Genomic DNA, 669530 nt, shown 5'->3' with positions numbered 1-669530 from the left:
CCCGCTCTCCTCCTAATCCGACATGTCATTTAGTGACGTTCGTCACAACTGTGGAATTTCACGTACATTCCACCGCTGTTTCACAGATTTTGTAATTCCAAAACCTGCGTCTCACCAGTATCTTCCACAGACTTGTCCACACCTGTGGATAACTTCGGTGAGCAAGTTGTCCACAGCCTTCCCCCTCCCCTGTGGATAACTTTTCACGGAACTTTTACCGGCTGTGACCTGCTGTAATTACAAATTACGCCGCAAAGTCTCAACCTGTTGTTCACAGTTATCCACAGCAATGTGGAGAAAGAACGTGTGTAATTGTGGTGCTTTATCATTGTTACCCGGTGTGAGCTTGCAATGTCTAACAGCCCGCACGCCACAACCCTGTGGATAACTCGTTTCACGGATGTGATTCACAGGAAATCTCGAACATTGCGTACGCGTGTTGGGAAGTAATCGCGCGTCAGGCCGGTGATAGCGCGGCCCCCGGTGTTCGAAAATGCGCAACCACCTGCGCGAAAGTACACCTTTGTAATTACGGGGGTAAACGAATGGACCTGCGCCCCACCCGGCGCAAAAGACAGTGTGTCGATTTGAACAACCAGCGGTTTTTCGCGTAGTCTGGCGTAGTCTGTCACACCACGGGCGCGAAGCAACATGCCCACGGTGTGCTTGAGAGCACCATCTACGCAGTGCACCGGGCCGCCCACCCAGGGCGAGTCAGCGAAGGTGATGCATGCAGGTCAACGCGCACAACGCGCCGCGGCCGGGCAATCTCAACCTGAACATTACAATTCCGGGACGGCTACTACCCCGGGAGGGAATGCGTCGCACACCGCGGCGGGTTCCCGCTGGCCGTCGTGACCTCTTATAAGGAGTCCACCGTGTCTAAGCGGACTTTCCAGCCAAACAACCGCCGTCGTTCACGCAAGCACGGCTTCCGTGCCCGCATGCGCACCCGCGCCGGCCGCGCAATCGTTTCCGCGCGCCGCAAGAAGGGCCGCGCAAGCCTGACGGCATAAACGCCCGAAGCGCAGCGACATCGTGTTACCCCGCCCGCACAAACTCTCCTCCTCTGCCGACTTCCGGCAGACCATGAGGAAAGGAGTGCGCGCGGGGTCTCGCACTTTAATCGTCCACGTCCGCTCCCGGGCCGACGACGCCGTCGCGCTGCACGGCGGGCCGCGCTTCGGACTGATCGTGTCCAAGCAGGTCGGTAACGCGGTGACCAGGCACGCGGTGTCTCGGAAACTGCGGCATGTGCTGCGAGGGGGCGTCGATAAGCTGGAGCTGCACCACGACGTCGTGGTGAGAGCCCTGCCCGCCTCAGCCACCGCCACGAGCGCGCAACTCGCACACGACTACGACGCCGCGCTGCGCAAAGCCCTGGACAAATGGCGTACTACAACTTCCTAGGCCAACGCATCCCCGCACCACCAACCGCGGCCGCGCGGGCACTCGTGAAAGCCGTACGCTGCTACCAAAAGTACCTCTCACCCCTTAAGATGGGTGCGACGTGTCGTTTCATGCCAGTGTGCAGCGCCTACGCACTCGAAGCGGTCGCGCGACACGGTGCCATCAAAGGCACCCTGCTCAGCGTGGCCCGCATCTGCAAATGTGGGCCCTGGCACCCCGGCGGGTTCGACCCAGTACCCGGCAGCGGTACGGACGCGTCCACAGGAACGACCACCAAGTAACCAACGAGGAGAAACACCCCAAAGTGCTGAATTTCATCTACTGGCCGATTTCTTGGGTGCTGTGGTTCTGGCACAAAGTATTCGGCTTCATCCTCTCGCCAGACTCGGCGTTGTCATGGATCCTGTCCATCGTCTTCCTCACCTTCACCCTGCGAACCCTGCTGGTCAAGCCCATGGTCAACCAAATGCGGTCCATGCGCAAGATGCAGGAAATGCAGCCGAAGATGCAGGAAATCCGCCAAAAGTACAAGAACGACCAGCAGAAAATGGCGGAAGAGACGCAGAAGCTGTACAAGGAGATGGGCACCAACCCGCTCGCCTCGTGCATCGTCCCGCTGGCGCAGATGCCCGTGTTCATCGGCCTGTTCCACGTGCTGCGCTCCTTCAACCGCACCGGCACCGGCCCCAACCAGCTGGGACTGAGCGTTGAAGAAAACCGCAACCTGGCCAACTACGCGTTCTCCCCAGAAGACGTCCGCTCCTTCCTGGACGCCGACTTCTTCGGCGTGCCGCTCTCCGCGTACATGTCCATGCCAGAAGACGCCTTCGCGGCGTTCACCGGCCTGGACTTCACCCGCGCCAACATCATCATGGTGTGCCTGCCGCTCGTGCTCATCTCCGCGACGTTTACCCACCTCAACGCCCGGATGTCCATGAACCGTCAGGCCGCACGCCGCGCCGCCGGCAAGGTCAACACCCCATCCGGTGACAACGCCGCCATGATGCAACAGCAGATGCAGATGATGAACAAGATGATGCTCTGGGTCTTCCCGGTCATGATCATCGCGTCCGGCTTCCTGTGGCACATCGGCCTGCTGTTCTACATGCTGGCCAACAACGTGTGGACCTTCTTCCAGACCCGCATCGTCTTCGCCAAGATGGACGCCGAGGAAGAGGCCGAGGAGCGCGCCAAGGCAGAAGCCAAGCGCGCCTCCGCTCCCGTTGTCGGTGCACGCAAGGTGGACAAGCGCAGCAAGAAGCAGCGCAAGCAGCAAGGCAAGTAGCTGACTGCCTTCAGCCCCCAGCAAGTGTTTGCTGGGGGCGTTACTTTTACTAGAGTCGATGCCAGACTAAAAATTCAAAGGAGTACACAGCCGTGTCAGCACTACCCACAGCAGCCGCCACCATCTTCGGCGACCGCCTGCCGCTCGCCGAGGCCTACCACGAATCGCTCGCCACAACCGCCGCCGAGCGCGGCTTCATCGGCCCCAAAGAAGTCAGCCGCCTGTGGGAACGGCACATCCTCAACTGTGCGGTGGTCTCCGAAGCACTTGACGACGCCACCACCGTCGCTGACATCGGCTCCGGCGCAGGGCTGCCCGGCATCCCACTGGCCATCGCCCGTCCCGACGTCTCGTTCACCCTTATCGAGCCGCTGCTGAAGCGCTCCACGTACCTCGCCGAGGTCAAAGACGAGCTGGGATTGGACAACGTCACCGTCGTCCGCGGCCGCGCCGAGGAGCAGCCCGGCGGGCAGTTCGACGTGGTCACCTCCCGCGCGGTCGCGCCCCTGGGCAAGCTCGCCGGCTGGAGCCTTCCACTGGTGCGCCGCGGGGGCTCGATGTTGGCGCTGAAAGGCGCTAGTGTTGCAGAAGAACTAGAACGCGACGCGCGGGCGATTGCGAAAGCCGGGGGGATCACGCCGAACATTTTCCAGGTTGGCGCCGACGTCCTCGACCAGCCGACCACCCTCATCCGAATCGTGCGGAAATAGCGGAAAGGAACACCACCAGCATGGACAACGCCACGCTGCAACGCCCCGCGCACACCCGCGTGTTCACCGTTGCGAACCAGAAGGGCGGCGTCGGCAAGACGACGACATCGGTGAATATGGCGTCGGCACTGAGCCGCCAAGGCATGCGCGTCCTCGTCATCGACCTGGACCCGCAGGGCAACGCCTCCACCGCGCTCGGTGCCGAGCACACCTCCGGCACCACCTCCAGCTACGAAGTCCTCATCGGCGAAGCAACGCCCGAGGAAGCACTGCAGGCGCACGCCAACAACGAGAACCTCTACTGCATCCCCGCCACCATCGACCTCGCCGGCGCCGAAATCGAGCTGGTGTCCATGGTGCGCCGCGAATACCGGCTGCACGACGCCATCCGGCGCGGCTTCCTCGAGGAGCACAACTTCGACTACGTCTTCATCGACTGCCCACCATCGCTCGGGCTGCTCACCATCAACGCCATGACCGCCGTCGACGAAGTCATGATCCCCATCCAGTGCGAGTACTACGCGCTTGAGGGCGTCGGCCAGCTGCTCGGCAACATCGGCATGATCCGCGAGCACCTCAACCACAACCTGCACATCTCCGCGATCGTGCTCACCATGTACGACGCCCGCACGCGCCTCGCGGCGGACGTCGCCGGCGAAGTGCGCAACCAGTTCGGCGAAGTGGTGCTGCGCAACGTCATCCCGCGCTCCGTGAAGGTCTCCGAGGCGCCCGGCTACGGCCAAACCGTCATCGACTACGACCCACTCTCCAGCGGAGCGCTGGCCTACTACGACGCCGCCCGCGAACTGGCAACACGCGGCGACTACCAACCACACGCCACCACGGGGCCCATTGGAGTCAGCCCCCAGGTGGCCCAACAACTTGACGAGGGCGAGGAATAACCATGGCACAAGAGCGTAAAGGCGGCCTCGGCCGCGGACTAGCAGCACTCATCCCGCAGGCACCGGCCGCGACCGACAAAACCGGCAAAACCGGCGGCATCGGCGGCAAAGCCTCCGACGTGATCTTCGGCGCCGCCGGGGCTTCGGGAGCTTCCGGTGCTTCCGGTGGCGGCGACAAGCTTCCGCCCCGCGGAAAGCGACCCAAGGTCGCGGGCGCGCCAACCGTCGGCGCCACGCCAGAGAACGTTATGCAACCCGTGCCCGTCGGCGCACGCTACCAGGAAATCGCGGTCGGGCAGATCATCCCGAACCCGAAGCAGCCCCGCCAGGTCTTCGACGAAGACGACCTTAACGAGCTGGTCCACTCCATCCGCGAGTTCGGCCTGCTGCAGCCCATCGTCGTCCGCGACACCCCAGAGGGCTTCGAGCTCATCATGGGCGAGCGCCGCTGGCGCGCCGCCTCCAAAGCCGGCCTGAAGCACATCCCAGCCATCGTCCGCGAAACCTCCGACCAGGACATGCTTCGCGACGCCCTCCTGGAAAACATCCACCGCGTCCAACTCAACCCACTCGAAGAAGCCGCCGCCTACCAGCAACTTCTCGAAGAGTTCGGCGTCACCCAGGAGCAACTCGCCGACAAACTCGGCCGCTCCCGCCCGGTGATCACCAACGCGATCCGCCTCCTGCGCCTCCCGGTGCCGGTGCAGCGCCGCGTCGCCGCCGGTGTTCTCTCCGCAGGTCACGCCCGTGCGCTGCTCGGCCTCAAGCTCGGCAGCGACGCCCTGACCTCCAACGGTCAGACCCTGCTCGCCGAACGCATCGTCTCCGAGGGCTTAAGCGTCCGCGCCACCGAAGAAGCCGTCACGCTCATGAATAACGAAGGCGGCGTCCCACAGAAGAAACGCCGCGAACCCGTCCCCCAGCCCGAATACCTCACCCGGGCCGCCGACCAACTCGCCGACGAATGGGACACCAAAGTCTCCGTCACCATGGGCAAACGGAAAGGCAAAATCGTCGTCGAATTCGGCGACCGTCAGGACTTCGAGCGCATCATGGGCCTCATCCAGGGCACCGACTAACTACAGGTGCTCCTGGCGGAGCAAATCCTGGAAGGAGTAGGTGCCTGTCGGCTGGTCATCAGAATCCAGCAAGTACAGGCGCTTCACCGCCACCACAATCGCCTCCGCGATCGCGTCACGCTGCTGCGGATCCGTCACCACCTCAACATCGTGCGGATTCGTGACATACCCAGCCACGATCTCCACCGACGGCATCCGCGTCATCCGCAGCATCTCCCACGTCCGGGCATGATTCCAGCAATTACGTAGCGACGTCCTCGCCGCAATCTCACGCTGAATATAGCCCGACAGCGTCTCCCCCGTCATCGACGACGTCCCGTTCTCCGAACCGAAGTAGAACGTGGCCACACCATTCGCCTTCTCATTGGCATAACGGTCCAACTGCAGGGAAATCACCAAGTCGGCGTCGAAGCCGTTCGCCAAATCGGCGCGCTCCTTACACGACGGATTATCACCACGCGGACGCGAAATAATCGTCTCCACACCAGCCGCAATCATGCGGCCCTCCACGCGCTGCGCCAAATCCCACAGGATCTCCTCCTCCGTGATCTGGCCGAAGGGGCCGTCGACAAGCGCGCCCTTATCCGCACCACCAAGATGCGGGTCAATCACCACGCGCTTGCCCGCCAACTGCGGGCCAGCCGCGCGCACATGCTCACGCTCACGAATCGCGTGCGCCGAACCGCCCGTAATCCGGCGGCCCAACAGGCTCAACGCGTGCAACGTATCCGGGCCACACACCCCATCGTCTTCCAAGCCCGAGTTCAGCTGGTAATTCACCACGGCCTCGTGCGTGCGCGGACCGAACCGCCCATCCACACGATCCGAATAAAACCCCAGCTCATGCAGCTGCGTCTGCAACTGCCCCACGTCGTCGCCCACCAGCTCCTGATTCGGCTGGTACTGCAACACACGCGCCCCCAACGTATACGACGCCTCACGCAGCTCACGCAACGTCAAGTCATCGATAGCGCCAGTCGGCATAATTCCCCGCGACTGCTGAAATGCTTTCACGGACTCCGCCAAAGGGGCGTCGAAAAGCATCTCGTCGGGAGTGAACTGCCGCGAGTTGAAGTCCTCGATGTCCCCATCGAAGTCCTCCAACATGCCCAAACGCGCAAGCGTCGCACGCGCCTCGGCCACGCGAGCACTCGAATCACCTACGCGGAGAATGTCACCCACTGGGCACCTTTCTACAAAACCAACAATGCAGTCCATCCTACGACGGACAGCCTACAGATACGACTCAACCTTCTGGACGATCTGCGCCTTCGGGAGCGCCCCCACAAACTCATCCACCTTCTGGCCATCCTTGAAGATCAACACAGTCGGAATCGACATGACCTGGAACATCATCCCCAGCTCACGCTCCTCATCCACATTCACCTTCGCGACCTTCACCTTGCCATCCAGCTCAGACGCAATCTCATCCAGCGTCGGCGACAACTTCCGGCACGGAGCGCACCACTCAGCCCAAAAATCCACCAACACCGGCGTCGAAGCCTCAACGACCTCAGCCTTAAACGTATTCTTCGTCACATCAACAGGTGCACTCATCGTTCCTCCTTGAACACAGTTCTTTCTATTCTAAAGCGCCGCAAGGAAATGCTGCGCATCCAACGCCGCCCGGCACCCCGAACCAGCCGCCGTAATCGCCTGACGATAGTGGTTATCCACCAAATCGCCACACGCAAACACGCCCGGCACGTTCGTGCGGGTCGAAGGGGCGTCGACAAGGACGTACCCGCCCTCGTCCGTGGCCACCTGGCCCTCCAGGAACGCCGAACGCGGATCGTGCCCAATCGCCACGAACAACGCCGTCGCGTCCAGCACCGACTCCTCGCCCGACTGCACGTTGCGCACCTTCAGGCCGCCAACCTTGCCATCCTTTTCGACGACCTCTTCGACCACCGAATGCGTAATAAACTCAATCTTCTCATTCGCCCGGGCGCGCTCCAACATAATCTGCGACGCGCGGAAGTTCTCCGAACGGTGAATAATGGAGACCTTCGACCCAAACTTGGTCAAAAACGTCGCTTCCTCCATCGCCGAATCCCCACCACCGACAACGGCAATGTGCTGATCCTTGAAGAAGAAGCCGTCACAGGTCGCGCACGTGGACACACCGCGACCCGTCAGCTCAGCCTCACCCGGAATGCCCAGGTGACGCGGTGCCGCACCAGTAGCGAGAATGGCCGCGCGGGCCTGGTAGACGTCATCCCCCACGAACACCTTCTTCACGTCACCGCTGAGATCAACCTTGTCCACCAGCTCCGACTCCAGGCGCGCGCCGAACTTCTCCGCCTGATCGCGCATCTGCATCATCAGATCCGGGCCCATCACTCCATCTTTGAAGCCAGGGAAGTTCTCGACCTCAGTGGTGTTCATCAGCTCGCCGCCGTACTCGTAACCCTCAAACACCAACGGGTTCAGCTCCGCACGCGCCGCGTACAGCGCTGCCGTGTACCCCGCCGGGCCCGAGCCGACAATAATCACGTCATGAATTTGTTCTGTTTGTTCGCTGGCCTCGTTGGTCATGGAAACTCCTCGTAGATTTGCTCTGTCAGGGGTGTAAACGTAGCCAGTCTACTGTTTGTTCCAGACGTGTGCTTTTGGCATGCGCACCAGATTCCCGCTTGAGGGGTTGGCGACCTGGGGAAACGCCGAGCGTCCTGCTGGAAAGCAGGAATTTGGTGTCTCCTTGATGGGACCCAGTGCCAAAAGACACACCCCTTGTTGCCTAGCCCTTTTGCGACCTGCAGGTATGTAGGTCGCGTTTTTTCGAATTGCGTCTTTTGTCACTCGCCCCGTTTCCTGGACACCAAATTCCCCCACGCGAAGCACGCGACCTGGGGAAACGCCTCGGGGATGGTCAAAATCCTGGAATGTGGTGCGAGTCCCCAGCGAGGAGCTAACAGACCTCTTCCATGTGCTCGAGCATCATGGCGCGAGCTCGGGCGCGGCGCGACTTCATGGTGCCGGGCTGGACGCCGCAGGTGTCGGCGGCGGACTGCAGGGACATGCCCATGATATCGATGAGGAAGACAGCCTTCCGGTGCGCCTCCGGTACGACGCGCAGCGCGTCCTTGACGGCGATAAGGCGGTCGAGGTGAGCGGTCGGGTCGTGGGCCAGGCGGGGATCCTTGTCCTGGGAGAGCTCATCGTTGTCGTCGAGGGACACGGTGTACTCGGCCTTGCGTCGGCGCTGGTGGTCCAAGCTTGCGTTGGCGACCAGCCGGTATAGCCAGGTAGACACCTTCGACTCGAAGCGGAAGCCATACAGGTGACGGGACGCCTTGAGCAGGGCGTCTTGGACGATGTCTTCGGCGTCGCACTCATTGCGTGAGTAGCGAAGGGCGACGCTGAGCATGTTGCGTTCGTGGCGCCGGACGATGAGGTTGAAGGCGTGGATGTCGCCTGCGATGTAGTCGTGGACGAGTTGGTGGTCCGTTTTTCTGCGCATGATGCACCCTCCCATTGCTGATGCATCCAGTGTGATGCATCAGCGCCGGAAGAGGAAGCGTTTTTTGTCCACCATGGTGGACATCATCGGAGGCTAGTGCGCCCGATGAGGGTGACGTCCCGGAGGATGATGTCCTGGCCGGAGACGTTGAGGACCAAGCCGGTGAGTTCCGGTGAGTCCTCCACGTCGATGCCGTTTTCGCCGTTGAGGAACGTGCCCTCCTTAAGCAGCGGCAGGTCTGCGACGTCGCCGTTCCACGAGGCGCCGGCGGGCAGGCCGTAGATCCGGAAGCTGTCGCCGTTGGACGGAGTATCGACGATCACGTGCTCCAGGGTGAACCCTTTGCGGGCGGTCGCGCCCTTGGCGGGTCGGAGCTCGACGCTCACGTTGTCTGAGCCGGTCCAGGTGGTGGAGCGGTCGGCGTCGACAAGCTCGGGCGCGGAAGCACCTTCGATGGTCGCGCGCATCGGGGTGAGCAACACGGGCAGACCCGTGACCTCCTCCTCGACCTCCTCTACCCCGGTCTGGACCGAGTCCACCGTGACGGGTGCGTTCGTGTCGTCGCCGGAGAGGAAGCCGACCAGGTACGCGGTGAGCGCCGCGATGATGATCACCGCGCCAACCGCGAGCGACAGCAACACCGCGAGTGTGACCGGACCGTAACGGCGAGATCCGAAACCGCCGCGCAGGTCCTTCGGCTCCTCAGACTGCTCCTCGACCGGCTCGACGGGTTCGATAGCTTCGGCGGGGGCGTCCTCGGCTTCGTCGCGGGTGAGCTGGCGCTCGAGTTCGCGGAAGTCGTGGGACTCGATGGCGTCGGCGTCGACGAGGGCGCGGGTGGTGCTGGCGACATCCGCGAGGTCATCGGAGTCGACGTTGGTGGTCAGCAGCTGCAGCGCGGAGGCAAAGGCGTCGGCGTCGTCGGCGGCGGAGGCGTCCGGCAAGACGGCCGGGAACGCGAGGCGCACGTGGCCCTCGCGGTCGATACGGAGGCGCTGGCGGTTATCCAACCCGAGCGGCACCCCAGCCTCGTGCGCCGCGGCGATCGCGCCCGCCAACGGGGCAAGCGCGTTCGCCACCGCGTCCGTGTGCAACGTCTGGCCTGACTCGGCGACCGCGCGGACCGAGGAGCCCTCCACCCAGTCAGCGACTACGAGGGCGCCGGTGCGATACGACGCGATCTCGATGTTCTCCGGCAGCGCCGGGTGGCGCAACATCGCGAGCTTGCGCGTGCGGCGCGACACACCCGCGGCATCGATAGCGGCCTGGCGCGGCGTCGCCGGAGCCATCGGGGCCATGCCCGTCGTATCGACGAACGTCAGCGCCACGGAGCGGCCCGTCGACACCTCGCGGGCCTGCCAGAACTGCGCGCCCGTCGTGGAGCCGTGATCGCGGATGAGGCGGAAGCGGCCATCCGACACCGACGCACCCGGCACCAAACGCGGACCACGCACGACACCAGCCGACATCGGCGGCGGCACCGGCGACGCATTGAACGTATCGGCGGCCAGGAACTGCTGCGACACATCCCGCAGGTCCACCTCGCCGACCTCGATCGCGGCGTCCTCGTTCGGGCGGATAAAGCGGCCCATGCCCGGGATGCGGGCCAGCGCGCGGCCCAAGTTCTGCACCTCCGGCAGGCCAGAGCGCGACAGCACCAGGCCCGTCGCCACCACGAACAGCACGCCGAGGACCATCACCTCAAGCAAGAAGCCCAGCGACGGCAGGCCGATGAGGCCGCCGAGGAAGGATGGGGCGTCGATACCCGCGACATCGCGCACGAGCCAGCGCACCAGGAACATCACCGCGATACCGATCAGCGCCGAGGCCGTCGCCCACAGCGATGTGTGCAGCACCGAGCGGGCCTCCAGCGTGCCCAACTTACGACGCAGCAACAGCGCGCCGATCACCGCGCCGGCGACGAAACCGAAGCCGTTCGCCGCACCCAACAGCACCACCACGGACTGCGTCGAGTCCGCAACCAGCGGTGCAAGATACGACAGCACCACCTTCGTAATCGTGATGCCGGCGATGATGAACGTCGGCGTCCACGCTTCCTCCCGGGCATAAAACACGCGCAGGTGCAGCATCACCAGGGCGTACGGGATCAGGGTGAACGCGGAGAAGCTCACCGTCAGGCCCAGCGTGCGGGCCGTGCCGCCGTCGAAGTTGCCGTAGGCGAACAGCGCGTGCCCGATGTCCGGGCCGAGCGCCGTCATAAAGACAATGATCGGGATCAGGGCGATGAACGTCAGCTTCGTGCCCAGCGTCAAGTCCCGGACCACCGCGGCGTCATCACCGTCGGCGGCGTTGCGGGACAGGCGCGGCATGATCGCCGTCAGCAACGTGACGCCAATGATGCCGTAGGGCACCTGCAGCAGCATCCAGTGCTGCTGGTAAATAATCGGGGCGGCGTCGCTCGCCATCGACGCGATACGCGTGGTCACGATGTAGCCGACCTGGCTAATCCCCACATAAGTCACGATCGCCAGGGCCATCCCGCCGAACACCTTGAGGCGGTCGTCAATACCCCACAGCGGCCGCAGGTTAATGCCGAGCTTGCGCAGCGCCGGCAGCATAATCAGGCACTGCACCGCCACACCCAACGTCGTGCCGACGCCCAGCAGCAGCACATGCGGATTCGCTATCGACGCCGGCGCCGCGGGATTCAAACTGCCCGGCAACATCATGTACCCCAGCAGCACCGCAATCGACACCACGTTGTTCGCCACCGGCGCCCACGCACCCGGCCGGAAATGCTCCTTCGTATTCAGCACCGCCATGAACAGCGAGAACATGCCGTAGAAGAAAATCTGCGGCAATACCAAATACGCAAACGACGTCGACTGCGCGACGTTCACCTGGCCCTCATCGTCGAGGAAGACGCGAGTCAGCAGCGGCGCGGCGGCCACTGCGATGATGGTCACCACCGTCAGGAGCGTCAGCGTCAGCGTGAACAGCTGGCGGATAAAGCGCTCCCCGTGGTCCGGGTCCTCCTTCTCCGCGCGCACCAACACCGGCACCACCAGCGCCGTCAACACGGACCCCAGCACGATCTCCGTAATAATGTTCGGCAGCGTATTCGCCGTATTAAATGCCGACGCCACCGCCGGGCCCAACGCGGCGCCGATCAGCACCGTGCGGATGAAGCCCGTGATGCGCGAAATCAGCGTCGCGATCGCCATCGACCCCGTCGCCCGCACCACGGAATTGCTCTCCGGGGCGGGATTCGGCACCGCCGCCGAAGGGTCCGCGGTCAGCGTCGAACGGTCCGGGGCCTCGGCCTCGGTGGCGTCGATAAGCTCTGGGTTTTCTCGCGGCGTGGGCACCGGCGCCGGCGGTGCAGGGGGCACGATTCGGCCACGCGTACCAGCCCGAGGTTGCTCAACCACGTCAGTCTCCAATCAAAGGTGGGTGTTCATTGTCCAAACGTTGCTGTGTTGTTGGGCTGCGTGGCGCTGCCCGCGCCCGGCGCCGGCGGCCCACCGAATACATCAGCATCAGCACCACCAGCACGCCAAGCCCGGTGACCAGCGCCCAGCCCTCCACGGCGGCGCCCGCCGTGCGCACAGAAATGTTCACCGGCTGCGAGATCGGACTGCCGTCGGTACCCGCCAGGTACAGCTGCAGGTCAATACTGCGCTGGTCCTCCGGGTAGTCCGCCGTCATCTGTACCGTCTGCGAGCCGCGGGCCGGGATCCGCATCGTGGTTGGCACGTGCAGCGTGATCGGGCCGCTCGCTGCCTGGAACCGGATGGTCGTCTGTACCGGCAGCGGCATCCCGTTCTGCGCCACGATCAGCAGCGGGCTCGACGGGGAGGTCCGCGTGTACACGTTGCCCGGCGGGATCAGCGTCACCGACGCCCGCAGCGCCTGCAACGTGTCGCGGCTGCCCCGCAACCGCTCGGCCGTGGTGCGCACGGCGGCGTCGTACCGCGACAGCGACTGCCGCTCCTGCATACTCAGGGCCGCCAGCACATCGCGGCGCAGCGGCAGCGTGAACCCGTAACGCGTCAGCGCCACCTGTGGGTCGTTCGCGAGCAGCTGCGTTAAGTCATCTGTGAACTCGGCCTGCTGGGAGGCCGTCAGCACCTCCGCGTCCGAGACCACTGTCGGATCCGGAAACAGCGTGCCCACGCGCGTCGCCGCCGGCACCTCCGCCGGGTCGGGCGTGTTCAGGAAGTCTCCGAAACTCATCGGCGCGACCTCACCGGACCGGACCAGCTCCGCGACCGTCCCCAGCAGCAGCGCCGCCGAGTCCGCGTCCCAGCCCGCCGGAGGGTTCACGAACACTGGCTCCTCCGGCGTCGCTTCTTGCGCCGCCAGCCTGAGCGCGGAGGCCGCATTGATCGCGCGCGCCCGCTGGGAGTCCATCTCGTAGCGGTACCGCAGCGCGTCATTCGAGTAGCCGACGGTGGCGGGGGCGGAGCCGACCGTCGCTAAGACCGAGGCCAGCGAGTCCTGGAACTGCACCGCCATCACCCCCGGCGCCACCCACGCGGCGTTGCCGGGGCCCGGGTGGTCGACGCTGCTTCGCGCCGCCAGCACTTTCACCGGGTTCGCAGGTGCTGCCGGGAACACGTCCGCCGCGTCCGGCAGCTCGTTGCGGTCGAGCGCCGCCTGCCCGTCCTCGCTTGTCTGCGCCTCCTCCGCCTGAGCAGCCTCCCACTCCCCCTGCAGCCCGTGCTCCGGGATAGCGGAATCGATGTGGTTGGCCCAGCCGAAGGCGGGGGCCGCGTCCGGCGTGATGTAGCCGGCGCCCGGGATGACGGCGTTGAGCGTGCCCGGCGTGCCGAGCTCCCGCTCGAGCACGAACGGGCCGCGCTCCAACGCCTCACGCATCAGCCACTCGTCCCCGGTGCGGGCCAGGGTGTTGACGTCCACGTTCTGCCACGGCAGCGCCACCGTGCACCCCTTCGCGGCGACGCTGCGCAGCTGCTCCAGCCACGCCTGCGCGTCCGCTTGTCCCTTGCCTACCTCGCCCTGGGCGGTGGTGTCGTCGGTGGTCCAGCTGTCGCGGAGCCGTTTCGGCTCCTCAGCGACCGGCGGGCGCGTGGTGGTGACGCGGTAGCCTTCTGCCATCCGCGCGACCGTGTCCACGAGGGCCGGGTCCAGCCCCACGCACGTGGCGAAGCCGACGCCAGGCTCCTCCACCGCGTCCTCGTACTGACTGAGCAGCCGCTCAAGGCGCCCGCCGGGCGCGAGCTGGTTCGCCAACGTCTCCGACTTCAGCAGCAGCGGGGAGCGCTCCGGCGCCTCCCCTGTTTCCCCGGGCACAATGTCAATTGGTGCGGTGATCGGGTACAGGGCGGTCATAGTCGGCGCCGGGTCCTCCGACGGCTCGCCGCGCACCGAGATGTGGAAGCGCTCAGTATCCAGCGTGGTCAGGTTCTGTTTGAGTTCGAACAGCAGCGGGTACGTCCCCGCGCCCGGCAGCTCAACATCCAGCTCGACCTCTGCCGACTCCCCCGCGCCCAACTCCTTATCGACGTCCACTCCGCGCCCCACCGGGCCGTACTCGCTCACCGAGGCGACCGCCGCCGCGCGCTGGTCCAGCACGGAACCCGTGGCCGGGCCACGCCGTGGGACCACGCGCAGGTTCGCCAGCGGCGCGTCCGTGTCGTTGTGGATGCGAAGTTTCACGTGAAACATTTCGCCGACGTTGAGTGCCGAGGGGGCGTCGACAAGCGTGATGGACGCGCGGGTGCCCTCCCCCGGACGCACTGCCGGGTTCACCCACTGCGACGCCACCGCCGGGTCCTCGGGCGACGTTGGCGCTGGTAGGGCGCCCGCCGTGACCGGAAGCAGGCCCAGCGCCGCCACCGCAATCGCCGCGGCTCCGCTACGCACGCTGCTCATCGCGGTGTCAACCTTCCGGCCGCGGCTTCCTTGCGCGCCAAGTCCGGCATCCTGTTCACCGCGATCCGCGCGAGCTTGCGCTCGTCCGCGTACGCCAGGCGCTCGATCAGCTGGTTCATCGGCACCCACGCGACTTCCGTGACTTCCGGGTCTTCGTCGTTAAACGCCCCGTCGACGTAGCGCAACAAGTTGTGGTGCACTGTCTTATGAATACGGACGCCCTCAGAAATGAACCAATAATCAATCACACCGAGCGTGTTGAAGGCCTCGCCGGTAATCCCGGTTTCCTCCCACACCTCACGCTCCGCAGTGCGCCACTGCTCCTCGCCTTCCTCCACGTGGCCCTTCGGCATCGACCACAACAGACGCCCCCGACGGTCCAGCCGCCCAATGAGCGCGACGTAAATCTTCGACAGGTCCACCTTGTCGTGCCGGTCCACAGCCTCCGCCATACCAGACACCACCAGGCCGCCCGCACTCGTCTCGTTCCGGGTCTCCAGCGACGAATCCACCGGCCGCTGCTGCCTCTTGCGTGCCGAGGTCCCCCTGCCCCGCCGGTTCGACCCGCGGCGACGCTGCTGCTGCGACCCCCGCTTTTTGGCGTGCGAACCACGCCGACGGCCACGCCGCCGCTTCGGGGAGTCACCCCCCGCCTTCGAGTTAGCGCCGTCCCCGCGCCCCTTCCCGCCAGAGTTCGAAGACTTCCGCTCCGACGGAGGAACCGGCTTCGGCCGAGTGTTCTCAGTCATTCAATTCATGGTATCCGTACTGGCCACCTTTGTGGTACTTAACAGCACCAGGGAAGCAAAGTATCGTGTGAGAGGTGACAAAGACTGAAGAAACACACCGGTGCCCGTTCGACCTCCCCGACCCCTCCGACCCGAACGCCGTCGCGGCGTTGCAGGTTCGGGCCGAAGAGGGCGTCGAAAAGCTGAGTGGCTTGCTGACGCCCCTCGCCCAGCGCTTCGTGGAGCGCGGCGAGCACCTCTACCTCGTCGGCGGGCCCGTGCGCGACGCGATGCTTGGCAAGCTCGGGCACGACCTCGACTTCACGACGTCCGCCCTGCCCCCCACCGTGCAGGAAATTCTCGACGAGTGGGGCGAGACGACCTGGGACACCGGCATCGAGTTCGGCACGGTGGCCGCCGTGCGCGAGGGCCAGCAGGTGGAGATCACGACGTTCCGCTCCGACCTGTACGACGGCGTGACACGCAACCCCGAGGTGACCTTCGGCGACACCCTCGACGGCGACCTCATTCGGCGCGACTTCGCCTGCAACGCGATGGCCATCGAGCTCGATGTGGTCGACGGCGCACTTCGCCCAATCTTCCACGACCCCGTGGATGGCATCAGTGACCTGCTCCAACGCCGCCTTGACACCCCGCAGGCCCCCGAGATTTCCTTCCGCGACGACCCGCTGCGCATGCTGCGCGCTGCTCGCTTCGCCTCCCAACTCGGCTTCGAGGTTGCCCCGCGCGTCTTCGACGCGATGCGCGACATGGCAGGTGAGATTGAGCGGATCACCGTCGAGCGGATCCAAGCCGAGCTGGACAAGCTCATGTGTGGCATCGCCCCCTGGGACGGCATTGACCTGCTGGTTCGCACCGGCATCGCCGAGTTCGTGCTGCCTGAGGTGCCGGCGCTGCAGCTCGAGCAGGACGAGCACATGCAGCACAAGGACGTCTATGCGCACTCACTGACAGTGCTTCGACAGGCCACCGAGCTCGAGGACGACGGCCCCGACCTCAAGCTGCGGCTCGCTGCGCTGCTTCACGACGTCGGCAAGCCCGCCACCCGCGCCCTCAAGGAAGGCGGTGGCGTGAGCTTCCACCACCACGAGGTCGTGGGTGCGAAGCTGGTGCGCAAGCGCCTCCGCGCGCTGAAGTACCCGAAGCACGTCATCAGCGATGTCGGCCAACTGGTGTTCCTGCACATGCGTTTCTATGGTTTCGGCGAAGGCAAGTGGACCGATTCGGCGGTGCGTCGCTACGTCACCGACGCCGGCGACCTCCTCAGCCGCTTGAACAAACTCGTGCGCGCCGACTGCACGACGCGAAACCCACGCAAGGCGCGCCGCCTGCAGCGTGCGTACCAGAACCTCGAGGAGCGAATCGCGACGCTCGCCGAGCAGGAGGACCTCGCGCGGATCCGCCCTGACCTGGACGGCAACGAAATCATGCAGATCCTGGATCTCAAGCCCGGCCCGGAGGTCGGCGAGGCCTGGAAGTATATGAAGGAACTACGTCTGGAGCGCGGCGAACTCGAGCACGACGAGGCCGTCGCTGCGCTGAAGTCTTGGTGGGAGGAACGTAATGCCTGAGTATTTCTACGGCGACCGCCTGTTTACGTCACTCGAGCGCACGGAACCCGACAGCGGTATGCTGCTCGTCGCTGCACCCGGGATGCTGGCGCCTTCGTTTACGCGGTCCGTTGTCCTTATTATCGAGCACGGCGAGCAGGGCACGCTCGGCGTCATCTTGAATCGTCGTTCCGACGCCGCCGTTGTAAACGTGCTGCCCGAGTGGGAGTCGCTCGCCAGCGAGCCGGCGGTGATGTATTACGGCGGACCCGTCAGCCCGAACGCTGCCGTTGGCCTGGGCGTCACGCGCAACGACGTCGACATCGCCGAGCACCCGACCCTGACGCGCCTCGCGAACAAGCTTGTGCACGTGAACATGCATGCGTCGGCTGAGCAGTTCACTGGGCTGCTGGAGGGCTTCCGCCTGTTCGCCGGGTTCTCGTCCTGGGACGCGGGTCAGCTCGACGAGGAGATCGAACGCGGCGACTGGTACGTCGCCCCGGCCCTCCCCTCCGACGTCATCACACCCGCGAGTGTCGATTTGTGGGCCGACGTCCTACGCCGCCAACCCATGCCCCTACCCCTGTTCGCCACCTTCCCATCCGACATCGAGGACAACTAGATGAATGTTTCACGTGAAACATTGCGAGAATTCGGCCTCGGAGTGCGCGACATGTGGCTCGTCGGGCTCGGCGTTGTGCCCCTCGGGCTAGCGTTTGGGCTGCTCATGGTGCAATCCGGGTTCGCTTGGTGGTGGACACCGGTCTTCTCGATGCTTATCTACGCCGGCTCCACCGAGTTCCTCGCAATCCCGATGGTACTCGGCGGCGTCGGCCCCGCCTCCGCCGCGATGACCGGTTTCATGGTGAACTTCCGACACCTCTTCTACGGCCTCACCTACCCGCGGGACGCGATCCGCTCGACGTTCGGCCGCCTCTATTCGATGTATTCACTAACCGACGAAGCCTACGCCGTCATCAGCGCCCGACAGCAGACCACGCGCTACACCGGCCCGCGCCTCATCGCCATCCACGTGATGTGCCAGGCGCTCTGGGTCGTGTCTGGTCTCGTCGGCGCGCTCGCCGGCGAACGCCTTCCCGGCACAATCGAGGGCATGGACTTCGCACTCACCGCCCTCTTCATCGTCCTAGCCTACGAGGCGTTCCAGGCATCCCGCGACATGAGCGCCGTGCTCATCGCCGCTGGGATCGCGCTCGTTGCAGCCTTCGTCGTCCCCGGACAGATGCTGATGGTAGCGCTCATCGCGTACTTCCTGGTCCTGCTGGTTCGGTTCTGGGTACCTGGCGTCGATAAGCGATTGGAGTGGAAGCGATGAACGGACTTCCCGCCGGCGTTGATCTGCCCATGGTGTGGGCCGTCATCTTGCCGATCGCCGTGGTCACCGTGCTTCTGCGTGCCCTGCCCTTCGCCTTCCGCGGGTGGCTAGACGGCAGCCCCCTTCTCGACTTCCTCCGCCTCTACATGCCCGTCGGTGTCATGATCGTCCTCGTGCTGTACACCTTCACCAGCTCCGACCAGCCCGTGTGGACCGGGGTGCTCGTCGGCTTCGTGACGCTCGCCCTCCACGCTTGGCGACGCTCCCCCGCCCTCTCCATCCTGGTCGGCACGGGGTTGTACGTGGCGCTCGTCAACCTTGTCTTGTGAATAGAAGTGTTGCTGAGTTAGAAACTGCCTGATACATTAGCGGTTGTTGTTAAAAGCCTGGCAATATCGCCCTCTGTATTCAGGAGATTCCCATGAAGCGTTTCGCTACCGCTGCCATCGCAGCCACCACTGCCCTTTCGCTCGCTGTTGTTCCGGCGGGTGCTGTTAACGCAGGTGATAAGACCCCTCCGGGTTTTGGATATGACTCTTCTTCGAAGGTTTCTGAAGATGAGGCAGTCGGTTACGCAGTTTTGCTGGCTGTAGCTGAGTTTGCTAAGCCGGGCATCGGCATGTCAGCGCCATTCAAGGGCTCCTCCGAAGCAGGCGTATTCAAGACCAAGGCTGGGGAGAACAATAAAAAGTCCGATGCCATTATCTTGTCGTCCTATAAGAATGACGCGAACAACGGCTACAAGCTCGGGACTACCTACGACATCCTAGTCGGTACCGGTATTGCTGCCGCCATTCTTGCCTTGGTGGGCGGCATCGCTGCTCAGCAAGGCCTCATTCAGCTTCCGTTCTAACATTTATTCAGGAGATTCCCATGAAGCGTTTCGCTACCGCTGCCATCGCAGCCACCACTGCCTTCTCGCTCGCTGTTGTACCGGCACAGGCTGGGGAGACTTCGAGCGGAGACGAGGTCACTTCGTCTGTCGCAGCGTTGACCCTTCTGCAGATCGGTAAGATTGGCGCTGCCGAGAACGAAGCTGACGCCAAGAAGGCAATCGCCGAGGCTGAGTTCGGTCTCGCTGCACTGCAAAGCTCTTTCGACAATGACCGTGAAAAGGATTGGCCTATCGGCCGCACCTTCGACATCATCTGGGGTTCCTTGCTCGGTGTTGCGGCTCTTGGTGGTCTTGCGTTTCTGGCACTGAACGCAAAGTAGATTTCAAGATTTTGCGCTCGGCTCGGGTTTCGGGCCGGGCGCTTTCGCGTATATGCCACAGGGTTTAATAACGTCACATACGTTAGACTGGTCCATAGTCTTGGTAGGGGCGAAGCTTCAATTTCTGCCACTTACTTGCCAGGTCTGAAGCGTCCCCAGGGGATGTTGTGCCTATATTTATAGTCACTCAACAGTGTGGTGTGGGGCTGAGATGATCCATGAGCGGGTTGATGGGGCCGAGCTATTGACTGGGAATTAATAGGCGCCAATCAAATTGAAAAACCCAGCCTTATACGAGAGGCTGGGTCAGAATGTGGCGTCGATAAGTGAATTAGAACGGCAGCGCTGGAAGCTGAATGCCCGGAATGACGCCGGAGACTGCAGCAACGACACCAAGAAGTGCAACGAGCGCAGCCGGAACGCCGATCAGGAGACCGAGAATGCCTGCCTTGTAATCCTTGTCGTTGATCAGCTCCTTGACACAATCCAGCTCGTCAGAAGAAGAGGTCAGCTCCTCGCGGATCTCCTGACGAGTCTGATCAGCCTTGTTCTTAGCGATGTCACCAGCAGTCTGTGCCTCAGCTGCCTTCTTCTTTGCCTTAGCCTCCTTTTCCTTCTCTGCGGCCTCAGCCTTGACCTTGCACTGCGCGTAGGCAACCGAGGAGCCAACCTTGGCATCCTTGTCGGAAGGCTGAGCCTCAGCCGCGAATGCAGGGCCAGCGACCAGGGACAGGGACAGAGTTGCAGCAGCTGCTACGGAGGTAAAACGGTTCATGGGTAGCTCCTTTGTGGGATCGGTTAAAGTTAGGGACTCGCCAAAGTTTTGGCATGTCTGCAACTAACATCGATCGGAACGTCCTGTGCGTTACTTCGGAGATCAAATGATTCCGAGAGGTGATTTGGGAACAGCGCTCCCCTGCCCTGCGCGGGCTCGGACCAATAGGTCAGAGTGGGTTGAGAACTTGCTACTCCCATGGGGCCGTCGAACGGCTCCGATTGTCCGCGGGGCGGACAGGTGATTGCGTGTTTCGATATTCCGCGGGGCGGACAACTCGCCGTTGTTGCAACCCAGTATTGTTCACTTTCCGCGGGGCGGACACCACTTCGCGAATTGCATCGGCGAAGCACGCATTCCGCGGGGCGGACAACTCGCCGTTGTTGCAACCCAACCTCCCGCACAGTCCGCCGCGCGGACTCCAACGAAGCTTTAGTCGACTCCAGTAGCATTCCGCGGCGCGGACAGAGCGAGTTCAGCTCAATACCCAAACGATTGCATCAAGGTGTCCGCCGCGCGGACACCCACCCACACACCCGTGCTCGAAAGTGGCGTCGCAAAGCACCCCGCGCACTGTCCGCCGCGCGGACACCCACCAACAAATATTTGAATAAACCTCTTGACACCACCATTCGAACACGTATACTAAACAACAACCAAAACACCAGGGGGAACCATGCACACCACCATCGACGCCGACACCATCATCAACACCATCGTAGAAAGCGCACGCCTGTTCGCATACTCACACGCAGAAATACTCACTGCGATCGCCGAATTCGACGCCCACAACCTCGCCGAGCACTACGGCTGCGCTTCTACCGGGGCATGGCTTGCCAGAGTGTTAAAAATGAAACGCACCCGCGCCTACGAATACGCCGCCGTCGCACGCAAACTCACCGCCTTTCCCACCATCCTCGACGCGCTGCGACAAGGAACCATCGACTACACCAGCGTGCGCTACATGCTCGACTACGCCACCGACACAAACCAACACGAACTCGTAGAAATAGCCGCCGAATCTGGCTACCAAGGCCTCGTACACGCCCTGGCAGGCGCAACCCCCACCGACAAACAGCCCGAGGATGCTGGTGAACACTGCGGGCTGACCATCCGCGAAGACGGCCAATACCTACGCGGCTGGTTTTGCATGAACGCTACCGACGGTGTGGCCTTTCAAGCAGCCCTGCGCGCAGGCGCACACGCCTATGCGGACGACAACGCGATGGATGAGGCTGATGCGCAGATGATGCGCTCGACCTTCGGGCTGCCACCGGCACGATTAATGCTGCAATCACTGATGGGGATGGTGCACATGGTGCGCACCGGGGCCGCTAAGCATGCAACGATGGCGCCGGCAGCACAAGTGATGGTGCATATGACATCAGATGGGCGAGCGTTTTTACCGAATCACATGGCCGCTCCTGCCGCACGGCTTGCCAATCTGGTAGATCATGCAGATTTGATGGGTGTGCTCTATGACGCCGACGGGCAGGTGATCAAGTTTGGGCGCAAACGCAGGCTTGCAAGCCCGAAGCAGGTGCAGGTGTTGTTAGGGATGTGGGGGCATAAGTGCGCGGTGCCAGGCTGTGGGCATACCAGGTTCTTGCAGATGCATCATATTCGGGATTGGGCCGAGGGCGGCACCACGGATTTGGAGAATTTGGTGCCGTTGTGCTCGAGGTGTCATTCGTTGGTCACGGATGGGTTTATTCGGGTGGTCAAGCCTGGGCCTGTGTTGTATTTCCGGTTTGTAAGTGGTGAGCAGTGGGTGTGTGAGCCTGGTCGGGTGGGGTATCGCGATGATGCTGCCGAGATTGAGTTGGATGGGTGGGGTGTGGATTCGTTTGCGGATGAAGCCGCACCGACGTGGGATTGGGACACACCCAAGGTTTAAGCATGCCTCAGCAGACTACAAGCCTCAGCCCACAGCGCCTCGAACTCCTCTACCGCAATGGCTGTCGCAGAAATGCCCTCGAACTGTGCGTACAGGTCTGGGTGCGGAACGATAGACATCGGCTCATTCGCCTGACCAATCACTTTGCCGTCGGTATAAATGCCAGTAATGGTCTCGCTCGGGTCCAGCTCGATCATCCGAACCATCGTACATTCGCGAGGGTTCAGCTCCTCAAGTTCGGCAATATTGAGAAGCTCTCCCCCAAGATCTGGAGCGCTGTAATGAATCCGGACGTAATGTTTCACGTGAAACTATTCCTTCGAAGCTGTGGTTTGGGCAAGGCGCGAGACGTACGCGGAGCACGTCATCAACTGAATCAGATGGTAGACCATCAACGGCACAATCAGCACACCGAGTTGACCGCCGCCAAAGATAACCGACGCCATCGGCAGCCCCGCCGCCAAAGACTTCTGCGTCCCGCACATCTGGATGGCTACCGTGTCCGCCCTCGAGAACCTCAAGGCCTCCGGGACAACCCGCGTCACCCACAGCATGACGCAAACCAGAACCAGAGCGAACGCAGAGAGGAAGACCAACTCGAGCGCAGAAACATTCGACCACACGCCAGAAACAACACCGGCTGAGAACGCCGAGTACACGACCATCCAAATGGACCCGCGGTCAACAAGCTTGGTAGCTTTCCGCGCAGCGAAGCCAGCAACACCAGGCACCACTGCCCGAGCGACCTGACCCAGCACGAAAGGAAGGAGCAACTGTAATGCAACATTCCGGAACACGGATGCATCGATATGAATGCCACTGTCGGCACCCATCAGGACCATAACGAGGGCGGGCGTCGCTACGACACCAACTATCGACGACAGGCTCGCCGCCACCACCGCTCCCGGCACATTGCCACGCGCGATGCCTGTCAGTGCAACCGAGGACTGGACAGTCGACGGCACCAGGCAAAGATAGAGGATCCCCTGGTATACCGAGTCGGAAATGAACGCGGTTGTGGGGCGCATGGCCAGGCCGATCAAAGGATACGCGATGAACGTAAAGGCGAGGATGATCGAATGCAGGCGCCAATTCGTCAAACCTTGCAGCGCCTCGCGGGTGGAAAGACGCGCACCATAGAGGAAAAACAGCAGACCGATTGCAAGTTTGACAGCAATGGAAAAGCCCTCGGCAAACGAGCCTCGGGCGGGCGCAATGAACGCGAGTACCGCGGCGAGGATGATGCCGAGGAGCAAGGGGTCAATACGGCGAAGAAAACCTGGCATGCACACATGATAGCCACGCAGGCCACGCCAGGCAGGCCGAGAAAGCAGCAGTTTTACATCGACGCGTTCAGCGTCTCACCCTCTTCTGTCAGCTGCGCTGGGGTCAGTGGATTTTGCGTTGGCCCGGAGACTGCGGAGCCGTCGATAATGCTGAAGACGGAGCCGTGGCCGGTGCAGCGAACAGTGTCCCCATCGACCTTGGTGATCTTCTGGCCCTGGTGGGGGCAGGTTTGGGAGTATGCGACATACTCACCGGCGGTCGGTTGGGCGATAATGAAGCCGTCGAGGATGACGGCGCTGCCGACCGGTACTTGGGTTTTGGCTACCTCGGCGGTTGGTTCAGATCCGCAGGCGGCGAGGAACGCGCCGGCGAAGGTGGTGGCGGTGCCGAGGAGGAACATGCGTCGTGAACAAGTCATGCCCTGATAGTAGCCTGTTTCATTGCCGTGACGTAGGAGGACAGCTCGGCGGTCAGCGCGTCGATGTCCGTAATGCGCGCGGGGTTCGGGTGCGAGTGTTCGGTGTATTTGGCCACGATGTTCGCGATCGCGGAGCCGGTGATGGCGCCTGCTGCCCCGGCTGCGATTGCGTCCGCGACGTGCTGCGGTGTGGAGATCCCGAACCCGAGCAGCACCGGGGCGCCGCCGTATGCTTGCACGTTGTCCACTACCTCGCGAAGGCCGTCGACGGAGGCTTCCTTGTCGGCGCCGGTCACGCCGTCACGGGAGATGGCGTAGATGTACCCGCGGGACTGGGCGGCGACGCCCTCCAAAGTCTGCGGGCTGGCTTTGGCAGGGGCGATGTAGATCGGGTCGACACCCGCGGCAAGAGCAGCCTCGCTGAACGGCGCCGATTCGCGTACCGGAACGTCCGGGAGTAGCACGCTGTCCGCGCCGGCCTCTCGGAACGCCTCGTAGAACGAGGAAAGACCACGCACGTAGGCGACGTTGGCGTAGATCAGCATGCCGATCGGCAGCTCGGGGTATCGCTCGCGGATCGTCCGAACTTGTGCCAGTGCCTTTTCGACGGTCGCTCCGCCATCGAGTGCCCGCACGTGTGCCGCCTGGATGGCGGGGCCGTCGGCGACGGGGTCGGAGAACGGGACGCCGAGTTCGAGGGCGTCGGCTCCGGCGGTGACGGCGGCGTCGATGATTTGGAGGGCGTCGTCGGGGTTGGGGTCGGAAAGCATGATGAATGGGACGAAGGCCCCCTCTCCCCTCTCGTGCAGGGAGGCGAAGAGTCTTTCGTAACGTGACGTTGCAGGGGTGGACATGTTAGTTGGTCTCCTTTCGCACATTTTCAACCCATTCCGGGTGTTCGGCGAGTGTTCTACGGACGTGAGCGACGTCCTTGTCGCCGCGGCCCGAAAGGGAAACGAGGATTGTGAGGGGCTCCGCGTCAGCCGGGTGGGACGCCGCGCGTTGCAGCGCGTACGCCAACGCATGCGAGGACTCGAGCGCCGGGATGATGCCCTCGTGCCGTGACAGCAACTGGAACGCACGCAGGGCGGATTCGTCGGTGACGGGAACGTACTTCGCTCGGCCCGTCTTGGCAAGGTGTGCGTGCTCGGGTCCAACCGCGGGGTAGTCCAGGCCGGCGGATATTGAGTAAGACTCAGCGACCTGGCCGTCGCTGTCGCGCATCAGGTAGGAGCGCGTCCCGTGCAGGATGCCGACGGTTCCGGCGGCAATCGCGGCGCCATGCTTGCCGACGCCCACGCCCTCTCCTCCGGGTTCGACGCCGACGAGTTCGACGCCCTCCTCGTCGATAAACTCGGCGAACATCCCGATGGCGTTGGAGCCGCCACCGACGCAGGCGCAGACGACGTCCGGCAGCCCACCGGTACGCTCAAGCATCTGGGCTTTCGCCTCGGCGGAGATCACGCGGTGGAACTCCTTGACGATCTTGGGGAACGGGTGCGGCCCGGCCGCGGTGCCGAGCAGGTAGTGGGACTCGTGGAAGGTGGCGGTCCAGTCGCGTAGTGCTTCGTTGACGGCGTCTTTCAGGGTGCCGGCGCCGGAGTCGACGCCCACTACCTCAGCACCCATCAGCCGCATGCGGTAGACGTTTGGCTCCTGCCGCGCCATGTCGGTCTTACCCATGTAGATGACGCAATCCAAACCCAGTAAAGCGCAGGCGAGCGCGGTGGCGGTGCCGTGTTGGCCGGCGCCGGTCTCGGCAATGATGCGGGTTTTGCCCATCTTCTTCGCCAGTAGTGCTTGGCCGATGACCTGGTTCGTCTTGTGTGCGCCGCCGTGCACGAGGTCCTCGCGCTTGAGGAAGATGCGCGCGTTCGCGCCGTTGAGGGGCAGATTGCGACATTCGGTAAGCGGGGTCGGTCGGCCGAGGTAGTCGCGAAGCATCGCGCGGTATTCGGCCATGAAGGTTTCGTCGGCGAGGGCGTCGACAAACGCTCGCTCGAGCTGGTCAAGCGCCGGCAGGAGCGATTCGGGGACGAATTGCCCGCCGAATTCGCCGTAGTATGCGGGCAGGATGGTGCTGCCGCCGTGGGTGTAATCAGTCATTTTCTGTCCTTGGGTAGTGGTAGTTGCCGATGATCTCGAAGGCCCGCCGCAGCGCGCCCGCGTCCTTACGCCCGGCCTGAGCAGGGTATTCGACGCCCGAGTTGAGGTCTACGCCGGAGCAGCCGACGGCGAGCGCGTCCGCAAGGTTGTCGGGGTGCAGCCCGCCGGCGAGGAGCGAGTCGCCGCGCACCTCGTCCGGGATGTCGGCCCAGCGGAAGGTCTCGCCGGAGCCGCCGTCGCGCGCGTCGAGCACCAGCTTGTCGACGCCCCCTCTGATCCCCAGCGCAACCTCCACGCCGGATGACTCACTCATGGAGACCGCCCTCCAGAGCTCGACGCCCTCCCCTATCTCCGCGCGCACCCGGTCCACCAGCGAGCGCTCGGCCTCGAGCGATCCCTGGTACGGAGCGTGCACCTGCACCGCGTGAATGCCCGGCTGGATCAGTTCGCCGTACCCGGACGTCCGGCGCGAGACCGCAACGTACCGCAGGCCCGGCTCATGCGTGATGATGTCCGCCGATGTTTCACGTGAAACATTGCGTGGACTCGTCTCCTCGAAGATGAGCCCGCCGTAGACCGCGCCCGCCGCCTTGGCGGCCTGGGCGGCGCTCCACGACGTCAGCCCGCACACCTTGTTTGGCCCGTACACCAGTTTCCGGGCGGCCAGGTCGATGTCCGGCTGGCCGGTCAGCTGCGACCCGACCAGGAACCCGTCCGAGTGCCCGCCGAGCTGACGCACAGTCTCCACGGACCGGATGCCGGACTCCGACACCACCGCCGCTTCGGCAGGAGCGAGTCGCGCCAACCGGGCGGAGCGCGTTAGGTCAATCGACAGGTCGTGGAGGTTCCGGTGGTTCACGCCGAAGATCCGCGCGCCGAGCCGGCGAGCCCGCACGGCCTCCTCCTCGCTAATCACTTCGGTGAGCACATCCATCCCCAGCGACTCGGCGAGGCCGGAGAGGTGGGCGTAGCTGGCGTCGTCAAGAATCGAGAGCATGAGCAGGATAGCGTCGGCGCCGAAGTAGCGCGCGGCGTAGACTTGGACCTCGTCGATGATGAAGTCCTTGCAGAGTACGGGCAGGTGCGTGCTTGAGGCGACCGTGGCCAGGTGGTCGTAGTCGCCGCCGAAGCGGGAGGGCTCGCACAGCACGGAGATGCCGGCGGCGTAGCGCGAGTACACCGAGGCGATTTGGCCGGGCTTGTAGTCGGCGCGGATCAGGCCGAGGGACGGCGAGGAGGACTTGCACTCCATGATGAAGCTGGTGCCCTCGCGCTTCAAGTTGTCGTAGAGCGAGCGCTCCGAGCGCGGCAGCGCAGCGACATCCACGTGGGCAAGACGCTCGCGGATCGCTGCCAAATCGCCGCGTCGGCTTGCCACGATCTCCTCGAGCACGGTGGGTAATTGCTTAGGCACTGTAATCAGCCTCCTCGTGTCGTTGCAACCATGCTTGCACGGTGCCGTCGGCAAGCAGGTTGAGGGCGTGGGTGACGCCGTTGGCGATGGTTGGCGCTGTGCCGTTGAGGTAGAACATGGCACCCGCACCGGCGGCGACGGCCGAGCGGTGCGCCTCCGGGCCCTCCCCTGCGAAGGTTGCGCGGATGGCGGCGGCATTCTCCACGCCGTCGCCGCCGCGCAGGTCCTCGAGCGAGCAGCGCTTGAGGCCGAGCTCCTCCGGCGTAAGCACGTACTCGGTGATGGAACCGTCCCGGCCCAGTTCCCAGACCTGCGACTCGCCGTGGACCGCCAGCTCATCGGTTCCTGCGCCGTGGACGACGAGCGCGCGCCCCCGCCCCAGCTCGCGCATCGTCTCAGCGATGACGCGTCCCTGCGCCGGGTTGGCGATGCCCATGATCTGGTACTCCGGCCGCGCCGGTGAGAGCAGCGGCCCTATCGTGTTAAACAGCGTGGACACGCCCAGCGCCTTGCGCACCGGCTGCACGTGCGCGATGGTCGGGTTGTACGCCGGTGCGAAGAGGAAGGTGAAGTTGGAGGACTCGAACTGTCGCACCGCACGCGAGGGGTCGAGGTCGAGTGGGATGTTCAGGGCCTCGAGGACGTCAGCGGAGCCGGACTTGGAGGACACGGACCGGTTGCCGCACTTGATCATGGGCACTCCGCCAGCGGCGGCGACCAGCGACGCCGCGGTGGTGATGTTGATGGTGTTCGCGCCGTCGCCGCCGGTGCCGGCGGTGTCCATCAGCCCCTCCCCCGTCACCGGGAACGGTCGGCCCGCGGCGAGGAACGCGCGTGCCGCGCCGGCGATGTCGGCGAAGGTTTCGCCGCGGGTGCGGATCGTGGCCAGGAGTGCTGCGATGTGGACGTCGTCGTAGTCGCCGACGGTGAGCGGGGTGAATGCCTCGATCGCTTCCTCGAGGGTCGGCTCCCGGTTGTCCAGGAATCGCTTGAGGATGGTGAGGGATCGTTCGGTTGCCATGGTTAGTTTCCTTTCTTCAGCCTATTGACGCACCGGCGCAGCATCGTTGGGCCTGCGGGTGTGAGGATCGATTCGGGGTGGAACTGCAGCCCGATGGACATGCCGTCGTCGGTTGCGGCGGCCATGACGATGTCCCCGGTGCGGGCCAGCGCGTGCATCTCTGCAGGCAGCGACACTGCCCCGAGCGAGTGGTAGCGCGCGACCGGCACGTCGCGCCCGGGGTGTCCGAGCTGGCTGGTCATGCCGTCGAATAGTCCGGACGCGAGTCCAGCTGACGTCAGCGTCATGGTGTCCGAGACGCCGTGGACGGGCCCACAGGGCTGGACGGTGCCGCCGAAGTGTTCCACGAGGGCCTGGTAGCCGAGGCAGATGCCGAGCATCGGCACGCTGCCCTGCGCTCGGCGGATCAGCTCGGGCATGCAGCCGGCATCGGCCGGGTACCCAGGGCCTGGTGAAAGCACGATCAGTGAAGGATCCAGCGCCAGTATTGAGTCCTCATCAACGGTGTTACGGAACACTACTGACTCATACTCAGCAAGCGCGTCCACCAAGTTGTAAACGAACGAGTCCTGGTTATCCAGCAGCACAATCATTTGATTACCTCCAGTTCTGCGCCGGCGGCCAGCGCGATCGCGTTGAGTACCGCGTACGCCTTGTGCAGCGTCTCCTCGGCTTCGGACTGCGGGTTGGAGTCGCGCACGACTCCGGCGCCCGCCTGCACGATCGCCTTCCCGCCGGTGACGTACGCAGAACGGATCACGATGCAGGTGTCAAAGTCGCCGTTGCTGTCCAGGTAGCCGACTGCTCCGCCGTAAGACCCGCGCCGCGCGCCCTCGAGCGAGCGGATCAGCGAAGTGGCGCGCAGCTTCGGCGCCCCGGTGAGCGTGCCCATGTTCATGCACGCCCGGTACGCGTCGAGTGCGTCGAGGTCCCCAGCCAGCCGCGCGGTGACCCGGGACACGAGGTGCATGACGCGCGAATACCGGTCTACCTGCAGCAACTCGGCAACTCGCCGCGTGCCGGGCTCCGCAACGCGGGCGACGTCGTTGCGCGCGAGGTCCACGAGCATGGTGTGCTCGGCGACTTCTTTGGCGTCGGTGCGCAGCTGCAGCTCCATCCGCGTGTCCAGCTCGTGGTCGACCGTCCCGTCCTCGGCGAGCCCGCGCGGCCGCGTCCCCGCGATCGGGTACAGCTGCACCTCGCGGTCGGCGTTGGTGTACTTCAGGTTGGACTCGGGCGAGGCGCCGAACAGCTCGAAAGAGTCACCATGCTTATCGACGCCCCTTTGGTAAAACATGTACGGCGAAGGATTAGTCGCGCGCAGTTGGAGGTACGCGGCGAACGCGTCCGGGCAGTCGGCGATGAAGCTGCGGGCGGGCACGACTTGGTAGATGTCCCCGTTGTAGATGTGCTCCTTGAGTCGCTCCACGTCGGCGCAGAACTGCGCGTCGGGGATGTCGGCGCGAGCAACCAGGGTGCCGCCGGGCCCCTCCGAAGAACGTAAGGGTGTGGGCGAAGCGGCGTCGATACGCTCGGCGAACGCGTCAATCCCAACTCCGCTGAGCGTCGCGGTCTGTGCCTGGTGGTCGATGCGCAGGAGCACTTCGGCGAGGACGAACTGGTAGTCGGGGTAGGTGTTGGAGCCGTCGGCGACGGCCGGGAGCTCCTCGAAGGTTTCGAGGTAGTCGTAGGCGAAGCCACCGGCGAGGAACCCGAAGCGGCGGAGCGCACGCAACACTTCGACGGTAGAGGTGGCGGTGAGGCGCTCGCGCTCGTCCGCAACAACAGCAGCGGCAACAGGCGGAAACGCGTAGACGTTCTCGCCGACGTGGTACTCCCCCAGCTGCTCCCGCAGTTGAGCAGCCACCGTGCGCCCGAAGGGGGTCAATGGCTCGACGTGTACGTGGCTGCCCGAGCAGGTGACGCGCACCGCGGCCCGCAGCACCGCGACTGATTGGATACCGGAGCGGGTGGTGATGTCGGCGGATTCCAGCAGGACGGTGTCCCGGGTCGTGGTGCCGCCGAGATGCGCGAAGAGGCTGGCGGCGTCCGCGTGGTACTTCACGCGGCGGGTGGTGTGTGTGCTCATGGTCGTCCTTCGTGTGTTGGTACACCGAGGGCGTGTGAGCCAAAGCAAACGGCCCGCGGTGCTTGTGGTTACAAGCCGGCGGGCCGTTGTTGGGACTCTAGAACGTACTAGAAGAGGCGGCTCGCCGTGTTCGGGAGCCACCACCAGTTCTTCTGAGTCGTGAAAGTCATAGGTGTAAAGGTAGCGGAGAGAGCGAACGCTGTACGCGGAACCACCAAACTCCCTGCGTACAGCGTGAATATAAAACTGCTACTGCTGTTCGTCCGCCTTCCCGGCGGCCTTGCGTAGCGCGCCGAGGTCCACGGCGGGCTCGTCTGAGGAGTCTGAGTCTGAGGCGTCCAGGGCGGCGTCGACAAGCGCGGCGGCGCGGGCTCCGAAGTTGCCGCCGACGGAGATGCTCACGAGTGCGGCGATGACCGCCACGGCGACGAGAATCCACATCCAGCCGTATGCAATAAATGCAAAGGCGGCGCCGATGGCGAAGGCGACTGCGGCGAGCACCCAGAAGGGGCCGGTGACGCGGTGTGCTTGGCGCCAAGTGGACTCGTGCTTGCGAACTTCCGGGACACGCAGCCCGATCACACCGTTGCCGGGCAGCTTCCCGGCGGTCGCGAGGACGCCGGGTATGAGAAGTGCCACAGTGAATACTATAAGGAGTATCCCAATGATAGTATTTATGGAACTTGTGTCAGAAAATGGCCCATTAGGGCTCTGTGCAAGCAACATACCGTATAGCATAACCATCACAGGTTTTTCGCCTGTGGATCTGTCCATCGCCTCGTATTAAAGGTGCAACAATGAAATCGAAAGTGTTGAGCTCGCTGCTCTTCTGGATTGTCGTGGCGATCGTCGCCGGCTTTCTGTGCAGTTTTTTCTTTCCTGACTGGCTCGCGCGCGTCTTCGTGACGTTCAATGGCCTGTTCTCGAACTTCCTGGGATTCTTCGTCCCAATCCTGATCTTCTCCCTGATCGCCCCCGCAATTGCGGGCCTGGGCAAGGGCGCGGGTAAGTGGTTGGGTATCACGGCCGGGGTCGCCTACGGATCCACGATCATTTCCGGCCTGATCGCCTGGGGTGTGGCTTCAGCACTCTACCCAACCTTGCTGGCTGGTACGCAGCTGCGTACAGATATCGACGACCCCTCCGAGGGCGGTCTGTCGCCGTTCTTCGAGGTGGAAATGCCCGCACCGTTTGAGGTGATGTCGGCGCTGCTGCTCGCGTTCGTGATTGGTATCGCGATGACCACGGTGAAGTCCCGCACGATGCACGAGGTGCTCAACGAGCTGCGTGACGTGATCATGAAGGTGGTCCAGAGCTTCGTTATTCCGCTGCTGCCGCTGTTCATTTTCGGTACGTTCCTGAACCTGGCTATGAACGAGAACTTCGGTTCGACGATGGCCGCGTTCGGCGTGGTGTTGCTGCTCTCGGTCGGCATGACGATCGTGATTGTGCTGGGCCAGTACTTGATCGCTGGTGCTGTGGCGGGCCAGAACCCGTTCACGGCGCTGAAGAACATGTTGCCGGCGTACTTCACGGCGTTGGGTACGTCGTCCTCCGCGGCGACGATTCCGGTCACCTACCAGTCCACCCTGAAGAACAAGGTGGACGAGAACGTGGCGGGCTTCATCGTGCCATTGTGTGCGACGATTCACCTGTCCGGTTCGATGATGAAGATTACGCTCTACGCCCTGGCGATTGTGTTCATGGCGCAGCTGCCGATCACCGGTGGCGCCGTCGTTGGTTTCGTGCTGCTGCTCGGCATCATGATGATTGCTGCGCCGGGCGTGCCTGGTGGCGCGATCATGGCCGCGGTTGGCCTGCTGCAGGCGAACCTGGGCTTCGACGAGTCGATGATCTCCCTGATGATCGCCGCTTACATTGTGGTTGACTCCTTCGGTACCGCGGCGAACGTGACCGGTGACGGCGCGATCGCGATGATTGTGAACCGTTTCGCGAAGGGCAAGATCGTCACGCAGGATATGGAACGCGCCAAGGAGATCCAGGCGCAGGACGCTTAGTCGTTTGCGAGCCCCCGCCCGAGTGGTGCCGCGACGAGCAGCTGCACAAGAAACAGTGTGAGCGCCGGCACCGCGAAGAAATAGGCGGGGATCCACACGGCAACTGAGGTCCACAGCGGCAGGGATGCCGCCGCCCCGATGCACAGGAGTGCGCCGAGGGTGCGTGGCAGTTGCTGGAACGTGAGGATCACGGAGCGCCCCAGGGTTTCGCCCAGGGGCGCTTTTTGCTGCCCTTCTGGGGTTGTCTGGAGGTCCAGCTGCGCCTGGAGGGCGAAGAACCACACGCTGATGCCGGCGATGATGAGGATGCCGGACAGGGTGAGCCCTTGCGTGAGGTTGAGGAGGTGGCCGTCGATACTTGCTTGGAAGATGACCCACTGTTGGTAGATGACGCCGAGGGCGATGGCGACGAGGATCCCCCACCACTGGGTGGAGGCGCCGCCGAATTTGCCGCCGCCGTAGCGGAACTCGCGGAGGTAGTGCAGCCCGTAGCGGGAGCCGCGGCCTTCGACCATGTAACCGGTGACGACGTTCGCGGCGCGGATCGCCATGCCGCCCGTCACGATTGGCAGGCTGGACAGGACGAAAAGCATGTTGACAATGACAATGTCCGCCATCAAGGTGAAGGCGGACATAAATCGGGAATCGGGATTGAAAAGGCTCACGCCAGAATGTTATCCCTTCACGGCGCCAGCTGCGACACCTTCTACGATGTGCTTCTGGGAAGACATGTAGAAGATGATGATCGGGACGATGGCGAGCACGAGCATTGCCATCATCGCGCCCATGTCGCGGTTGCCCTGGGATCCAACGAACTGCTGGATGACCACTGGGATGGTGCGGTATGGGGTGGACAGGCCGATGACGAGGTATGGCAGCAGGTAGTCGTTCCAGACCCACATTGCGTTGAGGATGGCGACGGTCACTGCGGTTGGCTTGAGCATCGGGAGGACGACGCGGAAGAACGTTTGCAGTGGGCTGCAGCCGTCGATGGTTGCTGCTTCTTCAATTTCGAGCGGGATCGACTTGACGAAGCCGGCGAACATGAAGACGGATAGGCCTGCACCGAAGCCGGTGTAGAGCACCACCATGCCGAGCGGGTTGGCCAGGCCGAGGCGGTCGGCGATGGTGACGGTTGGGAACATCACCATCTGGAACGGGATGACCATGGAGAACACGAACAGGTAGTACAGCGTGGACGTCCACCACGTTTTCACGCGGGTGATGTAGTAGGCGGTCATCGAGGAGAAGAAGACGATGGAGGCGACGGAGAGGATCGTGATGGTGAAGGACCACACGATGGCCCATGCGAAGCCTTCGCCTTGGATGCCGGTGATGTAGTTTTCGAATCCGGCCCACATGTCGCCGAGTGGGATGGCGAATGGGTTGTTGGAGATTGCGAACTTCTGCTTGAAGGAGTTCAGGAAGATGAACGCGATGGGGCCGAGGAAGACCACGGTGAGGAATACCAGCACCGCGTAGATGAGTATTTTGGCTGGGCCGCTGACGCTCGCCTCGGAGGCGGTGACGGGTGCCTTTGTTTTGGTTGCCATGGGTTATGCCTCCACTTCCTTGCTGCGTGTTGCGCGCAGCTGGAACATTGCGATGACGACGACCACTACGACGAAGATGACGGCCTTTGCTTGGCCGACGCCCTCGACGTTGTTGCGCAGGAACATCGTGTTGACGATGTTCAGGGCGACCATTTCGGTTGCGCCGCCTGGGGCACCGTTGGTGAGCGCGAGGTTCTGGTCGAAGAGTTTGAAGGTATTGGACAGGGTCAGGAAGAGGCAGATGGTGATGGACGGCATGATCATTGGGATGGTCACGTGGCGGAGCATTTCCCACTTGGAGACGCCGTCGAGTTCTGCTGCTTCGATGAGCTCTGGTGGCACGTTCTGCAGGCCGGCGATGTAGATGATCATCATGTAGCCGACGAGCTGCCAGTTAATGAGGATGACCAGGCCTAGGTAGCCGTACTTCCAGTCGGAGACGATCGTGGTGCCGTATTGGGCGAGCACGGCGTTGATCATGGACTGCCATGTGTAGCCGAGGACGATGCCGCCGATGAGGTTCGGCATGAAGAATACGGTACGGAAGAAGTTGGTGCCTTTGAGTTTCCGTGTCAGTGTCCAAGCGATTGCAAACGCGAAGACGTTGACGGTGATGATGGAAACGATGGAAACGAGGGCGGTGAATCCGAACGCTCGGACGAAGCCTTCTCGTGCTTGGAACGCTTGGACGTAGTTGTCGACTCCTACCCAGGTTGCGTCGGTGATGGTGTGGAAGCTGGTGAATGACAGCAGGAAACCAATGACGAATGGGGCAAGGAAGGCGATCAAGAACGCAAGCAGCGTCGGCAGTACGAAGATTGGGAAATATTTCTTCAGTGATTGCTGCATTTGTGGTGCCTATCTGGGGAATAAAAAGCGCGGAGTGCGCTGTTCGCACACCCCGCGCTCTGGTTTACAACATGTTCAGTGCTTAGTTGGAGCCCTTTTCGGCCTTCCAGTCCTCGCTGAACTTAGCGACGACGTCTGCCCATTCCATGTTGCCGGATGCGTACTGGGCGAGGTTGCCGCCGAAGTCATCCTTGAACTGCTGGGATGGGAAGAACTGGAAGTCCCATGGCAGGGTGGTCAGCTCGGTGTTGGAGATTGCCTCCTGCACCTGGCGTGCCAGTGGGTCTGCCGGGACGTCGGTCTCCGTGTAGTTCTTGAACGGCGCGATGAAGCCGAGGTCCTCGATGACGTGCTTCTTGCCTGCCTCGGAGGTGAACAGCCAGTTCAGGAAGTCCTTGGTGGCCTGCTGGTCCTCTTCTGGAGCCTTGGCGTTGATGGCGAGGTAGTTCTCGGTGCCGACGTTGATGCCGGTCTTCTCCTCATCTGGGAGGCCCATGTACATCGGGAGGAACTTGATCTTGTCTTCCTTCACGACGTTGCCGTTCACGTCGGCGATCTGCGACCATGCCCAGTTACCGTTCTGGACGAAGGCTGCCTGGCCGAGTGCGAACTCTGCCATGGAGTCGGACACTGCCTTGGACGGTGCCAGGGTCGGCGCGACGGTGGAGTTGTTCAGGTACAGGTCAAAGAGGTTCTTGAACTCCTTGTTGTACTTGAAGGTGACGTCCTCTGCGTCGGTGGTGCCGAGGTCCTCGAACTCGAAGTGCATTGGGCCGTTGGCCAGGTGGGTCTGCCAGCGCCAGTCCTCACCGCTGGTGAGGGAGGTGGAGGCGAAGGTGCCGTCGATGCCGAGCTCGTCCTTCTTTGCCTGCATGTCTTCGGCGAGCTTCTTCAGGGATTCGAAGTTCTTGACTTCGTCCATGGAGGCGACTGCCGGGTTTGGCAGTGCGAAGTACTTGTCAGTGATTTCCTCGTTGTAGATGATGCCGAAGCCTTCAACCGCGAACGGGATGCCTCGGACGGTGCCGTCTTCCGCGGTGAGCGGGGTGACGTCCTCGTTGAGGTCCTGCGCGAGGGAGAAGTCGGACAGGTCTGCGGTGTAGTCCTTCCAGGTCTTGAAGCCGGTTGGGCCGTTCATCTGGAAGAGCGTCGGAGCGTCGGACTTGCCGACCTCGGTGCGCAGGGTCTGCTCGTAGTTGCCGGATGCCGCGGTGACGACCTTGACTGGGACGCCAGTTTCTGCGGTGTACTCTTCGGCGATTGCTTGGTAGGTCGCGTCCTGCTCAGGCTTGAAGTTGAGGAAGTAGACGTTCGGACCTTCGGTGTCGCCACCGCCGCCACAGGCGACGAGGGCGGATGCTGCCAGTGCTGCGACAGCGGTTGAGGCAAAAGCTCGCGTGAATTTCTTCATGGGCCATCCTTCATGTGTAGCCGTGCTCCTTGCCAGCGTTACCCGATGCGGTTCACGGCGCGTTATAAGGTACTACCTCAGCATAGTGACCATTTATGGAGCACGGCAAACATTATGGCCCGCGTCACATCTCCGGGGGTAATTTATAGACGATTGCTTCGTCCGGATGCCCCGGCAGCACATGATCGAAATAGGACTGCGCCGCCTCGGCCAAGGTGACGTAGCGTTGGTCGTTTTGGCTCATGAACCAGCGGTGATCCAGGATTTCGTGGAAAATCTGCGCGGGTTCGAGCTTCTCGCGCAGCTGCGGCGGGATGAGTTCCACGATGGGTTCGTAGTTCTTTACCATCCAGCGGTGCGCGACGGCTTCGAGGGGGAGTTTGCCGCCGTAGCGCACGGCGCGGTACACCTCCATCTCGCCGAGGAGGCGCTGCGCCTGCCGGTCCTGCACCTCCAGCCCGGTGAGCCGCAGCAGTTTTTTCTGGTAGAAGCCTGTGGAGAACACGGCGGGCTCGATGATCACCCGGTAGGTGTCTTCCCCGTCGTGTTCGATCTCGACTTCGCCGACGTCGAAGCCCAGCTCATTAATCTTTGCGACGCGCCCAGCGATCGCCCCGAACGCGTCACCTTCGACGATGAGCTCCCCTGTCATCAGGTCCCACAGTTCGTTGTAGGTGGAGGCGATGTCGTTGCCAAGGGTGATGACGTCGACGTCCTCGCTGAGGTAGCCGCCTGCCTGCAGGTCCATCATCTCGCCAATGATATTGACGCGGGCGACGTCGACGTCGTAGAGGCGTCGACCGTCGGAGATGGGGTCGTGGAATTCGCCGGTTTCGGCGTCGACGAGGTAGGCGGAGAACTGGTCGGCGTCGCGCCGGAACAGGGTGTTGGACAGGGAGACGTCGCCCCAGTAGAAGTGGAGCAGGTGCAGGCGCACCAGCAGCACCGCCAGGGCGCGCACCAGCTTGTTGATGGTGTCGACGGTGATGTCGCGGGAGAACACGTCGCGGTACGGGAGTGAGAACCGCAGGTGCTCCGTGACCAGGCAGGGGGTGAGTTCCTCGCCGTTTTCGTCGACGCGGTGCGTGATGACGGCCACGGGGACGACGCAGGGGGCGTCGAGCTCTTGAAGCCTCCGGAGCATGTTGTACTCGTGGTAGGCGACTTCCCCGCCGATTTCCTTGACTGCGAAGACCAGCCCGTCAGCCTCGATGAGGCGCACCGTGTGGCGCGAAATGCCGCGGGGCAGCGCCGCGAGGAGGTCGGAGGACCAGTCCTCGAGTGGCTGCGCCCACGGCATTTTCAGCAACGTCGGTGCGTAGACGGGCGAGACAACGCTGAGTTTCTCGCGCAATGTGTGTCCTTAGATCCGCTGGCCAGTTGCCTTGCTAAATACGTGGAGTCCACCGTCAACGATCTGGACGTGGACGACGTCGCCCTTCATCACGCCGGACAGTGGCGCGGTGCGCACCACGATCTGGCCGGAGGTCTCCTCCTCGAGGCCCTCTTCCTTCCAGCCACCGCCTGCGAGGTGGCCGTACAGGTAGGAGTCGGAGCCGAGCTCCTCCACGAAGTCGATCTCGACCGGGATGGAGTGCTTCGCGGTCTCGTCGACGACCTGCAGGGACTCTGGGCGGAAGCCGAGGATGACCTGGCCGTCGTCTTCCACGGTGAGGTGGGAGATGTGCTCGTCGGAAAGTGGGATGGAGGCGCGGCCGAGCTTGGCCACCTTTTCGGTCAGGTCGACGTCGAAGGTAGACAGGTTCATGGCTGGGGAGCCGATGAAGCCTGCGACGAAGACGTTGTTCGGGTGATCGTAGAGCTCACGCGGGGTGCCTACCTGCTGCAGGACGCCGAAGTTCAGGACGGCGATGCGGTCGCCCATGGTGAGGGCTTCCGTCTGGTCGTGGGTGACGTACAGCGTGGTTACGCCCATGCGGCGCTGCAGGTTCGCGATCTGGGTACGGGTCTGCACACGCAGTTTCGCGTCCAGGTTGGACAGTGGCTCGTCCATAAGGAAGACCTGTGGCTTGCGCACGATGGCGCGGCCCATGGCCACGCGCTGGCGCTGACCACCGGACAGTGCCTTCGGCTTGCGGTCGAGGTACTGGGTCAGGTCGAGGGTCTTCGCGGCCTCTTCCACTCGCTTGTCGATCTCGGCCTTGTCCATGCCGGCGATCTTCAGCGCGAAGCCCATGTTCTCGCGCACGGTCATGTGCGGGTACAGGGCGTAGTTCTGGAAGACCATCGCGATGTCGCGGTCCTTCGGGCTGACGTGGGTGACGTCGCGGTCGCCGATGCGGATGTGGCCTTCGTTGGTGTCCTCGAGACCGGCGAGCATGCGCAGCGCGGTCGACTTACCGGAGCCGGACGGGCCAACGAGGACGAGGAACTCCCCGTCCGCGATTTCAAGGTTGAGCTTGTCGACACTCGGCGTGGTCGCACCCGGGTAGATGCGCGTTGCGTTGTCGTAAGTTACTGATGCCATGTGGTCCTCCATCGGCAGGTACGTGCCGAACGTTCCGTAGTGGGGATAAGGTACTCCCTTAACCTACCATCTAGAATCACAAGCCCATACTCGCTATGTCGCGAGTCACACTCCCGCTACCCCCGTTACATCCTCCCCCCGTACGGGGCTGAACTGCGTGACGTGTCCCCGTTTTTCAAACTTTTTTCTATTTGGAATACCCCAAGGTCAGCGCGAAATTAAGAGAAAGTTAAGAAACCTTCGTTGTCCCCTGTCTTTAAAGTTTAGGCCGATTTTCTTACGGGTATTCCCCTTTTCGCAGCTGGTTCCGTATAGTCCCAAGTAGAGAAATTCGAAGCAGAGACCCGGCACCTAGAACACGAGGTGCCGGGTTTTTCTTTGCCTTCTTAGAATTTTTTTAAGCCGCCGGTCCCTCGCCGTCCAGGATCCGCTGCGCGTCCTCGGTGCTCAGCTCGTAGTCGTAGAACGTCTTGTAGAACTGCTGCGTCTCAGCAACCAGGTCGACGTCCTCAAACTTCTCAGTGTGGAACAGCTTCGCGGCCCACAGCAGCTGCAGCGCCTCCTCCGCCGAGTAGCGGCCCCAGTTCGACGTCCCCACCGGGTTCTTCACCACGTTGCCCTGCTTCACCGCAGGCACGTTCGCCAGTGCAGGATCATTCACCAGCTTATCGACGCCCAGCTGCGCCTCCGTACCGCCCACGATGATGAAGTCCGGAGCGGCGTCGACAATGTCTTGCGGGGTGACGGTCGTGACGTCCACAACCTCCTCGATCACATTGCGAGCCCCCGTCGCTGCAATCCACTCCCCTACCAGCGAGTCCGGCCCGTCCGCCTGCGTGACGTCCTCCCCGCCAACGATGTGCAGCACCTTCGGCTTCTTCTCCCCCGGCATGCCGCCCAGGCGGTCCGCGACCATCTTCAGGTTGCGCTCCATGTAGGTCACGTACTCGGTCGCCTTCTGGTCGGCCTCCTCGGTGCCCAGCGCGTTCGCCGTAATGCGCACGGACTTCATCAGCTGCTCAAAGTCATCAAAGTCGACCCTCGCCGCCGGGATCCCCTGCGCACGTGCCGCCTCGACCTGTTCCTTCGAGGAGGTCAGGAGCATTTCTGGGTTGATTTCCTTCAGCTCTTCGACGTTGAGGCGCGTCCCGGAGGCCGGCGTCGGCAACTCAGTCACGTGCGGGTAGATCTTCGTCAGCCACGGCAGCTGCTTCGCTTCCTCAGTGGTGGCCACCAGGGTGTCCCCGCCACCAAGCATCAGCACGAACTGGTTATTCACGTCCCACGTGTCCGCCAACCGGGTCACCTGCTTCGGCACCCGCACGTCTGTGCCGTCGATGTCCGTGAGCAGGCGGGTCGTGTCCTCCTGGGTTGTTTGGGTCGTCTGCTCGGCTGTGTTTTCGGCTGTGTTTTCTGCTGAGTTTTCGGCGGTGCACCCGGTGACCAGCAGTGTTGCGGTCAACAACGTTGCGGCTACGGCGTGGTGACGCATAGGAAAAGACTCCTTCTTAGGGGTTGCGATTACGCCAGCAGTGTACCCACCGACACCCCGATGCCCGAACCCGCCCCTCCCCGCGCACCAAATTCCCTCACGCAGGTTCAACGACCTAAGCTTTTATCGACGCCACTTCCCAAAATCCAGGAATTTGGTGTCGTATCTCGGCGTGCCAGTGCCAGAAGACGCAACCTATAACATCTAGCACATTTATGAACTGCGGAAATGTGGAGGCCGGAATTCAAACATGCGTCTCTTGGCACTGAGGCCTCTGTGTACGCACCACATTCCCACCTGGCCGACCCCCGACCTGGGCTTTTGTCAACGCCGCTTCCCAAAATCCAGGAATTTGGTGTCGTATCTCGGCGTGCCAGTGCCAAACAACGCAACCGATAACCTCTAGCACATTTATGAACTGCGGAAATGTGGAGGCCGGAATTCAAACATGCGTCTCTTGGCACTGAGGCCTCTGTGTACGCACCACATTCCCACCTGGCCGACCCCCGACCTGGGCTTTTGCCAACGCCACTTCCCACCTAGGGAAAATCCAGGAATTTGGTGCGGGGCCGGGGCCTGCCTGCAAGGGCCTCAAACATAAAAACGCAAAGAGTGAACCCCCTGCGCTCTCGCACTCGAAAATGGGGGGGTGTTGAGTGCTCAACCGGACTCGGGGGGAATCCGTGGGCAGGAGGCTCGACAATTATTATAGCCAAATTTTCTCCCTTGTAAAGCCCGCGGGAAAAGAGGCAAATATTCCAAGGTAAACGCCATAATTAGGGTATCCTCATTTTTAGCAGTACGTGCGTACTGCAGTTCTTGAGTGAAAGTAGGACAACTATGCATGTAGGCAAAGAGCTGGTGCCGGTTGATGATCAGACGCAGGGGTGGGCGTCGAAACTTCTCACGGCGAGTTGGGTGCTATTGACGATCTTTGTGGTCGTCGGTGGGCTGTTTTTCTGGGTCATGGGCGGCGTGAAGGGTGAGGACCTTGGGGCGCTGACGTGGACGATTGCCTTTTGCTCGATGATTGCGTTGATGACGATTCGTCAGTACTTGTTGGCGGAGAGGAGCTAGGGCCATGTTGATGCAAGGTATCACGTACAACACGACGATGGGACTGGTCGTCGGTGTAATTATGCTGATGGTGCCGCTGTTCATGCGTGCGTTGCAGAAAGCCGGAGACCGCTCAGTGTCTGGGTTTGGCTGGGCGTTCGTGTTCCTCGGTGCGTTTCTCGGGATGACGGGTGTGCATATGATGCTCACGTGGCCGCTGGAACAGATCGAGGGTGTGTTCTGTTGTGCGGTCGATAATGTGACGTTTGGTGAACCGGCCGCATTTTATGGTGTGATGACACTTATCGTTGGTGTTGCCGTGCTTCGCGCAGAGGATCGTGCTGACCGCGGTATTCGTGATTTGGACTGGGTGGCTACGCTCCGCCCGATTCTGTATGTGGCTGCGGTCGGTGGGTTTGGCCTGATCATGTTTGGTATCGCCGGGATGCATTTTGGTCAGTGGCGTCCACCAGAGGTTGAGCCGATTGCGCGTTTGTTGGCGGGCTCGATGCTTGAGCCGTTTATGGTGTTTACCTTGTATGTGGGTACGGGGCTTTCGGCGTTGCTTTCCCCGTTCGTGCTGACCAGCCCGGTTGCCCGGAAGGTGTTTGTGCCGGTGACGTTCATCATCGGCATGATGTGGGTGTTCCTCGGCCTGACCCTGTTTTACGGCCACGTTGGGTTCTTCCCGTGGCCGTTGCAGGGTGGCGGTGAGATGCACCCGGTGGGTGAACCGCTGTTTTAGAACGGCAGCTTCGCGGGTAGGTCGAACGGCAGTAGGTCCTTCAGTGGCCCTGCTACGACGGCCACGATGGCACCGAGAGCCGCCAGGACGCCGAGGGCGATGCCTGCGGCTTTGAGCTTGTCCTCGGTGTCGATGTCGAGGCGGGAGCTCAGGTCGGCCTTGCCGAAGGTCAGGTTGAGGTCGGCCTTGGCGTCGGATGGAGTCTCGCCGGCTTTGAGGCCGAGTGGCGTGATGCCGATGCCGTAGGTGACAGGGCGGGCCTTGGCGGCAAAGTTGGGCTGCGATGGGTCGATGGCGTTGTCGAGTTGGAAGGTGCCCAGGACCACGTCGTTGTGTTCGCGTTCGATGACCGTTCCGGATTCGATGTCGCCGGTGATGGTGGCGTTGGTGCCGGTGATAGTGATTTTGATGTCGTCGATGTCGACCTTGGGGGCGACGGTGCCGTGCAGTTTCAGTTCGCCGTCGAAGTGGAGGACGCCGTTGCCGTTGGCGTCGAGGCGGGTGTCGGCGACGTCGAGGGGGAAGGTGACCAGGTTGGCGTTCGGGTCGAAGACGGCTTGGTCCTTGGCGTAGACGCCGGCATCGGTCACCAGGTTGGCGTTCTTGTTCAGTTCCTGCAGGAGGGACTGCTTGATTGGCCAGGTGAAGGTGCCGCTGGCGACTTGGGTGGCAGCGGTGGCAGCGGTGGCTTGTGGGGCGATGAGCGTGGATGCGGCGATGGCAATTGCGGCGCCGCTAGCAAGTGCAGTGTTCTTCATACTGCGACTATCGCCCCCTGCTACCTGTTCTGTTACACGGCGTCCGCCACCGCCTTGGCGACGGCCGGTGCCACGCGGGGGTCGAGTGCTTGGGGGACGATGTTGTGGGCGGTGGGGGCGTCGATAAGTGAGGCGATGGCTTCGGAGGCGGCGAGCAGCATGGGGCGGGTGATGTGGGTGGCGCCGGCGTCGATGGCGCCGCGGAAGATGCCGGGGAACGCGAGGACGTTGTTGATCTGGTTGGGCATGTCCGAGCGCCCCGTTGCGACGACCCCTCCGTGCCGCCGCGCGACTTCCGGATCGATTTCCGGAGTGGGGTTGGCCAGCGAGAACAAGATCGGTGCCTCAGACATGAGGAGGACTTGCTCCTCGGTGATGTGGCCGCGCGAGAGGCCGATGAAGGTGTCGGCGTCGCTGAGGGCGTCGTCGACGGTGGTGTGGATATTGCGGGGGTTGGTGCGCGCGGCGAGGGACTGTTTGATGGGGGTGAGGCCGACGCGGTCAGCGTGGATAGGGCCTTGGGAGTCGAGGACGATGATGTCGCGGATGCCGGCGTGGAGCAGCATGTCGACGCATGCGATGCCCGCGGCGCCGGCGCCGGAGATGACAACGCGCAGGTCGGCGAGGGTGCGGCCGAGGACGCGCGCGGCGTTGCGTAGTGCCGCATAGATAACGACGGCGGTGCCGTGCTGGTCGTCGTGCATGACGGGGATGTTGAGGCGTTCGTCGAGGCGGCGTTCGATGTCGAAGCAGCGTGGCGCGGCGATGTCTTCGAGGTTGATGGCCGCGAAGGAGGGCGCGATTCGCACGACGGTGTCGACGATTTCGTCGACGTCCTGGGTGTCGAGGACGATCGGAAAGGAGTTCAGTCCAGCGAACTGCTGGAAGAGTTGGGCTTTGCCTTCCATGACGGGCAGCGATGCTTGGGGGCCGATGTCCCCGAGCCCGAGGACCGCGGTGCCGTCGGTGATGACGGCGACGGTGTTCCCTGCCCCCGTGTAGCGGCGTGCCTGGGCGGGGTCCTGCGCGATCGCCTCGCACACTTCCGCTACCCCCGGCGTGTAGCAGATGGCGAGATCCCGCATGGTGTTCACCTCCATCCGCGATTGGATGGAGAGCTTGCCGCCCTCGTGAGCTGCGAAGATTTCCTCGGTTGTTGGCTGTCCCTGCATGATTTCCCTTTCGTCATCCTAAAGATTGACCCCATAGTACAGCTGTGGTGCGCCCGGGTCTATGGGTTAACCCCGGTGTGTTTCACGTGAAACATGGGAAACGGGGCGGTGGACTAGACTAAGATGTCTTTAACTATGTTGTTTTTCACCCAAAAGGAGCGCAGGTGCGACGCGCAACTAAACTCGGAGCTGCAGCGCTAGCAGTAACGCTGGCGCTAGCGGGCGCCGCCGCTCCCAACGCTGCTGCGGACCTCAGTTCCGTGCGCTACACCGCCGGCGTCGTGGTGAACCAGGGTGATGTTGTTGAGGTGGGCATCACGAAGTGCCAGGTCGGCTATGTCGACGCGGCGTCGAAAACTGCGTACGTCGCGCGCCACTGCTTCTCACAGGACGCGGGAGAGATCCTGTACAAGAAGAGTCAAGCGGTGGGCTACAGCACTCGCGCCGGGCTTATCGACGCCCGCTTCAAAAACGACGACGTCATGGCCGTGCGACTGTACGAGGATATCATCGCAGGCCAGAACCTGTTTTCGGGCGATGCAATTGCCGATTACGACTCCCTCGAAGCCGACATGGAAGTGTGCGCGAACTCAGTGAAGCAACGCAAGGTTGTGTGCGGGCATATCCAGGGCGCGGGCGACGGCGTGATCAAAGTCGAGGCCGACGAGACCTTCATCCAGGGCGACTCGGGCGGGCCCGCCTGGCTCGTCGATGACTCCGGCAACCCCCTCTCATTCGTTGGCGTGATCTCGCAGACCAGCAGTACCGAAACTCCGCAGGGTAAGCCCTGGTACGAGTGGAAACTCACCTCCGTAACCGCGAAGTCCTGCCGTGCCAGCACGGAAGTTCCCACCTACACGCGCACGCAGCCCGAGTCGTGCGGGATTCACGACGACGCCCCTGGCCTCCTCGCCCCGGAAACCAGGACGCGCCCACCCGGCCAGCCCTGGATGAAGCGAGTGGCCAACGAGTTTGAGGTGTTGTCCTCGAAGATCAAGGCCGGGGAACCCCTGAGTCGGCAGCAGGAGGACATGGTCCTTGGGCTCACGCTGTCGATCGTGATCGGCATCGCAGGGCTGAGTCTCTACGCCGCGTACCTGCTGGGCGAGCCCATGATCGCGCGGTTCGTGGATGGGCTCAAGCGCTAACCCCACTCAACCGTTCGGTTGACGCAATGTTCAACCTGCTGCGCGATTACTTTCTGCGTCCGCTCCAGCACCATTGATGGTGTCAATGGATTTCCCGCCCGTGTTGGCGGTTGTAGAAGGAGTGTGCAAGGTGCAGAAGTTGTACAGGGCAGCAGTGTTGTACTTGGTGCTTGGGTTGGGCGCGGGGTTGTTCTACCGCGAGTTCACCCGCGCGAATGATTTCCCGGAGGGCCAGTTCACGCAGCTTGGTGTGACGCACACGCACTTGTTGGTGCTCGGGTTCGTCATGTCGTTGATCTTCTTGGTGTTGGAGAAGCTGTTCCAGGTTTCGCGGTCCGGCAAGCTGTTCACGTGGTTCTTCTGGGTGTACAACGTCGGCGTGCTCATGACCTCGGGCATGATGGTCTGGCACGGCATCCTCACTGTGCAGGGCAAGGAGTCCACGGCGATGATCGCGGGTATCGCGGGCTTGGGCCACATCGCGATCACGATTGCGTTGGGCCTGTTCATGGCGGCGCTCGGTCGCGCGCTCAAGTCTGTTGAGCCAGAATCAGTAAGGCGCTAGTGATGAGCGAAGTAGAGGTCACCACGCCAACGCGCCGCGATTGGATCAGCCTCGCCGTCCTCTCGGTGGGGCTCGGGGTCATCGTTCTCGACGGCACGATCGTTGGCGTGGCGTTGCCGTCGATAATTACTGACCTCGGCCTGGACCTCACCCAGGCACAGTGGGTGAACAGCCTGTACGCGGTGTTGCTCGCCGCGTTGTTGCTGTCCACGGGCAAGATTGCGGATTCGTGGGGCCGCAAGCGCGCCTTCCTCGCGGGCCTCGGGGTGTTCGTCGCGGGCAGCGTCCTCGCCGGCTTTTCGACGTCCGCCTCGACCCTCATTTCCGCCCGTGCAGTGCAAGCCGTCGGTGCTGCCCTCATCATGCCGTCAACCCTTTCGACGGTAAACGCGGTCTTCCGCGGCAAGTACCGCGCTGCCGCCTTCGGCGTGTGGGGCGCCGTGATCTCAGGCGCGGCCGCGGTCGGTCCCCTGGCCGGCGGTGCGCTGACGCAGTGGGTGTCCTGGCACTGGATCTTCCTGGTCAACGTGCCAATCGGCGTGATCGTCGCCATCGGCGCGGTGCTCACCGTCCGCGAGACCCGCAGCCCCGACAAGCTCCCCGGCATCGATGTCGACGGCGCCCAGCTCAGCGCCATCGCGTTCGGCACCCTCGTCTTCGCCATCATCGAGGCACCCGACCTTGGCTGGTGGACCCCCAAGGAGCCCCTGACCGTGTTCGGCTGGACCTGGCCCACCACCGCCCCGGTCTCCCCCGTCCCCGTGGCACTTGCGATCTCCGCCGTGGCCTTCTTCCTCTTCATCCGCTGGGAGCAGCACCGCAAACGCGTGGAACGCTCCGCGCTCCTCGACTTGGGTCTGTTCTCCTACTCCACCTTCTCCTGGGGCAACATCACCGCCGGAGCCGTCGCCATCGGCGAGTTCGCCATCATCTTCATCTTGCCGCTCTACCTTATTAATGCGCTGGGCCTGTCCGTCATGTCCGCCGGCCTGGTCCTGGCCGCGATGGCCGTCGGCGCGTTCCTCTCCGGCGCGGCCGCCCGCCACGTCGCCGCCCGCTTCGGCGCGCCGGGCACCGTCCTGATCGGCCTCGCCCTCGAGGTTGTGGGCGTCGTCATCCTCGCCCTTATCATGGGCGCCGACACCAGCGGCTGGCTCATCGCCGCCCCACTCACCCTCTACGGCCTCGGCCTGGGCTTGGCATCGGCGCAGCTCACCGGCACCGTGCTCCGGGATATTCCGGTACAGCGCTCCGGCCAGGGCTCCGCCACCCAAAGCACCGTCCGCCAAGTCGGCTCAGCCCTGGGCACCGCGGTCTCCGGCTCCGTCTTCTCGATGGCCCTCGCCATCACCCTCCCCAAGACCCTCACGGCCGCCGGCATCACCGGCCCCCTTGCCGACGCCACCTCCTCCACCACCCGCCAATCCGCCGGCTCCGCCATCACCCAACTCCGCATGGAGGGCACAGCCAGCGCATTCGGCGACCAAACCGCAGTCGTTGTGCAGGCCCTCAGCGAGGGCATGGCCGACGCCGCCCGCTGGTCCCTCCTCGCCGCCACCGCCTTCCTGGCCCTCGGGTTCGTCGGCGCGTTGCAGGTGCGTAGGGCGGCCAAGGCCGGGGCGTAGGGCCCTGCCACGTCCCCAGCTCCGCCCCGCCTTGCCCCTCCGAAAAAGTTCCCGCGCCCGGGAACGATTTCGGCTTTCAGGCCCGTTCCCGTCGACCGGCACTCGTGTTTCCGCAGGTGGCGACGCATGTCCACGAAGAAAGTTCCCGTTATTCAAAATCCGTTGGGAACTTTTCTGGTCTGCACACGAACCCGGCCTTCCTGCATCAGCTCTTCGATCAAGGTGAGGCACTCAAACATTGTGGCTGCCGAGCACCGCGCCGGTGTCCAACCTTGCCGAATCATCTTTAAGGTGATGGAGGAGTCCTTATTCCGCTGTTGGTAATCGGAGTGATGTGCGCCGTCGTACATGACGGCAATCTTCAACTCGGGAATGGCAAGGTCAAACACTGTGACAAGCTGGTCACCGACCCTCAGCGGCACTTGTTCTTCGACCGTGCAGCCGTACCGGTTGGCCAGGGCGGCAACCAGCAGGCGCATTTCAGTTTCTTTTGGTGAGTCCGCCAATACGCTGCTGTGTCGTAGCACCTTGTGCAGCCATGTGGCGTCAATTTTGTGCCTAGCTGCCTTGGCGATGCTGCTGGGTGTGATGCCCCAAAAACGTCGCACACAGTCAACTAGTTGGATACCTCTGACCTCTTCGGGGGCCAGCCCCTCTACAGTGACGGTTCTCCACAGGTGCTCACCACGTTTGACCTGCACAAGTGCCTGTATTACGGCGGTGAGTGGTGTGACCGCTTGCAGTGATACACCTCGGTGGGTGACGGTCCATGTTGCAAGTGAGATCCGCGATCGGCGGATTGTCGGACGGCAGGCCCCGGCTACGCTGGTGTGGCCGGAGGTGGTCACCAGGGTGGTGTCAGCGCCTTCGACGAGATAGGGCAAGCCGTAGAGCGCGAGTGCCGAGAATCCGGCGATGATGCTGCCGGGTTGTTCTACCGCGTGTGCGATTGCACGGACTGCTGCCGGGGCGTGATACCTGACGTTTTTGGGGTGGTAGCGCGCATTGTTTTGGACTTGCCATGGTTGCAGGCAGTGTTCGTTTTGTAGGTAGCGACGCACGCTGACCTGCTGGTATGCATGGTTTGGTGTTCGCTGTTTTTGGTGGATCAGGGGCGTGTCGAGGTCGATGGTCATGCCGTTGTAGAGAGTGTTCATACCGTTTAGACGTAAAAACGGCGTGTTCGGCTCCCTCAGTGCTTATTATTTTTCGACGCCCCTAGCCTCGCCCGCCACCCGTCGCCCGCCGAGAAAGTTCCCAACGTTTTTTGAAACCGGGGACCTTTCTTCGTGGACAGTCGTCGCGAACTGGGGAAACGTAAGTGTTGGTCGACCGGAATCGGCCCAAACCCAAAATAGTTCCCGGACGCGGGAACTATTTCAGGCCTACCCTTTCGACCACCCAGGCATGTCAATCTCCCCGTCCGTGGCCACGACCTAAGACGAAGTCCGCCTGTCTCGCTCGTATGCGATGCGCTGCCGTCGTGCCTTGCTCCACCCGGTGCGCCGTTTTGGTGCTCGCGCGTTCTCGCGCATCATGAGCGTAATGCCGTCGAAGTCTGTCGGTTTCCAGGCGTGCCGGTGCTCGCGGAACTCCATGCCTTGCTCGTTATTTGAGCTGTAGACGAGCAGTGCCCTGCCGTCTTTGCAGAGCTCGATGGTGCGGTCCCAGAGTAGGTCTCGGATGCGAGCTGATGGGGTGCCCACGAAGACACCTGGGCTGAGTTCCATGAGCCACTTTGTCAGGTCGCCGCGCAGGCCCGCCGGGCATGCGGTGACGATGAGCACCATCATTGCAGTGCCTCTTCCTCTGCCCAGTTGACGCCTGCAGAGATGACTTCCAATTCGCTCCACAGCATCAGTTCGACATCGCTGTAGAGTTCTTCTTCGGGTACGTCCATGACGTATTGGAGGTCTTTGACCATGCGCTGCATCAGTCGCTTTTCGACGACAGCGTCGCGCACCTTCCGTCGCACCTCGATATGCGGTTTCCCTTTCGCTTCAGCTACTGCGTCGAACGCGGCGGGGATGGCGATCTCGGCTTTGTACAGGTCGGCGATGTCGTAGACGAACGCGCGGTCTGTTCCGGTGTGGACAACTCCGAGTGCGGGAACGAACCCAAGCCCGGCAATGACTGCGTGAGCAATGCCGTAGAGCGCTGCGCTTGCCGCAGTGAGCGCTTGGTTGATGGGTGTGCCGGAGTCGAAGTCGTGCGGGTCGTAGCTTCGTCGGTCCCAGTACACGCCGGTTCGTTCGGCTTCGGCGGCGTAGACACGTTTCATGCGGGAGCCTTCCCTGCCGCGCAGCTGCGCCATGGTGAGAGTGGACACGTCCTCTCCCGGGAATCTGAGGCTGTACATTTTCCGGGCGCAGTCAAGCCGTTTGCGCTGGTGCGTTACGACTTCCGCTTGGAGCAGCGCCATCCGCGATGACTTCGCGGGTGGGCGGCCGGAGGCGTAGTACCGGACACCGCGCTCGCCGACCCAAACTGTGCTGGTGCCTGCGTCGCCGAGGAGTGCCATCGCGGCGTAGGTGATCCGGGTTCCGGGGCCGAGCAGGAGCACCGCAAGTTGTGTCGCGGGGACGTGTGCGGTGCCGCGTTGGTCGGTGATCGTCAACGCGTTGCCGTCACGGTTGACCACGCACCGTTCCGCGTAAAGGAAGGACAGCCGATCACTCATTCGCGCGAGTGCACGGCGAGTGATCGGCAGTTCATGAGGCGTTGGCATCTCAGCACCTATTTGGTGGGATCGGCCAGCGTCAGGAGGCCACAACCGTAGCCGCGACCACGTCCGATGCCTTGGGTGAGGGTGCGTCGAAAAGCTTCGACGTCAGTGACTTCCAGGACTCCGGAAAAGCGGGCCTTGGCAATCCGGACGGGCCTGCCTTTGGTACCGTCGGCTTTCTTCCGGTGGAACACGTCGGTCCAGCTTTGGATGACTGTCGGTGCTTCAAACGCATCCCAGCGTGCGCGCTCTTCGTCGCTGACCTCGTCATCGAGTCCTGGTGCGAGCGCAAACCCATGCGCGAGTGACTTTTTACGCAGCCAAGCCAGCTGGTGACGCGGGGAAACGTGCGCCTTGACTTTGCCTCGTTTACCCTGCTGAAACTCGCTATACGTTGGGTTGGCGACAAGTTCGAACCGCCAGCGCTGCCCTTTCATGATGCTGTCGAGGAAGCGGTTGTAGTCGGCGATCTTCGCCGGCCGGGTATCCCACCCTGCCTGTTCCACGATGGAGTCAGCGGTCGGTTTTTCGGGCCCCACAATGTAGAGCACGTGGGTGTGCTCGTGGCTATCGACGCGCCACAGCACCCGGCCTGCAGTCTCATCGAGATCCGGCGGGAACGCACTGCGTACGGCGGCGTGCATCGCTTGGGAGTCGGTGAGCAGTCTCCTGCCTTGGCGTCGGGCAGGGTTAATGAGGATCCTTGTGAATGTATTGCTCATGCCTTGATCACCGTTTCGAAGAAAACGTCACTGTCCACCAGCGATTCAGTTCCATCCGGATTATCGATAGCGACGTCCTCTACGCGCAGAACGTCACGCCACCCGTAGCGTCGGTGCTGCGGGTCGAAGCTTATGGGCACGTCCTGTCGCCGGACTCCGCCTTGTTCTTCCTCGTCCGCATCCCGGTAGAGTGCCAAGTTGACGTGTTTTGGCGCTTCGCGCTTGTGTTGGGCTGTTGCGTACCATGTCGGATGCTCGCGCAGCGCAGTTTCCGCGTCGGTGTCGACGATGCCGATCACTAGCCCTGGGTGGACTGGGCATGACCTTCGGCCCATGAAGAGTGGGAATGCGGGAGCGCGTAGTGCTTCCGCGATGCCCTCTAGCAGTGCGCGGTCGTCCGATTCGACGGCTACTACGAACGCAGCGTCGCTGAGGAAGTATCGGGTGATGAGCTCCGCGGATGCGTTCGGGTCGGTAAGCCAGGGCTGGGCCGTCTGGTAGTCACGCAGTAGGCTGCCTGATTGGTCAACGCGCACTCCGAGCCGGAGGCGAGTGAGGTCTTCGACTGGGTCCGTTCGTCGACGCCCCTGCGCTGCAGCGATGAGGCCGATGATGCCCGATTTCGTCGGTGTGAGCGCAGTAGCACGTATTTTGTGCCGAGACTCATCACCCCATGACTGTAGGGGCCCTTTCAGTAGGAGGAGTAGGGAGGAACTCATGCGTCATCACCTAGTGCGGTGGCAACGTCGGCTGCGACGCGTTCGCCCAGCTCCTTCAGTGTTACGCGCTCTGCGAGGCCGTCGAATGGCGCGGCAATATCGCCGAGACCGAGGACGTACTGGCTGGTGGGGACGAAGCCGTAGGTGTCCTGAATTGCGCGTGCCTCGTCGGCAAGACGTGCTGCTGCTACGTGGCGGCGGTCGAGTTGCTCGGTTGCAGTCACCGCGTCTTCAAAAGCAGTGACGAGGGAGACTGGGCGGGTATCGCGGACGGTGACGTAGACGAGCTCGGGGAGCGTCTGGTTGGCGAAGGTATTGATCTTGCCGGTTGGCATGGACGCGACGAATGCCTCGATGAACTGCTCAACAGCCTTAATCGTGGCGTCGGCGGACTCGAGGTTTTTCTTGAGCCCGTCGACGTTGATGGTGGCGTAGCGGTAGAGGCTGGAGGACATCATCTGTACGGTGCCGAGCATCCCTGCACCAGTTTCTTCGCCTTCTTCGGCAAGGTCGTCGACGGCGGTGTAGAAGTCGAATTCGGGCGCGGATGCGTGCACGCCGATGGCGTGCGCTACCTGGACTGCTGCGTCGACATTGAAGGATGCGTCGTCAGCAACCATTCGACCGAACATAGACATGTCCACGCTGTGGTTGGTATCCAAAATGGCAGTCGCTTCGGCCTTAGTGAACTTCTGACCGTCGCGCTCAGCAAGCTCGCGGACAGCGCGATCGATTTGCTGTGGGCTGAGGAAGATCAGGTAGGTGGTTTGTGGCCATGGGTTGTGTTCGGTGTCGTCGCCCTTCTTTGGCTTCTCTACGACGGTCTTGATCTTTACAGCGTTGAAGAGCTGCTCCGTGCGCTTGATGGCGTCTTCATCGGAGATGCCGGCAACTTTGGCGAGCTGCTTCGCGATCTTTTCTGGAAGGCGCTTGGAGCGGTCACCGATGGATTCTGGATCGAAGTGCTCGGCGAAGTACTTGCGGATTGCGCGCTTCCAGGACTGGGAGGAGACGCGCTGACGTGGGACGCCGCCGAACACGGCTGTCTTAGGGGCGCCGGTATCGTCGCGGTTGATGAGTGAAGGCGGGACTGTCTGAAGTGCGTGGATATCGATGATGAGAGACATGATTGTCCTTTCGAAAAGTAGAAGTTAGCGGATTGCGTTGTCGAGTTCTTGTGCTTCTGCCTGGGCAGAGGGCCGGAGTGTTCCGATGGCGAAGTCTCTACCCCACCGCAGCAAAACGCCGTCCCGGTACTTTGGGTTTTGGAGCGATCGGAGATCCCCGGCGAATTGCCCGTAATCAAACGGCAAGTCTTGCGAGCGAAGCAGGCTGACGAGTGAACGTAGATGGGTGATCCGTGATGGGAAATCCAGAGCAACCTGCATCGCGTCGAACCGCTGCTTTATTGAGTTGGACTCAGTTTTTCTGTAGAGCTGACCACATGCGAGTGCGAACGAATCTCCCTGCTTGTGCGCCGGTGTGCGTGCACTTTGCATGTGGACCCCGAACAGGGCGAGTGCGTAGAACGCTGCGTACTCGCTTGGGGAGGGCTTGTCAGACTTTCCCAGTTCTTGATCACTGAGTTCCGGTTGCAGCAGCATGAGCACGTCTTGGAGTGCGAGCGGGTTATGCTCCAATCCTATTGAGGCATATTTGCGCAGGTCGGCAAGCGATCCGCGGGCGCTAGCTCCTAGAGCGGTATGGGCTTGCTCTAGGTAGTGGTTCTGTAGCCGCGTCGCCGTTGCCCCTACTGCGGCGCGGAGGGTGGGTTTAGTCATGGTTTTCTCCCTGTTGTGATGTGCGGTCGGCGTTTCGCTGGGCAAGAAGCGGAAGGGCGTCGCGCAGCTTCCGAAGCAGCTGGTTATGGATGGATCCGGCGTTGATCACACGGCCTTTGCCGTCTTCAGTGCTATCGAGGCGGCCGATCATGGCTTTGGGTCCTGCTCCTCGGACGAGTTCCGCTGCAAGCTCGAGTGCGCTATCCCGGACGAGTTCCTGCCAGCGCACGCACTCGGAGGCTACGTCGTCGATGTTGAGATTCCGGAGCCACGTCATGAACTCGGGTTCGAGAAGGGCGTAGAGTCGGTCCACCGACTTGGTGCCGAAGCTGTACTCTCCGCCTGCCGCGACCGCGAGTTGTCCTTCAAACCAGCCGAGGCAAACCGCTGTATCGCGCACCGCCTGGGCGGCCGCGCGGACACGTTGCCGGTCGGTGGTGGAATACTCATTGTTCTGCAGCAGATAGAGGGGCAGCCCGATTTCGCCGCTGATCACGGTGCCGACAGAAGAACTCTGAGGGCCGTAAGCCATGGAGACAATGGCGATGTCGAGCAGTTCTTGCTCCCCGGTCACGTCGGCAATCTCCGCCAGATTTGCGAGTGTTGCGGGTTTGATCGGGGCCAGGTTCTTTCCGCCAAACCCGGCGTCATTTTCGCTGACAAGGAGTGCATCGATCGAGTTCCACACGGTGCGCTCTGAATCGTATGGCTTCGGGTAGTACGCGGTGAGGTCTTTCTTACTCTGATTCGGGCTGTACCGGTATGGCGTCATCGGGTCGCCGAAAACATTCTTTCCTGCGTCTGGGATGCGGTCACCATTGCAGACGAGCACTCTGGTGACGCGGTCTCCCTCTGGGAAGAGCCGGATGCGTCGGGTTTGCCAGGTTGCCAAGTCAGCAGGGCCGTTCGGCATCACGCCTTCCTTGGGCGCACTGGGGTCGAACAATCGCTGGTTAGCGGTATCGGGGTCGCGTTCCCAGGCCGGTAAATCTCCGGTGGCCGTCGGGTCTACTGCTTCCTTTACCGTATTGAGCACCAGTGTTTCTTGCAGTGTGTCGCCGCGTACGACCGTTCCGCCGGTCATGCCAGCCCACCCGGTCCCGATCGGGTAGCCTTTGCCACCTGAGGCGCGCGGGTCATCTGCAGCGCCAGATTTGATACCGGAGTAATCGTAGGCGTGCTGGTGGATCAGCCACCTGGCTGCCTCCGGGAACGAAATGGAGGCGCGCCCTGCGCCGGTGCGCATGGTGAAGAAATCTGCTTCGGCGTCTGGGAGAATCCGCGAGATGGGTGAGTTTGAATTCTTGCTGGTATGCAGGTTTGCGACCTGCATGAACGGCACTTCATCGTCGATCAGATTGAAGCGGTGTTCGTATTCTTTCAGATAAGCAAGAACGATGTCATCGCGCTGGTGCTGTCTCGCCTGGTTGCGCTGTTCCTGGAACCACGACTCCCAGCGGAAACCTCGGCTTCGTCGGCCGGTGGGTACTGAACTCTTGAGGTGATGGTGGTGCGCTCGCCAGTAAATGGCAAGCAGCACTCGGAGCACCGCGTAGTCCTGTGTCGGTGAGTCGCCAACGACGCTGAGTGGCTGCTCGGTGCCGTCGAAAATTTGCTGCAAGCTGAGGACTTTGTCGCCGTCAGTCGTTGTGGTGCAGATCCACGGTTCATGTACGAGGTTGAATGTCACGTTCATCACTCCTTTCTCTCATTGTTGTGCGTATGACTACAGCGTAGCGGTGGAGGGGACACCACTACTCACCCCTTTCGAACGAGACTTCGATTCCGAGCTCGCTGCTGTAGCGAACGAGGAATCGGCCGATCCTTGTTTCGCCGTCCTCGTCGAGGGGAAGTGCGAGTTGGCCGTTGAGTAGGTAGTGCTTACTCCAGGTGACAGGGGTATTTTCCTCGAGCGCATCCATGACGATGTTGAAGTCGCTCTCGTATCGCGTCAGGCGCGCCGGGAGTCGCACAGTGCTTGATGCGAGTTGGAATGCCGTCTGATAGTCAGGCTCGGCGTCGGCAAGTACTTCCTTATCGACGCCCCATAGCCGGTACCCGTAGTCAGTCTCGATGATGGGTATCACTTCGACAGTGGGCTCCGCGTCGCGAACCTGCGCGGCGCCGGCTTCTTCCCTGTCCAGGTTCAGCACGGCCTTACTGTCCTTGAAGAATTCATTGAGTCGAGTCGAGCAGAACGGGGATGGAGTCCGGAAAGACTTCGAGCGTTCTCGCGCGTTATGCTGCCTTAGTTGGCTTACTCCAGCGGCTTCATCCCAGATTTGCTGCATCTCGTCGGGCACTACGGTCGTGTCCAGGTCATATGTTGACTGGACGAGTTCTTCGATGTCGTCTGGCCGATGGAACGTCGTGGGCAGATGGAGCAGGGTGGAAAGAAGAATCTGGGGGTCATAAATAGCCTTCGCACCACCGTCGAATTCAGGAGTCGGCAGGGGCGAGAGCACGCCGCGAATAAAGATCTTCGGATCCTGTAGTTGAGGTGGACGGTCATCAACCGGGCGGCTGTGACGCTGTAGTCGGCCAGCGCGTTGTACTGCCAGGTCCATCGGCGCGATGTCGGTGATCAGTACGTCGGCGTCGATATCCAGACTCTGCTCGGCGACCTGGGTTGCAACAACAACTTTGCGGTATGGGCGACCTGCGCCGCGCCGCGCGTGCGGGCCGAGTTGTTCCCGGAGCTCGTCTTCCTTTTGGGATCGTTCCCAGGCGATGAAGCCGGCATGGTGCAGTTCGATGTCATCCGCGTACTGGGTTTTGAGCTCCCGGTACGCATCTTGGGCGCGGGCAATGGTGTTGCAGATGATAAGGGCGCAGCCGCCGTCGATAAGCAGGTTGTCGAGCGTGCCTCGAAGAGTGTCGAGTGAGTCGTCGATGTGCTCGATGGTGGCCACCATGTTGGTTGGATTTGGGGGTGGCGTGATGTACGTCGTCGCAGACTCATCGGCGACCGTAATCAGCGGGTAGCCGTGTGGTGCTTCCTCGGGAGCCACCCCGGTGTACGCTTCGACGAGCGAGGCCCGTCGCTGGGCTGGCAGCGTCGCAGACATCATAATGACGCTCGCGCCGTAGTACGCAAGCCACTCAAGTGTGGTTTCGAGGTATTCGGAAGTGTAGGCGTCATAGGCATGAACCTCGTCGAAAATGATGACCTTTCCTGCTAGCGCGGCGTGACGCAGCATCGAAAAGCGTTGCATGAGCGACATCATTAAGACTTGGTCAATAGTGCCAACGACAATATTGGAGAGGAGGCCGCGACGTCTCCCCCGCATCCAGCTGCTCGCGATCACATCACCGCGGTTCGACGTTTCGTCTTCGGCGATTCCGCGCGGCAGACTCATTGCTGCCCGTGACAGCTGGTTTTTGGAGTGCGCGAGGTACAGCGACGTGACAGCGCCAACGCCTGAGGTGTTGCGCGCCCAGTCGATGGTTCGCTCCAGTAGCCCGTTCGCAGTGGCCATAGTGGGGGCCGCAAAGTAGATGCCCTGTGCGCCAGTCTGATCAGCGATGATGTGTGCTGCGGCAAGCGCCGCCTCAGTCTTACCGACGCCAGTCTCCGCCTCAAGGATAAACAGCGTGGGCCGGGTTGCGCGCCGGGCAGCTTCAGCGAGTGCGCGTTGCACGTTGCGCGCATTGAAGTGTTGGGGCCAGGCAAATGATGCTCGATACAGCTCGTCGATGTCGCTGATCGGTTTAGCTGGGTGCCATGGAGCCGTGAGGTCGGTCTGCGCCATCCCCGACCGCAGCCTCTCGACCTGTCCTTTATCGACGACCATCGGAAACGCCTCAGCATTCGACGCTATCCAGTCCGCAATGACCACCAAGCCAGTCAGGAACTGCGCAACCCCTGCCTCGGGGTCCTCGATCTTTCCGATTTTGTCTAGGACCGGTTGCGCGTGCAGCGTCGTCGTCATTGCGCTCACAATTTCGTCTTGAACGCCTAGCCATGCCGCTGGGTACTCCTCGAGGACAGCCTCAATAGCCGACTTCTCGTCGCCTGTCGACGCCACTCCGTGGTGAGCGTCCCCTATCGACCCAACCCATGTAGCCATCGTTCGCGGCATGCCTTGTGCTTCCAGCCAGCGCCTCAGGATGACTCCCGAACTCCTGCCGTGCGGCATCTTCGGAAGTTCATCTTTTTCGAGGTCAAGGCCAGTATCGACAATGGAATTGATGATATGCTCGTACCCGGCTCGATCTTGAAGCTGGGTCTGGAAAGCACGCGTAATTTTTCCCACGTCGTGGGTGCCAGCGAGCCAAATATAAAAAGTGCGGAGCTCCTCGACGGTGATGCCTAGATGCCCCGCGATCTCGCGTTTGATGTTATCGGCGACCCACACATCGAACACCGCAGCTGCGGAACATGCTGCATCTACGAGATGCTGGGGGACTGAAAGATGACCAGTGTCATCGCCGGACTTAGCCCAAAGTGACTGCGCCTGCGGGGAGCGCTGCGAAACCCACTTTTCGAACAGCTGAGCTGTCTCGAGCGTGCTTTCTGGCAGTTCGTGTCCGGGCCTCATGTTTAAATCCTTTTGTCGATGTTGCTTCAAGTTATAACAGTCTTTTCACATCGGTGCAACCCGTAACCCAAATGTACAAGTTAATTACAATGCCGAATGTCGTGTTTGGACGTTGTTTCCAGCGGTATTAGATTTGAAATTAGCCCCGCGGAAGCAGGGATGAGCCCTTGTAAATTTGGGGCTGATAATAATCCCCGCGTTTGCGGGGCTATGTTTCGAGAGCAAGTCGTATGTAGAATGCGGTACAGGCTCCAAAACTTGCAGCTCAGCAAGTGTCCTCCCCGCGCTCGCGGGGATGAGCCCAACATGAATCAAATCCCCCACGCGGGCCTTTTGTCCTCCCCGCGCTCGCGGGGATGAGCCCAACATGAATCAAATCCCCCACGCGGGCCTTTTGTCCTCCCCGCGCTCGCGGGGATGAGCCCGGTACCAACAGGGAAAACGAGTCAAAACCGCAGTCCTCCCCGCGCTCGCGGGGATGAGCCCCCCGCTACCAAGCAGAGCTGTACAACACGAACGTCCTCCCCGCGCTCGCGGGGATGAGCCCCGATTTGGAGGCGTTCATTGAATGCGCAAAAAGTCCTCCCCGCGCTCGCGGGGATGAGCCCCAACGCAGGAACTCCACCCCGCGCCAGGTGTCGTCCTCCCCGCGCTCGCGGGGATGAGCCCAAGCACGTGAAGCAGCCCGCGCCGTACTTCCAGTCCTCCCCGCGCTCGCGGGGATGAGCCCATGTAGGTCTGACGCACGATTGGCGTATCATCGTCCTCCCCGCGCTCGCGGGGATGAGCCCACCGAAGAAGGCCGCATCAACTTCGGCGTCGAGTCCTCCCCGCGCTCGCGGGGATGAGCCCGGGTCACCAGTCCACGCGAACATCTTGCCTAAGTCCTCCCCGCGCTCGCGGGGATGAGCCCAGCACATCATTCTGCGCGATTAGATGCTCCAAGTCCTCCCCGCGCTCGCGGGGATGAGCCCGGCGTTGTCCGCCTTGTGCGTAATGACACCGCGTCCTCCCCGCGCTCGCGGGGATGAGCCCCTAGTAACATAGAATACTAGGTGTAAGGCAAGGTCCTCCCCGCGCTCGCGGGGATGAGCCCGCGTCTTCGGCGCAGATGCTTGACGTATCCAAGTCCTCCCCGCGCTCGCGGGGATGAGCCCCACCGCGAACTCAACCCACTCAAGACGCTCTAGTCCTCCCCGCGCTCGCGGGGATGAGCCGCAAAGGAGCTAATCAATGAGTAAGGAACTCGAGTCCTCCCCGCGCTCGCGGGGATGAGCCCAAAACCCCCGCGCAAAATGCATCACATACCCCGTCCTCCCCGCGCTCGCGGGGATGAGCCCACACCCTGGGCGGCGTTGTGGTCAATGATGGTGTCCTCCCCGCGCTCGCGGGGATGAGCCCGATTCGAAGGGCTTCTCGTAGGTCGTGGTCGAGTCCTCCCCGCGCTCGCGGGGATGAGCCCAATGCGCCAACCACTGTGGAGTCACCGACTCCGTCCTCCCCGCGCTCGCGGGGATGAGCCCGTCACCGGAATTGACGCATACCCAACAGCAGAGTCCTCCCCGCGCCTGCGGGGATGAGCCCATCAACCCCGCCCCGAACTGGTACCAGGTGCGGTCCTCCCCGCGCCTGCGGGGATGAGCCGCCCTCGCCGGTATCGAGTGGGCGGGCCCAAATATCCTCCCCGCGCCTGCGGGGATGAGCCTCTGGTCTGATGGGCGGTAGGGCTTAAGTTTCCGTCTTCCCCGCGCCTGCGGGGATGAGCCCAGCACGGTTTGGATCGGGATGCCTGGCGTGCCGTGCACCCCGAGCGGGTGGGGGAGCCACATAGTGTGTTCTTTTCTGAGACATTGTGACGAGGTACGTCGCGGTTCTGGCTAATTGGCGCGATCAGAACCGTGAGACCTTTAGCGTTCCATGTGCTTGCGGGGTATGAGCTTGTTGAACCTCAACGCAATACGTTTTCAAGGGTGTTCCCCGTGCTGGTGCGGTCGCTTGCTCTTTTGGCAGTTATAGGATTCATACATTTTCTGCCGTAGCAAGCCATTTGTTGTGAGAATTCAGCCAGCACGCCTCATCGAAGGAGGGCCCCGCTGCCTAATTGGCCACGAGCGACCGACGGCCTCTCCTCGGATCGAATTCGTTTGTTGCAGGTCGACCCTGATCGATACTCCCGAGAATATCCGGCCATGACCCGGCCACCCCAACAAAAAGGGCGGGCCCTCACGAAAGTGAGGGCCCGTGACCTGTATTGTACGGGCGTTTTCCCGTTTCACTTGTCCCAGTATATGGCCTTTCCGTGTCATATCCAACGCGAACCACCGCTTCGCGACCCAACAAAAAAGTTCAGTTCTGCGCCCGGGAACCATTTTGGGTTTTAGGCCCACTCCCGTCGACTAACACTCTAGTTTCCCCAGGTGGCGACGCATGTCCATGAAGAAAGTTCCCGAGACTTGCAGGTCCGGGGAACAATTCTAGGGCGGACCAGACAACCAGACTGCCAGACCGGGGAAGCCGTCAAAAGTCAGCAGTCAGCAAACCAACCCCCCAACCAAAACAGCCCGCGCCGTACCGTAGTACCGCGCGGGCTGCCCTACCATGGGCCCCACCAGGCCCTTTAGGTTCGGGCCCCACCAGACCCGAAAGGAGGTCGTCACGCTGTTGCTGTCATCAGAGGCTAGAGAGACTAGCAATGTGACAGGCAATGGTGACTGACCGCGTTCCATGGTACCCGGTTGGCGCGGTGGGGGCGAAGTGGGCGTCGGAAAGCGAAAAGCGGGGCGCAAGCAAAAACGCAATTCTGTTCACAAAATCTCGAGCAAACTCATCATCACTACCTGTCCCCCTCCAAAAACGACGCCTACAATCAAACTTTCCACGTCCACAATCAGAAAAGGACCGTTCATGGACCTTCTAAGGCTCCTCAGCAGGCACGCGCGCCCGTACCGCGGCGCGATGCTCGCGGTGGTGTTGCTGCAGGCAATCACGACTGCGGCGACGCTCTACCTGCCCAGCCTGAACGCAAAAATTATCGACGAAGGCGTCTCCCAAGGTGACGTCCCCTTCATCTGGCGTACCGGCGGCGTGATGCTTGCTGTGGCGTTTGTACAGGTGATCGCGGCGTGTGCGGCCGTCTGGTTCGGGTCGAGGGCCGCGATGGGCACGGGCCGCGATATCCGCGAGGAAGTGTTTGGTCGGGTGTCGCGGTTCTCGGCGGAGGATATGTCGCACTTCGGCTCGGCGACGCTGATTACGCGCGGGACGAATGACGTGCAGCAGGTCCAGCAGGTGTTCTTGATGTTCTTGAACTTTATGGTGGCGGTGCCGATCATGATGGTCGGCGGCGTGGTCATGGCGGTTCGGGAGGATCCGGGGATGAGCTGGCTGGTCGCCGTCTCCGTAGTCGTGTTGGCGGTGGTTGTGGCGGCGCTGATCGGCCTCCTTCTTCCGTTGTTCCGCTCGATGCAGTCGAAGATTGACCATATTAATGGCGTGCTCCGCGAGCAGATCGCGGGCGTGCGCGTGGTCCGCGCGTTTACGCGGGAGGAGTTCGAGTCCGAGCGTTTCGACGCCGCCAACGCCGACCTCACGCGGTTGAGTCTGCGGATCGGCAATTTGTTTGTGATGATGTTCCCGGTGATCATGCTCATCCTGAACTTGGCGACGGCGGCGGTCCTCTGGTTCGGCGGCCACCGTGTGGACGCGGGTGAGGTGCAGGTCGGGTCGTTGACGGCGTTCCTGCAGTACCTCCTACAAATCCTCGCCGCGGTGATGATGGGCGCGTTCATGGCGATGATGCTCCCGCGTGCCCTGGTGTGCGCCACCCGTATCACGGAGGTGCTGAAGCACGAGCCGTCGCTGACCGAACCGCTTGTCGACGCCCCCTCCGACCCCGACGCCCTGACAAACAGCACCGTCACCTTCGAGGACGTGACCTTCACGTACCCGGGCGCGGAGGAACCGGTGCTGGACGGCATCTCCTTCGAAGCCAACCCTGGCGAAACGACCGCGATTATCGGCTCGACGGGTTCGGGTAAGTCGACGTTGTTGGGGTTGATTCCGCGCCTCTACGCGCCGACGGGCGGTCGGGTGCTGCTTGGTGGTCGGGATGTGGCGTCGTTACGCCGTGGGCAGCTGGTGGATGCGGTGGCGATGGTGCCGCAGAAACCGTATTTGTTCTCGGGGACGGTGGCGTCGAATTTGCGTGTGGCCAGCCAGGATGCGACGGATGAGCAGCTGTGGCGGGCGCTCGAGATTGCGCAGGCCACCTTCGTGGATGACCTCGAGATGCCGATTTCGCAGGGCGGCACGAACGTGTCCGGCGGGCAGCGCGAGCGCCTGTGCATTGCGCGCGCGATCGTGGAGCAGCGTGGCGTCCTCCTCTTCGACGACTCTTTCTCCGCCCTCGACATGACCACGGACGCGCGGCTGCGCAAGGCGCTGGCCGAGCACGTCGCCGACGCGACAGTGATCGTGGTGGCGCAGCGTGTCAGCTCGATTCAGAACGCGGACCAGATCCTGGTCCTCGACGCCGGCCGTATCGTTGCCCGCGGCACCCACGATGAGCTGCTGCAGTCCTCGCCGACGTATCAGGAAATTGTCCGGTCCCAGCAGACTGTGGAGGCAAAATAATGGCCAACAACCAAGCCAAAGACCACGTCGAGTTGACCGACGAGGAAATCCAGAAGCTCGAGGGCTCCATGGACGGCCACTTCGGCGGCGCCCCGCGCTCCGCGAAGAACTTCTGGCCGTCCGCGAAGCGGCTGGTCGGTCTGCTGGCCCCGCACAAAGCGATGTTTGCCCTGGTGGTGGCGCTGGTGTGCGTATCCGTCGGGCTGAATGTGTACGCCCCGCGCGTGATGGGCCACGCCATGGACGTCATCTTTTCGGGCGCGATCGGCGCCCACTTGCCCGCCGGCGCGACCCAGGAGCAGGTGATTGAGGGGTTGCGCGCGGGCGGCCAGGACACCTTCGCGGACATGCTGTCCGGGATGGATGCGACCCCTGGTGTGGGCGTCGATTTCTCGCGCCTCGGCACGCTGATCCTGGCGGTGTTGGCGCTCTACCTCGGCGCCAGCCTGCTGATGTGGCTGCAGGGTTTCCTGCTCAACCGCATGGTCATGCGCGAGATTTACCGCCTGCGCGCCCAGGTGGAGGCGAAGCTGAACCGGGTGCCGCTGAGCTACTTCGACCGCGGCCAGCGCGGCGATATCCTGTCGCGTACCACGAACGACGTCGATAATGTGCAGCAGACGTTGCAGGAGGCGCTGTCGCAGGCGTTGCAGTCGGTGTTGATGGTGCTGGGCATCATGGCGATGATGTTTACGGTGTCGTGGCAGCTCACCCTGCTTGCCCTCGTCTCGATTCCGCTCACGGGCCTGGTGGTTGGGGTGATCGGCAAGCGGTCGCAGCGTCACTTCAAGCAGCAGTGGCGCGCAACGGGCCAGCTCAACGGGCACATCGAGGAGTCGTTCTCGGGCCACGAGGTGATCACGCTCTTCGGCCGCCAGGACGCCTCCCAAGAAATTTTCGACGCCCGCAATCACGACCTCTACACCGCCTCCGCCTCCGCGCAGTTCCTCTCCGGGCTCATGATGCCGATCATGCAGTTCATCTCCTACCTGTCCTACGTCCTCATCGCGGTTTTCGGCGGTCTGAAGGTCGCCAACGGTTCGCTCACGCTCGGCGCGGCGACGGCGTTCATCCAGTACTCGCGTCAGTTCAACCAGCCGCTCGGGGAGCTCGGCGGTATGGCTCAGATGGTGCAAAGCGGCGTCGCGTCCGCCGAGCGCGTCTTCGAGTTCCTCGACGCCCCCGAGGAACCCCGCGAGTCACACACCAGCCCGAAGCGCGCCTCCGGGCACGTCCAATTTATCGACGTCCACTTCTCCTACACCGACACTCCCCTCATCCAGGACCTCAACCTGGAGGTGCAGCCGGGCCAGAAGGTCGCCATCGTCGGGCCGACCGGCGCCGGCAAAACCACCCTGGTCAACCTGTTGATGCGCTTCTACGACATCGACTCGGGTCAGATTCTCCTTGATGGCGTCGATACGCAGTCGATGTCGCGCCAGGACTTGCGCAGCCAGGTCGGCATGGTGCTTCAGGACGCCACCCTCTTCGAAGGCACCATCCTGGAAAACATCCGCTACGGCCGCCTCGACGCCACCGATGAGGACGTCATCGCCGCCGCCAAAGCCACCCTTGTCGACCGCTTCGTGCACACCCTCCCCGACGGCTACCACACCGTCATCGACCAGGACGGCGGCGCCCTCTCCGCCGGCGAACGCCAGCTGATCACCATCGCGCGCGCCTTCGTGTCGAAGCCGTCCCTGCTCATCCTCGATGAAGCCACCTCCAGCGTGGACACCCGCACCGAGCTGATGGTGCAGCACGCCATGGCCGCCCTCCAAGCCGACCGCACCAGCTTCGTCATCGCCCACCGACTCTCCACCATCCGCGACGCCGACCTCATCCTGGTCATGCAGGACGGCCACATCGTCGAGCAGGGCGACCACGCCTCCCTCCTTGCCCGCCGCGGCGCCTACTGGGAGCTCAACCAGGCCGGCTTCTCCGAGGATTAAGCCCCTCGGTGGGTCCGCTGAGGCCCCTCGGAGGCCCCGCGCGCACCACATTCCCTCCCTGTCCCCCGCCGACCTGGGCTTTTCCAAACCCGGCTGCCGAAACCCCAGGAATCTGGTGCGCGTGTCCCCCGCGGAGACACCACATTCCCGTTTTCCGCCAGACCCCCTCGGCGTTTCCCCAGGTCGTCAACTCCACGAGAGGGAATTTGGTGCACTCCCCCTCACCCCAGTGCCAAAGGACGCAACCCCCTTTTCACGACCTGGGCCTTTACCCCCTCTCCCAACAGGAATTGCGTCCTTTGGCACTGGCACCCCCACCCCGAACACAATTTCGCCTCATACGCCTGCCGTGTCGGTCCCGTTCGTATCCTGATACTTGCAACCCCCAATGACCCCCAGCAACCACCAGAGAAAGGAACCCATCATGGATCAGTCATTACGCGCGCGGGCCCGCGGCGCTATGTACGGCCAGATCATTGGCGATAACCTCGGCGCGATCGTCGAGTTCTCTTCCCCCGCGCAGATTCGCTCCCGGTTCCCGGATGGCGTTCGCGAACTCACTGGTGGCGGCCCGTTCAATGTCGCGCCGGGCCAGGCCACCGACGATTCCGAGCTGGCGCTGGCGCTTGCCCGCAGCATGGTGCGCTGCGGCGGGTACGAAGAAAAGGACGTGTTCGAGTCGTATGTGCGGTGGGCGGCGTCGTTCCCGCCGGATATCGGTAATACGTGTGCGGCTGCGCTTCGGCCACCGTTTGCGCCGAACTCAGCTAGCAAGTCGAATGGTGCGTTGATGCGGGTCAGCCCGATCGCCATCGCGTACGCGCACGACCCGCAGCTCGCCGGCGACCACGCCCGCACCGACGCCCGCCTCACTCACCCCAACGAGTACCCGGTGGCCATCAACGGTATGTATTGTGAGGCGCTCGCCCGCACGATCAGTGGTGAGGATCCTCGTGAGGCGCTGCTCGCGGCGGCTGGGGATGAGGCGTCGACAATTAGGGAGTTCATGCAGTACCTTCCCGTGGATGTTTATAGCCATCGCATGGGGTACGTGCAGTTCGCTTGGAATATTGTGTGCTATTTCGTCGCGAACGGTACCTCTTTCGAGGAGGACCTCGTCGCGATTGTCGGGATGGGCGGCGACACGGACACAAACGCCGCGATCGCCGGCGCGTTCTTGGGCGCGGTGTACGGGGAGGAGGGGATTCCTCGCAGGTGGCGCCACATTATCGACGCCTACTCCACCCACAAAGCGAACCGCCCCGAGGAGTTCTCCGTCGAGGGCGCCCTCGACCTGGTGGACGCCCTCCTCTCCTAGCCGCGCACCACATTCCCGTTTTTTGAGAGGGCGCCTCCGCGTTTCCCCAGGTCGTCAACTCCACGAGGGGGAATCTGGTGCACTCCCCCTCACCCCAGTGCCAAAGGACGCATCCCCCTTTTCACGACCTGGGCTTTTACCCCCTCCCCCCAACAGGAATTGCGTCCTTTGGCACTGGAGTCCTCAGCAACTATTCGTCCGGGTTCCGGATCTCCACGTAGTCGGGGTCGTGCCAGTCGACGTTGACGTTGTCCTTGGTGTCCAACCCCTGGTCGGCGAGTTCGGGCACCTTGGCGAAGATGTTGCGGCGGGCGCGGCCGGCGCGCAGTTGGCGTTCGACTCGTTGGGCGAGGACGGTGAGTCCCCAGTTGATGAGGATCATGATGATGGCCACGACGGCCAGCGAGGCGAGGAAGTTCTGGTTGGCGGATGCGCTTTGGATGCCGGAGCGGACCACTTCGACGTAGCCGATTTGGTAGCCGAGTGCGGAGTCCTTGAGCGCGATGATCATTTGGGCGATCAGGGCTGGCAGCATGGCTGCGATGGCTTGGGGTAGCAGGATGGTCCGCATGGTTTGCGGGTAGGTCAAGCCGAGTGCTTCGGCGGCTTCGGTTTGGCCTTTGGGGAGGCTTTTGATGCCGGAGCGGAGGATTTCGGCGATGACGGACCCGTTGTACATGGTGAGCCCGAAGACGACGGCTGCGAACGCCAGGTGCTTTGGTGGGGCGAGGTGGTAGATGGCGAAGAGTTGGTAGGCGAAGATCATGAGGAGGAGCACTGGGATGGCTCGGAAGATCTCGACGATGACGCCGCACACCCAGCGCAAAGCCTTATTCCGGGAGAGCCTGCCTAGGCCGAGGAGGATGCCGACGGCCAGCGCGAGCAGGATGGATGCCACTGCTGCTTTGAGGGTGCCCATGAGGCCGGGGAGGATGTAGGTGGTCCAGGTTTGGGAGTTGAGGAACGGGGTCCATTTCCCGGCGGCTAGTTGTCCGTTGGCCTGCAGTTTCCAGAAGACCCATGCGGCAATGCCGAGGCAGACGGCGAGGCTGATGCCGGTGAGGATGCGGTTGGTGCGGCGGCCGTTGGGGCCGGGGACGTCGTAAAGTACTGTTGCGCGGACGCTCATTATTTTTTCACCGCCATGCGTTCGGAGAGGGCGCCAAGGGCGAGGCCGGTTGGCAGGGTGAGGATGATGAAGCCGAGTGCGAAGATCCCGAAGATGGGGAAGAGCATGTTGGCGTGGTTTTCGATGGTGGATTTCATCAGGAGGGATGCTTCGGCGACACCGATTGCGGATGCGATGGTGGTGTTTTTCGTCAGCGCGATGAGCGTGTTGCCGAGTGGCACGATGGCTGCGCGGACGGCTTGGGGGAAGATGATGTTGCTGAATGTTTGGCCGAAGCTGAGGCCGAGGGATCGGGCGGCTTCGGCTTGCCCGAAGTGGACGGTGTTGATGCCGGAGCGCAGCGATTCCGCGACGAACGCCGAGGTGTAGATGATGAATCCGAGCACGGCGAGGCGGAAGTTGTTGTCTACCAGGAACGTCGCGGACTCTTTATCGGCGAGGGTGATGCCGAGGTTTTGGTAGAGCCCGAAGGAGCAGAAGATGATGATGAGGGTCAGCGGTGTGTTGCGCACGACGTTGATGTAGAACGTCGACATCGCGCGCAGCACGGGGATGGGTGCGACTCGCATCGCGGTGAGGATCGTGCCCACGATCATGGAGCCGATTGCTGAGTAGATGGTGAGCTTGATGGTCAGCCAGAAGGCTGCCCAGAGCTGCGGGCCCAGGTCGGACCAGAGTGTGGACATGATGTTCCTGCCTTAGGGGGTCTTACTGTTCGATGAAGGAGAGGTCGCCAGGGGTGCCGGCGTCGACTGCGTCGTCGCCGCCAAGGTTCTTATCGACGAGGGCGTCGAACTCTCCGGACGTTTGCAGTTCCTTGAGTGCGTTGTTGATGGCGTCGGTGCCTGCGGTGTCGCCCTTTGCCAGGCCGATGCCGTAGTACTCGTCGGTGAATGGCTTGCCGTCCTTGGTCATTTCGACGACCTTGAAGTCGCCTGGGGTTTGGGCGGAGTAGCCGAGCAGGATGGTGGCGTCGGTGGTCATGGCGTCGATGTTGCCTTGGCGGAGTGCTTCAACGCAGGAGGAGTAGGTGTCGTACTCCTGGAGCTGCACGCCTGGCAAGGCGTCCTTGACTTTCTGGGCTGGGGTGGAGCCGGTGACGGAGCAGAGGATCTTGCCGTCGAGGTCTTCGAGGCCCTTGATGTCGGTGTTGTCGTTGCTGACGAGGAGCGCCTGGTGGGTGACCAGGTATGGCCCGCCGAAGTTGACGGATTCGGAGCGGCCCTTGTTGATGGAGTAGGTCGCCGCGATGGCGCCTACCTCGCCGTTCTGGATGAGGGTTTCGCGCTGTGCGGATGGACTTTCGCGCCAGGTGATGGTCGGTTCTGCCCAGCCGTTCGCCTTCGCGATGTGGTTGACCACGTAGGTCGCCACGTCGACGTCGAGGCCGGACATGGTGCCGTCCGGGTTGCGCAGGCCGAGGCCCGGCTGGTCGTACTTGGTGCCCAGGGTGACCTGGCCGGATTCGATCTGGCCGAGGAGGTCGGTGCCTTCGCCGGCACCGCCGCCACAGGCGACGAGGGTTGCGGCAGCAGCGGAGAGCGCGGCGGTGAGTGCGGCGTAACGGATGTTCATGGTGTTGTCCTTTCGGTTAGTGGGCCAGGATTTTGGCCAGGAAGTCTTTCGCCCTGTCGGTCTTCGGGTTGGTGAAGAACTCTTCGGGTGTGGCGTCTTCGATGATCGCGCCGTCTGCCATGAAGATGATGCGGTCGGCGACGCGCCGGGCGAAGCCCATTTCGTGTGTGACCACGAGCATCGTCATCCCCTCGTTGGCGAGGTTGGCCATGACATCAAGCACTTCATTGACCATTTCGGGGTCGAGGGCGGAGGTGGGCTCGTCGAAAAGCATGACTTTGGGTGACATGGCGAGCGCCCGCGCAATCGCGACGCGCTGCTGCTGCCCACCCGACAGTTGCGCCGGGTACTTGTCCGCCTGATTCGCGATGCCCACGCGGTCCAGCAGCTCAATCGCCCGCTTCTCGACGTCCCCCTTCCCCTGCTTCCGCACCTTCAACGGACCAAGCGTCACGTTGTCCTTGATGGTCAGGTGCGGGAACAAGTTGAAGGACTGGAACACCATCCCGACGTCCGCCCGCAACTTCGCAAGGGCCTTGCCCTCCTCTGGCAGCGGGACTCCGTCGATGGTGATGGTGCCTTCGTCAATCGTTTCGAGCCTGTTGATCGTGCGGCACAGCGTCGACTTCCCCGACCCCGACGGCCCGAGCACCACCACTACCTGGCCTTTCGGCACAGTAAGGTTGATGTCTCGGAGCGCGTGGTAGTCGCCGAAGTGCTTCTGTACGCCCGCTAGGTCAATCATGGCTTCACTGGAGCTATTGCCCGACCCACTCTGGGCAGTGAATGTGCTTTGTGTCATAACGGGCACGTTAGTGGCCTGTCCCACACTTTGTATAGTGCTTGCGCGCTTTTCGCCCGAAAGTTCACCCCCACTACGTGTACTTCCCCGGCCCGCGCGCCTACTTCCCTTCCGGTTCGCAGCCGACCTGGGCTTTTGATCTCACCCCCACGAGGAATTGCGTCCTTTGGCACTCGCTCCCCTGTCGCGCGCACCACATTCCCTCCCGTACCCCCGCCGACCTAGGCTTTTCCAAACCTGGCCGCCGAAAAACCAGGAATCTGGTGCGCGTGTCCCCCGCCCAGACACCACATTCCCGTTTTCCCGCCAGACCCCCTCGGCGTTTCCCCAGGTCGCCAACTCCACGAGGGGGAATTTGGTGCACTCCCCCTCACCCCAGTGCCAAAGCACGCAACCCCCTTTTCACGACCTAGGCTTTTGCCCTCACCCCCACCAGGAATTGCGTCCTTTGGCACTGGCACCCCCGATGGGACGCCACATTCCCTCCCGCGCCCTAACTGACCTGGTCTTTTCCAAACCCGCCTGCGAAAATCCTGGAATTTGGTGCGCGCCCCCTAGGCTTCTAGCCCAAGCGCATAAAAAATGGGCGACCCACATGGGTCGCCCACATCTATCGGTGAGATGCTTCTTAGAAAGGAAGCGCGTCGCGCACTGCTGGTGGCAGCATCGGTGCAACCTGTGGCAGGGCCACTGCGATCAGGGCGATCAGCGCGAGAACGGAGCCACCAGCTACGGCACCGATGCCATAGTTGTTCAGCTTGCCGTCAATGGAGCTGAGGGTGGACTCGATCTTGGAGCTGGATGGGGAGAGGTCCTTGCCAGCTGCGCAAGCGCGAAGTGCTGGGGCGGTGGCGTTCAGGGTGGCGAGCTTTGCGTCGATCTCCTTGAACTTCTTGTCGGCGTCTTCCTGCTTGATCTTCTTGTCCTTGAGCTGTGCCTCGACCTCAGCGCGCTCCTTGACCAGTTTGGCCGAAGCCTCGATGTCCTTCTTCAGCTGTGCGTCAGCCTCAGCCTTGGTGAATTCCTTCGTTTCGGCCTTGTCGCCTTCCTTGGCAACCGGGTAGGTGATCTTGCACTTGGTCTCCTGTGGCTGGTTGTCAGCTGCCTGTGCTGGAGCGGCCAGGCCACCAGCGATGACTGCCGAAGCAACTGCGGCGGTGATGATCTTCTTCATGTTGAACCTCCTTTCAGGGGTAAGAAATAAGGGGCTTTAGGTGAACTACCTAGCTCGAAAATATATTGAATCCCCACTATTCGGGAAACAGTTTTTCGATAAATGTTTGGAGTTCATCCCCTAAATACCCCCGAAATAGGTGCGCCTAGAACGGCAGCTTCGGCGCCAATGTTGGGAATACCACGGTCACGAGTGCGGCCGCGCCGAGCGCTACTGCGAGGAAGATCCCGGCGAGTGGGCCAGCGACGCTGAGCCAATCGCGCATCTCTGCTGGGCTCACATCTTTAATGCTACTTCCTTCGCTGTTGCCGATTGACCCGGTCTGCTTTGGTGCAGTTTGCTTTGGCCGTGGGCTTGTGGTCTTAACTGTCCATTTCCCGTGATTTTCGCGCTGAGAGCAGGCTTTCAGGGCAGGCTCGAAAGCGCGAAGGAACTTGAGCTGGGAGTTGAGCTGTTTAAGTTGTTGTTCGTCGGCTGTGCCGTTGGTGGTGGCGTCGAGAAGTTCTGAGCGCTGCTTGGTGAGCGCGGTGATCTCCTGATCGAGGAGCGCCAGCTTTTCGGATGCTTCTTGTGGCGTTACCAGCGCGAATGCCTCGCGTAACCCATCCTCCGAAAGTGCTTTCTTGGGTGCGATGGTGCTTGCTTTGAGGCTGGGAAGCTCGTCGTCGAACAGGGTGAACGCGCAGGTACCGTTCTGGTACTTAACGTTGGCGGCGTTTGCCGGTGTGGCGGTGGTAGCCAGCATGGCTACTGCGGTTACGGAAGCAACGATTCGCTTCATGTGGTGTCCTTTACTGTCGGGGAACCTGATGGTTCAGGTTCTTCAAGAGTTTGACGCTGCGTCGCGCGCTTTGGTTCCATCGCGTCTTTGACTCGGTAGGCGTGGGTTAGTATTTCGGTATGCTTACCCACTTTGAAGTTGATGGGTTTAAGAACCTGCGCAACCTAGCTATCGACCTCGGCCCTTACACGTGTGTCGCCGGGGCGAATGCGATTGGTAAATCTAATCTTTTCGACGCCCTCCAGTTCCTAGCGCTCACTGGGTCGCAGACGTTGAATGAGGCTGCCATCAAGATCCGGGGCAATGGGGGCGATGTTCGCGATATTTTCGCGCCGGGTGGCAAGATGTCGTTTGCTGCGGAGATGATTACGGAGAAGGAGTTTGAGGATTCCTTCGGCAAGTCGATTACTGCTGATCAGACGTATCTCCGGTATGAGGTTGATTTTGAGCTGCGGGACGTGACTGTTGGCAACAATAGGAACGTTTCCAGCATTGTTGTCACCCGTGAGGAGCTAAAACCGCTTACGAAGGCGGATGCTCGAGAGAAGCTGGGTTGGGCAAAGAAAAGCTTTGTTGAGTCTGCGATCGTGGGCGGACGTCGAAAAGCGTTTATTGAGACGAGTGAGCAGGAACGACAAATCCATGTGCGGCATGGAAGTCAGGGAAGGCCGTCGTTGGTGTCGCTGAGCGGGGATGCGCCGGCCCGTACTGCGCTGTCGGTGTATGGGCAGCAGGACCAGTATCCGGTGATTATGGCGGCGCGCCGGGAGCTGGATGCGTGGATGTACCTTTCCCTTGAGCCGAGCGCCATGCGCGCGCCGAGCGAGGCGTTGGCTCCCGACTTTATTAGTGCGAAAGGCGGGAACCTGCCGAAGACGTTGGATCGTCTTGTGGGGCAGTCGCCGGATCATGATGTGCTTGCGGAGCTTGCTGACATCGTCGGAGATCTTGTCGATGTACGCAGCGTTACGGTGGACTTTGACGAGGCACGCCAGGTGTTTACGCTGCAGGCGCAGGTCGGTAATGGCGGTGTGGTGTCTGCCCGTTCTCTTTCCGACGGGACGTTGAGGTTCCTAGTCCTGGGGACGATCCTGCTGGACTCAGAGGGCAGTCGCCTGATCTGCTTCGAAGAGCCCGAGAACGGCATTCACCCGTTAAAGATCCAGGCGATGTATTGGCTGTTGCACGATTTGAGCGTGGACCCTGAGGAAGCAATTGGGGCGGAGAATCCGCTTCGTCAGGTCATCGTGAATACCCATTCACCAGCATTTTTAGCGCTGCACAAAGACAATTTCGATGAGCTACTGCTGGGGTCGAAGGATCCGATAAATGGCTCGCTGGTCCTCACCCCGGTGGTGGCGGAGGGGAGCTGGAGGAAGTCGAAGGTGAAGGCTTCGGCTGCGAACGTTGAGGAGCTTCTTCGCGAGTCGTTCCCGGAGCTCAGCTTCCGTGAGCTCTTTGTGGCAGACGATGAGGGGGATCGATGAGTAGTCCACTGTACTGTTTGCTCGTTCGCGAGGGCACCAGCGACGATGGCTTGATGAGCCCGCTCAAGGCGCTCCTCATCGATCTCGGATTCGGGGCTGACTCCCAAATTGTTGCTCAGCCTTTCGCGGGGTCGAAGCGCACGGCTGATGTCCTTCAGCTCATCGTGGATCAGGGCCAAACGCCTGACATTGTTTTTGTCCATCGGGATGCAGACAATGACGGCTATGAGCGCCGTGCGCTTGAAGTCCACCAGGCGTCCGAAGAGGTCAGCCCGGAGTTCGCGGTTGTTCCCGTTGTGCCGGTGAAAATGACTGAGGCGTGGGTGCTCCACGCACTGCACAGTCCGCAGTATCAGGCACAGCTGGGGATCAACATTCCTGCGAAGGATCTGCCAGCCAGGAAAACTATCCCGAATATTGCGGCGAAGGATCGGCTAAAACAGCTTCACGACGCCCACTTCGCCACCCGCGGGCGCCGAAAGCGAAAGCACGATTCCCGCTTCACGACGGACCGGTCCCGTTGGGTGGAGGCACTTACCGATGTGAGCTTTTTGGAGGGGTGCGAGTCCTTCGAGCGCTTGCGCGACGAGATCCTCAGCGCACAAACAGGCCTCTAGCCTCACTCACTCCCTCCCGATGGGACACCACATTCCCTCCCGTACCCCCGCCGACCTGGGCTTTTCCAAACCCGGCCGCCGAAAAACCAGGAATTTGGTGCGCGTGTCCCCCGCCCAGACACCACATTCCCGTTTTCGCAAGACCCCCTCGGCGTTTCCCCAGGTCGCCACATCTCGGCAAGGGAATTTGGTGCGCTCCCCCTCACCCCCAAAAAACTAGATCTCGAACCCCTGCCGCCGCGCGACATCGAGGGACCCGTCCTGCGGCATGGCGTGCGTCGGCAACCCTGCGCGGACTTGGCGGAAGAAGTTGTCTGACCTGCGATTTTTGTCGCGGAGGTCGTAGTAGGTGGTCATCTCCTTGTCATATGAAGCCAGCGCCTCCTCCCAGCTCGCGGGGGCCTGGTAGGTGTTTTCCATGACGCGAAGCCGCGCCGGGATGCGTGGTTTGAGTTGTGGGTCTTGGGCGGGCCACCCCAGGGTCAGCCCGACGACCGGGAAGGTAAAGCGTGGCAGTTCCAGCAGGTCAACGACGGCTTGGAGGTCGTTGTGGATGTTGCCGAGGTAGTTGGCTCCCATCCCGAGTGATTCCGCCGCGTTGACTACGTTTTGGGCCATGAGGCAGGCGTCGGTAAATCCTTCGACGAAGGGGCGGGTGTGCCCGGCGGCTGAGGGGTCCTCCAAGAGTGCGGCGTTGCGCGCGGTGTCCACGATGAACAGCAGGTAGACGGGCGCGCGCCCGACGTATTCCTGCTGCCCGATCTCGGCCAACCGCCGTTGAAGATCGCGGTCGGTGACGTGGATGATGCTGGCTTGCTGCAGGCCGCGCGAGCTCGCTGTGCGCATCGCGACTTCGAAGAGCTGGTCCAGCACCTCCTTATCGACGCCCCTCCGCTCAAATTCGCGGATCGTCCTGTGTTGTAGCTGGTGTTCGATGGTGTGGTTCATGCCCACACGCTACTTGAAATCGGCTACCCGAGCTCCTCCCGCAGCACATCGCGCACGATTTCGGCGACGTGCTGCGCCTGGGTGCCGGTGCCCTGCTCGACTTGGGTGCGGCAGGAGAAGCCGTCGGCGACGACGGGCCCGTCGTGTTCCCTCACGCGCGGGAACAGTTCGCGTTCGCCCAGTTCGAGGGACATTTCGGCGTGACCGTCTTCGAAGCCCCAGTTGCCGGCGAGGCCGCAGCACCCGGTTTGGATCTGTTCCTCGTCGTAGCCGAGCGCCGCCAGGATCAGGGAGGACTGCTGTGGGTCGCCGAGTGATTTCTCGTGGCAGTGGACCTGGGTGAGGATGCTGCCGCTGTGCTTGCGCACTTTGCCTTCGTCGACGAGCTCCTGGAGTTTCGGCGCCACGATTTCGGCGAAGGTGTGGGTGGCTTCGGCGAGTTCGCGTACGGCGGGGTCGGCGGTTTGGGTGGTGGCGTCGTGTTGCAGCATGACGGTGCACGACGGTTCCAGCGCGACAACCTGCAGCCCTTGGTCGAGGTACGGCTTGAGCACATGCGCGGAGTGTTCGAGCACGCGCCGCGTCATCGCGAGTTGGCCGGTGGAGTGCCAGGTCAGGCCGCAGCAGACGAAGCCGTCGGGGATGATGACCTCGTAGCCGAGCATCTCCAGCGTTTCGACGGCCGCTCGCGCCGGGCCGGTGTTGAGTTTGTTGTTGAAGCTGTCTGGCCACAGCACAATCCGCTCACGCGAAGCTCCCGAACCAGCAGCCCCCGAACGCTTCTGCGCCCACTTCTGCAGCGACTCGGGTGCGAAGCTGATGAGCGGCCGCCCGGTGTCGACGCCGCCGAGTTTCGCGACGGCCGTCGATACGCCGGGGGCGTGGAGGGCCCAGTTGGTGATGCGTGGCACGAGCGGGAGTTTGTGGGCGATGTGGCTGAGGATTGGCAGCCAGCCCATGAGGTAGTGGACGCGTGGGCGGACGCGTCCGACGTAGTGGTCGTTGAGGAACTCTGCTTTGTAGGTGGCCATATCAACGTTGACGGGGCACTCGGATGCGCACGCTTTGCAGGAGAGGCACAGGTCGAGGGCGGTGGTGGCGTCGTCACCTGTGATGGTTTCGCCGCGGAAGAGTTCGGAGAGGATGCGGGCGCGGCCGCGGGTGGAGTGGATTTCGTCGTGGGTGATTTGGAAGGAGGGGCACATGGAGCCGTCCATGGAGCGGCAGGCGGAGACGCCGACGCAGCGGTTGACGGCGTCGGTGAAGCTGCCGTTGTCGCGCGGGAAGAGTTGGACGGGTGTGATTTCGTGGGTGCGTTGGGCGGGTTCCATGCGCAGTCCGTCGGTGACGGCGTCGGCCCAGACGAGGACGCCGGGGTTCATGATGCGTTGCGGGTCGAAGAGCAGTTTGAACTCTTCGAAGATGGCGCGCATTTCGGGGCTGTACATGGTGTGCAGCAGGGATGAGCGTGCGCGGCCGTCGCCGTGTTCGCCGGACAGGGACCCGCCATGCTCGGTGACGAGTGTGGCGGCGTCGTTCATGAAGTTGTTGAAGTTGGTGATGCCCTCTGTTGAGTGGAAGTCAAAACTGATGCGGACGTGGACGCAGCCTTCGCCGAAGTGGCCGAATGGGATCCCGCGGTAGCCGTAGGTGTCCATGAGGGCGTAGAGTCCGCGCAGGTAGCTGGGCAGGTTTTCGGGTGGTACGGCGGAGTCTTCCCAGTTGGGCCAGGCTTCGCCGCCGTCGGGGAGGCGGGTGACGGTGCCTGCGGAGGCTTCGCGGATGCGCCACAGTGCGCGGGCTTCGGCGTGGTCGCTGACCACGACGGCCCCGGTGTGTTCGACGGTGGTGGTGAGTGCTTCGGCGGCGGCGATGGCTTCTTCGAGGGTGTCGCCTTCGGTTTCGCAGTAGAGCCAGCCGCCGGCGTGGGGTTGGCCGGGGAGGTTCTCGCCGGCGTGTTCTTGCCCGTTTTTGCTGCGTAGCGCGTCGAGGAGGTCGCCGCCCATGCCTTCGATGGTGGCCACACCGGGTTGGCGCAGTTTGGGGGCGGCGTCGGCGGCGGCGAAGACGTCCGCGAAGGACAGCACGGCCAGTGCGGTGTACTTCGGCTTATCGACGAGCCTCACGGTCATCCGCGTAATCACCCCGAGGGTGCCTTCGGACCCTGCGATGGCTTTGGCCATGTCGGTGCCCAGGTAGTGCAGTCCGTACCCGGAGACTTGGCGGGGGAAGCGCCCGAGTTCCCGCTGGATGATCTCTTGGTTTCGGGTGTAGAGGTCGGAGAGGGCGTCGTGAAGCGTGGGGTCGTCGCAGCCGTCGGCGCTGAAGGTGACTTCCCTGCCGTCGGCGAGTGCGAGCGTGATGTCGACGAGGTTGTCGGCGGAGGTGCCGTAGGCGACCGAGTGGGAGCCGCAGGCGTTGTTGGCCACCATGCCGCCGATGGTGCAGCGGGAGTGGGTGGAGGGGTCGGGGCCGTAGGTGAGGCCGTGGGGCGCGGCGGCGTCGCGGAGTTGGTCGCAGATGACGCCGGGTTCCACGGTGGCCGTTTTGGCCTCGGGGTCGATGTTGAGGATGCGGTTGAAGTAGCGGGAGGTGTCGATGACCAGGCCGTCGCCGATGGCGTTGCCCGCCACGGAGGATCCACCACCACGCCCTACGATGGACCAGCCGCGTTCGCGTGCGTAGGCGATGCCGTCGAGCACGTCTTGTGCACTGCTGGGTTCGAGTACTGCCGCCGGGACGCGTCGGAAGAGTGATGCGTCAGAGGAGTAGGCGGCCCGGGTTGGCATGTCTTTGCGGAGCTTGGCCCGGATTGCGTGTGGCGTGGTGTTCATGCGTGTCCTCTATTATTCTGCGCTGTTTTCGTCCCGAGCATCGTCGCGGTGCTCGTGGAACTGCACTTCTTTGTCGCGTTTGCGTTGTTCGCGTTGTGCTCGGAGCGCTTCTGGGCGGTAGCCGAGCACGAATGCGGATACTGCACAAAGTGTAGCTGCGCCGAAGACCCATGGCGCGAGCGCCGCTTTGGCGCCGGTGATGGTGTCGCCGCTGCCGGTGACAAGGCCGACTGCCTGCACGCCGACGAGTGCGAGCCCGCCGAGGAGGAACGCGGCGAGGAAGACGTAGAACAGGAAATAGAAGAGCTTGAAGATTGGGTTCATGGGTTTACGCTCCTGGTACGTAGACGGGGACCATGCCCATGCCGACGAGCCACGCCAGCAGGATCATCGGCAGGACAAAGTAGATGATGAGCGGGATGAACATCTTGGTCGGGTTGGCTTCCGCCATCGCGGCCGAGAGGTAGATCGGCGCGCCCACGGGTGGCGACGCCCCCTCCGTCGAGGTGCACAGCAGGGTGACGACGATCGCCACCGTCGGGTCGATGCCCACCGCGGTGAGCGCCGCGACTGCCGGGGCACCGATGGCGGCTGCCGTCGCAGTGGAAGACAGTGGGGTTGCCACGACGACGGCGAGCACGCCGACGACGAGGATCATGACCCACTTCGGCAGGTCCATTGCCCCGAGCGTGTTGGAGAGCTGGTCGCCCACGCCGAGTTCCTCCATGATGGATGCGGCCGCGAGCGCTGCGAACAGCGAGATGCCGACGGTTGCGAAGCTCGGCAGGTCGCGGACGATCTGTGCCCTGAACTGGGCGTTGTTGCGGCGGATGCGGCCTGCACCCTCGATGAGGGCGATGAGCGTGATCAGCACCGGCACCCACACGATGATGGAGATGGCCTTGATGCCGTCCTCGCCGACGCCGGTGGAGTTTTTGAACCAGTTGGCCAGCGGGCCGATGGTGAGCAGCACCGGGATGATGATGCCGAGGAAGATCGACGGCGAGCGCCACCCCTGCGCCCACGCCTGCCCGAACGGCACGATCTGGTCCTTCGGGGTCTTGGGGATGCGGTCCTTCTTGGTCCAGAAGAACACGACCGCCAGGCGGTAGAGCACCGCATACGCACCGGCGCAGGCCAGCGCGACGTACACCTGACTTGCCGACGACGCCGCAGCCGCCGGCATCGCCAGAATGATGAACATGGTGGAGTTCGGCGGCAGCGCCACGCCCAGGCCGGAGTTACCTGCGACAAGGGTCGCTGCCCTGTTGGAGGAGAAGCCGGTCTGCTTCATCCACGGGATGGTCACGGAGCCGACTGTGGCGGAGTTGCCAGCGGTCGATCCCGCGATGAGGCCCATCATCGCCGAGGCCAGGGTGGACACGTAGCCCGCCCCGCCGCGCAGCCGGCCGAAGATCGAGTTCAGGATGGTAATCAGCCTGTCAATCAAGCCCGTCGACTGCACAATGATCCCCATGAACACGAACGCCATACCGGCGAACGTGACCTCCGAGGAGACGGCCTTTTTAATTCCCAGCCATAGCAGCTCTGGCGCCCTCGTTCCGCCGACGAGCGCCACGCCGACCAGGCCGATCAGCAGCGCTTCTGCAATATTGCGCTTTAGCAAAACATTGAACACAACCGTGATCGCGATGAACACTATCAACGCAACGATGCCCATGTTCACTCCCTTCAACTCCAATTAGTGACGCGGCACACATTACGCGCTGCATGTTGCTGTAGCTACAAAATCCAACTAATTATCGACGCCACCCCTCCCCCACCAACGCAAAAACCCGGGCGGGTGCGTTGCTGCACCCGCCCGGGTTTGACCCCCAGTAGCGGTTATTTTTACTTCGCCGGCACGTTCACTTCTGCCAGGTCGGTGCCGTCCGGGTTATCGATGCTGACTTCCCACTGCAGTACGCCGTTGTCTTCGTCGAGTTCGGCGGAGTCGAGGATGCCGTCGTGCTGGTTCAGCGCATCCTTGATGGCGTCCTCGATCGCGACGGTGGCCTGTCCGGCCTTGGCTACGTCCTCAGCGTCCTGCTCGGACTCCTTTTCCATCACGTGGTTGCCGTCGACAAGCAGTTCAACGATCTTGTCCTCTGCCGCGACCTTGACCTCGAAGGCGTTGGTGTTGTCCTCGCGGTCGATGGAGATGACGGTGCCGAATGGGCGCGCGGCCTCGATTGCCTCGTACGCGGCGTCGTTGGTGGCCTCGCCCGCGCTTTCCGACGCCGCAGCCGTGGTCGTCGTCGCCACCGTGGTCTCCGGAGCCTCCGTCACGGTCTTCGTTGCTGGCGCCTCAGTGCCGCCGTTCGAGCAGCCAGCGAGCAGTGCCGCCGCGGCCAAGACTGTCAGTGTGCGTTTCATGATTGCTCCTTCGTTCGGGTTCAGAAAGCCCCCACACTACCTGTTTTGGAGGTAGAGTGTCGCACAACAAAGGTTCACAAACGCGGAGGAAATTCACCATGACCGATGTGGAAAAGATTGAGCGCGACACGCTTCTACCTGCATATTTCGGAGAGTTCGGCGGGCAGTACGTGCCCGAGCCGCTCTACCCGGTGCTCGATCAGCTGGAGCGCGCCTTCGTGGAAGCACGCGAGGATAAGGAGTTTCTCGACGAGCTCTCGCGCCTCCAAGCGAAGTTCCTCGGCCGGCCGACCCCGGTCTACGAATGCGCCAACCTGCCGAGGGTTGGGTCGTCGAAAATTTTCCTGAAGCGTGAGGACCTCGCGCACGGCGGCGCCCACAAGGGCAACCAGGTGCTGGCGCAGGCGCTGATCGCGAAGCGGCTGGGCAAGAACCGTCTCATCGCGGAGACCGGCGCCGGCCAGCACGGCACCGCCACCGCGATGGTCGCAGCACTCATGGGCATGGAGTGCACGATCTACATGGGCGCGCAGGACGTGGCCCGCCAGCAGCCGAACGTGCGCCGCATGCGCCTGATGGGCGCGACCGTCGTCCCCGTCACCAACGACACCGGCGGCTCCATGTCCAACGCCATCGACATCGCCCTGCAGGACTGGGTCGAGCACATCGACTCCACCCACTACGTCCTCGGCTCCGCCTGCGGCCCCCACCCATTCCCGACCCTGGTCAAGGAGTTCCAGTCCGTCATCTCCCGCGAGTCCCGCCAGCAGATGCTCGAGGACACCGGCCGACTTCCCGACGCCGTCATCGCCGCCGTCGGCGGCGGCTCCAACGCAATCGGCGCCTTCGCCGAATACCTCAAGGACGAGCCCGGCAACGCCGACGTCAAACTCATCGGCGTCGAACCCGCCGGCGAAGGCCTGGACACCGACCGCCACGGCGCACCGCTCAACCACGGCAAGCTGGGCATCCTGCACGGCTCCCGCTCCTACATCGTCACAGGTCAGGACGGCGAAGTCCTCCCAGAGTCCTTCTCCGTCTCCGCCGGCCTGGACTACCCGGGCGTCGGCCCCGAGCACGCCTACCTCCGCGAGATCGGCCGCGCCCAATACGTCGCCGTCACCGACGAAGACGCCCTCCAAGCCTTCCGCCTGCTCTCCCGCTACGAAGGCATCATCCCCGCCCTCGAGTCCTCCCACGCCCTGGCCTACGCCCTGAAGCTCGCCGAAGTCGCCGACGCCGACGGCCACGAGCTCAACCTGCTGGTCAACCTGTCCGGCCGCGGCGACAAGGACCTCGACTACGTCTACAACATCCTCGGCGACCAACTCTTCGAGGATCCCGAGCAGGCCCCCATCGGCGACCTCCACATCAGCGAAGTCCTCGCCTCCATGACGAGCTCCTCCAACGAGCGCGAGGCCGGCCACACCGTCGCCCACTAGTTTTGGGTTGCTTGCTGTGACGTTTGGGCCCCTTCGCTCCTAGCGTGGGGCCCTTTTCTTTACTTTTGGTGTGCCTGTGTGCTGCCTGTGCGGGGCCTGTGCACCACTTTCGCTTTTGGCGTTGCGACGACCTGGGCTTTTCCGCCCGCCCCCTCCCGAAATCCTGGAATTTGGTGCACACTCCCTCACGGCAGTGCCAAAGGACGCAATTCCATCTGCCAGATCCGGCAAAAGCCCAGGTCGTGAAAAAGGGGTTACGTCCTTTGGCACTCACCCTGCCCGCGAAGACACCACATTCCTTCCCGCCCAACCTGCGACCTGGTCTTTTGCCCAGGCGCCCTCCCGAAATCCTGGAATCTGGTGCACACTCCCTCCAGCTCGACACCAGATTCCCTCTTGGCGTTGCGGCGAACTGGGCTTTTATCAAGGCGCCCTCCTAAACCCTGGAATTTGGTGCGCGCCTCCTCGCAGCAGTGCCAAAGGACGCAATTCCATCTGCCAGATCCGGCAAAAGCCCAGGTCGCGAAAAAGGGGTTGCGTCCTTTGGCACTCACTCGGTTGGAGGGACACCACATTCCTTCCCGCCCAACCTGCGACCTGGGCTTTTGTCAAGGCGCTTTCCCAAAATCCTGGAATCTGGTGCGCACAAGCCCCTCACCAACACGAAAACCCGCACCCCCAGCCACGAAAGCCAGGGGTGCGGGCTCAAACCCATTTGCAATTATGCCCGTGGAAGGACTGCGAGCGGTAGCACGTCGATGCCGGTGGCAACGCCGTTGTTCTCGTCGCGGAACCACGTGCGGATTTGGTTGATCAACTGCATCATGTGGGTCCCTCCTTTCAAAGTGTGAAGGTTGTTAACCTTCTGTTCACGTTGAGGTAACTCTAGGGCCACAAAATTAGTTTGTCAACACCCACTATTGGCGTGTCGCAGGTATTGCTGGAACGAGTCCCGGTGGCCAGCAGACTAATTTCCCCAGGCTTGAGCCGAAGAGCAACAACTCGTCTATAGTGGGATATGACATGAAGCCACCCAACGCCTCCATGTCAGCGTAAAGGCGAAGCCCCTCACCCGCCGGCAAGCAAAGTGAAGGGCTTCGTGAGACTAGTTAGTTGGCCAACCGGTCAGCTCGCGGACAAGTTCCGCGAGCAGTTTGGCCACTAACGCCACAAAGGTCCGGATCGTAATCTCGCCGATTGCTTTCCGGGCCTTTCCCTTTTCCGGCTCATCGCCGACACCAGGTTTAGGCATCTCGTCTCACCCCCTTTCCCACGGAAGGGTGGCCCCAACTAGCCAGGGCAAGCCTGGATCCACCGCACCAGCGGTGGAGACTCGCACCGCTAGAAAAGGGAGCGCTTCGATAAAGCGCTATTCCAAAGCTTACACAGCCGCTTTCCCTCATTCTCGTGCAGTCAGGCTCTACGGTTGAACCGTAGAAATACACCGATCCATTCAAAGCGTGCGCTTAGAAGCGTGCGATGCAGGTCGCTCATTCGCACCGGCCCGGGTCGATTTTCGGCGACCAGCGTCGCACTCCTTTAACACCTCGACCGGAACGAAAACACCGGAACGAAAACAACCCGAAAAACCTACAGGAACGGGTACGGGTCCCACCCGGTGAAGTATTCGATCCGTTCGCGCGCGATCAGCAAAATGGCGGCGACCACGGCCACGAGCACAACGGCCAGGAACACCCACCCGACAACCCGCCGCACTCCGCTCGCCGCCGTGCCGTCTTCGGCTGGGGACAGGAAGTGGATGCTCAACGAAAACAGGGTGGGCAGCCCGGCGCCGAGGAGCATGCCTACGCCGAGGACCATGAGTAGTGATTTCAGCATTGGTGTCTCCTATTTGCCCAGGTGGTGGTTGAGTCCGTGGGTGGTGTCGACGATGTGCGCGGGCCCGGTCGGTCCGGTTTGGGGGCCTTCGGGGCCGTCGATTGGGTCCCAGTCGTCGTTGACGTTGTCGCGGTGTACGGGCTGCAGTTGCGCACGGTAGAACATGTAGCCGCCGCCGATTGCGAGGATGACGGTGAGGAGGATGCCGCCCCAGACGAGGTCGCCCCCAATTGTCGACGCCCACTTCGCCACCCACCACGTGACGAAGGAGATGGCCGCCGCGATCGGCAGTGTGGTGATCCAGGCGAGCGCCATCCTTCCGGCGACTCCCCAGCGCACTTCACCTTTCGGTCCCGTCAGGCCTGAACCCATGATGGATCCGGTGGCGACGTGGGTCGTCGATAAAGCCATGCCGAGGTGGGATGATGTGAGGATGATTGCCGCGGACGATGTTTCGGCAGCGAGACCTTGTGGCGGGTGGATTTCGACGAGCCCTTTGCCCAGTGTGCGGATGACGCGGAACCCGCCCGAGTAGGTGCCGATGGCGATTGCCAGGGCGCACGCTGCTTGGATCCAGAAGGGCATGGTGTGGTCGGCGTCGAATTGCCCGGCGGCGACCATGGCGAGGAAGATGACGCCCATGGTTTTTTGGGCGTCGGATGTGCCGTGCGCGAGCGCGACGAGCGACGCGGTGCCGACCTGCCCCCAGCGGAAGTAGGTGTCGCGGTGCTCGTGTTCGGCGTTGGCGGTGAGTCGGTAGACCAGCCACGTCGCGACGGCCGCGATGATCCCCGCAACGAACGGCGCGAACACAGCCGGCAGGATGATCTTGTCCAGGACGCCTTCCCAGACGACGCCTCCCCAGCCAATCGCCGCGATCGCCGCGCCGATCAGCCCGCCGAACAGCGCATGCGAGGACGATGATGGAATCCCGTATAGCCACGTGAACAGGTTCCACATGATAGCGCCGGTCAGCCCGGCGAACACCACGAGCAGCAGCTTCTCGGATTCGATGGTGTTGGACAGATCGAACCCGTCCAACTTCACGATGCCACTCGCCACCGTCTTCGCCACCGCCACTGACAGGAACGCACCTATTAAATTAAGGACGCCCGCGAGCGCCACCGCCGTTTTCGGCTTGAGCGCCCCCGTCGCGATGGATGTGGCCATCGCGTTCGCCGTGTCGTGAAAACCGTTCGTGAAGTCGAAGAACAGTGCCACAGCGATAATCAGAATCAGAAGGATAGTGATACTCACAACCTGGCATTATTCTCCTCCCCCGCCGGGAATGAAACTCTTTTCCACTTTTTACCTATTGTTCACCTTCCACCAGGCCTTTTCCCAGCGCGTCCGCCGGTTGTTCACCTTCTGGGGGCTGGCGTGGGGGTGTGTTCGTGTTAGAGTCTGTGCCAATGAGGACACGCCGAGGTTGGGGAGGTGTACCGTGAACGATTCCGCTGCGTACGTTCCGTTTCCGACGTTTGCTGAGTGGTCCGACCAGGCGAATGGGCATGGGGCGTTTGAGCGACTTGCTGCCGAGTTTCGACGTTTCGGGGCGGAGCAGCGTGCTCGCTATTCGCGTGAGTCGACGCGCTTTGCTGCCGTCGATACGAATGCGATTGAGGGGGTGTTTCGTTCGGATCGTGGTTTTACGTATTCCGTGGCGAAGCAGGCGCATGGTTGGGAATCGGCGATGGAGGAGCGCGGTGTCCATGTGCGGCCGTCGTTTGAAGCGGCGATGGACGGCTACAACTTGGCGCTTGATGTGGCTACGGGCCGCTGGCCGTTGACGGAGGCGTTGATCCGTCGCCTGCACGAAACGATCATGGCGAGCCAGGACGAGTATGAGGTCAGGGTGCTGATTGCTGGTGAGGTTCGTCGACAGAAGCAGCCGCTGCAGCGTGGCGTGTATAAGTCGCAGCAGAATTCCCCGGTGCGTCCGGATGGTTCGCAGCACGTGTATGCGTCGCCGGAGGAGACGCCGAGTGAGATGCGTCGCCTGGTGGAGCAGTGCCGTTTGGATGAGTTTGTGGCGGCGCATCCGGTGGTGCAGGCGTCGTATGTGCATTATGCGTTTGTATGCGTGCACCCGTTTGCTGATGGCAATGGGCGTGTGGCGCGGGCGTTGGCGTCGGTGTTTTTGTACCGGGATCCCGGCATCCCCCTCGTCATTTTCGACGACCAAAAGCACCACTACTACGACGCCCTCGAGAGCGCCGATGCGGGTGTGTTCCGCCCGTTCATTGACTTCATTGAGCAGCGAGCGATCGACACGATGAACGTCGCGATGCTCGAACTCGGCGGCACGGACGACGTCGATTCCGCCCTCGCCGACCTCGGCGATGCCCCCGCGCTCCGCCTCGCGGACACGGTGTTCACGGAGCTCGAGCGCCAGTTCGGTGCACTCCAGCACCCTCTTTTCGACGCCACCATCGCCCGCACCTGCACCACCCCGACCTGCGCCGACGCTGACGGCTTTTCCTTCTCCCTCACGCCGACCTCATCTTCCGGCTCCCAAGTGACCGCGAACTTCAGTGTGTTCGCCGACCCGCAGGCTACCGATCGTCCCGAATACATCGTGACTTGTACGTATGCGCAGCCATCCGGCCGTCCTGGTCCACGGAACCTGGAAGTGTTCCGTCGCGAGCTCACCCCGGACATCAGCCTGAGCCTGACTACCCGCATCCGCGCCTGGTCGGCAGCAGTACTCGCCGACGCGGTGCGGGCGTTCACACCCTACAGCTAGAACGGCAGGTGTTGTTTAATTTCCTTCGGTAGCTGGTCTTTGAGCGCAAAGAATAGTCCACCCAGGAGAGCGAACAGCGTTACGGCGACCGTTGCCACGATTCCCGCTGTGCTCATCGAAGAGCCCTCTTTCGTCGGCGCTGGAACCGGCGTGGTTGGTTTCGGCTTAGCTGGCTGATCTTCGGGTGATGTTACTGTCACAGTAACCGCAGACGGCGTGGGGATTGTGGTCTCTGAGTTCTTCGTAGGTGCCGGTTTCTGGGCTGCCGTTACGGTATTTGAACTAACCGGTGCAGCTGTGGTTGTTGTAGCGCGCGTTGGCGTCGCGGATGTCGTGGTGGATTCCTTAGACGTCGTCGTCGGCACTACCAGAGTTGGCTGAGACTTTGTTGTCGCAGTGGTGGTTGGCGCAACCGTTGGAGTTGTCGTGGCTGCTGGTGGTACTTGCTTAGTCGTCAGCGAAGACTTTGGTGTCGCCGTCGTTGGCGTCGGAGTCGGCTTACTCGTGTGTACGGTCGTCGACGCCTCGGTGGTGGGCTCTGGTGCGTCTGGTGTCTCTTCTGCTACGAGAGACTTGAGCGGCTGTACCTCGAGGGTGCCAGTGATGACGTCACGCGAACCATCGTTGTAGATGACTTCAGAGGTGATGGGTACCTTGAACGTTTCAGGGTAGATTTTCCCACCGGTGAGACGCAGGTACATAGCAAACATTCCGAATTCGTTGCTGTAGGTTTCGTATTCCAGTGGATACGGTGCATCGAATTTCAGGACGTTGATTTCCGAAACATCTGGTCCAGCAGCAATTACGTGGGTCCAGTAGGTGTTCTTAGGGCCTACGCTGTACGCAGGGACAGTGGTGATTTCCGGGTCGTACAAGTCGGCCATCGACATTTGAGGCTCGTCACTTTCGATGAGCCACGCTGCAGGATGCAGAGTCTGCTTGCTCTGCACCTGAGTCGTTTTTCCGTCGTGGAACGTAACATCCCAGGAGAGATCAACCGTAATGGTCTCTGGGTATCGGCGATCGCCGTCCAGCCACATTTCGATCTCACCAGCGTAGTTGGGTTCGTCCATGACTCTGTACTGCACGCCCTCGGCTGATGCTTCGAATTGCGCGAGCTTGACCGTCGCTACATCTGGCGATGGGCCCAAAGTGTACTGGTATATCGGGGTGGTGGTGACGTCGTAAAACTCATCCTCGCTGACTGGGGGAACCCCGTTAGGAACCAAGCTCGGGTCCGTTTGGATCCAGAGGGTTCCATCAACGCTGGTAGATTCTCCATCGTTGAACTCCACTTCGGTTGTGATGTCTACCGAAATGGTTGCGGGGTACTCCAGATTGTCGTTCAGCCAGACACTCAAGCCAACTTCTCCGTCGCGGCCTTCGACTGCTTCATATTGGACGCCGTCTACAGACGGCTCAAATTTCACGACGCGCGCCGACTTTACATCCGGGGAATCAGTCAAGTGAGGCCAGTACTGTGGCGTCCCGTTGAGATCATTGAGTCCTTCCCAACTGATGTACGGCACTTCGTTTGGCTTTTTCATCAGCTCCAGGACTGGTTTGATGTAGGTGGTGCCTGTGAGGCGTTTGGTGGAGCCGTCGTTGTAGTGGATGACGGCTTCGACGTCGAGGGGGATGGTTTCGGGGTAGATGCGTCCGCCGGTGAGTCGAACCTTGTAGGTTCCTAGTTGGTTCTTGTCTGTGTAGTCGGTTTCTACTCCTGGCAGGTCGGTGTGGACTTTGAGGATTTCGACGTAGTTGGTGACATTGGTGTTGGTGTCGACTGCCCAGCTTGAGGCCCAGTCTGGTCCGATTCCCCATACGGATGAGTAGATTTCTGCGTCGTAAAGATCCGCTTGTGTCAGGCGGTCAATCGCGCGGGGGTCTTTGGAAGCTTCGTCGTGTGCGACTAGTGCTGGAAGTGGTTTGATGTAGGTGGTGCCTGTGAGGCGTTTGGTGGAGCCGTCGTTGTAGTGGATGACGGCTTCGACGTCGAGGGGGATGGTTTCGGGGTAGATGCGTCCGCCGGTGAGTCGAACCTTGTAGGTTCCTAGTTGGTTCTTGTCTGTGTAGTCGGTTTCTACTCCTGGCAGGTCGGTGTGGACTTTGAGGATTTCGACGTAGTTGGTGACATTGGTGTTGGTGTCGACTGCCCAGCTTGAGGCCCAGTCTGGTCCGATTCCCCATACGGATGAGTAGATTTCTGCGTCGTAAAGATCCGCTTGTGTCAGGCGGTCAATCGCGTGGGGGTCTTTGGAAGCTTCGTCGTGTGCGACTAGTGCTGGAAGTGGTTTGATGTAGGTGGTGCCTGTGAGGCGTTTGGTGGAGCCGTCGTTGTAGTGGATGACGGCTTCGACGTCGAGGGGGATGGTTTCGGGGTAGATGCGTCCGCCGGTGAGTCGAACCTTGTAGGTTCCTAGTTGGTTCTTGTCTGTGTAGTCGGTTTCTACTCCTGGCAGGTCGGTGTGGACTTTGAGGATTTCGACGTAGTTGGTGACATTGGTGTTGGTGTCGACTGCCCAGCTTGAGGCCCAGTCTGGTCCGATTCCCCATACGGATGAGTAGATTTCTGCGTCGTAAAGATCCGCCTGCGTCACCTGTTCAGCTGCAGACGCTGATGCAGTGACAAAGGGCGAGTTACGCGGGGCTACGACTGAGCTTGTACCGAGTGCGATTGCGATGGCAACCGCGGCTATTGAGCGTTTCATGGGGGCTCCTTTTGGCCTCTCGAAATATGGATACCCACATCTTAAACTGCCACCCAGACATTTCCTTTGAACTACTCAGTTTATATCCATAAATGCAGGTCAGGAGCTAATTATGGTTTGGATAAACCGCTTTTGCCTGACTGAGCAAAAACCTTTGATGCTAGTTCACGCTTCCGCTATTGGACCTAAAACGGGCAACCCCACAAACAGAAGTGGCACGACCGTCCCCGCCACGACCGAGACCACAATCGCCGCAATCCCCAAGTCCTTCCGCTTCCCCTCCAGGAACAACGACCCCATACCAAGCACCAACCCGATCACTGGCAGCACGTACCGCAGTGGCTCCCACCCGATGATCAGGAAGGTCTTCGCAACGGCGAACACGAGACCGAGTACAGCGACAACTAGCGCGACGGCCCCAAGTGGGTTCGCCCTCTCACGACCCGGTTGTGGCATCGTCCCTCCATGAATATCGTTCACTCACAAGGCGTTTCACTGTAAGTGAATGGCGCTTCTCCCGCTAGCAAGACAACCCAGCAAGCTTAAAGATTAGCCCCGACATCGCAAATGGCCTCAACACTTATTAAAACCGCGTGACCTGGTACTTTAAGGAGAGTTCTGATTCCTAACGCTGCCTCGAAGGCTGTGGTAACCTTCCAAAGGTTATTACCAAAAACTTTCCTGACTGGAGAACAACTGTGGATTTCGCCAAGCTCAAACCAGGTAACCTCAACGTCGACATCAACACCATCGGTGCTGTCTTTGGCATTCTCGCCGTCATTGCTGCCATCGTCGGTGGCGTTGTCGGGTCTGGCGCTCTACACGACCAGTCCGGTAGCTCGCGGGGTGCGAGCATGCAGGTGATCACCCCAACCCCCGCCGTTACTGCTCCGGCGACGGAGGAGACTTCCGAGAATGAACCGGCTGAGGATTACCTCAGCCCTGCTATCCGTGAACACAGCAAGCACGCCGAGGATCTTGCTAGCAAGGCGGAAGAATTCATTCGGCGTCAATTCGAGCTCAACCGCCAGTCCGAGGAGCTTCTTGGTCGAGCGGATGATTTCGTCCGTCAAGCAGATGAGATGATTCGTCAGCGCGAGGCGGCTGGTCTGTATTAGTCCACCTTCGCAGCAAAAATTTTGGTGCATCCCACTAGACGGGGATGCACCGTTTTTATTTAGATACTGGGTTGTGCAGCCGCGTCATTGAAGGCCCCAGCTTATCGACGCCAGCTCCGCCCCCACCACCCCACCCGCAATTCTGTTCACAAAATCCCGACTCTCAGCGCGATGCCTATCCCTACCCACTCAAACTCCAACCCACCCAAATCCCTCCCCACCCAAAATCACACATAGAATCAACAGTCATGTGCCCTGACGCGACAGTAACGAACGCCGCCAAGCCCGCAGCCGAGCAATCTCAAACCTTCGCCCCCGGCCTCACGGTCCGGGTCCGGGATGAGTTGTGGCTGATCACGAACGTGACGCAGTCGGCGGACGGGTTTTTGTTGTCGGTGCGCGGCCTGTCGGATTTTGTGCGTGATTCCTCGGCAGCGTTTTACACGGCGATTGACCGTGTTGAGGTGGTGGATCCGGCGGATGTGCGGGTGATTCCGGATCGTTCGCCGGGGTTCCGTACGTCGAGGTTGTGGTTGGAGACGACGTTGCGTCGTACGCCGGTGCCGTTGTTCCAGGAGCAGTTGTCGGTGGCGGGTCAGATGTTGTTGGATCCGTTGGATTATCAGTTGGCGGCTGCTCGTAAGGCGTTGAGTAGTGAGAATTTGCGTCCGCGTGTGTTGATTGCGGATGCGGTTGGTTTGGGTAAGACGCTTGAGGTCGGGTTGATTTTGTCGGAGTTGATTCGGCGTGGGCGTGGGGATCGTATTTTGGTGGTGACGCCGAAGCATATTTTGGAGCAGTTCCAGCAGGAGTTGTGGTCGAGGTTTGCGATTCCGTTGGTGCGGTTGGATTCGTTGGGGATTCAGCGTGTGCGTCAGAAGTTGCCTGGTAGTCGGAATCCGTTTACGTATTTCAATCGTGTGATTGTGTCGATGGATACGTTGAAGTCTCCGAAGTATCGGGCGCAGTTGGAGCGTGTGCGTTGGGATGCTGTCGTGGTGGATGAGATTCATAATGCGACGAATGCGGGGACGCAGAATAATGAGTTGGTGCGTACGTTGGCGCCGACGACGGAGGCGTTGTTGTTGGCGTCGGCGACGCCGCATAATGGTTCGTCGGATTCGTTCCGTGAGATTTTGCAGTTGTTGGATCCGTTGTCGGTGCGTCCGGATGGTTCGATTGATGTGTCGGCGGCGGAGCGGTTGATTATTCGGCGGCATCGTCATTCGCCTGAGGTGGCGAGTGTTGTGGGGGCGAAGTGGGCTGAGCGTGCGGAGCCTCGGAATATTTTGGTGGCGGCGTCTCCGGAGGAGAATGCGGTTGCGCGTGAGTTGGATGAGGTGTGGGTGCATCCAAAGGCAGGAAATCCTGCGGGGGATCGGCTGTTTCCGTGGACGTTGGTGAAGGCGTTTTTGTCGTCGCCGGCGGCGTTGGAGGAGACGCTGGTGAACAGGTTGAAGAATGTGCCGTCGGGGTCAGCGGAGGCGTTGGCGTTGGAGCGGTTGCGTGGGTTGAATGCGGGGGCGTCGGCGGGGGCGTCGAATAAGTATCGGCGGTTGTTGGAGTATTTGCGTGAGGTGGGGGTTGGGCCGCGGAAGGCGACTCGTGTGGTGGTGTTTTCGGAGCGTGTGGCTACGTTGCATTGGCTGCGGGAGCATCTGGAGCGGGATTTGAAGATGCCGAAGGGCGCGGTTGCTGTGATGCATGGGCAGTTGTCGGATCAGGAGCAGATGCAGCTTGTGGACGAGTTCAAGCGTGCTGATTCGAAGTTGCGTGTGTTGGTGACGGGTGATGTGGCGTCTGAGGGCGTGAACTTGCATACGTTGTGTCATGATTTGGTGCATTTTGATATTCCGTGGTCGTTGATCAGGATTCAGCAGCGTAATGGCCGTGTGGATCGGTATGGGCAGGAGCATGCGCCGCAGATTGCGACGTTGTTGCTGGATACTGAGGGCGGGGGCGATGTTGGTGAGGTGAAGGTGCTTGCGCGGTTGGTGGAGCGTGAGTTTGAGGCGAACCGGATTTTGGGGGATGTGGGCTCGCTGATGGGTAAGTACAGTGAGTCGGCTGAGGCGGATGAGATCCGGAAGGTGTTGGAGCGCCAGAAGGAGCTTGATGACGTCGCGTTGGCTCCGGAGGCGGTGCAGGATGGCTCGGCGGGGGATTTGGTGGAGCAGTTGTTGGCGTCGTTAGCTGCGATGCCGGATGAGGGCGTGGCTGATGTGGGGGCGCAGCGTCGTTCGTTGTATCCGGCTGAGGTGGGGTATTTGCAGGATGCGTTGAGTGAGGCGTTTCATGGTGCTCCGGAGAAGCCGTTGGAGGCGAATGGGGTGGCGTTTCATGTGCATGGTAATGGGGTGGCGGAGTTGGCGCCGCCGGTTGATTTGCGGCGCAGGTTGGATGTGCTGCCGCAGGATTATTTGGCGGCGCGGAGGGTGAAGGAGTCGTTCCAGTTGGCGACGACACGCCTGCTTGGGGAGGAGTTGTTGCAGCGTGCCCGTACGGGTGATGAGGGGTCGACGTGGCCGTCGGCGCACTTTTTGGGCCCGTTGCATCCGGTGACGGATTGGGCGACGGATCGTGCGTTGGCGCAGTTGTCGAATGGCAGGATCCCTGCGATGCAGGGCGCGGTGGATGCGCCGACGGTGTTGTTGATGGGCACGTTGACGAATAAGCGTGGCCAGGTGGTATCGCGTGCGTTTGTGACGGCGGGCCCGGAGTCGTTCCCGGCGACGATTGAGGATCCGGTGGCGTGGCTGCAGGGGGTCGGGTTGACGGTGGATGCGATTAACCCCGGCACGGTCGAGGTGCCGGAGGGGGCGCAGGAAATGATCCGTTCGGCGGTTGAGCAGGCGAAGGGCCAGTTGCAGCCGATGATGGCTGGGGCGAAGGCGGATTCGTCGAGAAGGATTGAGCGTTGGTTGCAGCAGGCGAATGCGTGGGAGGCGGAGAAGGCTGCTGGTTCGGCGCATTCGGTGCGTGCTGCGAAGACGTCGAGGTTGTTGGAGCAGGAGAAGGCGTTGGTGGCGTCGTTGCATCCTGATCGTGAGTTGGTGCGTCCGCTTGTTCTTGTGTTGCCGAGGGAGGCGTAGGTTCCATGGCTGTGTTTGATTCGATTGTCAATGTTGAGGAGTGGATCAGTGATTACTACCTCACTACGGACGAGTCGAAGGGCGAGTCGTTTACGAAGCGTGTGAAGGCGCGGACGAATCAGTGGGCGAAGGAGGCGTCGCTATCGCAGACGCCTGTGGAGCGTTTGAAGCGTGTGCGTGGCGCGTTGCAGTCGGCGTTTGCGCAGGGCGCGCCGACGTCGGCGTTGATCCGTGAGGCCTTCGGCTATGGGGAGCCGCAGGAGCTCACTTTTGTGCGTGCGGGGGAGCCGGTGGAGTTCGTCGGCTGGGTTGGCCATGCGGGCACCTTGGTGGTGCTTGAGGCTGACCCGGTGGACAGTGTTGAGGAGGTTGCGCAGGCCAGCAAGGTTGTGGGGGATATTTTTCTTAGCGACGCCCCTCCGGCCTTCATCGTGATCATCGCCGGGAACTGGGTGGTGCTCGCGGAGCGTGAGTTGTGGCCGCTGGGCCGCTATTTGGCTGTGGATCTGCAGCTGGTGGTGGAGCGCAATGACACGACGAAGTCGGGTGAGCTGGCGCGTGCCGCGGTGATGTTGGCGCGCGAGGATATTGAGCGCGCTGCGGATGGTACGACGTGGTGGACGGATACGCTGGAGGAGTCGCGCCAGCATGCGGTGAAGGTGTCTGGTGATTTGCGTGATGCGGTGCGTGAGTCGATTGAGTTGATTGGCAATGATGTGCTGCAGCGCCGCCAGGCGCAGGGCCTTACGCTTGAGGATGTCGACGGCAACGAGCTCGCCCGCCAGGCACTCCGGTACTTGTACCGCATTCTCTTTTTGTTGTTCGCGGAGGCCTCACCCGAGTTGGGTATTTTGCCCACGGGCAGTCCTGAGTACGTGGCGGGCTACGGCCTGGACCGGCTGCGGGACCAGATTCTAACGCCGCCGGTCACCGAGCAGGCGCGCCACGGCACGCACCTCTACGAGTCCCTGCAGGTGCTGTTTGACCAGGTCAACCACGGGCACGACCCGTTTGCGGCAGCGGACGCGGATGAGGATGCGCAGAACCACGGCCTGACGTTCCGCAACCTGGACGCGGACCTGTTCAAGCCGGAGGCCACCGCGCTGATTGACCGCACTGCCCTGTCCAACGAGGCGCTCACGCACGTGCTGCGCAACCTGTTGCTCTCCCGTGAGGCGGCCGGGAAGGACCGCGGGTTCATCTCCTACGCAACGCTCGGTGTCACCGAGTTGGGCCAGGTGTATGAGGGGTTGATGTCCTACCACGGGTTCATCGCGCAGGAAGACCTCTATGAGGTCGCCCCGAAGGGCAACGCTGAGAAGGGCTCCTGGGTGATCCCTGTCTCTCGTAGCAGTGAGGTCCCCGAGGACAGCTTTGTGATGGAAGACGTCGAAGACCCCGCCGGTGGTGTGTTCAAGCGCCGCCGCAGGTACCCGCGCGGCTCCTTTGTGTACCGCCAGTCCAGCCGCGACCGTGAACGCTCCGCGTCCTTCTACACCCCGCAGGTGCTCACGGAGTTCAGCGTCTCCCAAGCAGTCGAGGTGCTGCAGGAGGAAGGCCGCATCAGCTGCGCAGATGACGTGCTCACGCTGAGCATCTGCGAACCCGCGATGGGCTCCGGCGCCTTCGCCGTCGAAGCCGTCCGCCAGCTTGCGGAGTGCTACCTGGACCTGAAAGAACAAGAACTCGGCGAGCGCGTTCCCGCGGAAGAGCGCGCCGTCGAATTGCAAAAAGTGAAGGCCTACCTGGCGCTGCACCGCGTGTATGGCGTGGATCTTAACCCCACCGCCGTGGAGCTTGCCGAGATTTCCCTCTGGCTGGACACCATGACAGCTGGCCTGAAGGCCCCATGGTTCGGCCTGCACCTGCGGCGCGGAAACTCCCTGGTCGGCGCATTGCGCGCCACCTTTAGCAAGGAGCAGCTGAACAAGAAGGCGTGGCTGAAGGCCGGGCCGCGCCGGGAGTACGCGCCGGGCCGCATCCATCACTTCCTCCTCCCCTCTGAGAGCTGGGGTGCCGCGGCGGACGCGAAGGACCTGAAGAAGCTCGCCGCCGAAGAGCAGAAGGCGTTGAAGGCGTGGCGTAGGTCCATGGTGGTCAAGCCGACAAACCCGCAAATCAAACGCTTGTTGAACCTTGCTCAACGCGTTGAATTCCTGTGGTCCGTAGCCCTTGCCAAGATGCAGATTGCGGAATCACAAATCCGCCGCGACATCGACCTGTGGGGCCGCAACCCCGAACCCGCCACCGGCGTGGTCACACGCGAGCAGATCGAGCGCGAACTCCTCCACAACGAGGAAGGCGCCTACCGGCGTCTCCGGCTGGTGATGGACGCCTGGAACGCCCTGAAGTTCTGGCCACTCAATGAGGCACTGGACACCGAGCTTCCCGATTGGGACGAGTGGCTAGACACCCTGCAGGACATCCTGGGCAAAGAGGCCGAATCCCGCGACGAGGCCCAGATGGTCGTTGGCCGCGCCACCAACTGGGACGAGTTGCACGAGCTGGAAACCACCGACCTCGGCCTGTCCGGCGCTCTGTCCATGGAGCGCATTCTGAGCGCCCACCCGTGGATCGCTACCGTTCGCGACGTTGCCGATGAGCAGGGTTTCTTCCACTGGGACCTGGACTTCGCCGCCGTCTTCGCCGAGGGTGGCTTCGACCTGCAGGTGGGTAACCCGCCGTGGGTGCGTCCCCGTGGCGACCTGGACGGGCTCTACTCGGAGCTGGACCCGTGGTTCTCCCTCGCCCACAAGCCGACGCAGGCCGTGAAGAACGAACGCCGCGCCCACTGGAACGACGACGCCCGCATGCGCGACATCGTATTCAAGGGCACCGGCGATATCGTTGCCACCGCGAATGTGCTCGGCAACGTGTCCGACTACCCGCACCTGGCCAACCAGCAGCCGGACCTCTACCGCGCGTTCATGGAGCGCACTTGGTCCAATGCTTCGAAGCGAGGCGTGGTGTCGCTCATCCACCCAGAGTCTCACTTCACCGAGAAGAAGGCCGCTCCCCTACGCCGGGGCGCGTACCTGCGGTTGCGGAGGCACTGGCAGTTTATTAATGAGCTTTCACTTTTCGACGTGCACCACCTCGTTTCCTATGGCGTACACGCTTATGGACCTGAGCAGGAAACTGCCGACTTTATCCAGGCAGCGCACCTTTACCACCCGCGAACCGTCGAAGAGTCACTGCAACACAACGGTGAGGGCCCATTACCTGGCTTGAAGGACGACAACTACAACTGGGACCAGCGGCCTCACAAGGACCGTATTCAGCACGTTAATCTCGACGCACTTAAGCTGTGGGCCTCGATCTTGGGCGACTCGGAAGCCGACCCGCTTGAATCACGCATGGTGTACACCGTGAACACCGAGGCAGTAAAGGTGTTGGAGAAGCTCGCAGCGCAGCCACGAATCGGTGAGCTTGGTTTGCAGTTCTCGAACGGCTGGCATGAAACTGGTGATAAGAAGAAAGGCTATTTTGACACCGGCTGGGCGCATCCTGATTCCTGGGACAACGTCATTATTCAAGGGCCGCATATCGGTGTTTCGACGCCGATGAATAAGCAACCGAACCCAACGCTGAAGAACAATCAGGATTGGTCCGAGATTGATCTGGAGGCGTTGCCAAGCGATTTCACTCCCGCTACTGCCTACCAGCCAGATCGAGAGAAGAAGCCAACCTACGACTCCGACTACACGCAGTGGGAAGTCAAGGGTGAACGGCAATCTGCGAGGGGCTTCTACCGAGTTGCCTGGCGCGCAATGGCAGCGACCACAGGCTACCGAACTTTGTACCCAACGATTTTCCCCCCGGGCACAGCTCACATTCATGGTGTCTGTTCAGCGGCAAAACCAGGAGACAACCGAGCAACGGTGACGACGGCAGCTGTGTTGTCGTCGTTACTATCTGATTTTCAAATTCGGGTTAGTGGTATCGCCAATTTATATGGACCTGCAATAGAACACTTGGTCAGGCCAAATGAGGTGAAGAATGTGGAGAGCCTCATTCGCATCTACCTCCGCCTCAACTGCCTGACCGAAGCGTACGCACCACTCTGGGAAGAGATCACTGGTGAGAAGTGGACGGTAGACACGCCGATCCGCAACGCCCTTGAGAGGCGGCGAGCACAGTGGGAGATTGACAGAATTGTCGCAGAAAGCCTCGGGGTCAGCGAGGACGAGCTTGAGATGATCTACCGCACCCAGTTCCCCGTCATGCACCGGTATGACCAGGAAGACCTTTACGACACGAACGGTCGCAGAGTACCGAAGGAGGTCGTCAAGGAACACGAAAAGTGCAAGGGTGACGCCCAACTCACCGAGCAAGAGCGCACTTGGACGCACCCACAATCGCAGGTGGAGTATACGTTTGAGTACCCGTTCCTCACCTACGACCAGTGGGAGCATCAAAGAGTGCGAGCAAAGGAATCGTAGCCTGACTCAGTTTGAAATAAAGTGCATATACGAATTGTGCTATTGCGACACGAAGGATGAACATGATCGAATGCCCACCAGTTTTCCAACTTCACTCACTTGATCTTTGGTGGGAAGAGTATCTTTGCGAAACAGACCGCGAGGAGATCATCGCATACCTAACTGAATTTTCGCCTGAGTCATTGCAGAATGGGTATGGCGAGACCACCATTTACATGCCAAAAGGTGGCGAAGACTATACCGTCGAAACTGAAATAAAAGGTATCGCGAGCGGGATGGCTAGATTTTCCGACAACTTTGAATGTGTCGTGAAACTGTTCACCCTCCGACTTGCTCTTTTGGCAGAATCTGAAAACTTATTTCGCCTGCACCTTGGAATAATTGAGTTCGCTCACTTCCTGTACAAACGCCGTTCTGAACCGGGGGTTCTAGATGAAGCGACAAGATTCTATGCTTTGGCAGTCTCAGTAAGTGATGAGGTTTACGCTGAGCTTTCAAAAGAGCCATGGTTCGACGGGAATTGTATTAATGAAGCGGCTAAAAGGCTCTCAATAATTTTTGAGAAATCTGAGTTGTTCAACGTCGCTTTACAGGTAATCGAGAAAGTACGTGCTGAAGGATGGCCCGGGGACTGGAGCAACAGGACCAGACGAATTCAGCGGAAGCTAGAGAAACAAGGCGTGAGTAGTGCGAACACTGATTACGCAGTAGAAGAAGCACTTGCTACTGCGCTGTTTCAGCCACGAGACGTCATCGAAGTATATGAGTCTCTAAAGGATGGTTTCGAGGATGTCTTGAACCGGGTTTCTGCGTCTCGGCCTTGGGTGATTGAGAGCAGTGACCCTCCCGAACCAATCCCGGGCCCGAAGTCAGGGCCGGTGAAACTGCAAAGGCTCGATGTGCGAGTAGCAGTTGATATGTCGAATAAGCTTTTCGAAGTAACTAAAGGCACGACAACTCGCCAGGCTCAATTTCCGCCTGTTACGCGAAAGTTTATCGATGTTGAATGGTGGGAATTCATAAATATCATCGCAGCTGCATCTGATCGACAAGGCGGAATCCGGGAAGGCGTTGAGCAATGGTGGGTGTTGGAAACTGAGCCCCTCGAGATGCAGAAAGTGAGTCCATCGAAAGCACCTCGATTTGAATTCACTCTGCTTTCCAATGACCCGTATGGATTAACAAAGAAATCTGACCCGTTCGCAAGTCTCCATGGATTCAGAAAACTCAACTGGAACACGGGTGAGTCGCTACTCAGGAAAAACAAATACGCTAATCGACCCCGGCCAGCCTATTTATACTTTGAATCGGATCATCATAGAAGGAGAGTAAGCACGGGATATATCGGCGGAGAGGATAGAAATATTTGGGATAACGAAATAAATCTAGGCGGAATTATGGATGATACAAACTTCGATTTATACTCTAAGCTCGCGAGTGCAGTCGAGTCCGGTCTAGAACATGGTTTCACGCCTACAGGCCCGTGGGTCGGGCGGTTTATCACCGGCGCCGAGCCAGGAACTTTTGAATGCGGTTTCTATGCGCGCGCTGAGTTTTCCAAACCGGGATTCAGCGCTCCGATGTGGCTTGATTAGAAGAAGGAAAGTTGACTCTGTCGGCACAGATCAGCACTTGCCTAGGGTCCTCTCGTGCAAAGATGCAAACTAGTGGATTACGTTGCAGTTGCATTGCCGAGGCCTTCATTAGGCCTGCGGTCTGAACAGAGCCTACTAATCACAGAAGAGCTTGCTGTCAGTGGATAGATTGAGGATGGTGTAATCCTTTATCTCCTGCTCTGTCAGGCCTGCGGATGCTAGTTTTTCGTGCAACACGGCTACGATCATTTGAGCTTCAGTGTCTTCACAAATATCGATTATGTGACGGAGATCGGCGCCCTCGATGTTTTCAACGACATCATGAATGAAAAAGCGTGGGGCAATAATGTTGTTCGATTTTGCAAATTCTTGGTAAGCAAGATCGTAGGCAGCCATTAATGACTTGCGGGAACCGCTGCTGGCTCCATTCGGTAGTACTATCTCCAATGGGAAATGGTCTATATCATGATAGTATTTGAGCACTGGATGTTCCTGATTAATTTCTTCAGAAAACTCGCTGAAGAAGTAGTTGAAAGACGCGATGCGTTGTTTCGCTTGGTGCTTGCTCGCTTCGATCGTTTTTTTGTGTTGCTCTAGTTCAGCCTCCAATGACGTAATCTCTTCCTCGAACTGTTCGGCGGTATTGACAAACTCTTGGAGCTCGCCAATTCTCAAGGTCAGTTCTGTTATTGCATGGTTTAACTCCCGGAATTCATCCAAAGCAGGATCATTCAGTACCTCGTGGTTGCCGACTAATTCTCCAATTTCATTCTGCGTGGCTAGCAGCTGTTCATGTGTATCGGATTTCAGATCGGAGAAGTATTTAAGTTTATTTTCTATTAGGCGTTGGTTGAAGCTGAGCATTTGCTTGAAAGTCTTATCCAAGTGCGGGACTAGTTCGGCGACCTCAGCATAGAATTTGCTCTGGATATCGATCTCAGCCTGTAGATCACGTTCTTGCTCTATTTCTTGGATACTAAGATCAATCATTGCTAGTTCATATTCGAGCTCGTTTCGCCTTTCGTACGCACGGGAGAATTGGCCATATAGTTCGGCTTGCGCATCTTTGAATTTACGAAAGGCCGGTAGATCTGTCAGTGCCTCGAGTTTTTGTTCGAGGGTATCGAGTGATTCAATCGATGCTTCGAGCTCCGATTTCTTTGTATTTATTTCATCAGTATCCCGAAGCTCTAGGAATGTTTTGTGGGCCTTCTTCAGGGCGTTTAGCTTCTTTTCAGTATCACCAGATTGAGTTTTGTGTGAATGAGCGCCGAGACCGAGCAATACATCGTAGATTGAGTGGTAAAATGCGAGACTTGTAGATTCAAGATTCTTCAAAAACCCTGGATCATCACTGCGGGCTGAAATTCGTATAAAGGACTTGATCAGCATCCGAAATGTCGGTTTAGCTGTACCATGTGCAAAGAAAATTCGATTTAGTTCTTGAACATAGTTTTCGTAGCTGTATCGAGAGCCGTTGATGTAACGACCGCCACGTTCAAACAAGTCAACTTTACAGGTTAATTCGTCCTCATGATCCGGGATAGAAAGATCCGGTGTAAAAACTCCTTCGATCGCAATTCGAGAGTCATTGATTAGATTTTTAAGCTCGGAGTTTTCCTGCTGAAGCTGGTGGTCATGGTGGATAGTTTTCTTGTCCTTGGCGCCTAGCAATATATCGAGACAGCGAAGGAACGTAGTTTTTCCAACTTTGTTGTGCTTGTCGGATTGTTCGTTGTCAACGACGAGATTAATACCTTGGCGAAATGCAACTGTGCGTATATCGGTGTCGTTATCCGTCGCTATTATCCGAAATGTTTTGATGTACATGTAAGAGGCCAAATTCGTCCAAATAAATCAAGCTGTTCAAGTATAGAAAGTCAAGAGCGAATAAGTAAGTATGGTACTGAATATGGAGCGACTGGTGTTCATTTTTTGTAGCTTTGAACAAGTCAAGTGAATCTATAGCTCCATGCTTTGTGATGGCCCGCAGAAGTTCAGTGGCCTTATAGAATACGGTATTCTTTGGACGTGCGTTTCGGTCTAATATGATCATCGTTTACGCACCTGGAACTTCTAGAACCTTACATTTCGATACCCCAACTTCAACGAGCGCCGTACAAAACATTTCAACTGTCTCAACCTCTATGTCAAGTGTGTCGAAGCGAGGGTCGTTTTGAACTGTCTCTTGAATGTGCTCCGCGAGTTCTTTTAGTATTTTGTCGGCGGCTCCCGGGGTTTCTCGCCATTTGGGATCTGAAGGCAATAGCAAACAGTATTTTCGTTCTAGCGATTTGATGATTGTTTCAGAATTTTCAATATCACCTAGTACTTGGTCAACTAATTGAAATTCATGAGCCAGGCTTCTAAAAAGTCGCCTGTGACTTGTGACGTTGTTAAACGACAACTTTTCCTCTAGTTCGGCGGGGAGATTGGTGAGGTCAAACGTCTCCGATTCGTCGTTGGCGTCCGAATATAGTTTGAGCAATTTGTAGATATGGGTTTTCTGAAGCTTTTGAGGCTCTCGGACGGCGTAGTGGATAACGTCGCCAAAATGCTGTGTCGAATTATTCCCTGAGTTTTTCGCACTGATTCTACCATTAGTGCTCAGCATGGTTGCCTACGCTCTGGGATGAATTCGCCCCGGAATTTTTCATCTTGATGTCCGAAAACGCTGTGCTATTACTGCCTTGTTTGATCTGCTTCTTGAGAGAATTGACTTGGCAAGTGCTGGCAATAGCTAGGGCGGATGCTATACAACTCAGCACAAGGGAGATAGTTTCGAGCATTGACTTCCATTCTTTAAAGGAGATACCTGTTTCCCTGGCCGTGAAATCGACGGGGGATGCTCGTATATTACATGCATAGACTTGTGATCGATTCCATTTTTAGCGAAACAAGATGCGAATGGCCCGGCCAACTGCACGCTCTCAATGACTAATCTAATGGCGGTGTGTAACATTCACCACGAATACGTCACCAGGGAGCCCGCATGTCCACGTTGATCCCCGTTCACGCCTCCAACCATGTGCTTGAAGGCGTCAGTGAGTACCTGGCCACCACATTCTCGCTGGCCAGTCAAGACACGTCGGCGGCGCTCAAAGCGTTCCTCGAAGACTCCAAGCAAGGCATGTTCCACGGGCCATACGTGCGCACACGCCTGCCGTATGCGCGGGCAACCGGGTGGGAAGAGCTACTCGGGTGGCTGCCGGACTGGTTCAAGCCCTACCACCACCAGGCGCAGGCATTTCGTCGGCTCCGCTCCCTCGACGAAGGCGGACAGCGTCGTCCAGAACCGACACTGGTGATCACGGGTACCGGCTCCGGTAAAACGGAAGCTTTCCTCTACCCCGTGCTGGACCACGCGCGGCGCATGCGCGCGCAGGGGCAACGCGGTGTGAAAGCGCTGCTGCTCTACCCCATGAACGCGCTGGCGAACGACCAGGCGAACCGCCTTGCAACGCTGCTCACTGAGGAGACCGCGCTCGCGGGGGTGACGGCTGGCATCTACACCGGTGAGCAAGCCGGAAGCAACGTGACCAAGGTGTCCAAGAAGTCCCTCATCACGTCGCGCCAACAGATCCAACAGGACCCACCAGACATCCTGTTGACGAACTACAAAATGTTGGACCAGCTGCTGCTCCGCCCGGCAGACAGGGAAATCTGGCGCAACTCCGCCACCAGCCTGCAATACATCGTGCTCGACGAGTTCCATACGTACGACGGCGCCCAAGGTACCGACGTCGCGCTCCTGCTGCGCAGGCTTGGTCTCCAGTTGAAGAAGCACCAACCGGCGGGGTTCCTCTCCCCGGAGGCCGCCGCGCGCCCGCTCGGGCAGGTCACGCCGGTGGCTACCTCCGCGACGCTGGGCGGGGAGGATGAGGCACACAAGGTGCTGGGGTTCGCAAAGACGATCTTCGGCGAGACCTTCAGCGAGGACGCGCTTGTCGGGGAGACAGTGCTCTCCTACGGGCAGTGGTGTGAAGAGATCGCGCAGGCCTATGGGCAGGCCCGGACGGACGCGTTCGTGCAAGTGGATGCGGATGTGATTCGTGGGGTCGTCGAGAAGGTGGCGGCGCGCGTGGAAGCAGGCGAAGAGTACGCAGCAACCTGCCTGGACGTATTCCGCAGCGAACTCCTGCACTGCGCGGACAACCTGGATGCCACCATCGCCGCCTTCGCCGCGCACCCGCTGACCAAGTCGGTGCTGGAGGCCTCCGCGCACGCGATCCCACTCACGCAACGCGAAGGCAGCGCGCAGGGCACGCTACCGCACCAGGTGCTCGACAGCCAAGACCAGTACCTTGTGCGCGCCGTTGGGGAGGAGACCGCGGCGGAGTTCACCACCCATGCGCTCACCGTGGTGTCCTACCTGCGCGCACTCGCAGGGGACGCCTACGGCTTCGAAGGCAAGCGCCTGCCCGGCGTGGAAACCCACCTGTGGGTTCGTGAAGTCTCCCGCGTGGACCGCGCCGTCACCCCAGTTGAGGACGGTCACATCTTCCGCTGGTCAGACGACGGCGCAGTGGAAGAAACCGGGGACTCCGCCGTGTGGCTGCCTGCCTGCTACTGCCGCAAGTGCGGGCGCGCAGGGTGGATGACGTCCCTGGAACCAGGCACGGACTCCCCCGTTTTCGACGTGGCCAAGATCCGCGCCGGGTCAATCGAGGATCGCAGCAGGCAACGCGCGCTGCTGGACGCCACGAATGAATACCACCAGGCGCAGAAGCGGGGCACCGACTTCACCACTGGCGGCAGCGGCTCGGACGCCCGCGCGCTCATGTGGCTGCACACCGGCACCCGCGAGTTGAGCCGCACTCAACCCTCCGAAGAAGCGCTCGCGGACGGCCTGTCCGTACCGGTGCTCACCTTCGCAGGCCTCGAAGCGGACGAGCTCGCCCAGGCACAAACCTGCCCCTCCTGCGGGGAGGCGGACTCCATCCGCTACATCGGCTCCGCCGTGGCAACGCTGCTCTCCGTGGGACTGTCGAACCTTTTCGGCATGGCGGACCTGGAGAGCCGGGAGAAGAAGACCCTCGTGTTCGCGGATACGGTGCAGGACGCGGCGCACCGCGCCGGGTTCGTGCAGTCGCGCTCCCACGCCTTCGGCCTGCGTACGTTCATGTACAACGCCGTGGGCGATGAGGTGCTCTCGCTGGCGGACGTGCCACGCCGCATGGTGGAGGCCGCCGACGCCTCCGGGGAGAAGTACCGTGCCCGCTACGAGCTACTCCCCGCCGAAATCGCGCACACCCCGAACTTCCGCGCCTTCTGGGACCCGGACGCAGACCCGCAAAGCAGGCGAGCCTCCCGCACGAGCGCGCTCGAGCGCATCGCCTTTGACGTCGCCCTCGAGTTCGGGCAGCGCGCGGACCTGCCGCGCTCCCTCGCCCAGACGGGCGCGCTGTCCGTGGCGGTGGACGTGCCAGACGCCGTGCTGGAATCCGCAGGCAAAGTGGCACTGGATGCCGTGGCCAGCCCCACCACCGCCATGCAGGACAAGCGTTTGCGGATGCAGTGGCTGCGCGGGCTGCTCGAGCAAGTCCGGGAACGCGGCGCCATCAACCACCCGTGGCTCAAGCAGTACCTCACCAATGACGGCAACGCCTGGTTCGTGAACAACCGAAACGCCAAATCCCGCGGCGTGCCCTCCTTCCCGCGCGGCGGAGCGCCGGAGTTCCCGCGCTCCGGGAAGAAGATCGACGACAAAGACCGCGGCATCACCCCGCTCGGCAGCCCACGCGGACGCTACGCACAGTGGACGGAGAAGGTCCTGGGCATTACGCCTCACGATGCCGCCACCGTCTTGACCACGCTCTTCCGCGAGTTGGCCAACCGCGACGTGCTCACGGCCATCCAGACCCAAAGTGGTGGCATCATGTACGCGCTTGAGCCTGAGCAGATCATCCTCACGCAAGAGGCGCAGCCGCACGTGCTGGAGTGCAACGTGTGCAACGCGCACATGGCGCTCGCCGCGACCACCCGCACGCTGCTTACCGGCATGGCGTGCACCACCCAAGGCTGCCCCGGCGCCTTCGAGCAAAGCGCGGTGCCCGCCAACTACTACCGCACCCTGTACACCTCGAAGCAGGTGCGCTCCGTCGTCGCCGCTGAACACACGGGCCTCATCCCCAAGGACGAGCGCCTTGCCCTGGAGCGCACCTTCCGCGGGGACCTCGCCAGCGGCACCCCGGCCCCGGATGCCCCGAACGTGCTGGTGGCCACCCCGACGCTCGAGATGGGTATCGATATCGGTGACCTGTCCACCGTCATGCTCTCCTCCCTGCCGAACAGCGTGGCCAACTACGTGCAGCGCGTCGGCCGCGCCGGGCGCCTCACCGGTAACTCGCTGGTGCTGGCCTTCGTGCGTGGGCGCGGGGCGTCGCTGCCGAAGCTGAACCAGCCGCTCTCCGTCATCGCGGGCAGCGTCGAGCCACCCGCCGCGTTCCTGTCCGCCACGGAGATCCTGCACCGGCAGATCACCGCCTACATCATCGACTCCATCGATTTCGACGTCTTGGGCATCCAACTGCGCCAGGCCACCTCGGTATTCTCCCCGAAGGCACGCCCCGCCCCGCTTGTCGACGTCCTCGTGGAACACCAGCACGACGCCCACGACACTGGCGCGTGGGTGGAAGAGTTCTTGGGCACCTTGGACGCGGAGCACGTCGATAAGCAGACGCTCGAGCACGCCCGCAACTGGGCGCTCGGTGGCGGGCCTGACTCCATGGCGGGGGACTTGAAGCGCGCGCAACAGCGCTGGGAGCAGCACGTGCGCGTCTACCAGGAACGCGAGCGCGTCCTCGATGCCCGCTGGAAGGAACTCGAGAAGCTCAACGCGTCCAACCAGGACGAACGCCACAAGGATGAGGACCTTGAGCGCGAACTGCGCGCCGTGAAGTCCGCCCTGCGCCGCGTGCGACGCGACCTGAAGGAGCTCGCACTCGACGAGCACTGGGTCTCCGCCATGGAGCGCTACGGGCTGCTGCCCAACTTCGCCCTCCTCGACGATTCTGTGGAACTGTCCGTCTCCGTGAGCACGCTGAACCCCTCCACCCTCGAGCTGGAGCCCGAACCCTTCGAGCTCACCCGCGGCGTAGCTTCTGCCCTGCAGGAATTCGCTCCCGGCGCGACGTTCTACGCCCGGGGTATCGCCGCGCGCATCGACTCCGTCGAGCTAGGCGACGACGCCTCCGACGTCACCGCGTGGCGGCTGTGCCCCGCGTGCTCCTACGCCGAGCCAGCGGACGCGCGTGAGCCCGGCGCGTGCCCGGTGTGCCACTCCGCGGCATTTGCGGATAACGGTCAGTGCATTGATGCGGTGCACCTGCGGAAGGTGTCCGCCTCTGTGGACCGTAGCCAGGCCACGATTGACGGGCGCAGTGAGCACCGCGTGAGTACCTGGTTCCATTCGACGATGAGCTTCTCCGTGCCCGAGCACGGTCAGGGCGGGGCGTGGTACCTTTCCGGCGGCTTCGGTGCCGAATACTTGCGTGTGGTGGACTTGAGCTGGTTCAACCTGGGTAACGGGCACGCGGTGCCGCGTATGTTTGCTGGCCGGGAGATCCAGGCGCCGCTGTTTACGGTGTGTAAGCACTGTGGTCACTTGGATTCGGCGCGTGGGGAGAACTCGAAGTGGGACCACAGGCCGTGGTGCCCGCAGCGCAACGAGCTCGACGAGGACGTCATGAGCGTGGCGCTCGCCCGCACGCTTCGCACCCAGGGCGTGCTGCTGCACATCCCGGAGCGCTTCAGCGCGGGCGATAACACCACGATCCCGTCGCTGGCGGCGGCGATCCGCCTCGGGTTCAAGGAGGTACTCGGCGGGGATCCGGACCACCTGAACGTCACCCCGGTGAAGGTGCCGAAGGAAAGCGGTGGCGCAGTCGAAGCGCTGATGCTGCACGATAACGTGCCAGGCGGCACCGGCTATCTCTCCCAGTTCGCGGACCCGGAATCGGTGCGCAACCTGCTGCTGCGTGCGTACGAGCGTGTCGTGTCCTGCACCTGCGCGGCCGATGAGCGCCTAGCCTGCCCGCAGTGCCTACTGCCGTACGCTCGCCCGCAGCAAATCGAGGTCACCTCGCGCGCCGCCGCGCAGCGTGCGCTGCTGTCCATCCTCGCCGACCAGGACCACCCCGACCCGGCAACGGACCCGGCCTCGGTCACCTGGGACCCACAGCGCGAAGCCCCCACGATCGACCAGGGCAGCCAGCTGGAAATCCGCTTTCGTGAAACCCTGCGCCAGGCGCTGGAGGACCGCAACGCGGAGATCACCCAGCGGCCCACCGCCACCAGCATGGAGTGGCACATCCGTTTCCCCTCCGGGGAGCAGTGGGTGATGAACGAGCAGGAGGACTTCGGCTACACCAGGCCCGACTTCCTCTTCCGCCACCGCAGCAACCGCCAGGTGCGCAGCGTCGCCCTCTTTACCGACGGCTACGCCTACCACGCCTCCCCCGACGTGTTCCGCTTCGCCAGCGACATGGACAAACGCGCCCGCCTCGCCACCGAGCGCTACCTGCCGTGGACCATCACCCACCAGGACCTCAACTGGTTCGACGCCGAAACCAAAGGCACCGCGGAACCACCCGCCTGGCGCGACCCCCGCGGTATGGCCCAAGGCGGCGCCCTGCCGGCCCTGGACTCGCAGGCCATGGAGACCATCGTCTCCTCCCCACTTACCCAGCTGCTGCACTACCTGGACAACCCACGCGACAAAGCGTTCGCCTCCTACGGGGAGGGTCTTACCGTGCTGCTCTTGGCCAGGATGTTCAGCACCGTTGATGCCCCTGACGGGAATGTGTTGCGCTACCTCAACGACATTGAGCTCACCTTCGAGCAAATCGGCAACCGGCTGCTGCCCACCACGCTCAACATCGACGTGACCGGCCACAGCATCCCTACCGAACTCTGGAACGACTACCTGCGCTTTTCCAACCTGCTCTACCTCTCCGACGAGCCCGTCACCGTCACCACCAGCGAATCCACCAGCGCCAGCGTGCCCGCGCTCCCGGAGGTGGGCGTCGACAAGCCTGCCGCTGACGAGGTCGCACCCGAGTGGGTCGAAGCCATCGAAGAATTCGAAGGCGAAGGTGCCGTCACCGAAGCCCTGCAGAAACTCGCCGCCGCCGGCGCCTCCACCAACATCCTGGTCGGCGAGGAACTCGAAGGCCTCATGACTGTGGTGCAATGGCCCGAGCGGCACGTCGTGGTCCTCTACGACGCCGCCGACGCCGAATCCCCCGCCGAAGCCGCCCTCCGGCGCGCCGGGTGGACCGTGCTCACCCCAGAAACCATCACTGACGACGCAATGAGAAAGGTCATGCCATGAGCATCCCCGTCACCATCAGCTACTACGAAAAGCTCAACGTCGACGGCAGCCTCAAGTCCCAAGTGTTCGACTTCGGCCAGAAGCTCATGAAGGACCCCACCAACCCGTCGCTCAACATCAAGACGATCAATAACGCGGTGGACAAGCGCGTGCGCACCGGGCGCATCAACAAACAGTTCCGCGCCGTCCTCTTCGAACTTCGCGACGCCACCACCCACCACTTCGTCCTCGTCGACGTCGACTCCCACGACGAAGGCATCTCCAAAGCCCGCCGCCTCGACCCTGCCAAACTGCGCCTGGACGTCAACCCCATCAACGGCATTACCACGCTCATCCAGGAGACAGGGCCGGCCTCGGAGCCTGCTGCTTCGGTCGATGCTTCTGCTGTTGCTGCCCCTTCGGCTCCGCCTGCCGCGGCCTCGCGCCCCGGCGACGCCCTCGCCGCCCACGGCTACACCCCGGACTCCCTCTACACCGACCTCGGCATCGACCCGCACTTCACCCAACAGGTCCTCGACCTAGCCACCGACGCCGACCTCGACCCCCTCCTCGCCACCCGCCCCGCCTGGGAAAACGAGGCCATGACCGGCCTGCTCGCCGGGTTCAGCGTCGACGAAGTCCGCGACCAACTCGACCTCTACGTCACCTCCCCAGCCGACGCCCCCGACCCCACCGACGATTCCCGCGTCATCGCCGGCCTCAAACAAACCGCCGCCGCCCTCGAGTTCGCCTACATCGGCGACGGCGACACCGACGCCCTGCGCAACGTCATCGAAACCGGCGACTTCGACAAGTGGCGCACCTTCATCCACCCCGAACAGCGCCGCATGGCCAAAGGCGACTACAAAGGCTCCGCCCGCGTCTTCGGCGGCGCCGGCACCGGCAAAACCGTCGTCGCGCTGCACCGCGCCAACAACCTCATCACCACCCGCCCGCAGGCCCGCATCCTCCTCACCACCTACACGCGCGGCCTCGCCGACGGCCTCAAATCCCAAATGACCATCCTCAACCCCACCTTCCCCGAAGCCACCTCACCAGGCGCGCCGGGCCTCTACATCGAGAACATCGACGCCATCGTGCGCAAAATTCTTCTCGACGCCACCACCGCCGAAATCGAACACGCCACCCGCAGCGTCCTCGGCGTCGCCGCGAAGGCCGTCAAACCCTACACCGACGCCCAGGCCCAAAGCGTGTGGGACAGCGTCCTGTTCGACGCCGACGACGCCCTGCCCACCGAGATCGCGAACCAGACCTTCCTCGCCGCCGAGTACGAAACCATCGTGCTTGCCCACGGCATCACCACCCAGGCCGAGTACCTCCGCGTCGCCCGCACCGGCCGCGGCACCCCGCTCAACCGCAAGCAGCGCAAGCTGGTCTGGCCGCTGCTCGAGTCCGTCCTGCAAACCCAAGCTATCGACGGCAAACTCCTCTGGCCCACCATGTCCGCCATCGGCGCCGCCGTCCTCACCATGCGCGGCCCGATCTTCGACCACGTCGTCGTCGACGAGGCCCAGGACTTCAACGCCGGACACTGGCACTTCCTGCGCGCCAGCGTCGCCCCCGGCCCCAACGACATCTTCCTCGCCGAAGATTCCCACCAGCGCATTTACGGCCATCCCCTCGTGCTGAGCCGCTTCGGCATCTCCACTCGCGGCCGCGCTTCTCGACGCCTCACCCTCAACTACCGCACCACCCGCGAAAACCTCGACTACGCCCTCCGCATCCTCGACGGCTCCGAGAACGCCTACATCGACGGCGAAGGCGAAACCGACAACACCTTCGGCTACCGCTCCGCACGCTCCGGCCCCGAACCGACGCTCGTGCGCTGCACCGACCCCACCGAGGAGTTCGACGCCGCCGCCCACTTCATCGGCACCTGGCTGGAGGAGGACCCCAACGCCCGTATCGGCGTCATGTGCCGCACACGCGGCCAGATTCCCCGCATCCTCTCCGGACTTCGCGACCACGGCATCGAAGCCATCCAAACCAAAAACGCCGACACCGCCGCCCACGAACAGGTCTCCGTCATGACCATGCACGGCGCCAAAGGCATGGAGTTCACCCACGTCGTCCTGATGGGCGTCGGCCGCAACATTCTCCCCCAGCGCTTCCGCCTCCGCGGACTCGCCGAAGCCGAAGTGGCACACGCCCTCCAACAGGAGCGCTCCCTCCTCTACGTCGCCGCCTCCCGCGCCCGCGACGCTCTCCTCGTCACCACCCACGGCGAGCCCTCCGACCTGCTGCCGGAGGTGTAGAAGTCGGCTGTAATTCCCGGGCGGCTTCGGATTACTCCCACCCGCAATTCTGTTCACAAAATCCCGACTCCGCGCGCGAAGCACTTCCCCACCCCACCTCAGAACGCCTCCAGCCTCCGCACCCACTGGGCGAGGGTGCTACCTTTTTCGCTGCTAGCGGGAACTGCAGAAACGGGACAAACGCTTCCACGCATCCCGCCAGTCCGTGGCTGAGCACGGATTTTTCCGAAGGAGCCTGCTTGTAGAGGTGGGAACAGGATGCCGACATCCATTGCCGTTGCCATTTGTGGGGGTGTGGAAGGAGCCATCAACTTTGCTTTCTAACACTCCACCCCGTTGCGGAAATCGAGTAGGAAGAAAACCTCCTATGAACTAGCAGATAATTTGGAAAGCGGAACCAAGTCATCGCCATCTTCTAAGGCCCAGAACTCTTCGCCCTTGAGGTTCGTTACGCCGAGGGAGTGCGTGGCTTCATCCAGTGAGTCAAAAATATTGACGCCATCGATGACAAGGTGGCCGTCCTCATTAATGACGGCATCAACAATCCAATCTGGATCAACCGGATCGAGAAGGTCGCCAGGTTTCAGCAGTCCGGCCTCAAAGAACTCCTGCAGGGTTCTAGACCCGGAACGTTCTTCAACGTCAGACGTAGAAATCACCGGTGCAGAGCCAGCTGTGATGTGGGCGAAAGCATCACGGATAACCTGGGCAATGAGGCTACGGCGGTTGGAAAGGAACTCGTCGTAGGACATGTTTTCCCAACCTTCTGGAATGGCATGCCAGTACATCTGTTGTTTCAGCCATTCCTCGTCTGGCGCGCGCTTCTCGACGAGTTCTTGCCAATAGTCCTTCGGGGCGCGATCCGAAATATGGATGTTGGTAGCCCAATCAGTGGGAGCGAAGTTAGCCACCTGGTTGATGCGCTTGAAGTCCGTAATCCCCAAAACCTTTTCCAGGTATTTGCGTGGAAACAGATGGTGGCCTTCGGTGCCCTTAGCCGCGGGCTGATTGGGATCCATCCAATCACGGACGCGCTCGTTGAGCATGAACATCTTGGCATCCAGGATGTTCAGCGCAGCGAGGTAGCACTGGTAATGCGGTGATAGGGCAGCGCCGGAAGTAACCAAGTTCTGAGGCAGATTGAAACGCCAGTAGTCTTCGGTGAGTTGAGTGCTAATCGTACGGTTAAGCAGCTCTTCGAAGCCATCCGCGTCGCCCTTGTCCAGCGCAGCAATCTGGTCGAGGTCCTTCTGGATTTGGGATTCCGATGAGCCCGTGTAGCGGGCGGTGAGTTGCGACATGAAGAGCCAGCGGGCAACCAGTGCGCGAAGGCGAGCGAGCTCGACGTCAAAATCATTGCGTCCAAGCAAGAAGATCACGTAAGAGTAGATGATGTTCATGTGCGAGGTGACGTTCCGGTTGGTTCGGAATCCAGCGGCCTGAATCGAACGAATGAATTCCGTCCAGTTCGTGTGATCCACGACGACCGGTAGAGCGTCCTTGAGGAGCCCTAGTTCGCGTTCTTGACGCTCAGAGTTCACGCGGCCGGTGTGACGATCCTTTGCTTGAAGAGCGGCGTACGCATCTTGCAGTCGGCCTCGTCGCTGCCCGACAGCAACCATTGCACGAACAAGGTGGCCGTTCTCAACGTCAATATAGGGGTTGTGAGCCGTCCACTGAATTTCTTTCCCCAGTGCGGAGCTCGCATGAGCTGGGGACATACGGGAGTTGCGTGAAAACTCCTCGATTTGTTCACGGCCTTCAGGCCAAAAGACGCTGAGCCACGTCAGAATGTAGTCGTATGCCTTCAGTCGAACTCCTTCTGAGTTGATGCGAACGAAGACGTCAGCAACGAGGCGCTTGTCGGCCTCGCTCTGAAGGTGAACGACGTTGAACCGGTATTTCTCTAGCCCAGACAGTTTGCTAAAGACATCATGAACTGCCTCTTCTTCTTCATCGCTGAGAGTTCCGCCGGATTCTTCATACCTCTTGAAGAATGCTTTTCTTGCCTTGTAGGAGCTGGCGAAATAGGTCGAAATGTCTTCGACCCACTCCGGGGATTTGGCAATAGGTGGTGTACGAACCTCAAACTTCTCACTAAATGGATTGAACGCAATACGGATCCGCTTCTCGTTATAGTTAACGTCCCGGACAGGAAAGCCTTTTATTGCGGCATAAAGACTGGTCAAGCGCTGCTGGCCGTCGATAATTTGGTGCTGGCCGATGAAATTCGCGTCACCTGAAATTGATCGAGACTCACCGTCGGCAGCAACGTCCCAAAACATAAGCTCGCCTACTGGGTAGCCGCGGTACATCGAATCAAAAAGGTCACGAACCTTCGACGTGGGCCAGACAAATGGCCTCTGGAGATCTGGAAGTTGAATCCTTCCAGAGTGAACATCATTGACAAGTTGCTGCACGTCCCACGGGACAGTGCGGAAGATGGAGGCCATGGAGAGACCTTTCTAGAGTGACGTGAAAGAATTGATACCTTTTTAGAGTATCGCGCACTTCTGACACCTCTGCATGCGATTGCGCTGATGTGTTCGAGTGACGAAACTGCACCTGAAAAAGGCTCCGAACTTCGGGAAAACCTCGTTAGAGTTTCCGGCTCAGGATGGAAAGCCGATCGCCACAGTAGAACACCCTTTGCCACAAACCCCGAGTCCGGAAGGCCGGTGGTGCAAAGGCTTCTCTGTAGAAGCGAGGACGAGTGCTGTTTGCGTGGCCTGATCGTAAGCACCTGAATGACTTGTGGGGTATCGATGCAGATGCGCTCGTTGTGATCGAGTGGAACACAGAGGAAACCCAAGAGTGGATTGAGGACAATCAGCCCATCTTGCTACTTCATGATCGAACAACGCCCTACGTACCAGACGAAGAAGAAACGACTCATGCTGAGCCTCTGCCTAATGGGATTGATCGCATTCTGGAGTACGTTGCAAGGATGGCAGCCGGTTACTCCAGCGGGTTGAAATGGAATGAAGTAGACAAGCTAAAAGCGGACATGATGAATCGTCCTGATAGGTGGAAACCTGTAACGGTTGAGCAAGTTCGCGCTAAATGTAAAGAACTTGGTATGCGGCCGAACGATGTGGACACGATCGCAGATCTATTGCAGCGCCGGAAAGACGGGCGTTCTTTCCGGGTCGAACCTTCATATCGGAACTTTCATTCCTAGAAGAAACCAGCTTTAGAGACAGCCACGCGGACACGAGAGTTCGTAGAGCTTGCGGACTGTCTCGAGTCCGCGAGGCATCCTTGTCTATGGCGAGTACCTCGAGCTGCAAGGCAAATAGGCTCTGGCCCCGAGCAATCGGGGCCATCTTTTATCTCCCCATTCCCGTCGCTCTCCATCTGCAATTCTGTTCACGAATTCCCGACTCCGTGCGTGAAGCACATCCCCCACCCACTGCCTAATCCCCTTCTGCCCTCATGTCTCCGATTCGCCGATCGCCGAACCGCGAAATCGGCCCAGATACTCAGAATGGGCCGAAAACTCCGTGACCAGCATTGGTCGACGAGACCGAAGTAGCATGCGGAGCGCACTGGGCACCCGGGGTGCGGAGAGGCGTCGATAATTAAAGCTCTATTAAAACCGTCTGCAAAGGGTTATTGTTATCCGTGTAAGTCGCCTGTGTTCGGCGTTGTGCAGATTTGTGGAGAAATAGAAAATGAACCGGAAGAAACTGGTTGCGCTGTGTGGTGCCATCGCTATTGCGTGCGGGTCAATTACTGCGGTGGGTGGCCCGGTGGCGGGCGCGTATGTGGAGAAGCAAGACACTGCAGGCATGCAGCCGAGCCCCGATGTGACAGACGCGGCGAAGATTCCGGCTGTGGACGTGAAGGTCGAAACGGATAAGGCGGACGAGGTCAAAGCTGGTGACACGTTTAATATAACGATTTCGGGAACAGCGGAGGCGCCGTTTCCTGCTGGGGACGCAGCTGCTCAACCTGGTCAATCCAACATTTTAGGCTTCACTGTTGAGGTAACGCTGCCAGACGGCATCGAGCTTGCCGACCAAGCGGCAGTAAACATCAATGGCCAGTCCTTGGGCACTCTGGCGTTTAATCAACTCCCGTCAGGGTCGTACGAAGTAGACCTTCGTGGCGCTATGGGCGAGAAAGGCAACTTCCAGATCACCGTCCCCGTCAAAGCAACGAAAGATGCTCCCGCGGGTGAGACTTTGACGTTTTCTGGCGCTGCCCAAGCGCTGATTAATCCGGAGTTCTCTTTCGACGCTGTCCCGGGTAAGCGTACTGTTTCGCCTCAGGAAGTTGACGGCAAGTGCACCTGGATTGCCAAGACGGAATACGAACTCCACGCTGGTGAATACGGCGCCTGGCTTACCGAGCTTTTCCTCGGCGTCATCGACCCAGCCAATGTTCAGCTTGGCGACGCCACCATTACCATTTTTGACGCCGACGGCAAGAAGGTCACCGGCAAAGCTGGTGAGTTCGACGCTGAGGGACGGTTGACAGACCCGAGAACGTTGGAGAAGCGCAATGAGCAGTATAAAAACACGACTTGGCAGCAAACTTACGACTGGGGTTTGAACCTCAATCGCGCCGACCTGAACAAAACGCTTGGGCAGGTGTTCCTTCCTAGCGGTAGCCGCGTAGTCATCGAGCAGCCCGTATACGATAACCAGCGTCATTGTTCGATGACGGAGGTGTACCCGTCGGATATTTACAGCAGCTACGTCGGCGGCGTCATCATGAACCCAATCAAGCGTGAGACCGCCAAGACCCAAATCTCAGCGCCGGAAGCCCCGACCTCGCCTGCCGAGACGCCAACGCCCACCGTAACTACGACGGCAACTACGACGGCGACTACCACCGCAACCACCACGGCAACGACGACCGCAACCACCACGGCGACGACCACGGCGACGACGACTGCGACGACGACGGCAACTACCACCGCGACCACGACCGCAGACTGCGATTGCTCTCCAACGACGGTGACTGAGACCGCGACGACGACGGAGAAGGCCCCTGAGCCGACCACCGAAACCGCCACGGTGACCACCAAGGAGATCACCCCGACCACCGTTACGAAGAAGGTCCCTGAGCCGACCACCGAAACAACCACGGTGACCACCAAGGAGACCACCCCGACCACCGTAACGGCCACAGCAACCGAGACCACTACGACGACCACCACAACGACCGAAAAGGCCACGGAGACCGTCACGACCACTGTCACCACGACTCCGGTTGCTCCGGCGGACCCGCAGGATCCCACGCCGACCGTCACCGCAACGTCGACCCCGACCGCGCCTGGCAAGACTGCCGAGCGCTGCTTCGCTAACGCGTTGGCGTCGCCATTGTTCTATTTCGTGCCGGTGGGTGTGCTCGCGGCGGTTGGCGGTGAGCTCGCCCGCCCGTACGCCGGTGCGCTGAATGAGCAGCTCGCACGCATCAATGCGGATATTCAGGCAGCGTTCCAGCAGGATTCGCCAGATCGCGGTCGCAATGGTCGCACTCCGCGTAACGACGACCCCTCCGCCGCCCTCCGCGCCCAATTAGAGGAAGCGAACCGGAGGTTCCAGGAGATTGCTTCTGACCCGAACGTCCAGCGTATCGGCACGGTCGCCGCAGTGATCTTCGGTTTAGCTGCCGCCTCTGCCATCCTTTACGACTGGTGCTCCTCCGAGCCCGGCAAAGCCTTCACCGCCGTAGAGGGAAGCAGTGCCGCGGAGCGCTTCCTGAACCGGAACCGCTAACCCCCTGCCCTGCCCCAACCGAAAACGGGATACTAGTGAACTGAATTGAGCAGCGACTGTGTAGTGCCTCAACCCCCATTACTCCCATCTGCAATTCTGTTCACAAAATCCCGACTCCGCTGGAGGCAACTACTTCAGAAGGCCTCCAGCCTCCGCACCCACTGGGCGAGCGTGCCGTCGATAATCGCGGCATGCAACATAGCGGGGCCAACGATCCGCCGCCCGGTGAACTCGCTTGAGCCCCCCATCGCTTCGGTGGGGAGCACGGTTTGGGGCGGGTGAGCGTAGTCGTCGCCATGCGCCGTAGAATCCGGTTGATCGCAGTGCAGTTGGCGCGATTCGGCCCCATCATCACCTACGGTGGGTCGTGTTGACTCAATTTTGACTAGCGGGCGTCGATGAGTAGCTCGGTTGCGTAGTTCTTTGACCGCAAGCGCCTGGCTTTGGAAACGCCTGCGATTACTGGAGCTTCGGCCATAGGGCGAGAGGTTCGGTTCAAGCGCCTCATTCCAAAGAATTACGCGAGCATTGCGTTCTCCCGCATGAGGCTTGGGGAGAAGATGCATCCACTGACCAAACGTCAGCCCCGCCAACGAGTCATCCTGCGTACGCCACACTCTGCGGACTGAGCCGATAACATGGTGCGTAAACGCCCAGACACCACCACCCCCGATACCCCACAGATTGGATCAACGATGTCTCAGCCAAAAGATGACCTCCCCGTCAACCGCCCCGAAGTGTTTGGTGCTGCAGACTCGACAGGCTCGATCGACCGCGCCACCTGCATCCAGACGATCAACGCCGTTGCTCCGCGGCCAGACAACGCGCGGCCAGGGGTCAAGCGACTGCTGCAGGGCGACGGCGCGAACCTTATCGTCTTCAATTTCTGCCCTGGCCAGACGTTGCCGGCTCACAAGGCGGCCCACCCGATCACCGTGCAGTGCCTCAACGGGTCCCTCGAGTTCGAGTGCGGCGGCGAGCGTTTCCCGCTCAAGCAGGGAGAAGTTGTCCACCTGCGCGCGTATGTGCCACACGCGGTGTACTGCCCGGATAACGCTCTGTCGGCGGGCAACATTTTGCTGCTCAGCATGCTTACGGGCGAACGCCACGGCGAGCAGGACAGCTAAGCCCAAACATAGCCCCTAAAGGTGCACGATCTCCACGTCGTCCCAAACTTCGGCGAGGTACTCGGCGGCAACTAACCGATGGCAGGTGGAGGGGTCTGCTTCGGAGCAAAGCAGCACGGCGTCGTCAAAAAGCGAGCGGTCCAGGGACGAAACCTCCCCAGCGTCGTACTCCTCGCGCAACTGCTTCGAAAACTCATCGAAGCCAACCTCGTCATGCCGATACGCGTGCATCAGATCCGCTGACGGCGCGAGAGCGAGCTCGTGCGTGTACGGCATGTCCAGGATGACCCGCAGGAAGTAGCGCAGGTCGTCCTTCTTGGTAAACCCGGCGAGCTGATTCGTGTTGGAGCGGCGAATATCCACCACGCGCCGCACGCCGGACTCGCGCAGAATGTCGAAGAACTCCTCCGCGCTCTTGTGTGAAAACCCGAGTGTGTAAATTCGCATAATCCTCCTAGATCACGAAGCCTTGCCCGCAGCCACCGGGTCGTAGCCCTGCTCGCGCAGCTCCGACGGCGCGTCGATCGAAAGGTCTTCAGGCTTCGGTGCAAGTGCATCAGTCACGCAGCCCACGGTACCGCAGGGACTCTTGCTTATCGACGCCCCACTGTCCCACCAAACGTCTTCCGCTGCGCCCTAATGTCCCTTAAGCCCGGATTACTCCCATCTGCAATTCTGTTCACAAATTCCCGACTCCGTTTGTGACGCCTATCCCTTCCCCTATCCTGTCCCCATGCCTACGATCCGCCGCGCCAGGCCCGACGACGCCGAAGCCCTCGTCGAACTGTCTATCGCCACGTTCACGCAGACCTTCGGCCACCTCTACGACCCCGCCGACCTCGCAGCCTTCCTCAACGAGGCCTACGACCTGCAGAAACACAAAATCCTCCTCGCCGACCCCGACCACGCCACCTGGGTCGTCGAGGACAACGGCGCCCTCGTGGGCTACGCCCTCGCTGGGCCCTGCAGCCTCCCCCACCCCGACGTCCTCCCCGAAGACCGCGAGCTCAAACGCCTCTACCTCCTTGCCGATCACCAACAGTCCGGCCTCGGCTCCACCCTCATTGAGCTCGTCCTCGACTGGATCGGTCCGCGTACCGCGTGGCTCGGGGTCTGGTCGCAGAACTTTGGGGCGCAGCGTTTCTATCACCGCTACGGCTTCTCCAAGGCTGGCGAGTACTTCTTCAAGGTCGGCAATCACCGCGACCACGAGTTCATCTACCGGCGCCCCGCCCTCTAACCTCTTCCGTTCAATCTCGAACGATTTTGGCGTCGTTATCCGACGGGCATTCCCAATTTTCGGGCACGGGCATTTGGAACTCATTCACGAGTATCTCGTATGCCGTTTGAGGACAGTCGCGTATAACGGCTGCTGTTTGGATCTTTCGCCATTTCAAGCGTGACTTATTTAGGTGCGCTTTCCATCTGCCTAGATCGGTATCGAGGTTGAACTCCTGGCGGAGGCTCTCTAAGACATCTTCCAATGACGGGCGGAAACGGTGCCCACCAGTAGGGAAATGGATTTTTGAGAGTCGAGGGAATTCCGAAGTAAATTTCTTTATCTTCTGATCGTTCGTTGAATCCAACTTCTTTGTTAGGCCTAGAAGGTGGGCTACTTCGTCCCGATGCGCGTGAACGTGGAAGTGCGAACTCGGTCTGTTGCTTTTGTTGCGGTCGTACTCAACTCTGAAAAGCGGTTCGTCGTTTGATTTTGCTTGAGCGTGAACAGCGAAGCTGGAGTTCTCCACGGCCAAGAAACTGTGAGTTGAATCCCAGGTGCATTTAAACGTCGGACGCAATCCGAGTATTACGTGCCCGTTCCAAGATAGAGGAATGATGCCTACACGGTCCTCTATCTGCTTTAGGCGGATCGAAATGCTGCCGTTCTCAACTATTTTGCTACTAAACTCAAAATGCTGTCCGGTGAAGGCTTCCACCGTAGCGGCGAGGTCTGCGCTGAACTCGGCGACCAGGGCCTGTAATTGCTCAGCGTTTTTAGTCATCGCCAAGGAGCCAGCGCAGTTCCGAAACACGCTCCCACACGGCGAATTCACGGGGTGTGAGATTGTAGTTGTCCGCACGCTCTTCAAACTCTTCGAACGAGTCCCCAGAAAGGGATTCGATCGACTTTTTGAGTTCAGCAAGCTCATGACGTGCAGCTTCTTTCGACAGATTTTCAACGAGCGGGGCGGTCATGATCGCTCCTTTCGAGTAGGGCAAGTGAAAATTGAAAATGAACTATATGCCTTTATCTTAACTTTGCAAAGGACAAACGGATCCTGCCACCCCCAAACGATATGGAACAAACGTGCGATATGTTTCTGGATTTTCCTCGTGAATGCGATGCTGACCAAACTCCGTGAAACCGGCACGATCGTGCCGAAACTGCCTCTTGCGCACCACTATTCCGCACAATATACTTCAAAACGGCACGATCGTGCCGAAACTCCAAAAGGCCGAAACCCCTCCAGAATCACAACACCGAAAGGCCCCCATGTCCCCCACGCCCCGCAGTCTCGGCGAGCAGGCTCGCGAGCAACGCCGTGCCATGCGCCTGACGCAGGCGGACGTGGCCGACCTGTCGATGGTGTCGGAACGGTTCATTCGAGAGTTTGAGCAGGGAAAACGTTCTGTCCGGCTGGATAAGGTTGAGGCCGTGCTGGCTGTGCTTGGCTTGGATGTGGTGGCGGTACAGCACGTTCCGGAGGCACTCCGATAGCGAGGCGCAATTCTGTTCACAAAATCGCTAAGGACAGTTTTCGACACCTTCCGCCCAAGCTTCCGCGCAGCTGGCCGTCGATAAGTTAGCTCAATTTCATTCATCGGCTAAGGTGTGTGGGGTCACATTATTGTCGAGCGAGAGAGGATTTCATGAGCGAGCGCGCCACGGACCCCGTACCTTTCAGCAGCGAGCACCAGGAGGTTGCCGCTGACGAGTTCGAGCTGGAGAACCTCACACCGGCGGACAAGCGCGAGATCCGCCGTACGCGCCGAGCCCCGTCTCCGGACGGTAGTACCTGGTCGTGGGCGATTACGCTGTTCGGCACCGCCGTCGGCGCCGGAATCCTCTTCCTGCCTATCGACGCCGGCTCCTTCGGCTTCTGGCCCCTCCTGCTTGCGACGATTCTGGTTGGACCAATGGTGTTTTTCTCGCATCGGATGTATTCGAGGATTGTGTCGGCGTCGCCGGTGAAGGGCCTGGACGTGCTGCAGGTCATCACTTCCCTGGCTGGGCGGAAGCGTGGCCTGGCCACGGCGCTGATGTATTGGCTCGCCATCTACCCCATCGTGCTGATTTATGGCGTTTCGGTGACGAACACGATGGACAGTTTCATCGTGAACCAGATGGGCGGCCCGCACGTGGACCGTTGGCTGCTGGCCACGATTTGCGTCGGCGTGATGACGGGCGCCTACGCCCTCGGCAAGAAGGCGACGCTGTGGTTCGCGAATCTGCTGGTGTATCCGCTGATCGTGGCGCTCGCTGCCGTCTCCCTGTACTTGATTCCGTACTGGGATCTGGAGAGTTTCATGGCGTACAAGTCGGATGTGCCGCTGTGGAAGGCGATGCTGTTTGTGCTGCCTGTGCTGGTGTTTTCCTTTTCGCATATGGCGGCGGTGTCGCAGTCGGCGTTGGATGTGCAGAAGTCGCACGACGGTGATGTGGCCGGTACGGAGAAGGAGGTCTCCAAGATTGAGTTGATCACTTGTACGCTCCTGGTCAGCTTCACGATGTTCTTCGTCTGGTCCTGCACGCTCGCCCTCGGCGCGGATGGCATGGCCGCCGTGCGCGAGGAGAACATTCCGGTCCTTTCCTACTTCGCCAACACGACGAATGCCCCGTTCATGGCGGTGGTGACTCCGGTGGTCGCGCTGTGTGCGATTGCGTCGTCGTACTTCGGGCACATGCTTGGCACGGAGGAGGGCACGCAGTATTTGCTGCGCGCGGTCGCGCCGAAGGCTTCGGAGAAGTGGAATCCGCGTGCGGTCCGCGCGGGCATCTATCTCTTCGTCTTCGTATCGACGGTCGCTGTCGCCATCTTCAACCCGTCAATCCTGGATTTGATTTCGGTCGTCGGCGGTATCTTCATTACTTTGCTGGTCTACATCGTGCCGATGCTCCTCTTCCGCCACGCGACCGCCTTCCGTCATTACGCCAACCAGCCGGAGGCGATCTTCGTGTTCGGCCTGGGCATCGTGATTATTTGCGTGACGGTCTGGCAGATGGTGGCGTAGTACGGCGGGTTGCACGTTTATGGTGTGGATGTTACAGTTATAAGTGTAAACCCTCTGGAGGTGAAGCGCTGTGACAACGAAAACTAATCCGGCAATTGAGGTCACTCAAGCTGTCGAGCAGCAGGCCAGCCAGGTCGTGGCTAACCCCGAAACGTTTCATGATGCCGTGCGCGGTACGTTTCCACCTGCATTAGCCTCATTTATCGAGTCCATCTTGGCCAGGGTCGCGCGCGGAGAGAGCGTCGCGCTTTCCCGCCCCTCCGAGATACTCACCACCACTGAGGCCGCTGAGTATCTCGGGATCTCTCGGCCGACTCTGATGAAACGGATTCGAGAAGGCGAAATCGATTACTTCAAAGCCGGGTCACACACGCGGCTTCGCAGGGAAGACGTCGTCGCATACTTGCAGCGGTGCCGTGCGCGCGCACGGCACGAGTTCGATGCGATTCGAGAGCTCGATAATGAGATCGAAGGCCTGTGAGTATTCCAGTCCTTTTTGACGCTAACGTCTGGTACTTGCGCACTCTCACCGACTGGTGCTTCCTTCTCTTCCTGGGCTCTGATAAAGATGTCGAGCCACCATTCTTTCCAGTGTGGACCGAGGATATTATCGCCGAAGCTCAGTATCATTTGCGCAGAAATAACCCACACGCTCCCGAGGGTGCTATTTCAAAACGCTTCAAGCGAATTCGCGGTGCGGTGGCGGAATGGGAAATCTCCGGTTTTGCTGTTGGCAAGTATGGGTACGCGGACATTCATGATCATCACGTTCTCAGCGCTGCCGTGGCTGGCAACGTCCAGTACGTCGTCACCAGCGACAGGGGACTCGTTGACTATGTTGGCTCACAGCAGTTTCTGTTTGACGTGGTGACTCCGGATGATTTCTTTTGCCACATTTTTGAGGCGTTCCCAGGGCTTTGTAAGAGGGTGGCGCAGGAAAACGAGGCTTATTGGGAGAAGGTGAAGGGCATCAAAGCGGCGGACCGGCCGATAACTGCTGTAATGCTAGAGCGCTCGGGCTGTCCGAATTTCGCAACGGTTATTGATTACGTTTTAAGATAGTGGGCACGGTCGGTGCCGTGCAGCAAATTCCATTGTGGACTGTTTGCGACCTGGACGTTTCAGAATCGCTCCTCCACCCCGGTAGGTAAAACCCCAGGTAATTCTTTTTAGGACCATTTTAAGGCTCTGAAAGATATCGGAAAGATATCACGCGCCGAGAAGTGGCAATTCTGGCCGTTTGTGCAGGTCAGAGAATTGTTTCGATATCTTTCTATCTCTTTCTACGCCCGAATCCAACGGGTGCCGCGGCCTCGCGGAGGACCATCCGGGTCGATCTTCGCGCGCCCGAGGCTGCGCAAGTGTCGAAGGATCCGGCCTGCTTCGGCGACGCTGACACCGGTCTGGTCGGCGATGTCGGCGGATTGGAGTGCGGCACCGTCGTGGAGTTTGGCCTCGATCCATTCCTGGACGCTCACGGTGGCCAGGTCGCCGGGTTGTCCCAGGTTAAGGAGTTTCCGGGCTTCACCGCTGAGGGTCCACTCGTCGGCGTCGGTGACGGGGTCGAGAAGGCCGCGGGCGACGAGGTCGTCCATAAGCTCATGTACCTCAAGGGTAGTGAGCTGGGTTTTCTGTGCAGCCGTTGTTGCTGTAATGAGCGGCGCGGAGTTGAGGTGCCAGAGCACAATCAGTGCCGCAACACTATCGACGACCTCCTCGCCGAAACGCTCCGAAAGCTTCCGCAAGCCCTTGATGAAGTTGGTATCTGGCTGCTGCGCTGCTAGCACCACCTGCACATTTGCCTCGGTCGCGGTTACCTCCGGGGCGCTGCGGCCGGTGCGGATCATGGTGGTCCACATGCGGTCGAAACCGCGCGAGCTTTCCTCTGCGAGGCCGAGCGTGCGCATCGCTGCCATGAGTCGATTGTTCCGTGGCACTGAGGGCGTCGATAGCAATGTATCAACCGTTACGCCTGGTGGGAGAGGTCCCGGAGAAGTGATCTTGAGCGTGCGGTTCGTTTGCTCGACCACTACTGGGCCGGGCAGGCGCCAGTCGCGGTGAATGAATGCGTTCGAGACGGCCTCGTCGACTGCCTGCGACGGGAACCTACTGATGGCGACTTCCTCACCATCTGCAAACTGCACGCGCTCAATCTCGCGGTCACCATTTTCCGCAATCAGACGTCGCAGGCGTGGCAACGCCAGCAGCAGAGGGTCTGAAATGAGCGTGGCCTGCGGTTCTTGCCCTGGGATGCTGCGCCACAGGTGGCGGACCACCACGTCTGTCGGGTTTGGTTGGGCGAGGAGGATTTCGGCGGCGCGCTTGAGTTGGCCGTCGTCACGCATGAGCCCGAGCTCTCGAAGCAGGCCAGTGGTGGTCTGCGGGACTGCCGCGTCTGAGCCCCGCGAGCGGCGATGCTCCCGCAGCATCCGCCGAGCCTCCTCGATGACGGGAAGTTGCAGGTCATCGACAGTGATATCGGCTGGGTCGTTCGAATAGTCAGGGTCTCGCCGCGCGGCATCAATCGCTCGGCGTAGCTCCTCTGTCATCGGCTGGCACGAGAACTGCGAGTCCGCCGTCCGCCTTTTCGCCGCACCATCACCCCGCGTGTACAGCGCACGAGCTTCCGGCACGTGAATCACTACAAGCCGAGCACCCCACGCATACACCGCTGTGACCTGCACATTCATGTTCGGCTTCGTGCCATTGAAGATTCTGCGGGCAATGTCCTCCTCGCCCAGCTCAGTGCCAGTGAATGCGCCCGCGCCGGGAGTCCGGTCCGCAACGCCGACAACAATGTGCCCCGTCGCCGCCTCGCTGTTGGCCATACAAATAGCCTCATTCAACAGCTTCTCGACGAGCTTCGCCCTCCCGCCCTTCCCCTCACGAGCAGTGGGATCCTCCTTGAATTCCAAAATCAGCGACTCTTGCGAGTCCGCCGTCGCTCCATCATGAATCGCCTCCAGCGCTAAACGAACATACGAGGGGAGCGCGTCCCAAGCTGATTCCGTGACCATGTGGCAGATTGTACATTCCCCAGGTAATTCTTTTCGGAGCCAATTTTGGGAGTTGAAAGATATCGGAAAGATATAGGGAGCCTGGAAGCCTCGCCGAAATGTTATTTGTGCAGGTCAGCAATTTGTTTCGATATCTTTCTATCTCTTTCTATATCTTTCGGTGTGAGGGCGCCGGGTGCACCAAATTCCACCTCGCGCAATCAGCGACCTGGCCTTTTACCCTCCAGCCCCGCCAAAAACCCGGGTTCTGGTGCACAGCTAATTGCTAGAAACCCTTTCGCCAGCGGAGCCAGTGCCAAAGGACGCACCCGAAAATTCACGACCTGGGAAAACAGCCGTTTCCAAAACCGAAATTGCGTCCTTTGGCACTCGCTCCCTGTGACCAAGCCACCAGCAAGCCACCAACAAGCCACCAACCTGCCACCAACCCGTCGTGCGCATTCCCTCACAACCGATGTGCGAGTAAAGTAGGCCCGTAATTTATGGGCAAACAGCCCAGAAGCCACGAGCCCAAAGGGCCACGAGGAAAGGGAGGCGCATTATGCGTGTTGGCATTGTCGGCTATGGAAACTTGGGCAAGAGCGTGGAGCAGCTGGTGAAGCTGCAGCCGGATATGGAGTTGTCGGCGATCTTCTCGCGCCGCAGCAAGCTGGACACGGACACCCGCGTGTTGCCGGTGGCGGAGTTTGGCCAGTACAAGGACGAGATTGACGTCGCGATTCTGTGCCTGGGTTCGGCGACGGATATTCCGGAGCAGGCGCCGGAGTTTGCGAAGTACGTGCCTACCGTGGACACCTACGATAACCACCGTGACATCCCACGTCATCGCAAGGCGATGGACGAGGTCGCGCGCGAGCACAACACGGTGTCCATCGTTTCCACTGGTTGGGACCCGGGCATGTTCTCGTTGAACCGCGCGATGGCGGAGGCAATTCTGCCGAATGCGCAGCAGCACACGTTCTGGGGCCCGGGCTTGTCGCAGGGTCACTCGGATGCGGTGCGCAGGATTGAGGGCGTCGCGAAGGGTGTGCAGTACACGATCCCAGCGCCGGATGCGTTGGATCGCGCGCGCCGCGGCGAGACCGAGGGTCTCGACGGCAAGTCCGCCCACAAGCGCGTCGTTTACATCGTGCCGGAGGATGGCGCCGACACCGCCGCCATCGAGCACACCATCCGCACGATGCCGGACTACTTCGTCGGCTACGAGGTAGAGGTCAACTTTATTGACGACGCCACCTTCGTCCGCGAGCATTCCGGCATGCCGCACGGCGGTCACGTGATCACCACTGGTGGCGTCGGCGAGAACCACCAGCTTGTCGAGTACACCCTGGAACTCTCCAGCAACCCCGACTTCACCGGCGCCGTCGCCGTCGCGTACGCGCGCGCGGCTGCCCGCCTCGCGGAGGATGGCAAGTCGGGCGCGTTCACGGTGTTGGAGGTCCCGCCGTACCTGCTCTCCCCGGTCGCTCTCGACGACCTGATCGCCCGCGACGTCTAACTCACGGGTAGAAGGTGCCGCAAAAGGCCCTTAGAGATTTTGTGAACAGATTTGCACATGCAGATCTGTTCACATTTTTCTGACTCTTCTGGCTACACTTCCTGGAAGTGGCATTTTCAGGAGGCCCCTGTGAAGAAGTTCATTGCCCTGTTTATCGCGTTCGTGCTCGCAGTTCTTGTAGCGCCGAGTGCTTCGGCGATCTCCGTGCGTGGCGACGCCGCTTCGCCCCGATCCGCAGTTGCTGTGGTGCATGCGGGTGGGGGAGTGGAGGCGTCGAGAAATGGGTGGGAGGCGCGGCCGGCGCTGAGCCTGAGCAAGCTCTACCTGGGCTATTGGGTGCTGTACCACGGGGCGCCGCGGCATAAGGCGATGGTGGAGGAGATGGTGCGCACCTCGAGCGATGGCATCGCGAGCGTTCTCGATGCGGCGTACCCGCAGGCCATTGATGCGATCGCGCGCGACTTCAAACTGAGTGCCACTCAACGGCGTGGCAATTGGGGATTGGCGAGTACGTCGGCGGTGGACGTCGCGAGGTTTGTGCAGGCCATCAGGCACGATCCGGTAGCTGCGCCACTGCTGCGTGGCATGGCGCACGCGGCACCCGTCGCCGCGGATGGCTTCCCGCAGAACTACGGCACCTCGAGACTGCCCGGTGTGCAGGGCACGAAGTTCGGCTGGGCCGACGACCGGCGCAGCTCCACCGCGACGGTTAGTTACGGTGCCGGGTTCGCGGTCGCGGTGCTCACGTACGGTGATGTGCATGCGAACACGGTCGATGCGCAGCGTGCCGTCGATACCTCGGTGATGCCGGGGCCGAGCGGTGGCCGACGAGTTGTTGATATGTTGCCGCCGCAGACGCCGAACGAGATCAGGAACCTGGTTCCGAAGCATTGGGAGGTCCCGGCGGGCTCGTCGGTGCCGTGGTAAGGCGAGGTCCTGACCAGCCATTACGAGAATAGAGGGGGCTAATCGTCCAAGGTTTCGACGTTTCAGGAAAACCTTGGGAGATTAGGGGCAGGCGCAATTCTGTTCACAAAATCCCGAGCAAACTTGGCAACACACCTTCCACCCCGGAACCCCGAAACCCGCACCACTACTACTCACCCTTGCGGTACCTGCGGGAGCGCCCTCCGCCCACGGCGACGAGTAGGCCGTCGTCTTCCCACCCGCTGATGAGGTTGGTGGCCGTGGAACGGGAGATGTCGCAAAGTTCGACGAGGTCCGCGGTCCGGATTTCGCCGAATACGGAGAGCCATTGCAGCACAACGTTGCGTGCGTTTTCCGGGTCGGTGCCGAGGTACCAGGCGGGCTTCGAGGTGGGGGATTCGTGGTCGCGGAGTACGGCACGGCTTGTCTCGTTGAGGAGCCACGCGTCCCCATGCTTGCGGATCAGCGGTTCGCCATTGACCGTCGTTTGGTGCGCCGCGGTCAGGGCCAGTTCGGCGGCTTCCTCCGTGGACTGTAGTGCTTCGGCAACGCTTCGGCGGGTGATGAAAGGGTGGTTGAACAGGAGGTACAGGATGATGGCGATGCGTGTGTCGCGCTGGCGGGGCGTCGGCACGATGCGTGAAACGAGGTCCAGCACGGGCAGCTCAGGCTGGCCGCCCACGAGCGTCGTTTCGATGTATGGTCCTGGAACCTCGATGATCTCCGGAGACCGGTGGCCGAGCGTGATCATGGATTGGTACATGCGGTCAACGCCGACGCCCTGCTTGTCCACGAGGCCGATTGCGCGGTAGAGGTCGGCAAGGGCGGGGTAGCGGGCTTCCCGGTTGCTGAGCACGTTTGCCGCAGAGATGGCGGGCATGAATGGGCCGGGGCTGCGCACGATGAGGGTGCTGTCGAGTTCGATCCAGCGGACGTCGACTGGTTCTTGTCGGTTCCAGTCGCGGTGAATCATCGCGTTGAGCAGGGCTTCACGTACGGCGCTGTGCGGAATCTGTGGAATCGGTTGGTGCACGAACCCGGACACGATCGTGTTGTTCTTGTTCACGATGCGCAGCGCTCGCTCGATATCCTCAAGTTGTTCAAGTGCCGACGTCCCCGCGTTGCCACTGACACGATTCAGCACGTTGCCGCCGTGGACGTCGAAAATTGTGAGCTCGAGTACCGCGCGCGGGGCAGCGGCGAAGAGCGTGACGCCTGCTTGGGTGAGGTTGTTGTTCGCGTCGAGTGCCCCGAGTCCACGTAATAGTTCCTCGTCGGTGAGCTCGCGGAAGGCTTCTTGTTGACGCCGAACAATCTCAAGCGCACGCGGCCGGACGTCCTCAACTCCCAGGTCGGAGGCCTGTGCCATCGGGTCGATATTCATTTGTGAGCGCTGGTACTCCCACCATTCGGAAAGGTCCACCGGCTTGCACGAGTCGCCAATGCGCCAGCGCAGCTGATCACTCGTGTTGGGGACTGGTTGCTGGGACGCTGCCACAAAGAGGATCAACAGCCGCTGCCCTTCAACTACTCGTTCTTCGATGGAAGGGGCAACCTGCACACGCTGGTAAATTTCTTGCCGCAGCCAATCGACGTCCAACTCCGTCCCAATAATGCGCCCCGTTTTGTCTTCGACACCGACGATGAGCGCACCACCGCCGGGGGTGTTGGCCATGCAGGCAACTTCGTCAGCGAGTTTGGTGGCCGCCATCGGGTTCCGGGGTGCGCCCGGTTCGATCTCAGGCCCGTTGCGACGTCCGGCTTCTTCCTTGAAGTCGACATCCTGGGTTTCAGTCGTCCTATGGACGCGTCCACCTGCTGCCGTCGCCAGAATTGCGTCGACTTGTTCAGCCAAATCTTGCCGCAGGGGGTGAAAGCCGGGCTGCATACGAACCCTCCGACCTGCGATTGTTTGAATAACTATGTCTAATCTACCAAGGTTTCTGCGTTTCGGGGAAACCTTGGACGATTAGGCAGCTGTATTCGGTTAGGGTGGCAGGGGCCGTGATGGTGTTACGGCAGCATTGCTGCGATGTTGGCTGGCAGCATTGGCTTGAGCGCTGGCAGCGCGACAGCGCCGAGCACACCCGCGATCAGCAGTGCAACCGGTGTCCAGAATGTCGCAGCGCGTTCGGACTGCGTCATCTTCGAGGACTTAAGCCCCCAGAAGAGCTTGCCCGGCAATAGGACTTCGGACGCGTTGGCGAGAAGGCCGCACGAGCTGCTTGGGCCAAAGAAACACAAAATGTCCCTCAAGCTAAAAATGAAGGGACCCCGTCCGATGCTTCGGCACTAGCCGGTATTCGGACGTGATCCCTTCCCATCCGGAATACATAGGAGGCGATTACCGCCTTCTTGTACCCTCTCGTGTGTGATGCTAGTTCACACTGGAAAATACATCAAGCGCTATGCGTCGATTGACCGTGTTACAGTGTTACCTCACAGGGGGATTCGGCGGGAGGCAACACATAGAAATGCATGGTTCCGAGCAAGATAAGCGAGTCGTACGGGCGCTCGGTATGCAGCGTATGGAGAAATACCTGTCACAAATGGGTGACCATGCCGGTCGAGCAATCAAGCTTTACAAATGGGACGCCGAAATCTCGGCCGCTTTGTGGAACTTAGTTGCTCTTGTTGAGGTGGTTTTGCGGAATAAGATCTGTGAACAGGCCGAAATTTGGAGTGTTCAAAATAACCCACGAAGCAACCCAGATTGGATTTTGCAACCACGTCAAAACGTCCAGGAACCATTATCAAAGGTGAGCGCGAGCATCTCTGATCCGGCGTTAAACAAAGCTATAAAAGCCAAGCAAATCCGAGACGAGGGAACCGGTCTAACCGGGGGAGATCATCCGCGAAAAGGACAGCCAATCACGAAAGATGATGTGATCTCCCAGGTCACCTTATCCCAGTGGAAAGAATATTTCTTTTACCGTGAACCAATCAAAGCGCCAGATGGGTCCGTCCAGTACTACCCCGATAAAGTCACCTATGAATTTCGCAAAGCAATCTACCAAAAGATTACGTGCGAAGCCTTTTCCGCGCTTCCCGATACTGACCGAATTGATCCGGACGACGTCAGCCGAATCATGAACCGCGTTGTTCTACTTCGGAACAGAATTGGACATCAAGAGCCACTCATCGACATCAATTGTGCAAAATCTCGCGATGGCCTGCTCATTCTGCTCAAGCATTTGGATAGCGACGTCCTGAACAATTACACGGCATCCGACCCAATTCCTAGGATACTGAAGGCGGATCCACGGATACGCAGGGGTAGACGATAGGTACTTCGCTTCGCCACTTCTTTCGCCGTTTCTACAACGGGCGCAGCATTCTGGAGAGGCATCCCACCCCGTAGTAGCCCTCTACGCCCATGACGCCAGGTTGCGCCTAATACCTGACGTGCTCGGGTACAGCGCTATGATTCCTCATTCAGTGCGTCGTAGTCGAAGCCCGTGGAAGGTATGAACTCCTTCACGGGGTTCAACTCGTCGAGGCTCTCCGCCCTCTCAATCGCTTGAGGCACCATGAACGCATTACCTAGCGACGCCCCGTTGGTGATGCTTCCGGCGCGTCTGCACCCGCCCCGTCACGTCGGTGACAATCTGCGGCCACAGATTTGCTCTCAAGCCGCCGTCGGCGCCAGCAATGCGTTCTATGCGCAGACCAGACTGCTCTATCAACTCGATGTTGTGACGCACAGCCAGCGCGGTTCCCTCAAGCACCGCTCGGTACATGTGGCGACGGGTATGATGCGGCCGCAGCCCGGTAATCACCATGGACACGAACCCGTCAGGAGTGCGCGAGACCGGGTACTCACAAGTCTCGCTCCCCAGCATGGTGCCGTCCGACGCCACGAGTACCGCCTTCGAACTCGAGGTACCGACATCAAATCCCAGCACTGCTTCTTGGCCCGTCTACGCTCCCCTGGGTTGATAGGTTGTCTGCCCGATATCGTGAGTTTGGATTAGGGCAATGCCGCTTCTGACGACGCGCTCATCGCTGGCGCGGCGCTTGGGTTTACCAGTAGGGGTCCGGTTGTAAGGTATTCGGGGATGTGCCCGAGAACGTCTCTGGGCGCAACCCCACAGGAGATAAGATATGTTTTCTAATTTGTTTGAGGAGGGCGCAATCGATCAGTACTTTTTCGTCGGGGAAAGACCCCCATGGCATCGTAGAAAGACTCAAGAAGTTATACGTTAGGAATCTAACTAGGGTGAAACCAAAACAGAAAATACCCTGCGCGTCGTCCTAAATTTCCTGATTGAACACGTGGCTGACTAAGCGGCTCATAAGCTGCTGGGCTGCTGGGCGCCGATACGCCTCAGACTGCAGCGCTTCCTTAAGCTTTTCTGGCTTGCTCTTCTGCCCTTCTATCGACGGAAATAAATCCTCCAGCTCTCCTTCACGAACCAAATGTACGCCGAAACCATCCAAAGCATTCAACATTTCTTGCGCAAGTTCATTGAATTCCTTATCAGGAGAAACCGCACCGCAATTCTTGGCAGCGTTTTTACTACCAAATAGTTTTACACTTGCCACTCTCACTTTCTCGATGGTCGGACGAACATTCGTAATCGCTTCCGCAGAGTGTAGTGCACTAACCATGGAATACACAGCTCGCTGGGCGTGTACGTCGAAATCCGTTATTATTGCGACCTTTGCGCCCACCTCTCGAAGTGATTTTGCAAGTGGAGGAATCCCAGATGCACCACCTGCGCCAAGAAAAAGGACCCTGTCTGGCAAGTTCCGCACGTCCGAGTCAGTATTTGCCTCAGCAAACGCTCTCAATGCCTCGTCGTAGAATACGGCGTCTCTTTCGTTCTCGACCAAAATCGTGAGATCGGCGAAAAGACTGTCCAGAAACGGAGTAAAGCGCACTTGGCTAGCTTGTTGCGCTGAGCGGATAATCTCCGAGTTGAGCTTCTTGATTACCGGGAGGCGGTTACCCCTGTCTCGTCTCAGCGAGAGAATTGTCAGTGGAGTCTCTGTCGATCTAATTAGCGAAGCAATGAGGTTACGGTCGTGCGTTGCAATAAATATTTGCCTGTTGTGAAATTTCGTCAACTCCGACAAGATGGAGCCTAACGCAGAGGCTTGAGGCGGGTGTAGAAATGCTTCTGGCTCATCCAACAAGGCAATTGATGAATCACTCGCGTGTATGCGTAGAAGAAGACCAACTACACTGCGCATCCCATACCCTTGCTCCCACAGCTTCGGTCTTGTCTCCATATAAGCCCGCGTCTTCGTGTCAATCGGCTCCATCAGACTTGAGGCCTTGTTGAATGGTGGCGCTAAGAGCAGACCTATCTTGCCCTCTCCAAGGTTATAAAATGACAGATCTTCGTTAAAGATACGTCTGAATGCAGACGCGATCCTATTAAATACTGGCGGTTCATCCCAAGCTTGTTGGACTAATGTTTTGCCCCAGTATGCCGAGTTTTGCTCTTGCGGCTCTGTTTCATCCAATCTGTCCTTCACATCGTCAAAAGAGACAAAGACATTCGTCAATTCGGACAGCTTTGACTCGCTTTCAAACGCCGAATACACATCGCCCTCAGTCAGAAAACTCTGACTCTGTGTAGGTCGTCCTCGAACCGGCACTCTAAAGTACCGATCTGAACCGCTGCGGTATTTTTTGAGCTGCTTTATCAGCTGGGCGACACCATCTTCCCCTTGGTATTTCCAATTGATTTTTATTTTTTCCACGATTGAGTCGGCGTAATGATTTTGATCCAAAACATCGGCTTTGCCCGCTAATTGAAACTCGAGCGCCTTCAGGAAATAAGATTTCCCAGCATTATTGGGACCCACCAAAAGAACGACTTCGCCTGGCTTAAATTCCAGAGCTTCACCACTCGCCAAACGAATTTCATCGATATAAGGAGCATTAAGCAATTTTGGTTCTGAATAATCTAACATAAAGCCTTCCTTTTGCTTCTAACCTTTGCCCACGCACATTCAAAGACCACGAGAAGGAAATATGATTGAGACATGGGCCGACGTTTGATTGCTAATCCTAGAGAGAATTTGCGGCAAGAGTTTGAGGCAAAGCTTCAAGAGCGCGATAAGGAGATTGAAATGCTAAAGAGACGGATTGATGAACTGGGGATAGAACTTCGACGGCTTCATATCCAAATTCGGGAGAGATGATTCTCCTGCCGTAACTTCGCTGAGTCGAGATTTGAAAACCTGGAGAAGGCGCCCCTATATTTGAGCACAAATAATCTACACTCCCCACACCGGTATCCTCTTAAATCGCACCAGATTGTTTTAGGGGATTCGGCAGAGTTAGGCTAACGATTCCCGAAAGGAAAGCCAGAGAAGATGGTACAGGGGAAGCATGAACTAGCAATAATTAGTTTTCGACAAGTCAGATTATGAAGCTTTCGAGCCAAACGGCCAACACAACATTATGATGCTTGTTGGCATTGGTTTCGATATTTCGGTTCTGCAAATGCTCAATACCGACCGCCTCACTAGCTATCAGTCATTCTTTTACTACTTAGAGCACGACGTTTCAATGAAGAATGTTCTTTTCCAACAGTGCTGCCCGGCAACTTCTGCTTAATCCACTGGATACCCGCCGAGTCAAGGCGTATCAGCGGGGTAGCAAAACGGATCCACATCTCCTGTTGGAACTGTTCCATGATGTGTTTTGGATGACCATCAGGATATGCTCACCGCGACCGCGCCGGATCAGCTCCGCCACAATCATGCGGATCTCCACCGTCTTGCCCAGGCCCGTCGCGTCTGCGACGACCACGCGCGGACGCCAATTGTCCTGCGAGATCGCATTCGTCACCGCAGCGAGCTGTGAGTCCAGTAGATGCATCAGCAAGTCCTTTGTCACCGACAACTCGTCCTGATACCTGGTCACCGGATTCTGGCGCAGCGTGGTCTCCAGTCTCCAGCCACAGGCGCGGCGGGCGGTAGCCGGGTGAGTCATCCGGAGCAACCTGTACCTTCGCCGGGTTCACCACCTCGGTTGCGTCGATCGCGGTGTAGAAGCTGCTGGCGGTAGAATCACGTACGAAGTCCGACAAGCCCACGCACCGTAAGCAGAGAGCCGTCCACCGACTGCGCCACCTTGGTAATCGACCACAGCTCGTCGCGCACACGGACTGTCAGGTCCGGGACAGAATCGCTCTCGCAGAGCGAGATGAACCTTTGACCTGCAGGTCTTGAATGCGATTTTGAGTTTTATTTTCTTTGCGTGAGCGAAACCGTTATCAATCAAAATCACCATCAACACTCTGCGAGACATGGGCCGAGCTGGTTAAGGTTGGCATTCCTCTAAGTTCTGCTTCTTGTGTGGTCGGCTGTCCACCAAGTGGTAAGACTTGACCCCAGTTCGTGCTACCAGCGACCACTGTGATTGAAACCGGCGATTACATCGCCCAATTCGACACTGGTGGCACCTGGCGACTGATTGCAGAGAGGTTCGGAAAAATGCTTGAAAATGTGTGAGAGAGTGCAACGCCATGGGCTCTTCATGACTTTGAATGGGGCGAAGCGCTTCTCCGCTTGTTCCTCGATGGAGCTGACACTCAAGCAATCTGGTACGACCGTGTCAGACAGCAAGTCGGTGGGTGGCCTGTCATTTAAAGATGTATCAAAGTCGCCTCCAGATTCAAAGCGAGATTTGGACCTACGGCGAAGGTTTGCGGGCACACGCTTCCAACAGTGCCTCGAGTAGCTAGTTCGCGCTCAAATGGTCTCCCACTGTCTAACCAGCTGGCCGTTTTGAAAAAGGGGCCTGATCTGCAAAGGCTTCTTGAAATTCTAGAAACTTTGGCAGATCAGGCCCCGCGCATTTGATGTGAAGCGGCGGAGTGCCCCGTGGCGGTGTTACGGCAGCATCGCTGTGATGTTGGCTGGCAGCATCGGCTTGAGTGCTGGCAGCGCGACCGCGCCGAGCACGCCTGCGCTGCCAATGACACGATTCAGTATGTTGCCGCCGTGCGGCCAGGGGTGGACGTCGAAAATTGTAAGGTCGATTACCGCGCGCGGCGGCGGAAGTCATGCCAAACGTGCTGGTCGGCTGGGTGTGGATGCAGGGGAGAATGTGCTGTGGGTTTTGAGGGTGATTTTGATTTATGTTTTGAGTTTTACTGCCTTATGCGAGCGAAACTGCTATCAAAACCACCATCAACACTTTGAGAGACATAGGCAACGGCACCTATAGAATCAAAGCAAAAGATGCCTCGCACGGCTTTTCGCCCGTCATCATTTGTCAAGACTGCTGCCCGGGCGCGAAGCCAGGTGCAATTCTGTTCACAAAATCCCGAGCAAGCTTTTCACCACACCTTCCGCCCCCGAAACCCCGCAGCCTCCGCCGCCGCAGCGCCCCGGCCTACCCCAACAGCGCGTTATCGATGAGCCGCACGCCGTCCACCGTCGCCGCAACCAGCGCCAGGCCAGGACCGGACGTCGGCTGCAGCGTATCTGGATCAACGACCACCAGGTAGTCCAACGTCACGCCCTCCGAAGCGGCAAGCTCCGCACGCACGGCGTCCACGTCGAGCGCGCCCGCGCCGACCTGTTCCTGCAGCGTCCGCAGCGAACGTGACAGCGCCAGTGCCTGCGAGCGTCCCGCCTCGGAGAGGCGCACATTCCGCGAGGACTGCGCCAGGCCGTCCTCGGCGCGCGCGATGGGCAGGGTGCGGATCTCCACGTCGTGGTTCAGGTCGCGAACCATCCGGCGTAGCACCGCGACCTGCTGCGCGTCCTTCTGTCCGAAGTAGGCGACGTCCGGTTTGGCTAGGTTGAACAGCTTGTTCACGACGGTCGCTACGCCGTCGAAGTGCCCAGGCCGCGACGCGCCCTCCAGGACGGTGCCCATCTCGCCGGTGCGGACCCAGATCTGTGGAATCCCGCCGGGGTACATCTCCTCAACGCTGGGCGCGAACACGATGTCCACGCCGAGGCTTTCGCAAAACGTTGAGTCCGCCTCAATATCGCGTGGGTAGTTGCGGTAGTCGTCGCAGTCGCCGAGGTTGTCGAACTGTAGCGGGTTGAGGAACACGCTGGTAATAAGCGTATCGACCTCTCGCCGAGCACGTTCGATGAGCGTGCCGTGCCCGGAGTGCAGTGCGCCCATCGTCGGTACCAGTCCGACGGTCCCGTTCGCCTCCGCTCGTACCGCGCGGAGCTCTTCAACAGTGGTAATGACTCGCATGATGCCCTTTCCTAGTCCTCGAACGATTCGGCAGCAGCAGGGAAGTCTCCCTTTTCGACGTCCTCCCGGTACCTCCGCGCCCCCTCCAGCAGCTGTGTTCCCAGGTCCGCGTACTGACGCACAAACCGCGGCGTTTTTCCGCCGGCGCGGAACCCGAACGCGTCCTGCCACACCAGGATTTGCCCATCGGTGCCGTTGCCTGCGCCGATGCCGATAGTCGGGATCGGAACCTCCTGGGTCACCCGCGTTGCGATTTCGGAGGGCACCATCTCCAGCACGACCGCGAAAGCACCCGCGTTTGCGACGGCGGTGGCGTCCTCAAGCACCTGCTGGGCTGCGTCACCGCGACCCTGTACCACGTAGCCGCCGAGTGCGTGCTCGGACTGCGGCGTGAACCCTATGTGGGCGCAGACGGGAATGCCGGCGTCGACAAGCGTTTTGATCGTCGGCGCCACCTCGACGCCGCCCTCCAGCTTCACTGCCTGCGCTCCAGTCTCCTTCATCACGCGGACCGCCGCGGCGAGCGCCTGCGCCGGCGACTCCTCATACGTGCCGAACGGCAGGTCAACCACCACAAACGTACGCTGCGTCGAGCGCACCACGGCCGAGGCGAACGCGATCATCTCGTCGAGCGTGATCGGCAGGGTAGTGGTGTGGCCAAGCACCACGTTGGCCGCCGAATCTCCGACGAGCAGGAAGTCGATCCCGGCCTCGTCGAAGAGTTGGGCGGTCATGGTGTCGTAGCTGGTCAGGGCCGTAAATTTGCGACCCTCAGCCTTGGCCTGGGCGAAGTAACGAGTACGAAGGCGTTTCATACCGCCTTATATTAGGACGGCGCGTGGCGGTTTGTTGGCGGTTATTGAAAACCGGATGTCCACCATGGTGTACACAAAACCCTTTACAATCGCGCGAAATGCACTAGGTTGTGTAGAAACACTTTCAAAACGGGGGGACACTTTGCGCACCTACACATTGGCACCACTACTCGCCGCCACACTGCTCGCTGGCTGCTCCAGCACCACCCTTATCGACGCCCCCTCCGCCCCCTCCAACGCCCCTCCCTCGGATTCTGCTGGTCAAAGAGCCTTTGTCTTCGAATCCGGCACCGTCCCCATCGGCGACTTCGACCCATTCACTCTCGCACCCGAGGACTACTTCGACCCCTGCAACGACATCACCGAGGACGAATTCCGCCGTGCGGGCTTCACTGGGGAAATCAAGCGGAGCACGGACGGGGAGATTGACTCGCCGCATGGGACTTCGGTTTGTACGTTCTCAAACTCGGAGGATTTTACGACAATCGGACTAGCAATGGTTGATAGCGCGCGGGAGCAGGTTAGTCAGCACCGAGAAATCCTTAACGGTCATTTCTCAAAACTGCTTCCAGAAATCTATGTATATAACGATGGGGTTGAATACGCTGCGATGACACCATGCGTTGCTCAGATTGACACAGAGCGGGGTGCGATTGGAACTTTCTTCCAAACAATGGATGAAAGTGTCGATCTTGACGAGTATTGCGAAATTGCCATTCAGAACTTGGAATCACTCTACGAAGCGTCCATTAAAAACTAATTAAGGATATTGGGGGAACTATGACAAAAATAGTTATTGAAGTTGATGACATCAACGGGGCAGTTAATGAACTTTTCTCTGTTGTGCAGTCTGCTGCGGGTGGGTCGGGTTTTGCAGTAATGCCAGCCTCCACCTTCTCCGCCGTCTCCGGCCTCCGCGAGGCAGGGGAGAAGCACGGGGCGATCTACTCGGAGCACGCTCCACTTGCGACGGACGCGTTCACGGGGAATGTGAAGTCGTCGGCAAAGGTGTTGAAGGTCTGCCTGGACAATACGGTGATGGCGGACGATTCGATTGCGGGGATTGTGAACGCGGTCGGGCTTAGTGGAACGCCTGGGTTGAGTGGTTTGGGTTCCAATCTTGGGATGTCGTCGGCGGCTGCGGTTGCGAAGAGTTACAAGACGCAGCCGTTCAATAACAGTTCGGTGTATGCGTCGACGGATGGGAGCTTCGAGTCGCTGGTGAGCAACATCCTGACCACGAACACAGCGATTCCGTCGGGGTTGGCGTCGAATTGGACGTCGAATGCGCAGCGTATTTACGAGATGGTGGAGGCCATCGCCCCGGCCATTGCGTCGCTTGAGTCTTCAGCAGAGACCGAGTTCGTCGCCCAGGCGATTGCGCGTCTCCAGCTGATTCAGGCAGCGGGGTCCGAGTACGCAGCCAACTCGGCGGCGCTTGCGGGGAATAACACGGGGTTGGCGGCGTTGGCGTCGTCGTCGCAACTTATGGCGGCGGCAGCTCAGGCTGCGGCGATAGCAGCTGAGGCCGTCTCCCCGGCCGCGGTGAAGGCTGTGAAGGAGGCCTTCGTCAGTTCCTACCCGATGTACGTGAACTCGTACCTGCCGGCGACGAACCCGACCTTCGTCAAGCTGCTTCCGGATCTCACCGATGTCACCGGTTCAGACTTCTCCATCAGCGGCCCACCTGCGCCGACCGCTCCCGAGTTCGCGGACGCCCCGATGCCAGCGGGACTGGCCAGCATCTTTGCCAACAACGGCTACACGGATCTCGCGAACGCGCGTGGTCCGCAGGATGTGTTGCAGCAGTTCGGGAAGCCGAACCCGGACATGCTCAACGCCATCGCGTCCGGCGCCACCCCGACCCAAGTCGCTTCGGCGCAGGCCCCGACGCTTCCTCCACCGGGCGCGCTGAACGCGTCGGCAGCGAACGTCGCGCCGGGCGCTGGCCTCCACGGCGGTCTCGCATCCGGTGCAGGCGGGCTCAGCGGTGCGACGACCGGCGCCGCCTCCGCAGCAGGCTCCGGCGTAGGCGCAGGCCAAGGCGCATTCGGTGGCATGCCAATGGGCGGCGCAGGCGGTGGTGGCCGCCATCGCGCCGGGTCGCTGCACCAACAGACACCAGGGTTCGGCTCGTCGGCAGGCGCAGCCTCAGGCTCAGCCACAGGCTTCGGCTCCAACGCTGGCCTCGCCGGCGGCGGCGCGGGAGGCTTCGCGGGTCGGCCGGGTACCGGGTCCACAGGTGGCTTCGGCGGCCAACCAGGCGCAGCGGGTGCCACAGGTTCTGCCGCCAACACCGCAGGTCAGCAAGGGCAGAGAGGCGGCTTCATGGGTGCGCCAATGTCGCAGGGCCGCGGCAAAGATGACAAGAAGCAACGCCCGAGAGCGGTCACCAGTGCCGTCGAGAGGGAGGGCAACATCCACGCCCTGCTTGGCGACGCCCCCTTGGTCAATCCCGGCGTCATCGGGTTCAACGTGCGTGGTCGGTAGGCAGTCCAGCGCGCTGGCGTAGTTCGGCGGCGCGCTCGGGGCGTGGCCGCAGCCGCCAGATGTGCGCGCTCACCGCAACACCAATCGCGGCGAGCAGCAACGCCACCGGCCACAGCCCGACCACCACTATCACCACCCATATGGAGGCGCCCATCCCCAACCACAGCAGCCCCAGAATCCGCAGTTTCTGTGCCCGCGTCAGCTGGCCTGAGTAGTAGTCAATAATGAACGGCCCGAACGTATCGTGGCGCAGCAGGTAGCGCTCCAACCTTGGCGAGCTCCTCGTAAAGCACACCAGCGCAAGCAGCAGAAACGGTGTCGTGGGCAGGATCGGCACCCACACGCCGACCGCGCCCAGGCCAAGCGCCACCAGCCCCACAATCATGTACACGTACCGCATCGTCGCCACATTCTAGCCGGAACATGCAACAATAGTTGTATGACTGCCTGCACTATCCTGTACGCCTCGTTCTACGGCTCTACCAAGGAATACGCCGATGAGCTGGCAAAACGCCTCGGCACTACCGCCGAACCAATCCCCGATGCCGGCTTCACCCCCGAAGGCCCCATCGTGGTCCTCGCCCCAATCCACGGCCCGAACAACCCCGGCGCCAGCTTCATCCGCAAGCTCCCCGACCCACTTTTCGACGCCCACTCCGTCTCCCTCGTCACCGTTGGCATGAGCCTGGACGAAGTGGCCGTCGATAAGGACTTTTCTGCCAAACTTTTGGGGAGCCGCGCGGACAGCGTCACGCGCTTCTACCTGCCCGGACGCATGAACTACTCCGAGCTGTCGGCCGCCCACGCCGCCACGATGGCGGGCGTCGTCGGCGCTTTGCGGCTGAAACCGCGCAAGTCCGCGAACGACCGCATGATGATCGACACCTATAACAAGGACGTCGACCGCGTCGACTTCACCCGCCTCGCCCCCGTCGAGGCCTGGGTGCGCGAACACATGTAGCCCAGCAGAAAAACCTGCCGGGCTACGAAACTGCAGAATGATCAGCGCTGATTACTTGAAGTACGTGTTCAGGAAGTTCAGCACTGGCGCTGGCAGCATGTGGCGGAACTCAGGCGAGAACGCCGCACCAAGCGCCGCAATGCCGATGCCAAGAGGCACAATGACCTTCAACAGCCAGTACGCAGCCGCGCGGCCCTGGTAAGGTTCGGCCACGGAGGAGAGCGAGTTCACGAAGTTGGTGGTGTAGTTCTCGCCGTTCGCGCAGGCCTGCAGTGCGAGCAGGTCCTCGCCCATCTTAAAGTTCTGGAGCGTAGCTTCTTTGTCACCCTGTAGGTAGAGCCCGTGGTACAGGAGAATGGCATTAGCGGTAGTGGCATCTGGCATCTTCAGCTTCGCCTGTGCAGTGGTCAGCGTGTCTTTCACGTTGTTTGGCTTGCTGATCTTGCACGTATTGCCGGAGACGACGGTGGTCACCACGTATGCGTCGTCATAGCTGCTGCCCTTGTCTTCTGCGGCACCGGCCGTCGGGACTGCTAGGCCGAGTGCCATGGTTGCAGCTACGGCTGCGGTTGCGAACTTCTTCACAGTGAGATCTCCTTTAGTTGACAGGAAGAAATAAGGATTAAGTTGATTTAAGCCCCCCCCCCCCCATCATTTGTCAAGGCGGGGAGATGTAGAGGTTTAGCGGAGCAGCTCGGCCTGCTGCGCGATTCCCCCGAGCAGGCCGAGGATGCCAAGCGGGAAACCGATGATGATGCCGGCTTTTTCCTTCGTCCATCGGTATGGATTGGAAGTTCTTGCCCTGCAGGCATGCCTGGAGTGCCAGGGCGTCGTTCATGCGCGCTACGTCGTTAATGTTCGAAGGGTCGAATGCCTCGCTGAGCTCGTACGACTGTTGGACTCCTGAGAGATCTTCTTCATGAGTGTCCTTCCGGGAGCCAAGAACTTTACAACGGGTACTGGCAGCATGTGGCGGAACTCAGGCGAGAAGGCCGCACCGAGCGCTGCGATGCCGAGGGGTGGCGGCACGATTTTTGACAACCAGTACGCTACCGCGCGACCTTCGTGCGGCTCGATAATAGAAGAAAGTCAGTTCTCGGGGCTCGTGGTGTAGTTATTGCCATTCTGAGATAGCGGTCGTTCTTTGTGGCTGGAGTTAGGTTAGGGCTTGCGTTTGATGACTTCGGGTATGCGTGCTGGGCCGGTAATCCAAACTTCAGCGCCAGGCCATAGTGCGTGAACCGTACGGCTGGCAATTCGGTGCCAGTGCTGCAGCGTGCCGGTATCTAGAAGAGGCTCGAGGTGTGAGGCCCTGTTTCTGGCATGTAGGAGGGTTGAGCACCAGAAATAGGCGGTACCAGCTGAAGCGTCGAATCCTTTGCCTGTTGCGCAGATATTTGTCCGAAGGTCTATTGCCTGGTCCCAGATATCGAATTGTGGCGCGTTCGCACGACCTCCGAGCCGAATTGGTTTCGGTATGAGGTGCCTCCATGACCCAAAAGTTAGCGCGGCCACGAGGTCGTCGTGGGTTGGGTGTGGTTTGACTGCATGCCCGTTCAGTGGATCTCCCATCGAAGCCTTTGCTTTTGCTTCCCACCATGATCCATGAAGGTCTCCTTGGCGCCTGTGGGGGCTATTGGTCCAGCTGGATGGTGGAGTGCGGCGGACAATATGTGATAAGGGTACCTGTGGCTGGGTAATCCATTCTGGTGTACCGCCGACTTGCATGTTCCATGCTCGTAGCTGTTGATCAATCGTATCCCGCAGCGCAACTTCAACTAGCGCTAGGGTGCTTGTCACTGCGGCGGCTGCATCGATATTCCATTGATATAGTGCGAGGGCTTTTTCTGGTTCCTGGTGTGCTGCATCAAGATAGGTTTGAAACCGTGGGGCAGGGATATTTGTGATGAGCTTTTGATATGAAGACGGTTGCATTTGTTTTCCTTCATTATGTCAGCGTTGGCTGGTTTGCTCTGTAGAAAAGGGATGGGTATGATTGCGGTCATTGAGCAGGAATCACCTGCAAATTAAAGGAAATTCCGGTCCCGAACATTTTTGTTTGGGGCCGTTTTTCATTTCCGACTGCTTGGATCTAGCGACCCCCTAAGCCAAATTTACAGGTCGCACCCTCAGTAAAAAGGAGAAAGCCCTACAGGCGCCAATTGTCCTGTAGAGCTTTCTCCACTCATAGCGAGGGACCTTGTCCTCACTTTCTGCAGATTCACAGTACTCCTGGAAACGTTCAATGCAAGCTATTCCTAACCCGATGGCGGCAGAAGGGTCTGCCAGCAGAGCGTCTCTCTAAAGCGCAGGGCCCGCAACCCGTCGAGGTTCCCGTCGACCTCTTCCGGTCGACCAACGCAGGTCACGGCATTTTGAGGCTTTTCGACGCCAATTCCCCCATCTTGCGCTGACCTGCATTGGTCGACGCTAAGAGGTCGACCGGAACAGCCCAGCCCCCAACACCCCACCAGCCAAGCCGCATGCAATTCTGTTCACGAATTCTCTAGCAACGTTTAGACGACACATCCCACCCAGCCACATCCCACCCGCCAACACCACCACACACCCCACCTCCGGGCCCCACCCACTACACTGTGTATCCATGACTAACGCGAGCGAATCCCCAGCGCACCGTTACGGCGCTGGCCTGGCAAATCAGATTGAGCAGAAGTGGCAGACGTTCTGGAAGGACAACGGCACGTTTAACGCGCCGAACCCGGTCGGCGACCTCGCCACGGGCGACCCACTGCCCGAGGACAAACTGAATGTGCAGGACATGTTCCCGTACCCGTCGGGGGCGGGGCTGCATGTGGGGCACCCGCTTGGCTACATCGCGACGGACGTGTTTGCCCGCTACAACCGCATGTTGGGTAAGAACGTGCTGCATACGTTGGGCTATGACGCGTTTGGTCTTCCGGCGGAGCAGTACGCGATTCAGACGGGTACGCATCCGCGTACGACGACTGAGGCGAATATCCAGAATATGAAGCGTCAGCTGGGCCAGTTGGGTCTGGGCCATGATCCGCGTCGTTCGGTGGCGACGACGGATCCGGAGTTTTATATGTGGACGCAGTGGATTTTCCTGCAGATTTATAACGCCTGGTTTGATGAGGAGCTGCAGAAGGCGCGTCCGATTGAGGAGCTGGTCCGTGACCTGCTCACGGGCGCCCGCCTGACCAAGGATGGCCGTAACTTCCGCGACTTGACGCATGCGGAGAAGCACAAGGCGATTGATGAGTTCCGCTTGGTGTACCTGTCTGATTCGATGGTGAACTGGTGCCCTGGTTTGGGCACGGTGCTGGCGAATGAGGAGGTCACGGCGGAGGGCCGTTCGGAGCGCGGGAATTTCCCGGTGTTCCGCAAGCGGCTGCGTCAGTGGATGATGCGTATTACTGACTACTCGGATCGTCTGCTCGATGACCTGGACTTGCTGGATTGGCCGGAGAAGGTCAAGGCGATGCAGCGTAATTGGATTGGTCGTTCGCGTGGTGCGCAGGTGGCGTTCGCGTCGGAGGCGGGCCCGCTCGAGGTGTTCACGACGCGCCCGGACACGCTGTTCGGCGCGACCTACATGGTGCTTGCGCCTGAGCACCCGCTTGTCGACGCCCTCACCGCCGATGCCTTCCCGGCCGAGACGGATGAGCGTTGGATGAATGGGGCGGGGTCGCCGAAGGTGGCCGTCGAGAAGTATAGGGCGGCGATTGCTGCGAAGAGTGACTTGGAGCGCCAGGAGAATAAGGAGAAGACTGGCGTGTTCCTGGGTTCGTTTGCGACGAACCCGGTGAGTGGCGAGCAGGTGCCGATCTTCATCGCGGATTACGTGCTGACCGGTTATGGTACGGGCGCGATCATGGCGGTGCCGGCGCACGATGAGCGCGACTACGAGTTCGCGACCGTTTTTGGTCTGCCGATCGTGCCGGTGCTCGACGGCGACATTTCCGAAGAAGCGTTCACCGGCGACGCGCCGCACATCAACTCTGCGAACGAGCAGGGCCTGGACCTCAACGGCCTGGGCAAGGACGAGGGCATCGCGAAGGCGATCGAGTGGCTGGCCGCGAACGGTGCTGGTGAGGAGAAGATCCAGTACAAGCTTCGCGACTGGCTCTTTGCCCGCCAGCGCTACTGGGGCGAGCCGTTCCCGATCGTGTACGACGAGAACGGCCAGGCGCACGGCCTGCCGGAGGACATGCTGCCGGTGGAGTTGCCGCAGGTGGAGGACTACAACCCGGTGTCCTTCGACCCGGAGGACGCGGATTCTGAGCCGGCGCCGCCGCTGGCGAAGGCCACCGACTGGGTTGAGGTCGAGCTCGACCTTGGTGAGGGCACGAAGAAGTACTGGCGCGACACGAACGTGATGCCGCAGTGGGCGGGTTCTTCCTGGTACCAGCTGCGCTACATCGACCCGACGAACCAGGACGCGTTCTGCGACATCGAGAACGAGCGCTACTGGACCGGCCCGCGCGGCGAGAATGACCCGGGCGGCGTGGACCTCTACGTCGGCGGTGTGGAGCACGCGGTGCTGCACCTGCTCTACGCCCGTTTCTGGCACAAGGTGCTCTACGACCTGGGCTTTGTCTCCTCGAAGGAGCCGTACCGCCGCCTGTTTAACCAGGGTTATATCCAGGCGTACGCCTACACGGATTCGCGTGGCGTGTACGTCCCGGCCGCCGAAGTGGAGGAGAAGGACGGCAAGTTCTACCGCAACGGCGAGGAGGTCAACCGCGAGTACGGCAAGATGGGCAAGTCCCTGAAGAACGCCGTCGCGCCGGATGACATTTGCCGCGATTACGGTGCGGATACCCTGCGCGTCTATGAGATGTCGATGGGCCCGCTGGACACGTCGCGCCCGTGGGCGACGAAGGACGTCGTCGGCGCGCACCGTTTCCTGCAGCGCCTGTGGCGCCTGGTTGTGGACGAGGAGTCCGGCGAGGTCACCGTCACCGACGCGGCGCTCACTGAGGATGACAACAAGCAGCTGCACCGCACCATCGCCGGTGTCCGCGACGATTACGAGCACCTGCGGGACAACACGGTCGTCGCAAAGCTGATTGAGTTCACGAACTACCTGACCAAGACGTACCCGTCGGGCGCCCCGCGCGCGGCGGTCACGCCGCTGGTGCAGATGGTCGCGCCGCTCGCCCCGCACATCGCCGAGGAACTCTGGGCAAAGCTCGGCCACGCCGACACCATCACGTTCGAGCCGTTCCCGACCTTCGAGGAATCATTCCTTGTCGACGCCACCATCGAACTGCCCGTCCAGATCAACGGCAAGGTGAAGGCCCGGATCAACGTCCCGACGGACGCCTCCAAGGAGGACACCGAGTCCCTCGCCCTGGCTGACGAGCGGGTCAAGGAGCTGACCGACGGCAAGAACGTGGTCAAGGTGATCGTGGTGCCGGGCCGAATGGTGAACCTGGTCGTTAAGTAAACATTCAGGAAACGTGTAGGTGCTGCGGAGCGTTTGTGTGTACTGTTGGGCACCATGACTGAACCAAATACACCTAACAACGATCCGCAGAACCCGGGTGGCATCCCGTCCTACCCGGAATACGGCGCGTCGCCATACGGCCAGCCCTCGGGACAGCCCTACGAGGAGCAGGCTGATTTCGGTGCGTTTGACGTCAACTCGGCCGCCCAGGCGTCCGGGGAGAGTGCGTTGCGTTACCACGGCGCCCAGCTCGCCGTCCCGACGAGCCCCGCAGCCGCCATGCTCGCTAACGACGACGGCTTCGTCGGCATCACGCCCGCCCAGTACGGCGACGGCGTCACCCCGCACCCGATCAGCAACCCGGCCGTCAACGGCGTCGCGCACGGGCTGGGCACCGGGAAGCTGTCCGTCGGCGCTGCGCTGAAGTACGGTTTCAAAACCGCCTACGCTAACCCGGGCACCTGGCTGGTGCTCGCGTTTGTGTACGCGCTGCTGAACAACATCGGGGCCGTCTTCCAGAGCGACGGCGTGAGCGCCCTGGGCATGCTGGCCCTATTCTTCGTCACGCCGCTGTTCCTGGCCGCCGCGCTGCAGCAGACCCTGGTCGGCCCGAAGCAGTTCGTCCTGAAGGACATCAAGTCGGCTGCCTACGGCAAGACGCTGGGTATGTCGGTGGTCGTCGGCATCATCACGACTCTGATCTTCGCCCTGCTCATGGTGATCGGGTTCGTCGCTGGTTTCGCCGGCGCGGACCCGGAGGCGCTCCTGACCGCCTCGAGCGGTGATCTCAGCGCTATCGACCCATCCGCGTTCGTGACCCTATTCGTTGGGATCGGCATCGCGGTGCTGATCATGTTGCTTATCTCGCCGTTCTTCATCTTCCAGTCGTTCTACGCAGCCGACAACAACGGCACTTTCGGTGACGCCTTCAAGGCCGGCTTCACCACAGCGAAGAGCAACTACGGTGGTCTGCTCGGCCTGATGATCGTCTGCGGGATCCTGATGGCCACCGTCTCCGGCAGTGGCGCCGCCTCCGGCGTGGCCGCTTTTGTCTCGCTGGTGTTGGGCACGCTGCTGGCCGCCCCAGCACTCCTGGCGATGGTGTACGCCTACCGCCAGGTCTCCGGCGGCCCCGTCCCGCACGAGGTAGCCGTTGCCTAAGCGCAGCACCTATTACACGGCCGTGGCACTGACCGCCGCGGCCGTGCTCTTTTTTACCATCGGCAAGGCGTACGTTGGCCTGCCCGGGGTGTGGGAAGCATCCTCGCACGAGGTCCGCCACCTGCGCCTCATCCCCTTCGGCTCCTTCATCTACTACCGAGTCTGGTGGGGGCCGTGGCTCAACCTCATTGGCAACATCGTCCTCTTCCTCCCGGTCGGCTACCTGGCTGGCCTTCGGCTCGGCTCCGTCTGGAAGGCCGCCCTGGTGTCGATGGTGGCGTCACTAAGCATTGAAGCAGCCCAGTACGCGCTCGCCGCCGGCTACTCAGATATCGACGACCTCATCATCAACACCGCCGGCGGCACCCTGGGCGCTACACTTGCCCACATGCCCAGCTTCACCCGCACCATCTTCCCCGACGGCAACGAGCCCGACGCCCGCTTCACCCTCGCCAACGAGCGCACCTTCCTCGCCTGGACCCGCACCGCGCTCGCCTTCCTCGCCGGTGGCATCGCGCTGGGCGCCTTCGACGTCACCGGCATCCCACCCGGCACCCAAACCTTTGCCGCCGCCACCGTGATCGTGATCGGCATGGCTATCGCTGCCGGCGCCGCCATCCGCTGGGTCCGCGTCGAACGAGCGCTGCGCCACGGCCGCCCCCTGCCTGCCCCCGCGATCGCGCCGCTGCTCGGCGTCGGTATCCTGGTCGCCTCCATCGTGGTGTTAGTGGGGCTCCTCTCGTGACCATCCCCGTCCCAGACCCCGGCCTCCAGCCCGAGCGCACCGCCCTGAGCTGGACCCGCACCGCCCTAGCCATGCTCGTGTGCTCGATGGTGCTCCTGCGCTGGTCCCACGCCTACCCGGTGCCCGTCTTCGGCGCCATCGGGCTCCTGCTCACCCTGGCAGTGGTGCTCATCTCCAGATATCGACGCCTCTACCGCACCGAAGCCCACAACCTCGCCCAGGAGCGCTCCCAACCAAACACGATCTCCGTCTTCGCCACCGCCGTTGCCCTGGTGGCCTTGGGCGGGTTGGGCCTGTGGCTGGTCCTTGTGCAGTAGGTGTGCGCACCTTTTTCCTGCCTGGAAAATCCGTGACCTGGGGAAACGTGCCTGGCTTCGCGCGAAATCAGGGAATTTGGTGTCTTGCAGCGGGGTGCAGTGCCAAATCACGCAGCTAGGAAAAACTAGCCCTTTTCTGACCAGCGACTATGAACATCTATACCAAGCGTGGCTGCGTCCTTTGGCACTGGCTGCCGATCCTGTGCACCTTTTTCCTACCCGAGGAATCCGCGACCTGGGGAAACACGCCGGGCTGCGTGCGCGGGACTTCGCAAAGTCTGTCAGGACCAATTTCTGACCAGGTACGATGCCGACCGCTGACAAAGTCCGCCGGAATCTGTCAGCCCGGCCCTACCCCGACTCACAGCAGCGCAAAACCCCTTGACCCCAACGGGGACCGTGATAGTATCGACGAGGAGTTGTCCCCGAGGGAAGGAGTAGGCCGTGCTCATGTTCCGTGTTTCCGCCTAACACGAAACAGAAAGTTGAATGAGCATGCCTATTACCCTGAATAACGTCTCCCTCGAGTGGCCTAACGGAACCTCGTGCTTCTCGGACTTAAATGCCATATTCTCAAGTCACCTCACCGGCCTGATCGGTGATAACGGTTCCGGAAAAACGACTCTGATCAGGATCATTCTCGGCGAGCTACAACCGAGCACTGGTTCGGTCGAACGCCCGTCGAAAATCGCTTACCTACCTCAGGATCTTGGACTGCAACCGGGCACTACGGTTTCAGACATTTTTGGGGTCACCGAAATCATCGAGGCAATCAACGCCGTCGAAGGTGGCCAGTTCAATCCCGAATTGTTCGAGCTCATTGGCGACCGGTGGGATGCTGCTGAAGAGACTCAGGCTGTGTTGTCAGCTCATGGACTCGAGCTCAACTTGGACAGGTCACTGTCTACTATGTCCGGTGGAGAGGCTGTTCGTGTTGCACTAGTTGCGCTCATGGCTGACAACCCCGATTTCATCGTGATGGACGAGCCCACGAACAACCTCGATGCGGAAGCGAAAGCCCAGCTGATCCGATCTCTTTCCAAATCCACTGTTCCTGCGATTGTGGTGAGCCATGATCGCGACTTATTGGATTCCGTGGACGAAATTGCAGAACTTCACGACGGGAAGCTACGTCTTTTCCTCGGCAACTACTCTGCCTACCGCGAAACTCTGGCCAACGAACAGGACGCAGCGATGCGGGAGGTGCGGGACAAGAAGGCAATTCACAGTAGGCAGGTTCGGGAGCGTGAGGCGATGCAAACTCGCATTGCTCGGGACGCTCGTCGCGGAAAGAAGTTCGCGGCTCACAAACGCAAACCTGGCATGGCGATGGGGCTGGACAAGGATCGCTCTGAGAAGACTGCTGCTCGGCGTGGTGCGGCTCATGCCGAGTCTGTGGAGTCGTCTCTCGCTGCGTATCGTCACGCGCAAGACAAGGTTCGCGACGATCAACATGTGTTCATTGAGCTTCCCGGTACGGCGCTTCCGAACGGAACCCGTGTTATGGAAATCCCAGGGCTCACTGTTGTGGGCCCCGAGCGTGTCCGGATCACTGGGCCGAACGGCAGCGGAAAGACGACCCTGCTCAACTCTGTTGCAGACGGTAGCGCGGGGTATGTGATTAGGAATGTGGGGTACCTCCGGCAACGCATTGTTCTTGACCCTAATCAGACAGTCTTGGAGTTGGTCTCGGAGGCCAACGCGTCTGCTGACCCGCAGTATATTAGGGACCAACTCGCGCAACTGTTGTTTCAGAATGAGACTGTGCACGCGCCTATTGGAACGCTTTCGGGTGGTGAGCGTTTCCGCGTTGAGTTTGCCCGTGTTCTTCTTTCGTCGCCTGCTCCGCAGCTATTGCTTCTCGACGAGCCCACCAACAACATCGATATCTCAACCGTGAACTGGCTTGTCTCCGCTCTTGAGAGTTATGCAGGTGCGGTTCTTCTCGTCAGTCACGACGAAGACTTCTGTGAGCGTATGAACCTTGACAGGGAAGTTTCCATCGATGATCTGACCTGATGCCCCCAGGCATCCTCCCGCCAGAAAAGCGAAACCGGGAACTTTCTTGCGTCTCCGGACAGCCGACCTGGAGAAACACCGCCGTTGTGGGGCGCTAAGGGAAAACAAGGAATTTGGTGCGCGTACCCCGCCCCGCGTACCCCGCACCGCACAAGTACTAGGAAGAAAAGTCGATCGCGATGCATTTCAGCATGTCGTAGCCGTCCCCGTTGAGGGCGAACCCGTCGTCGGTGTCCTCGCCGAACCCGAAGGCCTCGAGCAACGCGGTGCCTTCTTTGTAGATGGTTGAGTCGGGAAGGTGGGGGGAGTCGGAGATGAGGTTGAACATGAGTTGGTTCCAGTTTTCGCGGCCGAAGGTCGCGTAGAATCCGCGGGCGATGTTTTCGGCGAAGTCGAATGGGTTGTCGCCGCCGCTGAGCAGCTCGACGCCCTCGTTGGTGATGGTGTAGCGCCCGGTTTGTTCGGCGCGCATGAAGCCGGATTCGACGAAGAAGTTGTGGAGGTGCCTGCGCCAGATGGGGTCGTCGGGGAGGAGTCCGTCCATGAGGTTGTAGAGGGCTTCGGTGATGCCGGTGTAGACGGGGGAGTCGAAGGTTGGGTTGGGCCCGTAGTAGTCCTCGAGGAATTCGCCGATGGCGGCCATGACGGCGGGGTTGCTTTCGGGGTTGGGGTCGATGGCCATGATGTCTTTGAGGTCTTCGCGGTTGGCCAGGTATTCGCGGAGCGCTTCGCGAACGTCTTCGTCTTCTTCGGCGGCAGCCTCGGGGTTCATCATGTTGCGGGCGACCATGGTTTCGACGCTGTAGTACATGCGGTTCGAGATACTGACCGGGTCTGCCTTGGTAAGCCTGTCCACCATGTGGCCCGGCGACATGACGGGCATCGCGGAGAACAGGGTTGGCGTGATGTGCATGTCGGCGGGTTGGCCGGCTGCGAGGCGGACGGCTTCGTCATAGAGCTCGCTCATCATGGCGGGGCCTTTGAGGTGCTCGATGACGTCGGGGCCGAGTGCGGAGATGAGGACGGGGGTCGGGCCTGCGATGGTGGATGGCCCGAGTACTTGGACGTTGATGTTCCAGTTGGCGCCGGCGTCGTAGATGTAACTCATGGTTTCGGGCATGTCTTGGACGGTGAGGTCGTTTTCGTCGTATTCGCCGGCGGCTGGTTGGGCGGTGTAGACGCGTTGTTCGCCGTTGATGTTCCCCGAAAACATGTGTGTTGCTGCGCTCGAGAAGCCGAGGGTGGCGTCGATAATGAGTGCGAGTTCCCCCAGGTACATCGAGTGATCAACATTAATGCATCGTGAAATCTCGGGTCGGGAGTTTTCTACGGTGATTAATAGAGAGATGTTCATGTCGTTCACTCTATAGTTTTGTATCTTTTAGCGCTCGCGAACTACCCAGAATGTGCAGCGGGTGACGCAGAGGAGCCAGTGGAAGACGAGGAGGGCTGGCAGTGCGGTGGCGATGATGGTGAGCCATTCGAGGTTCCAGACTTCGGCGAGGTGGTGGCTGCCGACGCTGATGGTGCCGGTGGGGAAGGTGGAGGCCCACCAGGCGGGGGAGTATCGCACCCAGTGCGCGACGGCGGGGTAGAAGTGCCACATGGCGAAGGCGATCATGGGGATCGCGATGATGAGCAGCACGGTGCCAACGATAAGCTCGGCATCCTTGCCGAACAGCAGGTCCACGGCGGACACTGTCTGCCCGACGACGCCGAGGGGGATCCAGGCGGTCGCCGCGTTCGGCCCGCTCAGGTCCACTTTTCGACGCCACGCCGCCACATACACCCTGGCAAACAGCGGATACGCTGCGCCTATCGACGCCACCAAGCAGCACACGCCGAGTATCCAGTAGATGTCGCCGCCGCCTTTGGCGTGGGTCGTCCCGGCCGTGTTGGCCGCCATGATGGGGCCGACGAGCGCGAGCCCCCACGCGAAGTTCGGTTCCCCTTGGAAGCCGCGGAGCTGGTTGGCGTACACGGCGAGGCAGGCGGGAGCCCCGACCCAGAACCCGACGAGGATGTACGTCAGGTTGTCGGTGAGGTTGGTCCAGGCGGTGCCGAGCGACATGATCCCGATGAACGTCATGGCCCACGGCGCCATCATGTCCTGGTGGAAGCGGGGCGTGCGGTAGATGATGAACCCGACGACGAGCGCCACCAGGATGGCCACCCCGATACAGGCCACGACCCACGCCAGAGGGTCGAGTCCGCTGATGACCAGCAGCGTCGCCACCAGCGAGGTCCCCATGAGGCTGCCGCCCCACGCCGGGCCCGCTGGCGGCAGGCTATAGCTGGTCCTGGTTTTCACACGCGCTCACGCTGCCAGGAACGGAATCGGAGTGCGCACGCGCACCAGTGGAACAGCAGCAGGAGCAGCAGCCCGAAGGAGAGGGCGTGCCAGCCCTCGGTCCAGGAGCCCAGGCACAGGGTGCCCACCGGGAATGTGGAGCCCCACCAGCCCGGGCCGTACGGCGCCCAGGTGAAGACCGCCTGGTAGAAGCAGTACATGCCGAAGAGGACGCACGGTACGCCGATGGCGAACATGATGATGCCGTAGAGGTGGGCGTCGAAAAGGAAGGTGGAGGCGGCCGTCGACTGGCCGACAACCCCGAGCGGAATCCAGGCCGTGCCTGCCGCCGCGCCGCGCGGGCGATCGCGGCGCCGCCACAGCGACCAGTAGCAGTAAGCGAACAGCGGGATCGCCGGGATGAACGTGAAGAAGAAGCACACGATGCCAGCGTGGTGGTAGAACATGCCGTGCTCGGCGGCGAGCTGCCCACCGGACGTCGCCGCGACCATCGGCGTGACCGGCGCCAGCCCCCATGGGAACGCCGGGGTGGTGTAGTGCTCCGATACCTTCCAGAAGCCCCACAGCTGCCACAGGCACACCGCGATCGACAGCGGCGCGCCAATCCACCAGCTGATCAGCTGGAAGATGTCGTTGCCGGTCAGCGCCGTCCACGCAGAGCCGCACGCCAAAAGCCCCATCGTGTACATGCCCCACGCCGCCATGTTCTGGTGCCGCGGCGGCTCGTTGCGAATACCCACCGTGAACACCGCCAATAACACGGCCGCTACCAGTGCAAACGCGATCTGGCCGAAGCGGAACCCGTGCAACCCGGACAGTGTAGAGGCGATCGACGTCCCCATCAGGGACCCGGCCCACGCGGGGCCATACTTAGGCAACTGCATGCACCTACGCTAAGCCCGCCAGGCCTGTTTGGCCAACTACGAAACGCTGCCGAACAGCAGCGCTCGGCCCGTTTCTGTCCCCGTGTTGCGGACCGTCACCGCCAGGTGCCCGGCCCCAACCTTGCCTGCCTGGCCGCGCTCCAGCGCGACCCCCTCCAGACGCAGCCCCTCCGACTGAGCAAGTAGGTGGTGCTCGTAGTCCTCGTTGACCCAGAGCGTGACCTGCGCGCCGGGCTCCACCCGCAGCTCCGCGGCAAGTCGCCCCTTGGGCCCCGGCCTTGACTGCCCCGCCAGGCGCCCCGCATAGACTCGCAGCTTCCCGCCGGGCGTGGTGTCCACCGCCTTGAGCACCACCCACTCCGACGGCTCGCGGTCCGTGAGCGCCTTCGTTGTCGTTGGTATGTCTTCAGCCGAACAGATTTCTACAGTCGCACGCATGCAGCTATCCTACCGACGTGCAGAAACTTTCCGGTGGCCTCCTACTTGCGCTGGCCCTGCTCACCGCAGCGGGCCCGCTCGGCATCGACATGTACTTGCCCGGCATGCCCGAGCTCGCCACCCAATTATCGACGTCCCCCTCCTCCGCCCAACTGACCATCTCGGGGTTCATGCTCGGGATGGCACTCGGCAACCTGGTCTTCGGCGCCATCTCTGACGGTACGGGCCGCAAACCCGCCATCCTGGTCTCCTCGGTGGTGGCGCTCGCGGCATCGGTGGCGTGCGCCGTCGCCCCCACGATCTCCTTCCTGATCGCCGCCCGATTCCTGCAGGGCCTGGCAGGGGGCTGTGCCGTCGTCGTCACCCGGGCCGTCATCCCCGACATCGCCCACGGCCGCGAGGCCGCCCGCGGACTGTCTGGCCTCATGGCGATCTCCGGCTTCATGCCCGCCATCGCCCCCGTGCTCGGCGGCCTAATCATCCCCGCCTTCACCTGGCGAGGCGTCTTCTGGACCATCGCCGCCGTCAACCTCGCCCAGATCCTCATCGCCTGGCGCTTCGTCCCCGAAACCCTCCCACCCGCCAAGCGGACTCGCGGCACACTGCGCACCATCTTCCCTCGCATGGTCCAGTGCCTGCGGCGCCCCGCCTTCCTCGGCTACATGTTCGCCGCCGGCCTCGGCTTTGGCACCCTGTTCTCGTACATCTCGGCATCACCGCTGGTCCTGCAGGTGCAGCTCGGCGTTACACCGACTGCCTTCTCCCTCATCTTCGGCGGCATCGCCCTGCTCATCCCGCTGTCGAACTCCATCAACATGCGCCTGGTCAAGACCCACCAGCCACGCACCCTGCTCGTTGTGGCGTTATCTGTTGACATCCTCGCCGGGCTGATCCTGCTCGCTTACAGCCAGCTCGGTCCCAACCTCACGATGCTCCCCTTCATCGCCACGCTGTCCGCCATGGCCGGGTTCATCATGGCCAACGCCTCGGCGCTCGCCGTGGAGGAGATCCGGGACATCGGGATCGGCGCCGGCACCGGCGCGATGGGCTTCTTCCAATTCATCATCGGCGGCCTGGTCCCTCCCCTGGTGGCGCTCGGGTCCAACCCGACCGCATCGATGGCCAACGGCATCCTCACCTGCGCCGGCCTGGCCCTTCTGGGAGTGCTTTTGGGTAGCGCTGCACCACATTCCAGGCCTAAAAACATCTAGCACTTCTGTGGCGTGCAGGTATCCTGGGGCCGCTTTTCAAATGCTGGAATTTGGTGCATGGAGTGGGGAGCGAGTGACAATGGACGCAATCCTGTCGGCTGAACCCGGTAAAAGCCCAGGTCGTGAAAAGTGGGTTGCGTCTTTTGTCACTCGGGTCGGCGAGGGTGACACCAAATTCCTTTGCGCAGAGATCGCGACCTGGGGAAATAGCCAGGCACCTTTCCGGAAAATCGGGAATTTGGTGCACGTTCTGCCGCGGTTAGCGCCAAATACCCACATTAACAATCAGCGACCTGGTCTTTTGCGTGCACGTCCAGCTCAACGCTCGAACTTAGAGAAAAAGAGCTATCGATTTCGATCCGGTTCTACTTATCCTCAGAGCGATTGTCCTTGAGAAAGCCCATGAAACTGAAGTATGGGACATCTTCTGTCGCTCGTTGAACGGCTTCGAAAACAGCATCACTAATAGGGTCAATTACCTGGTCACTTAGGTTTAAGACTTCCAAGAAGAAGTGCTGGGTAATCACGTATGGACGAAAGCTCTCCTGATTGCTACCAGGTTCTAATTCTTTAGCAAGTTCGTACTCGTCTTCATCGCATTCACTAACTGTGAAATCAGGAAGAGCGTCAATTTCGGAGAAGGAAAGTTTGAGTTCCTTCTGGAAACGCTCTGCAATGTGGTAAGAATCCTTTTCAGAGCAATACACGTAAAGCTCTTCGTAAAAGCCTTGCAGCTCACCATTTGACAAGGAAGAAAGACTGGTCATTCGAAAGCCGCTCCGTTCATGAGTAGTTGGGATAGTAAGTTTAGCTTTCACGGGGGCAGCAATTTCGGTTGCGCCGAGTGCTAGTGCTTATGCACCGAAGCCAGCATCGGAAGTCTTCCCAGCGCAGAAAAAGCCTCCACGAGGAAAAGGATTCAAGCTCAAGCACTGCCGAGCAATCTAGCGCCCAACCAACACCTAAATAATCTTGCGCTCCCTCGCCCGGTCCACGGCGGCGGTCCGGTTGTCCACGCCGAGTTTGTTATAGATGTGGATCAGGTGGGTTTTCACCGTGGCCTGCGAGATGAAGAGTCGGTCGGCGATGGCGCGGTTGGAGGCGCCGGTCTGCAGGGCGCGCAGGATTTCGATTTCGCGGGCGCTTAAGGCTTCGTCGGGGCGCATGAGGCGCTCGGCGAGGACCCCGGCGACTTCCTGGGATAAGACCCGTTTGCGCTGGGAGGCGGCGACGATAGCATCGTGGAGTTCGTCCTCGGGGGCGTCTTTGAGCAGGTAGCCGAGGGCGCCGGCTTCGACGGCGGCGACGACGTCGGCTTCGGTGTCGTAGGTGGTCAGGATGAGCACGGGCGGGCCGCCTGCTTCGCCGAGGCGGCGGGTGACTTCGATGCCGTCCACGTGCGGCATCTGGATGTCGGTGACCACAACGTCGACGTTGTCGGGCATCCGCTCGATGGCGCGCCCGTCCGCGCCTTCGCCAACAACGGTGATGTCGCCGAAGGAGTCGAGCACTGCGCGGAGGCCGGCGCGGACGACGGGGTGGTCGTCGAGAAGCATGACGTTGATCTCACTCATGGGTGTCCTTTCCCAGGGGGATGCTTGCTGCTAGTACGTTACCTTCGACGCTGAGGGTGCCGCCGACTTCCGCGACGCGCGCCCGCAGCCCGCGCAGGCCGTAGCCTTCGGGCCCGGTGATGCCGCGGCCGTTGTCGAAGACGTCGACGGTGGCGACGTCCCCAAGCTTCTCCACCGTGACCACGGCGCGGGTGGCGCCGGCGTGGCGCACGATGTTGGAGAGCCCCTCGCGCACGACTCGCTCGATGACGCCGGCGGCGGGCTCGGGCACGTCCTCGACGTTGAGGTCCACCGTGAGCCGTTGCCCGAGTGCTTGTTGACGCCCCTCCGCTCCCCGCGCGAGCTCCTCCAGCCTGCGTGGCAGGGGTTCGGCGGGCCCGGCGTTGACGGCGACGAAGCGGCGTGCTTCGGCGAGGTTGTCGGAGGCGGTGGCGCGGATGGTGTCGAGGATCTGTTTCGCGCCGGGCTCGGTGATCTGTTTGTCCAGCGTGCGGCCGAGCAGCACGATGGAGCTGAGGCCTTGCGCGATGGTGTCGTGGACTTCGCGGGAGAGGCGGGCGCGTTCCTCGAGGACGCCGGAGGCGTGTTCGGCGGCGGCGAGTTCCATGTGGGTGGCCTGGAGTTCGTAGGCGAGGTGTTTGTAGTGGTCGGCTTCGGCGCGGAGTGCCCGGTAGGAGTGGTAGATCAGCAGCGCCAGCACGGTGCCGAGCAGCGGTCCGACCACTCCGCCGATTCCCGCGCCCGGCGCTGTGACCGACAGCGTGAATGCCAGCAGCAGCGCCGCCACCGCGATACCGGACCAGGTGGGCAGCACCACGGAGACCAGGATGACCAGCGGGAACTCCAGCCAGACGAACTCCGCGGCGTGCAGCGCCATAACCACCCACAGCGCGAGGACGGCGGCGAGCCAGGTGTACATAGCAGCGCGGGGGAAGCGCTTGCCTTCGTTGTAGGCCACGGTCCCGGCCAGGTAGAGCAACGCGAAGGGGACCGCCATGCAGATGGCCAGCGGGTTCCACCCGCTGGAGACAACGCCGACGAGCAGCAGCACGGCAACGAGTACGTGCAGGCTGACGCGCAGGAAGGTGAGGATCCGGTTGGTGGTGTTCACGCAGATCACCTTAGACGCTGCACCCGACATGCGATTGAGAGCGCATCAACCGGACGGTTGATTCGAGGTTCAACCCCGCTCCCGATGTGGATTATGCCTGCTCACACGCACAATGTGGGCATGTTCGTCGGATTGAGAGAAATTGTGAAAGCCAAGGGGCGGTTCGGCCTCATTGTCGGCACGGTCGGGTTGATCACGTTGCTCGTGGTGATGCTGACCGGGTTGACCAACGGTTTGGGCAAGCAGAACACGGAGGCCCTGGAGGCACTGGATGCAAAGTCGGTCGTCTTCCAGGACATGGATGAGCCTTCCTATATGACGTCGCGCGTGACGGCGGAGGAGGGCACGGTCCCGCTGGGCACCGGCCAAACCTTGCTGCTGCGCGAGAACGGCAAGGAGGAGTCCATCTCCATCCTGGGTCTGCCGAAGGGCACGGAGCTGCCCGGCGGCGAGGTGCTCGGCGACGGCGCGGTCGCGTCGCGTTCGCTGAACGTCGCTCCTGGCGACGAGCTCTCCGTCGGCGGCACCCCGATCACCGTCGACGCCGTCACGGATGACTTGTACTTCTCCCACACCGCGGTCCTGTGGGTGAACACGGAGGACTGGAAGGCCGCTATGCACACCGACGCGGACGGCACGGTGCTGCTCGCTAGCGATGACCGTGGCATGAGTATGAAGGACTCCTTCAACGGCCTGGCTGCGTACAAGTCGGAGCAGGCGTCCTTCAACATGATCCTGGGCTTCCTGTACGCCATCGCGGCGCTGGTCATCGTGGCCTTCTTGACGGTGTGGACCATGCAGCGCACCCGTGACCTGGCCATTTTGAAGGCGATTGGGGCGTCGAATAGCTACTTGCGCAAGGATGCGCTGGGTCAGGCGGCGGTGCTGCTGGGCATCGGCGCGGCGGTTGGCGCGCTGATCGCGCTGGGCATTGGCCTGGCGGCGTCGAAGGTGGCGCCGTTCTCGCTGACGGTGCTCACGGTCGCCGGCCCGCCGCTCGCGATTTGGGCGATCGGGATGGTGGGCGCGTTCATCGCGACGCGCCAAATTACAAAAGTTGAGCCGCAGCTCGCACTGGGAGGTATTGCGTAAATGTTGCACATGGAAAACGTCACCGTCACGTACCAAGACGGCGAGGACACACTCACGGCGCTGGATAACGTCAGTTTCGACGCCAACCCCGGCCACCTCACCTTCATCATTGGTGAGTCCGGCTCCGGCAAGTCCACCCTGCTTTCCGCGGCGGCGGGCCTGCTCACCCCGGACAGCGGCACCGTTCTTGTCGACGCCACCCCGGTCTCCGACGAAGTCCGCCTGCAGAAGATCGGGATGATTTTCCAGCAGGCCAACCTGATCGGGGCGTTGAACGTCCGGGATCAGTTGCTGGTCACCGACCACATTCGTGGCGTGAAGCCTCGCGTGGACCGCGCGAACGAGCTGCTCGCGGAAGTAGGCCTGGACGGCCTCGGGGACCGCAGCATGCAGCAGCTCTCCGGCGGGCAGCGCCAGCGCGTCGGCATTGCCCGTGCGCTGATGGGGGAGCCGAAGCTGATCCTCGCGGACGAGCCGACGGCGGCGCTCGACTCGGAGCGCTCCCACGAGATCGTCGCACTGCTGCGGACCCTGGTGCAGGAGCACGACGTCGCCTGCGGGTTTGTCACCCACAACGCCAGCCTCATCTCCGAGAGCGACGAGGTAGTCCGCGTCCGCGACGGCCACGTGTCGCGCGAGCGGGTGCTAGCGTAGCTTCGGGCGCGACCCAAGCACCAGGGTGATGAATGCGCAGGCCGCCAGTCCGGCCGTCATACAGAGCGTGCCGGGCAGGAAGCCCGCGTCCACCACCGCGGCGCCGAGCGCGGATCCGGCCGCGATCCCGACCTGGTAGGTCACCACGTAGATGGAGCTTGCCAGGTCTTCGTTGCGTTTTCCGGCGTGCAGGAAGATGGTGGTTGCCGACGGCGGCAGCGCCCCGTTCGCCAGCCCGAACACGATGATCATCGCGATGATGAGCAGCACCGATTTCGTCTCCAGTGCGAGCAGCCCCAGCGCCGCCGACCCGACCAGCAGCACGGCGACGAACCCGTTAACCCGGATCATGCGCCGGTCCACCGTGTTGCCCGCCGTCAACACGCCAATCACCCCGCAGATGCCGAAGAGGGACAGCCCGAACGGGACCAGCTTCGGCCCGGCTGTCGTCGTCATGAGCAGCGCCAGGTAGGTAAAGGTGGTGAACACGGCGGTGACATTGAACGTCAGGAAGAGTACCAGCGACGGGATCGCCGACTTTGTCCGCTTCGCCCCCGTTGCCGGTTCCGGGTGCTTCGCCGGCATCGAGGGTAGCGACGCCACCAACGCCACCACCGAGAAAATCACCGCGACGCCCAACACCCAGGTAGAGCCGCGCCACCCGATCATCCCGCCGAGCATGGTGGTCAACGGCGTACCGATCACCGCCGACATCGTCGACCCGAACGACACCGTCGCCACCGCCTTGCCCGTCATCCCCTTCGGCGCCAGCCGTGCCGCCATCGGGTTGATCAGCGACCAGAACAGCCCGTGCGTAAACGCCGCGGTCACGCGGGCAGCGACGAGCACCGCGTAGCTGTTCGCGATGCCCTGCAGAATCACGCCCCCGGCGAGGAAGCCGAGCGTGGCCAGGAAGACGGGCCTGCGGTCCCAGTTGCGCGTGAAGTGCATCAGCGGGATGGTCACCACGGCGACCAGACCGGCGTACACGCTCATGAGGAGGCCGATCTGGCCTTCCGTCACGCCGAGGTCCTGCGCCATGGGTCGAATCAGGCCGACCGCGAACATCTCGTAGGTGACGTAGACGAACGCCGCGAAGCTCATCGCGGAAAGAGGCAGCATAGGAAGCGACGACTGTTTACTCACACGTGACAACCTACACCGGGCGTGTTAGGCGAACGCCCCCAGGTTGAGAGCCTGCATGATAAGGGTGCCTCCCGCTAGCACCGCGCCCAGCACACCCAGCACGATCCCGGCGATCGCGAGCGGCGTGAGCTCCTTCTCTTCCTCGGTCTCGGTCGGGGTCGTGGTTGTGGGCGCGGGCGTGGTTGTGGTTGGGGCTGGCTTCGTTGTGGCCGTTGCGGTCGGCGCAGGCGCTTGTGCAGCGGGCGTCGAGGGCTTCGGCGCCACCGTAACCGCGGTGCTGGTGGTCGGCTCGGGGATCGGCGGCACCACCGTATTCACCGCGTTCGGCGGGATCGGGAGCGCCAGGGTGGCGTCGCCGCCGGCGGCACAGAGCTGCTCAGCCCGCTCCCGTAGGCTGACGTATTCCTTGACGCGCCGCAGGTTGGTGTAGAAGAACGTGTCTGCGTACTGCTGCGCCCAGGCGGTTGCGGCGGCGTCGCTGAGCCCGGGGAAGCGGGTTTGGAGCTCGCGCGCGATGTCTGGGGTTTCAGTGGCTTGGGTGACCGGCCGGAACAGGGCGCGTTGCCCTGGCCCGAGCACCTGGTATTGCCCCATGAGTTCGTAGTAGTGGTAGGTCAGCACGTCATCCGCCGACGCCTGCGGTGTGGTGCGCTGCGGACTGTACTTGAAGAGGTACCACTCGGCGACACTCGCGGGCAGCCCCGCCTCTGTGAAGGCCTCAACCGCGTACGTGTGCTGCAGCGAGTCGGGCCGCGCGAAGTTGCTGGGAGCGAGAAACTCTCGCCCTTCCTCTTCCCTAATCCGCTTATAGACGTCCTCTTCGACCTTCCCCAGCTCCGGAAATGCTTGCCGGAATGTTTGATAGTCCAGCGCGTACTCTTTTTCGGGCGCGGAGAAGTGGAGGCGCGCTGCGTTCATGAGGCGGGCGTATTCGGCGGGGGAGAGGTAGAACGCGCAGAGTTTCGTTGCGGGATCTTGGGGGCCGATGACGGCGGCGTCCGCGACTGGAGACAACAAACTGGCGCTGAGCCCGAGGGCTACAACGCCAGTGAAAAATCTCCGAGACTCCATGGAGATGAGATTACAGCATCTTGGCTGCCGTCAGGCCGAGGACCGCCAGGATTGCAATCACGATGGTGCCAACAATGCCACCGATAAGGGCAGCCGAGTTATCGCTCGTATCGACTGTCTTCGAAGGCTCCTGGGTGACGGTGGTCTTCCCGTTCAATGGGTTGACCTGAACGTCAACGGAAACCGTGGTGGTCGGAGAGGAAGGCGTGGTGGTTGGCTGCTCCTTGCTGCGCTCAGTGCCCTCAGCACCCTGCGAGACTGCGTCCGGGTTGGAGTGCTGCGTTGGGAAGAGCACGATGCCGGACTTGCCGTCGCGGCAGTTGTCCTTCGACTGGTTCAGCGCTGCTTCGACTTCCGCCATGGTGCGGGTCTCTGCGACGCCTTCCTGGTTCTCGAACTGGTCAACCCAAGCAGCTGCCTGTTCGTCGGTGAGGCCCTTGAACTGGTCCTTCTTCTCCTGGATCAGGGCGTCGCGGTCACCGATGGTCGGGAAGACTGGTTCCGGTGCGCGGAACGACTGCTTCGAGGCTGGGATCTCGCCGTTCTCGAAGTACTTGTCGTACTCCAGGATCTCTGGGAGGCGACCCGGGTTCTCGAAGCCTGCCACGACTGCGTCGCTCCACTTGTGGGTGACGTAGTCGAGTGCGACAGACTCTGGCAGTTCCGAGTCCTCAGCGACCTGCTTAGCGAGCTCAGCGAGCTTCGGGCGAGGATCTGGCTGGAACTGCTGCTGGTACGCAAAGTCCGACTTCAGATCGTTGTACAGCTTCTCGCCGTGCATCTTGGCTGCTGGGAAAGCCTGCTCGAATGCGAGCTTCCACGCCTTGTCGACGTCGAAGCTTGCCGCCTTGCCTTTCGACTGCTCATAAAGCTTTGTCTCTTCGGCGTTAAGGCGGATGGAGCATACGCCGGAGACATTCTCGCCAACGGTTGCGCCTTCAGCGGAAGGGGCGACCATGGCGCACGCGCCGAGCGAGAGCGCGATTGCGATTGCTTGGAGTCTCCGATTGTTGAACATATTTCTGAGTGTAGCCGAGGGAGCTGCGGAAACGTATTCGTTCGTTGACGCGTGTTTCTGTATTTATCCAGGAAAAACGTAAATAAACCTTAATATTCACATACTCGCAGGTCCATGACATGTGTTTGCGGGATTGTTCAACATCTACATTTAAGGAAGCCACAAACCAAACAAAGGGACCATACCCCACCTAACCCTTTCTGGGGGTGTGGAGGGTGAAAATGCAGTTCATCGGCATTAAATTACAGCGGTGTAATTTAGACCCACATACACTGCTTTTGCTAAAAACGTGCGCACCACGCCGTAGCGCTACGCACATTGGATGCAATTTCGCTAGCAGAAGTCTGTGCGTGGCCGTACGGTGTCCGGGAAGCGAGCCACGCAGCCACCGCGTGTACCTGAACCGACTGGGCCAAAAGTAGGACGTCGTCTATCCCGTCGCGCGCCACACGAGCCCCAATAATCCCGGCAAGCACATCGCCGGAGCCGGGTGTGGCGGCCCAGGAGGAGCCGGCGTCGATAAGGATGGATTCCTGGCCGTCTGAAACGACCGTGGCACGCCCCTTCCGGACCACCGTGCAGCCGAGCGCCCGTGCGCAGTCGGCAGTCTCCTCGACGCGATCGTTGGTCATACCTGTATATAGGCGTGAAAATTCACCGTCGTGCGGGGTCACCACAACCCGCGCCAACTTACGCGGCGCGCGGGCCACAAGGGTGAGCGCATCCGCGTCGAGCACCACCGGCACACCCTGCCGCAACACCCAATCGACGGCAGCATCCGCCTCCCCATCGATCCCGATACCAGGGCCGCACACCCACGCCTGCACCTGACCGGCTTGCTCCAACTCGCGGGTGGCCACGACCTCCGGCCGCGCCCGTACCACCTCAAGCGCCTGCGCGCCCGCGAACCGCACCATCGCCGGTGTCGCCGTCACCGCCCCAGCCGTGCACAGCAGCGCCGCGCCCGGATACGTGCCGCTGCCAGCGTGGATGCCGACCACACCGCCTGTGTATTTGTCGTCATCGGCGCCGGGCTCCTTGACGCTCACCGGCACCGGGCCCATCGGCCTGATGCCCTCGAGGTCCAGGCCCGTGTTGGGCACCGCGCGGTACGCCCGCACGTGGCTCTCCGGCAGTGGTAGGCCAATGTCCGCGCACAGCACATTCCCGCAGCGCGTCGAGAGGGCATGCGCGTAGCGCCACCCGCCGAACGTCACCGTCACGTTGGCCTGCAGCGCGTTGCGGCCGGCCTTGCCGGTGTCGGCATCCACGCCGCTCGGCACGTCCACGGCCAGCACCTGGTTCGCGTCGATGTCGGCGACAGCGTCGGGCAGGTCGCCGGCCCCGCCGAGGCCGAAGAGGCCGTCGATAAGGAGGTCGCACGCCCCAGGCTTCTCGACGACCCCACCTCCGGCCCCCACAAACGCATCCAACGCCCGCTGCTGCGCCCTGCCCAGCGGCAGCCAGGCCTCGACCTGCCATCCCTCCCTGGCGAGCTCCGCCCCCGCGTACAGCGCATCCCCACCGTTGCCGCCCGGGCCCACCAGCAACAACACTCGCTCCCGCGGCCCCGACATCTCGCGCGCCACGCGCGCCACAGCATGCGCGGCGCGTTGCATCAACGCATCTGGAGACGCCTCAGCGGCAAGGAGGGGAGCTTCCGCGGCTCGAATCTCCGCGGCGGAATAGGCAAACGGTGCAGCAAACATTCCGCCATTCTACGCGCTATTCCGCCTGGCAGGAGGGGCACCAGAACAAATTGCGGCCCTCGTACTTGCGCACCTCGATTGGTGTGCCACAAACAAAGCAGGGCTCGCCGGCGCGGCGGTACACGTAGACCTCACCGCCGTGGTCGTCCTTCCGGGGTGGTCTGTCCATCGCCTCGGGGCTGTGCTCGGGGCGCACAGTATCTATCCGGCCGTGCTCCACCCCGTACTCCATCAGCTCGCGCACGTCCTGCCACAGGCGCAGGAACGCCTCGTGGTCCAACGCGCGGCCCGGCACGAACGGGGAAATACCCAGGCGGAACAGCGGCTCCGCACGGTATATATTGCCCACGCCCGCGAAGTACTGCTGGTCCATCATCAATGACCCAATCGTGCGTCTCGACGCCCGCACCCTCTCCCACAGCGCCTCCGGGTCCGCGTCCGGGTCAAGGGGGTCTTCGCCGCTGCGGTCCAGAATCACCTGCTCCTCCGGTGGGGAGACGTAGCGGCAGTACTGCGGGCCGCGCAGGTTCGCCGCCACGTCCTCGTTGGCCAGCCGCAGCCGGATCTGGCCCCACACGTCCTCCGCCGGTTCGAAACGGAAGGAACCAATCAGGCCCAGGTGCACATGCACCGTCGCCGTGGAGAACTCCAGGAACAGGTGCTTGCCCACCGCGCGGGCCTCCGTCAGGGTGGCGCCAGCGAGCGGGGAGACGTCGAAACGTCCTTGCGGGGAGGAAATCTCGATGGGCTGCCCCGCAAACGTGTCGTTCAAGTGGCGGGCGAGGCGGTGGATGACGTGGCCTTCGGGCATTGGACTCTGCTACTCCTTATATCTCACCGATTAAGGTACAGTGCGCACCCGCTTCCGCTCCGGTCGACCTCTTAGCGTCGACCAATGCAGGTCACGGCAATTTGGGGCTTTTCGACGCCAAAAACCTGATTTCGCCCTGACCAGGGTTGGTCGACCGTAAGAGGTCGACGGGAACCAACCCCGCCCCAACGTGCACAAATAGAGATGCGCGGGCTGGCCCGGTATACTTCAGGTTCCATGCCATATAGCGTTGGATTTGATCGGGATAAGTACATTGCGATGCAGTCGGAGCACATTTCGGCCCGACGAAAAGCAATTGGGGGAAAGCTCTACCTAGAGATGGGTGGCAAGCTCTTCGACGACAATCATGCCTCCCGCGTGCTGCCGGGGTTTACGCCGGATAACAAGATTGCGATGTTGGACCGCATCAAGGATGAGGTCGAGATCGTGATCGCGTTTAATGCGGGTGACGTGGTGCGCCAGAAGATGCGGGCGGACCTCGGGATTTCCTACGAGGAGGACGTGCTGCGCCTCGTGGACGTGTTCCGGGAGCGAGGGTTCCTCGTCGAGAATGTGGTGGTGACCCAGCTGGAGGGTGAGAACCCGCTGGTGGAGGCGTTCATTGAGAGGCTGCAGCGTCTGGGCCTGACGGTGTCGCGCCACTACATGATTGCCGGGTACCCGCACGATACGCAGCGCATCGTATCCGAGGAGGGCTTCGGCCGCAACGAGTACGTGGAGACGTCCCGCGACCTGATCGTGATGACGGCACCGGGCCCGGGCTCCGGCAAGCTGGCCACGTGCCTGAGCCAGATCTACCACGAGCACCGTCGCGGTATTAACGCTGGCTACGCCAAGTTTGAGACGTTCCCCATCTGGAACTTGCCGCTGTCGCACCCGGTGAACCTCGCGTACGAGGCCGCGACGGCCGACCTTGATGACGTCAACGTGATCGACCAGTACCACCTGGACGCCTACGGGGAGACCGTCACCAGCTACAACCGTGATATCGAAGTGTTCCCGCTGCTCAAGGCGCTGCTGCGTGAGGTGACGGGGGAGGAGCCGTACCAGTCACCGACGGACATGGGCGTGAACATGGCGGGCTACTGCATTAGTGATGACGCCGCCTGCCGCCACGCCGCGAAGCAGGAGATCGTGCGCCGCTACTACAAGACGCTCGTGGACGAGCGCCGCGACGACTCCGACCACACCGTCTCCGACCGGATCCTGAACATCATGCGCAAGGCGGAGGTGACCCCGCAGGACCGCGTGGTGGTCGCTCCGGCCCTGGAGGTCGCACAAACCACCGGCACGCCGGGCGCTGCGCTGGAGCTGCCTGACGGCACCATCGTGACCGGCAAGACCACGGACCTGTTGGGCCCGTCGGCGGCGGTGCTGCTCAACGCGCTGAAGGTGCTCGCGGGGATCGACGACTCCGTCCACCTCCTGTCGCCGGATTCCATCGAGCCGATCCAGACGCTGAAGACGCGCCACCTCGGGTCCGTGAACCCGCGGCTACATACTGATGAGGTGCTCATTGCGTTGTCGGTGTCGGCGTCGACAAGCAGTGATGCGGCGGCGGCGCTGGAGCAGCTGAAGAACCTGCGCGGCTGCGACGCGCACACCAGCACCATTCTTGGCTCCGTCGACGAGGGCATTTTCCGTAACCTGGGCGTGCTAGTGACCTCGGAGCCGAAGTACTGGAAGAAGGGGCTCTACCACAAGCGCTAAACTCGTGGGCATGACGAGCAAGATCCTCCTGTATTACAAGTTCCAGCCCATCGCGGACCCGGACGCGGTACGCCTCTGGCAGCGCGACCTCTGCGAGGGCCTGGGACTGACCGGCCGCATCCTGATCTCGAAGGACGGTATCAACGGCACCGTCGGCGGTGACATTAAGGCCTGCAAGACCTACGTGAAGAAGACGAAGGAGTACTTCCGGGGCATCGAGTTCAAGTGGTCCGAGGGCGGCGCGGAGGACTTCCCGAAGCTGTCGGTCAAGGCGCGCGATGAGATCGTGGCGTTCGGCGCGCCGGGCGAGCTGAAGGTCGACGAGCACGGTGTCGTCGGAGGCGGCACACACCTGAAGCCGGAGGAGGTCAACGAGCTGGTGGCCAACAACCCGGATGTTGTGTTTTTCGACGGCCGCAACGCCCGCGAGGCTGAGATTGGCAAGTTTAAGAACGCCGTGGTCCCGGACGTGGAAACCACCCACGACTTCATCAAGGAGCTGGAGAGCGGCAAGTACGACTGGATGAAGGACAAGCCAGTCATCTCTTATTGCACCGGCGGTATCCGCTGCGAGATCCTGTCCAGCCTGATGAAGAACCGCGGCTTCGAGGAGGTCTACCAGATCGACGGCGGCATCGTCCGCTACGGCGAGAAGTACGGCAACTCGGGCCTGTGGGAGGGCTCGCTGTACGTGTTTGATAAGCGGATGCACACCGAGTTCGGCCCGGAGAATGACCCGGACTATGTGCAGCTTGGCCACTGCGTGCACTGCGGGGCGCCGTCGAACATGTTCTATAACTGCGTGAACGAGCCGGAGTGCCGCCACCAGTACTTAAGCTGCGAGGCCTGCCGGGAGGAGAACCCGTACTGCGCAGATTGCGCTAGTGCGTCGCATCAAGCGCCAGCATCCCAATCGTGACCGTCAGCCACCACATGGTGAACGGCACGATGGGCAGCCAGAACACGCCCATCCAGGGGATCCAGCGCTCGTAGCGGTTGAGCTTGCGCACCATCAGCACCGCGCAGGTGAGTAGGCCCGCCACCGGCGGAATCGAGGTGACGACGGCCCACCACGTCCGCCACGACTCGGTGCACAGCCACGCCGCGTCCCCGGCCTCGCACAGGGGGCCGCCCTGCACGCGGGCGACGGCGGCGAGTGCCCACGCGAACAGCAGCGTGCCAAGCACCGTCACCACCGCAAGCGTGATCGCCTGCTTCGTCGACGCCTTGTTGCGCCGCGCGACCTCCAGCGGGTCCGGCTCTAAGGCCAGCTCGTCGAAGCTGGCCGGTTCCGGCCGGACGCGGGAGAAGCGGTCCGCGCCGGAATGCAGATCGTTTTCGGGGTGGTCAAACACGTCAGCCATGGTTAGTGCTTCCCTCGTGGGTACACGATGACGGGCACCGGGGCGAAGCGGATGAACTCGCCCTCGCGGGTGCCAACGAACACGCGCTTGAGCGGGCCCGAGGACTTCGAGCCCAGGCACAAAATGTCGCCCTTCTTCCACTTCACCGAGTCGATGGCCTTCTTCCAACCCTTGCCGGTGGCGACGAAGTTGGAGACGTCGAGACGCTCGGTGTGCTCCGGCCCGAGGTGTTCCGCGACAGCAAACGCCGAGTCGCGTGCGCGGTCCAACAGGCCGAGCGCGGCCTCGTTCCACTCCATCTGGTCTTCCTGGTCATCGAAACCGCCGCCCTCGCTGGGGGAAAACGCGATGATGCGCAGCGGGACGTCGAGAAGGCTGGCGAGCGTGGTGGCGTACGCCAGGCCGGAGAAGCTCGGTTGCACCGCGCCAGAGTCGATGAGCGAGTAGGTGACGCGGGTGATGCCCTTCTTCGAAAGCTGCACGCCCTTCGGCGCCAGGCCCAGCGGAAGCGGGGAGGAGTGCATCATCTCGTCCGCGTCGGAGGTCGGCCGGAAACGGCCCTTCGACGTCTTCGACTTCGAGCCGAGCAGCAAAATATCAGCCTCAAAACCGTCCGCCATCTCGAACAGGCACTCCGCGAGGCTGCCGCGCTCCAGCACCTGCGCCACCGGGTCCGCCCACTGCGAACGCGGCAACTCGTGCTTCAGCGCCTTCGTGGCCTTCTCGCTGATGGTGTCTCGCTGCTTCTGCAGCCACTTGTCGTACTTCTTCGACGACAGCGACTTCGTCCACGAACCCGACACCGACGCCGCAACCCGCACCGTCACGGGCAGGCTCCGCCCCAGCCAGGCGGCGAACTCGATCGCCTCCGAGTTGGAAGCATCCCAACCGACGAGCACTCGAAGTGGGCGCTCAGACTCAAAGGACTGGGCTAGTTCAGAAGAGAAAGATCGTGGCGCCATACCGACCTAGTGTATTAGCTTTCCGGGTTCGCGTAGACGTCTGCCAGGGTATTAATTGCCTCGGTGGCGGCGTCGAGCTGCTGCAGCGAGGCGTCATCAAGCGTGGCGAGCATATCCGCGAGGTACTGCGTGCGTTCCTTGCCCACTCGCCTCAGCTCGCGTTTGCCCTGGTCAGTCAGGTCGACGAGCACGCCGCGCCTGTCCTCCGCGGAGCGCGTGCGGTGCACGAGGCCGCGCTTCTCCAGTTGGTTGATGGTGTTCGAGGCCGTCGGCATCCGCACGCCCTCTGACGTGGCGATATGGCTGATCCGGCTCGGCCCTTCCACCTCGAGGCGACGCAAGATCGAAAGCTGGGGGCCGGTGAGGTCGGAGCGTTCCGTATTTCGGAAATACGCGACATACAAACTCGTCATCGCCGGGCGAATACGCTGTGCCAACTCCAACGGGTCAGGACGATCAGCCATAAGGACCTGCCTTGTACAAAAGAGACGAACAAAACGTGCAACGCATCATTCTATACATAGGCGAAGGAAACTATGTTGTTGCGCTAGTATGGCGGCGATGTTCACCTACCAGCACGAAGTTTCGCACGAATGGCAACGCCGGGCGGCCCTTCGCGCCTATCACGCCGGGCACATTCCCAGAGAAGAGCTTTGCGACGCCGACTTCCTTCTCCGCGCAGCCGCAGAACATCACGGAGAGGCGTCGAAAAGAAACTGCCCAATTTGCGGCCGTGACTTGCGAGAAGTGCGCTGGGTGTACAGCGAAAAGCTTGGACGTCGCACCGGCACCGCACGCAGCGAGGCCGAGATTGACACCCTTGTGGGTGAGGTCGGCCCAATCACCGTGCACAAGGTGGAAGTGTGCCCCCACTGCCACTGGAACCACTTGTTGCAAGAATGGACCGCCACTCCAGTGCGGTAAAAACGCCCGGTACGGGTAGTGTGTGCTGTAGCAATTCTGTAGGTGATCGTACAGGGACAATGTGTGACTAACGTAGACGAGAAAACCAAGACCCCATCCAAGTCCCGGTCGCGGACGGGCCAATGGGTCCTAGCCATGCTCCTGCTCGTGGTGTTGCTGGCCAGCATCCCAGCTGTGTGGTTTATCTGGAACTACCAGCGGGCGAACATCCCGGAGCCGCATGAGATCGAAACGGCGCAGATCTCAAACCTCTACTTTAACGACGGCAAAACCGACCTGGCTCGCATCGTGCCGCCGGAGGGCAACCGCGTTCAGATCCCGCTGGAGCAGGTGCCAGTTGACGTGCAAAACGCCGTCCTCGCTGCCGAGGACCGCGACTTCTGGGACAACTCCGGCTTCTCCTTCACCGGCTTCGGTCGCGCCGTGATCGGCCAGATTACCGGCAACGCATCAGCCGGTGGTGGCTCCACGATTACGCAGCAGTACGTGAAGAACGCCCTGGTCGGCAATGAGCACTCCTATGAGCGCAAGGCCAAGGAGCTGGTGTACTCCATCAAGATGACCCACTCTTGGACCAAGGAAGAAATCCTCAACGCCTACCTCAACACCGTCTACTTCGGGCGCAACGCATACGGCATCGAGGCTGCTGCGCACGCATTCTTCGACAAGCCGGCCAGCGAGCTGACGCTGGAGGAGGGCGGCGTGCTTGCGTCCTCCATCCAGCTGCCGAGCCAGCTCGACCCGTGGACCAACCCTGATGGCGCGAAAGCCCGCTGGAACTACGTGATGGATGGGCTCGTTGAGACGAACAAGCTCGACCCTGCGAAGCGCGCCGGGCTGCAGTACCCGGAGACCCGCGATCCGGCGACCTACTCGGCCTACACCGAGGCCAGCGGCCCGAACGGCCTGATTAAGAACCAGGTGATGACGGAGCTGGCCACCATTGGCATCTCCGAGTCGGACCTTACCAACCGTGGTTTGAAGATCACCACCACGATTGACCCGAACTCGCAGGCAGAGGTCGAGCGGATTTCCCGCGAGCAGCTTTCGCTCCTGCAGGACGACGCCCGCACCGGCGTCGTGGCCATCGACCCGAAGACGGGCGCAGTACGCGCCTACTACGGCGGCGACGACCCCTCCGGCTGGGACTACGCCAACGCAGGTCTGCAGACCGGTTCCACCTTCAAGATCTTCGCGCTGGCCGCGGCGCTGCAGCAGGGCATCCCGCTCAACGCGATGTACTCGGCAACCCCTGTGACGCTGCCGGGTGGCCACGTGGTGACGAACTGGGACGGCGGCGGCGCAGGCATGATCTCCATGCTGGATGCCACCCGCACCTCCTCGAACACCGCGTTCATGCGCATTCAGGATGACCTGGATAACACCACGCAGGACACCGCGGACATGGCGCACGCTCTCGGCGTGGCCCGCTCCATCCCAGGTATCCCGGTGACGCTGCGTGAAAACGGTGGCCAGCCCTACGAGGGCATCGTGCTGGGCCAGTACCAGTCCCGCGTGCTCGATATGGCTACGGCGGTGTCCACGTTGACGAACCGCGGCCTGGCGCACCCGACACACTTCGTGCAGCGCGTCACCGACGCCTACGGCGAGGTCCTCTACGAGTTCGACCCGGGCTACACGGAGCGCCGTGTTTCCCAGCAAGTCGCCGACAACGTGATTAAGGCGATGCAGTCCGTCGTCCCGTACTCCAACGCCGTGTTGGCCGGCGGCCGTCCGTCGGCCGCGAAGACCGGTACTGCCCAGCTGGGCAACACCGGCCTGAACAAGGACGCCTGGACCGTCGGCTCGACGCCGCAGCTCGCCGTGGCCGTGTGGGTGGGCACTGCCGACAACACCTCGGCCATCTTCAACTCCTACGGCGGCAACATGTTCGGCGCCGACACCCCGGGCCGGATCTGGAAGAACGTGCTGGACTCCCTCCTGCAGGGCCAGGACTTCGAGTACTTCCCTGAGGCATCCCCGGTGTACTGGGGCGTCCACCCCTACTCGGGCGGCGTGAACCTGGGCGGCTACTACGGTGGCTTCTCCGGTAATTCGACCACGGGTGCTCCGGCTGATGCGGCGTCGCCAAGCGCCGACGCCAACGCGCCGACGGGCGAGGCCGGACCTGGCCAGCCGGCGGCACCAGCCCCCGCACCGGCTCCGGCTCCGGCGCCAGCACCGGCGCCCGCGCCGCGGCCGGACCCGGTACAGGACGCAATCGACCAGGTTATAAACGATATCTTTGGATAACGGAGCAACGATGACAGCAACCACGTGGCCTGACCCGAAGGATCGCGTCCAGCCAGCCCTCACCGAACCCGCCGCCCGCGGTTGGGTTGAGTTCCTCGGCGGGCCGATGGGGCGCTTCGCCCAAATTGGTCGCTCCAAGTTCTGGACGCCGCTACGCACCATCTTCGCGCTCGCCTACGTCTTCATTGGCCTCGGCGCGCTGTCGAAGTCGAACTGCGCAATGGGCAAGTTGGACGATAACGGCATCATGCAGGTCAACTGGGACGGAAACCGGCAGTACACCTCCTTTTGCTACAACGACATCCTGCCGCTGTACGGCGGCCGCGGCCTGGACCAGCCGGGCTTCGTCTACGACTTCTCCTGGGTTGAGGGTGACCTGACGCGCTACATGGAGTACCCAGTGCTCGCTGGCCTGTTCCAGCAGTTCTGCGCGTTCATCTCCCGCAACACCTACTTTGCGGTCTCCCGCATCCTGCCGGAATCCGGCTGGTACTTCTACGTCACCGTGCTCATCCTGGCCGCCATCTGGGTGGTCACGGCGCGCATGGTGGCGGAGCTAGCCGGTAACCGAATCTGGGACACCTTGCTCGTCGTCGGCTCCCCGTTGCTGATCATGCACCTGTTCACCAACTGGGACATCCCATCCATCTTCTTCGTCGTGGCAGCCATGCTCGCCGTGCGCAACAAGAAGTACTGGCTGGCAGGCGTCCTGATCGGCGCCGGCACCGCATTCAAACTGTGGCCACTGTTCATCCTCGGGGCCTACCTGGTGCTGGCGATCAGGAAGCGCACCTTCGTGCCCTTCCTGAAGATGGTGGCCGCCACCGCACTGACCTGGGTGGCGGTGAACCTGCCGGTGTACCTGCACAACCCGGAGGCATGGAACGAGTTCAACCGCTTGAACACTGACCGCGGCTGGGAGTGGACCACCATCTACGCAGTGATCAACCGCGTCTTCGGCTGGAGCGGATTCGACAGTGGCGAAGGAGCCCCCGTCATCCTGAACACGGTTACGCTGGTGCTCTTCCTCGCGGGCTGCGCAGCCGTCCTCGTGCTTGGCCTGAAGGCGCCGCGCACGCCGCGCGTCGCCGAGCTGTTCGTGCTCATCGTCGGCTTCTTCCTCCTCTTCAACAAGGTGTGGAGCCCCCAGTACTCCATCTGGTTCATCGTTCCCGCTGTCCTTGCCCTGCCGTACTGGCGCCTGCTGCTGACCTGGATGACCGTGGACATGATGGTGTGGCCAGTGCTGATGTGGCACATGATGGGCGAGGACCAAAAGGGTGCTCCTGGCGCGCTGCTGGACACCGTCATCATCTCCCGCGACGCACTCATCATCGCCATTATGGTGCTGGTTATCCAGCAGATGTTCGGCAAGCGCGAGGACAAAGTTGCTGCCGCACACAACGGCCACGACCCGCTTCTGACTACCCCTGAAGATTGGAAGGAGCCAGCATGGGATCCGCAACCGTTACCGGAATCGCCTCAATCGCAGTCGGATTCGGTTTCATCGCCGCAGCGTTCGTAGCGACGAACCGTCAAGAAATCCCTCGCGCCGTTGGCTACGGTCTTGCCGCTTTTGTCTTCATTACCGTCATTCCGGTGATCCTCGCGGTCTTCGTAGCCGTGCCCAATCCGCAGTAGGGCGGAGGGGGCGTCGAGAAGTATTTTGCCCAGCGTAACGGGTGGGGTACGCTGGTGGGGTTGCTTGACGCAACGACCCTCCTGCCACCGCACAATGCGGCGGCCGAAAACATTCAAATCTAGACCATAGGAGGTGATGAGGTCCGTGCGTCACTACGAAGTAATGATCATCCTCGATCCACAGCAGGATGAACGCACCGTTGCCCCGTCCCTGGACAAGTTCCTCGAGATCGTCCGTAAGGAAAACGGCAAGGTAGAAAACGTTGATGTGTGGGGCAAGCAGCGTCTTGCGTACCCAATCAACAAGAAGGAAGAGGGCATCTACGCTGTCATCAATCTTGAATGCGCAGCAGATACCGTCCAAGAGCTCGATCGTGTGCTGAGCCTGAGCGAATCAGTGCTGCGCACCAAGGTTCTGCGAACCGACAAGTAAAGAACGGCTTTCGGAACCACGGAAACGAAGGAGTCAAAACAATGGCACAAGGCGATACACCGATCACCGTCGTCGGCAACCTGGTTGCGGACCCGGAACTGCGGTTTATTCCAAGTGGTGCAGCGGTAGCGAACTTCCGCATCGCTTCCACGCCACGCCAGTTCAACCGCGACACGAATCAGTGGGAAGACGGCGAGGCCCTGTTTTTGACCTGTAACTGCTGGCGTCAGATGGCGGAGAACGTCGCGGAGTCCCTCACCAAGGGTATGCGCGTTATCGTCAACGGTCGCCTGAAGCAGCGCTCCTACCAGACCCGCGAGGGCGAAAACCGCACCGTGTTTGAGGTCGAAGTTGATGAGGTAGGCCCGTCCCTGAAGTATGCCACCGCGAACGTGCAGCGCACGCCACGCGAGGGCAACTCGGGCTACGGTCGCCCACAGCAGCAACAGCAACAGCAGCAGCCTCAGAACATGGGTGGGTTTGGTCAGGCACCGCAGCAGCCTGCACAGCAACAGCAGCAGGCACAGCAGTCGCAGCCGCAAAACGATCCGTGGAATTCGGCTCCACCTGCCGGTGGATTCGGCGGGATGGACGACGAGCCCCCGTTCTAAGCATTTCCCACACATAAGCATTTTCAACTCAAGGAAGGTTAGGATTCATGAAACTGATCCTCACCGCTGCCGTTGATAACCTTGGCGAGGCAGGCGAGATCGTCGAGGTCAAGGGCGGCTATGGCCGTAACTTCCTGCTCCCACGTGGCCTGGCTATCCCAGCCACCCGCGGTGCAGAGAAGCAGATCCGTGATATTCAGCGTGTACAGAAGGAGCGCGAGGTCCGCGACTTGGACCACGCAAAGGAGCTGCGTGATCAGCTCGACCAGCTGACCGGCGTGAAGGTGCCAGTGCGTACCTCCGAGAAGGGCAAGCTGTTCGGCTCCGTCAAGCCTGGCGACATCGCAGCAGCTGTCAAGGCAGCCGGCGGTCCATCCCTGGACAAGCGCCGCATCAATGTACCGAAGGGCCTTGTTACCAAGACCGGTGGATACCAGGTCAAGGTGAACCTCCACGACAGCGTGGAAGGCAAAGTGAACTTCGAGGTCGTTAGCAAATAACGACGATTACCGATAGGTAGTCCAACGACAACAGCTTGAGAACGGGTCCCGCTTGTGAGGAGCGGGGCCCGTTTTCGTTTGCCTACCTGCGCTTGTGGATAACTCTCCACAGCGAGGCGGTGTGACCCTCATGTGACGGTGTATTTAGCGCACCGAAGGCGCCTAGTCAAACCAGCTGGTAGCGGGTTATCCACCGGGGGTACCAATGGGTACCGTCTTGAATAAAAGTGGTGTGACCTGCGAAGAGGTCGCTGTAGCGCGCGCTATCGATAGCTTTTCCACACACTCTCCACAAGTTGTGCACACCCCCTGTGGATAGATCCCAGGCACAATGGAAAACTATTCACAGCCCCTGTGGATAACTCAACTGGCGGTACGTGAATGTCTGGGGAATCCGGTACGCTGTTGTGCAACACGAAAGGGTAAAGGGTGCTGCATGGCTGAGAACTCGAGTGCCGCGAGCTTCGACGATTTTGACGACGACTACGTTCCACCACCGGAGCCTCCAGAGTCCTCGGCGCCACCGGAGCCACGCCAGTGGGACGGTGGGTCGTCGAACTTTAACCGGGGCCGCAAGGACCTGAAGGAGTACCGCCAGCCCCCGCACGACGAGCGCGCGGAGCGTTCCGTGCTTGGCGCCATGCTGCTCAACCAGGACGTCATCACTGACGTTTCGGACGCGTTGCGCCCGGAGGACTTTTACTTCCCGGCGAACCAGCTGGTGTACAAGACCATCACGGACCTGTACTCGCACGGATCCGACATTGACGCGGTGGTCGTCGCAGGCCAGCTGGACCGCAACAACGAGCTTGAGCGTGTCGGCGGCGCTCCTTACTTGCACACGCTGATCTCCGAGGTGCCGACGGCCGCCAACGCCCGCTACTACGCGGAGATTGTCGAGGAGAAGTCGATCCTCCGCCAGCTGGTCAACGCCGGTACGCACGTGGTGCAGCTCGGCTATGAGGGTGAAGACGGCATGGAGATCGACGCCGTCGTGGACCGCGCTCAGCAGGAACTCTTCCAGATCTCCCGCAAGAACGCCGGCGAGGACTACAAGGTGCTCGGCGACCTGCTGCAGGACACCGTCGACGAGCTCGCGGCCATCGCGCAGGGCGGTGGCCTGGAGCAGGGCGTGCCCACCGGCTTTATTGACCTGGACAAGCTCACCAACGGTCTGCACGCAGGCCAGATGATCATCATCGCGGCGCGCCCGGGCGTCGGTAAGTCGACGCTGGCGCTCGACTTCATGCGCTCCTGCTCGATCCAGCAGGGCAAGACCTCAGTGATTTTCTCGCTCGAAATGAGCGCGTCCGAAATCATCATGCGCATGCTTTCGGCCGAAACAGAGATCAAGCTGTCCTCGATGCGCTCGGGGCAGATGGGGGAGCAGGACTGGGAGAAGCTCACCCGTCGGCTCGAGGAGATCCAGGACGCCCCACTCTTTATCGACGACTCCCCCAACCTCACCATGATGGAGATCCGCTCTAAGGCGCGCCGGTTGAAGCAGCAGCAGGGCCTCGACCTGATCGTGCTGGACTACCTGCAGCTGATGAGCTCCGGCAAGCGTGTGGAGTCGCGTCAGCAGGAGGTCTCGGAGTTCTCTCGTAACTTGAAGCTGTTGGCGAAGGAGCTCGAGGTACCAGTGATCGCGATTTCGCAGCTCAACCGTGGCCCCGAGGCCCGCACGGACAAGAAACCGCAGCTCGCTGACCTCCGCGAATCCGGCTCCCTGGAGCAGGACGCGGATATGGTCTTCCTGCTCTACCGCCCGGACTCGCAGGACCGCGACGACGAGCGCGCCGGCGAAGCCGACATCATCGTGGCGAAGCACCGCGGTGGACCAATCGACACGATTCCGGTTGCGCACCAGCTGCACTACTCGCGCTTCGTGAACATGGCGCACGGCTAATCCTGCACCCGTCCGGGGGTGGACAGCCAAGGCTGTCCTTGCTTAGGGTTGGCTCGCCATGCATGACACGCTGCGCGTTTCTGGCTAGCATTGTGGCCTAACACAGTTACGAACGAAGGAAAAGTCACAATGTCTGTCCGAATGATGCACGACGCACCGTCCGCGTGCGCCCACACGGTGGCCCAATTAGAGGAACGTATTACCGTCGCGAAGAACCAGGATTCGACGATGCTGCTGAACCTCCCCCGCAGCATCGACGAGCTGGCCGCCACCTCCCAGCCGAGCGGTGTCCTGCACCGCCTCCGCGGCCTGTTTAGCGCGTAGCGCGGAAGCGGCGTAGCCGCAGCGAGTTCGTCACCACGAACACGGATGAAAATGCCATCGCTATGCCTGCGAGCAGGGGGTTGAGCAGCCCGATGGCTGCCACGGGGATGAGCACCACGTTGTACGCAAAGGCCCAGAACAGGTTGCCTTTGATGGTGCGCAGCGTCGCGCGCGACAGGCGGATGCCGTCGGCGGCGCTGACCAGCGAGTTATTCATCAGGGTGATGTCGGAGGCTTCGATGGCCACGTCGGTACCGGCGCCCATCGCCATGCCGAGGTCGGCCTGCGCGAGCGCTGCGGCGTCGTTCACGCCGTCACCGATCATCGCCACGCGTTTGCCCGCGTCCTGCAGGCTGCGCACCAGTTCGACTTTGTCGGCGGGGAGTACGCCGGCGGTGACGTTGGCGGCGTCGATACCCACTTCCTTCGCCACGGCGAGCGCGGTCGCGCGGTTGTCGCCCGTGAGCAGGTGCGGCTCGAGCCCCAGCTCCTTCAGCTTCTCGACGCCCACCCGGGAATCTTCCTTCACGGCGTCGCGCACCGCGATCACTCCCGTGAGCACGCCGTCGACCTCGACAGCGACTACGGTCGCGCCCGTCGCCTCCATGGACTCAAAGGTCTCCCGGAATTCGCCAAGCTCAACGGTCGGTCTGCCGACCCGGACGTGTGTACCGTCGACGGTCGCGCTGGCGCCGATGCCTGGCTCGTTGCGGAAGTCGGTGACGGCGGCGCTGGGAGCGTCCTGCACGTGGGCGGCGATGGCGCGGGCAATCGGGTGCTCCGAATGCGCCTCCACCGCGGCGGCGAGTGCGAGGGCGTCGTTGCTGCCATTCGCGTCAACCACGGTCATTTCGCCGGTGGTGACGGTGCCGGTCTTGTCCATCACGATGGTGTCCACCTGGCGGGTGGACTCCAGAATCTCCGGGCCGCGGATCAGCAGGCCCAGTTCGGCGCCGCGCCCGGTGCCCACCAGGATGGCGGTCGGGGTCGCCAGGCCGAGCGCGCACGGGCACGCGATGATGAGCACCGCCACCGCCGCCGTAAACGCAGCGGCCACGCTATAGCCCAACAGCAGGTGCGCTACCAGGGAAACCGCCGAGATAGCGATCACGGTCGGGACGAAGATCTGCGCGATCCTGTCCACCAGCCGCTCTACCGGCGCCTTGCCTGCCTGCGCGTCCTTGACCAGTTGGCCCATCTGCGCCAGCGTCGTGTCCGAACCAACGCGCGTCGCCCGTACAAGGAGGCGCCCGTGCGTGTTCAGGGTCGCGCCCGTGACGTCGTCGCCTTCCTTGACGTCGACAGGAACAGACTCGCCGGTGAGCATTGAGGCGTCGATCGCCGAGCGTCCCTCGACCACCGTGCCGTCCGTCGCGACCTTCTCGCCTGGGCGCACCACGAACGTGTCGCCGACCTTCACGTCGGCGATCGGCACGCGCGTTTCCACGCCGTCGCGCAGCACAGTCGCGTCCTTCGCGCCCATGTGCAGCAAGTTGCGTAACGCCTCGGAGCTGCGCCCCTTCGCGCGGTTCTCGAACCAGCGCCCAAGCAGCAAGAACGTGATGACGACGCACACCGTCTCCAGATAGACCTCGTCCATCCCGGCAGAGTTCGGCGTCAGGCTCATGTGCATTCTCATGCCCGGTTCGCCCGCGTTGCCGAAGAACAGTGCATAGATCGACCACCCGTAGGCGGCCGTGGTGCCCATGGAAATCAGCGTATCCATGGTCATGCTGCCGTGACGCAAGTTCAACAGGGCATTGCGGTGGAACAGCGACCCTGCCGAGAAATACACCAGGGTCGTGGCAGCAAACGCCGCCCACTGCCAGTACGTGAACTGTAACGCCGGAATCATCGACACCAGCATCACCGGCAGCGATACCGCAGCGGACCACACGATGGTCCACAGGAGGGTGTCGCGCTCGGGTTCGGAGGGGGCGTCGGCAAGCGGCTCGTCGGCGTCGGTGAATGTGAACGCATCGTAGCCCGCGTTCCGGATCGTCTTGATCAACGAATCAGGGTCAGCGAGCGCCGGATCGTACTCGACGGTGGCGGTTTCCGTCGAAAAGTTCACCGACGCCTCGACCCCCTCCATCTTGTTCAGCTTCCGCTGCACCCGCGACGAGCACGACGTACACGTCATGCCCGAAACGCCGAGTTCTATCTGTGCAGTCGACATTAGAGTAGCTTGAACCCCGCTTCCTCAACCGCCTTATCGACGTCCTCCCTGCTCACCTCTGCACCCTCAACCACAACCTCGCCGGTTGTGTGATCAGCCTTCACCGAGGTCACGCCCGGGATTTCCCCGACCTCTTCCTGGATGCTGAGCTCGCAATGCCCGCAGCTCATACCCTCAACCTGGAATGTTTGCGTTGCCATGTTATTTCCTTCCTTCCTGCGGGAATCGCCCCGCACTTGTTAGTGTTGCATTAATAGCTGCCAAACTAGCAAAAAACGAAAAGGAGCTACCTAATGGCCACAACCGACCTCACTGAGGAAACATTCCAGGAAACCGTTCTCGGAGAGGGCATTGTCATCGTCGACTGCTGGGCGTCCTGGTGCGGCCCCTGCCGCCAGTTCGCGCCTGTTTACGAAAAGGTCTCCGAGAAGCACCCGGATGTGACCTTTGCGAAGCTCAACACCGAGGAATACCAGCAAGTAGCGGTCGCCCTGGATATCCAGGCGATCCCGACGCTCATGGCGTTCCGTGACGGAATCATGGTCTACCGCGAAGCCGGCGCCCTACCGGAGTCCGCATTCAACGACCTTGTCGAGCAAGTCAAGGCACTCGACATGGACGAGGTCCGCCGCCAGGTCGAGGCCCAAAACGCGCAGGAGGGACAGTAATGGCAAACCCATTCGTGAAGGGCTGGAAGTACCTGATGCAGTCCTTCGACACCAAGATCGACGAAAACGCCGACCCGAAGGTGCAAATCCAGCAGGCCGTCGCCGCCGCCAAGAAGCAGCACCAAGAAATCACTGAGCACGCAGCCGCCATCATTGGCAACCGCAACCAGCTCAGCATGAAACTGGATCGCCTGCTGAAGTCCCAGCAGGACCTCGAGGCGAAGACTAAGACCGCCCTCCAAATGAACGACGACTCCGCCGCCGAGGTCATCGCCACCCAGCTGGTGTCCGTCGAGCAGGAACTCGAGCAAACCAAGCAGGCCTACGCCTCCGCCGAGCAAGCCGCGCAGGAAGCTCAGGCGAAGCAGAAGGAATCCGAGGCGCGCCTGCAGGAGCAGCTCGCCCAGGTCTCCCAGCTGGAATCCCAGCTTGACCAGGCGAAGATGCAAGAGCAGACCACCAAGACCATGGACTCCCTCAACCAGTTCGGCGGCGACGACAACGTCCCGACCCTCGACGGCGTCCGCGACAAGATCGAGCGCCGCTACGCCCAGGCACTCGGCGAACAGGAGCTGGCCAAGTCCTCGATGACCGACCGGATGACCGAAATCGAGTCCGCTGGCAGCGATGTTGCCGCCAGCGCCCGCCTGGATCAGATCCGTGCTGAGCTTTCCGGCGGCAAGTCCTCCTCATCCGAGGCTCCGAAGGAAATCGAGTCCAGCGAGGACTAGGAAAACCTCAGCGCCGCAAACTGTAGTAACAGGATTGTAGTATTCCCCGAAAATGCGTTCGAAATGGGGATTACTACAATCCTGTTGCTCACATTTAGAAAAACCGCAGCGCACAACGCAAAAAGAACGCCCCTGCCCGACCTGAATGTGTCGGACAGGGGCCTTGCTGTCTCGAAAGTGTGTTAGCTTTCGCGGCGAATATTGATGAGTACGCCCCGGATGCCGGAGTGGAAGCCGTCGCGAAGGTTGACGCGCTGGGTTTCCGTCAGGGTGTATTCGTGCAGGGTTTCGCAGGCGAACTGGAGCAGTGGCCTATCGATCTCCGGTGGCAGACCGCCACCGGAAAGCATGTGGGCCTTGTCGCGCTGCTCGCTGGAGGCAGCGTTCTCGAACCACCAGGCTGCGTACTGTTGTCCCACGTCGTAGGGGGTTTGGAAGCCGGAGGACGTCCAGACTTCTTCTGGCAGTGGCACGTAGCGCGAGCGGAGCTTGCGGCGCGGCGCCATCATCGACGGCTTCGGTGCCGGCTTGGGGGCCGGTACATCGTCGGTGTCCTCGTCGGAGATGGTTTCCGGCTTCGGGTCCTCGGCAGGTGTTGCAGGTTCTGTCGGCTTGGCCGGTGCCGGTGGTTCCGTGGGTACCGGGCCAGGCTTTGGGCCGGGCTTCGGCATATCGGCAGGCGATGGGGTCGCCGGGGTAACTGGGGTTTCCGCGGCCGGTGGATCGACCGGCTGGTCCGAAGCAGGCTCCTCAGCGGCAGGCTCCTCCGGCGCAGTGAGTGGATCGGGTCCCAGGCCGGGTACTTCAGTGGGGCCCTGGTTGTCTTCGACGGGTTCGGCGTCGGCGATCGGGCGCTCCCGGATGCTGGGTGGGAGGGGCCCTTCGAGGACGCGGAGCTGCATGGAGTCTGCGAAGTCTTCGCGTGGGTCGAGGATGGTGGTGGTGTCGCAGGCGTGGCGGAGGGCGGAGGACATGGAGTCCCAGCCGAATCCGTAGAGGTGGACGCGGACGCCGTTGTTGGTGGCTTCTTCGACGCCGGGGATCATGTCGGCGTCGCCGGAGACCAGGACGAAGTCGCTGAATTGGCCACGCGTAGCGTTGATCACCAGGTCTGCGACGAGTCGGGTGTCGACGCCTTTCTGTGTGCGTCGTTCACCCCATTCGATGAGTTGCCCGGTGCGGAGTTGGACCCCGTCGCAGGAGCGCAGGGCGCGCTGGTAGCGGTGGGGTCCGGAGTCGGGGATGCCGTCGTACCACATTTGACGGTGGATGGGTTGGTGGAGTTGGTGGCTGATCATGACTCCGAGGTTGGCGACTACCTCGGGTAAGTCGATTTCTAATTGTGCTCGCGCGCCGATTTCCCATGAGTTGTAAAAGCTCGCCAGTAGGTAAGAAGTGTCGACGAACACCAGTGTGCGTTCAAGCATGGCTCCTAAATTCCGATTCTTTATTGTCGTTAAATTCTTTTCATCACAAGGCTACATATGTTTGTGTGCCTACTCATGCTAGTAGTTCAAGAAATTTCGTAGGGGTCCTTGCGAGCTACCTGACCACAGTTCTATAGTTAGTTAGTGCAGTAACTAACCAACGAGCTCGAAGGGAGGAATGGTGGTTGGAGATTCAGAGCCACTCTTCGTGCAGATCGCGAAGTTGGTGGAGGACCTCATCGTCGACGGGACACTGAAGTCGGGCGAGCGGGCACCGTCGACAAACGAGCTCGCAGCCTTCCACAACATCAACCCCGCGACAGCGCGCAAGGGCCTCGGTTTACTTGTCGACGCCCAGGTCCTCGAGAAGCGCCGCGGCCTCGGGATGTTCGTCACCCCGGACGCGCGCGAACGGATCCTGGAAACCCGCCGGGAAGCGTTCCCGGGTACGTTCGTCGCCCCTCTTATCGACGAAGCCGTCCGCGTCGGCCTGAGCCGCGACGACTTGATCGACCTTGTACATCGAGTAGCAGAAAGTAGAGGAATGTATCAATGAACGCCATGATTATCCGCGCCGATGGGCTAGAGAAGCACTTTGGTAAGAAGCACGTCCTCAACGGGGTGTCCTTCGACCTGCCGTCTGGCGGCATCCACGGGCTGTTGGGGCGAAATGGCGTCGGTAAGTCGACGTTGTTGCAGATTGTCGCCGGCCAACTGAAATCCTCCGGCGGCGCCGTCGAGGTGTTCGGCCTGGCTCCGTTCGATAACGCAGCGGTGATGGACCGCGTCGCGCTCACCGGCGTCGACGTCGGCTACCCGGCGAGCTGGAGCGGCAAGGACATTCTCAAGGGCGCGCAGCTGCGGTACCCGAACTGGGACGATGGGCTCGCGCGCCGCCTCATCGACGACTTCGACCTCGACGAGGCGCTCGGCACCACGTACAGCAAGATGTCGCGCGGCCAGCGCGCGATGGTCGGCAACATTGTCGGCATCGCCTCTGGCGCCGAGCTCACGCTTCTCGACGAACCCTACGTCGGCCTCGACGTCCACAACACCAACGTGTTCTATCGCCACCTCCTCGACGTGGCCGAGGACGGACGCACGTTCGTGATGGCCACGCACCATATCGAAGAGGCGTCGAAAATTCTGAGCAGCGCCCTGGTGCTGGGCCGCGACGGCAAGGTCAGCGCGCACGTGACCGCCGATGATGCCGACGCCCACGCCGAGCGCCTCGGCCTGCACAATCCCCTGCGACCTGTCGACTTTGGCGATGTCATCGAGCACCTCCTGGAGGTGAGCTAAATGCAGACCTTTGTTCGCCCCGGTTTCTTCCGCGCGCAAATACTCGCGGGCTCGAAATGGCGCTTCCTGCTAACGCTCTTCGGCCTGTTCATGGGCGCTGCCACCATCTTTGCCGACTGGCTGGGCAGTATTCCGCTGGTCATCACAGCCGCGACGATGTCCTCGCTCCTCCTCTATATGACCCTTATCCCCGAATCGAACGTTTTTCGCTCCTACGGGATGAACCGCAAGCGCGCCCTCGCGTACAAGCGCCGCGCCGCCCTCGCGGTCTGGGTCGTTCTTTGCGTGCCGACGCTGATCGTGAGTCCTTCGCTGTACGGGTTACTCGCCATCGCGCTGGTCACCGGGTGGCTCGCCCTATACGCAAGTAACGACGCCACCACCGGCGAAGAACTCAACTCTCCCGAGAGGGGATCGGCCATCATGGGGCTGCGCTTGGACCAGCCGCTGACGTTCCAGCTCTTTTGGAAGCAACCGCTCCTCCTGGCCGCCGCCTTTGGCCTCGGCTCGGTCGCCGTGCAGCTCGCGGTGCAATCGTTCATCGACAAAGAGTGGGGCCCGTTTATCGCAACCATCCCTGACCTGTTCCTTTTTGGCTCCTTCGCAGCAATCTACTCGTGGGGCGCAAGTTCGCCGACGACCGCACGCGCGTACGGAATCCCCCGGCGCACGTGGGGTTTGCATGGGCTGGGTGCAGTGGTGGTGTCCGCCGGGATCTACGTAGCGCTGCGTTCCCTTCCCACACTTTTCGACGCCCACACCCTCACCACCGCACCTGTCTGGGCGACGTTCATCTTGGTCCTCACCGGACTTGCGATGCCGTTGGCATGGGGGCGCAACCAGCTAGTGACGTTCATGGCCGTCATGATCCTCTGGCAGTTCATCCGCGACCCAGAGCCCTTGGCCTGGACGCTGCCAGTAGTTGGATGCGCATTGCTGGTGGCACTCGCGACGCTCACGCTGTACGTCGCGGGACGTGTAAACGGAGCCCAAAAGAACCCTGATATGAAGTTGTGAAAATGCTGTCTGAACTGGCGATTTGTGTTGTTGTTGGTGTGTGTGTAACTTTATGTGAGTCAGCGAGACCGACAACGCCCCGCCAGACAGACTCTTGAGAGGGTTGGATGGTGAGATGGCGGTTAGGAAAACTACCGCTGGCCGACATAATGAAATAGGTTCTGTGATGCGGCGCGTGTTTGCGTTGTTGAGAATGTTTTGTTAGTGTCAATCTTCGTCGCTTTGAATGCGCCACTGTGTTTTGTGGTGTGTTTGGGTGTGCGGTTGTTGTTTGAGAACTCGATAGTGTGCCAATGTACTTTTTATTTTTTTGATTGCATTGACTTTTGGTTGCGTGCTGTGTGCCATGTCTTGGTGTGTGCCGGCGGTGATGCTTGAACCTATGATTGGGTGTCACTGGTGTGGTGCAGATGCATGGTCGCGTTGACTTTATTGGTTGATGTGGTTGTGACTGGTCCTGTTTTGCCCCGTCGGGTTGGGACCAGTTTTGTTTGTACTTTACAGTTTTTGTAATTTTAGGATTTTGCCAGACACTGACTGTTGTTGGTGGTTGGTTTGTTTTTGGTTAGGTTTTGGGCTTTTCACGGCCTTGTTTCTTTCTGAAATAGTTTTTGTGGAGAGTTTGATCCTGGCTCAGGATGAACGCTGGCGGCGTGCTTAACACATGCAAGTCGAACGGAAAGGCCAGTGCTTGCACTGGTACTCGAGTGGCGAACGGGTGAGTAACACGTGGGTGATCTGCCCTGTACTTCGGGATAAGCTTGGGAAACTGGGTCTAATACCGGATAGGACAACTTTTTGGATATTGTTGTGGAAAGCTTTTGCGGTATGGGATGAGCTCGCGGCCTATCAGCTTGTTGGTGGGGTAATGGCCTACCAAGGCGTCGACGGGTAGCCGGCCTGAGAGGGTGTACGGCCACATTGGGACTGAGATACGGCCCAGACTCCTACGGGAGGCAGCAGTGGGGAATATTGCACAATGGGCGCAAGCCTGATGCAGCGACGCCGCGTGGGGGATGAAGGCCTTCGGGTTGTAAACTCCTTTCGCTAGGGACGAAGCTTTTTTGTGACGGTACCTGGAGAAGAAGCACCGGCTAACTACGTGCCAGCAGCCGCGGTAATACGTAGGGTGCGAGCGTTGTCCGGAATTACTGGGCGTAAAGAGCTCGTAGGTGGTTTGTCGCGTCGTTTGTGTAAGTCCACAGCTTAACTGTGGGACTGCAGGCGATACGGGCATAACTTGAGTGCTGTAGGGGAGACTGGAATTCCTGGTGTAGCGGTGAAATGCGCAGATATCAGGAGGAACACCGATGGCGAAGGCAGGTCTCTGGGCAGTAACTGACGCTGAGGAGCGAAAGCATGGGTAGCGAACAGGATTAGATACCCTGGTAGTCCATGCCGTAAACGGTGGGCGCTAGGTGTGAGTCCCTTCCACGGGATTTGTGCCGTAGCTAACGCATTAAGCGCCCCGCCTGGGGAGTACGGCCGCAAGGCTAAAACTCAAAGGAATTGACGGGGGCCCGCACAAGCGGCGGAGCATGTGGATTAATTCGATGCAACGCGAAGAACCTTACCTGGGCTTGACATGTAGCGGATCGCCGCAGAGATGTGGTTTCCCTTGTGGTCGCTATACAGGTGGTGCATGGTTGTCGTCAGCTCGTGTCGTGAGATGTTGGGTTAAGTCCCGCAACGAGCGCAACCCTTGTCTTATGTTGCCAGCACGTAATGGTGGGGACTCATGAGAGACTGCCGGGGTTAACTCGGAGGAAGGTGGGGATGACGTCAAATCATCATGCCCCTTATGTCCAGGGCTTCACACATGCTACAATGGTCGGTACAGCGCGTTTGCTACCTTGTGAGGGGATGCTAATCGCACAAAGCCGGCCTTAGTTCGGATTGGGGTCTGCAACTCGACCCCATGAAGTCGGAGTCGCTAGTAATCGCAGATCAGCAACGCTGCGGTGAATACGTTCCCGGGCCTTGTACACACCGCCCGTCACGTCATGAAAGTTGGTAACACCCGAAGCCAGTGGCCTGTCATGGGAGCTGTCGAAGGTGGGATCGGCGATTGGGACGAAGTCGTAACAAGGTAGCCGTACCGGAAGGTGCGGCTGGATCACCTCCTTTCTAAGGAGTTTTTTATTGTGGCTCACAGTTGTGGGCTTGTTTGTTGGTTGAGTCACCGTGGGTGTGGCTGCCAATTGTTGTTTCCGGGTGGAGACACACCAGCTACAGACTGTCATGCATTCGTGTGGTGGTTGTGGTTGTGGTTGCAGTGTGGCCGGGTTTTTGTAATCAAAAGAAGTAATAATTATTGTGTGTTGGTGCACTGTTGGGTGTCTGAGGCAGCAGTTGTGTTGTCTTGAATGATTCCGCGTGTTGATCATTGACTGGTTTGGTTGGTGGTTGGTGTGTGGGGTGTGTTGTGTGAGAACTGTATAGTGGACGCGAGCATCTTTATTCTTGTGGAAGAATTTTTTGATTGTAAGTTTGCCTGACAATAGATGATCATTGTGCGCTGTTTGTGTGTGGTGGTTGTTTGTTGTTTGTTTGTTGTGTGTTTTTGTTTTGTTACAAGGGCGTACGGTGGATGCCTTGGCATGCTTAGCCGATGAAGGACGTGTGAGGCTGCGTTATGCCTCGGGGAGTTGCCAACAAAGCGTTGATCCGAGGATGTCCGAATGGGGAAACCTGGCACTTGTTATGGAGTGTTACCTGCAGATGAATGTATAGTCTGTGTGGGGGTTACGCGGGGAAGTGAAACATCTCAGTACCCGTAGGAGAAGAAAACAATTGTGATTCTGCTAGTAGTGGCGAGCGAACGTGGATGAGGCTAAACCATGCGTGTGTGATACCTGGCAGGGGTTGCGCGTGTGGTGTTGTGGGCGATGATTGTGGGTATGCTGCCATGTACCCCTATGATGCGGCGTGTTAGCGGAAGTCACCTGGGATGGTGTGCCGGAGAGGGTGAGAGCCCCTGTACGTGAAGGCGTGTCGTGTTGTGGTGATTGTTTGCCCGAGTAGCAGTGGGCTCGTGGAATCTGCTGTGAATCTGCCGGGACCACCCGGTAAGCCTAAATACTAAGTGTGACCGATAGTGAATAAGTACCGTGAGGGAATGGTGAAAAGTACCCCGGGAGGGGAGTGAAAGAGTTCCTGAAACCGTGCGCTTACAATCCGTCAGAGCACCGCGTGTGTGTGATGGCGTGCCTTTTGAAGAATGAGCCTGCGAGTCAGCGGCATGTCGCGAGGTTAACCCGTGTGGGGTAGTCGTAGCGAAAGCGAATCCTAATTGGGTGTTGTAAGTGGCATGTCCTGGACCCGAAGCGGGGTGATCTACCCATGGCCAGTGTGAAGCAGCTGTAAGAGGTTGTGGAGGCGCGAACCCACTTAGGTTGAAAACTGAGGGGATGAGTTGTGGGTAGGGGTGAAAGGCCAATCAAACTCCGTGATAGCTGGTTCTCCCCGAAATGCATTTAGGTGCAGCGTTATAGTAGTTTGCCGGAGGTAGAGCTACTGGTTGGTTGAGCGGGACTATCATCTTAGCAACATCAGCCAAACTCCGAATGCCGGTTAAGTGTTCTATAGCAGTGAGACTGTGGGGGATAAGCTTCATAGTCGAGAGGGAAACAGCCCAGATCGCCGGTTAAGGCCCCTAAGGGTGTACTAAGTGGAAAAGGATGTGGGATCGCGAAGACAGCCAGGAGGTTGGCTTAGAAGCAGCCATCCTTGAAAGAGTGCGTAATAGCTCACTGGTCGAGTGGTTCTGCGCCGACAATGTAGTGGGGCTCAAGTACACCGCCGAAGCCGCGGCATAGTTTTTACTATGGGTAGGGGAGCGTCGTGCATGGGGTGAAGCCATACTGTAAGGGGTGGTGGACTGTGTGCGAGTGAGAATGCAGGCATGAGTAACGAGAGATACGTGAGAATCGTATCCGCTGGATGACTAAGGGTTCCTGGGTCAAGTTCGTCTTCCCAGGGTGAGTCGGGTCCTAAGGCGAGGCCGACAGGCGTAGTCGATGGTCAACGGGTTGATATTCCCGTACCCGTATGCATGCGACAAAGAGTGAAGCGGTGATACTAACCACCCTGAACTGGCAACATGCGCACCACTTGTGGTGTGTGGTTGTTGGTGATGCGTGGGGCCTGATCCGTGGTAGTTCAGTGATGGGGTGACGCAGTCAGGTAGCCGCGCCAAGTGTTGGATTACTTGGTGTAAGCGTGTGGCACGTCGACTTGTGAAATGCGGTCGATATTTTGTGTGAGGCGTGATGCGTAGCCCAATTGTGGGTGATGGTGGTGATCCTTTGCTGTCGAGAAAAGCCTCTAGCGATGTGTGTGTATGGCCCGTACCCGAAACCGACACAGGTGGTCAGGTAGAGAATACTAAAGCGGTCGGGTGAACTGTGGTTAAGGAATTCGGCAAATTGCCCCCGTAACTTCGGGAGAAGGGGGGCCCTTGCTGGTTGCATACCTTTTTCGGTGTGTTGCTGGTGGGGGTCGCAGAGAATAGAGGGGAGCGACTGTTTATCAAAAACACAGGTCCGTGCGAAGACGGTTAAGTTGATGTATACGGACTGACGCCTGCCCGGTGCTGGAAGGTTAAGAGGACCTGTTAGGACTCATGTCCGAAGCGGAGAATTTAAGCCCCAGTAAACGGCGGTGGTAACTATAACCATCCTAAGGTAGCGAAATTCCTTGTCGGGTAAGTTCCGACCTGCACGAATGGCGTAACGACTCCCCTGCTGTCTCAACCACAGGCCCGGTGAAATTGCAGTACGAGTAAAGATGCTCGTTTCGCGCGGCAGGACGAAAAGACCCCGGGACCTTCACTATAGCTTGGTATTGGTATTCGGTGCGGTTTGTGTAGGATAGGTGGGAGACTGTGAAGTGGTCACGCTAGTGATTGTGGAGTCGTTGTTGAAATACCACTCTGACCGTAGTGGATGTCTAACCTTGGCCCATGATCTGGGTTGGGGACAGTGCCTGGTGGGTAGTTTAACTGGGGCGGTTGCCTCCCAAAATGTAACGGAGGCGCCCAAAGGTTCCCTCAGCCTGGTTGGCAATCAGGTGGTGAGTGTAAGTGCACAAGGGAGCTTGACTGTGAGACTTACAAGTCGAGCAGGGACGAAAGTCGGGACTAGTGATCCGGCACCTACTTGTGGATGTGGTGTCGCTCAACGGATAAAAGGTACCCCGGGGATAACAGGCTGATCTTCCCCAAGAGTCCATATCGACGGGATGGTTTGGCACCTCGATGTCGGCTCGTCGCATCCTGGGGCTGGAGTAGGTCCCAAGGGTTGGGCTGTTCGCCCATTAAAGCGGCACGCGAGCTGGGTTCAGAACGTCGTGAGACAGTTCGGTCTCTATCCGCCGCGCGCGTTGAAACTTGAAGAAGGCTGTCCCTAGTACGAGAGGACCGGGACGGACGTACCTCTGGTGTGCCAGTTGTTCCGCCAGGAGCAGGGCTGGTTGGCTACGTACGGGAGGGATAACCGCTGAAAGCATCTAAGCGGGAAGCCTGTTTTGAGATGAGGTTTCGTTTGAGGTTCCCTAGAGATGATGGGGTTGATAGGCCGGATCTGGTAGCACTGTGAGGTGTGTAAGGTGACTGGTACTAATTACACCGAGACTAAAACAAAACACATGGTGTGCATTGTTTATGGTCAAGAGTTTTGAGTGTTCTTCCGCGAGAAGAAAAAGAGTGTTTGCGTCCACTGTGCAGTGTCTGGCATAACATGCCTGTGCTGATTATTTGAATATTGTCGTTGTTATCAACAGTATTGTGTTGGCACGTTGTGTAACGTGTCGGTGGTTGATGGCGGCGGGGAAACGCCCGGTCCCTTTCCGAACCCGGTTAGCTAAGCCCGCCCGCGCTGATGGTACTGCACCTGGGAGGGTGTGGGAGAGTAGGTTACCGCCGGCCTATAACTTCATTTTCTTGTGTGTGGTGAGTGTGTGTTGTTGTGGCACATACTCACCACACTTTTTTGTTTTGGTGGGGGTGTGGTGTGGCTCGGGTGTGGGGTGTGTGCACCAGATTCCTTTACGTAGGGGGCGTGAGCTGGGGAAACGTCACCGCACAGTCTCGAAGACCCGGAATGTGGTGCACAGCTGCCTCGGCTACCGTTGGAGACACACTATTGGTACTCCGAGAGGGTTTATGGCCAGGGCACCGATGGGTCGGTCGTGAAGTGGACGGCCTTGCTGGAGAGCGGGTCGGTGAAGGCAACGGAAATGCATTCCAACAGCATTGGTTTGGTGAAGTCGTCCTCCCCAAAAGGATGTGGGACGGGGTAGATAGAGTCGCCGATGATGGGCACCCCGGCATCCAACATCTGGATTCTCAGTTGGTGCGTGCGTCCACTGATCGGTTCGAGGAGATAGCGCCCGAGCGGCTCTTCCACTCCGTAGCGTTCTTGAAGCACTGATTCTTCGTTCGAAGGCAAACGGGACGCGCCAAGGAACAGCGTCTCTGAATTGGGTTCCGCGCCGCGGACAATCTTGGAAGCAATTTCGCCGTGTTCTTTGACGATGTGATGCCGCCAAGGTCCGGCAGGTAGCGAAGGATCATAAGGAGCAACCGCGGAATACAGGCGGCGGACTTCACGGCGGGCGAACATGTCCTGGTACGCCCCGCGGACGTCACGGCGCTTCGTCAGTAGCAACAAGCCACTCGTCATCCGGTCCAAGCGGTGGGCCGGTGTGAGCTCCTCGTTGCCGGTCTCGCGGCGAAGGCGGACGGTGAGGGTCTCGGTGATGTGGGCGGCTCGTGGCATCGTCGCTAAGAAGGGTGGTTTGTTGACGATGAGGACGTTGTCGTCCTCGAACACGACGGTGGGAATGAAGGGGACGGGGGTTTCGGGGGCGGGGCGTCGATAAAAGAAGACGTCCGTGCCTGGCTGCAAAATATCGTTGGGAGAGAGCGGGGTGCCGTCGCGCAGGACGACTTCGCCGACGGCGAAGCGCTGGAGGACGGCTGCGGCGTCGTCATCGGGGTGGCGGTGGCGCTGCCCCATGATGACTTCGGTGAGGAAGTCGCCGGCGGTAATGGGGGCGTCGGGGACGCGGACTCGTGACGCGCCGAGGCCATCGCGCGGAGGCAGTGGCGGGGGCGACTTCCTTCGTTTTCTACTCATGTCCTTTGCTAGATTAGTCGCTATGGATCTTGGAGCGATGTTGCAACCAGTACTGGCGTTCTTCAATGAAGGTATCGGGAAGGTGATCGCGGACGTGTTGCGAGCACTCTATGAGACGTTCTTCCCTGCGAACTCTGAGGGCGCGAAGCCCGTGGAAATTCCCAAATAAGGGCCACGATATCGATGTGGGTTTTGTCTACAATGGGGGTAGAAACTGCCTACCTTCTTGAGAAAGGGCGAAACACATGTCGAATGAAGAAATGGTCGTTGTAGCTGTGGACGGAAGCCCGGCTTCCCACAACGCGGTCCGCTGGGCGGCGAACACTGCTGCGAAGCGCGGCATCGCGCTGCAGCTGGCTGCAAGCTACACCATGCCGCAGTTCCTGTACGCGGAGGGGATGGTTCCGCCGAAGGAGCTGTTCGACGATCTGCAGAAGGAAACCATCCAGAAGGTCGAGGAGGCGCGTGACATCGCGCTTGAGGTCGCCCCAGATATCAAGATTGGGCACGCAATCGCGGAGGGATCCCCGATTGACATGCTGCTTGAGATGTCGCGTACCGCGACCATGATCGTGATGGGGTCGCGTGGCCTTGGCGGGCTTTCCGGGATGGTCCTCGGCTCTGTGTCTGGTGCGGTTGTCTCCCACGCAAGCTGCCCGGTTGTGGTGGTCCGCGAGGACAACAACGTGACGGAAGAGAATAAGTACGGCCCTGTCGTAGTCGGCGTTGATGGCTCTGAGGTTTCCCGCCACGCAACGGAGGTCGCCTTTGAGGAGGCGCACGCTCGCGGTGCGGAGTTGATTGCGGTGCACACCTGGATCGATACGCAGGTGCAAGGGCCGGGCGCTGGGTTCTCTGTCACGGACGAGCACTGGAAGGCTGTGCAGGAGGAGAAGGACGAGATCCTCAATGGCTACCTGGAGGACTCCGCCGCGAAGTACCCAGATGTGCAGATCCGCAAGGTGATTACGCGTGACCGTCCAGTCCGCGCACTGACCGAAGCCGCTGAGGGTGCACAGCTCCTGGTCACCGGTTCCCACGGTCGTGGCGGGTTCAAGGGCATGCTGCTCGGCTCGACGTCGCGTGCGCTGCTGCAGTCCGCGCCGTGCCCGATGATGGTTGTTCGTCCGAACGACTAATCTCGCGGCACGCAACCAAGTCCCAGCGGTGCCGTTCCCGGATCGTTACCTGTTGGTGTCCGAATCGTAGTGGCATTATGCCCGAATAGGAGGCACCATGGTCAGTAGACATTAAACGATCGTTATAGAAGGGAACGTAGACATGCTGGGACTTGGCTTTTTCGGCTGGATTATTATTGGTGGACTTGCAGGCTGGATTGCCTCGAAGATTAAGGGCAAGGACGCCGACATGGGCATCGGCCTGAATATTATTGTCGGCATTATCGGTGGTCTGATTGGCGGCTGGTTGCTGGCGAAGTTCGGAGTGGACGTCGACAATGGCGGACTCTGGTTTAGCTTCTTCACCTGCATCCTTGGTGCGGTGATCCTGCTGACCATTGTCAACTTTGTGAAAGGCAAACAACGCCAATAGCCAGTAGCGCGAAAAGCGCGTGATGTATGTACCGGCCGGAGGGGCACACCCCCGGCCGGTATTTTTCTTTTCAGAAACTACGGTACGCGGTATGGTGAACGTACTGGTTTGTCTACTAGAGATTTTGGAGGAGCAGTCGCGTGAGCAGCGGTACAACCAGCAAGGCAAAGAGTGCTTCCAGGAGGCGGAATCGTCCCAGCCCCCGGCAGCGGCTGCTGGACGCCGCCACGAAACTCTTCCAAGAAGAAGGCATCCGCGTCATCGGTATTGACCGTATTTTGAGGGAGGCGGACGTCGCGAAGGCGTCGTTGTACTCTCTGCTTGGGTCGAAAGACAACCTGGTCATCGCGTACATTGAGCGGCTGGACGAGGAGTACCGGCAGCGTTGGGCGGAGCGCACCGAGCATGTCTACGACGCGGACGGCAAGGTGCTGGCGTTCTTCGACATGGCGATTGAGGAGGAGCCGGACCGGGAATTCCGTGGCTCGCCGTTCCTGAACGCGGCGAACGAGTATCCGCGCCCGGACACGGAGTCGGAGGAGCGCATCGTTGCGGCGTGTAAGAAGCACCGCCAGTGGATGTACGACACGATTACGCACCTGCTCAGCGTGAAGAACGGCTACAACTCGGCCTCGCAGACAAATGAGCTTTTGATCTTCCTCGACGGCGGACTGGCGGGAGCCCGCTTCGTGCGCGATACCGCGCCGCTGGAAACCGCTCGTTCGTTGGCGAAAGCTACGCTTGGGACTCCTCCTGCTGACTATTCGATTTAGCCTCCCGCTGCACTTTCGACCGCTCTTTTTCGATGGCCTTTTTGGCGCGCTTTTCCTCGCGCTTGGCCTCGGCAAGGGCGGATTTTTCTGCGCGGATGTCGCGGCGAACCGCTGGGATGGTCGTTGGTCGCACGAGCGCGCCAGCCTTCTTGCGGCGCCAGGTCCGCTTGCGCTCCCGCTTCTCCCGCTTCTTTTCGACGTACGCTTCGCGCGCCTCGCGTACATGGTTGCGGTGAATCTCCTCGGATGGGAAACGCTTTACAAGCAACGCCCAGAGCAGAACGGTCTGTGAGGCAGTCCAGAAGTTGTTGACTACCCAGTACAGCAGTAGCGCGATCGGTACGAGGCCGAGCAGGCCCGCCGTGGTCAGGGACAGCGCAATGAAGGGGATCATCCAGTACAGGAACCGGTAGCTGCCGCGGGTGAACGCGTTTTCCCACTCGAGGGTGGTGCGGTTGCGGATCTGGGAGAGCAGCAGGTTGATGCTGGTGAAGCAGATGGCGGCGATGAGCATCGGGATGGCCAGGCCGCGAACGGCGTCGACCGTGGTGCCGAGGGAGGCAAACTGCTCGGGTGTCATGGAGACGTAGGCGGGGAGGGGGACGTCGAAAAGCGTGGTGTTGCGGAAGCTTTCGATCTCGTCTGGGGTGAGCAGGCCGATCCGGTGGGCGTCGCCGACGTCGGGGACGGCGAGCCAGTACAGCAGGCGGTACAGGCCGAAGAAAAACGGCAGCTGGATCATGGCGGGAACGCAGCCGGCGAGCGGGTTGTAGCCGTGCTCGCTGCGGAGTTTCTTGATGGCTTCGCGCTCCGCCTCGATGTCCTCGAGTGCGGTGGAGCTGCCGTAGCGGTCCGCGATGGCTTTCATGTGCGGGCGCATCATGTAGCTGGTGCGGCCTACCTTGTACGTCTTCCAGGAAAACGGTGCGATGGCGCCGCGCACTGTGATGACCAGCAGGATGATGGATGCGATCCAGGCGCCAGAGACGGGGGCGCCGAGGACGTCGGCGAGGAGCCAGTGCCAGAACTGCAGCACGGCGGATACGGGATAGACGAGGATTTCCATCATTCGCTAATGTTAGGCCATGGTTTACCAACAACCCAGACGCAAGGTGCGCGCCTCCCAGGTGTTCGGCGAGGTGCTGCTGACCATCGGGGCGTTGTTGTTGCTGTTCGCGTTTTACGAGTCCTATTGGACGAATATCGCGTCCGGCAAGATGCAGAACGAAGCGCAGGACACGTTGTCGGAGCAGTGGAAGAACCCGCGCCAGCTGCGCGCGCCACAGCTTGGCGACGCATTCGCGCGCATGTACATCCCTGCGTTCGGGTCGGACTACCAGTTCGCCATCATCGAGGGCACCGACGAGAACGAGTTGTTGGTGGGTCCGGGCCGCTACCCGGACACGCAGATGCCGGGCGAGCCGGGCAACTTCGCGGTGGCGGGCCACCGCGTGGGCAAGGGAGCGCCGTTCAACGACCTTGGGGCGCTGAACAGTTGTGACGCCATCGTGGTGGAGACACAGGATTCCTGGGTGACGTACCGCGTGCTGCCGATGGGCCTGGACCCGCAGGAGCGCCGGGACGTGGCGGCGGGCTGCGTGCCAGCCGAGATCAACGAGCCGATCGCGACGGGCGAGTACCGCAACGTGGTGGGCAGGCACATTACGCTGCCGGGAGACGTGAACGTGATCAACCCGATCCCGGAGCAGCCCTCCATTGAGGTGCGCCCGGACATGCTGGGCATGATCACGCTGACCACGTGCCACCCGCAGTTTTCGAACGCGGAGCGCATGATCATCCACGCCGTGCAGACTGAGGTGCTGGCGAAAACACCGGGCGAGCAAACGCTGCCGCAGGCGATGTCGGAGGTGAAATAGACAATGTATGGAGCACTTTGGCGGATGCTGCCGGGGCCTACGCCGGTGAAGTGGCTGCTCGCGATCGTGATCGCGGTGGCCGTGTTCTTCCTGCTGATGGAAGTGGTGTTTCCGTGGGTGTCGGCGCAGATGCCCTACAACGACGTCGCAGTGTAACGCTCTAGAGCTGCAGGTTCTTGATGGTCTCCTCGGCGACGAGCTGCGCCTTGATGGACTCGTCCTGGTTGGTGAACACGGTCACGGCCGTGTTGCCCTTGGCCACGGAGTAGGCGGCGCCGATCCGGTTGGGCACGGCGCCGCCGCCGTGGCGCCCGCCGTTCCACCCGGCTGGCTGGTTGGCGGGCTCGGTGTAGTCGATGGGTGTTGCCCAGTCGACTACGGCCATGGCGTCCTCGGGGCTGTCCATGTGCCGCACGATGACGGTCAGCTGTGGCTCGGGCGGGTAGGACCAGAACTGGCAGGCTGGGGGGTCGAAGCGGGCGTCGATACCTACGCCGGTGACGCGCTGGCCGTTGGCGTCGGCGACCCAGTCGGTGTCGAGGTATGGGCAGGGCTGCCACGCGTTGCGGTCGGTGGCGGGCAGGGCGTCGAGAGGCAGGGCGGCTTGTTGCTTCTCGACGCCCCCTTCGCCCGCGGGCGCCGGATCCGGGTCGGGGGCGGCGCACCCGGCGAGGACGCCAAATGCCATGACTGCTGCGAGGGTGGGTAGTGTCAAACGCATGGGTTCCAGATTAGCTGTGTTGTCGCCGGGCCCCGGCGAAACCACTGAGGTGCCGGTAAACCGTTCTTTGGATATCGGTATCACGGTGTTGTCGGTGTCGCTGGTGCTGGTGTCGCTGGCGGCGCTGGCGCGGATGTCGCTGGATGAGGCGCTGCTGCACATCACTCTGGTGACGACGTTTTCCTTCCTCCTGTTCTACGGGATGACCGAGATGCACTACTGGGCTACCCCGGGCCGCGTGCTGTGGCTCGTGGGGCTGACCGGCGTGTGGATGCTGGACACGACCATCTCCGTGGTTGCGATGTACTGGGTGTTCATCCTGTTCTTCGTGTACATGCGGGCGTTCAACGACTGGCGAGGTATTGCCGGGGTTGCTGCTGGGCTTGTGATCACGGTGCTGATACAGCTGCCGGATCATCTCACGCTGGGCAGCGTGTTGGGGCCGGCGCTGTCGGCGGTGGTGGTCCTGGCGATCAACTATGCCTTCACCACGATTACGAAAGTGAGCGACGAGCGCGCCGAGCTCATCAACGAGTTACTGGAGACACGCGAACAGCTAGCAACTACGGAGCGCGCAGCCGGTGTGGCGCAGGAGCGGGAACGGCTCGCGCACGAGATTCACGACACGGTGGCGCAGAACCTGTCCTCGATCCAGATGCTGCTGCACGCCGCGGAGCGCGACCTGTTGGCAACGGACCTTTCGGAGGAAGAGCTGGCGGCGCCGTTGAAGAGGATGGAGACGGCACGCAGGGCGGCGTCGAGAAACTTGGCGGAGACCCGTGCGATTATTGCGGCGCTGACGCCGGCGCCGCTGAGCACGACGTCGCTGGAGGAGGCACTGCGGCGCATCGCGGCGGACTTCGGTACGACGGGCGACATGGACATCGAGGTGGAGGTCGACGGTGAACCGCAGCAGCTGCCGATGCGGATCGAGGCCGGCCTGCTGCGTATTACGCAGGGCGCGGTGTCGAACGCGGTGAAGCACTCCGAGGCGAGCCGCATGCGCATCACGCTGACGTTTGGGGATGACGAGGTCCGCCTTGATGTGGTGGACAACGGCAAGGGCTTCGACGTAGCGAGCCAGGCCAAAAAGCCCTCAGGGTTAGGCCATTTGGGTCTCGATGCGATGCGTTCTCGGGCCGAGGAATTGGGCGGTGAGCTGGCAATTGAGTCCCAGCCCGGCGGGCCGACAGCACTTTCTGTGGCGGTACCGAGTAGTATCAAACAAAAGACTGACCAGGTGGAGAGGAAAACTTCATGATTCGTGTGTTGCTGGCTGATGACCATGAGATCGTCCGGCTGGGGCTTCGGGCCGTGCTCGAGGAGGCCGAAGACATTATGGTCGTCGGCGAAGTTGCCACAGCTGAGGGCGCGATCGCGATGGCGCAGGCCGGTGGCATCGACGTGATTTTGATGGACCTCCGCTTCGGCGCGGGCGTCGAGGGCACCCGCGTGACCACGGGCGCGCAGGCAACGGCGCAGATTATCGCCTCGATGACGAACCCGCCGAAGGTGCTCATGGTGACCAACTACGACACCGACGCCGACATCCTTGGCGCGATCGAGGCCGGAGCCGTCGGCTATCTGCTGAAGGACGCCCCGCCGGAGGAGCTCGTCGCCGCGGTGCGCTCCACCGCGCGTGGCGACGCCACAATGTCCCCGGTGGTGCGCGAGCGCCTCGAGACGCGCGACCGCACTCCGCGCTCCTCGCTCACGCCGCGTGAGCTGGAGGTGCTGCAGTTGGTGGCGGCGGGGTCGTCGAATAGGGAGATTGGCACGGAGCTCATGCTTTCTGAGGCGACCGTGAAGTCCCACCTCGTGCACATTTACGACAAGTTGGGTGTGCGTTCCCGTACTTCCGCCGTGGCGTCGGCGCGCGAGCAGGGCGTGCTCTAGTAGTAGGGGTGGGCTTCGTGGAACGCTTCCACGATGCCGAGGGGGATCTTGCCGCGGTTGGCAATGGGCAGGCCTTCGGTCTGCGCCCAACGGCGGATCTCGGCGGGGTCAAGGGCCCGATCGGTCGCGTCGCACGCCTCCCTAGCTGCTTCGACGTACGGCTTGAGCTGCGCCAGGAAGCGCTCCGCGTTCTCCGGCTTGAGGTCCAGCACGTAATTCTTCCCCTGTAACCCGAAGCGGATCACGCGAACATCCGCCTCGTGCAGGGGCGTGTGGTCCAGGTCATCGAAAAACTGGGTGATATTTTGCCGGGCCATGAAGGCTGTCCTTTCTCCGGTACTCCCAAGAACGATACTTGGGAGTAGTGTTCGCGTTTGGAGGAAGTCTAGCAAATACTTTGGCCAATAATATTAATTAAGTTTCTTCTGCACTTCCGCGGACAGTTTCTGCAGGTCTTCATCAATAGAGTTGTGTGCCAGGCGCTGCTGTACCGGGTTCATGTGCTCGGCGTTTTCCACCGCGGTCTGCAGCTCCGCGAGGCGGACCTTCGCGTCGGTGGCGAAGCCCTTCGGCAGCTCGGCGGTCTTGACCTGGCCCTCGAGGGCGTCGACGCGCGACTTCAGCTGCCCGCCGCGCTCAGAAAAGCGCGAGACCTCCTGGGAGGACAGGCCGACGCTCTGCGCGCGCTGTTGTACCTGCTTCTGCTGGTAGGACGTCCAGCCCTTGTAGAACAGCGGCAACAGCACCGGCAGGAGCAGACGGGTCGCGCCGAGCCACTGCTTGGCTTTCTTCTTCGTAATGCCGGATTCCTCAATGCGCTGCAGATGTGCCTTCGCTAGCCGCTCCTCGTGCTTGCGCTTCTGCTTCAGGCCCTGCTTCTCTGCCTTCAGCAGGCGCTTCTCGGCCTTGTCCAGCAGCTTTGCGGTGCGGAAGTCCTGCTTCGCCTCCTCCTTGGCAAGCTTGCGGGCGTGCGCCTGCGCGGCCTTAATCTCAGCCTTGGCCTTCGTGCGTGCTTTCCGGATGGATTTGAACAGTCCCATGCGAGTTAACTCCTTTACGCTTCAGCGTTCGTTTGGACACCAACCTTACCTGTTTCTCCACTGCGCCTAGTAGAATATTGCCCATTGTGAGTACGTCGAAGCAGCAGGATGGCACACGCATGCGGCCGTCGGATCTTGTGGGGTGCCGCTTCCGGTTCCGCCGGAGGTGCCAGTTCCCGGACTACCCGTCGCGCGAGGAGGCCGAGGCGCACATGCCGCAGCGCATCGCGGTGCAGGAGGCGGTACTCGCCCAGCTGCCTACCAAGCCAGCGCTTGGCGACGGCCGGCGCCGCCTCTTCACCCGCGCCGACGCCGCGGACGCCACCACCGAGGGCGTCTTCGACTTGATGCGCCGCGGCACCCACCTGATCACGCGGGCGACGCTCCATGGGGACATCGCCGGGGTGGCGGTCGAGGTGGACGTCGACATCCTGGTGCGCACCGCCGACGGGTACGTGCCAGTGATCATCTCGAACCACAGAGTCGCGCGCACGCACCCGACCTCGACGCTGCAGGCCGTGCCGGTTGGGCGCCTTGGGCTGGGGGCGCCACTGCGGGTAGCGGGCAAGTACCGCCACCACACCGTCGACGGCTACCGGCTGGCCATGGCGCACCTCCTGCTTGGGGAGCGCTCCGCGGGCCGCGGCGGCGTCATTGGGCAGGATAGGTCGCTGGCGTACGGAGTGGACGTCGAAAAGTATGTCGCGCCGCTGCTGCTCGCGCTCGCCGAGCCCACGCCCGAGCACCCAACCCGCTACAAACAGTGCGCCACCTGCAGGTTCTGGCCGCTGTGCCTGCCTGAGCTCGAGGCGCGCGACGACATCTCGCTGGTGCTGCCCGGCGGCAAGGGCGACCGCTTCCGCGCCCAGGGCATCACGACGGTCCAACAGCTTATCGACGCCCAGCTCGGCGAACCTTCCCGCATCGCCGAAGCCTGGCGCGCCGGGATCCCCCTGCTCAGGAGACCGGGGCCGATCGGTATTCGCCGCGCCGACGTCGAGATCGACATCGACATGGAGTCCTACATGGACCAAGGCGCCTACCTGTGGGGCACCTTCGACGGCGAGCGCTACCGGCCGTTCGTGACGTGGGAGGAAGTCGGCGGCGACGCGGAGGAAGCCAACTTCGGTGTGTTCTGGCGCTGGCTCCTCGACCAGCGTGCCCAAGCCCACGCGGAAGGCAAGACCTTCGCCGCCTACTGCTACGCCGCCGCCGGCGAAAACCACTGGCTGCGCATGTCCGCGCAGCGCTTCGCCAGCATCGACGCCAAGGAAGTCCAGGAGTTCATTGCCTCCGACGAATGGGTCGACGTGTTCGCGGCGGTGCGCAAGCACCTCGTCGGTACCGACGGGCTGGGGCTGAAAGTGCTCGGGCCCATCGTCGGCTTCCACTGGGAGGACGACGACATGGACGGCGAAGCCTCCATCGACCGCCGCTTCGCCGCCGTCCGCGGCGACGAGGACGCAAAGCAGACCCTACTGCAGTACAACGAAGACGACTGCCGGGCCACCCGTGCCGTCCGCGAGTTTCTCGACGCCGACGCCCCCGGGATCCCTTTGCTCTAGCTTTGGGGGTTTAGCGTCTGGTGTTTTAACGCCTGGTGTTGCGGGCCACTGCCGCGGTAATCAGCACCAGCACCACAACGAGGCAGGCCAGCACCATCGTGAACCCGGCCCACGGCAGCAGCTCGTACACCCAGCCCGACGCCGCCCCCACCATCGACGACCCCATGTAGTACCAGAACACGTACATGCTGGACGCCTCCGCCCGGTCGCGCTCCGCGATGATGCCCACCCACGCAGAGGCCGTCGAGTGCATCGCGAAGAAGCTCGCCGTAAACACCAGCAGACCGGCCAGCAAGGCCACCAGGTTCGGTATCGCTGCCAGTATCAGGCCCACCACCATGAGCGACGCGCCCCCAATCACCACGTGCCCGCGACCGTACTTGCTCACCAGCGCACCCGCACGCGACGCAGACCACGTCCCCGACAGGTACAGCAAAAACGCCAGCCCCACCAGCGACGGCGGCAGGCCAAAGTAGTCAATCGCGCGGAACCCCAGGTAGTTGTACAGGGAGACGAACACGCCCATCCCGATGAACGCCGTCGCACATAGCGCCAGAATCCGCGGGTTCCTCGCGTGCCGAACCATCGCGCGGAACTCATTGCCCGGTCGCAGCTTCGCCTTCGGCGTGAAGTTCCGCTGCGCAGGAAGCAGGATCGCCGTTGCAATCGCCAGTGCAAGTGCCGTCACGCTACTGGCTGCGAGCGCCCACCGCCACGACGTGACCGCCAGCAGCCCCGTCGGGATCAACCTGCCCGTCAGCCCGCCGATCGTGTTGCCGGCGATGTACAAGCCCATCGCGCCGGGCAGGTCCTTGGCGTCGAGCTCCTCGGAGAGCCAGGTCATCGCAACGGCCGGGGTGCCTGCAATCGCGACGCCTTGCAGGGCTCGCAGTAGCACCAGCTGTTCCATCGACTGCGCCAGCGGCAACAACAACCCAATGCCCGTTGCCACCAGCGCCGACACGATCAGTACACGCCCGCGCCCGTACTTCTCCGAAAGTATCGACGCCGGCACCACACACAGCGCCAACCCGCCCGTCGCCGCCGACACCGTCAGCGCCGTCGTGGACGGGGAAGCGTCGAACGCCTCCGCCAGGGTGGGGAGTAGCGCCTGGGTGGCGTAGAGGGCGTTAAAGATTCCGAGCCCGGCGAGCAGCATCGCAATCGTTGCGCGACGATACTCCGGGCTCCCTTTCTTCATGCTCCATATCCTGGCACTTTGTGGCGGGGACCTCAAGGAGCGTTCTAGATTGCTGCACCAAATTCCTGGTTTGCCGGGCAGATTTGTAAAAGCCCAGGTCATTTTCGGCGCGTGGTGGAATCTGGTGCGCAAGTCGACCGGAGCGAACACTGCGGCCCAAAACTGGCCCGGTTAACCCCGTCCCCTACCCCCTCTTGCGTAGCAGGTTAGCCTACCCTAATATTCCTAGTGGGTCCTGGTTCCTTCAACGGACTCGTCGTGAATACAGATAAAACCCGCCGTGTTTCATACCCCTGTATGAAACACGGCGGGTGGCCATGTAAAGCGCTCCTCGCGAGAGCGCCTTTAATCTAACAGAATTACATGGCGTTGTCTATACCGACTTACTTGGAAGCCGCTGCGAAGCGCTCGTTGACGTCGTCCCAGTTGACAACGTTCCACCAAGCCTTGACGTAATCGCCCTTGACGTTCTTGTACTGCAGGTAGAAGGCGTGCTCCCACATGTCGAGCATCAGCAGTGGGGTGAAGTCAACGGAGATGTTGCCCTGCTGGTCGGTGAGCTGCTCGATGATGAGGCGGCCGGCGATGTGGTCGTAACCCAGGACTGCCCAGCCGGAGCCGTGCAGGCTGGTTGCAACGCCGGAGAAGTGTGCCTGGAACTTCTCGAAGGAACCGAAGTCGCGGTCGATTGCCTCAGCGATTGCGCCGGTTGGTGCGCCGCCTGCGTTCGGTGCCATGTTCTTCCAGAAGATGGAGTGGTTGGTGTGGCCACCCAGGTTAAATGCCAGGTTCTTGGACAGTGCACGCAGCTTGTCCGGGTTGGCGTCGCCGTTGCGCTCTGCCTCGAGGGCCTCGAGTGCGGCGTTTGCGCCAGCGACGTAGTTCGCGTGGTGCTTGTCGTGGTGCAGCTCCATAATCTCGGCCGAGATATGTGGCTCGAGTGCGTCGTATGCGTATGGGAGCTCTGGAAGTTCGTAAACAGCCATTGTCAGTTCCTTTCGTTTGGGGTTGGTGACGTGCCCCATAATAGACAAGAATCACATTCCCGCAATGGCGTACGCTAATTTTTATGGGTTTCTTGTTTGCACCGGAGCCGAAGCTGGTTCCTGAAGATCGCACGTTGCCGGGTCGTGATGAGCCTGTGTTGGCGCAGCCACGCCCGCATGCTGTGTTGGGCACGCCGATTACTGGCCCGTGGCGCGAGGGGCAGCGCCGCTTGCTGGTGGGCATTGGGTGTTTTTGGGGTGCTGAGAAGATGTTTTGGCAGATGGAGGGGGTGGAGTCGACGTCGGTTGGGTATGGCGGGGGTTCGACGCCGAACCCGACGTACCGGGAGGTGTGCAGTGGGCAGACGAACCACGTTGAGTTGGTCGAGGTGGTCTACGACCCGGAGCGCATCTCGTTGAAGGAGTTGGTGCGCGCTGCCCTTGAGGCGCACGACCCGACGCAGGGTTTCCGCCAGGGCAATGATGTGGGTACGCAGTACCGCTCGGCGTTCTATGTGGATGGGGAGGATGAGGCGTCGATAATTGAGGGGTGGGTTGCGCACTACGGTGAGCAGCTTGTCGACGCCGGCTATGCCCCGATTACGACGGAGGTGCGATGGGGCGTCGATTATTACTTGGCGGAGGATGAGCACCAGCAGTACCTGCATAAGGTGCCGAACGGGTACTGCCCGCACCACTCGACCGGCGTGGAGTGTGGGATCTAGTGTTGCCGAAGATTGTGGCGCATCGCGGCTTTTCGGCGATGTACCCGGAGTCGACGCGCCTGGCGTTTGAGGCGGGCCTGAAGCTGCCGATCCACGGCGTGGAGTGTGACGTGCGGTTAACGCGCGACGGGCGACTGGTGGTGTTCCATGACGGATTGGTGGACCGCACTACGGACGGGATGGGGCGCGTATCCACGATGGATTTTTGCGACCTGCGCGAGCTGAACTGCGGCACGAAGGAGTGCCCGCAGCAGGTGATGCTGCTCGAGGAGCTGCTCGAGCTGCTGCAGGACTACCCGGACAAGCACCTCTATATTGAGACGAAGCACCCGACGCGCTACGGCCCCGAGGTGGACGAGGCGACGTTTCGGGCGCTGGCGTACGCGGGCATGCTGGATTCGGAACAGGTCGCGATCATTTCTTTCTCGCATAAGGCGGTGCGGTATTTCACGCGGATGACGCCGAACCTGCTCACGTATTACCTGTTCAGGGTGCGTGAGGCGAAGTGGAACCCGAAGAGTGTGATGCTGTCGAGCCCGTATGGGATTGGGCCGGGGCTGGCGCATGTGCAGCGGCGCCCGGAGCTGATCGGCAAACATGGGTGTCCGACGTACGTGTGGACGGTCAACGACCCGAAGGATATGCGGTGGTGTGCCGAACACGGCATCGCTGCGATTGCGACGGACCACCCGCAGCTGGCGCTGCAGACGTACGCAGGGCTGCTGTAGCGCCTGTACGATGTGTGTCTATGGCTAAAAAGAACCGTAGAAAGCAAGAGAATCTCCCAGAGGGAATGAGCCGCCGCCAGGCGAAACTCGCTGCCCGCGCCGCTGAGCGCGAGGCGCTGCAGAAGGACCCACGCCCGTACGAGGGCCTGGCCGCTGAGGCCGAGTTGGTGGCGCTGCAGGAGTTCGTGCCGTCCGCAACCGCGCAGGTGACCGTGAAGGACACCCCGGTGCAGCTGGTGACGGTGCTGCCAGGCGCCGTTGCGGCGATGGTGCGCGAGGGCGGCGAGCGCCTGGTCGCGCTGCAGGTTGCTGCGCACTCCCAGAACCCGGGCCGCGACCTCGCGTACGCCCTGAACTGGGTGCTGAGTGCCAAGGAGGGCGAGCAGCTCCAGTCCACCGCGGCCGACGGCCAGCAGCCGGCCCTGAAGGACATCTTCCCGGCTGACGACGCCTTGGACGTCACCTCCTACGACGACTTCTCCTGGTGGTTCCCGGAGGACGCGCAGATCCCGCCGCAGATCCAGCAGGCGATGGCGGCCGCGAACGACGCCGTCATCCCGTCCGTCGAGGTCAAGTCGGACGCGCCGGGTGCAGTGTGGTGGGTCAACCCGGGCGGCGGCAAGGCGCACATCCGCTGGGTGCGCACCGAGGATAACGAGAACCAGATGCTCTCGGCGCTGGCGCGCATCGCGGCGCGCGGTGAGCTCAACCTGGGTGAAGGCACGAAGTTCGCTGGCGCGTTCCGCACCCATGGTGTTGTGGTCCCGGTGTGGGACCTGGACCCGGCGGTGGAGCCTGCGTCCTACGCGGATGCGTTGGTGGCGCTGAACAAGGCCATCGAGGCCGAGTACGCGAACGAGGCCCAGCTCAGCGCCGACGAGCGCAAGCAGCTGGACAACATCAAGTCCCGCCAGGTCACCATCTAAACAGAGGGCGACCGGGCTACACGGGGGCTATTCGGGGGCCTACCTGAGTGACGAGAAGAGCTGCTCGGCAGCGACCTCGTCCCACAGGATCACGTTGCCGACGTCCGCGTCCATAAACCCGCCCACCGGGATGGTTTCCGTGTTCAGACCCATGCTGAACGCCAGCCCGATGCGGGCCAGGTTCCATACGTGGTCCTTGCTGCCCACGGTGAACATGGCCGGGGCAGTCCACAGCAGTGGCAGCGCCCGGAAGGGGTTGAGCAGCACGCCGGGAGAGAGGATGCGGCTGGTCAGGGCGCCGAGGAACTCGCGCTGGCGCCCGACGCGGTCCAGGTCGCCCTGGGCGGTGGCGCGGGTGCGCACGTACCCAAGGCCGGTCGCGCCGTCCATCGTTTGGCAGCCGGGCTCGACGAACAGGTTGGCCAGCGGGTCCTGGATGGGCTCCGCCACGCAGATTTCTACGCCGCCGACGGCGTCGACGATGTTTGCCAACCCACCCATGCCGATTTCCGCGTAGCGGTCCACCCGCAGGCCGGATGCCTGCTCAACGGTCTGGATGAGCAGCTGCGGGCCGCCGTAGGCGAACGCCGCGTTGATCTTTTCCTGCCCGTAGCCGGGCACGGCCACATAGGAGTCGCGCGGGATGGACACCAGCGTCGCCTTCCCGAACAGCGGCAGGTGCAGCAGCATGATCGTGTCGGTGCGGGTGGTGCCCAGGTCGCCGCCGGTGCCGAGGCGCGCCGCGTCCTCCTCGCTCAGGCCCGTGCGCGAGTCGGACCCGACGAGCAGCCAGTTCGTGCCCGAGGTGTTCGCGATGCGCTCGGCGGGCAGGGCGTCGACGCGGGAGAGTCGGGCGTCGACAAGGAAGGTGAGGGCGAGCAGCACCACGAGGAGGGCGGCGAGCAGACGGCCGCAGCCACCTTTTCGACGCCCCCTCCGCCGCTGCGTGCGCTGCCGTGGGGGTCGCTGTGGCCGCTGCGTGACCTGCATCGGGACGTGCTCGCGCTCCGGGCGCTGCTGCGGCGGCCTGTGCTGCGCTGGACGTTGCTGCGCCGGGTACTGGCGCGGCCGGTATTCGCGCGGTTCGTAGTCGCGCGGGTTGTACTGTCGTGTTTCCTGCGGCTCGCGCCGCTCCGGCCGGATGGCTGGCCGTTCCTGCCAGGCAGGGGGCCGTTGCTGCTCCCGCTGCGGGCGACGCTTCCGGATGGGGCGTCCGTAGCGGTCCACGAGCGGTTGGCCGTCCCTGCCAAGCACGAAGTCCTCGAGGTTATCCCGGGGATCGTTGGAATGCGGCGTACTCATGGCAACAGTGTAGACGGCAGGAGTGGGTAGGCGAGAAAAGCGACGGCGTCGATAAGGAAGTGTGCGAGGATGAGTGGCCAGACTTTGCCGGTGCGGTGGTAGTAGTAGGCGAAGACGGCGCCCATCGCGAGGTTGCCGAAGCCCGCGGAAACCCCCTGGTAGAGGTGGTAGGAGCCGCGCAGGATCGCGGAGGCGGCGATCGTGGCGGGTACCGACCAGCGCATCTGCCGCAGCCGGGTGCAGAGGTACATCACCACCACGACTTCTTCGGCGAACCCGTTGGCGAACGCCCACAAGAGGGAAGTGGGGATCTGGACAGCCTCGGTGGTGGGGATGACTACCTTGGACCAGCCGAAGCGCACCGCCCCGATGTAGAGCGCCAGCCCCGGGATGCCGATAAGTGCCGCGAACCCGGCGCCGCGCAGCCAGTCGCGCCACTTCGGCGCAACCCACGCGGTGCCCAGCAGGTACCACGCCAGGCCACCCCACCCGATAAGCGAAAGGGCTGAGACCGCCTGGAGCGCCACGTCGAGCCAGCCGATGGAGCTCGCCTGGGAGTAGAGCGTCGTCGATTGCTCGTTGAGGGGCGCCTGCAACAGCGAGTCGACTAGACGCAGCGCGGCGCGCAGCCCGCTGGCGCCGAAGGTGACGGCCAGCACAAGGAGGACTTCGACGCGGTACCGAGTGTGCATGCAGGCTACAGTAGCCCCATGACAACGATTGCGTACCTCGGCCCGGCGGGAACGTTCACGGAGCAGGCCGTCTGGAACTTTGACCTGCCCGACCCGCAGCTTGTGCCTGTGGATTCCCCGGCGGAGGCGCTCAACGAGGTGCGCGCCGGGCGCGCGGACTACGCGGTGGTTGCGGTGGAGAACTCGGTTGACGGCGCGGTCACCGCGACGACGGACGCACTGACCGAGGCGCCCGGGGTGCAGATTTACGGTGAGACCGAGCTGGAGATCGCCTTCGCAATCATGACGCGCCCCGGTGCTTCACTTGTCGACGCCACCCGCTTCGCCACCCACCCCGTGGCCTACCAGCAGGTCAAGCGCTGGATGGCCGACCACGCCCCGAACGCGACCTTCCACCCGACGACATCGAACGGCGCCGCGGCGCAGCTCGTCGCTGAGGGGGAGGCGGACGTGGCCGCGGCCCCGGAGCGCGCGGCGGAGCTGCTCGGGCTCGAGGTGCACGCGCGCGGCGTGGCCGACTTGTCCACGGCGCGGACGCGCTTTGTGCTGGTTGGTCCGTCCGGGAAACCAACGCCGCGTACAGGCAACGATAGGACGTCGATCGTGTTCCAGACCCCGAACGAGCCTGGCACCCTGGTGGCGGCGCTGCAGGAGTTCGCGTTCCGCGGCGTGCACCTTTCCCGTATTGAGTCACGCCCAACACGCAAGGAGCCGAACACGTACTCCTTCCACGTGGACATCGTGGGGCATATCGACGACACCGCCGTGGCGGAGGCGCTGCGGGCTGTGTACCTGCGGTCCTCGCAGATTACGTATCTGGGGTCGTGGCCGTGCGCGCAGCAGGCCACGTGGCCCAGCGGCAACCCGCGCCTGGCGGAGGCCCAGGCATGGGTGGACGGGCTGCGCTAAGCAGGGATAGCTTCGGCTAACCCCAGCCGAGTTCGTGCAGCTCGTGCTCCTCGAGCCCGAAGTAGTGGCCGACCTCGTGGAGGACGGTCACCTTTACTTCGTGGCGCAGTTCTTCTTCGTCGCTGCACATCGCCTCGAGTGCGTCCTTGTACACGAATACCGCGTCCGGCAGGAACCCGCTGTGGTTTGAGTGCTGCTCAGTAAGGGGGATGCCCTCAAACAGTCCGAGTAGCATGGGTTCGTCCGGGTTGAAGTCGCGGGCCAGCACCACCATGTTCGTCATGTGGCGGGCGAACTCCTCGGGGATGGTGTCCAGGGCGTCGTTGATCATCTCCTCGAAGGCGTCCTGGCTGACCGGCTCCATCATGGTCGGGGCTGCTCCTCCCGAAGCGGGCGGCGCTCGGGACGCTCCGGTGGCGGGTTGCCGTCGATCTTGAGCACTTCGCGCCCGGCGGTCGCGGACCCGGTCAGGGTAGCGAACTGCCCCTCCGGATTCGAAAAGACCAGCGCGCAGTTCACGCTGTGCGAGCCACCCTCCCATGCGGACGGCTTCTGCGTGGTCCAGAACGGCTGCAGCGCGATCTGGTAGAGGTTTTCCTCCGCGCCCATGTACTTCTGGGCGGCGTCGGTGCATACGTCGCGAAGGTGGTTGTCCTGCTCCTCGATGCTCGGGGTGTGGTCGGGGAAAACCGGTGCGAGGTCCACCGTGCTGGTGATCTCCATCTGGTGTGGCTCGTTGCAATCCACGCTGCTCAGGCTGGAGGTGCCGTCGATGGCTACGCACTCCCCGGGATTAAAGGTGCGCGCCTGGTCCTGCTCGGACACGCGGCCCGTGGTCAGGATTGGGGTGCCGTCGCGGTCGGTTTCCTGCAGGCCGCACAGCATGGTGCGGTCACCCTCTTCCCACGCGGCCGCGGGTGGCAGGATCGGCGCGATGGAGTAGCGCCCGTTCGGGTCGAAGGCGCCGTTGAGGTAGCGCAGGGTTGCGCCTCCGCACAGCTCCTCGCGCAGCTGTGCCTGGCGGGTCTGGTTCGGCATCGGCGCAGACGGCCCGAACTCGGAGGTGGGATAGGTGGCCAGGTCCTCGCGCGCGGAGATTTCAAAGCGGTGCTCGAGTGCGCAGTCGGTTTGCTCGAAGGCGGTGATGTGGCCCTCGGCATCGGCTTCCCAGGTCAGGCAGGCGCCTTGGTCCGCCGTGGTGAACGGCGCTGGCTTGTTCTTGCTCTGTCGCTTCGGAGTGGACGTCGATACCCCAGATGCATCAGTGCCGCCTTGCGGCGCGGGTGAGGCGTTGTAGGTGTAGGAGCCGAAGCCGACCGCACCCGCGAGCAGCGCGACGAGAAAGCCGCGCAGCGCTGTTGTCCTGCTAGCCATGTGCATTTCCTATCCCTCGAGGTTGCGCAGTACCTGTGTGTGCAGACTATAACGATCCGTCCGGTACACACTGGCACAGTATTCCACACGTGTGCCATGGCTTTGCGCATAGCGCACGATTCGCAGCAGCGCGCGGTTCGCCGGCACCTCGAGTAACGGGGCGACGGTCGCGCCGGCATTCACGGCGGTCACGGTCTGCTCAGCTTTGGTGATGCCGAGGTTGTAACGCTTATCGAGTACCTCGTACACCGACGCCTGCAGGTCGTGTTCCAGCAGGTCGGGGACCAGCTCGCCGTTGTACCAGCCGTCGTCGACGGCGTAGGGTTGGGCGTCGCCAAGCCGGAGGCGACGCAGGTGGATGTGCTCTGTGTGCGGCGGGGTGCCGAAGTACTCAGCGACTTCTTGAGGCGCTGGCGCGCGCTCCGCCAGCAAAATACTTGACGACGCCACTACGCCCTGCGCCTGCATCTCCTCAGAAAAACTTGCCAGCTGCAGCTTGCTCACCAGCGGGCTCGGCGCCACGAACGTGCCCTTGCCCCGGACTCGGCGGAGTTTCCCCTGGGCGACGAGATCCCCGATCGCGCGACGCACCGTGATGCGGGAGACGTTATAGGTTTCTTCGAGGGCGCGTTCGCCGGGCAGCGGGTCTCCTGGAGACAGCTCATTGCGGCAGTACTCTTCGAGGATGATGCGCAGCTGCGCGTGTTTCGGGAGGGGGCCTTCCTGGATTTCGGTGGGGGGCTGCTCGGGCGTGGACATACCCCCACCATAGCGCACTGGTTATTACCAGAGCGGGGCGGCGGCGCAGGTGGCGTATGGAGGGGCGGAACCGGGTAGAGTTGTGTGCGTGATTGATCTGAAATTTCTGCGCGAGAATGCAAACGACGTCCGAGAGTCCCAAACCGCCCGTGGCGAGGATCCCTCCCTCGTCGATCAGCTGCTAGCGGCCGACGAGCAGCGCCGCGAGGCTATCCAGGCAGCAGATGAGCTGCGTGCGGAGCAGAAGGCCTTCGGCAAGAAGATTGGCCAGGCTTCCCCGGAGGAGCGCCCGGCGCTGCTCGAGGGCTCGAACGAACTCAAGGCTAAGGTGAAGGCCGCCGAGGCCAAGCAGGCTGAGGCAGAGCAGGCCGTGCAGGACTTGCAGTACAAGATCCCGAACCCGATCCAGGGCGCACCGGCTGGCGGCGAGGAGGACTTCGTGGTCCTCGAGCACGTCGGCGAGGTCCCGACCTTCGACTTTGAGGTGAAGGACCACCTCGAGCTGGGTGAGAACCTCGGGATTATTGACATGAAGCGTGGCACCAAGGTTGGCGGCGCGCGCTTCTACTACCTGGTCGGCGACGGCGCCTGGATGCAGCTGGGCATGATGATGCTCGCCGCGCAGAAAGCCCGCGAGGCCGGCTTCAAGGTCATGATCCCGCCGGTCCTGGTCCGCCCGGACGTCATGCAGGGTACTGGTTTCCTTGACGAGCATGACGAGGAGATCTACTACCTCGAGCGCGACGACCTTTACCTGGTTGGCACCTCTGAGGTGGCGCTGGCCGGCTACCACACCGACGAAATTATTGACCTCTCGGACGGCCCGCTGCTCTATGCCGGCTGGTCCAGCTGCTTCCGCCGCGAGGCCGGCTCCTATGGCAAGGACACCCGCGGTATCCTGCGCGTCCACCAGTTCGACAAGCTGGAGATGTTCGCGTACTGCAAGCCTGAGGACGCCGAAGAGATGCACCAGAAGCTGCTCGGACTCGAGCGCGAGATGCTCGCCGCAGTCGAGGTGCCGTACCGCATTATCGACGTCGCCGCTGGTGACCTCGGCTCGTCCGCTGCACGCAAGTTCGACACCGAGGCGTGGGTGCCGTCGCAAGATACGTACCGCGAGCTGACGTCGACCTCGAACTGCACCACGTTCCAGGCGCGCCGCCTGTCCATCCGCTACCGCGACGAGAACGGCAAGACCCAGACCGCCGCCACCTTGAACGGCACGCTCGCGACGACGCGCTGGCTCGTCGCCATCCTCGAGAACAACCAGCAGGCCGACGGCTCCGTGAAGGTGCCTGAGGCGCTGCGCCCGTGGGTTGGGAAGGACGTACTGGTTCCCTAATGCGCACGATTGATGGACTGTTTGAAGTAGCAGACGGCTATACCGCCCCGCGGCCGCACAGCGGTGATATGCAGAACCGCTTCTACCAGCGGATTGTGCGCGCGGCAAAGCGCTACTTCCGGTTCGCCGGGACGAAGGCGACGGTCCACGGCCTCGAGCACGTCCCGCTGGACGGCGGGGCGATGCTGGCGATCAACCACACCGGCTACCTTGACTTCATGCTGGCGGGCATTGGCCCGTACCTGCGCGGGGAGCGCCTGGTGCGGTTCATGGCGAAGAAGGAAGTCTTCGGCATTCCGGTGCTGCGGTGGCTGCTGCGCAACATGGGGCACGTCCCTGTGGACCGCTCGGCGGGCGCCGGGGCTATCGACGCCGCCGTTGCCGCCCTGCGCGAAGGGGCGATCGTCGGCATCTTCCCGGAGGGCACGATTTCGCGCTCCTTCGAGATTGCGGACTTTAAGACGGGCGCCGTGCGCATCGCTCGCCAGGCCGGAGTGCCGCTCGTGCCCTGCGTGATCTGGGGCTCCCAGCGCCTGTGGACCAAAGACCAGCCGAAACGGCTCGGACGCTCGGGCATTCCGGTCATCATCCGCTACGGGGAACCCGTTGCTGTCGACGGCACCGTTGAAGAAGCCACGGGTAGGCTCAAGGCAGCGATGGAAGCCATGCTGGAGACCACCCGCGCCGAATACGAAACGCGCTTCGGACCCTTCGAGCCCGGCGAGCCATGGATGCCGGCCTCGCTCGGAGGGAGCGCACCGACTCTTGAAGAAGCAGCCGAAATTCGCCGAAAAGAACGCGAGGCAAAGAAAGGGAAATAACATGAACGCCCCCAGCCTGATCATCAGTGACATCGATGGCACATTCCTCAACTCCTACGGACGGGTGACACCTCGTCTGCTGGAGGTCGTCGCGCGGGCTGTGCGCGGCGGAACCAAGTTCGGGCTGGCCACCGGGCGCCCCCACCGCTGGCTGCTGCCGGTGCTCGAGCAGCTGCCGTTCGAGCCGGTCTGTGTGGCCGCCAACGGCGCCGTCATCTACGACCCAGAACACGACGAAGTGGTGAAATCCTTCGCGCTGTCCCCGGAGAGTATGCAGGAGACCGTGGAGGTCGTCGAAAAGGTGATGGGGGAAGCCGACGTGACCGTGGGCTACGGGGTGGAACGGCTGAGCCAGAGCGCGCTCGACCCGGAGGAAGAGTGCTTCCTGATCACGCCGGAGTACAACCCGGACGCCTGGGACGCCCGCTTCGGCGTCGTCCACGTCGAGGAGCTGCTGGCAGAACCTGCGGCGAAGCTGCTCGTGCGCTGCCCGGACCTGATGGCAGCAGAGATGTTCGACATGATCGCCCCCGAGATCGACCAGGACATCGCGCACGTGACCTACTCCATGGAGGAGGGGCTGCTCGAGTTCTCGCGCCCCGGCGTGACCAAGGCGGCAGGTGTTTCCTACCTGGCGGCCCAATACGGGATCGACCCGTCTCAGGTGGTGGCGTTCGGCGACATGCAAAACGATGTTGAGATGCTGGCGTGGGCCGGCATGGGCGTTGCCATGGGCAACGCGACGGACGCGGTGAAGGACGCCGCTGATATTGTGACCGCATCGAATGATGAAGACGGCGTGGCACAAGTACTGGAGCACTGGTTTTAACTCATGACGTTGCTGGCGGCTATTGATCAAGGCACAACATCAACCCGGTTCGTAGTCGCCACTACGGGCGGCAAGGTGATCGCGCAGGCGCAGTTCGAGCACCGGCAGATCCTGCCGCGCGAAGGCTGGGTCGAGCACGACCCACTCGAGATCTGGCGCAACACGCGCCGCGCCATGAGCGACGCCGTGGCCAGCGCAGATATCGACGAAGCCGCCATCGCCACTTTGGGCCTGACCAACCAGCGTGAAACCGCCGTCATCTGGGAACGCGCAACCGGCATGCCCATCTACAACGCCATCGTGTGGCAGGACACCCGCACCTCCTACGACGGCGACGCCACCGAGTTCCAGGCCACCACCGGGCTGCTGCGCAACTCGTACCCGGCCGGGCCGAAGTGGGCCTGGATCCTCGACCACGTCGACGGCGCCCGCGAGCGTGCTGCCCGTGGCGAGCTGCTCGCAGGCACCATGGATACCTGGCTGATCTGGAACCTCACCGGCGGCCAGCGCGACCCTGACAACGCACTGCACGTCACCGACGTCACGAACGCCAGCCGCACCCTCCTGATGGACCTGGAAACCCTCCAGTGGGACCCCGACCTGTGCGAAGCCATCGGCGTGCCGCCCGAAATCCTGCCGGAGATCCGCCCGTCCGTCGGCGACTTCGGCCAGGTCCGCAACCGGGGTCCGCTGGCCAACGTGCCCATTTGCGGCGTGCTCGGCGACCAGCAGTCGGCGCTCTTCGGCCAAGGCGGCCTCGAAGAGGGTGCTGCGAAGATGACCTACGGCACCGGCCTGTTCATGCTGCTCAACACCGGCACCACGCCCACCTTCAGCGAGACCGGCATGCTCAGCACCGTTGCCTACCAGTGCGCCGGGCAGCCCGCCGTCTACGCCCTGGAGGGCTCCGTCGCGGTGGGCGGATCGCTCATCCAGTGGCTTCGCGACCAGCTCGGGATCCTGCGCACCGCCGCCGAATCCGAGAAACTCGCCAGCGAGGTCCAGGACAGCGGCGGTGTCGTCATCGTGCCTGCGTTCTCCGGGCTGTTCGCGCCGCGCTGGCGCCCGGACGCCCGCGGCGTCATCACCGGTCTGACCCGCTTCGTGGACCGCCGCCACATCGCGCGCGCCGCCCTCGAAGCAACATGCCTACAGACCCGCGAGGTCGTCGAAGCGATGGGCGTCGAACTGCGCGAGCTGCGCGTCGACGGCGGCATGACCTCCAACGACCTCCTCATGCAGATGCAGGCCGACATCCTGGGCACCCGCGTCGTGCGCCCCGGCAACATCGAAACCACCGTCATGGGGGCAGCGTCGGCAGCGGGGATGGGCGCCGGGCTTCTCGACGCCCCACTCTCCCTCGGCACGCCCACAACCTGGGAAGATACGGCAAACGCGGCGACTCGCGAAGTGCTTGTCGCCGCGTGGGAAGATGCGGTACGCCGTTCCTATAACCTTGCCTAGCCGCTAGCCGTTGCTAGTGCACGCCAATGTTGATGGTGTTGGTGTGCTGGTTGTACGTGATGTCGCCGCCTTGGAAGTCGACGCGGAAGAGGCCGTCGCCAATCGGGTGCTCGGAGTTGACCGGCAGGCCGAGCGGGCCGGCGTCGAGACCTTGCTGGAGCCAGGCGTTCGCGATCTTCGTGAACATCGTGAACGCTTCGCCCTTCGCGTTGCGCACGGCGATGCCGTTCTGGAAGAAGCCGAAGTCGTTGCCGCCCACGCCGCCGACGCCACCGATGACGGCGCCGAGCGTCGGCTCGAACTGCTTCCACACCGCAGCCAGGTCGTTCTGGCCAGCGAACTTCAGCATCGGCTCGATGTACGGGGCGATCTGCTGCAGCGTCAGCCCCGGAGCGATCTCCACACCTGCGAGGTTCTGGATGCCTCCCGGCAGCAGGTCGTTCGCCTTCGCGTACAGGAAGATCAGGCCAGCCAAGGTGCCGACGGCCGCTGCGATCGCCACCGCGTCACCCGAGGCAATACCTGACAGGGAAATGTTGTCGGAGGAGCCCGAGTTGGTCACCTGGGTCGTGGTGCCGTCAGGGTTCGTGACGGTGCCTGACTCCTTCTTCCCGGAGCCCAGTGCGTCGAGCAGGTCGCCGACCGTGGTGTCGGTGGCTGGACCCGTGTAATCACCCGGTGGGGTGAACTCGGAAGAGTTCTTCAGCGCGCGGTACTTCGTGTTCGCGATTGTGCGCACCGTGCCCATCTGGTTGTACAAGTTCTGACCTGGGCACTCGTTGTAGTGGAAGTCCCGGTGCGCGTTGATGTTCGGGAACATCCCGCCCTGGCCGGCGCGGTACTTGCTGCCCTTGAAATCGAAGTCAGCGTAGTGGTAGCTCGAACCCATCGGGTCGAACCCGGAGACAGCAGCCTTCCAACCGATGATGTCGCCCAGCGCCTGCAGCGACGCACGCGTCGGCACCGCAGTCTGGTAGTTGCCCAGCACGGACACGCCCCAGGTGTTCTGGTTGAAACCACCCACGTGCGCACCTTGGACCGCACGGTCGAGTCCGCCGTAGCGGCCCTCGTAGATGTTGCCGTACTTATCCACCATGGCGTTGTAGCCCACATCGCCCCAGCCCAGGGTGTAGGTGTGGTAGTTCCAGATGCCGCGGACGATGCCCGGCGCCTGCGCCTCGGTGTAGTTGTTGGAACCAGCGGTGTGGTGGACCGTCGCGGCCGTGACCGGCGCGGTGTACGTCGGGTTGCTGTTCTTGCCCGCACCCCACTGTGCGCGCGTGATCACCTTCGGCATGCCGTAGGTGTAGGAGTCCACGACTGGTTTGATGTTGCCGTTGACGGTGCCGGTGCCGCCGTCGATAAATACGGCCTGGATGTCGGTGGCCGTATTCGGTGCAGTGGAGTCCTTGCGGCCGTTCTCCAGGAGATCGACGTTGCCCGTGGAGACCTGAACACGCTTCGTCGGCTCCACGAAGATCGGCTCGGTGCCAAACGTGTCGGTGCCGGGTGCTGCATCGAGCGGATCCATCTCGAACCACTCCGTCCAGCTGCCGTCGGCACGCTGGGCACGCACGTAGGCGACGATGTCGCGGTCGCCCTTCCACGTCAGGCCAAACAGCGTGAACTCGCGGTCGCGGGTGAACTCCTTGACCACACGACGCTCCTCGGTCTCCCCGCCCTGGGTGCGCACCGCTGCGTCATCCACGGTGATATTCGCACCCTTGGCGAAGGACTCGCTGGCGTTATAGACGTCCATCTGCGCCGGTGCCGCTGACTGGACCTGGACAATGTGGTTGCCGCCGAACGCTCCGGCGACAACGAGGGCCACGGACATCACCGCAGCCATGAGAGGGCGCACCCTGCTGGGGGACCCGTTCAGGCGTTTGCGTTGTTGCACGATTCAACTCCTGTGGCTATAGGGATAAAGGTTACTCCAGTGAAGTGTAGTGCAAGTTAAAGTCTCAAGTGAATCTTGAGGCTTGGCGTGTCGTGCGGAGGGGCGTCGAAAAGAAATGTGACAAAATGGCCGTATGACTTACGACCTCATTGTTGTTGGATCCGGATTCTTCGGCCTCACCGTGGCAGAGCAAGCCGCCAGCGAGCTGGGTAAGCGGGTGCTCGTGGTGGAGAAGCGCAACCACATCGGCGGCAACGCCTACTCCGAAAAGGAGCCGGAAACCGGCATTGAGGTGCACAAGTACGGTGCGCACCTCTTCCACACCTCCAACGAGCGCGTGTGGGAGTACGTCAATCGCTTCACCTCCTTTACCGACTACCAGCACCGCGTCTTCGCGATGCACGACGGCACCGCCTACCAGTTCCCAATGGGTCTGGGCCTGATCAACCAGTTCTTCGGTAAGTACTACTCGCCGGACGAGGCCCGCAAGCTGATCGAAGAACAGCGCGAGGGTCGCGACCCCGCCGAGGCTACGAACCTCGAAGAGCGTGGCATTGCGCTGATCGGCAAGCCGCTGTACGAGGCATTTGTGAAGCACTACACCGCCAAGCAGTGGCAGACCGATCCCACCGAACTACCGCCGGAAATCATCTCCCGCCTGCCAGTTCGCTACACCTTCAACAACCGCTACTTCAACGACAAGTACGAAGGCCTGCCCGTCGACGGCTACGCCGCCTGGCTCGAGAACATGGCCGATCACGAACTTATCGACGTCCGCCTCGACACCGACTGGTTCGACATCCGCGACGAGTTCACCGGCATCCCAGTGGTCTACACCGGGCCGCTCGATCGCTACTTCGACTACGCCGAAGGCCACCTCGGTTGGCGCACCCTCGACTTCGAACAGGAAGTACTGGACACAGGCGACTTCCAGGGCACCTCGGTGATGAACTACAACGACGCTGACGTCCCCTACACCCGCATCCACGAGTTCCGCCACTTCCACCCGGAGCGCTCCGAATACCCAACGGACAAGACGGTGATCGTGAAGGAGTACTCCCGCTTCGCCACGGACGACGACGAGGTGTACTACCCAATCAACACCCCCGAAGACCGCGCCAAGCTGCTGAAATACCGCGAACTCGCCGCCGAGGAATCCCGCAAGAACGGCGTCCTGTTCGGCGGCCGCCTGGGCACCTACCAGTACCTGGACATGCACATGGCCATCGGCGCTGCCCTGTCCCTGTTCGACAACCACCTGCGCCCCCACTTCGAGGACGGCGAGCCGCTGGACCAGAAGCGCGGGCACTAGGGGTTCGCTTGGGGTTTCGGCGGGGTCTTGAGGGGTGAGTGCCAAAGGACGCACCCGTTTATATCTAGAACATTTCTTACCTGCTAGTTTGAATGTCTAGGGTAATTCGGGTTGTGCCTATTGGCACTCTTTCTCTTGTACGCGCACCAAATTCCCGCGTCGACTTCGCGCGACCTGGGGAAACGTCTCGGCGCCCAACCGAAACGCTTTATGTCAAGTGGTTGTGAACATGGTTGGGTGTTAGATCGTGATGGGTTGTGGGGGCGGGGCGGTTTGGGTAGTGGTGCGGATGATGCTGACTTCTGCCGGAATGCCTGTGCCAGCTGCGGTGTTCGGAAGTTGAGTGATGATGCCTTCGCGTAGCGCGTTTCGCATCCCCTCCTCGCGTTGGTGTTGCAGTTTGTCCCAGGTGCCGTCGAGGATTGCTTGTGGTGGGTAGTAGTTGATTCCACTGTGGGGAGTGGCGTTATAGACCGGCACCCATTCGTTGAGCCAGTTTTTGGCGTGGCCGAGTGTGGCAAACGTTTTCGGGTAGTAGGTCCTGCCTTTCATCGTGTGGAATACCGACTCGGTATGCGGATTGTCGTTGCTGGTGTGAGGCCGGTTAAATGAGCGGGCCACACCGTGTTTGGCGAAGAGTTTGCCGAGGCGTTTGCTTGTCATCGCACTGCCGTTATCAGAGTGCACGGTTTTCACGTGGGGAAAACGAGTCAGGATGTCGTCAAACATTGCTGCTGCTACGTGGCTGTTTTCGCGTTCTGCTACGACGCAGCCAACGATTGCGCGGGAGTACAGGTCAATGACCGTGTGGCATGCGAAGTTTTGTCCGACGTATTGGCCAGGCAAGAAGGTAATGTCCCAGCACAGTACCTGGCCTGGTGCTGTGGCGCGTACATGTGGCGGGGAGGCGTTTCGTTTGCGTTGAGCTTGCTTGGCTTTGGTGTTGTGTCGTTGGTAGAGCAATCGTCCATGTTTTTTGGCAACTCGGTAGAAACTGCGCAGGCTTGCCAGGTAAATCCCGTTGTTTAACGCGGCGTAAAACACCTGGTCCACCCCGGAATGTGGATTGGCGTCTAGCAATTCCAAGATGCGCTCGACAGTGGTATCGGACAGTCGGTTGATCCGTCGTTTGTCGTAGGCAATTGGATCGGCAACACGTGGGCGTGGCTTCGTTTGATAGAACACGCGGCTGCGTGAGACTCCGATGATGCGCATTGCGTGAGTTTTCGAATAGCCACAGTCAACTAACTGGTCAATCAGTGTTTCTTCTGCGTGTTGTCCTTGGTCGTAGAGGCGTTGTTGGTCTTGAGTGAGGACTCTTCCGCCACGTTTGAGTCCACGCCATGTTGCCCTGGCATGGTCGCTAAAGCTTTTCCCAACACATCAGTGGCTAGTTCAGCCCGCTCTGCTCTTTCTGTTGCCTTATCCAGGGCACGCTGCATAGCTTCCTCCCGACGCTTCGCATCGAGTTCGAGCTTGCGCTTTTGCTGCATCAACGCGGAGACTTCCTTGCGTAACTGCTGGATTTCAACGCACTCATCCATCGTCAATGTTCCAATCCTCCTTGGTGTAGTACGCGTGGTGAGATCACCATCGGCAACCATTGCTGTCCAGCGTCGCACGGTGTGGTCAGCAAGTCCATGTTCAATCAACCACGCTTCTTTCTGGCCATACGGCACCAGCTGATATTCAATGGCCATCTCACGGATGTAGTCAGGTGAATACCTTCCCCGATATGCTTCATCAACGCTGCGTTTGGCTCGTTGAATACCATCTAAACCATCAGTGGTGGACTTTGATAACTGTAATGCGCGGGCCCAGCGCTTGATATCGCAAGACTGGATTGCCTGTCGGGTGCACCATGGGCCTTTCGTGCCGTACGGCAACCGGTTATAAATCGTGATCATTTGTCGCTGCTGTGCTGGATGAAACCACCTGCCAGAGCCAGTAGTGCGGTACGGGGAGAACACGACTGCTACTGCTTGAAGTGAGGCCAACGTGTCTTCATCGAGTACTTGCCCCGCTGCCAGCACACGCGGTGGCATTGCTAGGATCTCTTTGACTTCCTCGCGTGATGTTTTAGTCTTGCCCCCGTGGGTCCTTACCGGGGTTGCAACGGTCGGTGGTGACGTCAACGCTGACGGCACCAACTCAGGCAACTGTGGGTCGGTCATGAACAAAACCTCCTATGGATTGACGTTCACAACCATCCTGACACTAAGGGAAATTCGGGGATTTGGTGCGCGCAGCTCTTGGCCCTACGCTACGGCTTCTTCCTATCGGTGATGCGTACCAGGCAGCCAGCGGCTGCGCCCACCAGCGCGGCCCACAGAATATTCGGCACAGGTCCTGCCACGATCAGTGTGATGCATGCCAGCGTCGCCGTTGCCATCAAAGTCAACCAAGTGATTCTTGCCGAAGGCATCGCGGCGCTGGGCTCTGCGCCTCAAGTGCGTCGCCTCTGCTCGGCGAACTCATTGAGCAAATCCAACACGTCGGGGGCTCGCCAGGCGCGGGTGCGTCTGTCCAGCTGTGCTCCGGTAACGATGCCGGCCTGCGCGAGTGCTTCGAGCGCATTTCCTGCTGAGGTCTGCGTCGCTCCTAATTCCTCTACCACAATCCGCGTGGTGATTACCGGCCGCTGCAACAACAACGGGAGCACTCTCCATACAAGGGCATCGGAGCGTGCGGTCAACTGTTGCTTCCACTCATCCAGCAGCGTATTCAGTTCATCTGCGATCCACGTGCCGTACTCGACGGCTTCGAGCGCACTTGCTGCGAAAAGGTTGACGATTTGGTCGGCGTCACCTTGCCGGTATGCGTCCAGTGCAGCAAAGTAGTCATCAATATGGGACAGCAAACCTGCAGAGATTGGCACCGACCCATTGACACTGATGCCGTGGGTTTTCAGCAACACATGAACGAGGGCTCTCCCTGTCCTCCCGTTTCCGTCCGCGAAGGGGTGGATGGTTTCCAACTGAGCGTGTGTAATCGCGGCCTGCGCCAACGCTGGGATGTCGCGGCGCGACATGAACCTCTCCAGATCCGCCAACAGCTCCGGTACATGATCGTGGTGCGGCGGAACGAACAATGCACCGCCCGGGTGGTGGTTGTCCGGTCCACCGATCCACACCGGCTGCTCGCGCAGTCGACCTGCGATTCTCGGTGCAGCGTCCTGCAGAAGCACACTGTGCATCGCCAACAACGTTTCAGTTGTTGCTGTATCAACTGCAATCACCCGTTGCATCTGTCGAACATTCGCCACGATCAGCTTTGCATTGGCCGACCCCGAACCAGAAAGTTCCGCTTCAAATATCTTGCGAGACGAGGAGGTAAGTTGTTCAATTCTACTCGATGCGACGGCTTCACCGCGCAGCAAAAGTGGGATAAAAGGAATGAGGTCTGTGGCGTGTGTGGCGTCGAAACGCGTCACCGCGATGGTTGCTCGATCCGCGGCTGCAAGCGTTTCAGGGCGTAGCTGCAATTCCTCGTTAGCGATGCGCGGGACTATGGCGCTCTCGTATTTTCGCGGCGTACGTAGCTGCGCCCGACGCGATATATTCTCGGTTGCAGCCTGCCACGGCAAAGTCTCATAAGTCACACTCGGCCACACCATACGTCATAAGTTAGCATGCAAAGTTGTGATGTCGTACCCAACCTATAAACTTAGACATCTATCCTTTGCTATTTGAAGCAACATCAAAGGATAGGTGGAAAGCGCACCTGCTCCCAATGATTGCCTCACCATCTGTACCGAATGGGTGAACAATTGCCAGCCTGGGCATGATGGCAGTGTCTAGAGCATCTGTCAGGGCGAAGTGGCATGGGCGCTCGGTTGAGGGCTTTGTGCTGTCGGTGGGGATGGACCTCCAAAATGACGAGTGAAACCATTTCAAAGTGCCGAACGTGCTGGTAGAAGACTATGAGCGGGTAGTGCTATCGATCTGATCGGTGCAGATCCGCCGGAAGGCACAAGCCACGCTTACACGTTTTTCCTCAGCAGCTGCGCGGGGATTCGCTGCGCGATGCTTGCTTCAGTAGATGTTCGCGGGTGCCTGCGCGGATAATCTCGAGAATGCAAGCAACCTTGACGGCAAGCTGCACCTCGTGGAGCATGTATGCCTCGACCGGGAGTACGGAATAAAACATTTGCGCAGCTTGAATAATGACCACAGCGCCAACCAGGTACTTCCAATTCATCTCATAAAACGCGAGCGTGGCCAGGGTGCAGACGGTGCCTACCAAGATTGCCTCCGGGGACGGCCACGCATGGGCAGTGAGTAGCCGCCCCGCAGTAAGAATGAGAAAAGCGGCCGTGATCGCGCCGGGCATCGATAGCCTGCTCGTGTCTTGATGAAGTACTAACACGGGATTGGCCTGCTCTATGTGGGAAATGATGAGGACGTAGATTCCTGCGAGCAGTAACCCTGCCGGAAGCGGAATCCAAACGTGTATAAACGATTCTGGGCTGGGGGCCAGGACCATGGGCACAATGATTGCGATGAGGCCCAGCAGGCCGGCTGCGCTGGCGATAATCGAAAACTTCCGGGGTAGCGGTCGCAAAAGCAGCGCGGCTATTCCAAACACCAACGCCGAATACGGTCCAAAGACGCTGATGATGCTCGCTAACGGTGACTCTGGCTCCGATGCTGCATCCGGAACTTCGAGGAAGTAATCGAGAAGGATGGCTAGTAACGGAAGGAAATGAAACATGTGGAAACACCTAGCGGCATGTAGCTACTAATAGGTATGCCATAAATGTACGGGACTGCACCTGTACGTGTAGGACGTTGCCGATAGATTCGGTGGGGCGCGGTACCTGGCACGCCACCTCGTCTCTTGGCTGGTCAGCTTGCAGGTTGCTCAGTTTCCGGCGGCTCAGGGTTATCGTCGAGCGGATACAACAACCACTGGAGGATATAGGTGGCAATGGCGGGCAAGCTAAATAGTTGCGCTACTGCATACCACCAACGGATTGTGTCTGGGCTGCGACCGTAGCGTTCTGCGAGCCCTGCACAGACCCCTGCAATGACGCGTCCGCGTGATGTCCTGTAGTAAGGCCTGCGCATGTTATTCCCTTCAGACGAAATGGCGGGTCGAAATCACTGTGTCAGAGCTTAATGGATGGGTGCCGACGACGATATGAACAACGAGCGCGCTCACTCCTGGTGACAGGGAAGCTCAGGGCCGCTTGCGTCGGACAAGCACCAAACTGGTTCCGATCAGTGCGTCCTACCCATCGCTAAAGAGAATGTATCCGCCTTTTACTTCGCCGGGTCGACGAACGTCGATACGAGGTAGCGGTTGATGATGCCCCTGCTGTCACCTGCTTTGAAGGTGGCTAGCCGACTCCAGCTACGCGGGCGCTAGGGGACTGCGCGCTTCACACTTTCTATAGGTTAGGCAAGCCTATATAATTTACGGGGTGAGTTTTAGGTCTTTTCTTGCAACCGTCGTCCGGAGTGAACGTATTGCGCCGAGTTTCCAGCGGGTGACGTTCACCGGGATCGACGCCATGGGGCCCGCCGTTCCGATCAGAGATTTGCGTATCAAGCTGCTGATCCCGCCTGCCAGCGGTCTGTTCGAGCTTCCCGAAGAGGGGTGGTGGGACACATGGCGTGCGATGCCGGAGCACACGCGCGGACACCTGCGTACCTATTCCATTCGGGAGTTCCGGCGAAGTGCTGACAGCCCTGACGAAGTGGATGTGGATTTTGTTTTGCACAGCGATAGTCCCGGTCCCGCCTCGGCGTGGGCACAAGACGCTCACCCTGGACAGCAGCTGCTGATTATTGGACCAACCCGCGACGATGATTCCGGTGTTGGTATTGAATTTAACCCCGGATCTGCTGGGATTGCCCGTCTTTACGGCGATGAAACCGCGTTGCCTGCAATGGCTCGTATCCTGGAGGATTGGCCCGAGGGGCTCGCTGGTTCGGTTGATATCGAGGTGCCCGCCGGCAATCACCTGCCCATCGACTTCCCTTCACAGGTTGATGTCCGGTGGCATTTTCGTGCAGAGGGGGACTTCGACTATGGAGGCTTGCTTCTTGCGCAGCTGAAACAGGAAGTTGGATCCCGTTGTGCCTCCGCTTCGTTGGAAAATGGAGAACCTGGTCTTGTGGATGAAGCCCAGCTCGATGAAGTCTGGGAGACACCCACGTATTCCAGCAGTGGAGAATTGATAGGTCCCACGTCGGATACTGCAGGGCACACCTATTACTGGATCGCAGGGAAGAACACGGCTGTGACGGCGATGCGGCGGCTCCTGGTGAAAGAGGCGGGTGTGCCTCGCCACCACGTGTCGTTTATGGGGTATTGGCGATAACGGGGTTACAAAGTGGATAAACGTGTAGGGCTTGTCGCTTTCCTTGCGGCTTCCACCGTGTGCGCGGCATTAGTGTCTCTTCTGTTCGGGGCGCGTGAAATGGGTTTCGGGGCGACGTTGGGCGCGGTTCGCGACGGAATTGTGTTGGCATTCTCGGGAGGAGCCGAGAGGCTTGAGGCCTCCAGCGACGAGGCGAAGATCATTGCACAGCTTCGGGTTCCGCGCACCCTGCTCGGCCTGTTGGTGGGGGCAGCGTTGGGCACAGCGGGGGCGTTGCTGCAGGGGCACACTCGAAACCCGCTCGCGGACACAAACTTGCTGGGTGTAGGCCCTGGTGCGGCGCTTGCGGTGGCTGCAGCCATTTCCTTTCATGGCTCAATGACGGTGTTGGGCACTGTTGGGGTGGGATTCCTCGGCGCAATACTTGCGGTGGCGCTCGTGTTCACACTCAGTATGAGGAGCCTGGGATCGAGCCCGATCATGGTTGTGCTCGGTGGTTCTGCGCTGGGCGCGGTTTGTAGTGCGCTCACCAGCGGCATCGTGCTGACCAATACACAAAGCCTCAACGAGATGCGGTTTTGGACGGCGGGCGCTATCGCTGGGCGCGACATGCAGGTGGTCGCGGTGCTTGCCCCGGTGATTCTCCTCGGACTAGTGGGGGCCTTCGCCATGGCAAACAGGGTGAACCTCCTGAACTTGGGAGACGATGTGGCAAGCGCACTTGGCGTGAGCGTCCCCCTCTCGCGGGCCGTGGGCATCGTCCTGGTTGCATTGCTCACGGGTGCCGCGGTGGCTGGGGCGGGCCCAATCGGGTTCGTCGGTCTGGTTGTTCCACACCTTGTGCGCGCCTTCACGGGGCCCGATTACCGCTGGGTACTACCGTGTTCCGCGTTGGCTGGGGCCACGTTGCTTTTGCTTGCCGACGTTATCGGCCGCGTCATCGCCAGGCCCGGCGAATTGCAGGTGGGCATCACGCTCGCCTTCGTTGGTGCCCCATTTGCCCTGTACCTCTTGCGCAAAGGGGCGAAACTGTGATGCGGGTTTTCGTGACGAATGGTGTCCTTGCGGTGTTGGCTTTCGCCGCGGCCCTTGGCGGCGTTATAGTCGGGGACTTCGGGCTTACGGTGCGGGATGTCGCTTCTGCGCTCATGGGCCAATCCACAGAATTGGCTCGTACGGTGATTGTTCAGTGGCGTCTGCCGCGGGTGGTAACTGCTTTGGGAGTAGGAGCTGCGCTTGGTTTTGCGGGGGCGATCTTCCAGACCATCACGAGGAATCCATTGGCGAGCCCAGACATCTTGGGCGTCACTTCGGGTGCCTCCGCTTTCGCATTGACTGCGTTACTTGCTGGTGGAAGCTCCGGAATGCTGCTGCATCTTCTGGGGGTCCCGCTCAGTGCGTTCCTCGGTGGATTAGCAGTGTCTGCGGCAATCTGGTGGCTGAGCCGTGGCGCGGGTCTCGGGTCTTTCCAGCTTGTCTTCGCCGGGATCATTATCAATGCACTGGCGATGGCATATACCTCGTTCCTGCTCGTTCGCGCCGACTATCGTGACGTGGGCAAGGCGCAGGCGTGGGTGACCGGCTCGGTGGGTTCTGCTAGCTGGCGCGATGCACTCGCCGTACTTATTGCGCTGGCAGTCGTCGTTCCGTTCTTGCGGTGGGCAGCCTTCAATCTGCAGGCGCTCTCGCTCGGGGAGGATACGGCTGCTGGCCTCGGGGTGGAGCCCCGGCATATGCAACTCATCCTCATGCTCATGGCTGTAGTGCTGGCATCGGTGGCCGTCGCGGCGTCTGGTCCGATAGCTTTTGTGGCGTTTGTTGCGCCACAGATTGGACGCAAGATCACACAAGCAGCAACGCCACCTTTAGGAACAGCGATGCTCGCTGGCGCGGCGATTGTGTCTGGCGCAGACTTAGCAGTGCGCACCCTGGTGCCGGGGAACTTGCCGGTGGGCATAGCTACAACTGCGATTGGTGGCGCAGCACTGCTCTACACACTGCTACGCGCAACACGAAAGGTGTCCGTATGATGCTTCAGGTTCGAAATCTCAAGGTGAGTTATGGGGCTTCCGTCATCGTTGACGGCATTGATCTCGACGTGCCCCAAGGCGGTGTCACCACAATCATCGGCCCCAACGGTTGCGGCAAGTCAACGCTGTTGCGAGCTACAGCAGGGCTTATTGCGCGCGATGGCGGCACGGTAATGCTGAACGGCGTAGACACGTCGAAAATGAAGCGCCGAGAGATTGCGCGTCAGCTAGCAGTATTGCCACAGACGCCTGTCGCCCCCGAGGGACTGACGGTTCGTGACTTGGTCAGCCGCGGACGCCACCCGCATCAGTCTTGGCTACGACAGGCTTCTGCTGAGGATGCGCGTGCGGTTGATGCGGTGATGGAACTGACCAATATTGCAGAGTTTGCAGATCGTCCACTCGAACGGCTTTCTGGCGGACAGCGCCAGCGTGCCTGGATCGCGATGGTCTTGGCGCAGGACACTCCGCTCGTGTTTTTGGACGAGCCGACGACATACCTCGACCTGTCTCACTCCGTCGAGGTCTTGTCGCTCGTACGTCGACTCGCTGATCAAGAGGGGCGAACCGTGCTCATGGTGTTGCATGATTTGAACCTCGCAGCACGCTACTCGGATCAACTTATCGTGATGCAGCGTGGCGAGGTTCGTGCGGTCGGTGCGCCTGCCGAGGTGGTCACGGAGACTTTGCTGAACAGCGTTTTTGATCTGCCTGCTGTCGTGGCAACCGACCCGGTAAATGGGGGCCCACTGGTTGTCCCCCGGTAAGCACCACTTCCGCCTGGTGTTCTAGAGCGACTTTTTGATTTGCTCGATTGCGTACGGGATGGTGAGGGGGTTCGGCATGCTCATTGCATTGGCGGTATCGGTGTCTAGCCAGTAGACCCCGCCACGCTTGTTGACATCAAGGTCCATGAAATTCTCGTCGTTCTTCAGCGCATCGATTGCGCCGTAATAGTCCAGCACGAAGAGGTAGTCCACGTCGTTGAAGTCGACGTAGTTTTCAGGCGACCAGTCGAGGAAGAAGCTGGAGCCATCGCCGTTGAACTTCTCTGGGATCTTGAAACCAAGCTTTTCAATGAAGGAGCCGCGGCCGTCGCCCGAGGTGTATACGCCAAACTTTCCGTCGTAAGGCATGCCGATTACCGCTGTTTTGCCTTGCAACTCAGGGTGAGCTTCGCGGAAATCTTGGAAAGCCTGCTCGGAATCGGCGATGAGTTTTTCGCCTTCGGCTTCCTTATTCAACGCCTTGGAGATTTCCTTAATCTGCTCATCCCACGGCACTTGCCAATCTTGGTATGCATCCGAGTGGAAGGTAGTTGGCGCAATTTGCTCGAGCAGCGCCTTCTTGTCAGCTTCGAGACCACTGTTCACCGCAATGATCTTTGTCGGGTTGAGCGAGGCAACTCTTTCGGCAGTGTCGGTGCTTAACTCGGTGGTCGTATCCCGGATCGGGTTTGGGTCGACTGTGAGTTTGTCCTTGGCCCATGGTCCAAGTCCGGAAGGGTCTCCCGAACCTTCCTGTTGCCAGGTGGCGTAACCGACCGGTTGTTCACCGAGCGCAAGGACCGTATCGACGTCGCCGAGACCCATTGTCACAATGCGCTCCTCTGACCCGTTGGCATTGGAGGTTTCGGGAGCGGTTGTCGAATCGCTTGATCCGGTGGAGCAGCTGGCAAGCATGAGCGCCGCAGTGAACGTGGCTGCGATCCCCTTCAGGGCGCGAGGGGTAAAGAGTGTCAAGGTTGCACCTTTCGTAGGTGGTTAAAGAATTTCGCGTTAGGTCTCCCTGACCTAACGTGACCACTCTAAGGTATGCCTTGCCTAATGGGCAATCCTTGTCTAGGCGCTCGGGACCGGGTCGACGAACGTCGATACGAGGTAGCGGTTGATGTCGGAGCGGTTGATGGTGCCCACGACGGTGTCGTCATCCGCCACAACCAGCGCCTTCTTTAGGTGTTTATCGGCGAGGATGGAGGAGATGTGCCCGAGGTCGTTGTTGACGTTGACCGTGATGACGGACTTGGTCGCGATGGAGACGATTGGCCGGTCGAGGACTACGGCGACGTCGGTACCGAACTCCGTCGAGTCGTTGTGCGCGAGCAGCGCATACGGTGTGGTGAGCGCCGGGACGGAGTCGCCGATGACGTCGAGCACGTCGCCGTCGGAGACGAAGCCCGTGGTGGGCGTCATGACGGCCGCGCCCAGCATGTATGCCGTGGCGAGCCACTGGACAGTCGAGACGCCAATGTTGAAGTCGGCCATGATGTTGGTGAAGCCGACGTTGAGGAACGTTTCATTAAACGTAGCGATAAACGCAGCGAGCGCCGCCGCAAACATAATGGACAGCGGCCGATTTTCTGCAGCCTGAGCTGCCTAGGGTGGAGACGTAGCCATGAAGCCTCTCTCAGTCGAGCGGATAGGAATGGCTTCGGTGGCGTTAGCGGATTTACGCGCGGCTATCCCGGCAGCGGGACCGCACAACGTGTCTCGTATTCCAGGCCAGGGGCAAGGCTGTAGCAGATTTTCGGTTTTGGTAGGAGTGGATTTCAAAGTGGCGAGTAAAACCATTCTAAACTGCCGAGTAAAAGTATTTCAAAATGACGAGTGAAACCATTTCAAAGTGCGGAATAGGCAGTTCATGGCTATGATTTATCCTCATGGTGGATTCGTATATTGCCCGCATTGCGGACGCTCAATTAGAGGCAGCGCTTCGGCGGCAAGGTGGGGTGCTCATCCAGGGACCAAAAGGCTGCGGGAAAACAGAGACGGCAAGCCGACAAGCGGGAAGCATTTTGAATGTTGAAACCGATCCCAGCGTCCCATTGGCGATGGCTACCGATCCACGGTTGCTGCTCGATGGGGAGGCACCTCGCCTTGTCGACGAGTGGCAACTGCATCCTCGCCTGTGGGATTTTGCGCGACACGAAATTGATCGGCGCAAAGCGAAAGGGCAGTTCATTTTCACAGGCTCGACAGCGCCTGGGGTGAACGCGACTCGCCACTCCGGGGCAGGTAGATTTGCGCGATTGACGATGTCGACCATGACGCTATTTGAATCCGGCGAATCGGATGGCTCGGTATCTTTGCGGGATGTCGTTGCTGGTAAGTCTCCTGCTTTTGCAACTCCGCCGCTCGAATTTGCGGATTTAGCGAATCGGATGTGTCGTGGTGGCCTGCCCTACAATATGGATCTTTCTTTGGAAGATGCCATTCAAAACGTCCGCGACTACATGCAAACAGTCGCGGACGTAGACATTCACACGGTTGGGGATGTGACTCGCGACTCGGAACGGGTTCGTAGAGTTTTGCGCTCTATTGCAAGAGCCGTGGGGACAGAGCTTGGCCTACAGACGATTGCAACCGACGTCGAAGTGAGTCGCGATACGGCGCGTGACTACCTTGACGCGCTTTCTCGGATTTTCGTCTCCGTGGATCAACCAGCCTGGTCGACTCACCTGAGGACAAAAGCAACGTTGCGAAAGTCTCCCAAGCGTCACCTCGCTGACCCTTCGTTCGCCATGGCTGTCCTTGAGCGAGGCCCACATCATCTGATGCAGGATGCCCGCTATTTTGGGCAACTGTTTGAGTCGCTCGTTGTGCACGAATTACGCGCTTTGACTGGCAAGACGGTGTACCACGCAAGGCTGAATACAAAGCTCGAAGTGGATGCTGTAGTCAGCTTTGACGATGTTGATTTACTCGTCGAAGTGAAGCTTGGCTATACGCCAGAGATTCTTGACCACGCCGCAGATACGCTTAAACGGTTTGCGGATCAGCTTGAACAGGAAACAGTTTTGCTCATCGTGACCTCAGGGGGTCCGGTCCACAGGCGTGCGGACGGTGTGATTGTTGCGCCGATTGGGGCGTTGGGTCCGTAGCGGAGGGATTGACGTGCTGTTCCGCGGGTGGTGGTCACTGAAAAAGTTGGGCGGGGAACTTTTTCAAAAGGATAGGAGGGGAAACCTCTGTACCATGTGCACATGGAACCTCGAAGCATTCTCCGGACCTACGCGACGGCGATGGTTGTGTGCCTCGCGCTGGCGATCGGTACGCAGATCCTGCTCGGTAGCTCCGTGGAATTCATGACTATGACCATGGTGTGCGGCATCGTGGAGGCATCGACGGCGCTGCTTGCGCTGGGCGGCGCGGTCTGGTTCACGCAAGCTGCGTGGGGGCGCGGCTACAGAAGGGCAGTTGTGACGGCGTGGGTAGCCGCGGTGTGCCTGGTGGTCGGGTGGGGGTCGATGGCGGTGGCGCGGTGGGAAGAGTATCGGGCGGAGATGTCCCTGCCGATCATCAACCTCTTTATGTTCCTCATTCCCATCGGCCTGGTGGTGTTGTTGAGCGCGGTCCAGCTGGTGCGGCGGCGCTAGCGCTGCGCACCTTTAATAAGGAACACCACGCCCACGATCGCGCTGGCGGCCGCGATGATGGCGCCTGTCGAGCCTGAGATGAACATGGCCGCGAATGCGGAGAGCAAAATTCCTGCCCCGCCAATTAAGAAATCCATAGGTTGCAAGGCTAGTGCATGTCAGTAGACTTCGGTGACCTTGGAGGGGTCGCCGAGGCGCTCGCCGACGAACACGAGGCCGAGGAAGCAGAGTGGTACGACGTAGCCGAGCACGATCCAGAAGGTGTGCAGGCGCGGGCCGCATGCGCGCGCGATGCCGACGCCCACCAGGGTGCCCACGGTGTTCATGAGGAGGTCGTCGATATCTGAGTAGCCGAGCGAGAAGATGTATTGTCCCGTTTCGACGGCCAGGCTCAGCCCGAACCCGAACAGCACGGCCCAGCGGGCGTCGCGGAAGGCAACGTATGCGAGCACGCCGATGGGGATGAAGAAGGCGATGTTGCCGCCGTAGCCGAAGAGGGGCGCGAACCAGGATTGGGCGTCGTGAAGCTCGGCGAGGGGCTGTAGCGAGAGTCCGCGGCGGCGTTGGTTGGCTGGGTCCCAGAGGTAGCCGATGCGGAAGAACGCTTTACACATTGTTAACGCAATGACGACGCAGCAGTAGGCTGCGAGGGCTCCGAGGGCTTTGCGGTTCATGGTTGCAACCTAGCACAGTTTCACACCAGTCACAGGGGTAACGGTGGGGGCGTCGAAAAGTCGCTCTGAACTGCGTAAACGGAAAAGCGAGATAGTGGGTGAAAATAAATGCTTGACTTTCACCCACTAATTCTTTAAAGTAAACAGCAAGTTAACAAACGGGCAACAAAGTAAATGAAAACCGAAGGGAGAGTGTCATGAAGTTCCTCAAATACTTGCTCACGTACGATACGCGCACGATCCTTGAGGCGATCGACCGCGCATCGAACTAACAACTAACACAGAGCGAACGCGAACTGGCGGGCACCGACAAGGGGGTTGGTGCCCGCCAGATTTTTCATGTGCACCCACATATGAGAGCGCCGAACATGCACCGGCGCCCGCGAACGCACTACGCTTAGGACGAAACTCTAACTAGGCACCGAAAGTGAGACCTGTGGAAACCACGACTGCAGTAGAAGTCCTTCAGCGAGTGCTGATGCCGAAGAAGGGCGAACCGCACGACGTCCGCATGCTGTACCTCATCGAGGCAGAGCAGAACAAGCAGCGCCTGACGTGGGCGGACCGGACGAGCGTATCCATCCCCGCCGGGGAGGAAGTTTCCTTCGAGACGTACTTCAATGCGTTCCCGGCATCCTATTGGCGGCGCTGGTCGCAGTTGGAAAACGTTGTGCTGGCGATGGAGGTTGAGGGGCAGGCGACTGTCTCCATTTACCGCTCGAAGCACGACGGTAAGCGCATCGCTGTGCAAAACGCTGAGGCCAGCGACGGCGTGCTGGAGGTAGTGCTGCCGCTGCGCAACTTCGAGGACGGCGGCTGGCTGTGGTTCGACGTCACGGCGGAAACGGACACGACGATCCGCAACGCGGGTTGGTTCTCCGACAAGGAGCCGGAGGCCCAGACGATGCCGGACGGCACGACCACCGGCCCGGAGCCGAAGCAGGTCGCGGTGGGTATCCCGACGTTCAATAGGCCTCGCGACGCCGTCAACGCCCTGCACGCGCTGGCAGAGGACCCGTTCGTGCTCGAATCGATCTCCGATGTGCTGATGCCCGACCAGGGCGACCAGCACCCGTCGGACCTGCCGGACTTCAAGGAGGCGGAGAAGAACCTGCAGGGTAAGCTGCAGATCTTCCGCCAGGGCAACCTGGGCGGCTCGGGCGGCTACGGCCGCATCATGTACGAGGCGCTGCGCACCACGGACGCCCCATACATCCTCTATATGGACGACGATATCGCGATCGAGCCGGATTCGATCCTGCGCGCGGTGCAGGCCGCCCGCTACGCGAAGGCCCCCATCCTGGTCGGCGGACAGATGCTGAACCTGCAGGACCGGTCGCAGCTGCGGACGACGGGAGAGGCCGTCGATAAGGATGTGTTCATGTTCCGCGCCGCGGAGCACGCGGTGTACGACCATGACTTTGCCAAGTACCCGCTGGGCTACCTCGGCACTGAGGAAGAAGAGCTGGACCCTCGCAAGACGACGTCGCGTGCCCTGCACCGCCGCGTCGATGTGGACTACAACGGCTGGTGGATGAACCTCTTCCCACGCGTCGTCGCGGAGAAGCTCGGCCTTCCGATGCCGCTGTTCATCAAGTGGGACGACAACGAGTACGCCCTGCGCGCCAAGCAGGCCGGCTTCCCCACGGTCACCTGGCCGGGCGTCGCAATCTGGCACATGGCCTGGGCCGATAAGGACGACGCCATCGATTGGCAGGCGTACTTCCACATGCGTAACCGCCTCATCGTCGCCTCCCTGTACGGCCCGGATTCCCCGGACGCGATGCTGAAGAACATGCTGAAGTCCACCTACAAGCACATCATGTGCATGGAGTACTCCACCATGGCCATCCAGCTGGAGGCCATGAAGGACTTCCTCGCAGGCCCGGACCAGCTGTTCGACATCCTCGAGACCTCGCTGCCGCGCATCCAGAAGATCCGCGCAAACTACGACGACGCCAAGGTCGTCGCCTCCGCAACGGAGCTGCCAGCGCCGACGGGCGCGCCGGGCGTACCCACCAAGAACATCGGCGGGCGCCTGGCCAAGCTGAAGAAGATCCCGTGGGCAGTCAAGGCGTTGCGCCACCAGTTCACCCAGGAGAACCAGGAGCACTGGCAGGCGCCGCAGCTGAACCTCACCGCGGAGGAGGCCCGCTGGTTCACGCTGGCCCGCCTCGACTCGGCGACGGTGGCCACGGCAGGTGGCACGGGTGTGGCGTTCCGCAAGCGCAACAAGGCGCTTGCCGACGACCTGCTGCGCGACACCAAGGCGCTACAGGAAGAAATCAAGGAGCGCTGGCAGGAACTGCGCCAGCAGTACCAGAGCGCGAAACCGGCGCTGACTAGCGCAGAGAACTGGGGGAAGGTGTTCGATGAGCAAGCGTGAGGCTGATATCCTCGTCGCGATCCAGAACGCGGCGTACTCCCCGGCAGCCGTCAAGGCGGCCAGGGGCCTGAGCCACTTCGGCGAGCACGACCTTGGCTGGTTGGCCGTCGCGGGGCTCGGGGCGGGCGTCGACAAGAAGAGGCGTTCGAAGTGGCTGGCGCTGGGCGTGGGCACCTTCGTGGCGCACGCGGCGAGCGTCGTCATCAAGCGGATTGTGCGGCGCCCAAGGCCGCATGACCCCCGCGTGAACATTGGCGTGGCCACCCCCTCCAAGCTCTCGTTCCCGAGCTCGCATGCGACGAACACGGGCGCGGCCGCGGTGCACCTGATGGACATCACGGGCAAGAAGTGGCCGCTGCTGCTCGTGCCCGTGATGATGTTCTCCCGCAACCTCCTTGGCGTCCACTACCCGACGGATACTATTGTCGGTGCTTTGCTCGGCGCCGGGTGCGCCAAAGCGACGATCAAGGTGGAAAGGCAGCTGAAGTGAGCAACACGCAACCGCACGAACCCTTTTTGAAGCCAGAGCCCCACACCGAGGGCGTCGACTACCAGCAGGTACGCGTCCCGCCCAAGAACCTTCCCGACGCCATGGTGAAGGGCCTTCGCCCGAAGCAGTGGGTGAAGAACGTCCTGGTGCTGGCGGCTCCGCTGGCCGCTGGGACGGAGGCGTGGACCTCGCGCACCGCGCTGGACGTGCTGCTGGCGTTCGTGGTGTTCTGCTTCGGCGCCTCCTCGATCTACCTTGTCAACGATGCCCGCGACGTGGAGAGCGACCGCGAGCACCCGACGAAGCGCTTCCGCCCGATCGCCTCGGGCATGCTGCCGATCAACCTGGCCTACGCGATGGCGGTGGTGCTCATCGTCGCAGCGCTTGGCCTCTCTTTCTTAGCGACGGACGGCTTCGCCCTCGCCCTCGTGATTGGCATCTATATTGCGCTGCAGCTCGGCTACTGCTTCGGCTGGAAGCACATCCCGGTCATTGATATCGCGCTGGTGTCCTCCGGGTTCATGCTGCGCACCATGGCCGGTGGCGTGGCGGCGAACATTGACCTGTCGCAGTGGTTCCTGCTGGTCGCGGCGTTCGGTTCGCTGTTCATGGCGTCGGGCAAGCGCTACGCGGAGCTGCTGCTGGCACAGGAGACGGGCGCGAAGATCCGCAAGGCTCTGGAGGGCTACACGGCCACCTACCTGCGCTTCGTGTGGACCCTGTCCGCGACCGCCGTCGTGATGAGCTACGCCCTGTGGGGCTTCCAGCTCTCCAACTCGGTCGAGGGCGCGGCCGCGGTCTGGTACCAGATTTCGATGGTGCCGTTTGTGATCGCGATCCTGCGCTACGCCGCGAAGGTTGACGGTGGTCACGGCGGCGCGCCTGACGAGATTGCCCTGGAAGACCGCGTGCTGCAGATGCTGGCCGCGGCCTGGATCCTGTGCATTGTGCTGGCAGTTTACGTGGTGCCAGCGCTGGCTTAGTAACATTGGCGCAATGAAGATCAACGCCCGGGTGACGCTGCTGCTGTCGTGCGCCATTGCGGGCGTGTTCGCATTTTGGGGTGGGTGGACCAGGCGCTGGATGTCTGACGACGGCCTCATCGTCCTGCGCACCGTGCGCAACCTGCTGGCCGGCAATGGCCCAGTCTTCAATGCCGGTGAGCGCGTGGAGGCGAACACCTCCACGCTGTGGCAGTACTTGATCACCGCGTTCGCGATGGTCAGCGACGCCCGCCTGGAAACCATCGCGATGTGGCTCGCGCTGCTGTGCACGGTCGTCGCGGCGGTGCTGGCCACCTACGCTTCCGGCAAATTCTGGCGCGCCGCGCCGGTGGTGCCGCTGGGCATCCTGGTGTACTTCGCCCTGCCGCCCGCGCGCGACTTCGCCACCTCTGGCCTGGAGTGGGGCCTGTCCCTGCTGTGGCTGGCGGCGTGGTGGGCGCTACTCGTCCAGTGGGCGGGCGGCACCGCGCGCCGCGCCGCCCCCGTGGTCGGTTACTGGCTGGCCTTCTGGTGCGGACTGTCCTGGCTGGTCCGCCCCGAGCTGGCACTCTACGGCGGGCTGAGCGGCCTGGTCCTGCTGGTGTACTCGCCGCGCAAGACGCTCGGCATCCTGGCGGCGGCGCTGCCCGTGCCCGCCGCATACCAGATCTTCCGCATGGGCTACTACGGCCTGCTCACCCCGCACACCGCGGTGGCCAAGTCTGCCTCCGGCAGCGAGTGGGCCGAAGGCGCCAAGTACGCCTGGGACTTCATCGGGCCCTACGCGCTGTACCTGCCGCTCTTGCTGGTCATCGCGGTACTCCTTATTTCTTTACGACGCTTCCTCGTCACCGGACGCCGCGCCGCCATCGTGGCACTCGTCGTGGGGTGCGCGCTGATCCACATCCTGTACGTGCTGCGCGTCGGCGGCGACTTCATGCACGGACGCATGTGGCTGCTGCCGCTCTTCGCGCTGCTGCTGCCGGTGATGGCCGCCCCGCTGACGCGCCTCAACGTGGTGGTCGCGCTGGTGTTGGTGGTGTGGGCGTCGATAATTGTGGTGCGTGCTCACCCGCTCGACGACGACATTCACGAGCGATCAGCCAAAGAATTGGGCATCGTCGACGAGCGCGAATTCTGGACCATGGCCGTCAATCGCGAACCAGACAACCCGCCGCGCTACGCCGAAGACTTCCTGACCTCGAAGCTCATGACGAACTACGCGGACGTCGTCATTGAGGCACGCGACGCTGGTGCTGCGCAGATCGCACCGGGGCTTATCAGCCGCGACCCGGAGCTCTACTCCTGGTACCCGCGCCCCCGCGTCCCCGAGGCTGACAGTGACCTGCAGGCCTACCAGTTGTCGCTCTACCTGATCAACCTCGGGATGACCAGTATGAACGCGCCGCTCGACGTCCGGGTCCTCGACACCGTCGGCCTTGCGACGCCGCTCGCGGCCCGTATGCCGCGCGACCCCGAAGGGCGCGTCGGACACGACAAGCAGCTCGCCGCCGAATGGCAAGTTGCGGACACGGCCGTCGATCTCTCAAAGCTTCCCGAGTGGATCGACCAGGAGGAAGCGCGCCAAGCCCGCGCCGCACTCCGTAGCCCCGAAATAGCCGAGCTGCTCGCCACGTCCCGCGAGCCAATGAGCCGCGAACGCTTCTGGAAGAACATCAAATACTCGCTGGGTAACGGCCGAACCCTCCAGCTTTCCGACGACGCCTCCACCTACCTCAGCTACCTCACAGACGACGAACAGGCACGGCTCAGCCAAGGCGAGGATTTGGGTATCCATAGCGGTACCCGTGTAGTTTGGTAGCAAACTGCTGAGAAAGGGAAACGCTGTATGAAGAACCGCCACGGACTCATGGGCCTAGTGGTAGCGCTCCTGACCGCGCTGTCGATGATCGTCGCCGCCCCCCAAGCACAAGCCGCCAACCGTGACTGGCTGCGCCCCGACTCCACCGGCACCTGCGAGTGGGACCGCGTCGGCTACTGGGTACAACGCTGCACCGTCTGGTCGCCAGCAATGGGCCGCCACATCACCGTCCAGATCCAGCCCGCTCAGCGCGGCGGCAACGCCGGCCTCTACATGCTCGACGGCCTCCGCGCCACCGAACGCACCAACGCCTGGGTCCAAGATGTCAACGCAGCACGCACCTTCGTCAACCACAACATCACCCTCGTGATGCCGGTCGGCGGCCAGTCTTCCTTCTACACCGACTGGAACGCGCCAGCCACCTACAACTTCAACAGCCCCGTCACCTACAAGTGGGACACCTTCCTGTCCAAGGAGCTGCCCGCATACCTGCAGCGCCACTTCGGCGTATCCCCGACGAACAACTCCATCCTCGGCCTGTCCATGGGTGGCACCGCCGCGATCAACCTCGCCGCGCTGCACCCGCAGCAGTTCCGCCAGGTGTTGTCCTACTCCGGCTACCTCACCACCACCATCCCCGGCGCCCAAACCGCGCTGCGCCTCGCACTTCTCGACGGCGGCCTCTACAACCTCAACGCCATGTGGGGCTCCATCTTTGATCCCCGCCGCTACGAGAACGACCCATTCCTGAATATGGGTAACCTGCGGGGCCGCGACGTCTACGTCTCCGCCGGAAGCGGCACTCCATCCGCACGCGACGACCGCTACCTGCCACAGCACAAGGCCGCCGGTATCGCGCTCGAGATGGTCGCGAACTTCACCACACGCCTGTGGAGCGCCAAGGCCACGGCCACCGGCGTCAAGCACACCGCCGTGTTCACACCTGTTGGCCTGCACAACTGGGAACAGTTCGGCCAGCAGCTCGAGTACACGAAGCCGCGCATCCTCAACGTGATGAACGCCTGGTAGTTCCCAGCCCTTGCACTTCTTGGCTCCCGCGCACCAAATTCCTTGGTTTGGTGGGCGGGTTTTGCGTTTCCCCAGGTGGTGCGGCTCGCGGGACGGAATTTGGTGCGCTTGCTCGGGGTGTCAGTGACAAAAGACGCACCCTAATATATATAGCTCTTTATCTACCTGCAGGTTTGAATGTCCAGCACTTTTGGGGATGCGTCCTTTGTCACTTCCCCGCTCGACCCTGCACCAAATTCCAGCATTTCAGTGGGTGGGTTTTACGTTTGTCCAGGTCGCCGGACTTGCATGCGGGAATGTGGTGCGCACCCCACCTGGCCTGACACCAAATTCCTGGATTCTCGTGCGCTGATCTGCAAACGCCCAGGTCGCTGACTCTCGCCGAGGGAATTTGGTGCACACACCCCATCCACAAGCCAAATATCTTGGTGGCGCTCCGGCGTGTCTGGTGGCTAAACTCTCAAGGCATACTTAACCTTTAGAGTGATTTGTTAGCGCCGTCGCTGGTTGATTCCGGGGGAGGGGAACCCTCGGAGTTGGCTGTAGAGCACGCGGCGCTGGTTGTGCACACCCAAAAAATGGCAAAAGCCCAGAAGAAGAGTTGAGGCAGGAAATTCATGCGTGAGACCCGTTCCCCTATGAATCGGATGAAGAAGGCTGCGATTGTTGCGGCGGCGGTGCCGATGGTGGCGTCGTTAGTTCCGGTGTTGTCGACGTCGGCTGCGGCGCAGTCGTCGTTGCCGCTGTCGAGTAACCGTGGTGGGCTGTCGGATAATATTCGGCCGTCGGACCCGCCGAAGCGGACGCCGATTGAGGTTGATAAGAACCCGCAGATCCCGGGCCTGCCTGAAGGTGTGAGCGTGGACCGCATTGAGTGGTTGACGAACCGCCGCGTGGCTGTGTTTATTCGTTCGGCGGCGATGCCGGAGCAGCTGATGCAGGTGCAGATCCTGCTGGCGCGTGACTGGCACTCGAATCCGCAGGCGAAGTTCCCTGAGGTGTGGGCGCTGGATGGTCTGCGTGCTCGTGATGATGAGAATGGCTGGACCATCGAGACGAATATTGAGCAGTTCTACGCTGACAAGAACGTGAACGTGATCCTGCCGGTTGGTGGTGAGTCTTCGTTCTATTCGGATTGGCAGCGCCCGAACAACGGGAAGAATTACAAGTGGGAGACCTTCTTGACGAAGGAGCTCGTCCCGGTGCTCAATAACGAGTTCCGCTCGAATGATAGCCGTGCCGTGGTGGGTATCTCGATGGGTGGTACTGCCGCGATTAACCTGGCGGAGCGTAACCCGCACCTGTTCAAGTTCGTGGGTTCCTTCTCTGGTTACTTGGACACCACAACCACGGGTATGCCGACGGCGATTAAGGCCGCGCAGATGGATGCGGGCGGCTACGACTCGGAGGCGATGTGGGGCCCGGCTGGGTCGCAGGACTGGATTGACCACGACCCGAAGCTTGGCATTGAGGCGTTGAAGGACATGACGGTGTACGTGTCCTCGGGCTCGGGCCGCGATGACTTTGGTAACCCGGAGTCGGTGGCGAAGAGCGCTGCGAACCCGGCTGGTGTCGGGCTTGAGGTGATTTCTCGCTTGTCGACGCAGACCTTCGTCGATTACGCGTCGCGGACGCCGGTGAAGCCGGTTGTGAAGTTCCGTCCGTCGGGCGTGCACTCCTGGGAGTACTGGCAGTTTGAGATGACGCAGGCCTGGCCGTACATCGCGAATGCGTTGGCGTTGGCGGAGGCTGACCGTGGTTCGGACTGCAACCCGGTGGGCGCGATCGCTGAGGCGACGAAGTCTGGCGTGATCGGCAGCTGCGTGAACAACGAGTACGACGTCGCTGACGGCAAGGGCAAGGCCGAGGACTTCCGTGGTGGTACCGCGTTCTGGTCCCCGAAGACGGGTGCGTACCCGCTGTTCGGCGCGATCCTGGCGAAGTACAGCGGCCTAGGTGGCGCGTCGAGCTGGCTCGGCTTCCCGACCACCGGTGAGACCAAGACACCAGACGGCGTTGGCCGCTTCGTCCACTTCGAGAACGGTTCTATTTACTGGACGCCGCAGACCGGCGCGTACGCCATCCCTGGTGACATGTTCAAGGCCTGGGGCGAGAACGGCTACGAGACGGGCGACCTGAAGTACCCGGTTGCTGAGGCGAACCAGGTGGGCAAGGGCTACGTGCAGAAGTTCCAGGGCGGGTTCCTGACCCGCAACCCGGATAAGAGCCACAACATTGTCCACGGCGCGATCGCCGAGAAGTACGGCGAGCTGGGCACGGCGACGAGCGCATTGGGCTACCCGAAGAGCAACGAGATCGCGATCCGCGGAGGGTTCTTCCAGCAGTTCGAGAAGGGCAACATCTACTGGTCGCCAGAGACCGGCGCACACGTGGTGCTCTATGGCGACATCTTCGAGGAGTGGGGCAAGCGCGGCTACGAGCAGGGCGCGATGGGCTGGCCGACCTCGGACATGCGCGAAATCCCTGCCGGTGGACTGGTGATTGACTTCCAGCACGGAACGCTGGAGCAGGTCAACGGCGTGGTCCGCGAGCGGAAGTAAGGAGCGGCGATGAAGCGACTGCTGACGAGCGCAAGCCTCTGCCTCGCGTTGGGCTTGGCGGCCTGCGGTGGCACGACGGTGGAGAGCGATGACGTGACGGCGACGCAGGCCCCGCCGACGGCAACGTCGTCGGCGTCTGGCACTGCGAAGGCGACGACGTCGGAGGGAGCGAAGCCGGCGTCGAAAAACCAGGGCCCGGCGGATCAGCCGGCGCGTGAGGTGACCTCGATTCCGGAGCAGGCGCCGACGTTTAGCCCGAAAGAGCAGGCGTTCCTTGACCAGCTGCAGCAAAGCGGCGTGAATGTGAAGGGCGTCGAGGATCAGTTGACGGCGACGGGCGCGACGGTGTGCAATGGTGACTCCGTGACGCGCGATGCGGTTGCGGGGCAGCTGGTAGAGCAGCGCCGCACCGATTTGGATGCGAATGCCGTGGCGGCGCTGATTGGTGAAACCGCGCAGTCCAAGCTGTGCAAGTAAGGGAGTAATATGCGCAGAGCAGGCGTTGTAGCTGCGGTCATTGTGGTGCTCGCGGCGATTGGGCTGGGGGTATTCCAGTGGCTCAAGAACCAGGACGGGCCGAGTGTCGTTGAGCCGGGTGAGCCGGGCACGTCGACGGAGGCGCGCCAGGAGCCAGATTGGTGCCCGGCGGTGGAGTTCGTCTCGATTCCGGGCACGTGGGAATCGTCAATTGACGACGACCCCTTCGCCCCGCAGGCGAACCCGAACAGCTTTATGCTGTCGATTACGAACCCGCTGCAGGAGCGCTACTCGATTGACCAGGTGCGCGTGTTCACGGTGCCGTACACGGCACAGTTCCGGAACATCCAGACTCCGCAGGGCCGCAACGAGATGAGCTACGACGAGTCCCGCGCTGAGGGCACGGCGCGCGCGAACGGCGAGATTGCGTTCGTGGCGGAGCAGTGTCCGTCGACGAAGTTCATTGTGGCAGGGTTCTCGCAGGGCGCGGTGATTGCGGGCGATATTACGAACCAGATTGGCGCGGGGACGCACGCGTTGCCGCCGGAGCGCCTGCTGGGCTCGTTGATGATTGCGGACGGGCGTCGTGAGAACGGCGTCGGCGTGAACCCTGGTGTTGAGCTGAGCGGTGTTGGCGCTGAGATTGCGCTGCGCCCGCTGCAGATGGTTGTGAGCGCGGCGACGCCAGGCGCAACGATGACCGGTGCGCGGCAGGGTGGCTTCGGCCAGGTGGCTGACCGCGCGTATGAGATTTGTGCGCCGAATGATTCCATCTGTGACGCGCCGCAGGATATCGGAAATGCGGTGGACCGCGCGAGTGCGTTGTTGCTGGCCAACGGCAATCACGCGATGTATGCCACGAACCCGGATGTGATTCCGGGTACCACTACGCCGCAATGGGCTGTAGATTGGGCAATGTCCATAATTGATTCTTTCTAGAAACTAACTAATTCTAGGACCTGACTACAAGGAGTGCCCATGGATCTCCAAGTACTGATTCAGCGGTTTATTGATGAGACCGGCCAGATCAAACTCCCGCCGAACTTCACCATCCCGGCCCTCACCGAGATGCTCTACGGGGCAGCCGCACAGGCCGGTGCGACAGACACCGTCAACATCCGCTCGTGGGACTACTCCGCAGACCCGGACGGGGCGCTGCGCACGTTCACGCGCGCGGAAGTAAACACACGGATCAAGTCGGTGGCGGCGCGCCTGCAGCAGATCGGAAAGCCGGGGGACCGCGTGGCCATCCTGGCGGGCAACTGCCCCGAGTACATCTTCGGATTCATGGGTGCCATGTACGCTGGCCAGATCCCGGTGCCGCTCTACGACCCGACCGAGCCAGGCCACGAAGGCCACCTGCGCGCCGTCCTCGCCGACGCCGAGGCCAACGTGGTGCTCACCAACAAGCAGGGCGCGCCAGCAGTGCGCGCTTTCTTCGCGGAGCTGCCGGGCAAGGAACGCCCGCGCATCATCGCGGTCGACGCGCTGCCGGACACGCTCGCTGCCGGCTGGGTGGCCGGACAGGTGGAGGGGGACGTCGATACGTCGGACCATGTGTCCTTCCTGCAGTACACCTCCGGCTCCACCCGCAACCCGGCAGGCGTGATGCTCACCAACGAGTCCATCGTGTCTAACGTCATCCAGATCTATACGGCGGCGAAGCTGGAACAGCCGATGCGCGTGCCGTGCTGGCTGCCACTGCACCACGACATGGGCATCATCATCTCGATGATGCTGATCATCCTTGGCAGCGAGTTCGAGCTATTCACCCCGCGTGACTTCATCCAGCAGCCGATGCGCTGGGTGGAACGCCTCGGTCGCTGCGAGAGCGACCCGGAGGACATCCACGTCTTCACCGCGGCGCCCAACTTCGCGCTCGAGCTGTGCGCTCGTGCCGTCGGGCACGCGCCGCAGGACCTGGACCTGTCCGTCCTCGACGCCCTCGTCATCGGTTCTGAGCCGGTGACGAAGCCGAGCGTCGACAGCTTCATTGCGGCCTACGAGGGCTTCAACCTGGACCGCAAAGCGATGCGCCCCTCCTACGGGCTCGCGGAGGCGACCCTGCTCGTTTCCACCCCGCAGACCCCGGACCGCCCCAAGTTCGTCACCCTCGACCGTGACAAGCTCACCGAGGGGCTTGCGGTAGAGACAGATGGCGGCGTTGTGATGGCCTCCAACGGCCAGCCGGTGTCATGGATGCACTTCGCCGTCGTCGACCCGCAGACCCACGACGAGGTCGCGCCTGGCACCATCGGCGAGCTGTGGGCACACGGCCCGAACATCGCCCTCGGCTACCAGGACCGCGCGCGCGACACCGCCGACACCTTCGGCAACACCATCGGCGCCACGCTCCAGGAAGGCCTGCCGAAGGACGGCTGGCTGGCAACAGGGGACCTCGGCACGCTTCTCGACGGCCACCTCTACATCACCGGCCGCGTCAAGGACCTCATCGTGGTCGCAGGACGTAACCACTACCCGCAAGACATCGAGGCCACCGTCATGGAGGCCAGCGAACACGTGCGTAAAGATTCGGTGGCTGCGTTTGCGGTGCCGGGGGAGGACGTCGAAAAGCTGGTGCTGCTGGTAGAGCGCGCGGACACCGCCACCCCGGACGGTGATGCAGACGCCATCGCGGCGATCCGCTCCGCCGTGACCGCGAAGCACGGGCTGGCGCCGTCGGACATCCGCTTCTACGCGCCGAACGAGATCGCGCGTTCCTCCTCAGGCAAGATTGCGCGCCAGGTCAACGCGAAGAACTACCAAGGCTGATAACGAAAAGAAAGGCACGACCGATAGGGTTGGATGCTATGAGTGAGAATGCATTGATCCAGTGGCTGCAACAGTGGGTTGCGGAGACGACCGGTGTGGAAAGCGTTGACGCGACCACCCCGTTTGAGTCCTACGGGCTCTCGTCCCGCGACGCAGTGGTTCTCTCCGGGGAACTGGAGAAGCTACTGGGCCGACGCATTGACCCCACCGTGGCCTACCAGTACCCGACGATCGCTGCCTTGGCCCACGCGCTGACCGCTGACGCCCCGGCGGCGTCGAACGTCGTCGCCACCGGCCGCGACGTGGAGGCGAAGGGTCACGACATCGCCATCGTCGGCACGGCCGGGCGGTTCCCGGGCGCGAATAACGTGGACGAGTACTGGGAGCTGCTCGCCGCAGGCGAGGTCACGACCGGCCCGCTGCCGGAGGGCCGCTGGTCCGAGTACAACTCGGATCCGTTCCTGCGCACCAAGATGCGCGAGGAAGCCACCGACGGCGGCTACCTCGACGACATCGCCGCCTTCGACAACGAGTTCTTTGGCCTGTCCCCGCTGGAGGCGAAGAATATCGATCCGCAGCAGCGCATCATGCTGGAGGTCGCCTGGGAGGCGCTTGAGGACGCCCACATCCCCGCCGACTCGCTGCGCGGGCAGCGCGTGGGCGTGTTTGTTGGTTCCTCCAATAACGACTACGGCATGCTCATGGGCGCTGACCCGGCGCAGGCGCACCCGTACGCGCTGACCGGCGCGTCGAGCGCGGTGATCCCGAACCGGATCTCCTACGCCTTCGATTTCCGTGGCCCGTCCATGAACGTGGACACCGCCTGCTCCTCCTCGCTGGTGTCGGTGCACCACGCGGTGCGCGCGCTACGTGAGGGCGAAGCCGACGTCGCCCTCGCCGGCGGCGTGAACATCCTGGCTAACCCGTTCGCTTCCCTGATGTTCTCGGAGCTGGGCGTGATTTCGCCCTCCGGGAAGATCCACGCATTCTCTGATGACGCGGACGGCATCGTCCGCTCGGAAGCAGCCGGGTTCATCGTGCTCAAGCGTGTGGAGGACGCCATCGCCGACGGCGACGACATCCTCGCCGTGATCAAGGGCAGCGCCACCAACTCGGACGGCCACTCCAACGGCCTGACCGCCCCGAACCCGGAGGCCCAGGTAGACGTGTTGCAGCAGGCGTACGCCGACGCGGGCGTGGACCCGCGCACCGTTGACCTCGTGGAGGCCCACGGCACCGGCACCATCCTCGGCGACCCGATCGAGGCGACCGCGCTGGGGCAGGTCTGCGGCACCGGCCGCGAGGCTGGCCAGCCGCTGCTGCTTGGGTCCGCGAAATCGAATATTGGCCACTCGGAGTCGGCCGCGGGCGTGGCGGCACTCATCAAGGTCGTCCAAGCCTTGCAGCGCGACACGATCCCTGCGATGGCGAACTTCGCCGGCCCGAACCGCTACGTCGACTTCGACGCCAACAATCTTGAGGTCGTCGAGGACCCGCGCGAGTGGCCGCAGTACTCCGGCCAGCGCGTGGCGGGTGTCTCCGGCTTCGGCTTTGGCGGCACGAACGCGCACGTCGTGGTCAAGGAGTTCGACCCCGCCGACTACGAAGCAGCACCGCAGCGCCCCGAGGCGCTCACCGGCGTATCGACGGCCGCCCTGCCCGTCAGCGGCCTGCTGACCTCGCGCCGCAAGACCGCAGCAGCCGGGCTTGCCGACGCGCTCGAGGGACGCCCCGACGCGGACCTTATTCCTTTTGCGCGGTCGTTAGCGCTGCGTAACCATGGCCGTTCCGCCGCGGTGGTTACCGCCGCAACGACCGAGGAGGCCGTCAAACGGCTGCGCCAGGTCGCCGAGGGCAAGGTCGGCCCCGGTATCGCCGTGGCGGATTCGCCGAACGCGCTCGGCCCGGTGTTTGTGTACTCCGGCTTCGGCTCCCAGCACCGCAAGATGGCGAAGCAGCTCATGGCATCTTCGCCGCTGTTTGCGCAGCGGATGCGTGAGCTGGACTCCATCGTCCAGTTCGAGGCCGGCTGGTCCATCATCGAAATCATCGAGGACGACGGGCTGACCTACGACACCGAGACCGGCCAGGTCGCGGTGACCGCCTACCAGATCGCGCTGACCGACATGCTTGACGCCGCCGGGATCCGCCCGGCAGCCGTGATGGGCATGTCCATGGGAGAGATCGCTGCGGGCTACGCCTCCGGAGGCATCAGCGCGAAGGACGCGATGGTGATCGCGTGCCACCGTGCTCGCCTGATGGGTGAGGGCGAAGCGCTCACCGCCGACACTGACGACGAGGGCGCCATGGCCGTCGTCGAATTGAGTGCTGATCAATTGGAGGGCACGGGTGTTGAAGCGGCCGTGTTCGCCGGGCCCGGCATGCTCACCGTCGGCGGTCCCGTTGGTGCCGTGAAGGGGCTCGTCGAAAAGCTGGAAGAGGAAGGCAAGTTCGCGCGACTGATGCGCGTGCGCGGCGCCGGGCACACCAGTGCGCTCGACCCGATCCTGGGCGATTTGGCCGCACAGATCGCCGGCATTGAGGCCCACCCGCTGCGGATCCCGCTGCTGAGCAGCGTCGACGAGCGCGTGGTGTACCAGCCGGGCCAGGTCGTGCACACCGACGAATACTTCCTGCGCATGACGCGCCAGCCGGTCTACATCCAGCAGGCCACCGAGACCGCTTTTGCTGAGGGCTACACCACGCTCGTGGAGGTCGCGCCGAACCCGGTGGCGATCATGGGGCTGATGAACACCGCGTTCGCTTCGGGGAAGCCGGATGCACAGCTGCTGTTTACCTGCAAGCGCAAGGTCGACGAGGTGGAGTCCATCCTGGACCTCGCCGCGAAGCTGTACGTCACCGGCACCGCTGTCGACTTCACCGCGTTCTACGGCCGCGGCCCGCGTATCGATGCCCCACTGACCCAGTTCAAGCGCTCCGAATTCTGGACCGACGCGCGCCCCGCCTCCGCGCACACCTCACTGCTCGGCGCGAAGGTGCGCCTGCCGGAGGGCCAGGTTGCGTACTCGACGGCCGCGGACACGCTGTTTAGCCCGCACCAGATTATCGACGCCGTCGCCGCCGAAGTCCTGCCCGGCTCCCGGGTGGTGGCCTACGAGGACCACGACGTACTGCCTGCAGAGGGTGACGTGACCACGATCGCGGCGACCTCGCTCGGCGGGGTGAGCGTGAAGGTCTTCCACGAGGACACCCTGCTGGCGGAGGGCTTCGCTACCGCACTCAACCTTGGCGGCGCTGTTGAGGAGGACTCAACCGCAGCTGCTCCGGCCCCGGCGGCTGAGGTTGCTGGTGACGCCGCGCCCGTCGCCGACGAGCTCGCGGACGTCGACGCCATCCGCTGGGACCCGAACTCCGGCGAGTCCGTCGCGCAGCGCCTGCGCTCCATCGTGTCCGAGTCCATGGGCTACGACGCCGAGGACCTCCCCGACGAGCTACCGCTCATCGACCTCGGCCTGGACTCGCTGATGGGCATGCGCATCAAGAACCGCGTGGAAAACGACTTCCAGATCCCGCCACTGCCAGTACAAACGCTTCGCGACGCCTCCGTCGCCGACGTCATCCGCATCGTCGAGGACGCGGTCACCGGGGTGCAGTCGGAGGCCGCTGAGGCTGCCGCCGAGCCCGCTGAGCCCGCCGATGCTGCTGCCGCCGAGCCCGCCGAGAAGCCTGAGGGCGCCCAGGGCGTCGGCGTCGCACCCCGCGACGCCTCCGAGCGCATGGTCTTCGGCGCGTGGGCCAAGTTCACCGGCACCGCCGCCGCGGGCGTGACCTCCGAGCTGCCCGCCATCGACGACGCGCAGGCCGAAGCCATCGCCAACCACCTGAGCGAGCGTTCCGGCATCACCGTGACCGCGGAGCAGGTCAAGGACGCGGAAACGCTCGAGCCGCTCGCCGACATCGTGCGCGAGGGCCTCGAAACCGAGGTCGAAGGCAACATCCGGGTGCTGCAGCAGCCAGAGCACACCACCAAGCCGCCAGTGTTCGTGTTCCACCCGGCCGGTGGGTCCAGTGCGGTGTACCAGCCGTTGGCTCGTCGATTAGCAGACGACGTCGCGGTGTACGGCGTCGAGCGCCTCGAGGGCACCCTCGAAGAGCGCGCCGCGGCCTACGTGGAAGACATCAACCGCATCGCGCCCGAGGGCAAGGTCGTGCTCGCGGGCTGGTCCTTCGGTGGCGCACTCGCCTACGAAGTGGCGCACCAGCTGGGCAACGACCGCATCGCGTACATCGCGCTGCTGGACACCACCCAGCCGTCAGAGCCCGCCCCCGACACCCCGGAGGAGGCCAAGGCGCGTTGGGAGCGCTACGCCAAGTTCGCCAAGGACACCTACGGGCTGGACTTCCCGGTGCCCTTCGACCTGCTGGAGACAGCAGGGGAGGACGCTGTCCTCAACATGCTGGCGGAATTCCTCGCCACCACCGACGCCTCCGAGCACGGGCTCGCCGCCGGGGTGCTGGAACACCAGCGCGCGTCCTTCGTCGATAATCAGATCCTCAACCGCCTCGACTTCGCCCGCTGGGCGGACGTGCAGGTGCCGGTGCTGCTGTTCCGCGCCGAGCGCATGCACGACGGCGCCATTACCCTGGAGCCGGCCTACGCCCACATTGACGAGGACGGTGGCTGGGGCGCTATCGTGAAGGATTTGACGATCGTCCATCTGCCGGGCGACCATTTGGCAGTAGTTGACGAGCCCGCGGTTGGCATCGTGGGCAAGTACATGAACGAATGGATTGATAATGGCAACTAGCGCAGAAAAGCTCGCTGACCTGCGTGCACGTCTAGAAAAAGCGCAGGACCCCGGTTCTGAGCGCTCGCGGAAGCGCCGCGACGACGCCGGAAACACCACCCCGCGCCAGCGCATCGCCGCGCTTCTCGACGAAGGCTCCTTCGTTGAGATCGGCGCCCTGGCCCGCACACCCGGCGACGAGAAAGCCGTCTACTCCGACGGCGTCGTCACCGGCTACGGACGTGTCGACGGCCGCCCCGTCGCCGTCTACGCCCACGACAAAACCGTCTACGGCGGTTCCGTCGGCGTCACCTTCGGCCGCAAGGTCGTCGAGGTCATGGAGTTCGCGATCAAGATCGGCTGCCCCGTCATCGGCATCCAGGACTCGGGCGGTGCCCGCATCCAAGACGCCGTGACGTCCCTGGCCATGTACTCCGAGATCGCCCGCCGCCAGCTCCCGCTATCCGGCCGCAGCCCGCAGATCTCCATCATGCTGGGCAAGTCCGCCGGCGGTGCCGTCTACGCGCCCGTGACCACCGACTTCGTCGTCGCCGTCGACGGCCAGTCCGAAATGTACGTCACCGGCCCCAACGTCATCCGCGAAGTCACCGGCGAAGACATCACCTCCGCCGAACTCGGTGGCGCCCGCGTGCAGGAGCAGTCCGGCAATATCCAGGCCGTCGTCGGCTCCGAGGAAGAAGCCTTCGACTACGTCCGCGACCTCCTCGCCCACCTGCCGACGTCCACCTTCGACCCAGCCCCCGTCGAATGGGCCCCCGAGGACGACGACCTCGACGACTCCGCCCTCGACACCTTCATGCCCGACGACACCAACGCCGGCTACGACATGATGGACCTCCTCGTGCAGCTCGGCGACGACGAGAACCTCGTCGAAATCCAGGCAGGATACGCCGAGAACCTCATCTGCGCCTTCGGGCGCATCGACGGCCGCACCGTCGGCTTTGTCGCCAACAACCCCATGTACCAGGCCGGGTGCATCGACGCCGACGCCGCCGACAAGGGCGCGCGCTTCATCCGCACCTGCGACGCCTACAACATCCCCCTCGTCTTCGTCGTGGACACGCCAGGCTACCTGCCCGGCGTCGACCAGGAGCGCGAAGGCCTCATCCACCGCGGCGCCAAACTAGCATTCGCCGTCGTCGAGGCCACCGTACCGAAGGTCACCCTCATCGTCCGCAAGGCGTACGGCGGCGCCTACGCCGTCATGGGTTCCAAGAACCTCACCGGCGACATCAACCTCGCCTGGCCGACCGCGCAAATCGCCGTCATGGGCTCCTCTGCTGCCGTGGTGATGATCCAGGGCAAGCAGCTCGCCGCCATCGAGGATCCCGTCCAGCGTGAGGCGATGAAGAAGATGTTCATGGACTTCTACGACGAAACCATGACCTCCCCATACGTCGCCGCCGAGCGCGGGTTCATCGACTCAATGATCGAGCCGTCCCAAACCCGCATCTCGTTACGACGCGCCCTTCGACAACTTGCCACCAAACAAGAGCAAGACCTGCCGAAGAAGCACACCATCAGCCCGCTCTAACACTCAAAGGAGAAGAATTTCATGCTTTCCTCTGCACTCGACATCGCCGGTGACATCATCAACCACCTCGTGTGGATGATCTACGCCCTCCAAGGCGGCGACTTCCTGGCCAACATGGGTTGGCTGTCGAGCTAACGCCGCTTCAGGATCAGTTTCGCTGCTCCGCGCCATCCCAGCATGAGCAGCGCCGACATGCTGCTCGCCACGATGACGAACGAGTAGTGCGGCAGCTTGTGGCGGTAGAAGCCCCAAATGATCAGGCCCACCACGATCGTGATGAGCCAAATCAGCCACCCCTTGTCCTTGCGGGTGGCCAGCCACGCCAACCCCAGCCCGACCGCGAACGGCAGGAAGGTTTCCAGCCAGCCGAAGAAGTTCAGCGGCATCTCTTCGGTCTGGTGCGCGATGCGCGCGAGCAGCGCGAACGCGGCGATGGCAACGTAGTCAGCAGCAATTGCGTACGGTTTTTTAATCATGTCAGACAGTCTAACCCGGTGCCTGGTTGCGTCGGTAGGTCGCTGGTAGGTGCCACAAAACCCGCTTAGTGAATTTGTGAACAGATTTGCGGTTGTGGCCGGACGGCGCGGCCTAATCTGCAAAGTGTAGCAATAGGATTGTAGTAATCCTCGAAAATATATACGAAAAGGGGAATACTACAATCCTGTTACTCCCATTTAGGTTTCGGCGGCGATGGGACCAACCTCACGCCTTGCCCAGCATGTAGCCGCGCCCGGCGTACTCCGCCGTGTGGACGACCCAGCCGATGGCGGTGATGAGGGCGAAGGAGATGAGTCGGTAGAGGACGGTGACGGCGGTGGCGTCGACAAGAGTGAGGCCGACGGTGACCAGGGAGCCGGCGAGGATGGCCTCCACGGTGCCCACGCCGCCGGGCGTGACCTGGGCGGCGCCGGCGAGTTTGGTCATGATGAACGCGAGGGTGATGCCCATCGCGGAGGTTTGGTTGAGGCCGGGGTTGAAACCTGGGGCGGCGCCCAGGACGGACCAAGCGCAGAAGTAGAGCACGGCCAGGTCGAGGACCTGGTTGAGCAGGGAGAAGACGGCGGCGGCGGTGAAGCGGCGGCGCGACATTTGGATGGCGGCGACCTGGTCGACAACGCCGCTGGCTTTGGTGGCGACGCGGGCGGGCAGGAAGCGCAGCCAGCGTTTCAGCACTGTCGGGTTGCGGGTTGCCCAGTAGAGGCCGCCGACGACGGCCGCGGTCCCCGCGAGCGACCCGGCCAGGGCCCACACAGACAGTTTCGCGCCCATGAAGACGACGGCGCTGATGCCGATGAGCGCCATCCACACAGTGGACAACGCCCCGGAGACGACGAAGAACCAGGCGCACAGTCCGGTGGAGGCGCCCCAGGACTGGTGGACGCGGAAGGTCAGCCACGCGGAGAGCGCCGGGCCGCCGGGGACGGTGGTGGACCAGGCGTTGGAGGCGAGCGTGATGTTGATGCAATTGCGCAGGTTGGTGATGTGCCCTTCGATGTTGAGGAGTACCAGCATCACAGCAGCCATGGCGGCGATGGCGCCAAAGGCGGTGGCGACGGCCCCGATCAGCGGCAGCGGGTGGACGCGGCGCAGCGTGGTCCAGGCTTCGCCGAGGAAGGGGAGGCGGTCGCGAAACAGCACCAGGCCGACAATCAGGATGACGACGGGTGCTGTCCAGCGCAGCCACTTAGCGTTCAAGTTCACGCTTCTTGAGCTGCTCGAGGGCCCGGCGGGCTTCGAGTTCCTGCATCAGTTCCGTGAAGGGGACCAGGTCAGCGTTTTCGTTGACGGTCCTGCCTGCGCGGGCGGGGGAGGGGTCGAGGGCGATCGCTTCGTCGACGGGGGTGTGGGTGGGGTCGGAGGGGGCGTCGACAAGCGGGACGGAGCTGGAGCCTTCGCCGAGGCTGCGGTAGGCGCGCTTGACCCAGCGTGGTGCCCACCAGTTGTCCTCGCGCAACAGGTGCATGACGGAGGGCACGATGAGCAGGCGGATGATGGTGGCGTCGAGGGCCAGGGAGACGATCATGCCGAATGCGATGTACTTCATCATGACGATGTCGCTCATGGCGAAGGCGGCGGCGACCACGATCATGATTGCGGCGGCCGCGGTGATGATGCCGCCGGTGTGCGCCGTGCCGTACTTGATGGACTGGTCGGTGGTGGCGCGGTTGTGGCGGGCCTCGACCATGCGGGAGACCAGGAAGACTTCGTAGTCGGTGGACAGGCCGTAGAGGATCGCGATGATGAGCACCAGCACCGGGCTCATCAGTGGGCCTGGGGTGAAGTTGAGCAGGCCGGAGCCGACGCCGTCAACGAAGACGAGGGTGAGGAACCCGAGGGTGGCGCCGATGCCGAGCACGTTCATGATGACGGCCTTCGCCGGCAGGATCAGCGAGCCGAAGAGCAGCGCCATCAGCAGGAACGTGGCCAGCACCATGTAGAGCGCCATCCACGGCAGCCGCTCGAGTAGCGCCTCGATGGATTCGACTTCCATGGCCGGGGTGCCCGCGATGTAGACGCCGACGCCCTCTGGCGCCTCGATGGCGCGCAGCTGGTCCACGACTGCTTGGCCGCCGTTGCGGTCCGCCAGCGGCGCGGAGAGCACCGTGGTGCCGTCCTTCGTCGCCTGGGATGGGGACAGTGGCTTGGCCAGGCCGGTGACTTCGCGGGACTGCAGGACCACGTCCACGAGCTGCTCGTTGGTGGCGTTGGTGACTACGAGCTTGATCGGGTCGGTGCGAAACGCCGGGAACTCCTCGTTGAAGGCGTCCTGCGCCTGCCGCGTCTCCTGGTTGGGCGGCAGGTAGCTTTCGTTGATGCCGCCGAAGGTGATGCCGACCATCGGCACGGTGAGCAGCAGCAGCGCGCCGGTCGCGCCGACGACGACTTTCTTCGAGTTGCGCATCGCCCACGCCGGAAGGCGGTACCACACGGTGTCTTCTATTCGACGCCCCCTTCGCGACGTGCGCCGCACCGACCACTTATCGATGTTGGGTCCCAGCATGCCGAACAGCGCCGGCAGCATGGTCACGGAGATGACCGCGGCGAGCATCACGGCGCTAATTGCGCCGTAGGCCACGGATTTGAGGAAGGCCTGCGGGAACATGAGCAGGCCGGAGAGCGCCACCCCGACCATCAGCGCGGAGAAGAACACGGTCTTGCCGGCGGTGGTTGTGGTGGCGGCGACGGCCTCTTCGGTGCTGACGCCGCGGTCGAGTTCTTCGCGGAAGCGGGAGACCATGAACAGGCCGTAGTCGATGGCCAGGCCCAGGCCGAGCAGCGTAATAATCGACTGGGAGAAGATGTTGACCTGTTGGAACTGCGCCAGGATGGACAGCAGTGACAGGGAGCCGATGATGGACAGGATGCCGACGATCAGCGGCATTGCCGCGGCGACCACGCCACCGAAGACGAACAGCAGGATGATGGCTACGAACACCAGGCCGACTTTTTCGGCGCGGGCGATGTCGTTGGCCATGCCGGTGTCCAGCGCGTCGGCGACGGCGGTGGCGCCGGCGATCTGCACGGTGGCGTCGCCGGGCAACGTGATGTCGTTGAGCGCGGGTTGGATGGTGCGGAAGTCTTTCAGCGTCTGTTCGCCGTCGCCGGCCAGGCCGATCGCGGCGAAGGCGGCGGTGCCGTCCTCGGTGATCTGCTGCTGGTTCGGCGCGGAGAAGTAGCTGGTGATGTGGTCGATCTGGTCCGGGAACTGGGTTTTTAAGGCCTCGATTTGCCGGTTGGCCTCGTTGAATACGGCGGGGTCGGCTACGCCTTGTGGGGCGCGGACGAGCAGGATGACATCACCGGCGTTGTCGCGACCGAAGGTGTCGTTCTCGATGGTGGCAGCTGTGGTGGAGTCCGCGCGCGGGTCCTCCCAGCCTTCCTGCGAGAGGCGCTCGCCCAACTTGGAGCCGAAGAGCACCTGCAGCACCACGATTACCGCGATGACCACAATCGGCAGTACTTTGCGCTGCCGGTACGCGAAATGTCCCCACCTGTAAAACACGGCCAGCTCCTACTTTTCCTTGGTGTTGTGCAGCAACGAGGTCAGCGGGCGGAACGGCTGCAGCCATGCGCCGCCGTCCGGCAGGGATTCCAGGTTGATGCGCGGCAGCGGCTCCAGGAATACGTTCGGGATGTCCTCGAGGTCCACGAAGCGCAGCAGCGGGGAGTCGACGGCCCACGCGGCGTGCTCGTGGAACCCGATGACGGTCACGGGCAGGCCGTCTTCCGCGAGCTGCTCGAGCGGCTCCTGGAAGTTCTGGCCGTCGGCAGACGCGACGACGACGCCGCGCAACACGCCCTCGTCGAGGCGGCGGCGGATGTGAGTGAGCATGTCCTGATCGACGTCCGAGTCCTCAGCAGTCTTCGGCTTTGCAAAGACCGCGAAACCCACGTTGCGCAGCGCGTCCACCCACGGGCGGACCGATTCGGCGTTGTGGGAGGCGACGTTGGTAAACACGGTGGCTTCCGGCTCGATGGTGGAGCCGGTCTCCTGCGAGGCCTTCGCCGCGAGCCCGATGAGCCAGTGGCCGAGGGCGTCGAAACGCGGCCGCTGCGCCCCGGAGGGCCTCCCGCCGAGGATCGCGCCGAGCCCCATGTCAAGGTTCGGTGCGTCCCAGACGAGCAGGTAGGTTTCTGGGCCGGGTTCGGCCCCTGGCGTGTAGGGGTGCGTCTTGTCCTGCAGGTCCTGCATGGTTTACTTCTTCTCCCAGAGGTATTCGCGGATCGTGTGGTCTTTTTCCAACCCTTTCCCCTCGAATTTAGTGATGACCTGACGGTCTGTCAGCAACGGCGCCTCCGGCCACGGCCAACCCTTGTATTCCAGCATGGGTTCCACGTTCACGAGCTCGTCGATCCACTCGGCGTAGTCGGCGTGGTCGGTGGCGACGTGCAGCACGCCGCCTTTCTTCAGGCGCGTCGCGATGAGGTTCAGCGTGCCCGACTGGATAATGCGTCGCTTGTGGTGGCGGGCCTTTGGCCACGGGTCTGGGAAGAAGATGCGCACGCCGTCGAGGCTTTCCTCGCCGAACATGCGGGCCAGTACCTCGACGCCGTCGCCGCGCACCATGCGGATGTTCTCGATCTCGCCACGCACCACGGATCCGAGCAGCTTCGCCAGGCCCGGCTTGTACAGCTCGACGGCAATCACGTTGGTGTCCGCCTCCAGCGGTGCCATCGCGGCGGTGGAGGTGCCGGTGCCTGAGCCGATTTCGAGGATCGTCGGGTGGCCCGTGCGACCGAACCACTCGTCGACGTCGATGGGGGTGTCGCTGAGCATCTGCCCCAGGCGCGGCCAGTGCTCCTCGAAGAGCGCCTCCTGGTTGTCCGTCAGCGTGCCGCGGCGGAACGTCACCGAGCCGAGGCGCGGGTAGTCCAGGCCGGTATCAAATTCAGTTTGTGGGGGCCGCCCGTGGGGCAGTTCGCCCATGCCGGGGCGTGGATTCTCAGACATGTTCATCGTGTTCATTGTCCACACGGTGTGGTGAAATGCAATTCCCCCATTTACCCCCAAAATAGGGTGAATGTGGGTCCGGTCACGTTTGTTTTCGGGTTTGCGCGGTGAAAGAATGTTGTTTTTGCTGCGTACGGCCCATATTTATTGACGTCTCACCGTTCGGGCACACCCCTTTTCGGGGCACATTTACATGCTCACTCTTGGTCGTATCTATGAAGTATGTCACTGGTTATGACCGGGGTGGGCGTCGAAAAGCTGGAGGCAGACCAGCGTAACCGTGATTTCGATAGGCTTAGGACCTAGAGGTTTGTCTATTTTGACCAGGAGAGATTATGACCACTGCCGTGAAGCGCATCGAAGGCAACGTACCAACCGACAATGAGCAGCTCATTGCTTGGATCAACGACGCTGTCGACCTCTTTGACCCGGACAAGGTGGTTTTCGCGGACGGATCCCAGGAAGAGTGGGACCGCCTCGCAGCCGAGCTGGTGGAGAAGGGCACGCTCATCAAGCTCAACGAGGAGAAGCGCCCGAACTCCTTCCTTGCACGTTCGAACCCTTCCGACGTCGCACGTGTTGAGTCTCGCACCTTCATCGCCACCGAAGACGAAGACGGCGCAGGCCCAACCAACAACTGGCGCGACCCAGCCGAGCTCAAGGCTGAAATGCGCGAGCACTTCAGCGGCTCCATGAAGGGGCGCACCATGTACGTTGTGCCGTTCTGCATGGGCCCAATCAGCGACCCGGACCCGAAGCTGGGCGTCCAGCTCACCGACTCCGCATACGTGGTCATGTCCATGCGTGTGATGACCCGCATGGGCCAGGAAGCACTGGACAAGATTGAGGGCGACAAGTTCGTACCGTGCCTCCACTCCGTCGGCGCGCCGCTCGAGCCAGGTCAGGAAGACGTCGCGTGGCCGTGCAATGAGACGAAGTACATCTCGCAGTTCCCAGAGACCAAGGAAATCTGGTCCTACGGCTCCGGCTACGGCGGCAACGCAATCCTGGCGAAGAAGTGCTTCGCCCTGCGTATCGCCTCCGTCATGGCGAAGGAAGAGGGCTGGATGGCTGAGCACATGCTCATCCTGAAGCTCACCTCCCCAGAGGGCAAGGTCTACCACATCACCGGCGCATTCCCGTCCGCATGTGGCAAGACCAACCTGGCAATGCTCACCCCGTCGCTCGAGGGCTGGACCGCCGAGGTTGTCGGCGACGACATCGCCTGGATGCACCTGCGTGAGGACGGCCTCTACGCCGTCAACCCAGAAAACGGCTTCTTCGGCGTTGCACCTGGTACGAACTACAAGTCCAACCCGATCGCCATGAAGACCATGGAGCCAGGCAACACCCTGTTCACCAACGTCGGCCTCACCGACGACGGCGACGTCTGGTGGGAAGGCATGGACGGCGACGCCCCAGCACACCTCGTGGACTGGCACGGCAACGACTGGACCCCGGAGTCCGGCGAGAAGGCCGCCCACCCGAACTCCCGCTACTGCACCCCAATCGCACAGTGCCCAACCGCCGCACCGGAGTACGACGACTGGAAGGGCGTCAAGGTCGACGCCATCCTCTTCGGCGGACGCCGCCCAGACACCGTGCCACTGGTCACCCAGGCGCACGACTGGGAGCACGGCACCATGATCGGCGCGATGCTGTCCTCCGGCCAGACCGCAGCCTCCGCAGAGGCGAAGGTCGGCTCCCTGCGCCACGACCCAATGGCCATGCTGCCGTTCATCGGCTACAACGTCGGTGACTACTTCCAGCACTGGATCGACATGGGCCGCGAAGGCGGCGACCGCATGCCGGCGATCTTCCTGGTGAACTGGTTCCGCCGCGGCGAGGACGGCCGCTACCTGTGGCCAGGCTTCGGCGAGAACTCCCGCGTATTGAAGTGGATCGTGGACCGCATCGAAGGCCGCGTCGGCGCAGACGAGACCGTGGTCGGCTACACCGCCCGCGCGGAAGACCTGGACCTGGAGGGCCTCGACGAGCCAATCGAGGACGTCAAGGAAGCCCTCTACCCAGATCCGAAGCTGTGGGAGGGCGACGTCGCAGATGCCCGCGAGTACTTCGCTGGACTCGGCGACCGCGTTCCGAAGGAAATCTTCGAGCAGCTGGACAAGCTCGAGGAGCGCGTCAACGCCGCGAAGTAAATCGCACTAAGCCTCTAAGGTAAAAGGCCCGCCGTGTGGCGGGCCTTTGCTTATGCGAACTTAGCGGACAGTGATTTTGATAACCTGCGGCTTCTCAAAGCTGCTGACCACCGCGTGGCCCTCCAGCCGTGTCTTTCCGGAGGACAGCGCCGCGACACTCGGGCAGGACGCGTCGATGCGTTCTTCCCCGGGTTCGAGTTTCCAGTAGTAGACGGAGTTCTTGTCGGTGTAGTGCACCTTTTCCTGACGCAGACCACCGAGTGCACATACGCCCGCTGACTTGCCATCTTCGGTAACTACCTGGATGACTGACTGCTCGCCACGAGGCTGCACGACGGGCGCTTTCGAACTGGTTTCGCCCATCACGACGGCCACCACGATGGAGAGTACCGCCAGCACAGCTGCGAAAATGGACGGGGCTTGGAATTGGATCGGGAATTTCATAGTTGCCGATCCTACCCGCGCAGCACGACCACCAGGTTGGAAACCGCAAACTCGCGAAGCAGGGGCACCCGCGTGAGCCACCAAGCCCAGCGCGGGTGGTAGCGCGGGAACGCAGTGAGTAGCCTGCCGGTCGACTCCGCCCACGCCAAACCCTCCTTGGCAGAGACGGCGAAGAGGGACTCGCCCCACTTGTTCTTCGGCTCGTGGCCGTGGGCGGCCACGTAGCAACGCCTGGCGAACTCGCCGCCCACGTAGTGCTCCCACAGGCCGGTCTCGTGCCCTCCGAAGGGGCCCAGCCACACCGTGTAACTCAGCACCACCAGGCCGCCGGGCTTGGCGACACGCAACATCTCCTCGGCCATCTTCTGCCAATCCGGGATGTGTTCGGCAACGTTGGAGGAGTACACCACGTCGAAGGAGTCGGTGGCGAAGGGGAGGGCGGTGCCGTCGCCACGAACGGAGCCGTAGCCACTGATGCCGGCGGCGGACAGCTCGGAGACGCTCGGCTCCACGCCCACGTAGAACGTGTCCGCGAAGGCCTTGGCGAAATAGCCCGGCCCACCGCCCACATCTAACACCGACTTGCCCCGCAGTGGGGTGGAGGTGAGGTCGGCGGAGAGGGCGTCGAGAAGCTGGTAGGTGTCGCGGGCCAACCCCTCGTAAAAGATGCGGGGGCGGAACTGCTCATAGCGAAACGAGCGCAACAAGCGCAACGAACGTGCCAACGTGGCCAGGCGGCGGGTACGGTACATGACAATGAAGATACTGCTGATGTGTTGGCGCGACTCCACCCACCCACAAGGTGGCGGCTCCGAGGCGTACCTGGAACGCGTCGGCGAAGCGCTCGCGGCCGCCGGCCACCAGGTGATCTATCGCACGGCGAAACACACCGATGCACCGCGCGTCTCTCGGCGCAACGGCATCCGCTTCGAGCGCGCCGGCGGCAAATACAGCGTCTACTTGCTCGCGCCGTTCGCCGCGTGGCGGCACCGGCCCGACGTCATCGTGGACACCCAAAACGGCATCCCCTTCTTCGCACGCCTCTACTCGCGGGCCACGACCGTGCTGCTCACCCACCACTGCCACAAGGAACAGTGGCCGGTGGCTGGGCCGATCATCGGGCGGTTCGGGTGGTGGCTGGAATCCAAGGTGGCGCCGCGGGTGTACCGGGGGGCGCCGTACGTGACGGTCTCGCAGGCATCGAAACGCGATTTGGAGGCGCTCGGGGTGGGCCCGGCGGCGATCCGCATCATCGAAAACGGAGTGGACCCAGTGCCCGACGAACTGCCCACCCTCGCCGACGACGGCCACCCCCACGTGGTCACCCTGTCCCGGCTCGTGCCACACAAGCAGATCGAGCACGCCATCGACGCCGTCGCTGCCCTCGACAACGTGGTGCTCGACGTGATCGGCTCCGGCTGGTGGGAAGACCAACTCCGCGACTACGCCGGTGACCTTGCAGGCGAGCGCGTCATCTTCCACGGCCACGTCGCCGACGACCACAAACACGCCCTGCTCGCCCGCGCGCAACTCCACCTCATGCCCAGCGCCAAAGAAGGCTGGGGCATCGCCGTCATCGAAGCCGCCCAACACGCCGTCCCCACCATCGGCTACGCGGGGGCAGGTGGCCTCGCCGACTCAGTGCAGCACGGGGAAACAGGCATGCTCGTGGAAACGCGCGCCGAGTTCGTCACCGAAGTCGCCCACCTTCTTGACGACGCCCCCCTCCGCCACACCCTCGGCACCCAGGCGCAACAGCGCGCCGGGACCTACTCGTGGGCGGAAACTGGGCGCAAGTTCACCCAGTTCATCGACTCTCTCGCGCGCCCTTAGAGCAGTTCCGTCGACCAGTTCAGCTGCTGAATCTTCGTATCCAGCTCCCGGTACTCCTTCGCCGCCTTATCCGCCATCGCGTGCAACTGGCCCACATCCACCGTGGACACATACCGCACCTCGGAGGCCGAATACCGATCCGCGCGTGCCGACGCCGCATCCGCCACCGCGCTATAAAACCTCCGGGCGCGCAAAAACGCATCCCGGCGTGCAATCGCATCCGTCAACGTCGCGTCCCCCTCAAACGGCGTCGACGCATTCGTGTGGTTAATCCGGCGGACCAGCGTCTCAATGCTCTGCAGCACCGACGCCGACTCCTTCAACAACGCCTCCGAATCCTCCACCGGGGTATCCCCCTCCTGGATCCGCGCATTCCGCGTCAAACGACGCTCCAACTCATTCAGCCGATCCTGTGCCTGCGCCCGCTTCGCCAGCGCCTCTGCCAACAACATCGCATCCTCCTTCAAAAAAATAGGCGGCCACCCCCAGCACCGTGGTAGTTCCCAATTCTCATGTGCACTGTACCCGTGTACCTTGTGCAGGCTTAGGGATCAATCACAGGGACCCGGAAAGCCACCGGGTTACAGGTTTGGGTGGTTTCCAATTGCGCCCGAGGAAACCGGTCGGGCTGGTGCTCGCTGAGTGGCCTGTGCACCACGATAGCAGGTTGGTGGCGTTGGGGGTGGTGCCGGTTTCGGGACTGGTTTTGTTCTGGTTTCGTTCCGGTCGAGGTGCTCAAGGAGTGCGCCGCTGGTCGCCCAAAATCGGTCGGGCCAGGTGAAAATGCGCGACCTGCAAGGGGACAGTGTCGGGCCAAAGGGGCCTATTGCGATTCCAGACGAAAATATCCGGCGCGTCGGCCAGGTATGTGTTGAGGCGGCTCGGGTGGAGATCCATCGGGTTTGAGTCTGGCGTCTCGTAGTGGAATAAGCGCGGGGTGACCTTTTGCTTTGAAAAGCTCACGATGACGCAGAAGACATGAGCTTGGTCACTTGCTTCGTTCGCCCAACGGAAGGTGTCGTGCGCGAAGTCAATGTGGAAGCCCAATTGGGTGATTGGGTACCAAATGTTTGCTACCTGTTCGCCTTGGACAACCGAGTTGGTCGATACGAATGCCGTGCGTACGGTGTGGTCGCCCATGTACTCTGCGGCCTTGATGAACCAACCCGCTACGTAGTCGATGTTGCCGACATTCTTCGTTCCCTTTGGAAAGACTGAAGTGCCCCAGGTTTTGTTCCGTCTGAGCAGATGGGAAAATCTGGGGCACTTCAATTGACTTCCTTCACCCCGTTCACTAGGTGTGAGGAAGTTGAAGGTTGGTGACCGAAGCAATCTTAGATCGCCGAAATTCGGCCTGCGCGATAGCTCGGTAGAAGTTATCATTATTAGCACCACTGCCAATATCTACGGAGGATCTGGAGCACCACATCGTGAAAGAAAAGCTCACAACAGCCCTAGAACCAATCGTCGGTACGTCCTACTCGCTGATGATCGCAGACGTTATTGCTTGGCTGGCCCTATAAAAACATGGACAATATCGAGCATCGCATTTCCCAATTAGAACTTAACCAAGGACGGCTCGCAATCCTACTCAACTCAGCCCCCGAAGAGCATAAAGCGTGGGATAAAGCGTGCCTACGCCATGACCTCACCTTCGAACAAGAATACAGGGCTCGACAAGAAATCCTAGATTTCCTCAACTCAGAAGCGACTGATAGTAACGAACTACTATCAAAAGTAAGCCACATCGTAGGACATCCCGCAGTAGCTCGCGACCTCGTAAGCGCATTTAAACAACGTGGCACGGCAGCTCAACGATGGAAAGAAATAGACTCGGAAAACCTACTCTGACCATTCAGCTCACTGACTGAATGTTTCACAGAAAGAGCATCAAGTGTTGAACTAGTACTCAACGTTTGATGCTTTTGTCTTTCTGTTTTCCCATATGAGGGCGCTCCACTGGTGAGTGCATCGCTGGAGGGCCTGAAACGTGGTATTACGAACCTGATCAGCCCTTCTATTTGGCAGATTCAACAGCAGAATCATGTATTAGGATGGAGATTTCCATTTTGCAGGGTGGAAAGTGCGGAATCCGCTTTTACCCTAGCCATTGGCCTCAACAAGATGGTGGTGAAGTGCCCCGGTTTTTGTTCCTAGGCATGTGCCTTGTTTTCCATTATCCCGTGGTCCTGGGAACTTTCTTTGTGGTCAGTCGTCGCGACCTGGGGAAACACTACGTCGGTCGACTGTTTAGAAGACTGAAATGGTAGCGGCGTGGTGAGTATCCGGTAGCACCTGAGTGAGTACCCGGTAGCGCAGGGATCACCCAGGGGCCACGGAGACGTTGGAGGGTTACTCGTTGGCTTCTAAGCGCATATTCGGTCCTTCCAGCGTGATGATCTCAGCACCAACGACAAGCCGGTTGAGAATCGACTCTGCAATGACCGCGTCAGGAATCGACGCATACCAGTCTTTCGGGGTGAACTGGGAGGTCACAATCGTCGAGCCGGTATGTTCGCGCGCGGCGAGGATATTAAATATCTGATGCGCCGTGGCAGCATCAATCGGCGTGGTTAAAAAGTCATCCAGGACAAGTACGTCCACGTTGTGGAGTTGCTCAATGAACTTCAACCGGGTGGGGTTATCGGGCTGTAAGACTGCAAGTTGTGCTGCAAGCATGTCCGTGCGGTAGAAACTCGCGGAGTAATCGTTGCGGCATGCCGCGTTGATTAATGCTTGGGCCAGGTAGGTCTTGCCGACTTCAGGATTTGCCCAGGATGACAATGTTTTGTCCCAAATGGCACCATTGACCATGAGCGAGTCGGCTGATTTGCTCCGGGTTGATGTTGAGGGCAGGTGTGCACACCACGTTTTCAAGACAAGCATCAAGGTTTGGCGATCGGGATGCTTTCAAAAGTTTGTTGATGCGTCGTTCACGCCTGGCCGCGACTTCCTTATCTAGTGCGTAGAGCACCTTTTGTGAAAACGTCCACGTGTCGAATGCTGGGTCATTAGCAATGTCGATCACGGTTTTACCGAACGCGGTCATACGCAACGCTGTGAAGTCAGCAAGGACAGATTCATCAAGAAATCGATCCATTGGCGGGGTTGAGTTTGTCATGTGTTTCGGGTTCCTTTCTTCATAAGGTTGTCCATGCTGAACTGGTCTGCGCCGCCAAGTAGTGCCCCAGTGGTATCGCGATGTTCAATCACAGCCGAATCAGGCAAGATTGGTGTAGTAGTGCGTTGTGCTTGGTCGAACCCGCGGGGTCGGGTGGTGTGCTCTTTGCGTACCGCGGCCATCATGTTTTTTACTGCGGTATAGGACACGGCACGTCGGCTGCCATCATTGGCTGTCAGGCGCAGGCAGGCCTCTTCCAAAATGGGTTTGTTGGCGTGTTTGCCCATCGACAACACGTTGCGACACGACTGATAAGCCTGGGCCGGGATTGCTTTTGCTGCGATGAGCTCTTCGATGACTTTGCGTGTTGCCGGCCCAACTTTGCTGGCTTCACGGTAGAAGTACTCACTCGTCCACAACCCGCGTGTGGTATCCATGCCTGAGGGAATGTGGTCACAGTCAGTGACATAGGCCCCGCGTGTATGTGAAACCCGGTGGGTTGCAACGGTTTGACCTGCATCAAAGACTGTCAGTACCTGGCCGGTGATACGCACATCGACGGTGCGCCCAACGAGTTGATGCGGTACCGAGTAGCGCACCGTGGCAACAATGATGTGGAAATCTGGTGCGGCTTTCGCGCGTTTCCATTCGGTGTGCTGCCATGGTGTTTGCGGCAGATCGGCAAGAAGATGCTGCTCATAGGTTTCAAACAGGTCCCGGCGGCTTGATTGCTGACTCCGAAACGGCGTGGCATCGTTCATTGCATCGACAAGGCTGACAATCTTGTCATTGAGCTCGTCAAGATCAACACACTGGTGACCATCGAGTGCATGGATGATCTTGTGTGTGACGATTTTGACTGCGGCTTCCACATTCGCTTTATCTTTCGGTCGACGCGGGCGGGCAGGAAGAGCTGCAGTGTTGTAGTGCTCCAAGAACTGTTCGTAGGTGTCATTGACCTTCCGGTTTCTATCTGACGTACTGATTGCGTTCGACGCAGTCGACGCGTTATCAGGCACGACGACTTGGCAGACACCACCGAAGTATTCGAATGCACACCGGTGAGCATCAAGTCAGGCCTGTTGGCGTTGGTCAGCACATGCACAGGCAAACAGCATCCCTGAATATGGCAGAGAGGCGACAAAGATACTGACTTTTGCACCCGGTTTCCCGGTTGGGTCAAACAGTCGCATCTTGGTGCCTGCCCAGTCGACTTGCATGGTGTGTCCTGGTGCGTGTGTGATGCGTGCTGAAAGCCCGGTCGCGTCGACATGTGCTGCGACAAGTTGGCGGAACCTGTCGTAGCTGTAGTGACGCTGCCCCGGACCGGCTGGGGTGGTGGTGTAGCGTGCCCATAAGACTTGCAGGGTCTGCTTTGTACGTCCTGTGCGGGCTTTGACGACTTTTTCGAAGTCAATCGGGACGAATTCACCTTGCCCGGTACTTCGTTTGTCAACGAACAACTCGTCTAGCTCGTTGTCTGTCAGCGCTGCGACTTGTTCAACGGTGCTAAATCCACAGGTTCGCAGTGTGTGGTTCGCGCGTGCGATTGCACGGTGCGAGCACCCGAGTTGTTGTTCTATTTGGCGATAAGAACGCTGTTTGATCAGCAACGTCATTATCGCGCGGTAATCCGTCATGAGCGGACTCCTTCCGGTTGATGCCACACCCGTGTGGTGTGGCTACCGGAAGTATGAACGTGAGGAGATGTGCAGCGCTACCAGATACTCACTGTCGTGCTACCGGATAGTCACGACACTGCTACCAAATAGCCGGTCGCAACAGTCGACTAGAGCAGCTGCAAAACGCAAAATGGTTCCCGAGCTTGGGAACTATTTCAGCGGGCTCGAGCGAGCGAACGACGTGACCTGGGGAAACGCGTTCGGAGGTGAGCTCCGAAACCCCCGAAAACGCGAAAAAGTTCCCAGACGCAGGGCGCGGGAACTTTTTGCAGATGGAAGGGAGGGGGATGGGGGCAGGCAGAGCGCGTTGAGTATGAGTGAACCGGAGTTTAGGCGGCTGCGAGGAGGCTGCCTGCGCGCAGGCGGTTGAGCATCTCGGCTTCGACGAGGACGGGGATGAAGTCTTCGACGGTTGCGGTGCTGCAGTGCTCGGCGAGGACGGTGTCGAAGGCGTTGTTGATTTCGGCTTCGCTGAACTGTGGAGTCCACGCCTCGAGGAGGTCGTGGCGGATGTTGCGAAGTACGCGCTTCTGGATGGTGTTGAACTGAATCTGCATGGTTACGCTCCTTGTTAAACTCTTGTTTACCTGGAGTTCACTTTAACCTACGCGCAAGAATACTGCAAATGCTCCAATAATGGGAGTTCCCCAACTGCTTAAAGCGCCTGGTCAGCAGCGCAATCAGGGGCGATGTGCACCACAGTCCGAACAGTCCGAGGCCAAGCGGCGGCAGGCCGACGGGCGCGGCCCCCGTGTTTACCGAGCGGCCATCTGGGTACACCACCACGCCGACGCCCATCGAGGCGGCAAGCCCCACATCCGCGTTAAGGGCGGACCAGCGCGGGGACGGCGGGTCGACTTCCACGTCGCCAACGCGCAGCGCGCCGGACTCGACGACGTTCATGATTTTGGGGGCGGGGTCGACGATGGTGGCGCCGTCGGCGCGTCGGGTGAGGGTGGGGCGGTCGACGAAGAAGACGTCGCGGCCCTGGTCGTCGACGTGCGGGATCGGGAGGGAAGACGCTGGAACTGGGGTGAGGGCGGAGAGGGCGAAGGGGGCGTCGAGAAGCTGGAGGAGGGCGAAACTGCCCGCGAGTTGGGCGCGAAGCCCCGGGAGGTTGCCGGCGGCGGTGACGTAGGCGGGGATGGCGAGGATGAGGAGTTTGTGGGCGTCGCGAAGGAGGCCGCCGCCGGGAACGTACTGGATAATGGGGGTGAGTAGGCCCGCCCACGACGCGAGCGCCAGCGCGAACCCGAGGCCCGCCAGCGCGAGGAGGCGGCGCGGGACGTGGCGCCACGCCAGGCACAGCACGGCAAAAAGCAACACGCCGAAGACGGCGAAGCCGGAGGCGCGGGAGGCGGGCACGGCGTGGGCGTTCCAGATCCCGCCCAAGCCAAGCAGCGCGCCGAGGGTGCCGACGCCCGCCTCCGCACGCGGGGCGAACATGGCGGCGGCCTGCGCCGAGGATGTCCCCTCACCGCCGCCAAAGGCGGCGAGCGCACCGGCGACCACCCAGGGCGCGCAGGTCAGGGCGCTGAACAGCCAGCGTCGCGAGTGGAGGGCGGCCGCGATGGCGCCGGTGGGGGTGAGCGAGCATATCCACTGGGCGGCGATGCTGCCGCGCGCGCCAAGCGCCACTAGCGGCAGCAGCCAGGCGGCCACCGCCACCGACCACTGCCCCTGCAACAGGCGCTCGACGACGAACGGGTTCCACACCGCGACCGTGATCGCCGCGAACCGGCCCCAGCCGTTACGCCCGATCCGCCAGCCCGCCGAAGCGGCAGCGGAGGCGGCGCCGACCACGAGCGCGCGCACCGTCAGGACCGGGAAGGGGAGGACGGCGAGCAGTGCGTCCTGGGGGACGTTGCGGGCCGGCAAGTCCCCGAAGCCGAGCGCGGCGCGGGTCAGCGCCATGTTCGGCAGGACGAGCATGTCCCGGTACGCGAGTGCCTCGCCCGGCGCGAGGAACGGCCAGGTCACGCCGAGGATCAGGGCCACCGCGTAGGCAACCAGCAGCCAGGAGAGCAGACGCCCCTTAATCACGGCGGCGCCGCACCAGCAGGACGAAGGCGTAGAAGAGCGCGAGCGCGCTGACCAAGCGAGTTACGAACGCCATGACCTGGAGGGATTTGAGGATGTGGACGTCGTGAAGTGCGGCGGAGGCCGCGGTGGCCTTGTTCTCTTCGCTGAGTGTGTAGAGGCCCTTGAGGGGGCCGCGCGTGATGGTCCACGACTCGTCGAGGAGGCGGCCGGTGCGGCGCTCGACGTCGATGGTGCGCTCGGCGTGGTATTCGGGCACGTCGATGGTGGCGGTGTACTTGTAAGTTTCCAGGTCGGCGACCCAGCCGGCGCCGAGGTAGTCCAGGGGGACGACGAGGTCCGCAAGCGGGTCGTAGAACGGGTAGGAGCGGCGCTCCGGGTTGTACGGCAGGACGTAGCCTAAGCCCTGGCGTCCGCTGGTGGGGTAGGCGGAGGCCGGGTTGACCTCGAAGGAGTCCTCGGCGATGACGGTGCCCTCGTTGCGGACGGTGGCGGACATGGTCAGCGCCTTCTTCTTCGGGTGCTCCTCCGAGGGACCCTCCGTGATGAGGAGGGTGCGGGTGAGGGCGGAGGGGCCGTCGAAAAGGAGGGTGCTTTCGGTGGGGGCGAGCACCCGCTGGTGGTTGATGATGAGCGGGGACAGGAAGTTCAGCGCCACGCACACCGCGATGATGGCGGCGCAGATGCCCAGGCGCCGTTTGCTTACAATGTCCACATCAGAAACATTAACGTACTCCCGGAACTGGCGGGCCTGCGCGGTATCGCGGCGCTCGGCATTGTGGTGACGCACGTGGCGTTCCAGACGGCCACTGACTCGCCGGTGCTCGCGCGCTTCGACTACTTCGTGGCCGTCTTCTTCGCGCTGTCGGCGTTTTTGCTGGCGCGCGGCGAGCCCCGCCCGGCGCGCGAGTACTACTGGCGTCGCGTCGCCCGCATTGTGCCTGCGTACGTGGTGTCCGTGGCGATCATCGTGGTGACGTTGCCGCCACTGGCGGGGGTGCGCGCCGGCCCGCTTCTGGCCAACCTGACGCTTACGCAGCTCTACGTCCCCGGCGGGCTTATCGACGGCCTCACCCAGCACTGGTCCCTCTGTGTCGAGGTGGCGTTCTACCTGGTCCTGCCCGCCTACCTTGCGTGCGGGCGCCGGGGCCGCGCGGTGGTGCTGGCGGTGGCGGTGGCGGCCGCCCTGGTGTGGCCGCACCTGATCCCCAGCCCGGAGCAGACGCCGGGGGAGCTGAACCTGCAGATTTGGTCGATCTCCTTTGCGCCGTGGTTCGCGGTGGGCTTGCTGTGTGCGGAGGTGGAGCGCGCCGGGCACACGTGGCGGCTGCGGGTGCCGGCGCTGCGCTGGGTGTTCCCGGCGTTGTCGCTACCGGTCGCGTGGGCGGGCGGGGTGCTTGGCCCTGCGGGGCTGGAGCACCCGAGCGCCGCCGAGTTCAACGTCCGGGTGCTGCTCGGCGCGCTGTTCGCGGCGCTTTGGATCGTGCCGTTCGCGCTCGCGCCGCGCCTGCACGGCACCGCGCTGTGCACGCGCTCGGCGCAGCTGCTGGGCCGGTGGTCCTACTCGCTGTTTTTGTGGCACATGGCGGTGCTCTACTTCGTGTTCCCAATCTTGGGGGTAGGGCTTTTTAGCGCCCACTTCGTCCCCGTCCTCACCCTGACGGTGCTGTTGAGCCTGGTGGTGAGCTATTTGTTCTACTCGTGGGTGGAGGTGCCCGGCGCGCGGGTGGTGCACCAGCTCCGCGCGGGGGTTGTTAGGTAAGCCTTGCCTGGTATATCGTTTGTTCGCTCTATTGGAACAATCGTAATACGGCAAGGAAACCACTGTGAACATCCTGCGTAAAGCAATGACCGGCGCCGTCGCCCTGTGCGCGGCCGCCTCACTCGCCGCGTGCTCGGGCAACAGCGCCGACACCACCCCATCCGCCGAGCCGACCCCGGCGGACAAGACGCTGACCGTCACCGACGTCACCGGCCGCGAAGTCACCTTCGACCACGCCCCAGAGCGCATCGTGCTCGGCGAGGGCCGCGGCGTCTTCGCCACCGCGTTGCTCGGCGGGGACCCCTTCGACCACGTCGTGGCCTACGGCAACGACCTGACCAAGGCCGCCCCGGCGTTCAAGGACAAGGTCTTCGAAATCAGCGAGGGCGCCATGAAGGCGCAGGAGATCGGCAACATCGGCAAGGGCGACGTCTCCCTGGAGACGCTCATGGCGCAGGACCCGGACGTCGTCGTCATGACGCTCGACCAGAAGAAAGTCGCCGAGGAATCCGGCCTGTTGGAAAAGATGGACCAGACTGGCATGAAGTACGTCTTCACCGACTTCCGCCAGTCCCCACTCGAGCACACCGTCAGCTCCGTGCAGCTGCTCGGCGACCTGATGGGCAAGTCGGAACGCGCTAAGGAATACGGCGAGTTCTACGAATCGAAGGTCGAAGAGATCAAGGGTCGGGTCGAAGAGGCCGTCGCAAAGGACGGAAAGAAAGACGGCCTGATCTGGTCCGCCGCGGGCTTCGTTGACTGCTGCAGCACCCCCGGCAAGGCGAACCTTGGCCAGCTGCTCACCGCCGCCGGCGGCAACAACCTGGGCGAACAGCTCATCACCGCCGACTCCAAGCAGTTCAGCGCTGAGAAGATGATCGAGCTGCAGCCCGAAAACCTCATCGTCACCGGCGGCGAGTGGGCACGCAAGCCCGACCAGCCGGACACCTTCAGCCACGTCGAGCTCGGCTACCAGTCCAGCCCACAGCGCGCCGCCGAAACCCTGAACAACCCGCTGGGCACCCCGGGTCTCGACCTGCTGCAGGCGCCGAAGCAGGGCAAGTACTTCGCCGTCTACCACCAGTTCTACGACAACCCGTACAACGTGTTCGCACTTGAGGCGTTCGCGAAGTGGCTGCACCCAGAATCCTTCGCTGACATGGACCCGGCGAAGGACTTCGAACAGTTCCACGCCGACTGGCTGCCATTCGACTACTCCGGCGCGTTCTTCGCCCAGACACAGCAGTAGGGGAACCATGAACCAGCAAGATCAGGCGATCCGCGCCTACCACCAGCGAGGACGACGCAAACTCATCGCGATTAGCGCGCTGCTGCTCGTCGCGTTCATCAGCTTCGTCGTTGCCACGGTGGTCGGCCCGATCAACCTCAGCGCCTCCCAGCTTCTCGACGCCCTCCTCCACCCCAACACCGCACCCGAGCAAGCCTCCGTGGTCCTGTGGGACCTGCGCCTGCCGGCCTCGGTGATGGCGCTGCTCATCGGCGCGTCCCTGGGACTTGCGGGCGGGATGATGCAAACCATCCTGGACAACCCGCTCGCGGAGCCGTTCACGCTGGGCATCTCGGCGGCGGCCGCGTTCGGCGCCGCGATGTCGATCGTGCTGGGCATCAACCTGATCGCGCACCCCCAGTTCAACCTGGCGCTCGCCGCTGCGCTGGCCGCCCTGGTGGCGGTGGCCGTCGTCGCCGCAGCAGCCGTGTGGCGCGGCGCCGCCGCCGAAACCATGATCCTGCTCGGCATCGCCCTGTCCTTCTTCTTCCAGGCGCTGCTGTCGCTCATGCAGTACGGCGCAACGCTTGAGGCGCTGCAACAGATCGTCTTCTGGACGCTCGGCTCCATGCAGCGCGCCACCTGGCTCGCCGACGGCATCATCGGCGTCCTCCTTGCCGCCGCAATCCCGTTCGTGGTGTTCAACGCCTGGCGGCTCACCGCCCTCCGACTTGGCGACGCCCGCGCCGCCTCCCTCGGCATCAACGTCTCCCGCCTGCGCGTCACCACCCTGATCGTGGCATCCCTGCTGGCAGCAGCCTCCGTGGCCTTCGCAGGCGTCATCGGCTTCATCGGACTGGTCGGCCCCCACATCGCCCGAATGCTGGTCGGGGAGGACCAGAAGTTCTACCTGCCCGCCTCCGCCGCGGCCGGCGCGCTGCTGCTCACCGCCGCGCACGCCGTCTCCATCACCGTCAAACCCGGCCTGGTGATCCCGATCGGCATCATCACCGCCATCGTCGGCGTCCCATTCTTCGTCTTCCTGATCTTCTCCCGCTACCGCAAGGCAGGCCACTAACCATGATCGTCGCCACAGACCTCAACGTTGCCTACGGACGCACCCCTATCCTCCACGACATGACCTTTCGCCTGGGCACCCCCGGCGCCGTCACCGGCCTCCTCGGCCCCAACGCCGCCGGTAAGTCCACCCTGGTCAAAACTATCGCCGGGCTCAAAACCCCCACGTCCGGCACCGTCACCACCACCTGCGAGCCCCACGACGTCGGCTACGTCCCCCAAGACCTGCTGACCAGCGCGTCGCTGACCGCGTTCGAATCCATCGTCGTCGCCGCAAAAGCCGGAGGCGCCGTCACCAACCCACTCGAGGCCACCGCCGCGATGATGGACCGCCTCGGCATCCTCCATATCTCCGACCGGATGGTCTGCCACATGTCAGGCGGCCAGCGCCAACTCGTCGGCGTCGCCCAGATGCTGGTACGCGAACCCCAACTCCTCCTTCTCGACGAACCCACCTCCGCCCTCGACCTCCACCACCAAGTCAGCCTGCTCACCATCATCCGCAACATCGTCGCCGACACCGAACGCCAAGCCGTCGTCGCAATCCACGACCTCAACCTCGCCGCCCGCTACTGCGACGAACTCCTCGTCATGAAAGCCGGCCGCGTGGTCACGCACGGCGAACCCCTCGACGTACTCACCCCCGAACTCCTCGAAGAGGTCTACGGCATCGAAGCCCGGGTCCTGTACGACCCAGTCTCCGGCGCGCCCGTCATCTGCCCTGCGTAGGGGGTGGTAGGGGGTTGATCCGTTTTGGTATGGAACTGTTCTGGGTAGGCATTCAACAAGAGTCAGCGTAGGTGGGGTGCATATGTAACTTCGATGCCAGCCCCAGAGACAGATTGTGTTGCATATCACAGTATTGAAAAAGAGTAACATGCGTGATAATATCGACACCAATGTGTTTATCTCATACGAACGCAGCCTTCATCCCTACCTCAAGGAGCTGTCATGTATCTCAACTCCCATATCAGAAAGATCTTCAACCGGGCTACAGTCCTGGCATCATCGGCTTGTCTGGCCATGGCTGTGGCGCCAGTGGCAGTCCATGCTCAGGAATCATTCATCGGAGAAGAAGCTGAAACCACGGTCGGAGTAATTAACCCGAATGATCAGTCGACTAGATCAGTTTCCTCGGAGATGACACTGGATGAGTATTGGACACTGGATCGCATGTCGAGAGCCACTCCTGTTGATGCAACCCTCGACTTGCCATTTGCGGCGGACCGAGCAACGTCAAACAGCAAAGAGGTTGTCGTTTCCCCTGAAGTGCCAGAACGTGAACAAGAAGCATCAGAACCTATTGAACCGTTCTCCTCATCTCAAACGGCCAGTGAGGCGCACTCTCGAATCGGCAATTCCGGTGCTGCGAATGGAAAAGTATTTTTCTCAAAGAAAGTCAATGGCCAATATGAAGATCACGTCTGCTCCGCATCTGCCGTAAACTCAGACAACAAAAGTACCGTAATTACTGCCGGTCACTGCGTTCATAGCGGGAGCGGAGGTGAGTTTCATAAAAACTGGGTATTCGTTCCAGAATATACGATCGGTGTTGCACCCCATGGGAGATTCAAGGCCAATTTTATGACCACAACTACTGACTGGGCCAACTATGGAGCTACACCTCGTGGGTTTGCTTCTGACTTCGGGTTTGTCACTGTCAACTCAGAAAGAGGGAAACGTCTCGTCGATGCGGTTGGAGGCCATGGACTGCGCTCCGGAAATGCAGGTTCGTTCAAAGCTGACATAATTGGATATCCCCGCAAACGTTTCCTGGGTTCCGCTATGTTTCGGTGTACGGTACCGGTGAAAAACGAAAATTGGTCGTCCTTCAATTTCTACATGTCATATGGGTGCAACTTTGGCGGTGGTGCATCCGGTGGCGCATGGCTAGAAGACTTCAACGGAACTCTGGGGCATATCCGCTCCGTGAGTTCGTTTGGTCCTGAAAACGGTGCGTCGTATCTCGGTTCGCCGATCATAACCTCCAAGATTTGGGACATGTTTGATTCAACGGCGAGTCGGCCAGTGAAGTAAGGAGTGAGAATGTCTGGCATACTATCTAAATTCGGCATAAACGCAGGTTTGAATGCGCAAACTGTACATTTGGTCGGCGTTATTTTAACTGTGTTTGCGATAGTGGGAAGTACCATAGGAATAGTCTCAGCCACACCTGTCGGCGACGAACTCAGCAGTGCAATGGGGATCGTCCACAAAACTCGACAAAAACCTTTCGACCGAGAGGCGCGCAACGATCTCAAAAATGAGCGTCAAGTCAAATGGGCAGGCTATCAAGTAATTAGTCCGACAGAAATTCGAGTGTTCTTCCCCGCCGGAACCGAAACTTGCTACGGATACCGCGCGGAGACATCGGAGACCGCGACATCAGTAAAAGTTAGAGTGTACGAAGGGAATATTCCAGGATCGCCTGATAAGTGCATCCTGATCGGTTCCACGGCCTCCATGAAGGTGACGTTGCAGTCGCCACTTGGGGCTCGCTTGCTCCAGAACTGGTAGATCACCCGCCTGTTGTGTGAGAGTTTTCCGACGTTTCTTTGGCCCGTGCCCTAATGGGAACGGGCCAATTTACGGGGTGGAGCCCAATAAATCTCAGATTCACCCCTCGTACTCCGCTATCGTCATCTAGCCTGCCTAGTCCGCGGTGGGCCCATCGCACGCTTGTAATCCCACGCTTTCAGCATCGTTGGGGCGTGATGGACTGAAGACGCGGTAAAGCTATCGCCTGCAACCCGAAGAATTCAGGCTGATTCACCCTTCTGCCAAGCAACGATTGCTTCAGAAAAAGAGAGATCTGGATTCTTCTCCCGATAGCTCTTTAACTCTGCTGCCGAAGGGATTGGCAGATCAGAAGCAATAACATCATCGAGTGCTGAGCGCCGATTATGCGACCGCAACCCCCACACGCCAATCGCCGCGACTACCGTCGCAAGCAGAAACTGGCCGGAAAGAAGCCCCAGTACCGCCGCGAATAGAGCCAAATATGATCCAATGATCGTCAGTTTCTCAGACATAACGACACCTTTCGCAATATCTCGGGCGTGCTATCTACTCAAAGCACTGGTCTTTGATTCCTGCAATTTTTGTCAGCTCTGCTGTGAGCACCGACTGCGATCATTCTAGTGATTGCTGCCGCACATCGCAGAGCGCTTGTATATGGAGTGACTTTGTCGCCTTGGGAAGTAGAAGCAGCGGGATGTCCCCGACACTGCGCTGAGGAGATGGCGCGCTGTCACTCGAATTCGTTCCGGGCGAGGTGTTAAAAGTGTGCGAGGCGAGGGGCGGCCGGGTGCGCACCAAATTCCTGCATGAGGTTTGCGCGACCTGGGGGTTTGCAAACGCACTCGCGGGAAACCCGGAATCTGGTGCGAAGAAGCAGCGGTCGTGGGAACTTTCTTCGTAGACAGACGACGCGACCTGGGGAAACGTCACGTCGGTCGACCGGAACCGGCCGAAAACCCAAAATTCCCGAGCGCGGGAACTTTTTCAGCAGGCGGCCGGGCAACCAAAATCTAGTCCGGCCAGGCGAGGCAGGCCACCGCGACGCATCCGGCCACGAGCATGAGGGCGGCGTCGCCGGCGTACCCGGCGGAAGGCCAGGGCGCGCGGGCCAGCCACAATCCCATGGCGGTGATGGCGCCGGCGGCAATGTAGCGTCTGGCCAGGAGGGTAAAGCGGCGCACCGCCCAGACTCCGATGGCGCTGACGATCCCGAGTACCGGGTTGATGCACAGCGCGGCTGCCAGCGGCAACGCTGCCACCATCCTGCCGGGGATGGGGCGGGCCGGAGTGCCAACAAACCGGCGTCGACACGCGAACCACAGCAACACCAGCGCGGTGACCAGGCTGAGCGCCGCCCCGCCGAATAGGCTGAGGCGGTAGGGGCGCTCGCCTGCGAAGGAGAACGTGAGGGTGCCACCGTGGCCTGCGGGGATGCGGAAGGCGAGCTGGCCGGCGTCGATGCGTTGGGCGGTGAGGGGTTCGCCGTCGAGGCTGGCTTGGAGCCCTGGGTTGAACGCGCGGGTGGTGATGAGCAGGCGGTCCTGGTCGGCGGGCACAACTGCGCCACCAATAACCGGCTCCCAAGAAACAGCAGGCGCAGGCCCGCGCCGCAGCGTGATCGTTTCGGCGTCCGTGACCAATTCGTGGCGCCCGGCGGGAAGGAAGACGGTGTTGGTGGCGGAGGAGCCGTCGATAAGGGCGGGGGAGGAGAGGTGCCATTCGGCGTCTTCGGCGGTGGTGAAGGCGCGCTGCAGTGTGGTGGTTTCGGGCATGAGGCGTTGGAAGAAGTAGGTGTCGGCTGTGCCGGGGACGTCGACGATGCGGTGGATGCCGGCGTCGATTTCGGTGATGCCGACGGGTTCGGTGAGCGTGAGGGTGGTTTCGCCGCGTACGCTGATGGTGCGGGGTTGGTCGGCGACGAGGCTGAGCGTGCGCTCGCCGGAAGCGTCCGTGACCTGCACTTTTGTGTTGGCGGTGGCGGTGATGGTGGCGGTGTCGGCGTTGGGGGTGAAGCGTAGCCACGGGTGGGGGTCTTGGGCGGCGGGCCACCAGGCGGTGTCGTCGAGGCCGTCGAATGCGGCGGTCAGTGACCGGGAGGCGCGGGCGCCGCCGAAGGCGGTGGCGTCGGCGGCGGAGGAAGAAGCTGAAGCGCTGCCTGCCATGGCTACGCCGACGGGTGTGCCCGCAGACGGGTAGTCTGGCACCCGGTTGCGCACGTCTTTGCCCTCCGAAGCGGTGGCCAGGTGCGCGGACTGCGCGCGCTGCACGGCGCCGTAGTTGCGCACCGCCAGCGCCGGGGTATCGGTCACGATGTCCGCATCGCCGCTGGTCAGGGTGGCGGGGAAGTAGCCGAACTCGCGCCACAACAGGGGCAGGGCCTCGCCGCCGGCGTCGACGCGGACGGGGGTGGCGCTGGTCAGCATCATGTCGCGCGTGGGCTCCAGCGCATAGATATCGACGTCCCCGAAGCGCACGGTCGGCTCGCCAAGATTAGGCACGCTTGTCGACGCCACCGCCTCCTCCAAATCGTGCCGCACCACGACGACGCCCACCCCGATGGCGCGCAGCGCCTCCGAGTCCACGGCGCGGACCTGGCCGTCGAGGCCGCGGATCGCCTCCGGGTCGACGAGGGGGATGGCGTCGCGCACTGCGAAGCGCGCCTGACTGAGCGCCTGGATGGGTTCGTCGCGCGTCCAGCCCCAGGTCTGGCGGGCGAAAGGCGCGGCGGGGACGACGAGCGTGCGGGTGCCGGTGGCGTGTTCGTCGAGCCAGCGGGCTGCCGCGACCCAATCTTCGGATGGTTCCTGCCAGGTGCCCTGCGGGAGGAGGCGCAGCGACCACGCCGGGGATACCGCGACCGCCACCAGCGTGACGGCGCCGACCAGCTGCGGGGTTCGCGCCCGGGACACCACCCACCCGGCCCCCAACGCCAGGGGGAGGCGGACCAACGGGTCGAACTTGTGCAGGTTGCGGAAGGCGGCGAGGGGGGCGTCGAAAAGTAAGGGGTGGGCGTGCGCGAAACACAACAGGCCGACGCCCACCGCGAAGACCGCGACGAGCGGGCCGCGGGCGGGCATGTCGCGCCGGGCTAGCCCCGCGACGCCGAGCGCCGCCACACCCGCCGTGAGCAGCACGAATACGGGCTCGGTGACCAGGAGGTGCCCGGCGGCGCGCTCGGCGTCGACGAACGGGGCCCAGCTGGTGGTGCCGCGCAGAACCTCGATCGGGTTGAGCCACGCGGTGGTCACTGAGGCGGACTCAATAAAGTCGGTGAACGGTGGGGAGTAGCGGCCGAGCACCACGAGTGGGCCGAGCCACCACGCGTTGACCAGCACTGCGCCCACCGGCCACAGTGCGGCGGCGCGCCAGTGGCGCTGCGCGCACAGCACGAGCAGGGTGGGTAGGCAGGCTGCGATGGTGGCCGTCGCGTTGACCGCGCCCATGCACGCCACCGGCAGTAGCGCGGCGGCAAGGCGCGGCCCCCGGCGTTGGTCCCCCAGGAGCGGCAGCAGCGTCCACGGCACCAACGCCACCGGCCACGCCTCCGAAGAAATGGCGGTCAGCGTGGTTAGGATTCGCGGGCTGAACGCGTAGAGCGCCCCGGCCACCGCCGGGCCCGCCACCCCGCGCATGCCCAGCCGTCTGGCCAGCGCGTACGTCCCGGAGAACGCCAACCCGACCAGTAGTGTCCACCAGCAGCGCTGCAACACCCACGCGGGCAGCGGCAGCAGGAAGAACACGCCTTGGGGGAAGAGGTATCCGTACGCCTGGTTCTGCAGCTGCCCGAGCGTGAAGCGGTCCGTGTAGGCGTGCATCGCCTGCGCGAGGAACCCGGCCGGGTTGGTGGTGAGGTCGAACTTGGTGTCCGCGGCGATCTGCCCCGGCGCCTGCGCCCACACAATCAGCGCGATGATTGCCCACGCGACCAAGTGGGGAGTGAGGCTGCGGAGTTTAGCGCGCGCCATATTCCGGGCCGCCAAGCACGGCCTCGTCTGCCGGGACGGCGTTGGACACCGGCACGGAATTCTGCCCGGAGAACGCCGCTACCCCAATCACGCCCACCACGCCGAGCACAACACCGACGACGGCGCTAGCCACAACGGAAGGCAAGGTAGTACGGTTTGACATGTGCAAAAGCGTACCAGACGTGTATGGGGGTCCGCCGCGGTGACGGCGGGGCTCGTCGTCGTGCTCGCCGGGTGCGCGCCCGAGCCGGCCCCACAACCCGTGACGACGCCCGCTCCGCTCCACAACCACATCCCACTTTTGCCCACCGACACGGTGCCGATCACCGAGATCGTCCCCAAAACGCCAGCCCAGCAGCGCGTCCCGGAGGACCTGCGTGCGCGGGTGGCCTCCCTCATGGTTGTCGGGGTGAAGAACTACGACCAGGCCCGCGCGGCCCTCGATCAGGGCGTCGGCGGGCTTATCATCCCCAGCTGGGCCGACCCCAAGCTTCTCGACGACCCCGGCCACGACATCAACGCTCTCCGCGAGCAGTACCCGCGCGGGTTCACCGTCGCCATCGACTTCGAGGGCGGCCGAGTCCAACGCCACACCGACATCCTGGGGGACTTCCCCGCGCCCGGTCGCCTCGCCGCCGGCACACCCGCGGTGATCCAGGGCACCGGCTACGACATCGGCCGTTCGCTTCGCGCCCACGGCATCAACGTGGACTACGCCCCGGTCGTCGACATCGATGCCGCCGACCTGGCCATCATCGGGGACCGCGCCTTCCACCGCGACCCCGCCGAGGTCGCCCGCATCGCCGGGCTCTTCTCCCAAGGCCTTCTCGACTCCGGCGTCACCCCCACCTTCAAACACTTCCCGGGGCACGGCCGCGCCTCAGGCGACACCCACAAGAAGCTCGCCACTACGCCCCCAATCGGGGACCTGCACGCCTTCGACCTGGTCCCCTACGGCGAGCTCCTGCAGCGCTTCCCGCGCGCCAGCGTCATGGTCGGCCACATGATCGTGCCCGGCCTCGGCGCCGAGGGCGTGCCCAGCAGCCTCAACCCGGAGGCCTACCGCATCCTGCGCGAAGGCGACTACCCCGGCGGTGTCCCCTTCGAAGGCGTCGCCGTTACCGACGACCTCTCCGGCATGCGCGGCATCCTCGAATACGCCCCCACGCCGGACGCGGTCCGCCTCGCCATCAGCGCGGGTGCCGACCAAGCCCTCTGGTCCTCCGGCCACGACATCGCGCGGATCATCGATGGTGTCGTAGCGGGCGTCGAAAAGGGAGAAATCCCCGAATCCCGCATCGACGAAGCCGCGACCCGCGTGCAACAACAACTCATTGACGTTGGGTTATAGCCCAAACTCTATTACCCTGGGGCGGGTGAATAGGGCAACAAAGATCTTCATCGGCTTCTCCGTGGGCGTGCTCGCGGTGCTGCTGGCCATCTACCTCGCCGACCTGGCGCTCAACCGCGGCCACGTGCCGCGCGGCACCACCGTCGGCGGCGTCGCCATCGGCGGACTCACCCCGCAGGAAGCAGAAGCCGAGCTCAAAGCCCAGCTTGGCGACGCCCCCTCACGCCCCATCACCGTCACCTCCGGGCCCGAGCGCGCCGAAGTGGTGCCGCAGCGCGCCGGGCTCGGCATCGACTACTTGGCGACCGTGGAGGCGGCCGGGCTGCAGTCCGCAAGCCCGATTGAGCGCCTCAGCGGCCTGATCCGCGAGCACGAAGTGGCCGTCGTCCCCAGCGTCGACGACGCGAAACTCGCCCCAGAAATCACCCGCCTGCAAAAAGAACTGCACCGCGACCCCGTCAACGCCGCCATCACCCTCGAAGGCGGCACCGCCCGCGAACGCACCCCCGAGGACGGCCAGGACGTGCCCGCCGACGCGCTGCGCACCCAGCTGACCGCCCACTGGCTCAACCCAGACGGCGTCACCGTTGAGCCGCAACCAATAGCGCCGCGCATCGGCGCTCCTGCTCTCAAGGAAGCGATGGACGGCCCGGTCCACCGTGCCCTCTCCGGGCCACTCACCGTCAACGGCCGCGAAGATGTCACAGCCGTGATCCCGAAGGAACGCATCGGCGAGATCCTCCACTTCGACGAGGTCCTGAAACCCGTCGTGGACCACAAGGCAGCCGGCGCCATCCTCGGCGAGCAGCTGCACGAGTCCGAAGTCGAGGCCAAGAACGCCCGGGTACTCACCAGCGGCGGCATCGAACCCTCCGTCGACGGCATCAACGTCGACTGGGACGCCACCTTCAAAGGCTTCGACGACCGCCTCCTCCACGACGCCGACCGCACCTGGGACGCCACCTACAAAGACGTCCCCGCCGCCTTCACCACCGCCGACGCCGAACAAGCCACCTTCAACGACACCGTCGGCTCCTTCACCACCGGCGGCTTCAGTGGCGCCTCCGGCGAAAACATCCGCATCGTGGCCAACACCGTCAACGGCGCCATCGTCAACCCTGGCGAAACGTTCTCCCTCAACGGCTACACCGGTCCCCGCGGCACCGCCCAGGGCTACGTTGAATCCGGCATCATCATCAACGGTCGCGGCGGCACCGCCGTCGGCGGAGGCATCTCCCAATTCGCCACCACCCTCTACAACGCCGCCTACTTCGCCGGCATGACCGACGTCGCCTCCACCCCACACTCCTACTACATCTCCCGCTACCCAGCCGGGCGCGAAGCCACCGTCTACGAAGGCGCCATCGACCTCGCCTTCCGCAACGACAGCAACCACCCCGTCAAAATCGTCACCAACTACGGCGGCGGCAACATCACCGTCAGCCTCATGGGCGTCAAGACCGTCAACGTGCAGTCCATCAACGGCGGACGCTGGGCCTACACCCAGCCACAACCCCGCACAGTCACCGGCCCCGACTGCGCCCCGTCCGGCGGCGCCCCCGGCTTCACCACCTCCGACACCCGCGTGATCACCGACCTCGCCGGCAACGAACTCAGCCGCGAAACCACCACCACGGTCTACGACCCGCAGCCCATCGTCCGCTGCGGGTAGGTGCCTGTTCCTCGTGCGCCAAATTCCCTCCCGCGAGGCGCGCTACCTGGGCGAAATGCTGGGACGCTCGCCGAAACGCCGGAATCTGGTGCGCGTCCCGTTGCGCCAGTGACAAAAGACGCATCTCTTATTGGCTATCCATTTTGTGACCTGCAGTTATGTCGACCCTACTTTTTCGGGTTGCGTCTTTTGTCACTCGCGTCTCCGCCCACCTCAAAAACGGCAAACGTAAACACCCCTGCAAAAGGGGTGTTAGTGGAGGCTTAGACGTCGAAAATGATAAAAGCCGCATGAGTCACTAAACCCCTGTTGAGCTGGGATTTAGCTGTTTTTGAGACTGCTCGCTACTTCGCTGGAGGTTCGGCGATCCGGCAGTCATCGCTGTAACGCCCACTGGGGGTGGCGTCCGTTTGAAGCCAAGGGGATCTGCGGGTGGGCTTGCGTTAGCGGGTATCTGGTTAGGGGGTGTCATCGCTTTCAGCTAGTGGTTGGAGGGCACGGAGTGTTTCAATACCGGCTTGATTGAGCGTTTCGAGAATTAACTCTGTGAGTGTTTCGTACTCTTGAGCAGTAGATGGACTTGCTTCAGGTTCGTGTTGGACAGTCCTGAAGTGCTTGATCGGTGCGAACCCATTTCGCGGGCGCAGCAAACTTCCAGCCCAAGAGCCTTCGTTCTTACAGATGTAGAGTGGAGCGCACTCATTGACCACGCCATCGTAGACGAGGATACGATCCGGTTGGTATTCCGCACCGGTGAACAGGTAAGCATGGCCTTGAAAGGGTGATGCTCGTATCGGTTGATGTGCACGGTTAGGTACACCTCCCAGAAAGCGAGTAAGGTTAGACTTACCTAATAAGGATGGTGTTTACGTGAACGATAGTGTAACGGATCAGGTTGTTGACGGTGAGTATGGGTCCGCGAAGGAAAAATCTGTCGCTGGCCAGAACGCGATCCGTCAGCTATCGCAGCCGGTGAAAGGCAAACTGTTTATCGCGCAGGTTTTGGCTTTTCTCTCAGGCGTGTTGGCTATTGCCCCGTATGTGGCTCTGGTGGAGCTTGGCAGAGAACTTATGCAAGACCAGGTGGACCCGGCGCGGGTGAACTGGATCGTCATGCTCCTCGTCAGCGCATACATGGCCCGGTTGACCTTATATTTTGTTGCATTGGGCGTGACGCATTTTATTGACCTGTCGTTGCGTAATCAGATGCGTCGGCAAATTGCCGCCCGAATGTCGACTGCTCCGCTGTCGTGGTTTACCCGCGAGGGTGAGGGGAAGATCCGCAAGACCATTCAGGATGATACGGCCACGGTGCATACAGTGATCGCGCACGGGCCGATTGAGAAACTGAACGCGATCGTATCCCCGCTCGCCTTGTTGGTGTATGCGTTTGTGGTGGATTGGCGGCTCGCTCTGCTGTCGATTGCGACGATTCCGATTTATGTGGGCATGTATGGCATGTCGATGCGTGGGATGAATGAGAAGACCGCACAAATGGACACCAAGCTCGCTCAGGTTTCGGCAACGATGGCCGAGTTCGTTGCCGGTATCTCAGTGGTGAAAGCATTCGGCAAGGTCGGCCAAGCACATAAAGCCTATTTAGATGCGGCTAACGAGTTTTCTAAGTTCTACCGGGCGTGGTGTATGCCGCTGGTGTCGATGTCGGTCGCCTCATTTTCGTGGGTGTCGATCCCGGTGTTGTTGATCGTGAACCTTGGCGGTGGCGCGTTGATGATGAACGCCGGTTGGGTGAGCATCTACGAGGTGATAACGACGACGTTGATCGCCTTGGTGCTGCCGGGAGCGTTGATGGCAGTCGCAACCATCGCCTGGTCGTACCAGCTCGCAGGGTCTGCGGCAGTGAGGCTGGTGAACGTCATGGAGCTACCAGCGTTGAGTCAGCCCGATGCGCCACAGACACCACACGGTCATGATATCGAGATTCGGGGTGTGTCGTATGCCTATGACGACACCCAGGCATTAGACGAGGTGAGCCTGAGCATTCCGGCAGGCACGGTGACCGCGCTGGTTGGCCCGTCGGGTGCGGGGAAGTCGACGTTGGCGAGTTTAATTGCCCGCTTCGATGACCCGGACGCTGGCACGATCACTATCGGCGGGGTTGATCTAAAGAGCATTTCCCAGGATTTGTTGTATTCGACGGTCGCGTTCGTCTTGCAAGATGCACAGCTTATTCGCGACACCATCCACAACAACATTGCCCTGGGCGCGCCAGACGCAACCTTGGATCAGGTGCGACAGGCGGCGAGAGCCGCGCAGATCGACGAGTTCATCATGAGCCTGCCAGATGGTTACGACACCGTGTTGGGGGAGGACACCCACGTTTCGGGCGGGCAGGCAGCCCGTATCGCGATCGCCCGGGCGCTCATGGTTGATGCCCCAGTGTTGGTGCTGGACGAGGCGACGGCGATGGCGGACCCGGAATCGGAATCGAAAATTCAACAAGCTCTCTCGACTCTTGCCAAAGGCAGAACCGTGATTGTGATCGCCCACCGGTTGGCCTCGATCAGGGGCGCGGATCAGATTGTCGTCATGGAACGCGGGCGCATTGCTGTGGTCGGTAAACACGACGAGCTGTTGGGTAATGCGCACTATCAGGCACTTCTTGCCCAAGGTGCATGTGAGGAGATGACACGATGAATCAACTATTGCTGCCACGCTTTAAGCGTTTGATGGAACCCGCCTCGTGGCGTGACCTCTCGGTCGGTCAAGCGTGGGGTGCGGTCTCAGGACTGTGTCACGGCTTTGCCCTGCTGATTCTGCTTCCCGCAGCAAGTGCCCTAGCGACCGGAATGCCGGTGTGGGGGTTATCGTTTTGGGGCTGGCTCATCGCCTTGGCGGTGATCTCGGTAGCGGGTGTAGGCACCGAGTTTTATGGCATGCGCACCGGCTATATTGGCGCGCTCGGGTTCATTCACGACGTCCACCACGCAATAGGTAACAAAGTAGCCCGCCTACCGTTGGGAGTGTTCGATTCGGGTAGCTCTGGCCGACTGTCGCGCATGGTCACCCAGGAAATGATGAACTTGGGCGAGTCGGCGGCGCACTTCATTTTCTCCCTCGTCCAAAAACTCTCAGCCGTGCTGGTGATCACTGTGGGAACCTGGTTCTGGGATTGGCGGCTGGGACTGACCTTGACGATCGCGTTCCCGATCATGCTCGCCTTCCTCCATATCTCCCGCGTGCTTCTTGATAAAGGTAAGCAGGTTTCCGAACCAGCTGAGTCAGAATTGGCGGCTCGCATGGTCGAATTCGCCACCTGCCAAGGCGCGCTGCGCTCCTGCCATGTCGCCGACGACTACCCGGCCCTTGATCGGGCATTCAAACAGGCTGACCGCAAAAGCCGCAAAGCATTGTGGATCGAAACATTAGCGAACCTGATTAATGGAATGTTCGTCCAAGCCCTCGTCGTGATAATGATCTGGCTGACCGCCCAACTCGCCCTCGGCGGGCAAATGAATGCGCTGAACGCCGTGGTCACAATCGGCATGTGCCTGCGGTTCACCACCATGCTCCAAGACATCGGTGGCTGCATGACCGGGCTGGAAGAACGCCGCCAGCAGATGAACCACGTCGACAAGGTCATGGATGCCCCCGAACTGTCCGAACCCGATGCCTCTACACCAGTGAGGGCACCTGGTGATGTTCGTTTCGAGGACGTCACCTTCAGCTACGATCCGGACACCCCGGTGCTGCACGATATGTCCTTCCATGTCCCGCAAGGCGGCATGTGTGCCCTGGTTGGTCCATCTGGGTGCGGGAAGACGACGATCGCCCGGATGGTTGCACGTTTCTGGGATGTGCAGTCCGGCAGCGTGCGCGTTGGCGGAGTGGACGTGCGCGAGCAGACCACCGAAGATTTGATGCGCCAGATATCTCTGGTCTTCCAAGACGTCTACTTATTCAACGACACTCTCGAAGCCAACATTCGCCTTGGCAATCCCGAAGCTACTGATGAAGAAATCAGGTGGGCCGCTGAGCTGTCGGGCGTGACGGAAATTGTCAACCGCCTCCCAGACGGCTGGAATTCATTGGCGGGTGCTGGCGGGCGTGCACTGTCAGGTGGGGAACGCCAACGAGTGTCCATCGCTCGCGCCTTGGTGAAGAAAGCCCCGATCGTGCTGTTCGATGAGGCCACCAGCGCGTTGGACGCGGAAAATGAAGCCAACATTGTTGCGGCGATGAACGAGCTGCGTAAGCACTCCACACTAATTGTCATCGCCCACAAACTTGAAACCATTCGCCAAGCTGACCAAATCATTGTGCTCTCCCACGATGGGCGTATCGCCCAGCGCGGGTGCCACGACGAGCTGGTCAACCAGCCGGGTCAATACCGCGATTTCTGGCAAGAACGCATCAACGCAGCTGGATGGCAACTCGTCTAAACACAGCACGTATAAGCACATGAAAGGAAAAACTATGTCTACGCCTACATCCTCGCGCCTCAACACGCGCGACTTCATCAACATTGGCGTCTTCACCGCCTTGATGTTCGTCATCGTGTTTGCATTCGGAATGCTCGGGTTCATCCCCGCCGCCATGTATGCCGGCTTCTTGCTTTCTATTCTCGTTAACGGCATCGTCTTTGCGCTGTTCACAGCACGCACTCCGAAGATGGGGGCATTGACAATCATGCTGATTATCATCGAAATCCTCTTCTTCGTGACCGGCCACTGGGTAGGGGGAATCGCGGTGGCCGCTGTATTCGGCCTGCTCGCCGACCTAGTCATTACCAAGGGGCCGAAGAGCGTGAAGGTTCGCGTTCCGCTGGCATACGCACTGTTTATTCTGCCGATCTATGTTTCCCCGTGGATGCCGCTATTTATGGACCAAGACGCATATATGTCGCAGATCGCCGAACAAATGGGCGCCGAGTATGCCGCGAAGATGGCGCAGGTTGTCACGATTCCGATTCTGTTGGGCTTCTTCGTTGTGATGCTCATCGTGGGCTGGCTTGCTGGTCTGTTGGGAACCAGGGTGGCGCGTAAGCACTTTGAACGGGCCGGTCTTGTCTAAACTTCCCGACCCGCGCACGATTATCGTAGCGCTCGTCATCGTCTCCACCACGATCTACAGTGCCTACTCGCCGTGGTTCGTGTGTGCTCTGGGCGGATTCGCCGCCGTGATGCTGGCGAGCGCTGCGATCAACCCCAACACGCTCGTGCGCCCGAGCTGGGTGGCCGTCTACCTGGCCACGTTTGCGGTCCTCGGCGGGCTCGTCTTCGTGATACCACTGGTGTGGAAGTCAACGGTCAGCGCGTTCCTCGTGCTGTTTTTGCAGTGGATGTGGCGATTCAGTGTCAGCGCAGGAATGGGAGCCTACGCGATCGGCGTGATCCGACCCGCCACCTTGCAAAAAGCACTCGCCAGCTCACGAATCCCAACCTGTTTCACGATCCCAATCTCGGTTGCCTTACGTGTGCTGCCTGTGATCGGCCACGAGGTTAAAGCGATCTCAGATGCGATGAAACTACGCGGCATGTCCGCGCTTTCCCTGCGCGCGGCCCAGTACTTCACAATCCCGCTGCTATCGACCGTGGTACGCAGCGGGGACGAACTGGCATCGGCCGCCCTCGTGCGCGGACTGGGCGGAACCGCAAAGCCCACCTCAGTCACGGTCGTGAAATTCCGTGTGATCGACGCAGTCATTCTGCTCATCGTTATCGGTTTCGCGATATGGAGAATCGTCCTATGACAATAACCCAAGCCACCGGCGTCACCTTCACCTATCGAGGAGCAGACCACCCCTCAATCAATGACGCAACCATCACCATCACACCCGGAACCGTCACCTTGCTGTGTGGCGCATCGGGATCGGGGAAGACCACCGCGTTACGGCTGTTTAACGGGCTCATCCCACACTTTCACGACGGCGACCTTACCGGAAGCGTCACAGTCGACGACATTGACGTGGCACGAGTAGATCTATCAGAGCTTGCCCACCACTGTTCGACAGTGTTTCAAAACCCACGCACCCAGTTCTACACCACTCACGTGCGCCAAGAACTCGCCTTCGGCCCAGAAAATCTCGGCCGCGCCCCGCAGGAGATCTGTGCCCGCATTGACGAGGTTGCAGCCGAGTTAGGTATCGCCGACCTGTTGGAATCCCGCGTCACACAGCTGTCGGGCGGGCAGATGCAACGCGTGGCCTGCGCCGTCGCCATGTGCAACAACACGTCGCTGATCGTCTTTGACGAGCCGACCGCGAACCTATCAGCTGATCTTATCGGCCAACTCGCCACACTCATCGCCAGGCTCAAAGCTGATGGACACACGATCATCATTGCTGAACACCGGCTAAGTTTTCTTTCCGGGATCGCTGACCGTGTCTACTACTTCGATAAAGGCAACATCGTCCTCACCGCAACCGGCGAAGAGTTCTACGCTACCTCGGATGAGGAGCGCAAACAGCTTGGACTGCGATCCCTAGTAACTGTGCCTATGCCACAACTTCCGGAACCGGCAGGGGAGGGGCTGGAGATCAGCAACCTCACCTTTGCCTACCGCCACGGAAACACAGTCCTCAATATTAACCACGTGTTGTTTCCGGCAGGGAAAATCACAGCGCTCCTCGGCCCGTGCGGTTCAGGGAAATCAACCCTGGCACGCATTGTTTGCGGACTAGAAAAAGCCAAACACGCATCCATCACACTCAATGGACAAAAATTCCCCAGCCGTGACGCCTACCTTGTGATGCAAGACCCTACCCGACAGTTGTTCTCAGATACCGTCATCGACGAAGTCACGCTCGGCACGACCAAAGCCGAAAAGCAACACATCGATGCCCACGCGATCCTTGAAGAACTCGACCTTGCCGACCACGAGGCTGACCATCCCCAAGCACTCTCTGGCGGGCAGCGCCAACGCCTGGTTATTGCTACAGCGCTTGCTGCGAACAAGAAAGTTTACATCTTCGACGAACCCACGTCCGGTGTTGGCTACAAGCACCTTGTCGCGATTTCCCGAGTAATGCGTAAACTCGCTGACACTGGTGCCGTCGTCATTGTCATCACCCACGACGCTGAACTCGTTACCGAGGTCGCCGACCATAGCGTCCGCCTTGACCAGATCAACGCCTGCTAACGCAAACGCTCGCTCAGCCGAAAGAGAGGAAAGCGCTTCCGCAGGTCAGAGCTAATGCGCTATACACTCGCTAACGCAAGCGATTTTCTTGACCCCCTTGGGGCGTACGCGCTAACGCAAACGCCTACTTATCATTTTCGACGTCATAGTGGAGCCGGCGACGGGAATCGAACCCGCACTCTCAGCTTGGGAAGCTGATGTTCTACCACTAAACTACGCCGGCAGCGCATGTAATGCAGCAGTGGGTAATTTTAGCACCACGCTGCTGCTTTACCAAACGCTAGCGGTCGGCGCCGGCGACCTCCGGGAGCGCGCTGAGTGAGCAGGCGCGCTGGTTGGGAGTGCGGTCGTCGGCGGTGCGCTCGAGTCCCCATCTGGTGAGGGCTGCGACGGTGAGGTCGGATTGCATGTTGGGGTGCAAGACTCGGCCTGAGTTCGGGCAGGATGCTTCGATGTTGATGTTGGCGACGTCCGCTCCGTCGACGGCCTGCAGGATTGAAGTGCTGTTTGGGGTGGCGGTGGTGTCGGATGGTGAGTAGAGCGAGGTGTATACGATTCCGGCTTGGGTGTCGGGAAGCGTGTTGAGCGCTTGGATGACGGGGGAGTCGTTGAGTTGTTGGACTGCGCCTGGTCCTGCAAAGAACGCTGCGAGACGCGGGAATGCGCGGGCGATGGGGGAGAGGATTTTGCCGGTGCCGTTGAGGTCGGTGCCGTGGAAGGTGGCGCCAACGGTGACTGCGCGCCGGACGTTGTCGCCATCGCCGAGCTCGGCGATGTACTTCTTCACCAGCAGGCCGCCTTGGGAGTGTGCGACGAGGTCGACCTGGTCGGCACCGGTTGCTTCCTTGACACGTTCGACGTTGCGCGCGAGTTCGCGCGCGGAGCTGTTGATGTCGGCGTTGCCGTAGGAACCGGGGAAGAGGGAGGGCAGTCCGCTGCCACGGCCGTAGTTGAAGCCCCATACGCAGTAGCCTGCGGCTTTGAGGGCGACGGCGTTTTGGGCCCACTTTTCGGTGTTTGCGGAGGTGCCGTGTACATAGAGCACGGGTGTTGTTTTGTCGGCGGCGGGGACGCAAGAGGCGTCGTTAAAGATGTCGCTGGTGTCGGTCGTGGCGGCGGAGGCCACTGGCGCACTGGCGAGTGCGGCGGTCAGGAGAATAGTCGAGAGGATTCGGTGCATGCGTTTACTTTAGCCCCGCGTGAAAGCAGGCTAGACTTGGCGCCGTGCTTCTTTCAGACCATGACATTCGTGACGCCGTTGATTCGGGACGCCTCGGTATTGCGCCGTATGACGCTGCGTTGGTGCAGCCGTCGTCGGTGGATGTGCGTTTGGATCGGTTCTTCCGCGTGTTCAATAACTCGCGCTATACCCATATTGATCCGCGTGAGGAGATGCCGAATCTGACCACGCTGGTTGAGGTCCCCGAGGGCGAGGGGTTTGTGCTGCACCCGGGCGAGTTTGTGTTGGCGTCGACGTTGGAGAAGTTTACGTTGCCGGCGGATTTGGCTGGGCGTCTGGAGGGCAAGAGCTCCCTGGGCAGGCTTGGCCTGTTGACGCACTCGACGGCCGGGTTTATCGATCCGGGGTTTTCGGGCTACATCACGCTTGAGTTATCGAATGTGGCGAATTTGCCGATTGTGTTGTGGCCGGAGATGAAGGTCGGCCAGTTGGCGTTGTTCGCGATGACGTCGCCTGCGGAGGTGCCGTACGGCAGTGGCGCGTTGGGTTCGAAGTATCAGGGGCAGCGGGGTCCGACGCCGTCGAAGGCGTATTTGAACTTCCGGTAGGGGCCTCGCGTATGCGGTTGTCGGTGGTCGGCGTGGGGTATTTGGGGGCGACGCACGCCGCGTGCATGGCTGAGCTCGGCCACGAGGTGCTGGCGGTGGACACGGATGCGCGCAAGGTTGCGGCCCTGCAGTCGGGGAGGGCGCCGTTGTTCGAGCCCGGCCTCGACACATTGCTGCAGCGCCACACGGCGTCGGGTCGCCTGCGCTTCACGACGGATCTGCGCGAGGTGGCGGGGTTCGCGCGGGTGCATTTTTTGGCCGTCGGCACGCCGCAGGTTGCTGGAGGGCTTGCCGCGGACACTTCATTTCTTGACGACGCCACCTCCCACCTCTCCGCAATCCTTGAGGGGGAGCACCTGGTGGTGGGGAAGTCGACGGTGCCGGTGGGCACGGCGCGCTGCCTGCAGGAGCGCTTCCCGGATTCGGTGGAGGTGGCGTGGAACCCGGAGTTTCTGCGTGAGGGCCACGCGGTGAAGGACACGTTGGCACCGGACCGGATCGTGGTGGGGCAGCGCCCGGGTGGGCGCGCGGAGCAGGTGCTGCGGGAGGTGTACGCCACTCCTATTGAGCAGGGCTCACCAATGTTGGTGACGGATCTTCCCACCGCTGAGCTGGTCAAGGTGGCGGCGAATGCGTTTCTGGCCACGAAGATTTCTTTCATCAACGCGGTCGCCGAGGTCTGCGACGCCGCAGGCGCGGACGTCACCCAGCTTGCGGACGCGATCGGGATGGACGCGCGCATCGGGCGCCAGTTCCTGAACGCCGGGCTCGGCTTCGGCGGCGGTTGCCTACCGAAGGACGTCCGTGCGTTCATCGCGCGCGCCGAAGAACTCGGCGCCGGGGATTCGGTGCGCTTCCTCCGGGAGGTCGACGCCATCAACCAGGGTCGCCGCGCCCGCATCGTTGACCTGGTGCGACGGGAGCTCGGCACGTTGGAGGGGCGCACCATCGCTGTGCTGGGTGCGGCGTTCAAACCGAACTCGGACGACATCCGGGATTCGCCCGCCCTCGACGTGGCGCAGCGCCTCCATGACGCCGGCGCTCGCGTGCGCGTCCACGACCCGAAAGCCCTCGACAACGCCCGCGCCGCCTACCCCGACCTTGAGTTTCCCGGCACGCTCGCGCAGACGACCGCGGGCGCGGACCTCTGCATCCTGGCCACCGAGTGGGATGCGTTCCTGCAGCCGCTGGTGGGCGTCGACAAGCGAGTAATTATCGACGCCCGCAACGCCCTCGACATCCCCATCTGGCAGCAGGCGGGCTGGCGAGTCATCCGCTAGTGCTGGTGGTAGTCAGCCAGGAAGTTGCCGAGGCGCTCGATGGCGTTTTCCAGCTGTGACGCCCACGGCAGCGTGACCACGCGGAAGTGGTCCGGGGTGGGGTAGTTGAAGCCGGTGCCCTGCACCATGAGGATCTTCTCGCTCTTGAGCAGATCCAGCATGAAGCGCTCGTCGTCGTGGATGTGGTACATCTCCGTGTCGATCTTCGGGAAGGCGTACAGGGCGCCCTTCGGCTCCACGACGGAAATGCCCGGGATCTCGCGCAGCTTGCGCACGGCGACGTTGCGCTGCTTATGCAGGCGGCCGCCGTCCGCGGTGAGCTCATAAATCGATTGACGCCCACCCAAGGCGACCTGGATCGCGTGCTGGCCGGGCACGTTCGCACACAGGCGCGTGCCGGACAGCAGGTCCAGCCCCTCGATAAGGCCCTTCGCCCGGCGACGCGGCCCCGTAAGGACCATCCAGCCGGCGCGGTAGCCGCACACCCGGTACGCCTTCGACAAGCCGTTGAACGTCAGGGTGATCACGTCCGGGGCAACCTCCGCCATGGAGATGTGCTGGGCACCGTCGTAAAGGATGCGGTCGTAGATCTCGTCGGCGAAGATCATCAGCTCGTGCTCGCGGGCAATGTCCGCGATGCCCTCGAGCGTCTCCCGCGAGTACACCGCACCCGTCGGGTTGTTCGGGTTAATCACCACGATCGCCTTGGTCTTGCTGGTCACCTTGGAGCGGATGTCCTCCAGCGAGGGGTTCCAGTCGTCCTCCTCGTCGCACTTGTAGTGCACCACCTTGCCGCCCGCAAGTGTCGACGCCGCCGTCCACAGCGGGTAATCCGGCGTCGGAATGAGGATCTCATCACCCTCGTTGAGGGAAGCCTGCGTGACCATGCTGATCAGCTCAGACACGCCGTTACCCAGGTAGACATCATCGATGTCGAACGCCGGGAAATCCGGAATCATCTCGTAGCGCGTCACAATCGCACGCCGCGCCGAAATAATGCCTTTCGACGTGGTGTAGCCCTGGGACGTCGGCAAATTGGCAATCATGTCGCGCATGATCACATCCGGCGCCTCAAACCCAAACACGGCCGGATTACCCGTGTTCAGCTTCAAGATGGTGTGGCCGTCACGCTCCATCTCCTCCGCGGTCGCGCTCACCGGGCCGCGAATGTCATAAAACACGTTCTTCAGCTTCTCGGCCTGGTCAAAGTGCCGGTGCCGCTTAAAAGGCGTGTGCTGCGGGGTTGTTTGTTCTGGTGCTTCTGATTGCTTCTTGTTGGCCATGTGCCAATACTAGCGCCCGAACCTAACCACGTTTGTTGAACCGCTGCATCGTCTGCTGCGCGATATTCAACGCATCGTTCTTCAGCTGGTCCATCTGCTGGCGCTGCTGCTGCTTCCGCATCGCGATCTCCGCCGCCTGATGCGACTGCAACTCCAACTGCTGCATCTTGACCGCCTGGCGCTGCGCCCGCTGAATCTGCCGCACCGAGGGCGCGTACCAGCTGTCCGGCCCGACCTTCATCACGTACAGCAGGATGAACACGGTCGGGATGATGAGCAGTGACAGTACGGCCAGGAAGTTTTCGCCCATCTCGGAAAAGACGACGATGAAAGCGAGGCTGGCGATCGTCGACAAGCCCATCAGACCACCGCGCACATTGCGACCCCTCCTGCGGGCCAGCTCAATGTCCTCACTCGTGTACACCGGGGAGTTCTGGACCTGCTGCGCCGGCACCTGACACTGGCCCGGCTTCTGCGGCAAATCCTGGAACAACGCCATCAAGTCCGGCGAGTACTCCGCTTTCGCGACAGCCGCACACCGCCTATCGAACTCGTCCATGGTCAGGCGCCCCTCACCGAACGCCACCGACAACGCCGTCACCGCGTCATTGCGGTCGGTGTCGCCGATGCGGTAATTGAACTGAAAATTCGGATTCGGTTGAGGCATGGTCATAGCTCCTAAGCATACTTGGCTGGTGTGGCCCGTCCTAGACCTGCAAAGTGTAGTAACAGGAATGTAGTAATCCTCGAAAGGGGCCCCCAAAATCCGGATTACTACATTCCTGTTACTACAGTTTGGGTTTTGTCGGGCCCTAGGACACCAAGTTGGTGATGAAGATCGCCAGCAGTGGCAGCGCGAAGAACACGCTGCCGACCCAGATAAAGATGTACACCTTGTTTTTATCGGCGAGTCCGGCGAGCCACTCGGCACCCTTCGGGGGAAGTGCGCGCAGGAACGGCACCGACATGATGATGATCGCTGCGAAGGTGTTGAAGAGGGTGTGTACCAGGGCGGTCTGCATGGCCACCTCGGCAACCTCGGGCGGCGCGGAAAACGCCGCGATCAACCCGGTGACCGTGGTACCGATGTTGGCGCCGACCACGAACGGGAACAGGTCGCGCATGTGGAACTTGCCCGACGCCGCCAGCGGCACCGTCAGCGACGTGGTGGTGGAGGAGGACTGTACCGCCGTGGTGATGACGGCGCCGGAAAGCACACCGGAGAGGGTGCCCTTGCCGAGTGCCGCGTGCAGGAACTCCTGCGCCCGGCCGACCAGCAGGGTGCCGAGCATGTTGCCGATGAACCCGATGACCACCATGATCAGGGCGATGCCGCCAATCGAGAGGATGATGCCGCCCCACACGTGGCTCAGCGGGCTGACGGCGGTTTCGGCGAGGGAGACGAGTGGTTCGGTGATGGCGTCGACAAAGTCGCCGATGCCGCTGAAGATTGTGTTGAGGATGCCGCCGGAACCACCGCTGGTGTAGTGCGCGATCGCGCCCGAGGTCTTTTGCAGGAAGCCGGTGGCGAGCTCGAGCGGCATGAAGATGGCCAGGGCGATCAGGTTGAAGAAGTCGTGCACAGTGGCCATCGCGAAGGCGCGGCGGAACTGCTCCTTGTTACCGGAAAGGCCGAGCGCGACGAGGGTGGCGGTGACGGTGGTGCCCAGGTTGGCGCCGAAGAGCATCGGGATGGCGATCTCGATGGGCAGGCCACCCGCAACCATGCCGACGGTAATCGATGTGGTGGTGGAGGAGGACTGCATGATCGCCGTGGCGAGGATACCGATGCCCAAGCCCACGAACGGGTTCTGCGCAAACGAGAAGAGTTCCTCGGCGCGGTCACCGGCGGCCATCTGGAAGCCGGCGCCGATCATGCTCACCGCGTTGAGCAGCAGCCACACCGCGACGACGACGGACATCCAGTCCACGAAGGTCTTGAAGGGGCCACCGAACGGCAGGAAACCCAGTGGGTCTTTCTTACCTGCGTCTGCTCCGTCGGGGTGGTGCGTGAACGTCGTTGTCGCGGTGTCCATGCTCATATGATGAAGCGCTTCCTGTCGTTGAAAAAACTCTCGCCAAAAAGGGCCCAAGGTGTGGGCCAACGTATCACCATAATGTGCGCACGTGCACGGTCGGTAACACCAAAGTAAACTTTAGGCGAACTTATCGCAGCTGCCGCGCGTACCAGCCCGGGATCGAGTTTGACGACGTCGTGGGCTGGTCAAGGTCCATAGAAACAGGAGACAGCAGTTCGGGTCCGAAGTACAGCTCCGGGTAGGAGCCGGTCATCCAGTACTTCTTGTCTTTCCATACCCCGCCCGAGGTGACGGCGACGAAGCCACGGCCCGGGATCCAGATGGGGCCGCCGGAGTCACCGTGGCGAGGCCCGGCGATGGAGGTTGCCACCATGTTGCCGCGCACCCCAGTGACGTGCCCGCAGAACTCGCGGCGCGTGGTGGCGCCGTAGGAGCAGACGCGTTCGCCCGGGCGCACCGCGTTGGGGTGGACTTTCGCGTTGCCGGAGAACCGGTTGGCGCCGGCGGTAGCGCCGGAGAGGGTGACGTAGGCGAAGTCGTTGGGGCCGTCGGCGGAAACGAGCCAGCCGGGGAAGGAGATCACCGTGCCGATGCGCCGGCCGCTGCCGTCAAGCACCTGCTGGAACGGGAACTTCACGCAGTGACGCGCGATGGCGATCTGGTTGCGCGCATGGTCCACGTAGCCGACGGTGCAGATACCGTAGGCGAGCCCCATGTCGAGGCGGACGCGGTCGCCCTGGTTCACCACCGGCCGCGCGTCGGCAGCGGGGGCGAGCAGGGAAGCGGCGGTGGCGACGCCCACGCATGCAACGGCGATCTTCTTCAAAAACTGGCGCATAGCCAGCAGCTTACTGCTTGTGGTGGGCGTAGGAGACCATTTCGTCCCACTCGACGATCTTCTTGCGCTCGCGGCTGTGGGTGGCGCACTCCTCGCCGAGTTTGCGCTCTGCTTCATCCAGGCGGTACCAGCCGTCCCAGGTGGTGTAGTCGATGCTGCGCTCGTCGAGCAGGCCGAGGATCGCGTCCGGGTCCTCGTGGACCGGGGCGGTGAGCTTGCCGGCGTCGGCGTCGGCGATGAGCATGTCGGTCGTTTCCTTCGCGTCCGACTTCGTGTTGCCGATCAGGCCGACCGGGCCGCGCTTGATCCAGCCGGTGACGTAGAGGGAGTCCTCGAAGCCGTCCTCGCCGAGGACGTGGCCGCCGTCGTTCGGGATGACGTGGCGCTCAAGGTCGAACGGGACGCCCTCGACAGGCTCGGAGCGGTAGCCGATTGCGTGGTAGACCTGCTGGACTGGCCAGTCGGTGAACTTGCCGGTGCCTCGCAGTCCGCCCTCGCCGTCGAACTCGGTGCGCTCGGTGCGGATGCCGACGATGTCGTCGCCCTCGGTGAGCACCTCGACTGGGGACTCGAAGAAGTGAATGCGGATCTTGTGCGGGGCATCATCCGGCTCGCGCATCGCGTACTGCTCCAGGACCTGGCAGTTCAGGTCGATGGACTTGTCGGCGCGGCGCAGCTCCTCGGAGGGGCCGTCGTAATCAATGTCCTCTGGGTCGACGAGCACCTGGATGGTGTCGGATTCGTCGAGCTCGCGCAACTCCTTCGGCGTGAACTTCGCCTGCGCCGGGCCGCGACGGCCGAACATGTGGATGACCTCGGCCTTGTTGTTCTTCAGGGACTCGTAGACGTTGTCTGGGATCTCGGTGACCAGCAGCTCGTCGCCGGTCTTTGCAAGGATGCGGGAGATATCCAGCGCCACATTGCCGACGCCCACCACTGCGACCTCGCGTGCCTCCAGGTTCCAGGAGCGCTCGAAGCGCGGGTTGCCGTCGTAGAAGCCGACGAACTCGCCGGCGCCGATGGACTTGTCGCCGCCAGGGACGAGGAACTCGCGGTCGCGGACAGCGCCCGCGGAGATGATGATGGCGTCGTAGTACTCGCGCAGCTCATCAATGGTGATGTCGCGGCCGACGGTGATGTTGCCCAGGAAACGCAGGTTCGGCTTATCCATCACGTTGTGCAGCGACTTCACGATGCCCTTAATACGCGGGTGGTCCGGGGCGACACCGTAGCGGATGAGGCCGAACGGCGCAGGCATCTGCTCAAACAGGTCAACGTGAATCTCGTGCTCCTGATTGCGGATGAGCAGATCGGATGCGTAAATACCGGCTGGTCCGGCACCTACGACAGCGACGCGCAGACTCATAGAAATATGTCCTTTCGGTTTTTGAAGCTAGTTATCTTAACAATATAGCGCTACATGCTTAGTTCTTGGAGCGCCTGCCCATTTGCGCCATGTGTTCGCGCACGGCGTTGAAGGCCTCCTTGGAGTCCAACGTCTGGCTCTGTTGGGTGGCCATTTGGACCTCGTCGGGGGTGACTTCGCCAGTTCGGAGCGAGACCATCTCTGCCCAGTAGCGGAACCAGACAGCGAGGACCGCGGCGACCGGCACCGCGAGGAACGCGCCGACGATGCCGAACAGCGTGCCGCCGAGCGCCACGGAGAGCAGCACGATCGCTGCGTGCAGGCCCATTGCCTGGGACTGCAGAATCGGCTGGAGGATGTTGCTCTCCAGCTGCTGCACCACGATGATGAGCACGAGCACCAGGATGGCGTTGGTCAGGCCGTTGGAGACCAGCGCGATGATCACCGCCAACGCGCCCGCCGTGACCGCACCGATGATGGGGACGAAGCCCGCGAAGAACGTGATCACTGCCAGGACCGGCCACAGTGGCACGCCGAGTAGGAGCAGGCCGAGGCCGATGAAGATGGCGTCGACAGCCGAGACGACCGCCTGCGTGCGGATGAAGCCGGACAGCGTGTTCCAGGAACGCATGCAGACCTCGGTGAGGTGCCAACCGGCGCGCACGCCGACGTAACCCTTGAGCCACGGCAGGAACTTTGAGCCGTCCTTCAGGAAGAAGAAGGTGAGGATCAGGGTCAGCGCCAAGGTGGTGCCGACGGACGCGATCGCCCCGAGGCCTGAGAACACACCAGACGCGATGTTGGAGGCCTGGCCTCGCAGGACGTTCGTGACCTGGTCGATGACCTCTTGAACCTTGGTTGGATCGATGAGCTCGTTATCGACGTTGTCGCGCAGCCAGTGCGTGATCTGGTCAATACCCTGCTGCGCCTGGTCGACGAGCTGGGTGCCCTGCGTGCGCACGGTCGGGGCCATGGCGGCGAAGATGCCACCGATGATGGCGAAGGCCCCCACGAGGACTCCAGCCGACGCGAGCGCCGGCGGCGCTTTCTTCTTGCGCAGCCAGTCCACTGGCGGCCACAGCACCGTGCACACGATGAGCGCCAGGAAGATCGGCAGCAGGCCCATCCAGACGTACTTCAGCAGGTACAGCAGGATGGCGGTAGCGGCGACGATGATGATGAACCTCGCCGCCCAAGCTGCCGCGGTGCGCCCGTCGGAGGCGATGACCGTGCTGCGGTCAACATTTTCTGAGGAAAGCTCCTGCGCGGCGTCGGCCGCGGTGGCCTGTGTTTCCTCCTGCGGTTCAACTTTGTTGCTCATACCAAGACATTGTGCCAGACCTGTCAGGCATAACTTATTTAGGCCATTTGAACTGGGAAAATAGACAAAGTTGAGTCTAGTGGGAATAACTTTCTGGATAGCATGTTGTAAGAATTGAGCGCGACAGGCTCAAGATTGGCGGAACTTCTGCTACAGTGGTTCCCGTCAAGTTGAGCCGAGGCGATTCAACTTCGGATTAACTTCAGAAAATACTTCGATAAACACAGGAGGAAATGTAGAAATGGGACGCGCAGTAGGTATTGACCTTGGTACGACGAACTCGGTTGTCTCTGTCCTTGAAGGTGGAGAGCCGGTAGTTATCGCAAACGCTGAGGGTTCGCGCACCACCCCGTCCGTCGTCGCATTTGCGAAGAACGGCGAGGTGCTGGTTGGCCAGTCCGCAAAGAACCAGGCGGTGACCAACGTTGACCGCACGATCCGCTCCGTCAAGCGCCACATGGGCGAGGACTGGACCGTCGAGATTGATGACAAGAAGTACACCCCGCAGGAGATTTCCGCACGTACGCTGCAGAAGCTGAAGAGGGACGCAGAGGCATACCTCGGCGACGAGGTTACCGACGCCGTCATTACCGTCCCGGCCTACTTCGAGGACGCACAGCGTCAGGCTACGAAGGAAGCCGGCCAGATCGCGGGCCTGAACGTCCTGCGTATCGTCAACGAGCCGACGGCAGCTGCACTGGCATACGGTCTTGAGAAGGCTGACAAGGAGCAGACCATCCTGGTCTTCGACCTTGGTGGCGGTACCTTCGACGTCTCCCTCCTGGAGATCGGCGACGGCGTCGTAGAGGTCCTGGCAACCGCGGGCGATAACGAGCTCGGTGGCGACGACTGGGACAACCGCATTGTTGAGTGGCTCGTCGATAAGTTTAAGTCCGCACAGGGCGTCGACCTGTCCAAGGACAAGATGGCGATGCAGCGTCTGCGTGAGGCCGCTGAGAAGGCAAAGATCGAGCTGTCTTCCTCCCAGCAGGCATCCATCAACCTGCCGTACATCACCGTCGACTCCGAGAAGAACCCACTGTTCCTCGACGAGACGCTGACGCGCACCGAGTTCCAGAAGATCACCTCTGACCTGCTGGACCGCACCAAGGCGCCGTTCAACCAGGTCATCAAGGATGCTAGCCTCTCCGTCGGCGAGATTGACCACGTTGTGTTGGTCGGTGGTTCCACCCGTATGCCGGCCGTGACCGACATGGTCAAGGAGCTCACCGGCGGTAAGGAGCCAAACAAGTCCGTGAACCCGGACGAGGTCGTGGCTCTGGGCGCTGCGCTGCAGGCAGGTGTCCTGCGCGGCGACGTCAAGGACGTCCTGCTTCTCGACGTCACCCCGCTCTCCCTCGGCATCGAGACCAAGGGCGGCGTGATGACCAAGCTCATCGAGCGCAACACCACCATCCCGACGAAGCGTTCCGAGACCTTCACCACGGCTGAAGACAACCAGCCAAGCGTGCAGATCCAGGTCTTCCAGGGCGAGCGCGAGATGGCTTCCGCGAACAAGCTGCTCGGCTCCTTCGAGCTGGCAGGTATCGCTCCGGCACCGCGCGGTGTTCCGCAGATTGAGGTCACCTTCGACATCGACGCCAACGGCATCGTGTCCGTCTCCGCGAAGGACAAGGCGACCGGCAAGGAGAACACGATCAAGATCCAGGACGGCTCCGGCCTGTCCCAGGAGGAGATCGACCGCATGATCAAGGACGCCGAGGCACACGCCGACGAGGACAAGAAGCGCCGCGAGGAGCAGGAAACCCGCAACGGTGCAGAGTCCGCGGCTTACCAGACGCGCAAGTTCATGGAAGACAACGCCGACAAGCTGCCGGAGGACCTCAAGACCCGCGTCACCGAGGCAGCCGACGCCGTCGACGAAGCACTCAAGGGAGATGACCTTGAAGCGGTGAAGTCGGCTGTCGAGAAGCTGAACACCGAGTCGCAGGAGCTGGGCAAGGTGCTCTACGAGGCACAGGCCAACGAGGGCGCAACCCAGGCCGAGGCAGCCGACGACAACGTTGTCGACGCCGAGGTAGTCGACGAAGACACCGACGAAACCAAGTAAACAACAGCAACACTGCAGAAGGAGGTCACCATGACGAACCCGAATACTCCGGAACCGGAGCAGGTTGAAGACCTGATCGAAGAAGCCGAGGCAGTAGCAGCAGAAGCTGCCGAGCCCGAAGCTGAGGTCGACGCCGACGCTGCACCGGAAACGGACGAGGGCGAGCAGGATGACGTCGAAAAGCAGCTTGCTGAGCGGACCGAAGACCTGCAGCGTGTGAGCGCCGAGTACGCAAACTACCGGCGCCGCACCGAGCGGGAACGCGCGGCCATCGCCGAGCATGCGAAAGCAGCCTTTGCCACCGAACTGCTTCCGCTTCTCGACGACCTCGACCTCGCCGAACAACACGGAGACTTAAACGAAGGCCCACTGAAAGCCTTCGCCGACAAACTCCGTGGCGTGGCCACCGCGCAACGCGTCGAAGCCTTCGGCGCAGAAGGCGACGCCTTTGACCCTGAAACCCACGAGGCAGTCCAAGACCTGTCCTCCGGCGACAACAAGGTCATCGGCACCGTGCTGCGCAAGGGCTACCGCGTAGGCGACCGACTCGTGCGAAACGCAATGGTCATCATCGCCGATCCTGCGGAAGAGCCTGCTGAAGACAACGAGTAACAACAAAACCCAGGGCCGGGGCGTGAGGTGCGCGAAAAGCGGCCTTTACGCCCCGGTTTTGTACTTGAAATAACAAAATTCATCCGAGAAAGGAGGGTGCGAGATGGCTATGCAACAAGAGTGGGCCAACAAGGACTACTACGGCGACCTCGGCGTCTCCAAAGACGCGTCCACAGCTGACATTAAGAAGGCATACCGCAAGCTCGCACGCGAAAACCACCCCGACTCCAACCCCGGCAACAAAGCCGCCGAGGAGAAGTTTAAGAAGGTGGCAGAAGCGTACGACGTCGTCGGCGACGAAGAAAAACGCAAAGAATACGACCAGTTCAAGGCGATGATGAGCTCCGGCGGCTTCGGCGGCCGATTCGGAGGGGCAGGAGGTCCCGGCTTTCCGGGAGGGTTTCGCCAAACGGGGCAGAGCGACTTCAACTTCTCCGACCTCTCCGACATCTTCGGAGGAGCCGGGGGTGCTGGACAAGCTGGAGAAGGCGGCCTTGGTGATCTCTTCGGTGGCCTCTTTAACCGCGGCGGCGCTGCTGGCAGGAACGCTCGGCCGTCGCGGGGGGCGGACGTCGAGACGGAAATAACCCTCGACTTCCGCGAAGCCGCCAAAGGCACCACCTTCCCCGTCGAACTCACCGGCGACGCCCCATGCACCACATGCCACGGCTCCGGATCCAAATCCGGCCACGTCACCCAGTGCGAACAGTGCCACGGCTCCGGCTACGTCCGCGAAAACTCCGGCGCATTCGGCATGGCCCGCCCCTGCACCAACTGCGGTGGCACCGGCGACGTAATCACGGACCCGTGCACCACGTGCCACGGCACCGGCACCGTCCGGCGCTCCCGCACCATCACGGTGCGCATCCCCGCCGGCGTCGTCGACGGCCAAAAAGTGCGCCTCGCAGGACAAGGCGAAGCAGGCCCCAACGGCAAACCAGCCGGCGACCTCTTCGTCACCGTCCACGTCCGCCCCGACAAAGTGTTCACCCGCACCGGCGACGACCTCGAAGTCACCGTCCCCGTCTCCTTCAGCGAACTCGCCCTCGGCGGCACCATCACCGTGCCCACCCTGGACAAACACGTCCGCGTGAAGGTTCCCGCAGGCACCCCCAACGGGCGCACCCTGCGAGTCAAGGCGCGCGGCGTGCCACGCAAATCCGGCAACGCCGGCGACCTGCTGGTCACCGTCGAAGTCGCAGTGCCCAAGGACTTGGACGCAGCCGCCACCAGCGCACTGCGCGCTTACCAACAAGCCGAACGCGACTCAGGCTTCGACCCGCGCGCCGGGTGGGCAGGAGGCGCATAACCATGGCTGAGGAGTACTACGTCATCTCCGTCGCCGCCGAACTCACCGGCATGCACGCCCAAACCCTGCGCACCTACGACCGCATCGGCCTGGTCACACCGATGCGGACCAGCGGCGGCGGACGCCGCTACTCCCGACGCGACATCTCCATGCTGCGCCGGATCCAACAACTCTCCCAGGAAGACGGCGTCAACCTCGCCGGCATCAAAACCATCATCGAGCTCACCGAACACATCGACGAGCTCCAAGAGGAACTGGCGGCCAAACGCGAAGAAAACGCGCAACTGCGACAACGCCTGGAATCACGCCCGCGCGGCGGGGAGCTCGTTCACGTCCCACGCTCAACCGCGCTGGTGACGTGGGAGCCATCCTCCGCCAGGTCGCGTCGCCGGGCGCGGTAATAGTGGAAAGCCTCTGCTTCGCTTTGATGCTTGGCGGGGGCTGTTTTCTTTTGTTTGGGGGTTCTTGGGAGCTGGTGCGTGCTGTGTTTTGCCCTCGCTGCGCTCGTGTCGAGGTGTTTAAGGAGTGCGATGCTGGTCGTCGAAAATCGGCCCGGTTGGGTGAGAAAGCGCGACCTGCATCGCACGCTTTAAAGCCCACGCTTTGAGTGGTTTGAGGGTGACAGGCAGGGGTGGATGCGCACCAAATTCCTACATCGGGTTTGTCCGACCCGGGTTTTTGTAAATCCGCTCGCTGAAAACCCGGAATCTGGTGCGAAGAAGCAGTGGTCGTGGGAACTTTCTTCGTAGACAGATGACGCGACCTGGGGAAACGCAAGTGCTGGTCGACGGGAACAGGCCTGAAACGCCAAATGGTTCCCGGGCGCGGGAACTATTTCAAGGATGCTGATTGATTGGCAGTCCCAGTTGAGTCGTGGATAGGCGGGTCGCCTCGTGGGGGCGTCGTGCTCAAGAAGTGAGGACACTGAGGGGTTGTTGAAGTGCTTGATCTGATGAATGTGTAGCGCAAGCCTGGGATGGAGAGGGTCTGGTCTTCATATCGCTGAATGTCCGTAAATGTTATGTTTGCTACATCTTTACTGTAGTAAACATAGCTTCCTAGTGTTGTATTTGATATGTTTGCTACATGAAGCTTTCTGAAGCTCAGACTATCTTGGCAGCGTATTCCTATCTGCAACATGGATTGGTTACCTCTGCCCAAGCGGCAAGGGAGGGGATTGATACCACGACGATGACACGATTGGCGCAGGGGGATTACATACGTCGTATCCGTCGAGGTGTGTACATCCTTTCTAGTGTGGCGGAAGATTCACTGACGGAGATCCGGGCGGCATGGTTGTCGACCAGGCCGGGGATTCTCGCTGAGGAACGTCTCCATGCAGAAAACCCGATCGTTGTCTCCCATGTCTCGGCTGCCAGCGTGCTTGAATTGGGTGATATCACCCCGGCAACGCATACTTTTACGTCCTCGAAACGGAAGCAATCATCCGCGACTGACATGTCTCATCGCACTGCTGATCTTCAGGATGAGGACTGGATGATAGTTCGTGGCCTTCCAGTGACGACCGTGGCGCGTACGATCCGCGACCTGGCGAAAGATCGCCTTGATGGGGACCAGCTTTACCACGTAATTGCGGACGGAATTCACGAACGGCGTCTTAGCCCCTCGGAGGTTGCGCGGGTAGTTGATCCCTATGCTGGTTCCTACGGCAGTAGCTCGGGCGATGAGATGGTGGCGGAATCTTTGCGACGCTTCCCTGAGCATGACAGCGCAACAGAAGCTAGGGCCTACAGTAGGAAATCGACCCCTGATGGTTGGGCCAACATGATGGAGGACGTTGGAGAAGCAGTAGCGTCAGCACTGATGCGCCAACTGTCGGATGAGTTGTTATCGAGAAAGCATACGACCCCTGGGCAGGAAGCGACGTTGATGCAGGGCGCGTCGCAGCAAACCCTCCGTTCGAAAGACTGGAAACTAGATCACGCCACGTTGGAAGCGATCCAGGCTCCAGTGAATGCTTTGTTTAAGAAACATCACCCTGCGTCAGACTCTGCTGATGGTGGTGAATCATGAGTGCGGTATCACCAGTCAGCCGTATTGTTCGCAAGCGGACGCAACTCTTGGCGAAGCTTCGTAACGAAGCCCGCCGACAGTCAGTGACAGTGGAGAATATCCAACACCAGTTCGCTTTCGATATGTTCCTGACCCGATTATTTGCTCATGATGACTGTGTGTGGGTCCTCAAAGGAGGGACGAGCCTTCTCTTACGGATCGGGTCTGGTCGACGCAGTCGCGACATCGACTTAGCGCGCCGGGAGCAAGTCCCTCCTGCAGAAGCGCTCCGAGAGCTGCAGGTGCTAGTTGATGAGCCTGGCCCGACAGATCCCGATTTCACTTTCGAGTTACAAGAGCCGGCAAGGGATAATCAGGACCCGATGGACCGGACCAGAGGATCATTCAAAGTCATTCTCAGGATCGGGGCGCAGCAGGTCGTATCCTTCAGCGTGGATATATCTACGCAGCAGCATCTCGACGCCCCGATTGACTCTGTGACGATCAATCCGGTCATTGAGTACGAGGGGCTTCCATCCGGTGCAGTTATCCGAATGGTTCCGGTTGAAAACGTTGCTGCCGACAAACTATGCGCCTGCTACGAATTGCACGGGGCAGAACCATCAACGCGGTACCACGATCTCATCGACTTGGTCCGGATTGTGACCAGCCAATCCATCGATGCGAAGCTCTTGCAAACACTCATGACAAAGGAAGCCACCCACCGCGGTCTTGATCTTCCAAAGGAGATGATTAGTCCTGGTCCGCAGTGGTCCCAGGCCTATCCGAAGCAGGCGCGGCAAGCAGCTGATTTCCCTGCGGAGTATCACGATCTTGCAACCGCACTTGGCGTCGTCGGAGGGTGCTTAAACCCGCTTCTTAGTGCGTCAATCGTGGCCGGGGTATGGAATCCGCAGAAGCAGACATGGGAATCCTGACAACATATAGGTCGCTGGTGCAGACCTCTCACTTACCCCACTCGCGCGCCTGAGTCACCTGTTCGCCGTCGGGGAGCTGGCTTTCGCGATCCCATTGGCCTGGTGTTCGCAGATGATTGCCCGCTCGAGTTTTACCACGTTACCGAGAAGGCCGAGCATGGTTTTGTATTTGGAGCCGAATCCCACGATTGGGTTGGTCCCGCTTTGATAAATCTCATCGGGCTTCTGCATTCGGCGAGATCTACGACTATGCGGTGTAAGTGCTTGTGCACCTCGTGGCCGAGTGGCGTTGGAGTTCGGTCGGGCTGCGGGATTTTGCTTGCAGTGCTCGTGTCGAGGTGTTTAAGGAGTGCGATGCTGGTCGCCGGAAATCGGCCCGGTTGAGTGAGAGAGCGCGACCTGCATCGCACGCTTTGAATCCCACGCTTTGAGTGGTTTGAGGGCGCCAGGCAGGGGAGGGTGCGCACCAAATTCCTACATCGGGTTTGTCCGACCTGGGTTTTTGTAAATCCGCTCGCTGAAAACCCGGAATCTGGTGTGAAGAAGCAGTGGTCGTGGGAACTTGCTTCGTGGACAGACGACGCGACCTGGGGAAACGCAAGTGCTGGTCGACGCGGGCGAGGCCGGCAACCCCCAAAACGCAAAGTGGCCCCGGACAAAAGCCCGAGGCCACAAAGCCGCAAAACCTAGCGCATCATTACTTGAACGTGATCGACGCTGCGCCGCCGATGTGGCGGAGGTTGGAGCGTGCCAGGTCGATCATGCGGCCGACGCCACCGTCGAGGACGGTCTTGGTTGCGGCGGCGGTGAAGCCCTTCATCATGTCCCAGGTGATGTTTGGTGGCATGGACAGGGCGTCCGGGTCGGTGACGATGTCGACGAGGACGGGGCCGTCGTAGGCGAGGGCCTCCTTGAGCTTCGGGCGCAGGTCGGCGGGGTCTTCGATGCGGAAGGACTTGATGCCGACGCCTTCGGCGATGTTGGCGTAGTTGACGCCGTCGTGGTCGGTTTCGTGCTCGGGGAAGCCTTGGACGAGCATTTCGAGTTTGACCATGCCGAGTGAGGAGTTATTGAACACGATGGTCTTCACTGGCAGGTTGTGCAGCTTGACGGTGAGCAGTTCGCCGAGCAGCATGCCGAGGCCGCCGTCGCCGGACCAGGAGATGACCTGGCGGTCGGGGAATGCGGCTTGGACGCCGATGGCCTGCGGGAGGGCGTTGGCCATGGTGCCGTGCAGGAAGGATGCGGATTCGTCGCGCTTGCCGTTGGGGGTGAGGTAGCGGGAGGACCACACGTTGCACATGCCGGTGTCGACGGTGAAGTAGGCGTCTTCGTCGGCGAGTTCGTCGAGGACGGAGGCGGCGAGCTCTGGGTGGATTGGGGTGCGGGCTTCGCGGGCTTCCGTCGTGTACTTGCCGACGACCGACTCCAGCAGCTCAGCGTGACGCTTCAGCATTGCGTCCAGGAAGGAGCGGTCCTTCTTCTCCTCGATGTGCGGGAGAATGTTTTCGATGACGCTCTTGACGTCGCCGATGACGGGGTAGTGCACCTTGGTGCGGCGGCCGATGTGGGCGCCGTCGATGTCGATCTGGGCGACGTTCTTGCTGGGCAGCCAGTCGGTGTATGGGAAGTCGGTGCCGACCATGATGAAGAGGTCTGCCTTGTCGGAGGCTTCGTGGCAGGCGCCATAGCCGAGGAGGCCGGACATGCCGACGTCGTATGGGTTGTCGTACTCGATGTACATCTTGCCGCGGAAGGAGTGGCCGACTGGTGCCTTGATCTTTTCGGCAAGTGCGAAGACTTCGTCACGGGCGTCCTTGGCGCCGTAGCCGCAGAAGAGTGTGACGGTGTCTGCCTCGTTGATGGCTTCGACCAGGCGGGCGGCTTCGGCTGGGTCTGGGTAGACGCGCTTGTTGCCGCCGGTGGCGTAGTTGCCGGACAGGGTTGGGGCGTCGGCGGTGACTTCTTGTGCGAAGACGTCACCTGGGACGACGACGACCGATACGCCGTTGCCGGACATGGTGTTCTGGATGGCGTTGTGGACGACGCGCATGCCCTGGTCGGCGGAGTTTGCCATCTCGCAGTAGGAGGAGCACTCCTGGAAGAGCATTTCTGGGTGGGTTTCCTGGAAGAAGGATGACCCGATGTGGAAGGACGGGATGTGTGAGGCAATCGCGAGGACCTTTGCGCCGTTGCGGTGCGCTTCGAAGAGTCCTTGGACGAAGTGGGTGTTGCCTGGGCCGCAGGATGCGCCGCACACTGCGAGTTCGTCGGTTGCGAGTGCGTCGGAGCCGGCGGCGAATGCGGCGGCTTCTTCGTTGCGGACGTGGACCCATTCGATGCCTTGGGTGCGGACGGCGTCGGAAAGCGGGTTGAGGGAGTCACCGACGAGGCCGTAGATGCGCTTGACGCCGAGCTCCTTCAGCTTGGCAACGAATGCCGAGGCGAAGTTCTGAGCCATTCCTAAAATCTCCTTTTATTTGAAGAATAAATTAACCGCTTATCATGTTACCTTTGTTCCTCCTGGAACTCGAAAGATTGTGTGAGATCTGACACAAAGGCCTCGTCTGTGAAGTAGGCGCTATGACCGCCCGTCACCCCAGGTAGGATGCGTGCGCCGTAGGCGGGATCAGTTGGCGACGCCCCCAGCACCGCCTGCGGACCGGACCTGGTCCACAGGATCGGATCGTCCGGAGAATCCACGGCGACCACCCGCGAGTCCGGCCCTGCCAGTCGTAGGTCGCTCACGTGGCTACCGGCGACGCCGGCGCTGCCGACGAGCCAGAGCTGGTCGGTAAGCAGGCCGTGGTGGACGGCGGCCTCGGTGGCTACGCGTGTGCCATAACTGTGGGCGAGGACCACCCGGTGGGCGTTGGGGAAGCGGTCGGTGAGCGCGAGTTGGAAGGCGGAGAGGTCGTCGGCGCCGCGGCGCGCCGGGCCGGGGTCCAGGCCATTGACCACGTTGGGTGGCGGGTCGTAGCCCTGCCAGAGGATCACTGTGGCGCCGGTGCGCTCGGCGAGGAACTGCGCACGGGCAAGCTCACCGCTCAAGCCTTCGGGGCGGCCGGTGGACACGCCGGCGACCATGGTGATCACACGCGCCGGGTCCACGACGTCACCGACCGCCAGCGTCGCCGACACGGGTCCGGCCTCGAGCACGGTCGCGCCCGCGGACTCAACGAGCTCGCGGCGCGCCGGGTCGAGCGTGGCCAGGTTTGTCCGGTGTACCTGGCCAAGGTCTATGCCGTGACGTGCGATGAGTGGCACGTGTCCGCGCGCCGCCTCCAGGTCCCGCTCGTGCGCCTTGCACAGGGCCTCGAGCTCGGCGGCGCACAGCGTGTCGAAGGTCCGCGAAACCCCGTTGAGCACCTGTACGGCCAGCGCGTAGACGGGGCTGCCGCGCAGGGATCGGGCCATCGCGTCGAGACGCGCCTGCCAGGTGGCGTAGCGGCGCAGCACCTTGGCGGCCTGGGTGAGGTCGTCGACAGGGTGGGCGAAGGTGGCGTCGACACGTTGGAGGCGCTGCAGGGCCGCGGTAGGTGCGGACCCGCGAAAACCCGCCCCTACCAGGTCGGACCGAGCTACGTGGCACGCCTGCGATCGCGCGCGGAACTCGGCGACGGCGCCCTCCAACACGCCCGCGGCGACCATCAGCTGCCCGGCGTCTAGGGCAGGGCGGTACGCATCAGACATGGCGCAACGCCTCCGCGAGGCGGGTGTCGCAGTGGATGCAGTCGTCCGCAAATGAGGCGATGGATTCTAAGTGCGTGTTGAGGGCGGTGGTGGAGGCGTCGAAAAGCGATTGGGCGCGATTTTCCAGCGAGCGTAACGCGGCGGCGCTGGCGCTGTCGCGCAGCTCAGCGCGGGGGAGCGACGTGCGGGAGACGCGGTGGGATCGGGCGAGGGACGGGATAGTCGTTGAGAGATGCATGCACCCATCCTCGAAAACCCGCCGAAGCAGGGCAAGGAAAAACCCTGAAACCCTGTGGATAAAATTTCAGATTCGCTAAAGTTATCCACATGCGTATCGCATTGGCACAATTCACCAGTGGACCTGATAAAATGCGCAACCTTTCGCGCATAGAACCCCAGGTCAGGGAGGCCGCGCGCCGGGGCGCGACGCTCATCGTGTTGCCGGAGGCGGCCTCGCACGCGTTCGGGGCCGGTCGCCTCGACTACCAGGCCGAGGACACCGATGGGCCGTTCACGCAGGGGCTGTTTTCGCTGGCCAAGGAGCTGGGCGTGACCATCGTGGCGGGCTCGTTCCGCCCGGCGGACACCGTCGGCAGCATCAACCGCGTCTACAACACCACACTGATCCTCGACGGCCACAGCGACACCCCACGCATCCTCACCTATGACAAGGTGCACCTTTACGACGCCCACAGCTACCACGAGTCCCGCACCGTCAAGGCCGGCGACACCCTGCTCACGTTCCGGCACGGTGACGCCACCATCGGCGTGGCCACCTGTTTCGACATCCGCTTCCCGGAGCAGTTCAAGGAGCTGGCGGCGATGGGTGCGCACGTCATCGTGGTGCCCACGAGCTGGGCGGACGGCCCAGGCAAGCTCGAGGAGTGGCGCTTATTGACGCGCGCCCGCGCCCTCGACTCCGGCGCGTTCATCGCGGCGGCCGGGCAGTCCCGTCCGAACCACGAGACCGAGGCCGGCGAGAAGTCCGGCCCGACCGGCATCGGGTTCTCCACTGTTGTGGCGCCGGACGGGCACCGGATCGTGGAGGCCGGCTACGGCCCCGAGCTCCTCGATGCCGACATCGACATCGCGCAGGTCGCGGCCGTGCAGGAGGACGTACCTCTTATTAGACTCTCGGAAACTGGACCGCTGCGTCAGTCGCGCATGTAAGGACCCGGTCAGCCCCCGCAGCTTCGAGGACCTCGCGGTACTCCGCAACCTCGGCGCCCTTGCCACACAGCACGATCTGGTGGTCCCACCACGTGCCCGGCGCCGACACGAACGCCGACCCCGGCACCCAAATGGCCTTCGCGGAGCTCTCCCCAAACTCGCCCGGGGTCGGCGCGACGCGCGTGACCTGCAGCCACGGCTGCGAATCGGCGAGCGAGTTGATGGTGCGGGTGTCGTAAAAATCGGAGGCGGCGTCCCCGCACACCACCAGGTGCACCTCGGGGCGGATGCGTTCCTCGATGAGCCCGAACACCACCGACTTCGCAGCCGCCCAACCGGTCCCCACCGCCACGAGCAGCATCTTCGGCCGGTTCGCCCGCACCGCAGGGCCTCGCGCCGCCCCTAACGTCAGGTAGTCGCCGACCTTCACATCCGGGCCGTCGAGGTGGAACTCGAGCTGCCCGAACCGGTTCGGCGGCACCGCAGGCGCACACGCCCACCACTCGCCCTGGTTGCCCGCGCGCATCACCGGCAGCGCCTGCCCCGCTGCATATCCGACCGCCGCGGACGCCTCCGCCCGCACGATCCACGCCGAACCATCCTGCGAAACCTGCGTCACCTGCGCCACCGACGCCGCAGCCACCCCGGCCTCGTCAGCCTCCCGCGACACCCGCTCCATCTCGCGGGCCGCCCGCACCAACACCTGCGTATCGACGCCCACAACCCCACCAACGATCTCCGCCACCGCCGGAAACTCCGACGCCGGAAACCCCGTCCGCCGCAGATCCAACGCCCACTCGCGAAGCGGGGTAAGGGTTGCCTCAGGGATTGCTGCCCCCGCCGACTCGGACTCCTGGGTGGACGCGAGGGTGAACGAAGTGGCGTCGACAAGTACTTGGGGCACCTCCGTGGCACTTTCCGGGAAGACCATCGCTGCCTGCGGATACTGCTCCACAATCCGCGCAAACAGCGTGGCGCGCACCTCGGAATCCTGCTCCGCGAGCACCTGCAATGCGGCCGCATTCGGGCCATCCGCGACGGGGGCAAACTTTCTCATAGGGCCAGGGTACTGTTTCTCAGCCTCGGTGAGGTGGACTAGTGTGAGCAGGGAAACAATTAGAGAGAAAGGTGCCGCAGTGGACTACACGCCGTACACACTTCTGACGGATATCGGATGGATCTCCATCCTGCTCATCATCGGAAACGTGCTCCGAAACCGACTGAAAGTGTTACAGGCGCTGCTCCTGCCGGCACCGATCACCGCCGGGCTGCTCGGGCTCATCCTCGGGCAAGAGGTCCTCGGCGTCATTCACTGGTCCGACCAAGTCGGCACCTACACAACGCTGCTCATCGCCGTCGTGTTCGCCTCCATGGCCTACTCCATGAACCTCGGCGGCTCCGTCGCCTCAGGCGCCCGCAACATGTGGGGCTACTCGACGGCCATGTTCATGGGCCAGTGGGGCATCTTCATCCTCCTGGGGCTGTACTTCTTCGCGCCATTCTTCGGCACCGAACCATGGTTCGGCATGATGCTCCCGGTCGGCTTCGTCGGCGGCTTCGGCACCGCCGCCGCCGTCGGCTCTGCACTTGAGGACATCGGCATCGCCGAAGCGTCTTCCATCGGATTCACCTCCGCCACCGTGGGAACCCTCGTCGCTATCGTTGGTGGCGTCATCGTTGCAAACTGGGGTATCCGGAAAGGCAAGGCAACCGAACTCCGTGGCACCCTCCCCGAAGACCTGCGCACCGGCTACATCGCCGCCGAGTCCGAGCGCCCCTCCATCGGACGCGCAACCACAAACCCATCCTCCATCGAACCGCTGGCACTCCACGCCGGATTCATCCTCATCACCGTGCTGATCGCCTACACCGTCAACACCTGGATCAAGAGCATGTGGAGCAACGTCTCCATCCCACTGTTCGCCATGGCCTTCGTCATCGGCCTTATCGGCCGCGGCCTGCTCGTCGCCTTCAAACGGCCCAACTACCTCGACCGCGAAACCATCTCCACCGTCTCCGGCGCCGCCACCGACTTCATGATCGCCTTCGGCATCGCCTCCATCGTCCCCGCAGCACTCGCCGGGTACTGGCAAGCCCTGCTCATCATGTTCGTGCTCGGCACCGTCTTCTGCGTCGTATGGATGGCCTGGGCCGGCCCGCTCTTCTTCGGCGAAAACTGGCTCGAGCGCGGCATCTTCGGCTGGGGCTGGGCAACCGCCGCCGTCGCGACCGGTATCGCCCTGCTCAAGATGGTCGACCCCAAACTGAAGTCCGGCACTCTCAACGAATACGGTGTGGCCTACGTCGGCTTCGCCCCATTCGAGATCGGTATGACTATCCTCGCCCCAATCGCCATCATCGCCGGGTTTACCACCGCGTTCGGCTGGGTGTCGTTCCTGATCGCCGTTGCGGTGGTGGTCGTGGCGTTCGCGCTGAAGTGGGTGCCCGCCAAGAAACACGGCTCAGGGGCCGTGGCTGCCCAGGAATAGGGCCGGCATTTTTCTAGATGGTAGTAACAGGAATGTAGTAATCCGCTTTTTGGGGCCATTTTCGGGGATTACTACAATCCTGTTACTACCATTTGCGTTTTGACGTGGGGTTTCAGAGCGTTTCCAAGGGCTCGCCGAGCCCCAAAATCTGCAGCGCCACCCCCGAAAACGCCCCACATCCAACCTTGAGTGGAACAGACTCAACTTCTCGTGCGTTAGGGAGAGTGAACAACAAAACAAAACGCAAAGAGAAAGGAAAACGGACATGTCTTCGTTTAACCCAACTACGAAAACGCAGGAGGCGTTGCAGCAGGCGCTGCAGCAGGCGTCGGCGAAGGGCAACCCGGATATTCGCCCGGCGCATTTACTTGAGGCGATCCTGAAGCAGGAGGATGGCATCGCGGCGCCGGTGCTGCAGGCGACGGGTGTGGACCCGCAGACGGTCGCGAAGGAGGCTGCTGAGCTGGTCGATTCCTACCCGAAGGCGGAGGGCCAGAATATGGCGAATCCGAACTTTAACCGTGACGGCCTGAATGCGTTGAACGCGGCGCAGGAGTTGGCGGGCGAACTCGGTGACGAGTTCGTCTCTACTGAGGTGCTGCTGGCGGGTATCGCGCGCGGGAATGATGACGCGGCGGAGCTGCTGAAGAAGCGCGGCGCCACGTTTGAGGCGATTAAGGCGGCGTTCCAGTCGGTTCGCGGCAATAAGAAGGTCACCACTGAGTCGCCGGAGGATCAGTTCCAGGCGCTGGAGAAGTATTCGACGGACCTGACGGCGCGTGCGCGCGAGGGCAAGATTGACCCGGTCATTGGTCGCGATTCGGAGATTCGACGCGTGGTGCAGGTGCTTTCCCGTCGTACGAAGAATAATCCGGTGTTGATTGGTGAGCCGGGCGTCGGTAAGACGGCGATCGTCGAGGGCCTTGCAAGGCGCATCGTGGCGGGCGACGTCCCAGAGTCGCTGAAGGGCAAGACGCTGATCTCCCTGGACCTCGGGTCGATGGTTGCGGGCGCGAAGTACCGTGGCGAATTCGAGGAGCGCCTGAAGGCGGTGTTGGACGAGATTAAGGAGTCCGACGGGCAGATCATCACGTTTATTGACGAGCTCCACACCATCGTCGGCGCTGGCGCCACGGGCGAGGGCGCGATGGATGCAGGCAACATGATTAAGCCGATGTTGGCGCGCGGCGAGCTGCGGCTGGTTGGTGCGACGACGTTGGATGAGTACCGCCAGTTCATCGAGAAGGATGCGGCGTTGGAGCGTCGGTTCCAGCAGGTGTACGTGGGCGAGCCGACTGTGGAGGACACGATCGGTATCCTGCGCGGCCTGAAGGAGCGCTACGAGGTGCACCACGGCGTGCGGATCCAGGACTCGGCGCTGGTGGCGGCGGCAGAGCTGTCGAACCGTTACATCACGAACAGGTTCTTGCCGGATAAGGCGATTGACCTGGTCGATGAGGCGGGTTCGCGGCTGCGGATGGAGATTGATTCTTCGCCGCAGGAGATTGATGAGCTGGAGCGTATCGTTCGCAGGCTTGAGATCGAGGAGATCGCGCTGCAGAAGGAGTCCGACGAGGCCTCGAAGGAGCGTCTGACGGATTTGCGCCAGGAGTTGGCGGATCAACGAGAGAAGCTTGGTGAGCTGAAGGCGCGTTGGTCGAATGAGAAGGCGGAGATCGATAAGGTGCAGGCTGCGAAGGAGGAGCTGGAGCACCTGCGCAACGAGTCCGAGATCGCGGAGCGCGAGGGCGATTACGCGAAGGTCTCGGAGCTGCGCTACGGCCGCATTCCGGAGCTGGAGCAGCAGGTCAAGGACGCTGAGGAGGCTGCGGGGGCATCGTCAAGGACGATGCTCACGGAGGAGGTTTCTCCTGAGGTGATTGCTGAGGTTGTGTCGGCGTGGACGGGTATCCCTGCGGGCAAGATGATGCAGGGTGAGACCGAGAAGCTGCTGGACATGGAAGCAATCCTTGCTGGCCGCGTTGTGGGCCAGAAGGAAGCGGTCGTGGCTGTGTCGGATGCGGTGCGGCGTTCGCGTGCGGGCGTTGCGGATCCGAACCGTCCGATTGGTTCCTTCCTGTTCCTGGGCCCGACTGGCGTGGGTAAGACGGAGCTTGCGAAGGCGCTGTCGGAGTTCCTCTTCGATGATGAGGCGGCGATGGTGCGCATCGATATGTCGGAGTACGGCGAGAAGCACTCGGTCGCGCGTCTGGTCGGTGCCCCTCCGGGGTACGTCGGCTACGACGCTGGCGGCCAGCTCACTGAGGCTGTGCGCCGTCGCCCGTACTCGCTGGTGCTGTTCGATGAGGTTGAGAAGGCGCACCAGGATGTGTTCGATGTGTTGCTGCAGGTCCTCGACGAGGGACGCCTGACCGACGGCCAGGGCCGCACGGTGGATTTCCGTAACACGGTGATCATTCTGACGTCGAACTTGGGCGCGGGCGGCGACCGCGAGCAGATTATGAACGCGGTGAAGGCGCACTTCAAGCCGGAGTTCATCAACCGTCTCGATGATGTGGTGGTGTTCGAGCCGCTGACGAAGGAGCAGCTGGTGGGCATCGTCGATATTCAGCTGGGCACGCTCGCCGATCGCCTTGCTTCTCGACGCCTCCAGCTCCGCGTCTCCGACGCCGCGAAGGCCTGGCTCGCGGACCGCGGCTACGACCCTGCCTATGGTGCGCGCCCGTTGCGTCGCGTGATCCAGCAGGCGATCGGTGACCGGTTGGCGAAGGAGCTGCTGGCCGGCGCGATCCGTGATGGTGATGCGGTGCAGGTTGATGTCGCGGAAGGCGGTGAGGAGTTGGTGGTGTCTGCAGCGAAGTAGCGTTCGGGCTACACTGCTGTCCATGCAACCAACGACGACGATTTACACACGGGTGGCCGTGCCAGGCGTGGAGAACGAGCAACTTGAGGCTCACCAGCTTGGTGGTGGCCACTTCGTCGTTGCGTCGGTGCCGTTTGTGGATGTGTCGTTGGCGGTGGGGGACATCGTGGAGTGCGTGCGCGTTGGCGGCATGTTCCACGTGAATAAGGTCGTGGTGCGCGGGGGTGCGTCCACGGTGCGGATTTTGCCGCAGGGGGAGTCGCCGTTTTCGCTGGCGGAGACGTTGTTGGCGTTTGGTTGCCGGGTGGAGATGGGCCCGGGTGGGATGTTGGCGGCGTCGATAGGTGCGGATTGTCCGAAGGCCGGTATTGATGAGTGGCTGGAGGGTTTGGCTGCTTCTGGCGTGATCCAGCTCGCACCTGGCTATACAGCGTGAGGCATACGCGTATGGTGTTATGTATGACTGTTTTTATTTCTCCGCAGGAGCTGTACGAACGTATTAAGTCCGGCAAGAAGCAGACGGTGCTCGATGTTTCTTGGGAGCCGGAGGCAGGCAAGGCCTGGCAGAAGTTTCAGTCCGAGCACATTCCGACGGCCGTCTACGGTGACCTGGAGGGCCACCTCGTGGGCATGCCGGGCCGCCGCGAGGGCCGCAATCCGCTGCCGTCACTCGCCGTGATCGATGAGGCGCTCGAGGAGTGGGGCGTCGAGGCGAACCGCCCGGTCTTCATCTACGACCAGGGCTCCGGCGTCTTCGCCGCCCGCGCGTGGTGGATCATGCGCTGGGCTGGCCTGGAGCACGTCCACATTATCGACGGCGGCTTCCGCGAGTGGGAGGCCGAGGGCCTCAAGACCATCGCCGGCCCAGGCAACGTGGTTGTGCCGCGCGACCTGGAACTGGAGGGCAGCAAGCTTCCGGTGGCGACGCTGGAGGACGTACAGCAGTTCGAGGGCATCCTGATTGATGCGCGTGATGAGAAGCGCTTTGCTGGGCGTCGAGAAGTACTGGACTTGAAGGCGGGCCACATCCCGTCGGCGCTGAACCTGCCGGCGGCGGACCTGTTCTGCAAGGAGACCAGGAAGATCAAGGAGACGGACTACATCCGCGACCGCTTCGCAAGCCTGGGCGTGACGCAGAATACGGACCCGGCGAAGATGATTACGTACTCGGGTTCGGGCAACCACTCCGCGCTGCTCATCGCGGCGATGGAGCACGCGGGCCTGCCGGTGGCCACGCATTATGTGGGTGGCTGGTCGCAGTGGAGTGCACGGTTGGGGAATAAGGTCGCCACGGCACTGTAGTATCAATCTTCGATGATTGCTTACGTGTTGTTTGGGCTGGCCGCGCTGCTCGTGGTCGCGGCTGTCTGGTTGTGGTTTGCACCTGCGTCTCCCTCCTTATCGACGCCCCCTCCGCCACCAGCCGAGCCCTCGCCTGAGGCCGAGCCGGACGTGGAGCCTGAGGTCGAAGAGGAGCCTGCGCTCGAGGTGGAAGAGGAACCGGAACCCGAACCGGAACCTGCGCCGGAGCCAGAGCCACAGCTAGAGCTGGAACAGGCCCCGGAGCCGGAGCCGGAGCCCGAGCCAACACCGGCGCCCGAGCCTGCCCCGAAGCGCCCGCACCGCATGTCGGGCCTGCAGCTGCCGGGCGCGTCGCGCCGGGAGCGCCGCCTGTGGGCGGAGCAGCACGGCTTCCGCTTCTCCAAGGTGGATGAGTACCTGGTCGACGAGTGGCACCGGGGTGCGGCGGCGTCCGGTGCGGAACCGCGCGATGTCGTGGCGGGCCAGGTCTACGGCCATGATGTTCGCGTGGTGGACCTTGGCGGTGTGACGGTGGTGGCCGTCGCAACGGGTGAGGTCAGCGACATCGTGGTGGATATGCGCCGCCCGCAGTTCCAGGCGGATTCCTCGGCGGATTTGGTGCTGGTGGAAACCGTCGAGGGCTTCGAGCTGTTCACGAATGAGCCCGGTCCCGTCCTGCGCTTCATCGATGTGCGCGTGCGCACCGCCCTGCGCGAGATACCCGAAAGCGTGTGCGCGGTGTGGTGCGAACAAGACTGGGTGTTGGCCCAGCTGGAGCGCGGTTCGACGCCACAGGACTGGGAGGACACGTTCGCGCCGCTGGCGTTGCTGGCGGACGCGGCACGCACGCTGCCACCGCGCGAGGCGGCGGCGCTTGCGCCGGTGCTCGGTGCCGAGGAGGCACTTGAGCCGGAGACCCCGCAGGTGCAGCGCCCGGAGGAACCACTCGAGCTGCCGACCCGCGTCACCGGCGGAGGTTTCGGCGAGCTGGAGGACCACGAGATTGGGGCGGATTCTGTGGCGCCGATCGCGGACGGTTCACCTGCCGATGACGGCGCGCAGCTCTATGATTTGACCAGAGTGCGCCGCGAGCAGCAGCCCTCCACAATTTTCAACGACACGTCAGACACCCCGGACACCGAGAAGGAGCCAACCGATCATGAACGATAAAGCACGCCTCGCAGAGCTGGTGAAGGAACTGGCCGTGGTGCGCGGCAAGGTCACGCTTTCCTCCGGGAAGGAGGCGGACTACTACGTGGATCTGCGTCGTGCGACGTTGCACCATGAGGCTGCGCCGCTGATCGGCAAGCTGTTGCGTGAGATGACGGCGGACCTGGAGTTCGACGCGGTCGGTGGTCTGACGCTGGGTGCGGACCCGGTGGCCACGGCCGTGATGCACGCCGCCGGCCGCCCGATCGACGCGTTCGTGGTGCGCAAGGAGGCGAAGAAGCACGGGATGCAGCGCCGGATTGAGGGGCCGTCGATTGTTGGCAAGAAGGTCCTCGTGGTGGAGGACACCACCACGACGGGCAACTCGCCGCTGACCGCGGTGGAGGCCGTGCGCGCTGAGGGCGCGGAGGTCGTCGCGGTGGCCACCGTGGTGGACCGCGCAACCGGCGCCGCCGACGCCCTGCACGAGGCCGGCCTGGACTACCGATTCCTGCTGGGGCTCGAGGACCTTGGACTCAACTGAGCAGGCTGAGCAGGCCAAAGGACCGACGGAGTGGAATGAGGGCCGCCACGGCGTAGGCCCGTGGGAGGGCCCGTGGCCGGATGACCCCCGCCTGGATCCGCAGTTTTTGGAGGAGGGGGATCGTCGCAACGTAGTGGACGCTTACCGCTACTGGTCGCTGGAGGCGATCCGCGAGGAGCTGGATCAGCGGCGCCACCCGTTCCACGTCGCGATTGAGAACTTTGAAAACGACGCCAACATCGGCACCGTGGTGCGCACCGCGAACGCGTTTCTGGCCGAGGAAGTCCACATCATTGGGCGGCGGCGCTGGAACCGGCGCGGCGCGATGGTGACGGACCGCTACCAGCACATCCGCCACCACGCGACGATCGAGGACTTCGCCCAGTGGGCCAAGGAGCACGACCTGCCGATTGTGGCGATCGATAACACGCCCGGCTGCGTGCCGCTCGAAACGGCGGAACTTCCGCAGCGCTGCGTGTTAGTGTTCGGGCAGGAAGGTCCCGGCATTACGGACGAGACGCAGCGCGAGGCGTCGATGACGTGCTCGATTGCGCAGTTCGGCTCGACGCGTTCGATTAACGCTGGTGTTGCTGCGGGCATCGCGATGCACGCGTGGATACGCCAGCACGCCGACTTGAGTACTGCTTGGTGAAAGGTGAAGGTTGTGGAAGAATCCGCCGCGGAAACATGGTCGCACCGCGCTGACCTGGCTCAATCGGCCGTGCAGGAGCGGCACGCCTCCCGCCTGTGGGGGCTGCCGAAGACGAACCTCGCGGTGGTCACGTGGCCGCCGGGCTCGAAGGATCGCCTCTACTGGCACTGGCACTACTGGTGGCAGGCCCACTATTTGGACTGCCAAATCGACGCCGCTATTCGACGCCCCACCAAAACCCACAAGCGCCGCCTCAAAGACACCCTGCGTGGCATCCAGCGCCGCAACCTGGGCAAGCTGACGAAGAACAAGTACTACGACGACAAGGCCTGGCTGGCCCTGGCGTGGAACCGCGCCGTCGACGAGGGTTTGGCGCGCCGCACGAAGGCCCTCGACGCCCTGGAGTTCGACCTGCTCGCAGGCATCGACCCGGTGATGGGTGTGCTGCCGTGGCGCACGGAGGAAACCTTCTACAACGTGCCCTCGAACGGCCCGGCCGCCCTCTTGTTCGCGCGCACCGGCCGCCTGGACAAGGCCCGCGAGCTGCTTGACTGGACGTTCGACAACCTGGTCACCGAATCAGGCCTGGTGCAGGACGGGATCCGGATGCGGATGCATGGCCCGGAGGTCGTCGACAAGCTGTATACGTACAACCAGGGCACGGTGCTCGGCGCGAGCCTAGAGATCGCGCTGGCGTTGCGCGCCGACGTCGGACTTCGCGACGACGAGCCAATCGACTCCTTCGCGTACTCAAAACGCGCCGACGATTCCGTGTTTTACATCACACATATCCGGGCAATCGTAGAAGCGATTGTCCTGCATATGGCTACCCCCCAGGGGGTAATTCTGAACAAGCCCTACGAATCCGGCGACGGCGACGGCGGCCTGTTCAAGGGAATTCTCGCGCGCTACCTCGCAGATGTTGCGGTGCGCCTGCCGGAAGACTCCCGCCAGAACATCGCGACCAAAAAGATAGCATCAAGGCTGATTATGGCCTCGGCGGAGTCCCTTTGGTCCCATCGTTTGGAGGTCGACGGACTGCCGATCTTCTCCGCGCGATGGACCGAAGACGCCCGCCTTCCCCACAATTACGGGCTCGGCCCATCCTCCCTGAGCGAAGCCGTCGGGTTGGTCCGAATTGATGAGAGGGACCTTTCGGTACAGCTTTCTGGGTGGATGCTGCTGGAGGCTGCTGCGCGGGTGGCGGCTGCAAATAGTCAGTAAAGCAGGCATACTGGTTGGCGTACCTAAGAAGCTCTAGTGGAGGTTATCTTCATGCCAATTGCAACCCCTGAGGTCTACAACCAGATGCTCGACACTGCAAAGAAGGGCGGGTTCGCATACCCGGCCATCAACTGCACGTCGTCTGAGACCATCAACGCCGCAATTCGTGGTTTCGCAGAAGCCGAGTCTGACGGCATCATCCAGTTCTCGACCGGCGGCGCAGAGTTCGGCTCTGGCCTGTCCGTGAAGAACAAGGTTGCGGGTGCCCAGGCGCTTGCTGCGTTCGCACATGAGATCGCTAAGCACTACGACGTCAACATTGCGCTGCACACCGACCACTGCCAGCTCGAGGTTCTCGACGAGTACGTCCGCCCACTCATCGCGATCTCCCAGGAGCGCGTCGACCGCGGCGAGAACCCACTGTTCCAGTCCCACATGTGGGACGGCTCCGCCATCCCAATCGACCACAACCTTGAGGTCGCCCAGGAGCTCCTGGAGAAGGCACACAAGGCCAACATCATCCTCGAGGTCGAGATCGGCGTCGTCGGTGGCGAAGAAGACGGCGTCCAGGCTAAGGCCGGCGCGAACCTGTACACCAGCGAAGAGGACTTTGAGAAGACCATCGATGCCCTCGGCACCGGCGAGAACGGCCGCTACCTGCTGGCCGCAACCTTCGGCAACGTCCACGGCGTATACAAGCCAGGCAACGTGAAGCTGCGCCCAGAGGTCCTCGACATGGGCCAGAAGGTCGCCGAGAAGAAACTCGGCCTCGCAGCCGGCACCAACCCATTCGACTTCGTCTTCCACGGTGGCTCCGGCTCCGAGAAGGAGAAGATCGAGGAGGCCCTGCGTTACGGCGTCATCAAGATGAACGTTGACACCGACACCCAGTACGCCTTCACCCGCCCAGTGGTCTCCCACATGTTCGAGAACTACAACGGCGTCCTGAAGATCGACGGCGAAGTGGGCAACAAGAAGGTCTACGACCCACGCTCCTACATGAAGAAGGCTGAGCAGGGCATGGCCGACCGCGTCATCGAGGCCTGCCAGGACCTGCGCTCCGTTGGCACCTCCGTGTCCAAGTAGTCGTACTGCTTGCTTTTTCTGAAACCCCTCGGGCCCTCGCGGTCCTGGGGGTTTCTTCGTGTGTGGGGTGGTTTGGCCCCTTTGGGGCCCTTTGGGGGCCTGCTGTGCACCAGATTCCTATTCGTGGCCGGGCGACCTGGGGTTTTGTCGTGGCGGTTTTCTGGAATCCGGGAATTTGGTGTCTTGGCCTTTTGCCCGCGCACCAAATTCCCTCTCTTGGTCCCCGCGACCTGGGGTTTTACGAAGCCGCTTCTCCAAAAACCTGGAATCTGGTGTCGCTTCCTTTCGCGCAAGTGCCAAAGGACGCAATCCCTTCCGCCGAATCTGCCAAAAGCCCAGGTCGCGAAAAATGCGGTGCGTCTATTGGCATTGAAAGCGTCTGGAAGGTTCCAGCAGTTCACACTTCATGCGGTTAGGTGTCTTGAAATGTGACTATTTTGTATTTGCTGTCGAGGGACTGCTGGCTTGGGGTGACAGGCTTGGCAGGCTTGTGTATACATGTATACATGAGTGGATCAGTGATTAGTTTGCGAATGGACGAAGTCCAGAAGCGTCGGCTTGACGAGCTTGCTACAAAGACAGGTAGGCCAAAGGCGTTCTACATCCGTGAGGCAATTGAGGCCTATCTTGATGACGCTGAATACATCTACGAGCTTCAGGCTGAGGCGGAAGCTGTTCGTAGGGGCGAGCTGGAAACTGTTACCCTCGATGAGCTAAAGGCCGAGTGTGGCCTGGCAGATTGAGTTTTCGCCTAGGGCACGAAAGGCGGTGCGGCGGTTAGACAAGCAGGTACAGCGTCGGCTTTTTCAAGTCTTGGGTGATTTGTCGCGGTTGAATGATCCACGCGTCCGCGGTAAAGCCCTTGTAGGTGGAATGTCAGGGTTGTGGCGGTGGCGTATCGGGGACTATCGGGTAATTGCTGAGATTCAAGATGACATCGTGACGGTGTTGGTGGTTGATGTTGGGCACCGTGGAGAAATTTATAGGTAGTGGACCGCCCTCACCCGCGCCGCTCCCGTCGACCTCCTCCGGTCGACCAGCGCAGGTCACGGCGTTTTGAGGCTTTTCGACGCCAAAATCCCGATTTCGCGCTGACCTGCATTGGTCAACGCTAAGAGGTCGACCGGAACGAAAAGCGAACGAAAACGGCACGACCACCCGGGGCGCTATGGTTATGGCATGGCGAAAGAGAGAATGGGTACGCGTGCCAGGTTGGCGTCGGTGGATCAGTCGATTCAGGCGCGGTTGATGCGTGTGCGCAAGCGCCTGTTGCCGATTCTGCAGATGGGTATCGCGGCGGGTATTGCGTATTGGATCGCGGGGGACATTATTGGCAACGCGAAGCCATTTTTTGCCCCGATTTCGGTGGTGATCATTATTGGCATGTCGGGTGGGGAGCGCATTACGAAGGCGATCGATTTGTCGATTGGTTGTGCGTTGGGCGTGCTGGTGGGGGATTCGCTGTTTTACAGGTTGGGGGATGGGGGTTGGCAGATTGCGGCGATTGTGTCGGGCAGTTTGTTGATTGCGTCGTTCTTTTCGAAGTCGCAGTTGGTGAATAACCAGGTGGCGATTGGTTCGATTCTGATCGCGACGATTATGCCGCCCGGTGCGGAGGTGACGGGTTTTGACCGTACGATTGACGCGGCGGTGGGTTGCATGGTGGCGTTGGCCACGATTGCTCTGATTCCGCAGGGGCCGATGGAGCCGGTGCGCGCGGAGATTTCGAACTTGATGGGGTTGATGAGTTCAGTGCTTGACGACGTCGCCTCCGGCCTCACCGACCGCGATCCTCAAGTAATCGATGATGCGTTGGAGGCGATCCGCGGGTCGCAGACGGATATTGACGATATGGCGTCGGCGGTGAACGCGGGAAAGGAGACGACGAAGATTTCGCCGTTTCTGTGGGGCGCGCGCCGTTACATCAATTCCCTGAGCTTGGTGATCCCGCCGGTGGATAACGCGGTGCGCTCGTGCCGGGTGCTGGCGCGTCGCGCATTGGTGCTGTGCGAGGACGGTGACCACGTCTCGCCGCAGCAGATTGAGTTGATTGACGTGTTGGCGAAGGCGTGCTTGGACATTTCTGAGGTGTACGAGGTGAAGTCGCGGCGTGCGCAGGCCACCGTGATCCCGCAGATTGTGAACGAGTTGCGGGCGGTGGCGCAGGGCTCGTCGGTGGACCTCCTGGAGAAGGACGCGGTGTTGTCGGAGTACGCGATTCTGGCGCAGACGCGTTCGCTGACGGTGGACTTGCTGCAGGTGTGCGGTATGTCGCGGGAGTCGGCGTTGGCGGCGCTGGCCCCGACCTCTGACACGCCGGCGTACCCGCCGGAGTCCTTCGATTTGCGCTAACCGCGTACCGACTGGATGTCGCGCAGGTGGCGGTAGAACGTCACCCGCTGCAGCGGCCGCGGGTGGGCAACGCCGTCCACCACCAGCGTGATGTCCTCCCCGCCGGACTGTAGCGCCCGGCCAGTCAGAACGGTCGTCGGGTCCGTGAGGGCCGGGGCGACCGTTTTGCCTTTCACAAACATCCCACCCAGTGGCATGCCCGCCAGCCCCTCCAGGCGCTGCGGGTCCACGCGGCGCCCCTCCGGCACCATCAGCGGCGTGACCAGCCGTGACGCCGCCAGGCCCGGCGCATCCGGGGTGGGCACCAGGCGCGCCCCGAACTGCCCGAAGAACCGCGCGGAGGGTTCCTCGCCAGTGCGCATCACCAGCTGCTGCGAATCCACCACGATCTCGCCCACGTACTCGCTGCGCCCATCCCCGTGGGAGAGCGTCGCTGAACCGGCCACCACCACGCCCGTGTCCGTCCTAATACACGGCGACGGCACCACAGGCCCCTCTACGGCCAGGTCCACGGAGCCCGCACCCCACGCCACCGCCGCCGGCGACGCCGGATCAGCAGGCAGGTACGCGACCTCGATCCACATCACGTCCGCGCGCATCAGCCGCGTCAGCACCGCACTCAGCGCGGCATCACTGCCGGACACGATCACGCGCAGCCGCTCCTCCGGCTGCTGCGGCGCCAGCTGCGGGGCACCCAGGTGCTCCACCGACGGCGACTTCTGGATCTCCGCCAGGCTCGGCGTCGGGTCGTGGGGGAGGGCGGAGCTGGCGGCGTCGAGAAGAAAAGAAAGCTCACTTCTCGACGGCACCTCCGACAGTGTGACCTCCTCCGCACCCGGAACTGTGAGGGAGCTAGCACACGCACAATGAAGAAGACGCATGCCATTCACGCTACAATAAGCCCGGATTAGTGCCTATTAAAGGAGAGAGAATGTCCGCCATCATCATTGTCGGCGCCCAATGGGGCGACGAGGGGAAAGGCAAAGCCACCGATATCCTCGGCGGGAAAGTCGACTACGTAGTCAAACCCAACGGCGGTAACAACGCAGGCCACACGGTTGTCGTGGGCGGCGAAAAGTACGAACTGAAACTGCTGCCGGCAGGCGTGCTCAGCGAGAACGCCACCCCAATCCTGGGCAACGGCGTCGTTATCAACCTCGAAGCGCTCTTCGACGAAATCGACGGCCTCGAAGCCCGCGGCGCCAACGCCTCGCGCCTCCGCATCTCCGGCAACGCGCACCTCGTCGCGCCCTACCACCAGACACTCGACCGCGTCCAAGAACGCTTCCTGGGCAAGCGCGCCATCGGCACCACCGGCCGCGGCATCGGCCCCACCTACGCCGACAAAGTCGCCCGCGTCGGCCTGCGCGTCCAAGACATCCTCGACGAATCAATCCTCCGCCAGAAGATCGAATCGGCGCTGGACGTCAAGAACCAAATGCTGGTCAAGATGTACAACCGCCGCGCCATCGAAGCCGACGCAATGATGGACTACTTCATGTCCTACGCCGAACGCCTCAAGCCCATGATTATCGACGCCGAAAACGTCCTCAACACCGGACTCGCCGAAGGCAAGCACGTCCTCATGGAGGGCGGCCAGGCCACCATGCTCGACGTCGACCACGGCACCTACCCGTTCGTGACCTCCTCCAACCCGACCGCCGGCGGCGCCTGCGTCGGCTCCGGCATCGGCCCGACGAAGATCACGGCGACCCTGGGCATCGTCAAGGCGTACACCACGCGCGTCGGCGCGGGCCCGTTCCCAACCGAGCTGTTTGATAAGTGGGGCGAGTACCTGCAGGAAACCGGCGGCGAAGTCGGCGTGAACACCGGCCGCAAGCGCCGCTGCGGCTGGTACGACTCCGTCGTTGCCCGCTACGCCGCCCGCGTCAACGGCTTCACGGACTACTTCCTGACCAAACTCGACGTCCTCACCGGCATCGGCGAAATCCCGATCTGTGTCGCCTACGACGTCGACGGCGTCCGCCACGACGAAATGCCGCTGACCCAGTCCGACTTCCACCACGCCACCCCCATCTACGAAACGATGCCGGCCTGGGACGAGGACATCACCGGCTGCACCACCTTCGAGGAGCTCCCGCAGAAGGCCCAGGACTACGTCCTCCGTCTCGAGGAGCTCTCGGGCGCGCCGATCAGCTACATCGGCGTCGGCCCTGGCCGCGATCAGACCATCGTCCGCTTCGACGTGATGGACCGCTAGCTTTCTGCTTCCTCCGAAGTTCGGGACCTGGGAGACGCTCCCAGGTCCTCTTTTTTGCTCGGGGCGAGGGGTGGATATATGCCTCTCAACTTTGTTCGGAAAATCGTGAACAAAATTGCGCTTTTTGTGACCGCGCACACAAGCAAATTTGTTCACAATTTCCCGACTCCGCTCGAGAGCACACCTTCCCCCTTCAGGGCTCATGCAGGCCCCTTCAAGTTTGCTCACCACATACGCGGCTGAATATGCTGACCACTATGAACGCAGCAATGCCCGAAGAGCAGCAGTCAGAGCAGCAACAGCAGCTCGACAACGAGCCCATTACTCAGCTCGACCCCGCGCGGGATTTGAGGTGTGACCCTCGCCAGGTGCTGGTGCTGGGCGACAGCGTGGTTGAGGAGGAACTCGCGTGGTCCTTCAAGCAGCTCGGGTTCGACGTGACGCACCTGCGCACCACTGAAATAGAGGCGGAAGACATGCAGCAGCGGTATCCGTCGTTGACGGTGGCGGGAGCCGGGGTGGATCCGGACGTGCTCAGGGAGTTGGAGGAGCGCGCCGGGTCGATTGTGGCGCCGTCGGTGGAGGCGCAGGAGCTGTGCAGTTCGCGTGAGGGCGTGCGGGCGACGGCGACGGATTCCTTGGGCTTGCCGACGTTGCGTTGTGAGTTCGTCCGTTCTCCGGAGGAGCTGGAGGAGGCGGCGTTGCGGTTGGGTTTGCCGGTCGTCGTGAAGCCGGGGCGCTCGTCGGAGGGGCAGGGCCAGACGGTGCTGCGGAGCGAGCAGGACCTGAACGTTGAGGCGGCCAAGGCGTGGGAGGCGGCTGCGGAGGTGGACCCGGAGGGTCCGGTGGTCGTGGAGCGGTTTATTGAGTTTGATTTTGAGTTGACGATTTTGGCGGCTCGTTCGGTGGATCCGGCGACGGGTGAGTTGGCGACGTGGTTCTGTGAGCCGATCGGTACGCGGCATGTGGGGGGCCGTTTGGTGGAGGCGTGGCAGCCGGCGGTGTTGTCGGAGGCTGCGGCGGGGAACGCCCGGTCGATTGCGGCCAGGATTACGGGGGCGCTCGGCGGGCAGGGTGTGTACGCGGTGGAGATGTTCGTGGCCGGTGATGAGGTGTACTTCTCGGATGCGCGGCCGCGGCCGTCCTTGGATGGGTTGCTGACGCGTGCGACGCAGCGCCTGAACCAGTGTTCGTTGCACGCGAGGGCAGTGATTGGTCTGCCTATTGACGCCACCTTGGTCAGCCCGGGCGCAATGGTCCTGGTGGAGGATGTTGTCCCGAGCGTGGATGGCCTTGCGAAGGCGATGTCGGTCGCGGAGACTGGTGTGCGTTTTGTGGATGGTGCTGCGGTGGTGACGTCGACGGGTGAGTCGGCGCAGGAGGCGCGGGACCGGGCGACGCTGGCTGCGTCGCGCCTCTGAACCGGGCCCGTGTTGGATTTGGACTAGTTTACTGGTTTAATTGACAGATTACTGCAATCTTTTTTAGAGATGGAGTTGTCTGCGCATGAACACTTCCCGGTTGGGCATGGCGGTGGTTGCTGCGGTGGTGGCGTCGTCAATTGTGGTGCCGCAGGCGTCGGCGCAGATTGATGTGGAGGCCGCGAAGCCGTTTCTGAACGTGGTTGCGCCGGATTATGCGCAGGCGCTGCATTCGACGGAGGCGTTGTTTTCGCCGGGGAATCCGGATGATCCGGCGACGGTGAGTGGTTCGGTGAAGCTGCCGATGGAGGTGGCGCGTTCGGCGCGGACGGTGAGTGCGTCGGCGAAGGTGCTGACGAACCGCAAGGGGGAGCCGCTGGGGCGGCCGGTGATGGTTGATGATGGTTCGGGGAATTTGACGCCGGCGTTGCATCCGGGGACGTGGGCGCCGGTGCGCCGCGAGCCGATTCGTGTGTTCGCGCAGTGGTATGAGGGCGTGTATACGGAGCATTCGTCGCCGACGTTTTATACGGAGGTGGATGAGAACGGGAACTTTTCGCTGAAGCTGCAGCCGTATGTGGATGCGCGTGGGGTGGAGCGTGAGTTTTTGGCGGATGCGACGGTCGGCGTGGTTGGTTCGGGTGATCGCGGGCGTGATCAGTTGCGTGAGAAGCTGCGCGTCTGGGTGGAGCTGCCGGAGAGCGTGCGGGATGACTACCGCCTGATCCATCAGCCGGCGGGTATTGTGCCGCCGACGAATTGGTTGGGCAATGTGACGCCTTCGTATGAGACGAATGGTTGGTGGCGTGGCGGCAAGGTGAATGGCTTCTTCGTGGCGTACCAGGACCGGAGGAACTCGGCGCAGCATCTGAAGGACCGCTCGAAGTGGGTTGAGAATGACGGCTCGGGAACTCCGTTTGGTGTGTACACGGGGCAGATGTTTTGGAATACGGTGGATACGCCGTATAACCGGCGCTACCAGGAGTCGATGACGAACAATGCGGGGGATGCGCCGGCTGCTGGGATGATGGTGGTCGGCTCCTACTTGTCGGATGAGGCAGTGGCGAAGACGCTCGAGTATGGCAAGAAGCAGTTCGGCAAGAAGGTGCGTAGCCGATCGTGGACGCCGGAGGATGAGAAACAGCTGCAGCTGTGGATCAATGAGCAGATTGCGAAGGACCAGAGCTGGATCGCGGAAACCGCCGTGACCACGACGGACGAGAATGGTGACTTTAACCTGTACTGGCGGGGTACCTACGGTGACACTTACAGCTATCCCGGTCTGGTAGGAAGCTGGCATCACCGGGTTGCGGAGTCGTGGGATGAGGGCTCGTGGGCCAAGGGCAATATGTATTCCAAGCACATCAACTGGGAATGGACCTATATTTCGATCCTGACACCGGACGGCAAGGAGCTGCCGAACAACGTTGGTGCGATCCACCCGTGGGCACTGGGCTACTGGGGCGGCCCAGGTCCGAGTGGTGGCTACTTCGACTACTGGTCGGGTTCGGATGTGCCGTGGCTGAAGGCCTGGGCAGGCTCGGCGTACGCGGGGTCGACGCTGGTGAGCTCGCCGCGCTACGCCTTATCGACGGCCCCCTTGAAGTTCCACGTGGAGAAGCGGAACACGTTTAACAACTGGGCGCCTCCGGGGGAGACGGTTCGCACGTTTGGTTCGGGCGTGCCGCTTTCGAAAGGGTTGAGCTACAAGATCGTCTGGTATGACGACGAAGGTGAACGGGTTCACGAGTGCAAGGCAACGACGCCGGATGACCAGGCGCGCATTGAGTCGTGTGACTTCAAAGTGCCGGATGATGCTAAGCAGGGCGATACGTACATTGCCCGCCTGTTCTACGCGTCGGACGCTGGCAACGTGCAGGCGATGCTGGCGCAGGATTCGTTTGCGGTGACGCACATGTTCCTGGAGTACGGGGATCCGGTTGAGGCGGCCGTCGGTAGACCGGCGGAGGCGACGCCGAGCTTTGATAACCCGGATTCGGACCCGGTGGAGGCGAAGCCGGAGCGCGCGGAGTTCCAGCTGGGCTCGCTGCCGTTCGGGGTTGATGCATCCCAGGTGAGCGTGGATGATGAGGGCGTGGTCCGTTTCACGCCACGCATGGACCAGGTTGGCGAGCGCATTGAGATCCCGGTGGAGATGCTGGACCCGAGTAGCAAGATCCAGCGTTATGATGCGCAGGGTTCGCAGGGCCCGGGCTCGCGTCCGGTGTCGGCCGCGATTGCGACATTCGTGCCGCACGTTGCCCAGTATGCCTTGGAGTACAAGGAGCAGCAGGTGGAGCCGGGGCAGACGGCGAAGTTCCCGGCGCCGACGTTCGATGACCGCGCGACCAAGAAGCATGAGAAGCTCACGTTCGAGGGCACCCAGTTCGAGCTGGAGCGCCCGGTGGAAGGAGTGTCTATCGACGCCGACACCGGCGAGCTCACGGTCGATGTTTCGCATCGCCAGCTCACTGATGTTGAGGTCTCGGTCGTGGCGCACGTCCCGTACGAGGATCCGATCCGCGGCGTGGCTCAGGTTCGCCTCCGCATGCCACTGCCGGTACTGAGCACGGTTGAGCAGCAGTCAGTAGCAGCGGGTGCACACCAGGAGCGTCTGGTCCCGACGGTGGAGAACGCCGGCAACGCACAGGCCCGTCTGGAGCGCATCGGTGCCGAAGGGAAGTCTGTTGAGGGCGCCTCAGTAGACCTGGACCTGGATTCTGGTGCGATGCTGCTGACCGTCCCGGTGGAGACCAAACCTGGCGACGACTACGTGATTGTCGTTTCCGCGCTCTCTACCGGCGAAGAGATCGGCCGCATTCCGCTGCGTGTTACCGAGAACGTCGCGGACCTCTACACGCCGAAGTACCAGGGCGCGACGACGAAGGCCAACGGGGATCTCACACTGGACAACTTGGGCGATGCCCTGCCGAAGGATGCAGAGGTCTCCGTCGGTGGCCCGCTGGACTGGGGCGTTACCGTCGAAGGCGACGCGGTGAAGCTGCACGCGCCGAAGGACGCGACCCCGGGCACCGTGGTCTTCGATATCACGGTGCGCTACAAGGACGGCTCCTCCGACGTGATCCCGGTGCGCGTCCGCGTGGCCGCCCCGGTCACGACGACAGCGCCGACCTCCACCACACCGACCTCCGCCGCTCCTACGGCGACGGTGCCGACGTCCACCGCGACGCCTGAACCAGCACCGGTGCCGACGAAGGGGACGTCGACAAGCGAGGCGACCTCGCAGGCCCCGACCACCCCAGCGACCGCGCCGGGCACCACCCCAGTTCCGACCACCTCGGCGGCCCCAACCCCGCCGGCGGACGCCCGCGCGAACTACGCGGATCCGAACAGCGCGCTCGGCCGCGTGCCGGTTGACATGGGCGGACGCGCCATGACGCGCGACCCGTTCGCCGACTCGCTGGCGCTGGTGCGCAGCTACGAGATGCACGCCCCGGCCGGCGCGCACGGCTGGGAGTTCACCCTCGACGAGAACACCGGCCAGATCCACGCGGTTGCGCCGTCGCAGGAGTTCCTGGCCGCGCTCTTCGAGGAGGCCTACGGCAGCGCCCGCGACGGCGTGGTGCAGCTGCGCCCGCCTGTGTGGGCCCAGTTCGCGGTGGACTTCCAGCACGTGCTTCGCCCGGCGGTCAACGTCATCGTCGAGCACGAAGACGGCCGTGTTGAGCTGGCCACAGCTGCCTTCGAGCTTCTCGACGCCCACAAGCACCCACTGCTCGACCGCACAGCGGACGCCGACGGTGACGGCGTGTCCAACCTCGACGAGTTGGAACAGCGCACGAACCCGTTCGCCGTGCCCGCCCCGACCCCGACCACGGAGCCGGAGCAGCCAACCGAGACCACTACGCCTGCCACCCCAACCACCCCAACCACGATGGCCCCGTCCGAGGATCCGAAGCGTTGGGAAGTGGAGAAGTGCATCGCGGTGTCCGTCGCGGCTGGCGTGCCGCTGCTGTTGCTGCTGCCGCTGGGTATCGCGGCGCAGGAGATCCCTGGCGTGCAGCAGGCGCTTGCTCCGATGCGCAAGGCGATGGCCGACGCGTTCGGCCCTGGTGGCCAGTCCGGCGTGAAGAACCCGGAGATCGCGCTGGCTGGCGCGGGCCTCCTGGCGTTCGGCGTGGCGCTCAGTGCGCTGATCTACACGCAGTGCGGGCCAGAGGTGGATAAGGACGGGCTGAGCAGTAAGAAGCCTTGATGGGACTTCTGCGGTTGAACATGATTACGGGCACCGGGACTTCGAAAATAAACGGTGTCGAAACTATGTTCGAATCGTTGATGATCGATAGGGTACCGGCGCAATAGTATGTGGGTATGTCGCTGAATCCTCTTGAGTCCGATCCACCGGAGTTTGGCAGCCAGCCCCATTGCTACATCCCAACTGAGCATAGTGATGACGGCGGTAAACGTTGGGACGTCACCGAGGAATTCGCTGAATACATCGCGTGGCTTCGAAAAGATCGAAAAGCGCCGCGTCAATATGCGAAGGTCAGCAGGGGACTTTCTTGCCAAACTTAACTGGCTAAACAGGCCTGGGAGCTGCCTCGACGAATCGGATAACGTTGAGCTTTCGGACTCAGTCGTAAACGAGGATGGAGTACATCGAATTCCTGTAGGGAGGAAAGTTGAACCGGCGCAATTGCCTAGCGATGTAAGTCTGATCTGGATGGGGGAGTTATACAGCCAGCACGACCATCCGGCGTCGGCTCACCGGGTCTACTTCAGCGATGTCTCTGACCTGGAGGGGAAACCACGGAACCGAGTCATTGTGGGTGGTGGTGGCACGAAAGATCAGATGCGACGAGGTCGGCAGACAAAGGATATTGCCAGAGCCATGGTTTCGGTTACTCGATTCGCGGCTGATGAAAAGAGCCAAGTCAGACCACCCGACCCCACAATGTATGCAGACTAGGCTAGCTGGATATAACGTCAGTAAGTTAAGCTATATATTGACTTTGTTGAGATGGAGGTGAAATTCAAGATGAACAGCATTCTTGATCAGTTGTATGAACAAGATAAAGCTGGCATTGACCAGCAGGAGGTGTTCATTGAGCTTATCCACAGTATGCGGACTTTGCGTAAGGAACGTGGATTATCGCAAGAGCAAGTCGGCGAGCGAATGGGCGGATTGTCCAAGGCGAGGGTGAGCCAAATTGAATCCATCAATCCCGTATCCAACCTGCAGCTTCAAACCTTGGCGGACTACGCGGAGGCGATTGATGGTTTCGTAAGTATCGTCGTTTTTAAGCGTGATTCATATCCGACTATCACGGAGGAGCGTGCACGGCGAGCGCAGTATGACACTCGAGAAGCCACTTACGATGTCGAATTGGTGAGTGAAGATATCGATCTGGCTCGAGAGTTTGAAGAATATGTCACGTCGGATTTCCAACCGATACACAGGTGATTCAAGTGGTCGACAATGTTTACGAACTGTCCAACAGGTTCTTTAGCCACTCAACATTTAGCACTCCCGCAGTGGCAGTGGTTCCAACGCCGAACGGCCCCAATCCTCATGGAAAGGCCCCGTTGAGTCTCGGCGCACAGCTTCCGACTCTTAATGAGGCAAACGCTCAAGATGTGGTGAAGGTTCGGTTGAACCTTGCTTTAAACGAGCCGGCGAAGGTGTATTACACCGTTCAGGCTGAAGGTGTGTGGGATAAGCGGGAGGATAGCCCTCAATTCGACTTGGACACATGGGAAACGTTTGTCTGCGATATCGCTCTTCCGCAGCTCTTTGCCGTCTGTAAATATGAACAGGTGGCCTTGACTCGGAGCCGCAAACTGATTCATGCTCGCTTTTCGCTCGAGACTGAACGTCGCTTTATCGGTGATATGAGGCAGCGTCTGCGTACTGAAAACTCCTGATGTGGCTCTCGAGCTAGTCCCTTTATGGATCGGCACGCTTGAGGCGAAAGCACCGAAGTTTCCGTCGGTCTACCTCGGCTTCTGTGTGGAAAACTCACAGTAGACCGCCTTATATCAACTATTAGAACGCCCCTATTAGGGGGCGTTTCGCGCTTCTTGGAGATTTCTCGCCACCCCTTTGGCTGATCTTTGTCTGGAAAAACTCAGGGAGGAACTCGTTTCGGCAATTACCGGATAAGACACTGAACTAAAGGTCTGATGCAAATATCGTGAGCGCTACGTTTGTGTTTCGTTCGATGTGTTTGGGTTTTATTCCCGCTGAAGCTCAAGGAATGTTCGACGGTAATCCGCTTGGCTGCTGTCGAAAGTCAAAAGAAATAGGGCCGTTATCAATCCATTCTTAAAATGATTTAACCAAAAGAAAAGTAACCGGCCGGAGATGGGGCTTCAGTTTGAGTCGATGCAGGCTGCCGTGGATTCCGGCCGAATAGGCGCTGAATGCGGGCGGAATTGTGCAAGTTTCTTGCGAAAAAGGATTCCCGGAACGGTGCACTCCTGTCGATATTGTTTAGTTTCGGGAAAGGTCTGTGCACCTTATTGACGGGCACGGACACAACTTTCTGGACATTCAGATCTTCGGGAAGAAGGAAGAAACATATGCGAAAGAGCATCACGGCACGTCGCGGCACTTCGATTGCCGCCGCGGCGTTGTCCTTTGCACTGGTGGCCCCGCTGGCTCAACCTGTTGCGTTTGCACAAGACAACCCGCCGGCTTCTGCTGCTCCTGCCTCAAGCGCTGACAAGGGCGCCCAGCAAGGCGAGGGTAAGAACAAGCAGGTGCCAAACGCCATCTTTACTAAGGGTGGCTGGCGTGATTTCTATGGCTATCACGGCTGGGCGTACATCAATAAGGATGGCCGCCACGATGACTTGTCTTCGAACAATGAGCCGCTCAAGGGCAATGTCATCTACCTGCAGTACGTGACCAAGAACGGTGAGGTCTCGCCGACGTTCTATACCACGACCGATTCCGAGGGTCGCTTCTCCTTCGACCTGTCTGAAAACGTGACCAACGAGGTCGACGCGCCGCCGTTCTGGCTGGCCGCCGGTGGCGTTCGCGTCCGCGTGTGGGGCGAGAACCCGGATCCAAGCAAGTACTCGGTGGTTGCCGCGGGTGACTTCAACTCGGGTCGTTACACCTCGATTACGGACCGTGTGCAGGAATCTTGGAACTTTACTGCAGGCCCTGCTGGTTCCCGTATTACCAACGGCCGTTTTGTGCTGGAAGAGAAGCCGAACCACGTTGGTTGGTTGGCTAAGCCGGAGAAGGATTGGACCCGAGCCCTCGATGGCGAGACTGGTGAGCCGACGGTTGATGGTCAGTTCCCGTACTACGGAGACTTTGGCGCGATCAAGAGCATTGCCCACCCGAACGAGTCCATGGTGTGGTGGGAGACTGGTGAGTCTGCCGGTACCTTGCCGGGTTACTACAAGTACCAGCCGAGCCGCGGCGATCGCGCCGCTGGCGGAATCGAGATTGTCGCGTCGTACCTCAACGACGAAGTCGCGCGTCAGATTGACGCCTGGAAGAACGAGAACCCGAACTACACCGTTGAGCAGGAGCGTGCGAACCAGGAACGCATCATCAAGGCGTACCAGGATGAGCACGGCGAAGGCTCCCACATTGCAGAGACCGTGGTTGCCCCGTCTAAGGACGACGGCACGATTTACTTGCCGTTCAAGGGCACACTGGGCTACTCGCGCGACAAGGCCAACTTCGGTGTGAACAATGTGGTCAGCGACGAAGACTGGGGCAAGGTCGCAGAGGACTATCAGAACCAGTGGGTCAACGTGTTTACCGGCGCTTCGTTGTACGACGTGCGCCATATCAACACTGACTACATGTACATCTACCCGAACATTGAGGGCCGCGACGTGAAGAACTCTGCGTTCGTCGCCAACATGTTCATGAACTACGGCGACCAGGGCACCGTTATTGCTGGCGCGAACATGAACGGTCTGCAGTTCCCGTTGATGACTGCACAGCCGATCTTCGATATTCCGGAGTACAACTCCTACGACAACAAGGGTCGTCCGGGCTCCAAGGTGACCACGAAGACGTCCGGCCTGCTGCCGAACACGGAGTACGCAATCCGTTGGTACGCAACCACCCCGGACGGCACCCAGACCGAGATCAAGGATGCGCTATGCAAGATCAAGAGCGACGACAAGGGTGCGCTCAAGTCTTGTGATTTCCAGGCTCCTGAAGACCTGAGGAAGACCACCGTCTACACCGCTGCGCTGGTTTCTGTTGACCCGGCTTCCGGTGAGCCGTCTGATCGTTGGGAGATTGCAGACTCCTTCACCGCTGTTGTTCCTGAGCCGCTGCCGTTGGGGTCGGTGGGAACCGATTTCCCGGATAACGATGTCACGCCGCTGTTCAAGGATCTGCCGGACAACATGAAGGAGGGCACGGAACCAGTGTTCTCCGCCAAGGATCTGCCAGCGGATCTTGAGATCGACCCGAAGACCGGCAAGATCACCGGCAAGCCGACCACCCCGGGCACCACCGAGGTCATCGTGACTCGCGAGGTCGAGGTCATGGTGGAGCAGGAAGTGCCGGTGCTTGACGACGACGGCAACCCGGTCTACAAGAACCCGGACGAAGAAGATCCGGAAAAGCGCGTTGAGAAGACCGAGAAGAAGCCCGTCGCGCAGAAGCGTAAGGAGCAGGTAGTCACCAAGATCACGGTGACGGACACCAAGCTGTCCGACGGTGTTGTCGGTGAGCCGTACGAGCAGGAAGTGAAGCCGGAAGGCTTTGACAAACTGCCGCAAGGCTTCGAGCTGAAGAAGGACTCCATCAAGGTTGAGGGCCTTCCGGAGGGGCTGGAGCCCAAGAACGGCAAGATCATCGGTACGCCGAAGAAGACAGTTGACGCTTCTGAGGAAAAGCCGAACGTCACCGTCACCTACACGTTGGTGGACCAGGACGGCAACGAGACCGAGCACACCGACGTTGTGCCGCTGAAGGTAACCGACCAGGCTGGCAAGTACGACCCGGAGGGTAAGGACCAGGAGGTTGCGAAGAACTCCGAGCCGAAGGCTGAGGATTCGATCGCGAACAAGGATGAGCTTCCGGAGGGCACCAAGTACGCCTGGAAGGATGCGCCGAAGACCGACACTTCTGGTGATAAGAAGGCTGTCGTTGTTGTGACCTACCCGGATGGCACCACCGATGAGGTGCCGGTGACGGTGAAGGTTGCCAAGGATCAGGCTGAGCAGTTCGACCCGCAGGGCAAGGACCAGGAGGTTGCGAAGAACTCCGAGCCGAAGGCTGAGGACTCGATCGCGAACAAGGACGAGCTTCCGGAGGGCACCAAGTACACCTGGAAGGATGCGCCGAAGACCGACACTTCTGGTGATAAGAAGGCTGTGGTCGTTGTGACCTACCCGGATGGCACCACCGATGAGGTGCCGGTGACGGTGAAGGTCGCTAAGGATCAAGCCGAGCAGTTCGACCCGCAAGGTAAGGACCAGACGGTTGAAACCGGCAAGAAGCCGGAACCGAAAGACAACGTCAAGGATGCGGACAAGCTGCCGAAGGGCACGACGTTCAAGTACAAGGAAGATCCGGACACCTCTACCGCTGGTGACAAGCCGGTCACCGTCATCGTGACCTACCCGGATGGTTCCACCGACGAGGTTGAGGCCAAGGTCGTTGTTCAGGATAAGGTCACGCAGGCTGACCAACATGATCCGCAGGGCCAGGACCAGACGGTTGAAACCGGCAAGAGGCCGGAACCGAAAGACAACGTCAAGGACGCGGACAAGCTGCCGAAGGGCACGACGTTCAAGTACAAGGAAGATCCGGACACCTCTACCGCTGGTGATAAGCCGGTCACGGTTATCGTGACCTACCCGGATGGTTCCACCGACGAGGTGCAGGCCACCGTGAAGGTGGAGGATCCGAAGAAGGAGGAGCCGAAGCCGCAGCAGCCGAAGAAGTCGGACGCCGACACCTACGAGCCGCAAGTCCAGGACAAGACCGTCGCGCCGAATGAGGTCCCTGAGGCAAAGGATCACGTCACCAACATCGACGAGCTGCCGGAGGGCACGACCTTCGAGTACGAAAAGACACCGGACACCTCCACTGAGGGTGACAAGCCGGTGACCATCGTCGCCACTTACCCGGATGGCACCACCGACAAGGTCAACGCTAACGTCAAGGTGCAGAAGAACGCGACCGACGCCGACAAGAACGACCCGCAGGGCCAAGACCAGAAGGTCAAGACCGGCGGCACCCCGGACGCGAAGGGCAACATCAAGGACGCGGACAGCCTGCCAAAGGGCACGTCGTTTAAGTACAAGGAGAACCCGGACACCTCGAAGCCGGGCGTCTACGACGTCACTGTTGTTGTGACCTACCCGGACGGCTCTACCGACGAGGTGCAGACGACCATCACTGTCGGCACCGACGCTGAGCGTTTCGTGCCGGAGTACGACAAGGTCACGGGCGTTCCGGTTGATGGTGAGAAGAACACCAACGACCCGTTCGGTACCAAGGCTCCGGTGAAGAGTGCTGAGGTGAAGAAGCCTGAGGGTGCTGAGAAGTGGGCGTTCACCCCGCAGGAAAACGGCGTGCTCACAGCGAAGGCGCCGTCGATGAAGGATGTTTCTGACGAGTTCAAGGCGAAGCTGCCGGAACTCAAGAGCTCTGACGTCGAGAAGCGTTGGGATAAGTTCTTCGAGACGTTCAAACCGTTCGCCCGCCCGGCTGTCGAGGTTGACTTCACCTACGAAGACGACTCGACGAACAGCGCGACCGCCAACTTCGACCTGATCGGCAAGGACGGCAAGTCGCTGCTGGATCCGGAAGGTGACTTCGATGGCGACGGCGTCACGAATGAAGCTGAGGTCAAGGCTGGCTCCGACCCTGCGAACGACGGCGAGAAGCCAGACACCACCGCGCCGACGGTAAACCCGATTACGGCCGGTGACACGAAGATCTCCGGTAAGGGCGACCGCCCGAACGAGACAATCATCGTCACCTTGCCCAACGGCAAGGAACTTGAGACCACGACCGACGCGAACGGCAACTGGTCCGTGAACCTGCCAAAGGGCGTCGAGCTCAAGCAGGGTGACAAGATCAACGTGAGGGACGGCCACGGCAACAAGGCGGAGACCGTCACGGTTGCTGGCAAGGTCAACGCTGGTGCCTGTGCAGCATCCGCTGTGGGCTTCGGTCTGCCGCTGATCGCGCTGCTGCCGCTGGGTCTGGCTTCCCAGATTCAGATCCCGGTTCTGAGTGACCTCGCTGGTCAGGTAGAGGCGCAGTTGCAAGCTGCGAACACCCGCATCCAGCAGCAGGCTGGCATCTTCAACCCGGAGATGGCACGCCAGGCTGAGCGTATTAACGCGCAGCTGCGCACCGTCGGTGCGGACCTCGGCATGGTTGTCGCAGGCATCGCGCTGATCGCTGCTGGTGTCCTGGCAGGCACGTTCATTTACGACGCCTGCAAGCCCGGCGGCCCAAGCTCCTCTGTGAAGGACCTGGAGCTGAAGGGGTCGTCCGGTAAGACGACGAAGCTGTCGTCGGAGTCCACCACGAAGGATGGCAAGCTGACAAAGTAGGAAGTTGCCGCGCGACCCGCTTACACCCCCGAGTAGGGGGCCAGGTTGCGTGAAGCAAGCCTGAAGGTCTGTTAAGAAAAGCTATAGCTGTGGCCCGTTATCGAATGTGTAACGGGCCACAGCTTATTTATTTTATGAATTGGGCTATTTGGGGAAGAGGTACGCCACATATGTAATTTTGGGCTAGAAACCAGGTGTGATGACGTTTCGGGGGGGGGGGGTATGTATTTAGATGTACAAAAATGTACTAACTGACTCAAAAATGGGCTATATGAAGGCCGAAAATCGACGTTTGTAAGTCTATGGCCTGCAAAATTAGAAAACAACTGTACGTAATCTGTGGCCTGTATGGATTGATACAATTTACGACGAGTGGCTTTTGGTCGGACAGCTGGAAGTCAATCTGTTTGCATCTATGGAAGGAATTTCTATGCGAAACTCATATAAGGCGCGTCGAGGCACCTCGATTGCCGCGGCCGCATTGTCGTTTGCGTTGGTTGCACCGGCAGTTCAGACAGCTGTAGTACCGCAGACTGGTCCGGCTGCGCATGCTGAAACGTCGGGAACTGTTGTAGCCACCCCGCCGACAGACCCAACAAAGTTGATTGAAGCGGACGGCATCGCGAATGGATACGTCACGAACAGAACTGGAATGACGAACGCTTTCGCAACCCTGTCTGGTCTTATTGGCCTCAAAGAGGTGACTGCATCGTCTTCTTTGAAGGGGACCATGGGTATCAACGACGCCACGATTTACATGCAGTTCAAGGACCGTGATGGCACGATTTCCCCGATCTTTACCACGAAGTCGCACCAGCTTGGTGACACGTCAGGTAACTATGTCTTTGATCTTCGTGCTCGGGATGGGGAGGGCAATGTACTTTCCCACCCGGATAGTGAAGTCCCAGGCGGTGAGTACTCGTTCGTCGATGTGAACGGTAAGCCACACCTCTTCCGCGCGCTTAGGGGTCAGGAGTACCGCATTTGGGTTGACTCCCCTCTGAAGAACGAGGAAACCGGTAATGATCTGGCCTATGTGCGCCAGGCTGGTGGCGGTGTCCCAGGCGCGTGGGCGTCTGTAGTACAGGGCTCCGCGAACGGTGCGTTCTACCTCGAGGGTAACAATATGCAACGAACCGGCATCTTCTTGGAAGAGCGTGCTCCGAGCGCTGAGGAGAACTCCTACATGATGAGCCCGAACTTCTCCATGGATGAGGAGGGCTGGCACAAGCCTGAAGGAACGGAGGCACCACGTTATTCCTACTACGGCCGTGTTTGGCGCGATGCACAAGGTGGTCCTGACCGTGACGAGACTGGTCCGCTTTACGAGTGGAAGGGCGATCAGCCGATGGAGGGGGCTAAGGTCTACGCCTCTGTTCTTTCCGACGAGGGTATTGCGGAATACGAGCGACTTGCCATTGGTGACAAGCCGTACCGTGAGCAGGCTGCCGCAACCAAGAGCATGATCGAAAACATGCGTGCGAACGGCAAGGAGCCAATCCTGAAGACCGTTGGTGCTGAAACCGATGCGGAAGGCCGTTACACCATCCGTATGGGTGACGATGTCGGCGACCGCATGAATAAGTACACCTACCTTTGGGCTGAGAAGGACGGCAAGGTCCTGAACTCCTTCAGTGGCTTCCCCACGCCGGTCTTCCAGAAGGTAAACGGTAACTCGGGTGAGAACCCGAACTGGGGTGGCGCAGTTGGTATTCCGAGCTACGCCGGAAACCGTTGGTACAACATCAACTTCGCTGATGTTCAGGCCGACATCACGACCTTGGATATCGTAAATTATGATTCCTACCTCAACCCGGCAGATCTTCCAGAAGGCATCAACAACCTAGAGCCTGCGAAGATCAAGCTGACAGGTGAGCTGCCGTTCTCTGGTGACAACAAGATCGTTTGGCACGGTCCGGACGGCAAGCAGATCGGTGAAGATTGCCCAGTCAACACCCTGGCAGATGCTAAGAACTGTGACCTGGCTCCCACAGACTTTGCGGAACCCGGCACGTACGTAGCACAGCTGGTCAACGCTTACGGCGTCGTGATTGCTCAGGACTCTTTCATTGCTGTTGACAAGGTTCGCCAGAACGGTGAATTTGAGCCGCAGTACAAGGATGCTGAGGCGAAGGTGGGAGAGACCACGACAGTGGCAGCTCCGCAGGACAAGGATGGTAAGGATCTTCCTGAGGGTACTTCGTTCAAGCAGGTCACTCAGGTGACCGATCCGAATGGCAAGCAGATCGATACACCTGACTGGGTCACTGTTGCGCCGGACGGAAAGATTGAGGTCACGCCACCTGAAGACGCAGAGGTCGGCGAGTACACCATTCCAGTCTTAGTGACGTATCCGGATGGGTCTCGTGAGACGATTACCGCAAAGGTTACGGTCAAGAAACCGGAGGCTCCTGCTCCGAAGAATCCGGATTGGGATGATGCTTCGACTACGCCGGGTAAGGATGTGACTGTCCCGAAGAAGGATGGTTCCGGTGATGTTCCTGAGGGCGCTACGGTTGAGACCGAGGGTCCGGGTACTGCTGAGATCGAGCCGGACGGTGGTATCAAGGTCACTCCGTCTAAGGATGCGAAGCCGGGTGACAAGATCACTGTTGTTGTCAAGGACAAGGACGGCAAGGTGATTGACACCATTAAGGTCGAGATCAAGGAGGAGGCTCCTGCTCCGAAGAATCCGGATTGGGATGATGCTTCGACTACGCCGGGTAAGGATGTGACTGTCCCGAAGAAGGATGGTTCCGGTGATGTTCCTGAGGGCGCTACGGTTGAGACCGAGGGTCCGGGTACTGCTGAGATCGAGCCGGACGGTGGTATCAAGGTCACTCCGTCTAAGGATGCGAAGCCGGGTGACAAGATCACTGTTGTTGTCAAGGACAAGGACGGCAAGGTGATTGACACCATTAAGGTCGAGATCAAGGAGGAGGCTCCTGCTCCGAAGAATCCGGATTGGGATGATGCTTCGACTACGCCGGGTAAGGATGTGACTGTCCCGAAGAAGGATGGTTCCGGTGATGTTCCTGAGGGCGCTACGGTTGAGACCGAGGGTCCGGGTACTGCTGAGATCGAGCCGGACGGTGGTATCAAGGTCACTCCGTCTAAGGATGCGAAGCCGGGTGACAAGATCACTGTTGTTGTCAAGGACAAGGACGGCAAGGTGATTGACACCATTAAGGTCGAGATCAAGGAGGAGGCTCCTGCTCCGAAGAATCCGGATTGGGATGATGCTTCGACTACGCCGGGTAAGGATGTGACTGTCCCGAAGAAGGATGGTTCCGGTGATGTTCCTGAGGGCGCTACGGTTGAGACCGAGGGTCCGGGTACTGCTGAGATCGAGCCGGACGGTGGTATCAAGGTCACTCCGTCTAAGGATGCGAAGCCGGGTGACAAGATCACTGTTGTTGTCAAGGACAAGGACGGCAAGGTGATTGACACCATTAAGGTCGAGATCAAGGAGGAGGCTCCTGCTCCGAAGAATCCGGATTGGGATGATGCTTCGACTACGCCGGGTAAGGATGTGACTGTCCCGAAGAAGGATGGTTCCGGTGATGTTCCTGAGGGCGCTACGGTTGAGACCGAGGGTCCGGGTACTGCTGAGATCGAGCCGGACGGTGGTATCAAGGTCACTCCGTCTAAGGATGCGAAGCCGGGTGACAAGATCACTGTTGTTGTCAAGGACAAGGACGGCAAGGTGATTGACACCATTAAGGTCGAGATCAAGGAGGAGGCTCCTGCTCCGAAGAATCCGGATTGGGATGATGCTTCGACTACGCCGGGTAAGGATGTGACTGTCCCGAAGAAGGATGGTTCCGGTGATGTTCCTGAGGGCGCTACGGTTGAGACCGAGGGTCCGGGTACTGCTGAGATCGAGCCGGACGGTGGTATCAAGGTCACTCCGTCTAAGGATGCGAAGCCGGGTGACAAGATCACTGTTGTTGTCAAGGACAAGGACGGCAAGGTGATTGACACCATTAAGGTCGAGATCAAGGAGGAGGCTCCTGCTCCGAAGAATCCGGATTGGGATGATGCTTCGACTACGCCGGGTAAGGATGTGACTGTCCCGAAGAAGGATGGTTCCGGTGATGTTCCTGAGGGCGCTACGGTTGAGACCGAGGGTCCGGGTACTGCTGAGATCGAGCCGGACGGTGGTATCAAGGTCACTCCGTCTAAGGATGCGAAGCCGGGTGACAAGATCACTGTTGTTGTCAAGGACAAGGACGGCAAGGTGATTGACACCATTAAGGTCGAGATCAAGAACCCGGACGCTACGCCTTCGGCGCCGTCGATTAACACGGACGGTGCTAACTCCACGGTTCCGGCTAACGGTGGCGAGCACACCGTTGGCAAGATCGACAACCCGAAGGGGGATGAGACCGGCAAGCTGGTCGATAAGGACGGCAATGAGATCCCAGGATCGAAGGTCGTCATCGACGAGAAGACTGGCGAGGTCAAGGTTACGGTGCCGGAGGGTACTGACCCGCAGGATGCCAAGGTCATCATCACCGATGGCACTGGGAACCACACGATCGGTGAGATCGATGTCAAGATCGTGAACCCAAACTACGGCGATCCGACCACGGTTGAGGCTGGCAAGACCGAGTCCTCGAACAACCCGTTCGGCAAGGACATCAAGGCACCAGTTGAGGAGGCCACGGGCACGCCGTCCAAGGGCTCTGAAGACTGGGAGTTCGGTCCGAAGGATGGGGACGTCGTCAAGCCTGGTAATGATGGCGTCGTTACGGCGACCGCTCCGAGCTACGACAAGGTCAACGAGAAGATCTCCGAGAAGCTCCCGGAGATCAAGAGCCACGAGGCTGGCAAGCGCTGGGCTGAGTTCGTGAAGGAATTCGAGTCCTTCGCGAAGCCGAAGGTCGAGGTTGAGTTCACGTACAACGGTGGCTCGAAGGACAAGGCGACCGCCGAGTTCGACCTCGTTGGCAAGGATGGCAAGTCCCTGCTGGATCCAGAAGGCGACTTCGATGGCGACGGCAAGACCAACGAGCAGGAGATCAAGGACGGCACGCACCCAGCTGACAGTGATAACACGCCACCAACGATCAACAAGATCGAGCCTGGTGCGAAGGTCATTGAAGGCAAGGGCGACCGTCCGGGTGAGAGCATCACGGTGACGATTCCTGGCAAGGATGGCAAGGTTATCGAGATCCCGACCACGACGGATAAGAACGGCAACTGGAAGGTTGAGGTCCCGGCTGGTGTTGATCTGAAGACCGGCGACACGATCACCGCAACTGATGGTGCTGGTAACAAGACCGAGGCAAAGGTCTCGATTGACACCGGCAAGTGTGTTGCATCCGCTGTTGGCTTCGGTCTGCCGCTGATCGCGTTGCTGCCGCTGGGTCTGGCTTCCCAGATTCAGATCCCGGTTCTCAGCGATGTGGCTGGTCAGGTCGAGGCTCAGCTGAAGACGGTGAACACCCGTATTCAGCAGCAGGCTGGCATCTTCAACCCGGAGATGGCACGTCAGGTTGAGCAGATTAATGCGCAGCTGCGTACCTTCGGTGCGGATCTGGGCATGGTTGCTGCAGGTATCGTGCTGATCGCCGCTGGCATCCTCGTCGGCACGATCATCAACGACAACTGCAACCCGAATGGCCCGAAGTCCTCTGTGAAGGACCTTGAGCTGAAGGGTTCTTCCGGCAAGACGACGAAGCTGTCCTCCAAGGGGGACAAGAACGTATCGACGTCCACTTCGACCGCACCTGAAACCGATACGCCGAAGCCGTAAAGGGATCGTGATGTAGTCTCCTCCCCCATGCAGGGGGCTACATTTCGTAAATCTTGCCTAAAGTCTTGGTAAGAAAATTACAGTTGTTGCCTATTGTGTTTACTGCAATAGGTAACAACTTTTATATTTGCCCGATTGGCCTTAATTGTTTCGACAATTATTAACGTTTGTCTTCCAGTTTAATTGAGCTGGTCCTAATGGAACTATGTCAATGAGTTCCGTATATAGCGACCAAAATGTATCACTAGAAAAAATTACTGCATTCCACCTGCGCTTATCTGACAGTTGTAGCTCTTTTTGTTTGAGAATTAGAAAAGCCCTGTAGGGATCCTGCATTTTCCATGGGTTGATACAATTTACAGCGAGTGACTAATCGTTGACCTTTGTCTACGTCCACCACCTGCAGTTTTGTGGTTTTGCTAGACCTTGGCTGACGGGTAGGTAGTCGCATTGATTAGACCATATGGAAGGAATGTTTATGCGAGGCCAATATAAGGTACGTCGTGGCACGTCGATCGCCGCGGCAGCACTTTCGTTCGCGCTTGTTGCGCCGTTGGCGCAACCAGTCGCGTTCGCTCAGGAAAAGCCTGCGTCGGTTCAGACCACTGAAACGGCCATTGAATCTGAAGGTTTGGCAAATTCGCCGTTTACCATCTCGGGTTCTGTTCGTGAGGTATTTGCGCAGGCTAATACAAACTCTCGCTTGGCTGATTATTCCAAGCCAATTCAGGGCGCCAAGGTTTACGCGCAGTGGAAAGAGGGAAACAAAAACGTTCGTTTCTCACCGATCTACACTGCGACCACCAATGAGCAGGGCGCTTATGCGATTGAGATGAAGCCGTTCTTTGACGAGCTGAATCGCATGCGCGTATTTGAGGCAGCTGTAACTACTGGTTCGGCCGGCCTGAAAGATATTGCGGGTAACCCCCGTCTTGATGGTTGGCGGGAGCAGATTCGCGTATGGGTTGAGCTGCCTGATGGCCAGAAGGAAGAACTGCGTCTGATGGATCAGTACGCAAGTGCTTGGGCCCCGGCACAGGCTGCGGCAGATAACAACCACATGGTGTCGTGGAACAGCAACTACAGCGTTTCGAACCTCGATATTAACTACATCCGCAATAGTGAGTACACGCTGACTCAGCCACGCGGAGATTGGGCTGTTTCTGGTGAAGGCGACAATGTCGGTAACGGTCTGAATGGTTCCATCGGTGGTGTTGTGTTCTGGAACTCCGCAGTTCCTAACGGTGCGGCTGACTCGGAAACCGGTGCAATTCTGGGTGGCGGTGCCATTCAGGGTGAGCAGCGCGACCTGGTTCTCGGAGGCCAAGAGATCGTTGGTTCCTACCTCAGCGATGAGGCAATCACCGCCATCGAGACGTATGTAAAGCAGAACTTTGGTGGCAAGGATCTTCGTGGTCGTGACTGGACGATTGCGGATGAGACGAAGATGCAGGAGTGGATCAGCGAGCAGATCCAGGGAGAGCACCCAGAGTGGATTGCCGAGACTGTAACCACCAAGACTAATGAGAAGGGCGAGTACAAGCTCTACTTCAAGGGTATCTACGGTAATGCTCGTGATCGTCAGGGTATTGTTCCTGATGATAAATTCCACCAGCGTGCAGAATCCTGGTCTGAGGGACGTTGGTCGAACGGTGCGCTTGATTCCAAGCACATCAACATGGACTGGATGTACGTCGGTCCGGTGGATTTGCCGAACAACATTGGCGTGCAATCTGGTTGGCAGTTCCAGCGTTGGATGAATGGTATTGATCCGGCAACTTGGTCCGGCGGTAAGAATGTTGCTGTTGGTAAGTCTGAGGATAGGCTGGAGGACTACCAACGTGGCATGAACATCATTCTGAGCCCGGCGCCGCTGGAATTCGATGTGGTCAACTATGATTCGCAGCTGAATACGGCTGCAGCAGGTGACACCGCAGTCACTAAGGCAACCGGCATGCTCACGCATGACAACTTGAAGTACGACATTATCTGGACTGACCCTGCGGGCAATGTTGTTGCTGAGCACAAGGATCTGCCGGTAGATAACTACTCGCTGCCGTCTGCTGACTTCACCGTTCCGGAGGATCTTGCGGAAACCACCACGTACACCGCTACCCTGTGGGCGGAGGACGGCACCGGTAACCGCACTCCGCTCGCTTCGGATGCCTTCACTGCTGCGGTCAATAAGTCCCTGCCAATCGGATCCGTTGGGGAAGAGTACAAGCAGGGTGAAGAGGCGGTATCGGTTGCACCGGAACCGGCAGACGGTGTGACCTACAAGAATTTCCGAGCAGAGGGTCTCCCTGAGGGGATGGAGATTAACCCGGAGACTGGAGTTATCTCTGGTACGCCAAAGAAGCCGGGTGACTACAAGGTAGTTGTCATCAACGAGGCAGAACTTACCGTTGGTGATTCCTCTGTGACGACGGTTGAGAACTCTAAGTCCTACGACCTGCACGTTACGGACACACCTCTTGCGGATGGTGTCGTTGGTAAGCCATATGACCAGGATGTGAAGCCGCAGGGTCTCCCGAAGGGTGCAGTGGCAGAGAACATTAAGGTCGATGGTCTGCCTGCAGGCCTCGATTTTGATCCTGAGACTGGCAAAATCACCGGCTCCCCGACTGCCGTTACCCCGGAAGGTGACAACGCGCCTTCACAGGAGAACCCGAATGTGACGGTGACCTACGATATCGTCATTCCTGCTGCTGAAGAAGGCCAAGAGCCTACGGTTGTTGAGGCTGCTCACGTTGACCGTGTCCCGTTGAAGGTGACGAAGACGGAGCAGGCGGAAGAGCTCGAACCATCTTACGAAGACAAGCTCGTTACTCCGGAGAAGCCTGCAACTTCGGAGCCGACTTTCAAGGACGAAGATGGTAACAAGGTCGAAGTACCTGGAGATGCCGAATTCTCGATCCCGAAGGACTTCAAGGCTCCTGAGGGCTACGAAGTTGATATCGATCCGAAGACCGGTGTTGTGACCGTCACGGTTAAGAAGGATGAGAATGGCAAGCCTCAGCTAAATAAGGACACTGAGGAAGAGTTCGATGTCCCTGTGAACGTGAAATACTCGGACGGCTCCGAGGACAACACGAAGGCCAACTTCAAGCTCGACACTGACGGTGACGGTGTGCCTGACAAGGAAGACACCGACGATGACGGTGACGGCGTCCCGGACGCTGAAGAGAAGGGCAAGGGCTCCAACCCGAAGGACAAGGGCTCGATTCCAGCAACGCCGCTAGAGCCTTCCATCACGAATCAGAACGGTCAGTTCGAGCCTGAGTACAAGGATGGATCTGGTAAGCCGGGTGACAAGGTTACGGTTGACAAGCCTGTCTTTAAGGATAAGGACGGCAAGGAGACGACTCCGCCGGAGGGCACTAAGTTCGAGAAGGGCGAGGGTGCGCCGGAGGGTGTGACGGTCAACGAGGACGGTTCGATTACCGTTGACGTTCCTGAAAACGCCAAGCCTGGTGACAAGATCGAGGTTCCGGTGAAGGTTACTTACCCGGATGGTTCGGTTGATGAGAAGACGGTTACTGTCACCGTTGGTAACCCGGATGCGAAGACTGCTGACGAGATCGATCCTGAGTACAAGGATGGATCTGGTAAGCCGGGTGACAAGGTTACGGTTGACAAGCCTGTCTTTAAGGATAAGGACGGCAAGGAGACGACTCCGCCGGAGGGCACTAAGTTCGAGAAGGGCGAGGGTGCGCCGGAGGGTGTGACGGTCAACGAGGACGGTTCGATTACCGTTGACGTTCCTGAAAACGCCAAGCCTGGTGACAAGATCGAGGTTCCGGTGAAGGTTACTTACCCGGATGGTTCGGTTGATGAGAAGACGGTTACTGTCACCGTTGGTAACCCGGATGCGAAGACTGCTGACGAGATCGATCCTGAGTACAAGGATGGATCTGGTAAGCCGGGTGACAAGGTTACGGTTGACAAGCCTGTCTTTAAGGATAAGGACGGCAAGGAGACGACTCCGCCGGAGGGCACTAAGTTCGAGAAGGGCGAGGGTGCGCCGGAGGGTGTGACGGTCAACGAGGACGGTTCGATTACCGTTGACGTTCCTGAAAACGCCAAGCCTGGTGACAAGATCGAGGTTCCGGTGAAGGTTACTTACCCGGATGGTTCGGTTGATGAGAAGACGGTTACTGTCACCGTTGGTAACCCGGATGCGAAGACTGCTGACGAGATCGATCCTGAGTACAAGGATGGATCTGGTAAGCCGGGTGACAAGGTTACGGTTGACAAGCCTGTCTTTAAGGATAAGGACGGCAAGGAGACGACTCCGCCGGAGGGCACTAAGTTCGAGAAGGGCGAGGGTGCGCCGGAGGGTGTGACGGTCAACGAGGACGGTTCGATTACCGTTGACGTTCCTGAAAACGCCAAGCCTGGTGACAAGATCGAGGTTCCGGTGAAGGTTACTTACCCGGATGGTTCGGTTGATGAGAAGACGGTTACTGTCACCGTTGGCAAGCCGACGGATACCGACCCAGCCGACCCTTCGACAGAGCCTGAGAAGCCTACGGATCCTTCCCACGGTAATGACCTGACTTCGTTGACACCTGGCTACGACGAGGCCCATGTTCAGCCTGGTGGTAAGGAAACTGCTAAGCCAGCCTTCACTGACAATGGCGGAAAGAAGGTTACGGACCTCAAGGGCATCAAGGTACAGGACAATCCGGAGGCTAAGAGCTACCCGAAGGCAGAAGGTGCTACCGACTGGACCTTCACACCAGAAGGCGCGACTGTAACTGGTCAGGCTCCGACTATGGAGCAGCTGGCGAAGCAGTTTAACGACAGGTATGGCAAGAAGGGTAGTGAAGGCCGTACGAAGTTGACGATTGACAAGTTCAAGAAGGACTTCGATCAGGTTGCGAACCCGCTGGTTAAGTTCGAGCTCACCGATGGCAAGTCGGAGCCCAAGCCTGGTGAAGCGCAGTTCGTACTTGTTGGTAAGGACGGCAAGACGTCGATCTTGGATCCGAAGGGTGACGCTGATGGTGACGGCGTCAACAACGGGGACGAGATCTCGAATGGCTGGAACCCGTTCGATCCGAAGGATAATGGCTTTGATACCGGCAAGTGTGTGGCATCGGCTGTGGGCTTCGGTCTCCCACTGATCGCGCTGCTGCCACTGGGTCTGGCTTCCCAGATTCAGATTCCGGTTCTGAGCGATGTGGCTGCACAGGTTGATGCTCAGCTGAAGACGGTCAACACCCGTATTCAGCAGCAGGCTGGCGTCTTCAATCCGGAGATGGCACGTCAGGCTGAGCAGATCAACGCGCAGCTGCGTACCTTCGGTGCGGATCTGGGCATGGTTGCTGCAGGTATCGTGCTGATTGCTGCTGGTATCCTGGCCGGCACGGTCATCTACGACAACTGCAACCCGAATGGCCCGAAGTCCTCTGTGAAGGATCTGGAGTTGAAGGGTTCTTCCGGTAAGACGACGAAGTTGTCCTCCAAGACGGACAACAAGACTCCGGCAAAGCAAGAGAAGAAGCAGCAGTAAGAAATACACTCTGAACAGTCACCCCCTTGCGGGGGGAGGCTGGGGGCTAAGCGCTTACTGATCGCTTTCTAAGAAGAGAAAAGCTGCCACCCGTCATATATGACGGGTGGCAGCTTTTTGTATTGGTACTGACAACGGTCGCTGTTAGTTCTGGGAATCTTCGTCTTCGCAGGTGACGTACATATGTCTACTAATTATCTATACAAACAATTACATGTGCACTATAGGACAATCGTCCTAGCACTGCCTACCTGATGGATTCTTAGAGTTTGAAACATATCGGTGTCGCAAAATCCTGGAATGGAATAGGCCTAAAGGTCTATTAGAAGCGCAGACCATTCATTGTTATTCTTTGATGACTGTAAAGCACGTAGCGCCTGTGTTTGTGCCTAAAGATCGGTGAAAAACACGGCGGTGCGACTACATGTTTCAAATCAAGGAATGAAAGGAATTGTTGTGCGAAGCTCCTACAAAGTTCGTCGTGGTACCTCGATCGCTGCGGCAGCACTTTCGTTTGCGCTCGTTGCGCCGCTGGCGCAGCCGGTTGCGTTTGCCCAGGAGACCGCTGCGGCGGTTGCCGGCACGGACGCTAATGTTGACGATGCCGTCAAGGATAAGAAGGTTCCGAACGCCATCTACACCAAGGGTGGCTGGCGCGATTATGGCGGCTACCACGGCTACGCGTACATCAATAAGGACGGCCGACATGACGACCTTTCGGCGAACAATGAGCCGTTGAAGGGCAATGTTATCTACCTGCAGTACGTCACCGGCAAAAACGAAGTTTCCCCGGTGTTCTACACCCTGACCGACTCCGAGGGTCGCTTTTCCTTCGACTTGACCCGTAAAGTGACTGACCGGGTCGGCGCTCCTGCGTTCAACCTGGCTGGCGCCAGCAAGTTCAAAGTCCGTGTGTGGGGCGAAAACCCAGACGAGAATAAGTACTCCGTCGTTGCAGCCGGCGACATGAACTCCGGCCGATACACCACGCGCACGAACCGCGTCCAGGAATCCTGGAACTTTACCGCCGGCCCGGCTGGCTCCCGCATTACAAATGGGCGTTTCGTGCTTGAGGAGAAGCCTGCGCAGGTTGATTGGCTGGCGAAGCCGGAGTCTGAGTGGACCCGCGCACTTGATGGCCAGACCGGTGAGCCAACCGTTGATGGTCAGTTCCCAGACTATGGTGCGTTTGGCACAATTAAGAGCCTGCCTGCGCCGAACCAGTCGATGGTGTGGTGGGAGAACGGCGAGGATGCAGGTTCGCTTCCGGGGTACTACAAGTACCAGACAGGCCAGGGGGATCGCGCTGCCGGTGGTGTAGAGATCGTCGGCTCCTACCTCAACGATGAGGTGGCACGTCAGATTGACGCGTGGAAGAACGCGAACAAGGGCTACACTGCTGAGCAGGAGCGTGCAAACCAGGAGCGCATTATTAAGGCGTACCAGGACGAGCACGGTGTTGGATCGCACATTGCTGAGACGGTAGTGGTGCCGTCGAAAGATGATGGCACGATTTACCTGCCATTCAAGGGTACCTACGGTGCTAGCCGTGACAGGATCGGCAACGTATCGGAAGATGAGTTCGGCAAGGTAGCACCGAAGTATGAGATGGATCGAGGGAGCCGTTACGGAGCCTTCACTGGCCTTGCCATTGGGAAGCGTCGCCACATCAACACTGATTACATGTACATCTACCCGCGTATTGAGGGTCGTGATGTCAAGAATTCGGCGTTCCCGATGAACATGTTCCAAAACTACGCTGATTCTGGCACTGTAATCGCTGGTGCGAACATGAACGGCTTGCAGTTCCCGCTGATGTCCGCACAGCCGATCTTTGATATTCCGGAGTACAATTCGTACGACAATAAGGGTCGAGCTGGCTCCAAGGTGACCACGAAAGCTGCGGGTCTGATGCCGAACGCGGATTACGCAATTCGTTGGTACGCAACTGATCCCGCTGGTAACCAGACAGAGTTGGAAGGCAAAGAGTGCATCGTCAAGAGTGACGAGAAGGGCGTACTGCCTTCCTGTGACTTCCAGGCACCTGAGGACCTGAAGGAAACCACCGTCTACACAGCGGCTGTGGTAACTGTTGACCCTGCTTCGAAGAAGATGTCTGATCGCTGGGAGATCGCGGACTCGTTCACCGCTGTTGTCCCAGAGCAGCTGCCGCTTGGCTCCGCAGGTGAAGAGTACCCAGACAACAACGTCGCGGACCTGTTCCAGAAGCTGCCTGACAACCTTGCTGAGAACTCGAAGCCAAAGTACTCCGCCGATAAGCTGCCAGAGGGCCTTGAGATTGACCCCGAGACCGGCAAGATCACTGGCACCCCAACCAAGCCTGGCACCACCGAAGTGACCGTGACTCGCGAGGTCGAGGTCATGGTGGACAAGTATGTTGGTGTCACCGATGAGGACGGCAACCCGGTCTACGAGAACCCGGACGAGGAAGACCCCGCGCAGCGCATCCAGAAGACGGAGAAGTCCACTGTTGCAGAAAAGCAGCAGGAAGAGGTCGTCACAAAGATTACGGTGACGGACACTCCGCTGAAGGACGGCGTTGTTGGCGAGGATTACGAACAGGAAGTGAAGCCTGAGGGCTTCGGTCCTTTGCCACAGGGCTTAGAAATCGAGGAAGGCTCCCTCAAGGTTGAGGGACTGCCAGATGGTCTGACGTTTGAAAACGGCAAGATCACCGGCACCCCAACGACCCCGGTTGAGGCTTCTGAAGAGAAGCCGAACGTGACTGTGACGTACACGTTGGTGGATCAGAACGGTGAAAAGCACGAGCAGACCGATATCGTCCCGCTGGCTGTGAAGTCCCAGGCTGACGCCTACGACCCCAAGGGGCAGGATCAAACGGTTGAGCCGGGAGAGAAGCCGAAGCCTGAAGACTCGATTGCTAACAAGGAAGATCTTCCTGACGGCACCGAGTACGAGTGGAAGGACACACCGAACACCGACGAGCCTGGTGACAAGCAGGGCAAGGTCGTCGTGACCTACCCGGATGGCTCGAAGGAAGAAGTCGACGTCACCATCCATGTGACCCAGGATCCGACCTCTGTCGACGAGTCTGGCAAGAAGGCTGTCGACCCGACCGACGACAAGCAGGACACCGGCGTCAAGATCGTCAACCCTGACGAGGAAACCAAGGTTTCTGCGAAGGACGAAGATAGCAAGGACATCCCTGCCGAGATCGACGAGAACGGTAACGTCCATGTCACCCCAGGTGAGGACGTTGATGGTCCGATCACGGTAGTCATCGAGGACCCGGATCTGCCTGGCGGCAAGGTCGAGGTCGAGGTTCCGGTCAACGGCCACGAGAAGGGCAAGGACGACAACGGTTCGGACACGAAGCCGGAAGCGCCGAAGACCACGGTTGACGAGTCTGGTAAGCAGCCTGTCGATCCTTCCGATGAGAAGCAGGACACTGGCGTCAAGGTCAACAACAAGGACGGCGACACCAAGGTCATTGCTAAGGATGAGGACGGCAAGGACATTCCGGCCGAGATTGATGAGAACGGCAATGTTCACGTCACCCCTGGCACCGACGTTGATGGACCGATCACGCTGACCATCGAGGACCCGGATCTGCCTGGCGGCAAGGTCGAGGTTGAGGTTGAGGTTAAGGGCCACGAGAAGGACCGTGATGACAACGGTTCGGACACGAAGCCGGAAGCCCCGAAGACCACAGTCGACGAAACTGGCGCAAAGCCTGTCGATCCGACCGATGAGAAGCAGGACACTGGCGTCAAGGTCAACAACAAGGACAAGGACACCAATGTCACTGCTAAGGATGAGGACGGCAAGGACATCCCGGTCGAGATCGATGAGAACGGTAACGTTCACGTCACCCCTGGCACCGACGTTGATGGTCCGATCACGGTGACGGTCACCGACCCTGACCTGCCTGGTGGCGAGACTGAGATCGAGGTCAAGGTCAACGGTCATGAGAAGGGTCGCGATGACAACAACTCTGACTTCAAGGTTGATGATTCCGGCAAGAAGCCGGTCGACCCGACCAACGAGAAGCAGGACACTGGTGTCAAGGTTCAGAATCCTGACAAGGACACCAAGATCTCCGCGAAGGACGAGGATGGCAAGGACGTCCCGGTCGAAATCGACAAGGACGGTAACGTTGTCGTCACGCCTGGTGAGGACGTTGATGGCCCGATTACGGTGACAATCGAGGACCCACGTCTTCCTGAAGGCAAGTCTCAGGTTGAGATTGACGTCAATGGCCACGAGAAGGGTCGCGACGACAACGGCAAGGCAGAGACCAACGTCAACGCTGACGGCAAGAAGCCCGTCGTGCCGAACGGAAAGGAGCAGGACACCGGCGTCATCATTAACAACAAGGATGGCGACACCAAGGAGTCTGCAACCGACAAGAACGGCAAGGACGTGCCGGTCCGCGTCGGCGACGACGGCAAGGTCTACGTCACCCCGGGCAAGGACGTCGAAGGCCCGATCAACCTGGTCGTCGAGGATCCGGACCTGCCTGGTGGCAAGTTCGAAACCGACATCACGGTAGAAAAGCCACAGGACTCAGGCAGCGAAGAGCAGAAGCCAGGCACGGACGACCAGAACGACCCATCCGAGGGCAACAAACTCGGGGACAACGTTGTGGCGTCCTACCCGGACACCAATGTCCAGCCTGGTGGCAAGGACACTGCCAAGGTTCAGCTGAACAAGAAGGATGGCGAGAAGGTCGGAGAGGCCGTCGATACGCCGGAGGGCACGACGGCGACGATCACCGACCGCAAGGGCGGCGAGCTGCACGGTGCGAAGTGGGACATCAACGTCGTGGATGGCGCCGCTGATATCACCGGCCAGGCACCGTCGCCACAGGAACTGGCAGAGGCCTTCAAGAAGAAGGATGCTAAGACCTGGGACGAGTTTGTGAAGGAGTTCGCTCCGCTCGCAAACACCTCCGTAGAGGCAACGGTAGCGAACAGCACCGGCGAACAGACCGGCGTGAAGGCTTCCTTCGCGCTGGTGGATAAGAACGGTAAGTCCATGCTGGACCCGAACGGCGACATTGATGGCGATGGCATCAAGAACCGTGACGAGTTCAACAAGGGCCTCAACCCATTCGACGCCACCGACGGCAAGGTCGACGCCGGCCGCTGCGCCGCATCCGCTGTGGGCTTCGGTCTGCCGCTGATCGCGCTGCTGCCACTGGGTCTGGCTTCCCAGATTCAGATCCCTGGCCTGAGCGACTTCGCCGCACAAGCAAGCGCTCAGCTGCAGGCTGCGAACACCCACATCCAGCAGCAGGCGGGCATCTTCAACCCGGAGATGGCACGTCAGGTTGAGCAGATCAACGCACAGCTGCGTACCGTCGGTGCGGACCTGGGTATGGTTGCTGCGGGTATCGTGCTGATCGCTGCTGGCATCCTGGCTGGCACGGTCATCTACGACAACTGCAAGCCTGGTGGTCCTTCGTCTTCGGTCAAGGATCTGGAGCTGAAGGGATCCTCCGGCAAGACAACGAAGCTGTCTTCCGAGAAAGAACAGAAGTAAAGAACACGTTTAGCCCGCAGTGACCTCTCGCGGGTGACCGCGAGTTCAACGCTTACTGATCGCTCTTTGTACAGTGAAACGCTGCTGTCCGCCTTGTATGGCGGGCGGCAGCGTTTTGCGTTGTTGGTGGGCGTGGAAGGCGAGCCGGTGTCGGATCCGAGGGGCAATGCAAGTAGAGCCGGTTTTCGACTATCGATAGATAGGCGAAGTCACAGAACTCTGCCGACCTATTGGCGTGAGTTTGACTTGTTTGTCAGTTCGCGGTATTTGATAGGTTGAGCCCAATTCCGGTTCGCTAAAGAATTGTTTTCGTTTCCCGGTCATTGGCTATGTCTACCCGGACCACCAAATCGGACATGTACGCCGTCTACCCCCATCGAGGTGAAGGCTAGATAACATACTGCTATGGTGGGGGTATCACGACTAGCCGTCATTTCCGATAAGGAAAGGCGGCTGGTTCTCTTTTTGCCCCTTACGTCGTGGCAAGGAGGATGAAGCCCCGAAGCCCGAAATCGACAATCACCTTTCGAAATAATTTTCCGTTGTGGTTGACTGTTAGGGCCACGGGTTAAACGCTTACTTGCCATTTTTCGTTGCTCCTGGCCGCGAGAGATAGGGATTGTTCCCCGGTCATTTTGCAAACCGGGAACATTCTTCGTGGACAGGCGTCGCTGCCTCGGGAAATGAAAGCGTTGGTCGACCGGAACCGGCCCCTAACACCAAATGGTTCCCGGCCGCGGGAACTTTTTGCCGGCCACTGCATTGGGGCTTGTCGGTGCCGGGCCAGCGATCCAGCGGCCACCCACCGCCGCAAGTGAGACCCAGCGCCAAAAATCAAAGAAATGTGAACTGGACCCCATTTGTCCGCCCGCGTGTTGTGGTGTGGCTGTAGAATGATACGCATTTATGTCCGCCACGATCGTAAAGGCTGGGTTATGGCTCAACATCTACTGCTCACCTGCACTAACACGAACCTCAGCAGTGCTGATGCTGACGCGCTCGCGGCACAGCACGGCCTTCAAACCGTCCAAGTTACGGGGGAGACACTCGCTGAGGCCTACGCCGCCTGCGCCGGCCAGGAACAAGGCACGTTGTTTGTAGGGCAAGGGGAGTGCTCCTTTGATGCGGAGCTCGCCGCAGCACTCGGGGCTGCGGTCATCGTGCTTATCGACGCCCCGCAGCGCGCACCCCTCGCGCAACGGATTGTGGAACGCCACGGTGCGACGCTGCTCGCAACGGTCACGGACGTGCAGGACGCGGCCGACCTCACCATCCCGGAGGTCGCGCCGGTGATGTCCCCGCTGGTCTTCGGCTCGCGCCTGTTGGGCCAGGCCCGCGAGGTCGGCGCGCACATCGTCCTGCCGGAGGGCGAGGACCCGCGCGTGCTCGAGGCGGCGCACAGGTTGTTGGAGGGGGGCGTCGCGAAGCTGACGCTGCTGGGGGATGTGGACGCGATCACCGCGAAGGCGCAGGAGCTCGGGCTGGACGTGTCGGGGGCGACGCTGCAGGACCACCGCTCCTCCGACCTGGCTGAGGAGTTCGCGCAGACCTTCGCTGAGCTGCGCAAGTCCAAGGGCGTGACCCTGGAGCAGGCACGCGAGACTATGCAGGACGTCTCCTACTTCGCCACGATGCTGGTGCACACCGGGCGCGCGGACGGGATGGTCTCGGGCGCGGTGCACACCACGGCGGAGACAATTAAGCCGGCGTTCCAGATCATCAAGACGCGCCCTGAGGCTTCGGTGGTGTCGTCGATCTTCCTGATGGTGATGCAGGGCCGCCTCTGGGCGTTTGGCGACTGCGCCGTGAACCCCAACCCGTCCGCGCAGCAGCTCGGTGAAATCGCCGTGAGCTCCGCGTTGACCGCCGCTCAATTCGGTATTGACCCGAAGGTTGCGGTGCTCTCGTACGCCACGGGCAGCTCCGGCGCGGGCCCCGACGTGGAGCGCGCGGTCGAGGCCGTCGCCGCCGCCCGCGCTATTAATTGCGACTTAATTATTGACGGCCCCCTTCAGTTTGACGCTGCGTGCGATGAGGGCGTCGCGAAGCAGAAAGCACCCGATTCACCCGTGGCGGGACAAGCGAACGTGTTCATCTTCCCCGACCTTGAGGCGGGTAACGCCGGGTACAAGATCGCGCAGCGCACTGGTGGTGCGCTGGCGGTTGGCCCGATTCTGCAGGGGCTGAACAAGCCGGTCAACGACCTTTCGCGCGGCGCGACGGTCGATGACATTGTGAACACTGTGGCCGTGACCGCGATTCAGGCAGGGGTGAAGTAAATGAGCTACGTACTGGTGATTAACTCTGGTTCCTCCTCGGTGAAGTTCCAGATCGTGGACCCGAATTCGGACGCCTCGGACGCACCGTTCGTCTCCGGGCTTGTCGAGCAAATCGGGGAACCCCAAGGCCGCATCACCATCAAGCACGGCGAGGACCGCTGGGTGCTGCAAAAATCCATCCCCACGCACAAGGACGGGCTGGAGGAGGCGTTCCACCGCCTGGCGCTGCGCGGCGTGAGCCCGAAGGACCTCGATGTGGTGGCGGTGGGGCACCGCGTGGTGCACGGCGGCATGGTGTTCAGTGAGCCCGAAATCATTGTGGATCCCGTCGTGGACATGATCCGGGAGCAGGTGCCGCTGGCGCCACTGCACAACCCGGCGAACATTGACGGCATCGAGGTTGCCCGCGAACTGCTGCCGGATATCCCGCACGTCGCGGTCTTCGACACCGGCTTCTTCCACTCCCTGCCGCCGGCCGCGGCGCTCTACGCCATCAACGCCGAGGTGGCCAGCCAGAACCAGATCCGCCGCTACGGCTTCCACGGCACTTCCCACGAGTTCGTCTCCAACCAGGTGCCGGGGCTGATCGGGTCCGACCCGAACCACACCCGCCAGATCGTGCTGCACCTGGGTAACGGGGCGTCGTGCTCGGCGGTGGCGAATGGGCACGCGATCGATACGTCGATGGGGCTCACCCCGCTCGCGGGCCTGGTCATGGGTACGCGCTCCGGCGACATCGACCCGGGCATCATCTTCCATCTGGCGCGCCACGGCGGCATGAGCATCGACGAGATCGACGAGCTGCTGAACAAGCGCTCCGGCGTCAAGGGTCTGGCCGGCGTGAACGACTTCCGCGAGCTGCGCGCCATGATCGAAAACGAGGACGGCGACGCCTGGCTGGCCTACAACGTCTACATCAACAGGCTGCGCAGCTTCATCGGCAGTTACATGGTGGCGCTGGGCAGGGTAGACGCGATCACGTTCACCGCGGGCGTCGGCGAGAATGACAAGTTCGTGCGCGAGGACGCCCTGGACAATATGGAGGCCTTCGGTGTCAAGATCGACCCGGAGCGCAACTCCCTGCCCAACGACGGCCCGCGCATCATCTCCGCCGACGACTCTCGCGTGAAAGTACTTGTCGTGCCGACGAATGAGGAGCTCGCCATCGCACAGAAGGCGGCGGCGCTTGCGCGCCGGGCCTAGCCTCCCATGTGTCTGCCTGCCATTGTTCAACACCTTTGTTGTATGGCCGTTATTCGTTAGAATTTAAAACGGCATGTCAACAGCTGTAAAGGCAAATGTCTGCATAGTGAGTACACTGAGTAGCGTTTAGCAATTTACGGAAAGTTTTAAGAAGGAACGATGATGGGCAACGTGAGCGGTCGCAACGGGGCGAAGCGGCGAGGTGGGGTGTCGGTTGCGGCATGCGCACTTGGGGCATCGTTAGTAATCAGCGGTGTTCCGGCGGTGGCAGGCACAGCTACGGCGCAGGAGCCCACTGCCGAGTCCACGTCATGGAAAACGCCACGCACCGAGGCGAGCCGTACGGACGTCACTTTCCCTGACCTTGTTGTCGCGCCTGGCAAGACTGAATCGTCGAAGCCACAGCTGAAGCGCAACTTCTGGACTGCCGTCTGGAACAAGATCGGCACCCCCGTGAAGTGGGAGCTTAAGGAAGGCTTTTCGACACCCACCGGCTGGCACCTCACGTTTTCTGATGACGGCACGCTCAACGCCACCGCCGGCGAAGGCATCGAAACCACCACGTTCAAGGTGCCGGTGACCATCACCTTTGCTGACGACTCCACCAAGGACGTCGAAGCCAACGTCACCCTTGCGGATGGCCCAACCATCGAGCCGGTCAAGGACCAGAAGTACTGGGAGGGTCGCCTGATCCAGCCGCGCCGCGTGATGGCGTGGAACATCCCGGCTGACGCCGTCATCGAGCTTGAGGGCCTGCCCGCGGGCCTGAGCACCTCCGCCCAGACCCGCCTTGGCTCCGGCTCCTACCTCTTTATCAACGGCCGTCCAACTGAGACCGGCACGTTCAACGTGACTGCGCGCGTCACTGGCGCAGGCGACCCGCTCGAGGAAACGTTCACTATCACGGTCGCCGACTCGGCTGAGCTCGGCGAGCCGGAGGACGCCGACATCGCTCCTTCCGAGGTCCCGCCAGTGCGCCCGGGCACCGACGTGCACATCCCGCTCGACGTCGAGGATGCCTCCTCCGTCGAGGTCGAGGGCCTGCCGGAGGGTCTGAAGTACGACGGTGAGCAGCACGCGATCGTCGGCACGCCGACGAAGGAGGGCACCTCCGAGGTCGTCGTGGACAAGGTCACGGAGGACGGCACGCACAAGCGTGATTCCTTCGAGCTGACGGTGGACGAGAACGCACCGGAGCCGTCTGAGCCAAGTGAGCCGTCTGAGCCAAGTGAGCCGTCCGAGCCCGCAGATCCGTCGGACCCAGCCGAGCCATCTGACCCGACCGAGCCCACGGATCCATCGGACCCTGAGGGCCCTGTCGCCCCGGACCAGTTCGCGTGGAACCCCATCAAGGTCCGCGCCGGAGAGGAAACCGGCGCAACCCCCGCCCGTTCCACCCAGGGAGTGCGCGTGCTCGCGGAGCCCGGGAACCCGGATTGGTTCACCGTCTTCGCCAACGGCGCCGTGTACGCCGCCCCGTCGCGTGACGCGAAGCCGGGCACCTACACCATGAAGGTTCGCACCGAGAAGGGCGAACAGGACACCATCACCGTCGAGGTCACCGCAGCCGTCAAGGACTCCGTACGTTACGAGTCCTCCTACGCGGACACCTACGTCCGCGCTGGCGGCACCGCCACCTCGCCTGCGCCGTACGCCCGGCTGGGCTACAACGGCATGGTCTTTGAGCGCCAGCCGTTGCCGAAGGAGGCGTCGTTTAGCACGCAGTTCGAAGGCGCGAAGCTGAACCACCACACGGGCCAGATCACCCTTTCGGCGGACCTGGATGCTGAGGTTGGAAAGCCCATCGATGTGCCCGTCACCGTCACCTACCCTGACGGCAGCACGAAGGAGATCGTCGCGCACTTCCAGGTGCTGGCGCCGCAGTTCGCGCAAACACAGAAGTTTGAGTACGAGCGCCGCGAGGCCTTCGAAGGCGAAACCATCAAGGTCAACCTCACCGAACCTTTCGACCCTGCCTCCGACCCCGAGTTCGCCATCCTGACGAAGGCCTCCAAGCTGCAGGGCTGGGACCTGTTTATTGACGCCACCACCGGCACCATCACCGCCACCGCCCCAGCGCAGGACGCGAAACCGCTGAACGTGGAAGTCGTTGCGCGCTACTCGGACGGTTCCCACAAGACGGTCGTGGCCGTGATCGGCGTACGGGACGCGAAGCCGCAGGCCTACACCTCCAACCTGGACTTTGAGGACGCCGTCGTCGGCGACGACGGCACCGTCACCATCACCCCGAAGGGCGACATCCCGACCGGCGTGAAATTCGAACCGGAAGGCGCGGCTGCGCTCGGCGGCGTGGCTGGCCTGCGCGTGGACGTTGACGAAAAGACCGGCCAGATCAAGGTCACCCTGCCGAAGGACGCCAAGCCCGGCCAGGGCTACGACCTCGGCGTGCGCATCAACTTCCCCGACGGTGGCTCGAAGGTAGTGCAGCTCAACGTCGCCCGCGACTCGCAGGCCCACCGCGAGCAACCGTCCTGGACCCCGATCGGCGTGGCCATCGGCGCCAACGCCGTAACCCATGAGCCGAAGGTCGCACCGAAGGGAGCCACCTACGCCATCTCCGCCGACTTCGCCGCGGAGGGCTGGAAGGCCGCCGTCGACGCGACCACCGGCGCACTCACCGTCGCCGCCCCCGCATCGGCGCACGTCGGGGACCGCACCATGATCCCGATCGTGGTCACCTTCGAGGACGGCTCCCAGAAGCTCGTCGAGGCGCAAGCCACCGCCGTCAAGGCGATGGGCGGGGCAGTCTCCAACGCGTACGACCCAACCCAGGTCCGCGCAGGCGAAACCGTCACGCTCACCCCGACGCTGAAGGGTGCGCACTACTCGCTGCTCAACCCAGTCGGCGGCCTCGACACCCGTATCGACGCCACCACCGGCGCCCTCACCGTCGGCGCCCGCCCGAACGCGGTCCCCGGCGTACGCGAAGTCCCGGTGCGCATCAACTTCCCGGACGGTTCCACGACCATCGCGAACGCACGCATCTCCGTGCTGACCAGCGACGGCAAACCGTCCCTGGCCGAGGCAACCCCGGAGTTCAACGACACCATCAAGGCCTACCCGGGCAAGGCGACCACCTATGTGGTGCCGAAGCCGGCCGGGGCCGCCAAGGAGGCGTTTGCCCTCGGCCAGCTACCGAAGGCGCTCGCCGACTGGAAGATCGGCATTGACGCCGCCACCGGCGCACTCACCATCACGCCACCTGCTGGCACGGCACCTGGAATCGTGCCAGTCCCAGTCGTGGTCAGCTTCGCGGACGGCTCCCAGGCCACCAAGCTCCTCCGAGTGCAGGTGGTGAAGGGGCCGCAGGAGGTGGAGAAGGGGTCGTCGACAAGCAGTGAGATTCCGCCAGGCGCGAAGATCGCGGGCTTCGTGCTCGGCCTCCTCGCCTTCCTGGGCGGGCTGGGCTACTCCCTGTACGAACACCGCGACTTCTTCCGCACATTCCTAGCATTCCCAATCAACCAGCAGCGCTGAGAGGACAACGACAGTGACCGGCAAAACTAGCAAACAACGCATCGCGGCGATACTCGCAGGCGTCAGCGTCGCCGCAGGCATCGTCGTGGCCCCACACGCGGATGCGGCCATTACCCCAGGCAGCTTCGCCATCGGCGTCAACCGCGACTCCGACAGCGGCAACTTCCGCGTCGACGTGAACAAAGCGCGCGTGTCCTGGATGTACTTCAACCACCCAGAAAGCACCACGCGCCTGCTGCAGAACGCCTTCTACATCGACGGCGCCGTCAACGGCTCGCCCATGAGCTACGTCGGCAACGCCACCGAAGTCGTCGAAGCGAAGCCCGTCGGGAACACCGACCGCGTCGTGCTGCGCCACACCGACCCCAACTCGGGCGTCGAGATGACCCGCACCTTCGTCGTCGGCGACGACTCCATCCAAGTCACCGTTGACCTGCGCAACACCACCGGCCAGGCCGCTAACATGCGCGTCGAGATGGCCAGCGGCATCATCGACCGCGACTTCCAAGTCACCGGCGTCCCCCGCGGCGACGGCTACCACGTCGACGTCAGCAACGCCTACAAAATCAACGTCGACTTCATGGGCGCCACCAGCAAGGGCAAAGGCGAACAGCGCCACGACGCCATCAACGGAGGCACAGGTGACGACGCCCACTTCGTCGCCGGCGTCTGGGAACAAGACGTACCCGCCGACGGCACGCTGCGCGCCACCACCGCCATGACCCTCGACGTCGCCCAAGGCACCATCGACACCGACGGCGACGGCTTCCCCGACGAATGGGAAGAAAACGGCTTCACCGACGAAAACGGCAACGTCTTCCCGCTCCAGAAGTGGGGCGCCGACCCCAAGAAGGTCGACCTCTTCCTCCAGCTCAACTGGATGAAGTCCGAATGGGAAACCAAGAAGTGCTCCGAGCAGCGCAAATACGCGCCAACCGAGGAAGACTTCCGCAAGTTCCTCGACTGCTCCGAAGCCAACACCAACGTGTACCGCCCATCGCGCCAAACCCTCAACGACCTCGTTGACGCCTTCGCACAGCAGAACATCAACCTGCACATCGACGCCGGCGACTACTACAACCCAATGCGCCTCGAGCACCCACAAGGCGGCCCGACCGAAGACTTCACCCCGTACTACTTCGAAGGCAAAGTCCCCGGTATCAAGATGCTCGAGGACCGCGACCGCCTCCTCAACGGACGCCAGACCGTGTTCCGCGTCGGCGTCATCGGCGACCAACAAACCCGTACCAACTTCTCCTCAGGCAACGCACTGATCGGGGACGGCGCTTTCTACGTCGCAAAGAACCGCATGATGACCTCGCAGGACCAGCTGCGCAACACCATCCTGCACGAGTTCGGCCACAACCTCGGCCTGACCCACTCCGGGCCACTCGCCGACACCAGCCGCCCAATCTCTGACTACGTGCCCGGCTACCTCTCAGTCATGAACTACCTCTACCAGTTCACTGACTTCCGCTACTCCAACGAGCGCTCTCGTCCGACGGGCAAGCTGCCGAAGGCATGCCAGACCGTCCAGTGCTACACCGGCGACTACGACATCGACCCCGACTGGCCAAACCTCGCCTTCATCGGCGGCCAAATCGGCCGCGCCAACGGCACCACCGGCACCCCCGGCCACGACGACCACGAACACGCCGACGACGAACCAACCGTCCGCGAACTCGAGGTCTACTCCGCCGAATTCAACAACGGCAAGGCCGGCCTGCGCGTGCGCAACGAGGAAGGCGCTGGCAACATCATTATCGCCAACCGCACTGACTCCAAGATCGCCTTGGAGCTGTCCAACCTGGGCATTGACATCCACAAGTTCCGCCTCCAGGCCACCTACCCCGGCGGCCGATACGAGCAGGAATACACCATCGAAGGCGCCCTCAGCGACGAGTCCAAACTGCCCATCAGCGTCCCAATCACCAACACCGCCGGCTACACCGGCTCCACCATGCCGATCACCTTCCGGGTGTTTAACCAGGACAACGACATCGTCGCCGACGAAACCATCGAGTTCTCCGCCCTCAACTACAACGGCGAAGACACCGCGAAGCTCATACGGGAACTTCGCAAGAAGAAGTCCGACCTGCTCAAGCGGGCAGAGCAGACCGTGGGCAAGGCGGAAGGCGGCGCCGGGCCACGCCCAACCAAGCCACTGGCAACCCAGGCCAACGCCGTCATTCCGACCCGCGCCGGCCAAGCACCAGTGACCTCACTGAACGCCGCGCCAAGTGGGACCTACGACGCCCCGGCTCCCGCGCGCCCTGCCAAGCCGACCACTCGCCCAACCGCCCACCCAGCGCCTTCGACTGCGCAGCAGCAGAACCCAGGCAAGGGTGGGGAAACAGGTGGCCTGTCCGGCGGTGCCATCGCCGGCATCGTCGTCGGCCTGCTGGCGCTGCTCGGCATTGTGGCCGCAGCCGTTGGCCTAGGCGGCTTCTAAGCTCGCTGATTGGGTTTGCACCAAATTCCCCCAGGTCCAGATTGTGACCTGGGGGAATGTCTTTGTGGGAGGGGAAATCCAGGAATTTGGTGTCGGGCAGGGTGGGGTGCGCACCAGATTCCCTCCCGAGAAACCAATGACCGGGGGAAACGCAAGACCCGCCTGCCGAAATCCCGGAATGTGGTGCGCCTAGCTAGGGGGCAGTGCCAAAAGACGCAACCCGAATTGGACCGTACATTCAAACGTGCTGGTAGTGAAAGGGCGAGGCAAAATAGAATGCGCCCTTTGGCACTGGCGCCTCAGGCGGAGACACCAAATTCCCTCCCGGGGAAACCGGCGACCAGGGGAAATGTAAAACCCACCCGCCGAAATCCTGGAATTTGGTGCAGGCACCCCGAGCGAGCGCACCAAATTCCCTCCCGAGAAACCGGCGACCTGGGCAAACGCAAAACGCACCCGCCGAAACCCTGGAATGTGGTGCGCGCAGCCCCCGAAAGCCCGGAAACCCTAGAACCACGTCACGGGGCGGATCTTGTTGGCCATGTCGACGAGGTCGAAGCGGTGTTGGAGGTAGGGCGCCACTCTGGCCAGGGCGCGCAGGGTCCTGGCGAGTTCGTTTTGGAGTTCGTGCGCGGTGAACTTCGTGTCGAGGATGGGGGAGGGGTCGGGCTGGTGGCCGTCAAGGGTGTAGGTGAGGGCGGCGCGGAGGATGAAGACTTTGATTTGGAGGTAGCGGGGTTCGGTGTTGGGGATGCGTTGGAGGCGAAGGGCGGCCTCGCGGATGCGATCCTCGGTGGGGTCGGTGACCAGGCTGAGGATGGAGGTGAGTTGGGCGAGACGGTTGTGTCGGGAAGCGACGGGGACGCGGTCGAGCGCTGCGGCGGCAAGCTCCGGTTGGTTTTCGTGCATGAGTTGGCGGGCGAGGCCGAAGGCGGAGGAGACGGTGGTGGGGTTGGTGCTCCAGACGAGGGCGTAGAGGCGGATGGCGTGGAAGCGAAGCATGGCGGGGTTGGTGGTGACCATGGACCAGTCGGGGTCGAGCAGCCCCCGGTGAAGGAGGTGTTCGAAGACGGTGTTGGGGAGTTCGTCGAGGTGGCGGTCCATGCCGGCGGCGCCGCGGGCCACGCGGGGTTCCAGCAACGCGGTGTCGTGGAGGTCGGCGGATTGGAGGAGGAGCTCGGCGACTGCGGCAAGGGCGAGTTTGGAGGCGGATTCGCCGGGCAGGATTTCGAGGACGCGGGAGAAGGCGACTTGAGCGTCGGTGAATTTGCTGGTCAGCAGGTTGGTGATGCCGGTGTACCAGTGGTATCGCCAGTTCTTCCGCAGCCGCTCGTCAAGTGAGTCGAGCCAGGACCGTGCTTGGGTGGTGAAGCCGAGGTCGAGGAGGGTGCGGGCGACGGCGAAGGGGATTTCGATGGAGTCGGGGTGGCGGTCCTCGGCAAGCGCTTGGCGCAGGGCGGCAAGCGTTTCGGAGGGTTCGGAGTAGGTGGTGCTCTGCAAGGTGGCGGCGCCGGGGTCGGTGGCGTCGACAAGTGGGACGGGCAGGGCGATGTTGACTTCCTGGGGCGTGATGGTGACGGTGCGGGTGATGCCGTCGATGAGTTGGTCGGTGCGGAAGACGACGTGCTTGGTGCCGAACGTGCGGCGCTGCGGGGAGAAAAGTGAGTGTTGGGCAGGGAAGGTGCGGCCGTCGCGGATGGCGAGCACTTCGCGCAGGACGCCGAGCAGTTGGGCTTCGAGTTGGGTGACGGAGTCGAAGCGGTCGTCACGGTTGGGGGCGCAGCAGCGGGCGATGAGTCGGTAGAGGGAGATGTAGCGGCGGAAGAGGGGTTCGGTGGTGGGGGTGGGGATGTCGGCGTCGTGTGGGAGGTCGATGATGAGGGCGGCGAGGGTGCGGCCGATGGTGTAGATGTCGGATTGGACGGAGGGGCCGTCGATAGCTACTTCGGGCGCTTGGTAGCCTTTGGTGCCGTAGATGAAGCCGTAGGAGCCGATGCCCGAGACCGCGCCGAGGTCGATGAGTTTGACCTGGTCTTCGGTGACGATGATGTTGTCGGGCTTCAGGTCGTTGTACACGACGCCGCGCGAGTGCAGGTAGTCCAGCGCGGGCAGCACTTCGAGGATGTAGGCGATCGCGATGTCAACGTCGCACCTGCTTATCGACGGCCCACCAACGTATTCCATGACGATGAACCCGCCGGGCACGCGCGGGTCGTCGATGAAGTTGAAAATCTTTACGATGCCGGGGTGGGTGATGTCGGCGAGGAACTCGCGCTCGGCGACGGCGGCGGCCTCCTCGTCCTTGTTGCGGGCCGAGTGCAGCCCCTTGAGCACGACGTTTCGCCCGGAGACGAAGTGGTCGGTGGCTAAATAGATCCAGCCCATGCCGCCGTGTGCGATGGTGCCGAGCACCTCGTACTGTTCGGCGACCAGGTCGCCGGGCTTCAGCGCCGGGGCGGGGACGCCTTCAAAGGTGGATGGGTCGCGCAGCGCGTCGGTGGGGTTGATGGGGTGGACCCAGGGCAGTTCGACCATGCCGTCGGCGACGGTGCGGGTTTCGCGTTTGGTGCCGCGCAGCTCGCGGAAGCGGTCGAGGGCGCGGCGCCGCGAGCGTTGCGAGGTATCCTCCTGCCGCTTCTCCTGACGCAGCGCCTCGAGGTCCTCGAGGAGGGCGGACATGGAGTCGTCGTACTCGAAGAGGTCGTCGTCATCGTCGTCGTCGGCGAAGGGGTCGAAGGCGACGGCCTCGGTGCCTGGGTCATTCGTGCTCATTGGGTTCCTCCCGGTACATCAGCGGTGGGGGGTAGGGGTCTGTGGTGGAATCCGACAGCCACTCCTGGAACATGCGGTGCCAGGTGCCGTCGGTGCGGATGCGCTCGATGGTCGCGTTGACCTGTCGCACCACCGAATCGTTGCCGAGCGGGATGCCGACGGCGTAGTACTGGGTGGCCAGCGCGTCGGGCAGGATGTCGGTGTGCGGGTCCTGGGCGAGCATGCCGGCGAGGATGGCGTCGTCGGCGATGATGGCGTCGGCCTGGAACTGCTGGGTGGCCATGAGGCAGTCGGACCAGGAGCGGGTGCGCAGCACCGGGGAGTGCGGAGCGAGGGTGCGCACGATGTTGAGCAGCGTCGTGCGGTCGACGACGCACACGGTGCGCTCTGGCAGGTCGTCCATGCTCGCGATACCGCGATCAATCGGGGCCAGCACCCTGACCTGGGACTTCAGGTAAGGGGTGGAGAACGCCACCTTGGAGGCGCGCTCCGGGGTAATGGACATCGTCCTAATCACAATGTCCACGCGCCCCTCCCGGAGCAGCTCCGCACGTGAGGCCGAGTCCACGAAGCGGAAGTCCACCGCCTCGGGGTCGTCGAAAAGGTCGCGGGCGATCTCCCGGGCCAGCTCCACCTCGAATCCGCGAAGCTGCCCGCGCACCATATCGCGGTAGGACAGCAGGTACTGGGACTGCTCCACGCCCACGATGAGCCGGCCGCGCTCCCGGATCTGCTCCAGGGCAGGGTCATCATCCGGGGAGGATGAGCGCGGGCGCAGCGAGCCCTCCCAGTCCAGGCCGTGCGGCACAAACTCCATCGACGGCTGCTTGCCCGCCCCGTCCAGCAGCGCGCCGGGCGGCAACGGGATTGCCTCGTGCGCCGTGGACGCCGCCCCCGTCGGCAGCTCTTCCAGCGAGGACTGCGGCGCACACCCCACTGCGCCCGCTGCCACCGCGAGCGCCACCAACAACGAGCCAGCCCTGCGCATCATACGTACTCCCTGAATCGCCGCTGCACACCGAACCACATGCTGATGACCGCCAGCAGCGACAGCAGTGCGACCACCGTCGACACCAGCCTTGTTGCGTCCAGGGAGGTGTGGATGTAGTTGCGCATCTCGGCGCGCGCCGACTCAATCAACGTCACCATGTTCGCGTCCAGCTCCGTGTACGCGGTGGACGCGCTCGGGTGGTCCGCACTATCGACCATCAGCACGTCGACGGCACGCTCAAACCGGCCGGCATCGAGCGTCGAGACGAGTTCGCCATGCGCCTGCGACCACTGCTCCAGCGCCCTTCTTGCCGACGCCACCTCCGGCGCATCCGACGCCGTATCCAACGCCGCGCTCACCCCCTGGTACGTGGACTCGAAGGACTCCGCCGACTCCGCAACGGACTGTCGGCGAAGCAGCGCCATCGTCTCGTCGGTGCGGGTCTCCTGGGCGCGGAGGCGGGCGTCGGTAAGCTGGCGCAGCGGCGCCGCGGCCTGCTCAAACCCGATGACGCCCGAGCGCCACGAAATGAAGTTCGAGCCCGCAACCCACGCCAGCGCCACCACCATCGCCGCCGTCGCCGCCACGAAGCCCTTATTCCAACGGCGGCGGAACGTGCGCCACAGCCACCACTGCGCCCCCGCCAGCAGCAACAGCGCCGCCACCAGACCCGAAAGCGGCACCCACTGCGGCGCGTTGAGGCGCACCATCTCCACCGCCACCTGGCGCTGCGTCAGCGCAAACAGCGTGTTCGCCGAGGTAATCATCCGCTCACGCATCATGCCGGACGCCTCCGACATATAGGACACGCCCACCGGGTTGCCCAGGCGCTGGTTCACCTTCGCGCGCTCCATGAACGCCACGTACAGCGGCAGGTCGCGTTGGATGGAGCGCACCAGGTTCTGGATTCGCTCCTGGTCCTCCGGCCGCGTCAGCTCCGAGGCACCCTCGTAGATGTCGCTCGCCGCGATCACCGCCTGATCTATCGACGCCAAGTACGCCTTCACCTCATCCGGCGTCATCAACCCTGCCTGCACGAAGCCCGTCGTGGCCACCGTGTCCGCCTGCGACAGCGACGTGAGCAGCACGTGCGCGGAGTGGTTCATCGGCTCCGTGGTCTGCACCAAGACGTCGAGCGCGTGCTGGCGCTTACTCATCGACTGGCTCTGCGCGAACCCAATCGCGCCCACGGCCACCGTGAGCACCAGCATCATCGCCAGCATCTTGCCCGGCGTGGTGATCACGAAGTCCGCCAGGCGCCGCGCCGCGCGAATCGGCCCACTCGACGCGCGCTGCTGCGGATGCAGCGCAAGATCATCCAACCAGGCGTCGCTGGGAGGTGGCGTCGTGACAGTCATTCCTCAACCATAACCACCGCGCCCGACCTATTTCTAGGAAACGACCTACAGTGGAACACATGCAAGGAGACGGCAACGGATGGGTCGAAGGACCCAACGGACAGAAAATGTGGGGCAAACACGGCGCCGCGGGGCTCTTCCTGCAGGCCACGCACGGCGGCGAGCCCGTCGTGCTCATGCAACACCGCGCCCCTTGGACCGCCCAAGGCGACACGTGGGGCATCCCCGGCGGCGCCCGCGACTCACACGAAACGGCCTCCCAAGCAGCGCTCAGGGAAACAGCAGAAGAATGCGGCATCGATGGGGGCGAAGTGGACGTCGATAAGGAGCTCGTCACCTCCGGCCCCGCACCCAGTGGCTGGACCTACACCACCGTGCTCGCGCGCGTGCGCTCCGGCGAGCCACTCGAGACCACCGCCAACGAAGAAAGCGTTGAGCTGCGTTGGGTTCCCCTGAAAAAACTCGAAGAACTCGCCCTACACCCGGGGCTGCGTGCCGCGCTGCCAGACATTCTCAGGCATACTGTTTCGCATGATTGAAGTCCAAAACCTGTCAAAGGTCTACGGCCCCGTCCGCGCCGTCGACGACGTGAGCTTCCGCGTCAAACCCGGCATCGTTACCGGGTTCCTCGGCCCCAACGGCGCAGGCAAATCCACCACCATGCGTATGATCGTCGGCCTGGATAAGCCCACGTCAGGCAGCTGTCTTATCGACGGCACCAGCTACCGCAACCTCAAGCGCCCCGCCCAAAAAGTCGGCGCGCTCCTCGACGCCAAAGGTGTACACCCCAACCGCTCCGCCCGCGCGACGCTCCTGTGGCAGGCGCAAGCATCCGGCATCCCCGCCTCCCGCGTCGACGAAGTCCTCTCCCTCGTCGGGCTGACCGACGTGGCGGGCAAGAAGGTCGGCGGGTTCTCCCTCGGCATGGGGCAGCGCCTCGGCATCGCCGCGGCCCTGCTCGGCGACCCCGAATACCTCATCCTCGACGAACCCGTCAACGGCCTCGACCCCGAAGGCATCCGCTGGGTCCGCTCCCTGCTGCGCGCGCTCGCCCAGGAAGGCCGCACCATCCTGGTGTCCTCCCACCTCCTCGCCGAGATGGCACAGACCGCCGACCACCTCATCGTGATTGGCAAGGGCAAACTCGTCGCCGACACCTCCGTCCACGACTTCATCAAGGCCCACTCCGGCTCCCGCGTTGTGGTGCGTGCCGCTGATGTTGGGCTTTCTCGTTTGCAGGTGGCCGTGGAGGCAGGCGCGCCGGGCGCCAGCATCAGCCCAGGCACCGACGCCGACGGCCGACCCAACCTCACCATTAACGACGCCACCCCCGAAACCATCGGGCGCATCGCCTTCGAAGCCGGCGTCATCCTCACCGAACTCAGCGAACACCACGCCTCCCTCGAGGACGCCTACATCCAATCCACCGAAGGCACCGAACAGTTCGCATCCCGCACAGTCCAGGAGGGCAAGTAACCATGAACCTCATACTTTCCGAGTGGACCAAACTCCGCAGCACCCGCTCCTTCTGGTGGACCAGCGCCGCCATGATCATCGTCGCCGGCATCTACGGCGCACTCTTCGGCTGGCTGGCCAACACCTCCGGCATGCCCTACACACCCCTGACCGTCGTCTCGACCGTCTCCATGACCATCGGGATCGTCGTCATCGTGCAAGCCGCCATGACCGTCACCACCGAATACCGATTCGGCATCCCCGCCACCAACTTCCGCCTCACACCGCAGCGCTGGCGAGTCGCCCTGGCCAAAGTCGTAGTGGGCGTCGTCGGCGTTGTGGTTGCGACGCTGCTAGCCGTGGTCGTGGCGTTCATCCTCGCCGACCTCACCACCGCCGTCCCCGCAGGCTGGACCACAAATAGCGCCACCCAGCGCGCCCTGTGGGCAGTACCCCTCGGCATGGCGCTGCTCACCCTGTTCACCCAGGGCGTCGGCTGGATCGTCCGCAACACGTCCGCCGCCATCGTCATCGGCCTGTCCATGATGCTCCTCCTGGAGACCATCGTCGGGTTCATCCCTAAATACGGCCAAGACGTTGCCAAGTTCCTCCCCTTCAACAACCTCATCGCCTTCATGATGAACCAACCCACCCAACACTGGGAGCTCGGCGCCTCCCTCGGCATCTTCGCCGTGTGGGCCGTGGCGTTGTGGGTGATCGGCGTGCTGTTGACTGAGGCGCGGGACGCGTAGAGCCCAAGCCGCGCACCAAATTCCTGCTTTTGGGGCGCGGGTTTTGCATTTCCCCAGGTGGCTGGAAGGCTGCGGGGGAATTTGGTGCTTGTGCTGGATCGTGTGACACCAAATTCCTGGTTTTTGGAGGCGCCGTTGACGTTTCCCCAGGTGGCTGGAAGGCTGCGGGGGAATTTGGTGCACGCCTATCTATCAAGGCCTGTCGAGGAGTTCTACCATCCGCGGAACCACCTCACTAAACGTGGCGGCGGCGAACCTGACCACGGTCCAGCCCTCCAGTGCCAGATCCAGGTTGATCCGGGCATCCTTCTGACGCTGGTCATACTCCCAATGGTGCTGGCCGTCATACATGATCCCGATTTTGAGCGGTTCGATGGCGAAGTCGAACGTCGTTACGAGGCGGCGGCCCCTATATACCGGGACTTGCTCACTTAGTTTCAGTCGACGCTCCTTCGTCACAGTCCGAAGCAGCAGACGCAGCTCCGTCTCGCGTGGCGAGTCCGCGAACCTGCTGGACAGATTAAGCACCTTCAACAACCACGGGCGATCAACCCTGCCCCAAGCTGCCTCAAGCAACGCATCTGGTGAAACCTGCAGGTGCCTGCGTACGCAGTCGACCAGCTGTACTGCTCGCACTAACAGTGGGTCAAAGCCATCAGGCACTACCGCTGGCGGCTGGTATGTTCCCTTCCTCAGTATCTGTAACGCCTGGACAGTGGCATGAACTGGCGACGCTGCGAGAATTAATTGCCCCGGGTAGCGTACTTCTGTTACCAGGATGCGTTCGGCGCCACGGCGGGTGACGCCAGGAACCGCCGTGGTCGGGGCGAGCGTTTTTCGGGTGGGGCCGATGAATGTGAGCGGCGCTGTGTCTACAAGGTAGGGCAGTTGATACAGGGCGAGCGCGGAGTACCCACTCGCGATGTGTTGAGGGCGCGGCCTCGCAAAAGTGAGGATTCGCTGGAGCACGTCTGACTGGTTCGTTGGTGTGTATCGCATAGCTTTTTAGACTGCTTCAACCCTCGTTTGGTTCCAAGGTCTGCACCAGATTCCTTGTTTTCGGAAGGGGGCGACGACGTTTTCCCTGGTCGTGCGGGGGCTAGAAGGGAATTTGGTGTCAGGCTGGGCGGGGTGTGCACCAGATTCCTTGTTTTCGGAAGGAGGCGACGACGTTTTCCCTGGTCGCGCGGGGGTGAAGGGGGAATTTGGTGCACGTCCAACGAAGCGCATGAGATGGCAAGCTCCACAAACCACACCCGCCACATGAGAAAACATTTAGAAAGTTGCGGAGGTTTAGGCAAAACGAATAATGGGGACTACCCTGGGAGTGTCATTGGCTTTTGCTGCAGAAAGGATTCGTTGTGGCGAATAATCGCGGCCGGGCAGCAGGTGAGGCTCGCCGGGCGGGTTCGCGTGTGCGGACCCGGTTGCGGAGGGGTGTGGTTGTTGCGGCGGCGGCGTTGATCGTGACGCCGTTGGTGCAGGTTGCAGGGCCAACAGAGCTGCAGGTGCAGGCAAATGCGCAGGCGCAGGGCCCGGCGCTGGCCGAGACGAATCCAATCAAATACAAGCTGTTGGAGGTCAGGCCCGGGAAGCTGGGCCGCAGTGAGCTGGAGTCGGGAGACCTGGCGACGATATCCAGGGTGGAGAAGCTTTATAAAAAGATTGATTTTTCAGGAGTGGCGTGGAGGCCTTCGCCCACCAGCGGCGCTGATGCTCCGCGTCGCTACCAGGTGAGCGTGTGGGCCCCGGAGACTGGGGTAATCGCCGGGGTTTATGACAGAGAGGTGCTGTCGGGGAAGGACTCCATTTATAAGTGGAATCCTCAGAAGTTTTTGGATGACCAGTCGAAGATCAACGAACTGGACTTCGACATTAAGTTCACGGATGGCTCGGTGCAGGAGCGCGCGGTGTTGCCGCTGCGTCTCTTGGGTCTCGACGGCCGCCTCGCCAACGATCCGGATGGGGATTTTGATGGCGATGGTGTGTCGAATGGCGAGGAGGCCAGGAAGGGGGCGAACCCGTTCGACGCCAGGGATAGGGGTGTCGCGAAGAATCCGTTGCCGAAGCTTCCGGAGACGACAACGCCGACGCCTACTTCAACTACGACGAGCGCAAAACCGCAGCCAAAGCCGTCGCCGTCGAGCATCACCTCGCAGCCGCAGCCGAAGCCGAAGCCGAGCAGCGCGCAGCAGACGAGTACTGAGGCGAAGCCGACGTCGACAAGTGTGAAGCCGACTACGACGACGCGGAAGCCATACATGGCTGAGCAGTACGACCCGTACCCGGGCGAGCTGCTGGTGCGGCTGAAGCCAGGCCAGGAGTTCCGAAGCGGGACGCCGTTCGGCAATGCTGAGGTGAAGGTGCGCTCGATTCGGTATAAGGGCGAGCAGAACGGCAGGAAGTCGCCGGCGCTGGACCACGCGCTTGTCGACGCCTCCGACGGCAACCGTTTCGTTGTGAAGGCCAAAGGCCTGGAGGCGTTCGCGGAGGCCTACGAGCAGGAGTTTGGGAACTCGAAGCCGGAGTTTGAGCGGGTGTCGAAGTGGTTCATGAACACCTTCATCACGCATGCGCGCGTGGAAGTGGACTACCCGGATAGCTCGTCTGATGCGAAGGATTTCTTGATCGGGTTTGTTGGCGAGGACGAGCGTGTGTTCTCCATCCCAGCCGCGGACTTCGACGGCGATGGCGTGAGCAACGAGGACGAAGTGAGCTTGGGGACGAACCCCTTCTCACCGGACAGCACTCCTCATGAGAAGCCGAAGTTCGCGATTACCTCGAAGAGCGTAAAGCCTGGCGAGGTGTACGAGTTCGTGCCGTCGGCGAAGTTGGACCCGAATACCAAGTTCCTGGGTGCGGAGGGCTACCAGGTGTCGCTGACGCCGGATGGCAACGTGCGTGTTGTCGGCAGTAGTGACAAGTGGAATCACAAGTTCTCCTTCAAGGTGTGGGACCCGCTGTACGAAGAGCTGGCGACGCTTCACGTCGAGTCTGATTTCTCGGAGGATTGGACGCCGATCAACGTGAAGGCGGGGACGACGCTTGAGACGAACGTGATGAGCCCGGATGAAATCGCGAGCGGCATGGAGATCGTCTCGACGAAGGATGAGCTGAAAGCCGGTGGGGTGCCGGATTGGGTCTCCATCGGTAGGGACGGCGAGGTGTTCTTGAAGCCGCCGCGCTCCGAGGGCGGATCGAAGGGTGAGCGCAGGTACTGGGTACGGCTCTCCACCGGCGAGCAGCGTGTAATTAAAGTCAACGTGCTCGACCCAACCCCGTACGCCGAAGAGTACAAGCTGCAGTACCCGGACGTGTTCGTCCGCCTGGGCGAAGAGACCCGCAGCCACGCGCCGCTGGCGACCCTGACGCAGGGCGCCGAGGTGTTCTTCAACCAGCCGATCCCGGAAGAGGCACAGGTCTCCTACTCGATCGAGGGCGAAACTGACGCGAGCGTCGTTGAGCGGGAGGGCACCGCCGAGGACGGCGAGCAGCCAGGCATGGTCACGTTCAAGGCCACAGGCGACGACCTGAAGGCCGGTGACGTCGTGCAAGTGATGGTAAAGGCCAGCTTTAGCGACGGCTCCACCCAGCACGTCCCCGTCTACTTCAACATCCTGCCGCGCCAGATCGCGGGCAGCTACAACCACGCCTATGAAACTGGCCGCGAGGTGCTGCCGGGGACGCCGATCGTCCTGCATAGGACGGATGTTCGCAACGTGCCGGAGGGCACCGACTTCGTGTTCTTCGAGGACGCCGAGGGCAACAAGAACCTCAATGGGTGGAAGGTGTCCGTGAATCGTGACACCGGCAACCTGGTTGTGCGTGCGCCGGAAAATGGTGCCCGGCCGCTGGACGCGGTGGTGACGGTGTCCTACCCGGACGGCAGTTCCACCGATGTGCCATTCCACGTCGGGGTGAAGCACAGCAAACCGGACGCGGAGGCATTTACGCCGAGGTACGCGCCGGAAACGCTGACCGGCGGCACCCGCACGTCCTACGAGATGTTGACCCCGGTGCCGGAAAACACCACGTTCTCGATTGAGGAGAACGCTGGGTTGGATGTGAGCGTCGATACGAAGACGGGCCGCATCACCGCCGTGCTACCGAAAGACGCGCCGGGCGGCGCCAAGTACAACGTGCGCGTGCGTGTGAAGTACCCCGATGGCTCCGAGGAGTTTATCGACGCCGAGCTGCGCAAGAAGGCTATCGCCGACGAAGAGCGCCCGCGCTGGAGCGACATCTACGTCAACGCCGGCGACTTGGCTTCCACGCCGCAGGGCCAGCGCGTCCCGCCTGAGACCACCTTCGGTATCGACGCCAGCTTCGCCGCCAAGGGGTGGCAGGTGCACGTCGATAAGTATTCGGGCAGGTTGCAGGTGCTGCCGGACGCGTCGGTGAAGTCGAAGTCGAAGGTTGAGGTGCCGGTTGTGGTGACCTACCAGGACGGCTCGCAGCGCACCGTGAAGGTGTCGGCGTACGTGCGTGAGCCGCGCCAGACCGCTGCGCCGACACCATCGACAGAGGCACCCACGTCCACGCCGACACCGACCCCGAGTACCCCGGCGCCAACGCCGGAGCCGGACCCAGCCCCCGAGACTGGGAGTTCGGCAGCGGGGTGGATTACTGTAATTCTCGGTGCACTTGGGTTCCTGGTAGGCGCCGGTTTGCTCGCGCTGCAGGAAGTCCCAGTTGTTCAGTCGAATCTCAGACACCTTATGCGTGACCTGGGCTTGAGGAGGTAAAAGGATGCGTTTTCACAAGACAGTGATTGCAGGTGCAGTGACGCTCGCGCTCGGCATGGGCGCAGTGTCGGCCGTGCCTGCGACGGCGTCCCCCGTCAATTCAGATGATGATGCCATCCAGACCCAGCTCCACATCCGGAAGAGCTACCACGAGGCAACCCTGACCTACATGAACCCGAAGTCGGTTGCGGGCAAGTTGGAGAACCAGGTCGGTGTGATCGGCTGGGCCGATGGGCGCGTGGTGGCGCCGATCGCGAAGAGTACGACTGAGAGCTCCCCCGAGGACGGCGTCACGGTGCTGGAGCACACCGACCCGCGACGCGAAGTCACCATGAAGCGCACCTTTACGGTCAAAGGCGACGAGATCAACGTGGTCACCGAGCTGACCAACAACGCCGGAACCGCCCGTGAGCTGGCGATCCGCATGTACAACCACGCCAAGCCAATGAAGGGCACCATGACCGCCGCGCAGTTTGGGGACAGCCTGCGCGGGGAGGACAAGTCCGCCTACCGAGTCGACGCGAACTTCCCGGGTGCGACGGCGCTTGCCACCGCTCAGGATCCGGCGACTCTCCCAGAGTGGAACGCGGGCTCTGACAACAAAAACATGGAACGTGGTGAAGTCCTCAGCGGCACCTGGGTCCAGACCGTCGAGTCTGGCGCGACGATGAAGGCCGAGATGACGGTCAAGATCGAAACGCAGCTGGGGGCGCTGGACTCGGATGGTGACGGCCTGCTAGACATCTGGGAAATGCAGGGTGCGAATGTAAATGGCGTCGATATGCCGTTGCACCGCTGGGGCGCCAACCCGTATGAGAAAGACATCTTCCTCCAGATGAACTGGATGAAGTCCGAGTGGGAAACCGAGGGCTGCCAGGAAGCGGCGCGCTTCGCCGTCAACCCCGAAGGCTTCGCCCGCTACGACGCCTGCTCGAAGATGAACACGAACGTCTACCGCCCGTCCGGGCTCATCCTGGACCAGCTGGTGAAGAAGTTCGCCGCACACGGCTACAACCTGCACATCGACGCAGGTAAGGGCTACTCCAAGAACTTCGAAGCCCGCGACGACGAATACCGCGGCGGGCCGATCCTTGGCTACAAGGACCACTACTTCAACTCGCCCGAAACGTCCGGCTCGGAGCTGATCACCACGTCGGTGGACCTGCTCAAAGAGCGCGAAGGCATCTTCCGCTCCGGCGTCATCGGCGACCTTATGGACGCCCCCTCCGCCAACGGCTCCATCAACTACGCCACCGGACGCGCACTGATCGGCGGCACGAGCTTCTACGTGTCCAAGAACGCCCGCATGGGCGCCGAGGACAAAGTACGCAACACCATCATGCACGAGCTCGGCCACAACCTGGGTCTGAACCACAACGGCATGCTGTGGGTCGACGGCAAGCGCCAATCCGTCTACGAATGGACCAAGTACGGAGACTGGCTCAGCGATCGCCCATCCGCCATGAACTACGCCTACCAGTTCGTCACCTTCGACTACCAGGAGGAAGACAAGAGCGGCAACCAGGAGGCCCCGCACCCAGGCTGCGCCGACGCCCCCGACTGCTACGTCGGCGAGTGGTCCGTCCCGTCCGAGTGGAAGAACCTCAACGTCAAGGCCGGCGGCATCGGTGATGTCTCCGTCAAGCCCGCCGAGTCCGACTCCGAGTCGGACAAGGACGCCGAGAAGCGCCGCGGCATCGAACGCGACGCCCGCGAACTCGACGCCGCCGCTGCCCTCAAGAACGACGGCAAGGCCGACTTCTACATGGCCGACGAAAACAGCATCGCCACCGTGCGCGCCGACAACAAGGTTGTGGGCACCATCGGCAACCGCGGCTACCACGACCACGAATTCACCGTGCGCGCCTTCTACGGCAAGGAACTTTCCCGCATCGCCCCAGTCCAGACCATCAAGGTCAAGGGCATCGGCGACGCCAAGGAAGCCGGGCCGCAGTCCCGCAAGGAAATCCAGATCCCAATCCCGGACACGCAGCGCTTGTACGGCTCATACGTGCCGGTCTACATCCAGATCGAAAACGAATCCGGCGAAATCGTCTTCAGCGAGCTTTTCGACATCAGCCTCCTCGACTACACCGAGGACGAGCTGCGCCAAGTCAGCACCCAGCTCGGTGACTCCGTGCTGGGCCAGCGGGCATCCGCACTGCTCTCCCAAGGTAAGCTCGGCGACTTCCAGGACACCAACCGCCGCAACCTCGCGGACACCAAGGAACTGAAGCAACCTAAGCGGCCATCGACGCCACCAACCACGTCAGCGAAGCCGTCGCCTTCAGCGGCCCCGAGCACCGCGGCGCCAGCTGACCCAACCACGCAGGACGCCAAAGCCACCGACGACAAGGGCGGCGTCGACGAGAAGACCCGCAACACGATCCTGATCGTTGTCGGCGTGCTGCTCGGCATCCTGGGCCTGGGCGGCGCGGCCGCCGCCGTGATGGCGAACAAGTAGGTCGCTTATTCGCCCGACGCACCAAATTCCTTGGTTTTGGCTAGGGTTCCGGCGTTTTCCCAGGTCGCTGGTCGGTCGTGGGGGAATTTGGTGTTTGGCGTGTGAGGGCGCGCACCAAATTCCAGTTCACCCCAAATGCGCGACCTGAGGAAACGTAGGGTTTGCTCGCGAAAATCCAGGAATCTGGTGTCTAGCTAGATGGGGGGACACCAAATTCCCGGGTTCGAGCACGGGGCCTCGGCGTTTTCCCAGGTCGCTGGTCGGTTGTGAGGGAATTTGGTGCGCTCGTCCTCACCCCAGTGCCAAAGGACGCAACCCCCTTTTCACGACCTGGTCTTTTACCCCCTCCCCCAACAGGAATTGCGTCCTTTGGCACTGCCAGTGAACTACTGCAGCGCCGAGGTCAGCTTCATCACGTTGTCGATGTAGCGGCGGTACCACGGCCGCGTGTTCCAGCGCTCCAGCGTGAGCTCGCGGGTCACCGACAAGTACGTGGTGGCGAGTTGGTTGAGGTTGCGGAGGAGGGGGCCGTCGCAAATTAAGAGTGAGCTTTCGTAGTTGAGTGAGAAACTACGAATGTCCATGTTGGAGGACCCAAGCACGCCGACGGCGGCGCCGGGCTCCTTCGAGGTGGGGTCGACGAGCAGGAACTTGGTGTGCAGGACGTAGGGGGCGGGGAACTCCCAGATGCGCACACCGGCCTCGAGGAGTTGTTGGTAGTAGGAGGACTGGGCGTGCTGCACCATGAACTGGTCTGCCTTCTGGCCAACGAGCAGGTCCACGCGCACGCCGCGGTAGCAGGCGGTGGTGATGGCCTCCAGCAGTGAGTCCTCGGGGACGAAGTAGGGGGAGCACAGCACCAGGTGTTCTTTGGCGTGGTGGATGAGGGTGTTAAACATCCGCAGGTTCGGTTCGGCCTGGTAGCCGGGTCCCGAGGGGATGAGCTGGACCAGGTTCGCGTCTGCGGGGGCGCCGAGATCCAAAGGGGCGGTGAGCTCGATGGGCTCGCCGGATTCGGAGTACCAGTCCACGGCGAACAGCGCCTCGATGGAAGTGACGATTGGCCCTTGGAGTTCCACGAAGGCGTCGACCCATTGGCGTCCGGCGGCGCGGTGTTGGCGGGTGAGGTAGGTGCGGTCGATGAGGTTCATGGAGCCCATCATGGCGGTGTGGCCGTCGATAATGATGAGTTTGCGGTGGTTGCGCAGATCCGGGCGGCGGAAGCGGCCCTTGAGCAGGCTCAGCGGGAGCATGAGGTGCCAGTGGATGCCGGCCTTCGTCAGGCGGCGTTTGAGCGCGCGGAAGCCGGGGTATTTCATGGAGCCGATGTGGTCGAAGAGGAGGCGGACGTGGACGCCGCGGTCCACAGCACGCTCCAACGCCTCAAACACAATGGCGGTGGTGTTGTCCCAGGCCACGGCGTAGATCTCGATGTCGACGTACTCTTCTGCCTTATCGACGAGCTCCGCAATCCGCACCATCGTCTTCTCGTAATCCGCCCACATGGCGACCGCGCTACCGTGCACGGCGGGGAAGCCGGTCAGGGTGCGGTTCAGCGTGATCATCGAGGTCACTTCCGGGTTCACCTGCTGACCGGCGGGAATGTCCGGGATGTCGGAGTAGACGTCGTTGAGGACGGCGTTCGCTTCCTTCTGGATGCGGTGGCGCCGCTGCGAGACGTACTTGGACCCCATCAGCAGGTACAGCGGCAGGCCCACGAACGGGAGCAGCAGAATGAGCAGCAGCCAAGCGTTCGCGCTCGACGGCTTGCGGTTCGACGGCACCACGCCAATCATGACGAACTTGATGGCGTAGTCGATGCCCATGGCGATGAGCTGCCACAGGGAGAGGCCACTGAACAGAGACAACATGGCTACCGCACCTGGTCGAGTGCGAGGTCGGCGGTGTCGTAATCAGCGATGACGGGCGCGTGATCCGATGCGCCCTTGCCGTCGCGCTCCGCCACGTCCACCCAAGCCTGTTGCAGGCGGCGGGCGAGAGGGGGCGTCGCTAAGTGGAAGTCGATGAGCATGCCTTCGTTCTTGGGGAAGCGCATGGACTTGTAATCCCAGAACGAGTACGGGTCCGCGTGGCGGATCTCCTCCAAGCCGGACTCCAGCAGCATCTGGAACGCGGCGCGCTCCGGCTCCGTGACGTGCGTCTTGCCCTCAAACCAGGCGATGTCCCACACGTCCTCGTCGCGCGGCGCAATGTTGAAATCGCCCGTGAACAGCTGCAACGTTTGCGGGTCCACGGTCTCGCGCAGAGAGTAGAGGAACTCGAGTTTGTATTCGTAGTGTGGGTCGCCGATCTCGCGCCCGTTCGGCACGTACAAGCTCCAGATATCGACGCCCCCACAGCTCGCCCCAACCGCCCGGGCCTCCACAACCGGATCTCCCTTCTTCGCGAACGACGGCTGGCGCTCAAAGTGCGTCCGCACGTTCTCCAGCCCCACCCGCGACGCGATGGCCACACCATTCCACTGGTCGTAGCCCACGTGTGCGACCTCGTAGCCCGCCGCCTCGAACGTTGAGTAGGGGAACGTGGCGTCCTTCGTCTTCGTTTCCTGCATGGCCAACACGTCGACGTCGTTGCGGTCGAGGAAAGCGGCGATCCTCTCCGCCCGCGTACGTACAGAGTTCACGTTCCAAGTGGCGATGCGCATGCCAATATCCTAGCGCAGACGCAGGACACGCCGCCGATGATGGTCATCGCCCACGATCTCCTCCGGGCCGACCTCCCACAGCTCCGGGTGTCGCGCCGCGTGCTTCTCCGCCGCCTTGCCGATGCGCTCCGGCACCAACAGGCGCACTGGGAGGGAGTGGGCGTCGTAAAAATCTTTGAGCTCGGTGAGTGGCAGCGGTGCGAGTGCCGCCGACGGGCCCAACGGCACTGCCGTATTATCCTGCGGGTTCGCGGCGCCCGCGCGGGCCAGCCACCCCTCGACCCACTCCTGCACCGGTGCCGGGTTCGCCTCCGCGAGCTCCACCTCTTTTCGACGAATCTCCGAATTCCGAACCGTCTTCGGCGCCAGCGAACGCACCGCCACCGGTTCCGTGATCGTCACCTCGCGCCCATCGCGGCGGCGCACCCGCAGCGGGTCCAACCCCACGACCTCCCCGATCGCCTCATTGACCCCGGACTCCGTGCGGTAGCGAACCGTCACCCTGCCCCCGACAGCGGGCGCTTCTTGGCGGAACATCTTGCTGTTAGTGCCTTAGTGCCCGAACGGGTCTTCGTCCGTGCCCGGCAGCCACGTGTTGCCCGGCTCCGTCCACCCGTTCGCCTTGATCGCGCGCTTCGCCTCGCGCTTGTAGCGGCCGGTGAGCACGTCCGTGTACACGAAGCCGTCCAGGTGGCCGACCTCATGCTGCAGACACCGCGCGAAGAACCCAGTGCCCTCGACCTCAATCTCGTTGCCGTTTTCATCCAGGCCCGTGACCTTGGCCCAGTCCGCGCGGCCGGTGGGGAAGCCCTCGCCCGGAACGGACAGGCAGCCTTCGTCGTCCTCGCCGTCGTCGCGAGGCATGGTCTTCGGGATCTCGCTGGTCTCCAGCACCGGGTTGATCACGGTGCCGCGGCGCATCGTGTCGCCGTCAGGGCAGTGGTACACGAACAGGCGCAGCGGCACACCAATCTGGTTCGCGGCCAGGCCCACGCCGTTGGCGGCGTCCATGGTTTCGTGCATGTCCGCAATGAGTTCCTGTAGCTCCTCGACCGGTTGCTCCACCGGCTTCGTCGGGTTGTGCAGGACAGGGTCGCCATAAATAACGATCGGTCGAATGGTCATGGCTACCATAATAGGCATGCCTGAGCAGCTTTCAGATTCGGACCGCGCCATCCTCACCTTCGAGGCCCACGCCCCGCGCGCCATCGGCGCCAAAGAGGAAGCCATCACCACGCAGCTCGGGCTTACACCGGTTCGCTACTATCAAAAACTCAACCTCCTTCTCGACGACCCCTCCGCCCTCTCCGAATTCCCCCAACTCGTGCGCCGCCTGCAGCGCCTCCGCGACCGGTGACCGGACCCACGCCTTCAGCCCCGCACCCGTTTCCCCAGGTCGCCGACCATCCCAGCTGGAAAAGTTCCCCGACCCGGGTTGAAGACCCCTCGACCGGAGTGTTTTCGAGCCGCTTGCGCACCAAATTCCGGCGGTGCGAAACTGCGAACAGGGGAAACGCAATGGAGCCCTTCCAAACCCAGGAATTTGGTGCGCGCACCGGTCGGCCTGACACCAAATTCCTACCCGCAAGTCCAGCGACCTGGGGGAATGCTTCGTCGCCGTCCCGAAAGTCTGGATTTTGGTGCGCGTGGGAAGATGTAAACGTCTGCAAAAACGTTTAGAGTGGCGCATGTGACTAATGTGAATCCTGAGAACGAGTACCAGGGCGCCCACCGCCGCGCCGAAGAGGACGACTACGACCAAAACTACGAAGCGGCGCCGGCGGCGGCGTTCCCGAAGCGGGGCGTCGCGATGATCCTTCTGGCCGTCGCCGCCCTTCTGCTGCTGTGGGGCATTTACGCCATGAACAAGGGCGACGGTCAGGAGGCAGCCGCGCCGGGCACCACCGAAGCCACGACCGCCCAAGCAACCCAAGCGACAACAGCGGTTAGCGCGCCGGCGAGCCCGTCAGAGCAAGCCACCGAAGAGCAAAAACCCACTGAGCAGGAAAAGCCAGCTGAGCAGACACAGCCAGCCGAACAGCCCGCCCCAGCCCCCGCCGGTCTGGCTCGCGAGCAGGCGCAGGTGTACGTCTACAACAACTCCGGCATCCCGGATCTGGCGAACCGCACCGCGGGTGACCTCGCCGCCCAGTACAACGTGGCGAACCGCTCCAACGATGCCGCCGCGATGAACATGCCGGAGCAGACCTATGGCGCGTTCCCGCAGACGTTCGTGTTCTTCAACCCGAACACTCCGGGCGCTGACGCGGTTGCGGCGGAGCTCGCGCAGCGGATCGGGGGTACGCCTCGGGCGACGACGGATGTGCCGGCGAATACGAGTTTGCCGCGAGAGGCCGTCGAGAAGCCGGAGGCGATCACTGTCGTCCTCGCGGGAGAATAAAACCCCCGCGCGGGCCCAGTGCAGCGTTTAGACTGGCTACTTATGGATCCATACCGCGAGTTCGCCCGTTCCCCCGAGCCGACACTGGGAGTGGAGTGGGAGATCTGCGTCGTAGACAAGGAGACGCGGGACCTGGTACCCCGCGCCCCCGAAATTATCGACGCCATCTCCGCCACCAACCCCAACGTGCACCTCGAGCGGGAGTTCCTCCAAAACACGGTCGAGCTGGTGACCCCGGTATGTAAGAACACGAAAGAGGCCGTCGATACGCTGGCGGAAAGCCTGGCCGTCGTGCGCGCCGAAGCCGACGTCCGCGACCTCGACCTGTGGGCCAGCGGCGGCCACCCATTTTCCGACTTCCGCGAGCAAACCCTCAGCCCCAAAATTTCCTACAAGGAAATGATCAACCGTACTCAGTACTGGGGTCAGCAAATGCTGCTGTGGGGAATTCACTGCCACGTCGGCATCAGTCACGAAGACCGCGTCTGGCCAATCATCAACGCGGTGATGACGCACTACCCGCACCTGCTCGCCCTCTCCGCCTCCAGCCCGGGCTGGGACGGGCTGGACACCGGGTACGCCTCCAACCGCACCATGCTCTACCAGCAGCTTCCCACCGCCGGCATGCCGTATCAGTTCCAGAGCTGGGCCGAATGGGTCCAATTCATGGACGACCAGCGCACCTCCGGCGTGATCAACCACACCGGCTCCATGCACTTCGACGTCCGCCCCGCCGCCAAGTGGGGCACCATCGAAGTCCGCATCAGCGACGCCACCTCCAACCTGCGCGAACTCGCCGCGGTCGTCGCACTGACTCACTGCTTGGTCGTCTACTACGACCAACTTCTCGACGCCGGCGAAGCCCTCCCCACGCTCCAGCCCTGGCACGTCGCCGAAAACAAGTGGCGCGGGGCCCGCTACGGCCTCGACGCGCTGGTGATCACCAGCCGCGACACCGACGAACGCTGGCTCCGCGACGAACTCGTTACGTTGGTGGACACCCTGCAGCCTGTGGCTGCGCAGCTTGGGTGCACGCGCGAGCTGAACCTGGTGCTGGAGATCATGCAACGCGGCGCCGGCTACCAGCGGCAACGCCGCATCTACGAGATGACCGGCTCCTGGCACGACGTCGTCGCCGCGACCTGCGCCGAGATGCAGGAGATGACTTGGGAGTAGGTCCTTCCTAGCTGCTGCGCACCAAATTCCCACGTGGGGTGCGCGCGACCTGGGCTTTTGTGTGCGCGCCCAACCTGAATACAGGAATTTGGTGCTTGTCCTCATGTAGCAGTGCCAAAGGACGCACTTCTTGTTGCGGGAGGAGGCAAAAGCCCAGGTCGTGAAAAGCGCGTTGCGTCCTTTGGCACTGGCAGGCCAGACAGCGCACCAAATTCCATTGCGGCGAATGTGCGACCTGCGGAAACGCCCAGGCGGCCTCCTGAAATCCAGGAATGTGGTGCGCAGACCCTACTTCTTGGTGGGGTCGACGCGCTTGGGGTGGTAGGCGGCGGGGCGGTCGTTGCGGCTTAGGGTGTCGGGGTTGCCGTAGAGGCCTTCGCGGCGGGCGACGCGGCCGAGGCGCTGCGCGGTGACGGGGTTGGTCATCAGGGCGAAGATGAGCAGGATGAGGATGACGCCGATGTCGTGAAGTTCGTGGGCGCCGACAGCCTCGCCGGTGCCGGCGGCCCCTCCGGCCTGCCCATTCGAGAGTCGAATAATCGTGCCGATGATCATGAGGACTAGCCCCGTGGTTTGGGGCTTCGTGATGGCATGGATGCGCGCCATGGTGGATTGGAAGCGGGCGGTGCCGATGGCGGCGGAGAACACCATGAATGCGCCGGGGAGGATGAAGACGAGGGAGGCGGTGTCGAGGAAGAATGCGAGTGTCATTGGTGGGTCCTTCCTAAGAGTTGTCGCGTTTGCGGAAGCGGGCGACGGACAGGGAGGCGATGAAGCCGAGGAGCGCGATCACCATCATGACGTTGACGACGGTGGTGTCGAGCGTCCAGCAGATGTAGAGGGCCAGCATGCATTGGAGTGATGCGGTGATGGCGTCGTTGCCGAGGACGCGGTCCATGGAGTCGGGGCCGACGATGACTCGCCAGGCCAGCACGAGGAAGCCGATGGCGAGGAAGATGCCGGCGACGATGAGGAATGCGTTGTATACCTGGGGGTTCATGGGCTATCGCCTGCTTTCGAAGATGTCGATCATTTGGCGCTCGAGTTTGGCTACGTTGGCGATTTCGCGGTCGATGTCGGTTTGGTTGTCGGCGTGGAGGACGTGGATGGTCCATTCGCGGTTGGCGATGTCGATGTCGGTGACGCTGCCGCCGGGTTGCAGGTTGTAGGCGCAGGTGGCGAGGTAGAGGACCAGGTCGTCGGAGACGCGCATGGGCACGCGGAGGATGGCATTCTTGGGTGGGGCGGCGGGCCGCAGCGCGAGCCAAGAGACTTTCGCGGAGGCGACGATGAGGTCGGCGAACCACTGCAGCACGAACAGCAGCAGTTTGCCCCAGTGGATTTTGTTGCCGCTGCGGGGGATATTCGGCAGCGGCAGCACGAGCACGATCAGGACGCCGAGCGCCAGCCCGGCGGCGACGTTGCCCCAGGTCAGGTCGCCTTGCATGAGGACCCACATGAATGCGAGCCAGAGGACGAAGGCGCCGCGGAAGCGGTTTCGGATGCCGGGAAGGAGGTGGTTCATCGGTCTGCTCCTGTCGGTTCGGCGGTTGCGCTGGCGGGGAGGGGGACTCGTTCTGTCGTGACGACGTCCTCTCCGTCAGCGGAGCGCGCTGACTTGCGGGCGAGCGCGTCTTTGCCGCCGCCGGAGTCGGTGGGTTGGCGGAAGGCGTCGAGGTCCCGGGTCGGGTTGGTGGGGTCGCCGGAGAGGACGGCGTGTTGGTAGATGCGTTGGTCGCTGGCGGATTCGGCGGCGCGGTCGGTAATGGCGGAGATCGGGCCGGCGAGGAACGTGATGGCCACGGAGGTCGCTACGAGGAGCGCGGTGGACAGCAGCATACCGACGGGGATGCGGCCGACGTCGGCGCGGTCGTCGACGGCGATGGTGTCGTGGCGCTCGGTAAGCGATGAGGGCCGCGCCATGGCGACGGATTCGGGGGCGTCGGCGCGGTCGCGGAGGAAGCCCTTGGACCAGACGAGGATCATGGCGTAGAGCGTCAATAAGGAGGTGACGACGGCCCCTGCGATGAGCACCCAGGCGAGCCAGGAGCCTTCGGCGGCACCGGCCTGGATGAGCATGATCTTGCCGAGGAACCCGGAGAACGGCGGGATGCCGCCCAGGTTGAGCGCCGGGATGAAGTAGAGCAGCGCGATGAGTGGCGCGGTGTAGAGCAGGGAGCCGAGGCGGCGCAGCTGCGCAGACCCGGCCTGGCGCTCGATGAGGCCGACGACCAGGAAGAGCGAGGTCTGCACCAGGATGTGGTGGACGGCGTAGAAGATCGCGCCGGACAGGCCGGCGACGGTGCCGAGTGCGATGCCGAAGATCATGTAGCCGATGTGGCTGACCAGAGTGAAGGAGAGGAGACGCTTGATGTCGTTCTGCGCGAGTGCTCCCATCACTCCGATGACCATGGTCAGTAGTGCGACCCACATCAGGAGGGTGTCGAGGGAGCCGTCGATAAATATGGTGGTGCGGACGCGAATGATGGCGTAGACGCCCACCTTGGTGAGCAACCCGGCGAACACCGCGGTGACCAGGGAGGCGGCGGTGGGGTAGGAGTCGGGGAGCCAGGCGTCGAGCGGGAAGACGGCCGCTTTGATGCCGAATGCGACGAGCAGCGTGGCGAAGATCGCGGCGCGCGTGCCGTCCGGGACCTCGGCCATGCGCTGGCCGACCTGCGCCATGCTCACCGTGCCGGTGGAGGAGTAGATCAGCGCGAGCGCGAACAGGAACACCATCGAGGACGCCATGGAGACCATCACGTAGCCGATGCCGGCGCGCACGCGCCCCGGCGAGGCGCCGAGAGTGAGCAGCACGTACGAGGCCACGAGGAAGACCTCGAAGCCGACGTACAGGTTGAACAGGTCGCCGGCGAGGAAGGACAGGTTCACGCCCATGCACAGCAGCATGTAGACGGGGAGGAAGACGGCGACTGGGTCGTCCTCGTCGCCGTCGCGAAGCCCTTGGGAGATGCCGTACCACATGACGGCGAACAACACGATGGAGGAGACGAACACCATGATGGTGGACAGCCGGTCCGCCACCAACGTGATGCCGATGGGTGCTTCCCAGCCGCCCATCTGGACAGTCTGGATGCCGTGGACGTCTGCGATGATGATCATCGCACCCGAGATGACGGCCAGCGCGAACAGAGTCGTCAGCGCGATGGTGCGCTGCAGGGTGACGGCGCGCCCGGTGACCAGGATCAGCGCCGCTGCCAGCGCTGGCAACAGCAGCGGCATGACAGTGAGGATCGGCATGGCGGGCAGCGCCCAGTGGGCGAACTCGAACAGGTTATTCGTCATCGTCGGCCTCCTTGACGGGGTCTTCAAAGGAGCGTGGGCCGAAGGCGTCGCCCTCGGAGCTCATGCGTCCGGTCTCTGGGTCGTCGGAGGCGTCGTGGTCGGGGGCCGCCGCCGGGGTCTTCGGACGGGCGGCGATCGCGCGGTCTTCCTCGTCGCGCTCGATGATGTCGTCGGTGCGGTAGCGGTACTGGCGGTAGGCCAGGGCCAGCATGAACGCGACCATCGCCATCGAAATGACAATCGCGGTGAGGATCATCGCCTGCGCGAGCGGGTCGGCGGTGCGCTCGCCGAACAGGGTGGACATGCGCCCAATGATCGGCGGGGAGCCGGCCTGCCCGCCGGATTGCAGCAGCAGCAGGTTCGCGCCGTTGCCGAGCAGCAGCACGCCCATGATCATGCGGGTCAGTGCCCTATCGAGCATCAGGTACACGCCGGTGGCCACGAGCACACCCGACCCGATGAGCAGGAACAGGTTCGCTTCCATTACTCGCTCCTTTCGCGGCCACGCGCGGTGGTGTGCACCGGCGCCCCAATTGTCGACGCCCGGCCCCGCCCTGCCGTCGCGTCACCGTCACCAGTGACCGCTTCTCGACGCCTCTTTCGCGCCAACCGTTTCGCCGCCTGGGCTTCGCGGCGTCGTTTATTCTTCTCCTGCAGCTCACGAGCGCGCTGGCGAGCGTACTGCTTGCGGTTGTCTTCCTCTTGGTCGAGGTAGCCGCCCATGGAGGTCAGGATGTGCAGGGTCAGTCCGACCACGATGAGGTACACACCGGCGTCGAACACGAGCGCCGAGGTGACGTCAAACGAGCCGATAAGCGGCAGCGTGACCGTGGTGTAGCCGGACGTGAGCGGCGGGTTGCCGAAGAACATCGGGGTCACCGCCGCGGCGAAGGAGAACAGCATGCCGGTGCCCAGCAGCTTCGCCGGGTCCACAGGCAGGGCCTCCTCGATTTCCTGGCGCCCGCCCGCGAGGTAGCGCAGCGTGAACGCCAGCGCCGCCACCAGGCCGCCGGCGAAGCCGCCGCCGGGCGCATTGTGGCCGCCGAAGAAGAAGTACAGGGACAGCAGAATCATCGACGGGAACAAGATCCTTGTAGCGACGTCCACCATCAGCGAACGGTTCTGCGCCGTCTCCGAATCCACGCCGCTGGCCAACCAGCGCGGCTTGGTGGTGGACAGCGTCGGGCGCCTCGAGGAGCGCCCAAACTTGCCAGTGCCGAAGATCAGGCTGGCCACGCCCGTCGCCACGATCACCAGCACAGTGATCTCGCCGAATGTATCGGCGGCGCGCAGGTCCACGAGCAGCACGTTCACCGTGTTGCGGCCGTGGCCGATGTCGTGCGCCAGCTCCGGCATGAACACCGAGATCGGGTCGGCGGTGCGCGCGCTCATCGCAAACATGGCGATCACCACAACCGACACGCCAGTCAGGATCGACAGCCAGGCACGGGCCCGGTTGTCGTCGCTGCGGGGCTCGACCTCCGTCGGCATCTTGCGAAGGATCAGCATGAACACCACCATCACGATGGTCTCCACGAGCGCCTGCGTCAGCGCCAGATCCGGCGCGCCGTGCAGGGCGAAGATCGTCGCCATGCCGTAGCCGGTCAGCCCCACCATCACCACGGCGGATAGGCGGTTGCGTTGGACCGTCGCAAAGACAGCCATGCAGACCATGATGAACACCACCAGGCCCTGCCACGGCGAATCCCACAACATCATCCGAATATCGTTCGAGCGGCCCAGCACCAGCGCCGCCAGCGGCACCACGGCCAACACCGCGAAAATCACGCCCAGGTTGATCACCAGGGAACCGCGCTGCGTCGACGCCGTCAACCGCAGCGACGCAGTCCGCAGCTGCGCGAGCAGCGCGTCCCACAACGCGTCACCATTGCCGAGCGCAGGCTTGCCCGTCTGCAGCGGTTTCAGCAACGCACGCTGCCAGAACATGACGACGCCACCCAGCACAATCACGGCCGTCAGCACCAGCGGGATCGTAATCCCGTGCCACAGCGCCAACTCCTCCTGCTCGCCGCCGGGGAAGCGCACATCCAGGTACTCGTTGAACGCCGTCGACAGCAGCACCGGGAAGATACCGCACACCACCGTCAACGTGGTCAGCACCGCCGGCGAAATCCACAAGGTCGGGCCGATCGGGTGCATCTCGCGCACCGCCTTCGACTCGCCGTTGTTGTGTGCTGGCTTCGTCGCAAAGGCGGACCACCAGAAGTACAGCGAGTAGGCCATCGTCAGGATGGACCCCGCGACGATCGCCACCAGCGTCATGTAACCCGGCATGCCGTGCAGCATCTCCTCGTTCAGGACCGCCTCCAGCGCCGACTCCTTCGCCACAAAGCCGAAGAACGGCGGAATGCCCGCCATCGACGCCGCCGACACCGCCGCCAAAAACGCCACAAACGGCTCCCGCTTCGCCAACCCCGACAGCTCGTGGATGTCGCGGGTGCCCGTCGAGTGGTCAATCGCGCCCACGATCATGAACAGCGTCGCCTTGAACATCGAGTGCCCGAACGTAATTGCCAGGCCAGCCATCGTCGCCTCACGCGACCCAATGCCGATCACCGTCGTGATAAAGCCCAGCTGAGACACCGTGCCGTACGCCAGGATCAGCTTCAGGTCACGCTGCTTCAGCGCCAACCAACCACCCAGAATCATGGTGAACACGCCCGTCGACAGCACCACCAGGTGCCACGTGCTTACCACCGCCATATCCGGCGCCAGGCGCGCCACCAGGTAAATGCCAGCCTTCACCATCGCTGCCGAGTGCAAATACGCCGACACCGGCGTCGGCGCCGCCATCGCCCCCGGCAACCAAATATGCCACGGGGCCTGCGCCGACTTCGTCATCGCCCCCAACATAATCAGCACAATCGCCGTCGAAATCGCAGGCGTATTCTCAATATTCGCAAACTGCGACACCTCGCTGAGGCGCCAAATCCCCGTCTTGTAGCCCAGCAAATTAATACCGACGAGCATCGCCAGCCCGCCGAACGTCGTAATCATCAGCGCCTGAATCGCCGCCCTTCGCGACGACGCCCGCTCACCGTAATAGCTGACCAGCATGTACGAGAGTATCGACGTCAACTCCCAAAACACGTACATCAGCAAGAAACTGTCCGAAATCACCAACCCGTACATCACGGAGGCGAACATGGTCAGCTCCCCGCCAAACTTGGCCAACCTGCGCGGATTCGAATCGAAATAGCCCCAGCAGTACAACAACACCAAGGAGCCGACGCCCAAAATAATCAAACTGAACAAGCCCGCCAGGGCGTCCAACCTGAAATCCAGGTTCAACTCCGCCGACGGCATCCACGGAATCCGCGAAACGATCTCCCCACCATCCACAAAGACACCCTTTGCGAACAGGTACACCATCCACGCGAACCCGCCCAGCGGCACCAACGCCACCAGCGCAAACGCCGATCTACCGATCGTACGGATCAACAACGGCGCCGCCGACGTCGCGACGAACAGCGCGACAAGTAGCGTCAACACAACCCGGGCCTCCTTGTTCAGCTTCCTTAGCTTCTTCAGCTTCGGCGCGCCACAGCAACGCAGCTGCCCACCATGCACCGTCGAAACTAGAAACAAGGCGCGTCATGATCAGTGGCGCGACCAACAAAATCTCACTGTACTCACAGCTCCGACATTTTGCGAACGGCTTTCGCCCTGGCTGGCCTGCCTGTCTGGCCCCCTGGTGCGCCTGCGCCTCGCGCCCGCGCCCCCTTCGAAAACGTTCCCACGACTGGGAACCATTTTGCGTTTCAGGCTGGTTCCGGTCGACCATCGGTTGCGTTTCTGCAGGTCGCGACGCCTGTCCACAAAGAAAGTTCCCGGGTTCAACGCTGATCGCGGGAACTTTTCCGAGGTGGCGGGCTCGCGCGCCGTGGCTTTCACGTGAACTCGTTCGTGCCGAGGTGTTAAAGGAGTGCGACGCTGGTCGCCGAAAACCGTCTCTGGCCGGTGGAAATGCGCGACCTGCATCGCACGCTTCTAAGCGCACGCTATGAACTCTCGGAGCTGGGGCGGCGAAGATCCAGGCGAGCACGACTATGGACAAACCGCACCAAAAACGGTACGGTTTGTCCATGGTTACGTATAGGGAAAAGCTGCGACAAATCGCTTTGGAAAACGACGGGTATGTCACTCCGGCTCTCGCCCGTGTGCGGGGTGTGCCTGATGTTGAGTTGCGGAAGCTTGCGGCGCGAGGGGCCGTCGAGAAACGGGAGCGTGGCGTTTATCGGGATCCGTACTATCCTGCCGCCGACGAGTTTGATTTTCTCCGTGAAATTATTCTCACGCTAGGTGCCGGCGTGCATGCGTGTGGGGAAACCACATTGCAGGTTACCGGGATCGGTGAGCTCAATCCCAAGAATGTCTATCTAGCTTCGCCTCGTCGACACCGCCGGAAGGTGCCTGGAACATGGCGGATTAGGTCCGCTCCACCGGACGCTCAGGTGAAGAAATATCACGGTATTCCGTCGCAGCCCGTCGCGGAGGCGCTCGTGGAGGTTCGCCCGGCAGTTATGGCCGACCGTTGGGAGGCGATGGTGGAAGACGCCTACCAGGAAGGGTTTATTCGAGGCAAGCAGTATCGGGAGCTGAAGGGGCTGGTGGGATGATTGCTTCCAACGTGGATCTCGAGGATTTTGCGCGAAACACCGCGCACCATGTGTTCGGCTTGGGGCTGCATGAGCGCAAGGTGATCATCGACGACGGCGAGCCGGTAGCCGTCATCATGTCGGCGGGTGAGTTTGAGCGGCTTGAGGCTGAGCGGCAGGACGCCCTGGACCTGACACTCGCGCTCACGCGAATGCTGACTGACAGTGGCAAGCGCATCAGCCTCCGGGATGTCCTGGCTGAGTTCGGTATCGACCCGTCGGAGCTTTAGGGGCACTAGCTTTTCGACGCCCTCTCCGCCCCATTCGAACCGGCCAAATCTGCAAAGTGTAGTAACAGGATGGTAGTAATCCCCATGCCGCCCAAAAAGGGAATTACTACCATCCTGTTACTCCCATTTGGGTTTCGGCAGCGCCCCAGCCAGCAAAAACAAGCCGAAAACCAGCCGAAACGCAGCCGAAACCGGCTACTTCCCGTACTGCTGCAGGAAGAGCGCTTCGGCGACGGCGATGCGTTCGATTTCGGTGGGGTCGACGGATTCGTCGACGCCGTGGATACCGCACTGCGGTTCTTCGACGCCGTAGAGGGCGATGGCGGCGTCGGGGAAGTGGTTCTGCAGCGTGATGGTCAGTGGGATGGAGCCGCCGGAGCCGATGAGGGCGAGGTCGGCGCCGTCGTAGGCGGTTTGGAGGCAGTCGCCGAACAGGGCGATGGCCGGGTGGTTGGGGTCGGTGGCGAATGGCTCGTTGACGCCGGAGATGTCCACGGTGACGTGGGCGCCGTTCGGGGTGTGGGCGTGGATGTGTTCCTTGACGGCGTTGGCGATGGCGGCGGCGTCGGTGTCGGCGGGAACGCGCAGGTTGTATTGGGCTTCGGCGCGGTGGTTGACGGCGTTGACGGCGTCGGCGACGGGGGTGGAGGTGAACCCGATCATGGTGATGGCGGGGCGGGCCCAGACCATGTCGGCGGGGTTGTCGTCGGGGGTGCCGTTGAGGGCGACGCCGTCGAGGACGCCGGCGTCGGTGGCGAAGGTGTCGGCGGGGTAGGGCTGGCCGTTCCAGTTGGCGGTGCAGTCGACGCCGTCGATGCTGGTGCGGCCGGTTTCGTCGAAGAGGGAGTCGGTGATGCGGACCAGGGCGTGGGCGGCGTCGGGGGCTGCGCCGCCGAAGGAGCCGGAGTGGATGGCGCCCTGCAGCGTCTCGACGGTCACGTTGATCTGGGCGCCGCCGCGCAGGGAGGTAGTGAGCGTTGGGACGCCGACGGCGGCGTTGCCCGAGTCGGCGATCATGATGGCGTCGGCGCTGAAGAGGTCGGGGTGGGCGTCGATAAGTTTGCCGAGGCCGTCGTCGCCGCCGAGCTCCTCAGATCCCTCGACGACGACCTTGATGCCGAGGTCGGTGCCGCCGTTGGCCTGGATGAGGCGCAGCGCTTCGAGGTGCATGGCGAGGTTGCCTTTGCAGTCGGCGGCGCCGCGCCCGTACCAGCGGCCGTCGCGTTCGGTGAGGGTGAAGGGGTCGCTGGTCCAGGCGTCGGGGTTGTTGGCGGGCACGACGTCGTAGTGGGAGTAGAGCAGCACGGTGGGGGCGTCGCCGACTGGGGCTTTGGTGGCGATGATGGTGTCAGCATTATCGACGGTCGCGTGGCGGGTCACGTCCAGTCCGAGGGCCTCGAGCGCGGAAACCGTCCAGGCGCAGGCGGCTTCGTGCTGGTCGGCGAGCTCAGGCGTGGAGTGTGGGGAGTTGAAGCCTACGAGGGCGGAGAGGTCGTCGAAAATTCGGTCGCGGTTTGGGGTAAAAGCTGTTTGTGTCATGTGGTCGAAAGTACCACCAACCGGAGGAGTACAATCCTTTCCGTTCGTTTTTATGCCTATATATTGAAAGGTCTTGCAATGGCCTCGACGATGCGTGAGTTGACGCTGCGCGGGATCATCATTGGTGGCTTGATCACCTTGGTGTTTACTGCTGCGAATGTGTATTTGGGGTTGAAAGTCGGGTTGACTTTTGCCACGTCCATTCCGGCGGCGGTGATTTCTATGGCGGTGCTGCGGAAGTTCGCCGGGCACAATGTGCGTGAGAACAACATTGTGCAGACGATTGCGTCGGCTGCGGGTACGCTGTCGGCGATCATTTTCGTCCTGCCCGGCCTGGTGATGGTCGGTTACTGGCAGGGTTTCCCCTTCTGGACGACAGCCCTAGTGTGTGCCCTGGGTGGCACGTTGGGCGTGATGTATTCGATTCCGTTGCGTCGCGCGCTGGTGACTGGTTCGGATTTGCCGTACCCGGAGGGTGTCGCGGCGGCGGAGGTGCTGCGCGTTGGCGACGGTGACAATGGTGGTTCGGAGCGTGATCACGCGGAGAACTCTGAGGGTCTGCGCGTCATTATTCTTGGTGCGATTGCGTCGGCGTTCTATTCCTTATTGACGGCCATGAAGGCGGCTGCCAGCGAGGTTGCCGGGTTCTTCCGTGTTGGTGGGGGCGGCACGATGATGGGTGGTTCGCTGTCGTTGGCGCTGCTGGGCGTGGGCCACTTGGTGGGCTTGTCGGTGGGGATTGCGATGCTGGTTGGCGTCGTGATTTCCTTTGCGATCCTGCTGCCGATGAAGTCGGCGGTCCATATGGGCGAGGGCCTGGAGCTTGCCGAGGTTGTCTCCACGACGTTCGCGGACGAGATCCGCTTTATCGGTGTGGGCACGATGGCGGTGGCGGCGCTGTGGACGCTGATCAAGATCGCGAAGCCGATTGCGACGGGTATTGCGTCGTCGTTGGCGGCGTCGAAAAAGAGGCACGAGGGCGTGGCTGTCGACGTGACGGAGCGTGACATCCCGTTCCCGATCGTGGCGGGTGTGATTGTGGCGTCGATGCTGCCAATTGGCCTGCTGCTGTGGAACTTCGTGCGCGGCACCGACATCCACGAGCACGCACTGTCACTGACCATGATTTCGGTGCTGTTCATCCTGGTCATTGGCCTGATTGTGGCGTCGGTGTGTGGCTACATGGCGGGGTTGATTGGGGCGTCGAACTCCCCGATTTCCTCGATCGGCATTATTGCGGTGCTGTCGTGCGCGCTGCTGATCGGTGCGTTCATGGCGGGCACGGACGCGAATGCGAGCTCGCTGGTGGCGTACACGCTGTTTACTGCGGCGATCGTGTTTGGTATCGCCACGATTTCGAACGATAACCTGCAGGACCTCAAGACAGGCCAGCTCGTGGGGGCGACGCCGTGGAAGCAGCAGGTGGCGCTGATTATTGGTGTGCTGTTCGGCTCGGTGGTCATCCCGCCGATCCTGCAGGTGATGCTCACCGGCTTCGGCTTCCAGGGCATGGAGGGCGCAGGCCCGGACGCGCTCGCGGCACCGCAGGCCGCGTTGATGTCCTCGGTGGCCAACGGCATTTTCAACAGCTCGCTGGACTGGGGCCTGATTCTGCTCGGTGCGGGTATCGGCGTTGCGCTCATCATTATCGACGAGACCCTCACCCGCACCACGGGCAAGTACAGCTTGCCGCCGCTGGCTGTGGGCATGGGCATGTACCTGCCGGTGTCAGTCACGGTGATCGTGCCGATCGGCGGGCTGATCGGATACATCTATAACCGTTGGGCGCAGGTGCAGCGCCACCCGGACTTCGCGCGCCGGATGGGCACCCTGGTGGCCACGGGCATGATCGTGGGCGAGTCCCTGTTCGGCGTGCTCAACGCGGCGCTCATCGCGGGCGCGGCAGGGGAGAGTCCGCTGGAGGTGTTCACGGAGCAGTCCTGGACGCCGTGGTTCAGTACGGCCCTGTTCGTTGTGTTGGTGTGGTTCGTGTACTCGAAGACGCGCTCCAAGGTCAGCTCGGTGGCCGAAGACGGTTCCTTGCACTCGGCGGGCGAGAGTGCTAAAACTGTGTCTTAGCACTCGAGGCAATTGAGTGCTAACGCGGGTGAGGTTGGCCGCGCGCCAACCGTGCCGTCGCGGGCGCCTGCATTTTACGACGAATACAAGGAGAAAACTTACATGGCTAAGATGATCGCATTCGACGAGGAAGCACGCCGCAGCCTAGAAAACGGCCTGAACACACTAGCCGACGCCGTCAAGGTCACCCTTGGGCCAAAGGGACGCAACGTCGTCCTGGAGAAGTCCTGGGGCGCACCGACCATTACCAACGACGGTGTCACCATCGCCCGCGAGATTGACCTCGAGGACCCATACGAAAAGATCGGCGCCGAGCTGGTCAAGGAAGTAGCCAAGAAGACTGACGACGTCGCCGGCGACGGCACCACCACCGCAACCGTCCTGGCACAGGCGTTGGTCCGCGAGGGCCTGCGCAACGTCGCAGCTGGCTCCAACCCGATGGGCATTAAGCGCGGCATCCAGGCAGCCACCGAGAAGGTCTCCAAGTACCTGCTGGATAACGCGAAGGAAGTAGAGACCCAAGAGGAGATCGCTTCCACCGCTGGCATTTCGGCCTCCGACCCGGAGATCGGCAAGAAGATCGCTGAGGCGATGTACGCCGTCGGCAACGGTGCGGTCAACAAGGAATCCGTCATCACCGTTGAGGAGTCCAACACCTTCGGCGTTGACCTCGAAGTCACCGAAGGCATGCGCTTCGACAAGGGCTTCATCTCCGCATACTTCGCCACCGACATGGAGCGCGGCGAAGCCGTCCTGGAAGACCCATACATCCTGCTGGTCTCCTCCAAGATCTCCAACGTCAAGGACCTCGTTCCGCTGCTGGAGCAGGTCATGCAGTCCGGCAAGCCACTGCTCATCATCGCCGAGGACGTTGAAGGCGAAGCCCTCTCCACCCTCGTCGTGAACAAGATCCGCGGCACCTTCAAGTCCGTCGCCGTCAAGGCCCCGGGCTTCGGCGACCGCCGCAAGGCAATGCTGCAGGACCTCGCCATCCTCACCGGCGGCCAGGTCATCTCCGAAGAGGTCGGCCTCTCCCTGGAGACCGCCACCCCTGAGCTGCTGGGCCAGGCACGCAAGGTTGTCGTCACCAAGGATGAGACCACCATCGTCCAGGGCGCCGGCGACCAGGCACAGATCGACGGCCGCGTCAAGCAGATCCGCGCCGAAATCGAGCACTCCGACTCCGACTACGACCGCGAGAAGCTGCAGGAGCGCCTGGCCAAGCTGGCCGGCGGCGTCGCAGTGATCAAGGTCGGCGCAGCCACCGAGGTTGAGCTCAAGGAGCAGAAGCTGCGCATCGAGGACGCCGTCCGCAACGCGAAGGCAGCCGTCGAGGAAGGCATCGTCGCCGGCGGTGGAGTCGCCCTCCTGCAGGCTGCCCGCGAGCTTGTCGACGACCTCGGGTTCGAAGGCGACGAAGCCACCGGTGTGAAGATCGTCCGCGAGGCGCTTTCCGCACCACTGAAGCAGATCGCTCTGAACGCTGGCCTGGAGCCAGGCGTTGTCGCCGACAAGGTAGCCAACCTGCCTGACGGCCAGGGCCTGAACGCTTCCAACGGCGAGTACGTGGACATGATGGAAGCCGGCATCAACGACCCGGCGAAGGTGACGCGCTCCGCACTGCAGAACGCGGCCTCCATTGCGGCCCTGTTCCTCACCACCGAGGCCGTCGTTGCCGACAAGCCTGAGCCAGCCGGTGCTGCCGGTGCAGGCATGGACCCAGACGCCATGGCAGGCATGATGTAAACCGCTAGTTTCTGACTGGCTTTCTCCCGGGCGCCCCGCTTTCGCGGTGGGGTGGCCCGGGATTTTTGCGTGTTGTGGCGTTGTGGTTGGTCGGGCTTCGGGTTGGGGTATGGCTCTTCGGTTTGTTCGAGATTTTGTGAACAGAATTGCGTGTGGCTCGGCATAGGTTTCGCGCTGTTTCCACCTCGATTTCGTTCCCGTCGACCAACCCAGGTCACGGCAATTTGGGCTGTTTCACGCGATTTTGCTGATTTCGCGCTGATCAGCGTTGGTCGACCGGAGGAGGTCGAGCGGAATGATTGTGGCGGCAAAGGGCCTTGCGTCGGCAGCGCTGAAAACTCCCCCATAAGTGGTCAGAAAGTATGAGGAATCTCTAAGAGTTTTGGAGAATCCTGACGGTCAGAATGTCTAGCGTTAACTGACAGCCGGCTACATATGTAATGGTCAACGAATAAAACCGGTTTGCGCTGCATAAATGGGTCAATATGTCGGCTGAGAAACCTTGAGATTTCGTACTAAATGACTTGGACAAAGCGGGGGGGGGGTGCTTAAATTCAATGCGTTCCCAAAGTTGGGCCACTGGCGCGTGCGCAAGAAACCTAACTTCTTGAAGTGCGCTGAGGGCCCCAAGAGACCTCTTTTGGAAGGAAACCAAATGACAATTGCCCTCAAGAAAACCGCCGCGATCGCAATCGCAGCAGGCCTGACCTTCGCCGGCTCTGCTGGCATCGCTGCGCAGGACGCGATGGCGCAGGAGAACGGCCCAGCTGTCGCGAAGTCGACGATCGATGTCGCCAAGAAGGGTTCCATCACCCTCTACAAGAAGGCTGACCCAGAAAGCCTTGGTACACCTACGGGCGAGGAAGACACCACGGTCAAGGGAGAAAACCTTAAGGATGCTGGGTTCACCCTGTACCCTGTCACTAATGCTGACCTGACGACAAATGCAGGTTTGGTGGCCGCATCAAAGCTGACCGCGGGTAGCGCGAAGCTTGGAACCCCGTTCGCAGAGGTGAAGACAGATAAAGACGGCAAGATTGTCTGGTCAGACCTCAAGGTTGGCGTCTATCTCGTTAAGGAAACTTCTCCTGTAGCGGGTTACTCCCCGGCAGCTGACTTCCTCGTGTTCGTGCCGATGACGAAGGCCAACGCTCAGGCTGGTGGCACGGAGTGGATGTACGACGTCGTTGCTTACCCGAAGAACTACAAGCAGAAGGAACCGAAAAAGTCTGTCGTTGACTCTGGCAAGAATGTAAGCCAGCAGGTTGAGTACACGATCGATACCTGGGCGCAGACGATCGATACTGATCGTCAAAAGCGCACCATCTACCGGATTGAAGATACTCTCGATCCGAAGGCTTCAACCACGGAGAAGGACGTCCAAGTTCTCGGCAACGACTTCGAGCCATCCGACTACAAGATCAAGGTTGAAGGTCAGAAAGTTGTTGTTACCTTCACTGAAGCTGGCGTAGCAAAGATTAAGAACGGCCAGCAGATCTCCGTCAAGATCACTGCGAAGGTCAACGAGATGCCTGCTAATGGCATCCTGAAGAACACCGCTGTGCAGATCGAGAACAACCCGAACAATGTTCAAGAGGAAAAGAAAAAGCCGACGAACGATGTCGAGACTCGTTACGCTGGCATCCAATTTAAGAAGGTGAGCAAGGAGCGTAAGCCGCTGGAGGGTGCTGAGTTCCAGGTCTACGGTGCCACGGATGGCCAGGACTGCAAGGCAGCGGTCACTAACGATAAGGCGCTTCAGACCACTGAAGGTAAGAGCACGTTCGTTTCTGGCCAGGACGGCATGGTGAAGATTGATGGTCTGCACGTCAACGACGGTGCAAACAACGATCCGAACACCAAGAACCAGTGGACCAAGTACTGCCTCGTTGAGACGAAGTCCCCGAAGGGCTTCGAGCTTTTGTCCCAGCCAATCGAGTTCACCCTGCTTTGGAAGAACGCTGGCACCCTCCAGAACATCAAGGTGGGCGACAACGATGGTGAGGTCGTCAACTTGGAGGACACTACGCCGTTCCTGCCAAACACCGGTGGTATGGGTATTGCCATCCTGATCCTGGCTGGTCTTGGAATCATCGGTGGCGGCGCATACGTCGCTCGCCGTAACTCCCAGGCCGCCTAGGTTCCATGGCCCTGATGTCGCGCTTTCTTAGCGCCACATCACGCCGTCGGCGGAGGGCGTAAAACTCCGCCCAGTTTTCCAAAATATTTCCCAACAAGAAAGACGTTGATTTCTGTGACTGCACCAACGAAGGCGAAGCACAGGCGGCAGCCTGGAGCGAAATCGCTGTTTCAGCGCGTCGGTGTTCCAGCTATCATCATCCTTCTTGGGCTGGCTGTTTTGATGTATCCGGTAGTTGCTACGCAGTGGAACAACCGAATGCAGGAACAGGTGGCAAAGGATTACGAAGCTCTGCTGCATGACCAGCCAGAGCCGCAATTGAATACTGAGATTGAAGCCGCCAGAGCGTACAACCAGGACCACAAAGACGGTCCAATCCTTGATCCATGGTTGGCTCGAGTTTCAAAAGATAATGCGTCGTATCAGGAGTACTTGCGGCAACTCGCAGGGTTTCCTGCGATGTCCCAGATTGTGATCCCAAGTACGAATACCCGCTTGCCGGTCTACCACGGTACTGCGGAGGATACGCTGCAAAAGGGTCTTGGCCACATGTTTGGCACGGCACTTCCGGTCGGTGGTGTGGGCACGCACTCCGTGATTACGGGACACACTGGGATTCCTACTGCCACCCTGTTCGACAACCTTTCCGACATCAAAGTCGGCGACGCCATCTATGTATCCACGTTTGGCGAGCGCATGAAGTACAAGGTGTACGACATCGAAGTTGTCCTGCCGGATGAGACCGACAGCCTGCGCGCCGACCCCGAGCGCGACCTGCTGACGCTGATCACCTGTACGCCGTACGGCATCAATACGCACCGGTTGCTCGTCCACGCGGAGCGAGTACCCATGGACCCAGATGAGGCCAGCGTCCTCGACGACTCCACCTCCACCCTGCAGTGGTGGATGTGGGCACTCGGTGGGGTGTCCCTGCTCATCCTGCTGGCGCTGATCTGGTGGGTGTACCGCGAAAAGAAGAAGAGCGACCGTTCCGGCGCTGTGAACGAGGAGGTTCTGTCCTAATGCGCTTGTCCCAACTATTGGCAGCGTGTGGTGCAGCCACGATGCTTGCCGCGGGTGCGTTTTCGCCCGCGGTGGCTGACGTGCGCCCAATCAGCGGTAATGACGCCAACCTGAATCCGGCGAGCATCGACAAGAATAAGCCGATCCAGTTGCTGCTGAAGAAGCAGGGCACCAACCCGTACGACCAGGTCCCGGCCGGTCAGAAGCCTCCCGCCATCGCCGGCGCCAAGTTCACCTTGTCGAAGGTGCGGGGCATCGACATCACCTCGGAGCAAGGCCGCAACGTGGCAAAGAAAACCACGCTTGACGACGCCCGCTCGCGCGGCCTCGACGTCATCGAAACGAAGGCGACGAACCAGCGCGGCGAGGTCATGTTCGACAACCTCACCCCGGGCCTGTACCTGGTGGAGGAGTCCGCGCCGGACACGAAGTACGAGTACCACCTGAGCAGCCCGAAGCTGCTCATCCTCCCACTTCCTGACGAACGCGGCATCCGCTACGAGTACGAAAACGTCCTGGTGATGAAGTGAGACAAGAGCTACGGCACCCCACCACCGTGGGAGCCTTCCGAGCCACCATCAACGACGCCAACAAAGCCCGGTAACACGGTGACCACGACGAAGACGACGACGTCGACACCTCCTCGAGTGAGCACCACCATCCGGACGACGTACACCACGACCCCTCCGAATGGCACACCGACAACGGTGACGACCACGGTGCCGTCGACAATCGTGACAACGAAACCGAACGGGGTGGTCACGACGGTGACCCACCCCCGCGCCGTCCCCGAGAAAGAGCGCGGGTCGCTGGCGTCCACCGGCGCGAACGTGCTGTGGGCCGCGGGACTTGGCGGACTGTTAATTGTGCTGGGATTGTTCCTGGCGCGGCGAAGCAAGAACGAGACACGGTAAAGCGGAAGTAGGGAAAGAAAAATGCGAAACTTTATCAAACCTGCAGGATCTCCTGCTCGGCACCGTGCCCGTGGACTTGCAGCCGTAGTAGCCTCGGTGGCGTTGGCCGCCGGCCTGGGCGCGTACCCGGCCGTTCAGGCGGAGGAGACCACGACGGTCTCCGACATCACTACCGACGACGCCGGCCTGCCCACCTACTCGTGGATGGACGACGACACACCGTCTTCCTCCGCCACGCCTTCGGCGCCTGCCGCAGCGTCGGCCTCTAATCCGGCCTCTGCATCTGCTTCGAAACCAGCAGAGGCCCCGGCCACCGCGAACCCCGTGACCGTCGAGCGCAAGGGCGTCGTTGACCGCATCGTGGTCAACGACCCCGATGGCGAGGCATGGGAGTTCGGCGGCAAGGCGTCGAAGGAAAACATCTTCGCGCTCAAGCGTGAGGGCAAGGGCGAGATCAAGGAAGTCCTGTCCGTCACTGCTGATGGCCGCAAGCTCGAGCCTTACGACTACGGCTACGTGAACGCTAAGGATGGCGGTTTTGTGGCGTTCAACCTGAACGCCCTGCACACGATTCCGCCGCAGGTCGTTGAGATTGAGGCCCGCACGACCGACGCCGGTGAGTACGCGATCGCCGAGAGCGCCGAAGTGCCGTCCGAGGCACAGCTTGCCGAGTCTGGTTATGGCAAGGGGCGCCCCGCGGAGGAGGTTGCGGATTCACAAGACCGCGCTGCTGCCCCGGGAGATATTCCGGGTGTCCCAGGGCAGCAGGATCAAGAGTTTTCTCTTACCGATGCTAAGCCAGATTTCTTGGGGGACAACCCCCAAATTGAATTTAAGATCAACGAGACTGGTAACTGGCGAGTAACCAGGTTCGCCATCAAGAAAAACCGAAACGATAACAATACGAAGGATATCTCCGGTCCAGTTAGGATCCGCGTCGTTCGTCAGGGGGCGATTGTCGTTGACCGAACCATTGATTTCGCTAACGCGATTTTTTGGAATAAGAACGCCAAGGGAAAGTCTTATGACACGGAGTTTCAGCTCATTCCGAGTATTACTGACCTCTATATCAAGGGTGGCGACTCGGTAATCCTGAATCCCGTGGCACCTCCAAACGGTATTTACCGGGTCCAGATGTGGGGCCAGGACATGGACAATAAGCCTCAGGACCACAAGGTGAATGTCGCAGGTGATGGTATTCCAGTATCCTCGCACACGACTATTGGCGACAATCCGTACGAGACAACATTCGATGTTCAAGCGCGTTCTAATTTCTCAAGTGCAACAGTAACTCTGAGCCCTTCAGTCCGATTAGAAGATGTGTTTTTCTCTATTCCAATTGAGCAAACGGACGGTGTAAGGCTCGAAAATAAAGTTGAGACCTACCCGGATCGTGTGGTTATTACATGGTTCCCGACGAAGGACGGCCGCCGAATCGACTCGGTACCGGTTTCGGCAGACTCGACTGTGACGCTTCGGACTTCCTACAGATCGGCTCCAACCAGACCCGAGGACATCACTTTGCAAGGCTCCCTCGCGGCTCCGGTAGAGAAAGATCTTCCGATTCTTCCTTCAGCCGACGCTGACGTGTTGCCACTTACGCACGGCGATAAATGTGAGCTTCGCGATGTAAAATCTGTTCATCGACAGCCACCTCGCTTACTTTCCATTGCGGAGCAAAAATATGGCTTCCGACGATTTATCGTCGCGAGCCCACAAGCCTCTAGCAATAGAACTTCTTCGCAGCTGTATCTTCAGGTAGAAGACGGACAAGGTGCATTGCAGTCAGAAAAGATCGGACCCGCCAGCGGGTGGGTATATAACGCACTTGCCTACAACGAGAACGATAACTACCTCTATGCTGTTAGTCAGCCCAGGATTTCGGTGAAGACGGGCCACAGGGATGACCCTTGTTTCCCCGCAGGCCACTTACTGCAGATAAATCCTTATACGGGTGAAGTTTTTGATTTGGGCAAGCTTCAAGGACTTGATGGATTTCTTCCCGAGAATCATCCGGACAATACAACATCCAACGACCTCGGTAGCGGCATCAACGCAGGTACCTTCGATGATGACGGCACATACTGGGTCGCAGGTGCGTCTGTATGGGGTAGTGGCCGTCTTTACAGCGTGAATTTAGACACGATTACTGCAACGCTAAAGCCTGCAAAAAACGTGACTCTGCAAGCCAAAACAATCTGGAATCCGGGACAAACATTCCGTACGGTTTCAGAGGACTTTGTTGCCATCCCAGGTGCGAAAGGGTATCTGTGGGGCCTGCAAAGTGGGTGGGCGCAAAGCGATGGAAGGAACAAACAGCGCGTTTTCTTGGAACGTATTAGCACGAGCGGTGGTGCCCCCCTGCGCGTGGATATTACCGATATGAAGATGCCTGATGGGCAGACCGTCGGTCAGTTTCTCAACATTACAGACCAAGCGCCTGTTTGGGGACAAGCATGGGTTGAAGAAGACGGATCGATTGCTTTCGGAAAGGGTGGCCGGTCTTCCGTGGACTCGAACACAACGGAAGTAATCAAAATTAAGGTCGGGAACCCGACGGCGAAGGCTCCAAATCTCCTAAAAGTCGAAGTAGTCGGCGCTCAAACTGCACCGTCCTCATACAATACTGACGGTGCATCGGCAAAGGCTCCTACGACGACACCAGAACCAATTGTTCCAGACGTCACCAAAGAAGCGATTGGACAGTCTGCGAAGAAGCAGGAAGACGGGACCTATATAGTAAAATACCAGGTAAATGTAACAAACCCAGGAAATCGCGAGGCTGCCTATAGTAAGGTAGTCGACACTCCAACGATGCCGACGGGGATTGTTGTGAAAAAGACTTCTTGGTCCTTGGTCGATGAATTCGGGAAATCGTATGCCACGACATTTCAAACTGGCCAAGGTCCGTTTGTGCTATCTGGCGGTGGAACGATACAGCCGAAGGGGCTCAATAGATTTGGTGCTACAAGTAATGGCATCCATCAATTTAATGTTGAAATGACAATCTCTCTCGATGCCTATACAGGAAACGAGACTGGAGATGAATGTGCACCCGGCAAATCGCTTTTCAACTCTGTACAAGTTGGGCCCAAGGAGGCGAAGGCCTGTGTGCCTCCGCCAGAAGTAGAGAAAAAAGCTCGGCTTGTGATTGCAAAGATTTCTTCCGATGCAGTTTCGCACGAGCTATTGAAGCCAGAAAACCGTCTAGACGGTGCTGAGTTTATACTTCAAAAACTGGACGAAAATGGCCAAGTCATCGGTAATGGAATCCCAATGATTTACGATAAGGAGAATCGAATCTTCAAGTCAGAAGAATTGGAGCCGGGTCACTATCAGCTCGTAGAGACTCGGTCGCCTCAAGACAGTCTGGGTGTTTACAATCTTCTTGTGAAGCCGATTGTGTTTTCGTTGTCGGTGGACAACGGGAATGTGACGATCGCGCTAGATGAAGATGCCAAAATTGTCGCGACGCAGGTCGATAAGGCGGTGGCACCGAGCTCCTGGCAGCTTACCTCCCAGGATGCGGTACTGACCGTTGCCAACGTCCGCCAGGGCAACCTGCCCAAGACTGGCGGAAACGGCCTGCAACTGCCGATCCTCCTCGGCGGTGCGCTCATCGCCGCTGGTGCGTTGGTGGGACGACGACGGGTCGTCGCTTAGTGGAGAGTGCGTCCTGAGCGCGTGACGTTACGAACAAGCTGACGGGGCTTGGCGCTGATCAACAGTGATCGGGGCCAAGCCCCTTCGGGACTTTGGAGTGCAATCGACCAATTGCCGACAAGTGGCGCTACGGTGTAATGTCTTCGCTCCCGGTTTGAAAGTGAACCGTCTGACTAGAAAGCAGATTTGGTCACGCGTGAATCGGATTCGACTTTGGGCTTGTGGCAGCTCGGTGAGCGGACAAGGGCAAAGCGACGGGCGAAGCCTTCTATCTGGTACCGTAGAAAACGTTAGCCTCGAGGCTACCGGCTCTAAAAGGATTGCTTTTAGTTGCGTCAAGGTCTCTCGGGGTGCTTGTTTTTAGGGGGGCATCGGGGGAGATTGAACATGCCCCTTTTGAGGCTTATGGGAGGCCGCGCTCAGAGGAGATTGTGTTCTTTGGGTTGGTGGGGCCGTCGTCGATAAGGAAGACCTGCACCCGTGGCGATGGTGACTCTCAAATTACGAGCCTTGCCCTCGACCTCTTGTGTGTGTACATTGTGAGTACAAGGGTTTTGGGAGGTTGAAATGGCTGTGAAAGATAGACGGCTGAATCTGCGTACATCGTCAGTGCAGGAGGAGTGCCTGCGGCGTGCGGCTGAGGTGACGAATTCCTCGGTATCGCAGTTTGTGCTTGAGAGCGCTGTTGAGCGCGCTGCCAGAGTGCTTGCTGATCAGCGGCTCTTCGTGTTGGGGATGGACGATTTTTCTCGTGTGGAGGAGTTGCTTGCTCAGCCTGCCGACTTTTCACGGCTAGGTACGCTTTTTGCGGAGGAAACTCCTTTTGGCAAGGAGTTCAGCTTTGGAAGCTGATGGGATTCTTCACCCGCCACGTCGGTTGGAGAAGTCGGATAATCGGGCTGAGTTTCGGTGCGGGGAGGCGTCGCTTGATACGTGGTTTCACCGCTACGCGATGCAAAACCAGCGTGCCAACAACTGTGCGGTGTATGTATCAACGTGGAATGAGCGGGTCGTTGGCTACTATGCGGTGTGTACCGGGGGTATCGTCGCTAAGGTGGCGCCGGAGCGTTTTGCGAAGGGGCGGCCGGATCCTATTCCGGTGATCATCCTTGCACGGCTTGCGGTTGACCAGAATGCTCAGGGGAAAGGCGTTGGCAAGGCGCTGCTGCGCGATGCGCTGGAGCGCTGTTTTACCGTTGCCGTTGAAGTCGGTGCCGCGGCGGTAGTTGTGCACGCGCTGGACGAGCGGGCGAAGCAGTTCTACATGCAGCACGCTGGTTTTCAGGAGATGCCGGGGCAGCCGCTGCATCTTCTGCTGTCGGTGAAGGGGATTGAGCGGTACATGGCGTGATGGGGGCTGAGGCAGGTTTTCGCCGACCAGCTGTTAGGACTACGCATTTAGTAACGTGGTGTTCCCCTCACTCGGGCGGGTTGTGCACAACTAGAGCCAAAAACTGCAGATACCAACTACGCTGTTTTGGGAGCCGACTCCCACGTCTTGGACGAACCGAATGCTTTGCCTCGGCCAGCTGCAAGTAGTGGTGTCTGGGTGCTCGCAAAACGGAAAATGTACAAAGGGGAACACACGTCGACTACGCCTGACGTGTTGCTTATTTGGAGTAATAAGTAATAGTGCTAGTGCTAATACTGGGGGTGGCACATGGGCGATCTCAATCAACATAGGAAATTTTTGTCCAAAAGTACTGAAGAGCGGTTGCCTTCTCAGCGGCTTAAGGTCAAGCTCCTAGTTTGTGGATTTCTCCTATTAATCGGTGTAATTGCTGGATACTATATTTGGTGTTCAGACCTATCATGGCCGTTTTATTTGTCAAGGGTATGCAAATATGTTTTTCCTAGCTTGACCCCAATAGTTGCAGCTATAGCGTTGATATCTGGGTTCAAGACTATTGAGCAGAAAAAAGAGTCAGATGATCGCACCGAGTACTACAAACAGCTGCAATGGGCAATTGACAACTCTCTTACCAACAACGCCCTCATGCGATTGCAGTCACCGAGTCTCATTAGGAGCGTTTTGACTTCGCGCAAAATCGCCGAAGAAGAAAAGGAAATCGCACAGGCAGCTGAAGATTACGCCAATGCTCTTGAGGCTCAACTGCGCAAGGAGTCGAGTAGTCCAGGAAACCTTACGCCAGGTGGGGGTCTCGCTTTTGCCGAACCGGAACGAAATAGGAGTGGAACAAACACAACTCTTCGTTCACTTGGGATAATCCCATATTCCGTTGGATTCATTTGTATTTTTGCGATGCTCCTGCCGGTGCTCATTTTGCACTACGATGACGAAGATGAGGGGAAGGAGAAACTCAAATGACGACACGCTATCCGCAGCGACGTAAAGACAAAGCGCACATTTCGTCAGTCGACCCTGAAATTGTTGCTGCCCTTTTGGAAGCTGCCGAAACTTCACGTCACCGCACAGATGAATTCATGGCACGTCGCTACCCTGAGGATCGTTCGAAAAATAGGTTTTGGAAATCGTATTTTCTGAAGAAGCGCGCGTAGCATTTTCGAACAACAACGTAGTGAGGAAGTAGCCACCGCGGGGATGGCGGGTACCCCACGAAACGTCGCGCTGTTTTTGCCGATAACACCCTCCGGGCAGCTCGGATGTAGCCGTTGCGTCTGTCAGTAATCCAGTTCCTTAACGATGTTGCTGCTGGGTGCCGGCCGGTAAAGTGTGCTACCCAGTCGCAGACTTCGGGTGTGGTCATTTCTTCGCGGTGTTTGTCGATCGCGGACTCGCGGATGAAGGCCTTAGGATCTCAACCACTTTGTTTAACAGGTGACCCCAATTTGTGTATCTCCGCGCTGGAGGTTTCTAGGTCGTAGATGGCGTCGTCAATGAGGCGGGCTTATGCGCGGGGTGACTTGCGCTGTATAGCTATGCTTTGTTGCTGTGAAGTTCGGCCTCTAGCTCGGACCGGGAAAACCCTAAATGCTCGATGACTTCGTCGAGGCCCGTGCGGTTGCCTTGTCTCTGGCGACGCGAACCAGCGCCAGCGTTGCGTCCTGAAGCGTTTCTCGGTCGCGGAAAATCGTTCTACCTCGCAAGCGTCAACGACTTCGGAGACGAGTTTTCCGTGATACGACCAGGCAACCTGCGTGTGTTCCTCGGCAGGCGAAACGGTTCCAGTGTTGCCGTGCTGCGACGCTTCAGTAACCGTGCCCAAAAAACTATTTAGAAATCTATGTAGTTGCAACGGGGGTACGTTTGCGTGACAGGGCTTTGGCTGGCCTTCGGACTGAGGCGTGAGGAGACATCAATCTCACGAAAAGACGTCATCCTTAGGCATTAGCTCTAAAAACGGATTCTCTGAGGTCTTAAAAAGCTCTGGAGCCTAGGCGCCTCCAGGCGACAACGCTCCGGTAACCGGCCCGTCGTCACTCCAACATATCCTCTTTTGCCGCCATGAGCCATAGACGTGACCCACTAATAACAGCGTGATAGAGTTCCACATGCGAAACTAGGCAAAAAGAAAACCCGCCTCCGAGGAGAACGGGGAAACTATGTATCGGATTTTACACGATTGAAAAGGTTTGTCGAGACCGAACCAACACGAGGAACGGTTGTATCGACGACAGTGATTAACATCTGCGGCCGGGCGAAAAATCTGGGCTAAAGCGTGCATGCCAGTCAACATGGCTTGGGGTGTTCGGTATTGCCGAACGTTCGCTAATGCCGAACGCTTTTTAGCTGGGGTGAGAGATCGTCGTGGCGGTGGGGTGGAAGCGAAAGCCGTAACGATCCGTGCTCAGCGAACTATCAGAAATAGGGGGCCGTGCAACAATGGTTCGAATGTCGCTTTTACACAGGAAGTTCAAAGAAACGGTGGAAGAATAGTTTGCGGTCACCTGTATGAACGCATTTCAGCAGCTTAAGTAGTATTTTATATTTTGTGGTGATGCGCTGGGGAAACTCGCCTGAACGTTTGCTGTCACGTCATGTATGTAAGGTACACGCGCCGGGTGCCCCTAATGTGAGGTGAATCATTCACGAAGCCTTGACGTGAGTTAAAAATACGTGCAAAATTAACGGCTAAGACACACCATCACGGTGTGCAACCTTAAGAAATGTAGACACACGGGCACCCGCCCACAATGTCAAGACCTGTAAGGGGTAAGTATGGATCTCGCAGTCATCACCGACGCGTTGAAGGACTTCAGCACCTTCTCCAGCAATATCGTCAAGTTGTTCCGCCTCATTCCGGACCTGTTTATCAACTTCGGCAAGCTGGGCGACAAAGCAACTGCCCTGCCGAAATAATCACGGCTTAACTCTCAACATCCCACTGATTTTAAACTCAAAGGAGTAAACTCATGCAGGCACTCGAGAACTGGGCGTTCCTCTCGTCTGACGCACACGTAGCAGGCGCACTTCTGACCATTCTGAAGCAGCTCGGCGAAGGCGCAGACGCCATCGTGAAGCTGATCGGTCTGGTTTCCTAAGACCCCCTGATACAAACCCCGCCACAAAATGTGGCGGGGTTTTCCCTTTTGGGAATGCGTGGGAAAACGGGGGTGGCGTCGATAAATAAAAACCAACAATCAGCGCCGATCCGGGGGCAATGGGGTTAAACTTGATACATGGCTGACCACAAGGATGACGAACTCCCAATGATCGACCTCGCCGCCGTAGAAGGCTGGATCGTCGACGACACCGATGAAGACGACCCGGCGCTGCTCATGCCGGACGGGACACCAATCGAAACCTGGCGCGAAAACTACCCCTACGAAGAACGCCTCAGCCGGAGCGAGTACGAAGAACAAAAGCGTGCCCTCCAGATTGAGCTGCTGAAGTGGCAGAACTGGACTAAAGACACTGGTCAGCGCCACATCATTATTTTTGAGGGTCGTGACGCAGCGGGTAAAGGCGGCACCATCAAACGCTTCAACGAGCACCTCAACCCGCGTGGTGCGCGCACCGTCGCCCTGGAAAAGCCGAGCCCGCGCGAATCCACCTCCTGGTACTTCCAGCGCTACATCCAACACTTCCCGGCAGCAGGCGAAATCGTGTTCTTCGACCGCTCGTGGTACAACCGCTCCGGCGTCGAACGCGTCATGGGCTTCTGCACCGAATCCCAACACGCCGAATTCCTCCGTGAAGTGCCGATGCTTGAGAACATGATCCTTGGCTCCGGCATCTCGCTGACCAAGTTCTGGTTCTCCGTCACCCAGAAAGAGCAGCGCACCCGCTTCGCCATCCGCCAAGTAGACCCGGTGCGCCAATGGAAACTGTCGCCGATGGACCTCGCATCCCTGGACAAGTGGGACGACTACACCAACGCCAAGGAAGAGCAGTTCCGCTACACGGACACTGACGAATCGCCGTGGATCACCATCAAGTCGAACGACAAGAAGCGCGCCCGCCTCAACGCGATGCGCTACATCCTGAGCAAGTTCGAATACACCAACAAGGACCATGATGTGGTGGGGACGCCGGACCCGTTGATCGTGAAGCGTGGGCGTGATCAGATCGGGGACTAGGGAGTAGGCCTATCTGGGAGGCAGCAACGGAAGGGTTGGGACTTTCCCGCTTTTCCGTTGCTGCTTTTGCTGGGGGCTACACGCATGATGTCTCTTCAGCCCCTGATAGGTCCTCGGAGCCGACTTCTTGGGGATAGGTATTTGGGGTGGGATAGTCATCACGAGCGGAGTCGGGATTTTGTGAACAGAATTGCAGATGGGAGTAATGCCCCTTTAGACCCTTAAGCCTGAGACTCGGCTTTCGATGAAGGTGCAACGCTAGTCGGACACTCTAGCATGGGTAGCCCGTCTGTCGTGCAAAGCCACGCTGCTAGCAAAGTGCTGCAGACGGCGGCTTCTACGCGGAGAAACTGTGGGATTAATGGCTGAAACGGACGGACAGGCGGTTAGAGAGTTAATCGTTGAGGCGCCTCAAACCTGCGGGAGGATGCCGGTCTAAGACCACATTCCATATGGACCTCGAGTGTTGTGAGCTGGTGAAACGTCGGGTTTGATGGGGATAAATCGAGGAATTTGGTGCGTGGACGTTGGAGTCTGATGTCGCCTGTACTTACCTGCCAGAAAGGGATGTCGATGGCATAATTGTCATAGTGTAATGGCTATGGGACAATAAACGTTCTTTACCAGGAGATGGAGGTGGGATGGCGAATGAGCACTCGAACGATGCGCAACATGACCCGTGGCAGGGTGATAGCTCGCTCCAGCGACGGTCGGATAATTCGGGAAGCACGTATCCACGATCCAGCGGAAAACCTGGAGAAAGCGTGGAAGCAAACGGGGCAGGCACTGCGGCAGGCGATCGACTCTCAGAACAAGATGATGTTTTAGAAGCCGAGGTGCTAGATCAGGTTAGTAACAGGGTCACGCACGATCTCATGAGCGTGATGCGAGTTGCTCCTTTGCCTCATCCTAGTGAACTTCAAGCTTACGAAGAGGTCGAAGCTGGTTTAGCAAACAGAATTGTCGCAATGGCAGAGGACTCTGCCATTGCGGCGAATGAAGCGACAAGGTCCAACGCCGCAGTCAACTACGCTCTAGCCGAATCAATCCGTGAAGAGGGGAGAGCGGTGAGAAGAGGACAGTGGATGTTTGTCTGCCTAGCGGTTTTGTTTTTGGCTGTGGCGGTAATTCTTGAGCTGCTTGACCGAACTCCATTTGCAACGGGTATGGGGATTCTCGGTTTCTTAAGCCTGTTGGGCAGTATGTTTATTCCCAAGAAGAAGCCCCAATGGGGTCCTTCAGGAAAAGGGGAAGAAAGCTCAGCAAGGTAATGCGGAGGGCCCCACAGTGCGCCCACCCAAAAAGCAAACCCCCACCCCCATTTACCTGGGGATTCTTAAGGCTCTGTAAGTATTGCTGTTCTCTCCTCGAGCACGGTACGATTGCGGTGTTTTACACCAATAGAAGCATCCATAGAAGCTGGAGCACAGCAAAAAGGGCGGTTTCATGACAACAGCGGGTTGGCCAGCATTTGGCGAACCGCCTCGGCTGCGACGAGCCGCAGCGGCAGTAGTTGTGTCCATGCTGCTCGCGCTGGTTGCCGTGCTCGGAGGCCTCGGCGGTCAAAGCTCAGCGAGCGCCGCCGACGCTAACGGCCGCGTCAATATTGGGGACTGCTCGTTTCGTAAGGCGGACGGGGACGCCAAGAAGTGGGCGAACCAGATGTGTTGGATTGATGCGTCGGATATTGCGAAGCCGGGGACGCACAATGTGACGAAGCGTTTCGGGGATTACACGCTGACGTACACGGTGACGGTGGAGGCCTCGGATACGGGGACGGGGTCGAATAAGGGCAGCTTGTCGGCGGGGCAGCAGCCGCCGTGGAGCCGGGCTGCGTTCGGGAACCAGATTGCGGGGCAATCGTTCTTCGTTGCGGAGACGGGGGCTACCGCGAATGACATTTTCCAGACGGAGAAGAACCGCTTCGTGCGCCTTTCGTTCCGCAACGTGAAGTTCACGTACCGCGGGCAGCCGCTGCCGTCGTTTCGGATGATGGTTGCGGATGCCGAGTCGACGGGCAGTGTGCTCGGCGGCGAAATGATCAGCGTGGATGTCTCCAACTCGGGCGGCACGGGCACGGTCAATCCGCCGATTAGGCTGACGCCGAACGGCAGTCGTGAGGCGTGCCGGAAGACGTTCGGGGCGGGCGTCGAGAGGAATCAGTGGCAGTGGGCCGACATGGGCGGCAAGAAACGTGACTTCATCTGTGATAATGACTCCGGCGGTACCTACGGCACGTTCCTTGTTGGGTTGGATTCGCCGACGGCGTTTGAGATTGGCATCGCGTCGAACTCGGGCGGTACGGCACGCTTCCCGGACCCGCGCGGCAACCAGGCGTTCGCGATGGCGATCGCGCTTAACCGCATCTCCACTCAGGAAGGCAAGGAGCTGGGCACGGCGGACACGGCGGCGCAGCAGGCGTTCACCGGCCAGGCGGAGCAGCCGGTGACGAGGATTTTCACCCAGGATGGGCAACAGCGTAACTGGATTGAGCCAGTCGGTGGGTCGAGCACTACTCCGGTGCTGCGTCGTCTGAACGCGGACGGTGTGCCGGAGGATACTGTCGGGCTGCAGTCGACGATGGCTGGGAAGGATCTGGCCTTTCGTCGTTACTCCCCGGAGTGGACGTGTAGCGCGATTTCCGCTGACGGCGCCACGGACACCTTCGTGTACGAGCCAGGAGCCAACACTGACCAGGCCCCGGTGCGTTTGACGCACAACGGTGCGCCGCTGAGCCGCGCGGATGCGGAGCGCAGTGGCATTTGGTTCCGGGAAAACCGCGCGGAGGGCGTCTCCGAGGTGCAATTCGCGAACAAGGAAAACCGGGAAATCAACTGTAACGTGCACTGGAAGTCTCGCTTCGCCCCGGCATCGTTGGAGCTGAACAAGCGGGTCACCGGCACGGCGAGCAATTACGCGGAGCTTGCCGGCAAGAAGTTCACCATCGACTACGCGTGCACGGCCCCGGAGGGGTTCCAGGCCGCGTACCCGGATGTGAAGCTCAGCGGGTCCCGCGAGGTGCAGCCGGGTTCTCGCCAGCTTGTCGACGGCCTGCCAGCCGGCGCGACGTGCACCCTCAAGGAAACCGCGCCTGCGGCGGTGTCGGGCGCGGACCTGGATCTGCGGTGGAATGGCGCCACCCACGGCACCCCGAACCAGGGCAGCGCGCAGCATACGTTGACGCTGCAGCCGAATACCGCACCTGCGGCTGTTGAGGCGGAGAACCAGTACTCGGCGCGGACTGCGACGCTGCAGTTGCGTCATGTGGTGCAGGGCCCGGCGGCGACGCCCGTGCTGCAGAATCAGGAATTCACGTTTGAGCTCAGCTGCCCGGCCACCAATGCGCCTGCGCGGCAGATCACGGTCCGCGGGGGCGCCCCGGTGACCGTGGATGGTGTGCCACGCGGGCAGGATTGCGTGTTGCGCCCCGTCGAAGGGCTGACAGCGGAGCAGCAGAAGTACATCAGCCTGACCAGCAGGGACGCCACCGGTGCCGCCCAGCAGCAGGACGGGCTGGCGCTCCGCCTGCCTGCGACCGGGCCTGCGGCCGCCGAGCCGGTGGAAATCCGCAGCACCTACGACTACCGCACCGCCGATGTGCAGGTGCACCAGGTGCTTGCGGGCCCGGCGGGTGCGTTGCCGTCCGTGACGGGCCAGGGCTTCAGAGCGAACTATGCGTGCACGGCCCCGGACGCGACGAAGCGCACCGGCACTGTGACGCTGACTGATGGCCACGCCGTCATCCCGAAGATGCCGGTCGGATCTACGTGTACGTTGAGCTCGCAGGAGCCCACCGCGGCTCCCGGCGAGGGCCCGGTGCGCACGTTCGAGCTGCAGAGCACGACCGTCGCGCCGCAGACGTTGACGGTCGGCGATGGGCAGGCGGACGCATTCACCATCACCCGTACTTACGACTACAAGTACGGCACTGCACAGCTTTCCAAGGTCGTGACTGCCAACGGGGTGCGCAGCTTGCCCGCGAATTACACGTTCAACTTCGCGTGTGGTTCCCGCAACGTCGTGAGCAATGGCACGGTCGAGGCAATCAAGCTGGAGGGCACCGCGACGGTCGCTCCGGGTGCGCCCGTCACGCTGAAAGTGGGGGATCCGCGTGTCGACGACGGCCCCGGCGCCACCATGCGCGTGCCCTACGGCAACACCTGTACCTTCACCGAGGATCGCCCTCAGCTGCCCGGTGGTGTGAACTGGGACACTGACGTGGATAACGTGGCGCTGACCATCACCGGCCAGACCAATACGGCCACCGTGAACAACACGTTTACCCCTGCCGGCAACGGGCTGACCATCACGCAGCGCTACACCGGGGAGCAGGCACTGTACCCGAAGGTGGGCGTCGATTATCAGTTGAGCTGCGGTGCATTTCAAGAGACCTTCCAGCTTGCCGACGGCGCCCAGCGCACCTTCAGTGCCGCCGAAATCCCCGCAGGTACCCAGTGCACCCTTGCGCGGCGCAGCCCGGTGGACACGCAGCGTACCAACAGCAAGGGCGCGGACTACCCAATCACTCACACTACGGTGGGCCATTACGCGCCGGGTGGCGAGCAGTCCACGGAGCTGGCGCCGGGAGTTGCCTTTACGGTCGGGGAGCGCGCGACGCTGGCCATGGAGGACGAGTTCGCCTACCAGCGCGCCACCCTCACCGGGGTCAAGCGCGTGCGGTTCGACCCGGCGACCAAGGGCCTGATCGCGCCTGCGAAGCAGGAGGCGTGGCTTGGTCGGGAGTATCCGGCGTCGCTGCGCTGTGTGCTGCCGGATGGGACGCCGGGGGCGTCGCTGCAGGCGTCAGTGCGCAATGGCGTGGCCGTAACCCAGGGCGACCTGGTGGTGGGCAGTAGCTGCACCGTCGCGGAGAACCCGCTGACCCCGGAGCCGGGCATCCACATGGCGGCCACGACCGCCGTGGACGGCACACCGGGCAACACGTTTACAGTCTTGCGGGCTGGTAACTCGGTGGAGTTCATCAACACGTTCTCCCGCCGGGTCACCGACGCAACCGTGCGCACCGGCGTGGTGCTGCCGGGGACGGCGCGCCAGGACTATGAGGCCACGGGGAAGACGCTCGGCGCGGTGCTGCCCGCCCACCCGGTGACGATGGTGTGCCGCGACGGGGACGCCGAATTGCTCCGCCGCAGCGCCATCGTCGACGGCGAAGGCGCCGTCAGCGTGGCAGGCGTGCCGGTTGGCGCGGCCTGCACGGTCGAGCTCGGCGGGTATGCGCCGCTGGACCTCCAGGCGGACACCCCGGAGGATTCGCTGCGGGCAACAATGCTGCCGGACGCGGTGGACTGGACGGTGAGCCGCCCGGACTCGACACTGGCGACGGGCAAGCCACTCGAGCAGGGGAATGAGGCGGCGGTTGCTCCTGCGTTCGTGGTCGAAGAAGACGCTGCGGCCAACGTGGTGCGTGCTACGAGCCGCTACGTGTACCAGACCGCGCCGCTGAAGCTGCGCAAAGACATCGAAGGCAATTCCGCGGACATGCGACTGCTCGGCGAGGCGAACACGATGCGATTCGCGCTGCAGTGCCGGGCGCTCGGCACCGAGTTGACCAGTGTGGAAGGACTGCCGCTCCAGCTGCAGCCCGGTGACTTCACGGCGGTCGACGGCGGGCTGCGCTACATCTCCACAGGCGGCGCGGAGTCCGCGGTGCCGGTCGGTGCGCACTGTCGCCTGCGCGAAATCGCGGTAGACAACGTGCCCGCCCAGCTCACCGTGGTCGCGGCCCAACCCAGCGTGGAGGCCGACGTCACCACCCAGGGCGCAGAGCTGCACCTGGTGAACAAGATCAGCCGACGCACCACCAACCTGCAGGTAGCGATGCGCCAAACCGGGTACCTCCACGGCGCGGACCCCGCAGGCTACACGGGCACGCTCGTGTGCAAAGACGGCGACGCCACCCTGGCCATCCGTCCAGTCCAGTTCAGCGTGGCCGAAGTTCCCGAGCGCCCGCTGCCCGGCGCGGACGCCGTGCCGGTGACCGGCCTGCGCACCGTGGAGGTGCCGGCGGGGACCTCGTGCACGCTGACCATGGATGCCGCGGCGGCACTCAGCGCGCGTGGCGAGCTCGAAGTGTCCGCGGGTGATCGCCGCCCGTACCTCGGCTTCGCCGCCTGGCACAACGGCACCTACGACGGCCCGGATACCACCGTGGACGGCGTCGCCCCGCAGGACGTGGGGGCCAAGCAGTACGAATACGCAGTGGACGTCCCCGTCGACGCTCCGGATACCACCGCGGCTGACCCGGCGGTGGTCGTCGGTGTGCAGGCGCACCACCCGCGGGCAACCGTGGACGTGGCATTCACCAAGCAGGCTGCCGGCGCCCCCGACGCAGAAGGCACCTACACCTTCCGTGCCAATTGCGGCGACGGCACCCGCGATCCGTTTACCCTGCGCGCCGGGCAGACCCACGTGCTGCGGAACGTGCCCGTGGGCAGCGACTGCACCGTGGAGGAAGAGCAGACGGCTGGTACGTACACGTTCGCGCTGACCTCCCAGGGCGCCAAGCTGGGGGAGGGCTACCAGCCTGAAACCGGCACACCGACCGTGGCGTTTAAGGTGCTCGCCCCCGAGGCCACCGACACCGCCCGCGCGGGCGAGGCCTGGACGGCGACCGCACTGAACAAGTACGCCAGCGTGGCGCTGAACAAGCGCATTGCAGGCACCCCGCTGTCTGGCGTCACCAACGTGGTGGATACCGCCCTGTTGCCGGATCACGCCACCACCATGGACGTCACCTACGAGCTGACCAACACCGGCCAGTTCGACCTGAGCAACATGGTGCTGCGCGACCCAGCCTTGGCAGGCATGACCGTGCGCACGCCCGACGGCCCGCACACCATCGGCGAGCAGGGCACCATCCCCGCCGCCGCATGTTCTGCGGTGCGGGCGGCGCTGGCGCCGGGCCAGTCCGCAACCTGCACCGTCACGGTGGACATCCCCGCGGAGGGAACGTTCCGCCACCGCGGCACCGCGACGCTGCAGGCAGCCACGGGCACCCTCGGGGCGGTCAGCGCCGAATCCACGTACGGGGCGCTGCGGGTGCCGTCGACCATTGGCTGGTTGTTGCCCGATACCGGCAGCACTACACTCGTGTGGATTCTGCTCCTCGGCCTGCTGATCTTCGGCTTCAGCGCCCGACGCCTGCTCACACAGACTTCAACCTCAACAACTCCAACAACAGAAAGTTAGACACCATGAAACACATCATTTCCCGTTCCGCACTCGCGATTTCCACCGCGGCGGCCGTCGCGTTCGTCGGACCGGTCGGCGCCTCCATCGTTGCGACGATGCCAGCCGCCGTCGCCCAGTCGCAGGTCGACGTCAACCGCGCCACGAAGCTGACGATCAAGAAGTACGAGGGCGAACCGGTCGGTGAGAACGGCAGTCTCGATGGCATGACGACCATCAAGGACGTCACCTTCAGGGTCGAGCGCATCGCTACCGCGCCGCTGAACACCGCGAAGGGTTGGGAAGACGTCGCCGCAGAAGGCGAGAAGAAGGTTTCCGATGTGCAGGCGGACCCGAGCTTTAAGGCGAAGGAAGTGGCGACGAACGCTGACGGCGAGGCCGTGTTCACCGACCTCGGCGTGGGTCTCTTCCGCGTCACCGAGCTGCGCGCCGAGGGCGCGAAGCACTCCGTGGCGACTCCGTTCCTGCTCACCCTCCCGGCATTCGAAAAGGGCGTGGCGCAGTACGAGCGCACCATCAACCCGAAGAACCAGATCCTCGAGCCGAAGAAGTCTCTCATCAGCGAAAACACCACCCTGGGAGACAACGCGCGCTACCGTATCGACGCTCCCATCCCAGCATTCGGCCCGAACCCGGAAGGTGACCAGCTGAGAGTCGTCGATACGCTGTCAGCGAACCTCAAGTGGAGCCAGGCCGAGCACCCCGTGCAGGTGCAGGTGCTGAAGTCCGCGGACGACGACGCCCCTGAGACGCTTACCGCCGGCGACCACTACACCGTGGCCGATGCAGGGGACAACACCGTCACCGTGGAGTTCACCGAGGCCGGCCTGAAGAAGCTACGCGAGCTGCGCGCCGCCAATCCGGGCCTGATCGTGCGCACCGAGTTCGACGCGAAGTTGGTCAAACTGCCCGAGAACGGCACGATCGACAACACCGCGCAGGTGTACTATTCCAACGACGATAAGCCGCACAACACCACCCCAACCGACGACCCGAACGACGGCGCCACGACGCTGAACTTCGCCAAGGTTGAGGTGACCAAGCTGCTGAACAAGCAGGCCAAGGACGGCGAAAAGAACGGCGCCGGCGCCGAGTTCCAGATCTTCACCTGCACCAAGCAGGGCGACGGCTCCTGGAAGGTCGACAAAGGCACCGCTGCCCAGCGCGTGGTCATCGGAGACGAGGTGAAAACGACCCTGACCGCCGACAAGACCGTCGCCAAAGGCGACCACGCCGGGGCAGCCCTGGCGAAGGCCGAAGGTCTCAACCTGACCAAGAAGGACAGCAAGTTTGCCGACTACTGCGCCGTAGAAACCAAGGGCGTGTCCGGCTACCTGAACAACCCGGAGCCACAGCCGTTGAACTACGACGCAAAAACCAAGACGCTCAGCGGCAGCGTGAACAACGTCAAGGACAACCTGTTCGGCCGCCTGCCAGCAACCGGTGAGCGCACCATGCTCATCATCCTGGCGCTCGGCGTGGTCCTCTTCGGCGGCGGCGCTGTCTACCAGCTGCGCTCCCGCAAGGCATAGGTAGGGGAGCACACAGCGGTGAGAAACCCGGGGACTGCGATGGCGGTGGCGCTGGCCGTAACGGTCGGCGTTGCCGGCGTCGGCATGCCTGCGTTCGGGCCACCCGCCGCGGTGGCTGCGGCACCGAGCAGCGTCACGGTGGACCTGCGCGCCGCCGCGGGTGTCGACGGCCTGGACACCATCGGGGAGCGCACCGTCACCGCCTCACGCATCACCACCGTGGACATGAGTACCCAGGCCGGGCGCGAATCCCTGGCCACCCTCGACGTCCCGGCACTGCTACGTACGCAGCCCGACACGATCGTCGAAGTCGCCACCGCGCGCACCAGCGGCGGACGCGTCACCCTCGACGGCCTGCAACCCGGCGCGTACCTCTTCACGCTTGGCGACACTGAGGCGAAGACGGCGTCGCAAGTCTTCTTCGCACCCTTCGTCGTGCCCGTGACGGGCGGCTCCGCGCGCACCGTGGAACCGAAAGCCCAACAACTCAGCGTCGTGCTCGAGGCCAGCCGCAAGCGCGTCCACCCCGGCGAGGACGTCACCCTCACCGTGCGCGGAGTGGCGCCCAACCCGTCTCTCGACGGCACCATCGGCCACTACGAGCTCACCCTCACGCTCACCGGAAACCTGGAATTCGACGGCGAACCCACCGTGCGCATCAACGGGGCGGCACTCGGCCCGAGTGACGTCACCTTCCACCGCGAAGGCAACCGCCTGCGCGCAGCCTTGACCAAGTCCGGCCTGGAAAAACTCGCGCGCGCCCGCGCAACCGACGCCACCACCACCGTCACGCTCGAGCAGCGCGCCCGCGCCACCGCGCAAGGCACCGCAGGTGCCGACGCCACCCTCACCACCGACGGCATGGACCCCGAACGCAACCACGTCACCGTGCGAGCCACCCACGCGGACGTACTCATCGAGGCGCCTGCGCAGCAGGGCTCCTCCAAGGGGGATCGGCGCTGGCTGTGGGGCCTGCTCGGCCTGCTGCCGCTGATACCGCTGCTGCCAGGGCTGCCAGACACGGCTCCGTCGGACACTGCGCCGACGAGCCCGAGGCCTGCGGGCCCGCAGGGGACCGCGCCGGAAACACCGAAACCTACAACTGAAGCGCAGCCCTCGCAGGACGGACCGCGCGGCCGCGTCGATCAAGTCCTCGCCTACACAGGCGCTAACGTCATCTGGCTCGCGCTGCTCGCCCTCGCTTTGATCGTTTTGGGATGGTTGCTGGCGCGTCGAAAAGAAGACGAGCAACAACAGTGAGCAAACCCAACCGCAAACGCGCCGGGAACCTCATCTCGTTGATCGGGCTGATCCTCGGCGCGCTCCTGCTGCTGTACCCAATCGTGGCCACACTCGCCACCAACGAGCAGCTCCGCCGCCAAGCCGACGCCTACAGCGAACACACCACCAGCCTCAGCGCCGAAGAACGCGACGCCCAACTCGCGCGCGCCCGCGACTACAACCAACGCCTGCTGGCCACCGGTCCACACGCACGCCCACCCGCCACAAACGACCCCGACATGCCCGACTACATGGCACAACTCAACCTGCCAGGCTCCGGGGGCATCATGGCGCGCATCCGCATCCCCGACATCGGCGTCGACCTGCCCGTCTACCACACCACCGCACCCCACGTCCTCTACGACGGCGCAGGCCACATGTTCGGCTCCACCCTCCCCGTCGGCGGCGACGGCACCAACGCCGTCATCACCGCCCACACCGGCATGGTTAACGCCGCCATGTTCGACGCCCTCCCCACCCTCAAAGCAGGCCAAGACATCTACATAGACGTGATGGGGCAGCGACTGCGCTACCAGATGGTCAGCCGCGAAGTGGTGAAACCGGACCAATACCAGGCCGTAGGCTACCAACCAGGGGAGGATCGCCTCACCCTGATCACGTGTACCCCCTACGGGCTCAACACTGACAGGCTGCTCGTCCACGCCATTCGCGTACCTCTTGACCCTGACGCCCCCGAACCGCGCGTCACCGGCCTGGGCATCAGCTGGTGGATGATCCTCGTGGCCCTGATCGTGCTGGTGGTGTTGCTGCTGATTCTGTACCGGCGGTGGAAGCGTCGGCGGGACGCTGTCGAGGAGTAGCTGGGAGTTTGCTGGGCACCACGATCCGCGGCGACGGGCTGGTGAACTGGGGAAACGCTGCGCGGGTCTGCTGAAACCCGGGAATTTGGTGCGCGCCGCGCGAAGTGAGTCAAGCAAAAGCTACAAAATCGCCTGCGACAGCTTCCGCAGGTTCTTGAGTTGCTTGTGGTTGGCGGCGTCAAGGGCGCGTTCCTCGGCGGCGGCCACATCCTCCGCGAGTTTCGCCAGGGCCTTGCCGCCCTTCTTGGTGGCGGTCACGATTTGGCGGCGTCGGTCCTTCGGGTCGCGTTCGCGTTTGACCCACGCGTGCTTCTCCAGGCAGTCGATGAGGCGGACCATGTCGGAGGCGTCGATCGCGAGCAGCTCGGAGAGTTGCGATTGGGAGCGTGCTTGCTCGGAGACGCAGCTGAGCACCCAGAACTCTCGCATGGAGGAGTCGTGCTTCGCCAGGGTGCGCTCCACCTCGTCTTTGGTGTGCCTGCGCACGCGTTCGATCTGGAACGATGGCGAAGTAGTCAGCGCCTCTGGGAGTTCAATCGTGGCCATAAGTCCCAGAGTATCGGGCTGCTGGCCAGGAATGAAACCGTGCTACTCGGTGGGCAGCCCGTTGGCGATCCATTCCATGGTGCCGCCCTCGACGTTGATGGGTTCCCAGCCGTGTACCTGCTCGAGGTATTCGCATGCGCGGGAGGAGCGCCCGCCGGAGCGGCAGATGACGTAGATGTCCTGGTCGGGGTCGATCCGGTCGGTGAGGGTGGTCAGTTCGCTCAGTGGCAGGTTGGTGGCGCCTACGGCGTGGACTTCGGCGTACTCTTCGGGCTCGCGGACGTCGATAAGCTGGGCGTTTTCAGGGACTTTGTTGACGTTGATGGATTGCATGTGCGCGATTGTAGCGGAAGTGTCGGGTGTGTCGGCTACGATTTGCACTATGCGCACGCCTCCTCGAACTCGCCCCCCGCAGTGGGTGTTTTGGGTGCGCCGAATAGTGGCGTTGGTGCTGCTCATGGTGCTCGTCTCGCTGCCGGTACGGTGCGGCAAGGAGGAGCCTACGCCTGCGCCCGAGCCGCCCGCGCCGGCTCCTGCAACGCTCGGCCAGTCGCAGCCGTTGGAGATGTTTATCCCCTCGGTGGGGCTTCGCGCGCAGTTCGAGGACGGCCCGTGCCGCGTGCGCGCCGACGCGCTGGACCCCGCCACATTAGATAAGGCGTGCGTCTACACGGCGTCGGATAAGCCGTACTCGCTGCCGGGCCCGGGTGCTGAGGACCTGGTGGTCGTCGCGGGTCACACGGGTGCAGGGGTGCACGGGGTCTTTGACCAGCTTTTCGACGGCTCCTCCGACCACCACACCATCCATGTTGGGGACATGCTGTACCTGCGCACCGCCGATTCCGAGGCGGCCGGCGGGAAGTGGTTGTCCTACCGTGCGACTGACCTGCATGACCCGGTGAAAGAGGTGATGGCGGGTGATGCCGATATTTGGGGTGATGGGCCACGCCCGGGGCGCCTGCTCACGATCTCCTGTATTCAGCCGCGCAATATTTTGGCGGACTCGGTTCGCAACGCGGTGATTGGGTGGCAATTCGCGTCTGTGCTGGATGCGCCGCCGACCGATACGGGCGCAAAGTAACTGAAGTTTTTTGTGTAAACACTTGTGACTGGGGTGAAGTGCGTCTACAGTGGGGCTAAACCATGAAGTAAGACTTGAGACTTCATGTTGAGCAAAGGAGCCCCTAATGAAGCGCAACACCGTACTGGCCGCCGTCATGACCGGCGCGCTCGCAACCGCCATCGTCCCCATGGCCCAGGCACAGGACGTCCCGCTGCCAGCCGTGACCCACGACATCAACGGTGCCGAGTACTTCCTCACCCAGGACGGCACCCACTACGTGCCGGACCGCAACCTGGTCAACATCGCCTTTGACCAGCTCTCGGCGGCTGACCGCGAGCGCGCAGTGGACGTGGCGAAGGCGGCTGTCGCCGGGCTTATCGACGCCCCCGCCGCCGAAACCGCAGCCCCTGCAGCTACCGCAACCGAAGCGACGACCCCCGTCGAGCAGCCAGCTCCGACCGGCGACCACCAGGACGTTCCGTTCACCGCCGAAGACGTTGACCCGAACAACCCGGCACCGGCTGCAGCTGGCCTGATCGCGCTTCCGGCAGTGCTCGCGATTGGTGGTCTGACGTACTACCTCAACGCTGACGGCAAGACCTACGTCACCGACCTGGCACGCATCAACGAGCCTCCAACCGACGCTGAGGTGAAGGACTCCAACGCGCTGCTGGCAGAAAACGCTGCTGAGGTGGCGCGCCAGGGCCTGGCAACCTCCAAGGCTGCAGGTCAGGTGCCGGTTGAGGTGCAGCAGCAGGCTGCCCCAGCACAGGCGCAGGCAGAAGCCCCGGCGGCAGAGCAGCGCGGTATCGCGGCTGAGACCGGATCCAACACCCTGGTGCGGGCGCTGTTTGCGTTGGTGGTGGCGTCGATAATTGGTGCAGCCGTCTTTGCATACGGGCGCCGATACCTCATATAGTAAACCTTTGTGAAAACTCGAAATGTCCTTGCTGCAGTCTGTACTTTCTCCCTGGTATTGGGGGGTACGGCGCCCGCGTACGCGCACGTTGATGTTCAGCCGAATGGCAGTGAATGCAAAGCGTTGAAGTCGCAGTTCAAGCGGGGGCAGCAACTGGACATTTCGCGGTTTACGTTCGCGGGTGACCGCAATACGGGCATCCGCAACAACACCCTCTACCTTTACGACACCACCGGCCACCGCGCCGACATCCAGCGCGCCGCCGACCTGTGGGTCAAGGCCGTGCGCGACCGAGGTGGATACCTGGATATCAAGTTCATCGACCACAAGACGCCCGAGGCCGTCAGCGTGCTCGTTGATCCAAGCCTGCCGGTGCTCGGCCGAGTGACCGGTGGTGGGCCGTCGCTCACCGTGCGGATTAGCCCGCAAATGTTCGCGTCCACGGTTGGCGCGACCAGCCGAATCATGACCATCGCGCACGAAATGGGCCACGCGATGGCACTCGCGCACAGCTGCGACGACCTGCTCATGGTCTCTGGTCGCTCGCGCAAGCCGGGACTTACCCCGCAGCCTCTCGACGCCGAAATCCTCATCCTGCGCAACAACCTGCGCCAGAAGCCGACGCCTACCCCGTCGCCGTCGCCTGTTCCCCCGCTGGTGACCACGACAACTTCGACGACGTCCGAGCGTCCGAAGCCGACGCCGACTACGTCCTCGACTTCTTCGTCTTCTTCGTCTTCGAGCCAGCCGTCCTTCCCGGACCTACCACCACTGCCGATGCCGACCATCCCGAGCGCCCAGCCGGTACCGACCCCGACGACCTCCGAGGCGCCCACCATCACGGTGACGATCACGCCGGAGACCACGACACCTACTTCCTCGTCTGCCACGTCTTCCTCGGAAAAGCCTTCGCCGAAGCCTTCGTCAAAGTCATCCCAGGCTCCGACTACCACCCGTATCGTCTTGCCGTCATACGTTGCGCCGCCGAAGCCTTCCACCGAGGCGGAAGGGCAGCACATCGTTGACCAGGCCGCAGCCGAATTCAACGCTGCGGGTGTCGAGCTGCAGAACGCCTCCGACACGGTGGCGAAGATCCTTGCGGAGAACCGCTTCAAGAACGCCGAGCGGGCACTCAAGGAGGCGCAGGACAACCTCGATAAGCTGCGCGAACAGCTGAAGCCAGAGACGCCGGCGACGACGCCAACCACGTCTGCCACGCCAACCACGAAGGCTTCGACTACGCAGACATCGACCACGTCCAGCTCGCCGTCTTCAAGCACGACGAGTACAACCGCGCCGGTAACCACCACCACCCCGACCACGCCGGTTTCTACCACGTCCGCGCCGCGGACAACCACTTCGGCAACCCCGAGCGTGTCGGCCACCCCAACCACGTCGACGACTTCCGCGACGCGGACAACGCCGACGGTGGCGACGTCGACAAGTGGGGAGACCTCCACGTCGTCGCCTCGCTGCTGCCCGAACTGCGGTGCCACCCCGCCGCAATGCGACGCGCCGCTGTACGAGCCCGCCGTGAAGCCGCGCAACGTTCAGGCCGCGCGCCTCGCGCTCGACGCCGCGAAACTCGACCACAAGGTCGCCGAGACCCGCATGAACATCATGCGCCGCACGAACTACCCGCCGCTCATCAACGACGCGCAAGCCGACCTCGACCGCACCTTCTTCCGCGTCAACGAGGCGCAGGAGAACCTCGACGAGCTGCTGGCGAAGGAGCCAACGCCGAGCTCCTCAACCAGCTTGACGACGTCCCCTTCGTCCACCACCCCAACCACCTCGGAGACGCCAACCTCCGCCTCGGAGGAGCCTTCGGCCTCGGCTTCTACTTCAGTTTCGGTGGAGCCTTCGGTGGAGTCCACCACGCGGACAACCGAAACGACTTCGGTTGCTCCGTCGACCACTTCGGTTGAGCCTTCTACCTCGGTTAGCGTCGAAGTAACCACGCCGACGACTACGTCGACCACGTCGGAGCCGTCCGCGGAGCCTTCGACCTCGGAGGAGCCGAAGCCGGAGCCGTCCGCGCCGCGGACAACCGAAACGACATCGGCCGCTCCGACGACTACCTCGACGGAACCTTCTACCTCGGTTAGCGTCGAAGCAACCACCACTGAGGCCACTACGACCACCCAGTCCACGACCGAGTCCGCCACCACGACCGAGTCCACCACGCGGACAACTGAGCAGACTTCGGAGCCGGAGGTGGAGACGTCGACAAGTGAGCTCACACCCGAGCCAAGCGTTGGGGCGCCTGCTACCTGCGCGAAGGATGGCTCCTCAAGTGGATCCTCTGAGAACTGCGAGGGCAGCTCGAAGGGTGGCATCATCGCGGCGATCGTGGTGCCACTGCTGGCGCTGCTTGGCGCTGCGGCGTTCTGGGCGAAGGACCACCTCAAGTTCTAGTCAGTGCCAAAGGACGCACCCGCTTTTTCGTGACCTGGGGTTTTGCCGCCTCAGCGAGATGGAATTGCGTCCTTTGGCACTGAGGGTGGCTGGGGACGCACCAAAATCCCACACTCACTCCCAGCGACCTGGGGAAATGTCGAGGGGCTCTGTGAAAATGAGGGAATTTGGTGCACAGCCAAGCAAAAAGCCGCCCGGGAACACCCAGGCGGCAAACACTTAGAAGCAGCGACCTACTTCTTGTAGTTGTCGATGGAGGCCTGCAGGATCTTCTCAGCCTCTGCCTTGTTGCCCCAGCCGGAGCCGGAGACTTCCTTGTTCGGCTCGAGGTCCTTGTAGTGGACGAAGAAGTGCTCGATTTCGTCTTTGAGGAACTGGGAGACGTCGTCGATGTCCTGGTAGTGGTCGTAGCGGACGTCGTCGATGACGCAGAGGAGTTTGTCGTCGCCGCCGGCTTCGTCGGTCATCTTGAAGACGCCGATTGGGCGTGCCTTGACGATGACGCCTGGGAAGACGGACTCAGGGAGGATGACGAGGGCGTCCATTGGGTCGCCGTCGTCGGCGAGGGTTTCGTCGATGAAGCCGTAGTCGAGTGGGTAGGCCATCGGGGTGAACAGGTAGCGGTCGAGGTAGACCTTGCCGGTCTCGTGGTCGAGTTCGTACTTGTTGCGGGAACCCTTGGGGATTTCGATGGTGACTTCGACAGCCATGTGCGCTCCTTTTGTAGTCGCGTTGATAATACCGGTACTTATCATACGGGGCTGCGTCGCCGTGTGGGTTTGGGCTACGCTTATGCGCCGTGAAGCTTTGGACTTGGATTGTTGGCGGGGTTGCGTTGGTCGCGGTGGGTGGCGCGGCTGGCTTCGGTGTGGCGGCGCAGCAGGAGTTGGCGCGCATTGAACACGCCCCGGCGTATCAGTTGCCGCAGGCGGAGCCGGTGTTGGTGCCGGCGGTGCCACGCCCAGTGGATGTCCAGGCACTGCAGGCGCGCCTGGCGAAGCTTGCGGAGGACCCCGCGTTGGGCACGTTCCACGCGCGGGTGTCGGACGGTTCGACGGGTGAGGTGCTGTTTGATCGGTTGGCGGGGGAGGCGTTGCGCCCGGCGTCGACGACGAAGATTCTGACGGCTGCCGCGGCGGTGTTGGAGTTGGGGGCGGATGACAGGATCGAGACGCAGGTGGTGAGTGGGGAGCAGCCGGGCTCGGTCGTGATCAAGGCGAACGGTGACGTGTGGTTGGATGCGATGGCCATCGACCAGCTCGCCGAGCAACTCAAAAACCAGCAGGTTACCGCCGTCTTCATCGACACGAAGGCGTGGGAGGGCCAGCCGACCATGATGCCGGGCTGGGACCCCGTGGACATCGATGGCGGCTTCGTCGCGCCCCTGGAGCCGGCGATGCTCTCGGGCGGCCGCCTGAACGGGGAGACGGAGGGGGACGTGCCGCGCTCGCATACCCCGGCGTTGGATGTGGCGCAGGCGCTCGCGGACCGCGTGGGTGCGCAGACGGTCGGCATCGGCCCGGCACCTGCGGAGGCGGAGACGCTGGCAAGCGTGGAGTCGCCGGACCTGGTGCAGCGCCTGCACATGATGATGAAAGAGTCCGACAACGTCTACGCGGAAGCCATCGGCAGGGAAGTGGCGGCCCACGTAGGTATCGACGCCCCCTCTGCCACCCTGCACGTCCTGGCGGAGCACGGCTTTGACACGGACGGCATCACGCTGGTGGACAGCTCGGGCTTGTCGGTGGATAACCGGATCACCCCGCGCATGTTGGACAGCATCCTGAGTGATGCCACCCAGCACGAGCAGCTGCGCCCGATGCTGGACGCGCTGCCGGTCGCGGCTGGCGACGGCACCTTGGCCACTCGCTACGGGGACCTGGCCGGGCGTGGGTGGGTGCGCGCGAAGACGGGCACCTTGGACGAGACGTCCGGGCTGGCCGGCACGGTGACTGCGGAAAGCGGCAACGTGTACACCTTCGCGTTGCTCTCGAATGACTCGGACATTCTGGAGGCGCGCCGGGCGATGGACATGTTTGCCTCGGCGCTGCGGGAGTTCTAGCGATGGAGCCGTTCTGGCCCCGGCGCAGCCCCCACTTTTTGGCGTGCCGCCGCGCGGTGCGCGGGTGGACGGAGCCTGCGGTAATTGGGCTGTCGGGTGGGGCGGACTCGTTGGCGCTGGTGGCGGCGGCCGCAGCGGAACGGTTGGACGTGACGGCGCTGGTGGTGGACCACGGGCTGCAGGAGGGGTCGGCGGCGGTGGCCCGGCGCGCGGCGGAGCAGGCGCGGAACTTTGGGGTGCCCGCGGAAATCGCGACCATCCAAATCACACACACAGGTAAGGGCACGGAGGCCGACGCCCGCCAGGCCCGCTACGCGGCCTTGTTCGAGCACGCCGGCCCCGACCGGGATGTGTGGACGGCCCACACCGCCGACGACCAGGCCGAAACGCTGCTGCTCGGGGCGCTGCGCGGCAACCCGGCAGGGATGGCGTCGCGCGCGGGCAGGTTGGTGCGCCCGTTGCTGGGTGTCCGCCGCGCGGACACCGCGGGCGCCTGCGCCGAACTGGGCGTCGCACCCTGGCAGGACCCGATGAACAAGGACGAGCGGTACCGGCGTGTGGCGCTGCGCAACCGGGTGATTCCGCTGCTGGAGGAGATCGTCGGTGGGGAGGTGGTCCCGGCGTTGGCGGGCACGGCGGACCGGATCGCGCAAGCCGCGGCGCAGCTCCAGCGCATCACCCCGGCCGCGAACGAAGACACGCTGGACTGTGCGGAGCTCGCAACACTGCCGTCGGTGGTGAGGAGGGCGGTGTTGGCGGAGTGGGTCGTCGAGAAGCGGGGGGAGGTCAAAGGTGCCCACGTTGCGGCGATTGAAGCCTTGGTGACGAACTGGCGGGGGCAGGGCGCGGTGCAGCTCGGCGGGGGAGTGCGGGTGGAGCGGCGCGGCACAACGCTTCTGTTCGCGTAAATGGTTGTCCAAGGTGACGTGAAAGTGGCAAGATGATGAACTGATGCCAACCGAGAAGGGCTTGAGAAAGGGCACCCGATGACCGAGCTGTATGACAAGAAGGATTTCAACGTTGCGCCACACCGCTACGGAGACGACGTAGAGGCGGTGTTGATACCCGAGGAAGACCTGCAGCGGCGCATCCAAGAGCTGGCTGACATGGTCTCCGAGAAGTACCGCGACTCCGAGCAGGACCTGGTGCTCGTGTGCGTGCTCAAGGGCGCTGTGTTCTTCTTGACGGACTTCGCCCGCAAGCTTTCCATCCCGTGCGAGATGGAGTTCATGGCGGTGTCCTCCTACGGTAGCTCCACCACCTCTTCGGGCGTGGTGCGCATTCTGAAGGACCTGGACAAGGAGATCGAAGGCCGCGACGTGCTCGTGGTCGAGGACATCATCGACTCCGGCCTGACCCTGTCGTGGCTGCTGAAGAACCTGTCGGGGCGTAACCCGAAGAGCCTCGAGGTGATCACGCTGCTGCGTAAGCCTGAGGTGCAGAAGGCCAAGATTGATCTTCTCGACGTCGGCTTCGACATCCCGAACGAGTTCGTCATCGGCTATGGCCTGGACTACGCCGAGCGCTACCGCGACTTGCCGTACGTGGGCACGTTGCACCCTCGCGTCTACTCCGACGCGCCTGAGGACATCTAATACACACAGAAGAGCTGTATGACCAAGAATAAAAACGTGTTGCGGTGGGGCCTGATCGGCGCCACCGTGCTTATTGTTTTGTACCTGCTCACCCTCATCGGGGATGACACCCGCGGCTACCAGCGCGTGGACACGTCGATCGCGATGGAGCAGCTGCAGAACAAGAACGCCAAGGAAGTCCAGATCGACGACCGCGAGCAGCGCGTCCGCATTGACCTGCGGGAGCCGATCAAGGTCGAAGAGCGCGAGGGCGTCGAGCAGATCAGCGCTCAGTACCCGGCGCGCACCACGCCGGAAATTTTCGGCGCGGTGAAGGAAGCCGCGCCAGACAAGTACAAGACGAACGTGACGCAGGAGTCCTTCCTGATGTCGATGCTCGGCTTCATGCTGCCGATGGTGCTGATCTTCGGCCTGCTGTTCTTCTTCATGTACCGCATGCAGGCCGGGGGCGGCATGTTCGGGATTGGGTCGTCGAAGGCGAAGCAGCTGTCGAAGGACAATCCGACGAATACGTTCGCGGACGTCGCGGGTGCGGACGAGGCCGTCGATGAGCTGCAGGAGGTCGTGGACTTCCTCATTGACCCGAAGATTTACGAGTCGCTCGGCGCGAAGATCCCGCGTGGCGTGCTGCTGTACGGCCCGCCCGGCACGGGTAAGACGCTGCTCGCCCGCGCAGTTGCGGGTGAGGCCGGGGTGCCGTTCTACACCATCTCCGGCTCCGACTTCGTGGAGATGTTCGTCGGCGTGGGCGCCTCCCGCGTGCGCGACCTGTTCAAGCAGGCACGCGAGAACTCGCCCTGCATCATCTTTATCGACGAGATTGACGCCGTCGGCCGCCAGCGCGGCTCCGGCATGGGCGGCGGCCACGACGAGCGCGAGCAAACCCTGAACCAGCTGCTGGTGGAGATGGACGGTTTCGGCGACCGCGAGGGCGTGATCCTGATCGCGGCGACGAACCGCCCGGACATCCTGGACCCGGCGCTGCTGCGCCCGGGCCGCTTCGACCGCCAGATCCCGGTGACGAACCCGGACATCGCGGGGCGCGCCCAGATTCTGAAGGTGCACGCGAAGGGCAAGCCGTTGTCCAAGGACGTGGACCTGGATGCGCTGGCGAAGCGCACCGCCGGCATGAGCGGTGCTGACCTGGCCAACGTGCTCAATGAGGCCGCGCTGCTCACCGCCCGCATTGGCGGCAACGTGATCACCCCGGACGCGCTGGAGGAGGCCACGGACCGCGTGATTGGCGGGCCGCGCCGCTCCTCCAAGGTGATCTCGGAGAAGGAGAAGAAGGTCACCGCCTACCACGAGGGTGGGCACACGCTCGCGGCGTGGGCGCTGAAAGACATCGAGCGCGTCTACAAGGTCACCATCCTCGCCCGCGGCCGCACCGGCGGGTTCGCCATGACGGCCGACGAGGACGACAAGGGCATGTACAACCGCGACGAGCTCTTCGCCCAGCTCGTCTTCGCCATGGGTGGGCGCTCCGCGGAGGAGCTCGTCTTCGGCGAGCCGACCACGGGTGCGTCCAACGACATCGAGCAGGCCACCAAGATCGCGCGCGCGATGGTCACCGAGTACGGCATGACCTCGGCGCTGGGCACGGTGAAGTACGGCCAGGCGCAGGGCGACGCCTTCTCCGGCATGGGGGCGGGCGCCAAGATGGAGTCCTCGCCGGAGGTTGCGGCCACGATCGATAAGGAGGTACACACGCTTATCGACGCCGCCCACGCCACCGCCTACGGCATCCTGGAGCAGTACCGCGACCAGCTGGACACCATGGTGTCCAAGCTGCTGGAGAAGGAAACGCTGCGCCGCCAAGACCTCGAAGCGCTCCTCGAGGGTGTGGAGCCGCACCGGCCGGAGCTGCCTGCCTACGACATCCGCTTCGGCCGCCAGTTCGGCCGCGAGCCCGTCAAGACCCCGGTCGAGCTTGCCGAGGAGCGTGGCGAGGAGCCGCCGAAGCGCTTCTCCATCCTTGAGGCGTCGCGTGAGACGCGGGAGCGGCGTCGAAAAGAACGGGAGAAGGAGCACGGCGCTCCGCTGCCACCGCCACCTGCGGGAGGCGCCCCGACCTACGGCGGGCCGAAGCCGCCGAGCGACTGGACGTACCCGGGCGCGCCGAAGCGTGAGCCCGCGCCGGGGCCAAAGCCTGAGCCTGTGCCGAAGCCTGAGCCGGATACGCACCCGGGCATGGACAACTACCGTCCGGACGAGGAAATCGGGTTCCGCCTGCCGGAGCACGAGCGGCCCGACCAGCCCGACCGACCGTCAGAGGAAGAAACCAAACAGCTGCCACGACACAGGAGCAACGAGGATGACCAGTAAGTTCGACCGCGCCCGCGCCGAAGCCGCGGTGCGCGAACTCCTCATCGCCGTCGGCGAAGACCCGGACCGCGAGGGCCTGAAGGAAACCCCGGCGCGGGTCGCGAAGGCGTACGAGGAAGTGTTCGCGGGGCTGCACCAGGACCCGACCGAGGTACTCGAGAAGACGTTCGCGGAGGACTACCGAGAGCTCGTGCTGGTGCGCGACATCCCGGTGTACTCCACGTGTGAGCACCACCTGGTGCCATTCTTTGGCAAGGCGCACGTCGGCTACATCCCGGGCAAGGAAGGCAAGGTCACGGGCCTGTCGAAGCTCGCCCGCCTGGCCGATATGTACGCGAAGCGGCCACAGGTGCAGGAGCGGTTGACGGCGCAGATTGCGGACGCGATCGTCGATAAGCTGGGGGCTTCCGCCGTGATTGTGGTGCTGGAATGTGAGCACCTGTGTATGGCGATGCGGGGCATCCGCAAGCCTGGTGCCGTGACGACGACCTCCGCGGTGCGCGGCGGCTTCCAGAAGAACGCCGCCTCCCGGGCCGAGGTCTTGAGCCTGATAAGGAGCTAACAATGGTCAGTGTGCAGGATCTCACCGCGCCGGGGCGCACGACGGTGATGGGCATCGTCAACGTCACGGAAGATTCGTTTTCGGACGGCGGGAAGTGGCTCGCGGTTGACGACGCCCTCTCGCACGCCCACGAGCTGGTCCGCCTGGGCGCGGACATCATCGACGTGGGTGCGGAGTCGACCAGGCCGGGCGCGACGCGTGTGCCCGCCGAGGTTGAAGCGGCGCGCGTGGCCCCGGTGATCCGGGCCCTTCACGAAGACGGCATCCGCACTTCCGTGGACACGATGCGCGCCGCCACCGCCGAGGCCGCCGCCGAGGCGGGCGTGGACCTCATCAATGACGTTTCCGGCGGGCTCGCGGACCCGGACATGTACGCCACGATGGCGCGCACGGACCTGCCGGTGTGCCTGATGCACTGGCGCGCCCAGCAGTTCGTGAACGCCTCCGGTGCCGCCGACCACGGCGGGGACGTGGTGGCTGACGTGCTCGGCCTCTTCGACGAGCTGGTTGCCAACGCCACGGCCGCTGGGGTGCGCCCCGAGCAGATCACGCTGGACCCGGGCCTCGGCTTTGCCAAGACCCCGCAAGAGAACTGGCAGCTGCTGCAGGCCCTGCCCGCACTCATGGACTGCGGCTACCCGCTGCTGGTGGGGGCCAGCCGCAAGCGCTTCCTCACCGGGGTGCGCGCCGCCCGCGGGCTCGAGCACGGGCCTATCGACGCCGACCCAGCCACCGCCGCCGTCACCGCCCTGTGCGCGCAGGCTGGCGCCTGGTGCGTGCGCGTGCACGAGGTGGCCGTCTCCCGCGACGCCGTGGACGTGGCCGCCGCGTGGAAAGCGGGCAACCTTGGCTGACCGCATTGAACTCAAGGGCCTGTCCGTCTACGCGCACCACGGCGTGCTGCCGCACGAGCGCGAGCACGGGCAGCGCTTCCTGCTGGACATCACCTGCTGGCTCGACTTCGCAGGCGCCGCAGCCACCGACGACCTGACCCAGACGATGAACTACGCGGAGCTAGCCCAGTTGGCCAGCGACATCGCCTCGGGCACGCCGCGCCAGCTCATCGAGACGGTGGCCACCGAGATCGCCGATGCCGCCATGGAGCGCTTCGACATCCTGCACGCGGTGGAGGTCACGCTGCACAAGCCGCACGCGCCGATCCCGCTTCCCTTCGAGGACGTCGCCGTGGTGGCACGCCGCTCCCGTAAACGGATGGGGGCCCGCTGATGCGCGCGGTGATTTCGGCAGGCTCCAACATGGAGGACTCGCGTGCCCACCTGCAGTCGGTCGCCGACGAGTTCGCCGCCGAGCTCCTCGACGCAAGCTCGATTTACGCCACCGCGCCCTGGGGCGGGGTGGAGCAGCCAGACTTTCTCAACCAGAGCTTTCTTATCGAAACCGACAGCGACGACCCGTACAGCCTCCTCGCCCGCTGCCAGCGCCTAGAGCAGCAGGCGAACCGGGTACGCGACGTGCGCTGGGGCCCGCGCACACTGGACGTGGACATCATCGACTTCGAGGGCTACCGTAGCGACGACCCTGAGCTGACGCTGCCGCACCCACGCGCGCACTTGCGCGAGTTCGTGCTGGTTCCCTGGCTGGAGATTGACCCGCACGCCAAGCTGCTCGATCGCCCGGTCAGCGAGATTCTCGCGGAGCTGGAACCGCAGGGGGTTCGCAAGCTGTGAAACGCACGCCGCTGTCCGGAGTGATCGCCGTGTTCGGGTTTTGTACCGCCGCGGCGTTCATTGTGGTGCGCCGCCTGTTCGGCCTGCTTGAGTCGCTGAACATGGTGGTGCCGCTGAGCCTCTGGATCGTCGCCGCGGTGTGTTTCTACGTTGCGTTCATGGTGCACAAGCGCCGTGATGAGGGCAAGGTTGGCCTGGATCGCAGCCAGCTCAACCCGATGATGGCGGCGAACTTCATGCTGTTTGGCAAGGCCTGCACCTGGGCAGGAGCGGTCAGCGGCGGGCTGTACGCGGGGTGCCTGCTCTTCGTGCTGCCCCGGATGCACGTGCTGATGGCCGCGGCGCAGGACGTGCCGCCCTTGGTCTCCGGGGCGTTGGGCGGCGTCACGCTGGCGGTGGCCGGTGTCGTGCTGGAACGGGTGTGTGAGGTGTCGCCACCCTCAAGTGGAGAACAGGTTAGCTAAGGTAGTGGGCATGAAAAATACTTGGGTGATTGTTCCATTTGTGGCTGCGCTTGCAGGCACAGTGGTGATGTTGTTTACCAACTCCGCGAACATACTCAAGCTTTCGCTGATCTTGGCATTGTGGGCGGCCGTCGCGGGCCTCATCGTGATCTACCGCCTGCGCCGCGACAACGAGGAGGCCACGCGCCTGCAGGAGGAGCGGGAGAAGACGTTCGCCGCCGAGCTCGAGGCCGCGCGCGCTGGCGCACCCTCGGGTGTCGACGCCCCCTCCGAGGAATTGCTGCGCGACATTCAGGAGGAGCTGCGCTCCCTGCGCTCCACGATTGAGGAGATGAGCGGGCACGTCTTCGAGTACGAGCCTGCTGCCGTGCACGCCGCGGCGCGCCGCATCCAGGAGATTGAGTCCTTCACACAGCCCACCTACGAACCGTCCGACGACCGCCCGGCCGGGGCGCCGTCCTCCGACGCGATCGCCGGGCGCATTGGCAGCCAGCCGAGCCGGGAGACGCAGAACCCGCTCACGGCGCTGATTAGCGAGCACCAGGCGAAGCAAGAAGCGCAGGAAGCACAAGAAGCACAAGAAGCACAAGAAGCGCAGAAGTCGGCGCCTGAACCGACACCAATCCCGGAGCCTGAGCCCGTACCCGAGCCAGTGTCTGAGCCGGAGCCCGAACCGGAACCAGAGCCTGAGCCTGAGCACGGCCGCCACGAGCAGCCAGTCACTGAGGTCATCGAGGCCGTGCCGGAACCAGCCCCGCGTGTTGGGGGACGCCGCCGCCGTGACGCGGCTGGCGAGAACGCTGTTTCCGTCGCCGAGCTGCTAGCGCGCCGCAACAAATGAGCCCAACGCTGACTATCGCCGCCTGGCGCGGCCCCAGTGCGCTGAGTGATCAGCTCGCGCGCGCCGGGCACCGCGTGACGTACCCGCGCGTGGCCGCGGACATCGCCGCCGCCGACCTGGTGCTCCTCGAGGGCTCCGCTGACTTCATCGAACGTGCCGCCGCCGAGTGCGCGCCGTTCGTGCGCCCGAGGCAGATGTTCTGGCACACCAACCTGGACCACGGCGCCCAGCTCCTCGACGAGGTGGAGGTCGCAGGGGCCGTCGTCATGTGCGCGCACAACATCGTGGACAACGTGTGGGTCACCTCCGCAGCCGACGAGCTGGGGGAGACCGTGATCGCGCTGCTGCTCGGGGAGCTCGGGCAGGTCACGATGCCGATCACGGATGCGGATCGCCCACTGGTGGCCACCGCCCAGCACCTTCGCGCCCTGCAGCGCGTCGTCCGGGAGGACGCACTCGCGCTGCTGCGGCAGGCCAACCCCAACTTCGAGGCGGTCGCGGACGCCTTCGACAGCGCCGAGCTGCCGCCGCTGCGCCCGCTTGACCGGGCACCGGTTGGGGGAGACGGGGTGCGTCGATTAGTAGAAGTATTGGAGCGCCGCGCGGCGCAGCAACGAGAGGAAAACCTGTGACTTTTCAACCGGGCAACGCGGTCGTCGTGCGTGATGAGCAGCTGCTGGCCACCTACGGGCGGGCGTTTCGCAAGATCGGCAAGACGATTGCGGTCGTGCCGCTGGGCGCCGACGTGCACGCCGGGCACATCGAGCTGATCCGGGCGGCGAAGTCCCTGCTCGGCGCGTACGTGTTCGTCACCTACTCCGGCGAGGAGGTGCCTGAAACCTTCCGCAACGAGGGCGTCGACGTAGTCTTCCACGGCGAGCTGCGCACCGCCGTGAGCGTGCGCACCGGAATGGAGCACCTCGACGACGCCGACGCCGTGTCCCGCGACGTCGCCCGCATCCTGGCGGTGCTCAACGCCACCCATGCCACCGACCTGGTGATGGGAGAGAAGGACTTCGAGCTGCTCGTGGCCACACAGCTGGCCGTGTCTGGGCTGCGCATGGAGGTCAAGCTGCACAGCGTGCCTACCGTGCGCATGCCGAACGGGCTGGCGCTTTCGCTGCGCAACGAGCGCGTCGCCGAAGACGCCCACGACCAGGCGCTTGCGCTGTCCGCGGCGCTGACCGCCGGGGCCCACGCCGCCGAGCACGGCGCCGAGACCGTCCTGGACACCGTGCGCGGCGTACTCGAGGCCGCCGGGGTTGCACCGGCGTACCTCGCGGTGCGTGACCTGGCCATGCGCGAGGCCCCTGCCCAGGGCGACGCCCGGCTGCTCGCAGCCATCGACCTGCCCGCCACCGACGGTGGCACGGTGCGCCTCCACGACAACGTTGGTCTGCCGCTCGGCATCGGCTTCAAACACATCGAGGACTAGGGCGGAAAGACGAGGGCCATAGCGAGAAACGGCGAGTTATTCGCTACACTCTTTGGCATGCCTATAGACCTGATTGCTGGAATCCTGAACGAGCGCTTCGGCATGGACTTCACCCCCGAGCAAGTCCAAGCCACAGGGCGCACCGAAGACTCACAGCTCTTCGTCGCCAGCAATGATGCAGGCCAGGCCGTCGAAGTCGAGCTTTTCGACGCCACCCAGCCCGAGAACCAACGCCGCGACATCGCAGGCCTGAACCGGGCGCTTGCCGCCTCGAACCACCCCGGCGCGTTCCAGCCGCGCAGTGCCGGCTACACCGACGACGGCCACCTCTACGTACTGCGCGAAGCCCCGACCGGCGCTTCGCTCGCTCGCCTGATCAGCGACAAGCGTGCTGACGGTGGCGTATTCACCCCCGCCGAGGCCCGCGAGCTGCTCATCGGCGTGGCTGAAGCCATCGACGACTACGACGCCCAGGGCCTCGGCGCGTTCGTGGCCCGCTCCGTGGACGCCTCCCGGATGCTGGTGCAGCCAGCCTGGTCCAGCGTCCCCGTCAAGCTCACCCTGGTCGGCCCGACGGCCACCGCACCCGAGCACGCCGAGGAGCAACACGCGGCGAACGTTGCAAGCTTCATTGAACTGTTTAACTCTATGACCGGCCTGGACGTCGACGAGGACGCCGCCAACGCCGCCACCGGCTGCGTCGGCTACCTCAACGCCGTCGCCGGTGAACCCCTCGATGAGCCGGAGGTGTCCCCGGTCGCGCCGGGCGCCACCGACGGTTACCGCCAGCCACCGCAGCCCTACCCGTATGGGCCGACCGGCGAGTACGTGCGCCCAGAAGACGAGAAGAAGTTCAAGCTCTGGCCGTTGATCGCGGCCATCGTGGCGCTGCTGCTCATCGCCGCAGGCGGCATCTGGTACTGGATGCAGCACCGCGGTGAGGAGTGGGTCGGCGTCGAGGCCGAAATCGCCGAGACTTACCCTGGCATCGTGTCCGACAAGGCTGGGCAGAAGGGTTGGCACGGCCTGATCTGTGACTCCGCCACGCCAGACGAGGGCCAGGAGGGCAAGATCCGCTGCGCGAACGAGACGTTGGGGGTCTCCGTCGCAAAGTATGTTTCTTCTGATGCGCTCGATCGTGTCCTGCCGGACCCGAAGGAAGCCGTCGTGCTGGGCTCCGGCGAGTGCCTCATCTACGACTACCAGCTTCCCGACGCCACCCCGCCAGCCTTCGTGCTGACCCCGCGCACTGAGCGCGAGTACATGGTGGTCATCAACGGCGATGATGCCGAGGCACAGCGCCTCGACCTGCCACTGTGTGCCCCAGTTGCTGACGAGGAGTAGCCTAAGCCGGGCTATGAAATCAACGAACCCAGTACTGCTTATTGGAGTGCTGGTGGTCTCTGCGATGATGATGATCTTCAACGAGACCACCGTCGCTGTTGCCCTGCCCGCAATCATGGCGGACTTCGGCGTACCCGCCGATACGGCCCAGTGGCTGATGACCGGCTTCCTGCTCACCATGTCCGTGGCGATCCCGGCCTCCGGCTTCGTCATCCAGCGCCTCAGCACCCGCGCCGTCTACTTCGCCTCGATGGCGCTGTTCATCGTCGGCTGCGTCATGGCGGCCACCGCGCCCTCGTTCGGGGTGTTGCTCGCCGCGCGCGTGGTGCAGGCACTTGGCACGGCGGCGATGTTGCCGCTGCTCATGACGGTTACCGTGACGGTGGTCGCCCCGCAGCGCCGCGGCACGGTGATGGGACTCAACGCGGTGGTGATGTCGGTGGCGCCCGCCCTTGGCCCCACGCTCGCCGGCTTCGTGCTCGGCGCGTTTACCTGGCACCACATCTTCTGGGTGATGGTGCCCATCCCAGCCGTGGCGGTGCTGCTCGCGGTGTTCGCCCTCCCGAACGTCGGCGAGCGCCACGACGCTCCACTCGACATCCTGTCGGTGCTCCTTTCAGCACTCGCGTTCGGCGGCCTTGTCTACGGCTTATCGACGATCACCTCCCTGCTCACCGGCGATTCCTGGAACCCTGCCGCGGCCCTGGTCATCGGCGCGGTGTTCCTGGTGCTGTTCGTGCGCAGGCAGCTGCGACTGGCGCCAACCGGGCGCGCGCTGCTTGACCTGAGCGTGTTTACCCACCGCAACTTCGCCTTCTCCGTTGTGGGCGTGTTCATCGCCTTCGGCATCCTGCTGGGCACCGTGAACATCCTGCCGGTCTACATGCAGGTCGGCCTGGGGATTTCCACGGTGGCCACCGGTCTGATCCTGCTGCCAGGTGGTATTGCACAGGGCGTCGCGTCCCCAATTGCGGGGCGCTGCTACGACGCCTACGGACCACGGCCCCTGGCCATCCCGGGTGCGGTGCTGATGTTGGCCTCCCAGTGGATCCTTGTGGCCATCCTCGCCGATGACACCCCACAGTGGCAGCTCGTTGCCGTGCTGATCCTGGTCAACGTGGCGATGTCCATGATCATGACCCCGCTCATGACCGTGTCACTGTCCTCGCTGCCGTCGCAGCTCTACGCCCACGGCTCCGCGGCGCTCAACACGCTGCAGCAGCTCGGCGGGGCGGCGGGCACCGCGGTGTTCATCGCAACGATGACCATGGGTACCCAGGCCACCGGCAGCGCCTCCGACGGCACGGCGCGCGCGTTCGTCGTTGGTGGCGTCGGCATGCTGCTCGTCGTTGTAGCCGTGTGCTTCGTGGGAGGCAAGCCGAATACACGACTAATTGACCACGGCTGACCCGGACCGACTAGGCTAGGTCAGCGTGAAGAATCAAACAACGCAGGACCTCTCCGAACAGCAACAGTTCCGTCGTGCGAAGCGCGAAAAGCTTCTGAGCGAAGGCCGCGACGCTTACCCAGTCGTCGTCGACCGCACGACCTCCTTGCGCGAGCTGCGCCAGAAGTACCGCGCCGTGCCCGAAGGCGAGGGCGACGGCCAGTTCAACCTCGCGCCGGGCGAAGAGACCCAGGACGTCGTCGCAGTCGCGGGCCGCATTATGTTCCAGCGCAACACCGGCAAGCTCTGCTTCGCCACCCTCCAGGAGGGCGATGGCACCCAGCTGCAGGTCATGCTTTCCCTCGCAGAGGTAGGGGAGGAGGCACTCGCGTCCTGGAAGGCCGACACCGACCTCGGCGACATCGTCTCCGTCCGCGGCCGCGTCATCGCTTCCCGCCGCGGTGAGCTCTCCGTCCAGGCTCAGTCCTGGCACATGGCGTCCAAGGCACTGCGTCCGCTCCCTGTCGCGTTCGCCGACATGAACGAGGAGCAGCGCGTTCGTCACCGCTACACCGACCTCATCATGCGCGAGGACGCCCGTAAGAACGCCATGACCCGCATCAAGGTCATCGCCGCTGTGCGTAAGTTCCTCACCGGCCACGACTTCGTCGAGGTCGAAACGCCGATGCTGCAGACCCTGCACGGCGGCGCCGCGGCCCGCCCGTTTATTACACGCTCTAACGCGCTCGATATGGATCTTTACCTGCGCATTGCACCGGAGCTCTACCTCAAGCGCTGCGTCGTCGGCGGCATTGAGCGCGTCTTCGAGCTCAACCGCAACTTCCGCAACGAGGGCGTCGACTCTTCCCACTCGCCCGAGTTCACCATGCTCGAGACCTACCAAGCGTGGGGCACCTACAAGGACGGCGCGAAGACCATGCAGGAACTCGTGCAGTTCTGCGCGAAGGAAGTCTTCGGCTCCACCACCGTCACCCTTCCAGACGGCACCGAGTACGACCTCGGCGGCGAGTGGAAAGTCATGGAGATGTACCCTTCCCTCAACGAGGCCCTGCAGCGCAAGTTCCCGGGCCAGCCTGAGGTCACCATCGAGTCCTCCGTGGAGGAACTGAAGGGCATCGCCGACGTCATCGGTCTGAAGGTGCCGAAGGATGAGGGCTGGCTGCACGGCAAGCTCGTCGAGGAGATCTGGGAGCACCTCTGCTCCGACCAGCTCTACGAGCCGACCTTCGTGATCAACTTCCCAGTCGAGACGTCCCCGCTGACCCGCGACCACCGCGATCAGCCCGGCGTCACCGAGAAGTTTGACCTCTACGTCCGCGGCTTCGAGCTGGCCACCGGCTACTCCGAACTTGTCGACCCCGTCATCCAACGCGAACGCTTCGAAGACCAGGCCCGCCTCGCCGCACACGGCGATGACGAAGCCATGGTCCTCGACGAGGACTTCCTCGCCGCCATGGAGCAGGGCATGCCACCAACCGCCGGTTGCGGCATGGGCATCGACCGCCTGCTGATGGCCCTCACCGGCCTCGGCATCCGCGAGACCGTCCTGTTCCCGCTGGTGAAGCCGGAGGCGTAGGTCAAGCTAGCTTGGGTTTGAATGGGCCCGGCGCTTGGGATTTTGTGTTTTCCCAGACCGCCGGGCTTTTTGCATTGCTTGTTCGCGTGCTGCGCACCAAATTCCCTTTTGCCTGCTTCGCGACCTGGGAAAACGCTCGTGACCCCTCCAAAAATGTGGAATTAGGTGTCATACAAGCAGAGGCAGTGCCAAATGACGCAACACGAAAAGGAATAGCACTACATAATGCCAGGTAGATAAAGGACTAGGTGTATGGGGTTGCGTCTTTTGTCACTGCCTCGAGCCGAGAGGAACTTACTTCAGCGGGATCCCATTGGCGTCGGTGTCGTAACCTCCGCCGCCGACGAGGACCATGATCATCTCGATGATGCACCACACCCATAGTGCGAGGAAGATCGGGGTGGAAACGATCCAGCCGACGAATGGGATCAGGCTGAAGAGGCTGCCGGTCAGGAAGAGCCCCACTTTGGTGACGCCACGGACGTTCTGTCCTAGGTAGAAGTTACCGATGCCAAACGAGCCAAGGAAGAAGAACAACGCCGCCGCGAGGAACTTGTTCTTTTGGGGTACGGCGTACCCGTATGCTGACTGCATTTGCGCCATTTGTGATGGTGCGAACTGTTGCATCTGCGGTTGCCCGTACGGTGAACCCTGCCCAAACTGGCCGAATTGCCCAGTCTGCCCGTACTGCCCGAACCCCTGGAATTGGTTGGTTGGCTGCGTGATTGGGAGCCCGTCTTTGTCGTACATGGGCTGCTGGTTGGTCATGTGAGTCCTCAATTCAAGGCGGTCGGCAATGGTGTATTCCGTAGTGTAGTTCATTCGTGTCCTTGTGTATCGGTATGATGCGCAGAGTTAGGCAGCAAAGTTAGTCAATAGTGATGGGCGTAAGGCGATGCGATGGTGAAGCAGGTTTCGTTGTGGGTGTGGGTGCTCGTTGGTGTGCTCGCGGCCGCCAGTGGGCTCAGTGAGGTCTTTGGCAGTGCGGCGCGCGGCGAGTTGCTGGACGTCGGCGTGTTTCGCGACGCCGGCAACGCCCTGATCAGCGGCGCCGACCTGTACGACGACTTCCCGACTCGTAGCGGGTTCCGCTTCATCTACCCGCCGTTCGCGGCCTTGCTGTTTGTTCCGCTGACGTGGATGCCTGAGCCGGTGATGGACATGGTGTGGACGTTGGCGACGATGGCGTGCGTGGCGCTCATTTCGTGGTTGGCGCTGCGCAGGCTAGACGTGAAGGTCACGCCGCTGGTGCTGGTGGGAGTGATTGCGTGGTCCTTGGCGATTGATCCGCTGCAGGCGAATTTCTTCTTCGGCCAGATTAACGTGTTCTTGTTCGCGCTGGTCGTGGTGGATGCGCTGGGCCTGTTGCCGCGGCAGTTGCGCGGTGTCGGTGTGGGGATTGCGGCTGGGATTAAGATCACGCCGGCGGCGTTCGCGATTTTGTTCTTGGTGAAGAAAGATTGGGCGTCGGTGGCGCGTGCTGCGGGGACGTTCGTGGGCACGATTCTGATTGGTGTGCTGATGCGTCCGGCGGAGACCTGGTACTACTTCACCGACGAGTTCTTCAACACCGACCGCGGCGGCAACGCGATGTACCCGCCGAACCAGGCGCTGTCCGGCCTGTTCGCGCGTGCGGGTCTCGATGCCCCGACCGGCGTCATCTTCTTGGTGTTCGCGCTGCTCACAGGACTGGGGGCGTGGTACCTGCTGCGCCGGGGGCTGGACGTGCATGCGCTGTTCTTCGTCGCGCTGGGCATTAGCGTGGGTGGGCCGTACGCGGTGTCGCACCATTTCTCCTGCGTGATGTTGGCGGTCCCGCTGATTTTTGCGGCGGTGCCGTCGGTGTGGAAGCTCGCGTACGTGCTCTACGTCGCGGTGCTGTTTGTGCCGTCGTACCAGCTCTACCCGGAGGTTGATGCCTACAGCTTCTCGACGCCCCTTTGGTACATGGGCAACCTGATCGGGTTGGCGTCGTTGGTGATGTGGGCGGCACTGCTGCTGGAGCGTTGGTTCCCGGCTGAGAGCAAGCTTATTGCACACCAAAACGTTCCGGCATATAGTGGAACGTAATACCAACCACAGGGTTGTTACCTGCCGGGTTCGGCGGGGCAAGACCTGGGACGTTTTCGCGTCCCGGGTCTTTTTTCATCCCTGGATCTATGAAGAAAAGGAGTGAACATGGCAACCAAGCAGGCCGGCTTGCAGGAGCAGGCGGCGGATATCCTTGCGGGGATTGGCGGTGCGGACAACATTGCGTCCTTTACGCACTGCGCGACCCGTTTGCGTTTTGAGCTCAACGATGCCTCCCTGGCTGACAAGGAGCGTCTCGAGGCGAACCCGAAGGTGATGGGTGCGGTGCCGCAGGGTGGGTCGCACTACCAGGTGATTGTTGGCGGGGACGTCGCGACGGTGTACAACGCGATGAACAATCTGCCGGAGATGCAGTCGCGTGGCAGCCAGAGCAACGATGACGTGAAGGCGGCCCAGCGCGCGAAGGCGCAGGGCAAGGTGCCGTGGATGGACGCCTTTTTCGAGTACCTCTCGGATTCCTTTAGGCCGATTCTGGGTGTGTTGCTTGGGGCGTCGTTAATTATTGCGTTTGCTGCGGTGATGGACGCGCTGGGCTTTGTTGACTTCCATGCGGAGGTCAAGACGCCGGGTTGGCAGTTCGTCGACGCGATGTGGCGCTCGGTGTTCTACTTCCTGCCGGTGATGGTGGCGTACAACGCAGGCAAGAAGCTCAACATTGAGCCGTGGGTGCCTGCCGCCGTCATCCTGGCGCTGTTCACCCCCGAGTTCATGGGGCTGGCGGACCACCCGGATGCCGTGACTGAGGTCAACGACCTGCTCGGCACCGAGGTCAGCCGCGTGACGGTGATGGGCTTGCCGATGTTGCTGCCTGGCTACGAAGGCAACGTGTTCGTGCCGCTGATCATGGCGGTCGTGGCGGCCCTGGTGTACAAGGGTTTCCAGAAGATTATTCCGTCCGCGGTCCACATGGTGTTCGTGCCGTTCCTCACCCTCTTGGTGATGATCCCAGTCACCGCGATCGTGATTGGGCCGCTCGGCTACGCGCTCGGCGCATGGATTGGTGTTGGCCTTGCGTGGCTGAACGGTAACGCGCCGTTCGTGTTCGCCATCCTGATCCCAATGCTGTACCCGTTCCTGGTTCCGCTCGGCCTGCACTGGCCGCTCAACGCCCTCATGCTGGTCAACATACAGACCCTGGGCTACGACTTCATCCAGGGCCCAATGGGTGCTTGGAACTTCGCCTGCTTCGGTGCAACCGCTGCTGTGTTCGCGCTCTCGCTGCGCGATAAGGATCCAGTCATGCGCCAGACCTCCGGTTCAGCGCTGGCAGCTGGTCTGTTCGGTGGTATTTCGGAGCCGTCCCTCTACGGCATCCACCTGCGCTACAAGAGGATCTACCCGCGGATGCTGGTGGGCTGCTTCACCGGTGGTCTGACCATCGCGATTCTGGGCACCCCGTTCGGCGGCGTGCAGACCAACGCGTTCGTGTTCACCTCGCTGTTGACCACCGTGGTCTTCAGCCCGATGTGGGTCTACGTCATCGCTATTGCGGTCGCGTTCTTCACCGCGTTCTTCGTCATCTACTTCACCGACTACCGCACGCCGGAAGAGCGTGAAGAGGCTCTGGCTCGCGCACGCGCGGCACAGGAGGAAAAAGAGCAGGAGGAAGCTCCGGCAGTTGCGGCAGCAGCTCCGGCGGCGGCCGCTCCAGCCGTTGCAGCAGAGGCCGACGCGCCTGCAGCTGCGGCGACCCCAGCAGCGGACACCCGCGAGGTCACCGCGCCGATCGCAGGCAAGGTTGTCCCGATGGACCAGATCCAGGACGCCGCGTTCGCATCCGGTGCGCTCGGCCAGGCAATTGGTGTGCTGCCGGAAGGCGGCGTCGAGAAGGTTGTGGCGCCGGTTGCTGGCAAGGTGATCTCTGTTGCGAAGACGGGGCACGCCTACGGCATCAAGACTGACGACGGCGTCGAGGTCCTCGTCCACATCGGCATTGACACCGTCAAGCTGAAGGGCGAAGGCTTCACCCCGCTCGTGGAGAAGAAGCAGCGCGTCGAGATTGGCGACGCCCTCGCGGACGTCGACTTCGGCGCAATCGCAGGTCACGGCGTGGACACCACGGTGATTATGACCGTGGTCAACTCCAAGTCGCTGGCCGCTGTGGAAGATATCGCCACTGGTGAGGCCGAGGTCGGCCAGCCACTGTTGGGGGTAACCAAGTAGGGTCGAACACATGCAAATACTGCGCATCTTTAACAACAACGTCGTCCTGGCCCGCCGCGGGTCGGAGGATGTTGTGGTGACCGGTCGGGGCATCGCCTTTGGGGCAAAGAAAGGCGACGTCCTCGACGAGTCGAAGGTGCAGCGAGTATTTGTTCCGGCGGATGGTCGGGACCCGGACCACTCCGGCCAAATGATTGCCGGGCTTCCCGCCGAAGATATACACCGTGTGACCGCAGCGTTGGAGGCCGTGGGCGCAAAGCCCAGCATCACGCTGGTCACCGCGGTGACGGACCACATTATTAATGCACTTGAGCGGGCCTCCCGCGGCGAAGAGATCGCCTACCCGTTGCGCGCCGAGGTCCAGCACTTGTACCCAGCAGAGTATGCACAGGGCGAACGCCTGCTGGAGCACATCAACATTCTTTTCGACGCCACCCTGCCCACCACCGAAGCCACCGCGCTTGCGATGCACCTGGTCAACGCCGGTTTCAACACCGGTGACCTGGCGCATACGTACCGGATGACGGGGTTGATTCAGCAGATGATGCAGATCATTGCGGCTGAGTTTGGGGTGGAGTTCGAAGCGGCGTCGATAAATGTGGCCCGGTTTATTACACACATTCGTTATTTGTTTGTTCGCCTTGAGCAGGGGAAACAACTCGAGCGCGGAAATTCTCCGCTGGCGCGTGAGTTGACGCGCAGTTACCCGAGGGAAGTTGAGTGCGCCCGAAAAGTGGCCGCTGTAGTGGAGCTTCGCTTCGATACAGCGTTGACAGAAGATGAAATTGCGTACCTTGCTCTGCACATTGCGCGCCTCAGCGCGTACCATCAAATGTAATACCATTAGCTTGATTGCTGAAAGGACACACTCATGACTGACCGCACCGTCTTGTATGGGATCGGGGTTTCCGCAGGTACCGCCTCTGGCCCGGTCGCAGTTGTTACACCCGCCGTTGGTATCGACGAGCACGAACAACCATGCACCGACCCTGACGCCGACGGCGAGCGTGTCGTCGCGGTCTTGGAAGAAGTCTCCGCGTCCTTGACGGCGCGCGCAGAGCACGCAAACTCTGAGACATCCAAGGCTGTCCTTGAGGCCACCGCCGCCTTGGCGAAGGACCGCGGCCTGGTGCGCGGCATTAAGAAGGAACTGAAGAAGGGGACCGGCGTGACCAAGGCGGTCCACGACGCGGTGGAGGCGTACGCGGCGAAGTTCCGCAAGCTCGGCGGCTACATGGCTGAGCGCGTCACCGACCTCTACGACATCCGCGACCGCGCCACCGCGCGCCTGCGCGGGCTGCCGGAGCCGGGCGTTCCAGCGCTGACCGAGCCGTCCGTGCTCGTCGCGAACGACCTTGCACCGGCTGAGACCGCGACGTTGGATCCAGCGTTGGTCGTCGGCATCGTGACGGAGGCCGGCGGCGCGACATCGCATACGGCGATCCTCGCCGCGCAGCTCGGCATCCCCGCAGCGGTGCAGGTCAAGGGCATTACTGAGGCGCTTGTCGACGCCCCAGCGATCGCGCTTGACGGCGGCGTCGGCGAGGTGATCGTCGCCCCGAACGAGTCGGACGTCGCCGAGCTCGAGGAGCGCTCCCGCCGCCGCGCCGCAGCCCTGGCAGGCTCCTCCGGCGAGGGTGCCACCCGCGACGGCTACCGCGTGAAGCTGCTGGCCAACATCGGCACCGCGGACGATGCCGCGAAGGCCTCTGGCTACGACCTGGAAGGCTCCGGCCTGTTCCGCACCGAGTTCCTCTTCCTGGACCGCGATTCCGCCCCGAGCGTCGAGGAGCAGACCGAGACGTACACCAAGGTGCTGCGCGCATTCGGTGACCGCCGCGTCGTCGTGCGCACCCTGGACGCAGGCGCCGACAAGCCGCTGTCCTTCGCCGACCTCGGCGAGGAAGAGAACCCGGCACTGGGCCGTCGCGGCCTGCGCCTGTCCATGGCCCGCGAAGACCTCCTCGACGACCAGCTCAAGGCGCTGGCCGCAGCACGCAAGGCTGTCCCGGAGGCTGAACTGTGGGTCATGGCCCCAATGGTGGCCACGGTGGAGGAGACCCGCTGGTTCACCGAGCGCGCACGCGCCCACGGCCTGCCGAAGGTCGGCGTGATGGTGGAGACCCCCGCGGCCGCGATCCGCTCCTCCCACATCCTGGACATCGCGGACTTCGCATCCATCGGCACCAATGACCTGTCGCAGTACACCATGGCCGCCGACCGCATGCAGGGCGAGCTCGCAGAGCTGCTCACCCCGTGGCAGCCAGCAACGCTGGCCATGATCCGTGAGACCTGCCGCGGCGGCGAAGCCACCGGCAAGTCCATCGGCGTGTGCGGCGAGGCAGGCGGCGACCCGCTCATGGCGCTCGTCCTCGTCGGCCTGGGCGTGAGCTCCCTGTCCATGGCGCCGGGCAAGGTCAACGCGGTGCGCGCCGCGCTACGCCTGCACGACCGCGACACCTGCCGCCAGATGGCAAACTTTGCCGTCGACGCCCCGACCGCGAAGGAAGCACGCGAGAACGTGCTCAAGATCGCGGATCCGGTGCTGCGCGACCTGCTCTAAACTGGCCGGTTGGGGCCGGAGGAGGCGTCGAAAAGCCTCTGTTCGCTACGAGCGAACATCCGGCCTGAGCTGGTGCGATGGCCCCTGAATCCATGAAGTGACGCCCTCGGCGGGACGATGTGTCCGCCGGGGGCGTTATGGTTGGTGACAACTCTTTAAAAACCGTTATTAGTAAGGGGTCAGCCAGTTGTTTGAGAGGTTTACCGATAGGGCCCGCCGCGTCATCGTCTTAGCCCAGGAGGAGGCGCGCGAGCTGAACCATAACTTCATGGGTACCGAGCACATCCTGCTCGGACTTATTAAAGAAGGCGAAGGCGTCGCAGCAAAGGCGCTCGAGTCCATGGGTATCAATCTTGACGACGTCCGCTCCGAAGTCATCGAGATCATCGGGCATGGCACGCAGCCAGTCACTGACCAGATCCCATTTACCCCACGCGCCAAGAAGGTACTGGAGCTCTCCCTGCGCGAAGGCCTGCAGATGGGGCACAAGTACATCGGCACCGAGTTCCTGCTGCTCGGCCTCATCCGCGAGGGCGATGGCGTCGCAGCCCAGGTGCTGATTAAGCTCGGCGCCGACCTGCCACGCGTGCGCCAGCAGGTCATCCAGCTGCTCTCCGGCTACGAGGGCGGCGAAGCACAGAACCCGGAGACCCCGCAGGGCGGCGGCCCCGGCTTCGCGGGCGCCGGTCAGGGCCCTGGCATCATGGGTGGGCCGCGCCCGGGCCAGCAGGGCGAGCGTTCCAACTCGCTCGTGCTCGACCAGTTCGGCCGCAACCTCACCGCAGCAGCCCGCGAGGGCAAGCTCGACCCGGTGGTCGGACGCGACAAGGAAATCGAGCGCATCATGCAGGTGCTCTCGCGCCGCACCAAGAACAACCCGGTGCTGATTGGTGAGCCGGGCGTCGGCAAGACTGCCGTCGTGGAGGGCCTCGCGCTCGACATTGCGAACGGCAACGTCCCCGAAACGCTGAAGGACAAGCAGGTCTACTCCCTCGACCTTGGCTCCCTGGTTGCAGGCTCACGCTACCGCGGTGACTTCGAGGAGCGCCTGAAGAAGGTACTCAAGGAGATCAACCAGCGCGGCGACATCATCCTGTTCATCGACGAGATCCACACCCTCGTCGGCGCCGGCGCTGCCGAAGGCGCCATCGACGCTGCCTCGCTGCTCAAGCCGAAGCTGGCACGTGGCGAACTCCAGACCATCGGTGCGACCACGCTCGACGAGTACCGCAAGCACATCGAGAAGGACGCCGCCCTCGAGCGCCGCTTCCAGCCCGTCCAGGTCGACGAGCCGTCCGTCGAGGACACCGTCACCATCCTGCGTGGCCTGCGCGACCGCTACGAGGCGCACCACCGCGTCTCCTACACGGACGACGCCCTCAAGGCCGCCGCCACCCTCGCAGATCGCTACATCAACGACCGCTTCCTGCCGGATAAGGCCGTCGACCTCCTCGACGAGGCCGGTGCCCGCATGCGCATCAAGCGCATGACCGCGCCTTCCGAGCTGCGCGAAGTCGACGAGCGCATCGCCGACGTCCGTCGCGAGAAGGAAGCCGCCATCGACGCCCAGGACTTCGAGAAGGCGGCTGGCCTGCGCGATACCGAACGCAAGCTCGGCGAGGAGCGCAAGGAGAAGGAAAAGAAGTGGCGCTCCGACGACCTCGAGGAAATCGCCGAGGTTGGTGAAGACCAGATCGCCGATGTGCTCGCGCACTGGACCGGCATCCCAGTCTTCAAACTCACCGAGTCCGAGTCCTCGCGCCTGCTCAACATGGAGTCCGAGCTGCACAAGCGCATCATCGGCCAGGACGAAGCCGTCCGCGCCCTGTCGCGCTCCATCCGACGCACCCGTGCCGGCCTCAAGGACCCGAAGCGCCCATCCGGCTCCTTCATCTTCGCCGGCCCGTCCGGCGTTGGTAAGACGGAGCTGTCCAAGGCACTTGCCGAGTTCCTCTTCGGCGACGAGGACTCCCTCATTCAGGTCGACATGGGCGAGTTCCACGACCGCTTCACCGCCTCCCGCCTCTTCGGCGCCCCTCCGGGATACGTCGGCTACGAGGAGGGCGGCCAGCTCACCGAGAAGGTCCGCCGCAAGCCGTTCTCGGTGGTCCTCTTCGACGAGATCGAGAAGGCGCACAAGGAGATCTACAACACGCTGCTCCAGGTGCTCGAGGAAGGCCACGTCACTGACGGCCAGGGCCGTATGGTGGACTTCAAGAACACCGTGCTCATCTTCACCTCCAACCTGGGTACTGGCGACATCTCCAAGCCAGTCGGCCTCGGCTTCACCGGCAACACCGCCACCGACGCCGATGCCCAGTACGAGCGCATGAAGAACAAGGTCCACGACGAGCTGAAGAAGCACTTCCGTCCAGAGTTCCTCAACCGCATCGACGAGATTGTGGTCTTCCGCCAGCTGACCCAGGAAGAAATCGTGCAGATGGTGGACCTGCTCATCAGCCGCGTGGACACCAACCTGGCCGCGCAGGACATGGGCATCGAGCTCACCGAGAAGGCCAAGAACCTCCTGGCCATCCGCGGCTTCGACCCAGTGCTCGGTGCGCGCCCGCTGCGTCGCACCATCCAGCGCGAGATCGAGGACCTGCTTTCGGAGAAGATCCTGTTCGGCGAGATCGGCGCCGGCGAGATCATCACCGTCGACGTCGAAGGCTGGGACGGCGACATCGAAGCCGCCCGCAACACCCGTGGCAAGGCAGCACCGGACGCAACCTTCACGTTCACCCCGCGCCCACGCCCGCTGCCAGCGGAAACGTTCGGCGAGGATGCTGCGTCCGAGGAGCCTGAAGAGAAGGCCGTGCGTGACATCGCCCCTTCCGATGGCACCCCGGAGACCGAGGCCTCCCAGTTCCCGGACGAGCGCGCAGAGTCTGGTCCTGAGCCTGACTCCGACTCCGATTCCGACGGTCGGGGACCTGAACCGGTCTAATCAGTAGGTTGGAAAGCCGCACCCTGGTGGTGCGGCTTTCTTTTTGTCTTGGTGGGGCGGGTATTGGTGCCAATAGACGCAACCTTATACGTCTAGCGCTTTTCTGACCTGCAAGAATGGAGGCCGTGGATTTTAGAATTGCGTCCTTTGGCACTCAGCGCATCCAAAGATGCACCAAATTCCCTCGCGCGGCGGCAGCGACCTGGGGAAACGCAAAAACGCGCTCCTAAATCAGCGAATTTGGTGCGACCACACCAAGGCCGGGTTCGGCAGGCCGGAGCCGACCAGCCAGGCGCCTAAACCTACAGCGCTGAGTACAGCGAAGATGCCGAAGAGGATGGCGTCGGCGACTGGGCCGGTGTACTGGTAGTTCGAGGCGGTGTTGATGGAGGTGTCGTCTGGGATGTTGCAGTTCGGGGTGAAGGCTGGCGCATTCGGGTCGAAGCGCTCGTCGAGCCAGGTGATCACGTGGGCGGTCTCGAGGACGATTGGCAGGGCGTGGCCGGCGCCGGCGAAGTTTGCGAATGGGGTGGTGGAGGACCCTGAGTCGAGTGGTGTGGATCGGGTGCCGGGGATTGCGACGCTGCGGTACTCCACGGGTGAGCCGAGCGCGCAGTAGTTGCGGGCGAGTTGGACGGCTTGTGGGGCGGGGACCATGTCGTCGTCGGGGTTGGTGAGCACCAGCGTTGGGACTTTGGTGGGGACGCGGCCGAGCTTGTTCTGGTCGAGGCGGGCTCGCAGGACGGGATTGTCGTGGGCGAGTTTGGCCAGGTTGACGCCACGTTTCGTGTAGGCCTTGAATTCCTTGGGCGCGATTCGGACGGCGTCGAGGATGCACGCCTTGGACAGGGCGTCGAGGGTGCGCACGCCTTCCTCGTTGAGTTCGGCGTAGAGGGCGTCGCGGAAGTCGGGGTAGGTGGAGGAGTAGGAGACGGCGGCGAAACCAGCGACTGGGGTGATCAGGGGTCCGTGGGACTGCTCGAGCACGGCCAGTGGGTCGGCTGGTGGGGCGCCGACGAAGGCGGCGACCACGTTGAGTTCGGGGGCGTAGTCGGCGACGAGTTCGGCTGCCGCGCCGGATGCGCCGCCGCCTTGCGAGTAGCCCCAGAACGCGACTTTTTCGCCGGCGTGGGCGGCGTAGCGGGCGGCGTCGATGACGGCGTGTCCCTGGTCGACGCGGTTGAGGTACGTGTGCGTGCCTGGGGTGCCGAGGCCGACGTAGTCGGTGACGATGACGCGGTAGCCGGCGTCGAGAAGCATGTGGGCCATGGGGCGCTCGTAGTCGACGCTGAAGGAGGTCCCAGAGTCGGAGGACGTCAGTGAGGTGTTCTTGCTGGGTGCGCAGTGGTCAGCCATGCCGCGGGTGCCGGGCGCGATCACGACGAGCCCCTTCGCGTTGTCCCTGTCGTAGAGGGTGGCGGTAACTGGCGCGCGCGTGCCGGACTCGGTGGTGGTTTCGTAGCGCACGACTTTCGGCGCGGGGCGGAAGGCGGATTTGATGGCGGAGGAGCCCACCTCCGCCACAGAGCTCAGCGGGTCGAGCGAGCTAGCGGCGGCGGAGGGGGCGAGGGAAGCGGCGAGCGCGAGGACGCACACAGCGGAGATCACAGGACGATGCAGCACGATGAAAAATACTAATCGACAATGCTTTGGTTTAGGTGAAAAGATGCGTCAGTCCTGTGCTGGTGAGCCAGGCGCCCATCCCAACGGCGCTGAGCACGCCGAGGATGCCGAGGAAGATCGCGCCGATGGTTTCGTTGGTGTACTGCAGGATGAGGTGGTCGGACTGGGTTGGTGGGGTGTTGGGGATGGGGCAGGTGGCTGTGAAGGGGGCGGCGTTGGGGTCGAAGCGCTCGTTGAGCCAGGTGATGGCGTTAGAGGATTCGAGGTAGAGGGGCAGAGTGTGGGCGGAGCCGTCGACATTGGCGAAGGGCGCTTCGGGGCGGACACCTTGCATGGCAACTGCTCGGTATTCCACCGGTGTGCCCAGGCTGCAGTAGTCGCGGGCGAGCTGGGTCACTTGTGGGGAGGGGACGAGGTCGTCGGCGGGGTTGGTGAGCGCGAGGGTCGGCATGCTCGTGGGCACGCGGCCGAGTTTGTTCTGGTCGAGGCGCGCCCGCAGGGTCGCGTTGGCCTGGGCGAGTTCGGCGAGGCTTTCGCCGCTCTTGGTGTACTCGGTGAAGGGTTTCGGCGCGACGCGGGGTGCCTTCGCCATGCAGGCATTGGAGAGTGCCTCGAGCGTGTCGACGCCTTCTTCGTTGAGTTCGGCGTAGAGAGCTTCGCGGAAGTCAGGGTAGGTGGACGCGAAGCTGACAGCGGCGAAGCCGGCGACGGCACTGATTTGTTTGCTGGTTGCTTGCTCGAGCACGGCCAGTGGGTCGGAGGGTGGGGCGCCGACGAAGGCGGCGACGACGTTGAGATCGGGGGCGTAGTCAGTGACGAGTTCGGCTGCTGCTGCGGAGGCGCCACCGCCTTGGGAGTAGCCCCAGAAGGCGATTTTTTCGCCGTCGTGTGCGGCGTAGCGGGCGGCGTCGATGACGGCGTGGCCTTGGTCGACGCGGTTGAGGTAGGTGTGCGTGCCTGGGGTGCCGAGGCCGACGTAGTCGGTGACGATGACGCGGTAGCCGGCGTCGACAAGCTTGCGCACGATGCCGCGCTCGTAGTCGATGTTGACTGATTTTTGGTGGGCCGTGCGCAGGACGGCGGGGCTGTTGCTCGGGGCGCAGTGGTCGCCGAGGCCGCGGGTGCCGGGGGCGAATGCGACGAGCCCTTTGGCGTCGGGGGTGTCGTAGAGGGTGGCGGTGACGGGGGCGCGGGAGCCGTCCTCGGTGGTGGTTTCGTAGCGGACGAGCTGCGGCTTCACACGTTGCGTGAAGCGCTGGGAGGTGGCGCTCTCGGATGAAAGTGGGGTGGCGTCAACGATGGGCGCTGTCGAGGCGCCGAGGGCCATAGCGCAGGCTATGGTCAGGGAAATTTTTGACCAATGATGTTTCATGGTCGGGAGTCTAACGTACAAATGTCTGTGACGTACAATTGTCAGGGCAGCAGCATGAGGCTCACGGCCATGATCGCCATGCCGCCCATGACGCCGTAGACGCTGTAGTGGTGGTGCCCGGTAGCAATCGCGTTCGGCAGTAGCTTGTCGAAGCTGATGAACACCATGATCCCGGCGATCACCGCGAAGGAGTAGCCCATCGTGGTTGGCCCCATAAAGGGTGCGAGGATGAGGAATCCGACGAGCGCACCGAGCGGTTCCGCTAGCCCTGAGAGTGTGGCCCACCCGGCGGCCCACCAGCGTCGGCCGGTGGCCTCGCGCAGCGGGACTGCGACCGCGACGCCTTCCGGGATGTTGTGCAGGGCGATGGCGACGGCGATCGGGATGGCTAGGTACGGGTCGGCGAGTGCGGACATGAAGGTGGCGAAGCCCTCGGGGAAGTTGTGCAGCGCGATTGCCACGCCGGTGATGACGCCTGCGCGCCGCATGGCTTGGGCGCGTTTTTCCTCGTCGCCCTGGATACTTTCGTGCGGGTTGATGTCGTGCGGCACCAGCTTGTCGATCACCGCGATCAGCGCCACTCCGCCAAAGAAGCCGAGGATCGCGCGGCCCTGGTCGAGCGACTCGATACCTGCGGGAAGGAGCTCCGCAAGCGAGATGTAGACCATCACGCCTGCGGAGAACCCCAGGCTGCCGGCGAGGAACCTGTCACTGATGGAGGATTTGAGCGCAACAACAATTCCGCCGATGCCGGTGGAGATGCCGGCTAGCAGGGTCATCGCGAAGGCGACCAAAACGCTCGAACTCATGCGGACAGTCTATGTGTAGTCTGAGCGCATGGGAATTTATTATCGCAAGAAGCACAAGGTGAGTAAGAACTCGTGGCTGAACTTCTCTAAGTCTGGTGCTTCGGCTTCCACGAAGGTCGGCCCTGTCACGTTCAACTCGCGCGGTGGCGTGTGGGTGAAGCTGCCCGGTGGGTTCAATTACCGCGGTAGGTGGAAGTAGCCGGCGTCGTCTTGGACGGCGAGGCCGTCCTCAAGCAGTGAAAATAGCGCGCGGGAGCGTTGCGCTGCATCGGGCCACACCACGTCGATGTCGCGTTGTGGCACGGGTGCGGACGCGCCGCGCAGCACCCGCATGATCTTGCCGCGCACCTGCCGGTCGGTGCCGGCGAAGCGCTGTGTCTTCTTCTTGCGCTGCTCCTCCGGGTTCGGCTCTGGCTTGCCCGCTGCCACCCACGCGCAGCGGCTGACCGGGCACGCCCCGCAGTCCGGGTTTGTGGCGGTGCACACGAGGGCACCGAGCTCCATCAAGCCGACCGAAAAGGTTGGGCCGTCCCACTCCGAACCGTCGTCGGGCAGCAGCGCCGCCACCTCCTGAAGCTCCGCCTTGCGCGGGTGCGCTACGGGCCTACCACGCTCGGCGCGCGCGACCACCCGGCGCACGTTCGTGTCCACCACCGGCACGTTTTCCCCGTAGGCAAAGCAGGCCACTGCGCGTGCCGTGTAATCGCCGATGCCGGGCAGCGCCAGTAGCTCCTCGACGCTGCGGGGAACAATACCTCCATGAAGCTCGGTGATCGCTCGCGCGCACTCCAGCAGACGCAGCGCGCGACGCGGGTAGCCGAGGCTGCCCCAGGCGCGCAGCACCTCGTCGGCGCCGGCGGCCGCGAAGGCCTCCGGGGTAGGCCAGCGGCGCATCCACTCCTCCCAGATGGGGGCGACGCGCGCCACCTGCGTCTGGTGGCTCATCACCTCGCTGAGTAGCACGCCCCACGCGCTTGTGCCTGGTGCGCGCCACGGAAGCTCGCGTGCGTTGGCGCGGTACCACGGGATAATCTCGGCGGGTTGGAGGTTTGTTCGAATTTTGGCCACATCCTCAGTCATCTCTGCCAAAATATAGCCTATGAGTACAGAAAAGACGCCTCGTGAGGTGTGGGAACTCCTCAAGGCAGGAAATGAACGATTCGTTGCAAGCCAGGAGACTCACCCGCACCGCGACCCCACGTGGCGCGAACAGCTCCGCGACGGCCAGAACCCCATCGCCGCCGTCGTCGCCTGTTCGGATTCGCGCGTCCCAGTTGAGCTGCTTTTCGACGTCGGCTTCGGTGACATCTTCGTCATCCGCACAGCGGGCGGTTGCGTCGACGCCGCGGTGTCCGCCTCCGTCGAGTACGCGGTGGAAGGGCTGAACGTGCCGCTGGTGATGTTCCTGTCGCACGAGTCCTGCGGCGCGGTCGGCACGGCGCTCAACGCGGTGGAGACCGAGGAAGTCCCGGACGGGTTGGTGCGCGTGTTCGTGGAGAAGATCGTGCCGTCGGTGCTTCAGTCGCCCACGCGTGACCCGAAGGATGTTGAGGTCACCCACGCGAACTTGAGTGCGCAGCACCTCATTGAGCGCGTGCCGGTGCTCGCGGAGCGTTTGGCGAACGGCACTGTCGGCGTGGTGGCGGCACGCTACCAACTTGCCGATGGCGAGGTTCACCCGACCATGGAAACCTTCGGTATAGAGTAAGGGGCATGACTAACCAGCATCCGCTTCCTCCCGAGATCTACCGGCGCCGCCGCGTTGCGGCGCTCGTTGCGTTGTTGGTGCTCGTGGTGTTCCTGGTGTGGGGGTTGAGCGCTATGGCGCGCTCAGGCGGCGGCGACGCCGACGTATCGACGTCCACTTCGCCCACCACCACGCCTGTCACGGAGCCGACGGTGCCGGAACCGGGTGCCGCGACGCCGAGTGAGTCCGAAACTGCAAAGGAAAGCGCATCCGGTGAGCCGACCGAGCCGACCTCGTCAGCAGAGCACACGCAGGCTGCCCCGTCCGGCACCTGTGAGCTAAAGGATTTGCGTGTGGTGGCGTCGACAAACCAGCCGTCGTACGCGGTGGGGGAGCAGCCGGTGTTCTACATGGAAGTGCAGAATCCGACGGACGCGGACTGCGTCATCGACCTGGACACCAACATCATGCGTTTTGAGGTCTACGACATGGCTACCAACAACCGCGTGTGGTCCGACGTCGACTGCTTTGACCCTGTCTTTGCTGGTCAGGAGACGTTCCCGCGTGACTCGAAGCGTGGCTTTGAAGCCCGCTGGTCGGGTACCAGCTCGCAGCCGAACGTGTGCACCGACCGCCAGCCGGTACCAGCTGGGTCGTACTACCTGCACACCGTGATCGGCGACAACGCCTCCGACGCAGTCCCGTTCAACCTGACTTAGCTGAGGCGGCGCAACCCCTCGTAGATGTGGCGCGCCCACAGGCTGGTCACGTGGTCTGCGGAGCTCAAGTCTTCCGGCTGCGCCTCCAAAATGGCGGGCAGCGTGCCGAAGACGGCCACGATCTGATCCATCAAGAACTTCTGCACGCGAGGCACGCGCGCAAGCGCCCGGTAGCCACGTGGGATCAGCGCTTGCACGAGGTTCTCCTCGTTCGCGGGCAGCCCCAGCTGGCGCGCCAACGTGGTCGTGTTCAGCAGCTCCGAATCCGGCAGGGTGTCCAAGGCATCGAGGGCCTGGTGGACCTGCTCGTCCGTGGGCACGGTGGTCGTCGCGATGTAGTCGCGCACCAGCATCTCAACGTCGTGGGCGTTGTTGCCCTCCAGCTCGGAAAGCTGCAGGCTGAGCTGGCGGGCGTCGACACCCAACTCCACAATGCTCAGCTCCAGATCGGTGACGGCGCGCTCGAGCATCAGCTGGCGCTGCAGCACGTTGAGCACGTCGGCGACGGTGGCATAGTTGTTCATCTCTGCCACGAACAGGCGGTGGTTCGACATGTCGAGGCGCTGGCGATAGCGCTCCACCGTGGACAGTGCCTGGTTCGCCCGGCCCATCAGGACCGCCGGCTCCTCCAAGCGGTGGCGACGCCCACCCGCGTACACCGTCACCGTATTCATCGACGCCGACACCGAGATGACCGGCCTGCCGGTCTGCAGCGCGGTGCGTTCCGCGGAGCGGTGGCGGGTGCCGGACTCACTGGTGGGGAAGTGCGGGCTGGGCACGAGCTGCACGTTGGCGTGGGTGATGCGGGAGCCGTCGGCGGATAAAACGACGGCGCCGTCCATCTTGCACAGCTCGCGCAGCAGCGGTGGCTGGAAGGCGACGTCGAAGGCGATGCCGCCGTCGCAAATCTCGACGACCTCCGGCCCGTCGCCGAGGACGATGAGGCCACCGGTGTGGCCACGTTGGATTCGCTCGAGGCCGTCGCGAAGTGCGGTGCCGGGGGCGAGGCGCTCGAGGGCGGCGCGCATCGTGTCATCACTCATGCTGTGCAAGTGTAGCGATAGCCTGGCCAACCGTGGCCACCTGCTCAATTCGCAGGCCCGGGACCTGCAGTGACTCGCCCGCGGGCACGATTGCGTGCTCGTATCCCAGGCGTGCTGCCTCTTGCAGGCGACGGCCCAGGTTTGGCACCCGCCGGATCTCGCCGGCCAAGCCGACCTCCCCGATCACCACCGTCTTTGGTGGCAGCGGTGTCTCGTGCAGGCTCGACCAGGTCGCCAGCGCCACCGCTAGGTCGGTCGCGGTCTCCGTGATGCGCACCCCACCCACGGTTGCCACGTAGGCGTCCTTGTCGTTCGTGCGCTGCCCGCAGCGCGCCTGCAGGACCGCCAGCACCATCGGCACGCGGTTGCCGTCCAGGCCCGTGACCACGCGCCGGGGCGACTTGTTCACCGGGTCCACGGTGAGCGCCTGCACCTCCGCGAGCATTGGGCGCACCCCGTCCATCGCCACGGTCACCGCGGAACCATCCGGGGTGCGGCCGCGGTGGGAGAGGAACAGCCCGGACGGGTCCGGTACTTCGCGGATCCCCTCGGCGGTCTGCTCGAAGCAGCCCACCTCATCGGTCGCGCCAAATCGGTTCTTGATGCCGCGCAGCATACGCAGGCTTGATTGCCGGTCGCCCTCGAAGTTCAGCACCACGTCCACCAGGTGCTCGAGCACTCGCGGGCCCGCGACGTTGCCGTCCTTGGTCACGTGCCCTACCAGCAGAATCGGCAGGTGAGTGGTCTTCGCCAGCGTGGTCAGCGCGGCCGTGACCGCGCGGGACTGCGCCACGCCGCCCGGCACGCCCTCCACACCGGGAGCGTGCATCGTCTGTACCGAGTCCACGATGAGCAGCGAGGGCTTGATCTGCTCCACGTGACCAAACACGATGTCCAGGTTGGACTCGGCCGCCAGGTAGAGGCGCTCCCGCAGTGCGCCGGTGCGTTCGGCGCGCCCGCGGACCTGCCCCGCCGACTCTTCGGCGGTGACGTAGAGCGCCTTGCGCCCATCGATCGCCGCCCAGCGCGAGGCCACCTCAAGCAGCAGCGTCGACTTGCCGACGCCCGGCTCGCCCGCCATGAGCACCACCGACCCAGGCACGACGCCGTTGCCCAACACCCGGTCAAGCTCGCCGATGCCGGAGCGCACCGTCTTGGTCGCGGCGGCGTCGATAGTTGTGATTGGGCGCGCAGGCGTTTGCGGCGTGAGTGCAGCGGCACGCGGCGCACTGGAGACCCCCGTCGCGCGGGTGGCGGTAACCACCGGCGCTGATTCTTGCAATGTCCCCCAAGAGCCGCATTCAGGGCAGCGGCCAAGCCACTTAGGAGAGGAGTATCCACACTCGGAACAGGTGTGGATCACCCGAGGCTTCTTCGCCATAGAGCCTTACTTGTTCAGGTCGCGGTGGACCTGGCCGGAAGGCAGCAGCGGAGCGGAAACCGGGGCGTTGACCTCGAGGGTGCCGGTGTCGAACGTGAAGGTCACAGGCACGGTGCCGCCGTACGCGAAGCTGTCGTTCGGCAGGGCGGTGCGGATGTACTCGATGCAGTTCTTGCCGTCATCCTGCGGCATGCGGTCCAAGCCTGCAGCGGAGTCACCAACAAGCACGCAGTTGTAGCCGATTTCCTTCGAGGATTCGATGCTGACCGGGGTGCCGTCAACGGAAACGGAACGCAGCGAGTGCGACGTCATCGACGTGTCCTGGTTCAGCGCGCTGAACTTCAGTGCTGCGGAGCCGGTCTCGTCGAGGACGACGGTGACGTCCTGTACGGCCAGCTCGCCGTTCTCGGTTTCGACGTTGGCGCCGTCAACTGCAGCCACCTGGTCAGAGGTCTGAGTGATTTGGCCTGCGGAGCATCCGGCCATGAGCAGTGCGGTTGCGAGTGCGAAAACCGGCTTCAGGGACTTCACGTGGGTGTCCTCCATCGTTCTTGTTTCACATATATGTTTCTCTGCACAACCCTAGCGCCTGGACCTAGACTTTTCACAGTTTCCTCACGCGTACCAGGCCCAGGCGGCGCGGGTGGGGTTAAACTTTAGTTGAGTTCGGCGCATCGCGGGTGCGCGTCCCCATTACGGCCCGTAATGGTAGGGTGGTGAGGTTACTGAGCCGGTTGTCATCCTCAAGGAGTGTTCATGGAATTCAAAGTCGGAGAAGTGGTTGTCTATCCGCATCATGGTGCGGCACGCATCGCCGACATCGAGCAGCGCGAAATTGGCGGAGAAACGCTCGACTTTCTCGTACTGCAGATCCTCCAGTCGGACCTTGAGGTCCGCGTTCCTGTAAAGAACACCGAGCTTGTCGGTGTGCGCGACGTCGTCGGCAAGGAGGGCCTGGAGAAGGTCTTCTCGGTGCTGCGCGAGACCGACGTCGAGGAGGCCGGCAACTGGTCCCGCCGCTACAAGGCGAACCAGGAGCGCCTCGCGTCCGGTGACATTAATAAGGTGGCGGAGGTTGTCCGTGACCTGTGGCGCCGTGACCAGGGCAAGGGCCTGTCTGCGGGCGAGAAGCGCATGCTGGGCAAGGCGCGCCAGATCCTCGTCGGCGAACTCGCGCTGGCGGAGCCGGTCGACGAGAAGAAGGTCGAGGAGCTGGAAGAGGGCGTTCGCAAGATTATCGAGGAGCAGGTCAAGGCCGGTATTTCCTTCGCGCCTGACGTGGTGGTTGAGGACGAGGATGACATCGACTTGGATGACCTCAGCTTCGACGACGATGAGGACGACGAGAAGTAGCGGGACGTAGCCGAATGTCTCGCAGGGTAGTGGCCGTCGTCGCTGCGGCCGGCCAGGGCACGCGGCTCGGGGCGAGCGTGCCGAAGGCGTTCGTGCCGCTGCGTGGGCGCAGTCTGTTGGAGCGCTCGGTGACCGCGATGGAGACCGCCGAGGTGGTGGACTCGATCATCGTGGTGGTCAGCCCCGAGATGGAGGAGATCGCGCGCACCACGCTGCGCGGCCACGACGTCCGCTTCGTGCATGGGGGCGCGGAGCGCGCCGATTCTATCTACGAGGGCCTCAAGGCGATCGAGCACGAGGACGCCTGCGTGCTCATTCACGACGCCGCCCGGGCCCTGACCCCGCCCGGTATGATCGCGCGCGTCGCCCGCGCCGTGCTCGAGGGCGCGGATGCGGTGGTGCCGGTGCTGCCGGTAGTCGATACCATCAAGGAGATCGACGCGGCTGGGCGCGTCGTCGGTACCCCGGATCGCTCGACGCTGCGGGCGGTGCAGACGCCACAGGGCTTTGACCTGCGTTCTCTGCTCGCCGCGAACCGCGCGTACTACGAGGGGACGCCGGACTTCGTCGCTACGGATGACGCGAGCCTGATGGAGTGGTTCGGCGTGGACGTGCACACGGTGCAGGGGGACCCGATGGCGTTTAAGATCACCACGCCGATTGACATGCGCCTGGCGCAGAGCATTACGGACGAGGCGGAGCCGACAATCTTTGAGGTGCCGTCGGGGAGTACGCGGTAGGCTTGCGCGCATGACGTCGCACACAGATTTTCCACAGTTTAGGGTCGGTACCGCGTTTGACGCGCACCAGATCGAGGCCGGGAAGCCGTGCTGGATCGCGGGTATCCTCCATGAGGGTCAAGACGGCTGCGAGGGACACTCGGACGGTGACGTTGTCAGCCACGCCGTGGTGGATGCGGTGCTTTCGGCGACGGGCTTGGGGGACCTGGGGTCCTTCGTCGGGGTGGGTCGGCCGGAGTATGACGGGGTGCGGGGCACGCAGCTGCTCAAGGAGCTGCGGGAGTTGCTCGAGCAGCATGGCCACCAGGTGATCAACGTGTCGGTGCAGATGATTGGCCAGACCCCGAAGATGGGCCCGGTGCGCGAGGAGGCGCAGCGCGTGCTCTCGGAGGCGCTCGGCGCCCCGGTGTCGGTGTCGGCGACTACGACGGACCACATGGGTTTCACCGGTTCGGGTGAGGGGCGCGCTGCCGTCGCTACTGCGCTGGTTGCACTAAGCTAAGGGCCGTGACTGCCGAGACCCAACAGATTTTTGACACCGCGACGCGCACGCTGCGTCCATTCCGCCCGCTGCGTGAGGGCCACGTTTCCATCTACTTGTGCGGGGCCACGCCACAGTCCGCCCCGCATATTGGGCACTTGCGCTCGGGGGTGGCGTTCGACATTGTGCGCCGCTGGTTCGCGGCCAAGGGCTACGACGTCGCGTTCGTGCGCAACGTCACCGACATCGATGACAAGATCTTGAACAAGGCCGCCGAGCATGATCGGCCGTGGTGGGAGTGGGTCAGCACGTATGAGCGCGAGTTCACGCGCGCCTACAACACCCTCGGCGTGCTGCCACCGTCTGTCGAACCGCGCGCCACGGGCCACGTCACCCAGATGGTCGACTACATGCAGCGGCTTATCGACGCCGGCTTCGCCTACGCCTCCGAGGGTTCCGTCTACTTCGACGTGACTGCCTGGACGAAGGCGAGCGACGACTACGGTTCCCTGTCCGGCAACCGTGTCGAGGAGATGAACCAGGGCGAAAGTGACGTGCACGGCAAGCGCGGCAGCCACGACTTTGCACTGTGGAAGGCCGCCAAGCCCGGCGAGCCGAGCTGGCCGACCCCGTGGGGCGACGGCCGCCCCGGCTGGCACCTGGAGTGCTCCGCCATGTCTACCTGGTACCTGGGCGCCGAGTTCGACATTCACGGCGGCGGCCTGGACCTGCAGTTCCCGCACCACGAGAACGAGCAGGCGCAGTCCCACGCCGCGGGTGATGGCTTCGCCCAGTACTGGATGCACAACCACTGGGTGACCATGGCGGGCGAGAAGATGTCGAAGTCGCTGGGTAATGTGCTGAGCATCGACAACATGCTGGACGCCGTGCGCCCGGTGGAGCTGCGCTACTACCTGGGATCTGCGCACTATCGCAGCGTGCTGGAGTATTCGCCGGAGGCGCTGCAGGAGGCCGCGGCGGGCTACCGCCGCATCGAGGACTTCGTGCATCGCGCCGGCACGCCCGAGTCGACCACCTGGACCGAAGGCTTCGCCCAGGCGCTTGACGACGACTTCTCCGTGCCCCGCGCGCTCGCCGAAATCCACAACGTGGTCCGTGAAGGCAACAAGGCGCTCGCCGCGCACGACACCGCCAGGGCTGGCGAGTTGGCTGCTCAGGTGCGTGCGATGGCCGCGGTGTTGGGTGTGGACCCCGGTGTGTGGGACGATGGGGCGTCGAAAAATAATGGAGTAACCGAGGCACTTGATGTGTTGGTTGGTGCCGAGCTTGAGCGCCGGGCCGCCGCGCGTGCCGAGAAGGACTGGGCCGCGGCCGATGCCGTGCGTGACCGCCTTGCCGCCGCAGGCATCGAGGTCACCGACACCGCCGACGGCGCGCAGTGGCAACTGAAGGAGAACTAATGGCCAAGCCATACCACCGCCCCGATAAGCAGAAGAAGAACAAGAAGACCGCTACGAAGGGCTCGGGCGGGCAGCGTCGCCGCGGGCTGCGCGGGAAGGGCGCAACCCCGAAGGCCGAGGACCGCGTCTACCACGCGGCGCACAAGCGCAAGCTGGAGCGCAAGCGTCGCGACCAGGGCCGCCACGAGCGCGAGCTGCCGGACATGGTTGTTGGCCGCAACCCCGTCGTGGAGTGTCTGCACGCCAAGGTGCCAGCCGAGGCGCTGTTCGTGGCACGCGGCACCGGGCACGACGACCGCCTCAGCGAGGCCGTCACCCTGGCGAACTCCCGCAACATCCCGGTGCAGGAGGTGGACCGCCACGACTTGGACATGATGACCGGCAACGGCATGCACCAGGGTATCGGGCTGAAGATCCAGCCGTACAAGTACGCGGACGTCTTCGACCTGGTCGCGGGTGTGGCGGACCGCGGGGAGACCGGCATGTTCGTCATCCTGGACAACATCACCGACCCGCGCAACCTTGGCGCGGTGATCCGCTCGACGGCCGCGTTCGGCGGCCACGGCGTGATCATCCCGGAGCGCCGCTCCGCGCAGGTGACGGGCGTGGCGTGGCGTACCTCGGCGGGCACGGCGGCTCGCCTGCCTGTCGCGCGTGTGACCAACGTGACCCGTACTGTCAAGCAGTTCAAGGACAACGGCTACATGGTCGTGGGCCTCGACGCGGGCGGCGAGCACACACTGGACACTTTCGAGGGCGCCACCGACCCGGTGGTCATCGTTGTCGGCTCGGAGGGCAAGGGCATCTCCAGACTCGTACGGGAAAACTGCGACGTGATCATGTCCATCCCGACGACCGACTGGGTAGAGTCCCTGAACGCCTCCGTCGCGGCGGGCGTGGTGCTCAGCGAGTTCGCACGTCAGCGCCGCGTGAAGTAGCCCACCGCCCGGCACACGAGGTAGATGGCGAAGGACACAAACGCCACCATCACGCTCACCGGCAGGCCGGGCGCCAGCGAGAGCAGCATGCCGCCCACGGCGGCGAGCTCCGCGAAGAGCACCGACCACGCCACCGCCGCCGCGGGCCGCGCCGTAATGGCCACCGCGGACGCGCCGGGCGTGATCAGCAGCGCCATCACCAGCAGCACGCCCACGATCTGCACGGTCTGGGCGGCCGCCATGCCGAGCAGGATGGCGAACAGCGTGGCCAGCATCTTCACGCGTACCCCGCTGGCGGCCGCCATCTCCGGGTCTACAGAGGCGAACAGCAGCGGACGCCACAGCACCATCACGGCCACCACGACCAGCAGCGTGGTGGCCGTCAGCACCCCGAGGTTCTCCCTGCTCACCCCAACGATCTGGCCGGTGAGCAGCGCCATCGCCGTGGTGGAGTTGCCGGGGTAGAGGTGGATGCACAGCACGGAGATGCCCATGCCGAAGCTCATCACCACGCCCACAGACGAATCCGTGTCGCTGCGAAGCCCCAAAAGCACGAGCACGATCGCCGCCACAATCGAGCCGACGACTGCCCCCAGGCTGAGGTTCAGGCCCGTCACGAGGGCAACCGCGGCACCCATCAGTGCGAGCTCAGAGGTGGCGTGCACCGCGAATGACATTTTCCGCATCACGATCAGCGGCGCAATCACCCCGGAGAGCACGCCCAGCATCGCGCAGGCGATCAGCGCAGTGATCACGAAATCGAACCCGAGCAGGTACTGCGTTTGCTCCAGCATTTACAGGATCACCGTCTTTCCACCCACGCGCACGACCTCCACCGGAGCCCCGTACAGCTCGCTGAGGACCTCGGAGCGCAGCACCTCGTCGGCACTGCCGACCACGTGTCCGTTCGGCCCCAGGTAGAGCACCGTGTCCACGATGTCGATCACCGGATCGATGGAGTGCGTCACCATCACCACCGCGACCTTCGCGGCGTGCAGCCGGGACACGAAGTCGCGCTGCCGTGCCACGTCGAGCGAGAGCAGGGGCTCGTCGGCAAGGATGAGGTCGGGCTGCTTCGCAAAGGCCTGCGCCTGCCGCACCAGCTGCTGCTGACCACCCGACAGGGTGCCCACGCGGGCGTCGGCAAGGTGGAGCGCGCCCACGCTGTCCAACAGCTTATCGACGTCCCCCTTCCTCGGCCGACGCAGCGGACGGTGCTCAAGCGAGAGCGACACCAGATCGCGAACCCGCACCGGCAGCTCCGGCGGGAACATGCGCTGCTGCGGGATAAACCCGATGTTCTTCGGCGCCGAAATCGTGCCTGAGCTGAGTTTCCGCGTGCCCAGGATCGTGCCGAGCAGCGTGGACTTGCCGCTGCCGTTCGGGCCCAGCACAGCGACAAATTCCCCCGCGGCGACATCAAGGTTGATGTCGTGCCACAGGGGATCACAAGAGGCGTTGGTCAGGTGCAGCATTAGAGCTCGTCAAGCGCCTTGGCAAAGTAGTCGAAGAAGTTCTCGCCGTTTGGTGGGGTCTCGTAAATGTCGACGACCTTCACGTTGTTGGCCTTCGCCACCTCAACCAACTTGTCGGAGACACCGTTCGGGCTCTGCGGGTTGTTAATCAGGATGTCGATTTCTCCGGACTCGAGTGCAGCGATGAACTCCGCGAGCGCCGCCGAGGACGGCTCCGAGTGGTTCAGCGTTGCGTGGCGGAAGGACTCCGGAGTGACATCCTCGAGCGCGGACTCCTCGATGATCGCGTCCGCGATTGGGTGCGTCTGCGCTACGCGCGCCGCCTTGAGGCTGTCCAGCTTCGTCTGCAGCTGCTCAAGCTTCCCGTCGAGCGCGTCCGTGCTGCCATCAGTGCGCTGCGCGAGGTCCGCGCCCACCTTCGCGATCGCCGCGGTGGAGTACCAGATGTGCTCGTTCTCCTCGTGGGCGTGGTCATGGTCGTGGCCCTCATGGTCGTGGTCGTCATGGCCATGCTCGCCGTGCTCGTGATCGTGGTCGTGCTCGTGCGCTTCCGTCAGCGGCAGCGCCGAGACCACGTTCGCGTCTTCCGCCGCGCCGTAGATGCGGGCATCGTACGCGCCACCGTTAGCCACCACGAGCACCGCCTTCGCCACCTGCGCCAGGTCGGCGGCCGTCGGCTCGTAGTCGTGCGGGTCCACCGAGGTATTCGAAATGATCGCGGGGACGTCCTGGCCCGTCACCAGGCTCGCGACGTCCGCCCACACCTGCGTCGTGGCCACGATCTGGCCGTCGGCAGCCTCAGCTGCGGTGTCGCCGGTGCTGTCAGTGCTGCTGCAGGCGCTCAGCGCGAGCGTCGATGCAGCAAGGATGCCAATGAAGCGTCGTGAAAACATGGCCGCCATTGTACGTGGTATTGAAAATGAATATCAACAACGAGCGTCGGCGAGCGCCTTCAGGAAGGCCGCCATCTCGTCCACGCCTGCGACGTCGACCCCTACCTTGATCCCCACATCCGCAGGCCCCAGCACCGCCAGCGCTGTGTCGTCCGTGACGTCATCGCCAGCGAAGAGCGTCGCAGCAAAGCGCTGCTTGTGGACCCGCAGCCACGAACCCTTCGACACATCTACCGCGGAAAACTCCACCACGTTATTGCCTGGCGTGACAGGGCGAGGCGTTTGAATCCGCAGCGCCTCCGCCAGCATGCGCTCGCGCTCCGCCGCGTCCCCCACGGGCGCGACGTGCAGCACCCGCTGGTAGGGCTTGACCTCCACGTACGCCGGCGGAACCGCGATCGTCTCCAGCTGCTTTTCGATTCCGTCCAAATACTCGACGTCCTCCGGCGTAAGCTCCGGGCCTGGTTCCGCGCCGTGCGAGCCCACCAACACGACGGGCTCGCGCAGCGGGAACACCCTGCGCAGGCCCTCCAGGTGGCGGCCGGACAGCATCGCCACCTCCGTATTCGGGGCGTGTGCCAGGCGCTCAATCGCCTCCAGCGCCACCGGGTGCGGTTTCACCGCATAGGGGTCCGGGTTCAGCTCGCTGATCGTGCCATCGAAGTCGAGGCAGACAAGGAGCGAAGGGGCCGTCGATAAGTAGGCGATGGAACTCACAGCATCATCACCCGCATGCTCGGTTCGTTCACGTCGTCGCCGTCGAGCGTGAGCACCTTCTCGGTGTCACTGACATTGTTGATTCGGAACGTGGCCTCCGGCACCACCAGCGACGCCAGTTGATCGTGCGTGTAGCGCGCCGCCCCCTCGCAGTCGGCTGTGTCGGCGAAAGAAATCTCGTTGACCGTCAGCGTGTCTTCAGTGACCGTGACGTCGCCTTCAACCTTGCCGCATCCCGTCGAGCCCGTCAGCTTCGAACCGTCGATGCTCACATTCGCCCGATCCGGCACATCCCCCGGCGTGTCCGGAGCCGTGTACACCGCAACGACCTGCCACACCGGCGGCGCCGGCGAACACGCCGCCAGCCCCAGTGCTGCACCTGCAACAACCAGCCGTTTCATCGCGCAACCTCCTGCAAAAACTCCGCGGCCCACCGGTGCACATCGTGCCCCAACACGCGCGCATACATCCTCCGCATCCGCTCCGGATCCGGGTCAAGTGCCTCCCGCATCGCCCGAAGTATCGACGCCCCCTCGAACGGATTACACAAATACGCATCGTGCAGCTCCACGGCCGCGCCGGCGAACTCGGACAGCACCAACGCGCCGTCCCCGTCCGGGTGGCAGGCCACGTACTCCTTTGCCACCAGGTTCATGCCGTCCTTAAACGGCGTCACCAACATCACGTCCGCAGCCGCATAGAACGTGCCCAGCTCCTGCTTGGACACACCGCGATGCATGTAGTGGATCACAGGGCGACCCACCGAGCCGAAGCGGCCGTTAATCCTGCCCACGGCCTCTTCGACCTGGCGGCGGGTCTCGCGGTAGTGCTCGATGCGCTCCCGCGACGGGGTGGCCAGCTGGATCAGGGTGGCGCCGACACCTTCCTCGAGCAGTTGCTCAAACGCGAGCAAACGCTGCAGGATGCCCTTCGTGTAATCCATGCGGTCCACCCCCAGCATCAGGGCCGCAGGATTACCTACCGATTCCCGCAGCTTCGCCACCGCTTCCGGCGAGCCAACCTGCACCGCCGCCGGGTCAATCGAGATCGGGAACGTTCCACTGCGCGGGCTGTTGTTATCGTCGCCGACGAGTGCGCGGAAGTTGCGCTCATCCGCCTCGCGCTGAAACCCCACCAGGTCGCAGCCGTTGAGTCCGCCGATGAGTTCCTCGCGCCACGGGAGCTGACGGAACAGGTCGGGGGAGGGGAATGGAATATGCAGGAAGAACCCGATGGTCAGGTCGGGGCGCATCTCGCGCAGCAGGCCCGGCACCAGCTGCAACTGGTAGTCCTGCACCCACACCGTCGCGCCCTGCGCCGCCACCTCGGCGGTCGCGCGCGCGAAGCGGACGTTAACGTCACGGTAGCGCTGCCACCACTGCTCGTTGTACTGCGGGGCCACGATCAAGTCATGGTAAAGCGGCCACAACGTCGAGTTGGAGAAACCCTCGTAGAACTCCTCGTAGTCCTGGGCGTCCAACGTCACCGGGTGCAGGTCAATGCCATCAAAGCGAAACGGCGCGACCGGTTCATCCACCGCGCCGGACCACCCCACCCAGCAACCGGCGCGTGCCCGCAACACGGGTGCGAGCGCAGCCACGAGCCCGCCGGGTGACGCCTTCCACCCGCCCTCGACACGGTCGACGGGCAGGCGGTTAGCCACCACTACGAACTCATTCACAACTACGACTTCTTCTTTACAGTCTTCTTTTTGGTGGCCTTTTTCTTTGTTGCTTTCTTCTTGGTGGCCTTTTTCTTCGTGGCCTTCTTCTTAGAAGCCTTCTTCTTGGTGGCTTTCTTCTTCGTAGCCTTCTTCTTGGTCGCCTTCTTCGGCTCTTCCTCTTCCTCAGCGCCCAGGACTTCCTCCGCGTACTTCTTGTACACGAAGCCCTGTGGCTCGACACCGAGCATGGACATCAAGGTCACGCCATCAAAAAAGTCCTCGGCGTAGGTAGCAACAATCCTGCGAGCACCAGATGCTGTCTGCTCCTCAACGGCGTGGAGCGCCTCAGGCGAGGGGCGAGAGTCGGTGATCTTGGGTGGCACTACGGGTTCCTCCTTGTATGACGCGCATTACTAGCACAACGATTCTACGCCAATATTAGTGACGAAGCCCGCCTGGGGGCCTCCGTCGGCGGATCTGCTGGAACGTGAAGCGCCCGGCCCGCTTGAACGCCTCGTACGGAATGTAGTGCTGCGGGGCACGCAGACGGCGCGCCACCCACTCGCCAAACACCACACCGCCAGCCAGCGCCATACAGGTGCCGACCGCCATGAACAGGTTGGTCAGGCCCACCACGATCTGCTCGTTCATCATGGCGTACATCCCGCGATACACACCAGAGCCAGGCAAGAACGGGGTCACACCAGCCACCGCCGTGATCACCGGGTTGATCAGGAAACGGCGGGCAATCAAACCACCAGCAAGGCCGACGACGAACGCCAACGCCGCCGTCGCCATCAACGCACCGGAGCCGATCGGGATCAGAAACAGGTAGTACATGCTCGAACCGGCGGCGGCCGTAAACGCCGCCACCACCACCGCGGGGCGCTCCGCGAAGCACGTCACCGCGAATGACGCCGACGCCAACGTACTCCCCGCAATACGCGCCGCCGCACCACTAAACGTTGGGGTCCCCAGCATCGTTTCCAGTGGCGGCAAGCCCAGGCCCATGAGCTCCCACGTATTCAACCCAATCGCGACACCAGCCACGATGCCGCCGGTAAAGAGCAGTGTCTGGAAGAATCGCGCCGAGGCCGTCACCGGCGAGCCCGTCACCCCGTCAAGCAGCGACTGCACCAAGGTCAGACCCGCCAACAGGACCACAATGCCCACCGCGATCACTTGGCTGGGCACAATCGTCTTGCCGATCATCGGCGCGACCTCGTAGAACAGCGCCGCCGGGATTGTCGTCAAGAAGCCGCCGATGGCGCAGTGGAAGAAGTAAGGCAGGGAGTTGCGGGACAGAATCTTGTTAAATCCCATGATGAGAAACGCCGTGAGCCCGCCAATCGCGGACATGAACAGGTCCCCGCCCAGCAAAATCGCGACCGCCGCGCCCATCACCAGCCAACCCGCCAGGTAGCGCGTGTTGCGCCACGGGATAGGGGAGTTATCAATATCGTCGAGGATTTTCTCCGCAAGCTCCGGTGGCGTGGCGCCCGAACGAATCGAGCGAATCAGCCGGTCCGCCTCCTGCAGCTTGTGGTAGTTCTCGCTCATCATCGTGACCACGCGGAACACGTTGACCGGGGTACGCTTATGCACCCCAATAATCGTGTTAATCATGATCGTGTTCACCGTGATGTCCACATGGCAGTAGTGCAGACCATACGAAGACGTCACTGTGTGAATCTGCGCAATCGCATCCGAAGACGTCGTGCCATTCGCGATCAGGATCTCCCCAATGCGCGCAGCAATATTCATAACCCCGGCTACCTGCGCGGTATCCGTCAGATCAATCGGGGCAAGCACGGACGGCGGCGGCGACGTTCGCGCCGCGTCAATCGTCGCCACGTGCTGGCGTGACCCGCGGACAAACTCCCACAGCGAATTCAAGTTCACGTATTCGACCCTAGCAAGCCACCCCGACACGCCTAGAATGGCCACATGACCTGGCAACTCTACGAGCAACTTATCGACGCCACCCCGACCACCATCACCGTCACCGACTTCGGCATCGCACCCCACTGGGCCTGGCTCCGCACCTCCGACGGCCACGTCGGCATCGCCGCCGTCTACCCCGGCGACGGCCGCCCCGTCCTCTCCGAGTCCCCAATCGGACGCCCTCTTATCGACGCCGCCTCCATGGTCACATCGTGGAACTTCGCCGAAGCCGGCGTCGGCCTCGCCGCCATCAATGCTTGGGTGAACCGCGACGCATCCCACTTCGCCGAAGCTTCGGACGCATTCGTCGCCTACGCCTCCCACTACGCCGGCAAGCGCGTTGGCGTCGTCGGGCACTTCCCAGGCCTGGAGCGCACCCTCCGCGACGTCGCCGACCTCTACGTCTTCGAGCGAGTCCAACGCCCCGGCGACTACCCCGACTCCGCCTTCGAATACCTCGCCCCAGACCTGGACGCAGTCTTCATCACCGCCTCCGCCCTCGTGAACAAAACGATGCCCCGCCTCTTGGAGCTCGCATCCGGGCTGGACACCATCATCGTCGGCCCATCGACCCCGATGAGCTCCATCCTCTTCGACGCCGGAGCCACCACCCTATCCGGGTTCATCCCCACCGACCCTGCCGGGCTCGTCGGTACTCTGAAGGGCATCGGTGGAGGTAGGAAGTGGGATTTCGGTAAACGAGTGAACGTTAGTGTAGACTCTTCAGCGCTGCTAGAGTGGCGCAATCGGTAGCGCAACGCACTTGTAATGCGTAGGTTGCGAGTTCAAGTCTCGTCTCTAGCTCTGCACAACACCTCCTACCTGGGATAACGGGTAGGGGGTGTTTGCGTTGGTGTGCCTGACTATTTTGGTGCCCGACGCCCCGCAATCGCCCCGGTGCACCAATTTCCCCATTTTCGCCAAGGCTAAGCGACGTTTCCCCAGTTCAGCGTTTGGTGGCGGTGAGATCTGGTGCCCAGGCAATGCACAGTCATTCCCGACGACCTGCATTGGTCGACGCTAAGAGGTCGACCGGAACGAAATCCAACCGGCCCCAACCCCGCCTCTCCCGGCGGACTATCCCTGTTTTACTCACCCACATGCAGGGGGCGTACAGGAAACGTTCAGAGAAACGGCGTTAGATAGAGGCAGTTATGTTCATGGGCGTGGAAGCCATTCATGGCGGCCGACGCAGTTCCCGAGAGAAATCTAAGGGAAACGCGAAATGCCCTGGTGTATGAAGGAGTGAACTGTACATGTCTGAGGCTACGAAGCCTGTAAAGGTGCTCGTTGTTGATGATGAGCCGAATATCGTTGAGTTGTTGACGGTTTCTTTGAAGTTCCAGGGCTTTGAGGTTGAGAGTGCGGGGTCTGGCCAAGAGGCCCTGGAGAAGGTGAAGGACTTCCGTCCGGACGCGTTCATCCTTGACGTGATGATGCCGGGGATGGATGGCTTTGAACTGTTGGGCAAGCTGCGCAGTGAGGGCATTGATGGCCCGGTGCTGTTCTTGACGGCGAAGGATGCGGTGGAGGATCGGATCCACGGCCTGACTATTGGCGCTGATGATTATGTGACGAAGCCGTTCTCCTTGGAAGAAGTCATTACTCGTCTGCGTGTGATTCTGCGGCGCGGCAAGGTGACGGAGGACGCGGATGAGGATACGACGCTGCGGTACGCCGATCTGACGTTGAATGATGAGACGCACGAGGTGACGAAGGCGGGCGAGATCATTGAGCTGTCGCCGACGGAGTTCAACCTGCTGCGCTACCTGATGCTGAATGCTGAGGTGGTGCTGTCGAAGGCGAAGATTCTGGATAACGTGTGGCACTACGACTTTGGTGGCGACGGCAACGTGGTTGAGTCGTACATTTCGTATCTGCGACGCAAGGTGGATAACGGTGATGTGCCGTTGATTCATACGGTGCGTGGCGTCGGCTATGTGCTGCGTACACCTCGTAAGTAAGGCGTAGGTGACCGATGAGTAGGCGTCGGCTTCATGCGCTTGCGTACTCGAGGACGAAGCCGCTGCAGAAGCAGCTGGTGGCGTTGGTGTTGGCGATTGCCACGCTGGCGCTGTTGGTGAGTTTCTCGGCGGTGTACATCTTCATGCGCAGCATTTTGTATCAGCGTGTCGACGACCAGCTCAGCGAGGGGTTGGACACGTGGGTTGGTCAGGTGACGTGGGTGCCGTCGTCGGGTGCGCCGAGCGATTTTTATCAGGAGACGTGGTATCCGCAGTTCGGGACGTCGTGGAGCCCGGTGTATGTGGATACACCGCCGGACCTTTCGAGGGTCAAGCAGCAAGATAAGGCGGTGACGGTGCCGTCGACAGGCGTGGCGCCGGGCGTGAAGTGGCGCGCGATGTCACGCGAGATGCCGGACGGCACTGTGAAGTATGTCGCGAAAGAGCTCGACGCAGAGCACCGCGTGCTGCGTTGGCTTGCGATTGTGGAAACGACATTTGGGCTCCTTGCCGTGGTGGGGATTGCGTGCGCGGGGCGCACCTATATTCGTAAGGCGTTGGCCCCGTTGCGTGAGGTAGAGAACACTGCGCTTGCAATTGCCGACGGCGACACGAAGCGCCGGGTGCCGGTGTGGTCGAGGGAGACTGAGGTCGGCAAGTTGTCATATGCGATGAACACGATGGTGCAGCAGCTGCAGGAGTCCGTGGAGGATGCGCAGCTGAAGGAGGAGCAGATGCGTCGCTTTGTGGGTGACGCGTCTCATGAGCTGCGTACTCCGCTGACGAGTGTGCGCGGGTATGCGGAGCTGTACCGGAAGGGTATGGCGCCGGATGCGGACATGGTCATCGGCAAGATTGAGGAGGAGTCTGCCCGCATGCAGTTGCTGGTGGAGGATCTCCTCGCGTTGACTCGTGCGGAGGGCACTCGCCTGGATAAGCGCCAGGTGGATGTGTTGGAGATGGTGACTTCGGCGGTGAGCTCTGCGCAGGCGGCGTTCCCGGAGCGTTCGCTCACGATTGAGAACAACGCCACCTCGGTGCCGACGGTCAACGGTGACCCGTCGCGGCTGCATCAGGTGTTGCTGAACCTGATTGTCAACGCGTTCAAGCACGCGGGCAAGGACGCGTCGGTCACGGTGGCGTTGCGGGAGAACCTGGACCGCATCATCATTGAAGTGATTGATGACGGCTGCGGTATGGAGGAGAAGGACGCGGAGCACATCTTCGAGCGGTTCTACCGCGCGGACAACTCCAGGAACCGCGCTTCTGGTGGCGGTTCGGGGTTGGGGTTGGCGATCGCGAAGTCCCTCATCGAGCAGCACGACGGCACCATCACCGTAAAAAGCGCGCCGGGTGAGGGCTCCACGTTCACCATTTCCCTCCCGATGGAGAAGGGCCCGAAGGCTTAAGCCTCGAGTGCTGCGCGCAGCTTCTCCGCGGCTTCGTCCATCTTGGCCGGGTCGGTTTCGTCCATCTTCATCACGGTGGACAGGTCGTAGCCGGACATGTCGTTGGCGGGGAAGACGTGGATGTGTGCGTGCGGCACTTCGAAGCCGGCGATGAGGTAGCCGGCGCGCTCGCTGCCAAATGCTTCGATGATGGCGTTGCCTACTCGCTGGGCAACGTCATTCATTTTTGCCCACAGCGCTGGCTCGATGTCGGTCCACTTATCGATCTCTTTGACGGGAACGACCAGCGTGTGGCCGTACGCGATCGGCTCGATGGTGAGGAACGCGGCGACGTCCTCGTCCTTGTACACGAAGCGTCCTGGAATTTCACCTTGAATAATCTTTGTAAACACAGTGCTCATAGCGCCTAGGTTACCGGTAAGTTAGTGGGCATGCGCATCCTTGTTATCGGTTCGGGCGGCCGTGAACACGCCCTGTTGAAAGGTCTTGCAGGACACGAGCTCACTGTCGCGCCGGGAAACGCCGGCATGGCATCACTTGCTGAGGTCAGGAGTGTCGACGTCGCTTCGCCTGAGTCGGTCGTCGAGCTGGCGAAAGACGTTGACGCTGAGCTTGTCGTGATTGGCCCTGAGGTGCCGTTGGTGGCGGGTGCGGTGGACGCGCTGCAGGCCGCGGGCATTCCAGCGTTTGGTCCGACGAAGGCCGCGGCGCAGCTGGAGGGGTCGAAGGCATTCGCGAAGGACGTCATGGCCGCTGCTGGTGTGGCGACGGCCCGCGCGCAGCGCGTGGAGCGCATCGAGGAGATCGACGATGCTCTTGAGGCGTTCGGCCCGCACTACGTGGTCAAGGATGATGGGCTGGCTGGCGGCAAGGGGGTCGTCGTCACGCTTGATGCTGCCGAGGCCCGCGCGCACGCTCGCGCGGTGATTGAGGCCGGCAACCCGGTGCTGTTCGAGTCCTTCCTCGAGGGCCCGGAGGTGTCGCTGTTCTGCCTGGTGGACGGCGAGACCGTCGTGCCGCTGCTGCCGGCGCAGGACCACAAGCGCGCCTACGACAATGACGAGGGCCCGAACACTGGTGGGATGGGCGCGTACACGCCGCTTCCTTGGCTGCCGGAGGGTGGCGTGGACCGCATCGTGGACGAGATTGCGCGGCCGGTGGCGCGCGAGATGGTCGCCCGCGGCATCCCGTACCAGGGCCTGCTGTACGTCGGCGCCGCGTGGGGTCCGGAGGGCCCGTCGGTGGTGGAGTTCAACGCGCGCTTCGGCGACCCGGAGACTCAGCCGGTGCTCAGCCTGCTGCGTACCCCGCTTGTCGACGTCCTCTATGCTGTGGCCACGGGCAGCCTCGATACGCTGCCGGCGCTGGAGTGGGAGGACGGCTACGCGGCGACGGTGGTGCTGGCGGCGAAGGATTACCCGGAGCACCCGAAGACCGGGGACGTCATTGCAGGCGCCGACCTGGACAACCCCGATGTTGTGCTGCACGCGGGTACCGCTACCAAGGATGGGGAGTACGTCTCTGCTGGCGGGCGCGTGCTCAATGTGCTGGGGAAGGGCGCAACGCTGCAGGATGCGGTGGATGCTGCCTACCAGGTGATTGAGCAGATTTCGCTCGAGGGTTCCTTCTACCGCAAGGACATTGGACGGCGCGCGATTGAGGGAGAAATCCGTATCTAGCGCGCGTGTCGGGACGTTGTGCGATAATCAGCGTCGTGGCTGAGAAACTGTTGAAACCGAACAATAGCAACGTCCTGTCGAACCGCTACGCGTCGCCGGAGATGGCGACGCTGTGGAGCGCAGAACACAAGATCATTCTGGAGCGTCAGCTCTGGATCGCCGTGATGAAGGCGCAGCGTGAGCTGGGAGTCGAGATTCCCGAGGAGGCGATCGCTGCGTACGAGGCGGTCGTCGACAAGGTGGACCTGGCTTCGATTGCTGAGCGTGAGAAGGTCACGCGACATGACGTGAAGGCGCGCATTGAGGAGTTCAACGCGCTGGCCGGGTACGAGCACATCCATAAGGGGATGACCAGCCGTGACCTGACCGAGAATGTCGAACAGCTGCAGATTTATCGCTCGCTGGAGCTGATTCGCGACAAGTCGGTTGCGGTACTCAAGGCGATCGGGAACCGGGCGGATCAGTACTCCACCCTGGTGATGGCGGGGCGTTCGCACAACGTTGCGGCGCAGGCCACGACGCTGGGCAAGCGTTTCGCATCGGCGGCGGATGAGATGCTGGTAGCGGTTGAGCGCATCGAGACGCTGCTGGCGGCCTATCCGCTGCGCGGCATCAAGGGCCCGATGGGTACTGCACAGGACATGCTGGACCTGATGGGCGGCGACGAGGCGAAGTTGCGTCAGCTGGAGCAGTCGGTGGCGCGCCACCTGGGCTTCGAGCGTACCTTTGACTCGGTCGGCCAGGTCTACCCGCGTTCCTTGGACTTTGACGCGATCTCGGCGATTGTACAGCTGGGAGCGGGTCCGTCATCGCTCGCGACCACGATCCGCCTGATGGCCGGCAACGAAACGGTGACGGAGGGCTTCAAGGAGGGCCAGGTTGGTTCTTCGGCGATGCCGCACAAGATGAACGCGCGTTCCTGTGAGCGCGTCGGTGGCTTCCAGGTGATCCTGCGCGGCTACCTCACCATGGTCGCTGACCTTGCTGGGCAGCAGTGGAACGAGGGCGATGTGTTCTGCTCGGTGGTGCGCCGCGTGGCCCTGCCTGACGCGTTCTTCGCTATCGACGGCCAGTTTGAGACATTTCTCACTGTGCTGGATGAGTTCGGTGCGTTCCCGGCGATGCTCAACCGTGAGCTGGACCGTTACCTGCCGTTCTTGGCCACGACGAGGATTTTGATGGCGGCGGTACGCGCGGGTGTGGGCCGCGAGACGGCGCACGAGATTATCAAGGAGCACGCGGTTGCGATGGCGCTTGATATGCGCGAAAATGGCGCTGAACAAAACCTCATTGAGCGCCTCGCCGCTGATGAGCGCCTCCCGCTCGACAAAGAGCAGCTGCAGGATGCGTTGGCTGACCGCCACGCGTTCATTGGCTCGGCGGAGTCGCAGGTCAGCAACGTGTGCGCTCGTATCCAACAGCTTATCGACGCCCACCCGGACGCCGCTGCGTACAAACCAGGGGAGATTCTGTAACCTTTATGTCCATGCGTCCAGAGCTTTCTGACTATACCCACCTGGCTGGCGGCAAAGTCCGCGAGATTTACGAGGTGGATGACGAAACGTTATTGATGGTGGCGTCCGACCGCATTTCGGCGTTCGACTTCTCGCTGGAGCCGGCGATCCCGGATAAGGGCCGGATTCTGACTGCCACGTCCATGTTCTTCTTCGACCTGCTTTCGGGTGTGCGCAATCACCTGGCGGGCCCGATTGATGATCCCCGGATTCCGGAGGAGGTCCTCGGCCGCTCGTACGTGGTGAAGAAGCTGAAGATGATTCCGTTCGAGTGCGTCGCTCGCGGTTACCTGACTGGTTCAGGCAAGAAGGAGTACGACCGCACCGGCATGGTGTGTGGTGTGAAGCTGCCCGAGGGCCTGGTTGAGGCCTCGAAGTTACCGGAGCCGATTTTCACCCCGGCGACGAAGGCTGCGCAGGGTGACCACGACGAGAATGTCACGTTCGAGTACGTGGAGGAGAAGGTGGGCGCGAAGCTCGCCGCCCAGCTGCGCGACCTCACCTTGGAGGTGTACACCAAGGCTGCGGAGTACGCGGAGACCAAGGGCATCATCCTGGCGGACACGAAGCTGGAGTTCGGCGTCGACGAGGAAGGCAACCTGGTCCTTGCGGACGAGGTACTCACGCCTGATTCGTCCCGCTACTGGCCAGCCGATACGTACGAGGAAGGCAAGGTGCAGCCGAGCTTCGATAAGCAGTACGTGCGCAACTGGCTCACCGGCCCGAAGTCCGGCTGGGACCCTGCGGAGAACACGCAGCCACCGGAGCTGCCTGGTTCCGTGGTGGAGGCGACCCGCGACCGTTACATCGAGGCGTACGAGCGCCTCAGCGGCGAGAAGTTTGGGGACTGGCCGGGGGCGCGTGCCTAAGGCGTGAGGTTGCGCGTAGACTCGTCGCCTATGACGAATTTCAGCGCGCAACCGCCAGTGGCAGCACAACACCCTACGACTCGCGTGTTTCATGGACGCGAGTTCGTCGATAATTATGAGTGGCTCCGGGACAAGCAGTCCCCGGAGACCATTGCCTATTTGGAGGCGGAGAACGCGTATACCGCGGAGGCGACCGCCCCGTTTGCCCCGCTCGCTGAGCAGGTTTACCAGGAGATGAAGTCTCGCATCAAGGAGACTGATATGTCCGTGCCGCAGCGCAACGGCGACTGGTGGTACTACGGCCGCACCATCGAGGGTAAGAGCTACGGCGTGTCCTGCCGCGTGCGGGTCGGCGACGACCCGTGGACGCCGCCGACGCTGCCGGAGGACGGCTCGCCGCTGCCGGGGGAGCAGGTGCTGCTTGACCTCAACGAGATGGCCGAGGGCCATGAGTTCTTCTCACTCGGCGCGTCAGCGGTATCTACGTCGGGGCGCTTGCTCGCCTTTTCGACGGATACCTCCGGCGACGAGCGCTTCGACCTGCGCATCAAGGACCTGGAGACCGGCGAGCTGCTGCCGGATACCATCGAAGGTGCCTTTTACGGCGCGACGTGGGCGGGGGAGCAGTACCTGTTTTACCTGCGCGTTGATGACGCGTGGCGCCCGCACCAGGTGTGGCGCCACGAGGTAGGCACGGCGGCGTCAGAGGACGTGCTGGTCTACCAGGAGGACGACGAGCGCTTCAACCTCGGCGTGGGCGGGGACCGCGCCGAGCAGTTCCTGTACATCGTGGCCAGCTCGAAGCTGACCAGCGAGTGGCGCGCGGTACCCCTGGAGACGCCGACCGCCGAGTTCGAGGTGCTGTGGCCGCGCGAGGAAGGCGTGGAGTACGACCTGGATTACGCGGAGCTCGCCGGGCGCGGGTACTGGGTGGTCACGCACAACGCCACCGGCCCCAACTTTGCAGTGGGGACCTGCCCGGTGGATGCGCGGGTGCCGCTGACTGAGCTGGAGACGTTCGTGGAGCACAGCGCGGACGTGCGCGTAGAGGGCGTCGATACGTACCGGGACTTCCTGTTTTGTGCCTACCGCTCGGGCGGCATTAGCAGGCTTGCGGTAGCGCCTGTGGAGGGGGACAACTTCGGCGCGCTGCGCGAGCTCGAGTTCGACGAGGAGCTCTACACCGTGGGCCTCGGCGGTAACCCTGAGTGGGACGCCCCGGTGGTGCGGCTGACCTACACCTCGTTTACGCAGCCTGCCCAGCTGTTCGACTACCAGGTGGCCACCCGCGGCGTGACGTTGCTGAAGCAGCAGGAGGTGCTCGGGGGCTACGACGCCGCCGACTACGTTGCCAGCCGCATGTGGGCTACGGCCGACGACGGAACCCAGGTGCCGATCTCCGTGGTGCACCGCGCGGACCTGGACATGACCCATCCGCACCCGACGCTGCTCTACGCCTACGGCTCCTACGAGTCCTCCGTGGACCCAGGCTTTTCCGTGGCGCGACTGTCGCTGCTGGACCGCGGCATGGTGTGGGCGTGCGCGCACGTGCGCGGCGGCGGCGAGATGGGCCGCGGCTGGTACGACAATGGCAAGATGCTCACGAAGAAGAACACGTTCACCGACTTCATCGCGTGCGCCGACGAGCTGGTGCGCGCGGGCGTGAGCTCCTACGACACGCTTGTGGCCGAGGGCGGATCGGCGGGCGGGATGCTGATGGGCGCGATTGCGAACATGGCCCCGGAGAAGTTCGCGGGCATCCAGGCGATCGTGCCGTTTGTGGACCCGCTGACCTCAATCCTCATGCCGGAGCTGCCGCTGACCGTGGTGGAGTGGGAGGAGTGGGGCGACCCGTACCATGACCCGGAGGTGTACGACTACATGGCCTCCTACGCCCCGTATGAGAACATCACAGCCCAGCGCTACCCGGACATCCTTGCAGTGACCAGCCTGAACGATACGCGCGTGCTGTACGTGGAGCCCGCGAAGTGGGTGGCGAAGCTGCGTGAGATAGCTACGGGCGGGGAGATTCTGCTTAAGACGGAGATGTCCGCCGGTCACGGCGGTGTGTCCGGCCGCTACGAGAAGTGGAAGCAGACCGCGTTCGAGTACGCCTGGACGCTCGTACACTCGGGGGCGTGCACCGTCTAGCAGCCGCAAAATAAAGGACTCCCGCGGGAGGGATCCGTTCGTTATACTGTCTTCGTCGTAATGACCTCCGAGACACGAAGGATTCTCATGGCAAAAGTCGTGGTAAATGTCATGCCTAAGGCTGAAATTTTGGATCCGCAGGGCCAAGCTGTCCTGCGAGCGCTGGGCAGAATCGGGGTGAACGGTGTCGAGGACGTGCGTCAGGGCAAGCGCTTTGAAATCGAAGTCGACGACACCGTGTCCGACGATGAGCTCAAGCGCGTCGCCGAAACCCTCTTGGCAAATATGGTGATTGAAGACTTCGAGGTTGTTCGATGACGGCAACCATCGGTGTAATCACGTTCCCAGGCACGCTCGACGACGTCGATGCGTTGCGTGCGGTTCGCCTGGCTGGCGCACAGCCGAAGTCGCTGTGGCACGCTGATGAAGATTTGACGGGTGTTGACGCCGTCGTGGTCCCCGGTGGGTTTTCCTACGGGGACTATTTGCGTTCCGGAGCCATCGCCGCGCAAGCCCCAATGATGGGCGCTGTGGTGGAGGCTGCGAAGAAGGGCATGCCGGTGCTGGGCATCTGCAACGGTTTCCAGATCCTCACCGAGGCTGGACTGCTGCCGGGCGCGCTGACCCGCAATCAGCACCTGAACTTCTACTGCGTGGACACCTACCTTGAGGTGGCCAACGCGGAGACCGCGTGGACGAACCGCTTCAACGAGGGGGACAAGATCCTCGTGCCGGCGAAGCACGGCGAGGGCCGCTTCCAGGCGTCCGCCGAGACCATCGAGCAGCTGGAGAAGGAAGGCCGCGTGGTGTTCCGCTACACGGATAACTTCAACGGCTCTATCAACGCGATTGCTGGTGTGACGAGCGAAAACGGCCGCATCGTGGGGTTGATGCCGCACCCGGAGCACGCGATTGAGGCGCTTACGGGGCCGTCGACGGACGGGCTCGGGTTGTTCTTGTCCGCTATTTCTTCGATCGGAGCGTAGGGAAACAATGACTGTACATAATGACACGGTGGAGCACGCCGCGCAGACTCCTGAGCTGGAGCAGCCCTACGCGGAACTCGGCCTGAAGACCGACGAGTACGAAAAGATCAAGCGCATTCTGGGCCGCCGCCCGACGGATGCGGAGCTGACGGTGTACTCCGTCATGTGGTCCGAGCACTGCTCCTACAAGTCCTCCAAGGTGCACCTGCGCTACTTCGGGGAGACGATGACGGAGGAGATGGCGTCGAAAATTCTGGCCGGTATCGGCGAGAACGCGGGCGTCGTCGACATCGGTGACGGCGACGCGGTGACCTTCCGCGTGGAGAGCCACAACCACCCGTCCTTCGTGGAGCCCTACCAGGGTGCCGCGACGGGTGTGGGCGGCATTGTGCGCGACATCATGGCGATGGGCGCGCGCCCAATCGCGGTGATGGACCAGCTGCGCTTCGGCCCTGCTGACGCGCCGGACACCAAGCGAGTCCTGCCTGGCGTGGTGCACGGCGTTGGCGGCTACGGCAACTCGCTGGGCCTGCCGAACATTGGCGGCGAGACCGTCTTCGACGAAGCATATGCGGGTAACCCGCTGGTCAACGCGCTGTGCGTGGGCACGCTCAAGGTCGAGGACCTGAAGCTGGCGTTCGCCTCCGGCACGGGCAACAAGGTGGTCCTCTTTGGCTCCCGCACGGGCCTTGACGGCATCGGCGGCGTGTCGGTGCTGGGCTCTGCGACCTTCGAGGAAGGCGAGGAGCGCAAGCTCCCAGCCGTCCAGGTTGGCGACCCGTTCGCGGAGAAGGTCCTCATCGAGTGCTGCCTGGAGTTGTACAAGGCCGGCGTTGTCGTCGGTATTCAGGACCTCGGTGGCGGCGGCTTGGCGTGTGCTACCTCCGAGCTGGCTGCGGCGGGCGACGGCGGCATGACCGTCAACCTGGACAACGTGCCACTGCGCGCGGCGAATATGAGCGCCGCCGAGATCCTGGCGTCTGAGTCCCAGGAGCGCATGTGCGCCGTGGTCACCCCTGAGAACGTGGATCGCTTCATGGAGATCTGCGCGAAGTGGGAGGTCGGTGCGGCCGTGATTGGTGAGGTCACCGATGAGAAGGACCGCTACCTCGTCTACCACAAGGGCGAGCTGGTACTGGACGCGCCGCCGTCATCGATCGACGAAGGCCCGGTCTACGACCGCCCGTACGCGCGCCCCGAATGGCTTGATGGCGTGCAGGCGAAGGCGGACGTCGATACTTCGGAGGACCTGGAGGCTACCTGGCTGAAGATGGTTGCCTCCCCGGCGCTGTGCTCCCGCGACTTCATCACGCAGCAGTACGACCGCTACGTACGTGGCAACACCGTGCAGGCCCAGTACTCGGATGCGGGCGTGCTGCGCATCAACGAGGAGACCTCGCGCGGCGTGGCGATTTCCGCTGACGCGTCCGGCCGCTACGCCTACCTGGACCCGAACATGGGTGTGCGCCTCGCGCTTGCGGAGGCCTACCGCAATGTTGTGGTCACCGGCGCGAAGCCGGTCGCGGTGACGAACTGCCTCAACTTCGGTTCCCCTGAGAACCCCGACGTGATGTGGCAGTTCCGCGAAGCCGTCCACGGCCTCGCCGACGGCGCTGCTGAGCTGGAGATTCCGGTTTCCGGCGGCAACGTGTCCTTTTACAACCAGACCGGCGAGACCCCAATCCTGCCGACCCCAGTCGTGGGCGTGCTCGGCGTGATCGAGGACGTCAACGCCGCCATCCCGCACCGCCTGCCGAAGGGCGAGGGCGAGCAGGCCTTGCTCGTGCTGGGTGACACGAAGGCGGAGTTCGGCGGCTCGGTGTGGCAGGACATCTCCGGCCAGGGCCTGAGCGGCCTGCCACCGCAGGTAGACCTCGCGAACGAGGAGCGCCTCGGCGAGCTGCTGCACGCGAACAAGGACATCCTCGCCGCGCACGACCTCTCAGAAGGTGGCCTGTCCCAGGCTGTCTTCGAGATGCTGCTGGGCTCCGGCAAGGGCGCCAAGCTGGACCTTTCGGCGGTCCACGAGGACGCGTTCACCGCGCTGTTCTCCGAGTCCGCCTCCCGCGTGCTCGTCGCGGTGGATCCGTCGCTTGTCGACGCCACCATCGAGCGCGCAAACGCCACCGGCGTCCCAGCGCACGTGTTGGGCACCACCACCGACGACGGCCAGATCACCTTCGGTGAGCACTCCGTCGCCGTGGCCGCGCTGGCCGACGCGTGGGCGAATACGTTGCCGGCACTGTTCGGCAACGCGACGGCCCCGAACGCCGCGCTGTAACTAACGCGATTTAGAGGTTATGCCGCCAGGTCATTACGGTGCCTGGCGGCGTTTCCATGCGCAGGCCTGTTGCCTCAACACCGGGCTGGCCTGCGTCGTCGACGGAGAAGCTGACGAAGGTCTGGTTGTAGGTCTGGTTGGGAACGAGCGCCTGCGGGTCCCGTGGCAAGACCGGGAGGTCTACGGTGTCGCAGAGCTGGGTGGCAAAGTTGCGCACGCGGTTCGCCGCCACGTTGCCTTCGCCGACGATGGTGATGTCGGGGCTGGCTACGTTTTCGTCGGGGCTGTCGCCTGCGGTGTTGCCGGTGTAGATGTAGCTGATGTCGAAGCAGCGCAGCTGGGTCACGTCGGCGAGCGCGGTGTCGGCGTTGGTGTAGTCGCCGACGCGGCTGCGTGCCTCCTGCCCTGAGATGACGCGGGGGTTCTCTACGCGTGCCCGGAAGTGGTACGCCCCGCCGCTATCGCCGAGGAGCGTGACGGCGGCGGACTGGCGGAACTGCAGCGCGGTCGCCGTCTTCGGCTGGGGCGCCGCGCAGCCAACCAGTGAACCGGCCACACAGGCGCTCGCGGCCAGCAGCGCAGCGGTTCGCTTCAGCACTGACATAGCCGCCACTAGTCGACGCGCTGCTGCGCATCATCTGGGCGCACCAGCGGCTCCGGCTCGTACTGCGCCCGCAGGTCCTTGAGCGTCTGCGTGTGCTCCCAGAGGCGCTTGTCCTCGTCCGTGACTGGGGTGAACTTGCGCGCGGCCAGCGGGTTGCCGTCGATGTCGATACCGATGTAGGTCACCGTGGCGTGAATCGCGTTCTGGAGCGACTCGCGGCCGCCGCGCGGGTCCCCCGATCGAACAAAGATGGAGGTATGCATCGAGCGCGCATCCGTCCTGGTCAGGCGCGCTTCCACCTCGATGAGGTCGCCGATGTGGATCGGCTTGTAGAAGCGGATGCCGCCCGCGTACACCGCTGCGGTGCGTTCCCCGGACCACTCCATCGTGCAGGCCATGCCGGCCTCATCGATCCACTCCATGGCGGTGCCGCCGTGCACATCGCCGCCCCAGTTGATGTCGGTCGGCTTCGCCAGGAAGCGGTGGATGGTGCGCGGCGCGGTGGAGTCGTCCGTGTAGGTCTGTTCCAGCATGGACGCCTCGATGGCCTTGCGCAGGTCGATGCGGGAGATCGCGGCGGCTTCCACGCGGCGCTCCTCATCGGTCTCAGGCGTAAATGTCGGCACCGGGGTTGGGCGCCCAGCTGCATCCTTTGCCACGAAAATCACCAGGCAGTCGCACGCGCGGGTGAAAACACCTTCCCGTGGGTCTGCCGAGAGCACCTCGTTGACGATGTGCATGGAAGTGCGGCCAGTCATCGCGATCCGGGAACGGACCTCCACAATGTGACCCGACGGAATCGGTCGGGTGAAGTGGATGTGGCCGACGTAGGCAGTCACGCAGTAGGTCGAGGACCACTGCGCGGCACACGCGTATGCCGCCTTGTCGATCCACTGCAACACACGGCCACCGGAGACGCCCTGGGCGCCCGCGTGGAGAACATCTGTAGGAGCCGCCATGAAACGTAGCGTGATGGAAGGAGACTTCATGGAACCACAGCATAATATGAAATCCATGGCACAGAGGAAGGCACCGAAGAAGACAGAGCTGGACCCAGCAGCGACACGAGCGGCCGTCCTGGCAATCAAGGACTGGTTGTTGGACGAAGAGGGCGTCGATAAGCCCGGCAGGGCTTTGCTCGCCGACGCCGTGCGGCGCACAGCCCGCACCCTCGCCCACGAAATGCCCGGGCACACAGTAGAGCTGCGAATACCCCCGTTTGTTGCCGTGCAATGCGTCGAAGGCCCCCGCCACACCCGCGGCACCCCGCCCAACGTCGTCGAAATGGACCCGACCACTTGGCTGCGAATCGCCACAGGTTGTGCCACTTTCGAGGAAGAAGTTCGCGCCGGGCGTATCGACGCCTCCGGCTCCCGAGCCCACGAAGTCCAAAAAGGGCTGCCAGTTCTACCCCTTCACCCCTAGGCGTTCGTTAGAGTAGAGCACGTGCGAACCGAAGAGGAATACATCGGGGATGACACTCCGCGCGAAGAATGCGGTGTGTTCGGCGTTTGGGCGCCCGGTGAAGACGTATCAAAACTGACATATTTCGGACTATTTGCCCTCCAGCACCGCGGCCAAGAAGGCGCAGGTATCGCTGTGGGCGACCATGACCAAGTGGTGGTGTTCAAGGACATCGGGCTGGTCAGCCAAATCTTTGACGAGCCGACGCTCGGCGCGCTGCAAGGCGACGTCGCCATCGGCCACACCCGGTACTCCACGGCGGGCAACAACTCGTGGGACAACGTGCAGCCGATGTACCGCGTCAGCCCCAACGGCACCGACGTCGCGCTGGCACACAACGGCAACCTGACCAACTACGTCGAGCTGCAGCGCGAGGCCGTGGAGCGCAAGCTCATCCCCGCCGACGGGGTAGAGGGTCAAGGCTCCTCCTCCGACACGGCGGTCGTCTCCGCCCTGCTTGCCGATGCCATCCGCGACGACGTCACCCTCCTGGACTCCGCGCGCCAACTCCTGCCGCGCGTCAAGGGAGCGTTCTGCTTCATGGTGACCGACGGCAAGACCCTCTACGCGGCCCGCGACCCACACGGCGTGCGCCCACTGTGCCTCGGCCGCCTGGAACGCGGCTGGGTCGTCGCATCCGAAACGTGTGCGCTGGACATCGTGGGCGCCTCCTTCGTCCGCGACATCGAACCAGGCGAGCTCATCGCCATCGACGAGACCGGCGTCCACTCCGAGCGCTTCGCCGACGCACCACACGCGCACTGCGTGTTCGAGTACGTCTACGTCGCCCGGCCCGACTCAGTTGTCGACGGCCAATCCGTCAACAGCGCCCGCATCGATATCGGGCGCCGCCTGGCCCGCGTCGCACCCGTCGACGCCGACCTGGTCATGCCGGTCCCAGAGTCCGGCACCCCGGCCGCCATCGGCTACGCCGAGGAGTCCGGCATCCCGTTCAAGCAGGGCATGATGAAGAACGCCTACGTGGGCCGCACCTTCATCCAGCCCTCGGACACGCTGCGCCAGCTGGGACTGCGCCTGAAGCTCAACCCGGTGCGCGAAGTCATCGAGGGTAAGAAGCTCGTCGTCGTGGATGACTCCATCGTGCGCGGCAACACCCAGCGCAAACTGATCCGGATGCTGCGCGAGGCCGGCGCCGCCGAAGTGCACGTGCGCATCGCTTCGCCACCAGTGAAGTGGCCGTGCTTCTACGGCATCGACTTCGCCAGCCCCGGCGAGCTCATCGCCAACCACGGGCGCGGCGGCAACGAAGAAGTTGTTGCCGAGTCCATCAGGACCATGGTGGGTGCGGACTCCCTGGCGTTCGTCACCACCGAGGACATGATCGCCTCCACCAACCAGCCAGCCTCCAACCTCTGCGCGGCCTGCTTCACCGGCGAGTACCCACTCGGGCTCCCGGAGGGCAACCACAACGCAGATCTTGTTCGTCGTCTTCAGAAAGGTGAAAACGCATCATGACCCACCACAACACCCCAGCTGAATCGGGCGTGTCCTACGAGGCCGCAGGTGTCTCCATCGAAGCCGGCGACAAGGCCGTAGAGTTGCTCGCGCCCCTTGCCAAGCGCGCCTCCCGCCCAGAGGTCCAGGGTGGCATCGGCGGCTTCGCCGGCCTGTTCGCCTTGGGCAAGTACAAGGAGCCGCTGCTCGCGGCCGGATCCGACGGCGTCGGCACCAAGCTGGCCGTCGCTCAGGCGATGGACAAGCACGACACCATCGGCATCGACCTGGTCGCCATGTGCGTCGACGACCTGGTCGTCTGTGGCGCGGAGCCACTTTTCTTGCAGGATTACATCGCGATCGGCAAGGTCGTCCCCGAGAAGGTCGCCGACATTGTTTCCGGCATCGCCGAGGGCTGCGTCCAGGCAGGCTGTGCGCTGCTCGGCGGCGAGACCGCGGAGCACCCAGGCGTCATGGACGTCAACGACTACGACGTCTCCGCCACCGCCATCGGCGTCGTCGAAGCTTCCGAGCTCCTCGGCCCGGACAAGGTCCGCGAGGGCGACACCATCATCGCGATGGCGTCCTCCGGCCTACACTCCAATGGCTACTCACTCGCACGCTACGTGCTGCTCGAGCGCGCCGGCCTGCCTCTCGACGGCCACGTCGACGCCCTCGGCCGCACCCTCGGCGAGGAGCTTTTGGAACCAACCAAGATCTACGCCCTCGACTGCCTGGCGCTTGCCAAGGAGTGCGACGTGCGCACGTTCTGCCACGTCACCGGCGGCGGCCTGGCCGGCAACATGGAGCGCATCATCCCTGAAGGCCTGGTCGCAGACATGGACCGTTCCACCTGGACCCCCGGTCCGATCTTCCAGACCATCCAGTCCGTCGGCGACGTCCCCGTCGAGGAGATGGAGAAGACCTTCAACATGGGCATCGGCATGGTGGCCGTCGTGGCACCAGAAGCGCGTGACCAGGCGTTGGCGCTGCTGAAGGACCGCGGCATCGACAGCTGGGTCCTCGGCGAGGTCCGCGCTGCAGATGCCGACGAGGATGCCCGCGCGGTGCTTCGGGGCCAGCATTCTTAGGAATCACGCACCACATTCCGCAATTTCAATCACCGGGCTTCACAAAAGCCCAGGTCGCTGATTGGCTGTGCAGGAATGTGGTGTCGCCTTAGTGGCCTCAGTGCCAAAGGACGCACCCAGTTTTATCTAGCCCTTTTGTGGCCTGCGGATACGTAAGGGTCCTGTTTTGGAATTGCGTCCTTTGGCACTCGTGCTCCCGTGCGTGCACCAAATTCTCTCCCGCCCGACCAGCGACTAGGGAAAACGCCAGGCCTCTACCTAAAACCAAGGAATTTGGTGTCTCCTTGGTGCCAGCAGCCCCTGAACGAGTGTTAAAGGCACCAAAAGAACACCCGCGGCCCGGATGGGCAGCAGGTGTTCTTTGTAAGCGTTGGACGTTTAGCGGCCTGAGGTGCCGTACGCATCCCAGTCGGCGTAATCGGCGTACTGTTCATCTACCTCGTAGTCGTCGTCCTCTTCCCAGCTCTTCTTCGGAGCTTTGCCTGCGAGCTCGCGTTGCAGCGACTCGAGGTCCATTTCAGGAGAGTTGTACTTCAGTTGGCGAGCAACCTTGGTCTGCTTTGCTTTGGCGCGTCCGCGACCCATTGCGTGACCCCCTTGAGGTGGTTCTTCTGGGCGGCTCCCGGGCAGGGAGCGGCCTCATGCTTTTCGATTCGTTAATTGTCCTGTAGGACATAATAGCGCGAACGTTCCAAAAATTCCCCTCCACGGGGTGACCTGTGTGTTTGCCCAGCGGCCCCGGCAAGAGCCCGCACCGGGCCCCAATTTGAGACCTAGTTGCCGCGCAGCCGTTGTTGCGCCTTGCGTCCGGCTTTCTCGCCCTCGTCGGTGGGGAGGGAATCGGGGTCGATGCGGGCGGCGACGCCGTCGATGTCAAGGTCGACGTCAGTGCCGGCGTTGAGTGCGGACCGTTTCAGGCGGGCCAGTGCGATGGGGCCGTAGTCGGCGTCGTGGACGACGGTGCCGAGTGTGCCAACCGCGCGCCCGCCCGCCCGGATGGTTGCACCGATCTCTGGCTCGGTGGGTGCGGAGCCGTCGAGCTGCAGCATGACCATCAGGCGGGGGGAGCGGCCAATGTTTTCCACGCGCGCGACGGTCTCTTGTCCGCGGTAGCAGCCCTTCTCCAGGTGGACTGCGGCGATGCGGTCGCCGCGGTTGATCAGGCGCGGGGCTTCGTGCGGGATGGTTTTTTCGTCGCAGTCGGCGCCGAGTTCGGGCTCGCCGGCCCGCACGCGCTCGGCGGTGAACGCCATGAGCCCGCCGAGCACGCCGCCGCGTTCCACCAGCGCATCGACGACCTCTTCGAGCCGGTCGCGTTCGACCGCGATGTCGAAGCGCGCGTGCGCGGTCCACGGGGACACCCGCCGGGAAAACGCCGTGCCGTCCATCGACGCGAGGGCTTCCGTGGCGTCGGCTGGGCCGATGAGCGTGAGGATCGCCAAGTCGGTGTCGGTGATGGTGACGTCGGACCAGAACACCATCTTGCGTAGGAACGCGGTGAACGTTTCGTATTGCGCGGCTGGCAGGTCGAGGTAGAACGTGGTGCCGTCGTAGAAGACGTCGGCGTGGTGGAGGATCCTGCCCTGCGCGTCGAGGTCGAGGGCGGAGGCTGCGAAGCCGGAGGGGGCGTCGTCAAGCTTTTGTGAGAGGAGGTTGTTTAAGAACTCTGGTGCGTCGGGCCCCGCGACCGCGACGATGCGGCGCTGCGAGCGGTCGATGATGACGGGCTGGGCGTCCATGGCGCGCTGTTCGCCGAGCGGCTCCCCGTAGTGCCAGGCGACCCCCTTCGCGTCGAGTGGCGTTGTGCCTGCAAACTCTGCGGCGCCGGGGCGTTGCAAAAGTGGAGAAGAGTTCAACACATCCACCATCGTAGCGGGATACTATGAACGCATGGGTTCGTCGCACTTGTTACCAGCTCCAGTGATCTATCTTGTGGAACCGTTCGGCGGTTCTATTCGACGCCAAAACGCCAGCATGCCGCACGTGTTTTGGGACGACGCCGCCGTCACGCGTGGCGACGGCATCTTCGAAACCATCCTGATCCGGAAGGGGGTGCCCGCCAACCTTGAGGCCCACATTGAGCGTTTCCGGCGAAGCGCCCGCACACTCGACCTGCCGGACCCGGGGGTGGACCACTGGGTGAAGGCGACGAATGAGGCGGTGGCCGACTACGTGCGCGAGCGTGGCAGCGAGCCGGAGGAAGTGGACGCGCGCTGCGTGTGGACGATGACGCGCGGCCGCGAAACCACTGGGGTGCCCACGGCGTGGCTGACGGTGCGCCCCATCGACGAGACTGCCCTGAAACAGCGCAAGAGCGGGGTATCGGTGATGACGACCTCGCGTGGCTACTCCTTGGACACCGGTGAGCACGCAGTGCCGTGGATGCAGGTAGGCGCGAAGACCTTGAACTATGCGGCGAACATGGCTGCGCTGCGCTGGGCGAAGAGCCACGGGCACGACGACGTCATCTACATCGACCCCACCACCGAGCGCGTGCTGGAAGGTGCGAACTCGACGGTGATCGTGGTGAAGAAGGGCGGGCGGATCCGCACGCCGAAGCCGGGGCCGGGCATCCTGCCGGGCACGACGCAGGCCGCGCTGTTCGAGTACGCATCCGAGCGCGGCTGGAAGTGCAAGCAGAAAGACATCTACCTCAATGAGCTGTTCAAGGCTGAGTCGGTGTGGCTGGTGAGCTCCACGCGGATGGCAACGAGGGTGAAGCGTCTGAATGACAAAAAGCTCCCGGCCCCCGAGAACGCTCGGGAGATCCAGGAGCTGGTGCAGCAGGCGCTCGACGCGAGTCTCGGCCTGTAAAAGCCTGTAAGCCCTAGTGCTTAGCCGGCCACGCGCTTGAGCTCGGCGGACATGTAGGGGACCATCTCGCCGTCGACGGCGCGCTCGTCAACCCAACCGAGGTTGTTGTTCGGCATCAGGCCGTAGACGCGCTTGCCCGGACCGTGGTTCTCAGGGCCCGTTTCCGTCACGATGGTCGACGCGCTGGTCAGCTGCCATGCGCGCTCGTTGAGCAGCGTGCCGTACATGATCTCGGTGAGCCCGCGGGAGTTGGTGAGGGTGACCTCGATTTCGTCCTTCAGGGAAATGCGCCAGAAGCCGACCTCGCGCTGGTCCGCGCCGGTGGGCTTGCCGTCCTTGTCCAGGCGCCAGATGCGGGACTCGAAGCGGAGGTAATTCTCGCCGTCGTGGGAGATGACCAGCTGCTGGCCAAAGGCGTACTCGTCGCCGTTATCGTTGGCTTGGCCCTCGCCGTGCCACACGCCGACCAGCGGCAGAAGTGCTAAGAGGCCGTCGTGGAGGCTAGGGCCTTCACGCAGGTTTGCCGTGTCCGCTGGCAGGGGCATCTCATCAAACCCGAGGGCGGGGATGTTGCGGTGCGCGGTCGCCTTCGACTGTTCAGCGGCGAGGTTGACTGCTTCGTTTCCGTTTAGCTTTTCACTCATGCGTACCAGGCTACAACGTCCTACACCAGCGGTGCGAGGTCGGCAGCTTCCACGACGGTGTTGATGCGGTCGCGGGAAAATTCGATGGAGCCGCCGGAAAGTTGCACGTTGTCGGCCTGGCCGCCTAGCGGCAGGTCGCGGGTGTCCCTGTCCAGGGTGTACGCGTCGATGACGCGGTCGGTGAGGTCGGAGGGGACGTCGATAAACTGGCTGGGCCGCATGCGGAAGGTGGGGCCGTCGAGGCGCAGGGTGACCACGACTGTGGTGGGAATGTCCGTGCCGGGGACGGTGCCGGTCATGCGGGCTTCGCTTGCGGTGCCGCCGGAGGGCGAGATGTCGTAGGGGTGCGCGATGTCGAGGTCGGTCATGCCGAGGAGCTGGCCGAACGCGACGCCGTCGAGGCGTACTGTGCGGCGCACGACGTCGGCTTGCGCGCCAGTGAGGTCCGCGCGGCGTAGGCGTTGTCCGGCGTTTGCGGGCAGTTCCAGGTTGATCAGCTCCACCCCGGCGTTGCCCACGCCGACGCCCGCCACCGGCACGTCTACGGAGTGCAGGCTCACCCTTGACACAGCTCCGGTCACAGCAGCCAGCGCCACCGGGAACCCGGAGATGTAGGCCTCGGGGGCGACTTCGAGCCCGTTGAGCTGCGCGGCCTGCCTCGACAGCGTGCGCTCCACGCCGGAGGCAAACAGGGTGTCGGCGGTGCCACCGATGCACAGCACCGCAACGAGCCCGAGTGCGATCGACCGTTTCTTCACGTCTCTAGTTGTACACACACGCTAGCCTTGGGGCATGACGAACACTCGCTTTCACCCCCAACCGCTCACGCTGCCGGAACATCCGGAGACGGCCAAACAGGTCGAGGCGATGCTGCAGCGCGTCGCGGACTACGACGGCATCGCAGCCTTTTCCGAGCAGTTCCTCAACGGGCTTCACGACGCCCGCCTGGGCCACAACCACCTGGTAGTCAACCAAGGTGACGACGTTGTAGGAGTCGTGGGGTTCGCCCCGGACGGTTCGGCGGAGCTCGCGGTGGATCCGCAGTCGCGAGGTCAGGGGATGGGCCGCAGCCTTGTCGACGCCGCCTTCGCCCACAACCCCGCCGCCGGCCTATGGGCCCACGGCAACCTGCCCGACGCCCACGAGGTCGCACTGCTGCTCGGGCTGCGCCCGGTGCGCGAGCTGCTCGTGATGCGTCTGGACGAGGTGCGCGCTGAACCTGTACAGCTGCCCGAGGGATACGAGGCGTTCAACCTCACCGAGGCGAGCGCAAAGTGGGGCCGTGGGGCCGTCGAAAAGGCGTGGCTGGAGGCCAACAACCAGGCGTTTTCCTGGCACCCGGAGCAAGGCGGCTGGGATACCGAGCGCCTGCACCGCGCGATGGAAGCGGAGTGGTTCGACCCAGCCGGGGTGTGGCTGCTCTACCGCGGCGAGGAGCTTGCGGGCTTCCACTGGACGAAGCGCCACCCGGACGGCACCGGAGAGGTCTACGTTGTCGGCTTGGCGGACGCCTTCCGCGGCCACGGCCTTGGCGGCGTATTGATGGAACTGGGGCTGGTTCACCTCGCGGAGCAGGGAAGCCCGGCCGTGATCCTCTACGTTGAGGCGGACAATGCCCCGGCCGTGAAGCGCTACGAGGAGCTTGGATTCCAGGTCGCGGAGCGCCACGTCGTCTATAAAGCGGCGGGGGCAGCGGCGGGTGATTAAACCCAACCGTCACGCAACATTCATGTGAAGTTCACGAATAGGGGCCTTTAGTGTTCACCATCACGCTTTAGCGTTACTCCTCGAACATTAAAGGTCACTATTTCTTGGAAAGGTATTCCACGTGAATTTCAAAAATCAGCGTTCTGCAGCAGTATTCGGTGCATTGGCGGTAGCGTCGGCCGCGTTGGTTGCGTGTGGCAACGGTGCAGACAATGCGGCGGACACCTCCGCAACGGATACCCCCGGTTCCGATGCTGCAGTCGCAGGGGAGTACGAACTTTCCGGCGAAACTGGGCAGCTGCTGGCGGAGGGCGCGTCTTCGCAGCAGAACGCGATGGACTACTTCCGTACCGTGTACGAGGCAGACGTTCCGGGGGCAACGCTTGCGTACAACCCGACTGGTTCCGGCGCTGGCGTGAAGCAGTTCCTGGATAACCAGGTGGTCTTCGCAGGCTCCGACTCGCCACTGAAGGAAGAGGAAGTCGCAAAGGCGGCGGAGCGCTGCGGTGGCAACGAGGCGTGGCACCTGCCGTTCGTGATTGGCCCTGTCGCGGTTGCATACAACCTGGAGGGCGTCGACGAGCTGACGCTGAGCGTCGACAACATCGTGGAGATCTTCCAGGGCGTCATCAAGAACTGGAATGACCCGAAGATTGCGGAGTCCAACCCGGGCGTGGAGCTGCCGGACCAGAAGATCAACGTCGTTTACCGCGCGGATGAGTCGGGTACCTCGGACAACTTCCAGAAGTTCCTGATTGCCGCGTCTGACGGCAAGTGGGAGTCGAAGGGCAAGGCGTTCCCGACGGAGGTTGGCTCCGGCGCGAACGGCTCCACCGGTGTCGCTGACCAGGTGGCAAACACCCCGGGTGCGATCACCTACGTTGAGGCGGGCTTCGCAGACAAGATTGCGAAGGTTGACTTCGGCAACGGCCCGGTTGAGCTGAACTCCACCACCGTGGGCAACGCGCTGGCACACATGAAGTTCTCCACGGAGGGCCACAACATGGTGGTGGACTCGGAGGCACTGTTCGCGTCGAAGGATGCGGATTCCTACCCGCTGATCCTGACCACCTACGAAATTGTGTGCTCGGCTGGCTACGATGCCGCAACCGCTGGCATGGTGCGTGACTTCCTGAACGTGGCGCTGGACTCGCAGGACAGCGAGCTGGAGTCCGAGGGCTTCATCCCGGTGTCGGGCGCGCACGCTGAGCGTCTCCGCGAGGCCATTAACGCGATTCAGTAACAATGGCTACAGCTCACGTTGAGGCGCGCCCCCGGCGCCGAGCCGGGGACCGCGTCTTCGAGGGCGTATCGACGTCCTCTTCGGTTTTAATCACGCTCATCATTTCTGCGATTGGCGCATTCCTCCTGCTGGAGGCGTTGCCACCGCTGCTGCGGAACGAGGGCGGCTTCCTCGGGTTCCTGACGTATTCGGGCCCGTGGGAGACGGCGAACCTGGACGCAATGCGTTTCGGTATCCCGAACTTGTTCTTCTCCACGGTGATGATCTCGCTCATCGCGCTGCTGATTGCGATGCCGGTCGCTCTGGGCGTGGCGCTGTTCCTTTCGAGCTTCGCGCCGAAGCGCATGGTGCGCCCGCTCGCGGTGCTGGTGGACTTGCTGGCGGCGGTGCCGTCGATCGTCTACGGCATTTGGGGCGCGAAGGTGCTGGGACCTGCACTGGGCAAATTTTATGAGTGGGTGCATTCCTGGGGAGGCGACTTCTTCCTCTTCGCCCACTACCAAAACTCGCCGTCGTTCGCGACGGGCCGAAACATCCTGACCGGTGGCATCGTGCTGGCCATCATGATCTTGCCGATCATCGCAGCCACCGCCCGCGAGATCTTCACGCAGACGCCGCGCGGTCTCATCGAGTCTGCGATGGCCTTGGGCGCGACGCGCTGGGACGTGGTGCGGATGACGGTGTTGCCGTTCGGTAAATCCGGCTTCGTGGCCGGTTCCATGCTGGGTCTTGGCCGCGCGCTGGGCGAGACGATGGCGCTGTACATGGTGGTCTCCCCAGCACCGCTGTTCCGCGGCTCGCTCTTCGACGGCGGCACCACCTTCGCAACCGCTATTGCGAATGCATCGGCGGAGTTCAACAACCCGATTAGCGCTGGCGCCTACATTGCGGCGGGCTTGGTCCTGTTTGTGATTACGTTTGCGGTCAACGCTGCAGCGCGCGCGATTGTGAGGAGAAGTAAATGACAACGAAGAGTGTGTCGCCATTTACCCCTGTGGCGAAGTCGCGCACGATCAAGAGCGCCGTGATGGGCGCGCTCGTTGCTGCCACGATGGTGCTCGCGATGCTGCCGCTGTTGTGGTTGCTGGTCACGGTGGTCGGCCGCGGGTGGGGCGCCATCAGTGACGTCACCTGGTGGACCACGGACATGGTCGGTATCCGCGCCACCAAAGAGGGCGGCGGTGCGCTGCACGCGATTGTGGGAACGCTGGCGCAGACGTTGGTGGCGTCGATAATTGCGATCCCGATTGGCGTGGCCACCGCGATCTACCTGGTGGAGTATGACAAGGGCGGGAAGCTGGGCAAGCTGACCACGTTCATGGTGGACATCCTGTCAGGCGTGCCGTCGATCGTTGCGGCGCTGTTCATCTACGCGCTGTGGATCACGGTGCTGGGGCAGGCCCGCTCCGGCTTCGCGGTCGCGCTGTCACTGATTCTGCTGATGCTGCCCGTGGTGGTGCGCAATACGGAGGAGATGCTGCGCGTGGTCCCGATGGACCTGAGGGAGGCGTCATACGCCCTGGGCGTGCCGAAGTGGAAGACCATCGTGCGCGTCGTGGTGCCGACGGCCTTCTCCGGCATCACCACCGGCATCATGCTGGCGATTGCCCGCGTGATGGGCGAGTCCGCGCCGGTGCTGATCCTGGTTGGGTCCACGCCGATCGTGAACTGGGCCGGCATGTTTGGTCAGCCGCAGTCCTCGCTGCCGCTGTTCATGCTGGACATGTGGAAGGCAGGCGGCACGGGCGCAGCCGCCGACAGGCTGTGGGGCTCGGCGCTCACACTGCTCATCATTGTTGTTGTGCTCAACGCGCTCGCGCGGTTGATTGCCGCGAAGTTTTCAGTGAAGAAATAAGGATTACGTGCAATATGTCGAAGCTTCAGATGCGTGACGTCAACATTTACTACGGTGATTTTCACGCGGTGCAGGATGTCACCATGGAGATTCCCGCGCAGGCAGTCACTGCGTTCATCGGCCCTTCGGGCTGTGGCAAGTCAACCGTGCTGCGCACGCTCAACCGCATGCACGAGGTGATCCCGGGCGCCTCCGTGCAGGGCGAGATCATCCTGGACGGCCACAATATTTACGGCAAGGACGTGGACCCGGTGTCGGTGCGAAGCACCGTCGGCATGGTGTTCCAGAAGGCCAACCCGTTCCCGACGATGTCCATTGAGGACAACGTCGTGGCGGGCCTGCGCTTGGCAGGGGTGAAGAACAAGAAGGAGCTCAAGGACGTCGCGGAGCGCTCCCTGCGCGCGGCGAACCTGTGGGACGAGGTCAAGGACCGCCTGGACAAGCCGGGTGGTGGCCTTTCAGGTGGTCAGCAGCAGCGCCTCTGCATCGCAAGGGCCATCGCGGTGCGCCCCGAGGTCTTGCTTATGGACGAGCCCTGCTCCGCCCTCGACCCGATCTCGACCCTGGCCGTGGAGGAACTCATCCACGAGCTGAAGGAGAACTACACCATCGTGATCGTGACGCACAACATGCAGCAGGCCGCGCGTGTGTCCGACAAGACGGCGTTCTTCTCCCTGGAAGCAACCGGTAAGCCTGGCCAGCTCATCGAGTTCGACGACACCACCACGATCTTCGAGAACCCGTCACGGCAGGAAACCGAAGACTACATCGCAGGCCGCTTCGGCTAGCCGCTACTTCTTGGCTCTGAACCGCCGCTCGATTGCCGCCAGCTTCGAGTGGCGGTCAAACGCGTCCTCGTCGCGCTGCTTCATGTACTCCTTCGGGTTTAGGCCCGTGACCAGGAAGACGACGCGACCGGCGACGTTCACGCAGCGGTCCGCGTAGCGCTCGTAGTAGCGGGAGACGAGCGCCACGTCGACGGCCTCCCGGGCAGAGTGTTCCCAGGAGTCAGACGTTGTGATGGCGTTGAGGTAGTCGTGGAGGTCGTCGACACCTTCGTCGATTGCGTTGAGCTCAACAGCGACGTCCGCGTCAGGGTCGAGCAGCAGGTCGTGCGTGATGTTGACCATTTCGTCCACGCGGGCGGCCATCTCAGCGATCGGGGCGTGCTCCGTGTTCGGCAACACGGGGAAGGGGTGGCGCAGCCGCGCCAGCTTCGCAATGTGCTTCGCCATCGCGCCCATCCGCGAGAAGTTCTCCACGATATAGATAGAGGACAGCACCTGGCGCAGGTCTCCCGCCACCGGGTTCTCCAGCGCGAGCAGGCTCATGCTGCGCTCCTCGCAGCGCAGCTTCAGCTCCTTGAGCGGGTCGGACGCGTTGAGGGCATGCTCGGCGTCCTCGAGTGACTGCTCCAACAGCGCGGTGGACGCCAGCTGCATGACCTCGCGCACGGTGTCGCACATCTGCAGCAGGTCGCGGTTGAAGGCTTCGAGGTGTTCACGGTAGGCGGTACGCATGTCCGCCATAGTAATAGGTATGGCCTCATCAACGAGGTAAAAGCCTAGCCGCCGTTGTTCTCGATCTCGGCGCCCTCCGGCACGGTGGCGTCCTCCGGGTCGTCGAGCCAGCCCTCAGGCAGCGCAACCTTGGAGGAGGAACCCTGGCGGCCGCGGGCGTCATCGGCGTGCTCGGCGAGTTCTTCGGAGTCCGCGATGGTCGCCAGCAGCGCCCCGAGCTCATCGAGCGTTTCCACCCGGGCCAGGTCCTTGCGGAATTCGCCGCCAACCGGGAATCCGCGCAGGTACCAGCCGGTGTGCTTGCGGATGTCGCGGCAGGCCTGCTGCTCACCGACGTGCTCCGCGAGCAGTTCCGCGTGGCGGGCGATGATGCCGCTGACGCGCCCGAGCGTCGGCTCCGGCGGGATCGGCTCCCCGCGCAGCTGTGCACCGATCTGGGCGAATAGCCACGGCCTGCCCAAGCACCCGCGGCCTACCTCCACGCCGTGGCAGCCGGTTTGCTCCATCATGTCGGTCGCATCCTTGGCAGCGAAGATGTCCCCGTTGCCGATCACCGGCAGCCCCGTGCCGCGCATGTGCTCAACCAGCCGGGCGATCTCATCCCAGTGCGCCGCCCCGGAGTAGCGCTCCGCGGCAGTGCGCGCGTGCAGCGCCACGGCTGCCGCACCTTCCTCGGCGGCGATGCGCCCGGCGTCCATGTGCGTGTGGTGGTCGTCGTCAATCCCGATGCGGAACTTCACCGTAATCGGCACCCCCGAACCTTCCGCCGCGCGGACAGCCGCAGCCACTATGTTGCCGTACAGCCTCCGCTTATACGGGATGGCAGAGCCGCCGCCGCGCCGGGTCACCTTCGGTACCGGGCAGCCGAAGTTCATGTCCACATGGTCGGCGATGTTTTCCTCGACGATCATGCGCACCGCCTCGTACGTGTAGGCGGGGTCCACGGTGTAGAGCTGCATGGAGCGCGGCTGTTCCACATCGGCGAAGCGGATCATCCTGAGCGTTTTCTCGTTGCGCTCGACCATCGCGCGGGCGGTGATCATCTCGCAGACGTACAGCCCGGAGGTGGTGCCGGTGAGCTCCTGCTCAATTTCGCGGCACAGCACGCGGAACGGCATGTTGGTCACGCCGGCCATCGGCGCGAGGAGGACGGGGGAGTTCAGCTCCAGGCCGCCGATGCTCAGATGTGGATTCATAGTGCCCCCATTGTTCCCGCCACTGCGTGCGCAGTCCAATTCGGATGTCCCTTTTGTTTGTCGACGCCCGCTTCGCTCGTTAGGGGGTATCCAGTGAGGGTGACCTTTCTGGATGTTTGCGTAGTTTTCTGCCGTAAGACCTAAGTCACAATTATGGTGGTGTGATATCTGAATCATCAACACGAAGTGAGGTTTTTAATGAGCGAGCGTATCGCGAGTGACAAGCTGCGCGCCAAGGTCATGACTGCAGAGGAAGCTGCCCAGTTCGTGAACCATGGAGATAAGGTCGGTATCTCGGGATTCACCGGCGCTGGTTACCCGAAGGCAATGCCTGCTGCGATCGCAGCCAAGGCAACCGACGAGCACAACGCTGGCCGGGAGTACGCAATCGACCTGTTCACCGGCGCCTCGACGGCACCGGAGTGCGACGGCGTCCTGGCGGAAGCAAATGCGCTGCGCTACCGAATGCCGTACCAGTCTGACCCGCAGATGCGTAACAAGATCAACGCCGGCGAGATGAAGTTCCAGGACATCCACCTGTCCCACTCCGGCATGATGGTTGAGCAGGGTTTCTTCGGCGACGTGGACGTCGCGATCGTCGAGGCGGTCCGCATTACCGAGGAGGGCAACATCGTGCCTTCCTCGTCGGTCGGCAACTCGGTTGAGTACCTCAACGCGGCGAAGAAGATCATCATCGAGGTCAACGAGTGGCAGTCGCTCGACCTTGAAGGTATGCACGACATCTGGCTCGTGCCACCACTGCCGAACCGCATCCCGATCCCGATTACCAAGGCTGGCGACCGCATCGGTACTACCTACATCGAGATCGATCCGGAGAAGGTCGTCGCCGTCGTCAAGACCAACGCTGAGGACCGCAACGCGCCGTTCAAGGCTCCGGACGAGACCTCTGAGCGCATCGCCGCGAACTTCCTCGACTTCCTCGAGCACGAGGTGCGCCACGGCCGCCTCACCTACGACGGCTACGTTATGCAGTCCGGCGTGGGCAACGTGCCGAACGCCGTGATGGCCGGCCTGATGGACTCGAAGTTTGAGAACATCCAGGCGTACACCGAGGTTATCCAGGATGGCATGGTCGACCTTATCGACGCCGGCAAGATGTCCGTCGCATCCGCAACGTCCTTCTCGCTGTCCCCTGAGTACGCAGACAAGATGAACGCGGAAGCCAAGCGCTACCGCGAGTCCATCATCCTGCGCCCGCAGCAGATCTCGAACCACCCGGAGGTCATCCGCCGCACCGGCCTGATCGCATCTAACGGCATGATTGAGGCGGACATTTACGGCAACGCGAACTCCACCCACATCAACGGCTCCCGCATCATGAACGCTCTGGGCGGCTCTGGCGACTTCACCCGCAACGCCTACATCTCCTCGTTCATCTCCCCGGCGACCGCGAAGGACGGAGCGATTTCCTCCATCGTCCCGATGGTGTCCCACGTGGACCACACCGAGCACGACGCGATGGTCTTCATCACCGAGTTCGGTGTCGCTGACCTGCGCGGCCTCGCTCCACGTGACCGTGTGGCCAAGATGATCGCGATTGCTCACCCCGACTACCGCCCACTGCTCGAGGAGTACGTGGAGCTGGCGTCGAAGAGCAAGTTCCAGCAGACGCCACACGATCTGCGTCACGCGTTCGACTTCCACACCCGCATCATGGAAACCGGCACGATGAAGAAGTAGCGCCAGCTACGACACCGCATCCGGGCCCGTCGGCGAGGCAGCAACCTCGATGCCGACGGGCCCGTCGACGTGTACGACCGCAATCACCGTGCGCTGTGGCAGCGCGCCGGGTAGCGGTTCGTGGAGCAGGACGTCGAGGAGGTGCTCCGCGGCGTCGATGGAGAGGTGCTCGGTTGGCTCGTCCAGCAGCAGGATTGGGGCGTCGCTGACCAGCGCGCGTGCCAGCAACAGTCGGCGGCGCTGACCGGAGGACAGTGAGTTCGCGCCGTTTTCCAGCATGAAGTCCAGGCCGAACTCGAAGCCGGTCGCCTCCAGCGCTTCGGCCATGCGGGCGTCGCTGGCGTCGCCGTTGGCAACCAGCAGGTTCTCCCGCACCGTCGTGGCGAACACCCATGCGTCCTCCGCGAACAGACGCGCACCCTCCGCGATGACCGCCGTCCCGCCGGCGACGGGCAGCAGCCCAGCGAGCGTCTCCAGCATCGTGGTCTTGCCACAGCCGGACGGCCCGCGCACCAGCATCCGCTGGCCGGGGGCAAGCTCGAAGTCCCATGCTTGGTCGCCGTAGACGGTGCGCAGCGCCTCCGCCCGCACGGCCACGCCGGGCTCCGGGTGGGGGAGGGGGCCGCCGCTGAGCTTCGTTGCCTCTTCGGCGCGGTCCGCGACCTCGCGCAGGCGGTGGGCACTGCGCTTCGCCTGGTCCGCGTGCACCGCGGCCCCCGCGAGCGGGCCGTGCGCCTCAAAGGCCGCCAGCGGCAGCATCACCAGCATGCCCAGCCACACCGGGTTGCCCGTATACGTCTCGACGGCCAACCACGTAATCAGCAGCGCACTGATGCCCGTGGCCCACGCCTGGATTGCAGACGCGGTGGCCTCCGGGCGCGTGGATTGAGCCCACGCCTTGCTCGCATCCGCCGAGGCCTGCGCGGCTTGCTCTATCAGCGCGTCGCCCTTGCCAGCGACGGCGTACTCCACCCTGTCGTGCAGCACCGAGTCGAGCTGCAGCGTGAAAGCGTTTTCTGCCTCGACCAGGAAGGTGTTGCGCGAAGCGCGCGTCGCTAAGTAGGGGATGAGCAGGCCCGTGAGCGCGAACCCACCCGCCATGATCACCGCCGCAAGGGGGTGCAGCAGCGCCGCGCCCACGATGGCTACCACCGTGAGCACCACGGCGACGCCACGCGGGACGAGCGTGCGCACGATGTAATCCGTCACGCGCTCCGTATCCGCCACCAGCAGCGCCTGGCCCTCGCCGCGGCCCACACGGCCGGCGGCCGCCTGGGCGTCGTACATGGTGGCGCGCAGCGTCGTCAGCGCGCGCAGGCCCAGCTTGTGCGCCACCAACCGGTCAAGGTAGCGGAACACCGCTCGCGAAATACCCAACGCGCGCACAGCCGTCACCGCCACCGAGAGGTCCAACACCGGCGGCATCTCCCACGCGCGCGTAATCAGCCAGCCGGACAGTACCGTCAGGCTCAGCGCCGCCAGCAGCGTAATCGCCCCGGCGATGATTGGGCTGATCAGGTCGCGGGGACGCACCTGCGCGATGCGCAGCAAAAACTTCAAGTCACTCATACATGCACCACCTGGTCGGCGGCGTCGAGTACCCGCTGGTCATGGGACGCAACCAGCACCGCAGCGCCCCGCTGCGCCAGCCCGCACATCCTTCGTATCACTTCGTCGACCAACTCGGGGGAGAGGTGCGCGGTAGGCTCGTCCAACACGAACACGTCCGCATCCGCAGCGAACGTGCGCGCAATGCCGACGCGCTGCCGCTGGCCTGCGGAAATGCCGTCCCCGTACGGGCCGACAGCATGCGCCTCAGACACGCCCACCAGGCCGACGTCCCCGCGCGCGCCGAACAGAGCCATGTTCGAGCCCACGGTCCCAGGCTCCATCGCCGGGGTCGCAGGCAGATACGCCACCTTCTTCTCGACGCCCACTTCGCCCCCAACCATCGCATCCGGCAACTGGCCCAGCACTGCCAACAGCGTGGTGGACTTACCGGAACCATTTGCGCCAGTGAGCACCGTGACCTGTCCTCGCGGTGCATCAAACGTCAGACCGTCCGGGCGTACGCCGTCGCGCCCACGCACGCTCAGGTTGCGCACCCGCACACCGGGTTCCTCGGCGATGTAGGAGCCAGTGGTGGAGGAGGGGGCGTCGAGAAGCTCGAGGACGCGCTCGGCAGCGCTCAGGCCGTCGGCTGCGGCGTGGTAGCTTGCGCCGACCCTACGGATCGGTGCGAAAACCTCCGGGACGATGATGAGCACCGTCAGCCCGGCCAGCAGCGTGATCGAACCGGTCACCAGCCGCAGGCCGATGCTCACCGCGACCAACGCCACCGACAGCGTCGCGATGAACTCCAATGCGAACGAGGACAGGAATGCCAGTCGTAGCACTCCCATCGTGGAGTCCGCGTGTTTTTGGCCCGTTTGGCGGATCTGCTGCGCAGGACGCTTCGTGGCGTGCAGAGCGCGCAGTGTCGGAGCACCTGCCAACAGGTCCGACAGTTGAGCACCCAGCCCAGCTGTGACCTCGAGTCGGCGTTTGGTGTGATCCGCCGTCAACTTGCCGATCAGCACCATAAACATCGGAATCAACGGCAGCGTAATCAGGCAAAACACGCCAGAGATCCAGTCGAAGTAGAAGATGACGGCGACCACGATTGGGGTGCCGATGGCCGTCGAAAAGAGGGCGGGGAGGAACTCCGTGAGATACGGGCGGAAGTCCGTAATTCCGCGCGTGAGCACATGGCGCCACGTCGCCGAATCCTGCTCCACCACGCGCGGGTCCTGCTTCGCCAACGCCCGCAGCGCCTTCGTCCGCAAGTCCTCTACAACGCCGCCGACCGCATCGGCGGACCAGCGCTGCGCTACCCACGACAACACGCCGTGGGCCACAACAACGCCAGCAAGCGCCAACAGCAACGAGGCACGCGGAACCGCGCGCTCCGTCACCGCTGACGCTGCGACAATCCCAATCAAAATACCCCGGGCCACCAGCAGTAACGTGTCTGCAGCTTGCGCAACGCCCGTGCGCACAATGAGTTGGCGCACGGGCGGAACGAGGCGAAGTAGCCGGGGGTCAATCGGCGAGGCCATAGCCTAGACCGACACCCTCTTCCGGAACGCCCAGTAGGTCCAAATCTGACCCGCCAGGACGATCGGGGTGAGGCACACAGCCGCCCACGTCATCACCTTCAAGGTGTACGGCGTAGAGGACGCGTTGCGGATATCCCAACCAGCGAACAGATCGCTTGTCGACGGCATCACGTCCGGGAATAGCGAACCGAAGAGAACGATCGCGCAGCAGATAATGGCAAACGCCGTCATCCAGAACGCCAATCCATCACGGTTGCCAGCGATAGCAACCACCGAAACGATCAGGCCGACCGCCGCGAGTGCCAGCGGGATCCAGGTCCAGCCAGCCCCCAGCGTGAGCTGGATCCACAGCAGGTACGCTGCGCCAACCACAATCGCCGGGCCAGCGATGAACTTCTTTGCAAACGCGTGCATCTCAGCACGCAGCGGATCGTGGGACTTAAACCCAAGGAACGTCGCACCGTGCAGCATGAACAGCAGCACGAACGCCACGCCGCCCAGCAGGCCGAGCGGGTTGAGCAGGCCAAGGAAGCCGTCATAGAAGGAGTCCAGGCGGCCCTGCTCGTTGAGTGGAACGCCCATCACGATGTTCGTGAAACCAACGCCCCACAGCAGCGTAGGCAGGTAGGAGCCAAACGCCGTGCCGGCGTCGCAAAGCCTGCGCCACTTCAGCGTGTCCACCTTGACTCGCCACTCCAAGCTCACGCCGCGGACAATCAGGCCCATAAGGATGAGCACCAGCGGCAGGTAAAAGCCGGAGAACAGCGTGGCGTACCACTCAGGGAACGCCGCGAAAATCGCCGCGCCGCCCGTAATGAGCCACACCTCGTTGCCGTCCCAGATCGGGCCAATTGTCCTGATCGCAGCCGTGCGACGACGGTCGTTCTCGATTTCATCGCCCTTCATGAACGGCAACAACATGCCAACACCGAAGTCAAAGCCCTCCAACACGAAGTAGCCGGTGAAGAACACTCCGATGATCACAAACCAAAGCACTTGCAAGTCCATGATTTATAGCTCCTTGTTGTCCGCAGTGGTTGTGGTTGCGCCGGACTCCTGCGAAGACTTGAAGCTCAACGGCTCCAACTCGGTCTCGGCGTTCGGGCCGTAGAGCACGTCCTTCAGGCGCTTGGAGTCGCCCTCGTGCAGTCCAGGCTGGTCCATGCCCTTGCGGACCTGACGCTGAATGAGCCATACCCACAGCACCGCACCGATGCCGTAGAGCACTGTGAACAGCACCATAGAGAGCAGCACCTGCCACGGCTGGTGGTCAGAAACACCGAAGTCCAGCAGCATGTGAATGTTCTGCTCCATACCCGGGTGGTCCCCACCCTGGAATGCAGGGTTCGGGTGGACGATCCACGGCTGGCGGCCCATCTCGGTGAAGATCCAGCCCGAAATGTTTGACAACCACGGAGCCGGCAGCGCCACCAGGCACAAGGTGCCCAGCCACTTCGCAGTAGGCACGCGCTTGCCGCGGGTTACCCACAGGCCTACCAGCGCCATCACGACGGAAACGACGATGAAGAAGATCATCATGCGGAAGGACCAGTACGTCACGAACAGGTTCGGGGTGTAGTTGCCCGGGCCGTACAGCGACTCGTAGTACTGCTGCAGATCCAGCACGCCCTGCAGCTCAACGCCAGAAAGCTTGCCCTGTGCCAGGAACGGAAGCACAAATGGCAGGCCGATCAGCTGGGTTGCGGACTCGCAGTCGTTGTACGTCGAGATAGAAAGCACCGAGAAGTGCGGATCCAGCTCAGTGTGGCACAGTGCCTCTGCCGACGCCATCTTCATCGGTTGCTGCGTAAACATCAGCTTGGCCAGCTCGTCACCAGTCAGCGTGATGAGCACCGTCGCAGCGAGGATGACCCACGCACCGAAGCGGGTGCAGGAACGCCACACCGTCGCGGCATCCCCATCCGGATCGCCCTTGCGGGCCTCGCGGATCATCCACCAGCCAGCGACGCCGCACACCAAGGTGCCCGCGAGCATCCAAGCGCCGAACACCGCGTGCGGGAATGCCCACAGCACCGTCGGGTTCGTCAGCAACGCCTTGAAGGAAACCAGCTCAGCGCGGTTCGTTTCCGGGTTGAACACAGCGCCCACCGGGTGCTGCATGAACGAGTTTGCGGTAATAATCCAGAACGCCGAGATGTTCACGGCGATCGAAACAATCCAGATTGACGCAAGGTGTGCCCACTTCGGCAACCTGCCCCAACCGAAAATCCAGACGCCGAGGAAGACGGATTCAAAGAAGAATGCCGTCAGGCCCTCGAAGGCGAGCGGTGCACCAAACACGTCTCCCACGAACGAGGAGTATTCAGACCAGTTCAAGCCGAACTGGAACTCCTGGACGATGCCTGTGACAACGCCCATCGCGAAGTTAATGAGGAAAATGTTTCCGAAGAAACGGGTCGCGCGGTACCAGCGCTCGTCGCCAGTCTTGTGCCAGATGCTTTGCATGATCGCAACCATCGGCGCGAGTCCCATGGTCAGTGGGACGAAAAGGTAGTGATAGACCGTCGTAATGCCGAACTGCCACCTTGACAGATCGACTAAATCTAGCGGCATTGTGACTCCTTCAACGTAAACAACCAATAAAGGTTATGGTCATATATTTACCGTAGCAGGCGCCGAAAACCCCTAACTTCCAGGGAGTATGACCATATATGGGGGTAGCGTCTTGGAGGGGCATTTCGGGGTGGGTTTACGATTTCGGCCCACCCTTGAGTTGTGCTAAGTTGATGCGCACGGGCCTTTAGCTCAGTTGGTAGAGCTACGGACTTTTAATCCGCAGGTCGCGGGTTCGATCCCCGCAGGGCCCACATTCAGCGCCACATGACCTCGGTCGGTGGCGCTTTTTGTTGGATGTAGAGTGGCTTGAGTCGGCGCGAAGCTCAAAGTGTAGTAACAGGATTGTAGTAACTCTTGTCCGCGCTCCCCGTTTCGAGGATTACTACAATCCTGTTACTACACTTTGCAAATTTTGGCTAACGAATCACCCTTGAAAACTTGCTATGTACTGGTGATTTGTGATGTTATTCTGCATCGGCTTATGATGGTCGAGCTGTTAACGCAGCGGGCCCCCATCGTCTAGAGGCCTAGGACTCCGCCCTTTCACGGCGGCAACACGGGTTCGAATCCCGTTGGGGGTACTTCAGCCGCAAGGTTGAAACACAAAAACATATGGCCCTGTGGCGCAGTTGGTTAGCGCGCCGCCCTGTCACGGCGGAGGTCGCGGGTTCAAGTCCCGTCAGGGTCGCCATGTTTGAAGAGTCGGAACGGAAACGTTCCGGCTCTTTTTATTTTGTCCAACCTGCCTACATGAAGAGGTGAAGTGGCGTCGAAAAATATGGTTTGTGCTGGCGATTTGCTTGTGTTCGAGAGCTCTGTGTAAAGTATCAACTCGTGCAAGCGACCGTGTAGCGGCCGTGAGTACGAAACTGAATAAGGCCCTGTGGCGCAGTTGGTTAGCGCGCCGCCCTGTCACGGCGGAGGTCGCGGGTTCAAGTCCCGTCAGGGTCGCGAACAGCACTTGTGTTGTTCTGGCCAGATAGCTCAGTCGGTAGAGCACACGCCTGAAAAGTGTGGGGTCGCCAGTTCGATCCTGGCTCTGGCCACACTCCAACCCCTTCACTGCGGTGGAGGGGTTTTGTGTTTCTGTCCCCGAGGATTGGAGCGTTGATTTGTCGCAGCACGACGCAGTACAGCCCGAGCTGAAGAGGAATGACCAGGAGTCCCGCTACGAGATATTTGTCGACGGGCAATTGGCCGGGTTTGCCACGTACGCTGACGTCGACGGTGCGCGGGAGTTGCCACATACCTTCGTGGATCCGAAGTTCCGTGGGCAGGGCCTTTCGGGCCCGCTGATGCGGTACGCGCTTGACGACGCCCGCTCCGAGGGGCTCAACGTTATTCCGACGTGCCCCGCTGTGGCGCGCTACATTGCGCAGAACCCGGAGTACGCGGACCTCGTCAAGTAGCGCGGATTAGATGACGTAGCTGCCCGGGTCGAAGTACTTGTCGGGGTCGACGAGGTGCTTTGTTTCGCACTCTTGGCGCTCCCTGACCTTGGCAGGAATGCCGACGGCGATAGAGTTCGCTGGAATGGACTTTGTGACGACGGCATTCGCCCCAACCGCTGTGTTGTCTCCGATTGTGATGGGGCCGAGGACCTTCGCCCCGGCACCGATGGTGACGTTGTTGCCGATGGTGGGGTGGCGCTTCGTCTGTGTGAGCACCTGCCCGCCGAGCGTTACGCCGTGGTAGAGCATGACGCCGTCGCCGATTTCGGTGGTCTCACCGATGACGATGCCCATGCCGTGGTCGATGAAGAAGCGTCGGCCGATGGTGGCGCCTGGGTGGATTTCGATGCCAGTGAAGAAGCGGTTGGCCTGGGCGAGCACACGCGCGGGCCCTTTCAGGTTGCGTTGCCACATCCAGTGGCACACGCGGTGAGTCCAAATGGCGTGGAGCCCTGAGTAGACGATGGCGTTCTCGAGGTCGCCTCGCGCCGCCGGGTCGTGGTCCCTCGCGTTGGCAAGGTCCTCGCGGATCATTTGAATCACGCGGATGGCCGTTTTGATCATGTGGCGATCCTATCAACGACCACCCGCGGGGTGGCGTCGTGCCCGTTGGGTCTAGTCGCGGATGTCTTCGTAGAGCACGGTGGAGACGTAGCGCTCGCCGAAGTCCGGAATGATCACGACGATCGTCTTGCCTTCGTTCTCGTCGCGAGCGGCGAGTTCGAGCGCCGCCTTGAGGTTTGCGCCCGCCGAGATGCCGCCGAGGACACCGTCCTTCAGCGCAAGTTCGCGTGAGGTGGCGACGGCGTCTTCGTTTGAGACTGTAATAATCTCGTCGATGACGTTGCGGTCGAACGTGCCAGGGATGAAGTTCGCACCGAGGCCCTGAATCTTGTGCGGGCCTGCCTCGCCGGTGGACAGCAGCGGGGAAGCAGCTGGCTCAACTGCGACGGCCTTGATGGATTCCTTCTGCTCTTTGAGGTACTTCGCGGAGCCAGAGATCGTGCCACCTGTGCCGACGCCGGCAACCACAATGTCGACCTCCCCATCAGTGTCGTTCCAAATCTCGGGGCCGGTGGTCTCGTAGTGGACCTGCGGGTTGGCTTCATTTTCGAACTGGCTGGCCAGGATTGCGTTTTCCGTCGTCTCGACGATCTCGTTCGCCTTATCGACGGCCCCCTTCATGCCTGCCGCGCCTGGCGTCAATACGATCTCTGCCCCGTACGCGCGAAGGACCACGCGACGCTCCTGCGACATTGTTTCCGGCATGGTCAGGATGACTTTGTAGCCCTTCGCGGCGCCGGTGAGTGCAAGTGCGATGCCGGTGTTGCCCGATGTCGCTTCCACGATGGTGCCGCCTGGCTTCAGTTCGCCGGAGGCTTCCGCCGCGCGGACGATTGCGTCACCAATACGGTCCTTGACGGAATTTGCCGGGTTGTAAAACTCAAGTTTTGCTAGGACGCGTGCCTTGAGCCCGTCAGTGATGCCGTTGAGCTCTACGAGCGGCGTATTGCCGATGAGGTCCAATACTGACTTTGCGATCTTTGCCATGAAAATAACTCCTTTACCTGTATGTTTCGCTTACGTTGCGTTCTTGTTGCGCGATTATACACTCGCGACATGAACCAGCTAGTCTTTGTCAAATAGACCGATTTGTTCACCTACTTCCGGGGTTGTGTTTCTGTGAATGTGTGGCAAGTGCAAAGTTTGGCTACCCCCGAAAACGCGTTATGATGAAAGGGCTTTGAGTCAAGTTCGACAAGCAGTGTCCCTAAACAGGGGACACTCGAACGGGTGGAAAGCGAGAGATCATTGACCGACGCACAGTGCCTTAAGGAAGACGACGACGCCATCCGGGCAGCGTTGACCACGCTGAAAACCGCAACCGGTATCCCCGTAGCCATGTATGGCACCCTTCTGGCAGATAACCGTTTGCAGATCACGCAATGGATCGGACTACGCACTCCAGCTCTGCAGGAGCTTGTCATTGAGTCAGGTGCCGGTGTAGGTGGAAGGGTCGTCGCTACGCGCCGCGCGGTGGGTATTTCCGACTACACACGCGCGAATGTCATCTCCCACGAGTACGACAAGCAGATTCAAGACGAAGGCCTGCACTCCATCGTTGCAGTCCCGGTAATTACCCAGCGCGAGATCCGTGGCGTCCTTTACGTGGGTGTGCACTCGCCGGTGCGTTTGGGCGACAAGGTGATTGAAGAGGTTGCTATGACGGCTCGCTGTCTCGAGCAGGACCTCGCGGTCAATACCGCCCTGAGGCAGGGCGACGGCGCGCGCGCCGGACAGAAGACGGGTCGCGTTATGAACAGTGCGGAGTGGGAGCAGGTTCGCTCCACGCACTCGAAGCTGCGCATGCTGGCAAATCGTGTGGGCGATGAGAATCTTCGCAAGGAAATCGAGCAGCTGTGTGACCAGATGGTTTCCCCGGTGCGCGTGAAGCAGACGACGAAGCTTTCTGCCCGTGAACTCGACGTTCTTTCCTGTGTTGCGCTCGGCCATACCAATGTTGAAGCCGCGGCCGAGATGGGTATCGGTGCCGAGACGGTGAAGTCCTACCTCCGCAGCGTGATGCGCAAGCTTGGGGCCCACACCCGCTACGAGGCCGTTAACGCAGCTCGTCGAATCGGGGCGTTGCCGTAACCGTTGTTGGGTACGCTGGGTTCCGTGAAAGAACGATTTTTAGTCTCTGGCGGTACCCGGCTTGAAGGCGTCGTAAAGGTAGACGGCGCCAAGAACAGCGTGTTGAAGCTCATGGCGGCAGCGCTGCTCGCCGAAGGTACAACAACGCTATTTAACTGCCCCGAAATTCTCGACGTCCCCCTCATGCGGGACGTCCTCGTCGGACTCGGCTGCTCCGTAGATATCGACGGCACCGTGGTCACCATCCACACTCCTGCCGAGGTTTCTCCCCACGCCGACTTCGAAGCCGTCCGGCAATTCCGCGCCTCCGTTGCGGTGCTTGGCCCGCTCGTCGCCCGCTGCGGCGAGGCGTATGTTGCCCTTCCTGGTGGCGACGCGATTGGGTCCCGACCTCTAGATATGCACCAGTCTGGCCTGGAGAAGCTCGGGGCGACGACACACATTGAGCACGGAGCCGTTGTTGCCCGCGCCCAGCAGCTGCACGGCGCGGACATCGCACTCGACTTCCCCTCGGTTGGTGCGACCGAGAACATCATCACCGCGGCAGTTCTTGCTGAGGGGCGTACTACACTCTCAAACGCGGCACGTGAACCGGAGATCGTCGACCTTTGCGACATGCTCCGGGCCATGGGGGCGAAGATCGAGGGTGCGGGAACGTCGACAATTGTTATCGATGGCGTCCAAAAGCTGGAGCCGACGCAACACACCGTGGTTGGCGACCGAATTGTTGCCGGAACCTGGGCCTATGCGGCTGCAATTACCCAGGGTGATATCACGGTATCCGGCATCGCCCCTGGTCATCTGCATCTTCCTTTGCAGAAGATCAAGCTGGCTGGCGCGCAGGTGGAGACTTACGACAACGGTTTCCGCGTACGCATGAACCAACGCCCCAAGGCCGTCGACTACCAGACGCTGCCGTTCCCCGGCTTCCCGACAGACCTGCAACCGATGGCGATTGCACTTTCCGCGGTAGCCGACGGCGTTTCAGTCATTACGGAGAACGTCTTCGAAGCGCGCTTCCGATTTGTCGACGAAATGATGCGCCTCGGCGCTGACGCCAACATCGATGGCCACCATGTGGCTCTTCGTGGCGTTTCGACGCTCTCCTCCACGGATGTATGGAGCTCCGACATTCGTGCGGGCGCGGGACTCGTCCTCGCTGGCCTTGTCGCGGAAGGGCAGACCACGGTGCACGATGTCTACCACATTGACCGTGGTTACCCGCGATTTGTGGAGCAGCTCAATGAACTCGGTGCGAAGGTGCAACGAGCAAACGATTAGAACGCTTAAAAACCGGTCCCTCCCAGGCGATTTGTGTTGTTTGTTGGTTCGTGGTTAAGTTATCCCTCGTTGCCGACGAGCGGCCTGGCCGCTTGGAGGGAATGATCAAAGTGAATAAAGTTGCTGCTTGTGGGCGGTTTTGAGTCTGGCTGGTTTGGTTGGATTTGACTTTGTGTTTACGGGTGTGTAACTTTGTTTCAGCTGCTTGACGCTGGCTCTGGTTGTGGGGTTGGTTGTTGGGTGTGCGGTTGTTGTTTGAGAACTCGATAGTGTGCCAATGTACTTTTTATTTTTTTGATTGCATTGACTTTTGGTTGCGTGCTGTGTGCCATGTTTTGGTGTGTGCCGGCGGTGATGCTTGAACCTATGATTGGGTGTCACTGGTGTGGTGCAGATGCACGGTCGCGTTGACTTTATTGGTTGATGTGGTTGTGACTGGTCCTGTTTTGCCCCGTCGGGTTGGGACTGGTTGTTTGTACTTTACTTTTTGTAATTTTAGGATTTTGCCAGACACTGACTGTTGTTGGTGGTTGGTTTGTTTTTGGTTAGGTTTTGGGCTTTTCACGGCCTTGTTTCTTTCTGAAATAGTTTTTGTGGAGAGTTTGATCCTGGCTCAGGATGAACGCTGGCGGCGTGCTTAACACATGCAAGTCGAACGGAAAGGCCAGTGCTTGCACTGGTACTCGAGTGGCGAACGGGTGAGTAACACGTGGGTGATCTGCCCTGTACTTCGGGATAAGCTTGGGAAACTGGGTCTAATACCGGATAGGACAACTTTTTGGATATTGTTGTGGAAAGCTTTTGCGGTATGGGATGAGCTCGCGGCCTATCAGCTTGTTGGTGGGGTAATGGCCTACCAAGGCGTCGACGGGTAGCCGGCCTGAGAGGGTGTACGGCCACATTGGGACTGAGATACGGCCCAGACTCCTACGGGAGGCAGCAGTGGGGAATATTGCACAATGGGCGCAAGCCTGATGCAGCGACGCCGCGTGGGGGATGAAGGCCTTCGGGTTGTAAACTCCTTTCGCTAGGGACGAAGCATTTTTGTGACGGTACCTGGAGAAGAAGCACCGGCTAACTACGTGCCAGCAGCCGCGGTAATACGTAGGGTGCGAGCGTTGTCCGGAATTACTGGGCGTAAAGAGCTCGTAGGTGGTTTGTCGCGTCGTTTGTGTAAGTCCACAGCTTAACTGTGGGACTGCAGGCGATACGGGCATAACTTGAGTGCTGTAGGGGAGACTGGAATTCCTGGTGTAGCGGTGAAATGCGCAGATATCAGGAGGAACACCGATGGCGAAGGCAGGTCTCTGGGCAGTAACTGACGCTGAGGAGCGAAAGCATGGGTAGCGAACAGGATTAGATACCCTGGTAGTCCATGCCGTAAACGGTGGGCGCTAGGTGTGAGTCCCTTCCACGGGATTTGTGCCGTAGCTAACGCATTAAGCGCCCCGCCTGGGGAGTACGGCCGCAAGGCTAAAACTCAAAGGAATTGACGGGGGCCCGCACAAGCGGCGGAGCATGTGGATTAATTCGATGCAACGCGAAGAACCTTACCTGGGCTTGACATGTAGCGGATCGCCGCAGAGATGTGGTTTCCCTTGTGGTCGCTATACAGGTGGTGCATGGTTGTCGTCAGCTCGTGTCGTGAGATGTTGGGTTAAGTCCCGCAACGAGCGCAACCCTTGTCTTATGTTGCCAGCATGTAATGGTGGGGACTCATGAGAGACTGCCGGGGTTAACTCGGAGGAAGGTGGGGATGACGTCAAATCATCATGCCCCTTATGTCCAGGGCTTCACACATGCTACAATGGTCGGTACAGCGCGTTTGCTACCTTGTGAGGGGATGCTAATCGCACAAAGCCGGCCTTAGTTCGGATTGGGGTCTGCAACTCGACCCCATGAAGTCGGAGTCGCTAGTAATCGCAGATCAGCAACGCTGCGGTGAATACGTTCCCGGGCCTTGTACACACCGCCCGTCACGTCATGAAAGTTGGTAACACCCGAAGCCAGTGGCCTGTCATGGGAGCTGTCGAAGGTGGGATCGGCGATTGGGACGAAGTCGTAACAAGGTAGCCGTACCGGAAGGTGCGGCTGGATCACCTCCTTTCTAAGGAGTTTTATGTTGGCCCACAGTTGTGGGCTGTTTTTTGTTGGTTGAGTCACCGTGGGTGTGGCTGCCAATTGTTGTTTCCGGGTGGAGACACACCAGCTACAAGGTTGCCACGCATTCGTGTGGTGGTTGTGGTTGTGGTTGCAGTGTGACCGGGTTGTGTAGTCAAAAAGAAGTGTTAATTATTGTGTGTTGGTGCACTGTTGGGTGTCTGAGGCAGCAGTTGTGTTGTCTTGAATGATTCCGCGTGTTGATCACTGACTGGTTTGGTTGGTGGTTGGTGTGTGGGGTGTGTTGTGTGAGAACTGTATAGTGGACGCGAGCATCTTTATTCTTGTGGAAGAATTTTTTGATTGTAAGTTTGCCTAACAACAAGTGATTGTCATGCTGTTTGTGTGTGGTGGTTGTTTGTTGTTTGTTTGTTGTGTGTTTTTGTTTTGTTACAAGGGCGTACGGTGGATGCCTTGGCATGCTTAGCCGATGAAGGACGTGTGAGGCTGCGTTATGCCTCGGGGAGTTGCCAACAAAGCGTTGATCCGAGGATGTCCGAATGGGGAAACCTGGCACTTGTTATGGAGTGTTACCTGCAGATGAATGTATAGTCTGTGTGGGGGTTACGCGGGGAAGTGAAACATCTCAGTACCCGTAGGAGAAGAAAACAATTGTGATTCTGCTAGTAGTGGCGAGCGAACGTGGATGAGGCTAAACCATGCGTGTGTGATACCTGGCAGGGGTTGCGCGTGTGGTGTTGTGGGCGATGATTGTGGGTATGCTGCCATGTACCCCTATGATGCGGCGTGTTAGCGGAAGTCACCTGGGATGGTGTGCCGGAGAGGGTGAGAGCCCCTGTACGTGAAGGCGTGTCGTGTTGTGGTGATTGTTTGCCCGAGTAGCAGTGGGCTCGTGGAATCTGCTGTGAATCTGCCGGGACCACCCGGTAAGCCTAAATACTAAGTGTGACCGATAGTGAATAAGTACCGTGAGGGAATGGTGAAAAGTACCCCGGGAGGGGAGTGAAAGAGTTCCTGAAACCGTGCGCTTACAATCCGTCAGAGCACCGCGTGTGTGTGATGGCGTGCCTTTTGAAGAATGAGCCTGCGAGTCAGCGGCATGTCGCGAGGTTAACCCGTGTGGGGTAGTCGTAGCGAAAGCGAATCCTAATTGGGTGTTGTAAGTGGCATGTCCTGGACCCGAAGCGGGGTGATCTACCCATGGCCAGTGTGAAGCAGCTGTAAGAGGTTGTGGAGGCGCGAACCCACTTAGGTTGAAAACTGAGGGGATGAGTTGTGGGTAGGGGTGAAAGGCCAATCAAACTCCGTGATAGCTGGTTCTCCCCGAAATGCATTTAGGTGCAGCGTTATAGTAGTTTGCCGGAGGTAGAGCTACTGGTTGGTTGAGCGGGACTATCATCTTAGCAACATCAGCCAAACTCCGAATGCCGGTTAAGTGTTCTATAGCAGTGAGACTGTGGGGGATAAGCTTCATAGTCGAGAGGGAAACAGCCCAGATCGCCGGTTAAGGCCCCTAAGGGTGTACTAAGTGGAAAAGGATGTGGGATCGCGAAGACAGCCAGGAGGTTGGCTTAGAAGCAGCCATCCTTGAAAGAGTGCGTAATAGCTCACTGGTCGAGTGGTTCTGCGCCGACAATGTAGTGGGGCTCAAGTACACCGCCGAAGCCGCGGCATAGTTTTTACTATGGGTAGGGGAGCGTCGTGCATGGGGTGAAGCCATACTGTAAGGGGTGGTGGACTGTGTGCGAGTGAGAATGCAGGCATGAGTAACGAGAGATACGTGAGAATCGTATCCGCTGGATGACTAAGGGTTCCTGGGTCAAGTTCGTCTTCCCAGGGTGAGTCGGGTCCTAAGGCGAGGCCGACAGGCGTAGTCGATGGTCAACGGGTTGATATTCCCGTACCCGTATGCATGCGACAAAGAGTGAAGCGGTGATACTAACCACCCTGAACTGGCAACATGCGCACCACTTGTGGTGTGTGGTTGTTGGTGATGCGTGGGGCCTGATCCGTGGTAGTTCAGTGATGGGGTGACGCAGTCAGGTAGCCGCGCCAAGTGTTGGATTACTTGGTGTAAGCGTGTGGCACGTCGACTTGTGAAATGCGGTCGATATTTTGTGTGAGGCGTGATGCGTAGCCCAATTGTGGGTGATGGTGGTGATCCTTTGCTGTCGAGAAAAGCCTCTAGCGATGTGTGTGTATGGCCCGTACCCGAAACCGACACAGGTGGTCAGGTAGAGAATACTAAAGCGGTCGGGTGAACTGTGGTTAAGGAATTCGGCAAATTGCCCCCGTAACTTCGGGAGAAGGGGGGCCCTTGCTGGTTGCATACCTTTTTCGGTGTGTTGCTGGTGGGGGTCGCAGAGAATAGAGGGGAGCGACTGTTTATCAAAAACACAGGTCCGTGCGAAGACGGTTAAGTTGATGTATACGGACTGACGCCTGCCCGGTGCTGGAAGGTTAAGAGGACCTGTTAGGACTCATGTCCGAAGCGGAGAATTTAAGCCCCAGTAAACGGCGGTGGTAACTATAACCATCCTAAGGTAGCGAAATTCCTTGTCGGGTAAGTTCCGACCTGCACGAATGGCGTAACGACTCCCCTGCTGTCTCAACCACAGGCCCGGTGAAATTGCAGTACGAGTAAAGATGCTCGTTTCGCGCGGCAGGACGAAAAGACCCCGGGACCTTCACTATAGCTTGGTATTGGTATTCGGTGCGGTTTGTGTAGGATAGGTGGGAGACTGTGAAGTGGTCACGCTAGTGATTGTGGAGTCGTTGTTGAAATACCACTCTGACCGTAGTGGATGTCTAACCTTGGCCCATGATCTGGGTTGGGGACAGTGCCTGGTGGGTAGTTTAACTGGGGCGGTTGCCTCCCAAAATGTAACGGAGGCGCCCAAAGGTTCCCTCAGCCTGGTTGGCAATCAGGTGGTGAGTGTAAGTGCACAAGGGAGCTTGACTGTGAGACTTACAAGTCGAGCAGGGACGAAAGTCGGGACTAGTGATCCGGCACCTACTTGTGGATGTGGTGTCGCTCAACGGATAAAAGGTACCCCGGGGATAACAGGCTGATCTTCCCCAAGAGTCCATATCGACGGGATGGTTTGGCACCTCGATGTCGGCTCGTCGCATCCTGGGGCTGGAGTAGGTCCCAAGGGTTGGGCTGTTCGCCCATTAAAGCGGCACGCGAGCTGGGTTCAGAACGTCGTGAGACAGTTCGGTCTCTATCCGCCGCGCGCGTTGAAACTTGAAGAAGGCTGTCCCTAGTACGAGAGGACCGGGACGGACGTACCTCTGGTGTGCCAGTTGTTCCGCCAGGAGCAGGGCTGGTTGGCTACGTACGGGAGGGATAACCGCTGAAAGCATCTAAGCGGGAAGCCTGTTTTGAGATGAGGTTTCGTTTGAGGTTCCCTAGAGATGATGGGGTTGATAGGCCGGATCTGGTAGCACTGTGAGGTGTGTAAGGTGACTGGTACTAATTACACCGAGACTAAAACAAAACACATGGTGTGCATTGTTTATGGTCAAATTATTGAGTGTTCTTCCGCGAGAAGAGAGTGTTTGCGTCCACTGTGCAGTGTCTGGCATGACATGCCTGTGCTGATTATTTGAATATTGTCGTTGTTATCAACAGTATTGTGTTGGCACGATTTTTGGTCGTGTCGGTGGTTGATGGCGGCGGGGAAACGCCCGGTCCCTTTCCGAACCCGGTTAGCTAAGCCCGCCCGCGCTGATGGTACTGCACCTGGGAGGGTGTGGGAGAGTAGGTTACCGCCGGCCTATAACTTCATTTTCTTGTGTGTGGTGGGTTCCATTATTCCCGTTGTGGGGGTGGTGGTACCCACCACACTCTTTTTTGTGCACCCCCACACAACAAACAAACAGGGATGGTTGTGTGTGGCCGGTTACCAATTCTGATCCACAGACAACACACCAAAAGTATCTGCAGCGCTTGGTAGTCGTCTAAAATGCCGCGTTACCGCGCATAGCGCCTAGCCCTGCGAACGCAACGCCGACGGCGAGCGTCCACAACAGATACTTTGCGCATCGTGCGTACTTGCGCTCTTTGAGCAGCATTCCTGCTTCTTTGGCGAGCGTCGACCATGTAGAGAGCGCACCAGCAAATCCCGTTCCAATGAACACCGCCCACAAAGGCGCCATGGCGACTGTAAATCCGAGGACCATGGATGCAGCAGCGTTGGCCGTGAAGGTGCCCTTGCGCGGTGGGAGGGCGGAACTAATCCACCACCGTGTGGCGCCGCCCAACGCGCCGCCAAAGAACACTGCAGGGATAGCAATTGGGTCAATAAACACTATCGATCACCTGTCTCCTTGCACTCACGCATGGCGTCGCCAGCCCACCAGCCAGCGATGCAGAAGACAACACTGGAGAGTACGTAGATGAACGCAGTGATTGCAGTCGTTTGCGCTGCGGCGACGGTGAGAGCGGAGAACGTCGTGAAGCCTCCGAGGAAACCTGTGCCGAGTAATGGGCCTGGTCGGAAGTAACCCATTGCGTAGCTGCCCAACACGTTGATGCCAAGCGTGACCAGAAATGCGTAATGCGGTGCTGCTGGCAGCACCGCAAGGAGTCCCGCTGTAAGCACGTAGCGCGTAAGTGCTCCCGTGCCAGCTCCGAGGCCTACAGCGAGGGGCTCATTCGACTCAATGTTTTGTAATTGCACACCAGAAGTCTACTAGTGCGCTTACTTCCAATTCATGCCTTGCTGCTTTACAAATACTGCAACCTCCTCGGGGCTGCGGCGAAGCTTCGGATCGAATTTGAGATACTCGCGAGTCTCTCGTGCGACGAGCCCGGAAAGCAGCAGCAGACCGATGAGATTCGGGACTGCCATGAGGCCGTTCGCCAGGTCGGAGAACGTCCATACGAGTTCGAGGTGCGTGGTGGCGCCGAGGAACGCTACGGCGGTGAAGAACATCTTGTATGGCAATGAAGCCCACTGGCCGAAGAGGGCGGTTGCGGCGCGTTCGCCGTAGTAGGACCAGCCCAGGATCGTAGAGAATGCGAAGAAGATGAGGGAAACGGAGACGATGTCGCCGCCCCAGGTGCCTGGCAGGACCGTCGAGAAGCCGCGTGCGGTCATGACTGCTGCCTCGTCGCGTCCCATGTCCCAGGTCCCGGAGGTCACGATGACAAGGCCGGTGATGGTAACAACGATCAGGGTGTCAATGAACGTCTGGGTCATGGATACCAGCGCCTGGCGGGTGGGGTGCTGGGTCTTCGCTGCCGCAGCGGCGATTGCTGCAGAGCCCATGCCAGACTCGTTGGAGAAGATGCCGCGGGCAACACCGAACTGGATTGCCATCATGATGGTGGAGCCGACGAAGCCACCGGTCGCGGCTGAGCCGGTGAACGCGTCGTGGAAGATGAGAGAGATAGCGGCAGGGATCTGGTCTGCCATCAAAGCGAGCGCGACGATGCCGCCACCGACATAGAGAACAATCATCAGGGGAACGAACGCTGCCGTGATCTTGCCGATGCCTTCAATACCACCCAAGATGGCTGCGCCGACGCCAATGAAGATCAGGATGCCGGAGACAGTAGGTTCGATGCCGAATGCTTCCTGCATGCCTGCAGCGATGGAATTGCCTTGAGTGAGGTTACCGATGCCGAAAGACGCGAAGATAGTAAAGAGCATGAACGCGACCGCGAGCACGGACCCCAGCGGGCCCGGGATTCCGCGGCGGAGGTACTCGTGTGGTCCGCCTTGTTGGCGTCCTTTGTCGTCGGTGGTGCGGAAGCGGACGCCGAGGTAGGCCTCGGAGTATTTCGACGCCATACCGACGATGCCTGTGACCCAGATCCAGAGCAGGGAGCCCGGCCCACCGATCGAGATCGCGGTGGCTACGCCGACGATGTTGCCGGTGCCGACTGTTGCGGCGAGGGCCGTCGTTAAGGCCTGGTAGTTGCTGATGTCGCCGGAGCCTTCTTCATTCTTATCGACGAACGCGTGGCGGGTTGCGCGGCCTAGTGTGCGGAACTGGATGCCACCCATTCGGACGGTCAGGAAGAGGCCCGTGCCGAGCAGCAGCGGGATGAGCAGGAATGGGCCCCAGACGAACGAGGCAATCGTACCGAGGGTTTCGTTGAGTTGCGCAGCCATCGTGATCCTTTCGCAATAGGGTGTGGGCCAGGTTACCTTTCTCCCGATAACGTGATTGAGATAATAGACACATAACCTCACGTGTGTACACGGTTTGTACGATTTTTCTGGCGGAAGTTTCCAAAAAAGGGAAAGATGGGTGTGAACGTATTCGAAAGGATGTTGTCGTATGGCTCATGAACGTGCTGGCCAGATTGCCCGCCTGGAAGATTTGATCGATATCGCGTCGTTGGTGACTGCTTACTACACCCGTGATGTAGACCCGCACAATCCTGACCAGCAGGTGGTGTTTGGTACCTCTGGTCACCGTGGTTCTTCGCTGGATAACGCGTTTAATGAGGTGCATATTCTGGCGACCACGCAGGCGATCGTCGACTACCGTCGTGAGCAAAACATTGGCGGTCCGGTCTTCATCGGGCGCGATACACACGCGTTGTCTGAGCCGGCGATGGTCTCCGCGCTTGAGGTGCTGTTTGGCAATGGGGTTGAGGTGCTTGTTGACGCCGCTGGGCGTTACACACCGACTCCGGCGGTGTCGCACGCAATCTTGTCGCACAACGCGAAGCTTTCTGGCGGGGTCACGGGTACTGATCCGAAGCGCGCGGACGGCATTGTGATTACGCCGTCGCACAATCCCCCGCGTGATGGTGGTTTCAAGTACAACCCGCCGTCGGGTGGTCCGGCTGACACGGACGCGACTGACTGGATTGCGAAGCAGGCGAACGAGTACATCGCAAACGGTTTGGAGGGCGTGAAGCGCTCCGCAGCGTCGGGCGTACTCGATGAGCGTGCGCAGCGCTACGACTACCTGAATAACTACATCAATGACTTGCCGAACGTCGTCGACATTGCGGCGATTCGTGAATCCGGTCTGAGCATCGGCGCAGATCCGATGGGCGGAGCGAGCGTCGATTATTGGGGTGCAATCGCTGAGAAGCACGGCCTGAATATGACCGTGGTGAACCCGGAGGTCGACCCGACCTGGCGTTTCATGACGCTCGACACTGATGGCAAGATTCGCATGGATTGCTCCTCGCCGGACTCGATGGCGTCGCTGGTGCACAATCGTGACAAGTATGACATCGCTACCGGCAACGACGCTGACTCGGACCGCCACGGGATCGTCACGCCGGACGCCGGCCTGATGAACCCGAACCACTACCTCGCCGTCGCGATTGAGTACCTGTTCTCACATCGCGAGGGCTGGGCGGACAACACCGCGGTTGGCAAGACGCTGGTGTCCTCGTCGATGATTGACCGCGTTGTGGCGTCGCTCGGGCGCACGCTCGTTGAGGTCCCGGTTGGCTTTAAGTGGTTCGTGCCAGGGCTTATCGACGGCACCGTTGGCTTCGGCGGCGAAGAATCCGCGGGTGCGTCCTTCCTGCGGAAGGATGGCACGGTGTGGTCGACTGATAAGGACGGCCTGATTCTGGATCTGCTCGCGGCGGAGATTACAGCTGTGACGGGGAAGACGCCGTCGCAACGCTACGCTGAGCTCGCTGAGAAGTTCGGCTCCCCGGCATACGCTCGTATCGATGCCCCGGCGAACCGCGAGCAGAAGGCGACGCTGAAGGCGCTCTCCCCGGAGCAAGTCACCGCGACCGAGCTGGCTGGTGAACCAATCACCGCGAAGCTGACCGAGGCACCAGGCAACGGTGCACCGATTGGCGGCCTGAAGGTCACCACGGAAAACGCCTGGTTCGCGGCGCGACCATCGGGTACGGAGGACAAGTACAAGATTTACGCCGAGAGTTTCAAGGGCAAGGAGCATTTGGCGCAGGTGCAGCAGGCTGCGAAAGAGCTTGTTGCGCAGGTGCTCGGATAGAATGGCCAATCGTGACTGAGACACACGAGACCAAACAGGCAAGAGGCAAGCTGCTGGAAATCGCGTCGGCTGCGGCGCGATTTGGGCTGGCGGCTGTGTGGATTGTCGCCGGGTGGACCAAGATTGGCGCCCATATGGAAGTGACGCAAAACATCATTGCGTACGAGATTTTCACCCATGAGTGGTCGAATATTTTGGCGCAGTGGATCGGACCGTTGGAGCTGGCCGGTGGCCTGCTCCTGCTGGCTGGCATCAAGCTGCGTGAATGCGGCTGGGTCTCGATCGGGGTCCTGGTGCTGTTCATCATCGGGATGTACTCGGCGTGGTCGCGAGGGCTGGTCATCGACTGTGGGTGCTTTGGCCCGCAGCCGTCAGATGAAGGCACGAACCTCATTGAGACGATCCTGCGTGACTTTGTCTTGATCGCGGCGACCTTGTTCATGATTTATGTGCCGTACAAGAAGTTTGCGATTTATCCATAGCCTCATCCAGCGATTAAGCTGTTGGGCAATTTCCAACGTCAAGGAGTAAATACGTGACTACCCGTAAGGTGAAGAACCCGAACGAGAAGAACGGTGCAGGGTTCATCTGGGCAATCGTTGCAGTGATTGCGATCGCGGCGCTTGTGATCGGCCTGATTTTCGTCAACGGCAAGAAGGGCCGCGAGGCAGCCATGGCCGAGAACATGATTGACACTACTGGCATCACTGTGAGCTGGAACGAGGACGACCACTTCATTCGCCTCGCAGCCGAAGATGTCGACGACGCCCCGATGGCAGAGCTCTACGAGGACTTTTCGTGCCCACACTGTGCAGATCTGGCAGTAGCGACGGATGAGCAGATGCTCGAGAAGCTGCGTGAGGGCAAGATCGAGGTCGAGCTGCGCCCGATGGTGACGCTCGATGGCCTGACCAATGGCCACTCCACGATGGGGCTGGCTGCGGAGCTGGCACTCGTCGCTAATGATGAGCCAGCGGCGATGATGAACCTCCGCGACCACCTGATGGTGAACCAGAGGGATGTGTACTCGAAGGTGACCGACGATGACCTTGCTGACCTGGCGCGTGACTACGGCGCGAGCGACAAGGCGGTGCAGGATATCCGTGATAAGACCTATTACGATGCTGCGCGCGCAATGTCGAACGGTAACTTGAAGTTGCAGCAAGAGCGCGGCGGTGAGGCGGGGACTCCGCGCGTCATGGTTGACGGCAAGGACGTTGAAGGCGAGATCAACAACTGGGTCGATACCGTCGCAAACAGCTAACTATATGTCCGTGTGGGGGCTGGCTGCATGATTTGTGGCCAGGCTCTCTTCACGTGTATGGTGATGAAAGCTCGTAAGAGTTCAAGGGGCTATGGCGCAGTTGGTAGCGCACCACACTGGCAGTGTGGGGGTCACGGGTTCGAATCCCGTTAGCTCCACAGAGAGTGCTCTCCACCGGTTAAGAACTGGTGGGGAGCTTTTTGTTGTAGCAATGAGCTGTGTTGAGGGTGAGTCTGCGATCAATTACTCGAACGAGTTTCACGAGAAGTATTTCTACGATGGCGAGCTCGGTGCGATCTATACCCCGGAAAAGACCACGTTTCGGGTCTGGGCGCCGACGGCGAAGTCGGTGGAATTTCTGAACTACTCCGATAACGCTGCCGCGACTCCTCTGGCGAGGGGCGAGCGGGGAATCTGGGAACTCACCCTCGAAGGTGACCGCCACGGGCTGGAGTACCGCTACCGACTGGAGTTCGGGGACGGAACGGTCAACGAAGCCGTCGACCCCTACGCGCGGGCAGTGACTGCCAACGGGGAGCACACCGTGGTCGTTGATGCGGAACATATTGTGCCCGAGGGGTGGTCCGGCAAGCGTATGGCGCCGTTTTCTTCGATGCAGGACGCCATCATTTATGAGGCACACGTGCGCGACCTGACCATCGGACCGGACAATGGCATCACGCACAAGGGGAAGTTCCTGGGACTCACCGAGGCTGGGACCAAGACACAGGCGGGGAACCCATCAGGTCTGGACTACTTGAAGTCCCTGGGTATCACCCATCTACAGTTGCTGCCGATCTACGATTTTGGCAGCGTGGATGAGACCGGCGACCTGTCGTTTAACGCACAGTACAACTGGGGCTACGATCCGGAAAACTATAACGTTCCCGAAGGCTCCTATTCGACGCACCCCCAGGACCCAACCGCGCGGATCATGGAACTGAAGTCCATGATTGACGCGCTGCACAACAACGGTATCCGGGTCATCATGGACGTGGTGTACAACCACGTCTACGTCGCGGAGCACTCGCCGTTGCAGCAGACGGTGCCTAACTATTTCTTCCGGACGGACCCGCAAGGCAATTTTCTTGATGGGACGGGCGTCGGCAATGAAACCGCGTCAGAGCGGCCCATGATGCGCAAGTACATCGTTGACTCAGTGACGTACTGGGCCACAACATACAACATCGATGGCTTCCGGTTTGACCTGATGGGGATTCATGACGTCGACACGATGAACGCCGTGCGCGAGGCGCTCAACGAGATTGATCCTTCGATAGTCATCCTCGGGGAGGGGTGGGAGATGGGCAACCACCCCGAAGGCGTGCTCGGCGCGAACCAGAAGAACGCCGACAAGCTGCCGGGTATCGCGTTCTTCAATGATCACTACCGCGACACCGTCAAGGGCTCCAACTTTGAGTTGGAGCATGCTGGCTTTGTAAACGGCGCGGATCAGGAGCATCGTTCTTGGGACCTGCTGAACAACATCAAGGGTGCCCAGCACGTGCGGGACTACCTGGGTCCGGAGCAGTCCGTGGTGTACAACGAGGCCCACGATAACTACACGATGTTCGACAAGCTCAAGGGCAGCATGCCGCACGCGTCTGATGAGGAAATCGCGCGGCGTCATGCACTCGCTACGGCCACGCAGTACTTGGCCAACGGAGCAGTGTTCATTCATGCGGGGCAGGAGTTTCTGCGCACGAAGGCGGGCGACCACAACTCGTACAAGTCGCCAGATGAGGTCAACGCGCTCGACTACGACAGAGCAGCTCAGTTTGCAAAGCACGTGCAGTTCTTCCGCGACCTGAACGCGTTCCGCAAGCGCTACGACTTCATGCGCCTGCCGAGTTATGAGGCGATTAACAGCAAGTACACGCACGGAATCGTTGCTGGTGCTGACAACGTGCACATGAATCATGTTGGCTACACCGTGAAAAATGCATTCCCAGGCAATCGCGACGCCTTCGTGTACGTGAACGCCGCGACGGAACCGTGGCAGGCGCCGCTGCCAACCGGTGAGTACGAAGTGATGATCCAGGCAACGGACGTCTACGAGACGCCACGAGCACTCACTTCACACGGCGACGTTACTGTCCCACCGCTGAGCATCATGGTCCTCCGGGCAGCCCCGGTCGCATTTGCCTCGCATTAAACGCACGGTATAAACTGACTCCTACGCGTGTTTTAGCGTGCGCGGGGCTATGGCGCAGTTGGTAGCGCACCACACTGGCAGTGTGGGGGTCACGGGTTCGAATCCCGTTAGCTCCACAGAAAAGACCGCAGGTTGCTTAAGACCTGCGGTTTTTGTGTTCCCGGACCGGCGCCGTCACCACGACGCGCTCGCTGTTACGCAGCGTGAACTCCAGCCGGTAGGCGTGCAGGAACATGCGCTGCGCGCTCGTGCGGGAGCCGTACGCGCGGTCGCCGATGATGGGGTGGCTTTCGTGGGCGGCGTGCACGCGGATTTGGTGGCGTCGTCCAGTAATGAGCTCGGCCTCGACGAGCGTGTTCGGCCCGCGGTTTTCCACGCGGCGGAATCGTGTGTGGGCGTCGTCGCCGTCGGCGCTTACGACCATGGTTTTCGGTGTTCGCGCGATCGGGGCCTTTACGTCGCGCGCGCCCGCCCAGCGTCCCTCCACGACCGCGCGGTAGATGCGGATCACGTTCTGCTCGCGGAAGGCTCGTTGCAGGTGGCGTAGCTCCGCGTGATTCAGCGCAATCAGCAGCGCCCCTGACGTCTCCTTATCGATGCGGTGCGCAAGCTCAGCGTCGGGGTACACGTCACGGATCCGCTCGATGACGCCGCGCCGCGTCCCTGTCCCCGCATGCACCGGCACCCCCGCCGGCTTATTTACTACCAGCGCCGTCGGCCCCTCTCACAGCATCTCAAACCCATGGTTCTTACTTTTCGACGCCCTCTTCGCTTCCTTACAGAACTCACCCGGCAACGTGATCACGTCCCCGCCACGGACGCGGTGATCCTGCTTGATTCGTTTCTGGTTGACCCGCAACGCCCCCTTGCGTGCGAGTTTGAACAGCATGGTCGCGGGGCACGTGGTGTGGCCGGCGAGGAACTTGTGTATCCGCCGCCCATCGTGGTCCTCCGGGACCGTGATCGCCGTGTATCCGGGTGGGGGAATGTAGGTGGTCATGGCTGGCACCATAGCAAGGTGCTAGTACTGGTGCCATGTATGCAACATCGTTCGCTACCGTCGAGACGCAGGTCGGAACACTGACGGTTGTCGTTTCGCCCCGCGGAGTACGCCGGATCGCGTTGCCGACGGACGACCCCGCTGAGGTAATCCACGCCACAGGCGCGCGCCCGGGACCGATTGGTGCCGTCCGCGGGCAGCTCGAGGAGTACTTTGCCGGGACACGAACGTCTTTCGATGTCCCGCTCGACCTTGAAGGCCTCCCGCCGTTTCGGACGAAGGTGCTGGACGCGCTCCAACACGTGCCGTTCGGCGAGGTGACGACGTATAAGGGGCTAGCGGTGGACGTCGATAATCCGGGGGCGGTGCGTGCCGTCGGCACTGCCTGCGAGAAAAATCCGCTGCCGCTGCTCATTCCGTGTCACCGGGTCGTGCGTAGCGATGGCCACCTCGGGCGCTACCGTGGTGGGGAAGATATGAAGCGATTTTTGCTTGCATTGGAGGGCCACCTTGAGTGATTTCAGTAAGCGTTGTATCGCGCCGGGCCAGGCGAGCAGCGAGGCGGCGGGGCTGCGCTGGCTGCGCGAGGGCAGCGACGCAGTCGTGGAGGTCTGCGGCGTGGACGAGGAGCAGCGGACGCTGCGAATAGAACGTGTCGAGACCGTGCGGCCCACTCGTGACGCGGCGCGCCGGGCGGGGGAGGAGCTGGCGAAGATCCACGCGATGGGCGCTGAAGCCTTCGGTGCGCCGCCGACCGGGTGGGATGGCCCGAACTTCATCGGCCGGGTTGAGCAGGACTGCGTGCCGGAGCAGCGGTGGGCGAAGTTTTATACCGAGCAGCGCGTGCTGCCGTTCGCTAGGAGCGCACATGTGGCGGGAAATATTTCGAAGCAGCAGCTAGAGCTCGTGGAACGCGCCTGCGCTGCGCTCGTTGAGGAGGATGAGGAGGCCCCGCTGGCGCGTATCCACGGGGATCTTTGGGCGGGCAACCTGCTCTTCGACGAGTCGGGCCCGCGGTTCATTGACCCGGCGGCGCACGGTGGGCACCCGTTGACGGACATCGCGATGCTGGCGTTGTTCGGCGCGCCGTTTTTGGAAGATATCCTTGCGGGCTACGAGTCGCGGGCAAGCCTGGGGGAGGACTGGCGTCGGCGCATCCCGGTGCATCAGCTTCACCCGTTGGCCGTGCACGCGTTGACGCACGGCCCGGCGTACGCGGGGGAGCTTGCCAACGCCGCGCAAGCGACGTTAGATGTGACGGGCTAAGCCTTCCACCAGGAGGAATCTGGCCCTGGTGGCAGGTGTCGTTTGTGCTGGCCGATGCGCCACAGGTGCTCGATGCGTTCCGCCGCCGCGGACGGAACGGGCTTGCCTTCGAGGTAGTCGTCGATGTGCTGGTAGGTCACGCCGAGTGCTTCCTCGTCGGGCAGCGCCGGGCGGTCCTCTTCCAGGTCGGCGGTGGGGACTTTCTCCCAGAGGCGAGGGTCGGCGCCGAGCTCGCGGAGGAGGGCGGCGCCTTGGCGTTTGTTGAGGCCGGCGAGGGGGGTGAGGTCGGCGGCGCCATCGCCGAACTTGGTGAAGAAACCGGTGACGTTTTCCGCCGCGTGGTCAGTGCCGATGACCAGGAGGTTGCGCTCGCCAGCAAGCGCGTACTGCGCCACCATCCGAAGTCGGGCCTTCACGTTGCCCTTGTTGAAGTCGCTGAGGGGCGCCCCCAACGCGTCAGCGGCCTCGTCGCTGAGCGCTTTCGTTGCAGGTGCGATGTCGACGGTCACCGTTTCATCCGGTTCGATGAAGCGGAGCGCCAACTGGGCGTCGTCCTCGTCGACTTGGACACCGTGGGGGAGGCGGACGGCGAGGAAGTGGGCGTCGACACCCGAGTCCCGCAGCCGCTCGACAGCGATCTGTGCGAGGCGACCTGCGAGCGTCGAGTCCTGGCCCCCGGAAATGCCGAGCACGAAACCTGCTGAGGAGGCGGAGCGGGCGTAGTCACAGAGGAATGCGACGCGGCGCTCAATTTCTCGCGCGGGATCAATCGAAGGTTGGACCCCGAGCGTGTCGATGATCTCTTGCTGTTTGCTGCTAACTTGCGGTGAATCTGGCCGAGACATAGGAACCAGCGTACCCACGGTGCATATTGGTATGCATGCAACAACTCACCACTGCCCAACGAAGCTACGTCCGGAAAGTTGCGGGCGTCGCCGCGCTGGGCGGGCTGCTCTTCGGCTACGACACCGGCGTGATGAGCGGCGCGCTGCTCTACATCACCCCCGAATTCCAGCTCACGCCAGGGCAAGAAGGGCTTGTGACCTCGATGTTGCTCGTCGGCGCAGCAGTCGGCGCGCTCAGCGGCGGGTCGGTCGCGGACAGGCTCGGGCGCAAACGCACCTTAATAATGGGCGGCCTCGTGTTCATTGCGGGCTCGCTGTGGTGCGCGCTTGCGGGGTCGGTGGAAGCACTCGCGGCGGCCCGAACGTTCTTAGGGGTCGGCGTCGGCGGAGTGTCTATCGTGGCGCCGATGTACATCTCGGAGATGGTGCCCGCCCGGGTGCGCGGCAAGATGGTGTCACTGAACACGCTGATGATTGTGGTGGGGCAGCTGCTCGCGTACTCCGTGAACTCGGTGCTTGCGTCCACCGGCAGCTGGCAGCTGATGCTTGGACTCGCCGCAGTGCCCGGAGCCGCGCTGGCCGTCGGCATGGCATTCCTGCCTGAAACACCCCTGTGGCTCGCCCGCCACCAGCGTATCGACGCAGCCCTCACCATCGGCGACCGCGTCGGCATGACCCGCGAAGAACTCACCCTCGAAACCACCGAAGACGCCGAGCTTCGCGCCCAGCGCGGCGGCGAGTGGGCACGCCTACGCAACGTTCGGTGGCTACGCATGACCGTGCTGATCGCCGCGCTGCTCGGCATCACGCAGCAGGTCACGGGCGTGAACGCCATCGTCTACTTCGCGCCAACGATGATGAACAAAGTCGGCCTCTCCACCGAAAACGCCGTCTACACCTCTATGGTGATCGGGCTCGTCTCCGTCGTCGCGTGCTGGGTCGGACTGCAGGTCATCGACAGGATCGGCCGCAAACGACTACTGCTCATCGGCCTGAGCAGCAACGTCATCTTCCTCTTCGCGCTCACGCTCACGTACCGTGCCGCGGAAAACAACGCCGCACTCGCGTGGGTCTCACTCGCCTGCATGGCGCTGTTCATTGCGTCGCAGCAAGCAGCAGTTTCGCCCACGACCTGGCTGCTTATCTCTGAGCTGGTCCCGCCACAAATCCGCGGCGCCGGCATGGGCCTCGCAGGACTCGCACTGTGGGTCATGAACTGGATCGTCGCCCAGTTCTTCCTCCCACTTGTCGACGCCCTCTCCGCCACCGCCACCTTCTCCATCTTCATCATCTGTGGCATCCTTGCAGCAGGATTCGTCCGCTACTTCGTCCCCGAAACAATGAACCGGAGTCTGGACGAAGTGGCGTCGGAAATGGAGCAACGCTACACCAAGTAGCACCGGCGTTTTGGTTTCCCCACGTGATGGGGTAATATAACGCGACGTGTCGCGACCAGACTGTTTCCAGTGGTCGCACGAAGATGAAGATCCTCGATTAGAAAGGAGCGCCCGATGAAGGTCCGCAAGTCGCTTCGGTCGCTGAAGAACAAGCCGGGCGCCCAGGTTGTGCGCCGCCGTGGCAAGGTTTACGTCCTGAACAAGAAGGAGCCACGCTTCAAGGCTCGTCAGGGCTAATTCAGCACTCGTGAAAACCCGCACCTCGTGTGCGGGTTTTTTCGTGCCTAGGGCACTAGGGTGGTGGAGGTGAAACGAGCATGCTGCGCCCTCCTCGCCGTGACCGCCCTCGGGGCCTGCGGGACACCCACTAACGACGCCCCGCCGACCATCACCGTCACCTCAACGACAACGCACCCGAACGCTCAGCCGCCTGTACCAGTTGACGAGCCGGTGGGCGAAGTGGGCGTCGATAAGCTGCTCTCCACTATCGCCGACGAAGTTGCCAACCAGTTCGGAGGCACCGTCGCCGTCGCCGCGGGCGGCGTAGGAAGCAGCGACGACCCAGCGATGCCAGCCTGGTCCACCATCAAAGTCCCACTCGCAGTCGCCGCGTACCGCGTGGCGCCCGACACCGCGCAGCTCGCAGCACCCGCCGCGATCACCGCCTCAGACAACGACGCCGCACTGCAACTCTGGAACGCCCTGCCACCCGGCGCAGGTGACACCGTCCTCAGCGACGGCGGCGTACCGAAAACCATCAACACTGAACGCATCCGCCCCGAGTTCTCAACCTTCGGCCAAACCATGCTTACCGCCGCCGAGGAATCCACCTTCATGTCCAATCTGAGCTGCCTGAGCGGCGCCGTACCCGTCCTTGAACTGATGGGGCAAATCGTAGCCGGGCAAAACTACGGCCTCGGCCAGCTCCCCAATGCGCGGTTCAAAGGCGGGTGGGGACCCTCGGCGTCCGGTGGATACGAAGTGCGCCAGATGGGACTCGTGTCAAATTCCGCTGGGCAGGACGTTGCATTGGCTTTGGTCGTTGTCCCCGCCGACGGCAGCTACCAAACCGGCCAAGCTATGGCCAACGCCGTTGCGGAACGGCTCCGGAGCCAGCTGGATCAGCTGCCGGTTGCGGCATGCTGATTGTTTGATGAGGGTGTCCGCGGGGCGGACAAACAGCTGGCGAAGCTTGGCTCAACCCACCTCTCAATAAGTAAGGTTTCCGCGGGGCGGACAATTTACCCGTTATTGCAAAGCAACCTCGCGCACAGTCCGCTGCGCGGACTCCAACGAAGCTTTAGTCGACTCCAGTAGCATTCCGCGGCGCGGACAGAGCGCGAAAGCCAATTGGGCGAGTCGAGATTTGAGCTGTCCGCGGCGCGGACACTTCGAGCCCTTTGTGACGGCCTTGTTCACAGTCCGCGGCGCGGACAGAGCGAGTTCAGCTCAAGACCCCAACGATTGCATCAAGGTGTCCGCCGCGCGGACACCCACCCACACACCCGTGCTCGAAGGCGGGCGTCGCAAAGCACCCCGCGCACTGTCCGCGGCGCGGACACCCATCAACAAATATTTGGATAAACCTCTTGACACTACCATTCGAACACGTATACTAAAAAACAACCAAGACACCAGGGGGAACCATGCACACCACCATCGACGCCGACACCATCATCAACACCATCGTTGAAAGCGCACGCCTGTTCGCATACTCACACGCGGAAATACTGACCGCGATCGCCGAATTCGACACCCATAACCTCGCCGAGCACTACGGCTGCGCTTCTACCGGGGCATGGCTTGCCAGAGTGTTAAAAATGAAACGCACCCGCGCCTACGAATACGCCGCCGTCGCACGCAAACTCACAAGCTTTCCCACCATCCTCGACGCGCTGCGACAAGGAAGTATCGACTACACCAGTGTGCGCTACATGCTTGACTACGCCACCGAGGCAAACCAACACGAACTCGTAGAAATAGCCGCCGAATCTGGCTACCAAGGCCTCGTACACGCCCTGGCAGGCGCAACCCCCACCGACAAACAACCCCAGGATGCTGGTGAACACTGCGGGCTGACCATCCGCGAAGACGGCCAATACCTACGCGGCTGGTTTTGCATGAACGCTACCGACGGTGTGGCCTTTCAAGCAGCCCTGCGGGCAGGAGCACACGCCTATGCGGATGACAACGCGATGGATGAGGCGGATGCGCAGATGATGCGCTCGACCTTCGGGCTGCCACCGGCACGGTTGATGCTGCAATCACTGATGGGGATGGTGCACATGGTGCGCACCGGGGCCGCCACACACGCCACGATGGCGCCGGCGGCACAGGTGATGGTGCATATGACATCAGATGGGCGAGCATTTTTGCCGAATCACATGGCGGCGCCTGCCGCACGGCTTGCCAACTTGGTAGATCATGCAGATTTGATGGGTGTGCTCTATGACGCCCAGGGGCAGGTGATTAGGTTTGGGCGCAAACGCCGTTTGGCAAGCCCGAAGCAGGTGCAGGTGCTGCTAGGGATGTGGGGGCATAAGTGCGCGGTGCCAGGCTGTGGGCATACGCGGTTTTTACAGATGCATCATATTCGGGATTGGGCCGAGGGCGGCACCACGGATTTGGAGAATTTGGTGCCGTTGTGCTCGCGGTGTCATTCGTTGGTCACGGATGGGTTTATCCGTGTGGTCAAGCCTGGTCCGACGTTGTATTTCCGGTTTGCCAGTGGTGAGCAGTGGGTGTGTGAGCCTGGTCGGGTGGGGTATCGCGATGATGCTGCCGAGATTGAGTTGGATGGGTGGGGTGTGGATTCGTTTGCGGATGAAGCCGCACCGACGTGGGACTGGGACACACCAAAAGTCTAAGCACGTCGGCGCGCCCTCTTACGGCAGCATCGACTGAATCTGCTTCATGAGCTGAGGATTCGTAGCGACGATGCCACCAACCAACGCGATGATGCCCAGAATTACCAGTGCGGCGATTCCACCCTTCGAGGAACCGGAAGCGCTGCCGTCCTCTGCAACCTGAGGCTGCGTTGGATCTGAGGTAGGAGGCTCGGATTGTGCGGTAGTCGCCGTAGCTTTCTCAGACGGTGCTGCAGACGATGTTGTCTTGCCTGTTGACTTAGTCGGAACCGGTGTCTGGCGAGGAGGCTCTGCAGCGGGAGTCGTCTCTTTCGGCTTCTGTGGAGCTGATGTAGAAGGCTTCGAAGCGGTTGTTGTCTTGGTTGGGCGAGGCTTCGGCACCGACAGCGTGATTGTCTCGGAAGCTTGATTGCCAGCTTCATCCGTGGCGGTGATGACTACACGGTGTGTGCCCGAATCTTTGGTCGAACCAACAATCCGGTTCCCTTTATGCCGCAGTCCGGCTGGCAGGCCGGTCACGGACAAAGCGGTCTTGGTTGCGTCCTCGACTCGGATAGGCAAGTCGAACTTGGTTGCCGCAGGCGGGTTGTGGTCCACCAAGATGCGAGGCCGGACGGTGTCCACCACGCGGAATCCAATTGCGCCCTGGCCCGTATTTCCAGCCGCATCAAACGCCTCGACGGAAGTCTGGAAGTTGCCCAGCGCTGAAGGTGTACCGCTGATGGTGCGGGAGCTTTCGTCGAAACGCAGACCGTGTGGGAGACCCGAAACGGTAACCCGTTCCACCCCTACGCCGTCTGTTGCATCAACAACATGCGAGAACGGTGTACCAATTTCGTGCTCAAACTCGGCGTTTTGCACTGTTGGGGCAGTGGTGTCCTCTACCACCAGCTCGAGCTCCGCCTCGGATGTATTGCCACTGGTATCAGTAGCGATGACGGTGACAGAGTGCGAGCCGACCGCGTCAGTGACGCCATCGATGACGCCGTTGGTGTCGTCATAAGACAAGCCTCGGGGGAGGCCGTCGACGCGCACACTGACTGGGGTTGCGTCGTCAACCTCAATGCTGATGGAGTCATTGAATTCTGAATTGGCTTCCCAGCGAGCGCTGCTCCGCATGTTGATGGCTGGCTTCTTCGTGTCGCGCACCTCGAGCTGAACTGTTTCCGTTGCAGTATTGCCAGCGGCGTCCGTGGCGGTTACCTGAAGCTCGTGCGTTCCGACGACGGTGGTCGTGCCGTAGATGTACTCCCTAAATGACACGAGGCCATCAGGGAGTGCACTGACTGTCACAGTAAGGAAACTGTCCCTGTTATCAGTGACCGGAATCTTGAGGTCGGCGTACTCGCCAGCCTCCAGGACCAGCGCAGTGGTATCGATGACGGGCGCAGTGGCGTCGTTAATCTGGAAACTGATACTGCTCGATTTTTCGTTCCCACGTGCGTCGCGTGCCGTCACGGTTGCATCTTGTTCCCCTGGCTTCGTCGGCGTCCCTCGAACAGTGACGGTGGCGCGGAGCCGTGGCTCGTCGTACTGAATGTCCGCATACAGACCTTCTGGCAGGTCGGTTACCTCGACAGTCAGCTCGTTGTACTCGTCCGTGATGGTGAATTCGAAGGGCTCAATCTCGGCATCGGAGTCGAATTCTTTCTTTTCGACGTCCTCAACCACGGGAGCGGTCTTGTCAGTTGCCTTCGCGTATTCGTAGAGAAGGTTTTCCTGCCAGCCCTCTGGAAGCTCAATCGGATTAGTCTCGAGAAGGCTCTGAACTTCAATGCCTTTCACGTTGCCGTTCTCGTCGTAGTAGATCCCGGAAACAAGGCCGGCAACGTTGTCGCCGATGGTGACTGGTGTGTTCACCTCCGGCTCAAAATCCCCGTAGGGGAGAAGTAGGATCGCGTCGCCGACTGTGCCTGCCACCGTCAATGAACGCCAGTCGATGCTAGCCGTGTCACCAAGGTGTACCTGGTCGGTCGAAAGGAGCTCCCCAGGTGCATCAGGGTTTTCGCCTAACCGCGTGCCATCTGGGGCCTGGATGTAGGGCAGATGGGCGTCGAAAAATGTGCCGATTTCGGCCAGTACCCAGTGCTTGGGCCACCCGTATGTCGTAGAAACTCCGCGCGCCCTGCCCGGCCCGGTGCACGCGGGGCTGGTGTAGATCCGCTGGTGGACGTGATCGATGTATTTCGCTGTGCACTCCTGGTCGAGGAAGAGGTCGCGGTCATTGTCGTCGAGCCCCACGGTGTCGCCCTGGTTGACCGCGACGGGGTTCTCGGCCTCTTTCTGTGCCTTTTGGTAAGCGTCCCACTGCTGTAGTGCGAGATTTGTGTATTGGACTTCCTCGTCGCTGTTCGGAGTTTCGTGCCAGCCGACAGCAATACCGTATTTGTGGGCTTGACCTTCTGGGACATCGTCACTCCCGGAGTTGACCCCGATAAAGTGCCGGTTTCCTTCGTCATCGACGATCCAGTTCGGCCCACCGGAATCTCCCTCATGCATCGGGTTTTGTTGTGTGAGGAGGATGACGTTATTAATCACGCCCATGACGTAGTTCTCCATCACGTGGCCGGTTGTTTGACCGAAGCCGTACACCATCTGTCCGACGCGAAGCATCGACGGTAGGAGGACGCTGTCGGAGGTGTAGGCATTCTCTCCAAGTAACGCCGAGCGGTGTTCGGGGATATCGATGTAGCCCCAGTCTTTGCTCATGGTGCTGTTGGTGAGACTTCCCTCGAAGTCGAACTCAGTCACCATCGTGCCCAGGTAATAGTTCCTTTTTTGTGTGTCGGTGAAGTAGAGAGGGCCGCCATCGCTGCAGTGACCAGCTAAGAAAATACGGCTGTTGGACTTATCGATGTATCCGACGGTGCAACGATGACCGTTGTTAAAAATCTTGTCACCCTGGTTAATCGTGCTTACTTCGCCCGGAGCATATGACAGCATGGATTCACGCTCGAGGAGTAACGCCACTTTGTTCGGTTCGCTTGTCGGAGGAACTTCTGGGTCTGCGAGGAGGACGAGTCCCTGTCTGTGGTCGTTGTTGTCAAAGACCCCCTCATACATCCCAAGGTAGTGGCCGCCGACTGAAACTGGGGCGCCATGTGTCAAATACGCATGGCTCGGAAGCGTAATCGCCAGGAAACCATCGGTGGTGTTCTCAATCGTTGCATCGTAGTCTTCCCGTGGGCCGTGAACGGTCACGGTATCCCCGGCCGAGAGGTACGAACCGTGAACTGGCTCAGCTGACTCACCGACTTGTGGAAGCAGCGAGTCCGGGATCGCGTAGGATGCGAAGCGATTCAGGAAGAGATCTTTGTTGCGAGAAAAATCGGTCTGCCTGTCCTCGAAGTAGTGTATGGAGCCCTCGGAGTCGCGGTAGTACAAGAAATGCCCTTCGCCGCAAAGCGCATCGGTGTACACGCGCCCGTCGGCGATGTGGGCAACTTGGCAAAAGTACTCAGCGCCACCCTTTGAGAATGAGAGCTCATCCCGCTGCTCGAACAGTTCCTCATGCTGATCGGGCACCCACTGACTTGTCGTTTGGGCTGTGGCGTCGGGCGGGGAGAAGACAGTGGTGCTCATCGCGAAGGCTGTGAAAAGGGCGATAAGCGTCTTACCAGGTCGGAAGCTTCGCATGAATTAAATGTACAGAATCTTCACGAGCTTCTCACAGTTTTGGTATAGGAGATGCGTCACGAAGTCCGAGCATGCGCTTGACCACGTTCTCAGCAGAGATGAGGCACATGGGCACACCGACGCCAGGAACGGTGGTTTGCCCCGCGTAGTACAGGTTGTCCACCTTGGCGGAAATGTTGCGACCGCGGAAGAACGCGGATTGCCGCAGGGTGTGCGCGGGCCCGATGGCGCCACCTGCGAAGGAGTAGTAGCGTCCGGCGAAGTCAGCGGGGCCGATGGTGCGCTTCACGACGACCCGTTCCCGCAGGTCAGCGACACCAGTGCGTGCGACGATGAGGTCCAGTGTCGCGTCAACGATGGCGGCGACACGCGGGGACTCTGCAGCGCCGTACGCGTCCCCGTGCCCGATCGACGGGTCGGCCGCAACCGGGATGAGCACGAACAGATTCTCACACCCGGCGGGCGCGACAGTCGGGTCCGTGGCGGAGGGCTTGCACACGTAGATCGAGCGCGATGCGTCGCGCGAGCCGCTGCTGTCAGCAGGGAACACGGCGTCGAAGTCTTCGCCCCACTCCTCGGAAAAGAACAGCGTGTGGTGAAGCAGTTCCGGCAGCGCACCGCGCACACCAATGAGCGCGAGTACGCAGCTCACACCTGGGTTGTGGTGCTTAAAGTGCGCCTCGGAATAGGTGCGAGCAGACGCGGGGAGCAACGAAGTCTCGGTGTGGTGCAGGTCTCCGGCGGCGACGACGACGTCGGCGGGCAGGAAGCGCGTCCCGCTTTCGCTGAGCACGTGTATGCCGGTGGTGGAGCCGTCGATAACTTCGATGCTGGTGGCCTCGTGCTCAAGCAGGATTTCGACGCCGTGCGCGCGGGCGAGCCGCTCGAGCGCGGTGACGATGCCGCTGAATCCGCCTTGTGGGTAGCGCACGCCGAGAGTCAGGTCGGTGTGGCTCATCAGGTGGTACAGGCTCGGGGTGTCGCGCGGCTGTGAGGACAGGAACACCGCCGGGTACTGCAGGATCTGGCGCAGGCGCGGGTCGCGGAAACGCTTGTCCACGTAGCGCTGCAGCGGCTGGAGCAGCAACACCGCGAGGGTGAATGCGCGGGAGACGACGTCGCGGTGCAGGAACGGCCGCAGCGAACTGAACGTGGTGTAGAGGAAGCGGTCGAGCGCGATGTTGTAGACGTCGGCCGCGCTGGCGAGGTAGTCGCGCAGCGCGTCGCCCGCGCCGGGCTCGAGGGACTCGAAGAGGTCGGCGACGGCGTCGGTACCGAAGGGGACGTCGAGAAGCGGGCGGTGTTCGGGGTAGATGCGGTAGCCGGGGTCGAGAAGTTGCAGGTCGAGCTCTGCCGCGGTGGAGGTGCCCATGAGCTCGAAGAAGTGGTCGTAGGCCTCGGGCATGAGGTACCAGGAGGGTCCGGTCTCGAAGCGGAAGCCGCCGATGCGCAACTCGTCCGCGCGCCCGCCGAGGTGCCCATTCTTTTCGACGACCACCACCGCCGAACCGCGCTTCGCCAGCAGGCACGCTGTTGCCAGGCCTGCGATTCCCCCGCCGATGATGACAACGCGCTCCGTCACTGCAGCCTCCTTCCCGTCGCCGCCGTCCGCGCGATGATGGCTGCTTTCCGCGGCGCGGACACCCGGACCCGTTGGGTGAGGATGGCTTCTGGTGGCGTGTCCGCGAGCAAGTCGGTGAGCGCTTCGAACAGGTTCGCCGCTACCGCGACGGCGACACCGCAGCGCTTGGGCAGCGCGGGGATGGCGGACCACGCGGCGTCGAAGTCGTGGCGGATGTCCGCGATGATCGCGTCTCGGCCGGCCTTGGTTAGCGGGTAAGAAGCTTGCGGGAAGTAGTTACGGGCGAGCCGGTTGGTGTCGTCGGCGTAGTCGCGCAGGAAGTTCACCTTCTGAAACGCGGCCCCCAGCGCCCGCGCACCTTCCTGCAGCTTGCTGTACTCGGCCTGGGGAGGGCGTCGGCCCCCGAAGAAGACATCCACGCACAGCAAACCGATGACCTCGGCGGAGCCGTAGATGTATCGCTCGACGGACTCCTCCGTGTGCGCCTCGCCGGTTACGTCGTGGCGCATCGAGGTGAAGAACGCAGCGAGGTGGGCGTCATCGAAGTTGCAGCGGCGCGCGGTATCGGCGAAAGCGTGCAGGATCGGGTCGGTGTGGAACGTGGTTGCTGTGGCGCTGCGGACGCACTGCTCGTAGTCCTTGAGGGCTACCGCGCGCTCGGGGGAGGGGGTGGCGCCGTCCACAATTTCGTCGGCGATGCGCACCACCGCGTAGAGGTTGCGGATGTCGGTTCGCTGCGGCTCGGGAAGTAGTCGCGTGGCGGCGCCGAAGCTCGTCGAATAGCTGCCAATGACCTCGCTCGCGGCGCGCCGTGCCATGTGGCTGTAGCGTTGCTGCGGGCTGGGGTGGGAGCGAAACATTGGTGGGCTTTCAGGTCATCGGAAGTGATTTTTCATAGTCTAGGCTACATGTGGACCCGCGGTGGGAGCCGTGCTGGGAATACCACGCGTGTAACTACTATATGTAGTATCACTTGCAGAAATATCACCCAAGGTATAGTGTCTTCTCTTGTAGCGCCGATCAAGACGGCGCGGGGAAAACTCCCGAAATAGTCTTCATTTTATGTAGAGAGAGAGCCCACAGGTTATGTCTATTACCGTTTACACCAAGCCGGCGTGCATGCAGTGCAAAGCAACTACCAAAGCACTCGAAAAAGCAGGGCTGGAGTACGACCTCGTAGATATCTCCGTCGACGACGAAGCGCGTGACTACGTCCTCGCGCTCGGCTACCTCCAGGCACCAGTCGTTGAGGTAAACGGCGAGCACTGGTCTGGGTTCCGCCCGGAGCGCATCCGTGGCCTGGCTGCGGCTTAACTCTTCCGACGTCTCACGCCGCTAGTGTTTTACACATTGGCGGCTCTTTTTATGTAGAGGGCATCCAACATGTTGATCGTGTACTTCTCGTCGTTGACAGAGACGACGAAGCGGTTCGTCGATAAGGTGAGGCTTCCGGCGCAGCGTATTCCGTTGCGGCGCACGGACCCAGCACCAATTATCGACGAGCCCTACGTCCTCATCTGCCCGACCTATGGCGGGGGCGTATCGATGACGCACGTGAACACCAAACCTGTCCCGCCGCAGGTCATCAAGTTTTTGAATGACGAACACAACCGCAGCTATATCCGTGGCGTCATCGCGTCTGGCAACTCCAACTTTGGCACGGACTACGGCCTGGCTGGTGACGTAATATCGGAGAAGTGCAACGTCCCGTACCTTTTCCGCTTTGAGCTGCTGGGTACTGATGACGACGTGCTTCGCGTGCGCAATCAGCTGATCGAGCACGCCGACCGCCTCGGTTTGCTGCCGCTGACCCCCGAGCAGGAAGACGCGCTAGAGTCGGTTGGGCAGCTGCCGGGGCAGGAAAACGCACAACGCTTAGCGCAACTGCGCGAGAAATATACAAATAAATACCGTAACGCCGATCGTTAATCAACGCTGAACCATCAAGAGGATATCTGTGTCTACGAACCCTATTCATGGCAAGAATGTGCCGGAGCCAGTCAACGAGGCTGACATGCTGGACTACCACACGCTCAACGCACTGCTGAACCTGTACGACGAAAACGGTCAGATCCAGTTCGATAAGGACCGCGAGGCTGCGAATCAGTTCTTCCTGCAGCACGTGAACCAGAACACGGTGTACTTCCACGACCTCGAAGAGAAGATGAAGTACCTGGTGGACAACAAGTACTACGAGCCCGAGGTTATTGAGGCATATGACTGGGAGTTCGTGAAGGACACGTTCAAGCGTGCGTATGCCTTTAAGTTCCGCTTCAAGTCCTTCCTGGGCGCGTACAAGTACTACACCTCCTACACGCTGAAGACATTCGACGGTCGCCGTTACCTCGAGCGCTTCGAGGACCGCGTGGCGATGACCGCGCTCTTCCTCGCCGACGGTAGGGAAGAGGTCGCATCCGCGCTCGTCGACGAGATTATGACGGGCCGCTTCCAGCCGGCGACGCCGACATTCCTCAACGCAGGCAAGGCGCAGCGCGGCGAGCTCGTGTCTTGCTTCCTGCTGCGCATCGAGGACAATATGGAGTCCATCGGCCGTGCGATTAACTCCTCGTTGCAGCTGTCGAAGCGCGGCGGCGGCGTAGCGTTGCTGCTGTCGAACATTCGTGAGGCCGGCGCGCCCATTAAGCACATCGAGAACCAGTCGTCTGGTGTGATTCCAGTGATGAAGCTGCTGGAGGACTCCTTCTCCTACGCAAACCAGCTCGGCGCACGCCAGGGCGCAGGTGCTGTGTATCTCAACGCGCACCACCCTGACATCATGAAGTTCCTGGACACCAAGCGCGAAAACGCTGACGAGAAGATTCGTATTAAAACGCTCTCGCTGGGCGTCGTCGTCCCAGACATCACCTTTGAGCTGGCGAAGCGTAACGACGACATGTACCTGTTCTCGCCGTACGACGTCGAGCGCGTCTACGGCGTTCCGTTCGCCGACATCTCCGTCACCGAGAAGTACGAAGAGATGGTGGAAGACCCGCGCATCCACAAGTCGAAGATTAATGCGCGTCAGTTCTTCCAGACGCTGGCGGAGATCCAGTTCGAGTCCGGCTACCCGTACATCATGTTCGAGGACACCGCGAACCGAGCGAACCCGGTCAAGACTGGCCGCATTAACATGTCCAACTTGTGCTCCGAGATCCTGCAGGTCAATTCCCCGTCGGAGCTCAACGCTGACCTGACGTACGCGAAGGTCGGCCACGATATTTCCTGCAACCTTGGCTCCTTGAACATTGCGATGGCGATGGATTCCGACGACTTCTCCCGCACCGTCGAGACCGCAATCCGCGGTCTTACGGCGGTGGCGGACAAGACGTCGATTGACTCGGTGCCGTCGATCCGTGAGGGTAACGACGCCTCCCACGCCATCGGCCTGGGCCAGATGAACCTGCACGGATTCCTTGGCCGCGAGCACATCCACTACGGCTCAGAGGAAGGCCTCGACTTCACGAACGCCTACTTCGCGGCCGTGATGTACGAGTGCATCAAGGCATCGCACAAGATCGCAGTGGAGACGGGCGAGAAGTTCGAAGACTTCGAGCGCTCCGAGTACGCCACCGGCGAGTTCTTCGACCGCTACAACCCGGAGGATTTCCAGCCGAAGACGGAGAAGGTCAAGGCGCTGTTCGAAAAGTCGACGATTGCAGTGCCGACGGCCGAAGAATGGGCAGCACTGAAAGAAGCGGTCGCTCGCGACGGCATCTACAACCGCTACCTGCAGGCAATCCCGCCGACCGGCTCGATTTCTTACATTAACAACTCAACCTCCTCGATCCACCCAATCGCGTCGAAGATCGAGATCCGTAAGGAAGGCAAGATCGGTCGCGTCTACTACCCGGCACCGCACCTGAACAACGAGAACACCGAGTACTTCGACGACGCCTACGAGATCGGCTTCGAGAAGATCGTCGACACCTACGCTGTCGCTACGAAATACGTCGACCAGGGCCTGTCGCTGACCCTGTTCTTCAAGGACACGGTGACGACGCGCGACCTGAACCGCGCGCAGATCTACGCATGGCGCAAGGGAATTAAGTCCCTGTACTACATCCGCCTGCGCCAGATGGCCCTGGAGGGCACCGAGATCGAGGGCTGCGTATCCTGCATGCTGTAAGCGCTGGTTGAGAACAGTGCTGGCTTAGAACTCGACGAAGCCGTCCACTCCGCGCAGAAGGCTCCAGGATGCGTTTTCTGCTCCTGTTGAGTCGCCGGATTGGATGGCTTCTGCCACTTTCAGGTGGTATGCCATTGCATCAAGGTGTGGGTCGTTCGGCATGATGCCGTAGCGGGTGCGCCCTTCAAGCACGTACAGAATGGGAAGGGTGAGGGTGCTAAACATCTCGTTGCCGGAGCACTCCAATATTAAGGTGTGAAAACGTTTATCCGCCTCGAGGAACGCGTCCGTGTTGCCCTGTCCAGCTTCGGAGAGCTCCATGAGCTGTTCGGCGAGCGCCTTGAGTTCCTGTGCTTGTTCCTTCGTTGCGTTCGTCGCTGCGAGCGCTGCTGCGACCGGCTCGACTGCCTTGCGCAACTGGTCGAGTGACACGATCTGCTTCGCTCGGTGCGCTTCGCTGCTGAGACGCCAACGGATCACCGCCTGGTCAAAGACAGCCCAGTGTTCTTCCGGCAGCACCTTAATGCCGACTCTGCGAGAGGAGCTCACAAGCCCGAGCTGCTCCAGCGCGCGCATTGCCTCACGCGCGACTGTGCGCGAAATCCCAAACCGGCTGGAAAGATCCTGGAGCGTAAAGCGCTCTCCCGGCGCCATTGTCCCCGATACAATCTCGCCCCCAAGCTCGTCGAGCACCTTGGTCAGAAGAGGTCCTTCGGCGGATTCGGCAGGATCGAGGGTGAGAGGCATGCTATTCATCCTTTTTCTCGTATCGGAGAGTTTGAATTGAGACTATTAATCAGCATAACCCCGGCTGTGAACTACAACGCAACGAGTCGGGCATGGGTGGGGGTAGGAGGGGGTGAATCCTAAGGAGAAAGCGCTGTAGGGAACTGGTCGCGTTTGGCGAAAGTCAAAGTCGGCTGTCCGGAATGTACCCCCGCCAAGTGTCCGCCGCGCGGACAATCGCAACCGGCGCCGCTGCGTAGAGGCGCTTGCGCTAAGATGGGCGCCATGACTGAAGAGTATCTTGGCTACCTGCAGGCTCATAAGGAGCCGATGAAGGCGATTAACTGGAACGAAATCCCTGATGAGAAGGACCTCGAGGTGTGGGACCGCCTCACGGGTAACTTCTGGCTCCCAGAAAAGATTCCTGTTTCGAATGACATTCCGAGCTGGAACACGCTGACTGATGATGAGCAGCTTTCCACGATGCGCGTGTTCGCAAACCTGACGCTACTGGATACGCTGCAGGGCACCGTCGGTGCGGTATCTCTGCTGCCGGACGCGAAGACGCTGCACGAAGAGGCCGTCTATACGAATATTGCGTTCATGGAGTCCGTACACGCCAAGTCCTACTCGAACATTTTCATGACGCTGGCGTCCACTCCGCAGATTAATGAGGCGTTCCGCTGGACAGAAGAAAACAAAGAGGTGCAGCGCAAGGCTAAGATTGTAGAGTCCTACTACCGTGGCGACGACCCAATGAAGAAGAAGGTCGCCTCCGTCATGCTGGAGTCCTTCCTCTTCTACTCGGGCTTCTACCTGCCTTTGAACTGGGCGGTGCACTCGAAGCTGACGAACACCGCGGACATTATCCGCCTGATCATCCGCGATGAGGCCGTGCATGGTTACTACATTGGTTACAAGTATCAGGTTGGTCTGCGCGACGAGTCCCCGGAGCGCCAGGAGGAGCTCAAGGAGTACGCCTTCGATATTCTCTACGACCTGTACGAGAACGAGATTCAGTACACGGAAGATATCTACGATCCGCTGGGCTGGACCGAGGACGTGAAGCGTTTCCTGCGCTACAACGCGAACAAGGCCCTCAATAACCTGGGCTACGAGGGGCTTTTTCCGGTCGATGAGGCTCGCGTTTCGCCGGCGATCCTGGCGTCGCTATCGCCAAACGCGGATGAGAATCACGACTTCTTCTCTGGCTCGGGTTCCTCGTACGTCATTGGCAAGGCCGAGGAGACCGAGGACGATGACTGGGACTTCTAACCCAGTCAGCTGAGTGCTTTTCGACGCCACTTCGTGCCACCGCAGCAGTTTGCGGTGGCACGTTTTTCGTTTCCGGACGTAAACATGCCCAAACTTTGGGTTGATACTAAACGGGGGACGTGTGTGGGGGAGTTTCGAAACGTTGCGAGCGTACTGGCTTGTGCTATGCGTTTGGTGGCTGCTGTGACTGTTGGTGTTTCGGCAGGTAACTCATGGTGGCTGTTGTCAGGCCTTGGCAGGGGTGCGAGGTGGACGTTGGGGAAAGGCCCGGAAAGGCTGGCAAATGTATGGGCGCGTCACTTAAGATGATGCGGTATCACAATTAGCTTTCGTGTACCTGTTTTGTGTGCGAAAGTTACAGTCAGGAGGAACGAATGACCGCTGTGGCGCCAAGGCTGGAGACAAAAGTCCAGTCGACACGTCCGGAGCCAACTGGCAATGGCCGGATTGGCTCTCAGATTTATAAGCAGCTCACCACGACAGACCACAAAGAGCTGGGCATCATGTACATCATCATGTCCTTCATCTGGTTCTTCGTTGGTGGCTTGATGGCTCTGCTGATCCGTGCTGAGTTGTTCAGCCCGGGCCTGCAGTTCCTGTCCAACGAGCAGTTCAACCAGCTGTTTACCATGCACGGCACCGTGATGCTGCTTGCGTTCGGTACGCCAGTTGTGTGGGGCTTCGCTAACTATGTCCTGCCGCTGCAGATCGGCGCGCCGGATGTGGCGTTCCCACGTCTGAACGCATTCGGATTCTGGATTACCTCCGTTGGCGTGTTCGCGATGCTGGCTGGGTTCTTGACCCCGGGTGGTGCGGCTGACTTCGGCTGGACCATGTACATGCCGCTTGCTGACGCAACGCACACCCCATCCGTATCCGCGAACCTGTGGATCGTCGGTGTGGGCGCAACCGGTATCGGTACCGTCGCATCCGCGATCAACATGCTGACCACCGTGCTCACCATGCGTGCGCCAGGCATGACGATGTTCCGTATGCCAGCGTTCACCTGGACCGTGTTCGTCACCTCGATCATCGCGCTGATGATCTTCCCGCTGCTGCTCGCTGCTGCACTGGGCGTGCTGTACGACCGCCTGCTGGGTGGCCACATTTACGACACCGCAAACGGCGGCGCAATCCTGTGGCAGCACCTGTTCTGGTTCTTCGGACACCCTGAGGTGTACGTCCTGGCGTTGCCGTTCTTCGGCATCATCTCTGAGATCATCCCGGTCTTCTCCCGTAAGCCAATGTTCGGCTACATCGGCCTGATCTTTGCAACGCTCGCGATTGCTGGCCTGTCGATGGCTGTGTGGGCGCACCACATGTTCGCAACCGGTGCAGTTCTGCTTCCGTTCTTCTCCTTCATGACCTTCCTGATTTCCGTCCCAACCGGCGTGAAGTTCTTCAACTGGGTGGGCACGATGTGGAACGGACACATCACCTTTGAGACTCCGATGCTGTGGGCGATGGGCTTCCTGTTCACGTTCCTCTTCGGTGGCCTGACCGGTATTATGCTGGCTTCGCCACCGCTGGACTTCCAGCTGCATGACTCCTACTTCGTGGTTGCGCACTTCCACTACACCCTGTTCGGTACCGTGGTGTTCTCCGCAATCGCTGGTGTCTACTTCTGGTTCCCGAAGATGACCGGCCGCATGCTGGACGAGCGCCTGGGCAAGATCCACTTCTGGTTCACGTTCATCGGTTTCAACATGACCTTCCTGGTCCAGCACTGGCTGGGCAACATGGGTATGCCACGCCGCTACGCTGACTACCTGGATACCGACGGCTTCACGCTGCTGAACCAGATCTCCACGGTCGGCTCTTTCATCCTGGGCATCGGTATGCTGCCGTTCATCTGGAACGTCATCAAGTCCTGGCGTTACGGCGAGATTGTTACCGTGGATGACCCATGGGGCTACGGCAACTCGCTCGAGTGGGCAACCTCCTGCCCGCCACCGCGCCACAACTTCACCGCGCTGCCACGTATCCGCTCCGAGCGTCCTGCGTTCGAGCTGCACTACCCGCACATGGTCGAGCAGCTGCGCCGCGAGGCTCACAGCAACCACAAGGCTGATACGCCAGCAACGTGGAAGGGCACGAACTCCGGGAAGTAGCCAAATGGTGAATCCCTCATCCTGACAGATCACACCCCTCATCGGTTTTCCGATGAGGGGTTTTGTGTTGCTCAAAAGTGCTACTCTCATCACAGTCAGCCAGTAACACGAAGGAGCACACCACCAATGACGGCGTTTGAGGTAGAGCTGCAAGCAGGTCTCAAGCCTGCGGTTATCACCGCGTCGGGCCCAGACCGCCCGGGCGTTTCGGGTTCGTTTTTCACAACCCTGTCGCGCCACAATGTCCAGTTGCTCGACGTGGAGCAGACGGACTTCCGAGGGCGCCTGATGCTGGCAGCGTTCGTGGGCATGGACCCAAACGACTTGGTGGATATCGAGCGTGAGCTGCGCGTCGCCCTGTGGGACTATGGTCAGCGCGTCACCATCGAAACGGATGTCTCCGCCCGCGCGGACCAGCGCCCGCGTTCCACGCACGTGGTGGTGGTCCTTGGCAACCCGGTTACGGCTGAGGCGGTGTCACGGCTGGGGACGGAGTTGGCGTCGGTAGGCGCAAACATTGACACGATTCGCGGGATCGCGCAGTACCCGGTGACAGGTTTGGAGCTGTGCATTACGATCCCGAATTACTCGCCGGGTGACGGGCAGGAGATCCGCAAGAAGCTCGCGGAGATCTCAGCAGAGCTGGGGATTGATCTCGCGATGGAACACGCGGGCTTGCACCGCAGGATGAAGCGCCTGGTGTGCTTCGACTGTGACTCGACCTTGATCACTGGCGAGGTCATCGAGATGCTGGCTGCGCACGCGGGACGTGAGGCTGAGGTCGCTGCTGTGACTGAGCGCGCGATGCGCGGCGAATTGGACTTTGAGGAGTCGCTGCGCGAGCGAGTGAAGGCACTGGCGGGGCTCGACGCGTCGGTGATTGAGCAGGTGGCGAAGGACATTGTGCTCACGCCTGGAGCGAGGACCACGATCCGCACATTGAACTCGATGGGGTACCGCACCGCAGTGGTGTCCGGTGGGTTCATTCAGGTGCTGGAGGGCCTGGCGGAGGAGCTGGAGCTCGACTACGTGCGCGCGAACACCCTCGAAATTGAGGATGGCAAGCTGACCGGTCGGGTGATCGGCAAGGTGGTGGACCGCCAGGCGAAGGCGGAGTTCCTGCGCGAGTTTGCTGAGGACAGCGGCCTGCGCATGGACCAGACGATCGCGGTGGGCGATGGCGCGAACGACATCGATATGCTCTCTGTCGCTGGTCTGGGCATTGCGTTTAATGCGAAGCCGGCGTTGAAGGAGATCGCGGACGCGTCGGTGAACCACCCGTTCCTGGACGAGGTGCTCTACATGATCGGCATCCCGCGTGACGAGATCGACGACTCGAATGAACGCCAGGGCATCGATGGTCGCGTCGCTCTGACAAACCGCGAAGCATGAGCAGACAGTTAGCTTGGCAGCTCCTGCACGAGCGCACCAGCGCTGACTACCGGCAGCGCACCGAGGACCCGCGCGACCCCGAGACGGTGCAGGCGATGCAGCTGGTGATCAACCTGCCGAAGCAGGACCCGCCACCACGCAACGCGGTGCTAGTCGACGCCGCCCGCGCCACCGTCGCCGTCTGCCTCGCGGAACAAGCGGGCGAGCCCGGGCCGTGGCGGGAGCACCTGCAGCGCTGGTACGACCACCGCATCCGCAAGGTGACTCGCCGTGCGCGAAACAAGGCTTGGTTGGACGTGCAGGAGGTGCCCGGAGTGACGGTCGGGTCGGTGCGGGCGTTTGTGCCATCCGCGGTGTGCGACGTGCCGCACGAGGTATCGAAGCTGCAGATCAAGGGGACGGACCTGCCGATGGAGCCGGTGGAGGGGCAGGTGGGGGCGTCGACACCTGTGATTGTGGTGGATGCTGGGCTCGAGATGTCTGCGGGGAAGGCGGCCGCACAGGTGGGGCATGCCTCAATGCTGCTTGCTGCGCAGCGCCCGCTCGAGTGGGTGCAGGAGTGGGCCGAGGACGGCTTCCCGCTGAGTGTCCGCGAGGCGGACAGCGGCGTGTTTGCGGAGTGCTTGGCGTACGCGCGCGAACACGACGGCGTGGTGGTCGCCGACGCAGGGTTCACGGAGGTCGCGCCAGGCTCGGTGACGGCGCTGGCGTTTAGCGAGCCGCCACTAAGCGTTGCAGCGCGCCTCTGACGGTATCGGGGTTGGTGGTCTCCCAGAAGGCTGGGAGGCTGCGGCGTAGGAATGAGCCGTAGCGCTTCGTGACTAAGCGGTTATCGAGCACAGCGACGACGCCGCGGTCACTGACCGAGCGCAGCAGGCGGCCCGCTCCCTGCGCCATGAGGAGGGCGGCGTGGGTCGCGGAGACCTCCATGAACCCGGAGCGCCCGGCAGCATCCGCGGCGTTGGCACGTGCCTGCAACAGCGGATCGTCGGGGCGGGGGAACGGGATGCGGTCGATGATGACGAGGGACAGCGAGCGGCCGGGGACGTCGACACCCTGCCAGAGGGTCAGCGTGCCGAACAGGCAGCTGTTCTCGTTGCGGGCGAACTTGTCCACGAGCGCGCCGGTGGAGTCTTCGCCCTGCAACATGATGTCGAAGGGGAGGCGTGTGCGCATCGCTTCCGCGGCCTGCTGGGCGGCGCGGCGCGAAGAGAACAAACCGAGCGTCCGGCCGCCAGCGGCGGTGATGAGCTCGGCGATCTCGTCGAGCGTCGCGTCCGACAGGCCGTCGCGTCCAGGTGCAGGCAGGTGCTTGGCGGTGTAGAGGATGCCGGACTTCGCCGGGTCGAAGGGGGTGCCGGCGTCGAGGCTGTCCCATGTCTTGTCCGGAAGACCCCAGGAGGCCGCCATGGCGTTGAAGTTCCCGCCGACCGTCAACGTGGCGGAGGTGAGCACCACGGTGTGTTCGCCGAAGAGCTTCTCCCGCAGCAGGGCGGCGACGGAGAGTGGCGCGACGGCCACGGAGTCGTCGTACTTGTCGGAGCGTGTCAGCCACACCACGTCGTAGTGCTTGGCTGGGTCGTCCTCGTCGAAAACTTCGAGGATGCGGACGGTGGCGTCGTGCAAGTCCTCGAGGTGGTTCTTGAGGTTGCCGCGCTCGGCGGCGGTTTCCGGGTCGTTCGCGGCCTCGCCCTCGGGGGCGTCCGCGATGGCGTTGCGCGTGCGCCACAGTGCATCGCGGACACCGGTGAAGGCGCCGCGCGCGGGATCGGAGATGCGTTCCCAGCGGCCGGGCTCCTCCAGAGCGAGCGCCGCGCTGAAGTCGTCGGCGACGTCTTCGAGGATCGCCTTATCCGCACCGAGCTTGCCCGCACGCCGGGCAGCGAGCGTCAGCGCGCGGGCGGAGAGCTCGTTGGTTGCTACGGAGGTGATGCGCCCGTCGAGCTCGTGGGCCTCGTCGATGATGACGACGTCGTGCTCCGGCAGTACGTCAACGTCTGCGAGGGCGTCGATAGCTAGCAGCGCATGGTTAGTTACCACCACGTCGACGGAGCGGGTTTTCTCGCGTGCGAGCTCGGCGAAGCATTCGTCGCCGTGCGGGCAGCGGCTCGCTCCCAGGCACTCGTTGGAAGTAACGGACACCTGGCGCCACGCCAAATCGGGTACGCCGGGTTCGAGGTCGTCGCGGTCGCCGGTCTCGGTGTCCTGTGCCCACTCGGCGACGCGCTTGACGTGTTTGCCCAGCCAGGAAATGTCGTCTTCCTCGATGAGCGCCTCCGGCGTCTCCTCGTCTAGCCCGATTTTGTGCAGGCAAACGTAGTTGTTGCGGCCCTTCTGGATGGCGAACGTCGGGCGGCGCTCCAAAAGCGGCTCGAGGGCGTCGGCGAGCCGGGGCAGGTCGCGCTCGACGAGCTGGCGTTGCAGCGCGATGGTGGCCGTCGATACGACGACGGTGCTGTCCGACTGCTGCGCGTGCCGAATCGCGGGGATGAGGTAGGCGAGCGACTTGCCGGTGCCAGTGCCAGCCTGCACGGCGAGATGGCGTCCGGCATCGATCGCTTTGGTGACGGCCTTCGCCATCGCGACCTGCCCGGGGCGCTCTGCGCCACCGAGGGCGGCGACGGCGGCCGCGAGCAGGTCTTCGGTCGTTTGGGCGAAAGGCTGGTCACTCACATCGGGAAAGTCTACCTACTCGGTGGGCTCAGGGAAGCCGACGAAGCGCGTCGGGATCGCCGCATCGCCCTTCGCCAGCGCCAGGCCCTCCCACGGCAGGGTGGTGCGAGCGGTATTGTGCAGCTCGCGGGCAGCCTCGAGCTCGTCATGCTTGTCGACGACCTCTCCGTCCCGAATCAGCGGTACCACCAGGTCACGGTACTCAAGGGCTGGCTTCGTATCGATTTCCGCGCGCAGCGGGTAGATGAGCTCCGCCACCGCGACACCGGAGGCGCGGTAGGCGCGCTTGGCCAGTTTGGCGCCGCCGTAGGTGCGCTTCCCGGAGGAACGCTTGGCCACGGGGTGGCCGTCGACCTCTACAAGCTTGTACACCAGCGTGGCCGTCGGTGCGCCGGAGCCGGTGACCACCGAGGTGCCGACGCCGAAGCCGTCGACAGGGTCGCCGCGCAGGCCCGCGATGGCGAATTCGTCGAGGTCGGAGGAGACGATGATCTTGGTGTTGAACGCGCCGGCCTCGTCGAGTTGGGCGCGCACGCGACGCGACACGATGCCCAGGTCGCCGGAGTCGATGCGGATCGCGCCGAGCTCAGTGCCCGCGACCTCGAGTGCGTGCTCGATGCCTTTGGTGATGTCGTACGTATCGACGAGCAAGGTGGTGTCCTTGCCCAGACTTTCGACCTGTGCCTTAAACGCGGAGACTTCGTCGGGGCGACCTTCCTCGTCGACGTGCAGCAGCGTCCACGCGTGGGCGGCGGTGCCGGAGGCCGGGATGCCGTATCGGTAGGAGGCTTCCATGTTGGAGGTGCCGACGAACCCCGCGATGTAGGAGGCACGCGCAGCAGAGACCGCTGCCTGCTCGTTGGTGCGTCGCGAGCCCATCTCTATGATCGGGCGGCCATCAGCGGCCGTGACCATACGGGACGCGGCGGAGGCCACCGCGGAGTCGCCGTTGAGGATCGACAGGATGACTGTCTCCAGGATCACGCACTCGGCGAAGGTGCCGCGCACCGTCATGATGGGGGAGTATGGGAAGTAAATGTCGCCCTCGCGGTAGCCATCGACCTGGCCGGAGAACGAGTAGTCCCGCAGATATTCCTTGGCCTCGTCAGAGAGGAAGTCGAGCGCCTCGATTTGCGCGTCGGTGAAACGGAAGTTCTGGATGGCATCGACAACTCGGGCGGTGCCTGCGACGACGCCGTAGCGGCGGTCATTCGGCAGGCGGCGGGTAAAGACCTCGAAGGCGCACTGCCTGTGTGCGGTGCCGTCTTGAATGGCGGCGTCGAGCATGGTCAGCTCGTACATGTCCGTCAGGAATGCCGTCGAGTAGTTGGGGTGGGCCTGGTTTTCAGTCATGTTCGATGAGTGTAGTGCGTAGACGGGACTGCTGGGTGCATTAGCACACAATGCTTGCGGACGTCGTGTTTCTGAAGCAGGTAAGGTGGTGCACATGAAAAAGACAGGAATTGTAGCGATGAGTTCGCCAATGGCGTCTCCTGAGCTCGACGAAGCCATCGACGTCGAGGTTGCGACGAGCGAAAACCTGCCGTGGATGTGCATAGTGTGGGACGACCCCGTCAACCTGATGAGCTATGTCACCTACGTTTTCCAAACCGTCTTGGGCTACGACCGCAAGCGCGCCCAGGAGCTCATGATGCAGGTGCACACCGAGGGGAAAGCGGTGGTGTCCTCTGGTGAAAAAGACAAGGTCGAAGGCGACGTGAAGAAGCTGCACACCGCTGGCCTCTGGGCAACAATGCAGCAGGCCGGCTAGGCCAGGGCAAGGAGAAAGTAGCGAATGCAAGCTTGGCGGAAGAAGAAGGGCCTGTTGCGCTCAGGCATCAAATTTACGACGCTGTTTGACCCCCTCGAGCGCGAGATCATCGGGGACTTGACGGCGACGGTGTCCGAGGCGCTGATCGCCCGAGCGCAGTCCGCGCCGCGCGACGAGTTCTCGGAGATGATGGGACTCTCAGTGGGGCATTCGGAGGCGCCGACGGACCCGAAGCTCCTGCGCCTGCTGCCTGACTTTGAACGGGAGCAGGACGAGGAGTTCGAAGGCGACAACGGTTTGCTTCGCAGCTTGCACGAAAACGACATTATTAAGGCAAAGCTGACGAACCTGCAGGTGGTCAACGAGGCGTTGGGTCCGACAGGCGGCGTTGAGGTGACCATCGAGGAAGAGGAAGCACACCAGTTCCTTGCGGCGCTCAACGATATGCGCCTCTACGTCTCGGCCGACGACCGTGGCGGCGAAGCCGCCGAGCAGCAGCGCGCGCAGCTCATCGAGTGGTTGGCGTTCTGCCAGGAGTCGCTGCTGCAGGCGATGATGGGCGAGTAAGCATATGACGCAACCTCCACACGCACCAAGGCCAGGCTGGGGCTACGGCCAGACTGGGCAGCCGGGTTACGGCAAGCCCTTCGACCGCCCGTTCTCGCACCCGGACCAGCAGCTTGCCGCGTTTGGCGTCGACCCTGCGATGGACCCCGCCGCGCAGCGCAAGAGCAAGTTCAAGCAGCAGCGCAGAACCGGGCTGCTGTTCGCCCTCGGCTACATCGCGATTATCTGGGCCGTGCACATCCTGAACATGGCAGTGTTCGGCGGGGCGCTCAACGACTTTGGCGTGCACCCGCTGGATCTGACAAGTATTTGGCACATTCTCACTTCGCCGCTGCTGCACGCTGACCTGGACCACCTGATCGGCAACACCGGATTGGGGGCGCTCTTCGCGTTCTTGGTGGGGTACTCCGGTAAGCGGGTGTTCTGGGAGGTCACGGCCTTTGTGGTGCTGATTGGCGGCATCGGAACCTGGTTGTTTGGCGGTATCGGCACGAACCACATTGGCGCCTCGGGCCTGGTCTACGGGTGGCTGGCGTACCTGCTGGTGCGCGGCTTCTTTAATAGGTCGGCGCGCCAGGTGTTGCTTGGTGTCATCCTCGGGTTTACGTACTCGGGTCTGATGTGGGGCGTGCTGCCGCTCGTCGAGGGCGTTAGCTGGCAGGCGCACCTCTTTGGAGCGATTGGCGGCATGGCGGCGGGCATGATTATCACCTCGGACGACCCGCCGGAGCTCGCGATGAAGAAAGCGCAGAAGAAACAGCGCAAGAATCCGAATCAGCCCTATGGGCTAGGATGATGTGACGTGAAAACGCTCGAGAACAATGCTCCTATCGGTCTTTTCGACTCTGGCGTGGGCGGCCTGACGGTAGCCCGCGCCGTCATCGACCAGCTGCCCAACGAGTCGATGGTCTACATCGGTGACACCGCGAACAGCCCGTATGGTCCACAGCCGATTGCGCAGGTGCGCAAACATGCGATGCGTATCGCAGACGAACTCGTTGCCCGCGGCTGCAAGATGCTGGTCATCGCCTGCAACACGGCCACCTCAGCGTTCTTGCACGACGCCCGCGAGCGCTACGACATCCCCGTCGTCGAGGTCATCCAGCCGGCAGTGCGGCGCGCAATCGCGACCACGCGAAATAACAAGATTGGTGTGATCGGCACCCAGGGCACCATCACCTCCAGGGCCTACCAGGACCTGTTCGCGCTCAACTCAAGTTTGGAGGTGACGGCCACTGCCTGCCCGCGGTTTGTCGAGTTCGTGGAACGTGGCGTGACGTCGGGCCCGGAGATCCTCAGCATTGCCAAGGAGTACTTGGCGCCGCAGCGCGAAGCGGGCGTCGATACGCTGGTGCTGGGCTGCACCCACTATCCGCTTCTCTCTGGCATCGTGCAGCTGGCCGTGGGGGACGACGTCACGCTCGTGTCCTCAGCGGAGGAGACTGCGAAGGACGTGCTCCGCATCCTCACTGAGCGCGACTTGCTGGCGGATCCCGAGGTGGAACCAACGCGAACCTTTGAATCCACCGGCGACCCGGCAGTGTTTGACTCCCTCGCGACGCGCTTCCTTGGGCCGATGGTGCACGCCGTAAACCACCCCATGAGCTAGGCCACAGCTGCCAGATTTTACTGACATGGCTACAAAACTGAGCGTTTTTAGTGGAAACGTTAGAAATTACGTAGTTTTCATGGCACAGTAATTCCATGAAGTTGACCATTCTCGGGTGTTCAGGGAGTTTAGGCGCCCCCGGTAATCCCGGCTCGTCCTATGTGATCAGTACTCCGGGCAATCCGGACATACTGATGGACTTTGGGCCAGGCGCATTGGCTGCGATGCAGACGCGCGAGGAAATGGATCCTTCCAACGCGCACCTGATTTTTTCGCACCTGCACGCGGATCACTGCTCTGACGTGCCCTCGCTGCTGGTATGGCGGCGCTACCACCCGGAGAAGCCCGCGGAGTGCGCGCATAAGCTGTACGGCCCAGGCCACGCCGCGACACACTTTGGCCGAATGGCTGCGAACACTGCCGACGAGGTCGACGACATCAGTGACACCTTTGACGTACACACGTGGAGCCCTCGCACCCCGGTTGAGATAGATGGCGTGCAGGTCACCCCGTTCCCGGTGGATCACCCGGCGCAGGAATCGCACGCGCTGCGGGTTACGTGCAAGAAGACCGGCGCGACGCTGGTCTACTCGGGCGATAGCGGGGTCACGCCTAACCTAGTCGAGGCGGCCCGCGACGCGGATCTCTTCCTCTGCGAGGCCGCCTGGGGTCCGACATCCGAGGGGATGGCGCCCGGCATGCACCTTTCTGGTGAAGAGGCGGGGCGGATTGCGCGCGAAGCGGGCGTCAAAAAGCTCGTGGTTGTGCACATCCAGCCGTGGGCGGACCAGCAGGCCACCCTTGAGGCCGCTGCGCGCGAGTTCGGCGGGCCGACGGTGCTCGGCGAGCCCGGCGCCTGCTTCGAGCTGTAGCGCAGTGCGTTACCCTGGAGTGCATGACAACTTCTGATTTTCTGCGCGCAGACGGGCGCGCTCTCGACGAAATGCGACCGGTGCGTATCACCCGCTCGTTTACCTCGAACCCGGCAGGTAGCGTCCTTGTAGAGTTCGGCAACACCCGCGTCATGTGCACCGCCTCCATCGAGGAAGGCGTGCCGCGCTTCAAGAAGGATTCCGGCGAAGGCTGGCTGACCGCCGAATACTCCATGCTCCCGGCCGCAACCCACGAGCGCATGCCACGCGAATCGATGCGCGGCAAGGTGAAGGGCCGCACCCACGAGATCTCCCGCCTGGTCGGGCGTTCGCTGCGCGCTGCGGTGGACCTGCGCCAGCTGGGGGAGAACACAATCCAGCTCGACTGCGACGTCCTCCAAGCCGACGGCGGCACCCGCACCGCCTCCATCACCGGCGCGTACGTCGCGCTTGCGGACGCCATCTCCGTCCTCAAGGAACGCGGCGTCGTACCGGGTGAGCCGCTGCTCGCGCCAGTCGCCGCAGTCTCCGTAGGGATTATCGACGGCCGCGTTTGCCTCGACCTGCCGTACGAAGAAGACTCCCGCGCTGAAGTTGACCTCAACGTAGTGATGCAGGAGGGCGACAACTTCGTCGAAATCCAGGGCACCGGCGAGCACGGCCTGTTCGGCCGCGAGGAGCTCAACCAGATGCTCGACGTGGCACAAAAGGGCTTGAACGAGCTCATCCAGGCGCAGAAAGCCGCGCTGGCATGACGGTAAGGGTGCTGGTTGCGTCCAATAACGCAAAGAAGCTCAAAGAACTTCAGCAGGTACTCGACGACTGCGGCATCGACGGCGTGGAACTCGTCGCCCTCGGTGAGGTGGAGCCGTACCCGGAGCCGAAAGAAGACGGGCTGACGTTTGAGGAGAACGCGCTGATCAAGGCGCGCGCCGGGGTAGCAGCCACCGGGCTGCCATGTGTGGCGGACGATTCCGGCCTGGCTGTCGCCGCGCTCAACGGGATGCCCGGCGTGCTCTCCGCCCGCTGGTCCGGGCATACCGGGCCGCACGGCGCCGTAGACACCGACACCGCGAACAACAACTTGTTGCTCGCACAGATGGCGGACATCGCTCAGCGTGACGCGGCGTTCGTGTCCTGCTGTGCGCTCGTGACCCCGCAAGGCGAGGAGTTCACCGCCGAAGGCCGCTGGGAGGGCAGCCTGCTCGAAGCGCCGAAGGGCGAGCACGGCTTCGGCTACGACCCCATCTTCCAACCAGCCGACACCCCCGGCCGCTCATCAGCGCAGCTCACACCGGAAGAGAAAAACGCCCGCTCTCACCGCGGGACGGCGTTGCGGGCGCTGGTACCGCACATCGCGGCGCTGCGCAGCTAGCGTGGGCGGCTAGCGCAGCTGGAACGTGCGAGTGACCTCCTTGCGGCGCTTCGCCTCCACCCAGAAAGACAAGAAGGGGACGACGCCAGAAATCGCGGTCACCGCCCACGTCTGCGCAGCCCAACGGGCCTTCAGTCCCAGGTTCAGCGATGTGACCAGGAACAGGATGTACGCCAGCCCGTGCACGCGCGCCACCCACTCCAGCATGGACACGTCCATATGTAGGAGGTACTGCATGATCATGCGCGCGCATAGGAGCAGCAGCAGGATGCCCGTTGTCCACGCTGCGACAGAGAACGCCGTGAGCGCTTGCTTTACTCGGCGCTGACGCTCCGGGTGAATCTTGGGTGCTGCTGCGTTTGGCTGCGGCTGGGTCATGCTTTCAGGCCTCTCACTTTCTGTTCGGTTCGCTCTTCGGCTCGCTGTTTGGTTCCGTCGAACCACGACGGCGTGGTGCGAGCATCGAGTTGTATTCTTCCACATCGAGAGTAGGGCGCTCCGGCAGGAAATCCTCATCAATCTCCACCGGATCACGGCTGCCGTCCGCACCGTAGCGTGCAAGGTCCGCCTCGTAGAGCTCATCCATCGACCCCGATGCGTTCAGCGCATCAATCTTTTCGTTCTCCATCTTTAACCCCGCCTTGTAGGCGTAGACGAAAAACGCACCGAAGAACGGCCACTGCAACGCATACCCCAGGTTCTGGAACGTCCCCGTCCCGGACTGGTAGCGAGTCCACTGCCAGTACGCCAGCAGACAGCACGTAATCACCGCGGCGATGAGCAACACGACGTGCCATGCGCGAACCCGAACGTGCCGACGCTTCGGCGCGCCCTCTTCACCTGGGAAACTGTTTTGCTCGCTCACAGTGCTTCAGTCTAGCAACAACACTTATCGACGCCCCCTCCGACAAGTTTTGCGGCCCCGATACTTGTTCTGTGGTTGCGTGTGTCCGCGCGGCGGACACATTTGGCGTCTTGCCGCTGACAGGTGGAGCAGATCGCGTGTCCGCGCGGCGGACAACGGGGGAGTGGATCCTGTGTCCGCGGGGTGGAAGATGAAAAGGGGGTTGTGTGTCCGCGCGGCGGACACCCCTGATGCGATGCTGGAAGGTTGGTGCTGGTAAGCGTGTCGCCGCGGACAGATGCAGGGGATCGAGAGTCCGCGCGGCGGACAGTGACAGTGAGGTAGAAGAGTCCGCGGGGCGGAAGATGAAATGGGGTTGTGTATCCGCGCGGCGGAAACATTTGATGTCTTGCCGCTGACCGGTGGAGTGGATCGCGTGTCCGCGCGGCGGACACCTCCCCCAACCTGGTAGCAGCAACCCCGGTCCTTCCTGCTAGTTTGTGCCCACTTGTGCAGTGTGTAGGATGAAAGGCGCTTTATGCGCCCGTGGCGGAATTGGCAGACGCGCTGGATTTAGGTTCCAGTGTCTTTGACGTGTGAGTTCAAGTCTCACCGGGCGCACAAGAGGAAAGAGCCTCCGGGATTGCAAATGACGCAGTGTCGGAGGTTCTTTTGTGCGCGCCGCAAAAGCCAAAAGCTGAGTAGCGGAAGCCGCAAAACTACGGCGCGTCGATCGGGAACTGGACAGAGCCGTCTGTCGACTGGGTGGGTGCTTCGTCCTGCTCCGGCCCGTAGATGAGCCAGCCGCCGAGAGCGACCAAGGCCGCGATCGCGATGGTCGCGATTATTGCGCGCTGCTTCTTGGGCTCGGCAGGGCGGTCGGGGTTGTACTCGTCTTTGAGGTAGGGGTCTTGGTTTGGCGTCGTATTCTTATCCACGGCGCCAAAGATATCATCTTATGCGCCGGTGGTTGCATTCAGGTCCCAGTCACGCAGGATGCGTTCGACGTGGCCGGTTGCGCGAACATTGTACTGCGCCTGCTCAACCTTGCCGTCGGCGCCAACGAGAATGGTGGAGCGGATGACGCCCTGCACGATACGGCCGTAGTTGTTCTTCTCACCGAATGCGCCGTAGGCGGTCATGGTTTCCTTGGACGGATCGGAAAGCAGGGTGATCTTCAGGTCGTGGTCTTCGCGGAACTTCGCCAACTTCTCCGGCTTGTCGGGGCTGATGCCGACGACAGCGATGTTGGCGTCGTTAAACACTTCGAGGTGCTCGGTGAAGTCGCAAGCTTCCTTGGTGCAGCCCGGGGTGTTGGCGCGTGGGTAGAAGTAGACAATAACGCGCTTGCCGGCGAAGTCTGCAAGCGAAACGGTTTCGCCTTTGTCGCTGGTCAGGGTGAATGCGGGGGCGGTGTCGCCTTGTTCGAGTCGAATGTTGTCAGTCATAATTCCCCGTTTTACACTAGATTGGTTGGAAGTTCTGTAAATAGTTAACACATCTAGGAGTATGTAGATCGTGGCACGAGATATTCATGACATTGAGCGCAGCCTTGCAGAGACCCGCTCGAAGCTCGCTAGCACCCTCGATGAGCTCGCAGACCGCGCTCAGCCATCCAACCTTGCAGACAGCGCGAAGAGCGAAGCTGCCAACTGGCTGCAGGATGAGACCGTCCAGAAGGTCCTGATCGGCATCGGCGTTGGCGTGGCAGCACTTGTCGGCATCAAGGTGTTTAATAGCCGCAAGCGCAAGAGCGAGCTGAAGAAGCTGCAGGAGCTGCTCTCTCAGCGCTAGTTCACAATCAAACCCCGCCCTCCACGCTGGAGGAGCGGGGTTTTCTGTTATTTCACGACGATCGTCGCACCTGCCGCTTCCATCTCACGCAGCGCGGCTTGCCCACGCTCTTCATCGACGGGGGAGCACAGGTCGGCGAGGACGCGGACGTCGAAACCCTCCTTGCGAGCGTCAAGCACCGTGGCGCGCACGCAGTGGTCCGTCGCGATGCCGCACACATCGACGGCGGTGACGCCGTTCTCGCGCAGCCAGTCGCCGAGCAGCACATCGCCGTCAGTGACGCCCTCAAACCCGGAATAAGCAGCGGTGTAGTGCCCCTTCCGGAAGTACTTGTCAATACTTATCGACGCCAGCGGTGCGCGGAGCTGTGCGCCATCGGTGTCAGCAACGCAGTGGACTGGCCACGTATCCACAAAATCCGGGTCCTGCGAGAAGTGGGTGCCCGGGTCGATGTGCCAGTCCTGCGTGGCGAGCACGAAGTCGTAGTCGTCTCTGTGTTCTTCGAGCAGTGTGCGCACGCCTTCGGCGACGAGATCACCCTTCGCGGTGCCGAGGGAGCCGCCGGGGCAGAAGTCATTTTGGATATCAACAAGGATGCAAGCGACAGTCATGCCGATAGCCTAGCCGGTGGCGCGCCTGCTCGGGGCGTTTCAAAGTATGGGGGAATTTATGGGGGATTTGGGTTAAGATACGAAAAATCCCCTGGCCTGCGGTACTGTTCCCGCTGGTCAGGGGGGTTAAGGTGGTGCGCCATCAGGGAATCGAACCCCGAACCCACTGATTAAGAGTCAGTTGCTCTGCCAATTGAGCTAATGGCGCTTGTTGTCTTGGAGGCTGTCCTCGTTGGCAACGTTGAATACAGTAACACTAAGGTTTGCAGGGTGTAAAATCGCCTGGTCAAGGTGGTTATTTTCGATCGTTATGTAACGGTTATCGTTTCGGGTCGTTGTAAAGTAGCGTTTCGTTGTGCTGGGGCGATAGTGTTGTTGGTTGCTAAAACTTCGGGTGTTGTGAGGAAGCGAGAAACGTGACAAGCATGCGGCGGTCTCTCATTGGTGTTGGCCTTGTCGCCGTGTTGGCGGCGGGTGTAGTTGGGTGCTCGTCGGAGGCGGGCAAAGGCATCAACCAGGTGGCGGAAACCACTGGTCAGACGACCGTCAAACCAGAGCCCCCGGCGTTTTCGGTGAAGGACGAGGCGACAGACGTCGAACCCCTCGACCCGATTACGGTGAAGTCCGAAGCCGGGCTCGAAGAAGTCGAGATGACCAACGAGGCAGGCAAGGTTATCGAATCGTCCTTCAATGATGACCGCACCGAGTGGGAGGTCACCGAACCGCTTGGGTACGGCCGCTACTACACCATCGTGGCGAAGGATAAGGCTGGCCAGAAGAAGACCGTGAGCTTTTCCACGGTCGTCCCAGCGGCAACTACGAACGTGTACATGGGCCCGCTTGAGGGATCGACTGTTGGTGTCGCGCAGGCGATCACGTTCCGTTTCGACGTCCCCATCCAGGATACGAAGGCACTTGAGGAGCTCATCGACGTCGAGACCTCGAACGACACCGAGGGCGGCTTCTTCTGGCTGGACCCATACGAGCTGCGCTGGCGCCCGAAGGAGTTCTGGGAGCCAGGCACCACGGTGAAGGTGACGGCCGACCTCTACGGCAAGGACCTCGGCGGCGGCGTCTACGGCGCGCAGGACAACGAGACCACCTTCGAAATTGGGGACGAGGTGAAGACAGTCATCGACAACAACGAAAAGGTGCTGCGCGTCTACCAAAATGGCGAGCAGATCCGTTCGTTCCCGGTATCGCTGGGTACCGACTTCCAGTACGACACCCCGAACGGCACCTACGTCGTTGGCGATGAGCACACCTCGCTCGTGATGGACTCCCGTACGTTCGGGCTTGGGCTGGGGCAGGGCGGCTACGTCACCCCCGTGGACTACGCCACCCAGCTGTCCTACTCGGGCATCTACGTGCACTCCGCGCCGTGGGCGGTGTGGGCGATGGGCTCTACGAACCAGTCGCACGGCTGTGTCAACGCGACGTACTCGGACGCGCAGTGGTTCCAGCAGACCGTAAAGCGGGGCGATCCGGTCATCATCAAGAATACGAATGGCGGCACGCTCAACGGCTACGACGGCCTGGGCTACTGGAACCTGGACTGGGAGCAGCGCTCCGGCGGTTCAAAGGACCCGAACGCTTAAGTCGGTCTGTTAGAAAAAGTTCCCGAGCAGGACTCGAACAAGATGCACCTACCCTACAAGGTAGCGGAATCGCTGGAGGTAATGACTATACTGATGATGTGGTGCTGTCTACTCGGGACAGGTGCGGGACCCCTGTGGTACTACGACGCGGTTGGTACACCCCGGATGCTAAAAGGGGAAAATGGGGCCCTTGGGGCTATGACAAGATCAGGCATAAGCACGGAATTTGGAACCTATATACGATAAACAAGTACTTTAAAGGGCTCTGCGAAGCGAGGATGGAAGGTACCGACCGTATCTATGAAACTCCTATCTATGAGGCTCTCCGTACAAATGACGGAAAGAAGATTGGACCTGGCAGATCGTTCGAACTTCGAGCAGTAATAGAAACTACAGTGTGGGTCCCTGGCGGACTAGAGCCACGTGGGGTGAAGACAATGTTCCCGCTACGTGAGTCCAATGATGGCAGCGACGTGGTTCCCCAGTGGTTCAATATTGAGAAAAACATAGATTAAAACAGGCGCGGTGAGGCAGGGGGTAAATGATTAACCGTGGCCGGTTCGTGGAATATAAAGCTCTGTGCCCATCTTTTTGTCTGCCTTCGCTCTCCTCAATTCTATAAAGCGTTGAGGCGTGTTGTCGTTAACGGTTCCGAGCCATTTTATTTTATCTCCGCAACCGTAGTCTAAATCCCCGGCGAATGGATCACCGGCAAGCTGATCTGCCCAGGCCTTGACAGCAGTATCTTCTTCCGATGAGACTCCCCCAGTACTCGGTATTGGGGGCATTTCCATGCCAACATACGCAAGTCCTTTCGTGGACATTACTGAGAATACGCAGTAGACGTACTGAGCCGTTCTCCAAGCTGCCCGTAGCTCGACAGCTCCGGAAGAAATGAGGTTTTCTTGAGCAAAATACCGCTTTAAAAGCGAATTCATGTAATAGGCAAAAGACGTTATGTTCCAATTGTCTACCATGTTTTACTCCTCGTATTCGCGCTACTGACAGTCAATGCAGCTTCCGCAGTCCATACCAACTGCATAGTACCTCTGAGTACTTTAGTGCCCAGAGGCTTATCTACATGGTACGTTCGCTACAGGTTCGTCGTTCTAACAGCCAGTCAGACAAGAAGGAACCGTGGCGTAGTTTCGGGATAGCCACATCGACGGTGCTGACCCGTGTATCCAGTAGTCGGTGGCGGTAGCCGTTGCGGTGGTTGACGCGGTTGTCGCTGGTGGTGCCGTAGTCAGCGCTGCCGACAGTATCGTCTTGGGAAGATAGAATTTGGTTGATGAAATCACCGAGCATCTGACGCGACAGATCGGGTGATGCTTGAGTGAGTAGCTCTTCGAGGTATGCTTTTGGTTGCCAGTTGTGTCGGCACCGGGGGCTTAACTGTGAGAAGCGGGTCGAATAGCGGAGTTCTCCGCTAGGAGGTGTAAAAATTCCTCTGGGTCTTTAACCGTCAAGCGAATGGGTCTTCCGATATTGCGGTGTAGGAGGATATTTGCAGAACCGGCATGGAATGAAATAGTGCCATCCAGGAAGTGAACCCCAAACGTTTGGGATTCGAGTATGGGGCCCGAGGGAAGGATCTCCGCCCCCTTCAGAGATTCCAAACGAACGTTGCTAACTGGAATGCCAAGAACTGAAATCCGAAGGATTTCATCATTCAGCAACACCCCGACATTAAAGAAAATTGCCAGAGACACTAAAAGACCGCATGTGATAAAGGCGGTTTGATCTCTTCTGGTCAAGAAGTAGACACACAATAAGAGTACTGCGAAGATAAGTACGATCCGACTAAAATTATATCCAAATACTCTTGATCGATAACTTGAACCAGTCATGAATATCACTCAACTTCCTTCCAACTATCTTCATGGGTAGTAAGGCGAAAATCACCACTGAGCCCGGGAACTTTTTTGGGTTTCAGGCCCATTTCGGTCGACTAGCACATGTGTTTTCCCAGGTCTCGACGCCTGTCCATGAAGAACGTTCCCCGCTCATCGAAAGCTCCGGGAACAATTCTTGGCTTAACGTACCTGCCGTCGAAAGCAATGTGCCCCGCAACCTGTTTATACAGGCCACGGGGCACTCTCGGGGTGGCTGACGGGGCTCGAACCCGCGACACCCAGGATCACAACCTGGTGCTCTACCAGCTGAACTACAGCCACCATCGCTGTTTTTCAACAGCGGGAACTACTTTACAACGAAAGCCTAAGATTGCAAAAACCGCTGGTAGTGAGCGTGTGCGGCGGCTGCGGCGTCAGCAGCTTGCTCGGAATCTGGGCCTGGGTCCGGCGTGAATACGGAACGGCGGTAGTAGTCGAGCTCCTGGATGGATTCCACGATGTCGGCGAGCGCGCGGTGCGCCAGACCCTTCTCGGGCTGGTTGTAGTAGGCGCGCGGGAACCAGCGACGGGACAGCTCCTTGATGGTGGAGACGTCGATCATGCGGTAGTGCAGGGCGGCGTCGAGACGCGGCATCTGCTCCCGGATGAAGGAACGGTCGGTGGCGATGGAGTTGCCCGCAAGCGGCGCCGGGTGCTCCGGGTCGCAGTGCTTTGCAATCAGCGCGAGGACGGCGTCCTCGGCCTCCTTGATGGACACTGAGGAGGAGCGGATCTCGTCGAGAAGCCCGTTCTCGGTGTGCATGTTCAGTACGAAGTCGTCCATTTCGGCGAGCTCATCCTCGGTGGCGTGGACGACCAGGTCCAGGCCTTCGTCGAGAATCTCAAGCTGGGCATCGGTGACGAGCGCTGCGACCTCAACGATGACGTGGCGGGACGTATCCAGGCCCGTCATCTCCAGGTCGACCCACACGATGCGGTCGTTTTTTGCAGGGACATCCATCTATTCTTCTCCCATCTTTGCGTAGAACCGCCCCATGATCGGGGCGAGGGCGCCGCGCGGAGCGTACGTCGATACGAAATCCATCACCTTGGAAAGCGGGCCCGGCACCACGCGGCGCTTGTTGCTGCGCATCGCGCTGATGGTGTCCTTCGCGCAGGACTCGTACGTGGTCCAGAGGAAGTCAGGCACGACCTTGTCCACGATCGACTGCTCCTCCTCAGGAACTTCTGCCTCTCGCACCGGGCCCGGCGCGAGCAGAGTGCAGTGTACGCCGCTGTCCTTGAGCTCGTAGTGCAGGGCCTCCGTAAACGTATTGACGCCCGCCTTTGTAAACACGTACGTTGCGTTGTTCGGGATCGGCGTGTTGCCTGCTGCCGAGCCGACGTTGCACAGTGCACCTTCGCCGCGCGGCACCATTTGGTCCAGTACCGCCTTCGTGATGCGGAACACCGCCGTCGCGTTGAGGTTGAACTGGTCCGTCTCGTAGTTCCAGTCCTGCTTCATAAACGGACCAAAGGAGGCGATACCGGCGGAGTTCACGCAGATGGTGATCTTCTTCTGCCCGATGTAGTCCAGCAGCGCGGTCACGTCGCGCTCCTTGGACAGGTCGGCCGCGAAGACTTCGGCGTTGATGCCATGCGCTTGTGCCAGCTCCTTGGCAAGCTGCATCAGCACCGCTTCTCGACGCGCCACCAGCAGCACGTTATAGCCAGCAGCAGCAAGTTGGCGGGCAACCGCCTCACCGATGCCCTGCGAAGCGCCAGTAATTAGCGCGAAAGAATCAGTAGTTGGGGAGGGAAACGTCATGCACCTCAGGGTACCCGACTGCCCGACTCCGCAATCGAGCGCAACTCCTCGATACAGTCCTGGTATGCGCGGGCTCCAGTCGCGGTCAGGGTGACCCAGTCCACGTTTTTGTCTGGGTTCGCCTTGCGGTCCGTAAACAGGGACACGTAGCCGGCCTCTTTGAGTGCGTCGATGGCCGTGAGGTAGGCGTCGCTATCTAGCTGGGTGAGGGTGCGCAGCCGCTTGGGGTGCATCTCCTTGTTCTCCGCGGCGCCGACGTCGCTGGTGGTGGCCTCGGCGGCAAAGAGTGCGGCGCAGATGCTCAAGCACGAGGGTTGCAACAAAATATCAGGCATTGTTCCTCCAGCTCCTCGCGTACGTAACGACGAAAACGACGGTCGCGAACGCGCCGAGCAGACTCGAGAACACCTTGTTCTGAAGCGGGGCGACCTGCAAGAGCGATATGCAGAGGAAGTACACGCCGAAGGGAAGAAACGACATTTTTGGGTCCTCTTTGACCGGCTGTCGGATGCTTGAGCGCACGCCGTTTGACCTGCGTCGCTCGATGACAACGATGCACCCGATACATGGCACAAACAGGAGGAACGGCCAAAACTGGTCGAGAACAAAGATCAGCGGTAGGCTCGCCCCGAAGCAGACCGCCGCGCACAAGATCCACCCCCAAGGAACGGCCGGTTTCTCCCTGGTGCGCTCCTCGGTTTCATGCGCTGCGGCCAGCAACTTGCGGGCCTGAACGGAAGAAATAGAGACGGACATGGCGCCATGGTACATCGGGGGCGATGCTATTTTTGTCGGTAGCGCCGCGCTAGACCATCAATATCGGCCCAGCGTTGAAATGCGCGGCTGGTGTGTGCGATGACCGAATCCAAATCCGCGGCATGTGTAACGATGTACTCCATCAGTCGGGCGCCTTCTTCGCCTGCGGCTAAATCAGGTCCCTTGCCCTCTGGCTCTCGGACATGAACCGAAAACAAGCGCAGATAAGTGAGCCCAACGATAAGTGCGGTGCGCTTGTTGCCATCGGCAAACGGATGGTTATTGGCTATATGGACGGTGAGCGCGGCTCCTCTATCAAACACCGAGGCGTACCGGGGCTGGCCACTGAATAACTGGAACGGGGCGTAAACTGCACTTTCCAAAGAAGCCCGGTCCACAGTAAATCCAAGATAACTCTCCGGTTCTCCGTTCGCGTTTACACGATCCCCGCAGCCTTGATTCACTGCGCACGCCAACTCCACGAGCATTTGAGCTAAAAGCTGCTCTCTGGAAGCTTCACTGTGGTCAGACAATTGCGTTGATTACCGGTCCGCGAGGAGTGAAAGGGTGTTGTGCCATTCCGCTTCGACTTCATGTGCAGTGGCAAGCAGATGATCGAAGCTAGGAAGGTGATCCACGTCTGGCAGGGAAGGCGAGTCTGGGACAGAATGTCCTGACTGGAGCAACTCCGTGAACTCTTCGCGCATCGTGGTCATGCTCAAAGCGCTGCTACAATGCGTGCCCCCGACCGCGTTGCTGCGTGCTTCCTGCCAAGCTCGACCGTGGCTCATGTCTGACAACTCCGCGGATGTCAGCGAACCGTAGAAATTCACAACGCTTTCAATCGTTGCTCGGGCAAATGGCGAAAGTGCCGAAGAATTCCCACCAGGAACGTGTGGGACCTCCCATCCACGCGCGACGTTTTCTGTACTGCGGCGGAGGTCATAGGGGACGGGTCCTTTTGCCCAAGCTTGCAGCTCTTCTTCAAATAATGGCATTCCGGTCCAGGCAAGGTGCCAGCCTTGGGAAAAGAAGCAGATTTTATAAAGCTTCATCTTGTCGACGCCGGGGATGAGTTCGGTCACATACTGGCCGGCGTCAAGAATATTGGACATAGTGATCACCAACTTTAGAGAGGCTTCAGGAACCCAACGGTACTCGAACCTAATGGACCGCTATCCTACCAGCACATACGAGTGTGCTACGAGTGAAGTTGTTTTGCTTGAGGGCTGTTCTTTACGGGGCTGCCTGGGCGGCTGGCGCGCCACGTGACAGGGGAGACGCCACAGTGCTCGGCACATTCCGGAACGCGCCATAGGCGCGGCCGGTCTACTCATCGATAATGATGGGCTGCACGGCTATGCCTTCTTTTTGTTCTTGTCGATGCCGTAACCGACGGCAAGGAAGGCGAGACCGAAAAGAGGGTTGGCGCCTGCGAGGGTGGTGATGATGCCGGTTCCGGCTCCAAGGAGTGTGAATCTCATTGTGGGTCCTTTCTTCAAACCCACCATACCAACAAAAACACCCCCACCACCAGGCAAAACGCCAGGCAGCGGGGGTAAACGAAAAGCGCCCCCAGCAGGATTCGAACCCGCGACACACCGGGTAGAAGCCGGTTGCTCTAATCCACTGAGCTATGGAGGCTGAGCTGGGCGTCGACAAATCGGCGCCCAAGCCTTCGATAGTATAGCGCAGTTAGATTCCGCACAGCGCGCGGGTGGCGTCGCTGATGGTGGCCAGGCGGGCATCGGCGGCGGCCCAGTCAGGCGCCTCTCCCGTTTCGACTGGCAGGACCACCTCGAGGTAGCACTTCAGCTTCGGCTCGGTGCCGCTCGGGCGGATGACTACGCGGTCGTTGTCCGCGGTGCGGATCAGGATGCCGTTGGTGCCTGGGGTGGCGCCGTAGCCGTTGTTGAGGTCGACGTACTCGACAACCTCAGAGCCAGCGAGCTCCGTCGGGGTGTGTGCGCGGAGGCGCTGCATGGCGTCGCTGATGAGGGAGAGGTCTTCGACGCGGAAGGTCAGCGGCTGGGTACGGTACAGGCCGTACTTGCTGGCCAGGGCGTCGAACTGCTCGAGCACACTCATGTTGCGGGCCTTGAGCTGCGCTACAATCGAGCCGACAATCACCGCAGCGGACATGCCGTCCTTGTCGCGGGCGTGCGCCGGGTCGACGCAGTAGCCGATCGCCTCTTCGTAGCCGAACACAAGCTGCGGGGTGCGTCCGATCCACTTGAACCCGGTGAGCGTCGTTGCGTGCTCGAGCCCGTGCGCTGCCGCGATTTTGCCGAGCAGCCTGCCCGAAACAATCGAGCACGCCGTCGAACCGCCCTGCGCGCGCGACGCCATGTACTCGCCGATCAGTGCTCCGGTCTCGTCGCCGGAGAGTTTCACCCAGCCGTTGCCCAGCGGGGTGCCCGCGCTTGGGGTGGTGCGCGCCGGGACGGCGACTGCGCAGCGGTCGGCGTCGGGGTCGAGGGCGATGATGACGTCCGCGTTGACCTCGTTCGCCTTCTCGACTGCGAGGTCGAGGGCACCGTCCTCCTCCGGGTTGGGGAAGGCAACGGTGGGGAAGTCAGGATCAGGCTTCCACTGCTTCTCGACGCCCACTACGTCCCCAAAGCCCGCAGCCTCCAGGGTGGTGCGTGCGAGTTCGCCACCGACGCCGTGCATTGGTGTGAGCACGATCGTGATCGGTGGGGTGCCGTCGAGGTCGCTAAGCGCGCTGGTGGCGGCGACGTAGCCCTCGCGGGTGTCCACCTGCTCGATGTTTGTGTCGAGGGGGAGCTCCGTCGCGCCGGGTGCGGCGGCGATGCAGGCGGCGATCTCGGCGTCGGCAGGTGAGATGATCTGGCAGCCGGCAGCGTTGTCTGCGTCGACGATGCGCCCGCCGAGGTAGACCTTGTAGCCGTTGTCCCACTTCGGGTTGTGGGACGCGGTGACCATGATGCCGGCGTCGGCGTTGAGTGCGCGCACGCTGAAGGAGGTCAGCGGGGTCGGCTGGGCCAGCGGCAGCAGCATGGCGTGGCCGCCAGCACCGGCGACGACCTCAGCTGCGGCCTGCGCGAACTTGGAGGAGCCGTGGCGGGCGTCGCACCCGATGACCACACGAGGGGTGTCTACCTGCTGCTTGAGCCAATCCATGAGACCGGCGGTGGCGCGCATAACCACGGCCTGGTTCATGCGGGACTCGCCGAAGCCGATCTCGCCGCGCAGCCCGGCGGTGCCGAACTGCAGGGGGCCTGCGAAGGCCTTCGCGAGCTCAGCCTCGTCGTCGAGGACGGCGGTTAATGCCTCTCGGGTGGCGGGGTCGGGATCTTGCGCGATCCACGCCTCGGCCTGTGCACGAAGATCAGTAGCCATTGTTACTTCCACCCTTCCAGCACGGCAGCGGAGCTGGACAGGCCCAGGCGGGACGCGCCAGCCTCAATCATTTCCTTCGCGGTGGCGGCGTCGCGGATGCCGCCGGAAGCCTTCACACCGAGCTTGTCGCCGACGGTCTCACGCATCAGCTTCACGGCGTGCGCGGAGGCACCACCGGCGGGGTGGAAGCCTGTCGAGGTCTTCACGTAGTCGGCACCGGCCTCCATGGAAGCCTTGCACGCTGCGACGATCTCGTCGTCCGTGAGGACGGCGGACTCGATGATGACCTTGAGCAGCTTGTCGCCGCACGCCTTCTTTACCGCGGCGATGTCGTCGCGTACGACGTCCCACTTGCCTTCCTTGGCGGCACCCAGGTCGATGACCATGTCAACCTCGTCCGCGCCATTTGCGACGCTGTGCGCGGCATCGGCTGCCTTTGCCTCAGTTGGGACCGCGCCGGACGGGAAGCCACACACCACTGCGACCTTCAGGTCAGCTGGGGTCTCGATTGGCAGCATGGATGGGGAGACGCAGACGGAGAACGTGCCGAGGTGCGAAGCTTCGTCGATAAGCTTGGCGACGTCCTCGTGGGTGGCCTCCGGCTTGAGCAGCGTGTGGTCGATCATCTGGGCGACATTGTGGCGAGTAAGCATGTTGAAAAACTCCTTGATGTGTAGAAAGTGTGCAGGTTAAGCCGGTTGCTTCATGCGAGCGGTGAGCGCTGCGTAGAGCGCGGTGCCGGCGACTGCGATGATGGCCAGGATGAGCATGACGGTGGGGTAGCTGCCCGAGTTTTGTGGCAGGAAGCCTGGCACCCCAAGGCCGAGATCCACCAGCTTCGCGCTGTACGCGATGCCGAGCGGGACGGCGACGTTGATTGTGAGGTTGTAGAAACCGATTGCGATACCCGACTTCGCAGCGGGGATGTTGCCGATTGCCGTCGCGACCAGTGGCGCGTACAGCAGGGCGAAACCGCAGGCGAAGAGCAGGGAGGAAAGCATGAACACCCACGGGCTGGCTTCCATCCCGACTGCGAGGATCAGCAACGCGATGGTGATGGAGGCGAGTGCGGTGAAGATCGCGGGGCGCGTCGGCAAGAACTTGCCGATCTTGCCTGAGAGCGCGCCGACGATGACGGCGCCGGTGTAGCCCGGGATGAGCAGCAGGGAGGCGTCGTCAGCGCTGAGCCCGTGGACGGCCTTCGCCATTGCGGGGAAGAGCACCAGGTAGCCGAGCTGCACCGAGTAGACAATCGCGACCAGCACGATGGCGGTGACGTAAGCGCGGTTCTGGAAGAACTCCGGGTTGACCAGCGGGCGCTTGCCCTTCTTCACGTGCGCGATGAACGCGATGAGCGCGAGTGCGAGCGGAATGAGCCACAGGAACTGGAAGGCCTGCATGAACATGATGGCGCTCGTGGCCAGCACAGCGATGAGGAAGAGCCCGAGCCAGTCGACGTGGCCCGACTCCAGGGAGGCCTCCTCCGGGACCGTCTTCATGATGACCGGGACGGCGAAGACCAGGATGAGCGGGATCAAGAACATCGCGGTCCACGAGATATGTGTGGCGATGTACCCGGACGTCAGTGCACCGAAGAGCGTTGCGCCCTGGAACGCGGAGGTAGAAAAGCCAAGGTAGGTCTTCTGATCCTTCTCGCTGAGGTGCTTGGTCACGTAGATGACGTAGAGCGTCTCCGCCGCAGCGAGGCCGGTGGTCTGCACCACGCGGCCGACCAGCACCAGCCCCCACACGTTTTGGCCGAGGTAGCCGATGACCGAACCGACCAGTGTCAGCGTGATGCCGACCATCAGCAGCTTGCGGATGCTCACCACGTCAGCCAGCGCCGCGTACACCACCGCGCCGATGCCGATGATCACGCCAGCAAGCGAGGCCTGCAAGCTGACCTCGTTGAGGGACAGATTCAGTGCCTCACCCATCGAGTCGGTCATGAACTTGAAACCGTTATCGATGATCAGTGAGAACACGAAGGTAAACAGGATGATCGGCACGGCCCGCTTCGGGTTGAGCGCCTTTTGAACTGTTTGAGATGTCATGGTGAGTTCCTTCAAACGTGTGGGATGGGTTGCGGGTTAGACGGCGGCCAGCGGAAGCGCCAGCTCCATCATCTGGGTAAACGCGCTCTGACGCTCCTCAGCGGAAGCCTTCTCGCCGGAGCCGATGACGTCGGACACGGTGAAGATGCCCATCGCGTCAACGCCTGCCTCGGCGGCGACGGCGTAGAGGCCGGCGGATTCCATCTCGACGCCGAGTACGCCCATCTTCGCCCAGCGGTCGTTGACGTCGTCCTTGAAGTTGTAGAAGACGTCGGAGGACAAGATGTTGCCCACATGGATGTCGACGCCCTGCTTCTGCGACTCCTTGTAGGTCGCCTCAAGTAGCTTCCAGGACGCGGTCGGGGCGTAGGTGCCCGGCAGGTCGTACTGCTCGATGAAGTGCGAGTCCGTGGATGCGGAGGAGGCGACGATGATGTCGAAGAGCTTCATGTCAGGCTGGAAGCATGCGCAGGAGCCGACGCGGATGAGCTTCTTTACGCCGAAGAAGTGAATGAGCTCGTAGGCGTAGAGGCTGATGGACGGAATGCCCATGCCGGAGCCCATCACGGAAACTTCGTGGCCTTGGTAGGTGCCGGTGTAGCCGAGCATGTTGCGCACGGCGTTGAACTGGACTGGGTTTTCCAGGTAGGTCTCTGCGATGAACTTCGCGCGCAGTGGGTCGCCCGGCATGAGGACGGTTTCAGCGATAGGTCCGGTTGGGACGATGTGCGGGGTGGAGACGGTCGGGGTGGACATGTGCAACTCCTTTTGCAGTATCTGGTTGACCTTTCGGTGTCCACTCTAAGACCGCTAGGAACATATGGCAATATTAAAGTTTGCAAATGTTCTGATTGGGGGTGCGATACACCCCAGATGGGGGAGAAGGGGCGTCAATTAGCGAGTTTTCGCAATCTCCAGCACCCGAACCGCCGTCGGCTGATCAATCACCAAATCACTGGCCAGCCCCATCCACAGCGCCGTCTCAATCGCCTCAGCTTTATACAAACCCCCAGCTACCAGCACTCGACGTGGTCTCGCCCGCAGCTCGTCAAGCTCAATGCCCACCGTCAGATCATCAATTCTTTTCGACGCCACATCCCCCTCCCGCGTGTAGAACCGCGAACAAGCATCCCCCACCGCAACCCCGAGCAGCTCCCGCGACATCTCCTCAGACAGGTACCCCAGATTCATCAGCAAGCTCTGCTTTCGCACAGAACCCACCGTGAACACCGCCACGTCGGTCTCCCGCCCCTGCTGCAGTACGTCCGCAATATGGGAATCCTGCTCCACGATCTCCTTAGTTTCCACTCGCTCAAAAATGACAGGCAGTGGGAGCGTTAACGCGGGCGCGTTGAACGCGGTGCAGAAACCGGTGATCGTCTCAAAGTCATTCGTTGCCAGGTTGGAACGCGACGACCCACCTTTCAATTGCACAATCTGGCGCGCCCGCATGTTCGTCGATCGTAGATTCCGCGCAATGTTGAGCAGCGTTTTTCCCCAGGACACCCCCACCGAAAGGCCATCCAACGGCATCGACTCCAGGTAGCGCGCGCCCGCTACCCCAAGATCCTCCATGATCGCTGCAGATGGGTTCGCCGGGTGAACAATCCGCACACCCTCCAGCGTGTACCGGGAGGTGAGATCCTCGATCAGGATCTCGTCCGCCTCCTGCGGGTCGTGTACCTCAATAGTGACGTAGCCACGGTCCTTCGCGTGCTGCAGAAGCTTCGCCACCGTAGGACGGGAGCAGCCCATCTCCGCAGCAACCTCCGCCTGACTCAGCTCCGAGCGGTAATACAACTTGGCAGCCGTCAGCGCATCCCGATCACGTGTGTCCATGCACTACAGCGTAGCGCCTGGGGGTTTGCCCTTAACTGTGTGGCAATATCTTGGCTAGGCCCTAAGCGAAAGGAAAACCATGAGCAACGACGAAGTAACGATGCCACGCAAAGAATACGAGGCGCTGAAACGAGAAAATGCTCGACTGCGCAAAGAAGCCAAGCTGTGGAAGGACACTAGCGATGTCCTGGGAAAAGCTATGGGGTCTCTGCCAAAGCAACATGGCGGGACCTCCGACGCGGCGGAAAAATTCTAAGCCCCGAAGAAACGAAGCGGTACGAGGAAGGAGTACGTCAAGAAAACGAGTTCCTGGATCTACTCATGGGCGTCGGGCATTCTATGAGTCGCGCCTGCAAAATTTTGAAGATCTCACGCTCGAGGCGCTATTACCAGACCAACCCGAGGCCCAAAAAGGAAAATCCGATCCCTCACCGCGAACGAAACATCCCACGTATTCCGGATTCAGATGTACAACAGATTCTCGATCTTTTCGACGCCCACCCCGACCTGAGCGCGGACGCCATCTATCAGAAGGCGCAAGACAGCGGGTTGCAGCTCGCGAGCTTGCGGACTTTCTACCGCATCGCCCGTGCACACGGGAAGCTACAGCGTCAGCGCCGCGCTGCTGAATCAGACTCGTAAATCCACCGTGGCGTTTTTCGCGACGGACCCTCTGCGTTGGGTGTCCGCGCGGCGGACACTTATTGGTGGTGGGTTTTCTGGAGCTGCTGGTGAGAGGGCTGCCGCGGACAGAGTGCGGTCAGGGTGTCCGCGGGGCGGACAGTTTTTCCGGGTTGAGGCATCATCGGGTGCGTGTCCGCGGGGCGGACAGGGCAAGTGGTTGGTTCTGCTCAATCCGCAAGGTGGGAGGGGTGCCGCGGACAGGGTGTGGCATGCGGGTTGTCCGCGTGGCGGACAGTTTTTCCGGGTTGAGGCATCATCGGGTGCGTGTCCGCGGGGCGGACAGGGTAAGTGGTTGGTTCTGCTCAATCCGCAAGGTGGGAGGGGTGCCGCGGACAGGGTGTGGCATGCGGGTTGTCCGCGGGGCGGACAGTTTTTCCGGGTTGAGGCATCATCGGTTGCGTGTCCGTGGGGCGGACAGATTAAGCGGTTGGTTTTCTCAAACGGCTGGTGAACGTGCTGCCGCGGACAGGGTGTGGCAAGCCGAGTGTCCGCGGCGCGGAATCAGCGAATGGTGGATGGCAGCGTTCTTTTAAGTGAACTGTCCCCGACAGGTCTGAGTCCTGGTGGGGCTGAGCAAGAAGCTATTGTTCACACTTGTGACGTAGAGGGGGAGAAGTGGGCGTCGAAAAACTTGGGAACATGCAGATTGCAAACGTAGGGTAGTGAGCATGTCAAATGCGCAGGTTGCCTCAAAGTCGGCGGTGAAAGCGGCGTTTCCGTTGTATCTTGCGGCGGGGCTCGTCGCGGCGCTCATCGCCGGGGTGATTTCGGAGATGTTCGCGGGCGCCTCGCTCGCGGCGTTGGGCATCCCGGATCCGGGGGCGTTGACGACGTTCGGACTGCCGGCGCTGCGGGGCGCAGCGTGGGTACTGGCCGCGCTGGCAGCTGGGTCCTTTCTCTTCTCGGCGTGGTTGTTGCCGCCGAAGCAGACGGGCGCTGACCTCAACGGCGCGCACTTGACCGTCGACGGGGTGATTGCTTCCCGGACGGGGGCGGCATCATCCGCGGGGTTGGCGCTGATCGGAGTGGTGATGGTGCCGCTGGTGCTTTCCGACGTCTCAGGCCAGCCGCTGAGCACCGTGATGTTTGAGGTCGACGCCTGGACCTTGGCGCTGGACAAGGTTGCTGACGCCCGCGTCTGGCTGATTGTCGCGGCAATCGCGGCGTGTGTGGCCGTGGCGGGGTACCGGGTGTCGTGCTGGTGGTCGCAAGTGGCTTTGTTCATCGGCTCGTTGTTGGCGATTATGCCGCTGGCGCTGACTGGTCACTCCGCGACCGGTGGCGATCACGACTTCGGCACGAACTCCTTCATCTGGCACCTGGTGTTCCTGCTGGTGTGGGTTGGTGCCCTGATGGCGCTGGTGGCGCACGGTTTCAGGTTGGGGCCGGACTTGGCACCGGCGGTGCGCAGATATTCGCGCATCGCGCTGTTCGCGTTCGTAGCGATGGCGGTGTCGGGCGTGATTAATGGCGCGATCCGCGTGCACCTGGACGACATCACCCGCTACGCCTACGGCTGGGTGCTGGTGGGCAAGCTGGTTGGCATACTGCTGCTTGGTTTGATGGGGTATGCGCACCGCGAGCGCACGATTCCGGCGCTTGAGGCGGAGGGGCCGTCGCAACGCAGAGCGTTCGTACGGCTCGGCGCGGTGGAAGTGCTGGTGATGGCCGCCGTGACTGGCCTCGCTGTCACGCTCGGACGCACTCCGCCGCCACCGCCACGAGACCCGAACCTCACCCCGATGCAGATCCAGATGGGCTACAACCTCGAGGACCCACTGACCTGGGCGAACTGGGTCGGGCTGTGGCGATTCGAGCTGCTCTACAGCGTGATCGCGATCCTGCTGGCCGTCTACTACCTGCACCTGACGCGCCGGGTGAGCGGGTGGTCGAAGGGGCGCACGGCGTGGTGGCTGCTGGGCTGCGCGACCGTCGTAGTCACGATGTGCTCCGGCATCGGGCTGCACATGCCGGCCTCTTACTCGGCGCACATGACCGTCCACATGATCCTGTCGATGGGGGTGCCGGTGTTCCTCGTGCTGGGCGCGCCACTGTCGCTCATTATCGACGCCTACCCGTCCGGGGAGTTCAACCCCCGGCTGTGGGCGCAGTCCTTCCAGCGCAGTAAGTTCCTGCGCATCGTGACGTACCCGCCGGTGTCCGCGGTGCAGTTCCTGGTGTTCTTCTATGTCATGTACGTGTTCACTGACCTGTACGAGCTGATGATTTCGGAGCACGCGGGCCACGTCATCATGAACGCGGTGTTCCTGGTGTCGGGCTACTTTTACTTCTGGGAGCTCATCGGCCCGGACTACATCGAGGGGCGCGTGACGGCGAAGACGCGCCTGCTGTGGCTGTGGATCTCCATGCCGGTGCACCTCTTTATGGGTGTGTACCTCATGCAGCTCAACACCGTGATGGGCGAGGAGTTCTACCGTTCGCTGCTCCTGCCGTGGGACCCGGATCTGCTGGCGGACCAGAAGGTGGGCGGCGGTATCGCCTGGGCGTCGGGCTCGTTCCCGCTGGTTATCGTGTTCGGTGTGCTGTTCATCCTGTGGTGGCGCGAGGACCGCGCAGAAACCGCAGAGGTCGACCGCATCGCGGACGAGACTGACGACGCCGAGTGGCGCGCCTACAACGAAATGCTCGCACAGTACACGTCGGATACCCCGCAGCACAAGGGCTAATCGACGATTCCCTGGGATCTGTGGAATTCCAAAAATCAATCCACAGGCTGCAAGGCCGCATCCTTTCTTTTCTGTTTCTGCACTGGAAAGCTCCGAGTTGTACCAGTTCAGCAAACAATTGAAAGGACACAACAATGAGCCAGATGAACGTCACCGTATGCGGAAACTTGACGGCAGCACCGTACTTTAAGTGGTTCCCGGCGTCGGGAAACTCGGTGTGCAAGATGCGCATCGCGTCCTCCCGCAGGCGGCGCACGGGCGAGCAGGACAACCAAGGCCGCGACATTTGGGAGGACACGGACCAGCTCTACATCGACGTCGAGTGTTGGAACCAGCTCGCCATCAACGCGCGCACCTCACTGTTCCGTGGCGCGCCGGTGATGGTCTCCGGACGGTTGGTCACGGAGACCTGGGTGGAAACTAACGACGCCGGTGAGAAGCTCAACCGGTACCGCACCGTGCTGAAAGCGGACAAGGTCGCGTTCGAGCTCGGCATGCACCAGATCTCCTCCTGGAAGATCACCGAGAACGGCCACACACTCGAGGGCCAGCCTGCGGTGAAGATCAAGACGGCGGTCGACTTCATGACGGAAGAGGAGCGCGAGTTCTACTTCGAGCAAATGAAGATGCAGGCGTCGGACTCGGCGGCGGCTACGGAACCACAACCGCAGTCGCCTGAACTCGAGCCGGTAGCTGTGGGTGCTGGCAGCGGCGAAAGTGACGACGGCCCCGCGCCGTTCTGACGCCCGCGGTTGCGCTCTCGCTCGGCGCTGGGGAAGCGCACGTTCACCTTTCGCTGATGTACCCTGTGAAACGATGTATGTCCGCTTCAGTTAAAGGGGTTTTTACGTGGCTGAGTTCATCTACACGATGAAAAACGTTCGCAGGGCCATCGGTGACAAGGTCATTTTGGACAATGTCACCATGGCCTTTTATCCCGGCGCCAAGATTGGTGTCGTTGGGCCAAACGGCGCAGGTAAGTCCTCGCTACTCAAGATCATGGCGGGGATTGACCAGCCAAACAACGGCGAAGCATTCCTGGATCCCGGCGCAACGGTCGGCATCCTCCTGCAGGAGCCACCGCTGAACGAGGAGAAGACCGTTCGAGAGAACGTCGAAGAGGGCCTCGGCGACATCTTCGAGAAGAAGCAGCGCTTCGAAGAAATCGCTGAAGAGATGGCGACGAACTACACCGACGAGCTCATGGAAGAAATGGGCAAACTCCAGGAGGAGCTCGACGCCGCTGACGCCTGGGAGGTCGATTCCAAGATTGAGCAGGCGATGGAAGCACTGCGCTGCCCGCCGTCCGATAGCCCGGTGACCAAGCTTTCCGGTGGTGAGCGCCGCCGCGTCGCGCTGGCGAAGCTGCTGCTGTCCGAACCGGACCTGCTGCTGCTCGACGAGCCAACGAACCACCTGGACGCCGAGTCCGTCCTGTGGCTGGAGAAGCACCTGCAGTCCTACCCGGGCGCAGTTCTGGCGATTACCCACGACCGCTACTTCCTGGACAACGTGGCCGAGTGGATCTGTGAGGTCGACCGCGGCAAGCTCTACCCATACGAGGGCAACTACTCCACCTACCTGGAGAAGAAGGCCGAGCGCCTCGAGGTTGCTGGCAAGAAGGACCAGAAACTGCAGAAGCGTCTGAAGAACGAGCTCGAGTGGGTACGATCCTCGCCGAAGGCGCGCCAGGCGAAGAACAAAGCGCGTCTGGAACGCTACGAGGAAATGGCTGCCGAGGCAGAGCAGTACAAGAAGCTGGACTTCGAAGAAATCCAGATCCCGACGCCTCCACGCCTGGGCAACAAGGTCGTCGAGGTCGAGCACCTGGACAAGGGCTTCGACGGCCGCGTCCTGATCAAGGACCTGTCCTTCACGCTGCCGCGCAACGGCATCGTGGGCGTGATCGGCCCGAACGGTGTGGGTAAGTCCACCCTGTTCAAGACCATCGTTGGGCTGGAAGAGCCAGACGCAGGCACCGTCGTGGTCGGTGAGACCGTGAAGCTGTCCTACGTCGACCAGAACCGCGAAAACATCGACCCGGAAAAGACGGTGTGGGAAGTAGTCTCGGACGGCCTCGACTACATCGTGGTCGGCCAGAACGAAATGCCGTCGCGGGCCTACCTCTCGGCGTTCGGTTTCAAGGGCGCTGACCAGCAGAAGCCGTCCAAGGTGCTCTCCGGTGGTGAGCGTAACCGCCTGAACCTGGCGCTGACGCTGAAGCAGGGCGGCAACCTGATCCTGCTCGACGAGCCGACCAACGACTTGGACGTCGAAACCCTTGGCTCGCTTGAGAATGCGCTGCAAAAGTTCCCAGGTTGCGCTGTCGTGATTTCGCACGACCGCTGGTTCCTGGACCGCACCTGTACCCACATCCTCGCCTGGGAAGGCAACGTTGAGGAAGGCAAGTGGTACTGGTTCGAGGGCAACTTCGGCGACTACGAGAAGAACAAGGTTGAGCGCCTCGGTGAGGAAGCGGCGAAGCCGTCGCGCGTCACCCACCGCAAGCTCAGCCGCTAACAGCGGAAAAGGTAGGAAATGGCTATGTCGGAACAGAATATGCGCGGCAGGATTCACACGCACTCCATCTCGCTGAGGTGGAACGATTTTGACCGGTACGGCCATGTGACAAACTCGGCTTACATCGAGATCGCGCAGCAGGCGCGACTCGCGTTTGCCCAGGAGTTCTTCGAGTCTCAGGGGTACGAGTTTGTGGTGTTCGTTCGGCGCATCGAAGCGGACTACGTTCGCCCAGTGCTGCCGAACACGCAGGCAGTGACCGTTGATACGCAGGTGATCCACCTCGGCAACACGTCCTTTACGACGCGTCAGGAGATCAAGGACGCACAAGGCAGCGTCTGTTGCGTGATTGATTGCGTACAGGTCACCGTGGATAAACGGACGGCGAGCCCGCGAGCAATCACCTCGCAGGAGCTCGGCATCCTTGCCCGCGCCTACACAACGCTCGACGGTGACGACGAGCTGGGGCAGGCATAGGTGGCTACCACCGAAACGCTTGTTGTTGAGCAGGGGGAGCGCGGACTGCGCGCCCTGCTGCAGCGCGCCCTCGCACTCCAGGATGACGCCTACGCGCGGTTCCAGCGAGTCGGGGAACACGACGTCGATGTCTTTGTCACCACCCCGTTCGACTGCGTCGCCTCGCGCCGGGTCCGCGGAACTATCTCCCGCGACGGTGCGGTGGTGCCTGCGCGCCGGGTTCTCGAGGCACTCGAAACTGCGACGGGAACACTTGGCGCGGCGCAGGATCAGAACTGGCCTGGGGCACTGCCACCGGCGCAAGGGTTCGTGCTGCGCGAAGAGGTGCCTATTTCTACAGCGCGTCAGCTCGCCGACGAAGGCCGAAACCTTGCGCGCCAGTTCGCGGGCCCGCTCGGCCCGCCGGTTTCACTTCTCGACGCCGTGGTCATCACCGTCGACGCGGACGACCGCGGCCCGAAACTTGAAATACCCATGCGTGCGGTGTTTACCTGCACCTCGCTTGGGCTCATTCCGGGGTTCGAAGCCCCGGTCGAAGTGCCTCGCTACCTGCGGGTTTCGAGCGCAGGCAGGTGGGTGCGTATCGACGCCCCCTTCGGCACCGTCTACCACAGCAAGTCGCTGAGCCTATTCGTATGACCGCGGGCCCTGGTTGATCATCATGTACGCGACTCGCTGCATGTGATTCCACATGGCGGCGCGGTAGGGCTGGGGCAGGGTGGCGTCGTCAAACTCGGCCATTGCCTTGCCCATCAGCTCGAGCCAGCGGTCCGCCTCAGCCTCCCCGATTGCAAACGGGAAGTGGCGGCGGCGCAGCATTGGGTTGCCACGGCGCTCCTGGTAGGTGCGTGGCCCGCCCCAGTATTGGGTGAGGAACCAACGCAAGCGGGATTCGGCGCCTTCCCAGTCCTCGTCGGGGTACATGGGGCCGATGAGGTCATCTTCTTTGACCTGGGCGTAGAAGCGGTGCACGAGCGTGTGGAAGAACTCCTCGCCGCCGACGGCTTCGTAGAGCGTTTGCTGTGCCTCGTTGCTATTGCTGATCTGCATCGTTGTTCTCGCCTCCAGGGGTGCGGTCCAGGTGTCGGATGTAGGTCGGCTCCGTGCCAGGCAGCGGCACGCCGTGCGTGTGAAGCGCCTCGAGGATGACCGCGGTCATGAAACGGGAGACGCCCCACTGCTCGCCAGGCAGCGTATTGACCATCACGCGCAGGGTTGCGCACTCCGGGTCGAACTTGGAAATGCCCAGCATGGTGGCCTCACCGACGAGTTTGTCCTTGATCTCGGGGCGCGTCACTGCGTCCTGCATTGCGGCCTCGACGACGCTGGCTGCCTGCTCCGGATCAGCCTGGATGGAAACAGGGATCTCGAGGCGGGCAACGGAGAAGACGTCGCTCTGGTTGCCAAGCAGATCGATGTTACCGTTTCGGACGTACCAGAGGGTGCCGTCAATATCGCGGACGGTGGTGATGCGCATCGTGACGTGCTCTACAGTGCCCTCAATGTCGTTGACCGCGATGACGTCACCGACACCGTACTGGTTTTCCAGCAACATGAAGATGCCGCTGAGGAAGTCTTTCACAAGGGACTGCGCGCCGAAGCCGAGGGCGACGCCGACGACGCCCGCAGAGGCCACGAGCGGGGCGACGTTGACCCCGAGTTGGTCGAGCACCGCGAGGACCGCCCACACCCAAATCACAATTGCTGCCGCGGAGCGTCCTACGTTCGCCAGCGTGAGGATGCGCTGCTGGCGGCGCTGCTCCCGCGAGCGCGAATGCGCAGTGTCGGGTTTCACGGCGCCAGCGCGGCGGCGGAAGGGGAGAGCCGCGCTGGAGGAGTTGATGGCGTTGTTCGCGGCCTTCGTAATGATTCTGCGCACCACGATGTGCAACACAAGGGCAATGGCCAGGATGACCAGGATCCACAGGGGGCGGGTCACAAAGATGTCTCGCGTGGCGGGGTCATTCCACCACGAGGTGACGGAGTCGACGGCTTCGTCGACATCTGGAACGCTCACGGATTTGGCTAAGACTGATGGAGAAAACTGCGTAAGAGAAAACATTGTGCTCTAGTTTACGCGCTACGTCTCGAGCAGCCGTCGAGCACCCGGGTTACCGCAAATGGGGGTATTGGCCGTGGCTTGGGCGATGTTGTAATTGGCGTTGGAGATTCCTGAATTTGGCACGTCGATAGGGTTCAACTGAAAGTATGACTTTGCAATTTATGGACGTGTCAAGTGTCGCGCACTTTGTTCAAATTTATTGTTAGGTACTTTTATGGTCCAATGAACTATATTAGAAACAACTGAGATTTTGGTGTTGTACCTTTTGGCGTCACACCTGGAGTTATGGGCGGGCGGCAGTGAACCTAAACGCAGCCGCAAAAATAGGAGGAATTTATGGCGAAAAAGCCAGCGTATGTAGCGATTGCTGATGCTCTGCGGAGCCAGATCGAATCGCGCGAGCTCGAACCCGGCGACAAGCTACCGCCAGAACGCGAACTTGTAGACATGTACGGGGTGGCACGCATGACCGTGCGCCATGCACTGGACCTATTGCAGCTCGAAGGAATTATTGAGCGTAAGCGTGGCCGCACCGGTGGCACATTCGTTCGCGCGCTGCCTCCGATCATCGACTTGACGGGCAAGGTATCGCTGACGGAGCAGCTTATCGCGCATGGTCTGGACGTCTCTTCCGAACTGATTTCGGAGACCGCTGCGCCCGCACCGCAGATCGTCGTCTCTGCATTCGGCGTAGACTCCCGCGATAAGTTGCTCACCAGCGAGCTCGTTCACTTTGCCAACGGTAACCCGGTGTTCGCTGAAACCACGTACGTTCGCCCCGGTTATGAGTCCAAGTACAGCCGTAGCTCCGTCGACTACGCACGTGGCCAGCGTACCGACCTGGGTGGCGTGACTCCTCACCTGCGCCGCGAGGACATCCTGTTCCCGGCCAACCCGACCGATAAGGAGCGCGAGAGCCTCTCCTTGGCGGCGAACACCCCGGTGCACCGCATCACGCGCAAGCTCTTTGAGGGTGACACGCTGGTCATGTTCGCCTCTATCGTGGCTCGCACGGATGCGGCGCAGATCCGCATCGTCGAGGAGCTCTAGCCTCTAGCGCAGCGTTTTCGCTGCGCCTTCCGCGCCTGCGTCACCAACACGGTTGCGCAGCGCGCGCTCCACGCGGGCCTTACCCTCCGAAACGATGCGGCGCAGGCCCGCCGGAATGTCCTCCCGCGCAAGGAGCGCCTCGGCGCGCTCGACTGTAGCAATCGAAATATCCCACAGCGGGAACAGGCCCTCGAGCGTGTTCTGAGCCATCTCGTTGGTCAGTTTGTCCCACAGCTCTGGCGCGATCTCGAAGTAGCGCTCGGCCAAGCCGTCCATGCCTTCGGAGGTGAAGGTGAGGCCGTCGATAAGGAAGCGCACCTCAAGGTTTGTGCGTGTACCGCTGACGATCTCATCCCACGCCCACTGTTTGTTCGTGACGGCGTCGATGCGCAGGCGCGACAGCGCACCCTCGGAGGACGGATCCTCCTCGTTCTTGGCGGTCTTGGCCAGCATGGCGCCGCCTGCGACAAGGTTCGTGAGCACGAGCCAGCGAATCTCCTGGTTATCCAGCGACTGTAGGAGTTCGTGGAAGTACGTCGTGTTCTGCTTCGAAGGCTGCAGGCGGGCGAGCGCGCGCTGGTAGATACCTGCAGGCTCCTGGCCGCGGAATGCCTCGCTGAGCATGTAGAAGCCGGTGCGCTGCCAGGACCATGCCACGTACTGCTTGACCGCCAGCGTCGCCTGCGCGAGGAGGCGCTCCTGCACACTCGGTTGGTCTTCGAGGCGGCTGAAGTTGGCCACGGCCATCACAAACTTGCGCGCTGGCAGCAGCGTGTCGCGGACGGCCTCCCACAGGGATGACCAGCACAGGGTGCGCGCAAGTGGGTCCTCGATCTGCCCGATGTGCTCCAGCACGAACTCAGTGTGTTCCGGCGTGAGGCGCATCTTGCAGTACGTGAGGTCTTCGTCGTTGACCAGCGCGAGGTCGTGGTCGATGCCGACGAGCTCGGGAACCTCAGTGCGAGCCCCCTCGATGTCCACCTTTACGTGGTGGGTGCGCACGACCTTGTCGCCGTCAAGCTTGTACAGCCCGATGCCGACCCGGTGGGTGCGCAGCACATCGGATTCCTGCACGACTGCGAAGGAATCCTCAGTGATTTCGGGGCGAAGGGTGGACACACCGGTGGTGCGCAGCCACTGCTGGGACCACTCGCTCAAATCGCGGCCCGACGACTTCTCCAACGCGCCCAGAAGATCGTCGAAGGAAGCGTTGCTGAACTTGTGGTTGTTGAAGTGATCGCGCACGCCCGCGAAGAACTCGTCGCGGCCAACGTATGCCTGCAGCTGCTTCAGCACGGACGCGCCCTTGGCGTAGGTGATCCCGTCGAAGTTCTGCTCGGCGGTCTCGATGTCCGGGGCGTCAGCGGCGATTGGGTGGGTCGTCGGCAGCTGATCTTGCTGGTAGGCCCATGCCTTCTCGACGGCCGCGAACGTCGTCCACGCATTCGGGTACTCGCCGATCTCGGTCTGGGCAATGGCTGCGGACCAGGTCGCGAAGGACTCGTTGAGCCACAAGTCGTCCCACCACTGCATCGTGACGAGGTCGCCGAACCACATGTGCGCCATCTCGTGCAGGATCGTGTCGTTGCGGCGCTCGAGGCGATACGGGGTTGGCTCGGAAGTAAAGACGTACTCATCGCGGAACGTCACCGCGCCGGCGTTCTCCATTGCGCCCATGTTGTACTCGGGGCAGAAAATCTGGTCGTACTTGCCGAACGGGTACGCAATCGCAAAATTCTTGTGGTAGTACGCGAAGCCGTCTTTCGTCTGGCGGAACAAGCGTTCTGCGTCGAGGTGCTCCATGAGTGAGGCGCGGGCAAAGATGCGAAGCGGGATACGCTTCAGATCGTCGACGTACTCGTCTTCGACGAACTCGTACTCGCCGGCGCAGATTGCCACCAGGTACGTCGACAGTGGGTAATCAATGGTGCAGGACCACACGTTGCCCTCACGGGTCGCCTCCTCGTTGAGTACGACCGTGTAGGCCTCTGGCGCGTCGACGGCAATCTTATACGTGGCCTTGATGTCCGGCTGGTCGAAGCAAGCAAACACCTTCATCGCCATCGCGGGTTCGAACTGGGTGTAGAGGTAATCTTTGTTGTCCATCGGGTCGACGAACTTGTGCAGGCCTTCACCAGTGTGGTTGTAGGTAATGGTGGCGTCGACAACTAAGGTGTGCTCGCCCTCGGTGAGCGTGAGGGTGCGGCCGTCGACGGGGCGGCCGTCGAGCGTTGCGGAGAACTCGTCGGCGACCAGATCGAAGAACGTCTCGCCTGCGCCCGAGCGGAACGTGACCGTGGTGGTCGACGTGAACTGCTCTGCTCCGTTGACATCGAGCGCAATATCGTAATGGACATCTGAGATAAGTTGTGCGCGAAGTTGTGCGTCGCTGCGCTTGAGGTTTGTCTTCATGTCCTCCAACATACTCGCCGTACCTGTGTGTTTTTCGCTATGGTGGCTGCATAATTTCCGGAACGAATGGAGGAATGATTCTGTGACTGCACCAGTTACCTTTTGGTTCGACGTAAGCTGCCCATTTTGCTGGCTCACTTCGCGTTGGATGAAGGAAGTAGAAAAGGTCCGCGACATCACGGTCGAGTGGGTGCCGATGTCACTGTCCATTCTTAACGACGGCCGCGACATCCCCGCCGACTACGCCAAGATGATGGAGGCCAACTGGGGTCCCGCGCGCGTGTTCGCAGCGGTGAAGCGCGACCACCCAGAGAAGATCGACGCGCTCTACACCGCGATGGGCACCGCCATTCACGCCGGGGAGCAGGGCGGCAAGAAGGGCTACGGCGCCTACGACGAGATCATCGCGGCAGCACTCGAAGAGGTAGGTCTCGACGCCAGCTACGCCGACCTTGCCAACACCAACGAGATGGACGAGCTGCTCGGCACCTACCACCAGGGTGCGATGGACGCCGTCGGTGACGAGGTGGGCACCCCGGTGGTCAAGCTAGGAGACACCGCATTCTTTGGGCCGGTCATCACCCGCGTCCCAACGGGTGAGGAGGCAGGCAAGCTTTTCGACGCCTCCCTGGCACTGAGCGAATACCCCTACTTCTTCGAACTGAAGCGTTCCCGCACGGAACCGCCGCAGGTGAGCTAGCAGGAAGGTAGGGTAGAGCGCATGCGAATTTACCTTGGGGCAGATCATGCCGGTTTCGAACGAAAGAATCAGATTAAGGCCCACCTGGAAAAGCAGGGCCACGAAGTCATCGACTGTGGTGCGCACGAGTATGACGCCCTCGACGACTACCCAGCGTTCTGCATCGCCGCAGCTGAGCGGACGGTAGCGGACGAAGGCTCCCTCGGCATCGTGCTGGGCGGCTCTGGCAATGGTGAGCAGATCGCCGCGAACAAGGTGAAGGGCGCTCGCTGCGCCTTGGCGTGGTCTGAGGAGACCGCGCGCCTGGCACGCGAGCACAACAACGCGCAGCTCATCGGTATCGGTGGGCGCATGCACACCGAGGAAGAAGCACTGAAGATCGTCGACGCGTTCATTGGTCAGGAGTGGAGCAACGAGGAGCGCCACCAGCGCCGCATCGACATCCTGTCCAAGTACGAGGAGACGGGCGAAGCCCCGGCTATCTAGCCCAGTTCTTCGTAGTCCGTGGGGTGCGGGCCGTGGCGCCCAAACTCCTCCTCGTCGAGCGCGACGATGGCGGACATTTCTTCGGGGCTGAGCGTGAAGTCGAAAATGTCCATGTTTTCACGCATCCGCTCCGCGGACGTGGTCTTGGGGAACACGATCACGTCGTTTTGTAGATGCCAGCGCAGCACCACCTGCGCTGGCGTTTTGCCGTGTGCCTCGGCGGCGTCGGTAATTTCCGGGAAGTCCGTCAGGTCGTAGGCGCCGCCGCCGAGCGGAGCCCAGCCCTCGATGGCGATATTGTGCACACGCATCGCGTCGAGCTCTTTCCAGTTTTGGAACAGCGGGTGCAGCTCAACCTGGTTAACCACGGGGGTGACGTCGGTGTGCATCTCAATCTGCTCAATGTGCTCTGGCAGGAAGTTTGAGACGCCGATGGAGGTGGTGAGTTTAGCCTCGCGGAGTCCAATGAGGGATTTCCACGCATCCACGTATGCGCCCTGTCCGGGCAGCGGCCAGTGAATGAGGTAGAGGTCCACGTGGTCAAGACCGAGTTTCTCTAGCGACTCCTCGAGCGCCGCCGGGGCATCGTGGTGGCGGTTGTTCCACAGCTTCGTGGTGATGTACAGCTCCTCGCGCGGGATCCCCGACTTCGCGATTGCCTTGCCGACGCCCTCTTCGTTCCCATAAATGTGGGCGGTGTCGAAGTGCCTGTAACCTGCCTCCAGCGCTTCGCTGACCAACCGCTCGGCCTCCTGCGGGTCTACGCGGTGGAGGCCGTAGCCGAGCTGGGGGATTGATGTGCCGTCGTGAAGCGCAAACATGGGTACCATGCGCTTTACTTTAGCGGCTTGTCACCTTGCCAGTCGCTTGCGCCACCGGGGCTACCAGCGTGGGGCGTGCCAGCCTGCACACCACCGCGATCACGGCCGCCGCAACGAGGAACAGGATGACGCCAGTCCAGCTCGTGCCGTACACGTCTGGGTCGACGTCACCGGAGGCAGCGAACATCGCGTTCATGTTTCTGCGCAGACCCGTGGTGAACACCAGGAAGACGTGCACCACGGTGAACAGGACGAAGAACAGCATGGTGGGGAAGTGAATGGCGCGTGCAGCCTTCAGCGAGAAGAAGGACCAGGACTTCGGCCACCACTCGCTCATGCGAGCGCCGGAGAGGATCGCCAGCGGCGCGGCAAGGAACACCACCGCGAAGTACGACAGCTCCTGCAGCGCGTTGTAGTGCACCCACGGGTTTTCCGTCGGCCAGTCCAGACTGAGGTACTGGATCCCCGCGGAGACCGCTTGCGGGATGACCTCCCAGCTCGTGGGCACAATGCGCATCCACTGGCCAGTGGCGAACAGCACGATGTAGAACACCACGCCGAGCGCCACCCACAGCACGTCAATGGTGAGGTGCAGCCACAGGGTAAGAGAAATCTTCTTCTTGGGGTTCTTGCGCGGCGCCCAATACGCTTCGGGTTTGCGCTCGTGGCGCACGGTCATACCAGTCTTGATGATGAGCGCCATGAACAGCATGTTGAAGAAGTGCGACCACCCCAACCATGCGGGCAGCCCAACAGGTGCGCCTTCCGGCAGGGGCTGCTGGCCGGTGTAGCGCTCGATGAAGCTGCTGCCCGTCGGGGTGCTGACGAACCAGCGCGCCACCAGGACCGCGACTACGAACGCAGCGAGCAGCGCGACGCCACCGTACGCCCACCAGCGACGCGATGGAGTTTGAGTCGGCGCAGGCACGGGCTGTGCCGCCAACTTCGGCCGCTCGGGCTGTGCTAGCTGCGGCGAGGACTCGACTGCCGCTACCTGTTCCGGCGCCTGTTCTGCAGCCTTCGCCGCTGCGCCGTAGAGCGGAGGAACCGCCACAGCGGGGTCCTCTGGGACGTCGACACTGGCGACAGGCGGGAACGGGCCAGCCCCGGCAGTACGCGGAAGGCCCTGACGCACGGCGACCGTGGTGAGCGGGCCAGCTGGTTGCCCTTCCGCGGGCTGTTCGGCAGCAGTGCGTTCTGCAGCCGTTGGGAACACCTGCTGCACGGCAGGGTCCGTAGCGACTGCGACCGAGTCGGTAGGAGGCCATGGCTGGCCGCTCGGGGTACGAGGCAGGCCGCGACGGAGGGGCGTCGATACGCCTTCGGGTTGCGCTGGGGCCGGAGCCGCTTGAGCGCCGACCAGATCGCCGGTCACGGCCGGATCGGGTTCGAGCGCGACCTCATCAACTGGTGGCCACGGCTGGCCGCTCGCTACGCGGGGCAGGCCACGACGAAGGTGCACCTGCATTACTCGGACGCCTCCGTGCCGCGGCGAGCTGCGATCTGCTCGATGAGTTCCGGCACCACGTCGAAGAGATCGCCAATGATGCCGAAGTCCGCGATATCGAACAGCGGAGCGTCCTCATCGTTGTTGATCGCGATGATGGTGTCGGCTGTCTGCATGCCCACGAGGTGCTGCACAGCGCCGGAAATGCCGATGCCGATGTAGAGCTTCGGGCTGACCACGATGCCGGTCTGCCCAATCTGGGCGTCGTGGCTGATTTGGTCCTCGTCCGCAGCGGAGCGGGTCGCGCCGACTGCGGCACCGAGCTCGTCGGCAAGCCCGCCCACGAGCTGCTCGAACATGTCCGCGTCACCCAAAGCAACGCCTCCTGCAACCACGCGATCGGCGGTGAGCAGCTCCGGGCGCGTCGAGGTGCGCACCACCGGCGTCACCGAAGTCACCGTCGCGGCGCGTGTCCCGGAGGCAGTGACGTCCAACTCGTGAACCTCGGGCGCGGTGGCGTCCGCACGGCGACCGATCGCGCCGACGCGCACCGTAATAATTGGCGCCGAGTGGGTCGCTGCAGCGGTTGCGGTGTAGGCGCCGCCGTAGTTCTCGTGGTCCGTCACAATGCCCTGGTCGTCGCGGCGGACATCAATCGCGTCGGTGAGCAGGGCCTTGCCCTTGCGCACGGCCAGGCGCGACGCGACGTCGCGGCCGCGGACGGAGTGGGCGAGGATCACAGCTGCCGGGTCGGTGGCGTTGAACGCGGCCTCGGCGGCGTCGACAAGAGGGACTGCCTGCTGCTGCGCGTCAACGTTAGTGGTCAGCACCACGGCTGCGCCGAGCTCGCCGAGCGCTTCGGCGTGTGCTGGGTTGGTGGTCAGTACAACCGGGGTACCCAGAGGCGCGGCTGCGCCGATGAGTTCGGCGGCGGTGGAGTCGAGCTGGTCGTCGTGCGTCGCGTCGAGCACGACCAAAACTGTGCGGGGAGAGGTTGCCATGTCAGTATCCTTCGTTCGGCGGGTTAGATGTAGTGCTTCTCTGCAAGGAAGTCGACCAGCTGGCCCACAGCGTTCGGGCCGTAGTCAATGATCTCGCCGCGCTCACGCGCAGGACGCTTTTCGACGTCCACCATGATCGCCCGCGGCCGTGCGAAATCCTCCGCGTCGACACCGAGCTCCGCCAGCGTCAGCGTGTGCAGTTCCTTCTTCTTTGCCGCCATCAGACCCTTGAAGTTTGGGAAGCGGGCATCAGGGTACTCGTCCGAGACCGCGACCAGCGCCGGGAGTTGCGCCTCGAGGGTGAGCGTGGCGTGATCGCTGACCTGCGTCGCGGTCAACGTGTCGTTGCTGAGCGTGACCTCGGTCGCGTTGGCGATGGCGGGCCAGCCGAGCATCTCTGCGAGCAGCCCACCCATGACGCCGCCACCGCCGTCAGAGGACGCGGTACCGAGCACAACCAGGTCGTAGTCCTTGTTGCGCAGTGCCGCCGCGAGCACTTCTGCCGTCAGCGTCACGTCCGCGCCGAGGAGCGCGTCGTCGGCAATGATGTAGGCATCATCCGCGCCCATCGCAATGCCCTTGCGCACGCTGGCATGCGCTGTTTCTGGCCCTACCGTAATGAGGTCGACGATGGTTTCCTCGTCGCCGCGGGCCTCCTTGAGTCGCATCGCGGCTTCGACGGCGCGTTCGCAGACCTCGTCAGCGACGACATCACCAGAGCGATCGGTCAGGCCGGTTTCCAGATTCAGGTCGCGGTCGCCGTACGTATCCGGGACTTCCTTGAGCAACACTGCAATGTTCACGAAACGCTCCTTATACGGTGGGGTGCTAAACGGTAGGCATTCTAGCGCACTGGCCTGGACTAAAAGTCAAATCCCCCGAAGTCGAAGCCACCGCCATCCCCAAAGAGGCCGCCGTCACCGAACAGGCCCTCGCCGCCGGCGTCGCCCATGTCGCCCATCTCCCCGGCATCGTCGATGTCTCCAGCATCTCCCATATCGCCGAAGTCGCCTGCGCCGGCGTCCCCGAAGTCACCCGCTGCGAAGGCCTCAGGCGATGGCGTGCCGGCCATACCTGCGAACATCGCGGAGTAGAACATCATCGAACTTGCAGCCCACATGCCGGTCATCATCGCTGGAGCCCACCAGGCGGTGGAGTACCAGCCAGCCGGTACTGGGCGGCCGGCGACAACGCCGCCAGGGTAGTAGTTCGGGGTGCGTTCAGAAGCGTACGGGGATGCGGTGACGGTGGTGCCGTCTTCCTGGCGGATCGTTCGCTCTTCGGTCACCCGGCCCGCGCGACGCTGGCCTTCCAGTTCCGGAAGCTCTGGGCCCGCGGGCATGCCCATGATTTCGCGTGCTGCGTTGACATAGTGCAGCCCCTCCAGGGCAGATTCGCGAGCGAGCATAGCCTGCTTCGGTGTGGTCGCCTGGCCCAGCGCGCCACTTGCTGCGTTGTAGCGTTCAGAGGCGTCGGCCATCGCCTGGGTCGAAGCGGCGTCGGTACCGGAGATAGTAAGGACTTGCGAGCCAAGTCGCTCTGTCCAGCGGCGTGCGTCCGCAATCGCATCCTCGAGCTGGAGCTGTTCGCGCTGGTTGGTCGCGCCATTCTGGCGGCTCTTTATCAGGTACACCGCGGCGCCAACGATAGCGAGGATCAAAATGAGGTTCATAGTGAGGGAAAGCTCCTTCGGAATCGGCCACAAATTATTAGTACTTACAACGTGCAACGCACGTGGTCGGGAGAAAGTTCCACGCTAAGCGGGTGGTTTTGTCTCAAAGTGGGCGGTGGGTTACACTTGCGCCCATCACCTTTTGGTGAAGTGGGAATGTCGTATAGTGGCTAATACCTCAGCCTTCCAAGCTGAAGACGCGGGTTCGATTCCCGTCATTCCCTCCAAGTAGTAAAAAGGACGCGGTTACACAGGATGTGTAGCCGCGTTTTTGTTTCTGTGAATATAGCCCAAAAGTAGTGTTGAACTGTCGATTTGCGTATTGCTCTGGGGCATGGTTATAGTTGCCAACGTCGCAATGAGCAATCATTCGCGGGGCGTGGCGCAGTTTGGTAGCGCACCTGCTTTGGGAGCAGGGGGTCGCAGGTTCAAATCCTGTCGCCCCGACATCAACAAGCCCGCTAGAAATAGCGGGCTTGTTTACATATCCGTACAATTTACCCGATTAATTACAGGAGTAATCCGTGAAGACTTCCGTCGACAAGCTCAGTGAGACTCGTGTCAAGTTGGACGTCAGCGTTCCTTTCGATGAGCTCGGCAAGGAAATCGACCAGGCGTACAAGTCAATTGCGCAGCAGGTCAACATTCCTGGCTTCCGTCGCGGTAAGGCTCCTCGCCAGCTGATCGACGCCCGCTTCGGCCGTGGCCCGATCCTGGAGCAGGTTGTCAACGACATGCTGCCAACCCGCTACGAGAAGGCTGTCCTGGAAAATGGCCTGAACCCGATCGGTCAGCCAGAGATCAACATCACCAAGATCGAGGACAACGACGTCGTCGAGTTCACCGCTGAGGTCGACGTTCGCCCAGAGATTACTGTCCCTGACTTCTCCAAGATTGACGTCACTGTTCCGGCCCTCGAGGTCAGCGACGAGGACGTCGACAAGGAGATCGACCAGCTCCGCGAGCGCTTCGGCGAGCTCAAGGACACCAAGCGCAAGATGAAGACCGACGACTTCGCAGTCATCGACCTGCACGCTGAGGTTGACGGCGAGAAGGTCGAGGAGGCTTCCACTGAGGGCCTGACCTACCAGATCGGCTCGGACGACCTGATCAAGGGCCTCGACACCGCGCTGCGCGGCATGAAGACCGGCGAGGACAACGAGTTCACAGCGACGATCGAGTTCGGCGAGCACAAGGGCAAGGAAGCCACCATCAAGGTACACGTCCAGCAGTCGAAGGAGCGCAAGCTTCCTGACTTTGACGACGAGTTCGCTCAGATGGCCTCCGAGTTCGACACCGCTGAGGAGCTGCGTGAATCCACCAAGGAGCAGCTCGCTGAGGACAAGAAGACCCAGCAGGCAGCTGACATCCGCGACGAGGTACTGAAGGCAGCGCTCGAGGAGACCAAGTTCGAGCTTCCGAAGTCCATCGTCGAGGAGCAGGAGCACAACATGCTCCACCAGATGCTCGGCCAGCTGGCGCACGACGAGGCTGCTGTCGCACAGTTCCTCGAGGCACAGGGCATGACCCGCGAGGAGTTCGACAAGAAGAACCACGAGCAGGCTGAGTCCGCTGTCCGTACCCAGCTGTTCCTGGACGCTGTTGCTGACCAGGAGGAGCCTGAGGTTTCCCAGCAGGAGATGACCGACCACATCCTGTTCACCGCGCAGTCCTACGGCATGGACCCGAACCAGTTCGTGGCGCAGCTGCAGCAGGCAGGCCAGATCGGTAACCTCTTCGCAGACGTCCGCCGTGGCAAGGCACTCGCTACCGCGATCTGCCGCGTGTCCGTGAAGGACGACAAGGGCGAGACCGTCGACCCGAACGATTACTTCGGTGAGGTTGAAGAGGAAGAAGCAGAGGCTTCCGAAGACTAAATCGTGAGTTGAAACGCCCCGGCGATGCGCACGCGTTGCGCCTACGCCGGGGCGTTTCGCCATTCACTACGGGTTCACAACGTACGTGTACGCCATCAGCGAACAACCCCGTGCAAAGTGGACTATCGGAGTAGGGTGGTGGCATTGTTGACGCTACATAAAAGAGTTTGAACCACGAAGGAGCCATTTTTATGACATCCCCATCGCAGGGCATGAACTTGGGTGATTCTGTCTATGAGCGCCTGCTGCGCGAGCGCATTATTTTCCTGGGCCAGCAGGTTGACGACGAAATTGCGAACAAGCTGTGCGCGCAGATCTTGCTGCTGTCCGCGGAGGATCCAACTCGCGACATCTCGCTGTACATTAACTCCCCGGGTGGTTCCGTGACTGCCGGCATGGCGATTTATGACACGATGAAGTACTCGCCGTGCGACATTGCTACGTACGGCATGGGCTTGGCGGCGTCGATGGGGCAGTTCCTGCTTTCCGGCGGCACGAAAGGCAAGCGTTACGCGCTTCCGCACGCTCGGATTATGATGCACCAGCCGTCCGCAGGCGTTGGAGGTACTGCTGCCGACATTGCTATTCAGGCTGAGCAGTTCGCTGCGACGAAGCGCGAGATGGCCCAGCTCATCGCTGAGCATACCGGCCAGACTTTCGAGCAGATTACGAAGGATTCCGACCGTGACCGTTGGTTCACGGCCCAAGAGGCGATGGAGTACGGCATCGTGGACCACGTTATCGAGAGCGCTCAGGGCTCGATCAGCAACTAAGTAGACAGGAGAATTTACGTATGTCTTTCCAAATGCCTTCCTCCCGCTACGTGCTGCCACAGTTCTTGGAGGAGACTTCCTTCGGCACGAAGCAGATCGACCCATACGGCAAGCTTTTCGAGGAGCGCATCGTCTTCCTGGGCACCCAGGTCGATGACACTTCCGCGAATGACATCATGGCGCAGCTGCTGGTGCTGGAGTCCCAGGACCCGGACCGCGACATTACGATGTACATCAACTCGCCGGGTGGCTCGTTTACCGCGCTGATGGCGATTTACGACACGATGCAGTACGTCCGCCCGGACGTGCAAACGGTGTGCCTCGGCCAGGCTGCGTCCGCTGCGGCGGTTATCCTTGCCGCAGGTGCGCCGGGGAAGCGCGCTGCGCTACCGAACTCGCGTGTGCTGATTCACCAGCCGGCGACGCAGGGCACCCAGGGCCAAGTTTCTGACCTTGAGATCCAGGCCAACGAGATCGAGCGCATGCGCCGCCTGATGGAGGACACACTCGCGCACCACACCGGTCGCACTGCGGAGCAGGTCCGCATTGATACGGATCGCGACAAGATCCTTACCGCGCAGGAAGCTGTTGAGTACGGCATCATCGACCAGGTCTTTGATTACCGCAAGCTGAACGGCTAACTTCTGATCGCTTTTCGACGCCACCATGGGTAACCGGGTGGCGTCTTTTTGTGTGCTTGACAAAGCGTGAATAAAAGGACGCGAATAGACAGACCGTGCGGTACATTCTTCACACATCTGCGAAAACACGACACGTGAAGATAAAGGAAAGAGCGCGGTGGATATCAGAACTTCCATTAACACTCGGCCGATGAGCCCGTACCAGTGGCTGATCATTGCCGTCATTACCTATTTGAACGCCCTTGACGGCTATGACCTCGTTGCAACCGCATTCGCGGCGCCGCACCTGGCGGAGGAGTTCGCGATCGGCTCGTCGCTGCTGGGCTGGGTACTGTCGGCAGCGCTGCTCGGCGTTGGTGTCGGCGCGGCGGTCTTTGGGCCGGCGGGGGATCGATGGGGGCGTCGAAACGTGATTCTTGTGGCGCTGCTGATTGACACCGTGGGCCTGCTCCTGTCGGGATTCGCGGGGAGTACCGCGGCGTTTATCGCGTGGCGTTTCGTCACTGGTGTGGGCGTGGGCGGCGTGCTCGCGTGCGTGACCGTGTTGGTCAGTGAGTATTCTAACGACCGGTTTCGTGGGCTGGCGATGGCGGTCTACGCGTCGGGGTACGGTGTTGGAGCGACGCTGTGCGGCGTGCTGGCGTCCAAGGTTGTGGAGAGCCACGGCTGGCACTGGATCTTCTTCGTGGGCGCGGCACTGTCTGCCGTGGCGCTGGTGCTTGCAACAGCGTTGCTGCCGGAGTCGGTGGACGTGCTCGCGAGTCGCGGGGATGCTGCGCGCGTTGAGCGTATCGCACGCCGCATTGGGCACGGGGGCGCAGTGGTCCCGGCCCAGACGAGCGCCCCGGCTTCCGCCTCGGGTGCCCTGCGCGCAATCGTCTCCCCAGCATGGCTGTCGACGACTGTACGGATCTGGATTGCATTTTCGCTGATCAGCTTTGGTTTTGCCTTTGCTAATTCCTGGACGCCCAAGTTGCTCAACGAACTGGGACTGTCCGCGCAGCAGGGTATTTTCGGCGGCATCATGATCGCGTTCGGTGGCACAATCGGCTCGCTGATCTTCGGAGTGATTACCACGCGCGTTGATGCCCGCGTGCTGCTCATCGCCTTCGCCATCGGTGGCGCGGGCGCGTTGGTGGCCTTCATCTTCTCCGCGGGCGCGTCGTTCGTGGCGTTCCCGCTGGGCGTACTGGTTGGTATGTTGCTGAACGCGTGCGTTACCGGCATGTACACCGTGACCCCGGCGGCCTACCCGACGCACTTGCGGGCGACCGGCGTTGGAGTGGCGTTGGCTGTGGGGCGAGTTGGTTCGGTCTGCGGACCACTGCTCATCGGCTACCTCGCCGAGGCCGGGCTGGGGCCACGTGGGCTCTACATCGTTGCGGCAGGCGTGTTCGTGCTGAGTGCGGTCGCCCTGGTAGGCCTGCGTGCGCCGGCCGCGAAGCCGGTCGTCGTCAAGAAGCCAGCGGAGGTACTGCAGGCTTAAGGGCAGTACGGGACCGCGTCGCGCACCGCGGCCGGCGCGGAGGCGAAGTCCTTACGGTCCCAGCAGGCGTTGCCTTCGTGCTCGCCGACGGGGTCAACGGATGCCCAAGAGTTGCCGTTGGAAGCCCAGAAGTACTCCTGGCCGTTCGGCATCACGGTGCGGGCCCAGTCGCCGTCGCAGAAGGTGCTGTATTCGTCGCTCGCTGACTGCTGGCCTTGCTTCGGCCACGCGCACGCTGCGCCGTTCTGAGGGGCGGGCTCGGCAGGCTGTACTGGCGCGGGCTCGTCGCTGTCATCATCGCTAGAGGAGGCAGAAGAGCTCGACTTTTTCGAAGAACTCGAGGAGCTAGACGAGCTTGAGCTCTTCTTCGAGGTACTCGTCGATGTCTTTGTCGAGGTGGACGTCTCGGTCTCGGTCGCGTCCTCGTCATCATCGTCGGGCGCCGGGCTTGTCGACGTCTCCTTCGCCGGGAACGAGATCTCAGGCTCCGCCAAACGATCCTCCGGCGACGAGTTACACCCGGCCAACAGCGTCGTGCACGTCAAGAGTGCGGCAAGCACAAGTTTGGGCCGGGTGTTCATCACTAGGGGATCCTTTCTGACAGACTTCTGCGTCTAGCGTAGCCGACAAATCTTAGCCCAAAAACTTCAGCAGCGCTTCATTGAACGGAGCAGGGTTCTCGATGGGCACCTGGTGCGAGCCCGGCTCAATGACCACAGACTCCACGGGGCCTGCGACGCCGTCGGCGATTTCGGCCAGTTTGTCCGGACCGGTACCGGCGTCGCCGGTGGCCGCGATGGTCAGCACTGGGCAGGTGATCTGATCCAGGTGGGAAGCGAAGTCCCACTTTGCCAAGGCATCGCCGTTTTGGGCGTAACCCTCGGGGTCGATGGCGCTGACCATGTCGTGGATGCGCTCGACTTCCCCTGGGTGGGCGTCGATAAATGCTGGGGTGAACCAGTTAGGAATGAGCATGTCGGCGATGGGGCCCATGCCTTCCTCCCGTGCGATGCGCGTGCGCTCGTCCCACTGCTCATTGCCACCGAGGTAAGTCGCGGTGCAAGCGAAGACAGCCTTCTCCACGCGCCCGCTGTACGCCGCAAGATACTGCGCAATGGCGCCGCCGAGGGAGAGGCCGACAACGCTGAAGCGGTCGACCCCCTCGCGGTTGAGTGCGCTCAAGATATCCTGCGCAAGCAGCTTCACGGTTGCGGAGCCGGGAGCTACCTGGGCGACGTCGGAGCCGCCGTGCCCGCGATGATCGACCGCGATGACACGGTGGTGCTTCGCCAGTTCAGGAATCTGCTTGGACCAGGATTCGTGCGTCGTCGCGATGGAGGAGAGCAGCACCACGGTGCTGGTGTTGTCTTTATTGCCGTATTCCACAGTATGTATATGCGTCATGCGCTCCATTGTGCCCTTGATCGCCACGATGCGCGACAACGTGCGAGAGTGTGTGAGTTTGACGCACCCGCTAAGCTCTAAGGTCAACCCTTAGGCGAGACGAAGAAGCTGGAGTCCAACGCATCTATGGCAACATCCCCAAACACCTCAAACCTGTTGAAGTGCTCCTTTTGCGGCAAGACGCAGAAGCAGGTTCGCAAGCTCATTGCCGGTGGCGGAGTCTACATTTGTGATGAGTGCATCGAACTGTGCAACGAAATCATCGAGGAAGAACTCGGCGGGGCGCAGGCTGAGCAGGATGAGGCTGCGGATCGGCTGCCGAAGCCAAGTGAGATCACCAAGTTTTTGGACCAGTACGTCATCGGGCAGGACTCGGCGAAGCGCACGCTCGCGGTGGCGGTGTACAACCACTACAAACGCATCCGGGCGGAGTCGGAGAATGTAACGAACCGCAAGCGTGATGAGGAAGTGGAAATCGCGAAGTCGAATATTTTGCTGCTGGGGCCGACGGGCTCCGGCAAGACGTACCTCGCGCAGTCGCTTGCCAGGATGCTCAACGTGCCATTCGCAATTGCCGACGCCACCAGTCTCACCGAGGCGGGGTACGTCGGAGAGGACGTCGAAAACATCTTGCTGAAGTTGCTGCAGGCCGCGGACTTCGACGTTAACCGGGCGCAGCACGGCATCATCTACGTCGACGAGGTAGACAAGATCTCCCGCAAGTCCGAGAACCCCTCGATTACCCGCGACGTGTCCGGCGAAGGCGTGCAGCAGGCACTGCTGAAAATCCTGGAGGGCACCGTCGCGTCCGTGCCGCCGCAGGGCGGGCGCAAACACCCGAACCAGGAGTTCATCCAGATTGATACGACGAACATCCTGTTCATCGTCGCCGGTGCGTTCGCGGGCTTGGACAAGGTGATTGCGGAGCGCGTGGGCAAGAAGGGCATCGGCTTCGGGGCGGAGATCGACTCGAAGCAGGAGCGCGACGAAGCCAACATGCTGGCGCAGGTGCAGCCGGGTGACCTGGTGAAGTTCGGCCTCATCCCTGAGTTCATTGGGCGCCTGCCGATCATCGCGAACGTGGAGAACCTCGACCGCGACGCCATGGTACGCGTACTCACCGAGCCGAAGAACTCACTGGTGAAGCAGTACAGCCGTCTCTTTTCGATGGACGGCGCCCAGCTCACGCTCACCGATGATGCCCTCGAGGAGATCGCGGACCGCGCTGCCGAGCGCAACACCGGCGCCCGTGGCCTGCGCGCCATCATGGAGGAAGTGCTCGTGCCCATCATGTACGACCTGCCCGACCGCGAGAACGTCAGCGAAGTTGTCATCAACGGCGACGTGGTGCGGGGCGCTGCAGAGCCGCGGTTCGTGGAAGCGGAAGGGCAGCGCTCGGCGTAAGGCTGCCGAGTCGCAGCTAGTAGATGTCGTAGAGGTCGTCGCTGGCGCCGGTGCCTTCGCTGTCCGGCAGGGAAGTGGCCTCGAGGTAGCTTTCGTAGCCCGAGGGCGCGATGTTGGATGTCAAAAACGCCAGCACGGTATCAATAACCATGCGACGCATCCCTTCGACGTTTCGCGGCTCGTCGAGGTCGAGGTGGCTCGTAATTATTGACGCCGCGTTGCCCGATACCCGCAGCGTGCTCAGCGCCGTGAGCAGCGCGAGTACGTCATCGGCGGAGATCCCCGGCCGAAAGGCACCGGCGTCCTGGCCCACGAGCAGGAGGCGCTCGACGTGCAGCGTGATCTCGCTGCGGCCGTGCACAATGTCCGCTGAGGCGTCCTCGAGGACCGGCTCGAGCCGCTCACGAATGAGCAGCTGAACTGCCTCAGGGTTTTCCTGGAAGGAGTGGAACATGCTGTCTACGAAGCGGCGCATGCCGTCAACCGGGACTGCGTAGGAGCGCTGCAGGATCTCTTCGGGTGGAGCCAGGCGGTCGAGCGCGCGCCTGATCGTTTTTGCGTAGAGGCCCTTTTTGTCGCTGAAGTGGTAATGGATCATCCTTTTCGACATGCCGGTTTCCTTCGCGATGGCACCCAGCTTTGTTTGGGAGAAGCCACCGCGGGCGAACATGTCGAGGGCGATGTCAACAACACTGTCGATTTCTGCGTTGATATCTGGTTCAGGTGCTTTGATACTCGCCGAGGTGGGGTCGGTGGGGAAATCCATCGTTGTATCCGCTCCTGAATTACTACGCATGCGTGAATGTTGGCTCATTGGTGACATCTACTTTTCTCTATGATGCCCCCATTTGAGAATTTGCACCGTGCAAAACGGGAATTTGTCTGCCTTACTATGCCTTTTAGGCCTAAAGGGGGGAGGGTATGCACGATTTCGGGGGTAGTGCGTCGGTTGTACTACCTATACTTTGAATGTCAGGTACCGCACACTATTGACCCGAGGTTTTTCTATGTCACACCATTCTTCCACTCCCGTTAAAGTCGTTGTCACCGGCGCAGCAGGCAACATTGCGTACTCCCTGCTGTGGCGTATTGCCTCCGGCGACGTCTTCGGTGCGGATCAGCCGGTCGAGCTGACGCTGCTCGAGATCCCGGCAGCTGTCCGCGCGGCGGAGGGTACTGCGATGGAGCTGCACGACTCTGCCTTCCCGCTCGTGACTGGCATCAACGTTTCCGATGACCAGTTCAAGGCATTCGAGGGCGCAAACGCCGCGTTCCTGGTTGGCGCGAAGCCACGCGGTAAGGGTGAGTCCCGCGCGGACATGCTCACCGCGAACGGCAAGATCTTCGTCGAGCAGGGTAAGGCCATCAACGCTGGCGCTGCGGACGATATTCGGGTGCTTGTCGTGGGCAACCCGGCGAACACCAACGCGCGCATCGCTGCGAAGGCCGCGGCGGATGTCCCTGCCGAGCGCTTCAATGCCTTGATGCGACTGGACCAGAATCGCGCACTGTCCATGCTGGGCCAGAAGCTGGAGGTGCCGTCGTCGACAATTGAAAAGATGGTGGTGTGGGGCAACCACTCGGATACTCAGTTCCCGGATGTGACCTTCGCTGAGGTCGGCGGCGAGAAGATTGCCGACAAGCTGGACCGCGATTGGTACGTCGACGAGTTCATCCCGCGCGTTGCCAAGCGCGGTGGTGAAATCATCGAGGTTCGCGGTAAGTCCTCGGCGGCGTCCGCTGCTTCCGCGGCGGTTGACCACATGCGTGACTGGGTCAATGGCACCGACGGCAAGTGGACGACGGCAGCGCTGCCTTCCACCGGCCAGTACGGCGTCGAGGAGGGGCTGCTCTTCGGTTTCCCGGTGATTGGCCGTGATGGCAAGTGGGAGGTCGTCGAGGGGCTGGAGATCAGCGACTTCCAGCGCGAGCGCATCGACAAGAACGTCGAAGCGATGCGCGGCGAGTGGGAGATTGCGTCCAAGCTTTTCTAACCGGTCGCGCCTACCGGAGGTTGATGGCTAAGATAGTCAACCGTGACTGACGCGACTGAACATTTGGTAGGCAAGAACCGAGCCGATGCGCTCCCGAAGTCTTGGGAGCCCGGCGAACACGAGCAGGCTTTGTACGAGGGCTGGGTGGAGAAGGGATACTTCACCGCCGACGCTTCCTCGGACAAGCCTGCTTATTCTGTGGTGCTGCCCCCGCCGAATGTGACGGGCCAGCTGCACATGGGCCACGCCCTGGACCACACGCTCATTGATGTTATGGTGCGCCGCAAGCGCATGCAGGGCTACGAGGTGTTGTGGTTGCCGGGCATGGACCACGCGGGCATCGCTACGCAGACGAAGGTCGAGGCGAAGCTGAAGGCCGAGGAGGGCAAGGACCGCTACGACTATGGCCGCGAAGAGTTCGTGGACAAGGTATGGGAGTGGAAGCACCAGTACGGCGGCACCATCACCACGCAGATGCGGGCTATCGGTGACTCCGTGGATTGGTCGCGCGAGCGCTTCACGCTTGACGACGGCCTCTCGCGCGCAGTGCAGACGATCTTTAAGCAGCTGTACGACGCCGGAATGATCTACCGCGACTACCGCCTGGTGAACTGGTCGCCGGTGCTGGAGACCGCGGTGTCCGACATTGAGGTCGTTTATAAGGACGTTGAGGGCGAGTTCGTCTCCATCCGTTACGGCTCGCTCAACGACGACGAGCCACACCTGGTCGTTGCCACGACCCGTGTTGAGACCATGCTGGGCGACGTCGCCATTGCCGTCCACCCAGACGACGAGCGCTACACGGACCTGGTTGGCCAGGAGTTCGACCACCCGTTCCGCGATGACCTGAAGATTCAGGTGATCGCCGACGATTACGTCGATATGGAACTGGGCACCGGCGCGGTGAAGATCACGCCTGCACACGACCCGAACGACTACGAGATGGGCCTGCGCCACAACCTGGACATGCCGATCATCATGGACGAGACCGGCCACATCGCCGACACCGGCACCAAGTTCGACGGCATGAGCCGCGAAGAGGCTCGCGTCGCGGTGCGTGAGGCGCTGGCGGAGCAAGGGCGCATCGTCAAGGAGGTGCGCCCGTACGTGCACTCGGTGGGCCACTCGGAGCGCTCCGGTGAACCGATTGAGCCACGCCTGAGCCTGCAGTGGTTCGTCAAGGTTGAAGAGCTGGCGAAGATGTCCGGCGATGCGATCCGCAACGGCGATATGAAGATTCACCCGGCATCGATGGAGAAGCGCTACTTCGACTGGGTGGACAACATGCATGACTGGACGATTTCGCGCCAGCTGTGGTGGGGCCACCGCATCCCGATCTGGTACGGACCGAATGACGAAGTGGTCTGCGTCGGCCCTGACGAGGAGCCGCCGGCTGGCTACACCCAGGACCCGGACGTGTTGGATACCTGGTTCTCCTCTGCGCTGTGGCCGTTCTCGACGCTCGGCTGGCCTGAGAAGACGCCGGATCTGGAGAAGTTCTACCCGACGTCCGTGTTGGTCACCGCGTATGACATTTTGTTCTTCTGGGTTGCCCGCATGATGATGTTCGGCACCTTTGCTGGAAAGAACACCCCTGAGATCCTCGGCGAGGGGGTTGACGGCCGCCCGATCATCCCGTTCACGGACCTGTACCTGCACGGCCTGGTGCGCGACGAGAAGGGGCGCAAGATGTCGAAGTCCCTGGGCAACGGCATCGACCCAATGGATTGGGTCGAGCGCTACGGCGCTGACGCGCTGCGCTTCGCCCTTGCGCGCGGCGCGAACCCGGGCGTGGACTTGCCGATCGGTGAGGACAACGCCACGTCCGCGCGTAACTTTGCCACCAAGCTGTACAACGCGACCCGCTTCGCTCTGATGAACGGCGCAGCGGTTGGTCCGCTGCCGGCCCGCGAGGAGCTGACGGACGCCGACCGTTGGATCCTGGACCGTGCCGAGGAAGTCCGCGCGAAGGTCGACGCCTACTTGGACGACTACCAGTTCGCGAAGGCGAACGAGGATCTCTACCACTTCGCGTGGGATGAGCTGTGTGACTGGTACCTGGAGATCGCAAAGACCCAGATCCCGCGTGAGGGCGAGACCGCGCAGGGCCGTAACACGCAGATCGTGCTCGGCCGCGTGCTCGACGTGGTGCTGCGCCTGCTGCACCCGACGATGCCGTTCATCACCGAGGCCCTGTGGACCGCGTTGACGCAGCAGCCTTCGGTGACGCAGGCGCCGTGGCCGACTGCGGAGGACACCAATGGTGGCGTCGAAACGGATGATGTAGCGCGCCGCAGGATCCAGGATGCGATCAAGCTGATTACCGAGCTGCGTCGCTTCCGCGCTGACCAGGGTGTGAAGCCGAACCAGAAGGTGCCGGCGAAGCTTGACTTTGCCAAGGCGGACCTGGCTGGGCTGGAAAACGTTATCCGCGATATCGCGCGGGTGGAGACGCCTGCTGAGGGCTTTGCGGCGTCGGCAAGCATTGAGATGCGCCTGAGCCAGGCGACGCTCGACGTGGCGCTGGACACCTCCGGCACCGTCGACGTTGCGGCCGAGCGCAAGCGCCTGGAGAAGGAACTCGCGGCGGCGGAGAAGGAGCTCGATACCACTGGCCGTCAGCTTGGCAACGAGCAGTTCCTGGCGAACGCGCCGGAGCAGGTCGTTGAGAAGATCAAGGTGCGCCAGCAGGTTGCGAAGGAAGAGTTCGCACGTGTGACCGCGCGCCTGGCGCAGCTGCCGGAGGCGTAGATGGCCGACAATGCTGACCTGCCGGAACTTCCGGAGCTACCCGAGCAGTTCGATATCTCCGTCGAGGAGTCCGGGCTACGCCTGAACCTCGGTGCGCCGCAGGCGGAGGAGGCGGAAGACGTCGTCGCGCGCGAGGTCACGCCTGAAGACCTTGCAGCGTTGCGCGAAGTCCAGCAGCAGCTCGAGGAGCGCTGGGGCGAAACGCAGATCGATCCGACGCTCGAGCGCGTCGAGTACGTCATGGATCTGCTGGGTTCCCCGCAGCGTTCGTTCAAAGCGATTCACGTCGCGGGGACGAACGGGAAGACGTCGACAACCCGGATGATCGAGTCGCTGCTGCGTAGCCTCGGGCACCGGGTGGGGCGCACGACGAGCCCGCATCTGCAGTTGATCACCGAGCGCATCGGGATCGACGGCCAACCAATCCACCCCGCGGACTTTGTGCGCATTTACGAGGAAATTCAGCCGTACCTCGCGATGGCTGACGACCACTTCGGCCAGCCGCTGAGCTTCTTCGAAGCCATGGTGTGCATCGCCTACGCCGCGTTTGCCGACGCCCCGGTGGACATCGCCGTGGTGGAAGTCGGCATGGGTGGCCGCTGGGACGCAACCAACGTGATCGACGCGGACGTCAACGTGATCATGCCGATCGGCATCGACCACACGCAGTACCTCGGCGACACCATCGAGCAGATCGCGGGCGAGAAGGCCGGCATCATCACGAATCCGGACTCCGTCACGGTCATCGCCGACCAGCAGCCGGAGGCCATGCGCGTAGTGCTGGAGCAGACCGTCCAGGTCGGTAGCGCCGTCGCGCGCCTCGGCTCCGAGTTCGGCGTTGAGGAAGCCGGGGTGGCCGTCGGAGGCCAGCAGCTACGGCTGCGCGGGCTCGCCGGCAGCTACGACGACATCTTCCTGCCGCTGTCCGGCCCACACCAGGCCCGCAACGCGGCCGTCGCGCTCGCGGCGGTCGAGGCATTCCACGGTGCACACGCCGAGCACCCGCTCAACATCGAGGCGGTGCGGGAAGGCTTTGCGGCGGTCCGCTCTCCGGGCAGGCTCGAGCGAGTGCGCGCCACACCCACCACGTTTATCGACGCCACCCACAACCCACACGGCGCAACCGCCCTCGCGGAGGCGCTGCAGCACGACTTCGACTTCACCCGACTCATTGGCGTGCTGGGCATCCTCGGTGACAAGGACGCCGCTGGCATTTTCCAGGCGCTAGAGCCGGCGCTCACGGAAGTCGTGATTACGCAGAACTCCTCGCCACGCGCGATGGAGGCCGAAGACCTTGCCGAGATCGCCCGCTCCATCTTCGGCGATGAGCGCGTGCACGTGCAGCCGCACCTGCCGTCCGCCTACGAGCTGGCCGTTGAGCTTGCCGAGGACGCCCTTGCGGAAGTCGGCGTGCAGTCCGGCTCCGGTGTGATCATCACCGGCTCTGTCGTGACCGCGGGGGAGGCCCGCACCATGTTTGGAAAGGACCCAGAGTGAGCAGAGAAAAACGCCAACCGCCGATCAGCCCGCTCGGGCTCGGGCACGAGCCGGTCAAGGACCCAATCGCAGGACTGCGCGGAGTGCTCTCCGGCACGCTGATCATGGAATCGATCACCGTGCTGCTCATCCTGCTCGTGATTCTTAAAGTCGACGGTGGCGCCTACTGGACCACGTTCAACTGGGTGTACATCGTGGTCATCGGCGTCGCCCACGCGGTGATGGCGTTCGCGCAGAAGATTCCGGGCGCGATGTGGATTAACTTGGCCCTGCAGGTGCCGCTCATCTTTGGGTTCTTCGTGCACTGGTCGGTCACGGTGGTTGGCCTGATGTTCGGCCTGGTGTGGTTCTTCATCGTGAAGCTGCGCTCCGACATTGTGCAGCGCATGCGTGGCGGCTACCTGACCACGCAGCACCTGGACGCCGACTAGAGTTCGCGCCGCAGAATTTTCCCCGCCGCGTTGCGGGGGATGTGATCCGTGAAGGTGACTTCACGGATCTTTTTGTATCCGGCCACGCGCTCGGCAACCCACTCCATGATTTCCTCGCGGCTCAACGTAGCGCCGTCGGCGACGACGATGCAGGCGCGCGGGACCTCGCAATCGACACCGTGGGTGCGCACGATATGGCGGACGACGGCGGCGTCGGCAACCGCGGGGTGGGTGCGCAGCAGTGCCTCGAGCTCAGCGGGGGCGACGTGGAAGCCCTTGTACTTAATCACTTCTTTTGCCCGGTCGACGATGTAGACGGTGCCGTCCTCAGCCAGCGTGACGATATCCCCGGTGTGCAGCCACCCACCAGTGATCGTTGCCTGGGTTGCCTCAGGGTCGTTGCGGTAGCCCCGCATCACCTGCGGGCCCCGGATGAGCATCTCACCGGGTTCGCCGGGGGCGACGTCGTGGCCGTCGCGAAGGTCGATGATGCGGAACTGCGTGTTCGGCACCGCGAACCCAATCGAGCCCGGCTTCGACCTCCCAGCGATGCCCACGTGGGTCACCGGGGACGTCTCCGTGGTGCCGTAGCCCTGCAGGATCACCGTGCCGAGCCGCTGCTCAACGCTGTCCGCCAACGCAGCATCCAGCGGGGCGGCACCGCACACCATGAACCGGGAGTCCGCGAACGCCTCCGCGGTCGCCTCCGGGTGTCGTGAGAGCGCAAGCGCGATCGGCGGGGCAATAAAGCTCAGCTCAATACGGTGGCTTCGCTGCGCCTCAATGAATACGTTCAAGTCAAACGCCGCCATCGTGTGAATATGGTGGCGCGCGTAGAGCGACGACAGCAGCAGCGTGTTCAGCCCGTAGATGTGGGCGAACGGCAGCGGCGCCAGTGTCGGGGTGCCCGCGCCGATACCGCTTGCGCGCAGCGCGGCCGAAAACTGCAGCATGTTCGCGCACAGGTTGCGGTGGGTCAGCTCGACGGCCTTCGGCAAACCGGTGGTACCGGAGGAAAAGGCAACCGCGGCGATATCTTCCGGCCCGGCTGGGGAGGCGCTGCGCTCGGGTGGTTCGGTGGGGGCGATGGGGGCGTCGAGAAGAACTTTGGCCTCGGCGAGCGCGCAGAGGTGGTCACGTTCGGTCGCGGTGAGACTCGTCCCCAACAAGCTTGCCGACGCCCCCACCTGCACCAACGCGAGGAAAGTGACGGCGAAGTCGATGCCGTTGGGCAGCTGCACTGCGACGCAATCCCCGGGACCGATGCCGCGGCTGCGCAACGTGGCGGCGAGCGCCAGCACCTCCTGGTGAAGCTGCGCATAGGTCACGCTGCGCCCCGTCTCGACCTCCGTGAGCGCCGGCGCCGACGCATGCTCGCCGAGGTTGCCGAAGAGCAGATCGGTGATGGAGCGCGCTCGCGTGCCGACGTCCGGAATTGGCGGCAGGGGACTCTCATATGTCATGGAGCAAACTTTAATCACCCCCACATCAAGATGTTCGCACCCGGTGGTTGTTGTTTAGTAGGGTATGGAGACATGACTGAACGTACACTGATTTTGATTAAGCCAGACGGCGTTGCAAACGGCCACGTCGGAGAGATCATCTCCCGCATTGAGCGTAAGGGCCTCAAGCTGGTCGAGATGGACCTGCGCACCGCAGACCGCGAGACCGCAGAGAAGCACTACGCAGAGCACAAGGACAAGCCGTTCTTCGGTGAACTCGTTGACTTCATCACCTCTGCTCCGCTGGTAGCAGGCATCGTCGAGGGCGAGCGCGCTATCGAGGCTTGGCGCCAGCTCGCCGGCGGCACCGACCCGGTTGCCAAGGCAACCCCTGGTACTATCCGCGGCGACTTCGCCCTCACTGTCGGCGAGAACGTCGTCCACGGTTCCGACTCCCCAGAGTCCGCCGAGCGCGAGATCGCAATCTGGTTCCCGAACAAGTAAGAACCACGCTTCAATCGCCCATCCTGCTGTACATGGCAGGGTGGGCGGTTTTGTTGTGTTGGCAGCGATGCTGAAATAGGCGCAGTCGGCGTCGTGTGTCACAATGGAGGCAAGCTTTTTACAACTTTCTGTAGGAACGTGTGTCAGCCGTGTGGCAGCGGCAACGGCTTCGCGCCCGGTTGACGCAGCTTGCAGATGCAAAAATATAGGAGCACGTACGTGGCGAAAAAATCTCATACCGAAATTCAGGACTTTGATCGATCAACCCTGAAAGACAAAATGCGGGTGTTCCAGCTCGCGAAGGCGTTGGGGGTGGCGTCGAAGGACGTTGTCGTCGCGCTGACTGAGTTGGGAATTACAAAGGTTGCGCAGTCCTCGGTTACTCGGGAGGAAGCCGAGAAGGTCATCGATGCGCTGCAGCAGCCCGCGGATAAGGCTGAGGCGAAGAAGTCGAAGGATAGCAGCGACGAAAAGATCCGCGAGCGGGTGCGCAAGGACGTAGAAAACGAAATCCACCAGATCGAGGAGAAAGTCGACGCCACCTTCGAGGTCGCCGACGAGCCGGAGCCGGAACCAACACCAGAGCCGGAACCAGAACCGGAGCCCGAACAAGAGCCGGAGCCCGATCCTGAAGAGGAAGCAACGGTCGAATACGCGCCGATCTTCAAGGCGCCGACGCGTCCAAAGCGCCGCCGAGCAGTGCGCACCTCCGAACCGAAGGAAGCGGATGAGGATGCCGCACCGAAGGGTGAAGTTGAGGAGCCCAAGGAGGAAGAACCTAAGGTCGAGGTTATTGACGAGCCGAAGGGGATCAGCGGTTCCGCCCGTCTGGAGGCGCAGCGTCGTCGGCGGAGTGAGCGTCGAGAAGCGGAGCGCCAGCGCTCCCGTATTGTTTCTGAGGCGGAATTCCTTGCGCGGCGCGAGTCGGTGCACCGCACGATGGTGGTGCGCGAGCGCGACCGCAACGACGGCCCAGGCCGCATCACGCAGGTAGCGGTCCTGGAAGACGGGCTGCTTGCGGAGCACTTTGTGTCCACGGACGATAACGCGTCGATCATCGGCAATATTTACATGGGCCGTGTCCAGAACGTGCTGCCGGGCATGGAAGCGGCGTTCATCGACATCGGAACCGGGCGCAACGCGGTGCTCTACGCCAGCGAGGTTGACTGGAAGGCTGCGAAGCTTGGCGGAAAGAAGCGCAGGATTGAGCACGCACTGAAGTCCGGCGACCAGGTGATGGTGCAGGTCTCGAAGGATATTAACGGGCACAAGGGTGCTCGCCTGACAACGCACATTTCGCTGGCCGGACGTTTCCTCGTGTACGTGCCGGGTGGCCGTAACGCTGGGATCTCCCGCAAGCTGCCCGTCACCGAACGCAAGCGCCTCAAGGGCATCCTCAACGAGGTTGTGCCTGGCAAGGGTGGGGCGATTATTCGTACGGCTGCCGAGGGCATGTCGAAGGAAGCGATTGCTGAGGACGTCCAGCGCCTGCACAAACAGTGGGAAATGGTGCAGGAAAAGGCAGAAGCCGCGAAGAACGGGAAGGGCTCGCGCCCGGTGCTGCTCTACGAAGAGCCGCGCCTGATCGTCCGCGTCGTCCGCGACGTCTTCAACGAGGACTTCTCTGAGTTGATCATCGACGGCAAGAAGTCCTACAACATTGCGCACGCTTACCTGCAGTCCGTCGCGCCTGACCTGTTGGACCGCGTGACCAAGTTTGACCGCTCCGAACACGACGGTGCCGACGCCTTTGCGGAGCATCGCATCGACGAGCAGGTCCAGAAGGCGCTTGCCCGCGTGGTGTGGCTGCCGTCGGGCGGCACGCTCGTTATTGAGCGCACCGAGGCCATGACGGTGATTGACGTCAACACCGGCAAATTCACTGGCTCCGGCGGCAACCTCGAGGAGACGGTCACCGCGAACAATTTGGAGGCCGCGGAGGAAGTCGTCCGCCAGCTGCGCCTGCGCGACATCGGCGGCATGGTGGTCATCGACTTCATTGACATGATCCTGGATGAAAACAAGGAGCTGGTGCTGCGTCGCCTGAAGGAAACGCTGGGCCGTGATCGCTCCCGCCACCAGGTCTCCGAGGTCACCTCGCTCGGCCTGGTGCAGCTGACCCGCAAGAAGCTCGGCGATGGTCTGCTTGAGACCTACTCCAAGCCGTGCGAGTGCTGTGGTGGCCGCGGTGTGATCATCACCGAGGAGCCTGTAGAGCACGCGACGTACAACCCGGAGGAAGACGACCTGCAGCACCGCGGTGGCCGCGGCAAGCGTCGCGGGAAGTCGAACGGCGAGCGTTCCAACAAGAAAGCGGAGGAGAAGCGCCGCAGCAAGCTGGACGAAAAGGCTATCGACGAGCTGGTCGGCTCGGTTGTGTCCGAAGACAATGAAGCACACGAGGACAACGACGAGCCGAAGCCGCCTACAGTAGGTGAATCCTCCAAGCGCGAGTCCGGTTCGCGCCGCCGTGGACGTCGAGGCACGAGCCGCGGGCGTGGGCGCGCGCAGGAACAGGACAAGCCACAGGACAAACCGCAGGAGCAGGCTCAGGAGAAAGGCAAGTCCGAGCAGACGTACGAGGAGGCCGTCGACGCCTTCGAGCGCTCCCCGCGCCGGAAGCGAGCGACCCGCGGTAACTCCCGTTCGGACCACAAGCCAAAGCGCGAAGATTTCGAACGCCAGGAGCACGTTAAGGAACCTGTGAAGGAAGCTCCACGCGAGGAAGCGCAAGAGCAGCCGAAGGCGAAGGTGACGGAGTCTCCTCGCCGGCGCGGGCGTCGGCGCGCAGTGCGCAAGACGTCCCAGCCGCAGCAGCAGGAGCAGCCGAAGGCGAAGGAAACGAAGCAGAAGGCAACCAAGCCTGCGACGAAGAAACAGGAGTCGAAGGCGAGTGCGCGGCGCAGGCGGCGACGCGCGACACGCCGAACCTCTTCCAAATAGAGGAGCAGTGGGGTGCGGTTTGATAATCGCACCCGCTTCTGTGTAGTATTTGACAGTCGCTGTTTTGGGCTGTGAAGCCGCGCCGTTTACGCATGCAGGCACGGTGGAACGCGAAAGGCCACAAAGCGCTAGAGAACTGTACCAACTGTCTTCTGTGCATGCGGGGAGACACAACGAGTTTAGATAAGGGGTAACCCTCTATGTACGCGATCGTCAAGACTGGCGGCAAGCAGTACAAGGTTGCCGAAGGCGACCTAGTCAAGGTCGAGAAGATCGAGGGTGAAGCGGGCGACAAGGTTGCCCTCACCCCGGTTCTGCTCGTCGATGGCGCGGATGTCACCGCAGGCCCTGATGCTTTGTCCAAGGTTTCTGTTGAGGCTGAGATTGTCGAGCACGGCAAAGGCAAGAAGGTCGACATTCTGAAGTACAAGAACAAGACCGGCTACAAGGTCCGCCAGGGCCACCGTCAGCCACAGACAACCATCAAGATCACTGGTATCAAGTAAGACTTCCATCTAAGGAGATTCAGACATGGCACACAAGAAGGGTGCATCCAGCTCCACGAACGGTCGTGACTCAGAGTCGAAGCGCCTCGGTGTGAAGCGTTTCGGTGGTCAGCAGGTAAAGGCGGGCGAGATCCTCGTTCGTCAGCGCGGCACCAAGTTCCACCCAGGCGACAACGTCGGCCGCGGTGGCGACGACACGCTGTTCGCACTGGCAGCTGGCGCAGTCCAGTTCGGCATTAAGCGCAACCGTCGCATCGTCAACATCGTCCCAGCGGACGGCGAAGGCGTTTCGGCAGAGGTGCTCGAGGCTGCAGAGGCAGCTGGCGTCGCACAGGAAACTGCGTAACCCGTAGCAATACTTGAAACACCGCACACCCCGACCGGGTGCGCGGTGTTTTTCTTTCCCACAACCCGGTACCCTCCACTACTAGAACTCTTTTGCAAGGAAGGCGGAACTAATGGCCCAATTTGTTGACCGCGCGGTGCTGCACCTCCAGGCCGGTGACGGCGGACATGGCTGTGTCTCTGTCCACCGCGAAAAATTCAAACCCCTCGGCGGGCCGGATGGTGGCAACGGCGGCCACGGCGGCGATATCGTGCTGGAGGTATCCAACCAGGTGCACACGCTGTTGGACTTCCAGTACCGCCCGCACGTTAAGGCGAAGCGCGGCGGCAATGGCGAGGGTGATCACCGAAACGGCGCCCGCGGAGAGGACCTTATCTTGGAGGTCCCAGTTGGAACCGTTGTGCGTAGTGAGGACGGGGAAATCCTCGCCGACCTGACGGTGCCGGGTACTCGTTTCCTTGCGGCTGAAGGCGGCTTCGGTGGGTTGGGCAACGCGGCTCTTGCCACCGCGAAGCGGAAGGCCCCGGGCTTCGCGCTCAAGGGTGAGCCTGGCGAAGCACACGACTTGATCCTCGAGCTGAAGTCCATGGCGGATGTGGGGCTAGTGGGGTTCCCGTCGGCGGGGAAGTCCTCGCTGATTTCGGTGCTTTCGGCCGCGAAGCCGAAGATCGCGGATTACCCCTTTACGACGCTCGCTCCGAACCTTGGCGTGGTCAACGTCGGCGACGATACGTACACTATCGCGGACGTGCCCGGCCTGATCCCTGGCGCGAGCCAGGGCAAGGGCCTGGGTCTGGACTTCCTGCGCCACATCGAGCGCACCGCGGTGCTCGCGCACATCGTGGACGTGGCCACGATGGAGCCGGGGCGCGATCCGATCTCTGACATTGAGGCGCTCGAGCACGAGCTTGACTCCTACGCCGACCAGCTTGACCTGGACTCTGGTCTCGGTGACCTGCGTGAGCGCCCTCGCATCGTTGTGCTGAACAAGATGGACGTGCCGGAGGCCCGGGAGCTCGCGGAGTTCTTGGAGGACGACATCAAGGAAAAGTTCGGCTGGGATGTATACATGATCTCCACCGCGACCCGCGAGGGCCTTGACCCGCTGAAGTGGGCGCTGTGGAACATCGTGGAGCGTGCCAGGAAGCGTCGCGTGAAAGCCGAGAAGGCAACTCCTACGGAGGTGCTGCGACCGAAGGCGGTTGCGCCAAGGCGCCGTGGGCACGCGCAGGAGGGCGGCATCGAAGTTGTTCCTGACCCGATGTGGCCGGGCGGCTGGCTGGTCACTGGCGAGAAGGCGGAGCGCTGGATTCGCCAGACCGACTTCGAAAACGACGAGGCGGTCGGCTACCTCTCGGACCGCCTGAACAAGGCCGGCGTGGAGGACCAGTTGCGCAAGATCGGCGCGAAGGAGGGTGACACCGTCACCATCGGCGAGATCTCGTTTGATTGGGAGCCATCGCGAGCGGGTGACCCAACCATGGCGGGACGTGGCCAGGACGCCCGACTCTACGACACCACGCGCGCGTCCGCATCGGAGCGCAAGCGCGCGTCCCAGGCGCGCCGCGGCCTTATCGACGAGTTCGATTTCGGCGACGGGGAGACAGCCGACCGGGAACGTTGGCAGGGTTAGCGCTACACTGAGCTGCTATGAACGCAGCAACAACTACGGAGGCGCAGCTTCGCGAGCACATTGCTGGTGCGAAGCGGGTCGTCGTCAAGCTTGGTACCTCCTCACTGGTCAATGAGGATTCCTCGGTGAGCAGGGTCAAGATTGACCGCCTCGTTGATGCGCTGGTGGACCGCATGGATGCGGGCACCGACGTCGTGGTGGTGTCCTCCGGCGCGATCGCGGCGGGCATGAGCCCTCTGGGGCTGCGAACGCGCCCGCGCGACCTTGCGACGAAGCAGGCCGCCGCGGCCGTGGGGCAGGTGCACCTCGCGCAGGAGTGGGGTGCTTCCTTTGCTCGGCATGGCCGCACGGTGGGCCAGGTGCTGCTGACGCAGGCCGATGCCGGCGTGCGGGAGCGCGCGCGGAACGCCCAGCGCACGATCGACAGGCTGCGGCAGCTGGGCACTGTGCCGATCGTGAACGAGAACGACACGGTGGCGACCTCCGAGATGCGCTTCGGCGATAACGACAGGCTCTCGGCGATTGTGGCGACGCTCATCGGAGCCGATGCGCTCGTGTTGCTTTCAGACGTCGACGGCCTCTACGACCGCAACCCGGCCGACCCGAGCGCGCGCTTTGTCTCTGAGGTCCGCACCGGCGCTGACCTCGAGGGCGTCGTGGCCGGTGACGGTGGTGCGCTCGGGACCGGGGGGATGGCGGCGAAGGTGTCGGCGGCGCGGCTCGCAGCCCGCGGCGGAGTGCCAGTGCTGCTGACCAGCGCGACCAAAATCTCGCAGGCGCTGCAGGACGCAAGCTGCGGAACCGTATTCCACACCCGTGAGCAGTCAACGCTTAGGGCATGGAAATTCTGGGCGCTCTACGCCGCGGACGCTGAAGGCGTGCTGCGCCTGGATAAAGGCGCCGTGCAGGCCGTCACCAGTGGGGGCACGAGCTTACTCGCGGTGGGTATCACCGACATCGAGGGGGACTTCCACGCCGGTGACATCGTGGAGATCCTGGGGCCCGATTCGGAAGCCGTCGGGCGCGGCGAGGTTGCGTATGATGCCGCGGAGCTTGCCGGCATGCTGGGCAAGCACACGGATGAGCTGCCGGAAGGGCAGCGCAAACCCGTCGTGCACGCCGACTATTTATCAAATTTCGCCACCCGTCTGTAAATACACGCTAGGTTGGGGTGCATGAAATTTGCATTCTTACCGAAACCTTGGGACGCAGTCGTCGATGACCTGACAGATCACGGCCACACGTTTGTGGACCTCGACGAGTCTCCAGACGTGTTGGTGTTTCGCGGGAATCCGGAAGATTTCCCAGAGGAATTACCGCCGAGCGTGAAGCTTGTGCAGGTGGCGTATGCGGGCGTCGAAAAGCTGGTAGAGGCAGGGGTGCTCGATGTCGATGTGCCGGTGGCTAATGCCGCCGGGATATACGACGACACTGTGGCCGAGGCGGCACTGGCGCTGCTGTTGGGGGTGCTGCACCGGCACAAGGCGGTGACGCCGCAGTGGAACGACAGGCAGCTCAACGAGGAGACGGACTACCTGTTCGACAACAAGAAGGTCGCGGTGATTGGGGCGGGTGGCATCGGTAAGATGCTGATCCGCTTCCTCGAGCCGTTCGGGCCGGAGATTATTGCGGTGAACCGCTCCGGCAACCCGGTGCCGGGGGCCAAACGCACCGTGGCGATGTCCGAGGCGCAGGATGTGTGGTCGGAGGCGGACTACTTCGTGCTCATCGCGCCACTGACGAAGCAGACGCACCACCTCGTCAACGCGGAGGTGCTGCGCGCGATGAAGCCGAACGCGGTGGTGGTCAACGTTGGCCGTGGCCCACTGATTGATACGGAGGCGCTGACCAAGGCCCTGCAGGATGGCACGATTGCTGGCGCTGGCCTGGACGTGACGGACCCTGAGCCGCTGCCGGAGGATCACCCGCTGTGGCAGATGGACCGCTGCCTGATTACCCCGCACACCGCGAACATCCCGCGCTACATGCAAGCGCGCGTGGGTGAACTGACACGCCGAAACTGGGAGGCACTGCAAGAGGGCCGCCCGTTGCCGACGCAGATTGATGTGGAGGAAGGATACTAATGACGACTATCGAAGCTCAGGTACTGCAGTTGGCGAAGGCTGCGAAGCAGGTGGCGCCGGTGATCGCGACGCTACCGACCGTCCGCAAAAACGCTGTGCTGCAGCACGCGGCGCAGGCGCTGGAAGCACGTACTGCGGAGATTCTGCAGGCCAACGCCCGCGACATCGAGGAAGGCCGCGCGGCTGGCATGGACGAAGCGTTGGTAGACAGGCTCGCGCTGGATGAGCAACGCATCGCGGGCATCGCGGACGGACTGCGTCAGGTCGCGAGCCTCCACGACCCAGTTGGGGATGTGGTGCGCGGCGGCACGATGTACAACGGGATCCGGATGCGCCAGGTTCGCGTGCCGCTCGGCGTGATGGGCATGGTCTACGAGGCCCGCCCGAACGTCACGGTCGATGCGTTTGGCCTGGCGCTGAAGTCAGGCAACGTGGCACTGCTGCGTGGTTCGAAGTCGGCGGCGCATTCGAACGCGGCGCTGGTCGCGGTGCTGCAGGACGTGCTGGCGAAGGAGGGGCTGCCAACCGAGGCGGTCCAGCTGCTGCCGAGCGACTCGCACGACTCCGTCACCGCGCTCATCACGGCACGCGGCCTCGTCGATGTGGTCATTCCGCGCGGCAGCGCCCGGCTTATCGACGCCGTCGTTACCCAAGCAACCGTGCCAACCATCGAGACCGGCACTGGCAACTGCCACGTATACGTGGATGCTTCAGCGGACATTCAGCAGGCGACCGACATTGTCGTCAATGGCAAGACGCGCCGGGTGTCGGTGTGCAACGCGACCGAAACGGTGCTGCTTGACGCGGCGTTGCCGGATGCGGACAAGCTGGCCGTCGTAAAGGCACTGCAGGACGCCGACGTGACCGTCCACGGGGACCCGGCAGCACTTGGTGCGTTCGGGGCTTGCGACGTAGTCGAGGCCGACGAGCACGATTGGGCGGAGGAGTACCTTTCGATGGACGTTGCCGTCGGTGTCGTCGACGGCGTTGAGGAGGCCGCGAAGCACATCGCACGCTACTCCTCGGGGCACACGGAAGCCGTGGTCGCCACTGATGCGCGCGTGCTGCAGTACTTCGCGGACCACGTGGATTCGGCAGCCATCATGCTCAATGCCTCGACCGCGTTTACGGATGGCGAGCAATACGGCATGGGTGCAGAGATCGGGATCTCTACCCAGAAACTGCACGCACGTGGACCAATGGCGCTGCCTGAACTGACAAGCACGAAGTGGATCCTGGAGGGCAGCGGGCAGACTCGAAGTTAGGAAAATGGTGTGGGCGGGCTACACTAATGCGCAGTTTCTTCACACCCGGAGTCCGGGGTGTGACTCATCCATAGAGAAGGTGCATAGTGTTCCGCAAAATGCGTACGTTTTTCCGTCGTCGGCTACCCGTGACTGCAGTTGCGTTCGTCGCAGCAGCAGCTGCGGTGGTTACCCCCGTGCTGCCGACGGAGGAAGCGACCGCCCAGCAGCGGTGCCCTTCGGTCGCGGTAATCGCTGCACGCGGCTCCGGTCAGAATAACCAGATTTACCGAACACGCTATGCCGGGGAAGCCCCGTGGACTTCGAATGGTTGGGAGGGGGAGACCATTCGCGCTTTCCTTCGCTATTCGGAGTCGCGCTACCGTGCCACTCACGGCGGGAACTCCCTGATGAAAGACGTGGAAGTCCTCGGTATGGAGCCGCGCTACTACCCAGCGATTTACCCGGATTATGATATCCCTTCCGTTGCAGCACCCGCGACGCTGCTGCAGGCGCTGGGTTTGGCTATCCAGTACGCGGTGCCGTTGTTTACGATGGCGCGACAGGCTGGCACGGACTTTATGGACTCCGTCAACATTGGGCGCACTGGCGTGATGGCGCTGGTGAACGACTACGAACGCGCGAGCGGGTGCCATCCGAAGTACGTGCTGTCCGGCTACTCACAGGGCGCGATGATCCTGCTGGAGCACGAGCGTGAGCTGGCACGCCGCGGCAAGCTAGCGGGCGTTGTCTACTTTGGCAACCCGATGACTGCCGCGCGTGATGCTGGCACGGTGGGCGTGGCAAACGGCGGTGCAGGCGGCATGCTTGGCTTCCTGCCGTTTAACACCCGCACCGCGGGTGCGACCCGCAACAAGGTCAACTACTGCTTGCCGCTGGACGCAGTGTGCGATCTTTCCGTCCAGGTCCTGCGGGCCGCTGCCCCGACGGGCGGTACCCACGGCCAGTACTTCCTGCGGTGGAACCGTTGGGATGACCAGGTGGCAGACTCTTTTGGCCGCTTTGTTGATCAGGTTCGGTACCGCTAAGAGTTGAAGGAAGGACAAGGACACAGTCATGGTTTCGTGGAAGCGGGCAGCGTGTAGCGCTCTTGTAACAGCGACGCTGTTGACCAGTGGGGTGTCGGTTGCGCAGGCTCAGGAGACTGAAGCAGGCGTGGCGGTGCCGACGCCCTCACGCGGGGTATACATCCAGTCGCAGAAGTGCCAGTTCCGGACGGATGGCAAGGGCAACGTACTTGTCGACGCCAACGGGCAGCGCATCCCAGTGCTTGACGAGCATGGCAAGCCGGTGTGTGAAGACCTCAACGCCAGCTCGATGTCATCGATGAAGCAGCGACCAGATTCATCCGCAGAAGGCAAGGAGAAGTTGCCGTGGTGGGGCATTCTGCTCATTGTGCTTGGCTCAATTGTTGGCGTGGGGCTTACAGCGTTCTGGCTCGCTTTCGAGCAGGCGAACGTCTGGATCGGGTAAGCACGTGGCAGAGGCCGTAGCAGCATCATTGCGCGACGCCCGACGAGTGGGCGTCATGGGCGGTACTTTCGACCCGATCCACAACGGCCACCTCGTGGCCGCGAGCGAGGTCGCCGACCGTTTTGACCTTGACGAGGTCGTGTTTGTGCCGACGGGTCAGCCCTGGCAGAAGGCGGATCGGCAGATCACCGACTCTGAAGATCGCTACCTCATGACGGTCATCGCGACTGCCTCGAATCCGAGGTTCTCGGTCTCTCGGGTAGACATTGACAGAGAGGGGCCGACCTACACCCTGGACACGCTGCGGGATTTGCGTGCCCTGTTGCCGCAGGCGGAACTGTTCTTTATCACGGGTGCGGATGCTTTGGCGTCGATAATGTCGTGGCGCGATTGGGACCTGATGTTTGACCTGGCACAGTTTGTCGGCGTGACGCGCCCCGGCTACGAGCTGAGCGAGGCCTTCTTGCCCGAAGACGTGCAGGAGCAGGTGCATTTGATTGAGATTCCTGCGATGGCGATCTCGTCCACGGGGTGCCGCGAGCGCGCCAAAGAAGGCCGCCCGGTGTGGTACCTGGTGCCAGATGGCGTGGTGCAGTACATTGCGAAAAACGACCTATATCGTTCAAGTGGCGAACAGCGCCCTTAGCGTGGGACAATAGGCGCGTTACTGCTATTTTTCATTACTGACGAAGGACTGAGTACTTGACTGCTCTGCAGATCTCTCTTGATCAGGCCGCGATCGCCGCGAAGGCCGCCGACGAAAAGCTCGGCGAGAACATCGGCGTCATCGATGTGTCGAACGTGATCGGCATTACCGATATTTTTGTGATTGTCTCCGCGGACAACGAACGCAAGGTAAACGCGATCGTCCAGGAGATTGAGGACGACATGACCGACGCCGGCTTCGAGCCGAAGCGCCGCGAGGGCGTTCGCGAAAACCGCTGGGTGCTGCTGGACTACGGCAACATCGTGGTGCACGTGCAGCGCAGCCCGGAGCGCGACTTCTACGGCCTGGACCGCCTGTACGCAGACTGCCCGGCAATGAGCGTGGAGGGCCTACCAGCCTACGAACGCCCTGGTGCGTTCGCGGACGGCGAGAGTGTGCGTTCGGCGCAGCAGATTGAAGACCTTCCGTTGGCGGGCGATGCCCCTGAGGACGAGGACGAGTTCTAACACCATGGCGCGACGACTCATCTTGCTGCGACACGGCCAAACCACGTATAACGCCACGTCGAGGATGCAGGGGCAACTCGACACGGAGTTGTCGGAAGAGGGGAGGCAGCAGGCGCGAAACATTGCGCCGGTGTTGACAGAAATGGGCGTCGCCAAGATTGTGGCTTCGGACCTGAGCAGGGCTGCAGTCACGGCGCAGATCGTCGCGGAGCACCTCGAGCTGCCGGTGACGTATGATGCGCGCCTGCGCGAGACGCACCTCGGGCAGTGGCAGGGCAAGACACACGCCGAGGTCGATGGTGCCGACGGCAGCGTTCGCGCCCACTGGCGCAATACCCCAACGTGGGCGCCGCCGGAAGGCGAGAGCCGGATTGACGTCGCGCAACGGGCACGCCCGGTTGTTGACGAGTTGATGGAGCACTTCGACGAGTGGGATGACGCGGCGGTGCTGCTTGTCGCCCACGGAGGTACGATCGCGGCGCTGACGTCGAGCCTGCTAGACCTGGAGATCTCGCAGTACCCGATGATGAAGAGCCTGCGTAACGCGAACTTTGCGCAGCTGCAGGCGTTGCCGCGCTACGGCGAGCCGGACACTGGCGTGCAGTGGTACCTCGAGGCGTGGAACCAGGGGTTGACGGTCTAGATGGCGGTACGGGTTGTTGTTGATTCCTCGGCGGGTTTGCCAGCTGATATTGCCAGTGAGCTCGACATTACGGTGCTCCCGCTGCACGTCATGGAACAGTCTGAGGACGACGAGGTGTCGACGAGCGGGCTGTCCGCAGTCGAGCTCGCCGCCGCGTACGGGCGCCAGATCGAGCGCTCTGGGGACGATGGCGTGGTAGCCCTACACCTGTCGAAGCACTTTTCTTCCACCTGGTCCGCGGCGGTTTCTGCTTCGGGGGTGTTTCCGGGGAACGTGCGGGTGCTCGACACCAGTACCGTTGGTATGGCGGTCGGGGCGGCAGCGATGGCGGCGGCGACCGTCGCGCGCGAGGGGGCGAGCCTCGACGAGGTAGAAGCGATGGCCTCGTCCACGCTGAAGCGCTCGGAGACGTGGTGCTACCTGCACCAGCTGGACTGGTTGCGCAAGTCTGGCAGGATTTCCACGGGGACTGCGGTGTTGTCGGCGGCGTTGCTGGCAACGAAGCCGATTCTGCGGATGCACAACGGCAAGCTCGAGTTAGCAGGCAAGACTCGCACCCAGACGAAGGCGTTTTCCAAGCTCACGGAGCTTGTTTTGGAGCGTGCGGATTCCCAGCCGGTGTTTGCTGCGGTGCAGCATGCGGACGCGGAAGAGTCCGCGCAGCAGCTGGCGGGCATGCTTGATGAGGTGCTGCCGCGGCACTCGCGGGTGCTGGTGGAGCCAATGGTCGATGTGCTTGCTGCGCACACCGGGCCCGGCGCGATCGGGCTGTCGGTCGTGTTTGGTTCGCGCACGTAGCGGCGCTGTCAAGGGGGTTGGCTGCGGCTGTGGAGAAGTAGCCTGCACGGGGTGTGCGGTTTGGGGGTTGTCCACAGCGGGTTTGCTTGGTCTGTTGGGGCGAGAACGCCGGTTTTAGCCTGTGGTTATGCAGGTCATTGAACGGATTCAAGAGCTTACGCGCCCGACTGGTGAGGAGGCGCTGCTGCAGGTGAAGTACCCGACTCCTCGCGTGCACGTTCCGGTGAAGCCGGCGGCCGCGGTGATGGGGGTTGTGATGAGCCTACTGGTGCTGTGGGCGGTGGTGCAGGTCCGCGGCCCGGACGTTGCGGAGGAGGACGCACCTGTTTGGGAAAACGTTGCTACTGCGACCGATGTGCCGGAGCGCGTGGTGGTTGCGGTGGTGGGGGAGGTGGCAAATCCTGGGCTGGTGACGCTGAACCAGGGTTCCCGCGTGGCGGATGCGCTGGATATTGCGCAGCCGCTCGACCACGCGGACTTGCTGCAGTTGAACCTCGCTCAAGTGCTTGTCGACGGCCAACAGCTCCACGTCGTCGCAATCGGTGAAGGCCCTGCCGTGCCGGGTGGGGATGGTGGTGGTGCTGTGGAGGCGACAGGTCAGATTTCGCTCAACGGGGCGTCGGCCGCGGAGCTGGTCACGCTGCCCGGGGTGGGGGAGGCGACCGCGGCGGCGATTATCGCGCACAGGGAGGCGAACGGTCCGTTCCAGAAGGTCGAGGATCTGATGCAGGTCAAGGGGATTGGCCCTGCGAAGTTTGAGGCGATTGCGCCGCTGGTGGGGCTGTAAGCGGTGCAGGAGCTTCGGCTGGTGCCCACAGCGCTGTGCGTCTGGATAGCGACGATCATGACTGTTGCCCTCGCGCCGTGGGCCGGGTTCGCGGTGGTTGTCGCGGCGGTGGTGCTGTGCGGGTGTGCGCGTGCGGTGGGCCAGGCGGTGCTGGCCGGTTCCGGTGGCGTGGCGGCCGTCGTGGTGGCCTGGGTCCGCATCGCGGTGGCGCGGGCGGGGACGTTGCGCCTGCCGGTGGAGGCCACCGTGACGGCTGCCCCAAAGGAGCTTGCCTCTGGCGGGATGCTGGTACGCGTGCGCGCCGGGAGCGGTGGCGCGGAGCTGCCGGTGTTCGTCCGCGGCGGCGTCCCCGATGGGGTGGTCAGTGGTGCGACGGTGCGGGTGGACGGCACCGTGTCGGAGTCTTCGCGGGCGGGCGTGAACCCGTGGGCGGTAAATGGCACGGTCGAGCCGTTGGCCGGGCCGACGGGGGCAACCGGGTGGGCGCAGCACGTGCGGGCGACGTTCGCCGATGCGGTGCGCGAGCACGTCGGGGAACACTCGCAGGGCCTCATCCCGGGCATGGTGCTGGGCGATACCTCGATGCAGGGGGCGTCGGAGCAGCAGGCGTACATCGCTACCGGGCTATCGCACCTCTCGGCGGTATCGGGTTCGAACGTTGCCATCGTGACGACGTTCGCCGTGGTAGTAGCTGCAGCGCTGCGCATCGGGCTCTATGGCAGGCTCGTTGCAGCGGGTGCTGCGTTGGCGGTTTTCGCCTTGCTCGTTGGGCCGGAGCCGAGCGTGCTGCGGGCATCGGTGATGGGGCTGGTGGGGCTCGTCGCGGTCGTCTCATCGAGCCAGACGGAGGTCATTCACGCGTTGTGCCTGGCGGTGATTGCGCTCATTTTCTTCGATACCGACCTGGCGCTGCACTACGGGTTTGCGCTGTCGGTGGCTGCGACCGTCGGCATCGTGGTGCTCTTCCCGCTGTTCTACAGGGCGCTCGCACCGACGGCGTTGCCGGACATCCTCGTACGCGCCGTCGCGGTCGCCATCGCCGCAGACGTTGCGACGATGCCGCTCGTGGCCGCGATGGCGGGCCAGGTCTCGCTGGTCTCTGTTGGCGCGAACGTGCTGGTGGCCCCCGTCACGCCCCTGGTGACGGTGCTCGGGCTGTGCGCGGTGATGCTGGCGGTGCTGCCGGGAGGTCTTGAGGCGATCGTGCTGTGGGTGATCTCCCCGCTGACCTGGTGGGTCCACACCGTGGCTGAACGTGGAGCGGCGCTGCCCGCCGCGACAGTCGCTGCGAACCCGGTGACGGTGCTTATCGGCTATGGGTGGGTGGTCGCCGTGCTGTTGCTTGTGCCGTGGCGCCGCCGGACATTGGCGCTGTGCCTGACCTGCGCGGTGGTAGCAAGCGTTTGTATCGCGTGGCCACGAGGCACCGTTGTGGATCCCGCGACGCTCCGCAGCCACGTCGTGGCCACCAAAGACGACATCCTTCCCATCCCGTCAGGCACCGAGCTCGTCGTGGTACTCGAGGAAGGCAGCGCACCCAAGCGCCCGGCAGCAACCCCGGACGGCATCCCCGTCATCTTCCCCAACCGGGGAGCAGTGCCCGTCCTCTACGCAGATGGGAGGCAACAGCTACGCTAAGAAGCATGCTCAACCCAGTGCACCTGGTCCTCGGGGAAGACGAGTTCCTCGCCGAACGCGCCACCAAAGCCATCATTGCCCAGCTCAGCCCAGCTGCGGAGCGCACCACCCTGCGCGCAGGCGACGTCACCGAAGGCGAGCTGGCCATGGCAACGAGCCCGTCACTGTTCGCCGAGGAACGCATCGTGCTGATCAAGAACACCGAGCTGGCAGGCAAGGAACCGCTCGAGATCCTGCTGCGCGCCTGCGTGGACCCGGCGCCCGGTATGACGCTGATCATCGAGCACTCCGGAGGTGGGCGTCAAAAAGCCTATGTGAAGAAGTTCGAGAAGATCGCCGAGGTCCACCGCGCGAACCCGCTGCGCGACCGCGACCGACACTCGTGGCTCACCCAGGAGTTTAGGCGCTACGGGCAGCGCCCAACCCCGGACACTGTCGCTGCGCTGCTCGAATCCGTCGGTTCTGACCTGCGGGAACTCGCCAGCGCGGTGAGCCAGCTCGTGGCGGACACCGACGGGGAAGTCGACGTAAACGCTGTGCGCAACTACTACACGGGCGTGGCGGAAGTCGCGGGCTTCGACATCGCAGAGCAGGCCATCGCCGGGCGCGCCGACCGCGCGCTCGCCTCCACACGCCGGGCACTGCAGCTCGGCACGAGTCCGGTGGCGATCGCGGCGGCGCTCGCGCACAAGGTCGGGGACATCGCCAAGCTGTACGGGGTGCGGGGTAACCCGGACCAGCTCGCGCGAACGGTCGGGATGCACCCCTTTGTGGTGAAGAAGACCATGAACGTTGCGCGCCAGTGGTCGGGTGATGCGGTGTCGCAAGCCGTCATCATCGTCGCTGAGCTGGAGTCTACGGTGAAGGGCAATGGCGGGGAGCCGGAGTACGCGGTGGAAGAAGCAGTCCGCAGGATTGCCCAACTCGCGTGATAGCGTAAGAAAACTATGACGCAGCAACCAAACGAGATCCCCGAAGACGTCCAAGCCTTCGCCGCCCGCCTCTTCCAGATGGCGCGTGACGGCGAGGCAACCCTGCTCGATTACGTTGACCAGGGCGTCGACGTCAATCTGGCGAACCAGGACGGAAACTCGTTGTTGATGCTCGCCAGCTACTCCGGGCACCTCGCCCTGACCGAAGGGCTCATCGCGCGCGGCGCAGACGTCAACGCGCTGAACGCGCGCGGGCAAAGCCCGCTGGCAGGGGCGATCTTCAAGAAGGAAGACGATATCGCCCGCGCACTTATCAACGCGGGTGCCGACGCCACCATCGGCACCCCAAACGCCATCGACACAGCGAGCATGTTCGGTCGCGAGGACCTCATCGACCTGCTTCAGGGCACGCAGCGGTGATCGCGCCGGCAGATCTCGCGGTCATTGTCGGTCTGAACTTGGTCGGTGCGGCCGCGCCTGGGCCCGACGTCATCCTGGTGACGCGTACCGCGACGCGCTCGCGGCCGCACGCGTGGGCAACGACGTGCGGAATCCAGCTCGGTGTGCTGTGGTGGTGCTCGCTGACCGTGTTCGGTGCGGCGGCGCTGCTGACCGCCGTGCCGCGCGCGCTGCAGGTAGTGCAGGTGATCGGCGGAGCGTATCTGGTATGGATGGGTATCAACGCGGTGCGCCAGGGTTGGCGCGACCGGCACAACCCACCCCTTTCCCTCGAGGAAGCAGAGCAGAGGCTCGGTAGCCTGCGAGCCAGCTTTGTTCGGGGACTTTCGACGAACCTGGCGAACCCGAAAATCGTGCTGGCGTTGTCCGCCATGATTGCGCCACTGCTGCCAGCCAGTCCGTCGTGGGCAACGCAGATTGTGGTGATCCTGTCGCTGTGGGCCAGCTCGTTCATCCTGTTCGGCGTGCTCACGCAGGTGGTGTCTACGAACCGGGTGCGGCGCAAATTACTAGCCGCCGGGCCCGCAATCGATATGGGCTCCGGCGGCTTCTTCTGCGTTGTTGGCGCGCTCCTCGTGGTGCGTGGTCTGCTTAGCGCAGGCTGAGCAGGAAGTCCACGGTGGCGGTACTTGCAGATGGATCCGTGAACCACGTGTGGCCGCCACCTTCGACGCGCTGCAGCTCAGTTCGAGCGCCACAGGCAGGGCTCAACGTGGTGACATTGCCCAGGCGGGTCTCGGTGGCGGAGCCCGCGATGCAGCCGTTCTTGTCCATGAACAGGTTGAACACGTCGTTGACCGAGCGGAACGTGGCTCCGTGGCGGGTGCCGCCGTCGTAGCCGACGACGTTGTCGTTGGTGCCGTGCATGATGAGCGTCGGCACGGAACCGCTCTTGCAGCCCTCGACGGTCGGGTTGTAATAGGCGCCCGCCACAGAGGCGATACCGTTGACAAGCTCAGGGGCGTGGCAGGCAAGCGAGGCCACCATGCCGCCACCGTTGGAAAGTCCGACGGCGCTCACGCGGTTGCGGTCGGCGCCGAAGTTCTCGACGAGGTCGTCGATAATCGCGCGGGTGTATGCAATGTCCTCGCGCGTCGACGTGCGGGCGTACGGCGCACCCGCCCAGGCCTGGGACTCGCCCTCGGCGTAGACGACGATGGCGCGACCGGCTGCCGCGGACTCGAGGTGGGCGTAGCCCTGCATCTGGTCGGCGGTGTGCTGCCACCCGCCGTAGCCAATGATGACGGGGTAGGACTTTCCTTCCTCATAGCCCGAGGGCAACACCACATTGTAGGAGCGCGACAGGCCATCAGCGTTGACGGTGCGGCGCTCCTGGGAACCGCGGCGGCCCGGCTCGTGCGAGGAGCCGATCGTGCCGGTGACCGGGCCCAAAATCACAATGGCCGCGACAAGGCCGACGAGCAGCGCCAGCCGGTCCAACCGAATGTTTTGCGGGTTCAACATCTTCTGGAGCTGACGCAAGTCAGGCATCTGCTGCGCCTGAGCGGTAGGGGTGACGGCGGACTGCTCAGGGGCCACCGCGACGGCGCCCAACGTCAGAGTTGTAGCTGTTACTGCTGCGCAAAGCGCACGACGATAGTTCTTCACAAATTCAGTATCGTAGAGCAGATCCAGCAATGTTACGAATGCAAAAAATCCTGCGCACCGGACGGAGCCGGGGCACAGGATTGCTCTGCGCGAAAAGCTTAGGCCATCTTGTTCAGAGCGCGAGCCATGTTCGACTTCTTGTTCGCCGCGTTGTTGCGGTGGAACACGCCCTTGGACACAGCCTTGTCCAGCTTGCGGGAAGCGAAACGCAGCTGCTTCTCAGCGGCAGCCTTGTCGCCGGACTCAACAGCCTCACGGAACTTACGGATCTCCGTGCGGACAGCGGAACGGACGGACTTGTTGCGAACGCGACGCTTCTCGTTGGTGAGAACGCGCTTCTTCTGCTGCTTGATGTTAGCCATAATGTGCACCTCTTAAATAAGTTGGTATCGATTGCAATGTCGAAGATTCGGCAACGGGCTGTTACTGCGTAATGCTTTGAACTTGACGCGAACCCAAGGTCCTGCCCGCGTAGATCACGCACCCGAAACCGGATACAAACAACTCGACTAAGATACCCCACCACGAGAAACGGGGCAAGTGGCAGGCTTACTAGGTCCAGTGGTAGGTGTCGCGCAGCCGGTTCGCCACGCGATCGAAGCGCCGAGCGGGGAGGGTGGCGCCTCGCCGGTGGATACTTGCCTCCGGCACGACAAGCAGCAGGTCCAGGCGCAGCCAGCCGGGCTGGCCGGAGGCGTCCCAGTCCCCGGTGCCGATGCCGAGCCACTCCTCAGTGGCAGACGCAGGGTCCGACACCGGCTCCTCGCCGCAGTGGATGAGCAGGGCAAGAACATCGTGGTGGTCGCGCCCGACGACGAGCATCGCGCGTTCCTCCGGGGGAGTCGACGGCACGAGCGCCCACACGACCTCGCCGGGCTCGGCGTTGCCGTCCATGTCCGGACCGTAATACAGGTTCCGGGCGTGCTGTTCCGTAGGTTGGACGTCGATACGCGTGGCGGTGGTGCGGGTCTTGGTGCCGGGGGTGAGCCCGAGGCGCTCGTTGAGCAGCGCGAGCCCCTCCTCGAGGGAGGCACGTCGTTGCTGTTGAAGCTTGCGCCAGAAAACCATGGTGCAAACTTTAAGTGTTTTGCCTGGCCTGGGCAAGGTTGTGTTTCGAAATGGGGCACTGCGAGGTAGAGTGGCACAATTATGGCTGCCCAAAAACGAAATTTCGCGGAAACCACGTTCACGGACCCGGAGCGGATCCGAAACTTCTGCATTATTGCCCACATTGACCACGGAAAATCCACGCTCGCGGACCGCATTTTGCAGCTGTCTGATGTCGTCGAGGCCCGTGAGATGCGTGATCAGTACCTGGACAATATGGATATTGAACGCGAGCGCGGCATTACTATTAAGGCCCAGAACGTGCGCCTGCCATGGACGCCCCGCTCCGGCGAGTACGAGGGCCAGGAGATGGTCCTGCAGATGATTGACACGCCGGGCCACGTCGACTTCTCCTACGAGGTCTCGCGCGCTCTCGAGGCGTGTGAGGGCGCAATCTTGCTTGTCGACGCCGCCCAGGGCATCGAAGCCCAGACCCTGGCGAATTTGTACATGGCCATGGACAATGACCTGGAAATCATCCCGGTCCTCAACAAGATCGACCTGCCGGCAGCCGACCCGGAGAAATACGCGCTGGAGATCGCCAACATTATCGGCTGCGAGCCGGAGGACGTGCTGCGCGTGTCCGGCAAGACAGGTGAAGGCGTCCCGGAGCTTCTGGATAAGGTCGTCGAACTAATCCCGGCACCATCGTCAGAGTTTGACGCCGATGCGCCGGCCCGCGCCTTGATCTTCGACTCCGTCTACGACACCTACCGCGGCGTCGTTACCTACATCCGCATGATGGACGGCAAGCTGCTGCCGAACCAGCAGGTGCAGATGATGAATACCGGCGTGCGCCACGAAATCCTCGAGATCGGCGTGGTCTCTCCAACCATGAAGAAGACAAAGGGGCTCGGCCCCGGCGAGGTCGGCTACCTGATTACCGGCGTGAAGGATGTGCGCGAAACCCGCGTCGGCGACACCGTGACCTGGGCTAACAAGGGGGCAGAGGAGCCACTCGACGGCTTCGAGGAGGTCAAGCCGATGGTGTACTCGGGCCTGTTCCCGGTCTCACAGGAGGACTTCCCGGCGTTGCGCGAGTCGCTGGAGAAGCTGCAGCTTAACGACGCCTCCCTGACCTGGGAGCCAGAGACCTCCGTGGCGCTGGGCTTCGGTTTCCGCTGCGGCTTCCTGGGACTGCTCCACATGGAGATCACCCGCGACCGCCTCGAGCGCGAATTCGACCTGGACCTGATTTCCACCGCGCCGTCGGTCACCTACCGCGTGATCGCCGAGGACGGCTCAGAGCAGATGGTGCACAACCCATCCGACTGGCCAGGTGGCAAGCTGCAGGCGGTGTATGAGCCGATCGTCAACATGACGATCATCGTCCCGCAGGAGTTCGTTGGCACCACGATGGAGCTGTGCCAGTCGAAGCGCGGCACCATGAAGAACATGGAGTACCTCTCGGAGGACCGCGTCGAGCTGCGCTACTACATGCCGCTCGGCGAGATCATCTTCGACTTCTTCGACATGCTCAAGTCCCGCACCAAGGGCTACGCCTCCCTGAATTACGAGGACGCCGGCGAGCAGGAAGCGGACCTGGTCAAGGTGGACATCCTGCTGCAGGGCGACCCCGTGGACGCGTTCTCCGCGATCGTGCACAAGGACTCCGCGCAGTGGTACGGCAACAAGATGACCAAGAAGCTCAAGGAACTCATCCCACGCCAGCAGTTCGAGGTCCCCGTGCAGGCGGCGATTGGCTCGAAGATCATCTCGCGCGAAAACATCCGTGCGCTGCGTAAGGACGTGTTGTCCAAGTGCTACGGCGGCGACATTTCGCGTAAGCGCAAGCTGCTGGAGAAGCAGAAGGCCGGCAAGAAGCGTATGAAGGCGATCGGCTCGGTCACCGTGCCGCAGGAGGCATTCGTGGCAGCGCTGTCGACCGACGAGGCGTAGCCCCTCAGCGCCGAGTGTGGTGGAAATCACCACACATTTTACGGTCTATATCCTTTGTGATGCATCCACCGCGCGAGTGTGCGGTGGATGTTTTTGTGACCTTGAAGTTTCATTAGTGTGCGACGCCTGTTTGTGGCCAGGTGTCGAAAATGTACTGTATGGGCTACGGCGTGACGGCTCGTAAATGTGCAGGCGGGAGAATTGTCTACCGTGTTTCATATGTTTTTGTCGGGCTAATTAGGATGCGTGTTTTCGAGAAACTTTGAAGTAGCATCAGGGCGATTTTATTGCCTCCGAAAGGACACCCCTCATGCGAAACTTTGGAGCGTCCCGCGCCGCCCGCCGACGTGCGCTGATCGCCGGAACCATCATCTGCTCACTCGCGCTTAACGACGCGCCCGCTCTCGCGGCGGACCCGCACCCCGCTGTAGAGCAGGCACAAACTGAAAATGACGCCATCGCCGCCGGCCGCGTCACCTCGCTGGAGCAGATCGAGCAGCAGCAGGTGCAGGGAGTCGTGCAGGGCCGCGCAGTGCTGGCCACGGACGCCTACTCGCTGAATGCGCAACAGCAGGGACTCGGAAACGGCTACACCGTCTACCTGCAGTGGATGGACAACACGTCCCCGGCGTCGCCAGTGTTCACTGCGAGCACCCACACACTTGCCGACGGCACCCCTCCGGGAGAAGGCTACTTCGTCTTCGACAACCTCGACTGGGTTGACTCCGAAGGCGCCCTGCACCGTTTCGCCCCGGAATCTGGAGGCAAACGTACCCGCTACAAGCTGTGGCTGCGCCCCAACCAACAAGGGCCCGCCGGCAACACCCTAGTCACGCTGCGTCAGGGACCAGGCTCCGGTGTCGGATTCATGAGCCCCGACACCGACGAACTACTCGGCGCCAAAGTCATCGAAGGCTCCGCACTGACGCACGCCCACATCTACGCCGCCGAACAACCCGCCACCGCCGACGCCCCCTTCGCGTTCGCCCGCCCGCGCGCTGAGTGGAAACTCGACGAGCACGGCCCTGCCGGAGATCGGCCACAGTACTCAGTCTCCGGCGTGGTGTACTGGTCCAGCATCAACCAGGAAGACGGATTCCCGCGCAAAACTGAAGGCCAAGATGGCGACGGCCACTACGTGGTGATGAGCCGGTTGAGCGAAGAGGGCGTCGAAAAGCTGAGGGAGGCCACCGGCGACATCGCAGACCCTGCCGAGCTTTCCCGCGCACAGGCCGCATACCTGCGCGAATACCCCGAAGCGATCGCTGAAACCGTGATGGCAAAGGTCGAGCACGGCCACTACACCGTGCGATTCAGCGGACGCGTAACCGAAGACTCGCTGTACGGCTTCGTCGTCGCAGGCTCGAAGCACTCCGGGCCAACGCAGCAGGTGCTCCCGGCATACTCGGGATGGTCCGTGCCGATGTTTGGCCCCGCTGGCGAACACTCCGTACTCCCGGCGGCCCAGTATCGCGCGGAAGGCATCTTCGCCGCCGACGGCGTCCACTTCGCCCTCGTCCCCGACGCCTCCGACCCCCGCCTCCACCTCAGCGCCTCCACCGGCCTGCACCGCGCCGCGCCTGGAGCCGACGTGCACCCCTTCGTAGAAATGGTTTCCGCACTTGGCCAGTCCGCCGACATCGAGTGGACCAACGCGCGAGGCGAAATCGTCGGTGCCTGCAACGACGACAACCTCAACAGCTGCTCCTTCACCGTCCCCGACGACACCCCCGACGGCACCACCTTCCAGGGTCGATTGATGCTCGAGTCCCAAATTGTGGACTCCGCGCAATTCGCAGTCAGCGCCAAACCACTCGCCGAGGACTACCAGCCGGAATGGCAGCCAATCACCGTCGAAGCAGGGAAGCGCACCACGGCGCCGGCACCCACACTCGCTCCCACAGGTCGTCCCGCGCCTGACGACGTCAGCTTCGCCCGCGACGCCCACACACAAGATTGGGTCACCGTGTCCGCCGATGGATCCCTCACCGTAACCCCGCCCGCCGGGACAAAAGCCGGGCGCCACGACGTCCGGGTTTTGGTTACCTACCCGGACCAGTCCACCGAGACGGTTACTGCCGCTGTGACAGTGTCCGCGGCTGAGGCTGAGGCCACGCCGTCGAGTTCGGCGCCGAGTGTGGTGCCAAGCGTGGTACCAAGCGTGGTACCGCCGAAGCCAACGACGTCCGCCCCGCGGACAACTGCAACCACGAAGCAGTCCGCGCCGCGGACAACTACGTCTGTTACGTCTGTTCAGCCGAGCGTTGAAAGTTCCACGCCGCGGATAACCGCGACCACCAAGCCGTCCGCCTCGCGGACAACTACGTCTGTTCAGCCGAGCGTTGAAAGTTCCGCGCCGCGGACAACCGCAACGACGAGACCATCGGCTACGACGTCGGCTCCGAAGTCCACGCCGCGGACAACTAGGCCTGCTTCGTCGAGTGCTGAAAGTTCCGCGCCGCGGACAACCATGACCACGAAACCGTCCGTCCCGCGGACAACCGCGACCACCAAGCCGTCCGCCCCGCGGACAACCGCAACGACGAGACCATCGGCTACGACGTCGGCTCCGAAGTCCACGCCGCGGACAACTAGGCCTGCTTCGTCGAGTGCTGAAAGTTCCGCGCCGCGGACAACCATGACCACCAAACCGTCCGTCCCGCGGACAACCGCGACCACCAAGCCGTCCGCCCCGCGGACAACCGCAACGACAAGACCATCGGCTACGACGTCGGCTCCGAAGTCCACGCCGCGGACAACTAGGCCTGCTTCGTCGAGTGCTGAAAGTTCCGCGCCGCGGACAACCATGACCACCAAACCGTCCGCCCAGCGAACAACTGCAACGACCAAGCCGTCCGCCCCGCGGACAACGAACGCACCGACTTTGGACGCCCTCGTTGAGGGGCTGACAGAGCTCCGGGGTGGCGCTGACTATGCGGGTCAGAGGCTAACAGTGTCGGTAACAGGTCAGGGCGAGTCGCCTGTGCAAGCGAATAGCAAAAAGAGGTGGAGTCTTCGGTTGTCGCGGCCGTTGCGTGCGGGGGACGTCGTGAAGGTTCGTGATGTTGCGGGCAACGAAACGAAAATGACTGTTCAAGCGAAACCGACGGCAGCACCTATGTCAGGCTCTTCGACGGGCAACATCGTTGGTATCGTGCTCGGAATCTTGGCGGTGTTGATCGGTGGTGCTGTCGCGTTCGGGCTGCACACGGGTATGTTGAAGCTGCCCGGGGTGCTGCATCGATGAGGTGAGGCTCGGCCGTAAAACCTAAAAGGTAGTAACAGGATGGTAGTAATCCCTTTTTCGGCTCCCAAAATCCGGATTACTACAATCCTGTTACTCCCATTTGCGCAAAGGGCTCTGATGAGCCGAGCTGGTCGGCGCCCTGCCGAGCTAGTCCTTCTTGGACCCAGACTCAGACTCAGACTCAGAATCGGAGTCTTCGGCTTCGTATCCGTCGGCCCAGGTGCCGGTTTCGTAGTCGTAGCCGACGTTTTCGCCGTCCTCGTTGGTGCGCTGGTACCAGTCGGTGACGTGGGCGGCGGTGGAGTCGAAGTCGGCGCCGGCGCCCTTGCCTTCGTCGGCTTGGTTGACGGTGAGTTCGAAGTCGTCGCCGTATTCTTCGAGGCCCTTGATGACGGCGGCGCGCATTGCGGAGCGCGCGTAGGTGTTGCGGATTGCGAGTGGGTCGGTGGAGAGATCCCGCAGGAAGGCGATGCCGATGAAGATCAGGATGACGGAGAAGGGCAGCGCGGAGAGAATGGTCAGGGACTGCAGGCCGGACAGCGCGTCTTCGCCGCCGGTGAGCAGCATGACGACGGCGATGCCCATCATGCAGGCGCCCCAGAACAACACGATGAGCTTCTTCGGTGCCGGGTCGCCCTTGGAGGACATGGTGCCCATGACGACGGAGGCGGAGTCGGCAGAGGTGATGAAGAAGATCGAGAGGATGACGATCAGGAGCACCGAGGTGATGCTGTACAGCGGTAGCTGCTCAAACATGGCGTAGAGGATGCTTTCGGTGGAGCTGGTGCCGTCGAAACCTGGGATGTTGTCCCGGTTGAAGGAGATGGTGGTGCCGCCGAAGATGGTGAACGCGAGGATGAGCACGGTCGTCGGTACGACGATGGTGACGATGACGAACTGTCGCAGCGTGCGGCCGCGGGAGATGCGGGCGATGAACATGCCGACGAACGGGGTCCACGCGATCCACCATGCCCAGTAGAAGGCGGTCCAGGCCGACTGGAAGTCGAGGGTTTCCGTGCCCCAGGTCAGCGAACGGGACGCCATGTCCATGTACTTGTCGACGTACGCGATCGTGCCGGACGGGATCAGGTTCGTGAGGAACAGGGTCGGGCCGGTGACGAACACGAAGAAGATCGCGCCCAGTGTCAGGGTGATGTTGATGTTGGAGAGGATGCGCACGCCCTTGGACACGCCGGAGACGGCGGAGATCATGAAGCCGGTTGACAGCAGCATGATGATGGCGATGAGCACGCCGGTGGACACTTCGATGCCGCCGACGATGGACACGCCCTCGGTGATCTGCAGGGACGCAACGCCGAGGGATGCCGCTGTGCCGAAGAGGGTGGCGACGATCGCGAGGATGTCGACGATCTTGCTGGTCCATGTCGCCCCACCCTTGGTCAGTGGGGTGAAGATGGAGGACAGGAGGGAGACGCGGCCGCGTCGATACGTCGAGTAGGCGAGTGCACCGCCGACGAGCGCGTAGGCCGACCACGGCGAAACGCCCCAGTGGAAGTGGGACTGCGCCATGGCTTGGTGCAGGGCTTCGGGGGTTTCGGCGTCGACAGTCAGCGGTGGTGGGGTGATGTAGTGGTTGAGGGGTTCGGAGGGGCCGAAGAAGAAGATGCCGACGCCAATACCTGCCGCGAACATCATGGCGATCCAGGAGAAGAAGGAGTACTCCGGTTCCTCGTCGTCCTTGCCGAGCTTGATGGTGCCGAAGCGTGAGAACGCGATGACGAGCATCAGGACGACGCAGCCGGACATGATGATGTTAAACAGCCAGCCGAAGTTGTACATGCCCCAGTTCAGTGCGTTGCCGGCGACTTCGCCGACGGTGTCTGGGGCGGCGATGCCCCAAATGATGAACGCGACGATGAGCACCGCTGTGACACCGAAGACGAGTTTGTCCACCCCGAATCGGTTGCGTTGTTCTTCTACGCTGATCCCGGGGACGAGTCCGGGGTGCATGTCGTCGGGGTAGGCGGGTGCAGCATTGGTGCTGGACATGAGGTGCTCCTTGAGATTGTGAGTCTCTTAGTTAACCGCATCCGGGACGATATGGCTAGTTGGGTCCGGACGTTTTCGGCGGTTGATAGCCAGGAGGAGCAGCGTTGTACCGATGGTGAATGCGGAAGAAAACGCCAGGTCAACCCACCCAAGCTCGGTGGGGCTGGCGTCGGGTTCGATGAAGAAAACAGAGATATTATTAAACGCGTGCATCACCACTGCGGCCTCGAGTCCGCCGGTGTACCAGACAAGGGCGGAGACGCAGATGGTGAACACGAGGATGTCGGTAAGTCCGATCCAGTTGTACTCGTGCAACGCCACGAAGGGGATGACCGGTACCGCGTACGCCACCCACGGCGAGCGCACCCACGTGCCGACGATCTGGGGGATAGCGCCGCGGAACATGAACTCTTCCGACGCCGCCTGAAACGGCGTGATGAGCACGTACATCAGCAGGATTGGCGTGAGGTCGATGTCTTCCCACGGCGTGGTCAGGCCGAACAGTACCAGCATGACCAGGCTGCTGCGAAGCACGATTGGCCAGCGCACGCGGCCCGCCACGCTGACGAGCAGCGCCGGATCGCGTCCGGCCACCCGTGCTGCGAGGAACGCCGCCGGCAGCGTCAGCGCAAGGCTGAGCACGATGGCCAGCTGAGATTCCATGTCGCCGGTGGCGTCCAGGAAGAAGAAGGCAGCCAGCGTCAGCGTGAGGAAGAACGCTACGAGCAGCAGCGCCTCTATGAGCGCGCGCCACCACGGCCGTTCAGCGGCGAGGAGGTGGTACTCAGGGTAGGGCTGCAACGGCGACCTCCAGCGCGATGCTCGCGGAAGCACCCGGGATCAGGGTCACGCCGCGGCGGTCTTCGCCGAGCAGCGCTGGCTCCACGCACACGAAGTGCGCCCAGTCGTCGTCGCCGAGGTCCTCGGCGTCGCGGCAGACGTCGGGGCCGGGGTTCCACACCACGAGGTGGTCGGTGCCGGTGCAGGTAAACGTGAGCTCGCGCGTGGCGTCGCGGAGGACGGCGCTGGTCGCTCCGGCAATCACGGCGTCGGTTTCGTTGCCGAAGCGCAGCGGGCCCTCCACCGTCTTCAACTCGCCGTCGGTTTTGTCGAGGAAGCGGGAGCCTTGGACACCCGAGAGCTCCGCGGTTGCCGCGTCGCAGGCCCAGTAGGGGTGCAGCGCGATCTGGACGGGCCGCGGGGTGGTCGCCCCGTTGGTGATGGTCAGTTCGAAGCGCGAGCGGGCGTCGTCAAGCTGGCTGCGGAAGACGAGGTGGAAGTTGTCGTGGCTCACGCGCATCGTGTCGCCGTCGTGTTGCCACTCGAGGCTGGTTGCCCAGCCGTGCATCTGCTCGCCGAGGGTCTGTGCGAACCACGGGGCAACAACTGGGATGCCTCCGTGGGCCGGATTGTGCTGGGAATGAAAAAACAGTGGTTGCGTCACGGCTCCCAATGCTAGTGGGGGTATAGCATGAGGGCCATGTCTCTGTTTGCTTCCTCTCTCCACTGCGTTGATGTCCCCTTCGAGCGCGAGGGGGTGCAGCTGTTCGCGCGCATCGTGCGCAGCGCCACGACCGCGAAGGACGCGCCGGCGCTGCTCTTCCTCCAGGGCGGCCCAGGTTTCCCGAGCCCACGCGAGCGCTTCGAGTGGATCGAGTACGCCACCAAGCGCGGCTACCAGGTGGTGCTGCTGGATCAGCGCGGCACGGGCCGCTCCTCCCGCATCGATCGCGCCATGCTTGGCGACGCCACCATCGACTTCACCCGTCTTCGCGCCGACGTCATCGTGGACGACGCGGAAGCGCTGCGCCGCACGCTGGGGCTGGCGCAGTGGGACGTGCTGGGCCAGTCCTTCGGCGGGTTCTGCCTGGTGCACTACATGCTGCGCTACCCGGACTCGCTGCGTGCGGCGCTGTTTACGGGTGGGTTGCCCTCGATCAGCAGGGGCGTGGACGAGGTGTACGAGGCGACGTTCGCCACCGTGCGGGCCCGCCACGAGGAGCTCTTCGAGGCAGTGCCGTGGGCGCAGGAGCGCATCGCGGAGGTGTGCGAGCACCTCGAGCAGCGCGAGGAGTTCCTGCCAACCGGGGAGCGGCTGAGCGCGCGGCGTTTCCGGACCATCGGCACGCTGTTGGGGCAGGAGGGCGGCGCAGGCACGATCGCGGCGCTGCTCGAGGCCCCCTTCCACCCGAATGGTGCGATGCGCACGGACGTGCTTGCGCAGATCGGCGCGCTGGTCAGCTACGAGTCTGGCCCGCTCTACGGGGTGATCCACGAATCCATCTACGGCGGTACCGTACCGGGTGCGACCGCGTGGTCGGCGCAGCGCGTCGCCGAGCGCACTCCCGGCTTCGGCGCCGGCGAAGGGTTGCTCACCGGCGAGCACGTCTTCCCGTTCCAATTCGACGAGGACCCGGCGCTGCGCCCCTTCAAACAGGCAGCGCACGAGCTGGCGGCCAAGGACGATTGGCCCAACCTTTACGCCGGGGCTGCAGGGTTCAACGCAGCCGACCACGGGATTCGGACCGCGGCGGCCGTCTATACGCAGGATATGTACGTGCCGCGCCAGTTCTCCCTCGAGACCGCCGAGGCACTCGGCATCAACGTGTGGGAAAACGACCAGATGCAGCACGACGGGTTGCGCAGACACGGCGAGACCGTGCTGGGTGCGCTGTTAGAAATCGTAGGCGTCTAGCTCGACGGCGCTCGGGTAGGAGGGCTGCGCGCCGGGCTTCGTTACAGCGATCGCGCCGACCTTCGCCGCGACCTTCGCGGCCTCGTCCAGGGTGTCGCCCTCAACCAGGCGGTGGCACAGCGCGCCCGCGAACGCGTCACCAGCGCCAACCGTGTCGACGGCCTCCACCCGAGGCGTGGCCACCGGGCGCAACCCATCCGCGTCGGCGATGAGCGCCCCGGCCGCACCGAGGGTGAGCACGACGGAGGCGAAGCCGGCGTCGAGAAGCTGCTGGGCCAGCTGCTCCGGGGGCTCCTGCGGGGAGACGCCGAGCTGCTCGAGGATGAGGCCGGCCTCGTGCTCGTTGGCGAGCAGCGGGTCGGCGGCGAGCAGTGCTGCGCGGTCCACCTCCACGACGGGGGCAAGGTTGACCACGACGCGCGCACCGTGGGCCTGCGCCAGCTCGACCGCCTTGGCGAAGCCGTCCGCGGGGATCTCGCCCTGCAGCAACACGAGTGAGGCGTCCTCGATGGCGGCGACGTGGCGCTCAACGTGGTTCGCGTCCACCTCGGCGTTCGCGCCGGGCACGACCAGGACGGTGTTCTCGCCATCGGCGGCCACGGTGATCACAGCAAGGCCGGTGACCTCCTCTTTCTGCTCGACGTGGGTGAGGTCCACACCCGCGACCTCCAGGAGCGCGAGCGCCGGTGCCGCGTTCGAGTCCTTACCAACCGCGCCGACTAGCGCCACATGCGCGCCCAGCTTCGCGGCTGCGCACGCCTGGTTGGCGCCCTTGCCTCCGGCGGTGAGCCCGCCGCCTTCGCCCAGTAGGGTTTCGCCCGGGTTAGGGTGGCGGGCAACGTTGACGGTGAGGTCTGCGTTAATGGAACCAACTACTACGATCTTCATACCCACCCACAGTAGCGCCTAAAACATGCTGTCGATGAGGCGCCGCGTGTATTCGTGCTGCGGATTACGCAGGACGTCCTGCGTGCGGCCCTCCTCCACGATTTCGCCCTCGTGCATCACGATCGTGCGAGGGCACAGCGCGCGCACCACGCCGAGGTCGTGGGAGACGAACACGAGGGTGGAGGCGAGCTCGTCGAGCAGGGTGAGCACCTGGTTACGCAGGGTGGCGTCGAGGGCGGAGACGGGCTCGTCCGCAAGCAGGATATCGGGGGTGGCGGCGGTCGCGCGCGCGATAGAGATGCGCTGGCGCTGCCCGCCGGAGAACTCGCGGGGCAAGCGTCGCTCGGTGCCCTCGAGGCCCACCGCGGCAAGCACCTCGCGGGCCCGCCGCGTATCGACGCCCGCCTCCTCCACCGACGCCCCGACCCGCATCCGCGGGTCCAGGGAAGAGTAGGGGTCCTGGAACACCATCTGGCAGCCGCCGTTGATGCGGACCTCCCCGGAGTCGACGCCGCGCAAGCCCGCGATGACGTGCAGGAGGGTGGTCTTGCCGGAGCCAGAACCGCCCACGATGCCGATGCGCTCGCCCCGGCGGACCTCCAGGTTCACGTTGCGTAGTGCTTTGGTGGTGCCGCGGGTGACGGAGACGTCGCGAAGCGTGACCACGGGCGCGCCTACCTCGCGTGGCGCAGTCGCGAGCGTGGGCAGCGTCGGGTTGAGCAGTTTGCGCGAGTAGGCGCTGTCCGTCGGCTCGATCGACCCAGCGCGAAACACCAGAACTTCCTGCGTCATGTGCCTGACCACCGGCATGTCGTGGGAGATGAACAGCAGCCCCATGCCGCGGCGGCGGACCACGGCGTCGATGAGGTCCAGGATCTGGCGTTGGACGGTGACGTCAAGGGCGGTGGTGGGCTCGTCGCAAAGCAAGAAATCGGGGTCGCCGGCGAGGGCAAGCGCGATGAGCACGCGCTGGCGCTGCCCGCCGGAGAGCTCGTGCGGGTAAGCCTCGGGGCGGTCGACGCCGACTTCCTGCAGCAGGTGCCGCGGCACGACCTTGCCGATCTTCTTGAGCGGGTCGAGTGCCGTCATGGGTTCTTGGAAGACCATTGCGACGCGAGAGCCGCGCACGCGGCGGCGGGTCCGCTCGGAGGTGCCGATCATTTCGACGCCGTCGACGGTGATGGAGCCTTCCGCGGGGAGGTCCGTGAGCCCCATGATGGACAGCGCCGTGAGTGACTTGCCGGACCCGGACTCGCCGATGATGCCGAGGCGCTGGCCGCGCTCGAGCGTGAAACTGATGCCGTGCAGCAGGCCCTCGATGCGGAGGTTAGAAACGTTGATCACGGTGGCCTCCTGCTACGTTGCACGCGAGAATCGTCAGCGCGATGGCCAGCGCCGGCCACAGCGCAAGGTGCGGGGCTGTGGCCAGGTAAGGCTGGCTGGCCTGCAGCATCCGGCCCCAGGACGCAAAGGGCGCCTGCACACCGAAACCGAGGAAGGACAGGCCCGACTCGGCCAGCACCGCCATGGAAAACGCCACCGCGATCTGGGTGATGACCACCGGCAGGATGTTCGGCAGCACGTGGCGCCACGCCACCATAATCCCAGGCACCTTGTTCAGGCGCGCGGCCAGGATGTAGTCCTGGGACATCACGCGAAGCGTGGCTACCCGCGAGACCCGAACGAACCCGGGGATACCCGCGATGCCAAGGGCGAGCACCACGATCCACATGCTGGCGCCGAATGCAGCGGTCAACGCGATGGCCAGCAGCAGCGCCGGAAACGCCATGAGCACGTCGCTGCCGCCCATGACGGCGCGCTCCGTCCAGGAGCGTCGCATGCCCGCGAGCACCCCGAGTGGCACGCCCACGAGCAGGGAGAGCGCGGCGGCACCTGCGCTCGCAGCAACGGTGTAGCGCGCGCCCATCATGATGCGCGAGAGTAGATCGCGGCCCAGCTCGTCGGTGCCGAGCAAGTGCGTAGCGCTTGGTGCGGCGAGGCGCTGCGCCGGCATGGCCTGCAGCGGGTCGTAGGGCGTCCACACTAGGGAGAGCACCGCCACGAACACGATGGCCCCCAGCGTTATCCACCCAGCTATTCGTTTCGGGTTCACTTCGCCCTCCTGACACGCGGGTCAACGACCCCGTAGGCGATGTCCACGAGCGCGTTGACCAGTAGCGTAAACGCCACCAGCAGCATCATCGTGGACTGCACCGCTGTGATATCGCGGTTGCGCACCGAGTCCAGCAGGAAAGAGCCAAGGCCGGGGATGGCGAAGACTTGCTCCACAACCACGGCGCTGACCACCAGCGCGGACAGCTGGATCCCCACCACCGTGAGCACCGGCAGCGCGGCGTTGCGAAGCACGTGCTCGCGCACCACCTGCGTCATGCTCGCACCGGTAGAGCGCGCGGTGCGCACGTAGTCGCGCTCGAGCTCCTCGGAAACCGCGGTGCGGATATACCTCGCCAGGATCGCCGTCTGCACGGCGGTCAGCGACAGCACCGGCAACACCGCGTGCGCAGCCGTGCCCCACCCGTTGGCAGGCAACCAGCCCAAACGCACCGAGAACACCGCCACGGCCACAATGCCGACAACGAAGCTCGGCACCGCCATGCCCAGCTGCGTCAGCCCGGACAGCACCGCACTGTTTCGCCGCGCCAGCCAGATCCCGACAGGAAGCGCGATGGCCAGCGACAACACCATCGCAGCCACCGCCAACACCAGCGAGACCCCCGCGCGCTGCCAGATCACCGGACCCAGGTCCGCGCCGCTGGCCAGCGACACCCCGAAGTCACCGCGCAGCATCGCCGCGATCCAGCCCACGTACTGGGCCACCAGCGGGCGGTCCGTCCCCAACGTGTGCGACAGCTCCGCCACCGCTTCATCCGAGGCGTTGAGCCCAAGCGCGATGCGCGCCGGGTCGCCCGGGATGGCCCGCAGCAGCAGGAAGATCACCACGCTGGCCGCGGCGAGCAGCGCGAGCAGCCGCAGCAGTGTTGACGCAATGCGTTTCATCGGCGCACCTCGTTCAGTGGCAGGGAATCGGTGACCACGTTCGGGTCAAGCCCGTGCACGCCCGGCGCGTAGAGCACGATGTTCGGCGCGTTGACCAGGGTGAGCGCCCCGGCATCCGCCATGATGGTGTCCACCGCGGCCCGCAGGTCGCCTTGCGCCATGAGCTCGCGGGCGTGCGCGGAGTCGTAGCCGAAGTAGTAGTCCGGGTTGCCGAACATGTGCACCATGTCGCGCGGCTCCACGTGCGAGATAATCGACGCCTGATAGTCGTGCTGCTTGTGCACCTTGTTCAGCCACACCGCCGGGAACTCGACGGTGTGCAGCGTGACGCGGAAGCCGACGCTGCGAAGCTGGGAGTAGATGAGCTCGCTGGCGGTCTGCGCGTACGGCAGGCTGGGCACCTCGATGGTGACCTCAGGGGTGCGTCCGGCGAGCAATTCGCGTGCCTTGTCCGGGTCGAAGGGGTAGTAGTTGGTGCCGGTAAACCACGGGTCGGTCGGTGGGACGGGCGCGCCGCCAGTGTCGGTGGCGAGCCCGTTGTAGACCACCGCGTTGAGCGCGTCACGGTCGATGGCGTAGGCGGCGGCCTGCCGCACGGTGACGTCGTCGAAGGGTGCGGCCTTGTTGTTCATGCTGAAGACCACCTCGCCGTTGGTGGTACCGACGGCGGTGGTGATGTCTTCAGGCAAAGCGTCGAGTAGCTGCGGCGCCTGCATCGCCCACACGACGTCCACATCGCCCACGCGCAGCGCGTTGACCGCAGCGATGGCGTCGCCGAAGTAGCGGATCATGGCCCCGCTTTGCGGCTTTGTGCCCCAGTAATCGGGCCGCGGGTCGAAGGCAATCGAGTGGCCGGGCTCAAACGAGCGCAGCGTGTACGGCCCGGTGCCCAACGGGTTTTGAGCGAGCCTTCCCACGGAATCGGGCGTCATCATCGCACCCGTCATCGTGCCCATGGACCACAGCCACTGCTCGCTCGGTGCCTTCAGCGTTACCTCGAGCGTGCGCGGGTCTACCGCGCGGGCGGATGCGACCGAGTCCATGTTCTCCTTGATGCCGTTGACCCAGGAGTCCTTTACATAGTTGATGGAGAAGACGGCGTCGTCGGCGTCGAAGGGGGAGCCGTCGGAAAAGGTCACGCCTTCGCGCAGGTCGAAGGTGTAGACGGTGCCGTCCTCGCTTATTCGCCACGCAGTCGCCAGCCACGGCTGCGGTTCGCCGTTGGCGTCGATACGCACGAGCGTCTCATAGATGTTGCCCATCAGCGCCTGTGGTGCCGCGGCACCACCGATGGAGGTGAAGTCGAGGCCCGCAGGGGGCCCTTGCGTTGCGACGACCACATCCTTCCTGGGCGTCGCGGGACCACATGCAGCGAGGCTCAGTCCGAGCGTGGCGCCGAGCGCGGACGCCACCAGCCCGCGCGACAGGGTGCTGAAATGCATGAGTGTAGAGTCTAGCGGTCCCAGACTCCTGCGAGAATTTCCATCGAACGCAGCGCCTCTTCATGCGTTGGGGCCTGCAGCGAAATCATCAACTCGTCCGCGTGCGCGGTGGCGGCGAAGTCGGTGAGGTAGTCGCGGACCTGATCACCGGTACCGGCCGCGGTGTAGCGCAGCATGCCAATAATCTGTTGGCCCTGTGGGGAGCGCACAACCTCGTCGAGCTGCTCGTCGTTGAGCATGGTGCCGCGGCGGCCGATCATGGCGCGCACCCGGTTGCGGTGCACCAGGTGGGTCTGGCGCTCGGCGTCCTCGGCGGTGTCCGCGGCGGTGACGTTTACGGCCGCGATGCAGTAGGGCTCCGGGTAGCGCTCGGACGGCTCGTAGTTCTCCTTGTAATACACCGTGGCCTGCTCCAGCATGTTGGGTGCGAAGTGGGAGGCAAACGAGTACGGAAGGCCGAGCTTCGCTGCGAGCGACGCCCCGAACATGGAGGAGCCGAGGATATACAGCGGCACGTTGGTGCCTGCGCCCGGCACGGCGGTCACCCCGGCCAGCGGGGAGTTGTCGCTCAACCACGCCTGTAGCTCGAGCACGTCTTCCGGGAAGTGCTCGGCCGCCCGCGGGTCGCGCCGCAGCGCCCGGCCGAGCGTTTGCTGGTCGGTGCCCGGGGCGCGGCCAAGCCCGAGATCAATACGGTTCGGGTAGAGCTCCTCGAGCATCCCGAACTGCTCCGCAACCACGTACGGCGAGTGGTTCGGCAGCATCACGCCACCCGCGCCGAGCCGAATGCGCTCGGTTTTCGCCCCGATGTGGGCAATGAGCACCGCGGGCACCGAGGAGACAATGCTGTGCATGTTGTGGTGCTCGGAGTACCAAATACGCGAATACTCCAGCGATTCCGCCTTCTGCGCGAATGCAACGGAACGCTGCATTGCGTCGGCGACGGACTCGCCGGAGTATCTGGTGCAAAAATCAATCAGTGAGAGTGGGGTAGACATGGCCCCACACTACGCGTTGACGTCCTCCGCGTGTTGCTTCGGGCGGGCCAGGTCCACGACCAGGCCAATTACGAACGCGACGGCCACCGGCAGGACCCAGCCGAGGCCCGCGGAGTCGAGCGGAGCCCACGCCACCAGCGGACGCAAGGCGTCGGCGCCCCAGTCCAGGGAAATGAAGGTCTCGATTGCGGACCAGACCACAGCAACCCAGATCGGCAGGAAGAACGCCCAGCGGAAGGTCAGGCGGCGCTTGAACGCTGGCTCGACAAGGGTGACGAAGATCAAGGCAATGGCCGGCGGGTACAGGAAGCCGATGACCGGTGCGGCAATCGTCATCACGAAGTCCAGGCCCTGGGTCGCGATGACCATCGAGGCGATGGTGAAGATGACCGCCCACGTGCGGTAGGCGCCGCCAAACTCGGTGGAGAAGTACTCTGCGGTCGCGGTGATCAGGCCGACCGCGGTGGTCAGGCAGGCCAGCAGCACGATCAGTGAGAAGATGACCTGGCCCGCCTGGCCCATCGTCAGGTTGGAGGCTTCAGCCAGCAGGCCTGCGCCGTTATCGAACTGGTCGGAGTCCGGCATCACGCGACCGATCATGCCCAGCCCGACGTAGATGAGTGCCAGCAGCGCGCCCGCACCGACGCCAGCTGCGATGGTGCCGTTGACCAGCTTCTTGCCCTCAGGGAAGCCCTTCGAACGCAGCGTGGAAATCACAACAATGGAGAAGGCCAGCGCGGCGATGGAGTCCATCGTCAGGTAGCCCTCCAGCAGGCCGGTCGGGTACGGGCCGGACTGGTAGTGCTCCGAAGGGGCGGAAGGCTCTACGTCCCAGCGGAACAGCGAAACGGCGATCATCACGACCAGCAGGATGACCAGCGCCGGAGTGAGGAACTTACCGAGCTTTTCCATGATGGTGTTCGGGTTCCAGCTCAGCGCCAGGGCAATGCCGAAGAAGATGACGTTGAACACGCCCGAGGCGAACAGGCCGGACACACCGAACAGCGGGGTGATGGCCGTTTCCATCGACACCGCGCCGGTACGTGGCAGCGCGTAGAACGCGCCGATGGACAGGTAGGCGAGCACCGGGAAAACGACACCGAAGATGCTGCCTGCACGCTGCGCGAGGTCGCGCACGTTCGTGCCGGACAGCGCAATCGCGATGACCGCCAGCACCGGCAGCAGCGCGCCAGTGCTGAGGAAGCCGAGGATGGCAGGCCAGAAGTTATCGCCTGCCTGGACGGCCAGGATTGGTGGGAAAATCAGGTTGCCGGCACCGAAGAACATGGAAAACAGTGCCAGCGCGGTGACGACGACCGCCTGGGTGGAGTTCCCCTGTTTCGTGCCCGTTTGAGCGTTCTGTGTGTGGTCCATTGCCACACAGTACAACACACAGCGAAAAAATGGGAAATCTTTTCCATTCTGTGAGACGTTTATACGAGTGTTTCGATCGCCCTCAACGGAATCTCCACCCAATCTGGGCGGTTGTTCGCCTCGTACACCACCTCGTACGCAGCCTTATCCACCACGTACGCTGCAAGAACCGGGTCCTCGCTCGCGGGGGCAGTGCCGTAACCCTCCAACAGCTTTTCGACGTGCTCCCGCTCCCAGGCAGCGTCAAACCCGCCCACAGCCGCGGCGTACCCGTAGGAGCGGATCATCCCAGCTACGTCCCGCAGCGGGTGATCCGGCAGACGGCGCTCCTGCAGCGGACGGGCTGGCTCGCCCTCGAAGTCGATGAGGAACCACTGGGAATCCGTCTTCAGCGTCTGTCCAAGGTGGAGGTCGCCGTGGACGCGCTGCGTGGTCAGGGGTGTCGTGGCGGTGGCGGCGGAGCTGGCGTCGAGAAGCGAGTAGAGCTTCAGGATGCGCTCGCGGTACTGCTCGAGCACCGGCGCGCGTTGGATGTAGGAGTCGAGGTGCCGTGTCAGTCGCGTGCACAGCGCCGACGGGCTGGCGGTCTCGGTGGGGAAGGCCTCGGCGAGCGCGGTGTGTACCTGGCGGATCGCCGTGCCGAGCGCCTCGGTGTCGCTGGTGTCGAGCGTGCCGCCTGTGGCGAGCACGAAGCCGTCGGTGCCGCCCACAATGCAGTCCTGCTGCATCGCAAGGGTCTGGCCGTCGCGGGTGGCGTAGCCGCGCACCGCGGCGACCGCTGGGCAGTCCGCGATCTGGCTCAGCAGCTCCACGTCCGGGTTCAGCCCGTCCTCGAGGCGGCGGAACACCTTGACGATGTGCTGGCCGACCACCAGTGAAGTGTTGGACTGCTCGGCCCCGAGCGGGCGCGCGCCGACGGAGTCGATGGTGCCCTCCACCGCGCCAAACGTTGCGACGTTGGCCAGGTAGGCCTCGGCGCCTTCGGGGGTGTGCAGGACGTCGTGGGTGCCGGTGGCGTCGACAAACACTTGGTAGTGGTCGACCGTGCCGCCGTGGTGCACCGCGAGGATCTGCCAGGTGAAACGCTCACCGGTGGTTGGGGAGGTGACATCTTCCGCGGCGACGACGTCGATGGCGTCGACTGGCTCGGACTTCGCGCCGTAGAAGCGCTGCGCAGCAATATCAATCATGTGACCAATGTTAGGAGATATCGAACCAGAAGAAGCCATGAGGCGCGAGTGTGCTCAGCCACGGCAGCTCACCGATGGCCGGGAACTCCTCACCGCCGGTCAGTTCACGGGGCACCACGCCGTTGTAGTGCGACAGGTCCATCTCGACGGCCTGCGGGCGCGAAGACATGTTGTGCACGCACAGGATTCGCTCGCCCTCATACTCGCGGATAAACGCTAACACCTGCGGGTTTGCGTGATCCACCTCGATGTAGGAGCCTCGGCCGAACGCGCGGTACTGCTTGCGGATCATGATCATCTGGCGCACCCACTGCAGCAGCGAGTTCTCCAGCTTCATCTGGGATTCCACGTTGACAATGTCGTAGCCGTACTGGTCGTTGCGCACCGGCGGCAGGTAGAGCCGCTCCGGATCCGCCTTGGAAAAGCCACCGTTGCGGTCGTTCGACCACTGCATCGGGGTGCGCACACCGTCGCGGTCAGGCAGCCAGATGTTGTCGCCCATCCCGATCTCGTCGCCGTAGTACAAAAACGGCGAACCGGGCAGGGACAGCAGCAGCGCGTGCGCCAGCTGCAGGCGCCCGCGGTGCCCACCCAGCAGCGGGGCAAGGCGCCTGCGGATGCCCACGTTGGCGCGCATCCGCGGCTCGAACGCGTAGTTCTGGTACATGAACTCGCGCTCCTGGTCCGTCACCATCTCGAGCGTGAGCTCGTCGTGGTTGCGTAAGAACATACCCCACTGCGCGGATTCGGGAATCGGCGGCGTCTCGCGCAGGATATCGACGATCGGCTGCGCCAGCTCCTGGCGGATCCCCATGAAGATGCGCGGCATGACCGGGAAGTGGAACGCCATCTGGCACTCGTCACCCTCGCCCTCACCGAAGTAGGCGACGACCTCCTCCGGGAGCTGGTTCGCCTCCGCGAGCAGGAAGCGGCCCGGGTACTCCTCGTCGAACAACGCGCGGACCTTCTTAATGAACTCATGCGTCTCCGGCAGGTTCTCCGAGGAGGTGCCCTCGCGCTCGAAGAGGTACGGGATGGCATCGAGGCGGATGCCGTCCATCCCCAGATCCAGCCAGAAGCGGATGACGTCCAAAATCTCCTGCTGGACCGCCGGGTTGTCGTAGTTCAGGTCAGGCTGGTGGGAGAAGAAGCGGTGCCAGAAGTACTGCTTGCGCACCGGGTCGAACGTCCAGTTGGACTCCTCGGTGTCGATGAAGATGATGCGGGTGCCAGCGTACTTCTCCGGGTCATCCGACCACACGTAGTAGTCCCCGTAGGGGCCGGACGGGTCGCGGCGGGACTCCTGGAACCAGGGGTGCTGGTCGGAGGTGTGGTTGATCGGAAAGTCTGTGATGATGCGGATCCCGCGACGGTGGGCGGCGTCGATAAGGGAGACGAAGTCTTCCACCGTGCCGAACTCCGGCAGCACCTTGCGGAAATCCCGGATGTCGTAGCCGCCGTCCTTCAACGGCGAATCGTAGAACGGTGGGATCCAGAGGCAGTCGACGCCGAGCCACTGCAGGTAGTCCAGCTTGGACTCCAGGCCCTGGAGGGTGCCGGAGCCGGTGCCGTTCGGGTCGAAGAAAGCGCGGACCAGCACCTCGTAAAACACTGCGTCCTTGTACCACTCCGGGTCAGGGCGCTCCCACGGCTCGGCGGCCGGGGTGGGTGTGGAGAAGTCGGTGGCCTGCGGGGTAGGAAGTTTGTCGTTTTCGTTCATGCTTCCTCACAGTAGCTTGATTGCCTCAGCCATGCGCTGGACGGCTTCCTGCAGGATCTCGGGCGAGGTGGCGAAGTTGAGGCGCGCCTTGTGCGCGCCGCCGGGCCCGAAGCTGGTGCCCTCGTTGAGCGCCACGCCCGCGTGTTCCAAGAGCCATTCGGCCGGGGTCTCGGTGGTGAGCTTCGTGCCGGAAAAGTCCACCAACAGCAGGTAGGTCGCCTCCGGGACGGGGAAGGTGATGCCGGGGATCTGCTTCGGCAGCTCCTCGACGAGCCAGTCGCGGTTCGCCCGCAGCTGCTCTACCTGCTGGTCTAGGTACTCGGTGCCCTGCCCGTAGCAGGCCTCCGCAGCCACGATGCCCAGCGTGCCCGTGCCCTCCTTCGTGATGTCGGACAGCGCGTTCCAGGTGGCCACGTCCTCATCGTTGGAGAAGAGTATCTGCGCGCACTTCAGGCCTGCCACGTTCCAGGCCTTCGACGTCGCCGTAATCGTGATGCACACGTCCGGGTTATGCTCGGCGGCGCACACGTGGCTGCCCTCGTAGACGATCGGGGCGTGGATCTCGTCAACGATGACGCGGCCCCCGTAGCGGCGCGCGATGTCGCAGATCGCGTCGAGCTCTTCGCGGCTGAAGATGTAGCCCCACGGGTTCATCGGGTTGGTCACGATAATGGAACCGGCACCGTTGCGAAACGCCTCCTCGACCTCTGCCAGGTCCAGGCCGCCCTCGCTGCCGACGTCCACGCGATTGCGCCCCGCGGTTGAGGCGATCTCGAGGAAGGGGAAGTACGCCGGCACGGGCACGATGACGTCGCCTTCGGTGAAGTGCTCGATGGCCAGCAACACGCCGCGCACCACGTCGGGGACAGTAAAGATGCGTGCAGGGTCCGGGCGCCAGCCGTAGCGCTGGACGTAAAACTCGGAGACGTTCTTTGCCAGGCACTGCGCGCGAGGTGCGGGCGTGTAGCCGAGGCATTCGCGCTCTACGGCGTCGAGCACCGCAGCTTTGACAGGCGGGGCGGTGGGGAAGTCGCTTTCGGCGATAAACAGCGGCAGCACGTGCTCGTCGTGCACGGTCCACTTGCGGGTACGGCGGTCGCGGAGGGTGGAAAGGTCTGGGAACTTCATGTCCCACGACTGTAGTCAGGCCACCCTCACACGCCACAGGCCCGCGAGGTTGCTACTCCTCGTCGCTGTCGTCGGTGTGGAAGCCGAAGGCCTGTAACCTGGCACGATCCGCCGCCGAGGAGGACGCGGTGAGCCGCAGTAGCTCTGAATAAATACCGCCGGAGACCGCAAGCTCCGCAGGGGTGCCAATTTCGTCGATGCGGCCGTCGCGCAGGGTGATAATGGTATCGACCTCCGCGATGGTGGATAGTCGGTGCGCGATCATGATGGTGGTGCGGTCCTCCATCAGCGCGTCGAGTCCTGCCTGCACGGCGCGCTCCGCCTTGGTGTCGAGGGCGGAGGTTGCTTCGTCGAGAATCAAGATCGGCGCGTCCTTCAACATCGCGCGCGCGACCGCGACGCGCTGGCGCTGCCCGCCGGACAGGCGCAGGCCGCGCTCGCCGATGACGGTGTCATAGCCTTCGGTGAACTTCATGATGAAGTCGTGCGCGTTGGCGCGCTTAGCCACCGCGACCACCTCGTCCATCGTCGCGTCTGGCTTGCCGTAGGCGATGTTCTCAAACACCGTGCCCGAGAACAGCGCCGCCTCCTGGAACACCACGCCCGTGGTCGCGCGCAGCTTTTCGACGCCCAGCTCCGCCAGATCCTGCCCGCACACCTTCAGGGTGCCTTCCTGGATGGGGTAGAGGCCCAGCAGCAGGTTCACGATGGTGGACTTGCCACCGCCGGACTCTCCGACCAGGGCGACCTTCTCCCCAGCGTGGGCGCGAAAGCTCATGTCGTGGATGACGGGCTCGCCAGGCTCGTACTCGAAGGTGACCGAGTCGAACTCCACGACGGGTTCCTGGACCGGCAGCGGGCGGTGCTCTTGAACGGTGAGTTCCGGCACGCCTGAGGTTTGGGTCGCCGCAACGAGTTCGCGGTTCGCGGTTGGCTCTACCATCTCGTCCATGACATGGAAGTAGTCGCGGGAACCTGCGACGGCTCGCTGGGCGCTGTCGACGATCCAGCTCAGCATCATGACCGGCTGGCGGGCCATCGTGACTAGCTGAATGAGCATGACCATGTCACCGATACTGAAGTGGCCCTGAATGGTGCGCACGAACAGGATCATGTAGATGCCCATGAAAATCAGCGACATCGCCAGCCCGCGCAGGGCGTCCATGGAGTGCCACCAGCGCGACTGCGGGCGGGTGATGCTCACCGTGTTGTTGTAGTGGTTGCCGAACTTGTCCAGCTCGCGGACCTCCGCCACGTATGACTTGGTCACCTTGACCTGGCCGACGACCTCCGCGAAGCGCCCGTTCGCTTCGTCGATCTGCGCGTTCTTCTCCGCCTCCCACTTCTGCCACCGCTTCGAGGTCAGCGCCGTCAGCCACGTGTAGATGGGGAAGAGCGCCAGCAGCAGCAGGGTCAGCGGCCAGTAATAAAAGGAGGTGATGATGAGGATGGCGATGATCTGGATGATCATCGGCAAGAAGTTGTTGGAGAAAGACTGGATGAACTGTGTCACCGAGGCAATCGAACGATCCAGCCTGGCAATGATGGTGCCGGTGACCTGGGTGTCGAAGTAGCGCTGCGGCAGCGAAAGCAGTTTGGCGAAGTAGCGGGTGGACAGGATCTGCCGGATCCTCGCCGCCATGACGTCGCCGAGGTAGCCGGAGACATTTTTCGCCAGCCCGCTGAGCGAGGTCGCAATAAACAGCGCGAACGCGAGCCACAGCACGGTGCGCACTGGGTCGGCGGGCGCGTTGTCGGAGTTATTGATGGCGTCGACAATTGTGTCGGTTGCCTCGCGGACGATAAATGGCGAAATGAGCCCGAGGCCTGCCACAACCGTCGAGATCACAACGATGGCGAGGTAGAACGGCCACAGGGCGGAAGCGCTTTGTAAAACACGGGTGAGAGATTGCATAGGTGGCCCAGCGTAGCGCGGCCGGGTGAAACTCGTACAATAGTGACCAATTGTTTTCGCTTGAACCATATGAAAGGGCACCGATGCGCCACCACACACTGTCAGCTGCGGTCTTGCTGCTCGTTACTACTCTCACGCTGGGCGGGTGCGTGTCTGAGGATGACACCGCAACATCCACTGACATCGAGGTGACGACGCCCACTGGCGCCCCACAGCCGGAGTTCCACCAAGAGCAGGTGGACCCGGTGACCTCCACGGAGATCACCGGCGAGCGCGTCGATGACCCGAAGATGGAGCTGTCCTACAAGTGGCAGGGCAGCAGCTACGGCACCGGCGCCGGCAGCATTATCGTCGTGGCAGTGACGAACAAGAGCGACGTGCCAATGCCCGTTGACGTGCTCAAGCCGAAGCTGCGCTACAACACCGGCAACAACAAGTTTGTCGACGCCAACCCGATCAGCGCCGAGCAGGCAGGGGTAGACATCCTCGGCGTGGACCGCCCGCTGGGTCCGGGGGCAACCACGAACGCGAAGTATGCCTTCGACGTGACCCCGGATGGCCTGTGGGATGCGGAGTTTACGATCGGCAACGTGAAGTTCAAGGGGAACCTGAATAACTAATGCGCGAAGAAGTAATCCTGCTCAGTGAGGACGGCGCGCCGATCGGCTCCGCGGACAAGGCCGCAGTTCACACCGGGGACACCCCGCTGCACCTGGCGTTTTCCTGCTGGCTGTTCAACGAGGACGGCCAGCTGCTGCTCACCCGGCGCGCGTTGGGGAAGAAGACGTGGCCCGGTGTGTGGACCAACTCCTTCTGCGGCCACCCCGGCCCCGGAGAGGACGTGCCGGCGGCGATCCTGCGCCGCTCGGTCGAGGAACTGCGCTTGCCGGAGGGGGCTGTGCTGGACGTGACGCCGGTGCTGCCGGAGTTCCGCTACCGTGCGGTGGATTCCTCCGGCATCGTTGAGTACGAAGTCTGCCCGGTGTACTCCGCGCGCCTGGCGCCGGGCCACGAGGCTGTGGACCCGAACCCGGACGAGGTGGACTCGTTGCACTGGGCGGACCCCGCCGACGTTGTTCGCGCGGCGGACGCGACCCCGTTCGCGTTTTCGCCGTGGCTGGTCGAAGAGCTGGCGGATAAGCGGCTGCGTGCTGTGCTGGAGCGCGCCGGGCGCTAGCCTACTGGTTGAACGCCTCCCGAACGCTGCGCAGCGGATCCTCCACGACCGTCGTCGTGTCGGCGTTGAGCGAGGCGCGCAGGACGTTTCGGCCCGGGCGGTAGGTGGGCCAGTCGGCCTGCCCGCTGCAGATGTAGCCGTAGATGAGCTGGCCGATGTAGGTCGTGGGCTCCCCGAAGAGTGCCTCGAGCTCGTAGCTGTGGCCGAGCGGGGTGTCCGCGCAGAACTCGATCTGGCGGATGTCGGCGGGGCCGTGCTCGCAGGCGTCGTCGACCCAGCGGCGGACCAGCGCGTCCGAGAAGAACCTGCCCGCGAGTTTGCCGGGGTCCGTGGTTCGTGCGGCCTCGATGTAGTTGCGCCGGGCTGCCGCGCTTTTGGCGCCGAAGAATCGGCCGAAGCAGCGGATGAACGTGGCGCCAAAGGCGTTGAAGCCCTCGCCGGACTGGTGGAACTCCTCGCGGGTGGAGGTGACCACGATTGGTACCTCGGCGAGCTCCGCAGGCTCGAAGGGTGCCGGGCCAAGCGCGATGTCGTGGAAGTACTGGGTGCGGAAGCGCTGGTAGGCGCGCTCGATGGCGTCCGGGCGGCGCTCGGCCAACCAGTTGAGGTCGAGGCGCGTCAGCGGCGTGCCGAGCGCCCCGCGCGCCGCCCACTTGCGCTGCGCAAAGGGCACGCGCGGAAACGCGGGGGACAGCGCCAGCACGCGCCGGAACGCTCCCTGGTAGTGGTCGCGGCGCGCCAACCAGAGCGCCAGCGCCGCCCCCGCCGAGTGCCCGACCAGCGTGACGTTGGTTGGGTCGCCGCCGAAGTGCTCGATGTTGCGCAGCACCCACCGCAGCGCCTCCTGGCAGTCCTCCACCGCGCGGAACGACGTGTCATTGGTGAAGGGGAGCAGTCCAGGGAATTTTCGACGGTACCCCACCCGCACCTGCACGACGCCTTGCTTCGCGAACGCCTCCGGCTGGGAGGTGGTCTCGCAGTGGTTGCCCTCCTCGAAGCGGCCGCCGTGCAGGTAGACCATCACCGGGTAGTCATCCAGGGCCCGCGCTGTTGCCGGGGTGGTGATGCTCAGCCCGATGGTGTCTGGGTGCGGCGTGGTGGCGTCGATGAGATGGCCCTCGGGGGCGGGACGTGGGGGATCGAAGGGGACGTCGATACGCGAGTAGGGGATGGAGTAGAACTCGCGGGTGGCTGTGGTGGCGGTGCCGGTGATCGCGCCGGCGGGGCAGGTGATGGTGACGTCCATGACAGGCCAGTGTAAACGCTCCCGCCAAGTTCCTCGACGAGCTGCCGAAGGTGACTTATGCTAGTGAGTGATTATTGTCTTTCTTCTGTAGGAATGAGTTGTCCCAAATGACAGATACCCAAGCACGCATCACCGAGTACTGGGCAGGCCGGGCTGAGGCATACCACCGCGAACACAGGACAGCAGAGCGCGCCAAGGCAGACCGCGCAGCGTGGACTGACATCTTCAAGCGCTACATGCCGCAGGACGCGGTTCGCGTGTTGGACATGGGCACGGGTGACGGCTACATTGCCCACATCATTGCGGAGCTCGGCTACGCGGTTGTTGGCGTGGATGCGTGCGAGCCGATGCTCGACGAGGCCCGCGACGAAGCGGAGCTTCGCCAGGAAGAAGGCATTAATACCCCACTGTTCGCCGAAGTCGACGTGACGGACCTGCCTCCGTCCTTCTTCGACTTCGACGTCGTTGTGAGCCGCTACCTGCTGTGGACGCTGCGCGAGCCGACGGAAGCGATCCGTGGCTGGGCCGAGGCGCTGAAGCCTGGCGGTCTGATCATCGCCGCGGACGCGACCTGGTTCCCGAACGGGATCTCGAAGGACACGCAGGTCATCTCCGATAACGGTCCGGACTCCTTCGTGCTGACCTACACCGACGACGTACTCGAGGAGCTGCCACTCGCGACGGCCGACTCCCCGGAGGCATACGCAGAGGTCTTCCGCGCCGCTGGCCTGGAGGACGTCGAGGTTGTTGAGCTGCCGGAGATTACCAAGATCGACGAGGAGTTCGGCGCGCCGCAGGGACATGAGTCGCGCCCGACCTTCCTGGTGATTGGCCGCAAGCCAGCCTAACTCACACCCCAAGTAGGATGGGGTGCCATGACTGACAATCCGTTGTTGCACCCGTCCGAACTGCCTTACGGGCTGCCTGATTTCCAGGCGATCCGCCTTGAACACGTACTGCCCGCTTTCGAGCGGGCGCTCGTGCTGCATGAAGAAGAAATTGCCCGCATTTGCGCCGAGGACACCCCGACGTGGGAGAACACCGTCGAGGCGCTGGAGCGCGCGGGCAGCGACTTAGAGCGAGTCTTGGCATGGTTTTTCAACCTGCAGGGCACCGACGGTTCGCCTGAGTTTGACCAGGTCGCGGACGCGATCGTGCCGCGCCTGTCCGCGCATACGGACGCGATCTACCAGAACCAAGAACTTTATGGCCGCCTGCGTGCAGTGGAGGCCCCGGCGGACGAGGAGTCGCGCCGCCTCTACGACCTGCTGCTGCGCCGGTTCACCCGCCGTGGCGCGGAGCTCGACGAGGCAGGCAAACAGCGCCTGCGCGAGCTGAATCAGCGCCTCTCGGAGCTTTCCGAGCAGTTCGGCCGCAACCTACTCGCGGACACGACGAAGCTCGCGGTGCGCATGACCCGTGAGGAGCTCGCGGGCTTGAGCGAGGAGGAGCTCGCAGCCTACCGCGACGCCGATGACCCCGGTGTTTACGTCGTGCCGATCGAGCTGCCGACGACCCAGTCGCTGCAGGCCGAGCTCGAGTCCAGCAGCGCGCGCCACAAGCTGTTCGACGCCTCCCGCCAGCGCGGCCGTGACACCAACAGTGCGCTCGTGGTCGAGTCGGTGCGGCTGCGCCAGGAGCGCGCGAAGCTGCTCGGCTTCGACACGCACGCCGATTACGTCATCGCGGAGGAAACCGCGGGCAGCGCTGCCGCGGCCCGCAAGCTCATCAGTGACCTCGCGCCCGCGGCCGCGTCGAACGCCGCCGCGGAACGCAAGCTCGCAGGTGAGCTGGCCGGGATGGAACTGGACGGCGCTGACTGGCCGTACTGGGAAGCGCGCCGCAGGGAGGAGGCCTTCGCGGTGAACGACGCCGAGCTGCGCAAGTACTTCCCGCTGCAGCAGGTGCTGCGCGACGGCGTCTTCTACGCTGCGAACCTGCTCTACGGCATCACGGTTACTCAGCGCGAGGACCTGCACGGCTACCGCGACGACGTACACGTGTGGGAGGTCAAGGAGGAAGACGGCACCGGCATTGGCCTGCTGCTGACGGATTACGGGGCGCGGCCGTCGAAACGCGGGGGAGCCTGGATGAGCTCCTTCGTGGACCAGTCGACGCTGACCGGCACGAAGCCCGTCGTGGTGAACGTGATGTCGCTGACCTCCGACCTGCTGACGATCGACGAGGTTACGACCGTGTTCCACGAGTTCGGCCACGCGTTGCACGGACTGCTGTCCAACGTGCGCTACCCGACGCTCTCCGGCACCAACGTGCCGCGCGACTGGGTGGAGTTCCCCTCCCAGATCAACGAGAACTACGCGTTCGCGCCGGAGATCATCCGTAACTACGCGCGCCACGTGGACACCGGCGAGGTCATCCCGGATGCGCTGCTGGAGGCCGTGCGCCAGTCCCGGACGTTCGGGCAGGGCTTCGCCACCGCGGAGTACCTGGCGGCCTGCGCGATTGACCTGGCGTGGCACTCGCTCGACGGCGAGGTGCCCGAGGACATTGACGCCTTCGAGCAGCGGGCACTCGAGAAGGTTGGCCTGGACGTCGAAGGCCTCGAGCCGCGCTACCGCTCCACGTGGTTTAACCACATCTTCGCGGGCGGCTACTCAGCGGGCTACTACTCCTACCTGTGGGCGGAGGCGTTGGACGCCGACGGCTACCAGTTCATCGAGGAATCCGGTATCAACCGGGACAGCGGCCAGCGGTTCCGGGACACGGTGCTCTCGGTTGGTGCCGCGCGCGACTACGCCGAGGCCTACCGCGCCTTCCGCGGCCGCGACAAGGACACCCGCGCTCTGCTGGTCCGCCGCGGGCTCGAGGGCAGCGATGTTTGATCTGTCGCCATGGCTGCAGACGCCACTGATCCTGCTGGTGGCGCTGCCGCTCGCGGGGGTGGCCTCGTGGGCGATGCTGCGTTTGAGTGACTGGATCGCGTACAAAATTTCGAAGAAGTAAGGTGGTCAACTATGGCCAACCCTGAAGAACTCCGCAAGCGCGATCAGCAGCTTCCGAAGCAGAAACGCAAATACCCACAGTCCCGTGTCACACAGGCACTGTGGGTGATGATTGCGCTGGTCATCGTCGCGGCCCTGGCCGGGCTGCTCTAGCGCGCTAGCGTTTCGACGCCTCCGCGACCCGACCGAACAGCTCGATACTCGGCAGGTCCTCGATGAGGACCGCCTTGCCGTTGTTGTCCGTCAGCGGGATGCACCAGTTGGAGTACTGCTCCGCGTTGGTGCCCGGCTGGTTCTGGATGCGGGTATCGCCGACCATGTCCACCAGGTTCGTCACCGTCATCGCCGATGGGGTGGCGGCGATGAAGCGGGTAAGGCCGACGAGCAGGTCCTCCACGTCGACGTCGCGGGCGAACTCCTCGGCGCTCAGCTGCGTGAACTCGGTGTGCTCAAGGGAAGTGCCGTGGAAGTGGCCGTCCTCGCGCACGCGGTCAAGCACGCGGGCCTGCCACTGGTGGTCCTGCTCGTTGAGCTCCTCGAGCGGCTCCTCGATCAGGCCGAGCTCGTCGCGCAGGATGTTGTGCGCGAACCGCAGGTAGCCAGCGGTCGGCGGCAGGTCATGCGTGCCGACGGCCGACAACGCCAAGCGGCGGTAATCCCAGGTGTGGAGCGGGGAGCCGTCGTCGTACGACTCGAACCACAGCACCGTCGTGCCAAGGATGCCCTTGTCCTGCAGGACGTCCTGGACCCACGGCTCAAACGTGCCCAGGTCTTCGCCCACCACCACGGCGTTCGCACGCTGCGCCTCGAGCACCAGGGTGCCCACCATGGCCTCGTGGTCGTAATTCATGTAGGTGCCGAACATCGGGGAGACGTTTCGTGGCATCCAGAACAGGCGGAAGAGACCAAGGATGTGGTCGACGCGGATACCGCCGGAGTGGCGCAGCACGGTGCGCAGCAGCTCACGCCACGGCTCGTAGCCGGCCTCGGCGAGCGCCTGCGGGTGCCATGGCGGCTGCGACCAGTCCTGGCCCTGCTGGGAGTACTGGTCCGGCGGGGCACCGACGGACGCCTCGGGGACGAGCACGTTGGCAAGCGTGTTGGCGTCGGCACCATCGGGGTGGATCCCCACCGCGAGGTCGGTCATGATGCCGACCTTCATGCCCGCTGCCAGCGCCTTGTCCTGGGCGCGGCGGCGCTGCTCGTCGGCGATGAACTGCAGCCACATGTAGAAGCGTGTGAGTTCCTCGAGTTCCTCGTCGAGCTCGTGGCGCGACGGCGCGGTCTCCATTGCCTCCACTGCGCACCAGCGGGCGAACTCCTCGAGGCCTTCGCCCTCGTCGAGGCAGAAGAGCTCGAAGTCGTGGGTGCGGCGCTCGTCGGCGCAGGCGATGAAGAACAGCTCGCGAAGTACGGCGAGCTTCGTCTCGAAGATTTCGTTGCGACGCAGCGGCTCCGCACTGCGGTTGAGCGCCTTCAGCGGAGCGACCATGCGCTCAATCTGGGCCTTCGCGTCCTTGTCCAGCTTGTAGTACTCATCAACCGCCTCGACAGAGATGTAGATCGGGTTGACGAAGCGGCGCGACGTCGGCAGGTACGGCGAGTCCTCCACCGGCGGGATTGGCTGTGCCGCGTGCACCGGATTGATCAGCAGGTAATCAGCGCCCTGCTCAGCCAGCAGCACCGCGAGCGTGCCGAGATCCTCGAAGTCGCCGATGCCCCAGGACTGCTCGGAACGCACCGAGTACAGCTGCGCCATCACACCGAAGACCGGGTTATCGATGTAGCGCTGGTTGCTCTCCAGACGCGCCGGGACCACCAGCAGCGGGCAGGAGTCCTTGAAGTTATCGGACTCCAGGTGCAGCGTGTGGTAGCCCGGGGGCAGGTTGCCCGGCACGTGGAAGGTGGCCTCGCCCCAGACCACGCCGGCGACGTCGGCAGTTGGTGGCGCCCAGTTTTCGTCCTGGTAGGTCTCGCGCGGGGTGCCGTCCTCAAGCTGGATCCAGGTGTGGGCCGGGTGTCCGTCGTGCACGTGGACGTTGAAGTGGCGCTCCTGCCCGGCCGTGGCCACAACGCAGGGCGGCAGCGGGCGGGTTGCCCAGTACTGGTGCCTGGCGTGAATCAGGTGGTGCAACTCCTCGTCGGAGGGGGCGTCGCTAATGTTGACGCCCAGGGCCTGCAGCAGGGAGATGAATGATTCCGGCGGCGGGGTGGTCATCGCACCGTTGGAAGCGCGGTAGCTCGTGCCGAACCCGTACGCGGAAGCTAATGAATGGAGCAGTTCTACGTTGGTCACATCAACCCATTGTGCCAAAGAACTGATGTTTTGCAGAGTGGAGCTCACGCAAAAGGTAGTTTCTGTCAGGTAACCTTGCCAACCATGGCTTCAGAAACGTACACAACTCCGCTCGGATTCAAGCTGAGTCCCACTGACACTTGCCTGTCGGCGCTCGTGGATATCTGCACGAAAAAGCCTCACATCGTGCTGTTTTCCCGCCCACGTAATTACGACTGGGTCAATGTGACCGCGGGGGAGTTCCTCGAAGAGGTCTACGAAACGGCCAAGGGGCTCATCGCAAACGGCGTCGAGCCGGGCGACCGCATCGCGGTGCTTTCCTCCACCCGTTATGAGTGGTCCCTCGTTGACTTCGCCATCTGGGCAGCCGGGGCGGTCAGCGTCCCGATCTACCCGTCGAGCTCCATGCACCAGATCCAGTGGATCCTCGAGGACTCCGGCGCCGAGATCGCCTTCACCGAGTCGCGCGACCACACCCAGCTGATGAGCGCCTTCCTCCTCCAGGAAGACGGCAAGCCGCGCCTGAAGGACTCGAGCTCGAAGCTGCGCAAGATCTACGAATTCAACGCCGCCGGGGTCGAAACCGTCAAGTTCGAGGGCAGGGATGTCGAGCAGTCGCTTGTCGACGCCCGCTCCGCCTCCCTCACCCACGACGACCTCGGGTCCATCGTGTACACCTCCGGCACCACCGGCCGCCCGAAGGGCGTGGCCTTAACCCACGGCAACTGGGCACACCAGACCTGGGCGCTGATCAAGAACGACATCGGTGAGGTGGCCCGCCCCGGCAAGCGCGTCGTTACTTTCTTGCCGCTGGCGCACGTGCTGCAGCGCGCAGTCAGCCTCGCACTGACGATGGCGGGCGCCACCCAGTCCCACTGGGCCGATACCCACACCCTGACCGTGGAGCTGCAGCGCGCCCAGCCGAACATGGTGCTCGGCGTGCCGCGCGTCTTCGAGAAGGTCCGCAATGCGGCCTATAACAAGGCCGCGGACGGCTCCGCCATCGGCAAGGCTGCGTTCCTTGAGGCGGAGAAGACCGCCATCGAGTACTCCAAGGCCATGGACACCCCCGAGGGGCCGAGCCGGATACTCAAGGCGAAGCGCCGCGTCTTCGAGCGCGTCGTCTACTCCAAGATTAAGGAGGCCATCGGCGGCTCCGTGAAGTACGGCATCACCGGCGGCTCCGCCATGAGCGCCGACTTGCTGCACTTCTTCCGCGGCATCGGCATCCCAATCTACGAGGGCTACGGGCTCACCGAAACCTGCGCCGCATCCTGCGTCAATAACAAGAACGCCAACAAGATTGGCACCGTCGGGCGCCCGGTCAACGGCTACCAAGTCCGCACCAACGACGACGGCGAAATCGAGTTCAAGGGCCCCGGCGTCTTCGACCGCTACTGGAACAACAAAGCCGCCACCGAAGAAGCCTTCACCGAAGGCTGGTTCAACACCGGCGACCTCGGCGAGGTTGACGACGAAGGCTACGTGCGCATCACCGGCCGCAAGAAAGACCTCATCGTCACCGCCGGCGGCAAGAACATCTCACCGGGGCCGATGGAGGACATCATCCGCCAGGACCCGCTGATCTCCAACGCGCTCGTCGTCGGCGACGGCAAGCCGTTCGTCGGCGTACTGGTGACCCTCGACGAGGAAGAGCTGCAGCGCTGGAAGTCCACCCACAACATCCCGGAGAACCGCAAACTCAGCGAGCTCGCCGGCGACCCCGTCCTGCGCGCCGAGGTGCAAGACGCCATCAACGTTGCCAACGGGACCGTCTCGCACGCCGAGGCGATCAAGAAGTTCCGCATCCTCGACCGCGACCTGAGCGAGCAGGCAAACGAGATGACGCCAACCCTCAAGGTGAAGCGCAATGTGGTGTTCGAGCGTTTCCGCGAGGACATCGACAAGCTCTACGAGCGCTAGGCCCCCGGCGCGCCTCAACCCGTGGGGCGCGCCCATGGCTTAACATTTCCATCGACTTTTGATCCGTACTTCCTGTGAGCCAGAAGGGGGCTATTCGTGCATAAAACTGCAGCGATGCTACGCCACCGTGAGCTGACACAGGAGATTTACAACATCGGCGACGAAGTTGCTGAATACACGGAGCACCTCGCCGAAGCAGTCGCAGACTACGACGGCGAACTTACCGACGACTGCCTCGCTGAATTCGTCGAAATCGTCGACGATGCCCGCAACGACGCCCGCCGCATCGTCGGCGAACTCATCGGGCTTCGCCAGGCGCTGACCACCGGGATGCGCGCCGGGGTGCTCTCCGCCTCCTACCGGCCGGAGGAAAAGATCCCCGAGCCCGAACTTCTTGACGCCGCCGGCCTCGAAGACCTCTTCCCACTCCAAGCGCCGTTCTCCGTGCAGACCATGCAGGATGCGCTTGCCGGCCGCACCGACCTGACCGTGCAGCACCTCGGCGAGATCGTGCAGTACACGCTCGAGCAGACCGAGATGGTCGCAAGGGAACTGGGTGCCGTGAGCCTGCCGCACCTGTATGCGCGGGTCGGCGAGCTGGTCGAGGCCGCCGTCGACGGCTGGATGGAAACCGTCTGCATCGACCACCCCGCGTTCGTGCGCACGATGCGCGGTGTCGCCCCGCCACAGTTTCTCGAGGAGCGCGCCCGGGTGGACGCCATAGTGGCGAAGGTGGCCGCGAAGCGCCGCCGCCGCGGGGCGTAGGTCTGTGGCACGAGGGGGTGCGCACCAAATTCCTTCATTTGAGGGCGGGGGTTTGCGTCTGCCCAGTTCGCTGATGGTTTGTGAGGGAATTTGGTGCTTGTCCTCATGTAGCAGTGCCAAAGGACGCACTTCTTGTTGGGGGAGGAGGCAAAAGCCCAGGTCGTGAAAAAGGGGTTGCGTCTTTTGGCACTGGCCGGCCAGGGAGCACGCCTCGAATGCAATTCGCAAACTCGGCCCCGGTCTGCTGCAATTGCGAGGTATGAACACAGCGCAGCAATCACAGCCCGACTTTGGCGTCTATATCCACGTGCCGTTTTGCGCGACACGGTGTGGGTACTGTGACTTCAATACCTATACGCCGACGGAGGTGGAGAGCTCCCACGCGGAGTACCTAGAGTCGCTGGAAAAGGAGCTGCAGCTGGCGGCACACCAGCCGGGCGTGGCTGAGGCGAGCACAGTGTTTATCGGGGGTGGGACCCCCTCGCTGTTGGGGGCGGATGGACTGGGCAGGGTGTTGTCGATGGTGCGGGACACCTTCGGCATCCGGGCGGGGGCGGAGGTGACGACGGAGTCGAACCCGGAGTCGACGGATCCGGCGTACTTCGCGGGGCTGCTGGAGCACGGCTTTACGAGGGTGTCGTTGGGGATGCAGTCGGCGTCGGCGTCGGTGCTCAAGGTGTTGGACCGGAAGCACACGCCGGGCAGGGCGGTCGCGGCGGCCAAGGAGGCCCTCGACGCCGGCTTCGAGCACGTGAACCTGGACATGATCTACGGCACGCCGACGGAAACGGACGACGACGTACGCCGCACCCTCGACGCCATCCTGTCGACGGGCGTCGACCATGTGAGTGCTTATTCGCTGATCGTGGAGGATGGCACCGCCATGGCGCGCAAGATCCGCCGCGGTGAGCTGCCCGAGCCGCAGGAGGACGTGTACGCGGACCGCTACGAGATGATCGCTGAGACCTTGGAGGCGGCCGGGTTCGGCTGGTACGAGGTGTCCAACTGGGCGCGGCCAGGTGGGGAGTGCCAGCACAACCTGTTGTACTGGCGTGGCGCGCACTGGTGGGGCGCGGGCCCGGGGGCGCACTCGTTTATTGGGGACCGCCGGTTCTGGAACGTGAAGCGGCCGGAGCGCTACAACCAGTTGCTCGCCGACAGCACGCTGCCGATTGACGGCGGGGAGACGCTCACGCCGCAGGAGCGGCACGAGGAGCAGGTGATGCTGGGGTTGCGTCTGAAGGAGGGTGTGCCTCGGGGGATGATTGGTTCGGGGGCGGAGGGGGTCGTCGAGAAGTATGTGGCGGCGGGCCTGTTGACTGCGGGTGAGAGCGTGGCCGTGACTGATGCGGGGCGCTTGCTGGCAGACGGGATTGTGACGGACATTTTGGCTGCCGAGGAGGCAGAGTAGTATGAGTTAGCAGTCGACGAAGGAGAGTGCTAATGAGTGCAGCGAATGATCGCAGACAGCGGGTGCTGCGCGCAATCGTCGCCGACTATATTGCGCGGCAGGAACCCGTCGGATCGAAGATGCTGGTGGAGCGCCACGGGCTGAAGGTCAGCTCGGCGACCATCCGCAACGACATGAGCGTGCTGGAGCGCGAGGGCTACATCACGCAGACGCACGCGTCCTCGGGGCGCATCCCGACGGAGGCCGGGTACCGCGCGTTTGTCGACGCCCTCCACGACGTCAAACCGCTGTCCACAGCGGAGCGCCACGCCATTTTGGACTTCCTTGAGCACGGCGTGGACATGGAGGACGTGCTGCGCCGCAGCGTGCAGCTGCTGGCCCAGCTGACGAACCAGGCGGCGGTGGTGCAGCTGCCGACGCTGAACGTGTCTCGCGTGAAGCACTGCGAGGTGGTGGCGCTGGCTCCAACGCGACTGCTGCTGGTGCTGATCACGGACACCGGGCGCGTGGACCAGCGCAACGTGGAGCTCGCCGCGCCGCTGGGCACCGACGGGGTGTTCCTGCTGCGGGACCTGCTCAATACGGTGCTGGTGGGCAAGACGATGCGCGATGCCTCCGCCGCGCTGAAGATGCTGCACGCGCAGGCGCCGCCGGTTATCGCGGATGCGGTGGAGCGGGCGACGGCGGTGCTCATCGAGACGCTGGTGGAGACCACAACCGACCGGCTGCTCATCGCGGGCGCCGGGAACTTGAGCGTGAACCGGATGGTGGATCTGCACAGCGTGATTGAGGCGCTGGAGCAGCAGGTGATCGTGCTGAAGCTGTTGGCGAACGCGCAGCAGCTGGAGCACGTCTCGGTCAGTATTGGCAATGAGAATGAGGAAAAGGAATTTTCTCAGGCCTCCATTGTTAGTACTGCATATGGAGCTGGCGACGAGGCGCTCGGCGGCCTTGGGGTGGTCGGTCCGACACATATGGACTATCCGGGTACCATGCAAAAGGTTGCCACCGTGGCTCAGTACATCAGTCGCATTTTGCGGGGCGAATAACTTCGAAGTGTTGAAAGGGAACTAACTAGTGGCTCGTGATTATTACGGCATCCTCGGCGTTGACCGAGAGGCGACCGAGCAGGAAATTAAGAGGGCGTACCGGAAGCTCGCCCGCAAGTACCACCCGGATGTGAACCCGTCTGATGAGGCGGCTGAGAAGTTCGCCGAGATCTCGCTGGCGCAGGAGGTGCTGCTGGACCCGGCGAAGCGCAGCATCGTGGACCGCGGCGGCGACCCGATGGAGCAGGGCGGCATGGGCGGCGCCGGTGGCGGCGGCTTCGGGGGCTTCGGCGACATTTTCGATGCCTTCTTCGGCGGAGGCGGGCGCAGCCACGAGCCTCGCTCGCGCGTTCAGCCGGGCAATGACGCCCTGCTTCGCACCCAGATCACGCTGGAGGACGCCTACGCGGGCGTGACGAAGGAGGTGACCGTCGATACAGCAGTGCTGTGCCAGAAGTGCCACGGTACCGGCTCCGAGTCTGAGGCGAAGCCCGTGCAGTGTGACTACTGCGCGGGCCAGGGCGTGGTGCAGGAAGTGCAGCAGTCCTTCCTGGGCAACGTGATGACCACGCACGACTGCCCGAAGTGCCACGGCTACGGCGAAGTGATCCAGGATCCGTGCCGCCAGTGCGCCGGCGACGGTCGGGTGCGCGCCACCCGCGACCTGAAGGTGAAGATCCCGGCGGGTATCGCCAACGGGATGCGCATCCGCATGGCGGGGCAGGGCGAGGTCGGCCACGGTGGCGGTCCCGCCGGTGACCTCTACGTGGAGGTGCAGACCGCGCCGCACTCGACGTTCGTGCGCGACGGCAACGACTTGCACCTGCGCCTGAACGTGCCGATGTACGACGCCGCGCTGGGCACCAGCATCGACGTCGAAAACCTTGCCGGTGACACGACCACCATCGAGATCCCGGCCGGCACCCAGCCCGGCGACGAGGTCCGCCTCGAGGGCGAGGGCATGCCACGCCTGCGCGCCGAGGGCCACGGCGACATGATCGCCCACATCCAGGTCGTCGTGCCGACGCACCTCAGTGGCGAGGAGCGCCGCAGCCTCGAGCAGCTTCGCGACGCCCGCGGCGACGCCACCGGCGTCCACCACGACGACGAGCGCGACGAAGGCTTCTTCTCCCGCATGCGCGACAGGTTCCGCCGCTAAATGAGCGTTCCGTACTTCCTCACCCCGAACCCCGCCAGCGGCACCCTCGACGGCGACGAGGCGAAGCACGCCTTCGTCAAACGCATCGAGCCCGGCGAGCGCATCGCGCTGACCGACGGCGCCGGCACCGTCGCGGACGTCATTGTCCGTCACAGCGACAAGCAGCAGCTGCGCGGCGACGTCACTGAGGTACGCACCGTGCCCGCGCCCGAGCAGCGCGTCACCCTGGTGCAGGCAGTGCCGAAGTCGGAACGCGCGGAGCTCGCCGTCGATCTCGCCGTGCAAGGAGGTGTCGACGCCATCGTCCCCTGGATCTCGCACCGCACCATCGCGCGCTGGCCCGCCGCCAAGCAGGCCAAGCAGGTGGAGAAGTGGCAGCACCAGGCGATCGCGTCCGCGAAGCAGGCGCGCCGGGCCTGGGTGCCGCAGGTCGCAGATCCGGTGACCACGAACCAGCTGAAGGACCTGCTTGCCGAGGTGGGCGAAGGGGGCGTCGAAAAGCAGGCGTTGGTGCTTCACGAAGACGCGGCCGTGCCGCTGACCACCGTCGAGTTCGGACGGGACATCTGGCTCATCGTGGGGCCTGAGGGAGGCATCGGCGAGGATGAGCTCGAGCTCATCGGCGCCCGCGCTGTCACCCTCGGGCCGGAAGTGTTGCGCACCGCCAGCGCCGGTTTTGCTGCACTATGCGCAATCGGCGCGCTAACGACGCGCTGGTAGGGTTAGGCGACATGGAACCTTTGGTCACGCGCAACATTGAGCTTGACTCTGTATACACCCAGGACGTGCTCGGTATTAATGACACGAACCTGCGGGTGCTCAACCAACACTTCGGCGCCGACGTGCACGCCCGCGGCAACGCGGTGACCGTGCGGGGCCCGGCCGTGGTGGTCGCGCACGCGCTGCGGGTGCTCGACGAGCTCGAGTCGATGGCGCGGCGCGGCGTTCCCATTACCGCGGATACCGTCACGCACGCGATTTCGCTGATGGAGGTGGAGTCACCGGAGTCGGTGGCGGAGCTGCTCGGCGCGGAGATCATCTCGCGGCGCGGCAAGGTCATCCGGCCGAAGACGGCAGGCCAGCGGGCCTACGTCGACGCGATCGACGACAACACCATCACGTTCGGCATCGGCCCGGCCGGCTCCGGCAAGACGTACCTGGCCGTGGCGAAGGCCGTGCAGGCGCTGCACAATAAAGAGGTCAAGCGCATCATTTTGACCCGCCCCGCCGTCGAGGCAGGGGAGAAGCTCGGCTTCCTGCCGGGCACGCTCAGCGACAAGATCGACCCTTACCTGCGGCCGCTCTACGACGCGCTGCGCGACATGATGGACCCGGAAGCCATCCCGAAGCTTATCGAGGCCGGCATCATTGAGGTCGCCCCGCTGGCGTACATGCGCGGGCGCACCCTCTCGGACGCGTTCGTCATCCTCGACGAGGCCCAGAACACCTCTGGCTCCCAGATGAAGATGTTCCTCACCCGCTTGGGCTTCGGCTCGAAGATGGTGGTCACGGGCGATATTTCCCAGGTTGACCTGCCGCGCGGTACGGTCTCCGGCCTGCGCGTCGCCCGCCGCATCCTTGGCGACATCGAGGGCATTTCCTTCCAGGACCTGCGCGCGGAAGACGTCGTGCGTCACCACCTGATCTCCCGGATCGTCGCGGCCTACGACGAGCACGACGCGCGCAACGCCGCACGCTACGAACGAAAACAACGCGAAGAAGAGGCAAGACAGTGAGTATTGAAGTCCTCAACGAATCGGGGGAGGCGGACGTCAACGAGGAAATGCTCGTCGATGTCTGCTCCTTCGCCCTGCAAGCCATGGATGTGCACCCAGACACGGAGGCAACCATCACACTTGTCGACGAAGCCACCATGGCTGACCTCCACGTCCGGTGGATGGATCTGGAAGGGCCCACGGACGTCATGAGCTTCCCGATGGACGAGCTCACCCCAGGCGGCGGACGCCCGGACGCGTCCCCGTTCGGCGCGGCGATGCTCGGCGACATCATCCTGTGCCCGGCCTTCGACCGCAAGCAGGCGGAGATGGCAGGCCACGACCTCGGCCACGAGCTCGCCCTGCTCACCGTCCACGGTGTGCTGCACCTGCTCGGCTACGACCACGTCATGCCGGACGAGGAACGCGAGATGTTCTCGCTGCAAAACGAGCTGCTCGCGGACTGGTACGACTCGCTGGCGGCACGCGGCATCGAGTACCAGCCCAAGCCGACCGGTGCCCATGCATTTCCCTCAGCCGCCGACCGCGAGGAGCTCGACCGCATGATGAAGGGCCGCGACTAAATGGAATTCACCGTTGCCTACGGCCTCGTCGCCGTGCTCGCGCTGCTGCTTTCCGGCCTGTTCGGATCGGTCGA

Annotated in this window: 571 protein-coding genes, 15 tRNA genes, 6 rRNA genes, 2 pseudogenes and 1 CRISPR repeat array (1 of these 595 only partly in view); of the genes and pseudogenes, 337 read left to right on the top strand and 257 right to left on the bottom strand. The window is 62.1% G+C overall.

All coding sequences use genetic code 11. The features are described 5' to 3' along the window. Positions 1 to 878: 878 nt before the first annotated feature. The 7 genes from rpmH (at position 879) to KBP54_RS11185 (ending at position 5386) form a co-directional block, all read left to right on the top strand. Positions 879 to 1016, top strand: coding sequence for a 50S ribosomal protein L34 (gene rpmH / locus KBP54_RS11215; RefSeq protein ID WP_070478313.1), 138 nt, complete (start codon positions 879 to 881; stop codon positions 1014 to 1016). A 22-nt stretch (positions 1017 to 1038) separates the two neighbouring features. Next, positions 1039 to 1410 carry a ribonuclease P protein component gene (rnpA, locus tag KBP54_RS11210; RefSeq protein WP_256005830.1) on the top strand — a complete coding sequence of 124 codons (372 nt, stop codon included), beginning with the start codon at positions 1039 to 1041 and terminating at the stop codon, positions 1408 to 1410. Further along, on the top strand, positions 1389 to 1691 hold the full coding sequence (gene yidD, locus KBP54_RS11205) for a membrane protein insertion efficiency factor YidD (protein ID WP_256005829.1): 303 nt from the start codon (positions 1389 to 1391) through the stop codon (positions 1689 to 1691). The genes rnpA and yidD overlap by 22 nt, the downstream gene beginning before the upstream one ends. Before the next feature lie 23 nt (positions 1692 to 1714). Next, positions 1715 to 2695 (top strand): membrane protein insertase YidC, encoded by a 981-nt coding sequence (yidC, locus tag KBP54_RS11200; RefSeq protein ID WP_071568056.1) that lies wholly within the window; start codon positions 1715 to 1717, stop codon positions 2693 to 2695. Positions 2696 to 2787: 92 nt separating this feature from the next. Continuing rightward, positions 2788 to 3405, top strand: coding sequence for a 16S rRNA (guanine(527)-N(7))-methyltransferase RsmG (rsmG, locus tag KBP54_RS11195; protein ID WP_256005826.1), 618 nt, complete (start codon positions 2788 to 2790; stop codon positions 3403 to 3405). Between the two features lie 20 nt (positions 3406 to 3425). Next, the gene (locus tag KBP54_RS11190; protein ID WP_070363382.1) at positions 3426 to 4307 is read left to right on the top strand and encodes a ParA family protein; all 882 of its coding nucleotides are present in this window, start codon (positions 3426 to 3428) and stop codon (positions 4305 to 4307) included. 2 nt (positions 4308 to 4309) lie between these two features. Further along, positions 4310 to 5386 carry a ParB/RepB/Spo0J family partition protein gene (locus KBP54_RS11185; RefSeq protein ID WP_256005825.1) on the top strand — a complete coding sequence of 359 codons (1077 nt, stop codon included), beginning with the start codon at positions 4310 to 4312 and terminating at the stop codon, positions 5384 to 5386. Here the strand turns inward: KBP54_RS11185 and KBP54_RS11180 are convergent, their stop codons facing one another. The 7 genes from KBP54_RS11180 to KBP54_RS11150 all read right to left on the bottom strand — a co-directional run bounded on the left by KBP54_RS11180 (position 5387) and on the right by KBP54_RS11150 (position 15457). After that, complete coding sequence (locus KBP54_RS11180; protein WP_270049409.1) at positions 5387 to 6568, bottom strand: N-acetylmuramoyl-L-alanine amidase; 1182 nt, start codon at positions 6566 to 6568, stop codon at positions 5387 to 5389. Between the two features lie 51 nt (positions 6569 to 6619). Beyond that, on the bottom strand, positions 6620 to 6943 hold the full coding sequence (gene trxA, locus KBP54_RS11175; RefSeq protein WP_070478319.1) for a thioredoxin: 324 nt from the start codon (positions 6941 to 6943) through the stop codon (positions 6620 to 6622). A 30-nt stretch (positions 6944 to 6973) separates the two neighbouring features. Beyond that, a complete protein-coding gene (gene trxB, locus KBP54_RS11170; protein WP_070363386.1) occupies positions 6974 to 7924 on the bottom strand; it encodes a thioredoxin-disulfide reductase in 951 nt (316 codons plus the stop codon). 373 nt (positions 7925 to 8297) lie between these two features. Beyond that, positions 8298 to 8849, bottom strand: coding sequence for a sigma-70 family RNA polymerase sigma factor (locus tag KBP54_RS11165; RefSeq protein ID WP_256005821.1), 552 nt, complete (start codon positions 8847 to 8849; stop codon positions 8298 to 8300). An 83-nt stretch (positions 8850 to 8932) separates the two neighbouring features. Continuing rightward, positions 8933 to 12241: a murein biosynthesis integral membrane protein MurJ gene (locus KBP54_RS11160; RefSeq protein WP_256005819.1), complete on the bottom strand. Its 3309-nt coding sequence runs from the start codon at positions 12239 to 12241 to the stop codon at positions 8933 to 8935. Between the two features lies 1 nt (position 12242). Beyond that, positions 12243 to 14708: a DUF6049 family protein gene (locus KBP54_RS11155; RefSeq protein WP_256005818.1), complete on the bottom strand. Its 2466-nt coding sequence runs from the start codon at positions 14706 to 14708 to the stop codon at positions 12243 to 12245. Then, a complete protein-coding gene (locus KBP54_RS11150; RefSeq protein WP_256005816.1) occupies positions 14705 to 15457 on the bottom strand; it encodes an NUDIX hydrolase in 753 nt (250 codons plus the stop codon). Before KBP54_RS11150 ends, KBP54_RS11155 begins: the two co-directional genes overlap by 4 nt. A gap of 149 nt (positions 15458 to 15606) precedes the next feature. Between KBP54_RS11150 and KBP54_RS11145 the strand changes: the two genes are divergently transcribed. The 6 genes from KBP54_RS11145 (at position 15607) to KBP54_RS11120 (ending at position 19558) form a co-directional block, all read left to right on the top strand. Then, entirely contained in the window at positions 15607 to 17028 is a 1422-nt protein-coding gene (locus KBP54_RS11145; protein WP_256006661.1) for a CCA tRNA nucleotidyltransferase, read from the top strand. Continuing rightward, entirely contained in the window at positions 17021 to 17629 is a 609-nt protein-coding gene (locus KBP54_RS11140) for a YqgE/AlgH family protein (RefSeq protein WP_256005815.1), read from the top strand. The genes KBP54_RS11145 and KBP54_RS11140 overlap by 8 nt, the downstream gene beginning before the upstream one ends. Continuing rightward, positions 17630 to 18343, top strand: coding sequence for an AzlC family ABC transporter permease (locus tag KBP54_RS11135; RefSeq protein ID WP_256005813.1), 714 nt, complete (start codon positions 17630 to 17632; stop codon positions 18341 to 18343). It abuts the gene before it with no gap. After that, positions 18340 to 18672, top strand: a complete 333-nt coding sequence (locus KBP54_RS11130) for a branched-chain amino acid transporter permease (protein WP_256005812.1) — start codon at positions 18340 to 18342, stop codon at positions 18670 to 18672. The genes KBP54_RS11135 and KBP54_RS11130 overlap by 4 nt, the downstream gene beginning before the upstream one ends. A 92-nt stretch (positions 18673 to 18764) precedes the next feature. Next, positions 18765 to 19196 (top strand): hypothetical protein, encoded by a 432-nt coding sequence (locus KBP54_RS11125; protein ID WP_070478332.1) that lies wholly within the window; start codon positions 18765 to 18767, stop codon positions 19194 to 19196. Between the two features lie 20 nt (positions 19197 to 19216). Beyond that, positions 19217 to 19558, top strand: a complete 342-nt coding sequence (locus KBP54_RS11120) for a hypothetical protein (RefSeq protein ID WP_070478334.1) — start codon at positions 19217 to 19219, stop codon at positions 19556 to 19558. Between the two features lie 331 nt (positions 19559 to 19889). Here KBP54_RS11120 and KBP54_RS11115 read toward each other — a convergent pair whose 3' ends face one another. Then, complete coding sequence (locus KBP54_RS11115) at positions 19890 to 20333, bottom strand: hypothetical protein (RefSeq protein WP_070478336.1); 444 nt, start codon at positions 20331 to 20333, stop codon at positions 19890 to 19892. Positions 20334 to 21009: 676 nt separating this feature from the next. Between KBP54_RS11115 and KBP54_RS11110 the strand changes: the two genes are divergently transcribed. Beyond that, positions 21010 to 22230: an HNH endonuclease signature motif containing protein gene (locus KBP54_RS11110; RefSeq protein WP_256005809.1), complete on the top strand. Its 1221-nt coding sequence runs from the start codon at positions 21010 to 21012 to the stop codon at positions 22228 to 22230. Here KBP54_RS11110 and KBP54_RS11105 read toward each other — a convergent pair. From KBP54_RS11105 to KBP54_RS11060, 10 genes are all read right to left on the bottom strand, one after another. Further along, positions 22227 to 22535 carry a hypothetical protein gene (locus KBP54_RS11105; protein ID WP_070478611.1) on the bottom strand — a complete coding sequence of 103 codons (309 nt, stop codon included), beginning with the start codon at positions 22533 to 22535 and terminating at the stop codon, positions 22227 to 22229. The two genes, KBP54_RS11110 and KBP54_RS11105, sit on opposite strands and share 4 nt — an antisense overlap. A gap of 6 nt (positions 22536 to 22541) precedes the next feature. Beyond that, on the bottom strand, positions 22542 to 23516 hold the full coding sequence (locus tag KBP54_RS11100; protein ID WP_070478612.1) for a bile acid:sodium symporter family protein: 975 nt from the start codon (positions 23514 to 23516) through the stop codon (positions 22542 to 22544). 53 nt (positions 23517 to 23569) lie between these two features. Next, positions 23570 to 23917, bottom strand: a complete 348-nt coding sequence (locus KBP54_RS11095) for a Rieske (2Fe-2S) protein (protein ID WP_070478614.1) — start codon at positions 23915 to 23917, stop codon at positions 23570 to 23572. 14 nt (positions 23918 to 23931) lie between these two features. Next, positions 23932 to 24789 carry a tryptophan synthase subunit alpha gene (gene trpA, locus KBP54_RS11090; RefSeq protein ID WP_256005807.1) on the bottom strand — a complete coding sequence of 286 codons (858 nt, stop codon included), beginning with the start codon at positions 24787 to 24789 and terminating at the stop codon, positions 23932 to 23934. A 1-nt stretch (position 24790) separates the two neighbouring features. After that, a complete protein-coding gene (gene trpB, locus KBP54_RS11085) occupies positions 24791 to 26041 on the bottom strand; it encodes a tryptophan synthase subunit beta (RefSeq protein WP_256005805.1) in 1251 nt (416 codons plus the stop codon). Continuing rightward, a complete protein-coding gene (gene trpCF / locus KBP54_RS11080) occupies positions 26034 to 27455 on the bottom strand; it encodes a bifunctional indole-3-glycerol-phosphate synthase TrpC/phosphoribosylanthranilate isomerase TrpF (protein ID WP_256005803.1) in 1422 nt (473 codons plus the stop codon). Before trpCF ends, trpB (KBP54_RS11085) begins: the two co-directional genes overlap by 8 nt. Beyond that, on the bottom strand, positions 27448 to 28476 hold the full coding sequence (gene trpD / locus KBP54_RS11075) for an anthranilate phosphoribosyltransferase (RefSeq protein WP_256005802.1): 1029 nt from the start codon (positions 28474 to 28476) through the stop codon (positions 27448 to 27450). Before trpD ends, trpCF begins: the two co-directional genes overlap by 8 nt. A gap of 2 nt (positions 28477 to 28478) precedes the next feature. Then, positions 28479 to 29069, bottom strand: a complete 591-nt coding sequence (locus tag KBP54_RS11070) for a glutamine amidotransferase-related protein (protein WP_256005800.1) — start codon at positions 29067 to 29069, stop codon at positions 28479 to 28481. Then, entirely contained in the window at positions 29066 to 30565 is a 1500-nt protein-coding gene (locus KBP54_RS11065) for an anthranilate synthase component 1 (protein ID WP_256005799.1), read from the bottom strand. Before KBP54_RS11065 ends, KBP54_RS11070 begins: the two co-directional genes overlap by 4 nt. A 249-nt stretch (positions 30566 to 30814) precedes the next feature. After that, on the bottom strand, positions 30815 to 31204 hold the full coding sequence (locus KBP54_RS11060; RefSeq protein ID WP_256005797.1) for an SdpI family protein: 390 nt from the start codon (positions 31202 to 31204) through the stop codon (positions 30815 to 30817). A 158-nt stretch (positions 31205 to 31362) separates the two neighbouring features. Here KBP54_RS11060 and KBP54_RS11055 point away from each other — a divergent pair, with 158 nt between their 5' ends. Then, positions 31363 to 32583, top strand: a complete 1221-nt coding sequence (locus tag KBP54_RS11055; protein ID WP_070975436.1) for a dicarboxylate/amino acid:cation symporter — start codon at positions 31363 to 31365, stop codon at positions 32581 to 32583. On the opposite strand, the gene KBP54_RS11050 is transcribed toward KBP54_RS11055, so the two are convergent. The 7 genes from KBP54_RS11050 to KBP54_RS11020 form a co-directional block, all read right to left on the bottom strand. Beyond that, positions 32580 to 33248 (bottom strand): MusI family membrane protein, encoded by a 669-nt coding sequence (locus KBP54_RS11050; protein ID WP_256005795.1) that lies wholly within the window; start codon positions 33246 to 33248, stop codon positions 32580 to 32582. The two genes, KBP54_RS11055 and KBP54_RS11050, sit on opposite strands and share 4 nt — an antisense overlap. A gap of 9 nt (positions 33249 to 33257) precedes the next feature. Continuing rightward, positions 33258 to 34136, bottom strand: a complete 879-nt coding sequence (locus tag KBP54_RS11045) for a carbohydrate ABC transporter permease (protein ID WP_256005793.1) — start codon at positions 34134 to 34136, stop codon at positions 33258 to 33260. Positions 34137 to 34139: 3 nt separating this feature from the next. After that, the gene (locus KBP54_RS11040) at positions 34140 to 34985 is read right to left on the bottom strand and encodes a carbohydrate ABC transporter permease (protein ID WP_070361626.1); all 846 of its coding nucleotides are present in this window, start codon (positions 34983 to 34985) and stop codon (positions 34140 to 34142) included. Positions 34986 to 35067: 82 nt separating this feature from the next. Further along, positions 35068 to 36396, bottom strand: a complete 1329-nt coding sequence (locus KBP54_RS11035; RefSeq protein ID WP_256005792.1) for an ABC transporter substrate-binding protein — start codon at positions 36394 to 36396, stop codon at positions 35068 to 35070. Between the two features lie 124 nt (positions 36397 to 36520). Continuing rightward, the gene (locus KBP54_RS11030) at positions 36521 to 37750 is read right to left on the bottom strand and encodes a DUF4032 domain-containing protein (RefSeq protein WP_070478637.1); all 1230 of its coding nucleotides are present in this window, start codon (positions 37748 to 37750) and stop codon (positions 36521 to 36523) included. A gap of 9 nt (positions 37751 to 37759) precedes the next feature. Next, positions 37760 to 38884: an ABC transporter ATP-binding protein gene (locus tag KBP54_RS11025; protein WP_070975516.1), complete on the bottom strand. Its 1125-nt coding sequence runs from the start codon at positions 38882 to 38884 to the stop codon at positions 37760 to 37762. A 397-nt stretch (positions 38885 to 39281) separates the two neighbouring features. Further along, the gene (locus KBP54_RS11020) at positions 39282 to 40376 is read right to left on the bottom strand and encodes an ABC transporter substrate-binding protein (RefSeq protein ID WP_256005790.1); all 1095 of its coding nucleotides are present in this window, start codon (positions 40374 to 40376) and stop codon (positions 39282 to 39284) included. Positions 40377 to 41216: 840 nt separating this feature from the next. Here KBP54_RS11020 and KBP54_RS11015 point away from each other — a divergent pair. Then, positions 41217 to 41453: a hypothetical protein gene (locus KBP54_RS11015; protein ID WP_071573698.1), complete on the top strand. Its 237-nt coding sequence runs from the start codon at positions 41217 to 41219 to the stop codon at positions 41451 to 41453. Between the two features lie 4 nt (positions 41454 to 41457). Next, positions 41458 to 42177: a DUF981 family protein gene (locus KBP54_RS11010; RefSeq protein ID WP_256005789.1), complete on the top strand. Its 720-nt coding sequence runs from the start codon at positions 41458 to 41460 to the stop codon at positions 42175 to 42177. On the opposite strand, the gene KBP54_RS11005 is transcribed toward KBP54_RS11010, so the two are convergent. Then, positions 42174 to 42935: an HtaA domain-containing protein gene (locus KBP54_RS11005; RefSeq protein ID WP_256005787.1), complete on the bottom strand. Its 762-nt coding sequence runs from the start codon at positions 42933 to 42935 to the stop codon at positions 42174 to 42176. The two genes, KBP54_RS11010 and KBP54_RS11005, sit on opposite strands and share 4 nt — an antisense overlap. A gap of 32 nt (positions 42936 to 42967) precedes the next feature. Then, positions 42968 to 44107, bottom strand: a complete 1140-nt coding sequence (locus KBP54_RS11000; RefSeq protein WP_256005786.1) for an NAD(P)-dependent malic enzyme — start codon at positions 44105 to 44107, stop codon at positions 42968 to 42970. Between the two features lie 164 nt (positions 44108 to 44271). Between KBP54_RS11000 and KBP54_RS10995 the strand changes: the two genes are divergently transcribed. The 3 genes from KBP54_RS10995 to KBP54_RS10985 all read left to right on the top strand — a co-directional run bounded on the left by KBP54_RS10995 (position 44272) and on the right by KBP54_RS10985 (position 47445). Continuing rightward, positions 44272 to 45255: a hypothetical protein gene (locus tag KBP54_RS10995; protein WP_256005784.1), complete on the top strand. Its 984-nt coding sequence runs from the start codon at positions 44272 to 44274 to the stop codon at positions 45253 to 45255. 130 nt (positions 45256 to 45385) lie between these two features. Continuing rightward, positions 45386 to 45820 (top strand): DUF2871 domain-containing protein, encoded by a 435-nt coding sequence (locus tag KBP54_RS10990; RefSeq protein WP_256005782.1) that lies wholly within the window; start codon positions 45386 to 45388, stop codon positions 45818 to 45820. 2 nt (positions 45821 to 45822) lie between these two features. Beyond that, on the top strand, positions 45823 to 47445 hold the full coding sequence (locus tag KBP54_RS10985; protein WP_256005781.1) for an MFS transporter: 1623 nt from the start codon (positions 45823 to 45825) through the stop codon (positions 47443 to 47445). Between the two features lie 152 nt (positions 47446 to 47597). On the opposite strand, the gene KBP54_RS10980 is transcribed toward KBP54_RS10985, so the two are convergent. The 9 genes from KBP54_RS10980 to KBP54_RS10940 form a co-directional block, all read right to left on the bottom strand. Then, complete coding sequence (locus KBP54_RS10980; RefSeq protein ID WP_070361633.1) at positions 47598 to 48602, bottom strand: hypothetical protein; 1005 nt, start codon at positions 48600 to 48602, stop codon at positions 47598 to 47600. Between the two features lie 279 nt (positions 48603 to 48881). Continuing rightward, positions 48882 to 49238 (bottom strand): type I-E CRISPR-associated endoribonuclease Cas2e, encoded by a 357-nt coding sequence (gene cas2e, locus KBP54_RS10975; protein WP_070361634.1) that lies wholly within the window; start codon positions 49236 to 49238, stop codon positions 48882 to 48884. Continuing rightward, the gene (gene cas1e, locus KBP54_RS10970) at positions 49235 to 50173 is read right to left on the bottom strand and encodes a type I-E CRISPR-associated endonuclease Cas1e (protein ID WP_070975425.1); all 939 of its coding nucleotides are present in this window, start codon (positions 50171 to 50173) and stop codon (positions 49235 to 49237) included. The genes cas2e and cas1e overlap by 4 nt, the downstream gene beginning before the upstream one ends. A gap of 8 nt (positions 50174 to 50181) precedes the next feature. Then, positions 50182 to 50892 (bottom strand): type I-E CRISPR-associated protein Cas6/Cse3/CasE, encoded by a 711-nt coding sequence (cas6e, locus tag KBP54_RS10965; RefSeq protein ID WP_070975424.1) that lies wholly within the window; start codon positions 50890 to 50892, stop codon positions 50182 to 50184. After that, positions 50889 to 51611 (bottom strand): type I-E CRISPR-associated protein Cas5/CasD, encoded by a 723-nt coding sequence (gene cas5e / locus KBP54_RS10960; RefSeq protein ID WP_070975423.1) that lies wholly within the window; start codon positions 51609 to 51611, stop codon positions 50889 to 50891. Before cas5e ends, cas6e begins: the two co-directional genes overlap by 4 nt. After that, complete coding sequence (cas7e, locus tag KBP54_RS10955) at positions 51608 to 52738, bottom strand: type I-E CRISPR-associated protein Cas7/Cse4/CasC (protein WP_256005778.1); 1131 nt, start codon at positions 52736 to 52738, stop codon at positions 51608 to 51610. The genes cas5e and cas7e overlap by 4 nt, the downstream gene beginning before the upstream one ends. 24 nt (positions 52739 to 52762) lie before the next feature. Next, positions 52763 to 53392, bottom strand: a complete 630-nt coding sequence (gene casB, locus KBP54_RS10950) for a type I-E CRISPR-associated protein Cse2/CasB (RefSeq protein ID WP_070361639.1) — start codon at positions 53390 to 53392, stop codon at positions 52763 to 52765. Beyond that, positions 53385 to 55088: a type I-E CRISPR-associated protein Cse1/CasA gene (gene casA / locus KBP54_RS10945; protein ID WP_070975421.1), complete on the bottom strand. Its 1704-nt coding sequence runs from the start codon at positions 55086 to 55088 to the stop codon at positions 53385 to 53387. Before casA ends, casB begins: the two co-directional genes overlap by 8 nt. A 58-nt stretch (positions 55089 to 55146) precedes the next feature. Further along, entirely contained in the window at positions 55147 to 57933 is a 2787-nt protein-coding gene (locus tag KBP54_RS10940) for a CRISPR-associated helicase/endonuclease Cas3 (RefSeq protein WP_070361641.1), read from the bottom strand. Between the two features lie 274 nt (positions 57934 to 58207). Next, positions 58208 to 59700: direct repeats of the CRISPR family, unit length 29 nt; unit sequence GTCCTCCCCGCGCTCGCGGGGATGAGCCC. A gap of 1137 nt (positions 59701 to 60837) precedes the next feature. Here KBP54_RS10940 and KBP54_RS10935 point away from each other — a divergent pair. The 3 genes from KBP54_RS10935 to KBP54_RS10925 all read left to right on the top strand — a co-directional run bounded on the left by KBP54_RS10935 (position 60838) and on the right by KBP54_RS10925 (position 65835). Beyond that, entirely contained in the window at positions 60838 to 62565 is a 1728-nt protein-coding gene (locus tag KBP54_RS10935; RefSeq protein ID WP_256005776.1) for an ABC transporter ATP-binding protein, read from the top strand. After that, positions 62565 to 64517 carry an ABC transporter ATP-binding protein gene (locus KBP54_RS10930; RefSeq protein ID WP_270049408.1) on the top strand — a complete coding sequence of 651 codons (1953 nt, stop codon included), beginning with the start codon at positions 62565 to 62567 and terminating at the stop codon, positions 64515 to 64517. The genes KBP54_RS10935 and KBP54_RS10930 overlap by 1 nt, the downstream gene beginning before the upstream one ends. A gap of 424 nt (positions 64518 to 64941) precedes the next feature. Continuing rightward, complete coding sequence (locus KBP54_RS10925; RefSeq protein ID WP_256005774.1) at positions 64942 to 65835, top strand: ADP-ribosylglycohydrolase family protein; 894 nt, start codon at positions 64942 to 64944, stop codon at positions 65833 to 65835. A 190-nt stretch (positions 65836 to 66025) separates the two neighbouring features. On the opposite strand, the gene KBP54_RS10920 is transcribed toward KBP54_RS10925, so the two are convergent. From KBP54_RS10920 to KBP54_RS10895, 6 genes are all read right to left on the bottom strand, one after another. Further along, positions 66026 to 66964, bottom strand: a complete 939-nt coding sequence (locus KBP54_RS10920) for an amino acid ABC transporter permease (RefSeq protein ID WP_256005772.1) — start codon at positions 66962 to 66964, stop codon at positions 66026 to 66028. Beyond that, a complete protein-coding gene (gene gluC / locus KBP54_RS10915) occupies positions 66964 to 67650 on the bottom strand; it encodes a glutamate ABC transporter permease GluC (RefSeq protein WP_256005771.1) in 687 nt (228 codons plus the stop codon). The genes KBP54_RS10920 and gluC overlap by 1 nt, the downstream gene beginning before the upstream one ends. 22 nt (positions 67651 to 67672) lie before the next feature. Continuing rightward, positions 67673 to 68539, bottom strand: coding sequence for a glutamate ABC transporter substrate-binding protein (locus KBP54_RS10910; RefSeq protein WP_070361657.1), 867 nt, complete (start codon positions 68537 to 68539; stop codon positions 67673 to 67675). A gap of 16 nt (positions 68540 to 68555) precedes the next feature. After that, positions 68556 to 69284 carry a glutamate ABC transporter ATP-binding protein GluA gene (gene gluA / locus KBP54_RS10905; RefSeq protein ID WP_070361658.1) on the bottom strand — a complete coding sequence of 243 codons (729 nt, stop codon included), beginning with the start codon at positions 69282 to 69284 and terminating at the stop codon, positions 68556 to 68558. A 685-nt stretch (positions 69285 to 69969) separates the two neighbouring features. Further along, complete coding sequence (locus KBP54_RS10900; RefSeq protein ID WP_070361659.1) at positions 69970 to 70515, bottom strand: hypothetical protein; 546 nt, start codon at positions 70513 to 70515, stop codon at positions 69970 to 69972. 145 nt (positions 70516 to 70660) lie between these two features. Further along, a complete protein-coding gene (locus tag KBP54_RS10895; protein ID WP_256005769.1) occupies positions 70661 to 71296 on the bottom strand; it encodes a hypothetical protein in 636 nt (211 codons plus the stop codon). A gap of 119 nt (positions 71297 to 71415) precedes the next feature. On the opposite strand from KBP54_RS10895, the gene KBP54_RS10890 reads away from it, so the two are divergent. Further along, positions 71416 to 72783: an AAA family ATPase gene (locus KBP54_RS10890; RefSeq protein ID WP_256005767.1), complete on the top strand. Its 1368-nt coding sequence runs from the start codon at positions 71416 to 71418 to the stop codon at positions 72781 to 72783. After that, positions 72780 to 73400, top strand: coding sequence for a hypothetical protein (locus tag KBP54_RS10885; protein WP_256005766.1), 621 nt, complete (start codon positions 72780 to 72782; stop codon positions 73398 to 73400). Before KBP54_RS10890 ends, KBP54_RS10885 begins: the two co-directional genes overlap by 4 nt. A gap of 216 nt (positions 73401 to 73616) precedes the next feature. Here the strand turns inward: KBP54_RS10885 and KBP54_RS10880 are convergent, their stop codons facing one another. The 5 genes from KBP54_RS10880 to KBP54_RS10860 form a co-directional block, all read right to left on the bottom strand. Beyond that, positions 73617 to 74348 carry a nitroreductase family protein gene (locus KBP54_RS10880; RefSeq protein WP_256005764.1) on the bottom strand — a complete coding sequence of 244 codons (732 nt, stop codon included), beginning with the start codon at positions 74346 to 74348 and terminating at the stop codon, positions 73617 to 73619. A 23-nt stretch (positions 74349 to 74371) separates the two neighbouring features. Then, on the bottom strand, positions 74372 to 77182 hold the full coding sequence (locus tag KBP54_RS10875) for an FAD-binding and (Fe-S)-binding domain-containing protein (protein WP_256005763.1): 2811 nt from the start codon (positions 77180 to 77182) through the stop codon (positions 74372 to 74374). 12 nt (positions 77183 to 77194) lie between these two features. Beyond that, entirely contained in the window at positions 77195 to 77506 is a 312-nt protein-coding gene (locus tag KBP54_RS10870; RefSeq protein ID WP_256005761.1) for a hypothetical protein, read from the bottom strand. A gap of 4 nt (positions 77507 to 77510) precedes the next feature. Then, the gene (locus KBP54_RS10865; protein WP_256005759.1) at positions 77511 to 78863 is read right to left on the bottom strand and encodes a TRAP transporter large permease subunit; all 1353 of its coding nucleotides are present in this window, start codon (positions 78861 to 78863) and stop codon (positions 77511 to 77513) included. A 170-nt stretch (positions 78864 to 79033) separates the two neighbouring features. Then, positions 79034 to 79558 (bottom strand): PepSY domain-containing protein, encoded by a 525-nt coding sequence (locus KBP54_RS10860; RefSeq protein WP_083290905.1) that lies wholly within the window; start codon positions 79556 to 79558, stop codon positions 79034 to 79036. Between the two features lie 98 nt (positions 79559 to 79656). On the opposite strand from KBP54_RS10860, the gene trpB (KBP54_RS10855) reads away from it, so the two are divergent. After that, positions 79657 to 81000, top strand: a complete 1344-nt coding sequence (gene trpB / locus KBP54_RS10855; RefSeq protein ID WP_256005757.1) for a tryptophan synthase subunit beta — start codon at positions 79657 to 79659, stop codon at positions 80998 to 81000. Between the two features lie 1105 nt (positions 81001 to 82105). On the opposite strand, the gene KBP54_RS10850 is transcribed toward trpB (KBP54_RS10855), so the two are convergent. From KBP54_RS10850 to KBP54_RS10840, 3 genes are all read right to left on the bottom strand, one after another. Next, entirely contained in the window at positions 82106 to 82252 is a 147-nt protein-coding gene (locus tag KBP54_RS10850) for a hypothetical protein (protein WP_176754795.1), read from the bottom strand. 338 nt (positions 82253 to 82590) lie between these two features. Further along, positions 82591 to 82839: a hypothetical protein gene (locus tag KBP54_RS10845; RefSeq protein WP_256005755.1), complete on the bottom strand. Its 249-nt coding sequence runs from the start codon at positions 82837 to 82839 to the stop codon at positions 82591 to 82593. A gap of 9 nt (positions 82840 to 82848) precedes the next feature. Then, positions 82849 to 84096 (bottom strand): inorganic phosphate transporter, encoded by a 1248-nt coding sequence (locus KBP54_RS10840; RefSeq protein ID WP_070478690.1) that lies wholly within the window; start codon positions 84094 to 84096, stop codon positions 82849 to 82851. Between the two features lie 187 nt (positions 84097 to 84283). Between KBP54_RS10840 and KBP54_RS10835 the strand changes: the two genes are divergently transcribed. After that, positions 84284 to 85585, top strand: coding sequence for a Fic family protein (locus KBP54_RS10835; RefSeq protein ID WP_256005753.1), 1302 nt, complete (start codon positions 84284 to 84286; stop codon positions 85583 to 85585). Here KBP54_RS10835 and KBP54_RS10830 read toward each other — a convergent pair. Both KBP54_RS10830 and KBP54_RS10825 read right to left on the bottom strand, forming a co-directional pair. Continuing rightward, complete coding sequence (locus tag KBP54_RS10830) at positions 85582 to 88296, bottom strand: hypothetical protein (RefSeq protein WP_256005751.1); 2715 nt, start codon at positions 88294 to 88296, stop codon at positions 85582 to 85584. The two genes, KBP54_RS10835 and KBP54_RS10830, sit on opposite strands and share 4 nt — an antisense overlap. A 165-nt stretch (positions 88297 to 88461) precedes the next feature. Next, a complete protein-coding gene (locus tag KBP54_RS10825) occupies positions 88462 to 88752 on the bottom strand; it encodes a hypothetical protein (protein ID WP_256005750.1) in 291 nt (96 codons plus the stop codon). Between the two features lie 242 nt (positions 88753 to 88994). Here KBP54_RS10825 and KBP54_RS10820 point away from each other — a divergent pair, with 242 nt between their 5' ends. The 4 genes from KBP54_RS10820 (at position 88995) to KBP54_RS10805 (ending at position 98543) form a co-directional block, all read left to right on the top strand. Beyond that, complete coding sequence (locus tag KBP54_RS10820) at positions 88995 to 89414, top strand: hypothetical protein (RefSeq protein ID WP_071573731.1); 420 nt, start codon at positions 88995 to 88997, stop codon at positions 89412 to 89414. A gap of 248 nt (positions 89415 to 89662) precedes the next feature. Next, the gene (locus KBP54_RS10815; RefSeq protein WP_256005748.1) at positions 89663 to 92506 is read left to right on the top strand and encodes a DEAD/DEAH box helicase; all 2844 of its coding nucleotides are present in this window, start codon (positions 89663 to 89665) and stop codon (positions 92504 to 92506) included. 5 nt (positions 92507 to 92511) lie between these two features. After that, entirely contained in the window at positions 92512 to 96948 is a 4437-nt protein-coding gene (locus KBP54_RS10810) for an Eco57I restriction-modification methylase domain-containing protein (RefSeq protein WP_256005746.1), read from the top strand. A gap of 56 nt (positions 96949 to 97004) precedes the next feature. Next, complete coding sequence (locus KBP54_RS10805) at positions 97005 to 98543, top strand: hypothetical protein (RefSeq protein ID WP_256005745.1); 1539 nt, start codon at positions 97005 to 97007, stop codon at positions 98541 to 98543. Positions 98544 to 98678: 135 nt separating this feature from the next. Here KBP54_RS10805 and KBP54_RS10800 read toward each other — a convergent pair whose 3' ends face one another. The 3 genes from KBP54_RS10800 to KBP54_RS10795 are packed head-to-tail and all read right to left on the bottom strand — an operon-like array spanning position 98679 to position 101157. Then, positions 98679 to 100373, bottom strand: coding sequence for a DUF2326 domain-containing protein (locus KBP54_RS10800; RefSeq protein ID WP_256005743.1), 1695 nt, complete (start codon positions 100371 to 100373; stop codon positions 98679 to 98681). Beyond that, entirely contained in the window at positions 100336 to 100599 is a 264-nt protein-coding gene (locus KBP54_RS11270; protein ID WP_418904457.1) for an ABC-three component system middle component 6, read from the bottom strand. The genes KBP54_RS10800 and KBP54_RS11270 overlap by 38 nt, the downstream gene beginning before the upstream one ends. A gap of 3 nt (positions 100600 to 100602) precedes the next feature. Further along, a complete protein-coding gene (locus KBP54_RS10795; RefSeq protein ID WP_256005742.1) occupies positions 100603 to 101157 on the bottom strand; it encodes a hypothetical protein in 555 nt (184 codons plus the stop codon). Between the two features lie 378 nt (positions 101158 to 101535). On the opposite strand from KBP54_RS10795, the gene KBP54_RS10790 reads away from it, so the two are divergent. Together KBP54_RS10790 and KBP54_RS10785 are read left to right on the top strand one after the other, a co-directional pair. Beyond that, the gene (locus KBP54_RS10790; protein WP_256005740.1) at positions 101536 to 107877 is read left to right on the top strand and encodes a DEAD/DEAH box helicase; all 6342 of its coding nucleotides are present in this window, start codon (positions 101536 to 101538) and stop codon (positions 107875 to 107877) included. Beyond that, positions 107874 to 110132 carry a 3'-5' exonuclease gene (locus KBP54_RS10785; protein ID WP_256005738.1) on the top strand — a complete coding sequence of 753 codons (2259 nt, stop codon included), beginning with the start codon at positions 107874 to 107876 and terminating at the stop codon, positions 110130 to 110132. Before KBP54_RS10790 ends, KBP54_RS10785 begins: the two co-directional genes overlap by 4 nt. 365 nt (positions 110133 to 110497) lie before the next feature. Here the strand turns inward: KBP54_RS10785 and KBP54_RS10780 are convergent, their stop codons facing one another. Then, positions 110498 to 112585, bottom strand: a complete 2088-nt coding sequence (locus KBP54_RS10780) for a GmrSD restriction endonuclease domain-containing protein (protein ID WP_256005737.1) — start codon at positions 112583 to 112585, stop codon at positions 110498 to 110500. 260 nt (positions 112586 to 112845) lie between these two features. Between KBP54_RS10780 and KBP54_RS10775 the strand changes: the two genes are divergently transcribed. From KBP54_RS10775 to KBP54_RS10765, 3 genes are all read left to right on the top strand, one after another. Beyond that, positions 112846 to 113313: a hypothetical protein gene (locus KBP54_RS10775; protein ID WP_083290909.1), complete on the top strand. Its 468-nt coding sequence runs from the start codon at positions 112846 to 112848 to the stop codon at positions 113311 to 113313. A 493-nt stretch (positions 113314 to 113806) separates the two neighbouring features. Continuing rightward, positions 113807 to 115861 (top strand): hypothetical protein, encoded by a 2055-nt coding sequence (locus tag KBP54_RS10770; protein WP_070361677.1) that lies wholly within the window; start codon positions 113807 to 113809, stop codon positions 115859 to 115861. Positions 115862 to 116499: 638 nt separating this feature from the next. Further along, complete coding sequence (locus KBP54_RS10765; RefSeq protein WP_240492765.1) at positions 116500 to 116988, top strand: cupin domain-containing protein; 489 nt, start codon at positions 116500 to 116502, stop codon at positions 116986 to 116988. A gap of 15 nt (positions 116989 to 117003) precedes the next feature. Here KBP54_RS10765 and KBP54_RS10760 read toward each other — a convergent pair whose 3' ends face one another. Continuing rightward, positions 117004 to 117435 carry a DUF488 domain-containing protein gene (locus tag KBP54_RS10760; RefSeq protein WP_070361678.1) on the bottom strand — a complete coding sequence of 144 codons (432 nt, stop codon included), beginning with the start codon at positions 117433 to 117435 and terminating at the stop codon, positions 117004 to 117006. Positions 117436 to 117721: 286 nt separating this feature from the next. On the opposite strand from KBP54_RS10760, the gene KBP54_RS10755 reads away from it, so the two are divergent. Further along, on the top strand, positions 117722 to 118228 hold the full coding sequence (locus tag KBP54_RS10755; RefSeq protein WP_256005734.1) for a GNAT family N-acetyltransferase: 507 nt from the start codon (positions 117722 to 117724) through the stop codon (positions 118226 to 118228). Positions 118229 to 118238: 10 nt separating this feature from the next. Here the strand turns inward: KBP54_RS10755 and KBP54_RS10750 are convergent, their stop codons facing one another. Together KBP54_RS10750 and KBP54_RS10745 are read right to left on the bottom strand one after the other, a co-directional pair. Further along, positions 118239 to 118991, bottom strand: coding sequence for a hypothetical protein (locus KBP54_RS10750; protein ID WP_256005733.1), 753 nt, complete (start codon positions 118989 to 118991; stop codon positions 118239 to 118241). After that, a complete protein-coding gene (locus KBP54_RS10745) occupies positions 118984 to 119184 on the bottom strand; it encodes a hypothetical protein (protein ID WP_070361681.1) in 201 nt (66 codons plus the stop codon). The genes KBP54_RS10750 and KBP54_RS10745 overlap by 8 nt, the downstream gene beginning before the upstream one ends. Positions 119185 to 119482: 298 nt before the next feature. Between KBP54_RS10745 and KBP54_RS10740 the strand changes: the two genes are divergently transcribed. From KBP54_RS10740 to KBP54_RS10725, 4 genes are all read left to right on the top strand, one after another. Beyond that, positions 119483 to 119707, top strand: coding sequence for a helix-turn-helix domain-containing protein (locus KBP54_RS10740; protein WP_070361682.1), 225 nt, complete (start codon positions 119483 to 119485; stop codon positions 119705 to 119707). A 152-nt stretch (positions 119708 to 119859) separates the two neighbouring features. Then, positions 119860 to 121221 carry an amino acid permease gene (locus tag KBP54_RS10735; protein ID WP_256005730.1) on the top strand — a complete coding sequence of 454 codons (1362 nt, stop codon included), beginning with the start codon at positions 119860 to 119862 and terminating at the stop codon, positions 121219 to 121221. A gap of 70 nt (positions 121222 to 121291) precedes the next feature. Beyond that, positions 121292 to 121702, top strand: coding sequence for a helix-turn-helix domain-containing protein (locus tag KBP54_RS10730; protein WP_070361684.1), 411 nt, complete (start codon positions 121292 to 121294; stop codon positions 121700 to 121702). Beyond that, positions 121699 to 122283: a PIN domain-containing protein gene (locus tag KBP54_RS10725; RefSeq protein WP_256005728.1), complete on the top strand. Its 585-nt coding sequence runs from the start codon at positions 121699 to 121701 to the stop codon at positions 122281 to 122283. The genes KBP54_RS10730 and KBP54_RS10725 overlap by 4 nt, the downstream gene beginning before the upstream one ends. 221 nt (positions 122284 to 122504) lie before the next feature. Here KBP54_RS10725 and KBP54_RS10720 read toward each other — a convergent pair whose 3' ends face one another. Continuing rightward, a complete protein-coding gene (locus KBP54_RS10720; protein WP_070361686.1) occupies positions 122505 to 124238 on the bottom strand; it encodes an ATP-binding protein in 1734 nt (577 codons plus the stop codon). A gap of 541 nt (positions 124239 to 124779) precedes the next feature. Here KBP54_RS10720 and KBP54_RS10715 point away from each other — a divergent pair. Next, on the top strand, positions 124780 to 125736 hold the full coding sequence (locus KBP54_RS10715; protein WP_070361687.1) for a diaminopimelate dehydrogenase: 957 nt from the start codon (positions 124780 to 124782) through the stop codon (positions 125734 to 125736). Between the two features lie 129 nt (positions 125737 to 125865). After that, positions 125866 to 126663 (top strand): hypothetical protein, encoded by a 798-nt coding sequence (locus KBP54_RS10710; RefSeq protein ID WP_240492766.1) that lies wholly within the window; start codon positions 125866 to 125868, stop codon positions 126661 to 126663. Positions 126664 to 126832: 169 nt separating this feature from the next. Here KBP54_RS10710 and KBP54_RS10705 read toward each other — a convergent pair whose 3' ends face one another. Both KBP54_RS10705 and KBP54_RS10700 read right to left on the bottom strand, forming a co-directional pair. Further along, positions 126833 to 128551, bottom strand: a complete 1719-nt coding sequence (locus KBP54_RS10705; protein ID WP_070361688.1) for a DUF5635 domain-containing protein — start codon at positions 128549 to 128551, stop codon at positions 126833 to 126835. Between the two features lie 125 nt (positions 128552 to 128676). Beyond that, positions 128677 to 128808 carry a hypothetical protein gene (locus KBP54_RS10700; protein ID WP_256005726.1) on the bottom strand — a complete coding sequence of 44 codons (132 nt, stop codon included), beginning with the start codon at positions 128806 to 128808 and terminating at the stop codon, positions 128677 to 128679. A gap of 329 nt (positions 128809 to 129137) precedes the next feature. Here KBP54_RS10700 and KBP54_RS10695 point away from each other — a divergent pair, with 329 nt between their 5' ends. Continuing rightward, positions 129138 to 129950 carry a hypothetical protein gene (locus tag KBP54_RS10695; RefSeq protein ID WP_240492767.1) on the top strand — a complete coding sequence of 271 codons (813 nt, stop codon included), beginning with the start codon at positions 129138 to 129140 and terminating at the stop codon, positions 129948 to 129950. Between the two features lie 252 nt (positions 129951 to 130202). On the opposite strand, the gene KBP54_RS10690 is transcribed toward KBP54_RS10695, so the two are convergent. The 5 genes from KBP54_RS10690 to panB form a co-directional block, all read right to left on the bottom strand. Then, complete coding sequence (locus KBP54_RS10690; RefSeq protein WP_070361689.1) at positions 130203 to 130568, bottom strand: FGGY-family carbohydrate kinase; 366 nt, start codon at positions 130566 to 130568, stop codon at positions 130203 to 130205. A 349-nt stretch (positions 130569 to 130917) separates the two neighbouring features. After that, positions 130918 to 132588: an ATP-dependent nuclease gene (locus KBP54_RS10685; RefSeq protein WP_070361690.1), complete on the bottom strand. Its 1671-nt coding sequence runs from the start codon at positions 132586 to 132588 to the stop codon at positions 130918 to 130920. 679 nt (positions 132589 to 133267) lie between these two features. After that, positions 133268 to 133615, bottom strand: coding sequence for a DEAD/DEAH box helicase family protein (locus KBP54_RS10680; RefSeq protein ID WP_070361691.1), 348 nt, complete (start codon positions 133613 to 133615; stop codon positions 133268 to 133270). Positions 133616 to 135022: 1407 nt separating this feature from the next. After that, positions 135023 to 135847 (bottom strand): pantoate--beta-alanine ligase, encoded by an 825-nt coding sequence (panC, locus tag KBP54_RS10675; RefSeq protein WP_070361692.1) that lies wholly within the window; start codon positions 135845 to 135847, stop codon positions 135023 to 135025. A gap of 11 nt (positions 135848 to 135858) precedes the next feature. Continuing rightward, on the bottom strand, positions 135859 to 136662 hold the full coding sequence (gene panB, locus KBP54_RS10670; protein WP_070361693.1) for a 3-methyl-2-oxobutanoate hydroxymethyltransferase: 804 nt from the start codon (positions 136660 to 136662) through the stop codon (positions 135859 to 135861). Between the two features lie 34 nt (positions 136663 to 136696). On the opposite strand from panB, the gene KBP54_RS10665 reads away from it, so the two are divergent. Beyond that, positions 136697 to 137422 carry a DUF3558 family protein gene (locus KBP54_RS10665; protein WP_256005721.1) on the top strand — a complete coding sequence of 242 codons (726 nt, stop codon included), beginning with the start codon at positions 136697 to 136699 and terminating at the stop codon, positions 137420 to 137422. Between the two features lie 20 nt (positions 137423 to 137442). Continuing rightward, positions 137443 to 139152 (top strand): hypothetical protein, encoded by a 1710-nt coding sequence (locus KBP54_RS10660; protein ID WP_256005720.1) that lies wholly within the window; start codon positions 137443 to 137445, stop codon positions 139150 to 139152. Here the strand turns inward: KBP54_RS10660 and KBP54_RS10655 are convergent. Further along, positions 139133 to 139552, bottom strand: a complete 420-nt coding sequence (locus KBP54_RS10655) for a YbaN family protein (RefSeq protein ID WP_256005718.1) — start codon at positions 139550 to 139552, stop codon at positions 139133 to 139135. The two genes, KBP54_RS10660 and KBP54_RS10655, sit on opposite strands and share 20 nt — an antisense overlap. A gap of 39 nt (positions 139553 to 139591) precedes the next feature. On the opposite strand from KBP54_RS10655, the gene KBP54_RS10650 reads away from it, so the two are divergent. Then, positions 139592 to 140113 carry a flavodoxin domain-containing protein gene (locus KBP54_RS10650; RefSeq protein WP_256005717.1) on the top strand — a complete coding sequence of 174 codons (522 nt, stop codon included), beginning with the start codon at positions 139592 to 139594 and terminating at the stop codon, positions 140111 to 140113. Between the two features lie 51 nt (positions 140114 to 140164). On the opposite strand, the gene KBP54_RS10645 is transcribed toward KBP54_RS10650, so the two are convergent. Next, positions 140165 to 140698 (bottom strand): hypothetical protein, encoded by a 534-nt coding sequence (locus KBP54_RS10645; protein WP_256005715.1) that lies wholly within the window; start codon positions 140696 to 140698, stop codon positions 140165 to 140167. 2020 nt (positions 140699 to 142718) lie between these two features. On the opposite strand from KBP54_RS10645, the gene leuS reads away from it, so the two are divergent. From leuS to KBP54_RS10615, 5 genes are all read left to right on the top strand, one after another. Next, the gene (gene leuS, locus KBP54_RS10640; protein WP_256005714.1) at positions 142719 to 145544 is read left to right on the top strand and encodes a leucine--tRNA ligase; all 2826 of its coding nucleotides are present in this window, start codon (positions 142719 to 142721) and stop codon (positions 145542 to 145544) included. A 54-nt stretch (positions 145545 to 145598) separates the two neighbouring features. After that, positions 145599 to 146705 carry a hypothetical protein gene (locus tag KBP54_RS10635; protein ID WP_256005712.1) on the top strand — a complete coding sequence of 369 codons (1107 nt, stop codon included), beginning with the start codon at positions 145599 to 145601 and terminating at the stop codon, positions 146703 to 146705. Positions 146706 to 146727: 22 nt separating this feature from the next. Further along, a complete protein-coding gene (locus tag KBP54_RS11265) occupies positions 146728 to 147450 on the top strand; it encodes a VanZ family protein (protein WP_418904468.1) in 723 nt (240 codons plus the stop codon). Further along, complete coding sequence (locus KBP54_RS10620) at positions 147447 to 147767, top strand: DUF202 domain-containing protein (protein ID WP_256005711.1); 321 nt, start codon at positions 147447 to 147449, stop codon at positions 147765 to 147767. The genes KBP54_RS11265 and KBP54_RS10620 overlap by 4 nt, the downstream gene beginning before the upstream one ends. Before the next feature lie 495 nt (positions 147768 to 148262). Further along, the gene (locus KBP54_RS10615) at positions 148263 to 149786 is read left to right on the top strand and encodes an ABC-F family ATP-binding cassette domain-containing protein (RefSeq protein ID WP_256005708.1); all 1524 of its coding nucleotides are present in this window, start codon (positions 148263 to 148265) and stop codon (positions 149784 to 149786) included. Between the two features lie 157 nt (positions 149787 to 149943). On the opposite strand, the gene KBP54_RS10610 is transcribed toward KBP54_RS10615, so the two are convergent. The 4 genes from KBP54_RS10610 to KBP54_RS10595 are packed head-to-tail and all read right to left on the bottom strand — an operon-like array spanning position 149944 to position 153419. Continuing rightward, positions 149944 to 151140, bottom strand: coding sequence for a plasmid pRiA4b ORF-3 family protein (locus KBP54_RS10610; protein ID WP_256001186.1), 1197 nt, complete (start codon positions 151138 to 151140; stop codon positions 149944 to 149946). Positions 151141 to 151167: 27 nt separating this feature from the next. After that, a complete protein-coding gene (locus KBP54_RS10605; RefSeq protein ID WP_240492768.1) occupies positions 151168 to 152097 on the bottom strand; it encodes an SLAC1 family transporter in 930 nt (309 codons plus the stop codon). Beyond that, complete coding sequence (locus KBP54_RS10600; RefSeq protein WP_070361705.1) at positions 152094 to 152981, bottom strand: SLAC1 family transporter; 888 nt, start codon at positions 152979 to 152981, stop codon at positions 152094 to 152096. Before KBP54_RS10600 ends, KBP54_RS10605 begins: the two co-directional genes overlap by 4 nt. 36 nt (positions 152982 to 153017) lie before the next feature. Continuing rightward, positions 153018 to 153419, bottom strand: coding sequence for a hypothetical protein (locus KBP54_RS10595; protein WP_070361706.1), 402 nt, complete (start codon positions 153417 to 153419; stop codon positions 153018 to 153020). Here KBP54_RS10595 and KBP54_RS10590 point away from each other — a divergent pair. Beyond that, positions 153377 to 154630 carry a multidrug effflux MFS transporter gene (locus KBP54_RS10590; protein ID WP_256001183.1) on the top strand — a complete coding sequence of 418 codons (1254 nt, stop codon included), beginning with the start codon at positions 153377 to 153379 and terminating at the stop codon, positions 154628 to 154630. The genes KBP54_RS10595 and KBP54_RS10590 overlap by 43 nt on opposite strands. A gap of 365 nt (positions 154631 to 154995) precedes the next feature. Here the strand turns inward: KBP54_RS10590 and KBP54_RS10585 are convergent, their stop codons facing one another. The 3 genes from KBP54_RS10585 to KBP54_RS10575 all read right to left on the bottom strand — a co-directional run bounded on the left by KBP54_RS10585 (position 154996) and on the right by KBP54_RS10575 (position 157315). Next, entirely contained in the window at positions 154996 to 155397 is a 402-nt protein-coding gene (locus KBP54_RS10585) for a hypothetical protein (protein WP_070361708.1), read from the bottom strand. Positions 155398 to 155592: 195 nt separating this feature from the next. Next, complete coding sequence (locus tag KBP54_RS10580) at positions 155593 to 156204, bottom strand: response regulator (RefSeq protein ID WP_070361709.1); 612 nt, start codon at positions 156202 to 156204, stop codon at positions 155593 to 155595. Continuing rightward, positions 156197 to 157315, bottom strand: coding sequence for a sensor histidine kinase (locus KBP54_RS10575; RefSeq protein WP_256001182.1), 1119 nt, complete (start codon positions 157313 to 157315; stop codon positions 156197 to 156199). The genes KBP54_RS10580 and KBP54_RS10575 overlap by 8 nt, the downstream gene beginning before the upstream one ends. Before the next feature lie 93 nt (positions 157316 to 157408). Between KBP54_RS10575 and KBP54_RS10570 the strand changes: the two genes are divergently transcribed. Then, positions 157409 to 158407, top strand: a complete 999-nt coding sequence (locus KBP54_RS10570; protein ID WP_320072983.1) for an ABC transporter permease — start codon at positions 157409 to 157411, stop codon at positions 158405 to 158407. Beyond that, complete coding sequence (locus tag KBP54_RS10565) at positions 158408 to 159061, top strand: ABC transporter ATP-binding protein (RefSeq protein WP_070361711.1); 654 nt, start codon at positions 158408 to 158410, stop codon at positions 159059 to 159061. It abuts the gene before it with no gap. Here KBP54_RS10565 and KBP54_RS10560 read toward each other — a convergent pair. The 5 genes from KBP54_RS10560 to KBP54_RS10540 all read right to left on the bottom strand — a co-directional run bounded on the left by KBP54_RS10560 (position 159053) and on the right by KBP54_RS10540 (position 164816). Next, positions 159053 to 160165 carry an MFS transporter gene (locus KBP54_RS10560; protein WP_084028642.1) on the bottom strand — a complete coding sequence of 371 codons (1113 nt, stop codon included), beginning with the start codon at positions 160163 to 160165 and terminating at the stop codon, positions 159053 to 159055. The genes KBP54_RS10565 and KBP54_RS10560 overlap by 9 nt on opposite strands. A gap of 66 nt (positions 160166 to 160231) precedes the next feature. Beyond that, entirely contained in the window at positions 160232 to 161278 is a 1047-nt protein-coding gene (locus tag KBP54_RS10555; protein WP_256005706.1) for a hypothetical protein, read from the bottom strand. Positions 161279 to 161288: 10 nt separating this feature from the next. Next, a complete protein-coding gene (locus KBP54_RS10550) occupies positions 161289 to 162296 on the bottom strand; it encodes a hypothetical protein (RefSeq protein ID WP_256005704.1) in 1008 nt (335 codons plus the stop codon). Positions 162297 to 162577: 281 nt separating this feature from the next. Further along, positions 162578 to 164005 (bottom strand): bifunctional ADP-dependent NAD(P)H-hydrate dehydratase/NAD(P)H-hydrate epimerase, encoded by a 1428-nt coding sequence (locus tag KBP54_RS10545; RefSeq protein WP_070361715.1) that lies wholly within the window; start codon positions 164003 to 164005, stop codon positions 162578 to 162580. Between the two features lie 16 nt (positions 164006 to 164021). Continuing rightward, positions 164022 to 164816, bottom strand: a complete 795-nt coding sequence (locus KBP54_RS10540) for an Fpg/Nei family DNA glycosylase (protein ID WP_070361716.1) — start codon at positions 164814 to 164816, stop codon at positions 164022 to 164024. Positions 164817 to 165053: 237 nt separating this feature from the next. On the opposite strand from KBP54_RS10540, the gene KBP54_RS10535 reads away from it, so the two are divergent. After that, entirely contained in the window at positions 165054 to 166547 is a 1494-nt protein-coding gene (locus tag KBP54_RS10535; RefSeq protein ID WP_070363408.1) for a DUF1846 domain-containing protein, read from the top strand. A gap of 10 nt (positions 166548 to 166557) precedes the next feature. After that, on the top strand, positions 166558 to 167466 hold the full coding sequence (gene trhO, locus KBP54_RS10530) for an oxygen-dependent tRNA uridine(34) hydroxylase TrhO (protein ID WP_070361717.1): 909 nt from the start codon (positions 166558 to 166560) through the stop codon (positions 167464 to 167466). Here trhO and KBP54_RS10525 read toward each other — a convergent pair. From KBP54_RS10525 to KBP54_RS10515, 3 genes are read right to left on the bottom strand one after another with little or no spacing between them, the layout of a single operon-like run. Continuing rightward, positions 167429 to 167911: a hypothetical protein gene (locus tag KBP54_RS10525; RefSeq protein ID WP_070361718.1), complete on the bottom strand. Its 483-nt coding sequence runs from the start codon at positions 167909 to 167911 to the stop codon at positions 167429 to 167431. The genes trhO and KBP54_RS10525 overlap by 38 nt on opposite strands. A gap of 2 nt (positions 167912 to 167913) precedes the next feature. Then, positions 167914 to 168873, bottom strand: a complete 960-nt coding sequence (locus KBP54_RS10520; RefSeq protein WP_256005701.1) for a universal stress protein — start codon at positions 168871 to 168873, stop codon at positions 167914 to 167916. Positions 168874 to 168887: 14 nt separating this feature from the next. Continuing rightward, positions 168888 to 169337, bottom strand: coding sequence for a MarR family winged helix-turn-helix transcriptional regulator (locus KBP54_RS10515; protein ID WP_070361721.1), 450 nt, complete (start codon positions 169335 to 169337; stop codon positions 168888 to 168890). Positions 169338 to 169434: 97 nt separating this feature from the next. On the opposite strand from KBP54_RS10515, the gene KBP54_RS10510 reads away from it, so the two are divergent. The 9 genes from KBP54_RS10510 (at position 169435) to KBP54_RS10470 (ending at position 177468) form a co-directional block, all read left to right on the top strand. After that, positions 169435 to 169797, top strand: a complete 363-nt coding sequence (locus KBP54_RS10510) for a DUF5318 family protein (protein WP_084028643.1) — start codon at positions 169435 to 169437, stop codon at positions 169795 to 169797. A gap of 63 nt (positions 169798 to 169860) precedes the next feature. Beyond that, positions 169861 to 172050, top strand: coding sequence for a transglycosylase domain-containing protein (locus KBP54_RS10505; protein WP_070361723.1), 2190 nt, complete (start codon positions 169861 to 169863; stop codon positions 172048 to 172050). A 10-nt stretch (positions 172051 to 172060) separates the two neighbouring features. Beyond that, entirely contained in the window at positions 172061 to 173575 is a 1515-nt protein-coding gene (locus KBP54_RS10500; protein ID WP_070361724.1) for a glycosyltransferase family 87 protein, read from the top strand. Beyond that, positions 173503 to 173691 carry a hypothetical protein gene (locus KBP54_RS10495; RefSeq protein WP_071573826.1) on the top strand — a complete coding sequence of 63 codons (189 nt, stop codon included), beginning with the start codon at positions 173503 to 173505 and terminating at the stop codon, positions 173689 to 173691. The genes KBP54_RS10500 and KBP54_RS10495 overlap by 73 nt, the downstream gene beginning before the upstream one ends. 136 nt (positions 173692 to 173827) lie before the next feature. Further along, on the top strand, positions 173828 to 174124 hold the full coding sequence (gene rpsF / locus KBP54_RS10490) for a 30S ribosomal protein S6 (protein ID WP_070361725.1): 297 nt from the start codon (positions 173828 to 173830) through the stop codon (positions 174122 to 174124). Between the two features lie 41 nt (positions 174125 to 174165). Then, positions 174166 to 174735, top strand: coding sequence for a single-stranded DNA-binding protein (locus KBP54_RS10485; RefSeq protein WP_070361726.1), 570 nt, complete (start codon positions 174166 to 174168; stop codon positions 174733 to 174735). A 47-nt stretch (positions 174736 to 174782) separates the two neighbouring features. Then, on the top strand, positions 174783 to 175235 hold the full coding sequence (gene rplI / locus KBP54_RS10480) for a 50S ribosomal protein L9 (protein ID WP_070361727.1): 453 nt from the start codon (positions 174783 to 174785) through the stop codon (positions 175233 to 175235). 436 nt (positions 175236 to 175671) lie between these two features. Beyond that, positions 175672 to 177144, top strand: a complete 1473-nt coding sequence (gene dnaB, locus KBP54_RS10475; protein ID WP_070361728.1) for a replicative DNA helicase — start codon at positions 175672 to 175674, stop codon at positions 177142 to 177144. Between the two features lie 129 nt (positions 177145 to 177273). Then, complete coding sequence (locus KBP54_RS10470) at positions 177274 to 177468, top strand: hypothetical protein (protein WP_070361729.1); 195 nt, start codon at positions 177274 to 177276, stop codon at positions 177466 to 177468. Here the strand turns inward: KBP54_RS10470 and KBP54_RS10465 are convergent. Continuing rightward, positions 177458 to 179647, bottom strand: coding sequence for a heavy metal translocating P-type ATPase (locus tag KBP54_RS10465; RefSeq protein WP_070361730.1), 2190 nt, complete (start codon positions 179645 to 179647; stop codon positions 177458 to 177460). The two genes, KBP54_RS10470 and KBP54_RS10465, sit on opposite strands and share 11 nt — an antisense overlap. Continuing rightward, complete coding sequence (locus tag KBP54_RS10460) at positions 179647 to 179847, bottom strand: heavy-metal-associated domain-containing protein (RefSeq protein ID WP_070361731.1); 201 nt, start codon at positions 179845 to 179847, stop codon at positions 179647 to 179649. The genes KBP54_RS10465 and KBP54_RS10460 overlap by 1 nt, the downstream gene beginning before the upstream one ends. 93 nt (positions 179848 to 179940) lie before the next feature. Here KBP54_RS10460 and trxA (KBP54_RS10455) point away from each other — a divergent pair, with 93 nt between their 5' ends. Both trxA (KBP54_RS10455) and KBP54_RS10450 read left to right on the top strand, forming a co-directional pair. Continuing rightward, the gene (trxA, locus tag KBP54_RS10455) at positions 179941 to 180315 is read left to right on the top strand and encodes a thioredoxin (RefSeq protein WP_070361732.1); all 375 of its coding nucleotides are present in this window, start codon (positions 179941 to 179943) and stop codon (positions 180313 to 180315) included. After that, positions 180315 to 181046: a PspA/IM30 family protein gene (locus KBP54_RS10450; RefSeq protein WP_070361733.1), complete on the top strand. Its 732-nt coding sequence runs from the start codon at positions 180315 to 180317 to the stop codon at positions 181044 to 181046. Before trxA (KBP54_RS10455) ends, KBP54_RS10450 begins: the two co-directional genes overlap by 1 nt. A 182-nt stretch (positions 181047 to 181228) precedes the next feature. On the opposite strand, the gene KBP54_RS10445 is transcribed toward KBP54_RS10450, so the two are convergent. Beyond that, positions 181229 to 182473: an NYN domain-containing protein gene (locus KBP54_RS10445; RefSeq protein WP_070361734.1), complete on the bottom strand. Its 1245-nt coding sequence runs from the start codon at positions 182471 to 182473 to the stop codon at positions 181229 to 181231. A 178-nt stretch (positions 182474 to 182651) separates the two neighbouring features. Here KBP54_RS10445 and KBP54_RS10440 point away from each other — a divergent pair, with 178 nt between their 5' ends. The 6 genes from KBP54_RS10440 to rrf (KBP54_RS10415) all read left to right on the top strand — a co-directional run bounded on the left by KBP54_RS10440 (position 182652) and on the right by rrf (KBP54_RS10415) (position 190718). Continuing rightward, the gene (locus KBP54_RS10440) at positions 182652 to 183029 is read left to right on the top strand and encodes a GntR family transcriptional regulator (RefSeq protein WP_070361735.1); all 378 of its coding nucleotides are present in this window, start codon (positions 182652 to 182654) and stop codon (positions 183027 to 183029) included. Continuing rightward, positions 183026 to 183775 carry an ATP-binding cassette domain-containing protein gene (locus KBP54_RS10435; RefSeq protein WP_070361736.1) on the top strand — a complete coding sequence of 250 codons (750 nt, stop codon included), beginning with the start codon at positions 183026 to 183028 and terminating at the stop codon, positions 183773 to 183775. The genes KBP54_RS10440 and KBP54_RS10435 overlap by 4 nt, the downstream gene beginning before the upstream one ends. Further along, a complete protein-coding gene (locus KBP54_RS10430; RefSeq protein ID WP_070361737.1) occupies positions 183776 to 184792 on the top strand; it encodes a hypothetical protein in 1017 nt (338 codons plus the stop codon). Positions 184793 to 185402: 610 nt separating this feature from the next. Beyond that, a 16S ribosomal RNA gene (locus tag KBP54_RS10425) occupies positions 185403 to 186919 on the top strand. Between the two features lie 436 nt (positions 186920 to 187355). Beyond that, a 23S ribosomal RNA gene (locus tag KBP54_RS10420) occupies positions 187356 to 190435 on the top strand. Between the two features lie 164 nt (positions 190436 to 190599). Next, positions 190600 to 190718 (top strand): 5S ribosomal RNA (rrf, locus tag KBP54_RS10415). The 16S, 23S and 5S rRNA genes sit together here, the layout of an rRNA operon. A gap of 235 nt (positions 190719 to 190953) precedes the next feature. Here rrf (KBP54_RS10415) and KBP54_RS10410 read toward each other — a convergent pair. Then, positions 190954 to 191931, bottom strand: coding sequence for a pseudouridine synthase (locus KBP54_RS10410; RefSeq protein ID WP_070361738.1), 978 nt, complete (start codon positions 191929 to 191931; stop codon positions 190954 to 190956). A 22-nt stretch (positions 191932 to 191953) separates the two neighbouring features. Between KBP54_RS10410 and KBP54_RS10405 the strand changes: the two genes are divergently transcribed. From KBP54_RS10405 to KBP54_RS10390, 4 genes are all read left to right on the top strand, one after another. Then, a complete protein-coding gene (locus KBP54_RS10405; RefSeq protein WP_168156154.1) occupies positions 191954 to 192100 on the top strand; it encodes a hypothetical protein in 147 nt (48 codons plus the stop codon). A gap of 76 nt (positions 192101 to 192176) precedes the next feature. Next, a complete protein-coding gene (locus tag KBP54_RS10400) occupies positions 192177 to 193070 on the top strand; it encodes a universal stress protein (protein ID WP_070361739.1) in 894 nt (297 codons plus the stop codon). Positions 193071 to 193212: 142 nt separating this feature from the next. Beyond that, the gene (locus tag KBP54_RS10395) at positions 193213 to 193482 is read left to right on the top strand and encodes a GlsB/YeaQ/YmgE family stress response membrane protein (RefSeq protein ID WP_070361740.1); all 270 of its coding nucleotides are present in this window, start codon (positions 193213 to 193215) and stop codon (positions 193480 to 193482) included. Positions 193483 to 193622: 140 nt separating this feature from the next. Further along, on the top strand, positions 193623 to 194255 hold the full coding sequence (locus KBP54_RS10390; protein ID WP_070361741.1) for a TetR/AcrR family transcriptional regulator: 633 nt from the start codon (positions 193623 to 193625) through the stop codon (positions 194253 to 194255). Here KBP54_RS10390 and yidC (KBP54_RS10385) read toward each other — a convergent pair. Next, positions 194218 to 195324: a membrane protein insertase YidC gene (gene yidC, locus KBP54_RS10385; RefSeq protein ID WP_070361742.1), complete on the bottom strand. Its 1107-nt coding sequence runs from the start codon at positions 195322 to 195324 to the stop codon at positions 194218 to 194220. The genes KBP54_RS10390 and yidC (KBP54_RS10385) overlap by 38 nt on opposite strands. Before the next feature lie 16 nt (positions 195325 to 195340). On the opposite strand from yidC (KBP54_RS10385), the gene KBP54_RS10380 reads away from it, so the two are divergent. Continuing rightward, positions 195341 to 196132: a class E sortase gene (locus tag KBP54_RS10380; protein ID WP_070361743.1), complete on the top strand. Its 792-nt coding sequence runs from the start codon at positions 195341 to 195343 to the stop codon at positions 196130 to 196132. Positions 196133 to 196135: 3 nt separating this feature from the next. Then, complete coding sequence (locus KBP54_RS10375; protein ID WP_168156155.1) at positions 196136 to 196288, top strand: hypothetical protein; 153 nt, start codon at positions 196136 to 196138, stop codon at positions 196286 to 196288. Between the two features lie 4 nt (positions 196289 to 196292). Here KBP54_RS10375 and KBP54_RS10370 read toward each other — a convergent pair whose 3' ends face one another. Beyond that, on the bottom strand, positions 196293 to 196853 hold the full coding sequence (locus tag KBP54_RS10370) for a DUF2020 domain-containing protein (protein ID WP_083291002.1): 561 nt from the start codon (positions 196851 to 196853) through the stop codon (positions 196293 to 196295). Between KBP54_RS10370 and KBP54_RS10365 the strand changes: the two genes are divergently transcribed. Further along, positions 196852 to 198114 carry a sensor histidine kinase gene (locus tag KBP54_RS10365; RefSeq protein ID WP_070361744.1) on the top strand — a complete coding sequence of 421 codons (1263 nt, stop codon included), beginning with the start codon at positions 196852 to 196854 and terminating at the stop codon, positions 198112 to 198114. The genes KBP54_RS10370 and KBP54_RS10365 overlap by 2 nt on opposite strands. Then, positions 198111 to 198749, top strand: a complete 639-nt coding sequence (locus tag KBP54_RS10360; RefSeq protein ID WP_070361745.1) for a LuxR C-terminal-related transcriptional regulator — start codon at positions 198111 to 198113, stop codon at positions 198747 to 198749. Before KBP54_RS10365 ends, KBP54_RS10360 begins: the two co-directional genes overlap by 4 nt. Here KBP54_RS10360 and KBP54_RS10355 read toward each other — a convergent pair. Beyond that, positions 198746 to 199066, bottom strand: coding sequence for a histone-like nucleoid-structuring protein Lsr2 (locus KBP54_RS10355; protein WP_070361746.1), 321 nt, complete (start codon positions 199064 to 199066; stop codon positions 198746 to 198748). The two genes, KBP54_RS10360 and KBP54_RS10355, sit on opposite strands and share 4 nt — an antisense overlap. Positions 199067 to 199159: 93 nt before the next feature. Further along, positions 199160 to 199789, bottom strand: coding sequence for a DUF6474 family protein (locus KBP54_RS10350; protein ID WP_070361747.1), 630 nt, complete (start codon positions 199787 to 199789; stop codon positions 199160 to 199162). An 86-nt stretch (positions 199790 to 199875) separates the two neighbouring features. Between KBP54_RS10350 and KBP54_RS10345 the strand changes: the two genes are divergently transcribed. Further along, positions 199876 to 201354 carry a TM0106 family RecB-like putative nuclease gene (locus KBP54_RS10345; RefSeq protein WP_240492770.1) on the top strand — a complete coding sequence of 493 codons (1479 nt, stop codon included), beginning with the start codon at positions 199876 to 199878 and terminating at the stop codon, positions 201352 to 201354. Between the two features lie 25 nt (positions 201355 to 201379). Here KBP54_RS10345 and KBP54_RS10340 read toward each other — a convergent pair whose 3' ends face one another. Together KBP54_RS10340 and KBP54_RS10335 are read right to left on the bottom strand one after the other, a co-directional pair. Further along, positions 201380 to 202555, bottom strand: a complete 1176-nt coding sequence (locus KBP54_RS10340; RefSeq protein WP_256005694.1) for an MFS transporter — start codon at positions 202553 to 202555, stop codon at positions 201380 to 201382. A gap of 383 nt (positions 202556 to 202938) precedes the next feature. Beyond that, the gene (locus KBP54_RS10335; RefSeq protein WP_070361750.1) at positions 202939 to 203541 is read right to left on the bottom strand and encodes a superoxide dismutase; all 603 of its coding nucleotides are present in this window, start codon (positions 203539 to 203541) and stop codon (positions 202939 to 202941) included. 83 nt (positions 203542 to 203624) lie between these two features. Between KBP54_RS10335 and msrA the strand changes: the two genes are divergently transcribed. Genes msrA through KBP54_RS10320 form a run of 3 tightly spaced genes read left to right on the top strand, consistent with a single transcriptional unit; the run spans position 203625 to position 205920 of the window. Further along, positions 203625 to 204266, top strand: a complete 642-nt coding sequence (gene msrA / locus KBP54_RS10330; protein WP_070361751.1) for a peptide-methionine (S)-S-oxide reductase MsrA — start codon at positions 203625 to 203627, stop codon at positions 204264 to 204266. Further along, positions 204266 to 204994: a glycerophosphodiester phosphodiesterase family protein gene (locus KBP54_RS10325; protein WP_256005692.1), complete on the top strand. Its 729-nt coding sequence runs from the start codon at positions 204266 to 204268 to the stop codon at positions 204992 to 204994. The genes msrA and KBP54_RS10325 overlap by 1 nt, the downstream gene beginning before the upstream one ends. A gap of 20 nt (positions 204995 to 205014) precedes the next feature. Next, complete coding sequence (locus KBP54_RS10320; RefSeq protein ID WP_256005690.1) at positions 205015 to 205920, top strand: DUF5926 family protein; 906 nt, start codon at positions 205015 to 205017, stop codon at positions 205918 to 205920. 39 nt (positions 205921 to 205959) lie between these two features. On the opposite strand, the gene KBP54_RS10315 is transcribed toward KBP54_RS10320, so the two are convergent. Then, positions 205960 to 207222 (bottom strand): LCP family glycopolymer transferase, encoded by a 1263-nt coding sequence (locus tag KBP54_RS10315; RefSeq protein ID WP_070361753.1) that lies wholly within the window; start codon positions 207220 to 207222, stop codon positions 205960 to 205962. Further along, positions 207219 to 207914 carry a CPBP family intramembrane glutamic endopeptidase gene (locus tag KBP54_RS10310; protein WP_070361754.1) on the bottom strand — a complete coding sequence of 232 codons (696 nt, stop codon included), beginning with the start codon at positions 207912 to 207914 and terminating at the stop codon, positions 207219 to 207221. The genes KBP54_RS10315 and KBP54_RS10310 overlap by 4 nt, the downstream gene beginning before the upstream one ends. Positions 207915 to 207932: 18 nt before the next feature. Here KBP54_RS10310 and pheA point away from each other — a divergent pair, with 18 nt between their 5' ends. Beyond that, the gene (pheA, locus tag KBP54_RS10305; protein ID WP_070361755.1) at positions 207933 to 208823 is read left to right on the top strand and encodes a prephenate dehydratase; all 891 of its coding nucleotides are present in this window, start codon (positions 207933 to 207935) and stop codon (positions 208821 to 208823) included. A gap of 16 nt (positions 208824 to 208839) precedes the next feature. Here pheA and KBP54_RS10300 read toward each other — a convergent pair whose 3' ends face one another. Genes KBP54_RS10300 through KBP54_RS10290 form a run of 3 tightly spaced genes read right to left on the bottom strand, consistent with a single transcriptional unit; the run spans position 208840 to position 210956 of the window. Next, positions 208840 to 209187 carry a metallopeptidase family protein gene (locus tag KBP54_RS10300; RefSeq protein WP_070363411.1) on the bottom strand — a complete coding sequence of 116 codons (348 nt, stop codon included), beginning with the start codon at positions 209185 to 209187 and terminating at the stop codon, positions 208840 to 208842. Then, a complete protein-coding gene (locus KBP54_RS10295; protein ID WP_070361756.1) occupies positions 209187 to 210203 on the bottom strand; it encodes a septum formation family protein in 1017 nt (338 codons plus the stop codon). The genes KBP54_RS10300 and KBP54_RS10295 overlap by 1 nt, the downstream gene beginning before the upstream one ends. A gap of 3 nt (positions 210204 to 210206) precedes the next feature. Continuing rightward, positions 210207 to 210956: a GntR family transcriptional regulator gene (locus tag KBP54_RS10290; protein ID WP_256005688.1), complete on the bottom strand. Its 750-nt coding sequence runs from the start codon at positions 210954 to 210956 to the stop codon at positions 210207 to 210209. 88 nt (positions 210957 to 211044) lie between these two features. Here KBP54_RS10290 and serS point away from each other — a divergent pair, with 88 nt between their 5' ends. The 4 genes from serS to glpK are packed head-to-tail and all read left to right on the top strand — an operon-like array spanning position 211045 to position 215412. Then, positions 211045 to 212298, top strand: a complete 1254-nt coding sequence (gene serS / locus KBP54_RS10285) for a serine--tRNA ligase (RefSeq protein ID WP_070361757.1) — start codon at positions 211045 to 211047, stop codon at positions 212296 to 212298. Further along, positions 212298 to 213119 (top strand): lysophospholipid acyltransferase family protein, encoded by an 822-nt coding sequence (locus KBP54_RS10280; protein ID WP_070361758.1) that lies wholly within the window; start codon positions 212298 to 212300, stop codon positions 213117 to 213119. The genes serS and KBP54_RS10280 overlap by 1 nt, the downstream gene beginning before the upstream one ends. Position 213120: 1 nt before the next feature. After that, complete coding sequence (locus KBP54_RS10275) at positions 213121 to 213948, top strand: HAD family hydrolase (protein ID WP_070361759.1); 828 nt, start codon at positions 213121 to 213123, stop codon at positions 213946 to 213948. A gap of 3 nt (positions 213949 to 213951) precedes the next feature. Beyond that, positions 213952 to 215412: a glycerol kinase GlpK gene (glpK, locus tag KBP54_RS10270; protein ID WP_256005686.1), complete on the top strand. Its 1461-nt coding sequence runs from the start codon at positions 213952 to 213954 to the stop codon at positions 215410 to 215412. 13 nt (positions 215413 to 215425) lie between these two features. Here glpK and KBP54_RS10265 read toward each other — a convergent pair whose 3' ends face one another. Further along, positions 215426 to 217261, bottom strand: a complete 1836-nt coding sequence (locus KBP54_RS10265; protein ID WP_256005685.1) for an N-acetylmuramoyl-L-alanine amidase — start codon at positions 217259 to 217261, stop codon at positions 215426 to 215428. 184 nt (positions 217262 to 217445) lie between these two features. Here KBP54_RS10265 and glf point away from each other — a divergent pair, with 184 nt between their 5' ends. Further along, positions 217446 to 218624, top strand: a complete 1179-nt coding sequence (gene glf / locus KBP54_RS10260; protein WP_256005683.1) for a UDP-galactopyranose mutase — start codon at positions 217446 to 217448, stop codon at positions 218622 to 218624. Positions 218625 to 218864: 240 nt separating this feature from the next. Here glf and KBP54_RS10255 read toward each other — a convergent pair whose 3' ends face one another. From KBP54_RS10255 to KBP54_RS10230, 6 genes are all read right to left on the bottom strand, one after another. After that, positions 218865 to 219839: an IS3 family transposase gene (locus KBP54_RS10255; RefSeq protein WP_070975143.1), complete on the bottom strand. Its 975-nt coding sequence runs from the start codon at positions 219837 to 219839 to the stop codon at positions 218865 to 218867. Between the two features lie 41 nt (positions 219840 to 219880). Beyond that, positions 219881 to 220798, bottom strand: a complete 918-nt coding sequence (locus KBP54_RS10250) for a hypothetical protein (RefSeq protein WP_256005682.1) — start codon at positions 220796 to 220798, stop codon at positions 219881 to 219883. 89 nt (positions 220799 to 220887) lie between these two features. Continuing rightward, positions 220888 to 221025 (bottom strand): hypothetical protein, encoded by a 138-nt coding sequence (locus KBP54_RS10245; RefSeq protein WP_256005680.1) that lies wholly within the window; start codon positions 221023 to 221025, stop codon positions 220888 to 220890. 45 nt (positions 221026 to 221070) lie between these two features. Beyond that, positions 221071 to 222225, bottom strand: coding sequence for a Fic family protein (locus KBP54_RS10240; protein ID WP_256005678.1), 1155 nt, complete (start codon positions 222223 to 222225; stop codon positions 221071 to 221073). Between the two features lie 395 nt (positions 222226 to 222620). Next, on the bottom strand, positions 222621 to 223337 hold the full coding sequence (locus tag KBP54_RS10235) for a hypothetical protein (protein WP_256005677.1): 717 nt from the start codon (positions 223335 to 223337) through the stop codon (positions 222621 to 222623). Positions 223338 to 223471: 134 nt separating this feature from the next. Beyond that, positions 223472 to 223693, bottom strand: coding sequence for a PspC domain-containing protein (locus KBP54_RS10230; protein ID WP_083329431.1), 222 nt, complete (start codon positions 223691 to 223693; stop codon positions 223472 to 223474). A 356-nt stretch (positions 223694 to 224049) separates the two neighbouring features. Between KBP54_RS10230 and KBP54_RS10225 the strand changes: the two genes are divergently transcribed. Genes KBP54_RS10225 through KBP54_RS10210 form a run of 4 tightly spaced genes read left to right on the top strand, consistent with a single transcriptional unit; the run spans position 224050 to position 227749 of the window. After that, positions 224050 to 224952, top strand: a complete 903-nt coding sequence (locus tag KBP54_RS10225; RefSeq protein WP_256005675.1) for a siderophore-interacting protein — start codon at positions 224050 to 224052, stop codon at positions 224950 to 224952. A gap of 12 nt (positions 224953 to 224964) precedes the next feature. Then, positions 224965 to 225987: a FecCD family ABC transporter permease gene (locus KBP54_RS10220; RefSeq protein WP_070975646.1), complete on the top strand. Its 1023-nt coding sequence runs from the start codon at positions 224965 to 224967 to the stop codon at positions 225985 to 225987. Beyond that, on the top strand, positions 225987 to 226982 hold the full coding sequence (locus KBP54_RS10215; RefSeq protein WP_083290998.1) for a FecCD family ABC transporter permease: 996 nt from the start codon (positions 225987 to 225989) through the stop codon (positions 226980 to 226982). Before KBP54_RS10220 ends, KBP54_RS10215 begins: the two co-directional genes overlap by 1 nt. Continuing rightward, positions 226979 to 227749 (top strand): ABC transporter ATP-binding protein, encoded by a 771-nt coding sequence (locus KBP54_RS10210; protein WP_070361767.1) that lies wholly within the window; start codon positions 226979 to 226981, stop codon positions 227747 to 227749. The genes KBP54_RS10215 and KBP54_RS10210 overlap by 4 nt, the downstream gene beginning before the upstream one ends. A gap of 21 nt (positions 227750 to 227770) precedes the next feature. Here the strand turns inward: KBP54_RS10210 and KBP54_RS10205 are convergent, their stop codons facing one another. Together KBP54_RS10205 and KBP54_RS10200 are read right to left on the bottom strand one after the other, a co-directional pair. Beyond that, positions 227771 to 228724 carry an iron-siderophore ABC transporter substrate-binding protein gene (locus KBP54_RS10205; RefSeq protein WP_256005673.1) on the bottom strand — a complete coding sequence of 318 codons (954 nt, stop codon included), beginning with the start codon at positions 228722 to 228724 and terminating at the stop codon, positions 227771 to 227773. A gap of 99 nt (positions 228725 to 228823) precedes the next feature. Then, positions 228824 to 229321 (bottom strand): CBS domain-containing protein, encoded by a 498-nt coding sequence (locus tag KBP54_RS10200; RefSeq protein ID WP_256005671.1) that lies wholly within the window; start codon positions 229319 to 229321, stop codon positions 228824 to 228826. Positions 229322 to 229641: 320 nt separating this feature from the next. Here KBP54_RS10200 and KBP54_RS10195 point away from each other — a divergent pair, with 320 nt between their 5' ends. After that, positions 229642 to 230862, top strand: coding sequence for an ATP-binding protein (locus tag KBP54_RS10195; protein WP_256005670.1), 1221 nt, complete (start codon positions 229642 to 229644; stop codon positions 230860 to 230862). A gap of 102 nt (positions 230863 to 230964) precedes the next feature. Next, positions 230965 to 231357 carry a hypothetical protein gene (locus KBP54_RS10190; protein ID WP_256005668.1) on the top strand — a complete coding sequence of 131 codons (393 nt, stop codon included), beginning with the start codon at positions 230965 to 230967 and terminating at the stop codon, positions 231355 to 231357. On the opposite strand, the gene KBP54_RS10185 is transcribed toward KBP54_RS10190, so the two are convergent. After that, positions 231354 to 231494, bottom strand: coding sequence for a hypothetical protein (locus KBP54_RS10185; protein ID WP_256005667.1), 141 nt, complete (start codon positions 231492 to 231494; stop codon positions 231354 to 231356). The genes KBP54_RS10190 and KBP54_RS10185 overlap by 4 nt on opposite strands. Before the next feature lie 21 nt (positions 231495 to 231515). Beyond that, positions 231516 to 232031: a VanZ family protein gene (locus KBP54_RS10180; protein WP_256000765.1), complete on the bottom strand. Its 516-nt coding sequence runs from the start codon at positions 232029 to 232031 to the stop codon at positions 231516 to 231518. 436 nt (positions 232032 to 232467) lie between these two features. On the opposite strand from KBP54_RS10180, the gene KBP54_RS10175 reads away from it, so the two are divergent. From KBP54_RS10175 to KBP54_RS10125, 11 genes are all read left to right on the top strand, one after another. Beyond that, positions 232468 to 234417 carry a glycosyltransferase gene (locus KBP54_RS10175; RefSeq protein ID WP_256005666.1) on the top strand — a complete coding sequence of 650 codons (1950 nt, stop codon included), beginning with the start codon at positions 232468 to 232470 and terminating at the stop codon, positions 234415 to 234417. Beyond that, entirely contained in the window at positions 234404 to 234907 is a 504-nt protein-coding gene (locus tag KBP54_RS10170) for a phosphatase PAP2 family protein (RefSeq protein WP_256005665.1), read from the top strand. The genes KBP54_RS10175 and KBP54_RS10170 overlap by 14 nt, the downstream gene beginning before the upstream one ends. Then, a complete protein-coding gene (locus tag KBP54_RS10165; RefSeq protein WP_256005663.1) occupies positions 234904 to 235890 on the top strand; it encodes a decaprenyl-phosphate phosphoribosyltransferase in 987 nt (328 codons plus the stop codon). The genes KBP54_RS10170 and KBP54_RS10165 overlap by 4 nt, the downstream gene beginning before the upstream one ends. Positions 235891 to 235903: 13 nt before the next feature. Further along, positions 235904 to 237712, top strand: coding sequence for an arabinofuranosyltransferase AftB family protein (locus KBP54_RS10160; RefSeq protein ID WP_256005662.1), 1809 nt, complete (start codon positions 235904 to 235906; stop codon positions 237710 to 237712). Between the two features lie 27 nt (positions 237713 to 237739). Then, the gene (locus tag KBP54_RS10155) at positions 237740 to 238741 is read left to right on the top strand and encodes an alpha/beta hydrolase (RefSeq protein ID WP_070361775.1); all 1002 of its coding nucleotides are present in this window, start codon (positions 237740 to 237742) and stop codon (positions 238739 to 238741) included. A 617-nt stretch (positions 238742 to 239358) separates the two neighbouring features. After that, positions 239359 to 241302: an alpha/beta hydrolase-fold protein gene (locus KBP54_RS10150; RefSeq protein ID WP_256005660.1), complete on the top strand. Its 1944-nt coding sequence runs from the start codon at positions 239359 to 239361 to the stop codon at positions 241300 to 241302. Positions 241303 to 241311: 9 nt separating this feature from the next. Next, the gene (locus KBP54_RS10145; RefSeq protein WP_070479656.1) at positions 241312 to 241779 is read left to right on the top strand and encodes a DUF732 domain-containing protein; all 468 of its coding nucleotides are present in this window, start codon (positions 241312 to 241314) and stop codon (positions 241777 to 241779) included. Positions 241780 to 241788: 9 nt separating this feature from the next. After that, positions 241789 to 242718: a cutinase family protein gene (locus KBP54_RS10140; RefSeq protein ID WP_256005658.1), complete on the top strand. Its 930-nt coding sequence runs from the start codon at positions 241789 to 241791 to the stop codon at positions 242716 to 242718. Positions 242719 to 242757: 39 nt separating this feature from the next. Further along, positions 242758 to 244551 (top strand): FadD32-like long-chain-fatty-acid--AMP ligase, encoded by a 1794-nt coding sequence (locus KBP54_RS10135; protein ID WP_256005657.1) that lies wholly within the window; start codon positions 242758 to 242760, stop codon positions 244549 to 244551. Positions 244552 to 244589: 38 nt separating this feature from the next. Beyond that, the gene (gene pks13 / locus KBP54_RS10130; RefSeq protein WP_256005655.1) at positions 244590 to 249320 is read left to right on the top strand and encodes a polyketide synthase Pks13; all 4731 of its coding nucleotides are present in this window, start codon (positions 244590 to 244592) and stop codon (positions 249318 to 249320) included. Then, positions 249310 to 250854, top strand: coding sequence for an acyl-CoA carboxylase subunit beta (locus KBP54_RS10125; protein WP_256005654.1), 1545 nt, complete (start codon positions 249310 to 249312; stop codon positions 250852 to 250854). The genes pks13 and KBP54_RS10125 overlap by 11 nt, the downstream gene beginning before the upstream one ends. A 131-nt stretch (positions 250855 to 250985) precedes the next feature. On the opposite strand, the gene KBP54_RS10120 is transcribed toward KBP54_RS10125, so the two are convergent. The 5 genes from KBP54_RS10120 to trmB form a co-directional block, all read right to left on the bottom strand. Beyond that, positions 250986 to 251330, bottom strand: a complete 345-nt coding sequence (locus KBP54_RS10120; protein ID WP_070975634.1) for a DUF3054 domain-containing protein — start codon at positions 251328 to 251330, stop codon at positions 250986 to 250988. 226 nt (positions 251331 to 251556) lie between these two features. Beyond that, positions 251557 to 252555 carry a lysylphosphatidylglycerol synthase transmembrane domain-containing protein gene (locus KBP54_RS10115; protein WP_255365789.1) on the bottom strand — a complete coding sequence of 333 codons (999 nt, stop codon included), beginning with the start codon at positions 252553 to 252555 and terminating at the stop codon, positions 251557 to 251559. Next, on the bottom strand, positions 252539 to 254857 hold the full coding sequence (locus tag KBP54_RS10110) for an MMPL family transporter (RefSeq protein ID WP_256005652.1): 2319 nt from the start codon (positions 254855 to 254857) through the stop codon (positions 252539 to 252541). The genes KBP54_RS10115 and KBP54_RS10110 overlap by 17 nt, the downstream gene beginning before the upstream one ends. Positions 254858 to 254866: 9 nt before the next feature. Then, positions 254867 to 255547: an NYN domain-containing protein gene (locus KBP54_RS10105; RefSeq protein WP_256005650.1), complete on the bottom strand. Its 681-nt coding sequence runs from the start codon at positions 255545 to 255547 to the stop codon at positions 254867 to 254869. Positions 255548 to 255550: 3 nt separating this feature from the next. Next, entirely contained in the window at positions 255551 to 256312 is a 762-nt protein-coding gene (trmB, locus tag KBP54_RS10100) for a tRNA (guanosine(46)-N7)-methyltransferase TrmB (protein ID WP_256006657.1), read from the bottom strand. A gap of 329 nt (positions 256313 to 256641) precedes the next feature. On the opposite strand from trmB, the gene KBP54_RS10095 reads away from it, so the two are divergent. Next, entirely contained in the window at positions 256642 to 258465 is a 1824-nt protein-coding gene (locus tag KBP54_RS10095; protein ID WP_256005648.1) for a phosphoenolpyruvate carboxykinase (GTP), read from the top strand. Positions 258466 to 258525: 60 nt separating this feature from the next. Here the strand turns inward: KBP54_RS10095 and KBP54_RS10090 are convergent, their stop codons facing one another. Both KBP54_RS10090 and KBP54_RS10085 read right to left on the bottom strand, forming a co-directional pair. Then, positions 258526 to 258909 (bottom strand): hypothetical protein, encoded by a 384-nt coding sequence (locus KBP54_RS10090; protein WP_256005647.1) that lies wholly within the window; start codon positions 258907 to 258909, stop codon positions 258526 to 258528. Between the two features lie 11 nt (positions 258910 to 258920). Further along, positions 258921 to 259661, bottom strand: a complete 741-nt coding sequence (locus tag KBP54_RS10085) for a class I SAM-dependent methyltransferase (RefSeq protein WP_256005645.1) — start codon at positions 259659 to 259661, stop codon at positions 258921 to 258923. A 4-nt stretch (positions 259662 to 259665) separates the two neighbouring features. Here KBP54_RS10085 and KBP54_RS10080 point away from each other — a divergent pair, with 4 nt between their 5' ends. After that, a complete protein-coding gene (locus KBP54_RS10080) occupies positions 259666 to 260742 on the top strand; it encodes a glycosyltransferase family 4 protein (protein ID WP_256005644.1) in 1077 nt (358 codons plus the stop codon). Here the strand turns inward: KBP54_RS10080 and KBP54_RS10075 are convergent. The 9 genes from KBP54_RS10075 to KBP54_RS10035 all read right to left on the bottom strand — a co-directional run bounded on the left by KBP54_RS10075 (position 260739) and on the right by KBP54_RS10035 (position 268243). After that, positions 260739 to 261194: a DIP1984 family protein gene (locus KBP54_RS10075; protein WP_071573165.1), complete on the bottom strand. Its 456-nt coding sequence runs from the start codon at positions 261192 to 261194 to the stop codon at positions 260739 to 260741. The two genes, KBP54_RS10080 and KBP54_RS10075, sit on opposite strands and share 4 nt — an antisense overlap. 283 nt (positions 261195 to 261477) lie before the next feature. Next, positions 261478 to 262125 carry a DNA methyltransferase gene (locus tag KBP54_RS10070; RefSeq protein WP_256005642.1) on the bottom strand — a complete coding sequence of 216 codons (648 nt, stop codon included), beginning with the start codon at positions 262123 to 262125 and terminating at the stop codon, positions 261478 to 261480. A 969-nt stretch (positions 262126 to 263094) separates the two neighbouring features. Next, positions 263095 to 263526 (bottom strand): ATP-binding protein, encoded by a 432-nt coding sequence (locus KBP54_RS10065; protein ID WP_256005310.1) that lies wholly within the window; start codon positions 263524 to 263526, stop codon positions 263095 to 263097. After that, entirely contained in the window at positions 263504 to 263863 is a 360-nt protein-coding gene (locus KBP54_RS10060) for an ATP-binding protein (protein ID WP_256005308.1), read from the bottom strand. The genes KBP54_RS10065 and KBP54_RS10060 overlap by 23 nt, the downstream gene beginning before the upstream one ends. Then, positions 263860 to 264798, bottom strand: coding sequence for a Mu transposase domain-containing protein (locus KBP54_RS10055; RefSeq protein ID WP_256005640.1), 939 nt, complete (start codon positions 264796 to 264798; stop codon positions 263860 to 263862). Before KBP54_RS10055 ends, KBP54_RS10060 begins: the two co-directional genes overlap by 4 nt. Positions 264799 to 264936: 138 nt before the next feature. After that, a complete protein-coding gene (locus KBP54_RS10050; protein WP_256005639.1) occupies positions 264937 to 265503 on the bottom strand; it encodes a hypothetical protein in 567 nt (188 codons plus the stop codon). A 371-nt stretch (positions 265504 to 265874) separates the two neighbouring features. Beyond that, positions 265875 to 266102 carry a three-helix bundle dimerization domain-containing protein gene (locus KBP54_RS10045; RefSeq protein ID WP_256005638.1) on the bottom strand — a complete coding sequence of 76 codons (228 nt, stop codon included), beginning with the start codon at positions 266100 to 266102 and terminating at the stop codon, positions 265875 to 265877. A 37-nt stretch (positions 266103 to 266139) separates the two neighbouring features. After that, complete coding sequence (locus KBP54_RS10040) at positions 266140 to 267588, bottom strand: MmpA family trehalose lipid delivery protein (RefSeq protein ID WP_256005637.1); 1449 nt, start codon at positions 267586 to 267588, stop codon at positions 266140 to 266142. Then, a complete protein-coding gene (locus KBP54_RS10035; RefSeq protein ID WP_256005636.1) occupies positions 267581 to 268243 on the bottom strand; it encodes a porin PorA family protein in 663 nt (220 codons plus the stop codon). Before KBP54_RS10035 ends, KBP54_RS10040 begins: the two co-directional genes overlap by 8 nt. On the opposite strand from KBP54_RS10035, the gene KBP54_RS10030 reads away from it, so the two are divergent. From KBP54_RS10030 to KBP54_RS10005, 6 genes are all read left to right on the top strand, one after another. Next, a complete protein-coding gene (locus KBP54_RS10030; RefSeq protein WP_256005635.1) occupies positions 268205 to 269347 on the top strand; it encodes an acyltransferase family protein in 1143 nt (380 codons plus the stop codon). The two genes, KBP54_RS10035 and KBP54_RS10030, sit on opposite strands and share 39 nt — an antisense overlap. A 64-nt stretch (positions 269348 to 269411) precedes the next feature. Continuing rightward, positions 269412 to 270596: an ABC transporter substrate-binding protein gene (locus KBP54_RS10025; protein ID WP_256005634.1), complete on the top strand. Its 1185-nt coding sequence runs from the start codon at positions 269412 to 269414 to the stop codon at positions 270594 to 270596. A 7-nt stretch (positions 270597 to 270603) separates the two neighbouring features. Further along, a complete protein-coding gene (locus KBP54_RS10020; protein WP_071573041.1) occupies positions 270604 to 271653 on the top strand; it encodes a FecCD family ABC transporter permease in 1050 nt (349 codons plus the stop codon). Between the two features lie 2 nt (positions 271654 to 271655). Then, positions 271656 to 272381, top strand: a complete 726-nt coding sequence (locus KBP54_RS10015; RefSeq protein ID WP_070975618.1) for an ABC transporter ATP-binding protein — start codon at positions 271656 to 271658, stop codon at positions 272379 to 272381. Between the two features lie 222 nt (positions 272382 to 272603). After that, a complete protein-coding gene (locus KBP54_RS10010; protein WP_143000809.1) occupies positions 272604 to 273689 on the top strand; it encodes a trypsin-like serine peptidase in 1086 nt (361 codons plus the stop codon). Positions 273690 to 273698: 9 nt separating this feature from the next. Beyond that, positions 273699 to 274169: a hypothetical protein gene (locus tag KBP54_RS10005; protein ID WP_083433200.1), complete on the top strand. Its 471-nt coding sequence runs from the start codon at positions 273699 to 273701 to the stop codon at positions 274167 to 274169. Between the two features lie 242 nt (positions 274170 to 274411). Here the strand turns inward: KBP54_RS10005 and KBP54_RS10000 are convergent, their stop codons facing one another. The 3 genes from KBP54_RS10000 to KBP54_RS09990 form a co-directional block, all read right to left on the bottom strand. Next, positions 274412 to 274684: a hypothetical protein gene (locus KBP54_RS10000; protein WP_070361796.1), complete on the bottom strand. Its 273-nt coding sequence runs from the start codon at positions 274682 to 274684 to the stop codon at positions 274412 to 274414. Positions 274685 to 275182: 498 nt separating this feature from the next. After that, positions 275183 to 278137 (bottom strand): alpha-(1->3)-arabinofuranosyltransferase domain-containing protein, encoded by a 2955-nt coding sequence (locus KBP54_RS09995; RefSeq protein WP_256005632.1) that lies wholly within the window; start codon positions 278135 to 278137, stop codon positions 275183 to 275185. Next, on the bottom strand, positions 278124 to 278300 hold the full coding sequence (locus KBP54_RS09990; protein WP_071565697.1) for a DUF2613 family protein: 177 nt from the start codon (positions 278298 to 278300) through the stop codon (positions 278124 to 278126). The genes KBP54_RS09995 and KBP54_RS09990 overlap by 14 nt, the downstream gene beginning before the upstream one ends. Between KBP54_RS09990 and KBP54_RS09985 the strand changes: the two genes are divergently transcribed. The 7 genes from KBP54_RS09985 to KBP54_RS09955 all read left to right on the top strand — a co-directional run bounded on the left by KBP54_RS09985 (position 278301) and on the right by KBP54_RS09955 (position 288261). Beyond that, positions 278301 to 279488, top strand: coding sequence for a glycoside hydrolase family 3 N-terminal domain-containing protein (locus tag KBP54_RS09985; protein ID WP_256005631.1), 1188 nt, complete (start codon positions 278301 to 278303; stop codon positions 279486 to 279488). It begins immediately after the preceding gene. Between the two features lie 25 nt (positions 279489 to 279513). Further along, a complete protein-coding gene (locus KBP54_RS09980; protein ID WP_256005630.1) occupies positions 279514 to 281160 on the top strand; it encodes a VanW family protein in 1647 nt (548 codons plus the stop codon). Positions 281161 to 282030: 870 nt separating this feature from the next. Next, complete coding sequence (locus KBP54_RS09975; protein ID WP_070361799.1) at positions 282031 to 283818, top strand: ABC transporter ATP-binding protein; 1788 nt, start codon at positions 282031 to 282033, stop codon at positions 283816 to 283818. Next, positions 283815 to 285563: an ABC transporter ATP-binding protein gene (locus tag KBP54_RS09970; RefSeq protein WP_070975613.1), complete on the top strand. Its 1749-nt coding sequence runs from the start codon at positions 283815 to 283817 to the stop codon at positions 285561 to 285563. Before KBP54_RS09975 ends, KBP54_RS09970 begins: the two co-directional genes overlap by 4 nt. 34 nt (positions 285564 to 285597) lie before the next feature. After that, the gene (locus tag KBP54_RS09965) at positions 285598 to 286194 is read left to right on the top strand and encodes an MptD family putative ECF transporter S component (protein WP_070361801.1); all 597 of its coding nucleotides are present in this window, start codon (positions 285598 to 285600) and stop codon (positions 286192 to 286194) included. Continuing rightward, positions 286187 to 286873 (top strand): energy-coupling factor transporter transmembrane component T family protein, encoded by a 687-nt coding sequence (locus KBP54_RS09960; protein ID WP_256005628.1) that lies wholly within the window; start codon positions 286187 to 286189, stop codon positions 286871 to 286873. Before KBP54_RS09965 ends, KBP54_RS09960 begins: the two co-directional genes overlap by 8 nt. After that, the gene (locus tag KBP54_RS09955; RefSeq protein ID WP_256005627.1) at positions 286870 to 288261 is read left to right on the top strand and encodes an ABC transporter ATP-binding protein; all 1392 of its coding nucleotides are present in this window, start codon (positions 286870 to 286872) and stop codon (positions 288259 to 288261) included. Before KBP54_RS09960 ends, KBP54_RS09955 begins: the two co-directional genes overlap by 4 nt. Positions 288262 to 288410: 149 nt before the next feature. Here the strand turns inward: KBP54_RS09955 and KBP54_RS09950 are convergent. Together KBP54_RS09950 and KBP54_RS09945 are read right to left on the bottom strand one after the other, a co-directional pair. Continuing rightward, positions 288411 to 288484: transfer RNA gene (locus KBP54_RS09950), tRNA-Gly, on the bottom strand. A 57-nt stretch (positions 288485 to 288541) separates the two neighbouring features. Next, positions 288542 to 289441 (bottom strand): esterase/lipase family protein, encoded by a 900-nt coding sequence (locus tag KBP54_RS09945; protein WP_256005625.1) that lies wholly within the window; start codon positions 289439 to 289441, stop codon positions 288542 to 288544. Positions 289442 to 289485: 44 nt separating this feature from the next. On the opposite strand from KBP54_RS09945, the gene dcd reads away from it, so the two are divergent. Both dcd and KBP54_RS09935 read left to right on the top strand, forming a co-directional pair. Further along, positions 289486 to 290049 (top strand): dCTP deaminase, encoded by a 564-nt coding sequence (gene dcd, locus KBP54_RS09940; protein WP_070479603.1) that lies wholly within the window; start codon positions 289486 to 289488, stop codon positions 290047 to 290049. 11 nt (positions 290050 to 290060) lie between these two features. Beyond that, positions 290061 to 291329 (top strand): UDP-glucose dehydrogenase family protein, encoded by a 1269-nt coding sequence (locus tag KBP54_RS09935; RefSeq protein ID WP_256005623.1) that lies wholly within the window; start codon positions 290061 to 290063, stop codon positions 291327 to 291329. Here KBP54_RS09935 and KBP54_RS09930 read toward each other — a convergent pair. The 6 genes from KBP54_RS09930 to KBP54_RS09905 all read right to left on the bottom strand — a co-directional run bounded on the left by KBP54_RS09930 (position 291326) and on the right by KBP54_RS09905 (position 298176). Beyond that, entirely contained in the window at positions 291326 to 292612 is a 1287-nt protein-coding gene (locus KBP54_RS09930; RefSeq protein WP_256005621.1) for a pyridoxal phosphate-dependent aminotransferase, read from the bottom strand. The genes KBP54_RS09935 and KBP54_RS09930 overlap by 4 nt on opposite strands. 22 nt (positions 292613 to 292634) lie before the next feature. Continuing rightward, positions 292635 to 293285, bottom strand: a complete 651-nt coding sequence (locus KBP54_RS09925; protein ID WP_256005620.1) for a DUF1707 SHOCT-like domain-containing protein — start codon at positions 293283 to 293285, stop codon at positions 292635 to 292637. A 139-nt stretch (positions 293286 to 293424) separates the two neighbouring features. Beyond that, a complete protein-coding gene (locus KBP54_RS09920; RefSeq protein WP_240492779.1) occupies positions 293425 to 294648 on the bottom strand; it encodes a Na/Pi symporter in 1224 nt (407 codons plus the stop codon). Positions 294649 to 294778: 130 nt separating this feature from the next. Beyond that, on the bottom strand, positions 294779 to 295489 hold the full coding sequence (locus KBP54_RS09915) for a chymotrypsin family serine protease (RefSeq protein ID WP_070361806.1): 711 nt from the start codon (positions 295487 to 295489) through the stop codon (positions 294779 to 294781). Positions 295490 to 295499: 10 nt separating this feature from the next. After that, positions 295500 to 296855, bottom strand: coding sequence for an FAD-dependent oxidoreductase (locus tag KBP54_RS09910; RefSeq protein WP_305085371.1), 1356 nt, complete (start codon positions 296853 to 296855; stop codon positions 295500 to 295502). Positions 296856 to 296913: 58 nt separating this feature from the next. Then, positions 296914 to 298176, bottom strand: a complete 1263-nt coding sequence (locus KBP54_RS09905) for an AI-2E family transporter (RefSeq protein WP_256005617.1) — start codon at positions 298174 to 298176, stop codon at positions 296914 to 296916. 241 nt (positions 298177 to 298417) lie between these two features. Between KBP54_RS09905 and dnaK the strand changes: the two genes are divergently transcribed. The 6 genes from dnaK (at position 298418) to KBP54_RS09875 (ending at position 305119) form a co-directional block, all read left to right on the top strand. Then, positions 298418 to 300247, top strand: coding sequence for a molecular chaperone DnaK (dnaK, locus tag KBP54_RS09900; RefSeq protein WP_256005615.1), 1830 nt, complete (start codon positions 298418 to 298420; stop codon positions 300245 to 300247). Positions 300248 to 300277: 30 nt separating this feature from the next. Further along, the gene (gene grpE / locus KBP54_RS09895) at positions 300278 to 300859 is read left to right on the top strand and encodes a nucleotide exchange factor GrpE (RefSeq protein WP_071573059.1); all 582 of its coding nucleotides are present in this window, start codon (positions 300278 to 300280) and stop codon (positions 300857 to 300859) included. A gap of 103 nt (positions 300860 to 300962) precedes the next feature. Continuing rightward, positions 300963 to 302168: a molecular chaperone DnaJ gene (dnaJ, locus tag KBP54_RS09890; protein ID WP_256005612.1), complete on the top strand. Its 1206-nt coding sequence runs from the start codon at positions 300963 to 300965 to the stop codon at positions 302166 to 302168. Between the two features lie 2 nt (positions 302169 to 302170). Continuing rightward, positions 302171 to 302569, top strand: coding sequence for a heat shock protein transcriptional repressor HspR (locus KBP54_RS09885; RefSeq protein WP_070361811.1), 399 nt, complete (start codon positions 302171 to 302173; stop codon positions 302567 to 302569). Positions 302570 to 303254: 685 nt separating this feature from the next. Beyond that, a complete protein-coding gene (locus tag KBP54_RS09880) occupies positions 303255 to 304202 on the top strand; it encodes a type IV toxin-antitoxin system AbiEi family antitoxin domain-containing protein (RefSeq protein ID WP_070477003.1) in 948 nt (315 codons plus the stop codon). Beyond that, a complete protein-coding gene (locus tag KBP54_RS09875) occupies positions 304199 to 305119 on the top strand; it encodes a nucleotidyl transferase AbiEii/AbiGii toxin family protein (RefSeq protein WP_084028531.1) in 921 nt (306 codons plus the stop codon). Before KBP54_RS09880 ends, KBP54_RS09875 begins: the two co-directional genes overlap by 4 nt. A gap of 697 nt (positions 305120 to 305816) precedes the next feature. Here the strand turns inward: KBP54_RS09875 and KBP54_RS09870 are convergent. From KBP54_RS09870 to KBP54_RS09860, 3 genes are read right to left on the bottom strand one after another with little or no spacing between them, the layout of a single operon-like run. Further along, a complete protein-coding gene (locus KBP54_RS09870; protein WP_070361814.1) occupies positions 305817 to 307580 on the bottom strand; it encodes a pyruvate dehydrogenase in 1764 nt (587 codons plus the stop codon). A gap of 47 nt (positions 307581 to 307627) precedes the next feature. Further along, complete coding sequence (locus KBP54_RS09865; RefSeq protein ID WP_256005610.1) at positions 307628 to 308812, bottom strand: alpha/beta hydrolase; 1185 nt, start codon at positions 308810 to 308812, stop codon at positions 307628 to 307630. After that, positions 308805 to 309050, bottom strand: coding sequence for a hypothetical protein (locus tag KBP54_RS09860; protein ID WP_256005608.1), 246 nt, complete (start codon positions 309048 to 309050; stop codon positions 308805 to 308807). Before KBP54_RS09860 ends, KBP54_RS09865 begins: the two co-directional genes overlap by 8 nt. An 89-nt stretch (positions 309051 to 309139) precedes the next feature. Between KBP54_RS09860 and KBP54_RS09855 the strand changes: the two genes are divergently transcribed. Beyond that, a complete protein-coding gene (locus tag KBP54_RS09855) occupies positions 309140 to 309982 on the top strand; it encodes a carbon-nitrogen hydrolase family protein (RefSeq protein ID WP_070479583.1) in 843 nt (280 codons plus the stop codon). Here the strand turns inward: KBP54_RS09855 and KBP54_RS09850 are convergent. After that, a complete protein-coding gene (locus KBP54_RS09850; protein WP_070479581.1) occupies positions 309939 to 311039 on the bottom strand; it encodes a ferredoxin reductase domain-containing protein in 1101 nt (366 codons plus the stop codon). The genes KBP54_RS09855 and KBP54_RS09850 overlap by 44 nt on opposite strands. A gap of 79 nt (positions 311040 to 311118) precedes the next feature. Between KBP54_RS09850 and KBP54_RS09845 the strand changes: the two genes are divergently transcribed. The 12 genes from KBP54_RS09845 to KBP54_RS09790 all read left to right on the top strand — a co-directional run bounded on the left by KBP54_RS09845 (position 311119) and on the right by KBP54_RS09790 (position 323604). Next, the gene (locus KBP54_RS09845) at positions 311119 to 312471 is read left to right on the top strand and encodes a sodium/glutamate symporter (protein ID WP_070479579.1); all 1353 of its coding nucleotides are present in this window, start codon (positions 311119 to 311121) and stop codon (positions 312469 to 312471) included. Positions 312472 to 312736: 265 nt separating this feature from the next. Next, entirely contained in the window at positions 312737 to 315295 is a 2559-nt protein-coding gene (clpB, locus tag KBP54_RS09840; RefSeq protein ID WP_256005606.1) for an ATP-dependent chaperone ClpB, read from the top strand. Positions 315296 to 315317: 22 nt separating this feature from the next. Then, entirely contained in the window at positions 315318 to 315731 is a 414-nt protein-coding gene (locus tag KBP54_RS09835) for a DUF4265 domain-containing protein (protein ID WP_070479576.1), read from the top strand. 23 nt (positions 315732 to 315754) lie between these two features. Beyond that, entirely contained in the window at positions 315755 to 316597 is an 843-nt protein-coding gene (locus KBP54_RS09830; protein WP_070361822.1) for a sulfurtransferase, read from the top strand. 12 nt (positions 316598 to 316609) lie between these two features. Beyond that, the gene (locus KBP54_RS09825; RefSeq protein ID WP_256005604.1) at positions 316610 to 317767 is read left to right on the top strand and encodes a type III secretion system chaperone family protein; all 1158 of its coding nucleotides are present in this window, start codon (positions 316610 to 316612) and stop codon (positions 317765 to 317767) included. After that, positions 317757 to 318290: an orotate phosphoribosyltransferase gene (pyrE, locus tag KBP54_RS09820; protein WP_256005602.1), complete on the top strand. Its 534-nt coding sequence runs from the start codon at positions 317757 to 317759 to the stop codon at positions 318288 to 318290. Before KBP54_RS09825 ends, pyrE begins: the two co-directional genes overlap by 11 nt. Beyond that, on the top strand, positions 318277 to 318942 hold the full coding sequence (locus KBP54_RS09815; protein ID WP_070361824.1) for a TrmH family RNA methyltransferase: 666 nt from the start codon (positions 318277 to 318279) through the stop codon (positions 318940 to 318942). The genes pyrE and KBP54_RS09815 overlap by 14 nt, the downstream gene beginning before the upstream one ends. Positions 318943 to 318954: 12 nt before the next feature. Further along, complete coding sequence (locus KBP54_RS09810; protein WP_256005600.1) at positions 318955 to 320166, top strand: glycoside hydrolase family 76 protein; 1212 nt, start codon at positions 318955 to 318957, stop codon at positions 320164 to 320166. A 45-nt stretch (positions 320167 to 320211) separates the two neighbouring features. Further along, a complete protein-coding gene (fbaA, locus tag KBP54_RS09805; RefSeq protein ID WP_256006653.1) occupies positions 320212 to 321252 on the top strand; it encodes a class II fructose-bisphosphate aldolase in 1041 nt (346 codons plus the stop codon). A 506-nt stretch (positions 321253 to 321758) separates the two neighbouring features. Further along, positions 321759 to 321995, top strand: a complete 237-nt coding sequence (gene relB, locus KBP54_RS09800) for a type II toxin-antitoxin system RelB family antitoxin (protein ID WP_070361826.1) — start codon at positions 321759 to 321761, stop codon at positions 321993 to 321995. Then, positions 321979 to 322242 (top strand): type II toxin-antitoxin system RelE family toxin, encoded by a 264-nt coding sequence (locus tag KBP54_RS09795; protein ID WP_070975596.1) that lies wholly within the window; start codon positions 321979 to 321981, stop codon positions 322240 to 322242. The genes relB and KBP54_RS09795 overlap by 17 nt, the downstream gene beginning before the upstream one ends. Before the next feature lie 189 nt (positions 322243 to 322431). Continuing rightward, positions 322432 to 323604, top strand: coding sequence for an FUSC family protein (locus tag KBP54_RS09790; RefSeq protein WP_256000825.1), 1173 nt, complete (start codon positions 322432 to 322434; stop codon positions 323602 to 323604). Here KBP54_RS09790 and KBP54_RS09785 read toward each other — a convergent pair. Then, a complete protein-coding gene (locus tag KBP54_RS09785) occupies positions 323601 to 324485 on the bottom strand; it encodes a hypothetical protein (RefSeq protein WP_256005598.1) in 885 nt (294 codons plus the stop codon). The genes KBP54_RS09790 and KBP54_RS09785 overlap by 4 nt on opposite strands. 50 nt (positions 324486 to 324535) lie before the next feature. Here KBP54_RS09785 and KBP54_RS09780 point away from each other — a divergent pair, with 50 nt between their 5' ends. The 13 genes from KBP54_RS09780 to KBP54_RS09720 all read left to right on the top strand — a co-directional run bounded on the left by KBP54_RS09780 (position 324536) and on the right by KBP54_RS09720 (position 365003). Continuing rightward, positions 324536 to 325825, top strand: coding sequence for an adenylosuccinate synthase (locus KBP54_RS09780; RefSeq protein WP_070361829.1), 1290 nt, complete (start codon positions 324536 to 324538; stop codon positions 325823 to 325825). Between the two features lie 257 nt (positions 325826 to 326082). Further along, complete coding sequence (locus tag KBP54_RS09775; protein ID WP_255366115.1) at positions 326083 to 327246, top strand: ATP-grasp domain-containing protein; 1164 nt, start codon at positions 326083 to 326085, stop codon at positions 327244 to 327246. 85 nt (positions 327247 to 327331) lie between these two features. Further along, positions 327332 to 331462 (top strand): YPDG domain-containing protein, encoded by a 4131-nt coding sequence (locus KBP54_RS09770; protein ID WP_256005596.1) that lies wholly within the window; start codon positions 327332 to 327334, stop codon positions 331460 to 331462. A gap of 783 nt (positions 331463 to 332245) precedes the next feature. Then, positions 332246 to 332671, top strand: coding sequence for a helix-turn-helix domain-containing protein (locus tag KBP54_RS09765; RefSeq protein WP_256005595.1), 426 nt, complete (start codon positions 332246 to 332248; stop codon positions 332669 to 332671). Positions 332672 to 332676: 5 nt separating this feature from the next. Next, the gene (locus KBP54_RS09760) at positions 332677 to 333132 is read left to right on the top strand and encodes a hypothetical protein (protein WP_256005593.1); all 456 of its coding nucleotides are present in this window, start codon (positions 332677 to 332679) and stop codon (positions 333130 to 333132) included. 657 nt (positions 333133 to 333789) lie between these two features. Further along, positions 333790 to 338766: a Rib/alpha-like domain-containing protein gene (locus tag KBP54_RS09755; RefSeq protein WP_256005592.1), complete on the top strand. Its 4977-nt coding sequence runs from the start codon at positions 333790 to 333792 to the stop codon at positions 338764 to 338766. Positions 338767 to 339196: 430 nt separating this feature from the next. Continuing rightward, positions 339197 to 344527 (top strand): Rib/alpha-like domain-containing protein, encoded by a 5331-nt coding sequence (locus KBP54_RS09750; RefSeq protein WP_256005590.1) that lies wholly within the window; start codon positions 339197 to 339199, stop codon positions 344525 to 344527. Positions 344528 to 345005: 478 nt separating this feature from the next. Further along, a complete protein-coding gene (locus KBP54_RS09745; protein ID WP_256005588.1) occupies positions 345006 to 350045 on the top strand; it encodes a YPDG domain-containing protein in 5040 nt (1679 codons plus the stop codon). Between the two features lie 456 nt (positions 350046 to 350501). Then, entirely contained in the window at positions 350502 to 355571 is a 5070-nt protein-coding gene (locus KBP54_RS09740; protein WP_256005586.1) for a Rib/alpha-like domain-containing protein, read from the top strand. A 935-nt stretch (positions 355572 to 356506) separates the two neighbouring features. Continuing rightward, positions 356507 to 357850: a phosphate acetyltransferase gene (gene pta / locus KBP54_RS09735; protein WP_256005585.1), complete on the top strand. Its 1344-nt coding sequence runs from the start codon at positions 356507 to 356509 to the stop codon at positions 357848 to 357850. Further along, positions 357851 to 359053 (top strand): acetate kinase, encoded by a 1203-nt coding sequence (locus KBP54_RS09730; RefSeq protein ID WP_256005583.1) that lies wholly within the window; start codon positions 357851 to 357853, stop codon positions 359051 to 359053. It abuts the gene before it with no gap. A gap of 159 nt (positions 359054 to 359212) precedes the next feature. Further along, positions 359213 to 362551: a YPDG domain-containing protein gene (locus KBP54_RS09725; protein WP_256005581.1), complete on the top strand. Its 3339-nt coding sequence runs from the start codon at positions 359213 to 359215 to the stop codon at positions 362549 to 362551. A gap of 13 nt (positions 362552 to 362564) precedes the next feature. Then, positions 362565 to 365003: a hypothetical protein gene (locus KBP54_RS09720; protein ID WP_256005579.1), complete on the top strand. Its 2439-nt coding sequence runs from the start codon at positions 362565 to 362567 to the stop codon at positions 365001 to 365003. A gap of 507 nt (positions 365004 to 365510) precedes the next feature. Here KBP54_RS09720 and KBP54_RS09715 read toward each other — a convergent pair. From KBP54_RS09715 to KBP54_RS09705, 3 genes are read right to left on the bottom strand one after another with little or no spacing between them, the layout of a single operon-like run. Further along, positions 365511 to 367775 (bottom strand): serine/threonine protein kinase, encoded by a 2265-nt coding sequence (locus tag KBP54_RS09715; RefSeq protein ID WP_256005577.1) that lies wholly within the window; start codon positions 367773 to 367775, stop codon positions 365511 to 365513. After that, a complete protein-coding gene (locus KBP54_RS09710; RefSeq protein WP_256005575.1) occupies positions 367762 to 368766 on the bottom strand; it encodes a glutamate ABC transporter substrate-binding protein in 1005 nt (334 codons plus the stop codon). The genes KBP54_RS09715 and KBP54_RS09710 overlap by 14 nt, the downstream gene beginning before the upstream one ends. Continuing rightward, positions 368763 to 370124, bottom strand: coding sequence for a hypothetical protein (locus KBP54_RS09705; RefSeq protein WP_256000843.1), 1362 nt, complete (start codon positions 370122 to 370124; stop codon positions 368763 to 368765). Before KBP54_RS09705 ends, KBP54_RS09710 begins: the two co-directional genes overlap by 4 nt. 59 nt (positions 370125 to 370183) lie before the next feature. Here KBP54_RS09705 and KBP54_RS09700 point away from each other — a divergent pair, with 59 nt between their 5' ends. The 3 genes from KBP54_RS09700 to KBP54_RS09690 are packed head-to-tail and all read left to right on the top strand — an operon-like array spanning position 370184 to position 372331. After that, complete coding sequence (locus tag KBP54_RS09700; protein ID WP_256005573.1) at positions 370184 to 370663, top strand: NUDIX domain-containing protein; 480 nt, start codon at positions 370184 to 370186, stop codon at positions 370661 to 370663. Beyond that, the gene (locus KBP54_RS09695) at positions 370656 to 371600 is read left to right on the top strand and encodes an ABC transporter ATP-binding protein (RefSeq protein WP_256005572.1); all 945 of its coding nucleotides are present in this window, start codon (positions 370656 to 370658) and stop codon (positions 371598 to 371600) included. Before KBP54_RS09700 ends, KBP54_RS09695 begins: the two co-directional genes overlap by 8 nt. 2 nt (positions 371601 to 371602) lie before the next feature. Beyond that, complete coding sequence (locus KBP54_RS09690) at positions 371603 to 372331, top strand: ABC transporter permease (RefSeq protein ID WP_070361845.1); 729 nt, start codon at positions 371603 to 371605, stop codon at positions 372329 to 372331. Between the two features lie 192 nt (positions 372332 to 372523). On the opposite strand, the gene KBP54_RS09685 is transcribed toward KBP54_RS09690, so the two are convergent. Further along, positions 372524 to 373330 (bottom strand): endonuclease domain-containing protein, encoded by an 807-nt coding sequence (locus KBP54_RS09685; RefSeq protein WP_256005570.1) that lies wholly within the window; start codon positions 373328 to 373330, stop codon positions 372524 to 372526. A 362-nt stretch (positions 373331 to 373692) separates the two neighbouring features. On the opposite strand from KBP54_RS09685, the gene KBP54_RS09680 reads away from it, so the two are divergent. Beyond that, positions 373693 to 377076 (top strand): Rib/alpha-like domain-containing protein, encoded by a 3384-nt coding sequence (locus tag KBP54_RS09680; RefSeq protein ID WP_256005568.1) that lies wholly within the window; start codon positions 373693 to 373695, stop codon positions 377074 to 377076. Positions 377077 to 377080: 4 nt separating this feature from the next. Then, positions 377081 to 379540: a zinc metalloprotease gene (locus tag KBP54_RS09675; RefSeq protein WP_256005566.1), complete on the top strand. Its 2460-nt coding sequence runs from the start codon at positions 377081 to 377083 to the stop codon at positions 379538 to 379540. A gap of 386 nt (positions 379541 to 379926) precedes the next feature. On the opposite strand, the gene cls is transcribed toward KBP54_RS09675, so the two are convergent. Genes cls through KBP54_RS09655 form a run of 4 tightly spaced genes read right to left on the bottom strand, consistent with a single transcriptional unit; the run spans position 379927 to position 383330 of the window. Further along, the gene (gene cls, locus KBP54_RS09670; protein ID WP_418904467.1) at positions 379927 to 381408 is read right to left on the bottom strand and encodes a cardiolipin synthase; all 1482 of its coding nucleotides are present in this window, start codon (positions 381406 to 381408) and stop codon (positions 379927 to 379929) included. 5 nt (positions 381409 to 381413) lie between these two features. Beyond that, the gene (locus KBP54_RS09665; protein ID WP_256005564.1) at positions 381414 to 382205 is read right to left on the bottom strand and encodes an exodeoxyribonuclease III; all 792 of its coding nucleotides are present in this window, start codon (positions 382203 to 382205) and stop codon (positions 381414 to 381416) included. A gap of 9 nt (positions 382206 to 382214) precedes the next feature. Beyond that, a complete protein-coding gene (locus KBP54_RS09660) occupies positions 382215 to 382742 on the bottom strand; it encodes a GNAT family N-acetyltransferase, cg3035/Rv0428c family (RefSeq protein ID WP_070361850.1) in 528 nt (175 codons plus the stop codon). A 15-nt stretch (positions 382743 to 382757) separates the two neighbouring features. Continuing rightward, positions 382758 to 383330 (bottom strand): peptide deformylase, encoded by a 573-nt coding sequence (locus KBP54_RS09655; RefSeq protein WP_070363431.1) that lies wholly within the window; start codon positions 383328 to 383330, stop codon positions 382758 to 382760. 16 nt (positions 383331 to 383346) lie between these two features. On the opposite strand from KBP54_RS09655, the gene KBP54_RS09650 reads away from it, so the two are divergent. The 3 genes from KBP54_RS09650 to KBP54_RS09640 all read left to right on the top strand — a co-directional run bounded on the left by KBP54_RS09650 (position 383347) and on the right by KBP54_RS09640 (position 385782). Next, a complete protein-coding gene (locus tag KBP54_RS09650) occupies positions 383347 to 383562 on the top strand; it encodes a DUF3263 domain-containing protein (protein ID WP_070361851.1) in 216 nt (71 codons plus the stop codon). A gap of 333 nt (positions 383563 to 383895) precedes the next feature. Beyond that, positions 383896 to 384606, top strand: coding sequence for a LytR C-terminal domain-containing protein (locus KBP54_RS09645; protein ID WP_256005562.1), 711 nt, complete (start codon positions 383896 to 383898; stop codon positions 384604 to 384606). Positions 384607 to 384648: 42 nt separating this feature from the next. Next, complete coding sequence (locus KBP54_RS09640) at positions 384649 to 385782, top strand: glutamate--cysteine ligase (protein ID WP_256005561.1); 1134 nt, start codon at positions 384649 to 384651, stop codon at positions 385780 to 385782. A 288-nt stretch (positions 385783 to 386070) separates the two neighbouring features. Here KBP54_RS09640 and KBP54_RS09635 read toward each other — a convergent pair whose 3' ends face one another. From KBP54_RS09635 to KBP54_RS09610, 6 genes are read right to left on the bottom strand one after another with little or no spacing between them, the layout of a single operon-like run. Next, positions 386071 to 386493 (bottom strand): monovalent cation/H(+) antiporter subunit G, encoded by a 423-nt coding sequence (locus KBP54_RS09635; protein ID WP_070478204.1) that lies wholly within the window; start codon positions 386491 to 386493, stop codon positions 386071 to 386073. A 13-nt stretch (positions 386494 to 386506) separates the two neighbouring features. After that, on the bottom strand, positions 386507 to 386782 hold the full coding sequence (locus tag KBP54_RS09630; protein ID WP_070478203.1) for a monovalent cation/H+ antiporter complex subunit F: 276 nt from the start codon (positions 386780 to 386782) through the stop codon (positions 386507 to 386509). Between the two features lie 3 nt (positions 386783 to 386785). Beyond that, positions 386786 to 387307: a Na+/H+ antiporter subunit E gene (locus KBP54_RS09625; RefSeq protein ID WP_070478201.1), complete on the bottom strand. Its 522-nt coding sequence runs from the start codon at positions 387305 to 387307 to the stop codon at positions 386786 to 386788. Beyond that, positions 387304 to 389088: a Na+/H+ antiporter subunit D gene (locus tag KBP54_RS09620; RefSeq protein WP_070478199.1), complete on the bottom strand. Its 1785-nt coding sequence runs from the start codon at positions 389086 to 389088 to the stop codon at positions 387304 to 387306. Before KBP54_RS09620 ends, KBP54_RS09625 begins: the two co-directional genes overlap by 4 nt. Then, positions 389078 to 389572 (bottom strand): Na(+)/H(+) antiporter subunit C, encoded by a 495-nt coding sequence (locus tag KBP54_RS09615; RefSeq protein WP_070361859.1) that lies wholly within the window; start codon positions 389570 to 389572, stop codon positions 389078 to 389080. Before KBP54_RS09615 ends, KBP54_RS09620 begins: the two co-directional genes overlap by 11 nt. Then, entirely contained in the window at positions 389572 to 392601 is a 3030-nt protein-coding gene (locus KBP54_RS09610) for a Na+/H+ antiporter subunit A (protein WP_256005558.1), read from the bottom strand. The genes KBP54_RS09615 and KBP54_RS09610 overlap by 1 nt, the downstream gene beginning before the upstream one ends. Positions 392602 to 393194: 593 nt before the next feature. On the opposite strand from KBP54_RS09610, the gene KBP54_RS09605 reads away from it, so the two are divergent. Beyond that, a complete protein-coding gene (locus KBP54_RS09605; RefSeq protein WP_256005557.1) occupies positions 393195 to 393728 on the top strand; it encodes a type IV toxin-antitoxin system AbiEi family antitoxin domain-containing protein in 534 nt (177 codons plus the stop codon). Then, entirely contained in the window at positions 393725 to 393997 is a 273-nt protein-coding gene (locus tag KBP54_RS09600) for a type II toxin-antitoxin system Phd/YefM family antitoxin (protein ID WP_256005555.1), read from the top strand. The genes KBP54_RS09605 and KBP54_RS09600 overlap by 4 nt, the downstream gene beginning before the upstream one ends. A gap of 195 nt (positions 393998 to 394192) precedes the next feature. On the opposite strand, the gene KBP54_RS09595 is transcribed toward KBP54_RS09600, so the two are convergent. Next, positions 394193 to 395536 carry a dipeptidase gene (locus KBP54_RS09595; RefSeq protein WP_256005554.1) on the bottom strand — a complete coding sequence of 448 codons (1344 nt, stop codon included), beginning with the start codon at positions 395534 to 395536 and terminating at the stop codon, positions 394193 to 394195. A 78-nt stretch (positions 395537 to 395614) separates the two neighbouring features. Here KBP54_RS09595 and KBP54_RS09590 point away from each other — a divergent pair, with 78 nt between their 5' ends. The 5 genes from KBP54_RS09590 to KBP54_RS09570 all read left to right on the top strand — a co-directional run bounded on the left by KBP54_RS09590 (position 395615) and on the right by KBP54_RS09570 (position 403054). Continuing rightward, a complete protein-coding gene (locus tag KBP54_RS09590; protein WP_256005552.1) occupies positions 395615 to 397615 on the top strand; it encodes an OPT family oligopeptide transporter in 2001 nt (666 codons plus the stop codon). A gap of 102 nt (positions 397616 to 397717) precedes the next feature. After that, complete coding sequence (gene groL / locus KBP54_RS09585; RefSeq protein ID WP_071573101.1) at positions 397718 to 399361, top strand: chaperonin GroEL; 1644 nt, start codon at positions 397718 to 397720, stop codon at positions 399359 to 399361. A gap of 655 nt (positions 399362 to 400016) precedes the next feature. After that, on the top strand, positions 400017 to 401501 hold the full coding sequence (locus tag KBP54_RS09580) for a SpaH/EbpB family LPXTG-anchored major pilin (RefSeq protein ID WP_070361866.1): 1485 nt from the start codon (positions 400017 to 400019) through the stop codon (positions 401499 to 401501). Positions 401502 to 401615: 114 nt separating this feature from the next. Continuing rightward, positions 401616 to 402524 (top strand): class C sortase, encoded by a 909-nt coding sequence (locus tag KBP54_RS09575; RefSeq protein ID WP_070361867.1) that lies wholly within the window; start codon positions 401616 to 401618, stop codon positions 402522 to 402524. Continuing rightward, the gene (locus KBP54_RS09570; protein ID WP_256005550.1) at positions 402524 to 403054 is read left to right on the top strand and encodes a SpaA isopeptide-forming pilin-related protein; all 531 of its coding nucleotides are present in this window, start codon (positions 402524 to 402526) and stop codon (positions 403052 to 403054) included. Before KBP54_RS09575 ends, KBP54_RS09570 begins: the two co-directional genes overlap by 1 nt. An 8-nt stretch (positions 403055 to 403062) precedes the next feature. On the opposite strand, the gene KBP54_RS09565 is transcribed toward KBP54_RS09570, so the two are convergent. Next, positions 403063 to 403344: a hypothetical protein gene (locus tag KBP54_RS09565; RefSeq protein WP_256005548.1), complete on the bottom strand. Its 282-nt coding sequence runs from the start codon at positions 403342 to 403344 to the stop codon at positions 403063 to 403065. On the opposite strand from KBP54_RS09565, the gene KBP54_RS11260 reads away from it, so the two are divergent. From KBP54_RS11260 to KBP54_RS09500, 14 genes are all read left to right on the top strand, one after another. Beyond that, positions 403259 to 403438: an LPXTG cell wall anchor domain-containing protein gene (locus tag KBP54_RS11260; RefSeq protein WP_418904456.1), complete on the top strand. Its 180-nt coding sequence runs from the start codon at positions 403259 to 403261 to the stop codon at positions 403436 to 403438. The genes KBP54_RS09565 and KBP54_RS11260 overlap by 86 nt on opposite strands. Before the next feature lie 21 nt (positions 403439 to 403459). Beyond that, entirely contained in the window at positions 403460 to 407101 is a 3642-nt protein-coding gene (locus KBP54_RS09560; RefSeq protein WP_070361869.1) for a DUF6923 family protein, read from the top strand. Positions 407102 to 407668: 567 nt separating this feature from the next. After that, positions 407669 to 407953, top strand: coding sequence for a type II toxin-antitoxin system TacA family antitoxin (locus KBP54_RS09555; protein ID WP_070361871.1), 285 nt, complete (start codon positions 407669 to 407671; stop codon positions 407951 to 407953). Further along, on the top strand, positions 407943 to 408452 hold the full coding sequence (locus KBP54_RS09550) for a GNAT family N-acetyltransferase (RefSeq protein WP_070361872.1): 510 nt from the start codon (positions 407943 to 407945) through the stop codon (positions 408450 to 408452). The genes KBP54_RS09555 and KBP54_RS09550 overlap by 11 nt, the downstream gene beginning before the upstream one ends. 309 nt (positions 408453 to 408761) lie before the next feature. Beyond that, entirely contained in the window at positions 408762 to 409430 is a 669-nt protein-coding gene (locus tag KBP54_RS09545; RefSeq protein WP_143000799.1) for a single stranded DNA-binding domain-containing protein, read from the top strand. Then, complete coding sequence (locus KBP54_RS09540) at positions 409427 to 409621, top strand: hypothetical protein (protein WP_070361874.1); 195 nt, start codon at positions 409427 to 409429, stop codon at positions 409619 to 409621. The genes KBP54_RS09545 and KBP54_RS09540 overlap by 4 nt, the downstream gene beginning before the upstream one ends. Before the next feature lie 1621 nt (positions 409622 to 411242). Then, positions 411243 to 411383: a hypothetical protein gene (locus tag KBP54_RS09535; protein ID WP_168156160.1), complete on the top strand. Its 141-nt coding sequence runs from the start codon at positions 411243 to 411245 to the stop codon at positions 411381 to 411383. 53 nt (positions 411384 to 411436) lie between these two features. Continuing rightward, positions 411437 to 411565: a hypothetical protein gene (locus tag KBP54_RS09530; RefSeq protein ID WP_255366114.1), complete on the top strand. Its 129-nt coding sequence runs from the start codon at positions 411437 to 411439 to the stop codon at positions 411563 to 411565. Between the two features lie 138 nt (positions 411566 to 411703). Then, the gene (gene ppk2 / locus KBP54_RS09525; RefSeq protein WP_070361875.1) at positions 411704 to 412603 is read left to right on the top strand and encodes a polyphosphate kinase 2; all 900 of its coding nucleotides are present in this window, start codon (positions 411704 to 411706) and stop codon (positions 412601 to 412603) included. 764 nt (positions 412604 to 413367) lie between these two features. Continuing rightward, positions 413368 to 413874: a DUF2335 domain-containing protein gene (locus tag KBP54_RS09520; protein WP_177224263.1), complete on the top strand. Its 507-nt coding sequence runs from the start codon at positions 413368 to 413370 to the stop codon at positions 413872 to 413874. Positions 413875 to 414049: 175 nt separating this feature from the next. Next, the gene (locus KBP54_RS09515; protein WP_256005545.1) at positions 414050 to 419812 is read left to right on the top strand and encodes a CshA/CshB family fibrillar adhesin-related protein; all 5763 of its coding nucleotides are present in this window, start codon (positions 414050 to 414052) and stop codon (positions 419810 to 419812) included. A gap of 5 nt (positions 419813 to 419817) precedes the next feature. Continuing rightward, positions 419818 to 421344 carry a SpaH/EbpB family LPXTG-anchored major pilin gene (locus tag KBP54_RS09510; RefSeq protein WP_256005542.1) on the top strand — a complete coding sequence of 509 codons (1527 nt, stop codon included), beginning with the start codon at positions 419818 to 419820 and terminating at the stop codon, positions 421342 to 421344. A gap of 18 nt (positions 421345 to 421362) precedes the next feature. Beyond that, on the top strand, positions 421363 to 422604 hold the full coding sequence (locus tag KBP54_RS09505; protein ID WP_256005541.1) for an LPXTG cell wall anchor domain-containing protein: 1242 nt from the start codon (positions 421363 to 421365) through the stop codon (positions 422602 to 422604). Beyond that, the gene (locus KBP54_RS09500) at positions 422601 to 423446 is read left to right on the top strand and encodes a class C sortase (protein WP_256005539.1); all 846 of its coding nucleotides are present in this window, start codon (positions 422601 to 422603) and stop codon (positions 423444 to 423446) included. Before KBP54_RS09505 ends, KBP54_RS09500 begins: the two co-directional genes overlap by 4 nt. Positions 423447 to 423566: 120 nt before the next feature. Here the strand turns inward: KBP54_RS09500 and KBP54_RS09495 are convergent, their stop codons facing one another. Together KBP54_RS09495 and KBP54_RS09490 are read right to left on the bottom strand one after the other, a co-directional pair. Further along, complete coding sequence (locus KBP54_RS09495) at positions 423567 to 423992, bottom strand: MarR family winged helix-turn-helix transcriptional regulator (RefSeq protein WP_070361882.1); 426 nt, start codon at positions 423990 to 423992, stop codon at positions 423567 to 423569. A gap of 42 nt (positions 423993 to 424034) precedes the next feature. Then, entirely contained in the window at positions 424035 to 424325 is a 291-nt protein-coding gene (locus KBP54_RS09490; protein ID WP_070363433.1) for a rhodanese-like domain-containing protein, read from the bottom strand. Positions 424326 to 424374: 49 nt separating this feature from the next. Here KBP54_RS09490 and KBP54_RS09485 point away from each other — a divergent pair, with 49 nt between their 5' ends. The 3 genes from KBP54_RS09485 (at position 424375) to KBP54_RS09475 (ending at position 428392) form a co-directional block, all read left to right on the top strand. After that, positions 424375 to 425073 (top strand): sortase, encoded by a 699-nt coding sequence (locus KBP54_RS09485; RefSeq protein WP_256005536.1) that lies wholly within the window; start codon positions 424375 to 424377, stop codon positions 425071 to 425073. Positions 425074 to 425179: 106 nt separating this feature from the next. Next, positions 425180 to 425974 carry a hypothetical protein gene (locus tag KBP54_RS09480; protein WP_256005535.1) on the top strand — a complete coding sequence of 265 codons (795 nt, stop codon included), beginning with the start codon at positions 425180 to 425182 and terminating at the stop codon, positions 425972 to 425974. A gap of 123 nt (positions 425975 to 426097) precedes the next feature. Then, the gene (locus KBP54_RS09475; protein ID WP_256005533.1) at positions 426098 to 428392 is read left to right on the top strand and encodes a hypothetical protein; all 2295 of its coding nucleotides are present in this window, start codon (positions 426098 to 426100) and stop codon (positions 428390 to 428392) included. A gap of 233 nt (positions 428393 to 428625) precedes the next feature. Here the strand turns inward: KBP54_RS09475 and KBP54_RS09470 are convergent, their stop codons facing one another. Continuing rightward, positions 428626 to 429102, bottom strand: a complete 477-nt coding sequence (locus KBP54_RS09470; protein ID WP_256005532.1) for an inorganic diphosphatase — start codon at positions 429100 to 429102, stop codon at positions 428626 to 428628. Between the two features lie 89 nt (positions 429103 to 429191). On the opposite strand from KBP54_RS09470, the gene dacB reads away from it, so the two are divergent. The 15 genes from dacB to lysS all read left to right on the top strand — a co-directional run bounded on the left by dacB (position 429192) and on the right by lysS (position 443692). Then, the gene (dacB, locus tag KBP54_RS09465) at positions 429192 to 430454 is read left to right on the top strand and encodes a D-alanyl-D-alanine carboxypeptidase/D-alanyl-D-alanine endopeptidase (protein ID WP_256005530.1); all 1263 of its coding nucleotides are present in this window, start codon (positions 429192 to 429194) and stop codon (positions 430452 to 430454) included. Positions 430455 to 430456: 2 nt separating this feature from the next. Beyond that, positions 430457 to 431362 carry a tRNA lysidine(34) synthetase TilS gene (gene tilS / locus KBP54_RS09460; RefSeq protein WP_256005529.1) on the top strand — a complete coding sequence of 302 codons (906 nt, stop codon included), beginning with the start codon at positions 430457 to 430459 and terminating at the stop codon, positions 431360 to 431362. Between the two features lie 78 nt (positions 431363 to 431440). Continuing rightward, positions 431441 to 432049, top strand: coding sequence for a hypoxanthine phosphoribosyltransferase (gene hpt, locus KBP54_RS09455; RefSeq protein WP_176754803.1), 609 nt, complete (start codon positions 431441 to 431443; stop codon positions 432047 to 432049). 18 nt (positions 432050 to 432067) lie between these two features. Beyond that, positions 432068 to 434374: an ATP-dependent zinc metalloprotease FtsH gene (ftsH, locus tag KBP54_RS09450; RefSeq protein ID WP_256005527.1), complete on the top strand. Its 2307-nt coding sequence runs from the start codon at positions 432068 to 432070 to the stop codon at positions 434372 to 434374. Beyond that, positions 434364 to 434936 (top strand): GTP cyclohydrolase I FolE, encoded by a 573-nt coding sequence (gene folE / locus KBP54_RS09445; RefSeq protein WP_256001066.1) that lies wholly within the window; start codon positions 434364 to 434366, stop codon positions 434934 to 434936. The genes ftsH and folE overlap by 11 nt, the downstream gene beginning before the upstream one ends. Positions 434937 to 434938: 2 nt before the next feature. Further along, on the top strand, positions 434939 to 435790 hold the full coding sequence (gene folP / locus KBP54_RS09440; RefSeq protein ID WP_256005526.1) for a dihydropteroate synthase: 852 nt from the start codon (positions 434939 to 434941) through the stop codon (positions 435788 to 435790). Further along, positions 435783 to 436163 (top strand): dihydroneopterin aldolase, encoded by a 381-nt coding sequence (gene folB / locus KBP54_RS09435; RefSeq protein WP_256005524.1) that lies wholly within the window; start codon positions 435783 to 435785, stop codon positions 436161 to 436163. Before folP ends, folB begins: the two co-directional genes overlap by 8 nt. Further along, positions 436163 to 436624, top strand: a complete 462-nt coding sequence (folK, locus tag KBP54_RS09430; RefSeq protein WP_070361895.1) for a 2-amino-4-hydroxy-6-hydroxymethyldihydropteridine diphosphokinase — start codon at positions 436163 to 436165, stop codon at positions 436622 to 436624. Before folB ends, folK begins: the two co-directional genes overlap by 1 nt. Then, positions 436621 to 437088 (top strand): DUF3180 domain-containing protein, encoded by a 468-nt coding sequence (locus tag KBP54_RS09425; RefSeq protein ID WP_070361896.1) that lies wholly within the window; start codon positions 436621 to 436623, stop codon positions 437086 to 437088. Before folK ends, KBP54_RS09425 begins: the two co-directional genes overlap by 4 nt. Positions 437089 to 437098: 10 nt before the next feature. After that, positions 437099 to 437929, top strand: coding sequence for a DUF6779 domain-containing protein (locus KBP54_RS09420; RefSeq protein WP_256005523.1), 831 nt, complete (start codon positions 437099 to 437101; stop codon positions 437927 to 437929). After that, entirely contained in the window at positions 437926 to 438561 is a 636-nt protein-coding gene (locus tag KBP54_RS09415; RefSeq protein ID WP_256005521.1) for a hypothetical protein, read from the top strand. The genes KBP54_RS09420 and KBP54_RS09415 overlap by 4 nt, the downstream gene beginning before the upstream one ends. Continuing rightward, positions 438558 to 439364: a pantoate--beta-alanine ligase gene (locus KBP54_RS09410; RefSeq protein ID WP_256005520.1), complete on the top strand. Its 807-nt coding sequence runs from the start codon at positions 438558 to 438560 to the stop codon at positions 439362 to 439364. Before KBP54_RS09415 ends, KBP54_RS09410 begins: the two co-directional genes overlap by 4 nt. A gap of 57 nt (positions 439365 to 439421) precedes the next feature. Next, a complete protein-coding gene (locus tag KBP54_RS09405) occupies positions 439422 to 440708 on the top strand; it encodes a protein kinase family protein (RefSeq protein WP_256005518.1) in 1287 nt (428 codons plus the stop codon). A 13-nt stretch (positions 440709 to 440721) separates the two neighbouring features. Beyond that, positions 440722 to 442116, top strand: coding sequence for a DHA2 family efflux MFS transporter permease subunit (locus tag KBP54_RS09400; protein ID WP_256005516.1), 1395 nt, complete (start codon positions 440722 to 440724; stop codon positions 442114 to 442116). Positions 442117 to 442141: 25 nt separating this feature from the next. Beyond that, positions 442142 to 443692, top strand: a complete 1551-nt coding sequence (gene lysS, locus KBP54_RS09395; RefSeq protein ID WP_256005514.1) for a lysine--tRNA ligase — start codon at positions 442142 to 442144, stop codon at positions 443690 to 443692. A gap of 294 nt (positions 443693 to 443986) precedes the next feature. Here lysS and KBP54_RS09390 read toward each other — a convergent pair whose 3' ends face one another. Then, complete coding sequence (locus KBP54_RS09390) at positions 443987 to 444514, bottom strand: NINE protein (RefSeq protein ID WP_256005512.1); 528 nt, start codon at positions 444512 to 444514, stop codon at positions 443987 to 443989. 78 nt (positions 444515 to 444592) lie between these two features. Here KBP54_RS09390 and KBP54_RS09385 point away from each other — a divergent pair, with 78 nt between their 5' ends. The 5 genes from KBP54_RS09385 (at position 444593) to KBP54_RS09365 (ending at position 453456) form a co-directional block, all read left to right on the top strand. After that, positions 444593 to 445762 (top strand): glycosyltransferase 87 family protein, encoded by a 1170-nt coding sequence (locus tag KBP54_RS09385; protein ID WP_256005511.1) that lies wholly within the window; start codon positions 444593 to 444595, stop codon positions 445760 to 445762. A 108-nt stretch (positions 445763 to 445870) separates the two neighbouring features. Continuing rightward, positions 445871 to 447946, top strand: coding sequence for a glucose PTS transporter subunit IIA (locus KBP54_RS09380; RefSeq protein ID WP_256005509.1), 2076 nt, complete (start codon positions 445871 to 445873; stop codon positions 447944 to 447946). 10 nt (positions 447947 to 447956) lie between these two features. After that, the gene (locus KBP54_RS09375) at positions 447957 to 448784 is read left to right on the top strand and encodes a PRD domain-containing protein (protein WP_070478127.1); all 828 of its coding nucleotides are present in this window, start codon (positions 447957 to 447959) and stop codon (positions 448782 to 448784) included. A 33-nt stretch (positions 448785 to 448817) separates the two neighbouring features. Beyond that, positions 448818 to 450509 (top strand): phosphoenolpyruvate--protein phosphotransferase, encoded by a 1692-nt coding sequence (gene ptsP, locus KBP54_RS09370; protein ID WP_256005507.1) that lies wholly within the window; start codon positions 448818 to 448820, stop codon positions 450507 to 450509. 187 nt (positions 450510 to 450696) lie between these two features. Beyond that, entirely contained in the window at positions 450697 to 453456 is a 2760-nt protein-coding gene (locus tag KBP54_RS09365; protein WP_256001054.1) for an ATP-dependent Clp protease ATP-binding subunit, read from the top strand. Between the two features lie 231 nt (positions 453457 to 453687). On the opposite strand, the gene KBP54_RS09360 is transcribed toward KBP54_RS09365, so the two are convergent. The 3 genes from KBP54_RS09360 to zupT are packed head-to-tail and all read right to left on the bottom strand — an operon-like array spanning position 453688 to position 457260. Continuing rightward, positions 453688 to 455079: a lipase family protein gene (locus KBP54_RS09360; protein WP_256005505.1), complete on the bottom strand. Its 1392-nt coding sequence runs from the start codon at positions 455077 to 455079 to the stop codon at positions 453688 to 453690. A 31-nt stretch (positions 455080 to 455110) separates the two neighbouring features. After that, on the bottom strand, positions 455111 to 456451 hold the full coding sequence (locus KBP54_RS09355; protein WP_256005503.1) for an alpha/beta fold hydrolase: 1341 nt from the start codon (positions 456449 to 456451) through the stop codon (positions 455111 to 455113). Positions 456452 to 456492: 41 nt separating this feature from the next. After that, on the bottom strand, positions 456493 to 457260 hold the full coding sequence (gene zupT / locus KBP54_RS09350) for a zinc transporter ZupT (protein ID WP_256005502.1): 768 nt from the start codon (positions 457258 to 457260) through the stop codon (positions 456493 to 456495). Between the two features lie 28 nt (positions 457261 to 457288). Between zupT and KBP54_RS09345 the strand changes: the two genes are divergently transcribed. Continuing rightward, complete coding sequence (locus tag KBP54_RS09345; protein WP_071565885.1) at positions 457289 to 457459, top strand: DUF4236 domain-containing protein; 171 nt, start codon at positions 457289 to 457291, stop codon at positions 457457 to 457459. On the opposite strand, the gene KBP54_RS09340 is transcribed toward KBP54_RS09345, so the two are convergent. Continuing rightward, complete coding sequence (locus KBP54_RS09340) at positions 457438 to 458340, bottom strand: HhH-GPD family protein (RefSeq protein ID WP_256005500.1); 903 nt, start codon at positions 458338 to 458340, stop codon at positions 457438 to 457440. The two genes, KBP54_RS09345 and KBP54_RS09340, sit on opposite strands and share 22 nt — an antisense overlap. A 19-nt stretch (positions 458341 to 458359) precedes the next feature. Here KBP54_RS09340 and KBP54_RS09335 point away from each other — a divergent pair, with 19 nt between their 5' ends. Together KBP54_RS09335 and KBP54_RS09330 are read left to right on the top strand one after the other, a co-directional pair. Then, positions 458360 to 458968, top strand: coding sequence for a carbonic anhydrase (locus KBP54_RS09335; protein ID WP_256005498.1), 609 nt, complete (start codon positions 458360 to 458362; stop codon positions 458966 to 458968). Positions 458969 to 458973: 5 nt separating this feature from the next. Then, positions 458974 to 459666 (top strand): hypothetical protein, encoded by a 693-nt coding sequence (locus KBP54_RS09330; RefSeq protein WP_070975548.1) that lies wholly within the window; start codon positions 458974 to 458976, stop codon positions 459664 to 459666. Here the strand turns inward: KBP54_RS09330 and disA are convergent. The 3 genes from disA to KBP54_RS09315 are packed head-to-tail and all read right to left on the bottom strand — an operon-like array spanning position 459663 to position 462636. Further along, on the bottom strand, positions 459663 to 460709 hold the full coding sequence (gene disA, locus KBP54_RS09325; protein WP_070361915.1) for a DNA integrity scanning diadenylate cyclase DisA: 1047 nt from the start codon (positions 460707 to 460709) through the stop codon (positions 459663 to 459665). The genes KBP54_RS09330 and disA overlap by 4 nt on opposite strands. Next, positions 460702 to 462090: a DNA repair protein RadA gene (radA, locus tag KBP54_RS09320; RefSeq protein ID WP_071573134.1), complete on the bottom strand. Its 1389-nt coding sequence runs from the start codon at positions 462088 to 462090 to the stop codon at positions 460702 to 460704. Before radA ends, disA begins: the two co-directional genes overlap by 8 nt. 6 nt (positions 462091 to 462096) lie before the next feature. Beyond that, positions 462097 to 462636, bottom strand: a complete 540-nt coding sequence (locus tag KBP54_RS09315; protein ID WP_070361917.1) for a hypothetical protein — start codon at positions 462634 to 462636, stop codon at positions 462097 to 462099. A gap of 210 nt (positions 462637 to 462846) precedes the next feature. Here KBP54_RS09315 and KBP54_RS09310 point away from each other — a divergent pair, with 210 nt between their 5' ends. The 5 genes from KBP54_RS09310 to rlmB are packed head-to-tail and all read left to right on the top strand — an operon-like array spanning position 462847 to position 467023. Then, positions 462847 to 463443 (top strand): CarD family transcriptional regulator, encoded by a 597-nt coding sequence (locus KBP54_RS09310; protein WP_070361918.1) that lies wholly within the window; start codon positions 462847 to 462849, stop codon positions 463441 to 463443. Between the two features lie 14 nt (positions 463444 to 463457). After that, positions 463458 to 464183, top strand: a complete 726-nt coding sequence (gene ispD, locus KBP54_RS09305) for a 2-C-methyl-D-erythritol 4-phosphate cytidylyltransferase (protein WP_070478112.1) — start codon at positions 463458 to 463460, stop codon at positions 464181 to 464183. Between the two features lie 10 nt (positions 464184 to 464193). Further along, positions 464194 to 464685, top strand: coding sequence for a 2-C-methyl-D-erythritol 2,4-cyclodiphosphate synthase (gene ispF, locus KBP54_RS09300; protein WP_256005497.1), 492 nt, complete (start codon positions 464194 to 464196; stop codon positions 464683 to 464685). Positions 464686 to 464690: 5 nt separating this feature from the next. Then, positions 464691 to 466085: a cysteine--tRNA ligase gene (cysS, locus tag KBP54_RS09295; protein WP_256005495.1), complete on the top strand. Its 1395-nt coding sequence runs from the start codon at positions 464691 to 464693 to the stop codon at positions 466083 to 466085. Continuing rightward, complete coding sequence (gene rlmB, locus KBP54_RS09290) at positions 466085 to 467023, top strand: 23S rRNA (guanosine(2251)-2'-O)-methyltransferase RlmB (protein ID WP_070478108.1); 939 nt, start codon at positions 466085 to 466087, stop codon at positions 467021 to 467023. Before cysS ends, rlmB begins: the two co-directional genes overlap by 1 nt. On the opposite strand, the gene KBP54_RS09285 is transcribed toward rlmB, so the two are convergent. The 8 genes from KBP54_RS09285 to thrE are packed head-to-tail and all read right to left on the bottom strand — an operon-like array spanning position 467005 to position 473673. Next, positions 467005 to 467817, bottom strand: a complete 813-nt coding sequence (locus KBP54_RS09285) for a metal ABC transporter permease (protein ID WP_256005493.1) — start codon at positions 467815 to 467817, stop codon at positions 467005 to 467007. The two genes, rlmB and KBP54_RS09285, sit on opposite strands and share 19 nt — an antisense overlap. Next, a complete protein-coding gene (locus tag KBP54_RS09280; protein ID WP_256005492.1) occupies positions 467818 to 468498 on the bottom strand; it encodes a metal ABC transporter ATP-binding protein in 681 nt (226 codons plus the stop codon). After that, complete coding sequence (locus KBP54_RS09275; protein ID WP_256005490.1) at positions 468498 to 469391, bottom strand: metal ABC transporter solute-binding protein, Zn/Mn family; 894 nt, start codon at positions 469389 to 469391, stop codon at positions 468498 to 468500. Before KBP54_RS09275 ends, KBP54_RS09280 begins: the two co-directional genes overlap by 1 nt. A 33-nt stretch (positions 469392 to 469424) precedes the next feature. Next, the gene (locus KBP54_RS09270; RefSeq protein WP_256005488.1) at positions 469425 to 470108 is read right to left on the bottom strand and encodes a trehalose-phosphatase; all 684 of its coding nucleotides are present in this window, start codon (positions 470106 to 470108) and stop codon (positions 469425 to 469427) included. Then, positions 470105 to 470509: a hypothetical protein gene (locus tag KBP54_RS09265; RefSeq protein WP_256005487.1), complete on the bottom strand. Its 405-nt coding sequence runs from the start codon at positions 470507 to 470509 to the stop codon at positions 470105 to 470107. Before KBP54_RS09265 ends, KBP54_RS09270 begins: the two co-directional genes overlap by 4 nt. Further along, positions 470506 to 471789: an alpha,alpha-trehalose-phosphate synthase (UDP-forming) gene (locus KBP54_RS09260; protein ID WP_256005485.1), complete on the bottom strand. Its 1284-nt coding sequence runs from the start codon at positions 471787 to 471789 to the stop codon at positions 470506 to 470508. Before KBP54_RS09260 ends, KBP54_RS09265 begins: the two co-directional genes overlap by 4 nt. Positions 471790 to 471791: 2 nt before the next feature. Beyond that, a complete protein-coding gene (locus KBP54_RS09255) occupies positions 471792 to 472154 on the bottom strand; it encodes a hypothetical protein (RefSeq protein ID WP_070361929.1) in 363 nt (120 codons plus the stop codon). Positions 472155 to 472209: 55 nt separating this feature from the next. Further along, positions 472210 to 473673, bottom strand: a complete 1464-nt coding sequence (thrE, locus tag KBP54_RS09250) for a threonine/serine exporter ThrE (protein ID WP_252931456.1) — start codon at positions 473671 to 473673, stop codon at positions 472210 to 472212. Between the two features lie 45 nt (positions 473674 to 473718). On the opposite strand from thrE, the gene KBP54_RS09245 reads away from it, so the two are divergent. From KBP54_RS09245 to KBP54_RS09230, 4 genes are all read left to right on the top strand, one after another. Then, positions 473719 to 474468 carry a DUF364 domain-containing protein gene (locus tag KBP54_RS09245; protein ID WP_256005483.1) on the top strand — a complete coding sequence of 250 codons (750 nt, stop codon included), beginning with the start codon at positions 473719 to 473721 and terminating at the stop codon, positions 474466 to 474468. Next, positions 474447 to 474519, top strand: a tRNA-Thr gene (locus tag KBP54_RS09240). Before KBP54_RS09245 ends, KBP54_RS09240 begins: the two co-directional genes overlap by 22 nt. Positions 474520 to 474971: 452 nt before the next feature. Continuing rightward, complete coding sequence (locus KBP54_RS09235; RefSeq protein WP_070361930.1) at positions 474972 to 475679, top strand: response regulator transcription factor; 708 nt, start codon at positions 474972 to 474974, stop codon at positions 475677 to 475679. A gap of 14 nt (positions 475680 to 475693) precedes the next feature. Then, complete coding sequence (locus tag KBP54_RS09230) at positions 475694 to 477088, top strand: sensor histidine kinase (RefSeq protein ID WP_256005482.1); 1395 nt, start codon at positions 475694 to 475696, stop codon at positions 477086 to 477088. Here the strand turns inward: KBP54_RS09230 and KBP54_RS09225 are convergent. Beyond that, positions 477085 to 477489 (bottom strand): HIT family protein, encoded by a 405-nt coding sequence (locus KBP54_RS09225; RefSeq protein ID WP_070361932.1) that lies wholly within the window; start codon positions 477487 to 477489, stop codon positions 477085 to 477087. The genes KBP54_RS09230 and KBP54_RS09225 overlap by 4 nt on opposite strands. A gap of 30 nt (positions 477490 to 477519) precedes the next feature. Here KBP54_RS09225 and purD point away from each other — a divergent pair, with 30 nt between their 5' ends. From purD to purL, 7 genes are all read left to right on the top strand, one after another. Then, positions 477520 to 478767 (top strand): phosphoribosylamine--glycine ligase, encoded by a 1248-nt coding sequence (purD, locus tag KBP54_RS09220; protein ID WP_256005480.1) that lies wholly within the window; start codon positions 477520 to 477522, stop codon positions 478765 to 478767. A 26-nt stretch (positions 478768 to 478793) separates the two neighbouring features. After that, complete coding sequence (gene purB, locus KBP54_RS09215) at positions 478794 to 480242, top strand: adenylosuccinate lyase (RefSeq protein WP_070975666.1); 1449 nt, start codon at positions 478794 to 478796, stop codon at positions 480240 to 480242. Between the two features lie 11 nt (positions 480243 to 480253). Next, on the top strand, positions 480254 to 481150 hold the full coding sequence (locus KBP54_RS09210; protein ID WP_070975665.1) for a phosphoribosylaminoimidazolesuccinocarboxamide synthase: 897 nt from the start codon (positions 480254 to 480256) through the stop codon (positions 481148 to 481150). 30 nt (positions 481151 to 481180) lie between these two features. Beyond that, positions 481181 to 483301 (top strand): S9 family peptidase, encoded by a 2121-nt coding sequence (locus KBP54_RS09205; RefSeq protein ID WP_256005478.1) that lies wholly within the window; start codon positions 481181 to 481183, stop codon positions 483299 to 483301. Positions 483302 to 483388: 87 nt separating this feature from the next. Further along, on the top strand, positions 483389 to 483619 hold the full coding sequence (gene purS, locus KBP54_RS09200; RefSeq protein WP_070361934.1) for a phosphoribosylformylglycinamidine synthase subunit PurS: 231 nt from the start codon (positions 483389 to 483391) through the stop codon (positions 483617 to 483619). After that, positions 483616 to 484287, top strand: a complete 672-nt coding sequence (purQ, locus tag KBP54_RS09195; RefSeq protein ID WP_070361935.1) for a phosphoribosylformylglycinamidine synthase subunit PurQ — start codon at positions 483616 to 483618, stop codon at positions 484285 to 484287. Before purS ends, purQ begins: the two co-directional genes overlap by 4 nt. 7 nt (positions 484288 to 484294) lie before the next feature. Further along, complete coding sequence (purL, locus tag KBP54_RS09190) at positions 484295 to 486568, top strand: phosphoribosylformylglycinamidine synthase subunit PurL (protein WP_256005476.1); 2274 nt, start codon at positions 484295 to 484297, stop codon at positions 486566 to 486568. 10 nt (positions 486569 to 486578) lie between these two features. Here the strand turns inward: purL and KBP54_RS09185 are convergent, their stop codons facing one another. Together KBP54_RS09185 and KBP54_RS09180 are read right to left on the bottom strand one after the other, a co-directional pair. Then, positions 486579 to 487172 carry a hypothetical protein gene (locus KBP54_RS09185; protein WP_256005474.1) on the bottom strand — a complete coding sequence of 198 codons (594 nt, stop codon included), beginning with the start codon at positions 487170 to 487172 and terminating at the stop codon, positions 486579 to 486581. A gap of 8 nt (positions 487173 to 487180) precedes the next feature. Continuing rightward, the gene (locus KBP54_RS09180; protein WP_336296762.1) at positions 487181 to 488161 is read right to left on the bottom strand and encodes an acyl-CoA thioesterase; all 981 of its coding nucleotides are present in this window, start codon (positions 488159 to 488161) and stop codon (positions 487181 to 487183) included. Here KBP54_RS09180 and KBP54_RS09175 point away from each other — a divergent pair. The 3 genes from KBP54_RS09175 to purM are packed head-to-tail and all read left to right on the top strand — an operon-like array spanning position 488160 to position 491182. Beyond that, positions 488160 to 488597, top strand: coding sequence for a sterol carrier family protein (locus KBP54_RS09175; protein WP_256005471.1), 438 nt, complete (start codon positions 488160 to 488162; stop codon positions 488595 to 488597). The two genes, KBP54_RS09180 and KBP54_RS09175, sit on opposite strands and share 2 nt — an antisense overlap. 21 nt (positions 488598 to 488618) lie before the next feature. Beyond that, on the top strand, positions 488619 to 490112 hold the full coding sequence (gene purF, locus KBP54_RS09170; protein WP_256001033.1) for an amidophosphoribosyltransferase: 1494 nt from the start codon (positions 488619 to 488621) through the stop codon (positions 490110 to 490112). Next, positions 490109 to 491182: a phosphoribosylformylglycinamidine cyclo-ligase gene (gene purM, locus KBP54_RS09165; RefSeq protein WP_256005468.1), complete on the top strand. Its 1074-nt coding sequence runs from the start codon at positions 490109 to 490111 to the stop codon at positions 491180 to 491182. Before purF ends, purM begins: the two co-directional genes overlap by 4 nt. Positions 491183 to 491560: 378 nt before the next feature. On the opposite strand, the gene KBP54_RS09160 is transcribed toward purM, so the two are convergent. Next, positions 491561 to 491767: a DUF3073 domain-containing protein gene (locus KBP54_RS09160; protein ID WP_070975532.1), complete on the bottom strand. Its 207-nt coding sequence runs from the start codon at positions 491765 to 491767 to the stop codon at positions 491561 to 491563. Between the two features lie 188 nt (positions 491768 to 491955). Then, positions 491956 to 493041 carry a CAF17-like 4Fe-4S cluster assembly/insertion protein YgfZ gene (ygfZ, locus tag KBP54_RS09155; RefSeq protein WP_256005466.1) on the bottom strand — a complete coding sequence of 362 codons (1086 nt, stop codon included), beginning with the start codon at positions 493039 to 493041 and terminating at the stop codon, positions 491956 to 491958. A gap of 31 nt (positions 493042 to 493072) precedes the next feature. On the opposite strand from ygfZ, the gene KBP54_RS09150 reads away from it, so the two are divergent. Next, the gene (locus tag KBP54_RS09150; RefSeq protein WP_070478072.1) at positions 493073 to 493996 is read left to right on the top strand and encodes an aminodeoxychorismate lyase; all 924 of its coding nucleotides are present in this window, start codon (positions 493073 to 493075) and stop codon (positions 493994 to 493996) included. 20 nt (positions 493997 to 494016) lie between these two features. Here KBP54_RS09150 and KBP54_RS09145 read toward each other — a convergent pair whose 3' ends face one another. Beyond that, complete coding sequence (locus KBP54_RS09145; RefSeq protein WP_256005464.1) at positions 494017 to 494640, bottom strand: heme-binding beta-barrel domain-containing protein; 624 nt, start codon at positions 494638 to 494640, stop codon at positions 494017 to 494019. A 20-nt stretch (positions 494641 to 494660) separates the two neighbouring features. Beyond that, positions 494661 to 495398, bottom strand: a complete 738-nt coding sequence (locus KBP54_RS09140) for an LmeA family phospholipid-binding protein (RefSeq protein WP_256005462.1) — start codon at positions 495396 to 495398, stop codon at positions 494661 to 494663. Positions 495399 to 495432: 34 nt separating this feature from the next. Here KBP54_RS09140 and mshD point away from each other — a divergent pair, with 34 nt between their 5' ends. The 5 genes from mshD (at position 495433) to pstB (ending at position 500233) form a co-directional block, all read left to right on the top strand. Then, positions 495433 to 496347, top strand: coding sequence for a mycothiol synthase (gene mshD / locus KBP54_RS09135; RefSeq protein ID WP_256005460.1), 915 nt, complete (start codon positions 495433 to 495435; stop codon positions 496345 to 496347). 121 nt (positions 496348 to 496468) lie between these two features. Beyond that, on the top strand, positions 496469 to 497590 hold the full coding sequence (pstS, locus tag KBP54_RS09130) for a phosphate ABC transporter substrate-binding protein PstS (RefSeq protein WP_070361948.1): 1122 nt from the start codon (positions 496469 to 496471) through the stop codon (positions 497588 to 497590). A gap of 2 nt (positions 497591 to 497592) precedes the next feature. Further along, a complete protein-coding gene (pstC, locus tag KBP54_RS09125; protein WP_256005458.1) occupies positions 497593 to 498555 on the top strand; it encodes a phosphate ABC transporter permease subunit PstC in 963 nt (320 codons plus the stop codon). Beyond that, the gene (gene pstA / locus KBP54_RS09120) at positions 498552 to 499445 is read left to right on the top strand and encodes a phosphate ABC transporter permease PstA (protein WP_418904455.1); all 894 of its coding nucleotides are present in this window, start codon (positions 498552 to 498554) and stop codon (positions 499443 to 499445) included. The genes pstC and pstA overlap by 4 nt, the downstream gene beginning before the upstream one ends. Before the next feature lie 14 nt (positions 499446 to 499459). Continuing rightward, complete coding sequence (gene pstB / locus KBP54_RS09115) at positions 499460 to 500233, top strand: phosphate ABC transporter ATP-binding protein PstB (protein ID WP_070361951.1); 774 nt, start codon at positions 499460 to 499462, stop codon at positions 500231 to 500233. A gap of 3 nt (positions 500234 to 500236) precedes the next feature. Here pstB and KBP54_RS09110 read toward each other — a convergent pair whose 3' ends face one another. Both KBP54_RS09110 and dusB read right to left on the bottom strand, forming a co-directional pair. Continuing rightward, a complete protein-coding gene (locus tag KBP54_RS09110) occupies positions 500237 to 500965 on the bottom strand; it encodes a phosphate signaling complex PhoU family protein (RefSeq protein ID WP_070363440.1) in 729 nt (242 codons plus the stop codon). Between the two features lie 44 nt (positions 500966 to 501009). Further along, positions 501010 to 502161, bottom strand: coding sequence for a tRNA dihydrouridine synthase DusB (gene dusB, locus KBP54_RS09105; RefSeq protein ID WP_070478060.1), 1152 nt, complete (start codon positions 502159 to 502161; stop codon positions 501010 to 501012). 198 nt (positions 502162 to 502359) lie between these two features. On the opposite strand from dusB, the gene KBP54_RS09100 reads away from it, so the two are divergent. Next, positions 502360 to 503862, top strand: a complete 1503-nt coding sequence (locus tag KBP54_RS09100) for an acetyl-CoA hydrolase/transferase family protein (protein WP_070361953.1) — start codon at positions 502360 to 502362, stop codon at positions 503860 to 503862. A gap of 6 nt (positions 503863 to 503868) precedes the next feature. Here the strand turns inward: KBP54_RS09100 and cydC are convergent, their stop codons facing one another. From cydC to KBP54_RS09080, 4 genes are read right to left on the bottom strand one after another with little or no spacing between them, the layout of a single operon-like run. Then, positions 503869 to 505431 (bottom strand): thiol reductant ABC exporter subunit CydC, encoded by a 1563-nt coding sequence (gene cydC / locus KBP54_RS09095; RefSeq protein ID WP_256005456.1) that lies wholly within the window; start codon positions 505429 to 505431, stop codon positions 503869 to 503871. Further along, positions 505428 to 506960 (bottom strand): ABC transporter ATP-binding protein/permease, encoded by a 1533-nt coding sequence (locus KBP54_RS09090; RefSeq protein WP_256005454.1) that lies wholly within the window; start codon positions 506958 to 506960, stop codon positions 505428 to 505430. Before KBP54_RS09090 ends, cydC begins: the two co-directional genes overlap by 4 nt. Before the next feature lie 3 nt (positions 506961 to 506963). Continuing rightward, complete coding sequence (gene cydB, locus KBP54_RS09085) at positions 506964 to 507968, bottom strand: cytochrome d ubiquinol oxidase subunit II (RefSeq protein ID WP_256005452.1); 1005 nt, start codon at positions 507966 to 507968, stop codon at positions 506964 to 506966. A 3-nt stretch (positions 507969 to 507971) separates the two neighbouring features. Beyond that, positions 507972 to 509534, bottom strand: a complete 1563-nt coding sequence (locus KBP54_RS09080; protein WP_070361957.1) for a cytochrome ubiquinol oxidase subunit I — start codon at positions 509532 to 509534, stop codon at positions 507972 to 507974. Between the two features lie 181 nt (positions 509535 to 509715). Between KBP54_RS09080 and KBP54_RS09075 the strand changes: the two genes are divergently transcribed. The 6 genes from KBP54_RS09075 (at position 509716) to KBP54_RS09050 (ending at position 510946) form a co-directional block, all read left to right on the top strand. Continuing rightward, positions 509716 to 509788, top strand: a tRNA-Lys gene (locus tag KBP54_RS09075). Between the two features lie 257 nt (positions 509789 to 510045). Then, positions 510046 to 510118: transfer RNA gene (locus KBP54_RS09070), tRNA-Glu, on the top strand. 33 nt (positions 510119 to 510151) lie between these two features. Continuing rightward, positions 510152 to 510228: transfer RNA gene (locus KBP54_RS09065), tRNA-Asp, on the top strand. A gap of 186 nt (positions 510229 to 510414) precedes the next feature. Next, a tRNA-Asp gene (locus KBP54_RS09060) sits at positions 510415 to 510488 on the top strand. A 22-nt stretch (positions 510489 to 510510) separates the two neighbouring features. Then, positions 510511 to 510583, top strand: a tRNA-Phe gene (locus KBP54_RS09055). A 66-nt stretch (positions 510584 to 510649) separates the two neighbouring features. Continuing rightward, positions 510650 to 510946: a GNAT family N-acetyltransferase gene (locus KBP54_RS09050; RefSeq protein ID WP_256005451.1), complete on the top strand. Its 297-nt coding sequence runs from the start codon at positions 510650 to 510652 to the stop codon at positions 510944 to 510946. A 6-nt stretch (positions 510947 to 510952) separates the two neighbouring features. On the opposite strand, the gene epsC is transcribed toward KBP54_RS09050, so the two are convergent. Then, positions 510953 to 511552 carry a serine O-acetyltransferase EpsC gene (epsC, locus tag KBP54_RS09045; RefSeq protein WP_070478055.1) on the bottom strand — a complete coding sequence of 200 codons (600 nt, stop codon included), beginning with the start codon at positions 511550 to 511552 and terminating at the stop codon, positions 510953 to 510955. Positions 511553 to 511603: 51 nt separating this feature from the next. Continuing rightward, positions 511604 to 512539: a cysteine synthase A gene (cysK, locus tag KBP54_RS09040; protein ID WP_256005449.1), complete on the bottom strand. Its 936-nt coding sequence runs from the start codon at positions 512537 to 512539 to the stop codon at positions 511604 to 511606. A 243-nt stretch (positions 512540 to 512782) separates the two neighbouring features. Here cysK and ramA point away from each other — a divergent pair, with 243 nt between their 5' ends. From ramA to rrf (KBP54_RS09015), 5 genes are all read left to right on the top strand, one after another. Further along, on the top strand, positions 512783 to 513643 hold the full coding sequence (ramA, locus tag KBP54_RS09035; protein WP_256005447.1) for an acetate metabolism transcriptional regulator RamA: 861 nt from the start codon (positions 512783 to 512785) through the stop codon (positions 513641 to 513643). 24 nt (positions 513644 to 513667) lie between these two features. Beyond that, positions 513668 to 514924, top strand: a complete 1257-nt coding sequence (gene murA, locus KBP54_RS09030) for a UDP-N-acetylglucosamine 1-carboxyvinyltransferase (protein WP_070361962.1) — start codon at positions 513668 to 513670, stop codon at positions 514922 to 514924. Positions 514925 to 515514: 590 nt separating this feature from the next. After that, positions 515515 to 517031 (top strand): 16S ribosomal RNA (locus tag KBP54_RS09025). Positions 517032 to 517466: 435 nt separating this feature from the next. Further along, positions 517467 to 520546 (top strand): 23S ribosomal RNA (locus KBP54_RS09020). Between the two features lie 160 nt (positions 520547 to 520706). Next, positions 520707 to 520825, top strand: a 5S ribosomal RNA gene (gene rrf / locus KBP54_RS09015). Between the two features lie 183 nt (positions 520826 to 521008). Here rrf (KBP54_RS09015) and KBP54_RS09010 read toward each other — a convergent pair. The 3 genes from KBP54_RS09010 to KBP54_RS09000 are packed head-to-tail and all read right to left on the bottom strand — an operon-like array spanning position 521009 to position 523170. After that, a complete protein-coding gene (locus tag KBP54_RS09010) occupies positions 521009 to 521359 on the bottom strand; it encodes a fluoride efflux transporter FluC (RefSeq protein ID WP_256005445.1) in 351 nt (116 codons plus the stop codon). Beyond that, on the bottom strand, positions 521359 to 521730 hold the full coding sequence (locus KBP54_RS09005) for a CrcB family protein (RefSeq protein WP_256001500.1): 372 nt from the start codon (positions 521728 to 521730) through the stop codon (positions 521359 to 521361). The genes KBP54_RS09010 and KBP54_RS09005 overlap by 1 nt, the downstream gene beginning before the upstream one ends. Before the next feature lie 21 nt (positions 521731 to 521751). Then, entirely contained in the window at positions 521752 to 523170 is a 1419-nt protein-coding gene (locus KBP54_RS09000; protein WP_256005444.1) for an alanine/glycine:cation symporter family protein, read from the bottom strand. 169 nt (positions 523171 to 523339) lie between these two features. Here KBP54_RS09000 and pgm point away from each other — a divergent pair, with 169 nt between their 5' ends. From pgm to KBP54_RS08970, 6 genes are all read left to right on the top strand, one after another. Then, on the top strand, positions 523340 to 524995 hold the full coding sequence (gene pgm, locus KBP54_RS08995; RefSeq protein ID WP_256005442.1) for a phosphoglucomutase (alpha-D-glucose-1,6-bisphosphate-dependent): 1656 nt from the start codon (positions 523340 to 523342) through the stop codon (positions 524993 to 524995). Between the two features lie 11 nt (positions 524996 to 525006). After that, on the top strand, positions 525007 to 525477 hold the full coding sequence (locus KBP54_RS08990) for a MauE/DoxX family redox-associated membrane protein (RefSeq protein ID WP_256005440.1): 471 nt from the start codon (positions 525007 to 525009) through the stop codon (positions 525475 to 525477). A gap of 53 nt (positions 525478 to 525530) precedes the next feature. After that, entirely contained in the window at positions 525531 to 526259 is a 729-nt protein-coding gene (locus KBP54_RS08985) for a DsbA family protein (RefSeq protein ID WP_070361966.1), read from the top strand. A gap of 85 nt (positions 526260 to 526344) precedes the next feature. Further along, positions 526345 to 526417: transfer RNA gene (locus tag KBP54_RS08980), tRNA-Ala, on the top strand. A gap of 53 nt (positions 526418 to 526470) precedes the next feature. Then, entirely contained in the window at positions 526471 to 528414 is a 1944-nt protein-coding gene (gene pulA / locus KBP54_RS08975) for a type I pullulanase (protein ID WP_084028543.1), read from the top strand. A gap of 43 nt (positions 528415 to 528457) precedes the next feature. Further along, positions 528458 to 528530 (top strand) — tRNA-Ala (locus tag KBP54_RS08970). Between the two features lie 20 nt (positions 528531 to 528550). On the opposite strand, the gene KBP54_RS08965 is transcribed toward KBP54_RS08970, so the two are convergent. Next, positions 528551 to 529123 (bottom strand): RluA family pseudouridine synthase, encoded by a 573-nt coding sequence (locus tag KBP54_RS08965; protein ID WP_256006649.1) that lies wholly within the window; start codon positions 529121 to 529123, stop codon positions 528551 to 528553. Between the two features lie 15 nt (positions 529124 to 529138). Then, positions 529139 to 529414, bottom strand: coding sequence for a S4 domain-containing protein (locus tag KBP54_RS08960; RefSeq protein WP_256005438.1), 276 nt, complete (start codon positions 529412 to 529414; stop codon positions 529139 to 529141). 35 nt (positions 529415 to 529449) lie between these two features. Here KBP54_RS08960 and KBP54_RS08955 point away from each other — a divergent pair, with 35 nt between their 5' ends. Together KBP54_RS08955 and KBP54_RS08950 are read left to right on the top strand one after the other, a co-directional pair. Continuing rightward, positions 529450 to 529932 carry a methylated-DNA--[protein]-cysteine S-methyltransferase gene (locus KBP54_RS08955; protein WP_256000853.1) on the top strand — a complete coding sequence of 161 codons (483 nt, stop codon included), beginning with the start codon at positions 529450 to 529452 and terminating at the stop codon, positions 529930 to 529932. Then, a complete protein-coding gene (locus KBP54_RS08950; RefSeq protein ID WP_256000854.1) occupies positions 529925 to 530680 on the top strand; it encodes a fructosamine kinase family protein in 756 nt (251 codons plus the stop codon). The genes KBP54_RS08955 and KBP54_RS08950 overlap by 8 nt, the downstream gene beginning before the upstream one ends. Here KBP54_RS08950 and nadE read toward each other — a convergent pair. Continuing rightward, the gene (gene nadE, locus KBP54_RS08945; RefSeq protein ID WP_256005436.1) at positions 530677 to 531525 is read right to left on the bottom strand and encodes an ammonia-dependent NAD(+) synthetase; all 849 of its coding nucleotides are present in this window, start codon (positions 531523 to 531525) and stop codon (positions 530677 to 530679) included. The genes KBP54_RS08950 and nadE overlap by 4 nt on opposite strands. Before the next feature lie 35 nt (positions 531526 to 531560). Here nadE and KBP54_RS08940 point away from each other — a divergent pair, with 35 nt between their 5' ends. The 4 genes from KBP54_RS08940 to KBP54_RS08925 all read left to right on the top strand — a co-directional run bounded on the left by KBP54_RS08940 (position 531561) and on the right by KBP54_RS08925 (position 535789). Beyond that, positions 531561 to 532922 (top strand): sugar porter family MFS transporter, encoded by a 1362-nt coding sequence (locus KBP54_RS08940; RefSeq protein ID WP_256005434.1) that lies wholly within the window; start codon positions 531561 to 531563, stop codon positions 532920 to 532922. A 114-nt stretch (positions 532923 to 533036) separates the two neighbouring features. Continuing rightward, positions 533037 to 533159, top strand: coding sequence for a type B 50S ribosomal protein L36 (gene ykgO, locus KBP54_RS08935; RefSeq protein WP_018020497.1), 123 nt, complete (start codon positions 533037 to 533039; stop codon positions 533157 to 533159). A 69-nt stretch (positions 533160 to 533228) separates the two neighbouring features. Further along, on the top strand, positions 533229 to 534068 hold the full coding sequence (locus tag KBP54_RS08930) for a serine hydrolase (RefSeq protein WP_256005433.1): 840 nt from the start codon (positions 533229 to 533231) through the stop codon (positions 534066 to 534068). A gap of 500 nt (positions 534069 to 534568) precedes the next feature. Then, positions 534569 to 535789: an HNH endonuclease signature motif containing protein gene (locus KBP54_RS08925; RefSeq protein WP_256005430.1), complete on the top strand. Its 1221-nt coding sequence runs from the start codon at positions 534569 to 534571 to the stop codon at positions 535787 to 535789. A gap of 18 nt (positions 535790 to 535807) precedes the next feature. On the opposite strand, the gene KBP54_RS08920 is transcribed toward KBP54_RS08925, so the two are convergent. From KBP54_RS08920 to KBP54_RS08910, 3 genes are read right to left on the bottom strand one after another with little or no spacing between them, the layout of a single operon-like run. Beyond that, positions 535808 to 539425, bottom strand: coding sequence for a putative Ig domain-containing protein (locus tag KBP54_RS08920; protein ID WP_256005428.1), 3618 nt, complete (start codon positions 539423 to 539425; stop codon positions 535808 to 535810). 31 nt (positions 539426 to 539456) lie between these two features. Continuing rightward, complete coding sequence (gene crtI, locus KBP54_RS08915; RefSeq protein ID WP_070975264.1) at positions 539457 to 541007, bottom strand: phytoene desaturase family protein; 1551 nt, start codon at positions 541005 to 541007, stop codon at positions 539457 to 539459. Next, positions 541004 to 541825: a phytoene/squalene synthase family protein gene (locus tag KBP54_RS08910; protein ID WP_256005426.1), complete on the bottom strand. Its 822-nt coding sequence runs from the start codon at positions 541823 to 541825 to the stop codon at positions 541004 to 541006. Before KBP54_RS08910 ends, crtI begins: the two co-directional genes overlap by 4 nt. Positions 541826 to 542093: 268 nt before the next feature. On the opposite strand from KBP54_RS08910, the gene nrdH reads away from it, so the two are divergent. The 3 genes and pseudogenes from nrdH to nrdE all read left to right on the top strand — a co-directional run bounded on the left by nrdH (position 542094) and on the right by nrdE (position 545133). Beyond that, a complete protein-coding gene (gene nrdH / locus KBP54_RS08905) occupies positions 542094 to 542321 on the top strand; it encodes a glutaredoxin-like protein NrdH (RefSeq protein ID WP_070361976.1) in 228 nt (75 codons plus the stop codon). Between the two features lie 69 nt (positions 542322 to 542390). Beyond that, a pseudogene (gene nrdI, locus KBP54_RS08900) lies at positions 542391 to 542813 on the top strand (class Ib ribonucleoside-diphosphate reductase assembly flavoprotein NrdI); the annotation flags it as partial. A 208-nt stretch (positions 542814 to 543021) separates the two neighbouring features. After that, a complete protein-coding gene (nrdE, locus tag KBP54_RS08895; RefSeq protein ID WP_256006648.1) occupies positions 543022 to 545133 on the top strand; it encodes a class 1b ribonucleoside-diphosphate reductase subunit alpha in 2112 nt (703 codons plus the stop codon). A gap of 24 nt (positions 545134 to 545157) precedes the next feature. On the opposite strand, the gene KBP54_RS08890 is transcribed toward nrdE, so the two are convergent. Next, a complete protein-coding gene (locus KBP54_RS08890; protein WP_070975261.1) occupies positions 545158 to 545880 on the bottom strand; it encodes a FadR/GntR family transcriptional regulator in 723 nt (240 codons plus the stop codon). 264 nt (positions 545881 to 546144) lie between these two features. Between KBP54_RS08890 and nrdF the strand changes: the two genes are divergently transcribed. The 4 genes from nrdF to KBP54_RS08870 all read left to right on the top strand — a co-directional run bounded on the left by nrdF (position 546145) and on the right by KBP54_RS08870 (position 551386). After that, entirely contained in the window at positions 546145 to 547134 is a 990-nt protein-coding gene (gene nrdF / locus KBP54_RS08885; protein WP_070363445.1) for a class 1b ribonucleoside-diphosphate reductase subunit beta, read from the top strand. Between the two features lie 374 nt (positions 547135 to 547508). Further along, on the top strand, positions 547509 to 549245 hold the full coding sequence (gene ctaD, locus KBP54_RS08880) for an aa3-type cytochrome oxidase subunit I (protein ID WP_070361980.1): 1737 nt from the start codon (positions 547509 to 547511) through the stop codon (positions 549243 to 549245). A 126-nt stretch (positions 549246 to 549371) separates the two neighbouring features. Then, the gene (serB, locus tag KBP54_RS08875; RefSeq protein WP_256005424.1) at positions 549372 to 550637 is read left to right on the top strand and encodes a phosphoserine phosphatase SerB; all 1266 of its coding nucleotides are present in this window, start codon (positions 549372 to 549374) and stop codon (positions 550635 to 550637) included. Next, a complete protein-coding gene (locus tag KBP54_RS08870; RefSeq protein WP_256005423.1) occupies positions 550634 to 551386 on the top strand; it encodes an aminoacyl-tRNA hydrolase in 753 nt (250 codons plus the stop codon). The genes serB and KBP54_RS08870 overlap by 4 nt, the downstream gene beginning before the upstream one ends. Here KBP54_RS08870 and KBP54_RS08865 read toward each other — a convergent pair. Beyond that, complete coding sequence (locus tag KBP54_RS08865) at positions 551349 to 553310, bottom strand: ATP-dependent DNA helicase (protein ID WP_256005421.1); 1962 nt, start codon at positions 553308 to 553310, stop codon at positions 551349 to 551351. The two genes, KBP54_RS08870 and KBP54_RS08865, sit on opposite strands and share 38 nt — an antisense overlap. Positions 553311 to 553325: 15 nt before the next feature. Beyond that, positions 553326 to 554663, bottom strand: a complete 1338-nt coding sequence (locus KBP54_RS08860) for a nicotinate phosphoribosyltransferase (protein WP_252932031.1) — start codon at positions 554661 to 554663, stop codon at positions 553326 to 553328. A 118-nt stretch (positions 554664 to 554781) separates the two neighbouring features. Between KBP54_RS08860 and clpS the strand changes: the two genes are divergently transcribed. The 7 genes from clpS (at position 554782) to rdgB (ending at position 559504) form a co-directional block, all read left to right on the top strand. After that, on the top strand, positions 554782 to 555081 hold the full coding sequence (gene clpS / locus KBP54_RS08855; RefSeq protein ID WP_071565662.1) for an ATP-dependent Clp protease adapter ClpS: 300 nt from the start codon (positions 554782 to 554784) through the stop codon (positions 555079 to 555081). A 24-nt stretch (positions 555082 to 555105) separates the two neighbouring features. After that, positions 555106 to 555648 (top strand): DUF2017 domain-containing protein, encoded by a 543-nt coding sequence (locus KBP54_RS08850; protein WP_071565626.1) that lies wholly within the window; start codon positions 555106 to 555108, stop codon positions 555646 to 555648. A 4-nt stretch (positions 555649 to 555652) separates the two neighbouring features. After that, positions 555653 to 556444, top strand: coding sequence for a rhomboid family intramembrane serine protease (locus KBP54_RS08845; RefSeq protein ID WP_418904454.1), 792 nt, complete (start codon positions 555653 to 555655; stop codon positions 556442 to 556444). A 6-nt stretch (positions 556445 to 556450) separates the two neighbouring features. Continuing rightward, positions 556451 to 557257, top strand: coding sequence for a glutamate racemase (gene murI / locus KBP54_RS08840; protein WP_252932033.1), 807 nt, complete (start codon positions 556451 to 556453; stop codon positions 557255 to 557257). 95 nt (positions 557258 to 557352) lie between these two features. After that, entirely contained in the window at positions 557353 to 558129 is a 777-nt protein-coding gene (locus KBP54_RS08835) for an MBL fold metallo-hydrolase (RefSeq protein WP_070361989.1), read from the top strand. A 23-nt stretch (positions 558130 to 558152) separates the two neighbouring features. Continuing rightward, complete coding sequence (rph, locus tag KBP54_RS08830) at positions 558153 to 558884, top strand: ribonuclease PH (RefSeq protein ID WP_070478462.1); 732 nt, start codon at positions 558153 to 558155, stop codon at positions 558882 to 558884. Then, on the top strand, positions 558881 to 559504 hold the full coding sequence (gene rdgB, locus KBP54_RS08825) for an RdgB/HAM1 family non-canonical purine NTP pyrophosphatase (protein WP_256005418.1): 624 nt from the start codon (positions 558881 to 558883) through the stop codon (positions 559502 to 559504). The genes rph and rdgB overlap by 4 nt, the downstream gene beginning before the upstream one ends. Positions 559505 to 559513: 9 nt before the next feature. Here the strand turns inward: rdgB and KBP54_RS08820 are convergent, their stop codons facing one another. Both KBP54_RS08820 and KBP54_RS08815 read right to left on the bottom strand, forming a co-directional pair. After that, a complete protein-coding gene (locus KBP54_RS08820; protein ID WP_070361992.1) occupies positions 559514 to 559882 on the bottom strand; it encodes a DUF3817 domain-containing protein in 369 nt (122 codons plus the stop codon). 13 nt (positions 559883 to 559895) lie between these two features. Beyond that, complete coding sequence (locus KBP54_RS08815) at positions 559896 to 560369, bottom strand: hypothetical protein (protein ID WP_071573755.1); 474 nt, start codon at positions 560367 to 560369, stop codon at positions 559896 to 559898. Between the two features lie 519 nt (positions 560370 to 560888). On the opposite strand from KBP54_RS08815, the gene KBP54_RS08810 reads away from it, so the two are divergent. Next, positions 560889 to 560969, top strand: a tRNA-Leu gene (locus tag KBP54_RS08810). 98 nt (positions 560970 to 561067) lie between these two features. On the opposite strand, the gene KBP54_RS08805 is transcribed toward KBP54_RS08810, so the two are convergent. Together KBP54_RS08805 and bcp are read right to left on the bottom strand one after the other, a co-directional pair. Continuing rightward, on the bottom strand, positions 561068 to 561286 hold the full coding sequence (locus KBP54_RS08805; protein WP_070975251.1) for a hypothetical protein: 219 nt from the start codon (positions 561284 to 561286) through the stop codon (positions 561068 to 561070). Positions 561287 to 561304: 18 nt separating this feature from the next. Beyond that, positions 561305 to 561796, bottom strand: a complete 492-nt coding sequence (bcp, locus tag KBP54_RS08800) for a thioredoxin-dependent thiol peroxidase (RefSeq protein ID WP_070975250.1) — start codon at positions 561794 to 561796, stop codon at positions 561305 to 561307. A 70-nt stretch (positions 561797 to 561866) separates the two neighbouring features. On the opposite strand from bcp, the gene KBP54_RS08795 reads away from it, so the two are divergent. Then, the gene (locus KBP54_RS08795; protein WP_070361996.1) at positions 561867 to 562142 is read left to right on the top strand and encodes a DUF3618 domain-containing protein; all 276 of its coding nucleotides are present in this window, start codon (positions 561867 to 561869) and stop codon (positions 562140 to 562142) included. Between the two features lie 47 nt (positions 562143 to 562189). Here KBP54_RS08795 and KBP54_RS08790 read toward each other — a convergent pair whose 3' ends face one another. Further along, positions 562190 to 562753, bottom strand: coding sequence for an isochorismatase family protein (locus tag KBP54_RS08790; protein ID WP_070478456.1), 564 nt, complete (start codon positions 562751 to 562753; stop codon positions 562190 to 562192). A 132-nt stretch (positions 562754 to 562885) separates the two neighbouring features. Further along, positions 562886 to 562961, bottom strand: a tRNA-Lys gene (locus KBP54_RS08785). 217 nt (positions 562962 to 563178) lie between these two features. On the opposite strand from KBP54_RS08785, the gene KBP54_RS08780 reads away from it, so the two are divergent. After that, positions 563179 to 564351, top strand: a complete 1173-nt coding sequence (locus tag KBP54_RS08780; RefSeq protein ID WP_256005415.1) for a L,D-transpeptidase — start codon at positions 563179 to 563181, stop codon at positions 564349 to 564351. A gap of 545 nt (positions 564352 to 564896) precedes the next feature. On the opposite strand, the gene KBP54_RS08775 is transcribed toward KBP54_RS08780, so the two are convergent. The 16 genes and pseudogenes from KBP54_RS08775 to KBP54_RS08700 all read right to left on the bottom strand — a co-directional run bounded on the left by KBP54_RS08775 (position 564897) and on the right by KBP54_RS08700 (position 576026). Further along, on the bottom strand, positions 564897 to 565328 hold the full coding sequence (locus tag KBP54_RS08775; protein WP_083329376.1) for a hypothetical protein: 432 nt from the start codon (positions 565326 to 565328) through the stop codon (positions 564897 to 564899). Positions 565329 to 565431: 103 nt separating this feature from the next. Then, a pseudogene (locus tag KBP54_RS08770) lies at positions 565432 to 565716 on the bottom strand (transposase); the annotation flags it as partial. Between the two features lie 739 nt (positions 565717 to 566455). Further along, positions 566456 to 566528, bottom strand: a tRNA-His gene (locus KBP54_RS08765). A gap of 43 nt (positions 566529 to 566571) precedes the next feature. Beyond that, entirely contained in the window at positions 566572 to 567207 is a 636-nt protein-coding gene (gene orn / locus KBP54_RS08760; protein WP_256005413.1) for an oligoribonuclease, read from the bottom strand. Continuing rightward, positions 567208 to 568014, bottom strand: coding sequence for a mycolate reductase (cmrA, locus tag KBP54_RS08755; protein WP_070975247.1), 807 nt, complete (start codon positions 568012 to 568014; stop codon positions 567208 to 567210). It abuts the gene before it with no gap. A 5-nt stretch (positions 568015 to 568019) separates the two neighbouring features. Beyond that, positions 568020 to 568349 (bottom strand): transcriptional regulator, encoded by a 330-nt coding sequence (locus KBP54_RS08750; RefSeq protein WP_256005411.1) that lies wholly within the window; start codon positions 568347 to 568349, stop codon positions 568020 to 568022. After that, positions 568342 to 568770, bottom strand: a complete 429-nt coding sequence (locus tag KBP54_RS08745) for a hypothetical protein (RefSeq protein ID WP_256005409.1) — start codon at positions 568768 to 568770, stop codon at positions 568342 to 568344. The genes KBP54_RS08750 and KBP54_RS08745 overlap by 8 nt, the downstream gene beginning before the upstream one ends. A 26-nt stretch (positions 568771 to 568796) precedes the next feature. Continuing rightward, a complete protein-coding gene (locus KBP54_RS08740; RefSeq protein WP_218117848.1) occupies positions 568797 to 569303 on the bottom strand; it encodes a type II toxin-antitoxin system death-on-curing family toxin in 507 nt (168 codons plus the stop codon). Positions 569304 to 569312: 9 nt separating this feature from the next. Continuing rightward, on the bottom strand, positions 569313 to 569885 hold the full coding sequence (locus tag KBP54_RS08735; RefSeq protein ID WP_070362005.1) for a Panacea domain-containing protein: 573 nt from the start codon (positions 569883 to 569885) through the stop codon (positions 569313 to 569315). Between the two features lie 243 nt (positions 569886 to 570128). Then, entirely contained in the window at positions 570129 to 570254 is a 126-nt protein-coding gene (locus KBP54_RS08730) for a hypothetical protein (RefSeq protein ID WP_255365827.1), read from the bottom strand. Between the two features lie 86 nt (positions 570255 to 570340). Further along, positions 570341 to 570414, bottom strand: a tRNA-Arg gene (locus KBP54_RS08725). A gap of 51 nt (positions 570415 to 570465) precedes the next feature. After that, positions 570466 to 572133, bottom strand: coding sequence for a phospho-sugar mutase (locus KBP54_RS08720; RefSeq protein ID WP_070478442.1), 1668 nt, complete (start codon positions 572131 to 572133; stop codon positions 570466 to 570468). 2 nt (positions 572134 to 572135) lie between these two features. Next, positions 572136 to 572786, bottom strand: a complete 651-nt coding sequence (gene deoC, locus KBP54_RS08715; protein ID WP_070478440.1) for a deoxyribose-phosphate aldolase — start codon at positions 572784 to 572786, stop codon at positions 572136 to 572138. Between the two features lie 36 nt (positions 572787 to 572822). After that, positions 572823 to 574187 carry an MFS transporter gene (locus KBP54_RS08710; RefSeq protein ID WP_070478438.1) on the bottom strand — a complete coding sequence of 455 codons (1365 nt, stop codon included), beginning with the start codon at positions 574185 to 574187 and terminating at the stop codon, positions 572823 to 572825. A 36-nt stretch (positions 574188 to 574223) separates the two neighbouring features. After that, positions 574224 to 574943: a purine-nucleoside phosphorylase gene (gene deoD, locus KBP54_RS08705; protein WP_070478436.1), complete on the bottom strand. Its 720-nt coding sequence runs from the start codon at positions 574941 to 574943 to the stop codon at positions 574224 to 574226. Between the two features lie 138 nt (positions 574944 to 575081). Beyond that, positions 575082 to 576026 (bottom strand): sugar-binding transcriptional regulator, encoded by a 945-nt coding sequence (locus KBP54_RS08700; RefSeq protein ID WP_256000891.1) that lies wholly within the window; start codon positions 576024 to 576026, stop codon positions 575082 to 575084. A 79-nt stretch (positions 576027 to 576105) separates the two neighbouring features. Between KBP54_RS08700 and KBP54_RS08695 the strand changes: the two genes are divergently transcribed. From KBP54_RS08695 to KBP54_RS08665, 7 genes are all read left to right on the top strand, one after another. Continuing rightward, on the top strand, positions 576106 to 576282 hold the full coding sequence (locus KBP54_RS08695; protein WP_177224297.1) for a hypothetical protein: 177 nt from the start codon (positions 576106 to 576108) through the stop codon (positions 576280 to 576282). A 104-nt stretch (positions 576283 to 576386) separates the two neighbouring features. Further along, the gene (locus KBP54_RS08690) at positions 576387 to 576668 is read left to right on the top strand and encodes a helix-turn-helix domain-containing protein (RefSeq protein WP_143110603.1); all 282 of its coding nucleotides are present in this window, start codon (positions 576387 to 576389) and stop codon (positions 576666 to 576668) included. 710 nt (positions 576669 to 577378) lie between these two features. Further along, positions 577379 to 579397: a bifunctional copper resistance protein CopD/cytochrome c oxidase assembly protein gene (locus tag KBP54_RS08685; protein WP_256005406.1), complete on the top strand. Its 2019-nt coding sequence runs from the start codon at positions 577379 to 577381 to the stop codon at positions 579395 to 579397. Between the two features lie 134 nt (positions 579398 to 579531). Further along, positions 579532 to 580140 (top strand): single-stranded DNA-binding protein, encoded by a 609-nt coding sequence (locus tag KBP54_RS08680; protein ID WP_070478429.1) that lies wholly within the window; start codon positions 579532 to 579534, stop codon positions 580138 to 580140. Positions 580141 to 580246: 106 nt separating this feature from the next. Continuing rightward, complete coding sequence (ettA, locus tag KBP54_RS08675) at positions 580247 to 581917, top strand: energy-dependent translational throttle protein EttA (RefSeq protein ID WP_071573571.1); 1671 nt, start codon at positions 580247 to 580249, stop codon at positions 581915 to 581917. A 24-nt stretch (positions 581918 to 581941) separates the two neighbouring features. Beyond that, entirely contained in the window at positions 581942 to 582394 is a 453-nt protein-coding gene (locus tag KBP54_RS08670; protein WP_071573570.1) for an acyl-CoA thioesterase, read from the top strand. Continuing rightward, complete coding sequence (locus tag KBP54_RS08665) at positions 582395 to 583033, top strand: DUF8185 domain-containing protein (protein ID WP_256005403.1); 639 nt, start codon at positions 582395 to 582397, stop codon at positions 583031 to 583033. It begins immediately after the preceding gene. Here KBP54_RS08665 and KBP54_RS08660 read toward each other — a convergent pair. Together KBP54_RS08660 and KBP54_RS08655 are read right to left on the bottom strand one after the other, a co-directional pair. Beyond that, on the bottom strand, positions 583022 to 583444 hold the full coding sequence (locus tag KBP54_RS08660) for a globin (protein WP_070478425.1): 423 nt from the start codon (positions 583442 to 583444) through the stop codon (positions 583022 to 583024). The genes KBP54_RS08665 and KBP54_RS08660 overlap by 12 nt on opposite strands. Continuing rightward, positions 583428 to 584456, bottom strand: coding sequence for a mechanosensitive ion channel family protein (locus tag KBP54_RS08655; protein ID WP_070478424.1), 1029 nt, complete (start codon positions 584454 to 584456; stop codon positions 583428 to 583430). Before KBP54_RS08655 ends, KBP54_RS08660 begins: the two co-directional genes overlap by 17 nt. 336 nt (positions 584457 to 584792) lie before the next feature. Here KBP54_RS08655 and KBP54_RS08650 point away from each other — a divergent pair, with 336 nt between their 5' ends. Then, on the top strand, positions 584793 to 585506 hold the full coding sequence (locus tag KBP54_RS08650; RefSeq protein ID WP_256005401.1) for a GntR family transcriptional regulator: 714 nt from the start codon (positions 584793 to 584795) through the stop codon (positions 585504 to 585506). A gap of 3 nt (positions 585507 to 585509) precedes the next feature. On the opposite strand, the gene pepN is transcribed toward KBP54_RS08650, so the two are convergent. Next, positions 585510 to 587918 carry a M1 family aminopeptidase gene (gene pepN, locus KBP54_RS08645; protein ID WP_256005399.1) on the bottom strand — a complete coding sequence of 803 codons (2409 nt, stop codon included), beginning with the start codon at positions 587916 to 587918 and terminating at the stop codon, positions 585510 to 585512. A gap of 82 nt (positions 587919 to 588000) precedes the next feature. Between pepN and KBP54_RS08640 the strand changes: the two genes are divergently transcribed. After that, positions 588001 to 588618, top strand: a complete 618-nt coding sequence (locus KBP54_RS08640; protein WP_070362020.1) for a mycothiol-dependent nitroreductase Rv2466c family protein — start codon at positions 588001 to 588003, stop codon at positions 588616 to 588618. Positions 588619 to 588639: 21 nt separating this feature from the next. Then, entirely contained in the window at positions 588640 to 589104 is a 465-nt protein-coding gene (locus KBP54_RS08635) for a ribose-5-phosphate isomerase (protein WP_070362021.1), read from the top strand. On the opposite strand, the gene KBP54_RS08630 is transcribed toward KBP54_RS08635, so the two are convergent. The 5 genes from KBP54_RS08630 to KBP54_RS08610 are packed head-to-tail and all read right to left on the bottom strand — an operon-like array spanning position 589101 to position 594045. Next, positions 589101 to 589934, bottom strand: coding sequence for an aldo/keto reductase (locus KBP54_RS08630; protein WP_256005397.1), 834 nt, complete (start codon positions 589932 to 589934; stop codon positions 589101 to 589103). The two genes, KBP54_RS08635 and KBP54_RS08630, sit on opposite strands and share 4 nt — an antisense overlap. Positions 589935 to 589944: 10 nt before the next feature. Then, a complete protein-coding gene (locus tag KBP54_RS08625; protein ID WP_256005396.1) occupies positions 589945 to 591393 on the bottom strand; it encodes a cytochrome b/b6 domain-containing protein in 1449 nt (482 codons plus the stop codon). After that, a complete protein-coding gene (locus KBP54_RS08620) occupies positions 591393 to 592373 on the bottom strand; it encodes an electron transfer flavoprotein subunit alpha/FixB family protein (protein ID WP_256005394.1) in 981 nt (326 codons plus the stop codon). The genes KBP54_RS08625 and KBP54_RS08620 overlap by 1 nt, the downstream gene beginning before the upstream one ends. Positions 592374 to 592396: 23 nt before the next feature. Beyond that, complete coding sequence (locus tag KBP54_RS08615) at positions 592397 to 593176, bottom strand: electron transfer flavoprotein subunit beta/FixA family protein (protein ID WP_071573561.1); 780 nt, start codon at positions 593174 to 593176, stop codon at positions 592397 to 592399. 59 nt (positions 593177 to 593235) lie between these two features. Next, positions 593236 to 594045, bottom strand: a complete 810-nt coding sequence (locus tag KBP54_RS08610) for a DUF1542 domain-containing protein (RefSeq protein ID WP_256005392.1) — start codon at positions 594043 to 594045, stop codon at positions 593236 to 593238. A gap of 152 nt (positions 594046 to 594197) precedes the next feature. Here KBP54_RS08610 and KBP54_RS08605 point away from each other — a divergent pair. The 6 genes from KBP54_RS08605 to KBP54_RS08580 all read left to right on the top strand — a co-directional run bounded on the left by KBP54_RS08605 (position 594198) and on the right by KBP54_RS08580 (position 598822). After that, a tRNA-Gly gene (locus KBP54_RS08605) sits at positions 594198 to 594272 on the top strand. A gap of 146 nt (positions 594273 to 594418) precedes the next feature. Then, positions 594419 to 594492: transfer RNA gene (locus KBP54_RS08600), tRNA-Pro, on the top strand. 77 nt (positions 594493 to 594569) lie between these two features. After that, complete coding sequence (gene tig, locus KBP54_RS08595; protein WP_070362026.1) at positions 594570 to 595922, top strand: trigger factor; 1353 nt, start codon at positions 594570 to 594572, stop codon at positions 595920 to 595922. A gap of 191 nt (positions 595923 to 596113) precedes the next feature. Further along, complete coding sequence (locus KBP54_RS08590; protein WP_070362027.1) at positions 596114 to 596695, top strand: ATP-dependent Clp protease proteolytic subunit; 582 nt, start codon at positions 596114 to 596116, stop codon at positions 596693 to 596695. 20 nt (positions 596696 to 596715) lie between these two features. Next, a complete protein-coding gene (locus KBP54_RS08585; RefSeq protein ID WP_070362028.1) occupies positions 596716 to 597336 on the top strand; it encodes an ATP-dependent Clp protease proteolytic subunit in 621 nt (206 codons plus the stop codon). Positions 597337 to 597493: 157 nt separating this feature from the next. Further along, positions 597494 to 598822 (top strand): MFS transporter, encoded by a 1329-nt coding sequence (locus KBP54_RS08580; RefSeq protein ID WP_256005390.1) that lies wholly within the window; start codon positions 597494 to 597496, stop codon positions 598820 to 598822. Here the strand turns inward: KBP54_RS08580 and KBP54_RS08575 are convergent. Both KBP54_RS08575 and KBP54_RS08570 read right to left on the bottom strand, forming a co-directional pair. After that, positions 598819 to 599406: a hypothetical protein gene (locus tag KBP54_RS08575; protein ID WP_177224295.1), complete on the bottom strand. Its 588-nt coding sequence runs from the start codon at positions 599404 to 599406 to the stop codon at positions 598819 to 598821. The two genes, KBP54_RS08580 and KBP54_RS08575, sit on opposite strands and share 4 nt — an antisense overlap. A gap of 49 nt (positions 599407 to 599455) precedes the next feature. Next, the gene (locus KBP54_RS08570; protein ID WP_256000907.1) at positions 599456 to 600226 is read right to left on the bottom strand and encodes an alpha/beta fold hydrolase; all 771 of its coding nucleotides are present in this window, start codon (positions 600224 to 600226) and stop codon (positions 599456 to 599458) included. A 126-nt stretch (positions 600227 to 600352) separates the two neighbouring features. Here KBP54_RS08570 and clpX point away from each other — a divergent pair, with 126 nt between their 5' ends. Continuing rightward, positions 600353 to 601630 (top strand): ATP-dependent Clp protease ATP-binding subunit ClpX, encoded by a 1278-nt coding sequence (gene clpX, locus KBP54_RS08565; protein ID WP_256005389.1) that lies wholly within the window; start codon positions 600353 to 600355, stop codon positions 601628 to 601630. A 16-nt stretch (positions 601631 to 601646) separates the two neighbouring features. Here clpX and KBP54_RS08560 read toward each other — a convergent pair whose 3' ends face one another. Continuing rightward, a complete protein-coding gene (locus KBP54_RS08560; RefSeq protein WP_256005387.1) occupies positions 601647 to 602444 on the bottom strand; it encodes a TetR/AcrR family transcriptional regulator in 798 nt (265 codons plus the stop codon). A 193-nt stretch (positions 602445 to 602637) separates the two neighbouring features. Between KBP54_RS08560 and KBP54_RS08555 the strand changes: the two genes are divergently transcribed. The 4 genes from KBP54_RS08555 to KBP54_RS08540 are packed head-to-tail and all read left to right on the top strand — an operon-like array spanning position 602638 to position 608303. Beyond that, positions 602638 to 603624 carry a malate dehydrogenase gene (locus KBP54_RS08555; RefSeq protein WP_070362033.1) on the top strand — a complete coding sequence of 329 codons (987 nt, stop codon included), beginning with the start codon at positions 602638 to 602640 and terminating at the stop codon, positions 603622 to 603624. 42 nt (positions 603625 to 603666) lie between these two features. Beyond that, on the top strand, positions 603667 to 606375 hold the full coding sequence (locus tag KBP54_RS08550; RefSeq protein ID WP_256005385.1) for a valine--tRNA ligase: 2709 nt from the start codon (positions 603667 to 603669) through the stop codon (positions 606373 to 606375). Further along, positions 606376 to 607872 (top strand): bifunctional tetrahydrofolate synthase/dihydrofolate synthase, encoded by a 1497-nt coding sequence (gene folC, locus KBP54_RS08545; RefSeq protein WP_070362035.1) that lies wholly within the window; start codon positions 606376 to 606378, stop codon positions 607870 to 607872. It begins immediately after the preceding gene. Beyond that, on the top strand, positions 607869 to 608303 hold the full coding sequence (locus KBP54_RS08540) for a DUF4233 domain-containing protein (protein WP_070362036.1): 435 nt from the start codon (positions 607869 to 607871) through the stop codon (positions 608301 to 608303). The genes folC and KBP54_RS08540 overlap by 4 nt, the downstream gene beginning before the upstream one ends. Here the strand turns inward: KBP54_RS08540 and KBP54_RS08535 are convergent. After that, a complete protein-coding gene (locus KBP54_RS08535; protein ID WP_256000912.1) occupies positions 608300 to 609766 on the bottom strand; it encodes an AMP-binding protein in 1467 nt (488 codons plus the stop codon). The genes KBP54_RS08540 and KBP54_RS08535 overlap by 4 nt on opposite strands. A 72-nt stretch (positions 609767 to 609838) precedes the next feature. On the opposite strand from KBP54_RS08535, the gene ndk reads away from it, so the two are divergent. The 19 genes from ndk to KBP54_RS08440 all read left to right on the top strand — a co-directional run bounded on the left by ndk (position 609839) and on the right by KBP54_RS08440 (position 627534). Beyond that, complete coding sequence (ndk, locus tag KBP54_RS08530) at positions 609839 to 610249, top strand: nucleoside-diphosphate kinase (protein ID WP_070478404.1); 411 nt, start codon at positions 609839 to 609841, stop codon at positions 610247 to 610249. 279 nt (positions 610250 to 610528) lie between these two features. Continuing rightward, positions 610529 to 613192, top strand: coding sequence for a translation initiation factor IF-2 N-terminal domain-containing protein (locus tag KBP54_RS08525; RefSeq protein ID WP_418904466.1), 2664 nt, complete (start codon positions 610529 to 610531; stop codon positions 613190 to 613192). Positions 613193 to 613392: 200 nt separating this feature from the next. Next, a complete protein-coding gene (rplU, locus tag KBP54_RS08520; RefSeq protein ID WP_070362040.1) occupies positions 613393 to 613698 on the top strand; it encodes a 50S ribosomal protein L21 in 306 nt (101 codons plus the stop codon). Positions 613699 to 613723: 25 nt separating this feature from the next. Then, positions 613724 to 614044 carry a 50S ribosomal protein L27 gene (gene rpmA, locus KBP54_RS08515; RefSeq protein ID WP_070362041.1) on the top strand — a complete coding sequence of 107 codons (321 nt, stop codon included), beginning with the start codon at positions 613724 to 613726 and terminating at the stop codon, positions 614042 to 614044. Positions 614045 to 614156: 112 nt separating this feature from the next. After that, the gene (gene obgE, locus KBP54_RS08510; RefSeq protein ID WP_070362042.1) at positions 614157 to 615677 is read left to right on the top strand and encodes a GTPase ObgE; all 1521 of its coding nucleotides are present in this window, start codon (positions 614157 to 614159) and stop codon (positions 615675 to 615677) included. A 17-nt stretch (positions 615678 to 615694) separates the two neighbouring features. Continuing rightward, positions 615695 to 616831, top strand: coding sequence for a glutamate 5-kinase (gene proB, locus KBP54_RS08505; RefSeq protein ID WP_071573551.1), 1137 nt, complete (start codon positions 615695 to 615697; stop codon positions 616829 to 616831). Positions 616832 to 616852: 21 nt separating this feature from the next. Continuing rightward, on the top strand, positions 616853 to 617761 hold the full coding sequence (locus KBP54_RS08500) for a D-isomer specific 2-hydroxyacid dehydrogenase family protein (protein WP_070478395.1): 909 nt from the start codon (positions 616853 to 616855) through the stop codon (positions 617759 to 617761). Beyond that, a complete protein-coding gene (locus KBP54_RS08495; RefSeq protein ID WP_071573550.1) occupies positions 617761 to 619026 on the top strand; it encodes a glutamate-5-semialdehyde dehydrogenase in 1266 nt (421 codons plus the stop codon). The genes KBP54_RS08500 and KBP54_RS08495 overlap by 1 nt, the downstream gene beginning before the upstream one ends. Before the next feature lie 98 nt (positions 619027 to 619124). After that, positions 619125 to 620054, top strand: a complete 930-nt coding sequence (locus KBP54_RS08490; RefSeq protein ID WP_256005382.1) for a cutinase family protein — start codon at positions 619125 to 619127, stop codon at positions 620052 to 620054. Positions 620055 to 620082: 28 nt separating this feature from the next. Beyond that, the gene (locus KBP54_RS08485) at positions 620083 to 620499 is read left to right on the top strand and encodes a hypothetical protein (RefSeq protein ID WP_070975217.1); all 417 of its coding nucleotides are present in this window, start codon (positions 620083 to 620085) and stop codon (positions 620497 to 620499) included. A 4-nt stretch (positions 620500 to 620503) separates the two neighbouring features. Continuing rightward, positions 620504 to 621145, top strand: coding sequence for a nicotinate-nucleotide adenylyltransferase (gene nadD, locus KBP54_RS08480; RefSeq protein ID WP_256000919.1), 642 nt, complete (start codon positions 620504 to 620506; stop codon positions 621143 to 621145). Positions 621146 to 621201: 56 nt separating this feature from the next. Continuing rightward, positions 621202 to 621672, top strand: coding sequence for a ribosome silencing factor (gene rsfS / locus KBP54_RS08475; RefSeq protein ID WP_256005380.1), 471 nt, complete (start codon positions 621202 to 621204; stop codon positions 621670 to 621672). 4 nt (positions 621673 to 621676) lie between these two features. Next, a complete protein-coding gene (locus KBP54_RS08470; RefSeq protein ID WP_070478388.1) occupies positions 621677 to 622315 on the top strand; it encodes a histidine phosphatase family protein in 639 nt (212 codons plus the stop codon). Beyond that, complete coding sequence (locus KBP54_RS08465; protein ID WP_256005378.1) at positions 622316 to 623113, top strand: DegV family protein; 798 nt, start codon at positions 622316 to 622318, stop codon at positions 623111 to 623113. Positions 623114 to 623240: 127 nt separating this feature from the next. Further along, the gene (locus KBP54_RS08460) at positions 623241 to 623900 is read left to right on the top strand and encodes a ComEA family DNA-binding protein (RefSeq protein ID WP_256005377.1); all 660 of its coding nucleotides are present in this window, start codon (positions 623241 to 623243) and stop codon (positions 623898 to 623900) included. Between the two features lie 57 nt (positions 623901 to 623957). Beyond that, positions 623958 to 625538: a ComEC/Rec2 family competence protein gene (locus tag KBP54_RS08455; protein ID WP_256005375.1), complete on the top strand. Its 1581-nt coding sequence runs from the start codon at positions 623958 to 623960 to the stop codon at positions 625536 to 625538. Positions 625539 to 625543: 5 nt separating this feature from the next. Beyond that, the gene (gene holA / locus KBP54_RS08450; protein WP_070362053.1) at positions 625544 to 626470 is read left to right on the top strand and encodes a DNA polymerase III subunit delta; all 927 of its coding nucleotides are present in this window, start codon (positions 625544 to 625546) and stop codon (positions 626468 to 626470) included. A 15-nt stretch (positions 626471 to 626485) separates the two neighbouring features. Continuing rightward, on the top strand, positions 626486 to 626890 hold the full coding sequence (locus tag KBP54_RS08445) for an ankyrin repeat domain-containing protein (protein WP_256005373.1): 405 nt from the start codon (positions 626486 to 626488) through the stop codon (positions 626888 to 626890). After that, positions 626890 to 627534, top strand: coding sequence for a LysE family translocator (locus KBP54_RS08440; RefSeq protein WP_256006642.1), 645 nt, complete (start codon positions 626890 to 626892; stop codon positions 627532 to 627534). Before KBP54_RS08445 ends, KBP54_RS08440 begins: the two co-directional genes overlap by 1 nt. Here the strand turns inward: KBP54_RS08440 and KBP54_RS08435 are convergent. The 3 genes from KBP54_RS08435 to KBP54_RS08425 form a co-directional block, all read right to left on the bottom strand. Beyond that, on the bottom strand, positions 627521 to 628537 hold the full coding sequence (locus tag KBP54_RS08435) for a CE1 family esterase (RefSeq protein ID WP_256005371.1): 1017 nt from the start codon (positions 628535 to 628537) through the stop codon (positions 627521 to 627523). The two genes, KBP54_RS08440 and KBP54_RS08435, sit on opposite strands and share 14 nt — an antisense overlap. Positions 628538 to 628635: 98 nt before the next feature. Beyond that, positions 628636 to 628899: a 30S ribosomal protein S20 gene (rpsT, locus tag KBP54_RS08430; protein WP_070362056.1), complete on the bottom strand. Its 264-nt coding sequence runs from the start codon at positions 628897 to 628899 to the stop codon at positions 628636 to 628638. A gap of 190 nt (positions 628900 to 629089) precedes the next feature. After that, a complete protein-coding gene (locus KBP54_RS08425) occupies positions 629090 to 629605 on the bottom strand; it encodes a type II toxin-antitoxin system PemK/MazF family toxin (protein ID WP_070362057.1) in 516 nt (171 codons plus the stop codon). 81 nt (positions 629606 to 629686) lie between these two features. Between KBP54_RS08425 and lepA the strand changes: the two genes are divergently transcribed. Together lepA and KBP54_RS08415 are read left to right on the top strand one after the other, a co-directional pair. Then, positions 629687 to 631543 (top strand): translation elongation factor 4, encoded by a 1857-nt coding sequence (lepA, locus tag KBP54_RS08420; RefSeq protein ID WP_070362058.1) that lies wholly within the window; start codon positions 629687 to 629689, stop codon positions 631541 to 631543. A gap of 310 nt (positions 631544 to 631853) precedes the next feature. Then, complete coding sequence (locus KBP54_RS08415; RefSeq protein ID WP_256005369.1) at positions 631854 to 634790, top strand: Rib/alpha-like domain-containing protein; 2937 nt, start codon at positions 631854 to 631856, stop codon at positions 634788 to 634790. Positions 634791 to 634937: 147 nt separating this feature from the next. Here KBP54_RS08415 and KBP54_RS08410 read toward each other — a convergent pair whose 3' ends face one another. The 3 genes from KBP54_RS08410 to KBP54_RS08400 are packed head-to-tail and all read right to left on the bottom strand — an operon-like array spanning position 634938 to position 638244. Further along, positions 634938 to 636800, bottom strand: coding sequence for a BCCT family transporter (locus KBP54_RS08410; protein ID WP_256005367.1), 1863 nt, complete (start codon positions 636798 to 636800; stop codon positions 634938 to 634940). Between the two features lie 27 nt (positions 636801 to 636827). Further along, positions 636828 to 637601, bottom strand: coding sequence for a CPBP family intramembrane glutamic endopeptidase (locus KBP54_RS08405; RefSeq protein WP_070478030.1), 774 nt, complete (start codon positions 637599 to 637601; stop codon positions 636828 to 636830). Beyond that, positions 637585 to 638244 carry an aldose epimerase family protein gene (locus KBP54_RS08400; RefSeq protein WP_070478029.1) on the bottom strand — a complete coding sequence of 220 codons (660 nt, stop codon included), beginning with the start codon at positions 638242 to 638244 and terminating at the stop codon, positions 637585 to 637587. The genes KBP54_RS08405 and KBP54_RS08400 overlap by 17 nt, the downstream gene beginning before the upstream one ends. 36 nt (positions 638245 to 638280) lie before the next feature. On the opposite strand from KBP54_RS08400, the gene KBP54_RS08395 reads away from it, so the two are divergent. Further along, complete coding sequence (locus KBP54_RS08395) at positions 638281 to 639495, top strand: alpha/beta fold hydrolase (RefSeq protein ID WP_070478028.1); 1215 nt, start codon at positions 638281 to 638283, stop codon at positions 639493 to 639495. On the opposite strand, the gene KBP54_RS08390 is transcribed toward KBP54_RS08395, so the two are convergent. Genes KBP54_RS08390 through KBP54_RS08340 form a run of 11 tightly spaced genes read right to left on the bottom strand, consistent with a single transcriptional unit; the run spans position 639475 to position 653168 of the window. Then, positions 639475 to 640383 carry a ribokinase gene (locus KBP54_RS08390; protein WP_070478027.1) on the bottom strand — a complete coding sequence of 303 codons (909 nt, stop codon included), beginning with the start codon at positions 640381 to 640383 and terminating at the stop codon, positions 639475 to 639477. The genes KBP54_RS08395 and KBP54_RS08390 overlap by 21 nt on opposite strands. Before the next feature lie 18 nt (positions 640384 to 640401). Continuing rightward, a complete protein-coding gene (locus KBP54_RS08385) occupies positions 640402 to 641727 on the bottom strand; it encodes an ATP-binding cassette domain-containing protein (protein WP_070478026.1) in 1326 nt (441 codons plus the stop codon). Continuing rightward, a complete protein-coding gene (locus KBP54_RS08380) occupies positions 641711 to 642496 on the bottom strand; it encodes an ABC transporter permease (protein ID WP_070478025.1) in 786 nt (261 codons plus the stop codon). The genes KBP54_RS08385 and KBP54_RS08380 overlap by 17 nt, the downstream gene beginning before the upstream one ends. Further along, a complete protein-coding gene (locus KBP54_RS08375; protein WP_070478024.1) occupies positions 642493 to 643401 on the bottom strand; it encodes an ABC transporter permease in 909 nt (302 codons plus the stop codon). Before KBP54_RS08375 ends, KBP54_RS08380 begins: the two co-directional genes overlap by 4 nt. Next, positions 643398 to 644843 (bottom strand): ABC transporter substrate-binding protein, encoded by a 1446-nt coding sequence (locus tag KBP54_RS08370; protein WP_256005363.1) that lies wholly within the window; start codon positions 644841 to 644843, stop codon positions 643398 to 643400. The genes KBP54_RS08375 and KBP54_RS08370 overlap by 4 nt, the downstream gene beginning before the upstream one ends. Positions 644844 to 644854: 11 nt before the next feature. Further along, entirely contained in the window at positions 644855 to 645841 is a 987-nt protein-coding gene (locus tag KBP54_RS08365; protein ID WP_070362069.1) for an LLM class flavin-dependent oxidoreductase, read from the bottom strand. A gap of 9 nt (positions 645842 to 645850) precedes the next feature. Next, complete coding sequence (gene brnQ / locus KBP54_RS08360; RefSeq protein WP_070363451.1) at positions 645851 to 647215, bottom strand: branched-chain amino acid transport system II carrier protein; 1365 nt, start codon at positions 647213 to 647215, stop codon at positions 645851 to 645853. Between the two features lie 59 nt (positions 647216 to 647274). Beyond that, positions 647275 to 648405 (bottom strand): phosphotransferase, encoded by a 1131-nt coding sequence (locus KBP54_RS08355; protein WP_070362070.1) that lies wholly within the window; start codon positions 648403 to 648405, stop codon positions 647275 to 647277. A 10-nt stretch (positions 648406 to 648415) separates the two neighbouring features. Beyond that, positions 648416 to 650125, bottom strand: coding sequence for a maltose alpha-D-glucosyltransferase (gene treS, locus KBP54_RS08350; protein WP_070362071.1), 1710 nt, complete (start codon positions 650123 to 650125; stop codon positions 648416 to 648418). 6 nt (positions 650126 to 650131) lie between these two features. Then, positions 650132 to 651253: a MalY/PatB family protein gene (locus tag KBP54_RS08345; protein WP_070362072.1), complete on the bottom strand. Its 1122-nt coding sequence runs from the start codon at positions 651251 to 651253 to the stop codon at positions 650132 to 650134. 52 nt (positions 651254 to 651305) lie between these two features. Then, the gene (locus KBP54_RS08340; protein WP_070362073.1) at positions 651306 to 653168 is read right to left on the bottom strand and encodes an ABC transporter ATP-binding protein; all 1863 of its coding nucleotides are present in this window, start codon (positions 653166 to 653168) and stop codon (positions 651306 to 651308) included. A gap of 149 nt (positions 653169 to 653317) precedes the next feature. On the opposite strand from KBP54_RS08340, the gene KBP54_RS08335 reads away from it, so the two are divergent. Next, positions 653318 to 653788 (top strand): hypothetical protein, encoded by a 471-nt coding sequence (locus KBP54_RS08335; protein ID WP_240492791.1) that lies wholly within the window; start codon positions 653318 to 653320, stop codon positions 653786 to 653788. After that, positions 653788 to 654345 (top strand): isopentenyl-diphosphate Delta-isomerase, encoded by a 558-nt coding sequence (idi, locus tag KBP54_RS08330; RefSeq protein WP_070362075.1) that lies wholly within the window; start codon positions 653788 to 653790, stop codon positions 654343 to 654345. The genes KBP54_RS08335 and idi overlap by 1 nt, the downstream gene beginning before the upstream one ends. A gap of 1 nt (position 654346) precedes the next feature. On the opposite strand, the gene KBP54_RS08325 is transcribed toward idi, so the two are convergent. After that, positions 654347 to 655591 (bottom strand): alpha/beta fold hydrolase, encoded by a 1245-nt coding sequence (locus tag KBP54_RS08325; protein WP_070362076.1) that lies wholly within the window; start codon positions 655589 to 655591, stop codon positions 654347 to 654349. A gap of 107 nt (positions 655592 to 655698) precedes the next feature. Between KBP54_RS08325 and KBP54_RS08320 the strand changes: the two genes are divergently transcribed. From KBP54_RS08320 to KBP54_RS08305, 4 genes are read left to right on the top strand one after another with little or no spacing between them, the layout of a single operon-like run. Further along, a complete protein-coding gene (locus KBP54_RS08320; RefSeq protein ID WP_070362077.1) occupies positions 655699 to 656439 on the top strand; it encodes a class I SAM-dependent methyltransferase in 741 nt (246 codons plus the stop codon). Between the two features lie 27 nt (positions 656440 to 656466). After that, on the top strand, positions 656467 to 658434 hold the full coding sequence (locus KBP54_RS08315) for a M3 family metallopeptidase (RefSeq protein ID WP_070362078.1): 1968 nt from the start codon (positions 656467 to 656469) through the stop codon (positions 658432 to 658434). After that, positions 658427 to 658555: a hypothetical protein gene (locus tag KBP54_RS08310; protein ID WP_255364707.1), complete on the top strand. Its 129-nt coding sequence runs from the start codon at positions 658427 to 658429 to the stop codon at positions 658553 to 658555. Before KBP54_RS08315 ends, KBP54_RS08310 begins: the two co-directional genes overlap by 8 nt. An 11-nt stretch (positions 658556 to 658566) precedes the next feature. After that, positions 658567 to 658707, top strand: a complete 141-nt coding sequence (locus KBP54_RS08305; protein WP_168156168.1) for a hypothetical protein — start codon at positions 658567 to 658569, stop codon at positions 658705 to 658707. A 4-nt stretch (positions 658708 to 658711) separates the two neighbouring features. On the opposite strand, the gene malQ is transcribed toward KBP54_RS08305, so the two are convergent. After that, positions 658712 to 660850, bottom strand: a complete 2139-nt coding sequence (gene malQ, locus KBP54_RS08300; protein ID WP_210385493.1) for a 4-alpha-glucanotransferase — start codon at positions 660848 to 660850, stop codon at positions 658712 to 658714. Between the two features lie 84 nt (positions 660851 to 660934). Between malQ and KBP54_RS08295 the strand changes: the two genes are divergently transcribed. From KBP54_RS08295 to KBP54_RS08255, 9 genes are all read left to right on the top strand, one after another. After that, entirely contained in the window at positions 660935 to 662773 is a 1839-nt protein-coding gene (locus KBP54_RS08295) for an AMP-dependent synthetase/ligase (RefSeq protein ID WP_070362080.1), read from the top strand. 96 nt (positions 662774 to 662869) lie between these two features. Further along, positions 662870 to 663538: a hypothetical protein gene (locus KBP54_RS08290; RefSeq protein WP_083290858.1), complete on the top strand. Its 669-nt coding sequence runs from the start codon at positions 662870 to 662872 to the stop codon at positions 663536 to 663538. 259 nt (positions 663539 to 663797) lie between these two features. Further along, the gene (gene hemW, locus KBP54_RS08285) at positions 663798 to 664949 is read left to right on the top strand and encodes a radical SAM family heme chaperone HemW (protein WP_070362082.1); all 1152 of its coding nucleotides are present in this window, start codon (positions 663798 to 663800) and stop codon (positions 664947 to 664949) included. A 32-nt stretch (positions 664950 to 664981) separates the two neighbouring features. Next, positions 664982 to 665998, top strand: coding sequence for a heat-inducible transcriptional repressor HrcA (gene hrcA / locus KBP54_RS08280; RefSeq protein WP_070362083.1), 1017 nt, complete (start codon positions 664982 to 664984; stop codon positions 665996 to 665998). 28 nt (positions 665999 to 666026) lie between these two features. Beyond that, on the top strand, positions 666027 to 667157 hold the full coding sequence (gene dnaJ, locus KBP54_RS08275) for a molecular chaperone DnaJ (protein WP_070362084.1): 1131 nt from the start codon (positions 666027 to 666029) through the stop codon (positions 667155 to 667157). Beyond that, entirely contained in the window at positions 667158 to 667877 is a 720-nt protein-coding gene (locus KBP54_RS08270) for a 16S rRNA (uracil(1498)-N(3))-methyltransferase (protein ID WP_070362085.1), read from the top strand. It abuts the gene before it with no gap. Positions 667878 to 667888: 11 nt separating this feature from the next. Then, positions 667889 to 668893 carry a PhoH family protein gene (locus KBP54_RS08265; RefSeq protein ID WP_070362086.1) on the top strand — a complete coding sequence of 335 codons (1005 nt, stop codon included), beginning with the start codon at positions 667889 to 667891 and terminating at the stop codon, positions 668891 to 668893. Continuing rightward, positions 668890 to 669456 (top strand): rRNA maturation RNase YbeY, encoded by a 567-nt coding sequence (gene ybeY / locus KBP54_RS08260; RefSeq protein WP_070478011.1) that lies wholly within the window; start codon positions 668890 to 668892, stop codon positions 669454 to 669456. The genes KBP54_RS08265 and ybeY overlap by 4 nt, the downstream gene beginning before the upstream one ends. Then, positions 669457 to 669530: the start of a hemolysin family protein gene (locus KBP54_RS08255; protein WP_256005356.1), read on the top strand. Its footprint extends 1267 nt past the window's final position; 74 of the gene's 1341 nt are visible here — the first part of the coding sequence; the start codon lies at positions 669457 to 669459; its stop codon lies beyond the right edge, outside the window.

Origin of the sequence: Corynebacterium pseudogenitalium (assembly GCF_024453815.1) — a bacterium.
In the GTDB taxonomy this organism is placed as follows: domain Bacteria; phylum Actinomycetota; class Actinomycetes; order Mycobacteriales; family Mycobacteriaceae; genus Corynebacterium; species Corynebacterium pseudogenitalium.
The sequence above is the reverse complement of the archived record's forward strand: the minus strand, read 5'-3'. Positions and strand labels throughout refer to the sequence as shown.

Bases quoted from the DNA above. Each gene is read 5' to 3' on its own strand.
- KBP54_RS10460 (WP_070361731.1), bottom strand. From the start codon at position 179,847: ATGGCAACGCAAACATTCCAGGTTGAGGGTATGAGCTGCGGGCATTGC.
- pstC (WP_256005458.1), top strand. From the start codon at position 497,593: ATGGCTACAGCTCACGTTGAGGCGCGCCCCCGGCGCCGAGCCGGGGAC.
- KBP54_RS09945 (WP_256005625.1), bottom strand. From the start codon at position 289,441: ATGCACCGAATCCTCTCGACTATTCTCCTGACCGCCGCACTCGCCAGT.
- trpB (WP_256005757.1), top strand. From the start codon at position 79,657: ATGACCGATGTGGAAAAGATTGAGCGCGACACGCTTCTACCTGCATAT.
- KBP54_RS11020 (WP_256005790.1), bottom strand. From the start codon at position 40,376: ATGCGTCACCACGCCGTAGCCGCAACGTTGTTGACCGCAACACTGCTG.
- KBP54_RS09315 (WP_070361917.1), bottom strand. From the start codon at position 462,636: ATGGAGGACACCCACGTGAAGTCCCTGAAGCCGGTTTTCGCACTCGCA.
- KBP54_RS11045 (WP_256005793.1), bottom strand. From the start codon at position 34,136: ATGGCAACCAAAACAAAGGCACCCGTCACCGCCTCCGAGGCGAGCGTC.
- KBP54_RS09990 (WP_071565697.1), bottom strand. From the start codon at position 278,300: ATGTCAAACCGTACTACCTTGCCTTCCGTTGTGGCTAGCGCCGTCGTC.
- KBP54_RS10150 (WP_256005660.1), top strand. From the start codon at position 239,359: ATGCGTGAGACCCGTTCCCCTATGAATCGGATGAAGAAGGCTGCGATT.
- orn (WP_256005413.1), bottom strand. From the start codon at position 567,207: ATGGATGTCCCTGCAAAAAACGACCGCATCGTGTGGGTCGACCTGGAG.
- KBP54_RS10015 (WP_070975618.1), top strand. From the start codon at position 271,656: ATGATCGTCGCCACAGACCTCAACGTTGCCTACGGACGCACCCCTATC.
- pstA (WP_418904455.1), top strand. From the start codon at position 498,552: ATGACAACGAAGAGTGTGTCGCCATTTACCCCTGTGGCGAAGTCGCGC.
- KBP54_RS08670 (WP_071573570.1), top strand. From the start codon at position 581,942: ATGTCGGAACAGAATATGCGCGGCAGGATTCACACGCACTCCATCTCG.
- rph (WP_070478462.1), top strand. From the start codon at position 558,153: ATGACAACTTCTGATTTTCTGCGCGCAGACGGGCGCGCTCTCGACGAA.
- KBP54_RS08820 (WP_070361992.1), bottom strand. From the start codon at position 559,882: ATGACCCAGCCGCAGCCAAACGCAGCAGCACCCAAGATTCACCCGGAG.
- yidC (WP_070361742.1), bottom strand. From the start codon at position 195,324: ATGATGGAAATCCTCGTCTATCCCGTATCCGCCGTGCTGCAGTTCTGG.
- KBP54_RS11125 (WP_070478332.1), top strand. From the start codon at position 18,765: ATGAAGCGTTTCGCTACCGCTGCCATCGCAGCCACCACTGCCCTTTCG.
- panC (WP_070361692.1), bottom strand. From the start codon at position 135,847: ATGCGAGTCATTACCACTGTTGAAGAGCTCCGCGCGGTACGAGCGGAG.
- KBP54_RS10825 (WP_256005750.1), bottom strand. From the start codon at position 88,752: ATGCCACAACCGGGTCGTGAGAGGGCGAACCCACTTGGGGCCGTCGCG.
- KBP54_RS11015 (WP_071573698.1), top strand. From the start codon at position 41,217: ATGCATGTAGGCAAAGAGCTGGTGCCGGTTGATGATCAGACGCAGGGG.
- KBP54_RS10540 (WP_070361716.1), bottom strand. From the start codon at position 164,816: ATGCCCGAAGGCCACGTCATCCACCGCCTCGCCCGCCACTTGAACGAC.
- KBP54_RS10445 (WP_070361734.1), bottom strand. From the start codon at position 182,473: ATGCTTGAACGCACACTGGTGTTCGTCGACACTTCTTACCTACTGGCG.
- KBP54_RS10315 (WP_070361753.1), bottom strand. From the start codon at position 207,222: ATGAGTACGCCGCATTCCAACGATCCCCGGGATAACCTCGAGGACTTC.
- KBP54_RS11155 (WP_256005818.1), bottom strand. From the start codon at position 14,708: ATGAGCAGCGTGCGTAGCGGAGCCGCGGCGATTGCGGTGGCGGCGCTG.
- KBP54_RS08680 (WP_070478429.1), top strand. From the start codon at position 579,532: ATGAGCCAGATGAACGTCACCGTATGCGGAAACTTGACGGCAGCACCG.
- KBP54_RS10985 (WP_256005781.1), top strand. From the start codon at position 45,823: ATGAGCGAAGTAGAGGTCACCACGCCAACGCGCCGCGATTGGATCAGC.
- epsC (WP_070478055.1), bottom strand. From the start codon at position 511,552: ATGATCAAAACGGCCATCCGCGTGATTCAAATGATCCGCGAGGACCTT.
- KBP54_RS10765 (WP_240492765.1), top strand. From the start codon at position 116,500: ATGGTGCGTAAACGCCCAGACACCACCACCCCCGATACCCCACAGATT.
- ftsH (WP_256005527.1), top strand. From the start codon at position 432,068: ATGACCAAGAATAAAAACGTGTTGCGGTGGGGCCTGATCGGCGCCACC.
- rdgB (WP_256005418.1), top strand. From the start codon at position 558,881: ATGACGGTAAGGGTGCTGGTTGCGTCCAATAACGCAAAGAAGCTCAAA.
- KBP54_RS09880 (WP_070477003.1), top strand. From the start codon at position 303,255: ATGAAGCTTTCTGAAGCTCAGACTATCTTGGCAGCGTATTCCTATCTG.
- rpmA (WP_070362041.1), top strand. From the start codon at position 613,724: ATGGCACACAAGAAGGGTGCATCCAGCTCCACGAACGGTCGTGACTCA.
- KBP54_RS09905 (WP_256005617.1), bottom strand. From the start codon at position 298,176: ATGAGCAACAAAGTTGAACCGCAGGAGGAAACACAGGCCACCGCGGCC.
- KBP54_RS09765 (WP_256005595.1), top strand. From the start codon at position 332,246: ATGAACAGCATTCTTGATCAGTTGTATGAACAAGATAAAGCTGGCATT.
- ndk (WP_070478404.1), top strand. From the start codon at position 609,839: ATGACTGAACGTACACTGATTTTGATTAAGCCAGACGGCGTTGCAAAC.
- deoC (WP_070478440.1), bottom strand. From the start codon at position 572,786: ATGCTTACTCGCCACAATGTCGCCCAGATGATCGACCACACGCTGCTC.
- KBP54_RS09885 (WP_070361811.1), top strand. From the start codon at position 302,171: ATGGCTGAGGAGTACTACGTCATCTCCGTCGCCGCCGAACTCACCGGC.
- ptsP (WP_256005507.1), top strand. From the start codon at position 448,818: ATGACTGACCGCACCGTCTTGTATGGGATCGGGGTTTCCGCAGGTACC.
- rplI (WP_070361727.1), top strand. From the start codon at position 174,783: ATGAAACTGATCCTCACCGCTGCCGTTGATAACCTTGGCGAGGCAGGC.
- KBP54_RS10195 (WP_256005670.1), top strand. From the start codon at position 229,642: ATGGTGGATTCGTATATTGCCCGCATTGCGGACGCTCAATTAGAGGCA.
- KBP54_RS09595 (WP_256005554.1), bottom strand. From the start codon at position 395,536: ATGACACAAACAGCTTTTACCCCAAACCGCGACCGAATTTTCGACGAC.
- KBP54_RS08700 (WP_256000891.1), bottom strand. From the start codon at position 576,026: ATGGACACACGTGATCGGGATGCGCTGACGGCTGCCAAGTTGTATTAC.
- KBP54_RS10900 (WP_070361659.1), bottom strand. From the start codon at position 70,515: ATGAAGAAGATCATCACCGCCGCAGTTGCTTCGGCAGTCATCGCTGGT.
- KBP54_RS10910 (WP_070361657.1), bottom strand. From the start codon at position 68,539: ATGAACATCCGTTACGCCGCACTCACCGCCGCGCTCTCCGCTGCTGCC.
- KBP54_RS08570 (WP_256000907.1), bottom strand. From the start codon at position 600,226: ATGACGCATATACATACTGTGGAATACGGCAATAAAGACAACACCAGC.
- KBP54_RS09390 (WP_256005512.1), bottom strand. From the start codon at position 444,514: ATGAACTACACTACGGAATACACCATTGCCGACCGCCTTGAATTGAGG.
- KBP54_RS10045 (WP_256005638.1), bottom strand. From the start codon at position 266,102: ATGCAGATTCAGTTCAACACCATCCAGAAGCGCGTACTTCGCAACATC.
- KBP54_RS11000 (WP_256005786.1), bottom strand. From the start codon at position 44,107: ATGCAGGGACAGCCAACAACCGAGGAAATCTTCGCAGCTCACGAGGGC.
- KBP54_RS10565 (WP_070361711.1), top strand. From the start codon at position 158,408: ATGTTGCACATGGAAAACGTCACCGTCACGTACCAAGACGGCGAGGAC.
- KBP54_RS10860 (WP_083290905.1), bottom strand. From the start codon at position 79,558: ATGAAACGCACACTGACAGTCTTGGCCGCGGCGGCACTGCTCGCTGGC.
- brnQ (WP_070363451.1), bottom strand. From the start codon at position 647,215: ATGGACCACACACAGAACGCTCAAACGGGCACGAAACAGGGGAACTCC.
- hpt (WP_176754803.1), top strand. From the start codon at position 431,441: ATGACCGAGCTGTATGACAAGAAGGATTTCAACGTTGCGCCACACCGC.
- cas6e (WP_070975424.1), bottom strand. From the start codon at position 50,892: ATGAGCAATACATTCACAAGGATCCTCATTAACCCTGCCCGACGCCAA.
- folK (WP_070361895.1), top strand. From the start codon at position 436,163: ATGCGCGCGGTGATTTCGGCAGGCTCCAACATGGAGGACTCGCGTGCC.
- KBP54_RS08415 (WP_256005369.1), top strand. From the start codon at position 631,854: ATGCGAAACTTTGGAGCGTCCCGCGCCGCCCGCCGACGTGCGCTGATC.
- KBP54_RS10545 (WP_070361715.1), bottom strand. From the start codon at position 164,005: ATGTTTGCTGCACCGTTTGCCTATTCCGCCGCGGAGATTCGAGCCGCG.
- KBP54_RS11130 (WP_256005812.1), top strand. From the start codon at position 18,340: ATGAACGGACTTCCCGCCGGCGTTGATCTGCCCATGGTGTGGGCCGTC.
- KBP54_RS10085 (WP_256005645.1), bottom strand. From the start codon at position 259,661: ATGTACCGTACCCGCCGCCTGGCCACGTTGGCACGTTCGTTGCGCTTG.
- KBP54_RS09715 (WP_256005577.1), bottom strand. From the start codon at position 367,775: ATGAGCACGAATGACCCAGGCACCGAGGCCGTCGCCTTCGACCCCTTC.
- KBP54_RS09510 (WP_256005542.1), top strand. From the start codon at position 419,818: ATGAAACACATCATTTCCCGTTCCGCACTCGCGATTTCCACCGCGGCG.
- KBP54_RS09935 (WP_256005623.1), top strand. From the start codon at position 290,061: ATGCGGTTGTCGGTGGTCGGCGTGGGGTATTTGGGGGCGACGCACGCC.
- KBP54_RS10890 (WP_256005767.1), top strand. From the start codon at position 71,416: ATGCTTACCCACTTTGAAGTTGATGGGTTTAAGAACCTGCGCAACCTA.
- hemW (WP_070362082.1), top strand. From the start codon at position 663,798: ATGAACACAGCGCAGCAATCACAGCCCGACTTTGGCGTCTATATCCAC.
- KBP54_RS10300 (WP_070363411.1), bottom strand. From the start codon at position 209,187: ATGGAGCCGGTCAGCCAGGACGCCTTCGAGGAGATGATCAACGACGCC.
- KBP54_RS09345 (WP_071565885.1), top strand. From the start codon at position 457,289: ATGGGAATTTATTATCGCAAGAAGCACAAGGTGAGTAAGAACTCGTGG.
- KBP54_RS10635 (WP_256005712.1), top strand. From the start codon at position 145,599: ATGACTGAACCAAATACACCTAACAACGATCCGCAGAACCCGGGTGGC.
- KBP54_RS08660 (WP_070478425.1), bottom strand. From the start codon at position 583,444: ATGCAGATCAGCAATAGCAACGAGGCACAGCAAACGCTCTACGAAGCC.
- KBP54_RS08870 (WP_256005423.1), top strand. From the start codon at position 550,634: ATGAGCAGACAGTTAGCTTGGCAGCTCCTGCACGAGCGCACCAGCGCT.
- KBP54_RS08315 (WP_070362078.1), top strand. From the start codon at position 656,467: ATGACTGACAATCCGTTGTTGCACCCGTCCGAACTGCCTTACGGGCTG.
- KBP54_RS09600 (WP_256005555.1), top strand. From the start codon at position 393,725: ATGATTGCTTCCAACGTGGATCTCGAGGATTTTGCGCGAAACACCGCG.
- KBP54_RS08365 (WP_070362069.1), bottom strand. From the start codon at position 645,841: ATGTCTACCCCACTCTCACTGATTGATTTTTGCACCAGATACTCCGGC.
- cas1e (WP_070975425.1), bottom strand. From the start codon at position 50,173: ATGCCAACGCCTCATGAACTGCCGATCACTCGCCGTGCACTCGCGCGA.
- panB (WP_070361693.1), bottom strand. From the start codon at position 136,662: ATGAAACGCCTTCGTACTCGTTACTTCGCCCAGGCCAAGGCTGAGGGT.
- KBP54_RS10185 (WP_256005667.1), bottom strand. From the start codon at position 231,494: ATGGATTTCTTAATTGGCGGGGCAGGAATTTTGCTCTCCGCATTCGCG.
- KBP54_RS11040 (WP_070361626.1), bottom strand. From the start codon at position 34,985: ATGCAGCAATCACTGAAGAAATATTTCCCAATCTTCGTACTGCCGACG.
- trpB (WP_256005805.1), bottom strand. From the start codon at position 26,041: ATGACTGATTACACCCACGGCGGCAGCACCATCCTGCCCGCATACTAC.
- KBP54_RS09965 (WP_070361801.1), top strand. From the start codon at position 285,598: ATGTCTACGCCTACATCCTCGCGCCTCAACACGCGCGACTTCATCAAC.
- KBP54_RS09495 (WP_070361882.1), bottom strand. From the start codon at position 423,992: ATGGCCACGATTGAACTCCCAGAGGCGCTGACTACTTCGCCATCGTTC.
- KBP54_RS09285 (WP_256005493.1), bottom strand. From the start codon at position 467,817: ATGCTGGAGCAAACGCAGTACCTGCTCGGGTTCGATTTCGTGATCACT.
- KBP54_RS08920 (WP_256005428.1), bottom strand. From the start codon at position 539,425: ATGCGAAGCTTCCGACCTGGTAAGACGCTTATCGCCCTTTTCACAGCC.
- KBP54_RS08625 (WP_256005396.1), bottom strand. From the start codon at position 591,393: ATGCAGGTGCACCTTCGTCGTGGCCTGCCCCGCGTAGCGAGCGGCCAG.
- rpsT (WP_070362056.1), bottom strand. From the start codon at position 628,899: ATGGCTAACATCAAGCAGCAGAAGAAGCGCGTTCTCACCAACGAGAAG.
- ykgO (WP_018020497.1), top strand. From the start codon at position 533,037: ATGAAGGTCCGCAAGTCGCTTCGGTCGCTGAAGAACAAGCCGGGCGCC.
- KBP54_RS09860 (WP_256005608.1), bottom strand. From the start codon at position 309,050: ATGCATCTCTCAACGACTATCCCGTCCCTCGCCCGATCCCACCGCGTC.
- pheA (WP_070361755.1), top strand. From the start codon at position 207,933: ATGACAACGATTGCGTACCTCGGCCCGGCGGGAACGTTCACGGAGCAG.
- KBP54_RS09380 (WP_256005509.1), top strand. From the start codon at position 445,871: ATGGCAACCAAGCAGGCCGGCTTGCAGGAGCAGGCGGCGGATATCCTT.
- pks13 (WP_256005655.1), top strand. From the start codon at position 244,590: ATGAGTGAGAATGCATTGATCCAGTGGCTGCAACAGTGGGTTGCGGAG.
- cydC (WP_256005456.1), bottom strand. From the start codon at position 505,431: ATGAGTGACTTGAAGTTTTTGCTGCGCATCGCGCAGGTGCGTCCCCGC.
- KBP54_RS10700 (WP_256005726.1), bottom strand. From the start codon at position 128,808: ATGACGCAGTCCGAACGCGCTGCGACATTCTGGACACCGGTTGCACTG.
- KBP54_RS10255 (WP_070975143.1), bottom strand. From the start codon at position 219,839: ATGCGCATCATCGGAGTCTCACGCAGCCGCGTGTTCTATCAAACGAAG.
- KBP54_RS11065 (WP_256005799.1), bottom strand. From the start codon at position 30,565: ATGAGCACACACACCACCCGCCGCGTGAAGTACCACGCGGACGCCGCC.
- KBP54_RS08370 (WP_256005363.1), bottom strand. From the start codon at position 644,843: ATGCATTTCAGCACCCTGTCGCGCGGGCTGGTGGCGTCCGCGCTCGGC.
- cas2e (WP_070361634.1), bottom strand. From the start codon at position 49,238: ATGATGGTGCTCATCGTCACCGCATGCCCGGCGGGCCTGCGCGGCGAC.
- serB (WP_256005424.1), top strand. From the start codon at position 549,372: ATGACGGCGTTTGAGGTAGAGCTGCAAGCAGGTCTCAAGCCTGCGGTT.
- purQ (WP_070361935.1), top strand. From the start codon at position 483,616: ATGACGGCAACCATCGGTGTAATCACGTTCCCAGGCACGCTCGACGAC.
- KBP54_RS09080 (WP_070361957.1), bottom strand. From the start codon at position 509,534: ATGCCGCTAGATTTAGTCGATCTGTCAAGGTGGCAGTTCGGCATTACG.
- trmB (WP_256006657.1), bottom strand. From the start codon at position 256,312: ATGAACATGTCTGAGAATCCACGCCCCGGCATGGGCGAACTGCCCCAC.
- KBP54_RS10800 (WP_256005743.1), bottom strand. From the start codon at position 100,373: ATGTACATCAAAACATTTCGGATAATAGCGACGGATAACGACACCGAT.
- ispF (WP_256005497.1), top strand. From the start codon at position 464,194: ATGACGTCGCACACAGATTTTCCACAGTTTAGGGTCGGTACCGCGTTT.
- KBP54_RS10720 (WP_070361686.1), bottom strand. From the start codon at position 124,238: ATGGTCACGGAATCAGCTTGGGACGCGCTCCCCTCGTATGTTCGTTTA.
- lepA (WP_070362058.1), top strand. From the start codon at position 629,687: ATGGCTGCCCAAAAACGAAATTTCGCGGAAACCACGTTCACGGACCCG.
- KBP54_RS10695 (WP_240492767.1), top strand. From the start codon at position 129,138: ATGCATGGTTCCGAGCAAGATAAGCGAGTCGTACGGGCGCTCGGTATG.
- KBP54_RS10705 (WP_070361688.1), bottom strand. From the start codon at position 128,551: ATGCAGCCCGGCTTTCACCCCCTGCGGCAAGATTTGGCTGAACAAGTC.
- KBP54_RS10265 (WP_256005685.1), bottom strand. From the start codon at position 217,261: ATGGCTGCGGTGATGTCCGTGGCCCTCGTTGTCGCCGGAGCGTTCGGC.
- KBP54_RS08695 (WP_177224297.1), top strand. From the start codon at position 576,106: ATGAGCAACGACGAAGTAACGATGCCACGCAAAGAATACGAGGCGCTG.
- trpA (WP_256005807.1), bottom strand. From the start codon at position 24,789: ATGTCCACCCCTGCAACGTCACGTTACGAAAGACTCTTCGCCTCCCTG.
- proB (WP_071573551.1), top strand. From the start codon at position 615,695: ATGAACGCAGCAACAACTACGGAGGCGCAGCTTCGCGAGCACATTGCT.
- KBP54_RS09875 (WP_084028531.1), top strand. From the start codon at position 304,199: ATGAGTGCGGTATCACCAGTCAGCCGTATTGTTCGCAAGCGGACGCAA.
- KBP54_RS09310 (WP_070361918.1), top strand. From the start codon at position 462,847: ATGGAATTCAAAGTCGGAGAAGTGGTTGTCTATCCGCATCATGGTGCG.
- KBP54_RS10135 (WP_256005657.1), top strand. From the start codon at position 242,758: ATGGATCTCCAAGTACTGATTCAGCGGTTTATTGATGAGACCGGCCAG.
- KBP54_RS10375 (WP_168156155.1), top strand. From the start codon at position 196,136: ATGTATGGAGCACTTTGGCGGATGCTGCCGGGGCCTACGCCGGTGAAG.
- KBP54_RS09825 (WP_256005604.1), top strand. From the start codon at position 316,610: ATGATTGCTTACGTGTTGTTTGGGCTGGCCGCGCTGCTCGTGGTCGCG.
- KBP54_RS10615 (WP_256005708.1), top strand. From the start codon at position 148,263: ATGCCTATTACCCTGAATAACGTCTCCCTCGAGTGGCCTAACGGAACC.
- KBP54_RS09230 (WP_256005482.1), top strand. From the start codon at position 475,694: ATGAGTAGGCGTCGGCTTCATGCGCTTGCGTACTCGAGGACGAAGCCG.
- holA (WP_070362053.1), top strand. From the start codon at position 625,544: ATGCTCAACCCAGTGCACCTGGTCCTCGGGGAAGACGAGTTCCTCGCC.
- KBP54_RS09660 (WP_070361850.1), bottom strand. From the start codon at position 382,742: ATGTTCCGCCAAGAAGCGCCCGCTGTCGGGGGCAGGGTGACGGTTCGC.
- pyrE (WP_256005602.1), top strand. From the start codon at position 317,757: ATGAACGATAAAGCACGCCTCGCAGAGCTGGTGAAGGAACTGGCCGTG.
- purM (WP_256005468.1), top strand. From the start codon at position 490,109: ATGACCCACCACAACACCCCAGCTGAATCGGGCGTGTCCTACGAGGCC.
- KBP54_RS09405 (WP_256005518.1), top strand. From the start codon at position 439,422: ATGCCTATAGACCTGATTGCTGGAATCCTGAACGAGCGCTTCGGCATG.
- KBP54_RS09690 (WP_070361845.1), top strand. From the start codon at position 371,603: ATGAACCTCATACTTTCCGAGTGGACCAAACTCCGCAGCACCCGCTCC.
- KBP54_RS10850 (WP_176754795.1), bottom strand. From the start codon at position 82,252: ATGCCTAAACCTGGTGTCGGCGATGAGCCGGAAAAGGGAAAGGCCCGG.
- KBP54_RS08620 (WP_256005394.1), bottom strand. From the start codon at position 592,373: ATGGCAACCTCTCCCCGCACAGTTTTGGTCGTGCTCGACGCGACGCAC.
- KBP54_RS08455 (WP_256005375.1), top strand. From the start codon at position 623,958: ATGACTGTTGCCCTCGCGCCGTGGGCCGGGTTCGCGGTGGTTGTCGCG.
- KBP54_RS08845 (WP_418904454.1), top strand. From the start codon at position 555,653: ATGACGCAACCTCCACACGCACCAAGGCCAGGCTGGGGCTACGGCCAG.
- KBP54_RS08470 (WP_070478388.1), top strand. From the start codon at position 621,677: ATGGCGCGACGACTCATCTTGCTGCGACACGGCCAAACCACGTATAAC.
- KBP54_RS08780 (WP_256005415.1), top strand. From the start codon at position 563,179: ATGCGGCGGTCTCTCATTGGTGTTGGCCTTGTCGCCGTGTTGGCGGCG.
- KBP54_RS10450 (WP_070361733.1), top strand. From the start codon at position 180,315: ATGGCAAACCCATTCGTGAAGGGCTGGAAGTACCTGATGCAGTCCTTC.
- pta (WP_256005585.1), top strand. From the start codon at position 356,507: ATGGCTCAACATCTACTGCTCACCTGCACTAACACGAACCTCAGCAGT.
- tilS (WP_256005529.1), top strand. From the start codon at position 430,457: ATGGAGCCGTTCTGGCCCCGGCGCAGCCCCCACTTTTTGGCGTGCCGC.
- bcp (WP_070975250.1), bottom strand. From the start codon at position 561,796: ATGACTGACAACATTCGACTCGAACAAGGCGACACCGCCCCCGCATTC.
- gluA (WP_070361658.1), bottom strand. From the start codon at position 69,284: ATGATTGACCTAGCGGGCGTACAGAAGCACTTCGGCGACTACCACGCG.
- KBP54_RS09205 (WP_256005478.1), top strand. From the start codon at position 481,181: ATGACGAATTTCAGCGCGCAACCGCCAGTGGCAGCACAACACCCTACG.
- KBP54_RS10020 (WP_071573041.1), top strand. From the start codon at position 270,604: ATGAACCAGCAAGATCAGGCGATCCGCGCCTACCACCAGCGAGGACGA.
- KBP54_RS10680 (WP_070361691.1), bottom strand. From the start codon at position 133,615: ATGACTCACCCGGCTACCGCCCGCCGCGCCTGTGGCTGGAGACTGGAG.
- KBP54_RS09785 (WP_256005598.1), bottom strand. From the start codon at position 324,485: ATGCGTCTTCTTCATTGTGCGTGTGCTAGCTCCCTCACAGTTCCGGGT.
- KBP54_RS10895 (WP_256005769.1), bottom strand. From the start codon at position 71,296: ATGAAGCGAATCGTTGCTTCCGTAACCGCAGTAGCCATGCTGGCTACC.
- KBP54_RS09265 (WP_256005487.1), bottom strand. From the start codon at position 470,509: ATGAAACGGCTGGTTGTTGCAGGTGCAGCACTGGGGCTGGCGGCGTGT.
- KBP54_RS10075 (WP_071573165.1), bottom strand. From the start codon at position 261,194: ATGTTGTTGGCAGAGGCGCTGGCGAAGCGGGCGCAGGCACAGGATCGG.
- KBP54_RS09335 (WP_256005498.1), top strand. From the start codon at position 458,360: ATGAGTACAGAAAAGACGCCTCGTGAGGTGTGGGAACTCCTCAAGGCA.
- KBP54_RS10885 (WP_256005766.1), top strand. From the start codon at position 72,780: ATGAGTAGTCCACTGTACTGTTTGCTCGTTCGCGAGGGCACCAGCGAC.
- cas7e (WP_256005778.1), bottom strand. From the start codon at position 52,738: ATGTCTCTCATCATCGATATCCACGCACTTCAGACAGTCCCGCCTTCA.
- KBP54_RS09185 (WP_256005474.1), bottom strand. From the start codon at position 487,172: ATGTCAGTGCTGAAGCGAACCGCTGCGCTGCTGGCCGCGAGCGCCTGT.
- KBP54_RS08960 (WP_256005438.1), bottom strand. From the start codon at position 529,414: ATGACCACCTACATTCCCCCACCCGGATACACGGCGATCACGGTCCCG.
- KBP54_RS10595 (WP_070361706.1), bottom strand. From the start codon at position 153,419: ATGCGTGCGACTGTAGAAATCTGTTCGGCTGAAGACATACCAACGACA.
- KBP54_RS08325 (WP_070362076.1), bottom strand. From the start codon at position 655,591: ATGGACGTCACCATCACCTGCCCCGCCGGCGCGATCACCGGCACCGCC.
- dusB (WP_070478060.1), bottom strand. From the start codon at position 502,161: ATGAATCCACATCTGAGCATCGGCGGCCTGGAGCTGAACTCCCCCGTC.
- KBP54_RS10005 (WP_083433200.1), top strand. From the start codon at position 273,699: ATGTCTGGCATACTATCTAAATTCGGCATAAACGCAGGTTTGAATGCG.
- KBP54_RS10805 (WP_256005745.1), top strand. From the start codon at position 97,005: ATGAACATGATCGAATGCCCACCAGTTTTCCAACTTCACTCACTTGAT.
- KBP54_RS10050 (WP_256005639.1), bottom strand. From the start codon at position 265,503: ATGACGGATTACCGCGCGATAATGACGTTGCTGATCAAACAGCGTTCT.
- KBP54_RS09340 (WP_256005500.1), bottom strand. From the start codon at position 458,340: ATGACTGAGGATGTGGCCAAAATTCGAACAAACCTCCAACCCGCCGAG.
- KBP54_RS08735 (WP_070362005.1), bottom strand. From the start codon at position 569,885: ATGTCCAATATTCTTGACGCCGGCCAGTATGTGACCGAACTCATCCCC.
- nrdE (WP_256006648.1), top strand. From the start codon at position 543,022: ATGCTGGACTACCACACGCTCAACGCACTGCTGAACCTGTACGACGAA.
- KBP54_RS09630 (WP_070478203.1), bottom strand. From the start codon at position 386,782: ATGAACCCCCAGGTATACAACGCATTCCTCATCGTCGCCGGCATCTTC.
- KBP54_RS09615 (WP_070361859.1), bottom strand. From the start codon at position 389,572: ATGGAAGCGAACCTGTTCCTGCTCATCGGGTCGGGTGTGCTCGTGGCC.
- KBP54_RS08730 (WP_255365827.1), bottom strand. From the start codon at position 570,254: ATGAGATTCACACTCCTTGGAGCCGGAACCGGCATCATCACCACCCTC.
- KBP54_RS10170 (WP_256005665.1), top strand. From the start codon at position 234,404: ATGAGCAAGCGTGAGGCTGATATCCTCGTCGCGATCCAGAACGCGGCG.
- KBP54_RS10095 (WP_256005648.1), top strand. From the start codon at position 256,642: ATGACCACTGCCGTGAAGCGCATCGAAGGCAACGTACCAACCGACAAT.
- KBP54_RS10160 (WP_256005662.1), top strand. From the start codon at position 235,904: ATGAAGATCAACGCCCGGGTGACGCTGCTGCTGTCGTGCGCCATTGCG.
- obgE (WP_070362042.1), top strand. From the start codon at position 614,157: ATGGCCCAATTTGTTGACCGCGCGGTGCTGCACCTCCAGGCCGGTGAC.
- KBP54_RS10400 (WP_070361739.1), top strand. From the start codon at position 192,177: ATGTCGAATGAAGAAATGGTCGTTGTAGCTGTGGACGGAAGCCCGGCT.
- KBP54_RS09855 (WP_070479583.1), top strand. From the start codon at position 309,140: ATGCGTATCGCATTGGCACAATTCACCAGTGGACCTGATAAAATGCGC.
- KBP54_RS10410 (WP_070361738.1), bottom strand. From the start codon at position 191,931: ATGAGTAGAAAACGAAGGAAGTCGCCCCCGCCACTGCCTCCGCGCGAT.
- KBP54_RS10125 (WP_256005654.1), top strand. From the start codon at position 249,310: ATGGCAACTAGCGCAGAAAAGCTCGCTGACCTGCGTGCACGTCTAGAA.
- KBP54_RS09915 (WP_070361806.1), bottom strand. From the start codon at position 295,489: ATGCGCCAGTTTTTGAAGAAGATCGCCGTTGCATGCGTGGGCGTCGCC.
- KBP54_RS10740 (WP_070361682.1), top strand. From the start codon at position 119,483: ATGTCCCCCACGCCCCGCAGTCTCGGCGAGCAGGCTCGCGAGCAACGC.
- mshD (WP_256005460.1), top strand. From the start codon at position 495,433: ATGACGAACACTCGCTTTCACCCCCAACCGCTCACGCTGCCGGAACAT.
- KBP54_RS09420 (WP_256005523.1), top strand. From the start codon at position 437,099: ATGAAAAATACTTGGGTGATTGTTCCATTTGTGGCTGCGCTTGCAGGC.
- KBP54_RS08940 (WP_256005434.1), top strand. From the start codon at position 531,561: ATGCAACAACTCACCACTGCCCAACGAAGCTACGTCCGGAAAGTTGCG.
- KBP54_RS10755 (WP_256005734.1), top strand. From the start codon at position 117,722: ATGCCTACGATCCGCCGCGCCAGGCCCGACGACGCCGAAGCCCTCGTC.
- KBP54_RS08495 (WP_071573550.1), top strand. From the start codon at position 617,761: ATGACGACTATCGAAGCTCAGGTACTGCAGTTGGCGAAGGCTGCGAAG.
- KBP54_RS08535 (WP_256000912.1), bottom strand. From the start codon at position 609,766: ATGACATATGAGAGTCCCCTGCCGCCAATTCCGGACGTCGGCACGCGA.
- KBP54_RS08710 (WP_070478438.1), bottom strand. From the start codon at position 574,187: ATGACATCTCAAACAGTTCAAAAGGCGCTCAACCCGAAGCGGGCCGTG.
- glpK (WP_256005686.1), top strand. From the start codon at position 213,952: ATGACGTTGCTGGCGGCTATTGATCAAGGCACAACATCAACCCGGTTC.
- KBP54_RS09580 (WP_070361866.1), top strand. From the start codon at position 400,017: ATGACAATTGCCCTCAAGAAAACCGCCGCGATCGCAATCGCAGCAGGC.
- KBP54_RS08490 (WP_256005382.1), top strand. From the start codon at position 619,125: ATGCGTACGTTTTTCCGTCGTCGGCTACCCGTGACTGCAGTTGCGTTC.
- KBP54_RS10485 (WP_070361726.1), top strand. From the start codon at position 174,166: ATGGCACAAGGCGATACACCGATCACCGTCGTCGGCAACCTGGTTGCG.
- KBP54_RS10785 (WP_256005738.1), top strand. From the start codon at position 107,874: ATGAGCATCCCCGTCACCATCAGCTACTACGAAAAGCTCAACGTCGAC.
- KBP54_RS10745 (WP_070361681.1), bottom strand. From the start codon at position 119,184: ATGACCGCCCCGCTCGTTGAAAATCTGTCGAAAGAAGCTGCACGTCAT.
- rlmB (WP_070478108.1), top strand. From the start codon at position 466,085: ATGGCCAAGCCATACCACCGCCCCGATAAGCAGAAGAAGAACAAGAAG.
- KBP54_RS08465 (WP_256005378.1), top strand. From the start codon at position 622,316: ATGGCGGTACGGGTTGTTGTTGATTCCTCGGCGGGTTTGCCAGCTGAT.
- KBP54_RS09375 (WP_070478127.1), top strand. From the start codon at position 447,957: ATGCAAATACTGCGCATCTTTAACAACAACGTCGTCCTGGCCCGCCGC.
- KBP54_RS09655 (WP_070363431.1), bottom strand. From the start codon at position 383,330: ATGACCATTCGACCGATCGTTATTTATGGCGACCCTGTCCTGCACAAC.
- KBP54_RS10580 (WP_070361709.1), bottom strand. From the start codon at position 156,204: ATGAGTGAGATCAACGTCATGCTTCTCGACGACCACCCCGTCGTCCGC.
- ppk2 (WP_070361875.1), top strand. From the start codon at position 411,704: ATGGCTGACCACAAGGATGACGAACTCCCAATGATCGACCTCGCCGCC.
- glf (WP_256005683.1), top strand. From the start codon at position 217,446: ATGACTTACGACCTCATTGTTGTTGGATCCGGATTCTTCGGCCTCACC.
- KBP54_RS09620 (WP_070478199.1), bottom strand. From the start codon at position 389,088: ATGACGAATAACCTGTTCGAGTTCGCCCACTGGGCGCTGCCCGCCATG.
- KBP54_RS08745 (WP_256005409.1), bottom strand. From the start codon at position 568,770: ATGTCCGTCTCTATTTCTTCCGTTCAGGCCCGCAAGTTGCTGGCCGCA.
- KBP54_RS10250 (WP_256005682.1), bottom strand. From the start codon at position 220,798: ATGACCGACCCACAGTTGCCTGAGTTGGTGCCGTCAGCGTTGACGTCA.
- KBP54_RS08460 (WP_256005377.1), top strand. From the start codon at position 623,241: ATGCAGGTCATTGAACGGATTCAAGAGCTTACGCGCCCGACTGGTGAG.
- ctaD (WP_070361980.1), top strand. From the start codon at position 547,509: ATGACCGCTGTGGCGCCAAGGCTGGAGACAAAAGTCCAGTCGACACGT.
- KBP54_RS08445 (WP_256005373.1), top strand. From the start codon at position 626,486: ATGACGCAGCAACCAAACGAGATCCCCGAAGACGTCCAAGCCTTCGCC.
- KBP54_RS09930 (WP_256005621.1), bottom strand. From the start codon at position 292,612: ATGGCCAACAAGAAGCAATCAGAAGCACCAGAACAAACAACCCCGCAG.
- KBP54_RS09100 (WP_070361953.1), top strand. From the start codon at position 502,360: ATGAGCGAGCGTATCGCGAGTGACAAGCTGCGCGCCAAGGTCATGACT.
- KBP54_RS09515 (WP_256005545.1), top strand. From the start codon at position 414,050: ATGACAACAGCGGGTTGGCCAGCATTTGGCGAACCGCCTCGGCTGCGA.
- KBP54_RS11035 (WP_256005792.1), bottom strand. From the start codon at position 36,396: ATGAAGAAATTCACGCGAGCTTTTGCCTCAACCGCTGTCGCAGCACTG.
- KBP54_RS08585 (WP_070362028.1), top strand. From the start codon at position 596,716: ATGTCTTTCCAAATGCCTTCCTCCCGCTACGTGCTGCCACAGTTCTTG.
- purL (WP_256005476.1), top strand. From the start codon at position 484,295: ATGACTGTACATAATGACACGGTGGAGCACGCCGCGCAGACTCCTGAG.
- KBP54_RS09625 (WP_070478201.1), bottom strand. From the start codon at position 387,307: ATGAACCACCTCCTTCCCGGCATCCGAAACCGCTTCCGCGGCGCCTTC.
- KBP54_RS09150 (WP_070478072.1), top strand. From the start codon at position 493,073: ATGGGTTCGTCGCACTTGTTACCAGCTCCAGTGATCTATCTTGTGGAA.
- KBP54_RS09775 (WP_255366115.1), top strand. From the start codon at position 326,083: ATGAACGCAGCAATGCCCGAAGAGCAGCAGTCAGAGCAGCAACAGCAG.
- clpS (WP_071565662.1), top strand. From the start codon at position 554,782: ATGAGTTCGCCAATGGCGTCTCCTGAGCTCGACGAAGCCATCGACGTC.
- KBP54_RS09145 (WP_256005464.1), bottom strand. From the start codon at position 494,640: ATGAGTGAAAAGCTAAACGGAAACGAAGCAGTCAACCTCGCCGCTGAA.
- KBP54_RS08630 (WP_256005397.1), bottom strand. From the start codon at position 589,934: ATGGTACCCATGTTTGCGCTTCACGACGGCACATCAATCCCCCAGCTC.
- KBP54_RS10320 (WP_256005690.1), top strand. From the start codon at position 205,015: ATGGCTAAAAAGAACCGTAGAAAGCAAGAGAATCTCCCAGAGGGAATG.
- KBP54_RS10715 (WP_070361687.1), top strand. From the start codon at position 124,780: ATGCGTGTTGGCATTGTCGGCTATGGAAACTTGGGCAAGAGCGTGGAG.
- KBP54_RS08500 (WP_070478395.1), top strand. From the start codon at position 616,853: ATGAAATTTGCATTCTTACCGAAACCTTGGGACGCAGTCGTCGATGAC.
- KBP54_RS09705 (WP_256000843.1), bottom strand. From the start codon at position 370,124: ATGACTGTCACGACGCCACCTCCCAGCGACGCCTGGTTGGATGATCTT.
- KBP54_RS10865 (WP_256005759.1), bottom strand. From the start codon at position 78,863: ATGGGCATCGTTGCGTTGATAGTGTTCATCGCGATCACGGTTGTGTTC.
- purD (WP_256005480.1), top strand. From the start codon at position 477,520: ATGCGCATCCTTGTTATCGGTTCGGGCGGCCGTGAACACGCCCTGTTG.
- KBP54_RS08305 (WP_168156168.1), top strand. From the start codon at position 658,567: ATGGCCAACCCTGAAGAACTCCGCAAGCGCGATCAGCAGCTTCCGAAG.
- KBP54_RS11185 (WP_256005825.1), top strand. From the start codon at position 4,310: ATGGCACAAGAGCGTAAAGGCGGCCTCGGCCGCGGACTAGCAGCACTC.
- radA (WP_071573134.1), bottom strand. From the start codon at position 462,090: ATGGCGAAGAAGCCTCGGGTGATCCACACCTGTTCCGAGTGTGGATAC.
- KBP54_RS09400 (WP_256005516.1), top strand. From the start codon at position 440,722: ATGAAATCAACGAACCCAGTACTGCTTATTGGAGTGCTGGTGGTCTCT.
- KBP54_RS10275 (WP_070361759.1), top strand. From the start codon at position 213,121: ATGAACGCCCCCAGCCTGATCATCAGTGACATCGATGGCACATTCCTC.
- KBP54_RS10430 (WP_070361737.1), top strand. From the start codon at position 183,776: ATGCAGACCTTTGTTCGCCCCGGTTTCTTCCGCGCGCAAATACTCGCG.
- KBP54_RS10295 (WP_070361756.1), bottom strand. From the start codon at position 210,203: ATGCACATGGCTAGCAGGACAACAGCGCTGCGCGGCTTTCTCGTCGCG.
- KBP54_RS10180 (WP_256000765.1), bottom strand. From the start codon at position 232,031: ATGAACCGCAAAGCCCTCGGAGCCCTCGCAGCCTACTGCTGCGTCGTC.
- KBP54_RS08340 (WP_070362073.1), bottom strand. From the start codon at position 653,168: ATGCAATCTCTCACCCGTGTTTTACAAAGCGCTTCCGCCCTGTGGCCG.
- KBP54_RS10810 (WP_256005746.1), top strand. From the start codon at position 92,512: ATGGCTGTGTTTGATTCGATTGTCAATGTTGAGGAGTGGATCAGTGAT.
- KBP54_RS10340 (WP_256005694.1), bottom strand. From the start codon at position 202,555: ATGAAGAAAGGGAGCCCGGAGTATCGTCGCGCAACGATTGCGATGCTG.
- KBP54_RS09835 (WP_070479576.1), top strand. From the start codon at position 315,318: ATGCAACCAACGACGACGATTTACACACGGGTGGCCGTGCCAGGCGTG.
- KBP54_RS10080 (WP_256005644.1), top strand. From the start codon at position 259,666: ATGAAGATACTGCTGATGTGTTGGCGCGACTCCACCCACCCACAAGGT.
- KBP54_RS11055 (WP_070975436.1), top strand. From the start codon at position 31,363: ATGAAATCGAAAGTGTTGAGCTCGCTGCTCTTCTGGATTGTCGTGGCG.
- KBP54_RS08910 (WP_256005426.1), bottom strand. From the start codon at position 541,825: ATGGCACGGCGCGCCGCGAGCGAGGTCATTGGCAGCTATTCGACGAGC.
- KBP54_RS09865 (WP_256005610.1), bottom strand. From the start codon at position 308,812: ATGTCTGATGCGTACCGCCCTGCCCTAGACGCCGGGCAGCTGATGGTC.
- cas5e (WP_070975423.1), bottom strand. From the start codon at position 51,611: ATGAGTTCCTCCCTACTCCTCCTACTGAAAGGGCCCCTACAGTCATGG.
- KBP54_RS09385 (WP_256005511.1), top strand. From the start codon at position 444,593: ATGGTGAAGCAGGTTTCGTTGTGGGTGTGGGTGCTCGTTGGTGTGCTC.
- folC (WP_070362035.1), top strand. From the start codon at position 606,376: ATGGCCGACAATGCTGACCTGCCGGAACTTCCGGAGCTACCCGAGCAG.
- KBP54_RS10940 (WP_070361641.1), bottom strand. From the start codon at position 57,933: ATGAGGCCCGGACACGAACTGCCAGAAAGCACGCTCGAGACAGCTCAG.
- KBP54_RS10230 (WP_083329431.1), bottom strand. From the start codon at position 223,693: ATGCGCAGGCCTTACTACAGGACATCACGCGGACGCGTCATTGCAGGG.
- KBP54_RS09355 (WP_256005503.1), bottom strand. From the start codon at position 456,451: ATGAAACATCATTGGTCAAAAATTTCCCTGACCATAGCCTGCGCTATG.
- KBP54_RS11110 (WP_256005809.1), top strand. From the start codon at position 21,010: ATGCACACCACCATCGACGCCGACACCATCATCAACACCATCGTAGAA.
- casB (WP_070361639.1), bottom strand. From the start codon at position 53,392: ATGACTAAACCCACCCTCCGCGCCGCAGTAGGGGCAACGGCGACGCGG.
- deoD (WP_070478436.1), bottom strand. From the start codon at position 574,943: ATGTCCACCCCGACCGTCTCCACCCCGCACATCGTCCCAACCGGACCT.
- KBP54_RS10380 (WP_070361743.1), top strand. From the start codon at position 195,341: ATGGTTTACCAACAACCCAGACGCAAGGTGCGCGCCTCCCAGGTGTTC.
- KBP54_RS10000 (WP_070361796.1), bottom strand. From the start codon at position 274,684: ATGTCTGAGAAACTGACGATCATTGGATCATATTTGGCTCTATTCGCG.
- KBP54_RS11190 (WP_070363382.1), top strand. From the start codon at position 3,426: ATGGACAACGCCACGCTGCAACGCCCCGCGCACACCCGCGTGTTCACC.
- KBP54_RS09695 (WP_256005572.1), top strand. From the start codon at position 370,656: ATGATTGAAGTCCAAAACCTGTCAAAGGTCTACGGCCCCGTCCGCGCC.
- KBP54_RS08955 (WP_256000853.1), top strand. From the start codon at position 529,450: ATGTATGCAACATCGTTCGCTACCGTCGAGACGCAGGTCGGAACACTG.
- KBP54_RS10010 (WP_143000809.1), top strand. From the start codon at position 272,604: ATGTATCTCAACTCCCATATCAGAAAGATCTTCAACCGGGCTACAGTC.
- KBP54_RS08485 (WP_070975217.1), top strand. From the start codon at position 620,083: ATGGTTTCGTGGAAGCGGGCAGCGTGTAGCGCTCTTGTAACAGCGACG.
- KBP54_RS09850 (WP_070479581.1), bottom strand. From the start codon at position 311,039: ATGAGAAAGTTTGCCCCCGTCGCGGATGGCCCGAATGCGGCCGCATTG.
- trpD (WP_256005802.1), bottom strand. From the start codon at position 28,476: ATGGCAACCGAACGATCCCTCACCATCCTCAAGCGATTCCTGGACAAC.
- KBP54_RS10555 (WP_256005706.1), bottom strand. From the start codon at position 161,278: ATGGAGTCTCGGAGATTTTTCACTGGCGTTGTAGCCCTCGGGCTCAGC.
- KBP54_RS09535 (WP_168156160.1), top strand. From the start codon at position 411,243: ATGGATCTCGCAGTCATCACCGACGCGTTGAAGGACTTCAGCACCTTC.
- KBP54_RS10525 (WP_070361718.1), bottom strand. From the start codon at position 167,911: ATGGCTGACGTGTTTGACCACCCCGAAAACGATCTGCATTCCGGCGCG.
- KBP54_RS09330 (WP_070975548.1), top strand. From the start codon at position 458,974: ATGACTAACCAGCATCCGCTTCCTCCCGAGATCTACCGGCGCCGCCGC.
- KBP54_RS08635 (WP_070362021.1), top strand. From the start codon at position 588,640: ATGCGAATTTACCTTGGGGCAGATCATGCCGGTTTCGAACGAAAGAAT.
- purS (WP_070361934.1), top strand. From the start codon at position 483,389: ATGGCAAAAGTCGTGGTAAATGTCATGCCTAAGGCTGAAATTTTGGAT.
- KBP54_RS08525 (WP_418904466.1), top strand. From the start codon at position 610,529: ATGCGGGTGTTCCAGCTCGCGAAGGCGTTGGGGGTGGCGTCGAAGGAC.
- KBP54_RS09545 (WP_143000799.1), top strand. From the start codon at position 408,762: ATGGGCGATCTCAATCAACATAGGAAATTTTTGTCCAAAAGTACTGAA.
- KBP54_RS09790 (WP_256000825.1), top strand. From the start codon at position 322,432: ATGGCGAAAGAGAGAATGGGTACGCGTGCCAGGTTGGCGTCGGTGGAT.
- KBP54_RS11150 (WP_256005816.1), bottom strand. From the start codon at position 15,457: ATGACTGAGAACACTCGGCCGAAGCCGGTTCCTCCGTCGGAGCGGAAG.
- KBP54_RS09245 (WP_256005483.1), top strand. From the start codon at position 473,719: ATGACCTGGCAACTCTACGAGCAACTTATCGACGCCACCCCGACCACC.
- KBP54_RS08610 (WP_256005392.1), bottom strand. From the start codon at position 594,045: ATGAACCTCATTTTGATCCTCGCTATCGTTGGCGCCGCGGTGTACCTG.
- folP (WP_256005526.1), top strand. From the start codon at position 434,939: ATGGTCAGTGTGCAGGATCTCACCGCGCCGGGGCGCACGACGGTGATG.
- pstB (WP_070361951.1), top strand. From the start codon at position 499,460: ATGTCGAAGCTTCAGATGCGTGACGTCAACATTTACTACGGTGATTTT.
- KBP54_RS10660 (WP_256005720.1), top strand. From the start codon at position 137,443: ATGACAAAAATAGTTATTGAAGTTGATGACATCAACGGGGCAGTTAAT.
- folE (WP_256001066.1), top strand. From the start codon at position 434,364: ATGACCAGTAAGTTCGACCGCGCCCGCGCCGAAGCCGCGGTGCGCGAA.
- KBP54_RS09540 (WP_070361874.1), top strand. From the start codon at position 409,427: ATGACGACACGCTATCCGCAGCGACGTAAAGACAAAGCGCACATTTCG.
- KBP54_RS10290 (WP_256005688.1), bottom strand. From the start codon at position 210,956: ATGTCCACGCCCGAGCAGCCCCCCACCGAAATCCAGGAAGGCCCCCTC.
- KBP54_RS09755 (WP_256005592.1), top strand. From the start codon at position 333,790: ATGCGAAAGAGCATCACGGCACGTCGCGGCACTTCGATTGCCGCCGCG.
- KBP54_RS10980 (WP_070361633.1), bottom strand. From the start codon at position 48,602: ATGAACACTCTCTACAACGGCATGACCATCGACCTCGACACGCCCCTG.
- KBP54_RS08655 (WP_070478424.1), bottom strand. From the start codon at position 584,456: ATGTTTTCTCTTACGCAGTTTTCTCCATCAGTCTTAGCCAAATCCGTG.
- KBP54_RS10070 (WP_256005642.1), bottom strand. From the start codon at position 262,125: ATGATAACTTCTACCGAGCTATCGCGCAGGCCGAATTTCGGCGATCTA.
- KBP54_RS08310 (WP_255364707.1), top strand. From the start codon at position 658,427: ATGTTTGATCTGTCGCCATGGCTGCAGACGCCACTGATCCTGCTGGTG.
- KBP54_RS10735 (WP_256005730.1), top strand. From the start codon at position 119,860: ATGAGCGAGCGCGCCACGGACCCCGTACCTTTCAGCAGCGAGCACCAG.
- KBP54_RS08850 (WP_071565626.1), top strand. From the start codon at position 555,106: ATGCAAGCTTGGCGGAAGAAGAAGGGCCTGTTGCGCTCAGGCATCAAA.
- KBP54_RS09210 (WP_070975665.1), top strand. From the start codon at position 480,254: ATGCGTCCAGAGCTTTCTGACTATACCCACCTGGCTGGCGGCAAAGTC.
- cysK (WP_256005449.1), bottom strand. From the start codon at position 512,539: ATGGCAAAGATCGCAAAGTCAGTATTGGACCTCATCGGCAATACGCCG.
- KBP54_RS10140 (WP_256005658.1), top strand. From the start codon at position 241,789: ATGCGCAGAGCAGGCGTTGTAGCTGCGGTCATTGTGGTGCTCGCGGCG.
- KBP54_RS09110 (WP_070363440.1), bottom strand. From the start codon at position 500,965: ATGCGTACCGCCTACCGTGAACACCTCGAAGCCTTCAACCGCGACCTG.
- KBP54_RS09485 (WP_256005536.1), top strand. From the start codon at position 424,375: ATGCGCACGCCTCCTCGAACTCGCCCCCCGCAGTGGGTGTTTTGGGTG.
- KBP54_RS09770 (WP_256005596.1), top strand. From the start codon at position 327,332: ATGAACACTTCCCGGTTGGGCATGGCGGTGGTTGCTGCGGTGGTGGCG.
- KBP54_RS10760 (WP_070361678.1), bottom strand. From the start codon at position 117,435: ATGCGAATTTACACACTCGGGTTTTCACACAAGAGCGCGGAGGAGTTC.
- KBP54_RS10355 (WP_070361746.1), bottom strand. From the start codon at position 199,066: ATGGCCCGGCAAAATATCACCCAGTTTTTCGATGACCTGGACCACACG.
- KBP54_RS09225 (WP_070361932.1), bottom strand. From the start codon at position 477,489: ATGAGCACTGTGTTTACAAAGATTATTCAAGGTGAAATTCCAGGACGC.
- KBP54_RS08410 (WP_256005367.1), bottom strand. From the start codon at position 636,800: ATGTCCAGCACCAATGCTGCACCCGCCTACCCCGACGACATGCACCCC.
- hrcA (WP_070362083.1), top strand. From the start codon at position 664,982: ATGAGTGCAGCGAATGATCGCAGACAGCGGGTGCTGCGCGCAATCGTC.
- KBP54_RS10780 (WP_256005737.1), bottom strand. From the start codon at position 112,585: ATGGCCTCCATCTTCCGCACTGTCCCGTGGGACGTGCAGCAACTTGTC.
- KBP54_RS10790 (WP_256005740.1), top strand. From the start codon at position 101,536: ATGTCCACGTTGATCCCCGTTCACGCCTCCAACCATGTGCTTGAAGGC.
- KBP54_RS09415 (WP_256005521.1), top strand. From the start codon at position 437,926: ATGAGCCCAACGCTGACTATCGCCGCCTGGCGCGGCCCCAGTGCGCTG.
- KBP54_RS10335 (WP_070361750.1), bottom strand. From the start codon at position 203,541: ATGGCTGTTTACGAACTTCCAGAGCTCCCATACGCATACGACGCACTC.
- KBP54_RS09685 (WP_256005570.1), bottom strand. From the start codon at position 373,330: ATGCGATACACACCAACGAACCAGTCAGACGTGCTCCAGCGAATCCTC.
- KBP54_RS10845 (WP_256005755.1), bottom strand. From the start codon at position 82,839: ATGCTGAAATCACTACTCATGGTCCTCGGCGTAGGCATGCTCCTCGGC.
- KBP54_RS10145 (WP_070479656.1), top strand. From the start codon at position 241,312: ATGAAGCGACTGCTGACGAGCGCAAGCCTCTGCCTCGCGTTGGGCTTG.
- dnaJ (WP_256005612.1), top strand. From the start codon at position 300,963: ATGGCTATGCAACAAGAGTGGGCCAACAAGGACTACTACGGCGACCTC.
- KBP54_RS10870 (WP_256005761.1), bottom strand. From the start codon at position 77,506: ATGAACCCAATCTTCAAGCTCTTCTATTTCCTGTTCTACGTCTTCCTC.
- KBP54_RS09730 (WP_256005583.1), top strand. From the start codon at position 357,851: ATGAGCTACGTACTGGTGATTAACTCTGGTTCCTCCTCGGTGAAGTTC.
- KBP54_RS10190 (WP_256005668.1), top strand. From the start codon at position 230,965: ATGGAACCTCGAAGCATTCTCCGGACCTACGCGACGGCGATGGTTGTG.
- nrdH (WP_070361976.1), top strand. From the start codon at position 542,094: ATGTCTATTACCGTTTACACCAAGCCGGCGTGCATGCAGTGCAAAGCA.
- KBP54_RS08890 (WP_070975261.1), bottom strand. From the start codon at position 545,880: ATGCCTCTCACCCTCGATCCTGCCGAATCCGCCGAAGGACCTCTTCTG.
- dnaB (WP_070361728.1), top strand. From the start codon at position 175,672: ATGGCTGAGAACTCGAGTGCCGCGAGCTTCGACGATTTTGACGACGAC.
- KBP54_RS10405 (WP_168156154.1), top strand. From the start codon at position 191,954: ATGGATCTTGGAGCGATGTTGCAACCAGTACTGGCGTTCTTCAATGAA.
- KBP54_RS08775 (WP_083329376.1), bottom strand. From the start codon at position 565,328: ATGGTAGACAATTGGAACATAACGTCTTTTGCCTATTACATGAATTCG.
- KBP54_RS08270 (WP_070362085.1), top strand. From the start codon at position 667,158: ATGAGCGTTCCGTACTTCCTCACCCCGAACCCCGCCAGCGGCACCCTC.
- KBP54_RS08320 (WP_070362077.1), top strand. From the start codon at position 655,699: ATGACAGATACCCAAGCACGCATCACCGAGTACTGGGCAGGCCGGGCT.
- KBP54_RS10520 (WP_256005701.1), bottom strand. From the start codon at position 168,873: ATGGCGCCACGATCTTTCTCTTCTGAACTAGCCCAGTCCTTTGAGTCT.
- KBP54_RS10650 (WP_256005717.1), top strand. From the start codon at position 139,592: ATGACTGCCTGCACTATCCTGTACGCCTCGTTCTACGGCTCTACCAAG.
- KBP54_RS10560 (WP_084028642.1), bottom strand. From the start codon at position 160,165: ATGAGCTTCGCGGCGTTCGTCTACGTCACCTACGAGATGTTCGCGGTC.
- KBP54_RS10280 (WP_070361758.1), top strand. From the start codon at position 212,298: ATGCGCACGATTGATGGACTGTTTGAAGTAGCAGACGGCTATACCGCC.
- KBP54_RS10435 (WP_070361736.1), top strand. From the start codon at position 183,026: ATGAACGCCATGATTATCCGCGCCGATGGGCTAGAGAAGCACTTTGGT.
- KBP54_RS10365 (WP_070361744.1), top strand. From the start codon at position 196,852: ATGGGTTCCAGATTAGCTGTGTTGTCGCCGGGCCCCGGCGAAACCACT.
- KBP54_RS11135 (WP_256005813.1), top strand. From the start codon at position 17,630: ATGAATGTTTCACGTGAAACATTGCGAGAATTCGGCCTCGGAGTGCGC.
- KBP54_RS10155 (WP_070361775.1), top strand. From the start codon at position 237,740: ATGAAGAACCGCCACGGACTCATGGGCCTAGTGGTAGCGCTCCTGACC.
- KBP54_RS09925 (WP_256005620.1), bottom strand. From the start codon at position 293,285: ATGACCATGCCTCAACCGAATCCGAATTTTCAGTTCAATTACCGCATC.
- KBP54_RS10060 (WP_256005308.1), bottom strand. From the start codon at position 263,863: ATGACAAACTCAACCCCGCCAATGGATCGATTTCTTGATGAATCTGTC.
- KBP54_RS10815 (WP_256005748.1), top strand. From the start codon at position 89,663: ATGTGCCCTGACGCGACAGTAACGAACGCCGCCAAGCCCGCAGCCGAG.
- KBP54_RS08265 (WP_070362086.1), top strand. From the start codon at position 667,889: ATGGAACCTTTGGTCACGCGCAACATTGAGCTTGACTCTGTATACACC.
- KBP54_RS11010 (WP_256005789.1), top strand. From the start codon at position 41,458: ATGTTGATGCAAGGTATCACGTACAACACGACGATGGGACTGGTCGTC.
- KBP54_RS10215 (WP_083290998.1), top strand. From the start codon at position 225,987: ATGCGGGTTTTCGTGACGAATGGTGTCCTTGCGGTGTTGGCTTTCGCC.
- KBP54_RS08835 (WP_070361989.1), top strand. From the start codon at position 557,353: ATGAAGTTGACCATTCTCGGGTGTTCAGGGAGTTTAGGCGCCCCCGGT.
- KBP54_RS10795 (WP_256005742.1), bottom strand. From the start codon at position 101,157: ATGCTGAGCACTAATGGTAGAATCAGTGCGAAAAACTCAGGGAATAAT.
- KBP54_RS10570 (WP_320072983.1), top strand. From the start codon at position 157,409: ATGCCTGCTCACACGCACAATGTGGGCATGTTCGTCGGATTGAGAGAA.
- relB (WP_070361826.1), top strand. From the start codon at position 321,759: ATGAGTGGATCAGTGATTAGTTTGCGAATGGACGAAGTCCAGAAGCGT.
- nadE (WP_256005436.1), bottom strand. From the start codon at position 531,525: ATGTCTCGGCCAGATTCACCGCAAGTTAGCAGCAAACAGCAAGAGATC.
- KBP54_RS09710 (WP_256005575.1), bottom strand. From the start codon at position 368,766: ATGATGCGCAGGGCTGGCTCGTTGTTGGTGGCGCTCGCGGTGGCAGCG.
- KBP54_RS10235 (WP_256005677.1), bottom strand. From the start codon at position 223,337: ATGTTTCATTTCCTTCCGTTACTAGCCATCCTTCTCGATTACTTCCTC.
- gluC (WP_256005771.1), bottom strand. From the start codon at position 67,650: ATGTCCACACTCTGGTCCGACCTGGGCCCGCAGCTCTGGGCAGCCTTC.
- KBP54_RS09175 (WP_256005471.1), top strand. From the start codon at position 488,160: ATGGAACCACAGCATAATATGAAATCCATGGCACAGAGGAAGGCACCG.
- KBP54_RS09160 (WP_070975532.1), bottom strand. From the start codon at position 491,767: ATGGGTCGCGGACGCGCCAAAGCAAAGCAGACCAAGGTTGCTCGCCAA.
- treS (WP_070362071.1), bottom strand. From the start codon at position 650,125: ATGAACGAAAACGACAAACTTCCTACCCCGCAGGCCACCGACTTCTCC.
- KBP54_RS10105 (WP_256005650.1), bottom strand. From the start codon at position 255,547: ATGCAGGACCTGCAGGACAAGACGCACCCCTACACGCCAGGGGCCGAA.
- KBP54_RS11270 (WP_418904457.1), bottom strand. From the start codon at position 100,599: ATGATCATATTAGACCGAAACGCACGTCCAAAGAATACCGTATTCTAT.
- KBP54_RS10550 (WP_256005704.1), bottom strand. From the start codon at position 162,296: ATGTTCAACAATCGGAGACTCCAAGCAATCGCAATCGCGCTCTCGCTC.
- KBP54_RS09955 (WP_256005627.1), top strand. From the start codon at position 286,870: ATGACAATAACCCAAGCCACCGGCGTCACCTTCACCTATCGAGGAGCA.
- KBP54_RS08295 (WP_070362080.1), top strand. From the start codon at position 660,935: ATGGCTTCAGAAACGTACACAACTCCGCTCGGATTCAAGCTGAGTCCC.
- KBP54_RS10395 (WP_070361740.1), top strand. From the start codon at position 193,213: ATGCTGGGACTTGGCTTTTTCGGCTGGATTATTATTGGTGGACTTGCA.
- KBP54_RS09675 (WP_256005566.1), top strand. From the start codon at position 377,081: ATGCGTTTTCACAAGACAGTGATTGCAGGTGCAGTGACGCTCGCGCTC.
- KBP54_RS09530 (WP_255366114.1), top strand. From the start codon at position 411,437: ATGCAGGCACTCGAGAACTGGGCGTTCCTCTCGTCTGACGCACACGTA.
- KBP54_RS10515 (WP_070361721.1), bottom strand. From the start codon at position 169,337: ATGGCTGATCGTCCTGACCCGTTGGAGTTGGCACAGCGTATTCGCCCG.
- KBP54_RS09910 (WP_305085371.1), bottom strand. From the start codon at position 296,855: ATGAGTCTGCGCGTCGCTGTCGTAGGTGCCGGACCAGCCGGTATTTAC.
- KBP54_RS10600 (WP_070361705.1), bottom strand. From the start codon at position 152,981: ATGCAGTTGCCTAAGTATGGCCCCGCGTGGGCCGGGTCCCTGATGGGG.
- KBP54_RS08860 (WP_252932031.1), bottom strand. From the start codon at position 554,663: ATGACTGAAAACCAGGCCCACCCCAACTACTCGACGGCATTCCTGACG.
- KBP54_RS10310 (WP_070361754.1), bottom strand. From the start codon at position 207,914: ATGCACACTCGGTACCGCGTCGAAGTCCTCCTTGTGCTGGCCGTCACC.
- casA (WP_070975421.1), bottom strand. From the start codon at position 55,088: ATGAACGTGACATTCAACCTCGTACATGAACCGTGGATCTGCACCACA.
- KBP54_RS08650 (WP_256005401.1), top strand. From the start codon at position 584,793: ATGGCGAAAAAGCCAGCGTATGTAGCGATTGCTGATGCTCTGCGGAGC.
- pulA (WP_084028543.1), top strand. From the start codon at position 526,471: ATGAGCTGTGTTGAGGGTGAGTCTGCGATCAATTACTCGAACGAGTTT.
- KBP54_RS09090 (WP_256005454.1), bottom strand. From the start codon at position 506,960: ATGGCCTCGCCGATTGACCCCCGGCTACTTCGCCTCGTTCCGCCCGTG.
- pgm (WP_256005442.1), top strand. From the start codon at position 523,340: ATGGCTCATGAACGTGCTGGCCAGATTGCCCGCCTGGAAGATTTGATC.
- KBP54_RS08685 (WP_256005406.1), top strand. From the start codon at position 577,379: ATGTCAAATGCGCAGGTTGCCTCAAAGTCGGCGGTGAAAGCGGCGTTT.
- clpX (WP_256005389.1), top strand. From the start codon at position 600,353: ATGGCAACATCCCCAAACACCTCAAACCTGTTGAAGTGCTCCTTTTGC.
- KBP54_RS08390 (WP_070478027.1), bottom strand. From the start codon at position 640,383: ATGAAGATCGTAGTAGTTGGTTCCATTAACGCAGACCTCACCGTCAAC.
- KBP54_RS10465 (WP_070361730.1), bottom strand. From the start codon at position 179,647: ATGTCGACTGCACAGATAGAACTCGGCGTTTCGGGCATGACGTGTACG.
- KBP54_RS08720 (WP_070478442.1), bottom strand. From the start codon at position 572,133: ATGGCTACTGATCTTCGTGCACAGGCCGAGGCGTGGATCGCGCAAGAT.
- trxA (WP_070361732.1), top strand. From the start codon at position 179,941: ATGGCCACAACCGACCTCACTGAGGAAACATTCCAGGAAACCGTTCTC.
- trxA (WP_070478319.1), bottom strand. From the start codon at position 6,943: ATGAGTGCACCTGTTGATGTGACGAAGAATACGTTTAAGGCTGAGGTC.
- KBP54_RS09480 (WP_256005535.1), top strand. From the start codon at position 425,180: ATGAAGCGCAACACCGTACTGGCCGCCGTCATGACCGGCGCGCTCGCA.
- KBP54_RS10875 (WP_256005763.1), bottom strand. From the start codon at position 77,182: ATGAACACCACGCCACACGCAATCCGGGCCAAGCTCCGCAAAGACATG.
- KBP54_RS09750 (WP_256005590.1), top strand. From the start codon at position 339,197: ATGCGAAACTCATATAAGGCGCGTCGAGGCACCTCGATTGCCGCGGCC.
- KBP54_RS10880 (WP_256005764.1), bottom strand. From the start codon at position 74,348: ATGAACCACACCATCGAACACCAGCTACAACACAGGACGATCCGCGAA.
- KBP54_RS09235 (WP_070361930.1), top strand. From the start codon at position 474,972: ATGTCTGAGGCTACGAAGCCTGTAAAGGTGCTCGTTGTTGATGATGAG.
- KBP54_RS11100 (WP_070478612.1), bottom strand. From the start codon at position 23,516: ATGCCAGGTTTTCTTCGCCGTATTGACCCCTTGCTCCTCGGCATCATC.
- KBP54_RS09700 (WP_256005573.1), top strand. From the start codon at position 370,184: ATGCAAGGAGACGGCAACGGATGGGTCGAAGGACCCAACGGACAGAAA.
- KBP54_RS09995 (WP_256005632.1), bottom strand. From the start codon at position 278,137: ATGGCGCGCGCTAAACTCCGCAGCCTCACTCCCCACTTGGTCGCGTGG.
- KBP54_RS09635 (WP_070478204.1), bottom strand. From the start codon at position 386,493: ATGACACTCGCATTCTTCCTCGACACCGCCTCCCTCGTCTTCATCCTC.
- KBP54_RS09970 (WP_070975613.1), top strand. From the start codon at position 283,815: ATGAATCAACTATTGCTGCCACGCTTTAAGCGTTTGATGGAACCCGCC.
- KBP54_RS11025 (WP_070975516.1), bottom strand. From the start codon at position 38,884: ATGGCATCAGTAACTTACGACAACGCAACGCGCATCTACCCGGGTGCG.
- rplU (WP_070362040.1), top strand. From the start codon at position 613,393: ATGTACGCGATCGTCAAGACTGGCGGCAAGCAGTACAAGGTTGCCGAA.
- KBP54_RS10935 (WP_256005776.1), top strand. From the start codon at position 60,838: ATGGACCTTCTAAGGCTCCTCAGCAGGCACGCGCGCCCGTACCGCGGC.
- KBP54_RS09870 (WP_070361814.1), bottom strand. From the start codon at position 307,580: ATGGCTCAGAACTTCGCCTCGGCATTCGTTGCCAAGCTGAAGGAGCTC.
- KBP54_RS10440 (WP_070361735.1), top strand. From the start codon at position 182,652: ATGGTGGTTGGAGATTCAGAGCCACTCTTCGTGCAGATCGCGAAGTTG.
- ispD (WP_070478112.1), top strand. From the start codon at position 463,458: ATGTCTCGCAGGGTAGTGGCCGTCGTCGCTGCGGCCGGCCAGGGCACG.
- KBP54_RS08750 (WP_256005411.1), bottom strand. From the start codon at position 568,349: ATGCCTGATATTTTGTTGCAACCCTCGTGCTTGAGCATCTGCGCCGCA.
- trxB (WP_070363386.1), bottom strand. From the start codon at position 7,924: ATGACCAACGAGGCCAGCGAACAAACAGAACAAATTCATGACGTGATT.
- msrA (WP_070361751.1), top strand. From the start codon at position 203,625: ATGGGTTTCTTGTTTGCACCGGAGCCGAAGCTGGTTCCTGAAGATCGC.
- nrdF (WP_070363445.1), top strand. From the start codon at position 546,145: ATGACTGAAGAGTATCTTGGCTACCTGCAGGCTCATAAGGAGCCGATG.
- KBP54_RS09570 (WP_256005550.1), top strand. From the start codon at position 402,524: ATGCGCTTGTCCCAACTATTGGCAGCGTGTGGTGCAGCCACGATGCTT.
- KBP54_RS10830 (WP_256005751.1), bottom strand. From the start codon at position 88,296: ATGAAACGCTCAATAGCCGCGGTTGCCATCGCAATCGCACTCGGTACA.
- KBP54_RS09605 (WP_256005557.1), top strand. From the start codon at position 393,195: ATGGTTACGTATAGGGAAAAGCTGCGACAAATCGCTTTGGAAAACGAC.
- KBP54_RS10770 (WP_070361677.1), top strand. From the start codon at position 113,807: ATGAACCGGAAGAAACTGGTTGCGCTGTGTGGTGCCATCGCTATTGCG.
- KBP54_RS10920 (WP_256005772.1), bottom strand. From the start codon at position 66,964: ATGAGCGTCCGCGCAACAGTACTTTACGACGTCCCCGGCCCCAACGGC.
- KBP54_RS09555 (WP_070361871.1), top strand. From the start codon at position 407,669: ATGGCTGTGAAAGATAGACGGCTGAATCTGCGTACATCGTCAGTGCAG.
- KBP54_RS10930 (WP_270049408.1), top strand. From the start codon at position 62,565: ATGGCCAACAACCAAGCCAAAGACCACGTCGAGTTGACCGACGAGGAA.
- idi (WP_070362075.1), top strand. From the start codon at position 653,788: ATGCGCGAAGAAGTAATCCTGCTCAGTGAGGACGGCGCGCCGATCGGC.
- KBP54_RS10210 (WP_070361767.1), top strand. From the start codon at position 226,979: ATGATGCTTCAGGTTCGAAATCTCAAGGTGAGTTATGGGGCTTCCGTC.
- KBP54_RS10750 (WP_256005733.1), bottom strand. From the start codon at position 118,991: ATGACTAAAAACGCTGAGCAATTACAGGCCCTGGTCGCCGAGTTCAGC.
- KBP54_RS10200 (WP_256005671.1), bottom strand. From the start codon at position 229,321: ATGTTTGCGGCGGCGCTCGCTGCGTTTATCGCTACGTTTAATGAAACG.
- KBP54_RS08925 (WP_256005430.1), top strand. From the start codon at position 534,569: ATGCACACCACCATCGACGCCGACACCATCATCAACACCATCGTTGAA.
- KBP54_RS09830 (WP_070361822.1), top strand. From the start codon at position 315,755: ATGACTGTTTTTATTTCTCCGCAGGAGCTGTACGAACGTATTAAGTCC.
- KBP54_RS11165 (WP_256005821.1), bottom strand. From the start codon at position 8,849: ATGCGCAGAAAAACGGACCACCAACTCGTCCACGACTACATCGCAGGC.
- KBP54_RS09745 (WP_256005588.1), top strand. From the start codon at position 345,006: ATGCGAGGCCAATATAAGGTACGTCGTGGCACGTCGATCGCCGCGGCA.
- KBP54_RS08790 (WP_070478456.1), bottom strand. From the start codon at position 562,753: ATGACTGTCGCTTGCATCCTTGTTGATATCCAAAATGACTTCTGCCCC.
- KBP54_RS09665 (WP_256005564.1), bottom strand. From the start codon at position 382,205: ATGCGCATCGCCACTTGGAACGTGAACTCTGTACGTACGCGGGCGGAG.
- KBP54_RS08355 (WP_070362070.1), bottom strand. From the start codon at position 648,405: ATGATTGATATTGCTGCGCAGCGCTTCTACGGCGCGAAGTCCGAGCCA.
- KBP54_RS09470 (WP_256005532.1), bottom strand. From the start codon at position 429,102: ATGGCTGTCGAAGTCACCATCGAAATCCCCAAGGGTTCCCGCAACAAG.
- grpE (WP_071573059.1), top strand. From the start codon at position 300,278: ATGACGAACCCGAATACTCCGGAACCGGAGCAGGTTGAAGACCTGATC.
- KBP54_RS09780 (WP_070361829.1), top strand. From the start codon at position 324,536: ATGTCCGCCATCATCATTGTCGGCGCCCAATGGGGCGACGAGGGGAAA.
- KBP54_RS09180 (WP_336296762.1), bottom strand. From the start codon at position 488,161: ATGAAGTCTCCTTCCATCACGCTACGTTTCATGGCGGCTCCTACAGAT.
- cydB (WP_256005452.1), bottom strand. From the start codon at position 507,968: ATGGACTTGCAAGTGCTTTGGTTTGTGATCATCGGAGTGTTCTTCACC.
- KBP54_RS10370 (WP_083291002.1), bottom strand. From the start codon at position 196,853: ATGCGTTTGACACTACCCACCCTCGCAGCAGTCATGGCATTTGGCGTC.
- groL (WP_071573101.1), top strand. From the start codon at position 397,718: ATGGCTAAGATGATCGCATTCGACGAGGAAGCACGCCGCAGCCTAGAA.
- KBP54_RS10495 (WP_071573826.1), top strand. From the start codon at position 173,503: ATGGGATCCGCAACCGTTACCGGAATCGCCTCAATCGCAGTCGGATTC.
- KBP54_RS08555 (WP_070362033.1), top strand. From the start codon at position 602,638: ATGTCACACCATTCTTCCACTCCCGTTAAAGTCGTTGTCACCGGCGCA.
- cmrA (WP_070975247.1), bottom strand. From the start codon at position 568,014: ATGACGTTTCCCTCCCCAACTACTGATTCTTTCGCGCTAATTACTGGC.
- KBP54_RS09920 (WP_240492779.1), bottom strand. From the start codon at position 294,648: ATGGACACCGCGACAACGACGTTCACGCACCACCCCGACGGAGCAGAC.
- KBP54_RS08425 (WP_070362057.1), bottom strand. From the start codon at position 629,605: ATGGTTTTCTGGCGCAAGCTTCAACAGCAACGACGTGCCTCCCTCGAG.
- rpsF (WP_070361725.1), top strand. From the start codon at position 173,828: ATGAGGTCCGTGCGTCACTACGAAGTAATGATCATCCTCGATCCACAG.
- KBP54_RS10510 (WP_084028643.1), top strand. From the start codon at position 169,435: ATGTTCACCTACCAGCACGAAGTTTCGCACGAATGGCAACGCCGGGCG.
- KBP54_RS09275 (WP_256005490.1), bottom strand. From the start codon at position 469,391: ATGTTTTCACGACGCTTCATTGGCATCCTTGCTGCATCGACGCTCGCG.
- yidD (WP_256005829.1), top strand. From the start codon at position 1,389: ATGGCGTACTACAACTTCCTAGGCCAACGCATCCCCGCACCACCAACC.
- clpB (WP_256005606.1), top strand. From the start codon at position 312,737: ATGTCTTCGTTTAACCCAACTACGAAAACGCAGGAGGCGTTGCAGCAG.
- KBP54_RS10925 (WP_256005774.1), top strand. From the start codon at position 64,942: ATGGATCAGTCATTACGCGCGCGGGCCCGCGGCGCTATGTACGGCCAG.
- KBP54_RS08395 (WP_070478028.1), top strand. From the start codon at position 638,281: ATGTCTCTGTTTGCTTCCTCTCTCCACTGCGTTGATGTCCCCTTCGAG.
- KBP54_RS10090 (WP_256005647.1), bottom strand. From the start codon at position 258,909: ATGAAATTCCCGATCCAATTCCAAGCCCCGTCCATTTTCGCAGCTGTG.
- KBP54_RS09280 (WP_256005492.1), bottom strand. From the start codon at position 468,498: ATGCTGCACCTGACCAACGCCTCTTGTGATCCCCTGTGGCACGACATC.
- KBP54_RS09000 (WP_256005444.1), bottom strand. From the start codon at position 523,170: ATGGCTGCGCAACTCAACGAAACCCTCGGTACGATTGCCTCGTTCGTC.
- KBP54_RS11120 (WP_070478334.1), top strand. From the start codon at position 19,217: ATGAAGCGTTTCGCTACCGCTGCCATCGCAGCCACCACTGCCTTCTCG.
- KBP54_RS11070 (WP_256005800.1), bottom strand. From the start codon at position 29,069: ATGATTGTGCTGCTGGATAACCAGGACTCGTTCGTTTACAACTTGGTG.
- KBP54_RS11115 (WP_070478336.1), bottom strand. From the start codon at position 20,333: ATGAACCGTTTTACCTCCGTAGCAGCTGCTGCAACTCTGTCCCTGTCC.
- KBP54_RS08560 (WP_256005387.1), bottom strand. From the start codon at position 602,444: ATGAGCCAACATTCACGCATGCGTAGTAATTCAGGAGCGGATACAACG.
- disA (WP_070361915.1), bottom strand. From the start codon at position 460,709: ATGAGTGATGACACGATGCGCGCCGCCCTCGAGCGCCTCGCCCCCGGC.
- KBP54_RS10585 (WP_070361708.1), bottom strand. From the start codon at position 155,397: ATGACCAGTCTTTCTTCCTTGTCAAATGGTGAGCTGCAAGGCTTTTAC.
- KBP54_RS09650 (WP_070361851.1), top strand. From the start codon at position 383,347: ATGCCTGAGCAGCTTTCAGATTCGGACCGCGCCATCCTCACCTTCGAG.
- trhO (WP_070361717.1), top strand. From the start codon at position 166,558: ATGACGAGCAAGATCCTCCTGTATTACAAGTTCCAGCCCATCGCGGAC.
- KBP54_RS10610 (WP_256001186.1), bottom strand. From the start codon at position 151,140: ATGAACATCTCTCTATTAATCACCGTAGAAAACTCCCGACCCGAGATT.
- pepN (WP_256005399.1), bottom strand. From the start codon at position 587,918: ATGAAGACAAACCTCAAGCGCAGCGACGCACAACTTCGCGCACAACTT.
- KBP54_RS10535 (WP_070363408.1), top strand. From the start codon at position 165,054: ATGCCATATAGCGTTGGATTTGATCGGGATAAGTACATTGCGATGCAG.
- KBP54_RS09560 (WP_070361869.1), top strand. From the start codon at position 403,460: ATGCGAAACTTTATCAAACCTGCAGGATCTCCTGCTCGGCACCGTGCC.
- KBP54_RS08590 (WP_070362027.1), top strand. From the start codon at position 596,114: ATGACATCCCCATCGCAGGGCATGAACTTGGGTGATTCTGTCTATGAG.
- KBP54_RS10655 (WP_256005718.1), bottom strand. From the start codon at position 139,552: ATGCGGTACGTGTACATGATTGTGGGGCTGGTGGCGCTTGGCCTGGGC.
- KBP54_RS10500 (WP_070361724.1), top strand. From the start codon at position 172,061: ATGACAGCAACCACGTGGCCTGACCCGAAGGATCGCGTCCAGCCAGCC.
- KBP54_RS09490 (WP_070363433.1), bottom strand. From the start codon at position 424,325: ATGCAATCCATCAACGTCAACAAAGTCCCTGAAAACGCCCAGCTTATC.
- KBP54_RS10120 (WP_070975634.1), bottom strand. From the start codon at position 251,330: ATGATTAAAAAACCGTACGCAATTGCTGCTGACTACGTTGCCATCGCC.
- KBP54_RS11140 (WP_256005815.1), top strand. From the start codon at position 17,021: ATGCCTGAGTATTTCTACGGCGACCGCCTGTTTACGTCACTCGAGCGC.
- KBP54_RS09590 (WP_256005552.1), top strand. From the start codon at position 395,615: ATGGCCTCGACGATGCGTGAGTTGACGCTGCGCGGGATCATCATTGGT.
- KBP54_RS10685 (WP_070361690.1), bottom strand. From the start codon at position 132,588: ATGTTAGATTATTCAGAACCAAAATTGCTTAATGCTCCTTATATCGAT.
- KBP54_RS10470 (WP_070361729.1), top strand. From the start codon at position 177,274: ATGTCTGTCCGAATGATGCACGACGCACCGTCCGCGTGCGCCCACACG.
- leuS (WP_256005714.1), top strand. From the start codon at position 142,719: ATGACTAACGCGAGCGAATCCCCAGCGCACCGTTACGGCGCTGGCCTG.
- KBP54_RS08345 (WP_070362072.1), bottom strand. From the start codon at position 651,253: ATGAAGTTCCCAGACCTTTCCACCCTCCGCGACCGCCGTACCCGCAAG.
- KBP54_RS09640 (WP_256005561.1), top strand. From the start codon at position 384,649: ATGGATCCATACCGCGAGTTCGCCCGTTCCCCCGAGCCGACACTGGGA.
- KBP54_RS11005 (WP_256005787.1), bottom strand. From the start codon at position 42,935: ATGAAGAACACTGCACTTGCTAGCGGCGCCGCAATTGCCATCGCCGCA.
- KBP54_RS09725 (WP_256005581.1), top strand. From the start codon at position 359,213: ATGATGGGCAACGTGAGCGGTCGCAACGGGGCGAAGCGGCGAGGTGGG.
- KBP54_RS10350 (WP_070361747.1), bottom strand. From the start codon at position 199,789: ATGGGACTGTTCAAATCCATCCGGAAAGCACGCACGAAGGCCAAGGCT.
- zupT (WP_256005502.1), bottom strand. From the start codon at position 457,260: ATGAGTTCGAGCGTTTTGGTCGCCTTCGCGATGACCCTGCTAGCCGGC.
- KBP54_RS10360 (WP_070361745.1), top strand. From the start codon at position 198,111: ATGATTCGTGTGTTGCTGGCTGATGACCATGAGATCGTCCGGCTGGGG.
- dnaK (WP_256005615.1), top strand. From the start codon at position 298,418: ATGGGACGCGCAGTAGGTATTGACCTTGGTACGACGAACTCGGTTGTC.
- KBP54_RS08375 (WP_070478024.1), bottom strand. From the start codon at position 643,401: ATGAAACGCATTGCGTCAACACTGCTGCGGCTGCTCGCGCTGCTCGCC.
- KBP54_RS11095 (WP_070478614.1), bottom strand. From the start codon at position 23,917: ATGTTCCTCCTCGGCACCGCCACCACCTTCGCCGGCGCGTTCCTCGCC.